Source organism: Paramesorhizobium deserti (assembly GCF_001558695.1).
Lineage (GTDB): Bacteria > Pseudomonadota > Alphaproteobacteria > Rhizobiales > Rhizobiaceae > Paramesorhizobium > Paramesorhizobium deserti.
On the sequence record NZ_LNTU01000001.1, the window covers coordinates 738,134 to 1,420,000 of the forward strand.

The 681,867-nt window shown below is 61.8% G+C and carries 646 protein-coding genes, 5 tRNA genes, 1 other RNA gene, 5 pseudogenes and 4 riboswitches (1 of these 661 running past the window's edge); of the genes and pseudogenes, 308 read left to right on the forward strand and 349 right to left on the reverse strand.

Annotated features, from left to right (window positions below):
- Both ATN84_RS03465 and ATN84_RS03470 read left to right on the forward strand, forming a co-directional pair.
- Window positions 1-1,188, forward strand: partial view of a peptide chain release factor 3 gene (locus ATN84_RS03465; protein WP_068880106.1) — the 3' portion only. It extends 396 nt beyond the left edge of the window; the window shows 1,188 of its 1,584 coding nt (coding positions 397-1,584); its start codon lies off the left edge, out of view; its stop codon occupies window positions 1,186-1,188.
- Window positions 1,189-1,197: 9 nt separating this feature from the next.
- A complete protein-coding gene (locus tag ATN84_RS03470) occupies window positions 1,198-1,998 on the forward strand; it encodes an APH(3')-II family aminoglycoside O-phosphotransferase (protein ID WP_068880107.1) in 801 nt (266 codons plus the stop codon).
- A gap of 60 nt (window positions 1,999-2,058) precedes the next feature.
- On the opposite strand, the gene ATN84_RS03475 is transcribed toward ATN84_RS03470, so the two are convergent.
- The 5 genes from ATN84_RS03475 to ubiE form a co-directional block, all read right to left on the reverse strand.
- A complete protein-coding gene (locus tag ATN84_RS03475; protein WP_068880108.1) occupies window positions 2,059-2,943 on the reverse strand; it encodes a sigma-70 family RNA polymerase sigma factor in 885 nt (294 codons plus the stop codon).
- The gene (locus ATN84_RS03480) at window positions 2,930-3,391 is read right to left on the reverse strand and encodes a carboxymuconolactone decarboxylase family protein (RefSeq protein ID WP_068880109.1); all 462 of its coding nucleotides are present in this window, start codon (window positions 3,389-3,391) and stop codon (window positions 2,930-2,932) included. Before ATN84_RS03480 ends, ATN84_RS03475 begins: the two co-directional genes overlap by 14 nt.
- A gap of 131 nt (window positions 3,392-3,522) precedes the next feature.
- Entirely contained in the window at window positions 3,523-4,896 is a 1,374-nt protein-coding gene (gene coaBC / locus ATN84_RS03485) for a bifunctional phosphopantothenoylcysteine decarboxylase/phosphopantothenate--cysteine ligase CoaBC (protein ID WP_082766072.1), read from the reverse strand.
- A gap of 67 nt (window positions 4,897-4,963) precedes the next feature.
- Window positions 4,964-6,541, reverse strand: a complete 1,578-nt coding sequence (gene ubiB / locus ATN84_RS03490; protein ID WP_068880110.1) for a 2-polyprenylphenol 6-hydroxylase — start codon at window positions 6,539-6,541, stop codon at window positions 4,964-4,966.
- A gap of 350 nt (window positions 6,542-6,891) precedes the next feature.
- Window positions 6,892-7,683, reverse strand: a complete 792-nt coding sequence (gene ubiE, locus ATN84_RS03495) for a bifunctional demethylmenaquinone methyltransferase/2-methoxy-6-polyprenyl-1,4-benzoquinol methylase UbiE (protein ID WP_068880858.1) — start codon at window positions 7,681-7,683, stop codon at window positions 6,892-6,894.
- A gap of 175 nt (window positions 7,684-7,858) precedes the next feature.
- Here ubiE and ATN84_RS03500 point away from each other — a divergent pair, with 175 nt between their 5' ends.
- Both ATN84_RS03500 and upp read left to right on the forward strand, forming a co-directional pair.
- Complete coding sequence (locus ATN84_RS03500) at window positions 7,859-8,839, forward strand: adenosine deaminase (RefSeq protein ID WP_068880111.1); 981 nt, start codon at window positions 7,859-7,861, stop codon at window positions 8,837-8,839.
- Between the two features lie 94 nt (window positions 8,840-8,933).
- On the forward strand, window positions 8,934-9,560 hold the full coding sequence (upp, locus tag ATN84_RS03505) for a uracil phosphoribosyltransferase (RefSeq protein WP_068880112.1): 627 nt from the start codon (window positions 8,934-8,936) through the stop codon (window positions 9,558-9,560).
- A 3-nt stretch (window positions 9,561-9,563) separates the two neighbouring features.
- Here upp and deoA read toward each other — a convergent pair whose 3' ends face one another.
- From deoA to ATN84_RS03550, 9 genes are all read right to left on the reverse strand, one after another.
- Complete coding sequence (gene deoA / locus ATN84_RS03510; RefSeq protein ID WP_068880113.1) at window positions 9,564-10,877, reverse strand: thymidine phosphorylase; 1,314 nt, start codon at window positions 10,875-10,877, stop codon at window positions 9,564-9,566.
- Window positions 10,878-10,879: 2 nt separating this feature from the next.
- Window positions 10,880-11,647 carry a deoxyribose-phosphate aldolase gene (gene deoC / locus ATN84_RS03515; RefSeq protein WP_068880114.1) on the reverse strand — a complete coding sequence of 256 codons (768 nt, stop codon included), beginning with the start codon at window positions 11,645-11,647 and terminating at the stop codon, window positions 10,880-10,882.
- Complete coding sequence (locus ATN84_RS03520; protein ID WP_068880115.1) at window positions 11,644-12,441, reverse strand: purine-nucleoside phosphorylase; 798 nt, start codon at window positions 12,439-12,441, stop codon at window positions 11,644-11,646. Before ATN84_RS03520 ends, deoC begins: the two co-directional genes overlap by 4 nt.
- A complete protein-coding gene (locus ATN84_RS03525) occupies window positions 12,442-12,837 on the reverse strand; it encodes a cytidine deaminase (protein WP_068880859.1) in 396 nt (131 codons plus the stop codon). It abuts the gene before it with no gap.
- A gap of 85 nt (window positions 12,838-12,922) precedes the next feature.
- The gene (locus ATN84_RS03530; protein WP_068880116.1) at window positions 12,923-13,894 is read right to left on the reverse strand and encodes an ABC transporter permease; all 972 of its coding nucleotides are present in this window, start codon (window positions 13,892-13,894) and stop codon (window positions 12,923-12,925) included.
- Window positions 13,894-15,036: an ABC transporter permease gene (locus ATN84_RS03535; RefSeq protein WP_068880117.1), complete on the reverse strand. Its 1,143-nt coding sequence runs from the start codon at window positions 15,034-15,036 to the stop codon at window positions 13,894-13,896. The genes ATN84_RS03530 and ATN84_RS03535 overlap by 1 nt, the downstream gene beginning before the upstream one ends.
- Window positions 15,033-15,587: a cysteine hydrolase family protein gene (locus ATN84_RS03540; protein WP_068880118.1), complete on the reverse strand. Its 555-nt coding sequence runs from the start codon at window positions 15,585-15,587 to the stop codon at window positions 15,033-15,035. Before ATN84_RS03540 ends, ATN84_RS03535 begins: the two co-directional genes overlap by 4 nt.
- Window positions 15,584-16,000 carry a FosX/FosE/FosI family fosfomycin resistance hydrolase gene (fosX, locus tag ATN84_RS03545; protein WP_068880119.1) on the reverse strand — a complete coding sequence of 139 codons (417 nt, stop codon included), beginning with the start codon at window positions 15,998-16,000 and terminating at the stop codon, window positions 15,584-15,586. Before fosX ends, ATN84_RS03540 begins: the two co-directional genes overlap by 4 nt.
- Entirely contained in the window at window positions 15,997-17,529 is a 1,533-nt protein-coding gene (locus ATN84_RS03550; RefSeq protein ID WP_068880120.1) for an ABC transporter ATP-binding protein, read from the reverse strand. The genes fosX and ATN84_RS03550 overlap by 4 nt, the downstream gene beginning before the upstream one ends.
- Before the next feature lie 204 nt (window positions 17,530-17,733).
- Between ATN84_RS03550 and ATN84_RS03555 the strand changes: the two genes are divergently transcribed.
- Window positions 17,734-18,906, forward strand: a complete 1,173-nt coding sequence (locus tag ATN84_RS03555; protein ID WP_153020124.1) for an iron-containing alcohol dehydrogenase — start codon at window positions 17,734-17,736, stop codon at window positions 18,904-18,906.
- Window positions 18,907-18,916: 10 nt separating this feature from the next.
- Complete coding sequence (locus ATN84_RS03560) at window positions 18,917-19,129, forward strand: SlyX family protein (protein WP_068880121.1); 213 nt, start codon at window positions 18,917-18,919, stop codon at window positions 19,127-19,129.
- Window positions 19,130-19,248: 119 nt separating this feature from the next.
- On the opposite strand, the gene ATN84_RS03565 is transcribed toward ATN84_RS03560, so the two are convergent.
- From ATN84_RS03565 to ATN84_RS03575, 3 genes are all read right to left on the reverse strand, one after another.
- Window positions 19,249-20,256, reverse strand: a complete 1,008-nt coding sequence (locus ATN84_RS03565; RefSeq protein WP_068880122.1) for a BMP family lipoprotein — start codon at window positions 20,254-20,256, stop codon at window positions 19,249-19,251.
- Between the two features lie 224 nt (window positions 20,257-20,480).
- Window positions 20,481-21,143 carry a peptide-methionine (S)-S-oxide reductase MsrA gene (gene msrA, locus ATN84_RS03570; protein ID WP_068880123.1) on the reverse strand — a complete coding sequence of 221 codons (663 nt, stop codon included), beginning with the start codon at window positions 21,141-21,143 and terminating at the stop codon, window positions 20,481-20,483.
- A gap of 30 nt (window positions 21,144-21,173) precedes the next feature.
- A complete protein-coding gene (locus ATN84_RS03575) occupies window positions 21,174-21,497 on the reverse strand; it encodes a hypothetical protein (protein ID WP_068880124.1) in 324 nt (107 codons plus the stop codon).
- A gap of 352 nt (window positions 21,498-21,849) precedes the next feature.
- Here ATN84_RS03575 and ATN84_RS03580 point away from each other — a divergent pair.
- Together ATN84_RS03580 and ATN84_RS03585 are read left to right on the forward strand one after the other, a co-directional pair.
- Window positions 21,850-21,939 (forward strand) — tRNA-Ser (locus tag ATN84_RS03580).
- Between the two features lie 260 nt (window positions 21,940-22,199).
- Window positions 22,200-22,730, forward strand: coding sequence for a dihydrofolate reductase family protein (locus ATN84_RS03585; RefSeq protein WP_068880125.1), 531 nt, complete (start codon window positions 22,200-22,202; stop codon window positions 22,728-22,730).
- A gap of 170 nt (window positions 22,731-22,900) precedes the next feature.
- On the opposite strand, the gene ATN84_RS03590 is transcribed toward ATN84_RS03585, so the two are convergent.
- On the reverse strand, window positions 22,901-23,344 hold the full coding sequence (locus ATN84_RS03590; RefSeq protein ID WP_068880126.1) for an SRPBCC family protein: 444 nt from the start codon (window positions 23,342-23,344) through the stop codon (window positions 22,901-22,903).
- A gap of 262 nt (window positions 23,345-23,606) precedes the next feature.
- Here ATN84_RS03590 and ATN84_RS03595 point away from each other — a divergent pair, with 262 nt between their 5' ends.
- On the forward strand, window positions 23,607-23,819 hold the full coding sequence (locus ATN84_RS03595) for a DUF2934 domain-containing protein (RefSeq protein ID WP_068880127.1): 213 nt from the start codon (window positions 23,607-23,609) through the stop codon (window positions 23,817-23,819).
- A 71-nt stretch (window positions 23,820-23,890) separates the two neighbouring features.
- Here the strand turns inward: ATN84_RS03595 and ATN84_RS03600 are convergent, their stop codons facing one another.
- The gene (locus ATN84_RS03600; RefSeq protein WP_082766074.1) at window positions 23,891-26,788 is read right to left on the reverse strand and encodes an autotransporter outer membrane beta-barrel domain-containing protein; all 2,898 of its coding nucleotides are present in this window, start codon (window positions 26,786-26,788) and stop codon (window positions 23,891-23,893) included.
- A gap of 186 nt (window positions 26,789-26,974) precedes the next feature.
- Between ATN84_RS03600 and ATN84_RS03605 the strand changes: the two genes are divergently transcribed.
- A complete protein-coding gene (locus tag ATN84_RS03605; protein WP_153020078.1) occupies window positions 26,975-27,376 on the forward strand; it encodes a hypothetical protein in 402 nt (133 codons plus the stop codon).
- A gap of 19 nt (window positions 27,377-27,395) precedes the next feature.
- On the opposite strand, the gene ATN84_RS03610 is transcribed toward ATN84_RS03605, so the two are convergent.
- Complete coding sequence (locus ATN84_RS03610) at window positions 27,396-28,265, reverse strand: LysR family transcriptional regulator (protein ID WP_068880130.1); 870 nt, start codon at window positions 28,263-28,265, stop codon at window positions 27,396-27,398.
- A gap of 106 nt (window positions 28,266-28,371) precedes the next feature.
- On the opposite strand from ATN84_RS03610, the gene ATN84_RS03615 reads away from it, so the two are divergent.
- Window positions 28,372-28,602, forward strand: coding sequence for a DUF1127 domain-containing protein (locus tag ATN84_RS03615; RefSeq protein ID WP_068880131.1), 231 nt, complete (start codon window positions 28,372-28,374; stop codon window positions 28,600-28,602).
- A 79-nt stretch (window positions 28,603-28,681) separates the two neighbouring features.
- Window positions 28,682-29,590 carry a DUF72 domain-containing protein gene (locus ATN84_RS03620; RefSeq protein ID WP_068880132.1) on the forward strand — a complete coding sequence of 303 codons (909 nt, stop codon included), beginning with the start codon at window positions 28,682-28,684 and terminating at the stop codon, window positions 29,588-29,590.
- Window positions 29,591-29,595: 5 nt separating this feature from the next.
- Here the strand turns inward: ATN84_RS03620 and ATN84_RS03625 are convergent, their stop codons facing one another.
- Genes ATN84_RS03625 through ATN84_RS03635 form a run of 3 tightly spaced genes read right to left on the reverse strand, consistent with a single transcriptional unit; the run spans window position 29,596 to window position 32,378 of the window.
- Window positions 29,596-30,888, reverse strand: a complete 1,293-nt coding sequence (locus ATN84_RS03625; protein ID WP_068880133.1) for a TRAP transporter large permease — start codon at window positions 30,886-30,888, stop codon at window positions 29,596-29,598.
- Complete coding sequence (locus ATN84_RS03630; protein ID WP_068880134.1) at window positions 30,885-31,376, reverse strand: TRAP transporter small permease; 492 nt, start codon at window positions 31,374-31,376, stop codon at window positions 30,885-30,887. Before ATN84_RS03630 ends, ATN84_RS03625 begins: the two co-directional genes overlap by 4 nt.
- Window positions 31,377-31,382: 6 nt before the next feature.
- Window positions 31,383-32,378 carry a sialic acid TRAP transporter substrate-binding protein SiaP gene (locus ATN84_RS03635; protein ID WP_068880861.1) on the reverse strand — a complete coding sequence of 332 codons (996 nt, stop codon included), beginning with the start codon at window positions 32,376-32,378 and terminating at the stop codon, window positions 31,383-31,385.
- Between the two features lie 162 nt (window positions 32,379-32,540).
- On the opposite strand from ATN84_RS03635, the gene ATN84_RS03640 reads away from it, so the two are divergent.
- From ATN84_RS03640 to ATN84_RS03650, 3 genes are all read left to right on the forward strand, one after another.
- Window positions 32,541-33,428 carry a dihydrodipicolinate synthase family protein gene (locus ATN84_RS03640; RefSeq protein WP_153020079.1) on the forward strand — a complete coding sequence of 296 codons (888 nt, stop codon included), beginning with the start codon at window positions 32,541-32,543 and terminating at the stop codon, window positions 33,426-33,428.
- A gap of 19 nt (window positions 33,429-33,447) precedes the next feature.
- On the forward strand, window positions 33,448-34,113 hold the full coding sequence (locus ATN84_RS03645) for a GntR family transcriptional regulator (protein ID WP_068880136.1): 666 nt from the start codon (window positions 33,448-33,450) through the stop codon (window positions 34,111-34,113).
- A gap of 372 nt (window positions 34,114-34,485) precedes the next feature.
- Entirely contained in the window at window positions 34,486-39,294 is a 4,809-nt protein-coding gene (locus tag ATN84_RS03650; RefSeq protein WP_153020080.1) for an autotransporter outer membrane beta-barrel domain-containing protein, read from the forward strand.
- Between the two features lie 112 nt (window positions 39,295-39,406).
- Here ATN84_RS03650 and ATN84_RS03655 read toward each other — a convergent pair whose 3' ends face one another.
- The 3 genes from ATN84_RS03655 to ATN84_RS03665 form a co-directional block, all read right to left on the reverse strand.
- Window positions 39,407-39,739: an RcnB family protein gene (locus tag ATN84_RS03655; RefSeq protein WP_068880138.1), complete on the reverse strand. Its 333-nt coding sequence runs from the start codon at window positions 39,737-39,739 to the stop codon at window positions 39,407-39,409.
- 196 nt (window positions 39,740-39,935) lie between these two features.
- Entirely contained in the window at window positions 39,936-43,715 is a 3,780-nt protein-coding gene (metH, locus tag ATN84_RS03660) for a methionine synthase (RefSeq protein WP_068880139.1), read from the reverse strand.
- A 173-nt stretch (window positions 43,716-43,888) separates the two neighbouring features.
- A complete protein-coding gene (locus ATN84_RS03665; RefSeq protein WP_068880140.1) occupies window positions 43,889-44,137 on the reverse strand; it encodes a hypothetical protein in 249 nt (82 codons plus the stop codon).
- Window positions 44,138-44,276: 139 nt separating this feature from the next.
- Window positions 44,277-44,456: riboswitch (cobalamin riboswitch) on the reverse strand.
- Window positions 44,457-44,777: 321 nt separating this feature from the next.
- Here ATN84_RS03665 and ATN84_RS03670 point away from each other — a divergent pair.
- Together ATN84_RS03670 and ATN84_RS03675 are read left to right on the forward strand one after the other, a co-directional pair.
- Entirely contained in the window at window positions 44,778-45,239 is a 462-nt protein-coding gene (locus tag ATN84_RS03670) for a BA14K family protein (RefSeq protein WP_068880141.1), read from the forward strand.
- A gap of 104 nt (window positions 45,240-45,343) precedes the next feature.
- Window positions 45,344-45,604 carry a hypothetical protein gene (locus ATN84_RS03675; RefSeq protein ID WP_153020081.1) on the forward strand — a complete coding sequence of 87 codons (261 nt, stop codon included), beginning with the start codon at window positions 45,344-45,346 and terminating at the stop codon, window positions 45,602-45,604.
- On the opposite strand, the gene ATN84_RS03680 is transcribed toward ATN84_RS03675, so the two are convergent.
- Window positions 45,592-45,837 (reverse strand): hypothetical protein, encoded by a 246-nt coding sequence (locus ATN84_RS03680; RefSeq protein ID WP_068880143.1) that lies wholly within the window; start codon window positions 45,835-45,837, stop codon window positions 45,592-45,594. The two genes, ATN84_RS03675 and ATN84_RS03680, sit on opposite strands and share 13 nt — an antisense overlap.
- 187 nt (window positions 45,838-46,024) lie before the next feature.
- Between ATN84_RS03680 and ATN84_RS03685 the strand changes: the two genes are divergently transcribed.
- Window positions 46,025-46,597, forward strand: a complete 573-nt coding sequence (locus tag ATN84_RS03685) for a methylated-DNA--[protein]-cysteine S-methyltransferase (protein ID WP_068880862.1) — start codon at window positions 46,025-46,027, stop codon at window positions 46,595-46,597.
- Between the two features lie 12 nt (window positions 46,598-46,609).
- Here the strand turns inward: ATN84_RS03685 and ATN84_RS03690 are convergent, their stop codons facing one another.
- From ATN84_RS03690 to rph, 14 genes are all read right to left on the reverse strand, one after another.
- Complete coding sequence (locus tag ATN84_RS03690) at window positions 46,610-46,903, reverse strand: Dabb family protein (protein WP_068880144.1); 294 nt, start codon at window positions 46,901-46,903, stop codon at window positions 46,610-46,612.
- Window positions 46,904-47,084: 181 nt separating this feature from the next.
- Window positions 47,085-47,429, reverse strand: a complete 345-nt coding sequence (locus ATN84_RS03695; protein WP_068880145.1) for a 2Fe-2S iron-sulfur cluster-binding protein — start codon at window positions 47,427-47,429, stop codon at window positions 47,085-47,087.
- A 5-nt stretch (window positions 47,430-47,434) separates the two neighbouring features.
- Complete coding sequence (locus tag ATN84_RS03700) at window positions 47,435-48,460, reverse strand: NAD(P)/FAD-dependent oxidoreductase (RefSeq protein ID WP_082766129.1); 1,026 nt, start codon at window positions 48,458-48,460, stop codon at window positions 47,435-47,437.
- 59 nt (window positions 48,461-48,519) lie between these two features.
- The gene (locus ATN84_RS03705; RefSeq protein ID WP_068880147.1) at window positions 48,520-49,071 is read right to left on the reverse strand and encodes a DUF934 domain-containing protein; all 552 of its coding nucleotides are present in this window, start codon (window positions 49,069-49,071) and stop codon (window positions 48,520-48,522) included.
- The gene (locus ATN84_RS03710) at window positions 49,068-49,838 is read right to left on the reverse strand and encodes a phosphoadenylyl-sulfate reductase (RefSeq protein WP_068880148.1); all 771 of its coding nucleotides are present in this window, start codon (window positions 49,836-49,838) and stop codon (window positions 49,068-49,070) included. The genes ATN84_RS03705 and ATN84_RS03710 overlap by 4 nt, the downstream gene beginning before the upstream one ends.
- Complete coding sequence (locus ATN84_RS03715; protein ID WP_068880149.1) at window positions 49,813-51,483, reverse strand: nitrite/sulfite reductase; 1,671 nt, start codon at window positions 51,481-51,483, stop codon at window positions 49,813-49,815. The genes ATN84_RS03710 and ATN84_RS03715 overlap by 26 nt, the downstream gene beginning before the upstream one ends.
- A gap of 47 nt (window positions 51,484-51,530) precedes the next feature.
- Window positions 51,531-51,836, reverse strand: coding sequence for a DUF2849 domain-containing protein (locus tag ATN84_RS03720; RefSeq protein WP_068880150.1), 306 nt, complete (start codon window positions 51,834-51,836; stop codon window positions 51,531-51,533).
- 16 nt (window positions 51,837-51,852) lie between these two features.
- Complete coding sequence (gene cysG / locus ATN84_RS03725) at window positions 51,853-53,277, reverse strand: siroheme synthase CysG (protein WP_068880151.1); 1,425 nt, start codon at window positions 53,275-53,277, stop codon at window positions 51,853-51,855.
- A gap of 235 nt (window positions 53,278-53,512) precedes the next feature.
- Complete coding sequence (locus ATN84_RS03730) at window positions 53,513-53,884, reverse strand: YraN family protein (RefSeq protein WP_068880152.1); 372 nt, start codon at window positions 53,882-53,884, stop codon at window positions 53,513-53,515.
- Window positions 53,881-54,789: a 16S rRNA (cytidine(1402)-2'-O)-methyltransferase gene (rsmI, locus tag ATN84_RS03735; RefSeq protein WP_068880153.1), complete on the reverse strand. Its 909-nt coding sequence runs from the start codon at window positions 54,787-54,789 to the stop codon at window positions 53,881-53,883. Before rsmI ends, ATN84_RS03730 begins: the two co-directional genes overlap by 4 nt.
- Window positions 54,790-55,038: 249 nt before the next feature.
- On the reverse strand, window positions 55,039-56,229 hold the full coding sequence (gene hemW / locus ATN84_RS03740) for a radical SAM family heme chaperone HemW (RefSeq protein ID WP_068880154.1): 1,191 nt from the start codon (window positions 56,227-56,229) through the stop codon (window positions 55,039-55,041).
- A gap of 6 nt (window positions 56,230-56,235) precedes the next feature.
- Window positions 56,236-56,883, reverse strand: a complete 648-nt coding sequence (gene rdgB / locus ATN84_RS03745; RefSeq protein WP_068880155.1) for an RdgB/HAM1 family non-canonical purine NTP pyrophosphatase — start codon at window positions 56,881-56,883, stop codon at window positions 56,236-56,238.
- Window positions 56,880-57,296 carry a VOC family protein gene (locus ATN84_RS03750; protein WP_068880156.1) on the reverse strand — a complete coding sequence of 139 codons (417 nt, stop codon included), beginning with the start codon at window positions 57,294-57,296 and terminating at the stop codon, window positions 56,880-56,882. Before ATN84_RS03750 ends, rdgB begins: the two co-directional genes overlap by 4 nt.
- Before the next feature lie 33 nt (window positions 57,297-57,329).
- Complete coding sequence (gene rph / locus ATN84_RS03755) at window positions 57,330-58,046, reverse strand: ribonuclease PH (protein WP_068880157.1); 717 nt, start codon at window positions 58,044-58,046, stop codon at window positions 57,330-57,332.
- A gap of 175 nt (window positions 58,047-58,221) precedes the next feature.
- On the opposite strand from rph, the gene hrcA reads away from it, so the two are divergent.
- Both hrcA and grpE read left to right on the forward strand, forming a co-directional pair.
- Window positions 58,222-59,292 (forward strand): heat-inducible transcriptional repressor HrcA, encoded by a 1,071-nt coding sequence (hrcA, locus tag ATN84_RS03760; protein WP_068880158.1) that lies wholly within the window; start codon window positions 58,222-58,224, stop codon window positions 59,290-59,292.
- A gap of 85 nt (window positions 59,293-59,377) precedes the next feature.
- Window positions 59,378-60,076 carry a nucleotide exchange factor GrpE gene (gene grpE, locus ATN84_RS03765; protein WP_068880159.1) on the forward strand — a complete coding sequence of 233 codons (699 nt, stop codon included), beginning with the start codon at window positions 59,378-59,380 and terminating at the stop codon, window positions 60,074-60,076.
- A gap of 55 nt (window positions 60,077-60,131) precedes the next feature.
- Here grpE and ATN84_RS03770 read toward each other — a convergent pair whose 3' ends face one another.
- Window positions 60,132-61,154, reverse strand: a complete 1,023-nt coding sequence (locus ATN84_RS03770) for an adenosine kinase (protein WP_068880160.1) — start codon at window positions 61,152-61,154, stop codon at window positions 60,132-60,134.
- Between the two features lie 212 nt (window positions 61,155-61,366).
- Between ATN84_RS03770 and ATN84_RS03775 the strand changes: the two genes are divergently transcribed.
- On the forward strand, window positions 61,367-62,089 hold the full coding sequence (locus ATN84_RS03775; protein ID WP_068880161.1) for a sulfate transporter family protein: 723 nt from the start codon (window positions 61,367-61,369) through the stop codon (window positions 62,087-62,089).
- 4 nt (window positions 62,090-62,093) lie between these two features.
- Here ATN84_RS03775 and nth read toward each other — a convergent pair whose 3' ends face one another.
- Entirely contained in the window at window positions 62,094-62,831 is a 738-nt protein-coding gene (gene nth, locus ATN84_RS03780) for an endonuclease III (protein WP_068880162.1), read from the reverse strand.
- A 56-nt stretch (window positions 62,832-62,887) separates the two neighbouring features.
- Between nth and ATN84_RS03785 the strand changes: the two genes are divergently transcribed.
- Both ATN84_RS03785 and ATN84_RS03790 read left to right on the forward strand, forming a co-directional pair.
- Window positions 62,888-63,388, forward strand: a complete 501-nt coding sequence (locus tag ATN84_RS03785) for a DUF2244 domain-containing protein (RefSeq protein ID WP_068880163.1) — start codon at window positions 62,888-62,890, stop codon at window positions 63,386-63,388.
- Between the two features lie 116 nt (window positions 63,389-63,504).
- Entirely contained in the window at window positions 63,505-64,389 is an 885-nt protein-coding gene (locus ATN84_RS03790; RefSeq protein WP_068880164.1) for a ribokinase, read from the forward strand.
- Window positions 64,390-64,596: 207 nt separating this feature from the next.
- Here ATN84_RS03790 and ATN84_RS03795 read toward each other — a convergent pair whose 3' ends face one another.
- Window positions 64,597-65,550, reverse strand: coding sequence for a nucleoside hydrolase (locus ATN84_RS03795; protein ID WP_244490969.1), 954 nt, complete (start codon window positions 65,548-65,550; stop codon window positions 64,597-64,599).
- 190 nt (window positions 65,551-65,740) lie between these two features.
- On the opposite strand from ATN84_RS03795, the gene ATN84_RS03800 reads away from it, so the two are divergent.
- Window positions 65,741-66,163, forward strand: coding sequence for an Hsp20 family protein (locus ATN84_RS03800; protein ID WP_068880165.1), 423 nt, complete (start codon window positions 65,741-65,743; stop codon window positions 66,161-66,163).
- Window positions 66,164-66,239: 76 nt separating this feature from the next.
- A complete protein-coding gene (locus ATN84_RS03805) occupies window positions 66,240-66,491 on the forward strand; it encodes a BQ00720 family protein (protein ID WP_068880166.1) in 252 nt (83 codons plus the stop codon).
- Between the two features lie 161 nt (window positions 66,492-66,652).
- Here the strand turns inward: ATN84_RS03805 and ptsN are convergent, their stop codons facing one another.
- The 6 genes from ptsN to lptC form a co-directional block, all read right to left on the reverse strand.
- Complete coding sequence (gene ptsN / locus ATN84_RS03810; RefSeq protein WP_068880167.1) at window positions 66,653-67,117, reverse strand: PTS IIA-like nitrogen regulatory protein PtsN; 465 nt, start codon at window positions 67,115-67,117, stop codon at window positions 66,653-66,655.
- Window positions 67,118-67,209: 92 nt separating this feature from the next.
- The gene (hpf, locus tag ATN84_RS03815) at window positions 67,210-67,803 is read right to left on the reverse strand and encodes a ribosome hibernation-promoting factor, HPF/YfiA family (protein WP_068880168.1); all 594 of its coding nucleotides are present in this window, start codon (window positions 67,801-67,803) and stop codon (window positions 67,210-67,212) included.
- 304 nt (window positions 67,804-68,107) lie between these two features.
- Window positions 68,108-69,688, reverse strand: coding sequence for an RNA polymerase factor sigma-54 (gene rpoN, locus ATN84_RS03820; protein WP_068880169.1), 1,581 nt, complete (start codon window positions 69,686-69,688; stop codon window positions 68,108-68,110).
- Window positions 69,689-69,889: 201 nt separating this feature from the next.
- Window positions 69,890-70,669 (reverse strand): LPS export ABC transporter ATP-binding protein, encoded by a 780-nt coding sequence (gene lptB, locus ATN84_RS03825; RefSeq protein WP_068880170.1) that lies wholly within the window; start codon window positions 70,667-70,669, stop codon window positions 69,890-69,892.
- A 77-nt stretch (window positions 70,670-70,746) separates the two neighbouring features.
- A complete protein-coding gene (locus tag ATN84_RS03830) occupies window positions 70,747-71,322 on the reverse strand; it encodes an LptA/OstA family protein (protein WP_068880864.1) in 576 nt (191 codons plus the stop codon).
- A 171-nt stretch (window positions 71,323-71,493) separates the two neighbouring features.
- Window positions 71,494-72,219, reverse strand: coding sequence for an LPS export ABC transporter periplasmic protein LptC (gene lptC, locus ATN84_RS03835; RefSeq protein WP_068880171.1), 726 nt, complete (start codon window positions 72,217-72,219; stop codon window positions 71,494-71,496).
- 215 nt (window positions 72,220-72,434) lie between these two features.
- On the opposite strand from lptC, the gene sppA reads away from it, so the two are divergent.
- The 9 genes from sppA to olsB all read left to right on the forward strand — a co-directional run bounded on the left by sppA (window position 72,435) and on the right by olsB (window position 80,754).
- Window positions 72,435-73,409 (forward strand): signal peptide peptidase SppA, encoded by a 975-nt coding sequence (sppA, locus tag ATN84_RS03840; protein WP_068880172.1) that lies wholly within the window; start codon window positions 72,435-72,437, stop codon window positions 73,407-73,409.
- Between the two features lie 81 nt (window positions 73,410-73,490).
- Window positions 73,491-73,778 carry an integration host factor subunit beta gene (locus ATN84_RS03845; RefSeq protein ID WP_068880865.1) on the forward strand — a complete coding sequence of 96 codons (288 nt, stop codon included), beginning with the start codon at window positions 73,491-73,493 and terminating at the stop codon, window positions 73,776-73,778.
- Between the two features lie 8 nt (window positions 73,779-73,786).
- On the forward strand, window positions 73,787-74,125 hold the full coding sequence (locus tag ATN84_RS03850; RefSeq protein ID WP_068880866.1) for a lipopolysaccharide assembly protein LapA domain-containing protein: 339 nt from the start codon (window positions 73,787-73,789) through the stop codon (window positions 74,123-74,125).
- A gap of 23 nt (window positions 74,126-74,148) precedes the next feature.
- On the forward strand, window positions 74,149-75,126 hold the full coding sequence (lhpI, locus tag ATN84_RS03855) for a bifunctional Delta(1)-pyrroline-2-carboxylate/Delta(1)-piperideine-2-carboxylate reductase (protein WP_068880173.1): 978 nt from the start codon (window positions 74,149-74,151) through the stop codon (window positions 75,124-75,126).
- Window positions 75,127-75,193: 67 nt separating this feature from the next.
- Window positions 75,194-76,258, forward strand: a complete 1,065-nt coding sequence (locus ATN84_RS03860; RefSeq protein ID WP_068880174.1) for an RsmD family RNA methyltransferase — start codon at window positions 75,194-75,196, stop codon at window positions 76,256-76,258.
- On the forward strand, window positions 76,255-77,115 hold the full coding sequence (locus tag ATN84_RS03865) for a TrmH family RNA methyltransferase (protein WP_068880175.1): 861 nt from the start codon (window positions 76,255-76,257) through the stop codon (window positions 77,113-77,115). Before ATN84_RS03860 ends, ATN84_RS03865 begins: the two co-directional genes overlap by 4 nt.
- The gene (gene lspA, locus ATN84_RS03870; protein ID WP_068880176.1) at window positions 77,112-77,609 is read left to right on the forward strand and encodes a signal peptidase II; all 498 of its coding nucleotides are present in this window, start codon (window positions 77,112-77,114) and stop codon (window positions 77,607-77,609) included. Before ATN84_RS03865 ends, lspA begins: the two co-directional genes overlap by 4 nt.
- Window positions 77,610-77,703: 94 nt before the next feature.
- Window positions 77,704-79,677 (forward strand): response regulator, encoded by a 1,974-nt coding sequence (locus ATN84_RS03875; protein ID WP_068880177.1) that lies wholly within the window; start codon window positions 77,704-77,706, stop codon window positions 79,675-79,677.
- Between the two features lie 183 nt (window positions 79,678-79,860).
- On the forward strand, window positions 79,861-80,754 hold the full coding sequence (gene olsB, locus ATN84_RS03880) for a l-ornithine N(alpha)-acyltransferase (RefSeq protein ID WP_201026305.1): 894 nt from the start codon (window positions 79,861-79,863) through the stop codon (window positions 80,752-80,754).
- A 64-nt stretch (window positions 80,755-80,818) separates the two neighbouring features.
- Here the strand turns inward: olsB and mutS are convergent, their stop codons facing one another.
- Window positions 80,819-83,473, reverse strand: coding sequence for a DNA mismatch repair protein MutS (mutS, locus tag ATN84_RS03885; RefSeq protein WP_244490999.1), 2,655 nt, complete (start codon window positions 83,471-83,473; stop codon window positions 80,819-80,821).
- 223 nt (window positions 83,474-83,696) lie between these two features.
- Here mutS and ATN84_RS03890 point away from each other — a divergent pair, with 223 nt between their 5' ends.
- The 7 genes from ATN84_RS03890 (at window position 83,697) to ATN84_RS03920 (ending at window position 93,694) form a co-directional block, all read left to right on the forward strand.
- On the forward strand, window positions 83,697-85,994 hold the full coding sequence (locus ATN84_RS03890) for an NADP-dependent malic enzyme (RefSeq protein WP_068880179.1): 2,298 nt from the start codon (window positions 83,697-83,699) through the stop codon (window positions 85,992-85,994).
- Window positions 85,995-86,090: 96 nt separating this feature from the next.
- Window positions 86,091-88,892: a [protein-PII] uridylyltransferase gene (locus ATN84_RS03895; protein ID WP_068880180.1), complete on the forward strand. Its 2,802-nt coding sequence runs from the start codon at window positions 86,091-86,093 to the stop codon at window positions 88,890-88,892.
- A gap of 352 nt (window positions 88,893-89,244) precedes the next feature.
- Window positions 89,245-90,831, forward strand: a complete 1,587-nt coding sequence (gene murJ, locus ATN84_RS03900) for a murein biosynthesis integral membrane protein MurJ (RefSeq protein WP_068880181.1) — start codon at window positions 89,245-89,247, stop codon at window positions 90,829-90,831.
- Entirely contained in the window at window positions 90,828-91,220 is a 393-nt protein-coding gene (locus ATN84_RS03905; RefSeq protein ID WP_068880182.1) for a VOC family protein, read from the forward strand. Before murJ ends, ATN84_RS03905 begins: the two co-directional genes overlap by 4 nt.
- A 102-nt stretch (window positions 91,221-91,322) precedes the next feature.
- Window positions 91,323-92,390: a tryptophan--tRNA ligase gene (trpS, locus tag ATN84_RS03910; protein ID WP_068880183.1), complete on the forward strand. Its 1,068-nt coding sequence runs from the start codon at window positions 91,323-91,325 to the stop codon at window positions 92,388-92,390.
- 141 nt (window positions 92,391-92,531) lie between these two features.
- Window positions 92,532-93,023: a universal stress protein gene (locus ATN84_RS03915; RefSeq protein ID WP_068880184.1), complete on the forward strand. Its 492-nt coding sequence runs from the start codon at window positions 92,532-92,534 to the stop codon at window positions 93,021-93,023.
- A gap of 104 nt (window positions 93,024-93,127) precedes the next feature.
- The gene (locus tag ATN84_RS03920; protein WP_068880185.1) at window positions 93,128-93,694 is read left to right on the forward strand and encodes a NifU family protein; all 567 of its coding nucleotides are present in this window, start codon (window positions 93,128-93,130) and stop codon (window positions 93,692-93,694) included.
- Window positions 93,695-93,772: 78 nt separating this feature from the next.
- On the opposite strand, the gene ATN84_RS03925 is transcribed toward ATN84_RS03920, so the two are convergent.
- On the reverse strand, window positions 93,773-94,390 hold the full coding sequence (locus ATN84_RS03925) for a L,D-transpeptidase (protein ID WP_068880186.1): 618 nt from the start codon (window positions 94,388-94,390) through the stop codon (window positions 93,773-93,775).
- Window positions 94,391-94,622: 232 nt separating this feature from the next.
- Here ATN84_RS03925 and ATN84_RS03930 point away from each other — a divergent pair, with 232 nt between their 5' ends.
- On the forward strand, window positions 94,623-95,120 hold the full coding sequence (locus ATN84_RS03930; RefSeq protein WP_068880187.1) for an MmcB family DNA repair protein: 498 nt from the start codon (window positions 94,623-94,625) through the stop codon (window positions 95,118-95,120).
- A 99-nt stretch (window positions 95,121-95,219) separates the two neighbouring features.
- On the opposite strand, the gene ATN84_RS03935 is transcribed toward ATN84_RS03930, so the two are convergent.
- From ATN84_RS03935 to hrpB, 3 genes are all read right to left on the reverse strand, one after another.
- On the reverse strand, window positions 95,220-95,783 hold the full coding sequence (locus tag ATN84_RS03935; protein ID WP_068880188.1) for an ActR/PrrA/RegA family redox response regulator transcription factor: 564 nt from the start codon (window positions 95,781-95,783) through the stop codon (window positions 95,220-95,222).
- A gap of 78 nt (window positions 95,784-95,861) precedes the next feature.
- Complete coding sequence (locus ATN84_RS03940) at window positions 95,862-97,160, reverse strand: ActS/PrrB/RegB family redox-sensitive histidine kinase (protein ID WP_068880189.1); 1,299 nt, start codon at window positions 97,158-97,160, stop codon at window positions 95,862-95,864.
- 51 nt (window positions 97,161-97,211) lie between these two features.
- Window positions 97,212-99,671 (reverse strand): ATP-dependent helicase HrpB, encoded by a 2,460-nt coding sequence (hrpB, locus tag ATN84_RS03945; RefSeq protein ID WP_068880868.1) that lies wholly within the window; start codon window positions 99,669-99,671, stop codon window positions 97,212-97,214.
- Between the two features lie 126 nt (window positions 99,672-99,797).
- Between hrpB and ATN84_RS03950 the strand changes: the two genes are divergently transcribed.
- The 4 genes from ATN84_RS03950 to fghA all read left to right on the forward strand — a co-directional run bounded on the left by ATN84_RS03950 (window position 99,798) and on the right by fghA (window position 102,603).
- Window positions 99,798-100,088, forward strand: a complete 291-nt coding sequence (locus ATN84_RS03950; RefSeq protein WP_068880190.1) for a metal/formaldehyde-sensitive transcriptional repressor — start codon at window positions 99,798-99,800, stop codon at window positions 100,086-100,088.
- A 92-nt stretch (window positions 100,089-100,180) separates the two neighbouring features.
- Entirely contained in the window at window positions 100,181-101,293 is a 1,113-nt protein-coding gene (locus ATN84_RS03955) for an S-(hydroxymethyl)glutathione dehydrogenase/class III alcohol dehydrogenase (RefSeq protein WP_068880191.1), read from the forward strand.
- On the forward strand, window positions 101,293-101,745 hold the full coding sequence (locus ATN84_RS03960; protein WP_068880192.1) for a GNAT family N-acetyltransferase: 453 nt from the start codon (window positions 101,293-101,295) through the stop codon (window positions 101,743-101,745). Before ATN84_RS03955 ends, ATN84_RS03960 begins: the two co-directional genes overlap by 1 nt.
- A gap of 15 nt (window positions 101,746-101,760) precedes the next feature.
- Window positions 101,761-102,603 carry an S-formylglutathione hydrolase gene (gene fghA / locus ATN84_RS03965; RefSeq protein ID WP_068880193.1) on the forward strand — a complete coding sequence of 281 codons (843 nt, stop codon included), beginning with the start codon at window positions 101,761-101,763 and terminating at the stop codon, window positions 102,601-102,603.
- A 6-nt stretch (window positions 102,604-102,609) separates the two neighbouring features.
- On the opposite strand, the gene ATN84_RS03970 is transcribed toward fghA, so the two are convergent.
- On the reverse strand, window positions 102,610-104,022 hold the full coding sequence (locus ATN84_RS03970) for a cytochrome P450 (RefSeq protein WP_244490970.1): 1,413 nt from the start codon (window positions 104,020-104,022) through the stop codon (window positions 102,610-102,612).
- A 240-nt stretch (window positions 104,023-104,262) separates the two neighbouring features.
- Here ATN84_RS03970 and gyrB point away from each other — a divergent pair, with 240 nt between their 5' ends.
- Window positions 104,263-106,710, forward strand: coding sequence for a DNA topoisomerase (ATP-hydrolyzing) subunit B (gene gyrB, locus ATN84_RS03975; RefSeq protein WP_068880194.1), 2,448 nt, complete (start codon window positions 104,263-104,265; stop codon window positions 106,708-106,710).
- A 203-nt stretch (window positions 106,711-106,913) separates the two neighbouring features.
- On the opposite strand, the gene ATN84_RS03980 is transcribed toward gyrB, so the two are convergent.
- Window positions 106,914-108,275 carry an esterase-like activity of phytase family protein gene (locus ATN84_RS03980; RefSeq protein ID WP_068880195.1) on the reverse strand — a complete coding sequence of 454 codons (1,362 nt, stop codon included), beginning with the start codon at window positions 108,273-108,275 and terminating at the stop codon, window positions 106,914-106,916.
- A 207-nt stretch (window positions 108,276-108,482) separates the two neighbouring features.
- On the opposite strand from ATN84_RS03980, the gene ATN84_RS03985 reads away from it, so the two are divergent.
- A complete protein-coding gene (locus tag ATN84_RS03985; protein ID WP_068880196.1) occupies window positions 108,483-108,974 on the forward strand; it encodes a BA14K family protein in 492 nt (163 codons plus the stop codon).
- A gap of 50 nt (window positions 108,975-109,024) precedes the next feature.
- On the opposite strand, the gene ATN84_RS03990 is transcribed toward ATN84_RS03985, so the two are convergent.
- The 3 genes from ATN84_RS03990 to polA form a co-directional block, all read right to left on the reverse strand.
- Window positions 109,025-110,626, reverse strand: a complete 1,602-nt coding sequence (locus ATN84_RS03990) for a putative bifunctional diguanylate cyclase/phosphodiesterase (protein ID WP_068880197.1) — start codon at window positions 110,624-110,626, stop codon at window positions 109,025-109,027.
- 412 nt (window positions 110,627-111,038) lie between these two features.
- Window positions 111,039-112,838, reverse strand: a complete 1,800-nt coding sequence (locus tag ATN84_RS03995; protein ID WP_082766079.1) for a DEAD/DEAH box helicase — start codon at window positions 112,836-112,838, stop codon at window positions 111,039-111,041.
- 478 nt (window positions 112,839-113,316) lie between these two features.
- Entirely contained in the window at window positions 113,317-116,271 is a 2,955-nt protein-coding gene (polA, locus tag ATN84_RS04000; RefSeq protein ID WP_068880198.1) for a DNA polymerase I, read from the reverse strand.
- Between the two features lie 463 nt (window positions 116,272-116,734).
- Here polA and ATN84_RS04005 point away from each other — a divergent pair, with 463 nt between their 5' ends.
- From ATN84_RS04005 to ATN84_RS04020, 4 genes are all read left to right on the forward strand, one after another.
- The gene (locus ATN84_RS04005) at window positions 116,735-116,980 is read left to right on the forward strand and encodes a type II toxin-antitoxin system VapB family antitoxin (protein WP_068880199.1); all 246 of its coding nucleotides are present in this window, start codon (window positions 116,735-116,737) and stop codon (window positions 116,978-116,980) included.
- A complete protein-coding gene (locus tag ATN84_RS04010) occupies window positions 116,980-117,408 on the forward strand; it encodes a type II toxin-antitoxin system VapC family toxin (RefSeq protein ID WP_068880200.1) in 429 nt (142 codons plus the stop codon). Before ATN84_RS04005 ends, ATN84_RS04010 begins: the two co-directional genes overlap by 1 nt.
- A gap of 93 nt (window positions 117,409-117,501) precedes the next feature.
- Window positions 117,502-118,893, forward strand: a complete 1,392-nt coding sequence (locus ATN84_RS04015) for a M20/M25/M40 family metallo-hydrolase (protein ID WP_068880201.1) — start codon at window positions 117,502-117,504, stop codon at window positions 118,891-118,893.
- Window positions 118,894-118,906: 13 nt separating this feature from the next.
- Window positions 118,907-119,524 (forward strand): ribonuclease D, encoded by a 618-nt coding sequence (locus ATN84_RS04020; protein WP_068880202.1) that lies wholly within the window; start codon window positions 118,907-118,909, stop codon window positions 119,522-119,524.
- A 130-nt stretch (window positions 119,525-119,654) separates the two neighbouring features.
- Here the strand turns inward: ATN84_RS04020 and ATN84_RS04025 are convergent, their stop codons facing one another.
- Window positions 119,655-120,758 carry an acyltransferase family protein gene (locus ATN84_RS04025; RefSeq protein WP_068880203.1) on the reverse strand — a complete coding sequence of 368 codons (1,104 nt, stop codon included), beginning with the start codon at window positions 120,756-120,758 and terminating at the stop codon, window positions 119,655-119,657.
- Between the two features lie 274 nt (window positions 120,759-121,032).
- Here ATN84_RS04025 and ATN84_RS04030 point away from each other — a divergent pair, with 274 nt between their 5' ends.
- On the forward strand, window positions 121,033-121,722 hold the full coding sequence (locus tag ATN84_RS04030) for an outer membrane protein (protein ID WP_068880204.1): 690 nt from the start codon (window positions 121,033-121,035) through the stop codon (window positions 121,720-121,722).
- 208 nt (window positions 121,723-121,930) lie between these two features.
- On the forward strand, window positions 121,931-124,195 hold the full coding sequence (locus ATN84_RS04035; RefSeq protein WP_068880205.1) for a transglycosylase domain-containing protein: 2,265 nt from the start codon (window positions 121,931-121,933) through the stop codon (window positions 124,193-124,195).
- Window positions 124,196-124,258: 63 nt separating this feature from the next.
- Here the strand turns inward: ATN84_RS04035 and glpK are convergent, their stop codons facing one another.
- The gene (gene glpK, locus ATN84_RS04040) at window positions 124,259-125,752 is read right to left on the reverse strand and encodes a glycerol kinase GlpK (protein WP_068880206.1); all 1,494 of its coding nucleotides are present in this window, start codon (window positions 125,750-125,752) and stop codon (window positions 124,259-124,261) included.
- Window positions 125,753-125,949: 197 nt separating this feature from the next.
- On the opposite strand from glpK, the gene ATN84_RS04045 reads away from it, so the two are divergent.
- Together ATN84_RS04045 and ATN84_RS04050 are read left to right on the forward strand one after the other, a co-directional pair.
- Window positions 125,950-126,699 carry an SDR family NAD(P)-dependent oxidoreductase gene (locus tag ATN84_RS04045; protein ID WP_082766080.1) on the forward strand — a complete coding sequence of 250 codons (750 nt, stop codon included), beginning with the start codon at window positions 125,950-125,952 and terminating at the stop codon, window positions 126,697-126,699.
- Between the two features lie 112 nt (window positions 126,700-126,811).
- Window positions 126,812-127,738, forward strand: a complete 927-nt coding sequence (locus tag ATN84_RS04050) for a carbohydrate kinase family protein (RefSeq protein ID WP_068880207.1) — start codon at window positions 126,812-126,814, stop codon at window positions 127,736-127,738.
- 584 nt (window positions 127,739-128,322) lie between these two features.
- Here the strand turns inward: ATN84_RS04050 and xylB are convergent.
- The 11 genes from xylB to ATN84_RS04105 all read right to left on the reverse strand — a co-directional run bounded on the left by xylB (window position 128,323) and on the right by ATN84_RS04105 (window position 146,334).
- Window positions 128,323-129,777 (reverse strand): xylulokinase, encoded by a 1,455-nt coding sequence (gene xylB / locus ATN84_RS04055; protein ID WP_068880208.1) that lies wholly within the window; start codon window positions 129,775-129,777, stop codon window positions 128,323-128,325.
- Window positions 129,778-129,933: 156 nt separating this feature from the next.
- The gene (gene pncB, locus ATN84_RS04060; RefSeq protein ID WP_068880209.1) at window positions 129,934-131,238 is read right to left on the reverse strand and encodes a nicotinate phosphoribosyltransferase; all 1,305 of its coding nucleotides are present in this window, start codon (window positions 131,236-131,238) and stop codon (window positions 129,934-129,936) included.
- Window positions 131,239-131,385: 147 nt separating this feature from the next.
- Window positions 131,386-139,974 carry a glycoside hydrolase family 94 protein gene (locus tag ATN84_RS04065; RefSeq protein ID WP_068880210.1) on the reverse strand — a complete coding sequence of 2,863 codons (8,589 nt, stop codon included), beginning with the start codon at window positions 139,972-139,974 and terminating at the stop codon, window positions 131,386-131,388.
- 287 nt (window positions 139,975-140,261) lie between these two features.
- Window positions 140,262-141,305, reverse strand: a complete 1,044-nt coding sequence (locus tag ATN84_RS04070; RefSeq protein ID WP_068880211.1) for a sulfate/molybdate ABC transporter ATP-binding protein — start codon at window positions 141,303-141,305, stop codon at window positions 140,262-140,264.
- A 292-nt stretch (window positions 141,306-141,597) separates the two neighbouring features.
- The gene (locus tag ATN84_RS04075; RefSeq protein ID WP_068880212.1) at window positions 141,598-142,626 is read right to left on the reverse strand and encodes a sulfate ABC transporter substrate-binding protein; all 1,029 of its coding nucleotides are present in this window, start codon (window positions 142,624-142,626) and stop codon (window positions 141,598-141,600) included.
- Window positions 142,627-142,816: 190 nt separating this feature from the next.
- Entirely contained in the window at window positions 142,817-143,026 is a 210-nt protein-coding gene (locus ATN84_RS04080; RefSeq protein WP_068880213.1) for a hypothetical protein, read from the reverse strand.
- A gap of 11 nt (window positions 143,027-143,037) precedes the next feature.
- Window positions 143,038-143,544 carry a hypothetical protein gene (locus tag ATN84_RS04085; protein ID WP_201026306.1) on the reverse strand — a complete coding sequence of 169 codons (507 nt, stop codon included), beginning with the start codon at window positions 143,542-143,544 and terminating at the stop codon, window positions 143,038-143,040.
- Window positions 143,519-143,719 (reverse strand): hypothetical protein, encoded by a 201-nt coding sequence (locus ATN84_RS26610; RefSeq protein WP_153020083.1) that lies wholly within the window; start codon window positions 143,717-143,719, stop codon window positions 143,519-143,521. The genes ATN84_RS04085 and ATN84_RS26610 overlap by 26 nt, the downstream gene beginning before the upstream one ends.
- A 564-nt stretch (window positions 143,720-144,283) precedes the next feature.
- Window positions 144,284-144,874, reverse strand: a complete 591-nt coding sequence (locus ATN84_RS04095; RefSeq protein ID WP_068880215.1) for an SCO family protein — start codon at window positions 144,872-144,874, stop codon at window positions 144,284-144,286.
- Window positions 144,874-145,869, reverse strand: a complete 996-nt coding sequence (locus ATN84_RS04100; protein ID WP_068880216.1) for a DUF1775 domain-containing protein — start codon at window positions 145,867-145,869, stop codon at window positions 144,874-144,876. Before ATN84_RS04100 ends, ATN84_RS04095 begins: the two co-directional genes overlap by 1 nt.
- Before the next feature lie 75 nt (window positions 145,870-145,944).
- Complete coding sequence (locus tag ATN84_RS04105) at window positions 145,945-146,334, reverse strand: hypothetical protein (RefSeq protein ID WP_068880217.1); 390 nt, start codon at window positions 146,332-146,334, stop codon at window positions 145,945-145,947.
- A 352-nt stretch (window positions 146,335-146,686) separates the two neighbouring features.
- On the opposite strand from ATN84_RS04105, the gene ATN84_RS04110 reads away from it, so the two are divergent.
- A complete protein-coding gene (locus ATN84_RS04110; protein ID WP_068880218.1) occupies window positions 146,687-147,871 on the forward strand; it encodes an Mrp/NBP35 family ATP-binding protein in 1,185 nt (394 codons plus the stop codon).
- 203 nt (window positions 147,872-148,074) lie between these two features.
- Here ATN84_RS04110 and ATN84_RS04115 read toward each other — a convergent pair whose 3' ends face one another.
- A complete protein-coding gene (locus tag ATN84_RS04115; RefSeq protein WP_068880219.1) occupies window positions 148,075-149,706 on the reverse strand; it encodes an alpha-D-glucose phosphate-specific phosphoglucomutase in 1,632 nt (543 codons plus the stop codon).
- Window positions 149,707-149,830: 124 nt separating this feature from the next.
- Complete coding sequence (locus ATN84_RS04120; RefSeq protein ID WP_425287364.1) at window positions 149,831-151,126, reverse strand: ROK family transcriptional regulator; 1,296 nt, start codon at window positions 151,124-151,126, stop codon at window positions 149,831-149,833.
- Between the two features lie 421 nt (window positions 151,127-151,547).
- Between ATN84_RS04120 and ATN84_RS04125 the strand changes: the two genes are divergently transcribed.
- The 8 genes from ATN84_RS04125 (at window position 151,548) to ATN84_RS04160 (ending at window position 157,367) form a co-directional block, all read left to right on the forward strand.
- Window positions 151,548-152,570 (forward strand): sugar ABC transporter substrate-binding protein, encoded by a 1,023-nt coding sequence (locus ATN84_RS04125; protein WP_068880873.1) that lies wholly within the window; start codon window positions 151,548-151,550, stop codon window positions 152,568-152,570.
- 118 nt (window positions 152,571-152,688) lie between these two features.
- A complete protein-coding gene (locus tag ATN84_RS04130) occupies window positions 152,689-153,771 on the forward strand; it encodes an ABC transporter permease (RefSeq protein WP_068880220.1) in 1,083 nt (360 codons plus the stop codon).
- On the forward strand, window positions 153,768-154,556 hold the full coding sequence (locus ATN84_RS04135; protein WP_068880221.1) for an ATP-binding cassette domain-containing protein: 789 nt from the start codon (window positions 153,768-153,770) through the stop codon (window positions 154,554-154,556). Before ATN84_RS04130 ends, ATN84_RS04135 begins: the two co-directional genes overlap by 4 nt.
- A gap of 18 nt (window positions 154,557-154,574) precedes the next feature.
- The gene (locus ATN84_RS04140; RefSeq protein ID WP_068880222.1) at window positions 154,575-155,204 is read left to right on the forward strand and encodes a nucleoside/nucleotide kinase family protein; all 630 of its coding nucleotides are present in this window, start codon (window positions 154,575-154,577) and stop codon (window positions 155,202-155,204) included.
- A gap of 67 nt (window positions 155,205-155,271) precedes the next feature.
- Window positions 155,272-156,093, forward strand: a complete 822-nt coding sequence (locus ATN84_RS04145) for an urease accessory protein UreD (RefSeq protein ID WP_425287365.1) — start codon at window positions 155,272-155,274, stop codon at window positions 156,091-156,093.
- Window positions 156,094-156,107: 14 nt separating this feature from the next.
- On the forward strand, window positions 156,108-156,410 hold the full coding sequence (locus ATN84_RS04150; RefSeq protein ID WP_068880224.1) for an urease subunit gamma: 303 nt from the start codon (window positions 156,108-156,110) through the stop codon (window positions 156,408-156,410).
- A 41-nt stretch (window positions 156,411-156,451) separates the two neighbouring features.
- Window positions 156,452-157,042, forward strand: a complete 591-nt coding sequence (locus ATN84_RS04155; RefSeq protein ID WP_068880225.1) for a HupE/UreJ family protein — start codon at window positions 156,452-156,454, stop codon at window positions 157,040-157,042.
- Window positions 157,043-157,061: 19 nt separating this feature from the next.
- Window positions 157,062-157,367 carry an urease subunit beta gene (locus tag ATN84_RS04160; protein WP_068880226.1) on the forward strand — a complete coding sequence of 102 codons (306 nt, stop codon included), beginning with the start codon at window positions 157,062-157,064 and terminating at the stop codon, window positions 157,365-157,367.
- 284 nt (window positions 157,368-157,651) lie between these two features.
- Here ATN84_RS04160 and ATN84_RS04165 read toward each other — a convergent pair whose 3' ends face one another.
- Window positions 157,652-158,047, reverse strand: coding sequence for a hypothetical protein (locus tag ATN84_RS04165; RefSeq protein WP_244490971.1), 396 nt, complete (start codon window positions 158,045-158,047; stop codon window positions 157,652-157,654).
- 212 nt (window positions 158,048-158,259) lie between these two features.
- Here ATN84_RS04165 and ureC point away from each other — a divergent pair, with 212 nt between their 5' ends.
- The 14 genes and pseudogenes from ureC to trhA all read left to right on the forward strand — a co-directional run bounded on the left by ureC (window position 158,260) and on the right by trhA (window position 167,354).
- Window positions 158,260-159,975, forward strand: coding sequence for an urease subunit alpha (ureC, locus tag ATN84_RS04170; RefSeq protein WP_068880228.1), 1,716 nt, complete (start codon window positions 158,260-158,262; stop codon window positions 159,973-159,975).
- A gap of 63 nt (window positions 159,976-160,038) precedes the next feature.
- Window positions 160,039-160,302 (forward strand): type II toxin-antitoxin system ParD family antitoxin, encoded by a 264-nt coding sequence (locus tag ATN84_RS04175; protein ID WP_068880229.1) that lies wholly within the window; start codon window positions 160,039-160,041, stop codon window positions 160,300-160,302.
- Window positions 160,292-160,600 carry a type II toxin-antitoxin system RelE/ParE family toxin gene (locus ATN84_RS04180; RefSeq protein WP_068880230.1) on the forward strand — a complete coding sequence of 103 codons (309 nt, stop codon included), beginning with the start codon at window positions 160,292-160,294 and terminating at the stop codon, window positions 160,598-160,600. Before ATN84_RS04175 ends, ATN84_RS04180 begins: the two co-directional genes overlap by 11 nt.
- Window positions 160,601-160,635: 35 nt before the next feature.
- Entirely contained in the window at window positions 160,636-161,244 is a 609-nt protein-coding gene (locus ATN84_RS04185; RefSeq protein ID WP_068880874.1) for a LysE family translocator, read from the forward strand.
- Window positions 161,245-161,430: 186 nt separating this feature from the next.
- The gene (locus ATN84_RS04190) at window positions 161,431-161,973 is read left to right on the forward strand and encodes a peroxiredoxin (RefSeq protein WP_068880231.1); all 543 of its coding nucleotides are present in this window, start codon (window positions 161,431-161,433) and stop codon (window positions 161,971-161,973) included.
- A 121-nt stretch (window positions 161,974-162,094) separates the two neighbouring features.
- Window positions 162,095-162,610 carry an urease accessory protein UreE gene (locus ATN84_RS04195; protein ID WP_068880232.1) on the forward strand — a complete coding sequence of 172 codons (516 nt, stop codon included), beginning with the start codon at window positions 162,095-162,097 and terminating at the stop codon, window positions 162,608-162,610.
- On the forward strand, window positions 162,603-163,277 hold the full coding sequence (locus ATN84_RS04200) for an urease accessory protein UreF (RefSeq protein ID WP_068880233.1): 675 nt from the start codon (window positions 162,603-162,605) through the stop codon (window positions 163,275-163,277). The genes ATN84_RS04195 and ATN84_RS04200 overlap by 8 nt, the downstream gene beginning before the upstream one ends.
- Complete coding sequence (gene ureG / locus ATN84_RS04205; RefSeq protein WP_068880234.1) at window positions 163,274-163,897, forward strand: urease accessory protein UreG; 624 nt, start codon at window positions 163,274-163,276, stop codon at window positions 163,895-163,897. The genes ATN84_RS04200 and ureG overlap by 4 nt, the downstream gene beginning before the upstream one ends.
- 134 nt (window positions 163,898-164,031) lie before the next feature.
- Window positions 164,032-164,223 carry a ribbon-helix-helix domain-containing protein gene (locus ATN84_RS04210; RefSeq protein ID WP_068880235.1) on the forward strand — a complete coding sequence of 64 codons (192 nt, stop codon included), beginning with the start codon at window positions 164,032-164,034 and terminating at the stop codon, window positions 164,221-164,223.
- Window position 164,224: 1 nt separating this feature from the next.
- Window positions 164,225-164,446 (forward strand): hypothetical protein, encoded by a 222-nt coding sequence (locus ATN84_RS04215; RefSeq protein WP_068880236.1) that lies wholly within the window; start codon window positions 164,225-164,227, stop codon window positions 164,444-164,446.
- A 386-nt stretch (window positions 164,447-164,832) separates the two neighbouring features.
- Window positions 164,833-165,021: a hypothetical protein gene (locus ATN84_RS04225; RefSeq protein ID WP_068880238.1), complete on the forward strand. Its 189-nt coding sequence runs from the start codon at window positions 164,833-164,835 to the stop codon at window positions 165,019-165,021.
- A gap of 195 nt (window positions 165,022-165,216) precedes the next feature.
- Window positions 165,217-165,666, forward strand: a pseudogene (locus ATN84_RS27675) (transglycosylase SLT domain-containing protein); the annotation flags it as partial.
- A 43-nt stretch (window positions 165,667-165,709) separates the two neighbouring features.
- Entirely contained in the window at window positions 165,710-166,606 is an 897-nt protein-coding gene (locus tag ATN84_RS04235; protein WP_068880239.1) for a DMT family transporter, read from the forward strand.
- A gap of 91 nt (window positions 166,607-166,697) precedes the next feature.
- Window positions 166,698-167,354 carry a PAQR family membrane homeostasis protein TrhA gene (gene trhA / locus ATN84_RS04240; RefSeq protein WP_068880240.1) on the forward strand — a complete coding sequence of 219 codons (657 nt, stop codon included), beginning with the start codon at window positions 166,698-166,700 and terminating at the stop codon, window positions 167,352-167,354.
- A 281-nt stretch (window positions 167,355-167,635) separates the two neighbouring features.
- On the opposite strand, the gene ATN84_RS04245 is transcribed toward trhA, so the two are convergent.
- From ATN84_RS04245 to ccmA, 8 genes are all read right to left on the reverse strand, one after another.
- Window positions 167,636-170,878, reverse strand: coding sequence for an error-prone DNA polymerase (locus tag ATN84_RS04245; protein WP_068880241.1), 3,243 nt, complete (start codon window positions 170,876-170,878; stop codon window positions 167,636-167,638).
- 11 nt (window positions 170,879-170,889) lie between these two features.
- Complete coding sequence (locus tag ATN84_RS04250) at window positions 170,890-172,539, reverse strand: Y-family DNA polymerase (protein ID WP_068880242.1); 1,650 nt, start codon at window positions 172,537-172,539, stop codon at window positions 170,890-170,892.
- Complete coding sequence (locus ATN84_RS04255) at window positions 172,436-173,224, reverse strand: ImuA family protein (RefSeq protein ID WP_153020085.1); 789 nt, start codon at window positions 173,222-173,224, stop codon at window positions 172,436-172,438. Before ATN84_RS04255 ends, ATN84_RS04250 begins: the two co-directional genes overlap by 104 nt.
- A gap of 306 nt (window positions 173,225-173,530) precedes the next feature.
- Window positions 173,531-174,127 (reverse strand): DsbE family thiol:disulfide interchange protein, encoded by a 597-nt coding sequence (locus ATN84_RS04260; RefSeq protein ID WP_068880243.1) that lies wholly within the window; start codon window positions 174,125-174,127, stop codon window positions 173,531-173,533.
- Entirely contained in the window at window positions 174,124-174,288 is a 165-nt protein-coding gene (gene ccmD, locus ATN84_RS04265; protein ID WP_068880244.1) for a heme exporter protein CcmD, read from the reverse strand. The genes ATN84_RS04260 and ccmD overlap by 4 nt, the downstream gene beginning before the upstream one ends.
- Window positions 174,285-175,073: a heme ABC transporter permease gene (locus tag ATN84_RS04270; protein WP_068880875.1), complete on the reverse strand. Its 789-nt coding sequence runs from the start codon at window positions 175,071-175,073 to the stop codon at window positions 174,285-174,287. Before ATN84_RS04270 ends, ccmD begins: the two co-directional genes overlap by 4 nt.
- 70 nt (window positions 175,074-175,143) lie before the next feature.
- Window positions 175,144-175,809 carry a heme exporter protein CcmB gene (gene ccmB, locus ATN84_RS04275; protein WP_068880245.1) on the reverse strand — a complete coding sequence of 222 codons (666 nt, stop codon included), beginning with the start codon at window positions 175,807-175,809 and terminating at the stop codon, window positions 175,144-175,146.
- A 226-nt stretch (window positions 175,810-176,035) separates the two neighbouring features.
- A complete protein-coding gene (gene ccmA / locus ATN84_RS04285; RefSeq protein ID WP_068880247.1) occupies window positions 176,036-176,641 on the reverse strand; it encodes a heme ABC exporter ATP-binding protein CcmA in 606 nt (201 codons plus the stop codon).
- A 290-nt stretch (window positions 176,642-176,931) separates the two neighbouring features.
- On the opposite strand from ccmA, the gene acnA reads away from it, so the two are divergent.
- The 3 genes and pseudogenes from acnA to ATN84_RS04300 all read left to right on the forward strand — a co-directional run.
- A complete protein-coding gene (gene acnA, locus ATN84_RS04290) occupies window positions 176,932-179,619 on the forward strand; it encodes an aconitate hydratase AcnA (RefSeq protein ID WP_068880248.1) in 2,688 nt (895 codons plus the stop codon).
- Window positions 179,620-180,002: 383 nt separating this feature from the next.
- Window positions 180,003-180,803 (forward strand): DUF1223 domain-containing protein, encoded by an 801-nt coding sequence (locus tag ATN84_RS04295; protein WP_082766082.1) that lies wholly within the window; start codon window positions 180,003-180,005, stop codon window positions 180,801-180,803.
- Window positions 180,804-181,457: 654 nt separating this feature from the next.
- Window positions 181,458-181,751, forward strand: a pseudogene (locus tag ATN84_RS04300) (DUF2794 domain-containing protein); the annotation flags it as partial.
- Window positions 181,752-181,963: 212 nt separating this feature from the next.
- On the opposite strand, the gene ATN84_RS04305 reads toward ATN84_RS04300, so the two are convergent.
- The 3 genes from ATN84_RS04305 to ATN84_RS04315 all read right to left on the reverse strand — a co-directional run bounded on the left by ATN84_RS04305 (window position 181,964) and on the right by ATN84_RS04315 (window position 186,183).
- Complete coding sequence (locus tag ATN84_RS04305; RefSeq protein ID WP_068880249.1) at window positions 181,964-182,695, reverse strand: Bax inhibitor-1/YccA family protein; 732 nt, start codon at window positions 182,693-182,695, stop codon at window positions 181,964-181,966.
- A 216-nt stretch (window positions 182,696-182,911) separates the two neighbouring features.
- Window positions 182,912-185,467: an ABC transporter permease gene (locus ATN84_RS04310; protein WP_068880250.1), complete on the reverse strand. Its 2,556-nt coding sequence runs from the start codon at window positions 185,465-185,467 to the stop codon at window positions 182,912-182,914.
- Window positions 185,464-186,183, reverse strand: coding sequence for an ABC transporter ATP-binding protein (locus tag ATN84_RS04315; RefSeq protein WP_068880251.1), 720 nt, complete (start codon window positions 186,181-186,183; stop codon window positions 185,464-185,466). Before ATN84_RS04315 ends, ATN84_RS04310 begins: the two co-directional genes overlap by 4 nt.
- A gap of 138 nt (window positions 186,184-186,321) precedes the next feature.
- Here ATN84_RS04315 and ATN84_RS04320 point away from each other — a divergent pair, with 138 nt between their 5' ends.
- Together ATN84_RS04320 and thpR are read left to right on the forward strand one after the other, a co-directional pair.
- On the forward strand, window positions 186,322-186,936 hold the full coding sequence (locus ATN84_RS04320; protein ID WP_068880878.1) for an arylesterase: 615 nt from the start codon (window positions 186,322-186,324) through the stop codon (window positions 186,934-186,936).
- A gap of 93 nt (window positions 186,937-187,029) precedes the next feature.
- Window positions 187,030-187,623 carry an RNA 2',3'-cyclic phosphodiesterase gene (gene thpR / locus ATN84_RS04325; RefSeq protein ID WP_068880252.1) on the forward strand — a complete coding sequence of 198 codons (594 nt, stop codon included), beginning with the start codon at window positions 187,030-187,032 and terminating at the stop codon, window positions 187,621-187,623.
- Here the strand turns inward: thpR and ATN84_RS04330 are convergent.
- On the reverse strand, window positions 187,575-188,045 hold the full coding sequence (locus tag ATN84_RS04330) for a low molecular weight protein-tyrosine-phosphatase (RefSeq protein ID WP_068880879.1): 471 nt from the start codon (window positions 188,043-188,045) through the stop codon (window positions 187,575-187,577). The two genes, thpR and ATN84_RS04330, sit on opposite strands and share 49 nt — an antisense overlap.
- Window positions 188,046-188,202: 157 nt before the next feature.
- On the opposite strand from ATN84_RS04330, the gene ATN84_RS04335 reads away from it, so the two are divergent.
- The 4 genes from ATN84_RS04335 to ATN84_RS04350 all read left to right on the forward strand — a co-directional run bounded on the left by ATN84_RS04335 (window position 188,203) and on the right by ATN84_RS04350 (window position 191,357).
- Window positions 188,203-188,574, forward strand: a complete 372-nt coding sequence (locus ATN84_RS04335; protein WP_068880880.1) for a YkvA family protein — start codon at window positions 188,203-188,205, stop codon at window positions 188,572-188,574.
- A 304-nt stretch (window positions 188,575-188,878) separates the two neighbouring features.
- Window positions 188,879-189,382, forward strand: a complete 504-nt coding sequence (locus ATN84_RS04340) for an invasion associated locus B family protein (RefSeq protein ID WP_068880253.1) — start codon at window positions 188,879-188,881, stop codon at window positions 189,380-189,382.
- Window positions 189,383-189,619: 237 nt separating this feature from the next.
- Complete coding sequence (rlmN, locus tag ATN84_RS04345) at window positions 189,620-190,858, forward strand: dual-specificity RNA methyltransferase RlmN (protein WP_068880254.1); 1,239 nt, start codon at window positions 189,620-189,622, stop codon at window positions 190,856-190,858.
- A 52-nt stretch (window positions 190,859-190,910) separates the two neighbouring features.
- Complete coding sequence (locus ATN84_RS04350; protein ID WP_068880255.1) at window positions 190,911-191,357, forward strand: hypothetical protein; 447 nt, start codon at window positions 190,911-190,913, stop codon at window positions 191,355-191,357.
- Window positions 191,358-191,361: 4 nt separating this feature from the next.
- Here the strand turns inward: ATN84_RS04350 and ATN84_RS04355 are convergent, their stop codons facing one another.
- Entirely contained in the window at window positions 191,362-192,003 is a 642-nt protein-coding gene (locus tag ATN84_RS04355; RefSeq protein WP_068880256.1) for a LysE family translocator, read from the reverse strand.
- A gap of 168 nt (window positions 192,004-192,171) precedes the next feature.
- Between ATN84_RS04355 and ATN84_RS04360 the strand changes: the two genes are divergently transcribed.
- On the forward strand, window positions 192,172-193,395 hold the full coding sequence (locus ATN84_RS04360; protein ID WP_068880257.1) for an argininosuccinate synthase: 1,224 nt from the start codon (window positions 192,172-192,174) through the stop codon (window positions 193,393-193,395).
- A gap of 114 nt (window positions 193,396-193,509) precedes the next feature.
- On the opposite strand, the gene ilvD is transcribed toward ATN84_RS04360, so the two are convergent.
- The 5 genes from ilvD to ATN84_RS04385 all read right to left on the reverse strand — a co-directional run bounded on the left by ilvD (window position 193,510) and on the right by ATN84_RS04385 (window position 197,754).
- Window positions 193,510-195,351 (reverse strand): dihydroxy-acid dehydratase, encoded by a 1,842-nt coding sequence (gene ilvD / locus ATN84_RS04365; protein WP_068880258.1) that lies wholly within the window; start codon window positions 195,349-195,351, stop codon window positions 193,510-193,512.
- 165 nt (window positions 195,352-195,516) lie between these two features.
- The gene (locus ATN84_RS04370) at window positions 195,517-195,936 is read right to left on the reverse strand and encodes a hypothetical protein (RefSeq protein WP_153020086.1); all 420 of its coding nucleotides are present in this window, start codon (window positions 195,934-195,936) and stop codon (window positions 195,517-195,519) included.
- A gap of 48 nt (window positions 195,937-195,984) precedes the next feature.
- Window positions 195,985-196,671 carry a 5,6-dimethylbenzimidazole synthase gene (gene bluB, locus ATN84_RS04375; RefSeq protein ID WP_068880259.1) on the reverse strand — a complete coding sequence of 229 codons (687 nt, stop codon included), beginning with the start codon at window positions 196,669-196,671 and terminating at the stop codon, window positions 195,985-195,987.
- A gap of 76 nt (window positions 196,672-196,747) precedes the next feature.
- Window positions 196,748-196,927, reverse strand: a riboswitch (cobalamin riboswitch).
- A gap of 36 nt (window positions 196,928-196,963) precedes the next feature.
- Window positions 196,964-197,338 (reverse strand): response regulator, encoded by a 375-nt coding sequence (locus tag ATN84_RS04380; RefSeq protein WP_068880882.1) that lies wholly within the window; start codon window positions 197,336-197,338, stop codon window positions 196,964-196,966.
- A gap of 179 nt (window positions 197,339-197,517) precedes the next feature.
- Complete coding sequence (locus ATN84_RS04385) at window positions 197,518-197,754, reverse strand: Lrp/AsnC ligand binding domain-containing protein (RefSeq protein WP_068880260.1); 237 nt, start codon at window positions 197,752-197,754, stop codon at window positions 197,518-197,520.
- A gap of 199 nt (window positions 197,755-197,953) precedes the next feature.
- Window positions 197,954-198,041: riboswitch (glycine riboswitch) on the forward strand.
- 228 nt (window positions 198,042-198,269) lie between these two features.
- On the opposite strand from ATN84_RS04385, the gene ATN84_RS04390 reads away from it, so the two are divergent.
- The 3 genes from ATN84_RS04390 to ATN84_RS04400 all read left to right on the forward strand — a co-directional run bounded on the left by ATN84_RS04390 (window position 198,270) and on the right by ATN84_RS04400 (window position 201,634).
- Window positions 198,270-199,550, forward strand: coding sequence for a D-amino acid dehydrogenase (locus ATN84_RS04390; protein WP_068880261.1), 1,281 nt, complete (start codon window positions 198,270-198,272; stop codon window positions 199,548-199,550).
- Between the two features lie 402 nt (window positions 199,551-199,952).
- Window positions 199,953-201,137, forward strand: coding sequence for a GGDEF domain-containing protein (locus ATN84_RS04395; protein ID WP_068880262.1), 1,185 nt, complete (start codon window positions 199,953-199,955; stop codon window positions 201,135-201,137).
- Between the two features lie 107 nt (window positions 201,138-201,244).
- Window positions 201,245-201,634: a DUF930 domain-containing protein gene (locus ATN84_RS04400; protein WP_068880263.1), complete on the forward strand. Its 390-nt coding sequence runs from the start codon at window positions 201,245-201,247 to the stop codon at window positions 201,632-201,634.
- Between the two features lie 118 nt (window positions 201,635-201,752).
- On the opposite strand, the gene ATN84_RS04405 is transcribed toward ATN84_RS04400, so the two are convergent.
- The 9 genes from ATN84_RS04405 to ATN84_RS04445 all read right to left on the reverse strand — a co-directional run bounded on the left by ATN84_RS04405 (window position 201,753) and on the right by ATN84_RS04445 (window position 212,093).
- Entirely contained in the window at window positions 201,753-202,469 is a 717-nt protein-coding gene (locus ATN84_RS04405) for a L,D-transpeptidase (protein ID WP_068880264.1), read from the reverse strand.
- A gap of 129 nt (window positions 202,470-202,598) precedes the next feature.
- Window positions 202,599-207,200: a translocation/assembly module TamB domain-containing protein gene (locus ATN84_RS04410; RefSeq protein ID WP_082766084.1), complete on the reverse strand. Its 4,602-nt coding sequence runs from the start codon at window positions 207,198-207,200 to the stop codon at window positions 202,599-202,601.
- Entirely contained in the window at window positions 207,197-209,155 is a 1,959-nt protein-coding gene (locus ATN84_RS04415) for an autotransporter assembly complex protein TamA (RefSeq protein WP_483140685.1), read from the reverse strand. Before ATN84_RS04415 ends, ATN84_RS04410 begins: the two co-directional genes overlap by 4 nt.
- A gap of 258 nt (window positions 209,156-209,413) precedes the next feature.
- Entirely contained in the window at window positions 209,414-209,935 is a 522-nt protein-coding gene (locus tag ATN84_RS04420) for an SH3 domain-containing protein (protein ID WP_068880265.1), read from the reverse strand.
- Window positions 209,936-210,051: 116 nt separating this feature from the next.
- Window positions 210,052-210,360 (reverse strand): Dabb family protein, encoded by a 309-nt coding sequence (locus ATN84_RS04425; RefSeq protein WP_068880266.1) that lies wholly within the window; start codon window positions 210,358-210,360, stop codon window positions 210,052-210,054.
- A 27-nt stretch (window positions 210,361-210,387) separates the two neighbouring features.
- Window positions 210,388-210,696 (reverse strand): hypothetical protein, encoded by a 309-nt coding sequence (locus ATN84_RS04430; protein ID WP_153020087.1) that lies wholly within the window; start codon window positions 210,694-210,696, stop codon window positions 210,388-210,390.
- A gap of 365 nt (window positions 210,697-211,061) precedes the next feature.
- Window positions 211,062-211,268, reverse strand: a complete 207-nt coding sequence (locus tag ATN84_RS04435) for a hypothetical protein (RefSeq protein WP_068880268.1) — start codon at window positions 211,266-211,268, stop codon at window positions 211,062-211,064.
- Window positions 211,269-211,423: 155 nt separating this feature from the next.
- A tRNA-Ala gene (locus ATN84_RS04440) sits at window positions 211,424-211,499 on the reverse strand.
- Window positions 211,500-211,703: 204 nt separating this feature from the next.
- Window positions 211,704-212,093, reverse strand: coding sequence for a TIGR02300 family protein (locus tag ATN84_RS04445; protein WP_068880269.1), 390 nt, complete (start codon window positions 212,091-212,093; stop codon window positions 211,704-211,706).
- Between the two features lie 285 nt (window positions 212,094-212,378).
- On the opposite strand from ATN84_RS04445, the gene aroA reads away from it, so the two are divergent.
- The 4 genes from aroA (at window position 212,379) to rpsA (ending at window position 216,908) form a co-directional block, all read left to right on the forward strand.
- Complete coding sequence (aroA, locus tag ATN84_RS04450; protein WP_068880270.1) at window positions 212,379-213,722, forward strand: 3-phosphoshikimate 1-carboxyvinyltransferase; 1,344 nt, start codon at window positions 212,379-212,381, stop codon at window positions 213,720-213,722.
- Between the two features lie 2 nt (window positions 213,723-213,724).
- Window positions 213,725-214,369, forward strand: coding sequence for an FMN-binding negative transcriptional regulator (locus tag ATN84_RS04455; protein ID WP_068880271.1), 645 nt, complete (start codon window positions 213,725-213,727; stop codon window positions 214,367-214,369).
- Entirely contained in the window at window positions 214,366-215,013 is a 648-nt protein-coding gene (gene cmk / locus ATN84_RS04460) for a (d)CMP kinase (RefSeq protein WP_068880272.1), read from the forward strand. The genes ATN84_RS04455 and cmk overlap by 4 nt, the downstream gene beginning before the upstream one ends.
- 194 nt (window positions 215,014-215,207) lie before the next feature.
- Complete coding sequence (gene rpsA / locus ATN84_RS04465; protein ID WP_068880273.1) at window positions 215,208-216,908, forward strand: 30S ribosomal protein S1; 1,701 nt, start codon at window positions 215,208-215,210, stop codon at window positions 216,906-216,908.
- Window positions 216,909-216,990: 82 nt separating this feature from the next.
- On the opposite strand, the gene ATN84_RS04470 is transcribed toward rpsA, so the two are convergent.
- The 4 genes from ATN84_RS04470 to ATN84_RS04485 all read right to left on the reverse strand — a co-directional run bounded on the left by ATN84_RS04470 (window position 216,991) and on the right by ATN84_RS04485 (window position 219,578).
- Window positions 216,991-217,452: a MarR family winged helix-turn-helix transcriptional regulator gene (locus ATN84_RS04470; RefSeq protein WP_342027662.1), complete on the reverse strand. Its 462-nt coding sequence runs from the start codon at window positions 217,450-217,452 to the stop codon at window positions 216,991-216,993.
- Window positions 217,453-217,570: 118 nt separating this feature from the next.
- The gene (locus ATN84_RS04475) at window positions 217,571-217,945 is read right to left on the reverse strand and encodes a DMT family transporter (RefSeq protein WP_068880275.1); all 375 of its coding nucleotides are present in this window, start codon (window positions 217,943-217,945) and stop codon (window positions 217,571-217,573) included.
- Window positions 217,946-217,993: 48 nt separating this feature from the next.
- Window positions 217,994-218,314 carry a DMT family transporter gene (locus ATN84_RS04480; RefSeq protein ID WP_068880276.1) on the reverse strand — a complete coding sequence of 107 codons (321 nt, stop codon included), beginning with the start codon at window positions 218,312-218,314 and terminating at the stop codon, window positions 217,994-217,996.
- Between the two features lie 250 nt (window positions 218,315-218,564).
- Window positions 218,565-219,578: a YeiH family protein gene (locus ATN84_RS04485; RefSeq protein WP_244490973.1), complete on the reverse strand. Its 1,014-nt coding sequence runs from the start codon at window positions 219,576-219,578 to the stop codon at window positions 218,565-218,567.
- Window positions 219,579-219,687: 109 nt separating this feature from the next.
- Between ATN84_RS04485 and ATN84_RS04490 the strand changes: the two genes are divergently transcribed.
- On the forward strand, window positions 219,688-220,602 hold the full coding sequence (locus ATN84_RS04490; RefSeq protein WP_068880278.1) for a LysR family transcriptional regulator: 915 nt from the start codon (window positions 219,688-219,690) through the stop codon (window positions 220,600-220,602).
- On the opposite strand, the gene ATN84_RS04495 is transcribed toward ATN84_RS04490, so the two are convergent.
- The 7 genes from ATN84_RS04495 to ffs all read right to left on the reverse strand — a co-directional run bounded on the left by ATN84_RS04495 (window position 220,571) and on the right by ffs (window position 226,753).
- Window positions 220,571-221,173, reverse strand: a complete 603-nt coding sequence (locus ATN84_RS04495) for a hypothetical protein (RefSeq protein ID WP_068880279.1) — start codon at window positions 221,171-221,173, stop codon at window positions 220,571-220,573. The two genes, ATN84_RS04490 and ATN84_RS04495, sit on opposite strands and share 32 nt — an antisense overlap.
- 96 nt (window positions 221,174-221,269) lie before the next feature.
- Window positions 221,270-222,226 carry a cation diffusion facilitator family transporter gene (locus tag ATN84_RS04500; protein WP_068880280.1) on the reverse strand — a complete coding sequence of 319 codons (957 nt, stop codon included), beginning with the start codon at window positions 222,224-222,226 and terminating at the stop codon, window positions 221,270-221,272.
- Window positions 222,227-222,351: 125 nt separating this feature from the next.
- Window positions 222,352-223,614, reverse strand: coding sequence for a lytic murein transglycosylase (locus ATN84_RS04505; protein ID WP_068880281.1), 1,263 nt, complete (start codon window positions 223,612-223,614; stop codon window positions 222,352-222,354).
- A gap of 8 nt (window positions 223,615-223,622) precedes the next feature.
- Entirely contained in the window at window positions 223,623-224,228 is a 606-nt protein-coding gene (gene recR / locus ATN84_RS04510; protein WP_068880282.1) for a recombination mediator RecR, read from the reverse strand.
- A gap of 114 nt (window positions 224,229-224,342) precedes the next feature.
- Window positions 224,343-224,666: a YbaB/EbfC family nucleoid-associated protein gene (locus tag ATN84_RS04515; RefSeq protein WP_068880283.1), complete on the reverse strand. Its 324-nt coding sequence runs from the start codon at window positions 224,664-224,666 to the stop codon at window positions 224,343-224,345.
- Window positions 224,667-224,692: 26 nt separating this feature from the next.
- Window positions 224,693-226,519 carry a DNA polymerase III subunit gamma/tau gene (locus ATN84_RS04520; protein ID WP_068880284.1) on the reverse strand — a complete coding sequence of 609 codons (1,827 nt, stop codon included), beginning with the start codon at window positions 226,517-226,519 and terminating at the stop codon, window positions 224,693-224,695.
- 137 nt (window positions 226,520-226,656) lie between these two features.
- An RNA gene (gene ffs, locus ATN84_RS04525) (signal recognition particle sRNA small type) lies at window positions 226,657-226,753 on the reverse strand.
- Between the two features lie 69 nt (window positions 226,754-226,822).
- Between ffs and ATN84_RS04530 the strand changes: the two genes are divergently transcribed.
- Together ATN84_RS04530 and nudC are read left to right on the forward strand one after the other, a co-directional pair.
- Window positions 226,823-227,227: an HIT domain-containing protein gene (locus ATN84_RS04530; RefSeq protein ID WP_068880885.1), complete on the forward strand. Its 405-nt coding sequence runs from the start codon at window positions 226,823-226,825 to the stop codon at window positions 227,225-227,227.
- Window positions 227,228-227,255: 28 nt separating this feature from the next.
- A complete protein-coding gene (gene nudC / locus ATN84_RS04535) occupies window positions 227,256-228,197 on the forward strand; it encodes an NAD(+) diphosphatase (RefSeq protein ID WP_068880285.1) in 942 nt (313 codons plus the stop codon).
- Between the two features lie 30 nt (window positions 228,198-228,227).
- On the opposite strand, the gene ATN84_RS04540 is transcribed toward nudC, so the two are convergent.
- A complete protein-coding gene (locus ATN84_RS04540) occupies window positions 228,228-229,097 on the reverse strand; it encodes a prephenate dehydratase (RefSeq protein ID WP_068880286.1) in 870 nt (289 codons plus the stop codon).
- A gap of 15 nt (window positions 229,098-229,112) precedes the next feature.
- Window positions 229,113-229,862, reverse strand: a complete 750-nt coding sequence (locus ATN84_RS04545; RefSeq protein ID WP_082766085.1) for a 3-deoxy-manno-octulosonate cytidylyltransferase — start codon at window positions 229,860-229,862, stop codon at window positions 229,113-229,115.
- Window positions 229,863-230,045: 183 nt separating this feature from the next.
- Here ATN84_RS04545 and ATN84_RS04550 point away from each other — a divergent pair, with 183 nt between their 5' ends.
- The 7 genes from ATN84_RS04550 (at window position 230,046) to ATN84_RS04580 (ending at window position 239,640) form a co-directional block, all read left to right on the forward strand.
- Window positions 230,046-230,789: a c-type cytochrome gene (locus ATN84_RS04550; RefSeq protein WP_068880287.1), complete on the forward strand. Its 744-nt coding sequence runs from the start codon at window positions 230,046-230,048 to the stop codon at window positions 230,787-230,789.
- Between the two features lie 158 nt (window positions 230,790-230,947).
- Window positions 230,948-232,795: an extracellular solute-binding protein gene (locus ATN84_RS04555; protein WP_425287374.1), complete on the forward strand. Its 1,848-nt coding sequence runs from the start codon at window positions 230,948-230,950 to the stop codon at window positions 232,793-232,795.
- Window positions 232,792-234,654, forward strand: coding sequence for an extracellular solute-binding protein (locus ATN84_RS04560; protein ID WP_068880289.1), 1,863 nt, complete (start codon window positions 232,792-232,794; stop codon window positions 234,652-234,654). The genes ATN84_RS04555 and ATN84_RS04560 overlap by 4 nt, the downstream gene beginning before the upstream one ends.
- Before the next feature lie 135 nt (window positions 234,655-234,789).
- Complete coding sequence (locus tag ATN84_RS04565; protein ID WP_068880290.1) at window positions 234,790-235,890, forward strand: microcin C ABC transporter permease YejB; 1,101 nt, start codon at window positions 234,790-234,792, stop codon at window positions 235,888-235,890.
- A complete protein-coding gene (locus tag ATN84_RS04570; protein WP_068880291.1) occupies window positions 235,890-237,041 on the forward strand; it encodes an ABC transporter permease in 1,152 nt (383 codons plus the stop codon). The genes ATN84_RS04565 and ATN84_RS04570 overlap by 1 nt, the downstream gene beginning before the upstream one ends.
- Entirely contained in the window at window positions 237,038-238,669 is a 1,632-nt protein-coding gene (locus ATN84_RS04575) for an ABC transporter ATP-binding protein (RefSeq protein ID WP_068880292.1), read from the forward strand. Before ATN84_RS04570 ends, ATN84_RS04575 begins: the two co-directional genes overlap by 4 nt.
- The gene (locus tag ATN84_RS04580; protein ID WP_068880293.1) at window positions 238,666-239,640 is read left to right on the forward strand and encodes a 2-hydroxyacid dehydrogenase; all 975 of its coding nucleotides are present in this window, start codon (window positions 238,666-238,668) and stop codon (window positions 239,638-239,640) included. Before ATN84_RS04575 ends, ATN84_RS04580 begins: the two co-directional genes overlap by 4 nt.
- An 85-nt stretch (window positions 239,641-239,725) precedes the next feature.
- Here the strand turns inward: ATN84_RS04580 and ATN84_RS04585 are convergent, their stop codons facing one another.
- From ATN84_RS04585 to ATN84_RS04630, 10 genes and pseudogenes are all read right to left on the reverse strand, one after another.
- Window positions 239,726-240,157, reverse strand: a complete 432-nt coding sequence (locus tag ATN84_RS04585) for an aconitase X swivel domain-containing protein (protein ID WP_068880294.1) — start codon at window positions 240,155-240,157, stop codon at window positions 239,726-239,728.
- Window positions 240,154-241,413, reverse strand: a complete 1,260-nt coding sequence (locus tag ATN84_RS04590; RefSeq protein ID WP_082766086.1) for an aconitase X — start codon at window positions 241,411-241,413, stop codon at window positions 240,154-240,156. Before ATN84_RS04590 ends, ATN84_RS04585 begins: the two co-directional genes overlap by 4 nt.
- A gap of 13 nt (window positions 241,414-241,426) precedes the next feature.
- Window positions 241,427-242,200 (reverse strand): molybdopterin-synthase adenylyltransferase MoeB, encoded by a 774-nt coding sequence (locus ATN84_RS04595; RefSeq protein WP_068880295.1) that lies wholly within the window; start codon window positions 242,198-242,200, stop codon window positions 241,427-241,429.
- Window positions 242,201-242,253: 53 nt separating this feature from the next.
- A complete protein-coding gene (gene recF, locus ATN84_RS04600; protein WP_425287375.1) occupies window positions 242,254-243,408 on the reverse strand; it encodes a DNA replication/repair protein RecF in 1,155 nt (384 codons plus the stop codon).
- A 61-nt stretch (window positions 243,409-243,469) separates the two neighbouring features.
- Window positions 243,470-244,588 carry a DNA polymerase III subunit beta gene (gene dnaN / locus ATN84_RS04605; protein ID WP_068880297.1) on the reverse strand — a complete coding sequence of 373 codons (1,119 nt, stop codon included), beginning with the start codon at window positions 244,586-244,588 and terminating at the stop codon, window positions 243,470-243,472.
- Window positions 244,589-244,787: 199 nt separating this feature from the next.
- Window positions 244,788-246,230, reverse strand: a pseudogene (gene dnaA, locus ATN84_RS04610) (chromosomal replication initiator protein DnaA); the annotation flags it as partial.
- Between the two features lie 931 nt (window positions 246,231-247,161).
- A complete protein-coding gene (gene rpsT / locus ATN84_RS04615; protein WP_068880299.1) occupies window positions 247,162-247,428 on the reverse strand; it encodes a 30S ribosomal protein S20 in 267 nt (88 codons plus the stop codon).
- Window positions 247,429-247,649: 221 nt separating this feature from the next.
- Window positions 247,650-248,423 (reverse strand): enoyl-CoA hydratase, encoded by a 774-nt coding sequence (locus ATN84_RS04620; RefSeq protein ID WP_068880300.1) that lies wholly within the window; start codon window positions 248,421-248,423, stop codon window positions 247,650-247,652.
- A gap of 36 nt (window positions 248,424-248,459) precedes the next feature.
- Window positions 248,460-249,353, reverse strand: a complete 894-nt coding sequence (gene mutM, locus ATN84_RS04625) for a bifunctional DNA-formamidopyrimidine glycosylase/DNA-(apurinic or apyrimidinic site) lyase (protein WP_068880301.1) — start codon at window positions 249,351-249,353, stop codon at window positions 248,460-248,462.
- Window positions 249,346-250,581 (reverse strand): phosphopentomutase, encoded by a 1,236-nt coding sequence (locus tag ATN84_RS04630; RefSeq protein WP_068880302.1) that lies wholly within the window; start codon window positions 250,579-250,581, stop codon window positions 249,346-249,348. Before ATN84_RS04630 ends, mutM begins: the two co-directional genes overlap by 8 nt.
- Window positions 250,582-250,798: 217 nt before the next feature.
- On the opposite strand from ATN84_RS04630, the gene ATN84_RS04635 reads away from it, so the two are divergent.
- Window positions 250,799-251,728: a phosphate/phosphite/phosphonate ABC transporter substrate-binding protein gene (locus ATN84_RS04635; protein ID WP_068880303.1), complete on the forward strand. Its 930-nt coding sequence runs from the start codon at window positions 250,799-250,801 to the stop codon at window positions 251,726-251,728.
- An 11-nt stretch (window positions 251,729-251,739) separates the two neighbouring features.
- On the opposite strand, the gene ATN84_RS04640 is transcribed toward ATN84_RS04635, so the two are convergent.
- From ATN84_RS04640 to ATN84_RS04650, 3 genes are all read right to left on the reverse strand, one after another.
- On the reverse strand, window positions 251,740-252,339 hold the full coding sequence (locus tag ATN84_RS04640) for a TadE/TadG family type IV pilus assembly protein (RefSeq protein WP_153020089.1): 600 nt from the start codon (window positions 252,337-252,339) through the stop codon (window positions 251,740-251,742).
- A 34-nt stretch (window positions 252,340-252,373) separates the two neighbouring features.
- On the reverse strand, window positions 252,374-252,907 hold the full coding sequence (locus ATN84_RS04645) for a TadE/TadG family type IV pilus assembly protein (protein ID WP_068880305.1): 534 nt from the start codon (window positions 252,905-252,907) through the stop codon (window positions 252,374-252,376).
- A gap of 224 nt (window positions 252,908-253,131) precedes the next feature.
- Window positions 253,132-253,488 carry a pilus assembly protein N-terminal domain-containing protein gene (locus tag ATN84_RS04650; RefSeq protein WP_068880888.1) on the reverse strand — a complete coding sequence of 119 codons (357 nt, stop codon included), beginning with the start codon at window positions 253,486-253,488 and terminating at the stop codon, window positions 253,132-253,134.
- Between the two features lie 430 nt (window positions 253,489-253,918).
- On the opposite strand from ATN84_RS04650, the gene ATN84_RS04655 reads away from it, so the two are divergent.
- The 10 genes from ATN84_RS04655 to ATN84_RS04695 all read left to right on the forward strand — a co-directional run bounded on the left by ATN84_RS04655 (window position 253,919) and on the right by ATN84_RS04695 (window position 263,143).
- Complete coding sequence (locus tag ATN84_RS04655; protein WP_068880306.1) at window positions 253,919-254,125, forward strand: Flp family type IVb pilin; 207 nt, start codon at window positions 253,919-253,921, stop codon at window positions 254,123-254,125.
- Between the two features lie 76 nt (window positions 254,126-254,201).
- On the forward strand, window positions 254,202-254,369 hold the full coding sequence (locus ATN84_RS26615) for a Flp family type IVb pilin (protein ID WP_153020090.1): 168 nt from the start codon (window positions 254,202-254,204) through the stop codon (window positions 254,367-254,369).
- A gap of 36 nt (window positions 254,370-254,405) precedes the next feature.
- Window positions 254,406-254,927, forward strand: coding sequence for an A24 family peptidase (locus ATN84_RS04660; protein ID WP_068880307.1), 522 nt, complete (start codon window positions 254,406-254,408; stop codon window positions 254,925-254,927).
- Between the two features lie 113 nt (window positions 254,928-255,040).
- Window positions 255,041-255,847: a Flp pilus assembly protein CpaB gene (cpaB, locus tag ATN84_RS04665; RefSeq protein ID WP_068880308.1), complete on the forward strand. Its 807-nt coding sequence runs from the start codon at window positions 255,041-255,043 to the stop codon at window positions 255,845-255,847.
- A gap of 212 nt (window positions 255,848-256,059) precedes the next feature.
- Entirely contained in the window at window positions 256,060-257,607 is a 1,548-nt protein-coding gene (locus ATN84_RS04670; RefSeq protein WP_425287366.1) for a type II and III secretion system protein family protein, read from the forward strand.
- 14 nt (window positions 257,608-257,621) lie between these two features.
- Window positions 257,622-258,314, forward strand: coding sequence for a CpaD family pilus assembly protein (locus ATN84_RS04675; protein WP_068880309.1), 693 nt, complete (start codon window positions 257,622-257,624; stop codon window positions 258,312-258,314).
- An 18-nt stretch (window positions 258,315-258,332) separates the two neighbouring features.
- Window positions 258,333-259,613 carry a CpaE/TadZ family protein gene (locus ATN84_RS04680; RefSeq protein WP_068880310.1) on the forward strand — a complete coding sequence of 427 codons (1,281 nt, stop codon included), beginning with the start codon at window positions 258,333-258,335 and terminating at the stop codon, window positions 259,611-259,613.
- A 23-nt stretch (window positions 259,614-259,636) separates the two neighbouring features.
- Window positions 259,637-261,103, forward strand: a complete 1,467-nt coding sequence (locus ATN84_RS04685) for a TadA family conjugal transfer-associated ATPase (RefSeq protein ID WP_068880311.1) — start codon at window positions 259,637-259,639, stop codon at window positions 261,101-261,103.
- Window positions 261,104-261,122: 19 nt separating this feature from the next.
- Window positions 261,123-262,136: a type II secretion system F family protein gene (locus ATN84_RS04690; protein WP_068880890.1), complete on the forward strand. Its 1,014-nt coding sequence runs from the start codon at window positions 261,123-261,125 to the stop codon at window positions 262,134-262,136.
- Between the two features lie 8 nt (window positions 262,137-262,144).
- Window positions 262,145-263,143: a type II secretion system F family protein gene (locus ATN84_RS04695; protein ID WP_068880312.1), complete on the forward strand. Its 999-nt coding sequence runs from the start codon at window positions 262,145-262,147 to the stop codon at window positions 263,141-263,143.
- Window positions 263,144-263,193: 50 nt separating this feature from the next.
- Here ATN84_RS04695 and fabI read toward each other — a convergent pair whose 3' ends face one another.
- From fabI to fabA, 3 genes are all read right to left on the reverse strand, one after another.
- Entirely contained in the window at window positions 263,194-264,009 is an 816-nt protein-coding gene (gene fabI, locus ATN84_RS04700; protein WP_068880313.1) for an enoyl-ACP reductase FabI, read from the reverse strand.
- Window positions 264,010-264,024: 15 nt separating this feature from the next.
- On the reverse strand, window positions 264,025-265,257 hold the full coding sequence (gene fabB, locus ATN84_RS04705) for a beta-ketoacyl-ACP synthase I (RefSeq protein WP_068880314.1): 1,233 nt from the start codon (window positions 265,255-265,257) through the stop codon (window positions 264,025-264,027).
- Between the two features lie 178 nt (window positions 265,258-265,435).
- Window positions 265,436-265,951 (reverse strand): 3-hydroxyacyl-[acyl-carrier-protein] dehydratase FabA, encoded by a 516-nt coding sequence (fabA, locus tag ATN84_RS04710; protein ID WP_068880315.1) that lies wholly within the window; start codon window positions 265,949-265,951, stop codon window positions 265,436-265,438.
- Between the two features lie 235 nt (window positions 265,952-266,186).
- On the opposite strand from fabA, the gene irrA reads away from it, so the two are divergent.
- Window positions 266,187-266,621, forward strand: coding sequence for an iron response transcriptional regulator IrrA (gene irrA, locus ATN84_RS04715; RefSeq protein ID WP_201026309.1), 435 nt, complete (start codon window positions 266,187-266,189; stop codon window positions 266,619-266,621).
- Window positions 266,622-266,696: 75 nt separating this feature from the next.
- Here the strand turns inward: irrA and ATN84_RS04720 are convergent, their stop codons facing one another.
- Window positions 266,697-267,266 (reverse strand): SH3 domain-containing protein, encoded by a 570-nt coding sequence (locus tag ATN84_RS04720; RefSeq protein WP_068880316.1) that lies wholly within the window; start codon window positions 267,264-267,266, stop codon window positions 266,697-266,699.
- A gap of 191 nt (window positions 267,267-267,457) precedes the next feature.
- Between ATN84_RS04720 and ATN84_RS04725 the strand changes: the two genes are divergently transcribed.
- Window positions 267,458-268,459 (forward strand): 2-hydroxyacid dehydrogenase, encoded by a 1,002-nt coding sequence (locus ATN84_RS04725; RefSeq protein ID WP_068880317.1) that lies wholly within the window; start codon window positions 267,458-267,460, stop codon window positions 268,457-268,459.
- 59 nt (window positions 268,460-268,518) lie between these two features.
- Here ATN84_RS04725 and ATN84_RS04730 read toward each other — a convergent pair whose 3' ends face one another.
- From ATN84_RS04730 to ATN84_RS04740, 3 genes are all read right to left on the reverse strand, one after another.
- Window positions 268,519-269,388 (reverse strand): C40 family peptidase, encoded by an 870-nt coding sequence (locus tag ATN84_RS04730; RefSeq protein ID WP_425287376.1) that lies wholly within the window; start codon window positions 269,386-269,388, stop codon window positions 268,519-268,521.
- Window positions 269,389-269,390: 2 nt separating this feature from the next.
- Window positions 269,391-269,741, reverse strand: coding sequence for a MarR family transcriptional regulator (locus ATN84_RS04735; protein ID WP_068880319.1), 351 nt, complete (start codon window positions 269,739-269,741; stop codon window positions 269,391-269,393).
- A gap of 63 nt (window positions 269,742-269,804) precedes the next feature.
- The gene (locus tag ATN84_RS04740; RefSeq protein WP_068880320.1) at window positions 269,805-271,190 is read right to left on the reverse strand and encodes a leucyl aminopeptidase family protein; all 1,386 of its coding nucleotides are present in this window, start codon (window positions 271,188-271,190) and stop codon (window positions 269,805-269,807) included.
- A gap of 153 nt (window positions 271,191-271,343) precedes the next feature.
- Here ATN84_RS04740 and ATN84_RS04745 point away from each other — a divergent pair, with 153 nt between their 5' ends.
- Window positions 271,344-272,150, forward strand: coding sequence for a tetratricopeptide repeat protein (locus tag ATN84_RS04745; RefSeq protein ID WP_082766090.1), 807 nt, complete (start codon window positions 271,344-271,346; stop codon window positions 272,148-272,150).
- Between the two features lie 4 nt (window positions 272,151-272,154).
- On the opposite strand, the gene ATN84_RS04750 is transcribed toward ATN84_RS04745, so the two are convergent.
- From ATN84_RS04750 to rimP, 9 genes are all read right to left on the reverse strand, one after another.
- Window positions 272,155-273,177, reverse strand: coding sequence for a class I SAM-dependent methyltransferase (locus ATN84_RS04750; RefSeq protein ID WP_068880321.1), 1,023 nt, complete (start codon window positions 273,175-273,177; stop codon window positions 272,155-272,157).
- Window positions 273,178-273,274: 97 nt separating this feature from the next.
- Window positions 273,275-275,428 carry a polyribonucleotide nucleotidyltransferase gene (pnp, locus tag ATN84_RS04755; RefSeq protein ID WP_068880893.1) on the reverse strand — a complete coding sequence of 718 codons (2,154 nt, stop codon included), beginning with the start codon at window positions 275,426-275,428 and terminating at the stop codon, window positions 273,275-273,277.
- Between the two features lie 301 nt (window positions 275,429-275,729).
- A complete protein-coding gene (gene rpsO / locus ATN84_RS04760; RefSeq protein WP_068880894.1) occupies window positions 275,730-275,999 on the reverse strand; it encodes a 30S ribosomal protein S15 in 270 nt (89 codons plus the stop codon).
- Window positions 276,000-276,245: 246 nt separating this feature from the next.
- On the reverse strand, window positions 276,246-277,223 hold the full coding sequence (gene truB, locus ATN84_RS04765) for a tRNA pseudouridine(55) synthase TruB (protein ID WP_068880322.1): 978 nt from the start codon (window positions 277,221-277,223) through the stop codon (window positions 276,246-276,248).
- Between the two features lie 2 nt (window positions 277,224-277,225).
- Window positions 277,226-277,681: a 30S ribosome-binding factor RbfA gene (gene rbfA, locus ATN84_RS04770; RefSeq protein ID WP_068880323.1), complete on the reverse strand. Its 456-nt coding sequence runs from the start codon at window positions 277,679-277,681 to the stop codon at window positions 277,226-277,228.
- 134 nt (window positions 277,682-277,815) lie between these two features.
- A complete protein-coding gene (gene infB, locus ATN84_RS04775) occupies window positions 277,816-280,428 on the reverse strand; it encodes a translation initiation factor IF-2 (RefSeq protein ID WP_068880324.1) in 2,613 nt (870 codons plus the stop codon).
- Window positions 280,425-281,066 (reverse strand): RNA-binding protein, encoded by a 642-nt coding sequence (locus ATN84_RS04780; RefSeq protein WP_068880325.1) that lies wholly within the window; start codon window positions 281,064-281,066, stop codon window positions 280,425-280,427. The genes infB and ATN84_RS04780 overlap by 4 nt, the downstream gene beginning before the upstream one ends.
- Window positions 281,067-281,158: 92 nt before the next feature.
- Window positions 281,159-282,769 carry a transcription termination factor NusA gene (gene nusA / locus ATN84_RS04785; RefSeq protein WP_068880326.1) on the reverse strand — a complete coding sequence of 537 codons (1,611 nt, stop codon included), beginning with the start codon at window positions 282,767-282,769 and terminating at the stop codon, window positions 281,159-281,161.
- A 110-nt stretch (window positions 282,770-282,879) separates the two neighbouring features.
- Window positions 282,880-283,572 carry a ribosome maturation factor RimP gene (gene rimP / locus ATN84_RS04790; RefSeq protein ID WP_082766092.1) on the reverse strand — a complete coding sequence of 231 codons (693 nt, stop codon included), beginning with the start codon at window positions 283,570-283,572 and terminating at the stop codon, window positions 282,880-282,882.
- A gap of 329 nt (window positions 283,573-283,901) precedes the next feature.
- Here rimP and ATN84_RS27410 point away from each other — a divergent pair, with 329 nt between their 5' ends.
- A complete protein-coding gene (locus tag ATN84_RS27410; protein ID WP_201026310.1) occupies window positions 283,902-284,066 on the forward strand; it encodes a hypothetical protein in 165 nt (54 codons plus the stop codon).
- Window positions 284,067-284,153: 87 nt separating this feature from the next.
- On the opposite strand, the gene trmB is transcribed toward ATN84_RS27410, so the two are convergent.
- The 14 genes from trmB to otsB form a co-directional block, all read right to left on the reverse strand.
- On the reverse strand, window positions 284,154-284,855 hold the full coding sequence (gene trmB, locus ATN84_RS04795; RefSeq protein ID WP_068880327.1) for a tRNA (guanine(46)-N(7))-methyltransferase TrmB: 702 nt from the start codon (window positions 284,853-284,855) through the stop codon (window positions 284,154-284,156).
- An 8-nt stretch (window positions 284,856-284,863) separates the two neighbouring features.
- Window positions 284,864-286,135: a methionine adenosyltransferase gene (gene metK, locus ATN84_RS04800; RefSeq protein ID WP_068880896.1), complete on the reverse strand. Its 1,272-nt coding sequence runs from the start codon at window positions 286,133-286,135 to the stop codon at window positions 284,864-284,866.
- Window positions 286,136-286,295: 160 nt separating this feature from the next.
- Entirely contained in the window at window positions 286,296-286,709 is a 414-nt protein-coding gene (locus ATN84_RS04805; protein ID WP_068880897.1) for a helix-turn-helix domain-containing protein, read from the reverse strand.
- A gap of 146 nt (window positions 286,710-286,855) precedes the next feature.
- Complete coding sequence (gene lnt / locus ATN84_RS04810; protein ID WP_068880898.1) at window positions 286,856-288,460, reverse strand: apolipoprotein N-acyltransferase; 1,605 nt, start codon at window positions 288,458-288,460, stop codon at window positions 286,856-286,858.
- 178 nt (window positions 288,461-288,638) lie between these two features.
- Window positions 288,639-289,751, reverse strand: a complete 1,113-nt coding sequence (locus tag ATN84_RS04815) for a hemolysin family protein (protein WP_068880328.1) — start codon at window positions 289,749-289,751, stop codon at window positions 288,639-288,641.
- Window positions 289,752-289,753: 2 nt separating this feature from the next.
- Complete coding sequence (ybeY, locus tag ATN84_RS04820; protein WP_068880329.1) at window positions 289,754-290,293, reverse strand: rRNA maturation RNase YbeY; 540 nt, start codon at window positions 290,291-290,293, stop codon at window positions 289,754-289,756.
- Window positions 290,280-291,308 carry a PhoH family protein gene (locus ATN84_RS04825; protein WP_425287367.1) on the reverse strand — a complete coding sequence of 343 codons (1,029 nt, stop codon included), beginning with the start codon at window positions 291,306-291,308 and terminating at the stop codon, window positions 290,280-290,282. The genes ybeY and ATN84_RS04825 overlap by 14 nt, the downstream gene beginning before the upstream one ends.
- Before the next feature lie 23 nt (window positions 291,309-291,331).
- Window positions 291,332-292,771: a tRNA (N6-isopentenyl adenosine(37)-C2)-methylthiotransferase MiaB gene (gene miaB / locus ATN84_RS04830; RefSeq protein ID WP_068880330.1), complete on the reverse strand. Its 1,440-nt coding sequence runs from the start codon at window positions 292,769-292,771 to the stop codon at window positions 291,332-291,334.
- Window positions 292,772-292,826: 55 nt separating this feature from the next.
- The gene (gene olsA, locus ATN84_RS04835) at window positions 292,827-293,633 is read right to left on the reverse strand and encodes a lyso-ornithine lipid O-acyltransferase (protein ID WP_068880331.1); all 807 of its coding nucleotides are present in this window, start codon (window positions 293,631-293,633) and stop codon (window positions 292,827-292,829) included.
- 4 nt (window positions 293,634-293,637) lie between these two features.
- Complete coding sequence (rimI, locus tag ATN84_RS04840; RefSeq protein ID WP_068880332.1) at window positions 293,638-294,138, reverse strand: ribosomal protein S18-alanine N-acetyltransferase; 501 nt, start codon at window positions 294,136-294,138, stop codon at window positions 293,638-293,640.
- Window positions 294,135-294,824, reverse strand: coding sequence for a tRNA (adenosine(37)-N6)-threonylcarbamoyltransferase complex dimerization subunit type 1 TsaB (tsaB, locus tag ATN84_RS04845; RefSeq protein WP_068880333.1), 690 nt, complete (start codon window positions 294,822-294,824; stop codon window positions 294,135-294,137). The genes rimI and tsaB overlap by 4 nt, the downstream gene beginning before the upstream one ends.
- A 72-nt stretch (window positions 294,825-294,896) precedes the next feature.
- Window positions 294,897-296,306 (reverse strand): alpha,alpha-trehalose-phosphate synthase (UDP-forming), encoded by a 1,410-nt coding sequence (otsA, locus tag ATN84_RS04850; RefSeq protein ID WP_068880334.1) that lies wholly within the window; start codon window positions 296,304-296,306, stop codon window positions 294,897-294,899.
- A complete protein-coding gene (locus ATN84_RS04855) occupies window positions 296,303-298,120 on the reverse strand; it encodes a glycoside hydrolase family 15 protein (RefSeq protein ID WP_068880900.1) in 1,818 nt (605 codons plus the stop codon). Before ATN84_RS04855 ends, otsA begins: the two co-directional genes overlap by 4 nt.
- A gap of 17 nt (window positions 298,121-298,137) precedes the next feature.
- On the reverse strand, window positions 298,138-298,929 hold the full coding sequence (otsB, locus tag ATN84_RS04860) for a trehalose-phosphatase (protein ID WP_153020091.1): 792 nt from the start codon (window positions 298,927-298,929) through the stop codon (window positions 298,138-298,140).
- Window positions 298,930-299,236: 307 nt separating this feature from the next.
- On the opposite strand from otsB, the gene ATN84_RS04865 reads away from it, so the two are divergent.
- Complete coding sequence (locus tag ATN84_RS04865) at window positions 299,237-299,530, forward strand: DUF982 domain-containing protein (RefSeq protein WP_068880336.1); 294 nt, start codon at window positions 299,237-299,239, stop codon at window positions 299,528-299,530.
- A gap of 89 nt (window positions 299,531-299,619) precedes the next feature.
- Here ATN84_RS04865 and ATN84_RS04870 read toward each other — a convergent pair whose 3' ends face one another.
- From ATN84_RS04870 to ATN84_RS04890, 5 genes are all read right to left on the reverse strand, one after another.
- Window positions 299,620-300,648 (reverse strand): ABC transporter permease, encoded by a 1,029-nt coding sequence (locus tag ATN84_RS04870; protein ID WP_068880337.1) that lies wholly within the window; start codon window positions 300,646-300,648, stop codon window positions 299,620-299,622.
- 31 nt (window positions 300,649-300,679) lie between these two features.
- On the reverse strand, window positions 300,680-302,218 hold the full coding sequence (locus ATN84_RS04875) for a sugar ABC transporter ATP-binding protein (protein WP_153020092.1): 1,539 nt from the start codon (window positions 302,216-302,218) through the stop codon (window positions 300,680-300,682).
- A gap of 214 nt (window positions 302,219-302,432) precedes the next feature.
- The gene (locus ATN84_RS04880; RefSeq protein WP_068880341.1) at window positions 302,433-303,359 is read right to left on the reverse strand and encodes a sugar ABC transporter substrate-binding protein; all 927 of its coding nucleotides are present in this window, start codon (window positions 303,357-303,359) and stop codon (window positions 302,433-302,435) included.
- 297 nt (window positions 303,360-303,656) lie between these two features.
- Entirely contained in the window at window positions 303,657-304,511 is an 855-nt protein-coding gene (locus ATN84_RS04885; RefSeq protein WP_068880342.1) for a TIM barrel protein, read from the reverse strand.
- 177 nt (window positions 304,512-304,688) lie between these two features.
- Complete coding sequence (locus tag ATN84_RS04890; RefSeq protein WP_068880343.1) at window positions 304,689-305,726, reverse strand: LacI family DNA-binding transcriptional regulator; 1,038 nt, start codon at window positions 305,724-305,726, stop codon at window positions 304,689-304,691.
- Between the two features lie 139 nt (window positions 305,727-305,865).
- Here ATN84_RS04890 and ATN84_RS04895 point away from each other — a divergent pair, with 139 nt between their 5' ends.
- The 5 genes from ATN84_RS04895 to purU are packed head-to-tail and all read left to right on the forward strand — an operon-like array spanning window position 305,866 to window position 310,274.
- The gene (locus tag ATN84_RS04895) at window positions 305,866-306,957 is read left to right on the forward strand and encodes a fatty acid desaturase family protein (protein WP_068880345.1); all 1,092 of its coding nucleotides are present in this window, start codon (window positions 305,866-305,868) and stop codon (window positions 306,955-306,957) included.
- A 40-nt stretch (window positions 306,958-306,997) separates the two neighbouring features.
- Entirely contained in the window at window positions 306,998-307,312 is a 315-nt protein-coding gene (locus ATN84_RS04900; protein ID WP_068880346.1) for a MocE family 2Fe-2S type ferredoxin, read from the forward strand.
- 17 nt (window positions 307,313-307,329) lie between these two features.
- The gene (locus ATN84_RS04905; protein WP_201026311.1) at window positions 307,330-308,547 is read left to right on the forward strand and encodes an NAD(P)/FAD-dependent oxidoreductase; all 1,218 of its coding nucleotides are present in this window, start codon (window positions 307,330-307,332) and stop codon (window positions 308,545-308,547) included.
- A 21-nt stretch (window positions 308,548-308,568) separates the two neighbouring features.
- A complete protein-coding gene (locus ATN84_RS04910; protein ID WP_068880349.1) occupies window positions 308,569-309,369 on the forward strand; it encodes a 3-methyl-2-oxobutanoate hydroxymethyltransferase in 801 nt (266 codons plus the stop codon).
- A 5-nt stretch (window positions 309,370-309,374) separates the two neighbouring features.
- A complete protein-coding gene (gene purU / locus ATN84_RS04915) occupies window positions 309,375-310,274 on the forward strand; it encodes a formyltetrahydrofolate deformylase (protein WP_068880351.1) in 900 nt (299 codons plus the stop codon).
- 300 nt (window positions 310,275-310,574) lie between these two features.
- Here purU and ATN84_RS04920 read toward each other — a convergent pair whose 3' ends face one another.
- Window positions 310,575-311,834, reverse strand: coding sequence for an aminopeptidase (locus ATN84_RS04920; RefSeq protein ID WP_068880353.1), 1,260 nt, complete (start codon window positions 311,832-311,834; stop codon window positions 310,575-310,577).
- A gap of 138 nt (window positions 311,835-311,972) precedes the next feature.
- Between ATN84_RS04920 and ATN84_RS04925 the strand changes: the two genes are divergently transcribed.
- Window positions 311,973-312,236, forward strand: coding sequence for a hypothetical protein (locus ATN84_RS04925; RefSeq protein WP_068880902.1), 264 nt, complete (start codon window positions 311,973-311,975; stop codon window positions 312,234-312,236).
- Between the two features lie 18 nt (window positions 312,237-312,254).
- On the opposite strand, the gene ATN84_RS04930 is transcribed toward ATN84_RS04925, so the two are convergent.
- The 11 genes from ATN84_RS04930 to gcvA all read right to left on the reverse strand — a co-directional run bounded on the left by ATN84_RS04930 (window position 312,255) and on the right by gcvA (window position 325,040).
- Window positions 312,255-313,133 (reverse strand): cell wall hydrolase, encoded by an 879-nt coding sequence (locus ATN84_RS04930; protein ID WP_068880355.1) that lies wholly within the window; start codon window positions 313,131-313,133, stop codon window positions 312,255-312,257.
- A gap of 246 nt (window positions 313,134-313,379) precedes the next feature.
- Window positions 313,380-314,066, reverse strand: coding sequence for a phosphate regulon transcriptional regulator PhoB (phoB, locus tag ATN84_RS04935; RefSeq protein ID WP_068880356.1), 687 nt, complete (start codon window positions 314,064-314,066; stop codon window positions 313,380-313,382).
- A 252-nt stretch (window positions 314,067-314,318) separates the two neighbouring features.
- Complete coding sequence (gene phoU, locus ATN84_RS04940) at window positions 314,319-315,041, reverse strand: phosphate signaling complex protein PhoU (protein WP_068880358.1); 723 nt, start codon at window positions 315,039-315,041, stop codon at window positions 314,319-314,321.
- An 89-nt stretch (window positions 315,042-315,130) separates the two neighbouring features.
- Window positions 315,131-315,904 (reverse strand): phosphate ABC transporter ATP-binding protein PstB, encoded by a 774-nt coding sequence (gene pstB / locus ATN84_RS04945; protein WP_244490974.1) that lies wholly within the window; start codon window positions 315,902-315,904, stop codon window positions 315,131-315,133.
- Between the two features lie 63 nt (window positions 315,905-315,967).
- Window positions 315,968-317,287, reverse strand: coding sequence for a phosphate ABC transporter permease PstA (gene pstA, locus ATN84_RS04950; protein ID WP_068880360.1), 1,320 nt, complete (start codon window positions 317,285-317,287; stop codon window positions 315,968-315,970).
- Complete coding sequence (gene pstC, locus ATN84_RS04955; protein ID WP_068880361.1) at window positions 317,284-318,750, reverse strand: phosphate ABC transporter permease subunit PstC; 1,467 nt, start codon at window positions 318,748-318,750, stop codon at window positions 317,284-317,286. The genes pstA and pstC overlap by 4 nt, the downstream gene beginning before the upstream one ends.
- A gap of 78 nt (window positions 318,751-318,828) precedes the next feature.
- Window positions 318,829-319,875, reverse strand: coding sequence for a PstS family phosphate ABC transporter substrate-binding protein (locus tag ATN84_RS04960; RefSeq protein WP_068880363.1), 1,047 nt, complete (start codon window positions 319,873-319,875; stop codon window positions 318,829-318,831).
- A gap of 190 nt (window positions 319,876-320,065) precedes the next feature.
- Window positions 320,066-321,367 carry a guanine deaminase gene (guaD, locus tag ATN84_RS04965; protein ID WP_068880364.1) on the reverse strand — a complete coding sequence of 434 codons (1,302 nt, stop codon included), beginning with the start codon at window positions 321,365-321,367 and terminating at the stop codon, window positions 320,066-320,068.
- Window positions 321,364-322,605, reverse strand: a complete 1,242-nt coding sequence (locus ATN84_RS04970; protein WP_068880366.1) for a urate hydroxylase PuuD — start codon at window positions 322,603-322,605, stop codon at window positions 321,364-321,366. The genes guaD and ATN84_RS04970 overlap by 4 nt, the downstream gene beginning before the upstream one ends.
- A gap of 195 nt (window positions 322,606-322,800) precedes the next feature.
- On the reverse strand, window positions 322,801-323,976 hold the full coding sequence (locus ATN84_RS04975) for an aminotransferase (protein ID WP_068880368.1): 1,176 nt from the start codon (window positions 323,974-323,976) through the stop codon (window positions 322,801-322,803).
- 32 nt (window positions 323,977-324,008) lie between these two features.
- Window positions 324,009-325,040 (reverse strand): transcriptional regulator GcvA, encoded by a 1,032-nt coding sequence (gcvA, locus tag ATN84_RS04980; RefSeq protein ID WP_068880369.1) that lies wholly within the window; start codon window positions 325,038-325,040, stop codon window positions 324,009-324,011.
- 277 nt (window positions 325,041-325,317) lie between these two features.
- Between gcvA and speB the strand changes: the two genes are divergently transcribed.
- From speB to ATN84_RS05015, 6 genes are all read left to right on the forward strand, one after another.
- Window positions 325,318-326,379 carry an agmatinase gene (gene speB / locus ATN84_RS04990; protein WP_068880373.1) on the forward strand — a complete coding sequence of 354 codons (1,062 nt, stop codon included), beginning with the start codon at window positions 325,318-325,320 and terminating at the stop codon, window positions 326,377-326,379.
- 67 nt (window positions 326,380-326,446) lie between these two features.
- A complete protein-coding gene (locus ATN84_RS04995; protein ID WP_068880375.1) occupies window positions 326,447-327,532 on the forward strand; it encodes an ABC transporter substrate-binding protein in 1,086 nt (361 codons plus the stop codon).
- A gap of 99 nt (window positions 327,533-327,631) precedes the next feature.
- The gene (locus ATN84_RS05000) at window positions 327,632-328,669 is read left to right on the forward strand and encodes an ABC transporter ATP-binding protein (protein ID WP_068880376.1); all 1,038 of its coding nucleotides are present in this window, start codon (window positions 327,632-327,634) and stop codon (window positions 328,667-328,669) included.
- Window positions 328,666-329,520: an ABC transporter permease gene (locus ATN84_RS05005; RefSeq protein WP_068880378.1), complete on the forward strand. Its 855-nt coding sequence runs from the start codon at window positions 328,666-328,668 to the stop codon at window positions 329,518-329,520. Before ATN84_RS05000 ends, ATN84_RS05005 begins: the two co-directional genes overlap by 4 nt.
- Window positions 329,517-330,317 (forward strand): ABC transporter permease, encoded by an 801-nt coding sequence (locus ATN84_RS05010; protein WP_068880380.1) that lies wholly within the window; start codon window positions 329,517-329,519, stop codon window positions 330,315-330,317. Before ATN84_RS05005 ends, ATN84_RS05010 begins: the two co-directional genes overlap by 4 nt.
- Window positions 330,314-331,087, forward strand: a complete 774-nt coding sequence (locus ATN84_RS05015) for a carbon-nitrogen hydrolase family protein (protein ID WP_068880382.1) — start codon at window positions 330,314-330,316, stop codon at window positions 331,085-331,087. The genes ATN84_RS05010 and ATN84_RS05015 overlap by 4 nt, the downstream gene beginning before the upstream one ends.
- A gap of 12 nt (window positions 331,088-331,099) precedes the next feature.
- Here the strand turns inward: ATN84_RS05015 and ATN84_RS05020 are convergent, their stop codons facing one another.
- Entirely contained in the window at window positions 331,100-331,519 is a 420-nt protein-coding gene (locus ATN84_RS05020; protein WP_068880384.1) for a YbaN family protein, read from the reverse strand.
- Window positions 331,520-331,987: 468 nt separating this feature from the next.
- Between ATN84_RS05020 and ATN84_RS05025 the strand changes: the two genes are divergently transcribed.
- A complete protein-coding gene (locus ATN84_RS05025; RefSeq protein WP_068880385.1) occupies window positions 331,988-332,344 on the forward strand; it encodes a septal ring lytic transglycosylase RlpA family protein in 357 nt (118 codons plus the stop codon).
- Window positions 332,345-332,373: 29 nt separating this feature from the next.
- Here ATN84_RS05025 and ATN84_RS05030 read toward each other — a convergent pair whose 3' ends face one another.
- Together ATN84_RS05030 and ATN84_RS05035 are read right to left on the reverse strand one after the other, a co-directional pair.
- On the reverse strand, window positions 332,374-333,834 hold the full coding sequence (locus ATN84_RS05030; RefSeq protein WP_068880387.1) for a RimK family protein: 1,461 nt from the start codon (window positions 333,832-333,834) through the stop codon (window positions 332,374-332,376).
- Window positions 333,834-334,997, reverse strand: a complete 1,164-nt coding sequence (locus ATN84_RS05035; protein ID WP_082766093.1) for a GNAT family N-acetyltransferase/peptidase C39 family protein — start codon at window positions 334,995-334,997, stop codon at window positions 333,834-333,836. Before ATN84_RS05035 ends, ATN84_RS05030 begins: the two co-directional genes overlap by 1 nt.
- A 267-nt stretch (window positions 334,998-335,264) precedes the next feature.
- Here ATN84_RS05035 and ATN84_RS05040 point away from each other — a divergent pair, with 267 nt between their 5' ends.
- Together ATN84_RS05040 and ATN84_RS05045 are read left to right on the forward strand one after the other, a co-directional pair.
- A complete protein-coding gene (locus ATN84_RS05040) occupies window positions 335,265-336,542 on the forward strand; it encodes a polyhydroxyalkanoate depolymerase (protein ID WP_068880389.1) in 1,278 nt (425 codons plus the stop codon).
- 274 nt (window positions 336,543-336,816) lie between these two features.
- Entirely contained in the window at window positions 336,817-337,434 is a 618-nt protein-coding gene (locus ATN84_RS05045) for a transglutaminase-like cysteine peptidase (RefSeq protein ID WP_068880391.1), read from the forward strand.
- A 177-nt stretch (window positions 337,435-337,611) separates the two neighbouring features.
- On the opposite strand, the gene ATN84_RS05050 is transcribed toward ATN84_RS05045, so the two are convergent.
- The gene (locus ATN84_RS05050; RefSeq protein WP_068880392.1) at window positions 337,612-339,144 is read right to left on the reverse strand and encodes a YifB family Mg chelatase-like AAA ATPase; all 1,533 of its coding nucleotides are present in this window, start codon (window positions 339,142-339,144) and stop codon (window positions 337,612-337,614) included.
- A 274-nt stretch (window positions 339,145-339,418) separates the two neighbouring features.
- The gene (gene gshB, locus ATN84_RS05055) at window positions 339,419-340,369 is read right to left on the reverse strand and encodes a glutathione synthase (protein ID WP_068880394.1); all 951 of its coding nucleotides are present in this window, start codon (window positions 340,367-340,369) and stop codon (window positions 339,419-339,421) included.
- 173 nt (window positions 340,370-340,542) lie between these two features.
- Here gshB and ATN84_RS05060 point away from each other — a divergent pair, with 173 nt between their 5' ends.
- The 5 genes from ATN84_RS05060 to ATN84_RS27215 are packed head-to-tail and all read left to right on the forward strand — an operon-like array spanning window position 340,543 to window position 344,197.
- A complete protein-coding gene (locus tag ATN84_RS05060; protein WP_068880397.1) occupies window positions 340,543-341,310 on the forward strand; it encodes an SDR family NAD(P)-dependent oxidoreductase in 768 nt (255 codons plus the stop codon).
- The gene (locus ATN84_RS05065; RefSeq protein WP_244490975.1) at window positions 341,307-342,254 is read left to right on the forward strand and encodes a 2-dehydro-3-deoxygalactonokinase; all 948 of its coding nucleotides are present in this window, start codon (window positions 341,307-341,309) and stop codon (window positions 342,252-342,254) included. Before ATN84_RS05060 ends, ATN84_RS05065 begins: the two co-directional genes overlap by 4 nt.
- Window positions 342,251-342,904: a 2-dehydro-3-deoxy-6-phosphogalactonate aldolase gene (locus tag ATN84_RS05070; protein WP_068880401.1), complete on the forward strand. Its 654-nt coding sequence runs from the start codon at window positions 342,251-342,253 to the stop codon at window positions 342,902-342,904. The genes ATN84_RS05065 and ATN84_RS05070 overlap by 4 nt, the downstream gene beginning before the upstream one ends.
- Window positions 342,901-343,779: an SMP-30/gluconolactonase/LRE family protein gene (locus ATN84_RS05075; protein ID WP_068880403.1), complete on the forward strand. Its 879-nt coding sequence runs from the start codon at window positions 342,901-342,903 to the stop codon at window positions 343,777-343,779. The genes ATN84_RS05070 and ATN84_RS05075 overlap by 4 nt, the downstream gene beginning before the upstream one ends.
- 49 nt (window positions 343,780-343,828) lie before the next feature.
- Window positions 343,829-344,197: a hypothetical protein gene (locus tag ATN84_RS27215; RefSeq protein WP_161939553.1), complete on the forward strand. Its 369-nt coding sequence runs from the start codon at window positions 343,829-343,831 to the stop codon at window positions 344,195-344,197.
- 213 nt (window positions 344,198-344,410) lie between these two features.
- Here ATN84_RS27215 and ATN84_RS05080 read toward each other — a convergent pair whose 3' ends face one another.
- From ATN84_RS05080 to dnaJ, 6 genes are all read right to left on the reverse strand, one after another.
- Window positions 344,411-344,704: a DUF1330 domain-containing protein gene (locus tag ATN84_RS05080; protein WP_068880405.1), complete on the reverse strand. Its 294-nt coding sequence runs from the start codon at window positions 344,702-344,704 to the stop codon at window positions 344,411-344,413.
- A 12-nt stretch (window positions 344,705-344,716) separates the two neighbouring features.
- Entirely contained in the window at window positions 344,717-345,439 is a 723-nt protein-coding gene (gene pyrF, locus ATN84_RS05085) for an orotidine-5'-phosphate decarboxylase (protein ID WP_068880406.1), read from the reverse strand.
- Complete coding sequence (locus ATN84_RS05090) at window positions 345,432-346,025, reverse strand: histidine phosphatase family protein (protein WP_068880408.1); 594 nt, start codon at window positions 346,023-346,025, stop codon at window positions 345,432-345,434. Before ATN84_RS05090 ends, pyrF begins: the two co-directional genes overlap by 8 nt.
- Window positions 346,025-346,609 carry an NADPH-dependent FMN reductase gene (locus ATN84_RS05095; RefSeq protein ID WP_068880410.1) on the reverse strand — a complete coding sequence of 195 codons (585 nt, stop codon included), beginning with the start codon at window positions 346,607-346,609 and terminating at the stop codon, window positions 346,025-346,027. Before ATN84_RS05095 ends, ATN84_RS05090 begins: the two co-directional genes overlap by 1 nt.
- Before the next feature lie 23 nt (window positions 346,610-346,632).
- Window positions 346,633-347,232 carry a phospholipid N-methyltransferase PmtA gene (gene pmtA / locus ATN84_RS05100; RefSeq protein ID WP_068880412.1) on the reverse strand — a complete coding sequence of 200 codons (600 nt, stop codon included), beginning with the start codon at window positions 347,230-347,232 and terminating at the stop codon, window positions 346,633-346,635.
- A 108-nt stretch (window positions 347,233-347,340) separates the two neighbouring features.
- A complete protein-coding gene (gene dnaJ, locus ATN84_RS05105; protein WP_068880414.1) occupies window positions 347,341-348,468 on the reverse strand; it encodes a molecular chaperone DnaJ in 1,128 nt (375 codons plus the stop codon).
- Window positions 348,469-348,710: 242 nt separating this feature from the next.
- Between dnaJ and ggt the strand changes: the two genes are divergently transcribed.
- Together ggt and ATN84_RS27415 are read left to right on the forward strand one after the other, a co-directional pair.
- On the forward strand, window positions 348,711-350,468 hold the full coding sequence (ggt, locus tag ATN84_RS05110) for a gamma-glutamyltransferase (RefSeq protein WP_068880416.1): 1,758 nt from the start codon (window positions 348,711-348,713) through the stop codon (window positions 350,466-350,468).
- Window positions 350,469-350,810: 342 nt separating this feature from the next.
- Window positions 350,811-351,083, forward strand: a complete 273-nt coding sequence (locus ATN84_RS27415) for a hypothetical protein (protein WP_068880418.1) — start codon at window positions 350,811-350,813, stop codon at window positions 351,081-351,083.
- Window positions 351,084-351,165: 82 nt separating this feature from the next.
- On the opposite strand, the gene ATN84_RS27995 is transcribed toward ATN84_RS27415, so the two are convergent.
- From ATN84_RS27995 to ATN84_RS05140, 5 genes are all read right to left on the reverse strand, one after another.
- Window positions 351,166-355,032: an autotransporter family protein gene (locus ATN84_RS27995; protein WP_068880420.1), complete on the reverse strand. Its 3,867-nt coding sequence runs from the start codon at window positions 355,030-355,032 to the stop codon at window positions 351,166-351,168.
- Between the two features lie 278 nt (window positions 355,033-355,310).
- Entirely contained in the window at window positions 355,311-355,562 is a 252-nt protein-coding gene (locus ATN84_RS05125) for a GlsB/YeaQ/YmgE family stress response membrane protein (RefSeq protein ID WP_068880422.1), read from the reverse strand.
- Between the two features lie 342 nt (window positions 355,563-355,904).
- Window positions 355,905-357,035 (reverse strand): mechanosensitive ion channel family protein, encoded by a 1,131-nt coding sequence (locus ATN84_RS05130; protein ID WP_068880423.1) that lies wholly within the window; start codon window positions 357,033-357,035, stop codon window positions 355,905-355,907.
- 55 nt (window positions 357,036-357,090) lie between these two features.
- Window positions 357,091-357,894: an aldo/keto reductase gene (locus ATN84_RS05135; RefSeq protein WP_153020094.1), complete on the reverse strand. Its 804-nt coding sequence runs from the start codon at window positions 357,892-357,894 to the stop codon at window positions 357,091-357,093.
- A gap of 107 nt (window positions 357,895-358,001) precedes the next feature.
- Window positions 358,002-358,796: an endonuclease/exonuclease/phosphatase family protein gene (locus ATN84_RS05140; protein WP_068880426.1), complete on the reverse strand. Its 795-nt coding sequence runs from the start codon at window positions 358,794-358,796 to the stop codon at window positions 358,002-358,004.
- A 68-nt stretch (window positions 358,797-358,864) separates the two neighbouring features.
- On the opposite strand from ATN84_RS05140, the gene ATN84_RS05145 reads away from it, so the two are divergent.
- Complete coding sequence (locus ATN84_RS05145; RefSeq protein ID WP_068880428.1) at window positions 358,865-359,827, forward strand: lysylphosphatidylglycerol synthase domain-containing protein; 963 nt, start codon at window positions 358,865-358,867, stop codon at window positions 359,825-359,827.
- 20 nt (window positions 359,828-359,847) lie between these two features.
- On the opposite strand, the gene ATN84_RS05150 is transcribed toward ATN84_RS05145, so the two are convergent.
- Window positions 359,848-361,431 (reverse strand): phospholipase D-like domain-containing protein, encoded by a 1,584-nt coding sequence (locus ATN84_RS05150; RefSeq protein WP_068880430.1) that lies wholly within the window; start codon window positions 361,429-361,431, stop codon window positions 359,848-359,850.
- A 184-nt stretch (window positions 361,432-361,615) separates the two neighbouring features.
- On the opposite strand from ATN84_RS05150, the gene ATN84_RS05155 reads away from it, so the two are divergent.
- Window positions 361,616-361,822, forward strand: a complete 207-nt coding sequence (locus ATN84_RS05155; RefSeq protein WP_068880431.1) for a hypothetical protein — start codon at window positions 361,616-361,618, stop codon at window positions 361,820-361,822.
- Between the two features lie 7 nt (window positions 361,823-361,829).
- On the forward strand, window positions 361,830-362,075 hold the full coding sequence (locus tag ATN84_RS05160; RefSeq protein WP_068880432.1) for a hypothetical protein: 246 nt from the start codon (window positions 361,830-361,832) through the stop codon (window positions 362,073-362,075).
- A gap of 549 nt (window positions 362,076-362,624) precedes the next feature.
- Here the strand turns inward: ATN84_RS05160 and ATN84_RS05165 are convergent.
- The 4 genes from ATN84_RS05165 to ATN84_RS05180 all read right to left on the reverse strand — a co-directional run bounded on the left by ATN84_RS05165 (window position 362,625) and on the right by ATN84_RS05180 (window position 365,295).
- Window positions 362,625-362,843: a hypothetical protein gene (locus ATN84_RS05165; protein WP_068880434.1), complete on the reverse strand. Its 219-nt coding sequence runs from the start codon at window positions 362,841-362,843 to the stop codon at window positions 362,625-362,627.
- A 115-nt stretch (window positions 362,844-362,958) separates the two neighbouring features.
- Window positions 362,959-364,434 carry an FAD-dependent oxidoreductase gene (locus ATN84_RS05170; RefSeq protein WP_153020096.1) on the reverse strand — a complete coding sequence of 492 codons (1,476 nt, stop codon included), beginning with the start codon at window positions 364,432-364,434 and terminating at the stop codon, window positions 362,959-362,961.
- A gap of 48 nt (window positions 364,435-364,482) precedes the next feature.
- Window positions 364,483-364,950 carry a YbhB/YbcL family Raf kinase inhibitor-like protein gene (locus ATN84_RS05175; protein ID WP_068880435.1) on the reverse strand — a complete coding sequence of 156 codons (468 nt, stop codon included), beginning with the start codon at window positions 364,948-364,950 and terminating at the stop codon, window positions 364,483-364,485.
- Between the two features lie 93 nt (window positions 364,951-365,043).
- Complete coding sequence (locus ATN84_RS05180; protein ID WP_068880436.1) at window positions 365,044-365,295, reverse strand: glycine zipper domain-containing protein; 252 nt, start codon at window positions 365,293-365,295, stop codon at window positions 365,044-365,046.
- Window positions 365,296-365,416: 121 nt separating this feature from the next.
- On the opposite strand from ATN84_RS05180, the gene ATN84_RS27430 reads away from it, so the two are divergent.
- On the forward strand, window positions 365,417-365,731 hold the full coding sequence (locus ATN84_RS27430; RefSeq protein WP_068880437.1) for a hypothetical protein: 315 nt from the start codon (window positions 365,417-365,419) through the stop codon (window positions 365,729-365,731).
- Window positions 365,732-365,761: 30 nt separating this feature from the next.
- On the opposite strand, the gene ATN84_RS05190 is transcribed toward ATN84_RS27430, so the two are convergent.
- Genes ATN84_RS05190 through ATN84_RS05220 form a run of 7 tightly spaced genes read right to left on the reverse strand, consistent with a single transcriptional unit; the run spans window position 365,762 to window position 373,537 of the window.
- The gene (locus ATN84_RS05190) at window positions 365,762-366,820 is read right to left on the reverse strand and encodes a UDP-glucuronic acid decarboxylase family protein (protein WP_068880904.1); all 1,059 of its coding nucleotides are present in this window, start codon (window positions 366,818-366,820) and stop codon (window positions 365,762-365,764) included.
- Window positions 366,821-366,840: 20 nt separating this feature from the next.
- Complete coding sequence (locus tag ATN84_RS05195) at window positions 366,841-367,935, reverse strand: CgeB family protein (RefSeq protein WP_068880439.1); 1,095 nt, start codon at window positions 367,933-367,935, stop codon at window positions 366,841-366,843.
- Window positions 367,935-369,026, reverse strand: a complete 1,092-nt coding sequence (locus ATN84_RS05200; protein ID WP_068880440.1) for a CgeB family protein — start codon at window positions 369,024-369,026, stop codon at window positions 367,935-367,937. The genes ATN84_RS05195 and ATN84_RS05200 overlap by 1 nt, the downstream gene beginning before the upstream one ends.
- Window positions 369,023-370,174, reverse strand: a complete 1,152-nt coding sequence (locus ATN84_RS05205) for a CgeB family protein (RefSeq protein ID WP_068880442.1) — start codon at window positions 370,172-370,174, stop codon at window positions 369,023-369,025. The genes ATN84_RS05200 and ATN84_RS05205 overlap by 4 nt, the downstream gene beginning before the upstream one ends.
- Window positions 370,174-371,328 carry a glycosyltransferase family 4 protein gene (locus ATN84_RS05210; protein WP_068880444.1) on the reverse strand — a complete coding sequence of 385 codons (1,155 nt, stop codon included), beginning with the start codon at window positions 371,326-371,328 and terminating at the stop codon, window positions 370,174-370,176. The genes ATN84_RS05205 and ATN84_RS05210 overlap by 1 nt, the downstream gene beginning before the upstream one ends.
- On the reverse strand, window positions 371,325-372,431 hold the full coding sequence (locus ATN84_RS05215; protein WP_068880446.1) for an NAD-dependent epimerase/dehydratase family protein: 1,107 nt from the start codon (window positions 372,429-372,431) through the stop codon (window positions 371,325-371,327). Before ATN84_RS05215 ends, ATN84_RS05210 begins: the two co-directional genes overlap by 4 nt.
- Window positions 372,428-373,537 carry an NAD-dependent epimerase/dehydratase family protein gene (locus ATN84_RS05220; protein WP_068880447.1) on the reverse strand — a complete coding sequence of 370 codons (1,110 nt, stop codon included), beginning with the start codon at window positions 373,535-373,537 and terminating at the stop codon, window positions 372,428-372,430. Before ATN84_RS05220 ends, ATN84_RS05215 begins: the two co-directional genes overlap by 4 nt.
- Before the next feature lie 257 nt (window positions 373,538-373,794).
- Between ATN84_RS05220 and ATN84_RS05225 the strand changes: the two genes are divergently transcribed.
- Window positions 373,795-374,070, forward strand: a complete 276-nt coding sequence (locus tag ATN84_RS05225) for a hypothetical protein (protein WP_068880449.1) — start codon at window positions 373,795-373,797, stop codon at window positions 374,068-374,070.
- 43 nt (window positions 374,071-374,113) lie between these two features.
- Here the strand turns inward: ATN84_RS05225 and ATN84_RS05230 are convergent, their stop codons facing one another.
- The 3 genes from ATN84_RS05230 to ATN84_RS27225 all read right to left on the reverse strand — a co-directional run bounded on the left by ATN84_RS05230 (window position 374,114) and on the right by ATN84_RS27225 (window position 375,808).
- Window positions 374,114-374,530, reverse strand: coding sequence for a TIGR02588 family protein (locus ATN84_RS05230; RefSeq protein ID WP_161939554.1), 417 nt, complete (start codon window positions 374,528-374,530; stop codon window positions 374,114-374,116).
- A 37-nt stretch (window positions 374,531-374,567) separates the two neighbouring features.
- Window positions 374,568-375,383, reverse strand: coding sequence for a TIGR02587 family membrane protein (locus ATN84_RS05235; RefSeq protein WP_068880452.1), 816 nt, complete (start codon window positions 375,381-375,383; stop codon window positions 374,568-374,570).
- A 92-nt stretch (window positions 375,384-375,475) separates the two neighbouring features.
- Window positions 375,476-375,808: a hypothetical protein gene (locus ATN84_RS27225; RefSeq protein WP_161939555.1), complete on the reverse strand. Its 333-nt coding sequence runs from the start codon at window positions 375,806-375,808 to the stop codon at window positions 375,476-375,478.
- Window positions 375,809-375,957: 149 nt separating this feature from the next.
- Between ATN84_RS27225 and ATN84_RS05245 the strand changes: the two genes are divergently transcribed.
- Entirely contained in the window at window positions 375,958-376,971 is a 1,014-nt protein-coding gene (locus ATN84_RS05245; RefSeq protein ID WP_068880454.1) for an MDR/zinc-dependent alcohol dehydrogenase-like family protein, read from the forward strand.
- Window positions 376,968-378,005, forward strand: coding sequence for a Gfo/Idh/MocA family protein (locus tag ATN84_RS05250; RefSeq protein WP_068880455.1), 1,038 nt, complete (start codon window positions 376,968-376,970; stop codon window positions 378,003-378,005). The genes ATN84_RS05245 and ATN84_RS05250 overlap by 4 nt, the downstream gene beginning before the upstream one ends.
- Here the strand turns inward: ATN84_RS05250 and ATN84_RS05255 are convergent.
- Window positions 377,998-378,996: a DNA topoisomerase IB gene (locus ATN84_RS05255; RefSeq protein ID WP_082766137.1), complete on the reverse strand. Its 999-nt coding sequence runs from the start codon at window positions 378,994-378,996 to the stop codon at window positions 377,998-378,000. The genes ATN84_RS05250 and ATN84_RS05255 overlap by 8 nt on opposite strands.
- A 215-nt stretch (window positions 378,997-379,211) precedes the next feature.
- Between ATN84_RS05255 and ATN84_RS05260 the strand changes: the two genes are divergently transcribed.
- From ATN84_RS05260 to ATN84_RS27435, 3 genes are read left to right on the forward strand one after another with little or no spacing between them, the layout of a single operon-like run.
- On the forward strand, window positions 379,212-379,517 hold the full coding sequence (locus tag ATN84_RS05260) for a hypothetical protein (protein ID WP_153020098.1): 306 nt from the start codon (window positions 379,212-379,214) through the stop codon (window positions 379,515-379,517).
- Between the two features lie 29 nt (window positions 379,518-379,546).
- Window positions 379,547-379,897, forward strand: a complete 351-nt coding sequence (locus tag ATN84_RS05265) for a DUF427 domain-containing protein (RefSeq protein ID WP_244490978.1) — start codon at window positions 379,547-379,549, stop codon at window positions 379,895-379,897.
- A 20-nt stretch (window positions 379,898-379,917) separates the two neighbouring features.
- Complete coding sequence (locus tag ATN84_RS27435) at window positions 379,918-380,073, forward strand: hypothetical protein (RefSeq protein WP_201026312.1); 156 nt, start codon at window positions 379,918-379,920, stop codon at window positions 380,071-380,073.
- Window positions 380,074-380,112: 39 nt separating this feature from the next.
- Here the strand turns inward: ATN84_RS27435 and ATN84_RS05270 are convergent, their stop codons facing one another.
- The 3 genes from ATN84_RS05270 to ATN84_RS05280 all read right to left on the reverse strand — a co-directional run bounded on the left by ATN84_RS05270 (window position 380,113) and on the right by ATN84_RS05280 (window position 381,898).
- Window positions 380,113-380,442: a hypothetical protein gene (locus tag ATN84_RS05270; RefSeq protein WP_068880461.1), complete on the reverse strand. Its 330-nt coding sequence runs from the start codon at window positions 380,440-380,442 to the stop codon at window positions 380,113-380,115.
- A 45-nt stretch (window positions 380,443-380,487) separates the two neighbouring features.
- Window positions 380,488-381,159, reverse strand: a complete 672-nt coding sequence (locus ATN84_RS05275) for a UdgX family uracil-DNA binding protein (protein WP_082766139.1) — start codon at window positions 381,157-381,159, stop codon at window positions 380,488-380,490.
- Between the two features lie 127 nt (window positions 381,160-381,286).
- The gene (locus ATN84_RS05280) at window positions 381,287-381,898 is read right to left on the reverse strand and encodes a PRC-barrel domain-containing protein (RefSeq protein WP_068880462.1); all 612 of its coding nucleotides are present in this window, start codon (window positions 381,896-381,898) and stop codon (window positions 381,287-381,289) included.
- A gap of 223 nt (window positions 381,899-382,121) precedes the next feature.
- On the opposite strand from ATN84_RS05280, the gene ATN84_RS27440 reads away from it, so the two are divergent.
- Entirely contained in the window at window positions 382,122-382,319 is a 198-nt protein-coding gene (locus ATN84_RS27440; protein WP_068880464.1) for a hypothetical protein, read from the forward strand.
- 92 nt (window positions 382,320-382,411) lie between these two features.
- Window positions 382,412-382,765 carry a hypothetical protein gene (locus tag ATN84_RS05290; protein ID WP_068880466.1) on the forward strand — a complete coding sequence of 118 codons (354 nt, stop codon included), beginning with the start codon at window positions 382,412-382,414 and terminating at the stop codon, window positions 382,763-382,765.
- A gap of 36 nt (window positions 382,766-382,801) precedes the next feature.
- On the opposite strand, the gene ATN84_RS05295 is transcribed toward ATN84_RS05290, so the two are convergent.
- The 3 genes from ATN84_RS05295 to ATN84_RS05305 all read right to left on the reverse strand — a co-directional run bounded on the left by ATN84_RS05295 (window position 382,802) and on the right by ATN84_RS05305 (window position 386,179).
- A complete protein-coding gene (locus ATN84_RS05295; protein ID WP_082766095.1) occupies window positions 382,802-384,241 on the reverse strand; it encodes an alpha,alpha-trehalose-phosphate synthase (UDP-forming) in 1,440 nt (479 codons plus the stop codon).
- Between the two features lie 125 nt (window positions 384,242-384,366).
- Window positions 384,367-385,095, reverse strand: a complete 729-nt coding sequence (locus tag ATN84_RS05300; RefSeq protein WP_068880467.1) for an alpha/beta hydrolase family protein — start codon at window positions 385,093-385,095, stop codon at window positions 384,367-384,369.
- Window positions 385,088-386,179 (reverse strand): DUF3182 family protein, encoded by a 1,092-nt coding sequence (locus tag ATN84_RS05305; RefSeq protein WP_068880469.1) that lies wholly within the window; start codon window positions 386,177-386,179, stop codon window positions 385,088-385,090. Before ATN84_RS05305 ends, ATN84_RS05300 begins: the two co-directional genes overlap by 8 nt.
- A 179-nt stretch (window positions 386,180-386,358) precedes the next feature.
- On the opposite strand from ATN84_RS05305, the gene ATN84_RS05310 reads away from it, so the two are divergent.
- Entirely contained in the window at window positions 386,359-386,565 is a 207-nt protein-coding gene (locus ATN84_RS05310) for a hypothetical protein (RefSeq protein ID WP_068880471.1), read from the forward strand.
- A gap of 120 nt (window positions 386,566-386,685) precedes the next feature.
- On the forward strand, window positions 386,686-387,243 hold the full coding sequence (locus ATN84_RS05315; RefSeq protein ID WP_068880472.1) for a sigma-70 family RNA polymerase sigma factor: 558 nt from the start codon (window positions 386,686-386,688) through the stop codon (window positions 387,241-387,243).
- Window positions 387,244-387,259: 16 nt separating this feature from the next.
- On the opposite strand, the gene ATN84_RS05320 is transcribed toward ATN84_RS05315, so the two are convergent.
- Complete coding sequence (locus tag ATN84_RS05320; protein WP_068880473.1) at window positions 387,260-387,457, reverse strand: hypothetical protein; 198 nt, start codon at window positions 387,455-387,457, stop codon at window positions 387,260-387,262.
- Between the two features lie 466 nt (window positions 387,458-387,923).
- Here ATN84_RS05320 and ATN84_RS05330 point away from each other — a divergent pair, with 466 nt between their 5' ends.
- From ATN84_RS05330 to ATN84_RS05355, 6 genes are all read left to right on the forward strand, one after another.
- The gene (locus ATN84_RS05330; RefSeq protein ID WP_068880476.1) at window positions 387,924-388,433 is read left to right on the forward strand and encodes a ferritin-like domain-containing protein; all 510 of its coding nucleotides are present in this window, start codon (window positions 387,924-387,926) and stop codon (window positions 388,431-388,433) included.
- A 167-nt stretch (window positions 388,434-388,600) separates the two neighbouring features.
- On the forward strand, window positions 388,601-389,422 hold the full coding sequence (locus tag ATN84_RS05335; RefSeq protein ID WP_068880478.1) for a cytochrome c oxidase subunit II: 822 nt from the start codon (window positions 388,601-388,603) through the stop codon (window positions 389,420-389,422).
- 53 nt (window positions 389,423-389,475) lie between these two features.
- Window positions 389,476-391,254: a cytochrome c oxidase subunit I gene (gene ctaD / locus ATN84_RS05340; RefSeq protein ID WP_068880480.1), complete on the forward strand. Its 1,779-nt coding sequence runs from the start codon at window positions 389,476-389,478 to the stop codon at window positions 391,252-391,254.
- Complete coding sequence (locus ATN84_RS05345; RefSeq protein WP_068880481.1) at window positions 391,251-391,955, forward strand: cytochrome c oxidase subunit 3; 705 nt, start codon at window positions 391,251-391,253, stop codon at window positions 391,953-391,955. The genes ctaD and ATN84_RS05345 overlap by 4 nt, the downstream gene beginning before the upstream one ends.
- Before the next feature lie 10 nt (window positions 391,956-391,965).
- Entirely contained in the window at window positions 391,966-392,688 is a 723-nt protein-coding gene (locus ATN84_RS05350) for a heme-copper oxidase subunit III family protein (protein WP_068880483.1), read from the forward strand.
- A gap of 9 nt (window positions 392,689-392,697) precedes the next feature.
- Entirely contained in the window at window positions 392,698-393,033 is a 336-nt protein-coding gene (locus ATN84_RS05355; RefSeq protein WP_068880484.1) for a cytochrome C oxidase subunit IV family protein, read from the forward strand.
- 27 nt (window positions 393,034-393,060) lie between these two features.
- On the opposite strand, the gene ATN84_RS05360 is transcribed toward ATN84_RS05355, so the two are convergent.
- The 9 genes from ATN84_RS05360 to xylF all read right to left on the reverse strand — a co-directional run bounded on the left by ATN84_RS05360 (window position 393,061) and on the right by xylF (window position 403,334).
- Window positions 393,061-393,897, reverse strand: coding sequence for a DUF2189 domain-containing protein (locus ATN84_RS05360; protein ID WP_068880485.1), 837 nt, complete (start codon window positions 393,895-393,897; stop codon window positions 393,061-393,063).
- Between the two features lie 200 nt (window positions 393,898-394,097).
- Window positions 394,098-395,045 carry an ABC transporter substrate-binding protein gene (locus ATN84_RS05365; protein ID WP_068880487.1) on the reverse strand — a complete coding sequence of 316 codons (948 nt, stop codon included), beginning with the start codon at window positions 395,043-395,045 and terminating at the stop codon, window positions 394,098-394,100.
- 147 nt (window positions 395,046-395,192) lie between these two features.
- The gene (locus ATN84_RS05370; RefSeq protein ID WP_068880489.1) at window positions 395,193-396,191 is read right to left on the reverse strand and encodes an ABC transporter permease; all 999 of its coding nucleotides are present in this window, start codon (window positions 396,189-396,191) and stop codon (window positions 395,193-395,195) included.
- Entirely contained in the window at window positions 396,188-397,744 is a 1,557-nt protein-coding gene (locus ATN84_RS05375) for a sugar ABC transporter ATP-binding protein (RefSeq protein ID WP_068880490.1), read from the reverse strand. Before ATN84_RS05375 ends, ATN84_RS05370 begins: the two co-directional genes overlap by 4 nt.
- Entirely contained in the window at window positions 397,741-398,916 is a 1,176-nt protein-coding gene (locus tag ATN84_RS05380) for a Gfo/Idh/MocA family protein (RefSeq protein WP_068880492.1), read from the reverse strand. The genes ATN84_RS05375 and ATN84_RS05380 overlap by 4 nt, the downstream gene beginning before the upstream one ends.
- Before the next feature lie 14 nt (window positions 398,917-398,930).
- On the reverse strand, window positions 398,931-399,986 hold the full coding sequence (locus ATN84_RS05385) for a sugar phosphate isomerase/epimerase family protein (protein WP_068880494.1): 1,056 nt from the start codon (window positions 399,984-399,986) through the stop codon (window positions 398,931-398,933).
- A 110-nt stretch (window positions 399,987-400,096) separates the two neighbouring features.
- Window positions 400,097-400,885 (reverse strand): ATP-binding cassette domain-containing protein, encoded by a 789-nt coding sequence (locus tag ATN84_RS05390; protein WP_068880496.1) that lies wholly within the window; start codon window positions 400,883-400,885, stop codon window positions 400,097-400,099.
- Between the two features lie 14 nt (window positions 400,886-400,899).
- Complete coding sequence (locus ATN84_RS05395; protein ID WP_068880498.1) at window positions 400,900-402,219, reverse strand: sugar ABC transporter permease; 1,320 nt, start codon at window positions 402,217-402,219, stop codon at window positions 400,900-400,902.
- Between the two features lie 74 nt (window positions 402,220-402,293).
- The gene (xylF, locus tag ATN84_RS05400) at window positions 402,294-403,334 is read right to left on the reverse strand and encodes a D-xylose ABC transporter substrate-binding protein (RefSeq protein WP_082766097.1); all 1,041 of its coding nucleotides are present in this window, start codon (window positions 403,332-403,334) and stop codon (window positions 402,294-402,296) included.
- Between the two features lie 212 nt (window positions 403,335-403,546).
- Here xylF and ATN84_RS05405 point away from each other — a divergent pair, with 212 nt between their 5' ends.
- The 3 genes from ATN84_RS05405 to ATN84_RS05415 all read left to right on the forward strand — a co-directional run bounded on the left by ATN84_RS05405 (window position 403,547) and on the right by ATN84_RS05415 (window position 408,961).
- Window positions 403,547-404,791 carry an ROK family transcriptional regulator gene (locus tag ATN84_RS05405; RefSeq protein ID WP_244490979.1) on the forward strand — a complete coding sequence of 415 codons (1,245 nt, stop codon included), beginning with the start codon at window positions 403,547-403,549 and terminating at the stop codon, window positions 404,789-404,791.
- Window positions 404,792-404,842: 51 nt separating this feature from the next.
- Window positions 404,843-406,153, forward strand: coding sequence for a xylose isomerase (gene xylA / locus ATN84_RS05410; protein ID WP_068880500.1), 1,311 nt, complete (start codon window positions 404,843-404,845; stop codon window positions 406,151-406,153).
- A 600-nt stretch (window positions 406,154-406,753) separates the two neighbouring features.
- Window positions 406,754-408,961, forward strand: coding sequence for a putative bifunctional diguanylate cyclase/phosphodiesterase (locus ATN84_RS05415; protein ID WP_201026313.1), 2,208 nt, complete (start codon window positions 406,754-406,756; stop codon window positions 408,959-408,961).
- 19 nt (window positions 408,962-408,980) lie between these two features.
- Here ATN84_RS05415 and ATN84_RS05420 read toward each other — a convergent pair whose 3' ends face one another.
- Entirely contained in the window at window positions 408,981-409,478 is a 498-nt protein-coding gene (locus ATN84_RS05420) for a winged helix-turn-helix transcriptional regulator (RefSeq protein ID WP_068880504.1), read from the reverse strand.
- Window positions 409,479-409,578: 100 nt separating this feature from the next.
- On the opposite strand from ATN84_RS05420, the gene ATN84_RS05425 reads away from it, so the two are divergent.
- Both ATN84_RS05425 and ATN84_RS05430 read left to right on the forward strand, forming a co-directional pair.
- Entirely contained in the window at window positions 409,579-410,157 is a 579-nt protein-coding gene (locus tag ATN84_RS05425) for a dihydrofolate reductase family protein (RefSeq protein WP_068880505.1), read from the forward strand.
- A 10-nt stretch (window positions 410,158-410,167) separates the two neighbouring features.
- The gene (locus ATN84_RS05430) at window positions 410,168-410,827 is read left to right on the forward strand and encodes a glutathione S-transferase family protein (protein WP_068880907.1); all 660 of its coding nucleotides are present in this window, start codon (window positions 410,168-410,170) and stop codon (window positions 410,825-410,827) included.
- On the opposite strand, the gene ATN84_RS05435 is transcribed toward ATN84_RS05430, so the two are convergent.
- On the reverse strand, window positions 410,785-411,333 hold the full coding sequence (locus tag ATN84_RS05435; protein WP_068880506.1) for a cupin domain-containing protein: 549 nt from the start codon (window positions 411,331-411,333) through the stop codon (window positions 410,785-410,787). The genes ATN84_RS05430 and ATN84_RS05435 overlap by 43 nt on opposite strands.
- A gap of 235 nt (window positions 411,334-411,568) precedes the next feature.
- Between ATN84_RS05435 and ATN84_RS05445 the strand changes: the two genes are divergently transcribed.
- A complete protein-coding gene (locus tag ATN84_RS05445; RefSeq protein WP_068880508.1) occupies window positions 411,569-413,002 on the forward strand; it encodes an alanine/glycine:cation symporter family protein in 1,434 nt (477 codons plus the stop codon).
- Window positions 413,003-413,217: 215 nt separating this feature from the next.
- Here ATN84_RS05445 and ATN84_RS05450 read toward each other — a convergent pair whose 3' ends face one another.
- The 5 genes from ATN84_RS05450 to ATN84_RS05470 all read right to left on the reverse strand — a co-directional run bounded on the left by ATN84_RS05450 (window position 413,218) and on the right by ATN84_RS05470 (window position 419,976).
- Window positions 413,218-414,204 carry an aldo/keto reductase gene (locus tag ATN84_RS05450; protein ID WP_068880908.1) on the reverse strand — a complete coding sequence of 329 codons (987 nt, stop codon included), beginning with the start codon at window positions 414,202-414,204 and terminating at the stop codon, window positions 413,218-413,220.
- Between the two features lie 90 nt (window positions 414,205-414,294).
- The gene (locus ATN84_RS05455; protein ID WP_068880509.1) at window positions 414,295-415,392 is read right to left on the reverse strand and encodes an acyltransferase family protein; all 1,098 of its coding nucleotides are present in this window, start codon (window positions 415,390-415,392) and stop codon (window positions 414,295-414,297) included.
- Window positions 415,393-415,830: 438 nt separating this feature from the next.
- On the reverse strand, window positions 415,831-417,744 hold the full coding sequence (dnaK, locus tag ATN84_RS05460) for a molecular chaperone DnaK (protein ID WP_068880510.1): 1,914 nt from the start codon (window positions 417,742-417,744) through the stop codon (window positions 415,831-415,833).
- Between the two features lie 212 nt (window positions 417,745-417,956).
- A complete protein-coding gene (locus ATN84_RS05465; RefSeq protein ID WP_068880511.1) occupies window positions 417,957-418,943 on the reverse strand; it encodes a Gfo/Idh/MocA family protein in 987 nt (328 codons plus the stop codon).
- A gap of 142 nt (window positions 418,944-419,085) precedes the next feature.
- On the reverse strand, window positions 419,086-419,976 hold the full coding sequence (locus ATN84_RS05470) for a LysR family transcriptional regulator (RefSeq protein ID WP_068880512.1): 891 nt from the start codon (window positions 419,974-419,976) through the stop codon (window positions 419,086-419,088).
- Window positions 419,977-420,075: 99 nt separating this feature from the next.
- Here ATN84_RS05470 and ATN84_RS05475 point away from each other — a divergent pair, with 99 nt between their 5' ends.
- A complete protein-coding gene (locus ATN84_RS05475) occupies window positions 420,076-421,071 on the forward strand; it encodes an aldo/keto reductase (RefSeq protein WP_068880513.1) in 996 nt (331 codons plus the stop codon).
- Between the two features lie 116 nt (window positions 421,072-421,187).
- Here the strand turns inward: ATN84_RS05475 and ATN84_RS05480 are convergent, their stop codons facing one another.
- From ATN84_RS05480 to ATN84_RS05500, 5 genes are all read right to left on the reverse strand, one after another.
- On the reverse strand, window positions 421,188-421,937 hold the full coding sequence (locus tag ATN84_RS05480; protein ID WP_068880514.1) for an ABC transporter permease: 750 nt from the start codon (window positions 421,935-421,937) through the stop codon (window positions 421,188-421,190).
- Window positions 421,934-422,869, reverse strand: a complete 936-nt coding sequence (locus ATN84_RS05485; protein WP_068880515.1) for an ABC transporter ATP-binding protein — start codon at window positions 422,867-422,869, stop codon at window positions 421,934-421,936. The genes ATN84_RS05480 and ATN84_RS05485 overlap by 4 nt, the downstream gene beginning before the upstream one ends.
- The gene (locus tag ATN84_RS05490) at window positions 422,866-424,035 is read right to left on the reverse strand and encodes an ABC transporter permease (protein ID WP_068880516.1); all 1,170 of its coding nucleotides are present in this window, start codon (window positions 424,033-424,035) and stop codon (window positions 422,866-422,868) included. Before ATN84_RS05490 ends, ATN84_RS05485 begins: the two co-directional genes overlap by 4 nt.
- A gap of 51 nt (window positions 424,036-424,086) precedes the next feature.
- Window positions 424,087-424,998, reverse strand: coding sequence for a glycine betaine ABC transporter substrate-binding protein OsmF (gene osmF / locus ATN84_RS05495; protein ID WP_068880517.1), 912 nt, complete (start codon window positions 424,996-424,998; stop codon window positions 424,087-424,089).
- Window positions 424,999-425,194: 196 nt separating this feature from the next.
- Window positions 425,195-426,031: a helix-turn-helix domain-containing protein gene (locus tag ATN84_RS05500; RefSeq protein WP_068880518.1), complete on the reverse strand. Its 837-nt coding sequence runs from the start codon at window positions 426,029-426,031 to the stop codon at window positions 425,195-425,197.
- A 135-nt stretch (window positions 426,032-426,166) separates the two neighbouring features.
- On the opposite strand from ATN84_RS05500, the gene ATN84_RS05505 reads away from it, so the two are divergent.
- Entirely contained in the window at window positions 426,167-427,228 is a 1,062-nt protein-coding gene (locus ATN84_RS05505) for a fatty acid desaturase (RefSeq protein ID WP_082766098.1), read from the forward strand.
- A gap of 20 nt (window positions 427,229-427,248) precedes the next feature.
- Entirely contained in the window at window positions 427,249-428,001 is a 753-nt protein-coding gene (locus tag ATN84_RS05510) for a phosphate/phosphite/phosphonate ABC transporter substrate-binding protein (protein WP_068880520.1), read from the forward strand.
- On the opposite strand, the gene ATN84_RS05515 is transcribed toward ATN84_RS05510, so the two are convergent.
- From ATN84_RS05515 to ATN84_RS05530, 4 genes are read right to left on the reverse strand one after another with little or no spacing between them, the layout of a single operon-like run.
- A complete protein-coding gene (locus ATN84_RS05515; RefSeq protein ID WP_068880521.1) occupies window positions 427,988-429,142 on the reverse strand; it encodes a glycosyltransferase family 4 protein in 1,155 nt (384 codons plus the stop codon). The genes ATN84_RS05510 and ATN84_RS05515 overlap by 14 nt on opposite strands.
- Complete coding sequence (locus ATN84_RS05520; RefSeq protein WP_068880909.1) at window positions 429,139-430,389, reverse strand: glycosyltransferase family 4 protein; 1,251 nt, start codon at window positions 430,387-430,389, stop codon at window positions 429,139-429,141. The genes ATN84_RS05515 and ATN84_RS05520 overlap by 4 nt, the downstream gene beginning before the upstream one ends.
- A complete protein-coding gene (locus ATN84_RS05525) occupies window positions 430,386-431,156 on the reverse strand; it encodes a polysaccharide deacetylase family protein (RefSeq protein WP_068880522.1) in 771 nt (256 codons plus the stop codon). Before ATN84_RS05525 ends, ATN84_RS05520 begins: the two co-directional genes overlap by 4 nt.
- A 50-nt stretch (window positions 431,157-431,206) precedes the next feature.
- Window positions 431,207-432,697 carry a GumC family protein gene (locus tag ATN84_RS05530; protein ID WP_068880910.1) on the reverse strand — a complete coding sequence of 497 codons (1,491 nt, stop codon included), beginning with the start codon at window positions 432,695-432,697 and terminating at the stop codon, window positions 431,207-431,209.
- 201 nt (window positions 432,698-432,898) lie between these two features.
- Between ATN84_RS05530 and ATN84_RS05535 the strand changes: the two genes are divergently transcribed.
- Complete coding sequence (locus ATN84_RS05535; protein ID WP_342027666.1) at window positions 432,899-434,155, forward strand: lipopolysaccharide biosynthesis protein; 1,257 nt, start codon at window positions 432,899-432,901, stop codon at window positions 434,153-434,155.
- A complete protein-coding gene (locus tag ATN84_RS05540; protein ID WP_153020100.1) occupies window positions 434,152-435,273 on the forward strand; it encodes a GNAT family N-acetyltransferase in 1,122 nt (373 codons plus the stop codon). The genes ATN84_RS05535 and ATN84_RS05540 overlap by 4 nt, the downstream gene beginning before the upstream one ends.
- A gap of 12 nt (window positions 435,274-435,285) precedes the next feature.
- Here the strand turns inward: ATN84_RS05540 and ATN84_RS05545 are convergent, their stop codons facing one another.
- The gene (locus ATN84_RS05545) at window positions 435,286-436,284 is read right to left on the reverse strand and encodes a glycosyltransferase family 2 protein (RefSeq protein ID WP_068880525.1); all 999 of its coding nucleotides are present in this window, start codon (window positions 436,282-436,284) and stop codon (window positions 435,286-435,288) included.
- A gap of 113 nt (window positions 436,285-436,397) precedes the next feature.
- Here ATN84_RS05545 and ATN84_RS05550 point away from each other — a divergent pair, with 113 nt between their 5' ends.
- Both ATN84_RS05550 and ATN84_RS05555 read left to right on the forward strand, forming a co-directional pair.
- Window positions 436,398-437,642, forward strand: coding sequence for a GNAT family N-acetyltransferase (locus ATN84_RS05550; RefSeq protein ID WP_068880526.1), 1,245 nt, complete (start codon window positions 436,398-436,400; stop codon window positions 437,640-437,642).
- A gap of 33 nt (window positions 437,643-437,675) precedes the next feature.
- The gene (locus ATN84_RS05555; RefSeq protein WP_068880527.1) at window positions 437,676-438,893 is read left to right on the forward strand and encodes an FAD-dependent oxidoreductase; all 1,218 of its coding nucleotides are present in this window, start codon (window positions 437,676-437,678) and stop codon (window positions 438,891-438,893) included.
- A gap of 22 nt (window positions 438,894-438,915) precedes the next feature.
- On the opposite strand, the gene ATN84_RS05560 is transcribed toward ATN84_RS05555, so the two are convergent.
- The 4 genes from ATN84_RS05560 to ATN84_RS05575 form a co-directional block, all read right to left on the reverse strand.
- On the reverse strand, window positions 438,916-440,055 hold the full coding sequence (locus ATN84_RS05560) for an ABC transporter substrate-binding protein (RefSeq protein WP_068880528.1): 1,140 nt from the start codon (window positions 440,053-440,055) through the stop codon (window positions 438,916-438,918).
- Window positions 440,052-441,212: a CaiB/BaiF CoA transferase family protein gene (locus ATN84_RS05565; protein ID WP_068880911.1), complete on the reverse strand. Its 1,161-nt coding sequence runs from the start codon at window positions 441,210-441,212 to the stop codon at window positions 440,052-440,054. The genes ATN84_RS05560 and ATN84_RS05565 overlap by 4 nt, the downstream gene beginning before the upstream one ends.
- A 370-nt stretch (window positions 441,213-441,582) precedes the next feature.
- Entirely contained in the window at window positions 441,583-442,503 is a 921-nt protein-coding gene (gene rocF / locus ATN84_RS05570) for an arginase (protein WP_068880529.1), read from the reverse strand.
- 86 nt (window positions 442,504-442,589) lie between these two features.
- Window positions 442,590-443,669, reverse strand: coding sequence for an ornithine cyclodeaminase (locus tag ATN84_RS05575; protein WP_425287368.1), 1,080 nt, complete (start codon window positions 443,667-443,669; stop codon window positions 442,590-442,592).
- Window positions 443,670-443,777: 108 nt separating this feature from the next.
- Between ATN84_RS05575 and ATN84_RS05580 the strand changes: the two genes are divergently transcribed.
- From ATN84_RS05580 to ada, 6 genes are all read left to right on the forward strand, one after another.
- Window positions 443,778-444,194 carry an Lrp/AsnC family transcriptional regulator gene (locus ATN84_RS05580; protein WP_068880531.1) on the forward strand — a complete coding sequence of 139 codons (417 nt, stop codon included), beginning with the start codon at window positions 443,778-443,780 and terminating at the stop codon, window positions 444,192-444,194.
- A gap of 322 nt (window positions 444,195-444,516) precedes the next feature.
- Window positions 444,517-445,422, forward strand: coding sequence for a metal ABC transporter substrate-binding protein (locus ATN84_RS05585; RefSeq protein WP_068880532.1), 906 nt, complete (start codon window positions 444,517-444,519; stop codon window positions 445,420-445,422).
- Window positions 445,419-446,318, forward strand: coding sequence for a manganese/iron ABC transporter ATP-binding protein (locus ATN84_RS05590; RefSeq protein WP_068880533.1), 900 nt, complete (start codon window positions 445,419-445,421; stop codon window positions 446,316-446,318). Before ATN84_RS05585 ends, ATN84_RS05590 begins: the two co-directional genes overlap by 4 nt.
- Entirely contained in the window at window positions 446,315-447,175 is an 861-nt protein-coding gene (locus ATN84_RS05595; protein ID WP_068880534.1) for a metal ABC transporter permease, read from the forward strand. The genes ATN84_RS05590 and ATN84_RS05595 overlap by 4 nt, the downstream gene beginning before the upstream one ends.
- On the forward strand, window positions 447,172-448,041 hold the full coding sequence (locus ATN84_RS05600; RefSeq protein ID WP_068880535.1) for a metal ABC transporter permease: 870 nt from the start codon (window positions 447,172-447,174) through the stop codon (window positions 448,039-448,041). The genes ATN84_RS05595 and ATN84_RS05600 overlap by 4 nt, the downstream gene beginning before the upstream one ends.
- Window positions 448,042-448,172: 131 nt before the next feature.
- Window positions 448,173-449,252: a bifunctional DNA-binding transcriptional regulator/O6-methylguanine-DNA methyltransferase Ada gene (gene ada, locus ATN84_RS05605; protein ID WP_068880536.1), complete on the forward strand. Its 1,080-nt coding sequence runs from the start codon at window positions 448,173-448,175 to the stop codon at window positions 449,250-449,252.
- A 276-nt stretch (window positions 449,253-449,528) separates the two neighbouring features.
- On the opposite strand, the gene pheT is transcribed toward ada, so the two are convergent.
- The 7 genes from pheT to infC form a co-directional block, all read right to left on the reverse strand.
- Window positions 449,529-451,934, reverse strand: coding sequence for a phenylalanine--tRNA ligase subunit beta (gene pheT / locus ATN84_RS05610; protein WP_068880537.1), 2,406 nt, complete (start codon window positions 451,932-451,934; stop codon window positions 449,529-449,531).
- Between the two features lie 4 nt (window positions 451,935-451,938).
- Entirely contained in the window at window positions 451,939-452,358 is a 420-nt protein-coding gene (locus ATN84_RS05615; protein WP_153020101.1) for a hypothetical protein, read from the reverse strand.
- Window positions 452,355-453,437: a phenylalanine--tRNA ligase subunit alpha gene (gene pheS / locus ATN84_RS05620; RefSeq protein WP_068880539.1), complete on the reverse strand. Its 1,083-nt coding sequence runs from the start codon at window positions 453,435-453,437 to the stop codon at window positions 452,355-452,357. The genes ATN84_RS05615 and pheS overlap by 4 nt, the downstream gene beginning before the upstream one ends.
- A 112-nt stretch (window positions 453,438-453,549) precedes the next feature.
- Window positions 453,550-453,951 (reverse strand): 50S ribosomal protein L20, encoded by a 402-nt coding sequence (gene rplT, locus ATN84_RS05625; protein ID WP_068880540.1) that lies wholly within the window; start codon window positions 453,949-453,951, stop codon window positions 453,550-453,552.
- Between the two features lie 32 nt (window positions 453,952-453,983).
- Window positions 453,984-454,184, reverse strand: a complete 201-nt coding sequence (rpmI, locus tag ATN84_RS05630) for a 50S ribosomal protein L35 (protein ID WP_068880541.1) — start codon at window positions 454,182-454,184, stop codon at window positions 453,984-453,986.
- A 194-nt stretch (window positions 454,185-454,378) separates the two neighbouring features.
- A complete protein-coding gene (locus ATN84_RS05635; protein ID WP_068880912.1) occupies window positions 454,379-454,996 on the reverse strand; it encodes a methyltransferase family protein in 618 nt (205 codons plus the stop codon).
- 282 nt (window positions 454,997-455,278) lie between these two features.
- Entirely contained in the window at window positions 455,279-455,815 is a 537-nt protein-coding gene (gene infC / locus ATN84_RS05640) for a translation initiation factor IF-3 (RefSeq protein WP_082766099.1), read from the reverse strand.
- A gap of 303 nt (window positions 455,816-456,118) precedes the next feature.
- Between infC and ATN84_RS05645 the strand changes: the two genes are divergently transcribed.
- The 11 genes from ATN84_RS05645 (at window position 456,119) to ATN84_RS05695 (ending at window position 466,371) form a co-directional block, all read left to right on the forward strand.
- Window positions 456,119-456,898, forward strand: a complete 780-nt coding sequence (locus tag ATN84_RS05645; RefSeq protein ID WP_068880543.1) for an alpha/beta hydrolase — start codon at window positions 456,119-456,121, stop codon at window positions 456,896-456,898.
- Between the two features lie 235 nt (window positions 456,899-457,133).
- Window positions 457,134-458,306 (forward strand): benzoate/H(+) symporter BenE family transporter, encoded by a 1,173-nt coding sequence (locus ATN84_RS05650; protein ID WP_068880544.1) that lies wholly within the window; start codon window positions 457,134-457,136, stop codon window positions 458,304-458,306.
- Between the two features lie 107 nt (window positions 458,307-458,413).
- The gene (locus tag ATN84_RS05655; protein WP_068880545.1) at window positions 458,414-458,857 is read left to right on the forward strand and encodes a DUF2852 domain-containing protein; all 444 of its coding nucleotides are present in this window, start codon (window positions 458,414-458,416) and stop codon (window positions 458,855-458,857) included.
- 96 nt (window positions 458,858-458,953) lie between these two features.
- On the forward strand, window positions 458,954-459,712 hold the full coding sequence (locus ATN84_RS05660) for a M48 family metallopeptidase (protein WP_068880546.1): 759 nt from the start codon (window positions 458,954-458,956) through the stop codon (window positions 459,710-459,712).
- Window positions 459,709-460,341 (forward strand): YdcF family protein, encoded by a 633-nt coding sequence (locus ATN84_RS05665; RefSeq protein ID WP_068880547.1) that lies wholly within the window; start codon window positions 459,709-459,711, stop codon window positions 460,339-460,341. Before ATN84_RS05660 ends, ATN84_RS05665 begins: the two co-directional genes overlap by 4 nt.
- A 482-nt stretch (window positions 460,342-460,823) precedes the next feature.
- Window positions 460,824-461,489 carry a phosphoribosylanthranilate isomerase gene (locus tag ATN84_RS05670; RefSeq protein ID WP_068880548.1) on the forward strand — a complete coding sequence of 222 codons (666 nt, stop codon included), beginning with the start codon at window positions 460,824-460,826 and terminating at the stop codon, window positions 461,487-461,489.
- 17 nt (window positions 461,490-461,506) lie between these two features.
- Window positions 461,507-462,727 (forward strand): tryptophan synthase subunit beta, encoded by a 1,221-nt coding sequence (gene trpB / locus ATN84_RS05675; protein WP_068880913.1) that lies wholly within the window; start codon window positions 461,507-461,509, stop codon window positions 462,725-462,727.
- Between the two features lie 16 nt (window positions 462,728-462,743).
- The gene (locus tag ATN84_RS05680) at window positions 462,744-463,214 is read left to right on the forward strand and encodes a hypothetical protein (RefSeq protein WP_068880549.1); all 471 of its coding nucleotides are present in this window, start codon (window positions 462,744-462,746) and stop codon (window positions 463,212-463,214) included.
- Window positions 463,211-464,050 (forward strand): tryptophan synthase subunit alpha, encoded by an 840-nt coding sequence (gene trpA / locus ATN84_RS05685; protein ID WP_068880550.1) that lies wholly within the window; start codon window positions 463,211-463,213, stop codon window positions 464,048-464,050. The genes ATN84_RS05680 and trpA overlap by 4 nt, the downstream gene beginning before the upstream one ends.
- A 39-nt stretch (window positions 464,051-464,089) precedes the next feature.
- A complete protein-coding gene (gene accD / locus ATN84_RS05690) occupies window positions 464,090-465,013 on the forward strand; it encodes an acetyl-CoA carboxylase, carboxyltransferase subunit beta (protein WP_068880551.1) in 924 nt (307 codons plus the stop codon).
- Window positions 465,014-465,039: 26 nt separating this feature from the next.
- On the forward strand, window positions 465,040-466,371 hold the full coding sequence (locus tag ATN84_RS05695) for a bifunctional folylpolyglutamate synthase/dihydrofolate synthase (protein WP_068880552.1): 1,332 nt from the start codon (window positions 465,040-465,042) through the stop codon (window positions 466,369-466,371).
- 123 nt (window positions 466,372-466,494) lie between these two features.
- Here the strand turns inward: ATN84_RS05695 and trxA (ATN84_RS05700) are convergent, their stop codons facing one another.
- The 7 genes and pseudogenes from trxA (ATN84_RS05700) to ahcY all read right to left on the reverse strand — a co-directional run bounded on the left by trxA (ATN84_RS05700) (window position 466,495) and on the right by ahcY (window position 480,187).
- Window positions 466,495-466,818: a thioredoxin gene (gene trxA, locus ATN84_RS05700; protein WP_068880914.1), complete on the reverse strand. Its 324-nt coding sequence runs from the start codon at window positions 466,816-466,818 to the stop codon at window positions 466,495-466,497.
- A gap of 32 nt (window positions 466,819-466,850) precedes the next feature.
- Window positions 466,851-470,407, reverse strand: a pseudogene (gene addA, locus ATN84_RS05705) (double-strand break repair helicase AddA).
- A complete protein-coding gene (gene addB / locus ATN84_RS05710) occupies window positions 470,404-473,538 on the reverse strand; it encodes a double-strand break repair protein AddB (RefSeq protein WP_068880554.1) in 3,135 nt (1,044 codons plus the stop codon). The pseudogene addA and the gene addB overlap by 4 nt, the downstream one beginning before the upstream one ends.
- Window positions 473,538-474,266 carry a nucleotidyltransferase family protein gene (locus tag ATN84_RS05715; RefSeq protein ID WP_068880555.1) on the reverse strand — a complete coding sequence of 243 codons (729 nt, stop codon included), beginning with the start codon at window positions 474,264-474,266 and terminating at the stop codon, window positions 473,538-473,540. Before ATN84_RS05715 ends, addB begins: the two co-directional genes overlap by 1 nt.
- A gap of 26 nt (window positions 474,267-474,292) precedes the next feature.
- On the reverse strand, window positions 474,293-475,816 hold the full coding sequence (gene tsaE, locus ATN84_RS05720) for a tRNA (adenosine(37)-N6)-threonylcarbamoyltransferase complex ATPase subunit type 1 TsaE (protein ID WP_068880556.1): 1,524 nt from the start codon (window positions 475,814-475,816) through the stop codon (window positions 474,293-474,295).
- 207 nt (window positions 475,817-476,023) lie between these two features.
- Complete coding sequence (locus ATN84_RS05725; RefSeq protein ID WP_068880557.1) at window positions 476,024-478,531, reverse strand: PAS domain-containing sensor histidine kinase; 2,508 nt, start codon at window positions 478,529-478,531, stop codon at window positions 476,024-476,026.
- A 255-nt stretch (window positions 478,532-478,786) separates the two neighbouring features.
- The gene (gene ahcY, locus ATN84_RS05730) at window positions 478,787-480,187 is read right to left on the reverse strand and encodes an adenosylhomocysteinase (protein ID WP_068880558.1); all 1,401 of its coding nucleotides are present in this window, start codon (window positions 480,185-480,187) and stop codon (window positions 478,787-478,789) included.
- 225 nt (window positions 480,188-480,412) lie between these two features.
- Between ahcY and ATN84_RS28000 the strand changes: the two genes are divergently transcribed.
- On the forward strand, window positions 480,413-480,571 hold the full coding sequence (locus tag ATN84_RS28000) for a helix-turn-helix domain-containing protein (protein WP_280139602.1): 159 nt from the start codon (window positions 480,413-480,415) through the stop codon (window positions 480,569-480,571).
- 17 nt (window positions 480,572-480,588) lie between these two features.
- Here ATN84_RS28000 and ATN84_RS05740 read toward each other — a convergent pair whose 3' ends face one another.
- The 5 genes from ATN84_RS05740 to ATN84_RS05760 all read right to left on the reverse strand — a co-directional run bounded on the left by ATN84_RS05740 (window position 480,589) and on the right by ATN84_RS05760 (window position 484,611).
- Complete coding sequence (locus ATN84_RS05740; protein ID WP_068880559.1) at window positions 480,589-480,903, reverse strand: HPr family phosphocarrier protein; 315 nt, start codon at window positions 480,901-480,903, stop codon at window positions 480,589-480,591.
- A 7-nt stretch (window positions 480,904-480,910) separates the two neighbouring features.
- Entirely contained in the window at window positions 480,911-481,312 is a 402-nt protein-coding gene (locus tag ATN84_RS05745; protein ID WP_068880560.1) for a PTS sugar transporter subunit IIA, read from the reverse strand.
- Between the two features lie 234 nt (window positions 481,313-481,546).
- Window positions 481,547-482,029: an HPr kinase/phosphorylase gene (locus ATN84_RS05750; RefSeq protein WP_068880561.1), complete on the reverse strand. Its 483-nt coding sequence runs from the start codon at window positions 482,027-482,029 to the stop codon at window positions 481,547-481,549.
- A complete protein-coding gene (locus ATN84_RS05755) occupies window positions 482,029-483,843 on the reverse strand; it encodes a sensor histidine kinase (protein WP_068880562.1) in 1,815 nt (604 codons plus the stop codon). The genes ATN84_RS05750 and ATN84_RS05755 overlap by 1 nt, the downstream gene beginning before the upstream one ends.
- Window positions 483,844-483,891: 48 nt before the next feature.
- On the reverse strand, window positions 483,892-484,611 hold the full coding sequence (locus tag ATN84_RS05760; protein WP_068880563.1) for a response regulator transcription factor: 720 nt from the start codon (window positions 484,609-484,611) through the stop codon (window positions 483,892-483,894).
- Window positions 484,612-484,936: 325 nt separating this feature from the next.
- On the opposite strand from ATN84_RS05760, the gene ATN84_RS05765 reads away from it, so the two are divergent.
- The 4 genes from ATN84_RS05765 (at window position 484,937) to ATN84_RS05780 (ending at window position 488,605) form a co-directional block, all read left to right on the forward strand.
- Window positions 484,937-486,547, forward strand: coding sequence for a phosphoenolpyruvate carboxykinase (locus tag ATN84_RS05765; protein WP_068880564.1), 1,611 nt, complete (start codon window positions 484,937-484,939; stop codon window positions 486,545-486,547).
- A 410-nt stretch (window positions 486,548-486,957) separates the two neighbouring features.
- On the forward strand, window positions 486,958-487,395 hold the full coding sequence (gene arfB, locus ATN84_RS05770; RefSeq protein WP_068880565.1) for an alternative ribosome rescue aminoacyl-tRNA hydrolase ArfB: 438 nt from the start codon (window positions 486,958-486,960) through the stop codon (window positions 487,393-487,395).
- A gap of 87 nt (window positions 487,396-487,482) precedes the next feature.
- Window positions 487,483-487,929, forward strand: coding sequence for a peptidoglycan-binding protein LysM (gene lysM, locus ATN84_RS05775; RefSeq protein ID WP_068880566.1), 447 nt, complete (start codon window positions 487,483-487,485; stop codon window positions 487,927-487,929).
- A gap of 61 nt (window positions 487,930-487,990) precedes the next feature.
- Window positions 487,991-488,605, forward strand: a complete 615-nt coding sequence (locus tag ATN84_RS05780; protein ID WP_068880567.1) for an alpha-ketoglutarate-dependent dioxygenase AlkB family protein — start codon at window positions 487,991-487,993, stop codon at window positions 488,603-488,605.
- Between the two features lie 128 nt (window positions 488,606-488,733).
- Here the strand turns inward: ATN84_RS05780 and coaA are convergent, their stop codons facing one another.
- The 7 genes from coaA to hisB all read right to left on the reverse strand — a co-directional run bounded on the left by coaA (window position 488,734) and on the right by hisB (window position 493,394).
- Entirely contained in the window at window positions 488,734-489,702 is a 969-nt protein-coding gene (gene coaA, locus ATN84_RS05785; protein ID WP_201026314.1) for a type I pantothenate kinase, read from the reverse strand.
- 13 nt (window positions 489,703-489,715) lie between these two features.
- Window positions 489,716-490,039: a phosphoribosyl-ATP diphosphatase gene (locus tag ATN84_RS05790; protein ID WP_068880568.1), complete on the reverse strand. Its 324-nt coding sequence runs from the start codon at window positions 490,037-490,039 to the stop codon at window positions 489,716-489,718.
- Window positions 490,036-490,854: an imidazole glycerol phosphate synthase subunit HisF gene (hisF, locus tag ATN84_RS05795; RefSeq protein WP_068880569.1), complete on the reverse strand. Its 819-nt coding sequence runs from the start codon at window positions 490,852-490,854 to the stop codon at window positions 490,036-490,038. The genes ATN84_RS05790 and hisF overlap by 4 nt, the downstream gene beginning before the upstream one ends.
- The gene (gene hisA / locus ATN84_RS05800) at window positions 490,851-491,582 is read right to left on the reverse strand and encodes a 1-(5-phosphoribosyl)-5-[(5-phosphoribosylamino)methylideneamino]imidazole-4-carboxamide isomerase (protein ID WP_068880570.1); all 732 of its coding nucleotides are present in this window, start codon (window positions 491,580-491,582) and stop codon (window positions 490,851-490,853) included. The genes hisF and hisA overlap by 4 nt, the downstream gene beginning before the upstream one ends.
- Window positions 491,579-492,229: an imidazole glycerol phosphate synthase subunit HisH gene (gene hisH, locus ATN84_RS05805; protein WP_068880571.1), complete on the reverse strand. Its 651-nt coding sequence runs from the start codon at window positions 492,227-492,229 to the stop codon at window positions 491,579-491,581. Before hisH ends, hisA begins: the two co-directional genes overlap by 4 nt.
- A 3-nt stretch (window positions 492,230-492,232) precedes the next feature.
- Window positions 492,233-492,718 carry a DUF2628 domain-containing protein gene (locus tag ATN84_RS05810; protein ID WP_082766143.1) on the reverse strand — a complete coding sequence of 162 codons (486 nt, stop codon included), beginning with the start codon at window positions 492,716-492,718 and terminating at the stop codon, window positions 492,233-492,235.
- 67 nt (window positions 492,719-492,785) lie between these two features.
- Window positions 492,786-493,394: an imidazoleglycerol-phosphate dehydratase HisB gene (gene hisB / locus ATN84_RS05815; RefSeq protein WP_068880573.1), complete on the reverse strand. Its 609-nt coding sequence runs from the start codon at window positions 493,392-493,394 to the stop codon at window positions 492,786-492,788.
- A 204-nt stretch (window positions 493,395-493,598) separates the two neighbouring features.
- On the opposite strand from hisB, the gene hslV reads away from it, so the two are divergent.
- From hslV to ATN84_RS05830, 3 genes are all read left to right on the forward strand, one after another.
- Complete coding sequence (hslV, locus tag ATN84_RS05820; RefSeq protein WP_068880916.1) at window positions 493,599-494,153, forward strand: ATP-dependent protease subunit HslV; 555 nt, start codon at window positions 493,599-493,601, stop codon at window positions 494,151-494,153.
- 40 nt (window positions 494,154-494,193) lie between these two features.
- Window positions 494,194-495,501 (forward strand): ATP-dependent protease ATPase subunit HslU, encoded by a 1,308-nt coding sequence (gene hslU / locus ATN84_RS05825; RefSeq protein WP_068880574.1) that lies wholly within the window; start codon window positions 494,194-494,196, stop codon window positions 495,499-495,501.
- Between the two features lie 206 nt (window positions 495,502-495,707).
- Window positions 495,708-496,658, forward strand: a complete 951-nt coding sequence (locus ATN84_RS05830) for a DUF1402 family protein (RefSeq protein ID WP_244491004.1) — start codon at window positions 495,708-495,710, stop codon at window positions 496,656-496,658.
- On the opposite strand, the gene ATN84_RS05835 is transcribed toward ATN84_RS05830, so the two are convergent.
- Genes ATN84_RS05835 through ATN84_RS05850 form a run of 4 tightly spaced genes read right to left on the reverse strand, consistent with a single transcriptional unit; the run spans window position 496,655 to window position 499,578 of the window.
- Window positions 496,655-497,035 (reverse strand): helix-turn-helix domain-containing protein, encoded by a 381-nt coding sequence (locus tag ATN84_RS05835; RefSeq protein ID WP_068880576.1) that lies wholly within the window; start codon window positions 497,033-497,035, stop codon window positions 496,655-496,657. The genes ATN84_RS05830 and ATN84_RS05835 overlap by 4 nt on opposite strands.
- The gene (locus tag ATN84_RS05840) at window positions 497,032-497,673 is read right to left on the reverse strand and encodes a Smr/MutS family protein (RefSeq protein ID WP_068880577.1); all 642 of its coding nucleotides are present in this window, start codon (window positions 497,671-497,673) and stop codon (window positions 497,032-497,034) included. The genes ATN84_RS05835 and ATN84_RS05840 overlap by 4 nt, the downstream gene beginning before the upstream one ends.
- Window positions 497,674-497,685: 12 nt before the next feature.
- Window positions 497,686-498,831, reverse strand: a complete 1,146-nt coding sequence (gene mltA, locus ATN84_RS05845; protein ID WP_068880578.1) for a murein transglycosylase A — start codon at window positions 498,829-498,831, stop codon at window positions 497,686-497,688.
- A 45-nt stretch (window positions 498,832-498,876) separates the two neighbouring features.
- Window positions 498,877-499,578: a Tim44/TimA family putative adaptor protein gene (locus tag ATN84_RS05850; protein ID WP_068880579.1), complete on the reverse strand. Its 702-nt coding sequence runs from the start codon at window positions 499,576-499,578 to the stop codon at window positions 498,877-498,879.
- Window positions 499,579-499,765: 187 nt separating this feature from the next.
- On the opposite strand from ATN84_RS05850, the gene ATN84_RS05855 reads away from it, so the two are divergent.
- Together ATN84_RS05855 and secB are read left to right on the forward strand one after the other, a co-directional pair.
- Window positions 499,766-500,269 carry an FxsA family protein gene (locus ATN84_RS05855; protein ID WP_068880580.1) on the forward strand — a complete coding sequence of 168 codons (504 nt, stop codon included), beginning with the start codon at window positions 499,766-499,768 and terminating at the stop codon, window positions 500,267-500,269.
- A gap of 126 nt (window positions 500,270-500,395) precedes the next feature.
- Window positions 500,396-500,911 (forward strand): protein-export chaperone SecB, encoded by a 516-nt coding sequence (secB, locus tag ATN84_RS05860; RefSeq protein ID WP_068880581.1) that lies wholly within the window; start codon window positions 500,396-500,398, stop codon window positions 500,909-500,911.
- Window positions 500,912-500,967: 56 nt separating this feature from the next.
- Here the strand turns inward: secB and dnaQ are convergent, their stop codons facing one another.
- From dnaQ to ATN84_RS05885, 5 genes are all read right to left on the reverse strand, one after another.
- Window positions 500,968-501,678 (reverse strand): DNA polymerase III subunit epsilon, encoded by a 711-nt coding sequence (dnaQ, locus tag ATN84_RS05865; protein WP_068880582.1) that lies wholly within the window; start codon window positions 501,676-501,678, stop codon window positions 500,968-500,970.
- A 114-nt stretch (window positions 501,679-501,792) separates the two neighbouring features.
- Entirely contained in the window at window positions 501,793-502,386 is a 594-nt protein-coding gene (coaE, locus tag ATN84_RS05870; RefSeq protein ID WP_068880583.1) for a dephospho-CoA kinase, read from the reverse strand.
- Window positions 502,383-503,246 (reverse strand): shikimate dehydrogenase, encoded by an 864-nt coding sequence (locus tag ATN84_RS05875; protein WP_068880584.1) that lies wholly within the window; start codon window positions 503,244-503,246, stop codon window positions 502,383-502,385. The genes coaE and ATN84_RS05875 overlap by 4 nt, the downstream gene beginning before the upstream one ends.
- Window positions 503,239-503,838 carry a Maf-like protein gene (locus tag ATN84_RS05880; protein ID WP_068880585.1) on the reverse strand — a complete coding sequence of 200 codons (600 nt, stop codon included), beginning with the start codon at window positions 503,836-503,838 and terminating at the stop codon, window positions 503,239-503,241. The genes ATN84_RS05875 and ATN84_RS05880 overlap by 8 nt, the downstream gene beginning before the upstream one ends.
- 24 nt (window positions 503,839-503,862) lie before the next feature.
- Window positions 503,863-504,684 carry a pyruvate, water dikinase regulatory protein gene (locus tag ATN84_RS05885; protein ID WP_068880917.1) on the reverse strand — a complete coding sequence of 274 codons (822 nt, stop codon included), beginning with the start codon at window positions 504,682-504,684 and terminating at the stop codon, window positions 503,863-503,865.
- A gap of 424 nt (window positions 504,685-505,108) precedes the next feature.
- Between ATN84_RS05885 and hemE the strand changes: the two genes are divergently transcribed.
- The 3 genes from hemE (at window position 505,109) to rho (ending at window position 508,129) form a co-directional block, all read left to right on the forward strand.
- Complete coding sequence (gene hemE, locus ATN84_RS05890; RefSeq protein WP_068880918.1) at window positions 505,109-506,146, forward strand: uroporphyrinogen decarboxylase; 1,038 nt, start codon at window positions 505,109-505,111, stop codon at window positions 506,144-506,146.
- Window positions 506,143-506,688, forward strand: a complete 546-nt coding sequence (hemJ, locus tag ATN84_RS05895; RefSeq protein WP_068880586.1) for a protoporphyrinogen oxidase HemJ — start codon at window positions 506,143-506,145, stop codon at window positions 506,686-506,688. The genes hemE and hemJ overlap by 4 nt, the downstream gene beginning before the upstream one ends.
- A gap of 175 nt (window positions 506,689-506,863) precedes the next feature.
- Window positions 506,864-508,129: a transcription termination factor Rho gene (gene rho / locus ATN84_RS05900; RefSeq protein ID WP_153020102.1), complete on the forward strand. Its 1,266-nt coding sequence runs from the start codon at window positions 506,864-506,866 to the stop codon at window positions 508,127-508,129.
- Window positions 508,130-508,141: 12 nt separating this feature from the next.
- Here rho and ATN84_RS05905 read toward each other — a convergent pair whose 3' ends face one another.
- Window positions 508,142-510,157, reverse strand: coding sequence for a thioredoxin domain-containing protein (locus ATN84_RS05905; protein WP_068880587.1), 2,016 nt, complete (start codon window positions 510,155-510,157; stop codon window positions 508,142-508,144).
- A 64-nt stretch (window positions 510,158-510,221) separates the two neighbouring features.
- On the opposite strand from ATN84_RS05905, the gene mnmE reads away from it, so the two are divergent.
- The 5 genes from mnmE to ATN84_RS05930 all read left to right on the forward strand — a co-directional run bounded on the left by mnmE (window position 510,222) and on the right by ATN84_RS05930 (window position 516,276).
- A complete protein-coding gene (gene mnmE / locus ATN84_RS05910) occupies window positions 510,222-511,553 on the forward strand; it encodes a tRNA uridine-5-carboxymethylaminomethyl(34) synthesis GTPase MnmE (protein ID WP_068880920.1) in 1,332 nt (443 codons plus the stop codon).
- Between the two features lie 429 nt (window positions 511,554-511,982).
- A complete protein-coding gene (gene mnmG, locus ATN84_RS05915; protein WP_068880588.1) occupies window positions 511,983-513,869 on the forward strand; it encodes a tRNA uridine-5-carboxymethylaminomethyl(34) synthesis enzyme MnmG in 1,887 nt (628 codons plus the stop codon).
- Window positions 513,866-514,504, forward strand: coding sequence for a 16S rRNA (guanine(527)-N(7))-methyltransferase RsmG (rsmG, locus tag ATN84_RS05920; RefSeq protein WP_068880589.1), 639 nt, complete (start codon window positions 513,866-513,868; stop codon window positions 514,502-514,504). The genes mnmG and rsmG overlap by 4 nt, the downstream gene beginning before the upstream one ends.
- Window positions 514,505-514,558: 54 nt before the next feature.
- The gene (locus ATN84_RS05925) at window positions 514,559-515,356 is read left to right on the forward strand and encodes a ParA family protein (protein WP_068880590.1); all 798 of its coding nucleotides are present in this window, start codon (window positions 514,559-514,561) and stop codon (window positions 515,354-515,356) included.
- A 41-nt stretch (window positions 515,357-515,397) separates the two neighbouring features.
- Complete coding sequence (locus ATN84_RS05930) at window positions 515,398-516,276, forward strand: ParB/RepB/Spo0J family partition protein (RefSeq protein ID WP_068880591.1); 879 nt, start codon at window positions 515,398-515,400, stop codon at window positions 516,274-516,276.
- 406 nt (window positions 516,277-516,682) lie between these two features.
- Here the strand turns inward: ATN84_RS05930 and holA are convergent, their stop codons facing one another.
- The 3 genes from holA to ATN84_RS05945 all read right to left on the reverse strand — a co-directional run bounded on the left by holA (window position 516,683) and on the right by ATN84_RS05945 (window position 519,512).
- A complete protein-coding gene (gene holA / locus ATN84_RS05935) occupies window positions 516,683-517,729 on the reverse strand; it encodes a DNA polymerase III subunit delta (protein WP_068880592.1) in 1,047 nt (348 codons plus the stop codon).
- A 110-nt stretch (window positions 517,730-517,839) separates the two neighbouring features.
- Entirely contained in the window at window positions 517,840-518,634 is a 795-nt protein-coding gene (locus ATN84_RS05940; protein ID WP_068880593.1) for an ABC transporter ATP-binding protein, read from the reverse strand.
- Window positions 518,631-519,512 (reverse strand): ABC transporter permease, encoded by an 882-nt coding sequence (locus ATN84_RS05945; protein WP_068880921.1) that lies wholly within the window; start codon window positions 519,510-519,512, stop codon window positions 518,631-518,633. The genes ATN84_RS05940 and ATN84_RS05945 overlap by 4 nt, the downstream gene beginning before the upstream one ends.
- Before the next feature lie 260 nt (window positions 519,513-519,772).
- On the opposite strand from ATN84_RS05945, the gene ATN84_RS05950 reads away from it, so the two are divergent.
- The 8 genes from ATN84_RS05950 (at window position 519,773) to ATN84_RS27685 (ending at window position 526,500) form a co-directional block, all read left to right on the forward strand.
- On the forward strand, window positions 519,773-519,937 hold the full coding sequence (locus tag ATN84_RS05950) for a DUF1328 family protein (RefSeq protein ID WP_082766144.1): 165 nt from the start codon (window positions 519,773-519,775) through the stop codon (window positions 519,935-519,937).
- Window positions 519,938-520,030: 93 nt separating this feature from the next.
- Complete coding sequence (gene dapF, locus ATN84_RS05955) at window positions 520,031-520,930, forward strand: diaminopimelate epimerase (protein WP_068880595.1); 900 nt, start codon at window positions 520,031-520,033, stop codon at window positions 520,928-520,930.
- Entirely contained in the window at window positions 520,930-522,213 is a 1,284-nt protein-coding gene (mtaB, locus tag ATN84_RS05960; RefSeq protein ID WP_068880596.1) for a tRNA (N(6)-L-threonylcarbamoyladenosine(37)-C(2))-methylthiotransferase MtaB, read from the forward strand. Before dapF ends, mtaB begins: the two co-directional genes overlap by 1 nt.
- A gap of 18 nt (window positions 522,214-522,231) precedes the next feature.
- Complete coding sequence (gene ftsY / locus ATN84_RS05965) at window positions 522,232-523,722, forward strand: signal recognition particle-docking protein FtsY (RefSeq protein WP_068880597.1); 1,491 nt, start codon at window positions 522,232-522,234, stop codon at window positions 523,720-523,722.
- Window positions 523,723-524,418 (forward strand): septation protein A, encoded by a 696-nt coding sequence (locus tag ATN84_RS05970; RefSeq protein ID WP_068880598.1) that lies wholly within the window; start codon window positions 523,723-523,725, stop codon window positions 524,416-524,418.
- A 122-nt stretch (window positions 524,419-524,540) separates the two neighbouring features.
- Window positions 524,541-524,975, forward strand: a complete 435-nt coding sequence (locus ATN84_RS05975; protein ID WP_068880599.1) for a hypothetical protein — start codon at window positions 524,541-524,543, stop codon at window positions 524,973-524,975.
- Window positions 524,976-525,107: 132 nt separating this feature from the next.
- The gene (gloB, locus tag ATN84_RS05980; RefSeq protein WP_068880600.1) at window positions 525,108-525,887 is read left to right on the forward strand and encodes a hydroxyacylglutathione hydrolase; all 780 of its coding nucleotides are present in this window, start codon (window positions 525,108-525,110) and stop codon (window positions 525,885-525,887) included.
- Between the two features lie 151 nt (window positions 525,888-526,038).
- A complete protein-coding gene (locus tag ATN84_RS27685; RefSeq protein WP_244490982.1) occupies window positions 526,039-526,500 on the forward strand; it encodes a hypothetical protein in 462 nt (153 codons plus the stop codon).
- A gap of 3 nt (window positions 526,501-526,503) precedes the next feature.
- Here ATN84_RS27685 and yddG read toward each other — a convergent pair whose 3' ends face one another.
- Window positions 526,504-527,397: an aromatic amino acid exporter YddG gene (gene yddG / locus ATN84_RS05990; protein WP_068880601.1), complete on the reverse strand. Its 894-nt coding sequence runs from the start codon at window positions 527,395-527,397 to the stop codon at window positions 526,504-526,506.
- 36 nt (window positions 527,398-527,433) lie between these two features.
- Window positions 527,434-528,195, reverse strand: a complete 762-nt coding sequence (locus ATN84_RS05995) for a DUF3108 domain-containing protein (RefSeq protein WP_244490983.1) — start codon at window positions 528,193-528,195, stop codon at window positions 527,434-527,436.
- Window positions 528,196-528,554: 359 nt separating this feature from the next.
- Between ATN84_RS05995 and rpmB the strand changes: the two genes are divergently transcribed.
- Both rpmB and ATN84_RS06005 read left to right on the forward strand, forming a co-directional pair.
- The gene (rpmB, locus tag ATN84_RS06000; RefSeq protein WP_068880603.1) at window positions 528,555-528,851 is read left to right on the forward strand and encodes a 50S ribosomal protein L28; all 297 of its coding nucleotides are present in this window, start codon (window positions 528,555-528,557) and stop codon (window positions 528,849-528,851) included.
- A gap of 139 nt (window positions 528,852-528,990) precedes the next feature.
- The gene (locus ATN84_RS06005; RefSeq protein ID WP_068880604.1) at window positions 528,991-529,626 is read left to right on the forward strand and encodes a VUT family protein; all 636 of its coding nucleotides are present in this window, start codon (window positions 528,991-528,993) and stop codon (window positions 529,624-529,626) included.
- On the opposite strand, the gene ATN84_RS06010 is transcribed toward ATN84_RS06005, so the two are convergent.
- The 4 genes from ATN84_RS06010 to ATN84_RS06025 form a co-directional block, all read right to left on the reverse strand.
- The gene (locus ATN84_RS06010) at window positions 529,599-530,564 is read right to left on the reverse strand and encodes an esterase-like activity of phytase family protein (protein WP_153020103.1); all 966 of its coding nucleotides are present in this window, start codon (window positions 530,562-530,564) and stop codon (window positions 529,599-529,601) included. The two genes, ATN84_RS06005 and ATN84_RS06010, sit on opposite strands and share 28 nt — an antisense overlap.
- A gap of 41 nt (window positions 530,565-530,605) precedes the next feature.
- Entirely contained in the window at window positions 530,606-532,492 is a 1,887-nt protein-coding gene (gene cobT / locus ATN84_RS06015; protein ID WP_068880606.1) for a cobaltochelatase subunit CobT, read from the reverse strand.
- A gap of 9 nt (window positions 532,493-532,501) precedes the next feature.
- Window positions 532,502-533,488, reverse strand: a complete 987-nt coding sequence (gene cobS, locus ATN84_RS06020; RefSeq protein WP_068880607.1) for a cobaltochelatase subunit CobS — start codon at window positions 533,486-533,488, stop codon at window positions 532,502-532,504.
- A gap of 102 nt (window positions 533,489-533,590) precedes the next feature.
- Window positions 533,591-534,214 (reverse strand): J domain-containing protein, encoded by a 624-nt coding sequence (locus tag ATN84_RS06025; protein WP_068880608.1) that lies wholly within the window; start codon window positions 534,212-534,214, stop codon window positions 533,591-533,593.
- 162 nt (window positions 534,215-534,376) lie between these two features.
- Between ATN84_RS06025 and ATN84_RS06030 the strand changes: the two genes are divergently transcribed.
- Entirely contained in the window at window positions 534,377-534,691 is a 315-nt protein-coding gene (locus ATN84_RS06030) for a BolA family protein (RefSeq protein WP_068880609.1), read from the forward strand.
- Between the two features lie 7 nt (window positions 534,692-534,698).
- Here the strand turns inward: ATN84_RS06030 and ATN84_RS06035 are convergent, their stop codons facing one another.
- Genes ATN84_RS06035 through ATN84_RS06045 form a run of 3 tightly spaced genes read right to left on the reverse strand, consistent with a single transcriptional unit; the run spans window position 534,699 to window position 537,738 of the window.
- Window positions 534,699-535,997 carry an HlyC/CorC family transporter gene (locus ATN84_RS06035; protein WP_068880610.1) on the reverse strand — a complete coding sequence of 433 codons (1,299 nt, stop codon included), beginning with the start codon at window positions 535,995-535,997 and terminating at the stop codon, window positions 534,699-534,701.
- Window positions 535,994-537,127, reverse strand: a complete 1,134-nt coding sequence (gene aroB / locus ATN84_RS06040; RefSeq protein WP_068880611.1) for a 3-dehydroquinate synthase — start codon at window positions 537,125-537,127, stop codon at window positions 535,994-535,996. Before aroB ends, ATN84_RS06035 begins: the two co-directional genes overlap by 4 nt.
- Window positions 537,124-537,738 (reverse strand): shikimate kinase, encoded by a 615-nt coding sequence (locus tag ATN84_RS06045; RefSeq protein ID WP_068880612.1) that lies wholly within the window; start codon window positions 537,736-537,738, stop codon window positions 537,124-537,126. Before ATN84_RS06045 ends, aroB begins: the two co-directional genes overlap by 4 nt.
- A gap of 116 nt (window positions 537,739-537,854) precedes the next feature.
- Between ATN84_RS06045 and ATN84_RS27690 the strand changes: the two genes are divergently transcribed.
- The 5 genes from ATN84_RS27690 to ATN84_RS06070 all read left to right on the forward strand — a co-directional run bounded on the left by ATN84_RS27690 (window position 537,855) and on the right by ATN84_RS06070 (window position 541,976).
- A complete protein-coding gene (locus tag ATN84_RS27690) occupies window positions 537,855-538,076 on the forward strand; it encodes a hypothetical protein (protein ID WP_244490984.1) in 222 nt (73 codons plus the stop codon).
- 3 nt (window positions 538,077-538,079) lie between these two features.
- Window positions 538,080-539,000, forward strand: coding sequence for a site-specific tyrosine recombinase XerD (gene xerD / locus ATN84_RS06055; protein WP_068880613.1), 921 nt, complete (start codon window positions 538,080-538,082; stop codon window positions 538,998-539,000).
- A 159-nt stretch (window positions 539,001-539,159) separates the two neighbouring features.
- Window positions 539,160-540,113: an acetyl-CoA carboxylase carboxyltransferase subunit alpha gene (locus ATN84_RS06060; RefSeq protein ID WP_068880614.1), complete on the forward strand. Its 954-nt coding sequence runs from the start codon at window positions 539,160-539,162 to the stop codon at window positions 540,111-540,113.
- A gap of 289 nt (window positions 540,114-540,402) precedes the next feature.
- Window positions 540,403-541,701, forward strand: coding sequence for a L,D-transpeptidase family protein (locus tag ATN84_RS06065; protein WP_068880615.1), 1,299 nt, complete (start codon window positions 540,403-540,405; stop codon window positions 541,699-541,701).
- A complete protein-coding gene (locus tag ATN84_RS06070; protein WP_082766103.1) occupies window positions 541,701-541,976 on the forward strand; it encodes a sulfurtransferase TusA family protein in 276 nt (91 codons plus the stop codon). Before ATN84_RS06065 ends, ATN84_RS06070 begins: the two co-directional genes overlap by 1 nt.
- Before the next feature lie 10 nt (window positions 541,977-541,986).
- Here ATN84_RS06070 and ATN84_RS06075 read toward each other — a convergent pair whose 3' ends face one another.
- Window positions 541,987-543,138, reverse strand: a complete 1,152-nt coding sequence (locus tag ATN84_RS06075) for a CobW family GTP-binding protein (RefSeq protein ID WP_068880616.1) — start codon at window positions 543,136-543,138, stop codon at window positions 541,987-541,989.
- The gene (locus ATN84_RS06080; RefSeq protein WP_082766104.1) at window positions 543,138-544,244 is read right to left on the reverse strand and encodes a D-alanyl-D-alanine carboxypeptidase family protein; all 1,107 of its coding nucleotides are present in this window, start codon (window positions 544,242-544,244) and stop codon (window positions 543,138-543,140) included. Before ATN84_RS06080 ends, ATN84_RS06075 begins: the two co-directional genes overlap by 1 nt.
- 277 nt (window positions 544,245-544,521) lie before the next feature.
- On the opposite strand from ATN84_RS06080, the gene ATN84_RS06085 reads away from it, so the two are divergent.
- From ATN84_RS06085 to lpdA, 12 genes are all read left to right on the forward strand, one after another.
- Window positions 544,522-545,685: a M20 aminoacylase family protein gene (locus ATN84_RS06085; protein ID WP_068880617.1), complete on the forward strand. Its 1,164-nt coding sequence runs from the start codon at window positions 544,522-544,524 to the stop codon at window positions 545,683-545,685.
- A gap of 127 nt (window positions 545,686-545,812) precedes the next feature.
- A tRNA-Arg gene (locus ATN84_RS06090) sits at window positions 545,813-545,889 on the forward strand.
- A gap of 289 nt (window positions 545,890-546,178) precedes the next feature.
- Window positions 546,179-547,132, forward strand: coding sequence for an ABC transporter substrate-binding protein (locus tag ATN84_RS06095; protein ID WP_068880618.1), 954 nt, complete (start codon window positions 546,179-546,181; stop codon window positions 547,130-547,132).
- A gap of 494 nt (window positions 547,133-547,626) precedes the next feature.
- Window positions 547,627-548,178, forward strand: a complete 552-nt coding sequence (locus ATN84_RS06100; protein ID WP_068880925.1) for a protease inhibitor Inh/omp19 family protein — start codon at window positions 547,627-547,629, stop codon at window positions 548,176-548,178.
- Window positions 548,179-548,261: 83 nt separating this feature from the next.
- Window positions 548,262-549,458, forward strand: coding sequence for a cell division protein ZapE (gene zapE, locus ATN84_RS06105; protein ID WP_068880619.1), 1,197 nt, complete (start codon window positions 548,262-548,264; stop codon window positions 549,456-549,458).
- A 289-nt stretch (window positions 549,459-549,747) separates the two neighbouring features.
- Window positions 549,748-550,710 carry a malate dehydrogenase gene (mdh, locus tag ATN84_RS06110; RefSeq protein WP_068880620.1) on the forward strand — a complete coding sequence of 321 codons (963 nt, stop codon included), beginning with the start codon at window positions 549,748-549,750 and terminating at the stop codon, window positions 550,708-550,710.
- Between the two features lie 107 nt (window positions 550,711-550,817).
- Window positions 550,818-552,014 (forward strand): ADP-forming succinate--CoA ligase subunit beta, encoded by a 1,197-nt coding sequence (sucC, locus tag ATN84_RS06115; protein WP_068880621.1) that lies wholly within the window; start codon window positions 550,818-550,820, stop codon window positions 552,012-552,014.
- 3 nt (window positions 552,015-552,017) lie between these two features.
- Window positions 552,018-552,920 (forward strand): succinate--CoA ligase subunit alpha, encoded by a 903-nt coding sequence (gene sucD / locus ATN84_RS06120; protein WP_068880622.1) that lies wholly within the window; start codon window positions 552,018-552,020, stop codon window positions 552,918-552,920.
- A gap of 129 nt (window positions 552,921-553,049) precedes the next feature.
- Complete coding sequence (locus ATN84_RS06125) at window positions 553,050-556,052, forward strand: 2-oxoglutarate dehydrogenase E1 component (RefSeq protein ID WP_068880623.1); 3,003 nt, start codon at window positions 553,050-553,052, stop codon at window positions 556,050-556,052.
- Window positions 556,053-556,092: 40 nt separating this feature from the next.
- A complete protein-coding gene (gene odhB, locus ATN84_RS06130) occupies window positions 556,093-557,325 on the forward strand; it encodes a 2-oxoglutarate dehydrogenase complex dihydrolipoyllysine-residue succinyltransferase (RefSeq protein ID WP_068880624.1) in 1,233 nt (410 codons plus the stop codon).
- Between the two features lie 103 nt (window positions 557,326-557,428).
- The gene (locus ATN84_RS06135) at window positions 557,429-557,944 is read left to right on the forward strand and encodes a hypothetical protein (protein ID WP_425287377.1); all 516 of its coding nucleotides are present in this window, start codon (window positions 557,429-557,431) and stop codon (window positions 557,942-557,944) included.
- An 81-nt stretch (window positions 557,945-558,025) separates the two neighbouring features.
- A complete protein-coding gene (lpdA, locus tag ATN84_RS06140) occupies window positions 558,026-559,432 on the forward strand; it encodes a dihydrolipoyl dehydrogenase (RefSeq protein ID WP_068880626.1) in 1,407 nt (468 codons plus the stop codon).
- Between the two features lie 215 nt (window positions 559,433-559,647).
- Here lpdA and ATN84_RS06145 read toward each other — a convergent pair whose 3' ends face one another.
- From ATN84_RS06145 to ATN84_RS06155, 3 genes are all read right to left on the reverse strand, one after another.
- Window positions 559,648-559,932: a hypothetical protein gene (locus ATN84_RS06145; RefSeq protein WP_068880627.1), complete on the reverse strand. Its 285-nt coding sequence runs from the start codon at window positions 559,930-559,932 to the stop codon at window positions 559,648-559,650.
- A 96-nt stretch (window positions 559,933-560,028) separates the two neighbouring features.
- Window positions 560,029-561,111, reverse strand: coding sequence for a TraB/GumN family protein (locus ATN84_RS06150; protein ID WP_068880926.1), 1,083 nt, complete (start codon window positions 561,109-561,111; stop codon window positions 560,029-560,031).
- Between the two features lie 84 nt (window positions 561,112-561,195).
- A complete protein-coding gene (locus ATN84_RS06155; protein WP_068880628.1) occupies window positions 561,196-562,152 on the reverse strand; it encodes a tyrosine recombinase XerC in 957 nt (318 codons plus the stop codon).
- 127 nt (window positions 562,153-562,279) lie between these two features.
- On the opposite strand from ATN84_RS06155, the gene rimM reads away from it, so the two are divergent.
- Window positions 562,280-562,858, forward strand: a complete 579-nt coding sequence (gene rimM / locus ATN84_RS06160) for a ribosome maturation factor RimM (RefSeq protein WP_068880629.1) — start codon at window positions 562,280-562,282, stop codon at window positions 562,856-562,858.
- Window positions 562,855-563,553 (forward strand): tRNA (guanosine(37)-N1)-methyltransferase TrmD, encoded by a 699-nt coding sequence (gene trmD / locus ATN84_RS06165; RefSeq protein WP_068880630.1) that lies wholly within the window; start codon window positions 562,855-562,857, stop codon window positions 563,551-563,553. Before rimM ends, trmD begins: the two co-directional genes overlap by 4 nt.
- A gap of 252 nt (window positions 563,554-563,805) precedes the next feature.
- Here the strand turns inward: trmD and ATN84_RS06170 are convergent, their stop codons facing one another.
- Complete coding sequence (locus tag ATN84_RS06170) at window positions 563,806-564,321, reverse strand: hypothetical protein (protein WP_068880631.1); 516 nt, start codon at window positions 564,319-564,321, stop codon at window positions 563,806-563,808.
- A 150-nt stretch (window positions 564,322-564,471) separates the two neighbouring features.
- Window positions 564,472-565,056 carry a TetR/AcrR family transcriptional regulator gene (locus ATN84_RS06175; RefSeq protein WP_068880632.1) on the reverse strand — a complete coding sequence of 195 codons (585 nt, stop codon included), beginning with the start codon at window positions 565,054-565,056 and terminating at the stop codon, window positions 564,472-564,474.
- A gap of 255 nt (window positions 565,057-565,311) precedes the next feature.
- On the opposite strand from ATN84_RS06175, the gene rplS reads away from it, so the two are divergent.
- From rplS to ATN84_RS06200, 5 genes are all read left to right on the forward strand, one after another.
- Window positions 565,312-565,746 (forward strand): 50S ribosomal protein L19, encoded by a 435-nt coding sequence (gene rplS, locus ATN84_RS06180; protein WP_068880633.1) that lies wholly within the window; start codon window positions 565,312-565,314, stop codon window positions 565,744-565,746.
- A gap of 258 nt (window positions 565,747-566,004) precedes the next feature.
- On the forward strand, window positions 566,005-566,754 hold the full coding sequence (locus ATN84_RS06185; protein ID WP_244491005.1) for a transporter substrate-binding domain-containing protein: 750 nt from the start codon (window positions 566,005-566,007) through the stop codon (window positions 566,752-566,754).
- A gap of 11 nt (window positions 566,755-566,765) precedes the next feature.
- On the forward strand, window positions 566,766-567,581 hold the full coding sequence (locus ATN84_RS06190; protein WP_068880635.1) for an amino acid ABC transporter permease: 816 nt from the start codon (window positions 566,766-566,768) through the stop codon (window positions 567,579-567,581).
- A 250-nt stretch (window positions 567,582-567,831) separates the two neighbouring features.
- On the forward strand, window positions 567,832-569,241 hold the full coding sequence (gene leuC, locus ATN84_RS06195; RefSeq protein ID WP_068880636.1) for a 3-isopropylmalate dehydratase large subunit: 1,410 nt from the start codon (window positions 567,832-567,834) through the stop codon (window positions 569,239-569,241).
- A gap of 296 nt (window positions 569,242-569,537) precedes the next feature.
- Complete coding sequence (locus ATN84_RS06200; protein WP_068880637.1) at window positions 569,538-570,752, forward strand: GGDEF domain-containing protein; 1,215 nt, start codon at window positions 569,538-569,540, stop codon at window positions 570,750-570,752.
- Window positions 570,753-570,759: 7 nt separating this feature from the next.
- On the opposite strand, the gene ATN84_RS06205 is transcribed toward ATN84_RS06200, so the two are convergent.
- Complete coding sequence (locus ATN84_RS06205) at window positions 570,760-571,125, reverse strand: hypothetical protein (protein ID WP_153020104.1); 366 nt, start codon at window positions 571,123-571,125, stop codon at window positions 570,760-570,762.
- A 143-nt stretch (window positions 571,126-571,268) separates the two neighbouring features.
- Here ATN84_RS06205 and ATN84_RS06210 point away from each other — a divergent pair, with 143 nt between their 5' ends.
- From ATN84_RS06210 to ATN84_RS06235, 6 genes are all read left to right on the forward strand, one after another.
- The gene (locus ATN84_RS06210; protein ID WP_068880639.1) at window positions 571,269-571,739 is read left to right on the forward strand and encodes a GNAT family N-acetyltransferase; all 471 of its coding nucleotides are present in this window, start codon (window positions 571,269-571,271) and stop codon (window positions 571,737-571,739) included.
- Window positions 571,740-572,138: 399 nt separating this feature from the next.
- Entirely contained in the window at window positions 572,139-572,537 is a 399-nt protein-coding gene (sdhC, locus tag ATN84_RS06215; protein ID WP_068880640.1) for a succinate dehydrogenase, cytochrome b556 subunit, read from the forward strand.
- A gap of 22 nt (window positions 572,538-572,559) precedes the next feature.
- On the forward strand, window positions 572,560-572,943 hold the full coding sequence (sdhD, locus tag ATN84_RS06220; protein ID WP_068880641.1) for a succinate dehydrogenase, hydrophobic membrane anchor protein: 384 nt from the start codon (window positions 572,560-572,562) through the stop codon (window positions 572,941-572,943).
- 8 nt (window positions 572,944-572,951) lie between these two features.
- A complete protein-coding gene (gene sdhA, locus ATN84_RS06225; RefSeq protein ID WP_068880642.1) occupies window positions 572,952-574,799 on the forward strand; it encodes a succinate dehydrogenase flavoprotein subunit in 1,848 nt (615 codons plus the stop codon).
- A gap of 71 nt (window positions 574,800-574,870) precedes the next feature.
- On the forward strand, window positions 574,871-575,650 hold the full coding sequence (locus tag ATN84_RS06230) for a succinate dehydrogenase iron-sulfur subunit (RefSeq protein WP_068880643.1): 780 nt from the start codon (window positions 574,871-574,873) through the stop codon (window positions 575,648-575,650).
- Between the two features lie 252 nt (window positions 575,651-575,902).
- Window positions 575,903-576,274, forward strand: a complete 372-nt coding sequence (locus ATN84_RS06235; protein WP_068880644.1) for a VOC family protein — start codon at window positions 575,903-575,905, stop codon at window positions 576,272-576,274.
- 85 nt (window positions 576,275-576,359) lie between these two features.
- Here the strand turns inward: ATN84_RS06235 and ATN84_RS06240 are convergent, their stop codons facing one another.
- Entirely contained in the window at window positions 576,360-576,797 is a 438-nt protein-coding gene (locus ATN84_RS06240) for an OsmC family protein (protein ID WP_068880645.1), read from the reverse strand.
- Window positions 576,798-576,879: 82 nt separating this feature from the next.
- Window positions 576,880-578,136 (reverse strand): ubiquinone biosynthesis hydroxylase, encoded by a 1,257-nt coding sequence (locus tag ATN84_RS06245; protein ID WP_068880646.1) that lies wholly within the window; start codon window positions 578,134-578,136, stop codon window positions 576,880-576,882.
- Window positions 578,137-578,396: 260 nt separating this feature from the next.
- On the opposite strand from ATN84_RS06245, the gene tesB reads away from it, so the two are divergent.
- From tesB to ATN84_RS06275, 6 genes are all read left to right on the forward strand, one after another.
- Window positions 578,397-579,266, forward strand: coding sequence for an acyl-CoA thioesterase II (gene tesB / locus ATN84_RS06250; protein WP_153020105.1), 870 nt, complete (start codon window positions 578,397-578,399; stop codon window positions 579,264-579,266).
- A 226-nt stretch (window positions 579,267-579,492) separates the two neighbouring features.
- Window positions 579,493-579,831 (forward strand): P-II family nitrogen regulator, encoded by a 339-nt coding sequence (locus ATN84_RS06255; protein WP_068880648.1) that lies wholly within the window; start codon window positions 579,493-579,495, stop codon window positions 579,829-579,831.
- Between the two features lie 288 nt (window positions 579,832-580,119).
- On the forward strand, window positions 580,120-581,421 hold the full coding sequence (locus ATN84_RS06260) for an ammonium transporter (protein ID WP_068880649.1): 1,302 nt from the start codon (window positions 580,120-580,122) through the stop codon (window positions 581,419-581,421).
- A 265-nt stretch (window positions 581,422-581,686) separates the two neighbouring features.
- Window positions 581,687-584,290, forward strand: coding sequence for an FtsK/SpoIIIE family DNA translocase (locus ATN84_RS06265; RefSeq protein ID WP_068880650.1), 2,604 nt, complete (start codon window positions 581,687-581,689; stop codon window positions 584,288-584,290).
- Window positions 584,291-584,369: 79 nt separating this feature from the next.
- Complete coding sequence (locus ATN84_RS06270; RefSeq protein ID WP_068880651.1) at window positions 584,370-585,068, forward strand: outer membrane lipoprotein carrier protein LolA; 699 nt, start codon at window positions 584,370-584,372, stop codon at window positions 585,066-585,068.
- 192 nt (window positions 585,069-585,260) lie between these two features.
- Window positions 585,261-586,067 (forward strand): exodeoxyribonuclease III, encoded by an 807-nt coding sequence (locus ATN84_RS06275; RefSeq protein WP_068880652.1) that lies wholly within the window; start codon window positions 585,261-585,263, stop codon window positions 586,065-586,067.
- Between the two features lie 410 nt (window positions 586,068-586,477).
- On the opposite strand, the gene ATN84_RS06280 is transcribed toward ATN84_RS06275, so the two are convergent.
- Entirely contained in the window at window positions 586,478-586,933 is a 456-nt protein-coding gene (locus tag ATN84_RS06280; RefSeq protein ID WP_068880653.1) for a cyclic nucleotide-binding domain-containing protein, read from the reverse strand.
- A gap of 36 nt (window positions 586,934-586,969) precedes the next feature.
- Complete coding sequence (optR, locus tag ATN84_RS06285; RefSeq protein WP_068880654.1) at window positions 586,970-587,653, reverse strand: response regulator OptR; 684 nt, start codon at window positions 587,651-587,653, stop codon at window positions 586,970-586,972.
- Window positions 587,654-587,779: 126 nt separating this feature from the next.
- On the opposite strand from optR, the gene ATN84_RS06290 reads away from it, so the two are divergent.
- Window positions 587,780-588,322 (forward strand): L,D-transpeptidase family protein, encoded by a 543-nt coding sequence (locus ATN84_RS06290; RefSeq protein WP_068880927.1) that lies wholly within the window; start codon window positions 587,780-587,782, stop codon window positions 588,320-588,322.
- 9 nt (window positions 588,323-588,331) lie between these two features.
- Here the strand turns inward: ATN84_RS06290 and ATN84_RS06295 are convergent, their stop codons facing one another.
- A complete protein-coding gene (locus ATN84_RS06295) occupies window positions 588,332-589,780 on the reverse strand; it encodes an aminotransferase-like domain-containing protein (RefSeq protein ID WP_068880655.1) in 1,449 nt (482 codons plus the stop codon).
- Between the two features lie 128 nt (window positions 589,781-589,908).
- Here ATN84_RS06295 and ATN84_RS06300 point away from each other — a divergent pair, with 128 nt between their 5' ends.
- Window positions 589,909-590,766, forward strand: a complete 858-nt coding sequence (locus tag ATN84_RS06300; protein ID WP_068880656.1) for a DMT family transporter — start codon at window positions 589,909-589,911, stop codon at window positions 590,764-590,766.
- Here the strand turns inward: ATN84_RS06300 and ATN84_RS06305 are convergent.
- The 5 genes from ATN84_RS06305 to tsaD form a co-directional block, all read right to left on the reverse strand.
- Window positions 590,763-591,434 (reverse strand): class I SAM-dependent methyltransferase, encoded by a 672-nt coding sequence (locus ATN84_RS06305; RefSeq protein ID WP_068880657.1) that lies wholly within the window; start codon window positions 591,432-591,434, stop codon window positions 590,763-590,765. The genes ATN84_RS06300 and ATN84_RS06305 overlap by 4 nt on opposite strands.
- Before the next feature lie 16 nt (window positions 591,435-591,450).
- Window positions 591,451-591,879: an EVE domain-containing protein gene (locus ATN84_RS06310; protein WP_068880658.1), complete on the reverse strand. Its 429-nt coding sequence runs from the start codon at window positions 591,877-591,879 to the stop codon at window positions 591,451-591,453.
- Between the two features lie 17 nt (window positions 591,880-591,896).
- On the reverse strand, window positions 591,897-592,187 hold the full coding sequence (locus tag ATN84_RS06315; protein ID WP_068880659.1) for a YciI-like protein: 291 nt from the start codon (window positions 592,185-592,187) through the stop codon (window positions 591,897-591,899).
- Window positions 592,188-592,254: 67 nt separating this feature from the next.
- On the reverse strand, window positions 592,255-593,244 hold the full coding sequence (locus ATN84_RS06320; RefSeq protein WP_068880660.1) for an NAD(P)H-dependent glycerol-3-phosphate dehydrogenase: 990 nt from the start codon (window positions 593,242-593,244) through the stop codon (window positions 592,255-592,257).
- The gene (gene tsaD, locus ATN84_RS06325; RefSeq protein ID WP_068880661.1) at window positions 593,241-594,320 is read right to left on the reverse strand and encodes a tRNA (adenosine(37)-N6)-threonylcarbamoyltransferase complex transferase subunit TsaD; all 1,080 of its coding nucleotides are present in this window, start codon (window positions 594,318-594,320) and stop codon (window positions 593,241-593,243) included. The genes ATN84_RS06320 and tsaD overlap by 4 nt, the downstream gene beginning before the upstream one ends.
- Before the next feature lie 84 nt (window positions 594,321-594,404).
- Here tsaD and hemC point away from each other — a divergent pair, with 84 nt between their 5' ends.
- The 6 genes from hemC to ATN84_RS06355 all read left to right on the forward strand — a co-directional run bounded on the left by hemC (window position 594,405) and on the right by ATN84_RS06355 (window position 600,548).
- Window positions 594,405-595,334, forward strand: a complete 930-nt coding sequence (hemC, locus tag ATN84_RS06330; protein WP_068880662.1) for a hydroxymethylbilane synthase — start codon at window positions 594,405-594,407, stop codon at window positions 595,332-595,334.
- Window positions 595,335-595,337: 3 nt separating this feature from the next.
- Window positions 595,338-596,042, forward strand: coding sequence for a uroporphyrinogen-III synthase (locus ATN84_RS06335; protein ID WP_068880663.1), 705 nt, complete (start codon window positions 595,338-595,340; stop codon window positions 596,040-596,042).
- Window positions 596,043-596,131: 89 nt separating this feature from the next.
- Window positions 596,132-597,493, forward strand: coding sequence for a COG4223 family protein (locus ATN84_RS06340; RefSeq protein ID WP_068880664.1), 1,362 nt, complete (start codon window positions 596,132-596,134; stop codon window positions 597,491-597,493).
- A 12-nt stretch (window positions 597,494-597,505) separates the two neighbouring features.
- Window positions 597,506-599,092: a heme biosynthesis protein HemY gene (locus ATN84_RS06345; protein WP_068880665.1), complete on the forward strand. Its 1,587-nt coding sequence runs from the start codon at window positions 597,506-597,508 to the stop codon at window positions 599,090-599,092.
- 171 nt (window positions 599,093-599,263) lie between these two features.
- Window positions 599,264-599,752 (forward strand): tellurite resistance TerB family protein, encoded by a 489-nt coding sequence (locus ATN84_RS06350; protein WP_068880928.1) that lies wholly within the window; start codon window positions 599,264-599,266, stop codon window positions 599,750-599,752.
- Between the two features lie 79 nt (window positions 599,753-599,831).
- Window positions 599,832-600,548: a glutamine amidotransferase gene (locus tag ATN84_RS06355; protein ID WP_068880666.1), complete on the forward strand. Its 717-nt coding sequence runs from the start codon at window positions 599,832-599,834 to the stop codon at window positions 600,546-600,548.
- Between the two features lie 60 nt (window positions 600,549-600,608).
- Here ATN84_RS06355 and ATN84_RS06360 read toward each other — a convergent pair whose 3' ends face one another.
- Window positions 600,609-601,850, reverse strand: coding sequence for an MFS transporter (locus tag ATN84_RS06360; protein ID WP_201026315.1), 1,242 nt, complete (start codon window positions 601,848-601,850; stop codon window positions 600,609-600,611).
- Between the two features lie 142 nt (window positions 601,851-601,992).
- The gene (aqpZ, locus tag ATN84_RS06365) at window positions 601,993-602,679 is read right to left on the reverse strand and encodes an aquaporin Z (protein ID WP_068880667.1); all 687 of its coding nucleotides are present in this window, start codon (window positions 602,677-602,679) and stop codon (window positions 601,993-601,995) included.
- Window positions 602,680-602,991: 312 nt separating this feature from the next.
- Here aqpZ and ATN84_RS06370 point away from each other — a divergent pair, with 312 nt between their 5' ends.
- Together ATN84_RS06370 and ATN84_RS06375 are read left to right on the forward strand one after the other, a co-directional pair.
- Window positions 602,992-603,234: a hypothetical protein gene (locus tag ATN84_RS06370; protein WP_425287369.1), complete on the forward strand. Its 243-nt coding sequence runs from the start codon at window positions 602,992-602,994 to the stop codon at window positions 603,232-603,234.
- 41 nt (window positions 603,235-603,275) lie between these two features.
- The gene (locus ATN84_RS06375) at window positions 603,276-604,037 is read left to right on the forward strand and encodes a class I SAM-dependent methyltransferase (RefSeq protein WP_068880669.1); all 762 of its coding nucleotides are present in this window, start codon (window positions 603,276-603,278) and stop codon (window positions 604,035-604,037) included.
- A gap of 16 nt (window positions 604,038-604,053) precedes the next feature.
- Here ATN84_RS06375 and metA read toward each other — a convergent pair whose 3' ends face one another.
- Window positions 604,054-604,992 carry a homoserine O-acetyltransferase MetA gene (gene metA, locus ATN84_RS06380; RefSeq protein WP_068880670.1) on the reverse strand — a complete coding sequence of 313 codons (939 nt, stop codon included), beginning with the start codon at window positions 604,990-604,992 and terminating at the stop codon, window positions 604,054-604,056.
- Between the two features lie 56 nt (window positions 604,993-605,048).
- Window positions 605,049-605,127: riboswitch (SAM riboswitch) on the reverse strand.
- 212 nt (window positions 605,128-605,339) lie between these two features.
- Between metA and hisC the strand changes: the two genes are divergently transcribed.
- Together hisC and ATN84_RS06390 are read left to right on the forward strand one after the other, a co-directional pair.
- Window positions 605,340-606,437 (forward strand): histidinol-phosphate transaminase, encoded by a 1,098-nt coding sequence (gene hisC / locus ATN84_RS06385; protein ID WP_068880671.1) that lies wholly within the window; start codon window positions 605,340-605,342, stop codon window positions 606,435-606,437.
- Between the two features lie 5 nt (window positions 606,438-606,442).
- A complete protein-coding gene (locus tag ATN84_RS06390; protein WP_068880672.1) occupies window positions 606,443-607,381 on the forward strand; it encodes a prephenate/arogenate dehydrogenase family protein in 939 nt (312 codons plus the stop codon).
- Between the two features lie 13 nt (window positions 607,382-607,394).
- Here the strand turns inward: ATN84_RS06390 and ATN84_RS06395 are convergent, their stop codons facing one another.
- On the reverse strand, window positions 607,395-608,363 hold the full coding sequence (locus ATN84_RS06395) for a DUF2125 domain-containing protein (RefSeq protein ID WP_068880673.1): 969 nt from the start codon (window positions 608,361-608,363) through the stop codon (window positions 607,395-607,397).
- A gap of 153 nt (window positions 608,364-608,516) precedes the next feature.
- Here ATN84_RS06395 and ATN84_RS06400 point away from each other — a divergent pair, with 153 nt between their 5' ends.
- A complete protein-coding gene (locus ATN84_RS06400) occupies window positions 608,517-609,053 on the forward strand; it encodes a gamma-glutamylcyclotransferase (RefSeq protein ID WP_068880674.1) in 537 nt (178 codons plus the stop codon).
- A gap of 6 nt (window positions 609,054-609,059) precedes the next feature.
- On the opposite strand, the gene ATN84_RS06405 is transcribed toward ATN84_RS06400, so the two are convergent.
- The 4 genes and pseudogenes from ATN84_RS06405 to ftsE form a co-directional block, all read right to left on the reverse strand.
- Window positions 609,060-609,800: a lysophospholipid acyltransferase family protein gene (locus tag ATN84_RS06405; RefSeq protein ID WP_425287378.1), complete on the reverse strand. Its 741-nt coding sequence runs from the start codon at window positions 609,798-609,800 to the stop codon at window positions 609,060-609,062.
- A gap of 157 nt (window positions 609,801-609,957) precedes the next feature.
- Window positions 609,958-610,722 carry a YdcF family protein gene (locus ATN84_RS06410; protein WP_244490985.1) on the reverse strand — a complete coding sequence of 255 codons (765 nt, stop codon included), beginning with the start codon at window positions 610,720-610,722 and terminating at the stop codon, window positions 609,958-609,960.
- A gap of 117 nt (window positions 610,723-610,839) precedes the next feature.
- Window positions 610,840-611,751 (reverse strand): annotated as a pseudogene (locus ATN84_RS06415) (cell division protein FtsX); the annotation flags it as partial.
- Between the two features lie 73 nt (window positions 611,752-611,824).
- A complete protein-coding gene (ftsE, locus tag ATN84_RS06420) occupies window positions 611,825-612,484 on the reverse strand; it encodes a cell division ATP-binding protein FtsE (protein ID WP_068880932.1) in 660 nt (219 codons plus the stop codon).
- 238 nt (window positions 612,485-612,722) lie between these two features.
- Between ftsE and ATN84_RS06425 the strand changes: the two genes are divergently transcribed.
- Window positions 612,723-613,007: a hypothetical protein gene (locus ATN84_RS06425; RefSeq protein ID WP_068880676.1), complete on the forward strand. Its 285-nt coding sequence runs from the start codon at window positions 612,723-612,725 to the stop codon at window positions 613,005-613,007.
- A gap of 152 nt (window positions 613,008-613,159) precedes the next feature.
- Window positions 613,160-613,696: a hypoxanthine phosphoribosyltransferase gene (hpt, locus tag ATN84_RS06430; protein WP_068880677.1), complete on the forward strand. Its 537-nt coding sequence runs from the start codon at window positions 613,160-613,162 to the stop codon at window positions 613,694-613,696.
- Window positions 613,697-613,783: 87 nt separating this feature from the next.
- Here the strand turns inward: hpt and ATN84_RS06435 are convergent, their stop codons facing one another.
- The 4 genes from ATN84_RS06435 to argH form a co-directional block, all read right to left on the reverse strand.
- Window positions 613,784-616,396 (reverse strand): TIGR02302 family protein, encoded by a 2,613-nt coding sequence (locus tag ATN84_RS06435; protein WP_244491009.1) that lies wholly within the window; start codon window positions 616,394-616,396, stop codon window positions 613,784-613,786.
- 156 nt (window positions 616,397-616,552) lie between these two features.
- The gene (gene lysA / locus ATN84_RS06440) at window positions 616,553-617,818 is read right to left on the reverse strand and encodes a diaminopimelate decarboxylase (protein ID WP_068880679.1); all 1,266 of its coding nucleotides are present in this window, start codon (window positions 617,816-617,818) and stop codon (window positions 616,553-616,555) included.
- Between the two features lie 39 nt (window positions 617,819-617,857).
- Window positions 617,858-618,043, reverse strand: a complete 186-nt coding sequence (gene lptM / locus ATN84_RS06445) for an LPS translocon maturation chaperone LptM (RefSeq protein ID WP_068880680.1) — start codon at window positions 618,041-618,043, stop codon at window positions 617,858-617,860.
- 172 nt (window positions 618,044-618,215) lie between these two features.
- The gene (argH, locus tag ATN84_RS06450; protein WP_068880681.1) at window positions 618,216-619,616 is read right to left on the reverse strand and encodes an argininosuccinate lyase; all 1,401 of its coding nucleotides are present in this window, start codon (window positions 619,614-619,616) and stop codon (window positions 618,216-618,218) included.
- A gap of 40 nt (window positions 619,617-619,656) precedes the next feature.
- Between argH and tlpA the strand changes: the two genes are divergently transcribed.
- Together tlpA and ATN84_RS06460 are read left to right on the forward strand one after the other, a co-directional pair.
- Entirely contained in the window at window positions 619,657-620,349 is a 693-nt protein-coding gene (tlpA, locus tag ATN84_RS06455) for a thiol:disulfide interchange protein TlpA (protein WP_068880682.1), read from the forward strand.
- Window positions 620,350-620,421: 72 nt separating this feature from the next.
- Window positions 620,422-621,042: a LysE family translocator gene (locus ATN84_RS06460; protein WP_068880683.1), complete on the forward strand. Its 621-nt coding sequence runs from the start codon at window positions 620,422-620,424 to the stop codon at window positions 621,040-621,042.
- Between the two features lie 2 nt (window positions 621,043-621,044).
- On the opposite strand, the gene ATN84_RS06465 is transcribed toward ATN84_RS06460, so the two are convergent.
- Complete coding sequence (locus ATN84_RS06465; RefSeq protein WP_068880684.1) at window positions 621,045-621,524, reverse strand: YaiI/YqxD family protein; 480 nt, start codon at window positions 621,522-621,524, stop codon at window positions 621,045-621,047.
- Window positions 621,525-621,700: 176 nt separating this feature from the next.
- On the opposite strand from ATN84_RS06465, the gene ATN84_RS06470 reads away from it, so the two are divergent.
- Window positions 621,701-622,606 (forward strand): DMT family transporter, encoded by a 906-nt coding sequence (locus ATN84_RS06470; protein WP_068880685.1) that lies wholly within the window; start codon window positions 621,701-621,703, stop codon window positions 622,604-622,606.
- Here the strand turns inward: ATN84_RS06470 and ATN84_RS06475 are convergent.
- Window positions 622,564-623,427 carry a YihY/virulence factor BrkB family protein gene (locus ATN84_RS06475; RefSeq protein WP_068880686.1) on the reverse strand — a complete coding sequence of 288 codons (864 nt, stop codon included), beginning with the start codon at window positions 623,425-623,427 and terminating at the stop codon, window positions 622,564-622,566. The two genes, ATN84_RS06470 and ATN84_RS06475, sit on opposite strands and share 43 nt — an antisense overlap.
- Window positions 623,428-623,593: 166 nt before the next feature.
- Here ATN84_RS06475 and ATN84_RS06480 point away from each other — a divergent pair, with 166 nt between their 5' ends.
- The 6 genes from ATN84_RS06480 to ATN84_RS06505 all read left to right on the forward strand — a co-directional run bounded on the left by ATN84_RS06480 (window position 623,594) and on the right by ATN84_RS06505 (window position 628,158).
- Entirely contained in the window at window positions 623,594-624,427 is an 834-nt protein-coding gene (locus ATN84_RS06480; protein WP_068880687.1) for an SDR family oxidoreductase, read from the forward strand.
- 43 nt (window positions 624,428-624,470) lie between these two features.
- Window positions 624,471-624,671 (forward strand): twin transmembrane helix small protein, encoded by a 201-nt coding sequence (locus tag ATN84_RS06485; RefSeq protein ID WP_068880688.1) that lies wholly within the window; start codon window positions 624,471-624,473, stop codon window positions 624,669-624,671.
- 21 nt (window positions 624,672-624,692) lie between these two features.
- Complete coding sequence (locus ATN84_RS06490; protein WP_068880689.1) at window positions 624,693-625,274, forward strand: cob(I)yrinic acid a,c-diamide adenosyltransferase; 582 nt, start codon at window positions 624,693-624,695, stop codon at window positions 625,272-625,274.
- A 200-nt stretch (window positions 625,275-625,474) separates the two neighbouring features.
- Window positions 625,475-626,221: an electron transfer flavoprotein subunit beta/FixA family protein gene (locus ATN84_RS06495; RefSeq protein ID WP_068880690.1), complete on the forward strand. Its 747-nt coding sequence runs from the start codon at window positions 625,475-625,477 to the stop codon at window positions 626,219-626,221.
- A 23-nt stretch (window positions 626,222-626,244) separates the two neighbouring features.
- Complete coding sequence (locus ATN84_RS06500) at window positions 626,245-627,174, forward strand: electron transfer flavoprotein subunit alpha/FixB family protein (protein WP_068880691.1); 930 nt, start codon at window positions 626,245-626,247, stop codon at window positions 627,172-627,174.
- 102 nt (window positions 627,175-627,276) lie between these two features.
- Window positions 627,277-628,158 carry a 3-hydroxybutyryl-CoA dehydrogenase gene (locus ATN84_RS06505; RefSeq protein WP_068880692.1) on the forward strand — a complete coding sequence of 294 codons (882 nt, stop codon included), beginning with the start codon at window positions 627,277-627,279 and terminating at the stop codon, window positions 628,156-628,158.
- A gap of 380 nt (window positions 628,159-628,538) precedes the next feature.
- Here ATN84_RS06505 and cysK read toward each other — a convergent pair whose 3' ends face one another.
- The 3 genes from cysK to ATN84_RS06520 form a co-directional block, all read right to left on the reverse strand.
- The gene (gene cysK, locus ATN84_RS06510; protein WP_068880693.1) at window positions 628,539-629,525 is read right to left on the reverse strand and encodes a cysteine synthase A; all 987 of its coding nucleotides are present in this window, start codon (window positions 629,523-629,525) and stop codon (window positions 628,539-628,541) included.
- A gap of 154 nt (window positions 629,526-629,679) precedes the next feature.
- Window positions 629,680-630,762, reverse strand: coding sequence for an acyltransferase family protein (locus tag ATN84_RS06515; protein ID WP_244491010.1), 1,083 nt, complete (start codon window positions 630,760-630,762; stop codon window positions 629,680-629,682).
- 252 nt (window positions 630,763-631,014) lie between these two features.
- Window positions 631,015-631,887 (reverse strand): LysR family transcriptional regulator, encoded by an 873-nt coding sequence (locus ATN84_RS06520; protein WP_068880695.1) that lies wholly within the window; start codon window positions 631,885-631,887, stop codon window positions 631,015-631,017.
- A gap of 2 nt (window positions 631,888-631,889) precedes the next feature.
- Here ATN84_RS06520 and ATN84_RS06525 point away from each other — a divergent pair, with 2 nt between their 5' ends.
- The gene (locus tag ATN84_RS06525; protein ID WP_153020106.1) at window positions 631,890-632,195 is read left to right on the forward strand and encodes a hypothetical protein; all 306 of its coding nucleotides are present in this window, start codon (window positions 631,890-631,892) and stop codon (window positions 632,193-632,195) included.
- Window positions 632,196-632,258: 63 nt separating this feature from the next.
- Here the strand turns inward: ATN84_RS06525 and ATN84_RS06530 are convergent.
- A tRNA-Ala gene (locus ATN84_RS06530) sits at window positions 632,259-632,334 on the reverse strand.
- Between the two features lie 209 nt (window positions 632,335-632,543).
- On the opposite strand from ATN84_RS06530, the gene ATN84_RS06535 reads away from it, so the two are divergent.
- The 3 genes from ATN84_RS06535 to ATN84_RS06545 all read left to right on the forward strand — a co-directional run bounded on the left by ATN84_RS06535 (window position 632,544) and on the right by ATN84_RS06545 (window position 633,854).
- Window positions 632,544-632,843 (forward strand): YggT family protein, encoded by a 300-nt coding sequence (locus tag ATN84_RS06535; RefSeq protein ID WP_068880697.1) that lies wholly within the window; start codon window positions 632,544-632,546, stop codon window positions 632,841-632,843.
- An 11-nt stretch (window positions 632,844-632,854) separates the two neighbouring features.
- Window positions 632,855-633,196: a DUF167 family protein gene (locus tag ATN84_RS06540; protein WP_068880698.1), complete on the forward strand. Its 342-nt coding sequence runs from the start codon at window positions 632,855-632,857 to the stop codon at window positions 633,194-633,196.
- Between the two features lie 64 nt (window positions 633,197-633,260).
- Window positions 633,261-633,854 (forward strand): hypothetical protein, encoded by a 594-nt coding sequence (locus ATN84_RS06545; RefSeq protein ID WP_068880699.1) that lies wholly within the window; start codon window positions 633,261-633,263, stop codon window positions 633,852-633,854.
- Between the two features lie 72 nt (window positions 633,855-633,926).
- Here ATN84_RS06545 and ppa read toward each other — a convergent pair whose 3' ends face one another.
- The 4 genes from ppa to mgtE form a co-directional block, all read right to left on the reverse strand.
- Window positions 633,927-634,463 (reverse strand): inorganic diphosphatase, encoded by a 537-nt coding sequence (gene ppa, locus ATN84_RS06550; protein WP_068880700.1) that lies wholly within the window; start codon window positions 634,461-634,463, stop codon window positions 633,927-633,929.
- Between the two features lie 125 nt (window positions 634,464-634,588).
- The gene (locus ATN84_RS06555; protein ID WP_068880701.1) at window positions 634,589-635,095 is read right to left on the reverse strand and encodes a GNAT family N-acetyltransferase; all 507 of its coding nucleotides are present in this window, start codon (window positions 635,093-635,095) and stop codon (window positions 634,589-634,591) included.
- Between the two features lie 158 nt (window positions 635,096-635,253).
- Complete coding sequence (typA, locus tag ATN84_RS06560; protein WP_068880933.1) at window positions 635,254-637,080, reverse strand: translational GTPase TypA; 1,827 nt, start codon at window positions 637,078-637,080, stop codon at window positions 635,254-635,256.
- A gap of 160 nt (window positions 637,081-637,240) precedes the next feature.
- Window positions 637,241-638,641 (reverse strand): magnesium transporter, encoded by a 1,401-nt coding sequence (gene mgtE, locus ATN84_RS06565; protein ID WP_068880702.1) that lies wholly within the window; start codon window positions 638,639-638,641, stop codon window positions 637,241-637,243.
- Between the two features lie 353 nt (window positions 638,642-638,994).
- On the opposite strand from mgtE, the gene ATN84_RS06570 reads away from it, so the two are divergent.
- Window positions 638,995-641,046, forward strand: coding sequence for a M3 family metallopeptidase (locus ATN84_RS06570; RefSeq protein ID WP_068880703.1), 2,052 nt, complete (start codon window positions 638,995-638,997; stop codon window positions 641,044-641,046).
- Window positions 641,047-641,241: 195 nt separating this feature from the next.
- Here ATN84_RS06570 and ATN84_RS06575 read toward each other — a convergent pair whose 3' ends face one another.
- Together ATN84_RS06575 and ATN84_RS06580 are read right to left on the reverse strand one after the other, a co-directional pair.
- Window positions 641,242-641,448 carry a DUF1737 domain-containing protein gene (locus tag ATN84_RS06575; RefSeq protein WP_068880704.1) on the reverse strand — a complete coding sequence of 69 codons (207 nt, stop codon included), beginning with the start codon at window positions 641,446-641,448 and terminating at the stop codon, window positions 641,242-641,244.
- Window positions 641,445-642,347, reverse strand: a complete 903-nt coding sequence (locus tag ATN84_RS06580) for an HpcH/HpaI aldolase/citrate lyase family protein (protein ID WP_068880705.1) — start codon at window positions 642,345-642,347, stop codon at window positions 641,445-641,447. The genes ATN84_RS06575 and ATN84_RS06580 overlap by 4 nt, the downstream gene beginning before the upstream one ends.
- A 140-nt stretch (window positions 642,348-642,487) precedes the next feature.
- Between ATN84_RS06580 and leuD the strand changes: the two genes are divergently transcribed.
- Entirely contained in the window at window positions 642,488-643,093 is a 606-nt protein-coding gene (gene leuD, locus ATN84_RS06585; protein ID WP_068880706.1) for a 3-isopropylmalate dehydratase small subunit, read from the forward strand.
- 63 nt (window positions 643,094-643,156) lie between these two features.
- The gene (locus ATN84_RS06590) at window positions 643,157-643,579 is read left to right on the forward strand and encodes a metallopeptidase family protein (RefSeq protein WP_068880707.1); all 423 of its coding nucleotides are present in this window, start codon (window positions 643,157-643,159) and stop codon (window positions 643,577-643,579) included.
- A gap of 38 nt (window positions 643,580-643,617) precedes the next feature.
- Here ATN84_RS06590 and ATN84_RS06595 read toward each other — a convergent pair whose 3' ends face one another.
- Both ATN84_RS06595 and ATN84_RS06600 read right to left on the reverse strand, forming a co-directional pair.
- Entirely contained in the window at window positions 643,618-644,040 is a 423-nt protein-coding gene (locus ATN84_RS06595) for an organic hydroperoxide resistance protein (RefSeq protein WP_068880708.1), read from the reverse strand.
- A 214-nt stretch (window positions 644,041-644,254) separates the two neighbouring features.
- Window positions 644,255-645,289, reverse strand: coding sequence for an aspartate-semialdehyde dehydrogenase (locus tag ATN84_RS06600; protein ID WP_068880709.1), 1,035 nt, complete (start codon window positions 645,287-645,289; stop codon window positions 644,255-644,257).
- A gap of 615 nt (window positions 645,290-645,904) precedes the next feature.
- Here ATN84_RS06600 and ATN84_RS06605 point away from each other — a divergent pair.
- Window positions 645,905-647,794 carry an MFS transporter gene (locus tag ATN84_RS06605; protein WP_068880710.1) on the forward strand — a complete coding sequence of 630 codons (1,890 nt, stop codon included), beginning with the start codon at window positions 645,905-645,907 and terminating at the stop codon, window positions 647,792-647,794.
- Window positions 647,795-647,854: 60 nt separating this feature from the next.
- Here the strand turns inward: ATN84_RS06605 and ATN84_RS06610 are convergent, their stop codons facing one another.
- From ATN84_RS06610 to ATN84_RS06635, 6 genes are all read right to left on the reverse strand, one after another.
- Window positions 647,855-648,910, reverse strand: coding sequence for a bifunctional transcriptional activator/DNA repair enzyme AdaA (locus ATN84_RS06610; RefSeq protein ID WP_068880711.1), 1,056 nt, complete (start codon window positions 648,908-648,910; stop codon window positions 647,855-647,857).
- Window positions 648,911-649,057: 147 nt separating this feature from the next.
- Window positions 649,058-650,170, reverse strand: a complete 1,113-nt coding sequence (gene leuB / locus ATN84_RS06615) for a 3-isopropylmalate dehydrogenase (RefSeq protein WP_068880712.1) — start codon at window positions 650,168-650,170, stop codon at window positions 649,058-649,060.
- Between the two features lie 163 nt (window positions 650,171-650,333).
- Window positions 650,334-650,528 (reverse strand): Trm112 family protein, encoded by a 195-nt coding sequence (locus tag ATN84_RS06620; protein WP_068880713.1) that lies wholly within the window; start codon window positions 650,526-650,528, stop codon window positions 650,334-650,336.
- 96 nt (window positions 650,529-650,624) lie between these two features.
- Complete coding sequence (locus ATN84_RS06625; protein ID WP_068880714.1) at window positions 650,625-651,302, reverse strand: LON peptidase substrate-binding domain-containing protein; 678 nt, start codon at window positions 651,300-651,302, stop codon at window positions 650,625-650,627.
- 111 nt (window positions 651,303-651,413) lie between these two features.
- Window positions 651,414-652,391, reverse strand: a complete 978-nt coding sequence (gene trxA / locus ATN84_RS06630; protein WP_068880715.1) for a thioredoxin — start codon at window positions 652,389-652,391, stop codon at window positions 651,414-651,416.
- Between the two features lie 147 nt (window positions 652,392-652,538).
- Complete coding sequence (locus ATN84_RS06635) at window positions 652,539-653,057, reverse strand: prolyl-tRNA synthetase associated domain-containing protein (protein ID WP_068880716.1); 519 nt, start codon at window positions 653,055-653,057, stop codon at window positions 652,539-652,541.
- Between the two features lie 240 nt (window positions 653,058-653,297).
- Here ATN84_RS06635 and ATN84_RS06640 point away from each other — a divergent pair.
- A tRNA-Gly gene (locus ATN84_RS06640) sits at window positions 653,298-653,372 on the forward strand.
- A 146-nt stretch (window positions 653,373-653,518) separates the two neighbouring features.
- Here ATN84_RS06640 and bspF read toward each other — a convergent pair.
- The 3 genes from bspF to secA form a co-directional block, all read right to left on the reverse strand.
- Complete coding sequence (bspF, locus tag ATN84_RS06645; RefSeq protein WP_068880717.1) at window positions 653,519-654,805, reverse strand: type IV secretion system effector crotonyl transferase BspF; 1,287 nt, start codon at window positions 654,803-654,805, stop codon at window positions 653,519-653,521.
- Window positions 654,805-656,226: a lipopolysaccharide biosynthesis protein gene (locus tag ATN84_RS06650; protein ID WP_068880718.1), complete on the reverse strand. Its 1,422-nt coding sequence runs from the start codon at window positions 656,224-656,226 to the stop codon at window positions 654,805-654,807. Before ATN84_RS06650 ends, bspF begins: the two co-directional genes overlap by 1 nt.
- Before the next feature lie 145 nt (window positions 656,227-656,371).
- A complete protein-coding gene (gene secA / locus ATN84_RS06655) occupies window positions 656,372-659,098 on the reverse strand; it encodes a preprotein translocase subunit SecA (RefSeq protein WP_068880719.1) in 2,727 nt (908 codons plus the stop codon).
- Between the two features lie 403 nt (window positions 659,099-659,501).
- Between secA and ATN84_RS06660 the strand changes: the two genes are divergently transcribed.
- The 5 genes from ATN84_RS06660 (at window position 659,502) to ATN84_RS06680 (ending at window position 663,347) form a co-directional block, all read left to right on the forward strand.
- A complete protein-coding gene (locus tag ATN84_RS06660; protein ID WP_068880720.1) occupies window positions 659,502-660,419 on the forward strand; it encodes a foldase protein PrsA in 918 nt (305 codons plus the stop codon).
- Window positions 660,420-660,464: 45 nt separating this feature from the next.
- Window positions 660,465-661,706, forward strand: a complete 1,242-nt coding sequence (argJ, locus tag ATN84_RS06665) for a bifunctional glutamate N-acetyltransferase/amino-acid acetyltransferase ArgJ (RefSeq protein WP_068880721.1) — start codon at window positions 660,465-660,467, stop codon at window positions 661,704-661,706.
- Window positions 661,707-661,727: 21 nt separating this feature from the next.
- Window positions 661,728-662,492: a GNAT family N-acetyltransferase gene (locus ATN84_RS06670; RefSeq protein WP_201026333.1), complete on the forward strand. Its 765-nt coding sequence runs from the start codon at window positions 661,728-661,730 to the stop codon at window positions 662,490-662,492.
- Window positions 662,482-662,898 (forward strand): (deoxy)nucleoside triphosphate pyrophosphohydrolase, encoded by a 417-nt coding sequence (locus ATN84_RS06675; RefSeq protein WP_068880723.1) that lies wholly within the window; start codon window positions 662,482-662,484, stop codon window positions 662,896-662,898. The genes ATN84_RS06670 and ATN84_RS06675 overlap by 11 nt, the downstream gene beginning before the upstream one ends.
- A gap of 122 nt (window positions 662,899-663,020) precedes the next feature.
- Window positions 663,021-663,347: a hypothetical protein gene (locus ATN84_RS06680; RefSeq protein ID WP_068880724.1), complete on the forward strand. Its 327-nt coding sequence runs from the start codon at window positions 663,021-663,023 to the stop codon at window positions 663,345-663,347.
- Window positions 663,348-663,402: 55 nt separating this feature from the next.
- Here ATN84_RS06680 and ATN84_RS06685 read toward each other — a convergent pair whose 3' ends face one another.
- Window positions 663,403-664,296, reverse strand: a complete 894-nt coding sequence (locus ATN84_RS06685) for a methyltransferase domain-containing protein (RefSeq protein ID WP_068880934.1) — start codon at window positions 664,294-664,296, stop codon at window positions 663,403-663,405.
- Between the two features lie 101 nt (window positions 664,297-664,397).
- On the opposite strand from ATN84_RS06685, the gene ATN84_RS06690 reads away from it, so the two are divergent.
- From ATN84_RS06690 to ATN84_RS06705, 4 genes are all read left to right on the forward strand, one after another.
- Window positions 664,398-665,168 carry a ComF family protein gene (locus ATN84_RS06690; RefSeq protein WP_068880725.1) on the forward strand — a complete coding sequence of 257 codons (771 nt, stop codon included), beginning with the start codon at window positions 664,398-664,400 and terminating at the stop codon, window positions 665,166-665,168.
- A 68-nt stretch (window positions 665,169-665,236) separates the two neighbouring features.
- Window positions 665,237-665,503 (forward strand): glutaredoxin 3, encoded by a 267-nt coding sequence (gene grxC, locus ATN84_RS06695; RefSeq protein WP_068880726.1) that lies wholly within the window; start codon window positions 665,237-665,239, stop codon window positions 665,501-665,503.
- Window positions 665,504-665,515: 12 nt separating this feature from the next.
- Window positions 665,516-666,400, forward strand: a complete 885-nt coding sequence (locus ATN84_RS06700) for a carbon-nitrogen hydrolase family protein (RefSeq protein ID WP_068880727.1) — start codon at window positions 665,516-665,518, stop codon at window positions 666,398-666,400.
- The gene (locus ATN84_RS06705; protein ID WP_068880728.1) at window positions 666,397-666,822 is read left to right on the forward strand and encodes a DUF1178 family protein; all 426 of its coding nucleotides are present in this window, start codon (window positions 666,397-666,399) and stop codon (window positions 666,820-666,822) included. Before ATN84_RS06700 ends, ATN84_RS06705 begins: the two co-directional genes overlap by 4 nt.
- A 106-nt stretch (window positions 666,823-666,928) precedes the next feature.
- Here ATN84_RS06705 and ubiG read toward each other — a convergent pair whose 3' ends face one another.
- Entirely contained in the window at window positions 666,929-667,678 is a 750-nt protein-coding gene (ubiG, locus tag ATN84_RS06710; RefSeq protein ID WP_068880729.1) for a bifunctional 2-polyprenyl-6-hydroxyphenol methylase/3-demethylubiquinol 3-O-methyltransferase UbiG, read from the reverse strand.
- Between the two features lie 165 nt (window positions 667,679-667,843).
- Between ubiG and ATN84_RS06715 the strand changes: the two genes are divergently transcribed.
- From ATN84_RS06715 to ATN84_RS06745, 7 genes are all read left to right on the forward strand, one after another.
- On the forward strand, window positions 667,844-669,097 hold the full coding sequence (locus ATN84_RS06715) for an aspartate kinase (RefSeq protein WP_068880730.1): 1,254 nt from the start codon (window positions 667,844-667,846) through the stop codon (window positions 669,095-669,097).
- 139 nt (window positions 669,098-669,236) lie between these two features.
- On the forward strand, window positions 669,237-671,507 hold the full coding sequence (gene ptsP / locus ATN84_RS06720; protein ID WP_068880731.1) for a phosphoenolpyruvate--protein phosphotransferase: 2,271 nt from the start codon (window positions 669,237-669,239) through the stop codon (window positions 671,505-671,507).
- 158 nt (window positions 671,508-671,665) lie between these two features.
- Entirely contained in the window at window positions 671,666-672,745 is a 1,080-nt protein-coding gene (prfA, locus tag ATN84_RS06725) for a peptide chain release factor 1 (protein ID WP_068880732.1), read from the forward strand.
- Window positions 672,745-673,605: a peptide chain release factor N(5)-glutamine methyltransferase gene (prmC, locus tag ATN84_RS06730; protein ID WP_068880733.1), complete on the forward strand. Its 861-nt coding sequence runs from the start codon at window positions 672,745-672,747 to the stop codon at window positions 673,603-673,605. Before prfA ends, prmC begins: the two co-directional genes overlap by 1 nt.
- A 302-nt stretch (window positions 673,606-673,907) precedes the next feature.
- Entirely contained in the window at window positions 673,908-674,705 is a 798-nt protein-coding gene (locus tag ATN84_RS06735) for a DUF4167 domain-containing protein (protein ID WP_068880734.1), read from the forward strand.
- Window positions 674,706-674,924: 219 nt separating this feature from the next.
- Window positions 674,925-677,528: an ATP-dependent chaperone ClpB gene (clpB, locus tag ATN84_RS06740; RefSeq protein WP_068880735.1), complete on the forward strand. Its 2,604-nt coding sequence runs from the start codon at window positions 674,925-674,927 to the stop codon at window positions 677,526-677,528.
- A gap of 205 nt (window positions 677,529-677,733) precedes the next feature.
- Window positions 677,734-679,173, forward strand: a complete 1,440-nt coding sequence (locus ATN84_RS06745) for a L,D-transpeptidase (protein WP_153020137.1) — start codon at window positions 677,734-677,736, stop codon at window positions 679,171-679,173.
- 56 nt (window positions 679,174-679,229) lie between these two features.
- Here the strand turns inward: ATN84_RS06745 and ATN84_RS06750 are convergent, their stop codons facing one another.
- On the reverse strand, window positions 679,230-681,188 hold the full coding sequence (locus ATN84_RS06750) for a M23 family metallopeptidase (RefSeq protein ID WP_068880737.1): 1,959 nt from the start codon (window positions 681,186-681,188) through the stop codon (window positions 679,230-679,232).
- Window positions 681,189-681,867: the final 679 nt, after the last annotated feature.

A 681,867-nucleotide genomic window follows, 5' to 3' on the forward strand; every position in this document is an offset into this window, starting at 1 on the left:
ATCCCGATCGTCACCTTCGTCAACAAGATGGACAGGGAAAGCCGTGATCCGCTGGAAATCCTCGATGAGATCGAGGAGAAGCTGGCGCTCGACACCGCGCCCATCACCTGGCCGATCGGCTCGGGCAAGAGCTTTGCCGGAACCTACGACCTGCATAATGACACGCTCCGCCGGAAGGACGAGGAGGAGCAGCCGACCAAGGTGAGCGGCCCGGAAGAGGCGGCGAAGCTGCTGCCGGAAAACGAGCGGCAGACATGGATCGAAGGCGTGGAGCTGGCGCGCGGCGTCTGCCGCCCCTTCGACCTTCAGGCTTTCCGCGAAGGCCATATGACACCGGTCTATTTCGGCTCAGCGTTGCGTAATTATGGTGTCCGCGATTTGATCGAAGCCTTCTGCGACTTTGGGCCGAGCCCCCGCGCCCAGGACGCCGATACGCGCAAGGTGGAGGCGACCGAGGAACGGATGACCGGCTTCGTCTTCAAGATCCAGGCCAATATGGACCCCAACCATCGCGACCGCATCGCCTTCCTGCGCGTCTGCTCGGGCAAGCTCGCGCGGGGGATGAAGGCAAAGCTGGTACGCACCGGCAAGCCGCTGAGCCTGTCGGCGCCGCAGTTCTTCTTCGCCCGCACGCGCCAGATTGCCGACGAGGCCTTTGCCGGCGACGTGGTGGGTATACCGAACCACGGCACGCTTCGCATCGGCGATACGCTGACCGAGGGCGAGGATATCCTCTTCCGCGGCGTGCCGAATTTCGCGCCGGAAATCCTGCGCCGCGTCCGCCTCGATGATGCGATGAAGGCGAAGAAGCTGAAGGAAGCCTTGCAGCAGATGGCCGAAGAAGGCGTGGTGCAGCTTTTCCTGCCCGATGACGGATCGCCGGCGATCGTCGGCGTGGTCGGGGCGCTGCAGATCGACGTGCTGACGGAGCGGCTGAAGGTGGAATATTCGCTGCCCGTGGGCTTCGAGATGTCGCGCTTTTCCGTATGCCGCTGGATATCGGCGGACGATCCGGCGGAGCTCGACCGCTTCATCGCCGCGCATCGCGCCGACATCGCCCACGATCTCGACGGTGATCCGGTCTTCCTGGCGCAGAACGGCTTCTCGCTCAACTACGAGGCCGAGCGCTGGAAGGCGATCCGCTTCGCCACCATCAAGGATTATCAGGTGCGCGACAAGGCGGCCTGACGAGATAGCATGACCGATCCCGCATTGGCCGCGCTCGACCTGCCATGGTCGCTCCAAAACCGTCTGGCAGGATATCGCAGCCGCAAGGACGAGCTCGGCCGTTCTTCGGCCAATATCCTCCTGCTGGAGCATGAGACCGAGCAGCCGCTTGTCCTGAAAATCGAGCCGGCAGGGCCGGTGAGCGAGCTTGCCGGTGAAGCCGCACGGCTCGAATGGCTGGGAAGCCAACGGCTTGCCTGCCCGAGGGTGCCTGCCTTCGAATCCGAGCCGGAACGCAGCCTTCTGCTAATGACGCGGCTTGCCGGCGCCGACCTCGCCTCATCGGTGGGCACGCTTCAGCCGGCGTTAATCGTGCAGATACTGGCGGACGCGCTGAAAGCGATGCACGCAATCGATCCCGCCGCCTGCCCTTTCGACCATCGGCTGGACATCCGCATCGAGGATGCCCGCGCCCGCATGGAGGCAGGCGAAGTCGATGAAGAGGATTTCGACGATGAGCGGTCGGGCCGCACGGCGGAAAGCCTGTTCGAAGAGCTCCATCGCCTCAGGCCAGCGGGCGAAGACCTCGTCGTCACCCATGGCGATGCCTGCCTGCCGAACTTCATGGCCGACGAGGGCCGCTTCACCGGCTTCATCGATTGCGGGCGGCTGGGCCTTGCCGACCGGCATCAGGACCTGGCGCTTGCCTGCTGGAGCATCATCCACAATCTCGGGCAGGAGTGGGTTCAGCCTTTCCTCGCGGCCTATGGCGGCCCACCGGTTGATGAGAGCAAGCTCGCCTACTACCGGCTGCTGGATGAGTTCTTTTAGACATTTCACCGTCAGTTGGAACCGTTGGCGGGACAGCGTTCTATTTAAAAGCCGCTTCCCTCAAATCTTCAAATGCCGCAGCTTGTCCGGGTTGCGCACGATATAGATCGCAGTGATCAGCCCATCGGCGATTTCGAGCGCTATCGTCTGCGGCAGGCCATCCTCTTCCATCGTGAGAATGCCGGGCAGGCCATCGATGCGGCCGATGCGGTGGAAGGGCGGCATCTGGCCGGCCGGCTTTCGAGCGATGCCGGTGAAGTAGCGTACCGTGTTGTTGCGTCCGAAGATCGGGTTGATCGCCGCCTTCCTCATGCCGCCGCCATCGGAATAGATCACGACATCTTGCGCAAGGAGGCTCTGCAGGGTCGCCGCATCGCCGCTACGCGAGGCGTGGAAGAAAGCCTCAGCGATGCTGCGTCCGTGCTCTGCCGTCATGGGAAAGCGTGGCCCGGAAGCGCGCACATGCTCCCGCGCGCGGCTTGCCAACTTACGGCAGGTGGCGGGATCGCGGCCGATCGCCTTTGCCACTTCATCGAAGCCGATATCGAAGAGATCGTGCAGAATGAACGCCGCGCGTTCCAGCGGCGAAAGGCGCTCCAGCGCCATCATCAGCGTCAGGGTGAGATCGTCTTCCTCGTCTTCCGCCATTTCGAAAACCGGTTCGGGAAGCCAGGTGCCGGGATAGATCTCGCGGCGCACCCGCGCCGATTTCATGTGGTCGAGGCAGAGCCTTGTCACGATGCGCGTGAGAAAGCCCTGGGGATCGCGCACCGACGCCTGGTCCGCGCCCATCCAGCGCAGCCAGGCATCCTGCACGATATCCTCCGCCTCCGCGACCGATCCGAGCATGCGGTAGGCAACGCGGACCAGCCGCGGGCGCAAGCTTTCGAAGACTGCCCCGGCACTATCCGGGGCAGTCCCGCCGATGTCGTCATGCAACGGCATGAACCGCTTTCACCGGGTGGATCGAGCGGAAGCCGACCGAAATGCGGTTCCACGCATTGATGGTGGTGATGACAAGCGTCAACTTCACAATCTCCTCGTCTGTGAACTGGTCTTTCAGCGCTTCGAAATCCGCATCCGGCGCACGCGTCTCGGCCACCAGGGTGAGCGCCTCCGTCCAGGCGAGTGCGACGCGTTCACGGTCGGTATAAAGCGGCGATTCCCGCCATGCATCCAGCAGATAAAGCCGCTCCTCCGTCTCGCCATGGGCGCGGGCCTCGCGGGTATGCATATGGATGCAATAGGCGCAGCCATTGATCTGCGAAGCACGGATCTTGACGAGGTGAAAAAGGCTCTCCTCCAGCCCGCTGTTCTTGACCTTGTCTTCGAGGTCGAGCATGGCCTGGATCATCTGCGGCGCGATGGCATAGGCGTTCAGTCTCGGTTTCATCGGATAGCTCCATGTCTTGGTTTACACGATGACAGGACGAGACGGGATGGCAGAGTGTGACATGGGAAAGGAAAAAAGGGAGTAAGTGAGTAGGGGAATAGGGGAGTATGTTGGCTCGCTTATACACTCCCCTATTCCCCTAACGCCTCCGCAATCTTTTCCGCCAATCGCGCCGCCACCTCCTCCTTCGTCATCTCGGGCCATTCCTCGACACCTGACTTGGAGACGATGCGGACATGGTTGCGGTCGCCGCCCATGACGCCGCCCTCGTGCGAGACGTCGTTGGCGACGATCCAGTCCGCACCCTTTTTCTCCAGTTTCTTCCGGGCATTGGCGAGAAGGTCCTGCGTTTCCGCGGCAAAGCCGACGACGAGGCGCGGGCGCTCGGCATGATGGCCGACACCGGCGAGAATATCGGGGTTTTCCACCATGCGGAGCGTCGGAGCGCCGCCGCCTGGCTGCTTCTTGAGTTTCTGGCCCCATTCGCTTTCCACCCGCCAATCGGCGACAGCGGCGACCATGACCGCCGCATCAGCAGGAAGATGTTTTTCGACCGCCTGCTTCATCTCCCGCGCTGTCTCGACATGGACGACCGAGACGCCCTCAGGGTCGGGTATGGACACAGGGCCAGAGACGAGGCGCACGGTGGCGCCGAGCCGCGCAAGGGCGGCGGCAATGGCATGGCCCTGCTTGCCGGAGGATCGGTTGGCGATATAGCGCACCGGATCAATCGGCTCGACTGTCGGGCCAGAGGTTACAACAATCGTTTTGCCGACTAACGGTCTGTGGGCCGGCTTGAAAAATGCTTCGATCGCCGCGACGATTTCGAGCGGTTCGGCCATGCGGCCGGCACCGGCCTCGCCGCTTTCCGCCATCTCGCCGCTGTTCGGGCCGACGAAGCGGATGTCATCCTTAGCCAGCGTAGCGCGATTGCGCCTGGTGGCCGGATGGTTCCACATCAGCGGGTTCATGGCGGGTGCGACCAGCACCGGCGCGGTGGTGGCGAGGAGCACCGCGGAGGCGAGATCGTCCGCCAGGCCATGGGCCATCTTGGCCATCAGATCGGCGGTGGCGGGCGCGACGACGATCAGATCCGCCTCGCGCGACAACCGGATATGGCCGACATCCTGCTCATCCTCGCGCGAGAAGAGATCGGTGAAGACATGATCGGCGGCGAGCGCACCGACCGACAAGGGCGTGACGAATTCCTGCGCCGCCCGGGTCATGATCGGGCGCACGGATGCGCCGCGCTCGCGCAGCCGGCGGATCAGATCGAGGCACTTATAAGCCGCGATGCCGCCGCCGATGATCAAGAGCACCCGTTTGCCGCCCAAAGTCTGGGAGATAATACCCCTGTCCATCGATGGAACGGGGATGTCCGGCGCGTCAATCCCTCCAAGAAGAACCCGCGCCTCCTCCTCCATTGAGCGGCCATTGCGGGCGGCGCGCAGGCGCAGCCGCTCCTTTACCGCGTCATCGAGATTGCGAATGGTGATGCTGGCCATTTGATTGCAATTCTCCTTAAAAGCGCTGCACAAGCGCAATCATTGCAATCAGAGTAGGCCGGATTTTCTATAAATGGAAGCCGAATGCGATGCCCACGACGGCAAGTGCAATCAAAGCCAGCGCAATCCGACCCCAGCGCGAGCCACGCGCGGCGGCTCTGCCGATGGCCTCCGATGTCTCGAGCTCGAAGCGCAGGCCGTTTTCGGCCATCCGGTCGAGTTCGAAGGAAATGCGCTCGAAGCGCTTGACCAGATCGGGCGTCTGGCGGATGAGATGCAGGAGCGCGAAGCCGCTCTCGCGCGCGTCGGCAACGATGCCGGTCGGCCCGAGATTCTCCCTGATCCAGTCGCCCACCACCGGCTCGGCCGCCTTCCACATGTTGAAATGCGGATCGAGCGTGCGGGAGACACCTTCGACCACCACCATGGTCTTCTGCAGGAGAAGCAGTTCCGGCCGCGTCTGCATGTCGAAAAGCTCGGTCACCTCGAAAAGCAGGGTCAGAAGCTTGGCCATGGAGATGGTTTCGGCCGATTGGCCATGGATCGGCTCGCCGATGGCGCGGATCGCCTGGGCGAAGCTCGCCGCATCGTGCCGGTGTGGTACATAGCCGGCTTCGAAATGCACCTCCGCCACGCGGCGATAATCACGGTTGATGAAGCCATAGAGGATTTCGGCAAGGAAGCGGCGCTCCTTCTTGCCGAGGCGGCCGGTGATGCCGAAATCGACGGCGACGATGACGCCCTGGGGATCGACGAACAGATTGCCGGGATGCATGTCGGCATGGAAGAAACCGTCGCGCAGCGTGTGGCGCAGGAATGACTGGATCAGCGTCTCGGCAAGCTTTACCAGATCATAGCCGGCGGCGCGCAGGCCCTCGATATCAGACATCTTGACGCCGTCGATCCATTCGAGCGTCAGCACGTCCCGGCCGGTGCGCTCCCAATCCACGGCGGGCACGCGGAAGCCGGCATCGCCCTTCACATTCTCCGCGATCTCGGAAAGGGCGGCAGCCTCGAGCCGCAGATCCATCTCGATGCGCGTGGTCTGGGCAAGCGTTTCAGCGACCTCGACCGGGCGCAGGCGGCGGGCGCCAGGCATATAACGCTCCTGCAGGCGCGCCAGCATGAAGAAGCTTTCGAGATCGCGGGCGAAGCGCTGGCGAACACCGGGGCGGATCACCTTGACCGCGACCTTGTGCGGCACGCCGTCACGCATGACTTCCGCCGGATGGACCTGGGCGATGGAGGCTGCGGCAATGGGCGGGCCGAAAGAGACGAAGAGATCGTCGATCGGGCGACCGAGCGAGCCCTCCACAGCCTTGATCGCGGCACCTTGCGGAAAATGGTCGAGACGGTCCTGCAAAAGCGCCAGATCGAGCGCCACGTCGCGCCCGACGATATCGGGACGCGTCGCCAGGAACTGGCCGAGCTTGACATAGGACGGCCCCAGCCGGTTCATCGCCCGCGACATGCGCTCAGAACGCTTGGTCGAGCGCACGCGGCGGCGCGCCAGCAGGCCGGCAATGCGGTGGCCGAAGGCGGGCAGGCCCGACAGCCCCTCGGCCGGCAGCGCGGTGATGACGCCCTCGCGCGTCATGATCCACCCGGCATGGATCAGCCGGAAGGCGGCGGCGAGACTGGTCATGCGATGGGGCTCGTGCTTATGGGAATGAAAAGCGTCGGCGCGTAATCAGTCACCCCCCTCTGCCCGGCTAGGCATCTCTCGCCCCTCCCCTCCTCATCCTCGGGCTTGACCCGAGGATCCACGGCTAGAGGGCATTGATCTTGCCATGGCGCCGAGGCATTCCAGTGAGCGCTTATGGTCGATATCAGGGCCGATGGCTCACGATCCCGTCCCGAATGATAACACCGCTTCCGCCCCCTTGCCGTGGATCCTCGGGTCAAGCCCGAGGATGACGACAGAGAGGGGAGGAGACGGTTCGCAAGCGACGGTGGGTTGTTTTGCAGGGACAAGACGGCCTTCATTTCCATTAACTACAACTTCCATCCGGAATGGAGCGCGGCGATGCCGCCGGAATAATTGCGCCAGGTCACGCGCTCGAAGCCGGCAGCCTTAATCATCGCGGCAAAATCCGCCTGCTTGGGGAATTTCCGGATGGATTCCACGAGATAGCGATAGGAATCGGCATCGCCGGCAACTATCTGCCCGATCCGGGGAATAGCGTTGAACGACCAGCCGTCATAGACGCGGTCGAGCACCGGCATTTCGACCTCGGAAAATTCCAGGCAAAGAAAGCGCCCGCCCGGCTTCAGCACGCGATAGGCCTCCGACAGCGCGCGGTCGATATGCGGCACGTTGCGGATGCCGAAGGCGATCGTATAGGCATCAAAGCGGCTATCCGCGAAGGGCAGCTCCTCGGCATTGGCCTCGACGAATTCGACATTGTCGGCCAAACCCTTCTTGACCGCCCGGTCATGGCCGACGGCGAGCATCGAGCCGTTGATGTCGAGAACGGTGGCATGGGCCTTGCGATTGGATGCCTCCAGAATGCGGAAGGCGATGTCGCCGGTGCCGCCCGCCACGTCGAGCACCTGCCAGTCCTCGCGCTTTGGCGGGGAAAGCCAGCTTACCATCGCGTCCTTCCAGACCCGGTGCATGCCGGCAGACATAAGATCGTTCATGAGGTCGTAGCGGCCGGCGACGCGATGGAACACCTCGTTGACCAGCCCCTGCTTCTCGTCCTCGCCGACCTTGCGGAAGCCGAAGGATTTCTCCATGCCGCCCTTGGCGCCGACGCGGTCCGAACTGCCATGTTGCTGGCTCATATCGTCACCTGCCTTTTCCCGATGAATCCGGCTCGAACCGCCATCATGCATTCTTTGTTTCAACGCATGGTCTTTTCCGAAAAGTCTGTCAACTTCCGGGGAAAAGTCTGTCAACTTCACCGACCATACATGATGGCACCGATATAGAGCGAGATGAGGGCGGATGGAAAGAGGCATGGTCGCAAAAGCCGAACTGCATTGCCATATCGAGGGTACCGCAAGCCCGGCGCTGGCGCGCGAAAAAGCCGCGCTTTACGGCGTGGATATTTCAGCTTTCGTGCGCGACGACGCCTATATCTGGCACGATTTCACCAGCTTCCTCGTCGCCTATGACGCGATATCAATGCTCTTTCGCACGGCAGAAGACTATGCCGATCTCGCCGAGCGCTATCTCACTAGGCTTGCCCGCGACGGCGCGATCTATTCGGAATTCTTCATCTCGACCGATCATGCGGTGAGCGCCGGGCTAGATCCGCAGGCCTATATCGAGGGGCTGGCGGAAGGCATCCGGCGCGCCAGGAATGCCACTGGCATCGAATGCCGGATGATCGCCACAGGTCTTCGCCATATAGGGCCGGAGGCGGTGGAGCATGCGGCCCGCTTCGTGACGGCGAACCCGCATCCGCTCATCACCGGCTTCGGCATGGCCGGCGACGAACGGATGCATCATGCGGCGGATTTCAGGCGCGCCTTCGATATCGCGCGCGATGCAGGGCTGGGACTGACGGTCCATGCCGGCGAATTTGCCGGTGCCACGAGCGTGCGCGATGCCCTCGACGCGCTCAAGCCCTCGCGCATCGGCCATGGCGTGCGGGCGATCGAGGACCGCGATCTGGTGAAACGGCTGGCGGAGGAAGGCATCGTGCTCGAATGCTGTCCGGGCTCCAATATCGCGCTCGGCGTCTACGACAGTTTCGAAGATCATCCCTTCAAGGCGCTCAGCGATGCCGGCGTCAAAGTGACGCTCAACTCCGACGATCCACCCTTCTTCCACACCGATCTCGGGCGCGAATACGATATCGCGTGTGACGTCTTTAGGCTTGATGACGATCCGCTGCGCGGCATCACCCGCACGGCGATCAAGGCGGCGTTCATAGACGAGGAGACCCGCGCGAAACTCCTGGCAAAGCTTCTTCCCGTAGAAAAGCCGGCATAAAACTGTGCGTGCGGTGCAGCCAAGCGTTTCCATGTCCGCCACCTGCCGCTAAGGTCGCGGAAAATCAGCTTTGTAACAGAGAGTAACAGCCACCATGGGCGTCACAGTCGTCGATCATCCGCTTGTCCAGCACAAGCTCACCATCATGCGCAAGAAAGAGACCTCGACAGCAAGCTTCCGGCGGCTGCTCAAGGAGATCTCGCTACTGCTCTGCTACGAGGTGACGCGCGATCTGGAACTGACGACGATGCGGATCGAAACGCCGATGACCGCGATGGACGCGCCGACGCTGGAAGGCAAGAAGCTGGTCTTCGCCTCTATCCTGCGCGCCGGCAATGGCCTTCTCGAAGGCATGCTCGACCTGGTGCCGGCGGCTCGCGTCGCCCATATCGGGCTCTACCGCGACCACGATACGCTGCAGCCGATCGAATATTATTTCAAGGCGCCGGAGGACATCGTCAACCGGTTGATCATCGTGGTCGACCCGATGCTCGCCACCGCCAATTCTGCGATCGCGGCGATCGACAAGCTGAAGGAGCGTGGCGCGAGCAATATCCGCTTCCTCTGCCTTCTCGCGGCACCGGAGGGTATCGAGCGCTTCACCAAGGCGCATCCCGACGTTCCCGTCTTCACCGCCGCTATCGACAGCCATCTGAACGAGAAGGGCTATATCGTGCCGGGGCTGGGGGATGCGGGCGACCGCATGTACGGGACGAAATAAGCCTCACTCCGCAACCCGGCGCTTGACCGGGCGGATGGCGCGGGGTCTGAGCGGAACGAAGCCATAGGCGGCCTGAACTGCCTGAATTGCCGCCTCGGCCGCCGCATCGTCACGGGCATGAACCAGCGCCAGCGGGTCGCCGCGCTCCATCTCGGCGCCGATCGGCTGCAAGGCGGTGAGACCGACCGCATGGTCGACCGCATCCTCCGGCCGGGTACGGCCGCCACCCAGCGCGACCACGGTAAGGCCCAGATCGCGGGTCTCGATCGAGCCGACGAAGCCTTTCCCCGGTGACGGCACCTCGCGGACAATTGGAGCGGTTGGGAGATAATGCGCAGCCCGCGAGACAAAATCCTTCGGCCCGCCGAGAAGCGCTACCATGCGCCCGAAGACCTCCGCCGCCCTGCCGCTTGTCAGCGCCTCGCGCGTCTTTTCCATGGCCTCGCGCAGCGTTTCGGCCAAGCGGGCGGTGACCAGCATCTCGGCGGCGAGCGAAAGCGTCACCTCCTCGAGCCTGCCATCGCGGCGATCACCGGTGAGGAAATCGACGGCATTCCTGACCTCCACCGCGTTGCCGGCGGCGAGCGCCAGCGGCTGGTCCATGTCGGTCAGGAGTGCGGTTGTTGGCAGGCCCGCGCCATTGGCGACGGCGACCAGGCTTTCGGCGAGCGCCGTCGCATCGCGCGTCTTCGCCATGAAGGCGCCGTTGCCGGCCTTGACGTCGAGCACAAGCCCCTGCAGGCCGGCGGCAAGCTTCTTCGACAGGATGGAGGCGGTGATGAGCGGGATGGATTCTACCGTCGCCGTGACATCGCGGATGGCATAGAAGCGTTTATCCGCAGGCGCCAGATCGGCGGTCTGGCCGATGATGGCGCAGCCGGCCCCGTGCACGGTCTTCTCAAAAAGCGCCTTGTCGGGCTGGCTGACATAGCCGGGGATCGAATCCATCTTGTCGAGCGTGCCGCCGGTATGGCCGAGACCACGGCCCGAGATCATCGGCACATAGGCGCCACAGGCGGCGACGATCGGGGCCAGCATCAGCGAGACATTGTCGCCGACGCCGCCCGTCGAGTGCTTGTCGACGACGGGGCCATCGAGCGAGGACCAATCGAGCACGTCGCCGGAATCGCGCATGGCGAGCGTCAGACCCACCGCCTCGTCGCGGCTCATGCCATTGAAGAAGACGGCCATGGCGAAGGCGGCGATCTGCCCTTCGCTGACCGCGCCGGTGGCGATGCCCCGCGCAAAAAAGGCGATTTCCTCGGATCCAAGCATCTTTCCGTCGCGCTTGGCGCGAATGATCTCCTGCGGCAGCATGATCAATATCCCGTCGAGGGCGCCGCTGCGCTGCCGCTCAATGCCGCGAGCACATCATCGAGAAGGCCCGAAGCGCCGAAACGGAAGGTCTCCGGCGTCGTCCATCCCTCGCCCATGATCTCATCGGCGATATCAAGATAGTGCCGTGCATCCTCAAGCGTGCTGATGCCGCCGGCGAGCTTTATTCCCGCATCGCGGCGGAACTCGCGGATCGTCTCCAGAATGATGCGCATGGCTTCAGGCGTGGCGTTGACTTCCGCCTTGCCGGTCGATGTCTTGATGAAATCCGCACCCTCCTCCAACGCCACCTCGGAGGCGGATTCGATCAAGGCGTCGTTGTCCAGCGTGCCGGTATCGAGGATGACCTTGAGCCGGACCCTGGGACCGCAGAGCTTTTTCACCGATTTGATCATCTGCCTAGAGATGATGACGCCGTTCTCGACGAAATCGCGATGCGGCAGCACCAGGTCGATCTCGTCGGCGCCATCGGCGATCGCCTTCTCGGTATCGGCCAGAACGCCATCCATATCGGTGCCGCCATCGGGGAAATTGACGGCGGCGGCGATGCGCACGCCTGTTCCGTGCAGCAGCGATTTGGCCGTCTCGACGAAATGCGGCCAGATGCAGATGCCCGCCGTGGGACCGTGCGGCGTGATCGCCTTGGCGCTCAACGCCGCGACGGCCAGCGGCGACGAATTCTCATCCAGATCAGTCAGGTCGATCAACGGCAGCACGCGAAGCGCTGCCGATCTGCGGTCGGCTGCGTTCATGCGATCTCTCCGATCAGATGGTGCAACATGGCTTGCAGGCGCTTGCCCCCGACCGGCGCCATGTCCTTGGTTTCCTGATGCGACAACTCGCCTCCGGACATGCCCGCGCCGAAATTGGTGATGACAGAGCAGGCGGCGACGCGCAGGCCCAGAAAGCGGGCAAGGATGACTTCCGGCACGGTGGACATGCCCACCGCATCCGCGCCCAGCACCCGCGCCATGCGGATTTCAGCCGGCGTCTCGAAGGAGGGGCCGGAGAACCACATATAGACGCCGCGCGGCAGCGCCTCGCCGGCCTTGATCGCGGCCTTTTCGAATGCCTGCTTGAGGTCGGCGTCATAGGCCGTGGTCATGCCCACAAAGCGCGCATCCGACGGCTCGCTGATCAGCGGGTTGAGGCCGGAATAATTGATATGGTCGTCGATCATCATGACGCTGCCGGGGGCGAGGTCCTCGCGCACCGAGCCTGCAGCATTGGTGAGGATCAGCGTCTCGACGCCGAGTGCTTTCAGCGTCTCCAGCGCAGGCCGCATGGCGGCGGGATTGCCATGCTCGTAATAATGGGCCCTGCCCGAAAGCACGAGCACCGGCTTGCCGGAAAGCCGCCCCGCCACCAGTTCGCCCGCATGGCCGGTGACGCCGCTTGCCGGAAAGCCCGGCAGTTCCGCATAGGAGAAGCGCACCGCATCCTCAAGCTTCTCGACGAGACCGCCGAGGCCGGACCCCAGCACCAGAGCCAGCTTCGGCATCGGCCCCTTCAGCCTCGCTTCTATGCGGTTGGCGGCTTCGTTCATCTATCCTCCGATCACATCCGTCTTGAAACCATGGGGCAGCAGGTCCCCCAGCCGTACGGTTTCCACCACCCCGTCATTGTTGCACAGGTGCAGCGGCGTTTCTGCTCCGGCGAACTCGGCCAGGCGCTGGCGGCAACCGCCGCAGGGCGGACACTTTTCGAGCTTCTCGGCGACGACGAGGATCTCGGATATCTCGCCGCCACCTCCCATGACGAAATGCGAGAGCGCGGTCGTCTCCGCGCACCAGCCTTCAGGGAATGAAATCACTTCGACGTTGCAACCAGAATAGATGCGTCCATCCCGGGTGCGCAACGCAGCGCCTACCGGAAATTTCGAATAGGGCGCATGGCATTTCTGCATTGCGGCGTGGGCCGCGTCAAATAAATCCTGTGACATGGGATCCTCTTTGCTCTGGCGCATGATCTTATCCCAAATTCGACCGACGCCTCCCGGAAATGATGCGAATTTCGGATTCGGGACACTAGCGTTCCTTCACATAAGGCACGCCGCCGGCCCTGGGCGGAATGGCCTTGCCGATGAAGCCCGCAAGCAGGATGACCGTCAGCACATAGGGTAGCGCCTGCATGAACTGCGCCGGCACCTGGCCGATCAGCGGCAGCGGATGGCCCTGCATGCGGATCGCCAGCGCGTCGAGAAAGCCGAACAGCAGGCAGGCGAACATGGCGTTGACCGGACGCCATTTGGCGAAGATGAGTGCCGCAAGCGCGATATAGCCCTTGCCGGCCGTCATGTCCTTGACGAAGCCGGCGCCTTGCGCCTGGGCGAGATAGGCGCCGGCGAGGCCGCACAGCACGCCGCAGCAGATCACCGCACGGTAGCGCAGCCAGGCCACGGAGATGCCTGCCGTATCGACCGCCGCCGGGTTCTCGCCGACAGCCCGGAGCCTCAGGCCGAAACGTGTGCGGTGGAGCACCCACCAGGTGAACGGCACCATAAGGAAAGCGAGATAAACCAGCACCGAATGGCCGGAGATGAGCTCGGAATAGAGATAGCCCACAACAGGCACGTCCCTCATCGCTTCCGCCCCCGGCAATTGCAACGCACCGAAACGCGCGCTGCCAGGCAGCGACGGGGTGCGGCCCCCCTGCCGGAACCAGGCCTGGCCGAGGATGACCGTCGTTCCGGCGGCAATGAAATTGATGGCGACGCCGGAGACGATCTGGTTGCCGCGATGGGTGATCGAGGCAAAGCCATGCACCAGCCCGAGGAGCACCGAAACCAGCACGGCGGCGAGAAGGCCGATGACCGCCGAGCCGGTGATATAGGCGGCGGTGCCGGCGGCAAAGGCGCCGGCCAGCATCTTGCCCTCGAGGCCGATATCGAAAATGCCTGATCGTTCGGAGTAAAGTCCGGCAAGGCAGGCGAAAAGCAGCGGCACGGAAAGCCGGATGGTGGAATCCAGGAGCTGGACGAGCGTGACGTAACTATCCATCAGTGGCTCTCCCCGGTGGCGATGGGCGCGGCGCGCAGATCGGAACCGGCGATGCGCCCGAAGAGCCGCTGGATCGCCGGGCGGAACATGTGTTCAAGCGCGCCGGCGAAGAGGATCACCAGCCCCTGGATGATGACGATCATGTCGCGCGAAATATTCGGCATATCGAAGGCGATTTCCGCGCCGCCCTGATAGAGCATGCCGAACAGGATGGCGGCGAGCACGATGCCCGCCGGGTGCGAGCGACCCATCAGCGCCACGGCGATGCCGACGAAGCCCGCGCCGGAGACGAAATCGAGCTGCATGCGGTGCTGCGCGCCCATGACGGGATTGAGCGCCATCATGCCGGCGAGCGCGCCGGATATCAGCATGGTAATGACGATGATCCTGGTGTGGTTGATGCCGGCATAATCGGCGGCGCGCGGGCTGAACCCCATGGTGCGGATCTCATAGCCCAAGCGCGTGCGCCAGATCAGCACCCAGACGAGAAATGCCGCCACCAACGCCAGCAGGAAAGAGACGTTGAGCGGCGCGGAACGCACCTGCAGGCCGAAGAGCTGCAGCAGCCAGCCCAGCTGCGGCAATTGCCCGCCCGCACCGAAGACGCGGGTTTCCGGCGCTTGCGAGGCGAGCGGCTTCAACACGCCGACCAGCAGATAGACCATGACGCTGGCGGCGATAAAATTGAACATGATAGTGGTGATGACGATATGCGAGCCGCGCCGCGCCTGCAGCCAGGCCGGGATCAGCGCCCACAATCCCCCGGCAAGGGCTGCCCCCAGGATGGCGAGCGGAAAGGTCAGCCACCAAGGCAGGAAATCGCCCAGGGAAAGGCAGGCCAGCGAGACGCCAAGGCCGCCGATATAAGCCTGCCCCTCGCCGCCGATGTTGAACAGGCCGCAATGGAAGGCCACCGCCACGCAAAGCCCGGTGAAGATGAAATTCGTGGCGTAATAGAGGGTGTAGCCGATGCCCTCGCCGGAACCGAAGGCGCCCTTGACCATCAGCGCCGCGGCCTGCAGTGGGTTCTCACCGACGAGCAGCACCACCAGCCCCGCAACGAGAAAGGCGACGGCGAGATTGACGAGCGGGATCAGCCCGTAATCTGCCCAGGCGGGCAATTTGGCGAAGGGTTGGCTCATGGCAGGGCCTCGATAATGGCTTTCGAACTGGAAATCTGGGCGTATTCGCCGTCCAGAATCGAGAGGGTCAGAGCATGGACATCTTCCGCCGTCCATGTCTTGCCGCTGCGATCCCTGCGGTCGACGCTCGCCACCGCATCCTCGGCAATGGTGACCTCGAAGCCCAGATTGGCGGCCATGCGAACGGTTGCATCAACGGAATTTTCGAGGAGAACGCCCGCGACCACGAGGCGACCTATCTGCAATTCATCGAGCACATCCATCAGGTCGGTGCCGATGAAGGCATTGTTGGTGCGCTTGTCGACGACGGGCTCGCCCATCTGCGGCGCGACTTCCGCCTTGAAATCATTGCCGCTGGTGCCGGGACGGTAGGGCGACGCGGGGTCGGTGGAATCATGGCGGATATGGATCACCGGCAGGCGACGCTTACGCCAGGCGGCGAGCAGGTCCGCGATGGCTGCCTCCGCTCCGGGCTGGCCGCGCCTGCCCCATTTCGGATCATCGATCGCCTTCTGCACATCGATGACCACCAGTGCCTGTGTCGCCGTCATTCCGCTGCCTGTCCTGTCGTATAGCGCGCCAGCCGTTCCGCAAGCGTCCCGGTATGCAATTCGAACATGTGATTGTCCTCGTCATAGAAGTAGATCGATCGTCCCTCCCCTTCGACGCGAGAACGCGGCGGGCGCATATCAAGGCCGAGTGCTTTTATCTTTTCCACATAGCTGTCGAAATCGGCCTCGGCGATTTTAAAGGCGATATGGTTGTAGCTGCGGGATGGAAGGGGCTCGCCTTCCATGATCGCGATCCAGATATCCCCGATCAGAAAGAACTTTTCCCGTGCGATGGAGAACCGCTCCTCACCACTGGAATAGATTTCCCTGGCACCGAGAACAGCCTTGAGGATTTCGGACATCCGGTCGATATCACGGACGATGAAGGTCATATGGGAGAGGCCTTCGATCATTCCGCTGCCGCTTTCTCTTCCACGCCCGCCATCAGCAGGCCGATTTCGCCCTCGGTCGCCTCCGGCCCACACTCGCCGACGACGCGGCCGGCGAACATCACCAGGATGCGGTCGGAGAGCGAGCGGATTTCGTCGAGCTCGACAGAGACGAGCAGAACGGCCTTGCCGGCGTCGCGCATCTCGATGATGCGGCGATGGATGAACTCGATGGCGCCGACATCGACGCCGCGTGTCGGCTGGGCGACGATCAGCACCGATGGGTCGCGCTCGATCTCACGCGCCAGAACTATTTTCTGCTGGTTGCCGCCGGAGAAATTGGCGGTCTTGAGCCGCGTATCGGCGGGGCGGATATCGTATTGGGCGATCTTTTTCTCTGCATCCGCACGGATTGCCGCAAGATCGAGGAACGGCCCTTTCAAATAGCGCGGATCGTCGTGATAGCCGAGGATGGCGTTCTCGTTTTCCTCGAAGGCGAGCACCAACCCCATGTGATGGCGGTCCTCCGGCACATGGGCAAGCCCGCGCTGCCTGAGCTCAGCCGGATTGGTCCTGCCAGTGACATCGACCGGCTGGCCATCGAGCGTCACCTTTCCCGAGAGCGCCTTGCGGATGCCGGCGATCGTCTCGATCAGTTCCGACTGGCCATTGCCCGCCACGCCGGCGATGCCGACGATCTCGCCGGCGCGCACGTTGAAGGAGACATTGTCGACGGCAGGACACCCCCTGTTGTCGCGAACGTTGAGGCTTTCGACCGTCAGCTTGACCGCGCCCGGCTTCGCCTCGCCCTTCTGGACGCGCAGGAGCACGCGCCGCCCGACCATCAGTTCGGCCAGTTCCTCGACGCTTGCCTCCGATGTCTTGAGCGTGGCGACAATCTCGCCCTGCCGCATGACGGAGACATTATCGGTCACCGCCTTGATCTCGCGCAGCTTGTGGGTGATGAGGACGATGGTTTTCCCCTGCTCCTTCAACTGCCTGAGAATACGAAAGAGATGATCGGCCTCGGCGGGTGTCAGAACGCCCGTCGGCTCATCGAGGATCAGGATATCGGCGCCGCGATAAAGCGCTTTCAGGATTTCCACGCGCTGCTGCAGGCCGATCGGCAGATCCTCGATCAGCGCATCGGGATCGACCTCGAGCCCATAATCCTTCTCAAGCCGCTTCAGCTCGGCCCGGACCTTTGCGATGCCGTTGGAGAGCAGCGGCGCGCCCTCGACGCCAAGCATGACGTTTTCGAGAACGGTGAAATTCTCCACCAGCATGAAATGCTGATGCACCATGCCGATGCCGGCGGCAATGGCAGCGTTGGGATCGGTGATCGCAACCTTTTTGCCATTGACGCGGATCTCGCCGCGATCAGCCTGGTAGAAGCCGTAGAGGATCGACATCAGCGTCGATTTTCCCGCGCCGTTCTCGCCGATGATGCCGTGAATGGTGCCCTGCTCGATGCGCAAATGGATATCGCGGTTGGCATGGACCAACCCGAAACGCTTGTCGATGCCGACCAGTTCGATTGCAGCTTCCGCCATATCCCCATCCGCTGGTGATTTTTCTTTTCCGGATGGTCAAACCTAGCACGGGTTCCCGCGGTTGCCAGCCTATAAACGCATTCTCCAGCGGGGCAGCCGATGTCAACCTCAAACGCTGAAAAGGGGCGGAAAGAGCGGTGGATTCACGCTCCCGTCTCTGGCAATGTCCCGCCCATGACCATGAACGCGACACAGGCCAACGCCATCCCTTCCTTTTCGTTCCACACCACGCCGCGCATCGTTTTCTGCGAAGGCGCGGCGCGGGAACTCGCCCATCATCTCGGCACGACGGTACAGGACCGCCTGATGATCGTCACCGATCCCGGAATCTTAAGGCTCGGCCTGGCGGAGCCGGCAATCAGCTCCCTGAAGACGGCAGGCGCGGATGTGAGGATTTTCGGCGAAGTGGAGGCCGATCCGTCGCTTGCGACACTGGAACGCGCGATTGCAATGGCGCTCGATTTCCGCGCCACCGGCGTAATCGGCTTCGGCGGCGGCTCGTCGCTCGACGTGGCAAAGCTTGCCGCACTCTTCGCCGGCTCTGGCCAGGCGATCGACACGGCCTGGGGCGTCAACAATGCCAGCGGGCCGCGCCTGCCGCTGGCGCTGATCCCGACGACGGCCGGAACCGGCTCCGAGGTGACACCTGTCGCCATCATCACGGTGGGAGAGGATGAGAAACGCGGCGTTTCCTCGCCGCTCAATCTCCCGGATGTGGCGATCCTCGATCCGCTGCTGACCACCGACCTGCCGCCGCACATCACGGCGGCCACCGGCATCGACGCCATGGTGCACGCCATCGAAGCCTATGCCTCGAAGAATGCTAACAACAATCCGATATCGCGCAATCTGGCGGTGGAGGCGCTGCGGCTTCTCGGGCGCAATATCGAGGAGGCGGTCTTTAACGGCGGGAACCTTGCGGCCCGCTCGGCCATGCTGATCGGCTCGATGCTGGCCGGCCAGGCCTTTGCCAATTCGCCCGTCGCCGCCGTGCATGCGCTTGCCTATCCCATCGGCGGGCGCTTCCACGTGCCGCACGGGCTTTCCAACGCGCTGGTGCTGCCGCATGTGCTGCGCTTCAACGCCGCCGACGCGGAGAACGGCTCCTTCGCCCAATATGCCGCGCTCGCGCCCCATGCCTTTCCCGATCTGGACGGGCAAGGCGGCGCGCAGGCCGACTGCGCCGGCTTCATCGACCGGCTTGCCGAACTCTCGGTCAGGCTGGGGCTGAAGAGCCGGCTGCGCGATGTCGGCATTACCGAGGCGGATCTGCCGGCAATGGCAGCGGATGCCATGAAACAAACACGCCTTCTCGTCAATAATCCACGGGATGTCATGGAGGCGGATGCCTGTGCGATCTACAAGGCGGCATGGTGAGGAGAAAACAATGAGCGGAAGCGATGCCGAACGGATCGTCGAACTGGAAATCCGTGCCGCCGAGCAAGAAAAGACGATCGAGGAACTTTCCGGCCAGATCGCCGAACAGTGGAAGACCATCGAGGCGCTGCGCAAGAAACTTAATGCGCTGACCGACCGGTTCCTGGTGCTGGAGGAGCAGGCAGCGCCCGACATTCCGGTGACAAAGCCGCCGCATTGGTGAGGGGACCAGCGCCCAGCGTTTAATTCCTGGCGTCACCCCTCACCAGCGCTTCTTACAAAACAAAACCGCCGGGCTCATCACCCGGCGGTTTCGCATTCATCAAGCCACAAGCCATCCCATCAATAGGGGCACTTGTTGTCCGTCATATAGTCATGGACGGTGATCTTGCCGGCGATGATGTCGGCCTTGGCGGCCTCGACAGCCTGCTTCATTTCCGGGCTGATCAGCTTTTCGTTGTTCTCGTCCATGGCATAGTCGACGCCGTCCTCCTTGAGGCCGAGCACCTGGATGCCGGCGGTGAACTTGTCGTCGGCCACGTCCTTGAAGGCATTGTAGACGGCGGTGTCGACGCGCTTGACCATCGAGGTCAGCACATGGCCGGGATGCAGGCCGTTCTGGTTGGAATCGACGCCGATGCCGAGCTTGCCGGCGTCGGCAGCCGCCTGGAGCACGCCGATGCCGGTGCCGCCGGCCGCGTGATAGATCACGTCAGCGCCCTGATCCATCTGCGATTTGGCGATCTCGCCGCCCTTGGCCGGATCGTTCCAGGCCGAAGGCGTGTCGCCAGTCATGTTCTGGATGACCTTGGCATCCTTGTTGGTGGCCTTGACGCCCGCGACATAGCCGCAGGCGAACTTGCGGATCAGCGGCACGTCCATGCCGCCGACGAAGCCGACCGATCCGGTCTTGGAGGCCATAACCGCCAGCAGGCCGACGAGATAGGAGCCTTCCTCTTCCTTGAAGACCACCGAACGCACGTTCGGCTTATCGACGACGGCATCGATGATGACGAATTTGGTATCGGGGAACTCGCCGGCCACCTTTTCGATCGCCGCAGCCGCAGAGAAGCCGGGGATGACGATGGGCGAGTTGCCATCCTGCGCGAATTTACGCAGCGCCTGCTCGCGCTGCGCCTCGTTCTGGATCTCGAACTCGCGATAGGCAATGCCGGTGTCGGCCTTGTATTTCTCGGCGCCGTCATAGGCCGCCTCGTTGAAGGATTTGTCGAATTTGCCGCCGAGATCATAGACGACAGCCGGCTTTTCGTCGGCGGCATAAGCGCGTGCCGACATGCCGGCCACGGACAGGGCGGTCGCGGCCATCAGGCTGAGGACAAGATGTTTCATTTTTTAGAACCCTCTGGATCACTAACAAGTTGGAGCATGACATCATCCGGAAAGCGCTTCGCACTCTTCGGCATCATGCTACTCGCGCGCAGAACCCACCCGCACACTTGCCCGCAATCTGGCATGCCGGGGAATAAATTTCACGCGGAATCTTGACCGGTTGGAAAAGTTTTGCGCCGTTTCCACGAGGAAAGCGGGCCGGTCGGCCCGCCCATGATCCGATGTCAGGCGGTCGCCGGCCGCGGCACGACGCAGGCGACGCCGGTGCCCCTCAGGCCGCAATAGCCGTTCGGGTTCTTGGCCAGATATTGCTGGTGGTAGTCCTCGGCATAATAGAATTCCGGCGCATCCAGAATTTCGGTGGTGATCCGGCCGAGGCCCTTGGCGTCGAGCGCCTTCTGATAGGCCTCGCGGCTTTCCTCGGCGATCCGCCTGTCCGCGGGCGAGAAGGCATAGATGCCGGAGCGATAGGTCGTGCCGATGTCGTTGCCCTGACGCATGCCCTGCGTCGGGTCATGCTCCTCCCAGAATATCTTCAGGAGATCGGCGAGGCTGACGACGTCAGGATCATAGACCACCAGCACCACCTCGTTGTGGCCGGTGCGGCCCGTGCAGGTCTCCTCATAGGTCGGGTTGGGCGTGATGCCACCGGCATAGCCCGCCGCCGTCGCGTAGACGCCCGGCACCTGCCAGAACAGGCGCTCCACGCCCCAGAAGCAGCCCATGCCGAACATGATCTTCTTCATATTGTCCGGCCAAGGACCCTTGAGCGCCCTACCGGTGACGAAATGCGTCGCCGCGGTCGGGATCGGCCCGGGGCGGCCCGGCAGCGCCTCCTCAGGGGTCGGCATCTGCAGTTTCTTGCTGAGCTTTTCGATCAGGGACATTAAATTTCTCCTCGGCTCCAGAGGGAGCCTTCAATTGGCCGCGAACCGGCCGAAACCGCGCTCGCGGCGGTGACCTACGGCATAGAAGATAAGCGCCAGGACGCCGAGGATCAGCCAGGCGGGCCAATCCAGCATCCAGACCAGCACCGGGTCCCACGCCAGAGCGCTTATATAATGCGTCGTCAGCGCTTTCGCATCGGCCAAGGTCTGCGGCGAGGCAGACGTCCATATGTCGACAAACGGCGTTGCGATGAATTTCGACGCGCCGATGGACCGCGCCGCATCCAGTACGGCAAAGATGACGGCGAGAGCCAGAGCTGCGACGGCAAGCGCGCGAAACATGAAACGGACCATGGCGTTTGTCTCCACTCTTCATATCATCCGGGACGTTCGCGCTTCTGCGAGCGCTTCGGGATGGCCGCCCCGGCTGCATCTCTCAATTCCTGCCGATCAGTTCCGGCTCCCGCCCAAAACGACGGCTTTCCGCGGACCGGATGCTCCCATAGAATTAGGGGCTGGCAGCGCGATAGGCAATTCCCATCGCATGAATCAGATTGTTTTCAATTTCATGCGAAATAGCGGTTGAACCCACGGCTTTTCTGACTATAGTGCGCGCCGCACCGGATGGTAGGCGCCCGACCAGCGCTATCGATTCCCCGGTGCATTTATTTATCCGTTCCCCGCCGCATGGCCGCGGGAGCTGAACGGTGAGGTGGCCGAGTGGTTGAAGGCGCACGCCTGGAACGCGTGTATACGGGAAACCGTATCGAGGGTTCGAATCCCTCTCTCACCGCCATTGGCCACGGTTGCCGCACAAGTTCATCCATTCTCTTTGATTATCCATCGTAGTGTGACGCGCGGATTTGCGATTTTGACAGCAGGTTTTGCAACAGCACGATTTCTCTCAGAGAGTATTTGAGGTGCGCGCAAAGAGCCGTTCGTTCATGCGCACTTCAAAAACCAATTGTGCTCCAAAATCAGTCGATCTACTTTACAACTGATTGCATAACGCAATCAGACCTGCGCGGATGTGCCGTTTAGGGAAAGGAAGTGGTGATGGCCAAGCTCGTGTTCGGAATGAACCAGTCCCTGGACGGCTATGTCGATCATATGGCGTTTGCACCAGGCCCCACACTCTTCCGCCACTTCATCGAGGAGGCTCAGGGGCAGGCGGGTAGTGTGTACGGTCGTCAAATGTATGAGATCATGCGTTACTGGGACGACGATCATCCTGAATGGGATGCAGAGGAACATGCCTTCGCGGAGGCATGGCGAAGGCAGCCTAAATGGGTCGTCTCCCGAACGTTGAAGTCGGTCGGCCCCAACGCCACGCTTGTCGGCGACGATCTCGAGGGCGCGATCCGTGAGCTGAAGGCCGAACGCGCTGGAGAGATCGAAGTTGCTGGCCCAGTCCTGGCGCAAAGCCTCACCGAACTCGGCTTGATCGATGAGTATCGGATCTACCTGCATCCCGTCGTGCTTGGCCATGGCAAGCCGTATTTTGCCGGGCCCCGGCCGCCGCTCCGCCTTATGACTCATGATCGGATTGGCGAGGACGTGATCAGGTTGACCTACGTTCCTGCTTGATCTCGTGATCAGTCGGATGAAAATCGCCGCCAAAGTCTGTTTGGGTTGTAGCGCTACAGCGTAGGAAGCGACCGACATCAGCCCCACCGCGCAAGAGGTTCCTTGCGACGGCCCATGCGCCAGGACAAGAGATACTCCTCGCAGCCGGTACCAATGTTGGAAACGAACCATCAGGCAACGCGCGCGTCAGGCGCGTGGTCCAGGACGAGATTGGGCTCAATGCCATGCTCAAGGTAGAACTTCATGGCTGCCAGGAGATTTGTGAACCCTTCGGTCGAATTGATCGCCTCCTCCACGCCGCCGGCAAAGCCCCAGTTTCTGACTGTGACGAAGGTCTCACCATCACCTTTGGTCTCAAACGTCCACTCGACAAGACTCGGGTTCTCAGGCCCGTTCCACTCGATCAGGATGCGCTTGTTCCGCTCGATCTCCTTCACATCGGCGATCGTGTGCACGCCGTACATCCCCCAATCCCATCGGATCTTTTTTCCAACCTCCAACGGAGCGGCACCTTTGGAGAACCAGAAATGGGATGTGATCGCGGGATCGATCAGCGAATGGAAAACCTCTGTGACGGGCTTGCGGATCATCATTTGTGCCTTGGCGACCGGCATCCGAATTCCCTCCTGTCATAATTCGTGCGACCTGCATGCCGAACACATATCGTCGAGAAGCGTTCCATCAGAGCGTGGGACGGCATATGCCGGATTTGTGCGTCCGCAACCACTCCGTCGCGGCGCGTCATTCAGGCGAGCTCTGGACGGCTATGATGCCTTGAACGGCGCAGGCGGCGATATCCCGCAACTGCCGGCCTTTCCGCAACGAATACAGAAGCATTGCGTTTGAATCCGCAAACGAGACGGATGGAGATTTGCCATGGCAAACGCAACAGCCAGGGAAGAGTGGATCAAGCGGCGTGCCCGCAAACTGTGGGAGCGCGAAGGGCTCCGTCCCGACCAGGAGCAAGAATGCTGGGACAAGGCGGTACAGGAGTTCGAGGCGGCAAGCTCGGAGGAGAACCGCGGCCCGGCGCATCCTGATCCGGCGGTCGGCTCGACATCGGATCCCACGAAGCTCAAGCACCCGTGAGAAAGGGCGCCCAGCCTATGGGCGCCCTTGATTCCAATATGGAAAACCCTGTTGCCCGTTCGGGCGGGTTTTTAAAACTTCACGCTCAGCCGGGCGCCGAAGCCATGATCCTGTGCGTCCTCAGCCAGGCGTCCGGTATAGGAGATATCGAGGCTTGCGGCCGCTGAAAGATCGATGTCGAAACCGGCTTTCAGGAGTGCGGTGTCCCCGGCGATCGGCACGCCCTCGACTATGAACCCGCTGCCGCCCGCGAAAGCGGCTCGGGCCGTCGGCGTCAGGTCGCCGAAAGCGTGCTGCCAGCCGAGCGTGCCGTGCAGATGGGCGGCCATGCCGCCGAGGTCGAGCGCCGTCGCGGCGCGCAGGCCGAGCGTCGTATAGGTGACATCAGTCGTATCGCTCGCAAAGCCGAGGCCGGCGCTGCCGCTCTCGGAGAAGCCATCCGTATGCAGGTTCACATAGGCAAGCCCGGCGAAGGGCTCAAAGCTCGCCCGGCCATGGCGGATCGTATAACCGGCCTCGCCGAAGAGTTGCGCGGTGCGCGCGTCGTAGGATGCCTCGGCTTGATCGGCAAAGCCGGCAAAGCCGATCGTCCGGCTCGTGTCGACGTCGTGCCAGCTATGCGCCGCGCCGAAGCGCAGGCCGAGCGCGCCGATCTCGGCACCGGCATAGGCGGCGATCGTGTAGGTGTCGGCATCCGCCGAGGAGGCGCGGTCATCGATATCGAAGGAGGATCGCCCGTAACCGCCGGCAAGGCCGGCGCGCCATATATCGTTGAGCGCGATATCGCCGCCGACGAAGAAGCCGCCCGAAGAGCGGTCCATATCCGCGCTGCTACCGTTGCCGTCGCTCTCACCCCAGGCACCATAGCCCTCGGTCCAGAAGACAAGGCCTTCGGTCGCGGCAGGCGATGCGGCAGTCGCCGCGCGCAGCCGTTCGTTGATGGCGTCGCGCACGAAGCGGCTGTCCTCGATGAGCCCGCTCTTCGTGCTGGCCTGGATCTCGCCGGAAAGACTGTCGAAGGCGATTTGCGCGGAAGCGGCATCGGGGAGCGCCGCGATCGCCTCATAGAGCGCGTTGCCGGAGCCGAGGCTTTCAAGCCCAGTCGCGGTCTGGCGCTGGTTCTCCGTCACCGTGACATCGGCATAGGCGACGGCGCTGCGGGTGACGTCGAGATAAACATTGGCCGGATCATAGGCGAGCGCGAAATCGACAAACAACGTGGAAGGCGAGGACAACGTGTCATAGCTGCCCGAAACGCCACCGGCGGCGGAGAGGATGGTGTAGCGCGTGCCCGTCTTGTAGGTGCCGGCGGCCGGCGTCACCGCCACCGTGCCGGCAAGCGTCGCCGTGCCCGTGACGTCGACCAGGTCGGACTGTCCCTCTGCATTCACCTCGACCGCATAGGTCGAGCCGGCGGTCTGCGCATAATCGCCGTTGACGGTGAGCGTGCCTATGGAGCGGCCGGGTGCAATCGTGCCTGCGATCGTGACGGAGCCGATCGTGCCTGTCCCGTCGAGCACCGAGCCCGCACCAACAGCCAGAACGCCGCCGAGCGTGCCATCGACGCTCAGCCTGCCGGCCCTGATATTGATGCCGCCCGAATAGTCCTGCGCACCTGTCAGCGTCCAGCTTCCGCCTTCGACATTCAGATATTCGAAATTGCTGCCGCCCCCGAAGGTGCCGGTGCCGTCGAGCGAGATCGTGTCCGTGCCCTCGCCGCCATCGACGAGCCCGATGAACTGCGCACCGGTGCGCACGTTCAGCGTGTCGTCGCCGCCGCCGAGGTCGACCGCCAGCCCGTCCGCGCCCTCGATCAGGCCGGAATTGGTGAGCGTGTCGTTCTGGTCGCCAATGATCTTGATGCCGAAACCGTTTTCGCCGCGAATTGTGCCGGCATTGTTTATAGTCGTCGCCGCGAAGGCTCCGCCGCCGCTGCTGTCATCGATCAGGATGGCATTGTCCGCGCCGCTGATGACGGCATCGGCCGACGCATTGTCGATCGACCCGCCGCCCATCGCGATACCTTCGCTTTGGTTCGGCGTGTCACCCGGCTTGGTGCCGGTGGCGCCGGTTCCGCGGATGGTGCCGTAATTCACGATCGTGCCAGCAAGATCGATATCGATGCCATCTCCGTCGCTCAGTTCAGAAACGCCGTCGGCATCGCCCGAGATGAGGCCGTAATTGACGACAGTGCCCGTTCCGTCGGAGCCGACGCCGGAACCGTTGCGGCCGATGATCGACGCGCCGGCCTGGTTATAGACCGTCACATCGACATCGCTGGTGATGCCGTGCCGCGCACCGGAGATGACGCCGCCCGCATAATTGTTCACCGTCGCGGCGTGATCCTGCATGTCGACGCCGTCGTTCTTCTGATCGGCTTTGGGGGGATTGGCGATGATGGTGCCGTAATTGTTGACGACGCCGCCCTCCCCCGGACGGATTGCATCCGCATCCTCGGCACGGATTTCGCCCGTGGCGAGATTGTTGATCGTCACCTTGGCCTGGCCGGAAGAGATAGAGTCGAAATCGATCGCCTGGCCGCCTTCAGAGACGATCTCTCCGGCATTCTCCACCGTGACCACGCCCTCGCTGACATCTGCATTGATGCGGAAGGCATCGTCATCGGTCGCGATCTTCGCGCCCTCATTGTTGATCAGGGTGATGAAGCGGGGATTATCGTCACCCTTGGTATCGATGCCGCGCTTCGTGCTGCTGATCGTGCCGTTGTTGACGATCGTCACGCCGGGCGCCGGCGAGGCGCCGTCCCAGGTGATCGCCGTTCCATCGACATCGAGCGTCGCTTCGCGCTCGACCGTCAACGTATCCGTTCCCGAAACGGTCTTCTTCGCGTTGTCCGTCGTTCCGCCTGCCACCAGTTGATCCGCCGCCCACGCCGCCTGCGGCGCAACCGACGACATGAGTGCAGCAACCAGCGTGGCATGAGCCGCGCGCCCGACCAATCCTGTCATGATGAAAGCCCCCTAAATCTTGGTGTCGGGGCTCTCTACCGACGCTTCATGACAGAGGGGTGACAGCGGGCGGAAAAGTGGGACGAGAGCCGGTACACACCGGTCAGTCTTTATCCATGCATCTCAACTTCCCCAATAGGCTCCGGATATTGTATGCTGGTCTTTTTCAGCAGGTAAATGATTTCAATGAAACAATTTCTTCGATTTCTCTCTTTCACCCCGTCGCTGGCCGGAATTCTGCTGCAGGGATATATCTCCTTCGTCCTTCCTGAAGGGCGCTTCGACGTCTCATTCGTCTGGCTGTTCCTCTATTCCTGCCTGCCCTATGCGATCTGCTGCGCAGTCGCGGCCAAGGCGAATTCTCCGGCTGGATTTTTCGGTGCGCTCGCCGCGCTGATCAACGACGCCGTCACATTCCACGACGTATTCATAGCGCCCACTCATTCAACCGCGCCGATCGGACTGCTCCTTGCCCCCTTGGCCAATCTGATCCTGTTCATGCCCGTCGGCCTTATCGTCGGATGGGTGACAGATCATGCGGTTCACGCCTATCGCGCACGCGACAAGACGCCTGCGATGAAGTCGTGAAAGAAAGCGGGCGCAGCTATTACGGATAGAGCGACATCGGGCGGAAGGCCTCGCGGATCATCTCCGCCATTCCCTCGACTGCCGGGCTTGAATGATAGGGGTTGCGCCTCAGCACGACGCGCGAGGAATCGACCATCGGGAAACCATCCTCAGCCGTGAGCTCCCGGCAATCGGCCGGGATGTTGCTGCGCGACAGGGCGGCGATGGCGAGGCCGGACGAGACTGCGATCTTCAGCCCGCCGCTGGTATCGCAGGTGAAGGCGATGCGGTAGCCAAGCCCGTGCTGCTCCAGCGAGCGGATGGCGAACTCGGTGCACCATTCCGAATTGCCGTAGACGGCGATCGGCAAGGGCGCGCGCTCATGCAGCCGGTGGGTCAGCGAGGTCACCCATACGGTCGGGTCGATGAGCAGGACTTCGCCGGCGGCCCGCTCGTGCCAGTCGAACACCACGGCGAGATCCAGCTCGTCATTTTCCAGCGCAGCAATCTGATGAACCGAATAATCGCACCTGACCGTCACCTCCACCGCGGGATGCCGCTCGGAAAAGGCGGCGAGCGCCCGCGGCAGCACGGTCTGGCTGTATTCCTCGGGGATGCCGATGCGCACCGGCCCGTCGAGCGGCTTGACGCGCATGGCCGCGGCCGTCTCATCGAGAAGACCGACGATGCGATGCGCATAGGGCACGAGCTGCTCGCCCCGCCGCGTCAGGGCAACGCCGCGTGGGCCGCGCTCGAACAGCGCCTCGCCGAGACTTTCCTCAAGCCGCTTGATCTGCATGCTGACGGCCGACTGGGTGCGCCCCACATCATCCGCCGCCCTGGTGAAATTGCCGGTTTCGGCGACGGCGAGAAAAGTGCGCAGGAGATCGCTTTCAAGAGGCGCATACATGGTTTCAGCCATTTGAATTTCTAATGGCTGCCATTGTCACTATTCGTTTGTGTGATGTCAAATTTCCCGGATCATGCCAGCCATCGGGCTTTAACGGGAGAGCGACATGGACGCGCAAAAACGGCACCGCGGCACTGTTCTACCGAAACGGCTGAGGGCTTTCCTGACCTTTTCCCGTGAAGAAGCGGCAAGGCGGCGCATGCTGGCCGACATCCTCGACAAGCATGACGACCATTGGCTCAACGATGTTGGATTGAGCCGCGATGAGGCGCGCCGCATCCTGAAGAGATCCTTTATCCGGCGGCTGATGGAATGGTGGAGGACAAATAGAAAGTGAGTGCGCGGATCAGGGAACGATATGTCCGGGCAGCCGTTCCCCGCCTATCGTTCCCCGGTTCAACAGGCAGGCGAAATCAATGGCGACGGCAGGCACGATCCGCATCGGCATATCTGGGTGGACCTATGCGCGCTGGCGCGGGGTGTTCTATCCGAAAGGGCTGCCGCAGCGGCTGGAGCTGACCTATGCGTCGGAACAGTTCCCCTCGATCGAGATCAACGGCACGTTCTACGGGCTGCAGCGGCCGGAGAGCTTCACCCGCTGGAACGAGGCCACGCCTGATGATTTCGTCTTCGCCATCAAGGGTTCGCGCTACATCACCCATCTCAGGCGGCTGCGGGACGTGAAGACGCCGCTTGCCAATTTCATGGCTTCGGGCCTTTTGCGGCTCGGACCCAAACTCGGGCCGATCCTCTGGCAGTTTCCGCCGCGTATGGCCTTCGATCCGGATTTGTTCGAAAATTTTCTCGCCATGCTGCCGCACGATACCGAAGAGGCCGCGGTGCTGGCGCGGCGGCACGATGCCCGCCTTGAAGGGCGCGCATTCACGACGAGCGATGCGAAACGGCCGCTGCGCCACGCCGTCGAGATCCGCCATGACAGTTTCCGCTCACCTGATTTCATCAAAATGCTGCGGCGCCACCGGGTGACGCTGGTCTGCGCCGATACGGTGGAATGGCCGCTCCTGATGGATCTGACCACCGACTTCGTCTATTGCCGCCTGCACGGTTCGGAGGAGCTCTATACCAGCGGCTATGACGGGAAATCGCTCGACCGCTGGGCCGAACGCGTGCGCGCCTGGGCCCATGGCCGCGAGCCGCGAGACGCCGAGCGGGTGATGGAGCCGACCAGGCCGCGCCAGACGGGGCGGGACGTCTATGTCTATTTCGACAATGACGCGAAGGTGCGCGCGCCGGCCGATGCCCTGTCACTCGCCAAGCGCCTCGGCGTCGCATGGGAGCCGGAAGACCAGAAGATCGCCTCCTGACGACCTCACTGATAGCCGAAGAGGCGCGGCAGGAAGAGCACCGTTTCCGGGAAGACGATCATGACCAGCAGCGCTGCGAGCAGGATCACCAGGAAAGGCCATATCTCCCGGATGATCTTGCCAAGCGGTATGCCCGTCACCGCATTGATGACAAAGAGCAGCACGCCGTAGGGCGGCGTCACCAGCCCGATCATGATGTTGACGACGAGAACCACGCCAAGATGGACGGGATCGATGCCCAGCTGGCGCGCGGCTGGCAGGAAGAGCGGCACGACGACGAGCAGCAGCGTCGCCGCATCAAACAGGCAGCCGAGCAGCAGAAAAATGATGTTGACGCCGATCAGGAACAGGATAGGCGATATCTCCAGGCCGTTCAGCTTTTCGGCGACGAGGCCGGGGATGTTCTCGCTGGCGACGACATAGTTCAGCACCAGCGCCGAGGCGATGATCATGCCGACGACCGATGTGGAGCGCGCCGAATCGAGCACCATGCGGTAGAACTCACGCAGACTCAGCGAGCGGTAGAAGAACGTCGCGAGGAGGAGTGCATAGGCGGCGGCGATTGCCGCCGCTTCCGTCGGCGTGGTGGCGCCGCCATAGATGCCGGCGAGCAGGATCACCGGCATCAGGAGCGCCGGGAAAGCACGGGCCGTGGTCTTCGGCATCGCCTTGAGCGGCACCACCTCGTCGGCAGGGAAGCCACGCTTCACCGCCATATACCAGTTGATCGCCATCAGGCAGGCGGCGATGATCAAACCCGGGATGATGCCGCCGAGGAAGAGATAGCCGACCGACGAGCCTGAGATCAGCGCATAGAGAACCATGGGGATCGAAGGCGGGACGATCGGGCCGATGACGGCTGATGCCGCCGTGAGCGCGGCCGCATAGCCGGCGGGATAGCGATCGTTCTTGCGCATCATGTCGATGATGACCCGGCCGATGCCTGCGGCGTCCGCAATCGCCGAGCCGGACATGCCGGAGAAGATGAGGCTCGCCACCACATTGACCTGGCCGAGACCGCCGTGAAAGCGGCCGACCAGCGCCACGCAGAAAGCAAGCAGCCGGTCGCTGATGCTGCCGGCATTCATGAAATTTGCAGCGAGGATGAACAGCGGCACGGACAGGAGCACGAAGGAATCGAAAAGCCCGTTGAGGCTCTGCTCGGCGACCAGCGCCACGTCCTGGCCGGTGGCGAAGAGATAGGCGATCGCCGCCGCGAACATGGCGAAGGCGATCGGCACATTGGCGCCGGCGAGGATGAAGAAGCCCGCGAGCGCAACGAGAAAGGCGGTGCTCATAAGGCCTCCGGGGTATGCGACGGGCTTTCGTCCCGGCCGCGGACGGCGCGATAAAGCGCCAGCACCGAACGGATGACGACGGCGGCGGCAAAAACCGGGAAAATGGAATAGACGAGATCGAAGCGGATGCGTGTCACCGGCGTTGAATCGATCTTCATGAAGCTGACATAGTCGACGATCGCCGGAAGCGCGCTGGCAAAGGCCAGCCCCAATATGACGTGGCCGATGATGGTGAGCACACGGCGCGCACCCGGACTTACCGCATCGCTTAACATCGAGAAGCTGACATGTTCGCTTTCATCGAGAAGAAAGGCGGATGTCCAGAAGACGGTCCAGATATAGAGAATGACGCATGCCTCGGACGTCCAGCCGAGCGGCTGGTTGACGATATAGCGCATGAATATCTGGAGAAGGAAGGCGACGAACATGGCCGTGAGCAGCGCCACGGCCACGATTTCGGCGAGCTTGCGCGCCCTGGACAGCATCATCCCGCCTTATTTGACGGCGTTGATCTTGTCGACGATGCCCTCAGGCCAGCTCTTGGCGAACTCGGAGCCCTGATAGGCCTTCTGCACCCGCTCACGGAAGGCCTCGCGGTTCGGGTCGTAGACCGAGAGCCCCTGCCCCTTGAAGAATTCGACCAGCTCCGCCTCGTCCTTGATCCGGTTCTCGTCATTATAGGCGATCGCCTTCTGTGCCGCCTCGGTTACCTTCGTCTTCTGGTCGTCGGAGAGCTTGTCCCAGGTCTTCTCCGACATCGACAGGAAGACGGCGTCGACCAGATGGTTGGTCATGACGATCTGCTTGGTGACCTCATAGAACTTGGCCGCCTTGTCGGTCGGCAGCGGATTATCCTGGCCGTCGGCGACGCCAGTCTGCAGCGCGGTGTAGATCTCGCCGAAGGCGATCGAAACGGGGCTCGCACCCAACGCGGAGCCGAGGAACTGCCAGGCATCGGAGCCCGGCATGCGCAGCTTGACGCCGCTCAGATCATCCGGAGTCTCGATCTTCTTGTCGCCACGCAGATTGAGCTGCCGCGTGCCGAGATAGCCGACATCGAGAATCTTGATGCCCATCTGATCCTCGACCATGCCATAGAATTCCTTGCCGATCTCGCCACGGAACACGTTTTTCTGATGTTCGGGATCGCGGATCAGGTAACCGGCGGTGAAGACCGACCATGCGGGGATCTGCTTGGCGATGTCCTGCGCGGAGATCATCGCCATGTCGAGATTGCCGCGCTGCATGGCGGTCGGCTCGGTGCCCTGCTTGAAGAGCGTCGCATTCAGGTGGATTTCGACATCGAACTGGCCCGGCGCCAGCTTTTCCAGCTCGTCCTTGAAGACCGGCAGCATCTTGGCATGCCAGTCGGACTCGACTGCGGGCGTGGAGATGCGCAGCTTGATCGCATCGGCGGCAAAGGCGGGCACGGCGCCAGCCATGAATGCGCCCGCTGCGGCGATCAGCGCAGTGCGTCTGGTTATCTTCATCATTTCCTCCCTGAACGTTTCCCAATCCATATACAGAACCGGCAAAGGGTCTCCCACCCGAGATGTCGGCCATCCAATAATTTATGTTACACGGCATTCGCCCTCTTGCAACATAAAAAACACGCAGTAACATGTTAGTTCTAAATCAACAGGAAACGCAACGTGACTGCACTTGAGAGATTCGGCCTTTCCGCCGCACTGGCAACCCCCTTCAACCGCGATGGGAGCATCGATCTGGCAAGGCTCGGCGACCACGCCGCCGCCAGTATCGAGGGTGGCTGCGACAGCATCACGGTGTTCGGCACCACCGGTGAAGGCGCATCGATCAGTGCGGGCGAGCGCGGCCAGGTGCTCGACCAACTCGGACGGACCGCGGTAAAGCCCGATCAGGTCGTCACCTGCATCGCCGCGACGGCGGTGGACGATGCGGTGCGCCAATGCCGTGCGGCGCTCGATTTCGGCTGCAAGGCGCTGCTCCTGCCGCCGCCCTTCTATTTCAAGAGCGTGAGCGACGACGGCGTGTTCGGCTGGTATGCCGGTCTCCTGGAAAGGATCGGGCCGGATGCGCGCGACGCCATTCTCTACAACATCCCTTCCGTCACCTCGGTGACGGTCTCGCACGATGTGCTGGCGCGGCTGCGTGCGGCTTTCGGCGGCGTGATCACGGGCGTGAAGGATTCCGGCGGCGACTGGAGTTATACGGAAAAGCTGCTCGATGCGCATGGCGATATCGCCATCCTGGTGGGCGACGAGCGTCATCTCGCCGCTGCCGTCCGGCGCGGCGGCCAGGGCGCGATCTCCGGCATCGCCAATCTCTTCCCGGCGGAAGTGCGCGGCCTTGCCGTAGACGGCCGTGACGACCCGCGCATCAACGCGCTCGTCGAACTGGTCTTGCGCTATCCCGTCGTTCCGGCCATCAAGGTGCTGATGGCGCATATGTCGGGTCATGCGGGTTGGTCGAAAGTGCGGGCGCCGCTGGTCGATGCCAATGGCGCGGCCGACTCGCTGGTGAAAAGCCTGCGGGCCATCATGACACGAAACGCGGCCTGAAACGAAATGGGGAATTGAGATGCGCAGCGACGACGGCGGGTCCACCAAACAGCGCGATCAGGCTTACCGTTCGTTCACGCGCCATCTCCTGGCAAGCGACATCCGTCCCGGCCAGTTCGTCTCCCAGCGCGAGCTCGTCGCACTGACGCAGATGCCGCTCGGCGCGATCCGGGAACTCGTGCCGCGGCTCGAGGCGGAAGGGCTGATCACCACCATTCCGCAGCGCGGCATGCAGATCGCGCCGATCGACTACAGCCTGGTGCGCGACGCCTATCAGTTCCGCCTGATCCTGGAGAAGGAAGCCATCCGGCATTTCACCACGACGGCGAGCGACGAAGCCATTGCCGCGATCCGGGACAGCCACGAGGCCATTCTCAAGCGGGTCGAAGCGGAAGGCACGACGGCGGATATCGTCAACGACGCCCAGGGCGTCGATTGGGGCTTCCACGACCTGTTGATCGAATCACTCGGCAACGAGATCGTCACCAGCACCTACCGGGTGAACTCGCTGAAGATCCGCCTCATCCGCCAGGAGCTGATCCGGATCGACGGCCATGTCGTCCCTGTCATGCACGAGCATCTTGGCATTATCGCCGAGATCGAAAAGCGCGACGCGGATGCCGGGGCGGCGGCACTGGAGCGCCACATCATCGGCGCGCGGCAACGCGCCCTCGGCATGCCCTGACCTTTCCAGCCCCAGGCTGCCAGACCGCATTTGCTCCGGTTCCCTACGGGCGAAAATCCGATCCCTTTTCTCCCCTGCCCGGCTTCGGGGCTGTTGCACATATGCAACTTCTGGGCGATATAAGCAGATATCCAGAATTAAAAGTTCTACCAGCGCTGCCTGAATTCTGGAAATTCCATCGTTTCCGGAAAGACACAGGGCCACATTTCCCCCATTTAATCAACATGTTCCGTGCTTCAGCCGAATCGCCACCCAAGCATATGGCGTGATCGGCACACCATTTCCAGTTGTTCTCCGCGTTTTTTGAACCCGAATCCAGCATCGTCGGAGGCTGCCTTGATTTCCCGTTATCTGTTCAACAAGAAAAAATTATTGTCGTCAGTTTCAGCCGTATCGGTCATCGGTGCAGCGGTTCTCCTGCCGACGCCGTCGCAGGCAAACTGCATCACGTCTGGCCTGACGACGAGCTGCGATACCTCTGCGCCCAATCCCTATACCCAAACGATAGGTGTCGGCGGCGCGACAGAAGACAACCGGATCGTCATCGTCGAGTCCGGCTCGCAGATCAATGTCAGCGAATACAACGCCATCTCGCTCGGCAACAACGTAAACATCATAGTGAAGAGTGGTGCAACCGTCAGCAGCACTACAAACACACAGGGAATATTCGGCCCCAACTCCTTGGGCACCAACACTATCGATTTCCTCAGCAACGGAACGATTACGATAGAGGAAGGTGCGGCGGTCGAGAATCTTGGGACCGCGGGGAATGCGGAAGCGATCAACTATACCGGTGAAGGAACCACAATCATCAACAATGGCCGAATCTATTCCGCTTACACAGCAGCCATCTTTTTTGAGAACTCCACGGCCGGGCTCAATACCATCATCAATAACGAGACTGGTGTGATAAGTACCGGAGTGTCTGGAGGGCCAACCGGGGGCAACGTGATTGGCACCAGCGGAAGTGGCCGCACGGAATTCATCAACAAGGGCCGGATCGAAGGCAATCTGCTCTTTGCAGGCGGCGATGATATCCTGCACCTTTTCGCCGGCTCCATCATCACCGGCAGCATGGATGGCAGCGGCGGGACAGACCAGATCTTCTTGGAAGGGGATGGCGACGATGTCATGGCCGGCAATCTCGACGGCTTCGAGGAGTTCACCAAGCAGGGCACCGGCACCTGGACGCTGAGCGGCTCGATTGCCGGTCTCACCAAGGTCGACATCAAGGAAGGCACGCTGGTGCTGACCGGAAACAATTCCAGCGCCGCGGGCATCATCACCGTGGATCCCGGCGCGACCCTGGCGGCGCGCGCCCAGAGCCTGCCGTCACAGGTGCACAACGACAATGGCTCGGTGCAGTTCCTGCAGACCGACAACGGTGCCTATGGTGGCGTCGTCTCGGGCGGCGGCGGGATTATCAAGAAGGATGCCGGCACGCTGACGCTGACGGGGATCAACACCTATACGGGCGGAACAGTCGTGAAGGAAGGACTCGTCAACGTCTCCTCCGACGCCAATCTGGGCGATCTGTCGGGCGGCGTGACGCTCGACGGCGGGGGGCTGCAATTCGGCGCGGCCTTCGCCATGAAGCACAATATTACGCTCGCCGCCGGCAACGGCACGATCGACACCATGGCCTATCAGAGCGGCATAGACGGCATCATCGACGGCGCCGGCGGCTTGACGAAGACCGGCTCTGGCGCACTGACCCTGACGGGAAAGAACACCTACAAGGGCGAGACCAAGGTCAGCGCCGGCAGCCTGATCATCGACGGCAACCAGTTGGCGGCGACGGGGCGCGTGAGCGTCGACAACGGCGCGATGCTTTCCGGCAAAGGCGTGGTCGGCGGTGATGTCGCGATTGGCGACGGCGGCATCCTGCAGGTCTCCAGCGATGCCGGCGGCGCGCGGGCGCTGACGATCAAGGGCGATCTCTCGCTGCAGCAGACCTCCACGATCAACTATTCCTATGGCCAGGCAGCCGGCGGCGCGCCGGCCAACGTGCTGGCGGTCAATGTCGGCGGCGACCTGACGCTCGACGGCACCATCAACATCAACAACAGCTCCGGCGCCAACTTCCCCGTGCCCGGTCTCTACCGGCTGATCAACTATGCCGGCACGCTGACCGACAACGGCGTCACGCTCGGCACCCGTCCGTCAGGCGATTATTTCATCCAGACCTCGGTCGACCACCAGGTCAACCTGATCAGCTATGTCGGTGCCAGCGCCAATTTCTGGGACGGGGCGGGCGGGGCGCGCAACAATGGCAAGATCGAGGGCGGCGACGGCGTCTGGCAGGCCGACGGCGGCAACGACAACTGGACCGAGAAGACGGGCCGGGTCAACGTGCCCTACACTGACAACAATTTCGCTATCTTCACCGGCAAGGCCGGCACGGTGACCGTCGACAACAGCAAAGGCAATGTGCGCTCCGGCGGCATGCAGTTCGCCGTGGACGGCTATGTCGTCAAGGGCGGCGACATCGCGCTGGGTGAGGACCCGGCGACGATCCGGGTCGGCGACGGCACCACGGCCGGGGCCAATTACGACGCCACCATCGCGTCCCGCCTCACCGGCACGGCGAAGCTCGTCAAGGCCGATCTCGGCAGGCTGGTGCTGACCGGCGAGAACAGCTACAGCGGCGGCACCTCCGTCGAGGGCGGTGTGCTGCAGCTCGGCGACGGCGGCACATCGGGCAGCATCGCCGGCGCGGTGGCGCTTGCCGGCGGCACCAGCCTCGTCGCCAACCGCTCCAACAGCCTGACGCTCGGCGCCGCCATCTCCGGCGACGGCAAGGTGGTGCAGGCCGGAACAGGCACGACCATGCTGCGGGGCGCCAACAGCTATAAGGGCGGCACCGAGATCAACGCTGGCATTCTCAATGTCGCCTCCGCCGCCAATCTCGGCGACGCCACGAGTCATGTGACGTTGAATGGCGGCACATTGCAATCAGGCGCGTCCTTCGAGACGGCTCACGCCATCACGCTGGCGGCGGCCGAGAACACCATAGACACACAGGGTTTCAACACCACGCTCACCGGCAGCATCGACGGGCCGGGCGCGCTGATCAAAACCGGCACGGGGCGGCTCAGCCTGGCGGCAGCGGAGAGCTATGCCGGCAGGAGCATCATCAGCCAAGGCACACTGGCGCTCACCGGCGCCGGCGACATCGGCGCGTCAAGCGGGGTGACGGCGGACGGCAGCTTCGACATATCCGGCATCGCCACCGACACCACCGCGATCAAGGCCCTGTCCGGCGGGCGCGACGGCCGCGTCCATCTGGGGGACAAGGGGCTCGTCATCACCGCTGCGCAAAATGACGACTTCGAAGGCGTCATCGACAGCGCCGGCGGGCTTGCCGTCACCGGCGGCAGGCAGATATTCTCGGGCGACAACGAATATACCGGCGGCACGCAAATCGCCAAGGGCAGCGCATTGCAGCTCGGCAGCGGCGGCACATCAGGCAGCGTCAAAGGGGGCATCGCGATCGACGGGCTGCTCGCCTTCAACCGCTCCGACATCTTCACCGCCGACAATATCCTCACCGGTCCTGGCACGCTAGAGCAGATCGGCAGGGGCACCACCATTCTGACGGCCGAAAATGCTGGCTTCACCGGCACCACCAATATCCACGCTGGCGTGCTGCAGGTCGACCGCGGGCTCGGCGGGATGATGAACGTGCTTGCCGGCGGCATGCTGCAGGGCGAGGGCATGGTCGGCTCCACCGTCAATGCCGGCACCATCGCCCCCGGCAATGGCGGCAAGGATCTGGGCACCCTCACCATCCAGGGCGACTATGCCGGCAATGACGGCGTCGTCAGGCTCAACACCGTGCTCGGCGACGACGCCTCGCAAACCGACTTGCTGGTCATCACCGGCAACACCTCCGGCGCCTCGAAGGTCCGGGTGCTCAACCGCGGCGGGCTCGGCGCCCAGACCGAGGACGGCATCAAGATCATCGATGTCGGCGGCCAGTCGGACGGCACCTTCGCACTCATCGGCGACTACACCACCAAGGACGGCAAGAGCGCCGTCGTCGGCGGCGCCTATGCCTACACGCTGCACAAGAACGGCCTCGCCTCCCCCACCTCCCGCGACGGCGACTGGTACCTGCGCAGCGAATATATCTTCCAGCCCGGCGCACCCCTCTACGAGGTCTACGGCCAGGTGCTCAACCACCTCAACACGCTGCCCACCCTCGCCGAGCGCACCGGCAACCGCTACTGGGCCGGGGCCGGCCACATGCCCATCCCGCAGGGCGACGGCCCGGGCATCCCCGACGAAGCCGTTCCCTACCCGCCCGAGAGCGGACCGGCCCAGGCCTTCCTCGAGACCGGCGTCCTGATCTGGAACCGCATCGAGGCCGCCCATGCCCATCACCGGCCCGACACATCTACCACCGGGGCCGAATACGACATCGACCTGTGGAAGGGGCAGATCGGCATCGACGGCCAGTTCCACGAGGACGAGCGCGGCAGGCTGATCGGCAGCATCTGGGTCAGCTATGGCAATGCCTCGGCCGATATCGAGGCCTTCTATGGCGACGGCAAGATCGAAACCAGCGGCTACGGCCTGGGCGGCGCGCTCACCTGGTATGACGACAGCGGCTATTATCTCGACGGCCAGACCCAGATCACCTGGTTCGACAGCGATCTCAACTCCTCAACCCTCGGCCGCACCCTCCTCGACGGCGACAAGGCCCTGGGCTATGCGCTCTCCAGCGAAACCGGCCTGCGCTACAGCCTCACCGACAGCTGGACGCTGACCCCCCAGGCCCAGCTCACCTATGTCCAGGCCATGCTCGACGACTTCACCGATCCCTATGGCGCGCGGGTGGCCTTCGACCGCAACGCCAAGCTGACCGCCCGCCTCGGCCTGGCGGCCAACTACCAGACGGCCTGGCAGGACGCAGAGGGCTATGGGCGGCGCGCCGATCTCTACGGCATCGCCAATCTCCATCAGGAGTTCCTCGACGAGATCAAGGTGAAAATCTCGGGCCATCCGCTCGAGAACAGCGAGGAGAAGACCTGGGCCGAGATCGGCGCCGGCGGCACCTATAACTGGAACGACGACCGCTATGTGCTGTTCGGCACCCTCAGCGCGAGAACGGGCCTCACCCATCCTGGCGACAGCTATAAATTCGCCGGCAATGCGGGGTTCAAGGTCAAGTGGTAGAAACTCCGGGCGGGAAACGGATGAAGGCGGTCTCACGACCGCCTTCATCCTTGGTCCGTTCGTCTTGGGAGACTTGGAAGCAGTTCCGGGACGCGGAACCGGATCGATGGGCCTACCGGCCTGCCACGATCGAGGCGACTACGCCGCTGGCGATGCTGATCAGGATATAATCGTTGTCCACCCGCACCCACTGGTGGCCGCGCGGCGGCCGGCGCAGATGGTAACGCCCATAATCGCGGACCACATGGCTGCGATAGCTGCGCGGCAGCTGCTTGCCTCGCGTCCAGTGCTGGCGCCGGTCGTTATGACGGCGGAAATCGCGGCGGTCGTCATGGCGCTTCTTGACGATCTGATGCTCGTAGCCATGCTTCGGCTGCGGCTGGGCGAAGGCTGTCGCGGGAGCCAGAATGGACAGCGCAGTGATAGCGATTACAAGACGTTTCATCCTGATTTTCCTTTGTGGGTGTCACGAATTTGACGCGCCCAACATGGCTCTCACGCCATGAATGAAACATGAATAGTAGGATTAAATATTGGTAATGCGGCGGGTGCGCGCTTCATGAAATCGCGGAAGCGGGAGCAGTCGAACTTCCTCCGTCATACTCGGTCTGTTCCGAGAATGACGGCAGAGAGTGCATGCTCTATTCCGCCGCTTCCACCGATGTGGCCCGCTCGCCGGGGACATAATTGAGAATCGGCCCGAGCCAGCGTTCCACCTCACTCACGGCCATCTTCTTGCGGGCGGCGTAGTCTTCCACCTGGTCGCGCTCGACCTTGGCGACGCCGAAATAATAGCTTTCGGGATGGGCGAGGTAGAGGCCCGAGACGGAGGAGCCCGGCCACATCGAATAGCCTTCGGTCAAGCTCACGCCCGCCGCCCTTTCCGCGTCGAGCAGGCGGAAGAGCGTCGCCTTCTCGGTATGGTCCGGCTGCGCGGGATAACCCGGAGCGGGGCGGATGCCTTCATAGCCCTCGGCGATCAGCTCGTCGCCGGTCAGGCTTTCATCCGGCGCATAACCCCAGAACTCCTTGCGCACGCGCTCATGCATCAATTCGGCGAAAGCTTCCGCGAAGCGGTCGGCCAGCGCCTTGACGAGGATCGAGGAATAATCGTCATTGGCGCGCTCGAAGCGCTCGGCAATCGCCACCTCCTCGATACCCGCCGTCACGACGAAGCCGCCGAGATAGTCCGGCTTCATCCCGAGCGGCGCGACGAAATCGGAGAGCGCCACATTCGGCTTGTCGCCGCGCCGGGAAAGCTGCTGGCGGAGGGTGAAGAAGGTAGCGAGGTCTTGCTTGCGGCTCTCATCGGTGAAGAGCCGGATGTCGTCGCCGACGCTGTTGGCCGGCCAGAAGCCGATGACTGCGCGCGGACGGAACCATTTTTCGTCGATGATCTTCTTCAGCATCGCCTTCGCATCCGCATAAAGCTGGCGCGCGGCTTCGCCCTGCTTCTCGTCATCGAGAATGGCGGGGAAGCGGCCCTTCAGCTCCCAGGTCTGGAAGAAGGGCGTCCAGTCGATATAGCGGGACAACTCCTCCAGATCCCAGTTCTCGAAGGCGCGGGTTCCGAGGAAGCTGGGCTTCGGCGGGGTGTAGGCGTCCCAATCGATCAGTAACGCGTTGGCCCTGGCGCGGGCGAGCGGCAGGCGGAGCTTTTCCGCCTCGTTGCGCGCATGGGCGGCGGCAACCTTGGCATATTCGTCGCGGACCGACTGGATGTAATTTTCCCGCATGTCCGGCGACAAAAGATTGGAGACGACGCCGACGGCGCGGCTGGCATCCACCACATAGACCGTCTGGCCCTTCTCATAGCGCGGATGGATCTTGACCGCCGTATGCACGCGGCTGGTGGTCGCGCCGCCGATCAGCAGCGGGATGTCGAAGCCCTCGCGCTCCATCTCGGCGGCGACATGCGCCATCTCATCGAGCGACGGTGTGATCAGCCCGGAGAGGCCGATGATATCGACCTTTTCCTCGCGCGCCACCTGAAGGATCTTCTGCGCCGGCACCATGACGCCGAGATCGATGATCTCGTAATTGTTGCAGGCGAGCACAACGCCGACAATGTTCTTGCCGATGTCATGCACATCGCCCTTGACGGTCGCCATCAGCACCTTGCCGGCGCTCTGGCGCTCGCCGCTGCCGCCGTTCAGGCGCTTTTCCTCTTCCATGTAGGGCAGCAACACCGCCACCGCCTGCTTCATGACGCGCGCGGATTTCACCACTTGCGGCAGGAACATCTTGCCGGAGCCGAACAGATCGCCCACCACATTCATCCCTGCCATCAGCGGCCCTTCGATGACGTGGAGCGGACGTTCGGCCTTGAGACGCGCTTCCTCGGTGTCGGCCTCGATATATTCGGTGATGCCGTTGACGAGCGCGTGCTCCAGACGCTTTTCGACAGGCCATTCGCGCCAGGAAAGGTCGCGCTCCCGAGCCTCCTTGCCGGCGCCGCCCTTGAAGCGCTCGGCGAGTTCCAGGAGGCGCTCCGTCGCATCAAGGCGGCGGTTGAGCACCACATCCTCGCAGGCCTCGCGCAATTCCGGCTCGATCGATTCATAGACCGCCAGCTGCCCGGCATTGACGATGCCCATATCCATGCCCGCCTGAATGGCGTGGTACAGAAAAACGGCGTGCATCGCCTCGCGCACCGGCTCGTTGCCGCGGAAGGAGAAGGAGAGGTTCGACACACCGCCGGAGACATGGACATGCGGCAAGGTTTTGGTAATCGCGCGCGTGGCTTCGATGAAATCGACGCCATAATTGTTATGCTCCTCGATGCCGGTGGCGACGGCGAAGATATTCGGATCGAAGATGATGTCTTCGGGCGGGAAGCCCACTTTTTCCGTCAGCAGCCTGTAGGCGCGGGTGCATATCTCCACCTTGCGCGCCTCGGTATCCGCCTGTCCCTGCTCATCGAAGGCCATGACGACCACCGCGGCGCCATAGGCGCGGCAGAGCAGTGCGTGATGCAGGAAGGCTTCCTCGCCCTCCTTCATCGAGATGGAGTTGACCACCGGCTTGCCCTGCACGCATTTGAGCCCCGCTTCGATCACCTCCCATTTGGAGGAATCGATCATGACGGGCACGCGGGCGATATCCGGCTCGGCGGCGATGAGGTTCAGGAACTCGGTCATCGCCTTCTGCGAATCGATCAGCCCCTCATCCATGTTGACGTCGATGATTTGCGCGCCGTTCTCCACCTGGTCGCGGGCGACGTCGAGCGCGGCAGCGTAATCGCCCGCCGTGATCAGCTTGCGGAAGCGGGCCGAGCCGGTGACATTGGTGCGCTCGCCGACATTGACGAAGGGGATGTCCTTGGTCAGCGTGAACGGCTCCAGCCCGGAAAGCCGCATCAGCGGCTCAGCCTCGGGGATGGCGCGCGGTTTGTGCCGGGAAACGGCTTCGGCGATGGCGCGGATATGGTCGGGCGTCGAGCCGCAGCAGCCGCCGACGACATTGACCAGCCCCTCGCGGGCGAAGTCCTCGATCTGCGCGGCCATCGCCTCGGGGCTTTCGTCATACTGGCCGAACTCGTTGGGCAGCCCGGCATTGGGATAAGCACAGACGAAGGTATCGGCGATGCCCGATAGCTCCGCCAGATGGGCGCGCATGGCGTTTGCGCCGAGCGCGCAGTTGAGCCCGATGGTGAAGGGCCGGGCATGGCGCAGCGAATACCAGAAGGCCGTCGGCGTCTGGCCGGAAAGCGTGCGGCCCGAGAGATCGGTGATTGTGCCTGATATCATGACAGGCAGGCGGACGCCCTTTTCCGCGAAGATTTCTTCCGTGGCAAAGACCGCCGCCTTGGCGTTCAGCGTATCGAAGATGGTCTCGATCAGGATGATGTCGGCCCCGCCATCGATGAGGCCCCTCACTTGCTCCGCATAAGCGAGTTTGAGATCATCGAAGGTGACGGCGCGGAAGCCCGGATTGTTGACGTCGGGCGAGATGGAGGCGGTGCGGTTGGTGGGTCCCAGCGCGCCGGCGACGAAGCGGCGGCGGCCATCGGTCTGTTCCGCCCGAAGCGCGGCGCGGCGGGCCAGCCGCGCGCCGTCGCGGTTCAGCTCATAGACCATATCCTCCATGCCGTAATCGGCCTGGGCGATAGAGGTGGAGGAAAAGGTGTTGGTTTCGAGGATATCGGCGCCGGCCATGGCATAGGCGTAATGGATTTCCTCGATCGCCGCCGGCTGGGTCAGCGTCAGAAGATCATTGTTGCCCTGCAGATGGCATTCGCAGGCGGCGAAGCGCTCGCCGCGGAAATGCTCCTCATGGAAGCCGAGCCCCTGGATCTGCGTCCCCATCGCTCCATCGAGGATAAGGATACGCTCCCGCGCGGCCTTGGTCAGCGCCGCCAGCACTTCCGAACCGTCCGGCTTTGGCGCTTCCGGGCCAAAGAGATCATCGATGGAACTCATTGCAATTGACTACCTGCTCTGCCTGCCAACCGGATAGGTGAGTGGATTTAATGACATAAAGATATGTTTATGTCAAATTAAGCGCACCGGATTTTGGGCATGACAAAGCGGCCCCGCGCCCTACCGGGAAGGGGGTGACGACATCTGAGGATAGCTTCTTTTCTGGGCTGGCTTTAATTCCGCAGCCTGGCCGGCCCCGCCAGCGAAGCGATCAGTGCAACGAACATCTCCCGCAATCGATGGGGCCCGGCCAGATTGCCGCGGTAGAGATCGAGCTTGCGCACCTCTTGCGCCGCGGCGGCGGCCATATCGGCCTCCTTCGGCAGCCATATAAGCCAGGCGAGGAAGATCTCCTCCGGCGATTTCTGTGCGATATTGCGACGTTCGGCGGTCGTCTTGGCTTGCAGTTCGGCAGTCGGCATCAAAATCCCCGATGATGTGGCGGGGACATTCAGGTGCACACATGCCGGACGGGTGATGGTCTGAAACCATCCGGGCAAGCGATACACCGGGACACCCCGCCCGTTGACCTCTAGCGGACGCTTCCGCGTCCCTTATCGGGGCAGGTCTCCTGGCTCACGGGTCATCACTGCTGTCCGGCCTTCCCGATCCACGAAAGATCAGTGGCGTGATGAAACGACAACAGCTCGCCGCATACAGTTGCGGGGGCAGCGCCGGCCTTGCACTCCGAATAAGAGCACGCACCGGCTTCCCTCTTAGCCTTCTCGCCGTTTTAGCGCCTGTTCTTATCCGAAAAGTCGCAGACTTTTCTGGATCATGCTCAGCCCGACTCGAAGGAACCTCGATCGCTCCATTAGCACCGCGCGCTTTGATCCTGTCAACAAGAAGCGGCGGGCGACGGGACAAATGGCAGCGGAAAATTCAACCATCTGTGAAGCATCGGCGCAAAATGTGACCCAAAATCACGGGTTTATGCTGTCAATCCATCACCGCTGCGCCATAATTCTCTGCAAATGAGGATTGAAAGGGACATGTTTCCTGCGAATTGCCACCTGTGCTCCGATTGAGGGTATGGCACGGCAAGGCGCAGAAGGAGGTAATATGAGAACGCATATTTCGGCGGTCCTCACCGTCCTGATGGCATTGGCCATGGGGCTTCCCAGCGCGATCGGAACGGCGAATGCCGCCCCGCTTTCGGTTGCCAACCCGCAACCGGCCGCCACTTCCGGACCGGTCGAGATGGTCCGGCACCGCGAATACCGGCATCGTGATTATCGGCACAGGCCGCGCTGGCATCACCGCCGCCATTGGGGCCACCATCCGCGCTGGGACCGGCGCTGGCATCATCGCCGCCACTGGCATCACCGCCGGCATTACCGCCCCTATTATGGCGGGGGCTGGTACACTCCGCGCTACCGGCCGCGGTACTATAACCGCCGTCCGGCGGCGGGCAATGCGCATACGCGCTGGTGCTATAACCGCTACCGCTCCTACAGGGCTTACGACAATACCTATCAGCCCTATAACGGCCCACGCCGCCAGTGCTACTCGCCCTATATCTAAATAGGGAATGATCTCCCAATTAAGAGCCCCGGTTTTTCCGGGGCTTTTTCGTTCGTGCCCAATAGGGTTAGGTTAAACCGGACCCTGTTTCACGGGAGGGATGAATGAGCGGACCAAGTACGGAACAAACTGCCCTCGGCATGATGGAGATCGCCATCTGCCTTGCGCAAATCCTGCACGAGGCGGACTCGAGCGTCGCCCGGCGCATGAACTACGCGGCGGGCAAGATTTATAACCGCCTCAAGGGCCAGGGGAATGATGGCGCGGCCGAACTCGTCTACGCATTCGGGCGCACCCTGCTCGACCGGGAGCTTTTCCCGACGGACGACGATTTACCGGAGGATGCGGAGATTCACGTGACGTAGGCGCCAATAGAGGCCCCGACGAGCGCGATCGCGAGCGCGATCATGATTCCATAGAGACGCGGCCGGTCGAACAGCACCGCGAAAGCCGAAAACCACGCCACGATGGCCGCGCCAAGGGCAAAGAGGAAGCCCGGCTTGTCGCCGACCGTAATGTTGACGGCCATTAGCCCACCGATAATGAGCGCACCGAACACGATCAGCAGCCCTGTGGCATATCTTTCGTAATCGTCCATTTCCAATCCTCAATTCACAAGCCGGCACGCGACTCGAAAGCTTTTCCGCTTCCGTGGTTATTTCTAGGCGGAAGCCGCAAAAATGTCTCGCCTTATCAGCCCGATCACCGACCCTTTTGCCCAGACAAACATTATTCCTGTCCGGCTTCAACAACATCATTTGGCGAAACATGTTAAGATCGACACCATGGAATCGCTTGGAATAACCAGTTTCGAGACGGCTATAGGCCCCTGCGCCATCGCCTGGGGCGGAAAGGGTATTGTCGGCGTGCAACTGCCGGAGGCGACCGCCGCGGCAACGCGTGCTAGGCTGCTGAAGCGGTTCCCGCTGGCGCAGGAGCGGACAGCGCCTGCCTCCATTCTGGATGTGATCGACCGCATCGTCGCGCTGCTGGAAGGCGAGAGGGTGGATTTGTCCGAGGCTCCGCTCGACATGGAAGGATTGCCGGCGCTTCACCGGCAGGTCTATGAAATTGCGCTCGAAATACCGCCAGGCGAGACCATGACCTACGGGGCGATCGCCCGGCGAATCGGCGATGTCAGCCTTTCGCAGGCTGTGGGACAAGCGCTGGGCAAGAACCCCTTCCCCGTCGTCGTGCCCTGCCATCGCGTGCTCGGCTCCGGCGGCAAGACGGGCGGCTTCTCGGCCAATGGCGGCGCCGAGACGAAGCTGCGGATATTGACCATAGAAAGAGCGAAGACCAGCGACGAACCCGATCTCTTCGGCAATCTGCCGCTCGCGATGAAGCCACGCGAATAATTCTGACTCGATTTAGCGAGCTTTCGACACCACATCCGCCGAGTAGCGCAATTCGCGCATCGGGCGCACATACTTGGTGGTCTCGCTGTAGACGGGGTGAGCCTTGAAGGCCGCCAATGCCGCGTCGTCGGCAAATTCGGCGTAGACGACGAGATCGATCCTGTCGCAAAGCGGGTCGACCTTGGTGTTCTCCAGGACCTCGAACAGATCGGAATGGGGGATGGTCCCAAGTTGCTCCAGCCCGGCACGCATTTCCTCGAGATCCTGCCCTTCCCTGGCGCTGAAAAAAACAATGTGCCGGATCAAGACCGCTTCCTTTCCACTGAATGCTTCTGCACCGTTCCGGGCGATCTGCAGAGCGCTGCCCGTGGGGTGCGGACATGCTCTACCCCATCTCGGACGGAAACGGAATCATTCGTGGAAAAGATTTGAACAGAGGTAAGGGAGTAAGGAAATTTGATTCCTCCGAGGAGGTCCACCCTATTCCCTATGCAGCGGCGCGGCCCGATCCCGTGCCGGGCGCCAATGTCACCTCAAGTCCGTTCAGGTCCGGCGTCATGATCAGTTGGCAGGACAGGCGGGAATTCTCCTCGACATGGAAGGTCTGGTCGAGCTGGTCCTGCTCCTCATCGAGCGGCTCGTAGAGCTTCGGCAGCCAGTTCTCATCCACATAGACATGGCAGGTGCCGCAGGCGCAGGCGCCGCCGCACTCGGCCTTGATGTCAATCCCCCAGTCGCGGATGATCTCCATCACGCGGAAGCCTTCGAGCGCCTCCAGCGTGTGGCGCTCGCCGTTCTGGTCGATAACGTGGATGAAAAGCGTATCGGACACTGTGATTAAGCCGCCTTCAGTTTCTTCTGCAGGGAGGTGGACGAGGTCGTGTACTGGAAGATGATCCGCTCGCCGGGTGCAACGATGCGTTTTGCCGCATGTGACATCAAGGCTGCCTCATGGAAGCCGGAAAGGATGAGCTTCAGCTTGCCCGGATAGGTGTTGATGTCGCCGATGGCGAAGATGCCAGGCTCGGACGTCTCAAACTTCTCGGTATCGACCGCGATCAAATTCTGATCGAGATTGAGGCCCCAATCGGCAATGGGGCCGAGCTTCATCGTCAGGCCGAAGAAGGGCAGGAGCCGGTCGGCTTCGAGCACTTCCTCGCCTTCCGCGCCCTTGAGCACTACTTTCGACAACTCGCCATCCTCGCCATGGAGGCTCGCGAGCTGCCCCATGCGGAACTTGACGCGGCCTTCCTTCTCGAGCGCCCACATCTTGTTGACGCTGTCGGGCGCGGCGCGGAACTCCGGGCGGCGGTGGACGAGCGTCACCGATTTTGCCACCGGCTCGAGGTTCAGCGTCCAGTCGAGGGCAGAGTCGCCGCCGCCGACGATGACTACGTCACGGTCGCGGAAGGCCTCGATCTTGCGTACCGCGTAGAAGACGCTCTTGCCCTCGTACTGCTCGATCTCCGGCACGGGCGGGCGCTTCGGCTGGAAGGAGCCGCCGCCGGCGGCGATGACGATGACCTTGGTGAGGAAGGTTTCACCGGCATCGGTCTCGACGCGGAAACGGCCGTCTTCCTGACGCTCAAGCGCCGTCACCATGGTGGAGAAATGGAACTGCGGATCGAAAGGCGCGATCTGCTTCAAAAGATTGTCGGTCAGCGCCTGGCCGGTGACCTCCGGCAGGCCGGGAATGTCATAGATCGGCTTTTCCGGATAGAGCTCGGCGCATTGTCCGCCCGGACGATCGAGAATGTCGATGACATGGGCGCGCAGGTCGAGAAGGCCCAGCTCGAACACGGCGAACAGGCCGACCGGCCCCGCGCCAACAATCACAACATCCGTTTCAATGGTCTCGTTGATAGTCTCGGGCATCAAGTGCTTCCTGTCGTTCAAATTCGCAATGTCTGTCTCAATCCGGTTCAGGCGGCCGGTGTGCGGCGCCAGCTGAAGCCGCCTGCCGTCTTCGCAGATCCCCGCCCCGGCTGGTAATAGCCCGGCGTATCGCGCAGATCGCTCGCGCTCAACCGCTTGAGCGCTACCGGGTTCGTCACCTCAAGCGTGTCGAAACCGGCGCGCAGCATGAACACCACCTGGTCGACCAGCACGTCGCCCACGGCGCGCAACTCGCCCTTGAAGCCGTGACGCCCTTTCAGGATCTCGGCCTTGGAATAGGAGCGGCCATCGTTGAAAGCCGGAAACTGCAGCGCGATCAGCGGGACTGTGTCCAGCTTGTCGAGAAGCGGATCGATGCTTTCACCCGGAGCGACAAATACGCCGATCCGGCGATTGCTGGTCCGCCTGACATCGTCATCCAGCCCCAGCCATGCGGCAAGCGGCAGGATCACGGCCGGCGCGTCGCCCGCCACCTCCAGGCTTTCGGCCTCGATATAGGGATCGTCGCGGAAACCTTCACGCCCCCAGAGTTGCTTTTCCGGGAAATGCTTCCCGTTCTGCTCGGTTGCTTCACTCATAAATTCGATTCCGTCAGCGAAATGTTGGCCAGCGTGTCGGTCAGGCCCGTCAGGTGAATGCCGCATTCGGTCTTGTCGGTGCCGGCCCAGCGCCCGGCGCGCTGGTCTTCGCCATCCTCGACCGGCTTGGTGCAGGGCATGCAGCCGATCGAGCGATAGCCCTTTTCGACAAGGGGATGGGCAGGCAGGTCATGCGCCGTCATATAGGCCTGCAGATCCGCCGTTTGCCAGCGGGCCAGCGGGTTGATGCGGATGCGCGAACCCACCGCCTCGAAAACGGGGAGTGCGGCGCGGGTCGACGCCTGGAACTGCTTGCGACCGGTCATCCAGGCGCGATAGGGCGCCACCGCGCGCGCCATCGGCTCGACCTTGCGGATATAGCAGCAGCGATCCTTGTCGGTCATGGACAGCGCCCCGAAGGGGTCTTCCCGCTTCAGCGAACTCTGGAGGGGATAGACATTCTGCACGTCGGTCAGGCCCAATTCCTCAATCAGGCGATCGCGATGGGCAAGCGTCGCGCTGAAATGCTTTCCGGTCTCGAGGAAGATGATCGGCGTCGAATGGTCGACCTCGGAGATCAGATGCAGAAGCACCGCGGATTCGGCACCGAAGGACGAAACCACGGCGATCTCCTCATTGAAGAGATGGTCGATCGCGAGCTCGATGATGAGCCGCGAATCGAGACCGCCATAGCGCGCCTCCAGTGCGCGGGCCTCATCGGCCACAGACTTTTCGTCAGTATCAGGCAGCACGGCTGACAGGGCCATAGAGCGCCTCCTTGAACGGTGCGGCCCCGACGCGCCTGTATGCTGCAAGGAAGTTCTCCTCCTTGCTGGTGCGCAGACCCAGATAGGTGTCGACGATCTTTTCGATGGCATCGACCACTTCCTCCGAGGAGAAGCCTCGGCCGGTGATCTCGCCCACCGTGGTGATCTCGTCGGCCGAGCCGCCCAGCGTGATCTGATAGAGCTCCTCACCCTTCTTCTCGACACCGAGAATGCCGATATGGCCGACATGATGATGGCCGCAGGCATTGATGCAGCCGGAGATCTTGATCTTCAATTCGCCGATCTCCGCTTGGCGCTCGGCCGCGCCGAAACGCTCGGAAATGCGCTGGGCCACCGGAATGGAGCGGGCATTGGCAAGCGCGCAGTAATCAAGACCCGGGCAGGCGATGATGTCGGTGATCAGCCCTGCATTGGCGGTGGCGAGCCCATCGGCCAGAAGCAGTTCATAGACCGCGTGCAGATCGGCAAGCGCCACATGCGGCAGAACCAGGTTCTGCTCGTGGCTGACGCGGATTTCGTCCTGCGAATATTTCTCGGCGATATCGGCGACGAGTTCCATCTGCTCGGCGCTGGCGTCGCCCGGAATGCCGCCGATGGGTTTGAGCGAGATGGTGACGACGCCGTAATCGGGGTTCTTGTGCGGCGTCACGTTCTGATCGACCCAGGCGGCGAAACCGGCATCGGCCTTCTTGGCGGCAGCAAGCGCGCCCCAGCCTTCCGGCCGCTCGGGCAGAACAGGCGGGCGGAAATAGGTCATGATGGCGTCGATATCCCCTTGCGGCAGCTTGAGGTCGCTCTCCTTCAGCGCCTGCCATTCTGCCTCGATCTGGCGGGTCAGCTCCTCCACACCCGTCTCATGGACGAGGATCTTGATGCGCGCCTTGTACTTGTTGTCACGGCGACCATGGAGGTTGTAAACGCGGACGATGGCCGTGGTGTAGGACAGCAGATCCTCGGCTGGCAGGAAATCGCGGATTTTCTTGGCGACCATCGGCGTGCGGCCCTGACCGCCGCCGACATAGACGGCGAAGCCCAGCTCGCCCGCCTCGTTCTTTTTCAGGTGCAGACCGATGTCATGTGTCTGGATCGCCGCGCGGTCATGTTCGGCGCCGGTGACGGCAATCTTGAACTTGCGCGGCAGATAAGAGAATTCCGGATGCAGCGACGACCATTGCCTGAGAATCTCGGCAAAAGGCCTGGGATCGGCCACCTCGTCGGCGGCGACGCCTGAGAAATGATCGGCGGTGACATTGCGGATGCAGTTACCCGACGTCTGCATGGCATGCATCTCGACTTCCGCCAGCTCGTCCAGGATCTTCGGAATATCGGCAAGCGCCGGCCAGTTGTACTGGATGTTCTGGCGCGTGGTGAAATGGCCATAGCCGCGATCATAGGTGCGGGCGATGTGGCCGAGCTTGCGCATCTGGCGGCCGGACAGCGTACCGTAGGGGACGGCGACGCGCAGCATATAGGCGTGAAGCTGGAGATAGACGCCGTTCATCAGGCGCAGCGGCTTGAACTGGTCCTCCGTCAGCTCGCCAGACAGGCGGCGCTCGACCTGGTCCTTGAACTGTTCGACGCGGGCGGCGACAAAGGCGTGGTCGAACTCATCGTAACGATACATGGCTCAAATGTTTCCTGATGCGTTTGGCTGTCTGGCTGTTCATCTGGTCAGGCGGCGGAAGCGGCCGGCTTCCTGCGTGGTTCGAAATCGATCGTGGGCCCGGAGATGCGGATGCGCTCGCGCAGGCGCAGCGGATAGAGCTCGCCGCCGCGGTCCTCGACATCGATCAGATTGGCATCGACTACGAGATTGGCGCCCATCGCGGCCTTTCCAGCTGCTTCGAGCTCTGCTGCCGCCTCCTGATCACGGGCGATCGACACGCCTTCGATAGTCTCGCGCCACTGGCCGTCGGCTCCGTACCAGACGACTTCGCCGTCGGTCAGGCGGTTGGCGGTCAGAACCTTGATCGTCATCAATCTCGTCCTTCAATCAGGCTGCAACTTCATGCCGGCGGAATGCCAGCGCTTCTGCTTTGTGGATGGCCGCGCCGGCAACGGCGTCGCCGATCACGACCATGACCGGGCCTGCGAGATCGTCGCGCTTCTCCAGCGCGGGCAGATCCTTCAGAAGGCCATGGAACATACGGCGATCCGGGCGGCTGGCATTCTCGACGACGGCGACCGCCGTGTCCTGATGGAGACCGGCGCTCATCAGCCGGGCGGCGACCGAGGCGGCGACGGAGCTGCCCATATAGACGGCGATGGTGGCGCCCGAAAGGGCAAGCCGCGCCCAATCCGGCAGGATCTCGCCCGCCATATCGTGGCCGGTGGTGAAGACCAGCGAGGAGGCGACACCGCGCAACGTCAGCGGCAGCTCCATGTCGGCAGCGGCCGCGAAAGCCGAAGTGATGCCCGGCACGATCTCGAAGCCGATGCCGGCATCGCGGAGAGCGGCCATCTCCTCCCCTGCCCGGCCATAGACCAGGGGATCACCGGATTTGAGCCGCGCCACGCGCTTGCCCTCACCGGCGAGCTCCACGAGCAGCGCGTTGATCTCGTCCTGGCTCTTCGAGTGGCAGCCCTTGCGCTTGCCGACGGGGATGCGCTCGGCATCGCGGCGGCCCATGGCGATGATGGCTTCCGGAACCAGCGCGTCATGAACGATGACGTCGGCCTCCATCAGCACGCGATGGGCGCGAAGCGTCAGCAGGTCCTCAGCGCCGGGGCCGGCACCGACCAGCCAGACATAACCCTGCGGCGCGTGCTTCTCCTGAAGCAGTTTCTGCGCGGCGGCATGGGCAGTAGCCTGATCGCCGCGATCGACGCTGCGGGCCACTTCGCCGGAAAAGAACGAGCGCCAGAAGAGCCGGCGCGCCACGCCCCTGGGCAGGAATTTCTCGACGGCGGGACGATAGGCGTTGGCGAGCCGCGCGAGATCGCCGAGACGCGGCGAAAGCGCGGCATCGATGCTAGCGCGGATCATCTGGGTCAGCACCGGGCCAGTGCCTTCGGAACCAATGGCGATGGCGAGCGGGGCGCGATTGACGATAGCCGGGGTAAAGAAATCGCAAAGCACCGGGCGGTCGACGACATTGACGGGGATGCGCTGGCGGCGCGCCTCGGCGGCGATCGCCGTATCCGCCTCTTCCTCGCCGGTCGCCACGAAAACGAGTTTGGCGCTGGAGAGATGGGCTGGCGCAAAATCCTCGGCCACATGCTCCAGTCCCTGCTCGGCAATATATTTCGCCAGCGCCGGCTCCGGGCTCGGCGATACGACACGGATCACCGCGCTGGTCTGGCCCAGTAGACGCGCCTTGTTGAGCGCTTCCTCGCCATTGCCGACGACCACCGCCACTTCGTTCCGGATACGGAAGAAAGCGGGAAAAACCGACAGTGAGGCTGGACCAAAAGCCAAGGGACGATATCCTTTTCGATAGCGGTCCCGGATTATCAGGTATTTATCAAGGATTTATAAGGAACAGACTTGCGCCGGAACTTGCTCCGGAGCATCGTTTTTCCCAAAACGGCAAAAAGCAGGAACTTTCGTTCCCGATCAACCCGGTCAAAAGCTTTGACCTTGCCAATCCCGCCTATGCGATGGATTGTTTATTCCACAAATCTTATAGGATTTAAGCTTCGATGCAAGTCTTTTATCGGAATGCCGTGAAGGCGGCGGGCACGTGCAGCGGCCAGCGCCACGGCAGGACCGCGACGATATCGAAGCGCAGGGACAGTCCCGCCCGGTCGGGCTGGCGCGCCAGCCAGAGATCGGCGGCAGCCTCGATCCGGCGCATGGAGGCGTGGTTGACCGCCTCCATGGCGGCCTCCAGAGACGAGCGGGCCTTGACCTCGACGATGAGGATCAGATCACCACGCCGGGCGATCAGATCGATCTCGCCGAGCCGCGTCTTGTAGCGGCGCGCGACGATGCGGAAGCCTTTCAGCATCAGGGCGAACGAGGCCAGCCGCTCCGCCGAATGGCCGCGAAAGAACGCCTTGCGCCTCTTCTCAAGCGCTGTCATCCCCGCCCGGCCTTGAGCTCGATTAGGCGCTGGTAGAGCGCGCCCTTCTGTCCACCGGTCATGCGTGCGGCCTCGCCCGCCGCCTTCGACGGCGACATCTCGGCTGAAAGCGACAGGAGCAATTGGTCTATATCGTCGGCGCTCGTTGGGGCCTGCGCCTCTTGCGGAGGGCCGACGAGGAGAACCACCTCGCCGCGCAGCCGGTCCTCGCCGTCGAACTGGCTGGCCAGCTCCCCGAGCGACGCGGTCACCACCGTCTCATAGGCCTTGGTCAGCTCGCGGCAGAGCGCGCCCTGGCGGCTCTCGCCGAAGACCGCCGCCATCTCGGCGAGCGTCGCGGCGGTGCGATTGGGGGATTCGAAGAAGACGAGCGTTGCGTCAATCCGGGCCAGCGTCTCAAGCCTCGTACGGCGCTGCCCCTGTTTCGACGGCAGGAAGCCTGCGAAGAGAAAACTATCGGTCGGCAGGCCCGATGCGGTCAACGCCGCCAGCACGGCGGAAGCGCCCGGAACGGGTATGACGCGGATGCCCGCCGCCCTCGCCTCGCCCACCAGCCGGTAGCCCGGATCGGATACGAGCGGCGTTCCCGCATCAGAGACGAGCGCGACGCTCCTGCCCTCTTTCAACGCCGCGATCAGCTTCGGCCCCGCCTCCGCCGCATTGTGCTCGTGATAGGCTACGGGCCGCCTGGCGATGCCGAAACGGTCGAGCAGGACGCGGGTGACGCGCGTATCCTCGCAGGCAAGGATATCGGCGCCAGCCAGGATTTCGAGGCCGCGGATGGTCATGTCGCCGAGATTGCCGATCGGCGTGGCGACAATATAGAGCGCGGGCTCGAGCGGACGGGCATGGAACCGCGCCTGGCCGATGATGTATTCTCGCGATGAGGCGTCGGGGGTGGTCAAAGAGAGCGGTTCCTACCGGTTCTTGTTTAAGTGCTGTTGCAACACCCCCCTCTGGCCTGCCTGATATCTCCCCCACAAGGGGGAGATTACGCCCTCATAACGTTCGGCACCCAACCGCAAGCGTTGCAGAACGAGCACCGAAGGTTGTGTCAGCCAATCTCCCCCCTTGTGGGGGAGATGCCCGGCAGGGCAGAGGGGGGTGAGCGACGTTTGCTACCCTATGCTGCAAACTGTCCGCTGCAAAGTAACTCACGCCGCCAAATCCGCAACCACCGCATCCAGCAGCAATGCCCCATCCGGCGTGGCGCGGATACGGGCACCGCCCATCGGCTCGATCAGACGCTGGCCGATCAGGCTTTCGAGCCTGCCATGGTCAATATCGTGACCGGTCAGGCGGCGATAGCGGGCGAGATCGATACCTTCGGTAAGCCGCAGGCCCATCATCAGGAACTCGTCGCCTTCCTGTTCACCCGTCAGATATTCCTCATCAACGACGCCATGCCCCTGCCGCTCAGCCTTCTCCAGCCAGGTTTCGGGGTGGCGCTCGGTCATGGTGACGGTGCGGACGCCGTTTTCGACGAAACGGCCATGTGCGCCCGGCCCGATGCCGACATATTCGCCATAGCGCCAGTAGACGAGATTGTGCCTGGATTCCGCGCCCGGCGCGGCGTGATTGGATATCTCATAGGCCGGAAGGCCGTGGCTTCCCGTCACATTCTGCGTCTCTTTATAAAGCGCGGCGGCATGGTCCCCATCCGGCGTGACGAGCTTGCCTGCCTTCCAGAGATTATAGAATGGCGTGCCTTCCTCAATGGTGAGTTGGTAGAGCGACAGGTGGTCGGCGGCGAGCGCGATGGCCTGTTCCAGCTCCGCACGCCATTCAGCTATCGACTGGTCCGGGCGGGCATAGATCAAATCGAAGGAAAGACGGGGGAAGATCTCCCGCGCCAGCCCGATCGCCCTCAGCGCCTCCTCGACATTGTGCAGCCGCCCGAGCCTTTTCAGGTCCCGGTCGTTCAATGCCTGCACGCCGAGCGAGACGCGGTTGACGCCCGCCGCGCGATAGCCGCGGAAGCGCTCCGCCTCGACGCTCGACGGGTTGGCTTCCAGCGTTATCTCCACGCCTTCGGCGACGCTCCAGTTGGCGGCAATCTCGTCGAGCAGCCGCTCAACGGTAGCAGGCTGCATCAGCGACGGCGTGCCGCCGCCCAAAAAGATGCTGGTGACGACGCGGGGACCTGTTCGCTGCCGTATCGTGCGCATCTCCTGCGCGAAAGCCTCGGCAAAGCGCGCCTGGTCGACCGGTTGATGGCGGACATGGCTGTTGAAATCGCAATAGGGGCACTTGGCTGCGCAAAACGGCCAATGGACATAGACGCCGAAAGCGTTCTCGCCTTCAGCCGCGCCATGAACCCTTAGTGGCCGCGTCACATATCCCATATCAGATCACTTAATGCCGAGCGCATCACGGGCAAAGAGCCGGAAAGCCCTGGCGCGGTGCGAAAGCGCCTCGTCCATACCCGGTTTCCAGCCGTGCTTTTCCTCGGCTTCCATTTCGCCGAAGGTCCTCTGATGGCCGTCGGGCAGGAAAATCGGATCGTAGCCGAAGCCCCTCTCGCCGCGCGGCGGCCAAACGATCCCGCCTTCGACCTCACCGCGATAGAAATCCGTGTGCCCATCCGGCCAGGCGATGCAGATGACCGAGACGAAACGGGCGCCGCGCTTCTCCGCCGTCAGCGCGCCCTTCTCCTGCAAGGCATCCTCGACCTTGCGCATGCCGTGGAGGAAATCGCGCGTGCCGTCGGGCAGCTCCGCCCAGTTGGCGGTATAGACGCCCGGCGCGCCACCGAGCGCATCGACGGCGAGGCCGGAATCATCGGACAAAGCCGGCAGGCCGGTCGCCTTCGCCGCGGCCAGCGCCTTGATGGCGGCGTTCTCCTCAAAGGTCGTGCCCGTCTCGTCCGGCTCCGGCAGGCCCAGCGCGGCGGCAGACTGGATCTCGAAGCCGAACGGGCCGATCAGATCATCGATCTCACGCAACTTGCCCTTGTTGTGGGTTGCGACGATCAAGCGGCCTTTTTCGAGTTTTCTCATTCTACATTCCATAGTTTCGGTTCGGCGAATTCCAGCGAATTGCCGGAGGGATCGCGGAAATAGATCGACCGAGCGCCATTGGGCCAATCGAATTCGCTTTCGATCTCCAGGCCATGGGCTTCAAGATGCGCCTTCCACTCGGCAATCTCGGCGCGGCTGGCACGGAAGCAGAGATGGCCCGGCCCTTTGGCGCCATGGGCGGGGACAGGCAGCTTGCCAGGCGCGGCAGGCCTGATGGTCTCGTCTGCGTCAAACAGGATCACCACGCCGGGGCCGCAACGGAAGAAGGCGGCGCGATGATCGGCATGGCCCGTCGGCTCCAGCCCGAGCACGTCGCGGTAGAAGGCGACCGCGCGCGGCAGATCGGTGACGTAAAGCGCCGATTCCAGAACGGCGATGGGCTGTAGCTTCACGACCGATCCCCTTCTGCCCCGTGGTTCGACGTTTCAGGCAACGGCCATCTTCTGCAACGAGACCAGCCGGTTGACGCCGCCGCGCGCCAGCGCCATCAGCGAGGCGAATTCCTCTTCCGAGAAAGGCACACCCTCGGCAGTGCCTTGGATCTCGACGATGCCACCCTTGCCGGTCATGACGAAATTGGCGTCGGTGCCCGCGGTCGAGTCCTCAGCATAATCGAGGTCGATGACGGGCGTGCCCTCCCAAATGCCGCAGGAGATGGCGGCGACATGGTCCTTCAGCACCTTGTCGAGCTTGACCATCTGGCGGGCCTCCATCCAGCGCAGGCACTCGTGCAGCGCCACCCAGCCGCCGGTGATCGCAGCGGTGCGGGTGCCGCCATCGGCCTGGATGACGTCGCAATCAACGGTGATCTGCTGCTCGCCCAGCGCCTGGAGATCGACGACGGCGCGCAAGCTACGGCCGATCAGGCGTTGAATCTCGAGTGTACGTCCGCCCTGCTTGCCGACGGAAGCCTCGCGGCGCATGCGATCGCCGGTCGAGCGCGGCAGCATGCCATATTCCGCTGTCACCCAGCCCTTGCCCGAGTTTCGCATCCAGCCCGGCACCTTCTCCTCCAGGCTTGCGGTACACAGCACCTGCGTGTCGCCGAACTTGACCAGGCAGGAGCCCTCGGCATGTTTGGAAACGCCGCGCTCGAAGGAGACGGCGCGCATTTCGTCTGCGGCACGCTTGGATGGACGCATGGATGAACCTCGATTCCGTTACTTGGGCAGGCGTTTTAGGCCGCAAACGCGCAAATAGAAAGCAGATTTGACCGCTTTACCCGTGTTTGCGGGTTTCAGAGCACTTTGATCCCCGAAAAGACCGGCATATATTCATATTCGATCCCCTCATGGGCAATGGAGTCGTGCAACTGATATGATGAAAGCAGCAGTTCCCGAAACGTTCGGCACGCTGGATCAGCGCTCGCGCGACATCTTCCGGCGCATCGTCGAAAGCTATCTCGGCGATGGTGAGCCGGTCGGGTCGCGCAATCTCTCGCGCATCCTGCCGCTGGCGCTTTCGCCAGCCACGATCCGCAATGTGATGAGCGATCTGGAGCAGCTCGGCCTGATCTATGCGCCGCATGTCTCGGCAGGCCGCCTGCCCACGCAGATGGGCCTGCGCTTCTTCGTCGACGCCTTTCTGGAAATCGGCGACCTTCCGCCGGAAGAGCGCAAATCGATCGAGGCCCAGGTGCGCGCCGCCGGCAGCGGCCATTCCGTCGAAAACGTGCTAACCGAGGCGAGCCAGATCCTTTCCGGCCTGTCGCGCGGCGCAGGGCTGGTGCTGGCCACCAAGGTGGAAGGCGCGCTGAAGCATATCGAATTCGTGCGGCTCGAGCCGACGCGGGCGCTGGCGGTTCTGGTGACCCAGAGCGGCGATGTGGAAAACCGCGTCATCGACCTGCCGCCGGGCGTGACAGCCTCGCAGCTGATCGAAGCATCGAATTTCCTCAACGCGCATATCCAGGGGCGCACGCTTTCGGAAGCGCGCAGCGAACTGGCGCGGCTAAAGGAGGAAACGAAGCAGGCGCTCGATCAACTGTCGCAGCATCTGGTTGAAGAGGGGCTCGCCATCTGGAGCGGCGGCGGCAACGACCAGCCGACCCGGCTGATCGTGCGCGGGCGCGCCAATCTTCTCGAAAACATCCACGCGCAGGACGACATCGAAAGGCTCCGGCATCTTTTCGACGATCTGGAGACCAAGGAAGGGATGATCCAGCTCCTGGAACTCGCCGAAGCAGGATCCGGCGTGCGCATCTTCATCGGCTCGGAAAACAAGCTTTTCTCGCTTTCCGGGTCGTCTCTCGTGGTCGCGCCTTATCGCGATGCGGAGCAGCGTATAGTGGGTGCTTTGGGCGTCATCGGCCCGACGCGGCTCAACTATGCGCGTATCGTGCCGATGGTCGATTATACTGCGCAACTCGTCTCCAAGCTCTTGCGGTGAGCAGCTTTTCCTTCACATGCACTTGATTTTCCGTGTCTAAAGCTCGATATCCGGCCCAACCCACGATTCAAGACGGAAGACGAGAATGGCTGAAGAAAAAAACCCCGGCGAGACGCCCGATCTTGACCAGCGCGACATCAACAACCCCAGGGACAGGGAGGCGCTGAAGCGCGCCGCCGACGATTTCCTGAAAAGCCGCAAGGCCGAGGCGCAGGCAGAAATAGCCGAAGACGAGGGCGCCGAAGATCCCGTGGCAGCGCTTCAGTCCGAGAACGGCGAGCTAAAGGACCAGCTCCTGCGGCTTGCAGCGGAGATGGAAAACCTGCGCAAGCGCACCGCCCGCGACGTGCATGACGCCAAGACCTATTCGGTCGCCAATTTCGCGCGCGACATGCTTGCGGTCTCCGACAATCTGCGACGCGCCCTCGACGCCATCCCCGCGGATGCAGTCGAAAAGGGCGATGCCGGTCTCAAGGCGCTTGCCGAAGGCGTGGAGATGACGGAACGCGCCATGCTTTCCACGCTCGAACGCCACGGCGTGAAGAAGATCGAGCCGGAGGGCCAGAAATTCGACCCGCATTTCCATCAGGCGATGTTCGAAATCCCCAATACGGAAGTACCGAACAACACCGTGCTGCAGGTGGTGCAGGCCGGCTTCGTCATCGGCGATCGCGTTCTGCGCCCGGCGCTCGTCGGCGTATCGCGCGGCGGACCGAAGCAGCCGGCGGCGGAAGCAGCCGCAGAGCCCGGCCCGGCAAATCCACAGGCCGAAGGCGACGCCTGATCCTTTCAGACACTGCCAAATATTCTCCAAACTAAAAAGGCCGGGGCGGAGAAGCTTAAAGCCCGTACCCCTCCACCCCGGCGGTTTGCATGAGCCCGCTCTGCTCGGCAATATCGCGCAGGCTCGCTTGCGGGCGCGGGCCCATCTGCTGAATGATGATGCCGGCTGCCAGCGAACCGAGGCGGGCGCAATCCTCGAGCGAAAAGTCATGGGTGTAGCCATAGAGGAAGCCGGAGGCGTAGAGATCTCCGGCGCCCGTGCTGTCGACCAGCTCGCGCAGTTCGATCGCCGGAACGGCAACGGTTTCCTCGCGGGTGACGATGATCGAGCCTTTTTCCGAGCGCGTGACGGCAGCGAGCCGGCAATCCTCACGGATCGCCTCAAGCCCCACTTCCAATGATTCCGTCTGGTAGAGCGATTTCAGCTCCGCTTCGTTGGCGAAGACGATATCGACGGTGCCCGACTTCATCAGATCGAGAAACTCCTCGCGGTAGCGGTCGACGCAGAAGGGATCGGAAAGCGTCATCGCCACCTGGCGTCCATGCTCATGCGCGATCTTGGCGGAGAGCCTGATCGCCTCCTTGGCCCGCGGCGGATCCCAGAGATAGCCCTCGAAATAGACGACCTTGGCGTTCGCCACCTTGGAGCTTTCGACATCCTCAGGACCGAGCTCGATACAGGCGCCGAGATAGGTGTTCATCGAGCGCTCGCCATCGGGCGTCACGAAGATCATCGAGCGGGCGGTCGGCGCGCCATCTTCCAGCGGGCGGGTATCGAAGGCCACACCCTGGGCGCGAATGTCATGCGTGAAGATGCGGCCGAGATAATCGGCCGCCACCTTGCCGAAATAGGCGGCCTGGCCGCCGAGGCTGGCGACGCCCGCCGCCGTGTTGCCGGCGCTGCCGCCCGACATCTCCACCGCCGGCCCCATGCGCTCGTAAAGCAGCTCCGCACGCTCGGCATCGATCAGGTTCATCGCTCCCTTGATGATGGCATTGTTCACCAGAAAGGCATCATCGGTGCGTGCAAGGATATCGACAATCGCATTGCCAATGCACAGTACATCGAATTTTGTCATGGAGGATTCAGCAACCTTGAATAGTTGACGATAGCGACATGAGCCCCGGCACAACCCGAAAGGACATTGCACTATCGGGTGTAACGTTTTGCGGCGTTCTTGGCTAGCCGGGTCATGGCCTAATCCTATGTTGCGGCCCTTGACCTTTTGCAATCTATCCGGACTTCCTATGTCTTGAGGCGCGATATGCGCACCGCGAGAAAGGAACACCGATGATCTTCGATGCCGCCAGGGCCGCCCTGCAGCGCCTGTTCACACCGGAATTCCGATCGGTGCTGTGGAAATCGCTCGGCGCGACGCTTCTCGTCCTGGTCATCCTGTGGGTGGCCCTGCGCAAGCTCTTCATGACAATGGCCTGGCCCTATCTCGACCAGATGCTGCCGGGCCTGCCGCAATGGGCGGGCTGGCTCGGAACCGTGGCGGCAATCTTCGCCAGTCTCGGGCTGGCGCTGGGGCTGGCACTGCTGATCGCGCCTGTCACGGCCGTTATCGCGGGTCTTTTCCTCGACGACGCGGCGGAAGTCATCGAGCGGGAGGATTATCCTGCCGACCCGTCGGGCAAGGCGCTGCCGATCATGCGGTCGCTCATCCTTTCGCTGAAATTTCTCGGCGTCGTGATCCTCGGCAACATTATCGCGCTGTTCCTGCTCCTGGTGCCCGGCATCAATCTCATCGCCTTCTTCGTGGTGAACGGCTATCTGCTCGGGCGGGAATATTTCGAGTTCGCCGCCATGCGCTTCCGCCCGGAAGAGGATGCGAAATTGCTGCGCTCCAAGCACGCCGTCACGGTGTTCCTGGCGGGGCTGGTGATCGCGGCGTTCCTCGCCATTCCCATTGTCAACCTGCTGACCCCGCTTTTCGCCGCCGCGATGATGGTGCATCTGCACAAGGCGATCAGCCGGAAGGACCCGGTTCCAGCATCCGCAGCAGCATGATCCGTCAGGCGGCGAGCGGCACCAGGGGCGCGGGGATATCGCATGTCTTGACCGCCGCCTTGCAGAGATCGGCGATGACGCATTTCTCGCATTCGGGCTTGCGCGCCTTGCAGACGTAGCGCCCATGCAGGATCAGCCAGTGATGCGCATGCAGGAGATATTCATCCGGCACGACACGCAGCAGCATCTTTTCCACCTGGTCGGGCGTCTTGCCGGGCGCCAGGCCGATGCGGTTGCCGATGCGGAGGATATGGGTGTCGACCGCCATGGTCGGCTGGCCAAAAGCCATGTTGAGCACGACGTTGGCCGTCTTGCGGCCGACGCCCGGCAATTTCACCAGCGCATCACGATCACCCGGAACGACGCCGCCATGGTCGCGGATCAGCGCTTCTGACAGCGCGATAACGTTCTTCGCCTTGTTGCGCCACAGGCCGATGGTCCGGATATATCCCCCCAGCGTCTCCTCGCCGAGCGCCAGCATCTTCTCCGGCGTATCGGCGATCTTGAAGAGGGTGCGCGTCGCCTTGTTGACGCCGGCATCCGTCGCCTGGGCGGAAAGCACCACCGCGACGAGCAGCGTGAAGGCATTCACATGTTCGAGCTCCCCCTTCGGCTCCGGGCGCTGAACGGAGAAACGCCTGAAGATTTCGTGAATCTCCTGCTTGGTATAGAGCGTTCCTGCGACACGGGCAGGGTGTTTGCGGGCGACGGCTTCCGACAATTTGACTTTGGCGTTTTTCATTCGATCTCTATACTCATCCTGCCTGCCGCATGACAACTGGCGAGGAGTCCGACGAAATGAGCCATCCATATGGAGCACAGCCGGAGGCAAGCGAGACACCCTTTTTCCGTGCCCTGCTGGTGCCGCACCGCTCGCTCGGGCGCACCGGATTTCTCGTGCTGATGGCGACGCTTCTAGCGGGATGGATGTTCTGCGGCATCCTGTTTCTGTCGATCGGCGCATGGCCGGTCTTCGGCTTCTTCGGTCTCGACGTTCTCCTCGTCTATCTCGCCTTCCGGCTGAATTATCGGGCAGGCCGGGCACGCGAAGAGATATCCGTCTCGCGCACCGCGCTCGATATCAGGCAGATCGCGCCGTCCGGGCGGACGCGCGAGCATCGCTTCAACCCGTTCTGGACGCGCTTCCGCATCTCACGGCATGACGAGATCGGCATTACGGCGATGAATGTCGAAGGCGAAGGACGGCGGGTCGCGGTCGGGTCCTTCCTCAACCCCGATGATCGCGAGAGCTTCGCCACCGCCTTCAGCCGCGCGCTTGCGACGGCGAAAGGACGGTAGGGGAGCCGGGTGGTGGGTTTCATCCCCCTCTGGCCCGCCAGTCTAAAACAACCACTCTGGCCATCCGCCGCCGATACCCTGTATATGCGTCTTTCTGACCATACCGCAGGACTTCCATGATCACCATTATCGGCTCCATAAATCTCGATCTCATCGCCAGGACCGCGCAGCTTCCCAAACCGGGTGAAACCGTATCGGGCTCCGATTTCCAGACTGCGCCGGGCGGCAAGGGCGCTAACCAGGCGCTGGCGGCAGCGCGGGCGGGCGCCGAAGTCCGCATGGTGGGCGCCGTCGGCAATGACGCTTTTGCGGCCGAAGCGCTGGCGCTCCTCGCCCAAGGCGGCGTCGATCTCGCCCGCGTGCGCAAGGCGGATGTTGCGACGGGGATCGCGCTGATCACCGTCGAGACATCGGGCGAGAACGTCATCGTCGTCGTGCCGGGGGCGAACGGAACAGTCTCGAAGAGCGATGTAGAGGCGGCGGGCCTTGCCGGCGGCCATTTGCTGCTGCAGCACGAAATCCCGCTCGAGACCGTCAGGACGGCGCTTGCGGCGGCGCGCGCGAGCGGCACCATCTCCATCCTCAATATCGCGCCATGGCGGGACGAGGCGGCGGACCTGCTGCCGCTCGCCGATATCGTCATCGCCAATGAAACGGAGTTCGACCTTGCAGCGGAGAGGCTGAAGCTTGAAGGCTCCGACCGCGACGAGCGCATGGCGGACTTCGCGGGAAAGACGGGCCGCGCGGTCATCGTGACGCTCGGCGCGGAGGGCCTGCGCGTCGCCACGCCGCAGACGCGCTTTACCGTCGCCGCCTATCCGGTCACGCCGGTCGACACGACGGGCGCGGGCGATACGTTCTGCGGCTATCTGGCCGCCGGGCTCGATATGGGGCTTGGCCTGAAGGACGCCTGCAACCGGGCGGCGACAGCCGCCTCGCTCGCCTGCCTGAAGCAGGGCGCGCAGCCGGCCATTCCGTTTGCGGATGAGTTGCCAGTCTAGCGTTTTTCAGATGAAAGGCGTTTGCTCAAAGCACCCCCCTCTGCCCTGCCTGGCATCTCCCCCACAAGGGGGGAGATTAGGCTAAGAATTCCGCTTTTGCTAATCTTCAACGCTGAAGGTGGTGTGTCGTCATCAATGACAGCCCATCTCCCCCCTTGTGGGGGAGATGGCCGGCAGGCCAGAGGGGGTGTTATAAGCGCCGAGGTCTCAAAGCCGCCCAATCCGCTCCGCCAGAAGCTCGAAAAAGCCATCATGGTCGACGTCGCGCATGACCAGCGCATTCTTCGGCCGGTCGGTGACGCCCCACCAGTCGATGACGGTCATGCCTAGCGTGAGCTCCGACTGCGTCTCGATCTCGACATTGCAATAGCGGCCCGAATAGAGTTCCGGCTTCAGGAGATAGGCGATGACGTTGGGGTCATGCAGCGGGCCGCCGTCGCTGCCATATTTCTCCTCGTCGAAGCGCTCGAAGAATTCGAGCAGCGCCACACAGGCATCACCCGCCCTGGTGCCCATCGCACGGAAGCAGTCGATGCGGTCGGCTTTTGTCAGCGCCCGATGGGTGACATCGAGCGGCATGACGACGATGGGAATGCCGGAGGCGAAGACGACTTTCGCGGCCTCGGGATCGACATAGATGTTGAACTCGGCGGCGGGCGTGATGTTGCCGCCCTCGAAGAAGCCGCCGCCCATCAGCACGATCTCGCGAATCCGCGGCGCGATTTCCGGAGCGCGGATCAGCGCCAGCGCGATGTTGGTGAGCGGGCCGATGGGGCAGAGCGTGATGCTGCCCGCTTCCTCGCGCAGGATGGTCTCGACGATGAAATCGACTGCGTGCTGAGGCTGCAGCGGCATTTCCGGCTCCGGCAGGTCCGGGCCGTCGAGCCCGGTGCGGCCGTGCACATGCTCGGCCGTGACCAGCTTGCGCATCAGCGGCCGCGAGGCGCCGGCATAGACTTTCGTCTCCGGCTTGCCCGCCAGTTCGCAGATCTTGCGCGCATTCTTCTCCGTCAGCGCGAGCGGCACGTTACCGGCAACGGCGGTGATGCCGACGACCTCGAGTTCGGGGCTCGCCAGCGCCAGCAGGATCGCCAGCGCGTCGTCCTGCCCCGGATCGGTATCGATGATGATCTTGCGCGCCATGCCGTCCTGTCCTTCCATATGCCTGATATCCGCTGACTGTGGCGAATGCGATTCGGCTCTTGAAGTCACGGATTTCACGGACCATATCTCAAGGCAAGGAAGAAATGCCGAAACGGGTTCTTCCAAGTTTCTCACGCAAGTCCGGACGGAAAACGCTTCATACTTTTCCTGGACTTGCTGGGTACGGTCGCTTTGACGAGGACTGCACATGACACGCATGACACCGTTCTCGAGCCCGCTTCTGCTCGGGTTCGATACAATGGAAAAGACACTGGAGCGTATCGCCAAATCCGGAGACGGATACCCGCCATACAATATCGAGCGTCTGCGCACCAAATCCGGACCGGAACGGCTGAGAATCACGTTGGCCGTCGCGGGTTTCTCGGACAGCGATCTCGAGGTGACGACGGAAGACAACCAACTCGTCATTCGCGGTCGACAGACGGACGAAGAGGAACGCGAATATCTGCATCGCGGCATTGCCGCACGCCAGTTCCAGCGCGTCTTCGTGCTGGCGGATGGAATGCGCGTCGTTGCCGCGGAGTTGAAAAACGGGCTGCTTTCGATTGATCTCGACCGCCCGGAACCGGAACGGCTCGTCAAACGTATTGATATAAATGTGAAGGACTGAGCCCCGCCCCGGCGGATCGCCGTAACCAGCTCTTGGAGACAAGGTCATTCACGACTTGTCCAGAACGGAGGCTTCAATGACCAACGACAAACACATTTTCACCGAAACCGAATTCGCGCATCTGGGCGCCGGCGAAATCGCCTATATGCGCAAGATGCTGACCGACGACCTGGCGCGCAGCTTCCCGGCCTTGCCGCCGATGGCCCCCGGCCTGGAGCTCTGGGCCCTGTTCGGCGCCGATGGCGCACCGATCGTGCTTTCCGATGCGCGCGACAACATCCTCGCCGGGGCACAGGAACACGAACTGCGCACGGTGATGCTGCAGTGATCCTTCCGGTGCTTTGATTAAGCAAAAGGGCTGCCGAACGCAGCCCTTTTTCGTTGGCGCCACATCTTCGGGCGGCGGCCGCAGCAAGCTTTATCCAGCGCTGGCAGCTTGCTTTCTGGCAATCTCGAAAGCGAGCCGCCAGCAAGCGCCAATATAGAGGCTCAGGCGGCGTTGGAGGCCGGCTGGGTCGTCAGGAAAGAGTAAAGCGCCTGCGCGTCGTGCGTGCCGCGAAGCTTGGTCACCATGTCAGGATCACGCAGCAGGCGCGCGATACGCGACAGCGCCTTGAGATGATCAGCGCCAGCGTTCTCAGGCGCAAGCAGCAGGAAGACGATATCCACCGGCTGGTCATCCAGCGCCTCGAAATCCACCGGATTTTCGAGGCGGGCGAAGATGCCGGTTATGCGCTTGATGCTGTTGAGCTTGCCATGGGGGATGGCGATGCCGTTCCCCACGCCGGTCGAGCCGAGCCGCTCACGCTGCAGGATGGTATCGAACACTTCGCGCTCGGTAAGACCCGTCAGTTCCGCGGCCTTCTCGGCCATGATCTGTAGCAGTTGTTTCTTGGAGCTTGCTTTCAGCGCTGGGATAATCGCCGCGGGCTGAATCAGATCGCTAAGATCCATTCTCTCCATTCCTTCTTTATGCGGGATCAGGCGATCCCGACTCTATAGACTTCCACGTACCCCAAACGACGTGGAGGCCCTCAAGGTTGCTCTCAGGAGCGGGATACTTTCTCGCCCGTCACCGTCGAGGGATCGATCCAACCTATGTTGCCGTCGGCCCGACGATACACGATGTTGACTTCGTTGTTACCCGCATTGCGGAACACGAGAACCGGACTATCTTTGAGATCGAGCTCCACGACCGCGGAAGCGACACTCATGGTACGCAACGATACCGAGGTTTCGGCGACGACCGTCGGAGCATAATCCTCCGGCATGGCTTCGTCGTCCTCGGGAGCCGGAGACATCACACGGTAGACCACGTCATCATAGGCGGAATTGTTGTTGGCGACCTGATGCGACTTCAGCCTGCGCTTGTAGCGCCGCAGGCGTGTTTCGATCTTGTCCGCAGCCGCATCGAATGCCAGCTGCGGGTCCTGTGCCTCACCTGTGGTCTGCAGGGTCGCACCGGTATCAAGATGCAGCATGCAGTCTGCCGAAAAGCGGGAGGAGGACTTCACGACCGTGACATGGCCGGAATATCCGCCATCGAAATATTTGCCGATCGCTTCGCTGATCCGATCCTCGATCCGGATGCGGAATGCATCGCCGATATCCATATGCTTTCCAGATACACGCAGACTCATGTGGTTATACCTCGTTTGCGTTTTTCCCTTGCGACCCAATCTAACCACAAGGCGCGGTGTGAGCAAAGCGATCCGGCACGTTGCGCACGGATCATACGACCAACTTTCCCATTCCGGTTAACCACTTGCTGCCGCGCATCCCTCACTTGTTGGCCATTACCCGGCCATGCAGCTTCGGACAGCCCGCGCATCATCGCGCGAGCGGGCTTCTATTGAGTGACGTTGCGAAAGTCAATTCAAACTTAAGAAGTCCTTAACGGACTCCTTCCCTCGTTGTGTCGCCCCACACGACATAGGTCACGGTCTAGCGCCCAAACGCGGCAATCGCCTTCTTTTCCCGCCGCCGCTGGATCGATGATGGAATGTTCATCGATTCCCGGTATTTGGCGACGGTCCGCCGTGCGATATCCACGCCATCCCGGTTGAGAATATCGACAATGGCATCATCGGACAATATCGAATCGGGACTTTCTCGGTCTATCAACTGCCGTATCTGATGACGCACCGCCTCTGAGGAGTGCGCGTCTCCCCCTTCGGCGGATGCGATCGCGGCATTGAAGAAATAACGCAATTCGAACACACCGCGCGGCGTCAGCATGTATTTGTTGGCGGTGACGCGGCTTACCGTCGATTCATGCATGCCGATGGCGTCGGCGACCATCCGCAGATTGAGCGGCTTCAGATGCGAAACGCCGTTGACGAGGAAGCCGTCCTGCTGGCGCACGATCTCGCGAGCCACCTTCAGGATGGTGCGAGCCCGCTGATCGAGGCTGCGTGTCAGCCAATTGGCGTTCTGCAGGCATTCCGACAGGAAATCCTTCTCCTGCGGGCCGGCGCCACGTGCAACGGCGGTGTAATAATCATGGTTGACCAGCACCCGCGGCAGGGCGGCGGAATTGAGCTCGATCTCCCAGCCGCCACCATGGGCGGGCACGACATTGACATCCGGCACGATGGCGTCGGCCACGCCGACGGCGAAGAGCGCACCGGGTTTGGGATCGAGCAGGCGGATCTCCGCCAGCATGTCGAGAAGGTCCGCCTGGTCGACGCCGCAGAGCCGCTTCAGGGTCTGGAAATCCCGCTTCGCCAGGAGTTCGAGATTGGCGAGGAGCGCCTGCATCGCCGGATCGAAGCGATCCTTCTGCCGGAGCTGGATGGCGAGGCATTCGGCGAGATCGCGGGCGAACAGCCCGGCCGGCTCGAATGTCTGCAGGGTGGCGAGCACATCCTCGACCACCGGCAAATCCGCTCCAAGGCGTCCGGCGATCTCGGCAAGGTCGGCGCGAAGATAGCCCATATCGTCGAGATGATCGGCGAGTTCGGCGGCGATAAGCCTTTGAGCCGGGTCGCTGAAGGCGAAGAGTATCTGTTCGTCGACATGGTCACGCAGCGAGACGCGATGTGCCGTTACCTGCTCGATATCGAACCCATCGCCGCCACCGCAGACATAGCCGTCCCCGCTGGAGGATTTCCATTGCGAGGCGAGATCCGGCGCGATCTGCTCGTAACGGCCGGGATCGTCGGGAAAGACATTCTCCATCGAACTGTCGAAGGTCTCGGAAATGGCGCCTGAATCGGGTGCGCTGCCGTCCAGCCAGTCGATGCCCTCCTCACCCTGCCCGCCGGCAAGAGGCGTGGCGTCGAAGGCGGAATCGTCGGCATCGCCCATCATATCCGAACGCTCGGGCGACGAACGGGCATCGGACGCGATATCGTCATTGGCCGGCTCGATGCGTTCCAGGAGCGGGTTCTTCTCGATCTCCAGATCGATAAAATGTTCAAGCTCGATATGGGTCATCTGCAGCAGCCTGATGGACTGCATCAGCTGCGGCGTCATGACGAGCGATTGCGACTGGCGCAAATCGAGCTTTGGCGAAAGTGCCATGGCCTACGCTTTACTCCCCCTACCCTTACATCACCCTGGCGCACCTCTCTTTACAAAACTGGTACAAACCTTGCTTGTCAATTCAGAATGTGCGGTTTTGGGCGCTTCTGACGCCGAAAAACGGGCAGAATCGCACTTTTCTGATTCTTTTTTTTGGCAAAAGGCGGAACGGAAAAGGAATTTCCGCTCCTGCGCAGCGGATCAAAGCATGAACTGATCGCCGAGATAAAGCCGCCGAACATCGGGATTGGCGACGATTTCCGCCGGGCGGCCATGGGTGAGCACCTGACCGGCATGGATGATATAGGCGCGGTCGATGAGGCCCAGCGTCTCGCGCACATTATGATCGGTGATGAGCACGCCGATGCCGCGGCTCGTCAGGTGGCGCACCAATTGCTGGATGTCGGAGACGGCGATGGGATCGACGCCGGCGAAAGGCTCGTCGAGGAGCATGAAATTGGGCCGCGAGGCGAGCGCGCGGGCGATCTCGAGCCTGCGGCGCTCGCCGCCGGAGAGCGAGAGCGCGGGCGCCTTGCGCAGATGCGCGATGTGGAACTCATCGAGCAGAGCGTCGAGCTCGCCGGCACGCTTCTTCTTGTCCTTCTCGACGACCTCCAGAACGGCCTTGATATTGTTTTCCACCGAAAGGCCACGGAAAATCGAGGCTTCCTGCGGGAGATAGCCGATGCCGAGACGCGACCGCCGGTACATCGGCATGGTCGTCACGTCAAAGCCGTCGATCTCGATCGAGCCGCTGTCGACGGGCACGAGGCCGGTCACCATGTAGAAGCAGGTGGTCTTGCCCGCGCCGTTGGGACCGAGAATGCCCACCGCCTCTCCGGCGCGCACGCCGAAGGAAACGCCGTTAACAACCTGCCGGCCGCGATAGCTCTTGGTGAGGCCGCGCGCGACGAGCGTGCCCTTGAGACGCTTGAGATCACCCGATCCTGGCCGGGAGGAACTGGCAGGAGCAGCCGGCACAGCAGTGGAAGCCGGTTGAACACCGTCTTTGCCCTGCACCTTGGTACGCGATAAAAATGTCACTGTGCAGGCCCGGATCAGTTGCGTTTCGCGCTGCCGGCACGATTGCCCTGCTGGTCGTTCTTCGGCGTGAGGATGATCGAGACACGGCCGGCCTGGCCCTTGCAGCTTTCAAGGAAAGCCTTGCCGGTCGCGGTGTTGGCGGTCAGCTTGCAGCCCGTGGCGACATTGTCGCCATCGGAAAGCACGACCTTCTTGCCCTGCAGCGTCATGGTCTGCGTCTTCGCATCGTAGGTTCCGCTGTCGCCGGTGGCGATCTGCGTACCCGACTTGAGATAGACCTTGCCGCTCACCTCGAGATGATCGATACCGGCCGCGCCGAGGCCGGTCGCCTCGGACTGCGCCTGCTGCGCGCCGCCGTTTTCGCCCGATTTGCTGGCGTAATAGACCGTCATCTTGCCGGATTTGAGCACCGACTGCCCCTGCACGACCGAGACATTGCCGGTGAAGATGGCAATGCCTTCCTTGTCGCGCATCTCCAGCTTGTCCGCGTTTATCTGGACGGGCTCCTTGCCATTGGAGAGATTGAGCCCGCCGAACGGAACGTTCTGCGTCTGCTGCTGGGCGAGCGCCGGAGCCGGAACAGAAGCCATGGCAGCGAAAAAAGCCGCCGCCGTCACCGTTGCGAGGCGGGGAGCTTTATGTTTCGAAAGAAGGTCTTTGCGTATTGCCAACCTGCGCTGCATTCCTAACATCCCCTTTAAAGACCGGCAGCGCCTGATGTCCGCCCTCTGCCCGGCCAGGCGTCAAACAAGGCCATGCCCTTAGCCATCGTTACCCGGAGCCGAAATATCGCTCTTTTGCTCTTTTGGCGGATCGATGACAAGCTTTACCTTGTTCTCGAACACCATCACGTCGCCATTATCCTGGATCTGCATCTTGTCCGCCGATATATGCGCATCGCCATTCTGGATATCGACGGGCTGATCCGTGGTGATACGCCCGGTGGAGATATTGACGTCCGCCGACTTCAATTTCGCCTTCAATCCACTGTTGGTAGTAACAGTAAAATCCTTATCGAGTTGCAAACGCCCGTTGGCATTGTCGTAAATGCCGGATTTCGCTTCTATCTTGGCGCGCTGGTCGGGACCGAGGGGAAGTTCGGCATCGATGTTCTCAAGGGTGATGACGCCATTGTTGGTGACGTCCTGCATCGCGCGGGCGGCCGTCATCGTATAGGGAAGGTTTTCCTTGGTGAATCCGTCGAGCTTGGGATTGGTCATCACCAGCTTGCCGTCCTCGGTCTCCGTCGTACCGACCTGGATCGTGACGGGGGCGGTCGGAGCGGCGAGAAAGGTGAACCACGAGAAGACGCCGGCAACAGCGACGGCGGCAAGCGGCAACGCGGTCTTGAGCACACGCACGCGCCCCGAATGGCGCTGCGCCGCCTGGAAAACCGCGGCGCTTTTTTCGGAGGCGCCGAAATCCATCATATGGGCACCCCCGGGTGCCCCAGCTCCCCGGTTCAAACCGTCTTTTTTCGCGTTCATATGACTAAATTCTCTTGTAGTGGGCCAACCGGACCATTTTCACGGCCCATTCACACTCCAATATGGTTATATTGAGATAGAATACCAAATAGAAGCTAACAGCGTCTTGCCGCAGGGGTTAAGCTACACCTAAAGTGGCAGCCAAATCCTTCGGATTCAATAAACCGTTTATACGGCGTTCAACGCCTTGTGCAACAACGAATACGGGTACGACCATGACACAATCTGCCGACGCAATTATAGACCGGCGGCGGCTGCGACGGAAGCTCACCTTCTGGCGTATCGCGACACTGGCCGTGGTGGCGCTCGGCATCGCGGCGCTCATCAATTTCACCAGCGGGATCGGCGGGCGCAACACACCGCATATCGCCAAGGTGAAGATCGAAGGCACGATTCTCGAGGACGACGATCTGCTCGACCGCCTCGACAAAATCGCCGCCAGCGATGCGGTGAAGGGCCTGATCGTCTCGGTCGATTCGCCGGGAGGCACGACGGCCGGCGGCGAGGCGATTTTCGAAGCGGTGCGCAAGGTCGCCGAGAAGAAGCCGGTCGTGGCCCAGGTCGGCACGCTCGCGGCTTCCGCCGGCTATATGATCGCCAGCGCCGCCGACCATATTGTGGCGCGCCAGTCCTCGATCGTCGGTTCCATCGGCGTCCTGTTCCAATATCCCGATATTTCACAGCTCCTGACCAAGCTCGGCGTCAAGATCGAGACCATCAAGTCGAGCCCGCTCAAGGCCGAGCCGAACTTCTTCAGCCCCGCCAGCGAGGAAGCAAAGGGAATGATCCGCAACATGATCATGGATTCCTATGACTGGTTCGTCGGCCTCGTCGAAAGCCGCCGCCCGCTCGACCATACGCAGACCCTGGCGCTGGCAAACGGCGCGGTCTTCACCGGGCGACAGGCGCTCGGCAACAAGCTCGTCGACGAGCTTGGTGGCGAGGACGAGGCGGTCAACTGGCTTAAAGGCAAGGGCGTGGACAGCAAGCTTTCCGTCATCGAGTGGAAGCCGGAGAAATCGGGCGCGGGCTGGTTTTTCTCCGAATCGACGGCCAGATTGCTGACGCGGCTTCTGGGCCTGCCGGAGGAGAGCGGCAGCCTGTTGCGCGAGGTGACGGGCGAGCGCATCTTCACCCCCGGCCTGCTCTCGATCTGGCATACCGAGACGGTGCCGTCCAAAGGCCAATAAGCTGTTGAATATCAATGTTTATGCGAATACTACTGTATCCGCAGAACCATGAATGCAACGTGCAAAGAGGGGTCGAACGCCGTGATCAAGTCAGAACTCGTACAGATCATCGCCAGCCGTAATCCGCATCTCTTTCAACGCGACGTGGAAAACATCGTCGGCGCTGTGTTCGATGAGATCACCAATGCGCTGGCGGAGGGCAACCGGGTGGAATTGCGCGGCTTCGGCGCCTTCTCAGTGAAAAATCGCCCCGCACGCAGTGGACGCAATCCCCGGACGGGTGAAGCGGTCAGCGTGGAGGAGAAGTGGGTGCCGTTCTTCAAGACGGGCAAGGAACTGCGCGACCGCCTGAACAGCAACGACCAATAATCCACAACATCATGGCAAACCGTCTCGTCACCATCATCATCTTCGTGCCGCTGGCAATCGTGCTGATCGCGCTGTCTGTCGCCAATCGCGCGACCGTCACCGTGACGCTCGATCCGTTCAACCCCGGGAATCCGGCGCTGTCCTATTCGGCGCCGCTGTTCGTCTGGCTATTCGGGATGTTGATCGCCGGACTCATTCTCGGCGGTGTGGTGACGTGGTTCGCGCAGGGCAAATATCGCAAGCTTGCCCGCACCCGCAAAGCGGAAGCCGACCGGCTGCGCCAGAATACCGAAAGCGGGAAGACGGGCGACCCAGCTTCCCCGACGCAATTGCCTGCCCTGCGCTGAGCGCTCGCGGTTCGGGACCAGCCATGAAAAACATCTCCGCCGACGAAATCGATGCCGTCCTCACCTGGCCGGACATGGTGGACGCGCTTGACCGCGCCTTTCGCGAGGGCATGATCCAGCCGGTGCGCCATCACCATACCGTCGAGCGGCCGCAGGGTGCGGCGTCCACCCTGCTGCTGATGCCCGCCTGGTCCGATTTCTCCGGGCTGGAAGACATCACGAAGGGCTATATGGGCGTCAAGATCGTGACGGTTTCGCCGGATAATGGCGCAATCGGCAAGCCAGCCGTAATGGGTGTCTATCTGCTTCTCGACGGCACCACCGGCGAGCCGAAGGCGCTGATCGACGGGCAGAGACTGACCAACTGGCGCACCGCCGGCGCTTCGGCGCTCGCCGCGCGCTATCTCGCCCGCGAGGATGCCGAAAAGCTGGTGATCATCGGCGCCGGATCGCTCTCGACCTTCATCGCCAGGGCGCACAGCGCCGTAAGGCCGATCAAGGATATAGCCATCTGGAATCGCAATCTGGAGAGCGCCGAAAGGGTCGCCCGGCAATTGACCGCCGAAGGGCTCAACGCCCGTGTGGCGGAGAACCGGGATGCTGCGATCGCCGAAGCCGATATCGTATCCGCCGCGACGCTCTCCACCCTTCCTCTGATCCACGGCAAGTTCCTGAAGCCCGGCGCGCATGTCGATCTGATCGGCGCCTTCGCGCCTGCCATGCGCGAGACGGACGATGAATGCATCCTGCGTGCCCGCGTGTTCGTCGATACCAGAGAGGGTGCGCTGAAGGAGGGCGGCGATATAGTCCAGCCTCTGAAGGCGGGCGTCATCCAGGAGGGTCATGTGCTCGGCGATCTCTATGATCTGACGCGCGGCAAGGTGAAGGGTCGGGGCTCGGCGGAGGAGATCACGCTCTTCAAGTCGGTCGGGGCGGCGCTCGAAGACCTCGCGGCCGGCATCCTGATTTACGAGAAGACGGCGGCCAAGGACGCGCAGTGACGTCTTTTTTCCTTTCGTCTTTCCGTAGTTTGTCCTAGGTGGAAGCCGAATTAACGGGAATTTGCGGTTGAAACCACCGAAGCGAAAAGACAAGCGGCAGCAGCGGAGCGACAAGACGCCAGCCGGCGCGCGCGCGCCGCTTTCCCCAGCGCGGGCAAAGCCGGCGCAGGGGAAACAGGCGCGACCGGCGCCCGAACCCGCACGGCCGCGGCTGCTCAACCGACGCGAAGGCAAGCGGCCCGACGAGAAACTGCCGCTGATCCTCGAGACCGAACCTTCCGAGGACTATGCGCTGCTCGACAGCGGCAATGGCCAGAAGCTCGAGCAATACGGGCCGTACCGCATAGTACGCCCGGAAGGCCAAGCGATCTGGCTGCCGGCATGGGACCAGTCGGAGTGGGTGAAGGCCGATGCGGTCTTCACCGGCAATACCGACGAAGAAGGCATGGGGCGCTGGCATTTCCCGCGCACGCCGCTCGGCGAGACATGGCCCATGGCCTATGACGGCATTCCCTTCCATGGCCGATTCACCTCGTTCCGCCATGTCGGCGTCTTTCCCGAACAGGCTTCGCACTGGTCCTATATGGACCAGTTGATCCGCGATGCCGGGCGGCCAGTACGCGTGCTCAATCTCTTCGGCTATACCGGCCTCGCATCGCTGGTCGCGGCAAGAGCGGGAGCCGAGGTCACCCATGTCGATGCCTCGAAGAAGGCCATCCTCTGGGCGCGGGAGAACCAGGAAATGGCAGGCTTGTCCGACAAGCCCATCCGCTGGATCTGCGACGACGCGACCAAATTCGTCACCCGCGAGGAGCGACGTGACAGCCGCTACGATATCATCCTGCTCGACCCGCCGGCCTATGGCCGCGGGCCGAACGGCGAGGTCTGGCAATTGTTCGACAATTTGCCTGAGATGGTCGATCTCTGCCGCTCGATCCTGACGCCGAAGCCGCTGGCCGTGGTGCTGACGGCCTATTCGATCCGCGCCTCCTTCTTCGCCATCCACGAATTGATGCGCGATGCCTTCACCGGGCTTGGTGGACGGGTGGAATCGGGCGAACTCATCCTGCGCGAACGCTCCGCCGGGCGCGCTCTTTCGACTTCGCTTTTCAGCCGCTGGGTGGCGCAATGAGTGGCCATGACGATTTTCCGAAGACGGGCAAGGTGAAGGAAGTCACCAGCCTGACCAACCCGATCGTCAAGGATCTGCGTGCGCTGTCGGTGAAGAAATTCCGCGACCAGCAGGGCGTCTTTCTAGCGGAGGGGCTGAAGCTCGTCATCGACGCGCTCGATCTCGGCTGGCGCATCCGCACGCTGGTCTTCGCCAAGGCCGGCAAGGGTAACGCCCTTGTCGAGCAGGTGGCGGCGCGCACCGTCGCCAAGGGAGGGCTGGTGCTGGAGGTGAGCGAGAAAATCATCTCCGCCATTACAAGACGCGACAACCCGCAAATGGTCGTCGGCGTCTTCGAGCAGAAATATCATCCCCTTGGCGGTCTCAAACCCCAGGGCAATGACGTCTATGTCGCGCTCGACCGGGTGCGCGATCCCGGCAATCTCGGCACCGTCATCCGCACGGCGGACGCTGTGGGCGCGAAGGGCGTGATCCTGATCGGCGACACCACGGACCCCTTCTCCATCGAAACGGTGCGCGCGACGATGGGCTCGGTCTTTGCCTTGCCGCTCTACCGCGCGAGCGAAGCCGATTTCCTTGCCTGGCGGAAAAATTTCTCGGGCCTCCTCGTCGGCACGCATCTGAAAGGCGCGGTCGACTATCGCACCATTCCCTACGCCCGCAAGCCGGTCGTCCTGATGATGGGCAACGAACAGCAGGGCCTGCCGGACAGCCTCGCTTCCGCCTGTAACAGGCTCGCCCGCATCCCGCAGGCGGGACGCGCCGATTCGCTCAATCTGGCGATCGCCACCGGCGTAATGCTGTTCGAGATCCGACGCGAGGCGCTCGTCCTCGATGAAAGACCGGGCGAAAAATGACCAGAAAACCTGTTTTCTTGAATTTCGCCGTGGTGGCCTTGGCCGTTATTCTCGACCAGTTCGTCAAATATCTGGTCGAAACGGGCATGGAATATCATCAGCAGATCGATATTCTGCCGGTTCTGGCGCTGTTTCGCACACATAATGACGGCATCGCCTTCTCCATGCTCTCGTCGATGGGCGATACCGGCCTCATCATCATGACGCTCGTCGTCATCGCTTTCGTGCTCTATCTCTGGTGGTCGAGTGCGGCGGAGCGGCGGCTGGCGCGGTTCGGCTTCGCGCTGATCATCGGCGGGGCGATCGGAAACCTGATCGACCGCAGCCTCCACGGCTATGTGATCGATTACGTCCTTTTCCACACCGCCACCTGGTCCTTCGCGGTCTTCAACCTGGCAGATGCCTTCATCACCATCGGCGCCGGACTGATCATTCTCGATGAGCTCATCGCCTGGAAGAGCGAACGGGACGAAGGCAAAATCAACGACGGGTGAAGCCGCTTGTTTCGGCAGAAAATGCTATAGCGCTTTATAAAAATTTGATCGTTTCGGGAAACCGGACCTGAACCGCCATATGTTAAGGCGGAGCATGAGCATCGCCGATCCGACCGCCCATAATGCCCTGCCGCCCGCCTCGAACCATCGGCCCATACCTGATGGAAGGGCAATGCTGCAGGCGGCGAAGAACCGCGACCGGGCTGCATTTTTGCGGGACGCGAGGAATGGCGCGGTCGGAACGAGGGCAATACTCCTTCTGTGCCCGCTTTTCGGCATGGGAGCCACCGCCTCGGCGCTGGCAGAGTGGCCGCTACCCCTGACATTCATACTGGCGGGGCTGACGGCGCTGACCGGCGCCATCGGTTGGCAGCGGAGCGCCCGCACCCCCAATACCAATGGCATCCTCGTCCTCGAAGAGAAGATCGAGGTCCAGCACCGTAAGATTGAAGAGTTGGCGGACCGGCTGTGGGAGGCGACGGAAAAGCTCGAAACGGAGGCGCTTCTGGTCGCGGCGCGCGAACGCGCCGAAAACGCCAATCAGGCGAAATCGCGCTTTCTCGCCACCGTCAGCCACGAGATCCGCACGCCGCTCAACGGCATCATCGGAATGGCGAAACTGCTTTCGGAGACAGGTCTTACCGGCGAGCAGCGCGCCTATACCGATGCCGTCCTGCAATCGGGCGATGCGCTTCTCCTCTTGATCGAGGATCTCCTGGATTTCTCCAAGATCGAGGCGGGGCATTTCGAGGCCAAATCGGTCGAGACCGAAATCGTGCCGCTGTGCGAATCGATCATCGAGCTCCTGGCATCGCGGGCCTATGCTAAAGGGATCAGCCTCGGCTGCCATGTCTCGAGCAATGTGCCTGAAAGAATGGGCATCGATCAGGCGCGCGTCCGGCAGGTTCTCATCAATCTGATCGGAAACGCTGTCAAGTTCACCGATGAAGGCGGCGTGCTTCTCGACGTCTCGGTCAACAGCAATTCGCTCGTCTTCAGCGTCACCGACAGCGGGCCCGGCCTCAAGCCCGGCGACGAGAAGCGCATTTTCGAGGAATTCGAGCAGGCCGATGACGGTTCGACGGCGCCGCGGGACGGCGCCGGGCTCGGACTGGCGATCTCGCAAAAGATCGCGGCGGCGATGGGCGGCACCATTCATGTGGAGAGCGAATGGAAGAAGGGCTGCCGCTTCATCTTCACCCTCCCCTTTGCCGGTGCGCCGCCGCCGGCCGAGCGCCGCCAGCTTACAGACAGAAATTATCTCATCCTCAGCGCCAACCGCCACGAAGCCGATGCCCTGGCGCGGACGCTCCATGACCATGGAGCAATCGTACTTTTTGCCAGTGACGGCGCGGAGGCGCTCGATATGGCCGGAAGGCAGCATTTCGACGCCATTCTGGCCGATATGGCCTTCGCCGAGGTGCTGTCGCCGCTGCTTCGCGCGCATAAGGCGGCGGACAAAAGCGGTATCCAAGGCGTGCGCAAGGCGGTCATCCTGATAAAGCCGGAGGAGAAAAACGATCTGCCGGCGATCATGGGTCGGGGTTTCGACGCCTTCCTCGTGCGCCCCGTGCGCTCGGCGAGCCTCCTGCGCATCCTGACCTCGGAATTGCCGGAGCCCCTGTGGAAAGCCATCCGCGTACCACAGACAGCCGCGCCGGATACGCCGCCGCTGCGCGTTCTCATCGCCGACGACAATGAAATCAATCTGCAGCTTGCGCGCGCCGTTCTGTCGCGCGCCGGGCACGAGGCTGTCATCGCCAATGACGGCGAGGCCGCGGTGGCCGCCTTTCGTCAAGCCAGGTTCGACGGGGCCGGCTTCGACATCGTGTTGATGGATCTGCACATGCCGCGCATGGATGGCGACGCGGCGATCAAGGCCATACGCAATTTCGAGACGGCGCAGGCCATGCCGGCAGTACCCATTCTGGTGCTGACTGCCGACGATCAGGCCGAAACGCGAGCGAGACTGATGAAACTCGGCGCGGCGGGCTTCATCGCCAAGCCTGTAGACCCGGCGGAGCTTGCCATCGCGATCACGGAACATGTGAAGCCACAGGAGAGATAGCCATATTCATGTCACCTTGCTGTCATCGTGATGTAGCAGTTGCGGATTATCTCCTTTGCGCATGTGTTGAGCTGCTTCGCAGGTTTCCGAGGAAACGCTGCGAAATTTTCAACTGTTTGAAAATTTTATATTTATTCCGCCGCCCTCCCCCAAAGGCGGAATAAAGGACTGGAGAAGACTGCCATGAGCACATTGCTTGGAATTTCCCGGCAAATCATTAATGATGCGGGCATGTCGAGCATCGAAACACCTGCGGCCCTCTTTACCTCGCCCGACAGCCCCGGCGTTCTCGGGCGCCTGGGCTCGCTAGAAGTCCGCCTTGCCCGGACGGCGGCGGAAATTGCCGCCGCGCAGGAATTGCGTTTCAGGATATTCTTCGACGAATTGGGCGCAATGCAGGAGAATGCGGCGATCCTGGAAGAGCGCGATGCGGACCGCTTCGATGCCGCCTGCGATCATCTCCTCGTCTATGACACCGCCATCGCCGAGCCGGAACACCGGCAGATCGTCGGCACCTACCGGCTGCTGCGCGGCGAAATGGCGCGTGAGGCCCACGGCTTCTACTCGGCCGGCGAATATGACGTCGACCGGCTGACGCTCGCCAAGCCTGATCTCCATTTCCTCGAGCTCGGCCGCTCCTGCGTCAAGCCGGAATACCGCTCGAAGCGAACGGTGGAGCTGTTGTGGCAGGGCATATGGGCCTATTGCCGCCGTCACCGCATCGACGTGATGTTCGGCTGCGCGTCGTTCCCGGGCGCCATTCCCGCCGCGCACGCGCTCGCCCTGTCGTTCCTGCATCACAATTGCCGCGCGGACGCGGATTGGGACGTGCGGGCGCTGCCGCAACGTTATCAGCCGATGGATCTGATGCCCCGGGAAGCGATCAACCCCAAGGTGGCGCTGTTCTCCATGCCGCCGCTGATCAAGGGCTATCTCAGGCTGGGCGCGATGATCGGCGATGGCGCAGTGGTCGACCAGGCCTTCGGCACGACGGATGTGTTCATCATCCTGCCGGTCTCGCACATCTCGACCCGCTACATCACCTATTACGGCGCGGAAGCGGACCGGTTTATGTGAATAAGGGAATAGGGGAGTGTGTTGGAGCAAACATACTCCCCTACTCACTTATTCCCCTATTCCCTTACTCCCTTTTGACTGCCAATTCCTTCAGCTTATAAATCACGTCCATCGCCTCGCGCGGCGTCATCTCGTCGGGGCTGAGCGCCAGAATGGCCTCCGTGAGCGCCTCATTGCCCTTCGGCTTCGGCTGCTCACGCTTCACCTCGACCGAGAACAGCGGCAAGTCGTCGATCAGTTTGTCGGCCTTACCTGATGTTTCGCCCGCTTCCAGCTGATGCAGCACGTCGCGCGCCCGCTCCACCACCGCTTCCGGCAGGCCGGCGAGGCGGGCGACCTGCACGCCATAGGAGCGGTCGGCGGCGCCCTTCGCCACTTCGTGCAGGAAAACGACGTCGCCGTCCCATTCCTTGACCCGCATGGTGACATTCGCCAGCCGCGCCAGCTTTTCCGAAAGCGCGGTCATCTCATGGAAATGGGTGGCGAAAAGCGCGCGGCAGCGGTTCTTCTCATGCAGGTACTCGACCGAGGCCCAGGCAATGGAGAGCCCGTCGAAGGTAGCGGTGCCGCGCCCAATCTCGTCGAGGATCACCAGCGAGCGCTCGCCGGCCTGGTTGAGGATGGCTGCGGTCTCCACCATTTCCACCATGAAGGTAGAGCGGCCGCGCGCCAGATCGTCCGATGCGCCGACGCGGCTGAACAGCCGGTCGACCACGCCGATATGGGCAGCACCCGCGGGCACGAAGGAGCCCATCTGCGCCATAATGGCGATCAGCGCATTCTGGCGCAGGAAGGTGGATTTACCCCCCATATTCGGGCCGGTGAGCAGCCAGATCGCGCCATGCTTCTCGCCGCCCTCGGGCGAGAGATCGCAATCGTTCGCCACGAAAGGATTGGCCGCCTGACGGCGCAACGCCTGCTCAACCACGGGATGTCGGCCGGCGACGATGTTGAAGGCGAGGCTCGCATCGACCATCGGGCGGCAATAACCCTGCTCCTCGGCAAGGGCGGCAAGCGCTGCCGAAACGTCGAGCACGGCAAGAGCCGCCGCGCCGGCGCGGATGGCATCGGCATGGGCGACGGTCTCGTTCGTCAGCTCGTCGAAGATAGCGAGCTCAATGGAAAGCGCCCGGTCGGCGGCATTGGCGATCTTCGATTCCAGCTCCGCCAGCTCCGTGGTGGTGAAGCGCATGGCGCTCGCCATGGTCTGGCGATGGATGAAGCGGCCCTTCGCTTCCGCGCTGCCGGTCATGGTCTCCTGATGGCTGGCAGGCACCTCGATGAAATAGCCAAGCACATTGTTGTGCTTGATCTTCAGCGATTTGATGCCTGTTTCGTCCATATAGCGGGCCTGCAGACCGGCGATAATCCGGCGCGACTGGTCGCGTAAGGCCCGCATCTCGTCAAGCTCGGCATGATAGCCGGCCCGGACGAAGCCGCCGTCACGCTTCAGAAGCGGCAGTTCATCGTCAAGCGCACAGTCGAGATGCTCGGCATAATCCTGCGGCAGGGCAACCAGCGCAGCACGCGCTTCATCGAGCTCCGGCGGCAGATTGCAGCCAGCAAGAAGCGCGGCTATCCCACGCGAGGCCTCAAGCCCGCGCTGCAACGCGCCAAGGTCGCGCGGACCGCCACGGCCGACAGCCAGACGCGAGAGCGCACGCGGCATATCGGGCACGCCCTTCAATTCGGCCCGCAAGCCCTCGGCGAGCTGCTGTTCGCCCAGGAAAAACGAGACCGCATCCTGGCGCATCACTATTGCGCCGGGATCGGTCAGCGGCGAAGTGAGCCGCTCGGCCAGAAGACGGGCGCCGCCGCCGGTCACGGTGCGGTCGATCGCCTTGAGCAGGCTGCCGTCGCGGCTGCCTGAAAGCGTGCGCGTCAACTCCAGATTGGCGCGCGTCGCGGGATCGATGAAGAGCGCGGAGCCCTCCTGCTCGCGCTCGGGATACATCAGCGGCGGGCGTTCCGAGATCTGGGTCTTCTCGATATAGGCAATGGCGCCGGAGATCGCGGAAAGCTCCGAGCGCGAGAACTGACCGAAGCCATCGAGCGCCGCCACCTCGAAATAGCGCTTGATGCGCGCCTCGGCGGTGGCGCTGTCGAAGAGGCTCGCCGGCTGCGGCGTCACCGCCCGGCCTATGATGTCGAAGACGGGACGCAGTTCGGGATCGTGAAACACCGGCTCGGCGACGATCAGCTCGCGCGGATCAACCCGCATGATATCGGCAAGGAGCCTGCCGGAGGCCGTTTCGGAGACGCGGAAGGTGCCGGTCGAAATGTCGATCCAGGCGAGCGCCATATGCCCATCCTCGGCTCCCTTGACCCGGCCGAGGGTCATCAGGAAATTGGCCTCGGACGGGTCGAGCAGCTTTTCCTCGGTGATCGTGCCGGGGGTGACGAGGCGGATGACATCGCGGCGCACCACCGATTTCGAGCCGCGCTTCTTGGCCTCCGCCGGATCCTCGGTCTGCTCGCAGACGGCAACGCGGAAGCCCCTGGCAATCAGCTTCTGCAGGTAATCGTCGGCGGCATGCACCGGCACGCCGCACATCGGGATATCCTCGCCCAAATGCTTGCCGCGCTTGGTAAGCGTGATGCCGAGCGCCCTCGATGCCTCGACGGCATCGTCAAAGAACAGCTCGTAGAAATCGCCCATGCGATAGAACAGGAGCGACCCCTCATTCGCAGCCTTGATCTCGATATATTGCTCCATCATCGGCGTCGGACGCGCGCCCGCATCGAACGGGCTGACGCCGGTCTCGACATTGTCGGTGATTTGCGGCTGATCGTTCAATGCGGCTTCCCGGAATTGTTCCATGACGGCTTCGATGGGTAATTGGTCGCTTCGAGATAAATACCTATTACGTATCGCGCTGTTTACACACCGCCGTGCTAGCGGTATCGGACATTTCTCCACAGAACAAAGCACCGGAGGGAACATGCCCGTCGATACATCCAGCAGCAAGACCAACAGCCGGACTGCACCTTCGGTGACCGAACAGGAAGCGCTCGATTTCCACGCCAATGGCCGTCCCGGCAAGCTGGAGATCAATCCGACCAAGCCGATGGCGACGCAGCGCGATCTCTCGCTCGCCTATTCGCCGGGCGTGGCGGTGCCGGTGAAGGCGATCGCGGAAGACCCGGCGCGCGCCTATGACTATACCTCGAAGGGCAATCTGGTGGCGGTGATCTCCAACGGTACGGCGATCCTCGGTCTCGGCAATCTCGGCGCGCTGGCTTCAAAGCCGGTGATGGAGGGCAAGGCGGTGCTGTTCAAGCGCTTCGCCGATGTCGATTCCATCGATCTGGAAGTGGACACCACCGATATCGACGCCTTCGTCAACGCCGTGCGCTATCTCGGCCCCTCCTTCGGCGGCATCAATCTGGAGGATATCAAGGCGCCGGATTGCTTCATCATCGAAAGCCGGCTGCGCGAACTGATGGACATCCCGGTTTTCCATGACGACCAACACGGTACGGCGATCATCGCTGTGGCCGGCCTCATCAACGCGCTGCACCTGACCGGCCGCGACATGAAGACGACGAAGCTCGTCTGCAACGGCGCGGGCGCAGCGGGCATCGCCTGTATCGAACTGGTGAAAGCCATGGGCTTCGCGCCGGAAAACGTCATCCTCTGCGACACCAAGGGCGTCGTCTACAAGGGCCGCGAGGAGGGCATGAACCAGTGGAAATCCGCCCATGCGGTGGAGACTTCCAAACGCACGCTGGCGGAGGCCATGGAGGGGGCTGATGTCTTCTTTGGCGTCTCGGCCAAGGGTGCCCTGACGGAGGATATGGTGCGCTCGATGGCGCCGAACCCGATCATCTTCGCCATGGCCAATCCCGATCCGGAGATCACGCCGGAGGAAGTGGCGCGCATCCGTTCGGACGCGATCATGGCGACGGGCCGGTCGGACTATCCGAACCAGGTCAACAATGTTCTGGGCTTCCCCTATATCTTCCGTGGAGCGCTGGACGTTCGCGCCACCACCATCAACGAGGAGATGAAGGTCGCGGCCGCCAATGCGCTTGCGGCGCTCGCCCGCGAGGATGTGCCTGATGATGTGGCGGCCGCCTATCAGGGCAACCGGCCGCGTTTCGGCCCCAACTACATCATCCCCGTGCCGTTCGACCCACGCTTAATCTCCGCCATTCCCGTGGCGGTGGCCAAGGCGGCGATGGAATCGGGCGTCGCCGGCCGACCGATCGGCAATCTTGAAGCCTATGCGCGCGAGCTATCCGCCCGGCGCGACCCGATCGCCTCGACATTGCAGGGCATCTATGAGCGGGTACGGCGCCAGCCGAAGCGGATCGTCTTCGCTGAAGGCGAGGAGGAGCAGGTAATGCGCGCCGCCGTCTCCTATGCGAACCAGCGCCTCGGCACCGCCATCCTGCTCGGCCGTGAGGAGCGCATCCGCGAAACGGCGCAGAATGCGGGCGTCGACCTCGCCAAGGCTGGCATCGAGATCATCAATGCGCGGCTTTCCAGCCGCAACACGGTCTATGCCGACTATCTCTATGAGCGGCTGCAGCGGAAGGGCTATCTCTTCCGCGACTGCCACCGCATCATCAACAATGACCGCAACCATTTCGCCGCCTGCATGGTGGCGCTGGGCGATGCCGACGGCATGGTGACGGGGGTGACGCGCAATTACGCCACGGGCCTTGAAGACGTGCGCCGTGTCATCGATGCCAAGCCCGGACACAAGGTGATCGGCGTCTCGATCGCGCTTTGCCGCGGCCGCACGGTGCTCGTCGCCGATACGGCGGTTCACGAGATGCCCAATGCCGAGGAGCTTGCCGATATCGCCGAGGAAGCGGCCGGCATGGCGCGGCGCATGGGCTATGTGCCCCGCGTGGCGCTGCTTGCCTATTCGACCTTCGGCCATATGGGCGGCGAGCGCTCGGAGCGCATCCAGGAGGCGGTGAAGATCCTCGACAAGCGCCGCGTCGATTTCGAATATGACGGCGAGATGAGCGCGGATGTGGCGCTCAATCCGGCACTGATGGAACAATATCCCTTCATCCGGCTTTCCGGCCCGGCGAACGTGCTGGTCATGCCCGCCTTCCACTCCGCCTCCATCTCCACCAAGATGCTGCAGGAACTGGGCGGCTCGACCGTCATCGGCCCGCTGCTCGTCGGCCTCGACAAGCCGGTGCAGATCGTTTCGCTGGGCGCGAAGGATTCCGACATCGTCAATATGGCGGCAATTGCGGCGTATAACGCGACGAATTGAGGGCGTGGAGCGTGGCAGGATCCACGCTCCACCTTTTCCATACCCACGCCATATAAAACGCGGTATAGGGGGCATCCATCTCATCGGGCCGTCTACATGAGCGCATCAGACTTGAAGCTTGAACAGATTGTCAGCGCGGAAAAGCTGCGCCGGAAGCTGGACCTGCTCACCAAACAAGCGGATGCCGACGGCGCCAGCCATGCGGTGCGCGGACTGGTGCTGCAGACGCTGAAGGACACGCTGGCGCGCGGACGCGCGACCGCGGAAGCGATGCTGATGAAGGATGGCGGCGGCACGCGCTGCGCCACCCGCCTCTGTCACCTGATGGACGTCATCATCGAGACGCTCTACGATTTCGCCGCCACCACCGTCTATCCCGTCACCAATCCGTCGACGGCCGAGCGGATGGCGATCCTCGCCGTCGGCGGCTATGGGCGCGGGGCGCTGGCACCGGGCTCCGATATCGATCTCCTGTTCCTCCTGCCCTACAAGCAGACGCCATGGGGCGAGCAGGTGGTCGAATATGTGCTCTATATGCTGTGGGACATGGGGCTGAAGGTCGGCCACGCCACGCGCAACGTCGACGAAACGATCCGCCTCTCGCGCGAGGACATGACCATCCGCACCGCCGTCCTGGAGGCGCGCTATCTCTGCGGCAACCACGAGCTCTTCGATGAGATGGCCCGGCGCTTCGGCGAGGAAGTGGTCAAGGGCACGGCACCGCAATTCATCCAGGCCAAGCTCACCGAGCGCGACAACCGGCACCGCAAGACCGGCGAAACGCGCTATCTGGTCGAACCGAATGTGAAGGAAGGCAAGGGCGGCCAGCGCGACCTGCATACGCTGTTCTGGATCGCCAAATATTTCTACCGCGTGCATACGAGCGAGGAGCTGGTGAAGGCGGGCGTCCTGTCCCGGGCCGAGTACAAGCTGTTCAACAAGGCCGAGGATTTCCTGTGGGCGGTGCGCTGCCACATGCATTTTCTGACGGGCAAGGCCGAAGAGCGGCTCTCCTTCGACATCCAGCGCGATATCGCCGACCGGCTGGGCTATACGGCGCATCCGGGACAGCACGGCGTCGAGCGCTTCATGAAGCACTATTTCCTCGTCGCCAAGGATGTGGGCGATTTGACGCGCATCATCTGCGCGGCGCTGGAGGAGGAACAGGCGAAGCACGTCCCCGGCTTCAACCGCATCTTTCTCACCTTCTCGCGACGCAAGCGCAAGCTGGCCGGCACGCAGGATTTCATCGTCGACAATCACCGCATCAACATTGCCAACGACAATGTTTTCGAGCGCGATCCGGTCAACATTATCCGGCTCTTCCATCTCGCCGACAAAAACGGCGTGGAATTCCACCCGCAGGCTATGCAGCAGGTTACCCGCTCGCTGAAGCTGATCAACGCTGAGCTGCGCGAGAACCCGGAAGCCAACCGGCTGTTCCTGGACATCCTGACCTCGCCGCGCAATCCCGAGCTGATCCTCAGGCGGATGAATGAATCGGGTGTGCTCGGCCGCTTTATCCCCGATTTCGGCAAGATCGTCGCGATGATGCAGTTCAACATGTATCACCACTATACGGTGGACGAGCATCTTCTGCGCTGCATCGCGGTCCTCTCGGAAATCGAGCATGGTGAGCTGGAGCGGGAGCATCCACTTTCCAACACGCTGATGCCGGCGCTGAAGAAGGACCGCAATCTCCTCTATATAGCGCTGCTCCTGCACGACATCGCCAAGGGACGGCCGGAGGACCACTCCGACGCGGGCGCCAGGATCGCGCGCAGGCTTTGCCCGCGTCTGGGCTTGAGCCCGGCCGAAACCGAGACTGTAGCCTGGCTGGTGCAGGAACATCTGACGATGAGCATGGTCGCGCAGTCACGCGATTTGAACGACCGCAAGACGATCGAGGATTTTGCCGCCGTCGTGCAGACGCTGGAGCGGCTGAAGCTGCTGCTCATCCTCACTGTCTGCGACATCAAGGCGGTTGGCCCCGGCGTCTGGAATGGCTGGAAAGGCCAGCTCCTGCGCACGCTCTTTTATGAAACGGAGCTGTTGCTCACCGGCGGCTTCTCGGAAGTCTCGCGGCAGGACCGCTTCGAACATGCCCGCGGACAGCTTGCGACGGCGCTTTCCTCCTGGCCGCAGGCGGAGCGGGAAGCCTGTCTCAACCTGCACTACCAGAACTATTTCCTCACCGTCAGCCTGGAAGACCAAGTGCGGCACGCGAAATTCATCCGCGATACGGATGCGGCGGGCAAGCCGCTTGCGACGATGGTGCAGCCGCATGCCTTCGAGGCAGTGACCGAGATCACCGTGCTTTCGCCCGACCATCCGCGCCTGCTCTCGGTGATCGCGGGCGCCTGTGCCGGCGCCGGCGCCAATATCGTTGATGCGCAGATATTCACGACGAGCGACGGGCGGGCGCTTGATACCATCCTGATCAACCGCGAATTCGAGACGGACGATGACGAGAGAAGGCGGGCGGAGCGGATCGGAAAGCTGATCGAGGACGTTTTGTCCGGCCGTTCCTTCCTGCCCGACATGCTGGCGAAGCGCGCCAAGCCGAAGCGCGCGGCGAAGACCTTCCGCGTCGAGCCGCGCGTGGAGATCAACAACACGCTGTCGAACAAATTCACCGTCATCGAAGTGGAGGGGCTCGACCGGCCGGGCCTGTTGTCGGAGCTCACGGGCGTGATCTCCGATCTCTCGCTCGACATCGCCTCGGCGCATATCACCACCTTCGGTGAGAAAGTGATCGATGCTTTCTACGTTACCGATCTGGTGGGCCACAAGGTTTCCAACCCCGCACGGCAGGGCAATATCCGGCGCAAGCTGCTGGCGCTCTTCGGCAGGGATGAGAGCCATGCGCGTTCCCGTGCGCATCAGGCTGCGGAATAGAATTGGTTCATGTTTGAATGGAATCGCTAGGCGCCCCCCTCTGCCCTGCCGGGCATCTTCCCGTCCTCCCGTCGTCATCCTCGGGCTTGACCCGAGGATCCACGGCAAGGGGGCGCTGGCCTTCCCGCTGCCTCAGCGCGTTCCAGCAGGCGCGAACTGCATTCGTTCTTGGAACGATATCCCGCTCCGTGATTCACGATCCCGTCGCAGATGATAATATCGTTTCTGCCCCCTTTGCCGTGGATCCTCGGGTCAAGCCCGAGGATGACGACGGGAGGGAGGAGATGCCCGGCAGGGCAGAGGGGGGTGCTGTCCCGCCAGCGTCTCCGCTTAAAAACAAAAAGATTGCATCATGAGCCTCGTCAAAAAGTTCGCCACCGTCGCGTCGGGCACGCTGATGAGCCGCATCTTCGGCTTCACCCGCGAGATGCTGATGGCGGCAGCGCTCGGCACCGGACCGGTGGCCGACGCCTTCAACGCCGCATTCCGCTTTCCCAACACGTTCCGGCGGCTTTTCGCGGAAGGCGCGTTCAACTCCGCCTTCGTGCCGCTCTTCGCCAAGGAGATCGAGAAGGACGGGCTTGACGGCGCTAGGCGCTTCTCCGAGGAAGTGTTCGGCGTTCTCTTCACGGTGCTGCTCTGCCTCACCATCGTCATGGAACTGTCGATGCCGTTCCTGGTGCGCTACGTGATCGCGCCCGGCTTTGCCGACGATCCGCAGAAGTTCGAGAGCACGGTCAAGCTCGCCGTCATCATGTTCCCCTATCTCGCCTGCATGTCCCTTGCGGCGATGATGAGCGGCATGCTGAATTCCTTGCACCGTTATTTTGCCGCGGCAGTCGCGCCTGTTTTCCTCAATATCATCCTGATCGGCGTTCTTGCCTGGGCCTGGTATCGCGGCCATGACGCGATCAGCGTCGGCTATGGTCTCTCCTGGGGCGTGATGGCCGCGGGGCTGGTGCAGCTTGCCATCGTCTGGATCGCGGTGCGCAATGCCGGGATCGCGATCGGCTTCCGCCGTCCCCGGCTGACGGCCAATGTCAAGCGCCTGCTCGTCCTCGCCCTGCCTGCGGCGATAACCGGCGGCATCACCCAGATCAACCTCCTGATCAACACCAATATCGCATCGGGCAAGGCCGGCGCGGTCTCTTCGCTCGTCTATGCCGACCGCGTCTACCAACTGCCGCTCGGCGTCGTCGGTATCGCCGTCGCAACCGTGCTCCTGCCGGAACTCTCGCGGGCGCTGCGCTCCGGAAACCTGAAGGAAGCCGCCAATCTGCAGAACCGCTCGGTCGAGTTCACGCTGTTCCTGACATTGCCGGCGGCGGCTGCCTTGCTCGTCATGTCGGAACCGATCGTGCGGCTCCTCTTCGAGCGCGGCCAGTTCTCGCCTGACGCCACGCGCGTCGTCGCCGACATCCTGGCGATCTATGGCCTGGGGCTGCCGGCTTTCGTGCTGATCAAGGCGTTCATCCCCGGCTTCTTCGCCCGCGAGGACACCCGGACGCCAATGGTCTTCGCCGGCATATCGGTTGCCGTCAACATCTCGCTCGCGCTGACGCTCTTTCCGATTTTCGCGGCAGCCGGCATCGCGACGGCGGAAATCGTCGCGGGATGGGTCAACGCCATCCTTCTGTTCTCGATGCTGGTCTGGCGCGGCCATTGGGGGAAAGACATTCCGCTCCTGACCCGCATTCCGCGCCTGATGCTGGCCTCCGCCATCATGGCGGCGGGCCTTTATTACGCAACGCTGTGGTTCGGCCATCTTCTGGCTACCGGCGTTCCCCTGCTGGTACGGGCGACGACGCTGGGCTCACTCGTGATAGTGGGCATGGTGGTCTATTTCGCCCTCGCCTTCGGCCTCGGCGGCGCCAATATCGGAATGATCCGGCGCAATCTGAAACGAGGCGCCAGCAAAACGCAGGATACAGCCGAGTGACACAGTCCATTGCTCTCGTTACGCTTGTAGTGCGTGACTACGATGAGGCCACTGCCTGGTACACTGAAAAGCTCGGGTTTCAACTGGTCGAAGATACGGCGCTTGGGCATGACAAGCGTTGGGTCGTGGTGGAGCCGGTGGGTGGGGGAACAAGGCTCCTCCTTGCCAAAGCCAGCGGCAGCGAGCAGGAAGCGCATGTCGGCAACCAGACAGGCGGCCGGGTAGCTTTCTTCCTCAGCACCGAGGATTTCAACCGCGATCATGCATCCATGCAACAGGCCGGCGTTCACTTTCTCGAAGAGCCCCGGCACGAGAGATACGGGATTGTCGCGGTATTCGAGGATCTCTACGGCAACAAATGGGATCTCATCGAATATGGCCACCGCTGAACGGCCTCTTCACCAATTGCCGCTTGATCGGCGCGCAACGCTCTGCCAAAAGCGCCCCGAGATCAACCACCCGGCTCTCCACCAGCTTCAGGGATACTACCCATGAACACATTCAAACCGCTCGTCTTCTCCGGCGTCCAGCCGACCGGAAATCTGCATCTCGGCAATTATCTGGGGGCGATCAAGCGCTGGGTGGACCTGCAGGACAGCCACGACTGCATCTATTGCGTGGTCGACATGCACGCCCTGACGGTGATGCCCGATCCCGCCGACCTGATGGTCTCGACGCGCGAGGTGACGGCGGCGTTCCTCGCCGCGGGCATCGACCCGAAGAAGCATATCGTCTTCAACCAGAGCCGCGTGCGCCAGCATGCCGAGCTTGCCTGGGTATTCAACTGCATTGCCCGCATGGGCTGGCTCAATCGCATGACGCAGTTCAAGGACAAGGCCGGCAAGGACCGCGAGAATGCGTCCGCCGGGCTGTTCGTCTATCCGAGCCTGATGGCCGCCGATATCCTCGTTTACCGGGCGACGCATGTGCCCGTCGGCGAGGACCAGAAACAGCATCTGGAGCTGACCCGCGACGTTGCGCAGAAATTCAACAACGACTATTCCGACCGGATCGCCTCGCTGGGCGTTGGTGTTGAAATGGCCGTCGGCGACGAGACCGTCTCCGGCTTCTTCCCGCTGGCCGAACCGCTGATCGGCGGGCCGGCGACACGGATCATGTCGTTGCGCGACGGCACGAAGAAGATGTCGAAATCCGATCCGTCCGACCTCTCGCGGATCAATCTGGTCGACGATGCCGACACGATCGCCAAGAAGATCCGCAAGGCGAAGACTGATCCGGAGGCTCTACCGTCAGACGTGGCAGGGCTCGCGAACCGGCCGGAGGCGGACAATCTGGTCGGCATCTTCGCCGCGCTCTCCGGCACCGACAGGGAAACCGTCATCCGCGATTTCGGCGGCAGGCAGTTTTCGGATTTCAAGCCGGCGCTGGCCGATCTCGCCGTGGCGCGGCTTTCGCCGATCACCGACGAAATGCGCCGCATCTCAGCCGACGAGGCCTATGTCGATGCAGTCCTGAAAGATGGCGGCGAGCGCGCCGGCGTTCTGGCGGAAGAAACCATGCGCCACGTGCGCGACATCATCGGCTTCCTGCAGGATTGATCATGAAATAACCCCCCTCTGCCCTGCCGGGCATCTCCTCCACAAGGGGGGTGAGGACGAGCGATTCCTCCAAAGCAGGAACCGCTCCAATCCAAAAAACCCCATCTTGCAGGTTTCTCCACGCAATGACACATTGACGCCATGGTTTCAAAACGTCTCAGCCGGGAAGCCGGACACCGCCGCAAGTTCCTCGCCGTCATCGACGAGACGCCCGAATGCGATCGGGCGGTCGCCTATGCCTCGCGCCGCGCCAAGAACACCGGCGGCGTGCTGGTACTTCTGTTCGTGATCGATTCGGCCGATTTCCAGCAGTTCCTGGGGGTCGGCGACATCATGCGCGCCGAAGCGGAAGAACGCGCTCAGGGGACGCTCAACAAATATGCCGCCAAGGTGCGCGAGGAGCAGGGGCTGGAGCCGGAGCTCGTGGTGCGCGAGGGGCAGACGGCCGAGGAGATCCACAATCTCATCGACGAGGATCAGGATATCGCCATCCTGGTGCTGGCGGCGGGGGCTGGCAAGGAAGGCCCGGGGCCGCTGGTGCAGTCGATCGCCGGACGCGGCGCAGGTTTCGCCGTTCCGGTCACCGTGGTGCCCTATAACCTCACCGACGAAGACATTGATGCCGTCGCGTAACGCTCTTATATAGGTCACGCAAACGTCACCGACGCCGGGCTTGAAGCGCCCGGGCGGCGAGCTTATTTTTAGAACAGTTCCAGGAACCAGCGCGGGAGAACGCGATGTTCATCCAGACCGAGACGACGCCCAATCCGGCGACCCTGAAATTCCTGCCGGGAAAGGTGGTCATGCCGGAAGGCACGGCGGATTTCCGTGATGCCGAGACTGCCGCAAGCACGTCGCCTCTTGCCGCCAAGCTCTTTGCCGTGCCCGGCGTCACGGGTGTGTTCTTCGGCTATGATTTCATCACCATCACCAAGGACGGCGCGGACTGGCAGCATTTGAAGCCTGCCATTCTCGGCACCATCATGGAGCATTTCATGGCCGGCGCGCCGGTGATGTCAGTGCAGGAGAGCGCCGCTTCGGAGCATGGCGAGGGCGAGTTCTTCGACGAGGCGGATATCGAGATCGTCGACACGATCAAGGAATTGCTGGAGACGCGCGTGCGCCCCGCCGTGGCACAGGACGGCGGCGACATCACCTTCCGCGGTTTCGAGAAGGGGACCGTCTACCTGCACATGAAGGGCGCCTGCTCCGGCTGCCCGTCCTCGACGGCGACGCTGAAGCACGGCATCCAGAACCTGCTGCGGCATTTCGTGCCGGAAGTGCAGCACGTCGAATCGGTCTGATATTCAAGGGGAGTAGGGGAATAAGGGAGTATGTTTTGGCTCCCACATATTCCCCTACTCCCTTAATCCCCTATTCCCTTACTTCACGATCACCTTCGCGCCGACCTCGACACGATTGTAGAGGTCCATGATGTCCTGGTTCAGGAGGCGGATGCAACCTGACGACATCGCCTTGCCGATCGACCACCATTCGGGCGTGCCGTGCAGGCGGTAGCCCGTGTCGCGGCCGCCCTTGTAGAGATAGAGAGCGCGGGCGCCCAGCGGGTTCTGCAGCCCCGGTCCCATGCCGCCGCGATAGACTGCCAGTTCCGGCCGGCGCCTGATCATCGGCTCGGGCGGCGTCCAGGTCGGCCATTCGCGCTTCATCGCGATGCGCGCCGTGCCCGACCATTCGAAGCCCTGCTTGCCGACGCCGATGCCATAGCGCATGGCCTTTCCGTCGGGCATGACGAAATAGAGGAATTTGTCCGTGGTATCGACGATAACCGTACCCGGCGCTTCCCGGGTTTCGTAACTCACGATCTGGCGGCGATACTGGGCAGGAACCTTGGCCACCGGAATGGCGGGAAGTTTATAGCCCGCATCCGTCACTGAGGCATACGAAGCGGTGTGAACGGGTCCCCCGATCGTCGAGCAACCGGCAAGGGCGGTTGCGGCAACCACCCCGAACGCCATCAGCAACGGCTTGATATTCATATATTTTCCCTCGTCTGCAATGAATCCGACCCGGGCGAATCACCCTTCCGATGGCGATAATCTATGAGTTGTTTTCTTAACCGCTGATTAACCGTAATGCGAGTTTTTTCGCATTTTCGCCTCTTTTGCAGGGAAACTGGCGCAGAAAAGCCACATTTTCAGTTGCCGCGAAACCCCGCCCGATTACGCTTGTGTCTGGACTGCCGTCCCCTTAATGACGCAGAATAAAGCCATGCCGATCGTGAATCCCCACCAGACTCATCCGCTCGCCGACGGCCGCCAGTCGGAAAACGCCATGCTGGTCAGGCGCGGGGTGCAGCGCCTGTTCCTGGAAATGGGGCTGACCGTGGCGCCGGAGCTGCCGCTGGCTTCGGGCCGGCGCGCCGATCTCGTCGCGCTGACGAAGAGCGGCGATATCTGGATCGTCGAGATCAAATCCTCGATCGAGGACTGGAAGGCGGATCGCAAATGGCCGATCTACCGGGCTCATTGCGACAGGCTGTTCTTCGCCACGCATCCAGGCGTGCCGCGCGAGATCTTTCCCGAGGATTGCGGCTTCATCCTCTCCGACGGCTATGGCGCGGAAATCCTGCGCGAGGCGCCGGAGCACCGGCTGGCGGCGGCGACGCGCAAGGCGATGACACTGCGCTTCGCCCGAACCAGCGCGGCGCGGCTGACCCTCGCGGAGCTGGCGGGTTTGGTGGTGCCGGAAGCGGATATAGGGGAGTAAGGGAGTATGTTTTCCTGTTTATTCCTTGAAACGGCCTTTGCTCCGAAAAACGGGGCAATTGCCAAAACATACTCCCTATTCCCTTATTCCCCTACTCCCTTATCTCGGCGCGCGTTTGGCCAAAATCCGCTGGAGCGTGCGGCGATGCATGTTGAGACGGCGCGCGGTTTCCGAGACGTTGCGGTCGCACATTTCGTAGACCCGCTGGATATGCTCCCAGCGCACGCGGTCGGCGGACATCGGATTTTCCGGCGGCGCGACCTTTTCCCCGGTGCGCCTCGTCAGCGCGGCAAAGACTTCGTCGGCATCGGCAGGCTTTGAGAGATAATCGATCGCGCCGAGCTTCACCGCGTTGACCGCGGTTGCGATATTGCCATAGCCGGTCAGCACGATGGCGCGGGTATCCTCACGACGGCTTCGAATCGCCTCGATGATGTCGAGACCGTTGCCGTCAGCGAGGCGCATATCGACCACCGCATAGGCCGGCGCCGCATTCCTGACCGCGGCGATGCCTTCCTCAACGGATTCGGCTGTCGTCACGTGAAAACCACGGCTCTCCATGGCGCGCGCAAGGCGTTGCAGAAACGGCTTGTCATCATCGACCAGAAGAAGGGAGGGATCGCTGCCGATCGAGCCGGCATTGTCCTGATCTGCGTCTTCCATCAGGTTGTTTCCTACTTGTCTTTTCTTTTGCCCCCTTATTGGGGGGCCTGCGTCAAAAAGTCAAATAGGCATTGAATTTCAGACAAAATTGCCTTCCAAAGCGGTCCGGGGCCAGACCACCCGCACCTCGGCGCCCTGGCCGGGATCGCTGCGGTTGTGGAAACTGATCTGGGCGCCGGAGCGCTCCAGAAGCGTCTTGGCAATGAACAGGCCAAGGCCGAGGCCGCCGCCATTGTTGCGGGCATCGCGGCTTGTCATATAAGGCTCGCCGATACGGTCGAGAATGTCGGGCGTGAAGCCTTGGCCATCGTCGAGGATGGTGATCTCAACTGTGCTGTCGGTCCAGCCCCATGTGACGCTTGTCCTCGTGCGGGCGAAATCGACAGCATTCTCGATCAGATTGCCCAACCCGTAGATGACGCCGGGATTGCGCCGCGCCACCGGCTCGGGCCCCTCGCCGCCTGTCTTGGTGACGTCGATGACGATGCCGAAATTGCGATGCGGCGCGATCACCTCCTCGATCAGCGAGGAGAGCGGCAGGCGCGACATGTGTTCCTCGCTCTCCGACGACAGGCTGGTCAGCCGCTGCAGTATCTCGCGGCAACGCTGCGTCTGCGAGCGCAGAAGCTCCAGGTCGTCGGCCACGCGGTCATCCTTGGCGAGGGCGCGCTGCATCTCCTTGACCACAAGGGCGATGGTGGCGAGCGGCGTGCCCAACTCATGCGCGGCGGCGGCGGCAAGGCCATCGAGTGCCGAAAGATGCTGCTCGCGCTGCAGCACCAGCTCCGTGGCGGCCAGGGCATCGGCCAACTGCCGCGCCTCCTCGGCGACGCGGTAGGCATAAACGCCGGTGAAAACCAGCGCCGAGACGATGGCGCACCACACGCCTGCAATCAGCAGGAAGGGCAGCGTCATCTGCACACCCGGATACCAGGGCAGCGGACGGTGCTCAAAGGCCAGAAGCGTGGTGCAGACGATGACGAAAACGCCAAGCGCCATGGTGCTGCGCGCCGGCAGCGAGGTGGCGGAAATGATGACCGGCACGATCATGAGCACCGCGAAGGGGTTTTGCAGCCCACCGGTCAGATAGAGCAGGCCCGCAAGCTGAAACAGATCGAAGGCAAGGACGGCGAGAGCCGCCCCCGGCTCCAGACGATGATTAACCGGGTAACGGAAGGACAGAAACAGGTTCAGCCATGCCGAACCGGCGATAAGCGCGAAGCAGATGCCGACCGCAAACGGAAACTGCAGATAAAGCATCACGAAGAGAACGGCCGCAGTTTGCCCGGCAATCGCCAGCCAGCGCAGGCGCACCAGCGTCGTCAGCCGGAGCCGGCGCGAGAGATAGGAGGCGCGTGTGCTGAAATCGAGGTTCATGATCGGTCTATAGTGTATTTCATATGGAAGCGGAAATGCTCCTGCATATTCCTACTGTCCACGCGGCTTGGCGCGGCGTGTTGGATCGGCTGCCAACGGATCCTCCGGCCAGACATGCTTCGGATATCGGCCACGCATGTCGGCGCGCACATCAGCCCAGGAGCCGCGCCAGAAGCCCGGCAGATCGCGGGTGATCTGGATCGGGCGATGAGCGGGGGATAAGAGTTCGAGCAGCAGCGGCACCTTGCCGTCGGCAATGGCCGGATGCGTGGCGAGGCCGAAAAGCTCCTGCACGCGCACGGCGATCACCGGTTCCTCCGCGTCATAGCGGATCGGGATATGCGAGCCGGTCGGCACCTCGAAATGGGTGGGCGCCAAGGCATCGATCCGCCTTTGCAGATCGTAAGGCACGAGCGCGCGCAGGCCATTGGCGAGCGCCGAGGCCGGGATGCGGTCGAGCCGGGCTTCGCCGGCCAGAAACGGCAGCAGCCAATCCTCCAATGTCGCCAGGAGATGATCGTCCTCCATCAACGGCCAGGGGTCGCCCAAACCGCGATTGAGCCAGCCGAGGCGGCGGCGCAGGGCCTCCGCCTCCTTGCTCCAGGGCAGGATGGCGAGCCCATGCCGGCGCACCGCGTCGATAACGCCCCGGTCCGCCTCCTCGCCAGAGGGAGCGGGCAATTGCTTTTCCGAAAGCGCGATGGCGCCAATCCGGGTCGCCTCGCGGGCGCGCAGTGCATTTTTCTCCGGATCGTAGATTATCTGCCGGCCGCTCTCGACGCGCGGCCCCAGCACCGCACGGATATCCTCCTCACTCACTTCCGCCGCGGCCAGGATGCGAGCGCGCTCCGCCCGTCCGGTGAGATCGGCGACGACCAGCCAGAGCGCACGCGACAGCGGCAGAGCGGGATCGACCTCGCCTCCCCTGCCGTTGGCCAGCAGATATTGCCCCGCCGCGCCGCGCACCTTGGCAATCCGGTCGGGATAGGCATCGAGCAGCATGCGACCGGCCGAAGAGAGTTCGCCAGAGGACGAAGCGGAAGGGACCGCCGAAGCGAGACGCTTCGCGAGCCCCCTCGCCCGCTGGGCGCGGTCGCTGCGGTCGCTCCGGAAGCGGGAGAGCCTGACATCGAGGTCGACATCATTGCCACCGAGCCCGCGCTCGGTCAGGAGCACCGCCAGTTCCGCCGCCCTGCCAGCCTCGCCGCGTCTTGCTGCGGCAACGACCATATGGGCGAGCCGGGCTGGCAGCGCCAGCGCGCGCATCGCTTCGCCATCGGCGGTCAGCCGACCATCCTCGTCGAGCGCGCCGAGACGCTTCAGGAGCGTCTTCGCCTCGGCGAGTGCAGGCGCGGGCGGCGGATCGATAAGGCTGAGCATCGCGGGATCCGCCACGCCCCAGGCGGCGCAATCGAGCACCAGGCCGGAGAGATCCGCTTCGAGAATTTCCGGCGGCGTGAAGGGCGGGAGGGCCGCCGTCTGACCGGAATGCCAGAGGCGGATCGCGATGCCCGGCTCGGTGCGTCCGGCGCGACCGGCGCGCTGGTCGACGGCGGCGCGTGCGGCGCGCACCGTCTCAAGCCGGGTCAGCCCTGTCGACGGCTCATATTTCGGCAGGCGCGCCAGGCCGGAATCGATCACCACCCGAACGCCGTCGATGGTGATCGAGGTTTCGGCCACCGAGGTCGCCAGCACCACCTTGCGTTTCCCCTGCGGCGCGGGGCGGATGGCTGCATCCTGATCGCGCCCCTCCATCGCGCCATAGAGCGGCGCAGGGATGACATCGGCGGGCAGGCGATCTTCAAGAAGCCGGGCGGTACGCTCGATCTCGCCCTGGCCGGGCAGGAAAGCGAGAATGCTGCCCGTCTCATCAGCCAGCGTCTCGCGGATGGCGCGCGCCATCGCATCCTCGATGCGCTCGTCGGCGCGACGCTCGCGGTAGCGTATATCGATGGGATAGGAGCGGCCTTCGCTCTCGATCACCGGTGCATCGTTCAAGAGCCTTGCGACGCGCGCGCCATCGAGCGTTGCCGACATGACGACGAGCTTCAGATCGGGCCGGAGCGCAGCCTGTACATCGAGCGCCAGCGCCAGGCCGAAATCCGCGTCCAGGCTGCGCTCGTGGAACTCATCGAAGAGGACGGCGGCAACGCCTTTCAGATCGGGATCATCGAGGATCATCCGCGCGAACACGCCTTCGGTGACGACGAGAATGCGCGTGCGGGCGGAGGTCTTGGTCTCCAGCCGCATGCGGTAGCCGACGGTTTGGCCCGGCTCCTCTCCCAAAAGCGATGCCATGCGGCGGGCGGCCGCGCGCGCGGCTAGCCGCCTAGGCTCAAGAAGCACGATCATGCCGTCGCCGCGCCAGCCTGCCTCAAGCAGATGGAGCGGCACCAGCGTCGTCTTGCCGGCGCCAGGCGGCGCTACGAGGACGGCCGCACTGCCCCTTTCCAGCGCATTATCGAGCGCTGGCAGGATGCGGGTGACGGGAAGATCGGGCAGGCTCGGCAAAAGACGTTCCATTGGTGCATCAGGAGGCACACCGATATAACAATTCCCCTGGGAATGGAAAGGCAAAGCGGGTCCATTGACATACTCCCCTAGAGTATATACCGTTCGCCACATTCGGGAGGTCCAATGCCGCATTCACCGGAAGATAAGAAGCGCGCGCTGACGCGCCTGCGCCGCATTCGCGGTCAGGCCGAAGGGCTTGAGCGCGCGGTGGAAGCCGGTACGGAATGCGCGGCGCTCCTGCAGCAGATCGCGGCGCTGCGTGGCGCCACCAACGGGCTGATGGCCGAGGTGCTGGAAAGCCATTTCCGCGAGACCTTCGGGAATGCGCGGGAGGCGATGGCCGGACAAGCCGCGACCGACCCCGACACGCAAATTGACGACATCATGCGGATCTTGCGGACTTATCTCAAATAGCGTGATCTCCGAAAAGTTGCAGGCTTTTCGGAGATCATGCGGCTAAACAACAAAGACTCGCTTAAATTATCGCACTGGAAGGAAAGATTGCCATGAAATCTCGCGCAGCCGTGGCCTGGGAAGCCAACAAGCCGCTCACGATCGAAACCGTCGAGATCGGCGGGCCGAAGCCGGGGGAAGTGCTGGTTGAGATCATGGCGACCGGCGTCTGCCATACCGATGCTTATACGCTTTCCGGCCTTGATTCCGAAGGCAAGTTCCCGGCGATCCTCGGCCATGAGGGCGCGGGCATCGTGCGCGAGGTGGGCGCGGGCGTTACTTCGGTCAAGGTCGGCGATCACGTCATCCCGCTCTACACGCCCGAATGCCGCCAGTGCAAAACCTGCCTGTCGCAGCGTTCCAATCTCTGCACCTCGATCCGCGCCACGCAGGGTCAGGGGCTGATGCCGGATCATACCTCGCGCTTCTCCTGCGACGGCGGCGAGGTGTTCCATTACATGGGCTGCTCGACCTTCTCCAACTTCACCGTCCTGCCGGAAATCGCGGTCGCGAAGGTGCGCGAGGACGCGCCCTTCGACAAGATCTGCTATATCGGCTGCGGCGTCACAACCGGCATCGGCGCGGTGGTCTATACGGCCAAGGTCTGGCCGGGAGCGAATGTCGTCGTCTTCGGCCTTGGCGGCATCGGCCTTAACGTCATCCAGGGCGCGCGCATGGTCGGCGCGGACAAGATCATCGGCGTCGATCTGAACCCGGCCAAGGTGGAGATGGCGAAGAAATTCGGCATGACGCATTTCGTCAACCCTGACGAGGTCGGCCGCGACAAGGTGGTCGAAGCGATCGTGGACTTGACCGGCGGCGGCGCGGATTTCTCCTTCGAGTGCATCGGCAATGTCCATACCATGCGCCAGGCGCTGGAATGCTGCCATCGCGGCTGGGGCGAATCGATCATCATCGGCGTGGCCCCCTCCGGCACCGAGATTTCCACCCGTCCGTTCCAGCTCGTCACCGGGCGCGTCTGGAAAGGCTCGGCCTTCGGCGGCGCGCGCGGCCGCACCGACGTGCCGAAGATCGTCGACTGGTACATGGAGGGCAAGATCGACATCGATTCCCTCATCACCCACACCATGCCGCTGGAGGAGATCAACACGGCCTTCGATCTGATGCACGAGGGCAAGTCGATCCGCTCGGTCGTGGTCTACTGATGCCCACTGAGCTGCAGTTCGTCTGGAGCGGGCTCGATGGGCTCGCTCCCCGCGATCTCTACGCCATGCTGAAGCTGCGCGTCGACACCTTCGTTGTCGAGCAGAATTGCCCCTATCCGGAACTGGACGGCAAGGATCAGGATGCGCTGCACCTGCGGGTGCTGGAGGATGGCGAGCTTGCCGCTTACTTGCGCGTCCTTCCGCCCGTGGATGACGGTCCAGCGCAGATCGGCCGCGTGATCGTCGCGCCCAGCCATCGCGGCAGGAAAGTGGGCGAAAAGATCATGCACGAGGCGATTGCGCATTGCCGGGCACATTTCCCGGACCGGGATATCGCGCTCAGCGCTCAAAGCCATCTCAAGGCATTCTATGGCGCCTTCGGCTTTGCGCCCGTCTCGGAGGAATATGTCGAGGACGGCATTCCGCATATCGACATGCGGCTTGCCGCTTAGATCAGGAAAAATACGATGACCGTTGAAACCATCTCAACCGCGAAAAGCTTCGAAGGCACGCAAGGGGTCTACCGCCACAAGAGCGTGGCCTGCGCCTGCGACATGACATTCGCCCTCTTCCTGCCGCCGCAGGCGGCGGACGGCCCGGTGCCGGTCATGTGGTATCTCTCGGGCCTCACCTGCACACATCAGAACGTCATGGACAAGGGCGAATACCGCCGGGCGGCGGCCGAGCTCGGTCTCGCCATCGTCTGCCCGGACACGAGCCCGCGCGGCGAGAGCATTCCCGACGAGAAGGACAATTGGCAGTTCGGCAGCGGCGCGGGCTTCTATCTCGACGCAACGCAAGCGCCCTATGTCGCCAATTATCGGATGGCGACCTATATCGCGGAGGAATTGCCAACGCTGGTGGCGCAGAACTTCCCCGTCGACCTGACGCGCCAGGGCATCTTCGGCCACTCCATGGGCGGCCATGGCGCGATCACGCTTGCGCTGATGCATCCCGGCCGTTTCAGATCGGTTTCCGCCTTCGCGCCGATCGTTCAGCCTTCCACCGCGAACTGGTCGCGGCCCGCCTTCGAGAAATATCTGGGATCGGACGAGAAGGCCTGGCGGGCCTATGATTCAACGCTTCTGATCGAGGATGGCTATCGCGTGCCGGAGCTTCTCGTCGATCAGGGAACGGCCGATGGTTTCCTCGACGAGGGCTTGCGCCCGTGGCTGCTAGAGGAAGCGTGCCAGAAAGCCGGCATTCAGCTGACGCTCAATATGCGCAAAGGCTACGACCACTCCTATTTCTTCATCTCGACCTTCATGGCCGACCATCTGCGCTGGCATGCGGAGCGGCTGAAAAAGTGAGGCTTCTTACCGCCGCGACGTCACCTTCATCGGCAAGCCACCCTGCGGCTGCGTGGTCAGCTTCTGCACCGGCCAGGGCTTTGTCTGGCTCACCGTATCGAAGCGGTAGCGGGAGAGGAGGACGGCCAGCGCAATGACGGCCTCCTGCAGCGCAAAGCTCGCGCCGATACAGACGCGCGGGCCGGCGCCGAAGGGCAGATACTGGAAACGATCGATCTGCCCACGATTCTCCGGATGGAAGCGGGCGGGAATGAAGGCATCAGGGTCTTTCCAGTGGAGGCGATGCCGATGGATCGTCCAGGGCATGGCGAGCACCGTCGAGCCCTTTTCGATTTTCAGGTCGCGATACCGGTCGTCTTCCACCGCCTCCCGGTTGATGGATGGGGCCGGCGGATAAAGCCGCATCGCCTCCTCGAACGCCGCGCGGGTTAAAGGCAGGTTTTCCAGCCATTCATGTGGCGAAACAGGCCCCTTGCGCATGAAGGCGTCGATCTCTGTCTCGACGATCTCGCGCTCTTGAGGAGCCTTGGCCAGGAGATAAAGCGTCCAGCCAAGCGCGCGGGCCGTCGTCTCGTGGCCGGCGCCGATGAAGGTGATGATGTTGTCCTCGATCTCGGCGCGGGTGAGTCCCTCCGGGCCTTCGGTCTTCAGCAGCAGCGTCAGGAAATCATTGGGAACATGATCTCCCTTTTCCATACGCGCCTTTCGCATGGCGACCGTATCGGCGACGATCTTGCGGAAGAAGGCTAGCGAACGACGTCCTCTGATCTGGGTGAAGCGTGGCAGCCAATCCGGCGCGCCCAGCAGATCGAGCGGATCGACGCGACCCATAGTTTCGAACAGATTGTCGATTTCCTTGGCGAACTGGCCCGGCTCGCCGGCGATCTCGCCGGAAAAGAGCGTCGCAGCCAAGATGTCATAGGTAAGCAGCGTCATGTCGCGGGCGACATCGGTGACGAGACCTGGCGTTTCATAGCGTTCCGCGAAAGCCTCGGAGCGCTCCAACATCGCTTCAGCGAAGCCGTGGATGTGGCGCGGCGTGAAAACGGGGGCCATGGCCTTGCGCGAGCGCTTCCAGACCTCGCCTTCCGCCGTCAGAAGACCGTCGCGCAGGATCGGGCGCAGGATGCGCTGGCGCACTGCCGCCATGCGATAGTTCTTCGCATTGTCGACCAGCACATGGCGGATCAGCCCGGGATCATTGGCGATGATGGTGTGCATGCCCATCCAGTCCACCTCGACCCACGGCTCGTTATAGGAGGGCTCACCCCACAGTTCGAGCGGATTGCGGTAGATGATGCGGATCAGTTCGAGGCGGCCGACCGGCTTCTCCCGCGGGGTCGGCGCAGGCGGAATGAAGGGCTTTGCGGGACCCGCCGCCCTGACACCTTCCGTGCCGCCCATTACCATATCGCTCATCGACCGAACTCCCGGGTTAGGGGTACTGCCCATCCAATATAGGAGGGGAATGACGATCCCGCCACAACGGGAAAGGCGGGCCCGCCGACGCGGGTTTATCGATCAAGGCTCATCCCCCGCAAAATCGCCGCAAAGATTTGGAAAAACTGGCTTTAACACCTATATTAACGTCATCTTCGGCGCGTGATTCGAGGGGACTTCGTGCGCGCCGCCTTTTCGGTAGACAGACGAAAGTTTTTCATGAGCGAAATACCCGAGACGACACCGGAAAACATCTCCGGCGCATCCCCCGAATATGGGGCGGATTCCATCAAGGTTCTCAAGGGATTGGACGCGGTGCGCAAGCGCCCCGGCATGTATATCGGCGATACGGACGACGGTTCGGGCCTGCATCACATGGTCTACGAGGTCGTGGACAATGCGATCGACGAGGCGCTGGCCGGACATGCCACGCTCGTCACCGTCACGCTCAATCCCGACGGCTCGTGCACCGTCACCGACAATGGCCGCGGCATCCCCACCGATATCCATTCTTCTGAAGGCGTCTCGGCAGCCGAAGTTATCATGACGCAGCTCCATGCGGGCGGCAAGTTCGACCAAAATTCCTATAAAGTGTCAGGCGGCCTGCACGGCGTCGGCGTTTCGGTGGTCAACGCGCTTTCGGTCTGGCTGAAGCTGAAGATCCGCCGCGCAGGCAAGATTCACGAGATGAGCTTCACCCATGGCGTTGCCGACGCGCCGCTCGCCGTCACCGGCGATGCCGGCAACGAGACGGGGACTGAGGTCTCCTTCCTGCCGAGCTCCGAGACCTTCACCATGGTCGAGTTCGACTATGCGACGCTCGAACATCGCCTGCGGGAGCTCGCCTTCCTCAATTCCGGCGTCCGCATCCTTTTGACCGACAAGCGCCATGCTGACGTCAAGGAACAGGTGCTGCATTATGATGGTGGGCTGGAAGAATTCGTCAAATATCTCGACCAGGCCAAGAAGCCGCTCCTCGAAAGCCCGATGTATATCACCGGCGAACGGGACGGCATCACCGTCGAGGTGGCGATGTGGTGGAACGATTCCTACCACGAGAAGGTCCTGTGCTTCACCAACAACATCCCGCAGCGCGACGGCGGCTCGCATCTGGCCGGTTTCCGCGGCGCGCTGACGCGCCAGGTGACGGGCTATGCCGACAGTTCCGGCATGACCAAGAAGGAAAAGGTCTCGCTGACGGGCGACGATTGCCGCGAAGGGCTGACCGCCGTTCTCTCGGTCAAGGTTCCGGACCCGAAATTCTCCTCGCAAACCAAGGACAAGCTGGTTTCCTCGGAAGTGCGCCCCGTTGTCGAAGGCCTCGTCAACGAAGCGCTTTCCACATGGCTGGAGGAGCATCCCTCGGAAGCCAAGATCCTGATCGGCAAGGTGGTCGAGGCGGCGGCTGCCCGCGAGGCGGCACGCAAGGCGCGCGAGTTGACGCGGCGCAAGGGCGCGCTCGACATTACCTCGCTGCCGGGCAAGCTCGCCGACTGTCAGGAGCGCGACCCGGCGAAGTCCGAGATCTTCATCGTCGAGGGTGACTCGGCGGGCGGCTCGGCCAAGGGCGGGCGTTCGCGGCAGAACCAGGCGATCCTGCCCTTGCGCGGCAAGATCCTCAATGTCGAGCGGGCGCGCTTCGACCGGATGCTCTCATCGGACCAGATCGGAACGCTGATCACGGCGCTCGGCACCTCCATCGGCAAGGACGAGTTCAACCCGGACAAGCTGCGCTACCACAAGATCATCATCATGACCGACGCCGACGTGGACGGCGCGCATATCCGCACCTTGCTGCTCACCTTCTTCTTCCGGCAGATGCCGGAACTGATCGAGCGCGGGCACCTCTATATCGCGCAGCCACCGCTCTACAAGGTCGCGCGCGGCAAGTCCTCGCAATATATCAAGAACGAGGAAGCCTTCGAGGAATTCCTCATCGAATCGGGTCTGGACGAGACCGCGCTGGCGCTTGCCAATGGCGAGGTGCGGGCCGGCGCCGATCTTCGCGCCGTCATCAATGACGCGCTGACGGTGCGCCAGTTGCTCAACGGGTTGCACACGCGCTACAGCCGCAATGTCGTCGAACAGGCGGCGATCGCCGGCGCGCTCAATCCGGAAGCCGTCAGCAATACCGAACGGGCGCAGGAAGCGGCCGACGACATCGCGAGGCGTCTCGACCTCATCGCCGAGGAAACGGAGCGTGGCTGGACCGGCCATGTCGCCGCCGATGGCGGCTATCGCTTTGAGCGGATGCTGCGCGGCGTGCGCGACGTCACGACGCTCGACATGGCGCTGATCGGCTCCGCCGATGCGCGCCAGCTCGACCGCTACGCATCACGCCTGAGCGAGATCTACGACACGCCGCCGACGCTCCGGCGTAAGGACAAGAGCGACATGATCTCCGGGCCGCTGGCGCTGCTCGACGCCGTCTTCGCCGCCGGGCGCAAGGGCCTGACACTGCAGCGCTACAAAGGTCTCGGCGAGATGAACGCCGACCAGCTCTGGGAAACGACGCTCGACCCGCACGCCCGCTCGCTCCTGCAGGTGAAGGTCTCCGACGCGACCGATGCCGATTCACTATTCAGCCGGCTGATGGGCGACAATGTGGAGCCGCGGCGCGAGTTCATCCAGGAGAACGCGCTCAGCGTCGCCAATCTGGACGTGTAATCGGCCGATACTGGCGCGACACCCCCCCCCTCTGCCCTGCCGGGCATCTCCCCCGGGAGATTGACTATGATATCCGTCCCGCCAATCATTGACGTAGCAGATAAAGCTCCGTTCCTGAGGCAGGCTAATCTCCCCCCTTGTGGGGGAGATGGCCGGCAGGCCAGAGGAGGTGAAAACCTTCACCGCTCCAGTCAGGGAATCGCCTACTTCGCCTTCAGAAAATCCCCTACCTCGAGAAGGACGAACTCGTTGTCATCGGCCTTGTCCAGCGCGCGACCGGCGGAGAATGGCAGGTTGTTGTCGTTGCCGACGACGATATGGTTCTCGTCCACCACGTCGACATTCTCGATGGTGACGAAGGGCATGTCGTAGAATCCCTCCCCGCCGCCCTGGCGCGCCTTGCCTTCGGGATCGCTGATCGCCATCAGGTCGATATAGCCGATCTTGCGGATCGGACCGCCGACATTGGCGTCGTTCATCTCGATCTTGTAGATGCGCTTGAACTTGGCGGGCGTCGAGAAGCAGTCCGGCTGCGGATCCTTGGCATCGGCGCAGGCTCTGGCCGCGACACCCTCGCCATTGTCGCGCTCGATGACGAGGCCGGTGGTGTCATCCATCATGTTGAAATCGCCGATCGCCTCACCGCCGTCGCTCAGGGGATAGAGCCAGCTGCGGCCTGTCCATTTCCTGCCCGCGATATCGAATTCGACGATGCGCAGCGCCGAATTGTCGCCCACCTTCTCGACCGTGCCATCGTCGAGATAACGGGGGCCTTCCAGGAGCGCATAGAGCTTCGCTCCATCCTTCGAACGCGCCATGCCCTCGAAGCCGCCGGAACGCTTCAAATTGAAGGCCGGCATTTTCTGGGTTGGATTTGCCGGCAGCGTGAAGGAGGGATAGTCGGGCGAGCGGACGGGCTCGCCTTCCACCACCGTTTCCACCACATCGGTCACCTTGCCGGCCCGGTCGACATGGATGAGGAAAGGACCGAACTCCTCGCCGATCCAGAAGCCGTCATCGACCGGCTGGATGGATTCCACATCGAAATCGGAGCCGGTCAGATAGCGCTTGTCCGTGCCTTCCAGCACGATCGGGAACGGCACCTTTTTGTCGGGATCGGAGAGGAAAAGCGTCTCGATCCGCTCGATCTTGCCGGCGTCCCAGTCGAATTTGATGTGATGCAGCATAAGTGCGGCATCGGGTGAATTCAATTTGTTGCCGAAGCCATTGTCGGAGAGCGTCCAGAAGGTGCCGTCGCCCATCGTCTTGATGCCGGAAAAGCCCTGCAGCGGCTGCCCGTCGAAAGGCAGCGCCAGCCCAGTCGGCCGGTTCTCGTCCATGCCGGGCATGGTGCCGATGCCGACGGCGCGGTGGCGGTTCTTCGCGGTGAATTTTCCAGAGGTCCTGAGGAGTTCCGGCGCGTCTTCCGGCGCCTTGATGATCGAGTTCGCCGGCAGGATGGCATGAGCTTCAAGCGTGGCGGGGAAACGTGTCTCCCCGGAAAAAGCAGGCGTGGAGATCAGCATGGCGATCGCCGCAGTCGTCGACAAAAGAAGCGCCTTCATGGGAAGCCCTCGTTGAGAATTATCGGTCTTTTCCCGATAATGCCCGTCGATGTCGGCCGGTTGACGCTCTCATGAAGCTTTGATGAACCGCCACGCCCACGGCGGTTGCTTGACTTGCAGGCGGTGCCTTCTACTTACTCCCCTATGGATTGTGGAGGGCTTATGTGGTCTTCTTACAAGTCCCAAAGGCGATCAAAGGAGGGCAAGATGAAAAAGCTCCTCGCAGTGTTCTGCGCAGCGCTGATGGCCGCTTCCTCGGCCGAATTCGTCGCTGCGCCCGCTCTGGCAGGCCCGGTGCAACCGCTGAAGGTGGAAGCAGCCGGCCCTGACGTACAGACTGTCCAGTACCGCCGCTGGCGTGAGAGACGGTATGACGGACGACGTGTCTATCGCGACCGTGACGTGAGGCGATTGGGCCGCGGACGCGATTTTTATCGTGGCCGTGATGGCTATTATTATCGCGGCCATCGCGGCTCCCGCCGCTATCGTTCAGGCTGGCGCCGGCACAATGGCTGGTGGTTCCCGCCGGCGGCATTCCTGGGCGGCGCGATCATCGGCGGCGCAATCGCCAATCAGGGCCGTGGCGGCAGCTCTCATACACAATGGTGCTATAACCGCTATCGGTCCTACAGGGCTTATGACAATACATTCCAGCCCTATAACGGCCCACGGCGCCAGTGCGTTTCGCCCTATATGTAAGGGCTGAACGACGATGCTAAACCGAGGGGCGTCCCTGCCCTTCGGGATGATCAGGCGGCAATGCCGCCATGCTTTGCCTTGCCAGAGTGATCGCGCAGAAGGACGGCAACGTCTTCGACGGTCATTGGCCGCGCGTAGTAAAAACCCTGCACCTCGGTGGCACCCTCGTTGCGGGCGAAGGCGAGTTGTGTTTCGTTTTCCACGCCCTCAAGGGTGGCTTCCATCTGCAGCGCCTTCGACAGGCTGATCATCGATTTGATGATTTCGGCGCTGTCGTTCTTGTCGAGATCGCGGGTGAAGGAGCGGTCGATCTTCAGCCGATCGAAGCGGAAGCGGCGCAGATTGTTGAGGCTGGAAAAGCCGGTGCCGAAATCGTCCATGGTGAGGCGGATGCCCAACTGCCGCACCCGCTCGATGGCGCTGATGACGCGCGGCGAAGGCTCCAGCAGGAGGCTTTCTGTGATCTCGAGATCGAGCCGGTCGGGCGAGATGCCGCTTTCGCGCAGCGCGCCCTCGATCTTGCCGACAAGCCCGCAATCCTTGAACTGCACCACCGACAGATTGACCGCCACGCCGATATGGTCGGGCCATGAGGCGGCGGCCCGGCAGGCATCGCGCAGAACCTGATGGCCGATGGGGATGATCATTCCCGAGCGTTCGGCGATGGGGATGAACTCGACCGGCGAGATCATGCCGCGTTCAGGATGCTGCCAGCGCAAAAGCGCCTCGAAACTGCGCAGTTTTCCGGTCGAAACGGAATAGATCGGCTGGTAATAGACCTGGAATTCGCCCTGGGCGATCCCCCTGCGCATGTCCGTTTCGAGCGCCGCCTGATGATCGCTGACGAGCTTCAGCTCGGCGCTGTAGAAGCGGTATGTGCTGATCGGCTCGCCCTTCGCCTCGTAGAGTGCGAGATCGGCGCAACGCAGGATATCGGAGCGCGATTTGCCGTCGTGGCCGATCCTGGCGATGCCGATACTGGTGTTGGGCGTTATCTGAGCATCGCCGAACGGGATGGACTCGGTCACGGCCGCAATCAGGCGATCGGCGAACCCGCCGGGGTCCTGATCCGCGTGATCGAGAAAATGCACGACGAAAAACTCGTCGCCACCGAGCCGGACCACCACATCGCCTTCCGACGCCGTCTTCGTCAACCGCTGGGCGACGGCAACGAGGACATGGTCGCCCACGACATGGCCCATGGTATCGTTGATATGCTTGAAATCATCGAGATCGAGCAGATAAGCATAGGCCTGACGCGCTTGCCAGCGCCCGGTCGAGAGCCCTTCCTCCATCGTCTTGGCGAGAAAGGTGCGGTTGAACAGACCGGTGAGAGTATCGGTGTGCGCCTGCTTGCGCGTCATCTCCTCCGCCTGCTCGAACTGATGCATCTGGTCGAGAAAGCGCTGTTGACGACGACCGAGCTCAAGAAAGATCCCGCCCATGATGAAAGGCAGGAACAGCATCAGGAAATGCATGACCGTGCCGGTGAAGGTCGCCCAGATATCGCTGCCAAGTCCCATCAGCAGCCTGAAACGCGTATCGAGAACGAAGCCCGAAACCGCCAGCACCGCGCCGATCGTCATGCCCCAGATGAGATAGGTGCGCTCCAGAGCGCGCAGCCTGTTCCTGTTGGATGCCTTGAAGAACATCGCCCCACTTCCCCCAATTCAGCATGATCCCAAAAAATTGTCGACTTTTCGGATCGGATCATGCGGCTTTAAAGCCTCCGCCGCATTTCCCCTTGCGACGGATTTCCCCATTGGGTTGCAGCTTCCACAAAGTTCTTAAAGATTGAATTAATCCGACTCAGCCGACCAGGACGCCATTTCTCCTGGCTTTTTGAATATTCTGCACCATTGGCGAAATGTTTGAGGGCGAGGCATGGATTCCTGTGACAAGCACCAGGAATGACGAAAGTTTACCTGTTGGCGGCTAATCCCCGCTAGGCATTGGTTTCCGCTTCCAGAACCGTTCTTAAAAGGCGGAACATCTCCACCTCGTCAGGCCAGTGCTTGTCACTGGCATCCATACCTCAGCAGCGCCGCTGCCATTACGGTGAAATTATGAGCGCGGCTTCTTGCCCTTTGCCGGCTTATCGCTGCGATAAGTCTTCCCGGCGCCGTCCTTCTTTTTCCAGCTTTTCGCCTTCGGCTCGAAATGTTCCTTCTGCCGGCGCGGGGCGGATGCGCCCTCGGCAGCGAGGCGGATGGTGACGCCTTTTTCGCCAGTGCCGCGCTCGCGGAGATTTGCGAGATAATCATCGGCCTTCGACGCGGCGATCTCGAAGCGGGTTTCCGTTTCCAGAATGCGGATCGAGCCGACATCGCGTTTCGTCACCCCGCCCGCCTTGCAGATCATCGGCAGGAGCCAGCGCGGATCGGCGCGATGCTTGCGGCCGAGCGAGAGAGAAAACCAGGCGCCGTCTTCCATGAACTTCGCAGGCCGTTCTCCCCGTTCGCCCCGTTCTGGCCGATCGTACCCACCGGTACGCTGGTCGTACTTGCTGGTACGCTCACCACCCTTGCGGTCTTGGCCGAGCGGGCGCACTGGCACGTCGGAAATCTCTTCCGGTGCCGGGCGGGCGGCAAGCTCTCGGCGCAGATAGGCGGCGGCGATCTGCTCAGGCGTATAGAGCGCCTGAAGCTCCTTGATCAGGTCCTGCTCATCCTCGCCCGCCGCTTCCGACAGCGCCGGATCGTGCAGAATGCGCTCGCGGTTCTTCTCCTGAATGGCGGGGATGCCGGGAGCGTTCACGGTCGCCGCCTCCAGTTTCGCCATCTGCAACAGCCGCTCGGCGCTGCGGCGGCGGGAGAACGGCACGATCAGGACGCAGGTACCCTTGCGGCCGGCGCGGCCCGTGCGCCCGCTGCGGTGCAAGAGTGTTTCCGGATTGCTTGGCAGATCGGCATGGATGACGAGATCGAGATTGGGTAGGTCGATGCCGCGCGCCGCGACGTCGGTCGCCACGCAGATGCGGGCACGCCCGTCGCGCATCGCCTGAAGCGCATTGGTGCGTTCCGCCTGGCTCAACTCGCCTGAAAGCGAGACGACCGAGAAGCCGCGGTTGGACAAACGGCTGGTCAGATGCTTCACCGCCTCACGGGTCGAGCAGAAGACGATGGTGTTCTGCGCATCAAAGAAGAGGAGCGTGTTGATGATGGCGTTTTCGCGCTCGCGCGGCTCGACGAGCATGGCCTGATAGCTGATGTCGCCATGCTGTTCCTTTTCGCTGGTCGCGGAAATGCGCAAGGCGTCGCGCTGAAAACGCTTGGCCAGCTCGGCGATGGACCTGGGAACGGTCGCGGAAAAAAGCAGGGTGCGGCGATCCTCAGGCGCTTCGCCCAGGATGAACTCGAGATCCTCGCGGAAGCCGAGATCAAGCATCTCGTCGGCCTCGTCGAGAACCACGGCCCGCAAGGCCGACATGTCGAGCGCACCGCGGGTGATGTGGTCGCGCAGCCGGCCCGGCGTGCCGACGACGATATGCGCACCCCGCTCCAACGCGCGCCGCTCGGTGCGGATATCCATGCCGCCGACGCAGGAGGCGATCCGGCCGCCGGCTTCGGCATAAAGCCATTCGAGCTCGCGGCGCACCTGCAGGGCCAGCTCGCGCGTCGGCGCGATGATGAGCGCCAAGGGCGCGCCCGGCGTCTCGAAACGCTCCGCATCGCCCAGCAAGGTCGGGGCAATGGCGATGCCGAAGGCCACCGTCTTGCCGGAACCGGTCTGCGCCGAGACCAGAAGATCCGCTCCCTCGGCCTCAGGCGCCAGCACGGCGGTCTGGACGGAGGTAAGCGCCGTATAACCACGAGCGGCAAGAGCGCCGGACAGCGCCGGAGCGATGGAAGCAGACAGGGACATGGATGACTTTCTATTTGTTTTTAACGCATTTATGCGAACGCCAAATGTTCCCATTTGGCTGCAAAATGCTCTATCACTCCTACCGCTCGATGCCTTGAGCACGATCCCTCGAGATCGCACGGTTGCGCGGCGGGCGGTACGGAAAACAAATTGCGTGTGGGCGCTGTTTAGCGGTTCATCCGCCATGCGTCAATTGCGGTGTGGTGGCCGCTCCCTATCCGCATTGCGGGCTTTGTCGAGATGATCCCCTCTCTTGCGATTTCTAACACTTAGCCTTCGGCTAAGATGTTGAAATCGCTTTCTCTCCCGCAAGGGGAGAGATAAAGCGCTGCAGCACCTTTCCTGCCAATCACAAAGCTGGAGATTGGCAAAAACGTTCATGCCGGTCTATCTCCCCCTGGGCGGGGGAGAAAGCAAATTCCTGGGCTTAGCGAAGCTAAGTCCTTAGAATTTGCAAGAGAGGGAGCGATGCCGCCGCCTAATGCGCCTCGTCCCAGTTCTGCGCCGCGCGGGCATCCACCTGCAGCGGAACGGAGAGCGAGACCGCGGGCATGGCCGCATTCTCCATCACATGGCGGACCACCGAAATCGTCTTGTCGACTTCGTCATCCGACACCTCGAAGACCAGTTCGTCATGGACCTGCAGGAGCATGCGCGCCGAGAGCTCCGCTTCGGCAAGCGCGCCGTCCATGCGGATCATGGCGCGACGGATGATGTCTGCGGCCGACCCCTGGATCGGCGCGTTGATGGCGGCGCGCTCGTTGAAGGCGCGCATCTGCGGGTTGGAGGAGCGGATTTCCGGGTAATGCGCGCGCCGGCCGAAGATCGTCTCGACATAGCCGTGCTCGCGGGCAAAGGCCTTGGTGGCATCCATATAGTCGCGAATGCCGGGGAAGCGCTCGAAATAGGTGCGAATATATTGCCCCGCCTCCTCGCGGGGGATCGACAGCTGATTGGCAAGGCCGAAGGCGGAAATGCCGTAGATGATGCCGAAATTGATCGCCTTGGCGCGGCGGCGCACCTCGCTCGGCATGTCCTTGACCGGGACGTTGAACATTTCCGACGCCGTCATGGCATGGATGTCCACGCCGTCCTCGAAAGCCTGCTTCAGCTGCGGGATATCGGCAACATGGGCGAGCACGCGCAACTCGATCTGGCTGTAATCGGCAGAGATGAGCTTGTTGCCCGGACTGGCGATGAAAGCCGTCCTGATCTTTCGGCCTTCCGCCGTGCGGATCGGGATGTTCTGCAAATTCGGGTCGGAAGAGGAAAGCCGTCCGGTCGAGGTGGCGGCCATCGCATAGCAGGTGTGGACGCGGCCGGTTTCCTGGTTGATATAGCCCGGCAATGCATCCGTATAGGTGGATTTGAGCTTGGTGAGCTGACGCCAGTCGACGATCTTGCGTGGTAGTTCGTGACCCGCGGCGGCCAGATCCTCCAGCACCTGCGCGGAAGTCGACCATTGGCCCGTCTTGGTCTTGGAACCGCCGGGGAAGCCCATCCTGCCGAACAATATGTCGCCCAGCTGCTTCGGCGAGCCGATGTTGAAGCGCTCGCCTGCGAGCTGATAGATCTCGTCCTCGATCGCGGCGGCCGACTGCGCCAGCTCGCCGGAAAGACGGGACAATATCTGCCGGTCGACGGAGATGCCGCGCGCCTCCATGCGCGCCAAGACCGTCACCAGCGGCCGCTCCAGCCGCTCATAGACGGAAACGGCGCCTTCGGCCACGAGGCGGGGCTTGAGGACGCGCCAGAGCCTGAGCGTCACGTCCGCATCCTCGCCGGCATAGGCGGTGGCGCGCTCCAAATCGACCATGTCGAAACTCACGGCGGATTTGCCGCTGCCCGCCACGTCCTTGTAATGGATGGTTTTGTGCCCGAGCCAACGCTCCGACAGGCTGTCCATGCCGTGGCCGCCGGGGCCTGCATCCAGCGCATAGGAGATCAGCATCGTATCGTCAAAGGGCGTGATATCGATGCCGTAGCGATGCATGAGCAGCCAGTCGAACTTCATGTTTTGGGCGATCTTCAGGACCGAGCGGTCCTCCAGCATCGGCTTCAACGCGGCGAGCGCCTGATCGAGCGGGATCTGGTTTTCCAGCATGCCGCCGCCCAGGAGATCGCCCGCGCCCGATTTATGCGCCAGCGGTACATAGGCCGCGCGGCCCGGCGCCAGCGCCAGAGAAAGACCGATCAGCTCCGCCTCCATCGGAAAGAGCGAACTGGTCTCGGTATCGAAGGCGACAATGCCGTTCTCGACCGCTTCGTCGATCCAAGCCTGCAGGGTGGCGAGATCGCGGATGCAGACATAGGCCGTCGTGTCGATCTTTTCGGCAGTCGCCGCTTCGGCGCGGGACCTGGCCAGCACGGCGGGGGTATTCTCCGGACCTTCGGGAGCGACCGGGGTGGCAGGCATGGCAGCAGCGCCACCCATCACTTCTTCCGGCGTCGCTTCCGCCGACACGCCGGTTTGGAGATCAGGCCCATGTGCGTCGGCGCCCCATTGCGTTTCGACCGGCACCGGCTCGATCAGGGCCGCATCCGTTTCGGTCGTCTCGGCGACGCGGCGGGTCAACGAGGTGAATTCCATCGCTTTCAGAAAGCCGATCAGCCTCGGCCCGTCCTGCGGCTCCAGCACCAGCGCATCGAGCGCGACATCGATCGGCGTATCGTTCTTCAGCGTCACGAGCTCGCGCGACAGCCGCGCCTGGTCGGAAAAGGCGATGATGTTCTCACGGCGCTTCTGCTGCTTGATCTCCGAGGCGCGGGCTAGAAGCGCGTCGAGATCGCCATATTCCTCCAGGAGCTGCGCCGCCGTCTTCGGGCCGATGCCGGGGATGCCGGGGATGTTGTCGGTACTGTCGCCGGTGAGCGACTGCAGATCGATCATCTTTTCCGGCGGCACGCCCCATTTCTCGATCACTTCCGGGACCGAGATCTGCTTGTCCTTCATGCCGTCATACATCGACACTTTGTGATTGACGAGCTGCATCAAATCCTTATCGGAGGAGATGATGGTGACGTCGCCGCCCGCTTCCACGGCAAGCCGGGCATAGGTGGCGATCAGGTCGTCGGCCTCGTAGCCTTCCTTCTCGATGCAGGGCAGGTTGAACGCCTTCGTCGCCTGCCGGATGAGCCCGAACTGCGGAATGAGATCCTCCGGCGGCGCGCTGCGGTTGGCCTTGTATTCGGGATAGATCTCGTTGCGGAAGGTCTTCGAGGAATAGTCGAAGATGACGGCGAAATGGGTCGGCACTACCCCGACATCGGTGTTGCGCGCATCCTTCAGAAGCTTCCACAACATGTTGCAGAAGCCGGACACCGCGCCGACCGGCAGGCCGTCCGACTTGCGGGTGAGCGGAGGAAGAGCGTGATAGGCACGGAAGATATAGCCCGAGCCGTCAACGAGAAAGAGATGATCGCCGTTTTTCATGGAGCAAGACTTAAAACAAACCGCCGGGAATTGGAATGAAGTCTCTGTCAGGAGGCTGAACGATCCACGCCAAAGTGCGTGCAGCAAAAAAGTGCGTGGTAGGAATTGCCGGGGATTTCAACATCACGCTTTTGTTACAAATATGTAATGTTTCGTGCCCTTGAATCGCCACGTTCCTCTCGCCAAATCATAACCGTCGACAACACGTCGATATCCGGTCTTCTGGCCCGTCCCCCGCTGGATTCCGGATCGGGCGGCAGCCTCACATCCCCCCTCTCCGGGCTGCCGCTTCATTATAATGATCTGGCCGCTGCGGTACCCCCCTCACCGCAGCGGTCAAGTCTTTTTAGGGCGCCGTTCAGAGCGCCCTTCCTCTTTTCGCTTCCAAATACAGTTACCTGCCGGCTCGCCTTGTTGCGATTGCCTTTTTGCGATATCCTGATTGCTAAAAGGAGATATCATTATGCCGCTCTTCATACGCGACGATGAGGTGGCCGCCATGGCTGAGGAACTGGCGAGACTCACCAAGACGCGCAGCAAGACCGAGGCAGTGCGCATGGCGCTTCAGCACGAGCTGGATCGCACCCGGGCGCATGTACCGCTGCGTGATCGCCTTGCTAGAATCCATGAGAAGGCTGCAAGAATCGGCTTGCCCAATCCCACCTTCGACATGAAAGCCTATACCGACGAGATGTGGGGCGACACCTGATGTTTCTGGATGCTTCGGCACTCGTTGCCGTTATCAACCAGGAAGCGGGCTGGCAGGAAATCGCAAAGCGCCTCTCCGACGTGCAGAACGCCTGTTTTGTTTCTCCGCTTGTGCGGTTTGAAGCCACACTAGCCGTCGCTCGCGCCGCCGCCACAGCAGGTGGGGCGGCAGTTAGGCCGAGCTCGGAACTCCTCGCCAGTGCACGCGAGATTGTCGACGATCTGATTGCAGAACTCGGTGCCAGCGAGATCAGCATTTCCGGAGAGATCGGAGACAAAGCCATTGATGCTGCGATGACCTACGGCAAAGCCGTCGGCCATCGGGCTGGCCTTAACTTTGGTGATTGCTTTGCCTATGCGTGCGCAAAAATCCATGGCGTCGGACTCATCTACAAGGGCGATGATTTCGCGCAAACCGATCTGGCATGAGGAATCCCTTTTCTCGATGACTCGCCTCTGTGCACAATCCTGAAAAATGGAATAGTCTGCGGCTCCCTTCGCGAATCGTAACCAGGTAGTCGCATGTCCACGCTCGATCCCGTTCTTTCCCATCTCGATACCAATCTCGACCAGAGCCTCGACAGGCTGGTCGAGCTTTTGAAGATCAAGTCGATCTCGACCGATCCCGCCTACAAGGCCGAATGCCGCAAGGCGGCGGAGTGGCTGGTGGAGGATCTGAAGTCGATCGGCTTCGATGCCAGCGTGCGCGACACGCCGGGCCATCCGATGGTCGTCGCCCATCATGAAGGGGCGACGCCGGATGCGCCGCACGCCCTCTTCTACGGCCATTACGACGTGCAGCCGGTCGATCCGCTGAACCTTTGGGAAAACGATCCCTTTTCGCCCGCCGTCAAAGAGGTTGAGCCGGGCCGCAAGATCATCACCGGGCGCGGCACCTCCGACGACAAGGGCCAGTTGATGACCTTTGTCGAGGCCTGCCGGGCCTACAAGGCGGTTCACGGCAATCTGCCCTGCCGCATCACCATCCTTTTCGAGGGCGAAGAGGAATCCGGCTCGCCATCGCTCAAGCCTTTCCTTAAAGAGCATGCAGAGGAGCTGAAGGCGGATTTCGCGCTTGTCTGCGATACCGGCATGTGGGACCGCGAGACGCCTGCGATTTCGGTGGGCCTGCGCGGCCTTGTGGGCGAGGAAATCATCGTCAAGGCGGCCGACCGCGACCTGCACTCCGGCTTCTTCGGCGGTGCGGCGGCAAACCCGATCCACATCTTGACCCGCATTCTCGCCGATCTGCACGACGAGAACGGACGTGTCACCCTGCCGGGCTTCTATGACGGTGTGGAGGAAACGCCGAAACAGATCCTGCAGATGTGGGACGGGCTCGGCCGCACGGCGGAGACTTTTCTCGGGCCGATCGGTCTTTCCATTCCATCGGGCGAAAAGGGCAGGAGCGTTCTGGAGCTCACCTGGGCGCGGCCGACGGCGGAAGTCAACGGCATCACCGGCGGCTATACCGGCCAGGGCTTCAAGACGGTGATCGCAGCGGAAGCCTCCGCCAAGGTCTCGTTCCGCCTCGTGCATCAACAGAACCCGGACAAGATCCGCGCCGCGTTCCGCGAATTCGTCAAGGCGCGCATTCCGGCCGACTGCTCGGTGGAGTTCCACCCGCATGGCGGTTCGCCGGCCATCCAGCTTTCCTACGATTCACCACTTCTCACCAAGGCCAAGGATGCGCTTTCGGACGAATGGCCGAAGCCGGCCGTGCTGATCGCCATGGGCGGCTCGATCCCCATCGTCGGCGATTTCCAGTCGATGCTCGGTATGGAATCGCTGCTCGTCGGCTTCGGGCTGGAAGACGACCGCATCCACTCGCCGAACGAGAAATACGAGCTTCAATCCTTCCACAAGGGCCAGCGCTCATGGGCACGCATCCTCGCTGCCCTGGCCAAGAGATAACAGGAACAGCCGCATGAGCATCCGCTTTCACAAAAACGACCTGCCTGATCTTTCACACTATCAGGTCGACGCCGTCGCCATCGATACCGAGACGCTCGGCCTCAAACCGCATCGCGACCGGCTCTGCGTGGTGCAGATATCGCCCGGCGACGGCACAGCGGACGTGATCCAGATCGCGCCCGGACAGAAGAAGGCGCCCAATCTGGTGCGGCTCCTGAGGGATCGTTCGATCACCAAGATCTTCCACTACGGCCGGTTCGACCTGGCCGTGCTCGCCCACACCTTCGGCGTCATGGCTCAGCCGGTCTTCTGCACCAAGATCGCATCCCGGCTCACCCGCACCTATACGGACCGGCACGGGTTGAAGGAGCTCTGCGGCGAACTGCTCGACGTGACGATTTCCAAGCAGCAGCAATCCTCGGACTGGGCGGCGGAGGTGCTTTCACCCGCGCAGCTCGAATATGCGGCTTCCGACGTGCTCTATCTGCACCGGCTCAAGGATGTGCTGGAGGCAAGGCTGAAGCGCGACGGACGGCTTAAGGAGGCCGAAGCCTGCTTCCGCTTCCTGCCGACCCGCGCCAAGCTCGACCTGATGGGCTGGGATGAAGAGGATATTTTTGCTCATAGCTGAGTGAATATATTCATGCTTCCGTAGCGGCCACGGCACCGTAGAGGAATGGATCCCAGTGACGAGCACTGGGATCCATTCCTTTACATTTCCATGACAGCAACGGTTCATAACAGATTCCGGCGCTATTCACTTACTCCGCCGCCACAGCCGCCGTTTTCTTTTGCGGCGCCCTGTCGATGATGGCCCATGCCGGACGCTTGAACAGGAAGTGGCCGTAGCCGCTCCATTGCACCAGCGCATAGAGGATGACCGGGCCGACGACGCCGGCGGCGGTCGTCAGGAACGAGATCGTGCCGATATCGGCGATGACGCCGCTCTTGAGAAGCACGGTGCGCGTCACCGCCATCGGCAGGAAAAAGGCGAGATAGACGACGATTGAATGGCTGCCCAGCCAGCTCAAGCCCCGGTGCAGCGGATTGGCCCCGGCAAGCCGTGAGAGGAGCGCCGAGGTCGCCACGATGGCGAAGGCCCCGGCGAGACCGAGGAAAAGCGAGATGAGAGGCAGTTCGCTCCAGCCGCCGCGCCCGCCTGACATGAAGGCCTCAGGCGTGAGCAGCGAAGCGAGAGAGGGAGGTGCGGGCGTGAATACCAGCACATATTCGACCAAGGCCCAGAGAGCCAGCCCGGCCAGCCCCACCAGCGGCCGCTGGCGCAGCCAGTCGGCGGCACGGAAAATGGCCGGGGCAAACGCATAGCCGGCGAAGAAATAGACGAAACGCCCGCAGAACTCATCGATCATCACCCAGCCGGTATGGATAGGCAGCGTCTCCAGAAGTGCGAGCGCTGAGAAGACGAGCCAGGCCGGCACTCTTTTGACCAGTCGCGTCACCAGGAAGAACACCGGCAGGATATAGATGAACCAGAGCGTGCCGAAGGGCTCGACGAAGGACATGAGATAGGCGGAGACGACGCCGCGCGCGCCTTCCTCCGCGGCGATGCCCGGCGCCTTGAAGACGAACTGGATCGTCAGCCACAGAATGTAGAAATAGAGGAAATGCACGACCTTGCGATCGATATAGCGGCGCCAGGGGCGGTCGATCACGAGGCCCAGGAACAGACCGGAAATCAGGAAGAAATCGGGCATGCGGAAGGGCTTGGCGAAGGAGACGACATAATGCATCCAGCCTTCCGCCCCCGCGGCTTTCTCGACGCCCAATGTGGAATGCATCATCACGACGAAGATGATGCACATGCCCTTGGCGATATCGACCCAGTCGACTCTCTGTTTTTCCATAATTCTCTTCGCGCCCCTGCCAAAAGAGGAATTAGCATATCCGCGGATAGCGGAGAAATGCTTATTTAAAAAGAACTTAACGTAACGTCATCTGAGCGCGAGGTTTTCCCTCGATGCTCAGCCATCGGTTGAACCGTTCACAAACTCGTGACGAGATTGTGGCAACTTCATGTCATAAACAGCCCTGCTTTTCCGGGCGCTGTGTCCTTTACGCTACAGACAAGATGCAACCCACGCGTATATAAGTTGTGCATCAAATGACTGGAGAAACGCCATGAAAGTTAAGTATTTCATCGCCGCTTCCGCGATTGCGCTGTGCGCGGCAACCAGCGCAAAAGCGGCGGACGTCGTCTACGATCAGGAACCCGCCCCGGTGTACACGCCGCCGGTTTTCAGCTGGACGGGCGCATATATCGGTGCCCAGGTCGGCTATGGATGGGGCAAGTCCGAGGCTGACGTCGGGGATGCCTTTTCCTCCGAACTGAAGCCGGATGGTTTCCTCGGCGGCATCTATGGCGGCTATAATTGGGAAGCCGGCAATAACATCGTTCTCGGCCTTGACGCCGACATCAGCTATGCCGATCTCCAGGAAGAAGCCGACTTCTTCGAAGGTGGCGCTTATCTCTACACCGGCGAAGCCAAGTTGCGCTGGTCGGGTGCCGTGCGTGCTCGCGCCGGTTATGCGGTTGACCGCTTCCTCCCCTACATCGCCGGCGGTGTCGCCTTCGGCGAAGTCGAGCACAATGCCAATATCGACGGCGTAAGCGTTCTCGACGACAAGAAGACCCAGACGGGCTGGACGCTCGGCGCCGGTGTCGATTATGCGGCCACGGATAATGTGATCGTGCGCTTCGAATATCGCTACACCGATCTCGGCGACGAAGATTTCGATTTCGGCGGCGTCAACTACAATGCCGATTTCAAGTCGCACGACATCCGTCTCGGCGTTGCCTACAAGTTCTGATCGCTCTCGCGTCAGCCTGCGTCGAAGCCCCGCGATTCGCGGGGCTTTTCCTTTATAAGCACATGGAATCCACGCATTTTCGCGGCGCCCGAGACGGGCTGGCGGATTTGCAAATTATAACTTAACGCCCCTTTAAACCGCCGCATTTACCCTGCAACCCCAAGGGACGATTACGACGTAAATTCAAGAAAGCGGGTTGATAAAGGGCATGGCTTCAGGCGGAGACAGGGGCAAGCGCATCGAACCTTCCTTCGGTGATGATAGCCGCAGGACACGGGACGATGATCTGCGCGTCGACGAAAACGACCGCGCCGCACCCGCGCCGGCACGCCGCAAGTCCAAATCCGCAAAGACCGGATCGAAACGAGACCGCAGGAATTCCGGCCGCGGCCAGAGGCGCGGCTTTTTCGGGCTTCTGCGCCGTATGGTCTACTGGTCACTGGTTCTGGGGCTGTGGGGCGGCATCGCCCTTGGCGGGATCGTCATCTATTTCGCGGCGCAGATGCCGCAGACCACCACCTGGACCATTCCCGACAGGCCGCCCAACGTCAAGATCGTCGACGTCGGCGGCAATCTCATCGCCAATCGCGGGACGACGGGCGGCGAGGCGGTCGGCCTTCACGACATGTCGCCCTATATCCCCCAGGCGGTCATCGCCATCGAGGACCGGCGCTTCTATTCGCATTTCGGCGTAGACCCGATCGGCCTCGCCCGCGCGATCATTACCAACATCACGAGCGGACGCATGGTGCAGGGTGGCTCGACGCTGACGCAGCAGCTCGCGAAGAACCTGTTCCTGACGCCTGAGAGAACCATCGAGCGCAAGGTCCAGGAAGTGCTGCTGGCGCTATGGCTGGAGCACAAATATTCCAAGGACCAGATACTCGAAATGTATCTGAACCGGGTCTATCTCGGATCCGGCGCTTACGGCGTCGCCGCAGCCTCGCGGCGTTATTTCGACAAGCCCGCGCGCGACGTGAACCTGATGGAGGCTGCAACGCTGGCGGGGCTGCTGAAGGCGCCTTCACGGCTTTCGCCGGCACGCGATCCGGAAGCCGCGTCGGATCGGGCGAAGCTGGTGCTCAACGCCATGCGCGAGCAGGGCATGATCCAGGACAGCGAACTGGCCGTCGCCATGAGCGAACCGCCGACACGCGCCGCCGCCTATTGGTCGGGCTCTGAAAACTATGTCGCGGACCAGGTGATGCGGGAACTGCCGGCGTTGATCGGCGAAACGAAGAGCGACGTGATCGTCGACACCACGATCGACCTGCATCTGCAGAAGATCGGCGAAGAATCAATCCGTGATCTCATCTCCGCCAATGGCAAGAAGATGAATGTCTCACAAGGCGCGCTGGTCTCCATCGACGGGACTGGCGCGGTGCGCGCCATGATCGGCGGCTATGATTATGCCAACAGCCAGTTCGACCGCGCCACCGAAGCCAAGCGCCAGCCGGGATCGACCTTCAAGCCCTTCGTCTATCTCTCCGCGCTCGAACAGGGCCGCACGCCGGATTCGGTGCGTAACGACGCGCCTGTCAAGATCGGCAAGTGGACGCCCGGCAACTACAACGGCAAATATTTCGGCCCGGTGACGCTTGCGACCGCGCTCTCGCACTCGCTCAACTCCGTCGCCGCCCAGCTCGTCATGGAAGTCGGCCCGCAAACCGTGGTCGATACGGCCCATCGCCTCGGCATCCAGTCGAAGCTGACGGCCAATGCCTCCCTGGCGCTCGGCACCTCGGAGGTGACGCTGCTCGAGCTGACCGATGCCTTTACGCCCTTCGCCAATGGCGGCTACACGGCGCCGGTGCACATCATCAAGCGCGTGACGGATTCGAACGGCAAGGTGCTCTATGAGAACACCCAAAGCGGCGGCGAACGCGTGATCGACCCACGGAATGTCGGCATGATGAACGCCATGCTGCGCCAGACCGTGGAAGACGGAACGGCAAAGAGCGGCAAATTCGGCTGGCCGGCGGCCGGCAAAACCGGCACCAGCCAGAACTTCCGCGATGCCTGGTTCATCGGCTATACGGCCAATCTCACCACCGGGGTCTGGTTCGGCAATGACGACGGAAAGCCGATGAAGCATGTCAGCGGCGGCTCGCTGCCGGTCAAGGCATGGAAGGAATTCATGGTCGCGGCCCACAAGGGCGTGCCGGTCGCCGAACTCCCCGGCAATTACCAGATCGAGAATGTGCTTCCGGGCGGCAGTGACGAACTGCCCGATTCCAATGCGCCCTCACCTTACGACCCGAACAATCCGGCCGGCGGCATGCCCATGGCGAACGAGGATGACGGCTATTGGCCGCCTGCGCCCGATGCGGCGCGAACCGGCTCGACGCGGATGATCGAAAGCGCGCCCGTCGCCTCGCGCGGCCCGGTCCCGCCCGCCGATGTCGGCGGCGGACGCCAGTCCGGCGGCAAGACGACAACGCTGCTCGATCTCATCATGGGGAATGCGCAGTAGGAGTGAGTAGGGAATAGTGAGTAGTGAGATAGTAGAGGGCTTCTACTCCCTACCTCACTTATCTCACTCGATCGTCAGCGTCCGCCGCACCGCGTTCTTCCAGCCGGCAATCTTGGCCTTGCGGGTCTTTTCATCCATTTTCGGCAGGAAACGGGTGTCCAGCGCCCAGCTTCTGGCGAAGTCCGCCTGCTTCGGCCAGATACCAGCCTTCGATGCGGCGAGCCAGGCGGCGCCCAGCGCCGTCGTCTCCAGGATGACCGGGCGGTCCACTGGCGCATCGAGAATGTCGGCCAGACGCTGCATCGTCCAGTCCGAGGCGACCATGCCGCCATCGGCGCGCAGCACCGTCTTGCGGCCGTCGGCTTTCCAATCCTTCTTCATGGCTTCCAGCAGGTCACGGGTCTGGTAGGCGACCGATTCGAGCGCCGCCCGGGAGAACTCCGCCGGGCCGGAATTACGCGTCAATCCGAAGATCGCACCACGGGCATCGGCATCCCAATGCGGCGCGCCGAGGCCGACGAAGGCGGGAACCATATAGACCTCCTGGCTCGGATCGGCGCTGTCGGCAAGCTTGCCGGATTCGGCCGCCGTGCCGATGATCTTCAGCCCGTCGCGCAGCCATTGCACCGCTGCGCCGGCGATGAAGATCGAACCCTCCAGCGCATAGGTGGTGCGCCCGTCAAGGCGATAGGCGATGGTGGTCAGGAGCCGGTTCTTCGAAAGCACCATCTCCGAACCGGTGTTGAGCAGCGCGAAGCAGCCGGTGCCATAGGTCGACTTGATCATCCCCGGCTCGAAGCAGGCCTGGCCGATGACCGCCGCGTGCTGATCGCCCGCAACGCCCAGGATCGGGATTTCAGCGCCGAGGATCTCCGCATCGGTGCTGCCGAAATCGGCGGCGCAATCCTTCACCTCCGGCAGCATCGCCTCCGGGATATCGAAGAGCTCGAGCAATTCCTTGTCCCAACGATTTTCGGCGATGTTGAAGAGCAGCGTGCGCGCCGCATTGGTCGCATCCGTCACATGGTTCCTGCCGCCGGTCAGACGCCAGATCAGGAACGAGTCGATCGTGCCGAAGAGAAGCTCGCCTTTGCGCGCCCTTGCCCGCGCACCTGGCACATTGCTTAAGAGCCATGCCAGCTTGGTGCCGGAAAAATAAGGGTCGAGCAGCAGGCCGGTCTTCCGCGTGACCATTTTTTCCAGGCCCTGCTTCTTCAGCTTGCGGCACAGATTGGCGGTGCGGCGGTCCTGCCAGACGATGGCATTGTGGATCGGCTTGCCCGTCGCCTTTTCCCAGACGACGACGGTTTCGCGCTGGTTGGTGATGCCAAGCGCCCCTACCTGCCCAGCCTCGATATGCGCGTTGCGGATCGCCTCGCCGCAAGTCGTCACAACCGAGCGCCAGATATCATCCGGGTCGTGCTCCACCCAGCCGGAGCGGGGATAGATCTGCGGAAATTCCTGCTGGCCAAGACCCACGACCCGACGGTCGCGGTCGAAGACGATGGCCCTGCTCGACGTGGTCCCCTGATCGATTGCGAGTACGTATTCCGCCATGATTCCTCCTCCATTCGCGCGTGCAAGCTAGCGCATCGGGACGAAAACAGGAATCGGCATAAGCGAAAATCACGCAACATTCACCGGACCCGAAGCTATTGCGCGCCTGCGGCAATGCGCAATTTGCGATTTGCATTCAACAGCCTCGAAATCTTGAGCGGTATCGTCTATTAAAAGACACCAACGAGGCACCTTTCATGACCGACATCACCACCAAGAAGACGCTTGTGCTGACCGGAGCGAGCCGAGGCATCGGCCATGCCACCGTCAAACGTTTCTCGCGCGCGGGATGGCGCGTCATCACCTGCTCGCGGCAGGATTTCTCCGAGAACTGCCCCTGGCCGGCCGGACCGGAGGATCACATCAGGATCGACCTTTCCGACCCCGAGGATATCGGCCGCGGCATTTCAGAAATTCGCCGGCGGCTGGAGGCGGAGGGCAGCAAGCTGCATGCGCTGGTCAACAATGCCGGCATTTCGCCCAAGGCGGAAGGCGGGCGGCGGCTCAATTCCATCGAGACGCCCATGCAGGTCTGGCGCGACGTATTCCAGGTGAATTTCTTCGCACCGATCATGCTGGCGCGGGGGCTCTTTAGGGAGTTGGAGGCAGCGCAGGGCTCGATCGTCAATGTCACCTCAATCGCCGGAAGCCGCGTACATCCCTTCGCCGGCACCGCCTATTCGACATCGAAGGCGGCGCTTGCCGCTCTGACCCGCGAAATGGCGTCGGATTTCGGCCCGCACGGCATTCGCGTAAACGCGATCGCGCCGGGCGAGATCGAAACCTCGATCCTGTCGCCGGGCACGGAAAAGCTGATCGAGCACCTGCCGCTGCGCCGCCTTGGCCAGACATCGGAAGTGGCCGACACGATCTATTTCCTGTGCACCGAGGCCTCTTCCTATGTCACCGGTTCGGAAATCCACATCAATGGCGGCCAGCACGTTTAAAACCCGGTGCGGCGTTTTCCATGGTTGCAAGAGAGGCGCAAAACCTTTAGCGCTTTCTCCGATTCAATCGGTTTAGGTGCCCGTTCCCAAGGGTTTGAGAGAGGAGGCCCGCATGATCATTTCCTGCGGTGAAGCGCTGATCGACATGCTGCCGCGCGAGACGGCGGATGGCCAGGCAGCTTTCGTTCCCCATGCGGGCGGTGCCTTGTTCAACACGGCCATCGCCATCGGCAGGCTGGGCGCGCCGGCCGGTTTCTTCTCCGGGCTGTCCTCGGATTTCCTCGGCGATATCCTGCGCGAGACGCTCCATCGCTCGAATGTGGATAGCTCCTTCTGCGCAACCGCCAACCGCCCGACGACGCTCGCCTTCGTGCGCCTCGTCAACGGTCAGGCGAGCTATGCCTTCTATGACGAGAACACCGCTGGCCGGATGCTGACCGAGGCCGACCTGCCGCAACTCGACGACAGGGTTTCGGCGCTGCTTTTCGGCGCGATCAGCCTTATTCCCGAGCCCTGCGGCAACACCTACGAGGCGCTGATGGCGCGCGAAGCGGGGCGCCGGGTCATCATGCTCGACCCGAACATCCGCCCCGGCTTCATTCCCGACCGCGAAAAGCACCTGGCGCGGCTGCGCCGGATGGTCGCCATGGCCGATATCGTGAAAATGTCCGATGAGGACATCGCCTGGTTCGGAGAAGGCACGGAGCACGACAAAATCGCCGCCGACTGGCTGACGCGCGGACCGAAGCTCGTCATCATCACGCGCGGATCGCATGGCGCCGACGCCTATACGCTGCGTGGCAAGGTCAGCGTTCCGGGCGTCAAGGTCACGGTTGCTGATACGGTGGGCGCGGGCGATACGGTCAATGCCGGCGTGCTGGTGAGCCTCCACAGGCAGGGGCTTCTCACCAAGGAAGCGATCGCCAATCTGACGGAAGACCAAGTCCATGCCGCAGTGGCGCTCGGCGTGCGCGCCGCGGCGGTGACTGTCTCTCGGGCTGGAGCCAATCCGCCTTGGCAGAGCGAGATGGCGGATTGAACGGTTCACGTTTGGCCTATGGCGTGGTGGTCGGTTGATGGGGCCATGACGTTGAGTCTTCGGTGATATTTGGATGACGCGTTTGCCGTTCCGGAACCTTCTCCCCAAAAACTTATCCCACAGTTCCCGCCCTGCCCTTATCCTTCCCCGCAGTTCTTCCCGCGGGAACGCGGCTCGCGACGGCGGGTCTCGCGGGGAAGAACCGGCGCCTCCGACGGCGGGAAAACGTATCTCGTCGTCCGGGGAGGCTCCGTCCAAGGGTTCCCCTGCCGGGACTACGCCCGGTGTGTGCTGGACGAGCACTTAAGGGGAGGGCCGAGACGGGACGTGGGGGCCGCAAGGCTGCCGCGACGATCCCCAGCCTTCGCCGAAGCGGAACGGGCGGAGACGGAAATCGCCGGACGGGGCGGTCCTGTGACCGCGGTCAAACTTACTATCAAAGATCGAGCGTTCGCATGACCGCCCGTCTTCCCATTCCCGGTTCAGGGCGTTCTTTCTCAATGGCCAGACGCGGAAAGCGGGCGTGGTAACGGTCCCCCGCTGCCCTCCCTTTCCCTTATGAAGAGATGACCGGCAAAAGGATGCTACCGCGCCAATGCGTCCAGCGCCGGGTAGAGCCTGCGATAGCTGATATAGGCGTCATCGAAGGCACCGCGCAGGCGCGCTTCCGGCTCAATCGTCTCGGCGATGTCAGGCAATGTGCAGATCGCCCACGGATCGGCTTTCTCCGCCGCGATAAGTCCCAGACGAGCTGCGCCGAACGCGCCGCCGAAATCGCCGTCGGCGGGAACGTCCACGGCCAAATCGAGCGCCGTGGCGATCGCTCGCAGCCAATAATCGGAGCGCGAACCGCCGCCCACGGCCGTCACCCGGTCGAGCCTGGTGCCGGCGGCCGCAAGCGCTTCCAGACAATCGCGGAATGCGAAGGCTACGCCTTCGACGACGGCCTGCGTCAGCGTGGCGCGATCGCTTTCACGTCCCAGGCCGACAAAGGCCCCGCGGATGGCGGCATCGTTGTGGGGCGTGCGCTCTCCCGAGAGATAGGGCAGGAAGGTGACGCCCGAGGGCGCCTTCAGCCTGTCCCCCAGCTCCGCCGTGAGGTTGGCGGGATCGCTGCGCGCTATGCCGGCATACCAGTTGAGGGCATCCGTCGCCGACAGGATGACGCCCATCTGGTGCCAGGTTTTCGGCAGGGCGTGGCAGAAGGTATGCACCGCACTCGCCGGATTGGGCAGATACGAACCGTTCGCGGCGAAGAGGACGCCGGAGGTGCCGACGGAGATGAAGGCGTGACCGGGCGACACGGTGCCCATGCCGCAGGCCGATGCCGCATTGTCGCCACCGCCGCCCGCGACGACCACATCATCGCGCATGCCCCAGCGCCGCGCGAGTTCCGGCTTCAGAACAGCGGAAATTTCCGTGCCCTCGACCAGCGACGGCATCTGGTTTTCGTCGAGATCGGTCGCGGCCAGAAGCTCGGGCGACCAGCGGCGCTCCTCCACATCGAGCCATGCGGTGCCGGCCGAGTCCGACATGTCGGAGACATATTCGCCGGTCAGCCAGAAGCGCAGATAGTCCTTCGGCAGGAGGACCTTCGCGATCTTCGCAAAAAGCTCGGGCTCATTGTTCTTCACCCAAAGGAGCTTCGGCGCCGTGAAGCCGGGGAAGACGATATTGCCGGTGATCTTGCGGAAGCGCGGATCGGCATCGAGGGCCGCCGCTTCCTTGTAAGCGCGCGTATCGTTCCACAGAATGCAGGGCCGCAGCACCTTGCCGTCGGCATCGATGAGGGTCGCGCCATGCATCTGACCGGAAAGGCCGATGCCGCGCACGGCGGCAAGCCGTGCGGGAAAGGTGGATTTCATCACGTCGAGCACGGTTTCCAGCGCGTCGATCCAGTGCGCAGGGTTCTGCTCGGACCAGCCCGAATGCGGGCGCGAGACATTCAGCGAAGCGGAGGCGGACGCGGTGATCCGCTGCTTGTCGTCTATCAGCAGCGCCTTGATGCCCGAAGTGCCAAGATCAATTCCCAGATACATGATGTGCCATCTCCTCCGTCTGGCCAATCCATCCTCTGTATTGTGCAAATCCCGCAGAAGACCAAAGTCCGCTCCTCCTAAACTTGCAAATCTCCTCAAACGCAAGCCCAGATGGAAAATTCGTCTTCACTTTTCAGCGAATCTCGCCTCGCCGAGCTAAACCTTCACCAGATGCTCCACGCGATCCTCGTTGCCGAAGAATTCGAGATAGCGCTGGACCTCCTTGGGATCACCTGTCGCCTTGCGGGGATTGTCCGAGAGCTTGACTGCCGGACGGCCGTTCGCCTCGCTGACCTTGCAGACCAGCGAGATCGCGTTGAGGCCATCGATATTGGTCGGCGCGCATCCCGCGAAATCATTGGTGAGGTTGGTGCCCCAGCCGAAGCTCATCCTGACGCGCCCATGGAAATGATGATAGGTTTCCTCGATGGTGTCGACATCGAGCGCATCGGAAAAGATCAGGAGCTTGTCGCGCGGGTCCTTGCCCTTCTCCTTCCACCAACCGATGATGCGCTCGCCACCCTCGATCGGCGGGGCGCTGTCAGGGCGGAAGCCCGTCCAGTCGGCCACCCAGTCCGGCGCATCGCGCAGGAAGGCGGTGGTGCCGAAGGCGTCGGGCAGCACGATCAGAAGATTGCCGCCATAATAGCGGTTCCATTCCTGCAGCACGCGATAGGGCGCGCTGCGCAGTTCCTCGTCATTGCGGGACAGCGCGGCAAGCACCATCGGCAGCTCATGCGCATTGGTGCCCAGCGCCTCCAGATCGGTGTCCATGGCAAGCAGCACGTTGCTCGTGCCGGTAAAGGCATCGCCGATGCCCTCCTTAAGTGCCTCGACGCACCAACGCTGCCACAGGAAGGAGTGGCGTCGGCGGGTGCCGAAATCAGAAATCTTCAGGTCAGGCAGCCGGCGCAGGCGCTCAACCTTGCTCCACATCTTGGCCTTGGCGCGGGCATAAAGCACATCGAGCGAGAAGGGGCCGAGCGATTTCATCGCCGCGCGGGAGCGCAGCTCGTTGATGATGGCGAGAGCCGGGATCTCCCACATGGTGGTGTACATCCAGGGCCCATGGAAATTCAGCTCATACTGGCCCTCGCGCCGGATGAGCTCGTATTCCGGCAATTGGAAATCGGCGAGCCAGGCGAGGAATTCCGGCGAGAATATCTGCTTGTGGCCATAGAACGAATTACCTGCCAGCCAGATCATCTCCTTCTTGCCGAAACGCAGCGTGCGCGCATGGTCGAGCTGGGCGCGCAGCTCGGATTCCTCGATCTCGTCGGCAAGGCGTACGGAGGTCGTACGGTTGATGAGCGTGAAGGTGGCGTCGACCTTGGGATAAAGACCCCAGATCATCTGCAGCATCAGGAGCTTGTAGAAATCCGTATCCAGCAGGCTGCGGATGATCGGATCGAGCTTCCAGGTGTGATTGTAGACGCGCCGCGCGATGTCAGTCTTGGCCATGTTGCCTCCCTCCCCGAAAGTCTCCCATTCACCGGATCGGGATGGGCGCGGGATATGTGCTGGCTGCCGGGCAGCCTTGTCAAGCAGCGTACCGGGTTTGCTGGCGAATGCCGGAAATGAAAGAGCGGGGAAACCCCCGCTCTCCGTTTAGCTTTTCGGGGCCGGTTTGGGAAGCTCCACGACGATTTCGTGATCGCCGGTCATCTTCAGCGCAATGCCCTTTTCCGGATTCGATACTTTCCGGCCGTCGAGCTTGACCGATTTGGTCTTGCCGCCGGTCTTGACCACGATGCGGTAAGTGGCTTCGCCGATGCGTAGCGACACATTGCAGCCGTCCCATTCCGGCGGAAGCGCCGGATCGACGAAGAGCCGGTCGGCGCGGCGGCGCAGGCCGAGAATGCCTTCCGTCGCGACGCGATAGAGCCAGCCCGCGGAGCCGGTGTACCAAGTCCAGCCGCCCTGTCCGCGCTTGGATTCCACGGAATAGATATCGGCGGCGACCACATAGGGCTCGACGCGATAGGCATCCGGATTACGGCTGTGATGGATCGGGTTGATCATCTGGAACCAGCGATAGGCCTCGGCATTCTGCCCGAGCTGCGTCAAGGCGAGGATCGCCCATGTCGCGCCATGGGTATATTGGCCGCCATTCTCGCGCACGCCCGGCGGGTAGCCCTTGATATAGCCCGGCTCGCGCTCCGTCTTGTCGAAAGGCGGCGTGAACAGGCGCAGGAGCTCCCCTTCCTCATCAAGGAGATGTTCGCGCAGCGACTGCATCGCCTGCTCGGCACGCTTGGGATCGGCGATGCCCGACAGGACACCCCAGGACTGGGCGATGGCGTCGATCCGGCATTCGTCGCTCTCCTTTGAACCGAGCGGCGAGCCGTCGTCATAATAGCCGCGGCGGTACCATTCACCGTCCCAACCGGCCTTTTCCAGCGCAGCCTTGAGATCATCGACATGCTGCTGCCAGGCCTTCGCACGCTTCGCATCCTTCCGCTCCCGCGCGATCGGGATGAAATTCTGCAGCGTGTGGGCGAGGAACCAGCCGAGCCAGACGCTCTCGCCCTTGCCGTGAATGCCGACGAGGTTCATGCCGTCGTTCCAGTCGCCGCCGAGGATCAGCGGCAGGCCGTGCTGGCCGGTGCGCGCGACGGCGAGGTCGAGCGCCAGGGCGCAATGCTCATAGATGCTGACCTCATCTTCCGAGACGGTCGGCTGATAGAAGGCGTCGTGCTCGCCCTCTTCAAGTGCCTTTCCTTCAAGGAAGGGCACCTGCTCGTCGAGAATGGCGGTATCGCCCGTCACCTCGGTGTAAAGGGCGGCCGCATAACCGAGCCAGACGACATCGTCCGATATCATCGTGCGCACGCCCGCGCCCGTCGCCGGCAGCCACCAATGCTGGACATCGCCTTCGCGGAACTGCCGCGAGGCGACATTGACGAGCTGCTGGCGCGCCAGCGACGGATCGAGCGCCAGCAGCGCCAGCGTGTCCTGCAGCTGATCGCGGAAGCCATAGGCGCCGCTCGCCTGATAGAAGGCGGCACGCGCCCAGATACGGCAGGCAAGGCTCTGATAGGGCAGCCAGCGATTGACCATGAGATCGAAGGAGGGATCCGGCGTTTCCACCTGCAGGCCTTGGAGGAAGTCCTGCCAGAGCGTACGGGCCGCTAGAAGCGTCCTGTCGAAGGATGTCTTCTTCGCCTCCGTGACGAGGCGGCGCGCGGCGTCCTCGCCCTCGGTGCTGCCGATGAAGAATACAATCTCCTCCTCAGCGCCCGGGGCGATCTCCAGATCGAAGGCGAGCGCGGCGCACGGATCGCGACCGGCCTCGACCGTATTGGAAAGCGGCCTCCCCTGAATGACGGTATCCGGCCTGTCGACCGAGCCGGTGGCGCCGATGAACTCGACACGATCCGCCGACACTGAAGCCGGCGCGCGCGAGGCCGCAAAGAAGGTGATCTGATCGGACTTGTCGACATGATAGGGGTTGCGGGCAAAGAGGCCCCCCAGCTTCGCATCATGCGCGGGCACGATGAACGGCGCGTTCCTGGCACGGACATTGCCGAGCACCCATTCGACATAACCATAGACGCGCAGCCGCTTCGGCAGGCTGCCGCGATTGGCGAGCTTAAGCCGCGACAGCCGTACCGGCTTTTCCGGATCGACGATATGGGTCAGCGTCAACGCCATATTGTGCTGCTCCGTGGAGAAGCTGGCATAGCCGGCCCCGAGCTTCGCCTCATAGACCGCCGTCTCGTCACGCAGGACGGCCGCGACCGGTGAACAGGCAACGCCCGTGTCGAGATCGACGACATAGATCGCCTCGCCGGTGCGGTTCGTCACGGGATCATTGGCCCAGGGCGTCAGCTGATAGTCGCGACTGTTGCCGGCCCAGGTGAAGGCGGCACCCTCGGCCGAGACATGGAAGCCGAAGGACGGGTTGGCGATGACGTTGATCCAGGGATGCGGCGTGGTACGCTGCCCGTTGAGACGGATGACATAATCTCCCTCGGCGTCGAAGCCGCCATAGCCGTTCCAGAACCGCAGGTCCTCGCCATCCGGCATGTCAGGTTTCTTCGGCGGCGAAACGAGCGCGGGAACTGGCGGCTTTACCGTTTCGGCAGCACGCTCGGCGGCGATGACGGCACTTTCGGCTTCGGCAAGGATTTCGCTGCGGGCCGCCAGATCGCCCGATATCTCCTCGGTGCGGCGAAGCTGTTCGGTGAGCGAGCCGTTCTGCGCGTGCATGACGATGCGGGCGGATGCCAGCAGCGTATCATAGGTTTCGTCGCTCATCAGGTCGCGGCGCACAGCGAAGATGTGCTGGCGCGGTCCCTGATGGGCGCCGCGGGCCCGATAGTTGTCGCAGATCCACTCGATGCCGCGGTGGAAATCCTGTGCGTAGGAGAAAGCGCGCTCGTTGATGGCGACGACGTCGACCACCAGCCCCTTGGCGCGCCAGTATTCCTGCGCCTGCAGCACGTCGCGCAGCACGTCGAGCGCGGCCTCGCTATCCATGCGCAGGGCGAATATCGGGAAATCACCGGAGATGCTGAGCGGCCAGAGGTCCGATTGCTTGCCGAGGCCCGAGGCGATTGCCTCCGGCGGCTGGCGGAGCGCCCGGTCGGGGTAGAGAAGATAGGTCGCGACCTTCTGGTACTCCGCAGCCTGCGCCGGGCCGATGCCGATATGATGGAGACGAACCTGCGAGCGCGTCCAGGACAGTGAGAACTCGCGCGCGAAACACTCGGGATGACGGTAGCGCGAAACGGCTTCCTCGATCCCCTGACGCGAGTCGCTGGCGAGCGTCCAGAAGACCAGGCTCACCTTCTTGCGCGCGGGAACACGCACGCGGCAGCGAACGGAGGCGATCGGATCGAGCACGCATCCCTGGCTGCCGGTTAGGCGGCTGTCTGCCTCGAATGCGGCCGGATTGCGTAAGGATCGGCCGCGGCCGATGAACACGCGGCGGTCGGTCTCGGCCTCCGCCTCGCGCGCCGCGCCGGAGAGGTCGGCAACGAAATGCGCCACGTGAATGTCGGGGTCCGACGGCGCGCGCTTGCGCCGGGTGGCATAGACCGTGGTGCCGTTGGCGGCGATCTCGGTTTCGACGAACATCTTGGCGAATGCCGGATGGGCGCTATCCGTCTCATCCGTGGTCAGCACCAGCTCGGCGTAGGACGTCACTTCGATGACGCGATCGCGCGCGCTGGTGTTGATGATGTCGATGCGCCGGCCTTCGCCATTCGATTCGGAGGCGACGATGCACTCGACAACGGTGCTGATGTCGCCGGCGGTCTTGAAGAACTCGGCCTTGTCGTCGGTGAAGACGACCTTCGCCTCACCGTCGATGCTGCGGGTCGGCTCGCCAGTGGCGGACCACCACTTACCGGTGTCCACATCGCGCAGAAACAGGAAGGTCCCCTGCATGTCCTCGGCGGCATCCGGCTGGAAGCGGGTGATCGACAAATTGTTCCAGCGGCTGTAGCCGGAGCCGTTGGCCGTCAGCATCACCGCATACTGACCGTTGGACATGAGCTGCGTGGCGCGCGGCGCCTTGAGCGGCACTTCGATGATGCGCATCGGCGCTTCGTCGAAACCGCCATCGTCGACGCGCATCGGGTTTTCCGTCTTGGCGTGAACCATCGGAATCTCGCGCGGCGCCTTTTCCTGAAGCAGCAGTTCCGCCGCCTCGATGACGGGGTCGCTGTGGAAGCGCTCGCGCATGCGGCCGTCGAAGATGACGTTATCGACGGCGATGATCGACATGCCGTGATGGTGTGCGTAGTAGTTGCGGACGATGGCGCATTTCTCGCCTTCGCGAACGCGCGACGGCGTGAAATCGACCGAATCATGGAAGCCGTAGGGGCCGAGTGCGCCGAGCGCCTTGAGGCGCTTGAGATTGGCCACGGCTTCCGCCGGCTGGTACTGCGCGGCGAGCAGGCTCGCATAGGGGGCGATCACCGCATTGCGGGAAAGGCCGCGCTTCAATCCGAGCGTCGGCACGCCGAAATTGGTGTACTGATAGTTCATCTCGGGATCGCGGGCATTATAGGCGGCTTCCGAGATGCCCCAGGGCAGGCCGCGCGAGGTCGCATATTCGATCTGACGCTTGACGACCAGCTTGTTCGTCTGGTCCAGCAGCGAGCCGAGCGGCTCCGTCATCACGAGCGGCGGCATCAGATATTCGAACATCGAGCCGGACCAGGAGAGCAGCGCGCCCTTCCAGCCGACCGGGACGAGAAGCCGGCCGAGGCGGAACCAGTGATCCACCGGGATATCGCCCTTGGCAATGGCGAAGAGGCTCGCCAGGCGCGCTTCGGAGGCCAGGAGATCGTAGCAGCTCTCGTCGAGCTCGTTTTCCTGGACACGGTAGCCGATCGAGAGCAGACGGCGCTCCTTGCGTTCGAGGAAATCGAACTGCATGTCGAAGGCAAGCTGGCGGGCGCGGGTGGCAAGGGTGCGCAGCCGCTCCCGCAGCGCGTCCGTATCGTGCTCGCCGATGGCGTCGTCGGTATGCGCCTTGCATGTATCCACGAGGATGCGCGCCCACTGGCTGGCGGCGAGGCTTTCGGGGCTGCCGATCTCGCTGTTCAGCTCATCGCTCAGCTTGACGATATCATTGGCGAAGAGGGAGAGGTTGATCGTGCGGAAGGAGGCGGTTTCCGGCTCTTCCTTCACCGACCTGACGGCGCGGCGGAAATTGGATATCCGCTCCTCCAGCCGGCGGCGCAGCGGGCGCAGGATGCGCCTGTCATCGGGGATCTCGGCGATCGTCTCCTCGAGGATGTCGTTGACGTCGAGAATGCCGTCGAGATCGCTCTGGAGATAGACGGACGGCGCCTCCGCCCATTCCTCCAGCGCCGAGGAAAGCGTAACCAGATGGCCCGCCAGATTGCCGCTGTCGACCGCGGAGACATAAAGCGGCATCAGGGGCTTCAAACTGGTCGTATCGTACCAGTTGTAGAGATGGCCGCGATATTTCTCCATTTTCTCGACAACCGTCAGCGTGTTGTCGACGCGCTTCAGCGTGTCGTCGAAGCCAATCCAGCCGAAGTCGCGCGCGGCAATGACGGAGAGAAGATAGACGCCGATATTGGTCGGCGAAGTGCGCGGCGCCACGATCGGGAAAGGATCTTCCTGGAAATTGTCAGGCGGAAGATGGTTGTGCTCCTCGGTGGTAAAGGTCTCGAAATAGCGCCAGGTGCGGCGGGCGAAGCGCCGCAGATCGCCCTTGTCGGAGGAACGGACCTCAAGTGTATCCTGCGGCTTGGCCGAGCGGCTGACCAGCCAGGCAATGAGCGGCGAGCAGAACCAGATGCACGCGAAGGGCACCGCGATGGGGAGTGCCTTGCTTTCGAAGAGCAGCGGCGCCAGAAGCCCGACCAGGGCGATGACCATGGCGGGCCACATCAGCCTGATATAAAAACCGAGCGTATCGGGCGCGGATTTCGCCTGGGCCGCGGTGCGCCATTCCAGCAGGTCGCGATGCGAGACCATGAGGCGGAAAAGCGTCCGCCCGATCGCATCGGCCATCAGGTAGGCCGAATGGGCGATGAATGTGGTGCGCAGCGCCACATCGGCTATGCCAAGCGTGATATCGGTCAGGATCGACTGCAGATGCCCTTTCAGCGAATAGTCCATGCTGGCCGGGATCAGATTGGTGAGCAGGCCGAAGGTCGGGGCGACGAACATGCTCGCCAGCAGGAAAAACTGCCATAGCGCCGCCGCGCCGAGCGGCAGGAACGTCCAGCCGGCGATCGAGGCCAGAACCCACAGGATCGGATTGAGCGAACGGCGCAGATTGTCCGCCATCTTCCAGCGCGTGACCGGATTGACGCCGCGATCTGTCGAGAAGAGATAGGGCAGAAGTTGCCAGTCGCCCCGCGCCCAGCGATGGTGGCGCGATATGTCGACATTGTAGCCGGTCGGATAATCCTCAACGACCTCCACATCGCTGGCAAGCGCGCTGCGCGCATAGCCGCCTTCGAGAAGATCGTGGCTCAAGACGGTGTTTTCCTCGATGCGTCCGGCCATCGCCTTTTCGAACGTATCGATCTCGTAAAGGCCCTTGCCGGTGAAGGTGCCCTCGCCCAGGAGGTCCTGATAGACGTCGGAAACGGCGAACACGTAAGGGTCGATGCCGCGATTGACCGAGAAGACGCGCTGCAGGAACGAGGCGTCGTCGCCCGTCGTCAACGACGGTGTGACGCGCGGCTGCAGAATGCCGTAACCGCGCATCACGCGGCCCGTCTTTTCATCGACCACCGGACGGTTGAGTGGATGGCTGAGCTTGCCGGCGAGATAGGTGACGGATTCCGGCGTCAGCCTGGTGTCGGCATCGAGCGTCATGACGAACTTCACGCCCGAAGGCAACCGCTCGTCGGCGGGGAAGAAGCTCGTGTCCTGATCTCCGCGCAAAAGCAAATTGAGCTCGTGCAGCTTGCCGCGCTTGCGCTCCCATCCCATCCAGCAGCCCTGCTTGGGATTATAGATGCGGCGGCGGTGCAGGATGAAGAAACGCGGCTGCCCCTCACCAGTATAGTGATAATTCAGCTTGTCGATTTCGGCGCGCGCATATTCGAGCACCTCCATATCCGCCGCCGTCATCTCCTGGTCGGAATCGACCCAGTCGCTGACCAGGGCGAAATAAACCTCGCCGCGCGGGTTGGTGAGGTAATGGACCTCGAGATTGCGGATATGCTCATCGACGGAATCGCGCGAGGTGATGAGGGTCGGCACCGCCACCAGCGTACGTGCTTCCGCCGGCACGCCTTCCTTGTATTCATAGCCGATGAGGCGCGTCGGCTGGACGAACCACGGCACCAGCGAATTGAACAGCGCGAATGCCGCATCGACCGCCGGGAAAACGGCAAGCAGCGTGAAGGCGGCGACCATGCCAGCTGACAGGCCAAGCTGGGCCAGGCAATAATGTACGACGGCAAGCGTGATCAGCGAGAAGACGGCGACCGGCGCCGCAAGGCCCCAGAGGCCGAGGCCGCGATAAAAGCGCAACAGGCGCAGGGAGAGCGGCGGCTCGTAACCACAGACCTGCTCGAGCTCATGCCTGCCATCGCCGACCAAATAATAGGCGACGGCGCCGGTGCCCCTCGCTTCCTCATGGCCGGCTTTTTCGGCGCGGTTGCCATCCTCGGCAAGCCGCAGCGCCGCCCATGTGATGTCGATCTCGCCCATGCGCGAATGGCGCGCCATCTTCTCGATCGTGACGCGATAGGCATTGCGGGAGCGGAAATCGAGCTTCTGGAAATCGCTGTGCTCGCGCAGGATGGCATCGACCTCGTTGACGGTCTCGAACCAGGACGTCCAGTCGACATCGTCGATCGCCTTGAGGCTGCGGATAATATTGCCCATCGAGACACCGCCGGTCGACTGGCGGGCATGCTCCTGGATAATGGCGTCCTCGGCATCGCTGCCGTGCTTTTCGAGCTCGCTTTCCAGCCAGTCGGCGGCGGCGCCCACATCGTCCGAGCTGCCGCGAAGGCGATAGAGGAGATGGGTGGCGAAGGTGGTGTCGCAGGCCTCTTCGCCATATTTCGACAGGACCTGGTCCAGCTCCTCCTTGGACTGGGCAAGGGCGATCTCGTCAGCCACGCTGTTGGCGAAATTGCGCATTCCGCGCGCACGGTCGACGCGCAGGGCCAGACGGCGGGCATTCTCGATGAGAACGAAACGTACGGCAGAAGGCAGCGCCCACAATTCGCCGATGCGCAGGGGCTCGACCGTCTGGAAACCGTTGACGATCGCCGTCAGCGTCTTCAGCGAAAAATTGCTGTCGGTATGGGCGACATAGAGCCAGGCCAGCGCGAAGATACGCGGCATGCCCTCGACCGGCGGGAAAGGCGGCAATTGCCTGAGAAAGCGCGCGGGCAGATCGCGGCGCACCTGCTGGATGTTCTTGTCGACGGTATAGTGATTGTCGAGCAGCCATTGCGCGGCCGGCGTGATCGTTTCCCCGGCGCGGGAGGCGGCATCGGAGGTGCGATAGACATGCAGGATCAGCCGGGCATTTTCCGACAGGCGCTTGTCGAAAGCGAAAGGCTCATATTCCGGCAAACGGATATTCTCATTGCGGGCGACAGCCGCCGCAAGCTTCTGCAAATCCTCGGGAGATTTGTAGGGAGCGCGGATGGGAATCGGCAGCAGCCCGGGAAGAAGCTTTCCCTCAGGCTTGCGGGAAAAGATCGACGAGACGGAGAACGACAAAGTCGGCATATGCCTCTGCAGCCTTTACGAGTGAGACTATTTCAAACATCCCAGGCCGGGGACCCGGAGCAGACGGGTTGCGCCGCATCCCGTTAAACGATGCGCCCACCCCAATCGTGGTTGCTGACCAGTTTTGGCCAAATTGCGTCAGACGGGGCTTCACTCCGGCTAAATCGTTTTATCCGCAACGCACAAATCGTTCTGCACGGTAATCTTGCGTTAGAAGGCAGGCATCCGCAAGGCGCATCTGTACGCCTCGCGGATGTGAGCGCCATACAGCGAAAAAACGGTAGTATTTATCTTTTCACCGGAAAGAGCTTCCAGTGCTTCGGCTTGAAGGCGACACGGCTCCTGTCTGCGGCCGGGTGCTCGGCGGGAACCTCTATTTCGACACGATCACGCCCGCCGCCGATTTCCAATTCGACGCGGCGCGTACCGCCGGCCCGGCGGCTCGCCACGACCGTACCGGCGATGCAGTGGCCGGAACCGTTGAGCAGTTCCACGTCATGCGGGCGAAAATAGAGCGTTGCATCGCCGTCCGGCAAATCGCCCGCCGGCAGACCTATGTTGCGGTCCGCGCTCCATACCGCGCCATTCTCGACCTTGACGGGAAGCGTGCTCGATTCACCGATAAAGCCGTAGACGAAGGGTGAATTCGGCCTGTCATAAACCTCGTCCGGGGTGCCGATCTGCTCGATGCGACCCTGGCTCATGACGACCACACGGTCGGCGAGTTCCAGCGCCTCATCCTGATCATGGGTGACGAAGATGGTCGTATAGCCGGTCTTGTCGTGGATTTCGCGCAACCAGCGGCGCAGATCCTTGCGCACCTGCGCATCCAGCGCGCCGAAAGGCTCGTCGAGCAGCAGCACCCTTGGCTCGATGGCCATGGCGCGAGCGAGCGCCACGCGCTGGCGCTGGCCACCGGAAAGCTGTGTGGGATAGCGCTTCTCCAACCCGCCAAGCTGGACGAAATCGAGCAGTTCCAGCGAGCGGCGGCGAATTTCCTCCTTCTCCGGGCGGCTCGATCCCGGACGTACCTTGAGGCCAAAACCGACATTGTCGAGCACCGTCATGTGCCGGAAGAGCGCATAATGCTGAAAGACGAAGCCGACATTGCGCTCCTGAACGCTCTTCAGCGAGGCATCCTCATCGCCGAAGAACACCGTGCCTTCCGTCGGCGTTTCGAGCCCGGCGATGAGGCGCAATAGCGTCGTCTTTCCAGAGCCGGACGGCCCCAGAAGCGCGATCAGCTCACCCGAATTGACGTCGAGCGAGACATTGTGCAACGCCGGGAAACGGTCGAACTCCTTGCGCACATCGACAACGCGAACATCCATTCATCAGTCCCTTTCAATGGCCTTTCTTCAGCCGCACGATCTTGTCCGGAAAGCCTTCAACATTTTGGGATCATGCCACTCAACTCGCCGCCTATATCGCATTTCCAGAAGCGGTTTGAGAAGTAGCGTCACGCGTGCGAGCAGAGCAAGCAGCAAACCAAAGCCGAGCGCCAGCCCGAAACCGGGGATGATGCTCGGCTTTTTTATTTGTCACTCCGCCCGCGAGGAGACAGGAATGGCGGTCAATTCAATTCATTTCGTTCCCACTCTCATTCCCGGTATCCGCAGTTTCCTATTTGCCAGGCTTATAAATCTGATCGAAGGTGCCTCCATCGCCGAAGTGATAGGGCTGCGCCTTGCTCCAGCCGCCGAAAATCGGATCATCGATCGTCACGAGCGTCAAGTCCGGGAACCCGGCGCGCTCCTCCGGCGGAACTAGATCGGGCTTGGCGGGACGATAAAAATGCCTGGCCGCGATGCGCTGGCCTTCCCCGGAATAAAGATATTCGAGATAGGCTTCGGCCACCTTGCGCGTGCCCTTGGCATCGACATTCTTGTCAACAACAGCGACGGGAGGCTCGGCGAGGATCGATTGCGGCGGCACCACGATGTCGAAGGCATCGGAACCGAACTCCGCGACGGAGAGATAGGCTTCATTTTCCCAGGCAATCAGCACGTCGCCCAGCTGACGCTGGACGAAGGTGCTCGTCGCACCACGGGCGCCCGTGTCGAGCAGCGGCACGTGACTGAACAACTCGCCCATATATTGTTTTATTCTGGCTTCGTCCCCGCCATATTGCTTATGAGCCCAAGCCCAAGCGGCCAGATAATTCCAGCGCGCGCCGCCTGACGTCTTGGGATTGGGCGTGATGACTTCGACGCCATCCTTGACGAGATCGCCCCAATCCCTGATGCCCTTGGGATTACCCTTGCGGGTAAGGAAGACGATGGTCGAGGTATAGGGCGCGGAATTGTTGGGCAGGCGCTGGCGCCAGTTGGGGTCGATGAGGCGTGCTCGCTCAACGATGGCCGTGATGTCGCTCTCAAGGGCCAGCGTCACCACATCGGCATCAATGCCCTCGATAACGGAGCGGGCCTGCTTGCCGGAGCCGCCATGTGAGGTATCGATCGTTACCGTCTCGCCGGTTTCGGCCTGCCAGTGCCTGGCGAAGGCGGCATTGAAATCCCTGTAGAACTCACGGGTCGGATCATAGGAGACGTTTAGAATGGTCTGGTCGGCAAAAGCCGGCGGGACGGCACCGAAAACGACAGCCCCCGCCAGAAGCGCCGCGAAGGGTATGGAGAGAGTGTAGCGAGCCATTGCGCGATCTCCGTGCTGATATCCTGAAAAAGGCTATCAGATCACCGGAGAACAGGGGAACGCTATAAACCACCTATTTTAGTGGGATTTATAAAAATTTTCCGCAAAACGGCAGGCGAACGGGAAAATGCATCCCAACATCCCGCCAATTCATGGCGGGAATGGATGCAAATTCCCTATCCGACTTTCCCTATCTATGATCGCGCACGATATGGGAGAAATCCCTGATCGCAGCGGCCGTATCGGCATAGGCGTAGCGGATCAGTGCGCTGTCATGGGCGATTTCCGTGGCGACCTCGACATTCGGGCTTCTGTCGGCACTGGCCGGCACGATGAAAGCGGCGACGGTGAGCGCTGCAGCGGCGGCAATGCCGAGACGTCTTTCGGTGCGTGAATTCATGACCCGGCTCCTTAATGGAAGGTAGCCCGCTTCGGGCGGAAGAGAATGTCGTCAATGGCGTGCTTGGGTATAGGCAGCAAAGTCTGGCCGAATTCGGCCAGAGTGCCGGCAAAAATGCGGGCCGCCTCGGCCACTTCGTCGCAGCGCACCGCACAGGAGATCGCCGTAAGGCAGGTTTGTGCAGTCGCTTCATCACCATTCTGCATAGCCGAGATCAAGCCGAGCGTCAGGCATTCCTCGCGGCAGACATGATGGGAATCGAAGGGGAAGCAGCGCAGCGGACAGGCGGCGCAATGCCTGAGCACGCGGATGAAATGCGAGAGCTCGGCCAGCGCCTGCTTGCCAGCCGCGATACCCAGCGCTTCGGCATAAAGCGTCCACGCCATTTCCCAGGGGATTACCGAGCCGGTCTCATAACCGGACGTCCAGCGGCGATAGCCTTCCAGCACCAGCTTCTCGGGCACACGCTCGAAATAGCAGCTATTGGAACCGTTAAGCTCGGAAATGCGAATATTCACGCCCGCCTCCCATCGCGTTGCCATGACGGGATGCGCTTTTCGCGCCGCTCGAAGCTTCGGATATACCAAAGCGCGAAAGCTCCGGTTGCGGGTAAAAATGGCCGGTGGGCAACAGATCGAGCTGCCACGACAAACCATCCACCGCTGCGAGGCGGTGCACATCAAGACCAATCATCAGGTCCTCCAATCGAAAGGGTTCAAGGCCCAGACATCAAAGGTTATGCCCATGCGGGCACGCTTGCATAAAGCCGGGAGAATGGGGAAAAGTCAAATGCAATTTTGGGAAAAGCTGTAAAATATCAATATGTTAGAATTATTCTAGAGTATAATAGTCATATTTTATGGGATTGTCTACCCCTTGTGATGCAGCCGCTATCATGGAAATGTGAGCGCATCGTTCCGTTGCGGCCGGTTCTGCCGTTCCGGAATGGATCCTCGGGTCAAGCCCGAGGATGACGAGGGGACGGATGGTATGAGAAATATTCCGGCGCTGTGCCTTCCAGTTCTGCATAGCGCCTGCTCATCCGCCATCCGCCAAATTTCTCTCCATCCCCCAATCCGCCAATCTTTGCCTATCCGCTGATCTGCCTCTGGCCAACTGTTGTTGATGTCGGCCGCGGCGCCTGTCATGCAGCCATCTTCCTCCCTGCAGCCGTCATCATCGGACTTGATCCGATGTTCCATTCCGGACCGTCGAACGCAATCGTCCAGATCTCAGCTTCAGGCTTGATGACAAGGCTTACCCTTCGACCAGCCGCTTCAGCTTCTGCAGCGCGGTATCAGGGTTTTCCCCATAGGCGATCGTGCCCTTGAGCCGGCCGTTGCGGTCGAGAAGGAATACCGAGGCGGTGTGGTCCATGGTGTAGCCGCCATCGTCGAGCGGCACTTTCCTGGCATAGACCTTCCAGCCCAGGATCAGCTTCGCCACCTCGGCCGGATCGCCGGTGATGCCGGTGATACGGTCGGTGAAATTGCCGGCATAGGCCTTCATGACATCAGGCGTGTCGCGCTCGGGATCGACGGAGATGAAGAACGCCTTGAGGTCCTTGCCTTCGTCCCCTAGCTGGTTGAGCCAACCGGCGAGCTCATAGAGCGTCGTCGGGCAGACATCGGGGCAATGGGTGAAGCCGAAGAACAGCGCGCTCGGATGCCCCTCGAAGGCCTTCTCTGTGATGGGCCTGCCGTCCTGGTCGACCAGGTTGAAGGGGGCGCCAAGCTCCGCCGTCACGTTGCCGGACTGGAACTTGCCGAGCCCATAAGCGCCGGCGAGGAACAGGCCAAGGGCGGCTATCGCCGCCCAAAGCCCGTAACGGATGGTCCTGATATTCATCAGTGCTGGTGCTCCGTGGAAGACGCGCCAGCCGCGCCGACCCTGAACATCACCTCCACCTTGCCGGCCTTCTCGAATTCGAGCGTGACCGGCACGGTGTCACCCTCCTTGAAGGGCTTCGTCACATCCATGAACATCAGATGCATGCCGCCCGGTTTCAGCTCGACGGTACCGCCGGCCGGCAGCGCAATGCCGTCCTTCATCTGGCGCATCTTCATGATGTCGTTTTCCATGGTCATCTCATGGATTTCGACGCGCTTGGCGGCAGACGACTGGGCACCGACGAGACGGTCTGCTTCCTTGCCTTCGTTTTCAAGCGTGACGAAACCGCCGCCGACCTTGGCGCCGGGCACCATGGCGCGGAGGAAGGGACCTGAGATATCGACCGATCCAGCTTTGACGGCCGCATGCTCCATGTTGCCGTGCGTGGCGTGATCCTGACCACCATGGCCGGCATGTTCTTCCATGGAAGCGGCGATGACCGTGAGCTGCGGCGCGGGGCCTTTCAGATCATGCGGGTCCTGCCCTTCGGCGGGAATTTCCGTCCAGGCCACCGAAGCATCGGCGCCGCAAAGCTGGGTTGCGGGAAAATAAAGAACCGTGTCCCTGTCGAAGTTCGCCAGCCTGCCGACGACGACGAACTCATCGTAGAAATCACTCGGCAGATTGCCGTCCGTCCAGCGGATTTCGGTGACGCCGGAGCGGACCTCCTTGCCATGAACGGTATATGTCTTCTGGTAATCGCCCTTCACCACCTCGGTTTTCCAGCCGGGTTTCGGCATGGGCTGGGCGGAGACAAAGCCTTCGGGAAGCTTGATGGTGACGGCTGTGGTGGCCTTGCCGTCGCAGCCATGGGGAACGCGCAGAACCGCCTTGTAGCTCGTGCCGGCCTTGGCTTCGCCCTGTTCGAGCGTGGCATGGGCATGAGCGGCGCCGGCCATGCCGGTGAAAGCCAGAAGGGTTGCCGCGAATGCGGCGCAGGTCGTGTTTGTCATCGTCTTGTTCCTGAATGGTTAAATGTGTGGCCACGCACGATCGGTCGTGGCCAGGCCAGATAGGTGTTGTTCAGGTCAGACGAAGGGTGGGGCGTGCGGCGGTGCCGAAGGCGGATAGGCATCCCGCCAGACGACCGGGGCCGCCGGCGCGAATACGATCATCTCACCCCGATGCAGGGCCGGGCCAGTGGTTTTCGGCGGCACAGGACATGCAAAGGCTGACGAGATACGGCAGGCCTCGCAGCTCTTGCCGTAAAAATCGTCATGATGGTCATGGCCGTCGCGATCACCGCCGGAAGGCTGGCAAATGACGGGAACCGTGCCATCCGGCAAGGTGTAGGCGGCGAGATCGATCCTGTTGCCATAGCCCGGATCGACCGGCTTGTGCGCAAAGGCGAGCAGAACGATTGCGAGCGCGCAGAAGAAGCGCACCATATTCCGCCCGTTCAACATAATTTCGCGCATGTTCTCTTCCGTTTGCCGCGCGGCATTTTTCACCGCACGGATCCTATAGCAACCTTGACGGAACCGAAAGTTGCTCTAGCGCAAGGTCGAGCGCTTTGAAATGCGACAAACGCGAGCAGCAGGAAAACAGAAAAACCCGGCACGGATTTTCAGGCCGCGCCGGTAGTTGGGGAGGATGCTGTCCACACGGCCTAAGCCAATCCGTCCCGGATTGTTCCCCGCCGGCTGCAGTTCATCGCGCAATTGTTGAACGCTCTGCCATTGGCCTTTGCGCCGAACTGCATTATCTCAAGGCGGATAAGAGCGGAGCGACCGGAAGTGCTCCGGAAGCAGCCAAGCGGGATTGGACAGGATGGCAGGCGTAACGCGAGAACAGGTTGTTGAACGGCTCAAGACGGTAACCGGGCCGGATTTCGAAAGCGATATCGTCGCGCTCGGCCTCGTCTCCGATATCTTCATTGCCGATGGCAAGGTGTTCTTCTCGATCACCGTGCCGGCCGAGCGCGCGCAGGAGTTGGAATCGTTGCGCGCCGCCGCCGAGAGGGTCGTGAAGGAGATACCCGGTGTCGAGGGCGCGCTGGTGACGCTGACCGCCGAGAAGAAGGGCGGCAGGACCAGCGACGATGCGCCGGCGCCGCGCCCGTCGGCACCGCAGCGCCCGACCATCGTCCAGCGCTCAGCACCGACGGGAGCCGTTCCTCCGCCGCGCCCACAAACGCCCGTCAAACCCGGCATTCCCGGTGTCGGCGCCATCATCGCGGTCGCGTCGGGCAAGGGCGGAGTCGGCAAATCGACGACCGCAGTTAATCTGGCGCTTGGGCTCAAGGCGAACGGCCTCAAGGTCGGCATTCTCGATGCCGATATCTACGGGCCTTCCATGCCGCGGCTTCTCGGCATCCATGGCCGCCCGGAAACGGTTTCCGGGCGCATCCTGAAGCCGATGGAGAATTACGGCCTGAAAGTGATGTCGATCGGCTTCCTTGTCGAAGAGGAGACGCCGATGATCTGGCGCGGGCCGATGGTGATGTCCGCGCTGACACAGATGCTGCGCGAAGTGGAGTGGGGCGAACTCGACGTGCTCGTCGTCGACATGCCGCCCGGCACCGGCGACGCGCAACTGACCATGGCGCAGCAGGTGCCGCTTGCCGGCGCCGTCATCGTCTCGACGCCGCAGGATTTGGCGCTGATCGACGCGCGCAAGGGGCTCAACATGTTCCGCAAGGTCGACGTGCCGGTGCTCGGCATCGTCGAGAACATGAGCTATTTCATCGCGCCCGATACCGGCACACGCTACGATATCTTCGGCCATGGCGGGGCGAAGAAGGAGGCCGAGCGCCTCGGCGTGCCTTTCCTCGGCGAAGTGCCGCTGCACATGCAGATCCGCGAAATGTCGGATGCGGGAACGCCTGTCACCGTCAGCGAGCCGGACGGTGTCCATGCCAAGGTCTATCGCGATATCGCCGCGAAGGCCTGGCAGGGGGTGGAGACCGCCCGCGCGACGCAAACGAAAGCCGCACCGGCGATTGTTTTTGAGTGAGAGAATCGGAGTCGCATTCAGTTTTCCCGCAGCAAGGCCGGCGATTGGCCTGAAACACCGAAATTCCGTCATACTCGGACTTGATCCGATGATGACGGAGGTGGGGCCGCTATGCACCAATCTTCAGCACCCATACCTGCCATTGACCGCAGCATCAAAAGCAGATGTCGCGCGGCCATGATGCAGGAAACGGACTTCTTCGCTCACGTAATCACGCTCGGCTTGTCGCGGCCGGTATATTCCCTGATTGGCGCGATCTTGTGCGCCGCCTTGATCAGATCGGCCAGGGCTTCCTGCGTGTCGAGATCATGACGGGCGGCATCGGGCTCAAAGCGCTCGATATAGATGCGGATGGTGGCGCCGGAGGTGCCGGTGCCCGAAAGCCGGAAGACGACGCGCGAACCGCCCTCGAAGAGGATGCGGATACCCTGATGCTCGCTGACGGAATGATCGACCGGATCGTGATAGGCGAAATCGTCGGCCTTGACGACGGTCAGGTCACCGAATGAGGTGCCCGGCAGGGTGACGAGCTTGTCCCGCAGATCCGTCATCAGCTTGTTGGCGGCGGCGGCATCGACCTCCTCGTAATCATGGCGGGAATAGTAGTTGCGGCCATAGGTCTGCCAGTGCTTCGCCGCTATTTCCTTGACGCTTTCGCGGCGTCCGGCGAGGATGTTGAGCCAGAGCAGCACCGCCCAGAGCCCGTCCTTCTCACGCACATGGTTCGATCCGGTGCCGGCACTTTCCTCGCCGCAGATCGTCGCCATATCCGCATCGAGCAGATTGCCGAAGAATTTCCAGCCGGTCGGCGTTTCATAGATGCCGATGCCGAGCTTCTCCGCCACCCGGTCGGCCGCGCCGCTGGTCGGCATGGAGCGGGCGATGCCCTTCAGCCCGGCCTTGTAGCCCGGCGCTAGATGCGCATTGGCGGCGAGCATGGCGAGCGAATCCGACGGGGTGACGAAGATGCCCCGGCCGATGATCAGATTGCGGTCGCCATCGCCATCGGATGCCGCGCCGAAATCCGGCGCCTTGTCCGACATCATCAGATCGTAGAGATCCTTGGCGTAGACCAGATTGGGATCGGGGTGATGGCCGCCGAAATCGGGAAGCGGCACGAAATTGACCACGCTTCCCTCAGGCGCGCCGAGACGGCGCTCGAAGATTTCCTTGGCATAGGGTCCGGTGACGGCATGCATGGCATCGAAGCGGAGGGTGAAGCCGGACTTCAGAAGCGCGCGGATCGCATCGAAATCGAACAGGTTTTCCATCATTTCGGCATAATCGGCGACCGGATCGACCACCTCGACCGTCATATCGCCGAGCTTCTTCTCCCCGATCTCGTCAATATCGATATCGCCGGCGTCGAGGATCAGATAACGGTCGATCACCTTCGAGCGGGCGAAGATCGCTTCGGTGATCTTTTCCGGCGCGGGACCGCCATTGCCGATATTGTATTTGATGCCGAAATCCTCCTTCGGCCCGCCGGGATTGTGGCTTGCCGAAAGGACGATGCCACCGAAGGCCTTGTATTTGCGGATGAGATGCGAGGCGGCGGGCGTCGAGAGAATGCCGCCCTGCCCGACCATGACCCGGCCGAAACCATTGGCGGCGGCGATCTTCAGCACCTTCTGGATGACTTCGCGATTGTAGTACCGTCCGTCGCCGCCAAGCACCAGCGTCTTGCCTTCGAAGTTCTCCAGTGAATCGAACACCGACTGGATGAAATTTTCGGCGTAATTCGGCTGCTGGAAGACAGGAACTTTCTTGCGCAGGCCGGATGTGCCGGGCTTCTGGTCGTCATAAGGCTTGGTGGCAACAGTCAGAACAGTCATGCAACATGTACCTATGGCTGGGATTGGAGGGGCAGCATAGAGCGGATTTTTATGCAGTTCTTGCGACAGAATAGATCAAGTTTGCTGTTTGCAAATAACAATTTGTGCGGTGCGAAGGAGGCAGTTAGACCGCTTCCTTGAAGAGCACGTTCTGATCGAAGAGATAGCGGTTGAAGAGCGGCAGGCTGGCGGCGCCCACGGCTTTTGCATGAACGCCGACCTTGCCCTCGACGATCTCCGGCGCGGAGATACCCTGAAGGTCGAGCCCGGAAAGCTCCGTGCGCGTTGCCTCGACGATACGATGGCGCACCGAAACAGGAAGCCAGCCATCAATAATGGCAGCGGAAAAATCGATGATCGAGGCTGCCGCGACAATGGCATGGGCGAGATTGCGGGCGGTGAGCGCGATCCATTCATCGACGGGGGCGCCGAAATCGTCCCAGTTCTCCGGCGACAGCCAGAGTGCGGTTGTGTCATCGCCGCGCTCCTTCAGCATGCGCTCCAGCACGAAGACCGAAGCGGCGTCGATCAACTGCCTGGGCCGGCCTTTCTTTCCCGGCAGCGGGTCAGGTGCCGGCCCCGGCACAGGCATCGAGCCGACCGCGCCGGCATTGCCGGTTCGCCCGGCATAAAGCGCGTTGTTGAGCACGACACCGCCGCCGATAAAGGAACCGATGAAGAAATAGACGAAATCGGTGAAATCCGGACCGCGCCCGAAGGTCAGCTCGGCGCCGCAGGCAGCGGTGGCGTCATTCTGCATGAAAACAGGGAAGGGAAAATGCGCGGCGAATTCGCGAACGAGATCGGCGTTGCGCCAAGCATCGAGATCCGCCTGCGGCGCGCCGACCTCCTCCACCCAGTTCCACAGTTCGAAGGGAACGGCAATGCCGAGCCCGGCAATGCGGCGGCGCTGAGCGGCATCGAGCGAGGCATTGAAGCGATCGATGCCATCAAGGGTGAATTTCCTGATCGCATCGGGAACGGGCCAGCGATAGGTCTCGTGCAGGCGCATCCGGATATTGCCGATGAAGTCCATCAGGATCAGCTCGGCGCTGCGCCGCCCGATTTTCAGCCCGAAGGAGAAAACCCCTTCCGCGGCGAGCCGCATCGGCGTCGACGGCTGTCCGACGCGTCCGCGCACGCGCTCGCCGCGCGTGAGAAGGCCATCCTCCTCCAGCCCGCGCATGATGACGGAAACGGTCTGCGCCGAAAGACCGGTGAGCCTCGCAATCTCGGCGCGCGGCAGGGCGCCATGGCGGCGAACGAGGGAGAGGACCAGGCGCTCATTATAGGCGCGCACACCCGTCTGATTGGATCCGCGGCTGATTGCGGGGCCATGGTCGATCGCATATTCGGGCCTGAAACCACTCGCGCGCGCGCCTTCGGCGGCCTCCTTTTCTCTTCCCTTATCCGCAGCCATCATTTTCCCTGACCCGATGGTCGTGTTCTTCCAGCTTTGCCCGGTAATCGAAACACCCCGAAATTTCAATTCGTTAAAACGATTCAAATGGTGTCAATGCCCGCGGTCATGCGGCAAATGCAGACGCGCGGCGGCTTTTCTCCCGTGCCGAGCTTCGCACAGGAGATTAATAAATCAAGCGGATTTATTTATTGACAGGTCCCTCTTTCCCATGTTTCCCTGATGACGAATGTGCCGGCATTTGGATCAAATGTTCGATCCCGAAGCCGGCCCATTTGGTGTTATGATCGCCTGAAAACCGCCGGATCCTTGCGGCAGCATCATGCACTGAACCAGGGCTGAGATGATGCTTCAGAGCGAATGCATCAAACATTACTCATTCGGGGCCGGCTCCATTGCCGGCATAATTCGGGAGGAATTCATGAAGAAGATGATCCTATCGTCGGCATTCGCCGCCTTTGCGCTCGGCGTCGCCGCCATGCCGGCCAATGCGGCCGATGTCGGCGCCTGCCTGATCACCAAGACCGACACCAACCCGTTCTTCGTCAAGATGAAGGAAGGCGCACTCGCCAAGGCTAAGGAACTGGGCGTCAACCTCAAGACCTATGCGGGCAAGATCGACGGCGACAGCGAAAGCCAGATGGCGGCCATCGAGACCTGCATTGCCGACGGCGTCAAGGGCATCCTGATCACCGCTTCCGACACCAAGGGCATCGTGCCGAGCCTGCAGAAGGCGCGCGACGCGGGCATCCTGGTGATCGCCCTCGACACGCCGCTTGAGCCGGCGGACGCCGCCGACGCCACATTCGCGACGGATAATTTCCTCGCTGGCGAACTGGTCGGCAAATGGGCGGCCGCCACGCTCGGTGATGAAGCCGAGAACGCCAAGGTCGCCTTCCTCAACCTGACGGCGGCACAGCCGAGCGTCGACGTGCTGCGCGACCAGGGCTTCGACAAGGGCTTCGGCATCGATCCCAAGGACGAGACGCGGCTTGGCGACGAAGACGACGCACGCATCGTCGGCCGTGACCTGACCGACGGGAATGAGGAAGGCGGACGCCGCGCCATGGAGAATCTTCTCCAGAAAGATCCGACAATCAATGTCGTTCACACCATCAACGAGCCTGCCGCGGCAGGCGCCTATGAGGCGCTCAAGGCGCTCGGGCGCGAAAAGGACGTGCTGATCGTCTCGATTGACGGCGGCTGCCCGGGCGTGAAGAACGTGCAGGAAGGCATCATCGGCGCGACCTCGCAGCAATATCCGCTGCAGATGGCGGCTCTCGGCATCGAGGCGATCAAGAAATTCGCCGACACGGGCGAAAAGCCGACGCCGACCGAAGGCAAGACCTTCGTGGATACCGGCGTGGCGCTGGTCACCGACAAGCCGGTCGAGGGTGTTCCCTCCATCGACACGAAGACCGCGCTGGAGAAGTGCTGGGGTTGAGCGGCTCGCTTCGCTCGCAAAAGGAGTAAGGGAATAGGGGAGTAGGGCGGTAAGGGGAAGTTTTTACATACTCCCCTACTCACTTATTCCCCTACTCCCTCATCATGAGGAGTTGTCCATGACCCAGCCGAAAACGGCATCGACGCCGTCACAGGATTTCGAGAGCGTGCTTTCAGGCAGCGCCAGCGAGGTCGCTTCCTTCGAACATCCCGGCAAGACATTCCTGCAGCGGGGACGCGAGTTCCTGCACGGGAACCCGGCCGCCGTGCCGCTGATCGTCCTCATCGTCTCGCTGGTCGTCTTCGGCGTTCTGGTCGGCTCGAAATTCTTTTCCGCCTTTTCGCTGACCCTGATCCTGCAGCAGGTGGCGATAACCGGTATCGTGGCCGCTGCGCAGACGCTGGTGATCCTTACGGCCGGCATCGACCTTTCGGTCGGCGCGATCATGGTGCTGTCCTCGGTGGTCATGGGCCAGTTCACCTTCCGCTACGGCCTGCCGGCGGAGCTCTCGATCCTGTGCGGCTTCGCCGTCGGCGCGCTTTGCGGCTTCATAAACGGATTCCTCGTCGCCTATATCAGGCTGCCGCCATTCATCGTCACGCTCGGCATGTGGCAGGTGATCCTGGCGACGAACTTCCTCTATTCCGCCAACCAGACGATTCGCGCGCAGGATATCAGCGCCGAGGCGCCGATCCTGCAATTCTTCGGACAGAGCATCCGGCTCGGCGGCGCGGTGTTCACCTATGGCGTGATCGCCTTCGTGCTGCTCGTCTTCCTGCTCTGGTATGTACTCAACCACACCGCATGGGGACGCCATGTCTATGCCATCGGCGACGATCCCGACGCGGCGGAACTCTCCGGCGTCCGGGTCAAGCCCGTCCTCATCTCGGTCTATGTGCTGAGCGGGCTCATCTGCGCGCTGGCCGGCTGGGCGCTCATCGGACGGCTCGGCTCCGTCTCCCCCACGGCTGGCCAGTTCGCCAATATCGAATCCATCACCGCGGTGGTGATCGGCGGCATCTCGCTCTTCGGCGGGCGCGGCTCGATCCTCGGCACCATGTTCGGCGCCCTGATCGTCGGCGTCTTCGCATTGGGGCTCAGGCTCTGGGGCACCGACCCGCAATGGACCTATCTGATGATCGGCCTCCTCATCATCGCCGCCGTCGCAATCGACCAGTGGATCAGAAAGGCTGCAGCATGAACGCCTCCGTGCAACCCATCCTCTCCGGCCGGGGCCTGGTCAAGCGCTATGGCCGGGTCACGGCTCTCGACCATGCGGATTTCGATCTCTATCCCGGCGAGATTCTCGCCGTGATCGGCGACAACGGCGCGGGCAAATCCACGCTCATCAAGGCGCTCTCCGGCGCCGTCTCTCCCGACGAGGGCGAGATTCGGCTGGATGGCAAGCCGGTTCACTTCCATTCGCCCATGGATGCACGGGCGGCCGGCATCGAAACCGTCTACCAGAACCTGGCGCTCTCGCCGGCGCTGTCGATCGCCGACAACATGTTTCTCGGACGCGAGATCCGCCGGCCCGGCGTGCTCGGAAGCTGGTTCCGCATGCTCGACCGTACGGCGATGGAGAAGACGGCGCGCGACAAGCTCTCGGAGCTCGGGCTGATGACGATCCAGAATATCAGCCAGGCGGTGGAAACGCTTTCCGGCGGGCAGAGGCAGGGCGTCGCCGTGGCGCGCGCCGCGGCCTTCGGCTCCAAGGTCATCATCATGGACGAACCGACGGCTGCGCTCGGCGTCAAGGAATCGCGCCGGGTGCTCGATCTTATCCGGGACGTGAAGGCGCGGGGCATGCCGATCGTGCTCATCTCGCACAACATGCCGCATGTCTTCGAGGTCGCCGACCGTATTCATATCCATCGCCTTGGGCGGCGGCTTGCGGTCATCAAGCCTTCCGATTATTCGATGTCGGATGCGGTGGCGCTGATGACGGGCGCAATGAAGCCGCCGGCGGATATGGCCGCCGCCTGATTTCGGTTCGGGGGGAATATGGAGAGCATAAGCCGCGACGCGTTGCCGACGGCCATCCTGTCGCGGGTGAGAGAAGGCGAGCGCCTTCTGGTCGCCATTGCCGGACCGCCCGGCGCCGGGAAATCGACTCTCTCCGAACATCTGCACGAGGCGCTCAACAAGGGTGGTGACGGGCCAGCCGTCATCGTGCCGATGGACGGCTTTCATCTCGACAATGCGATCCTCGACCAGCGAGGCCTTCGAGCCCGCAAGGGCTCGCCACCGACCTTTGACTGCGCCGGTTTCGAGATGCTCCTGAAGCGGCTCAGGATGGCGGACGAGGATGTCGTCATCCCGGCTTTCGACCGCACGCTCGACCTTTCCCGCGCCGGCGCTTCCGTCGTTTCGGCTGGACATCGCATCCTGCTCATCGAGGGCAACTATCTGCTGCTCGAGGATAAACCTTGGAGCCGTCTCTATCCGCTGTTCGATCTCACCATCTTCCTCGACGTGCCCTTTCCAGAGTTGGAACGGCGGCTGATCCAGCGCTGGCTGGACCACGACCACACGCCCGAGGAGGCGCGCAACCGCGCGCTTTCCAACGACATTCCCAATGCACAACTGGTCGTCTCGTCATCGTGGCCGGCGGATTATGTCATCAGGGACTAACGCGTTGAGGGCATCCGCTTTTGCAGCTATTGCGTAAGGGATGAGATTTTCAAGCGACACGATGCCCATGGCGGAAATATACCATCAATCCCGTCCGCAACGGACTTCCGGCGAGGGACGGCTGTCGCTGAAGAAGGTCGAGGACAGGACGCGAATCGGCACGCTCTTCCAGGAAGGTTCGGCAAAGCTGCGCTTTCCGCAGAATCCCGGCGGCCATCTCGAAGCGGTGATGATCAACACGGCGGGCGGGCTGACCGGCGGTGACCGGATGCGCTGGCATTTCGGCCTCGGCGAGGATTGCCATGCGAGCCTGACGACCCAGGCCTGCGAGAAGATCTACAAGGCCGAGGAAGGCTCCACCGCAACGGTGGAGACGACCATCGACGTGGCGGAGGGCGGATCGGTTGCCTGGCTGCCGCAAGAGACGATCCTTTTCGAACGCTCGGCGCTCAGCCGCCAGCTAACCGTCAATCTCGCCGCGACGGCGACGGCGCTGATCGTCGAGAGCGTGGTCTTCGGCCGCAAGGCGATGGGCGAGGATATCGATACCGCGACGTTCCGTGATTGCTGGCGCATCCGGCGTGGAGACAAACTCGAACATGCGGAGAATTTCTCCATCGGGCCCGATGCCGGGGCGATGCTGGCGCGGCCGGCGCTTCTCGGCGGCAGGCGCGTCCTCGCCACCGTGCTGCTTATCGCCGAGGATTGCGAGCGGCATCTCGATGACGCGCGTGCGATCACCGGCAAGGAGGGGGGCGTGTCGGCCTGGTCTGGCAAGCTTCTTGCTCGGCTCATCGATGACGATGCCTATTCCCTCAGGAAGAGGCTGATACCGCTGATCGGGCTGCTCAATAAAAAAGCAGAGCTGCCCAAAGTATGGTCAACATAAAGACAGGGTGACACATGAATCTGACGCCGCGCGAAAAAGACAAGCTTCTGATTGCGATGGCGGCGATGGTGGCCCGCAAGAGGCTCGAACGCGGCGTCAAGCTCAACCACCCCGAGGCGATCGCACTGATCACCGATTTCGTGGTCGAGGGCGCGCGCGACGGACGCCCCGTCGCCGAACTCATGGAAGCGGGCGCGCATGTGATTACCCGCGATCAGGTCATGGAGGGCATCGCCGAGATGATCCATGACGTGCAGGTCGAGGCGACATTTCCGGACGGCACCAAGCTCGTAACGGTGCACGAGCCTATCCGTTAGGCCTTCAAGCCACCCATCAATCCATCACAAAAGGGAACAAGATGCGCAAATCCGCCCTTCTCTCCGCCGCAATTCTGGTGCTTGCCGCGACGCCGGCCTCCGCCCATCTCAACCCGGCGGAGCATGGCTCCTTCGCGGCCGGTTTCTCGCATCCGCTCTTCGGCGCAGATCACATCCTGGCGATGGTGGCCGTCGGTCTTTGGGCAGCGCTTCTGGGCGGCCGCGCGCTCTGGCTGGTACCCGCCGCCTTCGTCACAACGATGATGGCCGGCTTCATGCTGGCGCTCGCCGGCGCGCCGCTCCCCTTCGTCGAACCCGCTATCCTGGCCTCGGTCGTGGCGATCGGACTGCTTGCGGCAATCGCGTTGAAAGTGCCGACATCAGCCGCGATGGCGCTGGTCGGCTTCTTCGCGCTCTTCCACGGGTATGCCCATGGCGGCGAAATGGGATCGGCCGGCGCTGCTGCCTACGGTCTGGGCTTCGCGCTGGCGACGATAATTCTGCATGCCGCCGGCATCGGTATCGGGCTCGGGCTGCCGCGCCTCTTCGGCAGCGACACGGGCCGGATCGTCGCGCGTCTTGCGGGCGGAGCCACAGCGCTGGCCGGCCTGTGGCTGGCGATGGCGGGCTGAGAGTGAGAGGAGGCAAGCCATGATCCCGGGCGAAATCATCACCGCCAATGGCGAGATCGAGCTGAATGCCGGTGCGCCGACGATCACGCTGAAGGTCGCCAATACCGGCGACCGCCCCATACAGGTCGGATCGCATTATCATTTCTTCGAGACCAATGAAGGCCTCGTCTTCGACCGCGAAAAGGCGCGCGGCATGCGCCTCGACATCGCGGCGGGCACAGCCGTCCGGTTCGAGCCGGGACAGGAGCGCGACGTGACGCTGGTGCCGCTTTCAGGCGGGCGCAGCGTCTATGGCTTTAGGCAGCAGGTGATGGGCAGGCTGTGACATCACATATGCGCCCCTCATCTGCCTGCCGGCATCTAGCGGCCCTCCGCTATGGCTCCGGGCGTTCGTCGCTCAAAAAGCCAAATCGTTGGCTTTTTGTCCGCTACGCGGATCGCTCCTCACCCCCCGCACGCGGGGGGAAGAACGAGACGGCGACGTCGATGCCTCCCTCGCCCCGCATGCGGGGAGAGGGTAAGGGTGAGGGGCAAATGCAGTTTCCGCCGTCTCACCCAAGGAGGGGCGGTGAGCAGCGGTCTTTCCAGCAAAATGCGATAGCGAAGGCGTTAACTCGCCTTCTTGGTCACCAGCGTCAATGTTCCGTCATTGTCGACATTGGCGGCGATAACCTGAGCCGAGGTCACGCCCTTTTCCTTCAGGGCGGCCGTCAATTGCGGCGTGGCGTCGATGGAGCTGCGCAAGGCCTTGATGTCCTCGTCACCCGTCTGCGCGACTGCCGCATTGACCTGTTCCTGCGTAGCCTGGGGCAATTCGCTGATATCCACGATGGCAACGCGCTTGATACCGGGGCTTCCCGGCTGCTGCGCCTCGCCCTGGCCGGGAGCAGCGGGGGTTTGTGCGGCCGGCGCCTGGGCGGAAGGCGTCTGCTGGGCTTGCGCATGAGCTGCGACGCCAAGAGGCAGCGCGGCGATTGCCGCAAGGGCAGTCATTTTGATCGTCATTCTGCGCATGCTTTGTCCTTTTCGTTGATATTTCGCTCGGCCGCCCGCCCCATGAATCACAGCGGCCGACAATCATCCCGTGACCGGCACAGCCCACACGACGAATTCGCTCTGAAGCGGTCACCCCTCGGGTTTTTTCGTGACCATACCATGGCGGAAAAAAGGTTGGCGCAGTCAGCGGTCCGTCCGTTCCAATACGCAGGGAGGCATTGATGCCCGCCAGGATTTCCCGATCAGCCTATGCCCAGATGTTCGGCCCCACCACGGGCGACAAGGTGCGGCTTGCCGATACCGAGCTCTTCATCGAAGTGGAAAAGGACTTCACCATCTATGGCGAGGAGGTGAAGTTCGGCGGCGGCAAGGTGATCCGCGACGGCATGGGCCAGAGCCAGGCGGCGCGTGCCGACGGCGCGGTCGACACAGTCATCACCAATGCGCTCGTCGTCGACGTATCCGGCATCTACAAGGCCGATATCGGCCTGAAGGATGGTCGCATCGCCGCGATCGGCAAGGCCGGCAACCCGGATACGCAGCCCGGCGTCACCATCATCGTCGGCCCCGGCACCGAAGCCATCGCCGGCGAGGGCAAGATCCTCACCGCAGGCGGCTTCGACGCGCATATCCACTTCATCTGCCCGCAACAGATCGAGGAGGCGCTGATGTCGGGCGTCACCACCATGCTCGGCGGCGGGACCGGCCCGGCGCACGGCACGCTGGCCACCACCTGCACCCCCGGCCCCTGGCATATGGGCCGCATGATCCAGTCCTTCGACAATATCCCGATGAATATCGGCCTTTCCGGCAAGGGCAATGCCTCGCTGCCGAAGGCGCTGGAGGAAATGGTGCTGGGCGGCGCCTGCGCGCTGAAACTGCACGAGGATTGGGGTACCACACCCGCCGCGATCGACAATTGCCTCTCCGTGGCCGATGCCTATGACATCCAGGTGATGATCCATACCGACACGCTGAACGAAAGCGGGTTCGTCGAGGATACGGTCGCCGCCTTCAAGGGCCGCACCATCCATGCCTTCCACACGGAGGGTGCGGGCGGCGGCCATGCGCCTGACATCATCAAGGTTTGCGGCCTGCCGAACGTTATCCCCTCATCGACCAACCCGACACGGCCCTATACGGGCAACACCATCGCCGAGCATCTCGACATGCTGATGGTCTGCCATCATCTGTCGCCGTCGATCCCGGAGGACGTCGCCTTCGCCGAAAGCCGCATCCGCAAGGAGACGATCGCGGCGGAGGACATCTTGCACGATATCGGCGCCTTCTCGATCATCTCATCGGACAGCCAGGCGATGGGCCGCGTCGGCGAAGTGCTGATCCGCACCTGGCAGACGGCCGACAAGATGAAGCGCCAGCGCGGCGCCCTGCCCGAGGACAAGGGCAGCGGCAACGACAATTTCCGCGTCAAGCGCTATATCGCCAAATATACGATCAACCCGGCCATCGCCCATGGGATCTCCGCGCATATCGGCTCGGTCGAGGTGGGCAAGCGCGCCGATCTGGTGCTGTGGAACCCGGCCTTCTTCGGTGTCAAGCCCGATATGGTGCTGCTCGGCGGCTCCATCGTCGCCGCGCCCATGGGCGACCCGAACGCCTCGATCCCGACGCCGCAGCCGGTGCATTACCGCTATATGTTCGGCGCCTATGGCAAGAATGTCAGCCAGTCCTCGGTGACATTCGTCAGCCGTGCATCGCTCGATGCGGGGCTCAGGGCAAAGCTCGGCGTGGAGAAGGAAATGGTCGCCGTCGAAAACACGCGGGGCGGCATCTCCAAGGCGTCGATGGTGCACAATTCCGCCACGCCGCATATCGAGGTCGATCCCGAGACCTATGAGGTGCGCGCCGACGGCGAATTGCTTACCTGCGAGCCAGCGACGGTTCTGCCCATGGCGCAGAGGTACTTTCTGTTCTGAAGGCTTTCCTCGATCGGATTTAATAACTATTATTAAAACCGCTCGTCTGAAAGGAGTTCAGCCATGGCGATCAGCGCCGATCTCGGAAAGCCGCTCGAGGACTATGTCGAAGAGCTCGTCAAATCCGGCCGCTACCGCTCCCGTTCGGAAGTGCTGCGCGAAGGCATCCGGCTGGTGCAGGAGCGGGAGATGAAGGCTCGAGCTCTCGATGCCTTGATCAAGGAAGCGCTGGAGGACGTGGAGGCGGGACGAACGCGGCCGGCCGAAGAGGTTTTCTCGGAATTGCGCGCCGAGTTGAAGGCCATGGGGGCTAAGCGTGCGGGTTGAGCTTGCGGCGAAAGCCGAGAGCGATCTTCGCGATATTGCTTTGTTCATCGCCGCGGATAATCCGGCGAGAGCGATGAGCTTCTATGAAGAGCTGGAAACGGCGTGCCTGGAACTCGCTAGGTTTCCAGAGCGATTCCAGGTAATTCATTCCTCCGATGGCGCCGAAATTCGACGCCGTGTTTACGGAAAATACGTTATTCTCTACCGCTTCTTCAAAATCAGAATTGTTGTCCTGCGGGTCGTACGCGGCTCGATAAATCTCGATGCGCTTTTCGATGGATCGGATTCAGAAATCTGATATTGAGCAGCGATAATGGCACAAAGGAGTCGGTCATGATCGCCTGGTCGATATTCATTCCAGCCTGCTTCGCGCTCAATTGCTCGCCGGGCCCGAACAACATGCTGGCCTTTTCCAATGCCGCGCGGCTGGGTGCCGGTCCCGCCATGCTCGGCGGGCTGGGCAGGATGCCTGCATTCGCATTCCTGATCCTCATCACGATCGTGGGGCTCGGCGCGGTGCTGGCGGCATCGGCGACGGCCTTCATGATCATCAAATTCGCCGGCGCTATCTATCTCGTCTACGTCGGCATCCAGTTCTGGCGGAAGGCGCGGGAACTGGCCGCGATGCGCTCCGCCGATGTGAGCCTGAAGGCGCTGATGCGGCGCGACTTCACGCTCGCCATCAGCAATCCGAAGGCGATCGCGGTTTTCACCGCCTTCTTCCCGCAGTTCATCGACGCCTCGGCGCCGGCCTGGAGCCAGCTCGCGGCGATGGGTGTCGTTTTCCTGGTGCTTGAAGTGGGGGCGGTGCTGCTCTACGTGATCGCCGGCGTACTTCTGCGCAAGGCGCTGAAATCGGAACGCATTTTCGTTCACTTGAACCGTCTCATTGGTGGCGTCCTGATCGCCTCGGGCTGCTCGATGGCGCTTTCCAGCCGCTGAACTGCTCTTAACCGGAGCACATCCACAGAGATCGCGATCACAATTGTGGACCGCGTCCCGAGGTCGCGCATCCAGCGCTGGACAGAACCGGTGCAATCGCTATTTTCGCGCTGCACAATGTCTCATCCGTGGCCCCCTTCCCTCCCAAAAGGCGCGGGCTGCGGAAACCCAAAACAGGAGAGAAGAATGATCCGGAAGAAAGTTCCGTCGGTCACGTTCCGCACGCGTGTCCGCGACGAATCCATCGAGGGGCCGAACCCGTTCCGCTGGGAAGACAAGACCTCCGACGACTATTTCAAGGGCAAACGCGTCGTCCTCTTCTCCCTTCCCGGCGCCTTTACGCCGACCTGCTCAACCTATCAGCTTCCCGATTTCGAGAAGCTTTATGAGGAATTCCAGGCGGAAGGCATCAATGAGATCTACTGCATCTCCGTCAACGACGCTTTTGTCATGAATGCCTGGGGCAAAGCCCAGGGCCTGAAGAACGTCAAGCTCATCCCGGATGGCTCCGGCGAGTTCACCCGCAAGATGGGCATGCTCGTCGCCAAGGACAATCTCGGCTTCGGCATGCGCTCCTGGCGTTATGCCGCCGTCATCAATGACGGCGTCGTGGAACAGTGGTTCGAGGAGGAAGGCTTCTCCGACAATTGCGACAGCGACCCCTACGGCGTCTCCTCGCCGCAGAACATCCTCGAGAACCTGAAGGCAGGCGAGGCGGTCGCCGCCTGAGCCTGACCCGGCAACGCCTCTTCCGGCCGCGTCCGCGCGGCCGGGCATATCTTCGCGGGTGATGCACCGGCGATTGATTTCCTCCTGATGATGAAGGACGATGCGTCCAAGGGGAACCAACATGATCCGCGCCATTTCCCACGAGCATGCCGGCCACTATCAGGGCAAGCCCTTCGACACGATCACGCTCGCTCATGACGAGCGGCACCTGCGCCGCAAGGTGCTGACACTGGCGCATGGCGACCGCGTGTTCGTCGATTTTCCCGAGCCCATTGCATTTCGCCATGGCGACGTGCTGGTGTTGGAGGATGGACGGCTGGTCGGGATCATCGCGGCGGAAGAAAAGCTCTATGAGATCATCCCTCGCGACCGGCTGCACCTGACCGAACTTGCCTGGCATCTCGGCAACCGGCATCTGCCGGCGCAGATCGAGGAGACGCGCATCGTCATCCTGCGCGATCATGTGATCAAGGCGATGCTGGAAGGGCTCGGCGCGACGGTCAAGGAAATCTCCGAACCGTTCCACCCCCTACGCGGCGCCTATCACGGCCATTCGCACGATCATGGCCACCATCACCGGCATGACCATCATCATGACCACGCCCATTCCGGGGAGCATCATCACCACCATGACTGAGGCCATGGCGAGCCAGGCACTGATCCGCCTTCTGACATGGCTGTCGCCGGCCTTCCCGGTCGGGGCGTTCTCCTACAGTCACGGGCTGGAGCGGGCGATCAATGACGGGCTGATCCGCGACCGGCAAACGCTGGCCGAATGGCTGACGGACCTTCTCAGCCATGGTTCGGGCTGGAACGATGCGGTGCTCTTCGCCGAAAGCTTCCGGCAGGCGCAGGCCGATGGCGGCGCTTTGACCGAGGTTACCGAACTTGCCGAAGCGCTCGCCGGATCGCGCGAGCGGCACATGGAAACCATGCTGCAGGGCAGCGCTTTCGCGAAAGCCGCGGCGGCATGGCCGCATGAGGTCCTGCAACGGCTTGGCAGCAATGTGCCCTACCCCGTCGCCGTCGGCGCGGTTGCCGCCGCCCATGGCGTCGGGGTCGAGGCTGCGCTCGCCGCCTATCTGCACGCTTTCACTTCCAACCTCATCCAGGGTGCCGTCAGGCTGGTGCCGCTTGGCCAGAGCGACGGCGTGGCGGTGCTCGCGGCGCTGGAAGACGCGATCATCGGCCTGGCCACACGCGCTGCCCATTCGACACTCGACGATCTCGGTTCCGCCGCGATCCTGTCCGATATCATGGCCATGCAACACGAGACGCAATATTCGAGGGTTTTCCGCTCATGAAATCATCCAACGGTCCTCTGCGCGTCGGCATCGGCGGCCCCGTCGGCTCGGGCAAGACGACGGTCACCGAAATGCTGTGCAAGGCGATGCGCGAGCGCTATTCCGTCGCCGTCGTGACCAACGACATCTACACCAAGGAGGACGCGCTGATCCTCAACCGGCTGCAGGCGCTGCCCGAGGACAGGATTCTCGGCGTGGAGACCGGCGGCTGTCCGCATACGGCGATCCGTGAGGACGCGACGATCAATCTCCAGGCCATCGCCGAGATGAGCAAGCGCCATCCCGACCTCGATATCGTCTTCATCGAATCGGGCGGCGACAATCTGGCGGCTACCTTCTCGCCCGATCTCGCCGACCTGACGATCTACGTCATTTCCGTCTGCCAGGGCGAGAAGATCCCGCGCAAGGGCGGCCCCGGCATAACCCGCTCCGATCTTCTCATCATCAACAAGAAGGATCTGGCGCCGCATGTCGGCGCGAATCTCGACGTGATGGAAGACGACACGAAGGACCAGCGCGGCGGCAAACCCTATGTCTTCACCGACATGCTGCGGCGTGACGGGCTCGACGAGGTCGTGGCCTTCATCGAGGCGGCCGGCGGGCTCGACGCGGCAGCGTAAAGCAAGCGGAAATTGTACTTCGATACAATTGCTGTCGCCCGATTGCCGGGATGCGGTATTTTGTGGAACAATTCATCGTGACAGACAATTGTACCCGTGATTCCTGAAGGGCATTTCTGGAGGAAAAGCCTGATATGAGTACCTATCTTCCCGAAGATCTGCAGGACGCACTCGAGCGCTTCATTGCCAAGAAACACGGGACCATCAACAAGACCGAGGCCATTGCCATGATCCTGCGCGACTGGCTGGTGAAGCATGGCTATCTCCCGGCCGAGCCGGAAGAAGGCATGCCGCCCGAAGAGCTCAACGCCACCAACGACGACTGACATGGCAGGCGACACGAACAACAGGCCGCCGGAGCTTCTGCCGGCATCCTCGCTCGGCAAGCGCCTCGCCATCCTGCTGGCGCTGGCGTTCTTTCTGCTTGCGCTCCTGGTGTGGATGACCATCTCCCTCCTCGACGCGGCGGGCGGGCTTAGCATCGATCCGCTGACATTCACCGCAACCAATCTGGAACAGATCAGCATCATCCTGCCCCGGTTGCTTTAGAGTTGTCAGAACTGGCTTGAAACAGCGTCCCTCTGGCCGTCATTCTCGGGCTTGTCCCGAGAATCTACCGCAGCCCTAATCTGTCAGGATGGTAATCACTTATCTTTTCCTTATGGCAGCTTCTCGGGACAAGCCCGAGAATGACGACGGGATTGCGCGCTTTCTCCTATCTGTTTCAGTTGAGTTCCGACAGACTCTGGAACAGCTCAGGGTCGCATCTCACCAGGAGGGTGAAGGGGTTGCAACGTCGCAGCAGCCCTCATCCTGAGATGCGAGCGCGCCTGGTGTTTCCATCAAAACAAGAACAGCTCTAGCATCACAAAATTCCTGGCTTTCGCCCCAATCATCAAACATGCTAGGACAATCTGGAATAAGAGGAACGCTCCATGGCATTCGAAGAAATCAAGGCGGAGATCGCGCTTCTGTTCCGGGAAATGGCGAACCAGCCCCAGGACGCGCATGAGATTCGCGAAACCCTGCGCGAAAAGCTGAACGAGTTGAAAGCCTACGGCATGCCGTTGCCGGACGATCTGGCGGCGCTCGAAAAGCAGCTCGAAGCCGATTTTGATTCCTGATGCGACCGTATCGGCGTTTTATCCCGCTTTTGGCGTAAGGAGGCTTTCTTGTCTTCCCTGCGCAATTTTCTGGCAGTGCTCGCCACCTGCTCGCTTGTCCTCTCCGCCTGCACGACAACGAAAAACGAGCCCCCGAAAGCCGGCTCGGCAGCATCCGGGGAACAGAAGGCCGACATTTCAGCATCCGAAGCCAGGAGTGGCGTCGACGGCTTAATCGCCAAATATGCTGCGGCCTACAAGGTGCCGGAAGCGCTGGTCCGGCGCGTCGTGGCGCGCGAGAGCAGGTTCAACCCGGCGGCGCGCAACGGCGCCCATTGGGGACTGATGCAGATCAGGCACGATACGGCGCGGACCATGGGCTATTCCGACCCGGCGCGCGGGCTGCTCGATGCCGAAACCAACCTTAAGTACGGCGTGAAATATCTGGCCGGCGCCTATCTCGTGGCCGGCGGTAACGAGACGCAGGCCGTGCGGCTTTATTCGCGCGGCTATTATTACGACGCCAAGCGCAAGGGGCTGCTGGAGGAAACCGGGCTGAAGGCCCAGGCCTTCACCGCCGAACCGGCTCCCGCCGCCATTCCGCTGCCGGTGGACGCACCGGATCGGCAGCAAAATATCAGCGTACCGCCTGCCACCGATCAATGAAAATCATTTGTCGGGCCGCTGCCGCTTTGGCAGATAAGGCACCATGAAGACGCAGCCCTCGATTCTCAAGGCCGCCCTGTGGATGGCGGGGTGGCTTTCCCTGATGCTGGTCACGGCGATTGCCGGACGGGAGACCACGCGGGAGCTCGATGTCTTCCAGGTCATGCTGATGCGCTCTGTCATCGGCTTCTTCATGCTTTATCCGCTGGTCCATGCCAGCGGCGGGCTGGCGGCCATGAAGACGGCGCGGCCGCTCGGCCATATCAGCCGCAATGTGGTGCATTACACTGGGCAATATCTCTGGCTCTATGCGCTGACGCTGATCCCGCTGGCGCAGCTCATCGCCATCGAATTCACCATGCCTATCTGGACGGCAATCCTCGCCGTTCTCTTTCTCGGCGAGCGGATGAACATCTGGAAGAACGTTTCCATCATTCTCGGCCTCATCGGCGTCGCCATCATCGTGCGGCCAGGCGCCGGCGCGATCAATCCCGGCCAGCTCTATGCGCTTGCCTCCGCCGTCGGCTTCGCCATCTCCGTGGTGATGGTCAAATCGCTCACCCGGACGGAAAGCGTCGTCAAGATCATCTTCTGGATGCTGATCATCCAGTCACTGATCGGGCTCATTCCGGCCATTCCCGTCTGGCAATGGCCATCGCTTCAAACCTGGCCATGGCTCTTCGTCATCGCCTTTGGCGGCACCTTCTCGCATTATTGCATGGCGCGGGCGATGCTCCATGCCGATGCCACCGTCGTTGTACCGATGGATTTCCTGCGCGTGCCGCTCAGCGCGCTTGCGGGATGGCTCGTCTATTCCGAACGGGTCGATACGATCACCGTGCTCGGCGCCGCGCTCATCCTCGCCGGCAACATGCTCAACCTGAAAAGCGCGGGAACGGCGCGCATCCGCCCTGCCCTCGACAACGCAACCAATCGTTAAAATCCTCACGGCCGCCTACATCCAATTGACAAATTTCTGGTTCATCCTTTGCTGATAGGATGAAACTGGCGTTGGAAAGATAGGGGTTGCGATGATCGACGGGGTGCCGCGTCAGTTCCGCTGGAATTACGATATCGCCGAATTATGGGCTGATGGCGTCATCCACGTCGTCGGCGTGGTCTTGGCCGTGATCGGCGCAATCGCCATGATCGTCTTTTCGCTCAATGCCGAACCGCCGTCCCTGTCGGTGACGACAATCATCTATGTCTTGAGCCTCGTTGCGGCGCTCAGCGTATCGGCCGTCTACAATATCTGGCCGGTCACGCCGACGAAGTGGTTTCTGCGCCGTTTCGACCATTCGATGATCTATCTCCTGATCGCTGGCACCTACACCCCGTTCACGATCAAGATGGGCGCGCAATCATGGCCACTGCTGGCGGCGATCTGGACGATCGCCATCATCGGCATTTCCCTGAAGCTGTTCCTGCCGGGGCGCTTCGATCGCCTGTCGATCCTTCTCTACCTAGCGCTCGGATGGAGCGGCGTCCTCGTCTATGACGCGATGGTCGAAGCGCTGTCGCCGACTACCATCTGGCTGATCGCGGCGGGCGGCATCGTCTATTCGCTTGGCGTGATCTTCCATGTCTGGGAACGCCTGCGGTTCCAGAACGCGATCTGGCACGGCTTCGTCCTCGCCGGCGCGACGCTTCATTACGGGGCGGTGTTCTATTCGATTTCGACGCATTGAGGGGTTCCGGCTTTGGTGAAATCGTTGGCGAGCGCTATTCTGAATCATTATTGGGGTGGATAGGGTGAGGAATGGATCCCAGTGACAAGCACTGGGATGACGGCAGTCTGGCTGTCGGCAGCCACTGTTCAATGTCCCCGCCTATCAACGGTTGCCGACAGGGCGAAGTCATCCCCACCTCGTCATCCCAGTGCTTGTCACTGGGATCCATTTCTCGACGGTGCCGCTGCCGCACCATGGGAATATGGATGTCCCGTTGTTCCACCTAAAAGTGAACCACTCTAATGAAAATCGCGCGACTTCGGCAGGATGCGCACATTGCGCGGATGCCGGGCGAGGGATTTTGTCACCGACTGGAGAGAGCCGGCATGCGGCGGCTCCGGGTGCGACCGGTCGGAGAGGGCGGTGAGTTCACCGGAGCGGTCGAAAAGCCGTCTCGCCACGATATGCACCACATCCTCCTTGCTACGCTGCACCTGACCCTCGACCATGAGCAGGCGGGAGCCCATGACCTCCTTACGCTGGGCCTTCATCAGCTTCGCCCAGACGACGATATTGGCGATGCCGGTCTCATCCTCGATGGTGACGAAGACGACGCCCTTGGCGCTGCCCGGCCGCTGCCGGATGGTGACGACGCCGGCGATCTTTACCCTCTCACCATTTCTCGCCTCCCGAGCCTGGCGGCAGGTAATGGCCCCCTCGCCCGCCAGACCCTCGCGCAGGAATTGAAGGGGATGGCCTTTCAAGGACAGGCGCGTCGTCTCGTAATCGACGATGACGTGTTCCGGCATTTTCATCGCCGGCAGCCGGACTGCCGCCTCGGCCGCCAGTTCCGCCGCCTGCGCCGCCTCGAAAAGCGGCATCGTCTCGTCATTCGGCAGGCGGCGCACGGCCCAGAGCGCCTGCCGACGGTCTATCTCGAGCGAGCCGAACGCATCGGCATCGGCAAGCGCCATGAAGGCGCGCCGTTCGAGATGGGTGCGGCGATGCAGCTCCTCAATGCTTGGGTAAGGCGCATCGCCGCGCCTTTCGCATAATTTTTCCGCCCATTTTTCCGAAAAGCCGTCGATCTGGCGACAACCGAGGCGCAGGGCGAGACTGCCATCCTCGGCGCGTTCGAGCGTGTTGTCCCAGAAGCTGTGATTGATATCGGCCAGGCGGACCTCAACCCCATGCTCGCGCGCATCGCGCACGATCTGGGCCGGCGCATAGAAGCCCATGGGCTGGGAATTCAAAAGGGCGGCGGCGAAGACCGCCGGATGATGGCATTTGATCCAGGCCGAGACATAAACGAGCGAGGCAAAGCTTGCCGCATGGCTTTCGGGAAAGCCATATTCGCCGAAACCCTTGATCTGGTTGAAGCAGTTTTCGGCGAAGGTCGGATCGTAGCCGCGGGCGATCATCTTCCCGACCATTTTTTCCTGCATTTCATGGATGGTGCCCATGTGCCGGAAGGTCGCCATGGCACGGCGCAGCTGATTGGCCTCCTCGGGCGTGAACCTTGCCGCGTCGATGGCGATGCGCATCGCCTGCTCCTGAAACAGCGGCACGCCAAGCGTCCTTACGAGGATGTTGCGCAACTCGTCCGGACTGCCATGCTCGGGAGCAGGCGCGGGATAGTCTACATCCTCCTCGTCATTGCGGCGGCGCAGATAGGGATGGACCATATCGCCCTGAATGGGACCGGGGCGAACAATCGCCACCTCGATCACCAGATCGTAGAACGCCCTGGGCCTCAAGCGCGGCAGCATGCTCATCTGCGCCCGGCTCTCCACCTGGAAAACGCCGATCGAATCGGCCTTGCACAGCATGTCGTAGACGGCTGGATCCTCTTTCGGCACCGTCGCAAGCTCCAGCCGCGGGCCGCCATGGAGATGGATCAGGTCGAAGGCCTTGCGGATGCAGGTGAGCATGCCGAGCGCCAGGACATCCACCTTCATGAGCTTGACGGCATCGATATCGTCCTTGTCCCATTCGATGAAACTGCGATCCTTCATCGCCGCAGGGCCGATCGGCACGGTCTGGTCCAGCCGCTCCTGCGTCAGCACGAAGCCGCCGACATGTTGCGAGAGATGGCGCGGAAAGCCGATCAGCTCCGAGGCAAGCGCGACGGCGCGCCGTATCACTAGGTTTTGCGGATCGAGGCCCGCCTGCCCCACCTCGCGCGTCTCCAGGCCGCTGCCGGAAATGCCCCAGACCGTGCCGGCGAGCGCGGCCGTCACATCCTCGGTCAGGCCCAAGGCCTTGCCGACATCACGGATGGCGCTGCGCGAACGATAGCTGATGACGGTGGCGACGATGGCCGCGCGCGTCCGACCATAACGCTCATAGACATACTGCATCACCTCCTCGCGGCGCTGATGCTCGAAATCAACGTCGATATCGGGCGGCTCACGGCGCTCGGCGGAGATGAAGCGCTCGAAGAGAAGGTCGCTCTGGGCGGGATCGACCGCCGTAATGCCGAGACAATAACAAACGGCGGAATTGGCCGCCGAGCCACGGCCCTGGCAGAGAATATTATTGTCCTTGGCAAACTGAACGATATCGTGGACGGTCAGGAAATAGGGCGCATATTTCAATTTTCCGATCAGTTGCAGCTCTTTTTCCAAGAGATCGCGGACTTTTTGCGGGATTTCACCCACGCCATAACGCTTTTCAGCCCCCTCCCAGGCGAGATCTTCCAGATGCTGCTGCGGGGTCTTTCCCGGCGGCACGGGCTCGTCGGGATAGGCTTCGCTCAACTCCCCTAGCGAAAAGGTGATGGGAGCGGTGAAGGCCTCAGTAGCGGCGATCGCCTCGGGGAAGGCGCGGAACAGGCGCGCCATCTCGGCCGGTGGTTTCATATGCCGCTCGGCGTTCTTCTCCAGCTTCCGCCCTGCCGCATCGATCGTCACATGCTCACGGATGCAGGTGAGGACATCCTGCAGCGGGCGGCGCTCCGGCGCGTGGTAGAGGACATCATTGACCGCCAGGAGCGGCAGGCCGGCATCGCGCGCGTATCCAGCCAATGTTTCCGCCCGCCGCGCGTCGGCGCCCTGGCGCGGCATGGACAAAGCGAGCCAGACCGAACCGGGCGCGGCAAGGCTTATTTCCCGCAGGAAAACAGGAAAGCTTGCATCCGGCTCGTCGGGCGCCAGGACGGCGATCTGGAAGGCCTTTGCCCGGAACAGGAAATCCTTCCAGCGCAGATGGCACTCGCCTTTTACGCCCGCCCGTTCCTTGCCATCGCTCAAAAGGCGGCAAAGCTGGCCATAATCGGCCCTGTCGCGGGGGTAGACGAGGAGATCCGGCGTATTGTCAATGGAAACCAGGCGGCAGCCGATGAAAAGCCGGATCGGGAAGCCCTTCTCCTTCAGATCCTTTTGTGCGCTGTAGGCGCGGACGACGCCGGCAACCGTGTTGCGGTCGGCGATGCCGATGCCGGAGAGGCCCAATTCCACCGCCCGCTTCACCAGCTCATGCGGATGGGACGCCCCACGCAGGAAGGAGAAATTGGTGGTAACGGCAAGCTCGGAATAATCCATGGCCAGCCGCCTCACGCAAAAAGCCCGTGCAGGAACCATTGCGGCGCGTGATCGCGGCCATAGAGGCCTTCGCGGAAGATCCAGAAGCGGCGCCCGGCATTGTCCTCGATGCGATAATAATCGCGCGTCGCGGCCTCGGGATCAACCCGCCACCATTCCGGCGCGATCCGCTCCGGCCCCTCGGCAAGCGCGACCTCGTGCAGGACGCGCCGCCAGCGGAACTGCATCGGCGGGCCATCGGGCACTTCCGCCATCGCTTCGATACGCTGCGGCGGCTGGAACAGGCGGATGGGGCGGGCCGGCGGATCGCCAAGATAATGTGGCCCTGTGCGATAATCATTTGCCGCGATATGAGAACGCGCGGATTCTTTGTCTTTACGCAATTCCTGACGGAAAACCGGTTTCCACTTTTCCTGGAATTGCTTTCCGGCCTCGTCCGCCGTCTGGTGGATGGCCGGAACCATCGAGAAAGCTCGTTCGGGAATATGCGTATCGACGGCGATGGGACGCAGGACCCGGGCCGGACCCAGGCGGGCCGAGAGACGATCGACCAACGCATCGACGGCGGACGCCGCTTCCCGCCGGCTGTCGAGGCTCGTCTGCCTATGGGTCACACGTTCCACACGCAGCGCCGCCAGTTGCACGGCATCGAAACCGTAGCCTGCATCGAGCGGCTCGGCGAGCGCGGAAAGCCGCTCCCGGATCAGGCGGAAGAAAGGCGCGGTCTCGACCAGCGGACGCCCGGCCTGGACGCTCACCCGGCGCACCAGGCCATCGACGCGGAAGAAGGCGGCCTCGATTTCGCGGGCGCCCTCCCCGCGCTCTTCCAGGGCGGCGAACAGTTCATCGCCCAGTTGCCGGAGAAGCGCCTCTACCGCCTCCATGACGATCAGCGGTTCCGCCATCCGCCGCGCGGCTGCGCAGACCGGAACCATGCGAAGCGGCGAGACAGGTCTGGTGACGTGGCCGAAAAGCGCATCGAGCCGGTCCACCACCGCTTCGCCGAAACGTGCCGTCAGCGCGGCGCGCGGCAGGCCCGCGACATCGCCGATGGTTCGCAGACCCGCCCGCTTCAACCCGACAAGGCTCGCCTCCTCGATTTCGAAGGAAACCAGCGGAAGCGCGCGCAAAACGCTCTCCTCGCCATTGGCGGGAAAAACACCGCCCTGCGAAAAGCGGGCAAGCGCGCGGGCGGCGCTGGCATTGCCGGCAATGGCCGCCTTGACCGCGAAGCCGTTCTTGCGCAGCCGCGTCACCACATCCCGCAACATGGCCTCCAACCCGCCGAAGAGATGATCGCAGCCGGTGATGTCCAGCACGATGCCATGCGGATGATCGAGGGCGACGAGCGGCGAATAGCGGTGACACCAGTCGGCCAGCCGGTCGAGAAGCCGCTCATCCTCGGCGGGAGCGGCATTGGCCACTTCCAGCTTCTGGAACAGGGCGCGCGCATCCGTCAGCGCCATGCCGATGTGAAGACCGGCGGCCGCGGCGTTGCGGTCCACCGCCGTCAGCCGCAGGGTGTTGGCGATGCGGTCGACGACGATCAGCGGCGTATCACCCGCCCTGCGCCATGGATTTTCGCGCCGCAGCCGGTCCGTGGAAAGGTGCGGGAACCACAGCGCCAGAAAATGCCTCGACAGGTCTGAAGATGTTTTCATCACTATTCCATTCCATGATCCAATGTCCGGTCGTGCCCTGGCGGTTGCGCGAGAGCTCGGCGTCGAAAGCCGGGAGGCCCGGCGCCCGCGCGCCGCTCGAATGCGACGGCGCGGCGGCGACCCGCCAGCGCGTCAGGGCGGCGCTGCCCCCGGCCGGGCCATGCCTCAGGAGAAGCGCCGGCACATCCGCTGCCTGCGCGGCCAGCAGCAGGCGGCGCGAAACCGTCAGATCCAAGCATTTCGGCGCGCCCCATGGCGCGATCACCACGGCGCCGACGCCCGCAACCTCCAGCGCATCGGAAGCGCCGCGCAGAACATCCCTGGCCGACGGGCAGCGCACCACCAGGAGCCGCTGCGGATTAAACCCCAGCGCGGCGAAACCCTGCGGATAGAGGCCGCCGCTCTCGCCCACCGCCACATCCTCCTCCAGCCAGACGACCGGCCGGTCGGCATCCGAGGCGCGCAAGGCAAGCGCCAGGGCGAAGCCCATCGCCGCGCCGGCATCGCCCGCTTCCGCGGCGAATATCTCGTGCAGCGCACCGCGCGGCAGCCCGCCGGCGAATACCCGATCCGCCTCGGCAAAACCCAAGGTGAAGACGGAGCGACGCGCGCCATCCTCTCGGGAATCCTTGCCGTCAATGGCCGCAACAGCGCGCCGCAACGCCGAAAGATCGACGGTGCACACAACATAAATCCTGCAAATGTTCTCTATTTGTTCCAGTATTGAATCCGATCGACGGAGAGTCAAGCGGGGAATCCAAAAGCTGGAAGGATGGGTGTAGGCGCCACCCTTCGTCGCATCTGCTCATCGACTTGGCGCGGTTCCTGTTTTGATGGAATCGCCATTCACCTCCCTCTGGCCTGCCGGCCAGAGGGGTGTGTGTAGCACCAACGCTCCGCCTAAAACTGGAAGGTTCTAGGGAGAGGAACGGCGTCTGGAATTCACGGAAGTAATGGCGCTCCATGGAAACATGGAGCGGCCGTGGCATCGTTACCCCGCCAGCGCCTTCGCCACTGCCGGCATCAGTTCGTTGCGGATCGATTGCGGGTCGAACGGGCCGACATGCTTATAAAGGATATTGCCGTCGCGACCGACGAGGAATGTCTCGGGCACGCCGTAGACGCCCCATTCGATCGCCGCGCGCCCATTATCGTCCGTCCCGACGGCGGCAAAAGGATTGCCGAGATCGCCAAGGAAGCGGCGGGCGTTTTCCGGGCTGTCCTTGTAGTTGATGCCGACGAGGCGGAAGCGTTCGTCTTTAGCCAACTGCATCAGCAGCGGATGCTCGACGCGGCAGGGCACGCACCATGATGCCCAGATATTGACCAGCGTGACCTGACCGGCAAAGGATGCCGGATCGAGACCCGGCACCTGTTCGCCGTTTCTCATGAGCCCTTCCAGCGGCGGCAGCATGATGGCGGGCGCCGGTTTGCCGATCAGCGCGGAAGGAATGATCGCCTCGTCGCGCCCCGACAGCAGCTGGATCGTGAAGATCGCCGCAAGCGCCATGAAGATGGCCAGCGGCAGCAGCGCGAGCAGGAGCCGGCGGCGCGGGCTGATGGCCGGCGTTGCTTCGCTGTTGCTCATGGCTTTTGCGCCTTTTGCGAGCGCCGGCGGATGCCCTGCGCTTCCAGCCGCTGCAACTCCGTCCGCTGTATCCGCTGGTCGATCAGCAGCCAGGCGACGACGCCGCAAAGCACGAATAGCGAAACGCCGTAGGAGAGGAAGACAAAGGCGAGATGACTCATGCCGTCCGCTCCTGGCTCCGGGCGGCCCCGCCCTGATCCGCCTTGCGCGCCGCCATGCGCCGCATCGCGATGACGCGCCTGCGCCAGATCTCGTTGCGCATCGCCATCATGTGCAGGGTGAAGAACAGGAGCGTGAAGCCAACCGCCATCACCAGCAGGGGGTAGAGCATTGAAGGGTCGATGGTCGAGCCGCCGGCGCGGAACACCGATGCGGGCTGGTGCAGCGTGTTCCACCAGTCGACCGAGAATTTGATGATCGGGATGTTGATGAAGCCGACCAGCGTCAGCACCGCTGCCGCCCGCGCCGATTTCGCCGGGTCGTCCAGCGCGCGCGAAAGCGCGATGACGCCGAGATACATCAGGAAAAGCACGAAGACGGAGGTGAGCCGCGCATCCCACACCCACCATGTGCCCCACATCGGCTTGCCCCAGAGCGAGCCGGTGATGAGCGCGAGCGCGGTGAAGGCCGCGCCGATCGGCGCCGCCGCCTTGGCGGAAACATCGGCGAGCGGGTGCCGCCATACCAGCGTGCCGAGCGCCGAAAGCGTCATCAGCGTATAGCACATCATGGAAAGCCAGGCGAACGGCACATGGATGAACATGATCTTGACCGTCATGCCCTGCTGGTAGTCGTCAGGGGCGTTGAACGACATATAGAGGCCCACCGCCAGAACCAGCGCCGACAAACCGCCAAGCCACGGCAGCAGCGTTCCCGCCAGCGACAGGAAGCGCGTCGGGTTGGCGAGATCGAGCAATCTGTTCGATTGTGCTGCAGTATCGGTCATGGTCTTTACATAGCGTTGCAAGGCAAATCCGGCAATTGACCTTTGCCTGATGCGTCAATCGGTGCGTTCGTCAGTCGGTCGAAAATTTCAGCGCCGTCGCCGCGGCGAGCGGGCCGATCACCGCAAAAAACAGGGTGATTGCGGCAAGGATGAGAAAGGGCGCCAGAAAAGGCGCGGTTTCCGTCATGGCGCCATAGGCAGCCGAGACGCCGAAAATCAGCACCGGGATCGTCAGCGGCAGCACGATGACCGAGACGAGCAGCCCGCCGCGCGGCAGCGAAACCGCCAATGCCGCGCCCACTGCGCCGATGAGCGTGATCGCCGGAGTCCCTACGAGGAGGGTGAGCGCTGTCGCGCCGATGGCCGTCGGCGTCATGTTCATGAAGAGCCCGAGCAATGGTGCCGCGATGACCAGCGGCAGCACCGTGGCGGTCCAGTGCGCGAGACACTTGACCAGCACCGTGACGCTCAGCATGTGCCGGTCGGCGGCCATGATCAGGAGATCGAGCGAGCCATCGTCGCGGTCGGCCTGGAACAGCCGGTCGAGACCGAGGAGTGCCGCCAGGAGCGCGCCGATCCACAGCATGGCTGGGCCGATGCGGGAGAGCAGCGCCAGATCCGGCCCGACGCCGAACGGCACCACGGTGATGACGGCGAGGAAGAACAGGATGCCGACCAACGCCCCGCCGCCGGCCCTGAGCGCCAGCCGGAAATCGCGGATGAAGAGGGCGGTCATTGGGTGCCCCCTTGTTCCGCCGAATTTGCTGGAACACCCCCCTCTGCCCTGCCGGGCATCTCCCCCACAAGGGGGGAGATTGGCTGGCGCAGCCATCGGCCCTTATTCTGCAACGTTTGCGATTGGCTCCAGACGCCCATGAAAGCGTAATCTCCCCCCTTGTGGGGGAGATGCCCGGCAGGGCAGAGGGGGGTATCGTAGGCATAAAGGGAGGAAAATTGCATGTTCATCCCCTTCCCTCCATCCTCAACTCCTGCGCCCCTTCCAACCCAAGCGGCAGGTGCGTGGCGGCGATGACGATGCCGCCCTCGGCGAGATGGCCCTGCATCAGCCCGGCGAACCGGCCTTCCGAAACCTTGTCGAGTCCCGCCGTCGGCTCGTCGAGCAGCCAGACGGGGCGATGGCTGACCAGTAGTTTAGCGATCGCTATTCTTCTCTTCTGGCCGGTCGAGAGATAGCCGAAGGGCAGGTGATCGATCCCATCGAGCCCGACTGTCTCCAACGCTTCATCGATATCCTTCCGTGGCTCGCCGTTGAAAGCCTGCCAGAAGGCGAGGTTTTCGCGCACGCTCAAGGCCGGCTTCATTGCATTCTGGTGTCCGAGATAATGACAGGCGGATTGCAGATCGGGGAAGGAACCCGAATCTTCCAGCCGCACATCACCGGAGGCGGGCGCAAGCAGGCCGGCGATGATTCGCAAAAGCGTCGATTTTCCGGCGCCGTTCGGCCCCGTCACCAAAAGCGCGCCGCCCATGGCGATCACGAAATCGAGATCTGAAAAGATTGTCTCCCCGCCGCGCTCTCCGCTCAGTTTCTCGGCCACAAGCCGCATTTTCCCTCCGGAATCCGCTGGATCGGGTATTGGCGCAACAATTCGCCGCAATCGGTAATTTTGCGCAATAACAGTCTGGAACAGTTTTAGGAAACTCTTTATACAGCAGCTACCACGCCAGCGGTCGGTGTGGAAACCATTTTTGGCCGATCTCAGATGCCCGCTTCCTTAAGCAGGCAACGGGACGGACAGCGGAAATGACTGCACCCGCACCTTGAGCCGCGTCCTTGAAACGCTGGCATTAGGCGTTCGTCCTGGTTTTCCGGCCAGCAGCATAAGGACGAACGTTCGTGTCTCATATCGACAGCTTCAAATGCCGTAGGACCCTCACCGTGGGGGACAAGGAATATGTCTATTACAGCCTGACAGAGGCCGAGAAGAACGGTCTGGAAGGCATTTCCCGGCTTCCATTCTCGATGAAGGTTCTGCTCGAGAACCTGCTCCGCTTCGAGGACGACCGCTCCGTCAAGAAGTCGGACATCGAGAATATCGCCAAATGGCTTTCCGACCGCGGCAAGGCCGGCGCTGAAATCGCCTATCGCCCGGCGCGCGTGCTGATGCAGGATTTCACCGGCGTTCCCGCCGTCGTCGATCTCGCGGCCATGCGCGATGCGATGGTTTCGCTGGGCGGCGACCCGGAGAAAATCAACCCGCTCGTGCCCGTCGATCTCGTCATCGACCATTCGGTCATCGTCGACGAGTTCGGCAATGCCCAAGCCTTCAAGCGCAATGTCGATCTGGAATACCAGCGCAATGGCGAGCGCTACCGCTTCCTCAAGTGGGGTCAGCAGGCGTTCCGCAATTTCCGCGTCGTGCCCCCCGGCACCGGCATCTGCCATCAGGTGAACCTCGAATATCTGGCGCAGGCCGTCTGGACGAAGGAAGAGGACGGCGTCACCGTCGCCTATCCCGACACCTGCGTCGGCACCGATTCCCACACCACCATGGTCAACGGCCTTGGCGTGCTCGGCTGGGGCGTCGGCGGCATCGAGGCCGAGGCCGCGATGCTGGGCCAGCCGGTTTCGATGCTCCTGCCCGAAGTCATCGGCTTCCGCCTTACCGGCAAGCTGAAGGAGGGCGTTACCGCCACGGACCTGGTGCTGACCGTCACGCAGATGCTGCGCAAGAAGGGCGTCGTCGGCAAGTTCGTCGAATTCTTCGGTCCTGGCCTCGGCAACATGACGCTGGCCGACCGCGCCACCATCGGCAACATGGCGCCGGAATATGGCGCTACCTGCGGCTTCTTCCCGATCGATGAGGAAACGCTGAATTACATGAACATGTCCGGCCGCGACGAAGAGCGCATCAAGCTCGTCGAGGCTTATTCGCGGGCGCAGGGCATGTGGCGCGATTCGGACTCCTTCGATCCGGTGTTCACCGACGTCCTTGAGCTCGACCTCGGCGATGTCGTACCGTCCATGGCGGGTCCGAAGCGCCCCGAAGGCCGTATCCCGCTGGAAGACATCGGCTCCGGCTTCGCCAAGTCGCTGGAGACGGAATACAAGAAGACCACCGGCCAGACGACCCGCTATCCCGTCGAGGGTGAGGATTTCGATCTCGGCCATGGCGATGTCGTCATCGCCGCCATCACGTCGTGCACCAACACCTCCAATCCGAGCGTGCTGATCGCGGCCGGTCTTCTCGCCCGTAACGCCGTCGCCAAGGGCCTGAAGACCAAGCCCTGGGTCAAGACCTCGCTTGCTCCCGGCAGCCAGGTCGTCGCCGCCTATCTCGAAAGCGCCGGCTTGCAGAAGGACCTCGATGCGCTCGGCTTCAACCTCGTCGGTTTCGGCTGCACCACCTGCATCGGCAATTCCGGCCCGCTGCCCGCGCCGATCTCCAAGACGATCAACGACAAGGGCCTGATCGCTGCCGCCGTCCTCTCTGGCAATCGCAATTTCGAGGGCCGCGTCTCGCCGGACGTGCAGGCGAACTACCTCGCCTCGCCGCCACTGGTCGTCGCCCACGCGCTTGCCGGCACGGTGACGAAGGACCTCACCAAGGAACCGCTGGGCGAGGACAAGGACGGCAACCCGGTATTCCTCAGGGATATCTGGCCATCCTCGCAGGAGATCCAGGAATTCATCGCCAAGAACGTCACCCGCAAGCTCTTCGCGGAAAAATATGCCGACGTCTTCAAGGGCGATGAGAACTGGCAGGCGGTGCAGGCGCCTGTTGGACAGACCTATACATGGGACGATAATTCGACCTATGTGCAGAACCCGCCCTATTTCGTCGGCATGGGCAAGACGCCCGGCAAGATCGACGATATCAAGGGCGCGCGCGTCCTTGGCCTCTTCGGCGACAAGATCACCACCGACCACATCTCGCCGGCGGGGTCCATCAAGGCGCAGTCGCCAGCCGGGTCCTATCTCATGGAGCATGGCGTCGGCGTTGCCGACTTCAACCAGTACGGCACGCGGCGCGGCAATCACGAGGTGATGATGCGCGGCACCTTCGCCAATATCCGCATCCGTAACTGGATGCTGGGTGAGAACGGACGCGAGGGCGGCTACACGATCCACTATCCTTCCAAGGAAGAGATGTCGATCTATGACGCCGCCATGGAGTATCGCGCGGAGGGTGTGCCGCTGGTGATCTTCGCCGGCATCGAATATGGCAACGGATCCTCGCGCGACTGGGCTGCCAAGGGCACCAACCTGCTCGGCGTGCGGGCCGTGATCGCCCAGTCCTTCGAGCGCATCCACCGCTCGAACCTGGTCGGCATGGGGGTCATCCCCTTCGTTCTCGATGAGGGTGTGAGCTGGCAGTCGCTCGGCCTCAAGGGCGACGAGATGGTCGAGATCGACGGCCTCAACGACATCAAGCCGCGCCAGAAGACGGTGGCCAAGGTCACCTATGGCGACGGCACGGTGAAGGAGGTGCCGATCTGGTGCCGCATCGATACGCTCGACGAGCTCGATTACATGAAGAATGGCGGCATCCTGCAATACGTTCTGCGCGATCTCGCCGCCTGATAGATCCGGACCATCAAATGAAAATAGGCCGCCGGAGCGATCCGGCGGCTTTTTCATTTTGGCCTTTCCGTCATCCTCGAGCTTGTCCCGAGGATCTGCCATAGAAGCAGGAAAGTGATTACTGTCCTGATAGAACGTTCCGTTGGTAGATTCTCGGGACAAGCCCGAGAATGACGGAAAGAGAGGACGCTGCCGTAGATCCGTTTTGACAGGCTATATAAGTAACCGCAACGTGACTTCCTATTGATCCGGCTGTTTTCTAAAAGTAGATGTCAACGACAACAATTGCAGGAAACGCCGGATACGGCACCCCTATGACAGCAACCGCCGGAAGAGCTTCAGGGCCCGAACCGATCGCAAGCCGATGCCTGCGGGTCTTGGTTATGCAGGATTGGAACTCTTCGCTGCTAGCCGGCCTTGTCCTTCTGTCGGCGCAGATCACACCGGCATTTGCCCATGATCTCGACGGGGCGGGGGTAAAGCATGCACCGGTCACCACGCGCGGCGTGGTCGAACTTTTCACGAGCCAGGGCTGCAATTCCTGCCCGCCGGCCGATGCGTTGTTGAGCGACCTCGCCAAGCGCAATGATGTCGTGGCGCTCGCTTTCCATGTCGACTACTGGGATTATCTCGGATGGCGCGACACGCTTGCCTCGCCGGAGAATACAGCGCGGCAGACCGCCTATCGCAACGCCATGAAGGGCAGCATGATCTACACCCCGCAGGTGATCCTGAACGGCCGGGCGCAGGTCAACGGCAATAATGCGGCAGCCATCAGATCGGGCATCGCCAGAATGTCCGATGCTCCGGGTGGCCTTACCGTGCCCGTCTCCATTACCCGGCTGGACGGCGAACGCATTGTCATTGAAGCCGGCTCGGGTCCCAAGCCTGCGGCACCCGTCCATCTCATCATCGCCTATTTCGACGACAAGGCGATCGTGCCGATCAAGGGTGGCGAAAACAGCGGGCGCTCGATCATCTACCGCAACGCCGTCCGCGATATCGAAACCATCGGCATGTGGGACGGCAAGCCGCTGCGCGTGGAAATTCCCGCTTCCGAACTTGCAAAGAAGAAGGCCTCGGGCTGCGCCGTGCTCTTGCAGGAAGTGAGCGACGACAGCCGTCTCGGGCCCATCCTGGGCGCATCGATGCTGAGACCGCCCGATATTTCGGTGATCGAATAATCGCCAATCATTCCATCTGAATTGAAATTGCGGCCCATTCGCCGGGTGCTGCAGGCCAAAAAAAAGGCCGGATGTTCCAGCCTCTAGTGTCGTAGCTGTTGCCGTTACGGATGCCGGAGAGCTGAGTGGTTTCCAGCATCCAGTTTAACCACAGAGCATGCCGCTCTGATGCTGGTTCGGTCTGGGCAGCCCATTGGGCGGGGGGCTTGGGGTTAGGCTGGTCCAGACCGAACCGTCTCAGGCAACGGAATGAATCTTGCTGGCATATTCGGGCTGCAATGCGAATTCCACAAGGCGAAAATGTGGCGGAGCGTCACCAATCGAAACATGGTGTAGCGTTTCGTGAGACAAGATTGCGAAATGTGTGCCGGAATTTTAACCTGTTGGCTCGTTTTGGGCTTGAAAAGAAGCTGGGAAGGCCTCAACCTTTGGTCATCGAATTGTCACGTAGCTCCCGGGCGGTGAAGCATCGCCGTTGACTGGAAGATCGGGCGAGACGCGGATGGGCCGAATCGGCCCAAAGCGAATCGCTCCAGGCGCCTTGACAAAGAGGACATGATGGACGGCGGAAGCGGCGGAAATAAAGGTTCATCCGAAGGTGAAGCGCCAGCCATATCCATCGCGGCGGCGAGAACAGGCCGCCAGACCTCGTCCGTGACGTTCGACAGGCATGAGCTCAACAAGATCCTGCGCATCTATGGCCGGATGGTTTCGTCGGGTGAGTGGCGGGATTACGCCATCGATCACTTAAGCGACCGCGCCGTCTTTTCGATCTTCCGCCGTGCCAGCGAGGTCCCCCTGTTCCGCATCGAGAAGAACCCGAAGCTGGCGCAGCGCCAGGGCGCCTATTCGGTGATCGCCACGAGCGGGCTGATCCTCAAGCGCGGCCACGAGCTCGAGCGCGTCCTCAGGGTTTTCGACAAGAGCCTGCGGCTGGTGCAGGCTTGAGCGGCTCCTCTGGGTGGAGAGGCGGCCGTGTCCATATTTCAAGGCAGCGGCTGTGGCCTCGTTGAGGCATGGATTCCAGTGACAAGCACTGGGATCCATGCCTTAACCTATCCACTCCAATACCGGCTCAGAACATTCCAGGCCCAAGCTGAAGCGTAAACAAAAAGGGCAGCGTTTCCGCTGCCCTTTCGATTTGCATCTGTTCCGATTGCTTATTCGCGGTTGCCCAGGAACTGCAGCAGGAACATGAACATGTTGATGAAGTCGAGATAGAGCCTCAGCGCACCCATGACGACCTTGCGGCCAGCCGTATCGGAGGCATCGCCCTCGTAATACATTTCCTTGATCTGCTGGGTGTCGAACGCCGTCAGCCCGGCGAAGATGAGCACGCCGATGACCGAGATGGCGAACTGCAGCGCAGTCGAGCCAAGGAAGATGTTGACGACAGAGGCGATGATCAGCCCGAACAGGCCCATGATCAGGAACGAGCCCATCGCGGAGAGATCCCGCTTGGTCGTGTAGCCATAGAGCGACAGCGAGCCGAAGGCGGCGGCGGTCACGAAGAATGTGCGCACGATGCTCTGGCCGGTGAAGACCAGGAAGATCGACGACAGCGACAGGCCGACGAGCGCCGCGTAAATCCAGAACGTTGCTCTGGCAGCGCCAACGCTCAGATTCTGGATGCGGAAGCTCAGGAAGAACACGGCAGCGAGCGGAGCCAGCATGATTACCCAGCGTAGCGGGCTGGCGTAGAGAAGCTGGGCGAATGCCGGGTTCGACTGGGCGAGTACCGATGTGCCGAGAGCCGCGATGCCGGTGACGGCAAGGCCCAGGGCCATCATGTTGTAGACGCTCAGCATATAGCTGCGAAGGCCCTGGTCGATGCCTGTGTCTACGCGGACGCCAGCCGGGCTTCGGGCTTGCATGTTTCGATAGTCAACCATTTGTTTCCTCTTGCGTTGTCCCGTCCGGTGTCGGGGGCACTCCCCAGGCGCCGCTGGCGGGACCCCAGCATGCCTGCGCAAGATTATGGGGATTCATCGGGCTTGACACAAGTACCCCATGGCGAAAAAGCGCACGGACACAGCTCCGGACCACTCACGCATTTCCCTTTGTGCCCAATGGGTTAACCATTCTTGGGGCGGATTATTACATCTATGTCATAGATTGCGCAGCACGGGAGCCGCCTTGTGGCCGAGCACCCGCCATGTACCGGCAAGGCCGAAGCCGACCGTCAGCACCAGCGCGATGACCACCGTCGACAGCGCCACATCAGGCAGGAACTGCGCCTGAAGCCGCATGACGCGCGCCACCACATACCAGCCGGCGATGCCGCCGGCGAGCAGCGCGAAGACCGCCGTTGCCAGCCCAAGCATCAGATATTCCAGCGAAAATGCCTTGATCAGAGTGCGCCGCGTGGCGCCGAGCGTCTTCAGCACCACCGCATCATGGATGCGCGCGCGATTGCCCGCCGCCAGTGCGCCGCCGAGCACGAGGATGGAAGCGGCAAGCGCCACCGCTGCTGCCGCACGGATGGCGGTCGCAAGCTGGCTGACCAGATTGTTGGCGACATCGATGGCGTCCTTGACGCGTACCGAGGTGACGGCCGGGAAAGCCTGCGTCACCTTCTTCAGCACTTCCGCTTCCCGCGCCGGCGTCGCATCGGGCTCCGTCAGCGTGGCGAGCCATGCATGCGGCGCCCCGGCGAAAGTATTGGGTGAAAACACCATGACGAAATTGATGGCGAGCGATTCCCACTGGACCTGCCGGAAGTTGGCGATCTTTGCCGTGACGTTGCGGCCGAGCACGTTGACGGTCACGGTATCCCCGAGTTTGAGGCCCAGTTCCCCGGCTTCCTGCGCCGAGAAGGAGACGAGCGGCTCGCCGGAATAGTCCTGCGGCCACCATTGCCCTTGGGTCAGCGTCGAATTTTCCGGGATGTTCTTCGCATAGGTGATGCCGCGGTCGCCGCGCAGCACCCATGCGCCCTGTGGCGGAATGGTGAGCTTGGAGACGTCGATGCCGTTGAGCGCGACAATGCGCCCGCGCAGCATCGGTGCGCTGACAATCTTGCCGTCGGGCGCGGCCTGCTGAAGCAGTTGCTTGAAATGATCGACCTCGGTGCTCTGGATATCGACGAAGAAGAAATTCGGCGCCCGTTCGGGAATGCTCTGGGCGATCTGGCGGCGCAGATTGCCGTCGATCAGCGCCAGCGCCACCAGGAGCGTCAGTCCAAGCCCGAGCGACAGGATCACGGAGGGCGTCAGCGCGCCGGGACGGTGGATGTTGCCGATGGCGAGCCGGAGCGCCGTCGAGCGGACGCGAGGTGAGCGCCGCGCCAGCCATTGCACGCCGCGGGCGACCGCCTGCAGGATCAGGAAGGCGAAAACCGTCGACACGATGAAGATCGTGGCGATCATCCGGTCATAGGCGAAATGGATGGCAAGGCCCGCAAGCAGCAGGATCAGCCCCCCGGCAATGGCTATATAGACGGCACGCGGCCAGCCGCGCTGGTCGAAGCCCTGCTCGCGGAAAAGCGCCGTGGCGGGAATGTCGCGGGCGCGCCCGAGCGGCAGGATGGCGAAAGCCAGCGTGGTGACCAGGCCGAAGATGGTGGCCATCGTCAGGGCGCCGGGATAGACGCCGCCCGCGCCGGCGATCGGCAGGAAGGAGGCGAGTGCCGCCGCTGCCGCATAGGGCGCCGCCGCCGCCAGGACGAGACCGATGGCGATGCCGATCAGGGCGATGATGACGATCTGCAGGAGATAGACCTGCAACACGAAATTGGCTGGCGCGCCGAGCGATTTGAACGTGGCGATGACGCCCCGCTTGCCGTCGAGATAGGCGCGCACCGCATTGGCGACACCTACCCCGCCGACGATCAGCGCCGTCAGGCCGACGAGGGTGAGGAACTGCGAGAAGCGCTCGATATTGGCGGAAAGCGCGGGAGCGGCATTGCTGCGGGTGCGGATGCTCCATCCAGCTTCCGGAAATTTCTGTTCCGCCTCGGTCTGGATGGCCCTGATGCCGGCATCGCTTGTCCCGGCGGGCAGCGCGAACTTATAGACATGCTCCACAAGGCTTCCCGGCTGGATCAGGCCCGATGCGCGAAGCCCGTCGAGCGAGACCATGAAACGCGGCGCGAAACCGAAGCCGCCCGACAGCATGTCCGGTTCATTGACGATGACGCTGCGCAGCTCAAATGTCGTCTGCCCGAGGGCCACCCGGTCGCCGAGCTTGAGATCAAGCCGATCGAGGAGGAGCTGCGGCACGGCCGCGCCGTAGGCGCCGTCCTTTTCCTCGAAGAGAGCATCGTGCGGCATCGCCGGCGCGGTTTCGAGATTGCCGAAGAGCGGATAGGCGTCATCGACGGCCTTGACCTCGACCAGAGCCTGATCCGAACCGTCTGAAAGGCGGACCATCGATCGCATGGAGGCGCTTGTCGCGAGACGCCCCTGGGCGGCCAGGAATGCATGCTCCTCGGGAGAGGCCTCGCGCTGGTTCAGTTCGAACCGCATGTCGCCGCCGAGGATCGACTGTCCCTGCGTGGCGATGCCTTCGCCGACCGATTGCGCCACGGAGTTGACGCCGCCGATTGCCGCCACGCCGAGCGCGATGCAGGCAAGAAAAATGTAGAAGCCGGAGAGCCCGCCGCGCATTTCGCGCAGGGCGAAGCGCAGGGCCAGAGCAAGTCCGGGAAAAGCCCTGCCGCTCATGGGTTCACCGCGACGATGTGCGGGGTGGCTGGTTTGTCCGATCCGTCCGCTTCTATCCGCCCGGAGCGCACCCGGATCTCGCGGTCGCAGCGTCCGGCGAGCGCGGAATCATGCGTGACGAGCACCAGCGTCAGCCCGTATTCGCGCTGTGTCTGGAACAGAAGATCGGCGATCTGGCGGCCGGTAGCGGTGTCGAGATTGCCGGTCGGCTCATCGGCTATGAGAATTTTCGGCGAGGGCGCCAGCGCACGGGCGATTGCCACGCGCTGCTGCTCGCCGCCCGACAATTCGCCGGGATAATGCGTCATCCGGTGTTCGAGCCCGACGGCTTTCAGTTCGCGCGCCGCGATTTCGAAAGCATCGGGATGGCCCGCAAGTTCGAGCGGCACGGCAGCGTTTTCGAGCGCGGTCATGTTCGGGATCAGATGGAAGGACTGGAAGACGATGCCGATATTGCGGCCGCGGAAGGCGGCGGCCTGGTCCTCGCTCATGGCGTTGAGTTTTGCTCCCGCCACCGAGACCGTGCCGCTGTCGATCCGTTCCAGCCCGGCCAGTACCATGAGCAGCGTCGACTTGCCCGAGCCGGACGGACCGACGATGCCGACCGACTGCCCCGCATCGATTTCGAGCGACATGCCCTTGAGGACGTGAACCGTCGAAGCGCCGCTCCCGAGGGTAAGATGTACGTTATCGAGAGCGATTACGGGTTCTGTCACGGGCAGAGCTTCCTATATGGTGATGATATGAATATCGCAAATTGAATTCCCCGAGGGATTTTTTGATATGGGTTGCCGTCGATGAGATTCAAACCGCTCGCATCATTTGTTTTTTTTCTGGGTCTTATTGTCGCGCCGATGGCGCAGGCCGACCAGCAAAATATCAGCGCAAATACCGAGGGTGAGCCGACGCGCATTGTGGGCTTTGGCGACAGCCTGATGGCCGGCTATCAGTTGCCGCCCGAAGACGCCTTTCCCGCCCGCCTCCAGCAGGCCCTGAAGGAGAAGGGCTATGACGTCGCCATAGAGAATGCCGGTGTTTCCGGCGATACGACGACAGGCGGGCTTGCGCGGCTCGACTGGTCGGTCCCCGATGGCACGCAGATCGTCATTCTGGAGCTCGGCGCAAATGATGCGCTGCGCGGCATTTCCCCCGACATCACGGAAAAGAATCTGGATGCGATGCTCACCCGGCTCGAGGAGCGCGGCATCACGGTCATCCTTGTGGGGATGCTGGCGCCGCCCAACATGGGCAATGACTACGGCACGAAGTTCAACGCGATCTATCCGCGCCTGACCAAGAAACACGGAGTGAGACTTTATCCGTTTTTTCTGGACGGCGTGGCGGCGCAGAAGAATCTGCTGCTCGACGATGGGATGCATCCCAATCCCGAAGGCGTCGCGCGGATGGTGGAAGGCATTTTGCCTGTTATCGAGAGAGTTTTGCAGGAAGTCAGAAAGGAGGGGACATAGATACCGGTATTTAAGGAACGGGGAATAAACAGCTTGCTCTCGATCCCGTTCGATGATTCGCTAGAGATGTAGAACGATTCGAGGAGGATGCTCATGCCGCGTCTTTTCACTGCCCTCGAAATTCCGCGCGACGCCGCGCTTTCGCTCTCGCTTTTACGGGGCGGCCTCATCGGCGCACGCTGGATCGATGTAGAAAACTACCACATTACCCTGCGCTTTTTCGGCGATATCGAAGGACATGTGGCCGACGAGATCGCCAACGCGCTCGACCGCGTCCGTCGCCCGGAATTCATGCTGAATCTCTCCGGTGTTGGTGCTTTCGGCTCGAAAAAGCCGCACAGCATCTATGCGGGTGTTTCGCCTTCGCCCGATCTTTTCGCGCTGCAGGCGGAGATCGAGCGCATATGCCAGCGGCTGGGATTGCCTGCGGACCCCCGGAAATTCACCCCGCATGTCACGCTCGCCCGGCTCAAGAACGCCCGTGTCGAGGATGTGGCACACTATCTCTCCTCACGCGGCAATTTCGCCACGGTGCCCTTCCGCGTCGGCCGTTTCGTGCTGATGTCGTCAAGGGATTCGATCGGCGGCGGGCCTTACATCGTCGAGGAGGCGTGGCCTCTCCATGCCCGTCACAGCCGTCAGAACCTTTCGGCCAACGACTGGGAAGCCGCCAGGATCATTCGGTAGACCTGCTCGAAATCCTCCGGCCCGCCATAATAGGGGTCGGGGATCTCGATATCCTTGCCGAGCGCGATCGCCGAGAACATGCCTATATCCGCCGTGCCTCCGGCTGGCATGCGCCGCCGGATGGCGGCAAGATTACCGCGGTCCATACCGAGGATCAGGTCGAATTTCGTGAAATCCGCCGGCTCGAGCTGGCGGCAGCGCTGCGCCGAAATGTCGAGGCCGTATTTCGCCGCCACCGCGATCGACCGGCGGTCCGGCGCCTCGCCGGTGTGGTAGCCATTGGTCCCGGCCGAATCGATCACGATGCCGTTATCGCGGCCGCGCTCCCCGAGAACGGCCATCATCACGCCCTCGGCGAGCGGCGAGCGGCAGATATTGCCAAGGCAGACGAAGAGGACCGATGAGGGACGTGTCCGGGGCATGGTGCGGGCGTGTTTTTCCTGATGGATCGGGAAATGGTCTTTGCCGGAAAAGGCCGTGATGCGCAACGGGCGATGCCCGGCGTTTCATGCTTCCATCTTGCACGCACCGCTTCGTCACCCCATGTTTCCATTCGGTTTTCATCCGGAGATGATTGTGATGGATGATGTGAAGATAGGCGAAATTCTCGAACCCGGCAGCGAAGAACAGCAGAAGAAGCGGGCCGAGCGGGTGCGCGCCGGGTTCTGGAAGACCGCCCGCAAGGCCGGCCGCTCCATACCGTTCATGGATGAGGTGGTCGCCGCCTATTACTGCGCGCTCGATCCCCATACGCCGATGCGCGTGCGCGGCACGCTTTTGGCGGCACTCGCTTATTTCGTGCTGCCTTTCGATTTCATTCCCGATATCCTTCTGGGAATCGGCTTCACCGACGACGTGGCTGTTCTCATGACCGCGCTTGCCGCCATCCGTTCGCATATCACGCCCGCTCATCGCGAGGCCGCCCGCAAGGCACTTGAAGAATCCGATTGATCTTTCACGCGGTAGCGCCAACACTTCCCTGCAATCGGACAGCGTCGCCGCCGGACGGTAACACAAGTGGACGGACGCCGTAGGGAACACATTCTCGCCGCTTTCTTTTGGATGAACTGCCTTTCAAGGGTAACGCTTCAAGGCTTGGGTTTTTCATCGAGAAAAGCATGGCGCTTCCGCAAAACTTCACCGTTTGGTAACCCAGATTAAGTCAAATTAAGGGGAACTGAGCGGGGGCGACGCGGCAAGCGGCACCATCCCGGGTTTTGGGTATGAAGCAAACGAAAGAGAACCGGTAGGAAACATGCTTGGAAAATCGATCGTCGCGGCTTCTGTGTTCATCATTGGGACGGCGGGCACCGCACTCGCGCAGACCCCGAGCCAGATCAGCCAGTTCAATGCGTGGGGCGCGTACAGCTACCAGTCGGGCAACGGCAAGGTCTGCTATGTCCTGTCTGTGCCGACGCAGAAGACGCCCGCCAATGTGGATCACGGCGACAATTTCTTCCTGGTGAGCCAGAAGCCCGGCCAGAATGTCAGTTTCGAACCGCAATTCATGGCGGGTTACGAACTGCGTCCCGATTCCAAGGTGACGGTCACGGTCGGCAACCGCAGCTTCACGATGTTCATCAACGGCAAGTCGGGCTGGATGGAGAATGCAGCCGAGGAGCCGCAGCTCGTCGCCGCTATGCGTGCCGGCGCGGACATGACAGTCAAGGCGGTCTCCAAGCGCGGCACCAACACCAGCTATACCTATTCGCTCAAGGGCATTTCGGCGGCGCTGTCGGCGATCCAGAATTGTAAGTAAGCATTTGCATAGTGCTTGGCGGAGAGGGCTGGAGGAAACTCCGGCCCTTTTGCTTTGCAAAGGGAATAGGGGAGTATGTTATCAAGAACATATTCCCCTACTCCCTTACGACAGGTGACTATGGCAGCTTTCCATGCTATGAGCGCCAGAAATGCGCCTTGTGACTGGCGCGGCGATGGGCAAGGGCCCATATATCCCAAAATTTCTTGACCGCAGAAAACCAAGCTCTGAAAGCCAATGTCCATTTCGTTTGACCTGACCACTCCTGCCACGCGTGATGTGCTTGGCGAAAAAGCCCGCGCGGCGCTTATGCCGAAGCCGTCGCTGGTCGGCCTGACGCGCGCCGAGATGGGCGAAGCTTTGGGCGGTATCGGCGTACCGGAGCGACAGGTCAAAATGCGCGTCGCGCAATTGTGGCACTGGCTCTATGTGCGCGGCGTGTCTGACTTCGCCGACATGCTCAACATCTCCAAGGACATGCGCGCGCTGCTGGCGCAGCACTTTTCCATTGGGCGGCCGGAAATCGTCGACGAACAGATTTCCAATGACGGCACACGCAAATGGCTGTTCCGGTTTCCCGCGCGGGGAGCCGGACGCCCCGTTGAAATCGAGACCGTTTACATCCCCGAGGAAGGGCGCGGCACGCTCTGCATTTCGAGCCAGGTCGGCTGCACCCTCACCTGCTCCTTCTGCCACACCGGCACGCAGAAGCTGGTGCGCAATCTGACGGCCGAGGAAATCCTCGCCCAGCTCCTGACCGCACGCGACCGTCTCGGCGATTTTCCTGATAAGGACACGCCGGATGGCGCAATCGTCCCCGCCGAAGGCCGCAAGGTGACGAACATCGTCATGATGGGCATGGGCGAACCGCTCTATAATTTCGAGGAGGTGAAGAAGGCGCTTCTCATCGCCTCCGACGGCGACGGCCTGTCGCTCTCGAAGCGACGCATCACGCTCTCGACTTCGGGCGTGGTGCCGGAGATCTACCGCACCGGCGAGGAGATCGGCGTCATGCTTGCCATCTCGCTGCACGCGGTGCGCGACGATCTGCGCGATATGCTGGTGCCGATCAACAAGAAATACCCGCTCGAGGAACTGATCAAGGCCTGCCGCGCCTATCCCGGCCTCTCCAACGCCCGGCGCATCACCTTCGAATATGTGATGCTGAAGGACGTCAACGACAGCCTCGACGACGCCAAGGAGCTGGTGCGCCTGCTCAAGGGCATCCCGGCCAAGATCAACCTCATCCCGTTCAATCCCTGGCCGGGCACCAACTATCAGTGCTCCGACTGGGAGCAGATCGAGCGCTTCGCCGACTACGTCAACAATGCCGGCTATGCCTCGCCGATCCGCACGCCGCGCGGCCGCGACATCCTCGCCGCCTGCGGCCAGCTCAAATCGGAATCCGAGCGCATGCGCAAGGCCGATCGCCTGGCGCTTGAAGCCATGATGATCGCGGGACACGGCGAGGCGTGAGCAAGTCCAGGAAAAGTGGACCCCGGTTTTCCGTCCGGGCTTGCGTAGGAACATGAGCGATTTTTTTTATTATCTCTGGCGCTTCATCCTGGCCTCTATGGCGTGGCTCGCGGCGGTCATCGTCACGGCCTTTGTCATCAACATGCTTCTCTTCGCCGTTGCCAATCACGGCCCCGCCGATCAGGCTGACGTCGAAAACATTTTCCAGGCGAGCCTCACCACCACGCCGTTCACGATCTTCTACGTGGCGACCGGAACGTTTATCCCATCGCTTTTCATCCTCGTGTGGGCGGAATTCGCCCGCCGGCGGGACTGGCTGTTTTACAGCCTCGCGGGTCTGCTGATGGGCGTCGGCATCGCCGGTTACAACCTCGTGCGGAACACCCAAGCCATGCCTTCGGACTACGTGCTTTTCATGGGAACGACTGCCGCCGCCGGCATTATCGCCGGCTCTGTCTATTGGCTCATAGCGGGACGCGGCGCCGGGCCGAGGCGCTAAAACCTCACTTCGCCTGCGTCATCAGGATCTTCATCGCGAATGCCGAAAAGACGCCGGCGAACAGCCAATCGGTGATCCGCGTCACGGTCGGGTTCTTCTTCATGAGGCCGGCGAATTTGTCGGCGGCGAGGATCATCGGCGCGGTAAAGGGCAGCGACAGCGGGATGAAGGAAAGCCCGAGGAAGAAGAGCTTGCCCGGCGCATGCGGATCGGTGGCCGACACGAATTGCGGCAGGAAGGTCATGAAGAACAGGATGATCTTCGGATTGAGCAGGTTGATGCCGAGCCCCGTCGCCCAGTTCCTGAAGAGGCCCTGTGCGTTTCCGCCCTTCTTCTCCGGCGAGAAGGCCGAACCGTTGCGGATCGCCTGGATCGCGAGCCAGACGAGATAGCCGGCGCCGACGATCTTGAGCACCAGGAACGCCTCAGGCGAGGCGACGATCAGCGCCGAAAGGCCGAGGGCTACCATGGATGTGTGGATGGCGACGCCGGTGCAGGCGCCGGCAAGACAGGCGAAACCCGCCGCACGCCCGTGGGAAAGCGCCCGTCCGACGAAGAGCGTCATATCGGGTCCCGGCGTGATCGACAGGATGAAGGTTGCAATCGCAAACTGGACGAGGACGGGCCAATCGGGAATGAAGGACATGGTTCATGCTCCGCAAACAGGAGCGGAAACTAACGCGCTTTCCGGCTTTTCGCCATCGGTTTTATGCGCTCAATTTCCCGTCCGTCGCCATGTCGCTTGCGTGCGGGCGCTCAACTGGTAAAAGACCCGTCACACCCCTTTCATCGGCCCATCTTACCGGACAAGAACATGAACAAGTGGAAAGACGTCAAGAAGGTCGTGCTCGCCTATTCCGGCGGCCTCGACACCTCGATCATCCTGAAATGGCTGCAGACCGAACTCGGTGCGGAGGTCGTCACCTTCACCGCCGATCTCGGCCAGGGCGAAGAGCTGGAGCCGGCCCGCAAAAAGGCAGAGATGCTGGGCATCAAGGAAATCTTCATCGAGGATGTGCGCGAGGAATTCGTGCGTGATTTCGTCTTCCCGATGTTCCGCGCCAATGCCGTCTATGAGGGCGTCTATCTGCTCGGCACGTCGATCGCCCGCCCGCTCATCTCCAAGCACTTGATCGAGATCGCCAAGAAGACCGGCGCCGATGCGATTGCTCATGGCGCGACCGGCAAGGGCAACGATCAGGTGCGCTTCGAGCTTTCGGCCTATGCGCTGAACCCCGATATCAAGATCATCGCGCCCTGGCGCGACTGGGCGTTCAAGAGCCGCACAGAGCTGCTTGAATTCGCCGAGAAGCACCAGATCCCAGTGGCCAAGGACAGACAAGGCGAGGCGCCCTTCTCCGTCGACGCCAATCTGCTGCACTCCTCTTCCGAGGGCAAGGTGCTGGAAGATCCGGCCGAGGCCGCGCCGGAATATGTGCATATGCGCACCATTTCGCCCGAGGATGCGCCTGACAAGGCGACCATCATCAGGATCGGCTTCGAGAAAGGTGATGCCGTTTCCATCAATGGCGAGCGGCTTTCGCCCGCAACGCTGCTGGCCAAGCTCAACGACTATGGCCGCGACAACGGCATCGGCCGTCTGGATCTTGTCGAAAACCGCTTCGTCGGCATGAAATCGCGCGGCGTCTATGAGACGCCCGGCGGCACGATCCTGCTCGCCGCCCACCGCGCCATCGAGTCCATCACGCTCGACCGCGGCGCGGCGCATTTGAAGGACGAGCTGATGCCGCGCTATGCCGAGCTCATCTATTACGGCTTCTGGTTCTCGCCGGAGCGCGAGATGCTGCAGGCGGCGATCGACAAAAGCCAGGAGAATGTCGAGGGCGAAGTGACGCTGAAGCTCTACAAGGGCAATGTCATGGTGATCGGCCGGGAATCGCCGAAGTCGCTCTATTCCGACAAGCTCGTCACCTTCGAGGACGACCAGGGCGCCTATGACCAGAAGGACGCCGCCGGCTTCATCAAGCTCAACGCGCTGCGCCTGCGCACCCTGGCCGCCCGCGACCGCAGGGGCTGAGGCTAGTCTAGAAAATTTCGCCCCTCCCGGCAAAGCAGGGGAGAGGCGACACAGCCACAAAACCAGCCCTTGCAAAGTATGCGGTCCCATTACGACGGGACCGCTCTAAGCCAATCAAGGCACCTGCCGCACCGCGCCCTTGGCCGCACTCGTGGCCATGGCGGCGTAGGCGCGCAGCGCCGTCGTCACCTTGCGCTTGCGCTGCTCGGTAGGCTTCCAGGCATCGGCACCCTTCGCCTCCATCGCCTCGCGGCGGCGGGCGAGTTCGGCATCGTCCACCGCCAGATGGATCTTGCGGTTGGGGATATCGATCTCGATGATATCGCCTTCCTCGACCAGCCCGATCGTGCCGCCTTCCGCCGCTTCCGGCGAGACATGGCCGATGGAAAGGCCGGACGAGCCACCGGAGAAGCGGCCGTCGGTGATGAGCGCGCAGGCCTTGCCGAGGCCCTTCGACTTGAGATAGCTCGTCGGATAGAGCATCTCCTGCATGCCGGGACCGCCGCGCGGGCCTTCATAGCGGATGAGCACGATGTCGCCAGGCGCGATCTTGCCGTTGAGAATGCCGAGCACCGCCGAATCCTGGCTTTCGAAGATGCGGGCCGGGCCGGAGAATTTCAGGATCGATTCATCGACGCCGGCAGTCTTCACGATGCAGCCGTCCTCGGCCAGATTGCCATAGAGTACGGCAAGGCCGCCATCCTTGGAATAGGCGTGCTCGACATCGCGGATGACGCCCTTCTCGCGGTCGAGATCGACGCTATCGAAGCGGCGGTCCTGGCTGAAGGCGACCTGCGTCGGCACGCCGCCGGGAGCGGCACGATAGAAATCATGTACCGATTTGTTCTCGGTGCGCTTCACATCCCAGCGATCGAGCGCATCGCCCAGCGTTTCGGCATGAACGGAACCGACCGACGTGTTCAGAAGCCCGGCACGGTCGAGCTCCCCCAGAATGCCCATGATGCCGCCGGCGTTATGGACGTCTTCCATGTGGACGTTGGCGACAGCGGGCGCGACCTTGCAGAGCACGGGGACACGGCGCGACAGACGGTCGATATCCGACATGGTGAAGTCGACCTCACCCTCATGCGCGGCGGCGAGGAGATGCAGGACCGTGTTGGTCGAGCCGCCCATGGCGATATCAAGCGTCATGGCGTTTTCGAAAGCCGCGAAGCTGGCGATCGAACGCGGCAGCACGCTTTCATCGTCCTGCTCGTAATAACGGCGGGCCAAATCGACGATCAGATGCCCGGCCTCCACGAAAAGCCGCTTGCGGTCTGCGTGCGTGGCGAGCGTCGAGCCATTGCCCGGCAGTGAGAGGCCCAGGGCTTCCGTCAGGCAGTTCATCGAATTGGCGGTGAACATGCCGGAGCAGGAACCGCAGGTCGGGCAGGCGGAACGCTCGATGACCTTGACCTGCTCGTCGGTATAATGATCGTCGGCGGCGGCGATCATGGCATCGACCAGATCGAGCTTCTTCACCTGATCGTCCCAGACGACCTTGCCGGCTTCCATGGGGCCGCCGGAGACGAAGACAACGGGAATGTTGAGCCGCAGCGCCGCCATCAGCATGCCGGGCGTGATCTTGTCGCAATTGGAGATGCAGACCATGGCGTCGGCGCAATGGGCGTTGACCATGTATTCGACAGAGTCGGCGATGATCTCGCGCGATGGCAGCGAATAGAGCATGCCGTCATGGCCCATGGCGATGCCGTCATCGACCGCGATGGTGTTGAACTCCTTGGCGACGCCGCCGGCGCTCTCTATCTCGCGGGCGACGAGCTGGCCCAGATCCTTCAGGTGCACATGGCCCGGCACGAACTGGGTGAACGAGTTCACCACCGCGATAATCGGCTTGCCGAAATCCGTATCCTTCATGCCTGTAGCGCGCCAAAGGCCGCGCGCACCGGCCATATTGCGGCCGTGGGTGGTGGTACGTGAACGATAAGCGGGCATTTCGTGCAATCCTTGCCGGAATAATCTCGGTTTCAGGTCCTGGTGGACGGTCTTACTTATGTAGGTCAGGCTGCGCAAAGCGCAAATTGCCCCATAGGCAGCGCTTTGAGGGACATGCTCTAACACAGAAGCAATATAAAGCAAAAGAACAGGGTCAAGACGAAACTAAATTTCGTGTGATCCCGTGCCTGCGAGTGCCCGGTCGATCAGCGCATTGGCAATCTTCATGCGATCGGACGCCCGCTCGCGCAAATGCGGCGCCACCCGGTCGGGATGGTTTCGCGCGGCAAAGCGGCGGCGGATTTGCGCGAGATCGGCGGGAGACATGCCTGACGACAGCTGCAATTCTTGCGCGATTTCATCCGGATCGGCGCTCGGAAGCGGCAGTTCGGCTTCGGTTTCGGGCTCGAACAGAACGAAATCGGGCCGGCGGTCCATTCCATAGGTGGTGCCGAGATGGAGCAAACCGTCGAGAAAATCGAAGGAAACCGGACGCAGATTTTCGGAAGATTCGGCAGATTGACGCTCGATTTCGCTCAGAATCGACGCGAAATCCGCATGATTTTTTCGTCTTTGCGCTTGCATCCGCCCTGTTTCCCGTTGCAACGAGCCGAACCTACAGGCGGATTTCTTTCATTTCGGTTGCCACTCTTCCTCGAAGATCAGCTCTTCCAGGGGCAGACGACGGCGCCAGCCTTTCACCTCCAGTTCGGGCCTGTGATAGAGCTGGTCGACATAGCCGAGGCAGAGATAGGCGATGATCTCGACATGCTCAGGGATCGAAAGCGCCTGGCGCAGGGAATCGTCATGCAGGATGCTGACCCAGCCGACGCCGATGCCTTCCGCGCGGGCGGCAAGCCAGAGGTTCTGCACGGCGCAGACGGTGCTGTAGAGATCCATCTGCGGGTTGTGGGTGCGCCCCAGCACCACCTTGCCGCCGCGCGTGCGGTCGCAGGTGATGCAGAGATTGACCGGCGCCTTGCGGATACCCTCCAGCTTGAGCGAGCGGTAGAGCGCCTGCCGCTCGAGCGGAAACATCGCCACCGCCTCTTCATTGGCTTTTGCGAAAAGCGAATGGATATGCGCACGGCGGTTCTCATCGCGAATGACGATGAAATTCCACGGCTGCATGAAGCCGACGGAAGGGGCATGATGCGCCGCGTCGAGCAGCCGCTTCAAGACATCATCCGCAACGGGAGTGGCCAGGAACTCGTCGCGCACGTCGCGGCGGGTATAAATCGCCTTGTAGATTGCCGCGCGCTCCTCTTCCGTGAAGGCCGCGGCTTCGCCGAAGGTTTCCGTATCTGGCTTATCAAGCATTGTTCGATCCCCAACAATGGCTTCGCCGGCCCGCTTGCGGGACCGGACGTCAGCGCTCCTGCCGCCGTCCGCGCGGCACGAGCCATCCTGTCTGGCCGGTCTTCTGACTGAGGATCACCTGGCTCGCACGCCTTCCCGGATTTCTCCAGTGGCATCATGCGCGGCCATCACCATTCACAGCGTTGGGCACGTTCCGGTCTTTCACCGGATTTCCGATTCTTCCGCCTCACGACGGACACCAGACGATGAGGAGAAGCGCATATCGACGGCGAAGTTGCAAGAGTCGGATTGATCACCCGGTGTGATGCAGCAGCGCGGAAGCGAGGGTGTGGGTGAGCACGGATGGCGGCGTCGGCTTATGGAAGACAGGCAGTTCCGGATAGCGTCTGGCGAGACTTTCTGGCAGTCCGCCCCCGGTATAGATCACCATGAAGGTGTGCTGATCGGAAAGCGCATCGACGATCGGCTCGATATCCCCGTCAGGCAGGTTGACATCGAGAATGGCCGCATCGACGTGATCCTGCTCCAGAAGATCGAGGGCTTGGCGGACGGTAGCGACGGGCCCGACCACGGTGCCGTTCGCATCCTCGATCGTCGCCGCCATGTCGAGCGCGACGAACACCTCGTCCTCGACAACGAGAACCCGCTTGCGCTCGAGATTGTCCATAATGCCTACCCAGCCAGTGGAGCGGTTTCCGCCGCTCTGATCCTCATCCATACCGACGCGGCGATATTCCGCTGGTCCGGTCGAACAGACAATGCGTTCCTCTGGCGGAGGTTCCGCAATCGTTCGAATATGAGCCGATTGTGGTAAATCAATCCTTAAGAAGGATTAGCGCAAGCAACTCAGAATGCGGTGAAGGTAAGCGTCGTCAACGAGCGGACGATGCCCGGGATATCGAGGATATTTTCGTTGATGAACTTGCCGATATCCTGGTCTTCCTTGATATAGATCTTCATCAGAAGATCGAATTCCCCGCTCGTGGAATAAAGCTCGGAGACGATCTCGCGCTCGAACAGGGCATCGGCGACTTCATAAGTCTTGCCAGGAGCGCACTGCAGCTGCAGAAAAACCGGCTTCATCATTCTTCTCCATTTGCGGGGGCCGTTCGGCATCGATCGGACACCGATCACATAGAGCGCACCAAAACACCCTTGCGGCGGGGAAATCAAGACCGGTTCTCCACCCGCCGGGCGATGTCGCAATCAACAACGAAAGCGTCGCCCTCACATCAAGACAGTTGTATGGCCTTCGCAACTGCGATATGATCAGCGTGTTCGTTAAGACCATCTGGGAGAGACCGGTAAAATCCGGCGCCGACGGAGCAACCGCCCCGGAAACTCTCAGGCAAAAGGACCAGAATGGTTTAGAACATCTGGAGAGTGGCCTCCCGCATCCTGATCGATGCGGCGCCCACCGAAGGAGAAAGCCCAATCCGGTCAGTACCGCGAGGTCTGCCGGAGTTGGCGGTTGGGACATAGGTGACGAACACCTGGCCATCCGCTCCGGGCCAAGCTCTCAGGTTCCGTGACAGATGGGGTTTCGTCGCTGCCCGTGGGGCGGCAAGGCAGAAACCCGGTGTCGCAAGGAACTAGTTATGACCCGCATTGCAGTTATCGGAGCCGGAATCACCGGCATCACCACCGCATATTCGCTCTCCCGCCAGGGCTACCAGGTAACCGTCTTCGACCGCAACCGTTATGCGGCGATGGAAACCTCCTTCGCCAATGGCGGCCAGCTGTCGGCCTCCAATGCCGAGGTCTGGAACAGCTGGGCGACCGTGATGAAAGGCATCAAGTGGATGTTCCGCAAGGATGCGCCACTCCTGATGAACCCGATGCCTTCCTGGCACAAATATTCGTGGATGGCCGAGTTCGTCATGAACATCCCCAACTACGAGAAGAACACGATTGCCACCACGAAGCTCGCCATCGAAGCGCGCAAATATCTCTTCGCCATCGCCGAGGAAGAGAAGATCGATTTCGACCTGGAGCGCCGCGGCATCCTGCATATCTACCGCACCAGGGCGGGCTACGACCACGCCGCGCGCGTCAACAAATTGCTGGCGGCGGGCGGACTGGAACGCAATCCCGTTGCGGCAGCGGAGATACGCAATATCGAGCCGGCGCTGACCGGACCGCTTTACGGCGGCTTCTTCACGCCTTCCGATTCCACCGGTGACATCCACAAATTCACCCGCGGCCTGGCGGATGCCTGCCTCAAGCGGGGCGTCACCATCATCACCAATGCCGATGTCAGGCAGCTGACGCACGCCGATGACGGCGTCACCGTCGAATGGGGCGAGGTTACGCCCGAAGGCGAGAACGCGAAGACCGACAAGGTGCGCTTCGATGGCATCGTGGTGTGCGCCGGCGTCGCCAGCCGCAAATTCGCCGCGCAACTCGGTGACCGGGTCAACATCTACCCGGTGAAAGGCTATTCGATCACGATCAATCTCAACGACCGTCAGAGCCAGGAGGCCGCACCCTGGGTGAGCCTGCTCGACGACGACGCCAAGATCGTGACCAGCCGCCTCGGCGCCGACCGGCTGCGCGTCGCCGGCACGGCGGAATTCAACGGCGAGAACCGCGATATCCGCTACGACCGGATCAAGCCGCTCATCGACTGGAGCTCCGATCTCTTCCCCGGCATGAACACGTCGAGCACCGTTCCCTGGGCCGGATTGCGGCCGATGATGCCTGATATGATGCCGCGCGTCGGATCGGGCAAGCACTCCCGCGTCTTTTATAATACCGGCCACGGCCATCTCGGCTGGACGCTCTCGGCGGCGACGGCGGAAATCGTGGCGGGTCATATCGCATCCGCCTTGCCAGCGGAGGGCCACTCCAAGCAGGTTTTTAAAATCGCGGCGGAATAGCCGGCTCGGCACGATTGCCGCCCTGACGAAACAACGAAGGCCGGGAGATATTTTTCCGGCCTTTGCGCTATGCGTCCTATGAACGCATATCTATTGAATTTACCTATATGGGATCCCTACATTAGCTTTCATGAAAATCATCTCGATTTTCGGCCGGTACCGTCCCCGATCCGGGCGCAATGCCGGCAAATGTGCTAGTCTCGCCGACATCAGGGTGTTGGGAGACTGCCGCGCTTATGAAGAGAACGACTGCATACGATATCCGCAACGATCTGGGGCATTCTCCACGACACGCGGTGATGGGCAGTTTCAGGTGTATCGGGCATAGGGTATTCACACCATTGGTTTCGGACATAGTCCCGGCGGTTCCCGTACCGCTGATTTTCTCGCGTGCATGAACCCATGACATTCGTCCCATCCGCATTGCTGGCACTCTTCGCACTGACGTTCTGCGGAATCTGGGGCGCGTGCCGGATCGCGGTACCCGATCACAAATGCAATTACCTGCTGATCTACGGTGCGGGCTTCCTGGTCTTCAGCATGGCTCTGTTCTCGCAGGTCGCGCATCTGCCGCCCGATGGCGGGTATAATGCAATGATTTCCGGCACACTCTATATCGGCGCGTGCCTGATATTGGTCAAAGGCGTTCTGGCACGCTCGGGCCAGGATTTCCCGGTATCGTTCTATCCGGTCGCCCTTCTGGCGATTCTCGTGCCCCTGTTCTATTTCCAGTATATCGACAAGAACCTCATCGTTCGCATCTATCTCCTGAATTTCGGGATGGGCGCCATCTTCCTGGCACTTGCGGGACGGGCGCGTTTCCTGCGGTATGGAACCGTCACCGACAGGATTCTCTTCTGGCTCGTGGTGGCGCTGGCGCTGCATTTCTTCCTGCGCACGCTGCTGACCGTGGGGTCCGTAGCGGCGATCTACAATCTCCCCAGCACCGCCCTGCTGAGCAATTTCGCCGCCAGCAGTTTCTGGAACTGGAGCAAGATTTCCGTCGCCATACTAGGCGCCGCGGTGGGCCTGGGTCTGCTCACGGTTTCAGGGGCTGACATCATCATGGGGCTGCGCAGCGAGCGTGATAACGACCCGCTCACCGGCGCGTTGAACCGCAGGGGGCTCGACGGCGAGATGTTACGGCTTCTGGCAAGGAGCAGCCAGGCGCCGGTGAGCGTCATCGTCTGTGATCTTGATTATTTCAAAAGCATCAACGATACCTACGGCCACGCCGTTGGGGATGCCGTGCTGGTGAATTTCGCCGATGTGCTGCGGAAATCCGTCCGCTCCACCGATCTCGTCGCCCGGATCGGCGGCGAGGAATTCGTCATCGTGCTGGGGGGCATGACGGTAGAGAACGCTTATCTCTTCGCCGAGCGCATCCGCAAGGCCGTCCAGAACCGGCATTTCGATCAGGTCGATTCAGACCAGATCATCACCTGCACTTTCGGTATCACCAGATATCGCAAGAACGAGGATCTGTGGGCGGCGGTCAAGCGCGCCGACGAGATCCTTTATGCGGCCAAGAAAGCCGGAAGAAACCGAACCTATGCCGAAGGCATCCAACGGCCATTCGCCGCGTAACCGCTGGAAAAATTGCAGGCAGTTACCGGCGCAATTCTTATTCTGGTCCCATTCCTCGCTGATAGAGCGGCTGCAGTTTTCCGACACATCAGAAGCACGAGACCAAGATGAAGGCATTGCTCATCGCCCCGTTCATTCTGGCATCAACGGCTCTGCCGGGAGTGGCCATGAGCGGTTCCGTCGTCAAGCAGCTGATGGAGCTCGATCCGGCAACGCGTCTCGAACAAAGGTGCGATGTGGAGGCCATGGAACGGATCCGGGACGATCCTTCCCGATTTTCGCCGGACAAGGTGCTCGCCTATGCCTATAGCGACCCGATTGTGGGGACTAATTCCATCCGCGCCTCGGGGGCGGCATTCCGCAGCAACGGCAAATGGTTTCGCCTTTCCTTCAGCTGCAAGACATCGCCCGACCATCTGAAGGTGCTGTCATTTCAATATGCGATCGGCAGCGTTATCCCCGAAAAGGAATGGCCACAGCATTATCTCGTCCCGTGAGCGGAACAAATACGCGATCCGTGCGTTAGAAGTTGCTGACCTTCGGGTCCGCACGAGGCTCGGATCCATTGCCCCCGCAATCACCCGTCCGGGCCTCACTCTTTCCCGGAAAGCCTGATCAGCCCACCACCACCTGCGCCTTGCCGGGGACGCGATTATAGAGATCGATGATATCCTGATTGATGAGGCGGACGCAGCCCGACGACATCGACTGGCCGATCGACCACCATTCCGGTGAACCGTGGATGCGGTATCCGGTATCAGCGCCGTTCTTGAAGATATAGAGCGCGCGTGCGCCGAGGGGGTTCTCCGGCCCACCCTCCATACCACCCTGATATTTGATCAGTTCGGGCTTGCGCTGGATCATTTCCGGCGGCGGCGTCCAGCGCGGCCATGCCTTCTTGTACTGGATGTTGGCGCGACCGGACCACAAAAACCCTTCCTTGCCGATACCGACGCCATAGCGGAGCGCATCGCCGCCAGGCTGAACCAGATAGAGGAAGCGGTCCTTGAGGCTGACGACGATGGTGCCCGGCGCCTCGCCCGTGGGATCGGGAACGATCTGGCGGCGGAACTGCTTGGGCACTTTGTCATAGGGAATGGCCGGCAGCGAATAAGGGCCTTCCTGCACCGCCGCATACATCACGTCGGGGGTGGTGACCGCCTTGTCGACGCTGATCTGCGGGCGGATCGCTCCCGTTGGCATGGGATCGATATTCATCTGCAGGGCCGACATGTCCATGGACTGCGAGCAGCCCGCCGCGCCGGCGAGCGCCGTTGCACCGGCGCCGAGGATGAACCCACGGCGGTTCAAGTGATCTGGTTGATTCGACATTGATGTTTCTAACGACCCCAAGCTGAAGCAATGGGACGACATTGCAGCATCATGGTTGATGAAGGGTTAAGCTGCAATCAGCGCGTTATGTGCCCGGTAGGGTGAAGCATCAGAAGATGCGGCCCGCGATCAATAATCCTTTTCATAGAAGAGGCCGATGCTGGAATCGCTAGTGCCGAGTCCGCCCTTGGCCTTCAAATTCTTTGTAATATCGAGATTGATGGTGGCTTTGGTGTTGCCACCCGACCCCGCCTCCACGCCGAGATAGACATTGTCGCGGATATAGCGCCCGGCGCGCACGCCGGCATTGCCCTTCGAGTCGGTGACGATATCGAGATCATCGAGGCCGGTGCCGCTCCGAAGGGCACCCAGAAGCGAGGTGTTCTTGCCGCCCGCCAGCTCTGCCGCGGCGGCTGCAAGCTGGGCGATCTGGAAGGCCGACAATTCACTGATCGAGCGGTCGAAGATCAGCCGCGCCAGGACCTCGTCCTGCGGCAGTTCGGGCTGCGAGGAGAAGACGATGTCGAGATCGTCCACCGTGCCTGATACGGTGATGAGCACGACGATATCGCTTCTTTCTGCCCGCGCGACGAAATTGAGCTGCGGGTTGAGATCCCCGACGAGCGTCACTTGGCCTTCATCGAAGGTAATGCGCTGGCCAAGGATGCTGAGCCGCCCGCGACGCAGATCGAAAGCGCCGACGGGGCGGATATTGGTGACCGGACCGGTCAAGCGCACCTGGCCGCCCAGTTCCGTATCAAGACCACGACCGCGCACGAAGATCCTGTTCGGCGCATTGACCTCAACGTCCAGCCGCACGACGCTTGGGCGCGCGGTAGGCGTGGGAACGCCACGGGTTTCCACCCTGGCCCGTTCCAGCGTGCGCTCAACGGCCGGCGGCGTGTGGATATGCTTCACATCGATATCGGCCGCCCCGCCGCCGAGGCTTTCCGGCACGGAAATCTCCGCCCGCTCAACATCGATGCGGCCCGATATCAGGGGATCGCGCAGGAGCGGTCCCGTAATGGCGAGGCCGCCATTGACGGTCGCCACGATGAGATGGCCGTCCGCATAGCGGGCACGATTGAAGGTGATGCGGATATCGGCCGGGAAATTGGCAGCGGCATCGGTGGAAATCGTGCCGTTCGCGCTGATCGAGCCGCCGGTGGAAAGCCCAGCCGTGGCCGAGCGTATGGTCACCGCCTGCCCGTCCATGCTGCCCGTGACATTGATGTTCTGCAGTTGCACATTGGTTTCCGGATCGATCAGCCGTGCGCCGCTGGTCGAGAACATGCCGCGGATTGCCGGCCTGTCGAAACTGCCCGAGACGTTGGCGGTCAGCGAAAGCGTTCCCGATACCTGCCCGCCCCGATCGGCGAGGAAACGATTGGCGAGCGCGAGCGGCACGCTGCCGGTCACGTCGACGCCCAATCCGGAGCCGGAGAACGGCACATGGCCGCTCCCCGATACGGTCAGGCCTTGCGGGCCGTCGATATTGACGGAGGAAAGATTGACCGCGTTATCGGCGTAGCGACCCGCTGCGCGAAGCGTGAGCGGCGCCAGACCATTGTCGCGCAATGGCTTTGCGGCAAGCCCGGTGCCGTTCACGTTGAACTCCGCCGCCGGATTGCGCAGCGGACCGGTGACGCGGGCGGTGCCAGAAACCGTTCCCGCCAGGTCCTGGCCCTTGGCGACGCCATTGAGGGCTGCAAGCGGCAGGCGCGCCAGATTGACGTCGAGCGCCAGATCGCCCTGCTGCCCAAGCGGCACACCGCCCGAGACCCGTGCATCAAGGCCATTGGAGCCGGTCACCCGGCTATCGACATTCAGCCGATCGGCGGTCGAGGTTCCCCGGGCTTCGAGCTGCAGCGCGTCGATCCCCGCCTGCCTCAATTGCGCCGCTGTCACCGAGCGCGCGTTGAGATCGAAGGCCACATCGGGCTTGTCGCGCGTGCCGGTGATGCTGGCGGTGCCGTTGACGGTTCCGCCGAGCCCCAGATCCGGACGCACGGTATTGGCGATCGCCAGCGGCAGATCCCGGATGCCGACCGAAAGGTTGAGCGCCTCGGCGATCTCGCCGCGCAGATTGACCCGACCATTGCCGACATCGAGAAGGATGTCACCAAAGGAGATATTGGAGCCCTGCACATTGATCGTGGCGGGCTGGACGAGATGGGCGGCAAGCCCGCCCTGCCGCAGATCAGCCGAGCCGAGAGAGAGCAGATAGCCGCCATTCTGCGGCTCCAGCGAGCCCTGTACGGCGGCAGTCGTTCCATTCTTCAGCACCGAATTTGCGGTGAAATCCGTTTTCGAGCCGGTCTGCGTGGCCCTGGCCTCGAGGCTATCCAGCATCTGCCCGGCGATCGCGATATTGCGGCCGGTGACCGTGCCGTCTGCCGAGGGAACATTGAAGATGTCGCGCAGATTCGCCGCGATATCCGCCGCTCCGACGCTGGTTCCATTGGTTTTCAGATCGCGGATGGAAGCCTGGACATCCGCATTCTGGCGGCCGTCTGCATGTTCAAGACTGATATCGGCCTTGGCCGTGCCTGATGCCTCCATGAGAAGCAGGGCGGCGGCGGTGGAAACGTCGGTCGCGTCGAGCGAAAGCCTGCCCTGGTAAAGGCCCGCGGCCGTCTGCGTCACGCCGCCGGAAATGCGGGTGCCGCCGGCGGTGAAGGAAAGATCACTCAGACGCCTCTCCCCGCCGACAACCGCAAGCAGGGTCGAGAGATCGACACGCTCGCCATTGAGGAAGGCCAGCCCCTGGAGCTGGCCGCTCAGATTACCCTTGTCGAGCGCTCCGTTGAAATTGACGGCGGCGTCCGAAAGCCTGCGTCCGACTAGCGTTCCCTGCGGCACGTCCGCCTTGAGCGCCAGTGCGATCACATCATCCTGCCCCTTGGCGCTGCCGTTCACCGTCAGTCTGCCCGAGGCTTTCTCGGAAAGCAGCACCAGATCGGCGAGATTGACGTCAAAATCGAAATCCGCCGACTTCGAGGAGAACGTGCCATTGGCGGTGATTTCACTCTGGGGATTGCCGATGCGGAAATTGCGGGCGGTGAGACCGGCTTCGCTGCGCGCGACACCGCCACTGATGCGCGTCTCGCCGGCGATGATGCGGTCAACGATATCGGTGCCGGTCCGCATGCCGGTGGCATTGCCGTCTAGCGAGAGATCAAAGGCGCCGGAGAGAGGACGAACCGTGCCATTGGCCTTCAAGTCGAGACGACCGGCAAGATCGCGTCCGGCAAGCGAGGAGAAGGGCGCAATGCTCTCCGCCTTGACGGCGATATCCCCATTGAAGGCGTAATCGGCGATATCGCCCTTCAGGCCGGCAGTGAGGCCGTTTCCGGTGATCTCCGCCTTTTCGAGATGTATGGGCGTGCCGGCCCGCCACAGCCCATCGATGGCGAGCGCGATGCGGTCGCCCAACGCCTCCGCGATGTCCTCGCGCGGCGAGGTGATGCCCGATACGTCACCATTCACATTGAAGGTGATGTGGCGTGTCGCAGGCAGGGCGAGATTTTCCGCGACACCGCCCATTTTCAGCGAGACCGCCCTGGAAGCGAAATTGCTGGTGTTGAGGCCGACAATGTCGAGCGAGCCCGTCCAGTCATTGGTGGGCCGGTCGCCGAAAGCGACCTGGAGAGCTGCGTTGTCCACAGTCGTCTGACCGCCGGATACCGGCAATACCACCCTTTTGCCTGAGGGATCCGCAACCCGCGCATCGATCCGCAAACGGTTGAGGAAGTTATCGGACCCCGTTTCGGCGGAGGCGGTGAGGTTCAGCGCCGCGCTCGTCAGATCAATATTATCCACCCGGACGCCGCCCACATCCTTGACGAGGCCATTGGCGGCGAGCGTCGTCTGGGCGCCGAAGAAATCCCGGAAGACGGGCGGCACCAGGACCGCGATGGGGCCACGGAAATCGGTCCGGAAGCCCAGGCCGTCATTCTGCCGGTCGAGGCTGAGCAGGCCGGTCAGCACGCGATTTCCCGCCGCGTCCAACGTGAGATCGAGATCGAGATCGTCCAGGGGACCGGAGCCGGTCACCGCGAGATCGACGGGCGGACGCCCTTCGATCTTCAAAAGATTGGCGACGATACCATTCGCCGGCTCGGAAAGCTTCAAATCCAGATTGAGGTTGCGCGTCTGGTTGGCATAGGCGGCAGTCAGCTGGAGCTGTCCGCCCGGTCCATCGAGCCGCTGGATCTGAAATGCGGAATCGAGCGAGCCGTCCTCGAGCCGCAGCCTGCCGGTGGCAGACAATTCCGACGCAAGGCCGAAGACCGACTGGCCGAATGTCAGATGGGCGATATTCAGTTCATCGAGAATGACGGCCAGCGGCAATTCCGGCAGGCTGAAGCTGCTCGATTCCGGATTCGGCAGGCTGTCGTCCGGCAGGGGCTTGCGAATCACATCGACGCGGTCCGCGGCGAGCGTCTGGATGCTGAGCCGCCCGGTCAGCAAAGCCGTGCGGCTCCATACAATACGGGCATTGGTGATGCGCAGCCACACGCCCTGGCGATCGGCAATGGTGATCGAGCCGATGGAAGCTTCCGAAGATAGGACGCCCTGGATATTGGAAATGCTGATCTGACGGTTGGGCGCGGAAAGCTTGTCTTCCACGAAGGAAAGGAAATACGACTTCTCCTCTTCCGCATTATCCTGTGCAAAAGCGGGAAACGCGAACAGCAAGAAGGCTATGATAGCGAGCAACCGGGTCAAAACGCCTGTCCTATGCCAACATAGAATGCCACACTCGGGTCGCCGGAGCGACGGTTCATCGGAACGGCGACATCGAAACGGATGGGTCCCAGACCGGTCTGATAGCGCAGGCCGCCGCCGACACCGACCCGCATTTCCTCGGAAAAATCCGGGAAGGTGTCTTCCCCGACATAGCCGGCATCGACAAAACCCACGACGCCGATGGATTCGGTCGCACGCACGCGGATTTCGCCCGATGTCTCGATCAGCGACCGGCCGCCGATGACATCGCCGGTGGAGGTGACAACGCCGATATTGCGGTATCCGTAGCCGCGCACCGACCCGCCGCCGCCGGCGAAGAACAATTTGTCGGGCGGCAATTCCGCAATCGACGCTCCGGCCAGCGCGCCGAGCTTCAACCGTCCCGCCAGGACGACACGGTCATCCTCGCCGAAGCCGTAATAAGTGCGCCCTTCGGCGGTGAGCCTGGTGGCAAAGTTGCCGTATTCGAGCTCATAGAACGGCTCGATGACGCCTTCGAGAAAATAGCCTTTCGTGGCGTCGGCCGGATTGTTGCGGCTGTCATAAATAAGGCCGCCGAGCAGGCCGATGGTGAGAAAATCGCGCTTGCCGAAAAAATCATCGTCGAACCGCGCGCGCGACGCATTGGCGAAAATGCGCCCGCTCAACTCATCGTTGAAGATGTGGGTGAAGCCGGCCCGGCCTGTCACCGCCGTCCTGGTATAGGCGTCGAGGACTTCACGCTCAGCAATCAGCGACGTGACGAAATCGGTGTCGGGCGTGAAGACGCCGGGTTTGGTGAAAGTGACACCGGCCAGATAGCTGTAATTGGCAGGGTCAAAGGAATTATCGTCCGTCGACCCGATGCCGCTCACCTTGGCGTCGAAGCGCAGGCGCTCGGCCTTGCCGAACAGGTTGCGGTGCATCCAATAGGCCTCGACCCCCGCCCCATCGAGCGTGGAATAGCTGCCGCCGACGCCGAAGCGGCGCAGCGGGCGCTCCTGCACCGTCAGCGTCATGGGCAGAGTGCCGTCCGGCTCTATCCTGTCGGCCTCGGTAATCGTGGCGGCACGGAAGACTTCAAGCCGATTCAGCCGCTTCTTGGCGCGCTCGATATCATCAGGGTCATATTCCTGGCCGGGTTTCAGGCCCGTCTGCCGGGCGACGAATTCCGGGTCCATGCGCTCGGTGCCCCTGACCGCCACTGGGCCGTAATAGGCGCGCTGGCCGGGGTCCACCGTGATGTCGACATCAACCGTATCGTTGGCATGGTCGGCGGTGATGTCCTGCGCCGTCATCTTCGCCTTGGCGAAACCCTGCTGGCGCCAGCCATCGACGGCCAGGGCCTCGGCTTTCAGAATAGTTGCCGAACGCGCCACCTCTCCGGGCGCGAACCCTTCGTCCTGCGGCAGCGCGACCACGTCCTTGCGGTCAACCGGCGGCGGTGCCAGACGGCTGATGCTGGTGCGCGCAAAGAGGAACTGCGGGCCGGGATCGACGGAGATTTCCACCGCCACATCGTCCGGCAACGGCGCATCGGGAGGAATGTCGGACGCTTCGCGGCCATTGACCTTGATGCTGATCGTTCCGCCGTAGCGGCCATCGCCATAGAGGGCTGCAAGAATGCGTCGGTAGTCGCCCCTCGCCTTCGCGAGCAGACCGGCGGCACCCGAGGCAGGCTTGTCCTCGTCTGTGACGAGGCCCGATGCGCCTTCGACCGTTTCCTTGACGTTGCTTTCGCTGCCGTCGTGTTTCCTGGTGCTTCCGGTGATGACGACATTGACCTTGTATCGCTTGGGATCGGCGATCACCGCATCCGCGTCGTCCTTCTTTTCCTCGCCCCAAAGCCTGATGCCGAAAATTTCGAACGCGGCAGCGGGGGAAAGAACGACGGGGGAAAATTGTGCTGCGAGAAGCAGCACGGCGGCGCCGATTCTTCGAAATGGTCCACGCATCAAAAAGTACTCAGGACGAAAAATCCGGCTCACCTTAAAAATCCCGCGTTCAGCGGTTCGGAGCCCCTCCCCCAAAAGGACCAGACAGCCAATAGCACAGCTATCGGCGAACAGCAAAACACACGTCTAAAATTTGAATGTTTACGTCAATAAACTGTTAAATATCCGCCACATCCGCTCCTGCCAACTACAACAAAGAGCCGACGAAAAAATCCCGCCGTTTCCGGCGGGATCGTTCTTCCTGATTCTGCGGATTTCTTATCGGCCTATACCCCAGGGGCGGCCGTGGGGGAAAGCTGGCCCCGGACCGAAGTGCGGGCCACCAAAGTGCGGGCCGCCACCTTGCCAGCGGGGCGGCAGAGCGGGTCCTGGCCCGCCGAAACTCGGGCCGCGGCCGCGCCAGCGTGGGCCACCCCAGAAGGGACCGGGACCCCAGCCATGACGGTGACGCCAGAAGGGCGGCGGCCCCCAGACAGGGCCCGGACCGAGAATCACGACGCTGCTGTCACTGCCATAGCTCGGCGCGGATCCCATATCGAGGTAATTGGCGGAAACCCAGCCTCTGATGCCGCCGGTGCTGACGCGGCACCAGCTGCCGCTGCACACACCGACATCCACCTCGGCGCCGGCTGGCAGCGTCGCAACGCGGGCATAGCCGGTGCTGGGGCCGGTGCGGACATTGACCGATCCGGTGGTGTAGGCGATCTCCGCCAAGGCGGAAGACGAGAACAGAGCAGCCGAGAAAAGAACAGCTGAAAAAATACCGCCGCGCAAATTCATGTGAAATCCCTTGCGAAAGATACTCCATCAAACGATAGATGCTATCTTCATCCCGGCAAGGAAATTTCATCCATAACGTTTACAATACAATAATATCGATCGAACGTTACTTGAAATTACATTTCCATATCAAAGACGACGATGCCGTTGATTCCATCCTTTGCTGCAGCGACGAGACTCTGACCGACCTCCACATGGGCAGGATGGGGCAGATAAGCGTCACGCGCAGCGGCATCCTTGAAATCAACGATGAACCCATGGGCGAAGCCCTTGTCCAGACCTTCGGGGCTGCTGTCGGCGCCGCTCGAGATAGCGAGAATGCCCGGGATCTGGTCCTTGAGCATATGAACGCTTTTCAACAGCCTCTCGATCCCGGCGTTATCCAGCTCTTCGCGGAAGCGGATGAGAACGATGTGACGGATCATGGTATACCTTTGAAGAAATGAGAGAGATCAATCAGAGAGGTCGAGACCGGCGGTTTCCTCCTTCGTCAGGATGCCGGTTTCGATGCAATAGCGCACTTCGGCGCTGAGAATATCGCGCGGACGGACATCTTCGGGCACCGTCCCGCCCTGATAGAAGCCAAGTTCCCTGGCGCTCTGCGTGCATCCGGCCTTCTGCAATGCCGCAGTATCGTCGGCAGGTGCTGTCGCGGAGGGCGCGGCAGGTGTTTCCGTGGTGCTGTTGTCCTGCGGAAGGGGAGCCGGCGCTTCAAGCCCGGCATTGCTCGTCAGGAAATAATAGGCGAAAGCGGCAGCCATCAGCGCAAGCGCTCCAAGCCAAAGAACAAGCCGACGATCCAACGCATACCCCTTTATATCTGAATGCCGCCCGCTGGCTTCTATCGCGTGCCGCACCAACGGCCGCCGCACTTTCGATCCGCGCCCTTCGCGCGTCAATCCCTATATATCCGGTCTTTTCCGCCTGTCCGGCGCGGCGCGATCAATAAAAAGAGAGGGGGAAGAAGGCACAATAAAAAAGGCCGGGACGAACCCGACCTTTCCTCATCCATCTCGACACCAGTGCCAGTACATCCGTGGTCAAAGGCGGAGACGAATTTCTGAAACCCATGTAGGTTTAGCAGTCATCTGTTTCAAGCATATGACAGCTATTTCTTTATTTATTCTTATGCCGCCACACGCGTGTCGGCATTATTCATCACATCGGCAAAGCTGCCCAGCACGTCGCCAAGGCATTGCTGGAAGAGGTCGAGATCCACCGGCCCGATGCGGCTGAGACAGATATCGATCTCGTCCGGCCCCACACCGCGATTGAGCAATTCAACGATTGCCTCAAGAAGTATGGTCCTGTGATCGAACCTGTATCGCTGCATCGCGTCTGCCCCCAGAAGCCCATCCCTCAACGGAACGAGAAGAGCCTAACGCGATTATGGTTAACAAAAGGTTAACAACTCGCCGAAACGGCCCAAACCGCAGAAATTGCAGCGCTACTCAGAAAACTTGAAGAAGAATTGTCTCTGGACTTGATTGGTGGAGCCAAGCGGGATCGAACCGCTGACCTCCTGCATGCCATGCAGGCGCTCTCCCAGCTGAGCTATGGCCCCATCTCGTTGCCGGAGATTCTAGCGGCTGGAACCGCATCCGGCAGGGTTTCATCAGGACCAGCGCCCTGACGAGGCGGCTTATTAAAGGGCGCCGCCGTGAAGATCAAGAGCTAAATCGCATCTCTTCCGGCGAGATGCGATTTATTTTTGCGGCACGGGCATTTCCCGATCGGAGCCCGCGCCGCAAGGAAATGGAAAAGCGGATCAGCTTTCCTCGTCGTCGGAGCCGACGCCGCCACCGAGAATTCCGGAAACGTCGTCGTCATCCTCGTCTTCTTCCTCTTCGAGGAACGGATCGTCGTCGCCGTCGTCGATATCAACCTCATCGTCGCCGAGATCGGGCAGATCGTCGCCGCCCTTGGTTTCCTCATCGGCCTCTTCGAGCGAGACGAAATCCGGCTTTTCGAGAACGGTATCGACCTCTTCCTCTTCGACCTCGTCATCGGTGACGCGAGATTCCGCACCCGATTCGAAATAGGAGCGCGGATAGGACATGCCCGTATAGGGCGAGACGATCGGATCGCGGTTCAGATCGTAGAATTTGCGGCCCGTTTCAGGGCAGACACGTTTTGTGCCAAGTTCGGGTTTTGCCACGGGGAGCCTCGTTGCTGACTGGCTGCGGCATATCCCATTCAACATGCGGGGGTGAAAAGGATAAGCCTTCTTACGGTGTTTTCGGTCCTTAAGCGCAATTTGCCGCCTTTGTCAAAGCTTAACGACACACGAATCACATCACCAGTCAAGGAAGTGGGCTTTCTCCCTCCGCAGCATCGCCATATTGCCGGATGACCCGAGGGCGGAGCTATGCTAGGGAACCCGCGCATTCCTCAAACAGCGGGCGGTCCTGCCGTCCCGAAAACGCGGCACGAACGATCGACCATGTCCCATTCCGCTTCACCCAGACCTGCCACCGCCCATCGCTCGCGTGATCTCACGGGCGACATCCGTATCCCAGGCGACAAATCGATTTCGCACCGCTCCTTCATGTTCGGCGGGCTTGCCTCCGGCGAGACCCGGATCACCGGGCTTCTGGAAGGCGAGGACGTGATCAATACCGGCCGCGCCATGCAGGCAATGGGCGCCAGGATAAAGAAGGACGGTGACACCTGGATCATCCAGGGCACGGGCAATGGCTGCCTGCTCAAGCCGGAAGCTCCGCTCGATTTCGGCAATGCCGGCACCGGCGCACGCCTCACGATGGGACTGGTCGGCACATACGATATGGAAACCACCTTCATCGGCGACGCCTCGCTCTCGAAGCGCCCGATGGGCCGCGTTCTCAACCCGCTGCGCGAGATGGGCGTGCAGGTGAAAGCCGCCGAGGGCGACCGCATGCCGCTCACCCTGCATGGACCCAAGGTAGCCGCGCCGATCACCTACCGTGTGCCGATGGCCTCGGCGCAGGTGAAATCGGCGGTGCTGCTCGCCGGGTTAAACACCCCCGGTATCACCACCGTCATCGAACCGGTGATGACCCGCGACCATACGGAAAAGATGCTTGCCGGCTTCGGTGCCGACCTGACGGTGGAAACCAACCGGGAAGGGGTTCGCCATATCCGGATCGTCGGTCAGGGCGAACTGAAGGGCCAGACGATCGACGTGCCTGGCGACCCGTCCTCCACCGCCTTCCCGCTGATGGCCGCGCTCCTCGTGCCGGGATCCGACGTGACGATTCGCAATGTGCTGATGAACCCGACGCGTACCGGGCTGATCCTCACCCTGCAGGAGATGGGCGCGAATATCGACATCCTCAACGCGCGGCTCGCCGGCGGCGAGGATGTCGCCGATTTGCGCGTGCGCGCCTCGGAGCTCAAGGGCGTGAGCGTTCCGCCCGAGCGAGCGCCGTCGATGATCGACGAATATCCGGTGCTGGCCGTCGCCGCCGCGTTTGCGGAAGGCGAGACAATCATGGATGGGCTGGAAGAACTGCGCGTCAAGGAATCCGACCGGCTCTCGGCCGTCGCCGACGGCCTCAAGGCCAATGGCGTCGATTGCACGGAAGGCGAGGCGTCATTGACCGTACGCGGCATTCCGGGCGGCAAAGGGCTGGGCGGCGGAACGGTCGCGACCCATCTCGACCACCGCATCGCCATGAGCTTTCTCGTCATGGGCCTTGCTGCGGAAAAGCCGGTGACGATCGACGATTCGGCGATGATCGCGACCAGTTTCCCGGAATTCATGGACCTGATGGCGGGGCTTGGGGCGAAGATCGAACGGAGCTAATCATGTATCAGCCGCCGCATTTTCGTGAAGACGACCTGGGCGTACAGCATGCGCTGATTCGGGCGCATCCCCTCGGGCTGCTGATAACGGCGGGCGGCTCAGGTCTGATCGCCAATCCGGTGCCGTTCCACCTGGATGCGGAAGCATCCGAAAAGGGGACGCTCAGGCTGCACCTGGCAAAGGCCAATGCACAGTGGCGCGACATTCAGGATGGCGCTCCCGTGCTCGCCGTCTTTCAGGGCGTGAATTCCTATGTGACACCTTCGTGGTATCAGACCAAGCAGGAGACCGGCAAAGTCGTCCCCACATGGAACTATGTGATCGTCCAGGCGCGGGGGCCTGCCCGGGTGATCCACGACAGCGACTGGCTGCGGGCGCAGATAGACGCCATTACAGGCCAGCATGAAAGCCGGCGTGAAAAGCCCTGGACCGTTCATGACGCGCCTGATGATTTCGTCCGGGCGCAGTTGAAGGGCATCGTCGGCATTGAGATCGAGATTGCCTCGATCGAAGGCAAGTGGAAGGTCAGCCAGAACCGGCCGGTCGCAGACCGCGAAGGTGTAGCGGCTGGCCTCGGCGCAATGGCCGGAGAGGATGAAATGCAGGATCTGGTAAAGCGCTACGGCAAACTGGAAGGAAACCATTGAGCAGGACGTTTACGATCGCCATCGACGGGCCGGCTGCATCCGGCAAGGGGACACTGGCACGGCGGCTCGCCATGCATTACGGCTTCCATCATCTCGATACCGGGCTCACCTATCGCGCGGTGGCAAAGGCGCTTCTCGATCAGGGCCTGCCGCTCGATGATGAGGCAATTGCCGCCGAAATGGCTGGCAATCTCGATCTCAGGCATCTGGATCGCAAGGCCCTTGCCGTGCACGAAGTCGGCGAGGCGGCATCGAAGGTGGCGGTAATGCCAACCGTGCGCCGGGCGCTGGTGGCGGCGCAGCGCGCCTTCGCCGAGACGCCGCCCGGAACGGTGCTCGACGGGCGCGATATCGGCACGGTCGTCTGCCCCGATGCGCCGGTGAAACTCTATGTGACAGCCTCAGCCGAGGCGCGCGCCAAACGCCGCCATGCGGAGATTGAGGCTGGTGGCGGCGAGGCCGATCCCGCCGAAATCCTGGCCGACCTCAACCGGCGCGACGCGCGCGACATGGGCCGCACCGATTCGCCGCTGAAGCCGGCCGAGGATGCGCACTTGCTAGATACGACCGAAATGGATATAGAAGCGGCATTTCTGGCCGCCAGGCGGCTGGTCGATGAGGCATTGGCGAAACGTCAAGCCTGAGGCATTGGTCAAAAGCCAAGCCTGAGGCATTGGCTGAACGCCGGGCCTGAACCATATATGCTATGCAAGAACCTGCCTGCCTCCGGTCCACGCGCCGGATAGCCCATGAAGGGCGGACTGGATGCAAGGCGAAACGAAACACGAACCACCGGCGCCGTACTCGAGGATGAATTCCGGGTACATCAGGAGTCCATATGTCACAAGCAAATCCCACGCGGGAGGATTTTGAATCCCTCCTCGCCGAGTCCTTCGCCAGCCATGACCTTGCGGAAGGTTATGTCGTCAAGGGCCGTATCGTCGCCATCGAAAAGGACATGGCGATCATCGACGCCGGCCTGAAGGTCGAAGGCCGCGTGCCGCTGAAGGAATTCGGCGCCAAGGGCAAAGACGGCTCGATGAAGCCGGGCGACGAAGTCGAAGTCTATGTCGAGCGCATCGAAAACGCGCTTGGCGAAGCGGTTCTCTCGCGCGAGAAGGCTCGCCGCGAGGAGAGCTGGGTCAAGCTGGAGCAGAAGTTCAACGCCGGCGAGCGCGTCGAAGGCGTCATCTTCAACCAGGTCAAGGGCGGCTTCACGGTCGATCTCGACGGCGCCGTGGCCTTCCTGCCGCGCAGCCAGGTCGATATCCGTCCGATCCGCGACGTCACGCCCCTCATGCACAACCCGCAGCCCTTCGAAATCCTCAAGATGGACAAGCGCCGCGGCAACATCGTCGTCTCGCGCCGCACGGTTCTTGAAGAGTCGCGCGCCGAGCAGCGTTCGGAAATCGTGCAGAATCTCGAAGAGGGCCAGGTGGTCGAGGGCGTCGTCAAGAACATCACCGATTACGGTGCGTTCGTCGATCTCGGCGGCATCGACGGCCTGCTGCACGTCACCGACATGGCATGGCGCCGCGTCAACCATCCGTCCGAGATTCTGAACATCGGCCAGACGGTCAAGGTGCAGATCATCCGCATCAACCAGGAAACCCACCGTATCTCGCTCGGCATGAAGCAGCTCGAGAGCGATCCGTGGGATGGCATCGGCGCGAAGTATCCGGTCGGCAAGAAGATCACCGGCACCGTCACGAACATCACCGACTACGGTGCGTTCGTGGAGATCGAGCCGGGCATCGAAGGCCTCATCCACGTTTCCGAAATGTCCTGGACGAAGAAGAACGTGCATCCGGGCAAGATCCTCTCGACCTCGCAGGAAGTCGAAGTGGTGGTGCTCGAAGTCGATCCGGTCAAGCGCCGCATCTCGCTCGGCCTCAAGCAGACCCTCGACAATCCGTGGACGACCTTCGCCCAGAAGTACCCGACGGGCACCGTCGTGGAAGGCGAAGTCAAGAACAAGACCGAGTTCGGTCTGTTCATCGGCCTCGACGGCGATGTGGACGGCATGGTCCACCTCTCCGACCTCGACTGGAACCGTCCGGGCGAGCAGGTCATCGAGGAATACAACAAGGGTGACGTGGTCAAGGCGGTCGTTCTCGACGTTGACATCGAGAAGGAGCGCATCTCGCTCGGCATCAAGCAGCTCACCGGCGACAAGGTCGGCGAAGCGGCTGCCTCCGGCGAACTGCGCAAGAACGCAGTCGTCACCTGCGAAGTCACCGCCATCACCGATGGCGGCATCGAGGTGCGGCTGGTCGATCACGACGTCGACTCGTTCATCCGCCGCTCGGACCTGTCGCGCGATCGCGACGAGCAGCGCCCCGAGCGCTTCTCGGTCGGCCAGAAGGTTGACGCCCGCGTCATCGCTTTCGACAAGAAGACCCGCAAGCTGCAGGTCTCGATCAAGGCACTGGAAATCGCCGAAGAGAAGGAAGCGGTTGCCCAGTACGGCTCGACCGACTCCGGCGCTTCGCTCGGCGACATCCTCGGCGCTGCGCTGAAGAAGCAGGAAAAGAACTGATCCTGCCCTTTTTAAAGGCTGAAAAATCGAAACCCGCCGGTACAAGCCGGCGGGTTTTTCTTTGATTTTTTAACATCGATCCTTATCCGGCCTTTGTGAAGCTCGCCGACAGCAATTCATCGCAGCCATGTTCCTTAATGGCGGCGGTCAAGGCTGCCTCATAGTCGGGCTGCGCGCTTTCAAGGCGTGACCGCCCCTTGTCGGTAAGAACCGCATAAACTCCCCGTTTATCGTCGGGGCAGAGATCGCGAACGGTCAGCTTGCCCCGTTCCAGACGCTCGACCATTCGCGAAACCGAACTCTGGTTCAGGCGCAGATGGGAGGCCAGCTCCTGCATTCTCATTTCCGACTTCGGGGATCGCGATAATATCTGGAGCGCACGATATTCCGACAGGCCAAGTCCATGCCTGTCTTGCAGCATCCTGCCCAATGCGGCTTCCACGTCCGTCACAATATGAACCAGTTTGAGCCATGCATCACTTCTCTTCGGCATGATTGGCAACGACTCCTCTCGAGCATCAGCGATAACTCCATGTATGCCCATGCAAGCACTGGCTCAAGGGACCCTGTGCATTATGGTATGCAACCCCTGGACCAAATGGCCTGTGGGGATGGCGACCGCCAATGCCACGGGACAGTGTGTGGCAAAGAACCGGTGGCCGTCAGACCTGCTCCTGCAGCTTTACGCTATCGGCGAGTTTCAGCCAGACGACCCCGACGATGATGACTGCCAGCCAGAATGCCTGGACGAGCGTGAGTGGTTGATCGAGCAGGCTGCTGCCGAGGACCGCCGCGCCGACAGAGCCGATGCCCGCCCAAACCGCGTAGCCAATGCTAACGTCGATGGTTCGCAGGGCAGCGCTAAGGAAATAGAGCGTGAGCAGGAAGAAAATGAAGGCGGCGACAGACCAGCTCAATACCGTAAACGCCTGGCTCCCCCCTACACTGAGCGCGTAGCCGATTTCAAAAGCGCCGGCGAGCAGCAACATGAGCCATGCGCGACCGCTGCCTTGATAGTTTTCATTGGTTGTTGTCATGTCTGGTTCCTTTCAGGTGGGGTGGGAATTGAATAAAGAAGTCGCTCTCTATGCGGCACCGCTGAGCCGCAGGCCGGCAACACCTCCGATCACCAGAACAATCCCGAGAACCTTTTTCCAGTTCAGTCGCTGTCTGAAAAACAGGGAGCCCAGAACGATGATCCCTACCCCTGAAATGGAAGTCCAAATGGCATAGCCCACGCCAACGTCAAAGGTAAGAAGGGCAAGGCTGAGGAAGTAAGTCGCGATTGCCCCGCTGACGAGGGTGGCAATACTCCATCCTATTTTCGTGAACCCCTTTGCGTTGCCGGCGCTGATTGCAACCGCGATCTCGAAAATCACGGCGATTCCAAGATAGAGCCAGCTCATCATGTTTTCCTTTCATCACTGGTTTGGTTTGCCAAGGCATGGCTTGGCATGGTTATCTATTTGCATGCGCATGCATATAATTATCGAAATTTCGAGTCAATGTACTTGCATGCTCATGCAAATTGCTATGAGCCTCACGTATATCAAAATGACGGGGTCAACCCGGATGAGCTCGCCGATCAAAGGCGTTGGAAATCACGAGAAGAAAGATGCAGGCCGCTCAATATGGCCGGCCCCACCCTCGCTATATTCACACTCCGAGCATTAAGATGAGCGCGTAGCTCACCGCTCCAAGCGCAAACAGCGACAGCACGGCGGCGAGCGTCACCCGACCACCTGCGCGGGCGACGGTGCGCACATCGACGCCGAGACCGAGGGCTGCCATGGAAATGACGGTCAGGAATGTCGAAGCCTTCTCGATGGGCGCATGGAGCGCTTCCGGGATGAAGCCGGAGGAGCGCAGCGCCATCATCGCCAAAAAGCCGATGATGAACCAGGGTATGAGATGGCGGAGCGACAGACTTGCGTCCCGACGCCCCTCGCCCAATAGGGCAAGCGCGAGAATGACCGGACCGAGCATCAGGACGCGCACCAGCTTGACCAGCGTGCCGAGCTGGACGCTCAGTTGAGCAACGGGTGCCGTCGCAGCCAGGACCTGCGGCACGGCATAGACGGTGAGCCCGGCAAAAACACCGTACTGCGCCACCGAAAGGCCGAGGAGCGGCACGAGCAGCGGCAGACAGAGAACCACAATAACGCCCAGAACCGCGGTGAAGGCGATCGACGCCGCTACATCGTCGCCATGGGCACCGATGACGGGCGCCGTAGCGGCGATGGCCGAGTTGCCGCAGATCGAATTGCCACAGGCGACCAGCACCGACATTCGGTGCGGCAGGCGCAGAAGCCGGCCAATGCCGTAGCTCAAGACGATGGCGATGGCCACGACGCCCGCAATGCCGGCGATCAGCCCCGGACCGGCGGCGACCACGGCGCTGGTGCTGATCGAGGCGCCGAGCAGGACGATGGCGATCTCCAGCAACGTCTTGGCGGAAAAGCCGACGCCTGCATCAAAATACGCGCCCGGACGGAAAAAGCTGCGGATCGCCGCACCGATAAGGATGGCCAGAACAAGCCCTTCGAGCCAGGCGCGACCCGTGAAGTGGATCTCCAGCATCTGCAACAGAATGGCCAAGCCGGCCACGACACCGCTCAGAACAATTCCCGGCAGAAGATTAGTGATTTTTAGATGATTTTTGGCGAGCACTGCCGAACCCTTGGAACAATTTTCCAATATTATCGGAGAAATCATCTATTCAATCCATTCCATAATATGGCATATTTCGTTCGATTCTACCGAACATTCGGATAGACCGATGACGCTCGAGCAGCTCAGAATCTTCATCGCCGTTGCCGAGCGCGAGCATCTCACCCGCGCCGCGGAGGCCTTGCGGCTGACGCCGTCTGCGGTGAGCTCCGCAATCCGCGCGCTGGAGGACCGCTACGGCGCGATGCTCTTCAACCGGATCGGACGGCGTATCGAGATAACCGACGCCGGACGGATTTTCCTCGATGAGGCGCGGGCCGTGCTGGCTCGGGCGCATGCAGCGGAGCTTGCGCTCGCCGAACTGGGCGGGCTGAAGCGGGGCTCATTGCGCATTCACGCCAGCCAGACGATCGCGAGCTATTGGCTGCCGCCATTTCTGGCGCGCTTTCATGCTGCCTATCCGGCTGTCACCGTCAGCCTGACGGTCGGCAACACGCAGAGCGTCGCCCGCGCAACGGTGGAAGGCGATGCGGATGTGGGCTTCGTAGAGGGCGAAGTGGACGAACCTGCCCTCGCTGTCCGGCCGGTGGGCGAAGACCATCTGGTCGCCATCGTTTCCGCTTCCCACCCCTGGGCTGACGGCCATTTGCTGGGCTGGCGGGACATTGCGCAGGCCGACTGGATCATGCGCGAGCAGGGCTCGGGAACGCGCTCCGTGTTCGAAAGTGCGATGCGGGCACAAGGTTTCGACCCGCTCGCATTGAAGATCGCGTTGGAACTGCCTTCCAACGAAGCGGTGCTTTCGGCAGTGCAATCGGGAACTTACGCTGCCGTCCTATCCGAACTCGCGGCGGCTCCGCACCTCGCCACCGGGCGGCTCACCAAGGCCAATTTCAACCTGCCGCGAAGGCGTTTTCTCATGCTCTCGCACAAGGAGCGGTACCGCAGCAGGGCCTTCCATTCACTGGCTGAGATGCTGCCGGATTCCCGCCCTATTCCAGTATCGTATACCGGTACAAGATAAACGCGGCCTCATAAACGAGCACCAGCGTCACGAATATGGCGTGAAAGCGCTGATTGCGCGTGAACATGGCGACAATGCTCCCCACGACGAACACGATGGTCCGAAGCGGATATTCGATACCGAAGGAATGATAATGGTCCCGGCCCTTCAGCAGGGTGTCGCCAATGTCAGCAAGGAGTATCAGTACTAAAATGCTGAAGAACGCCTTGCGACGCGACATGAAATAATCGCGGTAGCCGGTGTATTCCGCCATATTGTCTGGGAACAGCAGCGTGCTGGCGAGAAAATAAAGGCTCGCGTAGAAGATCACGTAGAAATAGGTTTCGAAGTCCCAGACCTTGATCCAGTGCAGGTGGAATTCGAACCACCAGAAATGCACGATCGCCAGGAATATGAAGCCGACCCATGCCAGATGGATGGGATAGATGATCTGTGATCCTGGATGCTGAACGAAGCGCGCAAAGCCGGTGAGCAGTCGCGAAATGCATAAGCCAAGAATAATACCGACAATGATCCGGACATGAACGAATATATCCGGCGTCATTCCATGGCTGACTGAGGGTGCTTCCATCTTCTCCCCTTAGCAGAAGAGAATATTCAACCGTATAAATGTTAATAAGCCATGGAAAGGCTTCGGTGGTTGCCTCGGGCGAGCCGCCGGACTGCTTCACATCCCGACATGATCATCGAGGGCAGGCTGCCGTTTCAGCCATTCCAGAGCCGTCTGCGGCTTGACGAAGAGAAGGGTGACGTCAGGCCGCCGGGACCGCAGGCGCGTTTCGATGCGATCCACGCATTTCTCTATGCCGGAGGCGGTGAGCCTGTCCCTGAATTCAACGCTGAGCGCCGTTAGGATCTCCTCCGGTCCCAGATGGACGGTCAGCACATCATTGACCTTCCGCACGTCCCGGTCGGCTTGCGCAACAGCCAGGATTTCCGCCTGGACCTCGGGAACCGCCGCCTCGCCGATCAGCAGCCCCTTGCTTTCCAAGGCCAGGGATATGGCCGTGGTCGCAAGGACCAGCGCAATGCAAATGGAGGCGACGCCGTCGAGAACCGGCATATCGAACATATGTGCCGTGACAATGCCCAGGAACGCGAAGATCAGGCCGAGAAGATCGGCACTGTTCACGAAGAGAACCGTGAAAACCATGGAATCCTTGCTGCGGCGGAAGGTCGTGAGATAGCTGTAGCTGCCTTTAGTCCGGCGGAACTCCTCAAAGGCGACCAGCCATGCCCAGGCCTCGAACAGGAACGACAGGCCCAGCACCACATAATTGACCAGCGGATTGCTCATCGGCTCGGGATTGAGAATATGCCTGACACCTTCATAAAAAGACACGCCCGCGCCGAGCGCGAAAACGAGAAGCGCGACGATGAAGCTCCAGAAATAGAGTTCCCGTCCATAGCCGAAAGGATGGCCGCTATCGGCCGGACGTCCTGCCCGATGAAGCCCAAAAAGCAGAAGAACTCCGTTTCCCGTATCGACAAGCGAATGCACGCCCTCCGACAGCATGGCGGAACTGCCGGTGAAGACCGCCGCGCCGAATTTGGTCAGCGTGACCAGCAAGTCACCGATCAAGGCGGCATAGATCACTTTTCGGGAACCGGAACGCGAAGCCATCGTGCTCTCTTGTCGCAGCAATCAGGATATCGCGTATAAGTTGCACTATACTTATTAATACAATTTGTATTTGAGAAGCGAAAGTGTGCAGCCCGCCCGCGCAAAGCATACGCGGCGTTGGACCATCATTTGATTGCGCCGATCAGGGCTTTCTCGGGAAAGCAGGTGGCCGGCTGGCCATGCTTGGCCTGCCAATCGCCGATGGACCGGCGCGTCTTGAAGCCGGGAAGGCCATCGGCTTTGCCGACGTCGTATCCCTTCGTCTGCAGCGCCCTCTGCATGGCGGCGATATCGGAGCGATACATGCCGCCGACATCGCCCCATTGCCGCGAGAAGCCACGCGCCCCATAGGCAATGCGGTCACCGGCATGGCCGATGAACAACGCGTAGAGATCGCTCATATTATAGCTTTTCAGCACATAGAAATTGGGCGTGACGATAAAGGCCGGGCCATGCCGGCCAGCTGGCATCAGAAGATATCCCTCGCCAGAAAGCTCGTTCGCCGGGAAGGGTTTGCCATTGACGCGGGTAATGCCCATCTCAGCCCAATCGGCTATTTTCAGCCCCTGATCTGGGCCTTCCAGCGCGCAGGTCAGCCCCGCCGGCACGTTGACCTCGAAACCCCAGTCGCGCCCGCGCTGCCAACCATGCAGACGCAGATAATTGGCGATCGAGGCGAGCGTGTCGGGCACGGAGTTCCAGATATCACGCTTGCCGTCGCCATTGAAATCGACGGCGTGCTTCAAATAGGAGGTCGGCATGAATTGCGGCTGGCCCATGGCGCCGGCCCATGAGCTCTTCATTGCTCCGGCATCGATATAGCGATGCTGCACGATCTCCAGCGCGGCCAGGAGCTCCTGACGGAACATTTCCTTGCGCGTCGCCATGAAGGCCTTGGTGCCCAGCACTTCGAAGGCATTATAGGGAATCTTGACGCCGCCGAAGCCTGATTCCCTGCCCCATATGGCAAGGACGACCGCGCCCGGCACGCCATATTGCTTCTCGATCGCCGCGAGAGTGCTTGCATGTTGCCCGGCGCGCGTCTTTCCGCCGGCAGCGACATGACCAATGGTCTTTTCGTTGAAATATTTGCCCGGCGAGCCGAATTCCGCCTGAACCTGTTCTTTCGGCGTCGTCGGTTTTGTGCCCGGGGGGACCAGATCGGGCAGCTTCCAGTTGAGCTTCACCCCAGCGAAAGCCTTGTCGAAAGTGGAACGGGAAACGCCGTTGGCCTTCGCCTCCGGCCAGAGATCACGGTCGAGCCATGTACGGAACTGCGCTTCCGTCTCGGCTTTCGAAGGTGCTGCGGCGGCAGGTCCGGCCAGAAGGAATGGCAGGCAGAAAACGGCCACACCCAAACGTTTTAAAGCCGCTCCGAATCTTCGCATCCGATCTCCTACAACGCCGTGCGCGCCCGCAAGGCTGCCGCCAATGTCCCTTCGTCGAGATAGTCAAGCTCGCCGCCGACCGGCACGCCATGGGCGAGCCTGGTCACACGCACGTCGAAGCCGGAAAGCTGGTCGGTGATATAATGGGCGGTCGTCTGGCCCTCGACGGTGGCGTTGACGGCGAGGATCACTTCCTTCACCTCCCCCGCTCCGACCCGCTCGACCAGGCCGCGGATATTGAGATCGTCAGGCCCGATGCCGTCGAGCGGCGACAGCCGGCCGCCGAGCACATGATAGCGCACGTTCATCGTGCCGGCGCGTTCCAGCGCCCAGAGGTCCGACACGTCCTCGACGACGATGAGCGTCGCCGGATCGCGGCGCGGATCGGTGCAGACGGTGCAGGGATCGCTGGTATCGACATTGCCGCAGGTCGAGCAGACGCGCACCTTCTCGGCGGCATCCTGCATGGCGCTGCCGAGCGGAATCAGCAACGCTTCCTTTTTCTTGATGAGATGGAGCGCCGCACGCCGCGCCGATCGCGGCCCCAGGCCCGGCACACGGGCAAGGAGCTGGATCAGGCGTTCAATTTCAGGGCCGGCGATTCGTTTGGACATGATTCAGTGAGTAGTGAGATAGGGAATAGTGAGATAGAGGGAAAAAATCTTTGGAATCAATTTCCTCGATCGTTTACGCACTGACTACCTCACTATCTCACTATTCCCTACTCACTAAAATGGTAGCTTAAAGCCAGGAGGCAACGGCAGACCGGCGGTTAGCGCCTGCGTCTTCTCGGCCATCAGTGCCTCGATCTTGGTCTTCGCCTCGTTGTGAGCCGCGACGATCAGATCCTCGAGGATTTCGGCCTCGTCCTCTTTGAGAAGCGAGGGATCGATCTTGAGCGCACTCATCACGCCCTTGCCGGACAATGTGACGCTGACCAAGCCACCGCCGGACGTTCCCGTCGCTTCGAGATTGGCGATCTCATCCTGCATGGCCTGCATCTTGGCCTGCATTTCCTTCGCCTGTTTCAGCATACCCATCATGTCACGCATGGGTCGAACTCCTGCTTCTATTTTTATTAGTCGTCATCGTCCGGCGTCAGCGAGACATCCGGCAATTCGGCATCCAGATCAACGCCGGCATCCTCCTGCGCCTCGCTCGTGGCGATGCGGACATCGGTGATCCGGGCGCCGGGGAACTGGGCGAGGATCGCCGCCACGTCGGGATCGGCGCGGGCGTCGGTGACGAGCATGTCACGGCGCGCGGCCTCCACTTCGGCAATGGTCTGGCCGCCTGCCTCACGCGACACCGACACCATCCAGCGAACCCCGGTCCAAGCGAGAAGCTTCTGCGCGATATCGCTTGGCAGCGTCTTCGGCGCATCTTCGGTCAGGCCGATCTCCAGCCGTCCCGGCGCGATGGCGACGAGGCGCACGCAGTTCTTGATCATGATCTTGAGCTGCATGTCACGGTGTTTGTCGGCCAATGCCACGATATCGGCAAGGCCGCTCAACGGCACCGCGGGCGTTGCGGCTTCGGCGGCAGGCTCCGGCTGCGGCCGGGGTTCGGGCGCGGGCCGCGCCTGCTGCTCCGGCTGGACGAGACGCATCGCCGTCGAGCCGTTGCCGCCGGTCACGCCCATGGAAGACGATGCCACCGCGTCGGCAGGACGACTGCCCGACATGACCGCCCCGCCGTTCGGCCGCGGAGCATCGGCACTGGGACGTGGTGCGGACACGGCGCCGCTCTCGAGCGCCTTCAGCGCTTCATCGAGCGTCGGCAGATCCGCAGCATGCGCCAAACGGATCAGCAGCATCTCGGCAGCCTGGATCGGACGGGAAGCGGTCTCCACCTCGCCGATACCCTTCAACAGCATCTGCCAGGTACGCGACAGGACGCGGATCGACAGTTTTTCGGCGAAATCACGGCCGCGCACGCGCTCGTCTTCCGACAGCGACATGTCGTCCGCTACTTCCGGCGTGAAGCGCAGCCGCGTCACCAGATGGTTGAATTCGGCCAAGTCGGTCAGCACGACAGCCGGATCGGCTCCGACATCATATTGCGCGCGGAACTCCTTCAGCGCCGCCGCCACATCGCCGCGCATCAGCATCTCGAACAGGTCGATGATGCGGGCGCGGTCGGCAAGGCCCAGCATGGCGCGCACCGTCTCCGCCTCGACCCTGCCGCCGCCATGGGCGATCGCCTGATCCAGAATCGACAGCGAATCGCGCGCCGAGCCCTCGCCTGCGCGCGCGATCATCGCCAGCGAGACGTCATCGATGTCGATCCCCTCCTGCCCGGCGATATTTCTCAAATGCCCGGCGAGAAGCCCGGAATCGATACGCCGCAGATCGAAGCGCTGGCAGCGCGACAGGACCGTGATCGGAACCTTGCGGATCTCGGTGGTGGCGAAGATGAACTTCACATGCGGCGGCGGTTCCTCAAGCGTCTTCAGCAGGCCGTTGAAGGCCTGGTTCGACAGCATGTGAACCTCGTCGATGATATAGACCTTGTAGCGCGCCGAAACCGGACGGTAGCGCACCTGCTCGATGATTTCGCGGATATCGTCAATGCCGGTATGGGAGGCGGCGTCCATCTCGATGACATCGACATGGCGGCCTTCCATGATCGCCTGGCAATGCTCGCCCGGGATCGAAAGATCGATTGTGGGCTGGTCTATGGCGTCGGTCTTGTAATTAAGCGCGCGCGCGAGGATGCGCGCCGTCGTCGTCTTGCCGACCCCGCGGACGCCGGTCAGCATCCAGGCCTGGGCGATGCGCCCGGTATGGAAAGCGTTTGTGAGCGTGCGGACCATCGGCTCCTGGCCGACGAGATCGCCGAAATTCTGCGGACGGTACTTCCGGGCGAGAACGCGGTAGGCGCCGTCTGCCGTTTTCGTCTCCATGCCGAGCGTTCCGATTCCTTGTTTGCACCCTGTGCCACGGAGTTTGGACCGCCGGGCATGGCACCGTCAATGTTACATCGAGGCGAACATCGGCCAAGAACCCGCGACCGCAAACCATACCCGCAAAAGGGAAGAGGGTGGGAGGCTGGCACGGTGACCCGTGCCCGGCTCGTTAGGGCTGCTTCCTTCCGGACCTGACCCGGTTGGCGAGTGGCTCGTCCACCACCAACCTCCCGAGCTTCATATCGTCAATCGGCACGCAAAAAGCAAGCCAAAGCACAAAAAAACTGCTATTTGAAGCGCATGACGACATTCGTGCTTGATGAGAAACTCACTGCGGACACAATTGCGGTCGCCACGCTGGGGCTCTGCGACCTCAGGCTCATGAACGACCGCCGCTGGCCCTGGCTCATCCTCGTGCCGCAGCGGCCCGACAAGGTGGAACTGCACGACCTGACGCCGCTCGACCAGACCATGCTGACCTTCGAGTTGGCGATGGCCGCGCAGGCGCTCAAATCCGTAACGGCTTGCGAGAAGATCAACACCGGCGCGCTCGGCAATATCGTGCGGCAGCTTCACGTGCACATCATCGCCCGCAACAGCGGCGATCCCGCCTGGCCCGGACCGGTCTGGGGCCACGGCACAAGCGAGCCCTACCAGCCGGAGGTTGCGGAACAATTCGCCCTCGCCATCAGAAACGCGCTTTAGATATTTGACAGCCTCACCCGGAGTTTCCATGAGATTGCGCCTGTTCGACCTGCCGGAGATCGAGCCGAGCCAGGCGGTCGGCTTTGCCGGCAACATCATCGACCGGCTGTCGGAGAAGCGTTCAGACGATGCGGCCGAGAAAGCGCTGGCCGAGCCGGAAGCGCTGATCATGCTGCTCGGCAAGGGCCGCGTGCATCTCTCCTTCAGGAATGGATCCCGGCCGAAAATCTTTTTCACCGCGAGCGAGATCGCACACTTCGAGCCGCTGCTGCATGAGGCGGTGCTGCTCGGTCGGCAGGACGAGCGGCCGCTGCTTGCCGCCGTCACCACATCAGATCCGGAAAAGCTGCCTGAGCCTTTCAAGGCCGTCGACTACCGCTCGGTCTATATGCAGGGGCTTATTCCGGGCGACGAGCTCGGAGCGCTGGCGCAGGCGGCAGCCCTCATCGCGTGGCACGAGAACTACCGCTATTGCGGCCGCTGCGGAACGCTTACCGAAATGCGAGCCGGGGGCTACAAGCGCGTCTGTCCACATTGCGAGGCCCAGCACTTTCCGCGTACAGATCCGGTAGCGATCATGCTGGCGGTGCGCGGCGATCGCTGTCTTCTGGCGAGAAGCCCGCATTTCGCGCCTGATATGTATTCATGTCTCGCCGGTTTCATCGAGCCCGGCGAAACCATCGAGGCGGCAGTGCGCCGCGAAACGCGCGAGGAAGCGGGCGTGCCGATCGGCCGCGTCGCCTATCACGCGAGCCAGCCCTGGCCCTTCCCCTATTCGCTGATGATCGGCTGCCATGCCGAGGCGCTGTCGGACGAGATCATCATCGACCGCACGGAGCTGGAGGACGGACGCTGGTTCGAGCGCGGCGAAGTGCTCGCCATGCTCGACCGCACGCATCCGCAAGGGCTGATGACGCCGCCGCCGGGCGCCATCGCCGCCCATCTCATCCGGAGCTGGGCGGAAAGCTGATCCGCCGTCAGAGCACGAGGATCAGTTGCGCTACTCCCCCAGCTCGTTCTGCGTATCGCGGAAAGAGCTGCCAGGATAGACGCCGACGATGCGCATCTCCCTGGAAAAGAATTCCAGTTCCTCGAGCGCAAGCTTCACCGGCCGCTCGTCCGGATGGCCCTCGATATCCGCATAAAATTGCGTGGCGGTGAAGGTGCCGCCAATCTGATAGCTCTCGAGCTTGGTCATATTGATACCGTTGGTGGCGAAGCCGCCCATGGCCTTATAGAGCGCGGCCGGGACGTTCCGCACCCGGAAGACAAAGGTCGTGACGATGCGGCTGCCATCGGCCGGGCGCGGCGCCCATTTCTTTGATTTCGACAGGACGACGAAACGGGTGATATTGTTTTCCATATCCTCGACATTCTCGGCCAGGATGTCGAGGCCGTAGAGACCGGCGGCCAGACGCGGCGCGAGCGCCGCCATGGTCTTGTCGCCCGCTTCCGCGACGATACGGGCGGCACCTGCCGTATCGCCCGCCACCATCGGCTTCCAACCGTGCTTGCGGATGACCTTCCGGCATTGGCCGAGCGCATGGATATGGCTGTGGACCGACCTGATTTCGTCCAGCTTGGTGCCCGGCAGGGCCATCAGCTGGAAATGGATGGGCAGGAAATATTCGCCGACGATATGCAGCCGCGATTCGGGCAGGAGATGGTGGATATCGGCGACGCGGCCGGCGATCGTGTTCTCGATCGGGATCATCGCCAGATCGGCGGTCCCTGTCTCAACCGCATTGAACGCATCCTCGAATGTCGGGCAGGGCAGCGGCTCCATGTCCGGAAACATGTTGCGGCAGGCCGTATCGGAATTTGCCCCCGGCTCGCCCTGGAACGAGATTTTGTTGGTCTTTCCCGCCATGTCGGATGTCTTTCCTTAAATGTCCTGAGATATAAGTGCGCGCGCCCGTTCGAGATCGGCAGGCGTATCGACGCCGAGCGGCACGGATTTGACGATTTCCACGTCAATCCGCATGCCGGCCTCCAATGCGCGGAGCTGCTCCAGCTTCTCGCGCCGCTCCAGCGGCGACGGCCCGAGCCGGACGAATCGCTCCAGCGCGGCGCGGCGATAGGCATAGAGCCCGATATGATGATAGAGCGGCCCCTCGCCCCACGGCGCGGTGGCGCGGGTGAAATAAAGCGCGCGCAGCCGCTTGTCCCCGACAAGCGGCGAACCGACGATCTTGACCACGCTCGGGTTGGTTTTCTCGCTCTCTTCAGTGATCTCGACGCCAAGCGTTGCGATATCGGCCGGGCCGTCCTCGAGCGGCCGCAGCGCCCTGACGATGATCTCGGGGTCGATGGTCGGCAGATCGCCCTGCACATTGATGATGGCGTCAATTTCTCCATCGGGATCGAGCGACTGAAGCGCCTCATAGATGCGATCGGAACCCGATTCGTGATCGGCGCGGGTCATCACGGCCTCGAAGCCGTGGGCGCGAATCGCAATGGCGATATCCTCACTGTCGGTGGCGACGACCGTGCGGCCCAGGCGGGCAGCGGCGGCTCGCTCGGCGACATGGACGATCATCGGCTTGCCCGCGATATCGGCCAGCGGCTTGTTGGGCAGGCGCGTGGATGCTAGGCGCGAGGGAATAAGCGTCAGGGTTTTCATGGTCTGGAGCATGAGGCTTGGTTTTCCAAAAGTGTCAAAAAGTCACGGGCCTGAGCGTCCTTATAGGTGTTGCAAGTGCGGAGCAAAAGACCTAGTTTCCGCGCCATCTTGGACAAGGAGGGGACCGGCCCAGGCTATATGGGCTTGCGTTTCCCGAAGATGAGGACCTCTCAAAAGGGGGAGCGCTGACTGCAGATGGAATCTCAAACCTATAAATACACCGGAGCCTTTCTCGCGGCGACTTTTGTCGTCATGACGGTCAGCCTGTTGTCCGATGTCATTTTTGATAGCCCCAAGCCCGAGAAGGAAGGCTATGCCATCCAGGCGATGGAGCAGCCCGCCGGTGGCGAAGAGAAGGCCGCACCGGCAGCCGTGCCGATCGCCACGCTGCTGCAGACCGCCGACCCGAAGAAAGGCGAAGCCGTTTTCAAGCGCTGCCAGGCCTGCCATACCGGCGAGAAGGGCGGACCGAACAAGGTCGGTCCGGACCTGTGGGATATCGTCAACCGTCCGATCGCATCTCATCCGGGCTTCAGCTATTCGGCCGGCATGAAGGAATTCGCCAAGGACAACAAGGTCTGGGATTACGAGCATCTCAACGGCTTCCTCACCTCGCCCAAGAACTACGTCAAGGGCACGGCGATGGGCTTCGCCGGCGACAAGAACGATAGCGAGCGCGCCGATCTGATCGCCTATCTGCGTACGCTTTCCGACAATCCGGCACCGCTGCCGGCAGCACCGGCCGCCGAGCCTGCCGCAACCGAGGGTGCTGCGCCGGCTGAAGACGCCAAGCCTGCCGAAGGTGGAGCCGAACAGCCCGCCGGCGAGACCGAGAAGCCCGCAGAGAACACTGCGCCTGCGCAGGGCGAACAGCCCGCGCCGGCTCCAGGTGGAGAAACAGCCCCGGCAGAGGGCGGGCAGCCTGCTACCAATCAGTAATCATATCGATCATCTCATTGAAAAGCCGGGCTTTCAGCCCGGCTTTTTTCATTTTTCGCGTAAGAATGCCTTTCTTCCTCCGCAAAATGCCATAGTCTTTTCCAAATGGGTTCCACTCATCGGAGGCAAGAGGCATGAGGGCAATGTTGGCAGGCGCGATGGCGCTGGCTGTGGTGGCGGGGTTCCCGACAGGCGGAGCCGCGCAAAGTCCGGAGCCGGCCTGGCGAACCGCCACCAGCCTCGTCGGCGAGCCGAAATATGCCTCCGATTTCAAGCATTACGACTATGTCAACCCGGACGCGCCGAAGGGCGGGACGCTCAACCAGGTGGCAGAGGGGACCTTCGACAGCCTCAACCCTTATGTTGTTCAGGGCGTGGCCGCTGCGGGTTTTGTCGGTTTCGGCGGCGGGATGCTCTACGATACGCTGATGTCGGATTCGACCGATCAGGGCTCGACCAGCTACGGGCTGATCGCCGAGGCGACGCAATATCCCGACGATTTCTCCTGGGTGAAATTCCGCCTCAACCCGGCGGCGCGCTGGCATGACGGCGAACCGATCACGGTAGAGGACGTGATCTGGTCGTTTGAAACGCTGAAAAGCCAAGCGCCGACCTACAACAAATATTACGGCGATGTGGTCAAGGCGGAAAAGACCGGGGAGCACGAAGTCAAATTCACCTTTTCCGAAACGGGCAACCGGGAACTGCCGCAGATCATGGGGCAGCTGGCCGTGCTGCCGAAGCACTGGTGGGAAGGAACCGATGCCCAGGGTCGAAAGCGCGACATCTCGCGCCCGACGCTCGAAATCCCGCTCGGCTCCGGCGCCTACAAGGCCGAGAAAGTGGTGCCCGGCCGCACCATCGTCTGGGCCCGCGTCGAGGATTATTGGGGCAAGGATCTGCCTGTCCATGTCGGCCGCAACAATTTCGACCGCATCCAGTACGATTACTATCTCGACGCCAACGCCACATGGGAGGCTTTCAAGAAAGGCGGCCTCTACGACTACAGGGCGGAAAACCGCATCCAGCGCTGGATGGAGCAGTATAATTTTCCCGCCGTGCAGCGCGGCGACGTGATCAAGCATTCCTTCCCGTACCATGCGGTCGGGCGCATGCAGGCCTATTTCCTGAATACGAGACGCGAAAAGTTCAGCGACCGGCGCGTGCGCGAGGCGCTGAACTGGGTCTACGATTTCCAGTCGATGAACCGCCTTCTGTTCTTCGACCAGTATAAGCGGATCGAGAGTTATTTCGCCGGCAACGATCTTGCCCTGGAGGGCGGGCTACCCAAGGGGAAGGAACTGGAAATCCTGGAAACGGTGCGTGACGAGATACCGCCCGAAGTCTTCACCAAAGAGTTCAAGGAACCGGTTTTCGACACACCGCAAGCGACGCGCGAAAATCTGCGGCACGCGCTGCAGCTCTTCCAGGAGGCGGGGTACGCCCTCAAGGACGGCGTTCTTCTCGATAAGAACGGCAGGCCTTTTACCATCGAGTTCCTCGGCAATGACCCGAGCGACGAGCGTATCTTCAATCCCTTCGTCGCCAACCTGCGCCGGGTCGGCATCCGGGCCACGGTGCGCATCGTCGATGCCGCGCAATATCAGGCGCGGGTGAACGATTTCGACTATGATTCGATTGCGACGGTCATTGCGCAAAGCCAGTCGCCCGGCAACGAGCAGCGTGAGTTCTGGAGCTCTGCGGCGGCTGACCTCAAGGGCAGCCGGAATTATTCAGGCATCAAAAACCCGGCAGTCGACAAGCTCATCGACCGTGTGGTCTATGCCAAGGACCGCGACGATCTCGTTGCCGCGACCCATGCGCTCGACCGGGTACTGTTGTGGAACTATTACGTGGTGCCGCAATGGTATGACGACAAAATCAACGTCGCTTATTGGAACAAATTCGGAATCCCCGAGAAACAGCCGGATTATTCCGGTATCGATCCGTTCTCCTGGTGGATCGATCCGGCCAAGGAAAAGGCGTTGAAGGTCAGCGGCGAATGATCGACAGGCGCTCGTTCCTCTCGCTTTCCGGCAGTGCGGCGATCGCCGCCTTCCTGCCGGGGCGCGCCTTCGCCGACGCGCCCACAGATAAGCCGCTGCACGGGCTTTCGGCTTTCGGCGAACTGAAATATCCCGCCGATTTCACCCATTTCGATTATGCGAGCCCCGAGGCGCCGAAGGGCGGGACCTTCACCTTCGGTCCGCCGAACTGGGTATTCAACCAGAGCCCGCTCACTTTCAACACGCTGAACAGCTTCTCCAACAAGGGCGATGCGCCGCCGCGCATGGAGCTCTGCTTCGATTCGCTGATGGCTTCGGCGCTGGACGAGCCCGATGCCATCTACGGCCTTGTTGCCGAAACCGTGACGATCTCAGGCGACCGTAACTCCTATGTCTTCAAGCTCAGGCCGGAAGCCCGGTTTTCCGACGGCACACCGCTTACGGCTGAAGATGCCGCCTTCAGCTATCAGACGCTCAAGGAGAAAGGCCATCCGGAACTGCTGCTGGCGCTGACCGAACTCGATGAAGCGGTAGCGGAAGATGCCCAGACGCTGCGCCTCACCTTTTCCGGCAAGCATTCGGCCCGGGCGATTCTCGATGCAGCGGGGATGCCGATTCTTTCGAAGGCCTGGTATGGGACCCGTGATTTCTCCGCCTCGACGCTGGAGCCGCCGCCGGGCTCGGGGCCCTACAAGGTCGGACGGTTTTCCCCGGCGCAGTTCATCGAATATGAGCGCAACAAGGATTATTGGGCGCGGGAGCTGCCGGTCAGCCGTGGTTTCTATCATTTCGACCGCATCCGCATCGAGTTCTACCGCGACCGGCAGCCAGCATTCGAAGCTTTCAAGAAGGGCGCGCTCGACTGGCGCTCGGAAAGCGTGGCGAAAACCTGGGTAACGGAATATGATTTCCCGGCAATCCGCGAGAAAAAGGTGGTGAAGCGGACCTTCCCGCGCGAGAAGCGGCCGAGCATGCAGGCATGGGCGCTCAACCAGCGGCGCGAGCGCTTCCACGATCCGCGGGTGCGCGAGGCGATCGCGCTTTGCTTCGATTTCGAGTGGACCAACAAGAACCTCTTCTACGGAGTGTATCGACGCTCGCAGTCCTGCTTCGGTGGTTCGGATTTCGAGGCCCGGGGAAAGCCCTCACCGGACGAACTCGCCATTCTGGAGCGTTATCGCGACCGCGTGCCGGAAGCGATCTTCGGCGAGGTGGTGACCATGCCGGTCAGCGACGGCTCCGGCCGTGATCGCAAATTGTTTCGCCGGGCCATCGAGCTTATGACCGAAGCGGGCTTCAAGCGGGATGGCGGGCGATTTACCGACAAGGACGGCAGGCCCTTCGATCTGGAAATCCTCAGCGATACGGAAGCCTTTACCCGCATCTACAATCCCTTCATGCAGAATTTGCGGGCGATCGGCATCAATGCATCGCTGCGGCTCGTCGATCCCGTCCAATACCAGGCGCGCACCCTGAATTTCGATTTCGACATGATGGGCATGGCTGTCTCGATGACGGCGACACCGACGCAGGATTCGCTCGGCACCATGTTTTCATCGAAATCGGCGGGCATTCCCGGCACACGCAATTATCCGGGAACCGCAGATCCGGTGATCGACGAGTTGATCCAAGAAGCCGGCAAGGCGAGCTCTCGCGACGAGCTCGTGCCTATCCTGCAGGTTCTCGATCGCCTCTTGCGTCTCAGGCGCGACTGGATTCCAAATTGGACTTCGGCGAATCACCTGGTCGCCTATTGGGACAGGTTCGGGTTCAAGGAGCCGAAACCCGATTACGGATTTCCGGTAGAGACACTCTGGTGGGTGGATGAAGAAAAGGCACGGGCTATTGGCAAGGCTTAGAGCATTTTGCAGTCAGGTGGAATCACCTGACGTCCGCATAAATGCGGCGCAACATAAAGAAGGAGCGGCCGCGCGAGCCAAAGCGAACGCATTCCGCTCCGGACGAAACAGCGATAACCTTGGAATGGATATCTGATGGGCGCCTACATCCTGCGCCGCCTGCTCCTGATGATACCGACGATGTTCGGCATCATGGCCATCTCCTTCGTCGTGGTTCAATTCGCCCCCGGCGGACCGGTCGAACGGGTCATCGCGCAACTTTCCGGACAGGGCGGCGATGCGATGGACCGCCTCTCCGGCGGCGGCAGCGATCTCGGCCAAGGGAACAGCTTCGACAGTGGCGGCGCCAATTCCAGATATCGCGGTGCGCAGGGGCTCGACCCGCAGTTCATCGCCAGCCTTGAAAAGCAGTTCGGTTTCGACAAGCCACCACTGGAGCGCTTCGGCCAGATGCTGTGGAATTATCTGCGCTTCGACTTTGGCCGTTCCTATTTCCGCGATATCGGCGTGCTCGACCTCATTCTAGAGAAGATGCCGGTCTCGATCTCGCTCGGCCTGTGGCTGACGCTCCTGTCCTACATCATCTCGATCCCGCTCGGCATCCGCAAGGCGATCAAGGACGGATCGCATTTCGACGTGTGGACCAGCGCCGTCATCATCGTCGGCTATGCCATTCCGAGCTTCCTCTTCGCCATATTGCTGATCGTGCTCTTCGCCGGCGGCTCGTTTTTCGACTGGTTCCCGCTGCGCGGCCTGACCTCGCCGGATTTCGACCAACTCTCGCTCTGGGGCAAGATCGTCGACTATCTCTGGCATATCGCGTTGCCGGTGACGGCACTGGTGCTCTCCGCCTTCGCCACCACGACATTGCTCACCAAGAACTCCTTCCTGGAGGAAATCCGCAAGCAATATGTGATCACGGCGCGGGCCAAGGGGTTGACCGAGCGGCAGGTGCTCTATCGCCACGTTTTCCGCAACGCCATGCTCATCGTCGTCGCCGGCTTCCCGGGCGCCTTCATCTCCGCATTCTTCACCGGCGCGCTGCTCATCGAAACCATCTTCTCGCTCGACGGGCTCGGACTGCTCGGCTACCAATCGGTGCTCAATCGCGACTATCCCGTCGTCTTCGCCAATCTCTACATTTTCTCGCTTCTCGGCCTCTTCGTCGGGCTTCTCTCCGACCTGATCTATACATGGATCGACCCACGCATCGATTTCGAGCGGAGGGACGTGTGATGGCGCAGATATCCGCAAAGGCCGAAGCCGGACCTCAGGTATCGCCGGTGCGCCGCCCTTGGTTGTCGCCGCTCAATCAGCGGCGCTGGCAGAATTTCAAATCCAACCGCCGCGGCTGGTGGTCGCTGTGGCTGTTCCTCTTCCTGTTCATCGCGTCGCTCTTCGCCGAGTTCATCGCCAATGACAAGCCGATCCTCGCTTCCTATAAGGGCGAGCTCCTGATGCCTGTGCTGGTCGATTACCCCGAGGAGAAATTCGGCGGGTTCTACGCCGTCACCGATTATCGCGATCCCGTCATATCGGACGAGATCAAGGCCCATGGCTGGATGATCTGGCCGCCGATCCGCTATTCCTACCGCACGGTGAACAACGAAATCCCCGAAGCAGCACCCTCAAAGCCCTTCTGGCTCTACAGCAAGGAGGAGCGTTGTCAGCGCTATCCGCAAGGGGTGAACGATGAGAACTGCATTTTCGGCAACTGGAACCTGCTCGGCACCGACGATCAGGCGCGCGACGTCTTCGCCCGCGCACTCTACGGCTTCCGCATCTCCGTCCTGTTCGGCCTCGCCCTGACGGCGGCCTCGGCGCTCATCGGCGTGACGGCGGGCGCGGTGCAGGGCTATTTCGGCGGCTGGGTGGATCTCCTCTTCCAGCGTTTCATCGAGATCTGGTCGGCGATCCCCGTGCTCTACCTACTGCTCATCATTGCGGCCGTGCTGCCGCCGGGCTTCTGGATCCTGCTTGGCATCATGCTGCTCTTCTCCTGGGTCGCCTTCGTCGGCGTGGTGCGGGCGGAGTTCCTGCGCGCACGCAATTTCGAATATGTGAATGCCGCGCGCGCACTCGGCGTGCCGAACGGGACGATCATGCTGCGGCATCTGCTGCCGAACGCCATGGTGGCGACGCTGACCTTCCTGCCCTTCATTCTCAACGGCTCGATCACGACGCTCACCTCGCTTGATTTCCTCGGCTTCGGCCTGCCGCCCGGCTCTCCCTCGCTCGGTGAATTGCTGGCGCAGGGCAAGAACAATCTGCAGGCGCCATGGCTCGGCCTCACCGGCTTCGTGGTCATCTCGCTGATGCTGTCGCTGCTGATCTTCATCGGCGAGGCGACGCGCGACGCCTTCGACCCGCGAAAGGCGTTCAAATGAGCGGTACCCCCCTCCTTTCCGTCCGTGATCTTTCCGTCGCCTTCACGCAGGGCGGCAAGGAAACGCTCGCCGTCGATCACATCTCTTTCGACATCGCCAAGGGCGAGACGGTTGCGCTGGTCGGTGAATCCGGTTCCGGCAAGTCGGTTTCGGCGCTTTCGATCCTGAAGCTTCTGCCCTATCCCTCGGCGAGCCATCCTTCCGGGCAGATCCTGTTCAACGGCAATGATCTCCTGGACAAGGACGAAAGCGATCTGCGGCGGGTGCGCGGCAACGATATCGCCATGATCTTCCAGGAGCCGATGACCTCGCTCAATCCGCTGCATACGATCGAGCGGCAGGTCGGCGAAATCCTGAAAGTGCATCAGGGGATGAGCGACAGGGCGGCGCGGGCGCGCACGCTGGAACTGCTGAACGAAGTGGGCATCCGCGAGCCGGAAAAACGGCTCAATGCTTATCCGCACCAACTCTCGGGCGGGCAGCGCCAGCGCGTAATGATCGCCATGGCGCTCGCCAACAAGCCGGCGCTGCTGATTGCCGACGAGCCGACCACCGCGCTCGACGTGACCGTGCAGGCACAGATCCTGAAGCTCCTCGCAGAGCTAAAGGCGGCGCAGGACATGTCTATGCTGTTCATCACCCATGACCTCGGCATCGTGCGCAAGATCGCCGACCGGGTCTGTGTGATGACCAAGGGCAAGATCGTCGAAGCCGGGCCGACCAAGGAGATCTTCGAAAACCCGCAGCATGAATATACCAAACACCTCCTTGCCGCGGAGCCCAAGGGCGAGCCACCGGCCGCCAATCCGGCCGCGACATCCGTCATGGAAGGCCGGGATGTGAAGGTCTGGTTCCCGATCAAAAAGGGCTTCCTGCGCCGCACGGTCGATCATGTGAAGGCGGTGGACGGGATCGATGTCACGATCCGTGCCGGCCAGACGCTCGGCGTCGTCGGCGAATCCGGTTCCGGCAAGACGACGCTCGGGCTGGCGCTGGCGCGCATGATCTCCAGCCAGGGCGATATCCGCTTCACCGGGCGCGAGATCGAAGGCTTGAGCTTCAAGCAGATGCGGCCGCTCCGGCGCGAATTGCAGATCGTCTTCCAGGATCCGTTCGGTTCCCTCAGCCCACGCATGTCGATCACCGAGATTATCGCGGAGGGCCTGCAGATCCATGAGCCCGGCCTTTCGGCGGACGAGCGCGACGCACGCGTGGTGGCGGCGCTGAAGGAGGTCAATCTCGATCCCGAGACCCGCTTCCGCTACCCGCACGAATTTTCAGGCGGACAGCGCCAGCGCATCGCGATCGCACGGGCTATGGTGCTCAATCCGCGCTTCGTCATGCTGGACGAGCCGACATCGGCGCTCGACATGAGCGTGCAGGCGCAGGTGGTGGACCTTCTGCGCGCGCTGCAGAAAAAGCACGATCTCGCCTATCTCTTCATCAGCCATGATCTGAAGGTGGTGCGGGCGCTCGCCAATGACGTTCTCGTCATGCGCAACGGCAAGGCTGTGGAATATGGCCCGGCGGTGGAAATTTTCGCCCGGCCGAAAGAGGAATATACGAAAGCGCTGATGGCGGCGGCGTTCCGCATGGAGGCAGCAGACGGGGGAGTGGTTGCGCAATGACAGACATGGGCAAAGGCAGCGACAAGGGACGTATCCTCCTGTCGGTCACGGATTGGGATCCGGAAGTCTGGCGCGCGGAATTCGCCAAGGCGGCGCCCGACCGGCCGATCGTGCTGGCGCCCGATCATCCGGGCGACGAAACGATCCGCTATGCGCTCGTCTGGAAGCAGAAGCCCGGCTCACTGGCCAATCTGCCCAATCTCAAGGCGATCTTCTCGCTCGGCGCAGGCGTCGACCATATCTTCCATGATCCGCATATCCCTGATGTGCCGATCGTCCGCATCGTCTCGGACGATCTGTCGATGCGGATGAGCGAATATGTCGTCTGGCAGGTGCTGGACCACCATCGGCTGGGGCCGCGTTACCGCCGGCAGCAGCAGGCCCGCATCTGGCATGAGGACCGGCGGCAGCCGGCCGCTAACGAGGTGACGGTCGGTATCCTCGGCCTCGGCGTGCTTGGCCGCGATGCGGCGGAAAAGCTTCTGGCGCTCGGCTTCCGCGTCACAGGTTGGAGCCGGCGGCCACATCAAATGGAGGGCGTCGAAACCTTTCACGGGAAGGAGGGATTGGGCGATTTCCTCGCCGGCGCGGATATCATCGTCTGCCTTCTGCCGCTGACGTCCGAGACGAAGGGCGTTCTCTCCATGTCGATGTTCGCCCGGATGAAGCAGGAAGGCCCGCTCGGCGCGCCGGTGCTGATCAATGCCGGACGCGGCGGGCTGCAGAACGAGGCCGACATCCTGGCGGCGCTCGACCGGGGTCTCCTTTCAGCTGTTACACTCGACGTTTTCGAGAAGGAGCCCTTGCCGGCCGATAGTCCGCTCTGGACGCATCCGAAGGTCACGGTGACACCACACGCAGCCGCGAGCTCGGCGCCCGGGGCACTCGTGCCGCTGATCGTCAAGCAGATCGAGGCCTACGAGCGCGGCGAACCGCTGACAAATCTGGTGGACCGTAACGCGCAGTACTGATGGACATTGCGTCCAAATCAACGCGGTTGCCCTGCATCTTCACCCCCCTTCCGGCCTGCCGGCCACAGAGGGGGGTGAAAACAGCCTAAAGCGCCTCAATCAGGATACCTCCATCCGCATTGATAGAAAGTACCCGGCTTGCGAAGCGAGGGAACTCCTCTTTATCCAAACATAGCCCAGGTGGCACCGCATGGCCCATTTCACGCGCCACGATCAGCCCGAGCAGCAGGATGGCATCCGGCTCATTCAGGATGATTGCGGCGGGCGCGAGACCGGCATAAACCAGCTCGAGAAGCACGGCGGCGGCCGATGAGGAGCCGATCGTGCCCGGCAGGCAGAGGATGCGCCCGCTGATCGAAACACCGTGCTGGGGGTGGCGGACATCGGCGATCAAGCCCGTCTGCGGATTGACCCCGCCCCAGAAGCTGATCGGCGCCGTCAGCACCAGCGCCTCGGCGCGCACCGCGCTGCCGGGCACCAGAACATCCGCCTGAAGCACCGTCTTCGTCGCTGTCATGCCGCTTCTTTCACAAAGACCGGACGGCCGGCGACAGCGCTTTCCACGCATTCGGCGAGCGAGCCGTAGAGGACGCCGTATCCAGTATTGCCAGGCGCGTAATGAGCGAATTTGCCCGAATTGGTCATCAGCACCGCGCCATCCTTCTCCGGCAGGATCGGCGTGACCACGACGCAGGTATCGGCGACGATAATGACGCCACAATCCTCGAGCCTCCGCCGCCGGCCTGCTTCATCGAGAAGGTTCAGCGCATGGCGGCCGGTGCAGGCATAAAGCGGAACACGCAGGCGGCGGCCGGCGATCAGCGCTTCCAGCCGGTCGAACTCGGCGATCGAAAGATGCGGGCTGCCGATGGCGACGGCATCGATGGCGGAGACATCCGCGACCGTCGAAAGCCTGCGCCGTGTTTCCGCGAGCATTTCAGGGGTGACGCGGATGATCTCTTCCGGCTCCTGATGATGGAGCGCAGTGGCCAAATCCGGCGCTTCCGGCGTCACGCCCGCCACATGGAAGAGACCAACCGCGCCTGATGAGGCCGAGGCCGCACCGAAGGCCTTCAGCGCATCCTCGTCCGGATGGACCGCCGCGCCGGCGACCACACCCACGGCATCGCCGAGCAAGCGGCCATAAAGATTACCGAGGATCGGCCACGCCACCTCGGAGGCGAGAAAGGCAGGATCGATGGCGGAGATATCGAAAACGATGCGCGCCCGTCGATTTTCTGCCCGATGCAGGCCATAATAGGGCGCTTTTCCCGCAATTGCGCAGGCAATATCGAGGAAATCACCGTACCGGTTGGTACGCCCACCCAAAACCGAATTGCAGAACACCACCGCATTGGATTCACCCCAAGCGACATCGCTGCCCAAAGCCGGGCGGTGACCCGCCTGGTAGGGTGCGCAGGTCCAGCTCGGCTCACAGCCGAGCCTGCGGTAGGCATCCATCATGCGCCGCGCCATGGCGCGCTCATGGTCGCCCAGGCGGTTCTTTGAACAGCCGGTCAGGTCGATGGAGCCGACATTGAGCGTGGAGCGCACCGTCACCCGCGCGCCGCCCTCCACCAATCTTTCGGCAAAGAGCGTGCCACTGTCGCCATGATAAAGCGCGCCATCGATGTGGGCCGAGGCTATCGGGAGAAGCCGCGGCGCGCCCATCAGCCGGGCGGTCTCGGCGACGATGCGCATAGCCATCGCAGCCCCCTCGCCCGTGCCGCCGGAGGCGATTGCACGCTCTTCTTCGGTCAGCGTCAACGCCATGGACGATTATCCTTCAAGGCTTCGTCCGTGCACTGTAGCGGATCGTCTCGAAACGCGCGGCAAGCGCATCATAGAGCAGGAGCCGGCCAACAAGCGGCTTGCCGATGCCGGCGATGAGCTTGATCACCTCCATCGCCTGCAGGGTGCCGAGGACGCCGGGCAGCACGCCGAGTACACCGGCCTCCGCGCAGGAGGGCACCAGGCCGGGCGGCGGTGGGCTGGGAAAGAGGTCGCGATAGGAGGGATTCGGCTTGCCATTCTCATCCGTCGCGAAGGGCTTCAGCACCGTCACCGATCCATCAAAGCGCCCGATCGCCGCCGTGACCAATGGCCGCTCGGCGCTCGCCGCCGCATCGGCCACCGCATAGCGCGTATCGAAATTGTCGGAACCGTCGGCGACGACATCATAGCCGGCGATCAGCGCCTCGGCATTGGCTGCATCGAGCCGCAGGAGATGGGTCTCGACCTTCACATGCGGATTGATGCGGGCAAGGCCGCGCGCAGCGCTTTGCGTCTTCGCTTCCCCGACGCTTTCGGTATCGTGGATCACCTGCCGCTGCAAATTCGAAAGGGAAACCTGGTCGTCGTCGACGATACCGAGCGTGCCGACGCCCGCCGCCGCAAGATATTGCAATACTGGCGCGCCCAGGCCGCCAGCGCCGACCACCAGCACACGGGCACGCTTCAGCTTCTGCTGCCCCGGCCCGCCGATCTCCGGCAGCACGATATGGCGTGCATAGCGCTCCAGTTCGGGGCCGGACAGAATGGTTTCGTCATGATGGCTCATGGCCGGACAATAGAACCGGCCCAGATACTTGTCAGCCGGATTCTTGCGGACAGCTACTCAGCGCTCAGCGTCCCGCCGGAAACGGTGAAGAACTGCGCGCGGTTGCCAAGGGCATCGAACAGCGCGCGGTCGGTGCCGGTCATGAAGGACTGGCCGCCGAGATCATCGATGATGCCAAAAAGGGCGGCCCGACGGCCCTCATCGAGATGAGCGGCGATCTCATCGAGAAGCAGGATCGGCGCCATGCCCGACAATTCGCCGGTGAGCCTCGCATGGGCAAGGATCAACCCAATCAGCAGTGCCTTCTGCTCGCCTGTCGAGCAAAGCGCGGCCGGCATCGCCTTCGGCCGGTGATGGACGACGAGGTCGGTTCTATGCGGCCCATCCAGCGTGCGCCCGGCGGCGCGGTCGCGTGACCGCCCGTCACGCAAGGAGCGGCGGAAATCCTCCTCCAGATCGATCGCGGCTTCGATCGCGATGCGGCTCTCCAGCGCGCCTTCCAGGAAACATTCGGATTTCGGAAACGGTCCTTCCTGCGGCAGCCGCTCGATCATGGCGGTGATGAGCCGCATCATCTCGGCGCGGGCGGCGGCGATGGCCGTGCCGAGTTCCGCCATCTGCGCCTCGATCGCATCGAGCCAGCGAGCGTCATTGCGTTCCTCGGCCAGAAGCCGGTTGCGGCTGCGCATCGCCTTCTCGTAATCGAGCACGCGCTTGCCGTGCGAGGTGTCGATTGCAAGCACCATGCGGTCGAGAAAGCGTCGCCTGTCGCCTGCTGTTCCGGTGAAGAGCCCATCCATGGCCGGCACCAGCCAGACAATGCGGGAATAATCGAGAAGCGCATCGCTCGACGTCGCCGGCACGCCGTTGATGCGGACCTTGCGGGCGGTATCGCCGACGGCATTGCCGGCAAGCCCGGTGCCGATCTCGACCTCACCATAGGCAGCACTTTCCAGCGTCGCATGGATGGCGAAACCATCCGGCGCGCCATTCTCAGTCACATCAGGATAGGTGGCGCGGCGCAGGCCACGACCGGGCGAGAAAAAGGAGACGGCTTCAAGAAGATTGGTCTTGCCCGACCCGTTCTCTCCGGTCAGGACGACATGTGCCGGCGAAAGCGTGAGTGAAAGGCTGGGATAATTGCGGAAATGCGCCAACCGCAGGCGCCGGACCGCAACCCGATCCGGGCGCCTTCCCTCGCTCTGGATGTTGTCAGTCACTTTACTGCCAGCGGGGGGGTGTTTTGCACGTCATTAAAAGCAAACGGCTCTAAACGCGCATCGGCATCAGCACGTAAAGCGCGTTCTCGTCGCCGGTATCACGCACCAAGGTCGGCGATCCGGCATCGGCCAGCATGAAGATGGCATCGCTGCCGGAGAGCTGGCTGGTGATATCGAGGAGATATTTCGAATTGAAGCCAATCTCGATAGGATCGGCATCATATTCGGCCGGCAGTTCGTCGGTAGCGCTGCCGGAATCCGGATTGTTGACGGTGAGCGTCAGCTGGCCGTCGGCGATGGCGAGCTTCACCGCCCGTCCGCGCTCGCTCGAAATGGTGGAGACACGATCGACGGCCGAGGCGAAGCTCTGTCGGTCGATGGTGAGCTTCTTGTCGTTGCCCGAGGGGATGACGCGCTGGTAATCCGGGAACGTGCCGTCGATCAGCTTCGAGGTCAGGACGACTGAACCGATCGTGAAGCGGATCTTGGCGTCAGAGAGCTCTACCGTGACCGCAACGTCGGGATCATCGACCAACTTCTGCAACTCGGCGACTGTCTTGCGCGGGATGATGATCCCCGGCATGCCCTCTGAGCCGGCGGGCGCATCGAGCTCGGCACGCGCCAGGCGATGGCCGTCGGTGGCCACGGCGCGCAGCTTCAGCGCGCCATCGCTCTCGATGGCATGCAGATAGATGCCGTTGAGATAATAGCGGGTCTCTTCGGTGGAAATGGCGAATTGCGTGCGGTCGATCAGCCGCTTCAGCGCGGTCGACTCCAGCCGGAAAGTATGGGTGAAGGAGCCGGCGGTCAGCTCGGGGAAATCCGACTGCGGCAGGCACTGCAGCCGGAAATTCGAGCGACCGGAGAGGACGGCGAGCGAATTGCCGTCCGGATTGGTGGCAAGCTGCACCTCGGCACCGTCAGGCAGCTTGCGCACGATGTCATAGAGCAGATGGGCGGGCACGGTGGTGGCACCGGCCTGCTCGACCATCCCCGCCGTCGCCTCGGTAATCTCCAGATCGAGATCGGTCGCTTTCAGCTGGAGGCTCGCGCCATCGGCCTGTAGCAGCACGTTCGACAGAATGGGTATGGTGTTGCGTCGCTCGACGACGCGATGAACGTGATTGAGCGACTTCAAGAGATTGGAACGTTCGAGAGTGACACGCATGATAACCGGACTCGCTGGCTTCTGACCGGGCAGAGCGGACAGCATCTGCCCGCCTGGCCGGAACGGGGCGGGAGCCCGCCCCAAGGGGGTGTAAAGTGGCAGATATCGAGGCTCAAAAGCAAGTCCGTGAGAGGCCGCAAGCCCCGCACGAACCGGCTTTCTGTTGATAACGCTGCTTTAATCAGCCTTGGAAGAAGGATCAGGCTGCCTGATCGTTGATGAGCCGCTTCAGGAGTTCAAGCTCCTGCGCCAGCTTCTGATCGGCGCCGACCAGATCCTCGATCTTGCGCACGGCGTGCAGGACCGTCGTATGATCGCGCCCGCCGAAGCGGCGACCGATTTCCGGCAGCGAACGGGGGGTCAGCATCTTGGCGAGATACATCGCCACCTGCCGCGGCTTCACGATGGTGCGCGTGCGGCGGTTGGACAGGAGATCCTGCTTGGAGACATTGTAATGGCGCGCCACGATGCGCTGGATTTCCTCGATGCGGATACGCTTCGGCTCGCCGGCACGGGTGAGGTGGCCGAGCAGTTCATCGACGCGATCGATGGAAAGGTGGGGTTCGAAGGACTGGCGGAAAAGCAGCTGGTTGAAAGCGCCTTCCAGCTCGCGGCCCGATCCGGTGACGGTCTGCGCCACATGGGCGAGGATTTCATCGGGAATGTCGAGGCTATGATCTTCGGCCTGCGCGGCGATGAGGCGACGCTTGAGGATTTCAAGACGCATCTCATAGTCCGGCGCGGCGATTTCCAGCGCGACGCCGCCCTGGAGCCGCGAGCGCACGCGCACATCAAGCGATTCCAGCTCGGAGGGTGCGCGGTCGGCGGCGACGACAACCTGCTTGGCGCTGTCGAGCAGCGTATTCAGGAGATGGCAGAATTCATGCTGGATCGACTTGCCCTGCAGGAACTGCATGTCGTCGATGATGAGCAGGTCGATATCGCGCAGCTGCTCCTTGAAGGAGAGCGCATTGTTGTCGCGGATGGCGGTGGCGAAACGCCACATGAAATATTCGGCGGTCAGATAGACGACCCGCGCCTTTTCATGGCGCTTCAGCGCGGCAGCGGCGATCGCCTGCAGGAGATGGGTCTTTCCGAGGCCGACCGAGGCATGGATGAAGAGCGGGTTGAAGCGTATCGCGCTGGAGCCTGCCTCGGCGATAGTGCGGGCAGCGGCGAGGACGACACGGTTGGAAGCGCCGTCGACGAAGCTCTCGAACGTATAGCGCGGATCGAGCGGCGAACCGAATACGGCGCCCTGGCTTGCGGCTTCCGCGATGGCCTGCGGGATGCGCTTTTCGCTGCTGGTCTGGCCGACGGGGAAAGCGATCTTCTCGCGAACAGGCACCCGCGTTTCGGTGGTCTCGCCCGACGCCGCCACAAGCGGCACCCGTGCAGCACGGCTGACGCTGCGCACGACAACCTCGACCTTCAGGATCTGATCGTTTTCTTCCTGCCAGAGCTGCGTCAGGAGATCGGCATAATGATTGTTGATCCACGAACGCAGGAACGCCGTGGGGACGGAGAGGCGGACGACGCTCTTGGATATCTCGTCAAGCTTCAGGCGACCGAACCAGCTGGAATAGATTTCGCTGCCGACACGCGCTTTCAGTTTGCTTGTCAGCCGTTCAAATGCCGCCTCGCCGGTACTGACGCTCGGATCCATTGCATTCCTCTCGCAAGCTGAAGTCGGTATTGCCGGAATGGCGGTGTTGTACGCCTCGTTGCGCATCTCTTTGTTCGCCTTGCTGCTCAATATCATTCTCGCCTCGCCTGTCATTCTAAATCCGGCGCGCCGTTTCAGCGCTTTCTCATTTCCTGGTCCCTCGGACCCCGCATCATCCAGCCGACCGGCTGGCCCAACGACTCAGTCTCCTTTCACTCCATGCTGATTGCCTGTACGCCGCCGCTCAACAACCACTCAATTTTCATTTGCCGCGCAAAAGTTCGTTCCGGTAAACAACCGGTAAATGAATGAAAACGCACTACAGCGCACCCCGCCTCGAACAGCCATATTTCGACAACAGAATCCTGTTCGCAGACATCGCCTACGTTCGAACTGGACGGCTGTTTTTGCTTGACACTGGACCCACGGGGCCCATCCCTCTTGATGAGAGGACATTACAAAACCCTAGGTGTCGAGGGCAAGTGCGAAGGTAACCGTTTTTTAAGTGTTTGCTGCGGTCAGGAGGCTCCTCAATTTGGCGGATAAAAATGGCAAATGAGATAAGGTCTTCGGATTCAATGCGTTTTTCGGTGGCCTGTTTTGTCCTTCCGGCAATTGCCGCAGGCTTGAAAAAAAATTTAAAAAACTGCTTGACATTCTGCGGCTTCGCGGATTCCCGGCCAGCCTGTGGATATCTGTTGATAAAGATACGCAACTCATTGATAATATTAAAAAAATTACGCCAACGTCTTTTCAGGATACAAACGCTTTTTTACACAATTATTACCCGTATGTGGATGCGGACGATCGCCCCATCAAGCCGGGATTTTGCCAACCCATTGCGCCGAAAACAAAAAACCCGGCTAATGATAAGCCGGGTTCCTATAAAATTGCGCCAAAAAAATGGTCAGGCGGTCAGAGTCTTGAGCCGCTTGGCAAGACGGGAGATCTTGCGGGAAGCCGTGTTCTTGTGAACAACGCCCTTGCTCGCAGCACGCATCATCTCCGGCTCGGCCACCTTGAATGCAGCCTGCGCGGCTGCCTTGTCACCGCTGGCAACCGCATCCTCGAACTTGCGCAGGAAGGTGCGGACGCGCGAGCGGCGCGCCTTGTTGACTTGCGTGCGGGCGTCGATCTTGCGCACCGCTTTCTTGGCCGAAGGAGTGTTGGCCATGAATGCCTCTCTTTTTCTGTCAGCTAGCCGGCCGATAGCGCCGGGCACAAAACTATTAGGGCAGCCACGAAGGGCCGCCAAACCGTGGCGGGCTTATAGATCAGCTTTCCCTTCGCGTCAATGCATTCCCGCAGGATTCTCGCGGCCATGGCGCACCGATCGCAGCATGATGGTTTTCATTACCATTCATTTGGGTTCCCCCGAGGTCGCTTGAGGATTTTTCATCGGTTTTTGAAGTACGGCGTCCGCTTGCCGGTGAAGGCCGCCATGCCCTCCTTCTGGTCCTCGAGCGCGAACATGGAATGGAAGAGCCGCCGCTCGAAGCGCAGGCCCTCGGCAAGTGTCGTCTCATAGGCGCGGTTGACCGTCTCCTTGGTCATCATGACGACGGGCTGCGAGAAGGACGCGATCTTTTCGGCGGCCTGGATCGCCTCCTCAAGGAGATCCTGGCCCGGCACCACACGCGCCACCAGCCCGCAGCGTTCCGCCTCCTCGGCATCCATCATCCGCCCGGTCAGGCAGAGGTCCATCGCCTTGGCCTTGCCGACAAAGCGGGCGAGACGCTGCGTGCCGCCCATGCCCGGCATCACGCCCAGCGTGATTTCCGGCTGACCGAACTTGGCGGTCTTCGCCGCAATGATGAAATCGCACATCATCGCCAGCTCGCAACCGCCACCGAGCGCGTAACCGGCCACGGCCGCAATGATCGGCTTGCGGATGCGCGTCACCTTTTCCCAATCACCGAGGAAATCCTTCGTATAGGCATCGACGAATTCCAGCGACTGCATCTCCTTGATGTCGGCGCCGGCGGCGAAAGCCTTTTCCGAACCGGTGATGACCATCGCGCCGATCCGCCCATCGGCGTCGAAGGCGGCAAGCGCGGCGTTCAGCTCGCCGAGGAGGGCTGAATTGAGCGCATTGAGCGCCTGCGGGCGGTTGAGCTTTATCAGGCCGACGGGGCCGCGTGTTTCGACGATGATATTCTCATAGGCCATGGCAGGTCCTCCTGGAAAGCGTGGTACCGGTGATGATTACGTCTGGCAGCGGGAGCAGAAGAAGGTCGAACGTCCGCTTTGCACGATGCGCTCCACCGTGCCACTACAGCCGGGCCGCGGGCAAGGTGCGCCTTCGCGGTCATAGACGGAAAAGCTGTGCTGGAAGTAGCCGAGCGTGCCGTCGGTCTGAATGTGGTCGCGCAGGCTCGATCCGCCCGCGGCGATCGCATCGGCGATGACATCGCGCACGGCGAAGGCGAGAGCCTCGGCCCTGGCGGCTTTGCGGCCTGTCGGCGTGGCGATGGTAGCCGCCTTGCGCAAGGGGGAGAGGCCGGCGCGCCACAGCGCCTCGCAGACATAGATATTGCCGAGGCCGGCGATGAGCCGCTGGTCGAGGAGAGCCGCCTTCAGTGGCGCCTGCCGGCCGGCGAAGAGGCCCGCCAGCAATGAGCCGCTCAACGCGTTGCCCGTCGGCTCGATGCCCAGCCCCTTCAGCATCGGGTGGCTGTCGAGCATTCCCGGCTCGGCCAGGGCCATGAAGCCGAAGCGCCGGGGGTCATTATAGATAATGCGTGCCGCGCCGCCGCCCTCGCGCTCGATATTCATGACGAGATGATCGTGCCGCGTGTTCTTCGAGCGGTCGTGGTGGAACGCTCCAGGCGTTTCAGCCCCGTCATCCAGTTCGATGCGGTAGGAGCCGGACATGCCGAGATGGCTGATGATGCAGAGACCGCCCTCGAGGTGGATCGTCAGATATTTGGCGCGCCGCCCCAGCGCCTCGATGCGCCGACCCGTGAGCCGCTCCACAAAATGCTCGGGAAAGGGAAAACGCAGATCGGCGCGGTTCTGCTCGACGGAAACGAGCCGCGCGCCCTCCATGACCGGCTGCAGGCCGCGCCGGACGGTCTCCACCTCCGGCAATTCAGGCATTCTGCACCGCGTCGTTCAGGAAATTCGTACCATGCCTGCCCCGGGGCAGGCCGAGATGGGCGGCGACGGTCTCGCCTATGTCGGCAAAGGTCGGCCGGATGCCGATCGTGCCCGCCCCCGCGCCATGGACCAGAACGGGCACGCGCTCGCGCGTGTGGTCTGTGCCCCTCCAGGTCGGATCGCAACCGTGATCGGCCGTCAGGACAAGGAGATCGCCCGCTTTCATCAGGGCAAACGCCTCGGGCAGCCGGTGGTCAAAGGCTTCGAGCGCGGCGGCATATCCCGGCACGTCGCGGCGATGACCGTAGAGCATGTCGAAATCGACGAAATTGGTAAACACCAGATCGCCGTCGCGCGCATCCTTCATCGCCTGAAGCGTGGCATCGAACAGCGCCATATTGCCATTGGCCTTGCGCACATCAGGCACGCCGCGATGGGCGAAGATATCGCCGATCTTGCCGACGCCAATGACATTACGCCCGGCCTCGGTCAGCCGGTCGAGGACGGTCGGTTCCGGTGGCGGCACGGAATAGTCGCGGCGGTTGCCGGTGCGCTGGAAGGTCGATGCCGTTTCGCCGGTGAAAGGCCGAGCGATGACCCGGCCGATATTGAGCGGATCGACAAGCTTCCGCGCGACCACGCAAAGCGCATAAAGGCGCTCCAGACCGAAATGCGTCTCATGGGCGGCGATCTGCAGGACGGAATCCGTCGATGTGTAGAAAATCGGCTTGCCGGTGCGGATATGCTCCTCGCCAAAGCGCTCGATGATCTCGGTGCCCGAGGCGTGGCAATTACCGAGCGTGCCCGGGATTTCTGCATGGCGAGCAATCTTTTCAAGGAGATCGGCCGGGAAGGCCGGGATTTCATGCGGGAAATAGCCCCAGTCGAAAGACACGGGAACACCGGCGATCTCCCAGTGGCCGGACGGCGTATCCTTGCCGCGCGAAATCTCCTCTGCCGCGCCCCACATGCCCCGCGGCTGCACATTGCCGTCAAGCCCTTCAGGAACCCTGCCCGTCGCCAGCTCCGCGGCCCTGGCAAGGCCGAGCGCGGTCAGATTCGGCAGCGCGAGCGGCCCCTTGCGCAAGCCTTCCCGGTCACCCGCGCCTGCAGCGCAGGCGGCAGCGATATGACCGAGCGTGTCAGCGCCCGCATCACCGAATTGTCCGGCATCCGGCGCGCCGCCGATGCCGAAGGAATCAAGTACGAAAAGGAAGACCCGTGCCATGCAGTTTTCTTTCAATGCCTGGCATAGAGATAGGAGAAGACCGGTCCGAAGACAAACGGCGAACCAATTCTTATCGGGATGACCGATATGGTTAATGCCGCCGGGTGAATTTTAACTCTTTCTTAAGATTTGAACCGGCAAGATCAAGTTCAGGGCGAACAAAGCATTGCCATCAAAGGGCAACCAACCAAGTGGGCAACCATCGGGGATTTGGACAATGCTTTCTGTGCTTTCGGCTCGTGCTCTTTCCAGAACGATATTTCTCGGCGCTATCGCCATCCTGGGGTTCAGCAGCCCCGCCGAGGCCGACTGGCGCAAGGAAATGGGGCGCTTCCGCATCGGCGTGGCGGCGCCGCGCGTGGCCGAGCTCAATCCCGCGGAGATCAGCAAGCTGAAATCGGCCTATGCGACGGCGCTGGGCGTGCCCGTAGACCTGGTGGTCCTGCCTGACATACCTGCCCTGATCGACGCGCAGGCGACCGAGCGCATCGACTACGCGATGGAGACCTCGGCCGCCTATGCCGCCGCCTATCTGGCCTGCGAATGCGTGGAGCCTCTGGTCGCCCCTGTCGGCACCGACGGCTCCCTCGGCATCCGCTCGATCCTGCTTGTGCGCCCGGGCGTCGATGCAAAGGACCTGAAGAACGCGGAGATCGCCCTGCCGTCCGATACGGCCAAGGCGGCGTCACTCGTTCCGGTCTCGACCTATATGCTGTCGGGCAAGGAAGCCGATGCTGCCCATGACAAATTCATCAATGCCGGGTCGCTCGAAAAGGCCGAAAAACTGTTCGCATCAGGCAAGATCGACGGCTTTTTCGGCTGGGTGCCGGCAAACGGAGCCGAAAAGCAGCCCCAGGGCGGAACGCTGGCGCGGCTTTCCGAGCAGGGGCTCGGTCAGGACAGCTATCGCATCGCCTGGGAATCCTCGCTTCTGCGCTACGGACCGCATGCCGTACGGGCCAATCTCGCGCCCGACGCGAAGCTGATCCTGCGCCGTTTTCTGGTTTCACTCTCCACCAGCGATCCCGAAACCTACGATCTTATCGACCGGGTGCATGGCGGCGGTTTCGTTGCCGTCGGGACCCATGACTACCGCCTGCCGCTCAAGATGCTCTCGGCCATAACCGGCCAGACGAAAGAACTTTGAAAGCCTGCCGCTCAGCAACTCTGGCAGGCGATGGTTATCGAATTGATCGGCGCGAAGTAATAGGTTTCCGCGAGCGGGAGGCCGCCATCCATCGATACGATGTTGCGCATGCCCCATGTGGTGACAGGCACGTAGGTCAGCGCGACATCGACCTTTATGAGAAACGTATCGTTGGTGCGGAACCCCGAGGGGATATCGATCGTGCTGTTCTTCGGGTCCGGCGACAGCTTGCCGCTGGCATATGACCAGGCGACGGTGGCCGGCGGATTGGCCGAAGGTGTCGAAGCGACCTGAATGGCCGTTATCCTGATACCCGGTTTGGCGCGATCATAGGGGAAAAGCGTGGCTTCCCCGATCTTCACGATATCGTCCAGTTGCGTCCTTGATACGCTCGATTGCTGGGCAGCGACGATATTGGCGATGATCCCGGCGGTCCGGCTGACATTCTTGTCGGTTTCGATGCCTTCGGTCAGGTCGATCGCCCCGAGATAGGCAAGGACAATCAGCGGCACGACCAGAACGAACTCCACCGCTGCGGCGGCAGATCTGTCGTCTTTGAACCGGCTAACAATATCCGCAAGCCTTCTCCGGCAGTTCTGAAATCTCGGCATATCCGTTCCCCCAATCCCCATCCGCTGGACGCTGTTATCGATCATCCGGAAAAGGTTCGTTCTGCCAGGTATTGGTGGCGAACAGCGGAAATCTACCGTCGCCGCCGGCGCTTTGCATTTGCCGGCGCATGATGTCGGTCAGCAGAGGCCAACGATAGAGCACGTTAATCTGGTTGATCGACGTCGCGCCGCCTGGATCGACCGTATCGCCGAGACGCAGATGGCCCGTGGCATCGACGATGCCGCTCTTCGGCACACTTTCGTAGTTCGGATAGGTCTTGAGATTGGCGGAGAGTTCGGGGCAGCCCGCCGGCACGAAAATCTCCAGCCGCGCGCAGATCAAATCATGCAGCTTCCTGCCCTCCACATCCGTCGCCCTCAACTCGCCGGTGCGCAGCTGCCGTGCGATCCTGTCGGTCGTGTCCGAAAGGAGCTGCTGCCCCATGAAGCTGATGCAGACCTCGATGACCGAGAAAATGAGGATCATGAAGGGAAAGATCAGCACGGCGAATTCGACCGCCGTCGTGCCGCTGCGGTCGCGCCTGAAGCCACGCAACAAGGCGGCCATGCGCGCTGAAATCCTCAACCGTGTCGATTGCTCGTTGGCGGCCTCATTCCCCGCCGCAAATCCCGCGCCCCGCATATCCCACTGCCCCTACCCTTTATTATGGCCGGGATCATAGGCACGGATATCTTGCTTTCCCGTATGAGCGAGACGTCAAATTCGAACGGAAATATTCACGCTCCGTCAACCATGACGAGGGCGCGGAAACTGATCGCGATCTTCGATTGTCAATTGACGGCGCCACTGCCCTGATAGGCTTTCTCGCAGAATGGCGTGCAGGAGAGCATCTGCACGTCGGCACGGCGATAGACCCGCGTGGTCTTGGTATCATCGCGGCCGACGACGATCTGATCATCGACGATGGCGCTGCCGTCTGCATCGATAATAACGATATTGGTGACGCCGAAGCCCTTGCCGGTCAGCACCACGGTCCTGGCGTCCTGCACCACGGCATCGGCGATCTCCGGATTGCCGACGACGACCGTATCCGCCGGGCGCGCCAAACGCAGGACACGCGCCTGATTGGTGACCAGCTTGATGCCCTCATCGGCGGACGCGCCTGCCGTTCCGGCCAACGAAGCCATAAGAAAGGCCGAGGCCCCGACTATCGCGCCTCGCAAATCGTATCGCCCCTTATATGACACGCGGTTTCTCCTGCCCCCGGTGGTTCCTGCCCGAAAATGAAGGAGATTGGTGAAGGAACGATTAAGCCGGTTCTCCCGTGGATCGACCCTTCTCATCGAGCTCGTCCAATAATGGCGACGCACGAAATCCGGGAACATTCAGAAGCCCTAAAATTCGGGGGAAAAACAACAACCTTACGTTACTTCAAAACATCAGGAAAATATTTGCCTTGGATTAACCAATTCCATGCAAGGGGCGGATTTACCTTTTCCTAAGGCTGTTTTTTAAGCCGATTGCAATTCCGTGCTTCTAGGTTCCGGCCATCCGATCAACGAGATCAAAAACAGTTGACGGGGTGCTGTAACAACAAAGATTTCAGGAGCCAAAAACATGAAGAACCTTTTCGTTCGTTTCGCCAAGGATGAATCCGGCGCGACCGCCATCGAATACGGCCTGATCGCCGCCCTCATCTCCGTCGCCGTGATCGGCGGTGCTACCGTTCTCGGCAACAACATTGACGCGAAGTTCGGTAAGATCGCTACGACCATCGGCGGCGGCACAGACGACGACATCAACAAGGGCACGACGCCGAATTAATATTCCGCCATGTCGAACATAATTGCCGCCTTTCATGTAGGCGGCAATTATCATTTCTGTTTCAGGATGCGCCTCGATGACAGTTTTTAAAGCTCTTCTTCATGATCGAGCTGGTTCGGCTGCGGTTGAATACGGTCTGATAGGCGCACTCGTCTCGATTGCTATTCTTGCAGGAATCCTGCAGCTCGCCGCGAGCCTTAGTTTGGATTCCATCGCGACACTTGTTTCCGACGCGATGAAATAGCAGCGCCATGCGCGCATTTTTGGTTTTGGGGGAGCCATGATCGAAGCGGCCATTCTCATTGTGTTTCCTTTCGCGATGGCATTCGCTGCGGTCTCCGACCTCCTGTCGATGACCATCCAGAATCGGGTATCGCTGATCCTGGTCGGCGCTTTCGCCGTTCTCGCGCCGCTGACCGGCATGGCATGGGATGTCTATTCCCTGCATTTCGCCGCCGGCCTTGCCATATTGGCAGTGACCTTCGGCCTCTTCGCCATCCGCGCCATGGGCGGGGGAGACGCCAAGCTGATGGCGGCGACCGCCGTCTGGTTCGGCTGGGATATCCAGCTGGTCGCCTATCTTGCCACGGCCTCCGTGCTGGGCGGCATGCTGACGCTGGCCATCCTGGCCTATCGCAGATCGCCCATCGCCGTCGTCGCGGGGCGCTTCGAGTTCATGCGCCGCCTGGCGCAGCACGATATCGGCATTCCCTACGGCATCGCGTTGGGTGCGGCCGGCCTTCTCACCTTCCCGCAATCCGCGCCCGGCGCCTGGGTTCTCGACCGGCTTTCATCCATCTGAACTCAACCATTAAATTTTTCTGCCCGGCGATAAGATTGCGTTAACCATAATTACACGATTCCCGCTGCATGTTCGGCTCGCGTATTGGGGCGCAGTTGTGCAGGGTGGGAAAAATGAGATCAGCACGCCTGGTCGTTCTGGCCGTCGCGGTCGTTGCCGCCGCAGGGGCAGGCTATATCGCGATGAGCATGTCGGCAGCGCCGCCACCCGTCGTCGAGACCGCCGCGCCCGCACCACAGATCGAATTGCGGGATGTTCTCGTCGCCACCGAAAATCTCGGTGTCGGCACGGAAGTGCGCGACCAGATGCGCTGGCAGTCCTGGCCGGCCGAGGCGATCAGCGACGGCTATATCACGCGCAGCGCCGAACCGCAGGCTATGGATGAGCTCAAGGGATCGACCGTCCGGCTGCAGTTCATGGCGGGCGAGCCCATCCGCAAGGCCAAGCTGATCGGCCCCGGACAGAGCTTCATGTCGGCGATGCTGCCGCCCGGCATGCGCGCCGTGGCGACGCAGATCTCCGCCGATACGTCCGCCGGCGGCTTCATCCTTCCCAATGATTTCGTCGACGTGATCATGACGCGCAGGCAGGAGGGCGACGGCGGCGGGCGACGCTTCCTGACCGAAACGATCCTGGAGAACATTCGCGTCCTGGCCATCGACCAGGCCATCCAGGAAGACGAAAAGGGCAACAAGGTCATCGTCGGCCAGACCGCGACGCTGGAAGTGACGCCGCAGCAGGCGGAGATCATTACGGTTGCGCAGCAGATGGCGGATCGTCTGAGCCTCGCGCTGCGCTCGACACTTGACGCGCAGGAGCCCGCGGAAAAGGAAGCCGACTATCTGGTTTCAGCACCCGGGCGGCGCGGAACGGTGAAACTCATCAAATCGGGAACCGTGATTGAAGTGGGGGCGAAATGAATAGGAAAAGCAACCCGCTTTTGGAGCATCTCACATTAAAGCGGAAACGCTTGCGGGACAGCGCCCCCCTCTGCCCTGCCGGGCATCTCCCCCGCAAGGAGGGAGATTACGCTGTCAGTTCCGCTTCCGCCAATCGCTGTTGTAAGGCTAGTGCCGTCATCGATGCCAGGCAATCTCCCCCCTTGCGGGGGAGATGTCCGGTAGGACAGAGGGTGGCGTATCGCGGTTTCGTTAAAGCAGGAATCGCCGTTCCTCTCTCCATCGCCCTTCTCGCGCTAACCGCGACCGTCACCCCGCCAGCCCATGCCGAAAGCAACGTCGTGCGGCTGACGGGCCAGAACGGCGGCGCCAAGCGGGTCAAGCTGGGATTGAACAAATCGATCGTCATCGACCTGCCGCAGGATGCCTATGATATCCTCGTCGCCAATCCGGAGGTCGCGGATGCCGTGACGCGTACGTCACGGCGCATCTATCTCTTCGGAAAGCAGGTCGGCCAGACCAATATCTTCGTCTTCGGGCCAAACGGCGAGCAGATCGCCAGCCTCGACCTGGAGATCGAGCGCGATGTGGCCGGTCTCAACCATTATCTGAAGAAATATATTCCGGGTTCCGACATTACCGTCGAGCTCATCAACGACAACGTCGTGCTGACGGGGACCGTACAGACGCCGCAGGATTCGGCCAGGGCGGCGAAACTGGCCGGGCTTTTCGTCTCGGGCGGTGAAGCGACCACCGGGCAATACACGACCACCGCCTCGGCGCCGACCGACGGCGGCGGCGTCGATATCAACAATCCGGACCAGCAGCGTCGCTCGAGCAAGATCGTCAATCTCATCAAGATCACCGGCGAGGACCAGGTGACGCTGAAGGTGACGGTGGCGGAGGTCAATCGCTCCGTCATGAAGCAGCTCGGCGTCAACATGATCGGCTCGGGCAGCGCCGACGGCATCAGCTATGGCGGCATCTCGGAGAATGTCGCGGGCTTTGTCGGCAAGGCGATCACCAACTCCGGCGCCGCGATCTCCGGCGAGTTCGGCAGCGGAACCCTTACGGCCTACCTCAACGCCATGGAACTGGCGGGCGTGATGAAGACGCTCGCCGAACCGACGCTGACCGCCATTTCCGGCGAGAAGGCGACGTTCAAGGTGGGCGGCGAATACAACATCATCAGCGGCCAGGAAGTCGAGGTTAACAGGGTCACCGGCAAGGAAACCCCTGTCATCACGCATGAAAAGATCGAATACGGCATCGGCCTCGAATTCATGCCGGTGGTGCTCTCGCCGGGGCGCATCAGCCTGAAGGTGCGCACCGCCGTCTCGGAACCGGTCCTGGAATCCTCGATCGCCATGAGCGGCGGCGTGTCGAGCCCGGCAGGCAACATCCTGTCGCTGCGCAGACGCGTGGCCGACACCACCGTGGAGCTGCCCTCCGGCGGCTCGATGATGATCGCCGGCCTCATCCGCGACGAAACCCGGCAGGCGATCTCCGGCTATCCCGGACTGTCGAAGATCCCGGTTCTCGGCACGCTTTTCCGCAGCCGCGATTTCGTGCGCAATGAGACGGAGCTGGTCATCCTGATCACGCCCTATCTGGTGCGTCCCGTGGCGCGCAACGCGCTCGCGCGGCCCGACGACAATCTGGCGCCGGCCAGCGACGCCGCCGGCTACATTCTCGGCCGGGTCAACCGCGTGTACGGCACGGCCCAGGCGCAACTGCCAGCCGGACGCTATCACGGCGTCGTCGGCTATATCTACAAATAAAGGGGAACGCGGTGATGCTCAGACAATCCTTCCGCAGCAAGCCCGCCCTGGCGCTTTTGGCGGCCCTTGCCATTTCCGGCTGCGCCAGCAACCGGAACATGACAACCGGCGCGCTCCCGGATGATTACCGCACCAATCACCCGATCACCATCGCCGAGCGCGAGCAGGTGGTGGATATTCCCGTCAGCCATGGCGACCGGCGTCTCACCCCCAGCCAGCGCAGCATCGTGCAGAACGCGCTCGTCAACTATCGGGCAAACGGCTCCGGCATGGTCTATATCATGCTGCCGTCAGGCGCGCCCAACGAGGCGGCGGCCTACAGGCTGAGCACCGAGATCGCGGATGTGCTGCGCAAGGGTGGCGTGCGGCAAGGCAATATCGCGACGGAAACCTATGCGGCGCAGTCGCCCGAAGCCGCGCCGATCCGCATCAGCTATTATGCGATGACCGCCGCGACGGGACCCTGCGGCCGGTGGCCCGACGATCTGCTCAATACCGCCGAGAACAAGCATTATGCGAATTTCGGCTGCGCCAACCAGAACAATCTGGCGGCCCAGATCGCCAATCCGGCCGACCTGCTCGGTCCGCGCGCGCCTGGTGAGATCGACGCGACACGGCGCGGCAATGTGATCGGCGATTACCAGGACAATTCACAAAGCCTCAGCGGAGTCTGGCAAGAGTCGCGCAGCCGGCAAGCCGAATACTGATCGAAGCGGAAGCGAGCAATGAACAGCCTGGCCTACGAACATGATGAAAGCACCGATCCGGTCCTGCGGCAGGAAAGCATGGGCGCCCTGCAGTCGCTGCGGCCGATCCCGCGCATTTCCATCCAGGCATTCTGCGAGACAGACGGCGTCGCCAAGCCGATCGAACGGGCGGGCGAGGACCGCCGCATGGCCAAGACCCATCTGAAGGTCCATATGGGCGGCATCGAGGCAGCGACCGAATTCTACCAGACCGCGCCGACGCCCAACCTGATGATCATCGAATCCTCGGCCGCGCCGCGCGCGTTGCTCGATCGTCTGGCACGGCTTTCGCAGGTGTGCGATCCCGGCTCGAAGGTGATGGTGATCGGCCATTCCAACGATGTCTGGCTTTATCGCGAACTGATCCGCCGCGGCATTTCGGAATATATCGTCGCGCCGGTCTCGCTGGCCGATATCATCGCCATCGTCTCATCGATCTTCGTTGCGCCAGAAGCCGAACCGATCGGCCGCTCGCTCGCCTTTATCGGCGCCAAGGGCGGCGTCGGCTCCTCGACCATCGCCCACAACATCGCCTGGACGATCTCGACCCAGTTCGAGAACGATGTGGTGATCGCCGATATGGATCTGCCCTACGGCACCGCCAACATCAATTTCGACCAGGACCCGGCGCAGGGCATAGCCGATGCCGTGTTCTCGCCGGAGCGGATCGATGAGGTCTATCTCGACCGCCTGCTGGCGCAATGCGCGGATCATCTTTCGCTGCTCGCCGCCCCCTCCATGCTCGACCGCACCTTCGACTTCAACGAGGACGCCTTCGCCAATCTGATCGATGTCGCCCAGCGCTCCGCGCCGCATGTCGTCCTGGACGTGCCGCATGGCTGGAACAGCTGGACCCGCACGACGCTTGCACGCGCCGACGAGGTGGTGATCGTGGCCGCGCCCGAGCTCGCAAACCTGCGCAATGCCAAGAACCTGATCGACACGCTTAAAGCATTGCGGCCCAACGATGCGCCGCCGCGCCTCATCCTCAACCAGATCGGCGTGCCAAAACGTCCGGAGATATCGCCCGGCGATTTCGTCGAGCCCCTGGGCGTGGAGCCAATCGCGCTTATCGGCTTCGAGCCACAACTCTTCGGCAATGCCGCCAATAATGGCCGCATGCTGAGCGAAACAGAGCCCTCGCATGCGATCGTGCAGGCCATTACCGAGATCGCCCATATCCTGACGGGCCGCGGCGAGGTGAAGAGCAGGAAGAAGAGCGGACTGACGAGCCTCCTCGACAGGCTGCGCAGGAAATGACCCACGGAGCGGCGGAATAGACCATGTTCGGCAAGAGAGGCAGTGACGGGGGCAGGCGTGTGGAGGCGAATTTTCGCCCGCTCGGTACGCCTGCGCCAGTGCCGGCCGCACCCCCGAAGCCAACGCCGGCACATGCAGCCATCATCGAGCCGGGCAGCCCGACCGCGGTGTCTTCCGTCCGCCCGGCCGCGCCGATGCGCGAGAAGAGCGACGGCTATTACACGACAAAAAGCCAAGTGTTTGCGGCGCTGATCGACACGATCGATCTCTCGCAGCTTTCCAAGATGGAAGCCGATGCGGCGCGCGAGGAAATCCGCGACATCGTCAACGATATCATCGCCATCAAGAATTTCGCGATGTCCATCTCCGAGCAGGAGGAACTGCTCGACGACATCTGCAATGACGTGCTTGGCTACGGCCCGCTGGAGCCGCTGCTTGCGCGCGACGACATCGCCGACATCATGGTCAACGGCGCGCGCAAGACTTACATCGAAGTGGATGGCAAGGTGCAGGAAACCGGCATCCGCTTCCGCGACAACCAGCAGCTTTTGAACATCTGCCAGCGCATCGTCAGCCAAGTGGGCCGGCGCGTCGATGAATCGAGCCCGATCTGCGACGCTCGCCTGCCTGATGGATCGCGCGTCAATGTCATCGCTCCGCCGCTCGCCATCGACGGCGCGGTGCTGACCATCCGCAAGTTCAAGAAGGACAAGCTGACGCTCGACCAATTGGTGCGTTTCGGCGCGATCTCGCCGCACGGCGCGGAGATCCTGCAGATCATCGGCCGCGTGCGCTGCAACGTGATCATCTCCGGCGGCACCGGCTCGGGCAAGACGACGCTTTTGAACTGCCTGACGCGCTATATCGATCAGGACGAGCGCATCATCACCTGCGAGGATTCGGCCGAGTTGCAATTGCAGCAGCCGCATGTTGTGCGGCTGGAAACCCGGCCGCCCAATCTGGAGGGCGAGGGCGAGGTCACCATGCGCGATCTCGTCAAGAACTGCCTGCGCATGCGGCCCGAGCGCATCATCGTCGGCGAAGTACGCGGGCCGGAGGTGTTCGACCTCCTGCAGGCCATGAACACCGGCCATGACGGCTCTATGGGCACCATCCACTCGAACAGCCCGCGGGAGTGTCTCAACCGTATCGAGGCGATGATCGCCATGGGCGGCTTCACTCTGCCGCCGAAGACGGTGCGCGAGATCATCGTCGGCTCGGTCGATATCATCATCCAGGCGGCGCGCCTGCGCGACGGCTCACGACGCATCACGCACATCACCGAGGTTGTGGGCATGGAAGGCGACGTCATCATCACGCAGGACCTGCTCACCTACGACATCAAGGGCGAGGATGCCCAAGGCAGGATCATCGGCGAGCATGTCTCCACCGGTATCGGCAGGCCTGCCTTCTGGGAGCGCGCCCGCTATTATAACGAGGAGCAGCGCCTCGCCGCCGCCCTCGATGCGATGGAAAGGGCCAAGCCGTGACGGGCGGGAGGCGCTGACGGTGTTCGGATCCCTGGGCTCCACACTCGCCTTCGCGCTGCTTGCGGCAATCGCTGCGGCCGCGCTCGTCTATGTGCTGCTCTTCGACAGGATCGCCGAAGGCAAAACCCGGGATCGCCGGCTCAACACCGTCAAGCAATCGGCGACCAGCATTTCCAGCAAGAAAGCCGATCACGACCGCGCCGCGGAGATACAGAAACGGCGCAAATCGCTTCAGGACAATCTGAAAGACCTCGAAACCCGGCAAAAACTGCGCGAAAAAAATCAGAAATCGCCGCCTTTTCGCATGTTCCTGGCCCAGGCCGGGCTGAATATCACGGTCCGGCAGTTCTACATCTATTCGATGGCGGCGGCCGTGGCGATCACCCTGACCGCCATTCTTCTCGGCGTACCGATGCTGCTTGCGCCGGGTGTCTTCCTTGCAGGCAGCTTCGGACTGCCGCGATGGTTCGTCGGCCATTTGCGCAACCGCCGCATCAAGGCCTTTCTCAACGAGTTCCCCAATGCACTCGACGTGATCATCCGCTCGGTGCGCTCCGGCCTGCCGCTCAATGACGGCCTGCGGTTGATCGCCAGCGAGGCACGCGAGCCAGTGCGCGGCGAATTCCGCCGCATCGTCGAGGCGCAGCAGATGGGTCTCACCATTCCCGAGGCAGTGGCGAAGATGCCCGATTCCATGCCCTGCCCCGAAGCCAACTTCTTCGCCATCGTCATCCAGATCCAGGCGCAGGCCGGCGGCAATCTCTCGGAAGCGCTGGGCAATCTCTCGCGCGTGCTGCGCGACCGCAAGAAGATGAAGGCGAAGGTGAATGCGCTATCGATGGAGGCCAAGGCTTCCGCCGCCATTATCGGCGCCCTGCCGTTCATCGTCACATTGCTGATCTATCTCTCGAGCCCGCAATATATCCTGCTTCTCTTCACCAGCCAGACGGGCCATCTGCTTCTCGGCATTTCCGCCGTACTGATGACCATCGGCATGCTGATCATGAAGAAGATGATCAATTTCAACATGTAGGCGCTGCCATGGCTTCCCTCATCGCGCAAAAGCTGACCGATCCGCAGTTCCTGATCGCCATGTTCGTCGGGGTCGCGGTCTTCGCGACGCTTATCACCCTGCTGATGCCGCTCTTCAGCGCCAACGGGCTCAAATCCCGCATGAAGACTGTCGCGCTGGAACGTGATGCCATCCGCATCCGTGAGCGGGCGCGCCTCGCCGCCGAGGGCGACAAGCGGCGCGGCCTGCGCCACACGCAGAAGCCGGGCATCCGCGATTTCGTGGAAAAGCTCGACTTGAAGCGGGCGCTGGCCGACGAAAAGACGGTCGCGGCCCTGCGCAATGCCGGCTTTCGCGGGCAAAACCCGTTGAACGTCTTCCTGTTCATGCGCTTCGTCCTGCCCTTCGCCGGCCTGACGCTGACGGCGTTCTACATCTTCGGGCTCGGCGTGCTGGCCGAACAGCCGCTGTTCGTCCGCATCATGGTCTGCATCTTCGGCGGTTATGCCGGGTTCTATGCGCCCAATCTCTACGTCTCCAACCGGGCTGCCAAGCGCAAGCAGTCGATCCAGCTCGCATGGCCCGATGCCCTCGACCTGATGCTGATCTGTGTGGAATCAGGCATGTCGACGGAGGCCGCCTTCCGCAAGGTGGCCGAGGAGATCGGCGTCCAGTCCGTGGAACTGGCGGAGGAATTCGTGCTGACCAATGCGGAATTGTCATTCCTGCCGGAACGTCGGCAGGCCTATGAAAACCTCGCCAACCGCACGGGCATGGAATCGGTCAAATCGGTGACGCAGGCACTTATCCAGGCCGAACGCTACGGTACGCCGGTCGCTCAGGCGCTCAGGACGCTTTCTCAGGAGAGCCGCGACATGCGGCTGACGGAGGCGGAGAAGAAGGCGGCGGCGCTGCCGCCGAAGCTGACCGTGCCGATGGTGGTGTTCTTCCTGCCGGTGCTCTTCATGGTGATCTTAGGCCCGGCCTTCATCCAGATCAGCTCGCAGGGCGGCTTTTTCGGCCAGTAATCCAGTAATTGTGATGACGGAGGAGGAATGCCCCTCCGTCAGAGCTCCAATCACTCGCCGTTCTCGTCGGTCTTTTTCAGTTCGTCCAGCGTCGGCATCGAGACGATGTTATAGCCGGAATCGACGAAATGGATTTCGCCCGTCACGCCGCTCGAAAGGTCGGAGAGAAGATAGAGGGCGGATTTGCCGATCTCGTCGATGTCGACCGTGCGGCGCAGCGGCGCATTGCGGCGCTGATAGCTGAAGATGGCGCGGGCATCGCCGATACCGGCGCCGGCGAGCGTGCGAACCGGACCGGCGGAAATCGCGTTGACGCGAATGCCTTCAGGCCCGTAATCGGCGGCGAGATAGCGCACCATGGCCTCGAGCGCCGCCTTGGCCACGCCCATGACATTGTAGTTCGGGATGGTGCGCGTCGAGCCGCCATAGGTCAGCGTCAGGATCGAGCCGCCATTCTTCATCAGCTTTTCCGCGCGCTGCGCCACTTCCGTGAAGGAGAAGGCCGAGATCACCATGGTGCGGCTGTAGTTCTCACGCGTGGTCACATCGGCATAGCGGCCCTTCAACTCACTCTTGTCGGAAAAGCCAATGGCATGAACCACGAAATCGAGCGTGCCCCATGTCTTTTCGATTTCATCGAAGACGGCGTCCACGGTCGCGATGTCTTCCACATCGCAGGGCAGGACGAAATCGGAACCTACCTGCTCGGCAAGCGGCTTCACGCGCTTGCCCAGCGCATCGCCCTGATAGGTGAAAGCAAGCTCCGCCCCCTGCGCCGCGAGCTGCTTGGCTATTCCCCAGGCGATCGAATGATTGTTCGCGACGCCCATGATGAGGCCGCGTTTCCCCTTCATCAAACCTTCCATGATATTCCCTCTCCGTCAGCCCTGATAACGCTGGAACACCAGCGTGGCATTGGTTCCCCCAAACCCGAAGGAATTCGAAAGGACTGTGTTCAGACGAGCGTTGTCGATGCGCTTGCGGACGATCGGCATGTCGGCAAAGGCAGGATCCAGTTCTTCGATATGCGCGCTCTCGCAGATGAAGTCGTTCTGCATCATCAGGAGCGAATAAATCGCCTCCTGCACGCCGGTCGCGCCGAGCGAATGGCCGGTCAGCGACTTCGTCGCCGAGATCGGCGGGCAGTCGTCGCCCGGGCCGAAGACACGGCGGATCGCCTCGATCTCCGGCGCGTCACCTGCCGGCGTCGAAGTCGCGTGCGGGTTGATGTAGTCGATCTTTTCCTTGACGGTGGAAAGCGACATTTTCATGCAGCGCTCAGCGCCCTCGCCGGAAGGGGCCACCATGTCGTAGCCATCGGAGGTTGCGCCATAGCCGATGATCTCGCCATAGATCCTGGCGCCGCGCGCCTTGGCCGCCTCGAGCTCTTCCAGCACCACGACGCCGGCGCCACCGGCGATGACGAAACCATCGCGGTTCTTGTCATAGGCGCGAGACGCCGTGGCCGGCGTATCGTTATATTTCGTCGACATCGCGCCCATGGCATCGAACAGCGACGACAGGGTCCAGTCGAGGTCCTCGCAGCCGCCGGCGAACATGCGGTCCTGCTTGCCGTACTGGATCATCTCATACGCATTGCCGATGCAATGGTTGGAGGTCGCGCAAGCCGACGAGATGGAATAGTTGACGCCCTTGATCTTGAAGAAGGTGGCGAGCGTCGCCGATGCGGTGGAGCACATCGCTTTCGGCACGGCAAAGGGGCCGATCCTCTTCGGGCCCTTCTCACGGGTGACGTCCGCGGCCTCGACGATGGCGCGCGTCGAAGGGCCGCCGGAGCCCATGATGATGCCGGTTCGCTCATTGGAGATCTCGCTTTCCTCGAGCCCTGCATCGAGGATCGCCTGATCCATGGCGACGTGGTTCCAGGCCGTTCCCCGCCCATGAAAACGCATGGCGCGTCGATCCACGAGGGCTTCGAGCGCCTCGGCATCGATGTGCGGGGCGCCGTGCACCTGACAACGGAAACCGAGCTCGGCGTAATCCTCCGCCCGAACAATGCCGGATTTGGCCTCACGCAGCGAGGCGAGCACCTCCTGCGTGTTGTTTCCAATCGAGGATACGATCCCCATTCCGGTGACGACCACACGCCGCATCACACTCTCCTTTGCGCCTGTCTTTTCCCGGGGCCTTGGCCCGAACAGGAAAGATGGTGCTTCTCTCACGCGTTTTGAGCATGGCCCCTTCAAAAAATTTCCGCTTCGGGCGTGCCATGCTCATCGATATATCAGCTTGCCGATCCCCGACCGGGCTGCCGCCCGCTCCAGATTGGCCTCAAGCCGCGGCTTCCTTGGAAAGGCCGACCCGCAAATCTGTCGCCCAATAGATCGTCTCGCCATCGGCCTTCAGCCAGCCGTCGGCGGTGCCGAGCACCAGGCGCCCGCGCATCACGCGCTTGAAATCGATACCATATTCGACGAGCTTGGTCTTCGGCGTGACCATTCCCTTGAATTTCACCTCGCCGGTGGAGAGCGCCATGCCCCTGCCCGGTTCGCCGAGCCAGCCGAGGAAGAAACCCGTCAGCTGCCACATGGCATCAAGGCCGAGGCAGCCCGGCATGATCGGATTGCCGATGAAGTGACACGGGAAGAACCACAGGTCGGGCTTTATGTCGAACTCCGCCCGCACATAGCCCTTGCCATGCTCGCCGCCGGTCTCCGAAATATCGGTGATCCGATCGAACATCAACATCGGCGGCGCCGGCAATTGGGCATTGCCAGGGCCGAACATTTCGCCGCGCGCACAGGAAAGGAGTTCCTCATACCCGTAGCTCGATTTCTGCTCTGCCATCATGTCTCCCATCGATATGTCCAGGACGCTGACCGGCGCCCCGAAATCTCACACATCCCTAACACGGAGTGTTTCCAACAGTAAAACCGTGCCAATGGCTTTTTCCCGGCATTTATGGCATAGGGAAACGCCTATTGATCGTCGTCTTGCGACGGCATATATCAATGGAGATGCATCATGGGCAACTGCCTGTGGCGCTTTTGGGCAAATTTGACACGAAGCTGACGGAACGACCGTGCACATACATTCTTCGCATGTAGCCAATATTGAAGACCGTCTGCGCCTCGCCGGGTTGCGTCCGACACGGCAGCGTATCGCACTCGCGAGCCTGATCTTCGCGCAAGGTGACCGTCATCTTTCCGCCGAGGAACTGCATGAGGAGGCGGTAAGCGCGGACGTGCCCGTCTCGCTTGCGACCGTCTATAACACGCTGCACCAGTTCACCGAGGCCGGAATGCTGCGCATTCTCGCCATCGAAGGTGCGAAGACCTATTTCGACACCAACACCTCCGATCACCAGCATTTCTTCGTCGAAGGCGAGAACACGGTCATCGACATTCCCAACGGTCCGAAAGGCCAGCCGGTCGTCGGCAATCTGCCCGAGCCGCCGGAAGGCACCGAGATCGCCAATGTCGACATCATCGTGCGCCTGCGACGCAAGGATCAGTAAGAGCAACCCGCTCTAATAAAAAGCGGCCTTTCAGGTCGCTTTTGTTTTGCGCATTTTTCCTTCAGCAGATGCCGCTCAATCGAACTTCTCGCCAGGATAGGCGCCCCAGAGTTCCGATTGCTTCATCCAGCCTCTGACCCGTTTGATCTCCAGCCGACACCATTCGCCGTTGCACTCATCCAGGGTTCCGATCACGCCCGGCTGGACGTGCGCGACGATGCCCGCCGTCTCCCTAGGGCTGCCGTAAAGCTCCAGGATGGCGTCGGGCTCGTCTTTCTTCCACGGCGCGGCAATCGCCGTGCGCTTGCCGGAAAGCAGGGACTGGTAGACCCATCCTTCGGTGCCGTCGGCATCGCGGATGCGGCGCCAGTTATCATATTCCTGGATGATCTCGACCGGCAGACCGGATTTCTGGAAGAGCCATGAGACGGCATATTGACGCCCCGGCCCGACACGCAGATTGACGCGGCTGGGCTTCAGGCTGACGAAGCGGGGCAGAGGCAATCCGCTTGGGCCGACGACTGTCCCTGGCGCCGCAGCGGCGGCGTGATGATTATGTGGAATGCCGAGCGGCGCGCCCATGAGGAAAAATGATAGTGCCCCCACCAGGAGAATGGGGAAACGCAGTCGAAAACCCTTGTACAATATCGCCCTCGCCGGTTCTGCCGTCACTTCTTCGGGACATGGTGCCAGTCCCGTGTTTTTCTTTGTCTTTGGCGCGCTGCCTTGGTAGACAGACAACAGGTCTGGACAGGATTGCAGTCTGCACCCTCTTGGTTAAGGAGGTCTCAACGCGGAGTGCAAAAAGGGGTGAACGACCTTACGAAGAGGTGGAGATGTCGAGCAGGAAGAAGCCTTTGGTCGTGATCACGCGGAAGCTTCCCGATCCGGTTGAAACGCGGATGCGCGAGCTCTTCGATGCCCGGCTCAATATCGACGACCGCCGCATGACACAGCCCGAGATCGTCGCGGCGATGAAGGAGGCCGACGTTCTCGTTCCCACCATCAATGATGTGATCGATGCGGCGGTGATCGAGCAGGCCGGCCCGAACATGAAGCTCATCGCCAATTTCGGCAATGGCGTCGACAATATCGATGTCGCCGCCGCCGCCAAACGCGGCATCACGGTCACAAACACACCGAACGTGCTGACGGAAGACACCGCCGACATGACCATGGCGCTGATCCTGGCGACGCCGCGCCGGCTTGTCGAAGGGGCGAATGTGCTCAGCGAATCCGGCAAATGGCCGGGCTGGTCCCCAACCTGGATGCTTGGCCGCCGCATCTGGGGCAAGCGCCTCGGCATTGTCGGCATGGGCCGCATCGGCACCGCCGTCGCCCGCCGCGCCAAGGCCTTCGGCCTGTCGATCCACTATCACAACCGGCATCGCGTCAGCCCGAAGATCGAGGAGGAGCTTGAGGCCACCTATTGGGAGAGCCTCGACCAGATGTTGGCGCGCATGGATATCATCTCCGTCAACTGCCCGTCGACGCCTGCCACCTTCCATCTGCTTTCGGCGCGGCGCATCGCGCTGATGCAGCCGGCGGCCTATCTCGTCAACACGGCACGCGGCCAGATCATCGATGAAAGCGCGCTGATCGAACAGCTCGAGCAGGGCAAACTTGCCGGCGCCGGGCTCGACGTCTTCGAGCACGAACCCGCCGTCAACCCGCGGCTCGTCAAGCTCGCGGCCGAGGGCAAGGTGGTGATCCTGCCGCATATGGGCTCCGCCACCATCGAGGGGCGGACGGACATGGGCGACCGGGTGATCATCAACATCCGCGCCTTCGTCGACGGCCACCGGCCACCGGACCGGGTGCTGCCAGACAAGGTATAAGGGGATAAGGGAGTAGGTTTTTGCAAGCATACTCCCCTACTCCCTTATCCCCTTATCACTCATGGCCTTCTGACCACCGTCGGATGATCATAGAGATAGGCGATGCGCTCGATCGCATCGCGCAGCGGCTCGAATGTCGTGCTCATCGTATGGCCGTTGGCATGGATGAGCGTTCGTTCATCGGCCATGATCGCGACATGGCCCTTCCAGAAGACGAGATCGCCGCGTCTGAGATTGCCGTAATTGGCATCGAGCTCAACAATCGCACCAATGGTGGCTGCCTGCATGTCGGTGTCGCGCAGGACATTCTTTCCCGTCATCAGCATCGACAGTTGCACCAGGCCTGAACAATCAATGCCGAAACTGGATGTGCCGCCCCAGAGATAGGGCGTATAGAGCAATGTTTCGGCCACTGCGACGTAATCGTCGGCGAACTCTCCAATCGGCTGCACGTGACGGGCGATGACCGCTTCACCGCTTTCGAGTATCAGATATCGCGTTCCACGCGTTTCCGCCTCGCCGGTGACGGCGATGCAGGAGCCGAGCGAAAGCGCTTGGCTGTGGGGAAAGCGCAGGTCCGGCCCGGGATAGAGGAAAGTGCGGGGAACGCAGACCACATGGGTCGACTTGCCGCGCAGCTGCTCCAGCGAAAAATCGCTGACATAGCCGACATAGCCGTCGCGCGCCGCCTGCACCCAGCACCAGCCGTCGGCCTCCTCGAAAACCCGCACCTCGTCGCCGAGCAGAAGCTGTGTCTGCGGGCCGCTGTCGGGACGCGGCTCACCGCGCAGATCGATCACCGGCAGCGCGACCCGCATCGGCTTTCCTTCGGTGAAGCGGCCTGCCTCCACCCTGCCGCGCAGGTTGCTATCGGCGAGATCAGGGCGGAAGGCATGGAGGCGGCGGTCTAGAGCAAATTGCTCCGGCATGGTCATAATGGCAGTTCCCTGGATTTGGCGATCACGACATCGCCCAGCCGCTCAACGTAGAGCGCACCGTTTACTGTTCGCTTTATTAGCACGTTTCGCCGGTCTTTTTCGTCACGATGGCGCGAAACGAGCTCCATCGCCCCCATCGTGTCGAGCGCGCGGGTGATCACCGGCTTGGTGACACCGAGCTTCGCCGCCAGGCCGCGCACCGTGTGCGGCGGCGGCTCCAGATAGATCGTCAGCAATATAGCCATCTGCCGCCATGTGAGGTCTGGCATCTCGTCGCGCACTTCGGCGAGAGCGACATTCTTCAAAAGCGTGAGCGCCTGCAGCGGCTTGAGTTCGACGGGCATACGGACCCATATCGTTTCGGTTCCGTATCATTCAACCGGCTTTGCCCCGTTTGCGCAAGCGATTCAGACGGTGGGGAAGCGCTGTTTCATGAGATGGTAAAGAGCGCGTATCGCCTGCGCCTCGCCACCGACGGGTGCTGCGGGCTTTTCCAAGGGCGTCCAGCCAAAGATATCGAAATGGCTCCAGATGCGCGCCTTCTCGACGAAGCGCCTGAGGAAGAGCGCCGCCGTTACCGACCCGGCGAAGCTGTCCGTCGTGACATTGTTGATGTCGGCGACACGCGAGAAGAGCTTCTTCTCATAAGGCCCCCAGAGCGGCATGCGCCAGACGGGGTCGGCAACCGCACCGGCGGCGCCCGCCACCTCCACGGCAAAGCTGTCATCATCGGTGTAGAAAGGCGGCAAATCGGGACCCAATGCCACACGCGCGGCGCCGGTCAGCGTCGCCATGTCGATCAGCAGATCAGGCGCCTCCTCGTCGGCGAGCGCCAGCGCATCGGCAAGCACCAGCCGTCCCTCGGCATCGGTATTGCCGATTTCCACGGTGATACCCTTACGGCTTTTCAGGATATCGCCGGGGCGGAAGGCATTGCCGGCAATGGCGTTCTCAACGGCAGGGATGAGCACCCTGAGCCGGACGGGCAATTTTGCATCCATGATCATATGGGCGAGACCCAGCACATTGGCCGCGCCGCCCATATCCTTCTTCATCAACAGCATGCCGCTCGCCGGCTTGATGTCGAGGCCGCCCGTATCGAAACACACGCCCTTGCCGACGAGCGTAACCTTCGGATGGCTCTCGTTCCCCCAGGTGATGTCGATAAGGCGCGGCGCTTCCGCCCCCGCGCGGCCGACGGCATGGATCATCGGGAAGTTCTGCCGCAGGAGCTGCTCTCCTGTGATCATCATGATCTGCGCTTCATGTGCCTTTGCCAGCCGGCGCGCCTCCCCCTCCAGCCTATCCGGCCCCATATCGTTGGCGGGCGTGTTGATTAGATCGCGGGCGAGCGCCACGCCGGCAAAGATGCGCCGCGTTTCAGCTTCCTCGACACCCTCGGGCAGGACGAGAACCTTCCGGCCATCCTCCGTCTTGCTGCGATAACGGTCGAAGCTGTAGCCGCCCATGAGGAAGGCCAGCGCCAGAAGCCCGGCATCCTCGACATCACCCTCTATATGCCAGGCGCCTTCCGGAAGGCCGCGCGCCAGCTTGCCCGCGAGAAGCCGCGACTGTCCGTCCCGGTCGGCCTTTTTCACGCCGAACAGCGCGCCAGCTATGCCTCCCGCGCCGTCGGGCACGATGAGAATACGCCCAGCCCGGCCTGCGAAGCCGTTTGCCCGCGCCCACGCGACTGCATTTTCGGGCAGCGGCAACTTGCCGAAATCTTCGCTTGTCACCAGCCAGACCGGCCGGCTTTCCTTTGTCTTTCGGGCGGTAATATCGACGGGCATGCGGTGGACCTATTCAAAAATTTGGGAATGGATGCGTTTCAAGCACAGCAATTCTTAACCATCCGTTAGGGTTAACGGAATATTTCTTTCAGACGAAATGATGTGGGGCAGCGGCTTCGATCGGGTAGCGAAGCCGGTTTTCTGGAGCGGGACATGGCATTCATGCGGGGCGTCTGCGGCGGAGGCCGTTTCATATCGTCAATGACGGCGATCATGCTGTCGGCAGGCATTGCCGGTTGCGCCACGACGGGCCGCACGACAACCGGGTCGATCGCCCGCTCTCCTGCCCGACCTGTTGAGCAGATGAACAATCTGGAACTGGCGCAGGCCGTGCGAAGCTATGGCCTGCAATACCAGAAAAACCCAAGGGATAAGCCGCTGGCCCTCGCCTATGCCAATGTGCTGGCAATGACCGGGCGCAGCGATCAGGCGCTCGCGGTGATGCGCGCGCTGGCGATCGCCTATCCGCAGGACCGCCAGGTGCTCGCCGCCTACGGCAAGTCGCTGGCCAGCGCCGGACAGTTCGAGGCCGCACTCGACGCGGTGCGGCGGGCACAGACGCCGGCCTATCCCGATTGGAAGCTGCTCTCGGCCGAGGGGGCCATCCTCGACCAGATGGGCGATACGGAGCCGGCGCGCACGCTCTATCGCCGCGCCCTCGAAATCCAGCCGGGCGAGCCGTCGGTGCTGTCCAATCTTGGCATATCCTATATGCTCGCAGGCGATCTGAAGACCGCCGAAACCCATATGCGCAATGCCGCCGCCGCTCCCGGAGCAGACAGCCGCGTCCGGCAGAATTTGGCGTTGGTGGTCGGCCTGCAGGGCCGTTTCCAGGAAGCGGAGACGATCGCCCGCCGCGAGCTCTCGCCGCAGCAGGCCGAGGCCAATATCCAATATCTGCGCGCGATGCTTGCCCAGCAGAATTCCTGGAATATGCTCAAGGACAAGCCGAAGAGCTAGGCGTCTATCTTCTCGCTTCAATTACCTTGAAACCCTGCCCCTCCTCCAAAATCTCGACCAATCGGAAGAGCGGTTTCAGCGTCGCCTCATAGGGTAATTGGCGATTGGCGACGAGGAGCAGCCTGCCGCCAGGCTTGAGCCGGCGAGCGGCGGCAGCGATGAAAGCCTGTCCAAGCGAGACATCCGCCGCACGGCCTTCATGGAAAGGCGGGTTCATTACCACTGTGTCATAGATTTCCGCCACCGGCTCGCTCACCAGATCATGCCAATGGAAAGAAAGTGGAATGTCGCCCGCAAGACCGGAAAGATTGCCGCGCGCGGCCTCCAGCGCCTCGAAATCCGCCTCATAGAGATCGATTTTGCTGAACTTTTCGGGATATTTCAGGCATTCCGCCGAGAGATAGCCCCAGCCGGCGCCGAAATCCGCCACAGCGCCGCTCAAGCGGCCTTCCAGATGGTGGGCGAGCAGCGCCGATCCCTTGTCGATTTCGCCATGCGAAAACATGCCCGGAGCGGTATCGAACCTGCCGTCGACGCGTTTTGCGGCTGGGCGGAGAGCACTGATCGTCTCATCGGAGAGTTCGGCTGGCCGTTTCATCCAGAAGACGACGGCATGGTTCTTGGAAAGCCGGTCTTCCAGTTCCACGATTTTTCCTGCCCATTTGCGGAAACTGTCGATACCGAGTTTCTTTTCACCGCAGACAACGATCGCGCCGTCAGGCGCGACGCGCTGAAGGCTATCGGCAAACCATTGCTCGTTGCGGCCGCGATGCTTGCCAAGCAGCAGCATCCCGGCATCGAAACGGCCATTGCCTTCTACCCGGGGCACGACATGGAACCCTGCCCGCTCCAGCTTGTGATAATCCGGGCGGAACGGCTGGACGATTGTGAGCGCCTTTTTCCACGCCTCATCCAGCGCCGTATTCGCCTCGATACCAAAGGCAACGAAACTCTCGGCATCGCTCGGCGGCGGCAATATGCCGTTTTCAAAGGGCAAGAAGAGCGTTTGTTGTGCCGCGGAAGCCATGGAAATGTCCTCTATCGTATCTTTCCGAGGAGCGGAATCATGGTCAAATAAAAAAGCGCGCCCGGAGGCGCGCTTTTCCTGTTCGTCAAGCTGGAGATCAATCCGCGTCGGCTTCCGCGTCTTCGGACTTCTTCTTTTCCTGGACGATTTCCTTGCCGGTCTCCTGGTCGACGACCTTCATCGACAGGCGAACCTTGCCGCGCTCGTCGAAGCCCATCAGCTTGACCCAGACCTTCTGGCCTTCCTTGACCACGTCGGAGGTTTTGGCAACGCGGTCCTGAGCGAGCTGCGAGATGTGGACAAGGCCGTCGCGCGGACCGAAGAAATTGACGAAAGCGCCGAAATCGGCTGTTTTGACGACCGTGCCTTCGTAGATTTCGCCGACTTCCGGCTCGGCAACGATGGAATGAATCCACTTGCGCGCCGCCTCGATCTCCTTGGCGTTGGACGAGGCGATCTTGACCGTGCCGTCATCCTCGATGTTGATCTTGGCGCCGGTCTTCTCGACGATCTCGCGGATGACCTTGCCGCCGGAACCGATCACGTCGCGGATCTTGTCGGTCGGGATGTTCATCACCTCGATGCGCGGAGCGAATTCGCCGAGCTCGGCGCGGGCGCTGGAGAGCGCCTTCGACATTTCGCCGAGGATGTGGCTGCGGCCACCCTTGGCCTGCTCCAGCGCCACTTTCATGATCTCTTCGGTGATGCCGGCGATCTTGATGTCCATCTGCAGCGAGGTGATGCCGTTTTCCGTGCCGGCGACCTTGAAGTCCATATCGCCGAGATGATCCTCATCGCCGAGAATGTCCGAAAGGACGGCGAAGCGTTCGTCTTCCTTGATGAGGCCCATGGCGATACCTGCCACCGGACGCGCCAGCGGCACGCCGGCATCCATCAGCGCCAGCGAGGTGCCGCAGACAGTCGCCATCGAGGACGAGCCGTTCGACTCGGTGATCTCGGAGACGGCGCGGATCGTGTAGGGGAACTGCTCCTTGGCGGGCAGCATCGGATGGATGGCGCGCCAGGCGAGCTTGCCGTGGCCGATCTCGCGGCGACCGGGCGAGCCCATGCGGCCCGTCTCACCAACGGAGAAGGGCGGGAAATTGTAATGCAGAAGGAAGGTTTCCTTGTACATGCCGGTCAGCGCGTCAACGAACTGCTCGTCCTCGCCGGTGCCGAGCGTGGCGACGACGATCGCCTGGGTCTCGCCGCGGGTGAAGAGGGCCGAACCGTGGGTGCGCGGCAGGATGCCGGCTTCGGCGACGATCGGACGGACGGTCTTCAGGTCGCGGCCATCGATGCGGGTGCCGGTGTCAAGGATGTTCCAGCGCACGATCTTGGCCTGCAGCGACTTGAACACGGTCGCGATCTGCTCCGCGGTGTATTTGGTTTCTTCCGCGCCCTCGGGCAGGAAGTGCGCCTTGACCTTGGCCTTGGCGGCATCGACAGCGGCATAGCGCGCCTGCTTGTCGGTGATCTTGTAGGCCTCGCGCAGATCGCTCTCGATGAAGGCGAGCATTTCGGCTTCGACGGCCGAGAGGTCTTCCGGCTGGAAGTCGCGCGGCTCCTTGGCGGCCACTTCGGCAAGCTGGATGATCGCGTCGATCACCGGCTGGAACGCCTGCTGGCCGAACACGACGGCGCCGAGCATCACATCTTCAGGGAGTTCCTGGGCTTCCGATTCCACCATCAGCACGGCTTCCGAGGTGCCGGCGACGACGAGATCGAGCTTGGATTCAGGCATTTCGTCGATATGCGGGTTCAGCACATACTGGCCGTTGATGTAGCCGACGCGGGCGCCACCGATCGGGCCCATGAAGGGAACGCCGGAAAGCGTCAGCGCTGCGGAAGCGGCGACGATCGAGACGACGTCGGGATCATTCTCGAGGTCATGCTGCATGACCGTGACGATGACCTGCGTGTCGTTCTTGTAGCCATCGGCGAAGAGCGGACGGATCGGACGGTCGATCAGGCGGGAAACCAGCGTTTCCTTTTCGCTCGGACGGCCCTCGCGCTTGAAATAGCCACCCGGGATGCGGCCGGCCGCATAGGTCTTTTCCTGATAATTGACGGTGAGCGGGAAGAAATCCTGGCCCGGCTTCGGCTCCTTGGCGGAGACGACGGTGGCGAGAACGACGGTTTCGCCATAGGTGGCAAGCACAGCGCCGTCGGCCTGACGGGCGATCTTGCCGGTTTCGAGAATGAGCGGACGACCGCCCCATTCGATTTCGACTTTATGGGTGTTGAACATATCTAGTCCCTGGCATTTGGGAAAGCCGCGCATCCCTGCGCCTCACCTTCCCTGCTTCGTTAGCGGACAGGCCATGGGCAAGACAGCAGAAAGCTTGGGTAAATGAGGCCATACAGGCCAAGCTCTTTGCAATCCTGCCCCATGACAGGTCCATGGCAGGCTTCCGCGCAATTGAGCGGAGGCCTTTCAGGAGCGGTTCCGGCTTTAACGGAATATGACCCGCTCCAATTCTTCACAAATCCGGGCATATCGAACCCGGATGGAATTCGGCGGGCGTCATGGACGCCCGCCGAGAAAATGCTTAGCGACGCAGGCCCAGCTTGCCGATCAGCGTCTTGTAGCGGCCTTCGTCCACGCCCTTGAGATAGTCAAGGAGACGGCGGCGCTGCGAGACGAGCTTCAAAAGACCACGACGGGAGTGATTGTCCTTCTTGTGGTCCTTGAAGTGCTCGGTCAGGTTGGAAATACGCTCGGAGAGAACGGCGACCTGGACTTCCGGAGAGCCGGTGTCGCCCGCTTTCGTGCCGTATTCCGTGATGAGGGCCTGTTTGCGTTCAGCAGTAATCGACATCGCAAATCCTTCCTTATGAGAGGAGAAAAAGTCGCCCACGGCCGGGATGTCGTCCAGCAGGGGCCGGTTCAATACGAGAGGGAAAACCCCATCGATGCGGCGCATATAGTGCAAAAGGCACGATAACACCAGTTATTTCTAACGATAGGCCCATTGGGCCGGCCGCTCTGCCCGAAAGGGAGCAGGGGAATGGGGGAGTACGGGAATATGTTTGCTCATAACTTATTCCCTTACTCCCCTACTCCCTTATCCACCCGTAAAGACGCGTTTCGGCTTGAACTGGCCCTGCTCGACATAGCCGATGGCAAGAAGCCGGCCACGGGTCGTCACACAGGCCTCGTCCGCCTCGACCGGCGCATCGCGGCCGCGCAGGATCACCGGATTGCCCATGCGGATGCGGTGAGCCTGCTCGTCGGAAAGCGCCACCTGCGGCATGCAATCGAGCGCAGCCCCGGTATCGATCACCAGCGCGTCGAGAGCGCCGAAATCGCGAACCGGCATCACGACGTTCTCGCCCTCTTCCGTAGTCTGTTTTGGAGGGAGCGGCGGCCAGGCTGCCTCAAGCTCTTCCAGCGTGACCAGGTCTTCCGGCGTGAAGGGGGCGACCTCAACACGGCGCAGATCGGCTATATGGCCATAGCAGCCGAGATCACGGCCCATATCGCGGGCGAGCGAACGCACATAGGTGCCCTTGCCGCATTCGACCTCGAAGATTGCATGGGTATCATCAGGCGTCTCCACCAGATCGAGCCGGCCGATCTCGACCTCGCGCGCCGGGATTTCGACGCTCTCGCCCTCGCGCGCCAGATCATAGGCGCGTTCGCCGCCGATCTTGATAGCGGAGAACTGCGGCGGGATCTGCTGAATGATGCCGGTATAGCGCGGCAGCAACGCCAGAATATCGTCCTTCGCGGGTCGCCTGGAAGAGCTCTGCGTCACGCCGCCCTCGAGATCATCGGTGGAGCGCTCCTCGCCCCAGGCGACGGTGAAACGATAGACCTTGGCGCCGTCCATGACGTAAGGCACCGTCTTGGTTGCCTCGCCGAGCGCAATCGGCAGCATGCCGGAGGCAAGCGGATCGAGCGTGCCCGCATGTCCCGCCTTCTCGGCATTGAACAGCCATTTGATCTTGGAGACCGCCTCGGTCGAGCCCATGCCTTTCGGCTTGTCGAACACCACCCAGCCGGAAATCGGCCGGCCTTTTTTCTTACCGCGTCTTGCCATTCTCAATCGCTCCCGCCGTCTCCACCATCCGTGCCGCCATCACCATCGCCATCATCCTCATCGTCGTGGGGATGGGGCAGGTCGCGGGCGACTTCCGGCGAGCGCAGCAGCGCGTCGATCTTGGAGAAATTATCGAAACTGGTATCCAGCCGGAAACGGAACTCCGGCATGTATTTCATCTGCCGCAATTGCGGCGCGATGCGGCCGCGAAGGAATTTCGCGTGCGCGTTCAGCGCCTTGATGACGGCATCGCTGTCGATCGCACCAATCGGCGTGACGAAGCAGGTGGCTATCTTGAGGTCCGGCGACATGCGCACTTCGGAGACAGAAAGCACGCTGTATTCCAGAACAGGGTCGCTGACCTCGCCACGCTGAAGAACATTGCTCAGAACGTGGCGGACCTGCTCGCCGACGCGGAGCTGGCGCTGCGAGAGGCCGGAAGAAGAAGAACGAGACATAGGCGATAATCCCAGGAAACCGCGTCTGCCGGGATCAGACCGGCAGACGCGTCCATCATGTCATTGCCGGCGTGCCGTCGCGACCGGGACCTCAGTGGTCCGGAAATCAGCAGCCAGCCAGCAGGCGGTCGGTGTCAGAGCGTACGCGTGACGTGCTCGACGCGGAAGGCCTCGATGATATCGCCAGCGCGGATATCGTCGTAGTTCTCGAACGCCATGCCGCATTCCTGGCCCGCCGGCACTTCGGCGACTTCGTCCTTGAAGCGCTTGAGCGTCTTGAGCTTGCCTTCGTGGATGACGACGTTGTCGCGGATGAGGCGGACGCCCGCACCACGCTCGACCTTGCCTTCGGTGACGCGGCAGCCCGCGACCTTGCCGACCTTGGTGATATTGAAGACCTCGAGGATCTCCGCATTGCCGAGGAAGGTTTCGCGGCGCTCCGGCGAGAGCAGGCCCGACATTGCCGCTTTCACATCGTCCACCAGATCGTAGATGATGTTGTAATAGCGGATTTCGGTGCCCTGCTGTTCGGCCGCGTCACGCGCCTGCTTGTTGGCGCGCACGTTGAAGCCGATGATCGCAGCGTTGGAGGCTTCCGCCAGCGACACGTCGCTCTCGGTAATACCACCGGCACCGGAATGCACGATGCGTGCCCGCACCTCGTCGGTGCCGAGCTTGTCCAGCGCGCCGGCAATGGCTTCGATCGAACCCTGCACGTCGCCCTTGATGACCAGCGGGAATTCCTTCACGCCGCTCACCTGCAGCTGGTTCATCATCTGCTCGAGCGAGCCGCGCGAACCGGCCTGCCTTGCGACAGCCTTCTCACGGGCCAGACGCTGGCGATACTCGGAGATCTCGCGGGCACGGGCCTCGTTCTCAACCACCGCGATGCGGTCGCCTGCCTGCGGCGGCCCCTGAAGGCCCAGAATCTCGACCGGCATCGCTGGCCCGGCTTCCTTGACGTTCTCGCCACGATCGTTGACGAGCGCACGCACGCGGCCCCATTCGCTACCGGCAACGATGATGTCGCCGGGATGCAGCGTACCCTTCTGAACGAGAACGGTGGCGACGGAACCACGGCCGCGGTCAAGCTTCGCCTCGATGACGACGCCTTCCGCGGTACGCTCCGGATCCGCCTTCAGGTCGAGGATTTCAGCCTGGAGCAGGATCGATTCCAGAAGCTTGTCGAGGCCGGCGCCGGTCTTGGCCGAAACCTCGACATCGAGCGTCTCACCGCCCATCGATTCGACGAAAACCTCGTGCTGCAGAAGCCCGGTGCGGACTTTCTGCGGGTCGGCATCCGGCTTGTCGATCTTGTTGATGGCAACGATGATCGGCACGCCCGCCGCCTTGGCGTGATTGATCGATTCGATCGTCTGCGGCATGACGCTGTCATCCGCAGCCACCACCAGGATCGCGATATCGGTCGCCTGCGCGCCACGGGCGCGCATCGCGGTGAAGGCGGCGTGGCCCGGCGTATCGATGAAGGTGATCTTCTGGCCGTTCTGCTCGACCTGATAAGCGCCGATATGCTGGGTGATGCCGCCGGCCTCGCCGGAAACGACATTGGCATGACGGATGGCATCGAGCAGCGAGGTCTTGCCGTGATCGACATGGCCCATGATGGTAACCACGGGCGGACGCGGCTTCATCGCTTCCGCCTTGTCCTCGACATTGAAGATGCCTTCCTCGACGTCGGATTCAGCAACACGGCGCACGGTGTGGCCGAACTCCTCGGCGATCAGCTGCGCCATATCCGCATCGATCACGTCGCCGGGCTTCATCATCTGGCCCTGCTTCATCAGATATTTGATGACGTCGACCGAGCGCTCGGTCATGCGCTGCGCCAGTTCCTGGATGGTGATGGTCTCGGGGACAGTCACCTCGCGCGAGATCTTCTCGCGGTTTTCCTGATACATCGCGCGCTTGGCTTTTTCCTGACGGCGGCGCATGGCCGACAGCGAACGCCCGCGGGCGGTGTCGTCATCGAGAGCGCTGGTCAGCGTCAGCTTGCCGCGGCGGCGGTCGTCATCCGACTTGGTGACCTTGGGCGTGCGCACTTCCGGCTTGGCCGGGACGCCACGGCGGACACCAGCGGGCCCACGACGCTCTTCTTCCTCATCGGCGACCAGAGGCCCTTTGCGCACGGGCGCGGCCGGCTTGAGTGCGACGGCATCCTGTGCGGGAGCCTGCTCCGGCGACCGCTTGCGGGCTTCCTCCTCGGCGCGCTTGCGCGCTTCGGCTTCGGCCTTCAGGCGGGCTTCCTCCTCGGCCTGACGGCGGGCGGATTCCTCACGCTCCTTGGCGCGGCGTTCTTCTTCCTCGGCACGGCGCTTCGCTTCCTCGGCAGCACGCGCACGTTCCTCGGCATCGCGCACCTTCGCGCCCTCGAGCGCGCGGCGGCGCGCCTCGATCTCCGAACGCGACAGGGTGTTCAGCACCATGCCTGACCGGTCCGCGGGGGTGGGACGCGGCGGAGGCGGGGTTTCGGTGCGCGGTGTCGGCTGCGGCGCCACATGCGGCTTCGTCACAGGCTGGGCCACGGGCGCAGCAGCCGCCGGCGTCTCCGGCTTTTCGTCGGGCCGAGAAAACTTGCGCTTCTTCGTTTCAACGACAACGGACTTCGTGCGCCCGTGGCTGAAATTCTGCCGCACGGTGCTCTGCTCGACGCCGGGCCGCTTCAGGGTCAACGTCTTTTTCGTATTGACGCTCAGCGTCTTGTCGTCGGTCGATTTGCTATCGCTCATTCCGTTTCCGTTTCCTTCGCGGCATCAGCCGCATATCTGTCCGAATTCGTTGCGCTTCCGCCGCGAAAATGATGCAGCAGATGCGCCCGCGTGACGAACCCGTTCGCCGCCATTCCTTCAAGCACGGCAGCATGTATCACATTTCCGCCCCCGAATGCCAAATCCATTTCGTCTCCCGTAAAAAGAGACAGGGCGGGGATATCAGGTCCGCCGGCATATACAAGCGCGCGACGGGCTTGATCGAGCTTTCTGACGCCATCGGCGGCGGCCTCCTGCACATGCAGAACCATGACCGCCTTGCCGCTGCGTATGGCGGCGTCGACCTTGGCCGAACCCGTCACCACGACACCCGATTTGCGCGCCAGCGCCAGGCTGCCGAGCGCGGACTTCATCAAAAGCCGGTCCACCAGCGCGCCCAGATCGTCAGGCGCGGTCACGCTCTCCTTCAGAGCGCGGGGGAACAGCTTGCGGCGCGCCGCTTCATCCACATGGCGCCGCTCCGCCTTGACCCAGCAGCCGCGACCGGGAAGGTTGCGCTTCAAATCCGGGACGACGGAGCCATCAGGCCCGGCCACGAACCGGATCATGTCTTCGGCGGGACCGCTTTCGCGCGTGACGATACAGGTCCTATCGTTCATCTCCGGTCCCACGCGGCACTCCCGCCTTCAGCGCACCATACCAACTCCATCCGCTTGGCGCCCCAACCGATCTCCGGAGCGCCAAGGCGGCTTTACTCCGCGGCCGGCTCGCCTGCCATTTCCTCAGCGGCTTCCTCTTCGTCCTTCGCCAGATCCTCTTCCGTGATCCAGCCGCATTGCAGGCGCGCGGCAAGAACCATCTGCTCCGCGTCGGCGCGCGAAACCTCGAAGGGCGTCAGTACGCCGGGATGGTTGACCGTCTCGCCTTCCTTACGCTCGCGCCAGCCGACCAGATCGTCGACGGCATAGCCTGCGAAATCCTCGACGGTTTTCACGCCATCCTCGCCGAGCGCCACCAGCATTGCGGTGGTCATCCCCGGCAGTTCGCGCAGTTCGTCCGAAACGCCGAGTTCCTTGCGGCGCTCATCGCGCTCGCCCTCGATACGATCGAGATATTCCCTGGCACGCTCCTGGATTTCGCTTGCCGTATCTTCGTCGAAACCGTCGATGGATGCAATCTCATCGGATTCGACAAAGGCGATTTCCTCGACCGAGGCGAAGCCTTCCGATGCCAGTACCTGGCCGACCATCTCATCGACATTGAGGGCATCCATGAAGAGGTTCGAACGCTCGACGAATTCCTTCTGGCGGCGTTCGGATTCCTCCTGCTCCGTCAGAATGTCGATGTCCCAGCCGGTGAGCTGCGATGCCAGGCGGACATTCTGCCCGCGGCGGCCAATCGCAAGAGATAGTTGGTCATCCGGGACGACAACTTCAATACGTTCCGCGTCTTCATCGAGCACGACCTTGGCCACTTCGGCCGGCTGAAGGGCGTTGACGATGAAGGAAGCCGCATCGGGGGACCACGGAATAATGTCGATCTTTTCGCCCTGCAGTTCGGCGACCACCGCCTGAACGCGTGAGCCGCGCATACCAACGCAGGCGCCGACGGGATCGATGGAGGCATCGCGCGAGATGACGGCGATCTTGGCGCGCGAGCCCGGATCGCGGGCCACCGACTTGATCTCGATGATGCCGTCATAGATCTCGGGCACTTCCATGGTGAAGAGCTTCGCCATGAACTGCGGATGGGTGCGCGACAGGAAGATCTGCGGTCCACGCTGCTCGCGGCGCACATCATAGACATAGGCGCGGATGCGATCGCCATAGCGGAAGGTTTCGCGCGGGATCAGTTCGTCACGGCGGACGATGGCCTCGCCACGGCCGAGATCGACGATGACGTTACCGTATTCGACGCGCTTGACGGTGCCATTGATGATTTCGCCGACGCGATCCTTGTATTCGTCATACTGCCGGTCGCGCTCGGCCTCGCGCACCTTCTGCACGATGACCTGCTTGGCCGACTGGGCGGCGATCCGGCCAAAATCCATCGGCGGCAGCTGGTCGGCGATGAAATCGCCGATCTGCGCATCGGGATTGCGCTCGCGGGCCACATCAAGCGACACCTGCGTGGCGTAATCCTCGACCGTCTCCACGACTTCGAGAAGACGCTGCAGCTTGATCTCGCCGGTCTTGGCGTTGATGTCTGCGCGGATGTTGGTTTCCTGTCCGTAGCGTGAGCGCGCCGCCTTCTGGATGGCGTCGGCCATCGCCGCGATGACGATTTCGCGGTCGATCGACTTCTCGCGCGCGACCGCATCGGCGATCTGCAGAAGCTCTAGCCTGTTTGCACTGACTGCCATTGTTCTCTCCTTTTGTCGCAAATCCGGGCGGAAAACCGCTTCACACTTTCCTGGATTTGCTCATTGGTGTCGCGCCCGCGATTTTCCTCATCGCCGGGCGCTTAAAATCGTTAAGATCGATTCCTGTCTGCGTCGTTTCCGCCCGCGCCGCTTTCGTCTTCCACCTGCTCTTCCAGCGAGCCCGCGTCGTCATCAGGGATACGGCCCTCGCGCAGCGCCTTGTCCTTGCGCAGCGCATCGCGGATCAGATCGTCGGTCAGGATCAGCCGCGCATCGGCAACCAGATCGAACGGGATTTGCACGACGGGATCACCGCCATAGCTCGCCTGATCGCTCTCGATGGTCACGCTCTCCGCATCGACCGCGGTAATGCGGCCACGGAATTTCTTGCGGCCATTATGGATGAGCGAAGTCTCGACCTTGGCGATATGGCCCTGCCAGTCGGCGAAATCCGACTTGCGGACCAGCGGCCGGTCGATGCCGGGCGAGGAAACCTCCAGATGATATTTGCGGTCGATCGGGTCCTCGACGTCGAGAACCGGCGAGACCGTGCGGCTGACGAGCTCGCAATCCTCCACCGTCATCGTGCCGTCGAAGCGCTCGGCCATGATCTGCAGCGTCAGGCCGTTGAGGCCGGAGAGCCGGACCCGCACCAGGCGAAAGCCCAGCGCCTCCAGCACCGGCTCGATAATGTTTGCTACGCGCGCATCGATACCGGTTTCGCGGATGATCCGCTCGTCACCAGCAGGCGCTCCATTTTCCTGGAGCTCGTTTTCATGAAGCTTTGCAGCTTTTTCCGTCACCCGGACCCATTCCTTTTTGGCTTAACCGGCCGTCAGGTAACAAAAAAGAGCGGGACCGGTCGGACCCACTCTTGTTCTAACGACCAAGAATTTGACTTTTATATACCCGATGAAGCGACGTTTTTCAAGGGCGGCACGGGAAGAAGACGCCCTCGGGTGGCGCTTTGCCGGACTTCGCTGAAATCCGACCGATGACAGGTCGAAAAATGGTGAGTGTCCTTGCGTTCCGCGCATAGCAGCCCTGCCACAACTGGCCCTGCAACTCCCACCTCAAAAGGGCTATTTATGTTGCAACGCACCATAACACATAGGCAACAAGGATTAAAACCATGAGCTACAAGCAAGTGCCCGCCCGGATCGGCCGGTTCCTCACCATTTTCGGCAGCTCCATCGCCGTTGCCTCGGCGACCCGCGAAGGCCGCCAGCCGAACGCCAGCGATCTGGAAATCCTCGGCATCGACCCGGTGGAGTTCCGCAAGATCCGTCTGCGCTAAAGCATTTTGCAGCCGGATGGGATCATCCGGCATCGCACAAATACGGTAGATGGAGCGGTTCCCTGCCTTGTCGAAATCGGAACCGCTCTAAAGACGGATAAACGTCAGATAGGCTGCGCGGCGTCCCTCGCGGATCGCCTTTGCCTCATAACGGGTGCCGGGCCAGCCCTCATAGGGCGTGTGCCAATCGGCGGGTGAAGATGCCTGCCACTCGAAAGCCTCGTGCCTGCGGCAATGCAGGAGCGTCCAGTTGATATAGGACTCGATATCCGAGGCGAAGCGAAAGCGACCGCCCGGCTTCAGGACACGGGCGAAGCGATCAAGGTTCTTATCGCTGACGAAACGACGTTTCCAGTGGCGCTTCTTGGGCCAGGGATCGGGATAGAAGAGATCGATGCCGCCGAGCGAGGCCGGCGGCAGCCAGTCGAGAACCTGCGTCGCATCCTCATCGTAAACGCGCAAGCTGGAGAGCGGCTCAAGCTTCACCGCAGCGAGCAGCTTGGCCATGCCGTTGACGAACGGCTCGACCCCTATGAAGCCCATGTTCGGGAAGCGACGCGCCTCATAAAGCAGATGCTCCCCGCCACCGAAGCCGATCTCGAGCCGCACGCCTTCGATCGGAATGTCGAAGAGCCGGCGCAAATCAGCCGGCGCAGGCGACGTCAGATCGAGCCGCAGTTGCGGCAGAAGATCTTCACGGGTCGCGCGCTGCGACGGTCGCAAAGGCTTGCCGTGACGGCGACCGAAAAAACCTTCGGTCGCGCGCTTGCGGCGGTGTTCATCCGTCATGATCTGCTTCAGGCCGCTATCGCGACCGCTGCCCTGAGCGCCTTGACCAGGTCGGTCCTTTCCCAGGAGAAGGAACCGTCGCGGCCCGGCTTGCGGCCGAAATGGCCGTAGGACGAGGTTCTGGCATAGATCGGCCTGTTCAGGTCGAGATGCCTGCGGATACCGGTTGGCGAAAGATCCATGACCTCGCGGAGCGCGCCCTCCACCATCGCTTCCGGCACGCTGCCGGTGCCATGCAGATCGACATAGACCGACAAAGGCTGCGCAACACCGATGGCATAGGAAAGCTGGATGGTGCAGCGGTCGGCAAGACCGGCGGCAACCACATTCTTGGCCAGATAGCGCGCGGCATAGGCGGCCGAGCGGTCCACCTTGGTGGTATCCTTGCCGGAGAACGCGCCGCCGCCATGCGGGGCCGCGCCGCCATAGGTATCCACGATAATCTTGCGCCCGGTCAGGCCCGCATCACCATCCGGCCCGCCGATGACGAACTTGCCGGTCGGGTTGATGTACCAATTGCAGTTGTGAGCAATGGGAAGATCGCCCAGCGCCTCACGGATATAGGGCTCGACGACCTCGCGCACCTTCTTCGAATCCCAGGAGGGGTCGAGATGCTGGGTGGAAAGCACGATCTGCGTCACCTCGGCGGCCTTGCCGTCGACATAGCGCACGGTCACCTGGCTCTTGGCGTCGGGCCCGAGCTTGCCGACATCGCCCTCGCCCTTGTGGCGGGCGGCGGCGAGCAGTTCCAGGATCTTGTGGGAATAATAGATCGGCGCCGGCATCAAATCCGGCGTCTCGCGGCAGGCATAGCCGAACATGATGCCCTGATCACCCGCGCCCTCTTCACCCTGCCGGTCGGCGGCGTTGTCGACGCCTTGCGCGATATCGGCGGACTGCGAATGCAGGAGTACGTCGATCTTGGCCGTCTTCCAGTGGAAACCGTCCTGCTCATAGCCGATGTCGCGAATGGCGCGGCGGGCGGCGGAACGGAAGCGGGAAGGATTGATCACCGGATTGCCCTTGGCATCCTTCAATACTTCGCCGTTCTTGTCTTTCTTCAAAAGCGTCTCGGGAACGCGCACCTCACCGGCGATGACGACACGGTTGGTGGTGGCAAGCGTTTCACAGGCGATACGGACCGACCATGGATCGACGCCGACTTTACGCGCCTCCTTGTAGATCATGTCCACGATTTCATCGGAAATGCGGTCGCAAACCTTGTCCGGATGACCTTCGGATACCGATTCGCTAGTAAAGAGATAGGAACTGCGTAGCACGGGAAACCCCTCTTGAAAGTTCCTGCGAAAACATTCCGCAGACAGAACGGTGGCCGGAACGGCCATTCTGTGTTTGCCAATATAGGCAGGAACCGTCAATGGAGATTCGTTTCGGAAAGCTGCCGAAGAGAGGAATTTTGTCTCTCCCCGAGCCGCAACCTCACTCGTTATCGTCGGCTAGCGACTTCACGAGATCGATGATCTTGCGCCTGACCTTGGGGTCGGAGATCTTGGTGAAGGAACGGGTCAACTGCACGCCTTCGTTGGAGTTGAGGAAATCGACGACATAGGTCGCTTCGCTGTCCTCGCCGAAGCTGCCGGCGCCGGGCGTGGTGCTGCCCGGTGCGTCCTCGAAAAAGAACGATACGGGGACATTCAGGATCGACGAAATGGCCTGGAGCCGGCTGGCTCCAACACGGTTTGTCCCCTTTTCGTATTTCTGGATCTGCTGAAAGGTGATCCCGAGGCTTTCGCCCAGTTTTTCCTGACTGAGACCCAACATGTTGCGGCGCAAGCGGATACGGCTTCCGACATGAACATCGATGGGATTTGGTTTCTTCTTGTTCTCAATCATCAATGGTTGCTCCTCGCCGATGCGAGCTTTCGGCATCATCTGTCCTGCGGCGAACAGGTCAAAATACTACTGTCTGGGAGGTAGTCGGACAAATGAATTCTGGAACATTTGTCGCGGCCGCATAACATAGTATCAAATATGCGATGTCAATCGAAACGCCTGCCGGAAAACACTGCAAAACCGCAGGAAATGGCAAGCAAGAGTGTTAAAATCCCCCATGTCTGCATCGGGCCGGGAGGGGTGCCCCAAAACGGGTCAACTCCTGACGGTAGGGAAGCATCGATGACGCCTACGGCATTGAGCGAGAGGCCGTCGGTGATTCGTCCATAGGGATCGACGATCGCCGATAAGCCGTTGTTTGCAGCGCGTATCAGGGGCAATCCCTGCTCAACCGCGCGTAGCTGCGCCTGGCGGAAATGCTGATACGGTCCGGGCGTGTCGCCGTACCAGGCATCGTTCGTCACATTGAGGATCGCGGCGGCTCTCGGCCCACTATAAGCCAGTTCGGAAGGGAAGATCGCCTCGTAGCAAATGAGCGGCAGGAAGGCCAAGGCGTTATTCACCCTGAGCGATCGGCGGCTCGTCGCCCTGGTGAAGCCGCCGGGCATTTCTACCACCTCCTGGAGGCCCAATCCCCGCAACCATTTCTCCAGGGGCAGATACTCGCCGAAGGGCACGAGATGCACCTTGTCCACCGCATCGGTGATCTCGCCCCGATCGTTGATGGTATAGATGGAATTGTAATAGAGCGGCTCGGCGTCGCCGGCCCCCTGCTCCTCGCGCACGACGCCGGCCAGCAGTACCTGGCCTTCCGACAAGGCTTCTCCAATGCGCGCCAGCGCCTCGGGCGTTTCGGTCAATATGTAGGGGATGGAGGTTTCCGGCCAGACGACGATGGCGGGCTTCGGCTCTCCCGGTTGCGGCGGCGTTTCGGTCAGCGCGATGTGCTTGTCGAAGATGGCGCGGCGGGAAGCATTGTCCCATTTCGCGGTCTGGGCGATCGACGGCTGGACGATGCGCACGCGCACGCCGTTGCCGGCGGCCTCCTCGGCAACCGTTGGCGCATTGTGCAGCCGGTAGAAGCCGAACCCGACATGGGCGACAACGAGCGCCAGCGCCAGCGATAGCCCTGCCCGGCGATGCCGCCTGTCGGCGAGAAGCGCCGGCGAGGCGAAGACGAGGACGGCAAGCGCGTTCATGGCGTAGAGACCGACCACCGCATCGGACTGCATCAGGAGCGGTACGGGCATTGCGGCATAGCCGATGGCATTCCAGGGAAAGCCCGTCAGAACGAAAGAGCGCAGCCATTCGGCGATGCCGAAGCCGAAAGCGAGCGCGAAAATGCGGCCCAGCCCGTCCGACCAGAGAAGACGGGCAATCAGCACGGCCAGCGCATAGAAGAAAGCCAGAAAAGCCGGCAGCCCGAGGATCGCGAGCGGCAGCGCCCAGGCGAAATTCTGCGCGTCGATGAGAAGCGCGCCGCCGATCCACCAGAGCCCGGCCACGAAATAGCCGAAGCCGAACCACCAGCCGACGATCGCAGCCGGCAGCGCGCGCCGCAGCCAGCCGCCATCAGCACTATCGACGGCACCGTCGATCAGACAGACGAGGACCGGAAACGAGATCAGACAGACGGCAAAGAAATCATAAGGCGGCAGAGCCAGCGTCGCCAGCGCTCCGGCAAGAAACGCCGCAAGCGCGCGCCGCCATCCGCTCAGCAATATGATCCTGCTGGAAAGTCGCCCGATCAATGGCCCGGAGGGTTTCGCCGGATCTTTCCGGAGGATGGGAATATCCGCCCCTGTCATTCATCCCCCTCTGGTCTGCCGGCCATTTCCCCCAAGGGGAGTAAAGAAGGCGACAGCGGATTCCATCGATCAACCCTAACAGCGCTGCCGTCTTCTGCCAATCGTCGGCAGAAACGGGTCGCTATCCCTCACCTTTGGCCGCTGCACTTTCGGCATCCGGCTCCGCCTTGACCGGGCGAAGCGGACGGCGGCGGCGTTCGGCGGTGCGCAGCGGCACGATGCGCACCTTGCGGATGCGGCGGGGATCGGCCTCCAGCACATGGAATTCGAAGTCCGGCACCGCCTGGACCACCTCGCCGCGGATGGGGATGCGGCCCAGAACCGAAAAGATCAGACCGCCGACCGTATCGACATCCTCGCCATGCTCGCCGACGACGAATTTCGGGCCGATCCTCTCGGCAAGCTCCTCGAGATCGGCACGGGCATCGACGATGAAAACGCCGTCCGCTTCCTCGGCGATCATGACTTCCTCGTCGTCATGCTCGTCCTCGATATCGCCGACCACCATTTCGACGATGTCCTCGAGCGAAACCAGCCCGTCGGTACCGCCATATTCATCGATGACGAGTGCCATCTGGATGCGGCTCGCCTGCATCCGCGCCATCAGGCTGCTCGCCTGCATGGAAGGCGGCACAAACAGCACCTTGCGCATCACGTTGAGTTCGCTGATGGACTTGTCAAGGTCGACACGGCTCAAATCGAGCTTCGCCGTCTTGAACACGGTCTTCGGCGGGGTGGCGCCATTCTTGCGCTGAGCGGCGGGACGGCGGCCGTTCTTCTGGCGGGCTAGACGGGTGATATGGCCCAGCACGTCGCGGATGTGGATCATGCCGCGCGGATCATCGAGCGTTTCGCAATAGACCGGCATGCGCGAATGGCCGGACTTCTCGAACAGTTCCAGCACCTCGCCGAGCGTCGTGGCGATCTCGACCGCCTCGATATCGGAACGCGGGATCATCACATCCTCGACGCGGATCTCCCGCAGCCGCAGGATGTTGTGCAGCATGGCGCGTTCCTCAGGCGAGAACGCCGCATCAGTGCTTGCCTTGTCCGAAAGGGCTTCGGCGAGATCCTTGCGAAGGGAATGGCCCTGCCGGGAACGGAGGAAGGGGAAAATACCTGAAAGGAGTGATCGCTTTTCGGCCGCCAGCGGCCGCTGCGTACTCTGCTCTTCGGCATCGTTTGCCTGCGCGGCTTCGGCAGCAGGCGGAGGTTGGTCTGTAAGGTCAGGCATGGTCAATCGGTTTCATCGTCCTTCTGGGATACAGCATAAGGATCGGGAATGGCAAGCGCTTGAAGGATCCGGCGCTCCCAGCCTTCCATCTCCTCCGCCTCTTCATCGTCCTCGTGATCATAGCCGAGGAGATGCAGAAAGCCGTGCACTACCAGATGCGTGAGATGGTGATCGAACGGCTTCATTTCCAGTGCCGCCTCGCGCTCCACCGTTTCGCGCGCGATGACGATATCGCCCAGCATCGGTCCCGGCCGCTGGCCGGCCTTCACGGGGAAGGCCGGAAAGGACAACACATTGGTCGGCTTGTCCTTGCCCCGCCACCCGGCATTGAGCTCGCGGATCGAGGCATCGTCGGTAAAGACGATGCTGAGCTCCGTCTCCGCCTCGCCATGCCCCAGTGCCTGCCAGGCAGCGGCAACGGCGCGCTCGGCAAGCTGGCGCAGCGCCGCTTCGTCCGGCCAGCCTTCCGTCTCAATCAGAATATCGATATCGATCAAATCGTTCTGTCCCGCGAAAGACGGCACCCGGTCACGTCTTCGCATGTCCTTTCCCATCCCGGTCATAGGCGGTGACGATCGCCGCCACCAGGGGATGACGCACGACATCCGCCTCGCTGAAGCGCACGGTGACGATCCCCGGTACGCCGTCGAGGATGCGCAGCGCATCAACAAGGCCGGATTTCTGGCCGGGTGGCAGATCGATCTGGCTCGGATCGCCGGTAACAATCATCCGGGCATTTTCGCCAAGACGGGTCAGGAACATCTTCATCTGCATGGATGTCGTGTTCTGCGCCTCGTCGAGGATGACCGCGGCGTGGGCCAGCGTGCGGCCACGCATGAAAGCGAGTGGCGCGATCTCGATGACCCCCGCCGTCAGCGCCCGCTCGACCTTGTCGGCCGGCATCATGTCATAGAGCGCGTCATAGAGGGGGCGCAGATAGGGATCGACCTTCTCCTTCATGTCGCCGGGCAGGAAGCCGAGCCGCTCGCCCGCCTCCACCGCCGGACGCGACAGGATGATACGCTCCACCAGACCGCGCTCCAGAAGCATGGCGGCATGGGCGACGGCCAGATAGGTCTTGCCGGTGCCGGCCGGGCCGACGCCGAACACCAGCTCCGAACGGTCGAGCGCCCGCATATAGGCGTCCTGCGTCGGCGTGCGGGCGAAAATGGTCTTCTTGCGGGTCGATATCTGGGCGGCGGCCTGCTTGCTCTTGTTTTCCATCGTCGGCAGCGTCAGCTGATCGTCGGCGGCGATCGCCATGCGGATCGCGCCGTCGACGTCGGAGACGGAGAGCTCGTGCCCCTTCTGCACGAGGCTATAGAGCTGGTCGAGCGTGCGTCGCGCCTGCTCTGTCGCCCCCGGCTCGCCGCGGATCGAAAGCTGGTTACCCTTCGAGCGCACGTCGACGCCGAGCTTCTGCTCGATACGGGCGAGATTTTCGTCAAACTGGCCGAAGAGCGCGCTGGCCAGCCGGTTGTTGTCGAATGTCAGTACGATATGCGCCATGTCCGAGGCCCCGGCGGGGGCTGATTTCAGCTTTTCGGTGGCGTTCAACCGGCTCTCCTCATGAATGGATCTCAGGCATTGATAGTCTCTAACGCCACAGAGGCGCTTTCCGCCGCCACCGCCTCGGCCACAAGGCTGTTGGTTCCGGTGGCGATGATTCGTACATCGATAATGTCGCCGATTTCTCCGGGGTTTTCACCAACAATTACGGGTAGCAGCCAAGGCGAGCGGCCAACCATCTGGCCCGGCAGGCGGCCGGGCTTTTCAAGCAGCACATTCATGCTGCGGCCGACCATGCCGCGCTGGAAGGCGTATTGCTGTTCGGTCAACAACGCCTGAAGCCGCTGCAGCCGGTCATCCTTGACCGCCTCATCGACATGATCGGGCAAATCGGCGCCCGGCGTGCCGGGACGCGGCGAATATTTGAAGGAATAAGCCTGTGCATAGGTGACCTCCCGCACCAGCCGCATTGTCGCCTCGAAATCTTCCTCCGTCTCGCCCGGAAAACCGACGATGAAGTCACCGGAAAGCGCAATATCGGGGCGTGCGGCGCGGATGCGCTCGACGAGCCTTAGATAATCGGCGGCTGTATGCTTGCGGTTCATGGCCTTGAGGATACGGTCAGAACCCGCCTGCACCGGCAGGTGCAGATAGGGCATCAGCTGGTCCAGATCGCGATGGGCCGATATCAGCGCGTCGTCCATATCGCGCGGGTGGCTGGTGGTGTAGCGCAGCCGGGCGATGCCGGGAATTTCCGCCAGGCGGAACAGGAGCTCGCCCAGCCCCCATTCACGTCCATCCCCGCCTTCGCCATGCCAGGCGTTGACGTTCTGGCCGAGCAGGGTCAATTCGCGCACGCCGGCGGCGGCGAGCTTTTCTGCCTCGGCGACGATCTGCGAAACCGGGCGGGAGATTTCCGAGCCGCGCGTATAGGGCACCACGCAGAAGGTGCAGAATTTGTCGCAACCTTCCTGAACCGTCAGGAAGGCCGAGACGCCACGGCTTCTCACCTGTTCCCGTTTCGGCGCGGGCAGATGCGCGAACTTGTCCTCGATTGCATATTCGGTCTCGACCACCTTCTCGCCGCGACCGACACGGGTCAACGCCTCAGGCAGGCGGTGATAGGTCTGCGGCCCGATGACGAGGTCGACCGATGGCGCGCGCCGGATGATCTCCTCACCTTCGGCCTGCGCCACACAGCCGGCGACGCCGATCAGCATCTCCCGGCCATCCGCGGCGCGTTCGTCCTTCATCTTGCGCAGGCGGCCCAACGCCGAATAGAGCTTCTCCGACGCCTTCTCGCGGATATGGCAGGTATTGAGCAGCACCAGATCGGCGTCTTCGGGTGTCTCCGTGGAGACATAGCCCTGCTCGGCCAGGCTGTCAGCCATGCGCTGGCTGTCATAGACGTTCATCTGGCAGCCATAGGTCTTGACGAAGACCTTGCGGGCATTGGACACCGGCGCCGCATCGGCGGCTTGGTGGATCGGGAGAGTGTTTTTGTCCTTCATTGGGGGGCTTTTAGCGCTTTTCGGCGCGATTGAGAATAGGTTGCATGGGGTGCCGCTATTCTTCGCTTTCCACCTGCCGTCCCATGAGCGAGGTCTGGAGCATGGCGCGCACCCGCTTCTCCATGGTGCGGGCGAGCGCCTTGCGATCCGAGTCCGACCGGATCACGACGGGCTCGCCGAAGCGTATGTCAACGTCGATCGCACCTTCTTTCAGGATACCTTTCAGATGCGGCAGTAATTCGACATCGCCCGGCCAAGAGGCGACAGGGCGAAGATAGCGGCCCATTGGCATACCGTGAAGCCTGGTATAGGCGATCGCCACCGGCTGAACCGTCACCGTCTCGACGCCGGCTTCACGGATCGCGGCGCTCGCCGCGCCGAACAGCGAGCTCTTGAACGGCAGGACGCGATTTCCATCCGATGTGGTCCCTTCCGCGAAAAGCACCATGACATCGCCCGCCGCCAGCCGTGTGGCGATTTCGGACGCCTGCTTGCCCGTCTTGCCGCGCCGTTCACGCTCGACGAAGACGGATCGTTGCAAGACGGCCAAACTGCCGAAGAACGGCCAGTCGCGCACTTGCGTTTTGGCGATGAAGGAGACATCCCCCACTGTGGACAGAACGACGATGTCGCTCCACGATATATGGTTCGACGCGAGAAGCAGCGGGCGATCCCGGGTCATTTTGCCATGGACATGGACGCGAAAGCCGAGAAGCCGGGCCAGGATGCGGTGAAAAAAGCGCGGTAGACGGTCCTTGAGCGCCGATCCGGTTTTCAGGAAAAGGTACTGGAACGGCACCACCGCCAGAATTAGCGCCGCAAAGCCGGCGAGGACAATCGCTATGCGCAGACCGGTCATCATCGCATCAGGCCGGGCTGCCCAAATCGCGGCGCAGGATGAGCGCCGCCGACCGGCCCCCTTCGGTCTGGTAATAGGCCGGACGGTCGCCGACCTTGACAAAGCCGAGGCGGCGATAGAGCGCCTGCGCGGCGACATTGGCCTGATCGACCTCCAGAAACAGGCTGCGCGCCCGCTCGCCATGGAGATGGCGCAGAACCGCGTCCATCAGCGCATGTCCCACACCCTTTCGCTGCACATCAGGCGAAACCGCGATGGTCAATATCTCCGCCTCGTCCAGGACGAGACGCGCCAGCACGAAACCCGCAGCGCTTCCCGGCTGCCCCTCCTCGCGAGCGACAAAGCCGAAGACGGTATCCTGCCCGATAAGCGCGTGGAAATCCTCCTCGCTCCAGGGATGCCGGAAGGTCTGGGTATGGATGTGGTGGAGATGCGTGCAGTCGCTTGCCGCAAGCGGCTCGACGGTGAAGTTCCTGCGCCCGAAACTGCCGAAGGAGAGGCTGATCATGACGCACTCTTCCGTGGCAGGGCAAAGCCGGTCTGCGGCTTGGCATCGGGGCCGCGCAGATAGAGCGGCTTCGGCGCCTCTCCGGGCTCTCGCCGGGCGGCGATCCGCGCAAAGGTGGCTATGTCGCCGGTGGCGGCTTCGCTTACGACGGCAAGCCGAGTTCCACCCAGCTTTTCGTTGATGATCCCTGCCGCCGAACCGGTCAATACGGGTTTTTGCGACAGTCGCGACAGAAGCGCCAGCACGTCATCCGGCTGTCCCGCCAGCGGCTCGCCCGCGGCTTTGCCATCCGGCCCGAAGGCTTGGGCATAGATTTCACCACGATGGGCATCGACCGCCACGAGAACCGGCTCGCCCGGATGCGCGTCGCGCGCTTCCAGCGCCAGGGCCTCGAAAGCGGTGACGCCGATGGCGGGGCAATCAAGCGCCAGCGCGAAGCCGCGCGCCGCCGAAACGCCGATGCGCACGCCTGTAAAAGATCCTGGCCCGACATTGACCGCGATACGGCCGATTTCGGCAAAATCCGTCTGTGCTTCACCCAGCGCACGCTCGATATAGCCCATCAGCACTTCGGCATGACCCTTGCCGATATTCTCGCTGACGGCGGCAAGCACGCGCCCGTCCTCCGCATCATAGACGGCGGCGGCGCAAAGATTGGCGGCGGTATCGACAGCGAGAATCTTCATGGAACCAACCGCCTAAAGGAGAAAAGGCCCGCAAACAAGCGGGCCTTTTGGAATCTGCACGGGCCAAACGGCTCAAGCGGCCTGATCGGCTCCCGTCGTACCTCCAGGTTCGGCGGCGAGCACTTGGAGGAAATCCTCGCACCAGCGGGAGACGTCGTGCTCCAGGAGATGCGGCATCATCTGGTTCCAGCGCTCGCGACGCGCTTCGAGCGGCATGGAAAGCGCGCGGGCGATGGCGTTCGACACCGCCTCGATATCATAGGGATTGACCAGCAGCGCGCCGTCGAGCTCGCGCGCGGCGCCGGCGAAGCGCGACAGGATGAGGACACCCGGATCCTCGGCGCGCTGGGCCGCGACATACTCCTTGGCGACAAGGTTCATGCCGTCGCGAAGCGGCGTCACCAATCCGACCTTCGCCATACGATAAAGACCGGCGAGCACATTGCGGCCAATGGAACGGTTGACATAGCGGATCGGCACCCAGTCGACCGCGCTGACGGCGCCGTTCACCCGACCCGCAAGCTCGGCCACCGTGCGCTGCATATCCTCATATTCCGGCACTTCGGAACGGGATTTCGGCGTGATCTGCAGGAAGGTCACCTTGCCCTGGCTGCCGGGATTGTTGGTGATGAAATGCTCGAAGGCCTCGATGCGGTTGGTGATGCCCTTGGAATAATCGAGCCGGTCGACACCGATGATCAGGTCGCGCTCGCCGAGGCTCTTCTGCATACGCTGCACCATGGCATGGCGCTGCGCGTTCTGCGCGACATGGGCGAAGGCTGATGTATCGATGGCGATCGGGAACACTTCGGCCCGGAAGACATGGCCATAAGCCTCGAAAAGGCCATTCCCGATTTCCCGGCCGATACCCTCACGCTTGAGGCATCCCGCGAAATTCTCGACATCGTGGCTGGTCTGGAAGCCGATCACGTCATAGGAGGCAAGCCCGCGCATGATCGTTTCATGGACGGGAAGCGTGAACAGCACATCCGCCGGCGGCCACGGGATATGCAGGAAGAAGCCGATGCGATTCTTCAGCCCCATCTGGCGCAATTCCGAAGCGAGCGGGATAAGGTGGTAATCATGCACCCAGATCATATCGTCCGACTTGACGAGCGGGGCGAGGTGATGGGCGAAGAGACGGTTGACCCGGAAATATCCCGCCATGTCCTTGCGCGCATATTCGGTCAAGTCCAGGCGGTAGTGGCACAGCGGCCAGAGAACGCGGTTGGCGAAGCCCGCATAATATTCGTCGACATCCTTGCGGCTCAGATCGACCAGGGCATAAGTGATTTTGCCATGCTCTTGAATATTGATGCCCGGCTTTTCGCGGGCGGATATCGACTTGCCCGACCAGCCCATCCATACGCCGCCGCGCTCCTCAAGTGCTGCCTGAAGCGCGACGGCAAGGCCACCTGCGGGGGCGGTGCCGCTTTTATCCGGGAGCGGCACCCGGTTCGATATGACGACAAGTCGGCTCATAATACGTCCTCCCATGAGCGCGAAAGATGCATGGCGGCGTTAATGAGGCCGACCATGGAGTAGGTCTGCGGAAAATTGCCCCACAATTCTCCGGTCTCGACATGCAGTCCCTCCGACAGCAGCCCCAGATGATTGCGGTGCTCCAGCACTTCCTCGAAAACGGCGCGGGCATCTTCGGTGCGCCCTGCGCGGGACAACGCCTCGATCAGCCAGAAGGTGCAGGCCGTGAAGGCAGTCTCCGGCTCGCCGAAATCGTCCGGCGTGCGGTATCTGTAGAGATGATTGCCGAAACGCAGATATTTTTCAACCGCGTCGAGCGTTGCGAGAAACCGCGGATCGGACGCCGGCAATATGCCGACCTCCGGCATCAGCAGCAGGCTGGCATCGAGATCCTCGCCGTCGAAGGCGGAGGCGAAATATCCCTTCTCGGCGTTCCATGCGCGGGCGAGCGTCTCCTCGCGGATCGCCTGGGCGACCTGGCGCCAATGGGCGGCGCGATCCTCTATGCCGAGCTTGGCGGCGATGCGCGAAAGCCGGTCGCAGGCGGCCCAGCACATGACGCTGGAATGGGTGTGGACGCCGTTGCGGGTGCGGAACTCCCACAGGCCGGCATCGGGCTGATTCCAGCGCGCCGCGGCCTGCTCGCCCAGCGGCTCGAGGCTGCGGAACAGTGCCTCGTCACCCATGGTCGGCAGCCGCTCGTCGAAGAAGCATTGCGCGATGGCGAGGATGACCGAGCCATAGCCATCATTCTGCACCTGCAGATAGGCGGCGTTGCCGCTGCGCACCGGCCCGAGATTGCGATAGCCGGGGAGGCTCGCCATCAACTCCTCGTCGAACCGGCGTTCGAGGCCGAGCCCGAACAGCGGCTGGAGATAGCCGTCGGGGGAGCCGGCGGCGATGTTGGTGACATAGCGCAGGTAATCCTCCATGGTCTTGGTCGCTCCCAGCCGGTTCAGCGCCTTGACCGTGAAATAGGAATCCCTCAGCCAGCAGAAGCGGTAATCCCATGTGCGCCCGCTTGCGCCATATTCGGGAATGGACGTGGTGAGTGCGGCGACGATGCCGCCGGTCTCCTCATTGGCGCAGAGCTTCAGCGTGATCGCCGCGCGGATGACGACGTCCTGCCAGTCCACCGGCAGTGAGAGATAGCGCACCCATTCGATCCAATATTCACGGGTTTCATTGAGGAAATCCTTCGCCACGCGCATCGGCGATTCCTGCAATGTCTCGTCAGGCCCCAAAACGAAGGCATAGGGCCGGTCGACGATGAAGGGCATTTCTTCCTGGACGAAGGTTATGGGTGCATCCGTGGTGAGGCGGACCACCTGCGGGCCCATCAGGAAGCGCAGATGGTTGGAGCCGCGCGTCGTGTCGGGAATATTGGCGCCGTAATTATAGCGCGGGCGCAGGCGCATCGTCATGCGCGGGGTGCCGACAACAGGCTCCACCAGCCTGATGATGGCCATCGGCCGGAAGATGCGGTCGTGATGCTTGAAACGGGGGGCGAAATCGCGGATGCGCAGGCTGTTGCCCTTTTCGTCGGTCAGCACCGTTTCGAGCACGGCCGTGTTGCGTATATAGCTCTGCTGGCTCGATACGAGATTGTCGATCTCGATCGCCCAGTCGCCCCCTTCCTGCTCGGGATTGCCCTGGCCCAAAAGGCTGCAGAAGATCGGATCACCGTCGAGACGCGGCGTGCACATCCAGACGAATTTGCCATAGCGGTCGATGAGCGCGGCGGCGGCGGAATTGCCGATCACACCCAGATCGAGCGAGGGAAGCTGCTTGAGATCGAGAGGAGAATTATTCATCAAAATATCCGGATTGTTCATTGCGCAATTTCCGATAGCCACGATCGCAGGGTGGCGGGGGATTCCATATATAGTTTTGCCGAGGAGACCTTCTCTGCCGGAGAACCGATCTTCACCGAGAGGCCGTTAGCGGCATTGGCCGCCTTGAACATCGACTCATCCGTCACATCGTCGCCGAAGGCGAGCGGCCGCCTCGCGGAAAAGGGCGGGCCGGCCATGTAGGCTGCAAGCGCATAGCCCTTATCATGCGCGGCGGGCCGCAGTTCCGTGACCAGCTTGCCCTGCTGCAGGGTCCATTGGGGACCGGCGATTTCGGCGATCTCGCGCATGAGCTTCTGCATGTCTGGCTCGAATTGCGGCGCCTGGCGGTAATGCACGGCGATTGCCGCATGCTTGTCCTCGACGAGGATCTCCGGCCAGTCGCGCGCCCGCTTCTTCAACGCACCCTTCGCCCGCAGGAAATCCGGCGTGAGCTCGATATGGCTGGTGCGGCCGGTCGGATCGCGCCGTTCGGCGCCATGCAGGCCCGCCACGGGAAAGCGCGCGCCGCGAAAGATCTCGTCGACGAAAGCGATGGAACGGCCGGTGACCAGCGCCAGCGCGCCGTCGAGCTTGTGCGAGAGGGTGGCGAGGTTCTGAATAAGCCCTTCCGGAACCCGCACCGTCCCGGGTGTTTCGGCGATATCGAGCAGGGTTCCGTCGATATCGAGGAAGATCGCCCAATCGGCGAGCGCGTTGCGGCTGCCGTCGGGCAATCCAAGCGGAAAGACGGGGCTTCCAGATGGTGCGGTCTTGGGAGGACTGGCCATCGGGTCGTGCTCTTTCAAAGACATGCCGTAAAGGTAGTTCGGACCGCCGGAGGAGACAACCGCAAGAGGTTCGAAAATGTTGCGTTGCGGCAACGTATTGCAATTATTGTGCTTCTTTTGAAGATAAGCATTTCACGCAGCGGATGCGCGTTGCCGCCTGCTTCACGATCGCAGGACAAAATTTGCGATCCATCTTTAAAGCTCAAATTTTCTCCATATCTCTTGAGAACGAGAGACAAGTTCATATCTTCATAGTTGGATTTGGCTTGGGGTCTTCCGCAACGTTTTCGAGAAAATGGAGAAAGCGATGGACGACAAACGTTTCCCCGTTCCCGTGGTCATCCGCATCGGCGAAGCGCGCAGCCGCGTCGTGGCCAGCGCGTGGGAGGCCGTCGAATGCCTCAAAACCTATTGGCCTCGCAATCGCGACCGCAGCTACCGGCAGGCCCTCCAGACCTGCCTTGACGCGCTGGATGGGCTGAAGCCGGTCGCCAAGGCGCGGCGGGCCTTCGTTCATGCGGCAAAGGAAGCAGGGCTGATCCTGCGCTCCGCTTCCACGCGCAACCGGACCGGCCATGGCAGGACGGCGGACGGAATCTGACGGAAAAATCCGAGATTTCTCCAGCAAAAAACCCGAAAAACGCTTCCGTTTTTCGGGTTTTTTCATGCGGTTTTTCCGGTTTTTTTCGGCTACGCCTTGCGCCGTTTGCGCTGGCGATACTGATCGGCGACCACCGCCGCGACGATGATAACGCCTTTGACGATCTCCTGATAATAGGCGTCGATGCGCAGGAAGGTGAAGCCTGATGTCATGACGCCGAGGATGATCGTGCCGATGACGGTGCCGGTGATGCGGCCGACACCGCCCGACAGGGAGGTTCCGCCGATGACGGCAGCCGCGATGGCATCGAGCTCATAGGCGACGCCCATGCCCGCCTGGCCCGAGATGGCGCGGGCCGAGAGCACCACACCCGCCAAGCCCGAGAGGAGGCCGGCAATGGCATAGACCTTGATCAGATGACGGCCGACATCGATACCCGAGACGCGGGCCGCCTGCATGTTGGCGCCGATGGCGTAGGTAAACTTGCCATAGCGCGTGTAGCGCAGCGCGATATGGAAAATGAGCGCCACCAGGAGGAAGATCACCACCGGCCAAATGCCGGAGCCGATGGCGGCGTAATTGTCGCTCAACATCGAGACCGGCTGGCCGCGCGTATACCATTTCGCCATGCCGCGAGCGGCCACCATCATGCCGAGGGTGGCGATGAAGGGCGGGATGCCGGTATAGGCGATGAGGCTGCCGTTGATGAGACCGGCGACCGCGCCGGCGGCAAGCCCCGCCAGCACCGGCACGAGAACCGGCATGTCGGTGAGCATGGGATAGACCGCCCGGGCATAATCGGAGGTCTGGGCTAGGCTGGCGGCGACCATCGCGGTCAACCCCACCACGGAGCCGGACGAAAGATCGATGCCGCCTGTTATGATGACCTGCGTGACGCCGACGGAAATGATGCCGATGACCGAGACCTGAAGGATCATCACCACCAGGCGCTGCCTGTTGAAAAGAAAGCTCTGGCCGACGAGAAGCCAACCCAGAAGCTCGAAAACCAGTGCGATGCCGATCAGCACCAGAAAGATATTCGCCTCCGACGGCATCTTGCGCCGGTGCCGCGGCTTTTCCAGCCGTTGCACGGGTTGCGTCATCTGTTCCATCGCCATTGCTCCCTCCCGGTTCTATAGCGTGATGAGATTATTGCGCGGCCAGTTCCATGATCTTGACCTGGCTGGCCTCGGCGCGATCGAGGAAACCGGTCACGCGCCCTTCATGCATGACCATGATGCGGTCGCTCATGCCGAGCACCTCGGGCATTTCCGACGAGATCATGATGACGGCGACGCCCTCGCTCGCGAGTTTGGTGATCAGCCGGTGTATCTCCGCCTTGGCGCCGACATCGATGCCGCGCGTCGGCTCATCGAGGATGAGAATGCGCGGGCGCGTCAGCAGCCAGCGCCCGATCAGCACCTTCTGCTGGTTGCCGCCGGAGAGGTTCTCGATCCGCTCGTTGAGATCGGGGGTCTTGATGCGCAGCGCCTCGCGCATGCGCTCGCATTCGCGCGCGACCTCGGCTTCCGAGACGAAGCCGCGCTTGACATATCTGTCGCGCAGCACCGCCATCTGCATGTTTTCGAGAATATCGAGGACGAGGAAGCAGCCGGTATCCTTGCGATCCTCGGTGAGGAAGGCCATGCCGTGGCGCATTGCGATAGCAGGCGTTTTGACATCGATCGCGCGTCCGTTGATCGAAATCTCGCCCGATGTGGCGGGTGTGACGCCGAACAGCGCCTCGGCGACATTGGAGCGGCCCGATCCGACAAGACCGGCAAGGCCGAGTATCTCGCCGGCGCGCACGTCGAACGAGATATCGTGGAAGACGCCTTTGAGCGTGAGATTTTTCACCGAAAGGACGACATCGCCGATCGGCACCTCCTCCTTGGGAAACATCTGGGTGATCTCGCGTCCGACCATCATGCGGATGATATCGTCGCGCGTCACCTCGTCGGCCTTGTGCGTGCCGATATAATGGCCGTCTCGGAATACCGAGACCTCGTCGGCGATCTCGAACAGCTCGTTCATCTTGTGCGTGATATAGACGATGCCCTTGCCCTCGGCCTTGAGCGCCCGGATGATCTCGAAGAGATGCTCGACCTCGCGCTCGGTCAGCGCCGAGGTCGGCTCGTCCATGATGAGCACGTCGGATTCATAGGAGACCGCCTTGGCGATCTCGACCATCTGGCGATTGGCGACCGACAATTCGCCAACATTGATCTCGGGATCGATGCGGATATTGAGCCGGGAGAACAATTCCTCGGTCTTCTCGCGCAGCGCACGGTGATCGACAAAGCCGAAAGCATTCTTCGGCTCCCGCCTGATCCAGATATTCTCCGCCACCGTCATATAGGGCATCAGGTTCAATTCCTGATGGATCATGGCGATGCCGTTTTCCAGCGCGTCGAGCGGCGAATTGAGCTCGATCTCGTTGCCGCGTAATTTGAAGGAGCCGCTGTCGGGCGTGTAGATGCCGGCGATGATCTTCATCAACGTCGATTTGCCGGCGCCGTTCTCGCCCATCAGCGCATGCACGCTGCCGCGCCTGAGCCGGAAGGACACGTCGTCCAGCGCGATGACGCCGGGGAAGGTCTTGCGCACGCCTTCGACTTCCAAAAGAAACTCCGAATTGGGAACCGCTCCTGAATCGCGCACGGCGCGCATCGTCACAGGGCTTATCATTCCGCTTCCTCCCTTTTCCGGATCATTCCTCGCCCTGCCCCTCTCCCCGTCCCCCCGACCTTTGGGCAGGCCTCATTTGAGGACGGGGAGAGGCATGAGCGCCTACATTTTGTCTTATCCTTTGCGGGACGACCGAGACCCGCGGCTCGATCCCGGGGCTATGCCGGCGGGCAGATGAGGGCGCTCATATATGCCTGCCCCACCTCGAAGGAGGTCAGTTCTTGGCCATGTACTGGTCCATGTTTTCCGGCGTCACGAGCTCGAAGGGCACCCAGACCATGGATTCCACCTTTTCGCCCTTGGCGAGCTTGAGGGCGGTATCGATCGCGCCCGACCCTTGAGCGGCGGCATTCTGGAAGACGGTGACGCGCAGATCGCCTGCCTTCATGGCCGCCAGCGCATCCTGGGTCGCGTCGATGCCGGCCACCAGCACATCCTTTGTCGAGATGCCCGAAGCTTTCAGGGCCTGGATTGCGCCGATCGCCATTTCATCATTGTTCGAGACGATGGCGTTGGGTTTCAGCCCGGCGCTGATCCAGTTGGTCACGAGATCGGTGCCGAGTGTGCGCTGCCAATTGCCGGTCTGCTTGTCGAGGATCTTGATGTCCTTGCATTCATCGGTAGCGATCACATCCTCGACGTCCTGGGTGCGCTGGCGCGCCGCCTGGTTGGACAGTTCGCCCATCAGCACGACGATCTCACCCTTTCCGCCAAGAATCCGGCAGACTTCCTTCATCTGCAGCGTACCCGAATCCACCTCGTTGGAACCGACGAAGGAAACCTTCTCCGGCAGCTCCTTGTCGGCCGGCATGCGGTTGACATAGACAAGCGGAATGCCGGCAGCGGTAGCGAGTTGCGTCATCTTCGGCGTCGCATCGGTATCAACCGGATTGACGACGATGGCATCCACCCCTTGTGCGATGAAGTTCTGGATCTGGCTCAGTTGCTTGGAAACGTCATTCTGTGCGTCCTCGACCTGGAGATTAACGTCATCCTTGGTCTTGGCGTAATCCTGCATGCCATTGCGCAGGACGGTCAGAAAGTTATCGTCGAACAACGCCATCGACACACCGATATTCTCGGCGAGCGCCGAGCCCGTCATCAGCGCTGAAACGGCGGCCGCCAAAAGAAATTTCTTCATTTCGCTTCTCCTCCACTTTTTGGTGCCCGGCTGCACCCCTTTATCCGGAAACTCCCCCTCCCAGGGGAATTCTTGGCCTTCCGCCGTCAGTGAAGCACTCCCGATGCTTTCCGTCCCTTCGGCAGTCGCTCATCAGCAAAACGGAATGAATGGACCGTTTTTCAGTTCAGTGAAACATTTATTCCATTTTATTTTCGCGCCGTCAATTCCGCAATTGGAGCTCCATTAAACTAAAATGCCGCCGCAGCCGGTGTTGTGTTCGGGATGCGGCGGCGTTTCGGTTCGCTTCGGATCGGCTCAGGCGGCGGCTTTTGCGAAGCTCCGGCGGATGAACGCCATGCTGGCGGTGATTTCGCGCTCGGGCTCCTTCAAATCATGCACTTCCTGCGCAAAGGGCTCGAAAGACAAGGGTCCGTCATAGCCGCCCGCAAGCAGCGTGCGGATCTGAGCGGTGTTATCGAGCCGATCTTTTTCATTGACCAGAACGCGATGGGCGTCGCGCATCTCGGCATAGGTCAGCGCCGGATCGGCCACGCCTGAGATATGGACGAGCCCGATCAATTCCGGGAAAAAGGCGTCCTCACCCGCCAGCGTATGGTGGAAGGTGTCGTGCACCAGCCGGAAGACATTCTCGCCCGCGACATCCGCGATGGCTTCAGCCGCCTCGCGCTTGGAGCGCAGGGAGCAGATTTCAAAACCGAGCGGCTCGACCAGCCCGATAAGGCCGCGTTCCGCCAGGATCGGCTTCAACTGCTCCAGCGCCTCGCGCAGATTGCGCTGGCGCTCGCCATCCGCCTGGCCGGTGCCGTCATTGACGGGCACCAGCACCAGCGCCTTGGCGCCGCTCGCCCGGGCATAATCGGCAAGCTCGGCGGCTTCCGCCGCACGCGCCGGCGTCCACTCGTTAAAGCGCTGCAGAGCGTTGATCGAGATGATGGTGACGCCAGCCTCATCGGCAAGGCGGCGCGCTTCATCGGCAGGCACGGTGCGGATGTCGCCTTTTCCCGGCGAACCGTCTTCCATAAGATCGTTACGGATCTCGACCTCGTTCATGCCGAGCCTGCGGGCAAGCGCGAAAAGCCCGGCCATGTCCAGCCCCGGCACCGTCATATGGTTCAAAGCAAAACGCGGCGGAGCGCTGCGATCGGTCATCTCTCAATCCTCCCAAAACCGGCCGGCCGCCGACGCTTTGGCAGCCGATGCAGATGGCCCAATCCAGTGTCACGCCCGAGAGCAAAGTCAATCAGGATGCGGAGCCGCACGCCCAGAACCTATCAAGGCTGATGGAATGGCGCTCTGGGCTGATGGATTTCCATCAGATAGGAAGGATCAAATTGTCTCGGAAATATGCATGTCGAAGGGAAGGAATATTTGCCCCGGCGTATCGGCTCCGCCGGTTTCGATCGCACGGCCCATCTGGGTGACCAGCTCACGCGAAAGCCGCTCCAGCGGCGTGGCGATCACCAGCGTGATCACGCATTCGGCAAGGGCGGCGCGGCTGTCCGGCGTGATCTCGTTGCAGACGGTGACGAGGCGGCTGGCGCGGGCAATCCCCTCCTCCCGCAGCGCCGCAATCGCACCTTCCATGCCGCCGCCGGCGAGATAGAGCCCGGCGAGATCGGGATAACGCTGCAGGAGATCGAAGCTCGCCTCCTGCGCGATATGGTGATCGTCGAGATTGACCAGCGTGTCGATGACCTCGAATTCCGGCGCGTGCTCGCGGAAGAAGGTGCGGAAGCCGATCTCGCGCAGCTCATGGCCGTGAAACCGGTGGCTGCCGACAAAGATGGCTACCTTTCCCGGCCTTTTTGCCGCCTTGGCGATCATCCAGGCCGCGGTGCGCCCGACCTTGCGGTTGTCGAGCCCGATATAGCTCTCACGCACACCGGAAGCGAAATCGGAAAGAAGCGAGAAGACGGGGATGCCTCGCTCCTTCAGGTCGGCTACCGCCGCCGTAATCGTTGGATGATCAACAGAGACCATGGCGACGGCCCGGCAACGGGCAGCCACCTCATGCAGTTTGGCGGCGATCTCCGCAGGCGTGCGCATGGCGAAATGATCGATGTGGGCGGTACCGCGAAAACCCTGGGCGTTCTCGACCGCGTTCTTCAGCTCCCGCGCGAAAGCCTGGTAGAAGGGCTGGTCGGGCCGTTGCAGGATGAAACCCAAGTGATAGTGCGGCAGATCCTGCTGCAGCCTGTGTCGGATCAGCCCCGCCGCATGATAGCCGATGGCATTGGCCGCCTCATAGACGCGGCGCGCCGTCTCCTCGCGCACCGGCAGCCGGCCATTGAGCACCCGGTCGACCGTGGCGACGCTGACGCCGGCTTCAGCAGCCAGATCGGCGATGGTCGGACGCTTGGCCATCAATGTCTCCCATGAGAAGAATGCATCAGCACTACAAGGCTGAAATGATGTATTCTGATAGAAAATATCATCACTTCATTGAGGAGGTCAATTGCTGCGGATACGCTTCCTGTCGGTGAAATGCAGAGAGGAGGCTGTCATGAACGCCATACCGACAATCCGCGACTACAGCCTGATCGGGCGTGATGCGCAGGCCGCCGTGGCAAACGGGCTTACCGCCGCCGAATGGTATCACACCGACGTCCCGCGCAAGCAGATGAAGGATCTGATGAAGCGCAGCGACGGGCCGGCGATCCGCGACACGATCATCTGGCTCGGCTGCATGGCTCTCTTCGCCGGGCTCGGTATCGCTCTCTGGGGCAACTGGTGGAGCGTGCCGTTCTTCCTCGCCTATGGCGTGCTTTACGGTTCGGCGGCGGATTCGCGCTGGCACGAATGCGGGCACGGCACGGCGTTCAAGACGCGCTGGATGAACGACGCGGTCTACCAGATCGCCTCCTTCATGATGATGCGCAATCCCGTGACCTGGCGCTGGAGCCACGCGCGGCACCATACCGACACGATTATCGTCGGCCGCGACCCGGAGATCGCCGTGATGCGTCCGCCGGATCTTCTGCGCCTCGTCCTCAATTTCTTCGGCCTGCTGGATGCCTGGCACGCTGTCGGCGACATGCTGCGCAATGCCTGTGGCAATGTCAGCGCGGAGGAAAAGACCTTCATCCCCAAACAGGAGCAGCACAGGGTGGTGCGGATCGCGCGCATCTGGGTGGCGATTTATGCGGCAACCATCGCGCTCGCGGTCGCCATGGGATCGATCCTGCCCCTGATGCTGATCGGCCTGCCCCGGCTCTATGGCGCGTGGCACCACGTGCTGACCGGGCTTCTGCAGCATGGCGGGCTTGCCGACAATGTCACCGACCACCGGCTCAACAGCCGCACCGTCTATATGAATCCCGTCAGCCGCTTCATCTACTGGAACATGAATTACCATGTGGAGCACCACATGTTCCCGATGGTGCCCTATCACGCATTGCCGAAGCTGCACGAGGCGATCAAGCACGATCTGCCGGCCCCGAACCCATCAATTTTCCACGGTTATCGCGAGATGATCCCAGCCTTCATCCGGCAGTTGCGCAACGAAGACTATTTCCTCAAGCGCGAATTGCCGCCGACGGCCAAGCCATACCGGGAGGAGTTTCACAGCGATGCCATCGCTCAGGCAGCGGAATAGCCCGATCGGCATCGCTGTCCAGCAGAATGGGAGGAAAGAAATGAGTAACTGGATCGAAGCCTGCGCGGCGAACGATATCGACGAGGAGGACGTCATCCGCTTCGATCATGACGGGCGCACCTTCGCCATCTATCGCAGCCCTGATGACGAATATTTCGCCACCGACGGCCTCTGCACCCATGAGCATGTGCATCTGGCGGATGGCCTGGTCATGGACGAGATCATCGAATGCCCGAAGCACAATGGCCGTTTCGACTACAAGACGGGCGAAGCCAAAGGCGCCCCCGTCTGCGTCAATCTCAGGACCTATCCGGTGAAAGTCGAAGCCGGAAAGGTCTTCATCGGAATCGAGTGACGGCGATGGATGCGGGAATGGTCATCATCGGCGCCGGCGAATGCGGGGCGCGGGCAGCATTCGCGCTGCGCGAACAGGGCTATGACGGCCCGGTGACGCTGGTCGGCGCGGAGCGTCATCTGCCCTATGAGCGGCCGCCGCTCTCCAAGGAAACGATGCTGGCGGACAACCCGCAGGCAAAGACCATCGCCGATCATGTGCGGCTCGCGGCGCATGACATCGATTTCATCGCGGAGACGGCAGTGACGGCCATCGACCGCGATGCGCGCAGTGTACAACTCGGCAACGGCCCCAGCCTCCCCTATGAACGCCTGTTGCTTGCGACCGGTGCTGTGCCGCGCCGCCTGTCCTTCGTCCATGGGCCGCGTATGGCATATTTGCGCACTTTCGACGACGCGCTGGCGATCCGCCGTCATCTCGGCCCGGGCCGGCCCATTGCCATCATCGGCGGCGGCTTTATCGGGCTGGAGCTCGCGGCTTCCGCACGCCGGCTCGGCGCGGAAGTCATTCTGATCGAGGCACAGCCGCGCATCCTGATGCGCGGGGTGCCGGAGGAAATCGCCAGCGTGATCGACGCCCGCCACCGGGCCGAAGGCGTGGAGCTCGTCACCGGCGACGGCATCGCCGATATGGCGGACGATGACGCCTCCGTCACCATTCGCCTTGCGAGCGGCAGGCGCGTGGATGCCGATCTCGCCATCATCGGCATCGGGGCAATGCCAGTGACCGATCTGGCGCAAGCCGCAGGGCTTGTGATCGACAACGGCATTGCCGTCAACGAGCATCTCAGGACGAGCGATCCGCATATCTTCGCCGCCGGAGATTGCTGCTCGTTTCCTCTCGCGCTTTATGGCGGCCGTCGAGTGCGGCTCGAAGCCTGGCGCAATGCGCAGGAACAGGGGGCGCTTGCGGCAAGGAACATGCTGGGTCTTGCCGACGAGCCGTATGGTGCCGTGCCGTGGTTCTGGTCCGATCAATATGATCTCGGGCTGCAGATCGCGGGGCTTTGCGACGAAGGCAAGCGTGTCGTGCGCCGCGATGTCGGGGATGCCGCGTTCATCCTGTTCCATCTCTCCGAGGACGGCAGGCTGGTGGCAGCAAGCGGCATCGGACCGGGAACGGCGGTCGCAAGGGACATACGGCTCGCCGAAATGCTGATCGCCAGGGGTACGAGACCGGACGCACAGCACCTTGCCTCGCCGGCAACGAAGCTCAAGGCGCTGCTTGCGGCATAGAATTCATAAGGGGAGACAAGCATGTCGTCGAAAAGACCGACGGTCGCCGATGTTCTGGCGCTGAAAGGCAGGAATCAGCTCACCATGCTACGGGTGACCACGCTGGAGGAGGCGGAAGCCGCCCAGAAGGCCGGTGTGGAGATGCTTTCAGTCCCGCCGGAGCTGATGACCGATCCGCGGTTCCGCGATGCCGCGCCCGATTGTTTCACCGTGCCGGGCGGCGACAAGAGCGTCTATGTGACGAAGGACGAATGCCTCGGCGAAGCCTTCCGCATGATCCGCGCCGGAGCCGACGCCGTCTATTGCGCGGCAGGGCTCGATACCATCCGCACGCTCAGGGCGGAGGGCGTTCCCGTCTGCGGCCATGTCGGGCTGATCCCATCCAAGGCGACTTGGACGGGCGGTTTCAAGGCCGTCGGCAAGACGGCGGAAAGCGCGTTTCAGGTCTGGAAGCAGGTGCGGACGCTCGAGGAGGCAGGCGCCTTTGCCGCCGAGATCGAAGTCGTGCCGGCGGAGGTGGCGACCGCGATTTCCAAGCGGACCTCACTCTTCATGATCTCGATGGGGGCCGGTGCCGGTTGCGACGCGCAATATCTCTTCGCTGAAGACGTGCTCGGTGCCCATCGCGGCCATTACCCGCGCCATGCCAAGGTCTATCGCAATTTCGCCGCCGAATATGACCGCCTGCAGCGGGAGCGCGTCGCCGCCTTTGCGGAATTCGTTGCCGATGTCGAAAAGGGCGTCTATCCCGGGCCGGGCCATGTCGTCCGGATTCCCCGTGACGAACTCGACCGCTTTCTCAACGATCTTGCCGGAGCATGAAACCGATGAACCTTTCCGTGACATCCACCAGGGGAACCGAAACCGCCCTGCAGCATGCCAGCGCCTACATCCTGACGCTTTCCTGCGAGGATCAGCCGGGGATTGTGGCTGCTGTGACGACGGAGCTTGCGGGCGTCGGGGCGAACATCGCCGAGAGCAACCAGTTCTGGGACCGCCAGACCAACCGCTTCTTCATGCGCATCGCCTTCACCGTGGCGGAAGGGATTGCCAAGGACGACATCGAGCGCGGCATCAAGCCGGCGGTCGAGCGCTTTGCCATGAAGACGCCGATCGTCGATCAGGCGAGACGGCCAAGGATCATCATCATGGTCTCGAAATTCGACCATGCCATGCTGCATCTCCTCTACCAGATCCGCGTCGGCTGGCTCGACGCCGAGGTGGCGGCGATCGTCTCCAACCATGAAGATTCACGCCGCACCGCCGAGCTGGAAGGCATCCCCTATCTCTATTGGAAGGTGACCAAGGACAACAAGGCCGAGCAGGAGGAGAAGCTGATCGCGCTGGTCAAGGAGACCGGCGCCGATCTGGTCATCCTCGCCCGCTACATGCAGGTGCTCTCCGACACTCTGTCAAAACGGCTCTACGGCAAGGTGATCAACATCCACCATTCCTTCCTGCCGTCGTTCAAGGGGGCGAAGCCCTATCACCAGGCGCATGAGCGCGGCGTCAAGCTGATCGGCGCCACCGCGCACTATGTCACCCCCGATCTCGACGAAGGCCCGATCATCGAGCAGGAGACAGAGCGCGTGACGCATGCGATGAGCGCCGATGATTTCGTGGCGACCGGCCGCGACATCGAGGCCCGCGTGCTCGCCCGCGCCGTCAAGCAGCATCTCGAAAGCCGGGTCATGCTCAACGGCCACAAGACAATTGTGTTTGGGTGAAGGAAAGGGCGGCTTTGCCGCCGGCCTGTTCCGATCCCGTTGCGGATGACTAGACTGTTTCCGCCTCTCAGCCGTGGATCCTCGGATCAAGCCCGAGGATGACGAAGGGAGAGATGGGATCGGAGTAACGTTCTGGCGTTGCGCCTGCCAATCCGTCAAAAAATGTCAGCCTCTGCGTCTGTCATTTGGCACCTTGCCTTCTACAGTCGCCATCCTCGGGCTTGACTCGAGGATCCACGGCAAGGGAGCGCCGACATACCCTTAAGCGGAGGCACGATCCAGAAAGCCGGAACGGGCAGCTCACGCCGCCCATTCACCGCCGCGCATCACAGGCACGCGGCCGCCGTCCTTGCCGATGCCGTCGACATCGATCCTGTCGGAGCCGATCATCCAGTCGATGTGGATGAAGCTCTTGTTGCCGCCGCGGATGGCGATCTCCTCCTGCGACAGCGTGGCGCCGTCGAGGAAGCATTTGGAGTAGCACTGGCCGAGCGCGATATGGCTGGCGGCGTTCTCGTCGAACAAGGTGTTATAAAAGAGAAGACCACTCTTCGAGATCGGCGAGGAATGCGGCACGAGCGCGACTTCGCCCAGGCGCCTTGCGCCCTCATCCGTATCGAGCACCTTGTTCAACACCTCCTCGCCCCGGCTCGCCTTCGCCTCGACGATGCGCCCTTCTTCAAAGCGTACCGAAATGTTCTCGATGAGCGTGCCCTGATGCGACAGCGGCTTGGTGCTGGTGACATGGCCCTCCACCCGGCGCGCATGCGGCGTGGTGAACACCTCCTCGGTGGGAATGTTCGGATTGCAGGTGACGCCGTTCTTGGCGGTCGACGCGCCGCCATGCCATTCATGGCCGTCGGCGAGCCCCACCGTCAGATCGGTTCCCGGACCGGTGAAGTGCAGCGCATGGAAGGCATAGGCGTTGAGCCATTCGGTGCGGCGGCGTAGCGCCGCATTGTGCGCCTTCCAGGCGCCAACCGGGTCATCGCCATCGACGCGCGAGGCGGCGAAAATGGCATCGGCGAGCTTCGCGGTCGCGACATCCTCGGGATCGCCGGGGAAGACCTGCGTGGCCCAGGACGGGTTGGGATAGGAGACGATGTTCCAGTTGATGTCGAAATTGGCGATCTTTTCCAGTGCCGGCTGATAGGCGATGGAATTGGCCTTGTTGGCGCGCGCCACCTTGGCCGGATCCTGCGAGGAGAGGAGCAGCGGATTGTCGCCGGCGATGGCGAGACGCGCCGCGCCGCCCGCGAAGGCCTTGGCCATGCCCTCGTAGAGCCAGCCGGAGGCGCGGTCGAAGCTGGCATCGGGCGCATTGCGGTAGCGCGCCAGCGTGATTTCCTCATCGGCGAAGAACGGCGTCACCAGCCCGGCGCCGGCTTTATAAGCATGTTCGGCGATGCGGCGCACCAGCGGCAGGGCGGCGATCGGCGCCGTCATGACGAGATCCTGCCCGGCCTGGAGCTGCAAGCCGATCTTGACGGCCACTTCCGCCAGCCGGTCGAGCTTGACGGGATCGATGATTGCGGAAACATCGCGGGAATGTGTGGTCATGGCGCACCCGATTCTGAAAATGGACGGAAATCACATTCATATCGCCTCATGACCGGACTGGCCACCGGCTTTCGCGAGGGGTGACCGATCTGCTATATATCCGCTGCGGATCAGGCCATGGAATGGAAAGGCAACCCGATGAAGAAATTCTCGCTCTGTGGTCTTATTCTCATTGCCGCGCTGGCCGGATGCCAGACCATGACGCCGGAAGAGCGGCGCGCCGCCGACGGCCAGACCTGCCGCTCCTATGGCTTTCGCGCGCAGACCGATGCCTTCGCCAATTGTCTCCTGCAACTTGAACTGGACCGGAGGGCGACGCGACGGGCGGCCTTCGACGATTCGTTCTATGGTCCGCCGATGATCGTCTATCAGCCGGTTCCGGTGCGGGTGCGACACCGCTGAAGGTGAAGCGATCGTCCGTTACTGGAAAGCGGGCTCCGGGCGGTCCTGCGAGAGGAGCAGTTCGCCGATCGCATCGACCGATTTCTGCTCGGCACCATAGCCAAGCGCGGTTTCCGATGAAACGGTCGTCTGCGCCGTCATTTGCGATGCCGTCTGCTGTTCAGCTGCGGCATGGGGCGCGACGCGATCGCCCTTGGCGCGCGGACCGAAGCCCTGATCCTGCACAATGCTTGCGACCTGTACCTGGTCGACCGGCAACTGCGTCGGCATGGGGACGGCCCGCGACTTCGCCATATCGGGCAGCGCGGGCGCCTGCATGATATCGGCTTGGGCAACGAGGCGCGGCGCCTCTGGAACCGGCGCTTCGAGGGTGCCATCGCGGTGACGCTTCTCGTAGAAGGCATTGCCGCCGGCGACCAGCACATAGTGCATGTTGCGATAGGGGAACTTCAGCCCGGCGGTGTGGAAGAACATGGCGTTCCTGAGCTTGGGATGACGCTTGCCTTTCAAGACCGCGTCAGCCGCCGCCTCCACATCGGGCAAGGCCGAGGAATTCATCCTGCGGCTCAGCACGCCGGGCGCAAACTGCTTTTTCTGGCCGACGACACCGCAGATCGTGTCGGGATATTTATCGGAGGCGAGGCGGTTCATCACCACAGTCCCGACGGCCACGAGGCCATCCTGGCTGGAACGGTTCGATTCGAAGAACATCGCCCGCTGGAGGCATTCCTTGTCCTTGGCCGTATAGGCATAGGTCTTCGATGAACCCGACTTCGAGATCACGCCCTCGGCCAGATGGCTGGCGCCGCCTTTCGACGTCGTGCATCCCGCCACCAGAACAGGTGCCACCACAGTGCCGACGAGAACCAGGATTTTCCAGCTTCCGGCGCGGCTCAAAAGTTCAGTCTCATGCTTGGACCCCTCAACAGACCGCGGCCATGAAGGCGCATGTTTTGGGCCAAAGAATGGCGAAGGGGCAAATCAACCGGCCAGAGAATAGCGGGACACGCCGCGTTAACTATTTGTTTACACAAGCTCAAATGGAAAAGCTCATTTTATTTTCCCGAGACTTGCCTTATTGAAGCCATAACTTTTGCAGGAAAGCGGATCATCGCTTTCCTGCAAAAACAGACGTTCTTTTATTTATCCGAACGAATAGCCGGCGCCCCGCACGGTGCGAATCGGATCGGTGACCCGGCCCGTGTTGATCGCCTTGCGCAAGCGTCCGACATGCACGTCGACGGTGCGATCATCGACATAGATGTCGGGACCCCAGACGCCATCGAGAAGCTGGCTGCGCGAGAAAACACGTCCCGGCGACATCATGAAATATTCGAGAAGCCGGAATTCGGTCGGCCCGAGACGGATTTCACGATCCTTGCGGTAGACGCGGTGCTGCTCGCGGTCGAGCACCAGATCGCCGACTTTCAGGACATGCGACAGGAGACTTGGCTTGGCACGGCGCAGCATCGCCTTGACGCGGGCGAGCAGTTCCGGCGTCGAGAACGGCTTGACGACATAATCGTCGGCGCCGACGCCGAGACCACGCACGCGCTCGCTCTCCTCGCCCCGCGCGGTCAGCATGATGATCGGAAGGCGCTCCGTCTCCACCCGCTGGCGCAGGCGGCGGCAGAGCTCGATACCGGATACGCCCGGCAGCATCCAATCAAGGATCAGGAGATCCGGCACGTTCTCGCGCAGCGCGATTTCCGCCTCATCACCGCGCAGGATGGTATCGACCAGATAGCCTTCCGCCTCGAGATTGTAGCGGAGGAGAACGCTCAGCGCCTCCTCATCCTCGACAACCGCAACTTTGGGTGCGTGCGCCATTTTACCAATTCCTCACTAGAACATGCCCGTTGAAGTGGATACGCCGGCGCCAGGCACCCCCTCTGGCCTGCCGGACATCTCCCCCAAGGCGGGGAGATTGGATGTAACGTCTGCTTTCGCCAATCGCCAATGTGGCAGAATTAGGCTCCGCCGCCGATGCCAGCCGATCTCCTCCCTTGCGGGAGAGACGTCCGGCAGACCAGAGGGGAGTGCCTAACGGTTCCATCGAACAGGAGCCACTTTAAGCGAGATTCAAGCCTGCCTGGCTTCGTCGACGACGATGCCGTGGCTCAGATCTTCCTTCGGCCGGTCCGGCGGCATCTGCTGGCCGGTGACGATGTAATAAACCGTCTCGGCGATATTGGTCGCGTGGTCGCCGATGCGCTCGATGTTCTTGGCGCAGAAGAGAAGATGCGTGCAGGCGGAGATGTTGCGCGGGTCCTCCATCATATAGGTGAGAAGCTCGCGGAACAGCGAAGTATACATGGCGTCGATCTCATCGTCGCGGTCGCGCACGATGTTGATCTGCTCAATCGAGCGCGTGGCGAAGGCGTCGAGGACGTCCTTCAGCTGCGTCAGGGCCAGCTCGGCCAGCGTCTGCAGCCCGCGATAGACGTTCAAGGACTGGCGCGTCTCGGAAATGGCGGCGACGCGCTTGGCGATGTTCTTGCCGAGATCGCCGACGCGCTCCAGATCAGCGGAAATGCGGATGGAGCCGATGATCTCGCGCAGATCGACCGCCATGGGCTGGCGCTTGGCGATGATGGCGATAGCCCTGTCATCAATCTCGCGCTCGCAGGCATCGAGAATGAGATCGTCGGAAATGACGCGCTGGGCAAGCGCCTTGTCGGCATTGACGATGGCCGTCACCGACTGCTCGACCATGCGCTCGGCGTGGCCGCCCATCTCGGCGATCTTGTGGGCCAGGAATTTCAATTCGTCGTCATAGGAACGGACGGTATGTTGGGACTGCATTTCGTTCATCCTCGTGTCTCGAACCAGAAAGGCCGGAAGCAAACCGCGTGATCTCGTCCGAAAGGTCTGCGACCTTTCGGAATCACGCGCTAGCCGAAGCGACCGGTAATGTAGTCCTGGGTCCGCTTTTCCTTGGGCGTGGTGAACATCATCTCGGTCTCGCCCACTTCGACCAGATTGCCCAGATGGAACATCGCGGTCTTCTGCGAGACACGCGCCGCCTGCTGCATCGAGTGGGTGACGATGACGATGGTGTAGTTCTGCCGCAATTCGTCGATCAGTTCCTCGACCTTGGCGGTGGCGATGGGATCGAGCGCCGAGCAGGGCTCGTCCATCAGGATCACCTCGGGGCTGACCGCGATGGCGCGGGCGATGCAGAGGCGCTGCTGCTGACCGCCGGAAAGACCCGTTCCGGCATCGTGAAGACGGTCCTTGACCTCCTCGAAAAGGCTGGCGCGGCGCAGGCTGCTCTCGACGATCTCGTCGAGCTCGTGCCGGCTCTTGGCTAGACCATGGATGCGCGGCCCGTAAGCGACGTTCTCATAGATCGACTTCGGGAACGGATTGGGCTTCTGGAACACCATGCCGACACGGGCGCGCAGCTCCACGACGTCGATCTTGGGATCGTAGATGTCCTCGCCGTCGAGGGTGATCTGGCCGGTGACGCGGCAGCCCTCGATGGTGTCGTTCATGCGGTTGAGCGAACGCAGGAAGGTGGACTTGCCACAGCCGGACGGACCGATCAGGGCCGTCACCATCTTTTCGGGAATGTCGAGATCGACATCGAAAAGCGCCTGCTTCGCGCCGTAGAAGACAGAGACCTTATCGCCCTTCATCTTGTTCGTACTGGCAACAGCGTTCATCTTGTCTCCTACCGCTTTTTCGAGAGATCTTTCGGTCATCAGATTCATTGTCATGTCTCCCGTTTACCAGCGCCGCTCGAAACGGCGGCGCAGAATGATCGCAGCGATATTCATAACGGCCAGAAACAGAAGCAGCACGATGATAGCGCCTGACGTACGCTCGACAAAGGCGCGTTCTGCCTCATTGGCCCACATGTAGATCTGCACCGGCAGGGCGGTAGCCGGGTCCATCGGCGTCGTGGGGTAGCCGACGACGAAGGCAACCATGCCGATCAGGAGCAGCGGTGCGGTTTCGCCCAGAGCCTGGGCAAGGCCGATGATCGTTCCGGTCAGGATGCCGGGTGCGGCAAGCGGCAGCACATGATGGAAGACCATCTGCGTCTTGGACGCGCCGATGCCGAGCGCTGCAGAGCGGATCGACGGCGGCACGGCGCGCAGCGCGGCGCGGGTTGCGATGATGACGGTCGGCAGCGTCATGAGCGTCAGCACCAATCCGCCGACCAGCGAGGCCGAACGCGGCAAGCCGACCAGATTGATGAACACCGCCAGCCCCAGGAGGCCGAAGACGATGGACGGCACGGCCGCCAGATTGTTGATGTTGACCTCGATGATATCGGTAAGCCGGCTTTTCTTGGCATATTCCTCAAGATAGATCGAGGCGGCGACGCCGATCGGCAGCGACAGTACCAGCACGATCAGCATCATATAGAGCGAACCGACGAGGGCCACGCCGAGGCCTGCGGTTTCCGGACGGCTCGAAGCGCCGTAGGTGAAGAGGCCCGTGTTGAACTTTTGCCGCATCACGCCTTCATCGGCGAGCTCTTTCATCCAGGCGACCTGCCGGTTCGAAACCTTGCGGTTGGCTTCATCGACGTCGAGATTGATCTGACCCTTGAAGGCGGAGTCGATATCGGCGCCGGCAAGGACGGGAATGGTCTGCGTGGTGCCGATCAGCGACGGATTGGCGACGACCATTTCACGAAGCTGATTGCGCACGCCGTCGGAGACGAACTTGCTCAGATCCCGCATCGCCGGCCGGTCCGTGGTGGAAACGCCGAGCTTTTCGGCAAGGGCGTTGCGCACGAGCAGCGGATAGTTGGCCGTCAGCAGCACATTGGGGTTGGTCGCACGCTGGTTGCTGGGATCGATCAGCTTTTCATCCAGCTTCACCGGCAGTTCGATGGTCGTCTGCCAGAAGGCGGTATAGCCATTGGAGATGACCGAGAACAGCAGCGCGAAGAGGAAGAAGATGCCGACGGCGATGGCGGCGACCCCATAGAAGCGGAAGCGGCGTTCCGCTGCATAGCGGCGCTTGATGCCGATATCGCGGCGCACCGGGCGGCCAACGGCCGCGACATTCGAATTGAACGTTGCATCAGTCATTCGTACTGCTCCCGGTACTTGCGCACGATGTAGAGGGCGAAGATGTTCATCGCGAGCGTCAGGAAGAAAAGGGTGATGCCGAGCGCGAAGGCGACCAGCGTCTGCGGCGAGTTGAATTCAAGGTCGCCGGTCAGCTGATTGACGATCTTGACCGTTATGGTGGTCATCGCCTCGAACGGATTGACGGTTAGCCTGGCGGCCACGCCGGCGGCGAGCACGACAATCATCGTCTCACCGATCGCGCGGGAGGCGGTCAGGAGCAGCGCGCCCACGATGCCGGGAAGCGCGGCCGGGAGGATGACGCGCTTGATCGTTTCGGACCGGGTGGCGCCCAGGCCGAGCGAACCATCGCGCATGGCGCGCGGAACGGCGGTGATGATGTCATCGGAAAGCGACGAGACGAACGGGATGAGCATGATGCCCATGACGAGCCCCGCCGTCAGCACGCTCTGGGCCATGATGAAGCCGCCGCCGCCGGAAATCGCAGCGCTCAGATCGCGGAGAAACGGGCCGACGGTGACGAGCGCGAAGAAGCCGTAGACGATGGTGGGAATGCCGGCCAGGATCTCCAGAAGCGGCTTGACCGTGGCCCGGACCTTCGGCGTCGCGTATTCGGCCATGTAGATGGCGGCGAACAAACCGACGGGCACGGCGAAGAGCATTGCGACGAAAGCTATATAGAGCGTGCCGGCCAGAAGCGGAATGAGACCGAACTGCCCCTGCGAACCGCCGGAGCCCGCATCCGCAAAGCGCGGATCCCAGACCGTGCCGAAGAAGAAGTTCCACGGGGAAACGACACTGAAGAAATTGATCGTCTGGAACAGCATTGAGAAGATGATGCCGACCGTGGTCAGGATGGCGATGGTCGACGCAGCGAGCAGGCCCCACAGCACGATCCGCTCGACATTGTTGCGGGCACGGGCACGCGGGTGAATGCCCGACAGGCCGAAGATGACCCCGGCAACGGCGAGAGCGATGGCGAGGCCGGCGCCGATGGTGCGCGCCGTAGCCGCCTGGCTATGCCAGCGCTCGGCAATCGGAACCATATAGTCCTGCCCCTCGGACGCAAGCGCGACGCCCTTGGAGCCGAGAAGGGAGCGCAGATCCGCATAGGATTGCGGGAGGTTCTGCAATTCTTGCGCGTCCAGGCGATCAAGCCCCGTGGCAATACCCCTGACCATGCTGAGCGCGAGGCCACGGCTGGCGACGGCGCTTTCAGCGGTTTGCGCCGGCAGGCTGGCCTGCGCGGAACGCTCGAGATAAATCGACGATCCAGCGGACCACAGGACGATGAAGAGCACCGCCGGCAGAACCGAAACGAGAAACACCCACCAGCCATGATAATAGGCGCGTGAGTGGACTTTCACCTCGCCGGTTTCCCTGGCGCTCGCACGCTGGCGCCCAATGAAGAAGCCAACGATACCTATTCCGAAGACGATAAGCAGAACCAGCAATACGGACATCAGACTTCCCCGGGTGCCGACAATCTCAGTTGTTTGGACACAGGCAGAGACCGCCTGTGTCCAATTGTGCGGCTGACCTTACTTGGCCTGCATGGTCTTGCCTTCGGCGAAGGCGGTGCGCTGAGCTTCACGCTCTGCATCCGGAGCAGGAACGAGGCCGTATTCGGCAAGCGGGCTGTCGGGGCCGACCATCTGGTCGGAAAGGAAGAAATCGACATATTCCTTCAGCCCCGGAATGACGCCGATATGAGCCTTCTTCACATAGAAGAACAGCGGGCGCGAAACCGGATATTCGCCGCTCGAGATGGTCTCGACGGAAGGAACGATATCATTGACGGTGGCGACCTTCAGCTTGTCGGCATTGTTCTCGTAGAAGGAGAGACCGAACACGCCGACGCCGGTCTTGTTCGACGAAATGCGGGCCAGCGTTTCGCTGTAATCGCCGTCGATGTCGACAGCCTTGCCGTCCTTGCGCACCTGGATACAGGCCGAGCCGGCAGCCTTGTCGTCCATGCCGCTCGCCTTGAGGGCTTCAGCCGCACCGGTTTCCTTGCAACCTTCAGCGAGAAGCTTTTCTTCGAAAACTTCGCGCGTGCCGTGCTTTTCGCCAGGAATGTAGGCGGCGATGTCCCAATCAGGCAGGCTTGGATTGACCTGGTTCCACTTGGTGTTCGGATTGTCGACCAGCTTGCCGTCGACGACAACCTTGGCGGCGAGCGCCGAATAGACATCCTTCGGCGTCAGCTTCCAATCCGGACCATTGATGTCCGTGGCGAAGACGATGCCATCATAGCCGATGCGGACTTCCTCGACGTCCTTGACGCCGGCGTCGATGCAGGACTTCAGCTCGCTGTCCTTCATGGCGCGCGAGGAATTGGCGATATCGATGGTGTTTTCACCGACGCCCTTGCAGAATTCCTTGATGCCGGCGCCCGAGCCGCCGGATTCGACGACGGGCGTCTTGAAGTCCGGAAAGGTCTCGCCGAAGGTTTCAGCAACGATCTTGGCGTATGGCAGGACGGTCGAGGAACCTGCCACCTGGATCTGGTCGCGAGCCTCAGCGGCTGATACCGACATGGCGGCGGCAATCGCCAGCGCAGCGGTCGTGTAAATCATCTTGTTCATAGGAGCAGCTCCTGTTGGAATGTATGAGTGACGCCTCCGACGTCGCTAGCCCTCTACGGAATCTATATTACAGTGATATGACAGCAATGTTACAGAACTGTATCAATGCGTCCGGACTTCGGAATTCCCCGGCTTTTTCCCAATAATTTGTGGGTTTTAGCGATTCGGAACTTTTTCGCCGACGCCTTGGTCAAAGTGCCTTCTTCATCGGCTTGCCGGCGACATAAACCTCCGCCACCGCACGATCGTCACCCATCGTCTGGAGCAGGAACAGCTCCTCGGCAAGCGCGCTCGCGGTCTCCATGCGCATGCGCATGGCCGGCGTGGCGCGGCTATCGAGGATGGCAACATCCGCTTCCGTTCCCGGTTCCAGCGTGCCGATCCGGCTCTCGAGCGACAGGGCGCGGGCGTTGCCGAGCGTCATCATGTAGAAGGAATGGAGTGGCGAGAGCCGCTGTCCGCGCAGTTGCAGGATCTTATAGGCCTCGTCCATCGTCTTCAGCATGGAGAAGCTGGTGCCGCCGCCGATATCGGTGGCGACGGCGATGCGGACTCGGTTAGACTTCAGCTTTTCGCGGTCGAACAGACCGCTTCCCAGGAAGAGATTGGATGTCGGGCAGAAGACGGCGACCGAGCCTGTTTCGGCAATGATTTTCACCTCGCGTTCGGAGAGATGAATGCAGTGGCCGAGCAGGGTCTTGCGGCCGAGCAGGCCATAGTGTTCGTAAATGCCGGTATAATCCGGTGCATCGGGATAGAGCGAGCGGGTGAGCGCGATTTCCTCCCGGTTTTCCGATAGGTGCGTCTGGATGTAGCAATCGGGATGCTCGCGCACGAGTGCGGCGCTCATCTCCATCTGCTCCGGCGTCGAGGTGATGGCGAAGCGCGGCGTGATGGCATAGTGAAGCCGGCCCCGGCCTTGCCAGCGGGCAATCAACGCATTTGTGTCGTCATAGCCTGATTGCGGCGTGTCGCAGAGGGCCGGCGGGGCGTTGCGGTCCATCATGACCTTGCCGCCGATCACGCACATATTGCGGTGCCGTGCGGCGCGGAAGAAGGCATCGACGCTCTGCGGATGCACCGAACAATAGGCGGCGACCGTCGTGGTGCCATGGCGCAGGAGCTCGTCCATGAAACGCTCGGCGACGAATTCGGCATGCTGCTCGTCGGCGAATTTCTGCTCCTCGACGAAGGTGTAGGTGTTGAGCCACTCAAGGAGCTGTGCGGCATAAGACGCCACCGCCTGCATCTGCGGAAAATGGATATGCGCGTCGATGAGACCGGGGACAATGAGATGCGGCCGGTGATCGGCAACGGCGACATCAGCGCTGGCAGCCCGCGCGACATCCGCATAGTCGCCCATCGCCATGATGCGGCCGTCCTCGACCAGCAGGGCGCCATCCTCGAAATAGCGGTAAGATGCCGTGTCGGCGATATCGCGCGGCTCGTCGACGAATGTCAGAACCCGTCCACGGATCAGCAATCCGGTCATTTCTTCGTTCCTGCCTGCACTGCCGTTTCATACCAGGCGGCGAGAAGGCTGCGCTCTTCCCCGGTGACGCCGGTTACATTGGCGGGCGGCATGGCATGGGAACGCCCGGCTTGCAAATAGATCTCGCGAGCGTGCGCGGCGATTTCCACATCCGTCTCCAGCATCACGCCTTTCGGCGGCGCAACGATGCCCTCCCAGGAGGGCTCACGCGCATGGCACATGGAGCAGCGGCCGAGCACCGTGTCGCGCACTTCAGGAAAGCGGTCGGACGCCAGGAAAGATTGCTCCAGGGCTGATGCTTTCGCCTCTCCCGATCCCTCCTGGAGCAGCTTCGGTTCGGTGGAAAGCCACATGATGAGGATGAACAGGATCACCGTGACGAGCCAGGTCCATGTCGGGTCGCCTCTGCGGGCATGGCGGGTGTTGAACCAGTGGCGGATGGTGACGCCCATCAGGAAGACCAGCGAAGCAATGATCCAGCTGTAGCGCGTGGCGAAAGCCAGCGGATAATGGTTGGAGAGCATCAGAAAGACGACCGGCAGCGTCAGATAATTGTTGTGGGTCGAGCGCTGCTTGGCCTGCTTGCCGAGCGCGGGATCCGGCGTGCGGCCGGCGATCAGATCGGCCACGACCTTCTTCTGGTTGGGGATGATGATCATGAAGACGTTTGCCGACATGATCGTGGCCGTGAAGGCGCCGAGATGCAGGAAAGCGGCGCGGCCGGTGAAAAGATGCGTATAACCCCAGGCCATGGCGACCAGCACGAAATAGAGCAGCACCATCAACTGCGTGTCGTTGCGGCCAAGCGGCGACTTGCAGATCAGATCATAGACGATCCAGCCGAAGGCGATGGAGGCGAGCGAGATGGCGATCGCCACCGGCGCCGAGACGTCGAGCACCTGCGGGTCGATCAGATAAAGATCGGCGCCGGCATAATAAACGATGCAGAGGAGCGCAAAGCCGGACAGCCAGGTGGCGTAGGATTCCCATTTGAACCAGGTGAGATGCTCCGGCATATGGGCCGGCGCAACCATGTATTTCTGGATATGGTAGAAGCCGCCGCCATGCACCTGCCATTCCTCGCCCTGCACGCCTTCCGGCAGGTTCGGGCGCTTCGTCAGGCCGAGATCGAGCGCTACGAAATAAAAGGAGGAGCCAATCCATGCGATGGCGGTGACGACGTGCAGCCAGCGGGCGGCGAAACTCAGCCAGTCCCACGCAATGGCATATTCATACATGCGGTTCCCCTATAAATGCGCCGGACGCGCCTGTTACAGCGCCGTGCGTCCGTTAGGACGCACAAAGGACGCTGTATATTATTGAATCTACGTTATCCAAGCTTTCCGAAAATCGATTCCGATTTTCGGGCCGATGCTGTAGCCGGAACTATAGAAGAGAATTCCCGATAATGGCCATATGCCTTTTGTGCATGATCAGGAGGAGAGCTGCGCCAGCCGCCCCTCGAGCAGCCGGATCGTCGCGGCATCGGCATTCGCGAAGGCAAAGCGCAGGAAGCGCTCCTGCCCCTCGCCGAAAAAGACGCCCGGCAGGGCCAGCACACCGGCTTCTTTTGCGAGTCTTCCAGCCACTTCCAGGGAAGACTCGCCCTCGAAAGGATGGCGGATGAAGGCGAAATAAGCGCCGATCGCCTCAAGCCGCCAATCGGGAAGGCGACCCATCACATCGTGAAGCGCGTTGGCGCGGGCGGCGATTTCCGCCCGGTTTACCTCGCGCCAGGAGGTGAGCGGCTCGATGGCGCGGGCGACGGCCGCCTGCGGCGCGCGCGGCGCGCATATCTGGAGGTTGTCCATGACCTTCGCCACATTCTCCACCACGGCGGGACCGGCGAGGATGGCGCCCAGCCGGTGGCCCGGAATGCAGAAGGATTTGGAGAAGCTGTAGAGCTGGATCAGCGTGTCCTGCCAGCTGGGTACACCGAGGAGCCCATGCGGCGGCTCACTCGCCGAAGGTAGGAAATCCCGGTAGGTCTCATCGAGGATCAGCCAGGTGCCGTTGGCGCGGCAGAGATCATAGACGGCGCGGAGCATCTCGGGCGGGTAGATGGCGCCGGTCGGATTATTCGGCGTGACCAGCGCCAGCGCCCGCACATCGGGGGTGAGCGCGCCGGCTATCGTCTGCACATCGGAGACGAAGCTCTTCGCCGCGCTGCATTCGACGGTGCGGCTTTTTACGCCCAGCATCGCCAGCGTCGATTCATGGTTGAAATAGAAGGGGTTGGTCATCAGCACCGTGTCACCCGCCCCAGCCACGGCCATGACGGCGGCAATGAATGCCTGGTTGCAGCCGGCGGTGATATGCACATTGGCCGCCTCGACGGGTGCGCTGTAGAGGCTGGCGACATGCCTGGCATAGGCCTGCCGCAGCATCGTTTCGCCCTCGATCGGCCCATAGCCCGCATAGGCCGTGGAAGACGCAGCCTCCCCCAGCCATTGCAGCATATCCGGATGCGGCGGGTAGCCGGGAACCGCCTGCGAAAGATCGATCAGCGGCCCGTGCGCGCCCGAATATTCATTGGCCCAGGCCTGCACCAGGGGGATGGGCGGCGTGGAGAGGTTCGCCACCAGGGGATTGAAAAGCGGAGCAGGCATGTCTGGAAAATCCTTGAGTGTCAGGGAGGAGATCAGGGTTTGATGCGGCGCTTGGCCCGACGGGCAGGCGCCTGTTTGGAAGCGGGACCGCGGGCACTGCCTTTGACAATCGGCTTACCGGCGATCTTGCTATTGCGGCGACGGATGATGCGCCGCGCCGCCGTCTGCGGTTCGGCGATGCTGTCAGCGCCGAGAGACGCGAAAAGCCAGTCGATGAACACCCTGACGATGGGAGCCGCGCGAACCTCGCTGCGGCAGGCGACGTAGAAGGCATCGTTGGCCGGAACCGTGAGATCGAAGGGCACGATCAGCTCGCCCTTGGCGATCAAATCGCTCGCGGTGATCGTATCGCCCAGCGCGACGCCCTGGCCATGCAGCGCTGCCTCGGTCGAAAGACGGGCATCGCTCATGAAATGCTGCGGCCCTCGCGGGAGGCCGGTGGCGTCGGCCGCGGCAAGCCAGGTGTTCCACTCGCGCCCGTCATCGCCATGCAGCATCACATGATCGCGCAGATCGCGCAGGGTGCGCAGCGGCCGGCTATTGAGCAAGGTCGGGCTGACCACGGGAAAGAGCCGGAGATGGCTCCACAGCCGCGCCCAGCAATCGGCCCAGTTGCCGTCGCCATAGAGGATGCAGATATCGACATCCGGCGAGCGCAGATGATCCGCATCGTTGGAGGCAGTCAGCGTCAGGCGGATATCGGGATATTGCTCCGTGAACTGGTTCAACCGCGGAATGAGCCATAAGGAGAGCAGCGCCGGCACGCAGGTCACGCTCAGTTCTCCACTGGTCGAGGGACGCTTCACCATGGCGGTCGCCGCCGCGATTTCGGCAAAGGCGTTGGAGACAGCGGGCAGAAGCAGCGCGCCCTGCGCGGTCAGCTTCAGGCGCTGCGCACCGCGTTCGAACAATTTGACGTCGAGCGTCGCCTCCAGCGCCTTGATCTGATGACTGATCGCGCCGTGGGTGACGCTCAATTCCTGCGCGGCGAGTGAAACCGAGCCATGGCGCGCCGCCGCCTCGAAGGCCCTCAGCGGATTGAGCGGGGGAAGGCGGCTCGACATTGAGAAAACGCGTCCGGAGTGATGTGAGAAAATTTCACATGAAATCCTATAACAATATCAATTGCATTTCAAAGCAATTTGTACCGATAATGCGCCAAAAGACGAGGCTGAAAGCCTGGGGAACAGAACTGGCATCTGCTCGCACGTCCATGCAGCGGGACGATTTTTTGCTTCTCCTGATTTCCGCCTGTCTCGAACATTTTGTTTCAGCCGCATGATCTTATCTGGAAGCCGGCAACCTTTCGGGATCATGCTCTAGTGACGAGGACGGCCGATCATGAACTGGGACGCAAAGAAGCTCGATGCCCTGCGCGCGAAATATGGCGAAAGCCATGGCGGCGAACTTTTCGATCCGGAATTCCGCAAGGTCGCTGACAAGATATTCTCGAAAAGCGGCACAAGGCTCGCGCCCTATGCCGGCGTGCCGACCTTTCTTTCAGCGCCTTATATGCCTGTCGACGCGAACGAACCCGATTTCGGCAATCTGCAGGTGGCTATAACGGGCGTGCCGATGGATTTGGGCGTCACCAACCGCCCCGGCTCGCGCTTCGGCCCCCGCGCAATGCGCACTATTGAGCGTATCGGCCCCTACAATCACGTGCTCGGCACGGCGCCTGTCTTCGACCTGCGGGTGGCCGATATAGGCGATGTGCCCTTCGCCAGCCGCTACCGGCTGGAGCAGAGCCACGCGGATATCGAAAAGCGGCTTGGCCAGATCGTGGCTGCCGGCGTGGTGCCGCTCTCGGTCGGCGGCGATCATTCGATCACCCATCCGATCCTCAAGGCTGTCGGCAGGGATCGGCCAGTCGGCATGATCCATATCGACGCGCATTGCGACACGGGCGGCGCCTTCGACCAGACCAAGTTCCATCATGGCGGGCCGTTCCGCAACGCCGTGCTCGACGGCGTGCTCGACCCGACGCGCACCATCCAGATCGGCATTCGCGGCTCGGCCGAATATCTCTGGGAGTTCTCCTATGAGGCCGGCATGACCGTCATCCATGCCGAAGAGGTGACGGGGCTCGGCATTCCCGCGATCATCGAGAAGGCGCGGGCGATCGTCGGCGACGGGCCGACCTATCTCTCCTTCGATATCGACAGCCTGGACCCTGGCTTCGCCCCCGGCACGGGTACGCCTGAAGTGGGCGGACTGACGACGCGTGAGGTGCTGGAGCTGATCCGAGGCCTCAAGGGCGTCAATCTGGTGGGTGGTGATGTCGTTGAGGTGGCGCCGCAATATGATGCGACGACGAATACGGCCCATGCGGGCGCGCAAATCCTGTTCGAAATCCTCAGCCTGATGGTGTTCAGCCCCTTCATCGCAGGCAAGCGGGATTGATTTTTCACTGATATAATAACAAGCAGATGGGAACAGCCGGCCTCGGCCGGGATAAAGGAGAAGAGAGATGGATGCATTCCAAAACAAGGTGAGCCGGCGCACCGTTCTTGGCGCTGGCGTTGCGGGCGTCGCCACGCTTGCCATGCCGTCGCTGCTGCGCGCGCAGGACAAGTCGCTGAAAATCGGCGTCTATGGCGGCTACTTCAAGGATTCCTTCGACAAGAACATCTTTCCCGATTTCACCAAGGCGACAGGCATCGCGGTGGAATCGGTCGCAGAACCCACGGGCGAGGCATGGCTGGTGCAGCTCGAACAGGCGGCTCGTGCCGGGCAGGCGCCGGCGGATGTCTCGATGATGTCGCAGGTCGCCATGCTCAAGGGGCAGGCGACGGATCTCTGGACGCCGCTCGACATGGCCAAGATCCCCAACGCCTCGAACCTTCTCGACCGTTTCGTCAACAAATATCCGGATGGCCGCGTGGGCGGCATCGGCGCGGTGGCGTGGTATATCACGCTCGTCACCAACACGGATGTCTACAAGGAAGCGCCTGATTCATGGGCCGCGTTCTGGGACAAGGCGAATGAGGACAAGCTGGGCCTCCTCGCCCTCGTCTCCAACTCCTTCCTCCTGGAAGTGACGGCCAAGACCTTCTTCGGCGGCACCGACGCGCTCAGCACCGAGGAAGGGCTCTTGAAAGCCTTCGACAAGCTGGCCGAGGTCAAGCCGAATGTGCGGCTGTGGTATCGCGACGAGGCGCAATTCGAGCAGGCGCTGAAATCCGGCGAAATCCCGATGGGGCAATATTATCACGACGTAACGGGGCTTGCCGCCGCCGACGGCAATCCGGTTCGCTCCACCTTTCCGAAGGAAGGCGGCATCCAGGATTCGGGCTGCTGGGCATTGTCGCGCGCTTCCAAGAAGAGCGAGGAGGCGCATATCTTCATCAACTATATGAGCCAGCCGGCGATCCAGGCGACGCTGTCACGCAAGGTCGGCACCGCGCCCACCGTCAAGCGCGAGTTGCTCGATCTGACCGACGAGGAGTTCGCTGCGGTCTCCTCCGATATCGAGCCGATCATCCCGCGCTACGACCTCTACCAGACCAAATCGGACTGGCTGAACCAGAAGTGGACAGAGCTGATTGCGGGATAATATCTGATAAGATCCACTACCCGCCCTCGTGGTTCGAGGCTCCGCTTCGCACCTCACCATGAGGGTGACAATGACAATTGCGATTAAATCGAGAGACGGATGTCCGGACTGGTTCTGAAAGACATATCCAAGCGGTTCGGAGATTTCACCGCTGTCGACCATGTCGATCTCAGCGTGCCGCACGGCACCTTCGTCTGCATGCTTGGGCCGTCGGGATGCGGGAAGACGACACTCCTGCGCATGATCGCCGGGCTGGACGAGCCAAGCGAAGGCGCCATCCTGCTCGACGACGAGGATATCACGCCCATCCCGACGCACAAGCGCAATCTCGGCATGGTGTTCCAGTCGCTGGCGCTTTTCCCGCATCTCAATGTCGGTGAGAACATTGCCTATCCCCTGCGCATCCGCGGCGTGGCGAAGGAAGAGCAGAAACGACGCGTCGACGAGCTTCTGCAGATGATCCACCTACCGGGCTATGGCGACCGCCCGGTCGCCAAGCTTTCCGGCGGCCAGCGCCAGCGCGTGGCCATCGCCCGCGCGCTGGCGCTTTCGCCCAAACTGTTCCTGCTCGATGAGCCGCTGTCGGCGCTCGACGCCAAGCTGCGCGAGGCGATGCAGGTGGAATTGCGCCAGCTGCAGCAGTCGCTGGGGATTACCACAATCGTCGTCACCCACGACCAGCGCGAGGCGATGACCATGGCCGACACGGTGGTGGTGATGAATGGCGGCGAGATCCGGCAGGCGGCCTCGCCCGTCGAGATCTACCGCAATCCCGCCGACACCTTCGTCGCCGATTTCATCGGCTCGACCAATCTTCTCGAACTTTCCGCCGACAGCGCCCGCCGCGCCACCTTTCGCGGAAAGCCGGTGGCGGGGCTCACCCTTCCCGCCGGCCTTGCCAAGGCATCGGTCTCGATACGGCCGGAGGATGTGCACCTGACCGCGTCCGGAGGGGATGCGATCGACGGCACCATCACGTTCATCCGCGATCTCGGCGGCACGATCGAGACCTTCATCGATATATCGGGACAGAATGTCGTCGCGGTCTCGACGCCGCGGGCGCGGCCCGACGTCACCGTCGGCCAGAAGGTCGGAGTCGTCCTGCCGGCCGAGGCCTGCGTGGTGCTCAAGCAATGAAGCGCGAGCCGCCCCGGACATTGGCCGATTACGGGCCGCTCCTCTTTCCGGCGGCGATGCTGACGGTCTTCTTCGTCGTGCCCTCCGGCACGATGATCGCCGTCAGTTTCTTCCAGCGCCAGCAGGGCGGTTTCTATACGCCGGCATTCGTCTGGAGCAATTACGAGCGTTTCCTCAGCGTTTTCTTCGGCAATGTACTGGGCTTTTCACTGATGCTCGCCATTGCGGTCGCCATATGCTGCGTGGTGCTAGCGCTGCCCTTCACCTATCTGCTCGCCCGGATGAGCCGGCGCGCGCAGGTGCTCTGGCTGGTGGGACTGCTCTCGGTGCTGTCGCTTTCGGAAGTCATCATCGGCTTTGCCTGGTCGACACTCTTCTCGCGCACGGCCGGCATCACCAATCTGCTGGTGGCAATCGGCCTGATGGATAGCCCAAAGGCGCTCTATCCCGGCTTCAGCGCTGTCCTGACGGGCATGGTCTATCAAGCCTTCCCCTATACGGTGCTGGTGCTCTTTCCAGCCCTGGTGCGGCTCGACCCGACATTGACGGAAGCGGCGCGCACGCTCGGCTCCTCGCCACTTCGCGCCTTCTTCAATGTCGTCATTCCCGCGCTGCGCAACACCATCGTCGCAACATTGATCATGGTCTTCATCTTCGCACTCGGCTCCTATCTCCTGCCGCAGATCCTCGGGCGGCCGCAGCACTGGACGCTGTCGGTGCTGATCACCGACCAGGCGATCTACCAGTCGAACATGCCATTCGCGGCGGCGATGGCGGTGTTCCTCGTGCTCGTGACGCTGGCGTTGGTTACGCTGACGCTCTTTCTCGGGCGCAAGGGAGAAGCGGCATGAACCGGCTCCTGCAGCGGCTCTATTTCACATTGATCGGCATCTTCCTCGCCGCGCCGCTCATCGTGGTCGCCGGCGTTTCGGTCAATGAGCGCCAGAGCCTGACCTTTCCGCCGAAGGGCTTCTCGCTCTCCTGGTATGGCGAGATCTTCACCAATCCGGAATGGCGCAACGCGCTTCTCGCATCGGTGACGCTTGCCGCGCTTTCCGCGGCACTTGCCGTCGCCATCGCCTTGCCGCTCGCCTGGTTTTCCTGGCGACGCATCGCGCCATGGACCAATATCTTCCAGGTGCTCGGCATCGCTCCCTTCACCCTTCCGCCTGTCATCACCGCGCTTGGGCTTCTTACCTTCTGGGCGACAACAGGCTTCTATGGCCAGCCTTGGACGGCGGTTATCAGCCACGCGATCTTCTTCGTCACGCTGCCGCTCGTCACATTGTCGCTCGGCTTCTCCTCGATCGACCGCTCGCTGGTGGAAGCCGCCTCGACCATGGGTGCCGACGACCGCACCGTGTTCCTCACCATCATCGTTCCGCTGATCCTACCCTATATCGTTTCGGGCTATGCCTTCGCCTTCGTGCTGTCGCTCAACGAATATATCGTCGCCTATATGACGGTGGGCTTCACGCTCGAAACCCTGCCGATCAAGATCTTCAATGCGCTGCGCTACGGCTACACCCCGACCATGGCGTCGGTGACGGTGCTGTTCGTCGCCGTTTCCGCCGCGATCTTCGGCCTCGTCGCCTGGTTCGGCGATCTGCCGAAGCTGCTCGGCGCGCTGTCCTCCGAAGGCAAATGATGCGCATCGCGCTTTTCCAGATGCAGGCCGTGAGCGGCGATGTCGCGGCCAATCTGAAGAGCATCGCCGATGCAGCAAAGAAGGCCGCGAACGGCGGCGCCAGCCTGCTTGTCGCCCCGGAACTGGCGCTGACCGGCTATGGCGCGGGCGATGTGATCCGCACGCTCGCCGAACCGGCCGATGGCGCGCAGATCGCGCAGCTCGAAGCGATCGCGGCGGCGCATGGCATCGCCATCGTCGCCGGCTTCGCGGAAAGGGACGGCGAGGTCATCTTCAACAGCGCCGCCTATGTGGACGGCAAAGGCGGACACGCGATCTACCGAAAGTCGCATCTCTTCGGCGATTATGAGCGCGCGCTGTTTCAGGCCGCGCCGCCCGCGACCTGCCTCTTCCAGCATGGCGGGCTGAAGATCGGCATGCTGATCTGCTATGACGTGGAATTCCCCGAGAATGTGCGGCGGCTGGCGCTTGCCGGCGCGGATCTGGTGGCCGTGCCGACGGCTCTGCCGGCGGGACCATCCGGAACGTTCATCGCTCAGAAGATGATCCAGGTGCGCGCCTTCGAGAACCAGCTGTTCGTGGCCTATGTGAACCACGCGGGAAAAGACGAGAACTTCACTTTCGCCGGGCTGTCGCGGCTTGCAGCGCCCGATGGCAGCCTGCTCGCGGAAATGGATCACACAGAGGAAGAGCTGCGTTTTGCCGATATCGACCCAGCCGCCCGCACAGCGGCGATGGCCGAGTACAGCTATCTGCGCGATCTCGGCTGACGCGCGTCGCCTTCAATCAGGCCGCGACAGGACGAAAGCGGCGCAAGCCAGCAAGAGCAGCGCAACGCCTGCCGCGAGCGGCCAGCCCGGACGGGCGGCCCACCAGAACAATGCATAGCCGGCGACCATGCCCCCTGAAGCAGCCATCTTGGCCCTTGGGGGGATTGCGCCCTTGTCGCGCCAGCTGCGCAGCACCGGGCCGAAGGTGGGATGGCCGAGCAGCCATGCCTCGAGCCTCGGCGACGACCGGCCGAAGAACCAGGCGGCGAGAATGATAAAGATTGTCGTCGGCATGACGGGCAGGAATGCGCCGATAATGCCGAGCAGCAGCATGAGGAAACCCAGGGCAAGATAGGCCCAGCGCAGCGTGCCGGGCACCCGGCGCTCCGACACCGCCTGTTCCATCTCATCCTTTCCGTTATCCGGTTTCATTCCGGTGCCTGCTCCCTTCGCGGCGTCTCGTTCAGCTCTATAGAGGAAATTCAGGGGTTGGGCGGAAAAAATGCCGATTTTCGGCGCGCCCAAGAATTTCAGAGAAGAACTTGCCGTTCAAATAAACATTCCGTGGCTGGAGCGGCGGGAAGACAGCCCATGGTGGAATCTATTTGAGATCCAAGTATCGCCATCGTCCGGCTTTCCGGCGACAATCCGGTGAAATCATGATTTTGAAAGAAAGTTTATCTACGCACTATGTATTGTATAAGTAGTATATTTGAATAGTTGCGGATCTATATTTTCCGTTTTCCTTAAAACGGGAAAATTCTCCGCTAGAATCACAATTATGAATCACAGTGTAATTTCGCGTGAAACCATTTCTCGCCACATTTCCACTGCAGCAAATCTTTGCTTCCAAAGGGGTCCTACTTCCGGAAGCATTTCGAAACAGCAAGCGAAGACGAGATGAGCTTCACGATACGTATGGCATTTCTGGCCGCGACGGCGGCCAGCATTCTTTCTGCAACCGCCATCGAGGCTTCGGCGCAATGCGGGCGGGCTTCCTGGTATGCGCTCACCTCGCGCACGGCCTCGGGCGAACGGATGAACCCCGCCGCGATGACGGCCGCGCACCGCACACTGCCGCTCGGCAGCAAGGTGCGGGTGACCAATCAGAAAAACGGCAAGTCACTCGTCGTGCGCATCAATGATCGAGGGCCTTTCATCAAGGGGCGCATTCTCGATCTTTCGAAGGGGGCCGCGCAGCGGCTCGGCTTTATCAGCGCCGGACATGCGAAGGTCTGCTTCGATCGGCTGGGCTGAGGCGGAACCCTCTCTTCAGCCGTAGCGCGCTATTTCGCCCGTTCCAGGCGGTCGATGAACCAGCGGGTCAGGTTCAGCCAGACCTCATCCTTCTCCGCCGCATCCTCGATGCCGTGCTCGAGATTGGGATTGTCGTTCACCTCGATGACGACGACGCCATCCTCTGTTTCCTTGAGATCGACGCCGTAGAGCCCGTTGCCGATGCAGCGGGCCGCCCTGAGCCCCGTCTCAATGACGAGCGGCGGCGCATCGTCCAGCGCGACGGACCGGAAGCCGCCTTCCAGCGGCTTGCCGCCGGTGTCATGCTTGACGATCTGCCAATGATGCTTCGCCATCAGATACTGGCATGCGAAAAGCGGCTTTCCGTCGAGCACGCCGACCCGCCAGTCGAATTTGGTGGGCATGTATTTCTGCGCGATCAGGAGATCGCTGTCGGCAAGCCATTCGGTGGCGAGCGCCTTCAGCTCCCCGCAGGAACCGACCTTCTTGACCCCGCGCGAGAAGGAGGAGTCCGGTATCTTGATGACCATGGGAAAGCCGAGGAGATCGGCGGCGCGCGTCAGGTCCTCGGCGCTTGCGATCATCACCGTCGGCGGCACGGGAACCCCGTTGCCCTGCATCAATTCATTCAGATAGACCTTGTTTGTGCAGCGGATCATCGAAACCGGATCGTCGATGACGGGCATTCCCTCCTGCTGAGCACGGCGGGCGAAGCGGTAGGTATGATTTGAGATCGAGGTCGTCTCGCGGATGAACAGCGCATCGTAATTGGCAAGGCGCGGCAGATCCTTCCTGCCGATCGGCTCGACATCGACGCCGAGGCGGCTCGCGATGCGCGCCCAGTGCTTGAGCGATGAAACCGTGGAGGGAGGCATCGCCTCATGCGGATCGCACAGGGTGGCGAATGAATAGCGCGCCGGCGTCTTCTGCTTGGCGGCGCGCCATTCGCGCTGCGTATAGCGTTCAAGCGCATGGTTGAAATGCGCTTTCTCTTCCTCATCGAGTTTCGCGAGATTGGCGAAGCCGATCTTCTGTATTTTCGCCCATTCGCCTGGTTTGACCGAAACTTCTAGGGCGGGCGCGCGGAACCAGTCGAAGAGGAGCCGGGCGAAGCGTTCCAGATGATGGGCCGGCGCATAGCCGAAATAGACGCGGATGGTAGTGGGCGCATGCTCGGGATGCTGGCCCAGCGCCTTGTTCAGCGCATCCTCCAGTTCGGGGATGGCGTTCTCGTAGAGCCGCCGCTCCGAAAGATCGATCATCGTCTCGACCGAGGGAATGACGCGATGGCCCCGCGCCTCGGCAAGCAGCGAGGCATAATAGCCGCGGCTTTGATAGGCATAGGAACGCGACAGATTGATGATCCGAGGGCGCTGGCCGTTGAAGAGAGCGGGATGCGAGAGATAATCGCGATTGGTCATGACCTTGTGACGGGTCGCGCCATTGTCGATATCGGACAGCCGCCCGACGAGAATGACACAGATAGGCATCAATCGGTCCTTTTCTCAACTCTTTTTGAGCTGGACGATCCCGAAAAGTCCGCAGCTTTATCGGGATCAAGCTCCAGAAAAACCGCAGCGCGCAGGCTGCTTGTGCCGAACCGCGCCATGCGATCGAAAATGTCATAGGGGACGGGAACATTGGCAGCGTCGGCAACCGTCTCGCCAATGTCGCCCTCCACCCAAGGATCATGGATCATGATGTGGCGCCCGTCATCGCCATGAGCGAGAATCCAGTGGGGCACCTTCTTGCCGAACATGTGATAACCGCTGACGAGAACGATGGCGCAGGCGCCGCGCCGCAGGGCCGAGCGGATGTCCTTCATGGTGAAGCCGCGATGACGCACGCCGATGCCATAGGCTTTCGCACGGCGGCGGAAATCCGTCTGGGCGAGCTCCATCACCATCCGCTTCTCCGGGTCGCGCACCGACTGCAGGAACAGGATCTCGTCGGTCGAAACGATGATGGAGGATTTCAGACCATGCTCGCGGGCGGCAACGGCAAGGCCGAAGGGCTCGCAGCCGCCAGGACCAGACTGCATGAACACCGTCGTCGCCTCGCGCCACAGGCGGATCTCCAGCACCGGATCGAGCCGAACCTCAGGCAGACGGCAGGCAAGCGCCATCATCAGGCAGGCCGCACCGCAGGTGAAATCCGTCGTCTGCTCGTAATAGGGAACGCTGGTGGAGAGCGGCGCGCCGCCGCGCAGCGTCTTTTCGAAGCGCAGCGCGTCGGAATGATCGGCGTAATAATCGAGACAACGCCCGACCGGGCGATAACCATGGCGCTTGTAAAGCGCGATCGCCCGTTGATTGTCCTCCCGCACCTCGAGACGCAGGAGCAGCCGGTCATGATCGAACGCCGCCTGCTCGGCGGCATTGAGCAGGAGGGTGCCGACGCCGCGCGATTTCGCATCCGGATCGACGGCGATCGAATAGAGCCGCGCCAGCGCCGTGCCCTTGCGGAACAGGATCATGGCGTAGCCGACGATGGCGCCGCGTTCCTCGGCAATAATGGTTTCCGCCGTCGGCCGGGCGATCAATGCGCGGAAGGAGCGCCGCGAGATACGGTCCGCATCGAAACAACGCTCCTCTATGCGCAAAAGCGCCTCGATATCGTCGGGTGTGGCCTTGCGCGTTGCAGCGCCTGTCATTTCCTGGCCTTTGGAACGGAACGCGGGATACGGTTATGGCTGGCGAAACAGTGGCTGACCCAGTGCTAGCCGGACAGGCAAGCATCAGGAGATTGGCGGGATTGTGGCAGGGCCGAAAACGTGGATTGGTGCGTAGCAGCAAAACCGCTCAAGAATGTGTGCATTGCAATATCCTCGGATTGCACTATGTTCAGAATAAAGGAATGCTGTTTCAGTATATAGGTTTTCCGGTATCTCTTTTTTACGCGCTTCTCTGAGGTTTGGAAAATGTATTATCAGCTTTACGAACTCAATCATGCGGCGCTTCAGCCCTACCGGGCCCTTGCGGATGCCACCAGGCTGTTCTTCGAAAATCCGCTGAACCCGATGTCGCAGAGTTCCTATGGCCGCTCGATGGCGGCGCTGATGGAGCTTTTCGAGCGCACCACAAGGCGCTACGACAAGCCGGCGTTCAATCTTCCCGCAACCACGGTCGACGGCAAAAGGACCGCGGTGACGGAGGAGATCGCCTGGCAGAAGCCGTTCTGCAATCTTCTCCATTTCAAGCGCGATCTGCCGACGGACCGCGCAGCCGACCCGAAGATCCTGCTTGTCGCGCCCTTGTCCGGCCATTATGCGACGCTGCTGCGCGGGACCGTCGAGACCCTGCTGCCGCATGCGGAAATCTACATCACGGACTGGATCGACGCGCGCATGGTGCCGTTGAGCGAAGGCCGTTTCGATCTCGACGACTATATCGACTATGTAATCGAAATGTTCCACGCCATCGGCGAGAACACTCATGTCATCGCCGTCTGTCAGCCTTCCGTTCCGGTGCTGGCCGCTGTGGCGGTGATGGAGAAGGCCGGCGACCGGTTCGCGCCTTCCTCGATGACGCTGATGGGCGGGCCGATCGACACACGCATCAATCCGACCGCCGTCAACAAGATGGCGGAGGAAAAGGATATCGGCTGGTTCCGCGACAATGTGATCATGCCTGTCCCATGGCCGCATCCCGGCGTCATGCGGCCGGTCTATCCCGGTTTTTTGCAATTGTCGGGCTTCATGAGCATGAATCTCGACCGGCACATCGCCGCGCACAAGGACTTCTTTTTTCATTTGGTGAAAGAGGACGGGGACTCCGCCGAGAAGCACCGCGACTTTTATGACGAATATCTGGCGGTGATGGATATGACGGCGGAATTCTACCTGCAGACCGTGGAGACGGTCTTCATCCGCCATGATCTGCCGCAGAATAAAATGAAGCATCGCGGCAACACCGTCGACCTTTCTGCAATCCGCAATGCCGCTCTTCTGACGGTCGAAGGCGAGAATGACGACATTTCCGGCGTCGGCCAGACGGAAGCGGCACAAAAGCTCTGCGTCAATATCCCGAACGAGAAGCGGATGCATTATATACAACCCAAGGTCGGCCATTACGGCGTGTTCAACGGCTCGCGGTTCCGCAACGAGATCGCGCCGCGCATCCTCAACTTCGTCCATGCAAACGACAAATCGGCGCAAAATCAGGCGGCATCGCCGCGAAAGCGTGCGCGCAAACGCTGAAGCCCCTCCGATCTGCGGCTGCGCAGATCTCTACTTATGCGCGATAAGGCCTTCACCATCCCTGCGGCGCCGGCTCCATCCCCGCGTGATTGCAGTCATCCAACCATGGCCAGAATCCATTTTGTGCTTGCCCTAAGGTTGTGCTTTCACGATAGTCTCGCGTGGTAACCATAAGCCGAATTGAGCAATTCGGTGATGGTATTATGAATTGACTCTCCTCCATTTCAGCCTTTAACGTTTTGTTAACGATAAGAGGTGCGGCGGAGTGTTGCGTATGTTCAGGGGCGTATGGTCTTGCGGGGCGGTTGGGGCTGCAATCTTTCTCAGCACGCTTATTTCTGGCTCTTCCGGCGCATCGGCGGCGTCCGACGATTTCATGCGCATCGGCGGCTTGAGCTCACAGCCGATCGGCCATTATGAGTTCTGCAAGCGCCTGCCGCAGGAATGCACCATCCGCAACCGGGATACCACGCCGCTGAAGCTGACGCGTGACATGTGGCAGCATCTCATCGCCGTCAATGCCTCCGTCAACGAGCGCATCCAGCCGCTGACTGACAAGGAAATCTACGGCAAGGAAGAATATTGGGATTATCCGAAGCTCTTCGGCGACTGCGAGGATTACGTGCTGCAGAAGCGCCGTGAGCTCAACCGATCCGGTATTTCGCTCGCCAATCTGCTGATCACGGTGGTCCGCAAGCGCGACGGCGAGGGCCATGCGGTCTTGACCGTGCGCACCGATGGCGGCGATTTCGTCCTCGACAACCTGACCGACGAGGTGAAGAACTGGCAGCAGACCAACTATACCTATCTGAAGCGCCAGGCGGTCAACTACACCGGTCGCTGGGTCAGCATCGAGGCGCCGAGCAATCTGCTGGTCGGCTCGGTTCAGTAGTTAAGGGAATAAGGGAATAAGGGAATAAGGGAATAAGGGAATAAGGGAATAAGGGAATAAGGGAGCATGCCTTCCTTCCTGTTCACCGCAAGCGCTTTTTTTCCCGGCCAGGATATTGTGGGGCATGAAACAATGGGCAGCGAAATAGGATGCCCTATTCGCCTATGTTCCCGTCCCTCACGCCGCCGACATGATTCTTTCCCCGCTCATGCGGTAGGAAATCGCTTCGGCCAAATGCAGCCGGCCGACCTTTTCCACACCTTCGAGATCGGCAAGCGTGCGCGCCACCTTGAGAATACGGTGATAGGCGCGGGCGGAGAATTTCATCTGCTCGCTCGCATCGCGCAGAAGCGCCACGCCGCCGGCATCCAGGACGGCGATCTCCTCGATCAGCGCAGCGGAGCAATGCGCATTGGTCGAAACATTGGAGAGGCCCAACGCCTCATAGCGGCGTTTCTGGATCGCCCGCGCCCGAGCCACCCTTTCCGCCACCACCTTGCTCGATTCGGCCTGCGACGGGCGGATCAAATCGGCGGCCGAGACGGCGGGCACCTCGATGCGCAGATCGATACGGTCGAGCAGAGGGCCTGATATCCTGGCCTGATAATCCACCTGGCAGCGCGGCCCGCGGGCGCAGCGGTGGCCCGGCTCGCCGGCCATGCCGCAACGGCACGGGTTCATGGCCGCGACGAGCTGTATCTGCGCGGGATAGCTGACGCGGTGGTTGGCGCGAGCGATCATGCATTCGCCGGTTTCCAGCGGCTGGCGCAGCGAATCGAGCACCTGCGGTGTAAATTCTGGGAATTCATCGAGGAAGAGCACGCCATTATGGGCGAGCGACACCTCGCCCGGCTTCGCCCTGATGCCGCCGCCGACCATCGCCGCCATGGAAGCGGAGTGATGCGGCGCGCGGAAGGGCCTGCGGTCGGAGAGCTTGCCGCCGGCGAGTTCGCCGGCAATGGAGGCGATCATCGAGACATCGAGCAATTCGCGCGGCGAAAGCGGCGGCAGGATGGACGGCAAACGCTGCGCCAGCATCGATTTGCCCGAGCCCGGCGGCCCGACGAGCAGCAGATTGTGATTGCCCGCCGCGGCCACCTCAAGTGCGCGCTTCGCCGTCTCCTGGCCCTTGATATCGGCAAGATCGGGCAGATCGTCCGCCCTCGGGCGCATTACCGGCTCGGGCCGCGACAGAACCTGCGTGCCGCGAAAATGATTAGCGAGTGCGATCAGGCTGCGCGGCGCCAGAATATCGATCTCGCTGCCGGCCCAGGCGGCCTCCGGTCCGCAGGCGTGCGGACAGATCAGCCCCTTGTCCTGACGGTTGGCGCCGATTGCGGCTGGGAGCACGCCGGCAACGGCGCTGATCGTGCCGTCGAGCGAGAGCTCCCCCAGAACCACATAGGATTGCAGGGCATCGCCGGGAAGCGCGCCGAGCGCCGCCATCAGGCCGACGGCGATCGGCAAATCGTAATGGGAACCTTCCTTCGGCAGATCGGCAGGGGCGAGATTGACCGTCACCTTCTTGGGCGGCATCGACAGGCCTGAGGCATGGAGCGCGGCCTGCACCCGCTCGCGGCTTTCGGCCACCGCCTTGTCGGGCAGGCCGACGATCGACATGCCCATCTTGCCCGGCGCGATCATCACCTGCACGTCGACGCGAACCGCTTCGACCCCCTGAAACGCTACGGTGCTGACCCGCGATACCATGCCGCTGCCCCCAAACTCGCCTTTCCGCTGCCCATACGGAAAGCCTCACGCCCCTGATCTTGCAAGATAAGCATGGATCGGCGCGAGCTGCAAGAACATTTAGGGAACAATAACAACTTATCGCATATTTAATAAGTGTATCGAGTTGTATCGTCAGAACAAAATGAGATTTTTCAGTAAATTTGAACGCTCTTATATTCTTATTTTCTTAATAAATAAAAGCAGCTCCCACTAAATAAGGAGCTGCTTGAGCGACGATGTAAGAAAAGGGCCTCTATCCCGCCTTCCGGCGTTTGGCTTCGACCGCATCCCAGAAAAGCGCCGCCACATCGGCTCCACCGAAACGCTTGATCTCGCGAATGCCGGTCGGCGAGGTCACGTTGATCTCGGTCATATAATCGCCGATGACATCGATGCCGACGAGGATGAAGCCCCGTTCCCTCAACGATGGGCCGATGCGGGTGCAGATTTCGTACTCGCGTTCCGTCAATTGCGATGCCTCGGCCCTGCCGCCGACATGCATGTTGGAGCGCGCATCCGTTTCTGAGGGAACGCGATTGATGGCGCCGACCGGCTCGCCGTCGATCAGGATGATGCGCTTGTCGCCGGCGCGCACATCCTTCAAATAGCGCTGGGCGATGAACGGCTCGCGGTACATCTGCGCAAACATCTCAAGCAGCGAGGCAAGGTTGCGGTCGGCATTGGCCAGATGGAAAACGCCGGCGCCGCCATTGCCATAGAGCGGCTTGACGATGATATCGCCGAATTCGCGACGGAAATCCGCCACCTCCTGCGGATCCTTGGTGATCAGCGTTTCCGGCATCAGGTCCGGAAATTCGGTGACGAAGATCTTTTCCGGGCTGTTGCGCACCCAGGCGGGGTCGTTGACCACCAGCGTCTTCGGATGGATACGCTCCAGAAGATGCGTGGTGGTGATGTAATTCATGTCGAAGGGCGGATCCTGGCGAAGCAGCACCACGTCCATTTCGGAAAGATCGCGGCGCTCGGGCTTGCCGAGCGTGAAATGATCGCCTTCGACGTCGCGCACCTCCAGATGCTCGATGGCGGCGGAGACGATGCCGTCGCGCATGGAAAGACGGTCCGGCGTATAATGATAAAGCGTGTGGCCGCGCCTTGCCGCCTCCAGGCAGAGCGCGAAGGTGGTGTCGCCTGCGATCCGGATGGAACGGATATGGTCCATCTGGACCGCAATTTTCATAGACATGATAACCCTCAGCGATTCGCTATGGTCGAAACAGGGCGCCAAACTGTCATGGACGGAACCGCGATAACAGGAAATTTTATTTATCATACTATACGGTTTCGCTGAATTCCGCTAAGCGGTTCGGGCCGGCAAAAGCCGCAACAATTATGCAAGCCAGCCTGGGAGGACCCTTCATGCTGCCATCGACCGTATTTCCCGACCTGAAGGACCGCTCCATCCTGATCACCGGCGGCGGTTCCGGCATCGGCGCCTCGCTGACGGAAGGCTTCGTCGCGCAGGGCGCCAAGGTCGCCTTCATCGACATCGCCAGGGAATCATCGACGGCGCTGGTCGAGACGCTGGAAAAGAAATATGGCAGCCGCCCGCTCTATCTCGATGCGGATCTGCGCGATCTCGATGCTCTGCGCCAGGCGGCGGCGAAGGCCGAAGCGGCGCATGGCCCGGTCACCGTCCTGGTCAACAATGCCGCATGGGACGACCGGCACGCGGTCGAGGACGTGACCGAGGACTATTGGAACCTCAACCAGTCGATCAATCTGCGGCCGCAGTTTTTTGCCGTGCAGGCGGTGCTGCCGGGCATGAAAAAGGCCGGCGGCGGCGCGATCGTCAATTTCACCTCCATCTCCTTCATGATCAATCAGGGCGACCTGCCCGTCTATACCGCGGCGAAGGCCGGCGTCATCGGCCTGACCAAGGGGCTTGCCGGAGCGCTCGGGCCGGATAAAATCCGCGTCAACGCGATTGCGCCCGGCTGGGTGATGACGGAGCGCCAGAAGACGCTCTGGGTGACGGAGGAAGGCCTCAAGGCCCATCTTGGCAAGCAGTGCCTCAAGGAAGAGGTGCTGCCGGACGACATGGTCGGGCCCTGCCTGTTCCTTGCTTCCGACGCAGCCCGCATGCTCACCGCGCAGACACTGATCGTCGACGGAGGTTGTTTGTGAGCAGAGACGAAGAGCCCGCTTTCGCCGGGGCCGACTGGGGCACGAGCCGGTTCCGGCTCTGGCTCATGGACAAGGCTGGCAACGTGCTCGCAGAGCGGCGCAGCGACGACGGGCTCGACGCGTCGCGCGCAAGCGGCTTCTCGCAGGTCCTCGAATGCCATCTCGCGGCGCTCGGCGCGCCGGCTAACCTGCCTGTCGTCGTCTGCGGCATGGCGGGATCGCGGCAGGGCTGGGTCGAAGCATCCTATGTGGATATCCCGGCTGACCCCGCGACCATTCTCGCCGCCTCGGCACGTATCATCGATACCAAGCGCGACATTCGCATCGTGCCGGGCCTGGCGCAGCAGGGCGCAAAGCCCAATGTCATGCGCGGCGAGGAAACCCAGCTTCTCGGCCTCGTGCATGGCAAGCCCGGTTTCTCCGGTCTCGTCGCCATGCCGGGCACTCATTCCAAATGGGTTCATCTGGAAGGCGGAAGAGTATCGCGTTTCTCCACCTATCTGACCGGCGAGCTCTATGCGTTGATCTGCAGCCAGTCGATCCTGCGCCATTCCATCGGCGCGGCGGCGGAGAGCGTCGATGCCGACCATCCGGGCTTCGCCACCGGTCTTGAGCAGGCGCTGGCCCCTGATTTCAGCCTGCTCGGCACGCTTTTCGAGCTTCGCGCGGCGATGCTGCTCAACGGACAGGGCGAGGATGAAGCCGCAGCAAAGCTTTCCGGCATGGTGATCGGGTCGGAGGCAGCTGACGCGCGCGCCAAGGCGCCCGCCGATATCCGGACGGTGCAGCTCATCGCATCAGGACGCATGGAGCGGCTTTATCGCAAGGCGCTCGGCGCGGCGGGCTTCGATTGCGAAACGGTGGATGCCGATGATGCGGTCAGAAAGGGCCTGCACGCCGCCGCCACAGGACTATGGTTCTCCTCCCGAAAGGAAACGGCATGACTCACGCCCCCTCCGTCGCCTGGCCGAAGCTGAAGCGCGACCTGATCGCCATCCTGCGCGGAATCAGACCAGAAGAGGCGGTGGATATCTGCCATGCGCTGGCGGATGCCGGGTTCGAGGCGATTGAGATCCCGCTTAACTCGCCGGAGCCGTTCCGCTCCATCGAGATGGTCGCGAAGGCATTGCCAGCCAATGTGCTGGTCGGGGCGGGAACGGTGCTCGATACAGCCAGCGTCAAGCGGCTCGACGATGCAGGCGGGCGGCTGATGGTGAGCCCCAATGTGGATGCCGAGGTGATCCGCGCCGCTTCCACCGCCGAAATGGTGACGATGCCCGGCGTCTTCTCACCGACCGAGGCGCTGGCCGCACTGAAGGCGGGCGCTTCGGGACTGAAATTCTTCCCCGCCAATGTGTTTGGACCTCAGGGCATCAAGGCGGTGAGCGCCGTCCTGCCGAAGGGCACGGTGATCGGCGCGGTGGGCGGCGTCGCCGAGGGCGATTTCGCGTCTTACGGCGAGGTGGGCATCCGCGCCTTCGGCCTGGGATCCAGCATCTATAAGCCGGGCATGTCCGCAGCCGATGTAGCGGAGCGCGCCCGGCTGACCATCCAGGCCTATGACGCGGTTTTCTTCGGAGAGAGATACGCATGACGACCGCGTCCAACGCCACACTCTTTTCCGACATCGTCTGCGAACTCGGTGAAGGGCCGGGCTACGATCCGCTGACCGGTACGGTCTGGTGGTTCGATATCCTGGCGGGCAGGCTTCTCGAGAAGAAATGGCCCGAGGGCGAAACGCGGGTACACGAGCTTGGGCTTATGGCGAGCGCGCTCGCCGTCATCGATGCGCAAAGCCAAATGCTCTGGACCGAGAAGGGGCTCTATATCCGTGACCGCGCAAGCGGCGTGCTGACGCTGCACAAAGCGATCGAGGCCGACAATCCGGCCACCCGCTCGAATGATGCGCGCGTGCACCCTTCCGGCGCCTTTTGGATGGGGACGATGGGCAAAAAGGCCGAGGCCGGCGCCGGCTCCATCTGGTGGTATCGCGAGGGCGAGGTCCGCCAGCTCTTCTCCGGCATCACCATCACCAATTCGATCTCGTTCTCGCCCGACGGGCGCGTCGCCTATTTCGCGGATACCGACAAGAATGTCCTCTGGCGCGTCGACACGGACCCGGAGACCGGCCTGCCGGTGAGCGAAAGAAGCGTCTTTCATCACCGGATCGAAGACGGCGGGCTGGACGGCTCCGTGGTGGATGCGAACGGTGTCCTCTGGAATGCCTGCTGGGGTGCGGGAGCCGTCCACGCCTATTCGCCCGACGGCAGGCTGATCCGCTCGGTTCCGGTGCCGGCCCGCCAGCCCTCCTGCCCGGCCTTCGTCGGCCCCGATGCCAACCGGCTGCTCGTCACCACGGCGCATCAGGGAATGGGTGAAAGCGAACGCGAGGCCGACCCAAATGCCGGCCGGCCATTGCTGCTGGATATTGCGGTGCAAGGCGTTTTCGACCGGCCGGTAAGGCTCTGAAGGACAACTCGGCGTGGCGCGCATTGGCGCTGCGTGATATTCTATCATTATGCGCGCGATCTCGTTCGTCGCGGGGGGCGTTACAGGCATTTTGCTTGCGCAGGCCGCACTTGCGGACTGCCAATGCCTCGGCAATGGCTTGCGTTACGACGAAGGCGATCAGGTTTGCCTCAGGCTGCCCACGGGGCCACAGCTGGCGCGCTGCGAGAAAGTCCTCAACAACAGCTCATGGAAATTGCTGGGGAGCGCGTGTCAATTGACCGCCAGCAATGAGCAATCCTGGAAGTCACCCTCACAATTCGCGTTACAGCCAAAATCCGGCGAACCGCACCCGCCCGCCGGCCAGTATCCAGCTGCACCGCAAGGGCTTTGGAACGGTTCACTTTTTGATGGAAACGATGCGGAGACTGCACCGTAGAGGCATGGATCCCAGTGACAAGCACTGGGATGACGGCGGTTAGCCGTAGGCGAAAGATCTTCAGCGTCTCCGCTTGGCAAGAACGATTGTGGGTAGAGGGAAAACATCTTCACCCGTCATCCCAGTGCTTGTCACTGGGATCCATGCCTCGACTTTTCCACCACAACAATGGTTCAAAGGAATCCGAGCGATTCCATCAGGACATGAGCCCCTCTAACCCTCATATCCTTCCACGATGACGATCTCGCCATCGGCAACGGTCTGGCGGATCGCTTTCGCGGCCTGATATTCCGGCGAATTGTAGCAATCGAGCGCGGCCTGAATGGACGGAAATTCGATGATGACATTGCGGGCGCGGCCCGGCCCTTCGACGGTATGCGCCGTGCCGCCGCGCGCCAGGAATTTGGCACCGTAGCGCTCGAAAGCGGGTTTGGCGGTTGAGACGTAATCCTTGTAGCGCTCGGGATCCCTGACATCGACGCGCGCAATCCAATAGGCTTTCGTCATATTCCTCTTCCTTCAGCTTAAATCTGCCGGCTGGGCGACAGCCGCGGCCATTTCCGCCAGAATGGCGCGGGCGGCGGCCTGCTTGTCCTCGGCAGCAATGATGGGGCGGGCGACGACGAGATGGCTCGAACCGGCCTTAAGCGCCTCGCCCGGCGTCATGACGCGTTTCTGGTCGCCCTTGTCCGCCCCGGCGGGACGGATGCCCGGTGTGACCAGCGCCATGTCGGGGCCGATGATGCGGCGTACGGCGGATGCCTCGGGCGCCGCGCAGACAATGCCGCCCATACCGGCGGCGCGCGCCTGCTCGGCACGCCTCAGAACCAGCGTCTGCGGGTCCAGGCTATAACCGGCATCGGCCAAATCCGCGCCATCCATGGAGGTGAGCACCGTAACCGCCAGCAGGCAGAGGCCGGAGCCTTTCGCCGCTTCGACGCCGGCGCGCATCGCCTTGGGATAGGCATGCAGCGTCAGCATGGAGACGCCCATTTTGGCGATGTTCTCGACGCCCTTGGCGACGGTGTTGTCGATATCGAGCAGTTTCATGTCGAGAAAGACTTGTTTGCCCGAGCGGACAAGCTCCCCGGCAAAATCCAGCCCGCCCGCGAAGGCAAGCTGATAACCGATCTTATAGAAGGAGACCGTGTGGCCCAAAGCCGCGACGACGGCTTCGGCTTCCTTCACCGTTGGAACATCAAGGCCGACGATCAGCCGGTCGCGCACTCTATTCTCATCCATGAAAATCACCGCTGAATGTTTCCACCGGCTTCCAATCGCACAGACACGCGCGGTCGGAAAGCCGGAAGGCGAAGATATTTCCGCCACCGGGCGGCTGATCATGAACACGCGAAATGGGATAGCCACCGAAATGGCACTTCAGGAGGGTACCGACGCCGCCATGACCAACGAAGGCCACCGGCCCGTCTCCAGAGCAACGCTCCAGCGCTATGCTGACGGCTTTGACGATGCGGGCCTCAGCATCCACCGCCCGCTCCCATCCCTTGAAGCTTTCCTCGGGTTCGGCAAAGAAGCGGTCGGCCGCCTTTTCGAATTCAGGCGGCGGCAGGAAACCGGTAGACGAACGGTCGTTCTCGCCCATCAGGGGATCGATCTCGATCGGGCAGCCGGTATTGCGGGCCAATATCCCGGCCGTCTCGATCGCCTTTTTCTCGTCGCTGGAAAATATCCGCGTGAGCGAGAGCACCCATGGCCTGTCACAGACGGCCTCGATCCGCGCTCGTCCCGTCTCGGACAATCCCCATTGCGGAACGGGGACCGCCGGATTCATCACGATCTGGGGGTGAGTGATGTAATAAGCGTGCATCAGCGTCTAAACGACGCCATCTGCACATGCTCGATCAGCGAGATGCAGGCCCTCGTCATCATCTTGGCGGTGCGTTCGTCCCTTAAGGAGCCATCCTCGTTGAAGGCCTCCGACGCGCGCGCCACGGAGCATTGCTCGGTGATGATCTGGGTGCCGACATTCATCAGCACCGAGCGCAGATGATAAAGGCCGCGGATGCCGGCGTAATTGCCGTCCGACGAGGAACAGAGGCCGACGATCTTGCCGGCATAGGGGCGCAGCACATGCTCGCCATCGCGCGAGATGCGGCTGACCCAGTCGATGGTGTTCTTCAGAAGCGGCGGGATGGAAGAATTATATTCCGGCGAGCAGATCATCAGCCCCTCATGGGCCGCGAACATGCGACCGAGCCGCATGGCGTTTTCCGGGACGCCCTTTTCCTTCTCCAGATCCTCGTCCATGATCGGCAAGGGATAATCAGCAAGCGAAATGCGCGTGACCTCGGCGCCCTGCAGCGCAAGCTCCTTGACGGCGGCGTCAGCCGTCCTGCTGCTGAAGGCTCCCGAGCGGATCGAGCCGGCGAAAACGAGAATTCTGGGAGCCATGCTAAGCCGTGTGGACAGAAAAATCAGGTACGCCCGCGCTTATAGACCCATAGCCGCGCCGGGGGAACATTGCGGATGACGAAATCATAGTGCTGGACGACATAGTTCCCGCGGCCGGCGGGTACGGGCGACAAGGGTCCATAGGTGATCTGTATCACCGGCCGCCCATCGGGGATCCTGTTCAGGAGATCCTCCAGGATCGCCACCCGCTTCTCGACGGGGAAGCTCAAAAGCGGCACGGCGGAGATGACGCTGTCGAAGACGAGACCCTTGTTCTCGCCAAGCGTCTTATCGAGATCGAACGCATCGCCATGGATGATGTTGACGTCAGGAAAATCCTCGCGCAGATGGCGGACGAAATCCTCCGAATATTCGACGGAATAAAGATCCGCGGGCTTCACGCCGCGCTGCAGGATCGCCTTGGTGATGACGCCGGTTCCGGGTCCCAACTCCAGCACCGGCAGGCCGGAATGGATGTCGATGACGCTCGCCATACGCCGCGCCGTGACAGAACTTGTCGGCAGGATGGCGCCGACCGCCTTAGGACCATCGATCCAGCCCTTGAAGAACCGGATCTCCTCATCGAACTTCTCCGCAATCTTCTTGCCGAGTGGTCCTGCCATGGCGTCTGCTCCCAAATGTCGTTATCGGGCAGATTTATGACGCATTGCATGGCGGAAGCAAGGCGTCATGGCGAGTTTAGGATCAGAAATCCTAATTAATTATACACGTTATTCGCCAATGCCCTCGAAGAATTCCTTCATCCGCGAGAAGAAGCCTGTCGATTGCGGGCTGTTCTCCTTGGAGGAAATCTTCTCGAATTCTTCCAGCAGCTCGCGCTGCCGCCGGTTGAGGTTCTGCGGCGTTTCGATGGCGATCTGGATATAGAGGTCGCCCATGGCCGGCTGGCGCAGGACGGGCATTCCCTTGCCCTTCAGGCGGAACTGCTTGCCGTTCTGCGTGCCCTCGGGGATCTTGACGCGGGTCTGCGTGCCGTCGAGCGTCGACACCTCGAACTGGCCGCCCAACGCCGCCGTGGTCATGGAGATGGGCACCTTGCAATAGAGATCGGCGCCGTCGCGCTGGAAGAACTCATGCGGCTTGATGGAGAGGAAGATATAGAGATCGCCCGAAGGCCCGCCGCGAAGGCCCGCCTCGCCCTCGCCGGAGAGGCGGATGCGCGTGCCGTCCTCGATGCCGGCCGGAATGTTGACGGAAAGCGAGCGCTCCTGTGTGACGCGGCCTTGCCCTGAGCATTTGCCGCAAGGATCCTTGATGGTCTGGCCGCGCCCGTTACAGGACGGGCAGGTCCGTTCGATGGAGAAGAAACCCTGCGCCGCGCGCACGCGGCCCGCGCCGCCGCACATCGAGCAGGTGACGGGCTGCGTGCCGGGCCTGGCGCCGCTGCCCGAACAATCCTCGCAAACGATGGAGGTCGGCACACGGATCTGCGCCGTCTTGCCGGTATAGGCCTCCTCCAGCGTGATCTCCATATTGTAGCGCAGATCGGCGCCGCGCTCGCGGCCATTGGCCCGGCGCTGGCGCCCGCCGCCCATCATCTCGCCGAAGATATCCTCGAAGATATCGGCGAAGCCGCCGGCAGCACCAAAACCATGGGCGCCGAAGCCGCCGCCATTCTCGAATGCGGCATGGCCGAAGCGGTCGTAGGCGGCCCGCTTCTGCGGGTCCTTCAGCGTCTCATAAGCCTCACCGATTTCCTTGAACCTTCGTTCCGCCTCGTGATCTCCGGGGTTCCTGTCCGGATGATACTGCATGGCAAGCTTGCGGAACGCGCTTTTCAGGGTCTTTTCATCCGCGCCCTTGTTGACGCCGAGCGTTTCGTAATAGTCAGGCTTCATAAACCAGTCATCCCGATGACAACATTCCCACGGCCATGAATCATGGCGTCCTCGTTTCCGAGTAAAAATCGGCTAGGACCGCTATTTAGGCGTTCCGCGCGGCGAATGCCATAGTCAAACGGAAATTCCTATCCCTCTCATGATTACACCCACCTTGGGAAAACAGCTTCCACTTTCCTGGACTTGACGCGGCATACGCAAGCTCCGAACCTGCCGCGAGCCAAGTCCACGGAGGATTGACCATGCATGCTCTCCACAAGAAGGCCGTCGCGGTCCTTTTAGCGTTTACCCTCAGCCTGCCGCCGCTAGCACCGGTGTTCGCCGCATCTCCGGAACCGGTCGAGGCCCAACACGGAATGGTGGTGACGGCGCAGCATCTGGCATCGGATATCGGCGTCGAAACCTTGAAGAATGGCGGCAATGCCGTCGATGCCGCGGTGGCCGTCGGCTATGCGCTGGCGGTCGTCTATCCCCGGGCCGGCAATATCGGCGGCGGCGGCTTCATGACCATCCGCCTCAAGGACGGCAAGACGACCTTCCTCGATTTCCGCGAGCGGGCGCCGCTCGCTTCCACCAAAACGATGTATCTCGATGACAAAGGCAACCCGGTGAAGGGGCTCAGCACCGACGGCTATCTCGCCGTCGGCGTGCCCGGCTCCGTGATGGGCCTTGAGACCGCCCGAACCCGCTACGGCACGAAATCGCGGCAGGAGCTGATGGAACCGGCGATCAAGCTGGCCAGAGACGGCTTCGTGCTGGAGCAGGGCGATGCCGCCGCCTTGGCCGAGAATGCCGATACGCTGGCAAGCGATCCCGCCGCCAAGGCCATCTTCCTCAAACCGGATGGCAAGCCCTATGCGGCGGGCGAAACGCTTGCCCAGGCGGATCTTGCCGCATCGCTGTCCAGCGTCTCGGAACAGGGGCCGGACGCCTTCTACAAGGGAGCGATTGCGGATGCGATCGTCAAGGCGAGCCAGGAAAACAATGGCATTCTCGCCAAGGAGGACTTCGAGCAATACCAGGTTCGGGAGCTCGAGCCGGTAAAATGCAATTATCGCGGCTATGACATCTCTTCCTCACCGCCGCCGAGCTCCGGCGGCGTGATCATCTGCGAGATCCTGAATATTCTCGAGGGATATCCGATCTCCTATCTGGGTTACGGCTCGGCCGATACGGTGCATCTCATGGTCGAGGCGATGCGCCACGCCTATGTCGATCGCAACACCGCGCTGGGCGATCCCGATTTCGTCGAAAATCCGGTCGCGAAGCTGCTGGACGAGAACTATGCCGCCGATATCCGCGAGAAGATCAGCCCATTCAAGGCTGGCGTATCGCAGGATCTGATGCCCAAGGGCTTTGGTGAGAGCACGGAGACGACGCACTATTCCATCATCGACGACGAGGGAAATGCCGTCGCGGTCACCTATACGCTGAACGGCTCCTTCGGCGCCGGCGTCGTGGCGCCCGGAACCGGCATTCTCCTCAACAACGAGATGGACGATTTCACCGCAAAGCCGGGGGTGCCCAATCTCTATGGTCTCATCCAGGGCGAGGCGAATGCCATCGCGCCGAAGAAAACGCCGCTGTCATCGATGAGCCCGACGATCGTCGCGAAGGATGGCAAGCCGTTCATGGTCATCGGCAGCCCCGGCGGCGCGCGCATCATCACCATCACGCTCGAAGCGATCATCAATGTCATCGACCATGGCATGAACATCCAGGAAGCGATCGACGCGCCGCGCATCCATCACCAGTGGCTGCCCGACAAGGTCTATATGGAGCCCTATGGCTTGTCGCCCGACACGCGCCGCCTGCTCACCGGCATGGGGTATAATGTCGATATAGACGAGAACTGGCCGATATGGGGCGAGGCGGCAGGCATACTGGTTGGCGGGAAGAGCCTTCCCGATATCGAGAAGGCTGAGGGCGGAGACACCGGCGGCCGCTATTACGGCGCCATCGACAGCCGCGCGGCTTCGGGCGCCGCACGCGGCTATTGATGCCGAAAAAAGGGCCGGCCGGTTTTCCGGCTGGCCACCGCCAGGAATACCCCGCCTTGCCAAGGGAAATGCTGCTCCGAGCAAGCGGGCAGAGCAACCACACGTGACCGACAGTTAAGGCTGAATAGTTGAATCGAATATTGTGAATAGTTTTGATATTAAAGCATATAATCAGATATAAGATATCTTTTATTCTATATCATTCAGGAAAGTTTCCTTAACCAGCCGCACAAAAATACAACAGATTAGGGCATTTTTATTTTCAATCCCGCTGAAATGCATGGCACTTTTCGTGCCGTTACGACGAGAAATGGTTCCGTCGGAGAAGCAGGGATATGAATAATGAAGACTTTCACTCTTACCATTGCAGCCTTGGCTTTGAGCGCAGGTGCAGCTTTTGCCGAGAATCCGAATTTCGGCGTTCCGGTCGATCTGCAGGATCCGACCCAGCTTGGCGTCGACCACACGGCGACAAGCTCCATCGGTACCTCGGATTTTTCGACAAAGCCTTTGCCTCACCTTATGTCCACTCCGACAGGCGCTTCCGTGGAGACCAGCAATCCGGCCGCTGACCGTTTCAGCGACGCTTCGCCGAAGGTCGATATGGGCTATTGATCCAGCGACCCTTCACGTGCCAAGGGCGGCGAAGTTTCCTTCGCCGCCCTTTTATTATGTGCCGTTCCTGGCCAGCGGTGCCCTACCATTTGACGCGCAGGCCGAGCGAACCGCCGACGGAATAGCTGTCGCCGAAATCGGCAAGGCTCGTGCGGGCGAAGGCCTCGCCATAGAGCGAATAGCGGTCGTCCGCCCAGTTATAGGCCCCGCCAACGCCGAAGCCGCCCCAGACCCGGTCGTTCTCGCTGACAAAGCTGACCTTTTTGACACTACCGACGCTGACCTCGGTTCCATCGAGGAACTCGTAATAGAGATTGCCCGCACCATAGGCGCTGATGCGGCTGGTGGTGCCGTTGTCGGCCTGCCAGCTACGCTGGTAATCGAGCTGCACGCCCGTGCGGCCGAGGAGGCTGTCGCCCTTTTGCAGCGACACATTCGCCAGGAAGGGCGCGCGGTCGGTGAACTCGTCGAAGTCGATGCTGGAATAGACCAGCTGCGCCTGCGGGGTCAGAGACCAGCTGGAGTCGAGATCGAAGCGGCGACCGGCCTCCAGCCCCAGCGCATAGCCAAAGCCCTTGAGCCCAGACGCCATGCTGCTGTCGAGGAGCGACGAGGTGAGGTCGCTCTTGTACCAGGTCGCCTGCGCCTGCCCGTCGACATAGAAGCCGTCATAGCCGTACCAGGTCAGCGCTCCACCGATGCCTGCACCCTTGGTGTCGATCTTGCCATCGCCATAAGGCGAGGACACATCGGCCGCGCCGGAGGTGTAGTGGCCGGTGAGCGAGCCGATAAGGATACCGCTTTCGTTCTCGTAGAACTGGCCGTCGAGCCCGGCCTGTCCTTTCCAGAGCGTCAGTTCGGACTCGGCACCGCTCGTCGAGGTGTCGGGGCGGATGCGGCCATAGGACGACTCCATCCTGCCCCACACCGCCCGGCGCTCGACAAGGGCGGACGGGCCGGCATCCTCCGGGCTCGGCGGCAGATCGGCGATGCCGGGGCCATCGCCCTGCTCGATCATCAGATTGCCGGCGCCCGACCAGTAGCGGGTGCCGACGCGCTGTCTCAAGGTCGGCAGGCTGTTCATCGCCAGCAGGAGCTGCGGATAGGCTTCGTAGAGCGCGACGCCAGGCTGATAGGTGCCGCGCAGATACCAGTCGCCATCATTGGGCGTGGAAACGCCACCCTTCTCGAGGCTGTAGCTGTAGGCGCCGAAGCCGATACCCTGCTTGCCGTACTTGTTCTGGTAGTTGCCGACGAGCTCGAACACGCCGTCGGAGGCACCGTCGACATCGACGATCTTGATGCCCTCCTTGGTCAGATCGCCCACCCCGCCCATATTGGAAACGATGACATAGGACTTGCCTGACGTGGCCCCACCGATGTGAACCATGTCGGTGGGGGAATCATCGCCATCGAGCACAGTGTTGAAATGCACATAGCCCTCCTGCCCCGCATAGGCCTGGCGAGTCGTCAGGGTCGTTCCCGGCTTGCCGCCCAGATCGACCAGACCGGCATTGGCGAGCGACTTGATCGTCTGGTCGTAACCGGCAAGGTCGAGCGCCGTGTGTTGTTTGACGATGTGATCGGAATTGGCGCTGAAAGTGTTGCGCGCGCCGGCAGCCAGGATGCCCCGATCGACGGTCGTTATCCCGGAATAGCTGTTCCTGCCGGTCAGCACCGTCTTGCCCGTGCCGACCTGATGCGCATCGCCGGCGCCTGAAATATCGCCCTTGAAGGTATAGACATCGGAACGGTTGAAGATGAGCGTGCCGTCGTTGTCGACATTGCCAGTGATGCTGCCGGAATTGCCGCCATTGCCGAGCTGGAGAACCGCGGCCTTACCGATCTTCGTGCCGCCGGTATAGGTGTTGGTGCCGGTCAGCGTCTCCCATCCGCCATCGACATTCAACCTGCCGGTCCCGTCAATGACACCATCGAAGGTGTCGTCCGCATTGGTAATGACGAGTTCCTTGCTGCCAAGATGCACCCGGCCTGTCTTTGCGCCGGCGAGGCGGCGGATCTTCGAGCTCGGTCCGCTGATGGCCGAGATGTCGAAAGTTGCATCGGCCTTGACCCGGCGGGACTGCGCGATGCTGCCGTTGCCGGCAAGCTTCACCGTACCTTCATCGATGTGGGTTTCGCCCGTGTAGATGTTGGCGGCCGCCAGCGTCAGCGTTCCGGTTCCCTTCTTGGCGAACCCACCCTCTCCATCGATCACGCCGTTCAGCGCGTTATTGTTGGCCTGCGTATCGATGATCTTGAGGTCCTGCGAAGCATCGGACTCCCGCCGGGGGAGCACGCTGCCATTCGCGCCGTCCAGACTGGCCTTCTTCCTGCCCAGCGTGACCCTGCGGTTGGTGGAAAAGCTCTCGGCGAACTCGAGCCCACCGCCATCGATCCTGATATTGCTGCTGACATGGCCAAGGTTCCTGTCGGCTGCCACATTGACCAGGCCGTCATATATCTTGGTGTCGCCGGCATAGTTGTTGTTTCCTCTCAAAACCAGCGTGCCCTTGCCCTCCTTCGTCAGACCGCCATCGATCCCGTCCCCGGCCGGGTCCGGATTGTTCTGATTGCCGGGGCCGCTGTAGGCATCGCTGGCGATGTCGTCATTGATAGTGGCCGTTTCTCCTTCATCGGCTGAGAAACTGACGCCGGTCCTGCCATTGAGGAAGAATCCGCTGCCGAGCCCGAAACTGGTGCCACGCCCATTGCCGCCAGCCGCCGAATTGCCGGATACGTTGCCGTTACCTTTATATTTGATGGAGCTGCCATTCTCGCCGAAGACGCCACCGCCAAAGCCGGCACCGCCGCCGCCGCTGTTCAGTCCGCCAGCTCCGCCACCATATCCCCCTGTGGCTGTTTCGCCTGTAGGGGTAGGACCACCACCACCGCCGCCACCAAAGCCACCATTGCCGCCTTTCTGGGTGGTCGGTCCCGGTCCTCCGTTTGATGAAATACCACTGCCGCCGCCGCCGCCGCCGCCAAAACCACCATTTCCACCGACTGCGCCTAAGTAAGCATCACCGCCGCCGCCGCCGCCGCCGAAGCCGCCATTACCGCCCGGCCCATTGCTGCCACCGCCGCCACCGGAATAATCACCACCATTGCCACCGCCCTGCGCACCACCGTTCGGACCGCCGCCGTGATGGTTGACGCCATCAGTACCCGCACCAAAACCACCTCCGCCGCCTCCGTGGCCAGCAGTATTGGATTCCCCATTGCCGCCATTCAATCCGCCGCCGCCGGTACCGGTAGGGGTGCAGCAATTTGCCTCGCCTGCTGTACCAGCGTCCCCACCTTGCGCATGATTGTTCTCCACATCGACATTTTCAAGGGTTACGTCGCTGCCATCGCCTGCGAAGACACCACCTCCCGCTCCCAAACCACCGCCCGACGCATAGGCTCCCGAAGCATCCGACCCCTTCCCCCCGTCTCCACCCTTGGCGCGGGCATTGGCGATGTTGAGATTGCGAATGGTGACATCGATCCGGTTATTGGGATCGGGATTATCGGGACGGATGAAAAATGCCTGTCGCTGATTATTGCCGTCGATCGTCAGATCAGGCACGCCGCTGCCGTCGATGGTGACGCTATCCGATATACGCGGCGTCTGCACATTTCCGGTCAGGGACAGCCTTGGATTCGGTCCCGTGAAAGCCTCTGGATCGAAAGCAATGGTCTTGTTGCCGCCGGCATTGGCCTGGGCGATGGCCCAGCTAAGGCTTCCCCGTGCGTTCACATCACCATTATCGGTCGTCTGCGTCACGCAGATGGCGCCGTCGGCACAGGCTGCCTGCGCATTGCCCGCAAGGAATGCAGGCAGAATGGCGGTGCTGCCCAGAAGCACAAGAGCAAGATCGAGACACCTGCTCCGGCGGGAACCCTGCACGACGCGGAAAGAATTGGAGCTCAAACGAACAGGAACGGACAGCTTGATGCGCTTCACTTTATAAAATCCTTAAAAACAATTTTTGGGATAGTATGATTTAAATGGAACCCGCAGAGGTTGTATTATCGTGCATCGACGGCACGCAACTCCAACTCTGTGGGTGTAAATCCCGCAGCCGGAACTCAAATTTAAAACGGGAAAGTTGCGAATGAGAGCGGCAGCGCGGGCTGCTCAGCGTGTCGGGATCGAAGCCTTACAGACCAACAAAATGCCACCCCGACCGCATCGACTTTATGTCGGCGCGGTCGGGGCGGCCATATGAAATCAGATGATTCCTATCGCCTGATCGCCCGTCCGAGCGCGATCAGGATGCACGCACCGATGAAGCCCGCGACGAGATATCCGAGCCAGCCGGGAAGGGTGATGCCGAAGAGCCCCAGGATCGCATTGGCAATGATGGCTCCGACGATACCCAGAAGGATATTGGCGATGACGCCCATATTGCTTTTCATAAACATCTCGGCAAGCCAACCCGCGATGCCGCCGATGATGATGGCTGCAATCCAGCCGACGCCAGCGTTTTCCATTCAAGTGTCTCCCGTCCTTGATTAATCGATATGATATCAATGAACTATAAGCCGGCTATCTTCCGCCTCAGGCTTCGAGAGCCGACGTTTGATCATAACGCCGCCGGTTGCCGGTGAAAACAGCCGAATGAATCCGGCCAGCACCTTCCTTTCAGCCCGACTGGTCCAGCGCATGCGGCGGCATCTGCCGGTCCGGTTCATCACGCGACAGCTGAACGGCCACAATAATGGCGATGGCTGCTATTGCAATGACAATGAGCGAACCTATGAACAATCTTGGGTTCTGCATTGGCCTGGTCCGGTTTCCTCAGTTCCAGAACCTCCCTCATCCCGGAAAGTTCCCTAATGCATGAGCGGCTTGCCCTGCCTGGAGCGGGCTGCCGCGAAGGCTTCCAGCAGCTGTTCGACCGTATCCCGGTCGACCAAAACGCGCTGGGTCGGATAGGCGAAGTTGATGTCGTTGTCCTCGAACCATTGCGCAATCTGCACAAGGATCCGCTGATGGATATCCATGTAGATGTTGTAGTCGGGGCTCAAGACATAATAGACCGTTTCGAGACGGGGGCCGATCTGATCGAACTCCGCCAGATGCGATCGGTCGAAGCGCGTCTCGTCGATTGCCTCTATCACCTCATGAATATAGCCGGGCAATTCCTGCAGCTTGGCGATCGGCGCCCGATAATGCGTGCGCAGTTCAAAGACCACCCGGCGCTCGCTCATCCGCTTGAAGTTGCGCAGGCGCGAATTGAGAAGCGTGTCGTTGGCGACGGAGATCTGCTCGCCTGACAGGGAGCGGATGCGTGTGGTCTTCAACCCGACCTGCTCGACCGTGCCCATGGAATCGTCAAAAATGATGAAGTCGCCGACGACGAAAGGTTTGTCCAGAATGATCGCCAGGGAGGCGAACAGGTCCTTGAGCAGGCTTTGCAGGGCAAACGCGATGGCTATGCCGCCGATGCCGAGACCGGCCACCAGCCCGGTAATGTCGATGCCGAGATTGCTCAGCATCACCAGCGCGACGGCCGACCAGACGACCGAGATGCCCATGATCCGCACGATCTGAGCGGCGCTCGAGCGCGCCGGATCGGGCTGGCTCGGTCCGAGCAGATGATTCTCGATCCAGAGGCTGACAAGCGCTCCGCCCCAAAGCCCGATCTGGACCATCGTCGCGATCAGGACGATGGCGGCAATCAAGCGGCTGGCCTGCAGCGGCAGAATGACGAACTGCATCGCGATCCAGAGAGCGACCGCGGCGAGAAAGAAACGATATGTATGGCCGGTCAGCGCCTGCAACGTCCGCAACAGGAGATTTCTTCGCCGCGTGCCGTCACCGGCAAGCCGCCTGTCGATTACGGACCGCAGCTTTGCCATGACGGCGAAAGCGACGGCGAAGACGAGCGCCGCCAATCCCCAGACGAAAATGTGATTGCCGAAAATTTCCCACGAATGGGTGAATTCCACAATTTCGGGCAAGGTCTCTCCAGTCATCGATAATCGTCGATAATATGAACCGCTGGCCGCGGACCGATCACGCGTATGGAAGCGATCCGAGCGAGGAATACCGCTCGTTCAAGCCGTTCAATTCCTTCATGTCCTCGTCGGCGATCACAAAATCGAGGACGTCGAGATTCTCCTGCAGATGATCCTGCCGATTGGCTTTGGGCAGCGGAACGGTGCCGTTCTGCAGGTTCCAGCGGATCATGACCTGAGCCGGTGTCTTCTGATATCTCGCCGCGATTCCGGCCAGCTTCTCGTCGTTCAAACGCTTTGAACGAGTCAGCGGACAATAGGCCTGGATGATGATCCCGTTCTCGCGGGAGAAGCGCAGCATTTTCTCACTATGGCCGAAGGGACTCCATTCGATCTGATTGACGACGGGCTTTTCGCCCGTTGCGCGGATGAGCGTATCGATCAGGTCGACGGAATAGTTGCTGACGCCGATATCCTTGGTAAGGCCCTCCTGCCTGGCACGGATGAGCCCGCGCCACAGTTCCTCGCCCGCACCCGAAGGCGGCGGACGATGGATGAGCATGAGATCCGCATAATCGAGCTGGAGCTCTTTCAGATTCCTGCCCACCGCCTCATAGGCGTCGTCCGTTTCTTCGACCTTGGTGACCAGATAGAAGTCGGAACGCTCGGCGCCGCTGCGCTTGATGCCTTCTGCGATGCCCGGCTGCGTTCCATAATCGCCTGACGTATCGATCATACGGTAGCCTAAGCGTATCGCCGCATCGATGACGCCAGCCGTATCGTCCGTCAATTGCCAGGTTCCCACGCCCATCACCGGCATGTTCCGTCCGGTATGCAGGGACAGTTCGCTGATCTGATGCATGTTCGGCCTCATTGATCGGCATTCTTCGGACGCATATCCACGCCACAAGCCAAACCTCAGCATCGCAGAATTGTTCCACGGCTGAAGCCGGAGGAAAGCCCGATTTCTCAGGGCACGACCGCTTGCCGGCTCACCGCACCGCTCCCATGCGACGGCAAAACCGGCACTTCAACCCTGGCGACCAGCGGCAGATGATCGGAAGCCGTGCGCGTTAAAACGTCCGACCACACTTGCGTTTCGATCGGCACAACGCCGTTGCCGACAAAGATATGGTCGAGCCTGAAGAGCGGATAGCGGGAGGGGAACGTCGCTCGCGGAGGCTTCGCGCCGAGCTGCGCATCCATCGCCTGCCGCGCAATGGTGCGATAGGCCACCGAAGAGGGCCTTGCGTTGAAATCACCCAACAGGACGAAGGGAGCGTTCTGGCACATCGGACTTGCGAGCCAGCTCGGGCCGAGAAGCGTCACGACCTGCTGCATGCGCTCGCGCCGGCGCAATCCCAGATGGGTGTTGATCACCTGCAGCTGCGTGCCGGCGATATCGACCGAGACCCATATGGCGCCTCTTGGCTCGCCCAGCGACGGCAGCGGCCCGGCCCGTATCAGGCGTGACGGCAGCGCCGTCAGGATCGCGTCTCCATATTTCTCCTCGGCCAGATGCAGCGCGGGATGGAAATGCACCTCCATGCGCAGTTGCGACGCGATGACATGCGCCTGATCGATGCCCTGCGTGCGCGCGCGTCCGACATCGACCTCCTGAAGCGCGATGATATCGGGATCGCAATGCGCGATCACCCTGGCGATGCGCGCCGGGTCGACCTTGCCGTCCGTTCCCCGGCAACTATGCACATTATAGGTGAGCACCCTCAGCGAAAGCCCGGAATTTGAGCGGGGTAAATTCATGGGAAGGGAACGCTTGCCTTCTCAGGTTCGTTCCGGAAGCGGATGCCGCATGTTTCGGAAAGAGGACCATGACCGCGTTTCGGCTTTTCATCAGGCTTTTCATTCTGCTGGCGATTTGCGTCGCAGCCTATCTGCTCTACCGCGCGATCAGCCGATACAGCCTCGATGAGATCATCGGATCAATTCAAGCCATTTCCCTGGGCAGGCTGATGGCCGCCTTCGGTTTTGCCGCGGCTTCCTATGTCTGCTTGACGGGGTTTGATGCGCTGGCGGTGCGTTACGTAGGCAAGAAGCTCGCCTATCGCAGGATTGCGCTCGCCTCCTTCGTCAGCCTGTCGATCGGCCACAATATCGGTGTGGCGGCGCTGAGCAGCGGCGCCATAAGGTACCGCTTCTATTCCCGCTGGGGGCTGAGCGGTGGCGACGTGGCCAAGATTATCCTCTTCACGGGGACGACCGTCGGCCTGGGATTGGCGACGCTGGGCGGCATCGGGCTGTTTCTCTATCCCGCTGACGCCAAAAGCCTGACCGACCTCAGTCCCGCGGCCATAAAGATGGTGGCAGCTGCCAGCCTGACGTTCTCAGCGCTCTATCTCGTTCTGTCGGCCTTTATCCGCAAACCGTTCGGATACCGCAAATGGAAGCTCGAACTGCCGCCTTTCCGACTGGCAGCCGGACAGATCACGGTCGGCACCCTCAATTTTGCTTTCGTCGCGGCCTGCCTCTACCAGTTGGTCGCCGCATCCGCCGAGATGCGCTACCTCGACATCGTCGCCATTTACACCACAGCCAACGCCGCGGCCATCATCAGCCATGTTCCCGGCGGCATCGGCGTGATCGAGGCGACGGTCATCTATTTTCTGCCGGGTGCGGCCGCCGTCGGCGCGGCTGTCGCCTTCCGCGTCGTTTATTTCTTCGTGCCGCTTGCATTCGGCCTGCCGCTGTTCCTCATCAGCGAACATGTGCTGCGAAAGCGCGACGAGAACGGCAAATCCCAACAGGATACGGCAATAGGCACCGCACTGCGATGAACCGGCTCACCGATGGGGCTTCAAAAGAATCTCGAAAAAAGAGAGCCGATATATCCGAAGACCCTCTGCAAGGGCCAGAACGGCTCCTTGGGATCCAGCAGCCCCGTGCCGATGAGCGGCGTGGTCTTGCCGTCATGCGCATTGACGGGGAAGGCCCTCAATCCCCTCGGCCGGATGTTCAGCTCATCGATCGCCGTGACCAGCGATCCGGTGCGGGCCAGGCATTTTTCGACGGCTTGCGGCGCGGCGTCGAGATGTTCGGCGATCAGCCTGTTGCGGAAGCCGGCGATGAGATGCCGGTGAGCATCCGTCTTCGCTTCGATGGCGATGTCGCATTCCGTATCGAGGCCTTCCGAGCGATTGTTCAGATTCGACGAGCCGATGCGCACAAAGCGGTCGTCGACGACCAGGACCTTGGAATGGATGAGGACTTCGCGCTCCGCGCCGTCTTCCTCCGGCACCACGGCATAAACGACGCGCAGCCGACCAAAATGATCGGCCTTCTTCAATCGACGGATCAGCCGGTTGCGGTTATGCCCCATGACCACCTGCTCTAGATAGCCGCGGGAACTGTACGTGGTCAGTATGACGATTTCCGGCCCGGCGGACTCCTCGAGACGCCTGGCCAGGATCTTGCCGACGACGAAAGACGCGAGATATTGCGTCTCGATATAGATGTGGCGGCGGGCGGCGGCCAACGCACTGGCGGTCAGCCGGATGGTTTCATGTGTACCGTTCTGGCCGAAAAGCGAGGGCTCGGCACGGGCTATCGCCACGTCGCAATCCGATATTTCGTAAGCGAAACCGTTAGGCCAAATCTGCCGCCCGGCCTGTGTTCCGCCGATGCTCTCGCCGGTCGCCCGTTTCCAGCGATCACGCGCCAGATCACTGACGGCGCGTGCGGCCGCGCCTGAAACCATTGCCTGCACATCGTGGACGGGGCCGTAATCATCGCCTTTATGGGTGATCCGATGCCTGGAGCGAGCCAGATGCTCGCTGTTATCCCAGCGTCCGAACGTCAGGTCGATGCCGCCGACGAAGGCAACCGCATCATCGATGCAGACCATCTTCTGGTGATGGGACCCCCGCAAGGCATGCTTGCCGTCGAACCGCAGGTGAATCCGTGGATGGTTCGCCCAGCCGCGCTCGGTATAAAGCCTCAGCGACTTGCCCGAATAGGCCGGCCCCATGGACCAGACGAGGATGCGGACTTCGAGTTTCTCATTTTCTTCCACCTGCCTTCGCAGCAAACCGCCGAGGGTTTCGCCTTTCGGTTCCTTATGCGGCCGCAACCGGATCTCGGGATCGAAATCCCAGCCGACGATCCAGATGCTTTTCCTGGCTTGTACGAGGACCTCCCTGAGCCTGTCGAAATAGCTTTCGCCGTCGATGAGGAACGCTGCCTTTTCCGCGGCCCGAACCCGCCAGGCATTGCGGCCCGCCCGAATGATCGGCCGTGACGGGATATTCGCGGCGGAAGGCACGGGAGCCGTTCTCATTGCGCCGGCGGCGGCAGGACCGCGCATCCCTTTCCGACCGGATATCTCGGTCCTCGCATCACCATTACCTGCCTCGGTGCGGAGCGTATTTCTGGGGTGATCCATTGGGGAATCCATTGCTGCTGAAACATCATGCGTATCAACCCCGCAACGATGGCGAAGGTTCCAGCCATCTCATTGGCAGCAGCAAGGGACGTATCGCGTTGAAAGCCGCCACTCCTCCTTTCGCAAATTGCCTGGAACATTCGCACCGGCAAGCCGTTGGTCGAACAGAAAATGGAGTTTAGCGATGACAGGAAACAAACATGCAAAACGCAAGGTCCCCAGCGATGCCGACCTGAAGAGAAACCCCGGCATCGGAACATCGAAGGGCACCGTCAGGGAAGGTGACGAAACCGTGCTCAAGGGCGAAACCACGTTCGAAGGCGATGTGGAGAACGACACCAACAGGAGTGGCGGCATCAATCCCTCGCAGACCGGACGCACGAACAAGTGAGGCAGCCATGACCGGACGGAAAACCCACGAACAGCAATTGCGCATCATCGAAAAACGCGAAAACACGGCCAATGCCGACGATGATTTCGACCCGCGCACAGACCTGAAGACGCCAAAGCGGATACGCGAGGCCCAGCAGGAAGAAACCCATTCGCCCGCCGCCCGCAAAAGGGCGCTTGAGACCGACGACCGCAGCATGCTGCGCGGCGAACACCAGGAAAGCCGGCATCACAAGAATCGACCGGACGATTAGCGATGAGTTGGCGCTGACGCGCCCAGCTCAATGGCCGGTTGAAGATGCACTGATCTGGATTATTGTATCAGACGGTCCGGAACGGCAAAAGCGGCCACAACAGCTTCTCTCCCCAAAAACTTATCCCACAGTTCCCACTCCGCCCTTATCCTTCCCCGCAGTTCTTCCCGCGGGAACGCGGCTCGCGACGGCGGGTCTCGCGGGGAAGGACCGGCGCTTCCGGTTGACCGCTGACGCAGTGGTGAACTGGGAGGCTTCGTCCAGGGTTTCCCCTCAAGGGAAGGGCCGAGACGGGACGTGGGTGAATGAAGCTCCCGCGACGATCCCTAGCTCTTCTCGAAGCGGAACGGACGGACATCGCCGACGGGCGGTCTTGCGGCCGCAATTGAATTTATTAATGAGCGTTGGCAAGACCGCCCGTCTTCCCATTCCCGGTTCGGGGTGTTCTTCTCAATGACCAGACGCGGCAAGCGGGCGTGGTGACACCCCCCTCTGGCCGGCAGGCCAGAGGGGGGTGAGAAGCAGGCGACAATGTCTGCCGTTTGGGGCTTAGTCATCCGGCCTGCGGTTGCCGGCGTGGTCGTGATACTGCTCGGTTTCCACTTCCTTGCTGTCCAGCCCGCGCTGACGCGTGTGCTGCGCCTTGTCCCTGTTGGACAGGACCCCATTCTCCTCGATCTTGTCCTTGTCGACATCGGTCATGGCGCCCGTGCCGTCGCCCTTGCCTTGCGTGCCGGGGCCCATATGCTTCTTGTCTGCTTTCGCCATTGGTCTTTCCCGTTCTGCTATCGCGTCAGATATTCTCGTCGCCCTAAATCATGGTCGTTCTCCGGGGCAAACGCACCAGATGGGCCGATGTTCCGATGAGGTTAAGCGGCTGCTTCTACAGGCTGGCGGGCCGCAGCGGATCCCGCGCCGGCCCATGAATGACCGATCCGTCGGGCGCGAAGACGGAGCCGTGGCAGGGGCAATCCCAGGTGCGGTCGGCATTGTTCCAGGTCAGGGTGCAGCCCTTGTGGGTGCAGGCCGCCGAAAAGGCATGGAGTTCGCCAGCCCCGTCCTTCCAGACCGCGATCTTCTCCTCGCCCCTCACCAGAACGCCACCATGACCTGCCGCGATATCGGCCACCGTCGCGACGATGGACTGGCTTTTGCCGCTACGGTGAAAATCACTGGGGTAAGGACGGGTCGGATCGTAGAGCGCTTTCAAGAGGCTGTCCCGACCGCATATGAGATCGGCGATCATCGCGCCTGCGGCGGTGCCGTTGCTGATGCCCCAGGCGTTGAAGCCGGTGGCGATATAAAAGCCGGGTGATTTCTCAGGATCCGGCTCGCCGACATAGGGCACGCGGTCAGGCGTATCGTAATCCTCGTTGCACCACCGCCAGACGACATCGCCGGCGGGCAGATTGCTCCGCACCCATTGCTCCAGCTCCAAAAAACGGGTGGCGACATCGCCCTCATGGCCGGTATCGAAGCGCGGGCCCAGCACCACGAGCAGCGGGCCGCCGGCGTCGCGGCCGGTGCGCAAGGAATGGCCGGGATCCTCGGCGCTGATGAACATGCCGTCGATCAGCTTTTCGTCTTCGATGCGAAAAGCCATGGCGATATGGCTGCGAGGCTGGGTGCGGTTGGCCATGCCGACCGGGCTCTTCACGGTCATGTTGGTGGCGACCACCAGATTTTCCGCCTCCACCTCGCCGGCATCGGTTTTGACCCGCCAGCGATTGCCTTCCTCGATCATCCTTGCACGGCTGTTTTCGAAGACACGCCCGCCATGGGCGATGAACGTCCGGGCAAGCCCCGAAAGATAGGCGGCAGGGTTGAACTGGGCCTGATGCGGAAAGCGAAGCGCCGCTGCGGTATCGAAAGGCAGCGGAGCGCGATCAACCATCTCGGCCGTCAATCCGAGGCTGCGGGCGGCCGTCGCTTCCGCCTCGATGCGCGGGCGCAGGGCGGCATCCCTGGTATAGACATAGGCGTCCCTATGCTCGAAATCGCATTCGATGCCGTAGCTGACGACCCAGCGGTCGATCAGATCGCAGCCATCACGATTGGCCTCGGCATAAAGCCTCGCCATCTCCTCGCCGCGCATGTCGATCAGGTCCCGATAGATCAGCCGGTGCTGCGTGGTGATCTTGGCGGTCGAACGACCGGTCACCTGGCGGCCGACGGAAAGCCCCTCAAGAAGGACGACGGAACGTCCATCCTCGCACAGGCGAAGGGCCGTCGTCAGGCCGACGATACCGCCGCCCACCACCACGGTCTCCGCCCGGATCGCCTCCCGCAGGACCGGAAAATCCGTCGGCGGCACGGTGGCCACCCAGCAACTGCCGGCCTCGCCGGGAAGCTCCGGCACCTCTTTTTCCTGCATCACAGCGCGTTGGGACGAAAAGCCGGCTGGCATCTAACTGGCCTCATAGGTGCCGACGAGCTCCGTTTCAGCGATGATATGGGGCTCAGCCTTCTTCAGAATGGTGTCGATATCGGCTTTTTCATCGAGATGGAGCGTTTCCGCGTCAAGCGCCGCAAGGCGGAAATGGTAATGGTGCACGCCGTGCCCTTTCGGCGGCTGCGGCCCGTCATAATGCGGGTTGCCGAAGTCATTGACGCCATGCCCGAGGCTTTCCGTCTTGGCGCCGGCGGTCGTGCCTTCTGGAAGCCGGTCCCGGTCCGGATTGATGTCATAGACGGCCCAGTGGCGGAAAGTGCCCGATGGAGCATCGGGATCCTCGACGACCAGCATGAAGCTCCTGGTGTCCTCGGGCGCATCTTTCCACACGAGCGGCGGCGAGACGTTCTCACCATCGCGGATGAATTTTCGCGGGATCCGGTCACCATCGCTGAAGGCTGGGCTTTCGAGCGCAAATGCCATGATATTCCTCCTTTCGAACGGCCGGTGGATCAATTCACATACGCACGCGCTGCCCCGGAAGCTGGCAATCCGGAACAGCCTGCGTGGCATTGGTTACGGACAGCGTGCGGTGTAGCGACGTCCAGAACGATCGCGATAGACACACCGGCCGGGTTCGCTGGCGTTGCCGATCAGGGCGCCGGCGGTCGCACCGACGGCGCCGCCCACCACGGCCCCTCCAACACTGTCGGATACAGCACCACCGATAGCCGCACCGCCGAGGCCGCCAATAACCGCGCCGCGCTCGGTTGCCGAACAGCCGGCGATCACCGTCATCGCGGCAAGCGCAAACAGAGCATTCCTCATGGTTATGTCTCCTTCTCCCTGCCTCCGGGATAACCCCGACGAGCACCGTTTGTTCCACTGCATCCGCCAGGGAACATCCGGCCGAGGGGGGCGTTGATGCCGTAATCAGGAGATCGCAGACATGGTAGCGAAACGCGCGGAAAAAATCCCGAAAGACCCGCCTACGGTCGACCGGATGCGGAAAGATATCGACAGGGGCGAAACCCGTGAAAAGGTGCCTTGGCCCGACCCGGCGGCAGCGCCCATGGGAACGGACGACGAGGCGGCGGGGCAACCGCCAGGCAGAAACGAACGCAGCATCGAGGCGGAGGCCAGGCCCGACCCCGTTGACGTGGAGAGAAGCCAGCCTTCAGCGGTGGGGACCTATGTCGTCATTACCATCATTGCCGGCTTCGTCATCATCGCCATTGCCATGGCTCTCCTCAATCGCGGTTGAAAGAGCGCTATCCAGCGCTCCTCCTCCCGGTTATCGGCCAAGGGGCTGATATTCACGCTCTCCCTGCTTTGACAGTCGTACCGCCCTGGCAAGCGTGCGACGCCTGCCGCGACGCGCTTCGCCCTCGACGGCCAAGGCCGAGAACCACTCGATCGTCCGAACCAGCCCCTCCTCCAGAAGCACTTTCGGTTCCCAACCGAGAAGCGCCCGCGCCCGGCTGATATCCGGCCGCCGCCGCTGCGGATCGTCCTCCGGCAACGGCACATACTGAAGGGGCGAGCCCGTTGGAATATGCGCCTGGACCAGCCGCGCCAGCTCCAGGACCGTGAACTCGCCGGGATTGCCAAGATTGACCGGCATGCGGGGATTGGGTTTTACGCGCATCAGGGCCAACAGGCCTTCGATCAGGTCAGAGACATAGCAGAAGGAGCGTGTCTGCTCGCCCGAGCCATAGACCGTCAAGGGCTTGCCGTGGAGCGCCTGGATGATGAAGTTCGATACGATGCGGCCATCGTCGCTCTGCATCCTCGGCCCATATGTGTTGAAGATGCGCGAGACCCGCGCATCGACGCGACCGGCGCGGAGGAAATCAAAGCACAGCGTCTCGGCGGCGCGCTTGCCTTCGTCGTAACAGGCGCGCGGGCCGGTGCAGTTCACATGGCCCCGGTAGGATTCATTCTGCGGGTGCTCCTGGGGATCGCCATAGACCTCGCTGGTGGAGGCCTGCAGAAAGGTCGCTCCATTCTTTTCGGCGAGTTCCAGGAGGTTGGCGGTTCCCACCACGCTGGTCATCAGCGTGTGAGCAGGGTTCGCCTGATAACGCGGCGGCGATGCGGCGCAGGCGAGGTTGAATATCTCGTCGATCGGCTCACGGATCTTGAGCGGCTGGCAAATATCATGCTCGATCAAGCGGAAGCGGGGATGATTTTCCAGCGCGGCGACATTGGCAGCGGCGCCGGTAAGAAAGCTGTCGGCGCAGATGACGGCATGGCCGTCGGCCAGCAGCGCATCGCAGAGATGAGAGCCGACGAAACCCGCGCCGCCCGCAACCAGAACGGTCTTCCGCGTATTCTTTCGCATTTCACGCATGAGATACACCTTCTTTCAAATCACCGGACGGCCATTGATGGAAGCGCCGCATTCGAGCATTCGATCGCCCTGATCATCTCGCGTGCCCGCGCCCGGCCGGTATGCGCGGTCAGAACCCGCTCGCGAGCCGCATGCTCGATGGCCTGCCGCTCCGGTTCGGGCAAAGAGGTAAGCTGGCGAACGACCTCTTCGGCTGTCTCGCCGATGATGATCGCCTCATGCTCCGGCATTAGATCATCAAGCCCCCGCCAACGGTCGCTGATGATCGCCGTGCCGCAGGCCGCCGCTTCGAACAGTCGCACGCTGGGGGACCAGCCGAGCTCGACCATGTCGCGACGCGTGATGTTCAGCGTGAAGCGCTGGCGCGTATAGAAGGAGGCGTGCTCGGACGGCGGAAGATGCTCGAAGCGTTCGACATTGGACGGCCAGTCGATACTCTCCGGGAATTGCGCGCCGGCAACGACGAAACGTAGATGCGGCAGGCGCCGCGCCGGCTCGATCAAGAGCCTTTCCAGCGCCGGCTGGCGATCCGGGCTGTAGGTGCCGAGATAGCCGAGATCCCACTCGATGGCCTCGCCGGTGTTGAAATGCTGCGCCGGGTCAACAGAGCAGTGCAGAGCCTCGGCCCGCCTTGCGCCGTAACGGCTTTCCAGGAGATTGAGCACATTGCCGCCGGAAAAGGAGAAATAGACGTCAAAGATCGGTATCTGCCGCTTCGCCAGATAATCCTCCTCACCGCGATCGAGCCGTGCGAGCGTGACCGGCGTGTCGATATCATAGAAGCAGAGCACTTCCGGATTTGCCGCCGCGACAAAATCGATGATCTTGACGCCCTCGGGCACGAAGGACCCGACGACGACCGCATCGGCATTTCTGATCGCCGGCAGATAGCGGCGCAGATCATCGATGCCGGAATAGAATTCCAGCGCGCAGAAATCGGGATCGGGCAGATCGCGATGCTCGGCATACCAGGGCAGGTCCCGTTCGAGGAACAGGATCCTGTGCCCCTCCTCGCGCAGGCCGCGCAGCAGAGCGCGCCAGGTGGTGGCATGGCCGTTTCCCCAGGAGGAGGAGAGCGAAAGCCCGAGAACGACAAAGGTGAACGGTCCCGCCATCACACGGCCTCCATCCGGCGTGCGGGAACACGATTGCGGACGATCTGGTCGACTTCGGCAGCGCGCCTGTCATAGGTGTGCTCGCGCAGGACGCGCTCCCTGGCGCGCTGGCCTATTGCCGTTGCACGCAGAGGCGTCAGCTCGTTGAGGATATCGACGACATCCCAGCCGTCGCGGGCGGCCAGCACCTCCTCGCCCTCCTTCAGGAAGAGGTCGAGCCCGGTCCATGCATCGGTGATCAGGCAGGCGCCCGCGCCGACCGCCTCGAAGACACGGGTGGCGGGGGAATAGCCGTTCGATGCCATGCTCGACCGGCTGATGTTCAGCACGGCCTTGGGCGAGACGTTGAAGGCGTTGTGATCGGCGGTACCGACATGGCCGATATAGCGCACGTTGGGCGACATCGGCTTGTCCTCCCAGCCCGAGCCGCCGAGCAGAAACGTCCGCTCCGGAAGCAGGGCGGCGGCGGTGAAGAAGAAGTCGTCGACACGCTGTTCGCGATCCGGCAGGCGGTTGCCGAGAAAGGCGAGGTCACAGGCGAAACGCGGGTCGTGCGGCACGGGTTGATGCGTCTCGGGGTCGAGCGCGTTGTAGATGGGGATGCAATCCTTGACGCCGAGCGCGCGGTAGCCATAGACGACCGGATCGCCGCCGCCATAGGTCAGCACGAGATCGACGCGGTCCAGTTGCGCGCGCAGCGGCTGGTCGCCGTCTGCAGCCAATGACGCCAATGTCGCCGGGGCATCGACATCCCAGAAGATGGTGAGCGCCTGCGGGCTTGCCGCGTCGAGAACCTGGCCGAACAGGGCATCGTCCTCGAAGCCGACGCCGCTCGCCTTGACGACGATATCGGCTTCAGCGGCGCGGGCCGTCACGCCCTTCATGGCTGCCGCTGTCGGCTGGTAAACGACCACCTTGCACCAGTCGGGAGGGTCGATGTCGCGGTTCTGCTGCCTGCCATAGACATCGGGCTCATAGAAGGTGACGTCATAGCCGAGAGCGGCGAGCGCCTTGATGATGCCCCTGTAATAGGTGGCAGCGCCGTTCCAGCGGGAGGAAAGCAGGCTCGACCCATAGAATGCGATTTTCATTTCACGTCCTCCTGCAGAAGCAATGTCGATCGAGCGCCGGCCACTTGTTCCGGCATACGTCTCGCCCCCAGCCGGTCGAGAATCTGGAAAAGCTCATCGACCCGATGGGCGCAGGTATGGCGCGTGCGAATGGTCTCGAGCCCGGAAGCCGAAAGCGAGGCGGCCAGGTCGCGGTCGGCGATGACGTCACGCATGCGTGCGGCCATCTCGTCGCCGTCACGGGCAAAGAGAAAATCGCGGCCCGCCCGGAACAGGCCTTCGCTGTCGCTCCAGGGGGCGGAGATCAGCGGGATGCCGGAGGCGAGCGCCTCGAACATACGGATGGTGGGGATGCCGGGCAGCGCCTCGGTATAGGGCCGGCGCGGGATGTGCACCGTCAGGCGATGACGGGCGAACACATCCGGCACATCGGCATTGGCGATCCAGCCGCGATAGGAAAGGCCTGAGGCTTCAAGCCTAGCGCGGGCATCCTCGGGATAGCGCACGCCACGGACGCTGCCGCTCAGGCCCAGCCGCCGGGCCGGCTCGATCAGGAAGGCCTCGATTTCGGCGGTTCTCTCGCCATCGCCCCAATTGCCGACCCAGACGATATCTCCCGCCGGCTCCGTCTTCTCATGCGGGCGGAACAGGCGCGTGTCGGCGGCCTCATGCCAGGTGAAGGCCTGCCGGCCCCATCCGGCCCTTATATAGCGCTCGCGCAGCGTTTCGCCGAAAGCGAGGATGCCGTCATAATCCGCAAGGTCTAGGGCGGCGATTTCCGCCGTGGCCGATGCCGCACGGTGATGGGTGTCATGAAAGAGCAGCGTGAACGCCCCGCCATCGCGCCTGGCCCTGCCGATCCGCCTGACCAGCGCGGGATCCATCCATTCGTGCACGATGACGACATCGGCCCCCGCCACGACCTCCTCATGCGGAAACGCCGAACCGTAAGCAATCGAGATGAGGCCGGGAAAGTCGCGGCCGAAGCGGTCGAGCGCCTCCAGTCCCTGTTCCCGGACGATATTTTCCCTGCTCCAGCCGTTTTCCGGCTCCAGGGCAACGGCCTTGTGGCCGCGCGCCAGAAGCTCGCGCATGACCCCGCGCAGGAAATGCGCATTGCCATGGTTCCAGTCGGAAACGAGCGAGTGGGTGTAGAAGATGAAACGCATCACGCCTCCGATAGTGACTGGCGGGCCGGCTGCGAGACGAGGCCGCGATAGATAGTGGCCATGCCGCGCGCCTGGCGCTCGGGCGTAAGGCCAAGCGATCGCGCGAGGGCACGTTCTCCCATGCGGCGGCGCAGTTGCGGATCGCCGGCCAGAAGATCGATGGCCTCGACGAGCTGGTCCGGTGCGGTGGGGTCGAAGAAGATCGCCGCCTCGTCCCACAATTCGTGATAGACCGGTATGTCGGAGAGGATCAGCGCCGCCCCGGCGCGCGCGCCCTCCAGCGCCGCCAGCCCGAAGGGCTCGTAAAGCGAGGGCGAAACCAGGATGCCGGCGCGCCGCACGAGCCCAAGCACTTCGCGATGCGGCAGGCTGCCGAGGCTGCGGGCATGGTGGAGGATGATCATCTGGCCGTTCGGCCCGTGGAGCGGCCCCGCGAGATGGATAGGCCATACCGATTTTCCGGCAGCTGCATCGAGCACCCCGACATTCTTGCCATCGTCCCACCAACGGCCGGCGGCGAAAACGAAGGACTGTTTGTCAACCGGATCGAACCGCGCCGCCGTTCCATTGTGCACGACCGACAATCCGGGAATCTGCCCGTAGCTGCGCGCAATGGCATCGGCATGGGACCGGCTCGGCGCGACGATCGCATCGGCGCGGGAAAAGCCTTCGGCATTGCGGCGACGATGCCAGAGCCAATGATCCGGCAGCGGTCCCGTCCGCATCGTCTCCCACCATGTGACGAGGCAGGAATGAGAGACCGTGACCACGGGGATATCGCGCCTTATCCCAACCGCCTGCGACGGCAGGTTGAGGTGGAGAATGTCAATGCGGTGATCATCGACCAGTCGCTCCAGCACCGACGGTATGGTTTCGAGCTCGCTTTCATCCTCAGTCATCCAGTCGAGCGGCTGGTCGAGCCAGACGAGTTCTCCGATTGCTTCCGCCTCCTCCCTCTGCTGGGATGACGGCTGCGGTCCGAAGCCGGCGAAGACGGTCGAGACGCTGAATTCCCTCAACGCATCGGCGCAATCCATCGCATAACGCCAGACGCCGCCGACGGCATCGACGGTCATCAGGATACGCAGTTCTCGATCACCGGTGCGCAGGGCGGCTTGCGGTGATCTTTCATCATTGAGGGCGGAGAGGCTCATGCCGAAATCCTCTCGCGATCGCCAAGGGCCGCACCCAGCCCCCTGTAATCGTGGAGCCAGGCGGCGAGGTCGCGCAGGCCGTCGCGCCAGCCTATGGTCGGCTTCCATCCGAGCCGGAGCTGCAACGCGCGCGTATCGGCAACGAAATAGGCCTGATCTCCAGGCCGCCAGCCTGCCCGCTCGACGGCGCACCCGCGACGGGTGAGCCTCGCGATCTCGCCCAGGACGCGCCGGAGGCTGACGGCATTGGCCGGACCGCCGCCGAGGTTGAATGCCTGGCCGCTGACGCTATCGATCGATCGCAACAGCGCCCGATAGGCGGCCACGGCATCGCTGACGTGGAGCACGTCGCGCACCTGTTTGCCATTGCCGTAGATGGTGATGGGCTCGTTTTTCAAAGCGCTGATGAGGAAATGCGCCACCCATCCCTGATCCTCATTGCCGAACTGGCGGGGGCCATAGACGCAGCTCATCCGGAGCACCGCCGTCGGCACGCCGAAGGATTTGCCGTAATCCAGCGCATACTGGTCGGCGGCGCCCTTCGAGCAGCCATAGGGCGTACAGAAATCGAGCGCCCGGTCCTCGCCGATGCCGTGCCGGTAGAGATCGCGTGCGGCGGGGACATATCTGTCCTCAAGCTCGATGAGCTTCAGATCATCGAGCGCGCCATAGACCTTGTTGGTGCTGGCGAAAATCACTGGTGCATGGTGCCTGGAGCGGCGCGCCGCTTCCAGCACATTGAGCGTACCACGCGCATTGACATCGAAATCGAGGAAAGGCTCGGCCATGCTCGTCGTCACGGCGGTCTGGCCGGCGAGATGGAACACCGCCTTGGCATCGGTGAAGGCCGGTTCGATTGCCGAAAAATCCCTGACATCGGCGAGTAGCGGATGGACGCGCGCGCCGTGTTTCTCCTTGAGCCATTCCAGATTCTGGTGAACCCCGGGACGGGAAAGATTGTCGAGGATCACCACCTCCTCTTCGCTGCCGAGCAGGCTGTCGGCGAGGTTGGAGCCGATAAAGCCGCTGCCGCCGGTGATCACGACGGGCGCAGCCTTGCCGATCAGCGAAGGCGCGTGCTGGCGCGGATCGTTGTCGCTCATGTCACCAATCCCCGTGCTTCGAGATTGCGCCGCATTTCGGCACCCTTGTCGACGGCGCGGGAGCGGCTGACCCATTCCGCGAATTCGCCGAGCGAATTCTCCAGAAGGAAGCGGGGCTGGAAGCCGAGAAGCTCGCCGGCCTTGGAGATATCGGCAAAGCAGTGCCTGATGTCGCCGGAACGGGAGGTCCCGAGGATTTCCGGCTCGATTCCGGGCACGCCCATGACCTCCGCCAGGAGCCGCGCGACGCCTGCAATGGTATAGGAGCGGCCGCTGCCGACATTGATCACATGACCATCGGCCTGCGGCTGCTCCAGCGCCAGGCGGAAGGCCCGGGCCACATCCCTGACATGGACAAAGTCGCGGCGCTGCTCGCCATCCTCGAAGATCATCGGCCTTTGCCCGTTGGCGAGCCGCGACGAGAAATTGGCGAGGACGCCGGTATAGGGATTAGAGAGCGCCTGGCCGGGTCCGAAGACGTTGAAGAGGCGCAACGCCACTGCCTGGCGGGCATAGGCCTGAGCGAAGATCAAGACCGCCTTCTCCTGGCAATATTTGGTGAGGGCGTAGATGGAGGCGATATCGACCGGCTTCTGCTCGTCGGTCTGGACGGGCTCCAGCTTTCGCCCATCGGGATTGGTGGGGTCCCAGCGCCCGGGCCCGATGGATTTGGGAACGCGGCGGACGGCCCGCTGCAACTCGCCCTCATCGTCACGGTAAAGGCCCTCGCCATAAACGCTCATCGAGGAGGCGACGACGATACGCTCCACCGGGAGATCGATCAGCTCCTCGAGCAGGATCGCCGTTCCCAGCTCATTCGCGCCGACATAACGGGCGATCTCGTACATCGACTGCCCAACGCCGACCTCGGCGGCAAGGTGCACCACCTGGTCAATTCCGCGGAGGGCAGCGCGCAGCGCGTCGCGGTCCCTAATGTCGGCGAAGACATAATCGACGCGGCCGTCGCGCTCCGGCGCCTCCTCGCCATGGACCTGTTCGACGAGGCCATCGAGAACGCGGACGCCGTAGCCGTTTTCCAGAAGTTCGTCGGTGAGATGGCGGCCGATGAAACCGCATCCTCCGGTGATCAATATCTTCTTGTTCACGCCGGCTCCTCATATGGAATTGAAATCAGTGAATTTTCCAACCGAACAGGAACAACGAAGGTTTGTTCCCGATGCTGATGAACATCATGAAGATGCTGAAAAAGGTGCGTGTATGAGAGAAGATGGCCAGCAGTGCTGCTGGCTCCAAAGGAACAATTTCCGGCTCGAAAGGTTTCTATCGGTCCCGAAATTTTCTGCTTCGCGCCATGGCATTCAGCGGCGAAGCAGGTCGAATGCGATTTCGTCAGGAGGGATCAATGAGCGAATCGAAAACCACCACCGATCATGGAACCATCCGCAAATGGGCCGAGGCGCGGGACGGTCATCCCGCACGCGTCAAGACTTCCGCGCCGGGCGGGATCCTCAGGATCGATTTCGGCGAGCCGGAGGAGAGCCTGGAAGAGATTTCGTGGGACGCGTTCTTCACGATCTTCGACGAAAACGATCTGGCATTCCTCTACCAGGACACCACTTCGAGCGGCGGGAAAAGCCGGTTCAACAAATTCATCGAGCGCGGCTCCGAGCGGCGGTAGCGACGTTCCGACCTCGCTGATTTCTTGTCAAACCGTCAGGACATCATGGATCGCTATACCCGAGAACCCTGACGCGGAGTTGCGCCGCGCCAGGGTCGGCGCTGAACAGGAAGGCGCCATGTCGCGTCGAATGCCGGGGGATATAATCGAACTCGATCTCGGCCGTTTCCGCAACCGCACCGTCGCGTTCCAACATGCCGCTCAGCCGCACACCGGCGGCCGTCTCGGTGCCCTGATTGGTGACGGCGACTGGAACGCGGAAGGCGTCGCCGGCCCTCTCGATCCTGCCGATCTCATAGGCGAACCGCGGCGGATCGGGTGAAACGAAAAACGCCTGGTAAAGAAGAAATCCCAGCAAGCCCAAAATGAGCAGGGCGGAGAGCCCGCCCACTGCCCATTCGACGGGGTGGGCCGTTCCTTCCTTTATCGCCGCCTTCGGCTGCCCGCTCTTCTTGGTCATATCCATTTCTTCAATCCGTTGAAGCCATGCCAATGGTTCACAGGATCAGCCGGGCCGCCGCCGCGCCGACGGCCGACGGAAACGCCAGAACGATCATCGCCATGACGACCTGCTCGAATGCCAGACCGTCGGTGCGTCCGAAAACCCAGAGAATGAAAAGGCTCACACCCGACGCGACCACATATCCAGGCAGCGTGAAACGGATGAGGGCGCTCCACCAGGGCGTTTCCGGCGAAAGCTCCGTTCCGCCCTGAAACCCGAGAGCGAACACGAAGCCATGCATGACGGCGAGCGAGAGCAGGACCAGCGCGATCGCGTGCCATTGCGTCATCTGATAGGAGATGAGCACGGTTTCCTCCGTCGGCGCGATGTTGAACCCCAGGAACAGGGCACCCACGCCCATCAGGAACATTTCACCTCCATAGGTATCTTCCCGCCGCTGATCCGGCTCGTTGGAGGTGGCCACAAACTGGCTGCGCGCGAGCAATGCGCCTATGCCGGCCGGTATCGTCTGCAGCGCGATCTTGCCGACGATCTCCTCGACCGCCATGTCGGAACGGTTGACATTGAACAGGATCAGCACCGTCACGCTGGTGAAAAGGCCTATGCCGAGGGCGAAGACCGCATCAAGGACGATATCCTGCCAGCGCAAGGTGTATCTGAAGCCGATCCGGTGCGACAAGCCTATGAGAAGCGGAACCGAAAGAGCGATGAGCACCGCCAGGCGGATCGGGTCTGCGTAGAAACCCAGCCACCACATCTCCATCGTCATCAGCATGGGAAGCGAAAAGATCAGCGCCCCGCCCACCGCACGGCCGGTATCCCTGAGCAGCTTGCCATTCGAGGATCGCATTTGCCTCTTGGCGGCTGACGAACCGGTGGTTCGCCTTCGCCCATTATTACCGCTCATCGGCCTCGTTCCTGCCTCATCTTCATTCCGCGCATTCAGTTATCCGACGGCTGATCCGGGATGGCACGGGGCGGGATGACCGGCGTCTTGCCCACGTCGGGGGGCGGAATGTCCGCTTCCGTGTCTCCCGTGGGCGGTGGCTTCAATACACTCCTGCAGCGCTCCAGCCGCTCCGCCAGGGCTTCGCGGGTCTCTCCCTGCTTGTCGTCTTTCCGCCCATCCCCGGGTTGAGCCCGGCATTCCGCCGGAACTTGCCAGTTTCCGTTCTGATCGTTCCCCTTCGCTTCATGATCGGCGGCAAGGGCGTGAAAGGGCCCCGTCGCAAGCATTGATATGCCAAGCAAAGCGATGGATGTCCGATTTGACATGGTAACCTCGCTTTCGTCGCGGTCGCGTTTCCGGTTGTATTCCATGCACATAACGCCCGGGCCCCATTCCTGTTCCTCCACTCCGCTTCGCGCCGAGCGCGGGAACATGTCGGGTTCTACATTGTTCGGCGGTGTCGAAGCAGAAGGGGATGATCATGACGCTGAACAGACCGATGACGCTCGACACGATCGCTCCGGTGCGCATGATGCACGCAGCCGTGGTCACCGGTCCGGGCGCGCTGCGCATCGAAACCGTGCCGCGGCCGGAGCCGGCGGCGGGCCAGGTGCGCGTGAAGCTGGAGGGCTGCGGCGTATGCGCCTCGAACCTGGTGCCCTGGGCCGGGCCGGAATGGATGCAGTTTCCGACCGAGCCCGGCGGCCTCGGCCATGAAGGCTGGGGCATCGTCGATGCCGTCGGTCCTGAGGTCGACACGGTCAGGGAAGGCGACCGGGTCGCGGCCCTCTTCCATCATAGCTATGCCGAATATGACGTCGGCGACGCCGAGGCGGTGGTGAAGATACCGCCCGAAATGGCCGATCAGCCCTTCCCCGGCGAACCGCTGGGCTGCGCGATGAATATCTTCCGCCGCAGCGATATCCAGCCGGGACAAATGGTGGCGATCGTCGGTACGGGTTTCATCGGCGCACTGCTCTGCCGCCTCATGGTCGGGGCGGGCGCCCATGTCATCGCCCTTTCCAGGCGCGGCTTCGCCCTTGATGTGGCGAAGCGGATGGGCGCCAGCGAGGTGATCGCGCTCGACAACCATCATGCGGTGATCGACAAGGTGAAAGCGCTGACGGGCGGCCTCTTCTGCGACCGCGTCATTGAGGCGACGGGAAAACAGTGGCCGTTCGATCTCGCCGCCGAGATCACAAGGGAGCGTGGCCGGCTGATCATCGCCGGCTATCACCAGGACGGCCCACGGCAGATCAACATGCAGCTCTGGAATTGGCGCGGCCTCGACGTCATCAACGCGCATGAGCGCGACCCCGCGGTCTATATCCGGGGCATGCGCGAGGCGGTCGAGGCGGTGGCTTCCGGGGCGCTCGATCCGCTGCCGCTTTACACGCATCGTTTTCCCCTGTCGCGTCTCGATGAGGCGCTGAATGCGACAAGGGATCGCCCGGACGGTTTCATGAAAGCGCTGGTGACGATGCAATGACGGTGCTCGACCAGATACAGCGACTGGATCCGGCCCTCAAGCGGCCCCGGCTTGGCTTTCTCGGCGTCGGGTGGATCGGCCGCCAGCGCATGGAGACGATCCTGGCCTCGGGCTATGCCGAAGCGGTGGCGATCGCCGATCCATCACCGGAGATGACGGCGGCCGCCCAAGAGATGGCTCCCTATGCGGAAACGGTTTCATCGCTCGACGAACTGTTGGAGCTCGAGCTGGACGGGGTGGTGATCGCAACCCCCAGCGCGCTGCACGCCGCGCAGTCGGTCGAGGCCCTGAAACGGGGCGCGGCGGTGTTCTGCCAGAAGCCGCTCGGCCGCAGGGCAACCGAAGTCAAGGAAGTGGTCAGGACGGCGCGGGAGGCGGACCTGCTTCTGGGGGTGGACCTTTCCTATCGTTTTACCGAGGCGATGCGATGCGTCCGCGACAGTATCGAGAGCGGCGAGATAGGACCAGTGTACGCGGCGGAACTCGTCTTCCACAATGCCTATGGCCCGGACAAGCCGTGGTTCTACCAGCCCGAGCTTTCGGGCGGCGGCTGCGTGATGGATCTCGGCATCCATCTTGTCGACCTCGCGCTGTGGGCGCTGGATTTCCCCCCAGTGACGCAGGTTTCGGGCAGTCTCTTCTCGGAGGGGGAACGTCTTGGCGTCAATCCCGAGCGGGTCGAGGATTATGCCGTGGCGACGCTCGAATTCGAGACGGGGGCGATGGCGCGGATCGCCTGCTCCTGGCGGCTCCACGCCGGATGCGACGCGGAAATCTCGGCCACTTTCTACGGTCGGAGCGGCGCCCTCGCCTTCTCGAATGTCGGCGGCTCCTTCTATGATTTCAAAGCCGAACGGTTCACCGGCACGAGCCGGGAGACACTGATCAGCCCGCCCGACGCCTGGGGCGGTGTGGCCGCTGTGGACTGGGCGCGGCGTCTTGCAGCCGGTTCCGGCTTTTCGCCCTCGGCCGAGGATTATGTGAAGGTCGCGGCCGTTCTCGACCGCATCTATGGGCGGTCTACGCTCATGTGATGTGATTGTTCTCCGGGCGTTCGAGCCAGCGCAGCACGATCGCCTCCTCCGGGGGGAACCCCTCCGCCGGCTTGCGCATGCGGCGGCGGATCGCGTCCAGTTCGCGGGCGAGCCGGCCATCCTCCCAGGCGGTCATCACAGAGGGATGGATATAGCACTCGCGGCAGATGGTGCGGGTGTTGCCGAGTTTTGCCGCGACCTGGTCGATGATGCCGTTCATCACCCGAGCGCGCTGGCGTTTCGTCTCCGGCACCTCCGCCTCAGCAAAGAGGCCGGCCGCCCTCACCGTACCGCCCCATGTCCTGAAATGCTTGGAGCTGAAGGGCGTGCCGGCGGCCTCGCGGATATAGTCGTTGACGTCCTGCGATGCCACCGAATGGCGATTTCCGTCATCGTCCAGATATTGGAAAAGCCGCTGGTCCGGCAAATCCTGGAGAGCCCGTATCACCCTTGCGATACGGCGATCGGTGATCCTGAGCTTCCACTCCTTCCCCGATTTGCCGCTGAACTGCAGCCGAAGCGTCGAGCCTTCCAGCTCCACATGCCGCTCGCGCAAGGTGGTGAGGCCGAAGCTGTTGTTTTCCCTGGCATAGGATGGGTTGCCTATGCGGATCATGGCGCGGTCGAGCAGCCAGACTGCCGCGGCAAGCACACGTTCGCGCGGCACGCCATGCCGGCGCAGGTCGCAGTCAATCTGCTCGCGCAGCTTCGGCAGCGACCGGGCAAAGGCGGCGAGGCTCGAAAACTTCACCTCGTCGCGATAGACGGTCCAGCGGGGGTGGTAGCGATATTGCTTGCGTCCGCGGGCGTCGCGGCCCGTGGCCTGGATATGGCCATTGCTGGCCGGGGAAATCCAGACATCGGTCCAGGCCGGCGGGATGGCAAGGGCTTTGATGCGCTTCAGCGTCTTCTCGTCGGTCACCTTGCCGCCGTCGGCCCTGATATACCAGAAGCCTTTTCCGGCGTGCCTGCGCCGGATGCCCGGCTCCATATCGCTGCAATAGACAAGGGAGGCGGCGCGCGCAGCCGCCTCGGCATCCACATATTCATTCTCACCGATTTCCGTTGCCTTGAGCACGTAATCCTCCGAAGCTGAAGCTGCCGCAGGAAGCAAACGGGAAAGGGTGCGGCGGGTTCCATGCCGGCGAAAACGGGAACATGGAAGCCGCCCGCACGTTGATCCGGCAGCCGAAAGGGGAACCAGCAATGACCGAAATCACACATGAAGAAATCGAGGGGCGGCTGATCGCCCAGCGCGAGGTGCTGGGCTTCATGCTTGCGATCCTCGCCCGGCGGGAAGGCGCGGGTGATGCGCTCTGGAACGAGCTGGAGGAAAGGGCGACGTTCCAGAACCAGCAGGAAGATCCCGGCGTTCTGCCGACGCGCGCTTTCGCGGCGGAAGCCGCCATGATGCGCGAATTCAGGTTGATCGTCGACGAGGCCCGGGCGCGTTTCAATGAGGCCAGAGGGAAAGACCGGAACTATTCGCAGCCGCCCGAATTAGAGGAATAACGGCGCCGGCAACAATGGAGGGCCGCAAGATGACAGATCCCCAAACGACGGACAGAATGACGATAAGGGCCCATCAGGGACCGGTCACGGTGCGCTTTCTCGACGTGGTCGTCGCCTCGACGGAGCGGGCAAGGGAATTGTATGAACCCGGTCACGATCCGGTGCTCTACATCCCCTTCGAGGACGTCTATTTCGTCTATATGCAGAAAACGGACAAGCGGACGGAATGTCCGCGAAAAGGCATCGCCAGCTATTGGCGGATTGTCGGGCAAGGGCAGGCCGCCGAGAATGCGGTCTGGACCTATGACGATCCCAATCCAGCCGTCGCTTCGCTGAAGGGCCATGCGGCATTCGACCCCAAGCAGGTGAGTTTCGAGTGAGCTGACGGAGGGAGACGATCATGCCTGAAAACTTCCTGTGGTTCCTCATCGTGGCGGGCGGCCCCGTTCTTCTCGGCGCACTGATCGCCTATGGGATGATGAAGGCCCGAAGGCTGCGGAGGGACGAGCGGGAAGCCCGTGATCAGGCAACACGGAAATTATACGGTGATGAGTAGCATCCGACTTCGCCTTTGATGGGTCTTGTTGCCCATCGCTCACATCTGCAGGGATTTCACCACATCGGGATCAATTCTGCCCTGGAGGATTTTACGCGGGCCCTCAGTCGGAAAAGCGCCGCTTTCGTTCTCGATCACGGTATAGAGCTTGTCGTCCCGAAAGGCGCTCCAGGTCCGGGTCGAGGCATCGTCGCTCAGCTTGGCGCCGATATCGAGAAAATCGCGTTCTGCCTCAGAAGCGACGAGCCGCGCATCCGCCGGGGATCGCGCCCGCACGACGACTTCGCCCTGATAAGGCGAATTGTCCCAGCGCGGATCGTTCGCCTCCGCGATCGGGACCAGCCGGAAAATCTTCAACTGTTCCATCATTCATATCCGATGCTGAAATGAATGGCCGCATGGACGGCCGCATATTCAACGGCGTCCCGCACCGTTTGTTCCGGTGTTCCGCCTGCTCTCCTTCGCGGCTTCATGCACGAATTGCGCGGCCGTCCGGAGGTCGCGGACGAACAGCTCGCGCTGAAGGGCCATGTCGTCGCGCACGCGCAGGAGATAGGAGGGATGGACGGTGAGGAGCAGGGCATATTCCTCATCGAAAGGAAGGATGGTGCCCCTGTCGCGCATGACCTTGAACTTGCGCGGGGCGATCGAATTGGCCGCCGTGGCGCCCAGGGCGACGATCAGGTGCGGGCGGACGAGATCCAGCTCGCCATTGAGCCACCATCGGCAGGCCTGGACCTCGCCGGCGTTGGGACGCTGGTGCATGCGACGCTTGCCTCTGAGCCGAAACTTGAAGTGCTTGACCGCATTGGTGACATAGCACTCGGACCTGTCGATGCCTGCTTCTTCCAGGCATTTGTTGAAGATGTTGCCGGCAGGCCCGACGAAGGGAGCGCCGGCGATATCCTCCTTGTCGCCCGGCTGCTCCCCGATGAAGAAAAGCGACGCATCGGTCATTCCCTCCCCGAAGACCGTCTGGGTCGCATTCTCGTAGAGATCGCAACGCGTGCAATGCTCCGCCTGGCGTGAGAGTTTCCGGAGTTTTTCTTCGCGCGTCCCATCATGCAGCTGATCGGCCGCGCTTATCGTTTCCGTGTCGAGCAAGATCGTTCCCTTCGAACGGAAGGCAGACCACGCCAGGGATCGAAATCCCTGACGCGGCCCCCCGAACGGATCAAACCTTCCTTAGAAGCTTGGTCGTTCTATGAGGCCCTTATTGGGCCGAGGGGTTCGGTGTCGTCGGTGCCGGTGCCGGTGCGGCAGGGCTACTCTCCTCGGGAGTATTGCCGGGCATAGTTTCGTCCTGCTGGTTCTTGTTTGCCTTATCAGGATCGGCGATGCCGCCGGTGAACATCTCCGACCGTTCAAAGGCCGGCGCCTGTTCCAGCTGTTCCTTCGTTACCTTGGCGACGAACCAGCGATCTCCATCGCCCTGCGTGGCCAGATCAAGTCGATCAAAGCCTACGGCGACATTCTTCTCGCCAATGCCGAGGAACCCCCCGACACCGATAACAACGGCCTCAGCGACGCCGTTCTGGCCGATGATGATATCGTTGATATTGCCGATCCTCTGAGCGTCGTTTTCAGGTCCGGCAAAAACGCCGGTTCCGATCACGCCTGATGCCAGCACCTGGCCTTCAACCGCTGAGAAGTTCTGGTTGGGATCAACCTTGGGCGCTACCTCGGGCGGATACTGGAAAACCTCCCTGGTTTGTGCCGGCGGTTCCGGTTGAGCCTGGGGCGTCAGTGTGTCGGTGCTCTGGGCAAAGGATACTGTCGACAGCATCGCGATAGCCGCTGCACTTCCCAAAAGTTTCGTAAGCATGGCAAGTCTCCTTTCCTCGGTCTCAGACCAAAGCCTTCAATTCATGCGCCTTGGTAACGAAACAGACCTGCCAAACGTTCCCCGAAATATTCCTCGTTCGTTTGGATGAATTAACCGGAACTTTGCCGGACGCAGGGGGTTAGACAGCCGTCATAAGAAGTTCAGAAAAGCAGGACCGGCGCCGGTTGCCAGCGATCGACGAGACCGCCCTTGAGGAGCCATCATGGACGCAGATAAATGGAATAGAAAAAAGCTCGATGAGTTGAACGATATGTCGCGACAGCAGACGGAGGTCTATCTGCGCCGCTCCTCCATCGGATTTCTGGAGTGCGCGATAAACCTGATGGCAACGCACATGCCGTTGAAGGACGTTGCCGATATATTGGAGGCCGAAGCCAAGTCGATCAAGGAACTGGGTTAGGCTCAAGAGAGGTGCTACACTGTGTGGTGTGGAGGAACCAAATGTTCTCCCAGCGGTTTTCATGGGTCTGTTCCAGAGAAAGGGAGAATGCGATGCAATTGCGCGAGACGCGGATCCTGCCGGCTTCGACGCCCGACCAGGCACCTTCAGTGGAGTTCATCGGCACGAGAGGCGAGCGGGTTACCGTGCGTTTTGCCCATGACGAGGATATGGGCTCTTCAGATCGCGACCGCCTGATCTCGAAAGCGACCCTGATTCTGGCGGAACTGGTGAATGCCGACACGGCTGGCGATCTGGACAAGAAGGGCGGCGGACGATCGGATGAGCGAACGGAAGATCCGGCCGAACTGGAAGAGCAATTGCAGGAAGGTCTGGAAGATACGTTCCCCGGTAGCGACCCGGTTTCCGTCGTTTCCACGGGCATCCCTGGCAAGCCGAGGAAATAGCCGCCGGCCCTCCGGGATCTGGAACGGAGCCCGGCTTCAGCCGGCTACCGTATATGCATTGCTTTCCGCGCGTCCCACATCCCGCATCATTCTTGAAAAGCCGTAGGGCGCCTTTCTCAGCGCTTCAAGGAATGTGGTCTGCCACCAGTGCGCATCGTTGCTGCATATCCGATCGAGCAGCCTGCGATGCCGTTCCCTGCGCTCCTGTAGCGGCATGGTGACCGCCCGCTTCATCGCGGCGGCGATTTCGCCCGCATCATAGGGGTTGACGACGAGCGCTTCCCGCAGCTGTTCGGCGGCACCTGCAAATTTCGACAGGATAAGGACGCCGGGATCACCGGGGTCCTGCGCCGCGACATATTCCTTCGCCACCAGATTCATGCCGTCACGCAACGGCGTTATCAGCCCGATGCGGCTGGCGCGGAAAAGGCAGGCGAGCTTGTCGCGCGGAATGCTGCGATTGATATATTGGACGGGAGACCAGTTGAACTCGGCATATTTCCCGTTGACCGCTCCCGCCAGTTGCTCCAGTTCGGCCTTTATCTCGGTATAGGCCGGAACAGCCTCCCGCGAGGGAGAGGCAATCTGGAGATATTCCGCACATCCCCGATACTCGGGATAGATGTTCAGGAATTCCAGGAAGGCCCGGGTGCGCTCGATAAGCCCCTTCGAATAATCGAGCCGGTCGGCGGAGATCATCTGGACGCGTCCCAGCACGTCACGCCGCATTCGCTCCAGCTCCACCGCGTCATCGATCTTCTCCGCCATTTCGCAGAATTGCGCCACATCGATGCCGATGGGGAATGCGCCTATCCTGATGGTGCGGCCGGAAGTCCTGACGAGATCGTCGGAAATGAACTCCACATCGGAATTCTCCACGAGATAATAGCGGAAATTTTCCAAATCCCTTTCGGTTTGAAAGCCGATCAGATCGAATTCCAGAAGACAGTTGCGCAGCCATTCGTGCCGCGGAACGGCGGAGAAGATTTCGGCGGAGGGAAAAGGAATGTGGAGGAAAAAACCGATCTTGTGATTGCTCCCAAGCCTGCGCAATTCGCGGGCGACGCCGATCAGATGATAATCGTGAACCCATATGAGGTCATCATCCCTGAGTTCAGGAAAGGCGATCTCGGCGAACCGCCTGTTGACGGCGGCATAGGCTTGGGCAAAATCCTCGCTGAACTCTATGAGATCAAGGCGGTAGTGGAAGGAAGGCCACAGAACGCAGTTCGAAAAGCCGAGATAGTAGTTCTCGTGTTCCTGTTTCGTCAGCGAGAAGGTGAGCGTCGTTACTGTCTTATGATTCCTGCGCCGGGGTGGCGGATAATCGCCATTGCCGCTGACGCAGCCATTCCATCCCACCCACAAGCCTTCACCCCGCCTCAGCGCATCGGCTATTCCGACTGCAAGCCCCCCTATCTGTGTTTTCTCGCCGATTTCGGCGACACGATTGGATATGATGACCAGACGCTCCACGACAGCTTCTTCCCAATAGACCCTCAAGGTCGATTAACTCTTCGCAGGCCAAAGCAGTTCCGGAGGAAAGAAGAAAAACATCCGCTCCGGCGGCGAAGAACCCCGCCGATCCGGTCGGGCATCGCTCAACGGGCGCCGAGGATCATCTCGCGCAACCAGCGCAGCAGCAGAAAATCATAGGCCTGCTGGCATTCGGGAGTGCTGAGGGCGTGATCCGCGCCCTCTATCACACGGGAGGTGAGAGAGCGGGCATAGAGAAAGGCTGCCCGATAGCTGGCGATGACGGTGAAGGGAATGATCTCGTCATTTTCCGACGAGACGATCAGGACGTCGCCCTTGAACGAGTGGCAGTTGCGCAGCGCCCTGTTTTCTTCGGCCGGGATCACCGACGACCGGTAGCGCGCGAGATCCTCCCGGTTCAGCAATGCCTTGGGCACATCCCAGTTCTGGTCCCTGTAGAGGGCCGGCACCCGCAGGGCCAGCCAGCGGACCGGCCGCTGCGATGTCAGAATGGAGGCGAGATAGCCGCCGTAGCTGCTGCCCACGACGGCAATCGAATCCGGGTCGACGGACGGGTGCGACGCCAGCACGTCGTAGGCGGCAAGGACATCGCTGAGATTATCGCTCCTCGTCACCGATCGGAGCTGGGAACGCGTGCCGGCATGGCCGCGCATGTCGAAGGTGAAGCAGATGCAGCCGAGGGCCGCTATATCCTGCGCGCGTTCCATGTCGCGCTCCTGGCTGCCGGCCCAGCCGTGCAGGAAAAGAACACCGGGCGTTCCCGTCTTCGGCAGGGCGAATGTTCCAAGAATTTCCTCGTGGTTCACTCCTATCGAGACCTGTCTGCTAAACATGATATCGTGCCTCCAATCTTGCGTATTTCGTCATTGGTCCTTCCTGTGGATCCTCTCCCGCAAAGCAAATGAGATCGGCCCGGGTGGAGGGCTCCGTGCGTCCGTACACCTCATATGAAGAGGCCTCCACGGCGGCGAGCGACGGGGTCTCCTTCAATGCCTCGAGGGCAAGCAGTTCGGCGCTTGTCGCTCCACCCAAACGCCAGGATTGTTCCAGAACGCCTATTTTCCGTTTGCCGCGGCTGTCCGTCCCAACGAGGACGTCGTAATTCTTCCGCGAGGCAACGAGCTGCAGAACATCCTGTGCGAGGTCGTCATAGAGCTTTCCCGCCCTGACGATGCGTTTGGCCGCCGCATCCTTCAGCCAATCCGTCAAATCGGACCAGTTGCCGCGAACCGCGCAGAAGCGCGTCCCGCCATAGGCGGGCCGATTGCGGTTGTCGGTGGTCGTCCTCTGGGTGCCGAAATAGGAAATGCTGATATCGTCGATGACGACCTGGCCAACGCTATAGGTCGTGACCTCCTCCATGTCCTCCTCGACCACATAACCGCCCGTCAGCTTTGTCGGCTCCAGAAGATCGACGAAGCCATGGAGGGTTTTCTTGTCGGCGATCACGGTCTGACCGTGGCCTCCATCGGCCAGCGCCGACTTGATCCTGACGCGCCCTTTGGACAGCAAATGCTCGGCCGCGCGGATCAGGTCTTTCGCGGTGAAGACGGAGAAGCCCTCCAACACGATCCCTTGAACCCGATCGCAAAACTCGTTCCGCCAGCTCTCCGGCGCGTGGGTGGCGTCGGCCGCCAGCGGATGGGTGATGACCTTTGTCGCCATGAAGGCGTGCGGCACGATACCGCCGAACAGATCATGGCAACCGAAAACGGCCTCCCGGCCGATGCATTCTTCGAGCGCTATGGTCTCGAGCGGGACGTAATAGCAATCGGCCATCATTCCGAACGCGGCCGGGGAAGCCGCCTCCAGAAAAGCGCAGCCCTTTATTTCGGCGATCCTGCGGCCAAGACTCACCAGGGTTGCAAGCTTGTGAGGCGATTGATCGCCCGCATGGGAAAGAACGACGTTCTTCATGGCAGCTCCATGGGCCGTTGCTAAGCGCATGACTCACAAGTGGATTGCGGTGCGTTTGTTCCCTTCGTCGCCGATGGCGGCACCCACGCCCAGGTGGATTTGCAGATCGAGGAACGCTTTGCGGGACGAGACGTTAGGTACCGACAACGCTGACCGATGCACTTCGTCGGGAGATGGATATGAAACCGACCATTACTGCCGTTCTCGCCGTTCTGCTCCCTCTCATGGCTGGCTGCAATAACGAGCCGCAGGACCGCACGAGCGAGACGACGGAGCCCAATCCCGAGGTGCAGACCGACAGGAATCCGGATACGGGGACAGGCGGACCGGTGCCGGAGACGCCGAAGGACGGCGACGAGCAACAGATGCCAAGCCCGTCCAACTGACACAGATTTCACGAAAATCCGCTCCAGGGACAAAAAAGCCGCGGCGGCGGAACCTAGAACCTTCCGTGACGTTCTCTCCCGATCAAAAATAAATTTCTCTTGATCTCACAGGAGCGTCCAATGCAAGCCGTCAGCGAACGCCAGCCGGATCACGTTGCAAACGATTTAAAAGATCAGATGGCGTCCATCCTGCCTGCTTTAAGAGCTTTTTCCCGGACTTTCTTCAAAAACCCTGATGACGCAGACGATCTTGTGCAGGAAACACTGAGGAAAGCGCTTGGAAGTATTCATCAGTTTACTCCAGGAACAAGCATGAAATCATGGCTATTCACCATCATGCGCAATACTTACAATACGGCTGTAAGATTAAAACTTAGGGAGGTGACGGGATCCGAACGTTGTATTTCTGAGAACTGCAGCACAAGCGCCAATCAGGAATGGGTGTCGAGAGCCAGGGAATTGCAGGATGCGCTGCACGAAATCCATCCGGAGATGCGGGAGGTGATCATCCTCGTTTCCGTGATGGGGAGCAGTTATGAGGAGGCCGCCGAAATCTGCGGCTGCGCGATCGGCACCATCAAGAGCCGGTTGAACCGCGGGAAAGCTCAGCTTCTGGAAAAGCTCGGGGGGGAAAGCCGCCATTCCATACTTGAAACGCCGCAGCAGGGAAGATTCTGAACAAAGCGGCGCTCATTCATTTCTCGTCGTTATCTTTTTCTTTCCGCTTCTCGAGTTGACGGACCAACTGAAACTGCAGCTGCTCCCATAGGCGGCGGGTCTCGGCGGAGACCGGAAGCCTGGCGATATACTCGCCGAAATGACGCAATTCCTCATCGAGTTGCTCGAACGGCGTTGCACCTTCGTCATCATTGTCTTTTTGCTTTTGCTTCATGCGACGCGCTCCCTTTCGATATCAGCCCTTCCAACAAATCCGGAATTGGCATGTTCCTGAAACATTCCATGACAATGCGCATTTCGAGCCATCGCGTCCGCGCCCAGCCGGTCAGATCGTCCAAGGTCAGAACCCCGAAACCGGCACAAGCATAAGGCCGGCGGCTTTCCAATTTGCAAATACCCCGTGCTGCCGGATTGCCGTGCCCGACAGGAACAATCCATGCGTGAAGCCGTTAGTCGATCAAATCGCGTCCATGCACGAGCATGCATCAAGGAGCGGCAGGAATCGTGACCCAACTCGAAGCGTTTCTTTATGTGATCGGAATCGGGCTGGCCCTGTGCGCATCTCTGGGGCTCGGGATTCTCGTCCTTTATCTGAACGCGCCGGAGAGATCGAAACCTCGCACTGAACGGCGGCGAGGCGAGCGGAAGCCGGCAGAAGGTTTCAAGATGGGAGTTAAATGATGGCACGCTCCGACAACATGATAAACTATTGGCTTCGCGATGCGCATGCAATGGAGGAGCAGGCGGTTACCATGCTGAACGCCCAGTTGCTGCGGCTGGAAAACTATCCCGAACTGCGTGCGCGCATCAACGACCATATAGACGAGACGAAGAAACATGCCGAACTCATTCAAGGCTGCCTCGAGCGCCGCGGCGCAGGGACTTCGACCATCAAGGATACGACCGGCAAGCTGATGGCCATGGCGCAGACCCTGGGCGGCATATGGGTCGGCGACGAAGTGGTGAAAGGCGCGCTCGCGAACTACACGTTCGAGCAGATGGAGATCGCCAGCTACCGCATATTGATCGCAGCGACGGATTATGTCGGCGACCTCGCCACCAAGAATATCTGCGAGGAGATCCTGCGGGAAGAGGAAGCCATGGCCGGATGGCTCGCCGATCATTTTGCCGTCACCACCCAGCAATTCCTGCAGCGGGACCAGGTCGAATCCGAGGAGGCCAAGCGTTAGCCGGCGCCGCTCATCCGCTTACCGTTCGACGCCTCCTTTCAGCTCCGCCGAGCATAACCGGCAAGGCTGATTGCCTGAATTTGTCGTTCATGACATAGTAATCATGGAATTTTCTACAGAGTGCAGGTTCGTGTCCGCAGCCGATCCACGGCAGGGAGGGGCAAGAAATGGCTGTAGTCGTGGTTCTGGTGGTGCTGGCGGTCGGGTCCGTCCTGTTCCATTTTTTCAGTCCGTGGTGGTGGACGCCTATCGCGTCCAACTGGGGCTATATAGACGACACGATCATCATCACATTCTGGATCACCGGCGTCGTGTTCGTCGCGGTGGTGCTGTTCATGGCCTATTGCGTCCTGCGTTTCAGGCACAGGGCGGGAAATCGCGCCGCCTATGAACCGGAGAACCGGAAGCTGGAGTGGTGGCTGGCGACGGTGACGGCCATAGGCGTCGCGGCGATGCTGGCGCCGGGGCTCTTCGTGTGGAACCGGTTCATCACGGTTCCCGACCATGCCACCGACGTCGAGGTCGTCGGCCAGCAATGGCTCTGGAGCTTCCGGCTACCCGGAAGCAACGGAAAGCTCGGAACAGCCGCGACCGGCAGCATTGCGGCGGACAATGCCCTAGGCCTCAACAAGAACGACCCCAATAGTCTCGACGACATCATCATAGAGGGCGGAGAGCTGCACCTGCCGGTCGGCAAGCCCGTGAAGGTGCTGCTGCGCTCCGTCGACGTCCTGCACAATTTCTATGTGCCGGAGTTCCGGGCCAAGATGGACATGGTTCCGGGGATGGAAACCTATTTCTGGTTCACGCCCACGCGGACGGGAACCTTTGAAATCCTCTGCGCCGAACTTTGCGGCGTCGGGCATCCGCAGATGCGCGGCACAGTGGTGGTCGAGGAGGAAGCCGATTACCAGGCATGGCTGCAGGAACAGCCGACATTCTCTCAGCTGATGGCATCCGGAGAGGACGTGCAGACGGCGGAGAATTGAGCTTGCGCGGCCGCCGGGAGGACGAGGGCGGATAAAGCACAGGGAGGTCAGAGATGGTCGAGATCCAATCCGGCATAGGCACAGCCATTCCGCCTGCCGAAACCGAAGACATGGAGCTTTACCATCCCAAGAGCTGGTGGACGAAATATGTCTTCAGCCAGGATGCTAAGATCATCGCCATCCAATATTCCCTGACCGCCATAGCGATCGGGCTGGTGGCGCTGGTGCTTTCCTGGCTGATGCGCCTGCAACTGGCATTTCCCGGCGCTTTCACCTTTATCGACGCAGAGCGTTATTACCAGTTCATCACCATGCATGGGATGATCATGGTGATCTACCTCCTGACGGCGCTGTTTCTCGGCGGGTTCGGCAACTATCTGATCCCGCTGATGATCGGCGCGCGGGACATGGTGTTCCCCTATGCCAACATGCTGAGCTACTGGGTCTATCTGCTCGCCGTTCTGGTGCTCGCCGCCAGCTTTTTCGCGCCCGGCGGACCGACGGGCGCCGGCTGGACGCTCTACCCGCCGCAGGCAGTCCTCTCCGGCACGCCGGGCGGGCAGGACTGGGGCATCATCCTGATGCTGTCCTCGCTGATCCTGTTCATCATCGGCTTCACCATGGGCGGATTGAACTATGTGGTTACCGTCTTGCAAGCGCGCACGCGCGGCATGACGCTGATGCGGATGCCGCTGACGATATGGGGCATCTTCACCGCCACCGTGATGGCGCTGCTCGCCTTCCCCGCCCTCTTCGTGGCCGCCGTCATGATGCTGTTCGATCGGGTGCTCGGGACGAGCTTCTTCATGCCGGCCCTCGTCGAAATGGGCACTCTCCTGCCGCATCAGGGCGGCAGTCCGCTCCTGTTCCAGCACCTGTTCTGGTTCTTCGGCCATCCGGAAGTCTATATCGTCGCGCTGCCGGCCTTCGGCATCGTCTCAGACCTGATCAGCACCCATGCGCGCAAGAACATCTTCGGCTACCGGATGATGGTGTGGGCGATCGTGATCATCGGCGGGCTGAGCTTCATCGTCTGGGCGCATCACATGTATGTCAGCGGCATGAACCCGGCCTTCGGCTTCTTCTTCGCCACGACGACGCTGATCATCGCCGTACCCACCGCCATAAAGGTCTATAATTGGGTGCTGACGCTCTGGCGGGGAGACATTCACCTGACGCTGCCGATGCTGTTTGCCCTGGCTTTCATCGTCACCTTCGTCAATGGCGGGCTGACGGGCCTGTTCCTCGGCAATGTCGTGGTCGACGTGCCGCTTTCCGACACGATGTTCGTGGTCGCGCATTTTCACATGGTGATGGGCATCGCGCCGATCATGGTGATTTTCGGGGCGATCTATCACTGGTATCCCAAGATCACCGGCCGCATGCTGAACGAGACGATGGGCCAGATCCATTTCTGGATCACCTTCCTCGGCGCCTATGCGATCTTCTTTCCCATGCATTATCTCGGGCTGATGGGCGTGCCGCGCCGCTACCACGAGATGGGCGAAACGATCTTCAATCCGCCGTCGGCGCACATGCTGAACATCTTCATCACGGTCATGGCGCTGGTGGTGGGCGCCGCGCAGATCGTCTTCCTGTTCAACCTGGCCTGGAGCCTGAGGAAGGGCAAGCCCGCTGGCGGCAATCCGTGGCGGGCGACGACACTCGAATGGCAGACACCACAGACCCCACCCGTCCACGGCAATTGGGGCAAGGAGCTGCCGGTCGTCTATCGCTGGGCCTATGATTACAGCGTTCCGGGTGCGGCGGAGGATTTCATCCCGCAGAACCAGCCGGCGCCCGACCGGCTATCGAGAGGAGCGCTGGCATGAGCGTCATCCTCATCTTCATGGCAGGGATCGCCGTCATCATCACCTGGTGGATGGCGCAGCAGAGGCTGACATCGAAGCCCTGGCTGGAGGTGGGTCGCGCCGGCGACGTTCCCGATGGGAGCAGCTCGGCGCCGGCAACGGAAAAGATCGGCCTCTACGTATTCCTTGCCGTCGTCGGTGCTTTGTTTTCGCTTCTCATCAGCGCCTATTTCATGCGGATGGACACGGCGGACTGGTGGTCGGTCCCGATCCCCAATCTGCTCTGGGTGAACACGGCCGCGCTTGCGGCAAGCAGCGTCGCGCTGCATTGGACGAAGGCCGAGACAAGGGAAAATCGCGGCGAGGCGACAAGAGTGGCCCTGTTGGCGGCGCTCGCGACGGCCGTGCTGTTTCTGATCGGACAGGTCCTGGCGTGGCGGGAACTGGCGGCGGCGGGTTACCTCCTTACCAATAATCCGGCGAACAGCTTCTTCTACATGATCACCGGTCTGCACGGCCTGCATATCATCGGCGGGCTCGCCGTCTTGAGCCGGACGACCTGGAAGGCCTGGAACGGTGCAGAGCCCAGCGGGCTGCGCCTCAGCGTCGAGCTTTGCGCCATCTATTGGCATTTCATGCTGCTCGTCTGGCTGATCCTCTTCGCCCTGTTCGCGGGCTGGGCCAACGATTTCATCGATATCTGCCGTCAACTGCTCACCTGAGGGGGTGGAGATGACCGAAACCACGCAAACACAGACCAGCGGCCTTCTCCCCCGGCCCGGGGGCCTGCGCGGCGTTGCCGCCGACTGGGCCTCAGACCAGCGGACGTTCAAGAGCGTCTCCTGGGGCAAGGCCATGATGTGGATATTCCTCCTGAGCGACACCTTCGTCTTCGGCTGTTTCCTGATCGCCTACATGACGGCGCGGATGTCGACGGTCGTGCCCTGGCCCAATCCCAGCGAGGTCTTCGCGCTGACGATCGCCGGCCACGAAATACCGCTGATCCTGATCGCCATCATGACCTTCGTGCTGATCTCGAGCAGCGGGACGATGGCGATGGCGGTCAATTTCGGCTATCGCCGCGACCGCCGCAAGACAGCGGCCCTGTTGCTGGTGACGGCGCTCTTCGGCGCGACATTCGTCGGCATGCAAGCCTTCGAATGGACCAAGCTGATCACGGAAGGCGTGCGCCCATGGGGCAATCCATGGGGCGCGGCGCAGTTCGGCTCGTCCTTCTTCATGATCACCGGCTTCCACGGCACCCATGTCACCTTCGGCGTCATCTTCCTCCTGATCATCGCCCGCAAGGTGCTGCGCGGGGATTTCGACGTAGAAAGGCGCGGCTTCTTCACCAGCCGCAAGGGCAATTACGAGATCGTCGAGATCCTCGGCCTCTATTGGCACTTCGTCGATCTCGTCTGGGTATTCATCTTCGCTTTCTTCTATCTGTGGTGAGGTCAAGTCATGGCGCAAACAGCCACGCATGCCGAACAGCAGCAGCACCCGATCAAGCTCTATCTCGTGGTCTGGGGGCTGCTCTTCGTCCTCAGCGCCCTCTCCTATCTCGTCGATTATCTCGAGCTTCAGGGCTATCTCAGATGGTCGCTGATCCTCGTTTTCATGATGCTGAAAGCGGGGCTGATCGTGGCGATCTTCATGCATATGGCATGGGAGAGGCTGGCGCTGACCTATGCGATCCTGCTTCCGCCCCTGCTGGTGCTGGTGTTCGTGGCGATCATGGTATCGGAATCGAACTATACCGTCCTGACGCGGACGATGTTCTTCGGTGCGGCACCCTAAGGGTGGCACCGCACCGGATATGGGCGCTCAGGCCATAGCTCTGCGGGCCTCTCCTGTCTGCATCGAGGGCTCAGGCGGCACGATCCGGCGATAGAGATGCCAAGTCGCATGGCCAAGCACCGGGATCACGACCGCAAGGCCGGCGAACAAGGTCACGAAGCCCACCGCCAGCAGACCCGCGACGATCAACCCCCAAAGCGCCATGGCGACGGGATTGATCAGCACGGACCTGATCGACGTGACGATCGCCGGAAAGGCGCCGACATCGCGATCGAGCAGCAGGGGAAACGTGATGACGCTGATGCACAGCACCACAAGGGCAAAGACGAAGCCGATGAGGTTGCCCCAGACGATCAGGCGCATGCCCTCATTCGTGGTGAAGACCTGATTGAAGAACCCGCCGATCGACTGAGGCGCCGCAGGGCCGAAAAGGTTCTGGTAAAAGGTCTGTGCGGTGAGAATCCAGGCGATGAAAAGCGCAAAGAGCAGGATGCCGACGGCCAGAATGGAGGGGATGGCCGGGGAATGCACCACATCGAAAGCATGGCGCCAGGAGGTATCGAGCCCCAGCTCCCGGCGGCGGCTGATCTCATAGAGGCCGATCGCGGCGAACGGTCCCAATAGCGCGAAGCCGGACATCAGCGGATAGAGCAGCGGCAGCATGTTGGCGCCAGATGTCCAGCGGGCGATGAAGAGACCGGCAATGGGGTAGATCAGGCAAAGAAAGACGTAGTGCGAAGGCTTGTCCCAGAAATCATCGAACCCCTGGCGAAGGGCGGCAATGACATCGGCGACGCCAATCCGGCGTATCGCGGGATAGACGGGGGTATCACTTGCACCGGCAATGACATGAAATTGAGCCATGAATGCTTCTCCCGATTTCGCTCTGAGCGGAGCGGAAAAGGTCGCCAATGGCACCAAGCGAGAAACCGGAGCCACGGGACCGAAATCTGCAGGTGGAATAAGGATACGACAATTTGCCGCATATTGCCAGCGATGCGGATGGCTCAACGAAAAACGCGGGATTGGAAATCCCGCGTTTCTGTGTTTCTCGGGCGATCAGATCAGAAGGGCGAATCCGGGAAATAGAATTCGTTGGCGTTGTCCTTGGTGATCAGGGTGGCATCGAGGATGTAATTGCCGCGCACCGGCACCTGGTCGTGGAAGTTGCCGGCCGTCAGCTCCATGGCCGTGGCGATCATTGCCGGCGGATAGAGCACGTCGACCGGGATCATGCTGTCGCCGTCGGCGACCCGCTTGATCATATCCTTCATGCCGGCGCCGCCGACGACGAATTTGATGTCGCTACGGTTCGCCTGCTGGATGGCTTCGAGAACGCCGACGGCCATGTCGTCATCCTGGCACCAGACGGCGTCGATCTTCTTGTATTTGGCGAGATAGTCCTGCATCACCTTGAAGGCATCATCGCGCGACCAGTTGCCGAACTGGCGATCGAGCACATTGATGTCGCTTCCCTGGATCGCCTCGTCGAAGCCCTTCTGGCGTTCCTCGTCGATAACGATCGGCAGGCCGCGGATGACGACGACGTCACCCTTGCCGCCAAGCTCCTTCTTGATGTACTCGCCGGCGACGCGGCCGAGCTCGGGGTTGTTGCCGGCGACATAGAGGTCCTGGATCGTCTGGTCGGACAATGCCCGGTCGACGACAGTGACGAAGATGCCCTTTTCCTTCACCTGCCGGATCGGGTCGGTCAGCTCGTCGGAATTGTGCGGCAGGGTGACGAGCGCATCAATGCCCTGTGCCGTCAGATCCTCCAGCGCATTGGCCTGGCTGGCGCCATCCGGCGAGGTCTTCACCGTGATCTTCAGCCCGGGATAGCGGGCTTCCAGCGTCTTCTTCGCCCGTTCGGCATGATAGACCACGCCGCCGGTCCAGCCATGGTCGGCGGCCGGAATGGAAACGGCGATGTTGACTTGCTTGTCCTGCGCCTGCGCCCCCATGGCAACCGACGCAAGCGCGAAGGCCGCCAAACCCATCAAAATGTTTCTCATCTCTCTCTCCCTAGAGCATGATCCTGAAAATCGAAATTTTTCGATAGATCATGCGGCTTTCAACAAGGGCCTCTCTGACGAATGGCGGCCGGCCCCTTTGCCGCCTCTCCTCCACGGCGGTCGTCAATCCAACGACCGCACTCGAACTCACCGTCGCCCGAGCGAGCGCTGGATCAGCATGGCGATGATGATGATCGCCCCCTGAACAGCGCCGATGAGATATTCGCTGACGAGATCGGAAAGCACCATGATGTTGCCGACCATCTCCAATATCAGCGCGCCGCAGATCGTGCCCCATATACGCCCGACGCCACCGCGCAGGGCGGTGCCGCCGATGACCACGGCCGTGATCGCCTGCAATTCCCACAACAGTCCCGTCGTCGGCGTGGCGGCGCCGAGCCTCGGCACGTAGACGAGCACGGCAGTGGCCACACAGAGGCCCTGGATGACATAGGTCAATGTGCGAACCCGGTTGACCGAAATGCCGGAATAGCGCGCCACCTCCTCGTTGGAACCGACGGCCGTGACATGGCGGCCGAAGCGGGTCCGGTAGAAGATGAAGGCGCCAACGACCGCCACCACCAGGATGACGATGACGGGGATCGGCACCCCGAGCAGATTGCTGAAATAAACCGGGCGATAGGCGGCGCGCAGCTCCTGCGATTTGATGGCGATGGACCCGCCCTCCGCCAGATAGATCGTCAGCGCGCGGAAGATGCCCATCGTGCCGAGCGTCACGATGAACGGCTCTATCCGGCCCAATGTGGTTATCAGCCCGTTGGCGAGCCCGCACAGCGCGCCGACTGCGAGGGCGAGCAGCATGGCGGCGGCGATCATCCCGACATCGCTTGCGATCAAGCCGGTGTTGAGGAAGAGGATCATCGTGCCGGCGACGAAGGCCGACATGGAGCCCACGGAAAGATCGAGCCCGCCCGCCGAAATAACGAATGTCGCGCCCACCGCGATGATGGCGATGAAGGCGCTGCGGGTGACGACATTGAGCAGATTGTCGATCCCGACGAAATTCGGATTGACCATGGCGCCGAACGCGAACAGCACCGCCAGCGCAACGAAAGGCGCGACGGCCCGCAGATCGATGTCGCCCAGGGATCGCCTGGCGGTCTGTGCTGCCGTGGTATTGCTCATGCACTTTCCGCCACCAGGGCGGCCTCCCTCATTGTTGCGCCGGTGGCGAGCACGACGATTTCAGCTTCCGTCATGTGCTCGCCCGTAACCTCCCCGGCGATCTCCCCATTCCGCATGACGATGATGCGGTCGCAAATGCCGATCAGCTCCGGCATTTCCGACGAAATGACGATAACGGCCTTTCCCTCGGCTGCAAGGCCGTTGATGAATTTATAGATCTGCTCCTTGGTGCCTATATCGATGCCGCGCGTCGGCTCGTCGATCACGACGATCTCGGGGCCGAGCAGCATCATCTTGGCGAGCAGCAGCTTCTGCTGGTTGCCGCCGGAAAGCTGGCCGGCGAGAAGATCGCGGCTGCGCGTGCGGATATCGAAATCCCGGACCGCCCGGTCGAGCGCCTCATCCTCGCGTTTGCGGTCGATCAGCAGGCCGCGCACGAACCGGTCGAGCCCGGCCAGGGTGAGATTGATCTTCAGATTTTGCGCAAGCAGCAGGCCCTTGCCTTTGCGGTCTTCGCTCAAATAGACGATGCCTGCCTTCATGCTCTCGTTGACATTCCGGAAATGTACCGGGCTGCCGTTCTGGCGAACGGTGCCATGGGCCGGACGAAGCCCGAGGATACCTTCCAGCAGCTCCGTCCTGCCGGCGCCAATCAGCCCGGCAAAGCCGAGAATCTCGCCGCGCTTCAACGAAAAACTCGCATTTCTGACGAAACCCGGCACGCTCATATTCTCGATTTCGAGAACGGTTTCGCCGGCCTTCACTTCAGCGCGATCTGGATAGAGCTTCGACACGTCGCGGCCGACCATCAGGCGGGCCATGTCCACCGGTTCGAGGTCGGCCGCCTCATAGGTGCCGACCAGTTGCCCGTCACGCAGAACCGTGATGCGGTCGGCGATGGTCTTCACCTCGGGCAGCCGGTGGGAAATATAGAGGATCGCCGCGTCCTTTCCCTTGATCGCATCGATCACCTTGAGGAGCGCCTTGGTCTCGACCGGGGTGAGCGAGGCCGTCGGCTCGTCGAAGATGACGATCTGGTGCGGGACAAGCAAGGCACGGGCGATCTGGACGAGCTGGCGCTGGGCGATCGACAGGCGGTGGACCACCGTTCCCGGATCGATATCGGCGCCGAGGTCGAGAACCGCGCGGTGCGCGCCTTCCGCCATGGCCCGCTCGTCGAGCACCAGGCCCTTGCGCAGCTCGCGCCCGAGATAGATGTTCTGCGCGACCGTCAGGTCGGGCGCGAGCAGGATCTCCTGATGGACGAGAACGATGCCGCGCTCTTCCGCATCGACCGGGCCGGTGAAGGTGATCTTTTCCCCATTCACCCGCAACGTGCCCTTTGAGGGCGCGAGATGGCCGGACAGGATCTTCATCAGGGTCGACTTGCCGGCCCCGTTCTCGCCGATGATGGCGTGCACCTCCCCCCGCTTCAACTGAAGGCCGATATCCCGCAGCACCTCGACGGGCCCGAAGGATTTCGAGATGCTTGTCGCCTCGAGCAGGATATTGCCGGCGGGTTCCGCCGGCGCGGGGGAAGGAGCTTTGCTCATCCGACCTTGGTCCATTGGTTGCCGGCCTTGGAAGAGGCAACGGCGGCTTCGATGAACTGCATGCCGACAAGCCCGTCCCTTACCGTCGGGAAGATCACATCCTTGCCCGGCTTCTCGCCTTTGCGGGCCGCCTGAATGGCAAGGGCGGCTTCCGCGTAGATATTGGCGAAACCCTCAAGGTAGCCTTCCGGATGCCCGGCCGGAACACGGGTGACCCGCGCGGCTTCCGGCCAGGCACCCGCGCCCCCGCGTGTAAGCAGTTGCTTCGGCTCGCCGAAACGGGTGAACCAGAGATAGTTCGGGTCGGCCTGCGTCCATTCGAGCCCACCCTTGGTGCCATAGACGCGCAGCTTCAGGCCGTTCTCATTGCCGACCGCGACCTGGCTCGCCCAAAGCATGCCCTTGGCGCCACCCTTCCAGCGCAAGAGAATCTGCACATCGTCATCGAGCTGCCGGCCCTCGACGAAGGTGGTGAGCTGCGCCAGCAGTTCATCGAGCTCCAGCCCGCTGACGAAACAGGCGAGATTATAGGCATGCGTGCCGATATCGCCGATGCAGCCGCCGGCGCCGGAACGCTTCGGATCGGTGCGCCATTCCGCCTGCTTGCTGCCGGAAGCCTCGGCCCGCTCGGTCAGCCAGTCCTGCGGATATTCGGCCTGGACCAGGCGAATCTCGCCCAGCTCGCCCTTCTCGACCATGGCGCGAGCCTGGCGGATCATGGGATAGCCCGTGTAGTTATGCGTGACGGCGAAGACCTTGCCGGTCTTGTCGACGAGATCGACGAGTTCCTTCGCTTCCGCAACATTGAGCGTCAGCGGCTTGTCGCAGATGACGTGGATGCCCGCCTCGAGGAATGCCTTCGCCGCCGGCGCATGCATATGGTTGGGCGTGACGATGGCGACCGCCTCGATGCCATCGGGCCGGGCGGCTTCCGCCTTCGCCATCTCCTCGAAGGAGCCATAGGCGCGGTCGGGCGCGATGCCGAGCTCGCGGGCGGATGCCCGCGCCCGTTCCGGGTCGGAGGAAAGGGCGCCGGCCACCAGCTCGTACTGGTCGTCGATGCGCGAGGCGATGCGGTGCACCGCGCCGATGAAGGCGCCCTGGCCGCCGCCGACCATGCCTAAGCGAATGCGGTCCGCGCCCTGTTCCTGCCTGCTTGCTTCAATCGTCATGTACCAAGTCCTTTTTATTTCAGGCCGAGCATCTTGCGGTTGGCGACGTCATCGGTGCCCGCGCCGGCGAAATCGTCGAATGCATGTTCGGTGACGCGGATGATGTGCGCCTTGATGAACTCGGCCCCTTCGCGCGCGCCATCCTCGGGATGCTTCAAGGCGCACTCCCATTCGAGCACGGCCCAGCTGTCATAATCGTAAGCGGTGAGCTTGGAGAAGATCGACCCGAAATCGACCTGGCCGTCGCCCAGCGAACGGAAGCGCCCGGCACGGTTCACCCAGTTCTGAAACCCGCCATAGACACCCTGGCGGCCGGTCGGGTTGAACTCGGCATCCTTCACATGGAAGGCTTTGATGCGCTCGTGATAGATGTCGATATAATCGAGATAATCGAGCTGCTGCAGCACGAAATGCGAGGGATCGTAGAGCAGGTTCGCCCGAGCGTGGTTCTTCACGCGATCGAGGAACATCTCGTAGGAAATGCCGTCATGCAGGTCCTCGCCGGGATGAATCTCGTAGCAGATATCGACGCCGTGCTCCTCGGCATAGTCGAGGATGGGATGCCAGCGCCGCGCCAGCTCGTCGAAGGCGGTCTCGACCAGACCGGCGGGGCGCTGCGGCCAGGGATAGACATAGGGCCATGCCAGCGCGCCGGAGAAGGTGGCGTGGGCGTTGAGCCCGAAATGCTTCGATGCGCGGATGGCACGCTTGACCTGATCGATCGCCCATTCGGTGCGAGCCTGCGGATTGCCCCTGACCTCGGGCGCGGCAAAGCCGTCGAAAGCAATGTCATAGGCCGGATGGACGGCGACGAGCTGTCCCTGCAGATGCGTGGAGAGTTCGGTGATCTCCAGGCCGTGGCTTGCCGCCACACCCTTGATCTCGTCGCAATAGTCCTTGGAATCCGAAGCCTTCACCAGGTCGAAAAGGCGCGCATCCCACGAGGGGATCTGCACGCCCTTGTAGCCGAGCGAGGCAGCCCATTTGCAGATGGAATCGAATGAATTGAAAGGTGCGGCATCCCCTGCGAACTGCGCCAGGAAAATAGCCGGTCCCTTGATTGTCTTCATGGTTTTCTCTCCTCGATCGTCTGCAAAGCGTGGGCTGAGTTCGCCTTCACTTCATTTTAATTGGAAATCGTTGGCGGGACAGAGGGGGATGGTGCACAATAGTTCCATTTTCAGACGCCACCCGTCCCACTCATCGCGCCCGGCCCGGGGACCGCGCCTGGCGGGCACTTGCCCAGGATGATCATGCCCAGCACCTCGTCCTCCGTTACATCACCGACCCGCGCGGCGCCGACGACGCGACCGTTCTTCATGACGATCACGCGGTCGGCGAGATGGAAGACGTCATGGATGTCGTGGCTGATGAGGAAGATACCGATGCCTTCGCTCTTCAATTGCTGGATCAGTTCACCAACCTGCGCCGTTTCCTGCGGCCCGAGCGCCGCCGTCGGCTCGTCCATGATCAGGATGCGGGCGTTGAACAGGATGGCGCGGGCGATCGCCACCGATTGGCGCTGGCCACCGGAGAGCGCCTTCACCGGGTCCTTGAAGCGCTGGAAACGGGGATTGAGCCGGCCCATCACCTCGCGCGCCTTGGCCTCCATCGCCACATCGTCAAGCGTGCCCCATGGGGTCATGATCTCGCGACCGAGATAGAGATTGGCGGCCGTGTCCACGTTATCGGCGAGCGCCAGCGTCTGGTAGATGGTCTCGATGCCATAGGCCTTGGCATCGCGCGGATTGTTGATGACGGCCTCGTCGCCACTGATCCGGATCGTTCCGCTGTCGCGCTTGTAGGCGCCGGAAAGGATCTTGATCAGCGTCGACTTGCCGGCGCCGTTGTGGCCGAGAAGCGCGACCACTTCGCCCGCATGCAGATCGGCGGAGGCATCGTCGACGGCGTGGACGCCGCCGAAGGCGATCGAGATATTTTCCATCTCCACGAGAGGCGTGGTGCTCATGGTCTCCTCCAAGCCTACGATATGCGGCGGCGATAGAGCGTATCAAGCCACACGGCGATCACCAACACGACACCGACCACGATATTCTGCAAGGGCGTATCAAGGCCGAGCAGCACCATGCCCGATGAGAGCGACTGCATCATCACAGCACCGAGCATGGCCCCGGCGATCGTGCCGATGCCGCCGCCGAGCGAGGTGCCGCCGATAACGGCGGCGGCAATGGTGAGCAACTCGTCGAGCGTGCCCTGCGCATTGGTGGCGGCGTTGAGGCGGGCGGTCGAGATCGCCGCCGAAATGGCGCAGAGAACGCCCATCAGCATGAAGATCTTGGTGATCACCCATTTGGTGTTGATGCCGGCCAGCTCCGCCGCTTCCGGATTGCCGCCAAGCGCGAAAACATAGCGGCCGAACCGCGTGCGCGTGGTCAGGAATGTCATCACGATGCCGACAGCGACGGCGATCAGCACGGGAATGGCAATGCCATGCGCGATGAAGAGGCCGCCTTCGGGAACGGTGATATCGTGCTCCTCGGCATATCTCCTGACGATGCCCGACGGCCAGGGATAGGAATTGGCGATCGCCACGGCGCCAAGCACCAGGGCGCTACCGACCGCCGCCAGCAGGACCTCGGCCCATATCGGGCGGCGGGGGAAGTTGAAACGCTTGCGCTGCCGTCGCGCATTGACGATGTAGGCGATGATGCCGAGACAGGCGACGGCGGCAACGACCCAGCTCCACGTCGCGCCGATCGACCCGCTGGGCCCGCCGCCCATCAGGCGGAAGGTGGCGTCCATCGGCGCGACGGTGCGCCCCGACGTGACCCACCAGGCGGCACCGCGCCAGACGAGTAATCCGCCGAGCGTCACGATGAAGGATGGAACGCCGAGAAAGGCGATGATGAAGCCCTGCAGGCCGCCGATCGCCGCGCCGACGAGGATGCCGAAGGCGAGGGTGACGATCCACGTGGCCGGATTGCCGAAGCCCAGCACCTGCGGCAACAGTTCGGCCTGCGTCACGCCCATGATCATGCCGACGAAACCGAGAATGGAGCCGACGGAGAGGTCGATATTGCGGGTGACGATGACCAGCACCATGCCGGTGGCCATGACGGCGATGGACGCCGTCTGCACCGACAGGTTCCACAGATTGCGCGGCGTCAGGAACAGCCCGCCGGAGAGGACATGAAAGACGATCCAGATGATCAGCATGGCGAGGATCATGCCCAGGAGACGGGTATCGAGCTCCGTCGCCTTGAAGAACCGCGCGATGATGCCAAGTTCAGCCGCTCGAGCCCCGTCGGTCGAGTTGGACCCAGTGCTCGCAATATCGCTCATGCTGCCCCTCCCACGGGCTGCGGACAATTCGGGGCAGGCGCCGCGGCTTTCAATACCGCGGCGCTTGCCGTCCTTTAGTTGCAGGCAGCTACGCTGCCGGACGCGACGCCCTGGCAGACGACGTCCTTCGTTACCCAGCCGGCGTCGATGACGACGTTGAGATTGTCCTTGGTGATCGGCACGGGCTTGAGGAAGATGGAATTCATCTCGACGCCCCGCGGGCCGCCGCTGAATTTCTCTACGCCTTCGATCTCTTCCATCTTCTTGCCGTCGGCAAGCTGCGAAGCGATATTCGCGGCATTCTTCCCGAGTTCGCGGCTGTCCTTCCAGACGGAGACGGTCTGCGTGCCGAGCGCGATGCGGTTGAGCGCAGCGAAATCCGCGTCCTGGCCGGAGACCGGCACGGAACCGGCAAGCCCCTGCGCCGAAAGCGCGGCGATCGCGCCGCCGGCCGTGCCGTCATTGGAGGCCACGACCGCATCCACCTCGTTGTTGTTGGCGGTCAGGATCTGCTCCATGTTCTTCTGCGCATTGGCGGGCAGCCAGCCATCGGTATAGGCCTCACCGACATTCTTGATCTTGCCGGCGTCGATCGCCTCCTTCAGGACTTCCATCTGCCCGGCAAACAGGAAATCGGCATTGGGATCGGCGGCATTGCCCTTGATGAAGGCGTAGTTGCCCTCGGGCTGGACCTCGAAGACGGCACGCGCCTGCATGCGGCCGACTTCCTTGTTGTCGAAGGTGATGTAGAAGGCATCCGGATTTTCGATCAGGCGGTCATAGCCGATGACGGGAATGCCCTCGTCGACTGCTTTCTGCACGGCGGGGCCGATAGCGTCGGAATCCTGCGCCAGGATGATCAGCGCGTTGGCCCCTTGCGAAATGAGGCTCTCGACATCCGTCAACTGCTTTGCCGCCGAGGACTGTGCGTCGGCGGAGATATATTTGTCGCCATTGGCCTCGAGCGCGGCCTTGATCGCCGCCTCGTCCGTCTTCCAGCGCTCCTCCTGGAAATTCGACCAGGAGACGCCGACGACCTTGTCCTTGGCGAAAACGGGCCCCGCGAAAGACACGGCAAAGACTGCGCCCGCGAGAGCTGCTGCGTACTTCTTCATGACATTCCTCCCCAGTGCACTCGGCACTTAAAAATATGATCTCGGACGATCATTACCTGCCCCTCCGTTGGCAGGTCGGCCTTTTATTTCGAGGCTCGAAAAAAATAGTGACTAAAATTCCTTTCCATGTCAACATCGAAAGTGGAGAGCCTAAGTTATTGCGATGCAATAGAAATTTTGCGACGCAACGAGAATGAGGGAGGAGAAACGCCTTGGCTGGAGCGATCGCACGCTCGGACGACGTGCGCCGACAGAACCGAAAACTGGTTCTCACCGCCCTGAGGCGAAGAGGCGCGCTTTCCCGCACCGATCTGACGACAATGACGGGCCTGAGCGCCTCCACCGTCTCGGCCATCGCGGCGGCGCTCGTCTCCGAAGGCGTGCTTCTGGAGAGCCGTGACGGGGATGTCGGCGCGGCAAGGCGCGGCCGGCCGCAGGTCACCCTGACGCCCAATCCCGATATCGCGAAGGTCGGCGTCGTCAATCTTTCGCTCAACAGCATCACCGTGGCGCTCGTCGATTATGCCGGCGGCATCATCGCCGAACAGACTACCGAACTTCAGACCTGGCCGGCGACCGGTGGCGAGCTGGTAGCCGAGATCGGCGCAATGCTGCGCCGGCAACTCCAGTCCTCGGCCGGCAGCGGCGGCAAGCTGATGGATATCTCCATGTCCGTTCAGGGCGTCACCGACGCCGCCGGCGAGAAAATGCTGTGGGCGCCGATCATACGCGAAAGGAACATCGCCTTCGGCCCGGCGCTGACGGACGCGTTCGACGTACCGGTCTCGCTCGCCAATGACTGCACCATGCTTGCCGAGGCGTTGCGCTGGACAGACCCTGGGCATTACGGCGGCGATTTCGCCGCTATCCTCTTGTCCTACGGCATCGGCATGGGCCTTTACCTGAAGGGACAACCCTTTTCCGGGTCTCATTCATCGGCGGCGGAATTCGGCCATATGGCGCATATACCCTATGGGGCGCTCTGCCGCTGCGGCCGGCGGGGCTGCATCGAGGCCTATGCCGGGGATTACGCCATCTGGCGCAACGCCATGGGCATGCCGGATACCGCCGCACCAGCCTTCAGCATCGACGCCACCGTCTTTGCCGAGCTTGCAGAACGCGCCCGGGAGGCGGCGGGTGTCGAGCGCGAAGCGTTCCACACTGCCGGCCGCGCCATCGGCTTCGGCCTCAACAATCTGTTCTCGCTGATCGATCCTGTGCCGATCGCCTTTGTCGGGCCGGGCGCCAAGGTCTTCGACCTGATCGAGCCGGAAATCCGCAACGCCATTTCGGGCACCGCCGGCTGGGACGGGGCGCAGGAACTCAACATACGCTGCTATCCCGAGGAACATCCGCTGATCCTGCAGGGCTGCGCGATGACATCGCTCCTGCGTCTCGATGCGGAGGTCTTTTCCGGCGGCGAGACACGCGGGCTCTCGCAGACCAGCGCGGCATAGAGGAACCAACAGGCGGGCCATCATTCCAACAGCTACAGGAGGAGCATCAGCATGAGCACCGGTTTTTTCGGCGACATCGGCAAAATCAAATATGAAGGGCCGGAGAGCACGAACCCGCTGGCCTATCGTTTCTACAACCCCGACGAGATCGTGCTCGGCAAGCGGCTGGAGGACCACTTACGCTTCGCCGTCGCCTACTGGCATTCCTTCGTCTGGCCGGGCGGCGACCCGTTCGGCGGGCAGACTTTCGAGCGCCCCTGGTTCGCCGACACGATGGAGGCGGCGAAGCTCAAGGCCGATGTGGCCTTCGAGATGTTCTCATTGCTCGGCTCTCCTTATTTCTGCTTCCACGATGCCGATGTCCGGCCTGAGGGGGCTACTTTTGCCGAAAGCGCCAAGCGATTGCACGAAATCGCCGATTATTTCGCCGGCAAAATGGAGAAGACGGGCACGAAGCTTCTCTGGGGCACGGCCAACCTCTTCTCCAACCGCCGCTATATGGCGGGGGCGGCGACCAATCCGGACCCCGATGTCTTCGCCTATGCGGCGGCGACGGTGAAGACCTGCATCGACGTCACGCAGAGGCTCGGCGGCGAGAACTATGTGCTGTGGGGTGGCCGCGAGGGCTACGAAACCCTGCTTAACACCGACATGAAGCGCGAACTCGACCAGATGGGGCGCTTCCTGAGCCTCGTCGTCGATTACAAGCACAAGATCGGCTTCAAGGGCACGATCCTGATCGAACCCAAGCCGCAGGAGCCGACCAAGCATCAATATGATTATGACGCGGCGACCGTCTACGGCTTCCTCAAGCGTTTCGGCCTGGAAAAGGAAGTGAAGCTCAATCTCGAGCAGGGCCATGCCATCCTGGCCGGGCATTCCTTCGAGCATGAACTGGCGACGGCGGCGGCGCTTGGCATCTTCGGCTCGATCGACATGAACCGCAACGACTACCAGTCGGGCTGGGATACGGACCAGTTCCCCAACAATGCGGCTGAGGTGGCGCTCGCCTATTATGAAATCCTGAAGGCCGGCGGCTTCACCACAGGCGGCACCAATTTCGACGCCAAGCTCCGACGCCAGTCGATCGACCCTGAGGATCTGATCGTTGCACATATCGGCGGGATGGACACCTGCGCGCGCGGGCTGAAGGCGGCGGCGAAGATGCTTGAGGAGAAAGCGCTGACCGATTTCGTGGCGGAACGCTACGCCGGCTGGAACAGCGCCGAGGCCAAGGCGATGCTTGCCGGCGAGCGCTCGCTGGACCAGATCGCCGCGCGCGTCGAGGCGGAGGCAATCGAGCCGAAACCCCGCTCCGGCCGACAGGAATATCTGGAAAACATCGCCAACCGCTACGTCTGAACTGCTATGGTGATACCGTTTTCAGAGCGGTTCCTGTCTTGATGGAATCGGGTTGATGTCCGACCGCTGGTGGCGTGGCGATGTTCCGGAATGGATCCTCGGGTCGAGCCCGAGGGTGACGATGGGAAGAGTGAAACCACTAATGTCAAACCGCAGCGCTCGCCATTTAGCCCCCTTCTTTTCTACGGTCGTCATCCTCGGGCTCGACCCGAGGATCCATTCCGGAACGGTCCAAACGGAAACCGCTTCGCAGTTTCGGCATCATGCTCGAAGACACTTCGCATAAATAGAAGCGCTAATAACGGTTCGGTCTTAAAGTGAACCACACCAAGCTTGATACTCACACCGACCGCAATCTCAATTGGAATATCAAGCCTGATCAAGACGCGAAATAGCGCAATTCGGCGATCCGCGGCATCACAAACATGCAAAAGAAGCGCCCGCTATATCTGGCGGGCCATGTTTTCTCCTTCTTTTACCTAGAAGGAGAGCCGGCCGATGCGCGGACAGGCGGATTTTGATCCGTTCATCCCGTCAACCAATCACCCATAGCCACTCGATAATCAGAATAACGAACTGCGGATGCCACCCCTAGAGAGCATGCCTAATCCACGGCGCTTCTTCCTGAAAACGGGACTGCCGATCATCCTTGCTGCGATTGCGGCGGGGTTTGCGTTCTACGCGCTTCTCGTCTGGTCCAGCCAACAGACCGACCGGGTTTCCATCATCCGGCAGGAGCGGCTTGTCGCGCTGGTCGTCTCTGAGATGAGGACGGCGATCGCCCACGACCAGGAGAGCGTGACCGTATGGGACGATGCGGTGAATGCCGTCAGGTCACGCGCGTCTCCCGAGTGGATCGAGAACAATCTCGGGACCTGGATGCACAGCTATTTCGGGCATGACGGAGCCTATATCCTCGATCCGCAGGATCGGCCCATTTATGCTTTCTCAGGCGATTCCGTCGTGGCGCCTTCGACCTATGAAGGGATCGCACCCAATGCAGCGCCGCTGGTGGCAACCCTGCGGGCGAAGCTTCGCATCTCCGACAAGACAGATGTCGCCGAAAAGATCCTTACACCGGGCGCGGCCGATCTTTCGGTGATCGACGGCCATCCGGCGCTGGTCAGCGTCAAGCCGATCGTTTCCGATACCGGCAAGATCGAACAGGTGCCGGGGTCGGAATATCTGCACATCGCCGTTCGGTTCCTCGACGGCGGTTTCATCGAAAAACTCGCACGCGACTATCTGTTCGAGGGATTGCGGTTTTCATGGAACGACGACCACGCGGCCCAGGAGGCGAGCTATGCGCTCGATTCCGCCTCGGGCAGGACGATCGGCTATTTCATCTGGGAGCCCTATCGCCCCGGCTCGTCGGTTCTTGCTTCGATCCTGCCGATCCTGGCGGCGCTGCTCGTCACCATATTGATCATCATCGCCGTCCTCATCGCCATTCTTCACAGGCGATCCGCCAAACTGCAGATCAGCGAAGCCAGGCTCCACCACCTCGCCCTGCATGATCCGCTGACCGGGCTGCCGAACCGAACGCTGTTCAATGCAAGGCTCGACCAGGCTCTGGACCGGCTGCAGCGCGGCAAGAACATGCTGGCGGTGCTTTATCTCGATCTTTACCGGTTCAAGCAGGTCACCGACATGCTCGGACATCCGGCCGGCGACGAGCTGATCCGCGAATTCACCGACCGGCTGAAGAAGCTGACGCGCGATACCGACACGGTTGCGCGCATCGGCGGCGACGAGTTCGCCATTGTCGCCGCCGATGTGACGCGGAAAGATATCAACGGCCTTTGCGAGCGGATCATCGACACGGTCCGGCATCCGTTCGATCTCTACGGCAATCAGATCTTCCTCGGCATCAGCATAGGCGTGACCTTTGCGCCGACCGACGGGCTGGAGCGGACGGAACTGACGCGGAAGGCCGATATCGCGCTCTACCACGCCAAAAGCGCCGGACGTAGTCGCTATGCGGTTTTCGGCAAGGAGATGGACACCATGCTGCAGGCCCGCCGCGGCATCGAGCAGGATTTGCGGGCGGCCTTGCAGGCCGATGATCAGCTTCAAGTTCATTACCAGCCGATCTATTCGGCAGCCGGCAGGAAGATCACCGGCGCCGAGGCCCTGCTGCGCTGGCGCCACCCGGAAAAGGGATGGATCGCCCCGGATATATTCATCCCCATCGCGGAGGAAGCCGGGCTTATCGAAAGGCTGGGCGAGCGGGTCCTGCGCGAGGCCTGCACGAGGGCGATGGCATGGCCGATCACAGTCGCGGTCAACGTTTCGGCCATCGAGCTGCGCAACCCTGCCTATGCGAAACGCGTGGCCAAGCTGTTCTTCTCTCTCGGCATGGATGCACGCAGGCTCGAACTGGAAATGACCGAAAGCGCGCTGACCGACAATTCGGGACAATGCGAAGAGAATGTGAAAGCTCTGCGCGAGATGGGCATCCGCATCGCCATCGACGATTTCGGCACGGGCTTCTCCTCGCTCAGCCGTCTCCAGAGACTGGACGTCGACCGCATCAAGATCGATCGCAGCTTTGTAAAAGGCTTTGGAACGGGGAATGGCGACGAGGCCATCGTTCAGGCGATCGTGGAACTGGCACGGGCGACGGCGCTGAAGACGACGGCCGAAGGCGTGGAGACCGACGCGCAGGCGACATGCCTGGAGGAAATGGGCTGCGACAATCTGCAGGGATATCTGTTATCCCCGCCGCGACCAGCAAGCGAGATCGACGATCTCCTTGGCATTAACCCTTCGTCCCGTTCCGTTGAGGACGTGATTACCACCCTCTAAGCGGCCCGGCTTGCCCCAGTCAGCCCGCTTTTTTCCGCGCTACCACCTCCTCATAGGCCGCTTGCAGCCCGGCGAGGACCGACGGTCCGGCGGCAGGCGCGTCGAGGTGGAGCGTCCGCAGCTCGGCCATGAACTCCTTCCACATCGGTGGGCCGCCCTCCTCCAGGAGTTCCGCACGGATCGACAATTCGTCGGAGACGGGCATATGGCGCCGTCCCCATGCGCCCATCTGCGCGAACAATGGCACGAGCTGGATGGCCGGCTCGGTAAGGCTGTAAATCGCCTTCTGCCTGTGACTCGGATCGTCACGCCTGGAGAGCAATCCATTCTCGACCAGCCGCTTCAGGCGATCGGCGAGAATATTGGATGCGATCCCCTCCTCCGAATGGTTGAGCAGCTCACGATAGTGGCGGCGATTGCCGAACATGATGTCGCGAATGATGATCAGGCTCCAGCGATCGCCCAGCACTTCCAGGGTCAGGTTGATCGGGCATCCTGAACGGTGCGTATTCTCCATCGGATAATTCTCCACTGACTGCTTGCAAAATAGGATCAGTTGCGCTACAAAGCAACCGATTGCAAAACGCAAGTGGTTGCTGAAGCCATAGGAGGATGAAATGGCAAAGCTGATTCTATCGATGTTCACGAGCCTCGACGGCTATATCGAAAAGCCGAACGGCGAATTCGCGCCGCCGGCCTGGTCGGACGATCTCAGCCGCCACTGGTCGGGCTATGCGCTCGAACGCGCCCGCCATCTCATCTATGGCCGCATCAATTTTCTTTTCAACAAGGGCTTCTGGAGCGCGGCCGACACCGATCCTGAAAGCCCGGCAGCCGGCATCAGCTATGCCGGCACCATGAACCGCCTGCCGAAGACGGTCTTTTCCACGACCATGACGGGCGATCCCGGCTGGAACGCCACGCTGGCAAAGGGTGATCCGGCCGGCGCGATCGCCCGGCTGAAGGAAGAGGTCGAAGGCGATATCTATACGTTCGGAGGCGCCGGCGTCGCCAATAGCCTCGTCGCGCTCGATCTCGTCGACGAATACCGGCTGATGGTGACACCAGTCCTTTTCGGCAAGGGAAAGCGGCTGTTCGAGGACGGCCGCCCGGAGATCAAGCTGACGCTGATCGAAGCAAAGCCGCTCGATACCGGCGCGGTCATCCTGCATTACCGGCGCGACCGATCTGCCTGAGGAGATGATCATGCCCATGCAACTCTATGCCCATCCCTTCTCGTCCTACAGCCAGAAGGCGCTTATCGCCCTTTACGAGAACGGCACGCCTTTCAAATACCGTTTCCTTGGCCCCGAGGATGAAAGCACACTGGCCGAATGGATGGCACTGTGGCCGATCAAGCGTTTTCCCGTACTCGTGGACGGCGGCCGCACGGTGATGGAGGCGACGATCATCATCGAATATCTGGGCCTCCATCATCCGGGGCCGACACGACTGATCCCCGAGGATGCCGACGCCGCGCTCGACGTGCGGATGATGGACCGCTTCTTCGACAATTACGTCATGATCCCGATGCAGAAGATCGTCTTCAACAGTATTCGCCCCGAGGAAGCGCGCGATGCCTATGGTGTCGACGAGGCGCGGACGATGCTCGATACGGCCTATCACTGGCTCAATGGACGAATGGCGGACCGGGAGTGGGCGGCGGGCAACGGCTTCAGCCTTGCCGATTGTGCTGCCGCGCCTTCGCTCTTCTATGCGGATTGGGTGCATCCGATCACCGAGGATTTCGCCCATCTCCGCGCCTACCGGCAGCAGCTCCTGGCGCGGCCGTCCTTTGCACGGGCGGTGGACGAGGCCCGCCCCTATCGGCCACTCTTTCCGCTCGGTGCGCCTGACCGCGACTGATCGCCCAAAGCCTGCCGCCAGATGGCGACGAGCGGGCCGTCCACTCCTTCAAGCGGGTCGGATTGCGGCAGCGGCAGCCGCGCGATCCGCTCCAGATCCTCTTTTGACGGCGGCTCGCGGCGGATATCGGCACGCTGTCCCGGCGGATAGGCGCCGATCACCAGGAAATCGCCGCTCGCATCGAGCCGGCAGTGCCCCGTTCCGGCGGGAAGCACCAGCACATCGCCGGCTTCGACCGTCATCTCCCTTCCCTGAGGACCGCCGATGAGCAGCTGCGCCCGGCCGGATGCGATGCCCAGCACCTCATGTCCCTCGGTGTGATAATGGTGATAGGGAAAGACGCCGTTGCGCCAGATCCCGGTCCAGCCATTGCGGATGAAAAGCTGCTCGATATGGCCGGCGGCATCGCCGTTCACCTTCACATCATCACGATAGAGAAGCACCGGCAGGCGCGGATTGTTGGGCACGCCATCGCCGGCTTCGAGCATGAATGTCTCGGGCCCCATGGAATATCTCCATCTTTTTCCGGCGTTAATCGCAATTTTCAGCGAAAAGTTCCTGCAAGTCATCCGATTTATCCAGGTGAACTGCCGAAAAACGTGGACAGTCCGCGTTTTTGGGGTTCTCACTGATGCGAAACTGCGCCTAGTTACGCTGAACCGTTCCGGCATGCGCGATGCGCTTTTTCACCCGGAGCCATGACCTTTGCTCTTTGAGAACCGGGAGACCGAGGGGACACACATGGATACCATCATCGATTTTCTCAACGATATCTTCTGGGGCTATATCCTGATCTACGGCCTTCTGGCCGTCGGCGTCTTTTTCACCCTGCGTCTGAAATTCATCCAGTTCGCGCATTTTCCCGAATTCTTCCGCTCGGTGCTCGCGGCGCCGGCGGAGGACAAGAGCGGCATCACCCCGTTCCAGGCGCTGTGCACCAGCCTCGCCTCGCGGGTCGGCACCGGCAACCTCGCCGGCGTGGCCGTGGCGCTCTATCTCGGCGGACCAGGCGCCATCTTCTGGATGTGGATGGTGGCGCTGGTCGGCATGGCTACCGCCTATTCCGAAAGCTTGCTCGCACAGCTCTACAAGATCCGCGACGAAAACGGCCAGTATCGCGGCGGACCGGCCTTCTATATCGCCAGAGGCCTGAATGCGCCCTGGGCCGCGATCATCTTCTCGATCTGCCTGATCGTCGTCTTCGGCCTGGCGTTCAACGCGGTGCAGGCCAATTCGATCGCCGACGCGATGGAAGGCGCGTTCGGCTTCAACAAGCTCTATGTGGGGATAGCGCTTGCGCTCCTCTCGGGTATCGTGATCTTCGGCGGCATCAAGCAGATCGCCCGCGTCGCCGAATTGCTGGTGCCGTTCATGGCGATCGCCTACCTCCTGGTGGCGATCTATGTGCTGATCGCGAATTTCACCGAAGTTCCCGGCGTGATCGCGCTGATCGTCAAGAGCGCCTTCGGGCTTGAGCCGGCGGCGGGCGGCATCGCCGCTGCCATGCTCAACGGCGTCAAGCGCGGCCTGTTCTCCAACGAGGCCGGCATGGGCTCCGCTCCCAATATCGCAGCGGTCGCGACGCCGAACCCGCATCATCCCGCATCGCAGGGTTTCGTGCAGGCGCTTGGCGTCTTCATCGACACGATCCTGATCTGCACGGCGACGGCAGTGATGATCCTGTTGTCGCACAAGCTCGCCCCCGGCTCCGAACTCACGGGTACGCCGCTGACGCAGGAAGCCCTGGTCGTGCATATCGGCGAATTCGGCCGCTATTTCATTGCGATCGCCATCCTCTTCTTCGCCTTCACCTCGATCATCGGCAATTATGCCTATGCCGAGAACGCGCTGACCTATCTCGGCGTCGATCACGTCTACGGCTTGACCCTGCTGCGGCTGGGTGCGCTGGCCATGGTGATCTGGGGCGCCTATCAGACGGTGGCGACTGTCTTCAACACGGCCGACGCGGTGATGGGATTGATGGCGACGATCAACCTCATTGCGATCGTGCTTCTTTCGGGAACGGTGGCCAAGCTGACCGCGGATTTCTTCGCGCAGCGCAAAACCGGCACCCCGCATTTCGAAGTAGCGCAGTATCCCGAGCTTGCCGGCAAGATCGACATGGGCATCTGGAGCGAGCGGGAAGCGCCTGCGGCCGTGGAGAAGAAGGGGTAGAGGGGTTCATGTTTTGATGGAAGTATTGGTGCTTCCATCTGTCGAAGTGTCTTCGAGCTGATGCCGAAACGGCGCTGCGGTTTCCGCTTAGACCGTTCCGGAATGGATCCTCGGGTCGAGCCCGAGGATCCATTCCGAGACATCGCCCACTCCACCAGCGGCCGGACATCAACGCCATCGCTATCCAAAGCGATCCGATTCCATCAAAACCGGTATCAGCGGATCGTGAACGGCTCGAAGGCGGCGAAGGCTTTCTCCGGCACGTCGATTTTCATGAGTTCCATGTTGCGGGTGAGGCTCGAGGGCTTGGCCGTGCCGATCAGCACATTGGCGACAACGGGCTCGCGCAGCGGGAACTGCATGGCAGCGGCGGCGAGCGGGATGCCGTTTTCCTGCGCCACCTCCTGCATCGAACCGACGCGCCGAAGGATATCCTCGGATGCGGGGCCGTAATCGAAATGGGCGCCGGCAACCGGTCCGGTGGCAAGGATACCGGAGTTGAACACGCCGCCGATGACGAGCGACGTCTGCTCTTTGCGGCAGAGGTCGAGCAGGCCGTTTTCGGCCGAGCGATCAAGCAGTGAATAGCGACCGGCCAGAAGAATGCAATCGAGTGGGTGCCGCGCCAACACGTCGAGACAGACCTGCACCTCGTTGACGCCGAGGCCATAGGCCGAAATCGCGCCCGATGATTTGAGCTCATCCAGCGCCTTCAGGCCGCCGCCAAGGAGCTGGCGCATATAGGCTGCGTTCTTCTCCATCCCATGGGTATAGGCGCCGATATCGTGGACATAGAGGATATCGATGCGGTTCAGCCCGAGCCGCGCCAGACTGAACTCGAATGACTGCATGATGCCGTCATAGCTGTAGTCATAGTCGACGGTGAAGGGCAGCGGATCGACATAGGAATGATCCGGCACCTGGTCTTCCGGCACTGGACGCAGCAGGCGGCCGACCTTGGTCGAGAGCACATAGCTGTCGCGCGGCTTATCACGCAGGAAATCGCCGGTGCGCCGCTCCGACAGGCCGAAGCCGTAGAAAGGCGCGGTATCGAAATAGCGCAGGCCCGCGTCCCAGGCGGTGGAAAGGGTCTCCATCGCCGCATCGCGCCTGCATTCGCGATAAAGCCCGCCAATGGCCGCGCCGCCGAAGCCGATCTTCGTCACAGCGAGCGACGTCTTGCCGATTTTCCTGGTTTCCACGATTCCTCCCGAAATATCCTGAAGCGGGTCCGATGCTCTCATATCCCCTGCCGCTTATCGGCAAAAGAAAATTTGCCGTCAATCGCCGTTTCAGATGAGCGGCGAGACCGCTGCCGTGGAAGCCGGGCGCTTCAGACCGAGGCGGCGCAGGAACCAGTCGCCCACCGGCTTCTCGAACAAGCGGTAGGACAGCACCGCGACGACCATGGTGATGGCCATAGGGATCGGCAGGAAGGCATAGAAATCGATGATCCCGAGCGGCGCCAGCAGCCTTTTCCAGACAAGGCCGAACAGGACGACCTCGACCACCGGATGCCAGAGATAGACGCCGAAGGAGACGGCAGCGAAGGGGCGCAGATAAGCGGGATAGACCGGCGTCTTCTGGTCGTTGCGCTCCGCGACCGCGGCCAGGAAAACGGCAATGCCCATGACGATGACACTGTAATAATAGTCGACCTGAAGCTGCATCAATGTGCAGGAGGCGAGGATCACCAGCCAGGCGGGCCAGCGCGCCGTCAGTTTCAGGCGGCTGCGGGAGGCCAGTGCTGCGATCAGCGCGCCGGCGATGAAATCGGCAAAAGCGCGATAGGCGCCCCAGGTGTCTGCCGCCAGCCAGTGCTTGCCCGGCATGATGTGGAGCGCCAGCAGCGTTTCCAGAAGCCCGATCCAGAGAAGCAGCAGAACGACAAGCCCCTTCACCCCCGCGGTCCGCTGGGCGACGAGAATGAGCGGCAGCAGGAGATAGGAGAACCATTCCGCCGACAGCGACCAGGAAACGAAATTGAACGTCAGTTCCCGCGAGAAGCCCCATGCCTGGACGAGAGCCAGATTGGGAATGATCTGCGCCATATCATAGCGTTCGGCCCCGCCGAACGGACGCAACAACCCCAGATGATAGCCGATGCCGACAACGAGAAAGAGCAGGAAAGTGATCAAATGCAGCGGATAGAGCCGGGCGAAGCGTCTCAGCATATAGACGACATAGCTGCGCCAATCCGTGACCGTGTCGCCATAATGCACGACGATCAGGAAGCCCGAGATGATGAAGAACATGTCCAGCAGCGGCCGCAGGCGCTGAAGCCATTCGATCATCCACTCCGTGCCCGGTGGCCCGTTGAACGAAAAATGGTAAAGCATGATGAGAAGCGCGGCAATCAGGCGCCAGAACTCGAACAGCCGGAAATACATGCGCTTCGCTAATGCCTTTCCTGCTCGAGCGGGCGTCGTGTAGCATCCCCCTCCTCTGCCCTGCCGGTCATCTCCCCCACGCTCATCGTCATCCTCGGGCTTGACCCGAGGATCCATGGCTGAGGGGCACTGACGTTTCCGTTGCGTCGACGCATTCCAGTGAGCAGGCAGGAACAAATATCAGGCGATAATGACTTATGATTCCGTAGCGGATGATAATACCGTTTCTGCCCCCTTGCCGTGGATCCTCGGGTCAAGCCCGAGGATGCCGAAAGATGGAGGGGGAGATGCCCAGCAGGGCAGAGGGGGGTGATTGGCAGAAAATGCATATGCATCGTTTCCATCCGAAAATGATGAGACAAACGATATCCCAGACCCGTTAACAACAAAAAAGCCCGGCACCAAGGCCGGGCTTTTCACAATCTCAGAAGTCGCGCTTTACGCGGACTTCTTCTTGTCGTCGTCGATTTCCTCATAGTCGGCGTCGACGACATCGTCATCCGACTTACTCTCGGAGGCTGGCGCTTCCTCACCACCCTCGGAAGCCTGGGCCGCCTCATACATGGCCTGGCCAAGCTTCATCGAGACCTCGGCGAGCGTCTGCGTCTTCGCCTTGATGTCCTCGGCGTCGTCGCCTTCCAGCGCGGTCTTCAGCGAGGCGATCGCATCCTCGATGGCCGTCTTGTCGTCGGCGGAGACCTTGTCGCCATAATCCTTGAGCGACTTCTCCGTCGAATGCATCAGGGCTTCGCCCTGGTTCTTGGCCTCGACCGCCTCACGGCGCTTCTTGTCGGCTTCGGCGTTCGCCTCGGCATCCTTGACCATTTTCTCGATGTCCTCATCGGAAAGACCGCCGGAAGCCTGGATGCGGATCTGGTGCTCCTTGCCGGTGCCCTTGTCCTTGGCCGACACGTTGACGATGCCGTTGGCGTCGATATCGAACGTCACTTCGATCTGCGGCACGCCGCGCGGTGCGGGCGGAATGCCGACGAGGTCGAACTGGCCGAGCATCTTGTTGTCGGCCGCCATCTCGCGCTCGCCCTGGAAGACGCGAATCGTCACTGCGGACTGGTTGTCCTCGGCCGTGGAGAAGGTTTGCGACTTCTTGGTCGGGATCGTCGTGTTGCGGTCGATCAGGCGCGTGAACACGCCGCCCAGCGTCTCGATGCCGAGCGACAGCGGGGTCACGTCGAGAAGCAGCACGTCTTTGACATCGCCCTGAAGCACACCGGCCTGGATCGCGGCGCCGATAGCGACCACCTCATCCGGATTGACGCCCTTGTGCGGCTCCTTGCCGAAGAAGGACTTCACCACTTCCTGCACCTTGGGCATGCGCGTCATGCCGCCGACGAGGATGACCTCGTCGATCTCGCCCGCCTTGAGGCCTGCATCCTTGAGTGCCGCCTTGCAGGGCTCGATGGTGCGCTGGATCAGATCATCGACCAGGCTCTCGAACTTGGCGCGGGAGAGCTTCATCGTCAGGTGCTTCGGACCGGTCGCATCGGCCGTGATGAAGGGCAGGTTGATTTCGGTCTGCTGCGCGGAGGAAAGCTCGATCTTGGCCTTTTCCGCAGCTTCCTTCAGGCGCTGCAGGGCCAGCTTGTCGTTCTTGAGGTCGATGCCCTGTTCTTTCTTGAACTCGGCTGCCAGATATTCGACGAGACGCATGTCGAAATCCTCGCCGCCGAGGAAGGTGTCGCCATTGGTCGACTTGACCTCGAACACGCCGTCGCCGATTTCGAGGACCGAGACGTCGAAGGTGCCGCCGCCAAGGTCGTAGACGGCGATGGTCTTGCCATCCTTCTTCTCGAGCCCGTAGGCGAGAGCGGCAGCCGTCGGCTCGTTGATGATGCGCAACACTTCGAGGCCGGCGATCTTGCCGGCGTCCTTGGTCGCCTGGCGCTGGGCGTCGTTGAAATAGGCGGGAACCGTGATGACGGCCTGCTCGATCTTCTCACCGAGATAGGATTCGGCGGTTTCCTTCATCTTCTGCAGGATCATCGCGGAAATCTGCGAGGGCGAATATTTCTTGCCGTGCACCTCGACCCATGCATCGCCATTGTCGCCCTTGACGATCTTGTAAGGGACAAGGTCCTTGTCCTTCTTGACCATCGGGTCGTCATAGCGGCGGCCGATCAGGCGCTTCACAGCAAAGAGCGTTCCTTCCGGATTGGTGACGGCCTGGCGCTTGGCAGGCTGGCCCGCAAGGCGCTCGTCGCTATCCGTAAAAGCAATAATGGAAGGGGTGGTACGCGCACCTTCCGCATTTTCGATGACTTTCGCGTTCTTGCCGTCCATGACGGCGACGCAGGAGTTTGTCGTTCCCAGATCGATGCCGATTACTTTTGCCATTTCACATATCTCCATTCAGCAGGCTGCCGGGACCTCTGCCGAGCATTCCATTCAGCAGCCCCTACCGGGTTTAAGACGGCACGTGATCCCTTGGCCGGGAACCAGCACACCGCATCGCGGCGTATATAAGAAGGGCTGTTTTTTACTGCAAGTCACAAGAGGCGCGACGGCGGTAAAATCATCGGCGAGCGATCAGCCCCAAATGCGGATATTCAGACCTCTTCCCAGCCGCCGCTCTCGCCGGCGCGGTATATCGCATCGATAAACCTTTGATTCGCAACAGAGCTTTCCAGCGTAAAGACGGGAACGTCCTCGCCTTGCGCGGCGCGGGCGAAGCTCTGCGCCTGAAGCTGATAGTGGTTAACATCCTGGAAATTCCACTCGCGCGCCTCGGTATGGCCGGCGTCGTTGAGCGTCACCCTCGCATGGCCGTATTTGCCCGTGTTGAACGGGGCGTGAACCTCGATGAAACCCTTGTCGCCGTGGAAGACCATGAACTGGCGTCCTGCCAGCTGGGTGGCGACATAGAAGGAGAGATCAAAATCGTCGAATTCGGCCGTGACATTGGCATAGCGGTCGGTGCCGAAATCCGGATCGCGCTCGACCTTCGCCAGGACGCGCTTGGGCTCGGCTCCAGTGGTCATGCGGGTGGCGACCGTCGGATAGACGCCGATATCGGGCAGCGCACCGCCGCCGAGCGCCATCTGGTTGCGCATATTGCCCGGATCCTTGTTGAAATAGGTGAAGGCGCCCTGTACGTGGCGGAGCGTGCCGATGGCGCCTGATGCGATCAGCTCGCGCACCTTGATCCACTGCGGATGATAATAGACCATGAAGGCCTCTGCGATCAGCACGCCATAGGTATCGCGCGCCCGGATCAGCGATGCGATCTCGCTCGCATGCAGCGAGATCGGCTTTTCGCAAAGAACATGCTTGCCGGCTTCCGCCGCCTTGATCGCCCATTCGACATGCTGGGAAGTGGGCAGCGGGATGTAAACGCCATCGACCGTGTCGGAGGCGAGTAGTTCCTCATAGGAGCCGAAGGCATGCGGCGCGCCGAAACGATCGGCCACGGCGCGGGCCTTCGCCAGATCGCGGCTGGCGATCGCCGTCACCACGCCATTCTCCGACGCGCAAAGCGCCGGGATCACCAGCGTCACACCGATTTTGGCCGTCGAAAGAACACCCCAGCGAAACATGGCAACTCCTCCTTTTCGATTTGGAGCGGAACCTACCGGTCAGCGGAACAAAAGAAAAGGCTGGACTGTTGGGACCTATAGACATTCAGGATCTAGAATCTAACCCAAGTTTAGGATTTGGAGCGCGGTATGAGCGGAAATCCTAATTGGGGTTAGACCTATAGAAATCGATGAAGGCGCGCAGGGCCGGGCGCATCCGCCGGCGGCTGGGATAATAAAGATAAAGGCCGGGAAAAGGCTGGCACCAATCTTCAAGCACCCGCACGAGCCGGCCATCGGCTATCGCCTCGGCCACCTGAACATCCAGAAGAAAGGCGAGGCCGGCGCCTTGCAGTGCAGCCTCCAGCGAAAACCTGTCGTCATTGACAATCAATGGGCCATCCACGGCCACCTCGAAGGATTCATCGCCCTTCTCCAGCTCCCAGCGGTAGACGCGGCCGGAGGAAAAGCGATGGCGGATGCAGCGGTGCCGGGCGAGATCCGCCGGATGCTTCGGGATACCGTGACGCTCGAAATAGGAAGGCGCGGAAACGATGGCGCCGCAGAGCTCAGGACCGAATCGCACGGCGACCATATCGCGCTCAAGGCTTTCGTTGAGCCGCAATCCCGCATCAAACCGTTCCGCGACGATATCGACGAAATGATCTTCGACGCAGATGTCGAGCGTGAGATCAGGATGGGTTTCACAGAACGCGCCGAGGCGCGGTACCAGCAGAAGATAGGCAAGCCTCGGCACACTCAGCCGCAATGTGCCGGAGACGGTATCTTTCGTGTCGACGGCAGCGCCGAGCGCCATCTCGATTTCGCCGAGCGCCGGCGCAAGCCGTTCGAGCAGCCGCCTGCCGGCCTCCGTCGGCGCGACGCTGCGGGTGGTGCGTGCGAGAAGGGCAACACCGAGACTCTCTTCAAGCGCGGCCACCGCATGACTGACGGCCGAAGGCGCGATCTGGAGCTCCCTGGCCGCCGCACGAAAACTGCCATGGGCGGCGACGGAGGCGAGAACGGCAAGTTGCGACAGCTGGTTCCGGTTCATTGTTCTAAAATATGGAACAACCCATGAAAATGAAGCGGAATTATCGAATTGTGATCGTGGCCCTATGTTGAAGACATCCCGATCAAAGGAGCATCCCACATGAAAACACGCAAACTCGGCAATGAACTCACCGTATCGGCCGTCGGCCTCGGCTGCATGGGCATGAGCTACGCCTATGGCGGGCAGGAGGAGAAGGATGCGATCCGGACGCTGCATCGGGCGGTGGAGATCGGCGTCACCTTCTTCGACACGGCGGAGGTCTATGGTCCCTTCGAAAACGAGAAGCTGGTTGGCAAGGGGTTGAAGGAGGTGCGCGACCGCGTGGTGATCGCCACGAAATTCGGCTTCAAGATCGATCCGGCGAAACAGGGCGCGGAAGGCATCATCGGCGTCGACAGCCGGCCGCAAAATGTGAAAGCGGTGGCCGAGGCTTCCTTGAAGCGACTCGGCGTCGATGTCATCGACCTCTTCTACCAGCATCGTGTCGATCCCAACGTGCCGATCGAGGAGACCGTCGGCGCCATGGCCGAGCTGGTGCGCGAAGGCAAGGTGCGAACGCTCGGCCTCTCGGAAGCGAGCGCCGCCACAATCCGCCGCGCCCATGCGGTGCACCCCATCGCGGCGGTGCAGAGCGAATATTCACTGTGGAGCCGCGAACCGGAGCAAGAAGTCTTCGACGTCTGCCGCGAGCTTGGCATCGGATTCGTGCCCTATAGCCCGCTCGGGCGCGGTCTCCTGACCGGCGCGATCCGTAAGGTGGACGAGCTTTCGGCGGATGACTGGCGCAAGACCCAGCCGCGTTTCCAGGCGGACAATCTGGCGGCCAACGCGGCGCTCGTGGATACGCTGGAGGAAATCGCCAGTGCGAAAAACGTGACGACGGCGCAGCTGGCGCTCGCATGGGTGCTGCATCAGGGCGATTTCATCGTGCCGATCCCCGGTGCGCGCAAGATCAGGCATCTCGAGGAGAATGCGGCGGCAGCCGATATCGTGCTTGACCGCGACGAGATCGCCCGGATCGGCGAAGCGCTCTCGCCCGCCAAGGTGGCCGGCCAACGCTATACGGAAGAAATGCTGGCGCTGGTGGATAAGTAAGACCTAAAGCGATTTTGCTTCCAAATTGCCCCTCACCCTTACCCTCTCCCCGTGAAGGACGGGGAGAGGGTGCCGGCAGGCGGATGAAGGGCATGCGGCTGCATCGGCGTTTTCAATTACTTCCCCGCCTGCCCCATCCTCCGCGCCAGCATGCGCTCGACGGCCGAGAGTCCGTCATAGATCAACACGGCGAGAGCGCCGACGATCAGCCCGCCCTGCAGGACGAAGGCGAGGTTGTTGGAGATGAGGCCGGCGATGATGACCTCGCCCAGCGTCTTTGCCGCAACCGTCGAGCCGATGGTGGCGGTGGCGAGGCTGATCACCACGGAAAGCCGGATGCCCGCCAGGATGACCGGCAGGGCAAGCGGCAGCTCGACCTTCAAGAGCCGCTGGCGCTCGTTCATGCCAACGCCTCTCGCCGCCTCGACCACGGCGGAGGGCAAATTGGTGAGGCCGGTCAACGCATTCTCGAAAATCGGCAAGAGCCCGTAGAGAAAAAGCGCGATCAGCGTCGGCTTCTCGCCGAAGCCGATGGCGGGGACCGCCAGCGCCAGCACGGCGACCGGCGGAAAGGTCTGACCGACATTGACGAGGCTGCGCGACAACGGCAGGAATTCGGCGCCGGCGGGCCTCGTTACGAGGATCGCAAGCGCCAGCGCCACAAGCGTTGCCGCAAGCGTGGCGATGAAGACGATGCGCAGGTGCTCGAGGGTCAGCATCAGGAGACTACCCTGATTGTAGATGGCCGGCGCGTTATTCTGCGTCAGCGGCTTCAGGACCGGCTCGAACCAGTCCGGCCTCACGAGAAAGACAACCAGCAGCGCTAGCACGAATAGCCGCGCGAGGACCGGCAGCGAGAGCCTCATGCCGGCCTCGCCGCACGCCGGATCAAACCTTCGACAGTGACGCGCCCGATGGGCTTGCCGTCGGCCTCGACGGGTAACGCCTCGCGCCCCGACCAGAGCAGCTCGGCGAGCGCATCACGCTGCGTGGCCGATGCCGGCAGCGCTTCGCCTTCCGCCGTGCCCGGCTCCACCGCCTCGCGGATCTCGTTCAGCGACAGCAGCCGGAACGGCCGGTCGCCGGTGCCGATCAGCGTCTCGACGAAGGGCGTGGCCGGCTTGGCCAGTATCTCGGCCGGTGTCGCATATTGGATCAGCCTGCCCTCATCCATGACGGCGATGCGGTTGCCGAGATGGATCGCCTCCTCCATGTCATGGGTGACGAGGATGATGGTGGTGCCGAACCGCTTCTGGATGGCGAGCAGATCCTCCTGCGCCTTGGCGCGGATCACCGGGTCGAGCGCACCGAAGGGCTCGTCCATCAAAAGGACATTCGGCTCTGCCGCAAGGGCGCGGGCGACGCCGACGCGCTGCTGCTGGCCGCCCGAGAGCTCGTGCGGATAGCGCGGGCCGAAGGTGGCGGGGTCAAGCTGGAACAGCGACAGGAGCTCATTGACCCGCGCGTCGATGCGGTCCTTCTCCCAGCCGAGCAGGACCGGCACGGTGGCGATGTTCTGCGCCACCGTGCGATGGGGAAAGAGGCCGTGCCCCTGGATGGCATAGCCGATATGGCGGCGCAGCTCATAGGCCGGCACCGCGCGGTTGTCGCGGCCGTCGAGCTTGATCACCCCCGATGTCGGCTCGACCAAGCGGTTGATCATGCGCAGCAGCGTTGTCTTGCCGGAACCGGAGGTGCCGACGATCACGGTGATGGTGCGCGGCTGGACGACGAACGACACGTCGCTCACGACTTCCACTTCGCCATAGCGCTTGGTAATGTTTTCGATCTCGATCATGCCGCCTGGCCTCCGTTGAGTGCGGTCATTTCGGTAGCGGCGTCGAGAATGACAGCGGCCGCAAAGGCGAGCGCCACGGTCGGCACCGCGCCGAGCAGCACCAGATCCATCGCCGTCTGGCCGATGCCCTGGAAGACGAAGACCCCGAAACCGCCGCCGCCGATCAGCGCCGCGATCGTGGCAAGGCCGATATTCTGCACCAGCACGATCCTTATTCCGGTGAGAATGACGGGAAAGGCCAGCGGAAACTCGATCGAGAACAGCCGCTGGCGGGCGGTCATGCCGACGCCGCGCGCCGCATCGTTGGCTGCCGGCGGCACGCCGGCGAGCCCGACCACCGTGTTGGCCACGACGGGCAAAAGCGAATAGAGAAAAAGCGCCACGAAGGCCGGGGCGGTACCGATGCCGCGGATGCCGATTTCGGCGGCGCCCGGCACATGAACCGCGATCCAGCCGAGCGGCGCGATTAGGATGCCGAAAAGCGCGATGGACGGGATCGTCTGGATGATATTGAGGACATTGAGAACACCATCGCGCAGCGTCGGCACGCGGTGGCAGAGAATGCCGAGCGGTATACCCGCCACGACGGCGGCGGCTAGCGAGCCGAGCGCCAGCGTCACATGCTTGGCGGCCTCGGCCCAGAAACTGTCGGCGCGGTTGGCATATTCCTTGAGGATCGAAAGGCCGTTCCAACTGCCGGAATAGAGGATCGCCGTTACCGCGAGCGCTGCGAGAGCCAGAACGGCGATGCGCGCCATCGGCCCGAGACGCAGCCGGGTCAGACTATCGGCGGCGAGGAGCGCGAAAGCGAAATTCAAAAGCCAGAAGCCGGAAGCGGGCGCGACGCGGGCATAGGTGTTTTCGGGCGGCGTCAGATGGTTCGCGGCAAGGCCGATGAGCAGCATCAACGCGGCGAGTGCTGCGATGCTGGCGCCGAGCCGCCAGGACAATGGGAAGCGCAGAAGCGCGACCATCGTGGCGAGGGCGAGAACGAGAAGCAGCGTCGCCGCGGCCCATAGGGGCAGGGCTTCCAGTATGGTGCGCCCCTCGCCCGGGACGATGCGGTTGGCGCGAAAGGTGGCGAAGGGCGCGAAGAATACCCCGCTTGCCGCGATTGCGGCGATGACGACGCCGAGCTTGTCGAAACGGCTGCGGTTTCCGCTCATCGGCGCCCCCTTTTTCAACCCGACAGTCGCAGCGTCACGCCGCGCGCCCGGCTATTTCAGGAAACCGTTTTTCTTCAGGAAATCCTCCGCCACCGCCTTCGCCGGCTCACCGCCGACCTGCACCCTGCCATTGAGGTCCTGCAAGGTGACAAGATCGAGCTTTTCGAAAACCGGCTTCAGGAGGGTTTCGATCTCCGGATGCTCCTTCAGCACCGCCTCGCGAATGAGCGGCGCCGGTTGATAGACGGGCTGGACGCCCTTGTCATCCTCGAGCACGACGAGGCCGGAAGGCGCGATGCCGCCATCGGTGCCATAGACCATCGCCGCATTGGCGTTGTTGGTCTTGTTGGCGGCGGCGGCGATGGTGGCCGCCGTATCACCGCCGGAAAGGGTGATGAGCTGATCGGGCTTCAGCGTGAAGCCATAGGCCGTCTGGAATGCGGGAAGGGCGGCCGCCGAATTGACGAATTCCGCCGATGCGGCAAGCACGACCTCGCCGCCGTCCGAGACATATTTGCCGAAATCACTCAAGCTGACGAGCTTGTTCGGCTCGGCGACATCCTTGCGCATGGCGATCGCCCAGGTGTTGTTGGCGGGCGCCGGGGTCAGCCAGACGATCTTGTTGGCATCGTAATCGAGCTTCTTGGCTTCTTCATAGGCCTTTGCGGCATCCTTCCAGACAGGATCGTCGGCCTTTTCGAAGAAGAAGGCGGCGTTGCCGGTATATTCGGGATAGATGTCGATCTCGCCGGCGATGATCGCCTGGCGCACAACCGGCGTCGCGCCGAGCTGGATGCGGTCGGTGGTGGGGACGTTGTTGGCGTTCAGCACGGCCAGGATGATATTGCCGAGAACGCCGCCTTCCGTATCGATCTTGGAGGAAACGACGACCTGTGCACTGGCGGCGACGGAGGAAAGTCCGATGGCCAGAGCGGCGCTGAGAAGGATATTCCGGTAGGACATTTTCGTATTCCCCATTTTTCGATGCCGGATGCATCTTTTCTATCATGGATTTCCGAGCCTAGCGGAGAACCATGTTCCAGAAACGAAGCTGCTCAGGAAAAGGAACCATTTATACGGGCAAAAATAAAGTACCGATGGACAGATCCAACTGACACAAGCTGACTCGAATGAGCTCAGGACGCCTTTAAACCGGCTCTCAGGATACTTTAAGGCCGCTCACGAAACCTGCCGCCTCATGGGCGTGGATGCGGGTGCAGCGGATCAACTCGTCGAAATGGCGCTGCATGATGCGGATCGATTCGGCATTGTTGAGCACGAGATACATACCGCCGACGAAGATCGCGGCGCGCTGCGAGCCGAAGACGGTATAGGGCACGGAAAAGCGCTCGCGCCCGTCGAAAATGAACAGGCGTAATGACGGATAAAGCTCATTGACGAGATCCGCCATATGCTGGAGCTGCTCGGCTCTCGCCGCGCGGGCAAGGCCGTTCCATATGCCGCTGCCTTCCGCCAGCGCCTCCAGCGTCTGCCGGGGCATGCAGACCTCCATATCGGTGCCGGGCTGGCGATTGTAATCGAGCCGGAACGCCGTTTCGCTTGCCTGGCTCACCACACTTTGATGAGTAGCCGCCGCTTCATAGGCGATGGTCTGCGTCGTGCGCAGGAGATCGGGAATGCGCGAGGGCACATAACGGATCTTCGAACCCGCCGCCTCCGCGTGCCATTTCATCAGCAGCGTCACATCATAACCGTCGCTGCCCTCCTCGATCTCGAGGCTCGGGCGCAACTCGCCCATCAGCCCCTCATCCTGCGAAAGGCCGAGCAGCCAGTCGAGGGAGACGGAATGGCGCTCGGCGATATTGAGAAGCGTTTCGACGCGCGGCAGCCTCGGGGAAATGCCGGAGAGAAGCTGTGACAGGGCCGACCGGTCTATGCCGATCGCCGCGGCGAAGGCCGACTGGCTTTCGCCCGAGCGGGCGACGAGCTCGACGAGGCGCTTGCGAAACAGTTCCGCCAGATCTCTTTTGTCCATTTTTATCTCCTATTGCTGATAATCATCAACATTTGCGATATATGATTATCATACTCAACGCTCAGTCACCATAGTCTCGTTGTCCCGCGCCATCGCCGGTGCGATTCTTGAGCCGGCAAATCGGGGCACACTGATATGATTGGGAAATCTGCTCGTGAACAGGTACGGCTCGATGCAAAGCCGCGCCGCAGGAAAGCATTGCGAATCGAATGGCCGACGCTGGCGCTGATCGTCGGCTGCTACGCCTTCTGGTTCGGGGCCGGCGCGTACCTTTTCCCCCTGATGCCGGTTTTCGCCCTCGCCCTGATGGGAGTCGCGGTGGCGCTCCACTCATCGCTGCAGCATGAGGTGCTGCACGGGCATCCCACCCGCAGCGCCATCATCAACGAAGCGCTGGTGTTCCTGCCGATCGGCCTGTTCTACCCCTACCGGCGTTACAAGCAGACGCATCTGCAGCACCATGCGGACGAGCGGCTGACCGACCCTTATGACGATCCCGAGAGCTATTACAGGGCGCTCGCCGACTGGCAGAAGCTGCCTTTCTTCCTGAAAATGCTCCTGCGGTTTAACAATACGCTCATCGGCCGTGTCAGCATCGGCCCGGCGCTGATGATCACCGGATTTTTCATCTCGGAATGGAGGAACATCCGGGCAGGCGAGCGGAAAATCCGCCTCGCCTGGCTGCTGCATTTCGCCGGTCTCGCCCCCGCCCTCCTGATCATATCCTTCGTCTTCGGCGTTCCGCTCTGGCTCTATGCCCTGACCTCGGCCTATCTCGGCCTCGCCATCATCGCGATCCGCACCTATTGCGAGCATCAATGGTCGGAACGCCCGGATGGCAGAACCATCATCGTCGAGAAATCGATCCTGGCGCCGCTCTTCCTCAACAACAATCTGCATTTCGTCCATCACAAGCAGCCGCGGGCGGCTTGGTACGAGCTGCCGGCGCTCTACCGCGCCAGACGGGAAGAGTGGCAACGGATGAACGAGGGCTATGTCTTCCGCAATTATCTCGAGGTGCTGCGCGCCTTCGCGCTCAGCATCAAGGAACCAGTCGTCCATCCGGCATGGCGACGCGGCGAAGCGGTAGTCCAGACCGAGAATCTTCCCGATCAGGCATTCCGTCCGCGCCGGTTCCACGTCAATATCCATGGCGGCGCGACCGCGCCGATTCCGGCGGAGCCGAAGCACGAGTGAGACATATAGCTGCCCTTCCCATGTATGACTGGCCGGAGCTGCGCGGCGAGACGGATGCGCGCTGGGCGGCGATGCGCGACGATCTCCACCGGTGGGGGATCGACGCGCCGGCGCATCTGACGAGGTGCAACGGTGACATGCCGGCGATATCAGGCGGCATTCGCGACGGGCTGGGCAACATCATCGCCCCCGATCCGGCCAACCTGCCGCCTGATGAGCTCGACCTTGCCGTGCTCTGGCGCCATCCCGGCCTGCTGGTGGCCGAGACCTGCTGGGGGCCGATGGAACTGGGCCTTGGCTCCCATGTAACCGTGATCGGACAGACCGATTATGACGGGATCGCCGGCGGCAGCGGCGCGCTCTATTCGAGCGTGATCGTGGCACGCCGGGGTGAAGGACAGCCGGTGCCGCCTGCCGCAGACGGCAGCGCCCGGCTGCTCGCCAAATTCCTTCGTGGCAGGCGCCTCGCTTTTAACGAACGCCAATCGCTTTCCGGCTATCTCGCGCTCGAACGCGATCTGGAAGCTATGGGGACTGGCATCGCCATTTTCGCGGAAACGGTACAGACCGGCGCGCACCGCGCCTCGATCCGCGCGGTCGCCGAAGGTCTGGCGGATGTCGCCGCGATCGATTGCAAATCCTGGGCGCTGGCGCAGCGCTTCGAGCCGGCAGCGAAGGCGCTCCACGCCGTCGGCTGGACGGCCCGGCGCAAAGGCCTGCCGCTGATCCGCTCGATAGCCCTGCGGATCAGCCCCAGCGTTACCGCCGCTTAGGAGGACCCCCCGCTGTTTCCTCATAGACCTGCAGGGTCCGGCCCGCGATGCTGGGCCAGCCATAGGCCTTTTCGATATGGCTTGCGCGTGCGGATGCTTCTTTCTCCGAGAACGGCTCGGCCAGCTTGCGGCGCAACGCGGATGCCAGTTCGTCGACGTTGCCGAGCGGGAAATAATCCTCGGGCGGCAGCCCTATCTCGAGATTGGCGGTGATGTCGCTGGCGAGCACCGGCAGGCCATAGCCCATCGCTTCCAGGAGGGCGATCGGCATGCCCTCATGGCTCGAAGGCAGCACGAAAAGGCGGGCATTCCCGAACAGGCATGCAAGATCGTCTCCGGTCTGCATGCCGGCGAGAACCGCGCCGGGGGTTTTCTCGGCCAGCTTTTCCACCTCCTGCGCATAGGAGGCCGTATGCTCGGCGGAACCGACGAGGACGAGCTTGAGCGAAGGATCGTTCAGCCTGGCGAAGGCGGCGATCAGATCGAGCTGGCGCTTTTCCGGCACGATACGCGCGACCAAGATGACATAGCGGCGCGGCGCGAGGCCGAATTTCTCCAAGATGCCGGTATCGGAAACGCCGCGACGGACCGAAACGCCATTCGGCACGAACCGCACCGGGACGCCGTAGCGCTTCTCCATAGTCCGGGCGATGTCGTTGGAAACCGCGATGCGCCTGTCTGCAAAGCGCATTCCCGCGCTTTCCCCGAGCTTCAACACGGTCCTCGCGAAGCGGTTCCATTTCTGCCGGTGATAATCGAAGCCGTGATGGGTGACGACCACCTTGAGCCCCAGCAGCCTTGCGAGCGGGGTCATGAGAGCAGGCCCGATGGCATGGATATGCAGGATATCGGGGCGACGCCAGGCCGCGACGAAAACCCCAAGCGCGGTGTGAACGATGGCTTCGAATTTCATGGAACGGGGCGCCCAGAGCGGCAGCACCCGAATGTCTTTCCACATGTAGGGAGCGGAATGCGGCAGATAAGGTTTGCGGCCGATCACCTCCACGTCCCACCCCTTTTCGACAAATTGGCGGCTCAGCTCTTCCACGTGCTTTTCGACGCCGCCCTGCACGTCGGGAATGCCGCGCAAGCCGAGCATCATTACTTCAGGCCGTTTTTCGGCAACGCCACGCTCGCTCATGCCGAAGCTCCGAGCGCGGCATAGAGATCGACCATGCGGTCGCGATAGGCAGCGGACGAAAATTCGCGGGCAACCCAGTCACGGCCGCTCGATCCCATATGGGCCCTTGCAGCGGGCGACAGATCAGACATGACGCTCAGAACCCGTGCGAGATCGTCGACATCGCCCGACACAGCGGTCATTCCCGTCTCCCCTTCCCTGATCATTTCCGGGATTCCGCCGATATCGGCGCCGATAACCGGCCGGCCCAGCGCGTAGGCCTCAAGCAAGCTGACCGGCGCGTTCTCATACCATTCCGACGGCAGAACCAGAGCCCGGGACTGTCCGATGAGGCGGAAGAGACTTTCCCCCGAGACATGCCCGGCAAAGGTGACATCCGTGCCGAGCTCCGCTGCAAGCGTGCGCAGGGCCTTTTCCTCGGGGCCGGTGCCGGCGATGACAAGCCGCTGCTTCGACAAGGCGGCGGCGCGGATCAGGGTGGCGATCCCCTTTTCCGGCGCCAGCCTGCCGGCAAAGACAAAATAGTCGCTTTCGTCCCAGCCGGTGGCAAAGCCGTCGGTATCTACGAAATTCGGAATGTAGGCAAACTGTTCCGCCGGCCAGCCCCATTCGACCAGCTTGTCGCGATAGAAGCGGCTCGGCACAACGAATCTGTCCACCTTGTCCCGGTAGAGGCCGAGGCCGCGATGCACCATGGTCTCAAGCAGAACCAGGCCGCTCAGGGCCGTCGACTGCTTGATACAACGATGCCGCACGACATTGTAGATCCTGCCGCCTCGGCATTCCTCGCAGATATGACCGTCGACCAGCATCTTGTAGGCCGGACAGGCGAGCTTCAAATCATGCACCGTCATCACGGTTGGGATGCCGGCCTTTTTCAAAGTCGGGAAGATCGATGGCGAGATGTGGTGATAGACGTTGTGCGCATGGGCGATATCGGGAGGCGCGCGCTCGATCAACGCCTCGATCTTGCGCTGTGCCTCGAAGGAATAGATGATCTTGCCGGCCTGGACGATTTTGGTCAGCGGGCTGCTCTTGCGGCCATATTCGATTTCCGAAACGAAATAGCCGGACCAGGGGGAGGCTCGGTTTTCCGGATGCTGCATGGCGAAGGGAATAACGTCCCAGCCGATTTCCTGGAAAAGCTGCATATGCTCGAGGAAGATCGTTTCCGCCCCGCCGCGCCGGTAGAAATAATTATTGATGGCGAGGAGACGCGGATGGACATCTTTTTCCGACTGTTTCAGGACCTGGGTCTCCCGAGTTCGGCAACCGCATCCCTGACGGTCAGCACCGCGCAGCCGCTGGAGAGCGTATAGGAAACGAGCTTGTCGAAGGTTTCCGGCGTGCAGCCAAAGGGTGTCGGTTTCGATGCAATGTCGTGGGTGAAGAAGATCAACCATCCCGGTTCGGCGACGAGTTCGTCTATCCGGCCGGTCAGCCCCAGGGCATGGGATTCAGGCTGCCTGATCTCGACCCCATGGAGGAAGAACGGGTTGACGGAGCCGCGGTTGATCCCCTCCCCGCCGGCCCGGCAGGTGGCAAAACGGCGCTCGAAGACATGCCGCGTGCGGAACGAGCCGGCATTATAGGGATAGGCGAAATTACGCTTGCCGGCACTCTCCTCGATTTGGTCGAGGTGATGCCGGTTGCGCTCGAGGTCGGCTTCCATGGCCTTGGCGCCTACATGGCGCACCTTTTTATGGGAGAAGGTGTGGCAGCCGACCTCGTGCCCACGAGCGGCGAGTTCAAGACATCCTTCCCGCGTGATCAGCGCGCGGTCCGGCTCTTCACGTCCGGCAAGCGACCCGGCGATATAGAACGTGCCGCGCACCCCATGTTCCTCAAGGATGCGCGCGCCATTGGCGAGCGCGGTATCCGGAACATCATCGAATGTGAAGGACACCAGCGGCCGCGACGTCTCGATGGAAATACGGGGACCAGGCATCCGACGCAAGAGCCTGTCGGTAATGCGGTCCGCCCAGAAATCGAGTTTGTTCAGCACCTCAGGCATGGGCGATCGTATCCGCCCGTCCATACAGCTCGACTGTTTCCACGATCAACTCACCCCCGCACCAGCGCCAACCGTTGCTCCTCGCGGATTGCGCCGAACAAACCTAGCGCCAGAACCAGGCAAATGCCAATGGCCGATCCGACGATCGCGCCGCCCACGGCCAGAAGCATCGTGCGCGGCGGCCAGCTCCTGCTCAGCGGCGGCACTGCGGTGGATATCACCCTGATGTTGGTGGTGTCCAGCTGCTGGCGCTCCGCCGTCTCGCCTGCGCGCGTCAGGAAGGTCTGGTATATGGCGACCTTGGCGGCCCTGTCGCGTTCGAGGTCACTCAACTGGACCTCTGCGTCATTGTCGATGGAGACGGATGCCCGCGCGCGCGCCGCCTGCCTGTTGAGCGTATCGACCACCGAAGCCGCCTGTTCGACGTCCACTTGGGCCTTGCGCAGCATCCGGGCGATCTCCTGCGCGATTTCACGCTGCAATCCTTCCAGCTGCGATTGCGCGCTGACGAGCCCGGGATAGCGGGGACCATAGGTCATGGACATGGCGTCGACCCTCTGCTTGAGGGTGGCATATTGCGTACGCAATCCGGTCAGGGTGGGCGATTGCAAGGTGCTGGACGGGCTTATCGCATTGGGGCTGGCCGCCGTCAGCTCCTGATACCGGGATTGGGCTTCGGCCAGACGGGCCTGAGCATCTATCAGCCTGATATTGATCTGGCCCATCGATTGGGCGCTGATCAGTTCACCCCCACTGGCCTGGAGACCATGGGCGCGCTTGAAGGCCGCGACCTTCTCCTCCGCCTCTGTCGCCTCCTTCTTGAGCTCGGCGAGGCGCCTGCTCAGCGCGGACGTCGCCCGGCCGGCATCAGCCGCTTCCGATTGCGCCACCTCCTCCTCGAACGCCTTGGCAACCGCATCGGCCACCCGGACGGATTTCTCGGGATCGCTGGTCCAGACGGCTACGGTGATGATGAAAGTGCGCTCCTGGCGCTGCGCCGATATGCGCTCCGACAGGCTTCGCATCGCCGCTAGTGTGTTATCGCCCGATGCGGGCCGGGCTCCGAAGAGCGACCGGAAACTGAACCCGCCATCCTTGCCCGTGAATTCCGGATCGCTCTCGAGATCGAGCTCCTTCACCACCCGGCGCAACACATTGCCCGACGTCAGCACCAGCAGCTTGCTCCCCACATCGAGAAGCTGGCTTTCGCTTTGCTGGTTCTGCGGATAGATGTCGTTCGGCATGACCTGAAGGTTGGAGGGCGGTACGAGAATATCGGTATAAACGACATAGCGCGGCGTGGCGGTAACACCATAGCCTATGCCGATCAGGGCGCCGATCAGCATTGCCGCGAGAATCCAGCTCCAGCGATCAAGCAGCCAGGAGACGACGCGCGCCGGATCGACCTGCGGAAAGGCAAGTGACGAAACGGCAGGCCTGGAACGAGGTTCGTCCTCGACCCGGATACGCTCATCATCGCCCCTCGCCGCATTTGTGGCGTCCGTCTGCGCCTTGGCGGCAAGGTCACGTAAGGTGTACATCGGATCATACCTTGTCATTATCAATCAAAGCGTAACGGTTTTCCTGTATCGAGAACTAAGCGATAGGTTGAAAAATTTGGTTAATGAAATGCTATGCCGGCTCCAGGGACGGCAACGGCGCTAGCAGAGTTTGGGACGGCTTCACGATCAATGGCGCATATTCCGACTGACCGCGCTGGCCGGCTCCGGCAGTTCTTGCCCATGATCCTGTCCTATGCCGCTTCGAGCGGCAGCCTTGTCACGGCCAACGCGGCACAACTCGTCACTTTCGCGATTCTCGCCCGCTTCTTCGGCGCCGACCAATTCGGCGTCTACGTCGCCTTCACGGCGATAACCAGCATTGCGGTCCATCTGTGCGGTCTCGGCGCAAACGAATGCCTGGTGCGCCGCGTCGCCCAGGACCACGCGATCTACCCCAAGATGCTGGGCCACAATCTGATCCTGATTGCGATAAGCAGCGCCGTCCTCATCACCGCCGGAATGATCATTCTGCCACGCTGGATTGAACTGTCGCCCAATCCGGCGGTGAATCTGGCCACCATACTGCTGATGCTCGTCACCAACATCGTGCTGGTGCGCCTGATCTTATTGGCCGAGCAGATATTCATCGCGCACTCGCGTTTCGCCGATGCCAACAAATCGGTCGTCGGCTTCGCCTTTGCAAGAACGGGCGCGGCGGCACTTGCCTGCCTCGGTTTCGGGGTCTCCACGGTGACGCAATGGGCGGTATGGCAATTCGCCGCCCATGTGCTGGTGCTGCTCGTATATGCATGGTGGCTGCGCAAGTTCGGGCCTCCACGATACCGGATCGTGCGTGACGAAATCCGCCTCGGTATCCTCTTCGCCACGCCCTTCATCTTCCGGGCCGTCCGGCAGAATGTCGACCTGCTGATGCTTGGCATCGTTGCGACCCCGGAAGTCATCGGCAGCTATGGCGTCGTGAGGCGGATCACGGACAGCAGCTACATGACGGTCGACGCCCTCAACAGGCTCGTCTATCCCGGCCTTGCCCGGGCAAGCACCAAGGGCATCCATAACGTCGTCGATCGCAGCAAGAAGATCCTCATCGCAGGTTTGGGCATCGGCGCCGTCTCGGCCATAGCCATATTCGTGCTGGCGCCATTCCTGCCGATCCTGTTCGGCCGCGAATATGTTTCCCTCGAATCCTTCAGCCGGATCCTGTGCTGGGTGGTCATTCTCGTCTCCATGTGGGCGGTCGCCACAGAAGCGCTGGGGGCGGCGGGGCAGCACGCATTCCGCGCCGCCATTCTCAATACCGGCAACGTGCTGGGCGCCATTCTGATCGCCTTTGCGACATGGCTCGCGCCGCCGCAGGGCACGTTCTTCTCCATCTACGTAATCGAAGGCGGCATCGTGATTGCCGCATGGATCGTCCTCCTCCGGCTTGCGCGCCGCAGCCGGAGAGCATCCGAGGCCGGCGGAAACAACCAATCATGACAATTGCAGTTCGGGAGGGGGCGATGGATCAACAGGGCAGGATACGCCCGATGGAAGTGGAAGACATTCCGGAGGTCGGGCGGATTTTCTTCAGGGTGTTCAGGAAGAAGCCGATCGACTCCCCGGATGAGTTCAACCGCTATTTCAAGGAATTGTTCTTTACCAGTCCGATCTATTGCCGCGACAACGGCAGCGTCGTGCATGAAGGGCCGGACGGCCGCATCGACAGCGTCATTTCGGTCATTCCGATGCAATATTCCGTCTTTGGCCAGCCGATGACGGCGCGGCTTCTCTGCACCTACATGGTTGACCCGGCTGCCCCGCCGCGCGGCCCGGCGAAACTGACACTCGCCTTTCGCCGAAAGGACTTCTGCTTCACCGACAGCGCCTCTCCCGTAAGCGCCAATCATTTCAAGGCCGTCGGCGGCGTCTCGCTGCCGGTTCATGGGCTCGAATGGCGCCGAACATTCCGGCCTGCCGCCCTTCTTGCACATCATTCAAGCCGCCGAATGCCATTTCTCCACCACCTGCCCAGCCGCTTCCTGGCGCGCCCGCTCGACAATATCGCGAGACGGAAAATTTGCGGGCTTTCCGTGGAAACGCCGCCGGGCGTGCATGACGAGCCGATGTCGCTCGATGCATTCCTTACCCATGCACCGGCATTTCTGGCCGATTATTCGGTACGTCCCATCTGGTCGAAACCGGAACTGGAATGGATCATGCGCGTAGCTGCACTGAACGGCGAATGGGGCCCGCCGCGTATGCGGGCCGTGCTTGATCGCCAGGAGCGGCTTTGCGGCTGCTTCATCTATTTCGGCCGGCCCGGATCGATCGCGCAGGTGCTGAACGTGTTGCCCGCGCGAGGGAGGGAGCAGGCGGTCATCGGCCGGATGCTGCACCATCTGGACGCGGCCGGATACATAGCCGCCGAGGGGCGCGTGCAGCCGCGGCACCTCGATGCCCTTTCGCGCCACCGCGCCATGACCTTCCAGCACAGGGCGCACGTCTGCGTATCCAGCTCCCATGCGGATATTCGCGAATCCATCGAACGCAACGATATCTACATAGGCGGGCTTGCCGGCGAATCCTGGAGCCGGCTGATGTCCGACTTCCGGTAAGTCACGAGAGCATCAGCGCGGCTGCGAGATCAGGCGGCTTTCGATCCAGGCATCCGGGGCGCGGCGAGGATGGAAGAAGCCGAGCGGCAGCGCGGCGGCATGGAAGCACCAGGCCACGACGGCATAAAGCCCGAGCGAGAGGCTCTTCTGTTTCAGGCTCATGGCCGCAACGACAAAGACGATGAGCGCGAGATCGATGGCGACCGCCCATTTCCTGTCGGGCAGGAAGACCAGCAACGCCAGCATGGCCAGCCACCAGGCATAGACGCCGGCCCATAGCCGCAACTCCGGCAGCTCCTTCAAGAGATTGTTCCAATAGGGCTTGCCGTATGCGGCGCGCAGCAATTCGCCGACGCCGCGCAGATATTTCGACTGCCAGCGCTTCACCAGCAATCTGTAAGCGTTGATGGAATGGCCGAAATGCGAGACGAAACGCCGATCCAGCCGGTGAAGGCTCCACCCCCTCGCCCGCAGCCTGACGCCGAGATCGAATTCCTCATAGCCGTGCAGATTGCGGTCGGAGAAATAGCCGGCCTCCTCGATCGCGCTGCGCCGATAGAGCCCGCCGCCATTCATGCGGTCGATCGGACCGATCCTGTTTTCAGGCGAGGCGCGGCGCACCCGGCGCGTGAACTCCAGATTGTCGAGATTCATTTCCGCCACATGGCCGGTCACCCCCGCCACGCGGGGATTGGCGTCCAGGAAAGCGATTGCCTGGCCAAGAAAATCCTTGTCGAGCAGCATGTCGCCATCCATGAGGCAGATCAGATCATGATGGCTGTACTGGAAACCCAGTTGCGGACCGATGCCGCAGCTCGGCCTTGCCGGCGCTTCTATCTGCACCACTGTGACGGGATATTGGCTGGCGATCTCGACGGTGCGATCCGTCGACCCGCTATCGGCTACGATGACCTCGACTTCGCCCCCGGGCAGTGCGGCCAGCGCGCTTTCGATGGCGGCGGCGATCCGCTTCTCCTCATTGAGGGTTTTCATGATGATGGAAACAGCCATGAACCCGTATCTCTATCCCCGCCGGCGCCCCGGAAGAGATGCGGCACCATGTATGGGGCCTATCAAATCCGCCTTTTATTCGAAAGCTTTTTTTATTGCGTGATATGCGATAGATGGAGGACAGGGCGGGGCGTGAAGAACAGGCATCGACCATCCGGCGCGGTTTCGACATTCCCATCTCCTTGGCACATCTTCATGCAGCAGGACAGATCATTCCGGTGCACCTGACTTTCGCCGTACGCGTTCACGACAGACTTGACGATCTGCCGGTCGAATGGCCTGTGGGCGGGTCCGTTTCGCCACCCGAAGCCCACTATCACGTCTTCCAGACCAGGACGTTCATCGAGGTCTGGTGGCAAACCTTCGGCCAGGCCAGGGATGCACGCGCCTGCCTGGTGGAAGTGTGCGACGGGGCGGGCAAGCCCGTCGTCTTCGTCCCTCTCTGCATCACGGCGAGCAAGGGTGCGAAGATCCTCAGCTTCATCGATGAAGGCTCGGCGGACTATAATGCTCCCATCCTCTTTCCCGTACCGTGGGAGTGGTCGAAGCCGCTTGCTGAAAAACTCTGGCGGGACATCATCGCGGCGCTGCCCGCATTCGACGTGGTCCTGCTCGACAAGATGCCTGCCGATGTCGGCGGCCTGGTCAACCCGTTGCACCTCATCTCCGACGGGCCGAACGATGTGTCCTGTCATGAAAGCGATCTCCGCCGTCCCTGGGAGGAAATCGACAAGGCCCAGCCTTCGCGCAAGACCCTTCTGAAGAAGATGCGGGCGCTGGAGCGCATGGCGCCCTGCCAATACATCATTGCTTCCGAGAAGGCCGAGAGAGACGAAATCATCAGCGCGCTTCTCCAACAGAAGCAGCGCCGTTTCGAGGAAACCCTGGTGCCGGGCTTCGACGCCGAGCCAGAAAAGCAGGCTTTCTTCGAACAGGGCACGGAAGTCTTCGCCAAAGCGGGCATGCTGCATCTCTCCGCCTTCAAGGTGGGAGACGAGATCGTCTCGACGCTTTGGGGACTTGTGCGGGGCAAACGCTATTACGCGCTGATGATCGGTTTCGAGGCCGGGGAATGGGCCAAATATTCGGTCGGGCGCATTATCTATTATCGGACACTCGAATGGCTGCATCGGAACGGCTTCGACTGCATGGATCTCGGCATAGGCGATGAGCCGTGGAAGCTCGAGCATTGCGAGATCACCGTCCCGCTTACCAAAAAAACAGAGATCCGCACCTGGCGCGGGCAATTCTATATCCGCCGGATGCAGACTATGGAACGGCTGCGCGCTACGCAGGCCTGGCAAAAGCTGCGCCCGCTGAAATGGATCGTGCTGCGCGCGATCCGCAAACGAACTTGATCAATCAGCTCTGAATTCCGTGAGCGGAAAACTATGACCAACGCCCAATCACCGCACGAACAAAAGCCGCAAGCGGATACAGTCACAACAGAAGAAGCAGATATCCTGATCATAGGCGGCGGACTTGCCGGCGTGAGTGCTGCGACAGCGCTCTCGCGCCGCGGGTTCGATGTGGTGCTGATCAGCGCCCATGACCGCCACCCGCCCGATTTCCGCGCCGAGAAGCTGGGCGAGGCGCAGATGAGGCTGTTCGAGCGCATCGGGCTCGACCATGCAGTGCGCGCATATATGACGGCGTTCGACGGTGTCTGGCATCGCCGCTTCGGCCGGATCATGGAGCGCGGCAGCAAGCGCGAATATGGCGGCGACTATTCCGGCCTAGTCAATGCGCTGCGCGGCGCGCTGCCGCCGCAGGTGCGCTCAGTCGTCGGCCGGGTCGACGATTTTCAAACCAGCGCCGAGCGGCAGCAGGTAGCCCTTGCCGATGGGCGGCGCTTTGCCGGCCGCCTCGTCATCGTGGCGACCGGGCTCGGCGACAGCATCCGCAAGAAACTCGGCATCGAGCGGGAGGTGTTCAGTCCGGCGCACTCGCTCTGCTGCGGCTTCGACCTGGCGCGGCCACGCTCCGATTTTCCCTTTCCATCGCTGGTCTGGAGCGGCGAACGCTTCGACGACCGGGTATCCTATCTCACGCTCTTCCCGATCGGAGACAAGATGCGGGGGAATTTCTTCGTCTACCGGAGTTTCGCCGAGGAGTGGACGCGGCGGTTCCGGGAAGAGCCGGAACAGAGCCTGCGCGAACTGATGCCCAATCTGGAGAAGACGTTCGGCGAAATCCAAATAACAGGGCCGGTCATCGCCCGCCCGATCGATCTCGTCCGCGTGCGCGGTCACGAGCAGGCCGGCGTGGTGCTGATCGGCGATGCCTTCCGCGTCATCTGTCCGATTACCGGCACCGGCATCGACAAGGCGCTGACCGATGTCGACCGCCTGTGCAACGTCCACATACCCCGCTGGTTCGGGACACCGGGCATGGGCGCGGACAAGATCGGGCAGTTCTATGCCGATCCGGTGAAGGTGGCGCGCGACGCCTCGGCCACGAAGATGAGCCTCGATTCAAAAAGCATCAAGACCAAGCGCGGCTTCTACTGGAAGTTCCGCCGCCTGCGCAGCAGCACGCTCGGGCGTGCCAAACATTACGTGCACGGAGCTATCGGGAGGACGGGCCGGCGATCAAGGCCCGCGGCTTGAGCGGGCGCGGCTATCCTGGTGCCTAAACCCTGAAACTTTCGGCAAAAAGTCGGTTCAGATCGGCGACGACATCGCGCGCATTCTCCCCGCGCTGAAGACCAGCGTTGAGACGATCGGAACCCGCCTCCTGGAAAGCCATATAGCCGTCGTGGCGCGCGCGCACCCAGGCGCCTTCCAGCGTCGCGCGGGTGGCGGTGTAGAAATCGCTCGCCATCGCGTTCACCGTCGCGTCTTCCCAGGCACCGGCATGTCCCGGCTGGCCGCCGGCTGCCGCATAGGGACCACGCTGCACATCGCCGCTGGCGATCCAATAGGCGAAATCGATCGCCTCGGCCTGGGCTTTCGAAAAAGCCGAAACGGCGATGCCCGTGCCGCCGAGCGCGGAGCCGACCGGCCCCTCATCGCCGGCGGGAGGAATATCGGCAAAGCGGATCGTGGCCGGGCGGAAACCGGGAATGGCGTAATTGACATAGCCATAGATCAAAGGCGAGCAGAGATAAGGCGACCCCACTTCCGCGATCCGTTCGAAAACGGCGATCGGGTCCATCTCGAAACAGGCGGGATCGACGAGAGCCGCGATCTCCCGCAGCATCTCGTACACGGTGCACCCAGCCTCGATGTCGATAAGATCGCCCGGACCATCATTGGCGCAGGGCGCGCCGAGATTGCCGCTCAGCGTGAAGAAGCTCATCAGCGAATGGGGCGAACGCAGAGGCAGAAGTACATGGCCCTGCCGTGCCAGCTCCAGTACCTCGTTCCACCGGGTGGGTGCTGCGGCCAAGCAATCAGGCCGCCAGGCCTGCACCTGCGTCGCGGCATCGATCGGAAAAGCCCATTGCCGATCTCGCCAGTGATAGCTCGGAAAGGATTTGCCGACGCTGCCCTCGGCAAGCGCGGCGAGATCGGCTTCGCGCCCGGCAATGTCGAGCGGCGCCAGGCACTCCTCCTCCGTGATCTGGCCGACATGCGGATGATCGATGACGATCAGGTCGTAGGCTTTCGCCAGTTCCTCGACGGGAAAGCTCTCGAAATCCTGCAGCGAGCGCTTGTCCCATTCGATCGCGACGCCGGTTTTCTCCTGCCACAAGCGGGAACAGGCGACCATCGGATCAAACCCACGCGGATGGCTCCAGGTCATGCCCTTCAAAGTGACGGATTTCATAGACCGAACTCCTCGCGGATCTTTGCGCTCTGCTCGCCAATCTTTGGCGCGGCGCGGGTGAAGCTGGGTCGCACGCCGTCGATCCTGAGCGGCGAACGGGTGGTGAGGATGGAGACGTCGTCCTCGCGGTTTACTGTCTGCAGCATGTCGAGCACCTTGAAGCCTTCGCTTTCCATCAGCTCGTTCCAGTCGAGCACCTTGGCGCACCAGATATCGGCTGGCTCGAGGATGGCCAGCCATTCCTCCACCGTTTTCCCGGCGATGCGGGCCGCGATCTTCTCCTTGATCGCGTCGCGCTCGGTGAACCAGCTCTTCGGGTCGTCGCGATAGGGGGCGAGCTCCTCCATTTCGAGGAGATCGGCGAGCTTCGGTATTGGCACCATGGCGATGGCGAGATAGCCATCGGCGGCGGGATAGACGCCATAGGGCGCCGCGAGGTAGGCATGGGCGCTTCTGAAGCCAGAGCGCTTGGGCAGCCGGCGGCCGTCGTTCAGATGGGTGGTCAGCACCTCGAATTGCAGATCGACCAGCGCCTCAAGCAGGCTCGTCTCGACATGCCCCCCTTTGCCAGTGATACCGCGGCGGACCAGCGCGGCCAGAATGCCTTGAGCGGCGGCCGCACCGGCCAGCATGTCGGCGATGGCCAAACCGAAGGGCACCGGCCCCTGGCCCTCATCGCCGTTCAACCACATCACGCCGGAGCGCGACTGCGCCAGCAGATCCTGCCCCGGGCGCTTCACCCATGGCCCCTCCTCGCCATAGCCGCTGATCGACGCATAGACGAGGCGCGGATTGATGGCGCTAACCGTCTCGTAATCGAGACCGAGGCGCTCGATCACGCCGGGCCGGAAATTCTGGATGAGCACATCGGCTTGTCTCAGCAGCTTGCGCAGCGCGCTGAGATCGTCCGGATTCTTCAGATCGATCGCCAGGCTCTCCTTGGCCCGGTTGATGGCGTGAAAGATGGTGGAGTCGCCGCCGATCTCGGTATCGCTCAGATAAAGCCGGCGCGAGAGGTCGCCGCCGTCGGGCCGCTCGATCTTGATGACGCGCGCGCCGAGGTCCATCAGCCTGAGCGAGCAATAGGGGCCTGAGAGGAACTGGCTCATGTCGACGACGAGCAGCCCCGTCAACGGCAATTCGGTATCACTGGTCATCTGGCTGGTCTTCTCCTCCCGCTCCAATTTTCTTTTATGAATAATATTTTCACATATGAGTTTTATTGGCAAGGGGTGGGAGAGCGGGCAGACGGAACCCCGCGGCTTTCGCCGCGGGTCATCGGATAAGCGGTTGTGAGAGCGCGCCCGTTGAGCAGATCCCATTTCGATGGAATCGTTCGGCTTCTCACCCCCCTCTGCCCTGCCGGGCATCTCCCCCATGGTGGGATCGGATATCAGTTCCGGCTTCGCCAATCACCAACGCTGCAGAATTAAGCAACATGATTGATGCCAGCCAATCTCCCCCTTGAGGGGGAGATGGCCGGCAGGCCAGAGGGGGGTGTTACCGCGCCAATGTTTCCATTTAGCTCTAAAAAATCTTCTGGCCGAAGAGGCTACCCATCAATTCGACGAGCAGATAGGCGCTTTTTCCCCGTTCATCAAGAAAGGGATTGAGCTCGACGATATCGAGCGAGGTGACGAGGCCGCTGTCATAGAGCATTTCCATAGCGACGTGGGCCTCGCGATAGGTGCCGCCGCCGCGCACCGTCGTTCCCGTGCCCGGCGCAATCTCGGGATCGAGGAAATCGGTGTCGAAGCTCAGATGCAGCAATCCGCCTGCTCGTTTCACCGTTTCGATGACGCGTTTCATCGCGGCGACGATGCCGTTCTCATCGATGAAGCGCATGTCGAAGACATTGACGCCCGCCTTTGCCAGATCAGCACGCTCGTCCGCATCAACCGACCGGATGCCGCACATGAAGACATGCTCGGGCGCAACCGCAGGCCTGTCATCAGGCAATATGCCAGAAAAGCCGTCAGCGCCGCAGAAGAACGCCACCGACATGCCGTGCATATTGCCGGAAGGCGAAGTGGCGGGCGTGTTGAAATCCGCGTGCGCGTCCATCCACAGCACGAAGAGCTTGCGGCCCTGTTCCTCGGCATGGCGCACCGCGCCGGCGACCGTCCCCATGGAAAGGCTGTGATCGCCACCGAGAAAGATCGGCAGCCGGCCCTCTTTCAGCGCCGCATGGGAGGCGCGCTCCAGCGTCCTGGTCCAGCCGCCGATCCGGGCGGCGTTCCTCGCCAATCCCGGCAGGGTGAAGCCGGGTATATCCTCGGGCGCGAGATTGCCGCGGTCCTCCACCTTGTGCCCGAGCTTCTCCAGCGCCGGCCCTATGCCGGCAAGGCGCAGCGCCGCCGGTCCCATGGCGCAGCCGAGCCGGCCCGCGCCTTCCTCGACAGGGGCGCCAAGGAGAACGATGTCTTTGTGGTCGATCCGGCTAATCATGGTTTTCCCCGCGCCTTCCGCCCGCCTCCGTCACGGAAGCAGGTCTTTCCTATCCGAATTTTCCAAATTTGTGTCGAAGCGCCGGCTCAGGAGGTCAGCGCTGGCTGCCCTGCCGCGGAGCCGGTCCTGGCGAGGAGCCCGAAAAGATCGCGCGGATCGTTCGGCTCGGCAATCAGGTCGATATCCCTGTAGAAACGCGTTCCCTGCACCTGATCGCGGAAGAAGCGCAGCGCGGAGAAATCCTCCACCGCGAAGCCGACGGAATCGAAAAGCGTGATCTGCCTCGGCGAACTCCGCCCCGGCTTCTCGCCCGCGATCACCTGCCAGAGTTCCGTCACGGGATAATCGGCGTCGAGCTGCTGGATCTCGCCCTCGACCCGGGTCTGCGGCGGGAATTCGACGAAGATATCCGATCTCAGCAGGATGTCGCGCTGCAGCTCCGTCTTGCCCGGACAATCGCCGCCGACCGCATTGATATGCACGCCGGCGCCGATCATGTTGTCGGAAAGGATGGTCGCGCGCCGTTTGTCGGCGGTGACTGTGGTGATGATATCGGCACCCATCACCGCCTCCTCGGCGCTCCTGGCTTCGGTGATGCGGATGCCGGACCCTACCATGTTGCGCAGGAATTTCGGATAGGCGGCGGGATCGACATCGAAGACGCGCAGCTCGCGGATGCCGAGGATGGCCTTGAAGGCGAGCGCCTGGAACTCCGCCTGGGCGCCGAGGCCGATCAGCGCCATCACCTTCGTATCCTCGCGGGCGAGATATTTCGCCGCCATAGCGGAGGTCGCCGCCGTGCGCAGCGCCGTCGCGATGGTCATTTCGGAGATGAACTCGGGATAGCCGGTGGCGACATCGGCAAGCACGCCGAAGGCCGTCACCGTCTGCAATCCATGGACGGGGTTCTGCGGATGGCCGTTGACATATTTGAAGCCGTAGAGATCGTGATCGGCGGTCGGCATCAGTTCGATGACGCCATTGTCCGAATGGGAGGCGACGCGCGGCGTCTTGTCGAACTGGTTCCACCGGATGAAATCCTGCTCGATATAGGTCACCAGCTTGCGAAAGAGGTCTTCCAGGCCGATCGATCCAACGAGATCGATCATGTTCTGCGTCCCGACGAACTGAACCATATGCGTCCTGCCCTCCATAGTTCCTTCCATAAGAATACGGGGGTGCAGTTTTAAAGGAAATGCCAAACAGTTTTAAATTTCGGCATCTTTTTGCTAATATTGCATATGGATATTGCACACTTTGACAGGAAGCCGACGATGGACGATCTCGATGCCCGACTCATAGCGGCGCTGCGGCAGGACGGGCGGGCACCGCTCTCCAAGCTGGCCGACATCCTCTCCGTCTCGCGCGGGACCGTGCAGAACAGGCTCGACCGGCTTGTCGCCAATGGCGTCATCCTCGGCTTCACCGTGCGCGTCAAGGATATGGCGGGAGCCGAGCGCATAAGGGCGATTATGATGATCGAAGTGGTCGGCCGCAACACGCACCAAGTCGTCCAGAGTCTCAGGAAACTCCCTGAAATCCTCTCTCTCCATTCGACCAACGGCGCCTGGGACCTCGTCGCCGAAATCGAGGTGGCGAGCCTGATCGATTTCGACCGCGTGCTCAATTCCGTGCGGCTCATCGACGGTATCGCCAGATCGGAGACGAGCCTGCTTCTGGCGCCGGCGTGACACGCGCTGCTTGCCCTGACGGAAACGGGGGCCCCCTCTGGCCTGCCGCCCATCTCCCCTCAAGGGGGAGATTACGCCTTCATCAACGCCCGGCACCAATCGCAAGCGTTATAAAATGAAGGCCGACCCGCGGGTCAGCTAATCTCCCCCTGCGGCAGGCAGAAGGGGTATAACTGCACAGCGTTTCCTGATCTCCATTCTCATATTGCAAATCATTCCCAGTTGCAAGTTCGGATGAAATATGTAACCTCGTAACTAGGAATGAATTGCAGTTGCAAAATATCGCAACAAGCGAGCCATGCGGAGTGGGAAAGGAAGCCATATGATCGATCGCCTCAGACGTCACGTTCTTGCCGGTATTGCGGGCGTGCTGGCCCTGGGCCTCATGCCGGGCGTTTCGCAGGCGCAAGCCAAATTCAAGGTGGTGACCACCTTCACCGTGATCGCCGATATGGCCAGGAATGTCGCTGGCGATGCGGCGATCGTTGAATCGATCACCAAGCCCGGCGCCGAGATCCATAATTACCAGCCGACGCCGCGCGATATCCTGAAAGCCCAGGATGCGCAGCTGATCCTCTGGAACGGGCTCAATCTGGAACTCTGGTTCGAACGGTTCTTCCAGAACCTCGAAGGGGTGCCGGGCGTAGTGGTCACTGAGGGCATCGAGCCGATGGGCATCGCCGAAGGGCCCTACAAGGACAAGCCCAATCCGCACGCATGGATGTCGCCGAGGAACGCGCTGATCTATGTCGACAACATCCGCGATGCTTTCGCTAGATATGATCCGGACAATGCCGCGACCTATGAGGCGAACGCCGAGGCCTACAAGAAGAAGATCACCGATGCGATCGGACCGATCGAGGCGAAGCTCGAAGCCATCCCTGAGGAAAAGCGCTGGCTGGTGACGAGCGAGGGCGCATTCAGCTATCTCGCCCGCGATTTCGGCCTGAAGGAACTTTATCTCTGGCCGATCAATGCGGACCAGCAGGGCACGCCGCAGCAGGTTCGCCGGGTGATCGACGCGGTGAAGGCCAACAAGATCACCGTCGTCTTCAGCGAAAGCACCGTGTCGGCGAAGCCGGCGCAGCAGGTGGCGCGGGAGACGGGCGCCAAATATGGCGGCGAGCTCTATGTGGATTCGCTGAGCGAGCCCGACGGTCCGGTTCCAACCTATATCGATCTCCTGCGCGTAACCTCTGACAGGATCGCGAAGGGACTTGCCGGATGAATGCGCTGTTGACGCCTTTTGCTCCGCCCCGCGATGCCGGGACGGGGCTTGCCGTCAGGGATATAACCGTCACCTACCGCAACGGCCACACGGCGCTCTACGATGCCAGTTTCGAAATACCGACGGGTACGATCAGCGCACTCGTCGGCGTCAATGGCAGCGGGAAATCGACGCTCTTCAAGGCGATCATGGGCTTTGTCCGTCCGTCGAAAGGGGTGATCTCCATTCTCGGCCAGCCGGCCGGCCAGGCGCTGAAGAAGAACGTGGTGGCCTATGTGCCGCAGAATGAGGATGTCGACTGGAATTTCCCCGTTCTGGTCGAAGATGTCGTGATGATGGGCCGCTACGGCCATATGAACATGATGCGCATTCCGAAGGCCAGCGACCACGCGGCCGTGACGGCGGCGCTCGAGCGCGTCGGCATGAGCGATTTCCGCAAGCGGCAGATCGGAGAGCTTTCCGGCGGCCAGAAAAAGCGCGTCTTCCTCGCCCGCGCGCTGGCGCAGGACGGGCACGTCATCCTGCTCGACGAGCCTTTCACCGGCGTCGACGTCAAGACGGAGGATGCGATCATCGAGCTCCTCCGGGTGTTGCGCGATGAGGGCCGGGTGATGCTCGTCTCCACGCACAATCTCGGCAGCGTGCCGGAATTCTGCGACCGGACGATCCTCCTGAACCGGACCGTTCTCGCCCATGGGCCGACGGCACGGGTCTTCACGCAGGAGAACCTGGAAAAAACCTTCGGCGGCGTGCTTCGCCATTTCGTCCTCGGCGAACAGCAAGCAGGAAAACGACAGGGGCTCAACGTGATTACCGACGACGAACGGCCGCTTGTGCTCTATGGCGACAAGCTGGCCGCGCGCGGATCGCTCGACGACAAGAAGGCGCGGGAATGATGGCCGTTCTCCTCGAACCCTTCTCCTATGAATATATGATCAATGCCATGTGGGTCAGCGCGCTCGTCGGCGGCGTCTGCGCCTTTCTCTCGGCCTATCTCATGCTCAAGGGCTGGTCGCTGATCGGCGATGCGCTTTCCCATTCGATCGTGCCGGGCGTGGCCGGCGCCTATATGCTCGGCCTGCCCTTTTCCATCGGCGCCTTCTTCTCCGGTGCGCTTGCCGCCGGCGCCATGCTGTTTTTGAACCAGCGCACGCGGCTGAAGGAAGACGCGATCATCGGGCTGATCTTCACCTCCTTCTTCGGGCTCGGGCTGTTCATGATGTCGCTGTCGCCGGCCTCGGTGAACATCCAGACCATCATTCTCGGCAATATCCTCGCCATCACGCCCGAGGATACGCTGCAGCTCGCCATTATCGGCTTCGTCTCGCTCGCAGTGCTGCTCGTCAAATGGAAGGATTTGATGGTGACGTTCTTCGATGAAAATCACGCCCGTTCCATTGGCCTCAACCCGTCGCTCCTGAAGATCGTGTTCTTCACGCTACTTTCCGCCTGCACGGTCGCGGCACTCCAGACGGTCGGCGCATTCCTGGTCATCGCCATGGTGGTCACCCCAGGCGCGACCGCCTACCTCCTGACCGACCGTTTTCCCAGACTGCTGATCATCAGTGTGGCCATCGGCGCGATCACCAGCTTCACCGGAGCCTATGTCAGCTACTTCCTCGATGGAGCGACGGGCGGCATCATCGTCGTCATGCAGACGCTGATCTTCCTCGCCGCGTTCTTCCTGGCTCCGAAGCACGGCATGCTCGCCGCGCGCCGGCGCGCGGCACAGGCGCTGGAGGGAATCCGATGAGCCTTCTCGACACGCTCCTCCTGCCCTTCCAGTTCGGGTTCATGCGCTATGCGCTGGTGATCTCCGTGCTCGTCGCCATTCCGACGGCGCTGCTTTCCTGCTTCCTGGTGCTCAAGGGCTGGTCCTTGATGGGTGACGCCATCTCGCATGCGGTCTTTCCCGGCGTGGTGGTCTCCTACATCATCGGCCTGCCCTATGCGATCGGCGCATTCGTGGCGGGCATGGTCTGCGCGCTCGCCACGGGGTTTCTAAAAGAAAACAGCCGCATCAAGCAGGATACGGTGATGGGTGTGGTCTTCTCTGGCATGTTCGGCCTGGGTATCGTGCTCTATACCAAGATCCAGTCGGATGTGCATCTCGACCATATCCTGTTCGGCGACATGCTGGGCATCGGTCTCCGAGACATTCTGGAGACCGGCATCATCGCCGCGATCACCGCTGGCATTATCGCCCTGAAATGGCGCGACCTGCTGCTCCACGCCTTCGATCCGGTGCAGGCGAAGGTGATCGGCCTGCCGGTGCGCCTCCTGCATTACGGTCTGCTGGCGATCCTGTCGCTGACCATCGTCGGTGCGCTGAAGGCGGTGGGCATCATCCTCGCCATCGCGATGCTGATCGCGCCCGGCGCCATCGCCTTTCTCCTGACGCGGGCGTTCGGCCCGATGCTGGTGCTTTCCGTCATTATCGCAGAGTTTGCATCCTTCTTCGGCGTCTATTTAAGCTTCTTCATCGACAGCGCGCCGGCGCCGACAATCGTGCTGCTGATGACGATCATCTTTATCGGCGCCTTTCTCCATTCGACGAGGAAGGCGGCGCGGCTTGAAATGCAGCGGATACAAACGAAAGAAAATTCCGTTATTGGCTAACCGTGTCAACCAGGCCGGAAGCGCCTATATTGGGGGCGGAGATATTTGAGAATTTGAAAGCAAGGGCCGGAGTGTTTGGCCCTGGCCATAGCGATAGAAAGGCTGACAAGAGTAATTGAAGGATGAAAGCAATGAACCTTGTCATCGCCAAACCTGAGAATATCACCCCCGCCGAGCGGGATCCACGCTGGACGGCCCTCGTCAACCGCGACCCGGCCTTCGACGGAAAGTTCGTCTATTCCGTGAAGACAACGGGCGTCTATTGCCGCCCGACATGCCCGTCGCGCCTGGCAAAGCCCGAAAACATCGCCTTCCATGCGGATTGCGCGGAGGCCGAGAGCGCCGGCTTCCGCCCCTGCCTGCGCTGCCGACCGAACGAAGCCTCACTTGCCGAGCGGCACGCGGCCATCGTGGCCGAGGCCTGCCGCCTGATCGAGGCTTCGGAAGAGCTGCCGGCGCTGGACGCGCTCGCCCAGTCGGTGGGGATGAGCCCCTATCATTTCCACCGGCTTTTCAAATCGGTCACCGGGCTGACGCCCAAGGCCTATGGCGCGGCACATCGCGCCCGCCGCGTCCGCGACCAGCTCGCCGAGGGTAAAAGCAGCGTCACCGAGGCGATCTACGATGCCGGGTTCAACTCATCGAGCCGCTTCTACGAGACCTCGAACAAGGTGCTCGGCATGACGCCCAGCGCATTCCGCGCCGGCGGCATTGAAGCCGAGATCAAATTCGCCGTCGGCCAATGCTCGCTCGGGGCCATTCTCGTGGCGACGAGCCGCAAGGGCGTCTGCGCCATTCTCCTTGGCGACGACCCCGACCAGCTGGTGCGCGACCTGCAGGACCGTTTTCCAAAAGCCAAGCTGATCGGCGGCGACGCCGAATTCGAGAAACTGGTGGCGAAGGTGGTCGGCTTCGTCGAAGCGCCGGCGATCGGCCTCGACCTGCCGCTCGACGTGCGCGGCACGGCGTTCCAGGAGCGGGTCTGGCAAGCGCTGCGCAACATTCCGGCGGGCGAAACGGTGAGCTATAGCGATATCGCGGCCCGCATCGGCGCACCGAAGGCCGTCCGCGCCGTGGCCCAAGCCTGCGCGGCCAACAAGATCGCGGTAGCGATCCCCTGCCACCGCGTGGTGCGCAACGACGGCGGCCTTTCCGGCTATCGCTGGGGCGTGGAGAGGAAAAGGGCGCTGTTGGGGAGGGAGCGGGGGTGAATCACCCCCTTGCCCTGCAGGGCATCTCCCCCATCGTCATCCCCAGGGCTTGACCCGAGGATCCATGGCTGAGAGGCGCTGACCTTTCCGCCACTTCAATGCGTTGCAGCAGCAAATACGGTCAATATTCCATCCGCTGGTTTATGATCCCGTAGCGAATGATAGTACCGTTTCCACTCCTTTGCCGTGGATCCTCGGGTCAAGCCCGAGGATGACGAAAGGAGGGAGAGGGAGATGCCCGGCAGGCCAGAGGGGAGTGCCCAAGCATCGTGTCCATCATCCCCGCAGAACACCACCCGTCTGCTTGCCGACGCTCTCGACGACGCGCTTGGCGAGCCCTTCCAGATCCTCATCCGTCAGCGTACGCTCCTGCGGCTGGATCGATATCTCGATGGCGATGGACTTCTTGTCCTCGCCGAGTGCCGGACCTTCGAAGATGTCGAAGACCTGAATACCGGTGATCAGCTTCCGGTCGGCGGCACCGGCGGCGCGGATCACCGCTGCTGCCTCAACCGACTTATCCACCACGAAAGCGAAATCGCGACGCACCGCCTGGAAATTCGAGAGCGCCAGTGGCGGCTTGGTGCGCGTCGCCTTCTGCTTCGGCTCGGGAATGGCGTCAATGAACACCTCGAAGCCGCAGAGAGCGCCATCGACATCGAGCGTTTCCAAGGTCTTCGGGTGGAACTCGCCGAAATGGCCCAGAACCACCTTGGGCCCGAGCTTGATCGTGCCGGAACGGCCGGGATGATACCAGGAGGGGCCGCCCGCCTCGATCTGCACCCGGTCGACCGGCGCGCCGCAGGCCTCCAGCACGGCAAGCGCATCGGCCTTGGCGTCGAATACGCCGACAGCCTGAGCATTGCCCGCCCAGTGACGGCCGGCGCCATCAAGCTTCGCCGTGCCGCGGCGCACGCCGGCGGCCACACGGCGCTGCTTCTCAGGCGTATCGCCCTCATAGGTGCCGGAGACCTCGAACAGCGCCAGATCGTTGAAGCCGCGATCGGCATTCCTCTGCGCGCCCGCCAGCAGGCCCGGCAGGAGCGACGGGCGCATGTCGGACATGTCGGCGGCGATCGGGTTGGCGAGCTTCAGTTCCGGCTGGCCACCGCCGAAGGCCTCTGCATGGGCTGATGGAATGAACGACCAGGTCACCGCCTCCATCATGCCGCGTGAGGCCAGAGCGCGCTTGGCCGCGCGAGTGCGGATCTGCAGCGTCGTCAGGATCTTGCCGTTGACCGCGGCGTGACTTGCCAGCGGCTGCGGCGCTATATTGTCGACACCGTGAATGCGCATCACCTCCTCGACCAGATCGGCCTTGCCGTCGACATCGGGCCGCCAGGACGGCACGAGGACATCCACCGTGTCGCCATCGCTCTGAGGCGTAAAGCCAAGGCGCTTCAGGATATCGAGGCTTTCCGCCTTCGCCACATCGAGCCCGGTCAGGCGTTTCACCTCGGAAACCGGGAAGGTGACCTTCTTCGGCTCATGCCCCCTATAGCCTACCACCTCGGTCTCCGTCGGCGTGCCCCCGCAGAGGTCGAGCACCATGCGGGTCGCCAGTTCCAGCCCTGGCACCATGAATTCCGGATCGACGCCGCGCTCGAAGCGGTAGCGCGCATCGGTGATGATACCGAGCTCACGGCCGGTGCGGGCGATATTCCCAGGGTTCCAGAGCGCGGATTCGATCAGCACATCGGTCGTATTCTCATCACAGCCCGAATGCACGCCGCCCATGATGCCGGCGATCGATTCGACGCCTTCGGCATCGGCGATGACGCAGACCTCGCCATTGAGCTTGTACTCGCGGTCGTCCAGCGCCAGCACGGTTTCGCCCTCCTTCGCGCGGCGCACCGTGAGATCGCCCTTCACCTTGGCGGCATCGAAGACATGCAGCGGGCGGCCACGGTCGAAGGTGATGTAATTGGTGATATCGACCAGCGCATTGATCGGTCTGAGGCCGATGGCGGAAAGCCGCTGCTGCAGCCATTTCGGGCTCGGGCCGTTCCTGACGCCGCGCACGAGGCGCAGGGCGAAACCGGGGCAAAGGTCAGGCGCCTCGATCGCCAGCCTGACCGGCGTCGCGCCCTCGCCCTTTACGCGGGCGACGGCGCCGTCCTTCAGCTTGCCCAGGCCCGCCGCGGCGAGATCACGGGCGATGCCGTAGACGCCGGTCGCATCCGGGCGGTTCGGCGTCAGGTTTATCTCGATCACCGGATCGTCAAGCCCGGCGTAGGCGGCGAAGCTCGTTCCAACCGGCGCGTCGGCCGGCAGATCGATGATGCCGTTATGCTCGTCCGACATCTGAAGCTCGCGTTCAGAGCACATCATGCCGTGGCTCTCGACACCCCTGATCCTGCCGACGCCAAGCGTCACGTCGATGCCGGGCACATAGGTTCCGGGACCTGCGAAAGCGCCGATCAGGCCGGCGCGCGCATTGGGCGCGCCGCAGACGACCTGGATGGGCTTGCCATCACCGGTGTCGACCGAAAGCACCTGCAGCTTGTCGGCATCGGGATGTCTCTCCGCCGTCAGCACCCGGGCAATTGTGAACGGCTTCAGCGCCGATTTGTCATCGACGGATTCGACTTCGAGGCCGATCATGGTCAGCCGCTCGACGATCTCCTCGAGCGTGGCGTCGGTTTCAAGGTGATCCTTGAGCCAGGAGAGTGTGAATTTCATCGCTTCATTCTTTCAGTTCGTGGAATCGTAGAATTTCAAGGTCGCTTGAGATGGGCGCCAACCCCAGCTCTCGTCGAATTTGCGATCTCACGTGCTTGATAAGTTCATTCGTGTTGGACTGCCTCGCAGACTTGATGTCGTCGCAAAACTTCTTAGTCAGTCTCAATAACTCAGGATCTCCAAACAGCTGTATTCTATCCACCGCACGCTCAATTGCCTGAACCTCGTCTTTGGGCTCCACAAAAGATAAGACGGCTATTGCGTCGTGGATTTCCAGCAGATGTTTTACAATCAACTCACGACGCTTGTTTTCCCGCTCACGTTTTGACGTGAAGAGGTGATTTACTAGCGCGACAAATCCCCCGCCGATTACAGCGCTTATCAATGCAAGAGCAGCAGGGGATATCGTCGCATACATCTTCATCCACTCAGCCCCCCAAACAGCGTCGGCATGTCGAGCGGGCGGAAACCGTAATGCGAAAGCCAGCGGATATCGGCGTCGAAGAAGGCGCGCAGATCAGGCATGCCGTATTTCAGCATGGCGATGCGGTCGATGCCCATGCCCCAGGCGAAGCCCTGATATTCATCCGGGTCTAGGCCACCGTGGCGCAGGACATTGGGATGCACCATGCCGCAGCCGAGGATCTCCATCCAGTCATTGCCCTCGCCGAATTTCACCTCGCTGCCCGAACGGTCGCACTGGATATCGACCTCCATCGAGGGCTCGGTGAAGGGGAAGAAGGACGGGCGGAAGCGCATCTTCAGGGACGGTACCTCGAAGAAGGCCTTGCAGAACTCCTCCAGCACCCATTTCATGTTGGCGACATTGGCCGTTTTATCGATCACCAGCCCTTCGAGCTGGTGGAACATCGGCGAATGGGTCGCGTCGGAATCCATGCGGTAGGTCTTGCCGGGGATGACGATGCGGATCGGCGGCTTCTGCGTTTCCATGGTGCGGATCTGCACCGGCGAGGTATGGGTGCGCAGGAGCTTGCGCTCGCCTTTCTCATCCGGATTGAAGAAGAAGGTGTCGTGCATCTCGCGCGCCGGATGCCCTTCGGGGAAGTTCAGCGCGGTGAAATTATAATAATCCGTCTCAATGTCAGGCCCTTCGGCGATGGCGAAGCCCATATCGGCGAAAATGGCGGTGATCTCATCGACCACCTGGCTGATCGGGTGGATGCGGCCGCGCTCAGCCGGCGAGGCACGCACGGGCAGCGTGACATCGACCTTTTCCGTTTCGAGGCGGGCGGCGATGGCCGTATCGCGCAGTTCCGCCTTGCGAGCCGTCAGGGCCTCGGTCACTCTGGTTTTCAGCCCGTTGATGGCCGGGCCCTGGCTCTGGCGCTCTTCCGGCGACATGGCGCCGAGCGACTTCAGTTTTTCCGAAATCGAGCCCTTCTTGCCGAGGGCCGCGACGCGAACGGCCTCGATGGCCTGCTCATCCTGCGCCCCGGCGATCTCGGCCAGAAGGGTTTGTTCCAGTTCGGCAATGTCGGACATGGGGTCGTGTTCCGTATTTCATGACGGGATGGGAAAGCGAAAAAACCCGCGCAGGCCGAGCCAGCGCGGGTTTCCCAAACAGTAACCGATTTTGTTTTGGGAGGCGGCTGGCTTAGCGGACAGCGCCTTCAAAAGCATTCGGGGTGGTTTCTTTCAGATATTCGAGCGCCTTCTTGGCCGAAGCGACCAGCGCGGCGAATGCCTCCGGCTCATGGATAGCGATATCGGAGAGAACCTTGCGATCGACCTCGATACCCGACTTGGTAAGACCGTCGATGAAGCGGCCATAGGTCAGGCCATGCTCGCGGACGGCAGCGTTGATGCGCTGGACCCACAGGGCGCGGAAGGAGCGCTTGCGATTCTTGCGGTCGCGATAGGCATATTGCTTCGAACGATCGACTGCGGCCTTGGCGGCGCGGATCGTATTCTTACGGCGGCCGCGGAAACCCTCGGCCTGCTTCAGAACCTTCTTGTGCTTGGCATGGGACGTTACGCCCCGTTTTACACGTGCCATGATATGATCTCCTTAAAACGTCAGGCTTCGGCTCAAAGGCCGTTCGGCAGGAACTTCTTCACGATCTTGGCATCGGGTTCGGCGAGAACCATGGTGCCGCGTGCATCGCGAATGAACTTGTTCGAGCGCTTGATCATGCCATGGCGCTTGCCGGCAGCAGCCGACTTCACCTTGCCGGTGGCGGTAATCTTGAACCGCTTCTTGGCAGCGGATTTGGTCTTCATCTTGGGCATTTTGCTACTCCTTCTTGGCGTTTCCTGTCGTGCCTATGGCACTCCACGCCTCTTGCTTGATACTTCCGGACCGACCAAAGCCCGAAAAGCATGTAAAACCGCCACGGCATGCCCTGCCGGGCGGTTCGAACGCGGCCTTATAGGCATGAATGCCGGAAAAGGCAAGGGATGAATCGCGCACTTCCGGTTCGCTATCAGTACAATCTGAGCAGCACCGGCAGGATGTGCACGCCCTGCAGATATTCGACGAATTCGAAGAATGGGTAGGCGATGAAGAAGACAAGGCCGTCGATCAGGGTGCGATAGACCCTGTCGGGCCTGACGATCAGCTCGGCACTGTCGCGGAAGAGCGAAAAGCGCGGGAAGAAACGGGGTACTTCGGCCAGATAGGCGCGATAGGGCTCGCCGAAGGTCTTCTTGAGGTAATTCTCCTCGGCGCGGATGACGACGAGAAACGCGAGATAGCAAAGTACGGCAAAACCGAAGGCGATGATGAGGCTGCCGGTCTGCGCACCGATGCCCGCGGCGCCAAGGGTGCTGAAGACATAAAGCGGATTGCGGGTAACGGAATAGGGGCCGTCACGAACGATTTCGGCGCTCTTCTTGCCGCCGATATAGAGCGTGCACCACATGCGCCCGACGATCGCCAGCACGATGAAGCTCAAGCCGACCGCCTCGATATATTCGTGGATATCCTTGTCGCCCCACGCAGAGCGGACGAACAGAAGCGCCAGCAACAGCAATGCGATCACAAGCGCGATGACGATGCGCCTGCGCTGCTGGAACCGGCCCATATCACTCAAAGTGCGCATTGCTGAAACCCCGCCGACAGGATTGATGTTGCCGTTCCTCTCGGCGCACTTCATGGGCAATTTGTGGCGGAAAATGGAAATTGGTCGATGCAGCGGCACGATCCCGCCCCTCACCCTTACCCTCTCCCCGCAAGCGGGGCGAGGGGGCGTAGACGTCGCCACCTCTTCCTTCTCCCCGTCTGCGGGGGTCCGAAGGACGGGTCGAGACCCGTGGCTCGACCCCGGGTGGTGCCGGCAGGCAGATGAGGGGCATCAGCCCCTGTAGTTGAAAGGAAGCGCTGCCTATCTCGGCGCGAGCACCATCATCATCTGGCGGCCTTCAAGGCGCGGCTCGGCCTCGACCTTGGCGATCTCGGCGGTGTCTTCCTTGACCCGCTCGAGGAGCTTCATGCCCAGTTCCTGGTGCGCCATCTCGCGGCCGCGGAAGCGCAGCGTGATCTTAACCTTGTCGCCTTCCTCGAAGAAACGGCCGACCGCCTTCATCTTCACCTCATAATCATGGGTATCGATGTTCGGCCGCATCTTGATTTCCTTGATCTCGACCGTCTTCTGTTTCTTGCGCGCTTCGGCAGCTTTTTTCTGGTTCTGGTATTTCAGCTTGCCGAGATCGACGATCTTGCACACCGGAGGTTCGGCGTTCGGCACGATCTCGACGAGATCGAGCCCCGCTTCCTCGGCAAGGGCCAAGGCCTCCTGGATGGATACGTCGCCGTGGTTCTGGCCTTCGGCATCGATAAGCTGAACCCGGGGAACCCGGATATCTCGGTTGGAGCGCGGTCCGTCTTTCTGGACCGGCGCCGCTCTGAACGGTCGGCGAATGGTCGTTATCTCCTGAACTGTTTCATCTGGTATTCATATTCCCGCGCGTTATGCCTGACACATAACCGCGCTCTCGGCGGCAATGTCGCCAAGCAGGCGCGGATGTCAATAGCATCTTTCAGGCGAGAAATCACCCCCGCGAGCGAAACCTCTCATTTGCCCGCAATGAGCGAAATATCGGGCATGATCACGGGTATTTCAAGTGCGATCCGCGCAGATCGGGCAGGTCGAGGGGTTTCAAGCCGGCCGATTGCATGGCACAAGGCGATAACCCATGCGGGCCGCAGCAAGAGGAGACGATCAATGGACGCGCAGGCACCGGATTTCATCGATGTGAACGGGGCGAGGATCGCCGTTCATCATCGTCCGGGAGCAAAGGCGCCCGGTATCGTCTGGCTCGGCGGCTATCGCTCCGACATGATGGGCGGCAAGGCCGTGCATCTCGATCAGTGGGCGGCTTCGAGCGGACATGCCTGCCTGCGCCACGATTATTCCGGCCACGGCCAGTCCGGCGGCGATTTCAACGAGGGCACCATCTCGCGCTGGCTGGAGGAAAGCCTCGCGGTCTATCGCCGTTTCGCAAAAGGTCCGCAGATACTGATCGGCTCCTCCATGGGGGCATGGATTGCCTTGCGCATGGCGCAGGAACTGAACAATTCCGGCAATGGCCCGGCAGGCATCGTGCTGATCGCGCCGGCGCCCGATTTCACCGCCGAACTGGTCGAACCGCAGATGACGGACGAACAGAAGCGCGACCTTGACGAAAAGGGTTATTTCGAAAAGCCGTCCGACTACGCCCCCAATCCTTACATTTACACCCGCAAACTCATTGAGGACGGGGGTAAGAATCTGGTTCTCAGGGGTATCATCGAGACCGGCTGCCCCGTCCATATCCTGCAGGGCATGGAGGATGCCGACGTGCCCTACCGCCATGCGCTCACCCTCATCGAGCACCTGCCGATGGACGACGTGACGCTGACGCTAGTGCGCGACGGCGACCACCGCCTGTCGCGGCCGCAGGATCTTGATCTCTTGACCCAAACCGTTGCGGCGCTCGCCGACCGCATCGCTGCTGCGAATTAAAAGAGGAAGCCGTTTGATGGAGTCGCTAGGCGCCCCCCTCTGGCCTGCCGGCCATCTCCTCCGAAAGGGGGGAGATGGGCTGACAGCACCCGCAGCTCTTATTCTGCGCCGTCTGAGATTGGTGACTAACGTTGATGAAGACGTAATCTCCCCCCTTGCGGGGGAGATGCCCGGCAGGGCAGAGGGGGGCGCTGTCCCGCCGATGTCGCAATCTAGAAATGAAAGGCCATAACCCATGCGCCTCTCCGTCATCGCGTCGGCAAGCGTGGCCGCCTTCGTCGGCTTCGGCGGCACGCTGGCGCTCATCATCGCCGCCGCGCAGGCGCTGGGGGCGACGCAGGTCCAGACCGCGAGCTGGGTGACGGCGATCTGCCTCGCCATGGCGGTCTCCTCAAGCTGGCTCAGCTGGCACTACAGGATGCCCATCATCACCGCCTGGTCGACGCCGGGGCTGGCGCTGATCGGCGCGAGCGTCGGCTTCACCATGCAGGAGGCGGTCGGCGCTTTCATCGTCACCGCCATCGCCATCATCATCACCGGGTTGATCAAGCCGATTTCGGCGCTGGTGTCGCGCATTCCGGCTTCCGTCGCCTCGGGCATGCTGGCGGGCGTATTGATGAGCTTCGTCATCGGCGCGGCGAAGACATTGCCGGTCGATCCAGTCCTTGTCCTGCCGCTGGTGGCGCTGTTCTTCGTCATCCGCCTGTTCAACCCGGCGATGGCGGTGCTGACGGTGCTTGTCGCCGGCGTCATCTTCGCCCTTGCCGCCGGCCGGGTGCCCGAGCTCCCGGCACCCGAACTTTCGACGCTGACCTGGATCACCCCCGTCTTCCACGCAAATGCGATGATCGGCCTGGCGCTGCCGCTCTATCTCGTCACGATGGCCTCGCAGAACCTGCCGGGCTTCGCGGTGCTGCGGGCGGCCGGCTATGAGCCGCCGACCGCCGCCTGCCTTGAGGTGACGGGTCTCGTCTCGCTGCTGACCGCGCCGTTCGGCGCCCATACCAGCAACATGGCGGCGATCTCAGCCGCGCTCTGCACCGGGCCGGACGCCCATCCAGACCCCAAGCAGCGCTGGCTGACCGGCCCCTTCTACGGGCTCTGCTACCTGATCTTCGCCATTTTCGGCGCATCGCTGGTGGCGCTCTTCGCCGTCCTGCCGGCGGTGCTGATCGTGCTCATCGCCGGGCTTGCCCTGATCGCGCCGTTCATCAATGCCATGGTATTGGCGCTGAAAACCGAAGACGAGCGGCTGGCGGCGATCGTCACCTTCGCCGTCACTGCGTCGGGCATCACGATCGGCGGCATCGGCTCGGCTTTCTGGGCGCTGGTGGCAGGCCTTGCGGTAGCCGCGCTCGACCATGCCAAGGGCGGTCTCAGGTCCGTGAAACAGAAGCAATCGGCCTGAATTGCGGCCGGAAATCGTATTCAGGCTTCTTGAAAAGTCATTATTCGTTCACCAATTCGATATCAGGCCGCCAATAGGGGCCGGCTGTTGATTGAAACGGGGTTGATATGACTAGTTCCGCATTGATCCGTCCGGCCTGGACGCCGGCCACCATCGCCCTGATGGTCATCGGTTTCGCCGTCTTCTGGCCGCTTGGGCTCGCCATGCTCGCCTACATTATCTGGGGCGATCGTCTCGAAGGCTTCAAGCGCGACGTGAACAACGCCACCGACGGCGTTTTCAAGGGCTTCAGCCGCGGTTGCGGCCGCGCCAGCGCGACGTTCTCGTCCGGCAACGTCGCCTTCGATGAATGGCGCGAGAAGGAGCTGGAGCGGCTTGCCGAAGAGCGCCGCAAGCTCGACGAAGCCCGCGCCGACTTCGAAAGCTATGCGCGCGAATTGCGCCGCGCCAAGGACAAGGAGGAGTTTGACCGCTTCATGGCCGAGCGCCGCAACGCAGGCAAGAAGACGCCTGCCCGCAAATCCGGCTCCGACATCACCGATGTCGAATAACCCGGCATTTGATATGCTTTAATCTGGAGACGGCGCGGAATCTTCCGCGCCGTCTCTCTTTGCGCCAAATTTTCGCGAATCATCTATTCTCCGCCCATGGTCCTGTCCCTGTTCCGCGCCGCGCCGAAAAAGAGCCCCGACATATCGGGCGACCGGGCCTATGAGGTCGCCGGGCGCACCCTGCCGTTGCGGGTGGTGGAAAATCCGCGCGCCACGCGGCTGACGCTGCGCATCGAAGCCGGCGGCAAAGGGCTGCGCGTCACCATCCCGCCCGGATTGCCCGCGCGAGAAGTGGACCGCTTTCTCTCGCGCCACGAAGGCTGGATCGAGGCCCGCATCGCCAAGCTGCCGGACCGCCCGACGGTGCGACCCGGCATCAAGGTCCCGGTCCGCGGCGTGCCGCATCTGATCGTGCACGAGCCGGGACGCGGCACAGTGGAGCAGATCGCCGGCGAGGACGGCGCACGGATGCTGATCGTCTATGGCGACCGGCTGCACCTCCCGCGCCGCGTTGCCGATTTCCTGAAACGCGAGGCCAGAAGCGACATGGAAGCGCTGGTCGCCCGCCACACCGCAAGCATCGGCCGGCGCGCCAAGGCGGTCCGCTACAAAGATACCAAGAGCCGCTGGGGCTCCTGCACCTCCGACGGCGTCCTCTCCTTCTCCTGGCGCATCGCCATGGCCCCTCCCCCCGTCATCAACTATCTGGTGGCGCATGAGGTGGCACATCTGATCGAAATGAACCACGGCCCGAAATTCTGGAAGCTGTGCAACGAGCTCTGCCCCGATACCGACCGCTGCAAAGCCTGGCTGAAGCGCAATGGCAGCGCCCTGCAGGCAATCGATTTCTCATGAGCAACCCGATTGATAATGCAGCGCGCACGCTGTGGGACTACCATCTTGTCCATGACGCATTGCGGCCCGCCGACGCAATCATCGGCCTCGGCAGCTACGATCTGCGGGTGGCGAAACGCGCCGCAGCGCTCTATCGGGCCGGACTTGCGCCGATCCTCCTCTTTACAGGCAAGTCGGGCAATTGGACCCGAGACCTTTATGAAAAGAGCGAGGCGGAGGTCTTCGCCGACGTTGCAGCCGCCGAGGGCGTGCCGCGCGCGGCCATCAGAATCGAGCCTAATGCGACGAATATCGGCGAGAATATCCGCTTCTCGCACGACCTTCTCGGCGACGATCTGCGGAGCGTCATCATCGTAACCAAGCCGCAGACGCAACGCCGCGCCTTCGCCACCATCGCCAGACAATGGCCGGACGTCGAGGCCGTGATTACCGCGCCGCCGACCAGCTTCGAAGACCAGCCGACATCGGCCTATCCGTTCAAGAAATTGGTCCATGAGATGGTCGGCGACATCAAGCGCATGCTCGAATATCCGGCGCGGGGCTTCCAGATCGCCCAGGCGGTGCCGGTTGAGGTGATGGCGGCCTATGATTTTCTCGTCGAACACGGTTTTGACGAGCATCTGGGGTAGTGCGGTTCTTGTTTTGATGGAATCGGTTTGCTTTGGTTAGCGATGGCCTAGATGCCTGGCCGTTGGTGGGGTGGCGATGTTCAGGCATGGATCCTCGGGTCAAGCCCGAGGATGACGATTGCTGGGATGTTTTCCGCCAATCATCAACGTCAGAACCTGGCGCAAACCTCTCCAGTCCGTCCCCAGGCTTGACCCGAGGATCCATTCCGGAACGGACCAAACGGAAAACCGCTTCGCAGATGCGGCACCATGCTCGAACATGGGTTGGCTGTTGACGCCAATCTCCAACCTTTCTGCCCGCAGGGACGGTTCTTGTTAGGAGGAAGCACCTCCACCCGTCATCCCAGTGCTTGTCACTGGGATCCATGCCTCAACTGTGCCGTCTCCGCACCGTATAAATTATTGATCGTTCCCGTATGGCAGCGAAGCACTATGTATGGAAAAGCTCGACTCGCCGGCTAAATTATGCGACGTGGCAGGCTATGGCTCTCGATATCAAAATATGCGGCTTGAAGACGCCTGATACGGTTGACGCCGCGCTTCGCGGCGGCGCGTCGCATATCGGCTTTATTTTCTTTCCCAAGAGCCCACGCAATATCGATCCCGAGGTGGCCGGCCAGCTTCGCGCCGCGGCGCAGGACCGGGCGAAGGCGGTGGCTGTGACGGTCGATGCCGACGATGCGGCGCTTGATGCGATCGTCGAGGCAATGCGCCCCGACATGCTGCAGTTGCACGGACATGAGACGCCGGAGCGGCTGGCCGCGGTCAAGGCGCGCCACGGCCTTCCCGTGATGAAGGCTTTCTCGATCCGCGAGGCGGCCGATCTCGACGCGATCGCCCCTTACAAGGGCATCGCCGACCGGCTGCTTTTCGACGCGAAGCCGCCGAAGGGATCGGAGCTGCCGGGCGGCAACGGCGTTGCCTTCGACTGGGGCGTGCTGGCGGCGCTTGACGGCGACGTCGATTACATGCTTTCGGGGGGCTTGAATGCGGGCAATATCGCCGAGGCGCTCAGCCGAACCAATGCCGGGGGCATCGACGTCTCGTCGGGCGTGGAAAGGCTGCCGGGTGAAAAGGATGTGCGCCTGATCGAGGAATTCTTCCAGGCCATGCGCGCGGCGGCGACCAGGATGCCGGGCGCGGCCTGAACATGATGGAGCGAGCATTGAACAAGCCGGCTGAACCAAACTCATTCAGGACAGGACCCGACGAAGAGGGCATGTTCGGCATTTTCGGCGGTCGTTTCGTCGCCGAAACCTTGATGCCGCTGATCCTGGAGCTGCAGGACGCCTATGATTCCGCCAAGGACGACCCGGAATTCAAGGCGGAGCTGCAGAACCTTTCGACACATTATGCCGGCCGGCCGTCGAAGCTCTATTATGCCGAGGGTCTAACGAAACATCTCGGCGGCGCGAAGATCTATTTCAAGCGCGAGGACCTGAACCATACGGGCAGCCACAAGATCAACAATTGCCTCGGCCAGATCCTGCTCGCCAAGCGCATGGGGAAGACGCGCATCATCGCCGAGACCGGCGCCGGCCAGCACGGCGTGGCGTCCGCCACCGTCGCCGCGCGCTTCGGCCTGCCCTGCGTCGTCTATATGGGCGCCACCGATGTGGAGCGGCAGAAGCCGAACGTCTTCCGCATGAAGCTGCTCGGCGCTGAGGTAAAGCCGGTCACCGCTGGCAACGGCACGCTGAAGGACGCGATGAACGAGGCGCTGCGCGACTGGGTCACCAATGTCGAGGATACCTATTACCTGATCGGCACGGCGGCCGGCCCGCACCCCTATCCCGAGCTCGTCCGCGATTTCCAGGCCGTCATCGGCACCGAGGCGCGCCAGCAGATCCTCGAACAGGAAGGCCGCCTGCCCGACGCGCTCATCGCGGCGGTCGGCGGCGGCTCCAACGCCATCGGCCTGTTTCACCCCTTCCTCGACGACAAGGATGTAAAGATATACGGCGTCGAGGCGGGCGGACACGGCCTCGACGGCAATGAGCACTGCGCCTCGATGAATGCCGGACGCCCCGGCGTGCTGCACGGCAACCGCACCTATCTCCTGCAGGACGAGGACGGCCAGATCCTCGAGGGCCATTCGGTCTCGGCCGGGCTCGATTATCCCGGCGTCGGGCCCGAGCATTCCTGGTTGCGCGACACGGGCCGGGTCTCCTACGTGCCGATCCTTGACAATGAGGCGCTCGACGCCTTCCAGCTGACCACGCGGGTGGAGGGCATCATCCCGGCGCTCGAATCCGCCCATGCGATCGCCTATGCCGTCAAGCTTGCGCCCACCATGGGCAAGGATCAGGTGATGATCGTCAATCTCTCCGGCCGCGGCGACAAGGACGTGCACACGGTCGGCAAGCTGCTCGGCATGGATATCTGAGAGCATCCGGCAAGCCATGGACACCGCCGCAGCCGATACCTCCACCTATATCCCGCGCGCCGCAAGGTTCGCGGAACTGGTGGCGTGCGGCCCGGCGACGATCAAGCTCTCGATCATCGAGGCCGATGCGGCGCAGCCGGTGACGGGCGCTGCAATCGATGCGGTCAGGGCCATAATTGCGCAAGCGGGCGGCAGGCTTGCCGCAACCCGGCATCTCAACGCCGGTTTTGCCATCCTCCACCAGGGCGAAGAGGGGCTATGGTTGCTCCTGCACTGGTGGCTCGAAGGCGGGATCGCGACGCATCTTCTCTGGCGGTCCGATCTCGAGGGGGAACCGAAATTCGCTCCGGCGGAGCCGTTGCTGATGGCCTGCGTCTGGGAGCTTGGAATTATCGATTTTGAACGGCGCGCATGGATGGAGACGGCGATGTCCGGCAAACCCATCTCCGACTATCTGACGCGCACCATGCCACGGGGCACAGTATGACCACACGCATCGACAGAAAATTCGCAAGCCTGAAAGAAGAGGGGCGCCCGGCGCTCGTCACCTATTTCATGGCCGGCGACCCGGATTACGAGACCTCGCTGAAGATCATGAAGGCGCTGCCGGAAGCGGGCGCCGACATTATCGAGCTCGGCGTGCCGTTCTCCGACCCGATGGCCGACGGCCCGGCGATCCAAGCGGCGGGGCTGCGCGCGCTCAAGGGCGGGCAGACGCTGGTCAAGACGCTGGCGATGGCGGCGGAGTTCCGTGAAGCCGATGATACGACGCCGATCGTGCTGATGGGCTATTACAACCCGATCTATATCCATGGGGTCGAACGTTTCCTCGCCGAGGCGAAAGAGGCTGGGGTGGACGGGCTGATCATCGTCGACCTGCCGCCCGAAATGGACGAGGAGCTCTGCATTCCGGCGCTGAAGGCAGGCATCAACTTCATCCGGCTGGCGACGCCGACCACGGATGACAAGCGCCTGCCCAAGGTGCTCGAGAACACCTCCGGCTTCGTCTATTACGTCTCGATGACCGGCATCACCGGATCGGCGCTGCCCGATACGTCGAAGGTGGCAGGCGCGGTCAGCCGCATCAAGGCGCATACGGCGCTGCCGGTCTGCGTCGGCTTCGGGGTCAAGACATCAGAGCAGGCGAAGATCATCGGCGCGTCCGCCGACGGCGTGGTCGTCGGCACGGCGATCGTCAACGCGGTCGCTAATACGATCCGGCCCGACGGCTCGCTGGTCGCCGATCCGGCGGAGGCGGTCGCCACCATGGTGCGCGGCCTTTCCACCGGGATTCGCGCCGCGCGCCTTGCAGCCGCCGAATAAGCGCTTAAGTCTAGATAAAGAAAACGAAAGCGAGAGATCATGAACTGGATCACGAACTACGTCCGGCCCAAGATCAATTCGATGCTCGGCCGCCGCGAAATGCCGGAAAACCTCTGGATCAAAGATCCGGAGACCGGCGAGATGGTGTTCCACAAGGATCTCGAGAGCAATCAGTGGGTGATCCCCGCTTCCGGCCATCACATGCGGATTCCGGCCAAGGACCGCCTGCGCTTCTTCTTCGACGACGGCCAATATGAGACGCTGGAAAACGTCAAGGTTCCCGTCGATCCGCTGCGTTTCCGCGACGAGAAGCGCTATGTCGACCGGTTGAAGGATTATCGTTCGCGCACCGGCCTCGACGACACCATCATCAACGCGCTCGGCACGATCGAGGGCCTGCCGATCGTCGCCACCATCCATGAATTCGGCTTCATGGGGGGGTCGCTCGGCATGGCGGCCGGCGAGGCGATCGTCAAGGGGTTCGAGACGGCGATCGCGCAGAAGCGGCCGCTGGTGCTGTTTTCGGCCTCCGGCGGCGCGCGCATGCAGGAAGGCATCCTGTCGCTGATGCAGCTGCCGCGCACCACTGTGGCGGTGGAGATGCTGAAAGAAGCGGGCCTGCCCTATATCGTCGTCCTGACCAACCCGACGACGGGCGGCGTCTCGGCCTCCTATGCCATGTTGGGCGACGTGCATATCGCCGAGCCCGGCGCACTGATCGGCTTTGCAGGGGCACGCGTCATCGAGCAGACGATCCGCGAGAAACTCCCCGAGCGCTTCCAGACCGCCGAATATCTGATGGAACACGGCATGGTGGACATGGTCGTCTCGCGTCTTGAAATGAAATCGACCATCGCGCGTCTCCTCAAGATGATGATGAAGCAGCCGGCAACCGCCCCTGCGGCTTTGGCGGAAGAGGCCGAAATCGTCCAGGACAGCGCGCCCGACAGCGCCGCCGCCTAGAGACCTTTCATGGAAAGGCTCTGACAATGGCCCTGAAAACCGCCGAACAGGAAATCGAGCGGCTTCTCGGCCTGCATCCCAAGGGATTCGACCTTTCGCTCGACCGCGTCACGCGGCTTCTCGACGCGCTGGGCAATCCGCATCTGAAGCTGCCGCCGGTCATCCATATCGCGGGCACCAACGGCAAGGGATCGGCGAGCGCCTTCGCCCGCGCGCTTCTCGAATGCGCCGGGCTGGCCGTGCATGTCCATACCTCGCCGCATCTCGTCAACTGGCATGAGCGCTACCGCATCGGAGCGCCCGGCGGCGGCAAGCTGGTGCGCGACGAGGTGCTGGCGGAAGCGGTGTCGCGCGTGGCGGAGGCCAATGCCGGCCGGACGATCACCGTTTTCGAGATTCTCACCGCCGTCACTTTCATCCTCTTTTCCGAGCATCCCGCCGATGCGGTCATCCTCGAAGTGGGGCTCGGCGGCCGGTTCGACGCCACCAATGTCATCCCGGAACCGGCGGTCTCGCTGATCATGCCTGTTTCGCTCGACCATCAATCCTATCTGGGCGACCGGGTGGAGCTGATCGCTTCGGAGAAAGCGGGCATCATCAAGCGCGGCTGTCCGGTGGTGATCGGCTTCCAGGAGAACGACGCCGCGCGCATGGTGATGATGGAAACGGCGGAGCGGCTCGGCTGTCCCCTCTCCGTCTACGGGCAGGACTATTTCGCCTATGAGGAGCATGGCCGCATGGTCTATCAGGACGAGACCGGCCTAATGGATTTGCCGCTGCCGCGCCTTCTCGGACGCCACCAGCTTGCCAATGCCGCCGCTGCGATCGAGGCGGTGCGGGTCGCCGGCTTCGATATTCCCGACCGTGCCGTGGAAAAGGCGGTGACCGTGGTCGACTGGCCGGCGCGGATGCAGCGCCTTACCCATGGGCGGCTGGTCGAGGCGGCGGTGCCGGAGGCAGAAATCTGGCTCGACGGTGGGCATAATCCCGGCGCGGGCATGGTCATCGCCGAAGCCTTCGCGGAACTCGAGGAAAAATCCTCGCGGCCGCTTTTCCTGATCACCGGCATGATCAACACCAAGGATCCGGTCGGCTATTTCAAGGCCTTCACAGGGATGGCGCGGCATGTCTTCACCGTGCCCATTCGCTCGAGCAGCGCGGGCATCCCGCATGAGGCGCTGGCGGTGGCAGCGGAAGAGGCGGGTATCTCCGCCGAGCCGGTGCATTCAGTCGAAAACGCGCTGAAGCTTTTGCGCGATACCTGGGACCCGAACGACATCCCGCCGCGCATCCTGATCGGCGGCTCGCTCTATCTGGCGGGCGACGTGCTGGCGGATAACGGAACACCGCCGAGCTGAAAACCTGAGAAAATGGTGTCTGTTTTTTGCGATTTTCCGAAAAAATTCGCGAAAAATTCTTGGCAAAAAGCATGAAAAAGCCCGGTCGAAACCGGGCTTTTTCGTCTGGTACCGTACCGGCGGTTACGCCGCCGAGGTCTTGATCCAGTCGGACAGACGGCTCTTGGGCGCCGCGCCGACCATGTTGGCGGCAAGCTCGCCATCCTTGAACATCAGGAGCGTCGGGATCGAACGCACGCCGAACTGGGCGGCGAGTTCCGGATTCTCGTCGATGTTCACCTTGGCGATCTTGATCTGGCCGGACATTTCCGACGCGATCTCCTCGAGCGCGGGCGCGATCATCTTGCAGGGGCCGCACCATTCCGCCCAGAAATCCACCACGACAGGCTCCTTGGACTGGAGCACGTCGGATTGAAAATTGCTGGCGTCGATCTTTACGGTTGCCATCTGGCTTTCCTTTTCGATTAACAGGTGGCGCATCATGTGGTGAGTCTCATGCCGCGCGTCAAGCTTCTGTTTCTCACGAGTGCGCGAGGCTTTCAAGGCTGGCAACGGCCTTGTCCATAGCCTCGGCGGGGATGGACACGACGTGCGGCCCCTCGGTGAAGAGCAGCGCCGCCTCGACCGCCAGGTCCGGATAGAGCGGGCGGAGAAGCGCGCGATAGAGGGCAAGCTGGGCGATATACTGGCTGGGAACCGCAGCCATTTCACGCGGAGGCGGGCGATTCGTCTTGTAATCGATGATCGTCACGCGGCCATTTTCGACGGCGAGACGGTCGATCTTGCCGGATACCGCATGCTCCCTGCCGCCGAGCCGCAAGGTGCCCATGATTTCTACCTCGGCGCGCGAGCCCTTGCCGAAAACGGCTGCAAAACGCGAATCGTCTAGGAGGGCGAAAACGGATGCAAGCGCCCTCTCCCGTTCCGCTTCCGGCCAATCGCCGGCGGCGTGCACGAGATAGCGCTCGGCCACCGCCTGCCGCTCTTCCACGGCCAGATCGGGCAGGCGCTGCAGAAGCGCATGGATGATCGTCCCGCGCCGGATGGCGAAGCCGGGGGCGGAATCATCCGGCGTCAGCACGGGCGAGCCCGGTCCCACCGGCATTTCATCATCGGCCTCGATCAGCACCGATGCGCCAGATGGCGAGAGCGGGCGCGGCAGGCCGGGCTCGCGCGGCATGGCGCGACGGTAGCTTTCTGGCAGCGGCTCGGGGCGCGGACCGGCCGTCTCGTCCCTCGCGGTAACGACAATCTCCCCCGGCACGGTCTTGCGATAGCGCCGCGCCACCACGCCCTCGACCGGATGCTCGATATTCTCGCATTTCTCGGCCAGGGCATCGACGACCAGCTTGTGCCAAGTCTCGCCGCCGTCGCGCACGCCGCGATAACCGCAAATGATCAAACGATCCTCCGCCCGCGTCATGCCAACATAGAGCAGACGGCGATATTCCTCTTCGGAGCGGCGCTTCAATTCGGCGATGCGGGCAGCGGTGAAGGCGGTCTCATAGCCGCCGTTGGGCTGCCAGACGAAGCCCTTGCCTTCGAAGCCGTCAGGCTCTTTCAGATCAAATGGGATGAGCTTGGGCGCGCGATTGGCGATCCAGGCCGCACTTCCGGGATCGACGAGGAAGACCACCGGCGCTTCCAGCCCCTTGGCGGCGTGCACCGTCATGATGCGCACCTCGTCGCGGTTCTGGTCGAGCTCGCGCTTGATCTCAGGCGTCGCCGCATCGAGCGTTTCAAGGAAAGCCTGAAGGCCGGGAAGGCCGGTCCGCTCCGCGGCCAGCGCATAGTTCTGGAATTCGTCGATGACGTCGCCGGCCTCCGGCCCGAGCCGGGCGAGAAGCTTGCGCCGCGCGCCGTCGGCACCGAGAATGCGGGCATAGAACTCGAACACCGGCATGGTATCGGCCTGGCCGCGCCAGCGCCGCAGGGTCTCGTGGATTGCGGCCAGCTCCGGATTTCCCTCGGCCTCCTCACCTATCCGCTCGAACAGCGTCTGCGCCTTCCCCCTGGGATGGGCGAGTGCGAAAAGCCCCTCATCGTCCCAGCCGAAAAGCGGGCTTTTCAGAAGGGCAGCGAGCGAGAGATCGTCCGCCGGCTGCAGCACGAAACGGCCGAGCGCCATCAGATCCTTGATGGCGATGTGATCGGTCAGTTTCAGCCGGTCGGCGCCGGCAACCGGCACGCCGAGATTCTTCAGCGCCCGCGACAAGGCCGGCATGAACTGGTCGCGTTTTCTCACCAGCACCATGATATCACGCGGTTCCAGATTGCGTTGCTGGCCGGGGATCGTCTCGCCCCTGTCGAGCCACAGCCTGATGCTGGCGGCGATCTGCTCGGCCAGCCTAACGGCGGGGGCGGCGAGATGATCGACAGGGACGCGCCAGTCCTCCGGCTCTTCGACCACTTGCGGCGTCAGCATGTCCCATATCTCGACCTCGCCCGGCGCGTCGCGGCGGATCGCATCATGCTGCGTCGGCCCCGGTTCAAGGCCGAGGCCGCGATAGGCCTCCGGCCGCTCGAAAACGAGATCGACAGCGGAAAGTACATCGGGGGTGGAGCGGAAGGAGAAATTGAGCCTGACATCGCTGAATGTCAGCTCCGCCTCTTCCGCTTTCCTCCTCACCATCTTGCCCGAGGCGGCGAAATCCTCCGGCACCGCGCCCTGGAAGGAATAGATCGACTGCTTCTCGTCGCCCACGGCGAAAAGCGTGCGCCTGATGGCGCGCTGACCACTGCCGGCGAAGAACTCGGCCGAGAGCATGCGGATGACCTGCCATTGTTCGGGGCTGGTATCCTGCGCTTCGTCGACCAGGATGTGGTCGATGCCGCGGTCGAGCTTGTATTGCACCCAGTGTCCCGCCCCCTCGCGCGCCAGAAGCGAGACGGTGCGGTTGATCAGATCATCAAAATCGAGCAAGCCCCGGCTGCGCTTCATCGCCTGATAGCGCCCGAGCAGATCATCGATCAGCACGAAGGCGGAGAGGTTCAAGCGGATCAGGCGCAGTTGCTTCAACCGGTCGAGCGCCTGATAGACGCGGGTCGCCGCCTGATCGAAATTCTCCTCGAAATCGGGCAGCACCGCTGCCACGGATTTCGAGCCGACATAATTGCCGGCCTTCGGCTCGCCGGTCGATGATTTCAGGAAGGCAAGACGCAGAATGGCTTCGCGATCAAGCACCGTCGAAGCCTTCCGCATCTCGCGCAATTGCAGGGCGAGATCCTGCGCACGCGAGGCGCCCTTCGGGATGGCAAGGAGCCGGTCCAGCACCGCATCAGGAAATTCCGGCAGCGGCCAGACCTCAGCCAGAATATCCTCCTCCCGCTCATCGCCGGAAAATCCGAAAGCCCCATAGAAGAGGGGCTTGCGGCTTTCATTGCCGCCGATCTCGCGGATGAAACGCTGCAGCGGATGGCGGCACTTGATCGCCTCATCGAGCAGCGTCTGCAGGCCCATTTCGCCGGCGGCGCTCAGCACATCGTCGAACGCCCTGGCAAGTTCGGGGTGAGCGTCGGCATGGGCCCTCTCCAGCAATTGCCGCCTAGCCTCACCGACCAGCGCGACCTGCATCAGATCATCCATCAGCTCGAAATGGCCAGCGATATTCGCCTCCAGCGGAAACTGGTGCAGGATCGCCTCGCAGAAGGCGTGGATGGTCTGGATCTTGAGGCCGCCAGGGGTTTCCAGCGCGCGGGCGAAGAGCCGGCGGGCCGTGCCAAGACGGGCAGCACCCGGACGGCGGCCTTCGACCTTTTCCAGCCTTTCGGCTAGCGCCTCGTCGGGCAGGATCGCCCATTCGGAGAGGCGGGCGAAAACGCGGTTCTGCATGACCGCCGCCGCCGCCTTGGTATAGGTGAGGCAGAGGATTTTCGACGGGTCGGTGCCTTCGAGCAGCAGACGGATGACGCGCTCGGTCAAGACATGGGTCTTGCCCGACCCGGCATTGGCCGACACCCAGACAGAATCATGCGGATTCGCGGCACGGGCCTGGGCGGCCAGCGTTTCCAGCGGGATGGGCGGGAGCTTCTTCATTCGCCGCCCTCCCCGTTGCCATTACCGCCGCCCGCCGACCATTCAAGCACGCGGGCGAGATGGTCGTAATCGCCGGTCAGGTCAGTCTCGCGGAAAGGCAGCGCGCGGGAGAGATAGCCCTTCTCGGGCCTGGCATATTCGGCGAGCAGTTCGCCCAGCCGCCGCCAGGCTTCCTCGCCGATCTCCGGCGCGGATTTGAAGCTTTTCCCCCTATCCAAAGACAGGATCGATTCAGGCACCACTTCGCCATTGCCGCGAAGACGAACATAAAGCAAGTTCGATGCCTCAGCGCTGCCCACATCGCCGAAGGCGCCACGCACTAGAAGCGCTGCCTCAAGCGCCAGCTGCGGAGAGAGCAGGACATGCGCCTGCCGCCGCGAGGGGGTGGAGCCGGTCTTGTAATCGATGATCTCGGCGGTGCCATCGCGCATGAGATCGACCCGGTCGGCGCGGCCGGAAAGGGTGACGCCCTGGCCATCCACCTCCAGCGCCCGCGCTGCGATCTCGGCGTGACGGGCGGCAACGTCTCGCGCGCGCTCCCGCTCCCAGCGAAGAAATTCCGGCACAAGTGCTGCAAAGCGCGGCCACCAGACAGCCTCGATCTCGACCGGCAGGGCGGCGGCCTCGAAGAAGCGGCGGCCGAGATCGAACAAGGCGGCCTCGGCCCCCTGCCCCATGGGGTCGATGTCCGCTTGCGTGAACGCACCCAGAATATCGTGGAACAGCGTGCCGCGCTCGGCCGCCGCCGGATCGCGGATCAGCGGCTCCAGTGGGCGCAGGCGCAGTATCTTCTTGGCGAAGATGGCATAGGGGTCGCGCCTGAGCGTTTCGATTTCCGTGACCGAGAAATGTTTGGGCCTTGCCTCGACGGGCGCCGCCGGCTCCGGCCGCTTGACGAAGGGCACGTCGGGTGCGGCATCGAGCTCGCGCGCCCAATGGAGATAGCGGGCGCCCCTCGCTCGCATAGCTCCGGTTTCATCGCCGCCCAGCACCGTCTCCAGCCGCTGCAGCCAGCGCGACGGCACGGTGGGCGCATTGGCGGAGCGCTGGGCGCGGGTGAGCACCACGCGATCCATGCCCAGCGCCATCTGGAAATCATGGGCGGCAAGGCCGGTGCGCCGCTCCGGCGGCTCCAGCGCAAGCGCCGCCTTCATCGGGCGCGACATGAAGGGATCGTTGCGGGTCTTGCCGGGCCAGGTGCCCTCGTTCAGCCCGCCGATGACAATGGTGTCGACCGTCTGCAGGCGGGCCTCCAGCGCGCCCCAGATGAAGAGACGGGGATGGCCGCCGGGACGCGGCTTGACCGTCTCGCCCGAAATCAGCGCGTCGGCAATGGCCGGCCATTCCCTCATATCGAAATCGAGGCCCGAATCCGCGGCAACCAGATTGCGCAGGAAGGAGGCGAGCTTCTCGCCCGCCTCGCCCTCGTAAAGCCTGGCGACGCTGCCCTTTTCATCCCGCGCCAGATTTTCCAGCGCCTCCACGCTGGCGCGGATGACCGTCGCCATGTCCACCGGCTCCTCGACGCCCGCCATACGGGCAAGCGGCGCGACGGCTTCCGAAAGCGCCACGCAGAGGGCGTGGGCCTCGTCGAGCATGGCCGGGCTGACGGTCTCGTGCCAGGCGACGGGCCGGGAAAGCGCGGCGCTTTCGGCAACCCGCCGGTCGAAGAAGGAGGACAGGTCGATGATCGACGCCCTGCCCGTGCCGCCGCGGAAAGCGACGAGCTCCAGCGTTTCGGCGGCGCGGCGGATCTGGGCACGTTCCCTTCCGACGCAGGTAAGCGGGTGTTTTGCCAGCGCCAGCAGCGCCACGGGATCGCCGGGGTTGAAGACCGTTTCCAGCAATAGACGGAGCAGCGTCGCCGGCTCGGTATCGCGCAGCGCCCGCCCGCCGGAATCATCCGCCTCGATGCCGAAGCGGGCGAGTTCCACCGAGACGCGCCGGGCAAGATCGCGGTCCGCCGTGATCAGCGCCGCCGTGTGGCCAGAATTCTCGATCGCATGGCGTAGCGCCAATCCAACCGCCAGCGCCTCCTCGCGCTCACTCGCCGCCTCGATCAAGGCAACGTCGCGCATGGCGGCGGCGCTCAACCCCGGGTCGAGCGTGAGAACGCCCCAGGCATCCGTCGTCTCGGCTGGCCGAAGCGCCTCGCTGACGATGCGCTCGCGCATGCGCTTTTCCTGCGGAAGCGTACCCAGATGGATAACATCCTCCCTGAGGCCTCCGACATGGGCGACGAGCTTGCGCAGGCCGAATTGCGGATGGCCGAAGGTGGAGGGATTGGCCTCCACCTCATCCAGTATCTTCCAGGCGGCGGGATCGAGATCGCGGTCGAGGCCCGGCAGCACCACCGCGCCATCGGGTAGGCCCGATATGACGGAGATCAGCTCGGCCGTCGCGGGGATGGAGCCGGTGGAGCCGGCGGCGATGACGGGCCCCGCCGGCGGATTGCGGCGCAGGCGTTCCGCTTCGAGGGCGATCAGCCGGTTGCGGTGAGCAGAGGGATTGGAACGCTGCCGCTCCGAGAGAATATCCGGCCAGAGGCGGGTAACGATATCGAGGAAGCCGAGCGTCACGCGCCACCAGTCGGCGAGCTCGTCCGGCGTGATGGCGGCAAGCTCGGTCCAGCTCGCGCCCTCCGTCTCGACCTGGTCCATCAGATCGGCCAGATCCCGGGCGAGCCAGATAGCATCGGCCGTCGTGGCGGGGATCGCCACATCCTCATTGCCGAAAAGCGCGCGAACATGAGCCGGCAAACTTTCCCGCCAGGGCCGTACCAGCCGCGCCAGCAGCAGAAGCCGCTCGGCGCCGCCGATCGCCGGGGCAAGGTCGAGGAAACCGCTGGCATCGGCATCGAAGATCGCCGCATCTTCGTCGACATCGCCGAGTGGGCGGATGGTCGGCAGGATCGCCGATTTAGCCGGATTCATTTCGACCAGAAGCGAGCGCAAAGTGCGGGCGGCGCGGCGGGTCGGCACGTAAATGGTGGCTGAGGCGAGCGCCAGCGGATCGTCCGTCCTGCCGGGAAAGCCTGGAACAAGCGTGCCGTCGAGGAGCGAGCGGACCAGTGTGGGCAGGAACGGCGTTCCCGGCGCGATGGAGTAGAGGCGTAGCAGGCGTCTCGCCATCACACCTTTGCCGCCAGCACGGCCTCCGCTTCGCCGATCGCGTCGGGCGTGCCGACGGTGAGCCATTGGCCGTCCATCTGCATGCCATAGAGGCGGCCTTCCGCAATGGCGCGGTCGAAATAGCGGTTGAGCGATTCCGGCCCGCCGGTGGCCCCGGCGAAGATACGGGGATGGACGATGGCCGCGCCGGCATAGATGAAAGGTGCGCCGGCGACATCCCTGAACCGCGCAAGCCGCCCTTCCCCATCCATCACGAAATCGCCGCGTCCGGTGTGGCCAGTGGCTTGCTCCGGCGAAGCGACCATAAGGAGGATATCCATGCGGCTCTCATCGAAGCTTGCGGCGAGACGGCGAAGGTTGGAGGTCGCGCCGTCGATCCAGAAGGTATCGGCGTTGAGGATGAAAAAGGGCTCGGAGCCCAGATGCGGCAAAGCTTTGACGATGCCGCCGGCGGAATCGAGCAATTCCGCGCGCTCGTCGGAGATGGCGATGCGCGGCGCGGCGCGGCGCTTGAGATGCGCCTCCATCTGTTCGGCCAGATAATGCACATTGACGACGGCCAGGGGCACGCCGGCCTCTTCCAGCGCATCGAGGCTCCAGTCGATCAGCGGTTTGCCGGCGACGGAGACGAGCGGCTTCGGGATAGTGTCGGTGATCGGCCGCATACGCTTGCCCAGCCCCGCTGCCAGTACCATTGCCCTTTGCGGAATGGACGCGCCAGCCGTCATATCACCCTCTTCAACCCGATTTCATTTCACGCATGCGCTGCCGCCTGATTCGGCGCACCCAGCAGGCCGTTCTCCTCATACCATATCCGTACGGGATGAAGCACGGGGTGAGCGAGCGAGCGCAGGAGATAGGCGCGGATGCGCGGCAGGTGCCTGAGATAATAGGGCTTGCCGTCGCGTTCGTTAAGCCTGATAAAGATGCCGAGGATCTTGGAATTGCGCTGCGCCGACATGATCGCATAGGCGGCGCGGAAATTCTCCGCGTCGAAAGCGCCGCCGATCCTGCGCCGCTCGTCGCAATAGGCCTGGAAGAGACGGGCTTCCATCTCCGGCGGAATCGTCACCCGCGCGTCCTGCGCCAGCGAGGCCAGGTCGTAGGCCGCGGGGCCGATCATCGCATCCTGGAAATCGATGATCCCGATGCGGTCATTGCCTTGCGCCCAGCCGCGCCAGAGGATGTTGGGCGAATGGAAATCTCTCAGAACCAGGCTCTTTTCCGCATCGCGCAGATACGCAAACACCGCGTCCCACGCCGCCTCGAAGGCGGTTTTGCTGCGCTCGCAAAGCGCTTGTCCCCTCATCCACGGCACATACCAGGCGCTAAGCAGTTCCGCCTCGATCATCATCGCATCGCGGTCGAATTCGGGGATGGTGTGGACGATGCCACCGGCGACCGGCGTCTCACGCGGCCAGTCCGTTGTGTGGATATGGGCGAGAAGCCGGGCGCAGACCTCGTAGCGCTCGGGGATGGACCCGCCCTGGCCGTCCAGCACGCCATCGGTTCCCATATGCTCGAGCAGCAGAAGGCCGTTTTCGAGATCTTCGGCAAGAATCTCGGGCGCGTGGAAGCCTCGCGCCTTAAGCAGCCGGTCCATGCCGACGAAGGCATGGACGTTCTCGGCCAGATGCGCGATCTGGCGATAGGGCCTGCCGTTCTTGACCGGCGGGTCATAGGGCATCGGCGGCGCGTTCATCAAGAGTTCGACGCCGTCCGGCCCGGTAACGGTTTCATAGCCGCGCGGGCTGGCGTCGCCCAGGAGGTAGCGGCGCTCCGTTTCCCCGCGCCCGCTCAGATCGAGGAAGCGCCTGATCGCCAGTGACCGCGCCAGCCGCCTTTGCTGCTCGCCTTCGGCCTCGATGACGAGCTTTCGCCCCTCCCTCTCGTGAAGCAGCGTCACGGCGAAGGCCGGCGCCGGGAGATAACCCTCCGCGTTCTCCGGCCATTCGACCAGCACGACGCCTTCCTCCAGCGCCTCATCGAGGCCGAGCTCGTCCAGCTCCTCGCCCGAGGACAGGCGGTAGAGATCGGCATGGGCGACGGGCAGGCGCAGATCAGGATAGGATTGCACCAGGGTGAAGGTCGGGCTTGGCACGTCGAGCGCAGGATTATTAGCCAGCGTACGAATTATGGCGCGCGCCAGAGTGGACTTGCCTGCGCCAAGATCGCCGGAAAAGGTGACCAGATCGCCCCTGGCGAGAGCGAGGGCGAGGTCTTCGCCGAACCGAATGGCCTCGTCTTCATTAGCCAGCGAAATTTTGAAGGTGTTCATCTAATTGCCGAGCTCAAGGCATTTTTGATTGGAAGCGCCAACGGCATAACGCCCTCTTCCATCTCACCCTCCCTCACCGTCATCCTCGGGCTTGACCCGAGGATGACGATAAACGGGGAGGGAGATGCCCGGCAGGGCAGAGGGGGTGCATGGTGCCTGCATCTCCATGTTAACGAACCGAACACTCCGCTGCACTAGTCAACTACCCTACTCCGCCGCCGCACGGAAGATCCGAGCTTCGACGGGGAAGCGGCAGACGACGGTCGTGCCTCGCCCTGCCGCCGTGTCGATCTCGACCGATCCGCCATGAAGTTCCACGAAGCTCTTGACGATGGAGAGGCCCAGGCCGGCGCCGCGGCGACGCCCGCCATTGTTGCGCGGCTGGAAGCGCTTGAACACGGTGTCGAGCACATCCTTCGGCATCCCCGGCCCGTCATCACGGACGGAAAAGACGATCTCGGCCTCCTCGCGCCTGCCGGAGAGCACGATGGTGGACCCTTCCGGCGCGTAATTGGCGGCATTGCTCAACAGGTTGAACAGCACCTGGCGGACACGATTGGCATCGCCCCGGAAGGAACCGATGCCGGGGGCGAGATCAATGTCGAGGAAAAGATTGTGCTCGCGCAGGCGGTCGCCGATGCGCTCGGCGGCGGCGGCGACCGTATCGACGATGGATACCTCGTCGATCTCGAGCACCATGATGCCGGCATCAACGGTGGCAAGGTCGAGAATATCGTTGACGATGGTGAGCAGCACCGAGGAAGAGGTGCCGATATGATCGAGATATTCGCGCTGGCGCTCGTTCAACGCACCGAAGGACGGCGTCTGCAGAAGCTCGGTAAAGCCGATGATGTTGGTGAGCGGCGAGCGCAGCTCGTAGGAGACGTGCTGGACGAAATCGTTCTTGATCTGGTCGGCGAGCTCGAGCGCCTCGTTCTTGTCCTTCAGCGCGCGCTCGACGCGGACCGTATCCGTCACATCGACAAAGGTCATCATGGTCTGCCCCTTGGGCAGCGGCACCAGCGCATAGGAGAGGATCGTCCTCGCGGCCAGTTCCGTCTGGCCCGCCTCGCCCTCGCGCTGGTCGGCGAAGCCGGTGACGGTCGCCACGAAATTCTCCCAAAGCGCGGGATCGGAAACGGCTTCGCAGGCGGCTCGGATCGCCGAAATATGGGTGCCCTCGACCGTCAGATTGGCGGGAAGCGACCAGAGCGTGGCGAAAGCCGGGTTGGAAAGACGGATGCGTCCATCGGAGCCGAAGACGGCCACGCCCTCGGTGAGGTGGTCGAGCGTTTCGCCCTGGACGCGGATCAGCGTGTTGTAACGGCTCTCCAGATCGAACTTCTCGGTCAGGTTCTCGAACACCCAGGTCACGCCGCCCTTGGGATGCGGATTGGCGACAATGCGCAATGTGCGCCCATCAGGCAGATGCCACCAATGCTCCTGCGGGTCGACCGCGCGATAGGCGGCAAGCATGGAATCCTTCCAGCGCCGCCATTCCGGCTGCTCGGGCAGCTTGCCTTCGCTGCGCAGGCGGTCGAACAGCAGGGCGTTGCTCGGATGGGTATCGAGAAATGCCGTATCGAGCGCCCATAGCTTGGAGAAAGCCTGATTGAAGAACTGCAGCTTCATGTCGGGGTCGAAAATCGCGACCGCCGTATTGAGCTGGTCAAGCGTTTCGGCGTGGCTGCGCACGGTGCGCTGCAGCTCCTCGCGCACCTGCTCGATCTCGCTGATATCGGCGGCCACACCGGCGGAGCCTGTGCTACCCGCCACGTCCGTCACCTCGAACATATGCCTGTCGCCGCCGATGACGGTGGAGAGACGGTCATGGAAGCGGGCCTGCGTCGCCCGTTCGCGCTCGATGCGCTGGCGGGCCTGGGTGCCGAAGAGCTCGTGGCCCTGCGCCACCACCTCGGCGGCATCCGCCGCATCGACAGCCCTGGCATAGGCTTTGTTGACCCAATTCAAACGGCCCTGCGCATCGCGGGTCCAGACGGTCAGGTCGAGCGCATCGAGAAGGCTGCGCAATGTGGCGAGCGCTTCGGAAAGCTGGCGGTTTTCCGTCTTCAGGAAAGCGCGCTCCGCCTGAACGCCCTCAAGGCTGACGAAGCGGGTGATCGCATAGCTGCCGGATGTGCGTCCCTGCACCTCAAGCGGCGTTCCATTCACCGTCTCGACGATGAGATCGAAGGATTGCGTCCGCTCGCGCAAGGCGGCGACGGCGCGCTCGAACGCCGTCACGGAATCGGCACGGAGCCAGAGACCGAAGGCAAGAAAACCGGCCCGATCCTGCGGCGCGCCGCTTGTCGCGGGCAGGGCGCCCACCACTTCGGGCTTCCTGTCGGTGCCGTCCCACACGACGATCCGCTGGTCCTTCAGATTGAGAAGCGCCTCGCTGCGCTGGGCGGTATGGCTCAAATCGGCGAATTTCGCGCGCAGTGTGTCGTTTTCCTCGGCAATCTTGCCGCGATCGCGGATGAGCCAGCCGGCCGAAAGCAGGGCAGCGCCCATGGCGCCCAGGAACATGGCGAACTGGATGATCTCGAACGCACCGAGCGATCCGCCGAAGGGGGTGGTGATTTTGGCTAGCGGTTCAGCGATCTGCGCCCATGCGGCGGTGGCGGGCAACAGGGCGGAAGCCGCAACGCCGGCCCGCAGGGCCCGCTGCCGCAAACGCTTCCCCTCCATGGAGGCCAGATAGGTTCCGCACATCCTCGCATATACGGAAATATGTTCCCAAACGCCCCGTGACGGGCAATCGTCTGGCATATGCTATCCTCTCCGCCGCCTGTTCAGTCAGTCGTGACTTACGCTCGCAGACACTTTCATTGGTGCCGCCGATCCACCTCGAATCACTTCAAAATACTCTTATGGCGAATCGCCGTGAAGCAGGTGCGGGGCAAAAATAAATGTCGGGCAGCTTGTCAACCACCCGACATCAATATGTTGATTATAATTAAGGTATGGTTAATACCTGTAGTGCTCCGGCTTGTACGGGCCCTGTGGAGTGACGCCGATATAGGCCGCCTGTTCCTCGGATAGCGTCGTCAGCTTGGCGCCGAGCTTGGCAAGATGCAGGCGTGCGACCTTCTCGTCGAGGTGCTTCGGCAGGACATAGACCTCGTTCTTGTATTGACCGCCCTTGGTGAAGAGTTCGATCTGCGCCAGCACCTGATTGGTGAAGGAGGCGGACATGACGAAGCTCGGATGGCCGGTCGCGTTGCCGAGATTGAGCAGACGTCCCTCGGAAAGCAGGATCATGCGCTTGCCGTCGGGGAACTCGATCATGTCGACCTGCGGCTTGACGTTGGTCCATTTCAGATTGCGCAGCGCCGCGACCTGAATCTCGTTATCGAAATGGCCGATATTGCCGACGATCACCATGTCCTTCATCTTGCGCATGTGATCGAGGGTGATGACATCGCGATTGCCCGTCGTGGTGACGACGATATCGGCGGTCGGCGCGGCTTCGTCGAGCGTCACCACCTCGAAGCCGTCCATGGCGGCCTGCAGCGCGCAGATCGGATCGACTTCCGTCACCTTGACGCGCGCTCCGGCGCCGGAAAGCGACTGGGCCGAGCCCTTCCCGACATCGCCATAGCCACAGACGATGGCGACCTTGCCGGCCATCATCACATCGGTGCCGCGGCGGATGCCGTCGACCAGCGATTCCTTGCAGCCATATTTATTGTCGAATTTCGACTTGGTGACGCTGTCGTTGACGTTGATCGCGGGGAAGGGGAGGAGGCCCTTCTTCTGCAGCTGGTAGAGACGGTTGACGCCGGTGGTGGTCTCCTCCGTCACGCCCTTGATGGCCTCGCGCTGCTTGGTGAAGAAGCCCGGCGTCTCGGCCATGCGCTTCCGGATCTGGGCAAAGAGGACTTCCTCCTCCTCGCTGCCTGGATTGGAAAGCACGTCCTCGCCCGCCTCGGCGCGTGCGCCGATCAGGATATACATGGTGGCATCGCCACCATCATCGAGGATCATGTTGGAATAGCCGCCGTCCGACCATTGGAAAATTCGATCGGTATAGGTCCAGTATTCCTCAAGCGTCTCGCCCTTGATGGCGAAGACCGGCGTGCCGCCGGCGGCGATTGCGGCGGCGGCGTGGTCCTGCGTGGAGAAAATGTTGCAGGAAGCCCAGCGCACCTCGGCGCCCAGCGCCTGCAGCGTCTCGATCAGCACGGCGGTCTGGATCGTCATGTGCAGCGAGCCGGAAATGCGCGCGCCCTTCAATGGCTGCGAGGCGCCGAACTCCTCGCGCGCGGCCATCAGGCCCGGCATTTCGGTTTCGGCGATCTCGATTTCCTTGCGGCCCCAATCGGCGAGGTTCATGTCCTTGACGACAAAATCATGTTTCGTGGTCATCTCGTGCTCCAGTTCGGACAATTCAAATGACAATAGGCAGTGCAGGCCGAACGGCAGGCTTGGTTAACCGGACGCGATGATCGACCTCAAATCTGCTTTTGCGTAGCAGATCGGAGGAAAACGCACAATTGGAATATAAAGAAATCTTTATGCGTGTATATGAAGGGGCAGGCTTTTCGAAGCGCCCCTTAGTCAATCTGTATCGAAATTGATACACTGCCTTATGTGCCGCAAGAGGAGGCTGCAAAGCGGCTGGGCCTAACTCGCCCGCGGACCAATGACTTGCTGCGCGGCAAGATCGCCAAGTTCTCGCTCGATGCGCTCGTCAACATCGCCACCTCGGCTCATCTAGATATTGAAATCCGGGTGAAGGATGCCGCGTGATCGGACAATAAAGGCCCTCAAGCCTCTTCGCCGAACTTGTTGGCGATCAGTTCCTGCAGGGCGTCGAGAACCGCTTCGGCCTGGACGCCCGATGCGCTGACCTCGATGCAGCAGCCGGGGGAGGCGGCCAGCATCATCAGCCCCATGATGGATGTTCCGCCGACGGTCACGCCATCCTTTTCCACCCGGACATGGGCGTCGAAACTGTCGACCAACTGAACGAATTTCGCCGAAGCGCGGGCATGCAGGCCACGCTTGTTCATGATCTTGAAAGAACGCCTGAGGGCTTTCGCCTCATCATAGGTTCCGGTTGCAGCGTTGGTGATATGCATCGGCCGGCTATTTCCCCGTCAGGACCTGGCTCGCAACATTGATGTATTTGCGGCCGGCCTCCTGCGCCTCGCGCAGCGCCACCTGCATATCGCCTGAGATGCGGACGCTGGAAAGCTTGATGAGCATGGGAAGATTGACGCCGGCGATCACCTCGACCTTGCCCGGCTTCATCACCGAAATCGCCAGATTGGAAGGCGTGCCGCCAAACATATCGGTCAGGATGATGACACCCTGGCCTTCATCGGCGCGTCCGATCGCATCGACAATATCGCGGCGACGCTGTTCCATATCGTCTTCCGCGCCGATGCAGACGGTCTCGAAATTCTCCTGGGGACCGACGACATGCTCGACTGCATGATGAAACTCTTCGGCCAACCTTCCGTGCGTCACAAGCACGAGTCCGATCATTCTCAAACTGCTCCCGTCATGCGCTCGCACCCACCCATGAAATCATCAACCCGCAAGCGCCTGTGGCCACCGGATATCACCCGTCTCCGGCAGGTTGCACATCTTGACAGCCGGAAATGCGATATCAAGTGAAAAATCTCGCACTTGCCTTGATTTAGCCGATATGCCGCAGCGCAGCAACCGAAGAGCTTTTTTACCCGATCTTAACCCTAATCTCTAACCCTAACGGCCGCTTCAGGCGGTTTCAGCCGGCCATGGCGGCATGAAAAGCGCCGCTTCCACGGCGCGGCAGGCATGAAGTGATTCGGCCTGTCCGGCACTTGGATAAGGAAGCCTGAGCAGGGGGAGAGGCACGCCGCAGAGGGTGCGCTGCACACTATCGGGATAGCGCACGGCCTCTTCGGGGGGCACGAGATCAACCAGAAGATGGATGACGGCCGCCTTTTCATGAGCCATGCCGAACAGGCCCGCGCCGCGCACCTCGATGCCGCCCGCAAGCGTTTCGGGTGCCGACGCCAGCAGCCTGCCATTTACCGCCCGCAGGATGGTGCGATCGTCAGACACCAGCGCGGCGAAGCGGCCGGCCGTGCGCTGACCGGCGATCAGCGCCAGCGCAAGAGCCGACTTGCCGGCGCCCGATGCGCCGGTGATCAGAACCCCGTGATCGGCGACCAGAAACGATGTGGCATGGATATTTTCACCGGCGCCGTCAGCCATCACTGCTCGGCCGGGAGATCGACGATGAAGCGGGCACCGAGACAGTGCTCGGGAGAGGTGGCGCCTTGCGACGTGGGGTCGACGATGTTTTCCGCCGTCAGCGTGCCGCCATGCGCCTCGACGATCTGGCGGCTGATGGAAAGGCCGAGGCCTGAATTCTGGCCGAATGCCTCCGCCGACGGCCTGTCGGTATAGAAGCGCTCGAAAATGCGTTCGATATCCTCCGCGCCGATGCCGGGACCATTGTCCTCGACCAGGATGCGGATCCGGTTGCCGGCATAATCGAGGAATACGGTGATCATACCCGTATCCTCGGGCACGAAGGAACGTGCGTTCTCGACAAGGTTGGAAACGACCTGGCTCAACCGCAGATCATGGCCGGATACGAAGAAGCCCTTGCGCCCGGGCGGGAGCCTGCCGATCTTCAATTCGACCTTCGTTCCAGATTTGTTGCGCTGCACCTCCTGCGCCGCGGCAACCAAATTCGTCAGCAGCGCCCCGAGATCGACCCTGTCGGAATGCTCGCGGGCCAGCTCCGCATCGAGACGCGAGGCATCGGAAATATCGGTGATGAGTCGGTCCAGACGGCGGACATCGTGCTGGATGATGTCGAGCAGGCGCTTGCGCGACTCCTCCGTCTTGGCGAGCGGCAGCGTCTCGACGGCGCTTCTGAGCGAGGTCAGCGGGTTCTTCAGCTCGTGGCTGACATCGGCGGCGAAGCTCTCGATCGCATCGATACGGGCATAGAGCGCGTTGGTCATGGCGCGGATCGAGGTGGAGAGGTGGCCGACCTCATCCTGCCGGTCGGAGAAATCCGGTATCTCCACGCGGCTCTTGACGCCATGGCGGACGCGATCGGCGGCGGCCGACAGCCGGCGCAGCGGGTTGGCGATGGTCGAGGCCAGGAACAGCGACAGGATCACCATGACCACGGATACGACCGCGAAGACGCGGAAGATGGCGTGGCGCTCGCCCTGCACGATGTTGTCGATATCGCCGCCCTCGGTGGAGAGCAGCAGCACGCCGAGCACGGCGCGGAAGCGCTGCACGGGGACGGCGACGGACACGACCAGTTCACCCTGCTCGTTGCGGCGCCGTGCGGTGGCGGGAGAACCGGTCAGAGCCTTGACGACTTCCGGGAAGGCTGAGCCATTGCCGCCCGGCTGCTCCTGATCGAGCGGCAGGCTGCCGGTCTGGAAGAAATGCGAAATCCAGTTGCTGACGCGTTCGAACGGCCCCGGCTCCTCGGTCTCGATCGGCGGCAGCTCGTAACGCAGCACCTGCCCGCGCGAATAGGAATAGAGGCGGCTCGAATCGAGCAGCAGATTGGTATCGCGGTCATAGATGCGGGCGCGCGTGCTGGTGGGCGAGATCAGCCGCCGCAACAGCGGCGCCACCCGCTCCGGATTGATCGGGAATTCCCAATTGTCGGGGGAATCGGGGGAGGGGGTGATGCTCTGGCCGGCCTGCAGCTCGAGCAGCTTTTCCGGATCGATGGCGATCGAATTGGTATCGACCGTCGCCGACGCGGCGATGGCGCCGGCGATGATCTCGCCCTGGGTCATCAGGCTCTCGATCTTGGCGTCGATCAGCCCGTCCCGGAACTGGTTCAAATACATGATGCCGGAAACCAGCACCGCCAGCGCCGCCAGATTGAGAAACAGGATGCGGCGCGTGAGGCTGGAAAAGACATAGTGGCCGAGCACATGACGCGCCGGCGAGAACATGCGGCGCAGGAGAAGCGAGCGCTGCCGGCGCGCGCGTCGTTCCCTGCTTACGCCTGTGACGGCACTGTTCTCGGCTTCTGCCACCATGATGCGGATCGTGATTCCTGTTCAGCCCCCGCCCCCAAGGCAAGGCGATCACGCCTCGCGGAAGCGGTATCCAACCCCGTAGAGCGTTTCGATCATCTCGAAGCTGTCATCGACCGCCTTGAACTTCTTGCGAAGGCGCTTGATGTGGCTATCGATCGTGCGATCGTCAACATATACCTGCTCATCATAAGCCGCATCCATCAGCGCGTCACGGCTTTTCACGACGCCGGGACGTTGCGCCAGGGAGTGCAGGATCAAGAATTCGGTGACCGTCAGCGTCACCGGCTCGCCCTTCCAGGTGCAGGTATGGCGCTCCTGGTCCATGACGAGCTGTCCGCGCTCCAGGGACTTCGACTGCTGGCCGGTCGGCTTCACCGTGCCGTCACGGGCCGCGACCCGGCGCAGCACCGCCTTGACCCGCTCGACGAGGAGCCGTTGCGAGAACGGCTTGGTGATGAAATCGTCGGCGCCCATCTTCAGCCCGAAGAGCTCGTCGATCTCGTCATCCTTGGAGGTCAGGAAAATGACGGGCAGATCGGATTTCTGGCGCAGGCGGCGCAGAAGCTCCATGCCATCCATGCGCGGCATCTTGATATCAAAGATCGCAAGGTTGGGCGGACGCGCCATCAGGCCGTCGAGCGCCGAAGCGCCATCGGTATAGGTCTCGACCCGATAACCTTCCGATTCCAGCGCGATGGAAACCGAAGTCAGAATGTTGCGATCGTCGTCAACGAGCGCAATCGTCTGCATTGCTGGTATCTCCCTCATGCGGCGCCTCTCCTTAAAACGTCAAATCAATCAACAGGATTTTAATCGACGCGCTTGTGCAGGACAAATTAGGTACAAAATGTGGCATAGCACTTTTCCACCCCGGAAAACAAATGTTACAGGCATAAACACGTCAGGGTTGTTATTTCCAGTGTTTTTCCCGCTATTGGGATTTTTAAACGATTTAAATTTTTTTGAGAATTTTTAAATCGATTATTTATTTGAAATCATTCGGCTATTCTGTTGTCAGAAATCCAGGCTGGTCTTTTTGCGCATCTCACGGGCCGCCTTCACCAAATTTTTCTTGAGAACACGCGGAGACACAATGAAAGAGACCGGCATCCGCAATGCGGCCGCTTCCATCACAACTTCAGGACTGAAGGATATCTCCGCAGTCTTCTATAATCTCGGACCGGCGGAGCTTTACGAGCATTCGATCCGGCGGGGCGAGGCGGAACTGACCGCCCATGGCGCGCTCACCGCCCGCACCGGCCAGCATACGGGCCGCTCGGCCAAGGACAAGTTCGTCGTCCGGGACGCCGACACCGACCCGAATGTCTGGTGGGACAACAACAAGCCGATGAGCCGTGAGGCGTTCGATACGCTCCATGCCGATTTTATCGAGCACGCCAGGGGCAAGGAACTCTTCGTGCAGGATCTGGTCGGCGGGGCCGACGCGGATTACAGCCTGCGCGCCCGTGTCATCACGGAATTTGCCTGGCATTCGCTGTTCATCCGCAATCTGCTGATCCGCCCGGACGCGAGCGCGCTCGCCTCTTTCGTGCCCGAGATGACGATCATCGACCTGCCGTCCTTCCGCGCCGATCCGGCGCGCCATGGCTGCCGCAGCGAGACGGTCATCGCGGTCGATCTGACCCGCATGATCGTGCTGATCGGCGGGACCTCCTATGCGGGCGAAATGAAGAAATCCGTCTTCACCGCGCTCAACTACATCCTGCCGCCGAAGGGCGTGATGCCGATGCATTGCTCCGCCAATCAGGGGCCGGACGGTGACACGGCGGTGTTCTTCGGCCTGTCCGGCACCGGCAAGACGACGCTTTCCGCCGATCCGAAGCGCACGCTGATCGGCGACGACGAGCACGGCTGGGGCGCGCATGGCGTCTTCAACTTCGAGGGCGGCTGCTACGCCAAGACGATCCGGCTTTCGGCGGAGGCGGAACCGGAAATCTTCGCCACGACCCGGCGCTTCGGCACGGTTCTGGAGAATGTCGTGCTCGATCAGAACCGCGTGCCGGATTTCGACGACGGGTCGCTCACCGAGAACACGCGCTGCGCCTATCCGCTCGATTTCATCCCCAACGCCAGCGCCACCGGCAAGGCGGGCCAGCCCAAAAACATCATCATGCTGACGGCGGATGCCTTCGGCGTGCTGCCGCCGATCGCCCGGCTGACGCCGGCGCAGGCGATGTACCACTTCCTGTCCGGCTATACCGCGAAGGTGGCGGGAACGGAAAAGGGCGTCACCGAGCCGGAGGCGACGTTTTCGACCTGCTTCGGCGCGCCTTTCATGCCGCGCCATCCCTCCGAATACGGCAATCTTCTGCGCCGGCTGATCGCCGAGCACAATGTGGATTGCTGGCTGGTCAACACCGGCTGGACGGGCGGCGCCTATGGCTTGGGTCACCGGATGCCGATCAAGGCGACGCGCGCGCTGCTCACCGCCGCGCTCGATGGTTCCCTGAAGAATGCCGAATTCCGCACCGACCCGAAGTTCGGCTTCGCCGTGCCGGTTACCGTGCCAGGCGTCGATACGGCCATTCTCGACCCGCGCTCCACCTGGGCGGACAAGGCCGCCTATGACGCGCAGGCGGCAAAGCTCGTCCAGATGTTCGTCGCCAATTTCGAAAAATTCGAAAGCCATGTCGACGGCGAGGTGAGGGGAGCCGCCCCCGGCCTGCCGATCGCCGCGGAGTAATATTTCTGCTACAGGGGAGGAGGAAGGGTCCGGCGGGAAACTGCCGGGCCCTTTGTGTTGAAGCCTGATGCAATCAGGTCTGGCGACTGGTGGAGTGGCGATGTTCAGGCATGGATCCTCGGGTCAAGCCAGAGGATGATGATTGCAGGGATGTTTTCTGCCAATCGCCAACGTCAGGACCGGGCGTAAACCTCTCTAGTCCGTCATCCTCGGGCTTGACCCGAGGATCCATTCCGGAACGGTCCAAACGGAAAACCGCTTCGCGGGTTCGGCTCATGCGAAGACACTTCATATAATAGATAGCGAAAGCGGAATTCACACCCTATCTCCGCCTTGCCAGGAGATGGGCGACAGCGCAGAGAGGGCGCCTGGCAATTCCATTAAAACAAGAACCGCTTTATGGTTCGGCCATGGAAGAGAATCACCGCCTGATCCGCATCAATCAGCGCATATCGATCCACGAGGACGACCTCGAGGAGACGTTCATCCGCGCGGCGGGGCCGGGCGGACAGAACGTCAACAAGGTTTCGACCGCCGTGCAGCTGCGTTTCAGGACCGCGCGGGCGGGACTGCCCGAGGACGTCCTGCAACGCCTTGTCAAGCTGGCGGGCCAGCGCGCCACCAAGGACGGCGACATTCTGATCGAAGCGAACCGCTACCGCACGCAGGAGCGCAACCGCGACGACGCACGGGAACGTCTCGTCACCCTCATCGGCAAGGCTGCCGAGCCGCCACCACCGCCGCGCAAGAAAACAAAGCCCTCGAAAGGCGCCGTCGAGCGGCGGCTCAAGGAAAAAGCCGGCCGTTCCGGCATCAAGAAGATGCGCGGCCGGGTTACGGGCGATTAATATTGCTGGCGGCCGTGACTTTCCATTTCGGCATTTGAATGCGAAACTATTCTGCGATTCATTTGCAACGACCAAGGAGATCGGACGATGAGCATATTCGACTTTGTCAAATCCGTCGGAACCAAGCTTGGCTTCGGCGACGGCGCGCCGCAAGCCGACGATTTGAAGAAGGAACTCGATTCGCACAATCTCGGCACCAGCGGCGTGCAGGTCAGCACGGACGGCGACAAGGCGATCCTGAAGGGCAATGTCAGCGACCAGTCAGCCTTCGAGAAAGCGGTCATCGCGGTCGGCAATTCGCTGGGCGTTTCCAAAGTCGAGGCATCGGAACTGAAGGTGGGCGACGGCGCCGCCAAGGCCCCGACCCTTTACACCGTCAAGAAGGGCGACAATCTCTGGAAGATCGCCGAGGCGGAATACGGCAAGGGCAATGGTGCGAAGTACCCCCAGATCTTCGAAGCCAACAAGCCGATGCTGAGCGATCCGGACAAGATCTATCCGGGCCAGGTGCTGCGCATCCCGCCGCTGAGCTGATCGACGAGACAAGGCGCGGATTGAAGGCAATCCGCGCCAGAACTTCCGGGCATTTGCTTTCATGACGGATCTGCCTGATGGCCTGCGCTATCTCCCGGACTGTTTCGATCGGTCGGAGCAAGAGGCGCTGGTCGGGGCGATTCGTGAGATCGTCGCAGACGCCCCCCTCTTTACGCCGGCCATGCCGAAGACCGGCAAGGAGATGAGCGTGCGCATGACGAATTGCGGCGTTCTCGGCTGGGTGACCGACAAGGAGCACGGCTATCGCTATCAAGCGACGCATCCGGCAACTGGCCGGCCCTGGCCGGCGATCCCCGACATGCTGCTGGCGCTCTGGCGCGATATTTCCGATTATCCGCATCCGCCCGAAGCCTGCCTGATCAATTTCTATACAGACAAGGCGAAAATGGGCCTGCACCAGGACCGCGACGAAAGCGAATTCGACGCGCCAGTGGTTTCCGTATCGCTGGGCGATGCCTGCCTTTTCCGGGTCGGCGGCACGAAACGCGGCGATCCCACACAATCCTTCAGGCTGAAAAGCGGCGATGTGGTGGTGCTCGGCGGCGAGGCGCGGCTGGCCTTCCATGGGGTTGATCGGATTTACCCCGGCACTTCGACATTGTTGAAAAATGGCGGGCGGATCAACCTGACGATGCGCCGGGCGACGAAGGGGTAAAGGATAGTTCGGTGCCCTTGCGATGGTGGAAATGGATCCCAGTGCTTGTCACTGGGATCCATGCCTCAACGGTGCCACGGCCGCAATGTGGAAAAGACAGGCACTCATCCCACCAGAACAGAAAGCGTTCAAATCTTCCGCAGCGCCACTTCCTCGACCAGATGGTCGGTGCCCTTGCGCAGGATCAGGTCGGCGCGCGGGCGGGTGGGCAGGATATTCTCTTTCAAATTCTTCAGATTGATGTTGTTCCACAGTCCCTCGGCGATGGAGAGGGCGGCTTCCTCCGAAAGCTGGGAGTAGCGGTGGAAGAAGGATTGCGGATTGCGGAAGGCGGTCTCGCGCAGCCGCATGAAGCGATCGGCATACCATTTGCGGATCTGAGCGGTATCAGCATCGATATAGATCGAGAAATCGAAGAAATCGGAGACGAAAGGCACCATCTTGCCGTCTTCAGGCAGATCGCGAACCTGCAGCACGTTGATGCCCTCGAAGATCAGGATATCCGGCCGGTCGATGATTGTATATTCGCCCGGCACCACGTCATAGGTCAGGTGCGAATAGACCGGGGCGCGGACCTCGCTCATCCCCGCCTTGATCGAGGAGAGGAAGCGCAGCACGGCGCCGACGTCGTAACTGTCAGGGAAGCCCTTGCGCTCCATCAGGTTCTGGGCGCGCAGCACCGCATTGGGGTAGAGGAAGCCGTCGGTCGTCACCAGATCGACCTTGGGGCTCGACGGCCAGCGGGCGAGAAGCTCCTTCAAAACGCGGGCCGTCGTCGATTTGCCGACCGCCACCGAACCGGCGATGCCGATGATGAACGGCGTCTTCACCGCATCGTCCATCTTCAGGAACTGCTGGCGCTGGCGGAACAGAAGCTGGCTCGCCTCGACATGGGCCGACAGGAGCCGCGACAGCGAGAGATAGATGCGGCGCACTTCGTCGAGATCGATCGGGTCGCCCAGCGAACGCAGCCTTTTCACCTCGTCATAGGTCAGTGTCAGCGGCGTATCGGCGCGAAATTCCGCCCATTGCTGAGCCGAGAACAGGCGATAGGGCGAATATTTGCTGGGGCTCAGCTGATCCATGGATTCCCACATCGGCCGCGCGCCTTCAGGAAGCTTTCCGCCCGGCCTTTTCCTCAAGGCCGGATTGCGCGGTGCGCCGTTCGAGCTCCGCCAGAACGGTTGAAAGTTCGACGCCGGAAATCTTCCAGACGACCAGAAGGTGGTAGAGAAGGTCGGCGCTTTCGGAGACGACGCCCTCCCTGTCGCCGGATATGGCGGCGATCACCGTCTCGACGGCTTCCTCGCCGAGTTTCTGGACAGCCTTGGGTATGCCCTTGGCGACGAGGCTCGCCGTATAGGAGGAACCATCGGTCGCGCTGGCACGCTCGGCCACAATGCGCTCCAGATCTTCAAGCGTGAAATCACTCATCTGTCCTCCCCGCCCGGTCCTGCCGCGCTTGGATTTTCCGGATCGAGCCGCATCGGAATGCCGGCTTCGGCCATATAGCGCTTCGCTTCCCCGATCGTATAGGTGCCGAAGTGAAAAATCGAGGCGGCGAGGACCGCCGTGGCGTGGCCATCGCGAATGCCGGCCACGAGATGGTTGAGATCGCCGACGCCGCCCGAGGCGATGACCGGGGCACGCACGACATCCGCTACGGCGCGCGTCAGCGCGATATCGTAACCGGCCTTGGTGCCGTCGCGGTCCATCGAGGTGAGCAGAATCTCACCCGCGCCCAGATCGACGACCTGCCGGGCGAACTCGACGGCATCGATGCCTGTCTTCTCACGCCCGCCATGGGTGAAGATTTCCCAGCGGTCCGTCTCGCCGGGGGCAGACACTTTCTTGGCGTCGATCGCCACCACGATGCACTGATTGCCGAATTTGTCGGCGGCCTCGGCGACGAATTCGGGGGTCTTCACCGCCGCGGTGTTGATCGACACCTTGTCGGCGCCGGCGAGCAGCAGTTTGCGGATATCGGCGACGCTGCGCACCCCGCCGCCGACGGTCAGCGGCATGAAGCATTGCTCAGCCGTGCGCGCCACCACGTCGAAGATCGTCTCGCGATTGTCGGAAGAGGCGGTGATGTCGAGGAAGCAGAGCTCGTCAGCGCCGGCGGCATCGTAAGCCTTGGCCGCCTCGACGGGATCGCCGGCATCGATCAGATCGACGAAATTGACGCCCTTGACGACGCGGCCGTCCTTGACGTCCAGACAGGGGATGACGCGGGCTTTCAGTGTCATGCCGCCGCCCTCAGAACCGCCAGCGCCTCTTGGGGATCGATCCGCCCGTCATAAAGGGCGCGCCCGGAAATGGCGCCTTCGAGCTTTTTCGCGTCGGGCATGGTCATGCGCCTGATATCTTCGATCGAGGCGAGGCCGCCCGAGGCGATGACGGGGATGGAGACGGCGTCGGCCAGAGCCAGGGTCGACGGCCAGTTGATGCCGGCCAGAACCCCGTCGCGGTCGATATCGGTATAGATAATCGCCGCGACGCCGGCGCCCTCGAACTTCTTCGCCAGTTCGATGACACCGAGCTCGGAAGCCGCCGCCCAGCCCTCGACCGCAACCTTGCCGCCCTTGGCGTCAATGCCAACGGCGACCTTGCCCGGAAACTTTTCACAGGCTTCGATGACCAGCGCCGGATTGCGCACCGCGACCGTGCCGAGAATGACGCGGGCAAGCCCTTTCGAAAGCCAGTTCTCGATATGGTCGAGCGTGCGGATGCCGCCGCCGAGCTGCACCGGGTTCTTGGTCGCCTTCAGGATCGCCTCGACCGCCGCGCCGTTGACGCTCTCTCCGGCGAATGCGCCGTTGAGATCGACCACATGCAGCCACTCGAACCCCTGATCCTCGAAGGCTTTCGCCTGCGCGGCCGGGTCGGGATTATAGACGGTCGCCTCAGCCATGTCGCCGAGCTTCAAGCGCACACACTGACCATCCTTCAAATCGATGGCGGGGAAGAGGATCATGGCTTCCACTTCAGGAAATTGGCTATGAGGGCCAGGCCCAGCGCCTGGCTCTTCTCGGGATGGAACTGCGTGCCCGCCAAATTGTCGCGCGCGACGGCGGCGGTTATCGGGCCGCCGTAATCGGCCGTTGCCAGCACGTCGTCAGGGTTTCCGGCATCCAGCATATAGGAATGGACGAAATAGGCGTGCAACCCGTCCGGCCCGGTCCTGATGCCATCGAAGAGCGGATGCGAATGTTTCACGTGAATCGTGTTCCAGCCGATCTGCGGAATTTTCAGGCCGGGATCCAACGGCATCATCTCGCGCACATCGCCCTTGATCCAGCCGAAACCTTCCGTCACCGTCTTTTCCAGTCCGCGCGAGGACATCAGCTGCATGCCGACGCAGATGCCGAGGAAGGGGCGGGCCTTTTCGATCGCCACTTCCTGAACGGCTTCCGTCATATCAGGCACAGCATTGAGCCCGCGGCGGCAATCGGCATAAGCGCCGACGCCCGGCAAGACGATGCGGTCGGCGGTGCGCACCCGCTCGGCATCGGCGGTGAGATCGATATCTGCGTTGACCCCGCTTTCACGCGCGGCGCGTTCAAAAGCCTTGGTGGCGGAGCGAAGATTGCCCGAACCGTAATCGATGATGGCGACGCGCATCGCTCAATGCTCCCGGGGATAGCCGACGAGGCCGAGCGTTCCGCCGGGCCGCGACGGCGCAAACCGGGCAGGGGGCGCCTTTTGCGGGGCGGGAGCCGTCGTTGGTGCATCGTCACTGGAATTGCCGCCGGCGAAATAGCGGATCTCGGCTTCGCTCCGGTCAGCCGCCTCGATCACGCCTTTTTCGGCATAGCCCCGGCGGCGGAACCTGGCGATACGCCAGTTGTTGCCTTCCAGCGCCACAAGGATCGAGACCAGAAGCGACAGGACGGCGACGGTGCCGCCCTGGTTCCAGTATTCGCCGGCCATGCCGAGCGCCACGGCCGCGGCCACGACGAGGATCGCCTCGAACCAGAGCCGATGAAACAGGAGCCAGATGAAGGGCACGAAAAAGGCGAGCAGCGCAAAGCCGTCGCGGATGAAGAGCGTGCCTTCCGCCACGTTCTTCCCCGCTTTTGCGGGCGGCTCCATGATGACGAAGCTTGCCATGATCAGATTCCCTTTGATTAGCAGGATTTTTGTCCGAAAGCCGGTCTCCACTTTTCGGAAATCCTGCTCAGCCTTTCAGCGTCCCCTTGGTGGAGGGGATCGCATCCTTCTGGCGCGGGTCGGCCTCGATGGCGATCCTCAGCGCGCGGGCCACCGCCTTGAAGCAGGTCTCGGCGATGTGGTGGTTGTTGGCGCCGTAATGATTGGTGATGTGCAGCGTGATGCCGGCATTCTGCGCCAGCGCATGAAAGAACTCCCGCACCAGCTCGGTATCGAAAGTGCCGATCTTGGGCGCGGAGAATTCCACCTGCCAGACGAGGAACGGCCGGCCCGAGACGTCGAGCGCGGCGCGCGTCAGCGTCTCATCCATGGCAAGGTCGATCGAGGCATAGCGCATGATGCCGCGCCGCTCGCCCAGCGCCCTGGCGATGGCCTGTCCGATGGCGATGCCAGTATCCTCGACCGTGTGGTGATCGTCGATATGCAGATCGCCATTGGCCTTGATCTTCATGTCGATCAGCGAATGGCGCGAAAGCTGCTCCAGCATATGATCGAAAAAACCGACGCCGGTGGAAATATCGAACGCGCCGGTGCCGTCCAGATCGACCGAAACGGCGATGCTGGTTTCCTTGGTCGTGCGTTCGACCGATGCTGCGCGGTTGCTGCTCGATGCCATGATCGTTTCCACTGCCTCATAATTTGTGCCCGCGTTCTAGAACAGCTCGCGGATTTTGCCAAACGCTTTGATCGGCCACAATGAACGGGTGATTTGCATTTCCTTCATCCGAACATACATAGACTGGGCACAACATTAGGTATGTGCGCAGGGGCCCGCATCGCCGCCGTCAGGGGCATGAGGGCCTGCTACAAGGAGTTTCAGATGATCGAACACAATCCCTCCACTATCTACGGCACGACCATCGTCACCATCCGCAAGGGCGGAAAGGTGGTGATCGCCGGCGACGGGCAGGTCTCGCTCGGCCAGACGATCATGAAGGGGAATGCCCGCAAGGTACGCCGCATCGGCAAGGGCAACGTGATCGCCGGCTTTGCCGGCGCGACCGCCGATGCCTTCACGCTTCTCGAACGGCTCGAATCCAAGCTCGAGCAATATCCCGACCAGCTGATGCGCGCCTCCGTCGAGCTCGCCAAGGACTGGCGTACCGACCGTTATCTGCGCCGCCTCGAGGCGATGATGCTGGTTGCCGATGCCCAGGTGACGCTGGCGCTGACCGGCACGGGCGACGTTCTGGAGCCGGAGCACGGCGTGATGGCGATCGGCTCGGGCGGCAATTATGCGCTGGCCGCGGCCCGTGCGCTCATCGACACCGATACGAGCGCCGAGGATATCGCGCGCAAGGCGATGCAGATCGCCGCCGATATCTGCGTCTACACCAATGGCAATATCATCGTCGAAAGCATCGACGCCGCCTGATGGCGGCGCCTCTCGATTCATACGCACTGGAAGTTTACTTATGACGACATTTTCTCCCCGCGAGATCGTTTCCGAACTCGACCGCTTCATCATCGGGCAGAAGGACGCCAAGCGCGCCGTGGCCATTGCGCTGCGCAACCGCTGGCGCCGCCAGCAGCTCGAAGGCCAGATGCGCGAAGAGGTCATGCCCAAGAACATCCTGATGATCGGCCCGACCGGCGTCGGCAAGACGGAGATCTCCCGCCGTCTGGCAAAGCTGGCGGGCGCGCCATTCATCAAGGTCGAAGCCACGAAGTTCACCGAAGTGGGCTATGTCGGCCGTGATGTCGAGCAGATCATCCGCGACCTGGTCGAGGTCGCCATCGGCTTGGTGCGCGAGAAAAAACGCGAAGAAGTCAAGGCCAAGGCCCATCTCAACGCGGAAGAACGCGTGCTCGACGCGCTTGTCGGCAAGACGGCGAGCCCAGCGACGCGCGATTCGTTCCGCAAGAAGCTGCGCGACGGCCTGCTCGACGACAAGGAGATCGAGGTCGAGGTGGCCGACACCGGTTCGGGCATCCCTAATTTCGAAATACCGGGCATGCCGGGCGCCAATATCGGCGTGCTCAACCTCGGCGACATGCTGGGGAAGGCGATGGGCGGGCGCACCAAGACGCGCAAGACGACGGTGAAGGAATCCTACGGCCTGCTGATCAATGACGAATCCGACAAGTTGCTCGATCAGGAGCAGATCGTGCAGGAAGCGCTCAGCGCGACGGAGGACGACGGCATCGTCTTCCTCGACGAAATCGACAAGATCGCGGCACGCGACGGCGGCATGGGCGCCGGCGTCTCACGCGAAGGCGTGCAGCGCGATCTGCTGCCGCTGGTCGAGGGCACGACGGTCGCGACGAAATACGGCCCGGTGAAGACGGACCATATCCTGTTCATCGCCTCGGGCGCGTTCCATGTCGCCAAGCCGTCGGACCTCCTGCCTGAACTGCAGGGCCGCCTGCCGATCCGCGTCGAGCTCAGCGCGCTGACGCGCGAGGATTTCCGCCGCATCCTGACGGAAACCGAAGCGAGCCTGATCAAGCAGTATATCGCGCTGATGGCGACGGAAGAGGTGACGCTCGAAATCACCGACGATGCGATCGACGCGCTTGCCGATATCGCCGTCGATCTCAATTCCAGCATCGAGAATATCGGTGCGCGGCGATTGCAGACGGTGATGGAACGCGTGCTCGACGAAATTTCGTTCACGGCCCCCGACAAGACAGGCACGTCTTTCACCGTCGATGCCAAATATGTCCGGGAAACGATCGGCGATCTCGCCAAGAATGCGGACCTTTCGCGTTTTATTCTATAAAGGAACGGACGCAATACAGACCCGAAGTCCTTGCAGCTGTGTCTTTCCGGCATCGCTTGCAACTTATTGCAAAACCCCCTCGACTCGCGCGAGGGGGTTTTCTATTTTCCGGCGATCTCCTTCATGTGGATTTAAGGCCGCGACCGGCCTGTTTCTTGGGGCTGACAACGCTGAACATGAGAAGCCGACTGAACCTCGTCGCCGGCATGGGCTTTCTTGCCGCGAATCTTCTTGCCGTCGCCTTTTGCGGGACCGCCAGCGCGGCCACACTGGTTCCGCCCGGCAACCGGCATGCGGAGCAGCCCAACATTCCCGGCGCGTCCGCCAAGCGCACCCGCGAACTCAAGACCACCTACGAGGCCAAATACCGCAAGATCTACAATCTGCTGGCGGTGGACAAGCGGCTGCGCACGAAGATCACGAGCACGGCGGCGGCCTATGGCATAGACCCGATCCATATCGCCGGGGCGATCGTCGGCGAGCATACCTACAATGTCGATGTCTATGACCGGCTGCAGACCTATTACGTCAAGGCGATGTCCTATGTGAACCGGGGCGTGAGCTTCGACTACAAGGGTGAATCGATCGGCGCTTTCGTGAAAAGATCCGAATTCTCGGCCTGCTCCGGGTTCAAGGACAGCTATTCCCTGTGGGACTGCCGCGAAAATGTCTGGAACACCAAGTTCCGCGGCAAGACGGTGGACGGCAAGCCCTATCCCAACAACCGCTTCAGCGCCGTCTTCTTCCAGCCCTTTTATGCCGGCCAGACCTTCGGCCTAGGCCAGATCAATCCGCTGACCGCATTGCAGATGTCGGATATGGTGACCCGCATTTCCGGCCTGCCGAAGCTCGACGCCGAAAACGGGAACGCCGTCTACAAGACCATCATGGATCCCGATCTGACGCTGCCTTACGTCGCGGCGACGCTGAAGCACGCGATCGACGCCTACCGGGAGATCGCCGATTTCGACATTTCGAAAAATCCCGGCATCACCGCCACGCTTTACAATACGGGCGGCGCCGACGACCGCGCCCGTACGCTCGCCCGAGAAAACGCCAAGCGCAGGGCGGCGGGAGAGGCGCCGCTCCTGCCGCGGGAAAACTATTATGGCTGGCTGGTGAACGATAAGCTCGACGAGTTGAGAGAGCTGTTTTAGGAGCGAATGGTCTTGCGCCGTTTCCTCGCCGCCTTGACCTGCTCGGTGAGTGACAGGATCGTCTCGCGGTCGATCATGCGGATGCCCGAGGCGATGAGATTGGCGAGCTCGGTCGCTTCCGGCGAGAGGCCCGCCGTATCGATGACGACGCGGGGATGGGAAATCGTCGCCAGCTGCTGCAGTTCCTCGGCATCATCCCAGATGATGTTGAAATAGGTGATGATCCGCTGCAGCAGATCCCAGGTCGGCTGGCCACGGCGGCCATGCTCGAGCGCGGAGAGATAGGCGGCTGAAACGCCGATCTCGGCGGCCATCTGCTTTTGCGAGACGTTGCGCTCCTCGCGCAGTTCACGCAGGCGTTTCCCGAATGGCGTCATGGCTCCTTCACCCCCAAATCACCCAGCCCCGTACGGCGCAGACGCACATAGAGCGCGCCGTGTCCGCCATGCTTGCGCGCGGCATCCTCATAGGCGCTGACCAGAATGCGAAAAGCGGGCGTCGAAAACCAGTGCGGCACCGCCTGGCGCAAGATGCCTTCGCTGCCGGAGGAGGAACCCTTGCCGGTGATCACCAGCACATGGCGCAGACCGCGGCTGCGCGCATCGAGAAGAAAACCATAGAGAAGATTATGCGCTTCGCGCTGCGTCAGGCCGTGCAGATCGATCCGCGCGTCGATATCGAGACGGCCCTTGGCGATCTTGCGATGAGTGGTCCGGTCGAGCGGATGAAGTGGATGGGGCTCGCGCGGTTTTCCCAGCGGCTTCGGCTGCACGGGCGGCCCGCTCGATGCGGCCTTTTCGGCTTTCGGCGACAATGGCTCGCGGGCGCCGATTTCCGCCTCCCAGAGATCGAAATCATCGGGTAATTCCGGCCGTTTGCGGCGTTGCGGCTTCAACGGCCTGGCGGTACGGGCGACGGTTTCCCAGAGGATGCGGTCTTCCAGCCGCAGCCGATCCCTTTCAGGGGATTGCGGTCCATCTGTCGCGGCTTTCGGCGGTTTGTCTCGGGGCGTCATGATTCACTGCTTTTAGCCGCATGATCTTGTCCGAAAAGTCTGCAACTTTTCGGGATCATGCTTTAGCAGCACGCGCGGCACCAGCACATAAAAATCGGCTTTGTTGCGGATCACACCCGCGATCTCGCCCGCCGCATCACCCGAACCGGCGAAGAGGTCGCCCCGCGCGGGGCCGACAATGGCGGAGCCGGTATCCTGCGCGATCATCAGACGGCGCAAACCGCCCCGGTTTCCGGGATCAAAGGCATCGAGGTCTGGCGCGTTGATGAAAACAGGCGTGCCAAAGGTGTGGAGCAGGCGGTCGACGGCGATGGAGCGCCCCGGCGTCAGCGGAACCTTGGCGGCAGCGATCGGCCCGAGTTCCGAATCCTCGACGGGCGCCTCGCGGAAGAAGATATAGGAGCGGTTCTGCCAGAGGATTTCGTCGATGCGGTGCGGATTCTCCCGAAACCAGGCGCGGATCGATTGCATCGTCACATCGCGCGCGGCGAGTTCGCCGAGCGCGATTAATATCCGGCCTGGCCCGGTGAAGGGATGCCCCGACTTGGCGGCATAGGTGATGCGCCGCCTGCTGCGATCGGGCATTGTGAGCCGCGCCGCGCCTTGGACATGGGCGAAAAAGGCATCAACCCGATCCTCCACATAGGCTATTTCGAGGTTTCTCCCGTCGAGCGCGCCCGTCTCGATGGCGTGGCGGTCGTGATATTCCGTCAGCCCGCTCCCGCACCTGCGGGCGAAAGCAAAGGACGGGTCGATATCGGCCGGACGGTTTTGATCGTCAAGCTCGACGAGATCGTCGGGTTTTCGATGAAAAGGGATCCGAAATCGATCGGTTCTAACAGAAGAAGCGGCGATTTCCGGCTCGTAGAAGCCGGTGACGAAGCCTTTTTCGCCGCTTTCGGGCCGCAGCAGACAGGGAAGAAAATGGGCTTCGAAGAACGCGCAGGCCTCCAAGCTGCCTAATGCAGGGATGTCTCTCGCCGCTGCAAAGATCGGCGCCAGTGCTGCGAAGGCGATACCGAGACTGCCGCTACGATAGGGTTTTTCCAGAACCCGGAAGGCAGACCGGCGAAAAGCGGTGAAAGCGCCGGCATGGTCGTCCTCATGCCAGCCGGGGCAATCCGCGTAGGTTACAGGCCTCAAAAGCCTCGATAGCATGGCCCATGACCTATTTCCGTTCGGGATCCGATTGACTCGATGTGATCAATCCTCGGCTTCCGTGGCCACCAGCTTCCAGTTGGGATCGCGGGAGCGGGTGTCGCGCGCGAATGTCCAGACATCCTTGATCTCTGCCACGGAATCGGGATCGCCGTCGATGACCTTGCCGTCCTTGTCGAGCGTGGCGGAGATCAACTGGCTGACGATGCGCACCGTGACATGCGCGTCGCTCCCCTTCATCTCGGCGCCGACGATATCGGCCTTGTCGATGCCAACGAAGGAGGAATTGACCTTTTCGCTCCTCGCCTCACGATCGGTGATCGCCGAGACGAAGCCGTCATAGACCTCCTTGGAAAGGAGCGTCTTCAGCGCCTTGCGGTCGCCATCGGCAAAGGACATGACGATCATCTCATAAGCCATCTTGGCGCCGTCGACGAAGCTCGCGGGGTCGAAGGAGGGATCGGCGGCGCGAATCGCGCGCAGGCCCTCATTGAGCGGGGTACCCGCCGGCGAGACGGCATCGATGCTAGTGAAATCCTTTTCCGCCGCCGTGTCCGCCCGACGCGGCAGCGCAACGACATTGTCGCCATTGCCGGCCTGTTTCTGGGCATCGCCCGAGCGGGCGGAATAGGGATCAAAGGGCGGGCGCTCACTGCCGGTGCGGCGGCCGAGAACATTGCGCAGCTGCAGGAAGATGATCACTGCCGCCACAAAGAAGAAAATCGTCCCGAAATCGAAGAATTCCATACCGTCTGCCAATCATGGGATGTGAACCGGTGCCAGCGATTCAACATCGGAATTTGCTACCCAACCTGAAAAACATATAGTCCGGCATGTTGAATCATTCAAATGCCGATCGCCAGATCATATGTAGAGAGAAATGAAGGAATTGCCTTCGAAAAATCATGTTCTTTAATCGAAAGGTCGATCTCGCGTGCCATCCACTCTCTTTCCGCTTCTCCTTGTGGCAATGCCATTCCTGGAAATTGCGGGTTTTGTGATCGTCGGCAGCCATATCGGCGTGCTGGCCACCCTCGCACTGGTCGTGCTCGGCGGCATGCTCGGCTTCTTTCTCCTGCGTGTGCAGGGCTTCAGCCTGCTCCAGAAGATCAGGGCCGAAGCGGCGGCGGGGCGGGTTCCCGACCGGGAACTGGTGCATGGCGCCATGCTGGTGCTGGCGGCGATCCTTTTGATCATCCCCGGCTTCTTCACCGATATCTGCGGGCTTCTGCTTTTCATTCCGCCGGTGCGCGATCTCGTCTGGCGCTATCTTTCGCGCAGCGGCGTCATCGTCACCATGGGCGCGACGCGCTACGGCCCCGGCTATGAAGCAGGGCAGAAGCCCGCGCGCGACCGGGTCATCGATCTCGACCCGGAAGACTATTCACGCAAGCCGGACCCCAACTCGCCCTGGCGCGGAGACAATGACACGCAATGAAATCATAAGTTGCGTCTTCCTGAAAATGCACCTTCATGCGTTCTTGCCTCGCAGAGTCACACATGCTAGCCAACCTTATTCACTTCAAGGCCGTGATGGTCATTCCAAAAAGAAGGTCTTCTGACGATGGCAAAAACGCCAAGCGACACAACAGCAACGGCTGGCGAAGCAAAGAATGGTAACGGCGCGGGTACTGGCGCACAGCCGTCGCTGAACATATTGGCGCAGTATGTGAAGGATTTGTCCTTCGAGAGCCCCGGCGCGCCGCTTTCGCTGCGTCCGCGCGAAAAGGCACCGTCGATCAACATCAACGTCAATGTCGGCGCCAATCCGATCGCCGAAGGCGATTTCGACGTCGTGCTAACGCTGAACGCGCAGGCCGGCGAGGGCAAGGACGTGCTGTTCAACGTCGAACTGGTTTACGGCGGCGTCTTCCGCATCCAGGGCGTTCCGCAGGAACACATGCTGCCGCTGCTCTTCATCGAGTGCCCGCGGCTGCTCTTCCCCTTCGCCCGCCAGATCGTTGCCGAGGCGACGCGCAATGGCGGCTTCCCGCCGCTGATGATCGACCCTATCGATTTTGCGCAGATGTTCCAGCAGCGCATGGCCGAGGAGCAGGCCAAGTCGGTGGTCAAGAGCTGACGATCAGCCCCATGGATCTGAAAAAGTCCGGCTCTGCCGGGCTTTTTTGTTGATTGCTATTCCCCGGCTTCCACAGCGAATTTCGCCCAGATCGCCTTCGAGCCGATCTTTTCGACAAGCGCGGCATGGGAGGCCGCCTGCACCGGCGAGAGGCGGGAGGGCAAGGGCTCCGGCCGTGCCCCGATGACGATAACCGTCTCTTCCCGCGTTGCGCCACCGCGGCTGTCGCTCTCGATGGTCAGGCCAAGTGCTGCCTGCTTGCCGCCGATCAGCTCGATATAGACTTCCGCCAGGATCTCCGAATCGAGAAGCGCGCCGTGCAGGGTGCGGTGGCTGTTGTCGATGCCGTAGCGCCGGCAGAGCGCATCGAGCGAATTGGGGCCCATTGGATGCCGGCGCCTGGCAAGCGCCAGCGTGTCGACGACCCGCTCGTTGTGTATCGAAGGCTGGCCTATACGCTCCAGTTCGGCATTGATGAAGCCGATATCGAAGGTGGCGTTATGGGCGATCAGCTTGGCTCCATCGAAGAAATCCAGAAAATCATTGGCGATCTCGCCAAAGGTCGGCTTGTCAGCCAGCTGTTCATTGCTGATGCCGTGAACCGCGAGCGCCTCGGGATGGACGGCGCGGCCCTGCGGATTGATGAAGACGTGAAAGGTGCGGCCCGTCGGGAAGCGGTTGACGAGTTCCACCCCGCCGATCTCGATGACACGGTCCTCGAGCCGGTCGAGACCGGTCGTTTCGGTATCGAATACGATCTCCCGCATGAACTTACCTTTCCATTATGCGAACGTCAGGTGTTTCATTTGACTGCAATGCACAAAGAATCAACGTAGACAGATTCGCCGAGCGGAAAGCCGCTTGCAAGCGTGACGGCCACCTTATCCAGTAACCTCTGTCCGCAACCGGCGGATTATTTCCGCCACCGCTTCACGCGCGGCGTCCGTTCCCTTGCTGGTGTCGACGATGAAATCGGCGCGGGCGCGCTTTTCGGCATCCGGCATCTGGCGGGCAAGGATGGCGTCAAGCTTTGCCTCGGTCATGCCGGGCCGTGCGAGAACGCGCTGGCGCTGCACCTCCTGCGGAGCGGAAACAACGACCACCCTGTCGACACGGGCTTCACCTGCGGTTTCGAAGAGAAGGGGGATATCAAGGAGGGCGATATCCGCGCCGGCCTGCCTGGCCTTTTCCAGAAAGGCCTGTTCCTCCTCGCGCACCAGCGGATGGACGATCGCCTCTAGCTTCCTGATCGCTTCCGCCTGGCCCAGGACGGCCGATGAGAGCTTTTCCCTGTCGACGCCGTTTTCATTGGTCGTGCCGGGGAAAGCCGCTTCGATCAATGGCGCGGCGCGGCCGGAATAAAGCCGGTGCACCGCCTCGTCGGCGCTATAGGCGGGAATGCCTGATTCGGCGAACATCTGCGCCGTGGTCGATTTTCCCATGCCGATGGAGCCGGTCAGGCCGAGGACGATCACTTGGCGGTCTCTTCCTGTTTCGGCTTTGCCATATCGGCCAGAATGCGAGCGCGCAGTTCCGACGTCACCTCCGGGCGCAGGCCGAACCAGCGCTCGAAGCCCGGAGCGGCCTGGTGCAAGAGCATGCCGAGGCCATCGACGCTCTTCAGGCCGGCATCTCTGGCAGTCCTGAGAAAAGGCGTTTCGAGCGGAACATAGACGATGTCGGTGACGATCGTTGCCGGATTGGCTCTCGTGAGGTCGAGCGTGAGCCCGTCCTTGCCGTGGCCTTCCATTCCGAGCGGGGTGGTATTGACGATCAAGCCGGCGGCCGCGACAAGACCCTGCGCCTCATCGAGGCCGTGGGTCGAAACCCCGGAACCGAAATGCGCGGCCAGTTCCTCGGCCCGCGCCGGCGTGCGGTTGACGATATGGATATCAGTGAAGCCGCGACTTTTCAGCGCGTGCACGATGGCGCGGCTGGCGCCGCCTGCGCCGAGCACCAGCGCCGTATCCGCGCTGTCCCATCCCTCGGCATACTCGTCGAGATTGGCGGCAAAACCATAAGCATCGGTATTGCCGCCATGAAGCCGGCCTTGTTCGAACCAGAGCGTATTGACCGCGCCGATACCTTCAGCAGCAGCGTCATGTGCCTCGCAAAGGGCGAAAGCGGCTTCCTTGTGCGGGATGGTGACATTGCCGCCCGCATATCCGTTCTCCCGTAGCGAGGCGATAAAGGCTGGAAAGGCTTCCGGCACGGTTTCGATCGCTTCATAGGAGCCTTCAAGGCCATGGGCCTTCAGCCAGAAGCCATGAATCAGCGGCGAACGGGAATGCCTGATAGGAAAGCCGGTGACGAATGCCTTGACGGGTTCAGCCATCGATCGCTCCCAGCCTGCGCAACTCATCGAGAAGCGGCAGCATCGGCAGGCCGACAATGGTGAAATAATCGCCGTCGATCTTCTCGAAGAGCTGCAAACCCTCGCCCTCGACCTGATAAGCGCCGACGCTGGAAAGGGCGATGTTCCCGACCCGCGCCAGATGGCGGCCGACAAAGGCCGGATCGAGGGTGCGCATGGTCATCCGCGCCACGCCGACATGCCGCCAAATCGCTTCCTCGCCGCGCGCCAGTACCACGGCGCTATTGAGATTATGAGTCTTTCCCGAGAGCTTCAGGAGATGCTGGCGCGCCGCCTCCATATCAGCCGGCTTGTGGAAGATTTCATCGTCCAGCGACAAGGTCTGGTCGCAGCCGATGACCAGCGCATCGGGATGGCGGGCGCTGACATCGAGCGCCTTGGCCTCGGCAAGGACCATCGCGACGTCCTCCGGCGTGGCGCCGGTGTCTTGCAGGGCCATTTCCACGGCACGCTCGTCGATCTCGGCCGCTTCCGTCAGAAAGGAGATGCCGGCATTTTTCAGGAGGGCGGCGCGGAACGGGCTTTTCGATGCCAGGATGATCGGTGTGGCCATGGTAAATCCTCGTAGGGCTTTTCGTTACCGGTTGCGCGGGCGAAGGGCAAGAATCGCAGCGGCGGTTTCTTCGATCGAGCGGCGCGTCACGTCGATGATCGGCCAGCCATGGCGGGTGCAGATGCTGCGCGCATAGGCGAGCTCCTCTGCGATATTGGCACGATCGGTATAATGCTCGATATCGTAACCGGGCGCGGAACTCAGGATCCTGTTCTGCCGGATCTGCGAGATGCGCTCCGCCGTTGCGATCAGGCCGACGATCAAGGGCCTTGTCGCCGCGACCAGCGCCTCGGGGATCGGAATGCCCAGGACAATGGGTATATTGGCGGCCTTGATGCCGCGATTGGCGAGATAGATGCTCGTCGGCGTCTTGGACGTGCGCGAAATGCCGATGAGGATCACATCGGCTTCATTCATGTCGGGCGGAAGCTGCCCGTCATCATGCTCCATGGTGAAATTGAGCGCATCGATGCGGCGGAAATAATCGGCATTCAAGACATGCTGGGCGCTGGCGCGGCGATGCGCCGGTGCGCCGAGATAGGACTGGAAGGTCGTCAGCACCGGTTCGAGTACGGAAACGGAGGGCACACCCATACTGGAGCAGGTTTCATCGATGATCGCCGCAAGCTTCTGGTCGACGATCGTATAGAGGACGATGCCGGGTTCGGCATCGATATCGTCGAGCACCTTGCGCAGCTGCTTCTCGGTCCGAATCAGGGGATAGATATGCTCGATCGCCCTTGCATTGGCATATTGGGCCGCGGCGGCGCGGCCGGCGGCGAGGAGAGTCTCTCCGGTCGCATCTGAAATCAGATGAAGATGGAAGTAGGAAAGCGGTCTGGTCACAGATTTCTGCCGTCCCTGTTGAAGCCTGTGGGTAAGGCATGGGCTTTTCAACACAGGCATGACAGCGATGGGCAGAATTGGCAAGTCATCCACAATGGGCAGGCTTGTGGGCAAATCTCCGTGGCCGATGTGGAAGAGATCATCGGCGTTCGATTTGCCAAGGCTTATGCGCAGCTTCTCCACAGTTTGGCGAACGGGCAAGGCTTTCCAAGCCTCTGCTTTTCCTTGGCAAATCCGCTTATCATTGCTTTTTGCAATTCAATGGGCAATTTATCCACGGAATGGGGGAAACGGCATTTCCCTGTGGGGAAAAGGCCATCATGTGTTAATCCCCGGAACAAACAGACTCTAAGAATCAGAAGAATCTAAAATTTCTAAATTTCTTTTTTGAAAGAGGCTGAGGAAACCAGCACAGGACGGGATGATGGCACGCAAGGTATTGAAGGTGATCCGGGGCGAGACGGTCTATCCGCCACCGATCTGGATGATGCGCCAGGCCGGCCGCTACTTGCCCGAATACAGGGAAACGCGGCAGCAGGCCGGAAGCTTCCTCGAGCTCTGCTATTCGCCCGACCTCGCCGTCGAAGTGACCCTGCAGCCCATTCGCCGTTTCGGCTTCGACGCGGCCATCCTGTTCTCCGATATTCTAGTGGTGCCGCATGCGCTCGGCCGCGATCTCCGTTTCGAAGAGGGGCGGGGGCCGGTGATGACGCCGATCGACGCAGAGGAGATATTCTGGCTGGAAACCGGCGGCGTCGCAAAACGCCTGGAGCCGGTCTATGAGACGGTTCGCCTCCTGCGTTCCACACTTCCCGATGAAACGACGCTCCTCGGCTTCTGCGGGGCGCCCTGGACCGTTGCGACCTATATGATCGCCGGGCATGGCACGCCGGACCAGGCGCCAGCCAGGCTTTTCGCCTATCGTTATCCCGACGCCTTCCAGAAACTGCTCGACGATCTCGCCGATGTCTCGGCCGAATATCTGATCGGGCAGCTCGATGCCGGCGCGGATGCGGTGCAGATCTTCGATTCTTGGTCTGGCGTCCTCGATGAAATCTGCTTTGAGCGGTTCTGCGTGAAGCCGGTGGCGCGGATCGTCGAAAAGGTGCGCGCCGTGCACCCAGACGCGCTGATCATCGGTTTTCCGAAAGGCGCCGGCGCGCTTTACGCGCATTACCGCGAGAAGACCGGCGTCAATGTGCTCGGCCTCGACTGGTCGGTTCCCCTGTCATTCGCCGAAAAGCTGCAGGAACACGGGGCTGTGCAGGGCAATCTCGATCCCTTGCGGGTCGTGGCCGGCGGCGCGGCGCTAGACGAGGGCGTGGATGCGATCCTCGAAACATTGGGGGATGGTCCGCTGATCTTCAATCTCGGCCACGGCATCACGCCCAACGCGCCGGTCGAGCATGTGGAACAGATGGTCGCGCGGGTGCGCGGCCTGACCGGAGGAGGCGAGGGATGAGCAGTCAAACTGAGGAGAACCCCGCCGCCTCAGGCAGGAAGGCGGCTGTTCGGGCCGTTGTCGGGCTCGCCGTTGTGGCGGCCGGACTGGCGCTGATGTTTCACGTGAATCCGGATGTCGCTTATCCCTGGGTCAAGGCGATCCATGTCATGGCCGTTATTTCATGGATGGCGGGGATGTTCTATCTGCCCCGGCTTTTCGTCTATCACTGCGATGCCGAGCCCGGATCGGTGCAGTCGGAAACCTTCAAGGTGATGGAGCAGCGGCTGCTGCGCTACATCATCAATCCCGCCATGGCGGTGACGTGGATCATGGGGCTGTGGCTCGCCTGGAAGATATTCGGCTTTTCCGGCGGCTGGCTGCATGTGAAGCTCGCGGCGGTGGTGCTGCTTTCCGCCGTGCACGGCTATTTCTCGAAAGCGGTGCGGCTCTTCGCTGCCGACAAAAATGAGAAATCGGCGCGCCATTGGCGCATGATGAACGAGGTGCCGACCATATTGATGGTGATCATCGTCATCATGGTGATCGTGAAGCCCTTCTGATCTTGATTTTTCCTCGCACTGCCCGAAGTTGGTACTTGTCCTCAGGGCAGCGAGAGGTTATGTGTAAGGTCTCCTCCCTAGGAAATGCAGACTTGTCGATGCCGGCCATGATCTCCATGGCCATCCTTCCGAACAACTGCTCTTTTCCCTTCCCAATCGAATGAGTTCCGCACACATGCAGGAAATGAAACTACAAGAACTAAAGAATAAAACACCGGTGGATCTGCTGGCTTTTGCGGAAACACTCGAGGTCGAAAACGCCAGCGTCATGCGCAAGCAGGAGTTGATGTTCGCGATTCTCAAAAAGCTCGCTTCGCAGGATGTCGAGATCATCGGCGAGGGTGTTGTCGAAGTGTTGCAGGACGGATTCGGCTTCCTGCGCTCGGCCAACGCCAATTATCTGCCCGGTCCTGACGACATCTATATTTCGCCCTCGCAGATCCGCCGCTTCTCGCTGAAAACCGGCGATACGGTCGAAGGGCCGATCCGTGGACCGAAGGAAGGCGAGCGCTATTTTGCGCTTCTTAAGGTCAACACCATCAATTTTGAAGATCCGGAAAAAATCCGCCACAAGATCCATTTCGACAATCTGACGCCGCTCTATCCCGACGAGCGGTTCAAGATGGAGTTGGACAACCCGACGACCAAGGATCTTTCCGCCCGCGTCATCGATCTCGTCGCTCCGCTCGGCAAGGGCCAGCGTGGCCTGATCGTCGCGCCGCCGCGTACGGGTAAAACCGTTCTTCTCCAGAACATCGCCCATTCCATCACCGCCAATCATCCGGAATGCTATCTGATCGTTCTCCTGATCGACGAGCGTCCGGAAGAAGTCACCGACATGCAGCGCTCGGTGAAGGGCGAGGTGGTTTCCTCGACCTTCGACGAACCGGCATCGCGTCACGTCCAGGTGGCGGAGATGGTGATCGAGAAGGCCAAGCGCCTGGTTGAGCATGGCCGCGATGTGGTCATTCTCCTAGACTCGATCACCCGCCTGGGTCGCGCCTACAACACCGTCGTTCCGTCATCCGGCAAGGTGCTGACCGGCGGTGTGGATGCCAATGCGCTGCAGCGGCCGAAGCGCTTCTTTGGCGCGGCGCGTAATATCGAGGAAGGTGGTTCGCTGACCATCATCGCGACCGCGCTGATCGATACCGGCAGCCGCATGGATGAAGTGATCTTCGAAGAGTTCAAGGGCACCGGCAACTCGGAAATCGTGCTCGACCGCAAGGTGGCCGATAAGCGCATCTTCCCGGCGATGGATATCCTGAAATCCGGTACCCGCAAGGAAGATCTGCTCGTGCCACGCCAGGACCTGCAGAAGATCTTCGTGCTGCGCCGTATCCTGGCGCCGATGGGCACGACCGATGCGATCGAGTTCCTGATCGACAAGCTGAAGCAGACGAAGAACAATGGCGAGTTCTTCGATTCGATGAACACCTGATCGCCCTGCGCTTCACGGCCTTTCGGTCAGAAGCGCATGCAGCTCCACCGCCGTTTCGACTGGCGGCAGACAGACGAGCCCGCGGCAGAGATAGGCCGCGGGCTTTGTCATATTCGGAAGGATATCCTGCGGCAGCACGGCTTCCGCCGGATCGCTTCCTATGGGCAGGACCATATCGATGCGGCGAGGATCGGGAATTCGATTCGCCTCCGCAACAAGCGGATGATCGCGATCAGGCGCTACGATCACCAGCTTCCACGGGTCCATCACCAGACTCGCGGCATTGATGATGCCGGCCTGCCCATAGGCGAGATTGCGGATGCGGCCGAGGGCGTGCTCCGCCACGGCCACAACGCGTTCCTGCAAGTGCTGCTCGCCGGTGGCGATGGCCAGTCGGTTCAGCGCTTCGATGATCTGACTGGTGGCGCTGGGAATAGCCTCGTCCTGGTCGCCGCGGATGCGCAGGATGACATCGTCCGCATCGCTGGCCCAAAGGCTGTAGCCGCCATCCTCTGCGATGTGCCAGCGATCGAGCTGGGCGAGGAAATGCTGCGCATCCTCGATATAGGTCTTGTCACCGTCGATCTGGTAGAGCGACAGGACGGCATTGATCATCGCCGCATAATCTGTCGAGAGCGCGGGGAAGAGCTTCGATCCATCCATGACGGAATGGGGCAGGCGGCCTTCTCGCATCGATTCGGATATGGAACGATATATCCGTCGAGCGATATCGGCCCAATCCGGCCGATCGAAAACCCGTGCAGCTTCGGCCAGCGCCCGAATGAGAAGCCCATTCCAGTCGGTGAGCGCCTTGTCGTCCCTGCCGGGACGGACCCGCTTTTCACGGGCGGCAAGGAGCTTATCCCTGTCGGCGCCAAGAATCCGGTCCTCATCCGGATTGTCGGGAACGCGCGACCGGAGCCGGTTTAGGATGATCTTCCCCTCCCAGTTCCCTTCCGACGTGACGTCATAGCGCGTCTTGAAAAGTGTGGCGTCGGGCAGGACGGTGTCGATCTCGTCGGCGGTCCAGACATAGAACTTGCCTTCTTCGCCTTCGCTATCGGCATCGAGGCTGGAAGCGAAAGCGCCGTTCGGCAGGTGCATTTCGCGCTGGAGCCAGTTTACCGTTTCTTCGATTCGGCTGCGGAACAGTTCGTTGCCGGTCTCGGCATAAGCCCAGCTGGCGTGGCGGATCATCTGGGTGTTGTCATAAAGCATTTTCTCGAAATGCGGCACCAGCCAGCGGTCGTCGACGCTGTAGCGGGCGAGCCCGCCGCCGAGATGATCATAGATGCCGCCCTGCAGCATGGTCTCCAGGCTGAGGAGGAATGCATCGCGATGCGCCGCGTTGCCGTTGCGCAGCCAGGAAAGCCACAGCGCATCCATGAAGGGGGCGTTGGGGAACTTCGGCGCGCCGCGGATGCCTCCCTGCTGCATGTCCATCGTGGAATGAACCTGGTCGGCGAAGCGATCGGGTAATGCTCTATCGAGCGGGGAAGGGGAGGCGGCTGCGGCAAGCCGCGCGGCGATATGGGAAGAGAGCGCAGCGACATTATGGTTAATGCTTTCCTTATCCGCTATCCAGGTGCGGTGGATTGCGCGGAGGACATCGATAAAGCCCGGCCGTCCATAGCGCGCGTGCTTGGGAAAATAGGTTCCTCCCCAGAAGGGCTGCCCTTCCGGCGTCAGGAACATGGTCAGAGGCCAGCCGCCCTGTTCGCCCATGGCGGTCAGCGCCGCCATATAGATCTGGTCTATATCGGGCCTTTCCTCCCGGTCGACCTTCACATTGACGAAAAGGCGGTTCATGACCGCTGCGACATCGTCATCCTCGAAACATTCATGAGCCATGACATGGCACCAATGGCAGGCGGCGTAACCGACGGAGAGAAGGATAGGCCGGCCGGTCCGCTGTGCTTCTTCGAGCGCATCCCGACCCCAGGGCTGCCAATGGACGGGATTGTCGGCGTGCTGGCGCAGGTAGGCGCTCGGCTGGTCGGCAAGGCGGTTTTCAGCGAGAATGGGCATCCGGGCGGCCTTCCCTTCGAGAACAGATTGGCATAGGCAGAGCCTAAAAACTGGAACGTTAATGATGATAACGCAATTGGGGTTCCCTGATACGATTTTTGCCCTGTCGAGCGGCCGGCTGCCTTCCGGGGTTGCCGTTATCCGTTTATCCGGGCCGCACATTCGATTCGTGGTCGAAACGATCGCCGGAAAGGTGCCAAAGCCCCGTATGGCGGCCTATTGCCCGTTCCATTCCCGCACGAGCGAGGTGCTGGATCGGGGATTACTGCTATTTTTTTCCGGTCCCCATAGCTTTACCGGCGAGGATTGCGCGGAATTCCATCTTCACGGCGGGGTAGCAGTCGTCGATCGCTTCCTGCGGGAATTGTCGGGCTTCGAGAATTGCCGGATGGCCGAGCCGGGTGAGTTCACACGCCGGGCATTCACCAACGGCAAGATGGATCTGACGATTGCCGAAGGACTGGCCGATTTGGTCTCGGCTGAAACCGAAGGACAGCGGCGGTTGGCCCAGCAGGTGGCATCCGGAGCGCAGCGCGATCTTTATGATGGATGGCGCAAGGAGCTGATCCAGGCGCGTGCCCTGATCGAGGCGGAACTGGATTTCGCTGATGAGGCGGATGTTCCCGGATCGGTCTCAGCGAAGGTCTGGCAGGCGATGGAACTTCTGTCCGGCCAGATTAGCCGTCATTTGGCGGATGGGCAAAGAGCGTCGGTTTTCCGTGACGGGGTTCATGTAGCGATCATCGGCGCGCCCAATGCCGGGAAGTCGAGCCTGCTCAATGCTGTTGCCGGGCGGGACGTGGCGATCATTTCAGAAGAGGCGGGAACGACGCGCGATCTGATCGAGGTGAAGCTCGATCTCGGCGGCATTCCGGTGTTCCTGACGGATACGGCCGGGCTGCGGGAGACCGAAGGACAGGTGGAGAAGATCGGTATCGAGCGCGCCCGTTCCCGCGCCGCATCAGCCGATCTGGTGCTGCTTCTGGAAGATATGAGCCGGCCCGAACCCGTTGAACCACCGAAATCAGGTGGGGCGCTTTGGCGCGTCGGTAACAAGCAGGATCTGGCCGCGCCAGCTTCCGGTGAGGAATGGGATTTCCGGATCTCCGCGCGCTCGGGTGAGGGAATGGACGCCCTGATAGGGGCGATGACGCGGTTTGCCGAAGCCAAAGCCGGCAGCATTGGCGATGTGGTGCCGACGAGGCGGCGGCATATGGACCTACTCGGGGAGGCCCGGCGTGAGATCGAGGAAGCCGTTGAGAAAGACAACCTGCCGCTGGAGTTACGCGCGGAGCATCTGCGCCGGGCCTCGCAGTTTCTTGGGCGTATAACCGGTGACGTAGATGTGGAGGATATACTCGACGCGATCTTTTCCCAGTTCTGCATCGGGAAATGATTCACGTGAAACATTCGGGTCGAGCGGTTCGTGGGTTTGGTGGCGCTATGGATCCTCGGTCAAGCCCATGATGATGGGAAGGCTTGAAACCCCCTGACATCAAGCCGCCGCGCTAACCATTTGGTCAGTTCGTTTTTCTACACTCGTCGTCCTCGGGCTGGCCCCGAGGTGCGACATTCGAGGAGCAGAGTAAGTCAATGTTCGCGGCAGAGTTCAGACAGAGCGGTTCAATAAGCCCATAAAGCGACAGCTATCAATGTTTCACGTGAAACATCTGTGGAATCTGCAGACTTGACTTGACTCCCATAAACGCGCATGACGGCTGCGCTCGCGCCGAAACGCTTTGCCGGGCAGATCATCAAAATCCTTTTACCACGTATCGAAAATGGATTCCGCTTCTCGGGCCGATGCGGTAGTGAGTGAAGCAAGATGCAGAATTTCGATGTTATTATTGTCGGTGGCGGACATGCAGGCTGCGAGGCAGCGGCGGCTTCCGCGCGCTTTGGCGCACGTACGGCGCTGGTTACCCATCGTTTCGATACGATCGGCGTCATGTCCTGTAATCCCGCGATCGGTGGTCTCGGCAAAGGGCATCTGGTTCGCGAGATCGATGCGCTCGATGGGCTGATGGGCCGCGTTGCGGATGCCGCCGGTATTCAGTTCCGGCTGCTCAACCGACGCAAGGGCCCGGCCGTACGCGGGCCGCGTACCCAGGCCGACCGAAAGCTCTATCGCCTCGCCATGCAGGGGGCGATCCGTGCGCAGGAGAATCTCACCGTCGTCGAAGGCGGTGTGGACGATCTGATTCTCGATGGAAGATCGATTTCGGGCGTCAAGCTCACGGATGGGCGCGTACTGCAGACCGGCGCTGTGGTCATGACTTCAGGCACGTTTTTGCGCGGCCTCATTCATATCGGCGAGAAAAAGATACCGGCCGGGCGCATGGGCGAGCAGCCGGCGCTCGGTCTTTCCGATACGCTGAAAGCCCAAGGTTTTGCGCTGGGACGGCTGAAGACCGGCACGCCGCCGCGTCTTGACGGCCGCACCATTGATTGGGCGGGGCTGGACGTGCAGAAGCCGGACGAAGTGCCGGTGCCGTTCTCGCTGATGACCGACCGGATCACCACGCCGCAGATCGATTGCGGTGTTACGCGGACGACGCCAGAAACCCATGCGATCATCCGGGCCAATCTGCACCGTTCGGCCATGTATTCCGGATCGATCGAAGGGGTGGGGCCGCGCTATTGCCCTTCGGTTGAGGATAAGATCGTCAAGTTCGGGGATCGTGATGGGCACCAGATCTTCCTGGAGCCGGAGGGGTTGGGCGACGATACCGTCTATCCCAACGGCATTTCCACATCCTTGCCGGAAGATGTTCAGCTGGCCTTGCTGAAGACCATTCCGGGGCTTGAGCATGCAACGATGCTGCAGCCGGGTTATGCGATCGAATATGATTTCATCGATCCGCGTGAGCTGGAGCGCAGCCTGGAGACGCGAAAGGTGCGTGGCCTGTTCCTTGCCGGGCAGATCAATGGCACGACCGGCTATGAGGAGGCGGCAGCGCAGGGGCTGCTGGCAGGGCTGAATGCGGCAAGACGGGTGGGCGGCGGCGAGCCTGCAGTTCTCCACCGTACGGAAGCCTATATCGGCGTGATGGTCGATGATCTGACCTCGCGTGGTGTTAGCGAACCCTATCGCATGTTTACCTCGCGGGCCGAATTCCGGCTGTCGCTGCGCGCCGACAATGCGGACCAGCGCCTGACGCCACTGGCAGATAAGCTCGGGATTCTTGGAGAAAGCCGGAGAGGCCGCTTTGCCGAACGCCAGGCGACGCTCAATACGGCGCGTGATCTGGCGCGTCAATTGTCGCTGACGCCGAATATGGCGGCAACGCATGGGCTGCGATTGAACAAGGACGGTGTTCGCCGCTCGGCTTATGATCTGCTTGCCTATCCGGACATCGATCTCGACAAGCTCTCTGTCATCTGGCCGGAGTTCCAGTCCTTTGATCCTGCAACGCGGGAGGCGCTCGAGATTGAAGCCCAGTATGCGGTCTATCTGGAGCGGCAGCAGTCGGATATCGCGGTGATGGAGCGGGAAGAGCGCCTTCTTATCCCCGAAGGTGTCGAATTCGGTGCTGTTGCCGGCCTTTCGAATGAGCTGAAGCAGAAGCTTTTGCAGAGAAAGCCTAAATCGATCGCCGAGGCGCAGCGGATAGACGGCATGACACCAGCTGCACTGGCGCTGATCATCGCGCAGGTCCGCCGCCACGGTGCAACTGCTCAGGATGATATGGCAAGCGGGCGGGTCGCGTGAGCGAAGACCGCTTTCAGCAATTGCGAAAGATCGTTCCGGCTGTTTCACGTGAAACAGTCGAAGCGCTCGCCGCGTTCGAGACATTGTTCCGGAAATGGTCATCGGCCATCAATCTGGCGTCGCCTTCGACGCTCCCGCACATCTGGGAGCGTCATATTCTCGATAGCGCCCAGCTCCTTCCACTGGCTTCGCAGGCGCGGAAATGGCTCGATCTTGGATCCGGCGGCGGATTTCCGGGCGTTGTCCTGGCGATTCTTCTGAAGGAACGAATCGGTTCGTCCGTCGATCTGGTGGAAAGCAATGGCAAGAAGGCTGCATTTCTGCGGACGGCGATCGCGCAGGCCGGTGCGCCGGGGAGGGTGCATGCCGAGCGGATCGAAGCAATGTGGGAACGGATCGGGACGACCGATATCGTCACGGCGCGGGCGCTGGCATCGCTTCGCGATCTATTCGCCTTGGCCGAACCATGGCTGACATCGGGGGCGACAGCGCTTTTTCAAAAAGGACGGGATTATCGTAGGGAAATCGAGGAAAGCCATGACGACTGGGCATTCGATCTGGTAGAACACCCAAGTGCCGTCGGAAAAGAGTCGGTCATCCTCGAAATCAGCAATCTGAGGAAAATCAGGCGCTAGTTGGCCGGATTTCGCCGAATTCCGAAAGCATGAGCAGTAGCCGAGGCGACAGCAATGATGAACGAGACCCGTATCATAACGATTGCAAACCAGAAGGGCGGGGTCGGCAAGACGACAACAGCCATCAATCTGGCTACAGCTCTTGCGGCTATTGGCGAGACGGCGCTGATCGTCGATCTCGATCCGCAGGGCAATGCCAGTACCGGCCTCGGCATCGATCGGCGTAACCGCGAATATTCATCCTATGACGTCCTCACTCAGGCGGCCTCCGTACAAGATGCCGCTGTTCCCACGGATGTCCCCAATCTTTATATCGTACCGTCGACGCTGGATCTTCTCGGTATCGAGATGGAAATCGCCCAGGCGCCTGACCGGACACGCCGGCTGCGCAACGCCTTGCGTTTCAATTCGCACGTCGCCGAACGATTCAGCTATATTCTCATCGATTGCCCACCTTCGCTCAATCTCCTGACGCTCAATGCTATGGCGGCGGCCGATTCCGTGCTCGTGCCCTTGCAATGCGAGTTCTTCGCTCTGGAAGGCCTCAGTCAACTCCTGCAGACGGTCGAGCAGGTGCGCAATTCGCTCAATCCTGAATTGTCGATCCAGGGTATCGTGCTGACAATGTTTGACAGCCGAAACAATCTAGCCTCGCAGGTGGTCGATGATGTCAGGTCTTTCATGGGCGAGAAGGTCTACCGAACGGTGATCCCGCGCAATGTGCGCATTTCCGAGGCGCCGTCGCATGGAAAGCCGGCCATCCTCTACGATCTCAAATGCGCCGGCAGTCAGGCCTATCTCCAACTGGCCTCGGAAGTCATCCAGCGTGAGCGGCAGCTAAGAGCCGCCTGAATTCGATTCGAAGACGTAACAATTGTGGAAAGTAGCTGCAGATGAACGATGATCCTTCAAAAAAACGCCTCGGCCGTGGTTTGGCGGCCCTAATTGGCGAGATGGACCGTCCGGTGGAAAGCAAGAATCCCATCCCGCTTGAGCGGCAGATACCCATCGAGTTCATCAGCCGTAATCCGCGCAATCCGCGCCGTGTTTTCACGGATGCAGAGCTGGAGGATCTTGCGCAATCCATCCGTGAGCATGGCGTCGTGCAGCCCGTCGTGGTGCGTCCCGCTTCAGGGGCATCGGACCGTTACGAACTGATTGCCGGCGAACGGCGCTGGCGCGCCGCGCAGCGGGCTGGGCTTACGACGCTGCCGATCATCATGCGTGACGTGGATGACCGGGTGGCGCTTGAACTCGCCATCATCGAGAACGTCCAGCGGTCCGATCTCAATCCGGTAGAAGAGGCGGCCGGCTATCAGCAGCTCATCGATGAACATGAATATACGCAGGCCGATCTGGCGCAGGTGATCGGCAAGAGCCGCAGCCATGTGGCCAATACGCTGCGGCTCCTGAAGCTTCCTGGCAATGTGCAGGATATGATTACCGACGGTTCGCTTTCGGCAGGTCACGCGCGCTGCCTGATCACCGCCGAAAATCCAGGCGTGTTGGCCGAACGCATTGTTCGCGAAGGTCTGTCGGTCCGTCAGGCCGAAGCGCTTGCGCAGTCGGAAGGGAAAGGTGGAGCCGAGCCCAAGACCGGCAAGGCATCTGCGGCTGAAAAGGACGCCGATACAAAAGCGCTGGAAAAGCTGCTTTCCGACGTGATGGGAATGAAGGTCGACATCAATCACCGCGAAAAGGGTGGTGATGTGCGCATCCGTTATGCTTCGCTGGAGCAACTCGACGAGATTTGCCGGCGGCTGCAGAACTGATTCACGTGAAACAGCTTTCGACTCGTCGCCCATCGAGAGGAAGGCATACAATCCAACCTCCAAATGTCAGAGAATATTCCTGATTCGGATTGGCGAAGAGGAATGCACACCTAGAGTGGAAGCACCCAAGACAGGTCAGGGAGGCTTCGTTTTTATATGAGGCGACTTCGATGACAACCCGAAATGCGAAGCGGTTTTTCATTTGGCGCTCCGGGCCGCCCCCAAGGATGATGGGCTGGAGAGGCCTACGCTCAGTCCAAACGCTGCTGATTAGCGGAAAACATACCCATTAGTCGTCATCCTCGGACTTGACCCGAATTTCCATTCCGGAACATCGCCATCTGGCCAGCGGGGACAGAACGGCTAAAATTTCGATTCGTATACGAAATGATGTCGAAGCTGACTTTTATCTGCTCCGGCCGGCGCGGGCGGCTTCGACGGCGAAGGCGAGCAATGTCTGGCGAACAATTGGGACAGCTAGCACCGCATTCTTTCGGCTTTCCAGAACGGCCTTTTGCAGTCGCTCCAGAACCCGGATCAGGCTATCGCCGCTCCAGCGGCCAAGCGCATTCTCCACCAGCTTGCGGCGATTGAAGAAGACGGGCGGTCTGGCCGAGGCGACCGCCGCCGCGATCGTCTTGCGCTCCTGCTCGACAGCATAGCGCAGGATCTGAATCTGCTGGAACTGCCGCATGGCGGTGTTGAGGATGAGGAAGGGTGGCGAGCCCGATTTCACCACGCGGTCGAATGCGGTGCTGAAACGCGGAATATCGCCGACGAGGATCGCATCGACAATCTCGTCATGGGAGAGGGCGCTGACATCGCCCACGGCTTCGCGAACATCATCGACAGTGATCCGGTCCCTGCCATGCGCATAGAGGCAGAGCTTTTCCAGTTCGCCGCGCGTCGCCAAACGGTCGCCGCCAAGGCTGTCGCGCAGCATCTGGCGCGCGTCAAGCGTGATCTGCAGCTTTTCGCGGGAAAGTACATCGTCGATGACGGCATCGATACCCCGTGAATCGTCGCTGTAGCAGGGGAGCGCCATGGCCGCGGACGCTCCTTCGACGATCGTGCGCAGCGCTGCACCTTTCTTCAGGTCGCCCGCCTCGATGAGGATGTGGGTATCGGTTGGCGGCTCTGCCGTCAGAAGCTTGACCGCCTCGGCCAATCCCTTCTGGCCTGCCGCGTTGCGCACCCATATCAGCCGCTCGCCGCCGAACATGGAAATGGTGCGTGCCTCATCGGAAAGGCGGGCCGGATCGGAATCAATATCGTCCGCCTCCAGCCGGATCACGGCGAAGGGGTCATCGAGCGCAAGGCCGGTCGATCTGGCGAATGCGGCGGCGCGCTCGCTGACGAGCCCCTTGTCCGGACCATAGATAAGCACGATCACCGACGATCTGTCGGGCCGGTTAAGAAAAGCATCGACTTCGTGGGATTTCTTCTGCGCCATGGCTGGATTCAGTGAATGGGGAATTGTGAATAGTCAATGGTTGGCTGAAAAACATTGAGGGCAGAGAGCAGAACCCGCTCCGTCACCATTCACCCTTCACCCTTCACCCTTCACTCGATCAGAAGTGCGTCATCATCGAGGTTCTGGCCGCGGACGCGGCGGAACATCGCGATGAGGTCCTCCACGCCGAGGTTTTTCCTGTTATCGCCGGTAACGTCGAGGACGATGCTGCCGCCATGCAGCATGATCGTGCGGGTGCCGAAATCAAGCGCCTGGCGCATCGAGTGGGTAACCATCAATGTCGTCAGCCTGTTTTCGTTGACCAGCGATTGGGTGAGTTCCATCACATATTCGGCCATGCCTGGGTCGAGCGCGGCCGTATGCTCGTCGAGCAGCAAGACCTCGGAGCCTGCGAGCGTCGCCATGACGAGCGAGAGCGCCTGCCGCTGGCCGCCGGAGAGAAGCTCCATGCGATCCTGCATCCGATCCTCGAGGCCGAGATTGAGTGCGGCGACACGTTCGCGGAAATGGGCGCGGCGATTTTTGCCGAGCGCCGGCGCCAGACCACGGGCCCGGCCGCGAGCGGCCGCGAGCGCCAGGTTTTCTTCAATGGTCAGCGTTCCGCAGCTGCCGGTCAGCGGATCCTGGAAAACGCGGGCGACAAGACTCGCCCGGTCGGCCGTCGGCTTGCGGGTGACGTTTTTTCCTGAGATGACGACTTTGCCTTCCGTCGGCAACACATCGCCTGCCAGCACGCCGAGCAGGGTCGATTTGCCGGCGCCGTTTGAGCCGATGACGGTGACGAAGGCGCCTTCCTCGATGGTCAGGTTGACGCCTGAGAGCGCCTGTTTCTGCAGTGGCGTACCGCGCCCGAAGACGACGCCGAGGTTGGAAATCTCGATCATGCGGCGGCTCCTCCACGGCGCAGGCGCGGCAATATAAGCGCGAGGGTAACAAGGACGGCGGTGACCAGATTGAGGTCTGATGCCTTGAGGCCGAGGAAATCGCTCGACAGCGCGAACTGGATGGCGATGCGATAGATGATCGAACCACCGACGCAGCCGATGAGCGCGATCAGCAGGAGACGGCTGCGGAAGAGCGTTTCGCCGATGATAACGGCTGCAAGGCCGACGACGATGGTGCCGACGCCGGAGGTAACGTCGGCAAAGCCGTTGGTCTGGGCGAAGAGCGACCCGCCAAAAGCGACGAGAGCGTTCGACAGCGCCATGCCAAGATAGATCTGGCGGTCGGTCTTGACGCCCTGCGCCCTAGCCATGCGCGGATTGGCGCCTGTCGCGCGCATGGCGAGCCCCATATCGCTTTCCAGGAAACGCCACACCAGAAGCACGGCGACGACGACGAGAGCGCCGACGAAAAGCGGGCGCACATAGAAATCGGGAAGACCCAGCCCGTAGAAGGGTGAGATCATGGTGTCCTGATTGATGAGGGCGACGTTCGGCCGGCCCATTACCCGCAGATTGACGGAGAACAGGGCGATCATGGTCAGGATCGACGCCAGAAGGTTGAGGATGCGGAAGCGGACGTTCAACGTGGCTGTGACGAGCCCAGCGGCGGCGCCTGCCAGCATGGCAACGCCAGCGGCGGCCCATGCGTTCATGCCGGCGAGGATCAGCACGGCAGTGACGGCAGCGCCGAGCGGGAACGAGCCGTCGACGGTGAGATCGGGAAAATCGAGCACGCGAAACGCCAGATAGACGCCGATCGCGACAAAGGAAAAGACGAGGCCCAGCTCGACCGCACCCCAAAAGGCGATCTGGCTCACAGTGAACAATCCTTCAAAATGATGTTTCCCTTACGTGCAGCCTGCCAACAGACCCATGCGCGAGGCTTTCTAGAGCGGTTGCGATCCCAATGGAAGCGGTTTTCGCGTGAATCCGGGCCGAATTCGACCTGTTTCTCGCGAATTTATATCAAAGGCCGTTTGCTTTGAACGTTATCGGGTTTGGAACGTTCGGATATGGCACTGGGCTGAACATGGAAGCCGGGGTCCTCCGCTATCGAAGCGCTATCGGGAGCAGCATCATGATCAAATGGATTTTCATTCTTCTCATCATAGCAGCCATCGCCAGCCTTCTCGGCTTTCGCGGTGTCGCCGGTGCCGCTGCCACGGGCGCCAAGCTCCTGATCTTTGTCGTGCTGATCGTGCTGCTGCTCGCACTCATCTTCGGCGGCATCGTCGTGGCCTGACAAACACCGGAAAACCAAGCTCTGGCAATTCGGCGTCAATTCCGCCATATAAGCCCATATCGTCGAATATCAGACAGTAGCGATCGAAGGGCCATGGGCGAGCAAGCGGCTTTTGCCAAGATGAACGGGCTCGGCAACGAGATCATCGTTGCCGACATGCGCGGACGGAGCGACCACATCGCGCCGGCCGCTGCCATTGCGCTCGCGCGTGATCCGGCGACGAAGTTCGACCAGGTTATGGCGATCCACGACCCGAAGACCTCCGGCACCGATTATTATGTCGAGATCATCAATTGCGACGGTACGCGGGCCCAGGCCTGCGGCAATGGCATGCGCTGCGTCGTGCAGGCGCTTGCGGCGGAAACGGGGCGCAACCGTTTCACCTTCGAAACGCTGGCGGGCATCCTGACGGCGGCGGAGCATGAAAACGGCCTCATCTCCGTCGACATGGGCAAGCCGCGCTTCGGCTGGCAGGAGATCCCGCTCTCGGAAGAATTCGCCGATACGCGCCGCATCGAGCTGCAGGTCGGCCCGATCGATGCCCCCGTGCTGCACTCGCCCTCTGTCGCCTCGATGGGCAATCCGCATGCGATCTTCTGGGTCGACCGCGACGTCTGGTTCTATGAGCTCGAAAAGTTCGGGCCGCTCCTGGAGCATCATCCAATCTTCCCCGAGCGCGCCAATATCTCGATTGCCGAGGTCACGGCCAACGATGCGCTTATCCTGCGCACATGGGAGCGTGGCGTCGGCCTGACCCGCGCCTGCGGTTCCGCCGCCTGCGCCGCCGCGGTCAGTGCCGCCCGTACCGGGCGCACGGGTCGCAATGTGACCGTCACCGTTCCCGGCGGACCGCTTGAGATAGAATGGCGCGACGACGATCACGTCATCATGACTGGCCCGGCGGAGTGGGAATTCTCCGGCACTTTCGACCCCGTCACCGGCGCATGGTCGCGCGATAACGCCGCGGCGCCAGCGAAACGAGGTGTGGCGTAATGGCGGTCGAGATCGTCACCTTCGGCTGCCGCCTCAATACCTATGAATCCGAGGTGATGAAGCGCGAGGCCGACGCCGCGGGCCTTGGAGAGCTTCAGGGTGGCGCGATCGTCTTCAATACATGCGCCGTAACAGGCGAAGCCGTCCGGCAGGCGCGCCAAGCGATCCGCAAGGCGCGCCGCGAAAATCCTGATGCGCGCATTATCGTGACAGGTTGCGCGGCGCAAACCGGCGCGGACGATTTTGCCGCCATGGGCGAGGTCGACCTCGTTCTCGGCAACGAGGAAAAGCTAAAATCCAACTCCTACCGGATGCTGCCGGATTTCGGCGTCAACCAGTTCGAGAAAGTCCGCGTCAACGACATCTTCGAGGTTCGCGAGACGGCGAGCCACATGGTCGACGCCATCGAAGGCCGCGCCCGCGCCTTCGTGCAGGTGCAGAACGGCTGCGACCACCGCTGCACCTTCTGCATCATTCCCTATGGCCGCGGCAATTCGCGCTCGGTGCCGATGGGCGCGGTGGTTGAGCAGGTGAAGCGCCTCGTCGGCAATGGCTACGCGGAAGTGGTGCTGACCGGCGTCGACATGACGAGCTACGGCCCCGACCTGCCGGGGAACCTGCGCCTTGGCAAGCTGGTGAAGACGATCCTCGCGCAAGTGCCTGATCTCCAGCGCCTGCGCCTTTCCTCGATCGATTCCATCGAGGCCGATGACGATCTGATGGATGCACTGGCCAATGAAAAGCGCCTGATGCCGCATCTGCATTTGTCGCTGCAGGCTGGTGACGACATGATCCTGAAGCGCATGAAACGCCGGCATCTGCGCGAGGATTCCATCCGCTTCTGTGAAACGGTGCGCCAGATCAGGCCGGATATCGTCTTCGGCGCAGATATCATCGCCGGTTTTCCGACCGAAACGGACGAGATGTTCGAGAATTCGCTGAAGATCGTGGAAGAATGCGGGCTGACGCACCTCCACGTCTTCCCGTTTTCCCCGCGCGAGGGCACGCCCGCCGCGCGCATGCCGCAGGTGGCCCGCCAGATCGTCAAAGAACGCGCCGCGCGGCTGCGGGCGGAAGGCGACCGCGCCTATGCGGCGCATCTCAAGAAGCTTGAGGGCACGGTGCAGAAGATCCTCGTCGAGCGCGAGGGCATCGGTCGCACCGAGGGCTTCACGCTGACCGCCCTCGATGGCGGCGAGCTTGGCGGAATCGTCGAGCGGCGGATCGTCGGGCACGACGGCGACAAGCTGATTGCAGCTCCGGCCGATCGCCAGGCGGCTTAACCAACAGAAACGGCATTCATGGCTCTCGAATTCATCAAGAAGATATTTTCCTTCGGCAAGAAGGAAGTCGAGGAGGTACCCGTCGAGGGCGCTTCCGATACTGCGCCTGAAGCTGAAGCACCGGCTCCGGAACCGGCAGCGACCATAGAAAAGGCCGAAGCTCAGCCGGAAGCACCGGCTGAACGCGCGGAGATCCCCAAAGAGCCGAAGACCGAAGAGGCGGCTATCGAGCCTGAAATCGAGATCGAGGAACAGGTCGGACAGTCTGCGGAAGAAGATCATCCGCAAGAGCCGATGGAACCTGTTGCCGAGGTGGCTCCCCCTCAAGAAGAAAAAATAGCCGAACCCAAGCTGCCGGAGCTGGAGCCCGAGCCGGCAGAGCGCCGGGTCGCGGAAGTCGAAATTCCGATTGAAACCCCGCCCGCTGTCGAGCCGCCGGTTGAATCTCAGCCGGAAGCAACACCTGATATTGTCGAGCCGGAGCCGGCTCCCGAACCGGTTGCACCGAAGCCGCAACCGAAAAAGGTCGCGGTCGGAAAATCGGTCGAGGCCCGCGAAGAGGAAACGGCACCGTCTGCCGAACCCGAGAAGAAGGCGACATGGTTCGAGCGCCTGCGCAAGGGCCTGTCGCGCTCCTCGCAGCAGCTCGGCGATTCCATTGGCGGCATCTTCACCAAGCGCAAGCTCGATGAAGACACGCTCCAGGACCTCGAAGACGTGCTGATCCAGGCCGATCTCGGGCTGGAGACGGCGATGCGCATTACCGATGCGCTGGCCTCCGGACGCTACGGCAAGGACATCGCCACCGACGAGGTGCGCTCCATCATGAGCGCCGAGATCGAGAAGGTGCTGGCCCCGGTGGCCAAGCCGCTGGAGCTCGACCTTTCGCACAAGCCGCACGTCATTCTGGTGGTCGGCGTCAACGGCACCGGCAAGACCACCACCATCGGCAAACTCGCCGCAAAGCTTACCGCCGGCGGTCTCAAGGTGATGCTCGCGGCCGGCGATACCTTCCGTGCCGCGGCCATCGAGCAATTGCACATCTGGGGCGAGCGCACCGGCGCGCCAGTCGTCTCCTCGAAACTCGGGGCGGATGCGGCGGGGCTCGCCTATGATGCCTGGGAAAAGGCCAAGGAAGCGGGCAGCGACGTGCTGATCATCGACACCGCCGGCCGCCTGCAGAACAAGGCCGAGCTGATGGACGAATTGGCGAAGATCGTCCGCGTTCTCGGCAAGAACGACCCGGAAGCGCCGCATACCGTGCTGCAGACGCTTGACGCGACCACCGGGCAGAACGCGCTCAACCAGGTCGAGATCTTTAGAAATGTCGCCGGCGTCAACGGTCTGGTCATGACGAAGCTCGACGGCACGGCGCGCGGCGGCATCCTCGTCGCCATCTCGGCGAAGCATAAATTGCCGGTCTATTTCATCGGCGTCGGCGAGCAGGTCGACGATCTCGAACCCTTTGCCGCGCAGGACTTCGCCCGCGCAATCGCAGGAGTGGCATGAATGGAACATCCGATCTTCGAACGCGATCCTTCCGACCCGGCAACCCAGTCGGACCCCATCCGCAAGGAGGTGCCGCCGCTCCTGAAGCTGGCGCTGGAGCTTGGCCCCCTGCTCGTCTTCTTCTTCGCCAACGCGCGTGGCGAGTGGTTGCTGGAGCGTTTTCCCGCTTTGGGCGTGATCGGCGGACCGATCTTCATCGCCACCGCCCTTTTTATGGCGGCAACCGTTCTGGCGCTTGCCGTTTCATGGGCGATGACCCGCACGCTGCCGATCATGCCGCTCGTCTCCGGCATCGTCGTGCTCGCCTTCGGCGCGCTGACGCTCTGGCTGCACAATGACACCTTCATCAAGATGAAGCCCACCATCGTCAACACGCTGTTCGGCGTGGTGCTGCTCGGTGGGCTCGCCTTCGGCAAATCGCTTCTTGGCTACGTCTTCGACCAGGCTTTCAAACTCGATGCGGAGGGCTGGCGCAAGCTGACCCTGCGCTGGGGCCTGTTTTTCCTGGTTCTGGCCGTCTTGAACGAAGTGGTCTGGCGCAATTTCTCCACCGATACATGGGTCGCCTTCAAGGTATGGGGCATCATGCCGATCACCATCGCTTTCACCCTTTCGCAGATGCGTCTCATCATGCAGCACTCGCTCGAGCCAAAAGAAGATGAAAAGTTGACTCCCAGACAGGAAAAGCAACCTTGAATTGTGGCGATTACGGAAACATCGAGCAACATTCGTCCATAATCTTTCCATTTTCGAAGCGAAGTGCTGCCGTTTTCGGTTGAGATAAATCCGCTTATCGCGTGGTTGCGGAGCTCGGGGACATGAAAACAGCACTTATCGTCATGACGCTCATGGGGTGCGACTGCGACGCCAAGCAGTGCGAATTTATCCGCACGGCGGATGCCGGCTGGACCAGTATGCAGGATTGCGAGAAGGATCTGGCGCGCGAGATCAAGAGCGGCAGGGACGTGGCCTATCCGCTGATCACCGCAGCCTGCCGGCCCGCGGGCCCGTCCGGCCAGCATCTCCTGGCCTCGGTGAGCCCGAAGATCACCGTTCCCTCCCATATCGGCGACAGGCCGACGTTTCACGCTGCGACCGGCGTCCCGGTCGAATCCCGGGTTGTCCTGGCGAAGCGCTCCCGCTTCGGCTACCAGACCGTGACCGATACCGTTGACAGGGCCGTCACCGGCACCGTTTCGGTAGCCAGCCGTGCCGCTGGCTGGGTCAGGCAATACGCCCTGCTCGGCTACTAGGCCAAACCGGTCGCAAAACTGTTTCTTGCGGAAACGGCCGTCCCGCGCTCTTATGGGCGCGGCGCGGCTTGATCCGTTTTGGCGTTTGCAGATGCCGGGCCAGAAGACTGGAATTTGCAAATGGTACAATCAATGCCCCCTCTGCCCCGGCTCGATATCGAGCAGTTCATCTGCCGCAGCGATAATTTCGGTGTCCTGATCCATGATCCGGAAAGCGGCCTCACCGCTTCCATCGACGCGCCGGAGGAAGCGCCCATCCTGGCGGCGCTGAAGCGGCGTGGCTGGGAGCTCGATTTCATCTTCACCACCCATCATCATCCCGACCATGTCGAAGCCAATCTGTCGCTCAAGCAGAGATACGGCCTGACCATCATCGGCCCGGAATCCGAGAAAGCTTCGATCCCTGGCATCGATATCACCGTCTCCGATGGCGAGCGTTTTGATTTCGGCCGCTTCGCGGTCGAGGCGATCGCCACCCCCGGCCATACGGCGGGCGAAATCTCCTATTATCTGCCGCAGGCGCAGGTGGCATTCACCGGCGATACGCTGTTCGCGCTGGGCTGCGGCCGGCTATTCGAGGGCACGCCGGCGACGATGTTCCGCTCGCTGTCGCGCCTCGTCGCCCTGCCGGGCGATACCGCGGTCTATTGCGGCCATGAATACACCGAAAGCAACGCCCGTTTTGCCCTGACGATCGATCCGGAAAACCCAGCATTGAAGGAGCGCGCGAGGGAGATTGCCCGGCTGCGCGAGGCGGGCAGACCGACGCTGCCGACGACCATCGCGCTTGAGATGGCGACCAATCCCTTCCTGCGCTGGCATGACCCGCGCATCCGCGCCCGGCTGGGCATGCAGGGCGCTTCCGACGAGGAGGTTTTCGCCGAAATCCGCAAGCGCAAGGACAATTTCTGATAGCGCTGACGCTCAGGCGATCCGCACGCCATCCGCATCCGGCAGGCGGGGTCATTCGAATTGTCGGAAGCGGGCTCCTTCCGGATTGAATCCGGCTTTCCTTGCTGGCGGCTCCGCCGTAATGGAGACCTGACAAACTGGAGGAACTGCAGTGCTCCGCCTGATCTTCACAGCCGCCTTGATCCTGTGGCCCGTTCTGACCCTGCTGACGGCTGCTCCCGCCGCGGCACAGGCCTCGCTCGAAACGCAGGCCGAGGTGAACGCCTTTCCGCTCACCGAGGATTTTCTCACCCGGATGGAGGCCATACAGACCGAGCTCCAGGCGCTCGACCTCACCGGTCAGGAGGGCGATGCAGATGCAGGGCAACCGGTAACGCTCGACTCCTTGACGGCCGGTGTCGAAGCCAAACCGCAGGTCATGACTGTCCTGTCGAAGCATCAGGTGAAGCCGCGCGACTATATCGTCGGCTATTTCGCATTGATGAGCAGCCTTGCCGCCGCCGAATCTGAGGACGAGCCGCAGCTGATCGACGAACTGGGAAAGGTCAATCCCGAGCATCTCGCGTTCGGCAGGGAATACAAGGCGCGGATCCAGCAATTGATCGGCGAATGAACCTTATGCCGGCTCAATGGCCTGATTGCGCCGTTTCGACAGGATCATATCCTTGGCCGCCAGCACGGCACCGAAGGTGATGAGAAGACAGGCGGCGAGGATGCGCAAGGACGGCTCCGCCGATCCGGCAAGGATCAGCACCAGTGTCGAGAGCAACGGCGCCGCATAGCTCGCCGCTCCCAGCACCTGGATATTGCCGCGCTTGACGCCGAAATCCCAGGCGTAGAAGGCGGCACCGACAGGCAGAAGGCCCAGCCCTGCCACAGCAAGCCATTGCGTTGCCGTCTCCGGCCAGACGGTCTGCTCCAGCGCCAGATGGCAGACAAGCGACAGAATGGCGGTAACCGCGCAGAAGCCGGTGACGGCATCGGTTGGCACGGCGGCAAAACGGCGCGACATGAGCGAATAGGTCGACCAGGTGAGCGCGCAGAGCGCGGCCATGGCATAGCCGAAGAGATATTTCGCCTCAAAGCCGATCCCCCCGCTCTTGGTGACAATCAGCGCCGTGCCGGCGAGGCCGAAAAGTGTTCCGACGACATGATACCAGGCCAGCCTTTCGCCCGGCATCAGCGCCGAGCCGACGACAATCAGAAGCGGCCAGAGATAGGCGATCAGGCTCGCTTCGACGGCCGGAGCATGGCGCAGCGCCGTAAAATAGAGGAAATGGTAGCCGAAAAGGCCGAGCGTGCCGAGCAGCCAGACCGTCGGCGGCTGCTTCAGATGCCGCGCCGCACCCGGACGCCATAGCCAGGAGACGAGGCCAAGGCTGGTGCCGATGGTGAAGGTCATGGCGGTGAGCTGGAAAGGCGGCACCTTGCCGGAGGCGTCGGTGAACAGCGCCAGGAGCGCCCACATGACGACGGCCGAAAAGCCGATCAGCGTCGCCAGTCTTACCATGTCAGCGCCTCCCGGCGGGAGGGGCCCGCCCGTTAATCAGTTTATCTTTTCGAACCGGTTCGCAAAAACCGAAACAGTACCGATCTGCGTGCCGATGCTGGCGGCAACCGGGGCATAGATACCGGAATCGCCGAGGGAAGCAAACGAGATACTGATCTTGCTCTTGTTCTTGAGATATTCGATCGCTTCCTTGCCCTTCTGGTAGCCAGAGATCGGCACGAATTTGACAGAGCAGGTCACGGCATCGCCCTTGAAGCCCTTGGTGGTGAAAGGCTTTATTCCCGCATAGGACAATTGAAGGTCGGCGCGGGTTTGGCCATCGAAAATATGCAGCGTGCGCCCGCAGACCGATTTGAGATCGGTGGCCCGGATCATCAGGCCGCTCAGGGGGTCGGCGACGGATTTGAGATCGTTCGGCCCTGTTTCGACCCATGGGGCGCGCTTTTTGACAGGCGGCGTGTTTTCCACCTGCGAAACGGTGCCGTCGCCGGAAAAATCGATGACGGTGCGTTTGTTCTTCTTGCCGTTCTTATACTTTACCTCATAGGAGGCCGGCACGACACTCGCACCCGACGCGGAACCGGTGACGCGGATCGTTCCGTCGGTCTTGTCGAAGATGCGCGCCACGCCGGAGCTCGACAGCTTTCCCGAGAGGTCGTAACTGCCGTCATTCACCTTCGTTTCGAAGCCGGATTTGGCGATATTGAGTCCGAATATCGAGACCTCATACCAGGTCCGGTAGGTTTCGGCCGCAAACGCCGAATTTGCGGCAAAGGCAAGAGCCAGACCACTGATCATTGCTGTTGCGCCCGCACGGCGCAGAATGCCCATCGACGACGCCATACTTCCCTCGCTCCGCGGCCCAAAGCCGCTCTACGCCCTTGAATTGTTGTCCAATAGAAGAAAATAGGCGAAGTTATGATGAGAAAAGACAAGTTGAGCGAACCGGCAAGCACCGGATCGGGGCCAAAAATGGCGGCATCCCCGAAAGCGCTTGACGCGGACAGCACCTCACACTATAGAAACGCGACTTTCCCATAAGGCCGCCTGTCCGAAGAATGCGCGCCCGCAGCCCCGCATCGTTGTAATGCGTTTATGCGAGAGAGTTTATCGGACACCGGGCCGGGGCCTGATAACAGAATTTGAAGGTGAGACCAATGTCCCGCGCTTGTGAATTGACCGGAAAATCGGTCCAGTACGGCAACAATGTCAGCCACGCGAACAACAAGACGCGTCGCCGCTTCCTGCCGAATCTCTGCGATGTCACGCTGATGTCCGAAGCCCTCGGACAGAGCTACCGTCTGCGTGTTTCCGCTAACGCCCTGCGTTCGGTCGAGCATCGCGGCGGCCTCGACGCCTTCCTGACCAAGGCCGACGACAAGGAACTGTCGCAGCGCGCCCGTCTCCTGAAGCGTCAGATCGCCAAGAAGCTGGCTGAAGCCGCCGCCGCCTGATCGCCGGCTGTGACGGATTAGACCGGGGCCGGCTTTTGTCGGCCCTTAGTTTTTGGTTTAGCCGCATGATCCTATCCGGAAAGCCTGAAACTTTTCGGGATCGTGCTCTGGTGCTGGTTCCATCACCCAGGATAAAAAAATGAGCGATATGCGTCCTCTCCTCCCCGCCATCCTTTCCATGTGCGCGATCGTCGCCGCATCGAATGTGCTCGTCCAGTATCCCTTCAACCATTTCGGTCTGCACGAAATACTGACATGGGGAGCGTTGACCTATCCCGTCGCTTTCTTCGTCAATGATCTGACCAATCGCCGCTTCGGTCCGGCCGCCGCCCGCAAGGTGGTCTATGCCGGTTTCGTGCTCGGGGTCATCATGTCGATCTGGCTCGCCACCCCCCGCATCGCCATTGCCTCCGGCAGCGCCTTTCTCCTGGCCCAGCTGATCGACATAACGGTGTTCGACCGCCTGCGCCGGCAGGAATGGTGGAAGGCGCCGTTCGCTGGAACCATGTTCGGCTCGGTTCTCGACACGGCGCTCTTCTTCTCTGTCGCCTTTGCCGCGCAATTTGCCTGGATCGATGCGATGACGGGCATGCCGGATGCGTCGCTCGCCTTCCCTGTGGCTTTTTTCGGCACGCAGATCCCGCTCTGGATGTCTCTCGCCCTTGGCGATTTCCTGGTGAAGACCGCCATGGGTATCCTTATGCTAGCTCCCTACGGAATGGTCCTCGCGATCTTCCACCCGGCTATTTATTCCGCCAGCCGGAACTCCAAATAGAGATTGCGCTGCCAGAGCGAATAATTGTCGTCCGAGATGAGCGAGAGGACCTGACGGCCCCGGCTGTCGGTCCACACATCGATCCCTTCCATATTGTCGATCTGATAGCCCATATCGGCCTTGAGCAGGATTGCGCCGTCGACCGTTGCGCCGGGCTGGATGGTTTCGCTCTTGATGCGGCGGATGCGAAGCGCCACGCCCGAAACCAGCGCATAGCGCCGCTCCAGGATCAACAAATCGCCATCGGGCAGGAAAGCCGCATCGCTGATATCGAAATCGTCCGTCCGGCGGACAAAGAAGATACCCCGACGCGGCCCGGCAAGCACGGCCGCGAAAATATCGCCATTCCTGTTCAGGCTTTTCTCCGTCAAAACCACACGCGTGCCGCCGAGGGGGCCTGACGCGGGTGAGACCGCGACCGCCTCCAAGCTCGCATTCCTGCGCAGTTCTTCTCGCGGCAACGGCAATGGCAGGGCTTTCGGCAACGATGCGAAATCCTGCGTGTCGAGCCTATATTCCAGCAAGCGGTGCTCGCGTTCGAAGCCGACCGTCACCTTGTCGCCTGATATGGCTAGGCTTTCGGCATCGGCGTTCCATTTTTGCGCGAAAGGCTCACCGGAAGCATCAATGAGCGGCGCCATCCTGAAGCTGCGGATGCCCGAGGGCCGGCCTTCCGCATCCCGCTCGATTGAACCCGCATACCAGAAGCCGGTATCGGTGACGCCGAGAAAGTTGCGGCCGGCATCGAGAAAGCGGATCGCCGACATGCCGCCGAATTCGCGGTTCGCCGCCGTCAGGGCCAGTCCGCCGACGAATTCCAGTGCGCCGAAGCGCCGTTCGGACGAGCCGATGCGGAACTGCGTGATCGGACGGGCGGTCACATCGAACCGCTCGACGCGGTCTTCCGCCTGGCCGGGTAAAGGCCGGCAGATGGCCAAGGCTATTGCGCAGAGAAACAGAAAGAGGCGGGGCAGCCTTCTCAACGGCGCCCTGCGCGGCGGGCGCCATTGCCATGCTCGTCGAAGAGCGAAGCGAGTTGCTCGGTCATGGCGCCGGCCAGCTCCTCCGCGTCGACAATGGTGACGGCCCGGCGATAATAGCGCGTCACGTCATGGCCGATGCCGATGGCGATGAGTTCGACCGGCGAGCGGGTCTCGATTTCCTCGATGACAGCCCGCAGATGGCGTTCGAGATAATTGCCCGGATTGACCGAAAGCGTGGAATCATCGACCGGCGCGCCGTCGGAGATCATCATCAGGATCTTGCGCTGCTCCGGCCGCCCGATAAGCCGCTGGTGCGCCCAGATCAGTGCCTCGCCGTCGATGTTTTCCTTGAGCAGGCCTTCGCGCATCATCAGGCCGAGATTGCGGCGCGCCCGCCGCCATGGCGCATCGGCGCTCTTGTAGATGATGTGGCGCAGATCGTTGAGACGGCCCGGATTGGCCACCTTGCCGCGGTCGAGCCACGCCTCGCGCGCCTGCCCGCCCTTCCACGCGCGCGTGGTGAAGCCGAGGATTTCGACCTTGACGCCGCAACGCTCCAGCGTGCGGGCGAGAATGTCGGCGCAGGTGGCGGCGACCGTGATCGGCCGGCCGCGCATCGAGCCGGAATTGTCGAGAAGCAGCGTCACCACCGTGTCGCGGAAATCCGTGTCGCGCTCCTGCTTGTAGGAAAGCGGCTGCGTCGGATCGATGACGACGCGCACCAGCCGCGACGGGTCGAGATAGCCTTCTTCGAGATCGAAATCCCAGGAGCGGTTCTGCTGCGCCATCAGCCGGCGCTGCAGCCGGTTGGCGAGCCTGCCGACCACGCCCTGCAGATTGGCGAGCTGCTTGTCAAGAAAGGCGCGCAGCCGCTCGAGTTCCGACTCGTCGCAAAGCTCGGTGGCCTCGACCGTCTCGTCGAATTCCTGCGTGAAGACCTTGTAGTCGATCTCGCTGGCGAAATTGGCGAAGGGCTGGTTCGGGCGGCGCGCCTCTCCGGGTGTCTCGGCGTCGACATCCTCGTCGCCGTCCATGTCGTCGGCGAAACTATCAGCCGCTTCCATCTCGCCCTGCTCGCCGTCCTCGCTCGAACTTTCGGCATCGTCGCTGTCGGCCGCGTCGGAGCCTTCCTGCTCCTCCGACCCGCCCTCTTCATTGTCCTCGGGCTTGGGCGTTTCCTCGCTCTCTTCGTCCTGATCGGTGGATTGCTCCTGTTGCGAGAGCTCTTCCGCCATATCCATCGAGGCGAGCATCTCCCGCACGACGCGGGCAAAAGCCTGCTGGTCTTCCAGCTTGTCGCTCAGGTGCGCGATGTCGGCGCCGGCCTTCTCCTCGATCCAGTCGCGCCAGAGATCGACGACATTGCCGGCTTCATCAGGCGCACGGCGGCCGGTGAGCTTTTCGCGCACCATCAGCGCCACCGCTTCCTCGATCGGCGCGTCGGCCTTCTCGGTGATCGCGGGAAAATTGGCGCGGCTGTATTTATCCGAGAGCATCGAGGCGAGATTGTCGCCGACGCCATCCATGGCGCGCGCGCCGATGGCCTCGACACGGGCCTGCTCGACCGCATCGAAGATGGCCCGCGCCTGCTTACCCTCAGGCGCCAGCGTCGCATGGATACGGGCGTTGTGGCAGGCGCGGCGCAAAGCCATGGAATCGCCGAGACCCCGCGTCACCGCCACATCGTGCGCCGTCGGTCGCTTCGGCAGTTCCGGCAGGCGCGCGCGGTTTCCCGTCAGCGCCGGACGGTCGTTGCCGAAAGCGACTTCGAGTTCGTTCGAGCCGGCGATCGCACGCATGCAGGCCGTCACGGCCCGCTTGAACGGCTCCGTGTCCACCGGCCCTTTCGGCCGCTCGCGCGTATTGTCGCCCGGACCCGCCATATGCAACGCCTATGCAAGAACCGTGTTGACCATGGATTCCGGCAATTCCTTGCCGAAGGCCCGCTGATAGAACTCGGCTACCGTCGGACGCTCCAGTTCGTCGCACTTGTTCAAGAACGTCAGGCGGAAGGCAAAGCCGACATCCTTGAAGATATCGGCATTCTCCGCCCAGGTGATGACCGTGCGCGGGCTCATGACGGTGGAAAGATCGCCATTGATGAAGGCGGAGCGCGTCATGTCGGCGATCCGGACCATCTTCGAGACGATCTCGCGGCCTTCCGCATTCTGGTAGTGCTTGGCCTTGGCCAGAACGATAGCGACTTCATTGTCATGCGGCAGGTAGTTGAGCGTGGTGACGATCGACCAGCGGTCCATTTGGGCCTGGTTGATCTGCTGCGTGCCGTGATAGAGCCCGGTCGTATCGCCGAGGCCGATGGTGTTGGCGGTGGCGAACAGGCGGAAGGCCGGATGTGGACGGATGACGCGGCTCTGGTCGAGCAGGGTCAGGCGGCCCGATGATTCCAGCACGCGCTGGATGACGAACATCACGTCGGGGCGGCCGGCGTCATATTCGTCGAAGACCAGCGCCACATTGTGCTGATAGGCCCAGGGCAGGATGCCGTCCTTGAACTCGGTCACCTGCATGCCATCCTTGACGACGATGGCGTCCTTGCCGACGAGGTCGATACGGCTGACATGGCTGTCGAGATTGACGCGCACGCATGGCCAGTTGAGGCGGGCGGCGACCTGCTCGATATGGGTGGACTTGCCGGTGCCGTGATAGCCCGCCACCATGACCCGCCGGTTGTAGGCGAAACCCGCGAGGATGGCGAGCGTCGTTTGGCGGTCGAAAAGATAGTCCGGATCGATTTCCGGCACATAGGCATCGCCTGCCGCATAGGCCGGCACGGTCATGTCGGAATCGATGCCGAAAACCTCAGCTACCCTGACCGTCTTGTCCGGCAGATTGGCGATATCCCGTTCAACCTTGTTCATCATGCCTCCAGAGCGGAGGGAAAGTGCCCGCCGCAGATTCCAACGCAATCGAAATGTAATCCGGGACACCCATGAAACGGGCTCCCAATCCTTCAGGTGGCTTTAGCAAAAACCGGCCTGCTTGAGCAATTGATAAGCCTGGATCACCTCGCGGAACCGATCCTCGGAACCCCGGTCTCCACCATTCGCATCCGGATGATGGAGCTTTACCAGTTCCTTATAGCGCGACTTGATCTGATCGCCAGTCGAATTTGCATTGAGGCCGAGGGTTTCGAATGCCTTGGCTTCGAGCGGCCGAGGCTTGCGCATCTTCGGCGTTGCGCCGGCGCGAGCCTGCGTCTCTCCGAACAGATTGAAGGGATCGCGCACCTTGTTGTAATAGCCGGCGCGGCCGGAACGCACTTGAGCAAAATCGGGCGACGTTCGCGCCGAAGCATTAGCCGCCGCCGACCAGGTCGGGCGATGTCCCGTCAGGGCGTCCTTCTGGAAACGGGCGATCTCGCCGTCCGAAAGGCCCGAGAAATAGTTGAAGCTCTTGTTGTACTGGCGCACATGGTCGATGCAGAAGTGGAAATATTCACCTTCCCGCATGCGCCCGACGGGAGCGCGGTGCGTTCCCGGTGCATCGCAGCCGTCCCACTGGCATTGCGGCGCGCGCGGCTTCGCCTCCGCCTCCTTTTCCGGGCGGATACGAATGCGGTCGAAATATTTTGAGTTCAGTTTCATCGAATCACGATTATGGGGAGATCGTTCAGCTAAACAAGAATTGACATTTCGCCCATGAGCACCGTAACGGCTGAATCGCTAAAATAATCGCGATCATGTGCGAATTTGACCCAGTTCCGGTTGCATACGATGGGGATGACGACCGGTATATGGGGACAGGAGATGCAAATGTCTACGACAAAACAGACGATCATTGAGGCGAAACTGAGAAGCGTCTTCGCGCCGCAATCGCTCGAAGTCATCAATGAAAGTCATCTGCATGCCGGCCATCACCATCATGGCAGCGATCATCACGGGACCTTCGACGGCGCCGGCGAGACGCATTTTCGCGTGCGTATCGTCTCAGATGCTTTCGCCGGCATGGATCGCGTTGCGCGGCATCGTGCTATCAATGCGCTCCTGAAGGACGAACTCGAGGGCGGCGTGCATGCGCTGGCGCTCGAACCATCGGCTCCGGGAGAGGCAACGCGCCGATAGCGCACGATCAGCTCACCGACTGGTTTACCGGCTTGCCGCCGGCGTCGAGCGGCACGATCCGTAATCTCAGAATACGGTTCTTTTGGCGTTTCAGCACGGTGAACCGTTTGCCGTAGAACGTGAAGGCCTGCTTCTCCTCAGGGATCGACTGGGCTTCATGGATGACGAGGCCGGCAATGGTCGTCGCCTCTTCGTCGGGCAGGTTCCAGTCGAGCGTCCGGTTCAAATCGCGGATCGGCAGGGAACCGTCGACGATCAGCGATCCGTCCGGCTGCTGGCGCAGGCCCTGCATCTCGATGTCGTGCTCGTCGGCGATATCGCCGACGATCTCCTCCAGGATATCCTCAAGCGTCACCAGCCCCTGCACGTCGCCATATTCGTCGACGACGATGGCGATATGCGCCTTGCGCCGCAGGAAGGCATTGAGCTGATCCTGCAGCGTCGTCGTATCCGGCACGAACCAGGGCTTGGTGGCGAGCTTCAGAATGTCGATGCGCGAGAAATCATTGTTGACGTCGTGAAGCGCCCGCAAGAGATCCTTCGCATGGACGACGCCGACGATATTGTCGGTATCGCCGCGCCACACCGGCATGCGCGTATGCGGGCTCGACAGAATTTCCCGTACGATGGAATCCGCCGGATCGTCGGCATTGATCGAGCTCATCGCCGTGCGATGGATCATCACATCCGACACTTCCAGCTCGCGCAGGTCGAGCAGACCGCCGAGCTGGTCGCGATCGGCCTTGACCACCGAGCCCTCGCGGTGCAGCACCTCGACGGCGCCGCGCAGTTCCTCATGAGCGGTCAGCATCGACTGGCCGGAGGCGAGATTGATCCCGAAAAGGCTCAGTATCCCGCGTACGAGGCGGTTGACGCCGCTCGACAGTGGCCCGATCACGGCGACGATCGGGGCGATGAAAGGCGAGACGTTGATGGCGAAGCGGTCGGGATTGGCGATCGCCCATGATTTCGGCAGCACCTCGGAGAAGATCACGAGAGTGACCGTCATCGCCAGCGTGGCATAGGCGACGCCGGCATCGCCGAACAGGCTCAGAAAGATGCTCGTGGTAAGCGAAGACGCCAGGATGTTGACGAGATTGTTGCCGATCAACAGCGCCCCGATCAACCGGTCGCGGCGCGCAATGAGCCGCTGCACCAGGCCGGCCCGCGCTTCGCCATTGTTTTCCAGCGTCAGCATCCGCCCGCGCGATGCCGCGGTCAGCGCCGTCTCCGACCCCGAAAAGAAGGCGGAGAGGAAGACGCAGAGCAGGATGACGCCACACATGATCCACAGTGCCAGTGTCATGTCGGTTGCTTTCCCTGAAGAAAACCCAATACCGCTGAAGAGGGCACATCTTTAGCGATGAAGGACTGGCCAATACCCCGCGTCAGGATAAAAGTGAGGGCGCCGCGCGATACCTTCTTATCCTGCGCGATATATTCCATCAGCTTTTCCGCAGGCGGAATTGCGCCGGGAATCTCTGAAATCGAGACCGGCAGGCCGACGGCTTTCAGATGCGCTTCGACCCGGGTTGTATCGTCGGGGCTCGCAAGGTTCATATGCGCCGAGAACTGGTGCGCCAGCACCATGCCGATCGAAACCCCCTCGCCATGCACCAGGCGGCTGGAATCGTAGCCCGTAGCGGTTTCCAGCGCATGGCCGAAGGTGTGGCCGAGATTGAGGAGCGCCCTGTCGCCGGTCTCCCGCTCGTCGCGCGCCACCACATCAGCCTTGGCGCGGCAGGAGGTGGCGATTGCTTGCCCGCGCTCGGGCCCGCCGGCGAAGACCTGCCTCCAGTTCTTCTCCAGCCAGGCGAAGAAATCCGGCTGGTTTATCAGCCCATATTTCGCCACTTCCGCATAGCCGGCGCGGAATTCTCGCGGGCTCAATGTATCGAGCACGTCCGTATCGGCCAGCACGAGCTGCGGCTGATAGAAGACGCCGACAAGATTCTTGCCATGGGCGGTGTTGATGCCGGTCTTGCCGCCGACGGAGGAATCGACCTGCGCCAGAAGCGAGGTCGGCATCTGGATGAAGCCCATGCCGCGCCGCACGATCCCGGCCACGAAGCCGGCGAGATCGCCGATGACGCCGCCGCCGAGCGCAATCACCGCATCGCCGCGTTCGAGCTTTGCCGCGAGCACCGCATTGGTCACCGTTTCGAGCGTGGCGAAGCCCTTCGATTTCTCGCCCGGCGCGACAATGATCGGCGTCGCCGCGATCGAGGCGTCTTCCAGGCTCCGCATCAGCGCATCGAGGTGGAAGCCCGCGACATTCTCGTCGGTGACGATGGCGACCCGCGCGCCCTTGAGCCGCCTGGCCACCTCCTCGCCCGCCCGCGCGATCAGCCCGGAGCCGATCAATATGTCATAGGAGCGGTCGCCCAGCGACACCGGAACGGTTGTGATCTCGGGCAATTGAGCGGCGATTGTCATGAAATAATGCTTCCTGTTGCGGCGTGCTCGGAGGCATCGAGATGGCGTGAAAGCACCTCGATCACCTCCTGCGCGATGACTTCCTTCTTTTCCTCGCGCGACGTGACGGTCAGATCGGCCAGCGCATAGACGGGGTAGCGCTCGGCCATCAGCCTTTCCATGACGCCGCGCGGATTGTCGTTTTTGAGCAGCGGCCGGTTCTGCCGCCGCGACACACGTTCCATCAGGAGATCGAGATCGGCCTTGAGCCAGACCGAAACGCCTGAAGCGGAGATCGCCTCGCGCGTCTGCGCATTCATATAGGCGCCGCCGCCCGTCGCCAGCACCATCGGCCCGTCTTCGAGCATGCGCTGGATCACGCGCCGCTCCAGATCGCGGAATTCCGTCTCGCCATAGGCCTCGAACAGCTCCGGGATCGTCATCCGCGACACCGTTTCGATCTCGTTATCGGCGTCGAAGAAGGGAAGGCCGAGCAGCTGCGCGACCTTCTTGCCGATGGTCGATTTCCCCGCTCCCATCAGCCCGACGATCACCAGCGGACGCGTGCCTAGGCGCTCCCGGACAAGGGCTGCCTGGTCTTGATGCTGCGCGTGATCGTCCATTGTGCTCATGGCCAGCGTTTCCACATGAAAACGATCGGTTTGTAAAGAATGTCTATCACGAAAATATCTGCATCGCAGTGCCATCGGCCATCCTTGCATTCGCCTGACTTGCGCATCATAAGAGAATGATGCCGACGCTGACGCGCCTTCTCCTTGCTCTTGCCGCCATGGCCCTTCTCGTCTATGGCGGAATGGTGGCGCTCGTCACTTTCGTGCAGCCCGTTCCCGGCGAAATGACCATTCGCATCCCGCCTGAGAAGCTTGCGCCCAAGCCGCGCTCGACTTCCCTGCCGCAAGCCGCCGTGCCGACGGCGAGCGTCTCCTCCTCCGACACGGCGGCCGAGTGAACCATGCGCGCATCGGCGGCGATCGAGAATTTTCTGGAGATGATGAGCGCCGAGCGCGGCGCCGCGGAAAATACGCTTGCCTCCTATGCCCGTGATCTGGAGGCGGTGGCGGAATTCATCGCCGCGCGGGGCGTCAATCTGCCGGATGCCGCGTCCGACGATATCCGCGCCTATCTCGACGAGATGAACCGCCTCGGCTTTGCCGCCTCCTCGCAGGCGCGACGGCTTTCCGCGCTCAGGCAGTTCTTCCGCTTCCTCTATGCGGAAGGGTTTCGCCAGGATGACCCGACCGGCATCCTCGATGCGCCGAAGAAGCAGCGCGCGCTGCCGAAGATCATGAGCGAGGAAGTCGTCGGCCGTCTGCTCGACCGGGCAAAGCTGGAGGCGGAGGACCCCGCTACCCCCGACAGGCTGCGCGCGGTGCGCCTGCATGTGCTCCTCGAAACGCTCTATGCCACGGGCTTGCGCGTTTCCGAGCTGGTGGGCCTTCCCGTCAGCGTCGCCCGCTCCGACCACCGTTTTCTCCTGGTGCGCGGCAAGGGCTCCAAGGAGCGCATGGTGCCGCTATCGGCCAAGGCGCGCGAGGCGATGAGCGGCTATCTGACCTTACGCGATGCCCAGCCGGGCAGCGACGACAATCCATGGCTGTTTCCGGCCTTTTCCGAAAGCGGCCATCTGGCGCGGCAGGTGTTTGCGCGGGAGCTGAAAGCGCTTGCGGCCCGCGCCGGCATTGCCACGGCCATGGTTTCGCCGCATGTGCTGCGACACGCTTTCGCCAGCCATCTCCTGCAGAACGGAGCGGATCTGCGCGCCGTGCAGCAATTGCTCGGCCATTCCGATATTTCCACCACGCAAATCTATACCCATGTACTGGAGGAAAGGCTGCATCAGCTCGTCAGCGAGCATCATCCGCTTGCCGATTGAGCCTGTGGCCGTTATGAGGAACGCGGCTTCTGCCTGCCAGGCGTCTTTTTGACGTCTTTTTTGCATGGCAAGCCGGCATGTAAGGGATAGCTGTCGAGGAAAGATCCTCATAAGACCCAGCACGTTTGGACTTAAGTAGCGCACAAACAGTCAGGCCATATGTATAATTACCTCGATTTCGAAAAACCCGTCGCCGACCTCGAAGGTCAGATCCTCGAACTGAAGAAGCTTTCGCAGGAAAGCGGCAGCGTCGAGATGGGCGACGAGATTGCCCGCCTGGAGAAGCGCTCCGCCGAGGCGTTGAAGGATCTCTATCGCAAGCTGACGCCCTGGCAGAAGGCGCAGATCGCCCGCCATCCTGACCGTCCGCACTGCTTGGATTACGTCAAAAGCCTCTTCACCGAATTCACGCCACTCGCCGGCGACCGCAAATTCGCCGAGGACGAGGCGATCCAGGCGGGCTTTGCCCGCTTCAACGGCGAGGCCGTGGCCATCATCGGGCAGGAAAAGGGCGCCGACACCAAATCCCGCCTCAAGCACAATTTCGGCTCGGCCCGGCCGGAGGGCTACCGCAAGGCCGTGCGCATCATGGAACTGGCCGACCGCTTCGGCCTGCCTGTTATCACCCTGGTCGATACGGCGGGCGCCTATCCCGGCGTCAGCGCCGAGGAACGCGGCCAGGCGGAGGCCATTGCCCGATCGACGGCCGCCTGCCTCAATCTGCGCGTTCCCATGATTTCCGTCATCATCGGCGAAGGCGGTTCCGGCGGCGCCATCGCGATCGCCACCGCCAACCGCGTTTATATGCTCGAGCACTCCATCTATTCGGTGATCTCGCCGGAAGGAGCGGCTTCGATCCTGTGGCGCGATTCCACCCGCGCCAAGGACGCCGCCACCTCCATGCGGATCACGGCCCAGGATCTCTTCGAGCTGAAGATCATCGACGGGATCATCCCCGAGCCGATGGGCGGCGCCCATCGTGGGCCGGACGCGGCGATCACCGCTACGGGCGAGATCATCGAGAACGCACTCCAATCCATGGCCGGCGTGGATGGCGAAACGCTGAAAAAAGAACGGCGCGAGAAATATCTCGCCATCGGCCGTAATCTGTGAGCGGTAGAGCTTCGGCCACCCAACTCCGCTTTACGAGCTATTAACCCTGTCTTCGATCAGGGTCTCCCTTTGCCGGGCATCTCAGGCTTCTGCCATAAAAGGGCCGCTTCAAGAGGAGAGTTGACAAAAAACGGCGACTGATGACATCAGTGTAAAGGGAGAATTGTCGTCGTTACGGTAAGGATTCGTCAACGATGCCGAAAGGTTTTGCTGCTAGGCAAGGCTTTTGGTTACGCGGATTTCCCTGGATTCCGGGACAGGCGGAAGATCGCTCACAGGCTTGATACGAATGAAGCTCAAGAACGCACTCCTTGCTTCCCTCATGGCGTCAGCCCTTCTGGCTGGGTGCCAGGGCTCGTCTCTCGACGATATCTCGCCCAAAGCGGAAAAGCCGCTGCCGCAGAAGATCGTCACCAAGATGAAGGCGAAGGGGATGACCACCACCTCGCCGATTATGGTCCGCATCTTCAAGGAGGAAGGCCAGCTCGAGGTGTGGAAGCGCAAGGACAACGGGCGTTACGACATCATCGCTTCCTATGACATCTGCAAATGGTCGGGCAAACTGGGTCCCAAATATATCGAGGGCGACCGCCAGGCGCCCGAGGGGTTCTATACCGTGCGCCCGGCGCAGATGAACCCGAAATCGAGCTATTATCTCGCCTTCAATATAGGCTTTCCAAACGCTTATGACCGCGTCAACGGCCGCACCGGTCAGCACCTGATGGTGCATGGCGCCTGTTCCTCGTCGGGCTGCTATTCCATGACGGACGAGCAGGTGGCCGAGATCTATGCTTTCGCGCGCGACGCATTCCGCGGCGGTCAGACGGCGTTCCAGATTCAGGCCTTCCCCTTCCGCATGACGGCCGCCAACATGGCGCGCTATCGCAAGGACCCGAACTATCCCTTCTGGAAGATGCTGAAGGAAGGCTATGATCTGTTCGAGATCACCAAGGTTCCGCCCAAGGTGGATGTCTGCGAAAGGCGCTATGCCTTCAACAACATGGCGATCGGTCCGGAGGGGATCGCCCCGGATGCCGCATGTCCGTCGGTAGGCCAGTCCGATGCGCTGCGCGTCTCCTATATGAGCTACCAGAAGAACTTTGAAACGGCCTTCTCGGCTGCTCAGAGCAAGGCCAGCAAGAAATCGCCGGCGCCGTCCATCGCCGGTCTGGCGGAGGCGCAGCTCGTTTCCGCATGGAGCGCTGCCCGCGCCCGCGGTGAAAGGGTTTCACGCGAGCCGCCTTCCCTGACGCCCGCTTCCGCCGAAAAGCCGAATGCGCCGGATATTGATCCGGTCATGACCGCCAAAACGGCGGCACCGGCGACCGCGCCGGTGGCCATGCCTGCGCAACCCGCACCACAGCAGACCACTGCGTCAGCCCCGCAACAGGCGCCAGTAGAAATGCCGCCGGCTCCCGCGGCCGCGGGACCCGTGCCGCAACCGGCCCCCGTAACGCAGGCTCCGGGTGACGTTGCGGCAGGCAATACCGCCAGCGAGTTGCTGGCTGCTGCCCCCGCACCGGAAGCCATTCAGTCCGCCGATGCGGCATCCGCGAAAAAGCCGTGGTGGAAGGTCTTCGGTCGCTGATGGGCCGGCAAAGCCGCGCCGGACAATCAAAATCCGGGTGCGATAACGACAAAGCTATCGAGATTTATGATCTCAGGGGACTGAATTGTCCCTTGCCCGTCCTCAAAACACAACGAAAACTGCGGGATATGCCGTCCGGCGCCAGCCTGTGGGTTGAAACCAGCGATCCCCTGGCGGCGATCGATATGCCGCATTTCTGCGCCGAGAGCGGCCACGCCTTGGTTGAGATGGTCGCCACTGCAGGCGGCCACCGGTTTCTGATCCGTAAAGGCTGATCCGCTAGAGTCAGGCGCGGACGGAATGGCCGGGGATAGCAAGCGGATTGTCCGTCAGCGCCGCACGGTCCGGCGTATCGATCTGGACATTGCCCAGGAACGCATCGAACAATTGCCTGACATAGTTTTCCGGCAAATCCCTGGTGATCATCACCAGTCGCGTTTCGCGCTTGCCCCCGGGCCAGGCGGCCAGACGCGCCGGTGGATGGAATATCTGCTGCACCCCATGGATGACCAGGGGCCGGTCAGGATCTTCAGCGATCTCGATGATGCCTTTCACCCGCAGGAGCTTCTCGCCATGTGTCGAGCGCAGGAGATCGATAAACATCTCGAAGGTCGAGAACGGCACCGGCCTGTCGTGCTTCAGCGCGAAGGCGCGGATCGATGCATCGTGACGGTTGACGTCATGATGGTGGTGGTGATGGCCGTGCTTCCCATGATCATGATCTTGTTCATGATGATGATGGTGCTCGGCTTCCTCGAAGGCTTCCGCCTTGAGCCAGCGCTGGACATCCGCCGTCTTCGTTTCCGGGTTGTACAGTCCACACTCGAACAGTGCCGCATAATTGGCGCGTTGGTCGCCCGCTTCGATCACATCGGCCGCCGGATTGAGGGACGAAAGCCTGAGCCGGAGATCACCCAGACCGGCGCGCGCCGCCGGCAGGTCTGTCTTCGTGATGACGATCCGGTCGGCGACGGCCGCCTGCTTCACCGCTTCCTGATGCGCATCGAGCGTCGCCATGCCATTGACCGCATCAATGGTTGTGATCACGCCGTCGACACGAAAGGCCTGCATCAGCACCGGATGCCCCATCACCGCATGCAGCACCGGCGCCGGATCGGCGAGCCCCGTCGTTTCGATGACAATGCGTTTCAACCTGTTGATCCGCCCGGTCTGCAGCCGGTCGACAAGTCCGGCGAGCGTGTCGACCAACTCGCCGCGCACGGTGCAGCACAGGCAGCCGTCAGAAAGTTCGATGATGCTTTCGCTCGACTGCTCGACCAGCAGGTGATCGATGCCGACATCTCCGAATTCGTTGATGATCACCGCCGTGTCGCTCAAGGCCGGATCCTTCAGGAGCCGATTCAGAAGCGTGGTCTTACCAGAACCGAGAAACCCGGTCAGCACAGAGACTGGAATGGGATGGGCGGAAAGATTCATCAGTTCACGGCAGCCTGTGTCGAGGCAGGAAGACGGTTCGGCCGCGGCAGTGGAACAGGGACCTGCGTAATATCGATAGCGCCCGGCTTGGCGACGGGGGCGGCCGCAACGAGGCCAACCTGCACAGCCCTCGGCTCGCGTGTCATCGCGGTGATATAGGGGGAATTGATCTTCAATTTGCCCTCGACGTCACGGCCGTCCCAGCGGTCGGCGAGCGCCTGCTGGTTGCAGAGCGCGGCACGCATGTTCGTCGCCTGCGCGAGATTGGCGCCATAGGGGCGAAGCGTCGCCAGTGTCGGCGCGCTGGCGCCATTCATCCGGAAACCATCGGCGATAAGCTGCGCCGCCTTCGCCGCTCGGGTCTCCTGCCGGGATTCGCCTAGTACGACGGCGACGATCGTGCGGCCGTTGCGGGTGGCGGAGCCGATGAGATTGAAGCCGGATGCGCAGACGAAGCCGGTTTTCATGCCGTCCGCGCCGTCGAAACGGCCGAGCAGGATGTTGTAGTTGGCCTGGATCTTCTTGCCCTTGCCGGGATCGATCGCCTCGGTCGCGAAATAATGTGCATATTGCGGGAATTCGCGACGGATCTGCGTCGCCAGTACGGCCAGATCGCGCGCCGTCGAATAATTGTCGGGGTCGTGCAGGCCGTTCGGATTGGCGAAGTGCGAGCCGAACATGCCGAGACGCTGTGCCTCGGCATTCATCCGCTGGACAAAGCCCGCCTCCGTGCCGCCGATCGCCTCGCCGACGGCGACCGCCACGTCATTGGCCGATTTGACCAGCATGATGTTGAGCGCGGTGTCGAGCGTCATCACCGAGCCGGGCTTGTAGCCCATCTTGCTCGGCGGTTCCTTGGAGGCGTTGAGGGTCATGCGCACCGGCGAATCCAGCGTCACCTGACCGCTGGCGAGCGCCCGGAAGGCCACATAGGCCGTCATCAGCTTGGTCAGCGACGCCGGATACCAGCGCGCGAAAGCATCCTCATGCGACAGCACCTTGCCGGATCCGACATCGACCGTAATGGAGGGAGTGGCGGAAGCGGAAGCTATTCCCGCCCCTGCAAACATCACGGCCATCATCCAGATCGTCAGAAGTCTAGACATTTCTCTCGCACTTTCGAATTCGGAACCAATTTTTGCCCTATCCTGCCCAACAGGAAGGAAACCCCTGTGGGTTCGCCTCAAAAAACGGCGCCGCCGCCATACCCGGCACACAATGGATTAAAGACACTTCACGCCGAACTGCAATGGCCTTATCTATCCCATGTGGCGGAGAAAAGGCAAAGAGCCATTGCCGCACTTCACCGAAACGTCATAACCTCATTATTCATGATCCCGTTCCGGATGCCCCCCGGAATTCCCAAGCCGGAGCCAATAGCCAATGCCCTTGTTGAACCGTGCCGTCGAAATGCAGGAGGAAGTGTCGAAATGGCGCCGCCATATCCACGAGAATCCGGAACTGCTTTACGACGTCCACGAAACCGCGCGTTTCGTCGCGGAGAAGCTCAAGGCGTTCGGCTGCGATATGGTTGAGACCGGTATCGGCCGCAGCGGCGTCGTCGGCATCATTCGCGGGCGGCAGGGAGATGGGAGCACGATTGGTCTCAGGGCGGATATGGACGCCCTGCCGATCACCGAGACCTCGGGCAAGCCATGGATGTCGCGGACCAGGGGGCGCGCCCATTCCTGCGGCCATGACGGCCACACCGCCATGCTCCTGGGGGCTGCGCAATATCTCTGCGAGACGCGCAATTTCAGCGGTTCGGTCGCGGTAATCTTCCAGCCGGCGGAGGAAGGCGGCGCCGGCGGGCTTGCCATGGTGAAGGACGGGCTGATGGAGCGCTTCGGCATCAGGGAAGTCTACGGAATGCACAACATGCCGGGCATTCCGGTGGGATCGTTCGCCATTCGTAAGGGCCCGATCATGGCGGCTACCGACGAATTCACCATCCGAATCAAGGGCCGAGGCGGCCATGCGGCGCAACCGCATCGCACGATTGACCCGATCGTCGCTGGCTCGCAGCTTGTCACCATCCTGCAGAGCATCGTTTCGCGTGGGGCCGATCCGCTCAATGCACTGGTCGTCTCCGTTACCAAATTCCACGCCGGTGAAGCCTATAACGTCATCCCCGAAACAGCGGAGCTCGCCGGCACCGTGCGCACACTCGACACGGAAATGCGCGATTTCGCCGAGAGCCGGGTGCGCAGCCATGCGGCCGCGATCGCCACCGCCACCGGGACAGAGATCGATGTCAGCTACCACCGCAATTATCCCGTGACCTTCAACCACGACGGCGAGACCGATTTCGCCGCGGGTGTCGCGCGCAAGGTGGCCGGCGATACCAATGTCGACCCGACGATTGCGCCGATGATGGGTGGGGAGGATTTCTCCTATATGCTCGAGGCGCGCCCCGGCGCCTTCATCTTCATCGGCAATGGCGAGACCGCCGGGCTGCACCACCCCGCCTATGATTTCAACGACGACGCCATCCCGCACGGCATCAGCTATTGGGTGACGCTGGCTGAAACCGCGCTCGCTGCCTGACTGATCGCCGGAAAATCTCGAGCGCCTACAGGCTTGGCTAACGCGGCGAAAACCAGTATGTGTCGCTTGGGCCTTGGCAGCCCCTCATTCGGCCGCCGCATGAACGCGGCCAGATGAGCAAGAGAGTGGTCCCGTAGCTCAGTAGGATAGAGCATCAGATTCCTAATCTGAGGGTCACAGGTTCGAATCCTGTCGGGATCACCACATTCTCCGGGTTTGTTCTGGGCGCTCTACTGCTCTTCCAAGAACTTAGCCTTTCGTATCATCCGCCGCTTCGTATTATTTGCATGACAAAATCTGCTCGCGTAAAGATACTCCCAAAAACCGGGGGAACGAATGAACCGCAGCGTCCTAGACGGCGCGTTGATTTCATGAGCCGGATTAACTAACCAGGTCCAGGGAATGCGGAGCGGCTTTCCCGGAAAAGCAGGAACTGTTTTTCCACGGGCTTCGTGAAACAAAGACGCTTCGATACGCTAACAGGGAGATTTTCATGCGTTCGATTGTATTGGCGCTTCTTGCCGCCACCGCACTTGCAACATCAGCTTTGGCGAAGGATGTGACCGTGGCCGTGACGGCGATTGTCGAGCATCCCGCACTCGACGCCACGCGCGACGGCGTGAAGGAAGCTCTGGCCGAGGCCGGCTTCAAGGAAGGCGAAAATCTCAAGTTCATCTATGAGTCAGCCCAGGGCAATGCCGGCACCGCGGCCCAGATCGCCCGGCAGTTCATTGGCGACAATCCGGATGTGATCGTGCCGATCTCCACCCCTTCGGCCCAGGCGGTGGTTTCGGCAACACGGGAGATACCTGTCGTGTTCACCGCCGTCTCCGATCCCATCGGCGCGCAGCTGGTCAAGGATTTCGAGAAGCCCGGCGGCAATGTGACCGGCCTTTCCGACATGTCGCCGGTGGCCGATCATGTCACGCTGATCAAGGAAATCCTGCCGGAAGCCAAGACCATCGGCTTTCTCTACAATTCCGGCGAGATCAATTCCGTCTCGCTCCTCGCCGCATTGAAGGAAGCCGCCGAGAAATCCGGCCTCAGCGTGGTTGAATCGACTGCCACCCGTTCCGCCGACGTGCAGGGCGCGGCGCGCGCCCTCGTCGGGCGTGCCGACATCATCTATGTCCCGACCGACAACACCATTGTTTCGGCGCTGGAGGCGGCCGTGGCGGTTGCCGAGGAGAACAAGATCCCGCTTTTCACGGCCGACACGGATTCCGTCAATCGCGGTGCGATCGCGGCGCTGGGCTTCAACTATCATGATGTCGGCAAGCAGACCGGCGCCGTTGTCGCCCGTATCCTGAACGGCGAAAAGCCGGGCGATATCCCGGTCAAGATCGCCGCGGGCACCGATCTCGTCGTCAATCTCGTCGCCGCCAAGAAGATGGGTGTGGAACTGCCGCAGACCTTGGTCGACCGCGCGACCAAGGTCATCAAGTAAGCGCGTCTTTAGCTGCATGATCTTACCGGAAAAGCCTGCAGTTTTTCGGGATCATGCTTTGGATATGCGCAATGATTTCCATTGGCCCGGCGTCGGAATAACCCGTCGCCGGTTCTCGGATAGCTGAATACGATTCGACCGGATTAACGGGTCCTGACCCCCTGATGCCTAATCGCGGGTTGCGGTTCCGCATCCGCTTTGCGGACGGGGCCGATCAGCGCCGAGGTGTGACATCCTTGTCCCAGTCGCGGGATTTTTTGATCCGATCGCGGTATGAAATATGGCTATCGGAGCGAAAAACCCCGTGCGCGGTTGCATTTTCGTCAACATCACCATTTTATCACTACGCATCGGCTTGGAATCGATTTCGATTTTCGGGCGACTAGTGGCACGGTCTTATCCAGAAGTCAGCAACTTTGCAGGATCGTGCTCTAGCATATTGACCAGAAGCAGCGCCGGGAATACGAGACCCGCCTGTGCAGATGGAGACAATCATGGGAATTTCGAAAACGGGTCTGATGAGCCTTGCGTCGGTAGCCATCCTTGCTGCCGGGTGCCAGAGCGCGCGGCTCGGCAATCTCGATACGGTTTCGCCCTCTCCTCCGCCATCGCCGCTTCGTCCGGCTCCGACGGGCCAGGTGCAGCAGAGCGCACTGCCGGCTCCCAACGCGTCCCAGTTTCCCGCCGCGCCCGGCGGCGCGCAGGACGGCACGCTTCCGGGCCAGGATGGCACGCAGATGGCCAATGTGCCGCCGGCCGGTGCGCCGGATCTTACGGCCGGCAGCGTCGCCGGCGTCTGGACGGCTTCCGTTGCCGGCCAGAACTGCAAGGTGGCGACGCCGCAGACGAAATTCGGCCAGGGTTACCGCGCCGGCCCGCTCCGCTGCCCGGGCGATCTGGCAAATCTCGCTTCCTGGTCGGTCAACGGCAAGCAGCTCGTCTTCTACGATGCTTCCGGCGGTACGGTGGCGCAGCTCTATTCGTCCGGCGAAGGCCGCTTCGATGGACAGACCAGCAATGGGCAGGCCATCAGCCTCTCGCGCTAACCGATTCAGGTGAGAGCGGGCATTGCCCTGACCTGAATCCCAGATCAGCTGTGCAATATCGGTAAATTGCGGACCAGGCAGAAATGTCTTTTGATGAGAAGCTGAAGGCATTTCCTTCCGTGCGCGAGCACTACGATGCGATGGCGGCCGCCGGCGAGGTCGATCCCGATCAGGCGCAGCTGGCGCTCGCCGACCGGTTCGACCGGCTGATCGAGGAACTCGGCGAAAAGCGGCTTTCCAAGAAATCGAGCGCGCTGGGATGGCTGTTCGGCCGCAAGACCGCGAACCGGGAGCCGGTCAAGGGCCTCTATGTCTATGGTGAGGTCGGCCGCGGCAAGACCATGCTGATGGACATGTTCCACGCTCTGGTGCCGGTCAAACGCAAGCGGCGGGCGCATTTCAACGACTTCATGGCCGATGTGCATGAACGCATCCATGCCCACCGGCAGGCCTTCAAGAGGGGCGAGACCAAGCAGGAAGACCCCATTCCGCCGGTCGCCGACGCCCTGGCGGAGGCGGCCTGGGTGCTTTGCTTCGACGAGTTCACGGTGACCGACATCACCGATGCGATGATCTTGTCACGGCTCTTCAGTGCGCTCTTCGTGCGTGGCGTGGTGCTGGTGGCGACATCGAACGTCAAGCCGGACAACCTCTACCGCGACGGGCTCAACCGGCAGCTCTTCCTGCCCTTCATCGATCTCCTGAGGTGGCACGTCGATGTGGTCAATCTCGATTCCCGCACGGATTACCGCCTCGAAAAGCTGAACCGCCAGCCCGTCTATGTGACGCCGCTTGGGGATACGGCGCAGCGGCAGATGGATATTGCCTGGGAGATCGTGAAGGACGGGGTGGAAGAGCGTTCCGATGTCCTTACCATCAAGGGACACGAGGTGCCGATACCGCGCGCGGCCGGCAATGCAGCCCGCTTCTCGTTCGCCGATCTCTGCTCCAGGCCGCTCGGCGCTTCCGATTACATGGCGATCGTCCGGCGCTATCAAACGATCTTCATCGACGATGTTCCGGCGCTCGACTATTCGCGTCGCAACGAGGCGAAACGCTTCATTCTTTTGATCGATACGCTTTACGACCACCATGCGCGGCTCGTGATCTCAGCCGAGGCAGCGCCGGAAAAGCTCTATTCGGCGCCGTCAGGCACGGAAGCCTTTGAGTTCGACCGCACTACCTCGCGGCTATTCGAAATGCAGAGCGCGGAATATCTGAAAGCCGCCGAGGAGGGGGATCCGCGTGCTGCCTCCGATGGTGCTGTGACTGGCGTGTAGGCACTCCCGAACCCCACAGCGTCATTCTCGGGTCAAGCCCGAGGATGACAACTCCAGGAATTCAACATTTCCATTACACTGGGCTATTCCGCCATTGCTCTTGTCAAATTCAATTGACGTTTACGTAAGAAATTATAAATCTAAACGATTGAATCTATTGGCAAGAAAAGAATCGGTTGAGTTATTTTTGAAACGGGCATATCCGACCTTGCAGCGCTGGGGCGTTTCGGGATGTCGCCGGATGGCTTTAAGCGTTTCTTGGCACCACAGTTCAGGGAAGAAAACCAGCATGGCACGCAACAAGATTGCCCTCATCGGCGCTGGCATGATCGGCGGCACGCTCGCCCATTTGGCCGGCCTCAAGGAGCTCGGGGACGTTGTCCTGTTCGATATCGCCGAAGGCACTCCGCAAGGCAAGGGCCTGGATATCGCCGAGTCGTCTCCCGTCGACGGCTTCGACGCCAAGTTCGTCGGCGCGAATGACTACGCCGCCATCGAAGGCGCGGATGTCGTGATCGTCACCGCCGGCGTGCCGCGCAAGCCCGGCATGAGTCGTGACGACCTGCTTGGCATCAATCTGAAGGTGATGGAGCAGGTAGGCGCCGGCATCAAGAAATATGCCGCGGACGCATTCGTCATCTGCATCACCAATCCGCTCGACGCGATGGTCTGGGCGTTGCAGAAATTCTCCGGCCTGCCGAAGAACAAGGTGGTCGGCATGGCCGGCGTGCTCGACTCGGCCCGCTTCCGCTATTTTCTCGCCGAGGAATTCGACGTGTCGGTCGAAGACGTGACGGCCTTCGTGCTCGGCGGCCATGGCGATAGCATGGTGCCGCTGGCGCGTTATTCGACGGTCGCGGGCATTCCGCTCCCCGATCTCGTCAAGATGGGCTGGACCTCCCAGGAGAAGCTCGACAAGATCATCCAGCGCACCCGCGACGGCGGCGCGGAGATTGTCGGTCTCCTGAAGACGGGCTCTGCCTTCTATGCGCCGGCCGCTTCGGCCATCCAGATGGCGGAAGCCTATCTCAAGGACAAGAAGCGCGTGCTTCCGGTCGCCGCCCATCTTTCGGGCCAGTACGGCGTCAAGGACATGTATGTCGGCGTTCCCGTCGTCATCGGCGCCAATGGCGTGGAGCGGGTGATCGAGATCGATCTCGACAAGAGCGAGCAGAAGGATTTCGAGAAGTCGGTGGCCTCCGTCGCCGGGCTCTGCGAAGCCTGCATCGGTATCGCACCGAACCTCAAATAGGGATTTTCAACCGATCGTGATGGGTTGCGTCACGATCGGTTTCATTCCTCCATCATTTGGAAACGTTCCGCTGATAGCGGAGCAGGAGTATCCGAGAGGACATCCGTATGAACATTCATGAATATCAGGCCAAGCGCCTGCTCCACTCCTACGGCGCGCCTATCGCCAATGGCGTGGCCGTCTATTCCGTCGAGCAGGCGGAAGAGTGGGCGAAGACGCTTCCCGGCCCACTCTATGTGGTCAAGAGCCAGATCCATGCCGGCGGCCGCGGCAAGGGCAAGTTCAAGGAGCTCGGACCCGACGCCAAGGGCGGCGTACGGCTGGCGAAATCCGTCGACGAGGTGGTCGCCAACGTCAAGGAAATGCTCGGTTCGACGCTCGTCACCAAGCAGACCGGCCCCGCCGGCAAGCAGGTGAACCGCCTCTATATCGAGGACGGCGCCGATATCGATCGTGAGCTCTATCTGTCGATCCTGATTGACCGTACCGTCGGCGGCCCGGCTTTCGTCGTCTCGACGGAAGGCGGCATGGATATCGAGGCGGTTGCCGAAGAAACGCCTGAAAAGATCGTGACGCTCGCCATCAACCCGGAAACGGGTGTTACGGATGAAGACGCCGCCAAGCTCGCCGATGCGCTGAAGCTTGAAGGCGACGCACGCGCGGATGGGCTGAAGCTCTTCCCGGTCCTCTACAAGGCCTTCACCGAGAAGGACATGAGCCTTCTCGAGATCAATCCGCTGATCGTCATGAAGGACGGCCATGTGCGCGTTCTCGACGCCAAGGTCTCCTTCGACAACAACGCGCTCTTCCGTCATCCCGATGTCGTGGAACTGCGCGATACGACGGAAGAGGACGAGAAGGAGATCGAGGCGTCCAAATACGACCTCGCCTATGTGGCGCTCGACGGCAATATCGGCTGCATGGTCAATGGCGCGGGCCTTGCCATGGCGACGATGGACATCATCAAGCTCTACGGCGCCGAGCCGGCGAACTTCCTCGATGTCGGCGGCGGCGCTTCCAAGGAGAAGGTGACGGCGGCATTCAAGATCATCACGGCCGATCCGGCAGTCGAAGGCATTCTCGTCAATATCTTCGGCGGCATCATGAAATGCGATGTGATTGCCGAAGGCGTGATCGCGGCCGTCAAGGAAGTGGGCCTCAAGGTGCCGCTGGTCGTGCGCCTGGAAGGCACCAATGTCGAACTCGGCAAGAAGATCATCAACGAGAGCGGCCTCAACGTGATTTCGGCCGACGATCTCGACGATGCGGCGCAGAAGATCGTCGCGGCAGTGAAGGGGAACTAAGGCATGTCCATTCTCGTCAACAAGGACACCAAGGTCCTCGTGCAGGGTCTTACCGGCAAGACCGGCACCTTCCACACCGAGCAGGCGCTTGCCTATTATGGCACGCAGATGGTCGGCGGCATCAACCCGAAGAAGGGTGGTGAAACCTGGACCGGTGGCAAGGGCGAAACCTTGCCGATCTTCGCCACGGTCGCTGAGGGCAAGGAGAAGACGGGCGCCAACGCTTCCGTCATCTATGTTCCGCCTGCAGGGGCCGCCGCCGCGATCATCGAGGCGATCGAGGCCGAGATCCCGCTGATCGTCTGCATCACCGAAGGCATTCCCGTCATGGACATGGTCAAGGTCAAGGCGCGTCTGGACAAGTCTTCGTCGCGCCTCATCGGCCCGAACTGCCCCGGCGTACTGACCCCGGAAGAGTGCAAGATCGGCATCATGCCGGGCAATATCTTCAAGAAGGGTTCGGTGGGAGTTGTTTCGCGCTCGGGCACGCTTACCTATGAGGCAGTGTTCCAGACGTCGAACGAAGGTCTCGGCCAGACGACGGCGGTGGGCATCGGCGGCGACCCGGTCAAGGGCACGGAATTCATCGACGTGCTCGAGATGTTCCTTGCCGACGACGAGACCAAGTCGATCGTGATGATCGGCGAGATCGGCGGCTCGGCGGAAGAGGACGCGGCGCAGTTCCTGAAGGACGAGGCCAAGAAGGGCCGCAAGAAGCCGATGGTTGGCTTCATCGCGGGCCGCACGGCGCCTCCCGGACGCACCATGGGCCATGCCGGCGCGGTCATTTCCGGCGGCAAGGGCGGCGCGGAAGACAAGATCGCGGCGATGGAATCGGCGGGCATCCGCGTTTCCCCGTCGCCGGCACAGCTCGGCAAGACCCTCGTCGAGGTGCTGAAAGGCTGATCATCGCAGCCGGACGCAATGTCCGGCGCGGTTTGGAGAAAAAGAGGAGGCAGGCCGTTCGGCCTGCTTCCGGCAAGGAATGCCCTAGACGCGGCTAAAGGAGACGGAGCGGACACTCCGGCAGGATACATGGCAAGGCAGGAACAAGCCAACGACGTTTTCGCCCTCACGTCATTCCTCTATGGCGGCAATGCCGACTATATCGAGGAACTCTATGCGAAATATGAGGACGACCCGACATCGGTCGATCCGCAGTGGCGGGATTTCTTCGCCAATCTTCGCGACAATGCCGAGGATGTCAGGAAGAACGCCAAGGGTGCTTCCTGGGCGAAGCCGAACTGGCCCGTCGTCGCCAATGGCGAGCTCGTTTCCGCCCTCGACGGCAATTGGGGCGAGGTCGAGAAGCACATCGCCGACAAGCTGAAGGCCAAGGCGGCGAAGCCAGCCAATGGCGCGGCTGCGCCGGCGCTGACGGAAGCTGAAATCACGAACGCGGCGAGGGATAGCGTCCGCGCGATCATGATGATCCGCGCCTATCGCATGCGCGGTCATCTGCATGCCAAGCTCGACCCGCTGGCCCTTGCCGAGCCGCCGGAGGATTATAACGAGCTGGCGCCCGAGGCCTATGGCTTCACGCCTGATGATTACGATCGCAAGATCTTCATCGACAATGTGCTGGGTCTCGAATATGCGACGATCCCGCAGATGCTCGAGATCCTGAAGCGCACCTATTGTTCGACCATCGGCGTCGAATTCATGCATATTTCCGATCCGGCCGAGAAGGCCTGGATCCAGGAGCGTATCGAAGGCCCGGACAAGGGCGTCTTCTTCACGCAGGAAGGCAAGAAGGCGATTCTGTCGAAGCTGATCGAGGCTGAGGGCTTCGAGCAGTTCATCGACGTCAAGTACAAGGGCACGAAGCGCTTCGGTCTCGATGGCGGTGAATCGCTGATCCCGGCGCTGGAGCAGATCGTCAAGCGTGGCGGCCAGATGGGCATGAAGGAAATCGTGCTCGGCATGGCGCATCGCGGCCGCCTGAACGTGCTCTCCCAGGTCATGGGCAAGCCGCATCGCGCCATCTTCCACGAGTTCAAGGGTGGTTCCTATACGCCCGACGACGTGGAAGGCTCGGGCGACGTGAAATACCATCTCGGCGCGTCCTCGGACCGCGAGTTCGACGGCAACAAGGTGCACCTATCGTTGACGGCGAACCCCTCGCATCTCGAGATCGTCAATCCGGTGGTGATGGGCAAGGCTCGCGCCAAGCAGGACCTGCTCGTCGGCCGCAACCGCGACGAGGTGGTGCCGCTCAGCGAACGCGCCAAGGTGCTGCCGCTGTTGCTTCATGGCGATGCGGCCTTTGCCGGCCAGGGTGTCGTGGCGGAATGCTTCGGGCTTTCCGGCCTCAAGGGGCATCGCGTTGCCGGTACGGTGCATTTCATCATCAACAACCAGATCGGCTTCACGACCAATCCGCGCTTCTCGCGCTCCTCGCCCTATCCTTCGGATGTGGCGAAGATGGTCGAGGCGCCGATCTTCCATGTGAATGGCGACGATCCGGAAGCGGTGGTCTATGCGGCGAAGGTTGCAACCGAGTTCCGCATGATCTTCCACAAGCCCGTCGTCATCGACATGTTCTGCTATCGCCGCTTCGGCCACAACGAAGGCGACGAGCCGGCATTCACGCAGCCGCTGATGTACAAGACCATCCGCGGCCACAAGACGACCGTGCAGCTTTATTCGGATAAGCTGGTCGCGGAAGGCGTGGTCACCGAGGCCGAGATCGAGAAGATGCGGGCCGAGTGGCGCTCGAATCTCGACGCCGAGTTCGAGGCAGGCCAGAGCTATAAGCCGAACAAGGCCGACTGGCTGGACGGGGCCTGGACAGGTCTCCGCAAGGCGGACAATGAGGACGAGCAGCGCCGCGGCAAGACGGCGGTGCCGATCAAGACGCTGAAGGAGATCGGCAAGAAGCTGGTCGAAGTGCCGTCCGATTTCCGCGCCCACCGCACCATCCAACGCTTTCTCGACAACCGCGCCAAGATGATCGAGACGGGCGAGGGCATCGATTGGGCGACGGGTGAGGCGCTTGCCTTCGGGTCGCTGGCCATCGAAGGCCATCCGGTCCGCCTGTCGGGTCAGGACGTCGAGCGCGGAACGTTCTCGCAGCGCCACTCCGTTCTCTATGATCAGGAGAACGAGCAGCGCTACATCCCGCTCAACAATCTGCAGAAGGGGCAGGCGCTCTACGAAGTCATCAACTCGATGCTTTCGGAAGAGGCGGTGCTCGGCTTCGAATATGGCTATTCGCTGTCGGAACCGCGGGCGCTGACGCTCTGGGAAGCGCAGTTCGGCGATTTCGCCAATGGCGCACAGGTCGTCTTCGACCAGTTCATCTCGTCGGGCGAGCGCAAGTGGCTGCGCATGTCCGGTCTCGTCTGCCTGCTGCCGCATGGCTATGAGGGACAGGGACCGGAGCATTCCTCCGCCCGTCTGGAACGTTGGCTGCAGATGTGCGCCGAAGACAATATGCAGGTGGCCAACGTTACGACGCCGGCCAACTATTTCCATATCCTGCGCCGCCAGATGAAGCGCGATTTCCGCAAGCCGCTGATCCTGATGACGCCGAAGTCGCTGTTGCGCCACAAGCGTGCGGTTTCGACGCTTGCCGAGATGTCGGGCGAATCCTCGTTCCACCGGCTTTTGTGGGACGATGCGCAATATCTGAAGGACCAGCCGATCAAGCTGCAGAAGGATTCGAAGATCCGTCGCGTCGTGATGTGCTCGGGCAAGGTCTATTACGATCTTTACGAGGAACGCGAGAAGCGCGGCATTGACGATATCTATCTCCTGCGCCTGGAGCAGCTCTATCCGTTCCCGGCCAAGGCGCTGATCACGGAGCTTTCGCGGTTCCGCGGCGCGGAGATGGTGTGGTGCCAGGAAGAGCCGAAGAACATGGGCGCCTGGTCGTTCATCGATCCCTATCTCGAATGGGTCCTTGCCCATATCGACGCCAAGCATCAGCGGGTCCGCTATACAGGACGTCCGGCCGCAGCCTCGCCGGCGACCGGCCTGATGTCGAAGCATCTCTCGCAGCTTGAAGCATTCCTCGAAGATGCTCTAGGCTCCTAACCCAACCGAACAGACTGATCACCAACGGAAGAGCAAGATCATGGCGACCGAAATCCGCGTTCCCACCCTCGGGGAATCCGTTACCGAGGCAACCATCGGAAAATGGTTCAAGAAGGCGGGCGATGCCATCGCCGTCGATGAACCGCTGGTCGAACTCGAAACCGACAAGGTAACGGTCGAGGTTCCGGCGCCCGCCGCCGGAACGCTGGGCGAGATCAGCGCCAAGGAAGGCGACACGGTCGAGGTGGGCGCGCTGCTCGGCATGATCGAGGCCGGTGGCGCCGCGGCCGCTCCGGCGGCGAAAAAGGAAGAACCGGCAGCCGCCGAGGCTCCGAAGGCCGAGGCGGCCAAGCCGGCTGCTGCAGCTGCTTCCGGCCCGGCCATGGCTCCCGCTCCATCCGCCGCCAAGGCTCTCGCGGAAGCTGGTGTTTCGGCCGATCAGGTGGAGGGCACGGGCAAGCGCGGCCAGGTGTTGAAGGGCGATGTGCTCGAGGCCCTGTCGAAGGGTATCCCCGCCGCCCAGCCGGCAGAAGCGCCGAAGGCGGCCCGCGCGCCGTCCGCCGCCGATGACGAAAGCCGCGAGGAGCGGGTCAAGATGACCCGCCTGCGCCAGACCATCGCGAAGCGCCTGAAGGATGCGCAGAACACGGCGGCGATGCTGACCACCTTCAACGAGGTGGACATGAAGCCGGTGATGGATCTGCGCAACCGCTATAAGGAGCTCTTCGAGAAGAAGCACGGCGTCAAGCTCGGCTTCATGGGTTTCTTCACCAAGGCGGTGACCCATGCGCTGAAGGAAATTCCGGCGGTCAATGCCGAGATCGACGGCACCGATCTCATCTATAAGAATTATTGCCATATCGGCGTCGCGGTGGGCACCGACAAGGGACTGGTGGTTCCCGTCGTGCGCAATGCGGACGAAATGTCGATTGCCGAGATCGAGAAGGAAATCGGCCGGCTCGGCAAGGCGGCGCGTGACGGCCAGCTCTCCATGGCGGACATGCAGGGCGGCACCTTCACCATCTCCAACGGCGGCGTCTATGGTTCGCTGATGTCGACGCCGATCCTCAACGCGCCGCAGTCGGGCATCCTCGGCATGCACAAGATCCAGGAGCGTCCGGTGGTCGTCGGCGGGCAGATCGTCATCCGCCCGATGATGTATCTGGCGCTTTCCTACGATCACCGCATCGTCGACGGCAAGGAAGCGGTCACCTTCCTTGTGCGCGTCAAGGAAACGCTGGAAGATCCGGAGCGCCTGGTTCTCGACCTGTAATGATATTGGACCGGATCGTCCGCCGACGGTCCGGTCCGACATCAGATTTGCGGCAAGGGCGGAGCGAAAGGGCATGCGACAGCTTACTTCCAGGGCGGCATTCATGGCGATGTTGAGCGCCGGTTTCGCCTCACCATTTTCCGCCTATGCCGCCTGCACGCAGGATCGCGCGATCTACGCCGATCGGGACGATCACTACACGCTCACCTTCAAGCCGATGCCGGAAGACGTGCCCGCCGTTACCTCCAACGAGTTCACCATCACTGAAAACGGCCCTGGTGAGGGTGATGCGCAGAAGAAGGCCTTCAAGCTCGACGGCGTGGTGATGTGGACCGAGGGTGTCGAGCGTCCGAACGGCCTCATCATGTACAATTGCCCGGATGGCGACGCTACCGGTGAGGAGCTGGAGGACTGCACGCTTTGGCAGGGCGTCATCTACGCGCTCAAGGAAGGGGCGGAAGCCGACCTTCTGCCGAAGGCGAAGGAGCCGGCGGCGCAGGCCCTGCTCTTCCCCGATCTTGCCGGTTCTCTCGATTCCTTCGATTTCGGCCCGGCCAAGCCCGCCGAGCCGCTGTCATGGGACGTCTTCCGTTTTAGGGACTGCGCGCACGAAGAGTAACAGGCGCAGGTTTCCAGCCGCATAATCTTGTCCGAAAAGCCTGCAACTTTTCGGGATCATGCTCAGAAAAGGATCATCTCAATGTCTTACGACGTCGTCGTCATCGGAACCGGACCCGGAGGTTATGTCGCAGCCATCAAGGCCGCACAGCTCGGCCTCAAGGTAGCCGTGGTGGAGAAGCGCAAGACCTTCGGCGGCACCTGCCTCAATATCGGCTGCATACCGTCGAAGGCGCTGCTGCATGCTTCGGAAATCTTTGCCGAGGCCGGCCATTCCTTCGATACGCTCGGCGTCGAGGTCGGCACGCCGAAGCTCAATCTGGAAAAGATGCAGGCGCACAAGGATGCGACGGTCAAGGCCAACGTCAACGGCGTGGAGTTCCTGTTCAAGAAGAACAAGATCGATACGTTCATCGGCACCGGCAAGGTGCTGGGCGAGGGCAAGCTGTCGGTAACGACCGACGACGGTACGGTGCATGAGGTCGAGGCGAAGAACATCATCATCGCCACCGGCTCGGATGTGGCCGGCATTCCCGGTGTCGATGTCCAATTCGACGAGAAGGTGATCGTCTCTTCGACCGGCGCGCTGGAATTCGGCAAGGTTCCGGGCAGTCTCGTGGTTGTCGGCGGCGGCGTGATCGGGCTGGAGCTCGGCTCGGTCTGGTCCCGCCTCGGCGCGAAGGTGACAGTGGTCGAGTTCCTCGACAAGATTCTCGGGCCGATGGACGGCGAGGTTTCCCGCCAGTTCCAGCGCATGCTGGAGAAGCAGGGGATCGAATTCAAGCTCGGCGCGAAGGTGACGGGTGTCGAGAAGACGGGCAAGGGCGCCAAGGTCACCCTCGAGCCGGTCAAGGGTGGCGATGCCGAGACCATCGAGGCCGATGCCGTCCTGGTGGCGACCGGCCGCAGGCCCTATACGGACGGGTTGGGGCTTGAAGCCGCGGGCGTGGTGCTCGACGAGCGCGGCCGCGTGGTGATCAACGACCACTGGCAGACCAGCGTGCCGGGCATCTATGCCATCGGCGACGTGGTGGCAGGGCCGATGCTGGCGCACAAGGCGGAAGACGAGGGCGTCGCCGTCGCCGAGATCATCGCCGGCCAGGCGGGCCATGTGAATTATGATGTCATCCCGAGCGTCGTCTACACGCAGCCGGAAGTCGCCTCCGTCGGCAAGACCGAGGAGGAGCTGAAGGCCGCGGGCATCGACTACAAGGTCGGCAAGTTCCCCTTCACCGCCAATGGCCGTGCCCGGGCGATGCTGCACACGGACGGTTTCGTCAAGATCCTCGCCGACAAGGCGACGGACCGGGTGCTCGGTGCGCATATCCTCGGCTACAATGCGGGCGAGATGATCCACGAGCTGGCCGTGCTGATGGAATTCGGTGGCTCGTCGGAAGATCTGGCGCGCACCTGCCACGCGCATCCCACGATGTCGGAGGCGGTGCGCGAAGCGGCGCTCGGCACATTCTTCAAGCCGATCCACATCTGAGAGACCGTTCGATAGTGCTGCTGGCGCGAGGTGGTTGGCGGCGTCTTCTGCACTTCCGGTGCCCACGAACCTGATGTCTGCTGCGCTCCGGTTCTCGAAGCCACCGCCAGCCACCTCGCGCCAGCGCATTCTTAAACGGCCTCAAGGCTTCGGCTTTCCCAGCAATACCAAAGGCCCGGAACGTTCCGGGCCTTTTTGCATTCGGGAATGCCGCGTCAGTTGGGTTGCGTCGGCGTTGCGGGCGCCGGTTCGGTGGGGGCGGGCGTTGCCGGTGCTTCGCCGGTCGGCGCCGGAGGCTCGGGAGGCGCAGGCGCCTCAGTGGGGCCGCCGCCCGAATAGAGATAATATGCAGCGATCACGAGGATCGCGAGCAGGATCGCCGCAAGCAGGTAACTGCCGGTAGGCCCCGCCCGCCTTACAGGCCGTGGCGGCTCCTGCACGGGATCGTCGGGTCTATTCTGCCTCCCCGGCTGCAGATTGGGGTCGAGAGGGTCAACCATCGCGCTCTCCTCCGGTTGGTTGAACAAAAACAGGATCGCACGACCCCGTTAATGTCAGAACAACGCGGAAGGGGCGGATTCGTTCCAGGCGAGGTTCTAATTCGGAGAGCCTGCCACTTTGCTTATCCGATAGTCCCTGGCGCGCAGAAGCTCGATCAGGCCCTTCTCCCCCGGCAGATGCAATGCACCCACGGCGATGAATGCGCCGCCCTTATCAAGGATGGGAACCGCGCGTTCGGCCATGACGGCGTTGCGCGCCTCAATCATCGTCTGCTCGAAAGTGGCATAGCCGTCATCCGATATGCTGTCCTCCGGCTCGAGCGATCGCAACATAGGCATGATCATGCCTATGTTGCCTTCCCGGTAGAGCGTGAGCATGGTCCCGTGCACGTCGTTGAGGCGGCTCCCCAGTGCCAGCGTCTCGATCAGCCCCTGAATGTGGAAATCGAGAGGCAGTCCGGCCATGGCGTCGAGCTGTTCGACGACCGTCTCCAGCCCCATGAGATGCTTGCCCTGAGCTTCGGCGTTCTGCGCAAGCTTCAGGTCGAGGAAGGCGGCGCCGGTCTTCCTGCGTGCCGTCTCGCAGGCCGGCATCGCCACCAGGCTGGTCAGCATCCACGGTTTCATCCGGGAAACGGCTGAAAACGGGATACCGCGCCTGGCGAGCGCGGTGCGGACCTCGTCGATCTTGTCGGCGGGCAGGAGCTTGTCGAGTGTTCTGCCGTCGGTGAACATCATGAGATCGGGGCGTTCCGCCATGGCTTTCACCGAAGCTTTCGGATCGAGGATTTCAGTCGTCTCGACGACAATGGTCGCCGAGGCGTCATAGGCCTCTTTTGCTGCAGCCGGCAGATTGACGACTCGCGGGTCGGTCAGATGCATCGTGCCGAAGAGATAGGAGGGAGTGGCGCCGTCCTTTTCGATCTTCCATAAAAGCCCATCGCCATTGGCGGTGGCGGCGGCTTCCGCGCGGATCGTGGCGAGTTCTTTCGGGTTCTCGCGGGCGAAGTCGGCGATCAGATTTTTGCCGGCGCAGGCATTATCCTGCGCTCTCGCTGCCGCCGCCATCGCCAGCACTACGGCGAAGGACAGGAAAAGCAGGAGGTTGAAGGCAAGGACAAGCCTGAGCGCGTGATCAGCGATACGATCAGTACGGGCGCGGAACGAGGTGTTTTTCATCGGAGACAGATTACCACGACAGCTGGAAAAAGGCGCAAAAGCGGCCGCTGATTTCATCGAAACGGGTCTTTTCCTGACGAATTTTCATGCGCGCGGATGCGCCTTTTCATAGATTTCGAGAAGCCTGTCGGTGTCGACACCGGTATAGACCTGGGTGGTCGAGAGACTGGCGTGGCCGAGCAGTTCCTGGATGGTGCGCAGATCGCCGCCGCGGGCGAGGAGATGCGTGGCAAAGGAATGGCGCAGCGCATGCGGCGTCGCGGTATCGGGCAGGCCGAGAGCGCTGCGCAGGTTCTGCATCTCGCGCTGGATGATCGCCGGCTGCAGCGCTCCACCCTTGGCGCCCCGAAACAGCGGCGTGCCCTGCGCCAGATCGTAGGGGCAGAGGCGGCGGTAGGCATCGGCCGCCCGGTGAACGACCGGCAGCAGCGGCACGAGCCGGGTCTTGCCGCCTTTGCCGTGAATGGCGATCGAGCGGGCGGAGCTGTCGCGGAGATCGCCGCCGTCAAGACCGAGCGCCTCGGAAATGCGCAGACCGCAGCCATAGAGAAGCGTCAGCACGGCGGCATTGCGCGCGGCGATCCACGGTTCTTCCGCAAGCTGCTCGCGCGCCTCGACGACGCGTTTCGCATCCACGGCGGCCAGCGGCTTGGGGAGCGATTTCGGCTGGCGCGGCGCGCGCATGGCGCCGGCACCGGCGGCGTTGGCGAGGCCGCGCTTCTCCAGATGGCGCAGCAGCGAGCGGATGCCTGCCAGGCCGCGCCCGAGCGTGCGCGCGCCGGCGCCGCCATTGCGCCGGCTCGCCAGGAAGGAGCGCAGATCGGCGACGCGCAAGGAACTTACATCCTTCAGCGACGGCGGCTCGCCCAGATGGCCGGTCAGAAAATGCAGGAACTGCCTGGTGTCGCGCTCATAGGCTTCGAGCGTGTTCTCAGACAGGCGTCGGGTGTTCTTCAGCGAATTCAGCCATTCCTCGCGCGCTGCCAACAGATCGGCGCGGGCTGGCACGAGGAATTCCGTTGCCGGAAGTCTTGCCGTCATGGGTTTCTTTCCACCAATCCAGCCTCGACCATGCCACGGAGTTGTTACAGAGTGGTTGAAGCCCTTGGCGTTTTGCGTGGGATTGGGTAAGGCCAAGCAAGAGAATTGGCGCTGACAGGGAAACCCCATGCCCAAACCAGAAAATCCAGTCCAGCTCGCCGTGATCGGCGCGCCGCACGGCACGCGCGGAGAAGTCCGGGTCAAGACGTTCACCGGCGACCCCATGGCGCTCGGCGATTACGGGCTCCTTTACGATGAAACCGGCCGCAGCTTGGAAATCCTTGAGATACGTCCGGCGAAAACCGTCGTGGTGGTGCGGTTCAAGGGCGTGAACGACCGCAATGCGGCGGAGAAGCTGAACGGTACGGCGCTCTACATCGACCGTGCGCAATTGCCGGAAGAACTCGACGAAGACGAATTTTATCATGCGGATCTGGTCGGTCTCGAAGCGGTGGATATACAGGGCGTCGCGATCGGGCGGGTCACGGGCATCTTCGATTTCGGCGGCGGCGATCTGATCGAGCTCAGCACGCCCGGCCGCAGACCTTATCTCATCCCGTTCACGCAAAATGCCGTGCCGGAAATCGATCTCGACGCCGGGCGGCTGGTGGTCGACCGGCAGGCGGCGGGTCTCGTCGCCGATGACGATTCTGATGATTCGGGCATGGGGCAGGACGAGCGGCCGGACAGGCGGGACCGCAAATGAGCTTCCGCGCGACTGTCCTGACGCTCTATCCCGAGATGTTCCCCGGCCCCTTGGGGATCTCGCTGGCCGGCAAGGCACTGGCGGAGGAGAAATGGCGGCTGGAAACGGTGCAGATCCGCGATTTCGCGGAAGGGCGGCACCGCATGGTCGACGACACGCCCGCAGGCGGCGGGGCAGGCATGGTGATGAAGCCCGATGTTGTGGCGCGCGCCATCGATCATGTGGCGGACGAGCGGCCAAGGCTGCTGATGAGCCCGCGCGGCAAGCCGCTGACCCAGAAGCGGGTGAGAGCGCTCGCTGAAGGGCCGGGCGCGATCATCCTGTGCGGGCGTTTCGAAGGGGTTGACGAACGGGTGATCGAGGCACGCGATCTCGAGGAGATATCGATCGGCGATTACATTCTTTCGGGCGGAGAAACGGCGGCTTTCGTCCTTCTCGACGCGGTGGTGCGGCTTTTGCCCGGCGTCATGGGCAATGAGCAGTCCGGCGAGACGGAGAGCTTCGAGACGGGGCTTCTGGAGCATCCGCACTATACGCGTCCTCAGCAATGGGAGGGGCGATCCATTCCCGATGTGCTGACATCAGGCAATCATGGCGCGGTCGACAAGTGGCGGCGCGCAGAGGCGGAGCGCATTACGCGGGAAAGGCGGCCCGATCTGTGGAAAGCCTACCAGGCAGAACGGAAAACGAAGTGATCCTTTTGTTTGTCACATGATCATATCCGAAAAGTCAGCAACCAGATCGCTTTGGACAGCAATGGTTTCATGTCCACCGCTGGTGGGGTGACGATGTTCCGGAATGGATTCTCGGGTCGAGCCGAGCATGACGATTGCAGGGACGTTTTCCCCAATCGTGAACGTTGGGACCGGGCGGAAATCTTTCCAAGTCCGTCATCCTCGGGCTTGACCCGACGTTCAAATAGAAAGCTGTTCCAGTTCACCACCTGCTCATTCGAGAAATGTCTTTGCATGGTGAGACCGAGCGGCCAGCCTGCCCTGTCTGCGCAGATGAATCATCTGAGCCGTCACGCCGACTACGAGGATGACAAGAATACAAGCCTGAGCCCCGAGGAGGAGTGGCGAGTTCAAATCAGTCACCAGTGGGTGACCGTCCGGGACACGGCGCAGGGTTTCGCTAACAGCCGGAACCATCAGCAGAAATGCCGTCAGGCTGAGCAGGATCGTCTCGAGATATTTGCCCGCATTTCCCAAATTCGAAACATGCCCGATACCGTATCCGGTGAGCAGCAGGACGATCGTCGCCGCGCCGATGCCATAGCTGACGGGCTGATGCGCGACGAGGAACACCGTGGTGGCGCCGATCAGCATCGAGATGAAATAGGCGACGCCGGCCCTGGACCGGGGCACGATCCTTCCATGGCGGGCAAACATATATACGGCAAGCGGAATGGCCGGCAGGCTGCCGAGCGTATGCACCCAACCGAGTTGCGAAATTCCAAACATCTCAATCTCCTTTGTGCAGGGATCGACGATTGGTCGATCTTATCTTTCTACTAGTAGGTAGTTTATGAGAGTGACAAAGCCCCAAGTTCCATACTTGCTAAATGCCTATCAGTCGGTAGCGCAGCTCAGGTAGGTAGCCAATCTAACGGGTCAATTCGGAGCGGAAAGTTTGCTCAACAGAGGCTCCGTAATGAGCGGGAATACCTTCGGGTCGCCATAAGCTCTCGCTGACAGCATCGCGCCATGGACAGTCGCCATGAAGGCTTCGGCTTCCATGCGAGGTGTATTCATCAGCCGGATTCGGCCCCGCTGCGATCCGTCTTCGAGTACGGAAGTCAGCCATGCCGACAGCATGCGGAAATATCTCTGCAATTCGATCGCAACTCCTTGTGGCAGCACGGGAAGTTCGCTGGCCAGGAGCGCGCAAATACAGAAAGGTGTGCTTGCGTCGGCGATACAGGTTTCCCAATAACGGATGTAAGCCCGAAGCCTTTCTTGGGGATTGGAAATATTGTGTTCCAGATCGGCAAATCCCGCTTCCGTTTCCTCGCGATGCCGGACGACCAGCGCCTTAACCAGATCGACCTTGCTGGGGAAGTGATGATGGATGCTCGCTTTGCGAATGCCGACTATGGTCGCGACATCCGCATAGCTGAATCCGTTGTAGCCACCCGCGATGATGAGGGATCGTGCGCAAGTCAGGATGTTGTCTGAGGTGGTGGACAAGTTGCTCATGCCGAATACCTACCGACTAGTAGGGAGAATGTCAACGTGAAAGCCTTCTTGGATGATACGAAATATGCTGTGTATTGATTCATTGGCGGCAATGGTGTATTGCCCCGCCAACTCAGGGAAAAATCCCGAGATCCACCAACCAATGAATGGTGAACCCGCTCCTGCCTCAATAAAGGCATAGCTGTCCGGCAATGAGACTGTGCAGCAAGCGTCGAGCGCTCTGACTGTTCGAGAAGAACGAGAAGGATTGAGACGATGGACATCATTCGTCAGCTTGAGGCTGAGCAGGCCGCCAAGATCAAGGAAAAGCGCACGCTTCCCGATTTCAAGCCGGGCGATACCGTTCGCGTGCAGGTGCGCGTCACGGAAGGCACCCGTACCCGCGTGCAGGCCTATGAAGGCGTCTGCATCGCCCGTTCCGGCTCCGGCCTCCACGAAAACTTCACCGTTCGCAAGATTTCCTACGGCGAAGGCGTCGAGCGCGTATTCCCGGTCTATTCCCCGTTGGTTGAGGGTGTCGAACTCGTCCGCCGCGGCAAGGTTCGCCGTGCCAAGCTTTACTATCTGCGCGGCCTGACCGGCAAGGCTGCCCGCATTGCAGAGAAGAAGGATTACCGCAAGACCAAGGCGGTTGCGGACAATGGAAATGGCGAGGCTTCAAAGGAAGCTGCGGCGCCTGCCGCCGAATAAGCCTGGAAAAATTGAATTCAGTGAAAGGCGGTCTTCGGGCCGCCTTTTTGTTTGCGCGGGGGAAGTCCCTCGATGGCGGGAGAAGCCATGAATGGCTCCCGGATCATCATTTTCTTGCAACCGCTCAAGGTTTCGGACAGGTTAATGATTGTGGGAGTCCGTGCATCCTGAGAACGGACGGCGCTGCATGGAATCAAGGGGAGATCATCGGGGATGAACCTGAAATCGCTGTTTTCCGGTACGCTGGCGCTGGTCTTGATGTCCTTTGCCGTCCAAGCCGGGGATCTGCCGGATTTCGGCGGGAAAACGGTGACGGTGGTGACGGAGAATGCCTATCCGCCGCTGCAGTTCATCGATCCGAATTCCGGCCATGCCATCGGCTGGGAATATGATGCGATGAATGAAATCGCCAAACGGCTGAACTTCAAGCCAGTCTATCAGAACACGAGCTGGGACGCGATGATCCAGGCCGTTGCCGATGGCCAGTACCACATCGGCATGAACGGCATCACCATCCGGGACGACCGCAAGGAGAAGGTCGATTTTTCGGATCCCTACATGCGTTCGGAAGTGTTCATGCTGGTGCGTGGCGACGAGGACCGTTTCAACGACGCCAAGAGCTTTGCCGCTCTCGCAGACGGGCTTGTCGGCGCGCAAGCCGGCACGACGCCCTTCTATGTCGCCGTTCATGACGTACTCGACGGCAATGAGCAAAATCCGCGCATCAAGCTGTTCGAGACCTTCGGCGCGTCGGTGCAAGCGCTGAAGACCGGCGATGTCGACGTAGTGCTGACCGACGGCACCGCGGGCAAGGGCTATGCGGAGGCTTCTGAAGGTGCGCTGAAGCTTGTCGGCGGGCCGCTCGGGGCGGAAGATTTCGGTTTCATCTTTCCGAAGGGCTCCGATCTCGTAGTTCCGGTCAATGCTGCGATCAAGGCGCTGAAGGAGGACGGTACATTCGATACGCTGAACAAGAAATGGTTCCTCGACTATAAGCTTGGCGGCTGATTTTCCCCGTAATGCCGCTTGCCAGTAAAAATAGAAGCAGCGACGATTTTCCCTGGTGGCTCGTGGCGGCAGGCGTGCTGGCCGCAGCGGTGGCACTTCTGATCGCAGTCAGCGGCCTTTACACCCAGGTCTTTTCGGTCATCGTCAAAGGTGTCGGCATCACGGTCTTCGTGACGCTTGTCAGCTTTGCGCTTGCGTCGGCGCTTGGCCTGCTCCTGGCGCTGATGGCGTTGTCCGGCTCGATCGCGCTTCGCCAGATTGCACGTTTCTATATCGAGATCGTTCGCGGCGTGCCGATGCTGGTGCTTTTGTTCTACGTGGCCTTTGTCGGCGCGCCAGCCTTCGTCGCCATCTGGAACATGGTGACGCAGCCGCTGCAGGACGCCGGCCTGATGCAGCCCCTGCAGGTGCGTGACGTGTCGCTGATGTGGCGGGCGATCATTGCGCTCACCATCGGCTATTCGGCCTTTATCGCCGAGGTCTTCCGCGCCGGCATCCAGTCGGTCGACGAGGGGCAGGTGGAGGCGGCGGAAGCGCTCGGCCTCACGCCATTTCAGCGGTTCCGTCTGGTGATCATGCCGCAGGCGATCCGCACCATCCTGCCGCCGCTCGGCAATGATTTCGTCGCCATGGTCAAGGATTCATCGCTGGTTTCGGTGCTGGGCGTGGCCGATATCACCCAGATGGGGAAGATCTATGCCTCCGGCTCCTTCCGCTTCTTTGAGACCTATTCGATCGTCGCCTATGTCTATCTCCTTCTAACGGTGAGCCTGTCGATCGTCCTGCGGCGGCTTGAAAAGAGGTTGAGGGAGACGACGGAGCGTTAGAACAATTCTATTTGATTGCCTGAAACAGCAAAGATTGCTAAAAACAGGCCTATGAATTCAAGGAATGAATGGAACGGGCATAAGGTGTTCGTGCTGCAGGACCGAAAGCGGCTGCCGCAACGCTTTTCCGCGCGCGTTTCCGGGGCGCTCAACAGCCGACTTAGCTGAGCTCGGTCCCCAGGCTTGGCAGGCCTTTCCTTTGCCATACCCACTCCCTCTGCTTTGAAATTTAAATACGGACACGAGAGCAATGAGCGCACCTCGCACCCTTTATGACAAGATCTGGGATGATCATCTGGTGGACAGCCAGGCCGATGGCACCTGCCTCCTCTATATCGACCGTCACCTCGTTCATGAGGTGACGTCGCCGCAAGCTTTCGAAGGGCTGCGCATGACGGGCCGCAAGGTTCGCCACCCCGAGAGGACATTGGCCGTCGTCGATCACAATGTGCCGACCTCGCCCGACCGCAAGAACGGCATCAAGAACGAGGAAAGCCGCATCCAGGTCGAGGCGCTGGCGAAGAACGCGGCTGATTTCGGCGTGGAATATTATTCGGAAAACGATATCCGCCAGGGCATCGTCCATATCGTCGGGCCGGAGCAGGGCTTTACGCTGCCGGGCATGACCATCGTTTGCGGTGATAGTCACACCTCCACCCATGGCGCGTTCGGCGCGCTGGCGCATGGCATCGGCACGTCGGAGGTGGAGCATGTGCTCGCCACGCAGACGCTGATCCAGAAGAAGGCGAAGAACATGCTGGTGCGGGTCGATGGCCAGCTTCCCGATGGCGTGACGGCGAAGGACATCATCCTCGCCATCATCGGCGAGATCGGCACCGCCGGCGGCACCGGCTATGTCATCGAATATGCGGGCGAGGCGATCCGCGCGCTCTCGATGGAAGGCCGCATGACGATCTGCAACATGTCGATCGAAGGCGGCGCGCGCGCGGGCCTGATCGCGCCCGACGAAACCACTTTCGAATATATCAAAGGCAAGCCGCGCGCGCCGAAGGGCGCAGCACTTGAGCAGGCTATCGCCTATTGGAAGACGCTGCAATCGGACGAAGGCGCGCATTTCGATAAGATTGTCACGCTCGACGCCGCCAATCTGCCACCGATCGTCTCCTGGGGCTCATCGCCGGAAGACGTCATTTCCGTAACGGGTGAAGTGCCCAATCCGGGCGATATCGCCGACGAGACCAAGCGGGCGTCGAAGCAGCGCGCGCTCGACTATATGGGTCTCACGCCCGGAACGAAGATCACCGACATCGCGCTCGACCGCGTCTTCATCGGATCGTGCACCAATGGCCGCATCGAGGACTTACGCGAAGTGGCGAAGGTGGTCGAGGGCCGCAAGGTCGCGCCGACCGTCAGCGCGATGATCGTGCCGGGCTCCGGCCTCGTCAAGGAGCAGGCGGAAGCCGAAGGGCTTCACAAGATCTTTATCGAGGCGGGCTTCGATTGGCGCGAGCCGGGCTGCTCGATGTGCCTCGCCATGAATGACGACCGGCTGAAGCCGGGCGAGCGCTGCGCCTCCACCTCGAACCGCAATTTCGAGGGCCGTCAGGGCTTCAAGGGCCGCACGCATCTGGTCTCGCCGGCCATGGCGGCAGCGGCGGCGATATCAGGTCATTTCGTCGATATCCGCGCGTGGAAGTAATCCACTAGAGCGGTTGATGTTTTGATGGAATCGGTGGGGATCCTTTTGGGCCGTTGCTGTGATGGACAGGTAGAGGCATGGATCCATACCGTTTCAATCTAAAAGTGAAATGCTCTAAAGAAAATTTTAAATAAATTACAAGTATCGGCAGGGCGCTTTTAGGCGCCCTGTTTGGCTTTCTTTAACCATTGTTGCAAGTGCTTCGGCTTTTGCGTCGCGTTTCACTGGCCAGTTGATCGTAGTTTACGCTTCTTTGTTCTGGTGCGGCTAAGCTGTTCACAAGCGGGAACAAAAATATGAGCGGCGCCTATTTCATTCTCATCATCAACATGACCGTCGCCGGGCTGTTCGCAATCGCGTTCCTCGGCATTGCCGTTTATGAGAAGACCTATATTTCGGCGCGCCTTTTCGCCCTGGCTTTCATTTTTGCGATGATGAATTTCGGCGCCGAGCTGCTGGTTCCGTCGATCGGCAATCCGAAGCTCGGCTACATGCTGGCATTCAGCACCTTCCTTTGCGCGCTGGTCTGCGCGGTCGTGGGCATGGCCTATAAATATGCCGTTCGGGTACCATGGGCAGGGCTGACGATCCTGTTCGTGGCATCGTTGGCGATGGTCTATGCCATCTATGACATAGCACGGGTGACGCTGACGGGGATGCTTCTCTATCAGCTCCCCTATTTCGTCGCCCTGTGCTTCAGCAGCTATATCATCCTGAAATCCCGGGTTCGCGGGGTTGCGGACATGTTGCTCTTCGCCGTGCTGTTCGCCAGCGCCGGCCATTTTCTGCTGAAGCCGTTCATCGCGATCGCGTCGGGCGGAATGGGGCAGGACCCGCAGGACTATGTTCATACCCAATACGCGCTTCTCTCGCAGACGATCGGCGCGGCCCTTTCCGTGGCGAACGGCCTTCTCATGCTGGTCATCCTGACGCGGGACCTGATGGCGGACATGTCGTCACGTTCGGAAACCGATATGCTGTCGCGTCTCCTCAACCGTCGCGGCTTCGAGGTCCGCAGCGACGCGGCCATAGGGCAGGCCAAGCGTACCGGTCTTCCGCTTTCGCTCATCGCCTGCGATCTCGATTACTTCAAGACGATCAATGACGGCTATGGGCATGAGCTGGGCGATCAGGTCATCCGCGCTTTCGCTGCAGGCCTGCGGGATATCGCCTCGGACCGGGATGTCGTTGCACGCATCGGCGGCGAGGAATTCGCGATCCTGCTGCCGGGCATGGGTATTCAGACGGCGCGGCTGTTCGCGGAAAAGGCGCGGAGCAATTTTTCAAGCCGGCCGATTGCCGGCCTGCCGGCGGAAAGCCGCTTCACCGCCAGTTTCGGCGTGGCCGAGCTGCGGGACGGGGATGCGCTTTCCGACCTCATGCGCCGCGCCGACAACGCGCTTTACGAGGCCAAGAAAAACGGGCGCAATTGCGTGCGGCTGGCGCCGCCGCGCGCTGGCGAGGACAAGATCATCGAGCTGCGCCTTCCGCTGGGTGGCCGCTTCGGCTGAAGGGCCGTCATCGTGCGCAGTGCGGATGATCCAGCACGGGCGTTTCGCCCCTCGCGATTCCGTACATGAAACCGCGCCCTCTCAGAACCACGGCGCTTTCGCAGGTCGTGTTGGCGGCGGGAACGATTGCGGCGACGGAAGGATGGGTCGGCGGGCGGATGATGAGAACTTCGTGGTTTCCAGCGTCTTCCACCATGACCGGAGGACCGGCAATGCCGGCAATATGGTCGGCATGCAGGCTGGTGGCGGCAAGGGCTATTTTCGTTCCATTGACTGCGTCGGCCCGTGCCTGCGAAGCAGCAAGGGCTGCGGCTGAAGCGATGGCGCAGGCGCCAATGCGCAGCGCAAACCCCATCCGGGACAAATCAGCCATAGCAATTCCCTCCGCTTGGTTCACCGCACCCGGCACCATGTTAACCTGTTCTTTACGTCCGAGCGAGAGGGGTTGACGGCGGCGCGGGGATCGATGACACCATTATGGTCGCCGATGCAGAACCGACTGGAGGATCACGACCGATGCCCGAGACCCAAGCCGCACACGCCGTCGATATCTCGCTTCTGCATCTGCGCGATGCGCACGAGTTCGCGCCGCTGCTTGCAAGCTATGCGCAGGCGTTGAAACGCGGCGCGCCGCGCCGCCCGGACGAATATTATGCCGAAAAGCTGCTGCAGGACCGCGCGGCCGAGATCGCCGGCGCGCGGCTGGACGGAGAGCTTGTCGGCTTCGTCATCTTCTACGATCTGCCGGAGCCGGTTTCGGGCATGCGCTGCGGCCAGGTGGATCACATCTATGTGCATCACGACCATCGTGGCAAGGGCATCGCCAAGGCGCTGATCGATGTGCTGGCCGATAAGGCGGAGGAACGCAGCTGGGCGAAGCTCATCCTCAATGCGCCGCGCCAGCCCGAGGACGGACGCAAGCTCTACGAGCAGGTCGCCGCCGCGGCCGACTGGACGAGTTTCGTGATTCGGTTCGGCGGGCAATAGGCCACCCGGGGCGGGGGCGCGGTAAATTTTTCGCGTTCGGGTTCCGCCGGAATCGGGCGGTCAATGCCGCTTTTGGCCCGTTCAAACGATTGAAGCGCGGTCGCTGCTCCGCCGCTGCGGCCACATGCGACTAAATGGTTGGCGCGAAATGATTAAGCGGCTTTGACGCGGTGCGAAAAGAGCAGTAGATAACGGCGCGACAAGGTCGTCCATCACGATCCTGCCGCATTTGGAGGGCCGCACGCGCGGACGATACGCAAGCGGGGCTCCGAGTTTTAACTATACGTGGTCTTCCGGAAGGCTCCGGCTTCTGGAAATCGCGCCAGCCAATCCGAGCATGAGCCGGCATTCGTTCAGCCGGTCGTCCGGACAAACCGGGAAGACCTTTCTGGGGGAGCCATGACGAGACCGACAGCCACCCACCAACGCCCACTTTCGCCGCATCTCACCATCTACAAGCCGCCGATCACGATGACAATGTCGATCGTGCACCGCATCACCGGCAGCGCGCTCTATTTCGGCACGCTTCTGGTCGCCCTCTGGCTGATCGCGGCGGCGACGAGCGAGGACGCCTTCAACCTGGTCAACGGTTTTTTCGGCTCCTGGTTCGGCCGGCTGGTGCTCTTCGGCTATACCTGGGCCCTGCTGCACCACATGCTGGGCGGCATCCGCCATCTGATCTGGGATACGATAACCGGTCTTGAAAAGCACACGGCTTCCAAGATGGCCTGGGCAACCGTGATCGGCTCCGTCGCGCTGACGCTGCTGGTCTGGCTTGCCGGATATATGCTGCGCTGAACGGGCTGAAAGGATTGAAATCATGAGCGATATGCGTACGCCTCTCGGCAGGATCCGCGGGCTTGGCTCGGCCAAGGAAGGCACCGAGCATTTCTGGCGCCAGCGTCTGACTGCCGTCGCCAATGTGCCGCTGATGCTGTTTTTCGTCGGCCTCATCGTTTCGCTGAACGGCGCCGGTTTCCAGGAGGTCAGGGCCGCCCTTTCGCACCCGCTGACGGGTCTGATCATGATCCTGGTCCTGTTGTCCGCGCTTTATCACATGCGCCTCGGAATGCAGGTCATCATCGAAGATTATGTGCATGGCGAGGGCCTCAAGGTCGTCCTCGTGATGCTGAACACATTCTTCGCGGTGGCGGTCGGCGTCGCTTGCATCTTCTCGATCCTCAAGCTCAGCTTCGGAGGTTGAAAGCCCATATGGCTCCTCAGACAAAGAAAAGCGCGGCTCCGGCCGAAGGCGGAAAATCCTACCGTTTCGTCGATCACAAGTTTGATGTGGTGGTGGTCGGTGCGGGCGGCGCGGGTCTGCGCGCGACGCTTGGCATGGCCGAGCAGGGCCTGAAGACGGCCTGCATCACCAAGGTGTTCCCGACGCGCTCCCACACGGTCGCCGCGCAGGGCGGCATCGCGGCATCGCTCAGCAATATGGGTCCGGATTCTTGGCAGTGGCACATGTACGACACCGTCAAGGGTTCGGACTGGCTGGGCGATACGGATGCGATGGAATATCTGGCGCGGGAAGCGCCTGCTGCCGTCTACGAGCTCGAGCATTACGGCGTGCCGTTCTCGCGCACCGAGGAAGGCAAGATCTACCAGCGCCCGTTCGGCGGCCATATGCAGAATTTCGGCGACGGTCCTCCGGTGCAGCGCACCTGCGCGGCGGCCGACCGCACCGGCCATGCGATCCTGCACACGCTCTATGGCCAGAGCCTGAAGAACAACGCGCAGTTCTTCGTCGAGTATTTCGCCCTTGATCTGATCATGACCGACGGTGTGTGCACCGGTGTCGTCGCGTGGAACCTCGACGATGGCACCATCCATCGCTTTGCCGCCAAGATGGTGGTGCTGGCGACCGGCGGTTACGGTCGGGCCTATTTCTCGGCGACATCGGCTCATACCTGCACCGGCGACGGCGGCGGCATGGTGGCGCGGGCAGGACTCCCTCTCCAGGATATGGAGTTCGTGCAGTTCCACCCGACCGGCATTTATGGCGCGGGCTGCCTCATCACCGAGGGGGCTCGCGGCGAAGGCGGCTATCTCGTCAATTCGGAAGGGGAGCGCTTCATGGAGCGCTATGCGCCTTCGGCGAAGGATCTTGCCTCGCGCGACGTGGTTTCGCGCTGCATGACGATGGAAATCCGCGAGGGGCGCGGCGTCGGCAAGAACAAGGATCATATCTACCTGCACCTCGACCATCTCGATCCGGCGGTGCTGCATGAGCGGCTTCCCGGCATTTCGGAATCGGCCAAGATCTTCGCCGGCGTCGACCTGACCAAGGAACCGATCCCGGTCCTGCCGACGGTCCATTACAATATGGGCGGCATTCCGACCAATTACTGGGGCGAGGTGCTGAACCCGACGCCTGAGAATCCAGACCGCGTCCAGCCCGGCCTGATGGCGGTGGGCGAGGCGGGTTGCGCCTCGGTGCATGGCGCCAACCGGCTCGGCTCCAACTCTCTGATCGACCTGGTGGTGTTCGGGCGCGCGGCGGCGATCCGGGCGGGTGAGGTCATCGACCGCAGCGCCAAGATACCGGATATCGACGAGGCGGCGGTGGACAAGATCATGGACCGCTTTGACCGGCTGCGCTTTGCCAATGGCAATACGCCGACGGCGAAGCTGCGCGAAAAGATGCAGCGCACCATGCAGGAAGACGCCGCCGTCTTCCGCACCTCCGAATCGCTGAAATCGGGCTGCGAGCGCGTGGAGAAGATCTGGCACGAACTCGACGACATCAAGGTCACCGACCATTCGATGATCTGGAATTCCGATCTGGTGGAGACGCTGGAACTGGAAAACCTGATGGCCAATGCGCTCACCACCGTCGTTTCCGCCGAAGCGCGCAAGGAAAGCCGCGGCGCGCATGCGCGCGAGGATTTCCCGGAACGGGACGATGCCAACTGGCGCAAGCACACGCTGGCCTGGCTCAGCCCGGACGGCAAGGTCACGCTCGGCTATCGCCCGGTCCATCTCGATCCGCTGGTTCCGGAAGCCGAAGGCGGCATCAGCCTGGCCAAGATTGCGCCGAAGAAGCGCGTTTACTAGTTTTAGTTACGCAAGTCCGGACGGAAAGCCGCTTCGCATTTTCCTGGACTTGCTCTCAAGGGACAAGAGCAATGGTCGAACTGACACTTCCCAGAAATTCGCAGATCAAGCCGGGGCATGTCTGGGCCCGGCCTGAGGGCGCCAATAATCTGAAGGAATTCAGGATCTACCGCTGGTCGCCGGATGACGGCGAAAATCCGCGCCTGGACACCTATTACGTCGATCTCGACGATTGCGGCCCGATGGTGCTGGACGCCCTCTTGTGGATCAAGAACAATGTCGATCCGACGCTGACCTTGCGCCGCTCCTGTCGTGAAGGCATCTGCGGGTCGTGCGCGATGAATATCGACGGCGCCAATACGCTCGCTTGCACCAAGGGCATGGACGAGATCAGCGGCGCCGTGAAGGTCTATCCGTTGCCGCATATGCCTGTCGTCAAGGATCTGGTGCCCGACCTGACGGTGCCCTATGCGCAGCTCGCCTCGATCGATCCCTATCTCAAGACGGTCTCGCCGGAGCCCGCGAAAGAGTGGCTGCAAAGCCATGAGGACCGGGCCAAGCTCGACGGGCTCTACGAGTGCATCCTGTGCTTCTGCTGCCAGACCTCATGCCCGAGCTACTGGTGGAACGGCGAGCGCTATCTCGGGCCCGCCGTGCTGCTTCAGGCCTATCGCTGGCTGATCGATTCACGCGATGAGGCGACGGGCGAGCGGCTGGACAATCTGGAAGACCCGTTCCGGCTCTATCGCTGCCACACGATCATGAACTGCGCCCAGACCTGCCCGAAGGGTCTGAACCCGGCCAAGGCGATCGCCGAGATCAAGAAGATGCTGGTGGAGCGGCGGGTTTGATTTGATCAAGTCGCATTGGTCCATTGACCGTCATCCTCGGGCTTGACCCGAGGATCTACGGAAGGAAATGAGAACGGCACTGCCATTCGTGACGGGCTTATAACCGTATCGATCCATGTTTCAGGTCGGCAGATCCTCGGGACAAGCCCGAGGATGACGATGGGTGTGTATGGCTGCCGGCCCGGCGCTGACAGTCAACAGGTTGATTTTTACCCGGCGGCGCTTACCCTACTCACAGAAGGAGAAAAGCGGATGCTCGACCATATCGGCTTCAACATTTCGAACATGAAGAAAGCGCGGGCGTTCTATGATGCGGCGCTGCAGCCGCTCGGCATATCGCCGGTCATGGAGTTTGGCGATTGGGTCGGCTATGGCCGCAACAGCAAGCCGGAATTCTGGATCGGTGCGCAGAAGGGCGCGCGCCTGCAAGGCGTGCTCCATGTCGCCTTTTCAGCCGGCACGCGCGCCGAGGTGGACCGCTTCTATCACGAGGCGCTGGCGGCGGGCGGTCGCGACAACGGCGCGCCCGGTATCCGCGAGCACTATCATCCCGATTATTACGGCGCTTTCATCATCGATCCGGACGGGCATAATATCGAGGCTGTCTGCCACCTGCCGGAGTAGGTATCGGCCCATTTCCTCATCCCCTCCGGCCTGCCGGCCAGAGGGGGGTACTGTCCCGCCGGCGTCCATCTCAGTGTGAATATTTTTACGCCAGCCTTGCGTCCAGCGTAATCTCGATCGCGCCGAGCGCCTTTGAAAGCGGGCAGGACTGCTTGGCTTGATCCGCGAATTTGCGGAAGTCGTCCTCGCTGATTCCCGGCACGGTGCCGACGAGGGTGATCGCGCTCCGGGTGATCTCGAAACCGCCGCCGGAGGCCGGGTTGATGCTGACGGCGGCGGTCGCCTCGAGCTTTTCCGCCGGTGTGCCGTTTTCGGCGAGGAAATGCGAAAGCTGCATGGCGAAGCAGCCGGAATGAGCCGCGGCAAGCAGTTCTTCCGGGTTGGTTCCCGACTTGCCCGCCTCGTCCTCGAAACGGGCCTTGAAATTATAGGGCAATTCCCGCAAGGCGCCGCTTTGCGTATCGAGCGTGCCCGAGCCGTCCTTGAGCCCGCCCTTCCAGATTGCCATTGCCTTCCTGTCCATCTGCCGTCTCCTTCACATGAGAAAAGTTGCGGTATCAAGCATGGATATAGGACTTGCTCACGAAGCATCCATGGTGAGGGGCTCAGATGGCCTCGCCCTGTAGAAGACGCGGTGTGTTCCTCGTCAGCCCGGATGCCTGGCGGATGAAGAACTGCTTCATCGACGGCATGCGGTCGACGAGGCCGAGGCCGATGTCGCGAATGGCGCGGACCGGCGTGATGTCGTTGGAGAACAGCCGGTTGAGGAGATCGGTGGTGACGCCCATCTGCACCGTGTCGAAACGCCGCCAAGCCTGATAGCGTTCGAGCGCGGCAATGGAGCCGATGTCGAGGCCGAGCCGGTCCGTCTCGACGATGACTTCCGCGAGGGCGGCTGCATCGCGGAAACCGAGATTGAGGCCCTGGCCGGCGATCGGATGGATGCCGTGGGCGGCGTCACCCACCAGCGCGAAGCGCGGCTTGACGAACTCGCGCACCAGCATCAGCCCGAGCGGGAAGGCGCGGCGCGGGCCCTCGACCTTGATTTCGCCGAGCCTATGGCCGAAGCGCTGTTCCAACTCCGCCTCGAACAGGAAATCGTCCTGATTGACGATGCGCTCGGCATCGCGCGTGCGCTCGGTCCAGACCAGGGAAGAGCGGTTGCCCTTGAGCGGCAGGGTGGCAAAGGGCCCGGCCGGCAGGAAATGCTCCTCCGCCTGGCCATTGTGCGGGCGCTCGTGGTGGACGGTGCAGACGATGCCGGACTGGCCGTAATCCCATTGCACCGTCTTGATTCCGGCGCGATCGCGCAGCCTGGAGCGTACGCCGTCAGCGGCAACCAGCAACCGCGTCTCGAAAACGAGCCCGTCGCTCAGATGGACGGCGACGGTATTGGGGCCCGCGTCAAAGCTATCGACGCCGACGCCCTCGATGATCTCCACGCCGAGCTCTCCGGCTTTTGCATGGAGCGCCGCATTGAGCGTCCGGTTCTCGATCATATGAGCGAAAGGCTCGCCCGGCACCACTTCGCCGTCGAAGGTGAGGAAGACAGGGCGGACGGGGTCGGCGGTGCGCGAATCGGTGACGATCATCTCGTTGATCGGCTGCGCTTCGGGGAGGATGGGCTGCCAGCAGCCCAGGCGATTGAGCATACGCGCGGCGGCGGCAGCGATGGCCGAGGCGCGGGGATCCTTCTTCCAGCTTCCGGGAGGGGAGGCATCGATGACGAGAACCCGCAGATGCATCGCCGCGGCCTTGACGGCCACCGCAGTCGCCAGCCCGACATAGCCGCCGCCGGCGACCAGCACGTCGATCGGTGTTGTATCATTCGTGTCTGTCTGGGCGGAGGTCTGGCCAGTCATCGCTTCATTCCTTCCCTGCGGATCGGATTGTCATCGGACCTGGAGCATTTTTCAAGCAGGTCTTTTCTCAAGCCGTCGATTGGATGCATGTGCGTGCATGATCTGATCCGGAACGTCTGTCAATGTCCGCAATTTCCGTGTCATTTCTTTGTCTTGCCTCCATCGGCCATTAACCCCTGCGCCTTCGCCTGCTTGACACGGCATGCCGTTCCTGTTGAAGCGGAATGAAGGCAAAACGCACTCGGAGAGGCAACCGATCCATGTCCGAAGCCATGAAAGAGCTTCTTTCCATTCTCGACCTCGAGACGCTGGAGCACAATCTGTTCCGCGGTCGCAGTCCGCAGGTCGGGTGGCAGCGGGTGTTCGGCGGACAGGTCATCGGGCAGGCGCTGGTGGCGGCGCAGCGCACGGTCGAGAAGGAAAGGCACGTGCATTCGCTGCATGCCTATTTCATGCGGCCCGGCGATCCGGCCGTGCCGATCATCTACGAGGTGGATCGCATCCGCGACGGCTCTAGCTTCACAACGCGGCGCGTCGTCGCCGTCCAGCATGGGCACGCGATCTTCTCGCTTTCCTGCTCGTTCCAGGTGGAGGAGGGCGGGCTCTCCCATCAAAGGCCGATGCCGGAGGATGTGCCGCCGCCGGAAAAGTTGATGAGCGACCGGCAGTTGAAGGAGCAATATATCCATATGGCGCCTGAGAACGTGCGCAAATATTGGGAGCGCGACCGGCCGATCGAGATGAAGCCGGTTTCGCTGACGCATTATTTCTCGCGCGAGAAGCTGCCGCCGAAGCAGGATGTCTGGATACGCACCACCGGTCCCGTGCCCGATGACCGCGCCATCCAGGCGGCGGTGCTCGCCTATATCTCCGATATGACGCTTCTCGACACCTCGCTTTATGCGCATGGCCGCTCGATCTTCGACCGCGACCTGCAGGTGGCGAGCCTCGATCATGCCATGTGGTTCCACCATCCCTGCAAGCTCGACGACTGGCTGCTCTATACGCAGGACAGCCCGAGTGCGGCGGGCGCGCGCGGTTTCAATCGCGGCTCGATCTATACGCGCGAGGGATTCCTGGTTGCGTCCGTGGCTCAGGAAGGGCTTATCCGCCTGCGTGAATCTGACTAAATAGACGCCATCCCACGGATGGCAGGAATATTGTGACTAGTTTTTAGGCGTTTTGCATTCACCACATCTGGGCCACCAAAGAATTGTCTAGTGTATTCAAGGCGATGTTTGGTATTTTTCGTTTGGCACGGAGTTTGAATTGATCTCTGCAGTCACCGGAATGGCGGACCATTCCGGAGATGGCTTCCGAACGCGGGCAACCGCATAAAAGCAGGGGTACAAGCAGATGAAAATCGTGATGGCGATCATCAAGCCATTCAAGCTGGACGAGGTGCGCGAAGCCCTCACGGCTATCGGCATTCAGGGACTTACCGTGACCGAGGTCAAGGGCTACGGGCGGCAGAAGGGGCATACCGAGATCTATCGCGGTGCGGAATATGCCGTCAGCTTCCTGCCGAAACTCAAGATCGAGATCGCCGTGGGCGCCGATCTTGTGGAGAAAACCGTCGAAGCCATCACCGCTGCCGCCAAGACCGGCCAGATCGGCGATGGCAAGATATTTGTCTATTCCATCGACCAGGCGGTGCGCATCCGTACTGGCGAAACCGATACCGACGCACTCTAGGAGAAGCGCCAATCCGCGCTTGTCCTGCGCCGCCGCCTGCTCATTCCGGCAGTATCGGACTTTTCGCTGTTTGCTTAAAGAACCAGCATAAATTGCCAGAGTGACGATTTTTTGTGCAAAGCATCAGGACGAAGCGTTGGACCTCACCGAATGGAAACAAATAAGAGAGCCTTTACAGCCGGTTAAGTGACTATTTCAAGAATTGGCACGGAACTTGGTTATGGGGCATTGGGCCGGGACTTGTGACGCAAATTCGCGTTTGAAGCCGGTGTTCGACGGAGATTTTTGATGTTCACACTCAATAGACATATGCGCGCCGCTGTCGGCTCGCTTTCCCTCCTCGGCGCTTTCGCCGGGGCGGCAATAGCGCAGGACGCGGCTCCTGCCGCTCCCGCTTTCGACACCGGCGACACGGCATGGATGCTGACATCGTCGGCGCTGGTGCTGATGATGACCATTCCGGGGCTGGCGCTCTTCTATGGCGGCATGGTGCGCAAGAAAAACGTTCTTTCCACCGTCATGCAGAGCTTCGCCATCTGCTGCCTCATGAGCATTTTGTGGATGGTCGCCGGCTACTCGCTGGCCTTCACCGATGGCGGCTCGCTCAACGCCTATCTCGGCGGCATGAGCAAGGCCTTCCTCTCGGGCGTCGACATGAACTCGGCGACGGCAACCATTCCCGAGTATCTGTTCATCATGTTCCAGATGACCTTCGCCATCATCACCCCGGCGCTGATTGCCGGCGCATTCGCCGAGCGCATGAAATTCTCGGCAATGCTTCTGTTCATGGCCATCTGGCTCATCGTCGTCTACGTACCGGTCGCGCATTGGGTATGGGGCGGCGGCTTCCTTGGTTCCGATGGCGTGCTTGATTTCGCCGGCGGCACCGTCGTCCACATCAATGCCGGTGTGGCTGGTCTCGTCGCCGCTCTCATCATCGGCAAGCGCGAAGGCTACGGCCAAGTCAACATGGCGCCGCACAATCTGGTGCTCTCCGTCATCGGCGCTTCGCTTCTGTGGGTCGGCTGGTTCGGCTTCAACGCCGGTTCGGCCGTCGCCTCCAACGCGCTCGCCAGCGTGGCTATGCTGAACACGCAGGTTGCCGCCGCCGCCGCCGCTCTCGCCTGGATGTTCGCGGAGTGGATCGTCGCCAAGAAGCCGAGCATTCTCGGCATCATTTCGGGCGCTGTCGCCGGCCTCGTCGCGGTGACGCCTGCCGCCGGCTTCGTCAACCCGACCGGCGCGCTGATCATCGGCATCATCTCGGGCGTGATCTGTTACATCGCCGCCGTCAAGATAAAGCATGCGCTCGGTTATGACGATTCGCTCGACGCCTTCGGCGTGCACGGTGTCGGCGGTATCGTCGGCGCGATCCTGACCGGCGTCTTCGCCGATCCGGCGATCAACGAAGCGAGCGCGGGCGCCTCGGTCGGCACGCAGATCTATGGTGTGATCTTCACCATCATCTATGCGGCCATCGCCACCGCCATCATTCTCTATATCGTCAAGGCCCTCGTCGGTCTTCGCCCGACCAAGCAGGAAGAGATCGAAGGTCTCGACATCAACCTGCACGGCGAAACCGTCCAGTAATATCGGCGAGCAGGGTGGGCCGTACTCGCCGGTACGGTTCTACCCCTCGATTTGATGCGAAAAAGGCCCGTTTTCGGGCCTTTTTCTTTTGTTTTTGATGAAACGAATACCGAATCGGCATGGTTAATGCCGTCTTAACCTTCCCTGCTCTAGGATCGGCCCCGATTCCGTCTCCGGCGGAGCACAGGCGACACGGCATGATCCCGAAACGTCTTGGACTTTCGGACAAGGTCATGCGGAACAAAGAGCATTCGGGAAAAGCTTCATGCGGCAAGGATACTCGCCCTCATATGCGCTTCGGGATGAGAGGATAAGGGGAGACCGTCTTGGTCTGGCGGGAATCTTCCGCCGGCAGGTCGATATTCTGGTTGGCCTCCTGATCCTCACCGCCGTGGCGCTCGCGGCGGGGGCGCTCGCCACCTGGAATGTCGCCGATCCGAGCTTCAGCCACGCCACCTCCAATCCGGTTACCAATGCGCTCGGCTATCCCGGCGCGGTTTTCTCCGATCTCGCCATGCAGTTCTTCGGGCTCTCCAGCGTTGCTGCCCTGTTGCCTGCGGTCTTCTGGGGCATTCTGCTGCTGGCGCATGGCGGCATCGGCCGACTGCCGCGGCGGGTCTTCGCCTGGTTCGGCGCCGCACTGCTCTTTGCCGCGATCGCAAGCTGCTTCTCGGTGCCTGAGAGCTGGCCGATGCCGATCGGGCTTGGCGGCGTCTTCGGCGACCTCGTCCTGAGAATCCCCGGCATCTTTCTCGGCGGTTTTCCGCGCGGCACGACGGCATTGGTGATCGCCGCCATTCTGCTCGTTCCCTCGCTCTTGCTTTGCGCCTTTGCCAGCGGGCTGACCGGGCGCGCGCAGCCGCTGACGAGCCCGGCTCGCCCGAAGGCGCGCAAGCCGGTCCAGGAAGAAATCTATGATGATGAGGAAGATGAGGACACGGATGAAGAGCGCGAAGGTTTCCATGCGCTCGGCGCCGTGACGCACTGGTATCTGAGCGCGCGGGCGACGATGCACCGTCTCTTCTCACGCGGTGCGGCGCTAAGCGGCCGGCATGGCGAGAATGACGATCCGTTCGGCGATGTCGCCCTCTCCCGCCAGAGGGCCGGCGCGCGTGACGGCATGCGCCGCGAGCCGGGATTCGAGGATCGGCGCGAGCGGCTCGACGTACCGCCTTTCGACGATGACGAGGTTTATGGCGCCGATGCCGATGACTGGGCGCCGCAGAGTGCACCGCAAAGACCATCTGCGCCGCAACCGATGGCGACGGGTCGCGTCCAGGCGCCTGCCTCCTCGCCGAAGCCGGGCGTTCGCGTCCAGCGTGAGGCGCAGCAATCCTTCATCAAGAGTGACGTTTTCGAAATGCCTTCGCTGCATTTCCTGAGCGAGCCGAAGGCGGTTATCCGCGATGCGAGCCTGTCCAAGGATGCGCTGGAACAGAATGCGCGGCTTCTGGAAGGCGTGCTTGAGGATTTCGGCGTCAAGGGCGAGATCATCCATGTGCGCCCGGGACCGGTGGTGACGCTCTATGAGCTCGAACCGGCGCCGGGCATCAAATCGTCCCGCGTCATCGGCCTTGCCGACGATATCGCCCGCTCGATGAGCGCTATCGCGGCGCGTGTCGCGGTGGTGCCGGGCCGAAACGCCATAGGCATCGAGCTGCCGAACCAGAAGCGCGAGATGGTCTATCTGCGCGAAATCCTGGCGAGCCGCGATTTCGAGCAGACCAAGACCAAGCTGGCGCTGGCGCTCGGCAAGACCATCAATGGCGAGCCCGTCATCGCCGATATCGCCAAGATGCCGCATGTGCTCGTCGCCGGCACGACCGGCTCGGGCAAATCTGTGGCCATCAACACGATGATCCTGTCGCTGCTCTATCGCATGACGCCGCAGGAATGCCGCTTGATCATGATCGACCCGAAGATGCTCGAACTCTCCGTCTATGACGGCATTCCGCATCTTCTCACCCCCGTGGTGACCGATCCGAAGAAGGCCGTCGTCGCGCTCAAATGGACCGTGCGTGAGATGGAGGATCGCTATCGCAAGATGTCGAAGGTCGGCGTGCGCAATATCGACGGCTTCAACCAGCGTGTCGGCCAGGCACAGAAGAAAGGCGAGCGGATCGCACGCACGGTGCAGACCGGCTTCGACCGCGACACCGGCGAAGCGGTCTACGAGACGGAGGAGCTCGATCTGGAGCCGATGCCCTATATCGTCGTCATCATCGACGAAATGGCGGATCTGATGATGGTCGCCGGCAAGGATATCGAAGGCGCGGTGCAGCGCCTCGCCCAGATGGCGCGTGCGGCGGGCATTCATGTGATCATGGCGACGCAGCGTCCGTCGGTCGACGTCATCACCGGCACGATCAAGGCCAATTTCCCGACGCGCATCTCCTTCCAGGTGACGTCGAAGATCGACAGCCGCACCATTCTGGGTGAGCAGGGCGCTGAGCAGCTGCTCGGCCAGGGCGACATGCTGTTCATGGCGGGTGGCGGGCGCATCCAGCGCGTGCACGGGCCCTTCGTCGGCGACGACGAGGTGGAGAAGGTCGTTCAGCATCTCAAGCTGCAGGGCGTGCCGGAATATCTCGATGCCATCACCGAGGAAGAAGATGAGGACGATGGCGGCGGCAGCGGCCCGGCCGGAACCTCCAATCTCGACGATTCCGAGGATCCCTATGATCAGGCGGTCGCCGTGGTGCTCCGCGACAAGAAGGCTTCGACCTCTTATATCCAGCGCCGTCTCGGCATCGGCTATAATCGCGCGGCGTCGATCATCGAACGCATGGAGCAGGAGGGAATCGTCGGTCCGGCCAATCATGCGGGAAAACGCGAGATCCTCGTGCCGACCGAGGATGATGAATTCTGATGAAGGCGGAACGAACGGGGATCATTGTTCATTGAAACGCCACACTCGCGACAAACTGGCGCTTTAGCCTCAAGGCAAGATGACAGGAGACAGTTTTTCGATGAAAGCAGGAAAAACGCGGGTTGCCGTTCTGCGAAACATGGCGCGTGGCGCCGTTCTCGCCGGTACCCTGATGGCGGCTGCGGTCCTGCCGCCGCTTGGCGGTGCGTCCTCTCCGGCTGCCGCGCAGGCAAGTGCAGCAGCCAGTAGCGCGGCGCAGCAGATCGCAAATCATTTTGCCTCGGTGCGCACCATGACGGGCGAATTCGTGCAGTTCGGCCCGCGCGGCGAGCAGACCGGCGGCACCTTCTATATCGAGCGTCCGGGCAAGATCCGCTTCAACTACAACAATTCGCCGATCCGGGTGATCTCCGACGGCGAATCGGTCGTCGTCAACAACCGCAAGCTCGATACGTGGGATCTCTATCCCCTGTCGAAGACGCCGCTGAAGCTGCTCCTGGGCGACCGGATCGATCTTGGCGGCGGGCGTCTGAAGCAGGTTAAGCAGGAGCCCGACATGACGACCATCGTGCTAGGCGACAAATCGGTTTTCGGCGATTCGAAGATCACCATGATGTTCGATCCGAAGAATTACGAGCTCAAGCAATGGACGATCACCGACGCGCAAAATCTCGACACGACGGTGATGATCTTCAACGTTCGCGAGGGCGTGCGCTTCGCCAAGGACATGTTCAAGATCGATTACACCCGCATCGCGATGAAGCGCAAGGGGCAGTAAATACGGTTTTTGCCGACCGGAAACGCCGGCCGGGACAGCGCCCCCCTCTGCCCTGCCGGAAAGAGGGGGGCGCCTCGCGATGTCATTTAAACAGTGGCCGCTGTATTTTTTTTCCTCGATTTTCGGGCTGGCACTGTCGGCCTGATGTTGTAAGTTCGCTCGCGATTTTCTCCCGCATGCGAGCTCTTTCCCATGTCCTTTTCGATTGCTACTTGGAATATCAACTCCGTGCGCCTGCGCCTGCCGCTGGTCGAGCAGTTTCTGCAGGATTTCGCGCCGGATGTGCTCTGCCTGCAGGAGACCAAGTGTCCGGACGATCTCTTTCCGCACAAGGCGTTCCATAAGCTGGGCTATGATCACGTCGCCATCAGCGGCCAGAAGGGCTATCACGGTGTCGCCACCATCTCGCGCCGCCCGTTGAGCGAGGTCGATCGCATCGGTTTTTGTGGCGTCGGCGATTGCCGTCACTTGAGCGCCGTCGTGACGGCGGGAGGCAAGCGGTTGCGTGTCCACAATTTCTATGTGCCGGCCGGCGGCGACGAGCCGGACCCGGAGATCAATCCGAAATTCAAGCACAAGCTCGGCTTTCTCGAAGAGATGAAGGCCATCCTTGCCGATATGGGCGACGGCTGTTCGTCGGTGCTGGTCGGTGATTTGAACATCGCGCCGCTTGAAACCGATGTCTGGTCGCACAAGCAGCTCCTCAGCGTCGTCAGCCATACGCCTGTCGAGACGGAAGGTCTGGAAGTTGTGCGTCAGATCGGCGGATGGAGCGACCTGATCCGTCATCATATCCCGCCGGAGGAGAAGATCTTCACCTGGTGGAGCTATCGGGCGCGCGACTGGGATGTCTCGGATCGCGGCCGCCGCCTCGACCATATCTGGGGATCTCCCGATCTCGAAGGCGATCTCTCGGCGGTCTCCATCCTACGCGAGGCGCGCGGCTGGGATAGGCCGTCCGACCATGTGCCCGTAATCGCATCTTTCAATCTGGAATGAAATCGGGCGAGGGCGGGCTGCAAATGGCTTTACCGACGTGGTCGGAGAGGCGGGCACGCACCCACTGACGTCACATCCTCGGACTTGACCCGAGGATCCACTCCAGAACGCTGATGCAGCGCCCGCATATCAGACGATGGATGTGGTTCCGACGGTCCGGAATGGATACTCGGGTCGGGGCCCGAGTATGACGGAATTGCGATGTCTTGACCCCCCTCGCCAAGATTGCCATTGCCAAGGTCGCCATCGCCTCGATGCCTGTGCCGGAGCATGGAAACGCTGCTCCTGGTAAACACTGAAACGTCTAGAGCATTTCACCTTTAGATGGAAATGGTGTGGATACCTCTACCTGTCCATCACAACAACGGCCCAAAAAGAATCCAAGCGATTCCATCAAAACATGAACCGCCCTAATCCTCGAAGAGCGGCGAAAGCTTCTCGATCTGCCGGATGAGATCGGTCAGGTTGCGGCTGACATGCGTGTGAAGCGCCACCGCCACCTCGGGATATTCCTCCAGGATGCGGTGGAAAATGGCGCGGCTCAAGCGGATGACCTCCGTCTCGCCATCGGCAAAGGCGCCGGTCAGCCGCGTGGTCTGGGCGATCAGCGCCATCTCGCCGAGGATGGCGCCGGGACCGACGGATTTGATCGTCACCCGCCCGTTGGGGCTTTCCCGGAAGAGGCTGATATTGCCGGATACGACGACATAGGCGCAATCGGCGCTCTGTCCTTCGCGGAAGAGTTCACGTCCGGGGCGCAGCACCAGGCGCTCGGCACCGAATGCAAGCAACCGCAATTGTTCGGCCGTGAATGATTCGAACAGGCCTACGGTGCCAAGGATTCGGATGTCGTCGTCGAGCGCCATATTATGGTCAATACACCGCTCTTCCGGGCGGAGCCATCAGGGGACGAGCTTGTATCCCCCGCTTTCTGTCACGAGAATAGCCGCATTCGACGGATCTTTCTCGATTTTCTGCCGCAAACGGTAGACATGCGTCTCTAGCGTGTGGGTCGTCACACCCGAATTATAGCCCCATACCTCTTCCAGGAGCACGTCGCGGCCGATGACCTTGTCGCCGGCGCGGTAGAGATATTTGATGATCGCCGCTTCCTTCTCGGTCAGGCGGATCTTGCCGCCCTTCTCATCGATCAGCAGCTTCTGCCCCGGCTTAAACGTGTAGGGGCCGACGGTGAAGGTCGCGTCCTCGCTCTGCTCGTGCTGGCGCAGCTGGGCGCGGATGCGCGCGAGCAGGACCGCGAAGCGGAACGGCTTGGTGACATAGTCGTTGGCGCCGGATTCGAGCCCGAGGATCGTGTCCGATTCGGTATCATGTCCGGTCAGCATGATGACTGGGCCCTTGAAGCCGCCCTTGCGCAGGAGCTTGACAGCCTCGCGTCCGTCCATGTCGGGCAGGCCCACATCCATGATCAGGAGGTCGACCATTCCGTTGCGGGCCGTTTGAATGCCCTTCGTGGCGGTGTCCTCCTGGAGGATGTGGAACTCTTCACAGAGCTCGAGCTGCTCCACGAGTATAGAGCGAAGGTCCTCGTCATCGTCCACGATCAGAATTGTACGGCCAGTCATGCGGTATCCTCATAGGTCCTGTTGCGTCGGCATTGACGTTTTATGACATTTAAGCTGAATGAGTTGAAGGGTTCAAACAAGAAAGCCAGCGATCTGGAAGCTTTGGTTGCCGGCGAGGGCGGGTCGATGAATAAAATGGCGAATGGCGGAACCTTGCGCCTGATCGACGTGCGGGCCCGCCCGGGAAACCCCGCGCAAGGATTTCTCATTCTCCACAATTTGGTGTTGCGCTGTGCGCTCGGCAAGGGGGGTATCAGCGCTTTCAAGCGGGAAGGCGACGGCGCGACGCCGCTTGGGAGCATGCGCCTCATCTATGGTTGGCGCAGAAGACGCAGGGATTTCGCGGCTTCTTCCTTGCCGTTCCGGACCATTCGCCGGGACGATGGCTGGTGCGACGCGCCAGGCGACCGCAACTACAACAGGCTTGTACGCCTTCCTTACCGGGCAAGCCATGAGAACCTCTGGCGGCAGGACGGGCTCTACGACATCTGCATCGTCATGGACTGGAACATCCGCCCGCGCCGGCGCGGATGCGGCAGCGCCATCTTCTTTCACCTGGCGCGGCCTGGATATCAGCCGACGGAAGGCTGCATTGCGCTGAAGCGGGCCGACATGGCGCGCCTACTGCCACATCTTTCCGCGCAAACCATTATCCGCGTCCGGCGATAATCCTCTTCTTTACAATGCGACGCGCATGGCGTCGTGCAGCACTTCGAAGATGCGTGGCTGAGCGGATTGCGCCACGTTGAAGCGCAGATAGTGCGCCGCGCTTTGCGACAGGCTGAACACATTACCCGGCGCGAAGACCACGCCGCGTTCCAGCGCGTGGCGGGCGATCAGGGCGGAATCCATGCCTTCCGGCAGCCGCGCCCAAAGAAACATGCCGCCCTGCGGCTCGGTCCATAGTTCCAGCCCAGCGGCTTTCAGCCGGCCTGATGTCAGCGTCATGGCGGAGGCCAGCTTGACGCGCAGGGTCTCGATATGGCGGCGATAGGTGCCGTCGGTCAGGAGCGTGTGGACAAGCTGGGCGGAAAGCGGGCTCGAGCCGAAGGTGGTGGCGAGCTTCAGATCGGTGAGCCCTTCGATCCAGTCGCCGCGGGCGGCGATATAGCCGACACGGGCGGCAGCCGTCAGCGTCTTGGAGAAGCTGCCGATATGCACGATCCTTTCCAGCCCGTCGAGTTCGGCGAGAAGCGGTGACGGGGCGGGATGGAAATCGGCGAAGATATTGTCCTCGATGACGATCATGTCGTGCTGCTCGGCGATCTTCAGCAGGCGATGGGCCGTCGCCGGGCTCATCATGCCGCCGGTCGGGTTATGCAGCCCGGCATTGCCGATATAGAGCTTCGGCCGGTGCTCCTCCGCCGCGCGGGCGAAGGCATCGAGGTCCGGGCCGCTGGGTGTGTAGGGCACGGGGATAAGCTGGACGCGGTGGGTGCGCAGCGCTGCCTGGAAATTGAAATAGCAGGGATCGTCGATCAGCACGGCATCGCCGGGCTGGACGAAGAACCGGCAGAGAAGATCGAGCGCCTGCGTGCCGGAATCGACCAGCAGCACCTGATCTGGCGGCGCTTCGACGCCCTGCTCGGCGAGGCGGCGGGAGAGATGCAGCCTGAGCGGCGCATATCCCAGGGGATCGCCATATTCGGTGAAGGCTGCGGATTCATCGCGGGCGAGCGCCCTAAGCGCGCGGCGGATGCCTTCCTGGGGCAGCCAGTCTTCCGGCAGCCAGCCACAGCCGGGCCTGAGCGCCGCGCTGTCGGCCTCGAGCGACTGGCGCATGATCCACAGAGGATTGATCTCGCGGTCGAGGCGAGGGCCGGCGGCGGCGAGCGAGAAGGGCTGCGCACGACCGGCGACGTAGAAGCCGGCGCCGCGCCGCGACTGGATGACGCCCTCGGCGACGAGCCGGTCATAGGCTTCGACGACGGTCGATTTCGACACGCCCATGGTTTCGGCGAGGCGGCGGATCGAGGGCAGCCTTGCGCCGGGTGAGAGGCTGAGGGCGGCGATGCGCCCGCGGATGATTCCCATCACTTTTTCGACGAGCGTCGGTTCGTCCTGGGCGGTCGTATCGAATGCCGAGCCGCGCGCTGCATTTTCGCTGGCGGCGGGTTTATGCAACATCTGTACTTCCTTTTGTCCCGGTACAGTCCGGTTGAATTGTACTGTTACTGTCTCTGCCGTTCCGGTGCAAGGCCGAGCATTGTCCTTGGAAATAACTACATGATTTTGCAATCGGCTGGATAGACGCAATGGACAGAACGGCAGGCTGGATCAACGGGTTTTTGGGTGTACTGATCTTCAGTGGCTCGCTGCCGGCGACGCGAATTGCCATCCTCGACATCGATCCGATGTTTCTGACGATGGCGCGCGCGGCCATCGCCGGTGTGCTGGCCCTGGCGCTGCTCGCCGTGTTCAGGCAGCGCCTGCCGGACCGTGGCGATCTCGTTTCACTTGGTGTCGTGGCGCTTGGCGTGGTGGTGGGCTTTCCGCTGCTGACCGCGCTCGCGCTGCGCGGGATGACTTCGGCGCATGCCATCGTCTTCGTCGGGCTGCTGCCGCTCGCGACCGCCCTCTTTGCTGTCCTGCGCGGTGGCGAGCGTCCGCGCGGACTGTTCTGGCTGTTTTCCATCGCCGGGAGTGCGATTGTCGCGGGCTATGCCCTCGGACAGGGAGGCGAATCCTCGGCTTACGGCGACGGTCTTATGCTCGCGGCAATCCTTGTCTGCGGGCTCGGCTATGCCGAAGGCGCCCGCCTGTCGCGCAAGCTCGGCGGCTGGCAGGTGATCTGCTGGGCGCTGGTCCTGTCATTGCCGCTGATGCTGCCGCTGGCGCTCCTCACCCAGCCGGCCTCCTGGGAGGGCATCGGCTGGCGGGCTCTCGCGGGCCTTGCCTACGTCTCGCTCTTCAGCATGCTGATCGGCTTCGTCTTCTGGTATCGTGGCCTGGTGCAAGGTGGAACGGCGGCCGTCGGGCAGTTGCAGCTGCTGCAGCCCTTCTTCGGCCTTACGCTCGCGGCATTGGTCGCGCATGAGGCGGTCGGCTGGGGCATGGTGGCGACCGCCGCCGCCGTGGTCCTCTGCGTGGCGGGGGCGAAGCGCTTCGCTTAAACGAAAGTCCAGACGGTGGTGCGCTTGACCTCAGCGTCCTCCAGGATGCGTGTCACCGGCACGGTGTAGACGGCAAGGGATTGAAGCCGCTCTTTGGGCAGATAGGCGCGGCCGGGATCGCCGACGATCACCGTCGCGCCGCGTTCGCGAAGGGTCGAGAACCATGGGATCAGCCGCTCTGCGAAGGGCCGCTCGTAAAAGACATCGCCGGCCAGTATCACGTCCCAGCCCTCGTCGGTGCCGATCAGATCCTCGATGCGGGAGGCGACGGCGACACCATTTGCGGCCGCGTTGAGCGCGATTGCGGTCTCGGCGAAGGGATCGATATCTGAGGCGATAACGCCTGCTGCCCCGGCTTTCGCCGCCGCTATGGCGACCAGCCCGGAGCCGGACGCGAAATCGAGGACGGCTTTGCCGCGGACGATTTCGGGATTGTCCAGAATATGACGCGCAACACCTTGGCCGCCCGCCCAAGCGAAGGCCCAGAAGGGCGGCGGCAAGCCGATGGTGGCAAGCTCCTCCTCGGTCTTGTGCCAGAGATCATGCGCCTCGTCGGCAAGAAAAAGCCTGATCTCCGGCACATGCGGCGGCGCTTGCAGGCGGGTATTGGCAAGAATGAAGGCGCGGGCCCTGTCGCCCGCGGATTCAAGTGGCGTGCCGGGGCTCATGCCGCCTGGCCAATGGTCATCGCGGCGCCGGATCGAGCCCGCCCATGCGGCAGACTTCCTTCCATTCGTCTTCGGTCACCGGCTGGACGGAAAGCCGCATGGAGGTGACGAGCGACATCTTGGCAAGCGCCGGGTTCTCCTTCACCGCCTTCAGCGTCACCGGCTTCGGCACGTCGCGGACGGCGCGGATATCGACGCACTCCCAGCGCGGATCGTCGGTGGTGGTGTCGTGATGGGCGAGCTTGCAGATTTCGACGACGCCGACGATCTCCAGCCCGTCATTCGAATGATAGAAGAAGCCCTTGTCACCGAGCTGCATGGCGCGCATGTTGTTGCGCGCCTGATAGTTGCGCACGCCATCCCATTGCGTGCCCTTTTCACCCGCCTTCTTCTGCATTTCCCACGACCATTTGTGCGGCTCGGATTTGAAAAGCCAGTAAGCCATGATTTTGCCCCTCCCGATCAGGCGTTGGCGGGATTGTTGATCGCCCAGTTCCACGGGCGTATCTCGACGGAGGCGAAGAGCCCAGCCTTGGCGTAAGGGTCCTTGGCCGCGATTGCCTTCGCCGCATCCATATGATCCGCCTCGACCACCACCAGACTGCCATTCGGCTTGCCGTCGTCACCGAGGAAGGGGCCGGCGAATTTCAGCCTTTCACCGAGATTCTTGAGATAATCGAGATGGGCTGGACGAGTGTCGAGGCGCAATTGCAGATGGTCGGGCTTGTCGTTGCACAGGATGGCGAAAAGCATCGGATTCCCTTCTTCCTTTAGCCGCATGACCTTGTCCGAAAAGTCTGCAACTTTTCGGGATCATGCTCTAGTCTTCGGTCTTGAGTGGGCGATTGAGCAGGGCGGTTACCGCTTCGTCAATGGTGAGATGGCGCGCAAGCAGAGCTGTGACGGCCATGATGATCGGCGCATCTATGCCGCGTTTGGCGCAGATTTCAGCAGCGATGGGAGCGGTGGCGACGCCTTCGGCCAGCGGCAGGCCTTCCAGCGGCTTGCCGGCGCCGAGCGCCATGCCATAGGAATAATTGCGCGACTGCGGCGAAGAGCAGGTGAGCATCAGATCGCCGAGGCCCGAGAGGCCCATCACGGTTTCAGGCCGCGCGCCGAGCGCCTGGGCGATGCGGCGCAATTCGGCAAAGCCGCGGGTGACGAGGGCCGCCAGCGCGCTCGCGCCGAGGCCGCGTCCGGTGGCAGCACCGGCCGCCAGCGCCAGCACGTTCTTCAGCGCGCCGCCGATCTCGACGCCGACCAGATCGTCGGTCGAATAGCAGCGGAAGGCGGGACCGGAGAGAAGCAGCGCCAGGCGATCCGCCGTCTCCAGTTCGGTGGAGGCGATGGTCACGGCGGTCGGCAGGCCACGCGCCACGTCAGTGGCGAAGCTCGGGCCGGAAAGGGCCGAGACCGCGTGGCCGGGCAGAGCCTCCGCAACCACTTCGGAGATCAGCCGCCCCGTCGAGCGCTCGATGCCCTTGGCGCAGAGTACGATGGAGGCGCTTGGTGGCACATGCGATGCGATCCCGCCCAGGGCATCGCGCATCGCCTGTGCCGGGAAGGCGGCAAGGACGATGGCTGCGTCCTTCAGCACATCCGCAGGATTGGTACTTGCCTGGATGCCATCGGCGAGGCTGATGTCGGGGAGATAGCGCTCGTTGCGCTTGTTAAGGTTGATATCGTTGACGCTCTCGGCGTCGCGCGCATAGAGCGCGACGTGATGGCCGCCGCGTGCGGCAACGGTGGCGAGCGCCGTTCCCCAGGCGCCGCCGCCGAGGACCGCAACCTTCACCCGTTCGTCCTTCATGCCTTGGCTCCCCGGCGGCCGGCGCCGATCAGGGGGGCGGCGGCCTGGTCGAGCGGCCAGCGCGAGCGCGGGGCGATATCGAGGGAATCACCCTGGCCATTGGCGGCGTGCTCGGCGCCGGCCCAGGCGATCATCGCGGCATTGTCGGTGCACAGAATGTGCGGCGGGGCGAGAAAGCGGAAGCCGTGTCGTGCGCACAGCGTTTCCAGCACCGCGCGCAGCGCCTTGTTGGCGGCGACGCCGCCGGCCACCACCAGCGTCGGCTCGCCAATCTCGGGAAACTGCTCGCGGAAGCGGGCGAGCGAGCGCGACACCCGGTCGGCCAGCGTATCGGCCACCGCCGCCTGGAAGGAGGCGCAGATATCGGCAACATCCTGATCGGAGAGCGGCACGAGCTCGGAAGCCGTCTGGCGCACGGCGGTCTTGAGGCCGGAGAAGGAGAAATCGAGCCGCGCCTCGCCTTTCAGCGGGCGGGGCAGGGCAAAGCGGGCGGGATCCCCGGAAAGGGCGGCTTTCTCGACGGCGGGGCCGCCGGGATAGGGCAGGCCGAGGAGCTTGGCCGTCTTGTCGAAGGCTTCGCCCAGCGCGTCGTCTATGGTGGTGCCGAGGCGCTCATACTGGCCGAGGCCGCGGACGAGAATCATCTGCGTGTGACCGCCCGAGACGAGTAGCAGGAGATAGGGAAAGGCGAGATTGTCGGTCAGCCGCGCCGTCAGCGCGTGGCCTTCCAGATGATTAACCGCATGGAAGGGCTTGCCCGCCGCCATTGCCAGCGCCTTTGCCGTCATCAGCCCGACGATCAGGCCGCCGATGAGGCCCGGCCCTGCCGTGGCGGCGACGGCGTCGATCTCCTTGAGCGGCGTATCGGCTTCCTCCAGCGCGCGGGCAACCAGCCTGTCCAGCGCCTCGACATGGGAGCGCGCTGCGATTTCCGGCACCACGCCGCCATAAGGCTCGTGCTCGGCGATCTGGCTCAGGACGACGTTGGACAGGATGCGGCCGTGCCCCTGCTCGTCGCGCTCGACGACGGCGGCGGCTGTTTCGTCGCAACTTGTCTCTATTCCCAGGACGCGCATTTGGTTCTAGACCCTGCATTCGTTGCCCGTCGGGGCAAAGACGGGTAGGTAAGTTCGCAAACCCGGTATCACGAAGGGCGTCATATGCAAACAGCATCCTTGAAGATCGGCACACGAGGCAGCCCGCTGGCACTGGCGCAAGCGCATGAAACGAAGCGCCGGCTGAAGGATACGCATGGGCTCGCCGACGACACCATCGAAATCGTGGTGATGTCGACGGCGGGCGACCGGATCCAGGATCGGCCCCTGTCGGAAGTGGGCGGCAAGGGGCTGTTCACGCAGGAGATCGAGGAAAGCTTGAGCGACGGCCGGATCGATCTGGCCGTACATTCGAGCAAGGATATGCCGACCGTTCTGCCGGAGGGGCTGCATCTCTCGGCATTCCTTGAGCGGGAGGATCCGCGCGACGCCTTCATCGGCCGGGACGTAAAGCGTCTCACTGATTTGCCGGAAGGCGCGACGGTCGGCTCCTCATCGTTGCGCCGGCAGGCGCTGATCCGCCGCATCCGGCCGGATATTACGGTGGTGAATTTCCGCGGCAATGTGGAAACGCGGTTGCGCAAGCTCGGTGAAGGGCAGGTCGACGGGACATTCCTCGCCTGTGCCGGGCTGAAGCGTCTCGGCATGGAGCATGTCATAAGCGAATTGCTTGACCCCACGCTCTTTCCACCCGCACCGGGGCAGGGGGCGATCGCCATTGAGAGCCGGATCGGCGATGCCCGAATCGATGCGCTGCTCGCGCCCCTCGACCATCGCGATACGCATGTCGCGCTCACCTGCGAGCGGGCATTCCTCGCTCGTCTCGATGGCTCCTGCCGCACGCCGATCGCGGGGCTGGCGAAGGTCTCGGGCGACCAACTCAGCTTTTCCGGCATGATCCTGACGCCGGATGGAGGCGAAGCCCATGAAGTCCAGGGCGAAGGCTCCATCGCCGATGCGGCGGCAATCGGCACGGATGCAGCCGAGCGGGTGCTTGCGCAGGCGGGCCCTGGCTTTCTCAGCAGCTGGAGCTGAACTGTGGCCGGCGCCGCACGGGTATTGGTGACGCGGCCCGAGCCGGGCGCGTCGCATACGGCGCGGCGGTTGGAAGAACTTGGCTTTTCGCCCGTCGTGCTGCCCTTGAGCGAAACGGTGCCGTTGGCGACAACTGTGCCGCCGGGGGGGTATGACGCGGTGGCGGTCACCAGCGTGAATGCCCTGCGCCATGCCGACCCGGCTTTGCTGGCGAGCCTCGTACATCTCCGTGCCTTTGCGGTGGGAGAGAAAACGGCGGCGGCGGCAAAAGCTGCCGGATTCGCTGATGTGACTGCGGCGGGAGGCGACGGCGAGGCGCTTGCCGCGACGCTTTCGAGCGCATTACGGCCCGGCGCGCATGTGCTCTACCTCGCGGGAAAGGTGCGCCGGCCGGATTTCGAAACGAGAGCCGCGGCCGGAGGCTTGGTGCTTACCGTCTGTGAAACCTACGATACGGCTTTCATCGATTACAAGGATTTGCGCGCGCGGCTGGGAGATAAGCCCATCGATGCCGCACTGATCTATTCGGTTTTTGCGGCAAAAGCGTTGATCGAGTTGGCGGAAGTTTCTGATCTTTTGACGGAAACCCGGTTTTTTTGCCTGTCTTCCCGCATTTTTGAAAGTCTCCCGGAACAGTGGAAACAGCGTGCCTCCATCAGTCAAAGGGCGGACGAGCAGGCCCTGTTCGATCTGCTCGCGGCACTTTGACCCTTTTTGCAGCGCAACCAATCCTTCATCTGCCGATTTTATCTGTTAAGTTCCTGAATGAATATCCCATTCCGAAGACGAGAGGCACCATGGCGAAATCCGGAACATCGCGTCACTCGAAGCCGGTCCGCAAGCCGGTCACCATCGATCTCGATCCATCGCAGGTGAAGCGCGTGTCAGAGCCCGAGGCGAATGCGAAGCCGGGGTCTGATCCAAAGCAAGTGCCTCCGGCCGAACCGGTCGGCGATTTGAGCCAGAAGTTGAAAGCCTCCGCCGTGAAACCCGGCGCGGCGAAAACGGATACGACAGGCATGAAAACGGAAGAAATTTTCGCCGATAAGCCAAAGGCGCAAGCTTCCGCAACGGCTTCTGCGTCAAGCCGTCGGGCAGCCGCCAAGGCACCGGCAAAGCCGGCCTCGAACGGTGGGGGAGGGTTTTCTCATCTGGCCGCCGGCGTCGCAGGCGGCATCATCGCGCTGGCCGGCGCGGCGGCGTTGCAATGGGGTAACGTCATCCCCTCGCCGGGAGCGGGTGCCTCCGCGGACCGGCTGGCCCGCATCGAGCAGGAAGTTGGCGAATTGCGCTCGGCGGCACCCGCCACAAGGCTTGACGAGCAGAGCCGGGCACAACTGACCGAGGCGCACGAGGCCGCCCGCCAGGCGCTCCAGCAGGCGCAGGGCACGGCATCGGATATCGCCGCGTTGAAGCAAACGGTCGAGGCGCAGCCTGCCGGGGAGGGTGCCGCACCGGCGCAGGAACTGACCGACCGCATCGCGGCGCTCGAGGAAAAGGTCGCGTCGGTTGAAACCCAGGCAGCACAGGCAGCCTCTGCCGCGTCACAGGATTCCGGCGGCATTAGCGATATCCAGTCGAAACTTGCAGCGCTGGAAGCCCAAGTCGCGGATCAGTCGCGCCAGCCGGCCGTCGCGGCGGCGATCGCGGCAACGGCGCTGAAATCGGCGATTGATCGGGGCGGTTCGTTCACCGCTGAACTCGATGCCTATGCGTCGGTGGCGCCGCAATCCGGGGATATCGAGGCGCTCCGGAAATTCGCCGGGACGGGTGTTCCCACTATTGCCGATCTCAACGCGCGGTTCGACGCGGTGGCGAATGGGATCGTTTCGACCGAGCGAAACGTGGATGCCAATGCCGGCTTCCTCGATCAGCTGATGGCCAGCGCCAAGAGCCTGGTGAAGGTTCGTCCGGTCGGGGAGGTCAGCGGCGACAGCGTGGGCGCGATCACGGCGCGCATCGGATCGGCGTTGCAAGCCGGCGATCTCGACCGCGCCATCGCGGAATGGGAGACGCTGCCAGAGAATGCAAAAGCAGCTTCGGCGCAATTCGCCGATGAGATGAAAGCCCGCCGCGATACCGACGCGCTGGTGTCGCGGACGCTGGCCGCCGCGCTCAAACCCGCGCCTGCCTCGCCCGCCACGCCTTCGGCCAATTAAGGGAACGAATTGATGCTGCGTATCCTGTTCTTCGTTCTTCTGGTTCTGGTGCTCGGCGGCGGCTTCGCCTGGCTGGCGGACAGGCCCGGCGATCTCGTCGTCACCTTCGCCGGCATGCGCTACGAGGTGACGCTGATGGTGGCTGCCACGGCGATCGTCGCAGTCGTCGCGGCGGTGATGCTCGCTTGGTGGCTGATCAAGAGCATCATCCGTTCGCCCTATGCCCTGCAGCGGCACTTCCGCGCGCGCAAGCGCGACCGGGGGTATCAATCGCTTTCCACTGGCCTCATCGCTGCCGGGGCGGGAGACGCCGAAGCCGCGCGCCGCATGACCAAGCAGGCGGGCAAGCTTCTCAATGTCGACCAGGAGCCGCTGATCAAGCTTTTGGAAGCACAAACCGCCATGCTCGAAGGCCGCACCAATGATGCGCGCGGGACATTCGAGGCGATGCTGGACGATCCCGAAACCCGGCTCCTCGGCCTGCGCGGTCTCTACCTCGAAGCGCAGCGTGCCGGCGCACGCGATGCGGCGCAGCATTATGCCGACGAGGCATCGAAACTTGCGCCGCATGTGGAATGGGCGTCGAGCGCCGTTCTCGGGCGGCTCGGCGCGGAAGGCGATTGGGACGAGGCGCTCAAGCTCCTCGATGCGCGCAAGGCGGGCCAGCAGACCGACAAGGAAACGGCAAGGAAGGAACGCGCCGCGCTTCTCACTGCCAAGGCCATTTCAGTCTTCGATTCCGATCCGTTGGCGGCCAAGACGACCGCGCTCGAAGCACACAAGTTCGCGCCGGATCTCATCCCCGCCGCCGTCATCGCCGCCCGGGCGCTGTTCCGGCAGGGCGATCTGCGCAAGGGCTCGAAAATTCTTGAAACCGCCTGGAAGAACAGCCCGCATCCGGATATCGCGCAGGCCTATGTGCATGCCCGGCCGGGCGATTCCACCCATGACCGGCTGAAGCGGGCGCGCCATCTCTTTGCGCTCAGGCCCAACAATCCCGAGGCGAGCCTGGCGCTGGCCCATGCCGCGCTCGATGCCGGCGAATATGCACTGGCGCGCGAAAACGCCGAAGCCGTGTTGCGCATGGCGCCGCGCGAGAGCGCCTATCTGCTGCTCGCAGATATCGAGGAAGCGCAGACGGGCGATCAGGGTCGCGTGCGGCAATGGCTGTCGCGTGCGGTGAAGGCGCCGCGCGACCCGGCCTGGACGGCGGACGGCTATGTCTCGGAGCAATGGGCCCCCGTCTCACCGGTGACGGGCCGGCTCAATGCCTTCGAATGGAAGGTGCCGGTCGAACAGCTTGCGCCGGTGATCGACGTACAAGAAGAAGTGCGGGGGCCCGAGCCCGAAACGCCTGACGTGCCTGTTGTGATCGAACCGGAGCCCGTTGCTCCGCAGCCGTCCAGCGGTGATGGCGCCGTGACGGTCGTTGAGGGCGAAAAACCCAAGCCGCAGCCGAAGCCAGTGAAGGCCAAGCCGGTTGGCGAGGCCGCATCCCCGGCTGACGAGGATGAGGTGAAGATGCTTGTCGTGGACGACCCGGGCGTGGCGCCGGAAGAGAAGGCGGGAGACAAGCAGGCGCGCTACCGTCTGTTCTGATCGCACATGGCGGGGCGGCATCGGGCGTTGCATTCCGGTCACGGTCGACCGGTCGCGACGCCTGCAGCCGTCAAGCCTGGCGATTGCCGGGTTGGCGTCCCCGCCGTTGCAGGTTATTTCTCCTGGAACAGCTCTTAATATGGATTGAGCGAAACACTGCGCGGGGTATTGATGTTCGATCGTCTTCTGACTTTTTTGAAGGGACTGCCTTTCGGGGAGGACAGGAGCGGCAAGGGCTTCGGCAAGGACGATCCCCGGTTGGCGGTCGCGGCGCTGATGTTCCACGTCATCGATGCCGATGGCGATCGCCACGACGAGGAGCGCAAGCGCATAGCGGAAACGCTTTCGGAAGCCTATCAGCTCAAGGGCGGCGAACTGGACGAACTGCTGGAGGCGGCGGAAGCCGCAGACCAGGAGGCGATCGATCTCTACAGCTTCACCAGCGTGATCAAGCGTCATCTCAACGAGCAGGAGCGCATCCGTTTCATCGAGCTGATGTGGGAAATCGCCTATGCCGACGGCGAGGTCGACGAGATCGAGGACAATGTAATGTGGCGCGTGGCCGAGCTGATCGGTGTTTCGTCGCGAGAACGCCTGACATTGAAGCATGCCGTGGCGGCGAGGATCGCTGCCACCAAGACCAAAACAAAGGCAAAATGAGGGGAGGCTTGTGATGTTCCGTGAGCCGAGATCGTCCAGCGGCCTTGCGAAAAGCCTCTCCGGTCACGAACCATCACGGATGTCACCGAGAATCCTGATCGTCCTGCACCAGGAGCATTCGAGCCCCGGTCGCGTCGGCCACCTGCTGCAAGCGGCAGGCTTCCACCTTGATATCCGCCGTCCGCCGCTCGGCGACCGCTTGCCGGAAACGCTGGAGGAGCATGCGGGCGCGGTCATATTCGGCGGGCCAATGAGCGCCAACGATCCGGAGGAGTTCGTCAAGCACGAGACCGAATGGCTGGCCGTTCCGTTGCGCGAGGAGAAGCCGTTTCTCGGCATCTGCCTTGGTGCACAGATGCTGGCCAATCATCTGGGCGCGAGCGTTGCGCCACATCCCGAGGGTCAGGTCGAGATCGGCTGGTATCCGCTGCGCGCCACCGAGGACGGCCGGGCGCTGATGGAACAGTGGCCGCAGATGGTCTATCATTTCCACCGCGAGGGCTTCGAGCTGCCGCGCAGCGCGACCCTGCTTGCGACCGGCGATGTCTATCCCAACCAGGCGTTCCGTTACGGCTCTCATGCCTGGGGATTGCAGTTCCATGCCGAGCTGACGCAGGTGATGATGCATCGCTGGGTGGTGCGCGGGGCGCACCGGTTCGCGCTTACCGGTGCGCAGCAAGGGCGCATGCATCTGGAGGGGCGACTCATCCATGATGCCGCCCTGAGGGCCTGGCTCGTGGCATTCCTGACGCGGATTTTCGGCACGGCGGATTGTGTCGCCGCTCGCTGCGTCTGATCTGCCCTACTTTGCCGCATTTATGCGACGCCGGGTGATTCCACCTTGGCTGCAAAATGCCTAGACCCTTCCCTGCAGGTGCCGCGCCTTGCGCAGTTGCGGAAACCAGTAGGCCCAGAGCGCGGCCACGGCAACCGATCCCACTCCGCCGAACACCACGGCGGGAACCGTGCCGATCAACGCCGCCATGAAGCCGGCGCGGAATTCGCCCAGTTCATTTGATGCGCCGATGAACACCATGTTGACCGCATTGACGCGGCCACGGACATGGTCCGGCGTCCAAAGCTGCATGAGTGTTTCGCGTATATAGACGCTGACCATGTCGGCCGCACCCAACAGGGCGAGGGCTGCGATCGAGAGCCATGCGACCGTCGAAACGCCGAAGAGAATGGTAAAGAGGCCGAACAGTCCGACGCATACGAACATGATGATGCCGGCGTGATCACGCACAGGATGGCCGGTGAGCCAGACGGCGGTGAGTATGGCGCCGACGCCTGGCGCCCCGCGCAGCATGCCAAGGCCCCATGGACCGAGCTCCAGGATGTCTCGGGCATAGACCGGGAGAAGCGCCACCGCTCCACCGAGAAGCACGGCAAAAAGATCAAGCGATATAGCGCCGAGCACCACCTTTTCCTTCCAAATATAGCGGAAGCCGGCGAGCATGGTTTCGAGCGACGGCTTTTCGGAGGGTGTGTGCTGATGCGGTTTCGGGATGGCGAAGATGAGGATCGCGCTGAGCGCCAGGAGGAGCGTGGCGACCGTATAGGCGACGACGGGGGAAATGCCATAGAGCAGGCCGCCTGCCACCGGGCCGATGATAGTGGCGATCTGCCAGGCCGAGGCATTCCATGAGACGGCATTGGCGAAGGTTTCGGTCGGCACCAGATTGACGACCAGCGAGGCGGCAGCCGGACCGAGAAAAGCGCGCGCAACGCCGAAGGCGGCGAGCGTGGCGAAAACCGTCAGCGGCGCAAACAGCCCCGATAATGTGAGGAAGAGCAGGAAGGCGGCGGCCGCGGCTTCGATGGCAAGCGTCGTGCCCATGATTAGCCGCCTGCCGAAACGGTCGGAGGCGGCTCCGGTCACCAGAACCAGGAGGAGGGCCGGCAGAAACTGGACAAGACCGACCAGACCGAGGTCGAAGGGATCGCGGGTCAGATCATAGATCTGCCAGCCGACCGCGACGCTGACGATCTGCGTGGCGAAGGCGCTGGCGAAGCGGGACAGCCAGTATTTTGCGAAAGAGGAATGGCGGAAAGCGGCATAGCGGTCGGCGGATGCGCTCGCTTCAGGAGAGATCATTGCTGCATTCTCTATCTGGATGCATGTGGCTGGGAATATTCGGCGAAAACCGCTTCATGTCCAGATCGAAGGCGGTACTTTGACAGGGACAAAAAAAGACCGGCTGATAGCCGGTCTTTTGTTTCACTTATCGGCGTCCGATTCAATCCTTGCCGATCAGGGCCTTCCAGATGATGGCGCCGATGGCCGCGCCGATCAGCGGCGCCACCCAGAACAGCCAGAGCTGGCCCAGCGCCGCGGTTTCGGCGAAGAGTGCCGCTCCGGTCGAGCGCGCAGGGTTGACCGAGGTGTTCGTCACCGGAATCGACACCAGATGGATCAGCGTCAGGCAAAGGCCGATGGCGATCGGCGCAAAGCCTGCAGGAGCGGTCGATGCGGTGGAGCCGAGAATGACGACGAGGAAGAAGGCGGTCAGGACAATTTCGGCGACCAGCGCCGCGGTCATGTTGTAACCGCCGGGCGAAAGCTCGCCATAGCCGTTGGATGCGAAACCGCCCGGCGTGTAGCCGGCTTTGCCGGAGGCGATGAGATAGAGCACCGCGGCGGCGGCAATGGCGCCGACGACCTGAGCGATCCAGTAAGGGATCAGGTTCTTCCAGTCGAAGCGGCCGGCAACGGCAAGGCCGAGCGAGACGGCTGGATTGAAATGGCCGCCGGAAATGCCGCCGACGGCAAAGGCCATCGTCAGCACGGTCAGGCCGAAAGCCAGCGCCACGCCCAGGAAGCCGATGCCCAGATCGGGGAATGCCGCGGCAAGGATGGCGCTCCCGCAGCCACCGAAGACAAGCCAGAAAGTGCCGAAGAATTCGGCCGAGAGTTTGTTTAACATGCTTAATCCCCCAGTAGACAGGCGCTGTCTTGAGATGCGAATCAATATGTTAGAAACATATTCCGGCTTCTTACTGCCGGCAATACTGAAAGATTGGCCGCAAATTTATCGAAAAAACACTGCAAAATGATGAAAACAGATTAACTCAAAGCCCTTCCAATCAAAAACTTGCGAGGCTTTGCGCGATCAGGCAATCGACGGGAAATCCGTCACCGTGTATGTATGGAATTCGTTGAAGACGTAATCGGGTTTCGCGGGGGCGCCTGAAACTCGGAGGACGAAATGATTGGAATGTCGGCAGGTCACGGATATATGCGCAAGTTCGTTGGTGTTCTATCCCTGCCTCTACTGATTGGCCTGTCGGGCTGCCAGGCCACGGCGTGGTCGGAGAAACTCTCCGTCGAAACGGTTGAGTTGCCGAAGGAGTGCGCCGGCTGGCAGAAAATCGAGGTCAAGCAGCGCACGACACTGGCGCTGATGCGTCTCGACCCCCGTCTGCTGGTCGACATCGATTCGCACAATCTGCGAGGTAGGAATCTCGGCTGCTGGAAATGACGCGGTATCATTCCGGGCGGTCATGACGCGGGGCGCGGGGCATGCATCTCGATATTATCGAATTCCGGTCCTTCTACGCTTCCAATCTGGGGCATCTGGCCGAGCGCTCGATCGTCATGGCGCTGTCGCCGCTATGGGCGAAACTGCCGGAAGAGCGGCTGGTCGGCATCGGCTATACGCTGCCCTATCTCGACCGATTCCGCGCCGATACAGAGCGGACCTTCGCCTTCATGCCGGCGGGGCAGGGGGCGATCAACTGGCCGTCCATGGAGGCCTGCGCCACGGCGCTCGTCTTCGACGAGGAACTGCCGCTGCCGGATGCGTCCGTCGACCGCATCCTGCTGGTGCATGCGCTGGAGCATTCGGAAAATCCGAGCGAGACGTTGAAAGAGATGTGGCGGGTGCTTGCGCCTAACGGCCGGCTGGTGATCGTCGTGCCCAACCGCCGCGGCGTCTGGGCGCGATTCGAGCACACGCCCTTCGGCAGCGGCAGGCCTTATAGCCGCGGTCAGCTCGTCCGCGTGCTGCGGGAAGCCAATTTCACCGCGGGAACGGTGGTGGAGGCGCTGCATTTCCCGCCTGCGGCACATCGCTGGATGCAGGGTCCATCCGCCCTGGTGGAAAGGGCCGGCCGGCGGTTGTGGCCGATCTTCGGGGGCGTGCTGATCGTCGAGGCCTATAAGCGGCTCTATCAGGGGCTGCCGGTGGCACAGCGCTCCTCGCGCCGCGTCTTCGTTCCCGTGCTTGCGCCGCAGGGATCGGCCATGCACCGGAAACGACCGGATGGGGAAATCGGCGTCTGACGAAGCTGCCCCGCCTTTACTTCATGGCGGGCTGCGGAGCGATGCCTATGTTTTCCAGCTCATATGACGTGGTCTGATAGACCTGGTTTATCCAGTTGCCGAAGAGCAGATGGGCGTGCGAGCGCCAGCGGTTGAGCGGCTGGCGCAGGGGATCGTCCTCGGGGTAATATTCGTGCGGCACCTCGATCGGCACGCCGGCGGCGACATCGCGGTCGTATTCCTCCTTGAGCGAGGTGGAGTCGTATTCGATATGGTTGAACATATAGAGCCGGTTGCCGGTCGCCTCGGTGAGCAGGCAGGGGCCGGTCTCGTCCGATTCCATCAGCAGTTCCAGACCAGAACCGGATGGAATGTCGGCGGCGCGCACCTCCGTCCAGCGCGAGACGGGAATGGCGAAATCGTCCGAAAAGCCGGCAAGATAGGGCGAGGCGGGCGCGTTGTTGCGGTGACGGAAGACGCCGAAAGCCTTCTTCTTCAACGTGTGCTTGGGAATACGGTGGAAATGCCAGGCGGCGGCCATCGCCCCCCAACAGATGAAGAAGGAGGAATGGACGTTCGATGTCGTCCAGTCAAAGATACGCGCCAGCTCGTCCCAATAGGTGACGTCCTCATAGGCCAGAAGCTCCACGGGGGCGCCGGTGACGATAAAGCCGTCGAATTTGCGCGACCTGACCTCCTCCCACGTCCGGTAGAAGGTGATGAGGTGGTCTTCGGGCGTGTTCTTGGCCTTGTGATTGCCGATGCGCACCAGCGTCAGCTCAACCTGAAGCGGCGATGCGCCGATCAGTCGGGCGAATTGCGTTTCCGTGCGGATCTTGTTCGGCATGAGGTTGAGGAGCCCGATCTGCAAGGGGCGGATGTCCTGACGCAGCGCCGTGCGTTCGTCCATGACGGACACACCCTCGCGCACGAGCACTTCGTGGGCTGGCAGCTCATCGGGAATCTTGATCGGCATCGCACAAGCTCCAAAACAAAAAAACCGGCAGCGAAATCGCGGCCGGTCCAAATGGATTCATGTATCCATCGGCCTTTTTAGCAAATTGTTTTACGTGGCTGCAAGCCGGCCGGCCAAATCACCACAATTCCTAGCCGCATGATTTTATCCGAAAAGTCTACAACTTTTTGGAATCATGCTCTGAGGTGCTTTTAAGCCTGCCGCCCCTTTGCGTCAATGGAGTTGATGGGCTAAAGGAAGCGGCCCTGGATTTTGTTTTTACGCAAGGTCCGCTGGGAAAGCGGTTCCCGCTTTTCCCGGGAAAGCCGCTTTGCATTTTTCTGGATTTGCTCTGATAGGACCACCCGATGATTTCGCCCGACCGTCCCAGCCCGAAAGCCGGTGTTCTCGATATCGCAGCCTATGTGCCCGGCAAGGAGACCGCGCCTGGTGTGGCGAAGGTCTACAAGCTTTCGGCCAACGAGACGCCACTGGGGCCGAGCCCGCGGGCGATCGAAGCCTATCAGGCGGCGGCGCATCGGCTGGCGCTCTATCCCGACGGCCACGCAAAGGCGCTGAAGGACGCCATTGCCGAGACGCAGGGGCTCAACCCCGCCAACATCATGTGCGGCAACGGTTCTGACGAACTGCTCGGCCTGCTGGCGCAGACCTATCTGGCGCCGGGCGACGAAGCTGTTATCACCGAACACGGCTTCCTGGTCTACAAGATCCAGACACTTGCTGCGGGCGCGACGCCTGTGACGGTCAAGGAGAAGGACGCGCGCATCGATGTCGATGCCATTCTGGCGGCGGTCAGCCCGCGCACGAAAATCGTCTTCATCGCCAACCCGGCCAATCCGACCGGCACCTACCTGCCTTTCGAGGAGGTGCGGCGGCTGCATGCCGGCCTGCCGAAAAACGTGCTTCTGGTGCTCGACGCAGCCTATGCCGAATATGTCCGACGCAATGATTACGAAGCCGGGGTGGAACTGGTGTCGTCGAACGAGAATGCGGTGATGACGCGCACTTTCTCCAAAATCCATGGCCTTCCCGCCCTGCGCATCGGCTGGATGTATGCGCCTGCGCATGTGATCGATGCCGTCGACCGGCTGCGCGGGCCGTTCAATCTCAACAGCGCCGCGATCGCGGCGGGTGCGGCCGCAGTCCGCGACCGGGCGCATGTCGAGATGTCGGTCGCCTTCAACGACAAATGGCTCAGATGGCTCGATGCGGAGCTGACGGCGCTGGGCTTAAGGGTCACGCCATCGGTCGCCAATTTCCTGCTGGTGCATTTCCCTGACGATCCCGAGAAATCGGCAGAGAAGGCGGACGCCTATCTGACCTCGAAGGGCTATATTTTGCGCCGTGTCGGGGCTTACGGGTTCCCCAACGCGCTGCGCCTGACCATCGGCCCGGAAGAAGCCAATCGCGGCGTCGTTGCCGCCCTGTCCGATTTTTTGAAGTAAAGAGAATGTCCAATATCCATTTCGAGAAAATAGCGCTGATCGGGATCGGCCTCATCGGATCGTCGCTGGCGCGGGTCATCCGACGTGAAGGGCTGGCGGGCAGCATCGCCATCGCCACGCGCAGCGCGGAAACACTGAAGCGAGCCGAGGAGCTGGGGCTGGGCGACAGCTATACAACCGACAATGCGGAAGCCGTGGGGGACTCGGATCTCGTCATCGTCTCGGTGCCGGTCGGTTCCTCCGGTCTGGTTGCGCTCGAGATCGCCGACAATCTGAAGAGCGGCGCCATTGTCACCGATGTCGGCTCGACGAAGGCCTCCGTCATCGCGCAGATGCAGCCAGCACTGCCGACAAGCGTACATTTCATCCCTGGCCACCCTCTGGCGGGCACGGAATATTCGGGTCCGGATGCGGGTTTTGCCGAGCTCTTCACCAATCGCTGGTGCATCCTGACGCCGCTGCCGGAGACTGATCCGGAAGCTCTGGCGAAACTCGCGGCTTTCTGGGAGGCCTGCGGCTCGCGGGTCGACCGGATGGATCCGCAGCATCATGATCTGGTGCTGGCCATTGTTTCGCATCTGCCGCACCTGATCGCCTACAACATCGTCGGCACTGCGAGCGATCTGGAGCAGGTAACGAAATCGGAAGTGATCAAATACTCCGCTTCCGGCTTTCGCGACTTCACCCGGCTTGCCTCATCCGACCCGACGATGTGGCGCGACGTCTGCCTGAACAACAAGGACGCGATCCTGGAAATGCTCGGTCGTTTCTCCGAGGATCTTGCCTCCCTGCAGCGCTCCATCCGCTGGGGTGATGGTGACGCGCTGTTCGAGCTGTTTACGCGGACACGTGCGGTGCGCCGTGGCATCATCGAGGCGGGGCAGGAAGTGGATGCGCCCGATTTCGGCCGCCAGGCGGCCGTGTCCAGAACTGGAAGCAATTAGGTCGGATCAAGCCCTAAAGGGCGGGCAGAGTTCCCAACGGAATGAAGCCCGCCCTCGCCTTGCCGCGCATGACATCGACGGTGATGGTCGGCGCGCCGTTTTCGTCCTTCGGCATGGCCGAGAGGGCGAACAGGATCGTTGAGATGTTGCGCTCCTGATCCGGAAAGGCCGCTCGCGCCGCTTCTGCAAGGGCGGACGGGTTGGTGAGGCTCATGCGGAACGTGCCGTCGATCACGCCTTGCTCATCGACCGAGAACGGGCCGGAAAGCGTCAGTGATCCCCCCGATGGCAGGGAGAGCGTCGCCTGCCTGATCTCGCCGGATTGTCCGCGCAAGCGCTCCTCGATCGCTCCCGGCCTTGGCTGGAACAGTGCTGCGGCGTCGGATAGTTGCATATTCGCCGATCCGGACAGGGGCGGTACAGGTGTATCGCCGACTGTGGCCTCGGAGAGCTTCAGCCCATCGAATTTGAGCGTCGTTTGCATGGGGCCGTTGAAGCCATTTGCCTCGAACTGCAGATTGTCGATTTCGGCGAGCGGCGTTGCGCTGGTGGTCTGCGTGCGCACGCCGATGCGCAGGCCCTTGGCGGTGGTGGAGATGCGGGAAGGCACCGGGCGGATGAGCTCGGTGCTCGACGTCAGCTTGTCCCAGCGCAGCTCGAGCGGCAGCAGGCCGGGGATTCCGACGAAGGCGGGACTGGTGATTTCATTCGTCAGGCTTCGCGGAGCATAGACCGGCGAACCGGAGCTGATGCGCCCGGCGAGGAACGAGATGCCGGCATTGGGCCGCCGCCATGAAATGCTGTCGCAGACGATATCGATGCGGAAGGGATAGCCCGATGTGTGCAGGTTTTCGCAATTGGCCGAGATGCCCTTCGCACCAAGTCCTGCCAGATTGCTTTTCGCGCGGTCTTCCAGCTTGTCCGCCAGATAGAACCAGCCTGCCGTATAGGCGATGACTGCGGCGAGAACGCCGGCTGTCAAAAACAGAAAACCCTTTCTGTTCCTTCTGGATGAGACGCTTGACGGCATGGAGGAAGCCCCGTTATCGATCTTAAGTGCAATTGCTTTGCGGTATCACCGGCACCCCGATTGCGCGTGCCGGACATCAGTTATTGGCCAGTTACTGGAATGGATATGGGCGATTTTTGGGTATTTGGCTATGGTTCCCTGATGTGGAAGCCAGGTTTTGCCCATGTGGAAACGGCCCATGCCCGTCTTTACGGCTATCGAAGGGCGCTTTGCATCCACTCTCATATCCATCGCGGCACACCACAGCATCCCGGTCTGGTGCTCGGGCTCGATCGCGGTGGCTCATGCCTTGGCCTTGCCTTCCGGGTGCCGGGCGATCTGACCGACGAGGTGCTTGCCTATCTGCGTGCCCGCGAACTCGTCACCAAGGTCTATCTGGAGAGGCATTTGCCGTTGCGCCTGGAAGACGGGCGTTCGGTGGAGGCGGTGGTCTATGTCGCCGATCGGCGCCATCAGCAATATGCCGGCGCCCTTCCGGCGGAGAAGGCAGCGGAAATCGTCGTCGGGGCTTCGGGCCAATCCGGCCCAAACGCCGATTATGTCACCAGCACGGTCGATCACCTGCGCAAGATGGGCATCCGTGATCACTGGCTGGAAAGCGTGGCCGCGATGATCGGGGAAAAGCCAAAGGGCGATCGCTGATCCGCTTTATTGCCGGGTACGCGTCGGCTCGACGCCCAGTTCCTTCAGCCTCTGGATCGCGGTAGGCGGCATGGGCGGCGGATTCGGGCCCTTCGCCGCTTCGATCAGCAATTCGTCGCAAGCCGCTTCCGTCACCTCGATCAGGCGCTTGAAGAACACCTCCTTGTCGAGGCCGGGCTCGATGGGCGGCAGCACACGGCAGCGTATCGTGCCTGGATAGCGGCGGAACTTGCGGCGCGGCCAGTAGAGGCCGGCATTGTGGGCGATGGGGATCACCGGCAGGCCCAGCTCGGCATAGATATGGGTGATACCGTATTTATACTGGGGCGGCGCGCCGGGCGGGCGGCGGGTGCCTTCGGGATAGATCAGGATCTGACGGCCTTCGTCGATGGCCTTCTGCGCGCCGAGCGTGATGGAGCGCAGCGCCTTGGCGCGGGTGCCACGGTCGATCGGGATCATGCGCATCTTGGCGACATACCAGCCGAAGAGCGGGATCCACATCAACTCCCTTTTCAGGATCATCACGGGATCGTCGAGCCGGGGCAGGAAGGCGAACACATCCCAGAAAGACTGGTGCTTCGGCGCGCAAATGTAGGCGCCCTCGGGGATGTTCTCCAGCCCCTCGATCTCGTAGTCCGTTCCCACGATCATCTTCTGCAGCCAGAGATTGGAGAGGGCCCAGTTCTTCGGCACTATCCACGCCTTCTTGCGCGGCATGAGGAAATAGATCGGCGTGAAGACGATCATCTGGATGATGATGTTGGCATAGAATGCCGTGTTGAACAGCAATGAACGGATGACGGTGATCAAGCGTGCGCGCCCCAGGGCAGATGCCGGAATGGCCACACCGATATAGCAGATCGCCTCATCTTTCCAGACGCAAAGCGCGGACTTTTGCGAGAGTTCACTGGCCTGGCGAAGCAGCGTTGCCGGTGGTCGCCGAGGAGAAGATGGCCGCCCGCGCCATGGATCTCAGATATTTGATATATTCGGTCATGAGCACGCGCAGCGCGTCGCCCTGCTTTATCCAGTTCTCCTGGTTCAGATCGGTCCTGACCACGGGATAGGGGATGAACTCGACATCGGGCATGGTGCGCGACAATTCGGCCATGCTGCGCGGTATATGGTAATTGTTGGTGACGACGATGACGCGGCGATAATCGTGCGCCTTGATCCATTTGGCGCTTTCCGTAGCGTTGCCGACGGTATCGAGCGCCGAACGGTCGATATCGATGCAGCAGTTGAACAGGGCCTCATCGGCATGGGTGACGCGCTGCAGCGCCTTGCGTTTCGTAGAGGGGTGCACGCCGCTGATGAGAAGCCGCTTACCGTGCTTTTCCTTTAGGAGGCCGATCGCCGTTTCGATGCGGGCCTGCCCGCCGGTCAGCACAATGATGCCATCGGCGACCGGAACGGTGGCCGGTTCCTGCATATTGGTGACCTTTTCGCAAAAGGCGAGGAACCCAACCGCGAAGCCCAGGACGAAGATGGACAGCAGGATGGTGACGGGCTGGAAGAATTTGCGGAGGCGGGCGAACAGGCGGTTCATGATAGGGGTCAGCAGGCGACGGTGCTTGGCGGAGGACCGCGAAACAAAGGCGCGATCCTTTTCATATTGCTCCAGAGTGCTTTTCTCCACCGGAGCGGCCGTGGCGAAATGCGTTTCCATCGGCAAACCCTACTCAGGAATTGAGGCATAGGGTAGCCGTGATTACGTTGAGAAGACAGAATTTCGTCTTCCTGTGAGGAGAGGTCAAGGGCATTTCTACAATTAACGAGTGCTTTATCAGATGGATTCCGATCCACGGTTGTCCATCTCCTTCAACTGCGTGATAACGGTCAGACGCGTGGTTATCATGGTCAGCACGCTTACGAGCAGGATAATGATCGCCACGCCGATATAGCCGTCCCTGCCGATGGCGAAATTGCCGAAGAGCGCCGCCGCCTGGTCGGCTTCCGGCGTAGCCAGGTTGCGCGACGACCACCATGAAATCAGCAGGAACATGAGGACGGCAGCCCCGCCGCCGCACAGCGCGCCCTTGAAGGCGGTGCGGAAAAAATGGCGCTCGAATTCGCGTGCGACGAATTTCGCTTCGGCGCCGATGAAATGCAGCACCTCGATGATATGGCCGTTTCCGGCCATCGCGCCGCGCGTGGCGAAGATGACGGTCAGCACCGTCGCGGCGATGACGAGAGCGAGCACGCTCATGCCGATCAGCACGGTGGTGCGGGCCATGGAGACGAGACGGTCAACCCAGGTGCGGTGATCGTCGAAACTTGCGCCGGGCACGTTGCGGACGAGCTCGGCGCGCAGATTGGCGAAGTCAGGCGGCGATTCCTCATCGATCGAGACGACGACCAGCCGCGGCACCGGCAGTTCATCGATGTTGAGCCCCGAGCCCAGCCATGGCTCGAGCAGGCGAGCCGTGGCGGCGCGGTCGATAACGCGGGTCGAGGTCACACCGGCAAAACCCTGGGCGATCTTGCCCGCCTGGGCCAGAAGGGCTTCCATGTCCTCGCCTTCGACGGGCCTGATCTGGATTGTCGCCTCCTTGGAGATCTGGCTTTGCCAGGCCGCGGCCGAATCACGGACGAGGCTAACGCCGCCAAATGTCAGGCAGGCGAGGAAAGTCATGATGGCGATGACGATGATGAGGGCAGTGCCGGCGACGTTGCCCTGCGGCACGATGGGCGATTGGCTTGGACCCTTGCGCCATTCCTCGATCAGCCTGAAAGCGGCATCGCGGACGAGATCGAGCCGCTGCATGACCTCATTCATAGATGTCGAGCCTCCCGTGATCGAGGATCATGCGGCGGGCATTGACCTGGTCCATCAGCGTCAGATCGTGAGTGGCGATGATGACGGCGGTTCCCGAGCGGTTCAATTCTGCGAAAAGGCGCAGGAGGCGGCGGGCGAGCGGCGGATCGACATTGCCCGTCGGCTCGTCGGCGAGCAGGATTTCGGGCTGGTCGATCAGGGCGCGGGCGATCGCGGCACGCTGCTTCTCGCCGCCCGAGAGCACGGGGGGAAGCACGCGCATGCGCTCGCCGAGACCCACCCATTGCAGAAGCTCCTCGACCTCATGTCGATAGGCCGCCTCTTCCTTGCCGCGTACGCGCAAGGGCAGCGCCACGTTTTCGTAGGTTGTCATATGATCGAGAAGGCGAAAATCCTGAAATACCACGCCAATGCGGCGGCGCAGGAGCGGCAGCTCGCCGCGATCGAGCGTGGCGATATCCTTTCCGAAGACATTGATGAGGCCGCGCGTGGGTTTGAGCGCCATGAAGAGAAGGCGCAGCAGCGACGTCTTGCCGGCGCCGGAGGGGCCGGTGAGAAACTGGAAGGAACGCGCCGGGATGTGGAAGCTGACGTCACGCAGGACCTCAGGACCCATACCATAGCGCAGCCCGACATTCTCGAAGCGAATCACGATGCAATAGTCCCGGACTTCATGGGATGGTTCATAAGCCGGAATGAGCATTGAATGCTATGGTTAATCACGCATTAAATTCCCTGCTTCGCGGTGGAAAAGGACAAGAGGAAACGTTAACCATTTTCAGTCAGTCTGGAACCCCTGCCAAGCGCATCGGCCTGAAAACCGATTTCAGTTTCCCGGAAAGGACGCATGGCGCCGTAGACGGAATTGCACGGGGGAATGTGACTGCACGATGGCAGAAGGCGATCGAAAGGGTTTCTCCGGCTTCAGGGTTGACAATGTGGTGGAGGATGCCGAGTTCGAGAGCATCGCGCCGCAAGGCGATCGCCCGCGGGTGATGCAGTCTTCGGCCCCAGCGCCGTTTGAACCTGATCACCTGGCGATCCTCAAGACTGGTACCCGCCGCCGCTTCGTGTCCCCCGAAGGGCGATTGCCCGGCACGGCTTACTGGGCTTTGGTGGTGCTCGCTGCTTCCAGTGCGTTCTGGATGTCGGGCGGCCATGTGCTGTTCAGGTGATTTCATCCGGCTGCAAAATGCTCTACAGAGCCGTGCGCCAGCACGGCTCTGTAAGTTATTGAAACTGCGCATCAGGCTTTCTGAAAATCGATTCCGATTTTCGGGCCGATGCTGTAAGGACAGGGCGGAAAAACCAAAGCAGGAATCATCTGATGCCAGAAGTCGGCGGCAAGACCATCGAAACGCTGTTCAGCGCGGAAGAGATCGCGGAACGCAACCTTGATCTGGCGCGGCAGATCTCTGACCGGCATTTCCACGACCTGCTGGTGATCTCGATCCTGAAAGGGTCTTTCATCTTTGCTGCCGATCTGATCCGCGCCATGCATGATGTGGGCGTCGAGCCGCATGTCGAGTTCATCACCGTGTCGAGCTATGGGGCCGGCACTGAAAGCGGCCAGGTGCGGCTGCTGCGCGATATCGACAGCGATGTCTCGGGGCGCGACGTGCTTTTGATCGACGATATTCTCGAATCGGGCAAGACGCTGAAATTCGTGCGTGATCTGATGCTGGAGCGCGGTGCGCGCAGTGTCACCATTGCCGTACTGCTCGACAAGTCTATGCGCCGCAAGACCGATATCGAGGCCGATTTCAAGGGGTTTGAATGCCCGGACTATTTCGTCGTGGGCTATGGCATGGATGTCGGCCATGCCTTCCGGCAGTTGCCGTTCGTCGGTTGGGTGAAGGAGTGAGGAGCAGTCCGCGTAGCGGACAAGAAGCCCACGATTTGGCTTTTTGCGCGACGAACGCCCGGAGCAATAGCGGAGGGCAGGCACCGCTCAATCGAATTTGAGCAGCCGCTCCAGATAATCCTTTTCCACCTGCGGGCTCAGCGAATTGCCGAGGCGGCGGCGGATCTCTTCCAGGATCTGCCGGGCGCGCTGGATATCGATTTCACCGGGAACCTTGACGCTATCGCCGAAATCCGGGCCGGTCGTAGCGCGCGGGCGGCCGAGCGGATCACGATCGTCAGGTGATTGCTGGCCGCGGTTTCCGTCGGGGCCGTTCTGGCCCATGGCCTGCTGCATCTGCTGCATCATATTGCGTGCGCCGCGCCGCAGTGCATCGAGCGCATTGGCCTGCTCATCCGTTGCTTCGCCGCCCTGCGCGCGTCCCAGCGCGTCGCCGGCACGGCCCATCGATTCTCCGGCTTCGCCCATCTCCTGGCCGGGTTCCATGCCCATGCCCTTGAGACTATCCATCAATTGCTGGAGCTCCGACTGGAGCTGGCCCTGGCCCTGTTGCAGCCGGCGCATGGCTTCGGCCAACTGCTCCTGCGTCATCTGACCGTTCTGACCCTGACCGTTCTGACCGTTCTGACCATTCTGGCCCTGTTGCTGGCCTTCCTGTCCCTGTTGGCCCTGCTGACCTTGCTGGCCCTGCATCTGCTGATCCAGCCGGAACGTCTCGTTCATCATCTCCTGCTGGCGGCGCATGAGATCGCCAAGCTTGTTCATCTGCTGGCGCATCTGGCCCTGCTGACCCTGTTGGCCTTGCTGCCCCTGCTGGTTCTGGCCCATCTGCAGGTTGTTCATCATGTTTTCGAGCTGCGAGAGCAACTGCTGCGCCTGATCGCGCGAGCCCTGCTTCGCCAGGTTCTCGATCTGGTCCATCATCCGGTCGAGGTCCCTTTGCGTCAGCATCTGCGCGTTCGGGTCCATCATCTGCTGGGCATTGGGGTTCTGCTGCTGGCGCTGGGCGAATTCACGCAGGAACTCCTGCATGGCCTGGCGCAATTCGGCCATCAGCTTTTCGATCTCCTCGGGGCTGGCGCCATTCTGGATCGCCTGCTTCAGGGCTTCCTGGGCCTGCCGCAGCCGTTTTTCCGCTTCCGACAGCTGCCCATCCTCAATGCCCCGCGCCACCTGCCACATATAGGCGACGACATCGCGAAGCTGGTCGTCATTGCGGGCGAGCCTGAGCCTGGAATAGATGCTGCGCAGGGCGAGATAATGCGTTGCGTTCTTGATCGTGTCCTGGGGCCGCAAGGTGATCGCGCTCAGCATGTCGAGCACGCGGTCGCGCTGGTCGGCATCGAGCGCCAACATCCGCCTTTGCTCGACCACCGCACGAGCCAGCGGATTGGAGAAGGGACGCTCGGGCAGGACGAGGGTCTTCGTCTCGCTGCGGCCTTCCTGTCCGGCATCATCGGCGGCGACCAGCGTCAACTTCACTTCCGATCCGGCCCATGGATGCTCCGTGATATCCTTCGATGTCGTCGCTTCCTTCGAACCCGCACCGCGGCGAGGCAGGACGAGCGGCACGTCCGGCGCCTTGAAGAGCGGGTGGGCGCCGGCGGCGGTCGGCTCTGCCGGCACGATCTCGGCATGGCCCTTGGCCGCGCCATAGTCGTCATCAATGGAATAGGAAAGCTCCAGCGTGCCGTTCAGCGCACGGCTCGGCTCCTTGGTGAAGCGGACGAGGGGCGGCTGGTCGGGGATGACGGCGAAGGACCAGTGGGCCAACGTGCCGCGGCCGGAAAGGGTGAGTCCGGTCTGGCTTTCCAGCGGAAACTGGAAATTGCGCGCATTCTTGACAGCGGCAGGTGTCGCCGGGGTCTTGCCGTCCGATAATGCGGAAGGGGCAGCATTGCTCTCGGCGGGCACCTCATGTTCGGTTCCATCGGCGCTGGTGGCGGTCAGCGTTTCGTTGCCGCTGCCGCCGATCACCCGCACCGCGACGATACTGCCTTGCGGGACCGTGAAATCGGTGTCCTCGGTACTGGCCTGTGAGGTAAGGAAGATCGGCGCTCGGCCGGTATAGCGCGGCGGCGTCACCCAGGCATCGATGCGCGGTGGAACGCCGCCCGCGCCATAACGGATGTCAAAGGCGTCGGAAATCCTGCCGCCGGACGGGCCGCTCGCATAGGCAAGCGCGGTGACGAAAAGCAGGGCGACGGCGGCGCGCAGGCCCCATGGGTCACGCTCGGGGATGCGCGGTCGCGGCGTGCCGCCCTGCAGGTCTTTCAGCTTCTCGGCCATGCGGCGGCGATGCTCTTCCCACAGCGCCTTGGCGAAAGGATCGTGATTGCCCGAAGCCATCGCATCGGCCTGGACCGAAATCGGCTCATGGACCAACAGATTGGCCGCTTCCAAGCGGCGGTCGACTTCTGATCGCGTGGGGATGCGTAGGCGCGTCGGCAGATAAAGGGCTGCGAGCCCTGCAATGGCGAAGGTGCCGAGCATGCCGATATGCAGCCAGCCCGGCATATGCCGGAACAGGCCCAGCCAGGAAATGGCGGCGAAGAGGGCGGCGAGAGTGAGAAGCGGCAGGACGAGCGGCCATAGCCGCTCGAATGTCATCGAGAGGAAGGCTGTGCGACGCACCCGGCGTATGGCGGCAAGCGCCGCCGTGTCGCGGGGTGCCGTCTCGACGGTTTCCGTTTCGGGCATGTCGTCGCGTCGATCTGCCATGCTCGCCTCATTCAAAATCAGCCGCGCGCACGCAGCACTACTATCATTAGAATAGCACTCATCATGGCAAAGACGAGACTTTGCCATGAAAAAAGCCGTATCAACTCTGGTTTATTTAACGTGAAGTTGCCGCCGTCAGAGCCAATCGGGCACGGAATCGAGGCCGATCAGCTCGTCATAGCCGGTTCGCGGACGCACCACATGGTAGCGATCGCCATCGACCAGCACCTCGGGCACCAGCAATCGTGTGTTGTAGGTGCCGGACTGAACCGCGCCGTAGGCCCCCGCCGTCATGATGGCGAGAAGATCACCCTGCTGAGGATAGGGCAGGTCGCGGTCCAGGCCGAGATAATCGCCCGTTTCGCAGACCGGGCCGACGATATCGGCGCGGATGCGATGCTGCCCGTCCTTGGGCGCGACGACCGGGCGGATGTCATGGAATGCATCATAAAGGGTCGGGCGGATCAGGTCGTTCATCGCCGCATCGACGATGATGAAGTTCTTGGCGTCGCCCTCCTTCACAAAAATGACCTCGCAGACCAGGATGCCGGCGTTGCCGACGATCAGCCGGCCGGGCTCGAAGATCGTCTTCAGGCCGAGCGGGCGGATGTGCTTAGCGACAATCGCTGAATAGGCATCCGGCAGGGGGGGCGGGTTGTTGTCGGCACGGTAGGGAATACCAAGTCCACCGCCGAGATCGACATGCTCGATGGCGTGTCCGTCCGCCTTCAGCTGGGCGACGAGTTCGGCGAGCAATTTAAAGGCATCATCGAAAGGCTGCAGCTCCGTGATCTGGCTGCCGATATGCATGTCGATGCCAGCGACATGCAGACCCGGCAGGCTTGCCGCCCTGGCGTAGACGGTGCGCGCCTTCTGATAGGGAATGCCGAACTTGTTCTCGGCCTTGCCGGTGGAGATCTTGGCGTGCGTTCTCGCGTCCACATCGGGATTGATGCGCAGCGAGACGGGCGCAGTCTTTCCCGCGGAGACGGCGCGGGCGGAGAGCAGCTCCAGTTCCGGCTCGGATTCGACGTTGAAGCAGCGGATACCGGCGTCAAGCGCGAAATCCATTTCGGCCGCCTTCTTGCCGACGCCGGAGAAGACGATCTTGTCGGCAGGGATGCCGGCGGCAAGCGCGCGCCGCAATTCACCTTCCGACACCACGTCGGCGCCGGAGCCGAGCTTTGCCAGCGTCTTCAATACGGCTTGGTTGGAATTGGCCTTGAGCGCATAGCAGACCAGCGTGTCCATATCGGCAAAAGCTTCCGAGAAGACGCGGAAATGGCGTGCGAGCGTGGCGGTCGAATAGCAGTAGAACGGTGTGCCGACCGCGCGCGCGATCTCGGCAACGCTGACATTCTCGGCGTGCAGGACGCCGTCATGGTAGTCGAAATGGTTCAAGGTCTTGATGCTCGTGTGGGCGCTGCCGATTTACCGCGGCTACTGGATCAGCTTATCGAGAATGAAGGGCTTGTCCTCGACCGGTTTCGGCCTGGTGTGACCATTCTCGTCGGTGATGACGGACGCGGGTGGCGGTTCGAGATCGCCGCGCCGGCCGCAGGCCGAGAGCGCGCTGCCGAGGGCGGCAACAAGGAGAAGAGTCGAGATGAAGGAACGGCTGGTCATGCGGTTGGTCCTGAACCGTTGATTTGTCTTTATGTAGTAGCGTGTAGTAGCGGAAAAGCAGGTTCATTGCACCCTGCTTTGTTAGTTGTCCCAATTGCTTCTCACCTTTAACCCTCCCCCCGCGTGCGGGGAGAGGGTGCCGGTAGGCGGATGAGGGGCAATTTGCCAACGCTCATGCCTTGGCGATGCGTTTTTTCCAATAGCGGATCTGGCGGCGCACCTGCTCGGGCGCGGTGCCGCCAAAGGATTTACGGCTGCGGACCGATTTATCCACCGTGAGGAAGCCGAAGACGGCTTCGGTGATGCCCGGATGGATCGATCGCAACTCTTCCAGCGACAGCTTGGCGAGATCGCATTTCCTGGCTTCGGCAAGCGCCACGGCGCGCCCGGTCACGTGATGCGCCTCGCGGAACGGCACGCCCAGTTCGCGCACCAGCCAGTCGGCAAGGTCGGTGGCGGTCGAATAGCCCGAGCCGGCAGCCTTCTTCATCGCGGCCGTATTGACGGTCAGGTCGCGGACCATGCCCGCCATGGCGGCGAGCGCCAGCTCCAGCGTTTCGGCGGCGTCGAAGACGGCTTCCTTGTCCTCCTGCATATCCTTGGAATAGGCGAGCGGCAGGCCCTTCATCACGGTTAGAAGGCCGATGAGGGATCCGGTGATGCGGCCAGTCTTGGCGCGGACCAGCTCGGCGGCGTCCGGGTTCTTCTTCTGCGGCATGATCGAGGAGCCGGTGGAGAAGGCGTCGGAGAGCCGGATGAAATTGAACTGCGGCGTCGACCAGATGACGATCTCCTCGGCAAGGCGCGAGAGGTGGGTGGCTGAGATCGCCGCAAGGCTGAGGAACTCCAGCGCATAATCGCGATCGGAAACGCTGTCGATGGAATTGCGCGTCGGCTCGCGGAAGCCAAGTTCCGTGGCCGTCAGGTGGCGATCGATGGGGAAGCCGGTGCCGGCCAGGGCGGCGGCGCCGAGCGGCGATTCATCAAGACGCGCAATGGCGTCGCGAACCCTGGAGAGATCGCGTCCGAACATTTCGACATAGGCCATGCAATGATGACCGAAGGTGACTGGCTGGGCGGTCTGGAGATGGGTGAAACCCGGCATCACCGTTGCGGTGTGCTCTTCTGCCCGCTCGAGGAAAGCCTCGATCAGGTTTTTGAGCGCGGCGGCCGTTTTGTTCAGTTCATCCTTGACCCAGAGGCGGAAATCCACTGCCACCTGGTCGTTGCGCGAGCGCGCCGTATGCAGTCGTCCGGCGGCGGGACCGATCAGCTCGGCCAGCCGCGCCTCGATGTTCATGTGGATGTCTTCCAGCTTGCGCGAGAAGGTGAATTTGCCGCTCTCGATCTCTGACAATATCGTGTTCAGGCCCTCAACGATCTTGTCGCGGTCCTCTGCCGCAATTATGCCGGTCTTGGCGAGCATGGCGACATGGGCGAGCGATCCCCGGATGTCCTGGGCGTAGAGCTTCTGGTCGAAGCCGATCGAGGCGTTGATCTCTTCCATGATCGCGTCTGGGCCGGAAGCGAAACGCCCGCCCCACATTTCATTGCTGGACTTTTGTTCGGTCATGGTCGAATGCCTCTGGAAAGAAACGCGAGAAAGAACGGATATGGCGGCAGGCAACCAAAACGATAGAGCTGAAAAACCGAGAAGCGGAAGGATCGTCCTTCTTGCCGGTCTCGCGGGCCTTATCGCCGGTGCCGTGGCGGTATACGTGATGGAACGGTCCTCTGGCAATGTCGCTGCGTCAATCGAAGATAGGGCGGATGACGGGCAGTGCGCGATAAAGGCTGCAGTCGCCAAATCGCTCGACGCGGCGGCGACGGGTTCGGTCGCGGCGATGCGCGCAGCCGAGACGCCGCTTTCCGTACAAAATCTGAGCTTCAACGGGCCTGACGGCGCCAAGATGACGCTTGCCGATTTCAAGGGCAAGACGCTGCTCGTCAATCTCTGGGCCACCTGGTGCGCGCCCTGCCGCGAGGAGATGCCGGCGCTCGACAAGCTACAGGCGGAGGAAGGCGGCGATGACTTCCAGGTCGTCGCCATCAACATCGATACCGGCGACGATACGAAGCCGAAGGCGTTTCTTTCGGAAATCGGCGTTCATTCCCTGCAGATCTACCGGGATCCAACGATGGGCGTCTTCAACGAGCTGAAAAAGAAGAACCTCGCCTTCGGCCTGCCGGTCACGATGATCGTAGACAAGGACGGATGCCAGATCGCGGCGATGAACGGTCCCGCCGACTGGGCCGGAGAGGACGCGAAGAAGCTCATCGATGCGGCAAGGGCGATGAGCCAGTAGGATCCGCAAAGGCGCTGGACAGGCGGCGATTTTTCTGGATTGCTGCTGCTCTGATTATCCGGAGCGCCGTTCATGACCATCGAAACCTGGCTTGCCTTTACCGCCGCGTCGGCAATTCTGTTGCTGATTCCGGGGCCGACCGTGCTGCTCGTCGTCTCCTATGCGCTGGGGCAGGGATGGCGCACTGCCCTTCCCATGGCATTCGGCGTGGCGCTCGGTGATTTCACCGCCATGACGCTTTCCATGCTCGGCGTCGGTGCACTGCTGGCGGCGTCCGCTACGGTCTTCACCGCCGTCAAATGGATCGGCGCCGCCTATCTCATATGGCTGGGGATCAAGCTTTTTCGTGCCGGCGGGATGATGGAGGCCGAGGCGCGGCGGGACACCGCATCGCCGGTGCGGATGCTGGCGCATGCCTGGCTGGTGACGGCGCTCAACCCCAAGAGCATCACCTTCTTCGTGGCTTTCCTGCCGCAGTTCCTCGATCCGCATGGGGATTTCATGACGCAGCTCGTGATCTTCGAGGCGACTTTCCTGGTGCTGGCTTTCGCCAATGCCTTCGGCTACGCGCTTGCGGCGACGCGGGCACGCAGTCTCTTCCGTAATCCGCGTGCCATCGGCATATTCAACCGTGCCGGAGGGACGCTTCTGATCGGCGCCGGTATCGCCACTGCGACGATGCGCTCGTCATAATCTCAGGCGGTAAAGCCGGCGCGCTTTAATCGAACGATGGCGAGATCGAGCGCTGAAAGGAAGGTCGAGCGGTCGCGGGCGGCAAAAGGCGGCGGGCCGCCGGTGATCTGCCCCGCCGATCGCAACCCCTCCATCAGATTGCGGGTTGCCAGCGCATTGCCGATCGAGGCCTCGGTGAAGGCGCGGCCATTCGGCGCGATCGCCGCCGCACCCGCATTGATCGCCCGGCTCGCCAGCGGAATATCCGCCGTGACGACGATGGCGCCGGGTGCGGCACGCTCGGCAATCCAGTCGTCGGCGACATCAAGGCCGCTTGGTACGATAATGCGCTCGATCAGCGGGTCGCGCGGCACCGCGATGAAGGAGTTGGCGACGACATAGACTTTCACCCCGTGGCGTTCCGCGACCTTATAGATTTCGGCCTTCACGGGGCAGGCGTCGGCATCGACATAGATGGTGATGGGACGGGATTGATCACTCATGTCCTATCAGTTGGCAGAGGCGACCCGGTGTTGCAAGCGCGGCGGCTTATATTCTCCTGCTGAATGCTGCGATCAAAATAATGAACTGGCCTGCGGAGCCTGAGCGGAATAAAGGCAGGCGAATCATTCTCGTTTGCGCAAGCTTCCTTTTCCTGGGCTTGCTCTGGAAACATGTCATGCCCGTTAGATATTTTCCCGCGCTCTTTGTCCTGCTCTGGGCCACCGGCTTCATCGGCGCGGGCTATGCGATGCCCTATGCCGAACCGTTCGGCTTCATGACGGTGCGGTTTTTCATCGCTGCGGCCATTCTGGGCGTGTGGGCGCTTTTGAGCGGCAGTCGATGGCCAAACCGGCGCGGCGCGTTCCATGCCGCTGTCGCCGGCTGCCTGATCCACGGCATCTACCTCTCGGGCGTCTTCTGGGCCGTGCATCGCGGATTGCCGGCGGGCATGTCGGCGCTGGTCGTCGGATTGCAGCCGCTGATCACCACGCTGATCGCCGGGGCGACGCTCGGAGAAAAGGTCGAACGGCGGCATTGGACGGGTCTCGCCATCGGCTTCATCGGCGTGGTCATGGTGCTGTGGCCGAAATTCTCGCTCGATACAGGCGGCATCAATGCCGTCACCATCGGCGCGGTGTTCCTTGCGGTCATCGCCATCAGCACAGGCACGGTGTGGCAGAAGCGTTTCGTCGGGCAGGTGGATCTCAAGACCGGCACCACCATCCAGTATCTGGCCGCCGGCGTTCTCACCGGCGTCTTTTCGCTATGCTTTGAAGATCATCAGGTCATCTGGTCGCCCTGGCTCCTCTTCGCCATGGCCTGGCTGGTGCTGGTCTTGTCGATCGGCGCGATACTGCTCCTGATGGTGCTGATCCGGGAGGGCGCGGTGTCGAAAGTCGCTTCGCTCTTCTATCTCGTGCCGGGGACGACTGCATTGATGGCTTATCTCCTCTTCGGTGAGACGCTGAACCTCGTGCAACTCATCGGCATGGCGATCACCACGTTCGGCATGGCCTTGGCGACCGTAAGAAGCGATTTTCAGCTCTTCCGTTTCGCCCGCCAGGCCATGCGGTTGCGATAGCGCAGGATCGCCGCATTGATCTCGGCGCCGAGGATGAAGATCGCCGCGATGATGTAGAGAAAGACGATCGCCACCATGATCGAGGCGAGGCCGGCATAGGTCGAGACATAATTGGCGAAGGTCTGGAGATATTTGGCGAAAAGGATCGATCCGGCCAGCCAGGCGAGCAGTGTCAGGCCGATGCCCGGCAGAATATCGGCAAGGCTGCGCTTGCCGGCGGGCAGCCAGATATGGACGGAGAGCAGCCCCACCACCAGCACCGCGACCGCGATGATATAGCGCCAGATGTCGAGCCCTCCCGTATAGGGGCTGATCGCAGGGAACCATTGCTCGGCAAGCCGGACGGCAAGCGGGGCTAGGACGAGAAGCACGCTGATCGCCATCAGGCCGAGGGTGGCGATGATGACGAAGCCAAGGCTTTGCAGGCGGCAGAAGATGACGGAACGGGTGTCGTTGACGCGATAGGCCCGGTTGAGCGCGATGCGCAGCGCTTCGATGCCGTTGGAGGCAAAATAGGCAGCAGCAATGACGCTGATGGTCAGTAGGCCGCCGCGCTGGACGGTCAGCACGTTCATCACTTCGCCGGCGATCGGCCGGGCAATGGTTTCCGGCCAAGTGTCGAAGATGACATGGACGGCCGTATCGGCAAAGGCGTTGGCGCCGAGGAAGCTCGCAAGCGAAGTGGCGAAGATCAGGAATGGGAAGAGCGCCATTAGTCCGGAAAGGGCTATATGGCTGGCGAAGGCCCAACCGTCATCGGAAAAGAAATGGCCGAACGCATCGTACAAAACCTGCCACAGGAACGTTCTTATTTTGCTCATCGGCAGATATTTTCCTTTCGGGCCGGCGGTGCGGCTGCTCTCATTGCGAGCTTGCCCTGATATGCGCAGATTGCAACGGGCGGCGCGATATGGGAAGCCTGCAGCAACTTCATCCACGCAAGTTCCACCTGCGCGAGATACAAGAGAGGGTTCGGTGCATCAATTGATGTCGAAGCGCAAAACGATCATTGTTACGGGATGTTCCTCAGGGATCGGGGCGTTTTGCGCTCGCGCATTGAAGAACGAGGGATGGCAGGTTTTCGCCACTGCGCGCAAGCCGGAGGATCTGGAGGCATTGCGGCGCGACGGGCTGGAGGCGCACTATCTCGACTACCGCGAACCGGAATCGATCGAAGCACTGGTCATGACCGTCCTGGCCGCGACGGACGGCAGGCTCGATGCGCTCTATAACAATGGCGCCTATGCGCAACCGGGGGCGGTCGAGGACCTGCCGGTCGATGCGCTGCGCGAGCAGTTCGAGGCCAATTTCTTCGGCTGGCACGACCTGACGCGCCAGGTCATTCCCGTCATGCGGGCGCAGGGGCATGGCCGCATCGTTCATTGCTCCTCCATTCTCGGGCTCGTGCCGATGAAATGGCGCGGCGCTTATGTCGCCTCAAAATTCGCGCTGGAGGGGCTGATGCTGGCCGAGCGGATGGAGCTCGAGGGTTCGGGCATTCATGTCTCACTTATCGAGCCGGGGCCGATCGATTCCCGTTTTTCCCAAAATGCAGCACAGTGGGCCGAAAAGAACATCGATATCGCCAATTCCGTACATCGCGCCGATTACGAGCGGCAATTGGCGAAGCTGAAAAGCGGTGGCACGAAATCGAAGTCGAAGCTTGGCCCCGAAGCGGTTTATGCGGTATTGCGTGACGCGCTGGAAAACCCTCGGCCCTGTCCCCATTATCTGGTGACGCGGCCGGCGAAACTCGGCGCCCTGGCGCGCCGGCTGATGCCGGCCCGCATGTTCTACCGGATGCTTGCGGACCAATCCTGAGCGGGGGCGCAAGCATCCGCCGGAAATACTGAAAGGAAACGGAATGGAATTCCTGTTCAAGATCGCGGCGATGGTGGCCATCGTCGCCGTCGTGGGCGTTCTCCTTGTCGGCCTGCGCAATATGATGCGCGGCGGCGACGGCAATTTCTCCAACAAGATGATGCAGTTGCGTGTGCTTTTGCAGTTCATCGCGGTTCTGCTCATCGTTGCCGCGATCTATTTTGCCCGTCATGCGAGCGGTTGACGGTCACGGAGGGGAGAGCAGATGGTCAGGCTAAACAAGATCTATACGCGCACCGGCGATGACGGGACGACCGGGCTCGGCAATGGCGAGCGGCGGGTCAAGTGCGACCTGCGGGTGGAAGCCTACGGCACGGTGGATGAAACCAATGCCTGCGTCGGCCTGGCGCGGCTTCATACCGGGGAGAGCCACCCGGAACTCGACGCCATGCTGGCGCGTATCCAGAACGATCTGTTCGATCTCGGCGCCGATCTTTCGACGCCGGACAATGGGGATACCCCCGGCTACGAGCCGCTGCGCATCATCGAGGCACAGGTGCTGCGGGTCGAAGCCGAAATCGACCAGCTGAATGCCGGGTTGAAGCCCTTGCGCTCCTTCGTCCTGCCGGGCGGCACGCCTGCTTCCGCCGCGCTGCATCTGGCGCGCACGGTATCGCGGCGGGCCGAGCGCATCATGGTGGAACTGGCTCAGAAACCGGGCGAGCGGGTGAGCAAGGCGGCGCTGCAATATATCAATCGCATTTCTGATTTTCTCTTTGTCGCGGCCCGTGTGGCCAATGACAATGGCGCGCGCGACGTCTTGTGGGTTCCTGGTGAAAACCGCTGATGATGTCATGACAGAACGGTGATTGACGTGCACGTCAATCACAATTACGGTCCCGCCCGGTTCAGGCATGGATTGCGGCTCCGCCGTAGTCCGCACCCAGGGAGGTCCATTTCCGTTGCCTTCATGTCGGCTTCTGGCAAGTGGACGATCGTCTGTGACGGTATATCCGTCGAAGAGTTCATTCGGGAAGGGTCAGACGCATGAAAGTGCTGGTCGCTGTAAAGCGTGTCGTTGATTATAACGTGAAGATCAGGGTGAAGGGCGACGGTTCGGGCGTCGAGCTCGCCAATGTGAAGATGTCGATGAACCCGTTCGACGAGATCGCGGTGGAAGAGGCGATCCGCCTGAAGGAAGCGGGCAAGGTCGAGGAGATCGTGGCGGTATCGATCGGCCCGGCACAGGCGCAGGAGACGATCCGCACCGCGCTCGCCATGGGCGCCGACCGCGGCATTCTGGTCAAGGTCGACGATGTGGTCGAGCCGCTGGCGGTGGCGAAGATCCTCAAGGGCGTGATCGAAGCGGAACAGCCTGAGATCGTCATCCTCGGCAAGCAGGCGATCGACGACGATGCCAACCAGACTGGCCAGATGCTCTCGGCGCTGCTCGGCTGGAGCCAGGGCACGTTTGCTTCCAAGGTGGAGATCACAGATGGTTCTGCCAAAGTCACCCGCGAAGTGGATGGCGGCCTGCAGACGGTCGAGATCAAGCTGCCGGCGATCGTCACCACCGATTTGCGCCTGAACCAGCCGCGCTATGCCTCGCTGCCCAACATCATGAAGGCGAAGAAGAAGCCGCTCGATGAAAAGACCGCAGCCGATTACGGCGTCGACACCGCGCCGCGGCTGAAGGTGCTGAAGACCGAGGAGCCCGGCGGACGCAAGGCCGGCGTCAAGGTCGGCTCCGTTGGAGAGCTGGTCGAGAAGCTCAAGGCCGACGGCGTACTCTAAAACCACCGGAAAGGACGAAACAAATGGCCATTCTTCTTGTTGCCGAACATGACAACGCAACCCTTTCCGACCAGACCGCCAAGGCTCTGACGGCGGCCGCGCAGATCGGCGGTGATATCGATATCCTCATTGCGGGCAAGGATGCGAAGGCTGCTGCCGACGCGGCGGCCAGGCTGAAGGGCGTACGCAAGGTTCTCATCGCCGATAGCCCGGAACTGGAAAACCGCTTGGCCGAGCCGACCGCGGCGCTCATCGTTTCGCTCGCCGGCAATTACGATACGATCATCGCGCCGGCGACCACCAACGGCAAGAACATCCTGCCGCGCGTTGCCGCTCTTCTCGACGTGATGCAGATCTCCGATATCATCGAGGTGGTGTCGCCGGATACCTTCAAGCGCCCGATCTATGCCGGCAACGCCATCCAGACGGTGCAGGCGACGGACGCCAAGAAAGTGATCACGGTGCGTACCGCCTCGTTCCAGTCTGCCGGCGAAGGCGGCTCGGCTTCGGTCGAGACCGTCAATGCTGGCGGCGATCCAGGCCTCTCCAAATTCGTCGAGGCGAAGCTTTCCGGCGGCGACCGTCCGGAACTGACTTCGGCCAAGATCATCATCTCGGGCGGCCGCGCGCTCGGCTCGTCGGAGAAGTTCAAGGAAGTCATCCTGCCCGTGGCCGACAAGCTCGGCGCGGCCGTCGGCGCTTCGCGCGCCGCCGTCGATGCGGGCTATGCGCCGAACGACTGGCAGGTGGGCCAGACCGGCAAGGTGGTCGCTCCCGATCTCTATATCGCCTGCGGCATTTCCGGCGCGATCCAGCATCTGGCGGGCATGAAGGACTCGAAAGTCATCGTCGCCATCAACAAGGACGAGGAAGCGCCGATCTTCCAGGTGGCTGATTACGGGATCGTCGGTGATCTCTTCGAGATTCTGCCGCAGCTCGAAAAGGCGCTTTGAGGCTTTTATAACGGTTGGATTAAATTATGATGGCCGGGGTAGACGAACTCTACTCCGGCCATTTACTTTGCACTGCACAAAATAAAACATCACGGGTGGAATATGGGCGCGACAATCAAGAAGATCGGGATCATCGGAGCAGGGCAGATGGGCAGCGGCATCGCCCATGTCTGCGCGATCGCCGGCTATGACGTGCTGTTGCACGATGCTTCGGTCGAGCGGCTGGAAAACGGCATCGCCACGATCAACGGCAACATGTCCCGGCAGGTTTCTTCCGGCAAGCTTGATGAGAAGACTCATCGGGAGGCGATGAACCGTATCCATATGGCCAACAAGATGGACGATCTCGCCGGCGTCGATCTCGCCATCGAGGCGGCGACCGAGGACGAGACCGTCAAGCGCAAGATCTTCGCGCAGCTTTGCCCGGTTCTCAATCCGGAGGCCTTGCTTGCTACCAACACCTCCTCGATCTCGATCACCCGTCTTGCCTCAACCACGGATCGCCCGGAGCGTTTCATCGGCATCCATTTCATGAATCCGGTCCCGGTGATGAAGCTGGTCGAACTGGTGCGTGGGATCGCTACCGAAGACGTGACCTTCGAGACCGCCCGCACTTTTGTCGAAAGCCTCGACAAGACGATCACTGTGGCGGAGGATTTCCCGGCCTTCATCGTCAACCGCATCCTCCTGCCGATGATCAACGAGGCCATCTACACGCTTTATGAGGGGGTAGGTTCCGTCGAGGCCATCGACACGGCGATGAAGCTCGGCGCCAACCATCCTATGGGGCCGTTGCAACTCGCCGATTTCATCGGGCTTGATACCTGCCTGTCGATCATGCAGGTGCTTTACGAGGGGCTTGCCGATTCCAAGTACCGGCCGTGCCCGCTTCTGGTGAAATATGTCGAGGCGGGATGGCTCGGCCGCAAGACCGGACGCGGCTTCTACGATTATCGCGGCGAGCATCCGGTTCCGACGCGGTAGGCGCTACAGCGTCCCAACGGACGCCTGGTGCCGTAGTATCCGGTGGCATTTACGATGCCTTAACCGTCCATATTCAGAGAGCGTTCACCTTTAACTGTTAAATTTGTCTTTAAGCAGTGCGAGCCGGGTGGTTCGTGAGGACTGCGATGCAAATTACAGATTTCAGGTACAGGGCGATGAGCATTTTTGTTCAACTGCGGCACAGCGCAACCGTCATTCGTGAATTTTTGGCCCCGACTTACCGGCCCGAGCGTCATTATATGCGCGGACCAGGTCCGGCCTGCGCCGAACGTTCACGCCATTGAATGGCGGATGTCTTCAGGAATGGAAAGGCCGGAGCCGAAAAGCTCCGGCCTTTTTAATCAGCCATCTTAGGCAGATCAGCCGTCGAGCCCCTCGAACAGGGCCGTCGACAAATAACGTTCGGCGAAGGAGGGGATGATGACGACGATGTTCTTGCCCTTGTTTTCCGGACGCTTGCCGACTTCCACGGCTGCCGCTAGGGCCGCACCTGAGGAAATGCCGACCGGAATGCCCTCCAGCCGGGCGATGAGCCGGGCATTGGCAAAGGCATCCTCGTTGGAAACCTGGACGACCTCGTCATAGATGGAGGTATCGAGGATCTTCGGGGCAAAGCCCGCACCAATGCCCTGGATCTTGTGCGGCCCGGGATTGCCACCGGATAGAACCGGCGAATCCTTCGGCTCAACCGCGACCACCCGGAAGGAGGGCTTGCGCGCCTTGATGATCTGGCCGACGCCGGTGATCGTGCCGCCGGTGCCGATGCCGGAGATCAGGATATCCGCTTCGCCATCGGTATCATTCCAGATCTCTTCCGCAGTGGTGCGGCGATGGATCTCGGGGTTGGCCGGATTTTCGAACTGCTGCGGGATGATGGCATCAGGATTTTCCGCAACCAACTCCTCGGCCTTGGCGATGGCGCCCTTCATGCCCTTCGCCCCTTCCGTCAGCACCAGTTCGGCGCCGAGCAGCTTCAAAAGCTTGCGGCGCTCGATCGACATGGTTTCCGGCATGGTGAGGATCAGATGATAGCCCTTGGCCGCGGCGGCAAAGGCGAGCGCGATGCCGGTATTGCCGGAGGTCGGCTCGATCAGCGTCGTCTTGCCGGGGATCGCCTTGCCTACTGACTCAAGCGCCTCGATCATCGCCAGACCAATGCGGTCCTTGACGCTCGCCAGCGGATTGAAGAATTCCAGCTTGGCCAGCAGATTGGCTTCGACGCCCTTCTCCCTGGCGAATTTGTCGATGCGGACGAGCGGCGTATCACCGATCGTATCGAGAATGGAATCATAAACGCGGCCGCGACCCGGTGCGCGTGCATTCTTTGAGGCTACGGGCTTGTTCATGAGATTGTCTCCCTAGTTTATTCTTTCGATAGTATGGCGAACGAGCGGAAAAACCTAGTTTCGGCTGTTCGTCGAAGAGCGATCCGTTGGAATAAAAATCCAAAAGATCGGCCAATATGAAAAAAGAAGGCGTGATCGGTCGGGGAGTATAGTCTCAGCTGCTTTGCGGAACCAGCGGGGTCTGCGGCGGATTGCTCATTTTCCTGCCAAGGGCGATCATCGGCGTTTCCAGGAAGCGGTAGACTAGCCAGGAGAACAGGAAAGTCAGGGTGAGGCTGGCGAAGCCGACCAGCAGGTCCCGATATTCCCCGGTGAGCGGAATATAATGATAAACGATCAGGGCAATCGGTCCATGGAAGAGATAGATCGAGTAGCTGATGGCGCCGATCAGGGAGAGCGCTGGCGAATGCGGCTTGCCGAGCCTTACCGAGGCGATGAAGAGGACAAAGGCCGCGATATAGGCGTAGATGATGGGCGCCTTGCCGATGATGAAGAAGCTGTCCCCTCGCTCAAGCGAAAAGCTGCCGATCGCCATCAGTGCGGCGAACTGCACGAGCGCCACGACGCCTGCTCCTGTCCAGGCAGAGCGCATCCTGTCGACCATCGCCATGCGCAGCAGCAGGCCGCAGAACAGGAATGACACATGCAGGCCGACATATTGGACCGGCAGATGCATTCCGCCGGAAAGCCTCAGGATGATGGGACCGACGGTGGAAGCAACCAGCATGAGGGCGAGTGCGGTGACGGCCAAGGGACGAAACAGAACGCTCCTCCAGAAAAGCAGCGCACAGAAGCAGTAGAAGACCAACTCTATCGACAAGGTCCAGTAGATGCCTGACAGCCAGGGCTGGCCAAGAAAGGTCGGTACCATGGTCATGTTGGCGATGATGGTCGCCGCCGATGGCTCTTGTCCGCCGAGAGTGAATATTGCGCTGAGGATGAAGATCGCCAGCCACATGGCCGGATAGAGCCGAAAAAAGCGGGATATGGCGAAGCGCTTCAGCGGTTGGGTTCCGCGAATGCTGAAGGGGACGACAAAGCCGCTGATCAGGAAAAACAAGATGACGCCGAAACGTCCAAGATCAAAATTTCCAACGGATGCGCTGAAAATCGGAAGGAGGGGCCCGAGGGGATTCGAAGCCTCGCGAATGACATCGCCAAAAAAATGCTGAATCAGGACAGCCGTCGCCGCGATGGCGCGCAGTGCGTCGATGTTATCATAGCGCTGGCTGGCCATAATGCCCCCGTTTTCGAGCGCTTCCAGTGGAGCGAATTTGACATTTGATCTTTCGCCCGCGGAGAATTCGATATCAAATGTCAAATTCAAAGCTCCACCAGACTCAAATACTATCTGGTGGTTCTTTGATTCCGACGTTTGCTTGCGAGGCCACGAGACGCAAACGTCGAAATTGGACCACTAGCAAAAGCTGTAGTCTGGGGCCAGCGCTTTCAACCGATGTGGTTACCGAGGACGTCAGGCCCCCTGTCGTCACGTCCGCCGATGCAGGCGGCCGGCAAAAAGATCCGTATTCCCTTTTATGAACTTCACCATTCGATCGACCACGGTCCGGATTTCCCGGCGGTGCCGGTCATCATTGTTCATCACGATCCATTGGCTATGGCGCAGGCTGACGATCTCCTCGCCGACGCGCTCCAGCCGCATGTCCTGATCCCCGATGAAACAAGGCAGCACCGCTGTGCCTGTGCCTGCGAGTGCCAGATCGCGTAGCGAGCGTGGCCGATTGATGGTGACGATCAGCTGATCCGCCCGATGCTCATGCGGCCAGCGCAGATAAGCAGAAATGGCATCCTCCTCCGAAACCGCCAACCATCGATCGGCAACGGAAGGATGCGCATTGCGGGCGCGATAGGCGGCATAGGCGACTTCACCCAGCCTGATCGCCGCCAGATTGGGTTCCTGCGGTTCAAAAGCACGAATGCCGATATCGCTTTCCCGGTGAGCGAGGCTTGCGCGCCGTTCCGCGACGTAGACGTCCAGACGGAAATCATCACGTTCAGTGCGGATGACCGAGAGATTCCGGGTGAACATCCATGCGAGCCATGTGCCGCAGGCGATCCTTACGAGAGGCGAGCCGGTTCCTTCGCGTGTCCAGCTCTCGATCCGGCGGGCCGCCCCTTCCATCTCCAGAATCTGGGCAAAGAGCGCCGAACCATCAGCAGTGAGTTGATAGCCCGTGCGGCTGCGAAGGAAGAGTGGCCGGCCGACCGCCTCTTCGAAGTCGAGCATGCGGCGGCCGATGGTGGCGGGGCTCAGGCCCGTGACGGCCGCGCCTCCGGAGAGCCCTCCATGGCGCGCCACATGCATGAACAATTCATAGGCGTCCCAAGTGATATTTTTCATGAGTGAAAAACATAGCCGGAATTATTGCGTATAAAAAGCAAATTTTAGGGCATAGTAAAGGAGACGGCTTTTCCGAAAAGGAGCTTCGGATGTTTGAAAATGTCGTCGGCGCCCTTCTTTCCGTCCAGTTTCGCCCAAAGGACGAAATCCGCTGTCAGCAAGCAGAGGATAGCTTCTACGAACAATTCGGCCAGCCCTTGCCGCGCTGGCTCACGGGTCCGGCCCGCTTCTTGAGCAATCTGAAAACGGCAAAGGGCAGTGCCGCCGTTCCGCCATTGGATCGCGCCGGCTCAACACAGGACGTTTAACGTTGGAACCTTGGGTCGCGCGGTAAACGTAACGAGCAGGAAGATATGCCACTGGTGGAACATTGGTGGAGCTGAGGGGGATCGAACCCCTGACCTCGTCATTGCGAACGACGCGCTCTCCCAGCTGAGCTACAGCCCCGTCCACCGATGCGAGCGGCATTTAGGAGCGGGGAAGGGGTGCTGTCAAGGATGATGTGCGGGGATTGTGCGCCGGAGGCGGACGAGCAGGGATGATTGTCGCTGCGCGCCATTCGTTCCGCGCCTTGATTTACCGACGAGCCCGGCATGCGTTGGTCTTGTCCTTGCAACCGGCAACCGCTACATGTCGGTAACTTCAAGGAGATATTCATGCTCGCAGTTTTTGTCACACTGAATATGGCGCTGAATCTTTATTGGTGGATCATTATTGCCGCTGCAGTGTTTTCATGGCTCTATGCCTTCAATGTCATCAATTCCAGCAACCGCTTTGTGGCATCCATCGGTGATTTCCTCTACCGGGTAACGGAGCCAGTATTTCGGCCGATCCGCAATCTCCTGCCTAATCTCGGTGGTATTGATATCTCGCCTATCATTGTCCTCTTGGCGATTACCTTCCTGCAGATTTTTCTTAGAACGTCGGTGGCTCCGATGTTTGGTGTTTTTTACTGAGTTGGAATTTGTTGGGACCGAACGTTAAGGGCTTCTGCAGAATAGACGCCGACGGCATCACCGTCTTCGTGCGGCTGACGCCGAAATCGTCTCGGGATGCGGTGGAGGGCATCGCAGATGCGGCGGATGGACGGCGGCATCTCATAGCTCGGGTGCGCGCCGTGCCCGAGGACGGCAAAGCCAACAAGGCATTGGAAAAGCTCATCGCCAAAACGCTTCGAGTTGCCGGTGGCGGCGTCTCGGTGACGGGCGGGGCGACCTCCAGATTGAAGCAGGTGCATATCATGGGCGAGCCGCAGGCTCTTGCCGCGCGCCTTCGCGCGGTTTTATCCTCGGCGGAAGACGCAACGTGATTGGGAGTGGTCTTCGCCTTCGGCAGGCGGTATGAACTGCTCTATTTAAGATAGAGGTTCTCCCGTGAGGCATGTTCTTTTAGCTCTATCCGCCGCTGCCCTCCTCATCAGCGGGGCACGGGCTGCCGATATCGAAAGCGCCTATACAAAAATCGACAGGAAGCATGGTTGCAAGGTGGTCGAGGCCGCCGCCCGCGGGGACGGCGATTGGCAGGAGCTCGCCTGCACCGGTTACAAGGGATATCCCGTTCTGATCTCTTACGACGATGCGCGTGAATCCATCTTCTACGGCTACCCGCCGAAAGAGGGTAAACGCAAATGGGAATCCTTCGCGGGCTTCAACCAGAGCAGCGACACCATCGAATGGCGCGTCGCAAGGGAGGGGAAGAAGGAAATTCCCTTCGCCACCATCCATCGCTGGTTCGTGGGCGAGCCGGGCGACACGGTCGAGGTGCTGGCGGTCGAGAAGATCGGCCGGAAGGGCGGGGGCGAGGGTTGTGCCGTCGGTTATGTCGTGGCCAGCGGCAACGGGAACGCCAATGACGAGGCGCGGCGCATTGCCGACAGCCGGGCGCGCGATTTCTCCTGCGACGTGGACAAGCCCGTCATCAAGGCTGGCCGTGTCGCCCTGCCGGCGCTTGCGCGGCAAACGGATTAGGCGATCAAAACAAAAAGAGCGGTTCCGCATGACCGGAACCGCTCCAGGCGGTGAAATCAGATCTGGCCCGGTTCAGGCCTTCTTGGTCTTGGCGCGCTCGATTGCCTCGGTGATGAACTGGCGGGCGTAATCCTCGTCGCCCCAATCGCCGATCTTGACCCATTTGCCGGGTTCCAGATCTTTGTAGTGCTCGAAGAAATGGGCGATCTGCTTGAGCGTGATCTCCGGCAGGTCGGTGTAGTTATGCACCTTTTCATAGCGGCGCGTCAGGTGCGGCGAGGGCACTGCGATGATCTTTTCGTCCTTGCCGGAATTGTCTTCCATGACGAGCACGCCGATGGGCCGTACATTGATGACGCAGCCCGGTACCAACTGGCGGGTGTTGCAGACCAGAACATCGATCGGGTCGCCATCCTCGGAAAGCGTGTGCGGCACGAAGCCGTAATTTCCGGGATAGGTCATCGGCGTATAGAGGAAGCGGTCGACGATGAGCGCGCCCGCCTTCTTGTCCATCTCGTACTTAATCGGCTGGCCGCCAACCGGCACTTCGACAATGACATTGATATCTTCGGGAGGATTGGAGCCGATTGAGATGGCATCGATATTCATGGAGACATCCTTTCGTTTGGCGCCCTGATAACGGGTTTCATGACGCGGCGCAACAAAAACGAAAAGACGGAAGGGAGTAGGGGAGTAAGGCAAGAAGAAGCATATTCCCTTACTGCTCTACTCCCCTAGTTCCAGACGAAGGCGACCTTCTTCAGCGTCTTGCCATCGAAGCATTCGATGCCTTCGGCAATGTCGCGCCCGCCGGCGCCGCGATAGAAGGAAAGCGCGAGCGTATTGTCCTCGAGCGCCCAGATGACGGTGCCTTTCAGCCCCATGTCGGTGAGGCAGCGACGGGCGGTGCGCAACAGTCGGCCGCCAAGGCCGATGCCCTGATATTCCGGCTTGATATAGAGCTCGTAAATCTCGCCTTTCTGCGTGAGCTGGCGTGCCCGGTTGGGCCCCAGCGTCGCATAGCCGACGACTTCGCCGCCGACCTCGGCCACCAGTATCTGCGTGGAACGGCGGATGGCGCGGGCCCACCATTCGGCCCTGCGGCGCTGCAGCATGGCGTTGAGCGCCTTGTGCGGGATGATCCCGGCATAAGCGCCCCGCCAGGCGTCGTGATGCACATCCGCAATCGCGATCGCGTCGTTGAGGGCAGCTCGCCTTATATCGATGGTCAGCGTCGTCATGGCTTCTTTAACATACGCGCGGCCAGCCACCGGCGGCAATGAAAAAGAGGGGCCATCCCCAAGCTGTGATGAAGAGGTCATTAAAGCGGAATGGAGAATTGCAGAAAAGAAAACGGCGCCCGGAGGAGGGCGCCGTTTCTCTATTCAGGCGATAATACTTATGCCGCGCCAGCCGTGCGGCTCTTCTCGAAGCGCTTACGCTCGTTCGGATCGAGATACATCTTGCGCAGGCGGATCGATTTCGGCGTCACTTCCATCAGCTCGTCGTCCTGGATCCAGGAGAGCGCGCGATCGAGCGTCATGCGGATCGGCGGAGTGAGCTTCACCGCCTCGTCCTTGCCGGCGGCACGGATGTTGGTGAGCTGCTTGCCCTTCAGCACGTTGACTTCAAGGTCGTTATCGCGGGAGTGTATCCCAATGATCATGCCCTGATAGACCTTGTCACCCGGCGAGATGATCATCGGGCCGCGGTCCTCGAGGTTGAACATGGCATAGGCTACCGCCTCGCCGGCGCCGTTGGACAGCAGAACGCCATTCGTCCGGCCGCCGATCGCTCCCTTGAAGGGCTGATAATCGTGGAACAGGCGGTTCATGATGGCCGTGCCGCGCGTGTCGGTCAGAAGTTCCGACTGGTAGCCGATCAGGCCACGCGTCGGAGCGTAGAAGACGAGGCGCACGCGGTTGCCGCCCGAAGGACGCAGTTCGGCCATCTCGGCCTTGCGCTCCGACATCTTCTGGACGACCGTACCCGAATATTCCTCATCGACGTCGATGACGACTTCCTCGATCGGCTCGAGAAGCGAGCCGCTTTCGTCCTTGTGCATGACGACGCGCGGACGCGAGACGGCAAGTTCGAAGCCTTCGCGACGCATCGTTTCGATGAGGACGGCAAGCTGCAGTTCGCCGCGTCCGGAAACGTAGAAGGAATCCTTGCCCTCGGCTTCCTCGATCTTCAGCGCGACGTTACCCTCGGCTTCCTTGAACAGGCGGTCGCGGATGACGCGGCTCGTCACCTTGTCGCCTTCGGTGCCGGCAAGCGGCGAATCGTTGACGATAAAGGACATGGTGACGGTCGGCGGATCGATCGGCTGGGCCTTCATGGCTTCCGTGATCGCGGGGTCACAGAAAGTGTCGGCGACCGTGCCCTTGGCGAGGCCAGCGATCGCGACGATATCGCCCGCCTGTGCTTCTTCGATCGGCTGCCGCTCGATACCGCGGAAGGCAAGAATCTTGGAAATGCGGCCCTGCTCGATGAGCCTGCCATCCTGGCCGAGAACCTTGACGGCCTGGTTCGGCTTGATGGAGCCGGAGGCGATGCGGCCGGTGATGATGCGGCCGAGGAAGGGATTGGCTTCCAGGATCGTGCCGATCATGCGGAACGGGCCCTCTTCCACGGCCGGCGCCGGAACGTGATCAAGCACGAGGTCCAGAAGCGGCGCGAGACCCTGGTCTTTCGGACCTTCCGGGTTGAAATTCATCCAGCCGTCGCGGCCGGAGCCATAGAGGATAGGGAAATCGAGTTGCTCGTCGGTGGCGTCGAGATTGGCGAAGAGGTCGAAGACTTCGTTGATGACTTCCTCGTGGCGGCCATCCGGGCGGTCGATCTTGTTGATCGCGACGATCGGGCGAAGGCCGACCTTCAGCGCCTTGCCGACCACGAACTTGGTCTGCGGCATCGGCCCTTCGGAAGCATCGACCAGAACGATCGCGCCATCGACCATCGAGAGGATGCGCTCGACCTCGCCGCCGAAATCGGCGTGGCCAGGAGTATCGACGATATTGATGCGTACGCCCTTCCACTCGACCGATGTGGCCTTGGCGAGAATGGTGATGCCGCGTTCCTTTTCCAGATCGTTGGAATCCATGACACGTTCGGCAACGCGCTGGTTCTCGCGGAATGAGCCGGACTGCTTGAGAAGTTCGTCGACGAGGGTGGTTTTCCCATGGTCGACGTGGGCGATGATCGCGATGTTGCGCAATTGCATGAGGTTCACTCTGTAATGGGGGTTGGGACGCCGCCATGCGAACGCCGCTGTCATTTGCCGCGCTGCATACAGGTTTTTCCGCGTTTGCGAAAGGGGGAGGCGTATTTATAGGTTACCAGCAGCTTCCCGGAGGCGATGCGCGTCCGGGAAGCGGTTGGCCTTAAAGTAATGTGCCGGAGAGGAAGATCAAGGCCACGGTGAAATAGATCACCAGTCCGGTGACGTCGACCAGCGTGGCAACGAAGGGCGCCGACGCGCTTGCGGGGTCGAAACCCAGCCTTTGCAGGATGAAGGGCAGCATCGATCCGGCAAGCGAGCCGAAGGTGACGATGCCGATCAGGGCTGCTGCAACGGTGACGGCGATCAGCATCCAGTGCGGCCCGTAATCATAGAAGCCGAGCGTCTGCCATGCGGCGATGCGGATCATACAGATGGCGCCGAGCAGCGCCCCCAGCGCAATCCCCGTCGGCATCTCGCGCAGCGCCACCTTCCACCAGTCGCGCAATTTGATGTCCTTGAGCGCCAGGGCGCGGATCAGGAGCGAGGTCGCCTGCGAGCCGGAATTGCCGCCCGAGCTCATGATGAGGGGGATGAAAAGCGTCAGCACGACCGCCTTTTCCAGCTCCACTTCGAAATGCTGCATGGCGCTGGCGGTCAGCATCTCGCCGAGGAAGAGGATGGAAAGCCAGCCGCCGCGTTTCTTCAGCATCTCGGGCAAGCCGATTTCCATATAGGGCTTGTCGATCGCTTCGAGACCGCCGAACTTATAGGCATCCTCGGTCATATCCTCGGTCATGGCGTCGAGCACGTCGTCGACTGTGACGATGCCGATGACATGACGATCGTCATCGACCACCGGAACGGCAAGCAAATCGTGCCGGCGGAAGAGACGGGCCACCTCCTCGCGGTCGGTCAGAGGCGAAATGGCGACTGGGGTCTCGTCGCGCCCGACGGAAATGATGGGCGCATCCGGTTCACTGGTGATCAGACGGCGCAATGTGACGACGCGCTGCAGCACCTTCGTCGTGGGGTCGACGATATAGATGGCATAGACCGTCTCGCGCGAGCGTTCCACCTCACGGATATATTGCAGGGTCCGGGAGGCGGTCCAGGTGGCCGGCACGGAGATGAATTCGGTCGTCATCAGGCTGCCGGCGGTATTTTCCGGATAATGCAGCAGCTTTTTCAGCGCGGCCTTCGTTTCCGGGTTGAGAATGACGAAAAGGCGCGTGCGGGTCGGATCCTCCAGCTCCTGGAAGATATCCGTGACGCGATCGGCCGACATGGCATCGAGAATGCTGCCGGCCAGATCGAGCGGCAGATGTTCGAGGATATCATCGGTTCTGCGCAGTTCCGGCTGGTCGAACAGGCGCACCGCCTGCTCATGCGGCAGATGCGCAATCGCGGCGACGGTGTCGTCGATGTCGAGATTGTTGAGAACCTCGATCGCATCGGCCGGGCGCATTGCGGCGAGATGCTGGGCGATCGCCGCCGCCGGAAGATCGGCGATATCGAGGATTTCCGGATTGGTGACTTCCGGAGAGAAGCTGTTTGGGGTCATCGGTTTGCCTTTCCGTCGATCCGCCGTCATGGGCATGATCGTGACAAACCGATTGCCAGGCGGTTAAATCACGGCTGCCAATGACGGCCGAAACAATCGACTATGACTGTCGCTTGGCATGAGAGTTGAACTCCGGTTAAAAAATTGCCGCCGCGGAACGCTGCGGCAACACGCAGCATGCTTTGCTGCCGGACTCCTTCAAAGTCAAGTGCCGCCATATCGGCAGTATGCTGCGGCATGGGGCCGCGCCATGGCAATGGCAGCGGTTGGAGGTGTTTCGTCTTGTGGCATGGTCGTCAGGCGCCTAGATGTTAGACGCAAAGCACCTGCCCATACCGATTGGAGTTCCGCCCATGTCCAGCACGAAAGCCGCCGTCAATCCTGCCCTGACAGTCTGGTCCGGTCCTCTCGGCCTTCCCGATTTCACCGCCTTTTCCGACGAGGATTTCGGGCCGGCCTTCGATGCCGCGCTGGCCGAGGACTGGGCCGAGATCGAGGCGATTGCGGCAAGCGCGGAAAAGCCTGACATCAACAACACGCTGAAGGCGTTGCAGCTTGCCGGCAAGGCGCTGGAGCACGTCTCGGCGATCTTCTGGCTGCGCGCGGGCGCCCATACTAATGAGACGATCCAGGCGCTGGAGCGCGAGATCGCGCCGAAGATGTCGCGGCATTATTCGAAGATCATGATGGACAGCCGGCTGTTTTCCCGCATCGATACGCTTTACAACGAGCGCGATAGGCTCGGCCTTGATGAGGAAACGCTGCGGGTTCTCGAAAAGATCTGGAAGCGCTTCGTGCGCAGCGGCGCGAAGCTCGACGACAAGGGCAAGGCGCGGCTTGCCGACATCAATGAGAAGCTGGCGGCGCTCGGCGCTGAGTTCGGGCAGAATGTCTTGAAGGACGAGGCAGATTGGGCGCTCATCATCACCGACGAGGCCGATCTTGCAGGCCTGCCGGATTTCGTACGCCATGCCATGCGTGGCGCGGCGGAGGAGCGCCGGCGGCCAGATGCCTGGGCGGTGACGCTGGCGCGTGCAATCATGGAACCCTTCCTGTCGTTCTCGGAGAACCGGGCGCTTCGTGAAAAGGCGTTCATCGCCTGGGCGAAGCGCGGAGAAAACGGCGGCTCGTCGGACAATCGCGCCATCGTCGCCGAGACGGTGGCGCTGCGTGCCGAAAAGGCCAAATTGCTCGGCTATGGGAGCTTCGCAGCTTACAAGCTCGATGACACGATGGCGAAGACGCCGGAAGCGGTAATGGAACTGCTCGAACCGGTGTGGGAAAAGGCGCGCGCGCGGGCAGCGGAAGAAGAAGCCGAGCTCGAACGGCTGATCGCCGCCGAGGGCCGCAATCACAAGGTGGCGCCTTGGGATTGGCGCTATTATGCGGAGAAGCGCCGGGCCGAGCGCTTCGCCTTCGATGAGACGGAGCTGAAGCCCTATCTGCAGCTCGAAAAGATCATTGAGGCTTCGTTCGATGTCGCCACACGCCTGTTCGGCATCTATTTCGAGGAGCGAAAGGGCATTCCGACCTGGCATTCTGATGTGCGTGTCTGGGAGGTGAAGAACCCCGACGGCAGCCGCCGCGGCCTGTTCATGGGCGATTATTTCGCCCGTCAGTCGAAGCGGTCTGGCGCCTGGATGAGCGCTTTACAATCGCAGCACAAGCTCGAGGGTGGGGCGGAGCCGATCATCTACAATGTCATGAATTTTGCCAAGCCGCCGAAGGGCGAGCCGGCGCTATTGTCCCTCGACGGCGCGCGCACGCTGTTCCACGAATTCGGCCACGCGCTGCACGGGCTCCTGTCGGATGTGACGTGGCCCGCCATCGCCGGCACCGCGGTCTCGCGTGATTTCGTAGAGCTGCCGTCGCAGCTCTACGAGCACTGGCTGACCGTGCCGGAGGTTTTGGAGAAATATGCGCTGCATTACCGTACGGGCGAGCCGATGCCCAAGGCGCTCCTCGACAAGATGCTGGCGGCCAAGACCTTCAACGCCGGTTTCGACACGGTGGAATTCACCGCTTCCGCTTTGGTGGACATGGCTTTCCACGCGAGCGGCGAGCCGGTGGCGGATCCGCTCACCTTCGAAGCGGAGACGCTGAAGAAGCTCTCCATGCCGGATGCTATCATCATGCGCCACCGCACGCCGCACTTCACCCATGTGTTTTCAGGCGACGGCTATTCGGCCGGCTATTATTCCTACATGTGGTCGGAAGTGCTCGACGCCGATGCATTCAGCGCCTTCGAGGAGACCGGCGATGCCTTCAACCCCGATCTCGCTGCAAGGCTCAAGCAATATATCTATTCGGCGGGAGGCTCACGCGACCCGGAAGTGCTCTACAAAGCCTTCCGCGGCAAGATGCCGACGCCGGATGCGATGATCGAGAAACGCGGGCTGGGTTGAGGGTTTTGGCCTGGGCGCGGCATCAAAACAAGGTCGTCATACTCGGGCCTTGATCCGAGTATCCATTCCGGAACATCGAAGCCGCGTCTCTATCACTTGATATGCAGGCTCTTTTTCACCGTTCCGGAATGGATCATCGGATCAAGTCCGATGATGACGGAGCGCGCGCGACCTGATGATCCAAAACAATCCCGCTCAGTAATCGCCGAGCTTGATATCCGGCGTATAATCGACGCCTTCGACTTCCTTCACCACGGCCTGTCCGCAATGGAGCGTGCCCGTGGCGGCGTTGAAGGTGTAGGCCGGTCCGCCGTGCAGCAGCCATCCCTTGTTGAGGGCGGCGGTGACCCGGTGGCAGAACTGGGAATCGTCGGGTCCAGTGATAAAACGGAAAAGCTTCATCTTGTCTCTCTATCCTTGTCTGATGTTGCGATCATGTTGGCTTTCGCCAGCACCGTTTCGGCCATGGCGAGGTGCAGCCGCTCGACCATCCTGCCGTTGAACGGCAGAACGCCCTTTCCGGCATTTTCAGGCCGCATGAAGAGTTCGACAATGGCGCGAGCCTCGGCGATCTCCGTTTCGCTGGCTGAGAAGGCGTGGTTCGCCGTCTCGATCTGCGAGGGATGGATGAGCGTCTTGCCGTCAAAGCCCATGGCGGCGCCCTGCCGGCATTCGCGCTTGAAGCCTTCGGCGTCGGCGAAATCATTATAGACGCCGTCGAGAATATCGAGCCCGCCAGCGCGGGCGGCAAGCACGATCTGCATCAGCCAGGGGATCAGGAATTTCCGGTCTCCGCCAAGATCAACGCCCGTCTCACGCGCGATATCGTTGGAACCGACGACGAAACAGGCGAGCCGCGCCGAGGAATGCGATCCTAGCTGCGCAACCTCGTCGGCGTTCAGGATGCCGCGCGGCGTCTCGATCATCGCCCATAGCGCCAGCGTATCCGCCGCGTCGGTTTCGTCGAGCGCATTTGCTGCCTCGATCACATCGCGCGGATGCTCCACCTTGGGCAAAAGGATCGCGTCCGGATTGCAGGCGCGAGCGGCGAGGATGTCCTCGCTGCCCCATTGCGAGGCAAGAGAGTTGATGCGGATGATGCGCTCGCGCGATGCGATCGGATGCTCGCGGAAATGCGTCCGCAGGGCTTCGCGGGCCGCCTCCTTCGCCTCCGGGGCCACGGAATCCTCGAGGTCGTAAATGATCGCGTCCGCCGCGAGCGTGACGGATTTCTGCAACGCTTTCGGATTGGAAGCCGGAACATAAAGCACCGAACGGCGCGGGCGCGGGATCTTCTTCATGGATTGCTTTCTGCCTGCATCCGCGGGTTCGCGCAAGATATCCCGTATAAGTGGCCCGTGGCCGGCATGGGCTTTTACTCCGCGCCAAGCTGGTGTAAAGCGTTGCGCCTGGAAAGAATATCAAGCCGACAGGTCAGATTATGGACAAGTTCACCAAGCTCACCGGGGTTGCCGCTCCGCTGCCGATCATCAATATCGACACGGATATGATCATTCCGAAGGATTATCTGAAGACGATCAAGCGCACCGGGCTCGGCAAGGGGCTTTTCGCCGAGATGCGCTATCGCGAGGACGGTTCGGAAAACCCGGATTTCGTGCTCAACAAGCCCGCCTACCGCAAGGCGCAGATCCTCGTCGCCGGCGATAATTTCGGCTGCGGTTCCTCGCGTGAGCATGCGCCGTGGGCCTTGCTCGATTTCGGCATCCGCTGTGTTATCTCGACCTCGTTCGCCGATATCTTCTACAATAACTGCTTCAAGAACGGCATCCTGCCGATCACGGTCTCTCAGGAAGACCTCGACAAGCTGATGGACGACGCCTCGCGCGGCGCCAATGCGACGCTGACCGTTGATCTGGAAGCCAAGGAAATCCGGGGGCCCGACGGCGGCTCGATCAAGTTCGACCTTGACGATTTCAAGCGCCATTGCCTGTTGAATGGTCTCGACGATATCGGCCTGACGATGGAGAAAGCGCCCAGCATTGCCCGTTTCGAGGCAGAGAACGCCGAAAAGCGCCCTTGGGCTTGAGTTTTTTGATCGCTATATACCGGGCGCCGCACGACTGGCGGCGCCGGGTAAAAAGGAGAAGGCATGGCCCGAACCGATCAGACCGGCGATTGGGCTAAGCGTTTTTCCCCTTCGCTGGACGAAATGGAATCCTTGACGATCGAGGCGTTCGCGCATCTGCCCGCGAAGTTCCGCAGCCTTTGCGGCGATATCATCATCCAGGTCGCCGATTTTCCTGAAGACCAGATCGTCGACGATATGGGACTGGAAACGCCATTCGATCTGCTCGGCCTTTTCGAAGGGCACGGCATCGGCGAGCGTTTCACCATGGTGACCGGCGAAGGGCCGAACCGGATCACGCTCTATCGCCGCGCCATACTGGATTATTGGGCCGAGCATGAGGAAACGCTGGGCGACATCGTCACCCATGTGCTGATCCACGAGATCGGCCATCATTTCGGCCTTTCCGACGAGGACATGGAACAGATCGAGGCGAATACCGATTAAGGCCGGCAGGATCGCGAATGCGATGCCTGCCGATTTAATCATGCGACACTGAGCCGGACGTCGATATTGCCGCGCGTTGCATGCGAATAGGGGCAGACGATGTGGGCGGCGTCCACCAGTTCCTTCGCCGTTTCCTTGTCGACGCCCGGCAGCGATACCGCGAGTGCCACATTGAGGCCGAAGCCGGTGCCATCGTCGCGTGGGCCAATGCCGACAGTCGCGGTGACCGTGCTGTCCTCGGCGATCTTCACCTTGCGCTGGCCGGCGACATATTTCAGGGCACCGAGGAAGCAGGCCGAATAGCCGGAGGCGAAGAGCTGTTCGGGATTGGTGCCTTCGCCGCCATTGCCGCCGAGCTCCTTCGGCGTGTCGAGCACGACGCTCAATCGGCCGTCGGCGGTTTTGGCGCTGCCCGTGCGTCCACCGGTGGCGGTCGATTCAGTGGTGTAGAGAACTTTCATCGTCATATCCTTTGCGTTTGGTTCGGGAGTCAATCGGTTTGACGCAATTTATATCGCACAATACTAAATCGTACACAACTAAATTTGCAGGGATCTGCGACCGGTATGTTGGCGGCATCGAGCATCAGCGTTTCCCTGTGGAGCGCTCCACGGACGCGGCCAAAAGAAAAGCGCCGGACGAGCCGGCGCTTTCACAATTCATCTGAAACTCCGATTAGGCGGCGAAGGCCTTCGGTTTGACCAATCCGCGAGCGATCAGCAATTCGGCGATCTGGATGGTATTGAGGGCTGCGCCCTTGCGTAGATTGTCGGAAACGACCCACATGGCCAGACCGTTCTCCACGGTGATATCCTCGCGGATGCGGGAGATATAGGTCGCATCCTCGCCGGCAGATTCATAAGGCGTGATGTAGCCGCCGTTCTCGTGCTTGTCGACGACGAGGCAACCCGGCGCGTCGCGCAGGATGTCACGGGCTTCGTCGGCCGTGATCGGCTTTTCGAATTCGATATTGACGGCCTCGGAATGGCCGATGAAGACAGGCACGCGCACGGCGGTCGCCGTCAGCTTGATCTTCGGATCGAGCATTTTCTTGGTTTCGGCCACCATCTTCCATTCTTCCTTGGTGTAGCCGTCCTCCATGAAGACATCGATATGCGGGATGACGTTGAAGGCGATCCGCTTGGTGAATTTCTTCGTGGTGATCGGATCGGCGACGAAGACCGCCCGCGATTGCTCGAAGAGCTCGTCCATGCCTTCCTTGCCCGCGCCCGAGACCGACTGGTAGGTCGAGACGACGACGCGCTTGATCGTGGCTGCGTCATGCAGCGGCTTCAGCGCCACGACGAGCTGCGCCGTCGAGCAATTGGGGTTGGCGATGATGTTGCGCTTGCGGAAGCCTTCGATGGCATCGGGGTTCACTTCCGGCACGATCAGCGGCACGTCGGCGTCGTAGCGCCAGGCGGAGGAGTTGTCGATGACGACGCAGCCCTGTGCGCCGATCTTCGGCGACCATTCCTGCGAGATCGTGCCGCCCGCCGACATCAGGCATATGTCGGTATCGGAGAAATCATGCGAGTCGAGCGCCTTCACCTTCAGCGTACGATCGCCATAGGAAACTTCCGTGCCCTGGCTGCGGCGCGAGGCAAGCACCACGACCTCATCGGCCGGGAAGCCTCGCTCATCGAGGATATTGAGCATTTCGCGGCCCACATTACCGGTGGCGCCGACAACCGCAATCTTAAAACCCATTTGCTTTCTCCTGTCCCTCTCCGCTTTTCTTGAAAGAACCCGGTGGCCATGCGGGTTGTTCCTTCCCCGGACCAGACCCGGGGAGAGGGCGAGCAGGCCAAGGGAAATCAGACCGTTTTCGCGGTCGTTTTCGTAATGGTTTTGGCCGTGGATTTGGTGGAAACGGAGAACATGCGCCCGCATCCGGTGACGAAGCCGGAATGATGAGACGAAGCTGGTGCTGCCGATACGCGATGCACGCGGGGTTCTCCTTGTCCGATGGTGCTTGTACCCCGTTTCTTGAAAGAGTCAATTGCCGTCTCGGACGAGCGTAAAGCGATAGGAAATGCGCGACATGTCGATGGGTCTTCCCAAGCATTTCCATGTGAGGTCTTAGACTAAAGTCATAAGCCGAAAGAATACTGCCCGAATCCTTAGTTTAAGGCCATGATGTGCCCGTATCAGACGAAGCACCGGCAGGAGGATTCGGTGTGCTTCAATTTACAGCGCCTTGCGTTCTTGGATGCATAACGACGCTGTGAGTTCTTGAACATGCGTATCGTGTTTTCGAAAACCTGCTGCGGTTTTCGGGCCGATCCGCCAGCGTTTTACATGCTGTCTTGGGAGGACACATCAATGACTGTCACGGCAAGTGCCGATATCGGCACGCAGAAAATGACGCGCGAGGAGAAGAAAGTCATCTTCGCCTCATCGCTCGGTACCGTTTTCGAATGGTACGATTTCTATCTCTACGGCACGCTCGCCAGCTTTATCGGCGCGGCCTTCTTCAGCCAATATCCGGAGACGACGCGCAACATCTTCGTGCTGCTCGCCTTCGCCGCGGGCTTTCTCGTCCGGCCTTTCGGCGCGCTGGTGTTCGGCCGCCTGGGGGATCTGGTCGGACGCAAATACACTTTCCTCGTCACCATCGTCATCATGGGCTTCTCGACGTTCCTCGTCGGTCTTCTGCCCGGCTCGGCGACGCTCGGTATTCTCGCGCCGACGATCCTGATCATCCTGCGCATGCTGCAAGGCCTGGCGCTCGGCGGCGAGTATGGCGGTGCGGCAACCTATGTGGCGGAACATGCGCCCAACAACCGGCGCGGCTTCTTCACCTCGTGGATCCAGACCACGGCGACGCTGGGCCTCTTCCTGTCGCTGATCATCATCCTGTTCATCCAGAACATGATGAGCAAAGAAGATTTCGCCGCCTGGGGCTGGCGCATTCCGTTCCTGGTTTCAGTGCTCCTGCTCGGCATATCCGTCTGGATCCGCCTGCAGATGAACGAATCTCCAGCCTTCCAGCGCATGAAGGAGGAGGGCAAGGGGTCCAAGGCGCCGCTGTCGGAAGCCTTCGGCCAGTGGAAGAACGCCAAGATCGCACTGATCGCGCTTTTCGGCCTTACCGCCGGACAGGCCGTTGTCTGGTATTGCGGCCAGTTCTATGCGCTGTTCTTCCTGCAGAACGTGCTGAAGGTCGAAAACGTGTCCGCCAACATCATGGTGGCCACCTCGCTGGTCCTCGGTACTGGCTTCTTCGTGGTCTTCGGCTGGCTGTCGGACAAGATCGGCCGCAAGCCGATCATCATGGCAGGCTTGCTGCTTGCGGTTTTCACCTATTTCCCGCTGTTCAAGGCACTCACCTATGCTGCAAATCCGGCATTGGCGCAGGCCGAGCGGACGATCAAGGCGACCGTGACGGCAGCTCCGGGCGATTGCACCTTCCAGTTCAATCCGACCGGAACGGCGAAGTTCAACAATTCGTGCGATATCGCCACGGCATTCCTGTCCAAGTCTTCAGTGCCGTACGAAATCGTCGAGGGACCGGCTGGTTCGCCCGCGACTGTCAAGATCGGCGATATGACCGTCGAATCCTATGACGCCGCAACTGCCGGCGCCGATGCAACGGCAAAACAGGGCAAGCTCGCCCATGACATGAACCTCGCACTGCAGAAGGCTGGCTTCCCGCTGGTCCGCGATCCGGCCAAGGTGCCCGACAGCAAGCTCGAGGCCTTTGCCGCCGCCAATCCAGAGCTCGGTCTCGATGTGAATGCGGTCCGGGCCGGTGAAAAGACCACCATGTCGACGGCCGATCTGGTCAAGAACAAGCTTCTGACCCCGGCCGAGGCCGACGCGGCAGGCGGTGCGGACCAGCCGGTCTACACCATTCCCAATGGTGGTGCGTTCAAGATGGTCGCCGATCCGGATGGCATCAACTGGCCGCTGACCATCGCGATCCTGACCCTGCTGGTGATCTACGTCACCATGGTCTACGGCCCGATCGCGGCGATCCTGGTCGAGATGTTCCCGACCCGAATCCGCTATACCGGGATGTCGCTGCCCTACCACATCGGCAATGGCTGGTTTGGCGGTCTGCTGCCTGCGACGGTTTTCGCGCTCAGCGCCGCCAAGGGCGATATCTACTATGGCCTTTGGTACCCGATCATCATCGCGGCGATGAGCTTCGTCATCGGCATGCTCTTCGTGCGTGAGCGCAAGAACGTCGATCTGCATGCGCTGGATTGATTGAGTCTGGATGTAAAACGGAAACGCCGCTCCGAAAGGGGCGGCGTTTTCATTTCGCGACTACTTTCCCCGATACCGCGCCTCTATCTCGATCAGCTTCTGCTTCCGCCAGAGGCCGCCGCCATAGCCGGTCAGCGAGCCATCTGCGCCGATGACGCGATGACAGGGGATGATGATGGCGATCTGGTTCGCGCCATTGGCCCGCGCAACCGCGCGTACCGCGAGCGGCTTATCAATCGCCTGCGCGATCTCGCTATAGCTGCGCGTTTCGCCGGCTCCGATTTTCTGAAGCTCGCGCCATACGTCCTGCGTGAACGCGCTGCCGTGCATCACCAGCGGCAGGTCAAAAGTCGCGGATTTGCCTGCATGGAAATCGCCGAGCTGACGCTCGACAAGATCATGCGTTGCAAAACGGCCGATGCCGATATCGCCGCGGCAGGCGGCATGGAGCTTCTTCAGTTCCGCAGGCAATGCCTTGCGGTCTGCGAATTCAAGAAGATGCAGGCTCCTCGCGTCGCAAATCGCAATCATGGTGCCGAGTGGCGTTCTGATCCAGTCGGCGCGTAGCAAGCCTTCCTTGCGAAGCTGCGCGGGCGGCAATCCCATGATGCGGGCAAAGGCGCTGCGGAAAGCTTCGGGCGATTCAAAGCCCGCATCGATCTGTGCGTCGATCACGCGAGCGCCGTCGGCCAGCGCCTGAAAGCCCTGCCGCAGGCGCTCCTGCCGCGCCATTTCCAGAAAGGTCATGCCGAAATGGCGGCGAAAGCTGCGGCGGACGGTGGAGGGATCGAGCCCCATCCGGGTTACGTCATCCTCGCTCCAGCGCCGCGCCGGATCGGCTTCCAGGGCATCCAGCAGCTTTTTCACGGACGGCTCCGCCTCGGCGGCGGGCTGCAGGGGATGGCATCTTTTGCAGGGCCGGAAGCCATTGGCCAGGCATTCGGAAACGGAAGCGAAGAAGCGGCAATTCTCCCGCTTGGGCTTGCGCGCCGGACAGGTCAGACGGCAGAAAATCCCGGTGGAGATGACGCCGACATAGGCCCTGCCTTCATAGGAGGCATCACGGGCGAGAAGTGCATCGTAGAGTTTGTCTTGATCAGGGAGCGTGAACAACATGCGGCTATTCTTAGCGGCATGGCAGGAAATTGCAGCCAGAAATCGGGCGGTTATTTTTTTGGCGTTATAGCTGCCCCTCACCCTTACCCTCTCCCCGTGAAGGACGGGGAGAGGGTGCCGGCAGACGGATGAGGGGCATTTCACAACTCAAGCCGAAAGCGCCTTGAACTTCGCCAAAATCGCATCGCCCATTTCCGTCGTGCCGATCTTCTTCGTGCCTTCCGACCAGATGTCGGCGGTGCGCAGGCCATCGTCGAGCACGCCGGAGATGGCGGCTTCCAGCCGATCGGCCTCGGCGATCAGGTTGAAGGAATAGCGCAGGCACATGGCGAGGGAGGCGATCATGGCGATCGGGTTGGCAACGCCCTTGCCAGCGATATCGGGCGCTGAGCCATGCACCGGCTCGTAGAGCGCCTTGCGTGCGCCCGTCTTGGCATCCGGCGCGCCCAGCGAGGCCGAAGGCAGCATGCCAAGCGAGCCGGTCAGCATCGCCGCCACGTCCGACAGCATGTCGCCGAAGAGATTATCGGTGACGATGACGTCGAACTGTTTGGGCCAACGAACGAGCTGCATGCCGCCGGCGTCCGCCAGCATGTGTTCGAGTTCGACGTCGGAATATTTCGCCTTGTGCGCCGCGGTCACCACCTCGTTCCACAGAACGCCCGACTTCATGACATTGCGCTTCTCCATGGAGGTGACCTTGTTGCGGCGCGTGCGCGCCAGCTCGAAGGCGACGCCGGCGATGCGCTCGATCTCGAATGTGTCGTAGACCTGCGTGTCGATACCGCGCTTCTGGCCGTTGCCGAGATCGATGATCTCCTTCGGCTCACCGAAATAGACGCCGCCGGTGAGTTCCCGCACGATGAGGATGTCGAGGCCTTCGACCACCTCCGGCTTCAACGAGGAGGAGCTAGCCAGCGCCGGATAGCAGATGGCGGGGCGCAGGTTGGCGAAGAGCTCCATGTCCTTGCGCAGGCGCAGAAGCCCAGCCTCCGGGCGGACATCATAGGGCACGCTATCCCATTTCGGTCCACCGACCGCACCGAAAAGCACGGCGTCGGCGGCGAGCGCCTTGCTCATGTCCTCTTCCGAGATCGCCTTGCCATGCGCGTCATAGGCGGAACCGCCGACCAGTCCCTCCTCGGTTTCGAAGCCAAGCCCGAGATCCTGGTTGAGATAACCAATGATCTTGCGGACTTCCGCCATTGCTTCCGGGCCGATGCCGTCGCCAGGCAGGAGGAGAAGTTTTCTGGATGCCATGATGTCGCGCCTTCGCTGGAGGAGTGTTCCGGCGTGTCTTAGACAAGCGGCGGCGGCATTTCAACTGTCGGGATAGGGGAATAGGGGGACAGGTGGAGAGAGAATTCCTTTACCGCAGCTGTACTGCAAACATACTCCCCTACTCCCCTACTCCCCTACTCCCCTACTCCCCTATGCTGCGGGCTTCCGAAGGCAGCATGATGGGGATGCCGTCGCGCACGGGATAGGCAAGCCTGGCCTTCTCCGAGATGAGCTCGCCATGCTCGGCGTCATAGACGAGGCGTCCCTTCGTCAGGGGGCAGACGAGGAGCTCCAGGAGTTTCGGGTCGATGGCGGGCGGTTTTCTCTCTTCGCTCATGTCGAGTGCTCGTTCGATGAATCCTAGCCGCATGACCTTACTTGAAAGTCTGCAACTTTTTGTTGACGCTGACCTTCGGCTCGGGATCATGCTCAGTCATTGCAGGCTGGAGCCGAAATCGTCGTTATCCTTTGCGAGGGCGATTTCTGTGATCGCGATCAGTGTTTCGGCCCGCGTCTTCAAGTCGGCGGCTTCGAGCAGCGCCTGCTTCTCTGCCGGGCCAAAAGGCGACATCATCGCCAGTGCGTTGACCAGGGTCTCATTGCCGGCGCGCGAGATGCTGTCCCAATCGGCGTCGAGATCGTTGGCGTCGAGATAGTCGCGAAAAGCCTTGAGCAGGGCGTTGCGGTTGATTTCCTCGGCGCCCGAAGACTCTTCGAGATCGGCAAGGAAAGGGGCGACGCGGCACTGGCGGAAAGGCAGACGGTTCGTCACCTCGTCGAGAACGCGGAAGCGGCATATGCCCTGCAGGGTGATGAGGATGCGTCCGTCGCCCGTTTCGGCATAGGTGGTGACCCTGCCCATGCAGCCGACTTCGCAGAGATCGGAAACAGGCCGGGCGGCGGCATGATTATCGCCGTCGAGGCAGGGCTGGATCATGCCGATGATGCGCTTCCCAGCCATCACCGCGTCGAGCATCTCGATATAACGCGGCTCGAAGATATTGAGCGGCATCTGCCCGTTCGGCAGGAGCAGCGCCGCCTTGAGCGGAAAAACCGGAATGATTTCCGGAATGTCGTTCATGGTGCGGTAGTGGGCATTGCCCGCCTGCATCGAAAACCACTCCCAGCCACTTGGGCGAATCTTTAGACTTACCAAGAGATGGGGCGCTGCGGCATAAACTCAAGCCGCCCCTCTCTTTCTGCTGCCGCCTTCTCGTGATCGTCAGGAAAAGAGCAGCGAAGACAATTTCCGGCGTGCGCTGAGCGTCGCCGGATCGGTCGGTCCCCACGCTTCGAAGAACTGCAGCAACTGCCTGCGCGCGCCGTCATCATTCCAGCTGCGATCCGCCTTCATGATCGCCAGAAGCTCGTCCGCCGCTTCCGTGCGATTTCCTCTCGCATTGTGGATCATGGCGAGGTCAAATCGTGCCTGATAATCTTTCGGGTTCTTCGCCAGCCTTGCTTCGAGCGCAGCCGGATCGCCCAGCTTCGCCACCTGCTCAGCCAGCGCAATGCGGGCTTCCACGGCGCGGACCGCGGCATCGTCCTTCTTGGCCTCCGGCACCTGGTCCAACACCTGGCGCGCCTTTTCGGCCTCACCCGTTTCGAACAGGCAGCCCGCTAATCCGGCGATCGCCACGACATTGTCGGGCGCTTCCTGCAGGACGGCGGAATAGAGCTGTGCGGCCTGAGCGAAATCCGCGTGATCGACAAGCTCGGCTGCAGCGGCCAGAGCTTCTTCGATCGCCGCATCCTTACCGCCGCCCGGACCGGCGATCTTGGCGATGAATTCCTTCACTTTCGATTCCGGCAAGGCACCCATGAAGCCGTCGACCGGCTGGCCATTGACGAAGGCAATAACGGCGGGGATCGACTGGATGCCGAGCTGGCCGGCGATGGCGGGATGATCATCGATGTTCATCTTGACCAATTTGACGCTGCCGCGAGCCTCGTTGACCACCTTTTCGAGAACCGGCGTCAGTTGCTTGCAGGGGCCGCACCAGGGCGCCCAGAAATCGACAAGCACCGGCTGGTTGCGCGATTCGGCGATCACATCGGCGGAAAATGCCGCCGTTGTCGTATCCTTGATCAGGCCGTTGCCGCCCGCCGCGCCATTTCCGGGGTTCGGCGCATTTCCATAGGATACGCTTGCGCTCATCTGGCCGCCGCTCGCAGCGAAGGGGTTGCTATCACTCGTCATCAATCAGTCCCTTTGCGGGTTCATCGCTATGGTTCGCTGTAACTCGATATCGGCGATTCGTTGCGGTCTCCAGCGTCCATTCCTTCCACTCGTCAGTTCGTATCTGGGCCAGGCCGTTTCAAGCCTTGCCCGGCGAGTTTCCGCCTTTTATTCCGCCAAGGCATCCGCCGGTGCGGCGACAGCCAGGACTTCCGGCTCGTGGCCGGTGGCGCGCAGGAAGCGGACCAGATCGTCGCGGCCGATCGAGGTGGTCGCCTCGTTGGTCAGCGGATGGACATTGATGATATCATGCCGCATCAGCCCGTCATCGAGAATGATCTTCACTTTCCCCTCCGTATCGTTGATCGCGCCGAGCGTGCTGACCGAGCCGGGAAGGAGGCCCAGATATTCCATCAGCTTCTCCGGCTTGCCGAAGGAGACGCGGCTTGCCGCACCGATCAGCGTGTGCACCGTCTTCAGGTCGACAACGGCATCCTCCTCAACGGTCACGAGGAAGAAATTGTCCTTCTTGTCCTTGAGAAAAAGGTTCTTGGTATGCCCGCCGGCGATCTCGCCGCGCAGAGACTGCGAATCGGCGACGGTGAAAAGCGGCGGGTGCGTTACCGTTTTCACCTTGATCCCGAGCTGGTCCAAGAAGGCAAAGAGTTCGTCAGGTGTTTTCGGCATGGGAACCTGCGGTCTTCATTCGGGGAAGGATCGGATGTGACCGGTCTACAGCATGATCCGCCAAAACGGAATGACTTTTGGGAAAGGGCCGTGAATGCGAGGCAACCGAGGGCCGATGCCGGCACGAAATCGGAGAGAATTCGCAGCCGAAAAAACAATTGCATTTTTCCGTCGTTTTCCTGTTGCATTCGTCAGGCTGTTGCGCCATATAGGCGCGGCCTAGACGACTAGCTGGCGCGAGCGGGTGTAGCTCAGGGGTAGAGCACAACCTTGCCAAGGTTGGGGTCGAGGGTTCGAATCCCTTCGCCCGCTCCAGTTGGTCTTGAGGCTTCAAAAGCCCCGCTTTGCGGGGCTTTTTGCTTATCTGGGTTTCGTTTTCCCACCTATGTTCAGCTATCCTTCCCAGCCGAAATGACTGCCGGCGACAGGCGGAAGCAGATGGCGTGGGTTTCGCCGCTTGGCTAATGCCGTCCGGTGAAATTCCTGATCCGGTTGCGGACAATGCGGGCGATGTCGAGCGTGCGGCGGTAGAGATGGATCTGCGAGGTGGCCTGCTGCGCCGCGCGGTCGGCGCCCGGGTTGAGGCCGATCACCAGCGTTTCGACGGTCTCGCGCTCGCGGAAAAGGCGCGACATGACGGGGTGATCGGGCACGGCGCAGGAATCGGTACGCGCGATGTTCGGGTCTTCCAGATGGTTCTTTACCACCTCGATCATCAGCAATGTGCCGGGCGAAAAGGCACTCAAGGATTCGTCATAGGCGGTCTTCCACGTCCAGGCCTCGCCTGATTCGATGAAGACGATGAGGATGGCGATGACCCTGCCGTCGAGCTCCAGCGTGTGGATGCGGGCGAGATCGCGTTCGGCCAGGCGATTGACGGCCTCGCGAGCAAAGGCGGCGCGATAACGGTCGACGGCCATGGCGCTGCCGCGCTTGCCTTTCCAACCGCTGGCTTCGAGCGCCAGGAAATCCTCGAAACGCTGCCGGATCTCCTCCGGGCTGCGGGCGACGCTGTAGGTCAGGTTTCCCTGGGCCGCGAGCTTTCGCCAGAGCCGCGCATAATCGCGGCGATGATGCGAGCCGATGGCGTGGCGCAGATAGCTGTCGCCTTCCATCTGGCTTTCGAGGAAGGGGCGCTCGACGCGCTCGATGGCGTTAAGCGGCAGGTTGCGGCCGATGGCGATGCTGCGGATCAGCTGGGCGACAGGACCGTCGGCGCGCATGTCGGGCAGAACCAGCACTTCGGGCATTTTCAGATGCTTGCGCGAGAGGATGTCGAAGAGGTCTTCCAGCACGCTGACGGGATCGTCGCGGTCGATCAGCGGCGTGCCCTGCGGACCAAAGGGGGTGGCCCAGGCGCGGATGATCGGCGCCGAAACCGTAAGGCCCGGGCGCTCGATCGTATAGGGCATGAGGAAGCGCAGACGGCTTCTTACCTCGTTTTCGTCGCGCATCACCATGAAGCGAACCTGGCGGTCGTCGAGGCGCGGCATGGCGGGCGCGAGGAAACGCGGGTTGAAGAAGATGTTGGGCTCGATGGTGCGGTAGGTGAGATAGTCAAGCTCTTCCAGAAGCTCGAAGCCTGCCGATGCGCCATAGATCGAGAGCTTGCGCGGGATGTCGCGCGGGCCCAGGCTTTCCTCGAGCTTCTTGGCGACATCGCCCATTGCGTCGGTCTCGGCAAGTTCGGAGACGAGGCGTGCGGTGGACCCTCCCGCCGCTTCTTCGAGAAGGGGAATGGCGACCATCAGGACTGTTCCTCCGGTTGGGAGATCTTTGCTGCAGGAGCGAATATGAACATGGGAATGCCGAGACGGCGATAGACCGTCAGCGAGAGGGATGAGGCCTCGAAAGCCATGGCGACCGCCGTTGCGGTTGCCGCGCCGATGAGGCCGAAACGCGGGATGAGCAGGATATTGAGCGCGACATTGATGCAGAGCGCGACGGCATAGAGCGCCGCGCAGATATTCTGGTTCCCCGACATGTTGAGCAGGCTTTCCGTCGGCCCGACGCTGGCGCGCGCGATGACGCCGATGATCAGTACGAAAAGAAGCGGATAACCCTCGGTGAAGGCGGTGCCGAACAGGGAGAGAAGCGGTTCGCCCAGGGCGAGCAGGACCAGGCCGATGGTGAGCGTCGGCCAGAAGGTCCACTTCACCGAATCCTGCACGAACCGGGCAAAGCGCACCTGATCCCCGCCATGCAGGAGCTGCGAATAGCGTTGCGCGACGCCGGCCTTGACGGCGAAATAGACGAAATGCGCCATCGCCAGGATCTTGGTGGTGGCGAAATAGACCGCGACGTGGTCGGGGTCCATGAAGCGGCCAACCATCAGCACGTCGACATTGATGAGCAGGAAGAAGAAGCCTTCGACCAGAAAGATGGGCATGGAAACGACGAACCATTCGCGCAGGCGCAGGCTGCGCGCGCCGGCAGGGATGATCCGGGCCAGGCTGCCTCTGACGACCGCAAGCTGACTGAGGGTCGTCACATAGGTCGCAAGAATGGCGGCCATGAGCGCGGTTACCGCCGTGGGTGCGAAGCCGATGAGCACCGCGGCCACCATGATGAGGAGGGAGAGGAGCGGCCTTGCGATATAGGTCGGCGTCAGCGCCGTCAGCACCCATGAGCGCGAACGCGCCGTGCCGTCGAGCATGTCGCCCAGCGCGATCATCGGCACGGCGATGAGGCCGAGATAGAACGGCACCACGTAATAGCTTTCCATGCGGTCGCGCAGGAGATAAACGCCGAGCGCACCGACAAGCGCGACGACGGTCGACGCAAGAATGCCGAAGATCCGGCCGGTCCACAGGATGCCGCGGATTTCATCGAAGAGGTTGCGCTCGATATATTCGGGCACATAGCGGATGATGGTGGTGTGGAAACCGAGGCAGGAAAGGTTGCCGATGATGATGGCGGTGATCCAGACCAGCACGTAGATGCCATATTCGAAGCCGCCCATCCAGCGGGCCAGTATAATCTGGGAAACAAGTGCGATAGCGGCACTGACGACACGTACGGAAAAGGCTGCCAGCGAGGAGCGCTGGGCGCCGGCCTGGGGGTTGGAGGCAGTCAACAGCGCATCGACGCGCTCCGCCAGCGGACGGAGGCGCAACGAAAATCTCTCCGGCAAGAGCCGGTCCGCCGCTGCAGCCGCAGAAAAACGCAATTGAAACAGTTCTCCACCAGTCGAACCGGCACAGACTAGGGCAAAAGTCTTTAAAAACGGTTCGCCGGCGTTTCCGCCGTTCACCCTGTAATCATACTAAAAAGCCGCGCTTTTGTACGCGGCTTTTGTATCAACCAGTGCCGTTTCAGACGAACGCGCCATGGCAGTGCTTGTATTTCTTGCCCGATCCGCAGGGGCATGGCTCGTTGCGGCCGACCTTGCCCCAGGTGGAGGGATCGGCGGGGTTGCGCTCGGCCGGATCGACGGTACGGGTTTCCTCGTGGCGCACTAGAAGTTCGCCGTCGCCGAAGTCGTTTTCGCCGGTGGTGCCATCGATATGCTCACCGAACATCTGGGGAGGCGAGGGCTCCGGCGCGGCTGCTGCCTCGCGCACGATCTCGACGCGCATAAGCTGGGCCGTGACGGCCTGGCGCAGATTGCCGAGCATGGCCTGGAAGAGTTCGAAAGCCTCGGTCTTGTATTCGTTCAGTGGGTCGCGCTGGGCATAGCCGCGGAAACCGACGACGGAACGCAAATGGTCGAGATTGACCAGATGTTCGCGCCAGAGATGATCGAGGGTCTGCAGGATGACGGATTTCTCGACATAGGTCATGACCTGTGGGCCGAAGCGCTCCGCCCGCTCGGCGGCGGCCTTTTCGGTCGCTTCGCTCAGCCGGGCGAGAATCTCTTCCTCCGCGATGCCTTCTTCCTCGGCCCATTCGTGGACCGGCAGGTCGAGATTGAGCTGATTGCGGATCGCTTCCTTCAGCCCGTCTATGTCCCACTGTTCGGCATAGGCGTTTTCCGGAATGTGCGTGCGGACAAGGTCCTCGACCACTTCCTGGCGCATTTCCGCGACGGTCTCGCTGAGATTCTCGCCATCCATCAGCTCCAGACGCTGCTCGAAGATCACCTTGCGCTGATCGTTCATCACGTCGTCATATTTGAGCAGGTTCTTGCGGATCTCGAAATTGCGCGCCTCGACCTTCTTCTGGGCCTTCTCCAACGCCTTATTGATCCAGGGATGGACGATCGCCTCGTCTTCTTTCAGACCAAGCTTCTGCAGCATCCCGTCCATACGGTCGGAGCCGAAGATGCGCATGAGATCGTCCTGCAGCGACAGGAAGAATTTCGAGCGGCCAGGGTCGCCCTGACGGCCCGAACGGCCGCGCAGCTGATTGTCGATGCGGCGGCTCTCGTGTCGCTCCGTCGCCAGAACATAAAGGCCGCCGCCGGCGAGCGCCTGTTCCTTGAGCTTGGCGACATCGGCCTTGATCGCCTCTATTTTCGCATCCCGCTCCGGGCCTTCCGTCATATCGGCCAGTTCCTGGCGGACGCGCATCTCGACATTGCCGCCGAGCTGGATGTCGGTGCCGCGGCCCGCCATGTTGGTGGCGATGGTGATGGCGCCGGGGACGCCGGCCTGGGCGACGATATAGGCTTCCTGCTCGTGATAGCGGGCGTTGAGAACCTGGAAGTTCTTGATGCCTTCCTTGCGCAACCGCTCGGCCAGATGTTCCGATTTCTCGATGGAGGTGGTGCCAACCAGGATCGGCTGGCCCTTGGCGCTCGCCTCGCGGATATCCTTAACGATGGCTTTGTACTTCTCCTCGACCGTACGATAGACCTCGTCGTCCTCATCGATGCGCTGGACGGGAAGGTTGGTCGGGATTTCGGTCACTTCAAGACCATAGATATTGCCGAATTCTTCCGCCTCGGTCACCGCCGTACCGGTCATGCCGGCGAGCTTGTTGTACATACGGAAGTAGTTCTGGAAGGTGATCGAGGCCAGCGTCTGGTTTTCCGGCTGGATGGTGACATGTTCCTTGGCCTCCAGCGCCTGATGCAGACCCTCGGAATAACGCCGGCCCGGCATCATGCGGCCGGTGAACTCGTCGATGATGACGATCTCGTCGTTGCGGACGATATAGTCCTTGTCGCGCTGGAACAGCTTGTGGGCGCGCAGCGCGTTGTTGACGTGGTGGACGATGGCGACGTTCTCTACATCGTAGAGGCCGTCGCCCTTGAGATGGCCGGCTTCCTGAAGCATGTTTTCAAGCTTCTCGGTGCCTTCCTCGGTGAAGGTCGCTGTCTTCTGCTTCTCGTCGATCTCGTAATCCGACGGTTCTAGCCGCGGAATGAAGGTGTCGATGAGGTTGTAGAAATCGGAACGGTCCTCGAGCGGACCGGAAATGATGAGCGGCGTGCGTGCCTCGTCGATCAGAATCGAGTCGACCTCGTCGACGATGGCGTAGTTGTGGCCGCGCTGGACCATCTGCGAACGGTCATATTTCATGTTGTCGCGCAGATAATCGAAGCCGAACTCATTGTTCGTGCCGTAGGTGATATCGCAGGCATAGGCTTCGCGGCGCTGGTCGTCGTCGAGGCCATGGACGATCACGCCGACGGTGAGCCCGAGGAAACTATAGAGGCGTCCCATCCATTCCGCGTCGCGGCTCGCCAGATAATCGTTGACGGTGACGACGTGGACGCCCTTGCCCTCGATCGCGTTGAGATAGACGGGCAGGGTCGCCATCAGCGTCTTGCCCTCGCCGGTGCGCATCTCGGCGATGCCGCGATTGTGCAGCACCATGCCGCCGATCAACTGCACGTCGAAGGGGCGCATGCCCAGCACGCGCTTGGCTGCCTCGCGCACGGTGGCGAAGGCATCGGGCAGGAGATCGTCCAGCTTCTGGCCATTTGCCAGGGCGGCGCGGAATTCCGCCGTCTTGGCCTTGAGCTGATCGTCAGTCAGGGCCTCATAATTCTTTTCAAGCGCGGTGATCTCGTTGGCGCGCGGGCGCAGGCTCTTGACGCGACGGTCGTTGGAAGAACCGAAAATCTTGCGGGCTAGACCGCCGAAGCTGACCATCACTGGTCCTTTCTCATCCGTTCAGCCGGTTGATCCGGCATTGTCGAAGGCTTTATTCACTCTCATAGAAACATTTGCAAGAAAAGTGGTGGCCCGACCATAAATGTCGATAGGTCCCGAACCGGGCGCACTTCTTCCGGCAAGCTCTCTGGACGCAAAGCCGTTGGACAGATAAGAGGGGGGTCGAGCGATGTCAACGTTGAAGCATCGGGCGGAAAACCCCTCCGCGCTTTTGTTCCCACGGCGTCTTCCAGACCGGATCGACCCACCGGTTCATAGGAATGAGCGCTCTTGATTCAGAGATGGAGCGTTTCCGTTTCGGCCGGAAGAGCCGCGACGGAAACGCTCCAGGCAAAATTCCGCCGTATTCATGGGGCCGAAAGGCCTTTGAAGGAGTGACCCTATGACCTACTATCATAAAGCCCTTTCCGCGCTCGCCGCAACCGTTCTGATCGCCACCGCGACATGCGGCGCGTATGCCCAGGACAAGGCCGCAGAGGCCAAGGAAGCCGCCGATCCCGCCAAGGTCCTGGCGACCGTCAACGGCCAGCCTATCACGCAGGGCGAGGTGGACCAGGCGTCGAATGATCTCGATCCGCAGTTCTCGCGCCTGCCGGACGAGCAGCGCCGGCTTGCCGCGCTCGCAGCACTCATCGACATCAAGGCGCTGGCCACCGAGGGCAAGGCCGAAAAGCTTGATCAGACGGACGAGTTCAAGCAACGCATGAATTTCCTCAGCGATCGCGCCCTGCACAACGAATATTTCAAGAAAGAGATCGTCGACAAGATCACCGATGCGGACGTTCGCGCCCGCTATGACAAGGAGATCGCCGCGACGCCACCGCAGAATGAGGTCCGCGCCCGTCATATCCTGGTGAAGACCAAGGAGGAAGCCGAGGCGATCATCAAGAAGCTTGACGGCGGCGCGAAATTCGAGGATCTGGCGAAGGAGAGCTCGACCGATGGCTCCGCTGCAAATGGCGGCGATCTCGGCTATTTCGGTCAGGGCCAGATGGTGCCCGAGTTCGAGAAGGCTGCCTTCGCGCTGGAGCCGGGCTCCTACACCAAGGAGCCAGTGCAGACGCAGTTCGGCTTCCACGTGATCAAGCTCGAGGACAAGCGCACCCAGCAGCCGCCCGCATTCGATCAGGTCAAGGATCAGGTGCGCTCGATCGTCATGCGCGAACGCTATGTCGATCTGGTGAAGAAATTGCGCGGCGAACTCAAGGTGACTTATGCCGATCCGGCGATCGAGAAGGCGATGAAGCAGGCGAACGGCGAGGAAGAAGCCGCCCCCGCCGAAGAGGCGCCGAAGCAGTAATCGGCGGCAACACTTCTTTGTCACGTCATTCTGGCCGGGGGATCCATGTCGGCGTCCGTTTCTCCACTTGCTCCGAAACACTATCCGGCGATGCCGGCAATCGAGGGGGTGCGCATCGCCACCGCCGAGGCAGGCATCAAATACAAGGGGCGCACGGACGTGCTGCTTCTTGTCTTCGACCAGCCGGCGGAGGCAGCGGGCGTTTTCACCCGCTCGAAATGCCCTTCGGCACCGGTGGATTTCTGTCGGCAGAACCTTGCTGGCGGCAAGGCGCGCGCCGTTGTGGTCAATTCGGGCAACGCCAATGCCTTCACCGGCAGGAAGGGGCGCGAATCGACGGCTATGACCGCCGCCGCGGCATCGGCCGCGGTCGGCTGCACATCGGCTGAGATATTCCTGGCCTCAACAGGCGTGATCGGAGAGCCGCTCGATGCTGGCAAGTTCGCCCATCTGCTCGAGGGCATGACGAATGAAGCCCAGGCGGATCGCTGGCTTGATGCCGCAAAGGCGATCATGACCACCGACACTTATCCGAAGGTGGCGACGGAGACCGTGCTTCTCGGCGGCGTGCCGGTGACCATCAATGGCATTGCCAAGGGCGCGGGAATGATCGCGCCCGACATGGCGACGATGCTGTCCTTCGTCGTCACCGACGCGCCGATCGCCGCTCCTGTCCTGCAGGTGCTTTTAGAAAAAGCGGTGGGCGGGACATTCAATTCCGTGACGGTCGACAGCGATACCTCGACATCCGACACGCTGATGCTGTTCTCCACGGGCACGGCGGCGGAGCGCGGCGCCCCCGCCGTCACCGATCTCGGTGATGAGCGGCTTGCCGATTTCACAAAAGCGCTCGACCGGGTTCTGCATTCGCTGGCATTGCAGGTTGTGCGTGACGGCGAGGGCGCGCGCAAGATGATCGAGATAGAGGTGACCGGCGCCACGTCGGCCGCCTCGGCCAAGCGCATCGCGCTGTCGATCGCCAATTCACCGCTGGTGAAGACAGCGGCGGCCGGCGAGGACGCCAATTGGGGCCGCGTCGTCATGGCTGTCGGCAAGGCTGGCGAGCCCGCCGATCGCGATCTGCTGGCGATCTGGTTCGGCGATATCCGTGTCGCCCATCAGGGCGAACGCGATCCGGCCTATTCCGAGGCTGATGCCTCCGCCTACATGAAGAACGAGGACATCAGGATCCGCGTCGATGTCGGGCTCGGCGATGGCAAGGCGACGGTCTGGACCTGCGACCTCACCAAGGAATATGTGGCGATCAATGGCGATTATCGTAGTTGAGGCAGACATGGGAGAGCGCTCCTGATGCCGGGGCTGGCGACCGTCAGGCAGATCGAAGCCGTGGGTTTTCGCGCATGGCCGGCAACGTCGGTGCATTATGACGGGACATGGGCGATCCGCATGACCGCGGCACACCCATCGAAGCGACTCAACTCGATCAACCCGCTCGATCCGGCCGATATCCGCGATATTCCAGCGCGTGTCGAACGCGCTTCGCAACGCTTTCGCGCCTATGGAAGACGGCCGGTTTTCCGGCAATCGCCGCTGGCTCCGCCGGAGCTCGACGATTATCTCGCAAGCCGGGGCTGGGAACGGCTCGATGAAACCGTCGTGATGACGGCCGATCTGACGGCGATGGACTTCGCCGGAACAATCGATCAGATTCCGCTGCGCGACATCGGGCGCTATGTCGACGCCTCGCTCAAGGTACATGGACGCGACGCATCCTTGCGCGCCGGATTTTCGGAATTGCTTAACGGGATTCGTCCGGTCAAGGGTATGTTCATGATCGAGGAGGACGGGCAGCCGGTGTCGGTGGCGCTCTGCGTTCATGACGGCGCGATGGCTGGGCTCTTCGACATCGGCACTTCGCGTGAGAGCCGCAGAAACGGTCATGGGCGCGCCATCGTCGCCTCGGCGCTCAAATGGGCGATGAAGCATGGCGCGAAGACGGCATGGTTGCAGATCGAGACGGTCAATGCACCGGGACTTGCGCTCTATGAAGGCTTCGGCTTTACCGAAATCTATCGCTACGCATACCGGGAAAGCCCGAATCATGAAGGATGAAAATCCGCGCCGCATTCTTCTCGTCGCCGCCTGCGCCCTGGTCGATGCGGATGGCCGCGTTCTCCTGGCACAGCGGCCCGAAGGCAAGCAGCTTGCCGGTCTCTGGGAGTTTCCGGGCGGCAAGGTGGAGCCAGGGGAGACGCCAGAGCAGACGCTGATCCGCGAGCTTAAGGAAGAGATCGGCATCGTCACCAAGCCCGCATGCCTGGCGCCGCTCACCTTCGCCAGCCATACCTATGAGGATTTCCACCTCCTGATGCCGCTCTATATCTGCCGGCGTTATGAGGGGATCGCGCGATCGCTGGAAGGGCAGGCGTTGAAATGGGTGCGGCCGCGCGACATGCGCGATTATCCCATGCCGCCGGCCGACGAGCCGCTCATCCCGTTCCTGATCGACCTTCTGTAAATTTTCCCGCGTTTTCAGCAGGTTCCAGCCAAAAAAAGCCGGAGCACGGGTGATCTCCGTTAATCGATCTTTCACTTCGATCGGGCATTTTCCATGCGGGGACGGGGCCGGAGTTTGCCAATATGCCTTTTGACGATCATTCCTTTCATAAAAAGGACCATGGTTCCTATTACCCGAATTCCATCGCGGGCGCGCGTTCGGGTGTTTTGCGGATCACTCTGCTGTTCGGCTCGGCCGCGATCGCGCTGGCGCTGATCCTGGTTCCCATTCTCAATGAGCGCTCCAGGGATATTGCGTCGCAATCGCTGTTCCCGGACGGAGTCGATACGATCTCGACCGGATCGATCCGGCATTCGCGGGCCTATACGGTTCGCAAGAGCGTACTGCAGAGTACGCCGGAGGCCGTCTGTGTCATCCATCCCGACGGTAGAAAAAGTGGCGATTGCTGAAAATATCGCTGATTTTCTCTGAAAATCCCCGAAATTTCGCGCCGGATCCCTCGTTTCACGGGGCTTTTTTCGATTTTTCCGTCTCGGCGAGAGCCGCGGCGAGCGACGTCTTGGCGGAGCCGGGTTTGAGCGGCTGCTGCTGCGAGGCATGCGGCGCCCAGCCCGACATCCAGATGATGGAGAAGGTGGCGCGGATGCGGCCATCTGGATCGCTGAAGCGTTCGGCATAGATTTCGGCGGCACGTAGGAAAAAATGACGCGGCACCGGCCTGCGCGAACGGCCGAGGAGGCTGTTCTGCATGCCCATGGCGCGCAGATCAGCGATCAGCGCGAACATATTGTCATAGCGCACGGTAAAACTCTCGACATCGGTAACGGGCAGGGCAAAGCCTGCCCGCTGCAAGAGGCCGCCTACATCGCGTATATCGGCGAAGGGGGCAACGCGAGGCGAGGCGCCGCCGGTCAGTTCGGCTTCCGCCGCAAGCAGGCTTTCGCGTAATTCGCCGAGCGTGCCGCCGCCGGCCATGGTGCCGAGAAACAGCCCATCGGGTTTCAAGGCATGACGGATCTGGAAAAGCGCGCCGGGCGTGTCGTTGGTCAGTTGCAGCGAGAGGAGTGAGACGATCAGATCGACGCTTGCAGGCCCGAGCGACAGGGCTTCGTCATCGGCGACGATGGCTGGAAAGGGGCCGTGCAGAAAGGCCGTATCCTGCTCGATGCGGATTATCTCATCCGCCTTTCCGGAGCGCGCGATGGCCTCTGCGGCAAGGCCCGTATGACCGCCGAGGTCGACGGCGACGGGGAAGCGGCGCTCGACCGTTGCAAGACGATCTTCGAGGTCGTCGGCCGCCCGCGCCAGCAGGAAATCCGTTCCGGGGGCGAATTTCGCCATGGCGCGCCGGCGATGCGCCTGAATCAGCGAGCGGTCGAACAGCCCGTTTTCCTGCATGCGATTGCCTGCCTTTTCCTCGTTCGCGCATTCCTGCATGATGCGTGCACGTTACAGCGTGCGTGACGAGCACTAAATGCGTCCGAACGGGGGCGATTGCAATGGACGATGGGGGGCAAGGGCGGACGAACGGCGCGCGCGGGATCGCCGCGCGTCTGGCTGCGCAGGTGTCAGGCCTGCTGTTTCCGCCGCAATGCGCCGGCTGCGGTCGCGAAGTGGCTGATCCGGGAACCGTCTGCGGCCGGTGCTGGTCGCATCTGCGCTTCATCGATCGGCCCTATTGTGCGGTGATGGGCACGCCCTTCGCCCATGATCTCGGCGAGAATTTCCTGTCGGCCGAGGCGATCGCCGATCCACCGCCTTTTCGCCGCGCGCGGGCGGCGGTCATCCATGACGGCATTCCCAGGCGGATGATCGTCGGGCTCAAATATCACGACCAGACCAACCTCGCGCCATGGATGGCGAAATGGATGGTGCGCGCCGGCGGCGAGATGATCGCGGATTGCGACGTCATCGTGCCGGTGCCGCTGCATCCGCTTCGCTTCTGGTCACGGCGCTTCAACCAGGCGGCAGAGCTTGCCCGCGCCGTTGCCCGGATATCGGAGAAGCCGCTTGAACCGGAGGCACTCATCCGCGTCAAGCGTACCCGCCAGCAGGTCGGCCTGCTCGCCACGGAACGGCAGCGCAATGTGAGCGGCGCTTTCCGGGTTCCGCAAGGCGAGGAGATCAAGGTCCGGGGCCGAAACATCCTTCTGGTCGATGATGTTTATACGACGGGCGCGACAGTGAAGGCGGCAACCAGGGCGCTCATGCGTGCCCGCGCGGCTTCAGTGGATGTGCTTACCTTCAGCCGGGTTCTGCCTGATATGTGATGTTAGCCGGGGGCTTCCGGCAAGGGCTGGCGGCGCTTATATAAGCCTAAAGCAATTTGGAGAACTCCATGGTTGATGTGACGATCTATACGCGCCAGATGTGCGGCTTCTGCACAGCGGCCAAGCGCCTGCTCGAACAGAAGGGCGCGACCTATACCGAGCATGATGCAACGGTGAAACCCGAATACCGCCAGGAAATGATTCAGCGGTCGGGTCGGATGACGTTTCCGCAGGTCTTTGTCGGCGACGTTCACGTCGGCGGTTGCGACGATCTCTATGCGCTGGAGCGCGAAGGCCGCCTCGACAATCTTCTGAATACAGGTGAACTGGTTTAAGGAATTGACGTCATGAGCATTTTCCGCGCCGCCGCCATCCAGATGCGCTCGGGGACCGACCCGCAGGCCAATATCGCCGTTCTCGAACGCCTCGTCGGCGAGGCCGCCGCAAAGGGTGCGGTCTATGTGCAGACGCCCGAGATGACCGGCGCGGTTCAGCGCAGCCGCGAAGGGCTTGCTGCCGTGCTGCGCGACGAGGAAAATGATCTCGTCGTCCGGGCGGCGTCGCGGCTCGCGGCGCAGCATGGCATTCATCTGCATATCGGCTCGACGGCGATCGCGGTCGAGGGCGGCAAGATCGCCAACCGCGCCTTTCTGCTCGGCCCAGACGGGAAGAAGATCGCTTCTTACGATAAGATCCACATGTTCGACGTCGATCTCGACAATGGCGAGAGCTGGCGGGAATCAGCGGTCTATGCGGCGGGCAATGACACGGTCATTGCCGATCTGCCCTTTGGGCGGATGGGACTTGCGATCTGCTACGACATTCGCTTTCCGCAGCTTTTCCGGGCGCAGGCGGAGGTGGGCGCCTCGGTCCTGACGGCGCCGGCCGCCTTCACCCGGCAGACGGGCGAGGCGCACTGGCATGTCCTGCAGCGCGCCCGCGCCATAGAAAACGGCGCATTCGTGATCTCCGCCGCGCAGGGCGGGCTGCACGAGGACGGGCGCGAAACTTACGGTCATTCGCTGATCGTCTCCCCATGGGGCGAGGTTCTTGCCGAGGCCGATCATGACGAGCCGGCAGTAATCGTCGCCGATATCGATACGGCGGAGAGCGCGGCGGCGCGGCGCAAGGTGCCCAACCTCAAAAATGCACGCCCCTTCGGCGTTCGTGTCGCGGGCGGCGAGGCAGCTCCGAAGGCAGGCGAAAAGAAGGAGAGTATCGCGGCGTCATGATCCACTTCACGCTTCTTTGCGATCAGGAACACGAGTTCGAGGGCTGGTTCCGCAACAACGAGGATTATGAGAGCCAGACGGCGCGCAATCTCGTCTCCTGTCCGGTATGCGGTTCGCCGAAGGTCGGCAAGGCGCTGATGGCGCCCTCCGTCTCGACTTCGCGAACGAAGGAGAAGATCGCCGTCGGCATGGGCGAGGCTGAGCGCAAACTCATCGAGCAGATGCGCGAATTGAGCCAGAAGGTGCGCGAGAACGCCGATTACGTCGGCGACAAATTCGCCGAGGAGGCGCGCAAGATCCATTTCGGCGAAACCGATCCCCGCGGCATCTATGGCGAGGCGACACGAGAGGAAGTGACGTCGCTGGTCGAAGACGGCGTCGAGATCATGCCGCTGCCGGTTTTTCCGGAGGATAGGAATTAGGGGGTAAGGGAATAGGGGAATAGGATAGACCTTCTCAAAGGAATCAGGTCCGTTTCCCTTACTCCCTTACTCCCTTACTCCCTTACTCCCTTACTCCCTTACTCCCTTACTCCCTTATTTTCCGCGCCAGCACCATGTAGTTGACGTCCATATCCCGTGAGCGGTTCCAGCTATCCGTCAGCGGGTTATAGGTCACGCCCTGGCGATCGATGATCTTCAGGCCGGCTGAGTTGAGAGCCTTTTCCAGCTCTTCCGGGCGCACCAGCTTCTCATATTGATGTGTGCCGCGCGGCAGCCAGCGCAGGACATATTCCGCGCCAATGATCGCCAGCCCCAGCGCCTTCAGCGTGCGGTTTATCGTGGCGACGAACATCAGTCCGTCAGGCTTCACCATCTCACCGCAAGCGGAAAGGAAGAGATCGACATTGGCGACATGCTCGACCACCTCCATGTTTAGGACGACATCGAACTTCTCACCAGCCTCCGCCAGCGCCTCCGCCGTGGTGGCGCGGTAATCGATGTCGAGCCCTGTTTCGGCTGCATGGATTTTCGCCACCTCGATATTGGTCTCGGAGGCATCCGCCCCGACGACTGTCGCGCCCAGCCGCGCCATCGGCTCGCAGAGCAGGCCGCCGCCGCAGCCTATATCGAGCAGACGCAGCCCTTCCAGCGGGCGGGGAGCCAGCGGATCGCGCCCGAAGGCGGCGCAGATCTCCTCCTTGATATAGGTGAGGCGCGTCGGATTGAACTTGTGCAGCGGCCGGAACTTTCCCTCAGGATTCCACCATTCGGCGGCGATCCGCGAGAAGCGCTCGACTTCGGCGGAATCAATGGTGGTGCGGGCGGTCTCGGCCATGGCGATTTCCTTCCTGTCATTCGTGGAGTCGGCTGCGCTCGCGGCAAAGTCAAGCCGTCTGCTTGCGGTTTCTTCGCATTTTGGCTATGTGACGCGCGGTTCCTCTGCCGGGCAATCTGGCAGAGAATGGTAGCAATTCTCAAGCCTCTCGGGACAAATCCTAAAATGGCGCGCATCGTGATGAAATTCGGCGGCACCTCGGTGGCCGATATCGACCGCATCAGGAATGTGGCGCGTCACGTCAAACGCGAGGTCGAGGCGGGCAACGAGGTGGCCGTCGTCGTCTCGGCGATGGCGGGCAAGACCAACGAGCTCGTCGCCTGGACGCGGACCGCATCGCCGATGCACGACGCGCGCGAATATGACGCCGTGGTTGCCTCGGGCGAGCAGGTGACGGCGGGGCTGCTCGCGATCGTCCTGCAATCGATGGGCATTCACGCTCGTTCCTGGCAGGGCTGGCAGATACCGATCCGCACCGACAATGCACATGGCGCGGCGCGCATCACCGATATCGACGGCTCTTTCCTGGTGAAGCGTTTCGGCGAGGGGCAGGTGGCTGTCATCGCCGGCTTCCAGGGGCTCGGGCCCGACAACCGCATCGCGACGCTGGGGCGCGGCGGTTCGGACACCAGCGCGGTGGCGATCGCGGCGGCGATCGGGGCGGATCGCTGCGATATCTACACGGATGTCGACGGCGTCTACACCACCGATCCGCGCGTCGAACCAAAGGCGCGCCGCCTCGCCAGGATATCCTTCGAGGAAATGCTGGAGATGGCGTCGCTCGGCGCCAAGGTGCTGCAGGTTCGCTCCGTCGAGCTTGCCATGGTACACAAGGTGCGCACGTTTGTGCGCTCCAGTTTCGAGGACCCCGATGCGCCGGGCATGGGTGATCCGATCAATCCGCCCGGAACGCTCATTTGCGACGAGGAAGAAATCGTGGAACAGCAGGTCGTCACCGGTATCGCCTATGCGAAGGACGAAGCGCAGATCTCGCTGAGACGGGTTGCCGACAGGCCGGGCGTATCGGCGGCGATTTTCGGGCCGCTGGCCGAGTCGCACATCAATGTCGACATGATCGTGCAGAACGTCTCCGAGGACGGCTCGAAGACGGACATGACCTTCACCGTGCCGACCGGCGATCTCGACAAGGCGGTCGCCGTTCTGGAAAAAGTGAAGCCGGAAGTCGGTTTCGATGCGATCCAGTCGGAAGCGGGGCTCGTCAAGGTTTCGGTCATCGGTATCGGCATGCGCAGCCATGCGGGCGTGGCGGCCACCGCCTTCCGGGCGCTTGCTGATAAAGGCATCAACATCCGCGCCATCACCACGTCGGAAATCAAGATCTCGATCCTCATCGACGGCCCCTATGCGGAGCTCGCCGTCCGTACGCTCCACTCGGTATACGGGCTCGACAAACATTAATGCACGCGCGGGACTTAAAGCCCTAGACGCATGCAATAAAAATGCCCACAAAGGATGAGCCGGAACGTGTTCCGGCTCTGGCTAGAATCGTTCGACCGCTGTCCGCGGGTCGGCGGCATGAAGGAGCAATCGACTGTCCATGCGTGAGCTGACCACTGGTCCCCGCGTCCTGCTCAGGCGTCTGCGCGAATTGATGGCGGAGCCGCTCGAGCCGCAGGAGCGGCTCGACCGGATCGTGCGCGAGATCGCGCAGAACATGGTCGCTGAAGTCTGCTCCTTCTACGTGCTGCGCTCCGACGGCGTACTTGAACTCTATGCCACGGAAGGCCTCAACCCGCAGGCAGTGCATCTGGCGCAATTGCGTCTCGGCCAGGGTCTGGTCGGCACCATCGCGGCCAGCGCGCGGCCGCTTAACCTGACCGATGCGCAGACGCATCCGGCCTTCACCTATCTGCCGGAGACGGGCGAGGAGGTCTATAATTCCTTCCTCGGCGTGCCAATCCTGCGCGCCGGCCGCACGCTTGGCGTGCTCGTCGTGCAGAACCGCACCAAGCGGGCCTATCGCGACGACGAGCTGGAGGCGCTCGAAACCACTGCCATGGTTCTGGCCGAAATGATCGCTACGGGTGACCTCACCAGGCTGACGAGGCCTGGCGTCGAACTCGATCTTGGCAGGCCGATGAGTTTTTCCGGCATTTCGCTCAATGATGGCGTCGGTCTCGGCCATGTCGTGCTGCACGAGCCGCGCATCGTCGTCACTAATCTCTTCAACGAGGATTCGCAGCGCGAGCTGGACCGGTTGCAGGAGGCAATCGGTTCACTGCGCATCTCGATCGATGACATGCTGTCGCGCCGCGACGTGGCGGTGGAGGGCGAGCACCGCGCCGTGCTCGAGGCCTATCGCATGTTCGCGCATGACCGCGGCTGGGTGCGGCGCCTGGAGGAAGCCATCCTCAACGGTCTGACGGCGGAAGCGGCGGTGGAGAAGGTGCAGAGCGACACCCGTGCGCGCATGATGCATCTGACCGATCCCTATATGCGCGAACGCCTGAGCGATTTCGACGATCTCGCCAACCGGCTCTTACGCCAGCTGATGGGACGCGACATCAAGACGGTGGCCGAATCGTTGGTCAAGGATGCGATCATCATCGCCCGTTCGATGGGCGCGGCGGAACTTCTCGATTATCCGCGCGAGCGGCTGCGCGGCCTGGTGCTGGAAGACGGGGCGCCGACGAGCCATGTGGTCATCGTCGCCCGGGCCATGGGCATTCCGGTCGTGGGGCAGGTCAAGGGCGTCGTCTCCATGGCGGAGAACAATGACGCGGCGATTGTCGACGGCGACGACGGCAAGGTGCATCTGCGCCCACAGTCGGACATCGAATCGGCTTATGCGGAGAAGGTGCGCTTCCGGGCCAAGCGGCAGGCGCTCTACCGCGAATTGCGCGACAAGCCGGCGATCACCAGGGACGGCGTCGAAGTCTCGCTTCTGATGAATGCAGGGCTTCTGGTCGATCTGCCGCAACTGGCCGAATCGGGCGCGGCCGGTATCGGCCTCTTCCGCACCGAGCTGCAGTTCATGGTTGCCTCGACCTTCCCGCGCGCCGAGCAGCAGGAGCGTCTCTACCGTTCGGTGCTGGATGCCGCCGGCGACCGTCCGGTGACCTTCCGCACGCTCGATATCGGCGGGGACAAGGTGCTGCCTTATTTCCGCAATTCGGGTCCCGAGGAAAACCCGGCGATGGGTTGGCGCGCGATCCGTCTGACGCTCGACCGTCCCGGCCTGCTGCGCACGCAGCTCAGGGCGCTCTTGAAGGCTGCCGGTGGGCGTGAATTGCGCATGATGCTGCCGATGGTGACCGAGGTTGCCGAAATCCGCGCCGCACGCGATATCATCGAGCGCGAGGTGCGGCATCTCTCGCGTTTCGCCTACAGCCTGCCGACGCGCCTGCAACTCGGAGCGATGATCGAGGTACCGTCGCTGCTCTGGCAGCTCGACGAGTTGATGTCGGTGGTGGATTTCGTCTCGGTCGGATCGAACGATCTTTTCCAGTTCATCATGGCGGTGGATCGCGGCAATTCGATCATCTCCAACCGCTTCGATCAGCTGTCGCCGCCGTTCCTGCGGGTGCTCCGGCAGATCGTCGAAGCGGGCGAGCGTAACGGTACGCCGGTGACGCTGTGCGGCGAAATGGCCGGCAGGCCTCTGACCGCCATGACGTTGATCGGCCTCGGCTTCAGGCATATATCGATGTCGCCAGCCGCAGTCGGCCCGGTGAAGGCCATGCTCGGCGCGCTCGATGCGACAAGGCTCAACGGGCTTCTTCTCGAGGCGCTCAACAAGCCGAACGGCTCTCACTCTTTACGCGAAGTCCTGACGGGCTTTGCCGAAGATAGCGGCATACCGCTGTAGCTGGGCTGATATTCAGGTGAAGGTTGGCTGTCGTGCCGTCATTCTCGGGCTTGTCCCGAGAATCTACGACGAGGAAGAGAAAAGCAATTACCGTAGCAACAGATTATGCCGTGGTAGATTCTCGGGACAAGCCCGAGAATGCCGGCAGAGGGAATTGAATGATCGCATTGCCGCAGGACCGGATGGACCAACTCCTGAAGCGTTTCTCGCTGATCGAGACGCAGATGGCGGGGAATCCGGATTCCGATACTTATGTAAAACTTGCTTCCGAATATGCCGAGCTGGAAGAGGTCGTGACGAAAATCCGCGCGCTCGTCGCTGCGCGTCAGGAAGCGATCGACCTCATTGCCATGCGCGATGATTCATCGGTCGATGCCGAGATGCGGGCGCTGGCGACGAGCGAGCTACCTGATGTGGAAGAGCGCATCGAGGCCCTCGAACACGAGGTGCAGATTCTGCTCCTGCCGAAGGACGCGGCGGACGAAAAGAGCGCCATCCTCGAAATCCGCGCCGGAACTGGCGGCTCGGAGGCAGCGCTCTTTGCAGGCGATCTGTTCCGCATGTATGAACGCTATGCTTCGCTCAAGGGCTGGCGCGTGGAGATCGTCTCGGCGAGCGAAGGAGAGGCGGGCGGCTACAAGGAAATCATCGCGACGGTTTCGGGGCGCGGCGTTTTTTCCAAGCTGAAATTCGAATCAGGCGTGCATCGCGTGCAGCGCGTGCCGGAAACGGAGGCGAGCGGCCGCATCCATACCTCGGCCGCTACCGTCGCCGTGCTGCCGGAGGCGGAGGATATCGATATCGACATCCGCGCGGAAGATATCCGCGTCGATACGATGCGGGCGTCCGGATCGGGCGGGCAGCATGTCAATACCACCGATTCAGCGGTGCGCATCACCCATATCCCGACCGGCATCATGGTGGTGCAGGCGGAAAAATCGCAGCACCAGAACAGGGCGCGGGCCATGCAGATCCTGCGCGCCCGGCTCTTCGACATGGAACGGCAGCGTGCCGACAGCGAGCGCTCGGCGGCGCGGCGCAGCCAGGTCGGCTCGGGCGATCGGTCGGAACGCATCCGCACCTATAATTTTCCGCAGGGGCGCGTCACCGATCACCGGATCAATCTGACGCTCTACAAGCTAGACCGGATCATGGAAGGCGAGCTCGATGAGCTGGTCGATGCGCTGATTTCGGATTATCAGACCGCCCTTCTCGCCGAGATGGGCGAAAACGCCTGATGGGCGGCGAGGCGCTTGCCGCGCTGCATGGCCGGGCGCGCAAGGTTTTGCGCGAGGCGGGGATCGCCACGCCGGAGATCGATGCCCGGCTTCTCGTCGAGTGGGCGACGGGTACGACCCGGCTCGACGCGTTGAGCAGGCCTGAACGAATCATTCCAAGCGATGCGGTCGGGACACTGGATAGGGCGATCGAGCGGCGGCTCAAGGGGGAGCCGGTATACCGGATCATGGGGGAGCGTTCGTTCTATGGCCTGGGATTCCGGCTTTCGCCCGAAACGCTCGAACCGCGCCCCGATACGGAAACGCTGGTCGACCTGGTTCTGCCGTTCCTGAAGCAACGGGTCGCCGAGAACGGTGTCGCCGATGTGATCGATCTCGGAACCGGGACCGGAGCCATCGCGATCGCGCTTTTGAGCCAGCTGGAGGGTTTACGCGCTGTCGGCGTCGATATCGCGCCGGGGGCGCTTGCCATTGCGCGGGAGAATGCGCTCGCTGCCGGCGTATCCAGGCGTTTCGCCGCGCTCCGGAGCGACTGGTTCGCAGCGGTCACGGGCAAATTCGATCTGATCGTCTCAAATCCGCCCTATATTCCACGGCATGTCATCGCTACGCTCGATAGGGAGGTGCGGGAGCATGATCCGCTTCTGGCGCTGGACGGAGGCGAGGACGGACTTGATTTTTACAAGGCCCTTGCAAGCGGCAGCGGTTATCACCTATATGAAGGGGGTGCAGTTGGCGTCGAGATCGGCGCAGGGCAGTTGCCCGACGTGGAAAGCATCTTTGCGAAGCACGGTTTTCGACTGATCGAAATCTCGCGGGATCTCAGTGGACACGAGCGCGCGCTTCTTTTCAGGCTTTGAGTTTTTGATTACCAAGAGCGCCAAAAAAAGCTTGGAATTTATGGAGAAGGCAGTTAGTTTCCACGCACCGTATAAAGCCAAGCAGGCTTTTGTTCCGCGTATCGCCAGGGCGGTAAATCTGCTTTGTGGTGTTTAACACCGTTACTCCTGTCGGAGTGGTTCGTACGGCAGCACGCAACTTTTAGAGATCTTTTATACGATGGTAGTGCGGGGCGCGCTCCAGTTCGTCACATAACCAGCGAGACCCAAAGGCCAATTCGGGCCATGGGGATCTGCGCCCCTTAATCTGAAAAGAGAAGAGTATGAGGCCAGGACAGCAGAACAGGCGCATGCGTGGACGGGGGAACAATAACCGCAAGGGGCCTAACCCGCTATCACGCAATTACGAGAGCAACGGACCCGATGTGAAGATCAGGGGCAACGCCCAGCACATCGCGGAAAAATACGCGACGTTGGCGCGGGACGCCCAGGCTTCCGGCGATCGTGTCATGGCCGAGAACTATCTCCAGCATGCCGAACATTATAACCGCATCATCATGGCGGCACAGGCTCAGGCGCCCGTGCAGTTCCAGCGCGAAGATGTCTTTGATGACGACGCGGGTGACGACGAGGACGGTTTCGAGCAGCCGACAGTCGCGGCGGCGCCCAAGCCGGTCAATGGCAGCGGGCCGCAGCCTGTGATCGAAGGCACACCGGCCGAAGTCGTCTATGGCGAAGACGGCGCTGAAACCCAGAAGCAGCCTGCGGATCGCGGGCGCGGCCAGGGCCGCAGCCAGAACCGCCAGCGCCGCCCGCGCAACGAACGCGCCGAAGCAGCGCCCGCTGCGGCAGAGGGCGAGGTGGAGGTCAAGGCTGAGGCTGCGCAGCAGGCCGCGGCTCCGGCTTCTGATGAAGCTCCCGTCGTGGCCAATGGTGCGGCTCATGGCGAAGCCGAGGCGGCGCCTGCCGCGGAACCTCGCCGCCCGCGCCGCCAGGCCCGTCCGCGCCGCACGGCAAGTGCGGCTGCCGATGAAAGCGGCAACGGTGCTGCCGGGGATAATGATGCACCAAAGGCAGCGGAGGCTCCAGCGGCCCGCGTCGAGGCAGGCTCCGACGCTTGATTGAACCGGATCCTTTCTGAATTCTTGCCGAACGGCGCGGGATAATACCCGCGCCGTTCGTCTTTTATTATTTTATTTCTGCTTCCCTTGTTCCCGTCTTGCGGGTTCTGGGCGCCTTTCCCATATCACCAGGGACAATGGACTCGCCTAGAAAGGGAGTTCGTCACCAATGCCTTCGCCGGCGCCTTACAGATGGGCCGGGAAGAAAAGGAGACAGATATGGATATTGAAAAGTATTCGGAACGCGTGCGCGGATTCATCCAGGCCGCACAGACCTTCGCGCTTTCCCAGAACAACCAGCAGTTCACGCCGGAACATCTGCTCAAGGTTCTTGTCGATGATGATGAGGGGCTTGCCACCTCGCTGATCGAGCGAGCCGGCGGACGGATCGCCGATGTGCGCCTCGGCCTGCAGGCCGCACTCGATGCGCTGCCGAAAGTCACGGGTGGCAACGACCAGCTTTACCTGTCGCAACCCCTGGCGAAGGTTTTCTCCACGGCCGAGGAGCTTGCCAAGAAGGCCGGCGACAGCTTCGTCACCGTCGAGCGTCTGCTGACGGCGTTGGCAATCGAGAAATCGGCGAAGACGTCCGACATCCTTGCGCGCGCCGGCGTCACCGCCACGGGGCTCAACCAGGCCATCAACGATATCCGCAAAGGGCGGACTGCCGATTCGGCTTCGGCCGAGAGCGGTTATGACGCGCTGAAGAAGTACGCGCGGGATTTGACGGCTGACGCCCGCGCGGGCAAGCTCGATCCGGTCATCGGCCGTGACGACGAGATCCGCCGCACCATCCAGGTGCTGTCGCGCCGCACCAAGAACAATCCGGTGCTGATCGGCGAGCCGGGCGTTGGCAAGACGGCCATCGCCGAAGGGCTGGCCCTGCGCATCGTCAATGGCGATGTGCCCGAATCGCTGAAGGACAAGCAGCTGATGGCGCTCGACATGGGCGCGCTGATCGCCGGGGCGAAATATCGCGGCGAATTCGAGGAGCGGCTGAAAGCCGTGCTTTCGGAAGTCCAGTCGGCGGCGGGCCAGATCATCCTCTTCATCGATGAAATGCATACGCTGGTCGGCGCGGGCAAGGCGGATGGCGCCATGGATGCCTCGAACCTGTTGAAGCCGGCGCTGGCGCGCGGCGAGCTGCACTGCATCGGCGCGACGACGCTCGACGAATACCGCAAATATGTGGAAAAGGACGCAGCACTCGCCCGCCGGTTCCAGCCGGTCTTCGTCGACGAGCCCAGCGTGGACGACACAATCTCCATCCTGCGCGGCCTGAAGGAGAAATACGAGCAGCACCATAAGGTACGCGTCTCCGATTCGGCGCTGGTCGCGGCGGCGACGCTGGCGAATCGCTATATCTCCGACCGTTTCCTGCCCGACAAGGCCATCGACCTCGTCGACGAGGCGGCATCGCGGCTCAGGATGCAGGTCGATTCGAAGCCGGAAGAGCTCGACGAGATCGATCGCCGCATCATGCAGCTCAAGATCGAGCGTGAGGCCCTGAAGAACGAGAAGGATGCGGCCTCGAAGGATCGTCTTGAAAAGTTGGAAAAGGAACTCGCCGATCTCGAAGAGGAATCGGCGCGCCTGACCAGCGCATGGCAGGCGGAGAAGCAGAAGCTCGGCCTTGCCGCGGACCTCAAGAAACAGCTGGACGAAGCACGAAACGAGCTCGCCATCGCCCAGCGCAGCGGTGAATTCCAGAAGGCCGGCGAACTGGCGTATGGGAAGATCCCGCAGCTCGAAAAGCAGCTTGTCGAAGCCGAAAGCAGCGAGAACAAGGGATCGCTGCTCGAGGAGACCGTGAGTTCGGACCATGTCGCACAGGTCATTTCGCGGTGGACCGGCATTCCCGTCGACCGGATGCTGGAAGGCGAGCGCGAGAAGCTGTTGCGTATGGAAGACGAACTCGCCAAGCGGGTCGTCGGCCAGGGCGAGGCTGTACAGGCGGTCTCGAAGGCGGTCCGCCGCGCGCGCGCCGGCTTGCAGGATCCGAACCGCCCGATCGGCTCGTTCATTTTCCTTGGACCGACAGGCGTCGGCAAGACGGAACTGACCAAGGCTCTGGCCGCTTTCCTGTTCTCCGACGAGACCGCGATGGTGCGCATCGACATGTCGGAATATATGGAGAAGCACTCGGTAGCCCGGCTGATCGGCGCGCCTCCCGGCTATGTCGGTTATGAGGAAGGCGGTGCGCTGACGGAAGCGGTGCGCCGGCGGCCCTATCAGGTCATCCTCTTCGACGAGATCGAAAAGGCGCATCCGGATGTATTCAACGTGCTCCTCCAGGTGCTCGACGATGGGCGGCTGACCGATGGCCAGGGCCGTACGGTCGATTTCCGCAACACGGTGATCATCATGACCTCCAATCTCGGCGCGGAATATCTGGTCGGGCTCAGCGACGAGCAGGATGTGGAGAGCGTGCGCGACGAGGTGATGGCTGTGGTCCGCGCGGCCTTCCGTCCCGAGTTCCTCAACCGTGTCGACGAGATCATCCTGTTCCATCGGCTGAAGCGCAGCGAGATGGGCGCTATCGTCGATATCCAGTTGCAGCGGCTGCAGATGCTGCTGGCCGATCGCAAGATCAGGATCGAGATCGATGACGAGGCTCGCAACTGGCTGGCGCAGAAGGGCTATGATCCCGCCTATGGGGCGCGGCCTTTGAAGCGCGTCATCCAGAAGGAGGTTCAGGATCCGCTTGCCGAGCGCATCCTGCTGGGCGAGATACTGGACGGCTCGACGGTGAAGATCACAGCCGGTTCGGACAGGCTCAACTTCCGCGCCAAGGCATCGGCGAAGGCGGCGGAAGCCGCCTGACCCACTGACCACCGATCGAAAGTGGCCGCTCGATGGCACATTTGGATTCGGCGTATGAACCCGTGCATGCGTTCAAACGTTAAATTCGAGCCAACTGGCGGCCATTTTCATGTCCAGTTCATCTGGCACGCAGAGAATTCGGATAGGATCGTCGGGTAGACCGCGATTCGTTCACTTCTTCATGGTGTTGTCGTTCATGCCGAGCATTCCAACTCTGTTTCGTCTTGTATTGCTTGCTTCCGCAACGGGCGTGCTAATTCCGGTGCCTGGAGAGGCCGGGCAGATCGACGGGAAAGGCAGATCCGGGGAAAATCGCGAGGGCATCCAGCTGGCGCAGCTCTATGATCCCGGCGAGGAGGTTTATCGCGATAATCGCATCCGCATCTATATCGATCCGCGGGGGCGGCGAATCACGATGGACCGGCGCGGCCGCATTCTCTCGATCGAGGAGCCGGAGCGGGAATACCGGCGTGTGCGCCGCGTGCCCGCGCCCGAGGACAACTGGACGCTTGATGGCCCGGTCGACAGCGGGGCGCCCTATGATGGATTCGGCAACGTTCCAGAAGACCCTTATGCGCGCTATCCCGATGCCGCACCCCAGGACCCCTATTACGACGCCCCGCCTGTAGAGACCTATGATGGAAACCGCGACGGCCAGGTAGAGCGCTCGGAATTGCCGCCACCCGATGCCTCCGCTTCGCTCGGGGATGATTCGCGGCAGCTCGCCATCGAGCCGCCGGGCGCGGCGATGCCGTCGCCCGACGACATGGCTCCGGCAATCGAAATGCCGAAGGGCGAGAAAGCCAAGGAGCGGATCGCCGCCTATCAGGTGCTGCTCGACCGCGCGGGCGCCTCACCCGGTGTCATCGACGGGCGTGCGGGCAGCAATGTCGACAAGGCGGCCGCCGCCTATGGCGAGCTGACCGGCAAATATCTTGATCCCTCGAACGAGACGGCCATCAACGCCGAGCTGGAAGCGACGGGCGGACCGGCCTTCATCGAATATGCGATCACGTATGAGGATGTGGGCCGGCAATATGTGGCTTCGATCCCGGAGGATTATGCGCATAAGGCGCAGCTTCCGGCCATGGCCTATACATCGGTGATCGAGATGCTCGGCGAAAAATTCCATATCGACGAAGCCTATCTCAGAGAAATCAATCCGGGCGCGAACTTCAATCAGCCGGGTACGGTGATTCGCGTTCCCAATGTCGGCAAGCCGATTAACGCAAAGGTAGCGCGGATCATCGCCGACAAGCGGCGCAAGCAGGTGCGCGGCTATGACGAATCAGGGCGGCTGGTCGTCGCCTATCCCTCGACCATCGGTTCCTCCGACAATCCCTCGCCGTCGGGCATCGTCCAGGTCGAACGGATCGCGATCAATCCCAATTACACCTATAACCCGAAAATCAACTTCAAGCAGGGCAACAATGACAAGGTCCTGACCATCCCGCCGGGGCCGAACGGGCCGGTCGGCACGGTGTGGATCGCCCTGTCGAAACCAACTTACGGCATCCACGGCACGCCGGAGCCGTCGAAGATCGGCAAGACGTCCAGCCATGGATGCGTGCGCCTGACCAATTGGGACGCCCAGGAACTGGCAAAGCTGGTAAAACCCGGCGTGACGGTCGAATTCGAGGAGTGAGGAAGGGCCGCAGCGGCGGCCCCTCAAGCAGGCGAATCGGACCGAATCAGAAAGTGTCAGCCGTTGGCCGAACCGGTCGCAGCGAGCTTGGTGCCGTTATCCTTCTGATCATTCAGCAATTGATCGATGCGCTGGCGCTCGCGCTGAAAGGCCTCCAGCTCTTTGCCTTTCAGCGCCTTGTTGTCCGGCAGGCGGATGCGCATCGGGTCGACCTTGGTGCCGTTGACGATCAGCTCGTAATGGAGATGCGGCCCGGTGGAGAGGCCCGTCGAGCCGACATAGCCGATGACCTGTCCCTGGCGCACACGGGCACCGGCCGTTATTCCGCGGGCGATGGCGTTCTGGTGGGAGTAGCTCGACTCATAGCCGTTGGCGTGGCGAATGATGGTCTGGTTGCCATAACCATTGGTCCAACCCGCCCGCTCGACGACGCCGTTGCCCGACGCGATGATCGGCGTTCCGCGGGGCGCGGCCCAGTCGACACCCGTGTGCATTCTGAGATAGCCGAGGATCGGATGCCGGCGCATGCCGAAAGGAGAGCGGAAGATGCCATTGGGAACGGGATTGCGCAACAGGAACTGCTTGGCGCTCTTGCCGTTCTGGTCATAATAGTCGGTGGTGCCGTCTGGCGCCTGATAGCGATAGAATTTGCGGGTGGTTCCGCCGAATGTGGCGGCGACGTAGAGAATCTCGGAATCCTCGCCGGCCCGGTCGGAATCTTCCGGCAGCGAGAAGAAGGTCTCTATCTGATCGTTCGGCGTGACCGTTGCCTGGAGGTCCACGTCGGAAGCCAGCATCTTGACGAGCTGGTTGGTCATGGCCTCGGTCATGCCATAGGAAAGTGCGGCGCGGCAGATGCCGTCATAGACAGTCGGAAGATCACCGCGGATACGCGGCAACGGCGTGCTGCCGTCGAAGGCGGTGCGCAGCAGCGGCGTCATTTCCGGTTCGTCCGACGGCACATATTGCTCGCGATCGTCAAGCGCGACGGTCAACAGATGCGTCGTGCCGTTATAGATGCTGGCGCGGACGATCCGGTCCTGGTCGTTATGCGATACAACGCCGACGCGCAGCACGCTGCCAGCCTTCAGGCGCGGCGAGTTCATGAGTTTGGCCAGCGCCTCGGCCATTTCGGCCGCATTGGTGCCGTCATAGCCCGCCTTCGCCAGGCTATCGAGGATCGCATCGTCATTGCGGAAGGGAATCACCTCTTCCGAAAAACCGTCGCTCACCGCATCCGGGCCGGCACGCGGGGCAACACTGACATTTTCCTGAATGATGCGCACATCGAGCGGCGGGGTCAGCGAGTATGGTGATTCGCTGTTGCCGAAGCGCAGCGGGTCCACATAGTGCAGCGAAGCCACCTGCACGTCGCCGTCGGTAAGCAGCATGCCGGTATTGCGCACGACATTCTCGACCTCGTCGGCTGTGAGATCGGCGGAAGGATCGAATTCCGCTGTCGCCAGCGGGAAATCGACTGTTCGCAGGCTGACCTCGCTTTCCACCTTGGCGCCGTAGATCTGGCCGGTGTTGGCGGTCTGCACCGGTGGCGCGCCTTCTGAAAAGATAGCGAGCGCATTGAACGGCGGATATTTGCGGCTGCCGGGATGATCGGCGGCGAGCGCCATGCGTACATATTCGAAGGGCCGCGTACGAATGACCTCCCGCTCGCCGACCTTCTGCATGGTCGATACGTCGAAACGCCGCCGATCACGGTTCTTCTGTATGGTGGTGGTGGCGGCGACGCGGTCGCCTTTCGAGATGTCGCCGTCGGAATCAGGGCCCTGCATTTCGTTATGTGCGAGCAGCTCCGGCGGCGTCGCCAATTGCTCGCGCCCATTGAGGGCCGCGAAAAGTGCAACGCCCATAAGCATGCAGGAGGTGATGCCGGTCAGGAAGGTGCCGGCGAGCCAGCGGGCGGAAATCTCGCGGCGGTCCGGCGGTCCGCGTCGCCCATCGGTAATGAGCGGCGGCTCGTTGCCGGGATCTATCGTGTGCCGCTCGTATTCCTTCATCCTGTAAGCTGCCGGTCCTCTGGTCGTGCCGTATGTGCGAGCATGCCCGATCGCGCGCCGGCCAGTCCTATAGGCTGGAGAGATGAGGGCTCGCCCCGTGAGTGATCCCGAGTTTTGCCTGCCGCGGGCTTCGAAGTCAACGCGAAGCCGTGGACAGTGCGTTTTTCCCGGTCATACCCCACAATTTACCGAACACAGGTCCCGGACGCCGCATCGTTTCAATGGAGGAAGGGCTAGAAGTCGAATAGGGCAGGTTTGTGGCCCGGTCTTGCATCAGACCGCTTTGCACTTATATGTGAGTTCATCAGGGAAGCCCGCGCGGGATTTCCGGCGATCGGTTTCAGCGGGTATTGTCCCGGACAGTATCAACCGGAATTAACCAAATTCGCGACCTCGCATATATGCAGGTCTTGAATCGGGGCGTTTCGTCCCCATATTCACCCAATCACCGACATTCGCTTCCGTTGAACAGCATGGCTCTTGCACGCAGTGTGGTTCGTGCGACGGAAATATGACGGTAGCAGCCGCCTCCCGGGCGTCAATTTCCGGGTAAGGAATGGCTGGCGAATTTTTTTCGAAAATTCGCACAGAAGGCAGTTGACAGTTTTGCAGGTGTGGTCGTATATAGCGCCACAACGAGGGCGGCGGCGCCGCTGGCGACTGAAGAGTTCGCCCTTGT

What these genes read in the sequence shown, in the direction of transcription:
- ATN84_RS03470 (WP_068880107.1), top strand. Translation starts at nt 1,198, where the DNA reads ATGACCGATCCCGCATTGGCCGCGCTCGACCTGCCATGGTCGCTCCAA.
- ATN84_RS03475 (WP_068880108.1), bottom strand. Translation starts at nt 2,943, where the DNA reads ATGCCGTTGCATGACGACATCGGCGGGACTGCCCCGGATAGTGCCGGG.
- ATN84_RS03480 (WP_068880109.1), bottom strand. Translation starts at nt 3,391, where the DNA reads ATGAAACCGAGACTGAACGCCTATGCCATCGCGCCGCAGATGATCCAG.
- coaBC (WP_082766072.1), bottom strand. Translation starts at nt 4,896, where the DNA reads ATGGCCAGCATCACCATTCGCAATCTCGATGACGCGGTAAAGGAGCGG.
- ubiB (WP_068880110.1), bottom strand. Translation starts at nt 6,541, where the DNA reads ATGACCAGTCTCGCCGCCGCCTTCCGGCTGATCCATGCCGGGTGGATC.
- ubiE (WP_068880858.1), bottom strand. Translation starts at nt 7,683, where the DNA reads ATGAGCCAGCAACATGGCAGTTCGGACCGCGTCGGCGCCAAGGGCGGC.
- ATN84_RS03500 (WP_068880111.1), top strand. Translation starts at nt 7,859, where the DNA reads ATGGTCGCAAAAGCCGAACTGCATTGCCATATCGAGGGTACCGCAAGC.
- upp (WP_068880112.1), top strand. Translation starts at nt 8,934, where the DNA reads ATGGGCGTCACAGTCGTCGATCATCCGCTTGTCCAGCACAAGCTCACC.
- deoA (WP_068880113.1), bottom strand. Translation starts at nt 10,877, where the DNA reads ATGCTGCCGCAGGAGATCATTCGCGCCAAGCGCGACGGAAAGATGCTT.
- deoC (WP_068880114.1), bottom strand. Translation starts at nt 11,647, where the DNA reads ATGAACGCAGCCGACCGCAGATCGGCAGCGCTTCGCGTGCTGCCGTTG.
- ATN84_RS03520 (WP_068880115.1), bottom strand. Translation starts at nt 12,441, where the DNA reads ATGAACGAAGCCGCCAACCGCATAGAAGCGAGGCTGAAGGGGCCGATG.
- ATN84_RS03525 (WP_068880859.1), bottom strand. Translation starts at nt 12,837, where the DNA reads ATGTCACAGGATTTATTTGACGCGGCCCACGCCGCAATGCAGAAATGC.
- ATN84_RS03530 (WP_068880116.1), bottom strand. Translation starts at nt 13,894, where the DNA reads ATGGATAGTTACGTCACGCTCGTCCAGCTCCTGGATTCCACCATCCGG.
- ATN84_RS03535 (WP_068880117.1), bottom strand. Translation starts at nt 15,036, where the DNA reads ATGAGCCAACCCTTCGCCAAATTGCCCGCCTGGGCAGATTACGGGCTG.
- ATN84_RS03540 (WP_068880118.1), bottom strand. Translation starts at nt 15,587, where the DNA reads ATGACGGCGACACAGGCACTGGTGGTCATCGATGTGCAGAAGGCGATC.
- fosX (WP_068880119.1), bottom strand. Translation starts at nt 16,000, where the DNA reads ATGATCGAAGGCCTCTCCCATATGACCTTCATCGTCCGTGATATCGAC.
- ATN84_RS03550 (WP_068880120.1), bottom strand. Translation starts at nt 17,529, where the DNA reads ATGGCGGAAGCTGCAATCGAACTGGTCGGCATCGACAAGCGTTTCGGG.
- ATN84_RS03560 (WP_068880121.1), top strand. Translation starts at nt 18,917, where the DNA reads ATGAGCGGAAGCGATGCCGAACGGATCGTCGAACTGGAAATCCGTGCC.
- ATN84_RS03565 (WP_068880122.1), bottom strand. Translation starts at nt 20,256, where the DNA reads ATGAAACATCTTGTCCTCAGCCTGATGGCCGCGACCGCCCTGTCCGTG.
- msrA (WP_068880123.1), bottom strand. Translation starts at nt 21,143, where the DNA reads ATGTCCCTGATCGAAAAGCTCAGCAAGAAACTGCAGATGCCGACCCCT.
- ATN84_RS03575 (WP_068880124.1), bottom strand. Translation starts at nt 21,497, where the DNA reads ATGGTCCGTTTCATGTTTCGCGCGCTTGCCGTCGCAGCTCTGGCTCTC.
- ATN84_RS03585 (WP_068880125.1), top strand. Translation starts at nt 22,200, where the DNA reads ATGGCCAAGCTCGTGTTCGGAATGAACCAGTCCCTGGACGGCTATGTC.
- ATN84_RS03590 (WP_068880126.1), bottom strand. Translation starts at nt 23,344, where the DNA reads ATGCCGGTCGCCAAGGCACAAATGATGATCCGCAAGCCCGTCACAGAG.
- ATN84_RS03595 (WP_068880127.1), top strand. Translation starts at nt 23,607, where the DNA reads ATGGCAAACGCAACAGCCAGGGAAGAGTGGATCAAGCGGCGTGCCCGC.
- ATN84_RS03600 (WP_082766074.1), bottom strand. Translation starts at nt 26,788, where the DNA reads ATGACAGGATTGGTCGGGCGCGCGGCTCATGCCACGCTGGTTGCTGCA.
- ATN84_RS03605 (WP_153020078.1), top strand. Translation starts at nt 26,975, where the DNA reads ATGAAACAATTTCTTCGATTTCTCTCTTTCACCCCGTCGCTGGCCGGA.
- ATN84_RS03610 (WP_068880130.1), bottom strand. Translation starts at nt 28,265, where the DNA reads ATGTATGCGCCTCTTGAAAGCGATCTCCTGCGCACTTTTCTCGCCGTC.
- ATN84_RS03615 (WP_068880131.1), top strand. Translation starts at nt 28,372, where the DNA reads ATGGACGCGCAAAAACGGCACCGCGGCACTGTTCTACCGAAACGGCTG.
- ATN84_RS03620 (WP_068880132.1), top strand. Translation starts at nt 28,682, where the DNA reads ATGGCGACGGCAGGCACGATCCGCATCGGCATATCTGGGTGGACCTAT.
- ATN84_RS03625 (WP_068880133.1), bottom strand. Translation starts at nt 30,888, where the DNA reads ATGAGCACCGCCTTTCTCGTTGCGCTCGCGGGCTTCTTCATCCTCGCC.
- ATN84_RS03630 (WP_068880134.1), bottom strand. Translation starts at nt 31,376, where the DNA reads ATGATGCTGTCCAGGGCGCGCAAGCTCGCCGAAATCGTGGCCGTGGCG.
- ATN84_RS03635 (WP_068880861.1), bottom strand. Translation starts at nt 32,378, where the DNA reads ATGAAGATAACCAGACGCACTGCGCTGATCGCCGCAGCGGGCGCATTC.
- ATN84_RS03645 (WP_068880136.1), top strand. Translation starts at nt 33,448, where the DNA reads ATGCGCAGCGACGACGGCGGGTCCACCAAACAGCGCGATCAGGCTTAC.
- ATN84_RS03655 (WP_068880138.1), bottom strand. Translation starts at nt 39,739, where the DNA reads ATGAAACGTCTTGTAATCGCTATCACTGCGCTGTCCATTCTGGCTCCC.
- metH (WP_068880139.1), bottom strand. Translation starts at nt 43,715, where the DNA reads ATGAGTTCCATCGATGATCTCTTTGGCCCGGAAGCGCCAAAGCCGGAC.
- ATN84_RS03665 (WP_068880140.1), bottom strand. Translation starts at nt 44,137, where the DNA reads ATGCCGACTGCCGAACTGCAAGCCAAGACGACCGCCGAACGTCGCAAT.
- ATN84_RS03670 (WP_068880141.1), top strand. Translation starts at nt 44,778, where the DNA reads ATGAGAACGCATATTTCGGCGGTCCTCACCGTCCTGATGGCATTGGCC.
- ATN84_RS03675 (WP_153020081.1), top strand. Translation starts at nt 45,344, where the DNA reads ATGAGCGGACCAAGTACGGAACAAACTGCCCTCGGCATGATGGAGATC.
- ATN84_RS03680 (WP_068880143.1), bottom strand. Translation starts at nt 45,837, where the DNA reads ATGGACGATTACGAAAGATATGCCACAGGGCTGCTGATCGTGTTCGGT.
- ATN84_RS03685 (WP_068880862.1), top strand. Translation starts at nt 46,025, where the DNA reads ATGGAATCGCTTGGAATAACCAGTTTCGAGACGGCTATAGGCCCCTGC.
- ATN84_RS03705 (WP_068880147.1), bottom strand. Translation starts at nt 49,071, where the DNA reads ATGAGTGAAGCAACCGAGCAGAACGGGAAGCATTTCCCGGAAAAGCAA.
- ATN84_RS03710 (WP_068880148.1), bottom strand. Translation starts at nt 49,838, where the DNA reads ATGGCCCTGTCAGCCGTGCTGCCTGATACTGACGAAAAGTCTGTGGCC.
- ATN84_RS03715 (WP_068880149.1), bottom strand. Translation starts at nt 51,483, where the DNA reads ATGTATCGTTACGATGAGTTCGACCACGCCTTTGTCGCCGCCCGCGTC.
- ATN84_RS03720 (WP_068880150.1), bottom strand. Translation starts at nt 51,836, where the DNA reads ATGACGATCAAGGTTCTGACCGCCAACCGCCTGACCGACGGCGAAGTC.
- ATN84_RS03730 (WP_068880152.1), bottom strand. Translation starts at nt 53,884, where the DNA reads ATGACAGCGCTTGAGAAGAGGCGCAAGGCGTTCTTTCGCGGCCATTCG.
- hemW (WP_068880154.1), bottom strand. Translation starts at nt 56,229, where the DNA reads ATGGGATATGTGACGCGGCCACTAAGGGTTCATGGCGCGGCTGAAGGC.
- rdgB (WP_068880155.1), bottom strand. Translation starts at nt 56,883, where the DNA reads ATGAGAAAACTCGAAAAAGGCCGCTTGATCGTCGCAACCCACAACAAG.
- rph (WP_068880157.1), bottom strand. Translation starts at nt 58,046, where the DNA reads ATGCGTCCATCCAAGCGTGCCGCAGACGAAATGCGCGCCGTCTCCTTC.
- hrcA (WP_068880158.1), top strand. Translation starts at nt 58,222, where the DNA reads ATGATGAAAGCAGCAGTTCCCGAAACGTTCGGCACGCTGGATCAGCGC.
- grpE (WP_068880159.1), top strand. Translation starts at nt 59,378, where the DNA reads ATGGCTGAAGAAAAAAACCCCGGCGAGACGCCCGATCTTGACCAGCGC.
- ATN84_RS03770 (WP_068880160.1), bottom strand. Translation starts at nt 61,154, where the DNA reads ATGACAAAATTCGATGTACTGTGCATTGGCAATGCGATTGTCGATATC.
- ATN84_RS03775 (WP_068880161.1), top strand. Translation starts at nt 61,367, where the DNA reads ATGATCTTCGATGCCGCCAGGGCCGCCCTGCAGCGCCTGTTCACACCG.
- nth (WP_068880162.1), bottom strand. Translation starts at nt 62,831, where the DNA reads ATGAAAAACGCCAAAGTCAAATTGTCGGAAGCCGTCGCCCGCAAACAC.
- ATN84_RS03785 (WP_068880163.1), top strand. Translation starts at nt 62,888, where the DNA reads ATGAGCCATCCATATGGAGCACAGCCGGAGGCAAGCGAGACACCCTTT.
- ATN84_RS03790 (WP_068880164.1), top strand. Translation starts at nt 63,505, where the DNA reads ATGATCACCATTATCGGCTCCATAAATCTCGATCTCATCGCCAGGACC.
- ATN84_RS03795 (WP_244490969.1), bottom strand. Translation starts at nt 65,550, where the DNA reads ATGGAAGGACAGGACGGCATGGCGCGCAAGATCATCATCGATACCGAT.
- ATN84_RS03800 (WP_068880165.1), top strand. Translation starts at nt 65,741, where the DNA reads ATGACACGCATGACACCGTTCTCGAGCCCGCTTCTGCTCGGGTTCGAT.
- ATN84_RS03805 (WP_068880166.1), top strand. Translation starts at nt 66,240, where the DNA reads ATGACCAACGACAAACACATTTTCACCGAAACCGAATTCGCGCATCTG.
- ptsN (WP_068880167.1), bottom strand. Translation starts at nt 67,117, where the DNA reads ATGGATCTTAGCGATCTGATTCAGCCCGCGGCGATTATCCCAGCGCTG.
- hpf (WP_068880168.1), bottom strand. Translation starts at nt 67,803, where the DNA reads ATGAGTCTGCGTGTATCTGGAAAGCATATGGATATCGGCGATGCATTC.
- rpoN (WP_068880169.1), bottom strand. Translation starts at nt 69,688, where the DNA reads ATGGCACTTTCGCCAAAGCTCGATTTGCGCCAGTCGCAATCGCTCGTC.
- ATN84_RS03830 (WP_068880864.1), bottom strand. Translation starts at nt 71,322, where the DNA reads ATGGCTTCTGTTCCGGCTCCGGCGCTCGCCCAGCAGCAGACGCAGAAC.
- lptC (WP_068880171.1), bottom strand. Translation starts at nt 72,219, where the DNA reads ATGAACGCGAAAAAAGACGGTTTGAACCGGGGAGCTGGGGCACCCGGG.
- sppA (WP_068880172.1), top strand. Translation starts at nt 72,435, where the DNA reads ATGACACAATCTGCCGACGCAATTATAGACCGGCGGCGGCTGCGACGG.
- lhpI (WP_068880173.1), top strand. Translation starts at nt 74,149, where the DNA reads ATGAAAAACATCTCCGCCGACGAAATCGATGCCGTCCTCACCTGGCCG.
- ATN84_RS03865 (WP_068880175.1), top strand. Translation starts at nt 76,255, where the DNA reads ATGAGTGGCCATGACGATTTTCCGAAGACGGGCAAGGTGAAGGAAGTC.
- lspA (WP_068880176.1), top strand. Translation starts at nt 77,112, where the DNA reads ATGACCAGAAAACCTGTTTTCTTGAATTTCGCCGTGGTGGCCTTGGCC.
- ATN84_RS03875 (WP_068880177.1), top strand. Translation starts at nt 77,704, where the DNA reads ATGAGCATCGCCGATCCGACCGCCCATAATGCCCTGCCGCCCGCCTCG.
- olsB (WP_201026305.1), top strand. Translation starts at nt 79,861, where the DNA reads ATGAGCACATTGCTTGGAATTTCCCGGCAAATCATTAATGATGCGGGC.
- mutS (WP_244490999.1), bottom strand. Translation starts at nt 83,473, where the DNA reads ATGATGGAGCAATATATCGAGATCAAGGCTGCGAATGAGGGGTCGCTC.
- ATN84_RS03890 (WP_068880179.1), top strand. Translation starts at nt 83,697, where the DNA reads ATGCCCGTCGATACATCCAGCAGCAAGACCAACAGCCGGACTGCACCT.
- ATN84_RS03895 (WP_068880180.1), top strand. Translation starts at nt 86,091, where the DNA reads ATGAGCGCATCAGACTTGAAGCTTGAACAGATTGTCAGCGCGGAAAAG.
- murJ (WP_068880181.1), top strand. Translation starts at nt 89,245, where the DNA reads ATGAGCCTCGTCAAAAAGTTCGCCACCGTCGCGTCGGGCACGCTGATG.
- trpS (WP_068880183.1), top strand. Translation starts at nt 91,323, where the DNA reads ATGAACACATTCAAACCGCTCGTCTTCTCCGGCGTCCAGCCGACCGGA.
- ATN84_RS03915 (WP_068880184.1), top strand. Translation starts at nt 92,532, where the DNA reads ATGGTTTCAAAACGTCTCAGCCGGGAAGCCGGACACCGCCGCAAGTTC.
- ATN84_RS03920 (WP_068880185.1), top strand. Translation starts at nt 93,128, where the DNA reads ATGTTCATCCAGACCGAGACGACGCCCAATCCGGCGACCCTGAAATTC.
- ATN84_RS03925 (WP_068880186.1), bottom strand. Translation starts at nt 94,390, where the DNA reads ATGAATATCAAGCCGTTGCTGATGGCGTTCGGGGTGGTTGCCGCAACC.
- ATN84_RS03930 (WP_068880187.1), top strand. Translation starts at nt 94,623, where the DNA reads ATGCCGATCGTGAATCCCCACCAGACTCATCCGCTCGCCGACGGCCGC.
- ATN84_RS03935 (WP_068880188.1), bottom strand. Translation starts at nt 95,783, where the DNA reads ATGGAAGACGCAGATCAGGACAATGCCGGCTCGATCGGCAGCGATCCC.
- ATN84_RS03940 (WP_068880189.1), bottom strand. Translation starts at nt 97,160, where the DNA reads ATGAACCTCGATTTCAGCACACGCGCCTCCTATCTCTCGCGCCGGCTC.
- ATN84_RS03950 (WP_068880190.1), top strand. Translation starts at nt 99,798, where the DNA reads ATGCCGCATTCACCGGAAGATAAGAAGCGCGCGCTGACGCGCCTGCGC.
- ATN84_RS03955 (WP_068880191.1), top strand. Translation starts at nt 100,181, where the DNA reads ATGAAATCTCGCGCAGCCGTGGCCTGGGAAGCCAACAAGCCGCTCACG.
- ATN84_RS03960 (WP_068880192.1), top strand. Translation starts at nt 101,293, where the DNA reads ATGCCCACTGAGCTGCAGTTCGTCTGGAGCGGGCTCGATGGGCTCGCT.
- fghA (WP_068880193.1), top strand. Translation starts at nt 101,761, where the DNA reads ATGACCGTTGAAACCATCTCAACCGCGAAAAGCTTCGAAGGCACGCAA.
- ATN84_RS03970 (WP_244490970.1), bottom strand. Translation starts at nt 104,022, where the DNA reads ATGAGCGATATGGTAATGGGCGGCACGGAAGGTGTCAGGGCGGCGGGT.
- gyrB (WP_068880194.1), top strand. Translation starts at nt 104,263, where the DNA reads ATGAGCGAAATACCCGAGACGACACCGGAAAACATCTCCGGCGCATCC.
- ATN84_RS03980 (WP_068880195.1), bottom strand. Translation starts at nt 108,275, where the DNA reads ATGAAGGCGCTTCTTTTGTCGACGACTGCGGCGATCGCCATGCTGATC.
- ATN84_RS03985 (WP_068880196.1), top strand. Translation starts at nt 108,483, where the DNA reads ATGAAAAAGCTCCTCGCAGTGTTCTGCGCAGCGCTGATGGCCGCTTCC.
- ATN84_RS03990 (WP_068880197.1), bottom strand. Translation starts at nt 110,626, where the DNA reads ATGTTCTTCAAGGCATCCAACAGGAACAGGCTGCGCGCTCTGGAGCGC.
- ATN84_RS03995 (WP_082766079.1), bottom strand. Translation starts at nt 112,838, where the DNA reads ATGTCCCTGTCTGCTTCCATCGCTCCGGCGCTGTCCGGCGCTCTTGCC.
- polA (WP_068880198.1), bottom strand. Translation starts at nt 116,271, where the DNA reads ATGAAAAACGGCGATCATCTCTTTCTCGTTGACGGCTCGGGCTATATC.
- ATN84_RS04005 (WP_068880199.1), top strand. Translation starts at nt 116,735, where the DNA reads ATGCCGCTCTTCATACGCGACGATGAGGTGGCCGCCATGGCTGAGGAA.
- ATN84_RS04010 (WP_068880200.1), top strand. Translation starts at nt 116,980, where the DNA reads ATGTTTCTGGATGCTTCGGCACTCGTTGCCGTTATCAACCAGGAAGCG.
- ATN84_RS04015 (WP_068880201.1), top strand. Translation starts at nt 117,502, where the DNA reads ATGTCCACGCTCGATCCCGTTCTTTCCCATCTCGATACCAATCTCGAC.
- ATN84_RS04020 (WP_068880202.1), top strand. Translation starts at nt 118,907, where the DNA reads ATGAGCATCCGCTTTCACAAAAACGACCTGCCTGATCTTTCACACTAT.
- ATN84_RS04025 (WP_068880203.1), bottom strand. Translation starts at nt 120,758, where the DNA reads ATGGAAAAACAGAGAGTCGACTGGGTCGATATCGCCAAGGGCATGTGC.
- ATN84_RS04030 (WP_068880204.1), top strand. Translation starts at nt 121,033, where the DNA reads ATGAAAGTTAAGTATTTCATCGCCGCTTCCGCGATTGCGCTGTGCGCG.
- ATN84_RS04035 (WP_068880205.1), top strand. Translation starts at nt 121,931, where the DNA reads ATGGCTTCAGGCGGAGACAGGGGCAAGCGCATCGAACCTTCCTTCGGT.
- glpK (WP_068880206.1), bottom strand. Translation starts at nt 125,752, where the DNA reads ATGGCGGAATACGTACTCGCAATCGATCAGGGGACCACGTCGAGCAGG.
- ATN84_RS04045 (WP_082766080.1), top strand. Translation starts at nt 125,950, where the DNA reads ATGACCGACATCACCACCAAGAAGACGCTTGTGCTGACCGGAGCGAGC.
- ATN84_RS04050 (WP_068880207.1), top strand. Translation starts at nt 126,812, where the DNA reads ATGATCATTTCCTGCGGTGAAGCGCTGATCGACATGCTGCCGCGCGAG.
- xylB (WP_068880208.1), bottom strand. Translation starts at nt 129,777, where the DNA reads ATGTATCTGGGAATTGATCTTGGCACTTCGGGCATCAAGGCGCTGCTG.
- pncB (WP_068880209.1), bottom strand. Translation starts at nt 131,238, where the DNA reads ATGGCCAAGACTGACATCGCGCGGCGCGTCTACAATCACACCTGGAAG.
- ATN84_RS04065 (WP_068880210.1), bottom strand. Translation starts at nt 139,974, where the DNA reads ATGCCGACTTTGTCGTTCTCCGTCTCGTCGATCTTTTCCCGCAAGCCT.
- ATN84_RS04070 (WP_068880211.1), bottom strand. Translation starts at nt 141,305, where the DNA reads ATGGATGTTCGCGTTGTCGATGTGCGCAAGGAGTTCGACCGTTTCCCG.
- ATN84_RS04075 (WP_068880212.1), bottom strand. Translation starts at nt 142,626, where the DNA reads ATGGCTCGCTACACTCTCTCCATACCCTTCGCGGCGCTTCTGGCGGGG.
- ATN84_RS04080 (WP_068880213.1), bottom strand. Translation starts at nt 143,026, where the DNA reads ATGAATTCACGCACCGAAAGACGTCTCGGCATTGCCGCCGCTGCAGCG.
- ATN84_RS26610 (WP_153020083.1), bottom strand. Translation starts at nt 143,719, where the DNA reads ATGATTGGTCTTGATGTGCACCGCCTCGCAGCGGTGGATGGTTTGTCG.
- ATN84_RS04095 (WP_068880215.1), bottom strand. Translation starts at nt 144,874, where the DNA reads ATGAATATCAGGACCATCCGTTACGGGCTTTGGGCGGCGATAGCCGCC.
- ATN84_RS04100 (WP_068880216.1), bottom strand. Translation starts at nt 145,869, where the DNA reads ATGACAAACACGACCTGCGCCGCATTCGCGGCAACCCTTCTGGCTTTC.
- ATN84_RS04105 (WP_068880217.1), bottom strand. Translation starts at nt 146,334, where the DNA reads ATGCGCGAAATTATGTTGAACGGGCGGAATATGGTGCGCTTCTTCTGC.
- ATN84_RS04110 (WP_068880218.1), top strand. Translation starts at nt 146,687, where the DNA reads ATGGCAGGCGTAACGCGAGAACAGGTTGTTGAACGGCTCAAGACGGTA.
- ATN84_RS04115 (WP_068880219.1), bottom strand. Translation starts at nt 149,706, where the DNA reads ATGACTGTTCTGACTGTTGCCACCAAGCCTTATGACGACCAGAAGCCC.
- ATN84_RS04120 (WP_425287364.1), bottom strand. Translation starts at nt 151,126, where the DNA reads ATGGCTGCGGATAAGGGAAGAGAAAAGGAGGCCGCCGAAGGCGCGCGC.
- ATN84_RS04125 (WP_068880873.1), top strand. Translation starts at nt 151,548, where the DNA reads ATGAAGAAGATGATCCTATCGTCGGCATTCGCCGCCTTTGCGCTCGGC.
- ATN84_RS04130 (WP_068880220.1), top strand. Translation starts at nt 152,689, where the DNA reads ATGACCCAGCCGAAAACGGCATCGACGCCGTCACAGGATTTCGAGAGC.
- ATN84_RS04135 (WP_068880221.1), top strand. Translation starts at nt 153,768, where the DNA reads ATGAACGCCTCCGTGCAACCCATCCTCTCCGGCCGGGGCCTGGTCAAG.
- ATN84_RS04140 (WP_068880222.1), top strand. Translation starts at nt 154,575, where the DNA reads ATGGAGAGCATAAGCCGCGACGCGTTGCCGACGGCCATCCTGTCGCGG.
- ATN84_RS04145 (WP_425287365.1), top strand. Translation starts at nt 155,272, where the DNA reads ATGGCGGAAATATACCATCAATCCCGTCCGCAACGGACTTCCGGCGAG.
- ATN84_RS04150 (WP_068880224.1), top strand. Translation starts at nt 156,108, where the DNA reads ATGAATCTGACGCCGCGCGAAAAAGACAAGCTTCTGATTGCGATGGCG.
- ATN84_RS04155 (WP_068880225.1), top strand. Translation starts at nt 156,452, where the DNA reads ATGCGCAAATCCGCCCTTCTCTCCGCCGCAATTCTGGTGCTTGCCGCG.
- ATN84_RS04160 (WP_068880226.1), top strand. Translation starts at nt 157,062, where the DNA reads ATGATCCCGGGCGAAATCATCACCGCCAATGGCGAGATCGAGCTGAAT.
- ATN84_RS04165 (WP_244490971.1), bottom strand. Translation starts at nt 158,047, where the DNA reads ATGACGATCAAAATGACTGCCCTTGCGGCAATCGCCGCGCTGCCTCTT.
- ureC (WP_068880228.1), top strand. Translation starts at nt 158,260, where the DNA reads ATGCCCGCCAGGATTTCCCGATCAGCCTATGCCCAGATGTTCGGCCCC.
- ATN84_RS04175 (WP_068880229.1), top strand. Translation starts at nt 160,039, where the DNA reads ATGGCGATCAGCGCCGATCTCGGAAAGCCGCTCGAGGACTATGTCGAA.
- ATN84_RS04185 (WP_068880874.1), top strand. Translation starts at nt 160,636, where the DNA reads ATGATCGCCTGGTCGATATTCATTCCAGCCTGCTTCGCGCTCAATTGC.
- ATN84_RS04190 (WP_068880231.1), top strand. Translation starts at nt 161,431, where the DNA reads ATGATCCGGAAGAAAGTTCCGTCGGTCACGTTCCGCACGCGTGTCCGC.
- ATN84_RS04195 (WP_068880232.1), top strand. Translation starts at nt 162,095, where the DNA reads ATGATCCGCGCCATTTCCCACGAGCATGCCGGCCACTATCAGGGCAAG.
- ATN84_RS04200 (WP_068880233.1), top strand. Translation starts at nt 162,603, where the DNA reads ATGACTGAGGCCATGGCGAGCCAGGCACTGATCCGCCTTCTGACATGG.
- ureG (WP_068880234.1), top strand. Translation starts at nt 163,274, where the DNA reads ATGAAATCATCCAACGGTCCTCTGCGCGTCGGCATCGGCGGCCCCGTC.
- ATN84_RS04210 (WP_068880235.1), top strand. Translation starts at nt 164,032, where the DNA reads ATGAGTACCTATCTTCCCGAAGATCTGCAGGACGCACTCGAGCGCTTC.
- ATN84_RS04215 (WP_068880236.1), top strand. Translation starts at nt 164,225, where the DNA reads ATGGCAGGCGACACGAACAACAGGCCGCCGGAGCTTCTGCCGGCATCC.
- ATN84_RS04225 (WP_068880238.1), top strand. Translation starts at nt 164,833, where the DNA reads ATGGCATTCGAAGAAATCAAGGCGGAGATCGCGCTTCTGTTCCGGGAA.
- ATN84_RS04235 (WP_068880239.1), top strand. Translation starts at nt 165,710, where the DNA reads ATGAAGACGCAGCCCTCGATTCTCAAGGCCGCCCTGTGGATGGCGGGG.
- trhA (WP_068880240.1), top strand. Translation starts at nt 166,698, where the DNA reads ATGATCGACGGGGTGCCGCGTCAGTTCCGCTGGAATTACGATATCGCC.
- ATN84_RS04245 (WP_068880241.1), bottom strand. Translation starts at nt 170,878, where the DNA reads ATGGATTATTCCGAGCTTGCCGTTACCACCAATTTCTCCTTCCTGCGT.
- ATN84_RS04250 (WP_068880242.1), bottom strand. Translation starts at nt 172,539, where the DNA reads ATGAAAACATCTTCAGACCTGTCGAGGCATTTTCTGGCGCTGTGGTTC.
- ATN84_RS04260 (WP_068880243.1), bottom strand. Translation starts at nt 174,127, where the DNA reads ATGAGCAACAGCGAAGCAACGCCGGCCATCAGCCCGCGCCGCCGGCTC.
- ccmD (WP_068880244.1), bottom strand. Translation starts at nt 174,288, where the DNA reads ATGAGTCATCTCGCCTTTGTCTTCCTCTCCTACGGCGTTTCGCTATTC.
- ATN84_RS04270 (WP_068880875.1), bottom strand. Translation starts at nt 175,073, where the DNA reads ATGACCGATACTGCAGCACAATCGAACAGATTGCTCGATCTCGCCAAC.
- ccmB (WP_068880245.1), bottom strand. Translation starts at nt 175,809, where the DNA reads ATGACCGCCCTCTTCATCCGCGATTTCCGGCTGGCGCTCAGGGCCGGC.
- ccmA (WP_068880247.1), bottom strand. Translation starts at nt 176,641, where the DNA reads ATGCGGCTTGTGGCCGAGAAACTGAGCGGAGAGCGCGGCGGGGAGACA.
- ATN84_RS04295 (WP_082766082.1), top strand. Translation starts at nt 180,003, where the DNA reads ATGCAGGATTGGAACTCTTCGCTGCTAGCCGGCCTTGTCCTTCTGTCG.
- ATN84_RS04305 (WP_068880249.1), bottom strand. Translation starts at nt 182,695, where the DNA reads ATGGTTGACTATCGAAACATGCAAGCCCGAAGCCCGGCTGGCGTCCGC.
- ATN84_RS04310 (WP_068880250.1), bottom strand. Translation starts at nt 185,467, where the DNA reads ATGAGCGGCAGGGCTTTTCCCGGACTTGCTCTGGCCCTGCGCTTCGCC.
- ATN84_RS04320 (WP_068880878.1), top strand. Translation starts at nt 186,322, where the DNA reads ATGGCGCAGGCCGACCAGCAAAATATCAGCGCAAATACCGAGGGTGAG.
- thpR (WP_068880252.1), top strand. Translation starts at nt 187,030, where the DNA reads ATGCCGCGTCTTTTCACTGCCCTCGAAATTCCGCGCGACGCCGCGCTT.
- ATN84_RS04330 (WP_068880879.1), bottom strand. Translation starts at nt 188,045, where the DNA reads ATGCCCCGGACACGTCCCTCATCGGTCCTCTTCGTCTGCCTTGGCAAT.
- ATN84_RS04335 (WP_068880880.1), top strand. Translation starts at nt 188,203, where the DNA reads ATGGATGATGTGAAGATAGGCGAAATTCTCGAACCCGGCAGCGAAGAA.
- ATN84_RS04340 (WP_068880253.1), top strand. Translation starts at nt 188,879, where the DNA reads ATGCTTGGAAAATCGATCGTCGCGGCTTCTGTGTTCATCATTGGGACG.
- rlmN (WP_068880254.1), top strand. Translation starts at nt 189,620, where the DNA reads ATGTCCATTTCGTTTGACCTGACCACTCCTGCCACGCGTGATGTGCTT.
- ATN84_RS04350 (WP_068880255.1), top strand. Translation starts at nt 190,911, where the DNA reads ATGAGCGATTTTTTTTATTATCTCTGGCGCTTCATCCTGGCCTCTATG.
- ATN84_RS04355 (WP_068880256.1), bottom strand. Translation starts at nt 192,003, where the DNA reads ATGTCCTTCATTCCCGATTGGCCCGTCCTCGTCCAGTTTGCGATTGCA.
- ATN84_RS04360 (WP_068880257.1), top strand. Translation starts at nt 192,172, where the DNA reads ATGAACAAGTGGAAAGACGTCAAGAAGGTCGTGCTCGCCTATTCCGGC.
- ilvD (WP_068880258.1), bottom strand. Translation starts at nt 195,351, where the DNA reads ATGCCCGCTTATCGTTCACGTACCACCACCCACGGCCGCAATATGGCC.
- ATN84_RS04370 (WP_153020086.1), bottom strand. Translation starts at nt 195,936, where the DNA reads ATGCAAGCGCAAAGACGAAAAAATCATGCGGATTTCGCGTCGATTCTG.
- bluB (WP_068880259.1), bottom strand. Translation starts at nt 196,671, where the DNA reads ATGCTTGATAAGCCAGATACGGAAACCTTCGGCGAAGCCGCGGCCTTC.
- ATN84_RS04380 (WP_068880882.1), bottom strand. Translation starts at nt 197,338, where the DNA reads ATGGACAATCTCGAGCGCAAGCGGGTTCTCGTTGTCGAGGACGAGGTG.
- ATN84_RS04385 (WP_068880260.1), bottom strand. Translation starts at nt 197,754, where the DNA reads ATGAAGCCGGTTTTTCTGCAGCTGCAGTGCGCTCCTGGCAAGACTTAT.
- ATN84_RS04390 (WP_068880261.1), top strand. Translation starts at nt 198,270, where the DNA reads ATGACCCGCATTGCAGTTATCGGAGCCGGAATCACCGGCATCACCACC.
- ATN84_RS04395 (WP_068880262.1), top strand. Translation starts at nt 199,953, where the DNA reads ATGACATTCGTCCCATCCGCATTGCTGGCACTCTTCGCACTGACGTTC.
- ATN84_RS04400 (WP_068880263.1), top strand. Translation starts at nt 201,245, where the DNA reads ATGAAGGCATTGCTCATCGCCCCGTTCATTCTGGCATCAACGGCTCTG.
- ATN84_RS04405 (WP_068880264.1), bottom strand. Translation starts at nt 202,469, where the DNA reads ATGTCGAATCAACCAGATCACTTGAACCGCCGTGGGTTCATCCTCGGC.
- ATN84_RS04415 (WP_483140685.1), bottom strand. Translation starts at nt 209,155, where the DNA reads ATGCGTGGACCATTTCGAAGAATCGGCGCCGCCGTGCTGCTTCTCGCA.
- ATN84_RS04420 (WP_068880265.1), bottom strand. Translation starts at nt 209,935, where the DNA reads ATGAATTTGCGCGGCGGTATTTTTTCAGCTGTTCTTTTCTCGGCTGCT.
- ATN84_RS04425 (WP_068880266.1), bottom strand. Translation starts at nt 210,360, where the DNA reads ATGATCCGTCACATCGTTCTCATCCGCTTCCGCGAAGAGCTGGATAAC.
- ATN84_RS04430 (WP_153020087.1), bottom strand. Translation starts at nt 210,696, where the DNA reads ATGGCTGCCGCTTTCGCCTATTATTTCCTGACGAGCAATGCCGGGCTT.
- ATN84_RS04435 (WP_068880268.1), bottom strand. Translation starts at nt 211,268, where the DNA reads ATGCAGCGATACAGGTTCGATCACAGGACCATACTTCTTGAGGCAATC.
- aroA (WP_068880270.1), top strand. Translation starts at nt 212,379, where the DNA reads ATGTCCCATTCCGCTTCACCCAGACCTGCCACCGCCCATCGCTCGCGT.
- ATN84_RS04455 (WP_068880271.1), top strand. Translation starts at nt 213,725, where the DNA reads ATGTATCAGCCGCCGCATTTTCGTGAAGACGACCTGGGCGTACAGCAT.
- rpsA (WP_068880273.1), top strand. Translation starts at nt 215,208, where the DNA reads ATGTCACAAGCAAATCCCACGCGGGAGGATTTTGAATCCCTCCTCGCC.
- ATN84_RS04470 (WP_342027662.1), bottom strand. Translation starts at nt 217,452, where the DNA reads ATGGGCATACATGGAGTTATCGCTGATGCTCGAGAGGAGTCGTTGCCA.
- ATN84_RS04475 (WP_068880275.1), bottom strand. Translation starts at nt 217,945, where the DNA reads ATGACAACAACCAATGAAAACTATCAAGGCAGCGGTCGCGCATGGCTC.
- ATN84_RS04480 (WP_068880276.1), bottom strand. Translation starts at nt 218,314, where the DNA reads ATGAGCTGGCTCTATCTTGGAATCGCCGTGATTTTCGAGATCGCGGTT.
- ATN84_RS04490 (WP_068880278.1), top strand. Translation starts at nt 219,688, where the DNA reads ATGACGCTCGAGCAGCTCAGAATCTTCATCGCCGTTGCCGAGCGCGAG.
- ATN84_RS04495 (WP_068880279.1), bottom strand. Translation starts at nt 221,173, where the DNA reads ATGGAAGCACCCTCAGTCAGCCATGGAATGACGCCGGATATATTCGTT.
- ATN84_RS04500 (WP_068880280.1), bottom strand. Translation starts at nt 222,226, where the DNA reads ATGGCTTCGCGTTCCGGTTCCCGAAAAGTGATCTATGCCGCCTTGATC.
- ATN84_RS04505 (WP_068880281.1), bottom strand. Translation starts at nt 223,614, where the DNA reads ATGCGAAGATTCGGAGCGGCTTTAAAACGTTTGGGTGTGGCCGTTTTC.
- recR (WP_068880282.1), bottom strand. Translation starts at nt 224,228, where the DNA reads ATGTCCAAACGAATCGCCGGCCCTGAAATTGAACGCCTGATCCAGCTC.
- ATN84_RS04515 (WP_068880283.1), bottom strand. Translation starts at nt 224,666, where the DNA reads ATGCGTGACATGATGGGTATGCTGAAACAGGCGAAGGAAATGCAGGCC.
- ATN84_RS04520 (WP_068880284.1), bottom strand. Translation starts at nt 226,519, where the DNA reads ATGGAGACGAAAACGGCAGACGGCGCCTACCGCGTTCTCGCCCGGAAG.
- ATN84_RS04530 (WP_068880885.1), top strand. Translation starts at nt 226,823, where the DNA reads ATGACGACATTCGTGCTTGATGAGAAACTCACTGCGGACACAATTGCG.
- nudC (WP_068880285.1), top strand. Translation starts at nt 227,256, where the DNA reads ATGAGATTGCGCCTGTTCGACCTGCCGGAGATCGAGCCGAGCCAGGCG.
- ATN84_RS04540 (WP_068880286.1), bottom strand. Translation starts at nt 229,097, where the DNA reads ATGGCGGGAAAGACCAACAAAATCTCGTTCCAGGGCGAGCCGGGGGCA.
- ATN84_RS04545 (WP_082766085.1), bottom strand. Translation starts at nt 229,862, where the DNA reads ATGCTCCAGACCATGAAAACCCTGACGCTTATTCCCTCGCGCCTAGCA.
- ATN84_RS04550 (WP_068880287.1), top strand. Translation starts at nt 230,046, where the DNA reads ATGGAATCTCAAACCTATAAATACACCGGAGCCTTTCTCGCGGCGACT.
- ATN84_RS04555 (WP_425287374.1), top strand. Translation starts at nt 230,948, where the DNA reads ATGGCGCTGGCTGTGGTGGCGGGGTTCCCGACAGGCGGAGCCGCGCAA.
- ATN84_RS04560 (WP_068880289.1), top strand. Translation starts at nt 232,792, where the DNA reads ATGATCGACAGGCGCTCGTTCCTCTCGCTTTCCGGCAGTGCGGCGATC.
- ATN84_RS04565 (WP_068880290.1), top strand. Translation starts at nt 234,790, where the DNA reads ATGGGCGCCTACATCCTGCGCCGCCTGCTCCTGATGATACCGACGATG.
- ATN84_RS04570 (WP_068880291.1), top strand. Translation starts at nt 235,890, where the DNA reads ATGGCGCAGATATCCGCAAAGGCCGAAGCCGGACCTCAGGTATCGCCG.
- ATN84_RS04575 (WP_068880292.1), top strand. Translation starts at nt 237,038, where the DNA reads ATGAGCGGTACCCCCCTCCTTTCCGTCCGTGATCTTTCCGTCGCCTTC.
- ATN84_RS04580 (WP_068880293.1), top strand. Translation starts at nt 238,666, where the DNA reads ATGACAGACATGGGCAAAGGCAGCGACAAGGGACGTATCCTCCTGTCG.
- ATN84_RS04585 (WP_068880294.1), bottom strand. Translation starts at nt 240,157, where the DNA reads ATGACAGCGACGAAGACGGTGCTTCAGGCGGATGTTCTGGTGCCCGGC.
- ATN84_RS04590 (WP_082766086.1), bottom strand. Translation starts at nt 241,413, where the DNA reads ATGGCGTTGACGCTGACCGAAGAAGAGCGTGCAATCGCCTCCGGCGGC.
- ATN84_RS04595 (WP_068880295.1), bottom strand. Translation starts at nt 242,200, where the DNA reads ATGAGCCATCATGACGAAACCATTCTGTCCGGCCCCGAACTGGAGCGC.
- dnaN (WP_068880297.1), bottom strand. Translation starts at nt 244,588, where the DNA reads ATGCGTGTCACTCTCGAACGTTCCAATCTCTTGAAGTCGCTCAATCAC.
- rpsT (WP_068880299.1), bottom strand. Translation starts at nt 247,428, where the DNA reads ATGGCCAACACTCCTTCGGCCAAGAAAGCGGTGCGCAAGATCGACGCC.
- ATN84_RS04620 (WP_068880300.1), bottom strand. Translation starts at nt 248,423, where the DNA reads ATGGCCTATGAGAATATCATCGTCGAAACACGCGGCCCCGTCGGCCTG.
- mutM (WP_068880301.1), bottom strand. Translation starts at nt 249,353, where the DNA reads ATGCCTGAATTGCCGGAGGTGGAGACCGTCCGGCGCGGCCTGCAGCCG.
- ATN84_RS04630 (WP_068880302.1), bottom strand. Translation starts at nt 250,581, where the DNA reads ATGGCACGGGTCTTCCTTTTCGTACTTGATTCCTTCGGCATCGGCGGC.
- ATN84_RS04635 (WP_068880303.1), top strand. Translation starts at nt 250,799, where the DNA reads ATGCTTTCTGTGCTTTCGGCTCGTGCTCTTTCCAGAACGATATTTCTC.
- ATN84_RS04640 (WP_153020089.1), bottom strand. Translation starts at nt 252,339, where the DNA reads ATGCCGAGATTTCAGAACTGCCGGAGAAGGCTTGCGGATATTGTTAGC.
- ATN84_RS04645 (WP_068880305.1), bottom strand. Translation starts at nt 252,907, where the DNA reads ATGGCCGCCTTGTTGCGTGGCTTCAGGCGCGACCGCAGCGGCACGACG.
- ATN84_RS04650 (WP_068880888.1), bottom strand. Translation starts at nt 253,488, where the DNA reads ATGGCTTCGTTGGCCGGAACGGCAGGCGCGTCCGCCGATGAGGGCATC.
- ATN84_RS04655 (WP_068880306.1), top strand. Translation starts at nt 253,919, where the DNA reads ATGAAGAACCTTTTCGTTCGTTTCGCCAAGGATGAATCCGGCGCGACC.
- ATN84_RS26615 (WP_153020090.1), top strand. Translation starts at nt 254,202, where the DNA reads ATGACAGTTTTTAAAGCTCTTCTTCATGATCGAGCTGGTTCGGCTGCG.
- ATN84_RS04660 (WP_068880307.1), top strand. Translation starts at nt 254,406, where the DNA reads ATGATCGAAGCGGCCATTCTCATTGTGTTTCCTTTCGCGATGGCATTC.
- cpaB (WP_068880308.1), top strand. Translation starts at nt 255,041, where the DNA reads ATGAGATCAGCACGCCTGGTCGTTCTGGCCGTCGCGGTCGTTGCCGCC.
- ATN84_RS04675 (WP_068880309.1), top strand. Translation starts at nt 257,622, where the DNA reads ATGCTCAGACAATCCTTCCGCAGCAAGCCCGCCCTGGCGCTTTTGGCG.
- ATN84_RS04680 (WP_068880310.1), top strand. Translation starts at nt 258,333, where the DNA reads ATGAACAGCCTGGCCTACGAACATGATGAAAGCACCGATCCGGTCCTG.
- ATN84_RS04685 (WP_068880311.1), top strand. Translation starts at nt 259,637, where the DNA reads ATGTTCGGCAAGAGAGGCAGTGACGGGGGCAGGCGTGTGGAGGCGAAT.
- ATN84_RS04695 (WP_068880312.1), top strand. Translation starts at nt 262,145, where the DNA reads ATGGCTTCCCTCATCGCGCAAAAGCTGACCGATCCGCAGTTCCTGATC.
- fabI (WP_068880313.1), bottom strand. Translation starts at nt 264,009, where the DNA reads ATGGAAGGTTTGATGAAGGGGAAACGCGGCCTCATCATGGGCGTCGCG.
- fabB (WP_068880314.1), bottom strand. Translation starts at nt 265,257, where the DNA reads ATGCGGCGTGTGGTCGTCACCGGAATGGGGATCGTATCCTCGATTGGA.
- fabA (WP_068880315.1), bottom strand. Translation starts at nt 265,951, where the DNA reads ATGGCAGAGCAGAAATCGAGCTACGGGTATGAGGAACTCCTTTCCTGT.
- ATN84_RS04725 (WP_068880317.1), top strand. Translation starts at nt 267,458, where the DNA reads ATGTCGAGCAGGAAGAAGCCTTTGGTCGTGATCACGCGGAAGCTTCCC.
- ATN84_RS04730 (WP_425287376.1), bottom strand. Translation starts at nt 269,388, where the DNA reads ATGCCGGAGCAATTTGCTCTAGACCGCCGCCTCCATGCCTTCCGCCCT.
- ATN84_RS04735 (WP_068880319.1), bottom strand. Translation starts at nt 269,741, where the DNA reads ATGCCCGTCGAACTCAAGCCGCTGCAGGCGCTCACGCTTTTGAAGAAT.
- ATN84_RS04740 (WP_068880320.1), bottom strand. Translation starts at nt 271,190, where the DNA reads ATGCCCGTCGATATTACCGCCCGAAAGACAAAGGAAAGCCGGCCGGTC.
- ATN84_RS04745 (WP_082766090.1), top strand. Translation starts at nt 271,344, where the DNA reads ATGGCATTCATGCGGGGCGTCTGCGGCGGAGGCCGTTTCATATCGTCA.
- ATN84_RS04750 (WP_068880321.1), bottom strand. Translation starts at nt 273,177, where the DNA reads ATGGCTTCCGCGGCACAACAAACGCTCTTCTTGCCCTTTGAAAACGGC.
- pnp (WP_068880893.1), bottom strand. Translation starts at nt 275,428, where the DNA reads ATGTTCAACACCCATAAAGTCGAAATCGAATGGGGCGGTCGTCCGCTC.
- rpsO (WP_068880894.1), bottom strand. Translation starts at nt 275,999, where the DNA reads ATGTCGATTACTGCTGAACGCAAACAGGCCCTCATCACGGAATACGGC.
- truB (WP_068880322.1), bottom strand. Translation starts at nt 277,223, where the DNA reads ATGGCAAGACGCGGTAAGAAAAAAGGCCGGCCGATTTCCGGCTGGGTG.
- rbfA (WP_068880323.1), bottom strand. Translation starts at nt 277,681, where the DNA reads ATGTCTCGTTCTTCTTCTTCCGGCCTCTCGCAGCGCCAGCTCCGCGTC.
- infB (WP_068880324.1), bottom strand. Translation starts at nt 280,428, where the DNA reads ATGAGCGATAGCAAATCGACCGACGACAAGACGCTGAGCGTCAATACG.
- ATN84_RS04780 (WP_068880325.1), bottom strand. Translation starts at nt 281,066, where the DNA reads ATGAACGATAGGACCTGTATCGTCACGCGCGAAAGCGGTCCCGCCGAA.
- nusA (WP_068880326.1), bottom strand. Translation starts at nt 282,769, where the DNA reads ATGGCAGTCAGTGCAAACAGGCTAGAGCTTCTGCAGATCGCCGATGCG.
- ATN84_RS27410 (WP_201026310.1), top strand. Translation starts at nt 283,902, where the DNA reads ATGAGCTACAAGCAAGTGCCCGCCCGGATCGGCCGGTTCCTCACCATT.
- trmB (WP_068880327.1), bottom strand. Translation starts at nt 284,855, where the DNA reads ATGACGGATGAACACCGCCGCAAGCGCGCGACCGAAGGTTTTTTCGGT.
- ATN84_RS04805 (WP_068880897.1), bottom strand. Translation starts at nt 286,709, where the DNA reads ATGATTGAGAACAAGAAGAAACCAAATCCCATCGATGTTCATGTCGGA.
- ATN84_RS04815 (WP_068880328.1), bottom strand. Translation starts at nt 289,751, where the DNA reads ATGCCTGACCTTACAGACCAACCTCCGCCTGCTGCCGAAGCCGCGCAG.
- ybeY (WP_068880329.1), bottom strand. Translation starts at nt 290,293, where the DNA reads ATGCGAAGACGTGACCGGGTGCCGTCTTTCGCGGGACAGAACGATTTG.
- miaB (WP_068880330.1), bottom strand. Translation starts at nt 292,771, where the DNA reads ATGAAGGACAAAAACACTCTCCCGATCCACCAAGCCGCCGATGCGGCG.
- olsA (WP_068880331.1), bottom strand. Translation starts at nt 293,633, where the DNA reads ATGATGACCGGTCTGCGCATAGCGATTGTCCTCGCCGGCTTTGCGGCG.
- rimI (WP_068880332.1), bottom strand. Translation starts at nt 294,138, where the DNA reads ATGATCAGCCTCTCCTTCGGCAGTTTCGGGCGCAGGAACTTCACCGTC.
- tsaB (WP_068880333.1), bottom strand. Translation starts at nt 294,824, where the DNA reads ATGAAGATTCTCGCTGTCGATACCGCCGCCAATCTTTGCGCCGCCGCC.
- otsA (WP_068880334.1), bottom strand. Translation starts at nt 296,306, where the DNA reads ATGAGCCGACTTGTCGTCATATCGAACCGGGTGCCGCTCCCGGATAAA.
- ATN84_RS04855 (WP_068880900.1), bottom strand. Translation starts at nt 298,120, where the DNA reads ATGAATAATTCTCCTCTCGATCTCAAGCAGCTTCCCTCGCTCGATCTG.
- otsB (WP_153020091.1), bottom strand. Translation starts at nt 298,929, where the DNA reads ATGGCCAGTCCTCCCAAGACCGCACCATCTGGAAGCCCCGTCTTTCCG.
- ATN84_RS04865 (WP_068880336.1), top strand. Translation starts at nt 299,237, where the DNA reads ATGGACGACAAACGTTTCCCCGTTCCCGTGGTCATCCGCATCGGCGAA.
- ATN84_RS04870 (WP_068880337.1), bottom strand. Translation starts at nt 300,648, where the DNA reads ATGGCGATGGAACAGATGACGCAACCCGTGCAACGGCTGGAAAAGCCG.
- ATN84_RS04875 (WP_153020092.1), bottom strand. Translation starts at nt 302,218, where the DNA reads ATGATAAGCCCTGTGACGATGCGCGCCGTGCGCGATTCAGGAGCGGTT.
- ATN84_RS04880 (WP_068880341.1), bottom strand. Translation starts at nt 303,359, where the DNA reads ATGAAGAAATTTCTTTTGGCGGCCGCCGTTTCAGCGCTGATGACGGGC.
- ATN84_RS04885 (WP_068880342.1), bottom strand. Translation starts at nt 304,511, where the DNA reads ATGACCGATCGCAGCGCTCCGCCGCGTTTTGCTTTGAACCATATGACG.
- ATN84_RS04890 (WP_068880343.1), bottom strand. Translation starts at nt 305,726, where the DNA reads ATGGCCAAGCGTCCGACCATCGCCGATCTGGCTGCTGAAGCCGGCGTC.
- ATN84_RS04895 (WP_068880345.1), top strand. Translation starts at nt 305,866, where the DNA reads ATGAACGCCATACCGACAATCCGCGACTACAGCCTGATCGGGCGTGAT.
- ATN84_RS04900 (WP_068880346.1), top strand. Translation starts at nt 306,998, where the DNA reads ATGAGTAACTGGATCGAAGCCTGCGCGGCGAACGATATCGACGAGGAG.
- ATN84_RS04905 (WP_201026311.1), top strand. Translation starts at nt 307,330, where the DNA reads ATGGTCATCATCGGCGCCGGCGAATGCGGGGCGCGGGCAGCATTCGCG.
- ATN84_RS04910 (WP_068880349.1), top strand. Translation starts at nt 308,569, where the DNA reads ATGTCGTCGAAAAGACCGACGGTCGCCGATGTTCTGGCGCTGAAAGGC.
- purU (WP_068880351.1), top strand. Translation starts at nt 309,375, where the DNA reads ATGAACCTTTCCGTGACATCCACCAGGGGAACCGAAACCGCCCTGCAG.
- ATN84_RS04920 (WP_068880353.1), bottom strand. Translation starts at nt 311,834, where the DNA reads ATGACCACACATTCCCGCGATGTTTCCGCAATCATCGATCCCGTCAAG.
- ATN84_RS04925 (WP_068880902.1), top strand. Translation starts at nt 311,973, where the DNA reads ATGAAGAAATTCTCGCTCTGTGGTCTTATTCTCATTGCCGCGCTGGCC.
- phoB (WP_068880356.1), bottom strand. Translation starts at nt 314,066, where the DNA reads ATGGCGCACGCACCCAAAGTTGCGGTTGTCGAGGATGAGGAGGCGCTG.
- phoU (WP_068880358.1), bottom strand. Translation starts at nt 315,041, where the DNA reads ATGCAGTCCCAACATACCGTCCGTTCCTATGACGACGAATTGAAATTC.
- pstB (WP_244490974.1), bottom strand. Translation starts at nt 315,904, where the DNA reads ATGAACGCTGTTGCCAGTACGAACAAGATGAAGGGCGATAAGGTCTCT.
- pstA (WP_068880360.1), bottom strand. Translation starts at nt 317,287, where the DNA reads ATGACTGATGCAACGTTCAATTCGAATGTCGCGGCCGTTGGCCGCCCG.
- pstC (WP_068880361.1), bottom strand. Translation starts at nt 318,750, where the DNA reads ATGTCCGTATTGCTGGTTCTGCTTATCGTCTTCGGAATAGGTATCGTT.
- ATN84_RS04960 (WP_068880363.1), bottom strand. Translation starts at nt 319,875, where the DNA reads ATGAACAAGATGATTTACACGACCGCTGCGCTGGCGATTGCCGCCGCC.
- guaD (WP_068880364.1), bottom strand. Translation starts at nt 321,367, where the DNA reads ATGACCGGATTGCTGATCCGTGGACGGGTTCTGACATTCGTCGACGAG.
- ATN84_RS04970 (WP_068880366.1), bottom strand. Translation starts at nt 322,605, where the DNA reads ATGTATGAATATGCCATTGCGTGGGACTGGCTGAGTTTCGCCGCCCGC.
- ATN84_RS04975 (WP_068880368.1), bottom strand. Translation starts at nt 323,976, where the DNA reads ATGCCTGCTCCGCTTTTCAATCCCCTGGTGGCGAACCTCTCCACGCCG.
- gcvA (WP_068880369.1), bottom strand. Translation starts at nt 325,040, where the DNA reads ATGTCGAGCCGCCTTCCCCCGCTCAATCCGCTGAGGGCCTTCGAGGCG.
- speB (WP_068880373.1), top strand. Translation starts at nt 325,318, where the DNA reads ATGAACTGGGACGCAAAGAAGCTCGATGCCCTGCGCGCGAAATATGGC.
- ATN84_RS04995 (WP_068880375.1), top strand. Translation starts at nt 326,447, where the DNA reads ATGGATGCATTCCAAAACAAGGTGAGCCGGCGCACCGTTCTTGGCGCT.
- ATN84_RS05000 (WP_068880376.1), top strand. Translation starts at nt 327,632, where the DNA reads ATGTCCGGACTGGTTCTGAAAGACATATCCAAGCGGTTCGGAGATTTC.
- ATN84_RS05005 (WP_068880378.1), top strand. Translation starts at nt 328,666, where the DNA reads ATGAAGCGCGAGCCGCCCCGGACATTGGCCGATTACGGGCCGCTCCTC.
- ATN84_RS05010 (WP_068880380.1), top strand. Translation starts at nt 329,517, where the DNA reads ATGAACCGGCTCCTGCAGCGGCTCTATTTCACATTGATCGGCATCTTC.
- ATN84_RS05015 (WP_068880382.1), top strand. Translation starts at nt 330,314, where the DNA reads ATGATGCGCATCGCGCTTTTCCAGATGCAGGCCGTGAGCGGCGATGTC.
- ATN84_RS05020 (WP_068880384.1), bottom strand. Translation starts at nt 331,519, where the DNA reads ATGAAACCGGATAACGGAAAGGATGAGATGGAACAGGCGGTGTCGGAG.
- ATN84_RS05025 (WP_068880385.1), top strand. Translation starts at nt 331,988, where the DNA reads ATGAGCTTCACGATACGTATGGCATTTCTGGCCGCGACGGCGGCCAGC.
- ATN84_RS05030 (WP_068880387.1), bottom strand. Translation starts at nt 333,834, where the DNA reads ATGCCTATCTGTGTCATTCTCGTCGGGCGGCTGTCCGATATCGACAAT.
- ATN84_RS05035 (WP_082766093.1), bottom strand. Translation starts at nt 334,997, where the DNA reads ATGACAGGCGCTGCAACGCGCAAGGCCACACCCGACGATATCGAGGCG.
- ATN84_RS05040 (WP_068880389.1), top strand. Translation starts at nt 335,265, where the DNA reads ATGTATTATCAGCTTTACGAACTCAATCATGCGGCGCTTCAGCCCTAC.
- ATN84_RS05045 (WP_068880391.1), top strand. Translation starts at nt 336,817, where the DNA reads ATGTTCAGGGGCGTATGGTCTTGCGGGGCGGTTGGGGCTGCAATCTTT.
- ATN84_RS05050 (WP_068880392.1), bottom strand. Translation starts at nt 339,144, where the DNA reads ATGGTATCGCGGGTCAGCACCGTAGCGTTTCAGGGGGTCGAAGCGGTT.
- gshB (WP_068880394.1), bottom strand. Translation starts at nt 340,369, where the DNA reads ATGTCTATGAAAATTGCGGTCCAGATGGACCATATCCGTTCCATCCGG.
- ATN84_RS05060 (WP_068880397.1), top strand. Translation starts at nt 340,543, where the DNA reads ATGCTGCCATCGACCGTATTTCCCGACCTGAAGGACCGCTCCATCCTG.
- ATN84_RS05070 (WP_068880401.1), top strand. Translation starts at nt 342,251, where the DNA reads ATGACTCACGCCCCCTCCGTCGCCTGGCCGAAGCTGAAGCGCGACCTG.
- ATN84_RS05075 (WP_068880403.1), top strand. Translation starts at nt 342,901, where the DNA reads ATGACGACCGCGTCCAACGCCACACTCTTTTCCGACATCGTCTGCGAA.
- ATN84_RS27215 (WP_161939553.1), top strand. Translation starts at nt 343,829, where the DNA reads ATGCGCGCGATCTCGTTCGTCGCGGGGGGCGTTACAGGCATTTTGCTT.
- ATN84_RS05080 (WP_068880405.1), bottom strand. Translation starts at nt 344,704, where the DNA reads ATGACGAAAGCCTATTGGATTGCGCGCGTCGATGTCAGGGATCCCGAG.
- pyrF (WP_068880406.1), bottom strand. Translation starts at nt 345,439, where the DNA reads ATGGATGAGAATAGAGTGCGCGACCGGCTGATCGTCGGCCTTGATGTT.
- ATN84_RS05090 (WP_068880408.1), bottom strand. Translation starts at nt 346,025, where the DNA reads ATGCACGCTTATTACATCACTCACCCCCAGATCGTGATGAATCCGGCG.
- ATN84_RS05095 (WP_068880410.1), bottom strand. Translation starts at nt 346,609, where the DNA reads ATGGCTCCCAGAATTCTCGTTTTCGCCGGCTCGATCCGCTCGGGAGCC.
- pmtA (WP_068880412.1), bottom strand. Translation starts at nt 347,232, where the DNA reads ATGGCAGGACCACTCGGCAAGAAGATTGCGGAGAAGTTCGATGAGGAG.
- dnaJ (WP_068880414.1), bottom strand. Translation starts at nt 348,468, where the DNA reads ATGAAGCCTGACTATTACGAAACGCTCGGCGTCAACAAGGGCGCGGAT.
- ggt (WP_068880416.1), top strand. Translation starts at nt 348,711, where the DNA reads ATGCATGCTCTCCACAAGAAGGCCGTCGCGGTCCTTTTAGCGTTTACC.
- ATN84_RS27415 (WP_068880418.1), top strand. Translation starts at nt 350,811, where the DNA reads ATGAAGACTTTCACTCTTACCATTGCAGCCTTGGCTTTGAGCGCAGGT.
- ATN84_RS05125 (WP_068880422.1), bottom strand. Translation starts at nt 355,562, where the DNA reads ATGGAAAACGCTGGCGTCGGCTGGATTGCAGCCATCATCATCGGCGGC.
- ATN84_RS05135 (WP_153020094.1), bottom strand. Translation starts at nt 357,894, where the DNA reads ATGCATCAGATCAGCGAACTGTCCCTGCATACCGGACGGAACATGCCG.
- ATN84_RS05140 (WP_068880426.1), bottom strand. Translation starts at nt 358,796, where the DNA reads ATGAATTTACCCCGCTCAAATTCCGGGCTTTCGCTGAGGGTGCTCACC.
- ATN84_RS05145 (WP_068880428.1), top strand. Translation starts at nt 358,865, where the DNA reads ATGACCGCGTTTCGGCTTTTCATCAGGCTTTTCATTCTGCTGGCGATT.
- ATN84_RS05150 (WP_068880430.1), bottom strand. Translation starts at nt 361,431, where the DNA reads ATGGATCACCCCAGAAATACGCTCCGCACCGAGGCAGGTAATGGTGAT.
- ATN84_RS05155 (WP_068880431.1), top strand. Translation starts at nt 361,616, where the DNA reads ATGACAGGAAACAAACATGCAAAACGCAAGGTCCCCAGCGATGCCGAC.
- ATN84_RS05160 (WP_068880432.1), top strand. Translation starts at nt 361,830, where the DNA reads ATGACCGGACGGAAAACCCACGAACAGCAATTGCGCATCATCGAAAAA.
- ATN84_RS05165 (WP_068880434.1), bottom strand. Translation starts at nt 362,843, where the DNA reads ATGGCGAAAGCAGACAAGAAGCATATGGGCCCCGGCACGCAAGGCAAG.
- ATN84_RS05175 (WP_068880435.1), bottom strand. Translation starts at nt 364,950, where the DNA reads ATGGCATTTGCGCTCGAAAGCCCAGCCTTCAGCGATGGTGACCGGATC.
- ATN84_RS05180 (WP_068880436.1), bottom strand. Translation starts at nt 365,295, where the DNA reads ATGAGGAATGCTCTGTTTGCGCTTGCCGCGATGACGGTGATCGCCGGC.
- ATN84_RS27430 (WP_068880437.1), top strand. Translation starts at nt 365,417, where the DNA reads ATGGTAGCGAAACGCGCGGAAAAAATCCCGAAAGACCCGCCTACGGTC.
- ATN84_RS05190 (WP_068880904.1), bottom strand. Translation starts at nt 366,820, where the DNA reads ATGCGTGAAATGCGAAAGAATACGCGGAAGACCGTTCTGGTTGCGGGC.
- ATN84_RS05195 (WP_068880439.1), bottom strand. Translation starts at nt 367,935, where the DNA reads ATGGCGGGACCGTTCACCTTTGTCGTTCTCGGGCTTTCGCTCTCCTCC.
- ATN84_RS05200 (WP_068880440.1), bottom strand. Translation starts at nt 369,026, where the DNA reads ATGAAAATCGCATTCTATGGGTCGAGCCTGCTTTCCTCCCGCTGGAAC.
- ATN84_RS05205 (WP_068880442.1), bottom strand. Translation starts at nt 370,174, where the DNA reads ATGCGTTTCATCTTCTACACCCACTCGCTCGTTTCCGACTGGAACCAT.
- ATN84_RS05210 (WP_068880444.1), bottom strand. Translation starts at nt 371,328, where the DNA reads ATGAGCCTCTCCGCCCTCAATGATGAAAGATCACCGCAAGCCGCCCTG.
- ATN84_RS05215 (WP_068880446.1), bottom strand. Translation starts at nt 372,431, where the DNA reads ATGAGCGACAACGATCCGCGCCAGCACGCGCCTTCGCTGATCGGCAAG.
- ATN84_RS05225 (WP_068880449.1), top strand. Translation starts at nt 373,795, where the DNA reads ATGAGCGAATCGAAAACCACCACCGATCATGGAACCATCCGCAAATGG.
- ATN84_RS05230 (WP_161939554.1), bottom strand. Translation starts at nt 374,530, where the DNA reads ATGACCAAGAAGAGCGGGCAGCCGAAGGCGGCGATAAAGGAAGGAACG.
- ATN84_RS05235 (WP_068880452.1), bottom strand. Translation starts at nt 375,383, where the DNA reads ATGCGATCCTCGAATGGCAAGCTGCTCAGGGATACCGGCCGTGCGGTG.
- ATN84_RS27225 (WP_161939555.1), bottom strand. Translation starts at nt 375,808, where the DNA reads ATGTCAAATCGGACATCCATCGCTTTGCTTGGCATATCAATGCTTGCG.
- ATN84_RS05245 (WP_068880454.1), top strand. Translation starts at nt 375,958, where the DNA reads ATGATCATGACGCTGAACAGACCGATGACGCTCGACACGATCGCTCCG.
- ATN84_RS05250 (WP_068880455.1), top strand. Translation starts at nt 376,968, where the DNA reads ATGACGGTGCTCGACCAGATACAGCGACTGGATCCGGCCCTCAAGCGG.
- ATN84_RS05255 (WP_082766137.1), bottom strand. Translation starts at nt 378,996, where the DNA reads ATGGAGCCGGGCATCCGGCGCAGGCACGCCGGAAAAGGCTTCTGGTAT.
- ATN84_RS05260 (WP_153020098.1), top strand. Translation starts at nt 379,212, where the DNA reads ATGACCGAAATCACACATGAAGAAATCGAGGGGCGGCTGATCGCCCAG.
- ATN84_RS05265 (WP_244490978.1), top strand. Translation starts at nt 379,547, where the DNA reads ATGACAGATCCCCAAACGACGGACAGAATGACGATAAGGGCCCATCAG.
- ATN84_RS27435 (WP_201026312.1), top strand. Translation starts at nt 379,918, where the DNA reads ATGCCTGAAAACTTCCTGTGGTTCCTCATCGTGGCGGGCGGCCCCGTT.
- ATN84_RS05270 (WP_068880461.1), bottom strand. Translation starts at nt 380,442, where the DNA reads ATGATGGAACAGTTGAAGATTTTCCGGCTGGTCCCGATCGCGGAGGCG.
- ATN84_RS05280 (WP_068880462.1), bottom strand. Translation starts at nt 381,898, where the DNA reads ATGCTTACGAAACTTTTGGGAAGTGCAGCGGCTATCGCGATGCTGTCG.
- ATN84_RS27440 (WP_068880464.1), top strand. Translation starts at nt 382,122, where the DNA reads ATGGACGCAGATAAATGGAATAGAAAAAAGCTCGATGAGTTGAACGAT.
- ATN84_RS05290 (WP_068880466.1), top strand. Translation starts at nt 382,412, where the DNA reads ATGCAATTGCGCGAGACGCGGATCCTGCCGGCTTCGACGCCCGACCAG.
- ATN84_RS05300 (WP_068880467.1), bottom strand. Translation starts at nt 385,095, where the DNA reads ATGTTTAGCAGACAGGTCTCGATAGGAGTGAACCACGAGGAAATTCTT.
- ATN84_RS05305 (WP_068880469.1), bottom strand. Translation starts at nt 386,179, where the DNA reads ATGAAGAACGTCGTTCTTTCCCATGCGGGCGATCAATCGCCTCACAAG.
- ATN84_RS05310 (WP_068880471.1), top strand. Translation starts at nt 386,359, where the DNA reads ATGAAACCGACCATTACTGCCGTTCTCGCCGTTCTGCTCCCTCTCATG.
- ATN84_RS05315 (WP_068880472.1), top strand. Translation starts at nt 386,686, where the DNA reads ATGCAAGCCGTCAGCGAACGCCAGCCGGATCACGTTGCAAACGATTTA.
- ATN84_RS05320 (WP_068880473.1), bottom strand. Translation starts at nt 387,457, where the DNA reads ATGAAGCAAAAGCAAAAAGACAATGATGACGAAGGTGCAACGCCGTTC.
- ATN84_RS05330 (WP_068880476.1), top strand. Translation starts at nt 387,924, where the DNA reads ATGGCACGCTCCGACAACATGATAAACTATTGGCTTCGCGATGCGCAT.
- ATN84_RS05335 (WP_068880478.1), top strand. Translation starts at nt 388,601, where the DNA reads ATGGCTGTAGTCGTGGTTCTGGTGGTGCTGGCGGTCGGGTCCGTCCTG.
- ctaD (WP_068880480.1), top strand. Translation starts at nt 389,476, where the DNA reads ATGGTCGAGATCCAATCCGGCATAGGCACAGCCATTCCGCCTGCCGAA.
- ATN84_RS05345 (WP_068880481.1), top strand. Translation starts at nt 391,251, where the DNA reads ATGAGCGTCATCCTCATCTTCATGGCAGGGATCGCCGTCATCATCACC.
- ATN84_RS05350 (WP_068880483.1), top strand. Translation starts at nt 391,966, where the DNA reads ATGACCGAAACCACGCAAACACAGACCAGCGGCCTTCTCCCCCGGCCC.
- ATN84_RS05355 (WP_068880484.1), top strand. Translation starts at nt 392,698, where the DNA reads ATGGCGCAAACAGCCACGCATGCCGAACAGCAGCAGCACCCGATCAAG.
- ATN84_RS05360 (WP_068880485.1), bottom strand. Translation starts at nt 393,897, where the DNA reads ATGGCTCAATTTCATGTCATTGCCGGTGCAAGTGATACCCCCGTCTAT.
- ATN84_RS05365 (WP_068880487.1), bottom strand. Translation starts at nt 395,045, where the DNA reads ATGAGAAACATTTTGATGGGTTTGGCGGCCTTCGCGCTTGCGTCGGTT.
- ATN84_RS05370 (WP_068880489.1), bottom strand. Translation starts at nt 396,191, where the DNA reads ATGAGCAATACCACGGCAGCACAGACCGCCAGGCGATCCCTGGGCGAC.
- ATN84_RS05375 (WP_068880490.1), bottom strand. Translation starts at nt 397,744, where the DNA reads ATGAGCAAAGCTCCTTCCCCCGCGCCGGCGGAACCCGCCGGCAATATC.
- ATN84_RS05380 (WP_068880492.1), bottom strand. Translation starts at nt 398,916, where the DNA reads ATGACGATTGAAGCAAGCAGGCAGGAACAGGGCGCGGACCGCATTCGC.
- ATN84_RS05385 (WP_068880494.1), bottom strand. Translation starts at nt 399,986, where the DNA reads ATGAAGACAATCAAGGGACCGGCTATTTTCCTGGCGCAGTTCGCAGGG.
- ATN84_RS05390 (WP_068880496.1), bottom strand. Translation starts at nt 400,885, where the DNA reads ATGAGCACCACGCCTCTCGTGGAGATGGAAAATATCTCGATCGCCTTC.
- ATN84_RS05395 (WP_068880498.1), bottom strand. Translation starts at nt 402,219, where the DNA reads ATGAGCGATATTGCGAGCACTGGGTCCAACTCGACCGACGGGGCTCGA.
- xylF (WP_082766097.1), bottom strand. Translation starts at nt 403,334, where the DNA reads ATGAAGAAGTACGCAGCAGCTCTCGCGGGCGCAGTCTTTGCCGTGTCT.
- xylA (WP_068880500.1), top strand. Translation starts at nt 404,843, where the DNA reads ATGAGCACCGGTTTTTTCGGCGACATCGGCAAAATCAAATATGAAGGG.
- ATN84_RS05415 (WP_201026313.1), top strand. Translation starts at nt 406,754, where the DNA reads ATGCCTAATCCACGGCGCTTCTTCCTGAAAACGGGACTGCCGATCATC.
- ATN84_RS05420 (WP_068880504.1), bottom strand. Translation starts at nt 409,478, where the DNA reads ATGGAGAATACGCACCGTTCAGGATGCCCGATCAACCTGACCCTGGAA.
- ATN84_RS05425 (WP_068880505.1), top strand. Translation starts at nt 409,579, where the DNA reads ATGGCAAAGCTGATTCTATCGATGTTCACGAGCCTCGACGGCTATATC.
- ATN84_RS05430 (WP_068880907.1), top strand. Translation starts at nt 410,168, where the DNA reads ATGCCCATGCAACTCTATGCCCATCCCTTCTCGTCCTACAGCCAGAAG.
- ATN84_RS05435 (WP_068880506.1), bottom strand. Translation starts at nt 411,333, where the DNA reads ATGGGGCCCGAGACATTCATGCTCGAAGCCGGCGATGGCGTGCCCAAC.
- ATN84_RS05445 (WP_068880508.1), top strand. Translation starts at nt 411,569, where the DNA reads ATGGATACCATCATCGATTTTCTCAACGATATCTTCTGGGGCTATATC.
- ATN84_RS05455 (WP_068880509.1), bottom strand. Translation starts at nt 415,392, where the DNA reads ATGTATTTCCGGCTGTTCGAGTTCTGGCGCCTGATTGCCGCGCTTCTC.
- dnaK (WP_068880510.1), bottom strand. Translation starts at nt 417,744, where the DNA reads ATGGCAAAAGTAATCGGCATCGATCTGGGAACGACAAACTCCTGCGTC.
- ATN84_RS05465 (WP_068880511.1), bottom strand. Translation starts at nt 418,943, where the DNA reads ATGTTTCGCTGGGGTGTTCTTTCGACGGCCAAAATCGGTGTGACGCTG.
- ATN84_RS05470 (WP_068880512.1), bottom strand. Translation starts at nt 419,976, where the DNA reads ATGAACCGGAACCAGCTGTCGCAACTTGCCGTTCTCGCCTCCGTCGCC.
- ATN84_RS05475 (WP_068880513.1), top strand. Translation starts at nt 420,076, where the DNA reads ATGAAAACACGCAAACTCGGCAATGAACTCACCGTATCGGCCGTCGGC.
- ATN84_RS05480 (WP_068880514.1), bottom strand. Translation starts at nt 421,937, where the DNA reads ATGAGGCTCTCGCTGCCGGTCCTCGCGCGGCTATTCGTGCTAGCGCTG.
- ATN84_RS05485 (WP_068880515.1), bottom strand. Translation starts at nt 422,869, where the DNA reads ATGATCGAGATCGAAAACATTACCAAGCGCTATGGCGAAGTGGAAGTC.
- ATN84_RS05490 (WP_068880516.1), bottom strand. Translation starts at nt 424,035, where the DNA reads ATGAGCGGAAACCGCAGCCGTTTCGACAAGCTCGGCGTCGTCATCGCC.
- osmF (WP_068880517.1), bottom strand. Translation starts at nt 424,998, where the DNA reads ATGTCCTACCGGAATATCCTTCTCAGCGCCGCTCTGGCCATCGGACTT.
- ATN84_RS05500 (WP_068880518.1), bottom strand. Translation starts at nt 426,031, where the DNA reads ATGGACAAAAGAGATCTGGCGGAACTGTTTCGCAAGCGCCTCGTCGAG.
- ATN84_RS05505 (WP_082766098.1), top strand. Translation starts at nt 426,167, where the DNA reads ATGATTGGGAAATCTGCTCGTGAACAGGTACGGCTCGATGCAAAGCCG.
- ATN84_RS05510 (WP_068880520.1), top strand. Translation starts at nt 427,249, where the DNA reads ATGTATGACTGGCCGGAGCTGCGCGGCGAGACGGATGCGCGCTGGGCG.
- ATN84_RS05515 (WP_068880521.1), bottom strand. Translation starts at nt 429,142, where the DNA reads ATGAGCGAGCGTGGCGTTGCCGAAAAACGGCCTGAAGTAATGATGCTC.
- ATN84_RS05525 (WP_068880522.1), bottom strand. Translation starts at nt 431,156, where the DNA reads ATGCCTGAGGTGCTGAACAAACTCGATTTCTGGGCGGACCGCATTACC.
- ATN84_RS05530 (WP_068880910.1), bottom strand. Translation starts at nt 432,697, where the DNA reads ATGTACACCTTACGTGACCTTGCCGCCAAGGCGCAGACGGACGCCACA.
- ATN84_RS05535 (WP_342027666.1), top strand. Translation starts at nt 432,899, where the DNA reads ATGATCCTGTCCTATGCCGCTTCGAGCGGCAGCCTTGTCACGGCCAAC.
- ATN84_RS05540 (WP_153020100.1), top strand. Translation starts at nt 434,152, where the DNA reads ATGACAATTGCAGTTCGGGAGGGGGCGATGGATCAACAGGGCAGGATA.
- ATN84_RS05545 (WP_068880525.1), bottom strand. Translation starts at nt 436,284, where the DNA reads ATGGCTGTTTCCATCATCATGAAAACCCTCAATGAGGAGAAGCGGATC.
- ATN84_RS05550 (WP_068880526.1), top strand. Translation starts at nt 436,398, where the DNA reads ATGGAGGACAGGGCGGGGCGTGAAGAACAGGCATCGACCATCCGGCGC.
- ATN84_RS05555 (WP_068880527.1), top strand. Translation starts at nt 437,676, where the DNA reads ATGACCAACGCCCAATCACCGCACGAACAAAAGCCGCAAGCGGATACA.
- ATN84_RS05560 (WP_068880528.1), bottom strand. Translation starts at nt 440,055, where the DNA reads ATGAAATCCGTCACTTTGAAGGGCATGACCTGGAGCCATCCGCGTGGG.
- ATN84_RS05565 (WP_068880911.1), bottom strand. Translation starts at nt 441,212, where the DNA reads ATGACCAGTGATACCGAATTGCCGTTGACGGGGCTGCTCGTCGTCGAC.
- rocF (WP_068880529.1), bottom strand. Translation starts at nt 442,503, where the DNA reads ATGATTAGCCGGATCGACCACAAAGACATCGTTCTCCTTGGCGCCCCT.
- ATN84_RS05575 (WP_425287368.1), bottom strand. Translation starts at nt 443,669, where the DNA reads ATGGAAGGAACTATGGAGGGCAGGACGCATATGGTTCAGTTCGTCGGG.
- ATN84_RS05580 (WP_068880531.1), top strand. Translation starts at nt 443,778, where the DNA reads ATGGACGATCTCGATGCCCGACTCATAGCGGCGCTGCGGCAGGACGGG.
- ATN84_RS05585 (WP_068880532.1), top strand. Translation starts at nt 444,517, where the DNA reads ATGATCGATCGCCTCAGACGTCACGTTCTTGCCGGTATTGCGGGCGTG.
- ATN84_RS05590 (WP_068880533.1), top strand. Translation starts at nt 445,419, where the DNA reads ATGAATGCGCTGTTGACGCCTTTTGCTCCGCCCCGCGATGCCGGGACG.
- ATN84_RS05595 (WP_068880534.1), top strand. Translation starts at nt 446,315, where the DNA reads ATGATGGCCGTTCTCCTCGAACCCTTCTCCTATGAATATATGATCAAT.
- ATN84_RS05600 (WP_068880535.1), top strand. Translation starts at nt 447,172, where the DNA reads ATGAGCCTTCTCGACACGCTCCTCCTGCCCTTCCAGTTCGGGTTCATG.
- ada (WP_068880536.1), top strand. Translation starts at nt 448,173, where the DNA reads ATGAACCTTGTCATCGCCAAACCTGAGAATATCACCCCCGCCGAGCGG.
- pheT (WP_068880537.1), bottom strand. Translation starts at nt 451,934, where the DNA reads ATGAAATTCACACTCTCCTGGCTCAAGGATCACCTTGAAACCGACGCC.
- ATN84_RS05615 (WP_153020101.1), bottom strand. Translation starts at nt 452,358, where the DNA reads ATGAAGATGTATGCGACGATATCCCCTGCTGCTCTTGCATTGATAAGC.
- pheS (WP_068880539.1), bottom strand. Translation starts at nt 453,437, where the DNA reads ATGTCCGACATTGCCGAACTGGAACAAACCCTTCTGGCCGAGATCGCC.
- rplT (WP_068880540.1), bottom strand. Translation starts at nt 453,951, where the DNA reads ATGGCACGTGTAAAACGGGGCGTAACGTCCCATGCCAAGCACAAGAAG.
- rpmI (WP_068880541.1), bottom strand. Translation starts at nt 454,184, where the DNA reads ATGCCCAAGATGAAGACCAAATCCGCTGCCAAGAAGCGGTTCAAGATT.
- ATN84_RS05635 (WP_068880912.1), bottom strand. Translation starts at nt 454,996, where the DNA reads ATGCGCACTTTGAGTGATATGGGCCGGTTCCAGCAGCGCAGGCGCATC.
- ATN84_RS05645 (WP_068880543.1), top strand. Translation starts at nt 456,119, where the DNA reads ATGGACGCGCAGGCACCGGATTTCATCGATGTGAACGGGGCGAGGATC.
- ATN84_RS05650 (WP_068880544.1), top strand. Translation starts at nt 457,134, where the DNA reads ATGCGCCTCTCCGTCATCGCGTCGGCAAGCGTGGCCGCCTTCGTCGGC.
- ATN84_RS05655 (WP_068880545.1), top strand. Translation starts at nt 458,414, where the DNA reads ATGACTAGTTCCGCATTGATCCGTCCGGCCTGGACGCCGGCCACCATC.
- ATN84_RS05660 (WP_068880546.1), top strand. Translation starts at nt 458,954, where the DNA reads ATGGTCCTGTCCCTGTTCCGCGCCGCGCCGAAAAAGAGCCCCGACATA.
- ATN84_RS05665 (WP_068880547.1), top strand. Translation starts at nt 459,709, where the DNA reads ATGAGCAACCCGATTGATAATGCAGCGCGCACGCTGTGGGACTACCAT.
- ATN84_RS05670 (WP_068880548.1), top strand. Translation starts at nt 460,824, where the DNA reads ATGGCTCTCGATATCAAAATATGCGGCTTGAAGACGCCTGATACGGTT.
- ATN84_RS05680 (WP_068880549.1), top strand. Translation starts at nt 462,744, where the DNA reads ATGGACACCGCCGCAGCCGATACCTCCACCTATATCCCGCGCGCCGCA.
- trpA (WP_068880550.1), top strand. Translation starts at nt 463,211, where the DNA reads ATGACCACACGCATCGACAGAAAATTCGCAAGCCTGAAAGAAGAGGGG.
- accD (WP_068880551.1), top strand. Translation starts at nt 464,090, where the DNA reads ATGAACTGGATCACGAACTACGTCCGGCCCAAGATCAATTCGATGCTC.
- ATN84_RS05695 (WP_068880552.1), top strand. Translation starts at nt 465,040, where the DNA reads ATGGCCCTGAAAACCGCCGAACAGGAAATCGAGCGGCTTCTCGGCCTG.
- trxA (WP_068880914.1), bottom strand. Translation starts at nt 466,818, where the DNA reads ATGGCAACCGTAAAGATCGACGCCAGCAATTTTCAATCCGACGTGCTC.
- addB (WP_068880554.1), bottom strand. Translation starts at nt 473,538, where the DNA reads ATGGCGAGACGCCTGCTACGCCTCTACTCCATCGCGCCGGGAACGCCG.
- ATN84_RS05715 (WP_068880555.1), bottom strand. Translation starts at nt 474,266, where the DNA reads ATGACGGCTGGCGCGTCCATTCCGCAAAGGGCAATGGTACTGGCAGCG.
- tsaE (WP_068880556.1), bottom strand. Translation starts at nt 475,816, where the DNA reads ATGAACACCTTCAAAATTTCGCTGGCTAATGAAGACGAGGCCATTCGG.
- ATN84_RS05725 (WP_068880557.1), bottom strand. Translation starts at nt 478,531, where the DNA reads ATGTGCGGAACCTATCTGGCCTCCATGGAGGGGAAGCGTTTGCGGCAG.
- ahcY (WP_068880558.1), bottom strand. Translation starts at nt 480,187, where the DNA reads ATGACCACGAAACATGATTTTGTCGTCAAGGACATGAACCTCGCCGAT.
- ATN84_RS05740 (WP_068880559.1), bottom strand. Translation starts at nt 480,903, where the DNA reads ATGCATATCACCAACGCTGCAACCGGAACCTATGATGAGGCGAAAGCC.
- ATN84_RS05745 (WP_068880560.1), bottom strand. Translation starts at nt 481,312, where the DNA reads ATGATCGGACTCGTGCTTGTGACGCACGGAAGGTTGGCCGAAGAGTTT.
- ATN84_RS05750 (WP_068880561.1), bottom strand. Translation starts at nt 482,029, where the DNA reads ATGGCTGACGGCGCCGGTGAAAATATCCATGCCACATCGTTTCTGGTC.
- ATN84_RS05755 (WP_068880562.1), bottom strand. Translation starts at nt 483,843, where the DNA reads ATGGTGGCAGAAGCCGAGAACAGTGCCGTCACAGGCGTAAGCAGGGAA.
- ATN84_RS05760 (WP_068880563.1), bottom strand. Translation starts at nt 484,611, where the DNA reads ATGAGGGAGATACCAGCAATGCAGACGATTGCGCTCGTTGACGACGAT.
- ATN84_RS05765 (WP_068880564.1), top strand. Translation starts at nt 484,937, where the DNA reads ATGAAAGAGACCGGCATCCGCAATGCGGCCGCTTCCATCACAACTTCA.
- arfB (WP_068880565.1), top strand. Translation starts at nt 486,958, where the DNA reads ATGGAAGAGAATCACCGCCTGATCCGCATCAATCAGCGCATATCGATC.
- lysM (WP_068880566.1), top strand. Translation starts at nt 487,483, where the DNA reads ATGAGCATATTCGACTTTGTCAAATCCGTCGGAACCAAGCTTGGCTTC.
- ATN84_RS05780 (WP_068880567.1), top strand. Translation starts at nt 487,991, where the DNA reads ATGACGGATCTGCCTGATGGCCTGCGCTATCTCCCGGACTGTTTCGAT.
- coaA (WP_201026314.1), bottom strand. Translation starts at nt 489,702, where the DNA reads ATGTGGGAATCCATGGATCAGCTGAGCCCCAGCAAATATTCGCCCTAT.
- ATN84_RS05790 (WP_068880568.1), bottom strand. Translation starts at nt 490,039, where the DNA reads ATGAGTGATTTCACGCTTGAAGATCTGGAGCGCATTGTGGCCGAGCGT.
- hisF (WP_068880569.1), bottom strand. Translation starts at nt 490,854, where the DNA reads ATGACACTGAAAGCCCGCGTCATCCCCTGTCTGGACGTCAAGGACGGC.
- hisA (WP_068880570.1), bottom strand. Translation starts at nt 491,582, where the DNA reads ATGATCCTCTTCCCCGCCATCGATTTGAAGGATGGTCAGTGTGTGCGC.
- hisH (WP_068880571.1), bottom strand. Translation starts at nt 492,229, where the DNA reads ATGCGCGTCGCCATCATCGATTACGGTTCGGGCAATCTTCGCTCCGCC.
- ATN84_RS05810 (WP_082766143.1), bottom strand. Translation starts at nt 492,718, where the DNA reads ATGGCAAGCTTCGTCATCATGGAGCCGCCCGCAAAAGCGGGGAAGAAC.
- hisB (WP_068880573.1), bottom strand. Translation starts at nt 493,394, where the DNA reads ATGGCATCGAGCAGCAACCGCGCAGCATCGGTCGAACGCACGACCAAG.
- hslV (WP_068880916.1), top strand. Translation starts at nt 493,599, where the DNA reads ATGATCGAACACAATCCCTCCACTATCTACGGCACGACCATCGTCACC.
- hslU (WP_068880574.1), top strand. Translation starts at nt 494,194, where the DNA reads ATGACGACATTTTCTCCCCGCGAGATCGTTTCCGAACTCGACCGCTTC.
- ATN84_RS05830 (WP_244491004.1), top strand. Translation starts at nt 495,708, where the DNA reads ATGGGCTTTCTTGCCGCGAATCTTCTTGCCGTCGCCTTTTGCGGGACC.
- ATN84_RS05835 (WP_068880576.1), bottom strand. Translation starts at nt 497,035, where the DNA reads ATGACGCCATTCGGGAAACGCCTGCGTGAACTGCGCGAGGAGCGCAAC.
- ATN84_RS05840 (WP_068880577.1), bottom strand. Translation starts at nt 497,673, where the DNA reads ATGACGCCCCGAGACAAACCGCCGAAAGCCGCGACAGATGGACCGCAA.
- mltA (WP_068880578.1), bottom strand. Translation starts at nt 498,831, where the DNA reads ATGCTATCGAGGCTTTTGAGGCCTGTAACCTACGCGGATTGCCCCGGC.
- ATN84_RS05850 (WP_068880579.1), bottom strand. Translation starts at nt 499,578, where the DNA reads ATGGAATTCTTCGATTTCGGGACGATTTTCTTCTTTGTGGCGGCAGTG.
- secB (WP_068880581.1), top strand. Translation starts at nt 500,396, where the DNA reads ATGGCAAAAACGCCAAGCGACACAACAGCAACGGCTGGCGAAGCAAAG.
- dnaQ (WP_068880582.1), bottom strand. Translation starts at nt 501,678, where the DNA reads ATGCGGGAGATCGTATTCGATACCGAAACGACCGGTCTCGACCGGCTC.
- ATN84_RS05875 (WP_068880584.1), bottom strand. Translation starts at nt 503,246, where the DNA reads ATGGCTGAACCCGTCAAGGCATTCGTCACCGGCTTTCCTATCAGGCAT.
- ATN84_RS05880 (WP_068880585.1), bottom strand. Translation starts at nt 503,838, where the DNA reads ATGGCCACACCGATCATCCTGGCATCGAAAAGCCCGTTCCGCGCCGCC.
- hemE (WP_068880918.1), top strand. Translation starts at nt 505,109, where the DNA reads ATGGCACGCAAGGTATTGAAGGTGATCCGGGGCGAGACGGTCTATCCG.
- hemJ (WP_068880586.1), top strand. Translation starts at nt 506,143, where the DNA reads ATGAGCAGTCAAACTGAGGAGAACCCCGCCGCCTCAGGCAGGAAGGCG.
- rho (WP_153020102.1), top strand. Translation starts at nt 506,864, where the DNA reads ATGCAGGAAATGAAACTACAAGAACTAAAGAATAAAACACCGGTGGAT.
- ATN84_RS05905 (WP_068880587.1), bottom strand. Translation starts at nt 510,157, where the DNA reads ATGCCCATTCTCGCTGAAAACCGCCTTGCCGACCAGCCGAGCGCCTAC.
- mnmE (WP_068880920.1), top strand. Translation starts at nt 510,222, where the DNA reads ATGATAACGCAATTGGGGTTCCCTGATACGATTTTTGCCCTGTCGAGC.
- mnmG (WP_068880588.1), top strand. Translation starts at nt 511,983, where the DNA reads ATGCAGAATTTCGATGTTATTATTGTCGGTGGCGGACATGCAGGCTGC.
- ATN84_RS05925 (WP_068880590.1), top strand. Translation starts at nt 514,559, where the DNA reads ATGATGAACGAGACCCGTATCATAACGATTGCAAACCAGAAGGGCGGG.
- ATN84_RS05930 (WP_068880591.1), top strand. Translation starts at nt 515,398, where the DNA reads ATGAACGATGATCCTTCAAAAAAACGCCTCGGCCGTGGTTTGGCGGCC.
- holA (WP_068880592.1), bottom strand. Translation starts at nt 517,729, where the DNA reads ATGGCGCAGAAGAAATCCCACGAAGTCGATGCTTTTCTTAACCGGCCC.
- ATN84_RS05940 (WP_068880593.1), bottom strand. Translation starts at nt 518,634, where the DNA reads ATGATCGAGATTTCCAACCTCGGCGTCGTCTTCGGGCGCGGTACGCCA.
- ATN84_RS05950 (WP_082766144.1), top strand. Translation starts at nt 519,773, where the DNA reads ATGATCAAATGGATTTTCATTCTTCTCATCATAGCAGCCATCGCCAGC.
- dapF (WP_068880595.1), top strand. Translation starts at nt 520,031, where the DNA reads ATGGGCGAGCAAGCGGCTTTTGCCAAGATGAACGGGCTCGGCAACGAG.
- mtaB (WP_068880596.1), top strand. Translation starts at nt 520,930, where the DNA reads ATGGCGGTCGAGATCGTCACCTTCGGCTGCCGCCTCAATACCTATGAA.
- ftsY (WP_068880597.1), top strand. Translation starts at nt 522,232, where the DNA reads ATGGCTCTCGAATTCATCAAGAAGATATTTTCCTTCGGCAAGAAGGAA.
- ATN84_RS05970 (WP_068880598.1), top strand. Translation starts at nt 523,723, where the DNA reads ATGGAACATCCGATCTTCGAACGCGATCCTTCCGACCCGGCAACCCAG.
- ATN84_RS05975 (WP_068880599.1), top strand. Translation starts at nt 524,541, where the DNA reads ATGAAAACAGCACTTATCGTCATGACGCTCATGGGGTGCGACTGCGAC.
- gloB (WP_068880600.1), top strand. Translation starts at nt 525,108, where the DNA reads ATGCCCCCTCTGCCCCGGCTCGATATCGAGCAGTTCATCTGCCGCAGC.
- yddG (WP_068880601.1), bottom strand. Translation starts at nt 527,397, where the DNA reads ATGGTAAGACTGGCGACGCTGATCGGCTTTTCGGCCGTCGTCATGTGG.
- ATN84_RS05995 (WP_244490983.1), bottom strand. Translation starts at nt 528,195, where the DNA reads ATGATCAGTGGTCTGGCTCTTGCCTTTGCCGCAAATTCGGCGTTTGCG.
- rpmB (WP_068880603.1), top strand. Translation starts at nt 528,555, where the DNA reads ATGTCCCGCGCTTGTGAATTGACCGGAAAATCGGTCCAGTACGGCAAC.
- ATN84_RS06005 (WP_068880604.1), top strand. Translation starts at nt 528,991, where the DNA reads ATGAGCGATATGCGTCCTCTCCTCCCCGCCATCCTTTCCATGTGCGCG.
- cobT (WP_068880606.1), bottom strand. Translation starts at nt 532,492, where the DNA reads ATGGCGGGTCCGGGCGACAATACGCGCGAGCGGCCGAAAGGGCCGGTG.
- cobS (WP_068880607.1), bottom strand. Translation starts at nt 533,488, where the DNA reads ATGAACAAGGTTGAACGGGATATCGCCAATCTGCCGGACAAGACGGTC.
- ATN84_RS06025 (WP_068880608.1), bottom strand. Translation starts at nt 534,214, where the DNA reads ATGAAACTGAACTCAAAATATTTCGACCGCATTCGTATCCGCCCGGAA.
- ATN84_RS06030 (WP_068880609.1), top strand. Translation starts at nt 534,377, where the DNA reads ATGCAAATGTCTACGACAAAACAGACGATCATTGAGGCGAAACTGAGA.
- ATN84_RS06035 (WP_068880610.1), bottom strand. Translation starts at nt 535,997, where the DNA reads ATGACACTGGCACTGTGGATCATGTGTGGCGTCATCCTGCTCTGCGTC.
- aroB (WP_068880611.1), bottom strand. Translation starts at nt 537,127, where the DNA reads ATGACAATCGCCGCTCAATTGCCCGAGATCACAACCGTTCCGGTGTCG.
- ATN84_RS06045 (WP_068880612.1), bottom strand. Translation starts at nt 537,738, where the DNA reads ATGAGCACAATGGACGATCACGCGCAGCATCAAGACCAGGCAGCCCTT.
- ATN84_RS27690 (WP_244490984.1), top strand. Translation starts at nt 537,855, where the DNA reads ATGATGCCGACGCTGACGCGCCTTCTCCTTGCTCTTGCCGCCATGGCC.
- xerD (WP_068880613.1), top strand. Translation starts at nt 538,080, where the DNA reads ATGCGCGCATCGGCGGCGATCGAGAATTTTCTGGAGATGATGAGCGCC.
- ATN84_RS06060 (WP_068880614.1), top strand. Translation starts at nt 539,160, where the DNA reads ATGTATAATTACCTCGATTTCGAAAAACCCGTCGCCGACCTCGAAGGT.
- ATN84_RS06065 (WP_068880615.1), top strand. Translation starts at nt 540,403, where the DNA reads ATGAAGCTCAAGAACGCACTCCTTGCTTCCCTCATGGCGTCAGCCCTT.
- ATN84_RS06070 (WP_082766103.1), top strand. Translation starts at nt 541,701, where the DNA reads ATGGGCCGGCAAAGCCGCGCCGGACAATCAAAATCCGGGTGCGATAAC.
- ATN84_RS06075 (WP_068880616.1), bottom strand. Translation starts at nt 543,138, where the DNA reads ATGAATCTTTCCGCCCATCCCATTCCAGTCTCTGTGCTGACCGGGTTT.
- ATN84_RS06080 (WP_082766104.1), bottom strand. Translation starts at nt 544,244, where the DNA reads ATGTCTAGACTTCTGACGATCTGGATGATGGCCGTGATGTTTGCAGGG.
- ATN84_RS06085 (WP_068880617.1), top strand. Translation starts at nt 544,522, where the DNA reads ATGCCCTTGTTGAACCGTGCCGTCGAAATGCAGGAGGAAGTGTCGAAA.
- ATN84_RS06095 (WP_068880618.1), top strand. Translation starts at nt 546,179, where the DNA reads ATGCGTTCGATTGTATTGGCGCTTCTTGCCGCCACCGCACTTGCAACA.
- ATN84_RS06100 (WP_068880925.1), top strand. Translation starts at nt 547,627, where the DNA reads ATGGGAATTTCGAAAACGGGTCTGATGAGCCTTGCGTCGGTAGCCATC.
- zapE (WP_068880619.1), top strand. Translation starts at nt 548,262, where the DNA reads ATGTCTTTTGATGAGAAGCTGAAGGCATTTCCTTCCGTGCGCGAGCAC.
- mdh (WP_068880620.1), top strand. Translation starts at nt 549,748, where the DNA reads ATGGCACGCAACAAGATTGCCCTCATCGGCGCTGGCATGATCGGCGGC.
- sucC (WP_068880621.1), top strand. Translation starts at nt 550,818, where the DNA reads ATGAACATTCATGAATATCAGGCCAAGCGCCTGCTCCACTCCTACGGC.
- sucD (WP_068880622.1), top strand. Translation starts at nt 552,018, where the DNA reads ATGTCCATTCTCGTCAACAAGGACACCAAGGTCCTCGTGCAGGGTCTT.
- ATN84_RS06125 (WP_068880623.1), top strand. Translation starts at nt 553,050, where the DNA reads ATGGCAAGGCAGGAACAAGCCAACGACGTTTTCGCCCTCACGTCATTC.
- odhB (WP_068880624.1), top strand. Translation starts at nt 556,093, where the DNA reads ATGGCGACCGAAATCCGCGTTCCCACCCTCGGGGAATCCGTTACCGAG.
- ATN84_RS06135 (WP_425287377.1), top strand. Translation starts at nt 557,429, where the DNA reads ATGGCGATGTTGAGCGCCGGTTTCGCCTCACCATTTTCCGCCTATGCC.
- lpdA (WP_068880626.1), top strand. Translation starts at nt 558,026, where the DNA reads ATGTCTTACGACGTCGTCGTCATCGGAACCGGACCCGGAGGTTATGTC.
- ATN84_RS06145 (WP_068880627.1), bottom strand. Translation starts at nt 559,932, where the DNA reads ATGGTTGACCCTCTCGACCCCAATCTGCAGCCGGGGAGGCAGAATAGA.
- ATN84_RS06150 (WP_068880926.1), bottom strand. Translation starts at nt 561,111, where the DNA reads ATGAAAAACACCTCGTTCCGCGCCCGTACTGATCGTATCGCTGATCAC.
- ATN84_RS06155 (WP_068880628.1), bottom strand. Translation starts at nt 562,152, where the DNA reads ATGACGGCAAGACTTCCGGCAACGGAATTCCTCGTGCCAGCCCGCGCC.
- rimM (WP_068880629.1), top strand. Translation starts at nt 562,280, where the DNA reads ATGCCCAAACCAGAAAATCCAGTCCAGCTCGCCGTGATCGGCGCGCCG.
- trmD (WP_068880630.1), top strand. Translation starts at nt 562,855, where the DNA reads ATGAGCTTCCGCGCGACTGTCCTGACGCTCTATCCCGAGATGTTCCCC.
- ATN84_RS06170 (WP_068880631.1), bottom strand. Translation starts at nt 564,321, where the DNA reads ATGTTTGGAATTTCGCAACTCGGTTGGGTGCATACGCTCGGCAGCCTG.
- ATN84_RS06175 (WP_068880632.1), bottom strand. Translation starts at nt 565,056, where the DNA reads ATGAGCAACTTGTCCACCACCTCAGACAACATCCTGACTTGCGCACGA.
- rplS (WP_068880633.1), top strand. Translation starts at nt 565,312, where the DNA reads ATGGACATCATTCGTCAGCTTGAGGCTGAGCAGGCCGCCAAGATCAAG.
- ATN84_RS06185 (WP_244491005.1), top strand. Translation starts at nt 566,005, where the DNA reads ATGTCCTTTGCCGTCCAAGCCGGGGATCTGCCGGATTTCGGCGGGAAA.
- ATN84_RS06190 (WP_068880635.1), top strand. Translation starts at nt 566,766, where the DNA reads ATGCCGCTTGCCAGTAAAAATAGAAGCAGCGACGATTTTCCCTGGTGG.
- leuC (WP_068880636.1), top strand. Translation starts at nt 567,832, where the DNA reads ATGAGCGCACCTCGCACCCTTTATGACAAGATCTGGGATGATCATCTG.
- ATN84_RS06200 (WP_068880637.1), top strand. Translation starts at nt 569,538, where the DNA reads ATGAGCGGCGCCTATTTCATTCTCATCATCAACATGACCGTCGCCGGG.
- ATN84_RS06205 (WP_153020104.1), bottom strand. Translation starts at nt 571,125, where the DNA reads ATGGCTGATTTGTCCCGGATGGGGTTTGCGCTGCGCATTGGCGCCTGC.
- ATN84_RS06210 (WP_068880639.1), top strand. Translation starts at nt 571,269, where the DNA reads ATGCCCGAGACCCAAGCCGCACACGCCGTCGATATCTCGCTTCTGCAT.
- sdhC (WP_068880640.1), top strand. Translation starts at nt 572,139, where the DNA reads ATGACGAGACCGACAGCCACCCACCAACGCCCACTTTCGCCGCATCTC.
- sdhD (WP_068880641.1), top strand. Translation starts at nt 572,560, where the DNA reads ATGAGCGATATGCGTACGCCTCTCGGCAGGATCCGCGGGCTTGGCTCG.
- sdhA (WP_068880642.1), top strand. Translation starts at nt 572,952, where the DNA reads ATGGCTCCTCAGACAAAGAAAAGCGCGGCTCCGGCCGAAGGCGGAAAA.
- ATN84_RS06230 (WP_068880643.1), top strand. Translation starts at nt 574,871, where the DNA reads ATGGTCGAACTGACACTTCCCAGAAATTCGCAGATCAAGCCGGGGCAT.
- ATN84_RS06235 (WP_068880644.1), top strand. Translation starts at nt 575,903, where the DNA reads ATGCTCGACCATATCGGCTTCAACATTTCGAACATGAAGAAAGCGCGG.
- ATN84_RS06240 (WP_068880645.1), bottom strand. Translation starts at nt 576,797, where the DNA reads ATGGACAGGAAGGCAATGGCAATCTGGAAGGGCGGGCTCAAGGACGGC.
- ATN84_RS06245 (WP_068880646.1), bottom strand. Translation starts at nt 578,136, where the DNA reads ATGACTGGCCAGACCTCCGCCCAGACAGACACGAATGATACAACACCG.
- tesB (WP_153020105.1), top strand. Translation starts at nt 578,397, where the DNA reads ATGTCCGAAGCCATGAAAGAGCTTCTTTCCATTCTCGACCTCGAGACG.
- ATN84_RS06255 (WP_068880648.1), top strand. Translation starts at nt 579,493, where the DNA reads ATGAAAATCGTGATGGCGATCATCAAGCCATTCAAGCTGGACGAGGTG.
- ATN84_RS06260 (WP_068880649.1), top strand. Translation starts at nt 580,120, where the DNA reads ATGTTCACACTCAATAGACATATGCGCGCCGCTGTCGGCTCGCTTTCC.
- ATN84_RS06265 (WP_068880650.1), top strand. Translation starts at nt 581,687, where the DNA reads ATGCGGCAAGGATACTCGCCCTCATATGCGCTTCGGGATGAGAGGATA.
- ATN84_RS06270 (WP_068880651.1), top strand. Translation starts at nt 584,370, where the DNA reads ATGACAGGAGACAGTTTTTCGATGAAAGCAGGAAAAACGCGGGTTGCC.
- ATN84_RS06275 (WP_068880652.1), top strand. Translation starts at nt 585,261, where the DNA reads ATGTCCTTTTCGATTGCTACTTGGAATATCAACTCCGTGCGCCTGCGC.
- ATN84_RS06280 (WP_068880653.1), bottom strand. Translation starts at nt 586,933, where the DNA reads ATGGCGCTCGACGACGACATCCGAATCCTTGGCACCGTAGGCCTGTTC.
- optR (WP_068880654.1), bottom strand. Translation starts at nt 587,653, where the DNA reads ATGACTGGCCGTACAATTCTGATCGTGGACGATGACGAGGACCTTCGC.
- ATN84_RS06290 (WP_068880927.1), top strand. Translation starts at nt 587,780, where the DNA reads ATGAATAAAATGGCGAATGGCGGAACCTTGCGCCTGATCGACGTGCGG.
- ATN84_RS06295 (WP_068880655.1), bottom strand. Translation starts at nt 589,780, where the DNA reads ATGTTGCATAAACCCGCCGCCAGCGAAAATGCAGCGCGCGGCTCGGCA.
- ATN84_RS06300 (WP_068880656.1), top strand. Translation starts at nt 589,909, where the DNA reads ATGGACAGAACGGCAGGCTGGATCAACGGGTTTTTGGGTGTACTGATC.
- ATN84_RS06305 (WP_068880657.1), bottom strand. Translation starts at nt 591,434, where the DNA reads ATGAGCCCCGGCACGCCACTTGAATCCGCGGGCGACAGGGCCCGCGCC.
- ATN84_RS06310 (WP_068880658.1), bottom strand. Translation starts at nt 591,879, where the DNA reads ATGGCTTACTGGCTTTTCAAATCCGAGCCGCACAAATGGTCGTGGGAA.
- ATN84_RS06315 (WP_068880659.1), bottom strand. Translation starts at nt 592,187, where the DNA reads ATGCTTTTCGCCATCCTGTGCAACGACAAGCCCGACCATCTGCAATTG.
- ATN84_RS06320 (WP_068880660.1), bottom strand. Translation starts at nt 593,244, where the DNA reads ATGAAGGACGAACGGGTGAAGGTTGCGGTCCTCGGCGGCGGCGCCTGG.
- tsaD (WP_068880661.1), bottom strand. Translation starts at nt 594,320, where the DNA reads ATGCGCGTCCTGGGAATAGAGACAAGTTGCGACGAAACAGCCGCCGCC.
- hemC (WP_068880662.1), top strand. Translation starts at nt 594,405, where the DNA reads ATGCAAACAGCATCCTTGAAGATCGGCACACGAGGCAGCCCGCTGGCA.
- ATN84_RS06340 (WP_068880664.1), top strand. Translation starts at nt 596,132, where the DNA reads ATGGCGAAATCCGGAACATCGCGTCACTCGAAGCCGGTCCGCAAGCCG.
- ATN84_RS06345 (WP_068880665.1), top strand. Translation starts at nt 597,506, where the DNA reads ATGCTGCGTATCCTGTTCTTCGTTCTTCTGGTTCTGGTGCTCGGCGGC.
- ATN84_RS06350 (WP_068880928.1), top strand. Translation starts at nt 599,264, where the DNA reads ATGTTCGATCGTCTTCTGACTTTTTTGAAGGGACTGCCTTTCGGGGAG.
- ATN84_RS06355 (WP_068880666.1), top strand. Translation starts at nt 599,832, where the DNA reads ATGTCACCGAGAATCCTGATCGTCCTGCACCAGGAGCATTCGAGCCCC.
- ATN84_RS06360 (WP_201026315.1), bottom strand. Translation starts at nt 601,850, where the DNA reads ATGATCTCTCCTGAAGCGAGCGCATCCGCCGACCGCTATGCCGCTTTC.
- aqpZ (WP_068880667.1), bottom strand. Translation starts at nt 602,679, where the DNA reads ATGTTAAACAAACTCTCGGCCGAATTCTTCGGCACTTTCTGGCTTGTC.
- ATN84_RS06370 (WP_425287369.1), top strand. Translation starts at nt 602,992, where the DNA reads ATGCGCAAGTTCGTTGGTGTTCTATCCCTGCCTCTACTGATTGGCCTG.
- ATN84_RS06375 (WP_068880669.1), top strand. Translation starts at nt 603,276, where the DNA reads ATGCATCTCGATATTATCGAATTCCGGTCCTTCTACGCTTCCAATCTG.
- metA (WP_068880670.1), bottom strand. Translation starts at nt 604,992, where the DNA reads ATGCCGATCAAGATTCCCGATGAGCTGCCAGCCCACGAAGTGCTCGTG.
- hisC (WP_068880671.1), top strand. Translation starts at nt 605,340, where the DNA reads ATGATTTCGCCCGACCGTCCCAGCCCGAAAGCCGGTGTTCTCGATATC.
- ATN84_RS06390 (WP_068880672.1), top strand. Translation starts at nt 606,443, where the DNA reads ATGTCCAATATCCATTTCGAGAAAATAGCGCTGATCGGGATCGGCCTC.
- ATN84_RS06400 (WP_068880674.1), top strand. Translation starts at nt 608,517, where the DNA reads ATGGGCGATTTTTGGGTATTTGGCTATGGTTCCCTGATGTGGAAGCCA.
- ATN84_RS06405 (WP_425287378.1), bottom strand. Translation starts at nt 609,800, where the DNA reads ATGATCGTCTTCACGCCGATCTATTTCCTCATGCCGCGCAAGAAGGCG.
- ATN84_RS06410 (WP_244490985.1), bottom strand. Translation starts at nt 610,722, where the DNA reads ATGGAAACGCATTTCGCCACGGCCGCTCCGGTGGAGAAAAGCACTCTG.
- ATN84_RS06425 (WP_068880676.1), top strand. Translation starts at nt 612,723, where the DNA reads ATGGCAGAAGGCGATCGAAAGGGTTTCTCCGGCTTCAGGGTTGACAAT.
- hpt (WP_068880677.1), top strand. Translation starts at nt 613,160, where the DNA reads ATGCCAGAAGTCGGCGGCAAGACCATCGAAACGCTGTTCAGCGCGGAA.
- ATN84_RS06435 (WP_244491009.1), bottom strand. Translation starts at nt 616,396, where the DNA reads ATGCCCGAAACGGAAACCGTCGAGACGGCACCCCGCGACACGGCGGCG.
- lptM (WP_068880680.1), bottom strand. Translation starts at nt 618,043, where the DNA reads ATGACCAGCCGTTCCTTCATCTCGACTCTTCTCCTTGTTGCCGCCCTC.
- argH (WP_068880681.1), bottom strand. Translation starts at nt 619,616, where the DNA reads ATGACCGAACAAAAGTCCAGCAATGAAATGTGGGGCGGGCGTTTCGCT.
- tlpA (WP_068880682.1), top strand. Translation starts at nt 619,657, where the DNA reads ATGGCGGCAGGCAACCAAAACGATAGAGCTGAAAAACCGAGAAGCGGA.
- ATN84_RS06460 (WP_068880683.1), top strand. Translation starts at nt 620,422, where the DNA reads ATGACCATCGAAACCTGGCTTGCCTTTACCGCCGCGTCGGCAATTCTG.
- ATN84_RS06465 (WP_068880684.1), bottom strand. Translation starts at nt 621,524, where the DNA reads ATGAGTGATCAATCCCGTCCCATCACCATCTATGTCGATGCCGACGCC.
- ATN84_RS06470 (WP_068880685.1), top strand. Translation starts at nt 621,701, where the DNA reads ATGCCCGTTAGATATTTTCCCGCGCTCTTTGTCCTGCTCTGGGCCACC.
- ATN84_RS06475 (WP_068880686.1), bottom strand. Translation starts at nt 623,427, where the DNA reads ATGAGCAAAATAAGAACGTTCCTGTGGCAGGTTTTGTACGATGCGTTC.
- ATN84_RS06480 (WP_068880687.1), top strand. Translation starts at nt 623,594, where the DNA reads ATGTCGAAGCGCAAAACGATCATTGTTACGGGATGTTCCTCAGGGATC.
- ATN84_RS06485 (WP_068880688.1), top strand. Translation starts at nt 624,471, where the DNA reads ATGGAATTCCTGTTCAAGATCGCGGCGATGGTGGCCATCGTCGCCGTC.
- ATN84_RS06490 (WP_068880689.1), top strand. Translation starts at nt 624,693, where the DNA reads ATGGTCAGGCTAAACAAGATCTATACGCGCACCGGCGATGACGGGACG.
- ATN84_RS06495 (WP_068880690.1), top strand. Translation starts at nt 625,475, where the DNA reads ATGAAAGTGCTGGTCGCTGTAAAGCGTGTCGTTGATTATAACGTGAAG.
- ATN84_RS06500 (WP_068880691.1), top strand. Translation starts at nt 626,245, where the DNA reads ATGGCCATTCTTCTTGTTGCCGAACATGACAACGCAACCCTTTCCGAC.
- ATN84_RS06505 (WP_068880692.1), top strand. Translation starts at nt 627,277, where the DNA reads ATGGGCGCGACAATCAAGAAGATCGGGATCATCGGAGCAGGGCAGATG.
- cysK (WP_068880693.1), bottom strand. Translation starts at nt 629,525, where the DNA reads ATGAACAAGCCCGTAGCCTCAAAGAATGCACGCGCACCGGGTCGCGGC.
- ATN84_RS06515 (WP_244491010.1), bottom strand. Translation starts at nt 630,762, where the DNA reads ATGGCCAGCCAGCGCTATGATAACATCGACGCACTGCGCGCCATCGCG.
- ATN84_RS06520 (WP_068880695.1), bottom strand. Translation starts at nt 631,887, where the DNA reads ATGAAAAATATCACTTGGGACGCCTATGAATTGTTCATGCATGTGGCG.
- ATN84_RS06535 (WP_068880697.1), top strand. Translation starts at nt 632,544, where the DNA reads ATGCTCGCAGTTTTTGTCACACTGAATATGGCGCTGAATCTTTATTGG.
- ppa (WP_068880700.1), bottom strand. Translation starts at nt 634,463, where the DNA reads ATGAATATCGATGCCATCTCAATCGGCTCCAATCCTCCCGAAGATATC.
- ATN84_RS06555 (WP_068880701.1), bottom strand. Translation starts at nt 635,095, where the DNA reads ATGACGACGCTGACCATCGATATAAGGCGAGCTGCCCTCAACGACGCG.
- typA (WP_068880933.1), bottom strand. Translation starts at nt 637,080, where the DNA reads ATGCAATTGCGCAACATCGCGATCATCGCCCACGTCGACCATGGGAAA.
- mgtE (WP_068880702.1), bottom strand. Translation starts at nt 638,641, where the DNA reads ATGACCCCAAACAGCTTCTCTCCGGAAGTCACCAATCCGGAAATCCTC.
- ATN84_RS06570 (WP_068880703.1), top strand. Translation starts at nt 638,995, where the DNA reads ATGTCCAGCACGAAAGCCGCCGTCAATCCTGCCCTGACAGTCTGGTCC.
- ATN84_RS06575 (WP_068880704.1), bottom strand. Translation starts at nt 641,448, where the DNA reads ATGAAGCTTTTCCGTTTTATCACTGGACCCGACGATTCCCAGTTCTGC.
- ATN84_RS06580 (WP_068880705.1), bottom strand. Translation starts at nt 642,347, where the DNA reads ATGAAGAAGATCCCGCGCCCGCGCCGTTCGGTGCTTTATGTTCCGGCT.
- leuD (WP_068880706.1), top strand. Translation starts at nt 642,488, where the DNA reads ATGGACAAGTTCACCAAGCTCACCGGGGTTGCCGCTCCGCTGCCGATC.
- ATN84_RS06590 (WP_068880707.1), top strand. Translation starts at nt 643,157, where the DNA reads ATGGCCCGAACCGATCAGACCGGCGATTGGGCTAAGCGTTTTTCCCCT.
- ATN84_RS06595 (WP_068880708.1), bottom strand. Translation starts at nt 644,040, where the DNA reads ATGAAAGTTCTCTACACCACTGAATCGACCGCCACCGGTGGACGCACG.
- ATN84_RS06600 (WP_068880709.1), bottom strand. Translation starts at nt 645,289, where the DNA reads ATGGGTTTTAAGATTGCGGTTGTCGGCGCCACCGGTAATGTGGGCCGC.
- ATN84_RS06605 (WP_068880710.1), top strand. Translation starts at nt 645,905, where the DNA reads ATGACTGTCACGGCAAGTGCCGATATCGGCACGCAGAAAATGACGCGC.
- ATN84_RS06610 (WP_068880711.1), bottom strand. Translation starts at nt 648,910, where the DNA reads ATGTTGTTCACGCTCCCTGATCAAGACAAACTCTACGATGCACTTCTC.
- leuB (WP_068880712.1), bottom strand. Translation starts at nt 650,170, where the DNA reads ATGGCATCCAGAAAACTTCTCCTCCTGCCTGGCGACGGCATCGGCCCG.
- ATN84_RS06620 (WP_068880713.1), bottom strand. Translation starts at nt 650,528, where the DNA reads ATGAGCGAAGAGAGAAAACCGCCCGCCATCGACCCGAAACTCCTGGAG.
- ATN84_RS06625 (WP_068880714.1), bottom strand. Translation starts at nt 651,302, where the DNA reads ATGCAGGCGGGCAATGCCCACTACCGCACCATGAACGACATTCCGGAA.
- trxA (WP_068880715.1), bottom strand. Translation starts at nt 652,391, where the DNA reads ATGACGAGTGATAGCAACCCCTTCGCTGCGAGCGGCGGCCAGATGAGC.
- ATN84_RS06635 (WP_068880716.1), bottom strand. Translation starts at nt 653,057, where the DNA reads ATGCCGAAAACACCTGACGAACTCTTTGCCTTCTTGGACCAGCTCGGG.
- bspF (WP_068880717.1), bottom strand. Translation starts at nt 654,805, where the DNA reads ATGGTCGCCATTCCCCTTCTCGAAGAAGCGGCGGGAGGGTCCACCGCA.
- secA (WP_068880719.1), bottom strand. Translation starts at nt 659,098, where the DNA reads ATGGTCAGCTTCGGCGGTCTAGCCCGCAAGATTTTCGGTTCTTCCAAC.
- ATN84_RS06660 (WP_068880720.1), top strand. Translation starts at nt 659,502, where the DNA reads ATGACCTACTATCATAAAGCCCTTTCCGCGCTCGCCGCAACCGTTCTG.
- argJ (WP_068880721.1), top strand. Translation starts at nt 660,465, where the DNA reads ATGTCGGCGTCCGTTTCTCCACTTGCTCCGAAACACTATCCGGCGATG.
- ATN84_RS06675 (WP_068880723.1), top strand. Translation starts at nt 662,482, where the DNA reads ATGAAGGATGAAAATCCGCGCCGCATTCTTCTCGTCGCCGCCTGCGCC.
- ATN84_RS06680 (WP_068880724.1), top strand. Translation starts at nt 663,021, where the DNA reads ATGCCTTTTGACGATCATTCCTTTCATAAAAAGGACCATGGTTCCTAT.
- ATN84_RS06685 (WP_068880934.1), bottom strand. Translation starts at nt 664,296, where the DNA reads ATGCAGGAAAACGGGCTGTTCGACCGCTCGCTGATTCAGGCGCATCGC.
- ATN84_RS06690 (WP_068880725.1), top strand. Translation starts at nt 664,398, where the DNA reads ATGGACGATGGGGGGCAAGGGCGGACGAACGGCGCGCGCGGGATCGCC.
- grxC (WP_068880726.1), top strand. Translation starts at nt 665,237, where the DNA reads ATGGTTGATGTGACGATCTATACGCGCCAGATGTGCGGCTTCTGCACA.
- ATN84_RS06700 (WP_068880727.1), top strand. Translation starts at nt 665,516, where the DNA reads ATGAGCATTTTCCGCGCCGCCGCCATCCAGATGCGCTCGGGGACCGAC.
- ATN84_RS06705 (WP_068880728.1), top strand. Translation starts at nt 666,397, where the DNA reads ATGATCCACTTCACGCTTCTTTGCGATCAGGAACACGAGTTCGAGGGC.
- ubiG (WP_068880729.1), bottom strand. Translation starts at nt 667,678, where the DNA reads ATGGCCGAGACCGCCCGCACCACCATTGATTCCGCCGAAGTCGAGCGC.
- ATN84_RS06715 (WP_068880730.1), top strand. Translation starts at nt 667,844, where the DNA reads ATGGCGCGCATCGTGATGAAATTCGGCGGCACCTCGGTGGCCGATATC.
- ptsP (WP_068880731.1), top strand. Translation starts at nt 669,237, where the DNA reads ATGCGTGAGCTGACCACTGGTCCCCGCGTCCTGCTCAGGCGTCTGCGC.
- prfA (WP_068880732.1), top strand. Translation starts at nt 671,666, where the DNA reads ATGATCGCATTGCCGCAGGACCGGATGGACCAACTCCTGAAGCGTTTC.
- prmC (WP_068880733.1), top strand. Translation starts at nt 672,745, where the DNA reads ATGGGCGGCGAGGCGCTTGCCGCGCTGCATGGCCGGGCGCGCAAGGTT.
- ATN84_RS06735 (WP_068880734.1), top strand. Translation starts at nt 673,908, where the DNA reads ATGAGGCCAGGACAGCAGAACAGGCGCATGCGTGGACGGGGGAACAAT.
- clpB (WP_068880735.1), top strand. Translation starts at nt 674,925, where the DNA reads ATGGATATTGAAAAGTATTCGGAACGCGTGCGCGGATTCATCCAGGCC.
- ATN84_RS06750 (WP_068880737.1), bottom strand. Translation starts at nt 681,188, where the DNA reads ATGAAGGAATACGAGCGGCACACGATAGATCCCGGCAACGAGCCGCCG.